This is a genomic window from Mycolicibacterium aurum (assembly GCF_900637195.1).
In the GTDB taxonomy this organism is placed as follows: domain Bacteria; phylum Actinomycetota; class Actinomycetes; order Mycobacteriales; family Mycobacteriaceae; genus Mycobacterium; species Mycobacterium aurum.
This window is the reverse complement of record NZ_LR134356.1, coordinates 3,611,611-4,534,356: the sequence shown is the minus strand read 5'-3', so window position 1 is coordinate 4,534,356 and position 922,746 is coordinate 3,611,611. Positions and strand designations below refer to the sequence as shown.

The window sequence follows — 922,746 nt, the reverse complement described above, 5'->3', positions numbered from 1 at the left end:
AGGGGATCCACCGATTCCGTGACCCGGCGCTGCGGGAGGATTTCTCGGCCGACGTGCGCGACATCGACGTCGAGCAGTCACTCACCTATGCCGTGCGCTGGCGTCCGGGCGCGGTCGAGTGGACGATCGACGGCGTCACGACGCGGACGGCGGACCAGGCACCCGACTATCCGATGATGGTGATTCTCGGGGTGTTCGACTTTCCCGACCGGCCGGGGCCCACCGATCACGTGCCGCACTTTCGCGTGAGCCGGGTCGCGTACCAGCCGCTGGGGTAGCGAGCGTGTCACAGGCGGGCGGCGAGTTCGGTGCCCTCGCGGATCGCTCGCTTGGCGTCGAGTTCCGTGGCCAGTGCTGCGCCGCCGATGACGTGGGGAGTCACCCCGCAGCGGCGCAGGCCGTCGTCGAGTTCGCGCACCGACTCCTGGCCCGCGCAGATCACCACGTTGTCCACCGCAAGCAGCCGCGGGTCGGCGCGCTTCGGCCCGAAACTGATGTGTAGACCACCGTCGTCGATGCGTTCGTAGTTCACCCCGGACAGCTGATGAACACCCTTGGCCCGCAACGACGCCCGGTGCACCCAACCCGTCGTCTTGCCGAGCTTGCGGCCCTGCGGCCCCTTGGTGCGCTGCAGCAGATACACCTCGCGTGCCGCAGGGGCGGGCAGCGCCGTGGTCAGCGCGCCGCGCGCCTCTTGCGGATCGACCACACCCCACTCCGCCTTCCACTCCTTGAGATTGAGTGTGGGGGAGTGCTCGGTGGTCAGGAACTCGCTGACGTCGAAGCCGATTCCGCCCGCGCCGATCACGGCAACGGTCTTGCCAACAGGCCTGCCAGTAATCGCTTCCGCGTACGACAGCACCATCGGGTGCTCGATCCCGGGAATGGCGGGCATGCGCGGTGCCACGCCGGTGGCGAGCACCACGTCGTCGAATCCGGTCAGCTGCTCGACGTCGGCGCGGGTACCCAGTCGCACGGTCACGCCATGCTTGTCGAGCATCCGGGTGAAGTAGCGGATCGTCTCGCCGAACTCCTCCTTGCCGGGAATCCTCCGCGCCAAATCGAATTGGCCGCCGATCGCGGACCGGGCCTCGAAAAGGGTGACGCTGTGCCCGCGCTGCGCGGCGGTGACGGCGGCGGCCAGGCCTGCGGGTCCGGCGCCGACGACGGCGACCCGCCTGGTGCGCCGCGTCGGCCCGAGGATCAACGTGGTCTCGTGACCGGCACGGGGATTGAGCAGGCACGACACCGTCTTGTGCACGAAAACGTGATCCAGGCACGCCTGGTTGCATGCGATGCACGTGTTGATGTCGTCAGCCGCGTCCGCGGCCGCCTTGCGTACCCAGTCCGGGTCGGCCAGCAGCGGGCGGGCCATCGACACGAGGCCGGCATTCGTCTCGGCGAGGATCTGCTCGGCGGCCTGCGGCATGTTGATCCGGTTCGACGCGATCACCGGGATACGGACGTGCCCGGCGACCGCGTGCGTGATGTCGACGAAGGCGCTGTTGGGTACCGACGTCACGATTGTGGGCACCCGCGCCTCGTGCCAGCCGATGCCGGTGTTGATCAGAGTCGCCCCTGCTGCCTCGACTTCGGTTGCCAGAGCCACGATCTCGTCCCAGCTCTGGCCGTCCTCGACGTAGTCGGCCATCGACAGCCGGTAACAGATGATGAACTCCGCGCCGACGGCCTCGCGGGTGCGGAGCACGATCTCCACGGGCAGCCGGCGTCGCTTCTCCGGAGTGCCGCCCCATGCGTCCGTGCGCTTGTTGGTCCGCGGTGCCAGGAACTGATTGAGCAGATAGCCTTCGCTGCCCATGATCTCGACCCCGTCGTATCCCGCCTCGCGGGCCAGCACGGCGCTACGGACGAAGTCGTCGATCGTCCCGTCGACGTCGCGGAGCGCACGAGGCCGAAAGGGGTTGGTGGGAGCCTTGATCGACGACGCGCTGACCGAGAGCGGATGGAACGCATAGCGCCCGGCGTGCAGGATCTGCAACAGGATCTTGCCGCCCGCGTGGTGCACACGTCCGGTGATGCGACGGTGCCGTCGCGCATCCGAGGGCGATGTCATCTGCGCCGCGAAGGGCAGCAGCCACCCGGTGCGATTGGGCGCATAGCCGCCGGTGATGATCAGGCCGACCCCGCCTCGGGCGCGCTCGGCGAAATACTCGGCCAGCCGGTCGGTGTCCTTGGCGCGGTCCTCCCGACCGGTGTGCATCGACCCCATCACGACGCGGTTGCGCAGTGTCGTGAAGCCGAGGTGCAACGGCGACAACAGGTGTGGAAAAGGCGAGTCGGCGTTCGTCATGTCGTCCCCAAAGCCGTCGCCACCTCGTCGAGCCAGCCGATGGCACTTTCTTCGGCCCAGATTCCGCTCCGCAGCACCAGGTACTGATGCAGGGCTGAGCCCGACAGCGCACCCGGATCGGGGAACTGGGACTTCTCGAAGCCGCGGTAGGCATCGAGCAGGTCGGCGCGTTCGGTGCGCAGCGCCACCACCTGAGCGTGCAACGCCTCGACGTCGCCGTAGGCGACGCCACGGACTTTGACCGCGAGGTCACGGGTCCGGTTGTCGGCCACCGACCCGCCGCGGCCTTCCAGGGGTGCGCCGATCCAGCGCGCCAGCTCGACACGGCCGGCGGCGGAGACCGTATAGACCTTCTTGTCGGGTCGGCCGTGCTGGGTCACGTGGGTGACACGCACCCATCCCTGGCCCTCCATGGTGCGCAGGGTGCGGTAGATCTGCTGGTGGGTGGCCGCCCAGAAGAAGCCGATCGAGCGGTCGAACCGGTGCGCGAGCTCGTATCCGGAACCCGACTGCTCGCAGAGCGACACCAGGATCGCGTGCGGAAGTGCCACGGCAGGAGCGTAAGACGTTGCCGTGACCCTATGCAACTAGTTGCACTGCACCGGAGTGCACAGCGGTGTGGCAACTAGGCGGAGGGTAAATGGGACGTTTAGTATCTGTAACCACGCGCAACCCCTAAACCGCGGTTGCGTCGAAGTTAGGGCACACTGAGACACGCGTCCAGCTAGCAGCAGGGATACTTGCTCAGACCGTTCGCGGTCGACAGTTGTGCCGGCCTAGACAGCAGCCCACTGGACAGGTAGTTCGAGAGGACTTGAGGAGACCTTCGTGACGTACACGATCGCCGAACCATGCGTCGACGTTAAGGACAAGGCGTGCATCGAAGAATGCCCTGTCGACTGCATCTACGAGGGTGCTCGCATGCTGTACATCCACCCGGATGAGTGCGTCGACTGCGGCGCCTGCGAGCCGGTCTGCCCCGTCGAGGCCATCTACTACGAAGACGACGTGCCGGACCAGTGGAGCGGTTACACGCAGCACAATGCGGACTTCTTTGCTGAGCTGGGATCGCCCGGCGGCGCATCGAAGGTTGGTCAGACCGACAACGACCCGCAGGCCATCAAGGATCTGCCCCCGCAGGGTGAGGACTGAGAGCCTGACTCAGTCGTCTGGGCGACCCAGCCGGCCGTCGAAGTCGGCGTCTCTGCCGGTGTTCCCCTGGGACACCCTCGCCGACGTGACCGCGGCGGCCCGGGCGCATCCCGACGGCATCGTCGACCTGTCGGTGGGAACTCCCGTCGACGCGGTGGCGCCGGTGATCCGCGACGCCCTCGCTGCGGCCGGGTCGGCGCCCGGCTACCCGACCACCCACGGCACCCCCGCGTTGCGGGACGCCGCCGTCGCCGCGCTGCAGCGCAGGTACGGCATCACCGGCCTCGCTCCGGAGGCGGTGCTGCCGGTGATCGGAACGAAGGAACTGATCGCGTGGCTGCCGACGCTGCTGGGCTTGCACGCAGCCGACGTCGTCGTGGTGCCCGAATTGGCATACCCCACCTACGAGGTCGGTGCCCTCTTGGCCGGAACCGCCGTGGTGCGCGCCGATTCGCTGACGCAGTTGGGCCCGTCGGTACCAGCGGTGGTGTACCTGAACTCGCCGAGTAATCCCACCGGCAAGGTGCTCGGCGTCGACCACCTGCGCAAGGTCGTCGAATGGGCCCGCGAACGAGGTGTCCTGGTCGCCTCCGACGAGTGCTACCTCGGGCTGGGCTGGGAGGGCGCTACGCCGGTCTCGGTGCTGCACCCGGACGTCTGCGGAGGCGACCACACCGGGCTGCTGGCCATCCATTCCCTGTCGAAGACGTCGTCGCTGGCCGGCTATCGGGCGGGTTTCGTCGCCGGTGATCCCGAGGTGGTGGCGGAGTTGCTCGCGGTGCGCAAGCACGCAGGCATGATGGTGCCCGGTCCCGTGCAGGCCGCGATGGTGGCCGCCCTCGGCGACGACGAGCACGAACGCGAGCAGCGCGCGCGCTATGCCCTTCGCCGCGACGCCCTGCTGCCCGCGATGCGTGCGGCAGGCTTCACCGTCGATCACTCCGAGGCGGGCCTGTACCTGTGGGCCACCCGCGACGAACCGTGCCGCGACACGGCGGCGTGGCTGGCCGAACGCGGGATCCTGGTCGCGCCGGGCGAGTTCTACGGTCCGCGGGGCGCCCGGCATGTCCGGGTGGCGCTGACGGCGACGGACGAGCGGATCGCCGCTGCGGTGCAGCGATTGGCCTCTTAGGGCTCGCGGCAGAGTCAGGGCACCGCAAGGTCTTTGGGTGCCACGGCGGCGAGCGCTTCACGGCATGCGCGGATCGCCGGCGTGTGGCGCAGCGCGGTCCGGGTCGCGGTGAAGACCGAGCGCCGTCGCGGGTCGACGTCGATGACGCGCAGGTCCGGGCGGCGTCGGACGCGCATCAGGTCCGGCAGGATCGCGACGGCGTTGCCACTCTCGATCAGCGCGATCTGCGCCTCCAGATCGTCCGTTTCGAACCGGACATCGGGTTCGAATCCGGCCCGCCGACATAGCTGTTCGGCCCAGTGGCGGGACGCTGTGCCGGCCGGCTCCATCGTCCAGGGCAGGTGTGCGGCATCGCTGACCGAGGTCACCTGATCCCAGGGCTCCCCGGCGGGCGGAACGGCCAGCCGAAGCAGATCCGAGGTCAGCGGCTCACGGTCCAGATCGGGATAGGTCCGCGCGGCGTGGTCCGGATACTCCTCGGCGATCACCAGGTCGAACTCGCGCATCCACGTCTCGTAGAGCGCCTGCTCCGGCTCCCGCTGCGACATCGTGACTCGCAGCCGCGGGTGCCGGACGGCCAACTCGGTGAGCATCTGTGGCATGAACGCCGAGGCCACCGACTGGAACACGGCCACCCGAACGGTGCCGGACGCCTCCTCTCGTTGCGCCGCGACCTCCGAGGCGGCCAGCTCGAGCCGCTTCAGGATGACGGCCGTGTGCTCGACCAGCACCTCGGCGGCCGGGGTGAGCCGTACCCGCCGGCCGGCCTTCTCCAGCAGCGCTACCCCCACCTCGTGTTCCAGCTGGCTCAACGCCTGTGACACCGAGGACGGGCTCTGGTGCAACGCCTCGGCGACCTCGGCCAGCGTTCCGCGCAGGCTCAGTTCGTGCAGCAGGCGCAGGCGCCGGGTGTCGAGCAGATCCGGCCGCTTATTCATCATCTCTGCTTATGCTTTATGGTCAGTATTCATCGCTTTATTCTAAGGTTCGTCGGGGCGGATCATGAGTAAATGACCCCTATGAGCACTGACGCAGGTGTGCTGGCGGACGTCGAGACGCTGGTTCGGCAGTGGCTCGACGACGCGGCCGGACAACCGGTCGCGCCCGCGGCACGCCGGCTCGCCGACCTGCTGAGAGATCCTGCGGGACTCGACTTCACCGTCGGATTCGTCGACCGGGTGATCCGTCCGGAGGACCACCGCATCGCGGCGGCCAACCTGCGGGATCTCGCCCGCACCGCGCCCGGCTTCCTGCCGTGGCACCTGCGTCTGATGATCCGGCTCGGCGCCGCGGTGTCGCTAGTTGCTCCGGGCCTCGTCATCCCGATCGCGCGCCGGGCGCTGCGCGAGATGGTCGGTCACCTTCTGGTGGACGCCACCGATGCTCGCCTGGGCCGCTCCATCGAGCGGATCCGCGGCCGCGGCGTCGGGCTCAACATCAATCTGCTGGGCGAAGCGGTGCTGGGCCGGCGTGAGGCGGCCCGCCGGCTCGACGGCACCGAGCGGCTGCTCGCGCGTCCAGATGTCGACTACGTCTCGATCAAGGTCTCGGCGACGGTGCCGCCGCACTCGCCATGGGCGTTCGACGACGCGGTCGACCACGTCGTGCACAGCCTGCTGCCGCTGTTCACCTTGGCGGCCAGCTCCCCGACGGCGAAGTTCATCAACCTGGACATGGAGGAGTACCGCGATCTGGAGATGACGATCGCGGTGTTCACGCAGCTGCTCGATCGCCCCGAACTTCTCGGACTCGACGCCGGAATCGTGCTGCAGGCCTACCTGCCGGACGCCCTGGGGGCGATGATCCGGCTGCAGGACTGGGCTCGCGCCCGCAGGGAACGCGGTGGCGCCGGCATCAAGGTCCGACTGGTCAAGGGTGCCAATCTGCCGATGGAGCACGTCGAGGCAGAGCTGCACAGCTGGCCGCCCGCGACGTGGTCGACCAAGCAGGACACCGACACCAACTACAAGCGGGTGCTGAACTACGCGCTGACACCCGAGCGCACCGAGAACGTGCGCATCGGCGTCGCCGGTCACAACCTGTTCGACATCGCCTACGCGTGGACGCTGGCGGGACGCCGCGGCGTGCGGGACCGAATCGACTTCGAGATGCTGCTGGGCATGGCCGAGGCGCAGGCCGAGGCCGTGCGCAGGACAGTGGGCGGACTGCTGCTCTATGTGCCCGTGGTGCACCCGAAGGACTTCGACGTCGCGATCGCCTACCTGGTGCGCAGGCTCGAGGAGGGGGCCAGCCAGGAGAACTTCATGTCCGCGGTGTTCGAACTACACAGCGACCACACGCTGTATCACCGGGAGAAGGAGCGGTTCGTCGCATCGCTGGCGGCCCTCGACACGACCTCTGACAACGCCGTCGTACCGGCGCCGAACCGCCACCAGGACCGGCGCACCGATGACCCGAAAGCCTCGATCAGACAGATCTTCTCGAATGTCGCCGACACCGACCCGTCATTGCCGGGCAACCGTGCGTGGGGGCGGGCGATCACCGACCGCATCCCGGGGTCGAGGGTCGGGCTGGATCTGGTGGACGAGCACACCGTGTCGAGCGCCGACGCGCTCGATTCCGCGATCGCCGAGGGGGTTTCGGCGGGTACGAACTGGTCGGCGCTGCCCGGTGCGGCCCGTGCCGCGATCCTGCGTCGAGCGGCGGGGACCCTGGAGGCCGCACGCCCGGCGTTGCTCGAGGTGATGGCCGCGGAGACCGGTAAGACCCTCGATCAGGGTGATCCCGAAGTCTCCGAGGCGATCGACTTCGCGAATTACTATGCGTCCCTGGCCGAGAAGCTCGACGACGTCGACGGTGCCACCGCGGTGGGGGTCGGGCTCACCGTCGTCACGCCACCGTGGAACTTCCCGGTGGCGATCCCCGCCGGCTCGACGCTGGCCGCACTGGCCGCGGGCAGCGCCGTCATCATCAAGCCCGCCACCCAGGCCCGGCGGTGCGGATCGGTGATGGTGCAGGCGCTGTGGGACGCCGGGGTGCCCCGCGAGGCGCTGCACCTGGTGCACGTCGACGAAAGTGATCTCGGCACACTGCTGGTCTCCGATCCGCGGGTCGGCCGCCTGATCCTCACCGGGGCGTTCGACACCGCCGCGTTGTTCCGCTCGTTCCGGACTGACCTTCCCCTGCTCGCCGAGACCAGCGGCAAGAACGCCATCCTGATCACGCCGCATGCGGACATCGATCTGGCCGTCAAAGACCTGGTGTATTCGGCGTTCGGGCACGCCGGGCAGAAATGCTCGGCGGCCTCGCTCGGCATTCTGGTGGGATCCGTGGCACGCTCGGCTCGGTTCCGGGACCAGCTCGTTGACGCGGTCAGCTCGCTGAAGGTCGGCTATCCGGCCGACCCGACCGTCCAGATGGGTCCGGTCATCGAGCCGGCCGAGGGAAAGCTGTTGCGCGCGTTGACGACACTGGCGACGGGGGAGCAGTGGCTCGTCGAGCCCCGGCGGCTCGACGACACCGGCCGGCTCTGGTCGCCCGGCGTGAAGACCGGTGTCCGACGCGGCTCGGAGTTCCACCTCACCGAATACTTCGGACCCGTCCTCGGCCTCATCGAAGCCGACGACCTGGACGCGGGAATCGCGATCCAGAACCAGGTCGACTACGGGCTCACGGCGGGACTGCACAGCCTCGACCGCGACGAGATCGAACGCTGGATCGACCAGGTCGAGGCCGGCAACGCCTACGTGAACCGATCGACCGTGGGGGCGGTCGTGCGGCGTCAGCCCTTCGGCGGCTGGAAGAAGTCCGCGGTCGGTGCCGGTACCAAGGCCGGAGGTCCCAACTACCTGATCGGACTCAGTGACTGGCGCACTGCACCCGCCGAACAGGGCGGTGCCCTCACCGCAGCATCCCGGAAACTGCTCGACGCTGCAGCATCTTTCGATGTCGCGTTGACCGAACGCGAATTTCTCACGCGGTCCTTCGCGTCCGACGCCCTGTGCTGGGAGCAGGAGTTCGGCGTCGCCCGCGACGTCACGGGTCTGGCGGCGGAAAAGAATGTGCTGCGCTACCGACCCGTCCCGGTGACGGTGCGCGCCGAGGATGGCCACACGGCATCGCTGTTGCGGGTGGTCGGTGCGGGCGTGCGGGCAGGCTCGCAGGTCACCGTCTCGACTCCGGGGCCGCTGGACACCCCAGTCGTCGACGCGCTGCGGGCGCACGGGATCACGTGCCGCGTCGAAGACTCGGACGCGTGGCGGAAAGTCTTGCGCGGCAACGCTCCTGCCCGAGTCCGGCTGCTCGGCGGGAGTCGCGAGGCATTCGCCGAGGCCAGCGACGGCAGAGCCGATATCGCGCTGTACGCACAGCCGGTCGTCGAGGCCGGCCGAGTCGAGCTGCTCACGTTCCTGCGGGAGCAGGCGATCTCGGTCACTGCCCACCGGTTCGGGTCTCCGACCGCGCTCGTCGAAGGATTGTTCGGCTGAGCGCTATTCCCGGCTGCGTCGGGAGAACCGGCCCTCGGTCACCTCGTCCCACTTCTGGTACACCTGGTCGACCTGCGGGTTGCCCTGCTCTTTGATCCATTCGCAGGTCGACACGTCCGTCGACGGGTTGGTGACGATGATCGTGTGCAGTTCCGGGCGTTTGTGCGCCAGGTCGTCCAGGTCCTCCGGCGGCGTCGACGGGTCCGCGGCGCGCAACGCGTCCAGCGGGTCGGGCAGTGCGCCGCGCGGCGCGTCGTGCGCGGCCAGGTCACCTTCGTCGGTGTCGCGAGATCCGGTGTTCAGCAACAGGTTCAGCACGATCGCGGCGATGGCGCCCGCCGAGATGCCGGAGTGGAAGATCGTCTGGAACCAGTCGGGGAACTGGTGGTACAGATCCAGCGACACGTTCACCGGCGAATCCGACAGGGACCGGTCGGTGTAGTACAGCTTGGCCTCGGTGAGCATCGCGACGCCCACCGAGAGGGCCACCACCAGGATGTTGGTGTTGGTGAACCGCACCTTCGCCAAGGTCCGCACACCACTGGCCGCGACCATGCCGAACAGCGCCACCCCGGCGCCGCCGAGCACGGCCAGCGGAATGCCTTCGACCACGGCGGCCATCTTGGGGAGCAGTCCGAGCAGCACCAGGATGATGCCCGCGACGGTCGCGACGTGCCGGGTGCGGACCCCGGTGATCGCGACGAGCCCCACGTTCTGGGCGAACGCCGTGTACGGGAAGGTGTTGAAGACGCCGCCGATGACAGTGCCGAGCCCGTCGGCGCGCAGCCCGTCGCCGAGGCGCTGCGGGGTGATCTTCTCGTCCACGATCTCGCCGACCGCCACGATGTCGCCCGTCGTCTCCGTCATGATCACGATCGCGACGATCAGCAGGGCGACGACGGAGCTGATCTCGAACGTCGGCAGACCGAACTGGAACGGCGTCACGAAGCCGACCCAGCCGTAGTCGCCCATGTGGTCCCAGTTCGTCATGCCGAACGGAACGGCCACGACGGTGCCGATCAGCAGGCCGAGCAGAATCGAGACCCGCCGCAGGCTCTCGGGGGCGAAACGTTCGATCGCGATGATGACACCGAGGGTGAAAAAGCCCATGCCGATCGCCGCGGGCGAGCCGAAGTCGGCGCCCTCGGCCGTCCCGCCGCCGAACCAGCCGGCGGCCACCCGCATCAGCGATACCCCGATGATGAGGATGATGGTGCCGGTCACCAGCGGTGGGAAGAAACGGATCAGTTTCCCGAACACGGGGGCGAGCAGCATCATGAACAGCCCGCATGCGATCACCGACCCGTAGATGGTGGTGATGCCGTGGTTGACGCCGATGGTGATCATCGGCCCGACCGCCGCGAACGTCACGCCCTGCATCAGCGGCAGCCGCACGCCGAACCGCCAGAACCCGACGGCCTGGATGATGGTGGCGATCCCCGCCACGAACAGGTCGGCCATGATCAGGTGCACGATGTCGGACTGCTGCAGCTGTCCTGCGCCCACCATGGCCCCGCCGACGATCAGCGGCACCGCGACCGCGCCGGCGTACATGGCGAGCACATGCTGAATCCCCAGCGGCAGCAGTCGTTTCAGTGGTGGCACCTCGTCGACCGGTCGTGTGCCGGATCGGCCCTGGGTCAGGAGTCGTGTGAGTGTGGCCATCGAGGTTCCCGCTCCCGCCTGTTGCGCCCGTGTCGAGGCGCGACGCGGGCGTGTGGACCCATCTTCGAAGCCGGCGGTTTCGGGGGCTTTCCGGCGTTGTGTCTGGGGCGTTACACGGGGTAGGCGGCGACGGGCATCACCACGGTGCCCTTGCAGATGCCCTCGAGGATCTCCGTGCGCCACGTCCCGTACATCGAGCCGTCCAGGGTGGGCGCGTAGAACACCAGCGACCGGGCCGAGGCGTACTCGCGGGGGACGTCGTCGCCCCGGAAGCACTCCCACTGCCAGTTGTAGTTGAAGATCCACTGTCTGCCGTCCCACGTGTAGCGAGTGGGCTGCGGAATGGTGGGGTTGCTCGGCGCCGGCCCGTCGGAAGCCGTGGCCACACACCGGCCGGCGCACGACGTGCTGAAGGTGTACTGGGCACTGAAGTCCGACTCCGGCTGCTGGGTGGCGATGCTGGTGCCGATCTTCTGCGACGCGAACGTCACCACGGTGTAGCGGCCGGTCCAGTCCGGCTGCGCCGCCGACGCGGTGGCTGCGCCGCCCACGCACGCGGTCGCGACAATGGTCGCGGCTGCTAGCGCGTGGCGCGCCCGTCGGGCAGACATGGTTCCTCGCAGAGTTGTCCAGTGTGGCAGTTGAAACGTAATTGCCCTACCCGTCAAGGTGCCTCATCGACACGGCGAGTTGGGGCACGGTTGCATCACGGCTTGGTATCGGCATCAACGCCGCGAGCCGCCGCGAATCGCCGCGAATGCCGTTCCGGCGGAACGGAGCTCGGGGCGGTCAGGAACGAGCCGTCAGAGTCCGGACAGGAGCAACAGGGTCCACGCCGCGATCGTCTGGGAATCGGTGATGACGCCGTCGCGCATCATCTGCTCGACCTCGGCGCGGGAGAACCATGCGCTGCGCATGTCCTGCTCCTCGTGTTCACGGTCGTGCGGGCCCTCGGTGATGCCGGTCGCGAGGAACACGCGGCCGCGCTGGCTGCTCATCCCGGGGGCGACGTCGAGCAGCCCGAGCTCGGTCATCGTGTCGGCACGCAGCCCCGTCTCCTCCCGCAGCTCGCGCGCCGCGAGCTCGGTGACGTCGAGTTCGACGCGGCCCGGCGCGGTGCCCTGGGGGAACTCCCAGCGTCGTAGGCCGAGGGGATAGCGGAACTGCTCGACGAAGTGGAAGCGCTCGCCGTCGCGGGCGATCACCAGCGCATACGTCGGCCTGTCGACGACACCGTAGATCCCGGTGCTGCCGTCCGGCCTGCGGATGTCGTCTTCGCGAACCGTCATCCAGTTGTTCCGGTACACCTCACGCGTCTGCACAGCCCGGATCGAATCCATCGCACCAGTATGGCCGGGCCAGGAGGGTAGCCTCACGTTCTGTGCTGCTGGCGTCGTTGAACCCCGCGGCCGTGGCGGCGGGGGCAGACCTCGGCGACGCGGTACGCATCGACGGGGTGTCCTTGAGTCGAAGTGATCTGGTCGGGGCCGCGACGTCGGTCGCCGAGCGGGTGGGCGGCGCGTCGCGCGTCGCCGTGCTGGCCCGGCCGACCGCGGCGACGGTGCTCGCCGTGGCGGGCTGCCTGATCGCCGGGGTGCCGTTCGTGCCGGTACCCGCCGACGTCGGTGCCGCCGAACGGCGGCACATCCTCACCGATTCCGGTGCGCAGGCCTGGCTGGGTGATCTGCCCGACGACGCCGACGGGCTGGCGCACATCCCGGTGCGGCTGCACGCGCGGTCGTGGCATCGCTATGCCGAGCCGTCGCCGAACGCCGCGGCGATGATCATCTACACCTCGGGAACGACGGGGCTGCCCAAGGGCGTGGTGGTCAGTCGCCGCGCGATCGCCGCCGACATCGACATGCTCGCGGACGCCTGGCAGTGGACACCGGACGACACCCTGGTGCACGGCCTGCCGATGTACCACGTGCACGGTCTGGTTCTCGGGCTGCTGGGGTCGCTGCGGATCGGAAACCGCTTCGTACACACCGGGAAACCCACGCCGGCGCTGTATGCGCAGGCGGTGAGCGAGTTCGGCGGTTCGTTGCTGTTCGCGGTGCCGACGGTGTGGTCGCGCATCGTCGCCGACGGAGACGCGGCGCGGGCGCTGGCGCCGGCGCGCCTGCTGGTGTCGGGCAGCGCGGGACTTCCCGTGCCGGTGTTCGACGGGCTCTCCGCGCTGAGCGGGCATCAGCCCGTCGAGCGGTACGGCAGCACCGAAACATTGATCACCCTGAGCACGCTGGCGTCGGGGGAGCGCAGGCCGGGCTGGGTGGGATTGCCGCTCAACGGTGTTCAGACGCGCCTGGTGGCCGAGGACGGTGCAGGCGCCGCTCACGACGGGGAGAGCATCGGGCAGTTGCACGTGCAGAGCCCGACACTGTTCGAGGGTTACCTCAACCGGGCCGACGCCACCGCCGAGGTGCTCGGCGACGACGGCTGGTACCGCACCGGCGACGTAGCGGTCATCGATCCCGCCGGCATGCACCGGATCGTCGGCCGCGAGTCCGTCGACCTCATCAAGAGCGGTGGATTCCGCATCGGCGCCGGTGAGATCGAGACCGTGCTGCTCGGCCACCCCGGTGTGCAGGAGGCCGCGGTGATCGGGGCGCCGGATGAGGATCTCGGGCAGCGCATCGTCGCGTTCGTGGTGGGCAGCGCCCAGCCTGACGAACTGATCGAGCACGTCGCACAGCAACTCTCGGTTCACAAGCGTCCTCGGGAAGTGCGCATCGTGGACAGCCTGCCCCGCAACGCGATGGGCAAGGTAATGAAGAAGGAACTGGCGCAATGGGTTTGAGATTCAGTGACATCTGCATCGATTCCGCCGACACGCACGCGCTGGCTGCGTGGTGGTCGCAGGTGCTGGGCTGGCACGCCGAGGACACCGAGGACGGTGACGTCGCGTTGCGGGCTCCCGGCGGCGTCGGTCCGGACTGGCTCTTTCTCGCGGTGCCCGAAGGCAAGGCGGCCAAGAACCGGATCCACTTCGACTTCACCCCCGACGATCAGGCAGCGGAGGTCGAGCGGGTGGTCGGTCTGGGGGCGCGCCGGGTCGACATCGGTCAGGGCGAGCAGAGTTGGGTGGTGCTCGCCGACCCCGAGGGCAACGAATTCTGCATCCTCTCGGGGCGGGATTAGTCCGGTGTCGCCCGCCCCGCGAGCGCGCGAGTCTGCACGCCGACACGCGGCAATTTCTGGTATTCCGCGCGCGCTCGCGGTGATCGGTGGCGCGCTTACTGTCACGCTGCTGTCGGCGTGCGGACATCCGCCCGACGTGATGCTCGTCCAGACCAGCATCACAGTCCCGCCCGCCCCCATCCCGCCGGCGCCTGCCGCCGACACTCTCAGCATCGGCTCGTCGGCCGTCGACACCACCGGCGGCTGGTTGCCCGACGGCACCATGCTGTCCCCGTTCGACACCGCCAATCCCATTCTCTCGCAGCTCGATCCGGCACTGCTGACTGCCGTGCAGAACGCGGCCCGCGCCGCCGAGGCCGACGGGGTGCAGATCATGGTGACCTCGGGCTGGCGGTCGAAGGGCTTTCAGCAGCGGCTGTTCGACGACGGCATACAGACCTATGGCAGCGTGGAGAAGGCTGCGGAGTTCGTCGCGACCCCCGAGGTGTCCAAGCACGTCATGGGCCAGGCGATCGACATCGGTCCGGTCGCGGCAGACCAGTGGTTGATCGCCAACGGCCGCCAGTTCGGGCTGTGTCAGATCTATGCGAACGAGATCTGGCATTTCGAGCTGGCGGTCGACGCGCAGGGCAACTGCCCGCCACTGAAACCCAACGCAGCGGGGTAGCGCTCGTCGGCGCTGAGAGCGCGGGAAATGCCGCGAAATGCGGCGTGTCGGCGTGCAGACACGCGCGCTCGCGGGGCGAGGGCTCCGCACGCTCGCGGGGCGAGGGCCGCGGCTAGTTCGCGTGCAGCGCCTCGTTGAGCGTGATGCCCGTCCCGTCGCGCTTGACCACCTCGACAGCTCCGGTCACCGAATTGCGGCGGAACAGAAGGTTGTTGGCGCCCGAAAGGTCGCGCGCCTTGACGGTCTCGCCGTCGGTGGTGCTCACCTTTGTCCCTGCGGTGACGTACAGCCCCGCCTCGATGACGCAGTCGTCGCCGAGTGAGATGCCCAGGCCGGCGTTGGCGCCGAGCAGGCAGCGCTTGCCCACCGAGATCACCTGCGTGCCACCGCCGGAGAGGGTTCCCATGATCGACGCGCCGCCGCCGATGTCCGAGCCGTCGTCGACGACGACACCCGCCGAGATGCGGCCCTCGACCATCGAACTGCCCAGCGTGCCCGCGTTGAAGTTGACGAAGCCTTCGTGCATGACCGTCGTGCCCGACGCCAGATGCGCACCGAGGCGCACCCGGTCGGCATCGGCGACGCGCACGCCGGATGGCACCACGTAGTCGACCATCCGCGGGAACTTGTCCACGCCGTAGACGGTCACCTGGCCGCGCCGACGCAGCCGGGCCCGCACCGTCTCGAAATCCTCGATCGCGCACGGTCCGTGGTTCGTCCACACGACGTTCGTCAGCAGTCCGAAGAATCCGTCGGCGTTGAGCCCGTGCGGCGCGACCAGACGGTGCGACAGCATATGCAGGCGCAGATACACGTCGAAGGCGTCAACGGCCTTGTCGGCCAGGTTCTCGATGACGGTCCGCACGACGACGACCTCGACGTCGCGATCCTCGTCACGGCCGGCAAGCGCGGCGAGCTCGGGGGCCACCTCGGCCACCGACAGGCGGACTGTCCCGGCGACGTCGTCGGACTGTGCCGTCAGTTCCGGCCCGGGAAACCAGGTGTCGAGTATCGATCCGTCTGCCGCGATCGTCGCCACACCGATGCCTGACGCTGCCAAAGTCGAAGTCACGGTGCTCCAGGCTACCGGTGCGCCTAGCATCGCCTGACGGGGTCCCGACCAGCGAGGAGGCGAGCCACGACTGTCGACGTGACCTTGCGCCAGCTGCGCTACTTCGCCGTTCTCGGCGAGGAACTCAATTACCGGCGTGCGGCGGAGAAACTGTTCATCACCCAGCCTGCGCTCTCGACGGCGATCAAGGCGCTCGAGCACCAGTTCGGTGTGGTGCTGTTTCACCGCAACACGCGTGTGGTGGCGTTGACCGACCTGGGGGCCGCCTGGCTGCCGCAGGTGCAGCAGGCGCTCGCCGGCGTGGACGCCGTCATCGACAACCTCGTCATGCTGTCGGGCACTCGGCGCGGCGTGCTGCGGGTCGGGTATCTCATCGGCACCGGGGCGGACCTGTTGTTCCGCCTGGTCCGGCACTTCGAGGCCGCCTACCCCGACGTCGTCGTTGAACCCATCGAATTCGACTTCGCCGACCCGACCGCCGGGCTGGCCGACGGCACCACCGAGGTTGCCATCATCCGGCCGCCCGTGGACCTGCCAGACCACCGGATGCTGATCCTGGATTCCGAGTCATGGGTCGCATGCCTGCCCCGGGACCACCGGCTGGCCCAGCGCGCCGAGGTCGCTATCGCCGAGCTGCTCGACGACCCGATCGTGTGCGCCCCGCTGACCGCGGGAACCTGGCGCGACTACTGGCTGGCGATGGACGTCCGGGGAAACCGGCCGCCGACGATAGCCGCGGTGGCAGCGACCTACGAGGCCGAGACCACAGCGATCGCCCGGGGGCTGGGCATCAGCTTCACGACGTCGTCGGTCGCTCGCTTCTACGATCGGCCGGGCATCGCGTACGTGCCGATCACCGACCGCCCGCCCAGTCAGACCGCGCTGGCGTGGCGCCCGTCCGACCTCACCCCGCAGGCCGACGCGCTGGTCCGCCTCGTCCAGGCGCAGTGGAGTTTCGGCGACCCGGACCTCCCGGACCACCACTGATAACCGGAGGTTATGAGTACATCAATACATCGAACTTCCGGTGTCCGGCCGATGACGGTTTTCTGTCACCAGTGTTCTTCCCACCGTCTTGACCTGGAGTGACCATGACAGACGCAGTAACCACCCCCACTCATTCGGAACGCAGAGTGCCGGGCCTCGGCGACGAGGATGCGAAGCTCGCCGAGTTGGGCTACACCCAGAAGCTCGACCGCTCGGTCGGCACGCTGGCCTCGTTCGCGATCGGGTTCGCCACCATCAGCGCCACCACGGCGGTCTTCACCGGCTTCGGTGCCGGCTACTTCACCGCAGGCGCCCCGTTCGTGTGGACTCTGCTGCTGGCCGGCGCGGTGTTCGCGCTGTGGACGTTCATCGCCGCCGACCTGACCGCCAAGCTGCCGCTCGCCGGCTACTCCTACCAGTGGATCAGCCGCATCAACGGCCCCAATCTCGCCTGGTTCACCGGCTTCATCGCCCTGATGGGCTGGGTGTGCGGGATGACCGGCGTCGGGTTCATCCTGTCCGGCTACCTCGGCGGGCTCCTCGGGTGGGGGCTGACGCAGACGACACAGATCCTGCTCGCCATCGCGGTGGTGTTCGTCTGTGTGCTCATCAACATCTACGGTGTCCGCTTCGCCACGATGGTCAACAACATCGGCGTCAGCCTGGAACTGGTGATCACCGTCGGGGCCACCGCGTTGATCGCGATCATCGCGTTCTCCTCGCCGGAAAACCACCAGCCGATCTCGACCTTGTTCACCGGCGGCGAGTCGGGAGACAAGGATTCCTACATGCTGGCCTGGCTGGCCGCCGCACTCGGACCGTTCTTCGGTCTCATCGGGGTGGAGTCCGGCGCCGACGTCGCCGAGGAAACCAAGAACGCCCGCCGAGTGGTTCCCAGGACGATGTTCTACGCGCTGATCACGTCGATCGTCATCGAGTTCCTGATGTACGTCGTCTACGTGCTGGCGATCAAGGATCCCGTTGCGGTGGAGGCCAATTCGGCCGCGCCGATCGAGGAGATCATCACCCAGCAGGCCGGCCCGGTGGTCACGAAAATCGTTGTGGCCATCGCCTTGACGAACATCCTGGCCTGCCTGCTCGCCAATATCCTGGTGGCCACCCGGTTGACCTACTCGATGGCACGCGACAACATGCTGCCGTTCTCGAACGTCTGGCGGCACGTCTCGGCGACCCGCAAGACGCCCACCTACTCCATCCTCGGACTGGGTGCCCTCTCCACGCTGCTGCTGCTCTCGGCTCTGGTCAACGAGAAGGCGTTCAACTTCATCATCGGGATCGCCTCGCTGCTGTTCTTCTTCGTCTACATCCTGCAGACCATCGGCCTGCTGGTGGGCTACCGCAGGGGCACCATCCCGGCGCCGGAGCCCGGCACCTTCGACCTCGGCAAGTTCCGCCTGCCCGTCTACGTCACCGCCCTGGTCGTCTTCCTCGGCGTCGCCGTCGCGCTGCTGTTCCTGCCGCAGTTCACCAGTAACAAGTGGGTCTTCCTCGGCGTCGTCGTGATTGCGGCGATCTGGTGGGCCACCGGACTGAAAGCCCGCCTGGCCCGAGGCGAAGCGGGCGTCGAATACGCCAAGAACCATCCCGTGTGATCCCGCTTCGCTCCTGCCCTCCGTGCCCCAGATCCCGGGTCGCTTCGCTCCTGCCCTCCGTGCCCCAGATCCCGGGTCGCTTCGCTCCTGCCCTCCGAAACGCCCAGAACCGAAAAGGATGAACTCTCATGACCTCCCTCAGTGACATCGGAACCTCCAACCTCGTCGCCGTCGAGCCCGGCGCCGCCATCCGCGAAGACACCCCGGCCGGCTCGGTGATCCAGTACAGCGACTACGAATTGGACACCTCCAGCCCGTTCGCCGGTGGTGTGGCCTGGATCGAGGGCGAGTACATGCCGGCCGAAGAGGCCAAGATCTCGATCTTCGACACCGGCTTCGGGCACTCCGATCTGACCTACACCGTCGCGCATGTGTGGCACGGCAACATCTTCCGGCTCGGTGACCACCTCGACCGGCTGCTCGACGGCTCGCGCAAGCTGCGCCTGGACGCCGGCATGAGCAAGGACGAACTTGCCGAGATCACCAAGAAGTGTGTGTCGCTGTCACAACTGCGCGAATCGTTCGTCAACCTGACGGTGACCCGGGGATACGGAAAACGCAAGGGCGAGAAGGACCTGACCAAGCTCACCCATCAGGTCTACATCTACGCCATCCCGTATCTGTGGGCATTCCCGCCCGCCGAGCAGATCTTCGGCACCACCGCGGTGGTGCCGCGCCACGTCCGGCGCGCCGGCCGCAACACCGTCGACCCGACCATCAAGAACTACCAGTGGGGCGACCTGACCGCGGCCAGCTTCGAGGCCAAGGACCGTGGCGCCCGCACCGCGATCCTGCTCGACTCCGACAACTGCGTCGCCGAGGGCCCGGGCTTCAACGTCTGCATCGTCAAGGACGGAAAGCTCGCATCGCCGTCGCGAAATGCGTTGCCGGGCATCACCCGCAAGACCGTCTTCGAGATCGCCGAGCAGATGGGCATCGACGCGACGCTGCGTGATGTCACCAGCCACGAACTCTACGAGGCCGACGAGCTGATGGCCGTCACCACCGCGGGTGGCGTCACCCCGATCAACTCCCTCGACGGCGAGGCGATCGGCAACGGCGAGCCCGGCCCCATGACCGTCGCCATCCGGGACCGCTTCTGGGCCTTGATGGACGAGCCGTCGCCGCTGATCGAGGCCATCCAGTACTGACACCGCACGCCGACGACCGGCTAACGTGGTCGTGTGCTGGACCTACACGGTGATCCGATCGCGCTGACCGCCGCGCTGGTGGACATCCCGAGTGAATCACGCCACGAGGCGCGGATCGCCGACGAGATCGAGACCGCGCTGCGCGAGCAGACCGTCGGCTTCGAGGTGATCCGCAGCGGCGACGCGGTGCTGGCCCGGACCAACCTCGGCAGGCCGTCCCGCGTGCTGCTGGCCGGGCACACCGACACGGTGCCCGCCGCCGACAATGTGCCCAGCCGGCTCGTCGACGGGGTGCTGCACGGGTGCGGCACCTCGGACATGAAATCGGGCGACGCGGTGTTCCTGCACCTGGCAGCCACCGTCGCCGAGCCGGCGCACGACATCACCCTCGTGATGTACGACTGCGAGGAGATCGAGGCCACCGCCAACGGGCTGGGCCGTATCGAGCGGGAGCTGCCCGAGTGGCTGAGCGCGGACGTCGCCATCCTGGGCGAACCCTCGGGCGGCTACATCGAGGCGGGCTGTCAGGGCACGCTGCGCGTGCTCGTCAGCGCGTCGGGAACGCGGGCGCACTCCGCGCGGTCGTGGCTGGGGGACAACGCCGTCCACAAGCTGGGTGACGTGCTGGCGCGGCTCACCGCCTATCAGGCGCGCAGCGTGGACATCGACGGCTGCGTCTATCGCGAGGGTCTGTCGGCGGTCCGCATCGACGGCGGCGTCGCGGGCAATGTCATCCCCGACGCCGCCACCGTCACGGTGAACTTCCGGTTCGCGCCCGACCGCAGCGTCGAGCAGGCCTACGCCCACGTCCGCGAGGTGTTCGACGGGCTCGACGTCGGCCTCAAGCTCGCCGACTCCGCAGCCGGTGCCCTGCCGGGCCTGACCCGGCCGGCGGCCGCGGCGCTCGTCGCCGCCGCGGGTGGGCAGGTCCGCGCCAAGTACGGCTGGACCGACGTGGCCCGGTTCGCGGCGCTGGGCATCCCCGCCGTCAACTACGGACCGGGCGATCCCAACCTGGCGCACCGCGTCGACGAACACGTCGACATCGAGCAGATCACCGTCGTCACCGAGATGCTGCGGCGCTATTTAACCGGTTGACGGCGTGGGTAACGTGGGGACCATGCTCTCGCACTGACGACTTCGCCGTCTCTTTTCGCCCGTCACCGAGAGCTCCTCCATGCCATCGATAACCTGCTCACACCTGTCCTTTTCGTGGCCCGACGACGCACCGTTGTTCACCGATCTGTCGTTCTCTGTCGGTAGCGGCCGTACCGGCCTGGTCGCGCCCAACGGCGCGGGCAAGAGCGCGCTGCTGCGCCTGGCCGCCGGCGAACTGACACCCACCTCCGGAACGGTCACGGTCGACGGGATCGTCGGCTACCTGCCACAGACACTGCCGCTGCTGGACGACCGCAGTGTCGCCGAAGTGCTGGGCGTCGCGCCCGTCATCGACGCGCTGAACGCCTTGGCTGCAGGGGATTCCAGCGAGCGGGTGTTCACCGCGATCGGCGACGACTGGGATGTCGAAGAGCGGACCCGCGCCCAGCTCGAGCGCCTCGGGCTGGGCCACATCGCCCTCGACCGGTCGCTGCGGTCGCTGTCCGGTGGCGAGGTGGTGACCCTCGGCCTGGCTCGCGAACTGTTGCGACGGCCCGACGTGCTGCTGCTCGACGAGCCCACCAACAACCTCGACGCCGACGCCAGACACCGCCTCTACGACGCCCTCGACGACTTCGGTGGCTGTCTTCTCCTGGTCAGCCATGACCGCCTTCTCCTCGACCGGATGGACCGCATCGCCGAGCTGCATTGCGGTGAGATCGCCTTCTATGGAGGCAATTTCAGTAACTATCGGACTGCTGTCGACCAGTCACAGCGTGCCGCCGAAGACGCCGTTCGCAGTGCGGAGCAACACCTCAGGCGAGAGAAGAGGCAACGCCAGCAGGCGCGCGAGCGGACCGATCGCAAAACCAGCACCGCCGCGCGGACCATCAAGGATGCGGGGTTGCCGAAGATCATCGCCGGGGCGATGAAGCGGCGGGCCCAGGAGACGGCGGGCCGCACCGACGACGTCCACGCCAAGCGGATGGATGAGGCCAGGGCGCGACTCGACGACGCCGAACGCGCCCTGCGTGACGACGACGCCCTGGTCCTCGAACTGCCGGAGACCACCGTGCCATCCGCGCGGATGGTGCTGGAGGTCACAGGGTTACAGGTCAGACGCGACGACCGCGTCGTACTCGACGGCGTCGACCTGGCGGTGCGCGGTCCGGAGCGCATCGCGCTGACGGGCCCGAACGGTGCGGGGAAGACCACGTTGCTGCGGGCGCTGCTCGGCGAGCTCGAACCCGATGCCGGCACCGTCGCAGTGGCCGACGGCCGGGTGGCCTATCTGTCCCAGCGGTTGGACGTGCTCGACCACCACCTGACCGTCGCCGAGAACCTGGCGGCGGCGGCCCCCAGCCTGTCGGTGACTCGGCAGCGGCACCTGTTGGCGCAGTTCCTGTTTCGCGGCGATGCTGTCGACATGCCGGTGCACACCCTGTCGGGAGGTGAGCGATTGCGTGCCACGCTGGCGTGCGTGTTGTTCGCCGAACCCGCGCCGCAGCTGCTGCTGCTCGACGAACCCACGAACAACCTCGACCTCGTCAGCGTCGAGCAGTTGGAGAATGCGCTGGCCGCCTATCAGGGCGCCTTCCTGGTTGTCAGCCACGACGCATCGTTCCTGGACGCAATCGGTGTGGATCGCGTGCTGCGTCTTGCCGACGGCAGGCTCGCGGAGATCTAGTCCACCGCCGGCCTGGTGGGGGCGGGCCGCTCCGGGGCCGGGGGCGGTAACGGCGCAGGTGTGTCGCCGCTCTGCGGACCCGGTGCCGCGCCGGTGGTGGAGTCCGCATCGGCCGAGGACTCTTCTTGAGCGGACTCGTCCTTCGGGTCGTCTTCGTCTTCGTCGTCGGTGGGGGAGTCGGGGCCGCCGGTCTCGGACGCATCCGGCACCGGAAGCTCCGGACCGTCCGATCCGGTTGCAGCCGAACCACTTTGGGACGCCTGCGCCAGTCCCTGCATGAGCTGCTGGGGAAGTTGCTGCAGCGGCTGTGCCAGCGCGGCCAGCGGCGCGGCGAACTGCTGGCCCAGCTGGCCGAGTTGCCCCAGCTGACCGACGGCCTGTCCCAGTGCGTCGGTTGCGCCACCTCCCGTCGCGGCACCGGCGGCGGTGTCCGACGGACCTCCGCCCTCGGCCATCGTGTCGGCGGCGGCCCGGATCGCGTCACCGCCCCGCTGATCACCCCGCTCGTAGGCCAGGGCCGCCTGGTGCAGCAACTCCGCGATGGTGTCGCCGGCCGACTGCGTGGCGGACATGGTGCCCGACCGGCTACCGAGGGCGCCGGCCAGCGCGGTGTCGACGGCGGATGCGATGGTGCCGTGCGATGCCGCGACGGCGGCTGCACCGGGAGCCGAGGCGTTCAGCGAACCGAGACCCGAAGCGACGTCAGCGTGGATTGCGCCGAGACCGCGGACGTCGCCGGGTTCCACCTGCAAGGGCTGGCTCATCACATGCCTCCAGATCTGTTCGGTCTGATTCTAGGGCTGCCCGAGAGGTGACCGAGACGGCAAAAGTCGCGCACCGGGGGATGCGTGGCAGCCGATATCGTCGAGTCGATGGACATCGCCAAGATCGCGCTGCTGGCCTTCCTTGCGGTCGCGCTGCTGACCCTGGTCGTCGTGTTCGTCCGCAACAGCTGGGCCAAGGGTTTCCCGGCCCGGCGGTCGTCGAGCCATTTCGACCAGATCTACTTCGGCGCCATGCCCCCGATGCCGAAGCCGGACCACGCCGACCAGCTCGACGAGCACCCGGACCGGTAGTTCAGGCCCCTGCCCGAGCATTCGCCAGGGCGGCCCGGCCGAACGCGCAGTCGAGTTCCCCGCACAACCGGGCCAATGTGTCCATCGCCCGCGGATCGCCGAGACGCACGCCGTCGACCGAGGCACGCAGTGCGACGGCCAGCTGACCACCGCGCTCGGCCGATTTGACCGCCTCCCGCGCGGCGGCGACGGCGGCGTGCGGGTCGTTGCGGGCCGCCATCGTCCATGCCCGGGCCAGCGCGAGCTCCGGGGCGAACAGCATCGACTTGAGGCCATGCCGGGATTCCGCACGCGCCAAAGCTTTTCCCGCCTCGACGGTCTGGCCGAGCCGGCCGAGCGCCTGTGCCAGCAGCATCGACGCGAGCGGCCCCCAGGAATAGCCTGTCGGTGCCAGCGTCGACGCCGCCCCGCGCAACAGCGACACCGCGCGCGGCAGATCACCGGCTGCGATCAGCGCGTCGGCGACCAGCACTTCGCCGATGGCGCGTCCGGGCTGACGGCGTTGCGCGAAATCGGCGAGCCGCTGGGCGGATTCGAGCGCCTTCTCCGGCTCGCCGGTCATCAGCAGCGCTGTGGTCTGGCCGAACCCGCTGGTGAACCGCAGCAGGCCCGGTTGGCCGGCGGCCAGCGCACGCTCCGCCAGGTCGTCGACGTCGGAAAACCGGCCCATGCGCGCGGCGCTGAGCGCCGCCGCCGACGCCGCCCAGCCGACCGCGGTATCGTCGGCGTCTGCGGAGCTCAGTACTTCGTCAGCGAGTTCGGTTGCGCGGGAGAGATTTCCGGCATTCATGGTGAACGTGGCCGACAGCGCGTCCAGCGTGATGCGCGCCGTGGGGGAGGACACCTTTCCCCGTATGGTTCGCAGGAACGCCGTCGCCCGCTCCGGCTCCGACAGCATCCAGAACTGGTTGGCCGCCGTGGGCAGCGCCCACGCCAACAGCTCGTCCTCGGCCAGCGCGCCCGGGTCGATCTCCGCGAGCACCGCATCGGCCTCTCGGCCCCGGCCCTGCCAGGCGAGCGCGTAACCGACGGTCAGTCGGGCGCTCAGGTTCGGCGCCAGGTCCAGGGCAGCCTGGCCCAGTCGTTCGCTCAGCTCCAGGTCGCCCAGCCGCAACGCGTCGCGCGCGGCCGCACAGGTGTCGTCGACCGACTGTGGACGATCGCTGCCGATCGCCAACGACGCCAGCCGCAGCCGCCCGACCACCCCGAGCTCTGTGCCCGCCGTCCGGTCGACCATCGCGGTGCGCAGCCGCCGCAGATCGGGCCCGCCGAGTGCGTCCCGGACCGCGTCGAGGAACAGCGGATGTGCCGGTCGCAATTCGCCGGACTCCGTGATGACCGCGCCGCCGCGCACAGCCTCCTCCACCGCGTCGGCGCCCGCCAGCACCTCCGCGTCGACCCGGGCCAACGGATCGGAGACCGACAGGAGTTCGAGCACCCGGTGCGCCGGGCCGGGCAGCGTCGCGACGAACTCGTCGACCTGGGCACGCAGTCTGCCGTCGTCATGCCCAGGCGGCTGCAGGTCGATCCGCGTGACCAGGTCGTCCTGCCACAGGGCGGCGATCTCGGCGGGCAGGGGAGCGTCGTCGACCGATGCGGTGACCAGGAGTCGCACGGCGCGCTCCACCGCGAGTTGGTACACGAGTGCGGCCGACAGCGGATCGAGCAGGTGCGCGTCGTCGACCACCAGAAGGCGGCCGTCGCCGATCGTCTGCCGTGCCGCGCGCAGCACCGTCGTGGTCGACCCCGTCTCGGGCACATCGAGCAGCCACTCGAACGCGGCGAACGGAACCGCCCGCCGCGACGTCGTCGCGCGCACCAGGTCGACCCGCGGAAACGAGCCGGCCATCCGCTCCGCGGCCAGCCCCGCCAGCGTCGTCTTGCCGACGCCCGCCGGACCGAGCATCACGGCACCCGCGCACGTGCGCACCCCGTGTTCGAGCAGGTCGAGCGTGGGATCGGGCGGCGCAGTCACCCATTCGAGAGACTGAGGCGAAGGCACACGCCGGAGTCTATGTGGCTAGGTTGTTGGTGTGTCCCGAGATCCAGATCGTGAGTGGGCAGTGTGCGTCTACTGTGCGTCCGGCCCGGTCCATCCCGAGCTGCTGGAGCTCGCGCGGGCCGTCGGCAAGGGTGTCGCCGACAGGGGCTGGTCGCTGGTGTCCGGCGGTGGCAACGTCTCTGCGATGGGCGCCGTCGCGGCCGCGGCGCGATCGCACGGCGGCTACACGGTCGGGGTCATACCCAAGGCTCTGGTGCACCGCGAAGTCGCTGACACCGAGGCCGACGAACTCGTCGTCACCGACACGATGCGGGAACGCAAGCAGGTGATGGAGGACCGCGCGGACGCGTTCATCGCGCTGCCCGGCGGCATCGGGACGCTCGAAGAATTCTTCGAAGCCTGGACAGCGGGCTATTTGGGTATGCACACCAAACCGATCGTGATGCTCGATCCCTTCGGACATTACGACGGTCTTCTGGCCTGGTTGCGCGGGCTGGTCGGAACCGGCTACGTCGCCGAGGACGCGTTGCTCAGGCTCACCGTCGTCGGCGACGTCGAAGCCGCTCTGGCTGCGTGCGCACCCCGGCTAGGGTGACCCACACATCGACATCGGAGGAAGAGCAGCGCACATGAGCAACAAGTCGGGGACTCGCGGAAGCGTCGGGCTGCTTGATATCGCGAGCCAGGTACCAGGTCTGCTCAGGGACACCCCGACGATCGTGCGCGGCGTGGTGACCGGGTTCGGCGCCCGGCCCACCGCCAAGACGTCGATCGGCAAGGTCTTCCAGGAGCGCGCCGCGCGGCACGCCGACAACGTGTTCATCAAGTTCGGCGACGAGTCGCTCACCTACCGCGAGGCCAACGAGACGGTCAACCGCTACGCGGCGGTGCTCGCCGCCAAGGGCGTCGGCCACGGCGACGTCGTCGGCATCATGTTGCGCAACTCGGTGGACCCGGTGCTGTTGATGCTCGCGGCGGTCAAGTGCGGCGCCATCTCAGGGATGCTCAACTACCACCAGCGGGACGAGGTCCTCAAGCACAGCCTGGGGCTGCTGTCCGCGTCGGTCGTCGTCGCGGCCACCGAGTTCGTCGAACCCATCACCGAGTCCGGCGCCGACACCGAGGGTTTGATGACCCTCGACGAACTCAAGCAGCTCGCGGAGACCGCTCCGACGACCAACCCGGCCACCACGTCGGCGGTGCTGGCCAAGGACAAGGCCTTCTACATCTTCACCTCGGGTACCACCGGCATGCCGAAGGCCAGTGTGATGACGCACTACCGCTGGCTGCGTGCGCTGGCCGGCTTCGGCGGCCTCGGGATGCGGTTGAACGCCCAGGACACCCTGTATTGCTGCCTGCCGCTGTACCACAACAACGCGTTGACGGTCGCGTTGTCGTCGGTGCTCAACTCGGGCGCGACGCTCGCGCTCGGCAAGTCGTTCTCGGCGTCGAAGTTCTGGGATGACGTCATCCACCACGACGCCACCGCTTTCGTCTACATCGGCGAAATCTGCACCTACCTGCTCAACCAGCCGGAAAAGCCCACCGACCGCAAGCACAAGGTGCGCGTCATCTGCGGCAACGGGCTGCGGCCGGCGATCTGGGACGAGTTCACCGAGCGCTTCGGCATCAAGCGGGTCTGCGAGTTCTACGCGGCCAGCGAGGGCAACACCGCCTTCGTCAACGTCCTCAACATCGACAAGACCACCGGCATCTGCCCCAGCCCGATCGTGTTCGTCGAGTACGACGAAGCCTCCGGCGATCCGGTGCGTGACGACGACGGTCGGGTGAAGAAGGTCAAGAACGGCGAGCCGGGGCTGCTGTTGTCCAAGGTCAGCAACTTCCAGCCGTTCGACGGCTACACCGACAAGAAGGAGTCGGAGAAGAAGCTGGTCCGTGACGCCTTCAAGGACGGCGACGTGTGGTTCAACACCGGTGACCTGATGCGCGCGCAGGGGTTCGGCCACGCCGCGTTCACCGACCGGCTCGGCGACACGTTCCGGTGGAAGGGCGAGAACGTCGCCACCACCGAGGTCGAGGCGGCTGTGTCCACCGACACGCAGGTCGAGGAGGCGACCGTGTTCGGCGTCGAGGTTCCCGACACCGGCGGCCGCGCGGGCATGGTGGCCATCCAGCTCAAGGACGGCAAGGAGTTCGACGGCAAGGCGCTGGCCAAGGCGGCCTTCGACAAGCTGCCGCCGTACGCGGTGCCCCTGTTCGTCCGGGTGGTCAAGGAGCTGGCGCACACCTCGACGTTCAAGAGTCAGAAGGGTGACCTGCGCAAAGAGGGCTATGGCGGTTCCAGCGGCGAGGGTGACGACGACGACGTCAAGGTCGAAGACCCGATCTACGTGCTGTCCGGCAAGAGCGAGGGCTATGTGCCGTTCTACGACGAGTACCTCGCCGAGGTGAAGGACGGCAAGAAGCCCAAGTAGCGGGGGGCGCGGCGGCGCTTGACGGCGCTGGGCGCCGCGCAACGCGCCGAATTCGCACACGAACGTAGCCTGGTGTCGTGCAGTCGACGTTCCTGGGACGACCCGTGGCGGGCGATCGCGCCCTGATCATGGCGATCGTCAACCGCACCCCGGACTCGTTCTACGACCGGGGCGCCACCTTCGGCGACGAGGCCGCCAAGGAGGCCGCGCACCGGGTGGTCGACGAGGGCGCCGACATCGTCGACGTCGGCGGCGTGAAAGCCGGGCCCGGCGTCAGCGTTGACGTGGACGAGGAGATCACCCGCGTCGTGCCGTTCATCGAATGGCTGCGCGCGACCTTCCCCGACCAACTGATCAGCGTCGACACCTGGCGCGCCGAGGTGGCCAAGCAGGCCTGTGCAGCGGGGGCGGACCTGATCAACGACACCTGGGGTGGCCACGATCAGGACCTCGCCGCGGTCGCCGCCGAGTTCGGGGCCGGGCTGGTGTGCTCACACACCGGCGGGGCGGTGCCCCGCACCCGTCCATTCCGGGTCAACTACGGGCTCTCCGAGCGCGGCGTGGTCGACGCCGTCATCGCCGAGACGACCGCCGCCGCCGACCGCGCGGTGGCGCTGGGTGTGCGGCGCGACGGCATCCTGATCGATCCGACCCACGATTTCGGCAAGAACACTTACCACGGTCTTAGTTTGTTGCGCCATGTAAAAGACCTTGTTAACACTGGATGGCCGGTCCTGATGGCGCTGAGTAACAAGGATTTTGTCGGGGAAACTCTGGGTGTGGACCTGACAGAACGCTTGGACGGCACCCTGGCTGCCACCGCTCTGGCGGCCGCCGACGGTGCCGCGATGTTCCGGGTGCACGAGGTCGGGCCCACACGACGCGTACTGGAGATGGTCGCGTCGATCCAGGGCGCGCGGCCGCCGACTCGCACGGTGAGGGGACTGGCATGACTGTGTTATCCGACCGAGTATCTGATCTGCTCGCCACGGAAGCTGTGGCCGAACACCGGTGGCTCACCGAACGCAGCTGGAGCAGGCCGGCGTGGACGATCGCCGAGCTCGAAGCCGCGAAGCAGGGCCGCACGGTGTCGGTGGTGCTGCCCGCGCTCAACGAGGAGGAGACCGTCGCCTCCGTCGTCGAGACCATCACCCCGCTGCTGGGCGGACTCGTCGACGAGCTGATCGTGCTCGACTCCGGCTCGACCGACGACACCGAGATCCGGGCGCTCGCCGCAGGAGCCCGCGTGATCAGCCGCGAGGCTGCGCTGCCCGAGGTCCCGCCGCAGCCCGGCAAGGGGGAGGTGTTGTGGCGCTCGCTGGCCGCCACCACCGGCGACCTCATCGCGTTCGTGGACTCCGATCTGCTCGACCCCGATCCGATGTTCGTGCCCAAGCTGCTCGGACCGCTGCTCACCGCCGACGGGGTGCACCTGGTCAAGGGTTTCTACCGGCGGCCGCTCAAGGTCAGCGGCAGCGAGGATGCCAGTGGCGGCGGCCGGGTCACCGAGTTGGTGGCGCGCCCGTTGCTGGCCGCGCTGCGACCCGAACTGACGTGCATCTATCAGCCGTTGGGCGGCGAGTACGCCGGTACCCGCGAGCTGCTGACCGCGGTCCCGTTCGCCCCGGGCTACGGCGTCGAGATCGGGCTGCTCGTCGACACCTACGACCGGCTGGGACTCGACGGTCTCGCCCAGGTCAACCTCGGCGTGCGGACCCACCGCAACCGGCCGCTGACCGAGCTAGCGTCGATGAGCAGGCAGGTCATCGCCACCCTGCTGTCGCGGTGCGGTGTCCCCGACTCCGGGGTCGGGCTGACGCAGTTCTTCGCCGACGGCGAGGACTACACGCCGCGCACCTCGTCGGTGTCGCTGGACGACCGTCCGGCGATGATCACGCTGCGCCCTCGCTGACGTTCTGTCGCACGCGTCGGGCACTATCGAGGGGTGACTCTGGTCCTTCTCTACCTCGTTGTGCTCGTGCTCGTCGGCATCGTGCTGTTCGCCGTCGGCAGCGTGCTCTTCGGCCGCGGTGAGGTCCTTCCACCGCTGCCGCAGGGGACGACGGCCACCGTGCTGCCCGCGTCGGGGGTCACCGGCGCCGACGTCGAGGCACTGAAGTTCGCGCAGACCCTGCGCGGCTACAAGACCAGCGAGGTCGACTGGGTGCTCGAGCGGTTGGGTCAGGAGATCGACGCGCTGCGCGGGGAACTCACCGCTGTGCGTGCCGCCTACGGGGTCGACCACGACGGTGCGCAGGACGGGTTCGACACCGGCGCACACGCGTCGTCGCCGGAAGCCGTGCGGGACGACGCATGACCACCTCCGTCGCCGACGCGCGGATCCGCTGCGGATGGATCGACCAATCCCGGTTGTCCGACGACGACTTCACCCTTTACCGCGATTACCACGACACCGAATGGGGCCGGCCTCTTCGAGATTCGGCGGCACTGTTCGAGCGCGTCAGCCTGGAGGCCTTCCAGAGCGGGCTGTCGTGGCTGATCATCCTGCGCAAGCGGGACAACTTTCGCGCGGCGTTCGCGGGGTTCGACGTCGAACGCATCGCGCGCTTCGGTGACCGCGACGTGGACCGGCTGATGGCCGACACCGGAATCGTGCGCAACCGCGCGAAGGTCGACGCCACGATCTCCAATGCGCGGGTCGTCGCCGACCTCGCAGACGCCGGCGTCGACCTGGGGGAGCTGCTGTGGTCGTTCGCGCCGCCGGACCGAGCGACGCGACCACGGCCCGCCACCCTCGCAGAGGTGGCGGCGGTGACACCGGAATCCACGGCGATGGCCAAGGATCTCAAGAAGCGCGGGTTCCGCTTCGTGGGGCCCACCACCGCCTACGCCTTGATGCAGGCCACCGGGATGGTCGACGACCACGTGGCGGCCTGCTGGGTGCCGCGGCTGCAGAGCTGAGGGGCCGGGGCCTTCGCGGGTCTGTGACGATCACCGGGGTGGCCGAATCAGGCCGGCGGCATGCCCTCGTACGGGTGTTGAACTCGTCGTCCGGGCCGCTATAGCCGGGTCTTCGCACACGAGTTGGCGTGCATAGGGAACAATGGAGGTCTGTAGCAGTTCAGAGCCGGGTGCTGTCAGTGCACGTCGAACGGTGCCCAGCTCCGGCTCACGGACAGACCAAGCCCTTAGGGGCACGCCCATGTGGAGGGAGCACTCGATGGCGGCGATGAAGCCCCGGACTGGAGACGGTCCACTGGAAGCAACCAAGGAGGGGCGAGGCATCGTTATGCGGGTTCCACTGGAAGGCGGTGGTCGACTCGTCGTCGAACTCACCCCGGACGAGGCGGCCGCTCTGGGCGACGAACTCAAAGGTGTGACGAGCTAGCGCCGTTGCGCTACGCCGAGATCTTGCGGTAGATCTCCAGCGTCTGCTCGGCGATCTGCGCCCACGAGAATTCTTCTATGCAGCGCTGCCGACCGGCAGCTCCGAACTGGTCTGCCTTGTCGGGCTGGGCGACAAGCGTATTGACCGCATAGGCGAGTTCTCGTTCGAACGACGCGGTGTCGTTGGCGTCGTAGTGAACCAGCAGCCCCGTCTCCTGGTCGGCGACCACCTCGGGAATTCCCCCGACATCGGAGGCCACCACCGCGGTGCCGCACGCCATCGCCTCAAGGTTCACGATGCCCAGGGGCTCGTAGACCGACGGGCACACGAAAGTCGTTGATGCCGAGAGAATTTCGTCGATCTTCGGCTGCGGCAACATTTCCCGCACCCAGAACACGCCTGAGCGAGACTCCGAGAGTTCCCGCACCGCGGACGCCACCTCTTCGCCGATCTCAGGGGTGTCGGGGGCGCCCGCGCACAGCACCAGTTGAACCTCGGGCGCGAAATGGTGAGCTGCGGCGACCAGGTGAGCGACGCCTTTCTGCCGGGTGATCCGGCCGACGAACGCGACGATGGGCCGGGACAGGTCGACCCCGAGTTCGGTGAGCACCGACCCCTCGCCACCGGCTTCGACCGGACGCCACTTCTCGGTGTCGATGCCGTTGAGCACGACGTGGACACGGTCGGGATCCAGCGCGGGGTAGGTGTCGAGCACGTCCCGCCGCATCCCCGAGCTGACGGCGATCACCGCATCGGCGGCCTCCACGGCCGTCTTCTCCACCCACGACGAGATTCGGTAACCGCCGCCGAGCTGCTCGGCCTTCCACGGCCGCATCGGTTCCAGGGAATGCGCGGTGAGAACGTGCGGAACTCCGTACAGCATCGCCGCCAGATGCCCGGCCATCCCGGCGTACCAGGTGTGCGAGTGCACGACGGTGGCCTCGGACGCGGCGTTGGCCATGGTGAGGTCGGCCGACAGCGTCGTCAGCGCCGCGTTGGCGCCCTTCAGTGCAGGGTCGGGCTGGGCGACCGTCGCACCGGGGCGCGGCGCTCCCATGCAGTGCACATCGACCTCGCAGAGGTGCCGCAACTGCGCTACCAGCTCGGTGACGTGAACACCAGCACCGCCGTACACCTCGGGTGGATACTCCCGAGTCATCATCGCCACCCGCATGATGTGACCGTATCCAACTTCGCGACGCGTTGCGCCGCATCACCAATTGTCTTGACGGACAGCCCGAGAACGCGCGATATGCGGCGCGTCTCGGACGGCGCGCGTCGTGGCAAAAGTGCGAATGGCTGGCCCCCGTCCCTACGTGCGGATAGGTTGGCACCATGAGGGAAGCGCCACATGTGTTGGGCATCGTCCTCGCAGGCGGAGAGGGCAAGCGGCTTTATCCGCTGACAGCCGACCGAGCCAAACCTGCCGTGCCGTTCGGGGGTGGCTACCGGCTCATCGATTTCGTGCTTTCGAATCTCGTCAACGCGCGTTACCTGCGGATCTGTGTGCTCACGCAATACAAGTCGCATTCGCTGGACCGTCACATCTCGCAGAACTGGCGGCTTTCCGGGCTTGCCGGCGAGTACATCACCCCGGTCCCGGCGCAGCAGCGGCTCGGTCCGCGCTGGTACACCGGGTCGGCGGACGCGATCTACCAGTCGATGAACCTGATCTACGACGAGGATCCCGACTACATCGTGATCTTCGGCGCGGACCACGTCTATCGGATGGATCCCGAGCAGATGGTCCAGCAGCACATCGAAAGCGGCGCCGGAGCCACGGTGGCTGGTATCCGGGTGCCGCGCGCCGAGGCCAGCGCGTTCGGGTGCATCGATGCCGACGACTCGGGCCGAATCCGCGGCTGGGTGGAGAAGCCGGTGGACCCCCCAGGCACCCCGGACGATCCGGAGATGACCTTCGCGTCGATGGGCAACTACATCTTCACGACGAAGGTGCTGATCGACGCCATCCGCGCCGATGCCGACGACGACGACTCCGACCATGACATGGGCGGTGACATCATCCCGCGGCTGGTGGCCGACGGTATGCCCTCGGTGTACGACTTCAACAACAACGAGGTGCCCGGCGCCACCGAACGCGACCACGGTTACTGGCGCGACGTCGGGACACTCGACGCCTTCTATGACGCGCACATGGATCTGGTTTCGGTGCATCCGGTCTTCAACCTCTACAACAAGCGCTGGCCGATCCGCGGCGGCGCGGAGAACCTCGCACCCGCCAAGTTCGTCAACGGCGGGTCCGCGCAGGAGTCGGTGGTCGGCGCGGGAAGCATCATTTCAGCCGCCTCGGTGCGGAATTCGGTGTTGTCGTCCAACGTCGCCATCGACGACGGCGCGATCGTCGAGGGCAGCGTGCTGCACCCCGGGGTGCGCATCGGGCGGGGCGCTGTGGTGCGCCACGCGATTCTGGACAAGAACGTGGTGGTCGGGCCGGGCGAGATGGTCGGCGTGGACCTGGACAAGGACCGTGAGCGGTTCACCGTCAGTGCCGGTGGCGTCGTCGCCGTCGGCAAGGGCGTCTGGATCTGACCCAGGTCCGTCCGCGGCATGGCTGTCGGTGGCCCCGAAGACGCAGCGTTCGACGACGTGCTGTGCCGCTCGGTGCAAGCCGCGCTGGATTGCGGGCGCGCGCTCGTCAGCCGTGACGGCACCGCGGTGGCACGACATCTGTGGCCGGGACCCGGTGCGGTCCTGATCATCGAGGACGCGCGCCGATCATCACATCCGGCACGGTCCGCCTTTCCCGGCGCGGGATTCGTCGGCGCCGTTGCGATCCACCGCGGACCGGACGACGTTGTCGGTGCGCTCTGGGCGACCGACCCGCAGCCCCGGCCGGCCACCCCTGATCTCCGCCGCCGGCTCGCTGATTTCGGCGAGCTCGCGTCCTTGCATGCGCAACGGGCGGCCGAGGCGACGCTCTACCGACTCGTGGCGGAGAACTCCGCGGACACCCTGATCCGGGGCAACCTCGACGGCGTCCGTCAGTACGTGTCACCGTCGATATCGGAACTGTTGGGCTTCGACGCCCACGAACTCGTCGGCAGCCGTGCCCGCGACATCACCCACCCGGACGACGTGGAGGCGTTCGGGCGGCAGATGCTCGCCATGCGGGACGGCCACATCGACAGCTTCATCACCGAACACCGGATGAGTCACAAAGACGGTTCCTGGGTGTGGCTAGAGGCGTTCGTCCGGGTGACGCACGACCCGGTCACCGGCGTCCGGGATGGGTACGTGGTCTCCGTGCGTGACACGTCCCGCCGCAAAGAGCTCGAAACGCGACTGGCACACAACGCCTCTCACGACACCTTGACCGGGCTGCCGAACCGGGCACTGCTCTACGAGCGACTCCAGGAGCAGATCGACCGGTGCGCACGGCACGACGGCGACTTCGCCGTGTTGTGTGTCGACCTGGACGGCTTCAAGAAGGTCAACGACGAACTGGGGCACAGCGTCGGCGACACCGTGTTGACCGCCGTGGGTGAGCGGCTGGTGTCCTGTGTGGCCGACACCGATACCGTCGCCCGCCGCGGCGGCGACGAGTTCGTCGTCGTCCACCAGAGCGGGGCGCCGCTGCTGGAGTCTGCCGTCGCGCTGGCCCAGCAGCTGATCGACACCGCCTCGGCGCCGCTGACGATCGGTGAGTGGACGGGATCGATCGGGCTGAGTATCGGCATTGTCACCGGCGGGTCGACGTCGAGCGGTGAAGAGCTGTTGCGGGCCGCCGACCGCGCGATGTACGAGGCAAAGGCGGCCGGGCGCAACGGTTACCGCATCGCGTAGTCGGTGAGCGGCGGGGCAGCGCCCTCCGGTCCTGTCGACGGTGTCGTCAACCCGCGTCCCGGCGGGTCGTTGGGGCGGCACGCTGATTCCTGCGCCGTCGTCGCAACAACCGGAATACTGCCCACGCCAGCGCGATCACCGCTACCAGAACCAGCACCGGCACCAGGATCGCCAGGAAGACCAGCAGCACGCTGACGATGTCCTCGACGGTGCTCAGCACCGGGGCGGCCACGCCGGCCGTGGCGACGTTGGCCGCCGGCCGCACGGTCGATTTCGTCAACGACACCACCAGGGCGATCGCGACGCCGACGGCCACCGGAACCCACTGACCCGATTGTGCGAACGCACCGGGATCGGACACCGCCGCCGTCTGCGCGGCCGTTCCCGATCCGAAGACGATGCCGCCCGCGGTCGGACGCACCACGGTCTGGACGACGTCGTTGACGCTGTCGAGCGCGGGCACCTTGTCGGCGACGATCTCGATGACCAGCAGGACCGCGACGATGGCCATCACCCAGCCGTTCTCCAGCCATGCCCAGCCCGCGGGGAGCGTCACCAGGTCGGTGAATCGCGCCAGCAGGCCGAGCGCCAGCAGCGGGATGTACGCGTTCAGACCCGCGGCCGTCGCCAGGCCGAAGCCGGTGAGCAGCTCCATGAACTCAGTATGCGGCGGGATCGTCGCCGTCGGGGGTCACCACACCCCGGGGATCAGCCGAAAGCGCACCCGCTGCGTGTAATCCGGGTAGCCGGCAAGCTCGTCGACGAGCATCCTCTCCTCGTCGACGATGCGCGCCGCCAGAACCGGGATCGCGGCCAGCACGCAGAGCAGTCCCCACAGCGAGTCCAGCGCCAGCGGAGTACCGATCATCATGATCACCGTGCCCATGTACATCGGGTGTCGCACCATCCCGTAGAGCCCTGTCGACACCAATGGTTGGTCGGCCTCGACGGTGATGCTCGCTCCGGCAAAGTTGTTCTGCACCACCACGAGCTGTGCGAGGCCCAGTCCGGTCGCCACGAGGACGTTCCCGACGACGATGAGCCACACCGGCACCGTCGACCAGCCGAACCGGTGATCGACGGCCGACAGCGCGAGCGTCGCGAAGACCAGCCCGATCGTGAGGGTGATGATGATCCGTTGGGCAGGGCGGCTTTCCGCTGCGGGCCCGGCCTTCATCCGACGGGCGAGCGCATCGGGATAACGCACCGCGAGTATCGCCGACGGCACCATCGTCGTGAGCGCGAACACCGCGATGAACACCCACGCCTGCCAGTAGTCGAACGTTCCCGCGGGTACGAACAGGGAGATGCCGAAGAAGGCGACACCGAACAGGGCCGAGGCCACGGTCTGCAGCGCCGTTTTCACGTCATGCCTCCTTACGCCGCGTCGCGGCGTCGGTAGATCGCGCCGGCCGTCAACGCCAAACCTGTTGCTGCCGCCGCCATCACGACCATCGCGACGACGGGTACGTCGACGGGTGCGGTGGTCCGTCCGACCGGCGACAGGTCGATCAGCCACCGGGGAAGCCGCAGCAGTGCGCCGAGGTAGAGCGCCATCACGACGAAAGTCACTGCCAGCCAGCCGATCCAGCTTTGACGCAGCGCGACGGCCAGAGCCGCGACCCCGGCCAGTACTGCGAGAGCGGGCACGAAGGCCAGGCCGGCCACCGTCAGCCTCAGCACTGTCGGCGGATCACCCACCGTGATGCCCGCACCGAGACCGTTGCCCAGTCCCGCGAAGAACATCAGTACCGCCCCGCCGAGTACGGCCGCCGCGACGGCGGTCAGCAGCCACCGCCAGCGAGACACGGCTCCGCCCAGCACCGCTTCCCCGAGGCCGGACTGCTCGTCGGCGTACACCCGCAGTACTGCCGACACGACGTACGCGATTGCCGCCGCGGCGAGGAACTGCGTCATCGTGGTGTACACACCGTCGGTGCCCTGCGTCGAGATGACGCGGGCGATCAACTCGTTGCCCTCGGCGGCGTCCAGCAGTGACTTCGTCATGGAACCGAATGCCAGGCCCGCCACGAACAGTCCGGCCGACCAGCCGATCGTCTGGCCGCGCTGCAGCGTGAGGTGCAGTCCGAGGACGCCACGAACCGGATGGGCGGCGGGGCGTTCGCCGGTCGCGGCGATGGTGCCGTCGTCGTACTGGCGGCGGACTTCCAGCGCTGCGGCCAGCGCGATGAGGCCAACGGTCAGCGCGACCAGGAGCGCGATCGGCCACCACCGCAAATCGACGAACGGGCGCATCTGCTGCGCCCACGCGATGGGGGAGAACCAGCTCAGCGCACTGCCCGAGTTGTCGATGACATCGCCGATGCCGCGGATCAAGGCGGCCAGAGCGAGTGTCGCCATCGCTGCTCCGGTGGCGCCGCGCGCAGCCCGCCACATCTGGGCGGTGACGGCGGCGACCGCGCCGAACACCGTTGCCACCGCCGTGACGCCGAGGCACATACCTGCGGAGTCGATGACACGGAAGCCGCTGGCGGCCATGGCCGCCGTCATCGTCACTGCCAGAACAGCGTTGACCCCGACGACGACCGTCAGCGCGGCAGCCGTACGGGCGTAGCGGCCGACGGGCGCTGCCAGAACGAGTTCCGCCGCTCCGCCCTCCTCCTCGGCGCGGGTATGTCGAATCACGGTGAGGATGGCCAAGATCGACGTCGCGATGATGAGGGTCAGCATCAGTTCGTTGGCCATCATCGCGCCGAGCTCGGTTTCGTTGCCGCCGAACATCGGACCGCCCAACATCATCCCGGCGGGGGTCTTGAGTAGATCGACCCGCGCCTGGCGCTGCGCCTCCTCGGGGTAGGCCAGCTTGATCGCATTGGGCGCGTAGACCATGGTCAACGCCAGCGCGCCGATCCAGATCGACAGGCGCACACGGTCTCGGCGCAGGGCCAGCCGGATCAGATGTCCGGTGCCCGTCCACGAGGACGCGGCCGGGGCGGCCGCATGCCGTCCCGCGGAAAACTGGGCGGTGCCGGTGCTCATGATCACCTCACCCCTTGGTATTCGCGCAGGAACATGTCCTCCAGCGACGCGGGCGTCACCGTCAGTTCGTCGAGTCCCAGCCCACTGAGGTCGGCCATCGCACGGTCAAGGTGGTCACGGTCCACCGAGAACCGCACTCGGTTGTCGTCGATGAGGAAGTCGTGAACGTAGGGGGCATGCTCCAGGTTGCGGCCGTCTCCGCGGGTCCGTGCCGTGACACTGGTGCGCATCAGGTGACGCATGTCCGCCAACGTGCCGGAACGCACGGTGCGACCCGCCCGGACGATCGTCACTGTGTCGCAGAGCTTCTCGACCTCGGCAAGGATGTGGCTGGACAGCAGCACCGCCGCACCCTCGTCGGCCACCTCGCGAACGCACTGCTGAAACGCCTGCTCCATCAACGGGTCGAGGCCCGACGTCGGTTCGTCGAGAACGAAGAGCTCGCTGCGGGTGCTGAACGCGGCGACGATCGCCACCTTCTGCCGATTGCCCTTCGAGTAGGTGCGGGCCTTTTTGTGCGGGTCCAGCTCGAAGCGCTCGATCAGCTGGTCGCGGCGGGTCTGGTCGACGGCGTCCGCACCGCGAAGCGCGGCCAGGAAGTCGATGGCCTGCATGCCGGTCAGATTGGGCCAGAGCGTGACATCGCCTGGCACGTAGGCGATCCTGCGGTGCAGGTGTACCGCGTCACGCCAGGGATCGCCACCGAGTAGCCGGACGGTGCCGCCGTCTGCGCGCAACAGCCCCAGCAACACCCGGATCGTGGTGGATTTACCCGCACCGTTGGGCCCGAGGAAACCGCTCACATCTCCGGGTGCGACGGTGAGGTCAAGGCCGTCGAGAGCCTTGGTGCGGCCGAACGACTTCTGCAGCTCTCTGATGTCGACTGCCGGTCCGTTGTCACTCACCGTGGGCTCCTTCTGTCGAGGTGAACGGAATGCCGTGTTCGCGTTGGGCGAGGAACGCGTCGTACATGGTGGAGTCCGCCATCAGCCCGTTGGTGTAGAGCTCGAGGGCAGGCAGCACCATCTCCTCGCTGTAGTCGCGGAGGACGGCGCGCAGATTCGTCGGGTCGTCGTGCATCTGGAGGTAGAGCAGGAACGCTCCGCCGCCGGTCATCGCGAGAAACCGGCCCCTGGCCCTCGGGTCAGCGCTCGGCTTTATCGTCCCGGCTCGCACACCTTCTTCGACGTACCGTTCGGTGTTGTCGATCATGGTGCGCCACAGCCTTTTCGCCAGCTCGCCACCCGATTGAAGGCTCCGCACGAGGTAGCCCATCATCGGGGCGTACTCCTCGATCTCTGCCAGCTGCGCGAACCAGGTTGCGGGATCGGATGTCTGGATCGACTCGGTCTTGGCGGCAAGGACGGTGTCGGCGATGTAGTCGTCGCACGCTGCGCGCAATCCGTCTTTGGAGCCGAAGTGATGGATCACCAGGCCGGGGCTGACCCCCGCGGCGGTGGCGATGGCGCGAAGTCCCACCGCGAACCCGGCCCGGCCGAATTGATCGATGGCGGCATCGCGGATGCGGGCCGCCGCGGTGAGATCCTCCGCTGAACGCATGTTCAGTACACTAAACATGCGTTCAGTGCGGGGGCAAGAGGGGATGGCGTCAAGAAATCGTCAAAATTCGGCGGGTCCGCCGACGGGCACCCGGATGTGACCCTCGGATGAGGGGGTGGGTCAGTCGCGGGCGGCGGCCAGCAGTCCGTCGCCCAATGGGATGAGCACCGGCGTCAGCCGTTCGTCCTCGGCGATCAACCGTGCCGCTTCCCGCACCGCGGCGACCTCGTTGTCCTTGGCGTTGGCGTCGCCGGCACGTCCGCCGAGGGCGGCGCGGTGCACGACGATCGCGCCTCCCGGGCGCAGCAGTCGCACGCCTTCGACCACGAACTGGGGCTGGTCTGCGGGGTCGGCGTCGATGAACACGAGGTCGTAGGAGTCGTCGGCCAGGCGGGTCAGCACTTCCTGGGCGCGGCCGCCGATCAACCGGGTCCGCCCGGGGCCCACCCCGGCCTCGGTGAACGCCTGCTTGGCGATGCGCTGGTGTTCCGGTTCGACGTCGATCGTCGTCAGGACCCCGTCCTCGCGCATACCGGACAGCAGCCACAGCCCGCTCACCCCGGCGCCGGTGCCCACCTCCACGACGGCGCGCGCATGGGTGAGCTTGGCCAGGACGCACAGCAGTGCGCCGACCGCGGGGGTCACCGCGCCGGCGCCGATGTCGACCGCCCGCTCCCGGGCGGCGGCGACGATGGCGTCCTCGGAGATCGAGTGTTCGGCGTGATGGACGATCGCTTCGGCCTGCCCGGTGCGGGTGGTGGAATCGCCGGAGCCTGCTCCTGGCTCGTCGGTGCTGGCCATGCCCGCAGCGTAGAGCCAGCCCGCCCGGCGGTGGTTGCGACACGCCCGGCCCCGGCAACGGTGATCACCGTCTCCCACGCATCGTTTCCGCTGGTGAAAAACGGGGTAGCAAGCTTTCTCAGGAAATGTTCAGTTTGCTCATATGCCTGACATACCAGCACAGGAGACGGTAGTCGCATGACAGAACGCGCTTCGGCCGCACGCACCGGTACCGCGCGCTCAGGGAACAACACCGCCTCACGTGGCGTTATGCTCTCCGACCACTTCGACCTGGAGGATCCGACGACCGCCAATTCCGGCCCCAATACCGTCTCTGGCGCTGCAACCGTGGCGTCACCTGTTTCGATGGCCCATCTGGAGCAGTTCACCGATGCCGAATGGGTGGAGCCCACCGACGAGCTGTCGGGCACCGCGGTGTTCGACGCCACCGGTGACAAGGCCGCGATGCCCAGTTGGGACGAGCTGGTTCGCCAGCACGCCGACCGGGTGTACCGCTTGGCCTATCGGCTGTCCGGCAATCAGCACGACGCGGAGGACCTGACCCAGGAGACGTTCATCCGCGTCTTCCGGTCGGTGCAGAACTACCAGCCCGGCACCTTCGAGGGTTGGTTGCACCGCATTACGACCAACCTGTTCCTCGACATGGTTCGGCGCCGTGGCCGCATCCGTATGGAGGCCCTGCCCGAGGACTACGACCGCGTGCCGGCCGACGAGCCGAACCCGGAGCAGATCTACCACGACTCACGGCTGGGCGCCGACCTGCAGGCCGCCCTGGACTCGCTGGCGCCGGAATTCCGCGCAGCCGTGGTGCTGTGTGACATCGAGGGCCTGTCCTACGAGGAGATCGGGGCGACGCTCGGCGTCAAACTCGGCACCGTGCGCAGCCGAATCCACCGTGGACGGCAGGCGCTGCGTGACTACCTGGCCCGCCATTCGGGTGCCTCCACCTTGGCCGACGCCAGGGACATGGCCGAGTCCGCCTGACGTTCTCGCGATGTCGCACACCAACCCGCGCTACATTCGAAGTACGTCTTCTGACATAGGGCTGGCGACACGACGTCGGGCGGAGAGGAGCTGGGTGGTGTTCGATCCCGGACATGCGTTCCGCCGAGCGTTCTCGTGGCTGCCGACGCAATTTGCCTCGCAGAGCGACGACCCGGTGGGGCCCCGCCAGTTCGGGTCCACCGAGCACCTGTCCATCGAGGCACTGGCGGCGTTCGTCGACGGCGAGCTGAGAATGACCGCACACCTGCGCGCCGCCCATCATCTGTCACTGTGCCCGGAGTGCGCCCTCGAGGTCGACGCTCAACGCCAGGCCCGGGAAGCGTTGCGGGACTGCCGCCCGGTGGCGATGCCAAGTTCTTTGCTGGGGTTGTTGTCCCAGATCCCGAACCACACTCCGGTGGAGGCTGACGAGCCGGCCGAAACGCCGCAGTTAGCTGACGGCACGCAGCGGCCTCGTCGCAAACGCCGGTAGGGTTGAGGCCGAGTCGACCACCTACGTGCGTCGACGATTGCTGGCACCGTGACAGCGGGTGGCAAGACGTGAAAGGGCGATGAACGGGTGAGCAATCTGGACGAGACCGGTCGGGAACGTCTTCAGCCGCGGCCGGTGTCACGTCCGCCTGTCGATCCGGCGGCTCAGCGGACGTTCGGACGGCCGTCGGGGGTCAACGGCTCCTTTCTGGGCGCCGACAAGCATCGCGATCAGGGCGAGTACGCCCCCAAGGATCAGGCGCCCGACCCCGTGCTGGCCGAGGCGTTCAGCCGGCCCTACCGCGGTGGCGAATCACTGCAGCGGCACCCCACCGATGCAGGTGCCCTCGATGCCGAACGTGACGGCGCCGGCGACGAGCCAGACGATCCGTGGCGCAATCCTGGGGCTGCCGCGGCGCTCGGCACGCCCGCGCTCACTCCTTCCGGACCCACCGTCGTCGCGGCGCCCACCGGCAAGCTCGGTGTCCGCGATGTGCTGTTCGGCGGCCGGGTGTCCTACGTCGCCCTCGCGGTACTCGGCATTGCGGCGCTGCTGATCGGCGTCGCTGGCGGCTGGGTGGGGCGTACCACCGCCGAGGTGGTCGAAGCGTTCACCACCTCCAAGGTCACGTTGGACACCAGCGGCAGCGCGGATGGCGAGCCGCAGGGCCAGCTCGCCAAAGTAGCTGCGGCAGTAGCTGATTCGGTGGTCACCATCGAGGCGACCAGTGAGACGGAGGGTTCTCAGGGCTCGGGTGTCGTCGTCGACGGCCGCGGCTACATCGTGACCAACAACCACGTCATCTCCGAAGCCGCCACGAATCCCAGCGAGTTCAAGATGTCGGTGGTGTTCAACGACGGCACCGAGGTGCCGGCCAACCTGGTCGGCCGTGACCCCAAGACCGACCTTGCCGTGCTCAAAGTCGACAACGTCGACAACCTGTCGGTGGCCCGGATGGGTGATTCCGAGAAGCTGCGCGTCGGTGAGGAAGTGATCGCCGCGGGAGCCCCGCTGGGCCTGCGCAGCACGGTCACCCACGGCATCATCAGTGCCCTGCACCGGCCGGTGCCGCTGTCGGGCGACGGTTCCGACACCGACACCGTGATCGACGGTGTGCAGACCGACGCGTCCATCAACCACGGCAACTCCGGTGGACCGCTGATCAACATGAACTCTGAGGTCATCGGCATCAACACGGCGGGCAAGTCGCTGTCGGACAGTGCCAGCGGCCTCGGCTTCGCGATCCCGGTCAACGAGGTCAAGCAGGTGGTCGAGACCCTGATCCAGAGCGGCAAGATCGCCCATCCCACACTGGGATTGACGGCCCGCTCGGTGAGCAACGACGTCTCCAAGGGCGCACAGGTGGCCGACGTGTCACCGGACAGCCCGGCCGAGCGTGCGGGCATCCTGGAGAACGACGTTGTCGTCAAGGTGGGGGACCGTGACGTTGCCGATGCCGACGAGTTCATCGTCGCGGTCCGCCAACTCGCCATCAACGAGCCGGCGCCCATCGAGGTCGTCCGCGACGGCCGCCGCGTGACGCTGACGGTGACTCCCAACGGCGACGACAGCACGTAGCCGTGTTCGCCAATGTCGGCTGGGGCGAGATGTTGGTCCTGGTGATCGCCGGTCTGGTGATCCTGGGACCGGAGCGGCTGCCCGGCGCAATCCGGTGGACCGCCGGTGCGGTGCGCCAGGCCCGCGACTACGTGACGGGTGCGACGAGCCAGCTACGCGAGGATCTCGGCCCGGAGTTCGACGACCTTCGTGAACCGCTGTCCGAGTTGCAGAAGCTGCGTGGCATGACCCCGCGTGCGGCCCTGACCAAGCACCTTCTCGACGGGGACGACTCGATCTTCACGGGCAAGACACCGCCCCAGGAGAAGCCGCAGTCCAGCGGTGGTCCTACACCGGTGCCCCAGGATCAGCAGACTCCCGCATCGGCGGCCACGCCGCCGGAGCCGAGCGCCTCGACGCCGTACGACACCGACGCGACCTGACGACGCTGGGGCGTCAGCGGCCCGCCGGGTCGAGCCCCAGCGACATACCCGCAAGGCCCCGCCTGCGGCTGGACAGTGCGTCGGCGATCTTGCGCAGTTCCTTGCCGGCCGGCGAGTCCGGTGCGCTGAGCACCAGCGGGGTGCCGGAGTCACCGGCGCTCACCAGGTCCGGGTCCAGCGGGACCTGCCCGAGCAGCGGCACCTCGGCGCCGACAGAGCGCGACAGGCTCTCGGCGACGTGGCGTCCGCCGCCTTCGCCGAACATCTTGAGCACAGGGCCGTCGACCATGTTCTCCACCACACCGGCGATGCGCTGACGGGTCTGCAGCGCGATCGCCCCGGCTCGCTCGGCGACCTCCGCAGCGGCCAGCTGCGGGGTGGTGACCACCAGGATCTCAGCGCCGGGAATCAGCTGCGCCACCGAGATCGCGATGTCGCCGGTGCCGGGTGGCAGATCCAGCAGCAGCACGTCCAGGTCGCCCCAGTACACGTCGGCGAGGAACTGCTGAAGCGCCCGGTGCAGCATCGGCCCGCGCCACACCACGGGTGTGTTGCCCTGGGTGAACATGGCGATCGAGATCACCCGGACCTCGTGCGCCACCGGCGGCAGGATCATCGATTCGACCTGGGTGGGACGATCCGTGGTGCCCATCATCCGGGGTACGGAGTGGCCGTAGATGTCGGCGTCAAGCAGTCCCACCGACAGACCACGCGCGGCCATCGCGGCCGCCAGGTTCACGGTGACGCTGGACTTGCCGACGCCGCCCTTGCCGGACGCGACGGCGTACACCTTGGTCAACGATCCCGGCTGCGCGAAGGGGATGACGGGCTCGCGGGAGTCGCCGCGCAGGAGCTTGCGCAATTCGGTGCGCTGCTCGTCGTTCATGACGTCGAGGGTCACCGTGACCGCGCCGGTGCCGGGGACATCCTGGACCGCGCGGGTCACCCTGTCGGTGATCTCGGTCTTCTTCGGGCATGCGGAGGTGGTCAGATACACCTCGACGTGCACCGATGCGTCGGCGTCCACGGTGACGTTCTTGACCATGCCGACTTCGGTGATCGGGCGCCGCAGTTCGGGGTCGATCACCTTGCCCAGCGCGGTACGTACCGCCGCTTCCAGGTCATTCGGGGTAGCAGACATCACCGTCGAGTCTAGGCGCCAGGGTGGCGCATCCCCGAATGCGGGCGGTCGCGACCGTCAGGCCACCGGGCCGGGCGCCGGGCCCGTCGCGGGTGCCGGCGGCGGCGGGACCGGCAGCAGAGGTCCCGGTGGTGGCGGCGGTCCGGCAGCAGGGAGCGGCGGCGCGGCCGGCGCAGGAGGCACTAGACCGAGCGGTCCGGCAGGAGCGGGCACAGGCGCCGGCGCGGCGGGCGCAACATCCTGGATGCAGAACACGGCGCAACGCGGCTGCTGCTGCGGCGGCGGCTGCATCCACGGCGGTACCCACGCCGGCGGCGGGGGCGCGGCCGGCTGGGGCGCCGGCTGAGCGGCGGGCATGGGCCCGGGCAGCGGCCCCAACGTCTGGCCGGGCACGAAACCGGGCAGGGCCGTGTTGATCTGGCTGGCCACGTCGGTGCGTTCCATCAGCGGGATGAGCGACAGCGGGTCGTTGGCGGGCAGGCCCGTCGCGTTCAGCGGCAGTCCGGGGCCGAGGCCTTCCCGGCGGTCGAGATGGCTGCTGACGGTGGCTTCCAGCTCAGGGACGGAGCCGGTGATCGGCGGCAGGTCGACAGGGACGACGCCGGTCGCGTACGCGGCCGCCCAGCTGAGCACGTTCTGGGCGTAGGCCATCGAGTTGTTGTAGCGCAGGATCGCGGCGACCACGTCGGACTGGTTACGCAGGTTCAGGTTGCCGCTGCACAGGTACCGGGCCGCCGCCAGCGAGGCGTCGAACACGTTCTGGACTTCGGCTTTGCCGTCGCCGTCCCCGTCGGAGGCGTAGCGCGACCAGGTGCCGGGCAGGAACTGCATCGGCCCCATGGCCCGCGCGTAGGTGACGCGGTCGGCCGTCCGACTCTGCACGATGACCTCGTTGCCCGGCAGTGTGCCGTCGAGGCTCGGTCCGTAGATCGGGCGCACCGCGGTGCCGCGGGCGTCGGTGGCGCCACCGTTGGCGTGCGCCGACTCGATCCGACCGATGCCGGCCAACAGGTTCCAGCTCAACCCGCATCCGGGGTAGGCGGACGCCATCATCGTCTCGGCGTTGCGGTACGCCGCCAACGCCATCGACGGAATGCGCAGTGTGCCCGGCGCACTCACCACGACCGGGGGTGGGGGCGCGGAGGAGGCGCTGGCGACGGTGCGCAACGGCGCAGGCGTCCTGGCGACCGCGACCACCGAGAGGCCGGACTTCTGGTTCGACGACGGGGCGACCGCGGCCAGCGGCATCACTGCGGGATCGCGGGTGGGCGTATGGGTCGTGGGAGCGGAGGCGCCGACAGCGCCGGCCAGAACCAGAGGGGTGAGGACGGCGGCGACTCCGATGGCCGGCGTGCGGACGAGTTGCCCTGCGCGACGGCGTGCGGCGTGTAGGGCCGGTCCTCCCCCTATGTGCACTCAACCGTCCTAGCTGTGAGATCGCCTGTGAACCAAGTCACCATACCCATAGCCACACGCCGGTGTGACGGCAATCGCCCAGCCGTCTCAACCTGATTTCTTGGCCTTCTTCTCACCTGCACGCTGTTTGCTCGGTTCGCCGCCGTCTGTTCGGGCGTCGCCGTGCAACTCCTCGATGAGGTGGCGAATCTCCTCCAGTTCGCGGCGCAGGTAGTCGCGGGTGGCTACCTCGCCCACGGCGAGCCGCAGCGCCGCGAGCTCGCGGGCCAGGAACTCGGTGTCGGCCTTGGTCTGTTCGGCGCGCCTGCGGTCCTCCTCCAGGGCCACACGGTCGCGGTTCTCCTGCCGATTCTGGGCCAGCAGGATCAGCGGCGCCGCATACGCGGCCTGGGTCGAGAACGCGAGGTTGAGCAGGATGAACGGGTACGGGTCCCACTGCCAGGCGAACGCGCCCACGTTGAGCAGGACCCAGATGATGACGAAGACGGTCTGGATCGCCAGGTAGCGGCCCGTCCCCAGGAATCGGGCGAACTGTTCGCTGACCCGGCCCACCGCCTCGATGTCCAGCCGGGGCGCGATGGACCGAGAGCTCTTGGGCGTGTCGAGGCGTTGGCGCGCTGAGGAGTCGCTCATGTCGTGCCCTCGGCGGCCACGATCACGGCTTCGGCTTCCCGTTCACGCCAGTCGTCCGGCAGCAGATGGTCCAGCACGTCGTCCACCGAGACCGCGCCGAGCAGGTGATTCTCCTCGTCGACCACCGGTCCGCACACCAGGTTGTACGCCGCGAAATAGCGCGTGAGCGCGCTGAGTGAGTCTTCGGGCCCGAGGCTGGGCAGATCTTTGTCGACCATCCCGCTGACCAGAGAGGCGGGCGGTTCGCGCAGCAGCCGCTGCAGATGTACGCAGCCCAGATAGTGGCCGGTCGGTGTGGCGGTCGGTGGGCGAACCACGAACACCAGGGACGCGACGGCGGGGGTGAGATCCGGATCCCGCACCCGGGCAAGGGCTTCCGCGACGGTGGTGTCAGGTGCCAGCACCACCGGCTCGGAGGTCATCAGGCCGCCCGCGGTGTTCGGGGAGTGGCTGAGCAACCGGCGCACGTCTTCGGAATCCTCGGGGTCCATGCGGCGCAGGAACTGTTCGGCGTCGGCCGGGGTCATCGTGCCGAGGAGGTCGGCGGCGTCGTCGGGATCCATCGCCTCCAGCACGTCGGCGGCACGGTCGGTCTTCAACTGGCGGAGCAGTTCCACCTGCTGGTCCTCGGGCAACTCCTGCAGCACGTCGGCCAGCCGCTCGTCGTCGAGTGCGTTGACCACCTCGTGGCGCCGTTTGTGGGGCAACTCGCGGATGGCGTCGGCCACCTCGACGGGCCGCTGGCCCTGGAACTGTTCGAGGAGCGAGGCGACGCCCTGGTCGGGCATCGCGAGGCCGGACGGGGTGAGGCCGTGCACGTGCTGCCAGTCGACGGTGTAGACGTTGCTGCGACGGCCGAGCCTGCGTTGCGGGCGCACCGCGACGCGGGTGACCGTCCAGTCGCGGGTGCGGGTCTGTTCGATGCCGAGGTCGACGACGACGACGTCGAGCCCCACGAGCTCGGGCAGATCCGGATCGTTGATGCGCACCCGGGTCTCGAGCACCTGTCCCAGCACGAGGACCTCGCCCGGTCGCTGGGAGAAGCGGCGCAGCGACACACTGCCGGTCGACAGGGTGACCGCCCCGGGCTCGATCGCCGTGACACGCAGAATGGGGACGAAAATTCTTCTCCGCGTGAGCAACTCGATGACCAGCCCGAGAACCCTCGGCTGCTGGCGGACGGCGCTGATACCGATGACCACATCGCGCACCCGTCCGATCGATTCGCCGTCGGGTCCGAGCACGACCATTCCCGCGAGCCGAGCCGCGTACACCCTGTTGACCGACGCCATAGATGTAGAGGGTAGAGAGTGTTCTTGTGGAGAACCGGTATCGGCCCCGCCGGACGTGCCTGTCCGTGCCGGGCAGCAGCGAGAAGATGATCCAGAAGGCGAAGACACTTCCGGCCGACGAGGTGTTCCTCGACCTTGAGGACGCCGTGGCGATCGAGGCGAAATCGCAAGCGCGGACCCGGGTTGCGGCGGCGCTGGCAGAACCCGGCTGGGCGGGCCAGCTGCGTGGCGTGCGTGTCAACGACTGGAGCACGCCGTGGACGCACACCGACGTCATCGAGGTGGTGGCGCGGGCGGGAGCCGTGCTGGATTTCGTGGTGCTGCCCAAGGTCACAGCAGCCGCGCACGTCCACGCGCTGGATCTGCTGCTCGGTCAACTGGAGGCCACCCACGGACTGCCGCTGGGACGCATCGGCATCGAGGCGCAGATCGAGGACGCTCGCGGGCTCACCGACATCGACGCGATCGCGGCCGCTCCACGCGTGCAGGCGCTGGTGCTCGGCCCAGCGGACCTGATGGCGAGCCTGAACATGCGCACGCTGGAGGTCGGCGAGCAGCCGCAGGGCTACGACGTCGGTGATGCGTATCACCATGTGCTGATGCGGATCCTGATCGCCGCGCGCGCCAACGGCATCGCCGCGATCGACGGCCCCTACCTGAAAGTCCGCGACGTCGACGCGTTCCGGCGGGTGGCCGGGCGGTCGGCCGCCCTCGGTTACGACGGCAAGTGGGTGCTGCATCCCGACCAGATCGAGGCGGGTAACGAGATCTTCAGCCCGCGGCAGGAGGCCTATGACCGCGCCGAGCTGATCCTTGAGGCCTACGAATGGCACACCTCCAGTGCCGGCGGGGCCAGGGGAGCGGTGATGCTCGGCGACGAGATGCTCGACGAGGCGAGCCGCAAGATGGCGCTCGTCATCGCCGGAAAAGGGCGCGCCGCGGGAATGCAGCGCACCGGAGAGCGCTTCGAACCACCCGCCTGACGTCGCGCGTCGCCTGCCGTCAGAACGTGGTGGTGCCGGATGCCCCGATCAACACGATGACCAGGAATGCGAGCACCAGGCCGGCTGCGCCGATCGCGATGCCCGCGATGGCCATTTCCTTGCCCTTCTCGCCGGTCTTCTTGACCTGGCTGAGGCCGATGCCGCCCAGGACGATGCCGAGGATCGACGGGAAGAACCCGATGAAGCACATCAGATAGGCGGGCAGCGCGACCAGCGACGACACCAGGGCTGCGACGGCCAGGGAGTTGGTCTGCGCCGGCGGACCCGGGTTTGCGCCGTACCCGTACCCATATCCGTAGCCGTAATCCGCGCCCGGGTACTGGCCCGCAGGCGGGTAGCCGCCGGGCGCCGTGCCGTACGGCCCGGGCGGCGGGTAGGCCGGCCCGCCGTATCCCGGCGCGGGGTACGGCGGTTGCTGGCCGGGATCGGGGTACGCGGGCGGATAGCCGGCCGGCGGAGGCGGATAGGGCGGCGTCGCGAAGTCACCCGACGGCGGATAGCCCGGTGCGGAGTAGCCGGAGGGCTGGTAGCCCGGCGTCGGCGGCGGATAAGCCGGTGGCGGGGTGTATGCGGGTGGCGGCGTGTAGTTCTGCGGTTGCGCCGGGGCTTCCGGCGAGAACACCTCGGTCGAATCGGCGGAGTGATCCTGCGGCTGCTCGATGGGCGGCGCCTCGTGGCCTGACGAGGACGGCTCGGACCCACCCGCGGTGGACTCGGTTGATTCGCTCCGGCCTGCGTCGTTGTCCGGACTTGTCATGGAGATCAACCTAGCCTAGGAGCAGGTAACCCGAGGTGAACGCGTTTGAGGGCACCATTGCGGGGCCTCGCGCGTTGATCTTGAGAACAGTGCCGGCAGACGGCAGAGCGACGGAGGGGAAGTGAGACGACGATGACCAGCCCGTTCCAGCCAGGACAGAATCCCGGTACGGCGGCCGCGAGCCCGACCGCGAGACGTGGTCGCCCGGTGGGCCTGCCGACGCCGCCCAAGGGGTGGCCGATCGGGGCGTACCCGACCTACGCCGAGGCGCAGCGCGCGGTGGACTATCTGTCCGATCAACAGTTTCCCGTCGAGCAGGTGACGATCGTCGGTGTCGACCTGATGCAGGTCGAACGGGTCACGGGTCGACTGACCTGGCCCAAGGTGCTCGGCGGAGGTGTGCTGACCGGCGCCTGGCTGGGCCTGTTCATCGGCTTGATCCTCGGCTTCTTCAGCCCCAACCCGTGGAGCGCGCTCATCACGGGCCTGATCGCGGGCGTGTTCTTCGGGCTGATCTCCTCCGCGGTGCCCTACGCGATGGCGCGCGGGACAAGAGATTTCAGTTCCACCATGCAGCTGGTGGCCGGCCGGTACGACGTGCTGTGCGATCCGCAGAGCGCCGAGAGGGGTCGGGACCTGCTGGCGCGCTTGACGATCTAGGCCCCGCGGGCGTCGACACTTTGCGTCTGCCCCACGTGTGGCCCTATTTTTGCGCAGGAACCCGAGCACGTGCGGTGAGAGGGAGCTCGATGGCTGAGATCGCAGTGGGCGTCGTGCCCGTGTCTTACTCCGACGGCACCGAGTCCGCGGTCGGCGCGAACCTGTGGACGGTCGACGCATGAGCGACGTTCTCGACCTGGTCGGCACTCACCTTCGCGATCACTTTGCGCGACAGGGCATCACGGCCGAACCGGCGTCGGCCAGTGTCACGTTCCTCGGTACTGACCGCATCGACGTGCTGCGGTTCGTGACGCCGGGGGATGCTGCAGCGCACTATGTTTCGTTGGGATGCTCGCGGCATCCGATGGGGGATCCCGCCGACATGCTCGCCGACCCGGTGCAGGGTCCCCGCGCCGAGGTGGTTGTCGCATTGCGCGGTACCGCGCCCAGCGGACTGTCACGTTCGGTGGCGGTGGTGGCCGCAGCGCCGGCTGTCGAAGGTCTGATCCTTGCGCCCGACGCACTGGTCGACCTGGAGACGCCGCTGTGGGAGGGGGCGCCGTTCACGGCATTCCTGTTGGGGCCCAGCGATATCGAGGATCTGGTTCTCCCGGAGCCGCTCTCGCCCGTCACGGTGCTCTCGGCGATTCCGATCACGGCGACGGAGGCGGCCTGGGTGCGGCTCAAAGGCGCCGGCGCGATGAGGGAGGCGTGGGTGCAGGACGGGGTCGACACGTCGGACCCACGGCGGCGAGCCGCCAGTCCGACCTGAGCGGCGAGCCGCCGGTCCGACCTGAGCCGGTCAGAGCCAGTTGTTGTGCCGGAACGTGCGGTGCAGAAGGATGCAGACGGTCGCCATCAGCAGCAGCACCGCCGGGTAGCCCCAGGTCCAGTGCAGCTCCGGCATGTTGTCGAAGTTCATCCCGTAGACACCGGCCAGCGCGGTCGGCACCGCCGCGATCGCCACCCACGCCGAGATCTTGCGCATATCGACGTTCTGTTGCATGGCGACCTTGCCGAGCGCGGCCTGTACCAGCGAGCTCAACAGCTCGTCGTAGCTGGCGATCCGATCGGCGGCCTTGATGGTGTGGTCCAGGACGTCGCGCATGTATCGGCGGATCTCGACGTTGATGAGGTCGTCGTGGTCGGTGCCGATGCGCTGCAGGTCGGTGGCCAGCGGGCTGATGGCCCGGCGCAGTTCGACGACTTCGCGCTTGAGCAGGTAGATGCACTCGATGTTCGTCTGCGCCAGCGGGGAGAAGATGTCCTCCTCCATGGCGTCGATGTCGGTTTCGATGAGGTCGGTGACGTCGAGATAGGTGTCCACGACGTGGTCGGCGATCGCGTGCATCACCGAGTAGGGCCCGAGCTTGAGGTTGGCGGGGGAGGCTTCGAGATGCTTGCGCACACCCGCGAGCCCGCCGTGCTCTCCGTGGCGCACCGTGACCACGTAGTCGGGGCCGACGAAGATCATGATCTCGCCGGTCTCGACGATCTCGCGGGCATTCGCCATCGATTCGTGCTCGACGTAGGTGACGGTCTTGAGGACGAGGAACAGCATCTTGTCGTAACGCTCGAGCTTGGGCCGCTGGTGGGCGTGCACCGCGTCTTCGACGGCGAGCTCGTGAAGGCAGAACACATCGGCGACGGCCTGCATCTGGTGCTCGTCGGGTTCGTGGAGGCCGATCCAGACGAAGGCGTTCCGGCCGTCCGCCTCGATCTCGCGCACCTTGTTCAGCGCCGCGGCATGGGTGTACTTCCCCGGCAGCCGGGTGCCGTCACAGTAGACGCCGCAATCGACCATCGCGCGTGCGACCGGGACGTGGATGCGACGCGCATTCTGGTCGCCGTCGACACGGTCGCGGGCGCCTTGACGCATCAGCGACGGTGGCAATGCGCGGAATGACGGCATATGCCACCTCCCAGATACACGGTGTGTGCGTCGTGTGCGTCGACCCTGCCCTGCGGGCACCCGGCAAAATCGTACGCGCACGACCGTGGGCGCTCTCCTCACGAACACCGAACCCATTCCTGTGAGTTCGGGGGAGGGGTTACCCTCAGCCCGTGGCTGAATTGGTGCGCACACCGCAGGTTGTCATTGAGGACAACGAGATCTTCGAAGCCCACGAGGGCGGCAAGCTCTCGGTGGAACTGAAATCACCACTGGACACGCAGCGAGCACTGTCGATCGCCTACACCCCCGGTGTGGCACAGGTCAGCCGGGCGATCGCGGCCGACGCCACGCTGGCCAAGCGATACACGTGGGCCAACCGCCTGGTCGCGGTGATCAGCGACGGCAGCGCCGTGCTCGGTCTCGGCGACATCGGTGCGGCAGCCTCGCTGCCGGTGATGGAGGGCAAGAGCGCCCTGTTCAAGACCTTCGGCGGGCTCGACTCGATCCCGATCGTGCTGGACACCAACGACCCCGACGAGATCGTCGAGACGATCGTCCGGCTGCGTCCGACGTTCGGTGCGGTCAACCTCGAGGACATCTCGGCACCGCGGTGCTTCGAGATCGAGCGTCGCGTCATCGAGGCGCTGGACTGCCCGGTGATGCACGACGATCAGCACGGCACGGCCATCGTCGTGCTCGCGGCGTTGATGGGTGCCACCAAGGTGCTCGACCGCGACATGCACACGCAGAAGGTGGTGATCTCCGGCGCAGGCGCTGCCGGGGTCGCGTGCGCGAACATCCTGCTGGCCAAGGGCATCAGCGACATCACCGTGCTCGACAGCAAGGGCATCGTCCACACGGACCGCCAGGACCTGAACCCGTTCAAGGCCGAGCTGGCCACCCGGAGCAATCCGCGCGCGCTCCGCGGGGGTATCGCCGAAGCCCTCGCCGGTGCCGACGTGTTCATGGGTGTGTCCGCGGGGCTGGTGCCCGAGGAGCTGATCGCGACCATGGCACCGGGCGGCATCGTGATGGCGATGTCGAACCCTGACCCCGAGATCCACCCCGACGTGGCGCGCAAGTACGCAGCCGTGGTGGCGACCGGGCGCAGCGATTTCCCGAACCAGATCAACAACGTGCTCGCGTTCCCCGGGGTGTTCCGCGGGGCGCTGGACGCGGGCGCCCGTCGCATCACCGAGAAGATGAAAGTGGCTGCCGCCGAAGCGATCTTCTCGGTCGTGGGTGACGATCTCGCGGTCGACCACATCGTGCCGAGTGCGCTGGACCCGCGGGTGGGCCCCGCCGTGGCTGCCGCGGTTGCCGCCGCGTCCAAGGACTGATCCGCCTGCGCCGCCTCGTCCTCCTGATTGTCGCGGCCATGGTCGCCGCGGGGTGCGGTGGTCAGGCTGCGCCGCCGTCGATCGCCGTGGGTGCGGCAGCCGACCCCGAGTCGCTGCTCGTCGCGCATCTGTACACAGCCGCGTTGCGGTTCTACGGCAATCAGGCGCATGTGGCGGCCACCGATGATCCGGTGGACGAGCTGGATTCCGGGGACGTCAGGGTCGTGCCGGGGCTGACCGGGCAGCTGCTGGAGAGGTTCGCACCCGACTCCGCCGCCCGCTCGGATGTGCAGGTCTATCGCACGTTGCTGTCGGTGCTCCCCGAGGGTGTCGCCGCGGGCGACTACACGACCTCGGCAGAGGACAAACCCGCGCTCGCGGTGACAGAGGCGACGGCAGACGAGTGGGGCGGCGACGTGTCCGCCGTGGCCCGCCGCTGCGAGGAGGTGTCGGTCGGCGCGGTGACGTCTGCGCCCCGCCCCTCGTCGCTCGGCACCTGCACACTCGCGGCGCCGCGCGAGTTTCCGGATGCCGAGACGATGTTCGCCGCACTGCGCGCAGGCCGGATCGACGCGGGGTGGACCAAGACCGCCGCACCCGATGTGCCGTCGGCGGTGGTGGTGCTGTCGGACCGGACGGCGATGATCCGCGCCGAGAACCTGGTGCCGCTGTATCGGCGGAACGAGCTCACCGAGTCACAGGTGCTCGCGCTCAACGAGATCGCCGGTGTGCTGGATACCGGGTCGCTGGCCGATATGCGCCGCAAGGTGGCCGAGGGTACCGATCCCGGCCTGGTGGCGGGGCAGTGGCTCGACGAGCATCCCCTCGGGGTCGGTAACTAGGGACCGTGCACCGCGGCTCGCCGCCCGCGACGGCGCTACTTCGACTTCGGCGTCAGGCGGGCGACGGCCTTGGGGAAGACGCTCTGGTAACTCGCGCCGAGGGCGCGGATGACGATCTCGAACATCTTGGCGTCGTTGCCGATCAGGATGCGCGCCTTGTTCTTGCGCACGCCGTCGAGGATGACCTGCGCGGCCTTCTCCGGCGTGGTGCTGGCGAGCTTCTTGTCGAATGTCTTCGCGAGTTCCTCGGCGTCGATTCCTTCGGCGGCCTCGGCGTTGCGTGCGATCGCGGTCTTGATTCCGCCGGGGTGCACGCAGCTGACCTTGACCGGGTGGCCGGCCAGCCCCATCTCCTGGCGCAGCGCCTCGGTGAACCCGCGCACCGCGAACTTCGCGGAGTTGTAGGCGGCCTGTCCGGGCACCGAGAACAGGCCGAACACGCTGGAGACGTTGACGACGTGCCCGTCGCCGGACGCGATCAGGTGCGGCAGAAATGCCTTGGTGCCGTTGACAACTCCCCAGAAGTCGACGTCCATCACCCGCTCGATGTCCTTGAACTGGGTGATCTCCACGTCACCGGTGAACGCGATGCCCGCGTTGTTGTAGATCTGGTTGACCTTGCCGAAGTGTTCGGCGACGTTGTCGGCGTAGAGCAGGAAGGCTTCCCGCTCGGTGACGTTGAGCCGGTCGGCCTTCACCTGGGCGCCGATCGCCTTGAGTCGCTCTTCGGTGACGGCGAGTCCTTCGGTGTCGACATCGCTGATCGCCACGTGAGCGCCCGAACGACCCAGCTCGATCGCCAGCGCCTGGCCGATGCCCGACCCGGCGCCGGTCACGACGGCGACTTTCCCGGCGAAGCCCTCCATGCCCACTCCCTCGTGTTGTACGCGTGTTGAGTGGTGTCAGCCTACCGGTACCCGCGGTCCCGTCTATGTGGAGGGCAGTCGCAGACGTGCACGCGGCGGGAAAGTAATGGCAGGACTGCGGCGAGCGACAATGAAGGCATGAAGTTGACGATCCCCGCCGTCGCGACGCTCGTCGCCTCCGCCGCTGTTGCCGCGACCCTGTCCGCGGCACCCGCCCAGGCTGACCCCACGACCGATGCGTTCCTGTCGACGCTGCAGCACTACCGCCTCGGCGACATCGACCCCGTGACCGCGATGCGGGTCGGTCAGGACGTCTGCCCGATGCTGTCCGAACCGGGGCAGAACCTGGCCAACGTCGCCGGAGACGTCGCCAACGATCTCGGCCGCCCGCTCGGGCCCGCCACGATGTTCACCGGTCTGGCTATCTCGATCTTCTGCCCGCGCGCGGTCGACGCGATGACCGACGGCGTCCCGTTCTCGTTCTTCCGCTGACAGGTCCCGCCCGACGCTCGCGGTGAAACCGGAGTGACGACCTAGCCGAAGGCCAGGTCGATGATCTCCTGCTGCTCGACGGCGTGCACCTTCGACGACCCCGACGACGGAGCCGACATCGCCCGGCGTGAGATCCGTTTGATGCCGACCAGCTTGTCGGGCATCACCTCGGGCAGCGTGAGACCCAGCGTCGGCCATGCTCCCTGGTTGGCCGGCTCCTCCTGCACCCAGAAGAACGTGTCGGCGTTCGGGTACTGGTCGAGCGTTTCGGCCAGCCGGCGCTTCGGCAGCGGAGCCAGCTGCTCCAGCCGGACGATCGCGACGTCTTCGCGCTTGTCCTTGTTCTTGCGGGCCGCCAGCTCGTAGTAGATCTTGCCGCTGGTGAGCAGCACCCGCTCGACCTTGCTGCGATCGCCGGTGCCGTCGGTGTAGGTGGGCTCCTCGAGCACCGAGCGGAACTTCTGCTCGGTGAAATCGCGGATATCGCTGACGGCGGCCTTGTTGCGCAGCATCGACTTCGGGGTGAACACGATCAGCGGGCGGTGGATCCCGTCGAGGCCATGACGGCGCAACAGGTGGAAATAGTTGGCCGGCGTCGACGGCACCGCGATCGTCATCGAGCCTTCGGCCCACAGCAACAGGAACCGCTCGATGCGGCCCGAGGTGTGGTCCGGGCCCTGGCCCTCGTGGCCGTGCGGCAGCAACAGCACCACGTCGGAGAGCTGGCCCCACTTGGCCTCGCCGGAGCTGATGAACTCGTCGATGATCGACTGCGCGCCGTTGACGAAGTCACCGAACTGCGCTTCCCACAACACCAACGCATCCGGGTTGCCCACCGAGTAGCCGTACTCGAAGCCCACGGCGGCGAACTCCGAGAGCGCGGAGTCGTAGATCATCAACTTGCCGCCGGTCGGGTTGCCGTCGGTGTCGACCGTCAGCAGGTCCAGCGGGGTGAACTCCTTGCCGGTCTTGCGGTCGATGATCACCGCGTGGCGCTGGGTGAACGTGCCGCGGCGGGTGTCCTGACCGGTGAACCGGATGGTCTTGCCCTCGGCCAGGAACGTGCCGAGGGCCAGCAGCTCGGCGAACGCCCAGTCGACCTTGCCCTCGTAGGCCATCTCCCGACGCTTCTCCAGCACGGGCTTGACGCGCGGGTGGACGCTGAACTCCTCGTCGAACGCCAGGTGTGCATCGCCGATGCGGGCCAGCAGTGACTTGTCCACCGCCGTACTCATGCCGGCAGGCACCATCTGGTCGGCTTCCACCGACTCGCTGGGGGCGATGGCGTGCTTCTCCAGCTCGCGCACCTCGTTGAACACCCGCTCGAGCTGTCCCTGGTAGTCGCGCAGGGCGTCCTCGGCTTCCTTCATCGAGATGTCGCCGCGGCCGATGAGGGACTCGGTGTAGGTCTTGCGGACGCCGCGCTTGGTGTCGATGACGTCGTACATGTCGGGCTGGGTCATCGACGGGTCGTCGCCCTCGTTGTGACCGCGGCGCCGGTAGCACAGCATGTCGATGACGACGTCTTTCTTGAACTTCTGCCGGAAGTCGACAGCCAGCTTGGCGACCCAGACCGCGGCCTCCGGATCGTCGCCGTTGACGTGGAAGATCGGCGCGCCGATCATCTTCGCGACGTCGGTGCAGTACTCCGAGGAGCGCGAGTCGATCGGCGAGGTGGTGAACCCGATCTGGTTGTTGACGATGATGTGGATGGTTCCGCCGGTGCGGTACCCGCGCAGCAGCGCCAGGTTCAGCGTCTCGGCGACCACACCCTGGCCGGCGAAGGCGGCGTCGCCGTGCAGCATCATCGGCACGACGGTGAAGCCATCAGGCCCGTTGCCCTTGTCGAGGATGTCCTGCTTGGCGCGCACCAGACCCTCGAGCACGGGGTCGACGGCTTCCAGGTGGCTGGGGTTGGCGACCAGGGACACGGAGATGTCGTTGTCGCCGAACATCTGGATGTAGGTGCCGTTGGCGCCCAGGTGGTACTTCACGTCGCCGGAACCATGCGCCTGCGACGGGTTGAGGTTGCCCTCGAACTCGGTGAAGATCTGCGAGTACGGCTTGCCGACGATGTTGGCCAGCACGTTGAGCCGCCCGCGGTGCGGCATGCCGATGACGACCTCGTCGAGACCGTGTTCGGCGCACTGGTCGATGCCGGCATCCATCATCGGGATCACGGTTTCGGCACCTTCAAGCGAGAAACGCTTCTGCCCAACGTATTTCGTCTGCAGGAAGGTCTCGAACGCCTCCGCGGCGTTGAGCTTGCTCAGAATGTACTTCTGCTCGGCGACCGTCGGCTTCTCGTGCTTGACCTCGATGCGCTCCTGCAGCCACTGCTGCTGCTCGGGCTCGAGGATGTGGGTGTACTCCACGCCCACATGCCGGCAGTACGCGTCGCGCAGCAGCCCCAGGATGTCCCGCAGCTTCTTGTGGCTCTGGCCGCCGAACCCGTTGACCTTGAACTCGCGATCCAGATCCCACAGCGTGAGCCCATGGGTGTTGACGTCGAGGTCCGGGTGGCTGCGGAAGCGGGTGTTGTCCAGCCGCAGCGGGTCGATGTCGGCCATCAGGTGACCGCGGTTGCGGTAGGCCGCGATCAGCTCGATGACGCGCGCGTTCTTGTCCTCGATCGAATCCGGGTTGTCGATGCGCCAGCGCACCGGCTCGTACGGGATCCCGAGTTCGCGGAAGATCTCGTCGTAGAACTCGTCGTCGAGAAGCAGCGTGTGGATCGTGCGCAGGAAGTCGCCCGACTCCGCTCCCTGGATGATGCGGTGGTCGTAGGTGGACGTCAGCGTGATCAGCTTGCCGACGCCGAGCTCGGAGATGCGCTCCTCGCTGGCGCCCTGGAATTCGGCGGGGTACTCCATGGCGCCTGCGCCGACGATCGCGCCCTGGCCCTGCATCAACCGCGGCACCGAGTGCACGGTCCCGATGGTGCCCGGGTTGGTCAGCGAAATCGTCACGCCCGCAAAGTCTTCGCCCGTCAGCTTGCCGTCGCGGGCCCGTCGCACGATGTCCTCGTAGGCCGCGATGAACTGACCGAAGCTCATCGTCTCGCAGTTCTTGATGGCAGCCACCACCAGCGAGCGTTTGCCGTCCTTGCCGGGCAGGTCGATGGCCAGACCGAGGTTGGTGTGCGCCGGTGTGACCGCGTTGGGCTTGCCGTCGACCTCGGCGAAGTGCCGGTTCATGTTCGGGAACTTCTTGACGGCCTGCACGATCGCGTAGCCCAGCAGGTGGGTGAACGAGATCTTGCCGCCGCGGGTGCGCTTGAGGTGATTGTTGATGACGATGCGGTTGTCGATCATCGCCTTGGCAGGGATGGCCCGCACGCTGGTGGCGGTCGGCACGTCCAGCGACGCCGACATGTTCTTCACGACGGCTGCCGCGGCGCCGCGCAGGATCTGAGACTCGTCGCCGTCGGCGGCCGGGGTCGCGGCCTTGCTCTTCGCGGGCGCCGGAGCCGACTTCGCTTCGGCCTTCTCGGACGCCTTCTCGGGGGCCTTCTCGGGCGACTTCGCCGGCGTCTTCTCGGGGGTCTTTGCCGACGTGCCGCTGGGCTTGTCGGACTTGGCCGGAGCGGCGGAACCGCCGTTGGTGTTCGCGGGCTTGGGGGCAGGCGCGGGTTCGGGGGGAGCGGTGGGCGTCTTCGCGGGCTTGCCGTTGCCGCTCGCGGCCGCGCGGTTGGCGCCACCGGACGGCGCGTCGTTCGTGGGTTCCGGGGAGTAGTCGACGAGGAACTCGTGCCAACTCGGGTCGACCGACGACGGGTCCTCGCGGAACTTGCGGTACATCTCTTCGACCAACCACTCGTTCTGACCGAATGGTGAAGGTGAGCTCACGGCTGCTATTCGCCTCAATTCTTCGCTTCGGGCCAGCACCCCGCGGCAGGGCCGGCCTCCCCTTTTCAACCCGGTGTGCGGTATGCCCGCATTTCCGCCGTATAAAGGCTAGCGCTTCCGTCGCTGGGCCGACCAGGCAACGTAGTTATGGTCATTGAGGTCACCCCGCGCGGGCCCCGACGGCCGAATCGCGCGGGCGGCACCGGCTCGGTACAGCTACGAGCGCGGCGAAGGCAACAGCTGCAGCGGAGAGGGCCAGCGGGCGGGCGGGGTGCCGAAGGCCTGGTGCGCGTTGGCGACGATCTTCTTGCCCATCATCCGGTTACCGACGCCGCCGACGACGGCTCCGACCCCGACGGGCAGCATCTTGCCGAACGCCAGGGCGCCGCGTTTGAGCGTGTAGCGCTTGACGAAATAGCGCAGCAGTCGGGAGTTCAGTTGCGACAGGGCAGGCAGCGGCAGCGTGGCCGCACCGTCGGACACCCAGGCTCCACTGGTGCGGCCCGGACCGATGAGATCTGCGACGGCGCGTTTGCTGTCCTCGCCGACGAGCACGGAAAGTACCAGGGCGCGACGCCGTTCGCGGTGCTCGGCCGGAATGCCGTGAACCTCCGCCACGGCGAGGACGTACAGGGCGGTGGCCTCCAGGAAGACAACGGTCTCGCCGGCGACGGCGGACATTGCGACCAGGGTGCCGATCCCGGGGAAGGCCGCGGCGGACCCGACGGCCGCACCGCTGGCCATGACGGCGGCCATGTACTGCTTGTCCAGCTTGCCGATGATCTCTGCCGGTGTGGCACCGGGGTTGTGCTCACGCAGCCGATCCACATAGGCCTTGACGGCGGGCGCCTGCACTCGTGCGCCGCGTTCGATGATCTGCGACAGCGCCTTCGCGGCGACGCCCGGATCCTCGTCGGGCACTGCGGGCAACTGACTCTTGGCTCGTGATCGGGCACTCATGGCGCCACCTCCGTTGTGTGAACCTGATCCAGGCTAACTGGTGTACAACGCGCGGCGGCAGCCGCTACGTGCCCCACTGTGATAGCGGTCACTGTTTGTTCACCGGGGAAGAAATTAATGGGAAGCGTCGCTAACCAATTGCATGGCAGTATCCCCTGACGTGAGGCAACCTGTGTCCGATTCGGCGGCTCTGCCCCCTGCGTCCGATTCGGCGGCTCCGCCCCCTGTGGCCGATTCGGCGGCTGCACCGCCGAGCCGCATCCGGATGATCTTCGTCCTCGGCCTCCTGGTGGCCCTCGGCCCGTTGACCATCGACATGTACCTACCGGCACTGCCCAAGATCGCCGAGGAACTGCACGTGTCCTCGTCCCTGGCTCAGCTGACGCTCACCGGCACGCTGGCGGGGCTGGCCATCGGGCAGCTGGTCATCGGGCCGCTGTCGGATTCACTGGGCCGCCGCAAGCCGCTGTTCGCCGGCATCGTGCTGCACATGCTGGCGTCACTGCTGTGCCTGTTCGCGCCGAACATCCTGGTGCTCGGCATCGCCCGGGGTCTGCAGGGCATGGGGGCCGCGGCGGGCATGGTCGTCGCGATCGCGGTCGTCGGTGATCTGTACAAGGACAACGCCGCGGCCACTGTCATGTCGCGGCTGATGCTGGTCCTCGGGGTGGCCCCGGTCCTGGCACCGTCGCTGGGCGCGGCGGTGCTGCTGCACGGCTCCTGGCACTGGGTGTTCGCCGCGCTCGTGGTTCTCGCGGGCGCGCTGTTGGTCATGGCCGTGTTCCTGCTGCCGGAAACGCTGCCTGTCGGCCACCGCCGCCCCCTCAAGGTCCGCGGGATCGCGGCGACCTACCTCGAACTCGTCCGCGACGTCCGGTTCGTCATCCTGGTGCTGATCGCCGCGCTCGGAATGTCGGGTCTGTTCGCCTACATCGCGGGCGCGTCCTTCGTCCTGCAGGGCCGCTTCGGCCTCGACCAGACCGCCTTTGCGCTGGTGTTCGGCGCGGGCGCCGTCGCATTGATCGGCACCACGCAGCTCAACGTTGTGCTGTTGAAGCGGTTCAGGCCGCAGCAGATCATGATGTGGGCGCTGGTCGCGGCGTCAGTGTTCGGCGCGGTCTTCATCGCGGTCGCGGCCGCACGCATCGGCGGGCTGTACGGCTTCGTTCTCCCCGTCTGGGCGATCCTCGCCGCGATGGGCCTCGTCATCCCGAATGCTCCGGCGGTTGCGCTGACCCGCCATCCGGATGCCGCGGGGACGGCGGCCGCGCTACTGGGCGCCGTGCAGTTCGGCGGCGGCGCCGCGATCGCCCCCGTGGTGGGCGTGCTGGGCAACGACGAACTCGCGATGGCGGTCGTGATGGCCGCCGGGGTGATGGTCGCGCTGGCGGCCCTGCTGGTCACCGGTGTCCATCGCAACCCCGCACCGGCCCCCGTCGCAGGTGAGGCGCTCGCGGAGCCCGCGTGACGGCGCGGGACCCCCGGCGCTGACTTGTCGGGATAACCGTCGGACCGTAGCGTCGGGCCGAACTGTTCGTCTCTCGATGGATATCTGACTGACTCCCACCATGTTCCAGACCGTGACGCCGCGTGCCCGGGGTGCGAACCCCTGGCACGCCCTATGGGCGCTGCTGATCGGGTTCTTCATGATCCTGGTCGACGTGACGATCGTCTCTGTCGCCAACCCGGCCATCATGGCGAGTCTGGGTGCCGACTACGACGCGGTGATCTGGGTGACGAGCGCCTACCTGCTGGCGTACGCGGTGCCGTTGCTGATCGCAGGCAGGCTGGGCGACCGGTACGGCCCGAAGAACCTGTACATACTCGGCCTGGCGGTCTTCACCGCGGCATCGCTGGGGTGCGGACTGTCCGACACCATCGGCATGCTGGTCGCCGCGCGGGTCGTGCAGGGCGTCGGCGCCGCGCTGCTGACCCCGCAGACCATGACCGTCATCACCAGGACGTTCCCGCCGCAGCGTCGCGGTGTCGCGATGAGCGTGTGGGGCGCGACCGCGGGCGTGGCCACCCTGGTCGGTCCGCTCGCCGGCGGACTGCTGGTGGACCATCTGGGCTGGCAGTGGATCTTCATCGTGAACGTGCCGATCGGTGTCGTCGGCATCGCGATGGCGATCTGGCTCGTCCCGTCGCTGCCCACGCAACAGAATCAGCGCCTCGACCTGCCGGGTGTCGTGCTGTCCGGCGTCGCGATGTTCCTGATCGTCTTCGGCCTCCAGGAGGGGCAATCGCACGACTGGGCCCTGTGGATCTGGGCCACGATCGTCGTCGGAGCAGCCGTCATGGGGGCGTTCCTGTACTGGCAGTCGGTCAACACGGGACAGTCGCTGATCCCGCTGATCATCTTCCGGGACCGCAACTTCTCGATGTCCAACCTGGGAATCGCGACCATGGGCTTCGTCGCGACAAGCATGATCCTGCCGCTGATGTTCTATGCCCAGTCGGTGTGCGGCCTCTCGCCGACGCAGGCCGCGCTGCTCACCGCGCCGATGGCGGTGGCCACGGGGGTTCTGGCACCGTTCGTCGGCAGACTCGTCGACCGGTCCCATCCGAGCGCCGTGGTCGGGTTCGGATTCTCGCTGATGGCGATCGGGCTGACGTGGCTGTCGATCGAGATGACGCCAGCGACGCCCATCTGGCGGCTGGTCCTGCCGCTGACGGCGATGGGTGTGGCGATGGCCTTCATCTGGTCGCCGCTGGCCGCCACCGCCACCCGGAATCTGCCCCCGCAGCTGGCCGGCGCCGGCTCAGGTGTCTACAACACCACCCGGCAGGTGGGCTCGGTGCTGGGCAGCGCGGGCATGGCGGCGCTGATGACGTCCCAGCTGTCGGCCAAGCTGCCCGGCACGGCGGATGCCACGCCGCAGGCCGAGGGGCAGGCCACCGAACTGCCGGCGTTTCTGCACGCCCCGTTCGCTTCGGCGATGTCGCAGGCGATGTTGCTGCCCGCCTTCGTCGCACTCTTCGGTGTGATCGCGGCGCTGTTCCTGCGCAGCTTCCTGGCCTCCCCGGCGGCGCAGGCCCCGCCGGGTCCGGCCACCGACGTCGTTGTCGACGACGACGACGACCTCTCGTGGGCCGACGGGGAGGACGAATACCTCGAGTACGAGGTGGCGTGGAACACCGCCGAGCCTGCCGCGCCACCACATCGGAGCGCGGACATGCCCACCGCCGCCGACGCATTCGCCGACACCGACGTGCTCGACCCCGTGACCGAGCCGCTGCGCGACGGCGACGACCCGGCTCAGCCCGAGCCCGAGCCCGCGCCGGAGCCGAGGTCCGAGTGGCGGAGCATCCTCGATCAGCTCTTGGATCAACCCGCGGCTCCAGCACCGCCGAATGGCCACGCGCACAACGGAATCGCCGTGCCATCCGAAGATGAGGATTCCGGCAGCCGCGGGCGGCATTCCCGCGACTAGCGCTGCGCCGCGTCCGCCATCAGCGCGGCCAGTTTCTCGTTCGTCGTGGTGAGCGCGACGGCGAGCGCCCCCATCGCCTTCTCGCGCACCCGCTCCTTGCCCGGCGGAAAGACCGGGAACAGATCACGTGCCACATTGAGCCGCGCGCTCTTGAGCCACTCCATCAGATCCTGATCCTGCAGCCAGCGCAGCGTGGCGACGTTGTCCTCCACGGTATGTCGCAGCCAGTCGATCGGCGCATCCGGATGCGTGATCGGACCGCACAGTTGGTTGCGGGTGGCGTCGTCGCCGTAGGCCGCCTCCGCGTGGGCGATGAACGCGGAGCTGAAGACCTGCTGACAGCTGCGCACACTCTGCAGTGTGATCCGGTCGCCATCGAATACCGGAACCGACGGTGGGCGGGGGAGGCCCTGGGTGGTGCAGTCGACATACAGAGACGCCCGCGCCGCGATCGTGCCGTCCCGCAACGTGATCCGATCGTGGTACACCTGCTCGAGGTGTCCAAGGCGCACCACGTCGGTGATCAGGCGCAGGTGCTCCAGCTCGCGCTGCGACACGATGGCGCAGTGATACATCGTCGGCCGGACCGCCGGGTCGAGGCGGAACAGTTGCTCGGCGGCTTCCAGCCTGTCGAAGAGGTCGTCGAGGGAGGTCGCCTCGGTGACTGCCTGCATGCGTGCCGCGATCGACCCGCGCAGCGTCGTGACGAACTCGGGTCCCGGCTGAATGTTGGCGCGGTTGAGCAGCCACGAATCGCGTGGCATGACCCACCGCACCCGATCGGCGGGAACGCCGTTGCGCAGCAGCCAGAGGCAGCAGTCCATCCCGGTCTTGCCGCCCCCGACGACGGTGAAGTGCTCGTGATCGGGCGCGCGTCGCGGCAGATCGTTCGGCGCCACCACGTCGACACCGTCGGCCACCGAGAACGGGGCGGACCGCATGGACTGCACCACCGTCAGCAGGTACGTGGCGTCGACGATCCTGCGCCGGACCGTCACGCTGTGCTCTTCGCCGTCGAGTGTGCGAAACCTGTTGTCGCCCAGATGCCGCGCCATCGGGAAGTACTGAAGACGTCCGGTCGGCAGCATGTGGTTGCGCATGACCTGGTCGTAGTAGGCGCAGACCTCGTGGCCGGTGGCGAGCTCGAAGAAGCCCTCGTTGAAGCCGCTGCGGTCGATCGAGTGCTCGTTACCCAGCGCCTGCGAGTTCACGCCGTAGTAGGCCGACGGCTGATGCAGCCGGACGAAGGGGTACACCGAGTTCCAGTGCCCGCCGGGTTGATGGTTCTCGTCGACGAGCACCACCGTGCTGTCGGTCTCGGTGAGCAGGGTGTCGACGAACGCCATCCCCATGGCGCCCGCTCCCACCACGAGGTAATCAGCTTCGATGCCGGTCATCCCGGGCCACGCTACCGCCCGTCAGCTGAACAGCACGGCGCGGTTCAGGTATCCCGTGGGATCGAACGCCGCCTTGAGCGCCCGCATCGCGGCGATGTCGGCGTCGGAGCGGGACATCGACACGTAGTCGCGTTTGCGTGTCCCCACGCCGTGCTCCGAACTGACGTTGCCGCCGTGGCGGGCGATCAGTTCCATCATCGCCGCATACAGCGCACGCTCGCGTTCGCCGGTGAGTGTGCAGCGCACGATGTTCAGGTGCAGATTGCCTTCTCCGATGTGGCCGAACAGCACGGGGATCGCATCGGCGTCGTGGCCGGCGATCAGTTCAGCCGATTCCTCGGAGAAGCCCTGGATTGCCGAAAGTGGCAGCGAGACATCGAATTTGAGCGGGGGTCCGTACACTCCGAGCACATCGGCGATCGCCTCGCGAACCTGCCACAGCCGCTGCTGGGCGCTCGCGTCCACGCCGACGGCCGGCTCGTCGGCCAGCTCCGCGTGCTCCAGCGCCGCGGCCAGTCGGTCGGTCAGATCGGTTTCCCCGGCCAACTCGATCAGCAGCTGCCAGGCGCCCTGGACCGGCGCGGGCACCCCGGCGTGTTCGGCGGTCAGCGCACTGGCCCGGGCGTCGATCAGCTCCAGGGCCGCGATGCCCTCCATGTCGCGGAACACCCGGCCCGTCGCGGTCAGCGCGGTCAGATCGTGGAATCCGCAGATCGCCGTGACCCGCTGCCGGGGCGCGGGGTGCAGGCGCAGGTCGAGCCCCGTGATCACCCCGAGCGTGCCCTCGGCGCCGACGAACAGCGAGGCCAGGTCGTAGCCGGTGTTGTCGCTGCGCACCTGGCTGTGGCGGTGCACCACGGTGCCGTCGGGCAACACCACGTCGAGCCCGATCACCTGCTCGCCCATGTTTCCGTAGCAGACCGTGCGCAGCCCGCCGGCGTTCGTGGACGCCATGCCTCCCACGGTCGCCGAGTCGCGGGCTGCGAGGTCGACACCGAACACCAGTCCCGCTGCAGCGGCCGCTCGCTGCACGTCGGCCAGCGTCGCCCCGGCACCCACCTGCACCCGGCGCTCCAGCACGTCCACCTCGCCGATGTCGCGCAGCCGCTCCGTCGAGAGCAGGACGTCGTCGTGTTCGGGCACGGTGCCTGCCACCAGCGACGTCCGCCCACCCTGCACCGTGACATCGGCTGCGGCGGCGCGGCACTCGCGCAGCACCGCGGCGACCTCGTCGGTGGAACCCGGCCGGACCAGCGCCGAGGCGTGACCGCGGTATCGCCCGGTGTAATCGGTGCTGCGGCCGTCGAGCACATCGGCGTCGGTGGTCACATAGGCCGCCCCGACGATTGCCGCGAGCCGCTCGATCAGCGCTTGGGTCACCCCGCCGGTGTATCACACGTGGGCAGGGACAGGAACGCGCCCAACTCCACCAGCCGGTCTGGAGTTGCGGGCAGATACTCGGTCAGCTGTTCGGACCTGACGATGACGGCCAGGTACTTCGCCCGGCTCACTGCGACGTTGAGGCGATTTCTGTTGAGCAGGAACGAGATCCCGCGCGGAACGTCGTCGATCGAGGATGCCGTCATCGAGACGAACACCACGGGTGCCTGCTGCCCCTGGAACTTGTCGACGGTGCCTGCACGCACGTCGGTCAGTCCGGCCGCATCCAGCCGGCGACGCACCTGCACCACCTGAGCGTTGTACGGCGTCACGATCAGAACGTCGTTCTGGGCCAGTGGCCGGGTGCCCTTCTCGTCCGTCCACGGCTTGGCCAGGAGTCGCTGGATCTCGGCGACGATGGCCTCGGCCTCCTCGGGGCTCTCGGTCGAGTTACCGAGGTGGTCGACGGCCAGCATCCGGACTCCCGGCGTGACGCCGTCGAGCCTGCGCGCGGTGGTGACGTCCTCTTCCGAGAGCAGTCGCCCGTCGTAGGACAACCGTGACACGGCGCGGCACACCTCGGGATGCATGCGGTAGGAGCGGTCCAGGAAATAGCCCCGTTCGGGCGGAAGCGTGTGGTGGCCGTCGACGAGCCAGCCGAGCGCCGAGCCGTCGACCGGTTCGGGATGGGTGCCCTGGCTGACCTGGGGCAGCTGTTGCGGATCGCCGAGTAGCAACAGATTTCGTGCCGCGCGGGCCACCGCGACGGTGTTCGCGAGGCTGAACTGGCCGGCCTCCTCGATGACGAGGAGGTCGAGGCTGTCGCGCCCGAACTTGTTGGCATTGGCGAAGTCCCATGCGGTGCCGCCGACCACGCAGCCGTCTTGGCAGAGGAACCCGGCGTAGTCGTCACGGTCCAGTTCCGTCCATCCGGCGCCGGCCGCGGTGTGCCGCTTCTTGCCGATGCGCGCGCCGTCGACCCCGGCTTCCAGAATGCCGGTGAACAGGTTCTCCACCACCGCGTGTGACTGCGCGACGACACCCACCGACCACGTGTGTTCGGTGACAAGGGTGGCGATCACCTGTGCCGAGGTGTAGGTCTTCCCGGTGCCCGGCGGCCCGTGCACGGCGAGGTAGGACGAGTCGAGATCCAGCAGGGCGGCCGTGATGTCGTCGACGACGGCACCGCTGCGCGGAAGGGGACCGCCGCTGCGGGTACGGGGCGCGCGCCGCAACAGGATGTCGGCGAGCCCGTCGGCGGGCAGGTTCGGCAACCCGGCAGCCACCAGTCCCGCGGTGTCGGCGATCGACTCGGCAAGCGTGGTGGTGGGGATCGGCCGTCCCGGGGTGAGAGCGAACGGAACTTGGTCGAAAACACTTTCGGCGGAGCTCTTCTCGACGATCAGCACCTGCGTCGGAACCTCCGGGTCGTCACACTCGAGCACCGTGACGTTGCCGAAGCCGCGGCGGTCCGGGTCGTCGGACATGCCGGCCGGTGACGGCGGGTCGTACAGCCCGTACATGTCCCCGGCCAGCTCGCCGGAGGCGATCTCTCCCGTCAGCAGCACACGGCGCTGCATCTTGCGGGCCTTGGGTGGCTTGTGCCAGTCGGCGACGATCTCATGGCGCTCGGCGACGAACACACTGCTGTCGTCGGCCCATTCGTCGACCGGGTTGTTGACGCGGTCGAAGTGACCCCACCAGAACGGCTTGTCCTCACGCTTGTGAAAACCCTTGGCGGCAGCCAGCATCGCCACTGCGGTCTGCTCGGCGGTGCGCGCCTCGATGCCGTCGCCTGCGAACTTCAGCAACTTCTTCTCCACGTCGTCGACAACGACGTCGCGGGTGTCCACGGGGCCCGAGGCCTTCACCGGTCCGCGCGGCGGAACCCCCGATTCGATCGCGCGAGCCATCAGCCAGTCCCGAAGCCGGCGCGTCGATCGGCAGTCGTAGCGGTTGTACTCCTCGATTTCCTTCAATACGGTCGCCGCCTCGTCCAGGCGGCCCTCGTCGCGCAACGCGCAGTAGCGGGCGTACTCGGTGATCGACGCGGTGGCGGTGGTGACCTCACCGTCGCGCAGCTCGTTGCCCATGTACAGCGGTTCGAGCGACTTGATGCTGTAGTTCTCGGTACCCACCCGAATGCTCTTGCGGACAAGGGGATACAGGTCTACCAGCACACCGTCGCGCAGCAGCTCGTCGATCTGTCGCTCACCCTCGCCGTACCGGCCCGCCAGCCGCAGCAGCGTGCTCTTCTCGTAGGCGGCGTAGTGGTAGATGTGCATGCCGGGGTGGCGGCGCCGCTGCTTGCGCACCATCGCGAGGAAGTCTTTGAGGGCCTGGCGTTCTTCGGCACGGTCGTGGGCCCAGTACGGGTGGAAATCGTCGGCCATCGTCAGGACGCCCCACAGGTACTCCAGCCCCCAGTCGTGGCCGTCGGTGGTCCACAGCGGATCGCCCTCGAAGTCGAAGAACAGGTCACCCTTGTCGGCGTCGGGCAGCACCATCAGTGGCTGCGGGTCGGCGAGCTCGTACGGCGGCTTGTGGTCCACCCGATCGGCGATCTGCAGTCGCGCCTGCGCGGACAGCGCAGAGACGGTCCGCTTCGACAGCTCCGGCACGGGGCCCTCATGCGCGGCGAGGTCGTGCACGGTGGTGATGCCGGCGTCGATCAGCCGCGCCCGCTGGCTGACCCGCATGCCGGCCACGAGCAGCAGGTCGTCGTGTGCGCGTACCTCCGGTTCGCATTCGGAGCACCGGAAGCAGGCGCGGACGTGCAGGTCCTCCCACGTCACCGGCCTGCCGCCGGCGAGGTGTCCGTCCAGCAGGTTCTGCAGCGCGTCGCGGCGGGGCCGGTACACCGGCAGAAGTTCGTCGACGGGATAACTGACCGCGGCGCCGTCACCGAGCACGAGGTCGACCTCGGGGGCCACCGGCACGCCTGCGTCGGTCAGTGTCTGGGCGTACGCCGCCAGCTGCAGCAGCGCTTCGACCTTGACCGAGCGGGCGAGCTTGGTATCGCGGAGCCGGTACCGCTGACCGTCCGGGGTGTCCTCGAGGACGAGGAAATCGGCGAACCCGACGAAGCGCCCGTCGAACATCGCCGCCTGGTAGATGATCGGGGCCCGTCGCTCGATCGCCTGCAGGGTCTGGCGGGCGGCCGCGGTCAGGCCCGGCACGCTGTATCTGGGCCGACCGATGACGGCGACGTCGGCGTCGAGCCGCAGGGTGTCGAGGTGGCGCTGCTCGTGTTGGTCGCCGAGGGAGGCTGTGCGGGCCAGCAGGTCGTCGTCGCCGGACACGTCGGGACCCCAGCCCAGCCTGGCGTCGAACGAGCGCAACAGCGCGTACTCACAGCGTGCCGCCGCGGCGAGGTCGGAGGCGCTGTAGATGACGCGGGCTTCGCCATCGTCTGAGGCGACGAACACGCAGCCACTGTAAGCGAATCCACCGACACCCCGACCGCGCCGAACTGGGATTCCCGGCTGCGATCTCAGGCCTGACGATGACCGGGAACCTCAGTTCGGCGAAGGCTCAGCCGGGCGTGTTGCCGATCAACTCCACGCCGCTGCCGTTCCAGCGGAACTTGACGACGCTGTCGAGGCCGGGGACGCCGCTGGAGTACTCCAGCGCCACGGTGTCGCCGGTGGTCTGGGTGGTGTCCAGTCCGTTGAAGCCGTAGGTGTCGGGCACCCCGGTCGGGATGAACTTGCCCTGGTGGAACAGCAGTGCCCGGGTGTTCGGATTCTCCGAGTTGGTGTTGGCCTTGATGATCACCGCGGACAGCTGCGCGCACTCGTTGTAATTCCCGGCCAGCGGCTCGGGGCTCCAGGCCTGGTTGCTGCGCGGGTCGCGGGGGAGTTCGGCGACCGCCCTGGCGATCTCCGGAGCCGCCAGATCGGTGGCGCAGGGGTCCTCGGCCGCCGTCGGTCCGGGTGCGGGGCCGGTCGGTGCCGGCGCGGAGCTCGCGGATGGTGCGGGCGGCGCGGCTGCGGTCGGAGACGGCGTTTTGGACACCGTCGAGTCGCCGGAGCTGCACGCCGTGGCGGCCAGTGCAGCCGCCGCCGCCACCGTGCCGACCGCCGACGCCCAATTCACAGTTGCGCACCGTACCGGGCACCGGGAGGGGCGTGGGGGAAGGCGCACCGCGGCGGACCGCGAATGCGGGCAGGCCAGACTGGACCGGTAGGCGGGACGACGGGCCGGTTGGCATTAGACTTCGACCACGATGACGTCCTCAAACGCGGAGCCAGACCCCGCCGACCTGAGCTTTGCTGACCTGCAGATTCACCCCGAGGTGCTGCGGGCCGTCGCCGACGTCGGCTACGAGACGCCCTCGCCGATCCAGGCCGCGACCATTCCGGCGATGCTCGCCGGATCCGACGTCGTCGGACTGGCCCAGACCGGAACCGGCAAGACGGCGGCGTTCGCCATCCCGATCCTGTCGAAGATCGACACCACCAGCCGCATCACCCAGGCGCTGGTCCTCGCGCCAACCCGCGAGCTCGCGCTGCAGGTCGCGGAGGCTTTCAGCCGCTACGGCGCGCACCTGGCGGTCAACGTGCTCCCGATCTACGGTGGCTCCCCGTACGGTCCGCAGATGGCCGGCCTACGGCGCGGCGCCCAGATCGTCGTCGGGACCCCGGGCCGGGTCATCGACCATCTGGACAAGGGCAGCCTCGACCTTTCGCACCTGGACTACCTGGTGCTCGACGAGGCCGACGAGATGCTGCAGATGGGTTTCGCCGAGGACGTGGAACGCATCCTCGAAGGCACTCCCGAGTACAAGCAGGTCGCGTTGTTCTCGGCCACCATGCCGCCGGCGATCCGCAAGATCACGTCGAAGTACCTGCACGACCCGGTGCAGGTGAAGGTCGAGTCGAAGACCGCGACCGCCGACAACATCATGCAGCGCTACATCCAGGTGTCGGGAAACCGCAAGATGGATGCGCTGACCCGGCTGCTCGAGGTCGAGCCGTTCGAGGCCATGATCGTGTTCGTCCGCACCAAGCAGGCCACCGAGGAGGTCGCCGAGAAGCTGCGCGCCCGCGGATTCTCCGCAGCGGCCATCAACGGAGACATCGCCCAGGCGGTGCGCGAGCGCACCATCTCCTCGCTCAAGGACGGCAAGCTCGACATCCTCGTCGCGACCGACGTGGCCGCGCGCGGACTCGACGTCGACCGCATCTCGCATGTGCTGAACTACGACATCCCGCACGACCCCGAGTCCTATGTGCACCGGATCGGGCGCACCGGCCGGGCCGGCCGCTCGGGCACGGCGCTGCTGTTCGTCTCGCCGCGCGAGCGCCATCTGCTCAACTCGATCGAGCGGGTCACCCGGCAGAAGCTGGTCGAGCGGCACCTGCCCACCGTCGACGACGTGAACGCCCAGCGCGTGGAGAAGTTCCGCGACTCGATCACCGAGGCGCTGGCCTCGCCGGGCATCGAGATGTTCCGCAAGCTGATCGAGGCCTACGAGCGCGACCACGATGTGCCGATGGCCGACATCGCCGCCGCGCTGGCACTGCAGAGCCGCGACGGCAGCGAGTTCCTGATGACGGAGCCGCCGCCGGAGAAGCGCAGGGAGAGGCCGGACCGTCCGGGCCGCGACGATGCGGGGCCGCGCAAGCGCCGCGAGGTCCGCAGCGACCTCGCCACCTACCGCATCGCGGTGGGTAAGCGGCACAAGGTCATGCCGGGCGCGATCGTCGGGGCCATCGCCAACGAGGGCGGGCTCAACCGCAGCGACTTCGGTCACATCTCGATCAAGGTCGACCACTCGTTCGTCGAGTTGCCCGCGAATCTGTCCAAGCAGACTCTGAAGGCATTGGAGAACACCAGGATTCAGGGGCAGTTGATCCAGCTCCAACCCGACAGCGGGCCCAAGCCGCCGCATCGGGGCAAGCCCAAGTCCAAGTGACGGTGTCGGACAGGACCGCCGTCAGCGGCGGACTGGAGTCGGTCACCACCGATCGCGTCGCGTCGCTGACCGGGATCCGTGCCGTCGCAGCCCTGTTGGTGGTGCTCACGCACGCCGCGTACACCACGGGCAAGTATCCGCAAGGCTATGTGGGCCTGGTGTATTCGCGGATGGAGATCGGTGTGCCGATCTTCTTCGTGCTGTCGGGGTTTCTGCTGTTTCTGCCCTGGGTGAAGGCCGCTCATGCCGGTGCGCCGCCGCCGTCGGTACGGCGCTACGCCTGGCACCGGGTTCGTCGCATCATGCCCGCGTACGCGGTCACCGTCGTCGCGGCCTATCTCGTTTACCACTTCCGTACGGCGGGACCCAACCCCGGACACACCTGGGAAGGCCTGTTCCGCAACCTCACGCTGACCCAGATCTACACCGACAACTACCTGTATTCGTTTCTGCACCAAGGCCTCACCCAGATGTGGAGCCTGGCCGTCGAGGTCGCGTTCTACGTCGCGCTCCCGGCGTTGGCGTATCTGTTGCTGGTGGTCCTGTGTCGGCGCCAGTGGCGGCCCTGGCGGTTGCTCGGCGGGCTTGCGGTCCTGGCGGCGGTGTCGCCGGCGTGGATGTGGCTGGTGCACGACACCCACTTCCTTCCCGACGGCGCCAAGCTGTGGCTGCCGGGGTATCTGGCGTGGTTCGTCGGCGGAATGGTGCTGGCGGCATTGCAGCCGTGGGGTTTTCGCGCCTACGCGATGGTGTGCGTGCCGCTGGCGACCGTCAGCTACTTCATCGTCTCGACGCCGATCGCCGGCGAACCCACCACATCGCCCGCCGAGCTGCGCGAGGCGTTGTTCAAGACCGCGTTCTATGCGGTGATCGCGACCTTGATCGTGGCGCCGCTGGCGCTGGGCGATGGCCGGGGGATGGACGGCAGGCCGCACGGTGTGTACGCGCGGGCGATGGCGAGCCGGCCGATGGTGTTCCTCGGCGAGATCTCCTACGAGATCTTCCTGATCCACCTTGTCGTGATGGAGTTGGTGATGGTCGAGATCCTGCGCTACCCGATCTACACGGGGTCGGTGTGGCTATTGTTCTTCGGCACGCTGGTGTTGACCATCCCGCTGTCCTGGCTCCTGCACCGGTTCACCCGCGTCCGCACCTGACCGAGGGAAGCGTCATCCTGCGATGAAGTTAGGTTAAGCTGACCTAACTAATTGCACGGAAGAGGTGATGAGTCCATGTCGGACACCAAGCGCTCGCGTGGCTTCGCCGGTGCGGTGCTCAAGCTGATGCGGGCGGGCGACTACGAACTCACCGTGACCGGACGCACCCAGGTCACCCCCCATTACCTGAGGTTGAGCTTCCAGGCGGACGAACTGCTTGCGGGCCGGACGCTGCACCCCACCATGTGGATCAGGATGTGGTTCACCGACGGCGAGAAGCTGCACCAGCGGGGATACACGCTGGTCGACCCCGATCCCGCCAACGGCACGGTCGACGTCGAGTTCGCCTTGCACGACGGCATCGCGTCGCGCTGGGCGCAGCTGGCCGAGCCCGGGGACACGATCGAGGCCACGGTGCTCGGCAGCAACTTCTCGCTGCCGGAGCCGGCGCCGGCCGGTTACGTGATCGTGGGTGACACGGCCTCGCTGCCGGCCATCAACTCGCTGCTCGACGCCATCGGTGATACGCCTGCGCAGATCTTCCTCGAAGCTGCGCACGACGACGACAGGCAGCTGCCGGTGCGCCGCAGTGCCGACGTGACGTGGGTGGAGCGTGAGGACGCCGGTGCCGCGCTGGTCGCGGCGGTCGGCTCGGCCGCCTTCGATGCGTCCGACCACTTCGGTTGGGTGGCGTGCGACAACCGCACCACACGCGAGGTCGCCAAGGTGTTGCGGGAGGACTTCAAGATTCCGCGAAAGTCGGTCAAGGCGCAGGCCTACTGGGTGGCGTAGCGGGACGGTGACGACGCGGTGACGTGTGATCGTCGACCGTGTCAATATCCGGCACTCGGTGAGTGCACGGCCTATTCTTGCCTCCGCAGAGCCCAAGAAGTGTGGCTCTCAGGTCGAGAGGACAGCCTTGTCTGAATCATCAGCTCAGGGTCCAACGTCAGCAGGTTCGAATGATGTCGCGCGCAACATTCTTCCGATTCCTGACCCGCAGCACGTCGGGTTGACCACCTACGACGCCAGAGATCCCGATACCACGTATCCGCCCATCACGATGCTGCGGCCGCCCGAAGGCGCTCCCAATATCCTGATCGTTCTCCTCGACGACGTGGGCTTCGGCGCCAGCTCGGCCTTCGGCGGTCCGTGCAATACGCCGACCGCGGAGCGGCTCGCGGCCAATGGTGTGAAGCTCAACAGGTTCCACACCACGGCCCTGTGCTCGCCCACCCGTCAGGCTCTGCTGACCGGGCGCAATCATCACTCGGTAGGGATGGGTGGGGTCACCGAGATCGCCACATCGGCGCCGGGCTACTCCAGCATCCGGCCGAAGGACAAAGCTCCCGTTGCCGAAACGCTGCGCCTGAACGGGTACTCGACCAGCCAGTTCGGCAAGTGCCACGAGGTGCCGGTGTGGGAGGTCTCACCGGTCGGGCCGTTCGGGCAGTGGCCCACGGGATCTGGCTTCGAGCACTTCTACGGATTCATCGGGGGAGAAGCCAACCAGTACTACCCGGGCCTGTACGAGGGCACCACACCTGTCGAACCGGAGAAGACGCCGGAGGAGGGCTACACGCTCACCGAGGATCTGGCCGATCGCGCGATCACCTGGGTACGCCAGCAGAAGGCATTGGCACCGGACAAGCCGTTCTTCATGTACTTCGCGCCGGGCGCCACGCACGCGCCCCACCATGTGCCCAAGGAGTGGTCGGACAAGTACCGCGGCAAGTTCGACGACGGGTGGGACGTCCTGCGGGAGACCATGCTGCCCAAGCAGAAAGCGCTGGGCGTCGTCCCCGAGAATGCGGAGTTGACCGCACGCCACGACGAGATCCCGGCGTGGGACGACATGCCCGCCGAACTGAAACCTGTGCTCGCCCGGCAGATGGAGATCTACGCCGGCTTCCTCGAGCAGACCGACTACGAGGTCGGCCGGGTGGTCGACGCGATCGACGATCTCGGGGTCCTCGACAACACGCTGATCTACTACATCATCGGCGACAACGGTGCGTCGGCCGAAGGCACGCCGAACGGCTGTTTCAACGAGATGTGCACACTGAACGGCCTGGCGGGCATCGAGACCACGGAGTTCCTGCTGTCGAAGATCGACGACTTCGGGACCCCCGCCGCGTACAACCACTACGCCGTCGGGTGGGCGCACGCGCTGTGCGGACCGTATCAGTGGACCAAGCAGGTCGCGTCCCACTGGGGTGGCACGCGTAACGGGACAATCGTCCACTGGCCGAAAGGGATTACGGCCAAAGGTGAGACACGCGATCAGTTCCACCACGTCATCGACGTGGTGCCGACGATCCTCGAGGCCGCGAACCTGCCTGCCCCCACGGTGGTGAACAGCATCCAGCAGGCCCCGCTCGAGGGGGTCAGCATGATGCCCACGTTGCGCAGCCGCGACGCGGAGGAAACGCACACCGTGCAGTACTTCGAGATGTTCGGCAACCGGGGCATCTACCACAAGGGCTGGACCGCGGTCACCAAGCATCGCACGCCGTGGCTCGTCCAGCATCCGACCCTCGAGGAGGACGTCTGGGAGCTCTACGCCCCCGACGACTGGACGCAGGCCCACGACCTCGCGGCCGAGCATCCCGAGAAGCTCGCTGACCTGCAACGACTTTGGCTGATCGAGGCGGTCAAGTACAACGTGGTGCCGATCGACGATCGCTCGTTCGAGCGTTTCGATTCCGGCATCGCCGGCAGGCCGCAGTTGATCAAGGGAACCACGCAGATGCTGTTCTCCGGCATGCGGCTGCTGGAGAACTGCGTGCTGAACATCAAGAACCGCTCGCATTCGGTGACGGCGATGATCTCGGTTCCGGATGACGGCGCCAAGGGTGTCATCGTCAGCCAGGGTGGCGGCGTGGGCGGCTGGTGCCTGTACACCCACGAGAACCGGCTGAAGTACTGCTACAACTTCTTCGGCATCGACTACTACTACGTCACGGCCGATCAACCGATTCCGCCGGGGCAGCATCACGTCGGCTTCGAATTCGCTTACGACGGCGGCGGTTTGGCCAAAGGTGGCACTGTCACGCTCTATTGCGACGGAAAGCCCGTCGGGACAGGGCGAGTCGAGCGGACCGAACCGATGGCGTTCTCCGCCGACGAGGCCTGCGACGTCGGGTCCGACACCGGCTCGCCGACCTCACCGGACTATGGCCCGCACGGCAATCGCTTCACGGGCACCATCGACTGGGTGAGGATCGACGTCGGTGACGACGCCCACGACCACCTCATCACGCCGCAGGACAAGATGACCATCTCGATGGCCCGGCAGTAGGGCGCAGACTCACTGCGCGCCGTGATCGGCCGAGCGCTTCGGTAGCACGATCGGGACGACGAACTCTTCGAGCATGCTGCGCTCGTCGGCTTCGTCGTGGCCGGGGAACAACATCAGCGAGGTCATGACGCGCACCAGCCAGCGCGCGCGATGGGCGACCAGGTCGGCGTCGTCAGGCCCGAGGGAGATGACGAACGCCTCCGTCAAGGCCTTGATTACCTCGGACTCCTCGGCCATCTCCGCGCCGATGGGCCGTTGGGCGGTGGCGAACCACGATGCCAGTGCCGGACTTTCACGCACGTTGCGCAGGGACGACACCATGCCTTCGATCAGCCGCTCTCGCGGATCGTCGAACGACATGATCTGCTCGGTCATCTCGCGGTAGAGCCGGTAGCTCTCCCGGTGCACGTACGCCGTGTACAGCGCTTCCCGGTTCTCGAAGTACCGGTACAGGGTTGCGCGGGAACAGCCTGCTGCCGCGGCGATCTCGTGCATGCCGACCGTGGCGGCGGGCTGGGCGGCGAACAGCTCACCCGCCGCGTCCAGAATGCGGTCGGCGGCCACCTCGGTGCGGCGTCCCGCCAGCCAGTCGCCCGCCATCAGTGCGTCACCCGGAACGGCACCGACACCGGCCGGCGCACGTAGCTGCCGCCGGCCCAGGTGATCCCGGATTCGTCGACCTCGAAATCCGGAATGCGGGAGAGTAATTCGGTCAGCGCGACCCGCGACTGCATTCGCGCCGCAGCCGCGCCGAGGCAGTGGTGTGCGCCGTGGCTGAAGGTCAGGATGTTCCGCGGCTTGCGGGTGATGTCGAGCTCGCCCGCGTCGTCGCCGTAGTGGCGCTCGTCCCGGTTGCCCGACCCGTACAGGAGCATCGCCCGGCGGCCCTCGGGAATCCGGGTGTCGCCGATCGTGACGTCCCGGGTCACCGTGCGCCCCAACATCTGTACCGGCGACGTCAATCGCAGGAGCTCGTCGACGGCGTCGCCGATCAGCCCGGGGTCGCGCACCAGCAATTGCCGTTGATCCGGCCGCTGGTGCAGTAGTTGGACGGCGCCGCCGAGCATGCCGGTGGTGGTGTCGTTGCCGCCGGTGACCATTGTGAACGTGAACGCCAGCACCGACAGCACCCCGGCGACATCGCCGTCGGCGCCGACACCTGCGGCCACCAGATGGGACACCGTGTCATCCTCGGGTTCGGCCCTGCGGAGTTCGATGAGCGCGGTGAAGTACGCCATCATCTCGCCCAGCGCATCGCCGACAGTCCCGAGCGCTCCACCGATTCCACCTTCGGCGGTGTTGGCGGCGACGATCGCGTCGGTCCAGCCGTCGAACTTGCCGCGGTCGGCCTCGGGTACGCCGAGGTAGTGCGCCACGACCATCGACGGCAGCGGCTTGAAGAGTTCGGCGACGATGTCGCCGCCACCGTTGGCCCGTAGCGCGTCGATCCGCTCGATCACGTACTCGCGGACCTTGGGCTCGACGGCCTCCACCTGCCGAGGGGTGAATCCGCGGGCCACCAGCTTGCGGAACTCGGTGTGCACGGGCGGATCCTGCATCACCATCGGCGGGTTGTCGGCGAGCCCGATGAGGTCCAGCTCGCCGTAGTTGACGGTCAGGCCCTGCGCCGACGAGAACGTCTGGTGGTCCCGCGCGGCGGCCCAGATATCGGCGTGCCGGGACAGCACGTAGTAGTCATGGTCGGGCTTGTCGGCCGGCACGACGTGGTGCACGGGGTCGTGATCGCGCAGCGACCGGTACATCGGCCACGGGTCGGCCCAGGTCGACGCGTCGGCCAGTTCGAACCGGGCGGGCAACTCCTGAGACAAAACTGCGATCATGTCTTATTCGTAGGACAACTGACGGAAGATGTCAATGATGTCGCGTGGTGACGCGATGGAGGGTGACCTCGCCGGAGATCGGCGTCAGATCGCCGCGCCGGGGTTGAGGATCCCGTCCGGGTCGAGCGCGGTCTTGATCCGCCGGTTCAGTTCCATCGCCTCCGGACCCAGCTGACCGGCCAGCCACGGGCGTTTGAGCCGCCCGACGCCGTGCTCGCCGGTGATCGTCCCGCCCAGCCCGACCGCGAGGTCCATGATCTCGCCGAAAGCCTGTTGGGCCCGCTGCTCCATGTCGGCGTCGGCGGGGTCGAACACGATCAGCGGGTGGGTGTTTCCGTCCCCGGCGTGGGCGATCACCGAGATCATCACGTCCCGGTTGGCCGCGATCTTGCCCACCCCTGCGACGAGTTCGGCCAGCGCGGGCAGGGGAACCCCGACGTCCTCGAGTAGGAGTGAGCCCTTGGCCTCCACCGCGGGGATCGCGAAGCGGCGGGCGGCGACAAACGCCTCACCTTCCTCGGGGTCGGACGTCGAAAAGACTTCCTTCGCAGCGTGTTCGGTGAACACCGCAGCCATGAACTCGGCATCCTGCGCGCCGGCCGGACCTCGATCGTCGGACGCGGCGACCATCATGGCGGCGGCGTGGCGGTCCAGCCCCATCTTCAACTTGTCCTCGACGGCGTTGATCGCCGCCGAGTCCATGAACTCCAGCATCGACGGCCGGATCTTGCCGGTGATCGCGACGACGGCGTTGGCGGCGTCCTCGACGGAGTCGAACGTCGCGACGACGGTGCACGCACCGGTCTGGGCGGGCAAGAGCTTCAGGGTGACCTCCGTGACCACGCCGAGGGTGCCCTCGCTGCCGACGAAGAGCTTGGTCAGCGACAGCCCGGCGACGTCTTTGAGCCGCGGGCCGCCGAGCCGCACCGCGGTGCCGTCAGCCAGCACCACCTGCAGCCCCAGCACGTAATCGGTGGTGACCCCGTACTTCACGCAGCACAGCCCGCCGGCATTGGTGGCGATGTTGCCGCCGATGCTGCAGATCTCATACGACGACGGGTCGGGCGGGTACCACAGGCCGTACTCGGCGACGGCCTTCTTCACCTCGGCGTTGAGCAGGCCGGGCTGGACGACGGCGGTGCGGGTGATCGGGTCCACCGAGATGTCGCGCATCTTCTCGGTGCTCAGCACGATGCCGCCATCGAGTGCTGTTGCGCCACCGGATAATCCGGTGCCCATGCCACGTGGCACCACGGCGATCCGGTGGGTGGTGGCCCACCGCAGTACCGCCTGGACCTCTTCGGTGCGGCGCGGCCGGACGACGGCGATCGGGGTGCCGGCACCCGGATCGGCCGCCCGGTCGAACCGGTAGGACTCCAGGATGTCCGGATCGGTGACGACGGTGCCGTCGGGCAATTCGGTGATCAGGCTCGCCAGCTGCTGCACAACGCCAGTGTAGGGCGGGCAAATTCATGTTACGGCCGTGTTACGGCTATTCTTCGTGGCATGCGGGACAGTGTGGTCTTCGCCCAGATGAAGACATTGCAGAACAGGGAGCGGTCGGCGCTGTTGTCGACCCTCGCGCTGGAGATCCATGTGCGCGCCGTCGCGGACCGGATCGGATCGACGTACCCGGCGTTCGTGCCGGATGATCGCCTCGACGCGATCGCACCCGGACGGGTGACGACGATGGCGGCCATCGAATTGTGTATGGCCGGTATGTGGTACCGGGCCGACGGCGGTTACGTCATCGCCGATCTCGATCTGGTCGAGGACATGTCGCAGACCGCCCGCCGCCGCTGGTTGCGCGCCGTCGGCCGGTTCCTCAAGGAATACCTGAGTCCGCTCTAGCCCCGTCGCCCGGCGGGCTGTCCAGGTCCCGTAGCGCAGGCATGAACACCGCCGCGACACCAAGGGCCAGCATCGGCAGCGACAGCGCCAGGAATGTGGCGTGCAACCCGCTGGCGTCGGCGAGCGGGCCGGCCAGGATCAGCCCGAGCGGGCCCGCGGCGTACGCCAGCGACCCCATCACCCCGACCACGCGTCCGCGCAGATGCTGCGGCGCGCGGGTCTGCATCACGTAGTTGTAGATCGGTGCGATCGGTCCGTAGACGAAGCCGACGACCACGCACAGCAGCAGGATGACGGGCAGCGGCGGTAGGAACGCGATCACCGTCATCGCCACCCCCAGGGTCAGCACGGCGGTCAGCATGACGGTGCGTCGCTTCATGTACTTCGACATCACGGCATACCCGAGCGCACCGACCAGGCCGCCGATACTCAGCGCCATCAACACCCAGCCGAGCTGCGCGGGCTCGTTGCGGTCGGTGAAGTACTTCGGGAACAGCACGCTTTCCATCGGCATGTACAGCCCGGTCGCCGCCAGATCCACGAACGCCAACGTCCGCAGCACCTTGGAGTTCCACACGAAGCGCAGACCTTCGACGATCCCCGCCCATACACCGGCGGACATCGCCGACGGGTCGGGCTTGCCCGCGCCCTCCAGTCGAAGCACGCCGATCGCGACGATCGACAGGACGAACGCACCGGCGGTCACCCACATGGTGTCGATGCCGCCGAGGGTCGCGATCAGCAGTCCGCCGATGCCGGGACCGACGATGTAGGCCAGGTTGAAGATGGCTTCGTAGACCGAGTTCGCGTGGTCGAGTGTCCAGCCGGCGCGCTGGGCGGCCTCCGGCAGCATCGTCTCCCGCGCTGTCATCCCCGCCGGATCGAAGAACGCGCCGAGCGCCGCCAGCCCGGCCAGTACCGCGACGTTGATCACGTGCGCCCCGAATATCAGCGCGAGCACCGGCACCGCGGCCACGGACAGGGCCGACAGCGTGTCGGAGATCATCGAGACCCGCCTGCGGCCCAGGAAATCCACGGCGGCCCCGGCGAGCACGGTCGCGGCCAGCAGGGGCAGCGTGCCCGCCATCGCGACGATCGAGGCATCGAGGGCTGAGCCGTTGCGCTGCAGCACCAGCCACGGGAACGCGACGATCGAGATGCCGTTGCCCGCACCGGCCATCAGCGCCGCGAACATGATCAGGAGCAGCGGGGTGCGTCTGCCCGCGGTCGCCGTCGGTTGCGTCATGGGATATCGCGGCGAATGTAGCAGCGCGGGCGGCGGCGGAACGACCTCTTTTCGTTTCCGGCTGTCCGGCCCTACCAGTGCGCGTCGACGTTGGCGGCAACCTGCTGGGCGATGGTCAACGCCGACCCGGCCGGGTTGGCGCTACACGTGTTGACGTCGACGATCACGTTGTTGCGCTGCACCAGCGCGCGCCCGCATCCCCAGCCCGGAGCCGCCGCATCCCGTTGGGTGGCGACGGTGCTCAGCGTGCGGTCCGCGGTGACGATCTCGCCGACCGACCACTGTGAACCGCTCTGCGTGTGGGAGTACTCATGGCACGAGGGCCACTGCTCGACGGAGGCGTCGAAGAACTCGGCGGCCTTCTCCAGATACGGAAACAGCACGACCGACTGCTTCACGTAGGTTTTCCAGCCTTCGCCGTCGTTGAGGCTCTGATCGCGTTCGGCCAGGTAGCCGCTGTTGGCGTAGACCTGCAGTTCGGCGGCGCCGTCGATCGCCAGGCATTCCGGCGGTGCCATGATCGCGCTGTTGTCCGACATCGAGGTCTGTGCCTCGATGGCCGTCATCGCCGGCACCCCCATCGCCGCAGCCACCTGTTCGGGGGCCACGAGCAATTCACCCAGCTCCCGTTCCACCAGCGGCCGCGGGATCAACGTGCGGCTCGGCGGCGGCGCCGTGTCCGCGCTACTGATGTTGCCGCACCCGGTGACCAGGATGCAGATGCCGAGAATTGCTGCTTTTGCTCGCCGCATGTGTGTCCCCAATCGAAAACCCTCCGCGCTCAATGGTGAGCCAGCGGCGTCGGTCTTCGACTGAGGGAAACGGCGTTTCGTGGTAACGATGAACCGTGCTTCTTGGTAACGAATGGTGAGTCGGTCCCGCCCTCAGCTGCCGCACCCACGCATCGGCGGTGCGTTCGACACCCCGGTGCGGCCGGGCAGCGGTTGGCCCGGTGATCCGGCGACGCGACGCACCGCGGTGGCGGCGACGCCCGCGGAGGTGACCGAGATGGCGGCATCGGCCAGAAGTCTCAAGCAGCTCGACGCCGAGGTGTCGGTGTGCCGTGCGTGCCCGCGGTTGGTGCAGTGGCGTGAGGAGGCTGCAGCGGTCAAGCGCAAGTCCTACGCCGACCAGCCTTACTGGGGCAGGCCGGCGCCCGGCTTCGGCTCGGAGCAGCCCCGGATTCTGGTCGTCGGGCTGGCACCCGCGGCACACGGCGCCAACCGCACCGGCAGGGTGTTCACCGGCGACCGCTCGGGTGATTTCCTGTTCGCCTCGCTGCACCGCAGCGGGCTGGCGAACCAGGCCACCTGCACCGACAGCGCAGACGGCTTGCAGCTCAACGACATTCGGGTGGCCGCCGCGGTGCGGTGCGCGCCGCCGGAGAATGCGCCGACGCCTGCGGAGCGGACGGCCTGTGCCCCGTGGCTGGACGCGGAGTGGCGGTTGACCGGCGCCGACGTGCGCGTCATCGTCGCGTTGGGAGGGTTCGCGTGGCAGGTGGCCCTGGCACTGGTCCGCAGGAACGGCGGGTCGGTGGGCACACCCGCGCCGAAATTCGGCCACGGTGCGACCGCCACGCTGACGACGCCGCGCGGTGACGTCGAATTGCTCGGCTGTTTCCACCCCAGCCAGCAGAACACCTTCACCGGCAGGCTCACCCCCGCGATGATGGACGACATCTTCGCGACCGCCCGCGCGATGTCGGCCTGACGGTTGCCCATGAGCGACGGCAACCACGCCGAAACCGGGAACGGATCGCGGCCCCGAGGCGTTGCACTGTCAATGCGTCTTTCTGTCCTCGATCTCGTCCCCGTGCGCTCCGACCAGAGCACCTCCGATGCGCTGGCCGCCACCACGTTGCTGGCGCAGGCCGCCGACCGGCTCGGATACACCCGGTACTGGATCGCCGAGCACCACAACATGCCCGCGGTCGCGGCCACCAGCCCGCCCGTGCTGATCGCTCACCTCGCCGCGCACACGTCGTCGCTGCGGCTGGGCTCCGGCGGCGTGATGCTGCCCAACCACGCACCTCTGGCCGTCGCCGAGCAGTTCGCACTTCTGGAGGCCGCGCACCCCGGGCGCATCGATCTGGGCATCGGACGGGCGCCTGGCTCGGATCCGGTCACGTCGATGGCGCTGCGCGGGCCTGCGGGACGCGACGACCGCGACATCGAGCAGTTCCCCGAGTACCTCGACGACGTCATGGCGCTGATGAGCAGCAAGGGCGTGCGGGTGCCGCTGCCCCGCGACCTGATGCGCGACAACTACATCCTCAAGGCCACGCCCGCCGCGGTCACCGAACCGAGGCTCTGGCTGCTGGGCTCGTCGATGTACTCGGCGCGCCTTGCTGCGGCCAAGGGGCTGCCCTACGTCTTCGCGCATCACTTCGCCGGGCAGGGCACCGAAGAGGCGCTGCAGTACTACCGCGACAACTTCGTGCCCAGTGAGCTGACACCCGAACCCGTGACGTTCCTGACCGTCAACGCGGTCGTCGCCGAAACCCACGACGAGGCAATGCGTCTGCTGCTGCCGAACCTGCAGATGATGGCGCGGTTGCGCACCGGGCAGCCGCTGGTGGCGCTCGACCTCGTCGAGGACGCCGAAGCGCTGGACCTCGGGCCGCGGGCCCAGGCCGTCATCGAGGCCGGTGTGCGTCAGGCCGTCGTCGGGTCGCCGGCGGAGGCCGCCGACCAGGTGCGTGACCTCGCAGAGCACTTCGGTGTCGACGAAGTGATGGTGCACCCGGTGGCCGCGGCCTACCGCGGAGTCGACCCGGCCACCTCGCCGGCCCGCGAAACCACGCTGGAGCTGTTGGCCAAGGAGCTGTTCTAGGCCTTCGGCGTCAGCCGCACCACCGGAATGGGCCGTGTGGTCCGCTTCTGGTAGCCCTCGTAGCGGTGCGAGTTGCCCTCGTTGACCAGCGTCCACAGCCGCGCATAGTCAGGGTCGCCAGGCAGCAAGGGCGTGGCTGTGACGGCCAGACGCTGTGGGCCGAGGTTGATTTCGACGTCAGGGTTGGCTTTGAGGTTGTGGTACCAGCCCGGCGCTTTAGGGTCCCCGCCCTTGGACGCGACGACGTAGTAGCTGCCGCCGTCGGGGAAGTACGACAGCGTGTTCGTCCGCTGCCGGCCGGTTTTGGCCCCCACGGTATGCAGCAGGAGGCTGGGGGCGACGCCGGGCAGGGGAATGCGGTGGCCGATGCGCCCGCCGGTGCTCTTGTACAGCTTGTCGTGGAGCATCAATATCCGGTAGCCGACATTCTGCTCAAGCCACAGTGCAACGCCCATGCGCTCAATCCTTCTCCGCGCTGTCCACATGCGCCAGTGCCTCGCGCAGCAGCCGTCCGGTTTCCTCGCGGTCGGAGTCCCGGCGCACCAGCATCCCCTTGGCGAACGACAGCTTGTCGCCGTCGCGGCGGGGGACCACATGCAGGTGGATGTGGAACACCGACTGGAACGCGGACTTGCCGTCGTTGATGGCGATGTTGTTGCCGTCGGCGTGCAGGCCCGACGCGCGTGCCGCCTTGGCGATGCGCTGGCCGATGACGGCCATCTGCGCCACGGTCTCTCCGGGCGTGTCGGTGAGGTCGACGGTGTGGACCTTGGGGATCACGAGGGTGTGGCCCCTGGTGAAGGGTCGGATGTCGAGGAGAGCGAGGAAGTCGTCGTCCTCGTAGATCCGGATGGCAGGGGCGTCACCGGCGACGATGGCGCAGAACACGCAGGACATGCCGCCACGCTAGTTCACGTTCTGCGCAGCCCATTCGCTCAGCCGCCGGTCCCGCTCCTCGGCGGTGACGTCCTCGACGCGCGTCATCACCGTCCACCGGATCCCGAACGGGTCGCGCAGGGACGCGAACCGGTCACCGGTCGGGAAATCCTGCGGCGCCTCCCGGACAGTCGCGCCGGCCTTCTCGGCCTTGGCCACGACGTCGTCGACGTCACCGCAGTACAGCGCGATCGAATGGGTGACGACGTCCGCGCCTGCGTCGGGCGCGGCGATCTTGTAGGCGTCGGCGGGGTCGCCGAGTTGCAGGCGGCCGGAGCCGAAATCCAGCTCGGCGTGGGCGACGGTGCCGTCGGGGCCGTCCATCTTCTCGACCACGGTGGCGCCGAACACCGTGGCGTAGAAGTCGACCGCCGCCGCTGCGCCGTCGACGCACAGGAACGGGGTCAGGCTGGTGTATCCGGCGGGGATGGGTGCATCAGTCATGCCCCCGAGTTTCGTAGCCTTGTCACGGTGGGCGCTTGGAAAAACGCGACAGGCGGCGAGCCGCTGCGCGGGGTGGTCGGGCGCCCGGCCAGCACGTCCGCCTTCGACCTGACACGCATGCCCGCCGTCGGGGACACCGCGCGGTACGTCGAGTACTTCTGGTCCGTCACCTGGGACCTGCGGGGGCAGGAGCCGTTCGACAGCGCCGTCATCACGTTCCCGGCGATGCATCTGACCCACGAGTGGGGCGATGACGGTGTCAGACACGGCTTTCCGCTGCCCTCCACGCTCGTGCACGGGGTCGTCGAGCGGGTGTTCCGGACCACGATCCGCGAGCGCGGGTGGGTGGTCGGGGCACGTTTTCTGCCCGGGGGCTACACCGCGAGGTTCGGCGGTGACGCGTCGGCGATGACCGGTCGCATCGTGCCGGTGGACGAGGGCCTTTTCGGGGTGCCCGTTCGTTTTCCCGACGACGTCGATGCCGCGGCCTCGCGGCTGGACCGCCTGATCGGGCAGGGCGGTCAACCCGACGGCAGCTATGTTGCACTGACGCGCCTGGTCGACCGGATCCGCGACGACGCCGGCGTCCATCGCGTCGATCAGGTGATGAGCCACTCGCCGTGGAGCGCGCGCACCACACAGCGGGTGTTCCGGCGTTACGTCGGGGTGCCCGTGAAGTGGGTGCTGTGCCGGTACCGGCTGCAGAACGCCGCGCTGGCGATCGAGACCGACCCGGGTGTCGACCACGCCGATCTCGCGATCCGGCTGGGGTGGTATGACCAGGCGCACTTCATCAACGACTTTCGCGCGATGCTCGGATGCACGCCGGGGGAGTATGCCGCTACGTACGGGCAGCGTCGGACGTGATCTGCCGCCACGCGGCCAGTTTGGCGTCGTACCGCGCGGTGTGCGCCGGACTGGTCGACGGCAGCCGGCGGTAGCATAGCGCGCCACCTGCGATGACCAGGCGACGGTAGTTCTTCTCCGCCGCGGCGCCGTTGAAGTAGACATGTGTGATTCCGGGATGGGCCGCGAAAAACGCGTCGAAGTCGTTGGGCACCATGCTGTCTGGTTCTACGGAGGCATCCAGGCTGCCGATCCGGCGGCAGTGCTTCAGTACATCCCACACCGCGACCCCCGCTGCCGTCAGCGCGGCGACGCGCGCGCTGTAGGGCGCGCCGGGATCGACGCCGAACAGTGCGCCGGTGATGGGCCAGAAGGCGTTGCGCGGGTGCGCGTAGTACTGCCGCGCCTCGAGTGATGCGACGCCGGGCATGTTGCCGAGGATGAGAATCCGCGCGCCTGCGGCGACGAGCGGCGGGAAGCTCTCCAGCGTTGCCGACGTCATCTGGCGACCGTATACGTTGGGCACGTGGCCGACGACGTCGATCTCGAAGCATCCGGGCTGCTGGACGGCCTTGACGGAGAAGCGCGCGCCGAGCGTGCCGAGCTGATCCGCTGGCTTCTGGCACGAGGCGTCGGCGTCGAGCAGATCCGCGGTACCCCGGCACCGATGCTGCTGGGGTCTCGACGCGTCATCGGTGACGACGGCATCTACGTGTCGGCCCGGCAGGCCGCGCGCAAGGCCGGCGTCGATCTCGAGTTGTTCGAGCGAATTCAGCGGGCGATGGGGTTGCCCAGGGTCGACGATCCGGACGCCGAGGTGTTTCTGCGCGCCGACGCCGAAGCGGCGAAGTTCACCCGCGAGATCCTGGCCGTCGGTATCGACGCCGACGAACTCGTCAAGATCGCCCGCCTGCTCGGCGAGGGGCTGGCCCGTGCCGCTGAGGCGATGCGCTACGCGGCGCTGGCCGCCGTAATGCAGCCTGGTGTCACGGAATTGGAGATCGCAAAGGCATCCGAGACGCTTGTCGGTAACGTCGCGCCGCTGCTGGGGCCGATGGTCGAAGAGGTGCTGCTGCTCCAGCTACGCCATGCGATCGAGACCGAGGCTGTGAACGCGATAGAGCGAGCGGAAGGCCACCATCTGCCCGGCGCGCGGCTGGTGACGATCGGGTTCGCCGATCTCGTCGGCTTCACCAGCCTGGGGGAGGCGCTACCGCCGGAGGATCTCGAACAGCTGTCGCAGCGGCTGGCCGATCTCACGCGCGAGGTCGCCACCGGGCCGGTGCGTTTCATCAAGACCATCGGCGACGAGGTGATGCTCGTCAGCTCCGAACCGGCGCCGCTGCTCGACGCAGTGCTGGACCTCATCGAGGCCACCGACAGTGACGACGGCTTTCCTCGGCTGCGCGCCGGACTCGCCACCGGCATGGCGGTGAGCCGCGAGGGTGACTGGTTCGGCAGCCCGGTGAACCTTGCGGCTCGGGTGACCAGTGCGGCACGTCCGGGATCCGTGCTGGTGGCCGAGGCCACCCATGAAGCGATCGGTGACGACGACCGGTTCACGTGGTCGTTCGCCGGCGCGAAACACCTGAAGGGGATCAAGCCGGATGTGAAGGCGTTCAGGGCGCGGCGAGCAGAGCCGCGAGAGGCGCCGCCCCGGTGATCTCGGACGGGAATCGTCGGCGTGCTCCCCGGTGGCGGTAGCCTCGCCAACCTCTGAATTTTCTTCTGTCACTTGAGTTTCTGTGGTCACATCTTCGGGCCGAGGTGTCGGTCGTTCGAACTAGTGTTCGATATGTGGATGTGGTGTCGGAGGCGGTGGCCGGGATGGGCGAGCACCTCGCCGTCCTGTCCAAGGCCTGCGACGAGGTGTCCCATCGCGAGCTGATCGGGCTGCTGGCCGGGCTGGCCACGGTGACGCGCTCGGTGCCCGCGGTGGAGCAGCGCGCGTTGGCGCGGTTGATCGCCGAAACCGAACCGGCCCGCCTGGGTGAGGCGAGCTGGAAGAAGGTGCTGACCACCGCGTTGCGGGTCAGTGGCGCCGACGCTGCGCAGCGGCTGAAGCGGGCGAAAACCCTGGGCCCACGCCGCGGATTGACCGGCCAACCGCTGGCACCCCTGTGGGAATCCACCGCGGCCGCGCAGGCTCGCGGCGTGCTGGATGCCGCCCATATTGCGGTGATCGCCAAGTTCCACAAGAAACTGCCCTCGTGGGTCGATGTCGGCACGCGTGCAGAAGCCGACGCCCAGTTGGCCGAGCTGGGATCGGGACTGAGCCCAGAGGAACTCCGAGCCTGCGCCGACCGTCTGCGGAGCATGATCGACCAGGACGGACCCGAGCCGTGCGAGCAGGGGCCGGCCCACAGGCGCGGCGTGCGGTTCGGGCCGCAACAACCCGATGGGTACAGCAGTTTCTCGGGGTGGGTGTCGGCCCGATGCCGAGCCGTGATGGAAGCCGTCTTCGCCAAGGAAGCCGCACCAGGACAGAACATCCCCGACGACACCTCCCGCCGGCGAGTGACGACACAGCGCCCGAGGGCGACGGCCCAACAGCGGACGACGGACAGGAGGGTGACGAGGAACCGTCACCGTCAGCCGAGGACCACGATCCGCTCCCGGATCCTTGCGGATCTGATCTCCGCACCCAAGCTCAGCGCCAGCACGACGCCCTGCTCGCGCTCGGGTGCCGGGCCCTGGAATCCGGGGAACTGGGCCGGCACAACGGGCTTCCGGTGACGGTGATCGTCTCGACCACGCTGCAGGAGTTGGAGAAGGGTGCCGGGGTCGCAGTCACCGGCGGTGGAAGCTTCATTCCGATCCCGGATCTCATCCGGATGGCAGCCCCGGCCCATCACTACCTCTACATCTATGACAAGCACACCGGCCAATCCCTGTATCTGGCCAGGACGAAGCGCCTCGCCAGCACCGCCCAGCGGATCGTGCTGCATGCGCGTGATCGCGGCTGCACACGGCCAGGGTGTACCGCACCCGGATACTGGTGCCAAGGTCACCATGCCGTCGATGACTGGAACGACGGCGGCCAGACCAACGTCGACGACATGAGCCTGGCGTGTCCCCAAGACCATCGGATGCTCGACAAGACCGAGTGGCGCACTCGAAGAAACAAGAGAAACCAGACCGAATGGCTACCACCACCGGATCTGGACACAGGCCGGCATCGGGTCAACGGTTACCACCACCCCGAGCGATACCTTCTGCCCGAAGACGACGAGGGTCCGTGATCAGCGCGAGGGCGTGAACCCGCGCAGGCGCAGGCTGTTGCTCACCACAAATATCGAGCTGAAAGCCATTGCGGCGCCGGCGATCATCGGGTTGAGCAGACCGGCCGCGGCCAATGGAAGGGCGGCGACGTTGTACGCGAACGCCCAGAACAGGTTGCTCTTGATGGTGCTCAACGTCTTGCGGGACAGTCGAATCGCGTCCGGCACCGCTCGCAGGTCATTGCTCACCAGCGTCAGATCGCTGGCCTCGATGGCCACATCGGTGCCGCTGCCCATAGCGAGCCCGAGGTCGGCCTGTGCCAGCGCCGCCGCATCGTTCACGCCGTCACCCACCATCGCCACAACCTTGCCCTGCTCCTGCAGGCGCGTGACGGCATCGACCTTGTCCTGCGGCAGCACCCCGGCGATCACCTCGTCGATACCCACCTGCGTCGCGACCGTCCGGGCCACCGCCTCGTTGTCGCCGGTCACCATGATCGGCGTCAATCCCAGCCGCTTGAGTAGCGAAACAGCCTCAGCAGAAGTCGGTTTCACCGCATCTGCCACCATCAGGACGCCGCGGGCCGTCCCGTCCCAACCGACCGCGACTGCAGTCCTGCCGTCGGCCTCGGCCTGCGCTGCAGCGTGCGCCAGTTCGTCGGGAACCTCGAGCGACCGCTCGCGCAGCAGCCGCATCCTTCCCAGTAGCACGTCACGCTCGTCGACACGGCCCTCGACGCCCAGCCCCCGCAGGTTGGTGAACGCAGCGACAGGCGGCAGCTCCCCGAGCTTGTCCCGTGCCCCGGCGGTGATCGCCCGGGCGATCGGATGCTCCGACGAACTCTCCAGCGCACCCGCCACTCGCAGGACCTCGTCGGGCTGTTCGCCCTCGACGGCGAACACGTCCAGCAGCGTCATGTTCCCGGTGGTCACGGTGCCGGTCTTGTCGACGATCACGGTGTCCACTCGGCGCGTGGACTCCAACATCTCGGGACCCTTGATCAGGATCCCCAGCTGCGCGCCCCGTCCGGTACCGACCATCAGCGCCATCGGTGTCGCCAGCCCCAGTGCGCACGGGCACGCGATGATGAGCACCGCCACCGCCGCGGTGAAGGCGGTAGCCACCGACGCGCCGCTGCCGATCCAGAATCCCAATGTGGCCACCGATAACGTGATCACGATCGGGACGAACACCGCCGAGATCCGGTCGGCAAGCCGCTGCGCCTGGGCTTTCCCGTTCTGCGCATCCTCGACCATGCGTGCCATCTGTGCCAGTTGCGTATCGCTGCCCACGCGTTCGGCGCGCACGACCAGCCGACCGTCGACGTTCACCGTGGCGCCCACCACCTGGTCGCCCTGCTGCACCTCCGCAGGCACCGACTCGCCGGTGAGCATCGAGGCGTCGACGGCCGACGCACCCTCGATGACCACGCCGTCGGCCGCGATCTTCTCGCCGGGCCGCACGATGAACTCGTCGCCGGTGGCCAGTTGGTCGATCGGGATGCGGTGCTCTGCACCGGCTCGGCGGACGGTCACCTCTTTGACACCGAGTTCCAGCAAGGCCCGCAGCGCGGCACCGGCCTGCCGCTTGGCCCGTGCTTCGAAGTATCGCCCGGCCAGGATGAACGTCGTCACCCCTGCCGCGGCTTCGAGGTAGATGTTGGCGCTGCCGTCGCTGCGTCCGATGGTCAGCTCGAACGGGTGCGTCATCCCCGGCACGCCCGCGGTGCCCCAGAACAACGCATAGATCGACCACCCGAATGCAGCCAGGGTGCCGACGGAGATCAGGGTGTCCATCGTGGCACTCGCATGCCGCAGGTTCGTCCACGCCGCCTGATGGAACGGCCATGCGCCCCAGACCACCACCGGCGCAGCCAGGGTCAACGACAGCCACTGCCAGTACGTGAACTGCAGTACCGGTGCCATCGCCATCGCGATGACGGGAACGGACAGGGCGATGCAGATCAGCAGGCGGCGGCGCAGCGCCGCTGTCGGATCCGGTGCGCCGTCGGCATCGTCGGCGTCGTGGCTCGAGAGGTCGGGCAGTGCCGCGTGGTAACCGGCCGACTCCACCGCCGTGACGAGCTGGTCGGGGGAGACGTTCTCGCCGAACTCGACGCGCGCCTTCTCGGTCGCGAAGTTGACGGTCGCAATGACGCCGTCGAGCTTGTTGAGCTTCTTCTCAACCCGCGCGGCGCACGAGGCGCATGTCATCCCGCCGATGGACAGCTCGAGAGTGTTCACGGATGCCCACCCGTGACCGGATGGGGAATCGCGATGTCGGGATTGGGTCCGAATGCGTTGCCCACCCACAGGGCGGCCGCGAACACCACGACCAGCATGGCGACGAATACGGCGATCTTCGCGGCGGCCGTCATGTCAGCCGGCCAATGTGTAGCCGGCCTCTTCGACGGCGGCCCGGATGGCGGCGCTGTCGACGGGGGCATCGCTGGCGATGGTCACCGTACCGTTGGAGACGTCCACGTCGACCTCGACGACGCCTGGGATGCCGGTGAGCTCGGCGCGCACGGAATTGGCGCATCCACCGCAGCTCATACCCTCGACGGTGATGGTGGTGGTGCTCATGGGGACTCCTCTCCGTGGTCGCGTGACCTACTAGGTACCATACCCCCCTAGGGTATTGATTTGGAAGGGAGCATGGAGTTGTTGTCGAAACGCAGTCTGCTGGCGGGGGCGGGCGCCGTGGGGGCCACCCTCGCGCTGGTGTTGTCCGGGTGCAGCGATGTGGGGACCGAGGCCGCAGAACACGACCACGGAACCCACGAGCACGAGCCGACCTCGCAGTCTGCCGACGGCGCGCAGTCTCACAACGGTGCCCATAACGAGGCCGATGCCACCTTCGCGCGCGACATGATCCCGCACCATGAACAGGCCATCGTGATGAGTGACATCGTGCTGGCCAAACAGGGCATCGACCCGCGGGTCACCGAGCTCGCCACCCAGATCAAGGCGGCGCAGGGCCCCGAGATTGCGACCATGAAGCAGTGGCTCACCCAGTGGGGCACCCCGGCCGCGTCCGGCCATGAGGGCCATGACATGGGCGGCGACCACGCCGCGATGGGGATGATGAGCGACGAGCAGCTCGGTCAGCTCCGGCAAGCCGAGGGTGTCGATGCAAGCAGGCAGTTCCTCACCGGAATGATCGCGCATCACGAAGGCGCGGTGACGATGGCGCAGACCGAGGTCGACCAGGGTCAGGCCGAGGACGCCGTGCACCTCGCCCACGAGATCATCGAGACCCAGCAGCGCGAGATCGACACGATGAAGGGGATCCTGGGGTCACTGTAGGTTCGCGACATGCGAATCCTGGTGCAGCGGGTCACGTCAGCGCGGGTGACGGTGGCGGGTGAGACCGTCGGCGAGATCAGCCCGCAGGGTCAGGGGCTGCTCGCGTTGGTCGGCGTGACGCACGACGACGATGCCGCCAAGGCGCAGCGACTGGCCGAAAAGCTCTGGCAGTTGCGGATTCTCGACGACGAGAAGTCGGCAAGTGACATCGGTGCGCCGATCCTGGTGGTCAGTCAGTTCACGCTGTACGGCAACACCACCAAGGGGAGACGGCCGACGTGGAACGCCGCCGCGCCTGGCGCTGTCGCCGAGCCGCTGGTGGACGCAGTTGCCGACGCGCTCACGGCACTGGGCGCCGAGGTGGCGACCGGTGCCTTCGGCGCCCACATGAAAGTCGAGCTGGTCAACGACGGGCCGGTGACCGTTCTTCTCGAGCTGTGACCTACTGCGCCGTCGCGACCTGGATGCCCTCCGAGGGCTGCACGATGACGAATCCGTTGCCGTAGAACGACACCTGCATCGCCTCACCGGAGCCGCGACCGATCAGCGCGCCGGCCTTGAAGCTGGTCTTCAGCTGCGTCTGCAGGTTGGCCGACCACGCCACGACTGCGTTGGTGTCCGCGAACGTCGGCGCCTCGGCCGCGTTGAGGACCACCGGCGGACCGTCGGTGGTCAGCGCCACCCATCCGCTGCCGCGCAGCGTGGTGTTGAACAGTCCGCCGGCGACCATGCTGCCGCCCTTGACCCGCTCGATGTTCCAGTCCAGGCTCGACGAGAACGCCAGCACGTTCTTGCCGCTGATCGACAACCCCGAGTTGTTCAGGTTCAGCAGGTGAACGTCGTAGGACCGCTCGGCGAGGAACACGTCGCCCTGTCCCTGGCATCGCATCAACGGCAAACCTTCGCCGGTGAGCGCTTTCTTGAGGAACTTCGACGCGCCGCCACCTTCGAACGCGAAGTCGACGTTGCCCTGGTAGGCGACCATCGATCCCTGCCGCGCCATGAACGGTTCGCCCAACCGCACGCGAAGAAGCTTCGAGTTCTGGTTCGCGATCGGCTTGGCTTCCTTCTCGCTGAACCGTCCGTCGACGAGGTCGCCGGTGATGCCGCTGAATCCGTCGGCCCCGCCGGGCACCGGCTGCGCCTGATGCTGCGCTTGTCCTTGTTCCGGCTGGTACTGAGCGGGCGACGCCTGCGCTTGCGGCCCGGGGCCGCCGCCGAGAGGTGAGCTGTGCACCTGACCGTGGTGGGACACCTGGTCGGTCCACTGCTGTCCGTCGTGCCATCGGTAGTCGAAGCGCCCCTCGGGGTCAGGGTGCCAATTTCCTTGTCCCGGTCCAGTCACCGCCGCCTCCTTTGCCGTCGTCGCAGTCGTCGGCTCCAAGCCTATGCGCCGTCGGCCGCGGGTCAGCTGGCATTCTGGAGACATGGCCAAGGAAATCGACCGTCAGCGTGCTCAGGGCGCCCTCGCGGTCATCAGGCAGCACCCTGGCATGGTGCTGTTCGCGCTGTCGCCCGCGGTGATCGGGCTCGCCCTGGTGTGGTGGCTGGCAGGCGCGGGGTGGGCCACGGTGCTGCTGATTGCTCTGGTGCTCGGTGGCGGCGCGGCCGTGTTGATGAAGCGCAACTAGGGGCGTCAGTACGGCTTGCGCCCCCACTGCGCACCTGCTGTTTCCGCTGACGGTGAACGGCACCCCGCGACCTCTGCAACGGTGTAATCATGTAATCATGAGACATCATCCCCACGGCCGCCGCTCCAGTCGCTCCGGCGGCTGGCAACAGGCCGACCAGCCCGATGCCGCCGACGCCCCCGACTGGTTCGGCGGACGCCTTCCTGACACTTGGTTCGCCGGTGACCCCGAGGTCATCGTCGACCGCGAAGAGATCACCGTCATCGGACGCCTCCCGGAACCCGAGAACCACGACGGTGCCGAAAGCGAAGCTCGCGCGTCCGGGCGGGCGGCCCGGTTCCGCGAGCAGACCCGCGGCGAACGCATGCAGATCGCCGACGAAGCCGAAGCCCGCTTCGGCCGCAAGGTGTCCTGGGGCGTGGAAATCCCTGCCGGATCAGCGGGGGACGGGGCCACCGAACGAATCCTGTTCACCCACTTGGCGGTACCGGTGATGACGCGCCTGCGGCAGCCTGAGCGTCAGGTTCTCGACACTCTCGTCGACGCGGGCGTGGCCCGGTCGCGGTCGGACGCGCTGGTCTGGTCGGTACGGCTGGTCGGCGAGCACGCCGACGAGTGGCTCGGCAAGCTGCGGGACGCCATGCGTGAGGTGGACGACCTGCGCACGGAGGGCCCGCAGATCTAGCCGGCGCGTTCGACGGCCACGTAGGCGGAGTTCAGCGCCGGGGTCTGCGACAGCGGGTCCACCGGGCCGGCATCGACCAGAAGGTTGCGGTTGACGCCGAACGACTCCGCCGGCTCGTGTCCTCGCGGATCGAAAACTCTTGAACCCCAACCGTGGTCGATGATGACCACCCCGGGCCTGGGTTGGTCGGACACCGCGGCGGTCAGCTCGACGGACCCGACGGGGGAGTGCACGCGCACACTGTCGCCGTCGTCGATTCCGAGGCGCGACGCGTCTTCGGGGTGGATGACCACCTCGCTGCCCTTGCCCGCCGGGTGCAGCCCTGGCAGCTCGTTCAACCAGGAGTTCATGGAGTGCCGGTGCCGGCGGTTGGCCAGCTGGAACGGGTAGTCGGCGGGTGCCGCCGGCGCAGGCTCCGCGAGCAGCTCGCGGGCGCGGGCGATGAACGCGGGCGGTGCCACGTGCACCCTCTTGTCCGGGGTGCGTAACGCTGACCGGAAGTGGCCGAACTCCCGTGGCCCCAGCACCCAACCGTGCGGATGCGCCATCACGTCGCGCCAGCGAATCCTGCGGCCGTCGACCTTGCGCCCCGTCGCGAGCACCAGGCGGTCGACCCAACGCGGGGTGAACGCGAGCCCGGGCCTGCGAGTCAGCCGGGCCGCCCGGCGCGTCGCCGTGATGAAGCTGTTGAACCCCGTGGCGCGGAACAGCGGCTTGCCCATCGCGATGGCCAGGTCGACGAAGATGCGCCACTCCTGCCGCGCGCCCGGCGGCGGCTCGACCGCCTTCGCGCCGTAGTGCAGATAGGGCTCATCGTGCATGTTGCTGGTGAAGGCCAACAGGTCGTCGCGCTCCAGCCAGTGCACGGCGGGCAGCAGCCAGTGCGCATGGCGGTGGCTCTCCCGCTGCACGAAATCGATGGCCACCAACAGATCCAGTTGCGCGAGCGCCCTGTCCAGTCTTGCCCCGTCGGGACCCGAGACCACCGGGTTGCCGCAGTTGATCACCATCGCCCGAATCTGGCCGATCCCCGGCGTGGTGATCTCGTCGGGCAGTTCGGACAGGGCATGGCCGCCCGCCACCATGGTGCGGCCCGACAGCCGATTGCGGTGCGCGCTCGTCCCGGCCATTCCGGACAACCGGATCGCATCCACGTAGCCCGGCTCGAACCGGCGGCCCCCGGGACGGTCCATCCGTCCCGTGATCACGTTCAGCACGTGCCCGAGCCACTCCGCGATGGTGCCCGTCAGGTGCATCGAGACCCCGGTGCGCGTCACGACCATCGCGCCTCGGGCCGCGGCGAAATCCCGTGCCACCTTTTCGATCTCAGCGCGGTCGACGTCGCAGCGCCGCGCCAGGTCGTCCAGGTCGGCATCCGCGACGAGAGCGCGGAGGTCCTCGACGCCGGTCGCCAGGTCGGTGCAGTCGGGCGCGTGCTCGCGCCCCTCGTCGAGGATCACCTTGACCATCGCGAGCAGCAGTGCCCAATCCTGCGCGGGCCGCACCGCCAGGTGGACGTCGGCCTTGTCGGCGGACTCGGTGCGCACCGGGTCGACGACGACGATGGTGGCGCCCTGTGCCTGCCGTGCCAGCGCCCGCCGCCATCCACCCGGCACCGTCTCCAACCAGTTCCAGGCGCTCACAGCCGGATTCGTGCCGACGAGCAGGAAGTAGTCGCAGTTGTCGATGTCGGACACCGGGGCCATCAGGATCGAGCCGTACATGGCGTCGGCAACCACGTGCATCGCGTTCTGGTCGATCGATCCGACGAAGTAGCGGCTGCGGGTGTCGACCGCGTCCAGCCAGCCATTCATGAAGATGATGTTCGACGACGAGAAGCCGGCCGGATTGCCGTAGTACACGCCGACGGCGTCGGGACAGTCGGCGTCGATCACGGCGTTCATCCGGGCTGCGATATCGGTGATCGCCTCATCCCAGGTGGCCTCCACATAGGAGTCGCCGACCCGACGCATCGGGGTCAGGATGCGCCGGGGGTGTTCGACCAGCCTGGCGGCGGTGCGGCCCTTGGCGCAGAAATCGTGCCAGCTGTGTGGGTTCTGTTTGTCGGCCGAGATCTTGACCGCCCGGTTGTCCTCGACCGTCACCTCGACCCCGCACGACGCCAGGCAGTACCGGCAGAAGGTGTGCACAGTCCGTGGCGCCGTGGTCATGTCGCCATCCTGCACGAAGCACAACGCTTAAACCGGCGATCGGAGTCACGCCTGTGTCATCGACCAGTACTCGCCCCGGCGCGCCAGCAGCTCGCTGTGGGTGCCGCGTTCGACGATCTTCCCGGACTCCATGACCAGGATGACGTCCGCATCCCGGATCGTCGAAAGCCGGTGCGCAATGATGAAACTCGTCCGACCGCGGCGCAGCTGCGCCATGGCGTGCTGGATCAGCACCTCGGTGCGGGTGTCCACCGAGCTGGTCGCCTCGTCGAGAATCAACAGCTGGGGGCGCGCCAGTACCGCGCGGGCGATCGTGATCAGCTGTTTCTCACCGGCGCTGATGTTCGTGCCGCCGTCGTTGATGCGGGTGTCGTATCCGTCGGGCAGCGTCTGCACGAACCTGTCCACGTACGCCGCCGTGGCTGCCTCGATCACCTCGTCGCGGTCGGCATCGGGGCGTCCGTAGGCGATGTTCTCGTAGATGGTGCCGGCGAACAGCCACGTGTCCTGCAGCACCATGCCGATCTGCGAGCGCAGCGAACTCCGGCTCACCGACGTGATGTCGACGCCGTCGATCAGGATCCGTCCCGAGTCGACCTCGTAGAAGCGCATCAGGAGGTTCACCAGGGTCGTCTTGCCCGCCCCGGTGGGCCCGACGATCGCAACGGTGGATCCGGGTTCGGCGATCAGGGAGAGCTCCTCGATCACCGGTGCGCCCGGCTGGTAGCTGAACCACACCCGGTCGAACTCCACCCGGCCCTCGCGCCCGTCCACACCCGTCGGCAGGGTGGCGGGCAGTTCGGTTTGTTCCTCCTCGGCGTCGAGCAGGTCGAATACCCGCTCGGCGCTGGCGATTCCGGACTGCATGGTGTTGTACATGCCCGCGATCTGGGTGAGCGGCTGATTGAACTGGCGGACGTACTGGATGAAGGCCTGGATGCCGCCGAGGGTGATCTGCCCGGTCGCGACCTGCAGGCCGCCCACCACCGCCACCGCCACGTAACTCAGGTTTCCGATGAAGATCGTTGCGGGCGACACCAGCCCGGACAGCAACTGGGCGCCGAAGCTGGCGCGGTAGACGTCGTCGTTGAGCTCGCGGAACTGGTCCTCGGCGTGGGCGCGGTGCCCGAACGTCTTGACCACGGTGAACCCGCTGTAGGTCTCTTCGATGTGGGCGTTGAGCCTGCCGGTGTTGGTCCACTGGGCGATGAACAGCGTGCGAGACCGCCTGGCGATCGAGCGGGTGACCCACAGCGACAGCGGCACCGTCACCACGGTGAGCAGGGTCAGCAGCGGCGAGATCGTCAGCATCATCACCAGTACCGCCACCACGGTCAGTACCGAGGTCAGCAACTGGGTGATCGACATCGTCAGCGACTGCTGCAGGTTGTCGACGTCGTTGGTGACCCTGCTGAGCACCTCGCCGCGCTGCCGGGAGTCGAAGTACCGCAGCGGAAGCCGGTGCACCTTGTCCTCGACGTCGGCGCGCAGCGAGACCATGGTGCGCTGCACGACGACGTTGAGCAGCCGGGCCTGTAGCCAGACCAGCAGCGCGGCAATCAGATACAGGCCCAGCGCCAGTGCCAGCGTGCGGCCGACGGCGCCGAAGTCCACGCCCTGTCCCGGCACCACGGTCATGCCCGACAGCAGGTCGGCGAAGGTGTCGTCGCCCCTGGCCCTGGCGGCCTCGACGGCCTGCTCCTTGGTCAGGCCGGCGGGCAGCTGACGGCCGATCACACCGCTGAACAACAGGTCGGTGGCGTGCCCGAGGATGCGCGGCCCCACCACGCCGATCGCGATGCCGCCGATACCGAGTGCCATCACCACGATCGTCAGACCGCGCTGGGGGATGAGGCGCCGCAGCAACCGCACCGCGGACGCGGTGAAATCGCGGGACCGAACCTGTGGGGGTTCGTTCCCCCGCATGGGGCCTCCCATCGGTCCGGTCATCGTTCTCCGGCCGACACCGACTGCGAATCCGCGAACTCGCGGTACGCCTGGCATGTCTGGAGCAGTTCGTCGTGGGTGCCCGACCCCACCACCCGGCCGTCGTCGACGACGACGATCAGCTCGGCGGTGGCCACGGTCGAGATCCGCTGGGACACAATCAGCACTGTGGATCCCGCGGACGCAGCCCGCACCCGCTCCCGTACGCGCGCGTCGGTGTGCACGTCCAGCGCGGAGAACGAGTCGTCGAACAGGTAGACCAGCGGCCGCCGGATCACGGCGCGCGCGATGGCCAGCCGCTGCCGCTGGCCACCGGAGAAGTTCATGCCGCCCTGGGCCACCCGCATCGACAGACCGTCGGGGTGAGCGCGGACGAAGTCGTCGGCGCACGCCACCCGCAGCGCCTCCCACATCTCGTCCTCGGTCGCGTCCGCCTTGCCGTAGTACAGGTTGTCGGCAATGGTGCCCGAGAACAGGTACCCGCGCTGGGGGACCAGCCCGATGAGGGCCCACAGCCGTTCGATGTCGAGGTCCCGCACGTCGACGCCGTCAACGCTCACCGATCCGCCGGTGACGTCGTAGAGCCGGCAGATCAGGGACACCAACGTGGACTTGCCCGATCCGGTGGACCCGACGACGGCCGTCGTCGTGCCCGGGCGTGCGACGAACGAGACGTCCTGCAGCACCGGCCGGTCCGCGCCGGCGTAGCTGAACGTCGCTGCGTCGAATCGGATTTCGCCGTTGACGGTCGACGGTGCGATGGCGTCGGGGGAGCTGGTGATCGCAGGTTCGGTGCCGAACACCTCCGTGATCCGTTCGGCGCAGACCGATGCGCGCGGGATGATGACGAGGATGAAGGTGGCCATCAGCACCGCGACGAGTATCTGCATGAAGTACGACAGGAATGCGATGAGCGAGCCGACCTGCATCTGACCGGAGTCGATACGCATCCCGCCGAACCAGATGAGCGCCACGCTGGAGATGTTGATCACCAGGGTCGTCACCGGAAGCATCAGCGCCTGCCAGCGGCCGGCCTCCAGCGCGCTGTCGGCGAGTGCGGTGTTGGCTTCGGCGAAACGCTTGCGCTCGAAGGGTTCCCGCGCGAACGCGCGCACCACCCGCAGGCCGGTCAGCTGCTCTCGCATCACGCGGTTGATCGAGTCGATCTGGCGTTGCACCCGGCGGAAGATCGGCAACAGATGCGACACGATCCAGTAGTTGGTCAGCGCCAGCACCGGCACACTCACCACAAGCAGCCAGGACAGGCCGGCGTCCTGATGGATCGCCATCAAGATGCCGCCGACGCACATGATGGGGGCGGTGACGAGCATCGTTGCGGTCAGCTGAACCAGCAGTTGGATCTGCTGGACGTCGTTGGTGGTCCGCGTCAGCAGCGACGGCGCGCCGAACCGTGCGGTCTCCTCCGCCGAAAAGCCGGTGACGTGGTGGAACATGTCCGAGCGCAGGTCTCGGCCGACACCCATGCTCGCCTTCGATCCGAAGTACACGGCGCCGACGGCGCACACCACCTGAACGGCGGTCACGGCCAGCATCACCGCCCCCAGCTCCATGATCCGGCGCAGGTCGCCCTGGGCGACACCGTCGTCGATGATGGCCGCGTTGACCGTCGGCAGATACAGCGTCGCCAGCGTGCTGACGACCTGAAGGGACGCCACGACCGCGAGCAGCGGCCGGTACGGGCGCGCGTACCGTCGGAGCAGCCCCCAGAGCATCCCGCTACTTTCGCACACCCGGCAGTCGGCGCGGCTGTTCGGCTGTCGCACCTGAGAATCCGATAAATGGGCTGGTCAATCGGCATGTCGGTGGTTGACGGTGTGGGCTGCCGCTACAGTGCATGGCGTGACCCCCAGCTTCCGCGGACGTCGTCGCCCGGCTAAGGCGCTGGCCGTTGCTGCTGCGGCCTTGCTTCCGGTGCTCGCAGCGTGCTCAGATTCCGACCCTCAGGGCCCCGTGGTGCCCACCACCGACGCCCCGGAGCAGAACATCTCGCACGGGCCGTTCTTCCCCGAGTGCGGCGGCGTCAGCGACGAGGAGATCGCCAACCAGACCCGGGTGCCCGGCCTGGTGAACACGGCCAAGACCTCGGTCGGGTGCCAGTGGCTGTCCGGCGGATCCATCCTGGGCCCGCACTTCTCGTTCTCCTGGTTCCGTGGCAGCCCCATCGGCCGCGAGCGCAAGACCATGGAGCTGTCGCGCACCAGCGTCGAAGACATCAACATCGAGGGTCACGACGGCTTCATCGGGATCAACGAGGACCCCGACCCGAAGATCGGGGTCAACCTCTGCGAAGTCGGCATCCAGTTCGGCGACGACTTCATCGAATGGTCCATCAGCTTCGCCCAGCCGCCGTACCCCGACGCGTGCGAAGTCGCCAAGGAACTCACCCGCCAGTCGATTGTGAACTCCAAATGACCCGCCGAGTGCTCAAAGGGGCCGTTGCCGCGCTGGCCGGCCTGGTCGTACTGACCGGATGCACGCAGACGGTCGAGGGCACCGCAGCCAGGTCCGGCTCCGGTGACGTGCCCCGCAACGACAACTCCGAACGCAAGTACCCGAACCTGCTCAAGGAGTGCGAGGTCCTCACCGAGGACATCCTCGCCGAGACCGTGGGCGCCGACCCGCTGGACATCCAGAGCACCTTCGTCGGCGCGATCTGCCGCTGGCAGGCCGCCAACCCGGCCGGGTTGGTCGACATCACCAGGTTCTGGTTCGAGACGGGCAGCCTCGACAATGAGCGCAGCGTCGCCGAGCAGCTGCAGTATCAGATCGAAGACCGCAATGTCGCCGGCATCCAGTCGATCGTCATGCGACCCAACGACCCCAACGGCGCCTGCGGCGTCGCCAGCGATGCCGCAGGCGTGGTCGGCTGGTGGGTCAACCCGCAGACGCCCGGCATGGACGCGTGCGGGATGGCGATCAAGCTCATGGAACTGACCCTGGCCACGCGCGCTTAGCGCGCCGTGTGGAAGTCGACCAGCTCGGCACCGCGCATCGCGACCTGATCCCACGGTGACGAGACGCGGAGCACCGCGATGGACGACGTCGGGAACTTCGCCGAAAGTTTCTGGGCGGCAGGGCCGCTGCTGGATTCCTCGTCCGCCAGGCTCATCGCGAGCATGGACATCACCGGCTCGTGCCCGACGACCAGCAGCGTGCTGACGTCGGCATCGAATCGGGACTGCACCGCGTTGATCTCCTCGATGACGATGCCGGGCGTCGCGTCGTAGATCCGGTCGACGTACTCGACGGGCGCGGTGATCCCGGTGCGTTCCAGCGTCTGTCGGGTGCGGGTCGCCGACGAACACAGCACCGCGTCCACGGTCCCGACGTTCGCGGCGATCCACTCGCCTGCCAACGCGCCTTCGCGGATGCCCCGCGGGGCCAGTGGCCGGTCGTGATCGGCCACTCCGTCCGGATAGTCCGACTTGGCGTGGCGGAGCAGCAGCAGCGTGCGGTATCGGTCGCTCATTCGATTAACCGTAGGGCATGCCGGTCCGCGTCCACGGACTTGTCGGCGGCTCGCCCTACAGTGGCTGTGCCCTGGAGGAAACGATGGGGACCTGGCAGACAACGAGGGGAAAGGACGGGCTGAGATGCGATTTCTGCACACTGCTGACTGGCAGCTCGGAATGACCCGTCACTATCTGAACGGAGATGCGCAGCCGCGGTATTCGGCGGCCCGGCGCGGCGCGGTCACCGCGCTCGGCCGGCTGGCCGTCGACGTCGGCGCAGAGTTCGTCGTCGTCTCCGGCGACGTGTTCGAACACAATCAACTCGCCCCGCGTGAGGTCAGCACCTCGCTGGAAGCGATGCGCGGCATCGGTGTCCCGGTGTACCTGTTGCCGGGCAATCACGATCCGCTGGACGCGTCGTCGGTGTACACCAGCGCGCTGTTCACCTCGGAGAAGCCCGAGAACGTGGTCGTGCTCGACCGTCCCGGAATCCATGAGGTGCGGCCGGGCCTGCAGTTGGTCGCCGCGCCGTGGTACTCCAAGGCGCCCACCACCGACCTCGTCTCGGACGTCCTCGAGGGGCTGCCGTCGGACGGTGTGACGCGCATCGTGGTGGGCCACGGAGCCGTCGACATCCTCGTCCCGGACAAGGACAGGCCGTCGCTGATCGGTCTCGCCGCGCTGGAGGCCGCCCTCGCCCGGGGCGCCGTGCACTATGTGGCGTTGGGGGACAAGCACTCCCGAATGAGTGTCGGCTCCACCGGGCGCATCTGGTACTCGGGATCGCCTGAGGTCACCAACTATGACGACATCGAACCCGAACCGGGGCAGGTGCTGGCCGTCGACATCGACGAGTCCGATGAGCACCGGCCGGTGCGGGTGGACGCGCACCGGGTCGGCGCCTGGCGGTTCATGTCGCTGCGCTACGCGGTGGACAACCGCCGCGACGTGGCCGACCTCGACATCAACCTCGACCAGATGCCCGACAAGGAGCGCACGGTGATCAGGCTCGGCCTCACCGGGTCGCTGACCGTCACCGACCGCGCCGCACTGGATGCCTGTCTGGACCGCTATGCCCGGTTGTTCGCGGCTCTCGTGCCGTGGGACAAGCAGACCGACATCGCGGTGATGCCCGCCGACGGTGAGTTCGACGACCTCGGCATCGGCGGCTTCGCCGCCGCCGCGGTCGACGAGCTGGTGGCCACGGCGCGGTCCATGGGCGACGATGCCGAGGACGCCCGCGCCGCTCTGGGGCTGTTGCTGCGGTTGGCCGAAGGGGGTGCGGCATGAAGTTGCATCGTCTGGTGCTGACCAATTACCGCGGAATCACCCACCGCGACATCGCATTTCCCGACCACGGCGTCGTCGTGGTCAGCGGAGCCAACGAGACGGGCAAGACCTCGATGCTCGAGGCGCTCGACCTGCTGCTGGAATCCAAGGACCGTTCCAGCAAGAAGGAAGTCAAGCAGGTCAAGCCCACCCACGCCGATGTCGGCGCCGAAGTGATCGCCGAAATCTCGGCGGGGCCCTACCGTTTCGTCTACCGCAAGAGGTTCCACAAGAAGCCTGAGACGGAGCTGACGGTGCTGATGCCCCGCCGCGAGCAGCTCACCGGCGACGAGGCGCACGAGCGCGTGCGTGCCATGCTCGCCGAGACCGTCGACCTCGATCTCTGGCAGGCGCAGCGGGTCCTGCAGTCGGCCCCGATGTCGGCCGCGGACCTGTCGGGGTGCAACGCGCTGTCCCGTGCGCTCGACGTGGTCGCCGGTGAGGTCGATGATGCGGCGCCTGCGGCAGAGTGTGCAGGCACCGTCGATGCGCTGCTGATCGACAGGGTCGAGCAGGAGTATCGGCGCTACTTCACGTCAACGGGGCGTCCCACCGGCGAGTGGGCCGCGGCGACGGCGCGGTTGCGCGCCGCCGACGACGACGTCGCCCGCCGGGCCGCCGCAGTCGCCGAGGTCGACGAGGCCGTGCGCAGGCACGCGGCGCTGTCCGGTGACCTGGCCCAACTCGCCAGGGAAAGTGCCACGGCCGCAGCACATCTGACCAGCATTCGCGCAGCCGCCCAGGCGGTGGCCACACTTCGGGCCGAGCGCGACCAGGCCGCTGCGCTCGCCGACGCTGCCAGGGCCACCCACGCTGCGTCACGCGCCGCGCTGACCGAGCGACGGCGTACCCGCGCCGAGATCGGCGAGCGCACCGCTGCGGTGGCACGCCTGCAGGCCGAAGCCGAGGTGGCCACCGACAATCACGACACCGCCGCCGAGATGCAGGTCGCCGCCGACGCGGCTGCCGTGGAGGCGCGAGCAGCGCTGGCGGCAGGCCAGGCTCGCCTCGACCGGGCGCGCAGCGCTGTGCAGCGTCTGGCAGACCGGGAGGAGGCCGACCGTCTCGCCGGCCGCCTGGCGACCATCGAGCGCCACGAGCGTCAACTCGCGACCCTGCAGCAGGACCTCGGGTCGATCGCACTGACGGACGCGCTGATGGCCGCCGCGGAATCGGCCGCCGCGGCCGTCGGTCGGGCCACCGCCGCCGTCGAGCAGACCTCGGCCCATATCGAGATGGTCGCCGCCGCCGATGTGGAGCTGACCGTCGACGGCGAAGCGGTGACGTTGCGCGCCGGTGACCGATGGTCGGCCGGTGTCACCGCGACCACCGGCGTCGACATCCCCGGTGTGCTGTCCGTGCGGGTGGTGCCGGCGGCGTCGGCCACCGCCACGCAGGCCTCGCTCGACGCGGCCGCCGCGACGCTGGCCGAAACCCTGCGGCAGATCGGAGCCGCCGACATCGAGGCGGCGCGGGCGCTGGATCAGCGCCGACACGAGCTGCAGGCCGGTCACCGGCAGGTTCGTGCGGTTCTGCAGGCACTCACCGCCGAGGACACCGCGGACGACCTGCGGGCCCGGCTGACCACGCTGCAGGAGAACATTCCTGCCGAGGACGGTCTTTTCGACGCCGCGACGGGCGGCGTGCTGGACCCCGCTGCCCAGCGACTGGAACTCATCGAGGCCACGGCGGTTCACCAGCAGGCCATGCGCGACTGCGAGACGCACCGGAAGGTCGCCGAAGAGGCAGGCAAGCTGCTCGCCCAGCGTGGGCTGCTCGCCGCCCGCCTCATGGAGAAGGTCCAGGCCGCCCAGACCGAGCTCGCCGCGGCAAGCCAGCGGCTGGCGGAGCAGCGGGCTGCCGCTCCCGACGATCAGCTGGCCGTCGCCGCCGAAGCCGATGCCGACACCGCGGCCCAGGCCGAGGCGCTGGTCACCCGGCTCAGCGAGGAATTGGCGGCGCAGCAACCCGAGTCGGTGGCCGCGGCGCTCGCCGAGGCCGAGCGGGCTGCCGACGCAGCGGCGGCACGGCACCAGGAGGCCGTCGAAGCACTCCGCGAAGTTGCCGCGCAGCTGAAGGTGTACGGCACCGAGGGACGCAAGGGCAGCCTGGATATGGCCGAAACCGAACGCGAGCGGGCCGAGGCCGAGTACCTGCGGGTGCGGCGCCGGGCCCGAGCGGCAGAGTTGCTCCGGTCGGTCATGGGCAGGCACCGCGACGCGATGCGGCAGCGCTACGTCGACCCGTTCCGCGGCGAGGTGGAACGCCTGGGCCGCATCGTGTTCGGCGACAGCTTCGAGGTCGATGTCGACAGTCAACTGTGCATCGGTGCGCGGACCCTGTCCGGGCGCACCGTCCCGTATGACTCGCTGTCGGGCGGCGCCAAGGAGCAGCTGGGCATCGTGGCGAGGCTGGCCGGTGCCGCGCTGGTGGCCAAGGAGGACAGCGTGCCGGTCGTCATCGACGATGCTCTCGGCTTCACCGATGCCGGTCGGCTGACCAAGATGGCCGAGGTGTTCGACGCCGTCGCCGGTCACGGTCAGGTGATCATCCTGACGTGCAGCCCGCAGCGCTATGCGGAGGTCAGCAGCGCCCAGCACATCGAGCTGGTCCCCAGCTAGCTGCAGCTGCAGCCCGCCCCGCACCTGCTGCCCCGTCTGCGCGAGCGTGCGTGTCTGCAGCGGACACGCCGTCAAAAACACCCATTGTGCGCACGATCGCGACCGCCGGGGTCCTGACAGTACGCAACGGCGCTGCCGCGCAAGGGGTTTTGGCTGATCGCCGTGGTCACACGCGCCACTCGGTCCCCTCGGCGCACTCGGCGTGCTCGCACCCGTGTCCCGGGGGCACAATGAGCGTGATGACGATGAATCCCAGACGTCGCCGGGCGCACGACAAGCTCGCCGCGCTGCCCGGTGTGCGCCCGGTTCGCCGGCCGGTCCGCCAGGACAGCGACGAGAACTTCGACGTCTTCTACGTGCGCACCGGCCGCAAATCGTCGAATCCGCTGGTCGTCATCCCCGGCGGGCCGGGAGCAGCCTCCATTGCGCTGTACCGGGCGTTCCGTCGGCGGGCGGCGGTCGCCGGTCTCGACGTCATCATGATCGAGCATCGCGGGGTCGGGCTCTCCCGTCACGACGACAACGGAGCCGATCTCCCGCCCGAGGCGCTGACGGTCGACGCCGCCGTCGACGACATCGACGCGGTGCTCGACGACGCCCACGTGGACAAGGCCATCATCTACGGCACCTCCTACGGTTCGTACCTGGCTGCCGGGATGGGTGTGCGTCACCCGCACCGGGTGCACGCGATGGTCCTGGATTCGCCGTTGCTGTCGGCCGACGACATCGACATCGTGCGGGCGCAGACACGGCGTGTCCTGTGGGACGGCCTCGCACCCGGCAGCGCCGACCTGGCCTCGCGGGTGCGGCACCTGGCCGCCGAGGGGGTGCTCACCTCCAAGGATGTCCAGCTGATCGGGGACATGTACGGCGCGGCAGGCCCCGACGTGCTGCGTCGTCAGCTGGACCTGCTGCTGGGCGGCCGGGAGCTGCTGTGGGCGGCGGTGGGTCTGGGCACGCGGAAGCTGCTCGAGCGCAAAACCCCCTACCATCACGAGCCCGACCTCGTGGAGCGCATCGCCTACCGCGAGCTGAACTACGGTGCCGTACCCGACGGCGGCCCGCTGGACCCAGCTGTCGCGTTTCGGGAAATGGCTTCGGGTGACGTTGAATTCGATGCCGAGCCCTACGACCTGCCGGGCGCCCTGCCTGGCTTCACCTGGCCGACCGCGGTGATCTCCGGTGGACGCGACCTGACGACGCCGCCGGAGGTGGCCCGCCGCGAGGCCGGGCTGATCCCGGATTCGGTGCTCGTCGAGCTCCCCACCGCCGGCCACAGCATCCTCGACACCCGTGAACGCGCCGCCCTGGAGATCTGCACCGCGGTCAACGCCGGCACGATGCACGAACTACCGGCCCGCTCGTCGGAACTCGATGCGCTGCCGGCCAACCTCACGGTGCGGTTGCTGGTGCGCGCCATCGGCGTCGCTGCCCGCGCGGAATCGGCGGTCCCCGGCGCGGTACCACGCGCGGTGCGCCAGGCGACTACTTCATGAACCCGATCGCCGAGTAGTTGATGTCGCCGATGCCGGCGGGGCCGTAGTTGGCCAGATTGCTGCGGACGGCGACGTTGCCGGGGGCCTGAAACAGCGGCAGGCTGTGCCCGATGTCCCACAGCATCACGTCGAGTTCGTTGGCAAGTTCCCGAGCTCTGGCCGGGTCCAGCTCCGACAGCGTCTCCTCGATCTTCGCGTCGATCTGCGGGCTGCCGATCCTGCCGTAGTTGCTCTCGCCCTGCGACGCGTACGTCTGCGTCAGGCTGCTCAATGGGAAAGCATCACCGCCCCAGGCGAACTGGGCGATATCGAAGTTACCCGGCGTGACGTAGTCGGAGAACAACGAGCCACCGGCCACGGGGACCAGCTCCAGGTTGACGCCGATCTGGGCGAGCTGGTTCTGCGCGACCTGGGCGATGGCCCGGGTGCTCGCGCCGTCGTAGAAGACGTCGCGGATCGTGAGCCGGCGGCCGTCCTTCTCGCGGAACTGGCCGTTGAGCGTCCACCCCTGCGCGTCCAGCTCCCGCTTGGCGGCCTCGGGATCGAACCCGATGCTGTTGTCCTGGTAGCCCTCCTGGCCGGCCAGGTAGATGTGATTGTTCAGCGCCTCCGGGTTGTCGGTGAGGCCGCGTTGGGACACCGCCGTGATGGCCTGGCGGTCGAGCCCCTTGGTGATCGCGGACCGCAGTGCCGGGTCTGACAGCAGAGCGCCGTCTGCGCCGTTGAGCGTGAGGTGGTACCAGTTCGGTGCCGGCGCGCGTCGGATGGTGACGCCGCTGGCGCGGCGGGCCCGTTCCAGATCGTCGAGCGTCGCAAGGCCTACCGAGTCCAGTGCGTTGTTCTCCAGCGCGGGCAACATCGCGGCGTCGTCGAGCACGGTGAAGCTCATCGTGTCCAGCAGCGGTGGCGTGCCCCACCATTTCGGGTTGCGGCCCAACGTGATCCGCTGGGCACCCCGGTCGATGTCGGTGACCATGAACGGCCCAGCCGACGGGCCGGGGCCGTTCAGGAAGCCCTTGTTGAACGCTTCGGGATCCTGTGTCATCTCCTTCGGGTAGAGCATGCCGTTGCCGGCGAACATCCCGCGCCAGTCGGCGTAGTGCTTGGCGAAGGTGACCACAGCCTGGCGGTCGTCGACACCTTTGGTGACCGACGCGACCCGCTCGCTGCCGTTGGGGGAGGCGAACAGGAAGCGCTTGTCCTTGCCGCTGGTGGCGTTGATCTGGGCGGCGATGTCCTCCCAGGTGACAGGTCTGTCGTTGGTCCACACCGCCTTCGGATTGATGGTGTAGGTCACGACCTGAGGGTCGGTGCTCGTCAATTCGACGCTGGTGAAATAGTCGCTGTTGACCGTCATCTCGCCGTCGGGCTTGATGACGAACGCGCGGGGCAGCGTCGGGCGGTACATGCGTCCGATCTCGCCGAGGTTGCCGTCGATGTGCAGGTTGTTGAAGTTCGAGGGAAAGCCGGTCAGCGCCAGGCGCAGGTTGCCGCCCTGCTGCAGCGTGGCGGGATCCTGCGGATTGATGTCGGCCGTGGCGCCCAATTCGGCGTTGCCACCGGCCGACGGCGCCGAGGTGTCACCGCTGGAGCACCCGGAAAGTATCAACGCCACCGCCGCCCCCACCGCGAGCAGACGCGACATCGCACGCGTACGGGAAGGAACATGCGAGTTTCCGTTCCCCCGCACGCGGGTGGTTCCGTCTGCTCGCGAGCTCACATACGTCATGCCGACCGACTCTAACTGTGATCGGCGTGCGGGCGAGGTACCGCGGCCAGCAGTCGCCGGGTGTACTCGTGCTGTGGGCTTCCGAACACCTGCTCGCTGTCGCCCTGCTCGACGATCTTCCCCTTGTGCATCACCGCGACCCGGTGGGCGAGGTGGCGCACCACCGACAGATCGTGCGACACGAACAGGTAGGCCAGCCCGAAACGGTCCTGCAGGTCCAGCAACAGATTGATGATGCCCGCCTGAATCGAGACGTCCAGTGCGGACACCGGTTCGTCGAGTGCCAGGATCTTCGGCTGCAGCGCCAGGGCCCGGGCGATGCCGATGCGCTGCTTCTGACCGCCCGAGAATTCGGCAGGGTATCGGCTGGCGTCCTCACGCCGCAGCCCCACCACCGTGAGCAGCTCGGCGATCCGGTCGCGGGCGTCGGCCTTGCTGGAACCGTTGGCCTGCAACGGTTCGGCCAACACGTCGAACACCGGGAGCCGCGGATCCAAGGATGCCACCGGGTCCTGGAACACCACCTGAAGGTCCCCGCGGAGGTTGCGCCGAGCCCGCCGGTCCAACGTCGCGACATCGTGTCCGAGCACTTCGATCGTGCCCGCCTCCGGTGCCGTCAGCTCCAGGATCTGGTGCAGCGTGGTCGACTTGCCCGACCCCGACTCGCCGACGATGCCCAGCGTCCTGCCCTGGTGTAGGTCGAAGCTGACGCCGTCGACGGCGCGTACCTCGCCGATCCGGCGCCGGAACACCACGCCCTTGGTCAGCGCGTAGGTCTTCGACAGGTCGGTGACACGCACAGCGACGGTCTCGTCAGCGGCGGCTGCCACGGGCGGCGCTGCCGTCGAGACGCCGTAGATCTCCGCCGCGGACCTGCCTTCGACCTTGTCGCTGCGGATACACGCGACGAGGTGCCCGGGTCCCACCGGCGCCAGTTCCGGTTCGGCGTCCCGGCAGTCGTCCACGGCCAGCGGGCAACGCGGGGCGAAGGGGCAGCCGGACGGGAGCGCGGCCACGGAGGGGGGCGCCCCCGGAATGGGCACGAGACGCGACCCCTGGACCGCGTCGAGCCGGGGCGCCGAGCCTAGAAGTCCGGCGGTGTAGGGCATTCGGCGGCTGCGGTACAGGTCGGCGACGGGTGCGGTCTCGACCGCCCTGCCCGCGTACATCACCAGCGCGCGGTCCGCGAACTCGGCGACCACCCCGAGGTCGTGGGTGATGATCAGCACGCCGGCCCCGGTGACGTCGCGGGCGGTGCGCAGCACGTCGAGGATCTGCGCCTGCACGGTCACATCGAGCGCGGTGGTCGGTTCGTCACAGATCAGCAGGTCCGGATCGTTGGCGATCGCGATCGCGATCACCACGCGTTGCCGTTCACCGCCGGACATCTCGTGCGGGAACGCCCGCGCGCGCTGCGCGGGTTGGGCGATGCCGACGAGCTCCAGGAGCTCGACGGCGCGGGTGCGGGCGGCCCGGGCATCCGTGTCGCGCTGATGAATCCGGAGGGCTTCGGCGATCTGGTCGCCGACGGTGTAGACCGGCGTCAGTGCCGACATCGGGTCCTGGAACACCGTCCCGATCTTCGCGCCGCGGATCCGCGACATCTGGTGGTCGGTCAACCCGAGAAGCTCATCGCCGTGCAACCGCACCGAACCCGACACCTCGGCGTAGTCGGGCAGCAGCCCGATGACGGCCATCGCGCCTGCGGACTTGCCCGCACCGGATTCGCCGACCAGCGCGACGACCTCGCCGGACTCGACGTGGTAGTCCAGACCTCGCACGGCGGGAACGCGTTCGGTGCCGGTGGGGGTGTCGACGGGAAAATCGACGTGCAACCCCTGCACCTCGAGGAGGCTCATCGGTGTTGTCTCCTCTTCGCGCGAGCGCTCATCGGGCCTGCCTCCTCTTCGCGCGAGCGCTCATGGGCCGCACACCCGGATCCAGTGCGTCCCGCAATCCATCACCGACGAGGTTGGCGCAGAACACGATCAGCACCAGCACCCCGGCGGGGAACAGGAACACCCACGAGAAGGTGGTCACCGAGCGGGTGCCGTCGGCGATCAGTGTTCCCAAGGACACGTCGGGTGGCTGCACGCCGAAACCCAGGAAACTGAGGCTGGTTTCGGCCAGGACGGCCAGGCCGACGTTCAGTGCGGTGTCGATGATCAGGATGGACGCCACGTTGGGCAGGATGTGGCGGACGATGATGCGTCGATTGCTGACGCCCATATACCTTGCGGCCGTCACGAATTCACGCTCTTTGAGGCTCATCGTCATCCCGCGCACGATGCGCGCGCTGATCATCCAGCTGAAGGCGGCCAGCAGCAGGATGAGCCACAGGATGGTGCCGGATTCCCGGGTTCTGGGGGTGACGATCGCGATCAGCAGGAAGCTGGGCACCACCAGGAGAAGGTCGACCACCCACATCAGGGCGGTGCTGCGCCAGGCGCCGAAGTATCCCGCGATCGCGCCGACGGTCGCGGCGATCAGCGTGGACAGGAACGCCACGCATACACCGATGAGCAGCGATTTCTGCATGCCCCTCAGGGTCTGCGCCAGGATGTCCTGACCCAGCGCGTTGGTACCGAACCAGTGCGTCGTCGTCGGCGGCTGCTGCAGGGCGTAATAGTCCAACTCCGTGTGGGAGAAGGGCAGCAGCGGCGGCAGCGCGTAGCAACTGATGAACAGGGCCGCCAGCACCACCAGCGAGATCACCGCAGGCCGGTTGCGCACGAATCGTCGCCACACCAGCGTGCGGCGGGACACGAACCGATGCTCGGTCGGCAATTCGGTGACAGGCTCGTCGGTCACGTCACCCGCACCCTCGGATCCAGCGTCGCATAGAGCACATCGGACAGCAGCCCGGCCAGCAGCACCGTCGCGCCGGTGAACACGGTGATCGCGACGATGATGTTGGTGTCCTGGGTGGTGATGCCCTGCACGAACCACTCGCCGATACCGTGCCACCCGAAGATCTTCTCGACGAACACCGCACCGGTGAACAGCCCGCCCACGCCGTAGGCGAACAGAGTGGCCATCGGGATCAGCGCGGTGCGCAGGCCGTGCTTGAACAGCGCCTGCCGCCGCGTCAGCCCCTTGGCGCGGGCGGTGCGGATGAAGTCCTGACCCAGCACATCGAGCATCGCGTTGCGCTGATAGCGGCTGAAGCCGGCGATCGCACCCAGCGCCAGGGTGAGGGTCGGCAGCACCAGGTGCTGCAGCCGGTCGATGAACTGACTCCACGCCCCGCCGACGGCGTCGGACGACGTCTCTCCGGTGTATTCGAACACCTGCATCCCCAGGATCGAGTTCCCGCGCAGCGCGGCGAGGATCAGCAGGTTGGCGATCACGAAGGTCGGTGTGCTCAGGATCAGCAGCGCCAGCGTCGTGATGACCCGGTCGGACATCCGGTATTGGCGGACCGCGCCCCACGCGCCGGCCACCACGCCGAGGAAGGTGCCGACGATCGATCCGATGATCACCAGCCGCAGGCTGACCCCGATGCGCCGCCACAGCTCATCGGTGACCGGCTGGCCGCCCACGGTGGTACCGAAGTCACCGCGAACCGCGCCCGCGACCCAGTCGCCGTAACGGACCGGGATCGGCTTGTCGAGGTTGAGCTCGGCGGCTTTGGCGTCGATGACGCTCTGCGCCGGGCGCGGATTGCGCTCCAACAGGCTGTCGAGGGGCTCGAACATCACCGAGGTCAGTGCGAATGTGAGAAAGGACGCCAGCCCGAGTAGGACCACATAGTTCAGCAGCCGACGCGCGAGGAACCGGGTCATCCGGTGCTTCCGCCGTGGGACTGCATGCGCTCAGGTTAGGAGATATGTGGTGGTACAGCCGACCGACAGGCCTGAACGGGGCCGGCCGATGGCCGACAGCCCGGTGCTCAGCGGGGTGTGACCAGCGGGTCGAGCACCTGGGTGACCTTGGGCAGGGGTTCCCCGGCCGTCTGTTCGCCCTGGATCATCACGCTGTCGTCGACGGCGGCTGCCGAGCCCTGGCCCTGCGCGAGTGCCCAGCTCTGCACGAATCCGTCGGGGCTGCGCACGGTGAGCGAATGCGGTGTGACGGCGGTGACGACACCCGTCTGGCTCAGCACCGTGACGAAGCCACCGGATCCGTCGTCGACGACGACCTGTCCGTGCACCGGCGGGCCGGCGTGACCCCGGGTGCCGAGACCGGTCCCCGCCGCTGACGCCGCGGGCGGCAGCCCGCCGCCTGGACCCGGCCCGTGTTGCCCGGGGGGTCCGATGAACTGCGGCGACGACTGGCCGGTCGCCGCGTAGATCACGGCGCCGCCCAGGACGGCGATGGCCGCCGCGATGCCCAGTGCCAGCAGGGTCGCCCGGGTGCCCCACGCACGTGGCTGCGCCGCGGGGCTGCCCCCTTCTGTGTCGTCACCTGTGCGGTGTTCGGTCGCCATGGGCCCACCTTGGCGCGTGTGTATGTGTGTCGGCTGTGGGTGCGCTCTGCGCCCGATGAGTCTGCGGTTCACAGCTCGCACATAGGGAAGTCATAGTCGGCGCCTAGTGCGCCGACGGATACTGGACGCATGGCCCACCCGCACAGCGCCCAGAGCTCCGTGGCGATTGCCGGTTCCGGCGCCTCCGGCGACGGTGATCCCGCCCGGGTCGTGATGCGCCGGGCCGACGGCGGCCCGATCCACGTGCTCGTCGTCGATGACGAGGCGGTGCTGGCCGAACTGGTGTCGATGGCGCTGCGCTACGAAGGCTGGGAGATCTCGACCGCCGGGGATGGCGCGACGGCCATCGCGCTGGCGAAGCAGACCCCGCCCGACGTGGTCGTGCTCGATGTGATGCTGCCGGATATGAGCGGGCTGGAGGTGCTGCGCAAGCTGCGCGAGCAGATCCCCGGGCTTCCGCTGCTGCTGCTCACCGCGAAAGACTCGGTGGAGGACCGTATCGCCGGTCTGACCGCGGGTGGCGACGACTACGTGACCAAGCCGTTCAGCATCGAGGAGGTGGTGCTGAGGTTGCGGGCGCTGCTGCGGCGCACAGGTGTCAGTACCGAGAGCGGCGGGGCCAAGATCGTCGTCGGCGACCTCGTCCTGGACGAAGACAGCCACGAGGTGACCCGCGCCGGTGAGCTGATCTCGCTGACAGCAACAGAATTCGAGCTGCTGCGGTTCATGATGCGCAATGCCAAGCGCGTGCTGAGCAAGGCGCAGATCCTCGACCGGGTGTGGAGTTACGACTTCGGTGGCCGATCGAACATCGTCGAGCTGTACGTGTCCTATCTGAGGAAGAAGATCGACAGCGGGCGGGAACCGATGATCCACACGCTGCGCGGCGCCGGGTATGTCCTCAAGCCCGCGCGCTGACCGCACCCGGCTTGCCGCTGTGCTGTCGCCGCGCGGGTGGTCGCTGCGCTCTCGGCTGATCGTCACCCAGGTGCTCCTGCTGGCCGCGGTGTGCGCGGGCATCGGTATCGCGACCGAGTTTGCGCTGCAACGCTTTCTGATACGCCAACTCGACGAGCAAGTGATCGAGGCCGGACGGCGGTCGTCGATGATCTTCGAGTTCGGGCCACCCCCGCCGCCGGGGATGCCGCCGCCTCCCGGGATGCCGCTCCCACCGGGGCTGCCGCCCCCGCCGGGATATGATCGCCGCGCCGACGACGGCCCGGGGCCGTCGTTCCTGAACGCGCCGGGCCAGGCCATCCACACCGTCGGCGCAGTGGTCGCCGACGGGCAGACGCAGGCGGCCGCGGTCATCAACGCCGACGGTTCCCGCACCGAAGTCTCCTCCGGGGCAGCGCAACAACTCGCCGCGGTGGCCGTCGGCGAGCGACCTGAAACGGTGGATCTCGACGGCCTGGGACGCTATCGCGTGGTTGCCTTCGCGGCCCACATTCCCGGTGAGGCGGTGGTTGCCGGCCTGCCGACCGCCGATGTCGACGACACGCTGGTGTGGGTGGCTGTGCTCTTCGCGGGGGTCGCGGCCGTCGCGCTGGTCGGTGCGGGCACGGCGGGTGTGATCATCGTCCGCCGTCAACTGGCCCCACTGGCAAGGGTTTCCGGGGCAGCCCAGCAGGTGGCGGACCTGGAACTGGATCGGGGAGAGGTACGACTGCCCACACCGATCGTCAAGGTCGACCCCGCGGCCGCGCACACCGAGGTCGGTCAGCTCGGTGGCGCGCTGAACCGGATGCTCGACCGCATCGCCGGGGCGCTGTCGGCGCGGCACGCCAGCGAAACCCGGGTGCGGCAGTTCGTCGCAGATGCCAGCCACGAGTTGCGCACCCCGTTGGCCGCCATCCGCGGCTATACCGAACTGGCGCAACGCAAAAGGTCACAGCTTCCCGACGACGTCGCACATGCGATGAATCGCGTCGAGTCGGAGACCGAGCGCATGACCCAGCTCGTCGAGGACATGCTGCTGCTCGCCCGCCTCGATACCGGCCGACCACTGCAACGCGACAGCGTCGACGTCACGCGGCTCATCGTCGACGCCGTCAGCGACGCGCACATCGCCGGACCCGACTACACGTGGGAACTCGACCTCCCTGACGAACCCGTCGCGGTCACCGGGGACGAGGCTCGGCTGCATCAGGTGCTGGCGAATCTGCTGGCCAACGCCCGCACGCACACTCCGCCCGGCACCGTCGTCACGACGTCACTGGCCGTCGGCGACACCGGCGACGTGGTGCTGACGGTTCTCGACGACGGTCCGGGAATCCCGTCCTGGCTGCAACCCGAGGTCTTCGAGCGGTTCGCCCGCGGCGACTCGTCGCGGGCCCGGCGCGGCGGCAGCAGCACCGGCCTCGGCCTGGCCATCGTCGCTGCCGTCGTCCGTGCGCACCACGGGACCATCGAGGTGCACAGCAGGCCCGGCAGGACCGAGTTCGTCGTCCGCCTACCCGGCGATTCACAGCGCAGCCACAGCTCGGACCAATCAGACGCCTAGCGGGGTCACCGAAGATCGTTAGGTGAGCTTGCTGATCTCGGACGAGCGGACCGCAGCGACGCCTGCCGCGGTGGTGCCACGCCCGGCGAGTCGGTGGTGGCACCGCGCCGCCCTGGTGGCGCTGCTCGTGGCGACCGGCGCGCTGTACCTGTGGAATCTCGGCGCGAGCGGGTGGGCCAACGCGTACTACTCCGCAGCCGTGCAGGCCGGCTCGCAGAACTGGACGGCGATGCTGTTCGGTTCCAGCGATGCCGCCAACGCGATCACGGTCGACAAGCCGCCCGCGGCGCTGTGGGTGATGGACATCTCGGCGCGGCTGTTCGGATTCAACCCGTGGAGCGTGCTCGTGCCTCAGGCGCTCATGGGGGTGGCCGCCGTCGGGGTGCTCTATGCCGCGGTGCGGCGGGTGTGCGGGCCCGGCGCCGGCCTCATCGCCGGAGCGGTACTCGCCGCGATGCCGGTGGCGGCGCTGATGTTCCGGTTCAACAACCCGGATGCGCTGCTGGTGCTGCTGCTCGTCGTCGCCGCCTACTGCACCCTGCGGGCGTGTGAAGAGAACGCCAGCCGGTGGTGGCTCGTCGCGGCGGGTGCCGCGGTCGGCCTCGGCTTCCTGGCCAAGATGCTGCAGGCGCTGCTGGTCCTGCCTGCGCTGGCAGCCACGTATCTCGTTGCGGGGCAACGGACGTTATCCCGTCGCGTCGTCGACAGCCTGGTCGCGGCCGGGACCGTCGTGGTGTCCGCAGGGTGGTACGTGCTGCTCGCCGAGCTGTGGCCGGAGAGCTCGCGGCCCTACATCGGCGGCTCGCAGCACAACAGCATCGTCGAGCTTACGTTGGGCTACAACGGTTTCGGCCGACTGACCGGTAACGAGCCGGGCGGTCTGGGCAACCTCAACCACGACGTGGGCTGGGGTCGCCTGTTCGCCCCGACTATGGGGTCCGATATCGCGTGGCTGCTGCCGGCCGCGGTCATCTGCATCGCGGGCGGGCTGGTCCTCACCCGGCGCAGGCCCCGCACCGATCCCGTTCGCGCTGCCCTGATTCTCTGGGGCGGCTGGCTCGTCGTCACCGCGGTGGTGTTCAGTTACATGAACGGCATCGTCCACCCGTACTACACGGTGGCCCTCGCGCCGGCCATCGCGGCCGGAATCGCCATCGGCGCAACGTTGTTGTGGCGGCAACGTCACGACCTTCGCGCCGCGACCTGTCTGGCCGGTGCGGTCCTCGTCACCGTGGTCCTGGCAGCGGTGCTGCTGTCGCGATACAGCGACTGGATGCCGTGGCTGCGGGCGGCGGTCGCCGTCGGGGGAGTGGGCGCCGCAGTCCTGCTGATCGTGGTGGGCCGGCTGAGTCGGGGTGCCACCCGCTTTGTCGCCGGTCTGGCCGTGGTGTCCTGTCTGGCCGCCCCGGTCGCGTTCTCGGTCGCCACGGCGGCGTCACCGCACACCGGCGCCCTTCCGTCGGTCGGGCCGTCTCGCGGAGGCCCAGGGGGCTTCGGCGGCGGAACCGGTGGCCGCTTCGACGGCGGCGGGTTGCTGAGCTCGCCCACCCCGCATCCCGATCTGATCCGGCTGCTGTCCACGAACGCTGACCAATTCACCTGGGCAGCAGCAGTTGTCGGCTCCAACAACGCGGCAGGCTACCAGCTCGCCACCGGGGCGCCGGTGATGGCCATCGGCGGGTTCAATGGCACCGACCCCGCGCCGACGCTCCCCGAGTTCATCGACATGGTTGACGCCGGACAGATCCACTACTTCATCCTCGGTCCCACGATGATGATGGGCCACCAGAACGGCAGCGGCGCCCAGGAGTCGGCTGCGATCCGGGAGTGGGTCGAGGCGCGGTACCCCGAGATCACCGTCGATGGCACAGCCGTCTACGACCTGACCCAGTCGCCCGTCATCTCACAGCAGGCGCATAGCTCGGCCCCACGATGAGCACACACGCCGACACCAGCATGGAAGGCATGACAGACATCGCTCTCGAGCCCGAGACCCCCAGCGCGGAACGCCGTTTCGGATCCCGGCCGCACGCTGCACTGACCGCGCGTGAATCAGGAACGCCGGTGCTCGACGTCGTCGTGCCCGTCTACAACGAGCAGGCTGCGCTCGCGGCGTCGATTCACCGGCTTCACCGCTATCTGCAGGTGGCGGTCCCGTTTCCGGCCCGGATCACCATCGCCGACAACGCCAGCATCGACGACACGCCGCGCATTGCGGCCGAGCTCGCCGCCGAACTGGACGATGTCAGGGTGGTCCGGCTCGAGGAGAAGGGGCGGGGACGTGCCCTGCACCGGGTGTGGTCGGAGTCCGACGCCGCGGTGCTGGTCTACATGGACGTCGACCTGTCGACCGATCTCGCCGCGATCGGCCCGCTGGTCGCGCCGCTGATCTCCGGCCATTCCGACCTCGCGATCGGCACCAGGCTGGCACGGGGCGCGCGTGTCACGCGTGGCCCCAAGCGGGAGATCATCTCGCGGTGCTACAACCTGATTCTCAAATCGACTCTGTCCGCTCATTTTTCCGACGCCCAGTGCGGATTCAAGGCGATCCGCGCCGACGTCGCGGCCCGCCTGCTGCCGCACGTCGAGGACACCGGATGGTTCTTCGACACCGAATTGCTCGTGCTCGCCGAGCGCAGCGGACTGCGCATCCACGAGGTCCCCGTGGACTGGGTGGACGATCCGGACAGCCGGGTCGACATCATCGCCACCGCGACCGCTGATCTGTTGGGCATCGGCCGGCTCATGCGTGGTCTCGCCACCGGAGCGATTCCGGTCAACACCATCGCCGCTCAGTTGGGCAATTCGCGGGAGGCGGCCGCACCCCGGTCGCTGCTGCGTCAGGTGGTCCGTTTCGGTGCCGTCGGGGTGACGTCGACCGTCGCCTACATCCTGCTGTTCATTCTTCTGCAGGGGTGGGCCGGCGCGCAGCTGGCCAACCTGATCGCGCTTCTGATCACCGCGATCGGCAACACCGCGGCAAACCGGCGATTCACGTTCGGTGTCGGCGGCCGCCCACAGCTGGCCCGGCACCACGTCGAGGGTCTGATCGTGTTCGGCGTCGCGCTGACCATCACCAGCGGCGCTCTCGGCATACTGCACGCCACCACCCAATCCCCGCATCACATGGTCGAACTCGCCGTTCTCGTCGCGGCCAACCTGCTCGCCACGGCAGTGCGATTCGTCCTGCTTCGCGGCTGGGTGTTCCATCCCCGTCGCACGACCACCAAAGGAAACCCACGATGACCACCGTCGTCGTCAACGCGGCCCACAACGCCGGCGCAGACTCCGAGCCCGTTCGGTCCGACCGCCCCCGCTGGGTGCTGCCCGCGCTGGTCGCGCTGCTGGCCGCGACCGCTGCGCTCTATCTGATCGGTCTGGGGTCCTCGGGTTGGGCCAACCAGTACTACGCCGCAGCCGCACAGGCCGGTACACAGGACTGGAAGGCGTGGCTGTTCGGATCGCTAGACGCGGGGAATGCGATCACCGTTGACAAACCCCCTGCGGCACTGTGGCTGATGGCGTTGTCGGGTCGGCTGTTCGGCTTCACCCCGTTCACGATGCTGCTACCCCAGGCGTTGATGGGGGTCGGTTCGGTGGCGGTGTTGTTTGCCGCGGTGCGCCGGATCAGTGGGCCGGCTGCCGGCCTCATCGCCGGCCTGGCGCTGGCTGTGACGCCGGTGGCCGCATCGATGTTCCGGTACAACAACCCCGATGCACTTCTGGTGCTGCTGCTCGTGGTGGCCGCGTACCTGATGGTGCGCGCCATCCAGACCGGTGGTACCCGATGGCTCGTCCTGGTGGGCGTGGTGCTCGGCTTCGCGTTCCTGACGAAGATGCTGCAAGCGTTTTTGGTGATGCCCGGGCTGGCGCTGGCCTTCCTGGTCGCCGCGCCGGTGGGCCTCTGGCAGCGGGTGGGCAAGCTGGTGATCGGCGCGGTCACGATGGTCGTGACGGCGGGCTCATTCCTGGCGATGGTCAGCCTGTGGCCCGCGGATTCCCGGCCCTACATCGGCGGCTCGACCGACAACAGCCTGCTGCAGCTTGCGTTGGGTTACAACGGACTACAACGGATGACCGGTGGCGGCGGCATGCCCGGCGGCGGATTCGGAGGCCCGGGCGGTCCGGACGGGCCGGGCGGGCCCGGCGGAGCCGCTGCCCCGGCGGGCGCGCACCTGTTCTTCGGTGGCGACCCGGGGATCACCCGGCTGTTCGGCGCGTCCATGGGTGCCGAGGCGTCGTGGCTGCTGCCTGCCGCGTTGATCGGGCTCGTCGCAGGCCTCTGGCTCACCCGGCGGACCGCGCGCACCGCGGGTGTGCGGGCCGGTCTGCTGCTGTGGGGCGGTTGGCTGCTGGTCACCGGCGCCGTCTTCAGCTTCATGGACGGCACCATCCATCCGTACTACACCGTGGCGCTGGCCCCCGCGATCGCGGCTCTGGTCGGCATCACCGTGGTCGAACTGTGGCGTGGCAGGCAGGTCTTCGCGTCGCGCGTCGTCCTTGCCCTCATGTCCGCGGCCACCGGTGTGTGGACATTCGTCCTGCTCGATCGCACCCCGGACTGGCAGCCGTGGCTGCGATGGGTGGTGCTGGTCGGCTCGATCGCGGTGGCGGCGATTATCGCGGTGGGTGTGCACCGCCTCGGGCGTCTCACCGCAGTGGTGGTGGCAGCCGGGATCCTGTTCGCCGGGGCGGGATCGGCCGCGTACGCGATCGAGACGGCGATGCACGCGGCCAGTGGGCCCGGGGCGATGTCGGGGCCGGTGTCACCCGGCGGGTCCGGCGGCCCAGGCGGTCCCGGCGGTCCCGGGGCGCCTGGCGGTCCCGGCGCATCGGTGTCGGACAATTCCGAACTCCAGGAGCTCGTCAAGGCTGCCGACAACCGTTGGGCGGCAGCCGGTATCGGTTCGATGACGACCGCCGACCTCGAGCTCCAGACGGGTGCCTCGGTGATGGCGATCGGCGGCTTCACGGGCGGCGACAACTCGCCCACGCTGGCGCAGTTCCAGGGCTACGTGGCCGACGGTCAGGTCAGGTACTTCATCGCCGGGGGCCACCGCGGTCCCGGCGGCGACACAGGCTCGGCCGCCGAGATCACCGCGTGGGTGGCGCACAACTTCACCGCGATGGATGTGGGCGGCACCACGGTCTACGACCTGCAGGCGTGATGCCGCGCGACGCGCAGTTCCGGTCTTCGATCTGGGTGATCCAGACTGGTGACTGGAGCCGTCCGGGCTGTTAGCTTCGCGCCCATGACGGTCACCGACGAGTACCTCAAGAACAACCAGGAATACGCCAAGACGTTTCAGGGGCCACTGCCGCTGCCGCCCAGCAAGCACGTGGCAGTGGTGGCATGCATGGACGCCCGACTCGACGTCTACCGGGTGCTCGGGTTGAAGGACGGGGAGGCGCACGTCATCCGCAACGCGGGCGGTGTCGTCACCGACGACGAGATCCGGTCGCTGGCGATCAGTCAGCGGTTGCTCGGCACCAGGGAGATCATCCTCATCCACCACACCGACTGCGGCATGCTCACCTTCACCGACGACGATTTCAAGCGGGCGATCCAGGACGAGACGGGCCTGAAGCCCGAATGGGCGGCCGAGGCCTTCCCGGATGTGGAGGAGGACGTGCGGCAGTCACTGCGCCGCATCGAGGCCAGCCCGTTCGTCACGAAGCACGAGTCGCTGCGGGGGTTCGTCTTCGACGTCGCGACCGGCGCGCTCGCCGAGGTCACGGTGTAGAACACCCCCCCCGACCTGCCGGCACGCGAAATGCGCAGACCGGCCTCTGCCCGTTGACAGCGCGGACGGTCCTGCGGCACAATTTCCGGTTATGCCCATAATTATGGTCAAACCTACCAACTTAGCGGGGAATCGATGACCGCGACCGAAGAGCTCACGCAGAACGCCGGGCGATACGAACTAAGTCACCTGCGCTCGCTGGAGGCCGAGGCGATCCACATCATCCGCGAGGTCGCCGCCGAGTTCGAGAAGCCGGTGCTGCTGTTCTCCGGCGGTAAGGACTCGATCGTGATGCTGCACCTGGCCATCAAGGCGTTCCGCCCCGGCCGGCTGCCGTTCCCGGTGATGCACGTCGACACCGGGCACAACTTCGACGAGGTACTGCAGGTCCGCGACGAGATGGTCGCCGAGCACGGCGTCCGTCTGGTGGTGGCCAAGGTTCAGGACGACATCGACGCGGGCCGGGTGGTCGAGACCATCCCGTCGCGAAATCCGATGCAGACGTTCACATTGTTGCGGGCGATCCGGGAGAACAAATTCGACGCCGCGTTCGGCGGGGCCCGGCGCGACGAGGAGAAGGCGCGCGCCAAGGAGCGGGTGTTCAGCTTCCGTGACGAGTTCGGTCAGTGGGATCCCAAGGCGCAGCGTCCCGAGCTGTGGAATCTGTACAACGGGCGGCACCACAAGGGCGAGCACATCCGCGCGTTCCCCATCTCCAACTGGACCGAGTTCGACATCTGGTCCTACATCGGCGCCGAGAAGATCGTGCTGCCGTCGATCTACTATGCGCACCAGCGCAAGGTGTTCGAGCGCGACGGGATGCTGCTCGCGGTGCACAAGTACCTGCAGCCCCGCAAGGACGAGCCGATCATCGAGAAGACCGTGCGGTTCCGCACCGTCGGCGACGTCACGTGCACCGGCTGCGTGGAATCCACTGCTGCAACGGTGTCGGAAGTGATCGCCGAGACGGCCATTTCACGGCTCACCGAGCGGGGAGCGACCCGTGCCGACGACCGAATCTCCGAAGCGGGGATGGAAGACCGCAAGCGCGAAGGATATTTCTGATGGCAACGTTGCTTCGCATCGCGACCGCGGGCTCGGTCGACGACGGCAAGTCCACCCTGATCGGGCGGCTGCTCTTTGACTCCAAGGCCGTCATGGAGGACCAGCTCGCCGCTGTCGAGCGGACCTCCAAGGAACGCGGACACGACTACACCGACCTGGCTCTGGTCACCGACGGCCTGCGGGCCGAGCGTGAGCAGGGCATCACGATCGACGTCGCCTACCGCTACTTCGCCACGGCCAAGCGGAAATTCATCATCGCCGACACGCCAGGGCACATCCAGTACACCCGCAATATGGTCACCGGCACCTCGACCGCGCAGTTGGCGATCGTGCTGGTCGACGCCCGCCACGGCCTGCTCGAGCAGTCCCGCAGGCACGCGTTCCTCGCCTCGCTGCTCGGCATTCAGCACATCGTCCTCGCGGTCAACAAGATGGACCTGATCGACTGGGACAGAGAACAGTTCGAGAAGATCCGTGACGACTTCCATGATTTCGCGGCCCGACTGGACGTCCACGACGTGACGACCATTCCGCTGTCGGCGCTCACAGGCGACAACGTCGTCACCAAATCCGACAAGACCCCGTGGTACGAAGGGCCGCCGCTGCTGGCGCACCTCGAAGAGGTCTACGTCGCGGGCGACCGCAACCTGACCGACGTGCGGTTCCCCGTTCAGTACGTGATCCGTCCGCAGAGCCTTGAGCATCACGACCACCGCAGCTATGCCGGTACGGTGGCCGGCGGCGTGATGAAGGTGGGCGACGACGTCGTCGTGCTGCCCAGCGGGCTGTCGTCGCGCGTCGCGGCGATCGAGGGCCCCAGCGGCCCGGTGCAGGAGGCCTTCCCGCCGATGGCGGTATCGGTCAGCCTGGCCGACGACATCGACATCTCCCGCGGCGACATGATCGCGCGTCCCAACAATCGGCCCAGGGTGGCACAGGAATTCGACGCCACCGTCTGCTGGATGGCCGACGGCGCATCGCTGGAGCCGGGCCGCGACTACCTGATCAAGCACACCACCCGCACGACGCGGGCGAAGGTGACGGGCCTGGATTACCGGCTCGACGTCAACACTCTGCACCGTGACAAGGAAGCGACGGCACTCAAACTCAATGAACTGGGCCGCATCTCGCTGCGCACCCAGGTGCCCCTGCTGCTCGATGAATACAGCCGCAACACGGCGACGGGATCGTTCATCCTGATCGACCCGAACACCAACGGCACGGTCGGCGCGGGCATGATCCTGCCGCAGGTCTCGACCCGCACCTCAAGCCCGAACACGGTGCGCCACGAGTCGCTGTGCACGGCCGACGACCGGCTGAGCACAGGTCGGATGATCTGGTTCACCGGTCTCTCCGGCTCGGGAAAGTCGTCGGTGGCGATGCTGGTCGAACAGAAGCTGCTCGAAAAGGGTGTTCCGGCTTACGTTCTCGACGGCGACAACCTGCGCCACGGCCTCAACGCCGACCTCGGCTTCTCGATGGCCGACCGGTCGGAGAACCTGCGCAGGCTCGCCCACGTGGCGTCGATCCTTGCCGACTCGGGTCAGGTGGTTCTGGTCCCAGCCATCAGCCCGCTGGCCGAGCACCGCGAGTTGGCGCGCAAGGTCGCCGCCGATGCCGGTGTCGAGTTCATGGAGGTGTTCTGTGACACCCCGCTGGAGGACTGTGAACGCCGGGACCCGAAGGGCCTGTACGCCAAGGCCAGGGCCGGGGAGATCACGCACTTCACCGGGATCGACAGCCCGTATCAGCGGCCCAAGAATCCGGATGTGCAGTTGACCCCGGACCGGACACCGGATGAGCACGCCGACGCCGTGATCGCCCTGTTGGAAAGCCGGGAGAAGTAGCCATGGGCGACCACGAGCTGGCGGCGCGGCTGGCCACCGAGGCGGGCGCGCTGCTGCTCGACGTCCGCGCCGAGCTGGCCGATGCCAGCGCCGAGGAGCGAAAAGCCGCGGGGGACAAACGCTCCCACGACTTTCTGCTGGCTGCGCTGACCGCCGAGCGGCCCGACGATGCCGTGCTGTCGGAGGAAGGTGTCGACGATCCGGTGCGGCTGTCCGCCGCGCGGGTGTGGATCGTCGACCCTCTCGACGGGACCCGCGAATTCTCCGAGCTGGGCCGGACGGACTGGGCCGTGCACGTCGCCCTCTGGGAATCCGGTGACCTGATCGCCGGCGCGGTTGCGCTCCCCGCGCAGGGCGTCACGCTGGCCACGCCGACCGTCATCGCGCCGCCGGCCGCGCCCGAGGCCCCCCGCATCGTCGTGTCCCGCACCCGGCCACCCGCCATCGCGCTGGCAGTCAAGGATGCACTGAACGGCACCCTCGTCGAGATGGGTTCGGCCGGCGCGAAGGTCGCGTCCGTCGTGCAGGGTCTGTCCGATGCCTACGTGCATGCGGGCGGACAGTACGAATGGGATTCCGCTGCTCCGGTGGCCGTGGCGCGGGCAGCCGGCCTGTTCACGTCGCGGATCGACGGGTCACCGCTGGTCTACAACCAGCGTGATTCCAAGCTGCCCGACCTGATCGTGTGCCGCCCTGAACTCGCCGACGCCGTGCTGGCGGTGACCGCGGGCTGACGGGCCGGCGCAGTAGGCTGCGACGATGTCTGATCCCAACACCCTGCGGGCGCTGTCCGGCCTCCCGCTCGCCCCGGTGAGTCTCGCGGACTCGGTGCTCGTCCTGATCGACTGCCAGAACACCTACACCCGCGGCGTGATGGAGCTCGAGAACGTGCAGGCCGCGCTGGAGGAAGCCGCTCTGCTGCTGGACCGTGCACGGACGGCCGGCATCCCGGTCATCCACATCCAGCACGACGGCGGCGCCGGTTCACCGTACGACCTCTCCGACGACATCGGGGCGATCGTCCCGCTCGTCGCCCCGCGGGACAGTGAACCGGTGGTGGTCAAGCAGTACCCGAACTCGTTCGTGCAGACCGACCTCGACGCTCAGCTCAAGGCCCTGGAAGCGACGAACCTCGTCCTGGCCGGGTTCATGACGCACATGTGCGTGAACTCGACGGCACGCGGCGCCTTCAACCTGGGGTATGCGCCGACGGTGGTCGCGTCGGCGACGGCGACGCGGGCGCTTCCTGGTCTCGGAAGTGAGCCAGTACCAGCGGCGTCGCTGCAAGCCGCTAGCCTCGCGGCCCTCTCAGACCTGTTTGCGGTCGTGGTACCGGACGGTGCATCGATACCCGATTAGGCCAGCTCACCCCGTCGTCACCCCGGCGTGTGAGCGATCCAATGTCAGGCGCGTTTGGAAGACTGCCATCGTGGATCGCAAGCAAGTGCCCGCTGACAATGTGTGGTTTTCGGGGCCGGTCGACATCGACACGGCCGTCGGTGCTGTGGCCGAGTACTTCGCCGAGCACGACCCGGACGGATACCCGCGCCGCGCGTTGATCGTTCACAACAAATCCGAGGTGTCCTACTACGGTGGCCCTGTGCTCGCTGACTACGCCTCGAACGGTAACATCGGCAGCACTCGCGGACGTGGGGGTGAACCGGGCGGGCCGGTGCTCGTGCTCGAAACCGATCTGAAGATGCTCGAACTTGGCATAAAGCTCGCAGACGGCAGGATCCTCGGAGTTACCGAGCACATCCCGGGGACTCTGGCGGGATGGGCTGCGGCGACGGGTGCACTTGATCTGATGACCGGCGAGCGGGACCGAGGCGTGCCCGGAGATCACCACGAAATCCTGATGGACCTCAAGCGCGAAGGGAACAACGGCTACCCCACGCTGAAGAAGAGCAGCGCATACGCGACGATGACCAAGGTCCACATCGGGAAGCTGAAGGAACGCGGTTACGACGCAGCATTCGTCGCGGGCTACCTTGTCGCGTCGGGCATCTTTGCGAGTTCTGCCGAAAACCTGAAGAAGATCTACGGCTAGGCCACACGGAGCGTCGACCCGGGGCAGGCGGACACCGCTGAGATAATTGGCGTCGTGGAACGGCGATACCAAGTATTCCTTAGCTCGACATACCGCGATCTCGAGAAAGAGCGCCAAGAGGTTATCCAGGCGTTGCTGGAGCTCGATTGCATTCCCGCAGGTATGGAGCTTTTTCCCGCAGTCAGCTATGACCAATGGACGCTCATTAAGGAAGTAATTGATCTCAGCGACTACTACGTGGTCGTGCTAGGCGGCAAGTACGGGTCGGTCACCGAAGAAGGTATTAGCTATACAGAGAAGGAATTCGACTATGCCGTTGCCCGCGACATGCAGATCCTCGGGTTCGTCCCCGACGATCCGAATAAGTTGACGAAGGACAAGATTGAACTTGATCCGGCCGTCCGCAAGAAGCTCGACGCCTTCCAACAGAAGGTCATGGCGCGGCCGATCAAGAAGTATCGAGGGCCGGACGACCTGGGGGCGGTGGTGTCTCGCGCCCTTAACACCGCAATCCGCAAACATCCGCAAGAGGGTTGGGTCCGCGCGCGGTTTGCCATGACCTCGGACGTAGAGAAAGAGATTGCAGAACTGCGAGAGCAATTAGCCGAAGCCGAGGTGGCCCGGCTGAAATCCGGTAAGACCACGGATGAAGACACTAGCGTCTTCAAACAAGGTGAGTCACCGCTGAAACTTGGGTTTCACGTCGTATCCAACAACTACGGCAATAAGACTGACATCAAGTTGGAGTCGTTGCTTACGTGGGACGAAGTGCTTCGTGAGATCGGTCCAAAAATGATCGACGAAGCGACCGAACAAGAGCTCCAGGAGCGGCTCGCACTGCACCTCTTATTTAGGGCTGACTGGGACGAGGCGTCAGAGCAGCATCGCGATGAAGTCAAAGTTATCCCAAACTCTAAACCGTTGATCTTCATCGATGAGTGGGAGCGGGTTATCGTTCAGTTGCGCGCAATCGGTCTGATTGATAAGGGCCAGAAGCGGAGGCAAGTGCGTGACTCCAATACCTACTTTCGGCTGACCGATAAAGGAGACCGACATCTAGTGCGTCTGTTGGCCGAGCGTAATGACCAGGAGACGCTTTTCAGCACCTAGCCTGGCATCTGAAACATCCTGACGACGTTGCTCTGTCGGGCTACCGGTTCGGGCAGGGCGTTCGCAGTGTCGTCATCCGGCATGTAGTCGGCGTACACAGTCATAGTGATCATGTAGTTGCTGTGTCCCAACCACTTTGAAACCTGCATGAAGTGCACACCGGCTGTCAGCTGTAAAACCGAAAAAGTGTGTCGGGTATCGTGCAGCCGGAATCCATTGCTAGCCGGTTTGATTGAGCCGTCCGCTTCAATCTTCCGCGCACGGGCTACGGGCAGCCCGACGGCGTCCTGCGCGTCACGCATCGTTCGGCGGGCGAAAGTGCTGAGCTCAACCGGCTCTGACCAGTCGAACACAACGCCCGCTCTCTGACCTTTGCGGCGGGCACCGCCTTGCAGGCGGTTCGGAAACAGCGGCGCGGTCGGCTCATCAACGCGCGGATGCTCCGCCAGGTAGTCGGATATGCGTGCCGCTAGCCACGATGGAAGAGGGACGCTGCGAACAGATTTCGTCGACTTCGGGGTGTCGACGCGCAACGCCCCTTTTCGGCGAGTCTTCGTGCGCTCGACGCGCACGGAGCCACGAACGCCCGTCGCGGTGTGGGTCAATCGCAGGTCTCGAATCTCTAACCCCTGCAGTTCGCCCCGACGCAAACCGGTGTAGCAGAGGAACAGGATCAGCAACCCGTAGTGCGGATGCGAGAACTGGCTGACCTTCTCCGCGAGTGCGGCGATCTGCGGTGCAGTGATCGGGTGAGGCTTGAACGTTCTTCTTGAGCCGGTGCCCCTCGCGCGATCTACGGCATCGGCGGGGCTTGCGGCGATCGCTCCTGCGCGGGCTGCGTAGTGAAATACGGCGGAGAACGGCCACCACACGTTACGCACGGAACCGGGCTTCATCCGTCCCGCTAGGTCTGCGCGGAACTCTTCGCAATCGACGAGTGTTATCGCACCGATCGCGCGATGTCCGAACTTGTCCAGGACGTAGCGACTAAGGATCTGTTCGTAGTTGTCGAGCGTCCCGATCTTGAGATTATCTTCGGCGTGACGAGTGCGTTGCGACGCCAGCCACCCGGCGGTGTACTCGGCATAGGTGCGGCTCGCCGCGCGCTTTGCGTCCGCCAGGGAGGAAGTGCCCCCGACGGTATGCTTCGCTGCATTGAGTTCGTCCGCGCGCGCTTCGGCGTCCTTGCGGGTTGTGTAGCTTTCCTGTCGGGTCCAGGTCTTGCCGGTGATCGGCAATCCGCTTTCGTCTCTCGCAGGCTCCCGCCAAACGACTTCGTAGCGTTTCACTGGCTTGCCATTGCGGCGCTGCTTCGTCTCGTGTGCTCGGATGTAAGCCATCGTCAGTTCCCCTCTTGCCGTGTCGATCTAGTGGACGTCGGCCCATGTCCTCCGTTGGACGATCGCGCTGATAGTCGGCCCCGAAACGCCGAAGCGCCGGGCAATGTCTTTCTGCGTCTCGCCGTTCGCGTGCCGTCGGCGGATCTCACGAACCTGTCGCTCGTCGAGTTTCGAACCTCGCTTCGGTGGATCGGCCGTTCGCTTCGGCTTCCGGTCGCAGATTCGGACATGTGCCTCGATCACCGCCGCGTCGAGATACAGACTCGGCATCGCACCCCCGAAGCCGCAACCGCATTCGTAGACGATGCCGCGACGAGCGTCGTAATCGATCGTGACGCTCATCGGCGCGCCTGTCGCAGTGGCACCGTGCGCGGTTCCGGGAGTCGTTGAGCGACGATCTCGGCGTTGCGCGGAAAGTCGATCGCTGCCCGCTCCGCCAGGGCGGTGTCTCTTCGATGCCGCAGATAAGCACCGTGGGCGACGACAGCTCCGGCGACGAGAGGCCAGCCAACGAGTGGATACACCGCGAGCACGGCGATGATGAATACCGCGAACGGCACGGCACCGAACACAATGACGAAGGCCGTCGGCCAGTTGATCCGGTTCATGCGCTGGCCTTTTCTGCTTTGTATCGTTTGAGGATTCGACCAACGGTTGCACCGCACCACTTGCCGCCGCGCTTCGTCAGGTGGCCCTGCTCTGTGAGCGCGTCAGCGATCGCGTGTGTCGAGTGGCCTTGCTCGGCGAGTGCCAGCATGGCCCGTAGCGCCTTCTGTTCGGCCGGTACGGGCACGAGCTTGCCGTTCTGCGAGCGGTAGCCGTACGGCAGTGCACCGTGCGCGTAGCCGCCGCGTGCAGCCTTGGCCTTACGCGCAGCCGAAAGGCGATCGGAAATCATTTCGCGGTCATACTCGGAAACTGCACCGAGGATCGTGCGAATGAGCTTGCGCGAAGGGTCTTTCGATTTACCGGTGAGTAGTTCATTCTCGCTGTCGCGTGCCGACAACACGACGCCGCCGAGCTCGGTGAGATTGCGCAAGAGAAGCTCTTGAATCATCACATCGCGGGCTAGCCGATCGATCCGGGCGACCACGATGGCTGTTGCGCGTTTAGTCTTCACGAGGGCTGCAGCTGCCCGCCAGCCGTCGCGGCTTGCGAGTTCCGAAGTTCCCGAAATCGTGTCCGCCTGCCACGACACGACGCGATGCCCACCAGTCTTGGCCCATTGCCGGATCGCGGCACGTTGAACGTCCGGTCCGAACGCTTCCTGTTGTCGCGAGGTACTGCACCTCACGTAGGCGACAACCTGCACGCTTTCCCCCTTCGAAACCCGCTGACCTGCAGCGGAGCTGTATCTAGGAATAAAGCTACTCCAAAGGTATGCCTTTGGAAACGGCGAATTCGCCTGCCAAACAACAAGTTCCAAAGCTTTCCTACCAGGTGTTATTTGGGGCACGGCCTACTCCCGACGTCGTCTGACCGTCCACACGCCTGCGGCTCGGTTCGCTCTTGCGGCTTCCTCGAGCGCAGCTTCGCCGGTAATCGACCCTGAGCGCTCGTATACCGGTTCGGGGCTCCCCGGTGGCCGCCACGAGCCTTCTGGTCCGCGAGCGTTGCGATCAGCTCGTGTCTCGGCGGTCTCTTCGTCGAACTCGACGTCCAGGATTTCGGGTGCGCTCGGTTCCGGGGCCGGTGTGACGGGTAGGCCGTTCGCCCGCTCGTAATCCGCCAGGCTGCCTGAAACGCTCGTGAAGCTGGCGAGGATCTGCTCGTAGGGCTTCAGGCTGTGTTCGACTTCGACGGCGGTCTTACCCGTGATCCCGATGCGGTCCAGCGCGTCACGGATGGCCGCGAGGCGGGTCGCCTCACTTTCGGCAGACGTCGCGAGAGCCAGCAGAGCGGCAGCGAGGCTGTCTGCGTGCTCGTCGAGTCGCTGCTTCGCCTTCCGCTTCGCCGCAGGTGCCCGGCCGCCGTGAGTTCCACACACGCGCTGAAAGGCCAGAGAGACTTTGTTGCAGCGATCGCCCGTCCGGCTGCTGTGTGCCGTGCACCGTCGCGCCTTCACGTTCGGCGTGCGAGTGGCCCACCACTGCTCACTGAGCCTCTTCATGTGTGTGGCTTTCGATGGGCGTTTAGCCCTCTGACCTGCGGAGTTGCTTGAAGTCGTGTCAATTGCTCTGCGGGACAACGTATCTCACCTTTCGTGGGTTTGAGTGTTCGGAAAACGTGCATCAACGAGACGGTGCGAAGGATCGGATGAGCGAGCGTCTGTAACCCCTATAGGGATAGGACGGTTTACAGACGCCCTTTTCGGCGTCGTCTGTAGGGCTCGTCTGCAACGCAAAAGACGTGCTCTACCTGCACGTTTTCGTCGGTAACAGGCACCGTTTGCAGACGCTTTACAGACGCTCGGGGTCGTCTGTAGGTTTACAGACGCCTCTGAGCTGTGTGTTTGTCGGGACGTCGTCTGTAAACGGTGCGTCATGTGAGCCACCACCGCGCCGGGATGGCACCGCCCCCGGAGCCTCCGCCTTTGCCTTTTTCGTAACGCAGCACGCCTTGCATCACGAGGGTCTTCAGGTGATGCCGTAGACGCCCGGACGCCGCGGGGAAGTTGTCCGTCTGCCCGTGCACCGCGAACACGGCGTCGCCGATCGTGAAACCGTCCTCGCCGCGATCGACCGCAAGATCGACGATGAGGTCTTTCGGATCGAAGGTCGCCGATACTCCGGTGCCGTGCTCGCGAGAAATGAACACCGGGCGCATCGGCTCGCGGATCGGCTTCAGTTGACTGACTTCAACGGTCTTCGCACCCGGCTCAGCCCACAGCAGAAGCACTGAACCATGCCCGGCGGTGATCCACGTGCTTCCGTAGACATCGGACAGGCGTGCGGGTTTCGCGTCGTCGCCTTTGCCGCCCTTGCGTGGGTGATGGTTCGACACGACTTCGGTTCCGCTGGCGATGATCCGTTGCACCGCGTCGTTGAAGCCCATGCCGTGTTCGTCGCTGAGTAGCCCGCTGCAGGCGTCTTTGACGGAGTCGATACACAGTATGCCGGGATCGCGGCCATGTAGCGCAACCCATTTCGCGAACGCATCGGGTGCCTGATCCATCTTGAAATGCAGGTGCCCTTTCCAGAATCGCAGTTTCCGTTTCAGCTTGCGGCGGTCCCGGGGACCTAGGTCGTCGACCATGCGTTGCATCGACGCCGCAATCTGCATCGGCCGGTCAAGGGCGAGGTAGAAGATTGGCCGGTCGTCGGGTTCGACGGGGTAGCCGTGCAGTTCCGGATCACGCAGTCCAGCGCGGGCGAGGATGAGTTGTTGTATGTCGGTGGTTTTGCCGACGCCCTGTGGACCGAAGAGCAATAGCGGTTGTTGTTCACCCCAGAGGATCTCGTCGCCCTTGCCCCACAATGCGCGGGCGTTGTCGGCTTCGTCGATGAAGGCGAGTCCGTCTTTGAGTTGTTCGTCGGCTCCGAGGTTGAGCAGCGATAGCGCGTTCTCTTCGTTGTAACGTCGCCACGCTTCAGCGTTGTTTGCGATATCGGCGATGCTCTTGGTGACGGTTCCTTCATCGAACTCCACGGGCACTCTTCACCGCTGTCGCGCGCGGACGCATCGGCTGCATCGGACGCAACGGCGCGGACACTCCGCGACGGGGACGACCGGCCGTGCAGGTGCATTCGGTCGAAATGAACTCAAGTCCGATGGCGGCATGCGTGTCGGCTTCGCCTTTGAGCTTGCGGAGCGCTTCGAGCTTGCTGCGGTGGATCTCTGCAATAGCGGTGCCACGTGCACGTTTTCGCCGTGCGAGAACCTCGGCAAGCCAACTATTTTCGACTTCATCGGTAGCAGCCGGCCATCCGGGGTGTCCCTCGGTGGCGTTGCTGAGCAAGCTCCAATGTGCACCTGTGATCTTGTCGTGGCTGCTCGGTTCGTCGGCAATGCGCTGCAACCACTCGTCAGCGTCGCGACGCATCCGAATGCACGGTTCCGCATCGTGACCTGGCAGGCGCTCGCGTGCCCATCGCATGATCGCGTTGTCGGTCGAGTCGACGTCGATCTCGACGCCCTCGTCGATCTGCCCGTCATTCGTGAGGAAGTCAATCCACCGCAACGGCAATTCTGGGAATGCTCGCGCGTCTGGAATTTCATGAACGGAATGCACGCCGTCGGGTCGCTGTCCCGGCGGGTACCAGCGATACCGCATACCGCGCGGGTGCACCGAGGGCCACACGACCGCGTAGCGATAGCCCGGGGAGATGACGTCGACGTCCGGAGCCGCCTTCCCCCGCCACAATAGCCCCGCAGGCGCACGAAAGAATCTGATACCGGAGCATCGGTCTGAGCGTGCCGAGCTCACCCATGTACGAGGCAGTCGGCCGTACTCGGCTTCCAGCGCCCGCAGCTGCGCGCCGCCCCGCTTGGAGTCATAGTGATCGCAGTCGACCCCGATCACGTCGTATGCGCCGACTGTCGGCATGCGGAGGGCGATGTTCCCCCGGCTGCGCGTCGCACGCCACTTCTCGATCTGCTGTGCGTCCGGGTACGGCTTGCCGCGTCCCGTGAAGCCCGTAGGAGGGTGCTCCTTCTTGCGTCTTGGTAGTGGCAGCGGACCAGTCCAACCGCGCCGGAGATAGGCGCTCGCGGCGCTATATGGCCGGTTCTCGTGCTGTTCAGTGGATACAATCATTTTCGGTCTCGCGTTTCTGTTCGCTGCGGATGTGCGGGCCTTCGGCGCGGCCGGACGGTGAACCCCTCGTTTCCGTCCGGCCGTCTCGCTTCACCCGTCAGCGACGTATCGCGCGTTGCGGTCACTCGATTCGGCCATTCGCGCTCGGTCGCGGTTGCGGCTCTCACTGAGAGCCTTGCAGTCGTCGCAGCATCGCCAGACGAAAATCAGCCGCTTACGGTCGATGTGAGCAAGCGCGAACCCGGTCGCGTCGAATCCACCTGCCTTGCGGCACCTATATGCGCGTGCATCAGTGGGCATCTCGCAGGGCAGCGGCGCACCGCGATGTCTGAGTCCGACACCGTCGAGAATCTGTCGAAGCGTGTAGCCGGGTGAGATCAGGTGAACCTCACCCGGCCACAATGCCAAGACCACACTGACGCTCACGGGCGACCAGGGGTCAAGAGGATCGGGTGCCGACTCCGGAGTTCCTCCGGTTGCAAGGTGAAGACTTCGCGGCGCGGTGACGACGTCGAGAGGCCCTCTGTCACTGGAGCTGTCGAGGTAGGCATCGTAATCGACGAGCGCGCGGCGAATGCTTGAGCCGAAGTACAGATCACCCATAAGCACAACAGATTCCGGCGAGTCGTGAATCCACTCCGCGAGTTGTCGAAGGGCTACGTTGCGGCCTTGCTGGTCCTGATCGACCAGCGCTTTCGCGCGGGTACGGTTGCCGGAGTCTTCATAGGTCAGATACCCCGCGTCGGTCATTGCACGGAGGGCGGCGTTTGGAGGTGTGAGTTCATCGCTCATGCCGAGACCGCTCTCTCTCCAGCGACTCTGCGATTCGATAAGAGCCAATTATCGACGTCCCGGGGTGAAAAACACCGCCTTCCAGAAATCAGGCTGTAGGGCAATTTGCCCGATTCGGCGGCTCGTTTCACGAGCTGCTTGGTGATTGTCACGTTGCGAACATCGGCCGCGTACGTCACGACGGCAGCGCCCATCACGAGCGACGGGTAGTAGCCCGGATCGTCGGGGTTGACCCCCGGTAGCTGCCAGGGCTCCATGTCTCGACTCATCTCAGATCCCTTTCCTGTTGTGCTGCAACCAGTCCGAACCGGTCCGGTCGCCCTAGAACGACGAAAGCGCCGGAAGCACCCGCACGAACATGCGGATAACTTCAGGCGCTCAAGGGCGTCGGGATCGGGTTTCCGATCCCGTTCGAAAGCTAGCACAGCGACCCGCAATGAGCCCGAGATATACCGGCACGAATTCTCTATGACCTGCCGCTGATCGCCCCGAGCGCATAAGCGGGGCCCTACAAGATATGTGGAGTAGCCTTTTCGGAACACCTCGCGATCTGCGAGATCCACTAAATAACAACCTGTTTGGAGTTCCTATGATGGAGACCACCACAACCCACTGGCTCGATCTGATCATCACGAACGGCATATCCGGGGCTGAGCAGCCCTACCTGGCGCCCGGCATACAAGACAGCTCGACCGTCGCGCGGATCTCGGAAACTGCGGACAACGTGAACCTTTCAATTCTTTGGGAAGAGTTTCGAGAGATTGCGCGCCTGTGGAACGAGCATCGGCTCGCACTGTCCGATCTTGTGTCGTTCAGAACTACATCCGTCGCTGACGCTGTCCCGCAACGTGTTACCTCTGATTCGTTCGAACCGGCGACCGAATTCGGCATCCCGAAGTCCATGTCACAAGACGGATTATTGCTTGTGGGATATGATTTCGACTTCCACGACCTCCGGAGCGCGTTCACCTGGCGCTTCCTGGCCGAGAGTTCCGCTGATCAAGTCCGGCAGTATTTCAACCGCGCGCTTGAGAGCGATGCAAAGCTGCAGAGCGGCCTGATCTTCGGCCGCCTTCTGGACCCCACCGAGGGCCTGAACAGTGAAGGCATCAAGACGTACGGCCTCTTCAATGGAACCGACAACATCACTCCACCCTCATACTTCGGAAAATCGTTTCCTTCCAACCATTCTCACTACCTTGTCTCGCAGGCGAATGTCATCGACAGTGCGGATCTCGAAGACTCCTACCGGTTGATCCGCGAGCACGGATACGGTGTACAGGCAGGAAGCCAGCTACTCGTCTTCGCGAACGTCGGGGAAAGTGAAGCAATCCAAACTTTCCGCGCGGGCGAGGAGTCCCGCGCCGGTGGCCCGAAGGCCCGCTGGTCCTACATCCCGAGTAGCAGCGCCCCGCCGAGGATTGAAATGGGAACGATTCTCGGGCAGGTCGCGCCGACGAACTTCGGCGGCCTAGAGGTTTCGGGGTCCTACGGACCGGGGTGGCTCGTCGAGTCGCCCTATGTACCGAGTGGTTACGTCATCACGGTGGCTAGCGGCGGAGCAGGCAGCTTGCTGAACCCTATCGGCATGCGGGAACACACAAAGGCTAGCCTGCAAGGCCTGCGTCCGATCGCCGGAAACTGGGCGTACCCGATAATCGATTCTTTCTGGACTCACGGAATCGGTTGTGGCACAAGGCATCGCGGCGCTGCAGTCGTCACGCAGGTCAAGGCTTCGGGCAGCTACGACATCCCGGTCGTACCACGATGAGAGAGGCGGAACGCGTCTTTTACCCGATGAGCGAGAATGTGCAGCCGCCGAAGACCTGCGATGCCGGAGAGTTCAGCGTCGGCGAAGGTATGGACTATCCGAGCGCACCGCTGAGCCCCGTTGCGAAAATGCTCCGAGGCGAGGCGGGCGAACGCGTCGGTTAGCGATCACGGCGACGACCGGCGCTGAAGCAACTCGACTACATCAGTCAGAAGATGAAAGGCGTTCAGCGTCGGGTATAGGACACGGGTCAAGTCGGATGTCAGCTTCACCTTAAGCACGCCCGGGTCAGCGGTCTCGTGCTGTTCTTGCTTCGAGACGCCGAGAATCGCCCACTGACGGCCGTGGGCAAATCCCGAGCACAGCTGCCAAGGGAGCAGGGGCTTGGATCGCGTTGGGTTCTGTTCGACGTACTTCACGGCAGTGCTACTCCGATACCCGGCGCGGACATTCGCGGTGGAGACATTCCGGGAGATCGCGACCGCATCCAGCTTGACCAAACGCTCTTCGCGTCCCGCTTCGTCCATCAGGCCGCGCGGTTCGCACGCGATGTACTGCTCTGCGACGTTGCGGGCGTGCCAGCGCAAGACGCGTTCAACTCGTTCGTCTCGCCTCGCTGGATGCAAAATCCAGTACGCAGCCGAGAGAGTTTCCAATGAGCCGCGTACGAGGCTGTAGACGGCCGAAGCGTGCACCATTTTCAAGTCGATAACGAGCGACTTCGCCGCGTGCAAGTGGTCGACTCCTGAGACGAGGCACTGTTGCACGGCGTGTGAAACGCCGTAGGGGCTACTCGCTTGATCGTCGTCGAAGAGCGATGAGCCGGGGTGCACCGGGAAGTCACTTGGATCGGCGATGCGTTCGGCCATTTTGTCGATTAGCGGTGCGATCTCCAGCCACTTCGCGGAGACCTGCTCATCGGTCAAACCAGGCACGTCGTCGTCGCTCACATCACACAGCGTGCAACACCGCCCGAAATCTAGCCGCAGAACACCCTTCTGCAGGACTCCTTGCGTCCGTCCGACTTGAGCTGCGGGCAAGCCCACACACACACAGCCCACCCCGGCGTAACCCCGGCAACCGAGGCGTAACTTGCACGCGCCGACGGTGAACCGATACGAACCAGCGGTGAACCACAATTTACTCTTGACCAGTCCAGATCAGCCCGGTCGTCGCGCAGCGCCGCAGGTCGTGAAACCCCAAAAAAGCCATGACGCACATGTGCGTGAACTCGACGGCACGCGGCGCCTTCAACCTGGGGTATGCGCCGACGGTGGTCGCGTCGGCGACGGCGACGCGGGCGCTGCCGGGACTGCCGGGGCAGGATCCGGTGCCTGCGCAGGCGCTGCAGGCCGCCAGCCTGGCCGCGGTCGCCGACCTGTTCGCCGTCGTGGTTTCCGGGGCGGGCGACATTCCCGACTAGATCCGACTGTCGGGCTCCTCAACGCGGCTCCTTCGTCGCCGCGTGATGGTCGCCCGACTAGGGTTGCCCCATGCGGATGTCGGCCAAGGCGGAATACGCCGTCCGGGCGATGGTCCAACTCGCCACGGTGGACGACGGCGTCGTCGTGAAGACCGACGACCTGGCCAAGGCCCAGGGCATCCCGGCGCAGTTCCTCGTCGACATCCTCTCTGACCTGCGCACCGACCGGCTGGTCCGCAGCCACCGCGGCCGCGACGGCGGCTACGAACTGGCCCGTCCCGCGGCCGAGATCAGCATCGCCGACGTGCTGCGCTGCATCGACGGCCCGCTGGCCAGCGTGCGCGACATCGGGCTGGGCGATCTGCCGTACTCCGGCCCGACGGCGGCGCTGACCGATGTCTGGCGCGCTCTGCGTGCGAGCATGCGCTCGGTCCTGGAGGGCACCAGCCTGGCTGATGTCGCGGCGGGCGACCTGCCCGATCACGTCCAGGTGATGGCCGACGACTACCGCGGCCAGGAAGAGGCGCGCGGACACTCGATCGGTTAGCGGCCCGATCCGTACGGACGGGTGAGGATCTCCAGATAGTGCCCGCCCGGGTCCTGGAAGTACACGCCACGGCCACCGTCGTTGTGGTTGATCTCGCCCGGGTGCGCACCGCGCGGATCGGCCCAGTGCTGGATGCCCCGCTCGCAGATGCGCCCGTAGATGGTGTCGAACTCGTCCTCGGAGACCAGGAACGCGTAGTGCTGGGGGTGGATCGGATCGTCGGGGCCGACCTCGGCGTAATCGAGGCTGACCGGGTTCTCTGAGCCCACTGCCACCACCAGGAAATGGCCGAACGGTCGCGGGGCGGGCAGGTCGAACAACTCGGTGAGGAACGTCGCCGACTCGGTCTTGTCCCGCGCGGCGACGATGGTGTGGTTGAGCGTGATGGCCATCGCTGTCGAGAATAGAACCGAATACCGTGCCGTTTCACCAAGACCAGCAACGTGATCATGCTACGAAAGGCACGTGATGTTCGACCTGCGCGAACTCAGAGCACCGGTGCTCGTCGCCCCGATGGCAGGCGGGCCGTCGTCACCCGAGCTCGCCGCGGCGGGCTCGAACGCGGGCGGGCTCGGCTTCGTGGCCGCCGGCTACCTGACCGCCGAGGCGTTCGCCGACAGGATCACTGCCACGATGCAGTCGACCAGCGCGCCCATCGGCGTCAATCTCTTTGTGCCGCAACCCAGCGCGGCAACACCGTCGGCGATCGAGGCCTACGCGAAAACCCTAGGGCGGGAGGGGCAGCGCTACGGCGTCGATCTCGGGGTGCCCCGGTTCGACGACGACCACTGGGACGCGAAACTTGAGGTGCTGCTCGACATCCGCCCCGCGGTGGCCTCGTTCACCTTCGGGCTCCCGACCGCCGAGGAACGCCGCCGTCTCACCGACGCGGGCATCACCACCGCCGGCACCGTCACCACCCTTGCCGAAGCACGTCTGGCCGCCGACACCGGAGTCGACGTCCTGGTCGCGCAAGGCCCGTCGGCGGGTGGACACCGCGGCACATTCGACCCGACCGCGCGCCCGTCGGAGCAGCCTCTCGATGAGCTGCTCGCTGCGATCACCGCGACCATCGACCTTCCCGTCGTCGCAGCAGGCGGTGTCATGACCGCCGCCGACGTCCGGCGGGTGCGGCAGGCCGGTGCTGTGGCAGCGCAATCGGGCACCGCATTTCTGCTCGCCGACGAGGCCGGCAGTAGCCCCGTGCACCGGGCTGCGCTGCAGGACCCCCAGTTCACCGAAACCGTGGTCACGCGCGCGTTTTCCGGTCGCTACGCGCGCGGTCTGCGCAACCGGTTCGTCAACGACCACGAGGCCGACGCGCCGTTCGGCTACCCCGAGGTGCACTACCTGACAAGTCCGGTGCGGGCAGCCTCGGTGCGCGCGGGTGATCCGCACGCGGTGAACGTGTGGGCGGGCACCGGGTTCCGGCAGGCCGAAACCGGTTCGGTGGCCGACATCATCGGCACGTTGACCAGCGGCGACTGATGTCCGCTCTGACTCGGCGGCAGTTCACGCTGGGTCTCGGCGCGCTGATGGCCGCACCGCTGGCGGTGGCCTGCGGCACCGGCGACACCCGCCCCGAACGCATCGTTGTGGTCGGCGCCGGGGTGGCCGGGCTGGCTGCGGCGCGGCGACTGGCCGATGCCGGCATGGCGGTGACGGTGGTGGAGGCCCGGCCCCGCATCGGTGGTCGCACGTGGACCGACACGTCGCTGGGTCTTCCGATCGATCTCGGCGCGGCGTGGATCCACGGCTCCGAGGGCAACCCGCTGACCGATCTCGCCGCGCAGGTCGGCGCGCGCACCGTGGAGACCGACTTCGAGGACGTCGTGGTCCTCGACGGCGGCTCCGTCGTCGACCCCGCAGCCGTCGATGCGGTCGGGCGGGAGTGGACGCGGATCATCGACGACGTCTACGCGGTGACCGATGACGCCGGCCCCGGCGTGTCGCTGGCGCAGGGGCTCGTCGACGCCGGCGCTGACCTGAACGACCCGCTCATCCAATGGTGTGTGGCGGGTGCCATCGGCTCCGAATATGCAGCCGACCCGGACGAGTTGTCGTTGCGCTGGTTCGGTCACGAGGACCAGTTCGACGGACCCGATCTGATCCTGCCCGGCGGTTACCGGCAGCTCGTCGACCATCTGGCACGCGATCTGACCATCAGGCTGGGGGCCGAGGTCACCCGGATCGACCACGGCGGCGCCGCGGTGACGGTCGAGACGACGCAGGGAGTGCTGGAGGCCGACCGGGTGATCGTCACCGTTCCGCTCGGGGTGCTCAAGTCCGGCACCATCGCGTTCGAACCGCCGCTTCCTGAGGCCAAGACGCAGGCGATCCGGCGGCTCGGGTTCGGGCTTCTCGACAAGGTGGTGCTGCGCTTCGACGAGCCGTTCTGGACCGAGCAGTTCGGCGTGCGGTCCGACATGATCGGTATCGCCGGCCAGAACCAGCCCGTCTCCGACCTGGTGAACAGTCTGCGGTTCACCGACGTCCCGGTGCTGATCGGACTCCGCGGCGGCACCAATGCCCGTGTCCGCGAGAAGGATTCCGATGAGCAGACGGTGGCTGCGCTCGTGCGGGCGCTGCGTGCCCCGCAGCCCTCGGGTGTACTCGTCACCCGGTGGGCGGCGGACCCGTACGCGCGCGGCTCGTACAGCTTCCTGGCCGTCGGCTCAGGGCCCGACGACCAGGAAGCGCTGGCCGCGCCGGTCGGGGACCGGCTGTCGTTCGCCGGTGAGGCGACCCACCAGGAGTTCTTCGCCACGGTGCACGGCGCCTACCTGAGCGGACTGCGCGAGGCGGACCGGATCCTCGGCTAGTTGTACTGACCACGGACGTTAGGTACGGCGTGGTGAGGTGACAAGGCGAAGACCTCCGAGTGAAGTGCGAGCTGTCTAGGAACGCACCAACCCACCTCGGAGGTCTTCGTGGTTCACCGTAATGCCCCTTTGTCCGAAACGGGTCGCTTGAGGCTGGCTCGGTGCATCGTCGATGATGGCTGGTCGCTACGCCGCGCGGCCGAACGATTCCAGGTATCGGTAGGCACCGCCGTCCGTTGGAGGGACCGCTACGTCGAGCTGGGCGAGGCCGGAATGGCCGACCGCAGCTCACGACCCCATCGCAGCCCCAACCGCACCCCGACACGGACCGAACGCCGCATCATCGGGGTGCGCGTCACCCGCCGTTGGGGACCGGCCCGAATCGCCTACCTGCTGCGACTGAACGTCTCCACGGTGCACAACGTGCTGCGCCGCTACCGGATCGCCCGACTGCGCTGGCTCGACCGCGCCACCGGCCGCGTCGTGCGCCGCATGGAATCTGCGGCGTGCGGTGATCTGGTGCACGTCGATGTCAAGAAGCTGGGAAAGATCCCCGCCGGCGGCGGCTGGAAGATGCTGGGTCGCTCCGCAGGTAAGCGCAACGCCCAAGCCGACAAGACCGGAGCCACCAATAAGTACCGACAGCCGTTGCGGGGCTATACACTTCCTACACACCGCGCTGGATGCGCACTCCCGTCTGGTCTTCTCCGAGATGCTGGCCGATGAACGCAAGGAGACCGCCTCCGAGTTCTGGGAACGCGCCAACGCCTGGTTCGTCGAACAGGGAATCATTGTTCGAAAGGTGTTGACTGATAACGGATCTTGCTACCGGTCGCATGTATTCCGCAAGGCGCTAGGCGATGACATCGAACATCGGCGCACTCGACCCTATCGGCCGCAGACCAACGGGAAGGTGGAGAGATTCCACCGGACCCTGGCCGATGAGTGGGCCTACGCCCGGCTGTACACCAGCGACCAACAACGCTGCCAGGAGTACCCGCGATGGCTGCACAACTACAATCACCACCGCGGCCACACAGCACTCGGCGGTCAACCACCAGCCAGCCGCGTACCTAACCTCTCAGGTCAGTACAGCTAGTCGAGGTCGTCGACGACCACGTCGCCGGTCTCGGCCCGGGCGGTGACCACCGCTGCCGCGTTGTCGCGATCGGTGGTCTGGGGCACCTGCACGACCGTCGAGCCGTGCGGCATCCCTGTCGTGGCGGTGACGAAATACGGCCCTGGTGGCGGCAACTCGATGACGACGTCGCCGTGCTGGGTTTCGGCGTCGACGGTCTTCGGCGTCTCGGCGAATCCGACGCTGATGTCGCCGGTGGTGGTGGAGGCCCGGAACGATTCGGACACCGCGATCGGGTCGCGCGTGGCGACGTCGCCGTGCTCGTTGGTGATGTCGACACGACGCGCCGAGCCGCTCAGGACGACCTCACCGTCGACGGTCCGTGCGATCAGCGAGTCGATGTCGGCCTGGGCGAACACCACGCCCATCTCCTGCTGCGTCGTGACCGACAACCGGCGGGCCAGTTCCGGCGGCAGGACCACGGTGATCTCGCCGGCCCGGCCCCACTGCAGCCAACCCGAGGGTTCGGCGTCGATGCTCACCCGCGCCGTCGCGCCGTCGGCGTCGACGGACAACGGCTCTGAACCGGCGCGCGTCGAGTTCACCATGCGCATGTCGACCCTCGGCTCACGGATCTCGCGGTCGGAGGTGATCCGCACGGCGATGGGCACCGAACCGGTGTCCACTGTCAGAGCGGTCAACGTGGTGGGCAGTGCCACCGAGTCTTTGACCACGCGGTAGTTGCTGATACCCCACGCCGCCGTGCTCACCGACACCACGGTCCCCACGAGCAGCGTCACGGCGGCGAGGATGAGCAGGACGCGAACGGCGGTACGGCCGCCCGGGGACAGCGGCGGGGGCGGCGACGCGGCAATCGACGGCGGGGGAGTTGCTTCTGTCAACGGTGTGGTCACGGGAGTCCTTTCGGCGCTTCAGGATTCGAGGTATCGCAACACTGCGAGGACGCGACGGTTCTCGCTGTCGTCGGGTGCGAGGTTCAACTTGGTGAAGATGGAGGCGATGTGCTTCTCGGCGGAGCCGACCGACATGTGCAGGCCGGCTGCGATGGCGGAGTTGGTCTTGCCCTCCGCCATGAGCTGCAGCACCTCGTTCTCACGTGGGGTCAGGTCGTCGAGCACATTGCGCCGGTGGGAGCGGATCAGAATCTGCGAGACCACCTCGGGGTCGAGCACCGTCCCGCCCGCGCCGACGACCTCGACGGCATCGAGGAACGCCGGGACGTCGGCCACCCGGTCTTTGAGCAGGTACCCGAAACCCCTGGTGTCCGAGGCGATCAGGTCGGCTGCGTAGCGCTCCTCCACGTAGTGCGACAGCACCAGCACCGGCGATTCCGGGTTCTGGCTGCGCAGCAGCGCCGCCGCCCGGATGCCCTCGTCGGTGAACGTCGGTGGCATCCGGACATCCAGGATCGCGAGGTCGGGGTGTTCGTCGTTGACCAGCCGGAGCAGGTTCGTGGCGTCCGGCACGCCGGCGACCACCTGGTGACCGGCGTCGGTGAGGATCCGCTCGATGCCGGCCCGCAGCAGGGCCGAATCTTCGGCGATAACTATCCGCATGGCAGCACCGCGGTGATGATGGTGGGGCCGGTGGCGGGACTGGACACGGTGAAGGTTCCCCGGGCGGCGCGCACGCGTTCTTCGAGGCCGCGCAGTCCGGTGGCGTTCTCGTCGTCGGTGATGAGCGCTCCACCGCGACCGTCGTCGAACACGGTGACGTGCAACTGCCTTGCGGCCTCGTCCAGACGTACGGTGACCGCCGCCTGGGCGGCACCGGCATGCCGGGTGACGTTCGTGAGCGCCTCGGCCACCACGAAGTAGGCACACGCCTCCACCTCGTCGGGCAGGCGGTAGGGCAGGTGCACGCTCAGCGTGGTCGGCACACCCGAGTTCGCCGCCCGCTGCACCACAGCCGACAGCGCCGCATCGAGGCCACGGTCGGACAGGATGGTCGGCGCGATGCCGCGCACCACATTGCGCAACTCCACCAGCGCGTTCTTCGCGTCATCGTGCGCCTCGGCGATGAGTGCCTTGGCGGCCGGCAGATCGGTGTCGAGTTTGGTCTGGGCCAGCCCGATCGTCATCGCCAGCGACACCAGTCGCGGCTGCACGCTGTCGTGCAGGTCGCGTTCGATGCGGTGCCGTTCGGTCTGGGCCGAGGTCACCGCACCTTCGCGGGCGTCGGACAGGGCGCTGACCTCGTACTGGAGTGCGGCGGTCGGAGAAGGAGGCAGCAGCCAGCGGTCGATCGTCGCGTCCAGGGTGGGTGCGAACACCACCAGCGCCACCGCCCCGGCCAGCGCCGCAACGGCCAGCACCCATGCCAGCGGTGTCGGGACGAACGACAATCCGGCGTCGGGGTCGCTGTTGCCGACGGCGATCGCGACCGCGGGCGCCAGGAACGCGAACGCCAGCAGCGCCAACGCCAGACCGGTCACCAGGGCGTCGTAGATCATGCGGAGATAGTGGTGGGCCGCGGCTTTCCAGAACCGCGCACTGCTGACGTCGAGCCACAACTGGTGGGCCCAGCGCTGGAAGCCCGAGTAGTGCGACAGCCGGCGCGGCGGCCGGGCGATACCCATCCCGAACACCGCCTCGCTACGTACCCGTTCGACGTAGTCGACGCCGCGCATCAGGTAGACGAACACGACGCCGGCCAGCAGGAAGCCGATGATGCTCGGAATCGACGTGATGCCGATCAGCAGGATTGCCAACGGAATCCAGAACCAGACCATGGCGAAGGCGCCGCCGGCGAGCAGTGAGGCGCTGGGGACGACGCCGATCGCCCGGATCCGTGGCGGCGGCGCGGCGTCGGCCGTTTCGGGCATGTCCACCGGAACGGTGACTTCGTCTATGTCGGTAACTGCGGGCATGACTCCAACCTATGGACCCGATGCCGGCGGCGACACAGCGTTTTCCCGAGATTCCCCCGGGGGATAACCACCCCCTCTGCGCCGCGAGCGCGCGGGTCTGTACGCCGACACGCCGCCAGCCGTGGCATTTCGCGCACACTCGCGGTGACCATACTGACCCCATGACCGCCGACACGGCCCGCGACAAGCCCACCATTCTCGGCTATCTCGGGCCGAACTGGTTCGCCTCGGTGATGGGCACGGGCATCGTCGCCACCGCCGGGGCGTCGTTGCCGGTGCACGTTCCCGGTCTGCGGGCGTTCGCGCTGGTGGTCTGGGTGCTCTCGGCGCTGTGGCTGGTGGTGCTGATCGTCGCGATGGTCGCCCATTGGCTGCGCAATCCGACGGTGGCCCGCAGCCATGCCCGCAATCCGCAGATGGCCCATTTCTACGGCGCGGCGCCGATGGCACTGCTGACCGTCGCGTCCGGATCGCTGCTGGTGGGTACGGATCTGATCGGCGCGCGGGTCGCCGTCGATCTGGCGTGGGTGCTGTGGACGGCCGGCACACTCGGCGGCTTGTTCACGGCGATGAGCATCCCGTACCTGATGTTCACCCAGCACCGGGTCGAGCCCGACGCCGCGTTCGGCGGGTGGTTGATGCCCGTCGTCCCGCCGATGGTCGCCGCCGCGACCGGCAGCCTGCTCATCCCGCACATGGCCGAGGGCCCGGGCCGCGCCACCATGCTCTACGGCTGTTACGCCATGTTCGGTCTGTCGCTGATCGCCTCGCTGATCATCATCACCATGGTGTGGAGCAGGCTGGCGCACTTTGGCACCTCGGGCACCGCGAGAGTGCCGACACTATGGATCGTCCTGGGTCCGTTGGGCCAATCCATCACCGTCGCAGGGCTTCTCGGCACCGACGCGGCGCTCGCTGTCGACCAGCGGCTCGCGGACGGAATGAGCGTGTTCGCGGTCCTGTACGGGGTCCCGGTGTGGGGCTTCGCCGTGCTGTGGATCTGCCTGGCCACCGCGCTGACCGTACGTACCCTGCGGCGGGGCATGCCCTTCGCGTTGACCTGGTGGAGCCTCACCTTCCCGGTGGGTACGTTCGTCACCGGCACCACGCAGCTGGCACTGCACACGGCACTGCCCGCCTTCCGGTATGCCGCCGCCGTCGCCTACGTCGGGCTGCTGTGTACCTGGCTGTTGGTGGCGGTCCGCACGGCGCGCGGCGGTCTGCGCGGTGGGTTGTTCGCGCCTCCGGCCGCGGGTCCCATCAGGGCGTACAAGGACGGCCCGGCGGCACCGGCGTCCTGACATCTGGCAGGCATGTCAGAATCGCGACGTGCACATAGGGATGACGATGCCGGTGATGGAGCCCGATCTCGACCGCGCCACGCTGAAGGCGTGGGCACAGCTGGTCGATGACGGCCCGTTCTCGTCGCTGTGCTGGGGCGAGCGGATCGCGTTCGACAACCCCGAGAGCCTGACGTTGCTCGGGGCGCTGGCCGCGTGGACGGACCGGGTGCGGTTGGTGACGACGGTGGTCATCCCGCAGTTGCACGATCCCGTGATGCTGGCGAAGCAGCTGGCCACCGGTGACCTGCTCTGCGACGGGCGGTTGACCGTCGGCATCGGAGTCGGCGGGCGCCACGAGGATTACCGTGCCGTGGGCGCCGACCCGGAGACTCAGACCATGCGCCAGATGGCCGACCGGGTGGCCGTCATGCAGCGGGTGTGGGCGGGCGAGAAGATCACCGATTCGACGCTTCCTGTGGGTCCGCCGCCCGTGCAGTCCGGCGGTCCCGAACTTCAGGTCGGAACCCTGGGGCCCAAGACAATTCGCAGCGCCGCAGCCTGGGCTTCCGGGGTCGCCGGGATGACGCTCGACCTGGACGTCGACAAGCAGAGCGAGCTGTTCGACGTCGCGCGGGACGCGTGGCGAGAGGCCGGCAAGGAGGCGCCGCACCTGGCGACGTCGTTCTGGTTCGCCATCGGCGAGGGAGACGGACCCCGCACCCAGATACACCGTCACCTGTTGCGGTACATGAATTGGATCCCGTCCGAGTTCGTCGACGCCATGGCGCCCACCGCCGGCTTCGCCGGCACCGCCGAGGACCTGCGCGCCGTGCTGAAGCGGTTCGCCGACATCGGGACCGACGAGGTTCACCTCATCCCGACGAGCTCGGACATCGACCAGGTGCGTCGGGTGGCCGAGATGGTTGCCGACCTGAGCTGACGACCGGCAAGCTCGGGGCATGGATGACGCCACTGCTCTGCCGCCGATCGTCCCGCGTGCCGACTGGGAGCGGGCGCGCGCCGATCTGCTCGTGCGGGAGAAGGAGCTGTTCCGCCTCAAGGATCAGGTGAGTGCCGCGCGGCGCCGACTGCCGATGGTGCGCATCGACGCGCCGTACCTGTTCGACACCGAGGCCGGTCCCGTGACCCTGCTCGACCTCTTCGACGGGCGACGTCAGCTCATCGTGCAGCACTTCATGTTCGGATCCGACTGGGACGAGGGATGTTCCGGCTGTGCGATGATGGCCGACCACATCGGTCCGCTGTCACACCTGCACGCCAAGGACACCTCGCTGGTACTGGTGTCCCGCGCGCCGGTGGGCAAGCTGGTGGCGTTCAAGGACCGGATGGAATGGGACCTGCCCTGGGTGTCGTCGGGCCGGTCGACGTTCAACGAGGACTTCCACACCACCGTGGACGGCGAGGAGCACCACGCGATCAGCGTGTTTCTGCGCGACGGCGACGAGGTGTTCCACACCTGGCAGACGTTCAACCGCGGCGAAGAGCCGTTCATGCTGGTCTTCGATCTGCTCGACCTCACGCCGTACGGGCGTCAGGAGAGCTGGGAGGACTCACCGCAGGGCTGGCCGCAGCAACCGCCGTACGAGTGGTTCCGCCTGCACGACGCCTACTGAGTCCGGTCGGGAGTTCGCCCCGGGCGCCTCCCTCAACTGCGCAGCGTGAATCCGGCGTCGAGCGGCCACGAGGTGCCGGTGATGAACGCCGCCGCATCGGACACCAGCCAGGCCACCGCGCCGGCGATGTCCGTCGGCTGCAGCAGCGCGATGGGAAGGGCGTTCTGTTGGCTGGCCAGCCACGCGTCGCCCGCCTCGGCCAGCCCGATGGTGGACTCGTTGATGATCATGTCGGTGGCAACACCACTGGGGTGGATGGCGTTGACCCGGATCGAGTGCGGCGCGAGTTGCAGCGCCCAACCCTGCATCAGCGCCACCAGTGCGCGTTTGGAGGCGCCGTAGGCCTGGATGCCCGGCCTTTCGCCCGCCGCCTTGATCCCCTGGGTGGAACTGACCAGCACGATCGAGCCACCGCGGCCCCCGGCGATCAGCGCCGGAATGGCGGCGTCGACGGTGTTCCACGCGCCGATCAGGTTGACCTCGACGACATCGCGGAAGGTCTGCCGCCGATCTTCGGTGTCGCTCACCCGGATGATGCCCGCGTTGGCGATCACGATGTCGAGGCGGCCGAACTCGCGCATGGCGTCGGCCACCACGTCGTCGAGCGCTTCCGGGTCACGCACGTCGGCCTGCCGGGCCAGGATCCGTCGGCCCTGCCGCTCAACAAGTCTCACCGTCTCGGCCAGGTCGTCCGGGGTCGACCCTGGGTAATCGGTCGAGTCGAACTCCGCGCAGATGTCGACGGCGATGATGTCGGCGCCCGCACCGGCCAGCGTGACGGCGTGCGCGCGCCCCATCCCGCGGGCGGCACCGGTGATGAAGGCGACGTGACCGTCCAGGTTGCCCATCGTCACGCCTTCGGGAAGTTCACGTTCTTGGTGACGGCTTCCCATTCATCGATCGACGCCGTCAGCTCGCTGATCTTGTCGCGCACCGCCTTCAGGACGTCGCGTCCGAGCAGCAGCCGCAGCGGGGGATTCTCCAGCGTCGTCAGCATCAACACCGCTTCCGCCACCTTGCGAGGGTCACCCGGCAGGTGGTTGGCAAACTCTTTGATCATCGTCTTGCGGCTGCCGACATTCTCGTCGTAATCCCCGATGGGCGTTGACGACTCCTGCATGGAGCGCGCTGCCCAATCGGTACGGAAGGCGCCGGGTTCGACCGCGCTCACCTTGATGCCGAGTGGGCCCACCTCCTTCGCCAGCGCCTCGGTCAGCGCCTCGAGCGCGAACTTCGTCGACGAGTAGTAGGCGTTCGGCGGGTTGGCGACCAGACCCGTCATCGACGAGATGTTGATGACGTGCCCGGATCTGCGGGAGCGCATGCCCGGCAACACCGCCTTGAGAGTGTCGACCACGCCGAAGTAGTTCGTGTCGAACAACTTCCGCACTTCGGCGTCATCGCCTTCCTCGACCGCCGACATGTATCCGTAGCCGGCGTTGTTCACCAACACGTCGATCCCGCCGAAGGTGCGCTCCGTAGTGGCGACGGCGGTGCGGATCTGGTCGCCGTCGGTGACGTCGAGCGGCAGTGCCAGTGCCCGGTCGCCGAACTCGTCGGCGAAGTCAGCAACGGTGTCCTGCCTGCGGGCCGTCGCGGCGACGTGATGGCCGGCTTCCAGTGCGGCGCGGGCGATCTCACGACCTATCCCGGTGGAGCATCCGGTGATCAGCCACGTCGTCATCAGTTCGTCCCCTCGGGTAGCCGCCGTAGATACGACGCTCGGCGGTCGGCGAGCTGGGTTGCCCGCTCCTGCGCGGATACCCGTGGCAGAGCCGGAACCTCGCGATCCAGGTCGTCGAGCGTGATCACCCGGCCGCGGGCGCCGAGGTCTTCGGTGGGTCCGTCCGGCCCGAACTCGGCCATCCGCAGGGTCAGGATCGCCTCGTGGAGCCCGTCGGAGTCGATCCAGTTCGCCACGCCGGGATCGGTGGGGGAGATGACGTAGGTGTAGGTGCCGTCGTCATTGGGCACCGACTGCGCCTTGTTCAGGCTGCCCGTTTTGTCGACGAGTTCCAAAGTGGTGCCCCAGATGTTGCTCAGTGGCACCGTGAAGTACTCGGCCCCTCCGTCGCTGACGTCGACGACGAAGGCCTCGCCGGGGTTCAGGTCGAAGCGGCCCATCACATACACCTGGTTGCGCATGGCACCGACCTTGTCCGCGGACCAGGCGAGGTTGAAGTTGTTGGGTGGCATCTTGTAGATGCCGTGGCTGAGCTTGCCGGTGAAGTTGGCGAAGTACGCCATCATGTCGGCGGTGGCGTCGGCCTGTTCATCCAGCGTTCTCGGGGGACTCGACGGCGGTGCACCGAGACGTTGTACCGTCAGGTGATTCGGGTCGTCGCGGTCCCAGTTCAGCAGCACATCGCGGATGTAGAACTCGTGCGCCGCCGAGGTGGTCTGCACGTGGTTGGGACGGCCGCCCGCCGGATCGGAATCGACGGTGATGGTGAACGATCCGTCCGGTTCGACCTCCATGGTGCGGCCGTTGAGCACGGCGACGGTGCCCATGTTCGCGTCCCACAGCGTGAAGTAGTTCTCGGTCATGCGGTGGGTGCCGACGCGTCCGTGGATCTCGTAGCGCTCGTCGCCGGAGATCGGGATCACCCGGTACACGCTGTCGGGATTGTCGATGCCCCAGCGGGATCCGGGAACGGCCCGGCCGTTCACGGGGTGGCCCAGCCGGGTGATGCAACTGACCTTGGGGCGCAACTTGTCCTGGTTGGACGACCAGACCGCGGCGGAGAACATGACCTCGGCGAACGCATCGTCGAACCGCGCGCGCATCGCGTCGGATGCTTTCGCCCGCCCCAGCCAGGTGTCGGCGACACTGCGGTACGCCGCCGTGACCGTCGGGTGGGCGATGAGGTCCAGCGCGGCAAGCTCCTGTTCGTGCTGCGACGCCGTCGCGAGCGGGTCGCCGTCGTGCTCGGCCATCTAGGTCCTCCTCGTGGGTTGGGGCGTGGAGCGAAAGCGTGCGTTGTAGGCGGCGAACCGTTCCTCGATCTCGGCGTCGCTCAGCCCGAAATCGCCTGCTGCATAGTGCGGCCGGGGAACTTCGCGGGGGCGGTCGGCGAGCCAGCGCCGCATCGCCGACTCCGCGGTACCGGTCATGTCGAGTCCGATCGCGTCGTAGACCCGGGACACCTGGCCGACCGGATCGGCGACCGCGTCGGCGAACTCGATGTCGGTGCACCGCGCCGACTCGTCGTCCCACGCCGCGCGGGTGTCCATCGCGCGGTCGTTGGTCCATCCCATCCGGCCCAGCCACTCGGTGCCGACACGTCGGCGATCCACGTGATCGGCGTGCATGGCGTGCAGGGTGGCGTTGAGGCTCGCTCCGGACGGGATGGTCTCGCGGGGGTCTCGATGCATATGGACGACGTGAAGGTCGGGAAACTGGCTGCGCAGCACGTCGAGATACCCGAGATGGGCGGGAGACTTGAGCACCCATCGCCGGGGATCGGGCTGCGCGGTCGGTCCACCGGCTTGCCGTTTCTGCCACTGCAGGAACTGCAGCATGCGATGCAGATACCGATACGCGGGGGTGAAGTCCTGGGTGTCGATCCAGGCCCGGTACGCGGGCACGTGCGCGCCGGACTCGGGCACGTGGGACAGGAAGGCGTCCGACAGGAAGACGATCTCCTCTTCGGGCTCGCGCGCGTACATCGGGTGAATGGCGAACAGTTCGGGAGCCAACTCGCGCGACATGGCCTCGCGCTTCTCGCTGACGGCGATGCGGGGGTCCTCCTCGGCGGTCCACCGGTAATCGAGCTTGGGCGCCACCTCGACGACCTCCCAGCCGTACGCGCAGTGGAAGCGCTCGTCGGCGGCGAGCAGCCGTTGCAGCAGCGTCGTTCCGCTGCGCATCATGCCGACCACCACGATGGGCGCGAGGATCGTCTCCTGCGCGATCTCGGGATAGCGCCGGAACCACTCCTGGGCGCGTAACCGCATCCGCAGGCTGTGCACCAGTCCCGACCGCAGGATGTGGACGCCGATGTCGTTCAGGTCAGCGCTTGAGTAGCTGTCGGTCAGCACCTCCAGCGGCACCTCGAACGGCAGTGGGCCCCAATCCTGCAGCCCCTCCTTCTCCTGCGCGGCGGCAGTGAGTCGGGTCGCGTCGAAAGGCGCGCTGGAGGACTCGGCCACAGGTCAGAACTTCAGATGGTGGCTGGTGTCCCCGACCTGGTCGACGAACATGATCCGGGTGTCGAACCACCACGTGCCGTCGATGCGGTGGAAGGTGTCGCGGTAGTGCCCCGTCACGATGATCTGCAGCGGCAGGTCGGGCGTCGCCTGGGTGACGCAGTAGTACGCGCCGCCGTGCGCGGTGCCTGCGGCCTCGTCCACGTAGATCCGGACGTTGCTCGTCAGATGTCTGGTCTTGGGCGTGCCGTCTTCGTACAGGCGGGTGGCCATCTCGTACATCCCCCGCACCCCGGACACCCCGGTGAACACCGTCTCGGGCGGTCCGTCCTCCATCCCGGCGATGCGCCCATGGGCGAACAGGGCGGCCACCCCGTCCAGATCGCCGGCGTCGAGACGCTCGGCGTAGGTGTAGATCAGGTTCTCGATCTCGCGGGCGCTGTCTGTCATACCGCCGACTGGCTCCTCGTCATACCGAAGTAGGTAGAACAGGCCTGAATTGTTGTCATTTCTCGGTAGACAACCAGCCGCAATCTGTCATGTCAACGATTGCCCGGCTAATCTCGCTCCGTGACTTCGGATTGGTCGCCGAGCCGACTCGGCAATCTCAGCGGCAAGCGCATCATCGTGACCGGTGCGACCAACGGCGTCGGGTTGGCGACCGCCCGCGCCCTCGCCGGCGCCGGCGCCCACGTGATCCTGGCGGTGCGCAACCTCGACCTGGGTGCGCAGCGCGCCGCCGAGATGGGCGGGGACACCGAGGTGGTGAAGCTGGACCTCGCCGACCAGGCTTCGGTGCGGGCGTTCCCCACCCTGTTCGAGGGCGACGTGGACATCCTGATCAACAACGCCGGCCTGGTCGCCCAGACCCGCAGCGACACCGTCGACGGTTTCGAGATCACGCTCGGCACCAATTTCCTGGGTCCGTTCGCCCTGACCAATCTGCTCTTCGACCGGGTGCGATCGCAGATCATCAACGTCGGTTCCGACGCCCACAAGCGGGCGACGTTCGCCTTCGACGACCCGCATCTGCGGTCGCGTACCTGGTCGTCGTTTCCGGCCTACGCCCGTTCGAAGCTGGCGGTCATGCTGTGGGGGCTGGAGCTCGATCGACGGCTGCGTACGGCGGGGTCACCCGTCGTGGCCCAGCTGACCCACCCCGGCTGGGTCGCATCGAATCTGACCAACGTGTCCGACACGCGCATGATGGCCGCGGTTCACACCGTTGCGCAGTCGTTGGCCAACAGGATCGGCAACGACATCGACGCCGGTGCGGCGCCGACGCTGTACTGCATCACCGAGCCGATTCCACCCGGCAGCTACGTCGGCATCGACGGCCGCTTCGGGTTCAAGGGCGGGCCGGCGCTGAGCGGACGCACCGCCAACGCCTGCGACTACGAGGCTGCCGCCCGGCTGTGGGAGATCGCCGAAAAAGAGACCGGCACAACGCTTTCCGTGTAGGGGCCACGTCCCGTTCGCATGGCTCAACCGAACAGCAGAGTTTCGGGCTGGGCCCGCTGTCCCTTGCCCAAGGTGTCCAGCAGCTCGTGGTAAGGCCCTACCAGGTATGCGGTATCGCCGGCCGACAGCCGCGAACCACGGCGTGGATGTAACTCCCACGAGCCGCTGGGGCCGGCAATGGCGATCACCCGGGTGTGGGTCGACAGGTCGGCCATGTGCATCCCATCCAGTTCGCTGTCCGGCTCGACGCGTACGCCGCCGACCATGAAGGATGCCTGCCCTACCGAGAACGTCCCGAAAACCGTGAGTCCGAGCGCGGCGCCGATGAACCACGGCGCCGCCAATTCGACTGTCGAGCGCACATTTTCGAAACCGAATCGATGGGAGACTGCCGATCCCAGGGAGCGGTCGAACACCCGAAGCACCACAGGGACACCGGTGCCGGGGTGCGATTTCATCCATCGCGGGCCCAGGCGCTCGCGCAGGACGATGCCCGTCTCGATGTTGACCATGTCATCGTGGGTCAGGACTGCCACGGCCGCCGCGTCGTCGATCCGGGCCGCCTCCAGCGTCGAGGGCAGGGTCGCGTCACCGAAGATCACCGGGACGTCCAACTCGGCTGCGGCAGAGAGATATCGATTGTCGTCGTTGCGTTCGATGACCGCGACGTCGTGGCCCGCGGCCTTGAGATCGGCGGCGACGCGGATTCCGAAAGAGCCGAGTCCGACGACGATGATGTGGTTCTGCAGTTCGCGCACTTTACGGCGGCCGGCGGACTGCGCGATGCGTCGGGACAGGAGCAGATCAGCGACGAACGCCATCAGGACCGCGGTGGAAGTGACCCCCGCGAACATCAGTACGACGCCGAACAGGCGTAGCCAGGTCGGTTGGTCGATGAAGCTGAAGTCTCCGTAGCCCACCGTCGCAATCGTCTCGGTGGAGAAGTAGAGAGCGTCGACAAAGCTCATTCCCGGCTTGTCGTAGGTGAACCAGAGCAGCATCGTCGACAGTGTCAGCAAGGCCAGCGATGCGGCGAGTGCGCGGTAGAAATTGGGATTGACGTCCTGCCGAAACGCGCGCACCGCGCCGAAGACCCGCGCACGGGGACTGTGTCGCGCACCGGCCTTAGCGCCGGTGCCGGCGATCTGATACCCGGGAAGTTCGTCGGCGGTCCCGATCATCGCGACCCAATCGCCTTCAGCGACGGTCAGATCTCGACCCGGACAGACGCTGAGCTCGCCAGGTCGAGGTGAGTTCTCCCCGCGCAGGACGGCAACCGGCGCCAGGTCGCCGTAGATCTCGCGGAGCGTGCCGGCCCGCGGGGCATCCGCACCGGAGACCACGAAGTTCACTCCGCCGGCGACGATGGTGTGCGTGGTGCGCGCCAGGCATGCCTCCACCACCGACGGTGCCGCAAGATCGGCGACGTCCAATACGGCGCCCGGACCGTTGCCGGCAGCCATGGCGTCACGAAGGACCCCGTTTGCCAACCGGGCGACCACCCGTACCGAGGCACTCATTTGCCGTGCCAGCAGCGCGATCTCAAGATTCTCGGCGTCATCGGGGCTCACGCACACCACGGCGGCGGCGGTCGACAGCCCGGCCGAGGCCAGCTGGTCCGCACGTTCGATGACGGTCACCGTTGCGCCCGCGCTACGGAGCTCCTCGACGATGCGCACCGCGAGCGCGTCGGCGCCGAGGACGATGGTGTGCCCAACCATGGCAGCAGGCTACGCAAGAATGCGCGCCTGAGCAGCGCGAACGTCCCCGGACTAGACGGTGACCACCTCGTAGTCGCCGAGCTGGCCGGCGAGCACGTGCAGCTGATCCCGGGTGGACCCGAGCGTGTGCTCGATCGCGGTGAGTCGCGCCGCGTAGTGCCCGACCGGGTATTCGGCCGTCACGCCGATGCCGCCGTGCAGCTGGATCGCTTCCTCACTGATGTGGCGCCCCGAGCGGCCGATCTGCAGCTTGGCCCGCGCCGCGATGGTCGGATCGAGATCGCCGTCAGCGACCGACATGGCGGCGTAGAAGGTCATGCTGCGGGCGAGCTCAAGGGAGACGTACATGTCGGCGGCGCGCTGGGTGAGCGTCTGGAACTTGCTCAGCGTCACGCCGAATTGCTTACGCTGGGTGAGGTATTCGCTTGTCAGCCGCAGAGCCTCTTCCATCGCGCCGAGCGCCTCGGCGCACAGGCCGGACGAGACTCGCACCAGGGCCCGCTCGATGGCCGTGGATGCGTCGCCGGCCTCTCCGAGCGGTTCGGCGGCCACCCCGTCGAAATCGATCTGCGCGCCCCGTTGACCGTCGAAGGTGCGGTACGGGTGCCGCTGCACCGTCGAGGCGTCGACGAGGAACAGTCCGGTGCCGCCGTCGGGCAGCGCCGCGCTGACAACCAGCGTGTCGGCGCAGTCGCCGGCCAGCACGGGGTTCTTGGTTCCGCTGATCACCCACGAGTCACCGTCACGCGTCGCGCTGGTGGTGACCGTCGCGGTCGGCCTGCCCATGCCGGGCTCCAGATGCGCGAGGGCCAGCAGGCGTTCCCCGGCCGCGACCTCGTCGAGCAGGGCCCGCTGCTGCTCGGTGCCCACCTCGGCGATCAGCGCGCCCGGGCCCAGGGCCGCATGAAGCACGGGCTCAGGCGCCAGCCGTCGCCCGATCTCGGTCAGCACCACCAGGATCTCGATCTGGCCGCCCGCGTCCTCCTCGAACCCGAGTCCGAGGACACCGACCTCGGCCAGCTGCGTCCACACTTCGCGGCTCCAGCCGAGATCACTGTCGATGGCCTTGAGCCGGCTTTCCGTGTCGTACTTGCGCGTCAACATCTCGCGGGTGGTGTCCCGTAGCAGGACCTGTTCTTCGCTCAGTTGGAAGTCCATGTGTTATCTCACAATCCGAGGATGGTCGAGGCGATGATGGTGCGCTGGACCTCGTTGCTGCCGCCGTAGATGGAGGTCTTGCGGTAGTTGAGGTAGCGCGGTGCGGTGTGTTGTGCCCACTCGGGGGAGGCGATGCCCTCAGCGCCGAACGGCAGCGCATCTGCGCCTGCGACCTCCACCAGTAGGTCGGTCGCGACCTGCTGCAGTTGGCTGCCGCGCAGTTTGAGCACCGATGAGGCGGGGTTGGGCTTGCCGCCCTTCGATCCGGAGGCCACCCGCATCTGCGTGAGTTCCAGTGCCAGCACGTCGTTCTCGGCCTCGGCCAGCCGGGCGGCGAACAGCGGGTCCTCGATCAGGCCGCTGGCCTGCGCGCGTTCCTTCACCTCGGCGAGCCGCAATTTGGTGCGGCCCACCTGCGCGATGCCGTTGCGTTCGTTGCCCAGCAGGAATTTGGCGTAGCCCCAGCCCTGGTTCTCCTCGCCGACGAGCTGGTCGGCCGGGACGCGGACATCTTCGAAGAAGACTTCGTTCACCTCGAAGCTGCCGTCGATCAGCTTGATGGGGCGCAGTGTGATGCCCGGGGTGTTCATGTCGATGAGCAGGAACGAGATGCCGGCCTGCTTCTTCGGGGCGTTCGGGTCGGTGCGCACCAGGCAGAAGATCCAGTCGGCGTACTGGCCCAGCGTCGTCCACGTCTTCTGACCGTTGACGACGTAGCTGTCACCGTCGCGCAGGGCGGTCGTGCGCAGCGACGCCAGATCGGAACCGGCCTCGGGCTCGGAGAAGCCCTGGCACCACCAGATGTCCAGCGCGGCGGTGGGCGGCAGGAACCGCTCCTTGACCTCCTGGGAGCCGAACTCGGCGATCACCGGGCCCACCATGTTGGCGTTGAACGTCAGCGGCTCGGGCACGCTGGCCAGCTGCATCTCGTCGAGCCAGATCTGCTGCTGCGTCGGCGTCCAGTCCTTGCCGCCCCACTCCACGGGCCAGTTGGGCACCGCGAGGCCGTGGTCGTTGAGGATCTTGTGCGTGGTGACGATGTCCTCGCGGTTGGCCTCGGTGGCCGCGCGGGTGCGTTCGCGGATCTCGGCGGGAATCTCGGTTCGGTAGAAAGTGCGAAGCTCGTCGCGGAACGCGGCTTCTTCGGGCGTGAGCGCCAGCTGCATGTGCGGACTCCTGGTTCATCGGCGTACCACGGCCAGACTAACCGTTTGGTTGGGAGTCGAATCCGGTGGGCGGCGGGGTTCAGCCGCTCGCGGGCCGACGCCTGCGAAAACCTCGCGGCGTCGCGCTGCGTTTTCTACACTCAGCGACAACGCACGGGGCATGACCAGCCGCGGGGAGGCACTGATGAAGCTCCTTCTGCCAGGCGTTTCGAGCGGCCTGGCTGTCGTGGGCCTTATCTTGGCCGCCCCCGCGAGCGCCGATCTGGCCCCGGGCTTCTACCAATACCGAAGTGTCGGTGCCACCGGTCTCACCGAGGACATCAGCATGCGGGTGGACAGTTGCGGACCGGGCTGCATCACGCTCTTCAACCTCGAGAACAACACAAATCAGGGCCAGGCGAGGATTCAGGGCACGCAATACGTCCTGGACCAATGGGTGCCGCGCGGCGCGTTCTGCCCCGATGGCCGGGCGGTCGACGTCGCCGCCCGGTACACGTTCGACCTCGACGGCACGAACGGCCTCTACACACTCAACGGACCGAATCCGTGCGGCAACTCAGGGCCGGCGGGGTCGACGACATTCACCCTGGTTCCCGCCTGAGCAGACAACCCGCGCAGCGCCCATGTCAGACGAGCGGGCGGAGCACCACGATTCCCGGGACCGTCTGCAGGTACGCGGACAGGGGCGAATCGACCACCCGGTGGTCTGCGCTGGACGACGAGGCGTGGCGGAAGACGGGCCCCTCCGGTGTGGCGACGTAGATGCCGACGTGGGTGACGTCGAGGCCGCCGTCTTCGGCGTAGGCACCGATGTAGTCACCGGTACGGAGCCCGCTGATGACGTCGTCGTCGACGAGTGCGCTGGGAACGTAGGTGACGGTGCGTGGCACCACCGGCAGCCCCGGCAGGTAGACCCCGCCGGCATCCTTGCTGTTGAGGTTCTTGGCCGCCTGGACCGCGTCGTCGCTGAGGGCGGCGGTGACGTCGGTGGCGACAGGGGGAGTGGTGGCGGACCAGTCGGTGAAGAAGTGCTTCCGGTTCGCGAAGGCCACGACGCCGTCCTTGTAGCGGACGTCGATCAGGCCTGCGAGGAAGTCGTCGCGGGTGCGGCCTCTTTTCAGCGCTTCGACGTAGTCGGCATAGGTGAAGCAATCCACCTTGTCGAGCTCGACGACGAGTTGTTCGGGCACGGTGGCCGACCCGACGAGAGTGTGGGCGCCGTAGGGCGTCCCGAGGAACTGCCGCGATATCAGGTCCGCGCGTGCCGAGCGGCCGGCTCCTGCGTCGTCGGCGGTCGTGGCCAGAAGCGACGTCAGCGTCTGTTCGCTCGCGGTGGAGATCTGCACGGCCGGCGATGCGGCGGCAGGCAGCGCGGTCGCGGCCCCGATGACGATGAGGAACAGCCCGGCGGCCGCGATCCGCAGCGCGACCACGAACTGTGCCAACATCAGGGCCACTGTACGGGGAACGCGCATGACAATCGGTCAGACTGGTGACATGACGCGGGCGCAGAGAGCACGGAGAAGGCATTGAGAGGCAAGCGTCTTGGCGGCGCGGCGCTGATCGCCCTCGCCCTCGTCGGCTGCTCGACACCGACCGCACCTCCCGCCGCGCAGAACACCCCGGTGACTGCCCCGCCCTCGCAGACCACGGGGCAGCCCTCCCGCGAACTCGTGACGGCACAGCCGCGGCTCGCCTCGGATCCCGCCCGGATTGCCGACGATCTGGTGGCCGACGAGCGAGCCCTGCGCGACCCGGCGTCATCGACTGATGTCCTGCTGACCGCCGCGCGCCGCCAGCAGAAGGCCTACCGCGTGCTCGCCCGGCACCCGGAATGGGATGCGATCGTCCGCCCCCGCATCCCGGGTCCGCTGCTCGACGCCTACGACCGCAACATCGATGCGCGCCGCCAGCTCGGCTCGATGAGCCCGGGGAAATCCACGCTGCCCGCATGGCGTATCCAGCCGCCGCTGCCGGCCGAGGAGCTGCTGGGCTACTACCGGAAGGCAGAAGCGGAATCCGGGGTGGCCTGGAATTATCTGGCAGCCATCAACTTCGTGGAGACCGCCTTCGGGCGCATCGCCGGCGTCAGCACCGCCGGGGCGCAGGGACCCATGCAATTCATGCCGTCGACGTTCGCGGCCTACGGTGCCGGCAGCGACATCACCTCGGCGCACGACAGCATCCTGGCGGCGGGCAGATTTCTCGCCGCACACGGCTTCGCCGGCGATCGTGACGCCGCGCTCTACCGCTACAACAACTCGGACCGGTACGTGCGGGCCATCAACCAGTACGCGGCGGTGATCGCCGCCCAGCCAAGGGATTTCGCCGGGTACTACCTGTGGGACGTGTACTACAAGTCGACAGCCGGGGACGTCGTCCTGCCCGTCGGTTACGTTGCCACCGCGCCGATTCCCGTCGAGGAGTATGTGACGGCGCACCCGCAGTAGCAGCCGATGTGGCGGCGCGGCGGTGGCGCCGGACTACGCTGAGGTTCATGGCCGAGTCGATGTCCGCGAAGCGGAACGCAAACGCTGTCGCGAATTTTGTTGCGGCTCAGCGATATACCCGCGATGAAGTGTTCGTCGACCCCGGCCCGGTGCCTGCCGAGGCGGGGGCCCACGGGTGGTGGTTCCGGGAGATTCCCGGCGCCATCGACGTCTCCGGTTGTGAACAGCGCGACGGTTGGACGCTGCTCTACGTCGGGATCAGCCCCGGCCCGCCGCGTGCCGACGGCAAGCCGCAGATCCCGCAGGATCTTCGCAAGCGCATCCGGTATCACTTCGGCGCCCGCAACGCCAGCGCCGACGGTTCCACGCTGCGCAAGTCCCTCGGCGTGCTGCTCGGCGATCAACTGGGTTTTGCCCTGCGCCGCATCGGTTCGGGCAAGCGGCAGACGTTCGCCGGCGGCGAGGCCGTCCTCACCGAGTGGATGGCCGAGAACGCGACGGTGTCCTGGGTGCTCCATCCGGAGCCGTGGTACCTGGAACCGAAACTGATCAACGCGCTGGACCTACCGCTGAACATTCAGAACAACGAGCGCAACGCCTTCGCGCCGGAGCTCAAGAAGCTGCGCAAAGACGCGGCGGTCAAGGCCGGCAAGATGCGTGTGCTCGCGGAGTGGTCGTAGGCCGGGAGGGGTGAGATGCGCGTCGTCGTCATCGGGGGTGGTCCCGCCGGCGTCTCGGCTGCACTGCACGCCGCGGGACTCGGCGCAGAAGTCACCCTGATCGAGCGGGGGCGGGTCGGCGGTACCGCCCTCAACCGGGGTCCGGCGCCGGTGCGCACGCTGGCGCGTGCGGCACGCCTGATGCGGGACTGGAGTTCATGGGAAACCTTCGGTCTGCGCGGGCCGCGGCCGGACATCGACGTGGCTGCGACGCTGGCGAATTCCCAGCGCGTCGCCGCCTACCTCTATGAACGTAAGCGCATTGCCGACCACATCCGGTCCGAGGGTGTCGAACTCGTCGAGGAGGCGGGCGATGCCCGATTCGTCGATGCCAACACGGTCACCACGGCCGACGGGCGCACGTGGACTGCGGACCGGATCATCATCGCCGCCGGCGGCAGACCTGGGCGGCTGCCGATCCCCGGGGCCGAATTCGGGCTCACCTACGAGGACCTGCGCAGCCTGACCTCGCTGCCCGAGAGGGTGTGCATCATCGGTGCGGCGGACACCGGGTGCCAGCTCGCGTCGATCCTGGCCGACTTCGGCTGCACGGTCACGCTGGTGGAGTACGCGCCACGAATAGTGACGCGATCCGACGTCGACGTCTCGATCGCGCTCGAACACGCGTTCCGGAATCGCGGCATCGACGTCGTCACCGGCGCCGCGGTTCACGAGCTCGTAGCGCTCGAACCGGGGGTCCGCGTGCTGTACCGAGTCGGCGACGAGGCCAGGACGCTCGACGTGGATGCGGCATTCTTCGCCGTCGGCTGGCCGGGGAACACCGACACCGTGGACGTCGCCGCCGCGGGCGTGGCCACCGAGCGCGGTTACGTCACCGTCGATGCGTACACGGCGACGAATGTCGCGCACATCTTCGCCGCCGGAGACGTCGACGGGAACAGCATGCTCGTGAGCAGCGCGACTCTCGAAGGCCGGGTGGCCGCCGAGAACGCGGTGCTGGGGCTGCGTCGCCGGGTTGTCCACGAGATCGTCCCCGCCGGCAGCTTCACCGATCCCGAATACGGCAGTGTCGGGCTCACCGAGGAGCAGGCCCGCGCCCGCTACGACTGCGTCGTCGCCGTGGCTCGCTACGAAGACATCCTGCGGCCCGTTGCGGACGGTCAGCCGGAAGGCTTCTGCAAGCTGATCGTCGAGACCATGCGACGACACATCGTCGGTGCCCACGTGCTCGGTGAATACTCAGCCGAGGTGATCCAGATGGTCGCAGCGTGCATGGCGGCGGGCATGCGTGTCGAGGACGTAGCCGAACTCCAGTTCGCCTTTCCGACATTCAGTGAGGGGGTCAGTCAGGCCGCGCAGATGATCGTCAATCAGCTCGGCGTGCGCCCGATGCCCCACCTGTGGAGCAGTTTGAACACCACGCCGTCCGTTCTGGAATGACGGGTATCGTTGGCGGGCAACGCTATTGACTCGACGTCAGTCATTGCGACGTTCGCGGCGCGGTGTACGCGCGTCCTGCGGGCCGATGCGGTCGTGCGGCGGCACGATTCGTACGTCACGCACCGTCTTTCCGTAACCGGCCACGGTGCTGAACGCTCGGTGACAACCGGGACAGATCGGCTTGCCGTCCTTGTTCACCGACCAGTTCTTCCCTGCACCTTTGCACGCCGCGTTCGCCTTCATGAGTGCATCATCCTCCGCCCCGGTCATGCGGTTCCAATCTGACGGCGGAGCCACGGCGCGGCCGCCACATCACAATATGCTTGCGGCGCATCACAAGTTGGTAATGGTCAGGCCGTCACAGCCGAATCCGATAGTAGGTTCCGTTCGTGAAGCTGAGGTGGCTCGGTGCACTCAGCGTCGTCTGGGTGTTGATGCCGGCGACCGCCGTTCCTGCGTCCGCCGACCCTGAACCCGTGGCGTCCGACGTCGCCCCTCCGCTCGACCCGGCGGTCACCGCCGCGGCACCCGTCGCCCACGCGGCAGGGGTCATCGCGCCGGGCGCGGACGCCCTCATCATTTCCGCTCCTCCGTCGACCACCACGGCGCCCAACGGTTGGACTTTGACCGTCGGGGCCAAGGATGAGGTGATCCGGAACGTCAACCCCCTGACCACCGCGGTGTCGTCGCGGGACTACGAGGTCAGCGGAGTGTTCAACGGCTCGCTGCGGGGACCTGAGGGCGAGCCGCCGCGTGGGGTGCTGGAGGTGGGCTACCAGATCGGGTGCGGCATCGACATGGGTGCGAACGGCGTCACCATCACAAGCTCGGCCGGAGTCACGCCATCCCTGGGCCTGCTGGGACTCGACGGCGAGGGCGAGTTCATCGACGGCCTCGCGCCGGTGCTGTCGACGCCGTTCGTCGGAGGCGTCGCGGTGGGCCTGAGACCCGGAATCATCAACACCGTCCCCGTGGGACGGAAGGAATTCACCGGTAGTGACCCGTGGGTCTCGATCAGCAGCTTCCATGTGAAGATCGATGGCTGCGTGGGGGAGTCGTTCATCAGGTCCTACGCCGTACTGACGCATGCGACGGACCAGTCCGATTCCATCCTGGGGTATTACGGAACGACGCGGAAGGTGTAGCTCCGCTGGTCAAAGGGTGCCCCCGGCAGGATTCGAACCTGCGGATGCGCTTCTAGCAAACACCCTGTCTGACCAGTAAACATGTTGCTAGACAACAGCTTACGTATCTCGGTGCTTCGCGCGCCTCGCGCAGTCTGCTCAGGTAGGATGGACCTGCATAGGTAATGGATGGGTAGACATCCGCAAACTACCTGTTCAGAGCCTCAGTCGGCAGGAAAAGGCGGTAGTGGGCGTGGCTGATTATTCGTTTGCTATTCATTCTGGGGTCTTTCGGTGACGCAGACAGATCGCCGGATTCCGTGGTCAGAAGCACTAGCAGGCCAGGATTTCGCAGAGGGTCTGAAAAATGCGATTGAACTGGGAAAATGGCCTGATCCTCGGTATCTGTTGAACGCTGACGCTACCGATGCGCTAGGAGCTGTAGCCGATTCTTTCCCCCAGATCGATCAAGCCCTAGTTGCAACCGCTGAGCGCGTGTTCGCGACCTATCTAGAGCGCCACGCGGCCATCTGCGGAGACAAGCAATGAGCGGTCAACCGTTGGCGCTGGATGACCTGGGCTACGAACTACGGCTCTTGCTTGGTGCGGACGAAATCGTCCAATTCATGGACGCTCAGGGCACCTTCGGCAATCTAGTCAACTACTTCAAAGATTCGGTCTATCTGCATGCACGCAACCTGCTGAACGCCCTGACTAACGGCTGTGCGACCGACATCGGCACGATTCCATCAGCGATCAGGTCTGAGCCATACGGCCGTCTCAAACGATCGCTAGAGGTCTATGTCATGCACATCAAAGAGACCCGTAATCAGCGCGGCGTGACGAACGTCCGGGGCGGAAAACACCTGAATGAGTACGTCCACGATCTGACGGCAGAAGTAAAGCGCTGTTGGAACGAATGGATCGCCGCGACGGGGGATCAGACGTTGGCGGAACTCTTGCAGGCTGCCGAGAAATCGGCGCAAGACGATCTCGCACAGCTGAAAGGGCACCTGAAGTGAGCGGAAAATCTGGACATCGGGCGTGGGGCCACATCAAAAAGCAGCGGACTAAGCAGGCTAGCTATCAGGCATCTTTTATCGGGCCGGACCAACGTCGGCACTACGCACCGCACACGTTCTCCGCTCGGATGAACGCAGAAGCGTGGTTAGTGCGGGAAAAGGATCTAGTCGAATCGGCCACCCGAACGGGGGAGCGCTGGAAACCGCCATCCGAGCGTGTCCAGGAGAAGAAAGCCGAAGTCCTGCTGTTCGGTACCTATGGCAAAAAGGTCATCGATCAGCGCAAGCTCAGCCCTAGAACGCGGATTGAATACGAGGCCAAATGGGCGCAGCTCATAGAACCGACGTTCGGCAAGGTCGCAGTAGCGGATATGACGCCTACAGCAGTTCGCGGTTGGTTCTCTGGCCTAGATGCGACCAAGGAACGGCGCAACAGCCACGCCTACGGGGTGCTGAACATGATCTGCAATACCGCAGTCAAGGACGGCCTGCTAGATCGCAACCCCTGCATGATCGTCGGCGCGATGAACACGAAGGCCAAAGAGAACGTCAAGATTCCGACGACGGCAGATCTGCATGCCATCGCCGACAAGCTGGGAGCTAGCGAGAACCTGGCACGGTTCAAAGCCCTTGTTTTGTTGGCCGCGTGGTGCGGTCTGCGCTATGGCGAGGTCTCCGAACTTCGGCGAAAAGACATCACGGCTGATTGCACGGTCGTTTCGATCACTCGCGCTGTAGGTCATCGGGGCGGTGAGTGCATTCTTGGGACGACGAAGACAGGGGAGCGGCGCAGCGTCACGATTCCGCCTCATATCCGTCAAGACGTCAAAGACCACCTGGCGCTGTACGTCGGGAAGGATTCTGATGCGCTGCTGTTCACTCCATCGCGTGGCGGATGCCATCTCAATGATCGTGTATTCAATAAGGACGTGTTTCAAAAGACCGCCAAGGCGGTTGGGCGTGAAGATCTGAGCGCTCATGATCTGCGACGGTTTGCAGGATCGAAAAATGCTCAGGTGGCCACGTTGACCGAGAACATGGCCCGACTTGGACATAAGACGGTCAAAGCGTCACTGCTGTATCAACACTCCCAATCAGGGCGCGATGCTGAAATCGCAGCGGATCTGTCGGCGCAGGCGCTAAAAGAGCTTGGTGTCTGACCGGGTCTGTAACATCGGCTCTGTGGCAGACGCTGACATTTTGAAGAACTTGCGGGATCAAGTTCTAGACGAGTCTGAACCGCTGGTGGGCTTGCTTCGCAAGTGCATTGCCCTTGGTGCGTTGACGGGATCAGAAGAGCTACGGGCGTGGGCAACTAGCGAGCTGAAGGGGTACGCAGACGATTCCCCGCTCCCAGAATATCGCTATTTGGATGCCCCGCTGTTTGTCAACCGGTCGGCAGGCCCGCTGCGAATGACAGGCGAGGCAATCAGCCCCTATCAGATTCCCTCGGATCTCCGACAGCATATTCCGGAGCACATCGGCTTCCGGCAACCAGTAGAAGAGCTTTCGCGGTTGGTATCTTCCGAAAAAGACTCGATCAAGATGAGTCGCGACGGATTTTCGATCATCTGCGCGGAGTGGACGAAAACGCTAGATATGTTCATGAGCGTTGATGCAATGTATTACAGCGTCTCGGGTTCCGCGATAGCAGGCATGATCGACATGATACGAACGACGTTGTTAGAGATCGTCATTGACATGACCAAGGATGATCCCCTAGATACCCTGCCCAGTAGAGCCAAAGTAGATTCGGTGGTCCAAGTGCACGTTAGTTCGGGCGACAAGTACGAAGTGAACGTTAGCGGGTCCAACGCAGGCAACATCGGACAAGGCTCGAACTTCTCGCAGATTCAAAACAGCTCTGTATCAAAGGAACTGGTTGATCTGGTCAGTGCGCTACGTGCCACTTTGACGCAGGTCGCCGACGAAGAGCAACGCGCGGACGCAGAGCAAGCGATAGCCGACTTTGAAGAGGCTGTGTCAGAAGAGAATCCGGAGCCAGGCAAGATCAAACGCCGCTGGGGATGGCTTGAGCGCATAGCGACTTCAGTTGGCAGTGCTGCCATAACTCAAGTAGTCAAGGACGGTACGCCGATAGTCATGGATCAGATTCAACTGATGATCTAGTGCTTGACGGCGTGTTCTCCCGTCATCCCCAGGCCTCGCTGAAAAGATGCGTGCATGACCGGTGATCCAATCTGGCTCAAGATCGCGTTGGGCATGGTTCCGGTGCTTGCTGCCATCGTGGCAGGGTTCTTCGCGCTCAGTAACACGCTGAATAAGCGGATCGAACGGTTGAAAAATCTGGTCGAGATTCAGAAAGCTCCGGACCTGATAGACCCCCTTAACACTGTCGCTAACCTGATTTATGCCGAACTTGGCAGACTCGAACGATTGACCAGCCCTGAAGGCAGGAAAACACAGAGAGGCATTCGGGCCTTCTACTGTCTAACTCCAGTGGTTTACGGCAGTTTGGTCCTGTCGGCGCTAGGGATCGGTGAACCCATCTCTACAACGGTTCTAGCAGTGTCAAGCCTCTTAGGCTGCGGCATATTTTGGATCACCACGCGTGCGTTTGAGCGCCGCCGCGAATACTTCAAGAAACGACTAGATAAACTAGACGCGGAGTATCAGCAGAAGCTGCTAGACAAGTGGCGATAAGAGCCCTGTGCTCGGGGTGGATGGGTAGGGGATAGGTACTAACCCGCTCAACCGTACTAAATTCCCAGTTCAGACCGCTTACCCCCGCAGGTTTGCCACCTGCCGACCTGTCATCTGTAGCCCGATTTCCCTGGTGGGAGGGCTCTACGCTCTCGATTAGGCATCGAGTAAAAATCCTGTCGATAGTTCTCTTCGTTGGCCGAGGCTATGGCCTCTTCTCCGGTGATCACACCCTGGTCATAGCGTGATGGCCTGGACCGCCTACGTTCGCGGCGCTGCGGGGCAGCCAGAGGGTCGCAATCGCTATCGCGGCAAGTCGACATGTACTCAGATTGACCTAGATCACCACTGGCCACCGGGGCGGGTTGAGTGTAGCCGCCAATCTCTGTAAATGATTGACCACCAACAGAATCCGGCTCTTCAATGCCGCGTGTTCTACGGCTCTCCGCTCTAGTGCCTGAGAAAATGTCGGTGAAGATCTCTTCGTGCGGTGCAGGGCCAACTTCGATCTGAGTAGGTTTAGTCAGGCCAGCGCGATTGAGTGAATCCTTGATCGCATCAAGTTGGACCGACGCAGGACGGGCGTCGTCGTAGGCGATCTCAATTAGCTTGCCCATCAATCGATCTGATGCCATCTCGACACGGATACGTGCGGCCTCTTTGACGTGCCGGGTTGCTCCACCGTGAAATTTGCAGACCCGACCACCCTTGATGGCGAAGTTACGGCACTGCTCACCTTGGGCATTTGTTCCGTTGCAACGTCTTTCAGGGCTACTGCTAAGGATCGAATCATACTGCGCCACTGTATCTTTGTTGGTGGAGTTGCCGAACTCATCGCGGCCTTCTTTAGGTGGAAATCGTTGTTCCCTACCTCGTTTGCTTCCCTGCCTAACCTTTACCACAGCCGGAAGGTTAGGCGTCTCAACGCTTTGCAACTTCTTCTCCGCGTTACGTAGTTTCCGTTTACGTGCCTGCACCGCAATCATTTCCCGCTGATAATCCTCCGTGCTGAGATCATCGCTGGCATAAAGATCCTTCAGTGCTTTAACCCTCTTTGCAATCAGACTACGTTGCCGCGCAATATCTTTAGCGTTCATTACCTCACCTCCAGTTCCAAGGTAGCCAATAAAGAGAGTGAAACTAATCTTTACTACACACCGTAATAGGTAGCTCTACTAACCGTAGGGCAACTACGGCAACTCCTACGGTTAACAGCCATATGCATATACTCCTAAGGGCTAACCGATGAAACTGCCCAACTTGCCCCCTTGCAGGTCAGGGCGATTTCCGACGGCAACTTAGGTCACCCTTGCCAATCGAATTCCGCGCCTTTTTCGTTCTCCGCCTTTAGTTTTCACATATCCAAGATGATCGAAGTAGGCATTGAATAGACGCACCGGCATTGGTTCTACCTGTTCTGAGTGGCACCACGATTCGTAGCTCCTTCGCAAGTCAGCATTGCTTTCCTTGAAATCCGGTGCCACGTCGCAGCATTCGCCGATGAATTGGCCGATCTCATCGTTGGATTGCCAATAATCGTCTGTCTGTTGCTGCACTGCTTTGGGTACATCAACCAAGCCCTGGTCTCGATACTTTGCCCACCCAGCAACAGCCCACGCCAAGATGGCGTCCGCTTCTAGATCGAGCTTTGACGCCAGGGCGGGGTCCATCTCGGATTCAGGAATCCGCACAGAAAATGGGATGACTTTGATACGTCGCCAACTTCCGGCATCATCACCGGAGATGCGCGGAAGATAGTTCGTGATCAACGAAAGTGTATGGGAGGGCTTGATTTCGATAAAATCCTTACGCATGCCACGCGCTGGGATCACGCTGTTTCCGGTGAGCATCTTCATTTTGGCTTCATCGATACGCGCGCTGCGGTTGGTCTCATCCACGCTCACCCAACGGGCACCGCGAAAAACCATGAACAGTGTGGGGTGAGCATTCGGTGCATTCATCAAAACGTTGCGGTCAGCTACAGCGGCATAGTTACCCAACGCATTTCGCACCGCGCCATCAAAGCGCGTCTTACCGTTCATGGCCGTGCCGTACAAGATGACGAACAGGTCTTCGCGAACCTCGCCGACAAGCGCACTGCCAACGATCCGCTGTAGATAGTCGCGCACAGCCGAATCCGGTTGGATTCGCGCCAGAAAGCTATCCCAGTGCTGCGAACGTGCCTGTGGATCATAGTTTCCTCTACAGATCTTTGTGATCCGATCGGCCGGTGTGTGCTTGTGTAGATCCATCGTTCGTAGATTCAGGGTGCCGTTGCTAAAATTCAGTAGATGCGGATCTGTGTCGAAATCAGCCATACTGCAACTAAATTCCGGCAAGCTGGCGCACAGACTGCGGATACCGGCAACACCTGCTGTGGACTGGCAGCGCCTGACGTCTTTTTCTAGCTCAGAGTCAGAAAACGAATCTTCCCAACACTTTTTGAGCATTTTGAGGATTGCCGACGTGACCCGCGTGTTGTTGACATCGGGTTGCCAGCGCCCAGCGCCGAAGTAGTACCACCCAAAATCCTCGACATGCAGAAGCCTACCTTCAGCGAAGTCAACGAACCGCCCACTCATCCTGATCTGTCCTGCTGAGTGAGCGTCAGAAATCAGGTTCTTGGTTGATGGCACTTTCTGCCCTGTCGGAATACTCGCGGCCTGACCGGCCTGCACATTGGGTGTGGTGGTACGGGTATCAGTGCCGTACCTTCGGCCCATGATCTCCCGCCGTTTCATGGGGTCGTCATCGTTGGCGGCAGCTACAGCGAACGGCAACATTCGGTCAATATCGGCTTCACTGTGGTTAGCGTCGCCCTCGACAGCCTTGCGCCATTCTTGACGCAGGACAGCCACCGCCTCGGCGGCGCTGTAAGCCTGCGTGTGGGCTTCTTTGAGGGTTAGACAGAGAACATCGGCCATCGCATCATGGCGGTTCTTCGACCGTTTGTTGCTGATACCGGTGTCCTCATAGTTTCTGACCAGATGATTGAACCGGCGGACTGCGAGCTTGAGGCAATAGGCCAGGTTATCTCCCTCATTGCCGGGATACGCAGCCAGAAATGCCCCTACGTCACTGTCACCGATCTTGGGTGCGAGTAGGAGCAGCTGCCTCGCCGGTGCTGTGAGGGTAGGAACTTCGCCAGGATGCTCACACCGATACAACCCACCGTTAGCGTGGTGAGTGGGCTCAACCACGATGATTGTGTTGCCTGATCGAACTTCGCCGGCCTTTGTACCGTCAGATAGCCGCAGAGCTCCCGCGGTGTAGATCTCAGCAGCGGCAAAAATGTAGTGCCCACGCTGAGAATCTGTGCCCGCCCGACTGCGGTGAATCAATCCCGCTTGTAGAGGTGCCAGATCACTGGGAAGCGTGTCTACGTCCACATCAAAGACAACGATGCCGGATCGTCCGGTGTGGATACCGATTCCTGCGTCTGGATGTTCGCGCCACCAGTCAGCGACGATCTTGAGATCACGTGACGATTTAGAGGGCCATCCGATTCCGAGCACGGAACCGGCATTTTTCGTTCCCGGTTTGATTGGCAATACGTAGAATCCCGCGCGAGCATAGGTCACCGCCGCCTTGGCGACTGTCAGCCCAGAAACATCAGGCCAAACAGGTTGCGAGACAACGTCACTAGTGGGTATCATCATCTTTGATCGAGCCGTTCTGAGGTTTTCACGCTGCCTCCCTTCATTGTTTCGGTCATCTTTTTCATCCCATTGCGTTCAAACCCCCTGAGAAATGAGCCGCTCTGGGGGTTTGTTCGTGCTTAAGGCCAGACTTCAACTACGCGTAGATCTGGCCTTCCCGGCGCCGGAATCAGTTCAGATAGTCGAGTTTCATTTGTCGGCTCAATCGAAAGATCGCCCAGAAGTTCGTCCTGATAGTGTTCGACCAACTCGGCATCGTTTGCGAAGAACCACCGTTGGCAGGCTTCGCAGATCTTGTGCACGGTGATGAACTCGCCGCCCTTTAGCGGCATAGTAGTAAATCCTACATCCGAACAGCGGGCGGAGATCTTTACATCACAACCGCGGTAGTTGGTGAACTTGGTTGGCAGCCAAAGATCCCATTCCTTATAGCTTTTGAGCGGATACGCCTTCTCGGGAAACTTGGCCACGATGCGCAGAAGTACCGTCAAAGACGTAGGATTGTTGAAGTTCATGCGTCGACCAGGCACCGGCCCAATCGGATTGAACTTGGACTCTTCGCGAAACCGTCGGTTGGCGTTCCACTTGTCCACAACTTCACGATTGAGCGCGCGGCCAACGGCACTGCTGTTGATCAGCCCAAAGGTTGGCTTACGAAACGATGCGTCACCAAGAACGTTGCCGTACTGTTTGATCCACTCCGATTCCTCGTCCGTGGGCACGAAGGGCTCGTAACCCAACTCGAGGGCCAACAACCTACGGTGCTCAGCCAGGTCATCCATCATCGTAAATTCCTCTCAGTTGATTTCACGGCAGTCACAACGCCGCGACGAACTTGTCGATCTGCTCAAGAGTCCAGTAGCGTTCGCGCTTAACCTTTTTCGCCGGCTTAGGCATTTTGCGCGTGCTGTACATGTGGTATTCGATTGTGTCCTCATCGATTTCGATGCCCATCGCAGCGATGCGGGACAGGACTTCATTCATTTTGAAGAATCGTTGAGGCGGCGTGATTTCCGCGAGATCTATTGACATAGACCCAAGTCCTTCCAATAGAGAAAGCCACGCAAAGGTGACCTTTGCGTGGTTGTGACTGGCTCATCGGCCTTTGACTGCGCCTGAGTGGCGACTAACTGATTCTACGCTTAAAGTGACTCTGCTGCAATAGGTCTCAGGTCGGCGCACCCGCAAGTCGACCCTTGACGGGCGAGCTGGCCTGCGCGACAATGGACGGCAGGAGTGAGCGTGGGACCAGGGTCCGTAATTTCCTCTCCGAGGCCTCAGGGCCGCCGGGTGCGTAGAGGAATCCCACGGGTTTGCCAGCCCTTCCTATTCCTCTACGCATTAACGGTTTCCATGAAACTTTGCGAGAGAGACGAAAATGACTGTTCTAGAACCTAAGTGGCCAACCCTGCCGTTTGGTGCAGAATATGGCATCCAGCTTGAATCCGATGCTCTGCCAAGAGTTACCCATACAGTCGATAATGTTGACCTGAACCGCATTTGGGATGAGGTTCAGGCTGTCGTCAAGAAATACAACGAGTTGCGCTCCGCCCTCTCAGGACTGCTCTCTTTTCGACACACGAACGCTGCCGACGCAATCCCACAGAGCAGTGCGTTGCACAAATTCGAGGCCGCCACAGAACTCGGTGTGCCAGAAGCGCTTCGGCCACCTAACACCTATTTGAAGCTCGGCTATACGTTTGAAGACTATGACGCCGCATCGCGCTGGAGTTGGAAAGCATTGCGGGACATGACTGCTGACCAGGTTCGAGCAACTTTGAACTACGCGCTGGAGTCGGACAATTACACCGTCAATACGACTATCCTGCAACGTCTTCTAGACCCTGAGCAGGGTGAGAACGAGAACCTGACTCCGGTTTACGGACTCTACAACGGTGCTGATGGAATCCCGCCGCCTTCGTACCTCGGAAAGACGTTCACTACCAACCACTCTCACTATATGATTTCCGGTTCGGCAGAAGTCGATTCGGCAGACCTCGAAGCTTTGATCCGAAATGTAGCCGAACATGGATTTGGATCTTCTAACGGGTCCCAGATCGTGGTTTTCGTCAATCCTGCTCAGCTGGACCGAATCGCAAGCTTCAGGGCGGGCGTTGAAAATTCGACAGGCGTGATCGCCAACCACGATTACATCCCCGGCCTTGGCGCTCCTGCGTTCTACACGCCTCACGAGATCGTCGGGCAACGTGCTGCGGCAGAGCTTGAGGGGCTGAAAGTTTCGGGATCGTATTCGGTGGCGTGGATTGTCGCTCTTGACGACGTGCCCCAGGACTACATGATTTGTGCTGCCACGTACGGAAACAACAGCCCTAACAACGCAATTGGGTTCAGGCAGCACGTCAACCCAACATACCAAGGTTTCCGCGTCATTCCTGGTCCGGTTCCGTCGTATCCGATTACCGAGTCTTTCTACACTAGAGCGTTTGGTGTTGGCACTCGACGCAGAGGTCAGGCAGCCGTGATGCAGATTAAGGCGTCTGGACCGTATGACACGCCTGATCTGTGGGACCGCTAATGAAGCAGAGCCGAAGTGGCAACCGGCCCGGTGGCGTCAGCTATGAACATCAACCGGGGCTAGATCCCTGGACACTGCGCAGCTTAGAAAACAACGATGCTTCTGAGCTGTCGTGGGGAGATGGGCTAGTGCCACCGGGATACGAAGACGCTGATCCTATCGACGGCGGCACGTACAAGGGCAAGACTCCCAGACAGCTAGAACGGGTCAACATCAGTCGCGGGCTGTAGATGATCGTCTCTACGGGGTAACCGAATCATCCTGACCGGCCTGCGGACCGGGCTACTTCGGCGGTGGTTTACGTGGTTGTCCAGCTACGTATATAAATGTTCCACCGTCTTTCGACGCCGCTGGTTCTACGCCGAAGCCCGAAAATTCAAATGTGATGCCATTATTGCTAGGCCAGCCACCGGGCGGCGCTACCGACGGCCCGAAGATCATCCCGGGCTCAAGAACATAGGGTGTCGCCACTGTTGGGATATGTTTAGCGCGTTCATCGTCTGGGCTAACTATGCTTGCTATTTCGGCTTGACGCCGCGGGTCAGATGCCCGAAAATACGTAGATATAGTGTTGCTTTTCTTATTAAGGATAACGCCCATTATGTCGGGGCCGATTGAGCTATCAACTTTACTCGACTCCGACACCGCATCCATTAGTATATTCCGAACTTCTTCGGGCGATCCCGCATCACTCAGAATACGTTGCTTTGCTCGATTAGTGATGTCTATGTTCCTGGTTCGACTACCAATTGCCTGAGTGAATACCTGATTCCAGCGAAGCTTACTTGGTGCGAGTTCTTGTGCTATCGAATTTTTGCCCTGAGTGACAATTTTGAACATGACACCATAAATGGAGTTGTCTTTACGCTGCACGCCAGCCGCCAAGACGCTGGTGGCGTAGTCTCTGGCGGTGCTTCTAGGGAGCCGCGAGTAAGCTTCAACGAGCTTGCGCTCTACACGATCGCGGATATCGCGATAATGAGGCTGGGGCGAAACAATCCATGGAATGAACGCAGCGCTCCCTGATAAATCGTCGTAACCTGAAATTGCTTCTGCAATCAACTGATCCGTGGGCTTGTCATCGAGATATGCTAGGCCCGAAAAGCCAAGAACTAACCAACAATCAGAGCCTATCGCGACCACTGTTTTATTGGCATGGATGTCCCAATCTGGGGTTGGATGCTTGCGCGTCGGCCGAACGCTGGTGTACCGGTCACTCGCATGAATAGCGTAGTGGCCCGTTACGGCAGCCAGTACCAGCGTCACACGTCCTAGTGTACTAGCGGTAAATCATTCTCGAGAGAACGATTTAGTCCGAGGTAGACACGCGATCTAGGTAAGCTTCAATCTCCGCAGCATCTACCTTGACTAGGCGTCCCACTTTGTAGCCCTTGAGCCTTCCGGCGCCAATGAAAGATCGAACGGTATTTGGGGAGACGTTAAGGAGCCCAGCCGCCTTGGTGGTCGAAATCAGTTGACGTTTAGGCATTGTCATCAAGCTCCGAGATCACTCGCACGACGAATGGCTCCGATGAGCGCTGGTTTGCGCATTTCCTGATAGTCGAGTACGCCAAGACCTTTGGCTCTTGCCCGCAGTTCAGGCAGTATTAATGCCTCTAAACCATCATTGTCTGTGGCTCGCTTTAGCTCGTCTTCGATGTCCTGGAGAAGCTTCAAGAGACGATCTCGCTTGCGATTGCATTTCGCGTGTGCCGTCAAGATCGCTAGCTCGTCGGGGCTATCGAAGATTGCGTGTCCTGACTGCCGAAGCAAGACGTACCGGACTGCGCGAATTATCTCCGGATCGACCACCTTGCTGGTTTCTTGTTTTATAACTTGTGCGTAGCGTTCGCAGATGACTCTTTGTCGGTCTGTGGGATTATCGCGCCAGGGGGTTTCGCCACGAAACATGAAATTCCTTTGGGTAGCACAATGGACATGTATTGACACAAGTCCTTTGTTCACCCGGCGCTACGGACGCACGCCCTGCACCGATTTGCTAAGTTAAAAATAGCCGGTGAAGCCATTTTCGGGCTAGCGGATGAAACACCGCATCGCGAAATCAAAGTGCACTGTCGACTTTACCGGATTGCGCGAAAATGCACCAGCTTCGCGAGACCGCCGAGGCGGGTGGGGTTGCGGTCTCAGCAAACGAATCCAGCACCGGCAAAGCTCACCGGGATAGGTAATGGATAGGTAGGCCGCTTGTTGCGGCCACTGTAGCAAACCTTGAAAGCACCTTCTAGCGGGTGTTTCACGTCCACTAGTTATGGTGCCCCCGGCAGGATTCGAACCTGCGGCCTTCTGCTCCGGAGGCAGACGCTCTATCCCCTGAGCTACGGGGGCGCGTGCTTGTCAGCTGCGCCGGTTGGGCCTGACCAGACTAACGCATCGAAAACGACATCGATGAGCCCCTCGTGTCGGCGATACCATCCCCACTGGAAACCCTGAGGCCCCGACCTCGACGGACCGCGGCTCCGGCCGCGCCCGCAGCACCCCGCGTGCCGGCGGCGAAAACGGATTCGGCCCTCAACAGCGCAGACCATAGGATGGACCCCCGTGACCCCCGCCGATCTGGCCGAGCTGCTCAAGAGCACCGCGGCCGCCGTGCTCGCTGAGCACGGCCTCGACGCTGCTGCGCTGCCCGACACCGTCACTGTCGAGCGTCCCCGCAACCCGGAGCACGGTGACTACGCCACCAACCTGGCGCTCCAGCTGGGCAAGAAGGTCGGCGCGAACCCGCGTGAGCTGGCCGGCTGGCTGGCCGCCGCGCTGGTCGCCAAGGACGGTATCGCCGCCGCCGACGTCGCAGGACCGGGCTTTGTCAACCTGCGCATCGAGGCGTCGGCGCAGAACACCATCATCGACAGCGTCCTTGCGGCGGGCGCGAGCTACGGCCACTCGAACGATCTGGACGGGCAGAAGGTCAACCTTGAGTTCGTCTCGGCCAACCCGACCGGCCCGATCCACATCGGCGGCACCAGGTGGGCCGCCGTCGGCGACGCGCTCGGCCGGGTGCTCAGCGCGCAGGGCGCCCACGTGGTGCGCGAGTACTACTTCAACGACCACGGCGCGCAGATCGACCGGTTCACCAACTCCCTGATCGCCGCCGCCAAGGGGGAGCCGACCCCCGAGGACGGCTACGCCGGCGACTACATCGGCGACATCGCGACACAGGTGCTCGCCAAGGAGCCCAACGCGCTCACGCTGCCGGATGCCGAGATGCGGGAGACGTTCCGCGCCATCGGCGTGAACCTGATGTTCGATCACATCAAGGAGTCGCTGCACGAATTCGGCACCGACTTCGACGTCTTCACCCACGAAGACTCGATGCACACGTCCGGGCGCGTCGAGCAGGCGATCACCAAGCTGCGCCAGACCGGCTTCGCCTACGAGAAGGACGGTGCGGTCTGGTTGCGCACCACCGACTTCGGCGACGACAAAGACCGCGTCGTCATCAAGAGCAACGGCCAGCCGGCCTACGTCGCAGGTGATCTGGCCTACTTCCTGGACAAGCGGCAGCGCGGATTCGACCTGTGCATCTACATGCTCGGCGCCGACCACCACGGCTACATCGCGCGGCTGAAGGCATCCGCCGCCGCGCTCGGCGACGACCCCGACACCGTCGAGGTGCTGATCGGTCAGATGGTCAACCTGGTCCGCGACGGTCAGCCGGTCCGGATGAGCAAGCGCGCCGGCACGGTCATCACGCTCGACGACCTCGTCGACGCCATCGGCGTGGACGCCGCCCGCTACGCGCTGATCCGCAGCTCGGTCGACACCCCGATCGACATCGACCTGGCGTTGTGGTCGTCGGCATCCAGTGAAAACCCGGTCTACTACGTGCAATACGCGCACGCGCGGCTGTCCGCGCTGGCCCGCAACGCCGCAGAACTCGGCATCACGCCCGACACCGCGCATCTCGATCTGCTGACCCATGACAAGGAAGGCACCCTGATCCGCAACATCGGGGAGTTCTCCCGGATCCTGGCCACCGCCGCGAGTCTGCGCGAACCGCACCGGGTGTCGCGCTACCTGGAGGATCTGGCCGGCGACTACCACCGGTTCTACGACTCGTGCCGCGTGCTGCCCCAAGGCGATGAGGAGCCCGGTGACCTGCACGCCGCGCGCCTGGCGCTGTGCGCGGCCACAAGGCAGGTGATCGCCAACGGGTTGGCGATTCTGGGCGTCAGCGCCCCGGAGCGGATGTGATCGCGCACCCGGCCGGCCCCCGGCACGCAGACGAGGGGCAGACGTCCGCGGTGGCCGAACGTCCCCGTGACAGTGCCGACGTCTTGGCGCTCGCACCGAATGTCTGGCCCCAGAACGCTGTTCGCGGCGACAACGGAGTCGTGTCGATCGCCGGCGTCTCGGTCGCCGACATCGCCGCCGAGTTCGGGACGCCGGTGTTCGTCATCGACGAGGCCGACTTCCGTGCGCGCTGCCGCGACATCTCGGCCGCCTTCGGCGGCGGCGACCATGTCCGCTACGCCGCCAAGGCGTTCCTGTGCACCGAGATAGCGCGCTGGATCGACGAAGAGGGCCTCGCGCTTGACGTCTGCAGTGGGGGAGAGCTGGCCGTCGCGTTGCACGCCGGCTTCCCTCCCGGCCGAATCGCGTTGCACGGCAACAACAAATCGATTGCCGAGTTGACCGCGGCGGTGAAGAACGGCGTCGGCCACGTCGTGGTCGATTCCATGACCGAGATCGAGCGTCTCGACCGGATCGCCGGCGAGAACGGGATCGTCCAGGACGTGCTCATCCGCGTCACCGTCGGCGTCGAAGCGCATACCCACGAGTTCATCTCCACCGCGCACGAGGACCAGAAGTTCGGGTTGTCGCTGGCCAGCGGGGCGGCGATGACGGCCGTGCGCCGGGTCTTCGAGACCGACCATCTGCGTCTGGTGGGTCTGCACAGCCACATCGGATCCCAGATCTTCGACGTCGCGGGCTTCGAGTTGGCCGCACACCGGGTGATCGGGCTGCTGCGCGACGTGGTCGCCGAATTCGGCGTCGACAAGACCTCCCAGATGGAGATCGTCGACCTCGGCGGCGGGCTCGGCATCTCCTACCTCGCCCATGAGAACCCGCCCCCGATGGACGAGCTCGCCGACAAGCTGCAGGCCATCGTCCGCAACGAGTCGGCAGCGGTCGGTCTGCCCGCCCCCAAGTTGGTGGTCGAACCCGGCCGCGCCATCGCAGGCCCGGGCACCATCACCCTCTACGAAGTCGGCACCGTCAAGGATGTGGCCATCAGCGCGGCCGCGCACCGCCGGTATGTCAGCGTCGACGGCGGCATGAGCGACAACATCAGGACGTCGCTCTACGGCGCCGAGTACGACGTCCGGCTGCTGTCGCGCGTCAGCGATGCCGCCCCGACGCTGGCGCGCGTGGTGGGCAAGCACTGCGAGAGCGGCGACATCGTGGTGCGCGACGCGTGGGTCTCCGACGACGTCACACCGGGGGACCTGCTCGGCGTCGCCGCCACCGGCGCATACTGCTATTCGATGTCGAGCCGCTACAACCTGATCGGCCGACCGGCCGTGGTGGCCGTGCGCGACGGGCGGGCCCGCCTGATCCTGCGCCGGGAGACGGTCGACGATCTCTTGAGTCTGGAAGTGAGGTGAAGCGGTGACCAACCCTGAAAACAGTGAAATCGGTGTAGCCGTTCTGGGGCTGGGCAATGTGGGCAGCCAGGTGGTGCGCATCATCGAGGAGAGTGCGCACGATCTGACCGCGCGTATCGGCGCCCCGCTCGTGGTGCGCGGCATCGGGGTGCGCCGGGTCGACGCCGACCGCGGAGTGCCCGCCGAGTTGCTCACCGACAACATCGAGGAGCTGGTCTCCCGCGAAGACGTCGACATCGTCATCGAGGTGATGGGCCCGGTCGAGCCCGCACGCAAGGCGATCCTGGCCGCGCTGGAGCAGGGCAAATCGGTCGTCACGGCGAACAAGGCACTCATGGCCGTCTCGGCCGGCGAGCTCGCCCAGGCTGCCGAGAGCGCCCATGTGGACCTGTATTTCGAGGCGGCGGTGGCCGGGGCCATCCCCGTCATCCGTCCGCTGACCCAGTCGCTGGCCGGTGACACCGTGCTGCGGGTGGCCGGAATCGTCAACGGCACCACCAACTACATCCTGTCCGAGATGGGCAGCACCGGTGCGGACTACACCAGCGCGCTGGCTGACGCGAGCGCGCTCGGGTACGCCGAGGCGGATCCGACGGCCGACGTCGAGGGTTACGACGCCGCCGCGAAGGCCGCGATCCTGGCCTCGATCGCCTTCCACACCCGCGTCACCGCCGACGACGTCTACCGCGAAGGCATGACCAAGGTGTCCGCAGCCGACTTCGCCTCGGCCCGCGCGCTCGGCTGCACGATCAAGCTGCTGGCGATCTGCGAGCGGCTCGTCGACGATCAAGGGCAGGAACGTGTTTCGGCCCGTGTCTACCCGGCGCTGGTGCCACTGGAGCATCCGCTGGCCTCGGTCAACGGCGCCTTCAATGCCGTCGTCGTCGAAGCGGAGGCGGCGGGAAGGCTGATGTTCTACGGACAGGGCGCCGGCGGTGCACCGACGGCCTCGGCGGTGCTCGGCGACCTCGTGATGGCCGCCCGGAATCGGGTGCAGGGTGGCCGCGGCCCCCGCGAGTCCAAGTACGCCAAGCTGCCCATCGCGTCGATCGGGCTGATCCCCACCCGCTACTACGTGAACATGAATGTCGCCGACCGGCCCGGGGTGCTCTCGGCGGTGGCGGCGGAGTTCTCCAAGCGTGAGGTCAGCATCGCCGAGGTACGGCAAGAGGGCATGGTCGACCAGGGCGGTCAGCGCTGTGGCGCCCGCATCGTCGTGGTCACCCACCAGGCGACCGACGCGGCCCTGTCGGAAACCGTTGCCGCGCTTGCCGACCTGGAAGTCGTCCAGAGCATCAACAGCGTCCTTCGGATGGAAGGAACCACAGCGTGAATGTCACCCGTGCCGTGCACCAACCCTGGCCCGGCCTGATCGAGGCGTATCGCGACCGGTTGCCGGTCGAGGACAGCTGGACCCCTATCACGTTGCGGGAGGGCGGAACCCCGCTGCTGCCGGCACCACGGCTGTCGGAATACACCGGCTGCACAGTGCACCTGAAGGTCGAGGGGCTCAACCCCACCGGGTCGTTCAAGGATCGCGGCATGACCATGGCCGTGACGGAGGCGGTGTCCCGCGGCCAGGAGGCAGTGCTCTGCGCATCCACGGGCAACACCTCGGCGTCGGCGGCTGCCTACGCGGCTCGGGCGGGCATCACCTGTGCGGTGCTGGTGCCGCAGGGCAAGATCGCGATGGGCAAGCTGGCGCAGGCCGTCATGCACGGCGCCAAGATCATCCAGATCGACGGCAACTTCGACGACTGCCTCGAGCTTGCGCGCAAGCTGACGTCTGATTTCCCGAGCGTGTCACTTGTCAACTCGGTCAACCCGTTCCGGATCGAAGGTCAGAAGACGGCCGCCTTCGAGATCGTCGACGCACTCGGTGATGCGCCCGACATTCATGCGTTGCCCGTCGGCAACGCAGGCAACATCACGGCCTACTGGAAGGGCTACACCGAGTACCACGCAGACGGCCTGACCACGCGGCTGCCGCGCATGCTCGGCACACAGGCCGCGGGTGCAGCGCCGCTGGTGCACGGGGAACCGGTCAGCGATCCCGAGACCATCGCCACCGCCATCCGGATCGGCTCACCCGCGTCCTGGAGTTCCGCGGTAGAGGCCCAGCAGCAGTCCGACGGCCGCTTCCTGGCTGCCACCGACGAGGAGATCCTGGCCGCTTACCATCTGGTCGCCCGCGCCGAAGGAGTCTTCGTCGAGCCGGCCTCGGCGGCGAGCATCGCCGGCCTGCTGAAGTCCATCGAAGATGGTTGGGTCGCCAAGGGTTCGACTGTCGTGTGCACCGTGACCGGCAACGGGCTCAAGGATCCCGACACCGCCCTCAAAGGCATGCCTGCGGTCATCGCCGTGCCGGTCGACCCGGTCGCCGTGGTCGCCAAGCTCGGCCTGGTCTAGCGCGGCAGCCGGTGACCCGCACACTCCCTCCCGGTCTGGCCGCCACGGCCGTGGTCGCGGCCTCGAGCGCCAATCTGGGCCCAGGCTTCGACTCCATGGGTCTGGCAGTCAGCATCTACGACGAGATCGCGCTTGAGACAACCGACTCCGGCCTTGTCATCGAGGTCGAGGGCGAAGGCGAAGGCCAGGTTCCGCTGGACGCTTCGCACCTGGTGGTCCGTGCCATCGAGCGTGGCCTGCGGGAGAACGGTCTGGCCGCGTCCGGGCTCATTGTGCGGTGCCGCAACAACATTCCGCATTCCCGAGGTCTCGGGTCTTCGGCTGCTGCAGTGGTTGGCGGTCTGGCTGCCGCCAACGGTCTTGCGGCGCAATACGATTGCACTCCGATGTCGACCGAGCGCTTGGTTCAGGTGTCCTCGGAGTTCGAAGGCCACCCGGACAACGCGGCGGCCGCGGTTCTCGGCGGTGCCGTGGTGTCCTGGACCGAACCCGGCGTCGATGCGCCGGGCTACGGCGCAGCGCCGATCCGGCTGCATCCCGACATCAATATCTTCACCGCGATTCCGCAGGTGCGGTCGTCGACCGCGGAGACCCGGGTCCTGTTGCCCGAGCAGGTCAGCCACACCGAAGCTCGTTTCAATGTCAGTCGCGCCGCGCTGCTGGTGGTCGCACTCACCGAGCGCCCGGATCTGTTGATGCTCGCAACCGAGGATGCGCTCCATCAGCCGCAGCGGGCCGCCGCGATGCCGGCGTCGGCGGAATACCTCGCGGTGCTGCGGCGTTGTGGAGTTGCGGCAGTGTTGTCAGGAGCCGGGCCCGCAGTGCTTGCACTGAGCACCGAGACTGATTTACCTGCCGAAGCCGTCGAATACGGCAGCCGCAGCGGGTTCACCGTCGGCAGGATGTCCGTCGGCGACGGCGTAACGTGGTCGTCAGGAGCATCTGTCCGCAGCCGGATGACGAGTGGGCAGCAGTAACACCTGCATCATGCGAATCATCGGGTTTCTTGCTTCCAACTCGGATGCGGGTTATTCTCGCTCTCGTCCAGCAATCGCAGCTTCTTTACCTGCGCCGACACTAGGACGACTCTTCTTTCAGGTGTTCAAATTTGTGGACTGACGGTTCGCCGTATCCCGGCGAGACCCGGCGATCATCGTTGCAGTGGCAATGGTGTGACCTCGGCGTTCAGCGGATTGGCTGAACGCACTGAACCCCCGCGTGACTCCGATCAGCGAGGGAAGAAAGGAAATCCGTGACTGATACGGACCTCATCACGGCTGATGGCAGCAACGAAAGCAGTGAGCTGCCGAAGTCCGTGACAAACGTCTCCACCTCCGCGGAAGCAGGTGCGCCCGTCTCGGCGCCCGCCGCGGATGATGCCCCGGCAGCGGCCGCCCCCGCTCGTCGTGGTGCTCTGACCGGCATGGTCCTGCCGGAGCTGCGCGCTCTGGCCAAGGAGATCGGTGTCGAAGGCGCTTCCGGCCTGCGCAAGGGCGAACTGATCGCGGCCATCCGGGAACGTCGCGGCGAATCCAACGGCACGTCCGCGCCCAAGGCCGCTTCGCCTGCCCCCGCAGAGGCCCCTGCCGAGTCCACGGACACGAGCGACAAGGGTGCGGCCGGCGGCGACGCAACCGCCCAGACCGCGGATGCGCAGCCTCCTCAGCGTCGCCGTGAGCGCCGGGGCGCCTCGCGTGAGCAGGGCGGCCCGACGAACGAGCCCGCCAAGAGCGAGGACAACGCCGACGCCACGCAAGCCGACGCCGGTGAGGCCGCGGACCGTGACAAGAAGTCGCAGCAGGATCCGGAGGCTGGTGGCCGCGACACCCGGCAGAACCGGGACAATCAGCGCAACCAGGACACCCGGAACCAGGACAACCGCAACCAGGACAACCGCAACCAGGACAACAAGGCCGACTCCGAGCAGGACAACCGGTCCGACGGCGGCGGCCAGAACCGTGGCGGTCGCGGCGGCGACAACAGTGCGCGCGACCGGGGCGACAACAACGCCCGCGACCGGGGCGGCGACAACAACCGTGACCGGGGCGGCGACAACAACCGCGACCGCGGCGGCGACAACAACCTCGACGACGACGGCGATGGCCGGCAAGGTCGTCGGGGCCGCCGGTTCCGCGACCGCAAGCGCCGCGACCGCGGTGAGGGCGGCGGCAACGCAGGCGGGGGTCAGGACCGCGACACCGAGCTGCGCGAGGACGATGTCGTGCAGCCCGTGGCCGGCATCCTCGACGTACTCGACAACTACGCGTTCGTGCGCACGTCGGGTTACCTCGCCGGTCCGAACGACGTGTACGTCTCGATGAACATGGTCCGCAAGAACGGTTTGCGGCGCGGCGACGCGGTCACCGGCGCGGTGCGCGTCCCCAAGGATGGCGGCGACAACACCAACCAGCGGCAGAAGTTCAACCCGCTCGTCCGGCTGGACAGCGTGAACGGCAAGCCGGTCGAGGAAGCCAAGAAGCGGCCCGAGTTCCAGAAACTCACACCGCTCTACCCGAACCAGCGGCTGCGTCTGGAGACGACTCCGGACAAGCTGACGACGCGCGTCATCGACCTGATCATGCCGATCGGCAAGGGGCAGCGCGCCCTGATCGTGTCTCCGCCCAAGGCCGGTAAGACCACGATCATGCAGGACATCGCCAACGCGATCACCCGCAACAATCCGGAATGCCACCTGATGGTGGTGCTCGTCGACGAGCGGCCGGAAGAGGTCACCGACATGCAGCGCTCGGTCAAGGGTGAGGTCATCGCCTCCACCTTCGACCGGCCGCCGTCCGACCACACCCAGGCCGCCGAGCTCGCCATCGAGCGGGCCAAGCGCCTGGTCGAGCAGGGCAAGGACGTTGTCGTGCTGCTGGACTCGATCACCCGGCTGGGCCGCGCCTACAACAACGCCTCGCCCGCCTCGGGCCGGATCCTGTCCGGTGGTGTCGATTCCACCGCTCTGTATCCGCCGAAGCGCTTCCTCGGCGCCGCGCGCAACATCGAAGAAGGCGGGTCGCTGACGATCATCGCCACCGCGATGGTCGAGACCGGCTCCACCGGTGACACGGTGATCTTCGAGGAGTTCAAGGGCACCGGTAACGCCGAGCTCAAGCTCGACCGCAAGATCTCCGAGCGGCGCGTCTTCCCCGCGGTCGACGTCAACCCGTCGGGCACCCGTAAGGACGAGCTGCTGCTGTCCGCCGACGAGTTCGCGGTGGTGCACAAGCTGCGCCGGGTGCTCTCGGGTCTGGACCCGCATCAGGCGATCGACCTGTTGATGAGCCAGCTGCGCAAGTCCAAGAACAACTACGAGTTCCTGGTCCAGGTGTCGAAGAACACCCCCGGCGGCAACGACCACGACTGAGCGATTTCGGTGTAGTTGGTCAACCTCAGCGCGACCAACTACACCGAGGTCACCTGTATGGGTCGGTGATGTCGCGCAGCGAGAGCAGCGCGGCCCGCATTGCGTCGAAACGCCTGTCGCCCAAGTGCTTTCGCCACTCCCGCTCAACCGCGGCCACCTCGCGGGCCGCACTCCGGCATACCTCGACGCCTTTGTCGCTCAGCGTCACCAGGCGAGCTCTGGCATCGGTCGGATCCATCCGGCGCGCCACGTATCCGGCGCGCTCGAGCTGATCGACAAGGGCGCCCGCCGTCTGTTTGGTCACCCCTGAGTGGTCGGCGAGATCCGTCAGCCGCATCCCGGCGGGATCGAGCCGCTGTAGCAGCCGCGACTGGGCGAGGGTCAGGTCGTCGGCGCCGGACCGCGCCAGCGCGGCCATCACCCGGCTCTCGGCCTCGCGGTGTGCGATGAACATGAGCACCGCGGTGCTCGGCTGTTCGTCCATGCGTTGACTTTAGTACGAGAGCCTGACTATATTCGTCAGTGTTCCTGACTAAAAGGGTGAGGCGTCAATGGATCGTGACACTGTGTGGAAGCACATCGACGAGCAGCGGCGGGGGATGGCCGACCTGATCGAGCAGATCGATGCCGACAATCCCGCGGCGTGGGACACGCCCTCGCTGTGCACGGGCTGGACCGTTCGTCACGTCGCAGCGCATCTGACGCATTCCACGATCAGTGCGCCTCGCATGCTGCTGGAGGCCGCGCGCAGCGGCTTCCGGTTCAACGCTGTGGTCAACCGGATGGCCGTCACCGACACCAGGCCGCCCGCGGAACTGGCCGCCGCCCTGCGCTCCGTCGTCGGGACCCGGCGACATCCCCCGGGAACCACCGAACTCGACCCGCTGACCGACGTCCTCGTGCACGCCCAGGACATCTGCGTACCCCTCGGGATCCACCGACCCATGCCCGTCGACGCGGCCGTCGCGGCGGCAGAGCGGGTGTGGGGCATGGGGTTTCCCTTCCGGGCGCGGAAACGCTTGGCCGGCACCAGGTTGGTGGCGACCGACGCGGACTTCTCCGCCGGCGAAGGGCGGGAGGTGGCGGCCCCTATCCGCGACCTGCTGATGCTGCTGACCGGACGGCCCGCGGCGGTCGCCGAGTCGCTGTAGGTCAGCCCGCCGGATCGCTGCGCAACGCGGCCACGATGTAGCGGCGCGCATGGTGCAGCACCGAATCGTGGTCGTCGACGTTGCACTGCTCACCCGGCACGGTGGCGAGGCTCATCATGATCCGCGCGATCCATTCGGCGGCTTCGGCGCGGTTGGTGTCCTGATGGATCTCACCCCGGTCGACGGCCGCCTGGACGTAGGGCTCCCAGAATGCGGCGATCTCCGGGATCAGGCTCCGCACGCCAAGGCCCACGCACGCCGTGAACGCCTCCGGTTCCTCCTGGCGAAGCTTGAGAACCAGCGCGCCCGGGGTCTCGGACTCTTTCCGCGCCAGCCCCACGCCCACCGCGATCTGCTGGTCCAGTCCGGTCACCGCGTCGAGGCGGGTGCGGGACTCGGTCCAGAACGCGTCGTTGAGCCGGACGATGGCGGCGCCGAGAAGCTCGGCTTTGTCGGGGAAGTGTCGGTAGAGCCAACCGCGGCTGACGCCGGCCACCTCGGCTACTTCGGACACGGTGGTGGCGCGGATGCCTTTCGCGGTCAGGCACTGTTCCGCTGCGTCGATCAGCCGGTCTTTGACGGACCGGGCCGGAGGCTTGGCCTCCGGGGTGGCCGGGGATTTGGCAGCAGTGCCGACGCTCATCGACATATCTTCGCAAATGAAAGCGGTGCAGGGGCTGAGGTACGCTTCGCGCGGCCGGTGCGGTAGACAACTATCGCAATCTGTTCACGAGTGCGAAGGACGGGCGGTTTTGGCCGAGACAGTTCAGCAGTTGCTGCGCGAACGAGCCGACAGCGACGGCATCGCGGTGAAGTTCGACGGCCATACGTGGACGTGGCGTGAGCACCTCGAATGCGCCGCGGTGCAGGCTGCTGCGCTGATCGGCCTCGCCGACCCCGCGCGCGCCATGCACGTCGGCGTTCTGCTCGGCAACACCCCCGACATGCTCACCGCGATGGCTGCCGCCGGCCTCGGCGGCTACGTTGTGTGCGGTATCAACAACACCCGTCGGGGCGCCGCACTTGCCCGGGACATCCAGCGTGCCGACTGCCAGCTGGTCATCACCGACGCCGCCCATCGGGAGCTGTTGGACGGCGTGGAGCTGCCGGGGGTTCGGCTTCTGGTGATCGATACCCCGGAGTGGGACGAGCTGATGGCGCAGGCCGGTGAGCTGACACCGCACCGTGAAGTCAGCGCCACCGATACCTACATGCTCATTTTCACCTCCGGTACCAGCGGCGACCCCAAGGCCGTCAAGATGATGCACGCGATGGTGCTGCTGGCGGGTGCGGCGCTGGCCGGCCGATACGAGCTCACCCCCGACGACGTCTGCTATCTGTCCATGCCGCTGTTCCACAGCAATGCGGTGCTGGCCGGGTGGTCCGTCGCACTGAATTCCGGCGCGGCGATGGCACCCGCTCACTTCACCGCGACGCGGTTCATCGACGACGTCCGCCGCTACGGCGCCACCTATATGAACTACGTGGGCAAGCCATTGGCCTACATCCTGGCCAGCACCGAACGGCCCGACGACATCGACAACCCGCTGCGCGTGGCGTTTGGCAATGAGGCCAGCGACCGCGACATCGCCGAGTTTTCCCGGCGCTTCGGCTGCGAAGTGTGGGACGGCTTCGGATCGACCGAGAACGCGGTGACGGTGACGCGGGAGGAGGGCTGCCCGCCCGGGTCGATCGGCAAAGGTTTTCCCGGCGTGGCGATCTACAACGCCGAGACGCTGACCGAATGTGACGTCGCGGCATTCGACGAGCACGGAGCGCTGGTCAACGGCGACACGGCGATCGGCGAGTTGGTCAACACGCAGGGGGCCGGCATGTTCGCCGGTTACTACAACGACGAGGGTGCCACCGGCGAGCGCATGCGGCACGGCATGTTCTGGTCCGGCGATCTGGCCTACCGCGACGCCGACGGCTGGATCTACCTGGCTGGCCGCACCGCCGACTGGATGCGGGTCGACGGCGAGAACATGACGGCGGCACCGATCGAGCGCATCTTGATCCGCTTGTCCGCGATCAGCCGGGTGGCGGTGTACCCCGTTCCCGACGAGTACGTCGGCGACCAGGTGATGGCCGCGATCGTGCTGCAGGACGACGCGAAGCTCACGCCCGAGGAGTTCGAGGCGTTCCTGACCGGGCAGCCCGACCTGTCGCCCAAAGCGTGGCCGCGCTACGTCTGGATCGCCGACGACCTGCCCAGCACCGCGACGAACAAGGTGCTCAAGCGCGAACTCGTCGCCATGGGCACCGATCTGGCCGGCCGGACGTTGTGGAAGCGCGACGGCACGGTCTACCGGACGGTGCCGGGACAGGAATAGTGCCCGCCGTGTGGGCGTTTAGGCTACTGGTGGTTGACCTGGCATAATGCATGTCAGTCTGCCGGCCTCGGCCGGGTGGACCGCCCAACACCTCGGTTCCGGTTCACGCCGTAACTCCCCGAGACGGGGAGGGCGACCCGGAGCCACGATCGAAGAGGACACCATGAAATCGGGTATTCACCCTGACTATGTCGAGACCACCGTGCTGTGTGGTTGCGGCGCAAGCTTCACCACCCGCAGCACCAAGAAGAGCGGAAACATCACTGTCGAGGTCTGCGCGCAGTGCCACCCGTTCTACACCGGCAAGCAGAAGATTCTCGACAGCGGCGGCCGCGTCGCCCGCTTCGAGAAGCGCTACGGCAAGCGCAAGGCTGCCGGCGAGACTGCCGACAAATAGCTTCTCCGTTCGGCGCCCGCTCTGCTCCTTCGTGTGCAGAGTTGGGCGCCGTTTCGTGATTAAGGGAACAGATCTGGAACACGGTTTGCCCGAGGAGGCGAGATGACCAAGGCCGCACCCGCGATCGAGGTGATTCTGGCCGAGCATGCCGAGTTGGAACAGCGTCTGTCCGAGCCCGAACTGCACGCTGACCCAGCCGCAGCGCGGAAGGCGGGCCGCCGCTTCGCGCAGCTGTCGCCCATCGTCGCGACGTACCGCAAGTTGGAGGAAGCCCGCGGTGACCTGGGCGCGGCCCGCGAACTGGCCGCCGACGACGACTCCTTCGCCGACGAGGTCGACGAGCTCGACGCCACCGTCGACAAGCTCGAGACGCAGCTGACCGACCTGCTCGCCCCGCGCGACCCGCACGACGCCGACGACGTCGTGATGGAGGTCAAGTCCGGTGAGGGCGGCGAGGAGTCGGCGCTGTTCGCCGCGGACCTGGCCCGGATGTACATCCGCTATGCCGAACGGCATGGCTGGACTGTCACGATGCTCGGCGAGACGACCTCCGATCTCGGTGGCTACAAGGACGCGACGCTGTCGATCAGCAGCAAGGGTGACTCCGCCGACGGTGTGTGGTCCCGGCTGAAGTTCGAAGGAGGCGTCCACCGCGTGCAGCGGGTGCCCGTCACCGAGTCGCAGGGCCGCGTGCACACCTCGGCGGCCGGCGTGCTCGTCTACCCCGAACCCGAAGAGGTGGAGCAGGTCCAGATCGACGAGTCAGATCTGCGCATCGACGTCTACCGGTCATCCGGCAAAGGCGGTCAGGGCGTCAACACCACCGACTCCGCCGTCCGCATCACCCACCTGCCCACCGGCATCGTCGTGACATGCCAGAACGAGCGCAGCCAGCTGCAGAACAAAGCCCGCGCCATGCTGGTGCTGGCGGCGCGCCTCCAGGCGCTCGCCGAGGAGCAGGCCAGTGCTGACGCATCGGCCGACCGCGCCAGCCAGATTCGCACCGTCGACCGCAGCGAACGGATTCGTACCTACAACTATCCGGAGAACCGGATCGCCGATCACCGGATCAACTACAAGTCGCACAACCTCGACCAGGTGCTCGACGGCGACATGGACGCGTTGCTCGACGCCCTCGCCGCCGCGGACAAGCAAGCCCGGTTGCAGAGCACGTGAACGTCGCCGATCGGGCTGCGACCATGCGACAGATGATCGACGACGCCACCGCCGCTCTCGCCGCGGCAGGGGTGGGATCGCCTCGGGTCGACGCGGAGTTCCTGGCGGCCCACGCGGCAGGGACCGAGCGCGGACGCGTCGCGTTCGTCGAGCCCGACGTCACGTTCGATGCGCGCCTGCGCGAGCTGATCGCCCAGCGCGCCGAGCGCGTCCCGTTGCAGCACCTGATCGGAACCGCGGCGTTCGGCCCGGTCACCGTCCACGTCGGCCCCGGCGTGTTCGTGCCGCGGCCGGAAACCGAATCCCTACTGGAATGGGCTGCAGCGCAGCAATTGTCGAGTGACCCATTGATCGTCGACCTGTGCACCGGGTCGGGTGCGCTGGCGGTGGCACTGGCGCGGAGCATTCCAGGCGCGCGGGTCATCGCCGTCGACGACTCCGACGAGGCGCTCGCCTATGCGCAGCGCAATGTCGCCGGCACCGCCGTGGAGCTGGTGCGTGCAGACGTCACCGAGCCCGGCCTGCTCGGTGCGCTCGACGGCGCCGTCGACCTGCTCGTCGCCAACCCGCCCTACATCCCCGACGGCACGCCTCTGGACCCTGAAGTGGCCCAGCACGACCCGGCGCACGCGCTGTTCGGCGGCGCGGACGGCATGGCGGTGATAGAGCCCATCGTCACCGCGGCGGCCCGGCTGCTTGTGCCCGGCGGCCGCTGCGCCGTCGAGCACGACGACACGACGACACGACAGACCGTCGACGCGTTCCTGCGGGTCGGCGGTTTCAGCGAGGTGACGGCCCGACACGACCTCGCAGGCCGGCCACGATTCGTGACCGCGGTGCGGACCGGGTGAGAGGCTGGCGAGTGTGACGGCAGCGAGAAGCGAAGGCGGATCGCGCATGACGCAGCGAGAAGCGAAGGCGGATCGCGCATGACGCAGCGAGAAGCGAAGGCGGATCGCGCATGACGCAGCGAGAAGCGAAGGCGGATCGCGCATGAGCGCAGAAATGTTCAACTGTGCCGATCCGGAACAGCGTGCGACCGGGATCGCCTCGGCGATCAGTGCCCTCAAGGGCGGCAGTCTGGTCGTCATGCCCACCGACACGGTCTACGGAATCGGCGCCGACGCCTTCGACAGCGAGGCAGTCGCCGCGCTGCTGGCGGCGAAAGGGCGAGGGCGGAACATGCCGGTGCCCGTGCTGGTCGGCTCGTGGCACACCATCCAGGGGCTGGTCTATTCGGTGCCCAACAGTGCCAAAGAACTGATCCGCGCGTTCTGGCCGGGTGCGTTGAGCCTGGTCGTCCGGCAGGCGCCGTCCCTGCAGTGGGACCTCGGCGACGCCAACGGCACGGTGATGCTGCGGATGCCGCTGCACCCCGTCGCGATCGAGTTGCTGCGCGAGGTCGGCCCGATGGCCGTATCCAGTGCCAACATCTCCGGTCGCCCCGCCGCGGTCACCGCCGGACAAGCCCGCGATCAGCTCGGCGACCTCGTCGAGGTGTACCTCGACGGCGGCCAGGCCGAGCAGCAGGCGGCATCGACGATCGTCGACCTCACCGGTGCACATCCCCGGGTGCTGCGGGAAGGCCCGGTCACCCTCGACGCGATCGCGGCCGTACTCGGTGTGGAAGCGCAGACCCTCACCGCCCCTCAGGCAGAGTGATCTGGACTTTCGTGCATCTGGGTCCAGCGACGATCACCGCCACACAGGCGGGGGAGAGCCTGATCGCGCTCTCCGACCGCGGCGCGGGTGTGCCGCTGCGGGAACTCGCGCTGGTCGGTCTGACCGCGGCGATCATCACCTACCTGGCCACCGGCTGGGTTCGGGTGCTGGCCACCCGTTGGGGCGCGGTGGCCTTCCCGCGCGAACGCGACGTCCACGTGCAGCCGACCCCGCGGATGGGTGGGCTGGCGATGTACCTCGGCGTGGTGGCGGCCGTCCTGCTGGCCTCGCAGCTGCCCGCGCTGACCCGGGGGTTCGTCTACTCGTCCGGCCTGCCCGCGGTGGTCGTCGCCGGTGGGCTGATCATGCTCGTCGGGTTGATCGACGATCGGTGGGGGCTGGACGCTCTGACCAAGTTCGCCGGTCAGATCACCGCCGCAAGCGTGCTCGTGACGATGGGCGTGGCCTGGAGCGTGCTGTACATCCCGATCGGCGGCGTCGGCACCATCGTGCTGGACCAGGTGGCCTCCATCATGCTGACCCTCGCGCTGACGGTGGCCATCGTCAACGCGATGAACTTCGTCGACGGCCTGGACGGGCTGGCGGCCGGCCTCGGCCTCATCACGGCGTCGGCCATCTGCATGTTCTCTGTCGGGTTGTTGCGCGACCACGGCGGCGACGTGCTGTTCTATCCGCCTGCCGTCATCTCGGTCGTGCTGGCGGGTGTATGCCTCGGATTTCTTCCGCACAACTTCCACAAGGCCCGGATCTTCATGGGCGATTCCGGGTCGATGCTGATCGGCCTGATGCTCGCCGCGGCGTCGACCACCGCCGCCGGGCCGATCTCGCAGACCGCGTACGGCGCCCGCGATGTGTTCGCGTTGCTGTCACCGTTCCTGCTCGTGGTCGCTGTCATGTTCGTCCCCGCCCTCGACATGCTGCTCGCGATCATCCGGCGCACCCGCAAAGGGCTGAGTCCGTTCAGCCCCGACAAGATGCATCTGCACCACCGACTGCTCGAGATCGGCCACTCGCACCGTCGGGTGGTGCTGCTCATCTACCTCTGGGTGGGCATCGCGGCGCTGGGGGCTGCGAGCACGATTTTCTTCGACCCGCGCCGCACCGCGGTGGTCATGGCGGGAGCCGTCCTGATCGCCGTCGTCGTCACCCTGATACCGCTGCTGAGGCGCCGAAATGGACCCGTGGCCGAGGTATACGACGAAAAGTAGTAGGCCCTCTTTTATGGCCCTCACCATGTGTTAGGGTTTTGTGAGAACCCGAAAAGACCTCGCGGGTTGCCGGCCCCCGGGCCGCTCGGTGCGTTCACTTCTCAGTACCGATCGGAACGGAATACCGACCGACATTTTGACCGAAACAGGGAGCTACCCCTTGGGTGATTCCAGCGTGCGCATCGCGCTCCGATACGCTACGGGCGCCACGCACAGGAACATCGAGGCGACCTCCTTGTGGCCTATCAGTTTCGACGACCGCGGGATAGAGGTGACGCAGTGACGACGCCAGCGCAAGACGCGCCGTTGGTGTTCCCATCCGTTGCATTCAGGCCGGTCCGCCTCCTCATCGTGTGCATTGCTCTGACCGGTGTCGCACTGCTGGCGTCCGGGTTCACGGGCAACATCTTCTTCGGCGCCTTCTTCGGGGTCGGCCTAGGCCTCGGCTTGATCAACGCTCTGCTGGTGCGCCGGGCGGTCGAGGCGATCACCGCCGAGGACCACCCGCTGAAGAAGAAGATGGCGGTGAACTCGGCGACCCGGCTGCTGGTCATCACCGCAGTCGCACTCACCATCGCCTTCGTCTTCCGTGAGCACGGCGGCATCGCGGTGCTCTTCGGTCTTGCGATCTTCCAGGCCCTGCTGGTGCTCAGCACGAGCCTGCCGGTGATGAAGAAGATCCGCAGCGAGGGCCTCAACGTGCTCGACACCGATTCGAAGAATTGATCTGACGCCATGAACGCGCTGGACCGACTGAACGGGAAATGACAGGGACGATGACCGAATCCATCCTCGCCGCTGAGGAAGGTGGCGCCGCCATCCACGTCGGACACCACACGCTGGTGTTCGAGATGTTCGGTATGACGTTCAACGGCGACACCATCCTCGCCACCGCGATCACCGCGGTGATCATCATCGGGCTGGCGTTCTTCCTGAAGTCCAAGGTCACCGCGACGGGCGTGCCCGGCGGTGTGCAGCTGTTCTGGGAGGCACTCACCATCCAGATGCGCCAGCAGATCGAGGGCTCCATCGGGATGAAGGTCGCACCGTTCGTGCTGCCGCTGGCCGTCGCACTGTTCGCCTTCATCCTGATCTCCAACTGGCTGGCCGTGTTTCCCTGGCAGTACGGCGGATCCGACGGCGCTGCCGCCGAGCTGTACAAGCCACCGGCCTCGGACATCAACTTCGTACTGGCGCTCGCGCTGTTCGTGTTCATCTGCTACCACGCCGCGGGCATCTGGCGTCGCGGCATCATCGGGCACCCGATCAAGGTCGTCAAGGGGCACGTCGCCTTCCTGGCGCCGATCAACATCGTCGAAGAGCTCGCCAAGCCGATCTCGCTGGCACTCCGACTTTTCGGCAACATCTTCGCCGGCGGCATCCTGGTGGCGCTCATCGCGATGTTCCCCTGGTACGTCCAGTGGGCGCCCAACGCGATCTGGAAGACGTTCGACCTGTTCGTCGGATTGATCCAGGCGTTCATCTTCGCTCTGCTGACGATCCTGTACTTCAGCCAGTCGATGGAACTGGACGAAGACCACCACTAGACCTGCACGACCCGTACGACCACGAAATCTGGCGGCACCGCCGCCAGTTATCAAGGAGGAATAAGGAATGGATCCACAGGCCCTCATCACGGCCGGCGCTCTGATCGGCGGCGGATTGATCATGGGTGGCGGCGCCATCGGTGCCGGCATCGGTGACGGTATTGCGGGTAACGCCCTGATCGCCGGCATCGCCCGGCAGCCCGAGGCTCAGGGTCGCCTGTTCACACCGTTCTTCATCACCGTCGGCCTGGTCGAGGCCGCGTACTTCATCAACCTGGCCTTCATGGCGCTGTTCGTCTTCGCCACGCCGGGCGCGTCGTAATCCATCGGCATGGGTGAAGTGACCGTATCCCTCCTCGCCGCGGAAGAAGGCGGGGGCCAGAGCAACTTCCTGGTCCCCAACGGCACCTTCTTCGTGGTACTGCTCATCTTCCTGATCACCCTTGGGGTGATCGCGAAATGGGTTGTGCCTCCCGTCAGCAAGGTTATTGCTGCACGTGAGGCGATGCTGGCCAAGACTGCCGCGGACAACCGCAAGTCGGCCGAGCAGGTCGCCGCCGCCCAGGCCGACTACGACGAGACCATGGCCGGTGCGCGCTCGCAGGCATCGTCCATTCGTGACGAAGCCCGGACAGCCGGCAGGCAGGTCGTCGACGAGAAGCGGGCCGAGGCCAGCGACGAGGTCGCCGAGACCGTGCGTCAAGCGGACGCCGAGCTGTCCGATCAGCGCGCATCGACGCAGACCCAACTGCAGGACTCGGTGGGCAACCTTTCCTCCACCTTGGCCAGCCGGATCCTCGGCGTTGATGTGAAATCAGGCGGGAGCCAGTAGATGTCGACATTCATCGGCCAGCTGATCGGGTTCGCGGTCATCGTCGCAATCCTCATGAAGTGGGTCGTTCCGCTGGTGAAGGGCCTGATGCAGAAGCAGCAGGAGGCCATCCGCGTCGCACTCGCCGAGAGCGCGGAAGCGGAGAGGAAGCTCGCCGATGCGGACGCGATGCACGCCAAGGCCGTCGAAGATGCCAAAGCGGCGGCGGCCAAGGTCACCGAAGAGGCCAAGCACGACTCCGAGCGCATCGAGGCCCAGCTGCAGGAGCAGGCGGGCCTGGAAGCCGAGCGAATCAAATCGCAAGGCGCGCAGCAGCTTCAGATGATGCGCCAGCAGGTGATCCGTCAGCTGCGGGCCGGTCTGGGTGAACAGTCCGTCCGCAAGGCCGACGAACTCGTCCGCGCCCACGTCGCCGACCCGGCGGCCCAGGCGGCGACCGTCGACCGGTTCCTGGACGAACTGGATCAGATGACGCCGTCAGAGGCGACCATCGAGACCGGCGCCACCGCCCGCCTGCGTGCGGCCAGCCGCGACTCGCTCGCCACACTCGTCAGCGAATTCGACACCGTCGCAGGCCGACTGCGTGAGCCCGGACTGACCACGCTGGCCGACGAGCTGGTCTCGGTCGCGCGTCTGCTGATCTCCCAGCCGGTGCTGGCCAGGCACCTCGCCAGGCCCACCGACGATCCGGCACCCAAGATCCGTCTCGCCGAGACCCTGTTGTCGGGCAAGGTCGACGACCACACCCTCGACCTCGTGCGGACCGCCGTGTCACAGCGCTGGTCCGAGGAATCCAATCTGGTCGACGCCATCGAGCACCTCGCGAGGCTCGCCCTGCTGAAGCGGGCCGAGGTCTCCGACGAGGTCGACGAGGTGGAGGAGCAGCTCTTCCGGTTCGGCCGCCTGCTCGACGACCAGCCCCGCCTGACTTCGCTGCTGAGCGACTACACAGCTCCTGCCGAGGGCCGGATCGGGCTGCTGGACAAGGTGATCGATTCTTCCGGCGCCAATGGCACCGCTGCCGAACTGTTGCGCCAAACCGTCGGGCTTCTGCGCGGGGAGCGCGCCGACGAGGCCGTTGTCGACCTCGCAGAGCTCGCAGTCGCGCGCCGGGGCGAGATCGTCGCCCACGTCACGGCCGCCGCGGAGCTGTCCGATGCGCAACGGACCCGGCTCACCGACGTGCTGACGCGCATCTACGGGCGTCCGGTGGGCGTCCAGCTGCACGTCGATCCGGAACTGCTCGGCGGGCTTTCGATCGCCGTCGGCGACGAGATCATCGACGGTTCCATCGCCTCGCGCCTGGCGGCCGCCCAGACGCAGCTTCCGGATTGATGAGCGCTCGCGCGAAGAAACGACAGCACTGATACAGACTCCGGAACTCCACAGACCACCCGATTAACTCCAGGCAGGAAGACGAAGAACCATGGCAGAGTTGACAATCTCCGCTTCTGACATCGAAAGCGCCGTCGAGGACTACGTATCTTCGTTCTCCGCCGACACCGAGCGCGAAGAGATCGGTACCGTCATCGACGCCGGCGACGGTATCGCGCACGTCGAGGGGCTTCCCTCGGTCATGACCCAGGAACTCCTCGAGTTCCCAGGCGGTGTGCTGGGTGTCGCGCTGAACCTCGACGAGCACAGCGTCGGCGTCGTGATCCTCGGCGACTTCGAGAAGATCGAAGAGGGCCAGCAGGTCAAGCGCACCGGTGAGGTCCTCTCGGTGCCGGTCGGCGACGCGTTCCTCGGCCGCGTCATCAACCCGCTCGGCCAGCCGATCGACGGCCAGGGCGACATCGAGTCGACCGAGCGCCGCGCGCTGGAGCTCCAGGCTCCGTCGGTGGTTCAGCGCCAGGGCGTGTCCGAGCCGCTGCAGACCGGTATCAAGGCCATCGACTCGCAGACCCCGATCGGCCGCGGTCAGCGCCAGCTGATCATCGGCGACCGCAAGACCGGCAAGACCGCGGTCTGCGTCGACACCATCCTCAACCAGCGTGAGGCGTGGGAGACCGGCGATCCCACGCAGCAGGTGCGCTGCGTGTACGTCGCGATCGGCCAGAAGGGCACCACGATCGCCAGCGTGAAGCGGGCGCTCGAAGACGGTGGCGCGATGGAGTACACCACCATCGTCGCCGCGCCCGCCTCCGACGCAGCCGGCTTCAAATGGCTTGCGCCCTACACCGGTTCTGCCATCGGGCAGCACTGGATGTACGACGGCAAGCACGTCCTGATCGTGTTCGACGACCTCTCGAAGCAGGCTGACGCCTACCGCGCCATCTCGCTGCTGCTGCGTCGCCCGCCGGGTCGCGAGGCATTCCCCGGCGATGTGTTCTACCTGCACTCGCGGCTGCTGGAGCGTTGCGCCAAGCTGTCCGACGAGCTCGGCGGTGGATCGATGACCGGGCTGCCGATCATCGAGACCAAGGCCAACGACATCTCGGCGTTCATCCCGACCAACGTCATCTCGATCACCGACGGCCAGTGCTTCCTGGAGTCCGACCTGTTCAACCAGGGCGTGCGACCGGCCATCAACGTCGGTGTCTCGGTGTCCCGCGTCGGTGGTGCCGCACAGATCAAGGCGATGAAGGAAGTGGCGGGAAGTCTCCGTCTGGAGCTGTCGCAGTATCGCGAGCTCGAGTCCTTCGCCGCGTTCGCCTCGGACCTGGATCCGGCGTCCAAGGCGCAGCTGGAGCGCGGCGCACGCCTGGTCGAGCTGCTCAAGCAACCGGCGTTCACGCCGTACCCGGTCGAGGATCAGGTCATCGCGATCTTCCTCGGCACCAAGGGACACCTGGACTCCGTTCCCGTCGAGGACGTCGCGCGTTTCGAGCGCGAGGTGCTGGAGCACGTCAAGGCGGCCCACGAGGACGTCCTGAAGGAGATCCGGGAGACCAAGAAGCTCCCCGAGGAGTCCCAGGATCGCCTGAACGACATCATCAACGAGTTCAAGAAGGGCTTCTCGGCCAGCGACGGTAGCTCCGTGGCGGTGAACGAGGCGGAGGCCGAAGCGATGGACGAAGAGGACGTCGAGAAGGAATCCGTCAAGGTCCGCAAGCCGGCGAAGAAGTAGTGACGCAGAAGGCACTGAAGGGTCTGGAGAGCTAGATGGCTGCAACACTGCGCGAGCTTCGTGGGCGCATCCGTTCCGCCGGGTCGATCAAGAAGATCACCAAGGCCCAGGAACTCATCGCGACGTCGCGAATCGCGAAGGCGCAGGCCCGAGTCGAGGCGGCTCGGCCCTATGCGCGCGAGATCACGAGCATGCTCACCGAGCTTGCCAGTGCCAGCGCACTGGACCACCCGCTGCTGGTGCAGCGCGAGAATCCGCGCCGCGCCGCGGTGCTGGTGGTGTCGTCGGACCGCGGCTTGTGCGGCGCGTACAACGCGAACGTGCTGCGCCAGACCGAAGAGCTCTTCTCGCTGCTGCGCGAGGAGGGCAAGGAGCCGGTGGTCTACGTCGTCGGTCGGAAGGCGTTGGGCTACTTCAACTTCCGCCAGCGCGACGTGGTGGAGTCGTGGACCGGCTTCTCCGAGCGCCCCACCTACGAGCAGGCCCGCGAGATCGCCGACACCCTGGTGACGGCATTCATGTCCGGCGCCGACGACGACGGTGACGACGCGGGCGACGACGGCATCCTCGGCGTCGACGAACTCCACATCGTCTTCACCGAGTTCAGGTCGATGCTGTCGCAGTCGGCGGCAGCGCGCCGGATCGCGCCGATGGTGGTCGAGTACGTCGAGGACGAGCCCGAAGACGACGGGCCGCGCACCCTCTTCTCGTTCGAGCCGGATGCGGAGAGTCTGTTCGACGCGCTGCTTCCGCGGTACGTCGCGACCCGCGTCTACGCCGCGCTGCTGGAGGCCGCGGCCTCGGAGTCGGCGTCGCGCCGACGCGCCATGAAGTCGGCCTCGGACAATGCCGACGACCTCATCAAGGACCTGACCCTGCAGGCCAACCGCGAACGCCAGGCTCAGATCACCCAGGAAATCAGCGAGATCGTCGGCGGGGCCAACGCGCTGGCCGACGCCCGCTAGCCCACAACGACACGACAAGCCACCGTAGGAAGCGAAGAGGAAATGACTGCTACCGCAGAAGAAACCAAGAGCGACAGCAAGAGCGGTTCGGCCGGTCGCGTCGTACGTATCACCGGGCCGGTCGTGGACGTGGAGTTCCCGCGGGGCTCGGTGCCGGAGCTGTTCAACGCTCTGAACGCCGAGATCACCTACGGTGACCTGGCCAAGACCCTGACCCTCGAGGTCGCGCAGCACCTGGGCGACAACCTGGTGCGCACCATTTCCATGCAGCCCACCGACGGTCTGGTGCGCGGCGTCGAGGTGACCGACTCGGGTCGGTCCATCTCGGTGCCCGTGGGCGACGGCGTCAAGGGCCACGTGTTCAACGCACTCGGCGCCTGCCTCGACGAGCCCGGCTACGGCGAGGACTTCGACCACTGGTCGATCCACCGCAAGCCACCGCCATTCGCCGAGCTCGAGCCCCGCACCGAGATGCTCGAAACCGGCCTCAAGGTCGTCGACCTCCTCACCCCGTACGTGCGTGGCGGCAAGATCGCCCTGTTCGGCGGCGCCGGCGTCGGCAAGACCGTTCTGATCCAGGAGATGATCAACCGCATCGCCCGCAACTTCGGTGGCACCTCGGTGTTCGCCGGCGTGGGGGAGCGCACCCGTGAGGGCAACGACCTCTGGGTGGAGCTCGCGGACGCCGACGTGCTCAAGGACACCGCGTTGGTGTTCGGCCAGATGGACGAGCCGCCCGGCACGCGTATGCGCGTCGCGCTGTCGGCCCTGACGATGGCCGAGTACTTCCGCGACGAGAAGCAGCAGGACGTGCTGCTGTTCATCGACAACATCTTCCGGTTCACCCAGGCCGGCTCCGAGGTCTCCACACTGCTCGGTCGTATGCCGTCCGCCGTGGGTTACCAGCCGACCCTGGCCGACGAGATGGGCGAGCTGCAGGAACGCATCACCTCGACCCGTGGTCGGTCCATCACGTCGATGCAGGCCGTGTACGTGCCCGCCGACGACTACACCGACCCGGCGCCGGCCACCACGTTCGCGCACCTGGACGCCACCACCGAGCTCAGCCGTAACGTGTTCTCCAAGGGCATCTTCCCGGCCGTGGATCCGCTGGCGTCGAGCTCGACCATCCTCGACCCCGGCGTCGTCGGTGACGAGCACTACCGCGTGGCCCAGGAAGTCATCCGGATCCTGCAGCGCTACAAGGATCTGCAGGACATCATCGCCATCCTCGGTGTCGACGAACTCGCCGAAGAGGACAAGCAGCTGGTGCAGCGCGCGCGGCGTATCGAGCGCTTCCTGAGTCAGAACATGATGGCCGCCGAGCAGTTCACCGGACAGCCGGGCTCGACGGTGCCGCTGAAGGAGACCATCGAGGCCTTCGACAAGCTCAGCAAGGGCGACTTCGACCACCTCCCCGAGCAGGCGTTCTTCCTGATCGGCGGCCTGGACGACCTGGCGAAGAAGGCCGAGAGCCTCGGCGCCAAGCTGTGATGAGCGCTTGCGCGAAGAACAGATGGGTGGTGTGACATGGCGGAACTGAACGTCGAGATCGTCGCCGTCGAGCGCGAGCTCTGGTCGGGTGAAGCCACTTTCGTGTTCACCCGCACCACCGCCGGTGAGATCGGCATCCTGCCGCGGCATATCCCGCTGGTGGCGCAGCTCGTCGACGACGCCATGGTGCGGGTCGAACGCGAGGGCGAGGACGATCTCCGGATCGCGATCGACGGGGGATTTCTCTCCGTGACCGAAGAGACAGTCCGAATTCTGGTGGAGAACGCCGAGTTCGAGTCGGAGATCGATGCGGACTCGGCCAAGCAGGACTCCGAGTCGGAGGACGAGCGCACCGCGGCATGGGGTCGGGCGCGCCTGCGCGCCCTCGGCCAACTGGACTGACCGCCGATGAGCGCGTCCATGCTGTTCATGGTCGCGCTGGTCGGCGTGCTACTGCTCGTCGTCGTCGCCCTGACCTACCGGCTGTGGAAGCTCAGGCAGGTCGGTGGCACGGCAGCAATCTTGCGGGACGTCCCCGCGGTCGGTGGTCACGGCTGGCGGCACGGGGTGATGCGGTACCGCGGCGGTGAAGCCGGTTTCTACCGGTTGTCGAGCCTGCGCTGGTGGCCGGACCGGACCCTGAGCAGGCGCGGCCTGGAGGTGGTGTCGCGGCGCCCACCCCGCGGCGACGAGTTCGACATCATGACCGACGAGATCGTCGTGCTCGAACTGCGGGACGCCGGGCCGGACCGGGGACGCGGATACGAGATCGCGCTGGACCGAGGCGCGCTGACCGCATTCACGTCCTGGCTGGAGTCGCGGCCCTCTCCGCGGACACGGCGCAGATCTTATTGAGTCCGTTATCCGCGGGGGCTATTGCCCCTGTGCTCCCGGCTTCCAGAGCACGTCCCCGTCCGGGTTCGCCACCCGGGACAGAATGAACAGCAGGTCAGACAACCTGTTCAGGTACTTCGCCGGCAGCACGCTGATGGAATCTCCGTGAGTGTCGACTGCTCTCCAGGCGGACCGTTCCGCGCGTCGGGCCACGGTGCGGGCCACATGAAGCAGCGCCGACAACGACGTACCGCCAGGCAGGATGAACGAGTTCAGTGCGGGCAGGGATTCGTTGAATTCATCGCACCACTTCTCCAGGCGGTCGATGTAGGTCTGCTGGATGCGCAGCGGGGCGTATTCGGGGTTCTCGACCACCGGAGTGGACAGGTCGGCACCGGCGTCGAACAGGTCGTTCTGAATCTGGCGTAGCACCCCCAGGATGCGCTCGTCGGGGGAGCCGAGTGCCACTGCGACGCCGATGGCGGCGTTGGTCTCGTCACAGTCGGCGTAGGCCGCCAGTCGTGCATCGTTCTTCGACACCCTGCTGAAGTCGCTGAGGCCGGTGGTGCCATCGTCGCCGGTCCGCGTATAAATCCTCGTCAGGTGCACTGCCATGGTGCAAACGGTACCGGGCACTGTGGGACCGCCTCGGCTCGGCAGCCTGACATGACCCACCGGGCTGTTTACACTGACCGGCGTGAGCGAGCGATTCGTGGTGACCGGTGGTAGCCGGTTATCGGGCGAAGTTGCCGTCGGGGGCGCCAAGAACAGTGTGCTGAAATTGATGGCCGCGGCCCTGCTCGCGGAGGGCACCAGCACCATCACCAACTGTCCGGACATTCTCGATGTGCCGCTGATGGCGGAGGTGCTGCGCGGGCTCGGTGCCACGGTCGAACTGGACGGCGACACTGTGCGGATCACTTCGCCGGACGAGCTGAAATACGACGCAGACTTCGCCGCGGTGCGGCAGTTCCGGGCGTCGGTATGCGTGCTCGGGCCGCTGGTGGGCCGGTGTAAGAAGGCCAAGGTCGCTCTCCCGGGCGGCGACGCCATCGGCTCCCGCCCGCTCGACATGCATCAGGCGGGTCTGCGGCAGCTGGGGGCCAGATGCAACATCGAGCACGGCTGTGTGGTGGCCGAGGCCGAACATCTGCACGGCGCGGAGATTCAGCTGGAGTTCCCGTCGGTCGGGGCGACGGAGAACATTCTCATGGCCGCGGTGCTGGCCGACGGCGTGACCACGATCCATAACGTCGCGCGGGAACCGGACGTCGTCGATCTCTGCACGATGCTCAACGAGATGGGCGCCCAGGTCGCCGGTGCGGGATCGTCGACGCTGACCATCACCGGCGTCGACCGCCTGTACCCCACGGAGCACCGGGTGATCGGGGACCGGATCGTCGCAGCGACGTGGGGGATCGCCGCGGCGATGACGCGCGGCGACATCTCGGTAGCCGGAGTGGACCCCGCGCACCTGCAATTGGTGCTTCACAAACTGCACGATGCCGGCGCGACCGTCACACAGACCGATGACGGGTTCCGGGTGGTGCAGTACGAGCGGCCGAAGGCGGTCAATGTCGCCACCCTGCCGTTCCCAGGATTTCCGACCGACCTGCAACCCATGGCCATCGGATTGGCGGCGATCGCCGATGGCACATCGATGATCACCGAGAACGTCTTCGAGGCGCGGTTCCGCTTCGTCGAGGAGATGATCCGGCTCGGCGCCGATGCCCGGACCGATGGACACCATGCGGTCGTGCGCGGGATTCCGCAGCTGTCGAGCGCACCGGTGTGGTCGTCGGACATCCGGGCCGGCGCGGGTCTGGTGTTGGCCGGGTTGGTCGCCGACGGTGACACCGAGGTGCACGACGTGTTTCACATCGACCGCGGCTATCCGAAGTTCGTGGAAAATCTCGTCGGATTGGGTGCGGAGATCGAGCGCGTGCAGTAGCTTCCAGGCCGCTATACCGCCCCTGTACTGGTCATTTGGGGCTTTGGCTGACAGCGCGTAGTATTTCCACAGAAGCAAGCGGCCCGATCCGGTCGGAGTTAGATCGGATCTAGAGGACGAGGCTTGACTACCCCGACCAGTTTATGTAAGCTGGCAGGGTTGCCTGAAAACCGGGTGTGTTGTTTGAGAACTCAATAGTGTGTTTGGTGGTTTTTGTTTGTTGTTTTTGTTCACCTCTTTTTCCCGTTTAGGGGTGGATGTTTTTTTGATGCCAGTTTTGGTGTCTTGTTTGATGATCGGATTTCTCTGATTGTGAATTCTGCCGGGTTTGTCCCGGGGTTTTTGTTTGGAGAGTTTGATTCTGGCTCAGGACGAACGCTGGCGGCGTGCTTAACACATGCAAGTCGAACGGAAAGGCCCTTCGGGGTACTCGAGTGGCGAACGGGTGAGTAACACGTGGGTGATCTGCCCTGCACTTTGGGATAAGCCTGGGAAACTGGGTCTAATACCGAATAGGACTACGCGATGCATGTCGTGTGGTGGAAAGCTTTTGCGGTGTGGGATGGGCCCGCGGCCTATCAGCTTGTTGGTGAGGTTACGGCTCACCAAGGCGACGACGGGTAGCCGGCCTGAGAGGGTGACCGGCCACACTGGGACTGAGATACGGCCCAGACTCCTACGGGAGGCAGCAGTGGGGAATATTGCACAATGGGCGCAAGCCTGATGCAGCGACGCCGCGTGAGGGATGACGGCCTTCGGGTTGTAAACCTCTTTCGCCAGGGACGAAGCGCAAGTGACGGTACCTGGAGAAGAAGGACCGGCCAACTACGTGCCAGCAGCCGCGGTAATACGTAGGGTCCGAGCGTTGTCCGGAATTACTGGGCGTAAAGAGCTCGTAGGTGGTTTGTCGCGTTGTTCGTGAAAACTCACAGCTCAACTGTGGGCGTGCGGGCGATACGGGCAGACTGGAGTACTGCAGGGGAGACTGGAATTCCTGGTGTAGCGGTGGAATGCGCAGATATCAGGAGGAACACCGGTGGCGAAGGCGGGTCTCTGGGCAGTAACTGACGCTGAGGAGCGAAAGCGTGGGGAGCGAACAGGATTAGATACCCTGGTAGTCCACGCCGTAAACGGTGGGTACTAGGTGTGGGTTTCCTTCCTTGGGATCCGTGCCGTAGCTAACGCATTAAGTACCCCGCCTGGGGAGTACGGCCGCAAGGCTAAAACTCAAAGAAATTGACGGGGGCCCGCACAAGCGGCGGAGCATGTGGATTAATTCGATGCAACGCGAAGAACCTTACCTGGGTTTGACATGCACAGGACGTGCCTAGAGATAGGTATTCCCTTGTGGCCTGTGTGCAGGTGGTGCATGGCTGTCGTCAGCTCGTGTCGTGAGATGTTGGGTTAAGTCCCGCAACGAGCGCAACCCTTATCTTATGTTGCCAGCGCGTAATGGCGGGGACTCGTGAGAGACTGCCGGGGTCAACTCGGAGGAAGGTGGGGATGACGTCAAGTCATCATGCCCCTTATGTCCAGGGCTTCACACATGCTACAATGGCCGGTACAAAGGGCTGCGATGCCGTGAGGTGGAGCGAATCCTTTCAAAGCCGGTCTCAGTTCGGATCGGGGTCTGCAACTCGACCCCGTGAAGTCGGAGTCGCTAGTAATCGCAGATCAGCAACGCTGCGGTGAATACGTTCCCGGGCCTTGTACACACCGCCCGTCACGTCATGAAAGTCGGTAACACCCGAAGCCGGTGGCCTAACCCCTTGTGGGAGGGAGCCGTCGAAGGTGGGATCGGCGATTGGGACGAAGTCGTAACAAGGTAGCCGTACCGGAAGGTGCGGCTGGATCACCTCCTTTCTAAGGAGCACCACGAGACCTGGTCCCGCCCACATCGTGTGGGGGTTCGGTGAATCAGGCGATTCGTTGGATGGCCCTGGCCTGTAGTGGGTTTCAGGGTCTGGTGCACACAACAGACTTAGCGAGCCGGTTGGGAAATGCCGGTGAGGATGACCATCAGACACACTATTGGGCTTTGAGACAACAAGCCCGCGGCCCGGTTCTCGTTGGAGGATCGTGTGCCGGCCTTTACCCCGGTTGGATTTCGGTTCGAGGGGGTGGGGGTCTTGTTGTTGCCCTGCTTTGGTGGTGGGGTGTGGTGTTTGATTTGTGGATAGTGGTTGCGAGCATCTAGACGCACAGTGCTTGTGGTGTTGTGTGTCTGGTTGTAATGCAAATTTTTCTGATACCCGCACAGGGTTCTGTCTCTTTCTTTTTGGAGGGGGCGGGGTTGTGTGTGGGTGATGACTCATTTTTTTGGTTTTGTGTTGTAAGTGTTTAAGGGCGCATGGTGGATGCCTTGGCACTGGGAGCCGATGAAGGACGTGGGAGGCTGCGATATGCCTCGGGGAGCTGTCAACCGAGCGTGGATCCGAGGATGTCCGAATGGGGAAACCCGGCACGAGTGATGTCGTGTCACCCGGCACTGAATACATAGGTGTCGGGGGGGAACGCGGGGAAGTGAAACATCTCAGTACCCGTAGGAAGAGAAAACAAAAGTGATTCCGTGAGTAGTGGCGAGCGAAAGCGGAGGATGGCTAAACCGTGTGCATGTGATACCCGGCGGGGGTTGTGTGTGCGGTGTTGTGGGGTTCGTCTTCTCTCATCCGCCGATGAGGGCAGGAGTAAGAAACTGTGGGGTTAGGTGAAGTGGCTTGGGATGGCCTGCCGTAGAGGGTGAGAGCCCCGTAACCGAAAACTCGATAGCTCCTGTGATGTGTCCCCGAGTAGCAGCGGGCCCGTGAAATCTGCTGTGAATCTGCCGGGACCACCCGGTAAGCCTGAATACTTCCCAGTGACCGATAGCGGATTAGTACCGTGAGGGAATGGTGAAAAGTACCCCGGGAGGGGAGTGAAATAGTACCTGAAACCGTGCGCTTACAATCCGTCAGAGCCCTCCTTCGTGGTGGGGTGATGGCGTGCCTTTTGAAGAATGAGCCTGCGAGTCAGGGACATGTCGCGAGGTTAACCCGTGTGGGGTAGCCGTAGCGAAAGCGAGTCTGAATAGGGCGTATCCAAGCAACAGTGCTTGGTGTAGTGGTGTGTTCTGGACCCGAAGCGGAGTGATCTACCCATGGCCAGGGTGAAGCGCGGGTAAGACCGCGTGGAGGCCCGAACCCACTTAGGTTGAAGACTGAGGGGATGAGTTGTGGGTAGGGGTGAAAGGCCAATCAAACTCCGTGATAGCTGGTTCTCCCCGAAATGCATTTAGGTGCAGCGTCGCAGTGTTCGTGTCGGAGGTAGAGCTACTGGATGGCCGATGGGCCTCACAAGGTTACTGACGTCAGCCAAACTCCGAATGCCGACACGGTTGAATGCGGCAGTGAGACGGCGGGGGATAAGCTCCGTGCGTCGAGAGGGAAACAGCCCAGATCGCCGGCTAAGGCCCCTAAGCGTGTGCTAAGTGGAAAAGGATGTGCAGTCGCGAAGACAACCAGGAGGTTGGCTTAGAAGCAGCCACCCTTGAAAGAGTGCGTAATAGCTCACTGGTCAAGTGATTGTGCGCCGATAATGTAGCGGGGCTCAAGCACACCGCCGAAGCCGCGGCAGCACACTTGTTGTGCTGGGTAGGGGAGCGTCCTGCATCCGGTGAAGCAGCAGAGTGATCTAGCTGTGGAGGGTGTGGGAGTGAGAATGCAGGCATGAGTAGCGATAAGGCAAGTGAGAACCTTGCCCGCCGAAAGACCAAGGGTTCCTGGGCCAGGCCAGTCCGCCCAGGGTGAGTCGGGACCTAAGGCGAGGCCGACAGGCGTAGTCGATGGACAACGGGTTGATATTCCCGTACCCGTGTGTGAGCGTCCCTGATGAATCCGTTCTGCTAACCGCCCAAATGGTGGTCCACCAATCCCTTCGGGGTGCGGGGTTCACCGGCTGCGCGGGACCCGGACGGGTAGTAGTCAAGCGATGGGGTGACACAGGAAGGTAGCCGTACCAGTCAGTGGTAATACTGGGGTAAACCTGTAGGACGAGTGATAGGCAAATCCGTCACTCATATGTCTGAGAGGTGATGCATAGCCGATTGAGGCGAATTCGGTGATCCTATGCTGTCGAGAAAAGCCTCTAGCGAGCGCACACACGGCCCGTACCCCAAACCAACACAGGTGGTCAGGTAGAGAATACCAAGGCGTACGAGTGAACTATGGTTAAGGAACTCGGCAAAATGCCCCCGTAACTTCGGGAGAAGGGGGACCCACATACCGTCATGGCACTTGCTGCCGGCAGCGGTCGTGGGTGGCACAAACCAGTGAGAAGCGACTGTTTACTAAAAACACAGGTCCGTGCGAAGTCGCAAGACGATGTATACGGACTGACGCCTGCCCGGTGCTGGAAGGTTAAGAGGACCCGTTAACCCTTCGGGGTGAAGCGGAGAATTTAAGCCCCAGTAAACGGCGGTGGTAACTATAACCATCCTAAGGTAGCGAAATTCCTTGTCGGGTAAGTTCCGACCTGCACGAATGGCGTAACGACTTCTCAACTGTCTCAACCATAGACTCGGCGAAATTGCATTACGAGTAAAGATGCTCGTTACGCGCGGCAGGACGAAAAGACCCCGGGACCTTCACTACAACTTGGTATTGGTGCTCGATACGGTTTGTGTAGGATAGGTGGGAGACTGTGAAACCAAGACGCCAGTTTTGGTGGAGTCATTGTTGAAATACCACTCTGATCGTATTGGGCCTCTAACCTCGAACCGTATATCCGGTTCAGGGACAGTGCCTGGCGGGTAGTTTAACTGGGGCGGTTGCCTCCTAAAAAGTAACGGAGGCGCCCAAAGGTTCCCTCAACCTGGACGGCAATCAGGTGTTGAGTGTAAGTGCACAAGGGAGCTTGACTGCGAGACGTACATGTCGAGCAGGGACGAAAGTCGGGACTAGTGATCCGGCACCTCTGAGTGGAAGGGGTGTCGCTCAACGGATAAAAGGTACCCCGGGGATAACAGGCTGATCTTCCCCAAGAGTCCATATCGACGGGATGGTTTGGCACCTCGATGTCGGCTCGTCGCATCCTGGGGCTGGAGCAGGTCCCAAGGGTTGGGCTGTTCGCCCATTAAAGCGGCACGCGAGCTGGGTTTAGAACGTCGTGAGACAGTTCGGTCTCTATCCGCCGCGCGCGTCAGAAGCTTGAGGAAACCTGTCCCTAGTACGAGAGGACCGGGACGGACGAACCTCTGGTACACCAGTTGTCCCACCAGGGGCACCGCTGGATAGCCACGTTCGGACAGGATAACCGCTGAAAGCATCTAAGCGGGAAACCCCCTCCAAGACCAGGCTTCTCACCCATTCAGTGGGATAAGGCCCCCCGCAGACCACGGGATCGATAGACCAGACCTAGAAGACTAGTAATAGTCGCAGGGAACTGGCACTAACCGGCCGAAAACTTACAACAACCAACAAAACCTCGCAACCACAACCACAAACCACACAACACACATAAAACCCCCGGGTAATATGTGTGAACCACACCCCACCACCAAATAACACAGGGGCCCACAAAGTTACACTCACAAACGAGTGAATAAAGTTACGGCGGTAATAGCGACAGGGAAACGCCCGGACCCATCCCGAACCCGGAAGCTAAGCCTGCCAGCGCCGATGATACTACCCCTCCGGGTGGAAAAGTAGGACACCGCCGAACACAATTTAAGTCCTGTGCCCCCCAATGCAAATTGGGGGGCACAGGCATTTCCAGAGATCAATGGAAATGGTCGAATAATGTCGGGACGGCCGTCGAAGAATTGGTTTTCTCCATTCCCAGCAGCATTCTTTTGCGTTCCAATCCGCCGCCATATCCGGTGAGGCCGCCATTCGCCCCGATAACCCGATGGCATGGCACGATGATTCCGATCGGGTTGTGTCCGTTCGCCAATCCGACGGCGCGACTCGCTCCGGGTGCGTCGATCTCACGGGCGATCTGGCCGTACGATCGCGTTTCTCCGTAGGGAATGGTGAGCAGCGCCCTCCACACCCGTCGTTGAAAGGCCGTGCCGACGAGGTCGAGATCGAGTTCGAATTCGCGCCGTAGTCCGCCGAAATACTCGTCCAGTTGTGCAACCACATCCGCAAAAGCGGAATCGTCCTGGCGCCAGTTTGTGCGATCGGGTTCGTAGGTCTGATCGACCATTCGCAGATGTTGCAGCCGTTCGCCCTCGCCGGCCAGCGTCAGGGGGCCCACCGGGCTGTCCATCGTTCGATATCGCACACCATTCATCGTTTCTCCCGGGGTGGCCAGTGGTTCACTGCATGGTCAAGCGCTGTCCAAAGGTGTTGCGTCGCATAGGAACGCCATGGCCGCCAGCTGCTGCTGCGCTCGGTGAGCAAGCGTGGTGCCGATGGCAGGCCCACTTGCTCGGCTGCGACGCGGACGCCGAGATCCGTGACGGGAAACGCGTCGGGATCACCCAGGCCCCGCATCGCGATCATCTCTGCGGTCCACGGACCGATGCCGGGCACGGCCAGAAGTTGCTCACGAGCGGTGTCCCAATCGCACCCGGGGTCGAGCCGCACTGTTCCGTCACCGAGCGCGGTGACCAGGGCGCCCAGCGAACGCTGACGCGCCTTGGGGAACGCAAGGTGGCGGGGGTCGATGTCGGCGATCTGCGCCATGGACGGGAAGACATGGGTGAGACCGCCTTCGGGGTCATCGATCCCATGCCCGTAGGCATGGACGATCCGAGCAGTGTGCGTGCGTGCTGCGGCCATCGAGACCTGTTGGCCCAGCACCACCCGGACTGCAAGCTCGTGCTCGTCGACGGTGCGGGGGATGCGCTGGCCCGGGGCTTTGGCGACCAACGGGGCGAGGCTCTCGTCGGTTCCGAGCGCGTCCACGATCGCCTCGGGATCGGCATCGAGGTCCAGCAGGCGTCGGCTCCTGGCTGTCGCCGTGGACAGGTCGCGGAAATCGTCGAGCACGAGGCGGCATCGCACATGATCGGGGTGAGGAGTCAGGCTCACGATCCCGCTGCCGTGTGGCAGACGCAATGTCCTGCGGTAGGCGCCGTCACGCACTTCTTCGACACCGGGAACGGCGCTGGCCGCCAGGTGTCCGAACAGCCCTTCGTACGCGAACGGCGCCCGCACCGGCAGGCGCAGCGACATCACACCGGTCCCGACAGCGTCGTCGCGGTCCAGTCGGGTGCGGGCGCGGGCGCGCAACATCGTCGGGGTGAGACCACATACCGTCCGTACGGTGTCGTTGAACTGGCGGATGCTGGAGAACCCCGCCGCGAATGCGACGTCGCTGAACGCCATCTCGGTGGTCTCGATGAGCACCCGTGCCATCTGGGCCCGCTGAGCGCGTGCCAGCGCCAACGGTGTTGCCCCCACTTCGGCCTGCATGAGTCTTTCCAACTGCCGGACGGTGTAGCCCACGCGGGAGGCGAGCCCGGTGACACCGTCTCTGTCGACCGCGCCGTCGGCGATGAGGCGCATGGTGCGGGCCACCACATCGCTGCGCACGTTCCATTCCGGCGAGCCGGGTGAGGCGTCGGGCCTGCACCGCTTGCATGCCCGGAAGCCGGCGCGTTGGGCAGCCGCCGCCGTGGGGTAGAACCTCATGTTCTCGGCGTACGGCGGACGGACCGGACAGCTCGGTCGGCAGTAGATCTTCGTGGTCAGCACGGCCGTGACGAACCACCCGTCGAAGCGGGCGTCCTTGGACTGCACCGCCCGATAACAGCGGTCGAAGTCAGCGTGCATGACATGACACTTACACGTGGCCACCGACAGGACTAGCGGAAAAGCGACATCGTCGTCGCCTGCCGGCCAGATCGCTGCGCCTACACTTCCGCCCATGGCCGAATTGGTGCAGCGTTACCTCGACCAGATCCGCGCCGAACACGCAGGCGTCACCGACGGTGCCCTGGCCGACTACATCCCGGAGTTGGCCGCCGTCGACCCGAACGGCTTCGGCCTCTCGCTCTCGTCGGCTGACGGATTCATCTACGAATCCGGCGATTCAGCAGTGGAATTCACGATCCAGTCCATTTCCAAGCCGTTGACCTACGCGCTCGCGCTCGACCAGATCGGTGCCGAGGCGGTCGACGCCAAGATCGGTGTCGAGCCCTCGGGCGAGGCCTTCAACGAGATCAGCGTCGACCACACCACGAAGATCCCCAAGAACCCGATGATCAACGCCGGGGCCATCGCGGCGGTCTCGCTGATTCCCGCGAGCTCGCCCGACGAACGGTTCGCGGTGATCCGCGAGTTCTACTCGGGGTTCGCGGGTCGCCAGCTGGAGCTCGACCACGACGTCTACACCTCGGAGAAGGCGACGGGGAGCCGCAACCGCGCGATCGGCTACATGCTGCAGAGTTTCGGGGTGCTCGACGGTGACCCCGATGAGGTCCTCGATGTGTACTACCGTCAGTGCTCACTCCGCGTCACGTCCACCGACCTCGCAAAGATGGGCGCGACGTTCGCGCGCGGCGGCGTCAACCCCCAGACCGGCCGCCGGGTAACCGGTGCGTCGGTGGTCAAGCGCGCCCTGTCGGTGATGGTCACCTGCGGCATGTACGACGCCGCCGGGGACTGGGTCAGCGCGGTGGGCCTGCCGGCGAAGAGCGGGGTCGGCGGCGGCATCGTCGCGGTGCTGCCCGGGCAGTTGGGCATCGGCACCTACTCGCCGCTTCTCGACGAGAAGGGCAACAGTGTGCGCGGAGTGCGATTGTGCCGCAGCCTTTCTGAACAACTCGGCCTGCACTTCCTCACGGTGTCACGTGATTCGCGGGCGACGCTGCGGGCCACGTACAAAGCCGGCGAGGGCATCCGGGTGTACGAGACGCACGGTGATCTGCTGTTCAGCGGTGCCGAGCAGGTGGTCCGGCGCGTCGACCGCGAGCGGAACGACTTCGACGTCGCGATCCTCGACGTCTCCGGCGTGGACGACATCGACGACGCCGCGCGGGCGCTGCTGTCGGGGATGAGTGCCGCGCTGCGCGCGGAAGGCAAGGAGGGCTACCTCGTCGACCCCGACGGGATCGTCATCCGGAACGAACCCGGGTTGGAGGCCGTCCGCTATCGAGCCGTCGACGACGCGGTCGCCGCAGCGACGACGTGGCGTGACAGCGGGCTGCGCAGCACCCACTGAGGTCAGGCGCCGCGATGCACGGGGCCCATCAGCGCGGCGATCTGCGCGACCGTCGACTCCACCTCCGAGAGCCGTGGCTGCACCCGCTCCGGCACCCATGCCAACGCGATTTCTGCAGGCGCCCAGGTGGACTCGTCCACCGGAATCAGCTTGAACTCCGGCGGCGAGAAGATCTTGCCGATGAAGGAGTCCGGTGCGTAGCTGACCACCGCGACGAGATGCCGATTGAACACCTGGGTTGCCATCTCGACCTCGCCGCCGCGCTGCTGGGTGGTCCGGACGATGCGGTGGATTCCCCGGCGGTTGAGCAGCCGCGTGAGTCCGGCGAGGACGACAGGGTTGGGCCGGGCGAAGTCGATCGCCACGTCCCGGTCGCGCAGTTCCTCGATGGACACCAGATCCTTGGCGGCCAGCGGATCGTCGAAACGCACCGCCACCCCGCCCTGGTAGCGGGCCACCACGTGGCAGCGCAGCCGCTTGTCCGACGCAGGCAGGTGGATCAGGCCGAGCTCGGCGTGGCCGGCGATGAGCTTGGCGGTGACTTCCGCGGCCGAACCGGGGACGCTGAACGCGGCCGGGACCGACAGACCCGACAGCACCGTCTCCAGCTGCGCGAGCAGGTCGGATGGGGCGTACGCGGTCGCGCTCACCCGTATCGGTGCCTGCCCCTGCACCGATTGCGCTGCCGCCGTCTTGAATTCCTCGACCTGGCGCAGGATCTCCCGCGCCGGGCCCACCAGCCGCTGGCCGAGGGGGCTCAACCGCACCTCGTGATAGCTGCGCTCGAACAGTGCGCCGCCCAGCTCCTTCTCCAGCAATTTGATCTGCTTGCTGAGCGGCGGCGGCGTGATCATCAGCTTGTCCGCGGCACGCTTGAAGTGCAGTTCGTCGGCAACTGCGACGAAGTACCTGAGCCTGGTGAGGTCGATGTCCATTCCTGCCGCAGTCGCACCGGTGAACCCCCTCGAATGCTACGAGACGGCCTGCGCTGGGTGATCAGGGTAGCGCCGCAGATTGCGCCTGCGGCGTCTCCAGCACCCCGCGCCGGTGCAGATCATCGATCTGGTCGGGGTCGAGGCCGAGCAGTTCGGTGGCGATCTCAGAGGTCTGTTCACCGAGCAGTGGCGCCTGACCCAGCGGCGGGTCGGCCACGTGGTCACAGTGGACCTGCACGTTCTCCAACATGAACGGTGCCGGCCCGTGCGGATGCAGCTCTTCCCGAAATGCGCGGCGCTGCTGGTAGTACCCCCACCCGGGAATGTCGTGGGCGTGCAGAACCGCGCCGGCAGGCACGCCGGCCGCCTGCAGCAGGTCCATCGCCTCTGTCCGGGAGCGCTGCGACGTCCAGGTCGCCAGCGCGTCGACGAGCGCCCGCCCGCCCTCGTCGGTGAAGCCGATGACGTCGGCCAGCGCGCGCCGGTCTGCGTCGTCGCGGACGGAGACGGTGACCCAGGTGTCGTCGCCGTCGGCCGGAAAGGAGCCCCACGGAAGGTCGGTGCGTGGCTCGTCGGTCCGGACGTGCCCGCCACGCTGCAGTGCGTCAGCGGCGATGTCTGCGGCGAGGTGGCTGAGCATGACCTCGGCCTGCGAGATGCTGGCCGCGCCGCCGCTGCCGGTGCGCTCGCGGCGCAGCAGCAGCGCCAGCGCGGTGAGCGTGCCGATCCGGGCGGCGACGTGGTCGGGGTAGACGGTGACGGTGTCGCAGAACGTCTCGGTGTCATCGGGATACACCCACAGGTTGGTGAAGCCCACGGCGGACCGCACCAGCGGGCCATACCCGAGCCGCTTGGCCCACGGACCTGTCGGCCCGAACGCCGAGCTGTCGACCACCACGATCTCGGGGTTGATCTGCCGAAGCGTCGCGTAGTCCATCCCCAGAGAATCGGCCACGCCCGGTTTGTAGTTGGTGAGCACCACGTCGGACTGGGCCACCAGGCGGTGAGCGAGGGCTCTGCCCTCGGGGGACCGCAGGTCGATGCCGATCGAGCGCTTGTTGCGGTGTCCGGCGGCGAACGGCTGCGTCATGACCGTCGGCTTGCCGATCCGCAGCCCGTCCGGGTGCGCCGAGTGTTCGATCTTGACGACGTCGGCCCCGAGATCGCCGAAAAGCCGTCCGGTGTCGGCGCCCACGACGATCACGCCGAGGTCCAGGACGCGGATGCCCTCCAGCGGACGCCCCTCGCCGCGGCGATCCCGGCCGGCCAGCAGCGGTGCGGCGTCCAGGCGGCGAATGGCAGGCGGTTCGCCTGCCGCCGCGAGGGCGCTGGCGCGGTGGCCGTCGATCTCGCTGACGCCCAACGGAACCGGGGCGACCACGCCGGGCGCGAGCTCCACGTCGCGGAAGAATCCGCGTGCGGTGAAGTGGTCGGCGTTGAGGGCTTCGGACAGGGTGAGAACCGCTGCGGCCGGTACACCGTGTGCCTGGCCCTGTGCCTCCAGTTCAGCGCGCGTCTTGTCGGCGCAGAAGCGCCCGATCGCGTCGAGAAGATGCGGGGACCTGAACCGCTTGCCGAGCTTGGCGTAGGAGGGGTCGGCGAACTCCTCGGGCCGGCCCATCCACTCGAACATTCCGTGCCATTGCCGTGTGGACAGCACACAGATGCGGACGTGACCGTCCTTGCAGGCGAAGATGGGGTAGCGCTGGCGCTCGGCGTTCCAGTCGCGCTGCTGCGCGCTGACCGCCACCCCGACCGACGCGCTGCCTGCCGTTCCGAACGGCGGGTCGAGTGTCTGCATCGCGCCGTCGAGAACGGAGAAGTCGATCATGTCGCCTTCGCCGGTCCGCAACCGGTCCAGGAAAAGGCTGAGTGTCATCACCGCGGCCTGCGCGGCCGCCACCTGGTAGGGCAACTCCGCCGGTGGCGTCAACGGCTCCCGGCCGGGAACGCCGGACCGGGACAGCTCACCGGCAAGCGCGTGCAGGACAGGGCCGGTCGCCTGCCAGGTGCGGTACTCGGTGTCACGTCCGAAATCGCTGATCGACAGGATCACCAGCTGCGGATGAGCGGCACGGACATCTCGCACCGACAGCGCCGATTCGGCCGGTGACCCCGGCTGGGTGTCCTCGATCAGGATGTCGGCGCCGGCGAGGAGACGGCTGAACTGCTCCTGTCCGACCGCCGTCCAGAGGTCGATCTCGACTGCCGGCATGCCGTGCCGGTCGATCGCGGTGGCGACCGGCACACCGTCGATGTGCGGGCCGACCGGCGGGTGGCCGGGGACGCCGGCCAGACGGAGCACCGTGACATGCGCGCCGAGGTCGGCGAACAAGCGGCCGACAGCCGTCATCGGACCGGAGGACATGTCCAGTATCCGGACCCCGGCGAGCGGCGGATCGTATGAGGCAGCGGACATTCCGGTCAGCTCCGCCGGGCCTGGCGGAACGGGATGTCGCGGTCGGCCTCGGGCTCCTTGGGCAACCCGAGTACGCGTTCGCCGATGATGTTGCGCTGAATCTGGTCGGTGCCTCCGCCGATCGACGTGAAGAACGCGTTCAGGGCGAGGAAGTTGACGTCGTCGGCCTCGGGATTGTCGGGGCCGGCGAGCAGCGCCGCCGCTCCGATGATCTGAGTCTTCATCGCCGCCTCGGTGTGCAGGATCTTCGACATGGCGAGCTTGCCCAGGGACATGATCGAGCTGGATGTGCCCTGGGTGGCAGCAGCTTTTGCGCGGGCGTTGTTGAGCTTGTTGAGCTCTCGCAGCGCCAGTACCGAGGCCAATGGTTGCCGCACCGCCGGATCGTCGAGGACTCCGTGTGCGCGGGCCAGTTCGATCAGGCTGTCGGCCTTGCGATTCCGCGAACCACGCCCGCTGTCGCCCATGATGGACCGTTCATAGGCCAGCGCGGTCTGCAGGGCCCGCCAACCGTTGCCCTCGCCGCCGAGCAGGTGGTCGTCGGACACCGTCGCGTCGGTGATGAACACCTCGTTGAAGTGCGACTCGCCGGTGATCTGCACCAGGGGTCGTACGTCGATGCCGTCCTGCTTCATCGGCAGGATGAACAGGCTGAGTCCCTTGTGTTTCGGCACGTCCCAGTCGGTGCGGGCCAGTAGCAGCGCATAGTCGGCGGTCTGCGCGCCCGAGGTCCATACCTTCTGCCCGGTCACCTCCCAGTGATCGCCGTGCCGTACGGCGGTGGTGCGCACGGCCGCCAGGTCGGAGCCCGCATCCGGCTCGCTGTACAGGAGGCAGGTGCGGGACCGCTCGACCAGAAAGTCGCGGAGCAGCTTCTGCTTGAGGGTCTCGGTACCGAGGGCAAGGACGGTGTTGGCCGGGATGTTGTACTTGTCCTGGCGCGACCCGGGGGCCTTGATCGCTGCGAACTCACCCGCGATGACGTTGGCCAGCCCGTTCGGGTATCCGCGGCCGAACCACTCGGCCGGATAGGTCGGCACGGCGTAGCCGGCGTCGAGCACCTTCTCCAGCCAGGCGATCCGCTCCGGCGACGATGCCCACGGATCAGTGTTCCCGGGCAGGGGAACCCAGTTGTCGCGCAACCACTCTCGGACCTCGGTGCGCAGCTCGTCGGCGCCGGGAAGTTCGGAGGCCATGTCAGGCACCTTTCGACACGAGGTAGCGCTCGCGATGGAGACGGGAGCTGCCGAAGAGGTGCATCCCGGTGCGCGCCCGGCGCACGAACAGATGGGCGGGGTGCTCCCACGTGAAGCCGATACCGCCGTGCAGCTGGATCGCCTGCATGGCGATGTTCTGGTAAGCCTCCGCGCAGACGAATCCGGCCAACGCGAGTGCCCCGTCTGCAGTTTCGCCACCTGACGCCTTCTGGTCCGCGGCGTGCTGTGCGGCCGATGTCGCGTTCTCCAGGTCCAGCAGCAGGTCGGCGGCCATGTGCTTGAGCGCTTGGAAGCTGCCGATCTGGCGGCCGAACTGGACGCGGGTCTTGAGGTAGTCGACGGTCATGTCGAAGACCCGGCGTGACCCGCCGACCTGCTCACCGGCCGAGGCGATCACCGCGTGGTCCAGCGCCTCCTTGACCGCGTCCCAGCCGACGGTACCGAAGCGGCGCGCGGGCGTCCCGGTGAAGGTGTACGTCGACAGGCGCACCGTGGGATCGAATACCGTTGCCGCGGAACGCTGAAACCCGTCCGCGTCGGCGGCGACCTCGAATACGCCGATGCCGTCGCCGGTGTGGGCGGCAACCAGCACGATGTCGGCGGCCTGCCCCCAGGTGACGTAGTGCGCCGTGCCGGTGAGCGCGCCGTCGGCGGCCGCTCGCACTGCCACGCCGTCGGGAGTCCACGAGCCGGACGCGCCGGTGAGTGCGACCGTCCCGATGGAGGTGCCCTCGACGAGCCCGGGTAGGAGTCGCTGCTTGTCGGCAGCGGAACCGGCGGCGTTGATCAAGGCGACGGTCAGCACCGCGCTGGAGATGAAGGGCGCCGGGAGCAGCGCCGCGCCGGTCTCCTCGGCGACGGCCTCGACCTCGCGGGCGCCGAAGCCGAGCCCGCCGTAGACGCCGTCAACGAGCATGCCGAGAACGCCCTGGTCAGCCAACCGGCGCCACAGGTCGTGATCGAAACCTGTCTCGGATGCCATGGCCCGCCGTACGTCGTCTTCGGCGCACCTGTCGGCCAACAGCCCGCCGACCGCGGCGCGCAGCTCTGCCCGCTCGGCCACACTGATCGTCACTACGGAACCGCCTCTCCTGGCTTGCGCCCACCATGGTCGGCGCCGCCGCCGCCGATGTACATCACGAATCACGACACAGGCGTGTTTCCCGATGGGACATATGTGTGCCGGCGCGTGCCCCGACCGCGACTGCGCAGCGGCTCAGTCGGCGCTGACCGGTACGGCCAGACGCGTCGGTTCCGAGTGTCCGCGCAGCGTCACCGTCTCGCCCAATGCCCAGTGCTTCCTTTCACTTTCGGTAGCACTGGAGACGGCGTCGGACGACGCGACGAGGTGTCCGTCGACCTTCTTCGCCAGCTCGCACAACCGCGCTGCCTCGTTGACGGGTTCGCCGATCACCGTGTACTCGAAGCGCTCCTTGGCGCCGACGTTTCCCGCGACCACCTGCCCGGCGGCGACGCCGATACCCGCCCGGCATTCGGGAACCTCGGTGTGCAGGCGCGCGGCCATCGCGCGCGCCGCTGCAAGCGCCTCTCCTTCGGCGTTCTCGAGTGAGACCGGCGCACCGAACACCGCAAGGACCGCGTCGCCCTCGAACTTGTTGACCAGGCCATGGTGCTTGTCGACCTCATCGACCACGACGTCGAAGAATCGGTTGAGCAGTTCGACCACCTCGACGGCAGGTCGGCTCGTGACAAGTTCCGTCGATCCGATGATGTCGACGAAGATGACGGCCGCGTGGCGTTCTTCGCCGCCCAGTTCGACCTGTTGCTGTTCGGCGGCCAGCGCGACTTCGCGCCCGACGTGGCGCCCGAACAGATCCCGCACCCGCTCGCGTTCGCGCAGCCCGTGCACCATCGAGTTGAACCCCCGCTGCAACTCGCCGAGTTCGGTGCCGTCGAACACCACCAGGTTGCAGTCCAGATCGCCGTCCTCGACCTGTTTGAGCGCGGACCGCACAATGCGCACCGGCGTCGCGATGAGCCACGCCAGCAGCCACATCAGGACCAGCCCGAAGATCAGCGCGACAAGGGCGATGATCATCACCGCGACCGCGAACTGGGTGGCGCTGAGATTCTGCAGCGACAGCGAGAAGACGGCCAGTAACAGAATTCCGAGCACAGGCACTCCGGAGCTGAGCAACCACACGGTCATGGTTCGTCCCATGACACCGTGCGCCAGCCGCCGTGGAGGCCGTCCCGCCTCCAGCGCCTGGGCCGCGATGGGGCGCAACGCGAACTCGGTGATCATGTAGCACGCCGTGGCGACCACGATGCCCGGGAAACCCACCGCGAAGAGGAAGCGCGGGATGAAGGCGGGATCCTGCAGCCCGTACAACAACGTCAGCAGGCCGGTGCCGAGGCCCCACAGCAGCAGCAGCTTCTGCGCCACCCTGGCCGGGGCGCGGAACACGTTGCGCTGATCTTCCCCCGTGGGGTGGCGTTCCTCGACTGCCCAGCGCAGCGAGGCGACCGTCCGCGAGGTGATCCACGCCGTGCCGAAGATCAATGCGACGAGCATGTAGGCCGGTGTGACGCCGAAGGTCAACCATGCCGGCGCATCGGAGAAGACGCTCGGCACCGGGATGGCGACCGTGTTGAGCAACAGCGACACCGCAATGCCGAGGATGTTCGTGAACAGAAGGAAGAACGTCAGGATGATCTGGATGCGGACGCGCCGGCGGGCTTGACTCTCTTCGGGCTTGCCCAGCAGCCACGAACCGTAGTCGGGTGTGTCCAGCCGTCCGCTCTGGCGCGTGACCTTCTCCAGCACCCGGCCCAACCGATACGGCACGCTCTTGGTCGCGTTCATCGTGGCGTCAGCCTAGTGACCCGGGGCATGCCATCTATGGTGGTTCGGTGCGCCTCGTCATCGCCCAGTGCACCGTCGACTACGTCGGCAGACTCACTGCCCATCTGCCCTCGGCCCGGCGTCTGCTGCTGTTCAAGGCCGACGGGTCGGTCAGCGTGCACGCCGATGACCGTGCCTACAAGCCACTGAACTGGATGAGCCCGCCGTGCTGGCTGGTCGAGGAGCCCGACGGGGACGCCCCGGTGTGGGTGGTGCAGAACAAGGCGGGGGAGCAGCTACGCATCACCGTGGAGGCGATCGAGCACGATTCCAGCCATGAACTGGGTGTCGATCCCGGTCTGGTCAAGGACGGCGTCGAGGCGCACCTGCAGGTGCTGCTGGCCGAGCACGTCGAACTGCTCGGTGCCGGATACACGTTGGTGCGGCGCGAGTACATGACCCCCATCGGCCCGGTGGACCTGCTGTGCCGCGATGAACAGGGCCGCTCGGTCGCGGTCGAGATCAAACGCCGGGGCGAGATCGACGGCGTCGAACAGCTGACCCGCTATCTGGAGTTGATGAATCGGGACTCGCTGCTGGCGCCGGTCGCCGGGGTGTTCGCCGCCCAGCAGATCAAGCCGCAGGCCCGCACGCTCGCAACGGACCGCGGAATTCGCTGCGTCACCCTGGATTACGACAAGATGCGGGGCATGGACAGCGACGAGTTCCGACTGTTCTGATGGCGAAGCGTCGTGCTGCGGGCAAGCGCCGGGTGGTGCGGGACCCGCTACCGGCGCCTCGACGTGTCGAGGTGGGTGCCGACGGCTACGACTACGAGGTGCGTCCGGTCGCCGCGTCGCGTGCGAACAAGATCTATCGGTGCCCCGGCTGCGATCACGAGATCAGGCCGGGCGTTGCGCACGTCGTGGTGTGGCCGGCCGACACCGTGGGAAGCGTGGATGATCGGCGCCACTGGCATACGGCCTGCTGGGCGAATCGCGCCACGCGCGGCCCCACCCGCCGGTGGTCGTGAAGGTAGGTCAGTGGGCAGCGTCTACCGCGGGCTCGACGAGCTCGATGAGCACGCCGCCGCCGTCTTTCGGGTGGATGAAGTTGATGCGCGAGTTCGCGGTGCCGCGGCGGGGCTCGTCGTAGATCAGACGAACGCCCTGATCGCGGAGACGGTCACTGAGCGTGTCCAGATCGCTCACCCGGTAGGCGAACTGCTGCAGACCCGGCCCGCGCTTGTCCAGGAACTTGGCGATCGTGGAGCTGTCGTCGATCGGGGCCATCAGCTGGATCTGGGTGCTTCCGACGGCGGCGCCGCGAACCGAGAGCATGGCCTCGCGGATGCCCTGCTCGTCGTTGACTTCTTCGTGCAGGACGATCATGCCCAGATGGTCGTGGTACCACTTGATCGCGGCGTCCAGATCAGGCACGGCGATGCCGACATGATCGATGGCGGTCACCAGCGCGGTGGCCAGTACCGGACGGGCGTCAGTCTGCTCGGCGGTCATAAAGAAAAAGTAACCTAACAGGATCGGTTTCGAATAGGTCGGTGCGCACGTATAGCCTCTCCTGGCCGCTTCAAAACCGCTCAACACCACCCTGGAGGGTCCTATGACGACGTCGGTGATTGTTGCTGGAGCCCGTACTCCGGTGGGCAAGTTGATGGGTTCGCTGAAGGATTTCTCGGGCAGCGACCTCGGCGGCGTGGCGATCGCCGGAGCGCTGGAGAAGGCCTTCCCGAACGTGGAGAATCCGGCTCGGTTCGTCGAGTACGTGATCATGGGCCAGGTGCTGACCGCCGGCGCCGGGCAGATGCCCGCCCGCCAGGCTGCGGTGGCCGCCGGCATCGGCTGGGATGTCGCATCGCTGACCATCAACAAGATGTGCCTGTCCGGCATCGACGCGATCGCGCTGGCTGATCAGCTGATCCGGGCCGGCGAGTTCGACGTCGTCGTCGCCGGTGGGCAGGAGTCGATGACCCAGGCCCCGCATCTGCTGCCCAAGAGCCGTGCGGGCTACAAGTACGGCGACGTCACCGTGCTCGATCACATGGCCTACGACGGCCTGCACGACGTGTTCACCGACCAGCCGATGGGTGCGCTCACCGAGCAGCGCAACGACGTCGACAAGTTCACCCGCGCCGAGCAGGACGAGTTCGCTGCGTCCTCGCATCAGAAGGCGGCCAGGGCCTGGAAGGACGGGGTGTTCGCCGACGAGGTCGTGCCGGTGAAGATTCCACAGCGCAAAGGCGACGCACTCGAGTTCACCGAGGACGAAGGCATCCGTGCCGACACCACCGCCGAGTCGCTCGGCGGCTTGCGGCCCGCGTTCCGCAAGGACGGCACCATCACCGCGGGGTCGGCGTCCCAGATCTCCGACGGCGCATGCGCTGTCGTCGTCATGAACAAGGCGAAGGCCGAGGAACTGGGGCTGACCTGGCTGTGCGAGATCGGAGCGCACGGTGTGGTCGCCGGGCCCGACTCGACGCTGCAGAGCCAGCCGGCGAACGCCATCAAGAAGGCCGTCGCCAAGGAGGGCATCTCCCTCGACCAGCTCGACGTGATCGAGATCAACGAGGCGTTCGCAGCGGTCGCCCTTGCTTCCACCAGGGAACTCGGGGTCGACCCCGACAGGGTCAACACCAATGGCGGAGCCATCGCCGTGGGTCATCCCATCGGCATGTCCGGCGCCCGCATCACGCTGCACGCCGCCTTGGAACTGGCCCGCAAGGGTTCGGGTTACGCCGTCGCCGCGCTCTGCGGAGCCGGCGGTCAGGGCGACGCGTTGATCCTGCGCCGGCCGTGACCGGACCCCTTTACAACGACGCTGTGTAGTAGCTGCGCGCCGATTCGGGCAGAATGGCGTCCATGACAAGCGCATACGACCTCCGCACCGCGGCGGGATGGTTCCGGTTGATCGCGTTCGCCGAGGCGCTCAGCTGGGCAGGCCTGCTGATCGGGATGTACTTCAAATACCTCGGCTCGCCGCAGACCGAGGTCGGCGTCAAGGTCTTCGGGCCGATCCACGGAGGCATCTTCATCGCGTTCCTGGTGGCTGCACTTCTGGTGGGCATCTCGGTCAAATGGGGAGTCGGAACATGGTTGCTGGCGTTGCTGGGCAGCATCGTGCCGCTGGGCAGTGTGATCTTCCTCATATGGGCTGATCGGACCGGTCGAATGGGGTCGCAGCCGGTCGCGGCGGGCTTGGGTCAACCGGGGGCTTCGGTACCGGAAACAACGTGACAGACTTGAGCTTGTGACGCGTCCAGGACCCCGTATCTCCCCCGCACTGGCGGGTGCCGTCGACCTGTCGGCACTCAAGCAGCGGCCGGCCGCCGACGGCGGTTCGGGCGGCAAGCCGGGCGGGGTCGAAGTCACCGAAGCCAACCTGGAAGCCGAGGTCCTGGTCCGCTCTACCGAACTGCCGGTGGTCGTGCTGCTGTGGTCGCCTCGCAGCGACGCGAGCACTCAACTCGGCGATGCGCTCACCGCGCTCGCCGCCGCCGATGGTGGCAAGTGGGTGTTCGCCACGGTGAACGTCGACACCACGCCGCGGGTGGCTCAGATGTTCGGCGTGCAGGCGGTGCCGACTGTGGTGGCTCTGGCTGCCGGACGGCCGCTCTCGAGCTTCGAGGGGATGCAGCCGCCCGAGCAACTCCGGCGCTGGATCGACTCCCTGATGAACGCCGTCGAGGGAAAGCTCGGCGGCGCGCCTGGTGAGGAGCCGGCCGACGAGGTCGACCCCGAGATCGAGCAGGCGCGGGCCTTCCTGGACGCCGGCGAATTCGACGCGGCGCGCCAGGCCTACCAGGCGATTCTGGACGCCAATCCCGGTCACCAGGAGGCCAAGGGCGCGGTGCGTCAGATCGGCTTCCTGCAGCGCGCCACGACCCATCCGCAGGATGCGGTGGCCACCGCCGACGCGTCACCGGGTGACGTCGAGGCCGCCTTCGCCGCCGCGGACGTCGAAATCATGCAGCAGGACATTCACGGCGCTTTCGCACGGTTGACCGATCTGGTCAGGCGAACCGCGGGAGACGAGCGCACCGCGGTGCGGACCCGGTTGATCGAACTGTTCGACCTGTTCGATCCAGCCGATCCCGAGGTGATCGCCGGACGGCGCAACCTCGCCAACGCCCTGTACTGACGCCCCCACCCGCCCGGCAGACACAAAATCGCGCGGATTCTTGTTGAATCCGCGCGATTTCGCATCTGCTCGCGTGAGTACTAGGGCTGCTCGGGTTCGAACCACAGCGCCGATAGCGGCGGCAGCACCATGACCGCCGACGCCGGCCGGCCGTGCCACGGCTCGTCGGTGGCCTCGACGGCGCCGTAATTGCCGATGCCCGAGCCGTGATAGTTGTCGGAATCGGTGTTGAGCACCTCGCGCCAGGTCCCGGCGTGCGGCAGGCCCAGCCGGTAGCGCGCGTGCTCGGATCCCGAGAAGTTGAACACGCACGCCATCATCGAGCCGTCGTCGCCGAACCGCAGGAAGCTCAGCACGTTGTTCGCCGAGTCGTTGGCGTCGATCCAGGAGTATCCCTCCGGATTGCTGTCGCGTGACCACAGCGCACGCGAACCGCGGTAGATGCCGTTGGCGTCGGTCAGCATCCGCAGGATCCCGTCCGAGAACCCCTGCTCGTCGAGCTGGAACCAGTCGACACCGCGTTCTTCGGACCACTCGGCACGCTGGCCGAACTCCTGGCCCATGAACAGCAGCTGCTTACCCGGATGTGCCCACTGATACGCCAGCAGGCTACGGATGCCGGCCGCCTTCATGTGGTCGCTGCCCGGCATCCGGCCCCACAGCGTGCCCTTGCCGTGGACGACCTCGTCGTGGCTGATGGGCAGCACGAAGTTCTCACTGAACGCGTACAGCAGCGAGAAGGTGAGCTCGTGGTGGTGGTAGCTGCGATGAATGGGGTCACGCTTGATGAACTCGAGCGTGTCGTTCATCCAGCCCATGTTCCACTTCATCGAAAAGCCAAGGCCGCCAAGGTTTGTCGGACGCGTGACACCGGGCCAGGACGTCGACTCCTCGGCGATGGTGACGATACCCGGGTTGGCCTTGTGGACGGTGGCGTTCATCTCCTGCAGGAACTGCACGGCCTCCAGGTTCTCGCGGCCGCCGTAGATGTTGGGTGACCAGCCGCCCTCGGGTCGCGAGTAGTCGAGGTAGAGCATCGACGCGACCGCGTCGACGCGCAACCCGTCGATGTGGTACTCCTGCAGCCAGTACAGCGCGTTGGCGACCAGGAAGTTGCGTACTTCGGGTCGGCCGAAGTCGAAAACGTATGTGCCCCAGTCTAATTGCTCACCGCGGCGTGGATCGCCGTGCTCGTAGAGGGCAGTTCCGTCGAATCGGCCGAGCGCCCACGCGTCCTTGGGGAAGTGGGCGGGCACCCAGTCCACCAGCACGCCGATCCCGGCGCGGTGCAGAGCATCGACGAGATAACGGAACTCGTCGGGGGAGCCGAACCGGGAGGACGGCGCATAGTAGGACGTCACCTGGTATCCCCAGGACCCGCCGAACGGGTGCTCGGCGACGGGCAGCATCTCGACGTGGGTGAACCCATGGTCGACAAGGTATTCGGTGAGCTGATCGGCCAGCTCGGTGTAGCTGAGCCCGGGACGCCAGGACCCCAGATGCACCTCGTAGGTGCTCATCGGCTCGAACACCGGGTTGCGCAGCGCCCGGCCGCTCATCCACTCCTCGTCACTCCATGTGTAGTCACTGGTGAACTCGCGGGAGGCGGTCTGCGGCGGCACTTCGGTGGCGAAGGCCATCGGGTCGGCACGGTCTACGACATTGTCGTCGGCGCCGTGCACGCGGAACTTGTACAGGCCCCCCTCAGGGAAATTCGGCCAGAACAGTTCCCAGACGCCCGTCGACCCCAGAACCCGCATCTGGGCTTCGTTGCCCCAGTGGTTGAAATCGCCGGTGACGCTGACGCCCTTGGCGTTGGGCGCCCACACCGCGAACGACACCCCGTCCACCACGCCGTCGGCGGTGGTGAAACTACGGCGGTGCGCGCCCAGGATCTCCCACAGTCGCTCGTGCCGGCCCTCTGCGAACAAGTGCAGGTCGATCTCGCCCAGCGTGGGAAGGAAGCGGTAGGCGTCGGCAACGGTATGTACGAAGGCCGCTTCGTCGTCGGAGTACCTGATCTCGAAGCGGTAGTCGATCAGGTTGGTGAAGGGCACCGCCACCGCGAAGAGCCCGCCTTCGATGTGTTGCAGCGGGTAGCGTGCGCCGCCGATCACCGCATTGACCTCGACGGCGTGCGGCCGGAAGGCGCGGATCACGGTGTGGTCGTCGTATTCGTGAGCGCCGAGAACCGCGTGCGGATCGTGGTGCTCGCCGGCCATCAGCCGGTTGAGGTCGGCCGTGTGCGGCCGCAGATGTGGGCTGTCGATCTGGTTCGTCACATTCGACGCGTTGGTCATATCGTCACTCCCTGCGCAGCAGTTTGGATCGTTGGTCGGCGGGGACCTGCGGCATGTTGAGCACATGCGCTACCGCTCGGGCGGGGTCCAGGCGCACGTAATTGCTTTGGCCCCACTGGTATTCCTCGCCGGTGATTTCATCGCGCACCCAAAAACGGTCTTGCGGGTCCATGCCGAGGGCGGCCATGTCCAGCCACAGCGTGCCGTCCTCGGCGCCGAACGGGTTGATGGTGACGACCACGAGCACCTGGTCGCCGGTGGCCGGGTCGAACTTGCTGTACGCCAGCAGTGCGTCGTTGTCGATGGTGTGGAACGTGATCGTGCGCAGCTGCTGGAGCGCCGGGTGTACGCGGCGGATCTCGTTGAGGCGCGTGATGAACGGTTCCAGCGACTCGCCGTCGGCGAGTGCGGCATCGAAGTCGCGCGGCCGCAGCTCGTACTTCTCCGAGTTCAGGTACTCCTCGCTGCCCTCGCGGACCGCACGATGCTCGAACAGCTCGAAACCGGAGTACACCCCCCACGTCGGGCTCATGGTCGACGCGAGCGCGGCACGGATGGCGAACATGCCCGGGCCGCCGTGCTGCAGGCTCTCGTGCAGGATGTCCGGCGTGTTGACCCACAGGCTCTGCCTGCTGTAGTCGGCATGCTCGGCGATCGACTGACCGAACTCGGTCAGCTCCCACTTGGCCGTACGCCACGTGAAGTAGGTGTAGGACTGCGTGTATCCGAGCTTGGCCAGACCGAACAGCCGCGCGGGCCGGGTGAACGCCTCGGCCAGGAACAGCACGTCGGGATCCTCGTTCTTGACCTCGCCGATCAGCCAGGCCCAGAAGTTCGGCGGCTTGGTGTGCGGATTGTCGACCCGGAACACCTTGACTCCGTGGGAAATCCAGAACCGCACGATGCGAAGCACTTCTTCGTACAGGCCCGCGGGGTCGTTGTCGAAGTTCAGCGGGTAGATGTCCTGGTACTTCTTCGGCGGGTTCTCCGCGTAAGCGATCGTGCCGTCGGGCAGGACGGTGAACCACTCGGGGTGCTCGCGCGCCCACGGGTGGTCCGGCGCGCACTGCAGGGCCAGGTCCAGCGCCACCTCAAGGCCTTCGTCCTTGGCGGCGGCCACGAAGTCGTCGAAGTCGTCGATGGTGCCGAGGTCCGGGTGCACTGCGTCGTGCCCGCCCTCGTCGCTCCCGATCGCCCACGGCGAGCCGACGTCGCCGGGCGCCGCGGTGACGCTGTTGTTGCGCCCCTTGCGGTGCACCTTGCCGATCGGATGGATCGGCGGCAGGTAGGCGATGTCGAAGTTCATCCTGGCGATGCGCGGCAGGGCCTTGGTAGCGGTGGCGAACGTTCCGTGCACCGGGTTGCCGGAGGGGTCCCACCCGCCGGTCGACCGTGGGAAGAACTCGTACCAGGAACTGAACCGCGCCAGCGGCCGATCCACCCAGATGCCGTGCTGCTGTCCCCGGGTGATCAGCTCGCGCAGCGGATACTTGTCGAGCAGCTCGGTGATCTCGGGTGCCAGCGCCGCGCCCGCCCGGTAGAAGGGGTCGCCCGGCTCACGCAGGCGCGCTGCGGCCTCCGCGAGCGGAAACCGATCCTGCCGGGCCACGCCGGTGGCGGCCCGGTCCAGCAGCTTCGCTCCGACCAGCAGATCGTTGTTCAGTTCGCCCTCGCCTTGGCCGGCGTCGAGCTTGGCGATCACGTTCTTGCGCCAGGTGGCGATCGGGTCACCCCAGCCGTCCACCCGGAACGTCCACAAACCCGCGGTGTCCGGGGTGAACGTGCCGTGGAAGACGTCCGGCGTGCGGCCTTCTGCCATCGGCAGTGCTGTCGGCCGAACCCGCGGCCCGGGGTTGACGATGTCCTGGATGGGCACCGCCTCCTGGGCGCGTACGCGTCCTGGCGGCTCGTCGGCGAGCGGGGGATAGGTGGTGCCGTGGTAGCGGACCACGAGCGTGGCCGACACCGCGTCGTGCCCTTCTCGCCACACCGTCGCCGACACCGGTACCACCTCACCGACGACGGCCTTGGCGGGAAAGCGCCCGTTGGACACCACGGGCTGGACGTCATCGATCTCGATCCGACCGGCGGTCACTCGCAACCACTCCTTTACCCGTGCGGCGCGTGCCGCACGTGTCGATGTCTGGACTTCTGCACAGTGGTTCTTGGTGGGTTCTTGCTCAAGTCAGTACCTAGACGCGCCTATACCCACCGTAGTGTCCGGCTCAACCCTTCGTCGCTCATCGGCAACCTGAAGGTGCGCTCCATCACGCCCCCAGAGGCCTGCGGTCGGCAGTAAGGTCAACCCGCGTGAAAGCACTCCGCCGGTTCACCGTCCGCGCTCACCTCCCCGTGCAGCTGGCCGCACTCGAGCGGCTCTCCGTCAATCTCCGCTGGTCCTGGGACAAACCGACGCAGGATCTGTTCGAGGCCGTGGACGGCGAGATGTGGGCGCAGGTCGGGGGAGATCCCGTCGCGCTGATGGGGCAGGTCGGTCCGGAGCGCCTGGAGGAGCTCGCTGCCGACGCGGCCTTCGTGCGGCGTCTGGACGCCGTGGCCGCAGACCTGGACAACTACCTGACCAGGCCGCTGTGGTACCAGCAGCTGGCTGCCGAGCACGCCGACGAGGGCGACGCCGCAGGGTTGCCCAGGGGCATCGCGTACTTCTCGATGGAGTTCGGCGTCGCCGAGGTGCTGCCCAACTACTCGGGCGGCCTCGGCATACTCGCCGGTGACCACCTCAAGTCGGCCTCCGACCTGGGACTGCCGTTGATCGCGGTGGGGCTGTACTACCGCTCCGGGTACTTCCGCCAGTCGCTGACCGCCGACGGCTGGCAGCACGAGAGCTATCCGGCGCTGGACCCCCAGGGCCTGCCGTTGCGCCTGCTCGCCGACGCCCAGGGTGCTCCTGTGCTGATCCAGCTGGCGCTGCCCGGAAGCCAGCAGCTGTACGCGCGGATCTGGATCGCGCAGGTTGGCCGAATCCCGTTGCTGCTGCTCGATTCTGACATTCCGGAGAACGACCACGAGCTGCGGTCGGTCACCGACCGGCTCTACGGCGGCGACCAGGAGCACCGGATCCGGCAGGAGATCCTGGCCGGCATCGGCGGGGTTCGGGCAATCCGGGCATACACCGAGGTGGAGGGTCTGCCCGCACCCGAGGTTTTTCACATGAACGAGGGACACGCCGGCTTCCTGGGCGCCGAGCGCATCCGGGAGCTCATCGAGGCGGGGCTCGATTTCGACACCGCACTGGCCGTCGTGCGTGCGTCGACGGTGTTCACCACCCATACGCCGGTGGCCGCCGGGATCGACCGGTTTCCCGTGGAGATGGTGGAACGGTACTTCGGTGGGGAACCCACGGGGCCGTCCGTCGGTGGTTCGCGGCTGCTGCCCGGTGTGCCACTGGAGCGCATCGTGGCCTTCGGCGCCGAGGACGATCCGACGAAATTCAACATGGCGCATATGGGGCTGCGGTTGGCCCAGCGGGCGAACGGGGTGTCGCTGCTGCACGGACGGGTCAGCCGCGAGATGTTCAACGAGCTGTGGCCGGGATTCGACCCGGCGGAGGTGCCCATCGGTTCGATCACCAACGGCGTGCATGCGCCGACCTGGGCGGCGCCGCAGTGGGTGCAGCTGGGGCGCGAGCTGATCGGCAGCACGGATCTGAGCTCGCTGAGTGAGCCCGAGACCTGGCAGCGGCTACAGGAGGTCGACCCGGGCCACCTCTGGTGGATCCGCTCGCAGCTGCGGGAGACTCTGATCGCCGACGTCCGCGCCCGGGTGCGCAGGTCATGGCTTGAGCGGGGCGCAGCCGACGCCGAATTGGGCTGGATCGCCACGGCTTTCGACCCGGGGGTGTTGACCATCGGGTTCGCCCGCAGGGTGCCCACATACAAGCGCCTGACGTTGATGCTGCGCGATCCCGAGCGGTTGCAGAAGCTGCTGCTCGACGACAAGCGACCCATCCAGCTGATCGTCGCGGGCAAGTCGCATCCCGCCGACGAAGGCGGCAAGGCGCTGATCCAGCAGATCGTCAAGTTCGCCGACCGGGAAGACGTGCGGCACCGCATTGCCTTTCTGCCCGACTACGACATGTCGATGGCGCGCACGCTGTATCACGGCTGCGACGTGTGGCTGAACAATCCGCTGCGACCGCTGGAAGCCTGCGGCACGTCGGGGATGAAGAGTGCGCTCAACGGCGGCCTCAATCTCTCGATCCGGGACGGCTGGTGGGACGAGTGGTACGACGGCGAGAACGGGTGGGAGATCCCGACCGCCGACGGGCTGGCTGACGAGAGTCGCCGCGACGACTTGGAGGCGGCCGCGCTGTACGACCTTCTGGAGCGTGCGGTCGTCCCGAAGTTCTACGACCGCGACGAACACGGTGTACCGACCCGGTGGGTCGAGATGGTGCGGCACACCCTTCAGGTTCTCGGCCCAAAGGTGTTGGCCTCGCGCATGGTTCGCGATTACACCGAGAAGTACTACCTGCCCGCTGCGCAGGCGTTGCGCCGGGTGATCGAACCGGGCCAACCGGGCGCTGGGGAAGGCTTGGCGGTGCCGTTCGGCGCCGCGCGCGAACTCGCGGAGTACCGCAGGCGGGTCGCGCAGGCCTGGCCGAAGATCACCATCGCCGACGTGGACGGTTACGGACTACCCGACACCCCGCTGTTGGGCGCCGAACTGACGCTGACCGCCCTGGTGGACCTGGCCGGTCTGCGCCCGGACGAGGTGATGGTGCAGGCGGTGCTCGGTCGTGTCGACGCCGGTGACGCACTGATCGATCCGCTCACGGTTCCGATGACCCACACCGGGACCGCCGAGAGCGGAAACCAGATCTTCACGGCCACGACCCCGCTACCGTTCGCCGGATCGGTGGGCTACACCGTCCGGGTGCTCCCGCACCACCGACTGTTGGCCGGAGACAACGAACTCGGGCTCGTCACGCTCGCGTGACCCGTCGTCGGACGGTCACGAGAAGCGTTTGAAGCAGCGCTCGGTGTCGCCGAGAACACCGACGCGGAACGCATCGATGCGGGAGAAGCCGGACGGCACCGAATCACCGTTGACGTCGCTGGCCACCAGCCCGTTGATGAGGATCCCGGACACCGCCTCGTCGATGTCACCCGCGGTCAGCGCGATGGTGTCGCCGTCGGGGGTCTCGATGTCCTTGGACAGCTTGCTCGTCGCGACACCGGTCAGGCATGCGGTACGCAGCGCGGCTTCGGCGTTGTCCAGCGCCACCCCGCCGTGTTCCTGCTGAATGGCCAGCATGTAGCGCGAGACCAGCACCGAGTAGGCCGTGTTGTCGCCGCTGGCCAGGCTGGCCGCGTCCTCAGAGTCGCCCGGGGTGCCCATCTCCTGCAGCGCGGGCAGGTCGACCACGATCGTGTTGGTGGCCGGGCAGAACGAGGCCGGCGGGCTGGGCCTGGCGTCGGCGCAGTTCTGCGCCTCCGCGGCGTCGAAACTCAGCGCCGGCGGGTTCGCGGGCTTGAACAGGATCTCCATCGCGTCGACGATCGAGCGTGCCGAATCCTCGGTGACCGGGAGTTCGCCGCTCTGGTCCTCCGGCAGCAGCACCGGCAGGTCGCCACGGCGCTGGCCGATCTCCTCGAGGTCGATGGCGGCGCACGCCGAAGGGCCGTCGGTGAACCCGAACTGGAACGCCGACAGGCGCTCGAAGGCGGAGCCGTGTTCGTTGTATCCGACATCGGGATCGCCCTCGTTGAGGACCGGGTCGCGGAACGAGATGACGCCGGCCAGCACACTGTTGAGCCCGTCGCTGGTGTTCAGGGTGAACCGCGTCGACGAGTCCTCGGCAACCCAGCGCATGTACGCACCGGAGAAACAGTCGGCCTGCTGTTCTGCGACCAGGGTGGGAGTGTCCTTGCCGGACAGCCCGGAAAGGCGCGCCACGGCGTGTCCGTACTCGTGGGACAGGACCATGACGACGCCGATGTCCCCGTACGCGCGCTGCAGACCGGGCAGCAGCTCGCCCCGGTCCCAACCGATGTTCCGGTCCGGGTAGCAGTAACCGGCATTGACCACGCCGTAGGTGTCCTCACCGCAGAACTCTCCGTCGAAACCGTTGGAATCCCACGAGATCAGCTCCGGCACCGGCCTGAACTTCTCGTCGAAGGTTTCCTCGTAGGCGACCGACCAGTAGTCCTCGATATCGGTGATCGCGCTGGCGGCCAGGTTGTCGATGTCGCCGCCGTCGGTCCCCTCGACGTCTCTGGCAGGTTCTTGCGCGTCGGGGCGCAACCCGGTGGGCCCGTCGGTCGCGGGCATCCCGGCGACACGGAACGGGTCGTCGAATACCGAGACGGCGTACCCCTGCAGGGTGGTCGAGCATGCGGTGCCGATCAGCACCGTGCACGCGGCCACCGTGGCGCCCAGTAGGTGTCGTCGACTCATGGACGCCCCTTTTCCTCAGCCCCGCACAGGCCGGCGGTCGCCGCGCGAAGTTTCCCCGTCAGAATAGTGACAAGGGCCCGCCGACCGCTTTCATTGCGCGAGTCTGATTCAGCCGGTCCCGCGCAGCCGCTGCAGCGCCGCGCGCACCGCGGCGCCGTCGGTGGTGGCCCAGAACGGTGGCAGCGAGGCGCGCAGGAACCCGCTGTACCGCGCCGTCGCCATCCGGGAATCGAGCACCACGACGACGCCGCGGTCGTCCACACGACGCAACAGTCGGCCGGCGCCCTGGGCCAGCAGGAGTGCGGCGTGGGTGGCCGCTACGGCCATGAAGCCGTTGCCGCCGCGCGCGGCCACCGCGCGTTGACGCGCTGTCAGCAGCGGATCGTCGGGCCGGGGGAACGGGATCCTGTCGATCAGCACCAGCGACAGCGAGGGTCCGGGGACGTCGACCCCCTGCCACAGCGACAACGTGCCGAACAGGGAGGTCTGCTCGTCGTCGGCGAACCTCTGCACCAGCGTCGAGGTGCTGTCGTCGCCCTGGCAGAGCACCGGCGTGTCCAGGCGGTCGCGCATGATCGCGGCGGTGGCTTTGGCCGCCCGCATCGACGAGAACAGCCCGAGGGTCCGGCCGTCGGCCGCCTCGATCAGCGAGGCGATCTCGTCGAGCTGCTCCGCCGAGCCGGTGCCGTCGCGTCCGGGAGGGGGCAGATGCGCAGCGACATAGAGGATTCCGGACTTGGCGTGGTCGAACGGCGAGCCCACATCGAGTCCGCGCCATCCGGGTTGGCCGTCGCTGCTGTCGTCCGTCTCGCTCTCTCGGCCTGCGGTGAGCCCCCACGCCGAGGCCATCGAGTCGAAGCTGCCGCCGATCGTCAGGGTTGCCGAGGTCAGCACCGTCGTCGACTGTCCGAACAGCCTGCTGCGCAACAGGCCTGCGACCGACAGGGGTGCGACGCGCAGTACGGCTCGCTTGCCCGCCCTGGTGTCGTCGATGTGATCGAGCCACACGACATCGGTGCGGTCACTGATGGCGGGCACGAACGAGTCCAGGATTCGGGAGGCGGTATCGGTGACGTCGGAGAGGGCGGTGGCGGCCTCGGCGCGCGCTGATGTCGTCTTCGGGTCGGTGCGGGCGGTGTCGACAGCGGTGCGCGCCGCCTGTGCGGCGTCGCGCAGCACGGTCAGGTAGCTCGCCGTTTCCTCGTCCAGTACGTCGATACGTCCGGGGTGGGCGTCGAAGATCGCCGAGGTGAACGTCGCGACCGCCGCTTCCAACCGTTGCGCGAGCTCCGCGGAGACGACGCGGGCGGCCCGGCGGTGCGCGATGCCCAGCGGGGTGGCCGACAGTTCGGCGGTCGCGACTCCGGTGACCCGGTCCACCAGCTCATGCGCTTCGTCGACGATCAGCATCTCGTGTTCGGGCAGGACGTTGGCGTCCCCGATCGCGTCGATCGCCAGCAGCGCATGGTTGGTGACGACGACATCGGCCAGTCCGGCGCGCTCGCGTGCCTTCTCGGAGAAGCAGTCGGTACCGAACGGGCAGCGGGACACTCCGATGCATTCGCGGGCCGACACGCTGACCTGTGCCCACGACCGGTCGGCGACGCCGGGCTTGACTTCGTCGCGGTCGCCGGTGGTGGTGGTGTCCGACCACTCGGTGAGCCGCTGGACGTCGCGGCCCAGCGCGCTTCTGGCCATGGGGGAGAACAGCTCCTCCTGCGGTATGTCGTCAGGTTCGCCGCTTGCGGAACCATTATGAATCTTGTTGAGACACAGGTAGTTTCCTCGGCCCTTCAGCAGCGCGAAGACCGGGCGGCGGGGCAGCGAGTCGGACAGCGAGTCGGCCAGCCGGGGAAGGTCACGGTCGACGAGTTGTCGCTGCAGTGCGATCGTCGCCGTCGACACCACGACGGGGCGATTGTCGGTGAGCGAATGCTGGATCGCGGGCACCAGGTAGGCGAGCGACTTGCCGGTGCCGGTCCCGGCCTGCACGGCCAGATGCTCGCCGCTGGAGAACGCATGCGCCACCGCCACGGCCATCTCGATCTGGCCGTCGCGGGTGGCGCCGCCAAGTCCTGCCACCGCAGCGGCCAGCAGATCGGTGACCTCCACGGGTGCTACCCGCGGCCGCGGGTGGGCGCGATCATGCGCGTCGGAACGGCCGGATCGCCCTTCGACAGGCTCAGCCCGTCCCACGGCAGGCTGAGCAGGCCGTCGCCGACCCGATCGCGCGCGGTGCCCAGACTCAGGTCGGCCACCGGTGCGCCGTTGCGCATCAGCGGGATCGTCAGCGGCCGCGCGACGAGGTCGGCCGGGGTGGGCGGCGGCTGTCCGCTCGGATGGACGACCTCCTCGACGATGGTGCCCGACGCCTTGGCCAGTCTGGTGCCCTGTTTACGGCCCCCGTGGGATTCCTTGTGGCTACTGCGCTTCTCGACCGGGATACCGTCGACCTCGACCAGTTTGTAGACCATGCCCGCCGTCGGGGCGCCTGATCCGGTGACCACCGAGGTCCCGACCCCGTAGCTGTCGACGGGTTCCGCGCGCAGCGCGGCGATGGCGAACTCGTCCAGGTCGCCGGACACCACGATGCGGGTGGCGGTGGCTCCCAGCCTGTCGAGCTGGTCGCGCACCTGGCGGGCCAGTACGCCCAGATCGCCGGAGTCGATGCGGACAGCGCCCAGGCGCGGTCCCGCGACCTCGACGGCGTTGGCGACGCCGGCGGCGATGTCGTAGGTGTCGACCAGCAGCGTGGTGTCCACCCCCAGCGCCTCGATCTGCGCGCTGAATGCCGCCTTTTCCCAGTCCGACGTCGACTCGCCGGCTTTGTCGGTGGTGTGCAGCAGCGTGAAGGCGTGTGCACTGGTGCCCAGCGCGGGTACGCCGTGACGGCGTTCGGCCTCCAGATTGGATGATCCGGCGAACCCGGCCAGGTAGGCGGCGCGGGCCGCCGCGACCGCGGCGTGTTCGTGGGTGCGACGCGATCCCATCTCGATGAGGGGCCGTCCCGCGGCGACGCTGACCATCCGGGCGGCGGCCGACGCGACCGCGGAGTCGTGATTGAAGATCGACAGCGCCAGCGTCTCAAGGATGACGCACTCGCCGAACGTTCCATGCACCGACAACACCGGGGAGCCGGGGAAGTACAGCTCGCCTTCGCCGTAGCCGTCCACATCGCCGCTGAACCGGTAGCCGGCCAGATAGTCGAGTGTGTCGGCGTCGAGGAAGTTCCCGAGGGAACGCAGTTCCGCAGCGTCGAATCTGAACGCCTGCAAGGCTTCCACCAACCGTGCGGTTCCCGCCGTGACGCCGTAGCGCCTGCCTTCGGGTAGCCGGCGCGCAAAGATCTCGAAGGTGGCGCGTCGGTGCGCGGTGCCGTCCCGCAACGCGGCGGCGAGCATCGTCATTTCGTACTTGTCGGTCAGCAGCGCCACCGACGGCGGGGTCGGCCGCGGCGATGCCTCCGGCGACGAGGGGGTCACCGGGTAACCGTATCGGTTCGAAGCATGGGTGCGGCCCCGGTATTCTGGCCCCATGGTGACGCCGGCGAAGGCCCGACCGGGAACTCGCGAAGATCGTGACGTTCGCGAAGACGCCTCCACCGAGACCCCCTGGGTGACCATCGTCTGGGACGATCCGGTGAATCTGATGACCTATGTGACCTATGTGCTGCAGAAGCTCTTCGGCTACAGCGAGCCGCACGCCACCAAACTGATGCTCCAGGTCCACAACGAGGGCAAGGCGGTCGTCTCCGCTGGCAGCCGCGAGTCGATGGAGGTCGACGTGTCCAAGCTCCACGCCGCCGGCTTGTGGGCGACGCTGCAGCAGGACCGCTGACGGCACTGTGCGTAAATGGAAGCGGGTCGAGACCCCCGGCGGCCCGCGATTTCGGTCGGCCCTGGCTGCACACGAAGCTGAACTGCTGAGCAGCCTCGTCACGTCGCTGCTGGGGATGCTCGACGACAGGGACTCCTCGGCGCCGACTGACGAGCTGGCCGAGATCACCGGCATACGTACGGGCAATTCCACTCCGCCGCAGGACGATACGATGAGGCGGCTGCTGCCGGACTTTTACCGGCCCGCCACCGATCACCCCGCCGGATCGGGCACCGCGGAGAGTCTCAACAGCGCGTTGCGCAGCCTGCACGAGCCCGCCATCCTCGACGCCAAACGTGAAGCGGCGCAATGCTTGCTGGATACCGTCCCCGCCGGCGGTGGCAAATTCGAGCTGTCCGAGGACGATGCCAACGCCTGGGCGTCGGCGGTCAACGACGTGCGGTTGGCGCTGGGCACCATGCTCGACATCGGCGCCGAAGGTCCTGACCGCCTTCCCGGCGACCATCCGATGGCCGGCCACCTCGACGTGTACCAGTGGCTGACGGTGTTGCAGGAGTACCTGGTGGTGTGCCTGATCGGCAAGCCGACGCGATGAGCAGAGGCCAGCGGTGAGCGGATCCATCACCGACGTCGGCGGTATCCGGGTCGGGCACCACCACAACCTCGACCGTGACGCCGAGCTGGGCTCCGGCTGGGCGACAGGCACCACCGTCGTGCTCACGCCGCCCGGCACCACGGGAGCGGTCGACGGCCGCGGCGGCGCCCCGGGCACGCGGGAAACCGATCTGCTGGAGCCGAGCAACTCGGTTCGTCACGTCGACGCCGTGATGCTCACCGGGGGTAGCGCGTACGGCCTGGCGGCCGCGGACGGCGTGATGACGTGGCTGGAGGAGCATGGCCGCGGAGTCGCGATGGACGGCGGCGTGGTCCCGATCGTTCCGTCCGCGGTGATCTTCGATCTTCCGGTCGGGGGCTGGAAATGCCGTCCGGACGCGGAATTCGGGTATCGCGCGGCTGCCGCCGCAGGCACCGAGGTCGGCATCGGAACCGTCGGCGCGGGCGTCGGCGCGCGCGCAGGCGTGTTCAAAGGGGGCGTCGGCACGGCCTCGGTCATGCTCGCCTCGGGTGTCACCGTCGGCGCGCTCGTCGTCGTCAACTCGGCGGGCGACGTCGTCGACCCCGGCACCGGCCTTCCGTGGCTGGCGTCGCACATCGAGCAGTTCGGGCTCGTCCCCCCGCCCGCCGACCAGTGCGCCGCCTATGCGGAACGCCACGGCGAGCTCAGTCCGCTCAACACCACGATCGCGGTGGTGGCCACCGATGCGGCGTTGAGCAAGGCAGGCTGCCGCCGGATGGCTGTGGCCGCCCAGGACGGGCTGGCCCGCACCATCAATCCATGTCACACCCCGCTGGACGGGGACACGGTGTTCGCGCTGGCCACAGGCGCGGTGGAGGTTGATCCCGATCCCACCACACCTGCCTCGATGTCGCCCGAACTGCCGCTGGTGGCCGCCGTGGGAGCGGCCGCGGCGGAGGCGTTGGCCGCGGCGGTACTCGTCGGAGTGCTGGCCGCCGAATCGGTCGCAGGAATACCGACATACCGTGGCCTGTTGCCGGGAGCGTTCAGGGTGGACGTTCGGGGCGCGACTTCATGAGAGGGACACTGTGCTGACAATTCGTGCCGACCTCGTCGATGCGATGGTCGGCCATGCCCGCACCGACCATCCCGACGAGGCCTGCGGCATCATCGCCGGGCCGGATGGTTCCGATCGTCCGGAACGGTTCATCCCCATGGCCAACGCCGAGCGGTCGCCGACGTTCTACCGCTTCGACTCCATGGAGCAGCTCAAGGTGTGGCGCAGTATGGAGGAGGCCGACGAGGTGCCGGTCGTCATCTACCACTCGCACACCGGCACCGAGGCCTATCCGAGCCGCACGGATGTGTCCATCGCCGGCGAACCCGACGCCCACTACGTGCTGATCTCCACCCGCGACCCCGACGACCACGAGCTGCGGAGCTATCGCATCCGCGACGGCGTGGTCACCGAAGAGCCCGTCACCATCGTCGAGCAGTACTGAGAAGATTCAAGGAGTTACCTCGCATGACCGTAACGGTGTCGATCCCGACCATCCTGCGCACCCACACCGGGGGAGAGAAGCGCGTCTCCGCCGCCGGCGACACGTTGCACGCCGTGATCGCCGATCTGGAGGCCAACTATTCCGGCATCTCCGAACGGCTGGTCGACCCCGCCAATCAAGGCAAGTTGCACCGCTTCGTCAACATCTACGTCAACGACGAGGATGTGCGGTTCTCCGGCGGGCTGGACACGGCGATCGCCGACGGCGACTCGGTGACCATCCTGCCCGCGGTCGCCGGAGGCTGAGACTCTTGGGAAACCGACAGATGACCCAGCCATGACGCGGTACGACTCGCTGCTGCAGGCGCTCGGCAACACGCCGCTGGTCGGACTTCCGCGGCTGTCGCCGGCGTGGGACCAGGATCCGCACGTCCGGTTGTGGGCCAAGCTCGAGGACCGCAACCCCACCGGCTCCATCAAGGACCGCCCCGCGCTGCGGATGATCGAGGACGCCGAACGCGAGGGACGGCTGCAGCGCGGAGCCACCATCCTGGAGCCGACGAGCGGCAACACCGGCATCTCGCTGGCGATGGCGGCGCTGCTCAAGGGCTATCAGATGATCTGCGTGATGCCGGAGAACACGTCGGTGGAGCGGCGCCAGATTCTGGAGCTCTACGGTGCGCGCATCATCTATTCACCCGCCGAGGGTGGCTCCAACACCGCGGTGGCCCACGCGAAAGAGCTTGCGGCGCAGAATCCTTCCTGGGTGATGCTGTACCAGTACGGCAACCCCTCGAACGCCGCGGCCCACTACGAGGGCACCGGGCCGGAGCTGCTCGCCGACCTGCCGGAGATCACCCACTTCGTCGCGGGACTGGGGACCACCGGAACGCTGATGGGAACGGGCCGCTTCCTGCGCGAACATGTGCCCGGGGTACAGATCGTGGCGGCCGAACCGCGCTACGGCGAAGGTGTGTACGCGCTGCGCAACATCGACGAGGGCTTCATCCCCGAGCTGTACGACCCCGAGGTGCTGACCACCCGCTTCGCCGTCGGCTCCTACGACGCCGTGCGGCGCACCCGCGAACTCATCCAGGTGGAGGGCATCTTCGCGGGCATCTCCACCGGCGCGATCCTGCACGCCGCGCTCGGCATGGCCGCCAAGGCCGTCAAGGCCGGTGAGCGCGCCGACATCGCCTTCACCGTCTGCGACGCCGGGTGGAAGTATCTGTCGACCGGCGCGTACGCCGGTAGCCTTGATGACGCGGAGGACGCGCTGGAAGGGCAACTTTGGGCATGACGGGTACAGGCGGATACTCCGCGCTCCCGGTGGAGCCGAAGAAACGGCCGGCGTGGGTGGTCGGCGCACTGACCATCCTGTCGTTCGTCGCCTTGCTCTATGTCATCGAGGCCTACGACTCGGTGACGGGACATCGCCTCGACAGCAACGGCATTCGACCGCTCGAGACCGACGGCTTGACCGGCGTCCTGTTCGCGCCGCTGCTGCACTCGAACTGGGAGCACCTGATCGCCAATACGGGTCCGGCGCTCGTCCTCGGATTCCTGATGACCCTCGCGGGCTTGTCGCGGTTCATCTTCGCCACCGCCATCATCTGGATTCTCGGTGGCCTCGGAACATGGCTCATCGGCAACCTGGGTGCCCCCACCTACAACGGGATGGTCGTCGAGACCAACCACATCGGTGCCTCCGGTCTGATCTTCGGGTGGCTGACCTTTCTGATCGTGTTCGGCTTCTTCACCCGAAAGATCTGGGAGATCGTCACCGGCGTGGTGGTGCTGTTCATCTACGGCAGCATCCTGCTCGGCGTTCTGCCGGGGACCTTCGGTGTCTCGTGGCAGGGGCATCTGTGCGGCGCGGTCGCCGGCGTGCTGGCCGCCTATCTGCTGTCCGGGCCCGAGCGCAAGACCAGGGCGTTGCGGCGTCCGGTCCGACCGCCGTCACTGAACACGTGAACGCACAGCAGCAGGCGCCCATCGGGATCTTCGACTCGGGGGTGGGCGGACTCACGGTTGCGCGGGCGATCATCGATCAGCTGCCCGACGAGGACATCATCTACGTCGGCGACACGGGCAACGGACCGTACGGGCCACTGGCCATACCCGAGATCCGGGCCCACGCGTTGGCGATCGGCGACGACCTCGCGGGCCGCGGTATCAAGGCCCTGGTGATCGCGTGCAACTCCGCGTCGTCGGCCTGCCTGCGCGATGCGCGGGAACGCTATGCCCCCATCCCGGTGGTCGAGGTGATCCTGCCTGCGGTCCGGCGCGCCGTCGCCACCACCCGCAATGGCCGGATCGGCGTCATCGGGACGGCGGCGACGATCGCCTCCGGCGCATACCAGGACGCGTTCACAGCAGCACGGGACATCGAGGTGTTCGGTGTCGCCTGCCCGCGTTTCGTCGATTTCGTCGAGCGCGGCGTGACGAGCGGGCGCCAGGTCCTGGGGCTGGCCGAGGGATACCTGGAGCCGCTGCAGCGGGCCGAGGTCGACACGCTGGTGCTGGGCTGCACGCACTATCCGATGCTCTCGGGTCTGATCCAGCTGGCCATGGGCGACCACGTGACGCTGGTGTCCAGCGCCGAGGAGACGGCAAAGGATCTACTCCGCGTGCTCTCCGAGCGTGAGTTGCTCAAACCCCACCCCGACGACGGGGTGCAGGTCCCGCGCCGAGTGTTCGAGGCAACAGGCGACCCTGAGGCTTTCACCGCACTTGCGGCGCGCTTCCTCGGGCCCACCCTCGGCGGTGTCCGGCCAGTTCAGCGTCACGCCGGCTTGCGAACATGACGTTCATCGCCGAAACCGGCGATGTTTTCGTCATGCAGATGGTGGGCATGGCAAGCTAGTGAGCGTGCGAATCACCGTACTCGGTTGCTCCGGCAGTGTGGTCGGTCCTGATTCGCCCGCGTCCGGATATCTCGTCAGTGCGCCCGACACCCCACCCCTGGTTCTCGACTTCGGTGGAGGTGTTCTCGGTGCTCTGCAACGGCACGCCGACCCCAATTCCGTGCACGTGTTGCTGTCGCATCTGCATGCCGACCACTGTCTGGATTTGCCGGGACTGTTCGTCTGGCGGCGCTACCATCCGACGCCCGCGCCGGAACGCGGCGTCGTCTACGGGCCCGCGAACACCTGGGCGCGGCTTGGTTCGGCGTCCTCGCCCGAGGGCGGGGAAATCGATGACTTCACCGACATCTTCGATGTCCGGCACTGGGTGGACAACCAGGAGGTGCAGATCGGTGCGCTGACGGTGTTACCCCGGATGGTGTGTCATCCCACCGAGTCCTACGGCATGCGGATCACCGATCCGTCCGGCGCCACCCTGGTTTACAGCGGCGACACCGGTTACTGCGATCAACTCATCGACTTGGCGCGCGACGCCGACGTGTTCCTGTGTGAGGCGTCGTGGACGCATTCCCCGTCGCGGCCGCCGCGGCTGCATCTGTCGGGCACCGAAGCCGGCCGGGCCGCGGCGCGTGCCGGCGTGGGCGAGTTGCTGCTCACCCACATTCCGCCGTGGACGTCGCGCGAGGATGTCATCAGCGAGGCGAAGGCCGAGTTCGACGGTCCGGTGCATGCCGTGGTGTGCAACGAGACGTTCGATATTTCACACCGCTGAACGCCACTGACCCCCACCCGGGTCACTCCGGCTACCGGCTAGTGTTGGCCCGTGTCCAGACGAGAAGACGGCCGGCTCGACGACGAATTGCGCCCGGTCACGATCACCCGCGGCTTCACCACCCATCCTGCGGGTTCGGTCCTGGTGGAGTTCGGTCAGACCCGGGTCATGTGCACGGCGAGCGTCACCGAGGGTGTGCCGCGCTGGCGCAAGGGTTCAGGGCAGGGATGGCTGACAGCCGAGTACGCGATGCTGCCCGCGGCCACCCACGACCGCTCCGACCGCGAATCGGTCAAGGGACGCGTCGGCGGACGCACCCAGGAGATCAGCCGCCTGGTCGGACGGTCGCTGCGCGCCTGCATCGACCTGGCAGCGCTGGGGGAGAACACCATTGCGATCGACTGCGACGTGCTCCAGGCCGACGGCGGCACCAGGACCGCGGCCATCACCGGCGCCTACGTCGCACTGTCGGATGCCGTCACCTATCTCGCCGCTGCAGGCAAGCTGTCTGATCCGCGTCCGCTGTCGTGCGCGATCGCCGCGGTCAGCGTCGGCGTCGTCGACGGCCGTATCCGGGTGGACCTGCCCTACACCGAGGACTCGCGCGCGGAGGTGGACATGAACGTCGTCGCCACCGACACCGGCACCCTCGTCGAGATCCAGGGCACCGGGGAGGGCGCGACATTCCCGCGGTCCACGCTGGACAAGATGCTCGATCTCGCCATGGCCTCATGCGACCAGTTGTTCGAAATTCAGCGCAGCGCACTGGATTTGCCTTATCCCGGGGTGCTGCCGGACTCCGGTGAACCCACGAAGAAGGCGTTCGGAAGCTGAGCCGGGGTGACTCGCTTACTGGTCGCCAGCCGTAATCGCAAGAAGCTGGCCGAACTGCGCCGCGTGCTCGACGGCGCAGGACTGTCCGGTCTGACACTGGTCGCGCTCGACGAGGTGCCTCCGTTCGACGAGGCGCCGGAGACCGGAGCGACGTTCGAGGAGAACGCGTTGGCCAAGGCGCGTGACGCGTTCGCCGCCACCGGCCTGCCCGCCGTGGCCGACGACTCCGGCCTCGAGGTCGACGCGCTCAACGGTATGCCGGGGGTGCTGAGCGCGAGGTGGTCCGGGCGCCACGGCGACGACGCCGCGAACACCGCCCTACTCCTCGGTCAGCTGGGCGACGTACCGGATGAGCGCCGCGGTGCCGCGTTCGTGTCGGCGTGCGCGCTGGTGTTCGGGCCTGCCGAGTCCGACCACGCGGTGGTCCGGGGGGAGTGGGCCGGCAGCATCGTGCGGGCGACGCGCGGCGAGGGCGGGTTCGGCTACGACCCGGTGTTTCTGCCCGCGGCTTCGGCAAGGACAGCCGCGGAGCTGACGCCGGCGGAGAAGGATGCGGCGTCGCACCGGGGTAAGGCACTCTCGGCGCTGCTGCCCGCACTGCGGTCGCTGGTCTGAGGCCTCGTCACCCGGTGTAGCAACCAGGCGACCGGCACGCTGAAGGCCAGCGTCGCCGCGATCAGCCCAGGTGTCGAACCGGTGAACAGCGGCCAATCCAGCACCACGTGCATCGTCAGCGCCATGACCACGACGTGGACCAGGAAGATCTCGTAGGAGATCTCGCCGAGCCACACCATCGGCCTGCTGGCCAGCACGCGGTGGTAGGAATCCCGGCTGCCCAGCGCTAGCGGTGCCACGACCAGCGTCGCGATCGCCGCGTACAGCATCGACTTCGCCACGGGCGTCCAGGCCGGGTCGGGACCGTCGAAGGTGCCACCCACCCACGTCGACACGATCAGGTAGAGCACCGCCGCCGTCGGGATCGCGACGATCGCGGAGCACCGGGCGGCGATGGTCTCCAGGACCGCGAGCGCCATCCCGCCGGCGAACCAGGCGAGGTGAGCGGGCAGCCACATCCCGGCGGAGTTCGGCAGCACGTCCGTGGCGGCGACGACGACGAGCCACCCGGGCGTCACCGCGGCCAGGAGTGCGATGCCGGTCAGCGCACGGCGGGGCTGCCACCGGTCGCGGCACAGCACGCGCAGCAACAGGAATGCGAAGGCGGGAAGTGCGAGGTAGAACGACACCTCGACGGCCAGGCTCCACATTTGGGAGAGGCCGGTGTGCAGCAGCGTCGCCGCGTAGTCGTCGGTGTAGATCTGCGTGAGGGTCAGATGACGGAGCAAGCCCTCCCACGTCTGCCCCGGATTGGGCCCGGGGGTGAAGACGGTGTAGACCTCAAAGGCCGCTACCACCGTGATCAGGTAGGCCGGGACGATGCGGCGCACCCGGTGCCGGCCGTAGCGGCGCACAGACGGTGCGGGCCGGTCCTCGGCGGCGGCACGCACCCACGGCCGGAACAGCAGAAATCCCGAGAGCACGAAGAAGATCGCCACACCGATCTCCAGACGGGCGGACACCGCACCGAGGTAGCCCTGTGACAGGTAGCCGGTCGCGAAGGCCGCGTGCGTGCTGACCACGAGAATGGCGGCGACAGCGCGCAGCCCGGTGAGGGCGGGTTCTCGGGGAGACGCGGCGCTCGGTCGGGCTGCCCCACCGGCGCTCCAGCGCGCGCCGGGGCGGCCTGACATCTGCCCGAGTGTAGCTAGGTGATGCCGAACTGGGCCTTGATGTTCTGCGTCTGGAAGTGCTCGACCACGATGCCGACCAGGGGGATGGTGCCTGCCAGCAGTACGCCGACGGTCTTGGCGATGGGCCACCGCACCTTGACGGCCAAGTTGGCGGTGAACAGCAGGTAGACGAAGTACACCCAGCCGTGCACGACCGCGATCCAGCCGAGTGAGTCGTCGTTGAAGCCGTACTTCAGCACCATCTCGTAGCAGAGGGCGATAAGCCACAGGCCGGTTGCCCACGCCAGGACGCGGTACCCGGTGAGTGCCTTGCGCACGGCCTCGACGGGGGTGATGGGTGGCGGGGATTCAGGTGCGGTCACGTACCGGTTCCTGTCTTCTTCTGGTCATCGGTGTCTGCTTTGGCCAGCTCGGCCAGGTAGGCGTTGTATTCACGCAGGGTCGGATCGGCGTCCTCGTCGGAATGGACGCCGGCGCGCGGGTCCGGCCGGGGTCGCTCGGGAAGCAACCCCGCCGGGATCTCGGTGACAGTGTGCTGCGAGCGGGGCTCGGGCGGAGCGTCTTCCAGGCGGACGAACTTGAAGTACGCGTACACGCAGAATCCTGCGAAGAGCGGCCACTGGAATGCGTACCCGAGGTTCTGGAAGTCGCCCGCGGTCGATTCGAAACGGGTCCATTGCCACCACGCCAAGGCGAGACAGCCGCTGGCGGCGGCGATCATCAACAGGATGAGCGCCGGCCTCCTACGCCGCGTAGTGGACACTGCTCAACGGTACCGCGACGACGTTCGGTCCGATGAATTCGTCCACGCGGGCGGTGTCTGGCGTGGGGTCGCGACACGCCGCGTTGGTACGATCACAGCCACTGCGGGCGTGGCGAAATGGCAGACGCGCGGGCTTTAGGTGCCCGTGTTCGGAAGAACGTGTGGGTTCGAGTCCCACCGCCCGCACTCGGCACTGTCATCTGAGCGTGCATGAAATGCCTTGCTGCGCAGGTGAACTGACTCTCATGCGAGGAAGGCTGAGCGGGGGAACGCGGTCATCGCGGTTGCCAGGAGGTAGCGGGCAGCGCTGGCGACGACCAACGGTTCGCCGGAGACCTGAGGATTGTTGGCGATGAAGTGGCGGATGTGAACGATGACATCTGCCACGAGCTGTCCTGCCGATGCGCTCACCGGTGAGGCGACGCGCTTTATCGCCGCCGGGCAGTCGACGTGCCTGGCCGCGACCGCGCCGTCGTCGAGCACGCTCGGGTCGAACGACACGATGTCGCACCGGGCATCCGCCAGCACGCCGGTCATGGTGACGCCGTCGCCGACGACTGCCATGACGTCGCCGCGCCCGTAGGAACCGACATGGTCGTCGGTGCGGAGATCGACGCGGCCGGCGCGCACCCGGCACAGGACAACGCCGTTCGGCGTATCCAGCTCGTAGCGGATCGAGGAGCTGATCTCGGCGTCATCAAGCGTGGCCGGGCCCACGCGGGTACGCCAGACGCGGATCCACGGTTCGGCTTCCGCCCCGTTCGGGGCAATGGTTACGCGACCGTACGCTTTGCCGAGGATGTCCTCGGCTTGGCCGAGATTGGAGGTGTTGACGAGGTAGTGGCCGGCGATGGACATGCCGTGTCAGCCCCCGCTCGGCGAGTGGCGGCTGGGCGTTTCGGCGCCTGACGCCGTCGCATCGGCCTCGGACCCGAAACCGATACGGCCGGGGGCTGCGACGTTCACTCGCACCGAATCCTCTCGACTGGACACTCGCGCCGCGCCTGGAATGGAACGCGATAAATTTGACGAGGACGTCATTTTAAGCACAGCTAACTATGGTAAGCAGGCCAAATCTCTTGTCGATAGTGAATGTTTACGTCGAGCAGGCCGAACTGTGCAACTGCTTAGCGTGTCTGGGCAAGCGCTTTCGCCGGTGACAACCACTGCGGATCAATGCCACAGCAATATCGGTTCCGATGCAACACGAAACAGCGTTGTGAGTGGCAATGTGAGCGAAATCGCCGTTCCGCGCACCCGGGGCGACCCGGGAAGCGGGATTAGGCAGATACCTCGATCGCCGCCGGGGCGGCGTCGATGGCCTGCGCCTTGAAGCAGAGGATGCTCGCCGCGAAGCTGACCACCGCGGCAGCCCCGGCGAATGCGGCGATCAGCGTCTCGTCCAGGCCCCAGCTCGCGAGTGCGAACGCCAGGGAGATGATGGCGGTGACGATGAGGAAGAGCCCAGTGGTCGCGACAGCCTCGTTGAACGGATCGTCGGCGTCGACGGTGGTGGGGACGGCCGGCTCGACCATGGGTGCTCCTTCGGGCGTGCGGTTGCTCCGACGTAAATACCCCGCGGTCCGGCGGTGAAACCTTTCATCACCCGGCGGTGGGTCGTGACTACGCTCACTGTCCGCCCACCCGGTTGCGCTGCCCACTGGTGTGGGTTAGAGCGGCAGTCTTCTGCGACGATGGCGAGTAATCCACACCAGACGGGGGACCCCAGTGGACATGAGCGATCTGAAGTTCGTACACCTGCACGGCGACAAAGTGGCATATCGGGACGAGGGCAGCGGTCCCGAGACCCTGCTCTTGCTCCACGGCATGGCGGGAAGTTCGCAGACCTGGCGTGCCGTCATGCCGCAGCTGTCGAAGCGTTATCGCGTCATCGCCCCGGATCTCCTCGGGCACGGCGAATCGGCCAAGCCCCGCAGTGACTACTCCCTCGGCGCGTTCGCGGTCTTCCTCCGCGATCTGCTGGACGAACTGGGCGTCTCGCGAGTCACGGTGGTCGGTCAATCGCTGGGTGGCGGCGTCGCGATGCAGTTCGTCTATCAACACCCCGACTACTGCCAGCGGTTGGTCCTGATCAGCAGCGGTGGTCTCGGACAAGACGTCGGTTGGACACTTCGCCTGCTGTCGGCGCCGGGCGCAGAGCTCATCATGCCTGTCATCGCACCTCCTCCGGTCATCACCATCGGCAACAAGCTGCGCTCCTGGTTGTCCGCCGCGAGTATCCAGTCGCCCCGCGGAGCCGAGATGTGGAGTGCCTACTCATCGTTGTCGGACCCGCAGACCCGCCAGGCCTTCCTCCGCACGCTCAGATCGGTGGTCGACTATCGAGGGCAGGCGGTCAGCGCCCTGAATAAGATGCACCTGACCACCGAATTGCCCCTGATGATCATCTGGGGCGATCAGGACCGGATCATTCCCGTCGAGCACGGTCATGCACTCGACGACCTTCGGCCGGGTTGCCGCCTCGAAGTGCTGCCGGGCGTCGGACACTTCCCGCACGTCGAGAAGCCGAACGATGTCGTAGATCTTCTCGACGACTTCATGGCGTCGACGTGCCAGCCGTCCTCCGACACGCCCGTTCGCAGCCCACTCGGCTGACGCCCTCATCTCCTCCTGACCGGGTGGCCGTTGCGCTCTGCCAGCGAGCGCAGTTGCTTGAGCGCAAACTGGCGGTTGCGCCCGCCCTCGGGCAGCACGATGCCTGCCCACAGCCCTACTGCGCCAGGCATCACGCAGGCCTCCCGCGCGCACTGCCAGCGACGCGGGCACGCGCGACACAGCGCTTTGGCGCCGTCGTCGGCCACTGTGGTCCAGCGGTCGGGATCGCGCGTACACGGCGCGGTCCACGCTTCCTCTTCGATCGTTATCGAACTCATCGAACTCATGGACACCTTCCCTTCCCCCTTCGGCAATACACTTGTATCGTAAAGGCGATACGGCTGTATTGTCGACTTCGGTTTGCTGGGGGCGTTGTTTACGGTGGTCGGTGTGGTTTCTGAACCGAGCCGGAGAAATGCCGTGGAGCCGCGGTTCATCGAGCGGATTCAGGCTGCGGCGCTGAAGAGTTTCGCCGCCCACGGCACGGGTGCCAGCACCATGCGGGGCGTGGCCGCTGCGGCGGGAGTATCGCTGGGGTCGGTGCAGCACCACTTTGCAACGAAGGCGGGCTTGATCGAGGCTGTCGACGAGTACGTCCTGCGGTTGCTCACCGCGACAATCGCCCAGCCTCTGTCGGATCCACCCACGGACTCCGTGGCCGAGATCGGCGCCAGGATAAACACGCTGTTCGTCGAACAGCCCGAGGTGGCGGCCTATCTGGGGCGGGCACTCGTCGACGGCAGTCCGGTGGGCGCCAAGATCTTCGACACGCTCATGACCACGGGGATCGCGCGATGGCAGGAACGCCATGACCGCGGGGAGTTACGCGACGACGTCGACCTTACGTGGGCGGCGATCAACAGTCTGGTTCTCGCTCTGGGTGCCGTCAGCCTTCGGCCTCACCTCGACCGGCACCTACCGGAACCTTTCATCACGCCCAATCAGCTCAACCGATGGCGGGACGCCACCGATGCGCTACTGCGGGAAGGGCTGTTCCGGCGTCCGGACTCCGAATAAGCGTCAGTCCGTCGCCGAGGCGACCCGTCGCCGGTACGCGGATGGCGTTTCGCCGCAGAATTGCGAGAACGCACGGGTGAAGGAGCTGACGCTGTCAAAACCCACCGCGGATGCGGTCTCCTGCACCGACTGCGTGGGGGCGGCGAGCAGCGCCATGGCGCGCAGCATGCGTGCGTGCAGAAGATAAGTCCGCCAAGACAATCCGAGCGTGTCCGCGAACAGTCTGCGCAGGGTGCGCTCCGAAACCGACACGGCTCGACTGACGTCTTCGGACGTCACCGTGCCCAGGTGCTGTTTGGTGTAGTCCATCGCCGCGGCGACGATCGGGTTGTCGGACGTCGGAAGGCTCAGTGGCGCTTCGTGATCGAGCGCTTCGGTGACCAGCGCCGCCAGGGTTCCGAAGAATCGGTCCGACGTCTCGTCGCCGCGAGCTCTCTCGATCGGCCAGCGCAGCGCGTAGATCATCATCTCTCGGATCAGCGGGGACACCGCGAGGATCCGGGCCCGATCGCCGCCGTCGGCGATCAGGCTGCGATCGAACATGACCGCGACCGTCTTGACGTCGGGGTTCATCACGGCCTGGTGTTCGAGCCCCGCCGGGATCCATGCGGCCTGCTGGGGCGGAAGCAGATAGTGCGCGGAGTCGGTCTCCACCTCGACCACACCGTGCAGGGCGTACTCGATCTGGTGTACCTCATGCGAATGCCAGCCGGTGATCAGAGCGTCGCCTTCGTACAGATAGCTGCCGCCCAGCGCCTGACCGCCGCGGCGCAACTCGATGACGCGGCGGCCACCCACTGGCTGAGCGGGCAACCTGGCCGCTCTGGACAAGACTCTGTCCGAAGACGCAGAGACGGTCACGCCTTCAGACGGTACTACTGAAAAGAGAACTGCGGACTCGAGGAGTGCTGTGCACAAAGACGACCTGATCCTGGTGAGTATCGACGACCACGTGGTGGAACCGCCCGACATGTTCCTCAACCACGTTCCGGCCAAGTACAAGGCGGAGGCGCCCATCGTCGTGACCGACGACAAAGGCGTCGACCAGTGGATGTACCAGGGCAGGCCGCAGGGCGTGAGCGGACTCAACGCCGTGGTGTCCTGGCCCCCCGAGGAGTGGGGCCGCGATCCCGCCGGCTTCGCCGAGATGCGCCCGGGCGTGTACGACGTCCACGAGCGCGTGCGCGACATGAACCGCAACGGCATCCTGGCGTCGATGTGCTTTCCGACGTTCACCGGGTTCTCGGCCCGGCATCTGAACATGCATCGCGAAGACGTCACCTTGGTGATGGTGTCGGCGTACAACGACTGGCACATCGACGAATGGGCGGGCTCGTATCCCGACCGCTTCATCCCGATCGCGGTGTTGCCCACGTGGAATCCCGAGGCGATGTGCGCCGAGATCCGCCGTGTCGCGGCCAAGGGCTGCCGTGCGGTCACGATGCCGGAACTGCCACATCTCGAAGGGCTGCCGAGCTACCACGACGACGAGTACTGGGGCCCGGTGTTCCGCACACTCTCCGAAGAGAACGTGGTCATGTGCCTGCACATCGGCACCGGTTTCGGAGCGATCAGCATGGCGCCCAATGCCCCGATCGACAACCTGATCATCCTTGCGACCCAGGTCTCGGCCATGTGTGCCCAGGATCTGCTGTGGGGCCCGGCGATGCGCAACTACCCGGACCTGAAATTCGCCTTCTCCGAGGGGGGCATCGGCTGGATCCCGTTCTATCTGGATCGCAGCGACCGCCACTACACCAACCAGAAGTGGCTGCGCCGCGACTTCGGCGACAAGATGCCCAGCGACGTATTCCGGGAACACTCACTCGCGTGCTATGTCACCGACAAGACGTCGCTGAAGCTGCGCCATGAGATCGGTATCGACATCATCGCGTGGGAGTGCGACTACCCGCACTCGGACTGTTTCTGGCCCGATGCGCCCGAGCAGGTGCTGGCCGAGCTCGACGCCGCAGGCGCGTCCGACTCCGACATCAACAAGATCACCTGGGAGAACTCCTGCCGGTTCTTCGGCTGGGACCCGTTCGCGCTGACGCCGCGGGAGCAAGCCACCGCAGGGGCCCTGCGCGCCAAGGCAACCGACGTCGACGTGTCGATCCGCCCGCGGGCGGAATGGGCGCGGCTCTACGACGAGAAGCAGTTCGCGAGGACCTGAGTCAAGGGCGTCCCAGCAGCCGCCGGACAGCTCGTCGCGCCGACCGTCGCGGCAGCTTCGAGGGTTGACGCCGGACGTACGGCCACGGCCTGTTGCGCTCGGGAACCGACTGCGCGCGTTGCTGTTTGAGCTGTGTGCGCAGATGCGCGCGCAGCTCGTGCAGATCCGGGTCGGACCACCGGTTGTGGATCTCTGTCGGATCCGCGGTGAGGTCGTAGAGCTCCCACTGGTCGTCGAGGGGATCGCGGCGGTAGGTCGGCCCGCCCATGCCGTCGGCGGCGAGGTGGCGTACGCCCGGCTCGGTCCACGTGGACGGGTCGTCGAACGAGCGGACCAGTTTCCACAGGTGCCCGGCCCCACCCGGCGCCGCCTGATCATCGACTCGGAGCACCAGGCCCTCGAAGTTGGCGGCGGTATGGGCGGGAATGCGAATACGCAGCGGCGCAGGGACATTCGATGTCAGCCGCAGCATACGGGCCAGTCCGGACGCGCCGGTGTCACCTTCGAGCACGTTGTCGCGCGTCATCAGGTACACCGCGCGGTCCCTGTCTGCCTGTGCGCCGTCGACGACGGGCATCAAGTTGCGACCGGGCAAAGGATGGATCTCCGAGAACGACGGCGCGAGTGTGGCCGCGACGGCCTCGATATCGACGCCCGCCGCTGACAGCAGCGTGGGGACGAGGTCGACGTGTGACGTCGGGGCGGACACCGTGCGCTGCCGCGTGGCGTCGCGGCCCACGCGGGCGATGACGAACGGCACCCGGGTGGCCTCGTCATAGAGGTTGAACCACTTCTGGTTCATGCCGCCGTGGGCGCCGAGGAGGTCGCCGTGGTCGGCTGTGCGGACCAGGACGGTGTCGTCCGGACCGTCGGCGGACCCTCCCTCGGTGACCGCCCGGCGGACTCTGTCGATCGGGCCATCCACCTCGGCATGTAACCGGTAGTACAGATCGCGGTACTGCTGGGCGTTGCGCCGATACGTCCGCTCGATGGCGCCGGCCGGACCGTAGCCGGAGTAATACGCCTCGCGGAACGCGATCTGGGCGGCCGGCTTAGAGGACAGATCCTCGTCCGCGGAGGGCGCGGCAGGCACCGCGGGCGGGTCGAGGGCAGAAGCGGACAACGGGCTGCGGCGAGCCCAGCCCGGAAACAGCACGATGTCATGGGGATTGACGAAGCTGGCGACCAGTAGAAACGGCCGCTGGGCGTCGGGGTCTCCTGCGCGCCTGCGGCGGTACCTGTCCTCGAGCCAGGCGACCACGCGATCGGCGATCAGCGGGTCGCGCCTGATGCCCGCATTGGACAGGGCGGCACCGTGGGGTTCCGGTCCGACCCAGCCGGAGAAGCCGTACGGGGCAAGCGGATCGGCGTCCAGATAGCGTTGGACGGCGTCGGCGTCCACGACGCCGTCGTTGTCGTTGGTGTCGAGCGACTCGCCGGTGGCCGGATCGGTGAGGTCGGCGTGGGAGATGTGCCACTTGCCATCGTAATGGGTGTCGTAACCGGCTGCCCGAAACCAATTGCCCAGGGTGGGAACCTCGCCTTGGCGCAGCCAACGCAGCCGGGAGTCGTTGTGCGCCTTGCCCAGTCCGTCGGTCTGTGTCACGCCGTGGAGGTCGGGGTACTGGCCGGTGAAGATGGTCGGGCGACTGGGCACGCACGCCAGGGATCCGGTGTAGTGCCGCGCGAAGCTGACCCCGTGCTCGTCGAACCACTTTCTGCCGCGGAGCGTGCGATCGCGCCAGGACAACACAGCGCTGGACTCGTACGGCGGAGTCGCACGTTCCTCGTCGGTCATGATGATGACGATGTCGGGGCGGTGCGGTGTCATGGTGTCCCTTCCAGTGCGCGGGCCAACGAGGTGAGCAACTCCTGCGAGCGCCGTGCCATCAACCGTGCGAAGAGCCGTTCGCCGATCGGGCGGAGCACCTGCGAGTGCATGCTGACAGTGCTGGTCAGGGTCACCGTAGTCGTGCCGGCGCCGGCGGTGCCCACATTCCATCGGTTCGACACCGAGAAGCCGCGGGGGACTCCGGAGATCTGATAGGCGAGCACCCGGCCCGGTTCGAACTCCACGATCGTCTCGACAAAGGTGTTGCGCCCGGTCTGGACGCGGCGGGTCAGGCCGATTGGTCGCGCGTGATCCGCGCTGTTGAGCACGCAGGAGTGATCGACGGAGTCAGCCCACGCGCTGAGCGACCCGAAGTCGGCGAGCATCTCCCAGACCGCCGCAGGCGACGCGGCGATCTCGCGGGAGCGCGTGATGTGCGTCATCGCCCCATCCAACTCGGTCGCGGCGGCGGCCGCCAGTTCACGTCGCGCAGATGCCGGCGACGACGGTGCGGGTGATCGACTCGGCGCGGCGCGGCGCGAAGGAGCGCCCCTCGCTGAGGATGGCGTAGACGATGCCGCCGACGATCGCGTCGGCGGCATCCTGGGCGGGCTCCTCGCCGAACCCGGCCGCGGTCAACCGGTTTCGCACACTGTCATGCAGCGGCATGCTGAAGCCGGAATGCAGCCTCGCCGCGGTGTCGGGGTGCTCCATGCCCGCAGTGGTGAGTATGCGCAGCATCGCGTTTCCGCGCGCTGTGGTCAGCGCCGTGGCGAGCGCGACCGCCCACGTGCAGATGTCCCCGGCCACGTCCTCGGTCGCGGTCACCGGTCGCAGGATCCGGTCGGCGTCTTCGAGGATGACATCGGCGACCAGCGCATGCCTGCTGGGCCACCAGCGGTAGATGGTCTGCTTGCCGACGCCGGCACTGGCGGCCACCGCCTCGATGGTCAGTCTGTCGAAGCCGCGCTCCAGCAGAAGGGTGCGTGTCGCGCCGACGATGGCCATGCGCGACTTCTCGCTGCGGCGCCGCGGCGCGGCGGTGTGGGTGGCCATGTCGTGTCCCCCCTCCGGCTTTACACGCTGGGGCATCGCCCGTAGTGTGCCACAAGACGAGACGTTGCGTCTCGTTAGGTGGCTGAACGGTGGATGAGGCGGTTGACTTCCTGATGGCGGGAACCAAGCTGGTGATAGGTGCCAGCGGCTTCCTCGGCTCCCACGTCACCAAGCTGCTCGTCGCCGACGGCGAGGGCGACGTGCGGGTGCTGATCCGCACCACGAGTTCCACCCGCGGAATCGACGGACTGCCGGTCGACGTCCGCTACGGCGACATCTTCGACACCGAGGCGCTGCGCAGCGCAATGGCCGGATGTGAGGTCGTCTACTACTGCGTCGTCGACGCTCGGCCGTGGCTGCGGGATCCGGCGCCGATGTGGCAGACCAACGTCGACGGGTTGCGCAACGTTCTGGATGTCGCGCTCGACGCCGACCTGAGACGGTTCGTGTTCACCAGCTCCATCGGCACCATCGGCCGTGCCGAAGGGGCGCTGGCCGACGAGGAGACCGCGCACAACTGGCTCGACGTGGGCGGCGCCTACATCCGGTCCCGGGTGGCTGCCGAAGATATGGTGCTGCGCTACTGCGCGGACAAAGGGTTCCCGGGAGTGGCGATGTGCGTCGCCAACACCTACGGTCCCGGCGACTTCCTGCCGACCCCGCACGGTGGGATGTTGGCGGCCGCGGTGCGCGGCAAGCTTCCGTTCTCCATCACAGGCTACGACGCCGAGGTCGTCGGTATCGAGGACGCCGCGCGCGCCATGATCCTCGCCGGTGAGCGTGGGGGCGTGGGGGAGCGCTACATCGTGTCGGAGCGGTTCATGAGCACCCGGGAGGTCCATGAAATCGGCTGCGCGGCAGTCGGGGTCACGCCCCCGAGGGTCGGGGTGCCGATCCAGGTGATGGCCGCGGCCGCCCACCTCGGCAGTGCGGTGGCCAGGATCCGCCGCGTCGACACCATGCTCACACCATTGAATGTCCGCCTGATGCACATCATGACGCCGCTGGATCATTCGAAGGCGGTGCGCGAGCTCGGCTGGCACCCACGACCCACGCCGGAGGCGATCGAGGCTGCCGCGCACTTTTTCAGCGACCAGCGTCGTCGCGTTGACACAGAGAGGGCGCGATGACGATCGGATTGATGCCTGAGCAACTCCAGCTGGCCGACGCCGTGGCGAAGTTCACGGCCAGGCACGCGCCGATCGACAAGACGCGCAGCGCGTTCGACGCGATCGCAGCGGGAGAGTTGCCTCAGTGGTGGGACGAGTTCGTCGCCAACGGTTTTCACGCGGTGCATCTGCCCGATGAGCTCGGCGGGCAGGGCGGCACGCTGACCGACACCGCCTGCGTGGTGGAGGCCGCCGCGCTCGCCCTGCTGCCCGGCCCCGTGCTTCCGACGGTGACGGCCAGCGCGGTCGCGCAGCTCGCCTCGGATGCACCGGCCGCGCGGACCGTGCTGGAGCGCCTCGCCGCAGGTGCGGCGGCAGCGGTGATCCTCGCAGGTGACAGTGACTTTAAGGCGTCGCCGGCAGCGGACGGCTGGACCGTCACCGGGACATCGTCGGCCACACTGGGGGCACGCTCGGCGCAGGTGATCGTCGCTGCCGCGCGCGCCGGCGAGGACACGGTGTGGTTCGCGATCGATACCGGCCACCACACAGTGGTTGTCGACGGGCGCAACGGAACCGACAAGACCGTCGACGTCGGCGTCGTGCGACTCGATGGCCATCACTGCCCGGCAGATTCGGTGCTGGCCGGTATCGACGACGATCGGGCACGGTGCGTGGCGCTCGCGCTGGCGGCCAGTGCCGCGTCCGGGACCATCCGCTGGTGCGTGCAGGCGGTCACCGACCACCTGCGCACGCGGGAGCAGTTCGGCAAGCCGATCGGCACCTTCCAGGCGCTTCAGCATCAGGCCGCGATGCTCCTGGTGAACAGTGAACTGGCGACCGCGGCGGCGTGGGACGCGGTCCGGTCGGCGTCCGAGGACGCGGCGCAGCACCAGATCGCGGCGTGGGGCGCAGCGTTGATGGCGATCGCACCCGCTCCCGATCTCGTCCTCGACACCCTCACCATGTTCGGAGCGATCGGCTATACGTGGGAGCACGATCTTCACCTGTACTGGCGCAAGGCCACCAGCCTGGCGGCGTCCATCGGACCGTCCGGACGGGTCGCCGAGTCGCTGGGCGGGCTCACCCGTACCGAGAGCCGGGATGTGTCGGTCAGACTCGGCGACCTCGATGCCGAGTTCCGGCGCCGTGTCGCGACAGTGCTCGACGAGGCGCGCACGCTGCGCAACGATCAGCCGGGGCGGCAGGGCGACTACGAGAATCTCGCCACCGGACCGCAGCGGACACTGATCGCCGACGCCGGTCTGATCGCGCCGCACTGGCCCCGCCCGTGGGGCGTGGAGGCCACGCAGCTGCAGCTGCTCATCATCGATGAGGAGTTCGCGAAGCGCCCTGATCTGGTCCGCCCGTCTCTCGGCATCTCCGAATGGATTCTGCCCACGTTGATCAGCTCGGCATCCGAGGATCTCCAGCAGCGCTTCATTCCGCCGACGCAGCGCGGCGAACTGGGATGGTGCCAACTGTTCAGCGAACCGGGTGCCGGTTCGGACCTGGCCGCACTGTCGACCCGGGCGACGAAGGTCGACGGCGGCTGGCGAATCAACGGACACAAGATCTGGACCTCGTCGGCGCACACCGCCGACTACGGAGCCCTGTTGGCGCGCACCGATCCGAATGCGGCCAAGCACCGCGGAATCGGTTACTTCATCGTCGATATGCGCTCTGAAGGCATTGAACTGCAACGTATCCGGCAGGCCACCGGCGAAGCGCACTTCAACGAGGTCTTCCTGTCCGACGTGTTCGTGCCCGACGAGCTGCTGCTCGGCGGGCCGACCGACGGGTGGAATCTCGCGATTGCCACGATGGCGCAGGAGCGCGTCGCGATCAGCGGTTACGTGAACTTCGACAGGGCGAGCATCCTGCGCGGCCTGGCCGGGGAGGACCGTCCGGACCGCAGCCGGGTACTGGCGGCGCTCGGTGAGGCGGACGCCTATGCCAACGCGATCAAAGTGCTTGCGGTACGGGAGGTCCTGCGCATTCTCGACGGACAGGCAGCAGGCCCGGCGTCGAGCATCGCCAAGGTCGCCATGAATGTGATGCTGCGCCGCACCTTCACGGCCACCCTCGAGTTGGCCGCTCCGTCGGCGGTGGTGGAGGACGCCGACCCGCCGATCATCGAGCCCTACTTCCACCTCCCCGCCGAGCTGATCGGTGGCGGTACCAAGGAGATTCAGCTCAACATCATCGCCCAGATGATTCTCGGGCTCCCCCGCAAGTAGAGCTGTGACGAAGGAGAGTGCGCATGGGTTTGCGTGGTGAGGCCGCGATCGTCGGCTACGTGGAGTTGCCACCGGAGCGGCTGAGCAAAGCGAGCCTGGCTCCGTTCACGCTCGAGCAATGGGCCGAGCTCGGTGGGGCGGCGCTGGCTGACGCGGGTCTGTCGGGCGAGCTGGTCGACGGCATCGTCACATCGCATCTGGCGGAGTCGGAGATCTTCGTCCCGTCGACGGTGACCGAATACCTCGGTGTGCGTGCGAACTTCGCCGAACTGGTCGACCTCGGGGGTGCCAGTGCGGTCGGCATGGTGTGGCGAGCCGCTGCCGCCATCGAGTTGGGCATCTGCGACGTGGTGCTCTGCGCCATCCCCGCCCGCTACCTGACGCCGACCTCAGAGAAGAAGCCGAAACCGCTGATCGACGCGGTGTTCTTCGGTGCGTCGAGCAATCAATATGGCTCGCCCCAAGCAGAATTCGAGATCCCCTACGGAAATCTCGGCCAGAACGGCCCGTACGGCCAGGTCGCCCAGCGCTACGCCTCGGTGTACGGCTATGACGAGCGGGCGATGGCCAAGATCGCGGTGGACCAGCGCGTCAACGCCAACCACACCGACGGTGCGATCTGGAAGGACAAGCCGTTGACGATCGACGACGTGCTGGCCAGTCCCGTGATCGCCGACCCGCTGCACATGCTGGAGATCGTGATGCCCTGCGTCGGCGGTGCCGCCGTCGTCGTCGCCAGCTCCGAGGTGGCCGCCCGAGCCAAGAACCGCCCGGTGTGGATCAAGGGTTTCGGTGAGCAGGTGCCCTACAAGACGCCGACCTACGCCGAGGACCTGCTGCAGACGCCGATCGCACATGCCGCCGACACCGCGTTCGGCATGTCGGGATTGACCCGCGCACAAATGGACATGGTGTCGATCTATGACTGCTACACGATCACCGTGTTGCTCAGCCTCGAGGACGCCGGCTTCTGCGAGAAGGGCAAGGGCATGGAGTTCGTGTCGGCACACGACCTGACCTTCCGCGGTGACTTCCCGCTCAACACCGCGGGCGGTCAGCTCGGCTTCGGTCAGGCGGGCAACGCGGGCGGCATGCATCACGTCTGCGACGCGACCCGCCAGATCATGGGACGCGCAGGCGCGGCGCAGGTCGCCGACTGTAACCGGGCGTTCGTGTCGGGCAACGGCGGCATCCTCTCGGAACAGACCACACTCGTGCTGGAAGGGGACTGACGGTGGACGCATCGACGTTCGAACGGCCCATGCCGGTCAAAACCCCTACCACGGCGCCGTTCTGGGATGCCCTTGCCGAGCACCGGGTGGTCATCCAGTACTCGCCGTCGATTCAGTCGTACGTGTTCTATCCGCGGGTGCGCGCACCGCGAACTCTTGCCGACGACCTGGAATGGCGCGAGATCTCGGGGATGGGCACGCTCTACTCGTTCACCGTCGCCCGGCGGCCCGTGGGCCCGCACTTCGTCGACGCCGTGCCGCAGCTGCTGGCGATCGTGGAATGGGACGAGGGTCCGCGGTTCTCCACCGAACTCGTCAACGTCGAGCCCGAGGATGTCGCGATCGGCATGCGTGTCAGCCCCGTATTCTGCGACTACCCGGAGCACGACGTGACGATGCTGCGGTACGAGCCCGCAGACCGCTGAACCCGGCGTGAGCCCCGCGCCGCGAACACGGCTCTGTGTTGCAACCACCAGGGGGAGCCCCGCATGAACGACCGAGAAGACCGGCAGGACATCGGCGACCTCCTGGTGCGCTACGCGACCGGTATCGACAGCCGCGACTGGTCGTTGTTCCGCAGCGTGTTCACCGACGACTGCGAGCTCGACTACGGCGAGATCGGCAGATGGAGTGGCGTGGACGCGGTCGTCGAGTTCATGGTGGCCGCCCACGACAAGGCCGGTCATACGCTGCACCGGATCACCAATCACACCGCAGCGATCGACGGTGACACCGCCACGGCGCGTGCCTATGTGGACGCGCTGATCATGTCGCAGGACAACACCTCCGGCGTCAGCGCCGCCGGTTTCTACGACGACGAGCTGGTTCGCACCGGCACCGGCTGGCGAATCAAGCGGCGACGGTTCACCACGGTGCTGGTCAGGATGGTGAGTGCGGGATGACGTTCGCCGACAGGTACGGGCCGTGGGCGCTGGTCGCGGGAGCGTCCGACGGTATCGGTGCCGCCTTCGCCGAGGAGCTGGCGCAGCGGGGGCTCAACGTCGTTCTCCTCGCGCGGCGCGAAGCCGTCCTGGCCCACCTCGCGTCGGGAATTCACGACCGCACCGGCGTCCAGACACGTGTGCTGGCGGTCGATCTCACCTCGGACACCGCCGCCGCGTCGGTGATCGATGCGACACGCGACCTCGACATCGGCACGCTGATCTACTGCGCGGGCGCAGACCCGGACTTCAGACCTTTTCTGGCGCAGCCTGTGACGAATGCGGAGGCGATGCTCCGCCGCAACTGCCTGGTCCCGATGCAGCTCAGTCATCACTTCGCGCAGGGCATGGTGTCCAACGGCCGCGGTGCGATCGTCATCCTCGGTTCGGGGGCAGGTTTCGCCGGGGGCCCCAACATGGTGGCCTACGGCGCGACAAAGGCTTTCGACATGGTGTTCGCGGAGGCAATGTGGACGGAGCTGCACGACAAGGGCATCGACGTGCTCGGACTGATCCTGGGCAAGACCGATACGCCGGCGCTCCGGCGTCTGGAACACGCCCGCGGTCACCTGGACAGCACCGACGACCGGCCGGCCGGCACGGCGTCGGTGGACGAGGTCATCGCCGAGGCGTTCGACAATCTGACCAACGGACCGACGTGGATCGTGGGGGAGGACATGCGGGGGGCCGCGCAGATGATGGGCTCGGTATCCCGCAACGACGCGGTTCGGTTCATCATGGCGGCCACCGCGGCCGCGATGGGGGAGGGTTGATCGTCGCGGACGCCGAACTAACGGCCGGGCGCGACCGGTACGTAGAGGGCGGTCGCGCCGCTTCGTCCGCGTAGCGTCGCCTCGCCGCACGCCGTCCAGTGCGTTTGTTCGTCTGTGCCTGCCTGCGCGTGCGCCACACCGGAGCACAGGGCCCGACCGTCGAACTCCTTGGCGTGGTCGGCAAGTCGGGCCGCTTCGTTCACAGCGTCACCGACCACCGTGTACTCGTACCGGTTCTCGGCACCGATGTTGCCGGCGAACACCGGTCCTGCGGACACCCCGATGCCGAAGTCGACCGGCAGTCTTCGCAGTTCCGTGGTGAGCGCGCGCGCCGTGGCCATCGCCGCCGATGCCGGGTCGGGAATCCGCAGGGGTGCCCCGAACACCGCGAGTGCGGCGTCGCCTTGGAACTTGTTGACGAGGCCGTGCCGTTCGTCGACCTGCGCGACGACGATCCGGAAGAAGTCGTTGAGGATGTCGGCCACCTCGTGAGGATCGCGGTCCGTCGCCAGTTGCGTCGATCCCACCAGGTCGATGAACAGGATCGCCACGTCGCGTTCGTCACCCGCGGATGAGCCGCTGTCCTGCATGCCCTGCTCGACGGCTCGGCGCGCGACTTCCTCTCCGACATGTCGGCCGAACAGATCCCGGAGCCGGTCGCGCTCCTGCAGACCGGCGACCATGCGGTTGAACCCGCTTTGCAGTCGCCCGATCTCGGACCATTCGTAGACGTCGATCGTGCGGTCGATCGTGCCCTTCTCGACGTCGGCCATCGCGTCGACCACCTCGTTGACCGGGTCGGCGATCGACATCGACACCAAGATCATCGCGCGCAGCCCGAGCACCACGGCCACCAGCGCCAGGATCAGCAACGCGAGCTCGATCGGAGCGGAGGTATCGAGCAGCCAGCCCCGCAGGCGTAGCACGAGCAACAGGGCGATCACCGTGCCGGGTAGTGCCGTGCAGACCAACCACATGATGAGCAGCCGCGCCCGCACCCCGGGGGCGCTCGGGCGTTCGGCGTCGGCGGGCACCGCAGCCAGCAGGGGCCGCAACGTACGCAGGGTGAACAGGAAGCCGGTGCACAGCGTGGCGATCGCGCCGAACAGCAGCGCGGTGGTCAGGACGACGAATTCCGTGTTGTCGGCGGGCAGATTGAGCGGGACAAGGACTGCGGCCATCAGGATCCACGGCGCGACGGTGATGCCGGCCTGACGACGCGTCGTCTTGGCCATCGTCGCGGTCTCGGCCGGCGTCGGGCGTCGTCCGGCATCGAGCCACCGCAGCGACGGCCTGATGATCAGCACGGCGCCGACGGACACCGTTGCGGTACTCAGCAGGGCGACGACCGCGAAGGCGACGACGTTGCCCGGGGTCACGACGCTGCGGCCGGAGAGGGCGACCACGATCGCGACCACTTCGGCGACCGTGAGCAGGTAGGCAAACGTGAGACCTGCTGCGTACCTGATGAGCAGGCGACCTGGCCTCACACGGGCGAACGTATCAGTCGGTCGTCCAGCGGGCCCTGTCGTGGGCCCGCCGTGTCGGGGTGCCTAGTCGCTGGCGGGTAGCGGTTTGGCTTCCTTGAGCGCCAACGGGGTGGTGCCGATGCTGATGGTGCCCTTTCCGGCCTTCGTGACGAGAACCTCGGCTCCGTTGTCGTCGACGTAGCGCTTGCCCATCAGATTGCCGGTCGCCAGCGAGTCGTCCAGGGTCGCCTCCGGATCCGCACCCGGGGCGTCGGCACCGACAGGGACCACAGGCGCCCCGCCGATGCGGAGGTCGTCGAGGCTGTCGGCGCTGCGGACCACGATCACCTGTGTGTCGCAGACCTGACTCTGCAGGCGGCTGCCGTTCTTGATCATGCAGGGGCTCCTTGCGTCGTGGCCGGCTCGGCCGGCGATTGATCCTGGTTCAGTTCACTGACGAGTTCACGGCGCAGTACCTTGCCGGTCGCGTTGGTGGGCAGCTCATCCCGGAACACCACGCGGTCCGGGGTGCGAGACCCACGCAGCTGGGATCGGACATGCGAGCGAAGATCCTCGACGTCGGGATCGGCGCCCGGGTGGGCCACCACGACCGCGACGATGATCTGGCCCCATTGCGGGTCGTCGGCTCCGACCACGGCGCAGTCACGAACATCGGGATGCTCGACGAGGACGTCCTCGATCTCAGCAGGGGCGATGTTCTCGCCTCCCCGGATGATGGTGTCGTCGGAGCGGCCCCCGATGAACAGATAGCCCGCCTCGTCGAGGTAGGCGACGTCCTTGGTGGGGAACCAACCTTCGGCGTCCAGCACCGATCCGATGTCGGTGTATCTGCCCGAGACCTGCTCGCCGCGGACGAACAACTCACCCGGCTCCCCGGGGCCGAGAACCGTGCCGTCGTCGGCGCGGATCTGGACCTCGATGCCGGGGACCGGCTGACCCACCGAGCCGAGCCGGCGCGTGGCGCCGTCATCGGACGCGGTGAGCGCAGCGCGGTGATCGTCCGGCGTGAGCACCGCGATGGTGGAACTGGTCTCCGTCAATCCGTAGGCGTTGACGAACCCGACGTCGGGAAGTAGTGACAGCGCCTTGCGGACCAGCGGCAGCGGTACCTTCGAACCGCCGTAGGCGAGCGTGCGCAGGGAGGGCAGCGCGATGCGCCCGGCCTCGAGGACCGTGACGATCCGGTCCAGCATGGTCGGCACCACGGTCGCCGATGTGACGCCCTCGTCGGCCACCAGCTGCACCCACTTCTCGGCGTCGAAGTGCGTCAGGTACACCATCTTCCGGCCCGCATACAGGTTGGACAGGGCCGCGCTGACACCGGCGATGTGATAGGGCGGCACGCAGATCAGTGCCGCATCATCTGTTGCGGCCGAGGCGAACTCGACGGTGCCGGTGATGTAGCTGGTCAGATTCGCATGCGTCAGCTCGACGGCCTTGGGTTTCGACGTCGTGCCGGAGGTGAACAGCACCACGCCGACCGCGTCCGGGTCGGCGAACTCGGCGGCCGGCTCGGCGGTGGCGGCCGAGGCGAGGAAGTCCGTCGAGGTCACCGTCCGGTACCCGGGGCCCACCGCGTCCCGGTACTCGTCGTCGACGACCACCAGCGGATCGGGAAGGCGGTCCAGCAACGCCCGCAGGCCCTCGCCGGACAATCGGTAGTTCAACGGCGTCACCGGCACCGCGGCCCGAGCCGACGAGAACAGCAGAAGGGGCAGCATCGCGCCGCCTGTGCCCACGTACGCGACGTGCTGGGCACCGGACGACGCGATGATCCCCGCCCCACCGTCGGCCAGGCTGCTCAGTTCGGCTGTGGTGAGCCGCAGTTCGTCGGACACGATCGCGGTGCGGTCATGGCCGCCCGGCCCCCCGGCTTCTTGAGCCATCTCCAGCAGCAGCGAGATGCTCATGCTTGCGGCTCGTCGACGAAGATGTCGAGGATCGGACGGTCGCCGCCCCCGTAGCGGGTCAGGTCGGTGACGCCCGCCTCGGTCAGGACCGCTGAGTCGATGAACGTCTTCCCGTTCACGGCGGCCGGCGGCTGCGACAGGATCGCCACGGCCGCGTCGCCCATGATCTCGGGGCTGCGCGACGCTTTCACGAGGTCTCCTCCGTCGGCGAGATTGGTCACCGCCGACGTGGCGATGTACGTCTCGGGCCACAGGCAGCTGAAGCCGATGTTGTCTTCTTCATACTCCGCGGCCCAGCCGAGCGACAGCAGTGTCATCCCGTATTTGGACACTGTGTAGGACGGGTGGGCGCCCAGCCATCGTGGACTCAGGTTCAGCGGCGGCGCGAGTGTCACCACGTGTGCGGCGGGAGACGTGCGCAGATGCGGGAGCGCGGCCCTGGTCAACAGGAACGTTCCGCGGACGTTGATGTCCATCATCAGATCGAACTTCTTGGCCGACAGCAGCTCGGTGGAGTCGGTGGCGATCGCACTGGCGTTGTTGATGACGACGTCGACGCCGCCGAAGTGCTCGACAGCGGTGCTCACCGCACGTGCCACATCCTCTTCCTTGCGGACGTCGCCGACCACGGCCACCCCCTTACCGCCGGCGGCCTCGACCTCGGCGACCGCGGTGTGCACGGTGCCGGGCAGTTTCGGGTGCGGCTCGGAGGTCTTGGCCAGGAGCACGACGTTGGCGCCGCGGCGGGCGGCGGCGAGCGCGATGGCCAAGCCGATGCCTCGGCTACCGCCGGACACCACCATGGTCCGGTCGCTGAAGACCGCCGCGCCGGTCTTGGTGGTCTCGCTGGCCTTCACAGACAAATGTCCGTCCTCCTCGTCGGCGCCAGATAGTGCCGTTCTCATTTTAGGCGAATCACATATCCGCTGTGTACCGGGTCTTCGCGACCGCCGGCGGGGCCTCCGCACATACTGCTGCGTGCAGCTTTGCCTCAGACGGTATTGGCATTCTCATTTTTTGCAAGTACGTTATCCACTGATGAGCGAGCGAGCCGCCCCTCGGGTAGAGACCCCGTCGGGCATCCCACTGGACCCCGTGTACGGACCCGGTGCGCGTGCGGCCGATCCGCCGCCGCCCGGGGAGTATCCGTTCACCCGCGGCAACTTCGCGTCCGGTTATCGCGGCAAGACCTGGACCTTTCGTCAGTACTCGGGATTCGGTACCGCGGAGGAGTCCAACCGCCGCTACCGGTACCTGCTGGATCAGGGTGGAACCGGCCTGTCCGTCGCCTTGGACCTGCCCACCCAGTGCGGCTACGACTCCGATGACGACGAGTACGGCGAGGAGGTCGGCCGGGTGGGTGTCGCCGTCGACACCCTCGCCGACGCGGAGATCCTGTTCGACGGGATCCCGCTCGACAAGATCAGCACGAGCTTCACGATCAACGGGACGGCCGCGATCTTGCTGGCGTTCTACGTGGCTGCCGCCGAGAAGAAGGGTGTGCCGCGGGAGAAGCTGACCGGCACGATCCAGAACGACATCCTCAAGGAGTACGCGTCGCGGGGGACGTGGATCTGGCCGCCGGAGCCGTCGCTGCGGCTGATCGCGGACACGATCGAGTTCTGCGCGGCCGAGGTACCGAGGTTCAACGCGATCTCGGTGGCCGGTGCGCATTTCCGCGACGCAGGCGCGAACGCAGTCCAGGAGATGGCGTTCACCCTCGCCGACGGTGTCACCTACTGCGACACCGTCATCGAGCGTGGGCGGATGAGCATCGACAAGTTCGCTCCGCAGGTGTCGTTCTTCTTCTATACGCACGGAGACTTCTTCGAAGAGATCGCGAAGTATCGCGCCGGTCGCAGGCGCTGGGCGACGATAGTGCGGGAGCGCTACGGTGCCGACAGTGACAAGGCGTCGATGTTCCGCTTCGGCTGCGTCGCCGGCGGTGCTTCGCTGTATGCCCCGCAGGCGCAGAACAACCTGGTGCGCGTCGCCTACGAGGCGATGGCCGCGGTGCTCGGTGGCGTGCAGTCGATGTTCACCGCCGCCTGGGATGAGCCGTTCGCGCTGCCCAGTGAGGAGTCGGCCACCTTGGCGCTGCGCACCCAGCAGATCCTGGCCTATGAGACCGGCGTGACCAAAGTGGCCGACCCGCTCGGAGGGTCGTACTTTGTCGAGGCGCTCACCGATGCCACCGAGGCGAAGATCATCGAGATCATGCACGACCTCGAAGCCCACGGCGGCATGGTGCAGTGCATCGAGGACGGCTACCTGCAGGGCCTCATCGCCGACGAGGCGTACAAGATCCACAAGGAGGTGGAATCGGGGGAGCGGCCGGTCGTCGGGGTGAACAAGTTCGTCGTCGACGAACCGGCGCCCGACCTCGCCACCTACGAACTCGATGCCGAGGGTCGCGACCTCCAGCTCAAGCGTCTGGCGAAGGTGAAGGCCGAGCGCGATCCCGTCGCTGTCAAGGAGGCGCTCGCCGCGTTGGCCCGCGCGGCGGACGGAGATGACAACCTCATGCACAAGCTGATCGACTGCGCGAACGCGTATTGCACGGTGGGAGAGATGGTGTCGACGCTGAAGACGGTGTGGGGCGAGTTCCAGCAACCGGTGGTGTTCTAGTGAGCGCTCGGGTACTCGTCGCCAAACCCGGTCTGGACGGCCACGACCGGGGAGCCAAGATCGTCGCGCGCACGCTGCGCGACGCCGGGTTCGAGGTGATCTACACCGGGATCCGCCAACGCATCGAGGACATCGTCTCGATTGCGCTCCAGGAAGATGTTGCGCTGGTGGGTCTTTCGATCCTGTCCGGCGCCCACATCGGGTTGACCACCAGGGTGGTGGACGCGTTGCGCGACGCCGACGCCGGTGATATCGCCGTCGTCGTGGGCGGCACCATCCCGCAGGGAGACGTCCAGAAGCTGCTCGACGCCGGTGCGGCTGCGGTGTTCCCGACCGGTACCTCGCTGGACGACCTGGTGCGGGATGTGCGGGCGCTGACGGAGAAGGCGGACGCCGAATGATCGCGATTTCACCGAGAGTGCGCGCAGAGCGACTTTTCGGCCGTTTCGGCGATCTGACCGCACTCTCGAAGGGGGCAGGCCTGTGAGACTCGGCGTGATGATCGGGGCCGAGCGCGGCGACATGGCGCGTAAGGTCACCAAGCTCGTCGCCGACATCGAGTGGGCCGAATCGGCAGGCCTGGACACCGCCTGGATGCCGCAGGTGCCCAACGACTTCGACTGCCTGACGATGGTGGCGCTGATGGCCGCCCACACGTCGCGGATCGAACTCGGCACGGCCGTCGTCCCGCTGCAGGCGCAGCATCCCATTGCCCTTGCCCGGCAGGCACTGTCGGTGCATGCCATGGCGGCAGGCCGATTGGCGCTGGGCGTCGGACCGTCCCATCACTGGATCGTGCGCGACATGCTGGGCATCCCGTACGAGAAGCCGGCGGCCTACACGCGCGACTACCTCGACGTGCTCAATGCCGCGCTGGCCGGACCGGGCGACGTCGACGTGGAGAACGACACGTTCACCGTGCACAATCCGACGGTCCTCGGTGCCGAGAAGCCCGTGCCCGTTCTCGTCGCCGCCCTCGGGCCGGTGATGCTGCAGATCGCCGGCGAGCGCGCCGACGGCACGGTGTTGTGGATGGCCGACGAGAAGGCGATCGGCGAGCACATCGCCCCCAAGATCACCAAGGCCGCCGCCGACGCGGGCCGCCCTGCGCCGCGCATCGTGGCGGGCATCCCGGTGTGCCTGTGCGCCAACTCCGAGATCGACGCGGCCAAGGAGCGCGCGAACCGGATCCTCGCCGAGGCGGAGACGTCCCCAAACTACCAGCGCTTACTGGACCGCGGCGATGCGCGCAACGTCGGTGACCTGTGTGCGGCCGGGGATGAGGACTCAATCCTGGCGCGTTTCAAGCAGTTCGCCGATGCCGGCGTCACCGACCTGTCGGTGCGGCTACTGCCCATCGGAGACACCCGCGATGAGCTCGTGGCGTCGAAGTACCGGACCCGCGAGGTGATAGCCGAGATCGCGAGGGCCCTCACGTGAGCGGCGGCCCGCTCGCGGGCGTCAGGGTCATCGAGGTCGGCGTCATGCTCGCCGGCCCCTACGCGACGATGATGCTGGCCGACCTCGGTGCCGAGGTCATCAAGATCGAGCCGCCCGGCGGCGAGATTTCCCGCCAGGTCAGCGACAGCTACTTCGCCAGCCTCAACCGCAACAAGCAGAGCATGGTCATCGACCTCAGGTCGGCGGAGGGTCGGCAGCGTCTCGGCGAGCTCGTTGCGACTTCGCATGCGCTGCTGGTCAACATGAAGCCGTCCGCGATCAAGCGGCTGGGCTTGACGTATGACTCGCTGAAGGAGTTCAACGAGGGCATCGTCTGTGTGGCGATGACCGGCTTCGGACTCGAGGGCGGCGACGATCCCGCGTTCGACTACGTGATCCAGGCGGCCACCGGTGTGGCCGCGATGACGGGCGATCCGCAGGGACCCCCGACGTTGCCGGGCTATTCGTCGGCCGACAACTCCACGGGTCTGACCGCGGCGCTCGGATTACTTGCCAAGATCGTGTCCGGGACCGGCGGCCAGGTCGACGTGTCGCTGCAGGACGTGATGCTCTCGCAGTTGAACTACCGCGCCGCGGCGTTCCTCAACGACGGCATCGAACCACAGCGACATCCGTACGGTGCGCATTCGTATTATGTTCCGGCGCAGCTGTTCTCGACAGCCGATGGTTTCCTGGCATTGTTCATCACCCATGACGCGTTCTGGGCGGCGTTCGCCTCCGAGGCGGGTATCGAGGGGTTCGCGACGATGGCGGAGCGCGCGGCACGCCGCGATGAGGTGCTGGCGCTGGTCAGCGCCGCGCTTGCCGGGGATACCGCGGTGAACTGGCAGCAGAGGTTGCGCCCCCTTGGCATTCCCGTCTCGGCCGTGCGCACACTGCCCGAGGCACTCGAGGCGTTACCCCAAACGCTGGTCACGGCAGGGGAGTTCCGGCTGGTCCGCAGCCCGATCCGGATCGGCGGCTACGAGCCGGAATACCGTGCCGCGCCGCAGCTCGACGAGCATGCGGACGCGCCGGCTCACTCGTCGTAGTTGACCGTGACATCCGCGGTATCGGGAACGGCCTGGCACGTGAGCACGTACCCGTCCTCCACCTCATCCTCGGTCAGCGCGTCGTTGACCCGCATCGTCGCCCTGCCCTCGGTCAGCAGTGCCATGCATGTGCCGCAGTTTCCGGCTTCGCAGGAGAACGGCGGCCCCATCCCCGCGCGGCGAGCGCTCTCCAGCAGCGTCTCGCCCGATCGCTGGGCCACCGACGCGGTGCTGCCGTCCAGCTGGATGGTGATGGTGCCCGTCGCGGCGTGCTCTGTCACTGCGGACCCCGATCCCGGTGTCTGCGGGTCGGTCATAGGACCCTCTCTCGACATTGTCATTCTGATAATAGGAGAATACTATTCTCCTCGACAAGCGGTAATCCTCTCATGTACATCATCCATGACTTCACCGAAGGGGCGCGCGCGACGTGAGTGAGCCGATGGCGCTCGCCTTCGAGGACCGGGAGTACAGCCTCGCCGACCTCGACGCACTCGCGTGTGGCATGGCGGCGGTGCTGCATCAGCGCGGTGTGCGACCGGGGGCCCGTGTCGCGGTGATGTCGTCCAACCGGCCAGAATTCGTCGTCGCGCTGCGTGCGATCTGGCGGCTGGGGGCTGCCGCGGTGATGTTGAGTCCGGCGTGGAAGCACGCCGAGGTCCGCCACGCGCTGTCACTCACCGAGCCCACGCACGCTGTCGGTGACCATCCCGTGCTCGCCGAGGCGATGCCGATGCTGTCCCTCGACGACGAGATCATCCCGAGGCCACACCTTGCGACGGCGGTCACCCCGGATTCCGACGCGGTACTCGTCTTCAGCTCCGGAACCACGGGAATGCCGAAGGCGGTCCGTCACACCCACGCCTCGCTGAATGTCGCGATACAGCATTGGCGCACTGCCCTCGGGCTCACGTCCGGGGACCGGCTGCAGATCATGACTCCGCCGTCGCACATCCTCGGCCTGCTCAACATCGTGACGGCGCTGGGCACCGGTGCATGGATCCGACTGCACCGCCGTTTCGACATCGACGCCATGCTGCGCCACATCGAGGCCGACCGCATCACGATCGAGATGGCGGTCGCGCCGATCGCGCTGGCGCTGTCTGCCCACCCGGGTCTGCGGGAGCACGACCTGTCATCGCTGCGATACATCATGTGGTGCGCCACGCCGGTGACTGCGACAGTGGCCGAGTCGGTTTCGGCGCGGACCGGCGTCGCGTGGGTAACCGCCTACGGCGCGAGCGAGCTGCCGGTGATCTCGTGCAACGATCTGCGGGGTGCACGCCTGGACACCGTCGGACGGGCGGTCGACGGCGTCGACCTGCGCATCGTGTCGCTGGAAACCGGAGAGCCGGTCGGGCCAGGGGAGGTCGGAGAGATCCAGGTGCGCTCCGACTCGGCGATGGCCGGCTACCTGCCGGATCTGTGGACCGCGGACGCCTTCTCCGACGGCTGGTACCGCACCGGCGACGTGGGCAGCGTCGACGCCGACGGGTGGCTGCGGATCACCGACCGCGCCAAGGAGATGATCAAGGTGCGTGGCTTCCAAGTCGCGCCCGCCGAGATCGAGGCGGTGCTGCACGGCCACCCCGATGTCGAGGACTGCGCGGTATTCGGCGTCCCTGCGCCCGATGGTGAGGCGATCGTCGCCGCGGTGACGGTGAGTCGTCCGGTGGACACCGACGCGCTCGCCTCGCTGGTCGCCGACTGGCTGGCGTCGTACAAACGACCGAGCCAGGTCGTGGTCGTCGACGAGATCCCGCGCCTGCCCTCGGGCAAGGTGCTCCGACGAGTCCTGAAGGAGCGGGCGATGAGCGCTTGCGCGAAGAGCAGAGGAATCTGATGGACGTCCGTCTGACCAGTGAACAGCGACAGCTGCGCGACGCGGCCGCGGAGGTGGCGGGCGACTTCGGACCGCGGTCGGTGGCCGATCTGGACGACCCTGCCCGTCTCGCAAGGCTGGAAAAAGCAGTAGACGCCACCGGCTTCCGGACCCTGCGTTCCGACGGCGCCTCGGCGGTCGAGGTCGCGATCGTGGCCGAAGAGTTCGGCCGGGGATTGGTGGACGTGCCGTATCTCGGCCCCGTGCTTGTCGACGACTTGCAACGCAGACTGGGTCGCGAGGTGGCCGAGGCCGGCGACGCGCCACCGTCGGTGGATCTCACGAGAAGCCTTGCGGGAGTTGTCGAGTCACCAGCGGGGCTGAGCGATCTGTCCGACGACGACTCGGGTCGCTGGTATGCGCTTGCGCTGGCCGCGACCGCGGCCGACATGGTCGGTGCCGCCCGCGGCACACACACGCTGGCATGCGAGTACGCCAAGGTTCGCGAACAGTACGGTGCCAAGATCGGGTCCTATCAGGCCGTCGCGCACCTACTCGCGGAAAGTCTTGCGCTGATCGAGGGTTCGATCAGCGTGGCGCGTCATGCAGCGTGGGCGGTCGACGAACTTCCGGTGCGCGAGGCGATCGAGGCCGCACGGATCGCGAAGATCTACAGCGCGCGCGCCGCGATGACCGTGTGTGAGACGTCGATCCAGGTGCACGGCGGCATCGGCAACACCTGGGAATGCCTGGCGCACATCTATCTTCGTCGCGTGCTGGCCGCCACCGAGACCTGGCCCGCCAAGTTGGAGGAGCTGACCGTTGGACTTTCGTGATTCGCCGGAGGAGGCCGCGTTCCGCGGGCGGCTGCGAGCGTGGCTGACCGAGCAGAAGGGCAGGTTCCCGACCTCGGGTGACGCGTACTGGGCCAAGGCGGGGGAGTGGCACCAGGCGCTCTTCGAGGCCGGGTTCTTCGGCACGTCGTGGCCGAAAGCGTACGGCGGCCAGGACCTGCCCCCGGTGTACGACGTCATCGTCGACGAGGAGATCGCCAAGGCCGGCGCACCGGCGCGGCCCAGCCTCGGGTACCTCGTCGTCGGTCTGAGTCACCATGGCAGCGAGGAACTTCGGCAGCGATTCCTGCCAGGCATGATCAACGGCACCGAGCGCTGGTGCCAGGGTTTCTCCGAGCCCGGCGCGGGTTCGGATCTGGCGTCGTTGACGACCACGGCCGTCCGCGACGGTGACGAATACGTCCTCAACGGATACAAGATCTGGACGAGCTACTCCGACGTCGCCGACTGGTGCCTGGTGTTGGCCCGCACCGACAAGGATGTGCCGAAACACAAGGGCATCTCGGCGTTCATCGTGAACATGCACCAGGCCGGTATCGAGCAGCGCCCGCTGAAGATGATCAGTGGCGTCACCAAGGAGTTCGGCCAGGTCGGTTTCGAGGGAGCCCGCGTGCCGGCCGAGAACATGGTGGGCGCACCCGGCGAGGGCTGGAAGCTGGCGATGACGGTTGTCGGTCACGAGCGGGAGCCGTCCACCCTCGGATTTTCGGCGCGCTATGGAAAAACAGTGCGCCAAATGGCCTCTGGTGTCGACGGTGCGCCTAATGAAGAGCTGCTGTGGGCGTGGGTGCAGACCGAGATGCTGCGCCTGCATGTGCGCAGGCGGTTGTCGGAGCAGCTCGACGGGCTCACGCACGGCCCGCAGGGTTCGCTCGACAAGCTGCTGATGACGTGGGTCGAGCAGTCGGTCGGACACGCGGCACTCAAGACCGTGGGTACCGGCGACGAGGAACTGTTCGGCGCCTACATGTACAGCCGCGCGCAGAGCGTGATGGGCGGTACGTCGCAGATCCAGAAGAACATCATCGCGCAGCGCATCTTGGGACTGGGAGTCTAAGAACATGTACGGAATGCCAGCGGAAATCAAGGTCGAGGCTGACGGCGGCCTGCGCATCATCACGCTCAACCGGCCTGACCATCTCAACGCGGTCAACGATGCGTTGCATGTCGGGCTGGCCAAGATCTGGGAGGAACTCAACGAGGACACCGGCGCGCGTGCGGCGGTGATCACCGGTGCGGGACGGGCGTTCTCGGCCGGCGGCGACTTCACCTACCTCGACGAGCTGCGAAACAACGAAGCGCTGCGGCAGAAGACCATCAAGCACGGCCGCGATCTGGTCATCGGCATGGTGCGGTGCCGGATCCCGGTGGTGGCAGCGGTCAACGGTCCGGCCGTCGGGCTGGGCTGCAGCCTCGCCGCGCTGTCGGACATCGTCTACATGGCGGAGACGGCCTTCTTCGCCGACCCGCACGTGTCGATCGGCCTGGTGGCGGCGGACGGCGGGCCGCTGGTCTGGCCCTCGCAGATCAGCCTGTTGCATGCCAAGGAATTCGCCTTCACCGGTGTGCGGATCAAGGCCCCGCGCGCGCTGGAGTTGGGGATGGTCAACCACGTGGTGGAAGACCCGCTGGCCGAGGCGATTACGTGTGCGACGAAGATCATGGAGCTTCCGCAGCAGGCACTGGAGGCCACCAAGCGCCTGATGAATCTTCAACTGGAGCAGTCGGTGATGGCATCGTTGGACTACGCCAACCTCTCGGAGTACGTGTCCTTCGGCACGGCGGACTTCAACACGATCGTCGACGGCCTGATCGCCAAGCAGAAGGCCTGACCCCCTGGTCCGCGAGCGCGCGTGTTTGTGCGGCGGCGCGCCGTCAAATCGCGGCATTCTGCGCGCGCTCACGGGAGTCGAATGCGCCCTCGTTGTATACAGATCGCGGCGTGTCGGTGTGCAAACCCGCGCGTTCGCGGTGCAGCGAGGGAGCGCTCCTCGCCGGTTCTCAGCGGCGTGTCGGCGTGCAAACCCGCGCGTTCGCGGTGCTTACCCAGTGAGGTCCTCGGAGCGCTGGATCGTCCCCGTGATACCCGAAGCGTCCTGCTGGGCAAGGAGAACCGCGGCGTTCGCCATGGCCTCTGGCGGTTCGACCATCTCGGGCGGGATCTGCATTCCTGTGCCACCGGCCTGCCAGCCTTCGGTCAGCACCACCCGCGACGGGCTGAGGCAGTTGACGGCGATGTTGTCCGGCGACAGGTCGGTGGCCAGCCCGAGGTAGAGCCGTTCTGCGGCGGCCTTGGACACCCAGTAGGCGTTGGCGCCGTGGTCGGTCATCGCGACGCCGGTGGTCGTGACGGCGATGAGCGAACCACCGCCGCGGGCGCGGACGTGCGGGATGACGGCCTTGGTGACGAGAAAGACGCCGGTGGTGTTGACGTCGAGGCAGAGCTTCCACCGCTTCAGCGGCGTGGTCTCGATCGGGCCCAGCCACAACACCCCGGCGTTGGCGACGAGGATGTCGATACCGCCGTACTCGGCGACGGTCGCCGCGACAGCGGATTCCACGGACGCCTCGTCGGTCACGTCACACGCCACCGGCAGGGCGCGCCCGCCGGCAGCGGTGATGCGTTGTGCCACAGAGCCGATGGTTCCGGGGAGCTTGCCCTGCTGCTCGGATCGGGCGGCGACGGCCACCGACGCACCCGCTTGCGCCAGTGCCACAGCGACGGTGGCGCCGATACCCCGACTGGCACCGGCGACGAAAGCGACCCTTCCTGCGAGCGGCAGCGTCACCTCGGGATCACCCGGCGATCACTTGGGCGGAAACCGCAACGCCCCGTCGAGGCGGATGATCTCGCCGTTGAGGTAGTCGTTCTCGATGATGCTCTGGGCCAGTTGCGCGTACTCCGTCGAGCGGCCCATGCGCTTGGGGAACGGCACCTGCGGGCCCCAGTACTGCTCGAGTTGATCGGCCGCCTTGCCGTAGGCCGGGGTGTTGATCGTTCCCGGAGCGATCGTCACGACGCGGATACCCAACGGCGACAGGTCCCGCGCGGCGACCAGCGTCATGCCGATCACCCCGCCTTTAGCCGCCGAATACGGCAGCTGGCCGATCTGTCCCTCGTATCCGGCGACCGACGCGGTGTTGACGATGACGCCCCTGCCGCCTTCGTCGAGCGGATCTGTCTTCGCGATCGCCGCGGCCGAAAGCCGCATGACGTTGAACACCGCGGTCAGATAGAACGTGATGGTGGTCTCGAAGGCATCCAATCCCAGGGGGCTGCCGTCCTTGCCGACCAGCCGCCCGCCGCCGGCGGGGCCTCCGTGCGTATCGACCGAGATACGCAGCGGGGCAAGCGATTGCGCTTCCTCGATCGCGGCGTTGACGGATTCCTCCGAGGTCGCATCGGTACGCACGTACCGCACCCCGAGCTCGGACTCCAGGTCCTTGCCTTTGTCGTCGGCGAGATCGGCGACCACCACTTTGGCGCCGGCACCGACGAGCCTTCGCACGGTGGCTTCTCCGAGCCCGCCCGCGCCTCCGACGACCAGAGCTGAGCTCCCGGCGATCTCCACGTGTGACCTCCTTGAAATGAAGACTCTCTGCAAGAGAGAATAGCATTCTCAGCACTGGAACGGTCGGCCGATGGGAAGGGAAATCACCTGCGTACTCTCTCTGGGGTGACCATCGACGAGCTCATCGCCGCTGCTCGGGGCGGTTCGCAGCGCGCCACGGGGCGGCTGCTGAGTTGCGTCGAGAGCCCACGCCGTGACGAGGTGCTCAGCGCCCTCGGTGAGGTCGTGCCGGCTCGCGTCGTCGGCGTCACGGGTCCGCCCGGTGCGGGAAAGTCGACGACGGTCGGAGCGCTGGTCACTGCGTACCGTGCCCGTGGCAATCGGGTCGCGGTATTGGCTGTCGACCCGTCGTCGCCCTACAGCGGGGGCGCCCTGCTGGGCGATCGCATCCGCATGGCCGCGCACCTGAACGATCCCGATGTGTTGATCCGTTCGGTGGCGACGCGCGGGCACCTCGGTGGCCTCGCGGCGGCCGTACCCGCGGCCATCAGGTTGCTTTCGGCGCTTTCCTACGATCTGGTGATCCTGGAGACGGTCGGCGTCGGTCAGTCGGAGATCGAGATCGCAGCGGTGGCCGACCCCACGATCGTCATCCTCAACCCCGGTGCGGGTGACGCCGTGCAGGCGGCGAAGGCGGGATTGCTCGAGGTCGCCGACATCGTCGCGGTGAACAAAGCCGATCGTGACGGCGCCGACCAGACGGTGCGGGATCTTCGTGGCGAGACCGACGCACCGATCCTGAAACTCGTTGCGGCTCAAGGTGAGGGAATTGCGGAATTGCTCGAGGTGATCGAGTCCCATCACCGCGCCGACAATTCGGCGCGCCGGGCGGCGCGGGCGCGGTCCCAGATCCTCTCGCTGGCACAGACGCTGCTGCGCACCCATCCCGAGCTGGACCTGCTCGCGACATCGGTGGCCGACGGGAGCGAGGACGTCTACAGCGCGGCCGAGCGATTGTTCGCCGTGGCGGCCGAGTCGCCGGACGGCAGGTCGAGCATTCGCCGCGACATCTGAATGAGCTGGCCGCGTAGCGTTTCGGCGTCCAGATCCGCGATGAGCGGATGCATGACGGCGACGCTGATGGCGCTCGAGAGCATCGCCGCGTGGAAGCGCGCCTGCACCCCGGCCTCCGTGCCGAGCAGCGCGGCATAGAGCCGTTCGATGAAGCGTTGGAACGGTTCGTGTTCGGCCTGAAGTCGGATGATCACGGGATCGAACTGCAATACGCTGACCATCCCGCGTCGCTCGATCGCCTGGTCGATCATCCGGTTCAGCAGAACCTCGCGCGCCCGCAGGCCATGCCCCGCGGCTTCAGCGTCCTCGAGCGCGTCTTCCAGCGTGCTCATCTCGCGCTCGGTGATCGCGACGACGATCTCTTCTTTCGTCTTGAACTGCCGGTAGACCGCGGCCTTGGTCACGCCCATCGCATCGGCGATCATCTGCAGCGAGGTTCCGCTGACCCCGTGTTCGGCGATGAGCCGAAGCGCCGCGTCCAGTACCCGGGTTTGTGCCGCCGTGCGGGTGATCGCACCGAACTTCTGCGCCGCGGCCGCCACGGTGTCGAGAATAGCGGACCCGTAGGTGGGTGATGGTGGATCGACCACCTGGTCAGAGGGTCAGGGCACCGACTTGCCGGTGGCGGCGGTGTACCCGGCGCGGTAACCGAACACCATGGCCGGACCGAGGGTGCCGCCCGCACCGCCGTAGGCCTTGCCGGTGGCACCGGCCATCGCGTTGCCCACCGCGAACAGTCCGGTGATGGCGGTGCCGCTGACATGCAGGACGCGGCCGTCGCGATCGGTACGGGGACCTCCCTTGGTGCCCATCGCGCCGACGGATACCGGGACCGCGAAGTACGGCGCGGTGTCGATCGGTCCCAAGGTCTGCGCCGCGGTCGTCGGTGCGGAGGGGTCACCCCAATAGCCGTCGTAAGCACTTGCGCCACGGCCGAAATCGGGATCGTGCTCCTCGGCGACGTTGCCGTTCCACGCGGCCAGCGTGGCAGCGAGGCCGCCGGGGTCGATGCCGGTCTTCTCGCCGAGTTCGTCGAGGTCGGCCGACTGGCAGAACCAGTCGGGGATGGGTCCGTCGGGATCGACCCCGAGGAAGCCATAGTGCTTGAGGTGCAGGGAGTCGAACACGATCCACGCCGGGTCGTTGGCGTAGCCGAGTTTGGGGTCGAGGAAGTGGAACGGGCCCGCCATCGAGTTGTACTCGCCCGCCTCGTTGAGGAACCGGTTGCCCGCCCTGTTGACGATGATGCTGCGCGGGCGGGTCCGCTCCAGCCGAACACTGCGACTGCGAGGCTGACCCCCGAACGTGTCGCCGGGGATCTGGACGATCGGCACCCACCAGGCTTCACCCATGTTGGCGAGGTCAGCGCCCTGTGCCATCGCCATCCGCAGGCCGTCTCCGGTGTTGGTCGGCGGCGAGACGGCACCGCGCATCGGGCCCCGCAGATAGGCGTCGACCAGGCGGCGGTCCCACTCGAAGCCACCGGTGCCCAGGATCACGGCCCGGCGGGCCCGTACCGCGAAGTCCTTCTCGCCCTCACCGATTCGGACACCGGTCACCCCGAGCGGATCAGCGACGAGCTCGGTGGCACGTGCCCCGGTGTGGGGCACCACTCCGAGGTCGAGCAACCCCCTGAGGAGTCCGGCGATCAGGGCGGTGCCTGCGACGCAGTAGTCGCCGGAGTCGCTGTCGACGGACGCGTGGATCCGCGCCCTGGTCTCGGCATCGATCCCGACATTGCTGAAGTCGGCCGGGAACGACGTGATCCTGTCGCGCCACTCCTGGAGACGGGACAGATCGAAAGGCTTGGCATTCAACGAGCGTCCGCCGCCGGGCTTGCCGCCGGGGAGTTCGGGCTTGTAGTCCGGGAAGCCCGTGGCGACCTCGAACACCAGCTCGCTGTGGTCCTCCACGAAGTCGAGCATGGCCGCGCCGGTCGACACGAACGTCTCCACCAGCTCGTCGTCCATGAACCCCAGCGACTGGGCGCGCAGGTAGGCCATCGCGTCCTCGGCGGTCAGCTCGCCGTCGGCGGACCGCGTGTGGGCGGGGATCCACACGATGCCGCCGGATACCGCGGTGGTCCCGCCCACCGTCGCGGCTTTCTCGTACACCTCGACCGTTGCGCCGTTGACCGCGGCGGTCAGTGCGGCGGTCAGCCCGGCGCCTCCGCTGCCGAGGACGACGACGTCGACCTCGTGGTCCCAGTCGGTCATTGCTGTCTCCTTTCGGTCCTCAGCTGAGGACAGCCGATAATTCGTTGGCCGCCTTCATGACTGAGTCGCGGCCGTCGATGACGACGTCCTCGCGGTGTGAGATCAGGTTGATGCAGGTCGGCGGTGACGGCGGCCGGCGGCGCACAGGAACGGCCAGTCCATAGGTGTTCGGTTCGATCTCGCCGTGCGTGATCGCCCAGCCCTGTTGGCGGGCCTGCTGCACGAGTTCGCGTTCGCCTGGTCGTGGCGGCATGCTGGCCAGTAGCGCGATCCCGGCGGCACCGCGATCGAGCGCGTACCGGCTGCCCTCGTGGAACGACAGCTGGTAATAGACGTTCGTCGGCGCCATGACTGCGATCGCCACCTGTTGGTCGCCCTCGGCGACCAACAGCGACACCGTGGCGCCGAGATCGTCGGCCAGGCTGCGCAACGTCGGTGAACACAGTTGGCGGACGTTGTTGTCGAACGACGCGCCGAGCAGGGCGAGCGCCGCCGCCGAGCGGTATCTTCCGTCTTCGCCCTTCGCCACGAACCGGTACTGGGACAGGGTGCTGAGAAGGCGATAGGCGATGGTGCGGTGGACGCCGATGTCCTCGGCGACCTGGGCGACGGTCAACCCGTTCGGCGAACTGGCAACCAGCTGAAGCGCGTTCAATCCACGCGCCAGGGTCTGGGACCCGGGGGCGCCCGTGGACGCATCGGGGCTTCCGGCGCCGCCCGCCGCTTGAGTCATTCGGACCTTCCTTGACAGACGCAGTCGCGAGAGTGATGCTCTGACTATAGTGCACATGGATGTGCGATAAATGAGCAAAGTGCTTACAAATAAAGAGAATACGATTCTCCCCATGACGGTTTGTGGCATCCGGGAAGGAGCGCGGTGACGGAGTTCGAGAGTGTCTGGAGCGACCTGCAGGGCGTTCCGTTCTCGCAGGGTTACCTCGATGCCGGTGGTGTTCGCACGCGCTACCTGCACGCCGGTGACCGCGACAAGCCGGCGCTGGTGTTTCTGCACGGCTCCGGCGGGCACGCCGAGGCATACGTGCGCAATCTCCAGGCGCACGCCGAACATTTCTCCACCTGGTCGATCGACATGCTGGGTCACGGCTATACCGACAAACCCGGCCATCCCCTCGAGATCGGCCACTACGTCGAGCATCTCGTGGCCTTTCTGGATGCGGTCGGCGCCCGGCAGGCCTGCATCAGCGGTGAATCGCTGGGAGGTTGGGTAGCCGCGCGCATCGCGGTGGACGAGCCCGGGCGCGTAGACCGCCTGGTCCTCAACACCGCCGGTGGTTCACAGGCCGATCCCGAGGTGATGAAGCGCATCGTGACACTGTCGATGGCGGCTGCGGAGGACCCGTCCTGGGACACCGTGCAGGCCCGCGTCAAGTGGCTGATGGCCGACAAATCCAAGGGCTACGACGACATTGTCGCCAGCAGGCAGCGTGTGTACCGGCAGCCCGGGTTCGCTGCGGCGATGCGCGACATCATGGCGCTGCAGGATCCGGTGATCCGGGCGCGAAACCTGCTCGGCCCGAATGAGTATGGCGCGATCACCGCACCCACCCTGGTGGTGTGGACGAGTGACGATCCTACGGCGGATGTGGAGGAAGGTCGACGCATCGCGTCGATGATTCCCGGAGCCCGCTTCGAGGTCATGCCCGGGTGCGGGCATTGGCCACAGTATGAGGACCCGAAGACCTTCGACCGCCTGCACCTGGACTTCCTGCTGGGGAAGCGATGACCGCTTACGACGTCGATGTCGTGATCGTCGGCGCCGGTCCGTCCGGTCTGACCCTGGCCAACATCCTTGGGCAGCACTCTGTTCGGACTCTGGTGGTCGACGAACGGGACACCCTGATTGACTACCCTCGCGGCGTCGGACTCGACGACGAGTCGCTGCGCACCTTCCAGTCCATCGGCCTGGTCGACCGCGTGCTGCCGCATACGGTGCCGAATCAGATTCTGCGCTTCTTCGACGCCAACCGAAACCTGCTGGTCGAGATGGCGCCACCCGACGCGCGATTCGGCTGGCCCAAACGCAATGGCTTTGTCCAGCCCATGGTGGACGCCGAACTGTTCGGCGGGCTGAACCGATTCGACAACGTCGAGGTCCGGTTCGGCCACCGGATGCGTGACTGCACCGAGAACCCCGACGGCGTCAGCGTCAGCTTCGACGGCGGCCTGCCGTCCGTACGCACTCGCTACGTCGTCGGTTGCGACGGCGGCCGCAGCGCCACCCGCCGCCTGATGGGGGTGTCGTTCGACGGGACGACGTCCTCGACACGGTGGCTGGTGGTCGACGTCGCCAACGATCCGCTGGGGCACCCGAACAGTGAGGTCGGGGCGGACCCGCGGCGTCCCTACGTGTCGATCTCCATCGCCCACGGCATCCGGCGTTTCGAGTTCCTGATCCATCCCGACGAGACCGACGAGCAGGCCGACGATCCGGCGTTCGTCAGACGCATGCTCGCCCAGCTGATCCCGTATCCCGAGCGGGTCGACATGATCAGGCACCGCGTGTACACCCACCATTCCCGCATCGCCGGGACCTTCCGCAGGGGTCGGCTCATGCTCGCCGGTGACGCCGCGCACCTGATGCCGGTGTGGCAGGGCCAGGGGTACAACAGCGGCATCCGAGACGCCGCCAACCTGGGATGGAAACTGGCAGCGGTGGTCACCGGCAAGGCCGGCGACGCGCTGCTGGACACCTACGACGTCGAGCGTCGCAAGCACGCGCGGGCGATGATCGACCTGTCCACGATGGTGGGCCGCGTCATCTCCCCGACGAACCGGCGGGTGGCGGCACTGCGGGACCGCGTCATCCACGCCGCGTCGGTGGTGCCGTCACTGAAGCGCTATGTGCTGGAGATGCGGTTCAAACCGATGCCGCGCTACCAGCAGGGTGCGGTCTGTCACGCCGACCGGCCGTCTCCGAGCTCGCCGACCGGCACCCTTTTCATCCAGCCGCGTGTCGACACCCGGGACCGTGAGAACGTCCTGCTCGACGATGTCCTCGGGTCCGGGTTCGCCGTGCTGTGCTGGAGCAACAACCTGCGGGCGGTGCTCGGTGATGCGGCGTTCACCCGGTGGAAGGCGTTGGGCGCCAACTTCGTCGAGACACGACCGATGACCCAACTGCACTGGTCGGGGCACGACGACCCCGACGTGGTGGTCGTCGGTGACCGCACCGGAGCGCTCAAGGCCTGGTTCGATGTCCACCCCGATTCGGTGCTGTTCCTGCGACCCGATCGCTGCATCGCCGCCGCGTGTATCGCGCAGCGCGCACCGGAGGTGTCCGAGGCCCTGTTCGCCAAGCTGCATCTGACTCAGGGAGGAGAGACCGATGGTGACAAGCCAGATCGCGCTGTGCTGCATGTCGCACAGCCCGCTGCTGAACCTTCCGGGTCCGCCACGAGAACTTCTTGACGACATCGCCGCAGCGATCGGAGCGGCCCGGGAGTTCGTCACCGACTTCGACCCCGAGTTGGTCGTCACGTTCTCTCCCGACCACTACAACGGCTTCTTCTACCGGGCGATGCCGCCGTTCTGCATCGGCACTGCCGCCGAGGGAGTCGGCGATTACGGCACGCACCAGGGTCCGCTCGATGTCCCCGCCGAGCTCGCAACCGACTGTGTGCGCGCCGTTCTCGATGCCGACGTGGATGTCGCGATCTCGGCGGCGATGGACGTCGACCATGGGACCGTGCAGCCGCTGCAGCTCCTGTTCGGCGACGCGACCGCCAAGCCGGTGATCCCGGTGTTCATCAACTCCGTCGCGACGCCCCTCGGTCCGATGCGTCGGGTGCGTGCGCTGGGCTCGGCGGTGGGAGCTCACCTGGCGACCCTCGGCAAGCGTGTGCTGATCGTCGGATCCGGCGGGTTGTCGCACGACCCGCCGGTGCCGACCCTGGCGACCGCGCCACCCGCGGCGCTGGACCGGATTGTGCGCGGCGCGCCGATGACCACCGAACAGCGCCAGGCGCGCCAAACGGCTGTCATCGAGGCGGCAAGGGAATTCGCGGCAGGGCAGGGCAGGTTGGCTCCGCTCAACCCCGACTGGGACCACGCGTTCCTGGACTTGCTCGACACCCACCGGCTGGCCGAAGTGGACGGGTGGGACAACGCCTGGATCGCCGAGCACGCCGGCAATTCGGCACACGAGGTCAGGACCTGGGTCGCCGCGTTCGCGGCACTCGCCGCCCAGGGCTCCTACGACACCGCGAACCGGTTCTACCGGGCCGCACCGGAACTGATCGCCGGGTTCGCCATCAGAACTGCGGTCCCGATCTCATGACCTCAGCCACGCAGCAACCCTTCGACCACGTCGTCGACGTGCTGGTCGTCGGTTCCGGTGGTGGCGGGATGGCCGCCGCGCTGGCCGCCGATGCGGAGGGTCTCGACACCCTGGTGGTGGAGAAGTCGCCCTGTTACGGCGGCTCTACCGCGCTGTCCGGAGGCGGCATCTGGGTGCCCGGTGCTCCGTCCCAACGCCGGGAAGGCCACGTACCCGACCCCGACCAGGTGTTCACCTATCTGAAGCAGATCACCGGCGGCCTGGTCAGCGATGCCCGGTTGAGGGCCTACGTCGACGCCGCACCGCAGATGATGGAGTTCCTCGAAAAGCGCAGCAGCTGGCTGGAATTCGTATGGAAGCCGGGATATGCCGACTACTACCCGGAGCTTCCCGGTGGCTCGGCGCTGGGCAGCACGATCAACGTGCCCGAGATCGATCTGCGGGTGCTCGGAGACGAGGAGCAGAACCTGCTCACGCCGGCGGCGATGGCTCCCAAAGGGATCTGGTTCGGGCCCAAGGACCTACGGCTGTTCTATCAGGTTCGGCAGTCGTGGCGCGGCAAGGCGGTGCTGCTGAAGCTGATCTGGCGGATGGTTCGCGCCCGGTTGTTCGGCGATCGCATGGCCGCCATCGGTCAGTCACTGTCCGCGCGACTGAGGCTGGCGATGAAGCAGCAGGACATTCCCCTGTGGCTGAGTTCCCCGATGACCGAGCTCGTCACCGACACCGATGGCCCAGACGGACGGGTGGTCGGTGCGGTGATCGAGAAGGACGGCCGCTCGCTGCGGATCCAGGCCCGGCGTGGCGTCGTGCTGGCCAGCGGTGGCTTCGACCACGACATGCAGTGGCGACTGCAGCACCTGCCCGAATTGAGCCGGGTGCGCGAGCTCGCCGGAGCGGACAAGGACTGGAGCTTCGGGAACCCGGCCGCGACCGGCGACGGTATCAGGGCGGGTGAGAAGGTCGGGGCGTCAACAGAGCTGCTCGACGAGGCCTGGTGGTTCCCAGCCATCTGCTGGCCGGACGGACGGCTGCAGTTCATGCTCAACGAACGGATGATGCCGTCGCAGTTCATCGTCAACGGAGACGGCAAACGCTTCATCAACGAGGCGGCGCCCTACATGGACTTCGCTCACGCGATGATCGACGGGCAGAGGTCGGGTGTCACCCACATCCCGTGCTGGCTGATCACCGACATCCGGTCCTTCCACCGCTACGTCGTCGCCGGGCACCTGCCCATCCCGAAGATCCCCTTCGCCCCGGTGCCGACCGGATGGAAAGTTCCCCCGGCGTGGCTGGAATCGGGTGTGGTCAAAACCGGTGACTCGTGGGAGGAACTGGCGCGCCAGATCAACGTGCCGGAGGGCCAGTTGCGCAGCACCGCAGAACGATTCAACGCACTTGCGCGCACCGGTCACGATGACGACTTCAACCGCGGGGACAGTGCCTACGACAACTACTACGGCGACCCGACGCTGCCCAATCCGAACCTGCACCCGCTCGGTAAGCCGCCGTACTACGCGTTCCAGATCATCCTCGGTGACCTCGGCACCTCGGGGGGTCTGCGCACCGACGAACACGCGAGGGTGCTGCGCGGCGACGACACCGTGATCGGTGGTCTGTACGCCGTCGGCAATGCCTCGGCCGCGGTGATGGGACGCAGCTATGCGGGCGCGGGCGCCACCATCGGACCCGCGATGACGTTCGGCTACATCGCCGCCCGCCATATCGCCGGTGCGATCTCCGGCGCGCCGGACCACACCCCGTCAGCCATCGACAGCCCCGAATCTCCAAGGAGGTAACAGCAGTGAAGATTTCCCTGTTCTACGAGTTCCCACTACCCCGGCCGTGGTCGGAGGACGACGAGCACCAACTGTTCCAGCATGGTCTGGACGAGGTCGAACTCGCCGATAAGGCCGGCTTCTCGACGGTGTGGCTGACCGAGCACCACTTCCTCGAGGAGTACTGCCACTCCACGGCGCCGGAGATGTTTCTCGCCGCAGCGAGCCAGCGCACCAAGGACATCCGGCTCGGGTTCGGCGTCATGCACCTGCCGCCGCCCATCAACCACCCGGCCCGCATCGCGGAGCGCGTTGCCACCCTCGACCATCTGTCCAACGGGAGGGTGGAGTTCGGCACCGGCGAGGGTTCGTCGGTCGCCGAGCTCGGCGGCTTCAACATCGATCCGGCCGACAAGCGTGCCCAGTGGGAGGAGGCCCTCGAGGTCTCGATCCGGTGCATGACCGAGGCGCCGTTCACCGGGTTCAAGGGTGAGCACGTCGAGATGCCCGCCCGCAATGTGATCCCGAAGCCGCTGCAGAGTCCGCACCCCCCGGTCTGGGTGGCGTGCACCCGTCCGTCCTCGGTACAGATGGCAGCCCAGAAGGCCATCGGTGCACTGAGTTTCGCCTACACCGGTCCGGAAGCCCTGAAGGATCGGGTGGACGGCTACTACGCGGAGCTCGAGGAGAACGGCGCCCCGGTCACCCCGGCGATCAACCCCAACCTGCTGGCCATCGGCGGTGACCTGTCGATGATGGTCGCCAAGTCCGACGACGAGGCGCGCAAACGGCTGGGTATCGGCGGTGGCTTCTTCTCGTTCGGGATCATGCATTACTACCTGACCGGTATGCACACACCGGGCCGGACCGGCGTGTGGGAACTGTACGAGAAGGCAGTCGAAGAAGACCCGACGCTGGCCTACGGTCCGGGTCGCGGTGCCATCGGCTCGCCCGACACCGTCCGCGAGTTTCTGCGCGGGTACGAGGCCAGCGGGGTCGACGAGATCATCCTGCTGCTCAATCCACGCAGTCACGAAGGCACCATGGAGTCCATCGAGATCATGGGCAGGGAGATCCTGCCCGAGTTCATCGAGCGGGACGCGAAAGCCGTCAAGGACAAGGCGAAACGTCTGGAACCGGTGATCGAGAAGGTGGAAGCACGCAGGCAGTCCTGGGACACGCCGCTGTTCGACGAGACCTACCAGTTCGGCGGGCTGCCCACCGGTCGCGGCGGCAAGTTCACTGCCGGAGAGATTCCCGAGGCGATGGCCGAGATCAACGAGGGCCGGGTGAAAGCCGCCCAGGCAGAGAAGGACGCCAAGGCGGCCGAGGAAGCCGCGCGCTGACAATGGTCGCACTCAGCGAGTTGGTGCGCTTCGACGGCAAGCACGCCGTCGTAACCGGGTGTGCGTCGGGTATCGGCGCCGAGGTGGTGCGGCAGCTCGGCACTCTGGGGGCGCGAGTCACCGGTCTGGACGTTCGGGCGCCGGACGATGCCGCGACCGTGGACGACTTCGTCGAAGTCGATCTCGCCGAACCTGATTCCGTGGACGCCGCAGCGGCCGCGGTCGGCGGGGCCGTCGACGCACTGTTCAACGTGGCAGGGGTCTCGTCGGGCATCGGAGACCCGCTGCTGGTGGTGCGGATCAACTTTCTCGGCACGCGTGCGCTCACCGAGGTGTTGATCCAGCAGATGCCAGCGGGCGCGGCGATCGTCAATGTCTCGTCACTGGCCGCCTCGGCATATCGCGACAACGCGCAGACGACAATGGGACTGGTCGCGACCGCGTCGTTCGCCGATGGACTCCGCTGGTGTGCCGAGCATCCGGATGCCCTCGTCGACGGGGGGTACCGGCTGTCCAAGGAGGCGATCGTGCTCTACGGCATGCGCCGGTCCGCCGCGCTGGGCGCCCGGGGCATCAGGATCAACTGCACCGCACCGGGAGTCACCGAGACGCCGATCCTCGATCAGCTGCGGTCGGCGTACGGGCAGCAGTACCTCGACTCGTTCACCGCGCCGCTGGGACGGGTGTCCAGCGTCGAGGAGCAGGCGGCGGCGCTGGTCTTTCTCGGCAGTCCTGCGGCCGGTTACATCACCGGGCAGGTGGTGTGGACCGACGGCGGCATCTCTGCCGACCGCTACGTCGCGCAGATCCACACCACCGACCAGACACAGGGGAGTCGACGATGACCGGCACCATGGGTGACTTCCGCAGGGCCGCCGACGAGGTTCGCAACTGGGGACGATGGGGAGACGACGACGAACTCGGCACCCTGAACTTCATCACCGCCGAGAAGGTCGCTGAGGCCGCGGGCCTGGTCAAGCAGGGCAAGGTCATCTCGATGGGCGGCGACTTCAGCTCCGGAGGACCGCAGGGCGCGTTCAAGTTCCGGCAGAACCCCGTGCACGTCATGACTGTCGACGGCGGAGACGCCTCCACACTGGTCCAGTACGGTCCGGAGTGGCTGCGCAACGCGGTCGCTTCCGATGTCAGCGCGTTCTTCGCCGACAACCCGTTCCGGTTCAACGACGACCTCATCGTGATGCCGCTTCAAGCCGCCACCCAGTGGGACGCGTTGTCGCACGTGTACTACGAGGACCAGCTCTACAACGGCTTTCCCGCCGGCTCGGTGACCAGCTTCGGCGCCTTCCACCTCGGCATCGAGAAAGTCGCCGACAAGGGCATCACCTCACGTGGGGTGTTGCTCGACGTGGTCGCTCACCGCGGGGCCGCGACGTTCTGCGAGCCCGGTAACCCCATCACCCCCGCCGAACTCGACGAGATCGCGGCCGCGCAGAATGTCGAGATCCGGTCCGGGGACGTCGTCGTCGTGCATACCGGATGGTGGACGCGGTTCCTGGAGACCGGCGACGGCGCCGAGGCGGGCTCGGGTCTGCACTGGACGTGTGCCTCCTGGCTTCATCAGCACGAAGTGGCAGCCGTCGCCGCCGACAACCTCATGGTCGAAGACCCCGACCCGGCCCAGGGGGTCGAGGGCACGTTCCTGCCGATGCACATGCTGTGCCTTCGGGACATGGGGCTGATGCTCGGCGAGTACTGGGACCTCGGGCCGCTGGCGGCCGACTGTGCCAGTGACCGTATCTACGAATTCCAGCTCGTCGCACCGCCGCTGAAGGTGGTCGGTGCGGTCGGGGCCCCTGTCAGTCCGATCGCGATCAAGTGAGTGGGAACGTGACGAGTACCAGCCAACCCTTCATCGTCGGCCTCGGCGGAACACTGCGGGCCAACTCGTCGACCGAGCGGGCGCTGCGCTTCTGTCTGAGGTCCGTGGAGGAGCAGGGCGGTCGGACCCGGCTGTTCAGCGCCGAGGACATCGACCTGCCGATGTACGCCCCGCACGAACTCGAGCGCACACCGCGCGCGCTGGACCTGGTCAAGTCGTTGCGGGACGCCGACGCGGTCGTGGTCGGTTCGCCCGGCTATCACGGTGCGGTGTCCGGACTGGTCAAGAATGCACTCGATTACATCGAGGACCTCCGCGAGGACCCTCGCGTGTACCTCGACAACACACCGTGGGGCTGCATCAGCTGCGCCTACGGATGGCAGGCGGCGGTCGGCACGCTGACCCAATTGCGCAGCATCGGGCATGCGTTGCGCGCGTGGCCGACCCCGCTGGGTGTGGCGATCAACTCCGCCGATCCCATCTGGGACCCGTCGGGCGAACTTGCCGACACCGATCAGGGCAAGGCGGTGGCGAATCAGCTCGAACTGCTCGCCACCCAGGTCCTGGCGTTCGCCCAGACGAACAGGGAGTGAGGGGGCTGGCAGCGTGCACCTCGATTCGAATTCCGTGTTGGTCGACGGCCTGCTCACCTGCTATCTCGAAGCGGGACAGGGTGATCCGGTGGTGCTCCTGCACGGCGGCGAGTTCGGAGCTGATGCCCGCATCGGCTGGGAGCGCACGATAGGCGCGCTGGCGCACCGCCACCGCGTGGTCGCCCCCGACATGCTGGGGTTCGGCGGTTCGGCCAAGGTCGTCGACTTCACCGACGGCCGCGGGATGCGCATCAGGCACGTCGCCCGCTTCTGCGAGGTGATGGGCATCGAGTCCGCGCACTTCGTGGGTAATTCGATGGGGGCCGTCAACCTGTTGGTCGACACCACCTCCGATGCGCCGGTGCTGCCGGTGCGGAGCCTGGTCGCGATCTGTGGCGGCGGTGAGATCCAACGCAACGAACACGTCACCGCGCTGTACGAGTACGACGCCACCGTCGACGGGATGCGCCGGATCGTCGCGGCTCTCTTCGCCGATCCGTCCTACCCTCACGATGAGCAGTACGTCCGGCGCCGTTACGAGTCCAGCATTGCCCCGGGCGCCTGGGAGTCTCTGGCGGCAGCCAGGTTTCGCCGCCCTGGGCTGGAGCCACCGGCCTCGCCGAGTAGCGCCAGAGCCTACGAGCGGATCGCGGTGCCGACACTGACCGTGGAGGGCGGAGCCGACAAGTTGCTACCGGCTGGGTGGGCCGCCTGCATCGCCGAACAGATTGAGGACGGGCGATCAGCAGTGATCCCCGATGCCGGACACTGCCCGCAGATCGAGCAACCGGATGTCGTCAACGAGCTACTGCTCGACTTCTTCGAAGGAGCATGAATGTCCGAACTCGCCGGCAAGGTCGCGATCGTCACCGGGGGCGCGTCGGGAATCGGCCGCGGCATCGCCACCCGGTTCGCCGCCGAGGGGGCTGACGTCGTGATCGCCGATGTGCGCGATGATCTTGGCGAAGCGCTTGCGGCCGAACTGAACTCGGCGGGATGGTCGACGGTGTACCACCGGACCGATGTCGCCGATCAGGCACAGGTCGCCGAACTCGTCACTGCCGCCGCGGCGACGTTCGGCGGGCTCGACATCATGGTCAACAACGCGGGCATCTCCAGCCCACTGAAGAAGGGCCTCTTCGACGAGGACCTCGACGAGTTCGACCGCGTCATGCGCGTCAATCTCCTCGGCGTGATGGCCGGGACGCGGGATGCCGGGCGGTACATGTCCGAGCACGGCGGGGGATCGATCATCAATCTCGGCTCGATCGGTGGCATTCAGGCCGGCGGGGGCGTGTCGAGTTACCGCGCGTCGAAGGCGGCCATCATCCACTTCACCAAGTGCGCGGCAATCGAGCTAGCGCACTACGAGGTCAGGGTGAACTGCCTTGCGCCGGGCAACATTCCCACCCCGATCCTTGCGTCGTCGGCCACCGACGAGGACCGCGAACGCCTGGAGCGGTTCGAGGCGAGGATTCGAGCGCAGATGCGAGACGACAGACCACTGAAACGGGAGGGAACCGCCGAGGACGTCGCCGAGGCCGCGCTGTATCTGGCCACCGACCGATCGCGATACGTGACGGGCACGGTGCTACCCGTCGACGGAGGCACGGTTGCGGGCAAGGTCATCGTGCGCAAGCCGGCCACGACCGACGGCACGGCACGGTGACCCTTTTAAATCAGTCGCTTGACTTAGAGACTGTGACGGGGTTCACTGGTGGAGTGACGACAGCCAGGACGGTTCGCGCCGATCGCGCCAGTACCACCCAGGAGTCCATTCTCAAGGCCGCTGAACGGCTCTATGCCGAACACGGGGTGTATGCGGTATCCAACCGGCAGGTGAGTGAGGCTGCGGGACAGGGCAACAACGCGGCCGTCGGCTACCACTTCGGTACCAAGACCGACCTGGTCCGCGCCATCGAGCAGAAGCACCGCGCATCGACCGAGCAGCTCCTGGAACGGATGGTCGCGTCCACGGGCGACTCCGCGGATCTGCGGGACTGGATCGCGTGTCTGGTCTGCTCCCTGACCGAGCACCTGGCTCAGCTCGGCAATCCCACCTGGTACGCGCGCTTCGCCGCCCAGGCGCTGGCTGATCCCGCGTATCAGCGCATTGTGGTGCGGGACGCGTTGGCCTCACCCTCGCTGGTCCGCGTGGTCGACGGGATCACCCGCTGCCTGCCCGATCTGCCGATGGCCGTGGTCGCCGAGCGCAACATCATGGCGCGCAATCTGCTGGTGCACACGTGCGCGGACTTCGAACGCGCTTTCGCAGACGGCGCCGATCTGCCCCGGACCAGTTGGAGCGCAGTCGGATCCGGCCTCATCGACGCCATCGTGGGACTGTGGCGGGCTCCGGTCACGGAGCTTGCCTGACATGTTCGTCAGCGTGGACCAGGACAAGTGCGTCTCCTCCGGCCAGTGCGTACTGAACGCCATGGAGGTGTTCGACCAGCGCGACGAGGACGGCGTGGTCGAACTCCTGAATCCGGAACCGGGCCCCGAATTGGCCCAAGTGACCCGAAACGCCGCGGCCGCCTGCCCAGCCCTGGCCATTCACATCGAGGGGTGAATATGACAGAGACTCTCAATCAGCACGCGGTGGCCGCGGCACCGGAGTATCCGATGGAGCGTTCGGCCGGTTGCCCGTTCGCACCGCCGCAGCAGATGCTCGACATGAACCAGGCCAGACCTCTCTCCCGGGTGCGGATCTGGAACGGCACCACGCCGTGGCTGGTCACCGGCCACGAGGTAGCCCGCACCCTGTTCGCCGACGCTCGGGTCAGTGTCGACGACCGGATCGAGGGCTTTCCGCACTGGAACGAGCACATGCTCTCGACGGTGAACAAGCGACCGCGGTCGGTCTTCACCTCCGACGCCGAGGAGCACACCCGGTTCCGGCGCATGCTGTCCAAGCCCTTCACCTTCCGCCGCGTCGAGGCCCTGCGCCCGGTGATCCAGGAGACCACCGACGGCTGCATCGACGAGATCCTGGCCGGCCCGCAGCCTGCCGACCTGGTGGCCAAATTGGCGTTGCCGGTACCCACCCGTGTGATCAGCGACATGCTCGGGGTTCCGTACGAAGATCACGAGTTCTTCCAGGAGCACGCCAACGCCGGTCTGGCCCGCTATGCCGCCGCGGACGCCATGCAGAAGGGCGCGATGAGCCTGCACCAATACCTGGTCAACCTCGTGGAGGAGAAGCAGGCCAACCCGTCCGAGGACGCAGTATCCGACCTGGCCGAGCGCGTGACCGCCGGTGAGATCAGTGTCAAAGAGGCCGCGCAGCTGGGTACCGGACTGCTGATTGCCGGGCACGAGACCACCGCGAACATGATCGGCATCGGCATCCTGGCGCTGCTGGAGAACCCCGAACAGGCTGCGCTGCTGCGGGATTCCGATGATCCCAAGTTCGTCGCCAATGCCGCCGAAGAGCTGATGCGCTATCTGTCGATCATCCAGAACGGTCAGCGCCGGGTGGCAACCGAGGATATCGAGATCGCCGGTGAGACGATCCGGGCGGGGGATGGCATCATCCTCGACCTGGCGCCCGCCAATTGGGACAGCGCCGCCTATCCCAACCCCGACAGACTCGACTTCACCCGCGACGCGGGCCAGCAGCTGGGCTTCGGCTACGGCAGGCACCAGTGCGTGGGCCAGCAGCTCGCCCGTGCCGAACTACAGATCGTCTTCCAGACGGTGTTGCGGCGCATTCCGACGATGCGCCTGGCCATCCCGTTCGACCAGGTGCCCTTCAAACACGACCGACTCGCCTACGGCGTCTACGAACTTCCGGTGACCTGGTAGTCAGGCCCGTCCCCAGCCGATTGGAGCACCACGATGTCTACTCCCACAGTGTCACCTACCCACGCCCTGTATCCGCCCGAAGGCTTCGGCGCGCCCAAGGACCGCCACGGTCATTCATCAAAGGACGGTGTGACCGGATTTCCCAAAGACACCGTGATCTTCTCCGCCGACAACCACATCTCGGTGGCCGACGACATCTTTTACGAGCGATTCCCCGAGGAACTCAAGGGGGCGGCGCCGCGCATCTGGTACGAAGACGGCGCCTACATGGTGGGGATGAAGGGAAAGGCCTGGACCGGTGGTGATTTCGGCCGGGTGCTGATGCAGTACGACGACCTCGCCGGCGCCGCCTCGAACAACATCGAGGCGCGTATCCGAGAGCTCAAAGAGGACGGCATCGACAAGGAGCTGGCATTTCCCAATGCTGTCCTGGCGCTGTTCCACTACCCGGACAAGAGCCTGCGCGAGCGGGTGTTCCGGATCTACAACGAGCACATCGCTGATCTACAGGAACGCTCCAACGGGCACTTCTACGGCGTCGGCCTGATCAACTGGTGGGATCCGAAAGGTACCCGCAGTACTCTGGAAGAGTTGAAATCGCTTGGGCTCAAAACGTTCCTGCTGCCGCTCAACCCGGGCAAGGACGACGGGGGCAACATCTACGACTACGGCAGCACCGAGATGGATGCGGTCTGGGACGAGATCGAGGCCGCCGGGATCCCCGTCAGCCATCACATCGGTGAGACGCCGCCGAAGACGCCGTGCCAGAACAACAGCGTCGTGGTCGGCATGATGGTCAACGTCGACTCCTTCCGCGAGCAGTTCGCCAAGTACGTGTTCTCCGGCATCCTGGACCGGCACCCGTCGCTGAAGATCGGTTGGTTCGAGGGCGGAATCGCCTGGGTGCCCACCGCTCTGCAGGACGCCGAGCACATGCTGGCCTCCTACCGGCACATGTTCAACCACCAGCTGGAGCACGACGTCCGCCACTACTGGACCAACCACATGAGCGCGTCGTTCATGGTGGATCCACTCGGTCTGCAGCTGATCGACCGCATCGGTGTCGACAATGTGATGTGGTCCTCGGACTACCCGCACAACGAGAGCACCTTCGGCTACTCGGAGAAATCGCTGGCGTCGGTCGTCGAAGCCGTCGGCGCGGACGCGGCACTCAAGATCGTGTCCACGAATGTGCAGAACTTCCTGGGGCTTTCGTGAGTGCAACGGCGACGACGTCCACTCACTCCGGGGTCACCCAGATCGCCCGGACCGGGTACACGTGGCTGGACATCCCTGCGGAGCCTGATTTCACCCGGATGCGCCGCGAGGTCGGCGCGCGTCTGCGCGCCGCGATGAGCGAACAGGGCGTCGATGCACTGGTTCTGCTGGGCAACAGCAACGTCATCTACGCCACCGGTATCAGCTGGCCGCTCGCCGACGCGGGCCTGTCACACGTCGAACGGCCGGTGGCGGTCGTGCTGGCCGATGACGAGCACCCGCATCTGTTCCTGCCGTTCCGTGAAGGCACAGTCATGGAGTCGGACCTGCCCGACGACCACCTGCACGGACCGGTCTACCTCGAATTCGACGAAGGGGTCGCCGAATTCGCCACAATCCTGGCGCGCCTCATCCCGGCAGGCGCGTCGCTGGCGACCGACGAACTGACCGGGGCGATGCGGCGGGCCGGCCGCGCGCTGTTCCCCGAAGCGCCGGTAGATGCCGCGCCGGTGGTGGGCGCGGCGAAGCTGGTCAAGACGATCGACCAGATCGCCTGCGTCCGGCGGGCCTGTCAGATCACCGAAGAGGCCGTCGCCGAGATCCAGAAGGCGCTCATCCCGGGCGCGCGGCAAATCGATCTGTCTGCCGAATTCGTACGCCGGACCTTCGAACTCGGCGCCACCACGAACATGTTCGACTCGATTTGGCAGGTCATGCCCGCGTCCAAGGCCGAGGGCACCTGGACAACCACCGGTGATCTCGCGCTGCCGCTGCTGACGACCGAGCGCGAGCTGTCCCAGGGTGACGTGCTGTGGACCGACGTGTCGATCGCCTACCACGGGTACTGCTCCGACCATGGCCGCACGTGGATCGTCGGCCAGGATCCGACGGCGACCCAGCAGAAGCAGTTCGACAGGTGGGCCCGGATCGTGGATGCGGTGCTGTCGGTCACCAAGGCAGGTGCCACCTGTGGCGACCTCGGACGCGCGGCCACCGCGGCCGCCGGCGGCGTGAAACCGTGGCTGCCGCATTTCTACCTGGGGCACGGCATCGGGACGAGCGCAGCCGAAATGCCCATGATCGGAACCGATCTCGGCCAGGATTGGGACGACAACTTCGTTTTTCCGCCAGGCATGCTGTTGGTGTTCGAGCCCGTGGTCTGGGAGGACGGTACCGGTGGCTACCGCGGCGAGGAGATCGTGGTCGTGACCGAGGGCGGTTGGATGCCGCTGACCGCATACCCGTACGACCCCTATGAGGTGTCCGATGGGGCTTGAGATCGAGGCCGACGGCCGGGAGCTGAGGTACAGCCGTCGGGAGCGAGCGCTGGCGCAGATGGAGATCCACGACCTCGACATACTGGTGTTGGGCCGGCAGGCCAACGTCCGCTACATCTCCGGGGCCCCGCAGCTGTGGGTGGTCGGCACCCGCCCGTTCGGGCCGATCTGCGAACTCGTGCGTGCCACCGGTGAGATCCACCTCAACAGCACCTGGGACGAGGGCATCCCCGAGGAGATCCCGCACGAGAACCTGTACGGGTTCGCGTGGAACCCGATGACACTGGTCGGCATACTGCGGAACATAGCGGGGGCCGATACCGCGCGCCGAGTCGGAACCGACGCGCTGACGCCGACATTCGCCAAACTCCTGCCGATGGCCTTCCCCAACGCCGAGCTGATCGATGCGGAGCAGGCCATGCAGGCGGCTCGCCGCATCAAGACGCCCGAGGAGGTGCAGGCGCTGCGCCGCGCACTGCTGGTCGCCGAGGAGGGCGTGGCCGAGGGTGTCGCCGCGCTCGGGCCGGGCACCACCGAGCAGGCCATCGCGGGTGCGGTGCTGCAGGCCGAGGCCGCCGGTGGCGTGAGCACCCCGGCCACCCAGGACGCCGCCTGGGTGACGTCGAAGGAGCACCCGTGGCGCCGCGCCGAAGGCGACGGACTGGTCCGCGAGGGAGATCTGGTGGCGGTCTCGGCCGGGGTACTGGCCGACGGATACGTCGCCGAAGTGGCCCGCACGCTCCACGTCGGTGATTCGACGGACGCGGTCCGCGCGCTGTACCGGCGCCGAGACGACCTGTGGGACACACTGCTTGCGGCGTGCCGAGCCGGTAGGCCGACGTGCGGGCTGCTCGACGCGTACCAGGAGTCCGGCGAGTCGCTGCCGGCGATGCCGGTGGCGCACGGACTCGGACTGGGTTTCGACCCGCCGGTGGTAGCGCCGACCCTGCGGGCCACCGCGGAATCCGACCATCTCGAGGAGGGCATGGTGCTTGCAGTCACCGCTTACGTGTGGGAACAGGGGGTCGGCGCGGTGTTCACCCGCGATGCAGTCCTGATCACCGCCGACGGTCCCGAAGTCCTCTCCGCCGCCCCGGCCTACCGCGAATCCGTTCATGGCTGACCGGCCCTCGCCCGAGGAGATCATCCTCTACGAGAAGGACCCCAGGACCAAGATCGCGACGATCACGTTCAACCGTCCCGAGTTCCTCAACGCGCCGACGTCGCTGGCCAGGCTCCGGTATGCCGACGTGCTGCGGGCGGCCAACGCCGACAACGACGTCAAGGTGGTGATCATCCGCGGGGTGGGGGACAACCTGGGAAGCGGTGCGGACCTGCCGGAGTTCATGGAGGGCAACGACAATCCAGCCGTGCGGCTGGCCGAACTACGGCTGGAGGATGACGGCGTCGGCGAGGTCACCTATCCGCCCAAGGGGACCTTCCGTAACGGCGCCACCATCAGCGCCTGGTACGCCAACTCGCAGGCGGGCAATCGCGCGCTGCAGGACTTCAAGAAGATCAGCATCGTCGAAGCCAAGGGGTACTGCTACGGCTGGCACTTCTACCAGTGTGCGGACGCGGATCTGGTGATCAGCTCTGACGATGCGCTGTTCGGGCACCCATCGTTCCGCTATCACGGCTGGGGCCCGCGAATGTGGACCTGGGTGCAGATGATGGGACTGCGCAAGTTCCAGGAGATGGTGTTCACCGGACGGCCGTTCACCGCGCCCGAGATGTATGACTGCAACTTCCTCAACAAGGTGGTGGCCCGCGATCAGCTGGAAGCCGAGGTGGACAAATACGCTCGGGCATGTGCGCGAAACCGGCCGGTGGACACCGTCTTCCAGCAGAAGATGTTCTTCGAGATCTTCAAACAGCAGCAGGGCGAATACATGGGCAGCCTACTCAGCGCATTCTTCGAGTCGATGGGCAACGGGGTGGCCAACGACGACACCGACGACATGGACATGATGGACGCGATCGACAGTGGTCTGTCGGCGGCTGTCAACGACAACGACAACAAGTTCCCGCCCGACTTCCGGCTGAGCAAACGTAACCGAGCCAAAGAGGACTAGAGCGGCGATGCCCGAGCTGTCCCGGCCGCCGGCGCCACCGGTCTCCGGCTACGCCGTCGTCGACCTGTCCAGCGGGATCGCCGGTGGGTACTGCACGAAGCTGATGGTCGACGGCGGTGCCGATGTCGTCAAAGTCGAATCGCCGCAGGGTGATCCGCTGCGCCGGTGGTCGGCCTCGGGTGCGGAGATCTCCGAGAGCGGCGACGGAGCCCTGTTCTCCTATCTGGCATGCTCGAAGCACTCCGTGGTGGCCGACCCGTCGCGGGACGCGAACGACGCCGCTTTTGTCGACAGGCTGCTGGCCGCCGCAGATGCGGTGGTGTGGTCGCGGGGTGAGGGCGTTGCCGGGCATCGCGACTTCACACCCACCGCGATCCGGGACCGCCACCCACACTTGACGGTAACCGCGATCACTCCGTTCGGACTCGATGGTCCGTGGTGTGACCTTCCCGCAACGGAATTCACCCTGCAGGCGTGGTCGGGCGGCATCGTCGGGCTCGGCCGCGGTGCACCCGAGCGGGCTCCGGTCCATGTCGGGGGGCAGGTCGGGGAGTACCTCGCGGGTGCGTATGCCAGCGCGGCCACGTTGGCGTCGCGCATGCGTGGGGGCAGCGAGTTGATCGACCTGTCGATGTTGGAATGCGCGATCCTCGGGCTCACCTACTATCCGGTGACCTACTTCGAGATGCTGGGCCGCCCGTGGCGCGATGCGCGGCGGCTGACCGTGCCCGGTATCGCGCGGGCCAGGAACGGCCTCGTCGACATCGGGTGCGGAACGGCCCAGCAGTGGTTCGACCTCTGCGCGATGACCGGTCACGTCGAGTGGATCGACGAAGAGTCGACGCTGACGATCACCCAGCAGGCCAACGAGCGGGCCGACGAGCTGTTCGCCTGGGTGGCCGATCAGACTGTCGACGAGATCCGGGAACTGGCAACGGCGTTCCGAATCCCCAACGCGCCGGTCGCCCACGGCGCCAACGTCGCACAGCTCGACCATCACGTGGCGCGGGGTTCGTTCATCGTCAACCCTCGCGACGGCTTCACCCAGCCCGGCCACCCGTACCGGATGGCCCCGGCGATGCTGCGTCCGCCTGCGCCTGCCCCGCAGCTCGGCGAACACACCGAGGATCATCGCGCGCGAACGTGCAGTCCCGGTGGCGCCGAGACCGGGGTCGCGACAGGGCAGGCACCGTCGCGCACAGAGGGCCTGCCGTTGGAGGGCGTGCGCGTCATCGACATGACGACCTTCTGGGCCGGACCCAGCTGCACCCACATGCTGGCGATGCTGGGCGCGGATGTCATCCATGTGGAGTCCACCCGGCACCCCGACGGAACCCGGCTCATCGCAGGCATTCCCGTGAGCGTCGACCGGTGGTGGGAGCGGTCGCCGATCTTCTCGGGCCTCAACACCAACAAGCGCGGAATCACGCTGAACCTGCAGAGCGACACCGGCCGTGACCTTCTCACGCGTCTGATCGCGACCGCCGACGTCGTCGTCGAGAACTTCACTCCCCGCGTCCTGGAGAGCATGGGCCTGACCTACGATGCGCTCGCAGCGATCCGGTCGGACATCGTGATGGTGCGGATGCCGGGCTTCGGACTCGACGGACCGTGGCGGGACAACCCGGCTTTCGCCTACGTCATCGAGGCCGCCGCCGGGATCAGCTGGCTCACCGGTTACCCGGACCGCAATCCGTACGAGCCCTACTCGGTGGGTGACCCCAATGCGGGTGTCCACGCGCTGAACGCGATCCTGCTGGCACTCGAACACCGCCGGCGCACCGGAAAAGGGCTGATGGTGGAGGCGGCAATGGTCGACGCGGCGCTGAACGTCGCTGCCGAACAGGTCATCGAGTACTCCGCGTACGGTGCGCTGCTGCAGCGCGACGGGAACCGCGGTCCCGCCGCAGCGCCGCAGAATTTGTATCTGAGCAACGAGATCGACGAGTTCGGCCGCGCCGACAGCTGGGTCGCCGTCGCCGTCGCCACGGACGAGCAGTGGGCGGGGCTCCGCGACGCGCTGGGCGGCCCAGCATGGGTGATGTCCGACGAGCTGGCCACCGCGCCGGGCCGGCGGGCCCATCACGACCTCATCGACCGGCATCTGGGCGAGTGGTGCGCCGTTCGCACCAGAGACGAGATCGTCGCGACACTGTGGAACAACGGTGTTCCGGTCGGCAAGGTGTTGCAACCGCACCGTCAGTCCGAGATCCCGCAGCTCGCGCACCGCGGCTTCTTCGAGTCGGTCGGCCATCCCGTCAACCCGCCCACCCCGCACAGCACTCTCCCGTTCCGCAGTTCTCGTGGGCCGGACCGCGTGCACACCTCCCCGGCACCGCTGCTCGGCCAACACAACCGGGAGGTGTTGCGCGAACTCGGGTTGACCGATGCGGATATCGTCGCGCTCGAGGCCGATGGTGTCATCGGCACGGCGCCGGCGCGCTAGCCTCACCGTCCATGGCCCTCGCCCCGTCCGACATCCTGCTCACCGGCCGCGTCGCCGTCGTCACCGGCGCCGGCTCGGGGATCGGCAGGGGGATTGCCACGGCACTGTCGGCGTTCGGCGCCTCCGTGGCGATCTGGGAACGCGACCCCGACACCTGCGCCGCCGCCGCGGCGGCCGTCGGTGGGCTCGGACTACCGACCGACGTGCGCGACTCCCAGGCCGTCGACGCTGCCCTCAAACACACCGAGAACGAACTCGGCACGGTGTCGATCCTGGTCAACAACGCAGGCGGCACGTTCAACTCCCCGCTGCTGGAAACCTCCGAGAACGGCTGGGATGCCCTGTATCGCAGCAACCTTCGTCATGTGCTGCTGTGCACGCAGCGCGTGGCACGACGGCTCGTCGACGCGAAACTGCCGGGCAGCGTCATCAACGTCACCTCGATCGAGGGCGTGCGGGCAGCGCCGGGGTACGCCGCGTACTCGGCTGCCAAGGCAGGCGTCATCAATTACACCAAGACCGCGTCCTTCGAACTGGCCCCCCACGGCATCCGGGTCAACGCGCTGGCGCCGGATCTGACCATGACCGAAGGGTTGCAGGAGCTCGCCGCAGGCGCGCTCGACCACCAGATCGGTTCCGGTATCCCGATGCGCCGTGCCGGCCACGTCGAGGAAATGGCGGGCGCTGCGGTGTTTCTCGCCTCGGACATGGCGAGTTACATCACGGGTCAGACCATCCACGTGGACGGGGGCACAGAGGCCGCGGGCGGCTGGTATTTCCATCCGCGTACCGGCGTGCCGACCCTGGGGCCGGGCCGGTCCTAGGAGTCCGGGGACGGGTCGCCGATCTTGCGCTTGATCGCGCCCCACGGGTCGGCGTACTGACCAGGCTGCTTCCAGTAGGCTCCGCGCCGCTTGAGGATCGCGCGCACGAGTGGAGCAGCCACCCGCAGCAGATATTTGGACGGTCCGGCGTTGCGGCCGGCCTCGTCGATCATGTCCTGCCACGAATAGTGCTGGAACGCCAGCGCTTCCTGCGCCCGTGAGGTGTCCATCCAGTCCGTCACGAACCAGGCGTCGTCATCGTTCGGATTGCCTTTGCGTCCGGGTGCCAGTCCGCCCCGGAGGCCGCGCGCACCGGCCAAGGCGGGGGTGATGTCGCCATACAGGAGCATGTGGGATGCATCGCCGGCAATCAGCAGGATCTCACCTACGACGTCGGCGGTGGTCGCCGCCGCGAACGCCCACGCGACATCGCGGACGTCGACGCTGTGCATGCGGCCGTCGGTGGGCAGCAGACTCTCGAAGTACAGCGCGTCGGCGTTGAAGGGAATGGCCTTGGGGTCGACGCTGAGCACCCCGCCCAGGCGCAGCACCACCCACTCCAGCGAGGAGGCCCGCACGATCGCCTCGGCCTCGGCTTTGTGCGCGCTGTACAGGTCGGAATGCTTCATCGGCATGTCCGCAGTGACCGGCCCGGTGGACTTGTACGGGTTGCGTGCGCCGAACACCGCATTGCTGGACGCTTGGACAAATCGCGGGGGATTGGCCTGCGCCTCGGCGATGCGGACGAGTGTGGCGGTGGCGTCGACGTTCACCCGCCTGGCCAGTTTGCGTGCCTTGTAGATCGTCGGCGGGATGATGGCCGCGAGATGGATGATCACCTCGGGTGCGACGTCGGCGACCAGACGGGCGGTCTGGTCCTCGTCGGTCAGATCGGCCCACCGGACGCTGGTGCCGCGCGGCAGTGCGGCCGCTGCCGCCTGATTGGCGGGGGTCTCCAGATCGGCGACGACGACGGTGCGTCCCAGTTCGGCCAGCCGTCGCACGGTGGCCGATCCGACGAGCCCGAAGCCGCCGGTGACGAGCACCGTTCCCGGCATTACACACTCCTAGCTGCGGATATGACATTCTCTTTAGCGGAGAGTAGCATATTCGCCACGATGCCCGACGACCGCCCCGAGATGGCCAGGTGGGACCCCGGATTCACCCGGCAGATCACGAATCTGGTGGGTCCGGTGATCAGACGATACTTCCGCGCCGAGGTGCGTGGAGTGTCTTCCATGCCCCCGGCCGGTGGCGCATTGGTGGTGTCCAATCACTCCGGGGGAATGATGACGCCTGACGTGCTGGTCTTCGCCCCCGAGTTCTACAAGCAGTTCGGCTTCGAACGTCCGCTGTACACCCTGGCGCATTACGGCGTGTTCGTCGGGCCGCTCGGCGATCTCCTCCGGCGCGCCGGCGTCATCGAGGCCAGCCGGAAGAACGCGGGTGACGCGCTGCGCGCCGGCGCGGTGGTCCTGGTCTTTCCCGGCGGGGACTACGACTCCTATCGGCCCACCAGAACCGCGAACGTCGTCGACTTCGGCGGCCGTACGGGCTACGTGCGCACGGCGATCGACGCCGGCGTGCCGATCGTGCCGATGGTGTCGATCGGTGCGCAGGAGACGCAGATCTTCCTTGCCCGTGGCGACTCGATCGCGCGGCGGCTCGGCCTCACGAAAGCGCGGATGGAGATCCTGCCCATCAGTGTGGGCTTCCCGTTCGGCCTGTCGGTCATCTTCCCGCCGAACCTGCCTCTGCCGTCCAAGATCGTCACGCGCGTTCTCGAACCCGTCGACATCACGGCCAAGTTCGGTGCGGACCCGGACATCGACGAGGTGGATCACCATGTCAGATCGGTGATGCAGGCCGCACTCGACGACCTGGCTCGCAGCCGCCGGTTCCCGATCATCGGTTGAGCGACGTGGCCGATCCGTTGGGACTGCTGTCGACCCTGTGGCGTGCGCGCTTGATCGCGCCGATGCGGCCCGACCGGTACCTACGCATGGGTGCGGCGATGCGGCGTGCCGGGGTGACCGCCACCGTCGGCTTCGCCGCAGCCGCGCAGCGTTGCCCCGACCGACCGGGCATCATCGACGAACTCGGAATCCTGACCTGGAGACAGCTCGACGACCGCTGCGACGCGCTCGGTGTGGCGCTGCAGGCGCGCGGCCCGAAAACCGTTGCGGTGATGTGCCGCAACCATCGGGGTTTCGTCGAGGCGCTGGTGGGCGCCAACCGCATCGGGGCCGACGTACTGCTGCTGAACACCTCGTTCGCCGGTCCCGCGATGGCCGAGGTCATCGAACGCGAGGGCGCCGATGTGGTGATCTACGACCAGGAATTCACCGTGATCGTCGATCGCGCGCTGCGTGATGCGCCGGACGCTGTCCGGATCCTGGGATGGACGGATTCCGATGACGCTACGCCCACACTGGAATCCCTCATCGACGCGCACCTGGGGCAGCGCCCGGAGGCAGCGACGCGCAAGAGTGACATCATCCTGCTCACCTCGGGCACCACCGGAAGCCCCAAGGGCGCCAGGCGTTCTGCGGGAAGCGGCGGCGCGGGTGATCTCAAGGCGGTCCTGGACCGAACGCCGTGGCGCGCGGAGGAACCCATCGTCGTCGTCGCGCCGATGTTTCACGCGTGGGGATTCTCCCAACTCCTCTTCGCCGCGTTGCTGGCCTGTCCCATCGTGACCAGACGCAAGTTCGATCCGGAGGCGACACTGGCCCTGATCGACCGGCACCGGGCCACCGGGCTCGCGGTTGTGCCGGTGATGTTCGACCGCATCATGGACCTGCCCGACCACGTGCGAAATCGATACAGCGGAAGGTCCCTTCGATTCGCGACGGCGTCCGGCTCGCGCATGCGGCCCGACGTCGTCACCGCGTTCATGGATCAGTTCGGTGATGTCATCTACAACAACTACAACGCCACCGAGGCGGGCATGATCGCCACCGCCACCCCTGCTGATCTGCGCGTCGCTCCCGACACCGCGGGCCGGCCCGCCGACGGGACCGAGCTGCGCATTCTCGACGCCGAACACCAGCAGGTGCCGACGGGCGAGGTCGGTCAGATATTCGTGCGCAGCTCGACGTTGTTCGACGGTTACACCTCGGGCGCCACCAAGGACTTCCACGAGGGGTTCATGGCGTCCGGCGACATGGGCTATGTCGACGACGCGGGCAGGCTGTTCGTGGTGGGACGTGACGACGAGATGATCGTCTCCGGTGGCGAGAACGTCTACCCCATCGAAGTGGAGAAGACGATCGTCGCCCACGCCGACGTGGCCGAAGCGACCGTGCTCGGGGTGGACGACGACCAGTACGGGCAACGGCTGGCCGCGTTCGTCGTGCTCGCCCCAGGGGCCACCACCACCGTCGACGACCTCAAAAGCCATGTGCGCGAGAGCCTGGCGAACTACAAGGTGCCTCGCGATATCACGATCCTGGACGAGCTTCCGCGTGGCAGCACCGGCAAGATTCTGCGCAACGAGCTTCGGGGCGACTGAGTTCAGCGGACCGCAGGCGCCGGCGCCATCGCCGTGCTGACCACACTCGATCTCCGGAGCCCGCACGCGCGCCGCAGTTCGTCGAATGCGTCGACCATCGCGTCGGTCGCCTCGTGCGGGTCGGTGAAGGTCAGATCGTCGGAGAGTACCGCGATGTCGACCTGGTCGGCGTAGCTCCACACCGTCATGTTGAACGCACTACCTGCCGAAAGAACACCGACAGAATAGATTTCGCTGACCGGCGCGCCGCCGATGTGTCCCCGCTGCCGCGGCCCCGGCACGTTGGAGATCGCGACGTTCATCAGCCGGTTGCGATCGGCATGGGTGGACTGCACGCGAAACAGCGAGGGTGCCAGCGGGGGCGGCAGGTACTCCAGCATCCGGCCCTGCAACGTCGGCCCCAACAGGTCGTTGTTCTCTTTGGCGCGCGTGGTGGACAACGAGGTCAGCTCGACTCGCTTCAGGGGGTCGTCGACATGGACCGGGAGCGACACCATGAGCCCGCCGATCTCATTGCCGGTGACCCGATCTGCGGACCTGTCGGTGCTGACCGGAACGGTGGCAAGGATGGGGACGTCGGCGTGCCCGTCGTAGCGCAGCAGTAGCTCCCGCAGTCCGCCGGCAGCGACGGCGAGCACGATGTCGTTGAACGTCACGCGCAGTGACTTCGTCGTCTCCTTGACTTCGGCCAGGGACAGCGTCGCGGTGGCAAAGGTGCGGACGGGGGAGACGACGTGGTTGAGGAACGTGGGTGGCGCGTTGAACGGTTTGGCGAGGTCGGGATGGTCACTCCGCTGCTTGGAGCGCCGCCGTAGCCGGGTCAGTCCACGTGCGGCGTCAGCCACCAGCCGCGGCATCTCGGCCATGTTCTGGAAGTGGTCCAGCTGAGCCTCCCACAACAAGTGCGCTGTCGTGGGTTGCTCGCACGTCGGCGGTGGCTCGTCTCGTTCATCCTGTTCGGAGCCGACCAGATCCATCAGGCGTGCAAGCAGATTCGCCGAGGCCACGCCGTCGGCGAGGGTGTGGTGCACCTTGCCGACGAGAGCGAAGTGGTCGTCGGCCATGCCCTCTGCGAAGTGGAACTCCCACAGTGGCCTGGTGCGGTCGAGTGCCGTACTGGCGATCTCGCCGATCACCTGATCGAGTTCACGCCGGCCGCCGGGGGCAGGGACGCGTACTCGCCGCAGATGGAAGTCGAGGTCGACAGGGCAGTCCTGCAACCACATCGGGTGGTGCAGCCGCCACGGGATGTCGATCAACCGGTAGCGCAGCGGCTCCAGCAGGTGCAGCCGCCGCTCAACTGTGCGGCGGAACGCGTCGAAGCCGTACCCGCCCTCGCAGCCCGACGCGTCGAGTACGGCCACCTTGAGCGTATGAGTGTGCAGATTGGGGGTCTCGCTGTACAACAACATGGCGTCCATGCCGTTGAGCCGCTTCATGGTGTCATGCAACCACCCGAACCCCATGATCACCGGTGTTTCACCGAATGGGTCAGTCGCAGATGGTGTTCAACGCTCCGGCGGTGTCGAGGTCGGTGAACGCTGCCGCGTATCGCTGGGCGAACGCCAGGCAGATGTCGGCGCGCTGCCAGGCGTCACCGCCGGACAGCGTCGCCATCCAGATCGCGAGACCGTGAGCTGCCGAGGCCCGATACCGCAACCAGACCTCCTCTTCGCTCGGTATCTCGTCGCCGGGCAGTCGCAGTGCGTGCCGGTACTCGGCAACGAGTTCGCGATCGGCAGCGCGACGGTCCTCGATGGTCAGCGCACCCTGGAGGAAGTAACCGAGGTCCAGCGAGAAGTTGCCCCGGCGCAGCATCTGCCAGTCGAGGAAGCCGACGTCACCGCCGGGCAGAACATAGGTGTTGCCGATGTGCGCGTCACCGTGTAGCAGCGTCGCGACCGATGTCGTGAGCGAGCCGATGTAGCGGGCCCAGATGTCGACGAAGAGCTCGGTCCCGCTCAAGGCGATGATCTCGGCGGGCACGGTGTCCCCGAGTCGTTCGTGGGCGATGTGCAGCGGTGCGTACTCCAGCCCGTCGAACGCGACGAACGGCTCCACCCACTCCAGGCCTGTGTGCCGGGTCAGCCGCACACCCCAGTACTCGCTGTGCAGCCTGGCCAGACCCCGCACCCCCGCCGCGACCTGGTCGACGGTCATCGGACGGGTGGAGTCCCGCGGGTCGGCCCCGCGGGCCACCACGTCTTCCATGACCATCAGGAAATCGCGTCTGCCCTCGTCGACGATCGCGATGTACACCGTCGGGTGGTCCAGTGGCAGTGGCACTTCCGAGGCGAACAGCCTCGGCTCGTGGTACAGCCCGCTGGTCAGCTCGACAAGGTCGGCATGGTCGGGGTCCACAGCTTTGGCGAACACCGTCGCCGGGCCTGAACCCGCCGAGTAGCCCAGCGCGAGGCGTGCCCGGCGATTGGTCCCGTCATCGCGTAGCGCAACCCGGACCTCGTCGACTTCGACGCCCGGAAAGTGTTGCGACAGAGCCGCCGTCATCCAGCCCGGGGTGATGTCGTCCCAGCCCTGCGGAATCGACAGGTGCGCCGCCGTCATCTACTTGAGGCAGCTGCCGCCGTCGACCGGCAGTGTGACGCCGGTGATGAAACGCGCCTCGTCGGAGGCGAGGAACAGCACCGCGTTGGCGATGTCCTCGGGCTCCACCCAGCCGATGGGCAGCGTGTGCATGAACTCGCCGACGACCTTCATGTCGTCGGGGCCCGGGTTCTCCAGATCGGGCCGGAACAGCTTCATGGTGCCCTCGTTCATGAACAGCGGCGTGTTCACGTTCGTCGGGTGCACCGAGTTGACCCGGATGTTCTTCGCGCCCAGCTCGACGGCAAACGTGCGCATCAGCCCCACCACACCGTGTTTGGCCGCGACGTAGTGACCGGTGTGCGGGTAGGCCTTGAGGCCGCCCACCGAGCTGGTCAGGATGATCGATCCGCCTCGCTCGCCGGCGAGGATGTGCGGCACACCGGCTTTGACGGTCTTCCACACCCCACCGAGGTTGACGTCGATCATGTCGGTCCAGTCGCCCTCGCTGGTCTTGTCCAGCGTCTGGCCACCGTTGCCGATCCCGGCATTGGCCACGATGATGTCGAGCCGGCCGAACTCTTCGACGCCGGCGTCGACGGCGGCCTTGAGCGCGTCGAAGTCGCGGGTGTCGACCTCGGCTGTGTAGACGCGCGCGCCGGCGTTCTTGACCAGATCCGCGGTTTCGGCCAGGTCCTCCGGCGTGGACAGCGGAATCTGCACGCTGTCGATCTGCTTACAGATGTCGACGGCGATGATGTCGGCGCCCTCTTGGGCCATGCGCACCGCGTGGGCGCGGCCCTGTCCGCGTGCCGCACCGGTGATGAAAGCGACCTTGCCTTCTACACGTCCTGCCATGTCTGTCAGTCCTCTGTCGTCGTGGTTGGGTGTTCGGGTTTGCGTGTCAGGAAACGAACGTCGGCATGGATTCCCAGCCGCGGACGGCGGTGGTCTGGGACGGGATCGCGTTGGGCCAGTCGACATCCCACGTCGGGAATCTCTTGAGAATCTCCTCGAGTGCGATCTTGCCCTCCATGCGCGCGAGTGCGTTACCCATGCAGAAGTGAGTTCCGGCCCCGAAGGTCATGTGCGAGCGCAGCTCACGGTGGATGTCGAAGACGTCGCCGTTGGGCGGGAAGCGCCGGTGGTCCCGGTTCGCGGACCCGACGAGCATGAGCATCGCCGATCCCGCCGGTACCGTCTGCCCGTAGTACTCCACGTCGCGGGTCACGTAGCGGGCGATCTGCAGCGCGGGCGGCTCCCAGCGCAGGATCTCCTCGATCGCCTGCGGTATCAAGCCGGGATCGGCGACGAGTTCCGCACGCTGATCCGGGTAATCGGCGAGAGTCTTTCCAGCCCAACCGATCAGTCGCGTCGTGGTTTCGCTGCCCGCTGTGGCGATCACCGTCAGATACATCAACAGCTCTTCGCGGCGGAGTTGTCGCCGGGTACCGGTCTCGTCCTCGAACTCGGCATTGAGCAGATCGGTCATGATGTCGTCTGATGGATGCTCGGTCCGGTAGTCGATGAACTCGGCGAACACCTCGCCGGTGGCCATCAGATCGACCGAGTCATTCTGCAGGGTGGCCTCACCGTGGTCGGTGACGCGTCGCTGATCTTCCTCGGGGATGCCCAGCAGCATGCCGATGACCCGCATCGGCATCTGTGCGCCGAGGTCGTGCACGAAATCGAACCGGTCGGTTCCGATCAGAGGATCCAGGCAGCGGGCGGTGAATTCGCGGATCCGCGGCTCGAGGGCCAGTACCTTGCGGGGGGTGAACACTCGCGACAACAGGTTGCGATGGATGTTGTGGATCGGCGGGTCTTCGAAGATCAACGTGCCGGGCGGAATCTCCATGCCGGACTTGATGATCTCGAGCAACGCCCCACGCCCGGAGATGAAGGTCTGGTGGTCGATGACGGCCTTGTTGACATCGTCGTAGCGGCTCAACGCATAGAAGTCGTGCTTGGCGTTGTAGTAGAGGGGTGCCTCTTCGCGGAGGCGGGCGAACACCGCGAACGGGTTCATGTTCAAGGCGACGCTCTGGGTGTCGTAGTACAACTCGTCGACTGCGGCTGCGTTCTGCACATCGGAGTTGTCGGCGCTGACCGTCACGGCGTCCCTCTCGCTGGATCAGTGATATGTAAGACAGTGCTTCGTAAGACAGCGGGCTGCATTTTGTCTCACAACTTTGGCATCGACGGCCCGCGAGTGTCAATCATCGACTCGCTTAGAGCGAGTAATGCTCTCTTCTGAGAAGAACTGTCCTCTCAAAAGGTGCTCAACGTCAAGGGTTGAGCATGACAAACCGCGCGCGAAGTGTCACGCGCGCGAATATTGTTCCTGGAAAAGAGAGGGTAGTTCTCCGAGTCAAACCGCGGCGATGCCGTGGGCGCAGAAGTCCCAGACCTCGTCGGCCGTGATCGGGTTCGGGACGCCGTCGCCGGCGTCTCCGCTGGACTGGGCCACGAACATGACGGTCTGCATCGTCATCGCCGCCATCCGCTTCGGATTGATGCCCGGCCGGAGCTGTCCGGCGGCGCTGGCCTCTTCCATCAACTCGGCCAGCAGGGCCAGCAAGGGAGCGTGCGCGACCTTGACCTCGGAGGGATGCGACACCAGAAGGCGCGGTGCGAAATCGGTGAACAGGGGCCGCTTGGCCGCCGGGTCGGGGCGCGACGATTCGAACAGCAGTTGAACGGCGACCTTGAGGCGCTCCAGCGGCTCTTCCTGCCCGGACGTGGCCGCGCGGATCTGCTCTGCCGAACGGCTCAGCGCGTCCTCGAACAGCGCCAGCAGCAGTTCGTGCTTGCCGTCAAACTGCAGGTAGAAGCTCCGCAGTGACTGGCGTGAACGGTCCACGACCTCTTGCACGGTGAAGTCGGTGCTGCCCTTTTCGATGATGATGGCTTGCGCGGCATCGAGGAAGCGCTGGACGCGCTGAGCGGCCCGGAGTTTGGCGGTCTTGATCGACCTCTCGACTGCGCGCTGCTTCCAGGCAGGTTCCTCGCTGGGGCTCGTCACCGGCGTCTCTACCGCCGCCCGATTGGGGAGAACATGAACTGACTGTACCGGAGAACGCCTTGGCATAGCGGCCCTCGACCCCCTCTCGGTGCACGTGTCAGAGATTGTAACTTCCTCATCACGAGAATAGTATTCTCATTCTGGTGATAACAGAAGGCCCAGATATTGCGTCGATCTGCTGTGGCCGACCCCGAGCCGTGAGGACATCGCTTTCGTGTACATCGACTATGACGTGACCGACAAGATCGCGACGATCACCCTCAACCGGCCCGAGGCGGCCAACGCCCAGAACCCGGAGCTGCTCGACGAACTCGACGCAGCGTGGACCAGGGCCGCCGAGGACGCCGACGTAGCGGTGATCGTGCTGCGAGCCAACGGAAAACACTTCTCGGCCGGTCACGATCTCAGAGGCGGCGGCCCGGTTCCGGACAAGATCACGCTCGAATTCATCATCCAGCACGAAGCCAAGCGCTATCTGGAATACACGCTGCGCTGGCGCAACATCCCGAAACCGTCCATCGCGGCGGTCCAGGGCCGATGCATCTCCGGAGGGTTGCTGCTGTGCTGGCCCTGTGACCTGATCATCGCCGCCGACGACGCGCAGTTCTCCGATCCCGTGGTGCTGATGGGCATCGGCGGCGTCGAATACCACGGCCACACCTGGGAAATGGGGCCGCGCAAGGCGAAAGAGATCCTGTTCACCGGTAGGGCGATGACGGCCGAGGAGGCCGCAGGCACCGGAATGGTGAACCGTGTGGTTCCCCGCGACCAACTCGACGCCGAGACCAGGGCGCTGGCCGAACACATCGCCACGATGCCGCCGTTCGCGCTGCGCCAGGCCAAGCGGGCGGTCAACCAGACGCTCGACGTGCAGGGCTTCTACGCCGCCATTCAGTCGGTCTTCGACGTGCACCAGACCGGCCACGGCAACGCGCTCAGCGTCGGTGGGTGGCCGGTGCTGGTGAACCTCGAACAGATGAAGGCCAACATCAAGTAGCTGGTCGCCTTGCCCCGCGAGCGCGCGTGTCTGTACCTCGACACGCCGAGCCGCCCTGGCAGTTTGCGTGCGCTCACCGTCGGCGACGTAGCGCATGTGCACGCGCTTCACCGGCATGTCGCCGGGCAGACACGCGCGCTCGCCGGGCTACGTGGACTTACAGGTGGGCGAGCCTCGGGGTCGAGCCGCGAGCTCGCAGACCTGCTCCGGCTCTGCGGGTGAGTTCCCTTGAGCTGCCGAGCAACCCGTCCAGTACGAGGACCCGCTTCACATGGTGCTGTAACTCGTGCTCGGCGGTGAAGCCGATTCCGCCGAGCACCTGCTGGCAGTGCTTGGCCGTCGTCAGTGCCGCCTTTCCTGCAGCTGCCTTGGCCAGCAGCGCTGTCAGATCTGGGTTGTCCTCGCCCGGCAACTCCAGGGTGGCCTCGGCGCCCTCGATGGCCACCAGTGCTTCGGCCAGCCGGTGCCGTACCGCCTGGAAGCCCGCGATGGGCCGACCGAACTGCACCCGGTCCAGCGCGTGCCGGCGGGCCAGCGCCAGCATTGCCCGCGATGCCCCGATCAGCCACCAGGCCACGGCGCGGCGGGCATCGACGAGCCGCACCGGATCGCCCTCGTCGACGCGGCGCAGCGGCAGCCCGCCGAGTGTCGAATTCTCGTCGTTCGAGTAATCCCACACCACCCAGCCGTTGCCGGCATAGGGCAGTTCTGGTATCTGCCCAAGCTCTCTGCCGACAGTCTGGATGACCACGATGTCATTGAGAATCGAGGCGTGCGAACCGGTTTCGCCCAAGAGTCGGAAAACCAGCGGTATCGACACCTCCGGAGCGTCGGACAGCATGTCAGCCCAGCCGAGTTCGGCCAGCGCCGCGTCCAGCTCCGCGCCGGATGTCGACAGCATGGTCTTGCGTAGCGAGGCTTCGAGCATCACGAGTGATTCGTCGTCCATGTGGGCGGCCACAGTCACTCCTTCCCGAGGTCCAGCAGACGGCGGGCGATGATGTTGCGCTGCACTTCGGCGGTTCCTCCGTAGATGGTGGCCGCGCGCGAATACAGATACTCGGTGCGCCATTCGGTGTCGTCGAGCTCGATGGCGCCCGGAAGCAGATCGCGCACGGCGTCGTACAGGCGTTGTTCCGCGCCGGCGAGCAGGACCTTGTCGATCGACGTGTCCGCGCCAAGTTTCTCGCCGTCGGCCAGCCGGTGCTGCGTGGCACGCGACCGGCAGCGCAACGTGTGCAGCGCCAGATAGACGTCACCGATGTCCGAATCGGCGGCCTGGCCGATGCTCTTGGCGTCCTTGACGAGCGTGTCCAGCCGCGAGTACAGGTACGCGATGCGCTGCCAGAAGCACGTGGAGCGCTCGTAGGGGAGTAGGTCCATCGCCAGGCGCCAGCCGTCGCCGGGCTTGCCGAGCATCCGGTCCCCGCCCACCTGGACGTCGTCGAAGTACACCTCGCAGAACTCGTCCACGCCGTGCATCGTGCGCAGCGGGCGCACCGTGACACCCGGGGTGTCGAGGTCGACGAAGAACGCGGTGATCGCCTCGTGATTGGGTGTGTCCGGACCGCCGGTACGGGTCAGCAGGATGCACCGGTGCGAGTACTGGGCGAAGCTGGTCCACACCTTCTGGCCGTTGATGACCCAGGTGTCACCCGTCTGTGTGGCGCGGGTGGTGATCGAGGCCAGGTCACTGCCCGACCCGGGCTCGGAAAACCCCTGGCACCACTGTTCTTCGCCGCTGAGCAGCTTCGGCACCATCTCGGCGGCCAGCTCGGCGGGCGCGTAGTCGATCATGGTGGGCGCCAGCACTTCGAGCATCGAGTACGGGCCGGGCTCGGCGAGCCGTCGGCCCACCACCTCCTCGCCGACGATCGCGCGTAGGATCGCCGGGCCGCCGAGGCCGCCGGCTTTCTCGGGCCAGCCGTAGCGGCTCCAGCCGGCGTCGTAGAGCGCGCGCTGCACGCGGGCGAACTGCTGCATGTGCCCCTGCAGAGAATGATCGTCCGGCGGGGTCAGGTCGTTGTCGTCGAGCCAGGTTGTGAGCGCAGCGCGGAATGCGGCGGGGTCGAAGAGGTCGGTCATCCTGCTTCGGGCCTGCCGATCGCGTGCGGGCGTCCGGAGTCATGGTCACCGTTGCGCCGGATGAAGGTCATCGCGCGGGTTTTCAGCCGCCAGCCGTCGTCGGTGCGCAGGTAAGTGTCCTTGTAGTACCCGATCCGCATGTCGTGCTGAGAGTGCTCGATGAAACACAGCGGCTGTGTGCCGGTTGCCGTATCGGCGCCGTCGACGAGATCGACCAGCGCGGTGCCGGTCATGAACAGACCCTTGGGTGCGGCATCGACGAGAACCGGGAAACGGTTCAACGTGTAGGTGTCGCCGAATGCGCTGTAGGTGCCGTCGGGGGTGAAGACCTCCACGAGCCCGTCGACGTCACCCTGGGTGATGGTCACGGCGTACTTGGCGAGCAGCTGCTGGATCTCGACCAGGTCGTCGGTCCTGGCCGAGGCCGAAGGCCGATCATCAGATGGTGTCATTCTTGAAGACCTTACCGTCTTTCATTACAAAGTTAACCTGCCGTGTAACGGTAATGTCGGCAAGTGGATCGCCGGGCACCGCGATGATGTCCGCCAGGTAGCCCTCGGCGATGCGGCCGAGGTCGGGCCACCTGATCAGCTCGGCAGCGACCACCGTCGCGGCGCGAAGTACTGCGGCAGGCGGCATGCCCCAGTCGACGAGGGTGACGAGTTCGTCGGCGTTCTTGCCATGCGGGATGGCGGGCGCGTCGGTGCCGACGGCGATCTTCACCCCGGCCTCATAGGCCGCCTTGATCGACGTCTTGGCCTTCGGGAACATCTCGGCCGCCTTGTCCTGCAGGACTTTCGGCGCCTTGGATACATCCATTGCCTCGGCCAGCCGGCGTGTGGTGACCAGGAAGCGGTCATGGCTGACCAGCATCTGGATGGCTTCGTCATCCATCAGGAAGCCGTGCTCGATGCAGTCGATCCCGCACGCGACGGCGTGCTTGACCGCCTCGGCGCCGTGGGTGTGCGCCGCCACCCGAAGCCCACGCCGATGCGCCTCGTCGACGATCGCCCGCAGTTCTTCGTCCGAATAGTGTTGCGCGCCAGCCTCTCCGGTGAGGGACATGACGCCACCCGATACGCAGACCTTGATCAGCTGGGCGCCGTGCTTGATCTGGTAGCGCACCGCCTTGCGGACCTCGTCGACGCCGTTGGCGATACCCTCCTCGACGGTGAGCTCGAGGGCTCCGGGCATGAACGCGGCGAACATCGTCGGGTCGAGGTGCCCGCCCGTCGGCGTGATCGCATGTCCGGCCGGGATCACCCTCGGACCGTCGACCCAGCCGGCGTCGATCGCCTTGCTCAGTGCGACATCCAGCAGGTAGCCGCCCGTCTTGACGAACAACCCGAGGTTGCGCACCGTGGTGAACCCGGCGCGCAACGTGCGGCGCGCGTTGCCCACCGACCGCAACACCCTGGTCGCCGGATCGTCCTGAACCTGTGACAGGCCCGGGTTCTCACCCCGCCCGCCCATCAGGAGGTTGACCTCCATGTCCATCAGTCCGGGCAGCAGGATCGAGTCGCCCAGATCGATGACCTCGGCGCCGTCAGGAATCTCGCCGCCGACGCTGACGATCCGGCCGTCCTCGACGATGACGATGCCCGGGCGGATGATCTCCCCGGCGTCGACGTCGACGTAACCCGCTGCTTTGAGGGCTGACAACACTCCTAGACCACCGGCTCCTTGATGAGTTGAATGTAGGCCGCGCCGCTGTCGAGCACCCGCGGTTGCTTCCACACCTCGATGGGGAAGCTGACCATGACGATCGACTGTCCCAGATGTACCAGAGCTTTGGCATCGTCGGGCATTCCCTTGAGAGGGAAGCGCGCGTCGACATAGACCATGATGTCTTCGAGTCGAGCCATGCCTGCGTCGTAGAGCGCCTGCATCTCGTCCATGGACGAGGCCAGGCGTTTGGCGTAGCGCTCCTCCTCGGTCGGCAGGCACCAGTCGGCGAACCGCTCCAGGTCGGCGAATTCCTCGGGGAGCTTAGACATTCACTGCATCCTTCTGCGTGTCGACGCCTGCGGCGTGCTTTCCGTTGGACGAGCCGTTGCTCATCTGTGCCTTGTACCGATCGACGTACTGATGGGCAGTCATGTGCAGATGGCGCAGCAGGATTTCCTGATCGCACAGCGGGAAGTCGGTGACGACCCGGGTGCCGATCTGCGTCTGGGTGGCCTCCAGGGTGTTCGCGTCCTGGAACGCGTACTCCTTGAACGTCACCGCGGCGAGTTCCTGGGAGAGCCGCTCGCGGAGGTTCTTCGGGGGAACGAAATAGAGGTCGGCCTCGAAGATGTGCTTGTCCACCGCGGTCGGCCAGTAGTTGTAGGTGAGGTACCAGCCCGGCGCCCAGAACAGCAGTGTGAAGTTGGGGAAGAACTCGAAGGAGTCTGTGCCCCAGGACTTATGGCGGCCCGGGTTGATGGCGGGTGGCAACTCCTCCGGAAGAATGCCCTTGATGTCAGGCCGGTCCCACGGTCCGAAGAGACCACTGTGCAGGATCCGCTCGATCGGCTTGACCATGTTGAGGTCCTTCGGCGGCGACATCCCGCCCCAGGACGACACCATCGAGTGGTCACCCTTGATGTCATAGGCCAGGGCCTCGAAGCCGAACTTGGCGAGCTTCTCGGCCTCCTCCTTCTCGGCCTGCTTCATGTGCAGGATCGGCGCGTGGTAGAACTCGGTGAACGCGTCGATGAACAGCTTCCAGTTCGCGTTGATCTCTGCGCGGTAGCTGTAGTGCTCGGTCATCTCGTGGAAGGGGTAGCCTTCCAGGCCTTTTGCGAAGTCGCCCAGGTACTCCCGCAGTGGCGCGGCCTCGTTGTCGAAGTTGATGAAGATGAAGCCTTCCCAGACCTCGCAGCGCACCGGAACCAGTCCGTACTGCGACTTTTCGAGGTCGAAGAATTCGCCTTCCTGCTGCACGAAGGTCAGGTCGCCCTTGAGGCTGTAGCGCCATGCGTGGTACTTGCACACGAACTGGCGGCAGCTGCCCGAGACCTCTTCGCCGGGGTAGTCGTTCCAGACCAGTTTGTTGCCGCGGTGCCGGCAGAGGTTGTAGAACGCCCTGACCTCGTTATCGGTGTCCTTGACGATGATCACCGACGTGCCCGGTCCTGCCGACGGCATTTCGCGGGTGAAGTAGCTGCCCTTCTTCGGCAGCTGCTCTACGCGGCCGACCTTGAGCCAGGTCTTGCGGAAGATCGCCTGCTGCTCAAGCTTGAAGTGCTCCGGGTCGATCGAGTCTTCGTAGTTGACCGGGGCGGTGCCGAGTTCTGGCCAGTTCTCGGTCCAGCTGCCGACCTCCGGCTTTGCGAAAAATGCCACGTGTCTACCTCTCTGGGTCCAGGTTGGAGTCGGGTTCTACGCCAAAGCTGTTGATGGCCATGGCCAATGCGCTGTAGCAGCCGATGGTGAAGATCAGGTCCATCAGCTGTTGCTCTTTGAGGTGGGCGGAGAGCGCCGTCCACGTCGCATCGGACACAACGTCATCGCGATGCAGCTCGTCGACGGCCGACAGGACGGCGCGGTCGAGTTCGTCCGTTGCCTCACCACGTTCGATGCCGCCGATGTCGTCGTCGGACAGCCCGGCGTCACGACCCATGCCGACGTGGTGCTCCCACTCGTATTCGCACTTGGCCAGCAGGGCGACGCGCAGCACGGCGAGCTCGCGGAGCCGGTCGGTCAGCGTCGAGCCGAAGAGGAGGTGGAAGTTGAAGCGCAGGAACGCGCGCGTGAGTTTCGGGTGCCGGACGAGCGTCGCCACCAGATTGCCTGCGGCTTGCGGGTTGCGACGCTCGGCCGGCATGAGCCCCGACAAGGCGTTGTCGACAGCGTCGTCCCACTGGTCTGCGGGCAGTGGCGCGACTCGCACTGTCCGGCTCCTCTCGCTCATGAGAATCAGGTTCTCATATTTGACCAATAGATTTCCACCTTTGCCCGCCGTCGTCAACGGAACAGGCTGGAACCGCTGGTCGGCAAGCTTGCCGATCGGACATCATCGCCGCTGCTGCCAGCCTTGATGTGTGTTGATGACGTTGATTCTCACAGACGGAGAAGCTAGTTTTCTTGGCAGGAGAACATCAGGCCGCACACCGCAGGTCCGCCGGATAGGGCGTGCGAACGAGAGGAAGTGGTCGTCATGGCCGCCGGAATGTCAAAAGACGACATGATTTTGATCAGCGTTGATGATCACATCGTGGAGCCGCCCGATATGTTCAAGAACCATCTGCCGAGGAAGTATCTGGATGAGGCGCCGCGGTTGGTGCATAACCCGGATGGGTCGGATACCTGGCAGTTCCGGGATGTGGTGATTCCGAATGTGGCGTTGAATGCGGTGGCGGGCCGGCCGAAGGAGGAGTACGGGCTGGAGCCGCAGGGGCTGGATGAGATCCGGCCTGGGTGTTGGAAGGTCGATGAGCGGGTCAAGGACATGAATGCCGGTGGCATTTTGGGCTCGATGTGTTTTCCGTCGTTTCCCGGTTTCGCGGGGCGGTTGTTCGCGACTGAGGATGCCGAGTTCTCGCTGGCGTTGGTGCAGGCCTACAACGACTGGCATGTCGAGCAGTGGTGTGGGGCGTATCCGGCGCGGTTCATTCCGATGACGTTGCCGGTGATCTGGGATCCCGTGGCGTGTGCGGCGGAGATCCGCCGTAACGCCGCCCGTGGGGTGCATTCGTTGACGTTTTCGGAGAATCCCTCGGCGATGGGTTATCCGAGTTTTCATGATTTCGAGTATTGGAAGCCGATGTGGGATGCGCTGGTGGACACCGACACCGTGCTCAATGTGCATATCGGGTCCTCGGGCCGGTTGGCGATCACCGCCCCGGATGCGCCGATGGATGTGATGATCACGTTGCAGCCGATGAACATCGTGCAGGCGGCGGCGGATCTGTTGTGGTCGCGGCCGATCAAGGAGTATCCCGGCCTCAAGATCGCGCTGTCTGAGGGCGGGACGGGCTGGATTCCGTATTTCCTGGAGCGGGTTGATCGCACCTATGAGATGCATTCGACGTGGACCGGGCAGGACTTCGGGGGCAAGCTGCCCTCGGAGTGTTTCGTGAGCACTTCCTGACCTGCTTCATCGCCGATCCGGTAGGGGTGGCCACGCGGCATCAGATCGGGGTGGACAACATCTGCTGGGAGGCTGACTATCCGCACAGTGATTCGATGTGGCCGGGTGCTCCCGAGCAGCTCGAGGAGGTCTTCACCAGCAACGCCGTTCCCGACGCCGAGATCAACAAGATGACGTTCGAGAACGCCATGCGCTGGTACAACTGGGACCCGTTCACCCACATCCCCAAAGAGCAGGCCACCGTCGGGGCGTTACGCAAAGCCGCCGAGGGACACGACGTCTCGATCCAGGCGCTGAGTAAGCACGAGCACGGTGGTGCCAACTTCGCCGATTTCGCGGCCAATGCGAAAGAACTGACCGGCAACAAGGACTGAACAACCACTATCGCCGGACGCGGGAGACAAGGAGTGACGGCTATGCCGGGCGGCATGAGTTTCGAACTGACCGAGGATCAGGAGCTGATCCGCAAGTCCGTGGCTGAGCTTGCACGCAGGTTCGACGACCAGTACTGGATGGAGAAGGATCTCGGGCACGAGTTCCCCACGGAGTTCTACGACGCCATCGCCACGGGCGGTTGGCTCGGTATGACCATTCCGGAGGAGTACGGCGGCCACGGTCTCGGCATCACCGAGGCGACCCTGCTGCTCGAGGAGATCTCGCGCTCCGGAGCCGCGATGAACGGGGCCAGTGCAATCCACCTCTCGATCTTCGGGATGCAGCCCGTGGTCAAGCACGGGTCCGACGAGCTCAAGGCCGCGACGTTGCCGCGGATCGTCGACGGTGACCTGCACGTCTGTTTCGGGGTCACCGAACCCGGTGCAGGACTGGATACCTCGCGCATCACCACCTTCGCCAAGCGCGAGGGTGACTCGTATCGGGTCAACGGCCGCAAGGTATGGATCTCGAAGGCGCTCGAATCCGAAAAGATCCTGCTGCTGACTCGAACCGAAACTCCGGAGGCCTTGGCACAGCGCGGCGCCAAGAAGACCGACGGTATGACGCTGTTTCTCACCGACCTCGACCGTGCCCACGTCGACATCCGCCCTATCAAGAAGATGGGCCGCAACGCGGTCAGCTCCAACGAGCTGTTCATCGACGATCTGATCGTGCCCATCGAGGATCGTGTCGGTGAGGAGGGGATGGGCTTCAAGTACATCCTCGACGGCTTGAACCCTGAACGGATGCTGATCGCCGCCGAGGCGCTCGGCATCGGCCGGGTTGCGCTGGAGAAAGCGGTCAAGTACGGCAACGAGCGGCGCGTCTTCGATCGGCCGATCGGTATGAACCAGGGTCTGCAGTTCCCACTCGCCGACTCGCTGGCCCGGCTCGACGCCGCCGAGTTGGTTCTGCGCAAAGCCACCTGGCTGTATGACAATGGCAAACCCTGTGGGCGCGAGGCCAATACAGCGAAGTACCTGTGTGCCGATGCCGGTTTCGGCGCCGCCGACCGGGCGCTGCAGTTGCACGGCGGCATGGGTTACTCCGAGGAGTACCACGTGTCGCGATACTTCCGGGAGTCGCGACTGATGAAGATCGCCCCGGTGAGTCAGGAGATGATCCTGAACTTCCTCGGCGAGCACGTGCTCGGGTTGCCGAGGAGCTACTAGGTGGGCACCGGCTCGCACATCACCGGTCAGGTACTACCGGTCGACGGCGGCATGGTTATCTGAACACGTGACACGACCAGACCCGAGCGCCGCGCCGCTGGCGGGCGTCACCGTCGTCGCGATGGAGCAGGCCGTCGCCGCTCCGATGTGTACCCGGATACTCGCCGATTTCGGCGCACGAATCATCAAGGTGGAGAACCCCGACGGAGGTGACTTCGCCCGTGCCTACGACGACGTCGTCAATGGCCCCGGCGGGCTCGCGGCGCATTTCGTGTGGTGCAACCGCGGCAAGGAATCGGTGACCCTGAACACCAAGTCGCCTGCCGGTATGGATCTGTTGCACCGGCTGCTCGACCGCGCCGAGGTGTTCGTCTCCAATCTCGCCCCCGGCGCGACGGCACGCCTGGGCGTCTCGGCCGCCGACCTGGTCGTGCGCCATCCCGACGTCATCCCCGTCGAGATCGACGGATACGGACCCGGCGGCCCGATTTCCCACAAACGCGCCTATGACCTTCTCGTGCAGGCGGAGTCGGGCTCGTGTGCGATCACCGGATATCCGGGTATGCCCGCCAAACCCGGACCTGCGATGGCGGACTTCTCCACCGGCCTGTACGCCGCGATCTCGATCCTCGCGCTGCTGTATGGCCGCACCCGGCAATCCGGGCACACCCCCGCACCGTCGGTGGAACTGAGCCTGTTCGACGTGATGACCGACGTCATGGGCTACGCGCTCACCTACACCCAGCATTCCGGAATCGACCAGGAGCCGCTCGGCGTGGGGTCGCCCGCCGTGGCGCCCTACGGCGCGTTCCCGACGCGCGACGGGCAGACCGTGGTCCTGGGCACCACCAACGACCGGGAGTGGCAGCGGGTCGCTCGCGACATCATCGACCGTCCCGATCTCGCCGAGGATGCCCGGTTCGCGACCAACCAGAGCCGCTGCGAACACCGCGAGATCCTCGAGGGCGCCATCGGAAGCTGGTGTGCCCGATACGACCTCGCCGACATCCAGACGAAGGCCGACGCCGCGGGGATCGGAAACTCGCGCTACAACCGGCCCAGCGAGGTCGTCGTCCATCCGCAGCTCACGGCCCGGGACCGGTGGCGAACCGTCGGCACCCCCAAGGGCGACATCCAGGCGCTGCGGCCACCACCGGTGATCAGCGATTTCGAGCAGCCGATGAATGCCGTCCCAGGTCTGGGGGAGCACACGGACGCGGTGCTCACCGAATTCGGCCTCACGGCAGAGGAATTGGCCTCACTGCGGGCCGAGGGTGCGATCGGACCGGCTTACCGTGCCTGAGGTGCTGCTGTCGGAGGACCGCGCCGGAGTGCGTACGTTGACCCTCAACCGTCCCGAGCGCCGCAACGCCCTGGACGCGCGGCTGTGGGTGGAACTCGCCGACGCGCTTCGCCTCGTCAAACGGGACCGCGGCGTGCGCGTGCTGGTCCTGACGGGCGCGGGCGGGGCGTTCTGCTCCGGCGCCGACATCGGCACCGGTGAACAGATCCATCCGCGCTACAAGCTGGACCGCCTCACCGACGTCGCGCTGGCGCTGCACGAACTGGCTGTGCCGACCATCGCCAAGGTCAGCGGCATCGCCGTGGGCGCGGGGTGGAACCTGGCGCTGGGTTGCGATCTCGTCGTCGCCACTCCGGAGTCGCGGTTCTGCCAGATCTTCTCCAAGCGGGGCTTGTCCGTCGATCTGGGGGGCTCGTGGTTGCTGCCCAAGATTGTCGGCCTGCAGCAGGCCAAACGCCTCGTGCTGCTGGCCGACATGGTCGGCGCGGACGAGGCGCACACGCTCGGCCTGGTCACGTGGGTGAAGGCGGCCGACGAGATCGACGCGTTCGTCGACGGTCTCGCCGACCGTCTGGCCGCGGGACCGCCGTTCGCGTTGGCGCAGAGCAAGGCGCTGCTCAACGACGGCGCCAATTCGACACTGCGCGAAGCGCTGGCCAACGAAGCCAGGGCGCAACCCGGCAACTTCGCGACGGCGGACTCCGGCGAGGCCTACGCCGCGTTCGCCGCGAAACGTGATCCGGAGTTCACCGGCGCGTGGACTCTGTACGAACGACCTGAGGAGTAGAGGTAATGCGGGAAACCGTCATCGTCGGCGCTGTGCGCACCCCCGTCGGCAAGCGCAACGGCGGCCTGTCCGAGCAGCACGCTGCCGATCTGTCGGCGGTCGTCCTCAACGAACTCGCCGAGCGCACCGGGGTGGATCCCGAGATCGTCGACGACGTCGTGTGGGGCTGCGTCTCCCAGGTGGGGGACCAGTCCAGCAACATCGGTCGCTACGCAGTGCTGGCCGCGGGCTGGCCCGAGCACATCCCCGGCACCACGGTGAACCGGGCCTGCGGATCGAGTCAGCAGGCGCTCGACTTCGCCGTGCAGGCGGTGATGTCCGGCCAGCAGGACGTGGTGGTGGCCGGGGGAGTGGAGGTGATGAGCCGGGTCCCGCTCGGGTCCGCCCGCTCCACAGGCATGCCGTACGGCCCGAAAGTCCTTGCCCGCTACGACGACTTCTCCTTCAACCAGGGGATCTCGGCGGAGATGATCGCGCAGCAGTGGGGCTTTTCCCGCACCCGGCTCGACGAGTATTCGGCGCAGTCGCACGAACGGGCCGCGGCCGCGCAGGATGCGGGGGCGTTCAAGGACCAGATCGTGCCGGTATTCACCGAGAGCGGCGTGGTCACCGATGACGAGGGCATCCGGCGCGGCAGCACCGTGGAGAAGCTGGCCGGGCTCAAGCCCGCGTTCACCGAGGACGGTGTCATCCACGCCGGGAACTCGTCGCAGATCTCCGACGGTGCCGCCGCCCTGCTCGTCACCACGATGGAGAACGCCGTGAACCTCGGCCTGACCCCGCTGGTGCGCTACCGCGCCGGGGCGGTCACCGGTGCAGATCCCAAACTCATGCTGACGGGCCCGATTCCGGCCACCGAGAAGGTGCTGCACAAAGCGGGAGTATCACTCGACGAGGTCGGCGTGTACGAGGTCAACGAAGCGTTCGCCCCCGTCCCGCTGGCGTGGCTGGCCGACACGGGCGCCGACGAGGCCAAGCTGAACCCCCTCGGCGGGGCCATCGCGCTCGGCCATCCACTCGGTGCCTCGGGCGCGGTACTGATGACAAGGATGATCAACCACATGCGCGACAACGGGATTCGCTATGGGCTGCAGACCATGTGTGAAGGTGGCGGCACCGCCAACGCGACCCTCGTCGAACTCGTGAAGTAGTCAGGAGACATACGTGCGCAGGGATCTGTTCACCGAAGACCATGAGGCGTTCCGGGAGCTCGCCCGCGACTTCGTCGACCAGGAAGTGGTGCCGCACTACCCGGAGTGGGAGAAGGGCGGCCGGATGCCGCGCGAGGTCTTCGAGCAGATGGGGGAGCTCGGGATCCTGGGTGTGGCGATCCCCGAAGAGTACGGTGGCGGCGGCCAGTCGGACTACCGCTTCAACGTGGTGCTGCAGGAAGAGGCGGCGCGTGCACTGGTCACGCTGTCGACCGTGCGCACTCAGCTCGAGGTGATCCTGCCGTACTTCCTGCACTATGCGAACGCCGAGCAGCGCAACCGCTGGTTCCCCGGGCTCGCTTCCGGAAAGCTCCTCACGGCGATCGCGATGACCGAGCCCGGCACCGGTTCGGATCTCGCGGGGATGCGCACCACAGCCGTCCGCGACGGGGATGACTACATCGTCAACGGCGCCAAGACCTTCATCACCGGCGGCATGCAGGCCGATCTCGTCATCGTCGTGGCCCGCACCTCCACCGACCCGGACAACCGGCGCAAGGGACTGACCCTGCTGGTGGTCGAGGACGGTATGGAGGGCTTCAGCCGCGGCCGCGAGCTGGAGAAGATGGGCTGCAAGGTCCAGGACACCGCCGAGCTGTCGTTCGTCGACGTCCGGGTACCCGCGGCCAACGTGCTCGGCGAGGTGGACGAGGCGTTCGGCTACCTCGGCCACAATCTCGCCCAGGAGCGGCTGACGGTTGCGGTGGGGTCGGTGGCCCAGGCGCGTTCGGCGATCCACGCGGCGATCGACTACACGTTGAGCCGCAAGGCATTCGGCGCGCCGGTCGCGTCGTTCCAGAACACCAAGTTCGAGCTCGCGGCCTGCTCGACCGAGGTCGAAGCCGCTCAGGCGATGCTCGACCGCGCCGTCTCGCTCCACGTCGAGGGTGAGCTCTCCGGCGCCGACGCGGCCAGGACCAAACTGTTCTGCACCGAGATGCAGCAGCGGGTGGTGGACCGCTGCCTGCAGTTGTTCGGCGGCTACGGCTACATGATGGAGTATCCGATCGCCCGGCTGTACACCGATGCCCGGGTGGCCCGCATCTACGCGGGTACCAGTGAGGTCATGAAGGTGATGATCGCCAAGTCGCTTGGCCTATAAGGGTTCTACTCGCTGTTGGCGAGCTGATCCTCGAACGCCGCGCCGGCATCGCCGGTGAGGCGGCTGCCGTCGAAGCCGTACGTCACGGCGTCGCCGCGGACGGCGCGCAGCGGATCCTCGAAATCGCGGAAGTAGCCCATCGCCCAGGCGCCCTCCTGGTAGCCGATCAACTTCAGCAGGTCGTCATCCAGCGTCTGTGCCACGTCCGGTGGGACGGAAAGGAACTGGTTCTCCTCCTGGCGGACCCAGCCCACGCAGTAGTTGACGTTGATGGCCCGTCGCACCTTGTCGGAGCGGTTCGCGGCGCCGCTGTGCACGATCTTGCCCGTGTAGATCAGCACCGAACCGCGGGTCATCTCCGCCTGCAGGCACTCGTCCTCGGCGTAATCGGTGGGCTTCTTGTCGCCGAACTGGCTGCCCGGGACCACGCGGGTGGCGCCCATCTCGGCGGTGTAGTCCGACAACGCCCACAGCGTGTTGCACTGCACGTGGTAGTCGTCGGGGAACGGATAGAAGTCGAAGGCGTTCTGGTCGCGGTGCAGCGATTGGGCCGATTCGCCGGGCTCGATCGAGATGACCTGGGTCAGCATCAGCTGGAACGCCGACGCGTGCCCGAGAAAGTCTCGGCAGACGCCCATCATGGTCGGGTTCTGGATCAGCGTCCGGCAGGCTGGGGAGCGGGCGACGAGTGCTCCGGTGCGGCGGGTCTTGGTGCCGATCATCGCGTTGTAGCCAAGGGGCGTCGCCGCGAAGTAGGGCGCGAGTTCGTCGTCGATGGTGTCCATCAGGGCGGTCGGAACGAGGTCGTCGACGATGACATAGCCGTCGCGACGGAGCAGATCGGCGATCTCTTCCGCGGGGGTGTCGGCGGGCACGTGGTTGAGCTCGGGCATGGCGTCTCTCTCGTTGGGGGCGAGCTCAAGTATTGCCAGGCATGTGTGTTGACCAGGTAAAACGGCGTAAGGCTGCGGTTACGCCGTGGGCGTGTGCGGACGGCGGGAAAATTGTTCACTGAGACCCTTGTCACAGCGGCAAAACCTACCTACTGTGTGTTCACTAGGTTGGTTCATAGCCCCGAGGAGTCGCGTGTCAGCCCCTGAATCCGCTGTGCCGGATCTGGAAATGCCCAGACGGCCGTACGCGGCGCTGTTCGCCAAAGGCGAGGACCGCCGGCAGCGGATTCTGGCCGTGGCCGAGCGGCTTCTGGCGCGCAACGGATGGCGCAACACCTCGCTGGCACAGATCGCCAAAGAAGCCGGCGTCACCCCCGCCGGCCTGCTGCACCACTTCGACTCCAAGGAACAACTCCTCAACGCCGTCCTCGACGCCCGCGATGCCGACGACGACGCGCACGCGGATCGCTCGGGTGATCTGGTCACCGAGCTCAGCCGGGTGCCTGAGCGCTTCCAGCGGTCACCGGAACTGGTCGGCACGTTCATGGTGCTGCTGGCGGAGAACATCGCCCCCGACGCTCCGCTGCACGACCGGCTGCACAAGCGTTATCGCGACGCCGTCGACATCATCACCGACATCATCGAGCGCGGTCAGCGCGACGGCGCGTATCGCACCGACTTCTCGGCGGCCAACAAGGCCACGGAGATTCTCGCCTTCATCAACGGAATGGAGACCCTATGGTTGCTCGATCCTTCAATCCCGCTGACCGAGGTGTTCCAGGAGTACGCAGCGTCGCTGGCACGGGACCTGGCCCCGGCCACCACGACATGAGGTATCGCCTCGATGTCGTCTCGCCCACCGTCCTCCACGCGGTGCGTCACGCCGGCGGATGGGTCTACGACCGGGTCATGGCGGGCTGGGATGTCACCGTCCTCGTCGGCAGCGACGAGGATGTACGCCCGCTCGAGATCCTGGGTGCTGAGGTCCTGAGCCTGGAAACGGTGCTGGAATCCTGGGAGCAGCGGCCACATCCGCAGACCGTCTGCGTGGCTGCCGACCTGTTCGACCGGGACGACCGGGTGCGCCGTGGTGTCCTGGGCGCCCTGGAGCAGGGTGCTACCGAGGTGGCGCTGTGGGGCGCACCGCTGCCCGCCGAACTGGACAGCAGCGTCGATTCGGTCGAGCACCGGCTCAGCGCTGCCGCACGTGCGTTCAAGGCGCAGGCACTCGCGGCTGTCGGCGCATCGGGCGAGTCGATCGGACTGAGCGAGACGTTCCGCTGCGGCATGATGCTCTCGGTCGCGGCCGACCTCGTTCCTGCCAGCTGACCGGCCGGTCGGGGTGCAGCCCGCCCTGACCTCAGGTCAGGTCGATCAGCACCTTGCCGATCGCGCGTCCCTCACCGACGTGGCGCAGTGCCGCAACGGTCTCGTCGAGCGAATACACCGCTCCCACGTGAGGTGTGACGCGACCCGACGCGTGCAGATCGCGCAGCTCCCGCTCGTTGCGGGTGAACTCGTCGACCGGCACATCCTGGAACTGGAACCCCAGCACGTGAATACCCTTGATCAGCACCAGGTTCAACGGGATGCGCGGGATGACGCCCGACGCGAAACCGACCGTGACATGTCGCCCACCTCTGTTCAGCGAGCGCAGAGCGGGCTCGCTGAGGTCGCCGCCGACAGGGTCGAGTACGGCGTCGGCTCCGTCGGGCAACAAGACGCGAAGCGCTTCGCGGAGTGCGCCGTCGCGGTGATTGACCGTTCGGTCGGCACCGTATATCCGGGCCACATCCAGCTTTTCGGCCGATGACGCGACCGCAGTGACGTGGGCGCCCATGGTGGCGGCCAGTTGGACCGCCGCCAACCCGACGCCGCCGCCGGCACCGAGCACGACGAGTTCGTCGCCCGCCGACAGCCGGGCCATCGACCGCAACGCGTGGTAAGCGGTGCGGTGCGCGACACCGAATGCGGCAGCCGAGAACGTATCGATGCCGGCGGGAATGGGTGCCAGGCCGGCAGCGTCCACGACCACACGTTCGGCGAAGGCGCCGAACACGGCCGTACCGGTGACGGCGTCGCCGACCGCGAAATCCGCGACCTGCGGCCCGATTTCATCGACCACCCCGGCGAACTCGCTGCCGGGCACGAACGGCGGCGGGACACTGACCTGATAGTTACCGGCCACCAGCAGGACATCGGGGAAGTTCACGGCCGCCGCGTCGACTCGCACGCCGACCTGGCCGGGGCCCGTGCGGGGCGCGGTGCGCTCTTCGATGCGCACGACATCGGGAGCCCCGTACTCGGGGCAGACCGCGGCCCGCATCCGCCTAGCCCCGATAGTCCGTGGACTCGGCGAGTTCGGCTGCCGAGTCCATCAGGCTTGTCACCACCGGCCCGAACGCCAGCAGCTTCTCGTCGGTTCCGGCCCGCTGGAAGCCCTGTTCCAGGACGATCGCCAGTTTCCACTTCGCCAGCACCAGGTAATAGTCCAGATCGTCGACCTGGCGGCCGGACACCTCGGCGTAATGAGCGACCACGGCGTCACGCGACGGCATGCCTCGCATGTCCACATAGCTCATCTCTGCGTCGTCGGGCTTCTCCATGTCCTCCGGCCACGACTGCACCATCCACCCCAGATCCAGCTTGGGGTCGCCAACGGTACCCATCTCCCAGTCGACGATGGCGGCCAACTGCGCCGGGGCGCCGTGCCGGTACATGACGTTGGCGAACTGATAGTCGCCGTGCATCAGGCCGGGGATGAAGTCCAGCGGCTTGTGCGACCGCAGCCATCCTGTGGCGACGTCCAGCCCCGGTAGCTCGCGCCCTTTGATGCGGTCGAGGAAGCCGGTCCACCGGTCGACCTGGCGTTCGTGGAAGCCCTCGGGCCTGCCCAGGTCCTGCAGTCCCTTGGCGCGCCAGTCCACCTTCGACAGCAGGGCAATGCCCTCGGCCAGTTGATAACTGAGCCCGGGCCGGGTGGTCGGGTCGGCATTGAAGGGCTCGGGCCACACGCCGTGGGTGTCCATCGGTGACCAGCCGTCGACAAAGCCCATCAGGTAGAACGGACGGCCGAGCACGGTGGCGTCGTCGCAGACGCCGACCGCCGCGGTGTGCGGGACGTCGGTGCCGTCGAGCGCCTCGACGATGCGCCATTCCCGCAGAATCCCTTTGTCGCGGTCAGGTGGTGCCCCCGGCGGAGGCATGCGCAGCACGCAGCGATGGTCGCCGCGCCGGATCTCGAAGATGACATTCTGGGTGCCGCCGGACAGGAAGTGGGCGGTCAGCGGTTCACCCTTGCCATCGAGTGCGGCGCCGTCCATCCAGTCGGCGAGGCGTGCGGTGTCGATCCCGCTCACTGGTTGCCCACCTCATGTTCGAGGAATTCAGCGTACTTCGCTTGCGCCGCCTGTCGTTTGGCGGGAATCCACTCGGTGGGCCAGGTGCCCTCGGCCGGTCGGTAGTCGCGAAGCACCTGCTTGGCGACAGTGGTCTTGTGCACCTCGGTGGGCCCGTCGGCGAGTCCCATGACCGCGGCGCCGGTCACCATGCCCAGGAAGGGCACCTCATTGGTGACACCCAGCGCGCCGTGGACCTGCATGGCTCGCCACGCGATGTCGTGAAGCACCGAGGGCATCACGACCTTGACCGCGGCGATGTCCTTACGGACCCTCTTGTAGTCGTTGTACTTGTCGATCTCCCATGCGGTGTAGAGCACCATCAGCCGGAATTGCAGCAGCTGGGCATAGGAGTCGGCGATGTAGCCCTGCACGAACTGCTTGTCCGAGAGCCTGCTGCCCTGAGTTTCTCGGCTCAAAGCCCGTTCGCACATCATGTCGAGTGCCTTGCGGGACAAACCGATTGTGCGCATCGCGTGGTGGATCCGTCCGCCGCCGAGACGGGTTTGCGCGATGACGAATGCCTGCCCCTCGCCGCCCAGCAGTGCTTCCGAGGGCACCCGCACGTTGTCGTAGTGGATCAACGCATGGGAGCCCTCGTCGGCGCGCTCGCCGTAGAGGCCGATATTCCGTTCGATCTTCACGCCGGGAGTGTCGGTGGGCACGAGGAACATGGACATGCCCTGGTAGGCGCTGACGTCGGGGTTGGTCACGACCATCACGATGAGGAACGATGACGTTGCCGCGTTGGAGGAGAAAAACTTCCAACCGTTGATGACCCAGTCGTCACCGTCGCGCACAGCGGTGGTCGTGAACATGGTCGGGTCGGCGCCGGCGTGCGGCTCGGTCATCGAGTAACAGGAGAACAGCTCACCGTTGAGCAGCGGGCGCAGGTACTTCTCCTTCTGCACGTCGGTACCGTAGTGGGCGATGATCTCGGCGTTGCCGGTGTCGGGTGCCTGGCAACCGAAGATGACCGGCGCCCACTGGGAACGACCGAGGATCTCGTTGAGCAGGGCGAGCTTGAGCTGTCCGTAGCCTTGACCGCCGAGGTCGGTGCCGAGGTGGGTGGCCCACAGTCCCCGCCTGCGGACCTCGTCTTTCAGCGGATCGATTGCCTTGCGGCGCATGCCGTCCAATGGCACGAACTGCTGGTGCGGAAATGCCAGATCCAGCGGCTCGACCTCCTCGCGGACGAACTCGTCGGCCCAGTCCAGCACCTTCTGGTACTCGGGGTCGGTTTCGAAATCCCACATGCGGCCTCCTTGCCGGTGATCAGGATCGGATGTATCCGTTGATGAGTGTGCCGATGTCGGCGGTGACGACCTCGGCGAACGAGCGCTTCCCGAAGGCGCCTGCCGCCCAGTGTCGGGCGCCCTCGCTGACCATCGTCTGGGCGAGGTAGGCCAGGTGCGCTGTGTCGATCCCGGCCGGGAGTTTGTCGTCGTCGGCGGCCCGCGCAAAGAGTTCGGTGAACATGTCGGCGTCCAGATCCGGGGGAGTGCCTTCGGCCAAGAGTCGGTGCTCGTGCCGGTAACCCTCGAGGATCGTCTCGACGATGAGCTCCCGGGGATTGCGCGCCATCGACTCTTCGAACGCAGTGAGCGCGGCGCGGATGACGGCATCGATGTCGTAGGGCTTGGTCAGCAATCGGTGGATTGCCCGCTGTGCCGATTGCGTCGACATCACCCCGACCTCGAAGAGCACGTCTTCTTTGCGCGGGAAGTAGAAGTAGAAGAGCGCTTTGGACACTCCTGCGGCAGTGCAGATCTCGGCGACGGTCGTGGTGGCGTAACCCTTCGTGCGCCACAACGCCATCGCCGCCTGAACGAGCATCCTCTTGGTCTCGTGCGATCTGGCTCGCTGGAAAGAAGCGCGACGCTGACCACGGTCAGCAGTCTGGTCCGCGACCATATCGGGCATGCCTCGGACGCTAACAGAGCAATTCGTCGTTGGGAATAGTTGACCGACGTCTAACTAACTTTTTCACGCATACCAACACCTATGGGCTGCGGGGTCGGTACTTTCGGGTGACAGTCAGCCTGAACCGGAGGTCGTCCGTGCCCAATCAGCTTCATCACGTCGTCATGCGCAGTCATTCGGCGGACGCGTTCATCGCGTTTCTCACCGACGTCGTCGGCATGACCGTGCAACACCAGATGCGGGTTCCTGGTCCGGTCCTGGAGACGACGCTGGGCTGGCCACCCTCGGACGGTGCCGACGTGACGATCCTCGGTAGTGGAGTCGCCGGGCTGATCGAGGTGCTCGACGTCCCGGAGCATCTGCGCGATGCAGCCCCGGAGGGATTGGCCGCGCTGTCGTTCCTGACCGACGACTTCGCAGGCAACCTCGACGCGGCGAAGGGCCACGCCAGCGATGTCACGGTGTTCGATGCGGGAGTCCCGGGGGTGGACCTGTTCTTCTGCACCGTCGGCGGGGTGCCGATGGAGTTCATGGGCAGCTACGCCGCCGGGTCCCCGGGCTGAGAGATGGGATGGCTTCGCCTGGGCGCGCTCGCGTTCGCATTGCTCGCGCTCGTCGCAGGCGGGTTGCAGATCGCCGCGTTCGTGTCGAATGGCTTTGTGCGACACGCGGTCGTCGGCGGTTTCGCGATTGCGGTGGGATGTTCGGTGCTCGGTGCAGTGGTCGCGTCCGTCCTACGCTCCCGGCGCTGACGCCTACAGGCTCGAGCCGAGCGACGCCAGGAACTCCTGCGTGTGTTGACGGGACGCACGACGCGCGGCGTCGTCGTCCCCGAGGGGGATCACTCGCGCTGCAAGGTCGGTGACGCCTGCGTCGCGGTAGCTGCGCAGGCGCGCCAGCACGGTGGACTCGTCGCCCGCCGCCATGGTGTCACCGACGTCCTCGGCGTCGCCGTGCTCGAGTAGGCGGACGTAGTTGGGGGAGAAGTGTGCGTGGCCCAGCACCTCGCTGGCATACTCGCGCGCCGTGTCCGTCTCGGCCGGTGAGCAGACGGCGACAGGCACGCCCGCCGCGACGCGGGGCGCCTTTCGCCCCGCGGCGTCCGCTGCGGCGCTGACGCGCGGCGCGACATAGTCACCGATCGCCCGCTCGTCGGCCATCCACAGAATGGTGCCGTCGGCCCGTTCTCCGGCGATGCGCAGCATGGCGGGCCCGAGCGCAGCGAGCAGAATCGGCGGGGAAGTGTCCGATACGTCGACCGGGCTGTGCACGCGGAAGCCGGTGTTCTCGATGTCGACCTGGCCGGGCCCGGCGAAGGCCGCGGTGAGCACGTCCAGATGGTCGCGTAACTCGTGCACCGGCCGCTCGTAGCCAATGCCCAGCTGTCCGTTGATGATCCAGTCATGCGAGACGCCAAGGCCGAGCGTGAAACGGCCACCGCATGCGGCATTCGTGGTCAACGCCTGCTGCGCCAGGATGAGCGGGTGCCTGGTCTGGACGGGAACCACCGCGGTACCGAGCTCGATGGACGAGGTGGATGCGCCGATGAGGGCGATCGCTGTCATTGCGTCCAGATATCCGGGCACCTGCGGGAACCAGAACGAGCTGAATCCGGCCGTCTCGGCAGCCATGCCATCGGCGATCAACCCTGCGAGCCTGTCCCGGCGTTCACGCTCCCTGTCGGAGCCGACCATCAGGCCGATGCGCACGTCACTCCTCGGTCACGGCACATAGCGGTCCCATTCATGCGGGACGACCGTGTGAAACGGTGCGGCGAAAAGCGGTTCGACGCCGTCGGTGTCCCAACGATCTTCGAGTGCAGGTCGCAGCCGCTCGGCGACCCGCACCGGGTCATCGTCCAGGAAGTAGTACGAGATCGTCTGCCCGGGCGCGGCACTGGCCAGGCTGGCGCCGACGGCCAGCGATGTCGCCGTCCAGACGCCGGCCACTCCCTCGACGTCGAGCAGACGCTGCGCCGACGCCGTCCCCTGCTCCAGCGTGAGGTAGACGCCGCCGACCGGCCACCAGGGCAGAACGTCGGCGCCGACTTTGACTCGCGGCGCCGCCACTCGCGCCTCGACACCGTAGACGCCGCGCTCCACCGGCGGAAGCAACGGGAGTTTGCGTCCTGCGTCGCCGAGGGCCGTGGACAGCGCCATGAACGGCTCCATCCCGCCGGGATCGCTGAAGAAGTACGTCATCACGTGGTCGACGGCGGAGAACCGATCGGCGCCGGCCAATCGAGCCTCTCGGCACGCAGGCGTCGACACCAGGCGCAGCGACGCGCGGACCGCGGACAGCCGGTGCTGCTCGGGTCGGTGATCGAGAGTGTGCCATCGCAGATATTCGGCATCGAGTCCCTCGGGATGGCGGGTGGCCATGGACACGAACAAGGTGGAGATGTCACCGCGACCCGCGGCGAGCACGTCGTCGACGTCGTCGGACGGGGTTCCTGGTAGCTCCACCGCCTCAGCCCGCCCGTTCGACAAGTGTGAGTTCGGGATGGCGGGCGGCAATCATGCGCCGAAACCCCTCGCGCCATGGAACTTTCGTCCTCCCGAGCACCTCGTGCATGTGCGTCACGTCGGGCCACAGCGGCATGTGCGCCTCTGCGGTGTACTCGAAGACGGGGTCCATTCCGACGAGCCCACCCATGTACGCGCAGTACTCCTCGACACTGACGGTTTCGCTGCCCGCCCAGTTCACCACCTGTGGCGGCGATGCCGCGACTTCCATCGCGCGGATGCCGAGCTCGACGTAGTCGTCCTCGTAGATGGGGTTGTAGTTGTTCGGTGCGTCGGGATGAAGCCGGATCGGCTCCCCGGCCAAGATCGCGTCGAGTCGGTCGGCGGGTGATCCGCCCTCCGGTCCGTAGGTGGAGCAGATTCTGATGATCGTCAGGGGAATTCCGTGCTGCCGGGCGATCCAGCTACAGACAGCCTCGGCCGCGATCTTGGAGAAGCTGTAGTTGGCGCGCAGCGGTACCCCGGGCGGGTCGTCCTCGGTGAGTGGACGCCGGCCCTGATACCCGTAGACGGACCCGGTCGAGCACAGCACGAAACCCTTGGCGGCCCGGCAGTGGTAGAGCAGGTCACCGGAGTTCTGCGCGTTCGTCTCGACGCATCTGCTCCAGGTGCCCTGGCCCGGGTCCACAGCTGCGTGGAAGACGTACGTGAAATCGTTTGGAAGAGAGGAGAAATCACCGACACTCAGGTCGAGGGGCAGCGGTGTGACGTCGACTTCTGCCAGTCTGTCCCGGTCCGCCGGGTCGCGCAGCCGCGCAGCTCCCCACACCTCGTTGCGGGCGGCCAGGGTGCGCGCGATCGGAAAGGCGATCTTGCCGGTGGCTCCGGTGATCAGAATCTTCTCGCCGTCCAACAATGCCGACCTCCCATCACTCCATCGGTCATGGCGCTCTCACACCGTGTTTCGCCGGCATGGTCGCGGGCGGAATCTCGGAGATCGAGCGTCACATCATCGTCCGGTGGATCCTCGGACCGCCCGCACGTTGACGCCGGCGTTCGCCGCGCCCGCCCGGCGGGTCAGATAGTCGATCTGCAGATGGATCGAGTACAGCACAAGCGGCGGTAGCACGATGAACGGGATGTTCTCGCCGATGAACTTGAACCCGAGCCCGAATGCGCCCTGCCCGATGTTGCTGAAGCCGGCGCCGACCTCGGCCAGGAAGTACACCGCGGTGCTGCTCATCAAGATGGCGCATCCGGCGAACGTGACCCACAGGCAGCGGATGCGCGATTCGATCGGAAGGTCCCTCTTGATCAGCCGAGTCCACATGACGAACACGGTGATGCCGGTGAGGACACCGACTATCTCCAGCGCGAAGATCCAGGGATTGCCGCTGACATAGCGGGTATCGGCCAGACCGTACTGCCACCACAGCCATTTCCACCCGGGGTCGGTCGTGGGCGCCCACAGGCCCAGCGGATGCCCGATCAGGAACATCAGCTCGTAGCCGATCTGGCTGCCCGCGGTGTAGGGCAGATAGAACAGGGTCAGCTCTGCCGCCTTGTCGAGACGGGTCCTGTTTTCTCCCGGGGCATTCCACAGGATGACGAACGGCAGCAGGATCACCGGGATGCCGAAGATCAGGTTCACGACGACGTCGGTGGTGAATGACGGGGCGATGAATCCGACGCTGACCCCGATGGTCACCAGCAGGAACATCGCGAACGTGAAGATGCCCGTCCAGGTGTAGATCTTGAGGCGATGAGGCGCCCAGGGCTGGGCGAAGTTCGGTTCGTGAACGTCGGGTGTCGTCAGGTCGTCGGGCACGGTGCCACCTCCTGGAGCGCTTCGACCGAGGCAATATCAACTACTTGTGAATCCTCGGGCAGCCTATACCCGGTTCTGCCGTGGAGCGGACAGTTCGCTGAGCGCGGCCAGAAACAGCACATCCATCCGCGGGCTCACCTCGGCCAGTGTCGCGCCGTGGGCGTGGCTGGCCGAGCCGAACACCCGCTCGAGGGACTCCGTGTCGGTGGCGGATCCCAACGACAGGCACAGGCATCCGACACCGTCGGCGCGCTGCTCTTCCAGCGCTTTCCTCGAATCGGCTTCGGCGTAACGGCCTTCATAGCCATCGTCGTAGGGATAACCGTCCGACAGCACGAGAAGCAGCCGGTTGGGCGTCCCCGCGTCACGCGCGAGGATCGCACCTGCGCCCCGGATGCCGGCGCCCAACCGGGTGTAGCCCGACGGCTGTATCCGGTTGAGGCGGGCGCGCGCGACTGCGCCGAACCGTTGTCCGAAGGTCTTGATCGCGGCCAGGTGAACGGAGCTTCGCCCCTGGGACGAGAACCCGTAGACCGCGACGCGGTCGCCGAGCTCTTCGAGTGTCGCCGCTAGGATGGCGGCCGCGCGGCGCTGATGGTCGTGCACGGCCAGTCCGTCCTGGTCGGCGTCGGTGGCGGACCCGGACACGTCGAGCAGGATGAGTACGGCGAGATTCCGGGCGAGTCTGCGGCGTTCCGTGTAGACGTGTTCGGGCGGTGAGTGACCCGAGCGCAGATCGACGAACAGATCGATGAGCGCCTCGGTGTCGAGGTCGTCGCCGTCGGCGCGGGCACGCAACGCTTTGGGGCCCAGCCCGACGCGGGCGAGCTTTTTGCGGAGTGTGCCGTCGCGGGGAACACCGGCGCCGGCAACGTCGGCAGCGGTCGTGACCGGGAAGTTGACGACCCTGCACCAGTCGGGTCGATAGCGGTCGTTGAACACGTCCCATTCCGGGTATAGGGCGCCACTCACACCGACTGCCGCACCCGGCGTGTCGGCACTTGTGAACCGGATCGGGGTCGGTACCGGCCGCGCACCTGTGCCGGCGCGCGAGGTCCGCTGTATCGAACCGGCCTCCAACTCGCCACCGGCGCCCTCGTTCCCCGAGGAGCGAGAGCTGCCGAACAGCGCGCGCAGGAATTTCGCGGGTGCCTGCGCGCCGACCGGCAGTTCGAACAGCTTCAGGATCCAGCTCTTCTGTGATGGGTCGGCATCGTCGTCGTCTTCGTCCATCTCAGACGTGTGCTCGACGTCCATTCTGGCGTAGGTGCCGGATGGCCGCGAAGCCGGTTCATCGCGACTGCGAACCAGCTTCGAGGGCTTGATGGTGCCGAACCAGTCCGGTGCGGCATCGAGTGTCGTTCTGCTCTCGGCGATCTCCAGCGAATCTCTGGAACTGGACGACCGCGGCGGGGGGTCAAGACTCATTGCTGCTGCCAGCGGGACCCGCCGACCGAGTTCGGTGAGTACGCGGTGCCCTTCGAGCCTCAGGTAGCGACGTGCGAGCAGGCTCCTTCCCCGCAGCCTCGTGACGTACGCGCGGTCAAGACTGCCGGCTCCGAGAAGGGCGCACTGGACCAGTACTTCGCGCCGCTGCATATCTGGATCCGCTCCCGCCGAGACGAAGACGACCTGCCCGTCGGTGTACGCGGCCTCCCCTGCGGGGGCCACGGCGACGTCGACGGACCGCCCCGCCAGGAATCCGGCCAGGAGCCGGAGACGCTGCGGGTCGGCGGGTTCGGCACTCACCGCCGAGGCAGAATCGCATCGGCGAGTTCACCGAGGCCGCGGATCACATCGAGGTCATCGGAGAGCACCTCGACGACGGCCGACTGCACGGCGTCACGCAGGCTGAGTCCTTCAGCGACGAGACCGCCCGCCAGAATCAGCATGCGGGTGGATGCCACCTCGGTCAGCGTCGAGCCGCCCAGGCTCCGAATGGCGTTGCCGAGGGCCACCAGCGACCCGGCGGTGGACCCATCGATCCCGGCCTCACGAGCCACGACCTCGGACTCGATGGCCGCAGTGGGAAAATCGAGGCTGATCGCGACGAAGCGCTGCCGCGTCGAGTCCTTGAGGCTCTTCAGGATGCTCTGATAGCCGGGGTTGTACGAGATCACGAGCTGAAAGCCCGGCGCCGCAGACAGAGTCGTCCCCAGCCGATCGATGGGCAGCGTGCGCCGGTGGTCGGCGAGCGGATGGATCACCACCGTGGTGTCCTGACGAGCCTCCACGATCTCGTCGAGATAGCAGATGGCGCCGCCCCGCACCGCTCTGGTCAAGGGACCGTCCACCCAGACGGTTTCACCGCCCTTGAGCAGGAAGCGGCCGACCAGATCGGCCGAGGTCATGTCCTCGTGCCCGGCGACGGTGATCAGCTCCCGGCCGAGTTCATGGGCCATCGCCTCGACGAAACGGGTCTTGCCGCAACCGGTGGGCCCCTTGAGCAATACCGGCGAACCGCGACGCGCCGCCGCCCGGAAGATTTCGGCTTCACTGCCGACTACACGGTAAAACGGGGCGGGCGAACCGCTTTCGGCCTGCGGCCGGAGGCTATTGACCGTCATCGCCACGTTGGATCGGCACTACGGGTGGCACTTCCACGCCATCGGGCAACACGAGTTCACCGTCATGGTTGATGTAGCCGGAGTGCTTGGTCGGCAGCGGTAGATCAGGATTCGGGCACGGTCGATCGGTCCCCTCGCCGCAGATGCCCGGGTTGAAGTACGAGCGCTTCTGCACATCCTCCGGCCACGGATCGCCGTGCATGCCGAGCCAGGTCGCCGGGACGTTGTAGAAGAGGAAGAAGCATGCGCTGACGCCACCGAAGATCGCCAGGAAGCGGATGAACTGTTGCTTGACCATTCCGCCACGGACGCGGTCGAGGCCGCGTTCGACAACGGTGCGTCCTCGGTCATCGGTGAAGAAGCGCAGGCAGCACAACGCCGCCTGGACCCCGCCCCACATGAAGCCCTCGTAGATCGGCCACTGGTAATACGTGCCTGCGTTGAACGACAAGGACTGGATGGCACCGGGGTAGGAGTAGAAGCCGATCGGCAGCAGGATCAAGGCCTCCATGATGAAGTCGAAGACGATCGCGATCGCGTATGTCGCCAAGATGAGTCGCAGGTTGCTGATCGCCGGCCAACGGTTCTTGATCCGGCGCATGATCCAGCACCCGACGATGGTCAGCAGCAGAACGCCATACATGTAGCCGGGGATGTTGGTCAGTATCGGTTCGGGCACCGTATGGCCCGGTTCCTCGTGAGCCACCCAGCCTGGAATGTGTGGCGCCCAGGAGCCCTGATTGAACAGCCACGCGTTGTAGGTGCACCAGGTGCTGTAGTAGTTCAACATCGGATCCTGGAACATCATCAGACCCATCGACACCAGCAGCATGCCGTCGAGCGTGATGCGCTTCTCGCGCACCCAGGGCCGGATGAGGAAGAACCACAGCGCGAAGGGAAGGCCGATCCAGAGCACGATGGCATTGGCCATCAGCGGGATCTGCATGTACATCGGCGGCTCGGTCGGCCCTCCGTCTACCGGCTCGAAGAACGGCCCGGACACCCAGCGGATGCACACGTAGAGGGTGTACGCCAGGAACACGGCGCCGACGCCCGCCCAGATCTTGTACGCCCCCGATGACGTCGGCCTCCGTTTGCCGAGGTCGGTTGTGGCGCCTACCGATTCGGTGACAGCGGACTTCTTGGACAGGTCACTCATGATCGGTTTCCCCTCGGCGATCGTGGAAGCAGTCAGCCGTCCCGCATGTGGCGGCGTCGGCGACCCAGCGGCCACAAATATACTCATGAGTATCTGAGAATCCAATAGGTATCCAAGAATCTGTGAAAGACTTTCGCCATGGTGGAGCGGTGGACCCGCGAGCGGCGGCTGGAGCACACCCGGGCGCTGCTGATCGACGCCGCCGAGGACGTCTTCGCCGAAAAGGGTTTCACCTCAGCCACACTCGACGACATAGCGCGCGCCGCCGGTTACACCAAGGGTGCGATCTACAAACACTTCACGACCAAAGAAGAGCTCTTCCTTGCGGTGAGCGACCGCTACTGGCGGCGCTACTTCGACAACTTCGCCGAGGTGATGTCCAGTGCGAGTCGCGTCGGAACACACGAACTCGACGAGATCGCGGAGCGCTGGCGGCAACTGAGCGTCGACCGAGGCGCTGAACACGCGGCACTCGGCCTGGAGTTCACGCTGTATCTGCTCCGCAATCCGGACGCGCGCGAACGTGTCGCGGCGAAGAGGGCCGAGGTGGTCGATCAGCTGGCCCAGTTCATCGTCGACGGCATGCAGCGGCTCGGGGCCACCCTGCTGATTCCGCCGATCACCTTCGCTCAGGCGCTGGTTGCCACCAGTGACTCGGTCGTGCTCGGAAGTCAGCTCGACGACGTGGATCTCTTTCGGCCCGTGGTCGAGATGTACACATCCGTCATCAAGCTTCCTGACTGACCGGACGCACCTAACGTGGGGCCACCGCAATGGATTTCGTGTCAGTGTAGCCGTCGATGCCCTCCCGTCCCAATTCGCGGCCGTACCCGCTGGCTTTCACTCCGCCGAACGGGGCGAAGGGGTCCATCGGATACCCCTGGTTCACGCCGAACGTTCCGGTGCGGACCGCTGCGGCCACCGCCAGTCCACGTTCGTCGTCACCGGTGAACACCGAACCTGCCAACCCGTAATCGGAGTCGTTGGCGATCCGGATCGCCTCGGCGGTGTCCGAATAGGGGATGACGGTCAGCACCGGACCGAAGATCTCCTCACGGGCGATGGTCATGGAGTTGTGGGCGCGGTCGAACAGCGTGGGTTTGACGTACCAGCCGCGATCGAGATCGTCCGGCATACCGGCTCCGCCGGTGACGACCCGCGCCCCGTCCCGCACGCCCTGTTGCAGATAACCGGTCACACGCTGCTGCTGTCGCTGTGCGACGAGCGGACCGACCTGGGTGGCACTCTCGGTCGGGTCTCCCACCACGAGGGCGCTCATCTCAGCGGCCAGCGCATCGGTGAACTCCGCTGCACGCGTGTGCGGGACCAGGATGCGCGTCAGCGCATTGCAGATCTGGCCGCTGTTGGACAGGCTCGCCGAGCGCACCCCCGAGGCGACTGCAGCCGGGTCGGCGTCCTCGAGAACGATCGCGGCCGACTTGCCGCCGAGCTCCAAGCTCACCCGTTTGAGACCCGCCGCAGCTGCGGCGGCGACAGCTCTGCCTGCGGCGGTGGATCCGGTGAACGACACCTTGTCGACACCGGGATGCCGCACCAACTGCTCCCCGACGCGGCCATCCCCGGGAAGCACGCTGACGACGCCGGGCGGAAACCCGGACTCGGCGATGATCTCGGCGAGCAGGATGGCGTCGAGCGGGGACTCGGCAGCAGGCTTGAGCACCACGGAACAGCCGGCCAACAACGCCGGAACGAGCTTCGTGACGATCAGGAACTGCGGCATGTTCCACGGCACGATCGCGGCGACGACACCGACGGGTTCGCGCAGTACCCGAATGTCGGAGCCGTAGCGTCCCGGCCTGTCCTCGCGCCACGGATAGGTCTCGGCCACGTCGCAGAACGCGCCGATCATCGACCAGGGAAGCGCGGCCTGTGCCCGCTGAGCAAAGCTGATCGGGGCGCCCAGCTCTGCGGTGATGAGATCGGCCATGTCCGAGCGTCGGTCTCCGTAGCGCTCGCCGAATCGGCGGAGGACGTCGACCCGCTCGCCGGCGTCGGTCCGGGGCCACGGCCCGAGGTCGAACGCCTCGCGGGCGGCGGCCACCGCGGCGTCGACATCGGCAGGCCCGGCCGCGGCCACGGAGGCGACCGTCGCCTCGGTGTGGGGGGACACGACCTCGATGCGCCGGTCTGTGCTCGGTGCACGCCAGGCTCCGCCGATGAACAGCTGGTCGTGACGCACGGTGACTCCTCCATGCCGGTGATCCACAGTGAATATCAACTACTTGCGATTGATCTGTGAAGCATATACCGTCGGCGGTACCGGCTTCCGCGACATGGCGAAAAGGCAGCTGTGCCTGGTTGTTTGCCTGCACACTCGGCTCGGCGCTGCGAGAGCGGGCGGTGCGGCAGTGACGGCAGGCAAGAGGAGCGCAGCCGAAGGAGATGACGATGCCCCGATTTCCCAAACCGCCAGAGGGCAGCTGGACTCAGCACTACCCGCAGTTGGGGACGGGCCCGGTGTCGTACGAGGACTCCGTCGACCCGGAGTTCTACGAGGTCGAGCGCAAAGCTGTGTTCAGACGCGCGTGGCTAAATGTGGGCCGCGTCGAACAGATTCCGCGCAAGGGCAGCTACTTCACCAAAGAGATGAAGGTCGCCAGCACGTCGATCATCGTCGTGAGGACCACTTCCGGAGAAGTGAAGGCCTACCACAACATCTGCCGCCACCGCGGCAACAAGCTGGTGTGGAACGACATGCCGCTGGAAGAAACCAGCGGGGTGTGTCGGCAGTTCACCTGCAAGTACCACGCCTGGCGCTACGACCTCGACGGCAACCTGACGTTCGTGCAGCAGGAGGGCGAGTTCTTCGATCTCGACAAGAGTCGCTACGGTCTGGTCCCGGTCCACTGCGAGGTGTGGGAAGGGTTCATCTTCGTCAACTTCGCGAAGGAAGAACCCGAGCAGTCGCTGCGCGATTTCCTCGGCCCGATGATCACTGATCTCGAGGGCTACCCGTTCGACCGCATGACCTCGCGGTTCCACTACCGGTCCGAGGTGAAGGCCAACTGGAAGCTCTACATGGATGCGTTCCAGGAGTTCTATCACGCACCTGTGCTGCATGCGAACCAGTCGCCGACCGCGTATTCGAAGGCAGCAGCCGAAGCGGGATTCGAGGCGCCGCATTACCGGATCGAAGGCCCGCATCGCCTTGTCAGCACCTCGGGGATCAAGGCCTGGGAGATGGCCGACGAGATGCGTAAACCGATCGAGGACATCTGCCAGAGTGGGCTTTTCGGACCGTGGGACAAACCCGATCTCGGCGAGATGCCTGCAGGCTTGAACCCGGCGAAATGTGAACCATGGGGCCTGGATTCGTTCCAGCTGTTCCCCAACTTCGTGATCTTGTTCTGGGGTCAGGGTTGGTACCTGACCTATCACTACTGGCCGACGTCGCACAACACCCACCTGTTCGAGGGGACCGTGTACTTCCCGCAGCCGCGGACGCCGCGCGAACGCATTGCGCAGGAGCTCGCCGCGGTGTCCTTCAAGGAGTACGGACTGCAGGACGCGAACACACTCGAGGCCACTCAGACGATGGTCGAATCGCGCGTGCTGGATGAGTTCGTGCTCTGCGACCAAGAGGTGCTGATCCGGCACCTGCACACCGAAACAGCCGCCTGGGTCGAGGATTACCGGCGCAAGACGGCGGGAGTGTGACGATGAGTGTGGATGTGAACCCGGAAACGAACACGGCCAAGTTGCCGCCGGAATTCGCCGATCTGGAGGAATTCTCCGACTGGTGCCTCGGTTCGGAGCCCGAGCGCTACGCGAAACGGCTCGGTAGTTCGATGCCGGAGATTCAGGCGTTCTACGACGCGATCACCGCGCGTGCCGAGGAGGCGATCGCCTACTGCGACAAGTTCTCCCTCGACGACTTGCCCGAGGACGTTCTGAACCTGATGCACATGCTGTACTCCATGATTCAGGCGTCGTTCCCGGTCGAGTGCTGGAAGCAGCCCAAGGTTCCCGACACCGGAGCCACGTCGCTGGACTGCGACGTCGAACCCGTCCCGTGACCGTCACGGTCCTGAAGGCCGCCCGGTGGGCGGACGTCGAGGCCGGTGTGGTCCGCACGCCCGCCGTCGTGGTGGTCCACGACAACCGCATCCAATCGATCAATCCGGCACAGGAGCCCGCGGACGCGGACACCGTCATCGACCTCGGTGATGTGACGTTGCTTCCCGGGCTGATGGACATGGAGCTCAACCTTCTGATCGGCGGTCCGGGTGGTCCGGAGGGGCTGCCCAGCCCGATGCACGGTGTCCAGGACGACCCTGCCTACCGCACGTTGCGCGGGGCCGTCAACGCCCGCACCACACTGGAGGCCGGCTTCACGACCGTGCGGAACCTCGGTCTGATGGTGAAGACGGGCGGCTACCTGCTCGACGTCGCATTGCAGCGCGCCATCGAGCAAGGGTGGCACGCCGGGCCCCGCATCTATCCGGCAGGCCATGCCGTCACCCCGTACGGAGGCCATCTCGATCCCACGGTCTTCCAGCGGCTGGCTCCCGGCATCATGCCGCTCTCGGTCGCCGAAGGTATCGCCAACGGAGTCGACGAGGTCCGGGCGTGCGTGCGCTACCAGATCCGACACGGCGCCAGGCTGATCAAGGTGTCCGCATCCGGCGGGGTCATGTCGCACAGCACCGCGCCGGGGGCTCAGCAGTATTCGGACGAGGAGTTCGCCGCCATCGCCGACGAGGCGCACCGCGCGGGCGTGCGGGTCGCAGCCCACGCGGTGGGGGACAGTGCGATTCGCGCCTGTATCCGGGCCGGTATCGACTGCATCGAACATGGCTTCCTGGCCACAGACGACACGATTCAGATGATGGTCGATCACGGCACCTTCCTGGTCTCGACGACGTACCTCACCGAGGCGATGGCGATCGACCGCATCGCGCCGGAACTACGGAAGAAGGCCGAGGTGGTGTTCCCGCAAGCTCAGGCCATGCTGCCGAAAGCCATCGCGGCCGGGGTGCGGATCGCCTGCGGCACAGACGCTCCGGCTGTTCCGCACGGACAGAACGCCAAGGAGTTGCGTGCGCTGGTCGCCCGGGGGATGTCCCCGATGCAGGCGTTGCGCGCCGCGACCATCACCAGCGCGGAGCTGATCGACGCCGACGATGAACTGGGACGGCTCGCTCCCGGCTATCTCGCCGACATCATCGCGGTCGGCGGTGATCCCGCCGAAGACATCGCCACGACATTCGATGTGCGCTTCGTGATGAAGGACGGCGCCGTGCACGTCAGCGGTCAGGATCCCGGCCGGGACGGCTAACGTCTAGGCATGGAGGCGCATGACGTGGCGGGTATCGAGCTCACCGACAACATTCTGTGGCTGCTCAAACAGGCCTTCTACTTCTCGCTCACCAGCGTGAACGAGGCGGTCAGCGACCACGGGGTGAGCACCGCGCAGATCGGCGTGTTGCGCCAGCTGTCGAACGAGCCGGGGCTGTCCGGCGCGGAACTGGCCCGGCGGCTGCTGATCAGTCCGCAAGGCGTGCAGCTGGCGCTGACCGCGCTGGAGAAGCGCGGGCTGGTGGAACGCAAGCGGGACCCGGCGCACGGCCGCATTCTGCAGGCATTTCTCACCGATCAGGGTCGCCGGGTCGCCGGCGCCGTCGTCAGCGACGCAATCGCCGCCCACGACAAGGTGTTCGGTGTGCTGTCGAAAGCCGAACAGAAGACGTTGCGTGAACTTCTCGGCCGGGTGGTCGAGCAGGGGACCGGACACGAGCTCTACGCCGACCACGTCGACTCCTGATCCGCCGGAATTGCATTCCAGCAGGGGTTTTCTCGCGCATGTGCTGTGGAATGCCATTCCGGCGGGGGGCAAGTACTTGAGATTAATGACAAGTACTTGATACTCTGAGCGGGATGGCCGAGGAACTCACAGTCGGAGATGTCGCAGGGTTCGCGCCGCTGCGCATCAAGCGGGTCGTGCGCGAGACCTCCGATGCCGTGTCGCTCGTGCTCGATGTGCCCGAGTACTGCTCACACCGATTTCGTTACAAGGCAGGCCAGTTCCTGACCGTGCAGGTCAGTGTCGACGGATGTGACCTGCGCCGCTGTTACTCCATGTCGTCGGCTCCGGTCGAAGACGAACTGCGGATCACGGTGAAGCGCGATCCCGGCGGCGTGGTCTCCAATTGGATCAACGACACGGCGGCGGCGGGTGGCGAACTTCAGGTAGCACCCCCTGAAGGGAAATTTGTTCTTGCAGAGGGGCTTTCCACGCCACGACCACTGTTTGCCTTTGCTGGCGGCAGTGGAATCACCCCGATCATGTCATTGGTCCGGACCGCGCTGACCAATTCTGGTCGGCCGGTCAGGCTGTTCTACGCCAATCGCGGTCGCGATTCGGTGATCTTCTCCGATCTGCTGGCGGAGCTGGCCGAGCAGCACGCCGAACGTCTGACCGTCGAGCACCACTACGACGAGGACCGCGGCGTGGTCACCGCTACCGTCGTCGGCTCTTTCGTCGTGCAGGCCGGCGACGCGGACTTCTACATCTGCGGGCCCGCGCCGTTCATGGACACCGTCGAAGCCGCGCTGCTGGGCAGCGGCGTACCGAGGCAGCGACTGCATCTCGAGCGCTTCTCCGTGGCCGACGTAGCGCCTGATGTCACCGGCGACGCCGACGAGACCTGCGAAGAGATCGTCATCGAGCTGGACCGCAAGAAGATCACCGCCACGTACCGGGAGGGCGACACTCTCCTGCAGACGGCCCGACAAAGGGGGTTGAGGGCGCCGTCCTCCTGCGAAACCGGTTCCTGCGGAACGTGTATGGCGCGCATCGTCGAGGGGAGCGCGCGGATGCGGATCAACGACGCGCTGGAAGAGGACGAGGTGGCCGACGGCTGGGTGCTGACCTGCCAGTCGCTGCCGACCAGCCGCAAGGTTCACATGATCTATGAGTAGCGACGCAGGAGGACCGAGCATATGACGCGGGTAGCAGTGGTGACCGGCGGGGCTTCCGGTATGGGCGAGGCGACCTGCCACGAGCTGGGCAGGCGTGGCCACGCGGTGGCCGTTCTGGATCTGGACGAGGTTGCGGCACAACGTGTCGTCGACTCGCTGCGCGCCGACGGGGTGAGCGCGCTGGCCGTCGGGGTGGACGTCAGTGACCACGCGGCCGTCGGTGAGGCCTTCGCCAAGGTCCGCACGGAACTGGGTCCCGTGCACATCCTCGTGACCAGCGCAGGCATGGTGGCTTTCGCACCTTCGATCGAGATCACCCCGGCGGACTGGAAACGCGTGATCGACGTGAACCTCACCGGGACGTTCTACTGTTGCCAAAGCGCCCTCCCGGACATGATCGAGGCGGGCTGGGGTCGCATCGTGATGATCTCGTCGTCAAGCGCTCAGCGGGGGTCGCCGGGCATGGCACATTACGCAGCATCCAAGGGCGCGTTGATCTCGCTGACGAAGTCGTTTGCGCGTGAATACGGTCCGACCGGCATCACGGTGAACAACATTCCGCCGTCGGGCATCGAGACACCGATGCAGCACCAGTCGCAGGCCGAGGGGCATCTGCCTCCCAACGAACAGATGGCGGCCAGTATCCCGATCGGACACCTCGGAACGGGCGACGACATCGCCGCCGCGGTCGGCTTCCTGTGCTCGGAGGAGGCCGGTTTCATCACCGGTCAGACGCTGGGTGTCAACGGAGGATCGGTGATGTGATGAAGCCCACGAAAAACGAACCGCGACAGGGGGTTTCCTATGGCCAAATGGCCCAAGCCTGCTGAAGGTAGCTGGACGGCGCACTACCCGGAACTCGGTACCGGGCCGGTGTCCTTCCGGGACTCGACCTCACCGGAATTCTATGAGCTCGAGCGGGAGGCGATCTTCAAGCGTGCCTGGCTCAACGTCGGTCGGGTCGAGGAGGTGCCCCGCGTCGGAAGTCATTTCACCAAGGAGATCGAGGTTGCGAAAACGGCTGTGATCGTCGTGAAGGGACGTGACGGACAGATCCGGGCCTTTTACAACATCTGCCGCCATCGCGGAAACAAACTGGTGTGGAACGACTTTCCGAATGAGGAGGTCAAGGGCACCTGCCGTCAGTTCACCTGCAAATACCACGGGTGGCGCTACGGTCTCGACGGCGAGCTGAAGTTCGTGCAGCAGCCCGGCGAGTTCTTCGGTCTCGACAATTCGCAGTACGGCCTCAAGCCGGTCCGGTGTGACGTCTGGAACGGTTTCATCTTCATCAATCTCGATCCCGAGCCGCGGCAGACCCTGCGGGAGTTCCTGGGGCCGATGATCACCGCCCTGGACGACTATCCATTCGAATTGATGACCGAGCGTTACGAATTCGTCGCCCACAACAACAGCAATTGGAAGATCTTCGCGGACGCATTCCAGGAGTACTACCACGTGCCGTCGTTGCACTCGCAGCAGGTGCCGACCGAGGTGCGTCAACCGAACCAGACCTTCGAATGCGGGCACTTCCAGATCGACGGGCCGCACCGCCTGGTGTCCACGGCAGGCACGCGGCGCTGGCTGCTCGCACCGGAGTTCATGTATCCGGTCGAGCGAGCCACCCGCAGTGGGCTTGTCGGGCCGTGGCGCACCCCGGAGACCCACCAGTCGCTCGGGCTGAACCCCGGCGGCATCGAACCGTGGGGCATCACGAACTTCCAGATATTCCCGAACCTGGAGATCCTGATCTACCACGGCTGGTACCTGCTGTACCGCTACTGGCCCACCTCGTACAACACGCACAAATTCGAGGCCTACAACGCGTTTCATCCGGCCCGCACCGTTCGCGAGCGCATCGAACACGAGGTGGCGTCGGTGGTCCTCAAGGAATTCGCGCTCCAGGACGCGGGCATGCTCGGCGGCACCCAGGCAGCGCTGGAATACGGCCTGGACGAGCCGATAGTCGACGACTACCCGCTCAACGACCAGGAGATCCTCGTCCGGCACCTGCACAAGGTGTCCGTCGACTGGGTGGAGCAGTACAAGTCCGAACGCCGCCCGGTGGGGGTGTGAACGTGGCACGACTACCCGGGGCGTTCGCCGAGTTCGAACCGTTCGCCGACAAGTGGTGCCTGGCAACCGAACCCGAGCGGTGGGAAGCCCGGCTGACCACTCCGATGCCGGACATCCACGCGTTCTACGAGGCGTTCTCGCCCCGGTTCGAGGAGGCCATCGATTACTGCAACAAATTCCCGATCGACGACGTGCCCGAGGATGTGCTGAACCTCCTGCACCTCGTCTATTCGATGATCATGGTGTCGATGGCCGTCGAGGTCTTCGGTACCCAGAAACCCGCCGACTCCGCCGACGCTGTGATCGACCGCGTCAGCGCGCCGGTGCCGTGACCAGAAGGGCATCAACCTCACCATGAGTCTGCTCACCATCAACAAACTGACCGAATCCGTCGGCGCGGAGGTCACCGGGGTCGACCCCGAGCGGTTGGCGACCGACGACCTGCTCGGGTCTGCCGTCCTCGACGCGCTCGAGGACAACGGCGTCCTGGTGTTCCCCCGGCTGGGACTCGATCCCGAGGCGCAGGTGGCGTTCTGTAGGCGCCTCGGCGAGATCGATCACTCGTCGGACGGGCACCACCCGGTGCCCGGCATCTATCCGGTCACCCTCGACACGAAGAAGAACGCGTCGGCGGCTTATCTGCGGGCGACGTTCGACTGGCATATCGACGGGTGCACACCGCTGCACGACGAATGCCCGCAGAAAGCCACCGTGTTGTCTGCCAAGCAGGTCGCCGACCGTGGGGGAGAGACAGAGTTCGCCAACTCCTACGCGGCCTTCGAAGCCTTCACCGAGGACGAGAAGCGGCGGTTCTTGACGCTGACGGTGGTGCACTCGCTGGAGGCGTCGCAGAGCCGCGTGAACCCCAACCCGTCCCCGGAGGAACTGAGGCGCTGGCGGTCCCGCCCGACTCACGAACATCCACTGGTGTGGACGCATCGGAGCGGACGGAAATCGCTGGTGCTGGGCGCCTCGGCGCACTACGTCGTCGGGATGGACCGCGATGAAGGGCAGGCGCTGCTGGCTGAGCTGCTCGAGCGCGCGACGCAACCCCATCTGGTGTACAGCCACCTCTGGTCGGTGGGTGACACGGTGATCTGGGACAACAACGGCGTCCTGCACCGCGCTGCGCCGTATGACCCCGACTCGCCGCGCGAGATGCTGCGCACTACGGTGCTCGGCGACGAGCCGATCCAGTAGCGATGAGCGGCAGACAGCGCCTGGAACCACTGGCTGCGGATGAGTGGGACGACGGCGTTCGTGACGCCTTGAGCCCGCTGCTGCCAGCTCAACGCGCGAATCCCGTCGACGCGGGAAACGTGCTCGGCACACTCGCACGGCACCCGGACCTTGCCCGCGCGTACCTGCAGTTCAATGCCCACCTCTTGCTCAAGTCGACGTTGTCGGCCCGGGTGCGCGAAGTGGTCGTGCTCCGCGCGGCGCTGTTGCGTGGCTCGGAGTACCTGTGGGAACACCACATCCCGCTTGCCGAACGCGCAGGTCTGACGGCGGCCGAGATCGAGGGGATCCGCGCGGCGGAGCCGAGCAGCGAACAGGACCGGCTGGTGGTGCGCGCCGTCGACGAACTCGAGCGGCACAGTACTCTCACCGATGCCACCTGGACCGCGCTGCGGGGACAGTTCGACGAGCGCCAGGTGCTGGATCTCATCTTCACGGCCGGCTGTTACGGGCTACTCGCCGTCGCGGTGAACACGCTGGGGATCGAAGCTGAAGAGCCGCGACAGGCCGCCGACACATGCCCTCGTTGACGGCACGCTGTGCGTGTGAAAACCTGATACGCAAAGATGAGAATCACGTTCTCGCGTGTCGGGATCGGTGAACGGAGCGCGCATGAGTGAAGACCTCACGACGGTCGACTTCTTCCGGGACAGTCGACTGACCGATGACCCCTATACCTTCTACGAGGCGCTGCGCAACAAATGCCCGGTCGCCAAGGAAGACCACTACGGCGTCACGATGGTCACGGGGTGGCAGGAAGCCGTCGATGTGTACAACGACGCCGACACGTTCTCGTCCTGCATCTCGGTCACGGGCCCGTTTCCTGGATTCCCGGTACCCCTGGAGGGTTTGGAAGACGGAGACGTCACCGATCTGATCGTCGCGCACCGCGACGAGATACCGTTCAGCGACCAGCTGCCTACGTTGGATCCGCCGACGCACACGAACCACCGCGCGTTGCTCATGCGACTGATCACGCCCAAGCGCCTCAAGGAGAACGAGGACGCGATGTGGCAGCTGGCCGACACCAACCTCGACCGCTTCCTGGCGCCGGGCGAAGGCGAGTTCATCAAGGGTTTCGCCGGTCCGTTCACGCTCGAGGTCATCGCCGATCTGCTCGGTGTGCCCCATGAGGATCGCGCCGACCTCCTTGAGCGGCTCGCGCGAGGCACGCACGGCAGTGCAGTGGGCAATGCCGAGAAGACGATGAACAAGACCCCGCTGGAGCATCTGTACGAGGTGTTCGCGACCTATGTCGAGGACCGTCGTGCCGAACCCCGCGACGACGTACTGACCGGGCTGGCAACCGCGACATTCCCGGACGGGACGATGCCCGAGGTCGCCGACGTCGTGCGAGTGGCCACCAACGTGTTCTCCGCTGGGCAGGAGACGACGGTGCGGCTGCTGTCCACGGCGCTCAAGGTGATCGGCGACAACCCCGACATCCAGGGCAGACTGCGTGAAAACCGGGACTTGCTCGGCAATTTCATCGAGGAGTGCCTGCGCATCGAAAGCCCCGTCAAGGGTGACTTCCGGCTGTCGAGAACACCGACGACCATCGGTGACCAACCGCTCGGGGCGGGTACGACGGTGATGGTGATCAACGGGGCAGCCAACCGCGATCCGCGCCGCTTCGAAGACCCCGACAGCTTCGACCCCGACCGCAAGAACGCGCGTCAGCATCTGGCGTTCGGTCGTGGCATCCACAGCTGTCCGGGCGCGCCGCTCGCGCGCGCCGAGACGCGGGTGGGGCTGGAGCGTCTGCTGGATCGCACCACAGACATCCGGATCTCCGAAAGCAAGCACGGGCCGGCGGGCGAGAGGCGCTACCAGTACATCCCCACCTACATTCTGCGCGGCCTCACCGAACTGCACCTGGAATTCGACGTCAAATGAAGGTCACGGTCGACGAGGATCGTTGCGCCGGCCACGGGATGTGCCTCACGTTGTGTCCCGAGGTGTTCGACATGACCGACGACGGCTGGGCGGTGGCTGCTCCGGGTGACGTCCCTGCCGAACTTGAGTTCGCGGCCAGGGAGGCGATCGAGAATTGTCCGGAGCGTGCGATCAGCGAAATCAATTGAGCTAAAGGGAGATACGTTGTGGCCAAAGGTTATGTGATCATCACCGAGGACATCAAAGACGCGGCAGGCATGGCCGAATACGGCAAGCTGGCCAGTCAGACCATGGCCAACGCGAAGGTGCTCGCGTTCAGCCCGGCGGTCGAATCGCTCGAGGGGCAGTGGCACGGCACCCAGACCGTGCTTCTGGAATTCGAATCGGTCGACGCGGCCAAGGAGTGGTACTACTCCGACGAATACCAGGCGGCCGCGAAACTGCGTCAAGCTGCGGCCGACTGCAACGGGGTCATCATCGCCGGCTTCTGAGCGGCGGCGCGAGCGTGCGTGAACTTCGTTAGTTTCCCGGCGTTTCGCCCGCAGACACGCACGCTCGCGGAAGTTTTAGTAGGGCGCTGTGCCCGGGGAGGTCTACCGCGACAGCGTCGTGGCCCAGCGACTGCAACTCTGCCACGGTGCGCTCCCAACTCCACGCGGCGTGAAAACCGCCGTGCACCAGAACAAATCGCATGAGGCTAGTCGACCACCGGTGTGCCGGGCCGGGCCGCGGAAGTCCTCATTCGTCCTTGAGGAAGATGGCCTGCCGGGGGCACTGCCGCACAGACTCTCTGACCTGTTGCTCGTTCTCCGGCGTCACCTCGTCCTGAAGTACGTGCAGGTAATCCTCGTCGTCCAGTTCGAAGACCTCGGGGATGATCCCCATGCACACTCCGTTGCTCTCACAGAGCCCAAAGTCGACCTCGATCTTCTGCGTCACCTCTCACCCCTTGTCACGCACATGCTCATCGGCTCAATACCTTGACAGGCACATGGTGAAACCCTGCGACATTCTGCATGTTCACGCGTTCGAGCCCATCGAAGTCGACCTCGAACCGCGGCATGAAATCCAGAAGATGGTCGAGAGCGATCACGCTCTCCATCCGGGCGAGCGCGGCGCCGAGGCAGCTGTGGATTCCGTAGCCGAGGCCGAGGTTCTGCGCTTGCGTCCGGTCGCGGGTGATGTCGAACGTCTCGGCATCATCGAACGCTCGCGGATCACGATTCGCCGCGGCGCCCATCAGGAACACCGGTTTGTGCGCCGGCACCGTACCGCTGGGCAACTCGACATCTTTGACGCTGTAGCGGACGTTGTATTGCACGGGCCCGACGAATCGGAGCAGCTCCTCCACCGCGGCCGGAAGCAGGCTGCGGTCCTCGAGCAGCATCTGCCACTGTTCCGGATACTGCGCGAAGACCACGACCGCGCTGCCCACCAGCTTGGTCACGGTCTCTGCGCCTGCTCCCCCCAGGAGAGTCGCAAACCCGGCGATCTCGATGTCGTCGAGCCGGCGCTTGTTCCCGTCGTCGTCGGGAATCTCAGCGGCGATGAGCCGGCTGATCATGTCGTCCTGTGGGTTCTTCCGGCGTTCGTCGACGAGGCCGAAGTAGTACATCCCCGAGTTGATGTTGGCCTGCTGATTTTCCTCGCTCCAGTCGATCTGCCCTGGCTCGCGGTGCAGGCTGGTGTCGATCCACAGCCGCACCTGCTGGCGGAACTCCTCGGGGACGCCGGCCATTCGCGTGATGACCTCGACCGGGAACGGGCCCGAGAAGTCCTGCACGACGTCGAAATTGTCGGGGTCGGCCTGCGCGAGGTAGTGCTGGACGAGTTCCACGACCGTGTCCCGCTGAGACTGGATCGCCCGCGGTGTGAAGGCTTTGTTCAGGAGGCTGCGCATGTGGCGATGGTCGGGGGGATCCATGAAGATGATCGACTTCTGCGGCACCTCTCCGGACCTCACCATGCCGAGATCGCAGCCCCTGGCGGACGAGAAGGCTTCGTGGTCCTTGAACGCTGCGGCGACGTCTTCGTGCCGGGTCAGCGCGTAGAAGTCCTCGTCCTCGTCGTAATAGATCGGCGCCTCGTCCCGCATCCTTCGATAGATCTCGTAGGGATTGTCGAAGTACTCCTGAGCAACCGGATTGAAAACCAATTTCGGCTTGGTCACTATGTCCTCCTCGGCGCCACAGTTCAGGCCGGAAACGTTACGGAAGGCTGTTTCAATGTAACGAATCCAGTATGCGACAGATAGTCTCGAAAGTCATCGGATTGGGTAACGGCGCGCGGGGTGTCAGTGCGTCACCGCCGTGATCAGTCGCTCGAGCTCACCGAGGTCGCCGTCCAGATCGGCGACGGTCGCGCGGACGACCGCAATATCCTTTGCGATGAACTCGCCAACCGCGGAGATGAACAGCTCGGCTGAGCCCGCCGCGGTGATCATGGACATCACCCGGCTTTGCGCGCTGCCGTGAGTGAGTGCGCTCAGCAGTGCATGCTCGTCGACGCCGAGACGCGAGCCGAGTCGCACGCCTTCGGCCACCAGCCCGATCTGCGCCGCGAACAAGGTGTTGTTGACGAGCTTGACCAGCTGGCCGGCGCCGGTCGGACCGGCATGCAGGATCGGCTCGCCGTAGGTTCCGATCGCCGGCCGGGCTCGTGCCACACCGGCGTCGGAACCGCCAACGAACAGAGTCACCGATCCGGCTGCGATGTCGTGCGGGCCGCCGCTGACCGGGGCGTCGACGACCTCGACGTGGTCGAACCGGGCCGCGATCGACTGCGCAGTCTTCGGGCTGCCCGTGGTGTGCAGGACCAGAGCGGCGCCCGGCTTCATGTGGACGACCAGCGCACTGTCGAGGCAGATCTCGCGGACCTGGTCGTCGGTGAAGACGCACACCACCACCACATCTGCGTCATCGGCGACGGCGGCGAGTTCGGTCACCGGGATCGCGCCGAGTTCGGCGATCTCTGCGCGTTTCTCGTCGGTTCTGCCGAGAACCCGCACCGTGTGGCCGGCCTCGGCGAGCCGACGCACCATGGGCGCACCCATGCGTCCGGCCCCGACGAAACCGACGCGCGTCATCGCTGCCTTCTGCTCTTCGCGCAAGCGCTCATCGCTGCAGTCTGCTCTTCGCGCAAGCGCTCATCGCTGCCTTCTGCTCTTCGCGCAAGCGCTCATCGCCTGTGCTCCATCGCTTCCAGCGCCGCATCCGCCGCCGCGAACACCGCCCCTTCCGGGGCGGATGCACCGGCAGCCAGGCTCGCCGCGTGCCGGACGTCCTTCTGCAACAGCGCCCCGGCGATCGGTGCCAGGCCATCGAGCGTGCCGCCGAACATCGAGATACTGCCGACCGCCTTGCTGGTCGCAGAACCGCGATTGAGCACCTCGACGAGCTTGGTGCGGGGGATGCCGAGGGACTCGCCCAGCTCGAGCGTGCTGACGGCACTCCCGAGGTTCGCACTGAACAGCAGATTGTTGAGGATCTTGGTGTTCTGTCCGCTGCCCAGCGGACCGAGATGCACGATCGGGTCCGCATAGGTGGCGAAAACCGGCCTGCAGCGCTCCAGGACGTCCTCGTCTCCGCCGACCATCACCAGCAGGGTGCCCTGCTCGACAGCCGGTCCGCCGCCGCTGACCGGTGCATCGATCACCGAAACGCCTTGCGCGGAAGCTCGTTCGGCGATCTCACTGCACGTGTCGGGATGCACGGTGCTGTGGATGGCGATGATCCCGCCGTCGGCCAGTCCGGCCAGGACGCCGCTGTCCCCGTACAGCACCTCGCGGACGTCGTCGTCGCCGACCACGCACAGGCACACCAGGTCGCTGGCGGCGCCCAGTTCGGCGGGTGTCGTGGCGGTCTTGGCGGGTGTGTCGGCGTAGGGCTCGAGGCTGGCCTGGCGTCGTGCCCACAGCGTGGTTTCGAAGCCGCCCTGAGCGATGCGGCGTGCCATGGGCCCGCCCTGGCTGCCCAACCCGATGAATCCGACCCGCATCAGCCTGCCTCCACGTGCTCTCGGTCGCGGCCGCGTGCGTCCGCGATGCATTCTTCGATGAACGACAACACCCGCTGGTGGTACCGTGCCGCGCTCAGGCCGACGCTGAGATTGTGTCCGCTGTCGGCCATCTCGTTGACCCGTAGCTGCGGCGAAGCAGTGAACAGCGCAGTGATCGCGGCGACGGACTCAGGGGAGGAGTCCCACACCTTCTCGTGCTCAGCGATGCTGAACTGCACCGGCACAGCAAGTTTGGTGGCGAGGGCGGGGAAGTCCCGGCGCGCCCAATTGGCGGTGACCTCACCCTCGTAGGCGACACCCGGCGCGGACAGCGCACCGGTGAGCACCTCCGGGGGATACAGGTCGGTAGGTTCCCATAACAGGTCCCGCAGCCCGGCCGGACGTGACGTGATCGTCGCCTCGCTGATGATGGCCTTGGCGGGCCCGCTGTAGCGCAGACCGGTGCCCGCGAGCTCGACGCCGACGACGTCGTCCCGTGCGGTGGCCAAGCGCAGGCCGAGTTCGCACCCGGCGGAGTGGCCCATGACGAAAAGGCCGGCACCGCAGTCGACGTCGCCCAGAATCTTGTCCACACCGGCCGACGTCGCGGCGACCCGGCGGGCCGGGTCGGCGAACTCCGCCGCATACACCGCGGAGGTGCCGTAACCCGGACGGTCCAGTGCGATCGTCGTGAATCCCTGTGCTGCTGCGGCGCGTAACAGCGAGAGCTCGGGACGGCCGGGGCAGTCGAAGTACGCCGACGACGTGGCGCCGCCGTGGATTGCGACGATCACCGCACGTGGCTTCGCGACCGCCGCGACCAGGCCGGACATCGGCACACCGTCGGCCAGGACGACGCGCGGGCGCGGGGCGGGAGAGTTCACGCGTCTGTCCGCAGAAGCATCACGCCGCTGGGGGTCAGTCCGCCACTGCTGGCCACCGCGACACGGGCATCGGCCACCTGACGGTCGCCGGCCTCACCACGCAGCTGCGTGACCGCCTCGTGGATCAGGCCCATACCGTGGGTGCGCCCGTGGGACAGCTGTCCACCATGGGTGTTCAGCGGAATGATGCCGTCGCGCGCGATCGCTGTACCGCCGTCGAGAAAGTCCTTGGCCTCCCCGATGCCGCAGAAGCCCAGGCCCTCCAGCCAGGACAGGCAATTGAATGTGAAGCCGTCATACAGTTCGGCCACATCGACGTCGTCGGGTCGCAACGATGTACGAGACCACAGGTGTGCCGACTGGCCGAGTACCTGCGGTTCGTGGGTGAGTGTCGTCTGATCCCAGTCGAGGCGTTCGATGATCTGCGTGCCGACGGCCTCGAACCGCACAGGTGTGTTGGGTAGGTCCTTCGCCGCGTCGATGGCGGACACCACGACTGCGACCGCGCCGTCACAGGGCACGTCGCAGTCGTAGAGACCGAACGGCGTGGTGATCATCCGCGCCGACAGGTAGTCGTCCATCGTCATCGGATCACGGTAGATCGCCGTGGGATTCAGCGCCGCGTTGGCGCGCTGGTTCAGGGCTATCCAGCCAAGGGTCTCGCGTGTGGTGCCGTACCGCTGGAAGTGTCGACTTGCGTTCTGAGCCAGCACATGTGCCGCCGAGATGGCGCCGAAGGGATGCTGCCAGCTGGAGGTGCGAGCACCCATGGGAGGGGACATCTTGCCCTCCTTCATCAGCTGCTGGAACGTCGCCTCCCAGAGCGTGCGGAAGCACAGCACGTGACGAGCCATCCCGGTGGCGACGGCCATCATCGCCGCGATGACGGACCCACCGGGGCCGAAGGTGTCCATGCCACCGTTGATCCACGTCGGGCGAAGTCCCAGTGCGCCCTCCAGCGCGCTCACCCCACCCTCGCCCATGCCCGCCATGTCGAGGCCGGGATAGGTGGACAGGCCGTCGATGTCGTCGTAGCTCAGGCCGGCATCGGCGACGGCCTGTTCGCACGCCGCGATCGTCAGCGACAACGGCGCCACCATCTGCCTGCGCCCGATCGTCGACATTCCGATGCCGGTGATCGCGGAGTGGTCCTCGAACTTGTGTGTGGTGAGCATCGGTCGCACATGCTCGGCGAACTGCCCGGGTGCGATCGCGTCGGTGGGCATGGCGGTGGGCGCGTCCGGATCGGCGGCCGGCCTGAACAGGGGCAGCCACACGTCGTCGACCTGCTCGAAGACCACCTCGACCGGCTGGCCGAGCACGAGCTCGTCGGCATCGGCGTCGATGATGTTGGTGGTCAGGCGAACTCGGGGATCCTCGATGAGGGCGACCTCGGCCACGACGTAGGGCGGCGGCAGGTCGGGGAAACCGAAGCGGTGGTTGACGGTCATGCCCGCCAACGTGGCCTTGCCGGAGACGTCGCGCACGCCCATCTTGGTCTCGCGGCAGTATCGGCACACCGGAGCGGGCGGGTGAACCAGTGACCGGCAGCTCAGGCATTCCTGGATGCGGAGCCGGCCGTCGGCCCCTGCGGTCCAGAAGAATTCGTTCTGGACAGTGAGCTGGGGCAGCGGTCGTGTCAACGGACGAACTCCGAGATCGCTTCGCTGTCGTCACTGGCCAGATGTGGCTCGGGGGCGTCCCCGGTACCGACGACGGGCTTGCGGCCGAGTGGACCGTGCTCGCCGAGCTCGATGATGGCGTGCACCGGACAGTCCAGCAGCGCCCGCATCACCGCGTCGCGATCGGACTCGGGCACGGTGCCGTCGCCGATCAGGGCGGCGTAGCCCCAGTCGTCGAGCGAGAAGTACCCGGGTGCATGCTTTGCGCAGATTCCGAAGCCGTCGCACAGCGTACGGTCCAGCTTGATCTTCATCGGGTCACTCACGAGACCGCCTCCACCTCATAGGGCCGCACCGCTGAGTAGGGGTGTGTTCCACAGACCTCGCACTCACCGGCCAGATGGCGGGCGACGTCGGTGGGGAAGGCCCGCAGCAGGCTCGCGGCGACATTGGTCGCGGCATCCAACGTCGCGCACGCGCCCCGGCCCCGCAACACCACCGACCACCGCTGCAGACGGGCGAGATCGTCGCCGGTCGCGACGCCGAGCCGCAGGGCATCGGTGACTGCGGACATCGCCGCTGTGCCGTTGAAGCACGAGCCACACTGGCCGGCGTTCTCGCGATCGAAGTACGCCATCACCGACGCGGCGACCGCGACCGGGCACTCGTCGGCGATCACCGCGACGGCGCCGCAGCCCAGCCCACTGTCGAGGCGGCGCATGGATTCGTGGTCGAGCGTGCTGTCGAGCACCTCGCGGTTCAGCAGCCCCGCAAAGTAACCGCCCATGAGCACACCCTTGAGTGTCTCGGTGGAAACCTGATGGTGGGCAAGGAGTTCGGCGATCGGTGTGCCGTACGGCAGTTCGTAAAGCCTGGGTGGTCGGCCGCCGCCGGTCACCGTGGCCAGGAACGTGCCGGGGGAGGCGGATGTTCCGTACGCCCGGAAGGCGTCGCTGCCGTGGCGCAGGATGAACGGCAGGTTGGCCAGCGTCTCGACATTGCTGACCAGCGTCGGCAGTCCGGCGACACCCTCGTGGAAGGGCCGCGGCGGCTTGTCCGTGGGCTTCGCGGGGCCACCGTTGACGGCGCGCACGGCCGCCGTCTCCTCGCCGGCGACGTACCCGGGTTCCACCATCACGACCTCGACCGCGACGTCCAGCGGCGGGGCAGCGTCCAGCGCCGCACCCAGAGCGCGGACGGCGTGCACGTCGGATACGTAGACGTAGGCCCTGGCGGCACCGACGATGCGCGCGGCGAGTCGAACGCCGTCGAGCACCAGATGGGGCCGGTGGCGCAGCAGCCACCGGTCCTTGATCGAGGCGGGTTCCCCCTCTTCGCCGTTGGCCAGCACCACGGTCCCCACACCGCGGCCGGCATCGCGCACGGTGCGCAGCTTCACCGCCAACGGGAAGGCTGCGCCGCCACGGCCCTGCAGACCGCTGCGGTCCACCTCCTCCAGTAGCGCGTCCGGATGGTCGAGGTACTGATAGCCGCCGGACTCCACATACGCCGCATGGTCCTCGGATTCGGTGCCCTCGGTGGTCCGTAGCAGCCGGGGGTCCGTGCCAGGCCACACGGTAACCGCCACACGGGTGGCCAACCCGTTGTCCGTCCGTGTCATCTCCGGCGCTCCCTGCCTGGGGATAGGGTGGCGGCCATGAGGACCGCGGTGGTGCGGGTCGATGTCGACCCGTCGGCGCAGTTGACGCCGGCACAGCTACGTGTGGGCATGGCAACTCTCTCCGAGTCGGTCAAGGGGCAGGCGGTGGACCTCGTCGACGCCGACCTGTCGGCGATGCCGCGCAACCGCAGACAGGTCGAGTTGCTCATCGCCGGTGACGATGCCGACGAGCTCCGGCGCGTCTCGGTCGAGTTGTGCACGAAGGCTTTCGGAGGCTTCGGTGTACAGCCCTGTGCCGGCGTCCTGACCTACGTGAGCCGCGGCACCGACGACGATGCGCACGGCGTGCTCGCGGGTCTCGGGCTGACCGGCGAGATCGAGCGCATTCCCACCGACGATGGATGGGACATCGTCAAGGTGACGGTGAGCAGGGACGACCTGCGCCGAATCCCGGAGAGCCGGGTGCACACCGCTCTGGAGGCCTCGCTCAACTGCGAGGTCCGGATCGTCGCGGTCGATTGACCGGGGTGAGCGTCGTCCCGTTGTCACGTCGACTTCTTCAGGAAGTCCAGGATCGCCGGGGCGGCCTGCACCCAGGTGTCGAACATGTTGAACCGCTTCACCTTTCCCGACGCTCGCGCTTCACCTGCGCGCTCCCAAGCGTCCTCCGGCCACGGCGGGTCGATGACCTTGGAGCCCCTGATGAGGCAACTGACCTCCAGTGAGGTGCGCTTCGGATGATCCAGATCGTTCTCGCCGCCGCGAATGATCAGCGTGGGCACCGTGATGTTGTCGAACATCTCGTCCTCGACGCCGGGGATCGTCTGGCCGGGCTTCGGCACGAAGGCGTTGAGCCACCGTAACATCAGCTTGAGGAACTCGGCAGGATCTTCAGCTGCGAATCGTGCTGCGTTGTCGCCGTTCTCGGCAATGCGTTCCTGCCATTCGGAGACCTGGGCCACCGCTTTCATGCCTGCGCCCCGCACCGCGAGAATGCTCGGCACAATGTAGTAGGACCCGAGTACGAACGAGCCGTAGACGCCGCCGACGATATTCCACACCACCAGCTTCGTGACCAACTCGGGGTAGAGCATGGTGGTCAGCATCGAATCCCGCGCCCCGCCGGATCCGCCGAGCAGGATGACCGGCCCGATGTCGAGCTTGGTGACCAGCTGCTGCAGGGTCTCCGCGCGCATGTGCGATTCACTCTGGCCGTAGAACTGGACGTCACTCTTGCCGCAGTTGGGCCGGTCCCACAACAGCACCCGATAGCCGCCCTCGACGAGCTTCTTCGCCAGCGGCTTCAGCCCGGGGATGTCCTTGCTGAACCGTCCGCCGGGCGTCAGGACGATGAAATCCCCCTCCTTGCCCAGGATTTCATAAACGACATTGCCGCCATTGATCTCGATCTTCTTGTTGGGCAACTCTGCTCCTGCTCCGGTGTGATCAGGCCTGAACGAGCACGTCGTTGCCGACGACCCGGACGGGGTAGGTGCGGATACTCCACTCAGGTTTGACCGCGGTGGTGCCCGTTGCCAGCTCGAACCCCCACTGGTGCCAGGGGCAGAAGATGTACTCCTTGTCGCGCACCATCACGGCGTCGCCGGGCACGGTGTCGTCGACGATGTTGAGCCCTCGGGCGCGTCCGGCGCACAGCGGTCCGCCTTCATGCGGACAGTAGTTGGCGATCGCGTAATACGTGCCGTTGACGTTGTAGACGCCGACGCCGTGACGCCCGATCGGCACCAATTTGTGTGATCCCGAGGGGATCTCGTCGACGGTGGCGACGACGTGCTCCCGCCCCTGCGCCAATCGGGGTGCCTTGTCTTCCGGCACAGCTTCCCGGGTCGCTTCGCTCCTGCCCTCCGGCACAGCTTCCCGGGTCGCTTCGCTCCTGCCCTCCGGCACAGCTTCCCGGGTCGCTTCGCTCCTGCCCTCCGGCACAGCTTCCCGGGTCGCTTCGCTCCTGCCCTCCGTCATAGCTTGCCGGGTCGCTTCGCTCCTGCCCTCTGTCATGGTTCAGAAGACCCGAACCTGACCCTCGAGCGCAGGCACGGTCTCCGGCACATTTCGGTAGGTGGCCTGCCCGTTGCGGAACATGATGGGTTCCCGGGCATGCTCGGGCAGGTGCTTGACCAGCCAACGGGGGTCGTCGAAGGTCCAATGCGGATAGTCGCTGCTGAACAGCAGGATCTTCTCGCACTCCATCCACTCGAACGCCCGCGTCAGCTCGGTCTTGTCCTCGGGGTAGTCCAGCGGCTGGGTGGTGAATTTGATGTGGTCCTTGACGTACTCGCTGGGCTTGCGCTTGATGTCGCACCACGACTTGCGGGCCTCGTACAGCGCGTCCATGCGCCACATCAGGGGCAGGATCCACGTGAAAGCGTGCTCCACGAACACGATCTTGAGTGTCGGATGCCGGTCGAACGTCCCGTCGAAAATCAGGCTCATGACCTGGTTCGCCGCGAGCAGCGAGTAGGTGACCATGAAATCGTGGTTGTAACTCGGCAGCCCGACCGGAGGCATGGGCAGCTCGTCATAGTGGCTGCGCGACAGGTGACAGCTCACGGGGATGTCGTGCTTGGTGGCAGCCGCCCAGATCGGGTCATACTTCGGATTGCCCCATGACGGGCGCGGCTCGGCCTTGATCAGGATCTGCGACATGAAGGGATGCCCGGCCCAGTTCTCGATCTCCTCGACGCTCTTGCCGGGCTCCTCGATGGCCAGACAGATCGAACCGCGCCAGCGTTCGTGCCAGTTGTTGTGACTGTCGAGCCAGTGATTGGCCTGCCAATGGTTCAGCGCGACCGCCATGGCGTGCTGCGCCTCGGGAATCCGCGCAGGGTACGCGGCGGGTTCCAGGATGCAGACGTCGGCGCCGGCCTCCATGATCAGCTGTTTGAACGCCAGATCGGGATCGCTGCAGGCGAATTCACCATCGGGCGGGAAAGTGTCCAGACGCATCGCATAAGAGTGCGCATAGTCGGGGGCGTCGTAGTAGATCTGGTCGCCCACCTTGTGGGTGCCGAAGTACTTACTGCGCCACGGCTCGGGGATGTACTGACCGAGATCGCCGGTGCGGGGCGCCGGGTGCACATCGGAGTCGACACACCGAACCGCGATGCGTTCGGCGGCGGGTACCCGTGGGTTGGCGGTAGTGGTCATGACGGCCTCCTGGTCCCTCTACTGTGCCGCAGCCGCGGATGCGACGGATGGAGTTGCTGCAACTTCGATGCCGTAGAGCTCTGCGGCGTTTCGCCAGCACAACTTGTCGCGTTGCTCGGCGCTGTAGGAACTCGGTACCGACAGCTCGTTGAGCTGCCAGTGGGGATAGCTGGATCCATACATCACCATGTCGTCCTTGCCGGTGAATCCGGCCCATTCCCCGGCGAAGTCGACATCACCGGGTCCATCCAGGCTGCCCTCGACGAAGAAGACGTGGCCGGGCAGATAGTCGCTGGGCATCTTCGGCGCCCAGGGTGTCTGTTCCAGATGCGGACGGCCGAAACAGTCCATCCGCCACATGAAGGGCGTCAGCAGGTCGGCGGCGCCGTCGGCCCAGACGAACTTCAGCGACGGCAGTCGCTCGAACACGCCCTCGGCGATCATGTTCATCAGGTGATAGAGGAAGTTCAATGCGGTGAAACCGACGAACTGCTCATAGGTGCGGGTCAAGCCGTTCGGCGTCGGCGGCAGCATGACACCCGATCCGACTTCGAAATGCACTGCGACAGGCAGGTTCGCATCGACCGCGGCCTCCCACAGTGGCCAGAACTGCGGCTTGCCGTAGAGCTCACGAGACTGCAGGGGCACGCCGAGTTGAACGACCCGTGGATGATCTTTGTACTTCGCGATCTGCCGCAGCGCGCCTGCGACATCGTCGGGGTTGACCCGGATGGTGCCGCGGAACCGTTCGCCGAACTCCTGGTGATCCAGCCATCGGGTCACCATCATCTCGTTGTGCGCCGCGGCGATTGCGGTGCCCAGGTGACGATCCGGCATGATCCCGCGCGTCATCGGGTGCAGGACCGCGATGTCGACGCCTCGATCGGCGAACAGGTGCTGGGCCACCAGCTCCGGATCGGATCCCGGGTACTGGCGGTCGGGCCCCTCGGTGCCCTTGGCGTACTCGCCGCCAGGGGCGCCGTACCAGTCCATCTCGTAGTCCGGAAAGCCGCGACTGCGGAACGGCTCCTGCATGAAGTTCTGGCGCAGGTCCTTGTTGGACTGGGTGAAGATGTGCACGCTGGTGTCGATGACCGGGACGGAATCCGCGCCGTCGACCCCACTGCTGAATTCCTTCACGCGACTCCGTCCTTCACATCCGCGCGGCCGAAAGCGCGACCGACGATGACCCCAGTGTAGATCGTTGTTCTTCTATAGCAAGAATTCTGTTCTCCAGCATCATGCTTAAAGTCAGCCCTGGTAGGAGCCCTCGCTGGGCGTGTACTCACCGTTGTTCACCTGAAAATGCATACCCACTCGGCGAGAACGATGACACCGTGAATGAGAATGCTATTCTCATTCGCACGGACGGCCACAGGAGGCATGCGGGTGTTACTCGAGTTCGACGCTGATCAGCGGCTATGGCAAGAGACTGTGCGTGACGCGGTGTCCAAGCAGTGTCCCGCGTCGCTGATCCGCGATATCGCCGAGAACGGCGTCGATCCCGCGCCTCTGTGGCAGAGCTATCTCGACGCGGGGTGGACGGAGCTGACCGAATCCGAAAACGCCGTCGAGCTTGCAATAGTGCTCGAAGAGCTCGGACGGGCCACCGACCCGACGCCGTTCCTGGCGACGCTGACGCAGTTCGCACCCCTGGTCGGGGATCGCTTCGAGCCCACCGGCGCCGGCGCCGCAGTGTATTCAGGGGTGTCCGCGATCCGCGACGCCGACGGCTGGGTGCTTTCCGGAACCGACCGCTTCGTCCTCGATGGCGACCGTGCGGAACGCCTCGCCGTCGTGACGCCGGCCGGAGTCTTCTGTGTCGATCTGCGCGCCGACCCCGGCACCGTCACCACCAGGCGCGTCGAGGTCTTCGACCCGGTGCTCCACGTGGCCGAGGTCTCGTTGACCGGCGTTCACGTCCTCGATTCCGACCGTGTGCCCGCCGACACCGAGCGCGCGCGCCACGTCGCGCTGATGGGCATGGCCATCACGATGGTCGGCGCGTGCCAACGCATTCTGGATCTCGTGCTGGAGCACGCGAAGAGCCGCCAGCAGTTCGGGGTGGCGATCGGCACCTTCCAGGCCGTCCAGCACAAGGCAACCGACATGTATGTCGCGATCGAGCGCGCACGGGCGCTCTCGTACTTCGCGGCGCTGACCATCGCCGCGGACGACCCGCGCCGCCGCCTGGCCGCGGCGATGGCGAAGGCTTCGGCAGGGGAGTGTCAGGCCCTGGTCTTCCGGCACGGGATCCAGCTCTTCGGTGCCATGGGATTCACCTGGGAGAACGACCTGCAGTTCGCGCTCAAGCGGGCCAAGGCAGGCGAATTCCTGCTCGGCGGTGCCCCTGAGCACCGGGCGTTGATCGCGGAGGAATACGGAAGGGATCTGTAATGCAGCTGGCTTTCGACTCCGACGTCGAGGAATTCCGAGCCGAGTTCTCCGCCTTCCTCGACGAGCACACCCCGTCACCGTCTCAGACTCTGGAGCGTCCGCGGTCGGTGTCGCACATGCCGCAATGGGCGCGCGACTGGCAGCGGCTGCTGTTCGACAACGGCTGGCTGCTTCCCGCGCAGCCACCTGAGTTCGGCGGCCGAAACGCCACTGTGCTGCAGACATTCGTGCACGCCGAGGAACTGTGCCGTCGACGGATCTACCACAGCTTCAACCCGCAGGGCGTCAACATCATCGCCGCCTCACTGCTGACCTTCGGATCCGAGGAACAGAAGCACACGTGGGCGGTGCCGGTGCTGCGGGGCGAGCGCACCGCCTCCCTCGGTATGAGCGAACCCAGCGCGGGATCCGATCTGGCGTCGCTGCGCACCAAAGCCGTTCGCTCGACGGATTCAGAAGGCGACCACTTCGTCGTCAACGGGCAGAAGGTGTGGACCTCCGGCGCCCACGACGCCGACTTCCTGCTCACGTTCGTGCGGACCGACCCGGACGCACCGAAACACAAGGGAATCAGCGTGCTGCTGATCCCCACCGACCTCGACGGCGTGGTATGCCGGCCGTTCGCCGACATGACCGGACTCGAGAATCTGGACTTCAACGAGGTGTTCTTCACCGATGTCCGAGTGCCCGTCGAGAACCTCGTCGGCCCGCTCAACGGAGGGTGGGGGGTCGCCAACGGCTCACTCGGACACGAACGCACGATGATGTGGCTGGGCTTCGCGGATCGGATCGCCAACACCATCGCGGACTTTCGACCCAAGGACGTCCTGGAGCGCGATGCGCTGGCCACTAGCATCATGGACTACGAGGCGCTGCGTCTGCTCGGATCGGTGGGCATCGCCAAGGCGGCACGCGGCGAAGTCGATGTGGCGTCGGTGTCCATCCCGAAACTGCTTGGCGCAGAGGCTGAGCAGCGGGTCGAGGGTCTTGCTTTGGAAGCCGCCGGCCCCGAAGGCCTCGTCCACCCCGCGACGTCGGGTCCCTACGCGCACATGAATCTCGACCACTACTTCGCCAGCTGGTTCGAGCGCTACTGCCGAAGTTTCGGCGGCACGATCGCGGGCGGTACCTCGGAGATCCAGCGCAACATCATTGCCCAGCAGGTGCTGGGTCTGCCGCGACGATAGCCGCGGACATGGTGGTTCAGCCCGCTGCGTTCCTGCGGACCACGCTGCCGCTGGACCTCGGGCAGCTGGACCGGCTCGACAGCGGGCGCTACCACTCCATCTGGTTACCCGACCACATGGTCAGCTTCTGGCCGGACTCGATCTGGACGCCGGAGTTCACCGACCTGGCCGTCGCGTCGCCGTCGCCCCATCGCCACCTCGACGGCATGGCGGTGGCGGCTGCGGCCGCGGTGCTGACCGAGAACGTGCCGCTGGTCACCAGCGTCGTCGACACCGTGCGCCGCCATCCGGCGTCTCTCGCGCAGAGCGCGCTGACCATCGACCATCTCTCCAAGGGCAGGTTCGTGCTCGGGCTCGGCAGCGGAGAGAGTGAGAACATCGTCCCCTACGGCTTCGACTTCAGCCGTCCCGTAGGTCGATTCGAAGAGGCGCTGCACGTGATCCGGTTGCTCTGGGACAGCGCCGGGCCCGTCGACTTCGACGGCCGATTCTTCCGGCTCCGCCACGCCCGGCTCGATACCGAACCCTACGAAGGACGCGTGCCGCCGATCTGGATCGGGGCCAGCGGACCGCGCTCGTTGGACATCGCCGGCCGCTACGCCGACGGATGGTGGCCCGCCGGCGCGTGGACACCGGACGATTACGCCGAAAAGCTCTCGCGGGTCAAGGCTTCCGCGGAGCGCGCGGACCGGGATCCCGACGGGATCACACCGTGCTTCATCCAGGTCTGCGTGATGGGGCGTGACGAAGCCGAACTCGCGGAGGTGCTGCAGGCGCCGTTGGTGAAGTCGTTCTTGCTCCAGGTGTCGGCGCAGGTGTTGGACGCGTTCGGCTTCGAACACCCGATGGGTGCGGACTGGGGCGGTTTCCACGACATCGATCCCGGTGCGCTGACCCGGGAGCGCCTCGTCGACTTTCTCGACCGCGTCGAGCCGGAGATGATCCTGGCGATGGTGCCCCACGGCACGCCCGCGCAGGTGGCCCGAGTGGTCAAGGACTACGTCGACGCGGGCCTGAGGGTACCGAAGATCCTGGACTACGGGGCGATGGCCGGGCTGAACTACGCTGCCGCGTCAGCCCGCAACGTTGCAGATGCAGAGGACGCGTTGTTGTCGTTGTGCGGGAGCGTCGAATGAGCGCACTGTTGGATGCCGGGGCCATGCTCGCCCGGGCAGAAACCGAGACTGGTCTGACCGACTACGGTGACCCCTCACTTGCCCGACGCTTCGGCGCGGCGGTCGACCTCCTCAACGATCTGGGCATGGATTCGCACGGGCGCCGCCGAGCCGCCGACGTGTGCCACTGGTTGCTCACCACCCGGCTGGAGTTCTTCGCCGACCGCGAGAGGTATCCCGTCGCGGACGAGATCATCGACAGTCCGATGTTCGTCACCGGTGAACCCCGTTCGGGCACAACGTTGATGCATGCGCTGATGTCGGTCGACCCGGACGCCCGCGCGCTGCGCTTCTGGGAGGTGATGTACCCATCGCCACCGCCCGGTGTCACCGGACCCGACGATGCCCGCCGGGCACGCGCCGACGCCGACTGGCGCGAGATCAATGCGAAGTTACCGAAATGGCTGCACAGTCATCCGTACAACGACATGCTCGGCGACGGGCTCCCCGAGGACGAGCGCACGTGGGCGTTCGACTTCCGGGTCATGACGCCGACGGCGTGGTGGCGGGTTCCGATGCAGACGGTGGTCGGCGGACTCCCGACGGATCCGCCGGCGCAGTACCGCATCCACCGGGCGATGCTGCAGCAGTTCCAGTACAACCGGCCGCGGAAGTACTGGGTTCTCAAGGGCTTCCACGGCTTCAGGCTTGCCGAGCTCTTCGCCACCTACCCTGACGCGCGGCTGCTGTGGTTGCACCGCGATCCGGTGCAGGTGGCGGCGTCGCGCACGATGATGATGGCCGACATCCTGGAAGGCATCGTCGGGCCGGTAGACCTGCATGCCGCGGCGAAAATGCACCTGGAGCTGACGCGCGCGAGCGTCGCGAACACGATGACGAACCCACTCGTGAGCGACCCGCGGATCAGGCATGTCCGGTACACGGACTTCGTCGCTGACCCGGTGGGGACGGTGCGTGGCTACTACGACTTCTGCGGCAGAATGTTGGTCGGCGCAGCGGAGACGCGGATGCGCGACTATCTGGCCGCCAACAAGGGCGATCGCCACGGCAAGTTCCGGTACTCGACGCGGCTGCTCACCGACATCGGGGAAGACCTTGACGCGCTGCACGAGGAGTTCCGGCCGTTCCGGGACCGTTTCGGTGTCGACGTCGAGAAGCGCGATTGAGATGCCCGAGCCCGACGAACGCCTGTCTGTCCACAGCGTGACGTTCTCCGGGTCGCGGACGGATGAGCTGTGTTCGCACTGGGAGTCCATCGGGTTACGCCGGCTCAGCCTCATCGACACGCAGCTGTCCGACCCCGCTGTGGTGAGAACGCTGTCGAGGCAGGGCGTTTCGGTGGAATCGGTGTTCCATCTGTTCGACACGGCCGACGGGCTGCGCCGGGTGATCGAGGCGGCCGCCGGGGTGGGCGCCCGAGTGGTGTACATGCTGACCGGCGGGCGGGAAGACCGCACATGGCAGGACGCCGCCGACAGGTTCTGCGAAGCGGTCCGGCCCTGTGTCGGCGATGCGCGGGAGGCGGGGGTGGCGCTGGCGATCGAGAACGCTTCGGGACTGTATGCCGACATCCACATCGCCCACTCGCTGAGGGACACGGTCGAGCTCGCCGAGCGGGCAGATCTCGGCGTCTGCATCGACGTGTTCCACTGCTGGACCGAGGCACACCTGCCCGCCCTCGTCGATCGAGCCCTGCCCCGCACCGAGCTGATCCAGCTCAGCGACTATGTGCTCGGTGACCGGGCGCTGCCCGCCCGTGCGGTCCCCGGCGACGGCTCGATCCCGATCGAACCTCTCGTGGCCCAGGTGCTCGCAGGTGGATATCCGCACGGTTTCGACCTCGAGCTGATCGGGCCGAGGATCGAGCGGGAGGGACGGCTGGAGGCAGCCACGCGCGCATGCTTGACGGTCTCGGCGATGCTTTCCCACATTGCGGAGGGTGGGTAGCCCGATGGCGTTCGGAGACGGACCCGACGACGAGGCACTCTATGGCGCGTGGAAGGTGTTCTGCGAGAAGCTCAGCGTCGCGGGCGCGCAGGTGTTCAAGGCCGACAACCCCGCGACGTCGACGCATCGCGTCGACGCCCTGCGATTCCTCACGCAGAACCTGGGCCAGGCGTTCGATCTGGCGCTGGAGACCAGGGACACCCGTTACCCGGCCCTGCACGCATTCTGCGGGCCCACCCGCAAACTGGGCGGTGACTGCGCCGATTTCACCTATCAGCAGGCGTGGATCGACGGCGAATCGACCTACCGGATCATCGGGGAGCGCGGGACGGCGCGGTTCATCAACATCACCGTCCAGGGCCCGCGACCCAGCGGGCCGGGGGTGCTGCACGAGCCCTTCGGTGATGTGCCCGAGGCGAACCTGCTCGGCGGAGCGCTCACGGTGGACCCCGACGGCATGGTCGAGGTGTATGTGGGTGGAGCGCAACGCGGTCCGAACTGGTTACCCACCACGGCAGGCTCGCGCAAGATCTTCATCCGGCAGGGCTTCGACTCCTGGGACGAGCAGCCCGCCCGGCTACGCATCGAGCGGGTGGACATGGCAGCACCCAAACCGCTGCCGACCTCCGACGAGATGCTTGATGCCATCGCGTGGGCCGGCGAGTTCGTCACTGCAGTGATGGATGACTGGCCCGAGTACCCGTTCACCTACGGGGGAGTCGACGCCGAACAGCCGAACACATTCCCGGCGGCCGCGACGGCGGGAGACGATGTGCTGCGTGGTCGTGCCGCGGCGAACATGCACTGGAAGCTGGCCGCCGACGAGGCCCTCGTCGTCGAGTTCGATGCCCACGAGGGGTTGTGGATGCTCACCAATATGGGCGTCTTCTTCAACAGCATGGATTTCCTGTACCGGCCGGTCAGCTACACGCCCAGCCGCACGAGCATCGACTCCGACGGCAAGGTCAGGGTGGTCCTCGCCCACACCGACCCGGGGGTGCAGAACTGGATGGACACCCAGGGCTTTCACCGCGGCAACCTCACCTACCGGCACATGCTCGAGGGCTCTCCCGCGGTATTGCGTGCCGAGGTGGTCAAGCACGACGACCTGACCGCTGTGCTTCCCGCAGACACCGCGACCGTCACTGCCGACGAGCGGACCGCCCAGATGTGGACACGATTCACCGCAGTCCGGCAGCGCTACTCCTTGCTCTGAACCGCGGGGGCGCGGCGAGCGTGCGTGAAATGCGGGATTGGCGCGGCGTGTCGCCTGCAGACACGCACGCTCGCGGAAGGTCAGAGGCGTTGGAGCTTGAACGTCCAGAACTGGCTTCCCGGCGGGCCGTTGGAACAACCGACGTCGAACTTCGAGTCGATGGTCCCGACCAGGGTGACGGCGTCCCACGAGTAGGTCTCCCGGGTCGGCATGTTGTACCCGAAGCACCGCAACCCGTCCGGCACGTCGACGGTGAACGTGTAGCGGCCGTCGACCAGCCAGGCTTTGCTCTCGTAGTACTCGTAGAACTTCAGCCGGGGGCGGGCGGCGACATTGATGCAGTCGGGGGACTTCTCAGGGATGCAGAGACTCACGAACCAGAACCATGAAGCCTGCGTATACCTGTTGGTCCACAGGTCGTAGTTCCCCAGCTGCATGCCGGCATTCGAAGGCGGCGCGAGGAGGGTCGCCGTCGCCATCAGGGCCGCTGACACCGCACCGATCTTGCTGAGCTTCATCGCTCGTCCTCCCAACTTCCGCCGCTACACATCGAACCACCTCCCCGCGAATCACGGGCGAGATCAGCGCCTAGTCGATGACGGCGGCGTCTTTGCGCTCGGTGATGGGCCGGGCCAGCTCCTGCTCGTCGCAGATCCGTTGCAGCTTGTCGAGTGTCTCGTCCAGTCCAGGTCCCTGCGGTGTGCCCGGGGTGAACGTGGCGGGCAGGTTTCGCATGCCCTGGATGACGCCGATGGTGTCGTAGTGCACGGTGCCCTCCGGGTCGCATACATAGTCGGGCATCCGGTCGAGCACCGCGGTGAGCATCGACTTGAACACGGTGCGCGCGACGTTGGAACCGACGCAGCGATGTACACCGATGCCGAAGCTGAAGTGCCGGTTACCTTTACGGTCCATCACGATCTCGTTGGGGTTCTCGAACACCGACGGGTCGCGGTTGGCCATCGCCCACGACAACCACAGCCGCTCGAACTGCTTGAACTGCTGGCCCGCGACCTCGACATCCTCGGCGAAGGTCCGTCCGTCGCCGGGGGCCGGTGTGAAGAAGCGGAGGAACTCCTCGGTGGCGGGGTGCAACAACTTGTCGCGTTCCCGACTGAGCCTGCCTCGCTCCTCGGGGTGCTCGCCGAGCCACTCCAGCGCGTGCGCGGTGAGTGCCGTCGTGGTGTCGAACCCTCCGCCGATGATCAACCCCAGGTTGCCCAGGATCTCCATGTCAGGAGCCGGCTCGCCGTCGATGCGCAACTGCAGCAACGCATTGACCAGCCCGGGCCGGGGGTTCTCGCGGATCTCCATCATGTTGGTGATCAGGTCGATGCCCATGTCCCGGTGCTGCTCGTTGATCTTCTCGCGTTCCGGGGCGTGTTCGGGGGTGTACACCGAGGCGTGAGTGGGCTCGCTGTAGACGTTCCACTTCTTGAGGTCGATGCCCATCATCGCCAGCGTGAACACCGCCGGTACGACGTTGGCGAGGTCTTCGACGAAATCGATGCGGCCCGATTCGATGTGTTCGTCGAGGGCGGCGCGGGTGATCTCGTCGACGAAGGGCTCCCAGCGCTTGATCGCCGCCGGCGAGAGATAGGGATTCAGTGCGCCGCGATAGGCGCTGTGCTCGGGCTCATCCATCTCGAGGATGCCGCCACGAACGACGGTGGCGCGACTGGCTTTCGGGATGGTGATGCCCTTGAACGGCGTCTCACCGCTGATGTCGTGGTGGTTGGACACCGCGGGGCAGCGGGCGAGCTCGAAGACGTGCTTGCTGTCCGCGGCAACCCAGTGCCCGTCGTAGGTGTCCGTCCACGCCAACGGACACTTGCGCTGCATCTCCTCGGTGATCTTCTCGAATTGCAGCCGGTACTCGGGCGTATGCCGGTCGAAGTGGTAGGTGCTGGTGCGGTGGCTGTCGTCGGCGGTGCCGTTCACGACGTCGTCGACACTCAAAGCGCTGTCTCCCTAACTAATCCGATTCCGGTGTCGTTGGTCGCGCTGGGAGCGACCAGCTACACCGAAACCACGAACTGTTGTCATTCCTCGATCGAGATGGCCTGCTCCGGGCAGGACTGCGCAGCCTCGCGAACCGCGTCCTGCTGAGCTGCCGGAACCACTTCGTCCACCGGGGAGGCGGTCCCGTCGATATCGCTGAGCTCGAAGGAATCCGGCGCGATCATCGCGCAGAGCGTGTGCCCCTGGCACCGCTGTGAGTCAACCCGAACCTTCACGGCGTTCCTCCCTAAGCGTGGTAGTCGTACCACTTCAGATAGCCACCCGCGTCCACCCGCAACTGCATTCCGGTGACGTAGCGGGCCTCGTCGGATACCAGCCACAGGATGGCGTTGCTGATGTCCTCCGGCTCGATGAAGTTGACCTTCATCGCCTGCTGCACACCGAAGACGGGTTCGGCGTCGGCCCGCGTCGGGTTCTCCAGATCCGGACGGAAGGACTTGTACATCGGCGGGCTCTGCAGCATGTCGGTATTGCAGTTCGTCGGATGCACGACGTTGGCCCGGATGCCGCGTACCGCCAGCTCGGTGGCCAGATCGTGGACGTATTGGGAGAGCAGCCGTTTGGACGTCATGTAGGCCATGCCGCCCGGATCGCCACCGGGGTTCGGCTTGTTGTGCGCGTCCATCAGCGCGGCGGTGGAGCCGGTGGCCACGATCGACGCGCCCTCCTTGAGGTGGGGCAGTGCAACCTGGATGGCGTTGATGGTGCCGATCAGATTGGTGTTGATCACGTCTGTCCACGCCTGCATCGGCGGGTTGCCCTTCATCCCCGCGATGCCGGCCTGCGCGACCACGATGTCCACGCCGCCGAACTGGGCGATGCCGTCTTCGAGGGCCTTCTTCAGCTGCGCGGCATCGCGGACGTCGGCCTTGGCCGTGACGATGCGCTGGCCGGTCTTCTCGACGAAAGCGGCTGTCTCGTCGAGGTCTTCGGGGGTGGCCATCGGATAGCCGATGGTGTCGACGTTCTCGCACAGATCCACTGCGATGATGTCGGCGCCCTCTTCGGCCAGGCGCACCGCGTGGCTGCGACCCTGTCCGCGTGCCGCCCCGGTGATGAAGGCGACCTTGCCTTGCACACGTCCCATGAATCGTCGTCCTTTCGGTGGATCTGCTGGCTCGCTAGGTGTTCCGGCCGCCGTTGACGCCCAGGATCTGCCCGGTGATGTAACTGGCTTCCTCGGAGATCAGGAAGGCGCATGCGGCGGCGATGTCTTCCGGACGGCCCATGCGGCGCACCGGTGTCTCGTTGATCTGCTTCTGAGTGTCGCCGAGGAAGCCCCGCTGCTCAGCCTTCCGCAGCATCGGGGTATCGATGAATCCGGGCGGGACGGCGTTGACGGTGATTCCGTCGGGGCCGTACTCCAGTGCCAGGGACTTGGTGAGGCCGTTGACCGCCGATTTGGCCGCGACGTAGGGCGACATGAACGGCTGGCCCGAGTGAGTGCTTGACGACGAGATGTTGACGATGCGTCCCCAGCCGGCCTCGATCATGTCGGGCAGCACGGCTTGAGTGCAGTGGAAGACGCCGTTGAGATTGACGTCGATGACCTTCTGCCATTCGTCGAAGCTCAGGTCGATGAACTTCTTGAAGCGATCCAGTCCGGCGGCGTTGACGAGCACCGTCACCGGACCGAGCTCGGTGTGGATCGCGTCCATTGCAGCATCGATCGCCGACCGGTCCGTGACGTCGACGGCGTAGGAGAACTTCTCGTCGCCGGGGTTGAGATCGAGTACCGCGACGCGAATGTCGTCCGCGCGCAGACGCTCCGCCACGGCGGCTCCGATACCCGACGCGCCACCAGTTACTACTGCGTTCTTCACGCGTCGGCTCCAGCCGTGTGCCCAGCCATCAAGAATCGTCCTTCCGATTATGAGAACCGTACTCTCGCATTATGCAGGATCGCAAGACATGAGTGCCGTGCCATTCGCACTGGTGAGACGTTTGACCGTGGATTGTCGCATCGTTTCCCGCAGGCAGCGGGCGTTCTTGGCATTCTCTTGAGTTCTCATCTCACGAATGTATGATTCGCCGGGGATGAGAATGCAGTTTCCATCACATAAGCCCAAATCAAGCCCACATCGAGCCGCCAGGACGCGGCCATCCGAGGAGGATGATGCAGGAAACAGCCACGATCTCGGGTGACCGCAGCGGCGTCGTGGGGGCCGACATCTCAGTGGGGGGCGTGAGCGGGCGTCTGCTGATCGGTGGGCGGCTGCTCGATGCTGAGCGGACGTTCCCGTCGCTCAATCCGGCGACCGGTGAGGTGATCGGGCACGCGCCGGATGCGACCGTCGCCGACGCCGAGGCGGCCGTGGCCGCGGCGCGACACGCATTCGACTCGGGGGAGTGGTCCACCGACGTCGAGCTGAGAGTCCGTTGCCTCGAACAGCTTCATCAGGTGTTGGTCGAGCACCGCGACGAGCTCGCGGCTCTGACGATCGCCGAGGTCGGCGCCACCCCGGCGCTGTGCCAGGGCGCGCAACTGGACCAGCCGATCGAGATCGTGCGGTACTACGCCGAGCTGGCGAAGACCTACCCGCTGACCGAGGATCTCGGCAACATCGAAAGCCGCGGAATGCAGCACCACCGCTGGGTGGAGAAAGAACCCGCAGGCGTGGTGGCAGCGATCATCGCCTACAACTATCCCAATCAGCTGGCGCTGGCCAAGCTGGCTCCGGCGCTGGCCGCCGGGTGCACCGTGGTGCTCAAGTCCGCACCGGACACCCCGCTGATCACGCTGGCGCTCGGCGAGCTGATCGCCAACCACACCGACATCCCGGCGGGGGTCGTCAACGTCCTCTCCGGTGCGGACCCGGCCGTCGGCGCCGCACTGACCACGAGTCCCGACGTCGACATGGTCACCTTCACCGGATCCACACCGACTGGCCGCGCGATCATGGCTGCCGCCAGCCAGACACTGAAGAAGGTGTTCCTCGAACTGGGTGGCAAGTCGGCCGCGATCGTCCTCGACGACGCCGACTTCGGCACCGCCGCACTGTTTTCGGCGTTCAGCATGGTCACCCACGCCGGTCAGGGTTGCGCACTGACGTCGCGGCTCCTCGTGCCCAAGAAGCACAAGGACGAGATCGTCGAGCTGGTCAAGACCAACTTCGGGTTGGTGAGGTACGGCGATCCGACCGCGCAGGGCACCTACATGGGGCCGTTGATCAGTGCCAGGCAGCGCGACAAGGTCGACGGCTTGGTCCAGCGTGCCGTCGAGGCGGGCGCCACCCTGGTGACGGGCGGCGAGAAGGTGGACCCGGGGTTCTTCTACACCCCGACCCTGTTGGCCGATGTCGATCCCGGCAGTGAGATCGCCCAGGAAGAGGTCTTCGGCCCCGTGTTGGTGGTGATCGCCTACGAGGATGACGACGACGCGGTCCGTATCGCGAACGACTCCATCTACGGGCTCTCGGGAGCGGTGTTCGGCAGCGAGGAGCGGGCGCTGTCCGTAGCCCGCCGGATCAGGACGGGCACGTTCTCGATCAACGGCGGCAACTACTTCAGCCCCGACAGCCCGTTCGGTGGTTTCAAGCAGTCGGGCATCGGCCGCGAGATGGGCCGGGCCGGGCTGGAGGAGTTCCTGGAGAGCAAGACGTTCGCTGTCGTCGTCCCGGAGACGACGGCCGGCGGATGAGCGCTCGCGCGAAGAGGAGACAGCAGCGATGAGCGCTCGCGCGAAGAGGAGAAAGCAGCGATGAGCAAGCCACTGGACGGAATCAAGATCCTCGAGGTCGCGATGTACGGCTTCGTCCCGTCGGCAGGCGCCGTCCTCGCGGAATGGGGTGCCGACGTGATCAAGGTGGAGCACGCCGTCACCGGTGATCCGCAACGCGGCCTCCGCCAGACCGGGCTGCTCCGCGTCGAAGGTGACCCCAACCCGAACATCGAGCACGCCAACCGACTCAAGCGAAGCATCGGGCTGGACATGTCCGTGCCGGAGGGGCGCGACATCCTGCTCGAGCTCGCCCGCCGGTCCGACGTTTTTCTCACCAGCTTCCTGCCCGGTCACCGGCAGAAGTTCGGCATCGATGTCGACGACATTCGCGCCGTCAATCCCGGGATCGTCTACGCGCGAGGCAGTGCACTGGGCCCGCGTGGCGCGGAGTCGGTCAAGGGCGGCTACGACATGACCGCGTTCTGGTGCCGTGCGGGCACCGCGGCGACGATCACCCCACCGGGCACGCCCGGCATGGTCGGTCCGCCCGGGCCGGCCTACGGCGACACCATCTCGGGTACGAACCTGGCGGGCGGCATCGCTGCCGCGCTGCTGAAGCGGGAGCGCACCGGCGAGCCGTCGGTGGTCGACGTCTCGCTGCTGGGCAGCGGACTGTGGTCGCTGGGGCACACGGTGGCCCTGACCACCCACCTCGGGCAGCGCATGGAAGCGTTCCCGCCCGGCGTGCACGGCTCACCGATCAACCCGCTCGTCGGGCTCTATGCCACCGCCGACGACCGCTACATCTCCTTCGTGATGATGCAGCCCACCAAGTTCTGGGCCGACGTGTGCGCGCACATGGATCTCGACGAGCTGGCCGACGACCCCCGGTTCGCGACCGCCGAGTCGATCGCCGAGAACACCGCGGTGGCCGCCGAGATCCTGGCCGACGCGATGGCCAAGCGTCCCCTCACGGAGTGGAGCGAACGCTTCGCAACCCTGGCCGGGCCGTGGGCGCCGGTGCAGGACACCCTGCAGGCGGCCGAGGACGCGCAGATCCGCGCCAACGAATACCTGGTTCAGGCAGGAGAATTGGAGTTGGTCGCCAACCCGGTGCAGTTCGACGTCGCCGCACCGGAATCGGGTCCCGCGCCCGGCTTCGCCGAGCAGACCGACGACATCCTGGCCGAACTCGGGCTGGATTGGGATCGGATCATCGAGCTCAAGACCGTCGGCGCCGTCACCTGATCCCGTCGTCCACATACCTGGAGATTTGTCTATGCCTTCCGTCGCGTCCGTCGGCACTTACCTGCCGTGTTGGGGTACGCCCCTGCACCGGGTCGCCGGCGACGACGAAGACGCCGTGACGATGGCCGTGGAGGCCGGCCGGGCTGCGTTAACTGCCGGTGGCGCGGTCGAGCGGGTGGTGCTCGTCAGCCGTGATCTGCCGCTGCTGGAAAGCAGCAACGCGGCGGTCCTGCTCGCCGGGCTCGGACTGGATCCCGAGCTGGAGGTCGACGAGCGCCTCGGCGGCGCACCCGCCACCATCGACGCCGTCAGCTCGGCACGTCCCCGCACCTTGATCATCGGGGCGGACCTGTCACCGGCGGGGGCCGCCGCGATCCTGACGGCCGAGCGCGGACTGCAGGTACGGACCGCCGCGCGGGTCGCTCGCAGTCTGCCGGTGCGCACCCGCAACGCCACCGGCGACGTGCACGACTACGGGGATCCCCGGTTGTTGCACGAGCGGGGCCTGGTCGCCTCGCTCGCCGCGGCATGGCTGGACACCCCGGTGGCCGTCGCGGGCGTCGATCACGCGCGGGCCACCGAACTGTGCACCGGAGAGCCGCCTGCGTTGCCGACCATGGGGGCCAGCGCAAGCCTGTTCGCCTTGGCGGGCCTGGCCGAGCGGGGCACCACGGGACCGCTGGTGGCGGTCGAGCAGGCCATCCTGTCGGGCATCAGTGTCAGCGGCGGCTCAGCGCCGACCTACCGCAGGGAGGCGCCGCCCCGCCCGATGCCCGACGGGGTCACCGGCTCCGACGCCGACATCCCGATCTCCCTGGCCGCTTACGAGCGCGCCTTCGAGGCGAAGGTCCGATGGGAGGCAGGGCAATTCGCCGACTCCGACGACCTGGACTTCCCGCCGCGGTACCGGGTCGGCGCCGATGGTGCGCTGGCCACCGATTACGAACTGGTTCCACTGCCGCGCACCGGCACGGTCTACACCGAGACCACGGTGCACATCCCGGTCCCCGGCCTGCGGACGCCGTACTCGCTGGTGATCGTCGAACTCGACGGAGTAGGTGTGCGCGCACTGGTCAAGGTGACCGGCGCGGCGCCGGGAACGGTCGACATCGGCCACCGCGGACGGTTGGCGCTCCGGCGGGTGGCCGTACGGTCGGGTGTACCGGACTACGGCTACGCGTTCGAGCCGGACGGGGCGGCAGCATGAGGACCCGGTCATGAGGAACGTCGCCATCGTCGGTGCCGGCATGACGGCGTTCGCCGAGCACTTCGCCCTCGGCATCAAAGACCTGCTGCCGATGGCGTTCTCGGAGTGCGCGGGCACCGTCGACAAAGGATTGGACAAGTCGGATCTGCAGGCCGCCTGGTTCGGCGCGATGGGCACCGCCGACGGCTTCCCGTCCGGGATCCTCGCCGACTCCCTCGGCCTGCCCGACCTTCCTGTCACCCGGGTCGAGAATTCCTGTGCGACCGGACATGACGCGATCCGCAATGCGCTCTTCGGCGTCGCGTCGGGGGCGATCGACGTGGCACTCGTGGTGGGCGCGGACAAGCTCCGCGACACCACATCTGCCGACATGCTCTGGGAATGGGAGGCCATGGCACGCGACATGGCCTGGGATTACCCGCTCGGCCTGGTGGCGCCCGCAGGATTTGCCTTACATGTTCGTCGATATCTCCACGAATCTCCGGCAACTGAAGAACACTTAGCCATGGTGGCCGTCAAGAACCACCGACATGGCGTCAACAACCCGAAGGCGCGGCTGCGCTTTGAGATCACGATGGAGCAGGCACTGAACGCACCAACGGTGGTGACCCCGTTCCGGCTATATGACTGCGCGCCGCAGAGTGACGGTGCCGCAGCGCTCGTGATCGCCGCGGAGGACGTGGTTGATCGGTTCACCGACCGGCCGGTTTGGATTCGCGGGGTGGGGCTGGGGCTCGATTCGGTGATGCATCAGCACAAGGCTGATCTGACCGCGTTCCCGGCCAGCACCAAGGCCGCCAAACAGGCTTTCGCAATGGCGGGATTGTCTCCCAGGGACGTCGACGTCGCCGAGGTGCACGACTTCCTCACCGGCATCGAGTTGATGAGCTATGAGGACCTAGGCTTCGCCGAGAGGATGGGCGGCTACAAGCTTCTTGAGGCAGACATGACCAGCGTCGGCGGCTCTCTCCCGGTCAATCCCAGCGGTGGGCTCAAGACCAAGGGCCACCCGCCCGGCGCCACCGGCGTCGCGCAGTGCGTCGAGCTGTTCGCACAACTCCGTGGCGAGGCGGTCAACCAGGTCGACGGCGCTCGAATCGCGCTGGCCCACAACATCGGCGGTCCGACCGCCGTGTCCGCTGTGACGATCTTGGAGGGCCCCAGTGGCAGCTAAGGGGCCGGAGCGGTGGTCGACGGGTATCGCGTTGCCCAACGGTTTCTCGGGTGCGATGGCGGCTGTCGGCGGCTTCTTCTCGATGGCGCTGGACGCGGTGCGGTTCGTGTTCGTGCGTCCGTTCCAGTGGCGAGAGTTCCTGGAGCAGTGCTGGTTCGTGGCGAGGGTGTCGATGGCGCCCACGCTGTTGGTGGCGATCCCGTTCACGGTGCTCGTGTCGTTCACACTGAACATCCTGCTGCGCGAGCTGGGAGCGGCGGATCTGTCCGGGGCCGGCGCGGCCTTCGGTGCGGTGACCCAGGTCGGGCCGCTGGTCACGGTGCTCATCGTGGCAGGCGCCGGCGCCACGGCCATGTGCGCCGACCTGGGGTCGCGCACCATCCGTGAAGAGATCGACGCGATGGAGGTGCTGGGCATCAATCCGGTGCAGCGCCTGGTGACACCGCGGATGCTGGCGGCGGGCCTGGTGGCGCTGCTGCTCAACAGCCTGGTGGTCATCATCGGGATCCTGGGCGGGTACTTCTTCTCGGTCTTCGTCCAGGACGTCAACCCCGGCGCGTTCGCCGCGGGCATCACGTTGTTGACCGGTGTGCCCGAGGTGATCATCTCGTGCGTGAAGGCGGCGCTGTTCGGGTTGATCGCCGGGTTGGTGGCCTGTTATCGCGGGCTGACGATCACCGGCGGTGGCGCCAAGGCGGTCGGTAACGCGGTCAACGAGACGGTGGTGTACGCGTTCATGGCGCTGTTCGTCATCAACGTGGTCGTCACGGCCATCGGTATCCGGATGACGACGGGCTAGGGGCGGGCATGGGTACCTCCACGGTGTTGCGGTCGCGGTTCCCGCGGCTGGTCGGCTATGCGGGCCGCCCGGTGGCGCTGCTGTCGCGCATCGGTGATCACACGTTGTTCTACGGCCGCGCGATCGCGGGTGTGCCGCACGCGGCGGTGCATTTCCGCAAGGAGATCATTCGTCTGATCGCCGAGATTTCCATGGGTGCAGGGACGTTGGCGATGATCGGCGGCACCGTCGTGATCGTCGGGTTCCTGACGCTGGCAGCCGGCGGCACCTTGGCGATTCAGGGGTACAGCTCGCTGGGCAACATCGGCATCGAGGCGCTGACCGGGTTCCTTGCCGCGTTCATCAACGTGCGCATCGCCGCACCGGTGGTCGCCGGTATCGGGTTGGCCGCGACGTTCGGTGCCGGCGTGACCGCGCAGCTGGGGGCGATGCGGATCAACGAGGAGATCGACGCGCTCGAATCGATGGGCATCCGACCGGTGGAGTACCTGGTGTCCACGCGCATCGTGGCGGGCATGGTCGCGATCACCCCGCTGTACTCGATCGCGGTGATCCTGTCGTTCGTGGCGTCGCAGTTCACCACCGTGGTGTTGTTCGGCCAGTCCGGCGGGCTCTACGACCACTACTTCGACACGTTCCTCAACCCGATCGACCTGCTGTGGTCGTTCCTGCAGGCAGTGTTGATGGCGATCGCGATCCTGTTGGTACACACCTATTTCGGTTACTTCGCCTCGGGCGGGCCCTCCGGTGTGGGCGCCGCGGTGGGCAACGCCGTGCGCACCTCACTGGTGGTGGTGGTCTCGGTGACGCTTCTGGTGTCGCTGTCGATCTACGGCTCCAACGGCAACTTCAACCTGTCGGGCTAGGGAGACGAGTTGAGTAAAAGCGGATTGGTCCGGCCACTGGCCGGCCTCGGCCTGGTCGCCGCGCTGCTGGTGATCTTCGCCGTCTCTGTCGGGCTCTTCGCGGGCACCTTCACCGAAACCGTTCCCGTCACCGTCATCTCCGAGCGGGCCGGGTTGGTGATGAACCCCGACGCCAAGGTGAAGATGCGCGGCGTCCAGGTCGGTACCGTCAAGTCCATCCAGTACCGGCCCGACGGCAAGGCCGAGCTGCAGTTGGACATGGACCCGTCGCAGCTGCACCTGATCCCCTCGAACGTCAACGTCGACATCGCCTCCTCGACGGTGTTCGGCGCCAAGTTCGTTCAACTCGAAGCGCCCCCGAATCCGTCCGGCGAGTTGCAGAAGGGACAGGTCCTGTCGGGCGAGCACATCACCGTCGAGATCAACACCGTCTTCCAGCAACTCGTCAACGTGCTCGATGCCGTCGACCCGACCAAGCTCAACGAAACCCTCGGCGCCATCTCCCAGGCGTTCAACGGCCGCGGTGAGAAGTTCGGCCAGACGCTGTCCGACTTCAACGCCCTGCTGGGCAAGCTGGAACCGAGCCTGCCGAACCTGGCGCACGATATCGAGGCCGCCGTACCGACGCTCAACGCCTACGCGGATGCCAGTCCCGATCTGATGGGGATCATCGGAAACACGACGACGCTGAGCAACTCCATCGTCGACGAGCAGGACAACCTCGACGAATTCCTGGTCAGCTCCATCGGTCTGGCAGACCTCGGCAACGAGGTCGTCGGTGGCAACCGCCAGGCCCTGACCTCCTCGCTGGACCTGCTCGTGCCCACCACCGATCTGCTCTACGCCTACCGCAAATCACTGTGGTGCGGCATCGGCGGGCTGGTCCCGTTCGCGAAGTCGCCGCCGCAGTTCTCCGGCATCTTCGTCTCGTCCGGTCTGACCTTGGGCGTGGAGCGCTACCGCTACCCGCGTGATCTGCCGAAGGTCGCAGCATCCAGCGGCGGCCGGGATTACTGCGCGGAGCTGGGTCTGCCGGAGATGCCCGCAGAGTTCGTCCCGCCGCTGATCGTCGGGGACGTCGGGGCCAACCCGGCACAGTACGGAAACTCCGGAATCCTGCTGAACTCCGAGGGATTGAAGAACTGGCTGTTCGGACCGTTGGACGGGCCGCCGCGCAACACCGCCCAGATCGGAATGCCCGGATGACCCGCTCAACCGCGACGCTGATCAAGTTCACCGCGTTCGGCCTCGTCATGGCAGTGCTGACCGCGTTCCTCTTCTTGGTCTTCAGCGACACCAGAACCGGTGCGGCTAACCAATATTCGGCCGTGTTCAAAGATGCTTCGCGGCTGAAGGCCGGCGACACCGTGCGCATCGCCGGCATCCGGGTCGGCAGCGTGCAGAACGTGGAACTGCAGGCCGACCGATCGGTTCTGGTCACGTTCGACGCCGACCGCAACACCGTGCTGACCACCGGGACGAATGCCGCGATCCGATATCTCAACCTCGTCGGGGATCGTTACCTCGAGCTCGTCGACACCCCGGACTCGACGCAGATCGTGCCCGCCGGCGGCCAGATTCCCGTGGATCGCACCGCTCCCGCACTCGACCTCGACGTCCTGCTCGGTGGCCTCAAACCCGTCATCCAGGGGTTGAATCCGGAGGATGTCAACGGCCTCACGTCCTCGCTCGTCCAGATCCTGCAGGGCCAGGGCGGAACCCTGGATTCCCTGTTCGCGAAGACGTCGTCGTTCAGCAACTCGCTGGCCGACAACAATCAGGTCATCGAAGAACTGATCACCGACCTGAGGACGGTGCTGGACACCCTCGCCGAGGACGGCGACGAATTCTCCGGGGCCATCGACAAACTCGAGCAACTGGTCAAAGGGCTGGCGGCCGACCGCGACCCCATCGGCACGGCCATCGAGTCACTGGACACCGGCACCGCCTCGATCGCCGATCTGCTCAGCCGTGGCCGGGCGCCGCTGGCCAACACGGTCGATGAGATGAATCGTCTTGCGCCGCTGGTCAACAACGATCTCGACCGCCTCGATGCGACGCTCCAACGTCTGCCCGAGATCTACCGAAAACTCGCCCGAGTCGGTTCGTACGGCGCCTGGTTCCCGTACTACATCTGCGGTATCAGCTTCCGCGCCAGTGACCTCGAAGGGCGCACTGTGGTCTTCCCCTGGATAAAACAAGAAGAGGGAAGGTGCGTGGACGAGTAGATGCTCAAGTATCGCGGATCTCAGCTCGTCAGGGCCGGCTTCATCGGCGTCGTCCTGATCATCCTGGTCATCGCCGTCGGGCTGCAGCCCGAACGCCTGTTGTCGTGGGCCACCGCCGTGCGCTACCAGGCCCTGTTCACCGAGGCCGGTGGCCTCACCGTGGGCAACGACGTCACCGTGTCCGGGATCAAAGTCGGTTCGGTGTCGTCGATCACGCTCGACAACGGCGACGCGCTCGTCGGCTTCACGATCGACGGCAAGTACGCGCTCGGCTCGGACACCACCGCGCATATCCGCACCGGAACGCTCCTCGGCGAACGGGTGCTCGCCCTCGACTCCGATGGCAGCGGGACGTTGGACCCCCAGCAGGTCATCCCCGCCACCCGCACGTCGTCGCCGTACTCGCTGACGGATGCGGTGAGTGAGTTGACGGCGAACACCAGGGACACCGACACCGCCTCGCTCAACCAGTCGTTGGACACCCTGTCTCAGACGCTCGATCAGATTGCGCCACAGCTGGGCCCGACGTTCGACGGGCTGTCCCGGCTGTCGCAGTCGCTCAACAGCCGCAACGAAAGCCTGGCCGAGCTCCTGCGGACCGCGGGCGACGTGACGGGTATCTTCTCCGAGCGCAGCAGGCAGGTCAACGCGTTGATCCTCAACTCGAACGACCTCCTCGCAGTGCTCAACGAGCGCAAGTACTCGATCACCAGCCTGCTCGCCAACATCTCGGCGGTCTCCAAGCAGCTGTCGGGGGTCGTCGCCGACAACGAGGCCGAACTCGCCCCGGCGCTGGAGCGGCTGAACAACGTCACGAGGATGTTGGAGAAGAACCGGGACAATCTCGCCAAGATGTTGCCCGGTGCGGCCAAGTACTACCTGACCCAGGGCGAGATCGTCTCCAACGGTGCGTATTACAACGCGCTGATCCCCAACATCCAACCGGCCCAGCTGCTGCAACCGTTCCTCGACTACGCGTTCGGATTCCGCAACGGCGTCGACATCGGCCAGCCGCCGGACAACGCAGGCCCGCGTGCGCAGCTCCCGTTCCCCGTCAACAGCCTTCCGCAGCCTGGAGATCTCCCCAATGATGGCAACCCGTAAACGGTTGGTGGCCGGGACGGCGATCCTGCTGGCCATCTTGCTGATCGCCGGCGCGGCCTTCCTCGTCCGGCAGGTGTTCTTCGGGCCCAAGACGATCACGGCCTACTTCCCGACGGCGACGGCCATCTATCCCGGCGACGAGGTCCGGGTGTCCGGGGTCAAGGTCGGCACGATCGACAAGATCGAGCCCGCAGGCACCCAGACTCGGATGACGCTCAAGGTCGACAGGGGAGTTCCCATTCCCCTCGACGCCAAGGCGGTGATCGTCGCGCAGAATCTCGTTGCGGCGCGCTACGTTCAGCTCACCCCGGCCTATCGCTCGGGTGGCGGGGCCACCATGGGCGACGGCGGCGTGATTCCGGAAGAGAACACCGCCGTGCCGGTCGAATGGGACGAAGTGAAGACCCAGCTGATGCGGCTGTCGGAGGAACTGGGTCCGCAGGCGGGCGTGTCGGGCACCTCGATCTCCCGGTTCGTCGACAGTGCGGCGAACGCGATGGAGGGCAACGGCGAGAAGCTGCGCGAAACTCTGCGCCAACTCTCCGGCGTGGCAAGGATTTTCGCCGAGGGCAGCGGCAACATCGTCGACATCATCAAGAACCTGCAGATTTTCGTCTCGGCGCTGCGCGACAGCAAGCAGCAGATCGTGCTGTTCCAGAACCGGCTGGCCAGCCTGACCAGCGTGGTAAATGACAGCAGGTCCGACCTCGATGCCGCCCTGACCGATCTGACCTTCGCCATCGGCGAGGTTCAGCGTTTCGTGGCGGGCAGCAGAGACCAGACCGCCGAACAGATCCGGAGCCTGGGTCAGGTCACCCAGGTCCTGGTCGACAATCGGCTTGCGCTGGAGAACGTTCTGCACATCACGCCGAACGCGATCGCCAACTTCGAGAACATCTACTACCCGAACGGCGGATCGGTCACCGGTGCGTTCTCGGTGTCGAACTTCTCGAATCCCGTCTGGTTCGTCTGCGGTCTCATCGGCGGCGTAGCGAACACCACCGCGCCCGAGACTGCCAAGCTCTGTGCCCAGTACCTCGGGCCCGCGCTGCGCTCGATCCCCATCCACAACCTTCCGTTCCCGGTCAACCCCTACCTGCGTCCGGCAGTCAGCCCGGACCGGATCATCTACACCGACCCGAAGCTGGCACCGGGCGGTGCGGGGCCGGGTGACCCGCCGGAGACCCCGCCGACAGTCTCGGCGTACGTCGGTTCGGGCGATGTCCCGCCGCCTCCGGGCTGGCAGGCACCGCCAGGACCGCCGGGGATCTATCAGCCGGACCCGGACGCGCCTGCCACGCCGTCGCCGGCGCTGTTCCCGGGTGCGCCGATCCCGGGACCGCCCAACATCTTGTCGAACATCCCGGCGCAACCGCAGCCGCAGTCTGTCGACGGACTGCTGTTGCCCCCTCAGGGTCCTGCTGGGCCGCCGACGGGGACTCCTGGCGGCCCGCCGCCGTCGGCGCCCAACGCGCCGCTGCTGCCCGCTGAAGGGATGCCGCCATCATGATCCGCGGAGTCAAGCAGTTGACCGTCGTCGGCTGCACTGTGGCGGTGTCGCTCAGCGGCTGCGCTTTCCAGGGGGTGAACTCCCTGCCACTGCCCGGTGCGGTGGGGCGCGGACCGGACGCTGTCAGCTATCACGTCCAGGTGCCGAATGTGGCCACCCTGGAATCGAACTCGCCGGTCATGATCGACGACGTCATCGTCGGCAGCGTCGGCAAGATGACGGTGCAGAACTGGCACGCCGACGTGGAGATCTCGGTCAAACCCGACGTGGTGGTTCCTGCGAACGCGGTGGCCACCGTCGGCCAGACCAGCTTGCTCGGATCGATGCACCTGGCCCTGGATCCTCCGCTCGGCGAATCCCCGCAGGGCCGGATGCAGCCGGGTGCCACGCTCCCGCTGAACTCGGCGTCGACCTATCCGACCACCGAACAAACCCTGTCGTCACTGTCCACGGTGGCCAACGGGGGAGGGCTCGGTCAGATCGGCGACATCATCCACAACATGAACACCGCGTTCTCCGGACGCGAGACCGAAGTTCGGGAACTCCTCACCAGACTCGACGACTTCGTCGGAGTCCTTGCGGAGCAACGGGAGAACATCATCGCGTCGATGGTGCAGCTGCGGCGGGTCGCCGGGACGTTCGCCGGTCAACGCGATGTGATCGACCGTGCCCTCAAAGAGATTCCGCCGGCGATCGACGTGTTGATCCAGGAACGGCCCCAGTTCACCACCGCGCTGGAAAAGCTCGGCCAGTTCAGCGACACCGCAACGGGTCTGGTGAACGATGCAGGCGACGATCTGGTCAAGAACCTGGAGAACCTGGGCCCGATCCTCGGGGCGCTCGCCGACGTCGGCCCGGACCTCAACCTGGCCCTGCTGTGGGCCAGCGCGTTCCCGTACGGTCCGACGTTCGCCGACCGCATCACCCGCGGCGACTACATCAATCTGTACGCGATCTTCGACCTCACCTATCCCCGGTTGAAGAAGACACTGCTGCTCGGTACACGGTGGGGTGACGAGAACGCCAAACTGATTCCTGCACCCGGGGATCCGTACTACCTGAACTACTCGTACAACCCGATGGCGATCGGTGTCGCCCCGCCTCCGGCCGAGGCCATCCCGGCTCCGCCGGAAGGTGCACCGCCACTTCCGGCGGCCCAGCCGCTGCTGCCCGTGGTGCCGCAACCGCCCGCGGCGCCGTGGCTGCCGCAGTCGCAGCCGATCACCGGTGACCAGATCTTCGCCGGTCCCTACGGCGCGCCGGCACCGGCGCCGGTACCCCCCGCTGCACCGGCCGCCGCGCCCGCCGTGCCGACACCTGGAGGAGGTGGCTGATGCTCACCCGCTTCGTCCGAAACCAGTTGATCATCTTCACGATCGCGTCGATCGTCGGTGTGGCGGTGATGCTCTTCGCCTACATGCAGGTGCCCACCCTGCTCGGTGTGGGCCGACTGGCCGTCACGCTGGAACTGCCGGAGTCCGGCGGGCTCTACCGGTTCAGCAACGTGACGTACCGCGGGGTCCAGGTCGGTAAAGTCACCAGTGTCGCGCTGACCGAGAACGGCGCGGAAGCGACCCTGTCGCTGGAGACCTCGCCGAAGATCCCCGCGGACCTGCGAGCTGAGGTGCTCAGCGTCTCAGCCGTCGGAGAGCAATACGTCGATCTGCGGCCCAACACCGACGACGGCCCCTACCTGGAGGACGGGGCGCGGATCCCGGTGGCCAACACCACCGTTCCTCAGCAGGTCGGGCCGATGCTGGATCAGATGAGTGCATTGGTGGGGAGCCTGCCCAAGGACAGGATTCCCGACCTCCTCGACGAGACGTTCACGGCGTTCAACGGAGCAGGTCCCGATTTCGGGTCGCTGCTCGACTCGGCGTCGACGATCACCAACGACGTCAACGGCGTATCCGACCAGATGCGGTCACTCATCGACGACAGCGGGCCGCTGTTGGACTCACAGGCCGAAACCACCGACGCGATCAAGACGTGGGCGCGCAGCCTCAACGGGGTCACGGCGCAGGTGGCGCAGAACGACCCGCAAGTCCGCGCACTCCTGGAACGCGGTCCCGGCTTCGCACAAGAGGTCAGCGGACTGCTGAACCAGCTCAAGCCCACACTGCCCATCCTGTTGGCGAATCTCACCACGGTGGGGCAGACGCTGCTCACCTACAACCCGGCCCTCGAGCAACTCCTCGTGCTGTTCCCCGGCATCATCGCCGCCCAGCAGTCCTTCGGCCTGCCACAGAACAGTCCGACCGGCCTGCCGATGGGCGACTTCGCGTTGACCATCAGCGATCCGAACCCGTGCACGGTCGGCTTCCTGCCGTCGACGCAGTGGCGCTCGCCCGAGGACGAGACGACGCTGGACACCCCGGACGGGCTGTACTGCAAACTGCCGCAGGATTCTCCGATGAACGTGCGGGGCGCCCGCAACTATCCCTGCATCGAGCACCCCGGTAAGCGGGCCCCGACCGTCGAACTCTGCAACGATCCACGGGGATTCGTCCCGACAGCGATGCGCAACCACATCACCGGTCCGTATCCGTTCGATCCGAACCTGGTGTCCCAGGGTGTGCCCATCGATGCGACCGTCGAAGGTCCGGACCGGATCTACCTGCCGCCTGAGGGGACGCCGTTGCCGCCGGGTGCGGTGCGGGCGGGCACACCGCCGGTGTCTGAGCCGGGTACGCCACCGTTCCCGGTGGGCGCACCGGCGCCGATGGTGCCCGGCGCGCCCGCGCCGGCCCAGCCACCGATCCTGCCGCCCGCGCCGCTGCCACCCGGCCAGGGCCCACTGATGCCGGGCCAGGCGGTGCCCGTCGCGCCAAGTGCATTCGACGGCAACGAATCTGGGGGACCGTCGGTCGCGACAGCTCAGTACGACCCACAGACAGGGCAGTACGTGGCGCCGGACGGTGCGCTGCACCAGGTCACCAACGTGGCGGCCGGCTCAGCTCCGACATCGTGGAAGGATCTGCTGCCGATGTGATCGGCCCGCGGATGCCGGTGCGGACTTAGGAGATCTTCTCCATCCGCACCGGGATCTCGATGACCGTCGAGAGGTTCTTGCCGCAGGCCCCACTGTCGCCCTTGGTGATGTTGCGTCCGGCGAACGTCGTGATGTTGCGGGTGACTCCCAGTTCGGTTTCCGGATTCACGCCCCAGAGCTGAAACTTCTGGTAGCCCGTGGCGAATGTGCCATTGGGACAGGGCATCCAGTTGGGCACCACATGTTCGACGTACCAGAATGCGTCGAGCCTGGCGGTGCCGGTCCACCCGCGGTCGCTGTGCACCTCGCCCGAACATTCGATCGGACTCACGCACGACACGTTGACATTCCAGGTCTCCAGCACCGATTGCTGCTTGATCTTCACCTGGTTGGTCCTGGCCCAGTCGCCGTCCGAGAACACCCGCCAGGTTCCGCTGATGTCGACGCCCCAATCCTCACCCTGAGCGGTGGGCGCGAGGCCTACACTGCCAAGTACGGCGACCGCCGTTGCGGCAAGGGCTTTCACCACACGTGTTGTGCGCATACGCCCAGCCTAACCGCGCCCAGAGTGCAGCTCTTTAAAAGCGAGAATTTCGTTCCGCCGCATGGGAAAATAGCCGAATGCGATCCTTCGTCTCGGTGCTCGCCGCCCTCGCGGCCCCGGCAGTACTGATGACCGCACCGTCGGCCGCGGCACAGCCGCCCCCGCCGCCCCCCGGCGGTGAGTGCAACTATCCGAACTGCACGCCCGGGATCCAGCCCAACGTGGTGTTGGGGTCCTACTGCGCCAACACCACGTATTACGCGTTCGGGGTGACCGATTGGGGCCGGCTGGTGTTCTGCGGGTCCCCGCGGCGCTATGAGCCGCGCTGGTTCCGGTCGCCGGAGATGCACGGAGTCAAGAACAGGGGCGACCTGTGCCCGGCGCTCGATGGACAGATGGCGCAGGCGCCGGACGGCCTCATCCTGACGTGCATCATGAAAGACAACCGCTCCTACTGGGAGCGCAGCGACATGTCCGTCGGCGGCGGAAACCCGCCGCCGCCATAGTCACGCAGCAGTCACCACGGACGCAGGGAGCAGAGCGCTCCCTTGGTTCCTGCGTCGGTCGCCACGACGACGTCATCGACGCGAAGTTCGCACACGAAGCCGGGATCGGCCAGTGGCGGCGTGGACTGCGCGGGCAGACCTACCACCACCATCGCCCACTGATCCGGGTCGGCCAGCCAGGTCTCGTGGACCCAGGCCTGATTCGGGCCGAGGTTGGCCTCGACGTTCGGGGTGAACTCGTACGGATTGTGGCTGTAGGCACCCCAGTCCGGCGGATCGATCTGGCGCCAGTAGATCTCGGCATTAGCGATGTCCTGGCTGGCGCCCACCGTGTACTGGATATGGCGCAGCGGTGGCTGCGCTGCCGCTGTGCCGCCCGCGATGACGGAGCCTGCCGTGCACAGGGCCGCGACGGAGACGGCGAGCACCGGAAGCGTTTTGTAGAACACCATTTTCGAATGTTAGAACGCAGATTCCCGTACCGTGCCGGATTCGCTCGCGCGCCTACCCAACGGGGGAGAACGTGATGTTGATGTCGGTCAGCCCCCGCAGGATGAACGTGGGTTCGTAGGTGTAACGACGCGCCCCGGGCGGCCCGTGCAGTTCCTCGTCGATCTGGATGTCGGCCATGCGGTCCAGGATTCGTTCGATCGACACCCGGCCCTCGACGCGCGCCAAGGGGCCGCCGGGGCAGGAGTGCACGCCACGACCGAACGCGATGTGCTCGCGGACGTTCTTGCGGTCGAGGTCGAACTCGTGGGGATGCTCGAAGCGGTTCGGGTCGCGGTTCACCGCGCCGGGGCACACCATCATCGTGGTGCCTGCAGGCACGTCCATGTCACCGACCTTGGTGTTCTTCTTCGCCAGCCGGAACTGGCTCTTGACCGGCGCATCCATCCGCAGCGCCTCCTCGACGAAGATCGGGATCCGGCTGCGGTCGCGGCGCAGACGGTCCTGGACCTCGGGGTGGTCGCCGAGTACCCGCATGGAGGCCGACAGCAGCTTGGTGGTGGTCTCCTGCCCGGCGGCGAAGAGGAACGTCGCGGAACGGACGACCTCGATCACGGGAGGTGTCGACCCGTCTGGGTACTTGGCGGTCGCCAACGCGGTGAGCACGTCGTTGCGCGGTTCGCGCCGACGGTCCTCGAGATATCCGATGAACTTCTCGTCGAGCCACTCCAGTGGATTTGTGCCGACGAGGTCACTGTGGTCGAGCGAGCCCACGTTGGCGCCGGGTCTCGGTGCGCCGAGGACGGCGCGGAACTCGTCGTGGTCTTCCTCCGGAACGCCCAGCATGTCGGCGATCACCAGCAACGAGAACGGCTTCGCGAAGGCGGTGAGGAATTCGCAGCGTCCGTCGGTGACGAAGTCGTCGAGCACCTCGTCGGCCAGGCGCCACATGAAGTCTTCGTTCTCCTTGAGCCGGCTCGGCGTCAGCAGCCGATTCAGGAGGGAACGCGCATTCGTGTGATCCGGCGGATCCATCGTGACCATGTGCTCGAACATCGGCATCTGGGGACGATGGGCGGTGATCTGGTCGGTGATGTCGTCGCCCTCGGGGGTGAACGGCAGTGGAGGGAACGGACCGGCCACCGCGATGCACGACGAGAACGTCTCGTTGTCTTTAAGCACGGTTGCGGCCTCGTCATAGCCGGTGACCGCCAGCACTCCGTAGTGGGGCTCCTTGACCACGGGGCATTGTGCGCGCAGGTGGTCGAAGTAGGGGTGCGGGTCGGGCACCAGAGCGGGATCGGTGAAGTAGTCGATCGTGTCGAAGTCGCTCATGTACGTATGCCTCCCGGGGCCGGCGGGCCAGATCGTCGAAATGCTGAGCACCTGCTTAGCATGGTGCGAGAGTTAGGGTCAAGGTCGACGCGACACGCAGCGACATCGGAGTCCATTTCTGCGAGTCGGCGGGCACCGGTGGTGTCACGCTGGAATTGGGTATCGGTGAAGAAGTGGGAGAGAGCATGGCATCGCCGCGACGGATCGGGGCACCGGACGCCAAGAACCGCGTCGTGCTGCTCGATGCAGCGGAACAGCTGCTCATCGAAGAGGGCTACGCCGCGGTGACGTCGCGCCGCGTGGCCGACCGGGCCGGGCTGAAGCCGCAACTGGTGCATTACTACTTCCGCACGATGGAGGACCTGTTCCTGGCTGTGTTCCATCGCAGGGCCGAGGAAGGTCTTGCGGTGCTGGCCACCGCGCTGCAGTCACCGCAGCCTCTGTGGGCTCTGTGGAGATTCAGCACGGCTCCCGAAGCCACCCGCCTGACAATGGAATTCATGGGGCTGGCGAACCATCGCAAGGCCCTGCGCGCGGAGATCGTCTACTACGCCGAGCGGTTCCGGCAGGAGCAGAACCGCGCGATCGCCGACGCGCTGCAGCGTTACGGCGTGGCCTCGGCCGACGTGCCCGCGGTGGTGTGGACGGTGTTCGCGACGAGCGTGTCGCAGGCCCTGGTGATGGAGCGTGCGCTCGGGATGAACACCGGGCACGCCGAGACCTTCGCGTTCTGCGAAGAGTGGATCCGGCGCCTGGAAGGCGACCCGCTGCCCGCCGTCGCGGACCAGGCCGAGTCATCGGCGCACGCTTAGTCACCAGAGGTAGATCACCAGGATTGCCGTCCACAGGACCAGCAGCCACGCGTCCGTGCTGCGGCCCAGCCACCTCGGTGCGGTCCGCACTTCCATGAAGTAGCGGATGATCATCCGGCACTTGACGAAGCCCAGCACGACCACGGCGACGGTGATCGGAATGCTCGGGACGGGGGGATCGCCGGAATGGCCCGGCGCCAGCCACCACGAGATCACTGTGATTGCCGAAAGTGCAAGCCACGCAACGGTGATGGTGCGCTTCCCGGTTCCGGTGGCGCTTGTGGCCGTGGCCGGTCTGCTCATGGTCACCTCATCACGTACAGCAGGCCGAAGATGACCACCCACAACAGGTCGACCATGTGCCAGTACACCGCTCCCGACTCGACCATCGACATGCGTCGCCGGTGCGGCCGTCGTAGCTCCCGCGCCACGAATCCCATCACCAACATCCCGAGTGCGACATGGAACAGATGCACTCCGGTGAGCATGTAGTAGAAGGTGAAGAACTCGCTCGCGCCGAGCGTGTGCCCCTGGGCGATCTTCGTCGCCCACTCGTAGCCCTTGAGTCCGATGAACAGGGCGCCGCAGGCACCGCCGAGGTAGGTCAGCCGAACCGCGGTCGCGAAGTCTCCGGTCCTGGCGGCGACCACACTGCGTGCGACGAACCATGAACTCGTCAGCAGGACAACGGTGTTCAAGACGCCGATGTTCAGGTTCAGATGCCGCTGGGCAGCCAGGAACTCCTGCGGCGCCATGCTGCGGTGCACCATGAAGATCAGGAAGTACGACCCGAAGATGATCAGGTCACCCAGGACCATGACCCACACGGCGCCGTCGCCGGGGAGGTGGGTGGACCGTCCCGTCCGCCCGGCCGGCCGGGCCTGCGTCGTCTCCGTCACGGCAGCGGTGCCTCGTCGGACGCCTGCTCCTCGTTGGCCTTCTTGAGGAAGACGATCACGCACGACAACCAGAAGCCGAAGATCACCGTGCCGGTCCAGAAAGACATCGAGCCGTTCCACGCGAACGGGCCCGCAGGTGCGATGAAGACGGGCACCGCGAGGATCTCCGTGACGATCTGCCAGACAGTCACGTAGGCAAGCCATTTCGGGAAGACGCCGTTTCGGTCGTACAGTATCGCGACGGCGAACCCGAAGTATGCGGCGGTGAAGCACCCGAGTGAACCGACGTAGGACAGGCACCCGAGGTCGTAGAGCAGCGCAAGGATCTCGGGATCGCGGCCCGGCCGGAAGGTCGCCGTCAGGAAGCAGAAGGCGACCAGCAGGCAGCCCGGCAGCGCTCCGACGGCCATGCCGCCCAGGTAGACGTAGGCCATCGCCGAGCCGGTCGACATGCGTTTCATGTGATACACGACGATGCCGTTGGCGACGCCGGCACCGCCGATGATGAGGATGAGGATGCCGAAACCGACCTGGATGGTGAGCTGGTGCGCGGCGAAGAATTCGACCTTCTGCTGGGTCGTCACATCGGGGCGCGGCGGCGGCATCGTCCTGGCAAGGGCGAAGAAGATGATGCCGAACGCCGTGTAGAACACGGGCACGATCGAGAAGACGATCCAGAGGTCGCGCTTGCCTGCGGCCGGTGTCAACTGCCGACCGGTGGTCTGCGCGCCGGATTGCGGTGCCGCGACAGGGCTCACCGCGCCACACCGTCCTGGACGGCCTGCCGGTGCAGTGCCGCGCGAAGGACGAAGAACATGACCACGATGAACGCCACGAACGCGCCGCCACGCAACCAGAACGAGATGGCGCCGTCCCATGCCAGCGGCCCGGTCCGGAACACCGCAGCGGCTGCGGCAGGGGCCATTGCGAGGCCGGTGAGTACCGCGAAATGTCCCACCCAGCGCGGAAACACGGGCGCAGAGGTGGCTCCGCGGCCGGTGTCGAAGTAGACCGCGAGCGCCAGCAGGAGGTTCTGTGCCACGAGCATGCCGACAGGCGCCACCAGCGTGATCCAGGCCAGATCGTTGAGCAGCAGCAGGAGTTCGGGGCTCCGCTCGGGCCGGAACGCGGCGACCAGGTAGAAGATGTCGGCCAACGCGAAGATCGTGGCCCCGCTCACGACCGCCGTCAGGTAGCAGTACGCCAACGCGTGGCTCTGCGACGTCATCCGCTTCATCTGGACCACGATCAGCGCGAAGAACGGCACCAGCATGATCGCGCAGAGGTTGAAGACGAGCATGCTGAAGCGGATCAGTGCCGTGTTGTCGGCGTAGAAGTCCGCCACCTGACCGGCCGTCAACTCTGCAGACATCGGCGGAAGGAACCCGGGAAAAGCAACGAATGCGATCAGCAGAACCGCACCGACCACCGGCGCCGTCCACAAACAGACCAATTGCGTCCTGATGTTCGCGGTGGCGGGGCGATCCTCGGCCTCGGCGAGAAACTGCATCGCACCCCTTTCGCCAGCCAAGTAGCCGATCGGCTACTTGGCACAGTAGCCGATCGGCTACTGAAGCTCCAGGGGTGAAAGTCGTTACAGGGACAGGATGGTCGCCGACGCCGTCCCCGGTGCGCCGTAGACCTGTGCCAGTCCGACCTTGGGCCGGCCGGGAACCTGACGGTCTCCCGCTTCGCCGCGGAGCTGCCGCACCAACTCGTGCACCTGCCGTAAACCGGACGCCCCGATGGGCTCGCCGTTGGCGATCAATCCGCCATCGGTGTTCACCGGGATCGAACCGTGGATCTCGGTCGCGCCGTCGGCGAGCAGCTTCTCCTGCTCGCCGTCGGCGCACAATCCCGTCTCGGCCATGTGGATCACTTCGGCGCCGGCGTCGGTGTCCTGCAGCTGGGCGATGTCGATGTCCTCAGGGCCGATACCTGCCGCCTCGTACGCGGCGCTGGCTGCGAACACCGTCGGCGACGGATCTTCGTCCAGGGGTGCGGACGTGGCGTGCACCTCGTAAGCGCCGAACGTGCGGGTGCGGATCTCCGAGGCCCTGACATAGACCGGCTTGTCGGTGAAACGGCGCGCGATGTCCGCGCGGCACATGATGACCGCCGCGGCGCCCTCATCGGGAGCGCAGAACATGAACTGGCGCAACGGGTAGTTCAGCACCGGGGACGCCATGATCTCGTCGACGGAGATCTCCTTGCGCCGGAACGCGTTCGGGTTGAGGACGCCGTTACGGAAGTTCTTGTTGGCCACTCGGGCCAGCGTCTCCTCCGAGATGCCGTGTTTGTGGATGTAGTGGTTGGCCTTCATTCCGAAGAACTTGGTCGTCACGAACTGACCGTTCTCGGCATACCACTGTGGGAGAGCGAGTTTGGCGGGATCGTCGGTGAATGCCCCGCGGGGGTGCTTGTCGAGCCCGATGGCGATCCCGATGTCGTATTTGCCCAACCGGATGGTGTCGGCGGTCTGCTGAATCGCTGATGCCGCGGTCGCGCAGGCGTTGAACACGTTGGTGAACGTGATCCCGGTGAGCCCGACGAGGCGGGTGACGGCGTCGGGGTTGGACACCTCGTAGCTGCCGCCGAAGCCGAACTGGATGTCCTTCCATTCGACGCCGGCGTCGTCGAGCGCGAACTGTATTGCCTCGGCGCCCATCTGCATCGCGGTCTTGTCGAACCGGCCGAACGGGTGCAGACCGACGCCGATGATGGCGACGTCATTCGCGGCGGCGGGGGAGGGCTTGGTCATCGTCAGATCCTCACTCGCCTACCGGCGCGAATGCGAAGGTGACGACCTCGGTGCCGTCGGCGTCGGTCGTGAACGGCAACATCGTGAGCTCGACCTCCTGGCCGAATTGCAGCTTCGCCGGGTCGTTTTCGGTGAGCCGACCCTCGACGCGGATGACGTCCTCGAGCTGGACGAGGCCGACGCCGAACGGTACGAAGTCCTTGCCCGTGGGTCCCTTGTACGGTGAGCCGGGCGGAAAGCCCTGCGTCGTCCAGGCGATCAGCGTGCCGCGCCGCGGCAGAAGCACGTCGGACATGTCGCCACCACTGCACTTCGGGCAACGCTGTTGCACCGGAAACGTGGTGGCTCGACAGGTACCGCAGGCGCTCCCGACAAGGTGCGGATCGTCATTCGGCCAGGTGGAGATCTCGGGCGCCAGCGCCCGCTGCGTGGTCGGCACGGATTGACCATAATCGGAAATGGCGTTCTCGTCTAGAGAGAACACGTCGCCTGAAGCCGGCCAACGGGGGGCGGACGCGGCCGGTGCGGAACGCCTACGGACTCTTCTTCAACACCCTGTCCGCCGCGGCCCAGTGTTCGTCGGATACCCACAGCCGGGCGAAGGCTGCGACGGCGTCGGTGGTGGGTACGCCGCGCATCACGCGCTTGACCTCACGGGCGGGCGCGGTGGCCAGCGACCGTGCGACGAGGCGCCACTGCTCGTCGAAGGAGGCGCGGGGAATCACCTGATCGATGAGTCCGATCCGCTCGGCATCTGGGGCGGTCAGAATCCGCCCGGTGCCGGCCAGCAGCAGCGCCCTGCTGTAGCCGACCAGGTCGACGAGCCGCTCGGCGCCGCCCCAGGCCGGCATGATCGCCAGCGCGACCTGGTTGAACCCGATCTTGATGTCATCGGCCGCCAGGCGGATATCCGCGGCGACGGCGAACTCGGCTCCGCCGCCGAGCGCGTGGCCGTTGAGCGCCGCCACGACCGGCGCGGGGAAGCCGGCGATGCGGTCGCAGATCGATCGCATGCGCAGCGCCATTCCCGCAGCCTGCTCCTCGGTACGCAGTGCGCTGAGTTCCTTCAGGTCGCCGCCGGAGACGAATGCCTTCTCGCCTGCGCCGGTGAGCGCAAGCGCCTGCGCCCCTTCGGCGCTGTCGAGGGCTGCGTCGAGCTGGTCCATGGTGTCCAGCGAGATCGCATTGCGCGCGTGCGGGCGGTCGATGGTGATGATCGCCAGACCATCGGCGATGTCGAGATCGACCATCGGGCATTCTCCCTCTACGGTATTGGCATTCTCGCTGGCGGAGAATAGCATCGCGTTCGCGTGTCCCGGCTGACGGAAGGTGGCCCACAGCCATGCGGCAGATTCCTGCTGAGCTGGTCAAGCGCTACGAGCAGGAAGGGTATTGGACCCGGGAAACCCTGGGTGAACTTCTCGCCCGCGGCCTCGCAGACCACGCCGATGCCGGCTTTCACGTGCACTCGGAGGTGCGTCCCTACTCGGGCACCTTCGGCGAGGTCGCGCGCGACGCGCGGCGCTTGGCGGCCGGCCTGCGCGCGCGGGGCGTGGGCTCCGGCGACGTCGTGGCGATGCAGCTGCCCAACTGGCGAGAAGCGGCCGTGACCTTCTGGGCCTCGGCGTTCCTGGGTGCGGTCACCGTTCCGATCGTCCACTTCTACGGCCGCAAAGAACTCGCGCACATCATCGCGACCGCCAAGCCGCGCGTGTTCGTGACGGCGCCGGAGTTCGGGCGGATGCGGTTTCAGCCGGATCTCTGTGCAGAGATCCCGATCGTCGCGCTGGTGGACAGCCCCTCGTTCGAGGACCTTCTCGCCGACGAGCCGCTGGACGGCACCGTGGCCGCAGATCCAGCGGGCCCCGCGCTGATCGCGTTCACCTCGGGAACCACGCGCGACCCCAAGGGTGTGGTCCACAGCCACCAGACCCTGTGCTGCGAAACCCGTCAGCTGCTGGAGAACTACCCGCCCGACCGGGGCCGTCAGCTGACGGCGACACCCGTCGGCCATTTCATCGGCATGCTCGGCGCGTTCCTGATCCCGGTTCTCGAAGGTGCGCCCATCGACCTGTGCGATGTGTGGGATCCCGGCCGGGTGTTGCAGCTGATCGAAAGCGATGGCCTGTCCATCGGCGGTGGTCCGCCGTATTTCGTGACCAGTCTGCTGGATCATCCCGACTGCAGGCCCGAGCACCTGCGCCACTTCACCACCGTCGGTCTCGGCGGTTCGACGGTCTCCGCCACCGTCACCCAGCGACTGACCGACCTGGGGATGTTCGTCTTCCGCTCGTACGGCAGCACCGAGCATCCGTCGATCACCGGCTCGCGGCCGTCCGCGCCGGCGGAGAAGCGACTGTTCACCGACGGCGACGCCCGGCCCGGTGTCGAGATCAGGTTCGGACCCGACGGCGAGATCTTCAGCCGGGGTCCCGACCTGTGTCTCGGCTACACCGACGACGAACTGACCTCACGCGCATTCGACGAGGACGGCTGGTATCACACCGGCGACATCGGGGTGCTCGACGAGGACGGCTACCTGACCATCACCGACCGCAAGGCCGACGTGATCATCAGGGGCGGGGAGAACATCAGCGCCTTGGAGGTCGAGGAGGTGCTGATGGGCATGTCGGAGGTGGCCGAAGCCGTGGTGGTGGCCGTGCCTGACCCCCGGCTGGGGGAGCGCGCCGCTGCCGTCCTGCGGATCCGTGAGGGGCGGCGGATGCCGAGCCTCGCCGACGTCCGGGTCCACTTCACGCAGAGCGGGGTGGCGAGACAGAAGTGGCCCGAGGAACTGCACCGGGTCCCCGAGGGGCAGGACTACCCCAGGACCGCCAGCGGCAAGGTCCAGAAATTCCTGGTCCGGCAGTCCGTGGCGAGCCGGTTCCGACCCGACGTCGCGACGGAGGTCCGATAGGCCGTTGCGGCCCACACAGAATGAGAATACGATTCTCCCGATAGGAAAAGGAGTCTTTCATGGGACAACTGTCGCACCGCGTCGACATACCGTTTCCGCTGTTCGATGCGGACAACCATCTGTACGAGCCGCCCGAGGCGATGACGAAGTATCTGCCCAAGGAGTACAAGGACGTCGTCCAGTACGTCGAGGTCAACGGGCGGACGAAGATCGCGCTCAAGGGCCAGATCAGCAACTACATCCCGAACCCGACGTTCTCCGTGGTCGCCAAGCCTGGCGCGTGGGAGGAGTATTTCAAGTTCGGCAACCCCGACGGCAAGAGCAAGCGTGAGCTGTTCGGCGAGCCGATGAAGGCCATCCCGGCGTTCTTCGAGCCTGCCCCGCGCATCGAGAAGATGAACGAGCTCGGGCTGGATCGATCGCTGATGTTCCCGACGTTGGCCAGCCTGATCGAGGAGCGCCTGTCCGATGACCCGGTCGCGATCCACGTCATCGTGCACGCGCTCAACGAATGGCTGCACGAGGTCTGGGGTTTCAACTACCAGAACCGGATCTTCACCACGCCGGTGATCACGCTTCCGATCGTCGAGAAGGCCATCGAGGAGCTGGAGTGGGCAGTCAAGCGCGGTGCGCGGGCCATCCTGATCCGGCCCGCACCGGTGCCCGGTTTCCGCGGCCCGCGGTCGTTCGCGCTGCCCGAGTTCGACCCGTTCTGGGAGCGGTGCGTCGAGTACGACATCTTCGTCGGAATGCACTCCAGCGACAGCGGCTACTCCCGGTACACCTCCGAGTGGGACGGCGCCCAGCAGGAGATGCTGCCGTTCCAGACGAACGCGATGTCGATTCTCAACGAGTGGCGGCCGATTCAGGACGCGGTGGCCTCATGGGTGATCCACGGGGCGCTGTTCCGTTTCCCCAAGCTCAAGGTCGGCATCGTCGAAGCCGGCTCGAAGTGGATGTTCCCGCTGCTGGACTCCATGGCCGAGGTCTACAAGAAGGCACCAGAAGCCTTCGCGGGCAACCCGATGGAAGAGATCAAGAACCGCATCTATGTCAGCCCGTTCTACGAGGAGGGCATCGACGACCTGATCAACCTGATCGGTGTCGACCAGGTTCTCTACGGTTCCGACTGGCCGCATCCGGAGGGGTTGGCCGAGCCGACCCACTACGTCACGGCGCTCGAGCACCTCTCGGTCGAGGACCAGGCCAAGATCATGGGTGGCAATCTGGGGCGCCTCGTCACGACGTGACGTACCGACGCCGTTGGGAGACCCTCCCGGAGTTGGTCGCCAGCGCGGCGGACCGGTTCGGCGATGCGGAAGCAGTCGTCGACGGTCCGCTGCGCTTGACCTTCGATCAGCTGGTCAATCGGATCAGTTGCGCAGCAGGGGCATTCGCTGACTTCGGGATCGCCAAGGGTGACCGGGCCGCTGTCTGGGCGCCCAACAGTGCCGAGTGGATCATCGCCGCGTTCGGGCTCATCACCGCCGGTGGAGTGCTCGTACCCGTCAACACCCGCTTCAAGGCCGAGGAGGCCGGTGACATCATCGCCCGGAGCGGCGCCAAGGCGGTACTGGTCGAGCAGGGTTTCCTGGGCGTCGAGTACGAGGCTCCGGGCGATGTGCCCGTCATCGACCTGAAGTCCGACTTCCTCTCCACGGGAAGGCCGTTCAGCCGTCCCGTCGAGGGTGGCGACATCTCCGACATCATCTTCACCTCGGGCACGACGGGACGCCCCAAAGGCGTGATGATGAACCATCGACAGAACCTGCGGTTGTACGAGGAATGGTGCGACCTCGCAGATCTGCGCGAGGGCGACCGTTACCTCATGGTCAACCCGTACTTCCACACGTTCGGCTACAAGGCCGGAATCATCGCGTCGTTCATCCGCGGGGCGACCATGGTGCCCGTGCCGGTGTTCGATGTGGACCGTGTCGTGGAACTCATTGCCCAAGAACGGATCACGATGCTGCCGGGGCCGCCGACCCTGTACCACTCGCTGCTGGCCGTGAAGGACAAGTCGAGGTTGTCCACGCTGCGCGCCGGTGTGACCGGGGCAGCGGACATCCCGGTCGAGCTGATCCGGCGGGTGCACGAAGAGCTGCCTTTCCGGACTCTGGCCACCGGCTACGGCCTCACCGAAGCGGGCACCGTGACGCTGTCCCGGCCCGGAGACACGTTCGAGGACATCGCGACCACAGCCGGTGTGGCCTGCGACGGCGTGGAGATGCGCATCGCCGACGACGGCGAGGTCCTGGTGCGGGGTTACACGGTGATGCAGGGCTATCTCGAAGACCCGGTGGCGACCGCGGAGGCGATCGACCCGCAGGGCTGGCTGCACACCGGTGACCTCGGCACCGTCGACGCCGCGGGCCGGCTCAGGATCGTCGGCCGAAAGAAGGACATGTTCATCGTCGGGGGATTCAACGCCTACCCGGCCGAGATCGAGGGCTTCCTGCTTGAGCACCCCGCCATCGCCCAGGCCGCGGTCATCGGCGTGCCCGACGAGCGCCTGGGACAGGTCGGCAAGGCGTTCGTCGTCGCGAAGGCGCCCGCAATCGATCCTGGTGAGCCGCTGAACGCCGACATCGTGATCGCCTGGTGTCGAAGCCGAATGGCCGGTTTCAAGGTGCCGCGGTATGTAGAGTTCCTCGACGAGTTGCCGTTGAACGCGACCGGCAAGGTGATGAAAGACCGACTGCAGGACGCCACGCGCTGAGCATTCGCACAGCGTGTACAGCATTTCCGCAGCCACGGCTTTCGTCGCCGACTCGGGACGCAGGGGTATCGTTAAGGCGATACGCGAAAAAGAAGAATGACGTTCTCATCCAACGATCGTGCGATGACGCAGAAGACAAGGAGGTCGGTGTGCCGTCTTTCCGGCGCCGCGACTCGGTGATCGACGCGGACCGCGTCGAGGAATCGACTCCGGAACCCGACCGACCCCCCGGCTCCGAACAGGCCCGCGCGCTTGTCGAGGAGGCCGAAGCCGAGGCTGCCGAGGCGGAGGCGTTGGCTGCTGCCGCCCGTGCGCGGGCGCGCGCGGCCCGGCTGCGTCGGGAGGCGCTCGCGCAGGACGAAGACAAGGACGAAGAAACAGGCGCAGACAAGGCGGAGTCGGCGACCGGAGGAACGGCAGAAGGCGCCGCCGCCGACATCGCTGACGCCACTGACCCTGGGGCCGAGACCACCGACGACGTGGTCGACATCGACGCAGACGACGACGTCGACCGTGAAGGTGAACCCGACCCCGCAACGAGTAAGCGGCGCCGCATTCCGCGACCCGGCTGGAAGGGACTGGCCGCTACCGTCGCGGTTCTGTGCACCGTGGCGCTGCTGGCCCTCAGCGGACTGATGCTCTGGAAGCATCAGGCTGCCGAGAAGCTCCGGCATCAGGAAGCGGAATATGCGGCGGCGGCCCGGCAGAGCGTGGTGACGCTGATGTCGCTGGACTTCAACAAGGCCGAAGAGGACGTGCAACGCATCATCGACAACTCGACCGGCCAGTTCAAGTCCGATTTCGAGTCGCAGGCAGCCGATTTCGTCAAGGTGGCCCAGGATTCGAAGGTCATCACCGAGGTCAGCGTCAACTCCACCGCCGTCGAATCGATGTCCGACGACAAGGCTGAGGTCCTGGTGGCGGCCTCCTCGCGCGTCACCAACACCGCAGGCGCTCAGCAGGAGCCGCGCACGTGGCGACTGGGCGTCAGCCTCGAGCGCGAGGGTGACCAGATCAAGATGGCGAAAGTCGAGTTCGTGCCGTGAGCGAGAAGGACAGCGGGAGGGACGGCGGGAAGGACGGCGTGCCGGACGTCGTCGCGTCAGACACCGACGTCGAGGCAGCCGAGGTTCACAGCGACCAGCCCGACGGCGATGACAAACCCGTCGCCGCGGACGACAGCGGCGACGCGGCCGATGTGAGCGCCAGGAAGGGCTCTCGGCGTTCGGTACGCGCTCTGGTCACCGCGGCGCTGCTCGCGGTGGCGCTACTCGGCTCGGGGGCGGTGGCCGGCTGGGTGTACGTCAACGATTACCGCCCCGATCAGGAGACCGACCCCGCGGCCGCACAGGTGGCGCTCGATGCGGCCAAGACCGGGACCATCGCCTTGCTGTCCTATTCTCCGGACTCGCTGGACCAGGACTTCGCCAACGCCAAGTCGAAGCTGACCGGCGACTTCCTGAACTACTACACCCAATTCACCGAGCAGATCGTCACGCCGGCGGCACGGGAGAAGTCCGTCAAGACCGCCGCGTCGGTGGTGCGCGCCGCCGTCTCGCAGATGGAGCCGGAGAACGCCGAGGTGCTCGTGTTCATCAACCAGACCACCACGAGCAAGGAGAACCCCGACGGGGCGTTCGCCGCCAGCAGCGTGAAGGTGGGGCTGACGAAGATCGACGGCAACTGGCTGATCGAGTCGTTCGATCCGGTGTAATCGGTATACCGTCTAGCGCCGTGACTGTGACGGCGATTCTGCCAGTTCCCGAGTCCTTCGCCCGACGTCGTGAGGCGGTGTTCGCGCCCGTGGCAGGGCAGTCGACGCTCGTGCGAATCGTCCGGACCCTGGCATCGGTCGGCGACGTCGTGGTCTGTACGGCCGGGTCTCTGGTCGATGAGGTCCGCAACGCCCTTGCGGCGCTGGAACTCTTGCCGGTGCGCGTGGTGGCTGCCGACGCGCCGGGGGAGCGTAAGCACTGCATCGACGCGGGATTACGCGCACTCGCCGACGGGCCCCGAGGGCACGTGCTGCTCCATGATCTCGCGTGGCCCCTCGTCGCCCCCGCGACCCTGGAGCGGGTGGCGGCGGAGCTGCGCGCAGGAGCCGTCGCCGTGTTGCCGATCTGCCCGGTCACCGACAGCATCAAGGCCGTCGACGCGCGGGGCGTGGTGACAGCGACGGTGGACCGTGCACAGTTGCGCACCGTGCAGTACCCGCGCGGCTTCGATGCTGCCCTACTGGCGCAGGTCATCTCGGGCACCGCCGCTGACGCCTGCGACGAAGTCGAAGCGGTGCTGTCCGGCGATGTGCCCGTCACTCTCGTCGAGGGCGACAACGACGCCATGAGCGTCGAGTTGCCGGCAGACGCGGGCTATCTGGCCGCGATCATCGCGGACCGGGGCGACCGGCCCGATCGCTGAGGAGCTGCTGGGCGACAGCGACATCCCGCGCATAGGTGACCTTGAAATTGCCCGTGCTGCCCGCGAATGCCCGCACCGCGACGTCGGTGTATCGCTCGATGCACGAGGACGTGTCGGTGCCTTCGAACCCGTCGCGTTCGGCGCAGCGGTAGGCGTGCAGCAGGTCACGGGCGCGGAACGCCTGCGGTGTCTGCACCCTGACCAGCGAGGCGTGGTGCCCGACAGCGGTGAGTCCCTCGGCGCCGACCGCGGCGAGGTCGCGGACGGCGAGTGCGGGGAGGGCGCCACCGTATTCACGGGCCAGCGCGATGGCCTCAGCGAACATGTCGGGCCCGGCCAGTGGACGGGCCGCGTCATGGATGGCAACCACATCCACGTCGCCCGCCTCGATGTCGGCGGCCAGATACCGGACCACATTGGTCTCCGACGCATGCCGGGTGTCCCCGCCCTCGATCAATTCCACTGCGGCGCCCCCGAGTTCGCGATCCACGGTGTCGCGGGCCAGAGCATATTCGCCCTGGCGGAACACCAGGATCGTCCGTGTCACGTCGGGGGAGCCGAGCAGTGTGTCGAGGGACCACGCCAGCATGCTGCGTCCGGCCAGCGGTAGGTAGGCCTTGTTGCCGTCGGCGCCCACCCTGGTGCCGAGGCCCGCGGCCAACACCACACCGACCGCGTTCATGTCCGCACCCTATCCCGGCGCTCGCGGGAGCTGCGACCATCCCGCGCGGCTACGCTCTGCCCGACGACGGAAAGGGTCTTCAGGTGAGTGAACTACCGCAGCGGCCGGCCGCTCACATGCATCGGATCCGGCAGATGGCCGGCCGGGACCCGCACGAACCGGGCCGGGCTGCCACGCCGCTGGAGTTGCTGTTCGATCTGACGTTCGTGGTCGCGTTCAGCGTCGCCGCGTCGGAGTTCGCGCATCTGCTCGCGGCCGGCCACGTGGCCGCCGGTTTGGCCGCCTTCTTCTTTGCGATGTTCGCGGTGTGCTGGGCCTGGATCAACTTCAGTTGGTTTGCGTCGGCCTATGACACCGACGACTGGGTCTACCGGCTGACCACCATGCTGCAGATGGTCGGCGTCCTGATTCTGGCGCTCGGGCTGCCGCAGATGTATGCCTCGATCGAGCACGGCGGGCATGTCGACAACACCGTGGTGGTGGCCGGGTACGTGGTGATGCGAATCGCGATGGTCACGCAGTGGCTGCGGGCCGCAGCCCAGGACCCACCTCGGCGCAAAGCGTGCCTGACATACGCCTTGTGGATCACGCTCGCCCAGATCGGCTGGATCGTGGCGATCTTCATCCACACCTCTGTGCCGGCCACGGCCGCGATCGTGGTGGGGCTCGTGCTCGTCGAGGTCGTGGGCCCTGTGATCGCGGAAAGAAAACTGGGCGGTACCCCATGGCATGCCCACCACATCGTGGAGCGGTACGGCCTGTTCACCATCATCGCGCTCGGCGAGGGGGTGGTCGGGACCGTCGCGTCGCTGACGGCGGTCGTGGGTCAGCAGGGTTGGTCGGTCGAGGCAGTGTTCGTCGCCGTCGCCGGCGCAGGTCTGACGTTCGGTATGTGGTGGACCTACTTCGCCCTACCCCAGGCCGACATCCTGCACGCTCGTCGTGAGCGGTCCTTCGGGTTCGGGTACCTGCACCTCGTGGTGTTCGCGTCGATCGTGGCGACCGGCGCTGGGCTGCACGTGGCGGCCTATTACATCGAGCACCATTCCGAGCTGTCGTCGGTGGCCACAGTGGCTACGGTGGTGATCCCGGTGGGCGTCTACATCCTGACGGTGCACGTCCTTTATTCACTGATGGCGCGAACGGTCGCGCGCCTGCATGTGCTGTTGCTGGTCCTCACCGCGGTACTTCTGGGCACCGCGCTGCTGCTGGCGGCCAACGGGCTGTCCATGGCGAACTGTCTGCTGGTGGTCACGTTGGCCCCTGTCGTATCCGTCGTCGGCCACGAACTGTTCGGGCATCGGCACGCGGCGGAGGTGATTGCCCGGTACAGTCGCTGAACCCGTCGGTCAGGTCTTGAATCCTTCCAGCAGGATCCTGTCGTCGCCCTCCCGCAGCAGCCTGCGCGCCTTGCTGCGCGTGATGAGGATGCCGACGACCGCGACGACCCACACGATGTACTGCAGCGCCCAGGCCACCCGGAACGACTCGAAAGAGATGCCGCCCGCGGCTTCCATAACCATTCCCATCGCCTGCATGAGCAGCAGTGACGCCAGGAAACCGCCCATGTTGACCATGCCCTGCGCCGTGCCGAGGGTGGCGCGGGGATTGAAAGTCCTGGCGAAGTCGAAACCGACCATCGACCCGGGGCCGCCGACCGAGATCACGATGATCAGCACGACCAGCAACCACAGCGGCGCCGGACCGCTCAGGGCCAGGACGACCGTCCAGACCAGGGCATTACTCGCGATGATCAGCAGGACCATCCGTGACCGGCGGTGCGGGTAGCGCCCGGTGACGAGTCCGATGAGGATGCCCGAGGCGATGGCGGTGGCGACCGACAGGGTCAGCAGGCCGCCGGCGATCCCGGGCGAGAGACCCTGAGCTTCCGTCAGGTACGGCAGTCCCCACATGAGCGCGAACACGGTGATCGAGAACTGAGTGCCCATGTGGGTGAAGAACCCCAATCGCGTGCCCGGACGCAACCACACCGTCTTGACGCTGTTCAGCGTCTCGCGGACCGTCATGGCCTGCGACGTGGCAGCCGTGCCGTCGGGAGTGTTCTTGACCAGGAGCAGGGACAGCACCATCGACAGCACTCCGAATGCCGCGGCAGAGGCATACGCGACCGACCAGCCCGACGCGGACAGCATGGCCAGGAACGGCAGCGCCGACAACACCTGGCCCAGCTGTCCGCAGATGCCGGTCAGCTGTGTCACCAGCGGAATGCGGCGCGGCGCGAACCAGTGGGGAACGAGACGCAGAACAGAGATGAAGGTGACGGCGTCGCCGAGGCCGACCACGGCGCGCGCCGCGATGGCTGTGGGCAGCGACTCGGTGAATGCCAATGCCAGCTGGCCCGACGCCATCAACCCGGCCCCGGCCACGATGAGCGCCCGGGACCCGTACCGGTCGAGCAATAGGCCGGCAGGTACCTGAGCGCCGGCGTACACGACTACCTGCAGAACGACGAACGTCGACAGCAGACTGGGGCCCGCGGCGAATCGATCGGCGGCGGCGAGGCCGGACACCCCGAGCGTGGTGCGATCGAGCACGGCGACGATGTAGGCGAGCAGCCCCGTCGCCCAGACGATCCAGGCACGCACGCGTGGACCCCTCACTTCACCGAGTTTGTCTTAATGTCCTGCTATCGAGAAGCAGTGCCACTCCATGGTCGCGCACCGAGGCTCGCCCACGCCAATCGACGTGAGGCGGGACACGCCGCAGGTGAACAGCGCAAGCAAGCGGAAGTTGGCTACAAATGCACGGGTGCGTCAGAAAAGCAGCGACGTGCTCATTATTTGCACTGGCAGAACCCTATTCCTACACCCATATTAGCTGTGAATTATGTAACGAAAAACTTCGCTCGAATTGCCCCGGATGCCGCTAGAGTGGACACATGTACCGCCCCGGCAACGGACCTGCCCGCTGCGCTGCGCGGGCGAAGCGGTGGTCGTGTGGCTGAGTATCGCCTGGAAGACCTCGCCCGGGCCTCTGGCATCAGCGCCCGCAACATCAGGGCCTACCGAGAGCGGGGGCTGCTGGACGCGCCCCGCCGGGTGGGCCGGACTGCGTTGTACGACGACTACCACCTGTCCCAGCTCAACACCATCAGTCAACTGCTGCGCAAGGGTTACAACTCGGCGCACATCGCGGAGTTCTTCGCGAGCATGCGCCAGGGCGCCGATCTGGCCGACATCCTCGGTTTGCAGAGGGCGGTGCTGGGCCCGGCGAAGGAGCCGCCGAACCACAGCACGGCCGTCGCGCTCGACCCGGATTGTGACGAGGTCCGCCAACTCGTCGAGTACGGAATGGCGGAGGTCGTGGGCGGCAGGGTGATGATGCTCGACAGTGCAGCCGCCGACATTCTCGACAGGTCGCCCGATCAGCTCTTGTACGTGCGTGCGCTGTTGCGGTTCGTCGAAGCAACCGAGAATTCGGTCGATGACCTCGCTCAGGCGTTCGTCGCCAGCCTCGTCGAGCTGTACCAGGCCCGCGTAGGGGCCGACTATCTGCCGAGGCCTGAGGAGATGGACGAGATCAAGCAGGTGGTGCAGGACTATCGCGCGCTGGGCGAGGCGGTCATCGCCGCCCGCTTCGACGAAGCGACTCGGCGCCACATGGTGGAGTCGGCGTCGGGCTACACCGCGGGCATCCTGCTCGGCGGCGAGTGGGAACCCAAACGCGGCGCGTGATCCAGCGCCGGCAGCCCCGGCAATTCTGGTACCGATGTGACCAGTGGCGTTGGCGTGATAACTGATGTTGTTGTCGTAGCCTGTGGCACGTGTCCCGCGCTCGTCAGACGTCGCGGCGATCCGTGCTCAAGTACGCCGCCGCCGCAACCCCTGCCGTCCTGGGATTGGGTGCTCTGTCCGCCGGTGTCGGACCAGCGGCGGTCACTGCGACGGCGTCCGCGGCTCCGCTCGGCATCCTGCTCGACTACGCCGCGGGCGTGCTCAGCGCCGCCGATCTGCGCGCCGCGGGCGCTCTCGGTGCCATCCGGTATGTGTCCGATCGGCGACCGGGCGGCGCCTGGATGCTCGGCAAGCCGATCGTGTTGGCCGAGGCGCGCGACCTCTATCAGGGCGGCATGAAGATCGTGTCCTGCTACCAGTTCGGCAAGGCCGACACCGCCGACTGGCTGGCGGGAGAGGCCGCCGGTATCCAGCATGCGCAGCGGGGCTGGCAGTTGCACATCGCTGCAGGCGGGCCGGTCGGCGCGCCGGTCTACGCGTCGATCGACGACGACCCCACTTTCGAGCAGTACACGCGGCAGGTGGCGCCGTACCTGCGTGGCTGGGAGCGGGTCCTCGGACATCAGCGTGTAGGGGTGTACGCGAACTCCAAGACGATCGAGTGGGCACTCCAGGACGGGCTCGGCTCCTATTTCTGGCAGCACAACTGGGGCTCGCCGGGGCGGGTGGCGCACCCCGCCGCCCACCTGCACCAGGTCGAGATCGACGCACGCACCGTGGCCGGTATCGGCGTCGACATCAACCACATTCTCAAGCCGGCGTTCGGGCAGTGGGACTGAGGGCCGGCCGGACTTACTGATCAGTAAGTTTCCCAGCAAACTCGTGTCCGGGAAGCGAACAGCTGACAAGACACATATTCCGATCTTGTCGCCTCTGCGGATTTCGGTGCGACGCGACTTGAGAACCAGATTTGTCAGATAACGATTGTGTAACAATACTGCTTTGAACTGCGCTTCTCATCTACTCGACCGTAACCACCCGCATGCAGGACGTTTGTCCCGGAAGGGTTAACGCGCCCGAGAACCGCACGTTATGCAGCGACGTGTTACCCGTGCGTAGAACTCGCCAGTAACCATTTGGGGCGGGAAACTTGTGCGGTCTCTTATGACACTCTTAGTACGGCTGGAGTGTCCGCCGCGGCTCTTCGCAGACGCCGAGTGCACGCGGGCGGACCAGCCGGATTCGACGCCGAATCGCATGGTCCCCGCAGGAGTGCAGGCCAGCACCCACGACAGCCCACGAAGAGCGATGACAGCGCGATGACAGCGCCACAGAAGAACTTGAGGAGAACACGCGACGTGACGATCAACGACCAGCACCGTGCGACCACCGGCTCCAACCGCCAGCAGGATCAGGATTTCGAACCCCTGACGGGAACGCACGCTCTCGTCGATCGTCTGCACGCCGGCGAGCCCTATGCGGTGGCCTTCGGCGGTCAGGGCGGCGCCTGGTTGGAGAACCTCGAGGAACTGGTGAACTCGGCCGGGATCGAGTCCGAGATCAGCCAGCTGGTCGCTGAGGCCGAACTGCTGCTCGAGCCGTTGGCACGCGAACTGGTCGTGGTGCGCCCGATCGGCTTCGAGCCGATGAAGTGGATCCGCGCACTCGCCGCCGACGAGCCGTTGCCTGCCGTCAAGGATCTCACCACCGCCGCCATCTCCGGCCCGGGCATCCTGTTGACCCAGATGGCCGCGCAGCGCGCCCTCAAGCGTCAGGGCCTCGATCTCGACGGCCATCCTCCCGTCGCCATCGCCGGTCATTCTCAGGGCGTCACCGCCGTGGAGTCGTTGAAGGCCCAGGGCACCAGGGACGTCGAACTGCTCGCCATCGGTCAGTTGATCGGGGCGGCCGGCTCGCTCGTCTCACGCCGCTGCGGCATGGTCGGCCGCGGCGACAAGGCGCCGATGGTGTCCGTCCTCAACGTCGATCCCGCCCGGATGGCAGAGCTGCTCGACGAGTTCGCCCAGGACGTGCGCACCGTGTTGCCGCCTGCGCTGTCGATCCGCAACGGTCGCCGCTCCGTGGTCATCACCGGCACCCCCGAGCAGCTGGCCCGCTTCGAGCTGTACTGCGAGAAGATCACCGAGAAGGAAGAGGCCGAGCGCAAGAACAAGACCCGCGGCGGCGCGATCTTCCGCCCGGTCTTCAACCAGCTCAACGTCGAGGTCGGGTTCCACACCCCCCGCCTGGCGGCGGGTGTGGACCTCGTGAACGAGTGGGCCGCCCGCACGGGCCTGGACCGTGACCTCACGCGCGAACTGGCCGAGACGATCTACGTCAAGCCGGTCGACTGGGTGGCCGAAGTCGAGGAACTGGCCGCCACCGGCGCCAAGTGGATCGTCGACCTCGGACCCAGTGACACCGTGACCCGGTTGACCGCGCCCGTGATCCGCGGCCTCGGCATCGGCATCGTGCCCGCCGCCACCCGCGCGGGCCAGCGCAGCCTGTTCACCGTCGGTGCCGCTCCCGCGGTGGCACCCGCCTGGTCCAGCTACGCGCCGCAGCCCATCTCGCTGCCCGACGGCTCGGTCAAGGCCTCCACGAAGTTCACCCGCCTCACCGGCCGCTCGCCGATCCTGCTCGCCGGCATGACGCCGACGACGGTGGACGCCAAGATCGTGGCTGCTGCGGCCAACGCCGGCCACTGGGCCGAGCTCGCCGGCGGCGGCCAGGTCACCGAGGAGATCTTCGACGGCCGCATACAAGAACTGGTCGAGCTCCTGGAGCCCGGCCGTGCAGTTCAGTTCAACTCGCTGTTTCTCGACCCCTACCTGTGGAAGCTGCAGGTCGGTGGCAAGCGCCTGGTGCAGAAGGCACGCCAGTCCGGCGCGCCGATCGACGGACTCGTCGTCACCGCGGGCATCCCCGATCTCGACGAGGCCGTGGACCTGATCGAGGAGCTGCACACCGTCGGCATCAGCCACGTCTGCTTCAAGCCCGGCACGATCGACCAGATCAAATCGGTCATCAAGATCGCCGCCGAGGTGCCCGACCGTGACGTCATCGTCCACATCGAGGGCGGCCGCGCAGGCGGACACCATTCGTGGGAGGACCTGGACGATCTGCTGCTGAGCACCTACGGCGAGCTGCGTAAGTACGCCAACGTCACCATCTGCGTCGGTGGCGGCATCGGTACTCCGGAGCGCGCCGCCGAGTACCTGTCCGGCGAGTGGGCCACGGCCTACGGGTTCCCCGAGATGCCGGTGGACGGCATCCTGGTGGGCACCGCGGCGATGGCCACGCTGGAGGCCACCACGTCACCGGCGGTCAAGCAGCTGCTGGTGGATACCACTGGCACCGACACCTGGGTCGGCGCGGGGAACGCCATCAACGGCATGGCGAGCGGCCGCAGCCAGCTGGGCGCCGACATCCACGAGATCGACAACGCCGCATCGCGGTGTGGCCGGCTGCTCGACGAGGTCGCCGGCGATGCCGACGCTGTTGCGGAGCGGCGCGCCGAGATCATCGCCGCGATGGCCGACACCGCCAAGCCGTACTTCGGCGACGTTGCCGACATGACCTACCTGCAGTGGCTGCAGCGCTACATCGAGCTCGCCATCGGCGATGGCGACAGCACCGCGGACACGGCCGCGCCGGGCAGCCCGTGGCTGGCCGACACCTGGCGTGAGCGCTTCGACGACATGCTCAGGCGCGCCGAGGCACGTCTGAACGAGCAGGACTTCGGGCCCATCGAATCCCTCTTCGCCGGCGCGGAGGGGCAGGCGCTGATGGAGCATCCGGACCAGGCCGTGGCCATGCTGGTGGCCCGCTACCCGGACGCCGAGACCGTGAAGCTGCATCCGGCCGACGTGCCGTTCTTCGTGACCCTGTGCAAGAAGCCGGGCAAGCCGGTGAACTTCGTCCCCGTCGTCGACAAGGACGTACGCCGCTGGTGGCGGAGTGACTCGCTGTGGCAGGCGCACGACGCCCGCTACACCGCCGATCAGGTGTGCATCATCCCCGGGACGCAGGCCGTCGCGGGTATCACCCGCGTCGACGAGCCGGTGGGTGAGCTGCTGGACCGCTTCGAGCAGGCGATCGTCGACCGCGTGCTCGCCTCCGGCGCCCAGCCGGCGTCGGTGGTGTCTCGCAGGCAGGCTCGCGCCGACGTCAGCGGCCCGCTGGCCGTCGTGCTCGATTCGCCCGACGTGCTGTGGGCCGGACGCACTGCCATCAACCCCGTGCATCGCATCGGCGAGCCCGGCGAGTGGCAGGTCAACGACGTCCCCGGCAAGCCCAGCGCGACGCATCCGAACACGGGCGCGCGCCTGGAGCTCGCCGCGGACAAGAGCGTGACGTTGAGCGTCCCGCTGTCCGACATCTGGATCGACATCCGCTTCACGCTGCCCTCGACCACCGTTGACGGCGGCATGCCGATCGTCACCGTCGAGGACGCCTCGAAGGCGATGCGGGCGGTACTCGCGATCGCCGCAGGAGTGGAAGGCCCGGAATCGCTTCCGACCGTTGACGGCAACGGTTCTGTCAGCGTCACCGTCGAATGGGATCCGGAGAAGGTCGCCGACCACACCGGGGTCACCGCGACGTTCGGCGCACCGCTGGCACCCGGTCTGACCCTGGTGCCCGACGCCCTGGTCGGCCTGTGCTGGCCCGCGGTGTTCTCGGCCATCGGTTCGGCGCTGACCGACGACGGCTTCCCCGTCATCGAAGGATTGCTGAGCCTGGTCCACCTCGACCACGCGGCGCACCTGCTGCAGTCGATGCCGGCGACCAAGTCCGATCTGACTGTTACCGCAACAGCTTTGGCCGCCGTCGACACCGAGGTGGGGCGCGTTGTCCCGGTCACCGTGACCATCACCGGGTCTGACGGTGCCGAGCTGGCGACGCTGGAGGAGCGCTTCGCGATCCGGGGTCGCACCGGCCCGGCCGAATTGGCCGATCCCGTGCGCGCCGGCGGAGCGATCACCGACAACGCCACCGACACGCCCCGGCGCAGGCGGCGCGACGTCGTCGTCACCGCACCCGTGGACATGAGCGCCTTCGCCGTGGTCTCGGGCGATCACAACCCGATCCACACCGATCGGGCGGCCGCGCTGCTTGCCGGCCTGAAAAAGCCCATCGTGCACGGCATGTGGCTCTCCGCCGCGGCCCAGCACGCCGTCACCGCGACGGACGGACGGGCCACCCCGCCGGCACGCCTGGTCGGCTGGACCTCCCGGTTCCTCGGGATGGTGCTGCCCGGCGACGAGATCGAGTTCCGTGTCGACCGCGTCGGAATCGACCGCGGCGCCGAGATCATAGAGGTGTCGGCGAAGGTCGGCGGCGAGCTCGTGATGGCCGCGACCGCCCAGCTGGCCGCCCCGAAGACCGTGTACGCATTCCCGGGCCAGGGCATCCAGTCCAAGGGCATGGGTATGGACGTGCGTGCCCGGTCGAAGGCCGCGCGCAAGGTGTGGGATTCGGCGGACAAGTTCACCCGCGAAACGCTGGGCTTCTCGGTGCTGCACGTCGTGCGCGACAACCCGACCAGCCTGATCGCCTCCGGCGTGCACTACCACCACCCCGAAGGCGTGCTGTACCTGACACAGTTCACCCAGGTCGCCATGGCGACCGTGGCCGCCGCCCAGGTCGCCGAGATGCGCGAGCAGGGTGCGTTCGTCGAGGGTGCCATCGCATGCGGCCACTCCGTCGGCGAGTACACCGCACTGGCGTGCGTCTCCGGCGTGTACCAGCTCGAGGCGCTGCTTGAGGTGGTCTTCCACCGCGGCTCGAAGATGCACGACATCGTGCCGCGTGACGCCCAGGGCCGGTCGAACTACCGGCTCGCCGCCATCCGCCCGTCGCAGATCGACCTCGACGACAACGACGTCACCGACTTCGTCGCCGAGATCGCCGAGCGCACAGGGGAATTCCTGCAGATCGTGAACTTCAACCTGCGCGGCTCGCAGTACGCGATCGCCGGCACGGTGCGCGGCCTCGAGGAATTGGAGGCCGAGGTCGAGCGGCGTCGCGAACTCAGCGGCGGCAAGCGCTCCTTCATCCTGGTGCCCGGCATCGACGTGCCGTTCCACTCGGAGGTGCTGCGGGTGGGTGTCGCCGACTTCCGCCGCTCGCTGGAGCGCGTCATGCCGACCGATGCCGATCCGGAGTTGTTGATCGGCAAGTACATCCCGAACCTGGTTCCGCGCCCGTTCACCCTCGACCGCGACTTCATCCAGGAGATCCGCGACCTGGTGCCTGCCGAGCCGCTGGACGAGATCCTCGCCGACTACGACACCTGGCGAAACGAGCGTCCGCGTGAGCTGATGCGCAAGGTCGTCATCGAGCTGCTGGCCTGGCAGTTCGCCAGCCCGGTGCGCTGGATCGAGACGCAGGACCTGCTGTTCATCGAGGAGGCCGCGGGTGGCCTCGGCATCGAGCGGTTCGTCGAGATCGGCGTGAAGTCGGCGCCGACCGTCGCGGGCCTGGCCACCAACACGCTCAAGCTGCCGGAGTACTCGCACAACACCACCGAGGTGCTCAACGCCGAGCGTGACGCCGCGGTGCTGTTCGCGACCGACACCGATCCCGAGCCCGAGGTCGATGAGGTCGTGGAGGATTCGGCGCCCGCCGCCGAAGCAGCACCGGCGGCCGCCGCGGCCCCCGCTGCTCCGGCCCCGGCTGCCGCACCCAGCGGCGGCCCTCGTCCGGACGACCTCACCTTCGACGCTGCTGATGCGACGACCGCGCTGATCGCGCTGTCGGCCAAGATCCGCATCGACCAGATCGAGGCGTTGGACTCCATCGAGTCGATCACCGATGGCGCCTCGTCGCGCCGCAACCAGATGTTGGTGGACCTCGGGTCCGAGCTGAACCTCGGTGCCATCGACGGTGCCGCCGAGGCGGATCTGGCCGGGCTGAAGGGGCAGGTCACCAAGCTGGCCCGCACCTATAAGCCGTTCGGTCCGGTGCTGTCCGACGCAATCAACGACCAGCTGCGCACGGTCTTCGGACCGTCAGGTAAGAGGCCGGCCTACATCGCCGAGCGGGTCAAGAAGACCTGGGAACTCGGCGACGGCTGGGTCAAGCACGCGACCGTCGAGGTGGCCCTGGGCACCCGTGAGGGAACCAGCGTCCGCGGCGGAGCGCTGGGTGGGCTGCACGACGGCGCCCTGGCCGACGCCGCCAGCGTCGACAAGGCGATCGACGCCGCGGTCGCCGCCGTCGGCGCGCGCCGTGGTGTGCCGGTCTCGATGCCGTCCGCCGCCGGTGGTGGTGGCGGTGTGGTGGACTCGGCCGCACTCGGTGAATTCGCCGAGAAGGTCACGGGCCCTGATGGTGTGCTCGCCAACGCCGCCCGCACGATCCTGGATCAGCTCGGCCTGAGCCGCCCCGTCACCACGCCGGAGCCGTCGGCGGACGCGGAGCTCATCGACCTGGTCACCGCCGAACTCGGGTCGGACTGGCCGCGTCTGGTGGCACCGTCCTTCGACGGGCGCAAGGCCGTGCTGTTCGACGACCGGTGGGCCAGTGCGCGTGAGGATCTGGTCAAGATCTGGCTGATGGACGAAGGCGACATCGAGGCCGACTGGCCGCGCCTGTCGGAGCGGTTCGAGGGAACCGGTCACGTCGTCGGTACGCAGGCGACCTACTGGCAGGGCAAGGCGCTGGCCGCTGGCCGCACCGTGCACGCCTCCCTCTACGCCCGCGCCGCAGCGGGTGCGGAGAACCCGGGCACGGGTCGCTACAGCGAGGAAGTCGCTGTGGTGACGGGCGCGTCGAAGGGCTCGATCGCCGCCTCGGTGGTGGCTCAGCTGCTCGACGGGGGCGCCACCGTAGTGGCGACCACCTCCAAGCTCGACGACAGCAGGCTCGGCTTCTATCGGCAGCTCTACCGCGACAACGCGCGCTTCGGTGCGCAGCTGTGGGTGCTGCCGGCGAACATGGCGTCCTACAACGACATCGACGCATTGGTCGAGTGGGTCGGCACGGAGCAGACCGAGAGCCTCGGGCCGAAGTCGATCCACCTCAAGGATGCGCTGACTCCTACGTTGCTGTTCCCGTTCGCCGCGCCACGGGTGGGCGGAGACCTGTCCGAGGCCGGATCCCGCTCCGAGATGGAGATGAAGGTTCTGCTGTGGGCCGTGCAGCGGCTCATCGGCGGGTTGTCGCACATCAGCGCCGACCGCGACATCGCGGCACGCCTGCACGTCGTGCTGCCCGGTTCACCGAACCGCGGCATGTTCGGTGGCGACGGCGCCTACGGCGAGTCGAAGGCCGCGCTGGACGCGGTGGTGTCCCGCTGGAAGGCGGAGACGTCGTGGGCGCAGCGCGTCAGCCTGGCGCATGCGCTGATCGGATGGACCCGCGGCACCGGCCTGATGGGCCACAACGACGTCATCGTCGATGCGGTCGAAGAAGCCGGGGTCACCACCTACTCCACCGAGCAGATGGCGGCCATGCTGCTGGATCTGTGCGACGTCGAGACCAAGGTGGCGGCGGCCCGCGAGCCCGTGCAGGCTGATCTGACCGGCGGTCTGGCGGAGGCCAATCTGGATCTGTCCGAGCTCGCCGCCAAGGCGCGTGAGAACGCGGCTGCACCGGTTGACGAGGTCGAGGACGAGGAGACCGCCGACCACACGATCGCCGCGCTGCCGTCCCCGCCGCGCCCGGCGACCCCGGCGCCTGCACCGGAGTGGGCCGACCTCGACGTCGACCCCGCCGATCTGGTCGTCATCGTCGGCGGTGCGGAACTGGGCCCCTACGGCTCGTCGCGCACCCGATTCGAGATGGAGGTCGACAATGAACTGTCGGCGGCCGGAGTGCTCGAGCTCGCCTGGACCACAGGTCTGATCAAGTGGGAAGACGACCCGCAACCGGGTTGGTACGACACCGAATCCGGTGACCTGGTCCAGGAGGCGGACTTGGTCGAGAAGTACCACGACGTGGTCGTCGAACGCGTGGGCATCCGCGAGTTCGTCGGCGACGCGGCCATCGATCCGGATCATTCGGCGCCGCTGCTGGTGTCGGTGTTCCTGGACAAGGACTTCTCCTTCGTGGTGTCGTCCGAGGCCGATGCGCGGGCGTTCGTCGAGTTCGATCCGGAGCACACGGTCATCAGCCCGGTGCCCGACAGCGCCGACTGGACCGTTACCCGCAAGGCCGGCACGGAGATTCGCGTGCCGCGCAAGTCCAAGCTGTCCCGCACGGTCGGAGCGCAGATCCCGACCGGATTCGATCCGCAGGTCTGGGGCATCACCCCGGACATGGCGAACTCGATCGACCGGGTGGCGCTGTGGAACCTCGTCGCCACCGTCGATGCATTCCTGTCCGCCGGGTTCTCGCCGACGGAGCTGATGCGGTGGGTGCACCCCAGCCTGGTCGCCAGCACGCAGGGCACCGGTATGGGCGGACTGACCTCGATGCAGACGATGTTCCACGGGAACCTGCTCGACAAGAACAAGCCGAACGACATCCTGCAGGAAACTCTGCCGAATGTTGTTGCCGCGCACGTGATTCAGAGCTACGTGGGCAGCTACGGATCGATGATCCACCCGGTCGGGGCGTGCGCGACAGCGGCGGTCTCGCTCGAGGAGGGCCTCGACAAGATCAGGCTGGGCAAGGCCGAGCTCGTCGTCACCGGTGGCTATGACGATCTGACGCTGGAAGCCGTCATCGGCTTCGGCGACATGTCCGCTACGGCCGACACCGAGGTGATGCGGGCGAAGGGCATTAGCGATGCCCGGTTCTCGCGCGCCAACGACCGGCGCAGGCTGGGCTTCGTCGAGGCGCAGGGCGGCGGCACGATCCTGCTGGCCCGCGGTGATCTGGCGCTCCGCATGGGCCTGCCTGTGCTGGCCGTGGTTGCCTACGCGCAGTCCTACGGCGACGGGGTGCACACCTCGATCCCCGCGCCCGGTCTCGGTGCCCTTGGTGCAGGCCGCGGGGGCCGGGAGTCGGTGTTGGCCAAGTCGCTGAACAAGCTGGGGGTCGGTGCCGACGACATCGCCGTGATCTCCAAGCACGACACGTCGACACTGGCCAACGATCCCAACGAGCAGGAGCTGCACGAGCGGCTGGCCGACTCGCTGGGCCGTTCCGACGGAGCGCCGCTGTTCATCGTCAGCCAGAAGAGCCTCACCGGGCATGCCAAGGGCGGTGCGGCGGTCTTCCAGACCATGGGTCTGTGCCAGATCCTGCGCGACGGCGTCATTCCGCCGAACCGCAGCCTGGACTGTGTCGACGAGGAACTGGCGACGTCGGCCCACTTCGTGTGGCCGCGGGAGACGCTGAGGATGGGTGACAAGTACCCGCTGAAGGCGGGTCTGGTCACCAGCCTGGGATTCGGCCACGTGTCGGGTCTGATCGCCCTGGTTCACCCGCAGGCGTTCATGGCGGCGCTGAGTCCCGAGCAGCGTGAGACCTACGCGGCTCAGGCCCAGGAGCGCAGCCTGGCCGGGCAGCGCAGGCTGGCGTCGGCGATCGCCGGCGGGCGGCCGATGTACGAGCGGCCCGACGGGCGTCGCTTCGACCAGGAGCACCCCGAGAAGGTGCAGGAGGCGGCCATGCTGCTCGATGCATCGTCGCGACTCGGCGAGGACGGCGCGTATCAGCGTTGAGCAGTGAGATAGCGTGCTGCCCGTGGGCATAGTCGGGATAGGCATCGACCTCGTATCCATTCCCGAATTCGCCGAACAGGTGGACCGGCCGGGCACGGTGTTCGCCGAGACTTTCACTCCCGGTGAGCGGCGCGACGCCGCCGACAAGAGTTCGTCGGCGGCGCGCCATCTCGCGGCCCGGTGGGCGGCCAAGGAAGCGGTGATCAAGGCCTGGTCCGGTTCGCGGTTCTCCAAGCGGCCGGTGCTGCCGGAGGCCATCCACCGGGACATCGAGGTCGTCACCGACATGTGGGGGCGGCCTCGGGTCCGGCTCTCCGGCGCGGTGGCCGAGCACCTCAAAGAGGTGACGATCCACCTCTCGCTCACGCATGAGGCCGACATCGCCGCGGCTGTGGCCGTGCTCGAAGAGCGCTGACCCGCCTGGTTGGTGGCCTGACGCCCCGGGTAACCCGGGCTGATGCCGGGGGCTGCACCAGGAGGACATGACCGTGCCGGAGACCAGCCAGCGCCAACTCGGCGACTCTGACAGTCCCATCGAGGACGCCCTTGAGCACGCTTTCACGAGGATGGTCGACGAAGGCAGTCAACGGCTTCACCGCAGCTGGCGCGAGGTGCTCGTCACCGGATTCTTCGGCGGCACCGACATTGCGGTGGGGGTGCTGGCCTACCTGGCGGTCCTGAACGCCACGGATCAGCCGCTGCTTGCGGTGTGGCGTTCTCGGTCGGATTTCTGGCCTTGCTCCTCGGGCGCAGTGAGCTGTTCACCGAGGGCTTCCTGGTGCCCGTCACCACAGTTGTGGCCAAGCGGGCCAGCGTTGCCCAGCTGCTGAAGCTGTGGAGCGGCACGCTGGTCGCCAACCTGGCCGGCGGCTGGGTGCTCATGTGGTTGATCATGACGGCGTTGCCGCGGCTGCACGAACAGACTGTGGAGTCGGCCATGCACTACGCGACCGCGCCTTTGTCGCTCGAGACCGTGGCCCTGTCGCTGCTCGGCGGGATGGTGATCACGCTGATGACGCGGATGCAGCACGGCACCGACTCGGTCCCCGGCAAGATCGCGGCCGCCATGGCGGGGGCATTGCTGCTGGCGGGTCTGCAATTGTTTGATTCGATATTGGACTCGCTGCTGATCTTCGGTGCCCTCATCACCGGCGACGCACCGTTCGGATATCTCGACTGGCTCAGCTGGTTCGGATACACCGCCGTCGGCAACGTCGTCGGCGGATTGCTTCTGGTGACGCTGCTGCGGCTGGTACGCAGCAAGGATCGGCTACAGGAAGAGCGCCGCGATGCCGAGTCCGCCTGAGATCGACGGCAACTAGCCTGTCTGCATGAGCGATCTCCTACAACGCGTCCGCGACGTCCTGCCCTCGGTGCGTGCCGACCTCGAGGACCTGGTGCGTATCGAGTCCGTCTGGGCGGACCCCGCCCGGCGACCCGAGGTGCAGCGTTCCGCTGAAGCGGTATCGAAGTTGTTGTCCGACGCGGGATTCGGGGACGTGCGAATCGTCGCTGAGGGCGGCGCGCCGGCTGTCATCGCGCATCACCCCGCGCCCGAGGGTGCGCCCACGGTGCTCCTGTACGCCCATCACGACGTGCAACCCGAGGGCGACCCGGAGCAGTGGGAGACTGCGCCCTTCGAACCCACCGAGCGTGACGGCCGCCTCTACGGCCGCGGCACCGCTGACGACAAGGCGGGGATTGCGACGCATCTGGCGGCGTTCCGCGCTCATGACGGCAACCCGCCGGTCGGAGTGACCGTGTTCGTCGAGGGGGAGGAGGAGTCCGGTTCGCCTTCGCTGTCGCGGCTGCTGGCCGCTCATCGCGACGCGCTGGCCGCCGACGTGATCGTCATCGCGGACTCCGACAACTGGAGCACGGACATTCCGTCGTTGACCGTGTCGTTGCGCGGCCTGGCGGACTGTGTGGTCGAGGTCGCCACGCTCGATCACGGCCTGCACTCCGGGATGTGGGGAGGCGTGGTGCCCGACGCGCTGACCGTGCTGGTGCGTCTGCTGGCCAGCCTCCACGACGACGAGGGCAACGTGGCGGTCGACGGTCTGCACGAGCCGGACGCTGCCGACCGCGAGTTCCCCGAGTACACCCCTGAACGGGTTCGCGCCGACACCGGCCTGCTCGACGGCGTGCGCGAGATCGGCTCGGGCTCAGTCGCACAACGGCTCTGGGCCAAGCCCGCGGTCACGGTCATCGGCATCGACACCACGCCCATCGTGCGCTCGTCCAACACTCTGATTCCGCGGGCGCGCGCCAAGATCAGCATGCGCGTGGCACCCGGTGGCGACGCGGCGACGCACCTGGCCGCGCTGACGAGGCACCTGCAGAGCCGCGCTCCGTGGGGTGCCGACGTGACGGTGAGCCCTGGCGACCTCGGGGAGCCCTACGCGATCGACGCGACGGGCCCGGTCTACGACGCGGCGAGGCAGGCCTTCCGCGAGGCGTGGGGCCACGATGCCGTGGATACCGGTGTGGGCGGATCGATTCCGTTCATCGCAGAGTTCGCCGCGGCGTTCCCCGATGCCAAGATTCTGGTGACCGGGGTCGAGGACCCGGACACTCAGGCGCACAGCATCAACGAAAGTCTGCACCTGGGTGTACTGGAACGCGCCGCGACGGCGGAGGCGTTACTGCTGGCCCGGCTGGGTTCGTCAGACGGACAGGTCGCGCCGTAGCTTGGCGACGTGTCCGGTGGCGCGAATGTTGTACTGCGCCAGGGCGATCTTGCCCTTTTCGTCGACGACGAAGGTCGACCGGATGACGCCGTTGACGGTTTTGCCGTACATGGTCTTCTCGCCGTAGGCGCCCCATGCTTCGAGGACCTTGCGGTCGGGATCGGACAGCAGCGGGAAGGTCAGGTGCTCGGCGTCGCGGAACTTCGCGAGCTTCTCCGGCTTGTCGGGGGAGATGCCGACGACGTCGAGGCCCGCATCGCCGAGCTCGGCGAGATTGTCCCGGAAGTCGCACGCTTCCTTGGTGCAGCCTGGAGTGGACGCGGCCGGGTAGAAGTACACGATGACCTTGCGGCCCTTGAAGTCGGCGAGCGTGACGGTGTTGCCGTCGGCGTCGGGAAGGCTGAACGCCGGCGCTGTATCGCCGACCTCGAGTCGGGGGGTTTGCGGCATGAGTTTGGTGTCCCTCCGGGCGGTCCCTGATGAGTGCGGTTCGTTCGGTCGACCGGGGCACTGCGGTCTGCTCCGGCTCAACTAGGGTAGATCGACAAGAACTGTTGATCGGGGCGCGGTCGGCGCGGAAGGCAATGGAGGCAGATGTGACGGACCGTGATCCCGACACCATCAAGAGCGAGATCGATCAGGCGCGCGAGCAGCTTGCCGTCACTGTCGATTCGCTTGCAGCCCGGGCGAACCCCCGTCGGGTCGCCGACGATCTCAAAGCAGGCGCCATTCGCTTCGTCACGAAGCCCCCGGTGGCCATCTCGCTGGCCGGTGTCGGCGTGCTCCTGGTGGTACTGACCGTGCGGCGTATCCGGCAGGCCTGAGGGCTCAGCTCGCGCGTTTGCGGGTGGAGCGGAACCACCCGGAGAGCGAGAAGCCGGGCGGGTTGGCCACCCGACCGATCCGGCTGCAGCTATGCACCGCCAACGGTCGTTGCGTAGCTACGTTCAGTGCTGAATCCTCGCCATCGGCACCGGTCGATGCCGAATCACCCGGGCTCAACATCAGCAAATTCCTCGATTCGTTCCATTCAGCCTCGCGCCGCGCGTTCGCGAGGTGCTCCAGCTAACTGCACCATAACATCGACGACGTTCTTTGCCCAGCACAACTGACGTTGACTTTGAGATCCAGCTTGTGTCCGTTACCGCCAGTCCGGGTGCACAACCACGTGCCGCGTTACGAACGTGTGACATCTAGCACATGCGATGCGCCAGGCAGGTCGCAACACGTCAATTATTTCCACTCCCGGAACGGGCCACATCGGCCGCCAACAGGCAAATGGCGCCGGCGGGTACGGAGGCAGGGGGCGCCGGTGGGGTGATCCGGCGTCCTTTACGCTGTCGCTGACCTCGACGAGCACTACGAAGGAGATGCGCCGATGGCGTGGTTTCTCGCCCTACAGGGCCCGGCGCAACCAAGCCATCAGGCGTCGGTCTATGAGCTGCAGGACACGACCGACGTGGACAACCTCGCCGCGGAACTGGCCAGTGCCGTGACGCTGGACCGGGTGGTGGCCATCCCGGCGATGCTGCCGCAGAACACCCGCAAGCGCCAGAAGGTGACGCTGTACGTCCGGCCTGCGGCGTGGGGTATGTGGACGTTCTACGAGCTCAGCGAGGACGACCGCCGCCAGCTGATGAAGGACAACCCACTGGTGCAGGCGATTCAGCAACATCAGCGCGAGCACACCGGTATGCCCGGACAAGCGAATCCGCTTCTGGGACAACCCGGCCCGGGTGGCCAGCGCCGCTGACCGACCGCCGGCGCGCAGTGCCGGCTAGCCCTGTGTGTCGCTGTTGAACAGGTACCAGAGGCCGTCGTCACCCGCACGGCAGATGAAGTACGGGTACTGGGCGTCCTCTTCCGGATTGGCCAACGCGATGTTCGGCCCATCCGCCTGGCACGCTTCCTGTGAGTCCCAGGACAACGGCACTCCGTTGGCGTCGACCACTCGGACTTCCTCGGCGTGAGCGACCCCGGCCGAGGCCATCACGGCCAGCGTGCAGGTTCCGGCGACGAGCAGTTGCTTCATCATGATGTTCCCCTGGGGGTGTGTAGGTCCGGCGTCCCCCGACGATGAACCCGCTGCTCACCGGCGCCGAGCAAAACTGTAAGCCGCGATCACGAGCAGTTGGGGGCTTTGAGCAAATATTGACGCCGACTTCAAACTGGGTCGACAGCTCAAGGTGAGGCCCGGCGGATCAGTCCCAGCGGTTCAGAAGAAGTCCGTTGACACCCGCAGCGGCGTGCAGCAAACACCCTGAAACGACAAAAACCCCGCCTGAGCAGGGTATTTGTGTGGTGCGCCGTCAGGGTTTCGAACCCCGGACCCGCTGATTAAGAGTCAGCTGCTCTACCAACTGAGCTAACGGCGCGCGTGTGAGACAATAACAGGCCCGCGGCGCAGGATGAAAATCGCTCGCGCGGATCCGGTGCTGACGTCGAGGTCGCGCCTCCATATCAAAACTGACCGTAGAATCGTCGTCGATGTCTGTGGGCGAAAGCCCTGTATGTGAGGTGGAGCGGAGTATGAGGCAGGTCAACACGGTGACCCGTGCGCGACGTAGACGATCCTGGGTGGTCGCCGCAGCGCTGGTTCCCGCGCTTGTACTGGGCCTGGCCGCCTGTGGCGGAAATTCCGAAACCACTCAGCAGCAGGTGATCACGGACAAGGGCACCCCATTCGGTGACCTTCTGGTGCCGAAGCTCACCGCCTCCGTCGAGGACGGCGCCGTCGGCGTCAGCGTCGAGTCCCCGGTGACCGTCAGCGCCGATTACGGCGTGCTCGGTTCGGTGACAATGGTCGACGAGAACGGTGAGCCGGTAGCGGGGCAGCTGTCAGAGGACGGGCTGACGTGGGAGACCGCCGAGCAGCTCGGCTACAACGAGCGGTACACGCTGACGGCGCAGTCGCTGGGTCTCGGCGGCGTCGCCAGCCGGCAGATGTCGTTCGAGACGCATTCGCCGGAGAACCTCACGATGCCGTACGTGATGCCCAACGACGGCGAGGTCGTCGGTGTCGGGCAGCCGGTGGCCATCCAGTTCGACGAGAACATCCCGAACCGGCTCGCCGCGCAGCGCGCCATCACCGTCAAGACCGAACCGCCCGTCGAGGGCGCCTTCTACTGGCTCAGTAACCGTGAAGTCCGTTGGCGCCCGGCTGAATACTGGAAGCCGGGTACCAAGGTCGAGGTTGCGGTCAACGCCTACGGCGTGGATCTCGGGGATGGTCTGTTCGGCCAGGACAACGTCGAGACCACGTTCACCATCGGCGACGAGGTGATTACGAGTGTCGACGACAGCACAAAGACGTTGACGGTGCGCCGCAACGGCGAGGTCGTCAAGACCATGCCGGTGTCGATGGGGAAGAACAGCACCCCCACCAACAACGGTGTGTACATCGTCGGTGACCGCCGGTCGCACATGGTGATGGACTCGTCGACGTATGGCGTACCGGTGAATTCGGCCAGCGGCTACCGCACCGAGGTGGACTGGGCCACCCAGATCTCCTACAGCGGCATCTACGTGCACGCCGCGCCGTGGTCGGTGGGCAGCCAGGGTGAGAGCAACGTCAGCCACGGGTGCATCAACGTGAGCACCAGCAACGGGCAGTGGTTCTACAACAACTCCAAGCGCGGCGACATCGTCGAGATCGTGAACACCGTCGGCTCGCCGCTGCCGGGTACCGACGGCCTCGGCGACTGGAACATCCCGTGGGAGCAGTGGAAGTCGGGCAACGCCAACGTCTGAGGGCTCTACCCCTTGTGATCAACGAGAAACGCCGCCTACCGGAGTAGGCGGCGTTTCCGCTATCGGGTGGCTGACGGGACTCGAACCCGCGACAGCCAGGATCACAACCTGGTGCTCTACCAACTGAACTACAGCCACCATTGCCGCTCGCGCGGCGTCGTCGATACTAGCCGCTCGGAGCCTCTCGAGCCGAATCGTCGCCCGAAGTCGGCCCCAGACCGGCCGCGACCGCGGCAATGTCGCTGGTCGACGGCCCTGGCGGGTCCACGAACGCCGTCTGCCGGTAGTAGCGGAGTTCGCGGATGGACTCGTGGATATCGGCCAGGGCGCGATGCGCCAGGCCCTTTTCCGGCTGCCCGAAGTAGATCCGCGGGTACCAGCGACGGCACAGCTCCTTGATCGAGCTGACGTCGATCATGCGGTAGTGCAGGTAGTCGTCCAGCTTGGGCATGTCGCGCGCGATGAAGCCCCGGTCGGTGGCGATGGAGTTGCCGGCCAGCGGCGCCGTCTTGGCCTGCTTGACGTGATCACGGATATACGTCAGCACCATGTCCTCGGCGGTGGCGAGGTCGACCGTCGAGGCGCGCACCTCGTCGATCAGACCGGATTTGGTGTGCATCTGCGTCACCACATCGACCATCGAGGTCAGCGCGTTCTCCTCGGCGTGGATGACGACGTCGAGGCCGTCACCCAGGATGTTCAGCTCGGAGTCGGTGACCAGGACCGCGATCTCGATGAGCCGATCATTCTTGAGATCCAGGCCTGTCATTTCGCAGTCGATCCACACCAGTTCGTCTCGCACAGCGCTCAACAGTAAGCCCCTGCGCCTCAGTCGGCTTCCCGCACCCGCCAATCACCGCCCTGGTTCAGTAGGGTGCAGCGCATGACCATGGAGTCATCGCAGACCCAGGCGTCGCAGATCGCCGCAGGTTATGCCGTCGAAGGCGACGCGCTGGAACTGGGCACCGTCATCGTCGGCGGCACGTGCGATCCCACTGCGCGGGTCCGTATCCCGCTGGCCACCCTGAACCGGCACGGCTTGGTGGCCGGGGCCACCGGGACCGGCAAGACGAAATCGCTGCAGGTCGTCGCCGAGCAGCTGTCCACCGCGGGCGTGCCGGTGGTGATGGCCGACGTCAAGGGTGACCTGTCCGGACTGTCGCGACCCGGCGAGGCCAACGACAAGGTGGCGCAGCGGGCCGCCGACACCGGCGACGACTGGGTGCCCACGGCGTACCCGGTGGAGTTCCTGTCGCTGGGGACGAAAGGCCTCGGGGTGCCGGTGCGCGCGACGATCACCAGCTTCGGGCCGATCCTGCTGTCGAAGGTGCTGGGGCTCAACCAGACTCAAGAGTCGACACTGGGACTGATCTTCCACTGGGCCGATCAGCAGGGCCTGCCGCTGCTGGATCTGAAGGACCTGCGCTCGGTCATCCAGTTCCTGACCAGCGACGAGGGCAAGCCGCAACTGAAGGCGCTGGGCGCCGTCTCCACGACGACGGCAGGGGTGATCCTGCGGGCGCTGGTCAACCTGGAGGCCGACGGTGGCGACACGTTCTTCGGTGAGCCCGAGCTCGAACCCGGTGACCTGTTACGCGTCGACGCCTCCGGCCGGGGCGTGATCACGCTCATGGAACTGGGCGACCAGGCGGCGCGCCCGGTGATGTTCTCCACCTTCCTCATGTGGATCCTCGCCGACCTGTTCACGACGCTGCCCGAGGTCGGCGACGTCGACAAACCCAAGCTGGTGTTCGTCTTCGACGAGGCACATCTGCTGTTCGCCGACGCCTCGAAGGCGTTCCTGGAGCAAGTGGCGCAGACGGTCAAGCTGATCCGCTCCAAGGGTGTGGGCGTGCTGTTCTGTACGCAGCTGCCCACCGATATCCCCAAAGACGTGCTCAGCCAGCTCGGTGCGCGCATTCAACACGCGCTCCGAGCCTTCACCCCCGACGACCAGAAGGCGCTGACGAAGACGGTGCGCACCTATCCCAAAACCCAGGTCTACGACCTGGAGTCGGCGTTGACGTCGCTGGGCACCGGGGAGGCGATCGTCACCGTGCTGTCGGAGCACGGGGCGCCGACGCCCGTCGCCTGGACCCGGATGCGCGCCCCGCGCTCTCTGATGGACACCATCGGCGGAGAGGCGATCGTCGCCGCGGCGAAGACCAGCCCGCTGCAGGCCGAGTACGGCCAGACCGTCGACCGCGAGTCGGCCTACGAACGGCTCGCGGCCAGAATGGCGCCACCGCCGCCGGTGGTGCCGGCTCCGGCGCCGCAGACCTTCCCGCCGTTCGACATCCCGCCGCCGTTCGACGTGCCGCCGATGCCCGCGCCGGTGGAGCACGTCGAACCGGGGCTTCTGGACAAGATGATGGACAACCCGGCCTTCAAGAGCGCGATGCGCTCGGCGGGCACCGTGATCGGCCGCGAGATCACCCGCAGCATTTTCGGCACCGGTCGCCGCAGGCGCAGGCGCTGACGCGAAACGCTAGTCGCCGCCGAGCTTCTTGTAGACCGCGCCGACGATCGGGCTGACGATCGCGCGCGGCGCGTAGCCACTGGCCGCCGACATCGCCTTGGACGTGACTCCGGGCACCACGCGCATCTTGTTGCGCTCCAAACCGTCCAGCGACACCTTGGCGGTGTACTCGGTGGAGATCCAGAGGAAGTCGGGGATCAGCCGCTCCACCAGAGACTGTTCGTGCGCGTCGGGCAGGGTTTCGCGGACGGGCCCGGGTGCCAGCACGGTGACGTGCACGCCGGCTGACTTCACCTCGCCGCGCAGGGATTCGCTGAACGTGTTGGCGAATGCCTTGGTGGCGGCGTACGTCGCGTTGTTGGGGATGGGGGAGTTACCTGCCGCGGAACCGGAGATCAGGATGCCGCCCGCCCGGCGTCGGACCATGCCGGGGAGCACGGCCAGTACGAGGTCGTGCACTCCGAGGACGTTGAGCTGCACCTGCTTCCGCTCCTCGGCGGGATCCAGTGCGGCCACCGGGCCGAACGTCGCGGTACCTGCGTTGGCGCACAGGATGGAGATGTCGCGGCCGGCCAGCTCATCGCAGAACGTCGCCCGCGCGGCGGGGTCGGCGAGGTCGACCGCGCGGACCTCTACCGTCACCCCGTACTGTTCGCGCAGCCGGTTGGCCAGTGCTTCGAGCACCTCCTCGCGGCGGGCGGTGATGATCAGATTGTGGCCGCGGCGGGCGAGCTCGATGGCCAGCGCCTCGCCGATGTTCTGTGAAGCGCCGGTGACGACCGCACGGCCGTCCGCACTGGGAGCGGGTACTGGCATGGGCCGGACTATATCGTGGGCGTCCATGAGTGATCGTGGGCGTCCATGAGCAAGGTGCCGTCCACGACGGGCCCGCCCGCCGACACGGTGGCCCGCTCGCGCGTGCTGGCCTGGGCGATGTGGGATTTCGGCGCGACAGCGATCAACGCGATCGTCGTCACCTTCGTGTTCTCGGTGTATCTGACCTCAACCGTGGGCGACGACCTGCCCGGGGACACCAGCCCGGCCAGCTGGTTGGGGCGGGCGCTGGCGGCCGCCGGGCTGGTGGTGGCGCTGCTGGCGCCGGTGACCGGAGTATGGGTCGACGCGCCCGTCCGCCGGCGCCGCGCCCTCACGGTGCTGACCGGGCTGGTCGTGCTGTTCACCGCGTCGCTGAGCCTCATCCGCGACGATCATCGCTACCTGTGGCCCGGCCTGATCCTGCTGGCATGCACCGCCGCCTGCAGCGAGCTTGCGACGGTCCCGTACAACGCGATGCTGCGGGAGCTGTCCACTCCGCAGACCTCCGGGCGGGTCTCCGGATTCGGTTTGGCGCTGGGCTATTTCGGCAGTGTCCTGGCGCTGCTGGTGGTGTATCTGGGCTTCATCTCCGGAGACGGCGACTCCCGCGGACTGCTCGGACTGCCTGCCGCCGACGGGCAGAACGTGCGGGCGTCGATGCTGCTCGTCGCGGCGTGGTTCGCCCTCTTCGCGCTGCCGCTGCTGATCTCGGTGCCCAAGGCGCTCGACCAGCAACCGCCACCGCGGGTGGGGTTCTTCGGTGCCTACCGCCGGCTGTGGGGAGAGGTGCGCGGCGAATGGCAGCGCGACCGTAATGTCGTGTACTACCTGGGCGCCAGCGCGATCTTCCGGGACGGCCTCACCGGGATCTTCACCTTCGGCGCAGTGCTGGGGGTGACTGTGTACGGGGTGTCCCAGGCGGATGTGCTGCTGTTCGGCGTCGCCGCCTGCGTGGTCGCCGCGGTCGGCTCGGTGGTGGGTGGCCGCGCCGACGACCGGGTCGGGTCGAAACGCGTGATCGTCGCATCTCTGGTGTCGATGATCGTGGTGGGCGTGGTGTTGATGACGCTGTCCGGTGCGACGGCCTTCTGGGTGTGCGGTCTTCTGCTGTGTCTGTTCATCGGCCCGACGCTGTCGTCGGCACGCACGCTGATGATGCGGATGACCGCGCACGGCAAAGAGGGCGTCACGTTCGGCCTATACACAACGGTCGGCCGGGCCGCGACGTTTCTGGCGCCGTGGCTGTTCTCGCTGTCGATCGACATCTTCGACAGCCAGCGCGCCGGAATGGGCGGGCTGGTGCTGGTTCTCGTGCTCGGGTTGGTCGCGTTCCTACCGGTCCGGGTAGGGCGCGCGCCGACGGTCTAGCGGGTGGGCGAGCAGATCGTCAGGCCCGAGCCGATCCGTTGGTCGACCTTGACACCGTTGATCGAGATCGAGCAGGAGACGTCGCGGCCGACGTTGATGATGCTGATGCTCGCCGATTCGTCACCGGGCTGCGGCAGCGACACTTCCTTGGTCCACGGCAGCGTCACGTTGAATTCGGTCTGCAGCAGACCGCCGGTGTCGACGTAGGTGATGTTGATGGCCCGCCCGGTCCCGCCCACGGCGTAGACGACGGTGTCGGTGGCGCCCGGCGTCGTCGGTGCGGTGGACGGACTGGTGGAGGGGGCGGTCGGCAGCGGTAGCACCGGCGTCGACGGCCGTGTTGTCGGCGGGCGTGACGTGGTGGTCGGCGCGGGTGTGGTCATCGACGGCTCAGGGAGCGCCGGAATGGGTGCGCGGACGGTCTGCTGCCTGGAGCTGTTGACGATCACCAGCGCGATGACCAGGCCGATGATGACGACCACCGAGACCCCGGCGACGACCCATAGCCAGCGCGGGGATTTGGGTTCCTCCGGTGGCGGCTCGGAGCCGTGGCCCGGCGGGTACTGGGGCGGATACTGGCCTGTCGCATACGGGTCGTAGCCGTACGGCGAATACGCCGGAAGTCGCTCGGTGGGACGGGGCGGCGGCGGTGGCTGGTAGGGCGACCCGTAGGGCGCCTGACTTGCGTATGCGGGGTCGGAATAGTGCCCGGGGTGCCCGCCGTCCCGACGCGCGTCGTCGCGGCTCCACTGCTCGTCGCGCCCGCCCCGGCCCCATGGCTCGTCGCGTCCGCGGTCGGGTGAATCCGTCATGCCCACCTCATGGCTGCAGGGTACCTGCGCGGCCGCTCAGCGCGCCTGGGCACCGGCCCACCCATCGTCGAGCACGCCGACCGTGCACAATCGGGAGCCGTGGCAGAACAGGTTCGCCGGATCTACGGCGCGTCGGTGTCTCCCGACGCCACCGCGTTCGCACACCTTGTCGACGACGGCGGGTATCCGCGGGCGGTCCAGCGGTTCCTGCGCGGATGGCGGGCCAGTTCGTCGCGCGACGTCGAGCTGCCCGTCGAGGGGCCGGTCACCCGTGTCATGCACTCGGCCGACGGATACTGGCTGGCCTGCCAGGTCGCCCCCGTCGGTGGTACACGCAGCCAGATCTGGGTTGTGACAACCGATCCCGACGACCGTGACGCGCGACGGATCGACCATTGGCCGTCCGGGGTGGAGGGCACGGCCGAATTGATCGGCTGGGACGGCACCCTGGTGGCTGCGATCATGACCGGTGAGGACGGGGTGGGCAGCTCGTGTCTGATCGACCCGTCGGGCGGCACGACCACGGTGGTGGATCGCCGCTCGGGCGGGCGGCTGGTCGACGCGTGGGCCGGCGCGTCGCTGGTCCGGGTCGGACCGCGCGGCTACCGCGACCTGATCATGTTGCGGGGATTGACCGAGACGGCCCTGTTGCCCTACGACCCGGGATCGACCACCGACACCGGCGTCATCCTGGACGACCACAGTCCGCGCCGCCTGCGGACCGGCCCGGAGGGCGAACTCACCGAGCTCTACCACCCGGCCAAGGAGTACGGCCTCAACAGCACCGAAGGATTCGTACGGGCGGTGATCCGCAGCGAGAACGGCGCCGAGTACGCCCGACTGCTGGAGGTGACGGTGACCGCCGACGGGGTGGCGTATCAGGTGCTGGCCGAACGGGAGGGCTGCGAACTCGACGAGTTCACCGTCAGCGACGACCTGTCGACGGTGGCGATCCTGTGGAACTTGCACGGTGCCAGCGAATTACAGATCCTCGAGTACGCCGACGGAACGCTCTACGATCCGATTCCCCTGCCGGGCATGGTCGCCAGCGAGCTGAGCATCAGCGCGGGCGGATCGATGCTCGCCCTGACGGTCGAAGGTCCTTCGAAGCCGCCGACGGTCGAACTCGTGGATCCCAGAACCCGGGAATGGCAACTCGTCGACCGGGAACCCAGCCTCGGCCCACTGTCGGCCGACCCCACGTTGGAGACGGTCACCGCCCGTGACGGCCTGACATTCACGGGATGGCTGTTCCAGCCGCCCGACGGAGTGCAGACGATCGGCGCGATGCTGTTCCTGCACGGAGGTCCCGAGGGCCAGGGCCGGCCCGGCTACAACGAATTCTTCCCCGCGCTGCTCGAAGTGGGCATCTGCGTGTTCCTGCCCAACGTCCGCGGGTCGGGCGGATTCGGTCGGTCGTTCATGCACGCCGACGACCGGGAGCGTCGGTTCGCCGCGATCGATGATGTCGCCGACGCCGTCCACTTTCTCGTCGACAACGGGCATGCGCCCGCCGGAAAGGTGGCCTGCTGCGGCTGGTCCTACGGCGGATATCTGACGCAGGCGGCGTTGGCGTTTCACCCTGACGAGTTCGCGGCGGGCATCAGCATCTGCGGCATGAGCGACCTCAACAGTTGGTATCGCAATACCGAGCAGTGGATCGCGGCGGCCGCGTACCCCAAGTACGGACATCCGGTCAGCGACCGGGACCTGCTCGAGCAGCTGTCCGCGCTCCCACGCGTCGATGCGGTGACGGCTCCGCTGCTTCTGGTCCATGGACTCAACGACACCAACGTTCCGCCCAGCGAATCGCAGCAGATGTGCGACGCGCTGACCGCGCTGGGCCGGCGGGTGCGCCTGTTGACATTCGAGGACGACGGCCACGAAATCGACAAGCGCGAGAACCGGTCCGTACTGCGAACGGCCATGACCGAGTGGCTCACCGAGGCCTTCGCCAGCTGACTCGCCGCCGCGGAGGTTTATCGAAATTTTCTGTGGGGTAAAAGTGAGCAGCACGCCGATTGCGGCGCGCAGATGGAGGAGGCGCAGTATGCGAGGGATTCTCGGCGTCATAGTGCTGGTGTGGTTGCTGATCGGTGTCTTTGCGGCCTACCAGCGCGATTACTTCACGGGCGGTGAAACCAATTGCGCCACAGCGGGAAGCATCGCGTTGACGGTGGTGGCCGGCCCGCTGAACTACGCGGGAGTCAATCCGAAGGTCACGGATTGCAACGTTCCCGAACCCAGCCAGTAACCCGCTGACTGGACCAGCTCGAAGAAGGAGTTGCCATGATCGCTCTCGGCGCGATCCTGCTCATTTTGGGCCTGATTTTCGGGATGTCCATCCTCACCTACATCGGCGTGGTGTTGCTGGTGATCGGTGCGGTGTTCTGGATCCTGGGATCGATCGGTCGCCCGGTGGCGGGCAGGAGAGCCTGGTACTAACGCGCACCGAGCCCGTGGTCGGCCGAGGTCAGCGCCGCCATCGTCATTGCTCTGAGGACGATGCGCGAGCTGGCCTCGGCCGCTCTCGTCAGACCAGGCTTCACACTGTGCGACGTCGAGTTCAGCAACCCGAACGTCGCGTGCGCCATAAGCCGTGCTGCGGCTTCGCCGATGTCGGGATCGCGACGGCGCAGCACGTCCACCCAGATCTCGACGTACTGCCGCTGTTTGCGGCGCACCTGCCGTTTGGCCGCCGGCGGTAGATTCCCGAGGTCGCGGTCCTGGATGCGGATCAGATCGGCCTCGGCGAAGGCGAAGTCGAGGTGAAAGTCGATCAGACCCTCCAACGCCGAGTCTGCATCTGCGGCGCGCCCCGCCACGTCTTCTGCACCTGCGAGCAGACGGGTGCTGACGCCCACCAACAGTTCCACCAGCAGCGCCTCCTTGTTGGGGAAGTGCCGGTAGATCGCTGGTCCGCTCACTCCCGCGGCGGCACCGATGTCTTCGAGCCGCACCGCGAGGTAGCCGTGCTCGGCAATCAGACGCTCGGCTGCGGCGGCCAGTTGACTGCGCCGATCGGATTTGGCCTTGCTGCGACGTGACACTGCCTCACCGGTCGTCACGGCACACCCCTCCTGGGAGTAGTGGACATCGACAGTTAATGGTGATTAACATACCACCCGGTTAGTCATCATTAACTAAAGGTGGTGCGGAGATGGCAGCGCGGGCATCTCATCGCGACGATCACGTCGCGCTGGTCGACCAGTTGCGGACCAAGCTGGCCGCTGCGGCGCTCGGCGGCTCAGACCGTGCCCGCGAGCGGCATGTGAGCAGGGGCAAGCTGCTGCCGCGCGACAGGGTGGACGGACTGCTCGACCCCGGCAGCCCGTTCCTGGAACTGGCCGCGCTGGCGGCCGACGGGATGTACGACGACGAGTGCCCCGGTGCGGGGATGATCGCCGGCATCGGACGGGTGTCGGGTCGCGAGTGCATGATCGTCGCCAACGACGCCACGGTGAAGGGCGGCACGTACTACCCGGTCACCGTGAAGAAGCATCTGCGTGCGCAGGAGATCGCGCTGCAGAACCGGCTGCCGTGCATCTACCTGGTGGACTCCGGAGGCGCATTCCTGCCGCGGCAGGACGAGGTGTTCCCTGACCGCGAGCATTTCGGACGGATCTTCTACAACCAGGCGACCATGAGCGCCAAGGGAATTGCACAGATCGCCGCCGTACTCGGTTCGTGCACCGCCGGTGGCGCCTACGTCCCGGCGATGAGCGACGAGGCCATCATCGTGCGTAACCAAGGCACCATCTTCCTGGGTGGTCCGCCGCTGGTGAAGGCCGCGACGGGCGAGGTCGTGACTGCCGAGGAACTCGGCGGCGGCGATCTGCACTCCAAGGTCTCTGGTGTCACCGATCACCTCGCGCACGACGACCGCGACGCGCTGCGCATCGTGCGCCGGATCGTGGCGACGCTGGCGCCGAAAGCGCCGTCGCCGTGGGAGGTATCGCCCCCGGTCGCGCCGGTCGCCGACCAGGCCGAGCTCTACGACGTTGTCCCGATCGATTCGCGCGTCCCCTACGACGTCCACGAGGTGATCACCCGCATCGTCGATGGCGGTGAGTTCGCCGAGTTCAAGGCCGAGTACGGCACCACCCTCGTAACAGGTTTCGCGCGCATCCACGGCCACCCGGTCGGCATCGTCGCCAACAACGGCGTGCTGTTCGGCGAATCGGCGGTCAAGGGTGCGCATTTCATCGAGCTCTGCGACAAACGTGCCACCCCGCTGCTCTTCCTGCAGAACATCTCCGGATTCATGGTCGGCCGCGACTACGAGGCGGGCGGCATCGCCAAGCACGGCGCCAAGATGGTCACCGCGGTGGCGTGCGCGCGGGTGCCGAAGCTTACCGTCGTGATCGGCGGCTCCTACGGCGCAGGCAACTACTCGATGTGCGGTCGTGCGTATTCGCCGCGCTTTCTGTGGATGTGGCCCAACGCCCGCATCTCGGTGATGGGCGGTGAGCAGGCCGCGTCGGTACTGGCCACCGTCCGCGGTGAGATGACGCCGGAGGAGGAAGAGGCGTTCAAGGCGCCGATCCGCGCCCAGTACGAAAGCCAGGGCAACCCCTACTACTCGACGGCCCGGCTCTGGGATGACGGTGTCATCGATCCGGCCGACACCAGAGACGTAGTCGGATTGGCACTTTCGGTGACGAGCCAGGCTCCGTTGGAGCCGGTGTCCTACGGCGTCTTCAGGATGTGACGGGATGACACACACTTTCGACTCGATACTTGTGGCCAACCGCGGAGAGATCGCGGTCCGGGTGATTCGTACGTTGCGGTCCATGGGGATCCGGTCGGTGGCGGTGTTCAGCGACGCCGATGCCGGTGCCCGCCACGTCGCCGAGGCCGACGTCGCCGTCCGTATCGGACCGGCACCTGCGCGGCAGAGCTACCTGTCCACGGAGGCCCTGCTCGACGCCGTCCGCCGCACCGGCGCTCAGGCCGTGCATCCGGGCTATGGGTTCCTCTCGGAGAACGCACACTTCGCCGAAGCGCTCAGTGCGGCCGGGGTGGTGTTCATCGGACCACCGGTGACCGCCATTCAGACGATGGGCGACAAGATCTCGGCGAAGGCCGCGGTGTCGGCGTTCGGCGTCCCTGTCGTTCCCGGCATCTCGCGTCCCGGACTGACCGATGACGACCTGATCGGCGGTGCCGCCGATGTCGGCTTTCCCGTTCTGGTCAAGCCGTCGGCGGGCGGGGGCGGCAAGGGTATGCGTGTCGTGCACGATGCGGCCGAGTTGCCTGCCGCGCTGGCCAGTGCGCGTCGGGAGGCGGCGTCGGCGTTCGGCGACGACACGCTGTTCCTCGAGCGGTTCGTGCTGAACCCGCGCCATATCGAGGTGCAGGTACTCGCCGACACCCACGGCGCCGTCGTCCATCTCGGTGAGCGCGAATGCAGCCTGCAGCGCCGTCACCAGAAGGTGATCGAGGAAGCCCCGTCCCCGCTGCTCGACCCGGAGACCCGGGCCCGCATCGGTGCCGCAGCCTGCGACACGGCGCGCAGTGTCGACTACACCGGAGCAGGCACCGTCGAATTCATCGTGTCCGCCGACCGGCCCGACGAGTTCTTCTTCATGGAGATGAACACCCGCCTGCAGGTGGAACATCCGGTCACCGAGATGGTCACCGGTCTGGATCTCGTCGAGCTGCAGGTCCGCATCGCGGCGGGGGAGGCGCTGCCGATCGCCCAGGACGACATTCGGCTGGACGGGCACGCCATCGAGGCCCGCGTCTACGCCGAGGATCCCGCCCGCGGTTTCCTGCCCACGGGCGGTGACGTCGTCGGCCTGCGAGACGCCGAAGGCCCTGGGGTGCGGGTTGATTCGGGTCTGACCCGCGGCACCGTGGTCGGAAGCGACTACGACCCGATGCTGGCCAAGGTCATTGCGCACGCCGCCGACCGGCCCGGTGCACTCCGCGCGCTCGATGCCGCGCTGGCTGACACCGCTGTTCTCGGGCTGACCACCAACATCGAGTTCCTGCGCTTCCTGCTGGCCGACCCCGACGTCGTCGCGGGGCGCCTTGATACCGGGCTGCTCGATCGACGGTTACCGGACTTCGCACCGGCTGAGCCATCGGACGACGAACTGATCGCCGCGGCCGCCTACCGGTGGCTGCGGTCGTGGCCGTCGGCGCCGGCCGGCCCATGGGAGGTGCCCTCGGGGTGGCGCATCGCCGGGCGCGCGCCGACATCGATGCGGCTGCGGGCAGGTGAGCGGATCGACCACGTGTGGCTGACCGGAACGCCGGCACAGGCCACCGCGACCGTCGAGGGCGGCGAAAACCGCACGCTGTCAGCATCGTTGATCGGTGACCAGCTGGCGGTCACCGTTGACGGACTGCGCGCCAGTTACCTGGTCGCCGAGACCGGCGGCACGGTGTGGCTGGCCTGCGACGGTCGGGTGGCCATGGTCGAGGAGGTACTGGAGGCCCCGGTCCGGCCCGACGACGAGCACAGCGGCGACGCGGAGTTGACCAGCCCGATGCCCGGCGCGGTTGTCGCGCTCGGGGTTGAGGACGGCGCGACGGTGACGGCAGGCACCGTGGTGGTCACCGTCGAGGCGATGAAGATGGAGCACGCGCTGTCCGCGCCGGTCGATGGCGTGGTGGAACTGCTGGTGGGCGCGGGCGAACAGGTGAAGGTGGGCCAGTTGTTGGCCCGGATAACGGCAACCGAGGAGCCACAGGCATGAGCGATTATCTTTCGACGGGGACCCTTCCCGAGGACTACGCGCAACTGGCCAAGACCGTGCGCGACTTCGCCCAGAGCGTGGTCGCCCCGGTCGCCGCCAAACACGACGAGGAGCATTCGTTCCCGTACCAGGTGGTCGCGGGGATGGCCGACATGGGCCTGTTCGGCCTGCCGTTCCCGGAAGAGTACGGCGGCATGGGCGGCGACTACTTCGCGTTGTGCCTGGCGCTGGAAGAACTCGGCAAGGTCGACCAGAGCGTGGCCATCACGCTGGAGGCCGGGGTGTCGCTGGGCGCCATGCCCGTGTACCGGTTCGGCACCGAGGAGCAGAAGCAGGAGTGGTTGCCGCTGTTGGCTTCTGGCAAGGCGCTCGGAGCCTTCGGTCTGACCGAAGCGGGTGGCGGCAGCGATGCCGGCGCCACCAAGACGACCGCGAAATCGGATGGGTCGAGCTGGATCATAAACGGTACCAAGCAGTTCATCACGAACTCGGGTACCGATATCACGAAGCTGGTGACCGTCACCGCCGTCACAGGTGAGCACAACGGCAAGAAAGAGATCTCGTCGATCCTCGTCCCCGTTCCGACCCCGGGCTTCACGGCGGAACCGGCCTACAACAAGGTCGGCTGGAATGCCTCCGACACCCACCCGCTGAGTTTCGACGATGTGCGGGTGCCCCAGGAGAATCTGCTGGGGGAGCAGGGTCGCGGCTACGCCAACTTCCTGCGGATCCTCGACGAGGGGCGTATCGCGATCGCGGCTCTCTCGGTGGGTGTGGCGCAGGGCTGCGTGGACGAGAGCGTCAGGTACTCGAAGGAACGTGAGGCGTTCGGACGCGCCATCGGCACCAACCAGGCGATCGCGTTCAAGATCGCCAGGATGGAGGCAAGGGCCCACGTCGCGCGGGCGGCCTACTACGACGCAGCGGCATTGATGTTGTCCGGCAAGCCGTTCAAGAAGCAGGCCGCGATCGCCAAGATGGTCGCCAGCGAGGCGGCGATGGACAATGCGCGCGACGCCACCCAGATCTTCGGCGGCTACGGATTCATGAACGAGTACCCGGTGGCCCGGCACTACCGCGACAGCAAGATCCTCGAAATCGGCGAGGGCACAACCGAAGTGCAGCTCATGCTGATCGCGCGGGAGCTCGGCCTGTAATGAGTGAGAAGAAGGTCATCACCCAGAGGGGCTTGTGGTTCGAGGAGTTCGAGACCGGTGTCCTCTATCAGCACCGGCCCGGTCGCACCATCACCGAGGCCGACAATGTGTTGTTCACGACGTTGACGATGAACACCCAGGCGCTGCACTTGGACGCGGCGTTCGCAGATGCGCTGCCGCCGTTCAATCAGCGGCTGGTCAACTCCATGTTCACGCTCTCGACACTCGTGGGTCTGTCGGTCGCCCAGCTGACGCAGGGCACGATCGTCGGCAACCTCGGGTTCGGCGAGGTCGCGTTTCCCAAGCCCCTGTTCCACGGTGACACGCTGTATGCCGAGACCGAGGTGACCGACAAGCGCGAATCGAAGAGCCGCCCCGGCGAGGGCATTGTCACGTTCAGTCATGTCGGGCGCAATCAGCACGGCGACGTCGTGGCTACCGCATCGCGGAAAACCATGGTGCGCAAGCGGCCCGAGGGCGAGGCGCAATGACGTTGGTTCCCGCCACCGCATGGTTGTTCTGCCCGGCCGACCGGCCGGAGAGGTACGGAAAGGCTGCCGCAGCCGCCGATGTGGTGATCCTCGACCTGGAAGACGGCGTCGCGGCGAAGGACCGGCCGGCCGCGCGCCGGGCGCTGCTCGACACGCCCCTGGATCCGGACCGCACCGTGGTGCGGATCAACCCCGCCGGCACCCCCGACCACGAACTCGACGTGGAGGCAGTGTCCGGCACGGCGTACACCACGGTGATGCTGGCCAAGACCGAGTCACCGGAGCAGGTGAGCGCGTTGGCGCCATGGCACGTCGTCGTGCTCATCGAGACGCCGCTGGGTGCGCTCAACGTGGTGGATTTGGCGCGTGCCGACAATGCGTATGCCCTGATGTGGGGTGCCGAGGATCTGTTCGCGGTGCTGGGCGGCACCGCGAACCGGTATCCGGACGGGTCTTACCGCGAGGTGGCCCGGCATGTCCGGTCGCAGACGCTGTTGGCGGCCAAGGCGTACGGACGGGTGGCGCTCGATTCGGTGTACCTCGACATCAAGAACCTCGACGGCCTGCGCAGCGAGGTCGACGACGCGGTGGCCGTCGGTTTCGACGGCAAGGTGGCGATCCACCCGACACAGGTCGCGGTGATTCGGCAGGGCTACACCCCGACCGAGGATCAGACCGAGTGGGCGCGACGCGTGCTGGAGGCGGCGCGTGGCGAGCGGGGTGTGTTCGCGTTCGAGGGGCAGATGGTCGACATGCCGGTACTGCGGCGCGCGCAGCGGATCGTCGCGCTGTCCTAGTTCATTTTCGCTTGGCTGCGGCCAAACGGGCGGCGAACTCGGGCGATTCGATCGATGCGGCCTGCGGTCCGATCTCGACGTCGACGGCGAGGCGGTGCTGATCCAGGTCCACGGTGCCCGGGTTGGCGGTGGCGCGCATCGATGCCTTGGTCGCCAGGACCACCTCACGCGGCGCGCCGGCCGGCCCGGCGGCCAGCGCAAGCGCTGCGGCCACCGGATCGTCGGCGACTTCGAGCGCAAGGCCGTGGCGTACCGCAGCTTCGGCGTCGAACCGCATCCCGAACAGAAGCGACGCGCGGGCCACCTGCGGGCCCACGAGCCGCTGGAGCATCCAGGTGGCCCCGCCCCCGGGGTGGATGCCCAGCTTCTGGAACCGCGGGTCGAATACCGCAGCGGGGCCGGCGATTCGGACGTCAGCGGCGAGGGCCAAGTTGAGGCCCGCGCCCACTGCCGCGCCGTTGACGGCCGCGATGGTGGGCAGTGTGCAGTCGGCGACAGCCAGGAAGCCGTCGTAGATCACCCGCAACCCGTCTTCGGCCGCTTCGCCGAGTGCGGTGAGGTCGGCTCCCGCGCAGAAGGCCTTTCCGGCGCCGGTGATGACCACAGCGTGCACATCGGCGTCGGCTTCGGCGGCGTCGACCGCCGCGCGCAACGCGGCTGAGATCTCCGCCGTCACAGCATTACGACGATCCGGATCGTTGACCGTGATGAGTGCGACATGGTCCTGGATCTGCGTCAGTACAAGATCGGGCACGAGCTCAGCGTAACGGCGGCGGCAGGCCGTCGAGCAGGCGAGCGGCCAGGCGGCTGCCGGCATCCACGTCCCGCCACCGCTGCGTCACCGGATTCGACGCGTCCAGGGCGTGCCGTCCGCCCTCGAGCAGATGGTCGGCGGCCGACCGCGCTCGGGCCACGGCCTGGCGGTAGACCCGCACCGTGGCCGCCAGGTCGCGTTCGTCCGGTGGTGGTGCAGTGACCTGCAGTGTCGCCGCGTCGAGGTCGGACGCCGCGCGAGCGACCTGGGCCGCTGCCGCATCGGTGATCTCGGCGCTGCGATACGAGGTCGCCAGCTGGACACGGAGTTGTTCGACGTGCCTGCGCCAGACGCCGACGGCGGACCCCACGACGGAGGCGGCCGCGCCGGCACCGGCGCGGGTCGCCGCGGTCGCGTGGTCCCCGGAGACGACGTGCAGGCGATCGGCGGTGAGGTGGGCAACGCTCACCCGCGACACGCCCGCTCCGCCGAGGCCGGCGTGATCGTCGACGGCGTCGACGTGGGCATCCTCGCGGGCCACCAGGACGCGACAGGACGCACCGTTGCGCGCGGGCAGCAGCAGCCAGTCGGCGCGCTGCGCTCCGACGACCGCCGGCCAGTGGCCGGTCAGGCTGCCGTCCGAGAGGTCGCCGTGGCCGTCGTAGCAGCAGGTGACCACCGGCGTCGCGGCGGATGCCCACGGCGCGTCCGGCATGCCGGCGACGTCGTGCGACGCTGCATCCGACATCGCGGTGAGCCACGCCTGCGCGCTGTCGGTCGCCGCGAGTTCGAGTACGTGCGAGACGAATTCGGCAAGTGGCATCCCGGGGCTGGGCATAGGTACCTTTCGCGGCGCCGGCAGATGGTAAGCATGATCGTGGCACAGAGAGGACGGCGATGAGAGCAGGTCTGTCACCGCAGATTGTCCTGCACTCGGTGCGGGCGCTGCTGCCCGCGATCTCGGCGTCCGCTGCAGATGTCGATCGTCGTGGCCACGTCGATCCGGATGTGGTCGAGCGGCTCCATGACGCCGGCTACTTCTCGCTGCTGAAGCCGCCGGCGTTCGGTGGACTCGACGCCGATCCCGACGTGTATCTGACGGCGACGCGCGAGCTGTCGTCGGCGTGCATGTCGACGGGCTGGCTGGCCGGGTGGCTCGGGGTCAACAACTGGGGTCTGTCGGTGCGCGACGATCGTGTGCTGCAGGAGATCTGGGGTTCTGAGCCACGCGCGCTGCTCTGTTCGTCGTACGCGCCGACGGGGCGTCTGCGCCGTGTCGAGGGCGGGTTCTGGCTGTCCGGCCGTTGGACCCGTTGCACGGGCGCCGATCACGCGTCGTGGCTCAGCGCCGCCGGGCTGCGGGTAGGGCCGGACGGGGCCGCCCAGGACTTCATGGCGGTACTGGTGCCCCGGTCCGACTTCGTTGTCGAATCGACGTGGAATGGGCTGGGCCTGAAAGGGATCGGCGCGCACGACGTGGTGGTCGCGGGGGCCTTCGTCCCGGAACATCGCGTGTTCAGCTGGCTGCATTTCGACCAGAGTGTCGCCGCGGCGCCGCTGGACATGCTGCCGCAGCCCACCGTGTTCACTCTGGCCGGGACCATGCCGCTGCTCGGCGCCGCCCAGCGGGCACTGCAGACGCAGCAGCCCGGAACGGCGCCGCCGCTGAGCCCGGTCGCGACGGCGCTCGGCGACATCGAGGTGTCACTGCTGCAGATCCGGCGCAACGTGGGTGAGCTCGTCGGTCGTATCCGCTCAGGTGAGACCCCTGACGCGGAGATGGTGCTGCGTGCGCGCCGCGATCAGGTGATGGCCTGCGAACGTGCGATGCGGGCGGTGCGCACCGTGGTCCACGACCCGGGCCGCACCGCGGACGACCCACTGCTGGAGCGGCTGTGGCGGGACGTGCAGACTGCCGCCCGGCACGTGTCCAGCAACGTGGAGCAGGTGCTGTCCGTTGCGGGACGTTTCGCGCTGGGCCTCGAGGTCGACGACCTCATCTGGTAACGCGTCACACCCAGTCGTCGGAGGACAGGGTCCGCAGCACACGGGACAGCATGTCGTCGGTGACCGCGGCGAGGTCGGCCTGATGTCCGGTGGCCGGAGTGGACGCGCCGATGCGTTCCGAGATGCCCCGCGCGGCGCGGGTGAGGAACGGCGCCATCCGTTTCAGTCGCTGCGCCGGCGCGGCACCGGTGAGGGAGAGGCCTGCGAGTCCACCGTCCGAGCTGCGGATGGGGGCCGCGATGCTCGCCAGCCCCACCGTCAGCTCCTGATCGTCGTAGGCCAGGCCGTGCCGAGACCGGATCCTGGCCAGCTCCTGATGCAGCGTGGGCAGGTCGGCGATCGTGGCCGGGGTGCTCTTGCGCAGCGGCGCGGAGTGCAGTGAATCGACATCCTCGGCGGCCAGCATGGCGAGCATGGCCTTGCCCAGTGCGCTCGCGTGCGCCGGGGTGCGGCCTCCGACACCGGCAGGGACGGTGACCCCGCTACTGCCAGAAACCTTGTCCAGGTAGACGACCTCGGCGCCCACGAGCACGCCGAGGTGGACGACCAGGCTGGTGTCGGAGTGCAACCGCTCCAGGACCGGCGACGCGACCCCTCGCAGTGCCGAATGATCGCCTGCCGCGGGCAACGACGAGGCGGCCAGGCAGTAGCCGTCCGGCCGGTGCAGGAGAAGACCTGCGTCATGCAACTGGGTGAGGATTCGGTGCACCGACGAGCGGGGGAGTCCGGCCCGCGTCGCCACCTGGTCGAGGCGCAGGACCTTGCCCGCCTGCTCGAACGCGCCGAGGATCAGCGCCACCCGGGCGACCATCGACGTCGGTGCGTCAGCGTGCACGGTCACACCGACACGGTAGGGCGGCAGGCCCGGGATGGCGGGAAATTACCGAGACACGTGGATCGGCCCCTCCGCCTGGTGGCGAAGGGGCCGATCGACAACGGCTCCGGCCGCTCGTGCCTGCTACCTATGCGGCCTCGCGGTTCGCGGCGCTGCCGGCGCTGTCACCGCTGCCGGAATCAGCGGACGAGTCCGCATCGGTCGTTGTCCGGTCGGCCGGGGTGTCGTCGTCGGCGGTGCCCTTCTCGGTGTCGTCGGCTTCAACCTCGGTGACGTCCTCGGTGACGTCCTCGGCGACGTCCACGGTGACGTCATCGGAGGCCTCCGCGGTGCCGTCCTCCGAGCCGGTGTCCTCGGTGTCCGCGACGTCATCGGTCGTCACGACCTCCTCGGCGACGGGTGCGTCGTCGCTGTCGGACCGCCCGGCCGGCGCGACTGAGCGAGACGCGGTCTCCGCCGGGCCGGCGCCGACCCCTGCGGTCGACACGGCGTCGACGGGCGCGGCGAGCGTAGCTGCCGTGGTCGGCTCCTCCTCGGCCGGACGCGCGAACACCTTGCTCAGATCGCTGATGACCTTCGCCTGGATCGCCTTGTGGTACTTCGAGATCGAGAAGACGTTGTCCGCGATGCTGCGGTTGAATGCCGTCGCGATCGTGGCGAAGTCGCGCGAGGCGAACGAGTCCAGGAAAACCCTGTTGTTGGCTGTGAGTTGGCGGTTCAGCGTTCGCCACTGTCGCCGAATCTCGGCGCTCAGGGTGGGTTCGGGGCTGAACAGCCTGCCGTTCCAGTTGACCAGCGTCCAGCCGTCTTCGTCGTTGCCGTCGATGACCACGTAGTTGGTGTTGCTCAATGGCGCGGTCCGCAACAGGTCGATCTTCTCCGCAGCCGTGAGGTTCTGCACGTTCATCATCGTCCAGAACATGATGGCGCCGCCGTGCGAGAAGATGACGGCGTTGCGGTCACCGTTGTCGTAGATCGTTTTCAGCGCACCATCGACGCGCGCGTCGAACTCATTGCCGTCGATCGATCCGGGGATCCGCAGGTCACGGTTGCCCTGGATCGCCCAGGCGAGCGGGAACAGGCCATACCCGGTGGACGCCTGGCTTTCGGGGGTTCCCTCGAAGACGCCGGCCTCGATCTCCTGCAGGCCCGCCAGCACCTGGATCGGCAGCCGCAGGTACTGCGACATCGGCGCCGCGGTGAGCTGGGTCCGCACCATCGTCGACGCGTAGATGGCGTCGTAGTTGTTGTCGCCGAGCAGTCCGGCCACCGCCTGGGACTGCACCTGGCCCGTCGATGTCAGGACCGGGCCCGGCGTCGACGTGTCGATCAGCCCGGACGCGTTGCCTGCTGACTGACCGTGGCGTACGAAGGTGACCCGCATCAGCTCGGCCGCCGACGCGGGCACCGCCGCACCGACCAGCAGTGCCAGTGCGGTCATCACGACGCCCAGAACGCGCCTCACTGCAGCGCCCCGGTACCGCGCACGCGCGGTCTTCGTCGCGTCCGATCCATCGTTCATGGACAATTCCTCCCACCGTTGGTTAAAGACAGCGCCCACGGTGAACGGCGGGTTAACGGCAGACAATGCGCGATCTCACTCACCGAGACTCGAGGTCGGGCACGTTCGGTGGGCGCGGTTACAGCGTGCGCAACAGCCCCGCGGCGCGGACATAATCACCGACGGTCAGCGCAAGGTGGACCTGCGGTGCGTCCGGCCCGCCCGTGCGGAACCACCGGATGGTCACGTCCTCGCCGTACTTGATGGGCCGGCGGTACTCGATCACGGCGCGGTACGGAGGCGTGCACACCTCGGGCACCAGCGCCGCGACTTCGTGCACCGCGTGCCAGTAGGCGGTGTTGGTGACGTGCTCGAAGAGGTCGATGTCGGTGCGCCGCAGGGCGAAGGGCATCGATTCGTCCGGGTCGGCGGGGTTGTCCAGCCACGGACGCCACTTCAGCCGATGCTCTGTCGTCGTCGAGGCGAACCGCTCGATCAGCGTGTCGGTGACCCGTTGAGGGGTGAGCGTTTTCGCGTTGATCGCGATCCAGAAGCCTTCGGTCTCGATGCGGCCGCCGTCGCTGCCGACGAGGTCCACGCGCATCGTGCACCAGCGCGACGACAGGGCTGAACACCACCGGCTGAACGAGATCTCGTTCGGGAACTCGATCGGTTCGATGACGTCGATCACCGTGCGCTGGACGAGCCAGTGCGGATGCTCCTCGGCTTCCCCGGCGTCGACGAGGTTCTCCGCGCCGACCTCCTGGATGTAGCGGGCGACGCTGTCGAGCCGCAGGTGCAGGTCACCGCCGATGTCGCCGGTGGCTGCGCGCCACGCGGTCCGGTACACGTAGCCGCTCTCGGGGAGCACGGCCAGACGCTGGTCGGCCGGGTTGTCCTGATGGGTGGTCATCGATCGGTCAGCCTACGGTCCGCTGCCACCGCAGCAGATAGCGGTAGTAGAGCGCACGCCGCACCTCGGCACCGGGGATCACGGTGTCGGCGACGGCGCGGATCTCGTCGAGGTTCTCCCGCGGGTCCGCCACGACCACCCCGACATCGCGGGTCTCGCGATGCACCGCGGAGGCGATCCGCACCGCGGGCAGGCACAACGCCGACCAGAGCCAGTCCCGCACGGTCTTGTTCGCACTGAGGCCGACGATCGCGATCTGCCCGGACGGCCGCAGCAGCGTGCGGGCCTTGAGCAGGGCCGAAGTCAGATCCATGTGGTGGATGGTCGCGACGAACGTGATCAGGTCGAAGCGGGCGTCACCGGGGTCGAAGTCGTCGAACGACGTGTGCCCCAGCCGGACACGGTCCAGTCCGGCAGTGCGGTCGTGCGTGCGTCCCAGCGCGGCGGGATCGGGATCGATGCCCATCACCGAACGCGACACCGGCGCCAGCCGCCCGGCCAGCAGTCCGTCGCCGCAGCCGACGTCGAGGACGTCACCGGGGTTCCTCGTGGCGAGCGAGATGACCCACGGGTGATAGGCGGTGTTGTGGTTCCAGTACTCGGCCATACCCCGAGTGTGCAGGGGGCGGGGGCTAGTCGATCTCGCGATCGAAGCATTCGGCGAGGAAGGTGGTGGCCGACGTCCATGCCCGGCGCGATGCGGATTCGCTGAAAAGCACTCCCCGCGCCGGGTCGTCGGCGAACGGTGCCATGAATGCGTGCAGGGTGTTTCCGTAGGCGTGCAGCTGCCAGTCGATGCCGCGCCCGGAGAATTCACGTCCCAGCGCGACCACATCCTCCGGTGGCGCGAAAGGGTCATCCCAACCGTGGAACACAATGACCTTGGCGGTCACCTGACGCTCGGTCAATCCCGTTGCGGGAGTGAGCAGTCCGTGGAAGCTGACGACACCGGCGAGCCGGTGGCCGGCGCGGGCCAGATCGAGCACGCACAGGCCGCCGAAGCAGAATCCGATGGCCGCGATGCGGTCGGCGTCCACCTGCGGCGCTGCGGTCAACGTCTCCAGCACTGTCGTGAGACGGCCTGCGAGGGCTGCCCGGTCTGCGACGAACCCGGCCATCGCGGCACCGGTGGCGTCCATGCCGCCCCGGCTGACCTTCTCGCCGAAGAGGTCCACCGCGATGGCCTGATAGCCCAGCTCGGCCAGACGCACCGCGAACTGCAGCTGGGCGTCGCTGCGGCCCTCCATTCCGTGGAACACGAGCACCGTGGGCGGGACGGGCGCGCCGATGGCGTCGTCGGCGCGGACCAGGACGCTGTCGAAGTGGTCGTCGTCGATCTCGTGCCTCAGCGAGGTGGTGTGCACAGTCACCCGGGCGACATTTCCACGACAACGGCCGTCGCGGAACAGCGTTCGCTGCTCGCGTAACCGGCGATACCTATCGCCGAAACTGAACGTGTGCGCGACTTTTGACCACGATCTCGCACACAAGTTCAGTTTCGGCGTGGCTCAGACGTCGCCCCAGCCGCCCTGCACCATCGTCTGGAACTTCCAGGCCCCGTCGGACTTGACCAGCAGATCGCCGTACCGGACCTGCTGGCTGACATCGCCCGCCGTGATGGTGGCGTCGGTGATCACGAACACCAGGTTCTCGTTGATGAAGTGAGGTGTACGCACCGAGTCCATCGTGATGTCCTCGGCGCCGCCGACGTGTTCCGCCATCTGCGTGATGAACCGTTGCCGGTCACACGATTCGGCGTGCCCGTCGGTCACCTCGTTGAGCGGGAACATCGCCTGATCGGCCATACCGTCGATGTCCTTGGCGACAGCCAGCGCGTCGTAGCGGGCGAACCACGCCAGCACGTCGTCCACGTCGGCGGGTGAGGGCGCGAACACAGCTTGCTGAGGCATCGGGTCTCCTTCGGTCAGTAACTCCGTACGATGTACATAGTACAGTGTACGGACAATGCCGCGGCGGCTACGATCAGCCCGTGGACAAGCCCGAGCGCACCAGTGCCGGCGACCCCGAGCGCACGCTGCGACTGCTGTGGCGCGCACAGGACGCCACGCGAGCGAGCCGCGGGCCGAAACAACGCACCACCGTCGACGCGGTCATCGCCGCGGCCCTCGACATCGCAGACGCCGACGGGCTCGGCGCACTCACCATCCGTGCCGTTGCCGCCAAACTGGGCATCGCACCCATGGCGACCTACACCTACGTCCCGGGCAAGACCGAGCTTCTCGACCTCATGCTCGACACCGTCTACGCGCAGATGCCGCGCACGGATGTGGACGGAAAGCCCTGGCGGGACAAGGTATCCGCGATCGCAGCGGAGAACCGCGCGATGCTCGACGCGCATCCGTGGGTGGTGCAGCTCGCGACCACCCGCCCGCCGCTGGGTCCGGGGATGATCGCGAAGTACGAACACGAGCTCCGTGCCTTCGACGGGCTCGGTCTCAGCGACCTCGACATGGACTCCGCGCTGACCTACGTGCTGGGCTTCGTGACGTCGGTCGCGCGCATCGGCGTCGATGCGCGCACCGCCCAGGCCGACAGCGGTATGAGTGACCACGCGTGGTGGGAGCGGGCGGAACCGCTGTTGGCCACGGTGTTCGACACCGAGCGGTATCCACTGGCCGCGCGTGTGGGCGCTGCGGCAGGCGAAGCGTATGACAGCGCGTACAGCGTCGAGCACGCCTACGAGTTCGGCCTGGCCAGGGTGCTCGACGGGCTGGCGACCGTGATCGAACGCACAGCGAGGTAGCCCGGTGCGGCGGCGTGGGTACAGGCTCAACAGCTGACGCCGACGAGAGGACACCTCGGGCATGACCGCGATCACCGCCTACCGCGGCCTACTTCGCACCACCAACCTGCACGTCGACGACACCGGTGGGGACGGCCGTCCCGTCGTGCTCATCCACGGGTGGCCCTTGAACGGTGACTCGTGGGCCGGCCAGGTCGACACGCTCCGCGACGCCGGCTACCGGGTGATCACCTACGACCGCCGCGGCTTCGGCCGCAGCGACAAGCCACTGATCGGCTACACCTACGAAAGTCTGTCCGACGACCTGTCCGCGGTACTGGAAGAACTCGACGTGCGCGACGGGACGCTGGTCGGGTATTCGATGGGCGGGGGAGAGGTGGCCAGTTACTGTGCGCGCAAGGGTGTGGCGCGTCTGCGCAGTGTGGTCTTCGCGGCGCCGGTGACGCCCTTCATGTCCCACCGCAAGGACAATCCGGACGGGCCGTTGGGCGCGAAGGACGCCGCGAAGATGGCAGCGTCACTGACCGCCAACCAGGATTCGTTCTACGACCACCTGATGACCGACGTGTTCTCGGTCGACGGCCGACTTCTCATCACCGAAGAGCAACGCCGGCAGGCACTGGGCATGTGCGCGGAAGCCAGCAAGCCGGCGTCGATCGCGTGTATGGCGGCGTTCGGCGGCACCGACTTTCGCGAGGACCTGCCGAAGGTCACCGTGCCGAGCCTTGTGATCCATGGCGACAGCGACGCGACCGTCCCGTTCGAGGGCTCGGGAAAGCGCACTCACGAGGCGCTTCCCGACAGCCGGTTGCACGTGATCTCCGGCGGGCCGCACGGCATACCCGTCACCCACGCCGACGAGTTCAACGCCGTGCTGCTCGCGTTCCTCGCCGAGGACTTCACGCCCTCTGGCTAACCCCCGACGGCGGGCGCCGGTGCGAGTTTCGGGAGCGGTCTCCACCCGATCGATGTCGTGAGCAGGCTTCTGCCGGCGGGAACCGCATGCCGGCGGGGTCAACACCACCATCTGGACGCCGCAGTCCCGTGAGCTGGTCCTGGCGGCCTGACGGCGACGAGCGATTGAGCGCCCCCGGCAGGGATCGAACCTGCGACCAACCGCTTAGAAGGCGGCTGCTCTATCCGCTGAGCTACGGGGGCCGGCGCGCGATCACCCTACCGAATCGCCGCAGTCCGTTGTCGGCGTCGACCCGTAATCTGCGCCCGATGGGAATTCACCATACGAAGGACAAGGGCGACCCCCGCGCCGCTGCATTCCGCACGCTGCCATCCGAGGTTCCAGGCTGAGCTTCAGAGCGTGGCTACTCGACGAGCTCCGTCGGCGGCCCCCGCCGCAACAGCCGTTAAAGCGACTCCGCCTCTCACGGCCGACGACTAGTTTGGTGCGCATGAGTAATGCGCCGGAACTGGATGCGGCCGGACTCCCGGAGGAACTCAGCCCGCTCGACCAGATCCTGCACCGCGGCGAAGCCAACCCGCGTACCCGTTCGGGCATCATGACCGTTGAGTTGCTCGACACCACCCCGGACTGGGACACCTTCCGCGCCCGTTTCGAGAACGCCTCCCGCAAGGTGCTGCGGCTGCGGCAGAAGGTCGTGACGCCGACGCTTCCCACCGCCGCTCCCCGCTGGGTGGTCGACCCCGATTTCAACCTCGATTTCCATCTGCGCCGGGTCCGCGTCCCGGAGCCGGGGACTTTCCGTCAGGTGATGGATCTCGCCGAGGTCGCCGCCCAGTCGCCGCTCGACATCTCCCGCCCGCTGTGGACCGCCACACTCATCGAAGGGGTCGAGAACGGGCAGGCCGCGCTGATGGTCCATCTCAGCCACGCGGTCACCGATGGCGTCGGCGGCGTCGAGATGTTCGCCAACCTCTACGACCTTGAGCGTGACCCGCCACCGCAGCCCATTGCGCCGCTGCCCATCCCGTCCGACCTCTCGCCGAATGACCTGATGCGTAGCGGCCTCAACCGTCTACCGGTCACCGTCGCCGGTGGAGTGCGCGATGCGCTCTTCGGCACCGCCCAGGCGATCGGCCATGTGGTGCGTGACCCGATCTCGCGGCTGGGCAGTGTGATCGACTACGCGATGTCGGGCGTGCGTGTGGTCGGCGCGGTCGCCGACCCGTCGCCGATTCTGCGCCGCCGCAGCCTGTCATCACGCAGCGAGGCCATCGACATCGTGTTCGGGGACCTACACCGCGCCGCCAAATCCGCGGGCGGCTCCATCAACGACGCGTATCTCGCCGGCCTGTGCGGTGCCCTGCGGCTCTACCACGAGGCCAAGGGCGTGCCGATCGACACGTTGCCGATGGCGGTACCGGTGAACCTTCGATCCGACGCGGATCCGGCGGGCGGCAACAGATTCGCCGGTGTGAATCTCGCCGCACCCATCGGCCGGACCGATCCTGCGGTCCGCATCAAGGACATCCGGTCACAGATGACCCGTAAGCGCGACGAGCGTGCGCTCGACATGGTCGGTGCGATCGCCCCGGTGGTCAGCCTGCTTCCCGACACGGTGCTGGAGACGATGGCAGGCTCCATCGTGAACTCCGACGTGCAAGCAAGCAATGTACCCGTCTACGCGGGAGACACCTTCATCGCCGGGGCGAAAGTGTTGCGCCAGTACGGCCTTGGGCCACTGCCCGGGGTCGCGATGATGGTGGTTCTGATATCCCGGTCGGGCTACTGCACCATCACCGCCCGCTACGATCGCGCCTCGATCACCGACCCTGACCTGTTCGCGCAATGTCTGCTGGCCGGCTTCAACGAAGTCCTGGCCCTCGGCGGCGACGCCACGGCGTCGCCCGCGACATCCACCGAAGACCCGGCACCCCTCGCACGCTCCGCCCAACTGAATGGAAGTGGCCAGCAATGACATCCGAGACATCGGCCCGCCAGCTCCGGCTCCCGGGTTCGGTCGCCGAGATCGCAGCAAGTCCCACCGGGCCCGGGGTGGGCGCGTTCTTCGACCTGGACGGGACGCTCGTCGCCGGGTTCACCGGCGTCGTCATGACGCAGGATCGGCTGCGCCGCAGGCAGATGTCGGTCGGCGAGTTCATCGGCATGGTCCAGGCGGGTCTCAACCATCAACTCGGTCGTTCCGAATTCGAGGACCTCATCGGCAAGGGCGCGCGCATGCTGCGCGGCAACTCGGTGGACGACATCGACGAGCTCGCCGAACGTCTTTTCGTCCAGAAGATCGTCAGCCGTATCTATCCCGAGATGCGCGAGATCGTGCGGGCGCACATGGCGCGCGGCCACACCGTCGTGCTCAGCTCCTCGGCACTGACCGTGCAGGTCGAGCCGGTCGCGCGGTTCCTCGGCATCAACAACGTGCTGAGCAACAAGTTCGAGACCGACGACGACGGGTTGATCACCGGCGAGGTGCAGCGGCCCATCATCTGGGGTCCGGGTAAGGCCAGGGCGGTGCAGGAGTTCGCGGCTGCCAACGACGTCGACCTGTCCCAGAGCTATTTTTACGCCGACGGTGACGAGGACGTCGCGCTGATGTACCTGGTCGGCAATCCTCGTCCCACCAACCCGGCAGGAAAGATGGCGGCCGTCGCTGCCAAACGGGGATGGCCGATCCTTCGCTTCAGCAGCCGCAGCGGTTCCAGTCCCACGTCGCAGCTGCGCACCGTCGCAGGTATCGCGTCCATGGTGCCCATCGCGGCCGGGGCGTTGGGCGTCGGCATCCTGACCCGCAACCGGCGTACCGGTGTCAACTTCTTCACGTCGATGTTCGGCCGCACGCTGCTCAACACCATCGGCATCAACCTGCAGGTGCTCGGCAAGGAGAACCTGACCGCGCAGCGCCCCGCGGTGTTCATCTTCAATCACCGCAATCAGGCCGACCCCTTGATCGCCGGCCGGCTGGTCAACGACAACTTCACCTCGGTGGGCAAGAAAGAGCTGGAGAACGACCCGATCGTCGGCACCATGGGCAAGATCATGGACGCCGCGTTCATCGACCGTGACGATCCACAGAAGGCCATCGAGGGTCTGCGGAAAGTGGAAGATCTTGCGCGCAAGGGGCTCTCGATCCTCATCGCCCCTGAGGGCACGCGCCTGGACACCACCGAGGTGGGAGAGTTCAAGAAGGGGCCGTTCCGCATCGCGATGTCGGCGGGTATCCCGATCGTGCCGATCGTCATTCGCAACGCGGAGGTGATCGCTGCACGCGACGCGAGCACGTTCAACCCCGGTACCGTCGATGTCGTTGTCTACCCGCCGATCCCGGTCGACGACTGGACGCACGACAACCTGCCGGAGCGCATCGAGGAGATCCGCCGGCTGTACCTGGACACCCTCACCGACTGGCCGCACGACGACCTCACGCTTCCCGAGCTGTACACGCGGGCGAGGCCCGCGAAGAAGGCGGCAGCCAAGAAAGCGGCCGTGAAGAAGGCGCCCGCGAAGACGGCGGCGAAGAAGGCGCCTGTGAAGAAAGCGGCGGCGAAGAAAACGCCGGCCCGCAAGAAGCCCGCCAAGGCCGTCCAGACGAAAGCGTCCAGCGAGGTGCCCGACAAGCGTCCCGACGAATCCGAGGGCCCCCGATGAAAATCCGCGCCGACGACATCGCGGCCTACACCGCCGTCGATGATGCCCTCGTCCTGGCCGCGGTCTCCTCGCCCGCCGAGCAGGCGCTCCTCAACGACTGGCTGCACAGTCAGCGCAGGGCGCATCCCGACTCGAAGATCGAAGTGCTCAAGCTGCCCGCCGACGACAACCCGGCGCCCGCGGCGCTCGCGCAGCTGGTCGAGTTGCTGGAGGCCGACGAGGACCGCTCTGTGGTACCGGTGCGGGTGTTCTGGGTCCCTGGCGGTCTTCCGACCCGGTCCAAAGTGGTGTCTCTGCTGTCGGGGCGCGATACCTACTGCCCGCCAAAAGCGTTGCAGCATCGCATCTTGAAGCGCGATCCGTCTCGTGCCAGGGTCGTCGCGGGCGAACCGGCCAAGGTGTCCGAGCTGCGCCAACGCTGGAGTGAGACCACCGTTGCCGAAAATCCCAGGGAATTCGCCCGGTTCGTGATCCGGCGGGCGATCCTGGCCATCGAGCGGGTGGAATTGCGGCTGCTGGGACCGGAATACAAGTCGCCACAGTTGATCAAGCCGGAGGTGCTGGCGTCGGCGCGCTTCCGGGAGGGGCTGGACAAGATACCCGGCGCCACCATCGAGCAGGCCGGGGAGATGCTCGACGAACTCGGTACCGGGTGGAGTCGCTTCTCGGTCGACCTGATCCCGTCGCTGGGGCGCGCGATCTTCAGCCGCGGGTTCGACCCCAACATCGACTACGACCGGGCCGAAGTCGAACGGATGCGCCAGTCTCTGGAGTCGCATCCGGCCGTGCTGCTGTTCTCCCACCGCTCCTACCTCGACGGCGCGATCGTGCCTGTTGCGATGCAGGAGAACCGGCTGCCGCCGGTGCACACGTTCGCCGGGATCAACCTGTCGTTCGGCTTCATGGGTCCGCTGATGCGCCGCTCCGGCGTCATCTTCCTGCGGCGCAAGCTCGACGATCCGCTGTACAAGTACGTGTTGCGCCAGTTCGTCGGCTATATCGTCGAGAAGCGGTTCAATCTGTCCTGGGCGATCGAGGGAACCCGGTCCCGCACCGGAAAGATGTTGCCGCCCAAACTCGGTCTGTTGGCCTACGTCGCCGACGCCTACCTGGACGGCCGCAGCGACGACATCCTGCTGCAGCCGGTGTCGATCAGCTTCGACCAGTTGCATGAAACCGCCGAGTACGCCGCCTACGCCCGGGGCGGGGAGAAGACGCCCGAAGGCGTGAGCTGGCTGTACAATTTCATCAAAGCGCAGGGCGAGCGCAACTACGGGAAGATCTACGTCCGCTTCCCCGACGCGGTGTCGATGCGCGAGTACCTCGGCGAACCGCACGGGCCGATGACCACCGACGAGGCCGCCAAGCGCCTGGCGATGCAGAAGATGGCCTTCGAGGTGGCCTGGCGGATTCTGCAGGTGACCCCGGTCAACGCCACCGCGCTGGTGTCGGCACTGTTGCTGAGCACCCGTGGCGTCGCGCTGACCCTGGATCAGCTACATCACACGCTGCAGGATTCGCTGGACTACCTGGAGCGTAAGCAGACACCGATGACCAACAGCGCGTTGCGGTTACGCACGCCCGAAGGTGTCCGGGTGGCAGTCGAGGCGCTGTCCAACGGCCATCCGGTGACCCGGGTGGACGGCGGCCGAGAGCCTGTCTGGTCGATCGAACCCAAGGACGAACTCGAGGCGTCGTTCTACCGGAACTCCCTCATCGACGCATTCCTAGAGACGTCGCTGGTCGAGCTTGCGCTTGCGCATGCGGCGCGTACGGAATCCGATCGCCTGCAAGCGTTTTGGACTCAGGTGATGCGTCTGCGCGACCTGTTGAAGTTCGAGTTCTATTTCGCCGACTCCGCCGCCTTCCGCGACCACGTCGCCGAAGAGATGTCCTGGCATGCCGATTGGGAGAACGACGTCGAGGCCGGCGGCGAGCAGATCGATGCTCTGCTGCGGGCGAAGCGGCCCGCGATCGCCGGGCCGCTGCTGCGCCCGTTCTTCGAGGCGTACCAAATCGTGGCCGACGTGCTGATCGACGCGCCGGCCGAGATCGCCGAGAAGGACCTGACGACCAAAGCGCTCGGGCTCGGTCGGCAGTACGTCGCCCAGGGCAGGGTGCAGAGCAACGAGTCGGTGTCGGCGCTGCTGTTCGCGACCGCGCGGCAGGTGGCCGCGGATCAGCATCTGCTCGAGCCTGCTGCCGACCTGGCCGACCGGCGCCGGGCGTTCCGCCACGAGCTGCGCGGAATCCTCACCGATATGGATGCCGTCGACGCGTACTCGCGCGAACAGTTCTTCGCCCGGGAACGCAACCGCAGGGAGCTGCGCAACGACCCTGTGTCGTAGATCGCTCGGCGCAAGGTCATACGCTGGGCGCATGACCTCAGCAGCTCCCGCGGCAGTGCCGGGGCTGCGCGGTGGTCGGGCGTGGTCGGTGCTCTACGGGGTGGCCGTCCTTGCCGGTGTCACCGCGGCGGCGCTGTCCGGCCTGTCGATCGCCGAGGCGTTGACCGCGACCGGACTGCCGGACCCGGGACCGGTGACCAACTACGGCCTGCCGTTCGTCAAGGCCGTCGGCGAGATCGCCGCGGTGACCGCGACCGGGGCCTTCATGTTCGCGGCGTTCCTGGTGCCGCCCCAGCAGAACCAGGTCCTCGACGTCTCGGGGTACCGCGCGCTGCGGATGGGGACGGCCGCATCGGGTGTGTGGGCGGTGTGCGCGGTGCTGATGGTGCCGCTGACGGTGTCCGATGTCAGCGGAAGACCCCTCGCGACGCGGCTGAGTCCCGCCGACATCTGGGCCGTCGCCGACCTGATCGAGATCGCCGGGGCATGGCGATGGACCGCCCTGCTCGCCGTCCTGGTCACCGTGGTGAGCATCCCGGTGCTGCGCTGGTCGTGGACGCCGGTGTTGTTCGGCGCCTCGCTGGTCACGCTGCTACCACTGGCCTTATCCGGGCATTCGTCGTCCGGCGGCGCCCACGACGTCGCGACCAACAGTTTGTTGATCCATCTGGTGGCCGGCGCCCTGTGGGCGGGTGGACTGCTGGCGCTGCTGGTACATGTGCTGCGCGGCGGCGACCACAGCGCCCTGGCGACCCGGCGCTTCTCGGCCGTCGCGCTCTGGTGTTTCGTGGCGATGGCCTTCAGCGGCGTGATCAACGCGCTGGTGCGGATGCGGCCTTCCGGCCTGTTCAGCACCAGCTACGGCGTGCTCGTGCTCGCCAAGGTCACGGCACTGGTGGCGCTGGGCGTGCTGGGCTGGCAGCAGCGCCGCAGGGGAGTGGCCGCTTTGAATCAGGACCCGACGGCCCGGGGTCCCCTCGTCCGCCTCGCGCTCGTGGAAGCGGTGATCTTCGGCCTCACGTTCGGCGTGGCGGTCGCGCTGGGGCGGACACCGCCGCCGCCTCCGGTCAACCCGAACCTGTCGATCCCTGCTGTCGAGATCGGCTATGACCTCGCCGGACCGCCGACCGTAGGACGACTCCTGTTCGACTGGCGATTCGACCTCGTGTTCGGTACCGCCGCCATCGTGTTCGCCGTCGTCTACCTGGCGGGCGTGCGCCGACTGCGCCGCCGCGGCGACGCCTGGCCGACGGGCCGCATTGTGGCGTGGCTGCTGGGATGCCTGATCCTGCTCGTGACGACGTCGTCGGGCATCGGCCGCTACATGCCTGCCATGTTCAGCATCCACATGATCGCCCACATGCTGTTGTCGATGCTCGTGCCGATCCTGCTGGTGCTCGGTGCGCCCGTCACGTTGGCGCTGCGGGCGCTGCCCGCCGCCGGTCGCACGGATCCGCCCGGTCCCCGGGAATGGCTGCTGGCGGCGTTGCACTCCCGGGTGTCGCAGGTGCTGACCAATCCGTTCGTCGCGACCGCGCTCTTCGTCGTCGGGTTCTACGGGCTGTATTTCGGCGGCATCTTCGACGCGGTGGCGGGCAGCCATGCGGCTCACCTCGCGATGAACGTGCACTTCCTGCTCAGCGGCTACCTGTTCTACTGGGTGGTGATCGGGGTGGATCCCACCCCGCGGCCGATACCGCCGCTGGCCAAGCTGGCGGTGGTGTTCGCCTCGCTGCCGCTGCACGCCTTCTTCGGCGTGGTGCTGATGGGCACCAAGGCGGTGATGGGGGAGAGTTTCTACCGCTCGTTGCAACTCAGCTGGCACACCGATCTGCTCGGCGACCAGCGGCTCGGTGGTGGAATCGCCTGGGCGGCGGGTGAAGTCCCGCTCGTCATCGTGCTGATCGCGTTGTTCGTGCAATGGCGCCGCAGCGACGACCGCACCGCCAAGCGGCTCGACCGGGCCGCCGACCGCGACGACGACGCCGACCTCGCCGCCTACAACAACATGCTGGCCGAGATGGCCCGCCGCGAACGTGAGCGCGGCTGACTCCCCGTCATATTTTCAGCTGTTCAGATATTCAGGAGTTGTGTTAGCGTCGAGGTGGTGCGGGCCGGCCGCGGCACCGATGCAGCACATCGACCTACTGGCCGGCCCGCACTGTGGGCCCGCTCCGTGTCCCGGTGCCGGTTATCCCCAATTCGTCATCCCTCCCCAGCTGTGGCGTCTGCGCCGCGTCAACGTCGTGCGGTGTCGGCCGCGACGGGCTCAATGGCGGTGTCAATCGACGGGCCAGGCGCGGTGCCTGACCCGCAGCTGAGAATCGGAGAGAGGCACGCCCATGTTCGAGACACCCATCACAGTCGTCGGCACCATCGTCACCAGCCCGGAGCGCAAGTGGGTCGGCGACCAGGAACTGTTCAAGTTCCGCGTGGCCAGCAACTCGCGGCGGCGGACCGCCGACGGCTCCTGGGAGCCGGGCAATTCTTTGTACGCGACGGTGAACTGCTGGGGACGGCTGATCACCGGCGTGGGCGCGGGGCTCGGGAAGGGTGACCCGGTCATCGTTGTTGGGAACGTGTACACCAGCGAATACGAAGACCGCGACGGCAACCGCCGGTCGTCCCTGGAGATCCGCGCCACCTCGGTGGGGCCGGATCTGGCCCGGTGCATCGTCCGCATCGAGAACCGCAGGCATCCCGAGCCCGTAGCTGAAACTGCAGCTCCTGGCGCCGGGAACGAGCCCGATGACACCGATGTGGCCGACGCGGTCACCGGCCGGGGCGACACCGAGCCCGACCCCGAGGCGCTGCCACTGAGTGCCTAGCGGCCAACGCCGCCGACACGGCCGCGCCTAGGATGGGGCCCGAGTATCGCGGAGGTCCCACGTGACCCCGTGGATCGAGCACGGGATCGAGAAAGGCAACATCAGAGGCTATGGCCGAATTCATCTACACGATGCGGAAGGTCCGCAAGGCGCACGGCGACAAGGTCATCCTTGACGACGTCACGCTGAACTTCCTTCCGGGCGCGAAGATCGGCGTCGTCGGACCCAACGGGGCCGGCAAGTCGAGCGTCTTGCGGATCATGGCCGGACTGGATCAGGCCAACAACGGCGACGCGTTCCTGCAGCCAGGCGCGAGCGTGGGCATCCTCATGCAGGAGCCCGAGCTCGACGAAACCAAGACGGTGCGCGAGAACGTCGAAGAGGGCGTGGCCATCAAGGCCAAGCTGAACCGGTACAACGAGGTCGCCGAGCTGATGGCGACCGACTACACCGATGAGCTCATGGACGAGATGGGCAAGCTCCAGGAGGAGCTCGACGCAGCCGACGCCTGGGATATCGACAGTCAGCTCGAGCAGGCGATGGATGCACTGCGCTGTCCGCCGCCCGACGAGCCGGTGACCCATCTGTCCGGTGGCGAGAAGCGCCGCGTGGCGCTGTGCAAGCTGCTGCTGTCCAAGCCCGACCTACTGCTGCTCGACGAGCCCACCAACCACCTCGACGCCGAGAGCGTGCTGTGGCTCGAGCAGCACCTCGCCGAGTACAAGGGCGCCATCCTGGCCGTCACCCACGACCGTTACTTCCTCGACAATGTCGCGGAATGGATTCTCGAACTCGACCGCGGCCGCGCGTACCCCTACGAGGGCAACTACTCCACGTACCTGGAGAAAAAGGCCGAGCGTGTCGCGATACAGGGCCGCAAGGACGCCAAGCTGCACAAGCGTCTGCAAGAGGAACTCGCCTGGGTCCGCTCGGGGGCCAAGGCTCGCCAGGCGAAGAACAAGGCGCGCCTCGGTCGCTACGAGGAGATGGCGGCCGAAGCGGAGAAGACCCGCAAGCTCGACTTCGAGGAGATCCAGATCCCGACCGGTCCCCGGCTGGGCAATGTGGTGGTCGAGGTCTCCCACCTCGACAAGGGCTTCGACGGCCGGTTGCTCATCAAAGACCTGTCGTTCACGCTGCCGCGCAACGGCATCGTCGGCGTCATCGGTCCCAACGGCGTCGGCAAGACCACGTTGTTCAAGACCATCGTCGGTCTCGAGCAGCCCGACAGCGGCACCGTGAAGGTCGGCGAGACGGTCAAGCTGAGCTACGTCGACCAGAACCGTGGCGGGATCGACCCGAAGAAGAACGTGTGGGAGGTCGTCTCCGACGGCCTCGACTACATCGAGGTCGGGCAGAACGAGGTGCCGTCGCGCGCCTACGTGTCGGCGTTCGGGTTCAAGGGCCCCGATCAGCAGAAGCCGGCAGGAGTGCTCTCCGGCGGTGAGCGAAACCGGTTGAACCTGGCGCTGACGCTCAAAGAGGGCGGCAACCTGATCCTGCTCGACGAGCCGACCAACGACCTCGACGTCGAGACCCTGAGTTCGCTGGAGAACGCGCTGGAGAACTTCCCCGGTTGCGCGGTGGTCATCAGCCACGATCGCTGGTTCCTCGACCGCACCTGCACGCACATCCTGGCGTGGGAGGGCGACGGCGAGAACGAAGCCAAATGGTTCTGGTTCGAGGGCAACTTCGGTGGCTACGAGGAGAACAAGATCGAGCGACTCGGCGCAGATGCAGCGCGTCCGCACAGGGTGACCCACCGGAAGCTGACTCGGGACTAGTCTCGTCGTGCGGACCAGGTAACCGGCTTCGGGCGCACGCAGTAGTCAACACAGCCAAGCGGCCGGTTGCAGCCAACGACGGCCGGTGCGCACGTGCGAATCAGGAGCGGGCGAATGTCGTTGAATCCCGGGGCCGTGAACAGCCCTTCGGTATCCGCTGAGACCATCGACAGGCTCGTACCCGCCTATCTGGCGACCTACCGGGGGCCGCACGGTGGTGCTCCCGGCACCGAGGCCGCCCTGACCGGCCCGCTGCGCAGACAGGGCGGCGACGCGCTCAACACCGCTGCGTTGATCGGTGCGCAGTTGCGCCTCGGTGGTCAGCGCTCGCCCGGCGCCACCCGCGTCGGCGTCTACGGCACCGACGATGCGGGCGGCTTCGGGCCGGCGCTGCAGATCGTCACCGACAACGCGTCGATGCTGATGGACTCGATCACCGTGCTGCTGCACCGGATCGGTGTGGCCTACAAGGCCATCATGAACCCGGTGTTCCGGGTCCGCCGCGGTGCGGGTGGCGAGTTGCTCGACATCGTTCCCGCCGCCGACGCCACGTTCTCCGACGGCGTCGTCGAGACCTGGGTGCATGTCCAGCTGTCCAGTTCAGTGGACCGGCGCGCGCTCACGGAGGCCGAGCGGCTTCTGCCCAGGGTGTTGGCCGACGCGCGGCAGGTGGCGCTGGATTCCACCGACATGGCTGCGGCGCTGCGGATCCTGGCCGCCGAACTCGAAGGCGACTCCGGCCGGCGCTTCCCCAGTCCCGATCGCAAAGATGTCGCCGCTCTGCTGCGCTGGCTCGCCGACGGACACTTCGTGCTGCTCGGCTACCAACGCTGCCCGGTGCGCGACGGCGAGGCCACGGTCGACACCTCCAGCCGCCTCGGCGTGCTGCGACTGCGCCAGGACGTCCTTCCGCAGCTGACGAACAAGGACGAACTGCTGGCGCTGGCGCAGGCCACGATCCCCAGCTTTCTGCGCTACGGGGCCTACCCGCAGATCATCGTCGTGCGGGAACAGACCGAGGACGCCGACGACTCGGCAGCCGTCGAGCACCGCTTCGTCGGCCTGTTCACCGTCGCGGCGATGAACGCCAACGTCCTGGAGATCCCGCTGGTGTCCCGCCGCGTCAACGACGCCCTGGCCATGGCACATCGCGACCCCAGCGATCCCGGGCAGTTGCTGCTCGACATCATCCAGACGATCCCGCGCTCGGAATTGTTCGCGCTCAGCGCCCGGGGTCTGCTCGACATGGCCAGGGCGGTGGTCGACCTCGGATCTCGGCGTCGCACGCTGCTGTTCATGCGCGCGGACCCACTGGCGCATTTCGTGTCGTGCCTGGTGTACCTGCCGCGCGACCGCTACACCACCGCGGTGCGCCTCGAGATGCAGGACATCCTGGTGCGTGAGCTCGGCGGCGTCAGCATCGACTACGCCGCACGGGTCAGTGAATCACCGTGGGCGCTGGTCCATTTCACGGTCCGTCTGCCCGAGGGGTCCCGGCAGCAGGACGTCGATGTCTCGGACGCCAACGAGTCGCGCATCCAGGATCTGCTCACCGAGGCCACCCGCACCTGGGCCGACCGGCTGTTCGGTGCCGTGCGGGCGGGCGGTCCGATCGACCAGACCACCGCCGAGCACTACGCGACCGCCTTCTCGGAGGTGTACAAGCAGGCGATCCCGCCGGAGCACGCGATCGATGACATCGCGATCATCGAACAGCTGCAGGACAACTCGGTCAAGCTGGTGCTCACCGACAGTGACGACGACGCTGATACGGGCGTGTCCCACCTCGTCTGGTATCTGGGCGGTCAGTCGGCGTCGCTGAGCCAACTGTTGCCGATGCTGCAATCGATGGGTGTCGTGGTGCTGGAGGAACGGCCGTTCACGGTCGCGCGTCCCGACGGCCTGCCGGTGTGGATCTACCAGTTCAAGGTCTCCCCGCACCGCGGTATCCCCGAGGCGCCGAAGGGGCCCGAACGTGAGGACACCGCACAGCGTTTCGCCGACACCGTCACCGCCATCTGGCACGGCAACGCCGAGATCGACCGGTTCAACGAGCTGGTGCTGCGCGCGGGGCTGACCTGGCAGCAGGTCGCGATTCTGCGTGCCTACGCGAAGTACCTCAAGCAAGCCGGCTTCTCCTACAGCCAGTCCCACATCGAGACGGTGCTCAACGACAACGCCGGGACCGCGCGCTCGCTCGTGGCCCTGTTCGAGGCCTTGTTCGTTCCGTCGGCCACCCCCGGCGAGGGGAACCCGGGCGGCGCGAACCTGGACGCGCAGGCGGCCGTCGCCGCCGTCGCCGCCGACATCGACGCGCTGGTCAGCCTCGATACCGACAGGGTGTTGCGCGCGTTCGCCTCGATGATCCAGGCGACGCTGCGCACCAACTGCTTCATCACCAGCCCCGACTCGGCCCGTGCCCGGAATGTGTTGTCGTTCAAGCTCAATCCCGAACTCATCGATGAGCTGCCGTTGCCCCGGCCGAAGTTCGAGATCTTCGTGTACTCACCCCGTGTCGAGGGTGTGCACCTGCGCTTCGGTTTCGTGGCTCGCGGTGGCCTGCGGTGGTCGGACCGGCGCGAGGACTTCCGCACCGAGATCCTGGGGCTCGTCAAAGCGCAGGCGGTCAAGAACGCGGTCATCGTGCCGGTGGGCGCCAAGGGCGGTTTCGTGGTGAAGAGGCCGCCGGCGCCGACGGGAGATGCGGCGCTGGACCGTGAGGCCGCGCGGGAAGAGGGCGTGGCCTGCTACCGGCTCTTCATCGCCGGTCTGCTCGACATCACCGACAACGTCGACAAGATCAGTGGTGACGTCGTCGCGCCCACCGAGGTGATCCGCCGCGACGGCGACGACGCCTACCTGGTGGTGGCGGCCGACAAGGGCACCGCCACCTTCTCCGACATCGCCAACGAAGTCGCGAAGTCCTACGGGTTCTGGCTGGGCGATGCGTTCGCCTCCGGCGGTTCGGTGGGCTACGACCACAAGGCGATGGGCATCACCGCCAAGGGCGCATGGGAGTCGGTCAAGCGCCACTTCCGCGAGATGGGCGTGGACACCCAGTCCGAGGACTTCACGGTGGTGGGTGTCGGTGACATGAGCGGTGACGTGTTCGGCAACGGCATGCTGTTGTCCAAGCACATCCGGCTGCTCGCGGCGTTCGACCATCGGCACATCTTCATCGACCCGTCGCCGGACGCGGCGTCGTCGTGGGAGGAGCGTCGCCGGCTATTCGACCTGCCCAGGTCCAGCTGGGAAGACTATGACAAGTCCCTGATCAGCCCGGGCGGCGGAGTGTTCAGTCGCGACCAGAAGTCCATCGCGATCAGCCCGGAGGCCCGCTCGGCACTGGGTCTCGACGAGACCGTGACGGAGCTGACGCCGCCCGCCCTGATGAAGGCGATCCTCAAGGCGCCCGCGGACCTGCTGTGGAACGGCGGCATCGGCACCTACGTCAAGGCTGAGACCGAAGCCGATGCCGACGTCGGTGACCGGGCCAACGACGCAGTCCGGGTCAACGGAAACCAGTTGCGCGCCAAGGTGATCGGTGAGGGCGGCAATCTCGGGGTGACGTCGCTCGGCAGGACTGAGTTCGACCTGTGCGGTGGCCGCGTGAACACCGATGCCATGGACAACTCCGCCGGGGTGGACTGCTCCGACCACGAGGTCAACATCAAGATCCTGATCGACTCGCTGGTCACCGCGGGCAAGATCAGTGTCGAGGAACGCACCGACGTGCTGCTGTCGATGACCGACGAGGTCGGCCGGCTCGTGTTGGCCGACAACGAGAGTCAGAACGATCTGATGGGAACCAGCCGGGCCAACGCCGCCAGCCTGCTCTCAGTGCACGCCCGAATGATCAAGGATTTCGTCGATCATCGCGGCCTCAACCGCGAACTGGAGGCGCTGCCGTCGGAGAAAGAGATCAAGCGCCGCGCCGACGCGGGGATGGGCCTGACGTCACCGGAACTGGCCACCCTGATGGCCCACGTCAAGTTGGCGCTGAAGGACGATCTGCTCGCCGGAGACCTGCCCGACCAGGAGGTGTTCGCGTCCCGGATCCCGTCGTATTTCCCGACGACGCTGCGCGACCAATTCACCCCCGAGATCCGGTCGCACCAGCTGCGCCGCGAGATCGTCACCACCATGCTGGTCAACGATGTCGTTGACGCCGCTGGCATTTCCTACGCCTACCGCGTCACCGAGGACGTCGGTGTCGCCCCCATCGATGCGGTGCGCAGCTTTGCCGCCGGCGACGCGATCTTCGGGTTCGGACGGGTGTGGCACCAGATACGCGCCGCAGGCGTCAACGGTGCATCGGTGGCGGTGACCGACCGGATGACCCTGGACCTGCGTCGGCTCATCGACCGTGCCGCGCGCTGGCTGCTCAACTACCGGCCGCAACCGCTGGCCGTGGGAGCCGAGATCAATCGCTTCGCCGACAAGGTGGCCGCCCTGACCCCGCTGATGCCGGAGTGGCTGCGTGGGGACGACAGGGCGATCGTCGCCAAGGAAGCGGGGGAGTTCAGCGCCCAGGGTGTACCCGACGATCTGGCGTACACGGTCGCGACGGGGCTCTACCAGTTCAGCCTGCTGGACGTGATCGACATCGCCGACATCATCGACCGGGACCCGGCCGAGGTCGCCGACGCCTACTTCGCGCTGATGGATCACCTGGGTACCGACGGACTGCTGACCGCGGTGTCCCGGCTGAGCCGGAACGACCGGTGGCATTCGTTGGCGCGGTTGGCCATTCGCGATGACATCTACGGGTCGCTGCGGGCGCTGTGCTTCGACGTGCTGGCGGTCGGAGAGCCTGACGAGAACGGGGTCGAGAAGATCGGCGAGTGGGAGATGACCAACAGTTCCCGGATCGGCCGGGCCCGCCGGACCCTGACGGAACTGTACGAAAGTGGTGAGCACGACCTCGCGACGCTGTCGGTGGCGGCTCGTCAGATCCGCAGCATGACGCGGACGAGTGGAACGGGAAGCTCTGGGTGACCGATCACCGCGGGTTCACGGCGCCGGTGCATGTGCGGTGGTCGGACATCGACATGTATCAGCACATCAATCACGCCACCATGGTCACGATCCTGGAAGAGGCCAGAATCCCGTTCCTGACCGAGCCGTTCGGCGACGAGATCACGACCATCGGGTTGTTGATCGCGGAGGTGAAGATCGCCTACAAGGCTCAACTCCGGCTGATCGATTCGCCGCTTCAGGTCACGATGTGGTCCAAGCGGGTGCGCGCGGTCGACTTCACCGTGGGCTACGAGGTGCGCTCGGTCGGCGCGCCGGCCGACTCGCGGCCCGCGGTCATCGCAGAGACCCAGCTGGCCGCGGTGCACATCGAAGAGCAACGGCTGCAGCGGCTTTCGGACGCCCAACGCGAATATCTGCACCGCTGGACACGATGACGGCCGGTGAGCGTGGCGTGTGGCTCGGTCCGCAGGACAGGGCCGCCCACCGGGAAGACCTCGCGACGTTCACCGAGCGCGCGCTGCGGTTGGACGAGGCCACCGTCATTCGGCTGCGGGAACGTTCGGGCGGTGTGATCGTCGCCTGGGCGGCCACCGGCTTCGACGTGCTCGCCAGCCGAGCCGTGGCCGGCCGGATCCGGCCCGCCGACCTGTGTGCGGGCGCAGACGCGCTGTTGCCGGGTCTGCGGGCGATGGCCGACGACGGGTACGTCGCCACTGGTTTCGGCATGGATTCGGCGTGGCGCGGTGTCCTGCCTCCGGAATCGGGATTCGTGCACCTCGACGATGTGCCCGCCCGGGCGGTGCTCGATCTGGCGCAGCAGGGGTTGAGTCTGGCGAAGGAGCATTCGAGTGCCCACGGTCCGCCGGCGTCGCTGCTGGACCAGGAGGTGGTGCGGGTGACGGCGGGGCAGGACAGCGTCGGCATCCCGATGCGGTGCGTGTTCGCGCTGACGGCGATGGGGTTCCTGCCGCAGTCGCCGTCGCAGGACCGCTTCGCGCCGGAGTCGGTGGGCGCCGACGAGGTGGTGCGGGTGCGGGCGACGCCGGCGTGGCTGCGTATCGATGCCCGGTTCGGGACGGTCTACCGACGGCGGGGCGACCCCGCGGTGGTGCTGCGCTGAACCGCGGTGCGCGGATCAGCGCAGCGGTTCAGAACGGCGAATTCACCATCGACTGGGCCGCCATCTCCAGATAGTTGAGCAGTTCCTGGCGATGCGGATCGTCCAGCGTCTGGGAGTCGATCTCGGCGACGGCGGTGTGCATGCAGCGCAGCCACGCGTCGCGCTCGAGGTAGCCCACGCGGAAGGGCGCGTGACGCATCCGCAACCGGGGGTGGCCACGCTGCTCGGAGTAGGTGCGCGGGCCGCCCCAGTACTGCTCGAGGAACATGCGCAGCCTCTCCTCGGCACCGTCGAGGTCGTCCTCGGGATAGAGCGGGCGAAGAATCTCGTCCTCCCGGACTAGCTCGTAGAACCGCGACACGATGGTGCGGAACGTTGCGTGTCCGCCCACCGCGTCATAGAACGACTGCTGCTTGCTCTGCGGGTCCATTGCCTCCATTGTGGGCCATCGCCCGTGCGGGCTCTGCGAGCGGACGGCGTGTGGGGCGCGGCCGACGACCGGTTACGCGATGTTCATCGGACTGACCAGCGAACACGTCGAGAATTGCCGTGCGATCTGTGCAGATCCATGGTGGACTGTCGTCGGAGGACGTATGGCGCAGCGCAAGAATGGACGCGGCCACCGGAATCACCGGGCCGCGGCGGGCTCATCCGGGTCGTCATCGACGACAGTGCCGTTCGCGCTGCACAGCGTGGCCCCCGCAGTCGATTCCCTCCCTGCCACCGTGCCGGAGCCGTCGATCTGGGGTCGGCGCCGGGTGCTTCTGCTGAATTCCACCTATGAGCCCCTGACCGCTCTCCCGATGCGCCGCGCGGTGGTCATGCTGATGTGCGGCAAGGCCGACGTCGTGCATGACGACCCGGTGGGGCCGGTCATCCATTCGGCGACGCGGTCGGTGGTCGTCCCCACGGTGATCCGGCTGCGGACGTACGTGCGGGTGCCGTACCGGGCGCGTGTCCCGATGACGAGGGCGGCGCTGATGCACCGCGACAGGTTCCGCTGCGCCTACTGCGGTGCCAAGGCCGACACCGTCGACCACGTCGTCCCGCGCAGCCGCGGCGGCGGTCACACGTGGGAGAACTGCGTGGCGGCGTGCTCGGCGTGCAACCACCGCAAAGCCGACCGGCTGCTCAGCGAGTTGGGTTGGTCGCTGCACACCACGCCGCTACCTCCGAAGGGCCAGCACTGGCGCCTGCTGTCCAGCGTCAAGGAGCTCGACCCGGCCTGGGTCAGATATCTGGGTGAGGGCGCGGCCTGACCAGGCGGTGCGATACGGTTTGCAGGTGAACTCAACAGCCCTTGTGCACGCGAGTTTCTTACTCGTACCGCTGGCGCTGGCCGGCTTCCTGTCGCTGTTCATCTTCACCAAGAAGGGGCCGCATCCGGCCACCTACGAGCTCTCGGAGAAGTGGACGCACGAGCCCATCCTGTGGGCGGCTGACGAACCGGCCGACCATGGTCACGGCGGCCATGGCTCGCATCTGACGATCGGGGGTGGCGCAAGTGGCAAGTGGTGAGCTGACGCGTACAGGCGGGCGTGACCTGGCCGAGCTGCCCTACGGCTCGGCGATCACCGCCAGCGGACGCATCTCCGGTGTCACCGAGCCCGGTGAGCTGTCGGTGCACTACCCGTTCCCGATCAAAGACCTGGTGATCCTGGACAACGCGCTGAAGTTCGGTTCCCGCGCGGCCAAGGCCCGCTTTGCGGTCTACATCGGCGACCTCGGCGCGGACTCCGCCGCCGCGGCGCGCGACATCCTGGCCCGGGTGGCCACGCCGGACAACGCCGTGTTGCTGGCCGTGTCGCCCAACCAGAAGCTCATCGAGGTCGTCTACGGCTCACAGGTCAAGGGCCGGGGCATCGAGGAGGCCGCGCCGCTCGGGGTGTCCGCAGCTGCCGCCTCCTTCAAGGAGGGCAACCTCATCGATGGTCTGATCAGCGGCATCCGGGTGCTCTCGGCGGGGGTCTCGCCCCGCTGATTCACCGTGCAGTCTGAGGGCCTTGCTCCGCAGTCGTGCGGAAAGAGCTGCGCCACACGGTTGTCGGCAGGCCCTACCCTTGACTGCATGGAGGGACGGTGACCGGTGTCTGCGCTCGAAGCTTTCATGGCGATCTGGTCCAGGGCGCGGGGGACGTTCGGTGACGGGGTGCCGCAGGACGGGTCGGCCTACGACGCGAGTTCTGCGCTGACCCGACTTCAGGGCGACGTGCGCGGTGCTGCTCCCGGCGCCGCGTGGGCCGGGGCCGCCGCCGACGCCTACGAGTCTGCCAACGAACGCCACGCGGTGGTATTGGGCGAGGCCGCCCGGCTGGACCAACGTCTGCGCGCCGAGATCGACCGATCGGCGGAGGTCGTGCAGTCGGGCCGACGCGATCTGGACTCGGTTCGCGAGCGGGTGCGCACCGCTGCCGCCGGGGTTCCGCCGACGCCGCTGGGTGAGAGCATGCTCTACCCGGTCATCAGCCAGGGCAGCGGTGAGCTCGCCGAGATAGTGGAGCGCTCCAATGCTGAATTGAACGTCATAGCCGGTCGCATCGGCACCATCTCCTCCGAGTATCAGGCCCTGGGCGCGGGCACGGTCCCCGAGAAGGGGCCCACGTCGGGGCAGGGTGCGGACGACGAGGACGGACCGTCCTTCGTGCAGGGTGAGGGCGACCAGGGGTGGCGCTACCCGTTTGATCCGCCACCACCGCCGGACTCCGCGCCCGGGGGTGGCCGGTGGGAGTACGGCCAGGCATACCCGCCCGGCCCGGGCGGAGGGCCGCCGGTCGGACCGTTCCCGCCGTCGAGGCCGTGGGAGAAGCCCGTTGTCCCGCCGGTGGTGGGGGGAACGACAGGGCTGCAGGACGTGGTGTCGCCGCCTCCGAATGGTTGGGGGGAGAAACCGCCGGTGGTGCTGCAGGAGGCGTACCGCATCCGGGTGGTCGGCGAGTCCTTCAGCAACGCCGAGGGTCACGTGCGATGGGTGCAGCAGGACGGCATGTGGCACCAGGCGCAGTGGGTTGACTATCAGTTCGAGGCCGAACACGTGCACCAGGCCACCGGCAAGATCTCGGTGCCGTGGGGATTCAACGACTGGAACCCGATCGACATCAAGGACATCTACCGCATCCAGGTGGAGAATCCGCGGCTGACGATGTATGTGCCCACGCCCGCGGGCGGCATCCTGGAACTGGATCCCATGCGCCCGGGCGCGTCGGTGCCGCGATGAGTGGGCAGCGCTCCCGGCGCCGGTGGCTGTGGGTGGCCGTGGCCGTGGTGGTCGTGGTGGTGGCCGGTGGGTTGGCGTGGTGGGTGACCGCTGGTCGTCGGTCGGTGTCGACTGCGGACTGCGCCGTCGTCGAGGATGTGGCGCGGCAGTGGAACGCCAACGCCGCGGCGGTGCGGGACACGCTGCTCAACGGTGGAGGACGACCCGAGGACTACCGGGCCGTCGCCGAGCGGCAGCAGCAGATGGCCGACCGCATGCGCGGCGCGGTCGACTCGGTCGACGCCGCCGACCTCAAGACCGACCTGCGTCGGTGGGCCGACGGCGCCGCGGAGTTGGCGGCGCTGCAAACCGCGGCGGCTGAGGAACCGGACGGGCAGGCCCGCCCCTCCGATACCGACTTCGAGCGGGTGGCGCGCTCGATGAACGACGCCGCGGAATCGCTCGGCGAGCAGTGCCCCGCCATGCCTTCGGCGACATAGCATTCCGGGCTGTGATTCAGCCTGATTCCACGACCGTGGCTTCACTCTCGCGTGTGACCGCGGCCATGAGTTCGGCACGGATCCGAACGTAGCGCTCCAGGAACAACCGCTCGTCGAGCCGCTTGCGCCGCAGCCAACCGGTCACCTCGTCGTTGCACTTGCTGGCGTTGCACGCCCCGCAGGCGGGAACGACATTGTCGACGGTGTAGCGGCCGCCGCGCGAAATCGCCATGACGCAGTCGCGCTGCATCGTCCCGGTGGTCTTGCCGCAGTACGCGCAGCCGTCCCACGCCGCCTTGATCGTCGCCCACTGCTGCTCGGTGAGGTCGTTGACGACGGCCGCGACCCGGCGCTTACGCCGCCGCGCGGCGCGGGCCCTGCGCGTGTTGTTGACCGCCACCGGGACAGCATGCAGCGCGAGTGTGCGTGAAATCGCCTTTGCGAGCGGCGTGTCGCCCGCAGACACGCACGCTCGCGGGGGACGGGGGTGGAACGGGTTAGACGTCGAACGCGCGGGCCCGCAGCGAGCGCTCGACCCCTGCGCGGCCCTCCAGCACCAGCCGGCGCAGCGCCGGCGGCACGTCGGGGTCGGCCAGGAACCGGTCCGCCGCGTCCAGCGCATCCTGGCTGATCTCCCACGACGGGTAGAGCCCGACGACGACGGTCTGTGCGACCTCGCTGGAGCGTCGTTCCCACACACCCGAGATGGCCTCGAAGTACCGGTCGCGGAACGGTGCGAGCACCTCGCCCTGGCCCGGCTGGGCGAACCCGCCGATGATCGCGCGCGCGGTGATGTTGGCGAGCGTGTCGTCCTCGACGACCTGCTGCCATGCCGCTTCCTTGACAGCGGCCTGCGGTCGGGCCGCGGCCGCGGCCGCCGCCTGCCTGCGCCCGGCCGCGGTGCGGTCGTTCGCGGCCTCGGCGTCGATGAAGGGTGTCGCGGTGCCGTCGGCGTCGAGCACCCCGGCGCGCGCCAGCGCGGTCACGATGCGCCACCGCAGGTCGGTGTCGATCACCAGGCCGCTGAGGTTCACCGCGGCGGGCTCGTTGTCGAGCAGCGTCGACAGAACGGCGACGTGGTTGGGGGACAGCACCGAGGTGCACAGCGCGTTGACGAACGCCAGCTGATGGTCCGAACCGGGATCCGATTCGCGGGCCAGGTCCAGCAGCGTGTCCCCGAAGGCCGGCCAGCCGTTCTCGGTCGCCCACGCGGGGTCGGCGTACGAGCTGAGCGTGGTCTGGGCTTGCAGCACCAGCCGTTGCGCGACACCGACTTCGGACTCGGCGTGCAGACCGCTCATCACCAGCGCCACGAAATCGCGGGCGCGCAGTTCGGCGTCGCGGGTCATCTCCCACGCCGCCGACCATGCCAGCGTGCGGGGCAGCGGTTCGGCGATGTCGGCGATGCGGCTCAGTACCGTCTGCAGGGAGTCGGGATCCAGCCGCAGCGAGCAGTAGGTCAGGTCGTCGTCGTTGACCAGAATCAACTTGCCGCGCGAAACACCGTGCAGCCCGGGCGCATCGGTGGAGGATCCTTCGACGTCGAGTTCTTCGCGGTGCACCCGGACCAACTTGCCGGAGGCGTCGTCGTCGTAGATGCCGACCGCGAGCCGGTGCACCCTGGTCTCACCCTCGCCGGGCTTGGCGCCGCCCTGGTCGATGGCGAACCGACTGAACGTGCCGTCGTCGGCGACGTCGAAATCCGGGCGCAGCGTGTTCAGGCCGGTGGTCTTGAGCCACTGCCTACCCCAGCCCGACAGGTCGCGACCCGAGGACTTCTCCAGCGCGCCAAGCAGATCCGAGAACGTGGCGTTGCCGAACGCGTGGTCGCGGAAGTAGTCGCGCAGGCCGGCGAGGAATGCCTCCAGGCCGACGTAGGCGACCAGTTGCTTGAGGACGCTGGCGCCCTTGGCGTAGGTGATGCCGTCGAAGTTGACCTCCACGGCATGCAGGTCGGGGATGTCGGCGGCCACCGGGTGGGTGGACGGCAGCTGATCCTGCCGGTAGGCCCACGACTTCTCCACGTTGGCGAACGTCGTCCAGGCCTGCGTGTACTCGGTGGCCTCGGCCTGGCACAGCACCGAGGCGAACGTCGCGAAGGATTCGTTGAGCCACAGGTCATCCCACCACTGCATGGTGACCAGGTCGCCGAACCACATGTGTGCCATCTCGTGCAGCACCGTCTCGGCGCGCCGCTCGTAGGAGGCGCGGGTCACCTTGGACCGGAAGACGTAGTCCTCCAGGAACGTCACCGCTCCCGCGTTCTCCATCGCGCCGGCGTTGAATTCCGGCACGAACAGCTGGTCGTACTTGCCGAACGCGTACGGGGTGCCGAAGTTGTTGTGGTAGAACGCGAATCCCTGCTTGGTCTCGGTGAACAGGCGCTCTTCGTCCATGTACTCGGCCAGCGATTTGCGGCAGAAGATGCCCAGGGGAATGTCGCTGTGGTCGTCGGAGTACTGGTCGTCCCAGCGGGCGTAGGGCCCGGCGATCAGTGCCACGAGGTAGGTACTCATCCGCGGTGTGGCCTTGAAGGTGTGCTTCTTGGCCGATCCGTCGCTGCCGTCGATGGGCTCCGCGCTGACGGTGGCGCCGTTGGAGATGACCTCCCAGTGCGCGGGTGCGATGACGGTGACGTCGAACGCGGCCTTGAGGTCGGGCTGATCGAAGCACGCGAACATGCGCTTGGCATCGGCGGTCTCGAACTGCGAGTAGAGGTACACCTCGTCGTCGACCGGGTCGACGAATCGGTGCAGTCCCTCGCCGGTGTTGGAGTAGCGGCAGTCCGCGTCGACCACCAGCGTGTTGTGTGCCGCGAGGCCACGAAGCGGGATACCGGTCGATTCGTCGTAGCCGGAGACGTCGATGTCGGCACCGTTGAGCGTCGCGCTGCGCACGGAGTCGGCGGCGAGGTCGACATAGGTGTCGGCGCCGGCCGTGGCGTCGAACTCGACGGTCGTCACCGACCGGAACGTCCGCTCGCCGGGCCTGCCGCCACCATCGGTGAGGTCGAGGGCGATGTGATAGCTGTCAACGGTCACCAGGGCGGCGCGTTCGGCGGCTTGGTCGCGGGTCAGGTTAGGAAGTGCCACGCTGGTCAACACTAGTCGCCGACGGGAACACAGGGCGGCGGTGCATGGTTGTGCCGAACGGAAGACTGCCCACATCGCGTTCGAGAGGATCTGTAGATGGCCGAGAAGGATGTCGCCGGTTTCTGGTTCGACCCGCTGTGCCCGTGGTGCTGGATCACCTCGCGCTGGATCCTCGAGGTGCAGAAGGTGCGCGACATCGAGGTCGATTTCCGCGTGATGAGCCTCGCCGTGCTCAATGAGGGCAGGGATCTGCCCGAGGAGTACGTCGAGATGATGAAGAAGGCGTGGGGTCCGGTGCGTGTCGCCATCGCCGCAGAGCAGCTGAAGGGACGCGAGGTGCTGGGCCCGCTGTACACCGCGATGGGCACCAGGATCCACAACCAGGGCTACCGGGAGACCGACCCCGACTTCACCCGGGTCATCGCCGAGTCGCTGGCGGAGGTGGGCCTGCCCGCCGAGCTGGCGGAGGCCGCGACCACCGACAAATACGACGACGCGTTGCGTAAGAGCCATCACGAGGGCATGGACGCCGTCGGCGACGACGTCGGGACGCCCACCATTCACGTCAACGGTGTCGCTTTCTTCGGCCCGGTGCTGTCGCGGATCCCGCGCGGGGAAGAGGCGGGCAAGCTGTGGGACGCCTCGGTGATCTTCGCGTCCTACCCCCACTTCTGGGAGCTCAAGCGGTCTCGCACCGAGGCGCCGGAGTTCGACTGACTCAGGTGGGTTCGCCCCACACCCGGGGGGAACGCACAGTGTCCAACCGGTAGTCGGTGACGCGGATGTCGAACAGTCGTGCGCCCAGATCACGGGCGCACGACACCGGGTCTGCCGGGTCGCGCGCGATCTCGCCGCGGCTGTTGCCATTGCCGACCACGACGCCGACGAGGTCCTGGCGCAGGTAGCGGGTCAGCTCCTGGAACTGCGCGGTCACGCCCTGGGTCGCGCCCACGTAGTTCTCCTCGCAGGAGATGAGCACCCCCACCTTCTTGTCCATGATTCCGCTGACCACCAGGTCCTGCTGGGGCGCACTGTTGGCGGTGTAGCAGAACAACCGGTCGAAGACGGTCTTGAGCCGGGCCGGCATGCCGTAGAAGTACAGCGGCATCGCGTAGACGATGGCGTCGGCCACCAGAATGTGGTCGAGCAGCAGGGTTTCGTATCGGTCGTCCAGGCTGCAGGCGCCGTCGGACTGCCGGCAGAGCCTGCAGTTGCCGAGCATTCGATCGACGTATTCGTCGAGGAACACGTGCTCGACATCGTGGCCGGCCGACCGGGCGCCCTCGCCCGCCGCGCGCGCCAAGGTGTGGGAGTTGCCGTCGGCGCGCGGGCTGGCGCTCAGGATCAGGACCTTCATCGTGGCGTGCAACCATCGCCGGGACGGGATTGTTTCCGGCGGGTTGACTCGGGTTGCGGCCCGCCGCGTCCCGGGTGACGGTATATCGGTGACCGTGGGACCGCATACTGGTGCTGTGTCGCTCGAAGATCACCGCAGAGAAGGTATGAACTCACCGCAGGCAATGCTCGATGTCGCTGTCGCCGAGGCCCGAAAAGGGCTGTCGGAGGGCGGTATCCCGATTGGTGCCGCCCTGTTCGGCGCCGACGGATCGCTGCTGGGCAGCGGGCACAATCGCCGGGTCCAGCTCGACGACCCGTCGATCCACGCCGAAACCGACGCCTTCCGGAATGCGGGCCGCCAGCGGGGCTATCGCTCGACCACCATGGTGACCACATTGTCGCCCTGCTGGTACTGCAGCGGCCTGGTGCGCCAGTTCAACATCGGCGCGGTGGTGATCGGGGAGAGTCAGACCTTCACCGGCGGCCACGACTGGCTCGCCGAGAACGGGGTGTCGGTCACGGTCCTCGACGACGAGCGGTGCGTGACGCTGATGCGCGAGTTCATCGCGGCCAATCCAGATTTGTGGGCGGAGGACATCGGGGAATGAGTGTCATTGCGACGGTGGATCTTTCGCGCTGGCGGGGCGGAGGCGTCGCCGCTGAGGAGGTGGCTGCCGAGGTCGACGCGGGTCTGCAGCGAGCCGGATTCATCCTGGTGCGCGGACATGGCGTGGATCCAGCACTCGCCCGCAGGGTGCGCGCGGCCGCCCGCGAGTTCTTCGCGCTGCCGGACGGGGTGAAGTCCCAATACTCGGTACCGGTCGGCGGACACGGCTGGATCGGTCCCGGAGCGGAGGCCAACGGCTATGCCGAGGGCACCGAGACCCCGCCGGATCTGAAGGAGAGTTTCAGTCTCGGCGCCGAGACGGCGACCGGGGACCCGGAGGTCGACGCGGTCTGGTTCGCGCCGAATGTCTGGCCGGGGGAGGTGCCGAGTCTTGCGGCGGTGGTCGCCGAGTACACCGCGCAGATGCGCCGTGTCGCAGACGATCTGCTGGCCCTGTTCGCGCACGCGCTGAGGCTGCCGGTGAATCCGTTCACCGAACTCGCCAGCACACCGACGTGGACGATGAACATCAACCATTACCCGCCGGTGAGCGTGGTGGGCGCGCCGGAGCCGGGCCAGTTCCGGATCGGGCCGCACACCGACTTCGGCACCGTGACGATCCTGGACCGCGAGCCCGGCGCCGGCGGCCTGCAGGTGTACTCGGAGGAGACGGGTTGGGAGGACGCCCCGTACGAGCCCGACGCGCTCACGGTCAACATCGGCGACCTGCTGGAGTACTGGAGCGGGCGCCGCTGGCCGTCGGGCCGGCATCGGGTGCTTCCGCCCCAGCCGCACGCACCCGAGGAAGACCTGGTCTCGCTGATCTACTTCTACGAGACCAACCACGACGCCCTCATCACGCCGCTGGCCCCGCCGGTCGGCAGGGTCTCGGGGCTGGCTCCGGTCACGGCGTCGGCCTTCATCAAGGAACGCCTGGACGCCATCACCGTCGGCTGAGTGCCCAGTAGGGTATGCGCCATGCGCGTTTACCTCGGCTCTGACCACGCCGGATACGAACTCAAGCAGGCTGTGATCGAGCACCTGACGGCGGCCGGGCACGAGCCCGTCGACTGCGGCGCGTTCACCTACGACGCCGAGGACGACTATCCGGCGTTCTGCATCGCCGCGGCGGAGAAGACGGTGGCGGATCCGGGAAGTCTCGGCATCGTCATCGGCGGCTCGGGCAATGGCGAGCAGATCGCGGCCAACAAGGTGCCGGGGGCACGGTGCGCGCTGGCGTGGAGCACCGAGACCGCGTCGCTGGCGCGTGAGCACAACAACGCTCAACTCGTCGGCATCGGCGGCCGCATGCACTCCACCGAAGAGGCGCTGGCCATCGTCGATGCATTCCTGGCGGCGACGTGGTCGGAGGCCCCGCGCCATCAACGTCGCATCGACATCCTCGCCGAGTTCGAGAAAACCCACGTGGCGCCGCCCGTTCCCGAAGCCTGACCAGGGATACCGGTCCGGGGTGGTGAGTTCTCCGCGATGACGGTGTGGATCACCCGGCGACCCGACGGCGAGGTGGCCGCGGAGCTGGCCGAAAGCCGCCGTGGCACAGGATCGTTGGCCGGTGTGCGACTCGCGGTAGCGGACAACGTCGACGTCGCCGACGCGGCCGTGGTTGCGGCACTGCGGAAGGCCGGCGCGGTGGTTGTAGGCAGGACGAACCGCGACCAGTTCGCCGTGGCCACGGGCGAAGCGGACATTGCGATTGCGACGGACACCGTGGGTTCGGGTCCGGTGCCCGAGGCACCTGAGGGCATCGCCGGCATCAGGCCCACCCTCGGCGTCATCGGCGCCGACGCCGGCGCTCCTGCGCGCGAATCCCCTGACTCCATCGTCCTTGTCGCGACGACGCTGAGCCTGGCCGACCGCGCCGTGGCGGTCGCCGCGGCAGGCGCCCCGTCCCGTCCCTGGCCGGCCGATGTCAGGCTGGCCGCGCCACCCAGACCCGTGGTCGGCGTGCCCCATCAGCTGCCGGAGCTGGACCCCCGGTGCCGCGCGGCGTTCGACGCCGCGGTCGACACGTTGGCGGCGGCCGGGTGCCAGATCGTCACCGTCGACATCGCGCCGTTCCTGGACGCTGCCACGCAGCTCGACAACGGGGCAGTGGTCGGCGAAAGATCGCCCGCGGCAGGCGAATTCTCGGTGCACCGGCTGGTCGCCGACCGCATCGAGGTGGCGCGCATGCGTGAGCGCGCACTGGCGGCACTGGTGGGTGCGGACGCTCTGCTGGTGCCGACCGCGCCCACACATCCGAGCAGCGCCGACGTCACCGCCGACCCGGCGGGTATCGACGCGCGGCCGGGCACGTACACGATCTTCTGCACCCTGTTCGACATGTGCGGTGTCGCCGTTCCGGTCGGCGCCGCGGGCGACACCCCGTTCGGGGTCACGGTGTTGGCCCGGGCCTTCGACGACGCCGTCGCTCTCGACATCGCCGCGCTGTTCGCCGACGGTCCGCACGAGACGGTGTGGCCGCTGGCCGTCGCCGAGCATATGGAGCTGGTGGTGTTCGGTGCGCACCTTCGCGGTGGCCCGCTGGCGCATCAGCTCACCGACCGCGGGGCCCGCTTCGCCGGCGAGATCACCACGGCCCCGCGTTACCGGATGACTGCGCTGCCCACCACACCGGCCAAGCCCGGTGTCACGCGTGTGCCCGACGGAGACCAAGGGTCCTCGCTCACAGGACATCGCTGGCTGGTCTCACCGGCGGCGCTCGGTCGGTTCCTGGCCGAGTTGCCCGCGCCGATGCAGCTGGGGAAGGTGGAATTCGCCGACGGCAGCTGGCGCACCGCCTTCGGATGCGACGGCTCGGCGCGCGGCGTCGACATCAGCAGCTACGGCAGCTGGCCCGCAGCGGTGGCCGCGGGGGCCGTGGCGAAGGCCTGAGAGACACTGGAACCATGCCCGAGGGTCACACCATTCATCGGCTGGCGCGCCGGCACCAGACGCTCTTCCGCCGCCAGCACGTCGCCGTGAGCAGCCCGCAAGGCCGGTTCATCGACGGAGCGGAAGCGGTGGACGGGCGCCTGTTCAGTCGCGCCAGCGCATGGGGGAAGCATCTGTTCCACCACTACGCGGGCGGGCACATCGTCCATGTGCACCTCGGGTTGTACGGCAAGTTCACCGACTTCATCGTCGACGCCGGCGTGCCCGAGCCGGTCGGACAGGTGCGCATGCGCATGGTCGGGACCGAGAAGGGAACCGACCTGCGGGGGCCGACCGCGTGCGAGGTCATCGGTGAGGCCGAGGTCTCGGAGATCCTGGCGCGCCTCGGCCCCGATCCGTTGCGCAAGGATGCCGACCCGTCGACAGCGTGGGCGCGAATCAGCAAGTCGCGCCGCGTGATCGGAGCCCTGCTCATGGACCAGAAGGTCATCGCGGGCATCGGGAACGTCTACCGCAGCGAGCTGCTGTACCGCCACCGCATCAACCCGCACCGGCCCGGAACCCGGATGGACGAGCACGAGTTCAGCGACGCCTGGACCGACTTGGTCGCCCTGATGAACGTCGGTGTGCGTCGCGGCAAGATCATCACGCTGCGCCCCGAAGACGACCACGGGATGCCGTCGTACGCGCCGCGCCGGCCACGCACATACGTCTACCGCCGGGCCGGCGACCCCTGCCGGGTGTGCGGGACCACCGTCCGGACCGAGGTGCTCGAAGGACGCAATCTGTTCTGGTGCCCGACCTGCCAGAGCTAGCGGGGGTGTGTTCGACGGGACATCCGCTGAGTTAGCCGGGAGAATTCGCGCGTGGAACTCATCCTGGTAGTCGTGGGCGCGATCGTCGTCACCGCGGTGGCGCACCGGCGCGGCCTCGAGCCCGCGCTGATCATCGTGGTCGTCGGTATCGCGGTGTCGTTCCTGCCGGGATTCGAGGCGCCCGAACTCGACTCGCACATCCTGCTGTCGGTGGTGTTGCCGCCGCTGCTGTATTCGGCGGCGCTGGACTTCTCGTTCCCGACGTTCCTGCGCAACATCAAACCGATCCTCGGCCTGGGCGTCGCGCTGGTCATCGTCACCGCGTTCACCGTCGCCGCCGTCTCGTCGTGGCTGGTCTTCGTGCCCCTGACGTTTGCGACCGCCCTGGTGCTCGGCGCGATCGTGGCTCCGCCCGACGCGGTCACCGCTGTCGCGGTCGGACGTAAGCTCGGACTGCCCAAGCGCGTGATGTCGATCCTGACCGGGGAGAGCCTGATCAACGACGCGGCCGCGCTGGCCCTGTTCTCCGTCGCGGTGGCGCAGGTGGCAGGCAGTCACACGTTCATCCAGAATCCGCTGCTGCTGTTCGGCTACAGCGCCGTGCTGGGGCCGCTGGTGGGTGCCGCACTGGGATACGTGACGCTGTGGATCCGCAGGCGGTTGGCCAACCCGGCGCTGGAGACGGTGCAGGGTCTGATGGTGCCCTTCGCGGCGTTCATCGTGGCCGAGGAGATGCACGCCTCCGGGGTGCTCGCGGTGGTGGTCGCCGGATTTGTGGTCGGCAGCGGAACGGTGGACGCCGGCTATCAGACCCGGCTGCAGGAACGCTACGTGTGGAACTCGGTGGACGTGCTCCTGGAGGCGTTCGTATTCGCCTATATCGGTCTGCACCTGCGGTTCGTGCTGGAGGATCTGCGCGAGGCGCACGAATCGCTGACGCAGGTGGCGGTCGCGTCGGGGGTGGTGCTGCTCATCGTGCTCGTGATCCGGCCCCTGTCGGTGTTCGCGATGTTCGGCAGGGGAGCGCTGTCCCGCCAGGTCGAGAGACGCTTGAGTGTGCCGATACCCGACGGCGGTGGTCGGGGAGCGCTGGGCACCAGGAAGAAGACGCGCACACCGCCCCGGTGGCGGTCCCGGATCGACAACCGTGCCCTGAGTTGGCAGGAGAACGTCGTCGTGTCCTGGACGGGGATGCGCGGCGTCGTCACCCTCGCCGCGGCCGCCGCGATTCCGGTGACTACCGCCGCGGGCGAGCCGTTTCCCGAGCGCGCGACCATCCAGGCGATCGCCTTCGTGGTGAGCGTCGGCACCCTGCTGTTGCAGGGGTGGACGCTGCCGCTGCTGATCCGTCGGCTCAAGCTGACTGCCGACGCCGATCACGCGTACACCGTGGCGGAGACGGAGAAAGCCGAGCGGGTGGTGCACGACGCCGCCGACGAGGTGCTCGCGGTGTTCCGGGCGAATCCTCCCGAAGGGCTTGATCCGCGGGTGCTGGCCGAGATCCGCGGCATCGTGGCCCGGCATTCGCAGGACGCCGACGAGATGCCTGACCCCGAGGCACACACGCTGCGCGCCGAGGTGTTCGCGCGGCTCTACCGCGACGTGCTCGCGGCCCAGCGCGCGGCGCTCATCGGGGAACGCGACTCCGGCCACATCGACGACGAAGCGGTGCGGGCGATGCTGGAACGACTGGATCTGCAGGAGGCCGGGGTGTCCGCCCGGTTGGAGAGCCGCTTCTAGCTGTCCTTGTCGCCGTCGGCGGGCACGCCCGAAGCTCTAGAAGCCGCCGAAGTCGCCGCCGCCGAAGTCGCCGCCACCCCAGTCGCCGCCTCCGGATTCCCAGCCGCCGCCGTCATAGCCGCCGGCGTCCCCGTTGCCGTCGAATCCGCTGGAGTCCAGCTGCCCCTGGTCCATTCCGTCCTGGAAGCCGTCGCCGTAGCCGCTCTCGAACGCCTGCGCGTCATAGCCGACCCCCGCCATACCGGAGAACATCGTGCTGAACAGCAGTGCCGAACCCAGCCCCCACGCGCCGGCCACCAGTGCGGGCTTCCACCACGGTTCGGAGTACCACCCCGCGGGCACCGGCCGTCCCGCTACGCGGCCGCCGGGGTAGTAGTTCGGGGTGCGCGCCGACGGTGACGGCGACGCTTCGATCTCGCGGCCCTCGAAGTTCACCCGACGGTCCTCGGTGACGGTGCCCGCCGACTGCTGACCCGACAGGGATTCCAGCTCAGGGCCCGGATCCATGCCCATGGCCGTGCGCGCGGCCCGCACGTAGTACAGCCCCTCCATCGCGCTCTCCTTGGCCAGTTCGGCCTGACGTGTGGTGGTGGCCTGGTCGATCTGCGAGGAGGCCGCGGTGTAGCGCTCGGAGGCGTCGGCCAGCGCCTGCTTGGCGGCGTCGTCGGTGCCGGTGAGACCGAACACCTGGCCGCCGAGCCGTTCGATGGTGCGGCGGGCGTCGGCCTTGGCGTCGGCGAGCGACGCGGCGGCGCGATTGCCGGAGGCCTTCGAGGAGGCGTACACCGCGACACCGATCGCCGCGACCACCAGGAGGATGAGGACGAGCAGAACGCCATTCATGGCTCACAGCGTACCGACAGAAAATGACCGTTCCCTGTGGTCGCGGGCCACCCCACGGTTGCGGTGACAAGAGAAGTGCACGCGGCGTAAATTCGACTGCGTTGGGGTCGGGGAACGTCCCACGAAAGGCCTGCAATGGTGGGCATCACGCGTCATGTGGCCATCGCCGCCACGATTCTGCTGCCGCTTGCATTCATGACGGTGACACCGTCCGGGGTGGCCGCTGCCGCCGAGTGCGGCGCCGGGACTGTCTACGACCCGCCGACCAACACCTGTGTGGTCGCACCCGCTCCGCCCCCGCCCCCGCCGCCACCGCCGCCGCCACCGCCGTGGAACGGCGATCCCACGCCCGGGTTCTCGATCGGCATCTGCGCGCCGATCCCGTTCGTGGCGTTGTGCACGGGGATCTGAGAAACGCAGGCGCCGACTCGTCGGGTGAAGGGGAAGGACAGAGCGCATGACCGTGATGCGGTTGACGGTGCCGGACACCGTCGAGCCCGGGAAGGTGGCCGACGAGGTCGTCGTCGCACTGGCCGACAGGCTCAGGGACGACCACGGGTACGAGTTGGACGACTCGGTCAGTCCCGTCCCTCCGACGTCGCGCCTCGTGTACGCGCTTCGTCCGCGCGGGAGCATCGTCGTCGATACCGACGGGGCACTGACGGTGTCGCTGCACCAGGTGGATGTCGACGTGCGTGACCTGTTCATCGCCGTGATCGGCCCGCTGGAACAGCGCTACGACGGCCTGTTCGCCGAGATCGACTGATCGGGGTCCACAGGTCTGTCGTGCCTTTGGTCCCCTGACGAAGGTCCGGTAGGCCCTGCCTGCACGCCCCGGGGCGGAGGGAGCATCGGGGGATGCCCGGCCCAGAGGCCGACCGGAGACAAGGACAGTCCGATGCTCGGAACACTCAATTCCGTTGAGATCGAACAACTTCTCGACAGTGAAGTCGTCGGGCGGATCGGTTGCACCAGTGTCGGCCGGCCGTATGTGGTGCCGGTCTGTTACGTCTACCGCGACGGCTGCGTCTACGGCCACACGATGGAGGGAATGAAGTGGCGGGCGATGCGGTCACACCCCGAGGTGTGCTTCGAGGTCGAGCACGTCGACGACCTGAGCACCTGGCGCAGTGTCATCGCGTGGGGTCGTTTCGAAGAATTGACCGGGGCAGAGGCTGAGCAGGGCATGCGCCTGCTGGTCGACCGCCTGATGCCGTTGCTTCGCCCCGACGGGGCAGGTGCCCCGCCCGACCATGCGGGCTCCGCGCACGCCACCGTCTACCGCATCCGACTCGAGGAGAAGACCGGCCGATTCGAAGCTCGCGAATGATCGGCGGGGGCCACCCCGCCGGCCACGTCCGGATAGGGCGTGTCACGAGGTAACCGCCCCGACAGGGGCGGTCTGTGTGGAGCGGGCGACGGGAATCGAACCCGCGTAGCTAGTTTGGAAGACTAGGGCTCTACCATTGAGCTACGCCCGCGTGCGCTGTCTGCAGGTGCTGACAGTACGGACAGACTGTACCGGCCACGCGCAACTCAAATCCAATTGAGGCTTTGGAACTGGCAGGCCGTAGTATCGCCGGTGGTCTGAACGCTGCGCGCGTATGCGCGAAGGCGACGACCGGGGTGTAGCGCAGCTTGGTAGCGCATCCGCTTTGGGAGCGGAAGGCCGCAGGTTCAAATCCTGTCACCCCGACCACTGGACCCGACCAGAGCGACACCCGCCCGACCTGCAATAGAGGAGTCAGAACGTGAAGAGCACCGTCGAGAAGTTGAGCCCGACCAGGGTTCGCATCAACGTGGAGGTGCCCTTCGCGGAGCTCGAGCCCGACATCGATAAGGCCTTCAAGGCCCTGGCGCAGCAGATCCGCTTGCCCGGCTTCCGCCCCGGCAAGGCTCCCCGCAAGCTGCTGGAGGCCCGCGTGGGCCGGGGCGCCGTGCTGGAGCAGGTTGTCAACGACGCATTGCCCACCCGGTACAGCGAGGCCATCGCCGCCGAGTCGCTGCAGCCCATCGGCCAGCCCGAGATCGAGGTCACCAAGCTCGAGGACAATGAAGAGCTGGTGTTCACCGCCGAGGTCGACATCCGCCCCGACATCGAGTTGCCCGACCTCGCCGCCCTCAAGATCGAGGTCGACCCGGTCAGCATCACCGACGAAGACGTCGACGCCGAGGTCGAGGCACTGCAGAAGCGCTTCGGCACCCTCACCGGTGTGGAGCGCGCCGCCGAGGACGGCGACTTCGTCTCCATCGACCTCTCGGCCACCGTCGACGGCAAGGACGTACCCGAGGCCAAGACCGAGGGCCTGTCCCACGAGATCGGGTCCGGTCAGCTGATCGAGGGCCTCGACGAGGCGATCATCGGACTCAAGGAAGAGGAGTCCAAGACCTTCACCACCACCCTGGTCGCCGGCGAGCACGCCGGCCAGGAGGCCGAGGTGACGGTCACCGTGAAGTCGGTCAAGGTGCGGGAGCTGCCCGAGCTCGACGACGACTTCGCCCAGCTGGCAAGCGAATTCGACACGATCGAGGAACTGCGCAGCGATCTGCGCGAGAAGATCAGCCGCGTCAAGACCGTCCAGCAGGCTGAGACGATCCGCGACAAGGCGATCGAGGTGCTGCTGGAGCAGACCGAGATCCCGCTGCCCGAGGCGGTCGTGCAGGCCCAGGTCGACGACACGCTGCACAACGCGATCCACGGTCTCGATCACGACGAGGACCGGTTCGCCGCGCAGCTGACCGAACAGGGCAGCAGCCGCGAGGAGTTCGACACCGACAACCGCGCGAACGCCGAGAAGGCCATCAAGACGCAGCTGCTGATGGACGCGATCGCCGACAAGCTGGACATCCAGGTCGGCCAGAACGATCTGTCGGAGCGCCTGGTCCTGATGTCTCGCCAGTACGGCCTGGAGCCCCAGCAGCTGCTGCAGATGCTGCAGCAGAACAACCAGCTGCCGGCGATGTTCGCCGACGTGCGTCGCGGTCTGACCGTGGCCGCGGTCGTGCACGGCGCCACCGTCACCGATACCGACGGCACCACGATCGACACCACCGAGTTCTTCGGACCGTCCGGTGGGCAGGCCGAGGTCGCCGATGACAGTGCCGACGAGGCCGCCGAGGCTGAAGACGCCGACGTTGTGGCCGAGGTGGCCGACGATTCCGACGCTGACACCGACGACACGAAGTGACGCTCTGAGCGAACGGGCACCGTCTGGGGACTCCCCGGCGGCGCGCGTTGGTTAGTGTCATTCGTAAGACCGGTCACCGCGTAGCAAGTACGTAAAGAAAGCAGGTATTCAGTCGTGACTGACATGCGTGGCGCCTCATCGGGCCTGAACCTTGTCGACTCGGTGTACGAGCGGTTGCTGTCCGAGCGCATCATCTTCCTCGGCTCGCAGGTGGACGACGACATCGCCAATCGGCTGTGCGCGCAGATCCTCCTGCTGTCAGCCGAGGATCCCACCAAGGACATCCACCTCTACATCAACTCGCCCGGCGGCTCCATCAGCGCGGGCATGGCGATCTACGACACGATGGTGCTCGCACCCTGTGACGTGGCGACGTACGCGATGGGCATGGCCGCCTCCATGGGCGAGTTCCTGCTGGCCGCCGGCACCAAGGGCAAGCGGTACGCCCTGCCGCACGCCCGCATCCTGATGCACCAGCCGCTGGGTGGTATCACCGGTGGCGCGGCCGACATCGCGATCCAGGCCGAGCAGTTCGCGCTGATCAAGAAGGAAATGTTCCGCCTCAACGCGGAGTTCACCGGGCAGACCATCGAGCGCATCGAGGCCGACTCGGATCGCGACCGCTGGTTCACTGCGTCGGAGGCTCTCGAGTACGGCTTCGTCGACCACATCATCACCCACGCCAATTTCAACGGGAGTGCCTCATGACCCAGCCCCACGGCGGTGCCGTGAATCAGCCCCAGGCGCGTTACATCCTTCCGTCGTTCATCGAGCACTCCAGCTTCGGCGTCAAGGAGTCCAACCCGTACAACAAGCTGTTCGAGGAGCGCATCATCTTCCTCGGCGTGCAGGTCGATGACGCATCGGCCAACGACATCATGGCCCAGCTGCTGGTCCTGGAGTCGCTGGATCCCGACCGCGACATCACCATGTACATCAATTCGCCCGGCGGCTCGTTCACGTCGCTGATGGCGATCTACGACACCATGCAGTACGTGCGTGCCGACATCCAGACCGTGTGCCTGGGCCAAGCCGCCTCGGCGGCGGCGGTGCTGCTGGCCGCCGGTACCCCCGGTAAGCGGCTGGCGTTGCCCAACGCCCGCATCCTGATCCACCAGCCGTCGCTCGGTGGCGTCATCCAGGGACAGTTCTCCGACCTGGAGATCCAGGCCGCCGAGATCGAGCGGATGCGCACGCTGATGGAAGAGACGCTCGCGCGTCACACCGGCAAGGACGCGGCGGTCATCCGCAAGGACACCGACCGCGACAAGATCCTGACGGCCGAGCAGGCCAAGGAGTACGGGATCATCGACACGGTGCTGGAATACCGCAAGCTGTCGGCCCAGAAGGCCTGAGCCGCAACGCCGGTCAGCCGTTGCTGTAGATCCGCGTCGGCGTCACCAGAACGGCGGTGCGGCGCTGCTCGCGCATCGTCGCGTCGTACTCGTCCCAGTCGTCGTGGGTACCTCCCGCGGCGGTGAAGATGTCGCGCAGCAGCCGGGCCAAGGTGCCGTCGGGCCCCAGCCACGGCTGGGGGTCGTCGGGACCGGCGAGTTCTGCGTGACCCTCGACGGTGGCCCACTGCCATCCCGTGCGGAACGTCACCGCGATCTGGGGGCGGGCTCGCAGATTGGCGAGTTTCACCCGGCCATAGGTGACGAACCCGAGCGTCGGTTCCCCGGTGGCCGGGTGCGGCAACGGTCCGGCGTTGATCAACGACGACTGGATGGTGTTGTCGGCGCGCAATGTCGACACCACCGCCAGCCCGTGGTCGTCGCGGGCCAACGCGAAGGCTTCCTCAAGTGTGGTCATGGTCGGAGGCTACGTCCGACCGTCTGTTGCGTGCGTCGCAGTGTGGGCCAAAGGGGGTCACGGTAACGGTTCCGCGTGCGACTCTGATTACTTACGTAGTCGTCAGGCATGGGCCGCGACGTGTCCGACCTGAGGGGAACGCGATGAAGGTAACCAGAAAGCACGCTGCGGCGATGCTCGTCTCGGCGGCAGCCGGGGTGTTGGTCCCATTGGCGCTGCCCGCCGTGGGTCAGGCCCAGGAGCCGGTGCCGGTGTGCCCCGTGGGGATGTACTGGAATGTCGAAGCGGCGGCATGCCTCTACGACGTCGACGTCTACGTGAATCCGCCGAACCCGATCGTCGGGCCGGTCGGCCCGGTCGGCGTCGGTGGCGTCGTAGGACCGGTGGGGGTAGGCCCGGTCGGACCCGGCCCGGTCGGACCCGGCCCGGTCGGTCCCGGTCCGGTCGGACCGCGGCGCTAGTCCCGGTCGTTTTCTCCGGGCATCCACGAGCGGACGGTCCAACCACGGATCGTCGGACAGATCATTTCTCCGTGCCTCCGTTCGGTGGCCCGGCAAATCACCGCTGACCAGCGCAGAGTCGCGGCGCCGGACGAAATCGGCGGCGTCGGCCCCAGCGCGGCGCGGCGGCCCTGTGCGGCCAGGGAACACTCGACGGCCACTTTGCGCGCAGACAGGTACTCTCGGTCGGGTAACAGCGGCGACACGCCAGAGACACGGTGGCGCGTTCCGTGGCCACCCGGGGTGGGTCAGGCGATATGTTGACGCGACGACACGTGAATACCACCGGCGCTATTCGGCTTTATCGGTCGCACGGCAACGGAGACTGCGGGTAGCGTCGGAGCTGCACCTTCTGGTTCCGGTGTAACCCACCGAATGATCGATATCGACGGCGACAGGAAGTAGGACCCCAGCACCATGGCACGCATTGGAGACGGCGGTGACCTGCTGAAGTGCTCGTTCTGCGGAAAGAGCCAAAAGCAGGTGAAGAAGCTCATTGCGGGACCGGGCGTCTACATCTGTGACGAGTGCATCGACCTGTGCAACGAGATCATCGAGGAGGAGCTCGCCGACGCTGACGACGTCAAGCTGGACGAGCTGCCCAAACCCGCCGAGATCCGGGAATTCCTCGAGGGCTATGTCATCGGTCAGGACACCGCCAAGCGCACCCTCGCTGTCGCGGTCTACAACCACTACAAGCGCATCCAGGCCGGCGAGAAGATGCGCGACTCGCGCTCCGAGCCCGTCGAGCTGTCGAAGTCGAACATCCTGATGTTGGGGCCCACCGGCTGCGGCAAGACCTACCTCGCGCAGACGCTGGCGAAGATGCTGAACGTACCGTTCGCCATCGCCGACGCCACCGCGCTCACCGAAGCCGGCTACGTCGGCGAAGACGTCGAGAACATTCTGCTCAAGCTGATCCAGGCGGCCGACTATGACGTCAAGCGCGCCGAGACCGGCATCATCTACATCGACGAGGTCGACAAGATCGCCCGCAAGAGCGAGAACCCGTCGATCACCCGCGACGTCTCCGGTGAAGGTGTGCAGCAGGCTCTGCTGAAGATCCTCGAAGGCACGCAGGCGTCGGTGCCCCCGCAGGGCGGGCGCAAACACCCGCACCAGGAATTCATCCAGATCGACACCACCAACGTGCTCTTCATCGTGGCCGGCGCATTCGCGGGCTTGGAGCGGATCGTGTCCGATCGCGTCGGCAAGCGCGGCCTGGGCTTCGGCGCCGAGGTGAAATCCAAGGCGGAGATCGACACTCAGGACCACTTCGCCGAGGTCATGCCCGAGGACCTCATCAAGTTCGGGCTCATCCCCGAGTTCATCGGTCGTCTGCCGGTCGTGGCATCGGTGACCAATCTGGACAAAGAGTCCCTCGTTCAGATCCTGTCGACGCCCAAGAACGCCCTGGTGAAGCAGTACACCCGGCTGTTCGAGATGGACGGCGTCGAGCTCGAGTTCAACGAGGACGCGCTGGAGGCCATCGCCGACCAGGCGATCCACCGCGGCACCGGCGCGCGCGGGCTGCGCGCGATCATGGAAGAAGTTCTGCTGCCGGTGATGTACGACATCCCCAGCCGCGACGACGTCGCCAAGGTTGTCGTGACCAAGGAGACCGTCGAGGACAACGTGCTTCCGACGATCGTGCCGCGCAAGCCCCCGCGCAGCGAACGGCGCGATAAGAGCGCTTAGTTCTTCACCGAGCGTCCACTGAGGGTCGTCGAGTCTTCGGACCGACGACCCTCAGTGCACTCTCGGTCTGTGCGGACTCCGTCGTGGGGGAGGAAGGCGTCGCAGAGCGCGCTGGCCAAACCCCACAGCAGGAAAGCTCCGACGGCGACGAACTGAAGTTCGGTGAACATGCTTCGATCTTTCTGCCGGTGCTGACGACGGATACGGGCAGTCGCGGGCCCGACGTGCGATACGGGTGAGGCGGTGGGACATACGGCTCCGTGCACGCATTCATGACCGCACCGGGAGGCGCTCATGGATGACCTCGTCGATCACCGCGGCGATCTCAGCGATGCTGTCCCGCGCCGCGTAGGCGCCCTGCAGGCGCCGGGCCGACCTTCGGTAGGTCGGCGTGTTCAGCACGTCTCGCACCGCGTCGCGCACCTGGGTGGGTGTCGGGGTGCCGGTGCGCAGGTTGAGTCCCACCCCGAAGTACTCGACGCGAGCGGCAACCTCGGGCTTGTCCTCGGTCTGCCCGGCTACCACCAACGGCACGCCGTCGGACAACGCGCGCTGCACGGCACCGTATCCGCCGTTGGTCACCATCACGTCCACCATCGGCAGCAACACGTCATGCGGCAGATACTCTGCGACAAACGTGTTGCTGGGCAATGGAATCCGAATCTGTGATACCGGCCTGCCACCGGTGCTGACCACTACTGTGACGTCCTCGCCGGCCAGTGCCTCGATGGTCGGTTCGATCAGCCTGGTCAGATCGGCATTGTCGACGGTGCCCTGCGTGACGTGCACGACGGGGCGGCCGCTGCTCAGTTCGTCCCACCACGGCGGGGCGATGAAATCGTCGCTCGGCAGCGGGTTCACCGCGCCGACGAAGCGGACGTGGGCCGGCAGATCGCCGCGTTGGTACTCGAATTCGGGGACCGTGGGGACGATCACCCGATCTGCCAGCACGCCACAGTCGAGGACGAAGACCGGCAACTTCGGCATGCCCATCACGTGGAGCATCCGATCCGCCGCCCGATGCGCCGGGCGCAACAGCACATTCTGGGTGACGAGTCTCAGCAGCCGGTTACGCAGGCGGCCTGCAACACCCGGCATCGGCAGGATTCCGGGGCCACCGGGGGCGGTGTCCTTGCTGCCGAGAAACAGGGGGGTGGTGGTGTAGGTCAGGATCGGTGGTCGTGGGACATCGCTGCGGAGCAGCAGGGGAAGTGTGCCGAGGAAGAACGCGTCGCTGATGACGGCGTCGTAGCGGCTCTCACCGAGCAGGTGCTGCAGTGCGCTGTACTGGTGGGGTAGCGGACGGACGAAGATGTGTTCGACGTCGAAGTTGATGCGCGGGATGCCCGACGTGCGAGCACGTCCCGGCAGATCGTCGTCGAGGGCGGAATCGTCGTAGTCCGCGCCGTGCGGCAGCGGGCGGGGCTCGGCGCCGACGGCTCGGATCTTGTCTGCGTGGCGGGCGCTGGTGAGGACCGTGACGCGGTCACCGCGTGCGACGAGTCCGCGCGTCACGTTCAGCAGTGGCGAAATGTGTCCGACGGGAGGGCAGGAGGCGATGAGAATGTGTGGCATGCCGTCGATGGTTGCCGCTCACCGGGTCTGAACGCTTGGAGGCTTTGTGGAGATCTCAGGGAGATCGCCGGAAGCGCCATTCTCAGCTCGTCACCCGGTCTGGGCGGGTGTAGACGTTCATCGAGTCGCCGCGCAGGAACGCGACCAGCGTGAGCCCGGACTGACTGGCGAGGTCGACTGCCAGTGACGACGGCGCCGACACCGCGGCGAGCACCGGGATACCGGCCATCACGGCTTTCTGGGTGAGCTCGAACGACGCCCGGCCGCTCACCAGAAGCACCGTGCCGCTCAAGGGAATCCGGCGCTGTTCCAAGGCCCACCCGACGACCTTGTCGACGGCGTTGTGCCTGCCGATGTCCTCGCGGACCACCAGAGCGGTGCCGTCGGTGGTGAAGAGCGCGGCCCCGTGCAGTCCGCCGGTCGCGGCGAACACCTTCTGTTCGTGGCGCAACTTTTCGGGCAACGCCGACAGCGTCTCGGCAGTGACCGTCGTGGGGTCGTCGCCGGGGCCGTGCTTGCTGATCAGCCGCACCGCGTCCAGGGAGGCCTTACCGCAGACCCCGCACGACGATGTGGTGTAGAAATTGCGGGTGGGGTCTACGTCGGGCGCGGGCACGTCGGGGGCGAGCGTGACGTCGAGAACGTTGTAGCTGTTCACTCCGTCTTCGTTGGCGCCGCGGCAGTAGCGAACCGACATGATGTCGTCGCGACGGCTGACGATGCCTTCGGTGAGCAGGAACCCTTGTGCCAGTTCGACGTCCGAGCCCGGGGTGCGCATCGTGACGGTGATCGGCGAGCCGTCGACCCGGATTTCCAGCGGCTCCTCGACCACCAGCGTCTCGGGCCGCGCCACCGCGTCGTCCGCGGTGACGTGGTGCACCCGCCGGCGGGCGGTTACTCGTCCCATGCCGCACCGCTCACCAGATCATCGGGCGCACTTGCTGGTTCGAGCCTGATCACGACGGCCTTCGAGACGGGGGTGTTCGACCTCGCGGCCACGTGGTCCAGTGCGACCAGCGAATTCGTCTCCGGATAGTAGGCCGCAGCATTGCCGACCGGCGTCGAGTACGGCACGACCCTGAAGTCCTTGGCGCGACGCTCCTCGGTCTCGCCGTCGGCGGTGAACTCCGACACCAGGTCCACCCGGTCACCCTCGGTGAGGCCGAACGACGCGATGTCGGCGGGATTGACGAACACCACTCGCCGGCCGCCCTCGACTCCGCGGTAGCGATCGCTGAGGCCGTAGATGGTGGTGTTGTACTGGTCGTGACTGCGTAGCGTCTGCAGGACCAGCCGCCCAGGGGGTACCGGGACCCATTCCAGCGGATTGACCGCGAAGTTCGCTTTCCCTGTGCTGGTGGGAAATTCGCGGGAGTCGCGGGGGCCGTGCGGCAGCTGAAATCCGTCGGCTGCCCGCACCTTGGTGTTGTAGTCGGCGCAGCCGGGCACCACGGCGGCGATCGCGTCGCGGATCGTGTCGTAGTCGCCGTTGAACCGCTCCCACGGCACCGGGTGCGCCGGCCCGAGAAGTTCGCGGGCGAGCTGACAGACGATGGCCACTTCGCTGCGCACCTGCTCGCCGGGTGGATGCAGGCTGCCCCGCGACAGGTGGACCATCGACATCGAATCCTCAACGGAAACCTGTTGTTTGACACCGTTCTGGACGTCGCGATCGGTGCGACCCAGGGAGGGCAGGATGAGTGCGGTACGGCCGTGCACGACGTGGCTGCGGTTCAGCTTTGTCGACACCTGCACGGTCAGCGCACACGCCCGTAACGCGGCCTCGGTGACCGCGGTGTCCGGCGTCGCGAGTGCGAAATTGCCGCCCATCCCCATGAACACCTTGGCGCGGCCGTCGCGCATGGCGCGGATGGCGTCGACGGTGTCCACGCCGTCCTGGCGCGGACTGGTGATACCGAAGTGGGCGTCCAACGCGGCGAGGAACTCCTCGGGCATCTTCTCCCAGATGCCCATGGTCCGGTCACCCTGGACGTTGGAATGGCCGCGCACCGGGCACAGGCCCGCGCCCGGTTTGCCGATCATCCCGCGCATCAGCAGAACGTTGCTGATTTCGGAGATCATTGCGACGGCGTGCCGGTGCTGGGTGAGGCCCATCGCCCAGCACGCCACCGTGCGCTCCGATTCGGCCACCATGGCAGCCACCCGCTCCAGCTGGGTGCGCGAAATGCCGGTGGCCTCCAGCACGGTGTCGAGGTCGACCGCGCGCGCCTGCGCTTCGTATTCGGCGAACCCGTGGCAGTAGGTGTCGATGAAGTCGCGGTCGATGACGCTGCCCGGGCGGCGATCGTCGGCCTCCAGCAGCAGGCGGGCCACCCCGGCGAACAACGCCATGTCGCCGCCGAGACGGATCTGGACGAACTCGTCGGCGACCGCGACGCCGTGACCGACGACCCCGTGCACCTTCTGCGGGTCCTTGAACCGGATGAGGCCGGCCTCGGGTAGCGGGTTGACGGCAATGATCTTCGCGCCGTTGGCCTTCGCCTTCTCCAGCACCGAGAGCATGCGCGGATGGTTGGTTCCGGGGTTCTGCCCGGCGATGACGATGAGGTCGGAGTTGGCCACGTCTTCGACTGTCACCGAACCCTTGCCGATGCCGATCGAGTCGACCAGCGAGGCGCCCGAGGACTCGTGGCACATGTTGGAGCAGTCGGGCAGATTGTTGGTGCCGAAGCTGCGCACCAGCAGTTGGTACAGGAAGGCGGCCTCGTTGCTGGTCCGCCCAGAGGTGTAGAACACTGCCTCGTTGGGGTCGTCCAGCGCGCGGAGCTCGCCGGCGATAAGCCGGAACGCTTCGGGCCAGCTGATCTCCCGGTAATGATCGTCGCCGGGCCGCAACACCACGGGGTGGGTGAGCCGGCCCTGCTGACTCAGCCAGTACTCCGGCCGGCCCTCGAGGTCGGATATCGAGTGCCGGGCGAAGAACTCGGGCGTCACCACCCGCTTGGTGGCCTCCTCGGCGACCGCCTTGGCGCCGTTCTCGCAGAACTCGGCGAATTTGCGGCCCCCGGGTTCCTCCGGCCACGCGCAGCCAGGGCAGTCGAACCCCTTGCGTTGATTCAGCCGGATCAACGACGCCGCGGTGCGCAGTGGGCCCATGGACTTCACGCCGCGCTGCAGCGACACGAGTACGGCCTTGACTCCCGCCGCTTCCTGCTCCCGCTCGGTGACCACTGCCGCGTGCTCGTCGTAATCGGCCTTGATGTCACGGGTGACGCCTCGCCCCCTGCGCAGTCGTAGTCCCATGAAGCCAGGGTAGGCGGCGGTGCAGCGCCGCTGCCGGGAGGCCTCAGCGATTATTTGCCGTCTGGGATCGACGGGCTGCCTGGTATTCGCCCAGGATGGCGGCGGCAAACCTGAATCCGGTGACCGTTGGTAACTAGCGCCTTCTGTCGTTGACGCCGGCGTAACAAGATCGGCATGCGGCGTTCCTACTGTGGGCCGGTCAATGTCCGCCGAGCGAATGCGGACACCTGATCTGCAAAGGAAGTCCATTGAGCGGAAATTCGGTGCGCCTGCAGGCCATCAACAACGTCGAGGGGCACGTGCCTCCCGCCATCTGCTTCGACCCGGCCGAGGCGCCCGGTGAGGTCTTCGGCTCCAACGTCTTCACCAAGGCCGAGATGCAACTGCGGCTGCCGAAGTCGGTGTACAAGTCCGTCGTCGCCACCATCGAGAAGGGCGCCAAGCTCGACCCGGCGGTCGCCGATGCGGTCGCGTCGGTGATGAAGGACTGGGCGCTGTCGAAGGGCGCGACGCACTACGCCCACGTCTTCTACCCGATGACCGGGCTGACCGCCGAGAAGCACGACAGCTTCCTCGAGCCTGTCGGCGACGGGCAGACTCTGGCCGAATTCGCCGGCAAGACCCTGATCCAGGGTGAGCCGGACGCGTCCAGCTTCCCCTCCGGTGGTCTGCGCAGCACTTTCGAAGCGCGCGGCTACACCGGCTGGGACGTCACCAGCCCCGCTTACATCCTGGAGAACCCGAACGGCAACACGCTGTGCATCCCGACGGTGTTCGTCTCGATGACCGGTGAAGCGCTGGACTACAAGACCCCGCTGCTGCGCAGCCAGCAGGCGATGGGCACCCAGGCCGAGCGCATACTGAAGCTGTTCGGCCACAAGGATTTCGACCACATCGTGTCCTTCTGCGGCCCCGAGCAGGAGTACTTCCTGGTCGACCGTCACTTCTTCCTTGCGCGTCCGGACCTGATCAACGCGGGCCGCACACTGTTCGGCGCCAAGCCGCCCAAGGGCCAGGAGTTCGACGACCACTACTTCGGCGCCATCCCGGACCGGGTGCTGGGCTTCATGATGGAGACCGAGCGAGAGCTGTTCAAGCTCGGCATCCCGGCCAAGACCCGACACAACGAGGTCGCGCCCGGGCAGTTCGAGATCGCCCCGATGTTCGAGCGGGCCAATATCGCCGCTGACCATCAGCAGCTGCTGATGACGACGTTCAAGACCATCGCCAAGAAGCACGGCATGGAGTGCCTGTTCCACGAGAAGCCGTTCGCCGGTGTCAACGGCTCGGGCAAGCACGTGAACTTCTCGCTGGGCAATTCGCAGTTCGGCAGCCTGCTGGTGCCCGGCGACACCCCGCACGAGAATGCGCAGTTCCTGGTGTTCTGCGCCGCGGTGATCCGCGCGGTGCACAAGTTCTCCGGCCTGCTGCGGGTGTCGGTGGCCTCGGCCACCAACGACCACCGGCTCGGTGCCAACGAAGCGCCGCCGGCGATCATCTCGATCTTCCTCGGTGACCAGCTAGCGGATGTCTTCGACCAGATCGCCAAGGGTGCGGCCACCTCGTCCAAGGGCAAGGGCACCATGATCATCGGCGTCGACACGCTGCCGATCCTGCCGACCGACCCGGGCGACCGTAACCGCACCAGCCCGTTCGCGTTCACCGGTAACCGCTTCGAGTTCCGCGCACCGGGTTCGGGGCAGACCATCAACGTGCCGATGATCATCCTGAACACGATCATGGCGGATTCTCTCGACTACATGGCGACCTGGCTGGAGAATGCCGTCGCCGACGGCGAGGACTTCGACATGGCTGTGCAGAAGTTGCTCACCGAGATCATCACCGAACACGGCGCGGTGGTGTTCAACGGCGACGGCTACTCGGAGAACTGGCAGATCGAGGCCGCCGAGCGCGGGCTGCCGAATCTCAAGACCACGCTCGACGCCATCCCTGAGTTGGGAAAGCCCGAGGCGATCGAGGTTTTCGAGAAGTACGGCGTGTTCAACGCCCGCGAGCTGCACAGCCGCGAAGAGGTCCGCTACGAGATGTACGCCCTGACAATCGCCGTGGAGGCCAAGCTCACGCTGGAACTGGGCTCGACGGTGATCCTGCCCGCGGCGGTCCGGTACCAGACCGAGTTGGCGTCCAACGTCGCCACACTCAAGGCTGCGGGTGTCGAACCGGATCTGACGCTGTTGCAGACGGTCTCCACGCCCATCTCGGAGCTGACCAGCGCACTGGCGGCGCTCAAGGCTGCGATGGCCGAGCACGGCGGTGACTCCGCCGCCGAGGAAGCCGCCCACGCCCAGAGCCTGCTGGCATTGATGGACGACGTGCGTGCCGCTGCGGACACGTTGGAAGGCGTTGTGGCCGACGATCTCTGGCCACTGCCGACCTACCAGGAGATGCTCTACATCCTCTGACGTGACACCGTGAGATCGGCGCCCCCGCGAACGGCGGGGGCGCCGATTTTCGTTGATGCACAGGACGATCGACGTCAGGCCAGTGCCAGGAACAGCTTCTCCAGCTCGGCTTCGGTCATCGGTTTCGCACTGCCGGCGCCGTCACCGGCGATGCAGTCCCGCAGGCCGGTGGCGACGATCTTGAAGCCGGCTCTGTCGAGCGCTCGTGACACCGCCGCCAGCTGGGTGACGATGTCCGCGCAATCGCGGCCCTGCTCGATCATCGAGATGACCCCGGCGAGTTGCCCTTGTGCGCGCCGCAACCGGTTGAGTACCGGTGCGATGCTGTCGTGGTCGCCAACCATCGGACTGTCCTTCTTCCCTGTGACGGGGATGCGCTACCGCACCCCGGTGGTATCTGACTGTGGGGGACCGGCCTCACGCCGCTGCCGCGCCCGCCCGGTGGGTGCCGACCAGGTGGCGGAGTGGACAGAACTGAATTCGACTGCAGGCCAGATACATCGCCAACGCGACCGCGGTCAGCGCCGCCGCCGTGATGCCGGCAGCGAGGTGGATCTCCTGGCCGAGGATGACCGAGGACATCCCGAGAACGAACCAGCCGAAAGCCTTGCGCAGCGCGTCCGGGTCCACCATCGCGGTCAGGCGTGCGCCGATCAACGCCCCCGCGACCGCCGCGGCGGTCACCGCCAGCGCCAGCGGCCAGTCGATCTGCACGCTGGAGAGGTAACCGGCCAGGCCGGCGAACGACTTCATGGCGATCACCACCAGCGAGGTGCCGACCGCGACGGGCATGGACAGCCCGCCCAGCAGAGCCAGAGCGGGCACCACCAGGAACCCGCCACCGGCGCCGACGAGCCCCGTGACCAACCCGACCACCAGGCCCTCCGCGATGATCTTCGGGATCGGCATCCGGTGGGTGCCGTCGGCGGCGTGGACATTCTTGCGTCCACGCAGCATTGCGACGGCGGTGGCGATCATCATGACCGCGAAGCCGATGAGCAGCACGGTGCCCGGGATGAACCGGGCCAGCAGGCCACCGCCGTAGGCGCCGGCCATGCCGGCTGCTCCGAAGATCAGGCCGGTGCGCCACTGCACCCGGCCGGCGCGGGCGTGGGAGACGGCGCCGACCGCGCTGGTCACGCCGACCACCAGCAGGGAGGTGGCGATGGCCTGCTTGGCGTCCATGCCGGCGACATACGCCAGCAGCGGGACGGTCAGGATCGAGCCGCCGCCGCCGAGCAGGCCCAGTGCGATGCCGACGAAGACGGCCAGGCCGACAGTCAACGCAATCATGACGGTTACCGGACCTTCGGGGCGGCGGGCGATCCGACGAGTTGGGCCACGACAGTCGCAGCGTCGCAGGTGGCTCCCCGGTTGTAGGGCAGCTTGGACAGCAGCATGCCCATCGCGCAGGTGTTCGACAGCGCGGCGAACGTGAGACCGCCACCGATCGCGCCGGCAACCCACTTGAGTTTGGGTGCGGCGATGCTGCCCAGGATGCTGGTCAGCACGACCGATCCGGCGACGAGGCGGACCTGCCGCTCGAGATCCCAGCGTTGGGTGCCGCGGTTGACCGCGAAACCGGCTGCCTCCCAGGCCACGATGCCGCCATCGAGGATGTGCACGTGGGCCAGGCCGGCATTGCGCAGAGATTCCTCGGCCTGCGCGGCGCGCTGCCCGGAGCGGCACACCAGCACCACCTCGTCGTCGAGGTGCGCGATGATCTCGTCTCGGTGCTCTCGCAACAGATCGAGGGGCACGTTGTAGGCGCCGGCGATGTGGGCGGTCTCGAATTCGCCCGGCGTCCGTACATCGAGGACCCGTGGCGGCGCGGCCGAACCCATGCGCTCGCTGAGGTTCTGCGAATCGATCGTGGCGGCGGATGTCATGGCGGTGGGGGTCCTTCCGGCTGGCCGGCGGTGACCAAAGCCTCTACGTCTTTGATACCGCCAGGGGTATGTTGATACCTGATGATAGATATACCCCCACCGGTATTGTCAAGGTGGGAATCAGATACCCCCCGGGGTAGTTGACATACCCATAGGGGTATATGTCAGGATGGCGTAGCCCACCCGAATGAGAGGACTGAGGACATGAAGTTCATCCAGTACTACCTGGACTGCCTGTCGCACGCGTCGTACCTGATTGCCGATGAAACCACCAGGCGTGCAGTAGTTGTCGACCCGCAACGTGACGTGTCCGAGTACCTGGCCGACGCCGAGGAGCTGGGCCTCACCATCGAGCTGGTGATCGAGACCCACTTTCACGCTGACTTCCTCTCCGGTCACCTGGAGCTGGCGAAGGCTACCGGCGCGAAGATCGTCTTCTCCTCCGTCGCCGAGACCGAGTTCGAGTCGATGGGCGTCGCCGACGGCGAACGCTATTCGCTGGGAGAGGTGACGCTGGAGTTCCGCCACACACCGGGGCACACGCCGGAGTCGCTGAGCATCGTGGTCTACGAACACGCCGACGACAAGGTTCCCTACGGCGTACTGACCGGGGATGCGCTGTTCATCGGCGACGTCGGCCGGCCCGACCTGTTGGCCTCGATCGGCTTCACCCGTGAAGAACTTGCCGACAAGCTCTACGACTCACTGCACAACAAGTTGATGACCCTGCCCGACGCCACCCGGGTGTATCCGGCACACGGCGCAGGTTCGGCCTGCGGGAAGAACCTCTCCACCGACCTCTGGTCGACCATGGGCGACCAGAAGGCCACCAATTACGCGCTGCGCGCCCCGGACAAGGCCACGTTCATGAATCTGGTCACCGAGGGCCAGCCACCGGCCCCGGGCTACTTCGTCTACGACGCGATCCTCAATCGCAAAGACCGCGAATTGCTCGATGAGACCAAAATGCCGACGGCGATGACGTACGAGCAGGTTCTCAGCGCGATCAGCGGGGGAGCGGTGCTGGTCGACGGCCGCAACCCCGAAGAGTTCGCACTCGGACACCTGCGCCATGCGATCAACATCGGCCTCGAAGGCCGCTACGCCGAGTTCGCCGGATCCGTACTGCCCTCCGCCGTCGACATCGTGCTCTTCACCGAGCCGGGCCAGGAATTGGAAGGCAAGAACCGCCTCGCCCGCATCGGCTTCGACCGGGTGATCGGCTACCTCGACAAACCGTTCGAGGTGATGTTCGAACACCGCGGCGACGTGCAGGTGGCGTCGCGACTGACAGCCAAGGCCTTCGACGAGCGCTCGGCGCAGATCGACGGGCTGCAGATCGTCGACGTCCGCAATCCGGGCGAGGTCGAGGCCGGTGCCATCCCGAACGCGATCCTGATCCCGGTGGGCCAATTGCCGGCTCGCCTGGGTGAACTGGATCCCACCGCGCCGACCGTCGTGTACTGCGCCGGTGGCTATCGGTCCTCGGTCGCAGCCAGCCTGCTGCGCAAACACGGCTTCACCGACGTCAGCGACATCCTGGGCGGCTACGGCGCCTGGGCCGACGCGATCCAGAACGCGTGACCGGCAGCAGGAGACAGATCAGATGACCATCAAGGCCAAACACCAGATCCTGATCGTCGGCGGTGGGACCGCCGGCATCACCGTCGCGGCTCGGCTGCTGCGCAAGGGCTATTCGGACGTCGCGGTGATCGAACCGTCCAGCGCGCATTACTACCAGCCGCTGTGGACGCTTGTCGGCGGTGGTCAGGCGAAGGCTTCGTCCACCGAGCGACCCGAGTCCTCGGTCATGCCCAAAGGTGCGACGTGGATCAAGAACCGCGCCAGCGCCGTTGAGCCCGCCGACAACACGGTCACGTGCGCCGACGGCACCACCTACGCCTATGACGTGCTGGTCGTGTGTCCCGGCATCCAGCTCGACTGGAAGAGCACCGAGGGGCTCGAGGATGCCCTGGGTCATGACGGGGTGTCGTCGAACTACCGGTTCGACCTCGCGCCACGCACCTGGGATTACATCCGCAGCCTGCGGTCCGGGACCGCGGTGTTCACCGTGCCCTCCGGTGCGATCAAGTGCGCCGGGGCTCCACAGAAGATCGCCTATCTGGCGTCCGACTACTGGAGAAGCCAAGGAGTACTGCAGGATATCGACGTCCACCTCGTCATGCCCGGCGCAAGGCCCTTCGGAATACCCGCCATCGCCGACAGCCTCGACACCGTCATCGCCGACTACGGCATCACACTGCACACCAACTCCGAGGTGACCATGGTGGACGCGGCGTCGCGCAAGGTGGGCATCACCAGCGTCGGGCCGGGCGGAACCGACACGATGTTGCCGTATGACGTGCTGCACGCCGTGCCACGTCAGTCGGCTCCGGACTGGATCAAATCGAGTCCGCTGTCCACCGGCGATGCGGCAGGTTACGTGGAGATCGACAAGCACACCATGCAGCATGTGCGCTACCCCAACGTATTCAGCCTCGGTGACGCCGGTTCGTCGCCGAACTCGAAGACCGGAGCGGCGATCCGCAAGCAGGCACCGGTGGTCGTCGACAACATCGACGCACTCGTGACCGGTCAACCGTTGCGCGCGTCCTACGACGGGTACTCGTCGTGCCCGATCGTGACGTCGTCGCACGCAATGCTGCTCGCCGAGTTCGACTATGACCTCAACCTCGAGCCCTCGTTCCCGATTCTCGACCCCACGACGCCGCACCGGGCGTACTGGTACCTCAAGAAATACGGGCTTCCGTTCATGTACTGGAACCTGATGCTGAAGGGCCTTGCGTAGACATTCGCCCAATTCACCACGAAAGGAAACCTCAATGGCAACAATCAATCTCACGACGTCCGACTTCGCATCCACCGTCGCGGACAATCCCGTCGTGCTGGTCGACTTCTGGGCATCCTGGTGCGGTCCGTGTCGCGCCTTCGCGCCGGTCTTCGACCGATCGGCGCAGTCGAATCCCGACGTCGTTCATGCCAAGGTCGACACCGAGGCGCAGCGGGACCTGGCGGCGGCGCTGCAGATCCAGGCCATCCCGACGATCATGGCGTTCCGTGACGGCGTGCTCGTCCACCGCCAACCGGGCGCGATGCCCGCGGCGGCCCTCGAGGACCTGATCACCAGAATCAAGGCGCTCGACATGGCCGACGTGCGCGCCAAGATCGCCGCCGGGCGCTGATCCTCAACCGCGAAGGACGGATCCCATGTGCTACCCCCAGAAGTGCCCGCGCTGTGGAAAGACCGGCTGGGCCGGTTGCGGAGAACACGCCGACGACGTGATGCGCTCGATACCTCCATCTCAACGATGTCTGTGTGAGCGGGTGCCGCCCGGCGACGCCGCACCTCGAAAGATGCCGAGGTTTACCCCGGATACCCCCACGGGTAATCTGTGGACGGGGTGAGCTTGGCGATCCGCTCGGCAGGACGCTTCCATTGCGAATTTGGGAAAGGAAGACCGACATGACACTCGCCATATCGACCAGCCTGCGCGCATCGTTCGACGACGCGGTGGAGATGACCCGAAAAGCACTATCTGAACAGGGATTTGGAGTTCTCACCGAGATCGACGTCAAGGCCACACTGAAGGCCAAGCTGGACGAGGACATGGAGGACTACCTGATCCTCGGCGCGTGCAATCCGGCGCTGGCGCACCGTGCAGTCGGCGTGGATCGCCAGATCGGTCTGCTGCTGCCGTGCAACGTCGTCGTGCGGGCAGACCCCGACCGCGACGGGATGGTGATCATCGACGCCATGGATCCTGAGCTGATGGTGCAGGTGGCCGACCAGCCGGGACTGCGGGCGGTCGCCGACGACGCCTCCGCCAAGCTGCACGCCGCCATCGACGAGCTATCCCGGACATCGTCGTCGGAGTGACCGACGCCCGCACGGCACGGGCGGGGAGCGCGCCATGATCCTCGGAATCGCCCTCGCGCTGGGGGCCGTGATCGGGGTGCTGCTGGGCCTGCTCGGCGGCGGCGGATCCATTCTCGCCGTCCCGGCGCTGGTCTATGTGCTCGGCCTCAACATCAGCCAGGCGATCCCGATGTCCCTCATCGTGATCGGCGTCGCGTCCGCAGTCGGCGCAGTGCCGAAAGTCCTTGCCCATCACGTGCAGTGGCGACTCGCCGGTATCTTCGCCGCGACCGGCATCCCGGCGACCTTTCTCGGCACCGCGATCGGCAGGCACCTGCCGCAGCCGGCACTGCTGATCGGCTTCGCACTCGTGATGGTGGTGGCCGGAGTGCGGATGCTGCAGGACAAGGGCGACACCGGCACGGCCTGCACCGTCGGGGACAGCGGCATCAACTGGCGCCGGTGTGCACCGCGATCTCTGCCGGCCGGGTTCATCGTCGGTCTGCTCACCGGCTTGTTCGGAGTCGGCGGCGGATTCCTGATCATCCCGGCGCTGGTCCTCATGCTCGGTGTGGAGATGCCGATCGCCATCGGCACCTCACTGCTCATCATCGTCGCCAACTCCGCCGCCGGCGTGGTCTCCCACCTGGGCGGGGCAGGCATCGACTGGCCGATCACCGCGGCGTTCGTGGGCACGGCCATCGTCGGTTCCCTGGTCGCGGGCCACTACGGCACCACACTCGACACCGGGCGGCTGCAGCGCTGGTTCGCCTACCTCGTCTTCGTCGTGGCGGCCTACGTCCTGGTCGACACGATCTTCCTGCACTGAACACACCTGGAAAGGGTCACGCATGCACGTATCGATCATCGAAACCTCCGGCCTCGGTGACCGCAGCTACCTGGTCGACCACGACGGTATCGCTGTGGTCGTCGACCCCCAGCGCGACATCGACCGGGTTCTGGCACTGGCCGAAGAACGCGGGGTGAGCATCACCCACGTGGTCGAGACACACATTCACAACGACTACGTCACGGGCGGTCTTGAGCTATCACAGACGGCGGGTGCGGAGTACGTGGTACCGGCAGGCGACGACGTCGCCTACGACCGGCGGCCGGCGCGCGATGGCGACATCGTCGATGCCGGATCAATTCGGTTGCGGGTCATCCACACTCCGGGCCACACCCACCACCACGTCAGCTATGCGCTGCAGGACGACGGGGGAACGGTCCACGGTGTGTTCACCGGAGGGTCGATGCTGCACGGCACCACCGGGCGCACCGATCTGCTGGGCGATGACCACACTGAGGAATTGACTCACGCCCAGTACCACTCGGTGCGGCGACTGGCCGACGTGCTGCCGTCCGGCACGGCGGTGTATCCGACCCACGGGTTCGGCAGCTTCTGCTCGGCCACGCCGGCCAGTGGCGACGCCTCCACCATCGCCGACGAATTGCGCACCAACCCGGCCCTGACCAGTGACGAGCAGGGCTACGTGGACCAACTGCTTGCGGGACTGTCCGACTATCCCGCCTACTACGCGCACATGGGTGTCATCAACGAGGCCGGACCCGCGCCGGTGGACCTGTCCCTACCGGAACCGGTCGACCCCGTCGAGCTGCGCCGCCGCCTCGACGCGGGAGAATGGGTCGTCGACCTGCGCAGCCGGACGGCTTTCGCCGCGGGTCACCTCGCCGGCAGCCGCGGATTCGAACTGTCCGAGTCCTTCGTCACCTACCTGGGCTGGTTGTACGAATGGGGCCAACCGCTGACCCTGATCGGCGAGAACACCGACCAGATCGCCGCGGCGAGAAGGGAGCTCGTCCGGATCGGCATCGACCGGCTCGCCGGTGCCGCCGTGGGTGACATCGACGACCTCCGCGCAGGCAGACCACTGCAGACCTACAGCGTCGCGTCGTTCACGCACCTCGCCGAGAAGCTGGGTTCCGGGGACGTCGAGGTGCTCGACGTCCGGCAAAGGCAGGAGTTCGACAGCGGGCACATCCCGGCGGCGCACAACATCCCGCTGCATGAGCTGCTGAACCGAATCGGTGAGGTGCCCGAGGGGGAAATCTGGGTGCACTGCGCATCGGGGTACCGGTCCTCCATCGCGGCTTCCCTGCTCGACCGAGCCGGCCGCACCGTCGTGCTGATCGACGACGACTACGAGGTGGCGGAGGAACTGGGCCTCCCTGGCTGACCGGGCAGGGTTGTCCGTCCCCGCCGCTCAACGACGCTCAACCAGGGTCGACGATCTGTACCACCCCAGCGGTGACGCCGGCGATGAACAGCCGGCCCGTCGTCGAGTCCACGCCCAGTGTGTAGGGGTTCTGGACCGTCGGCACCCGCTGCACTTCGCGCGGCATCGGCTCGGTCATGTCGTAACCCACCACCTCATTGGTGCCCGACGAGGCGACCCACAGCCTGTCGCGGGTGGGGTCGTAGGTGATGCCGTACGGCCCACCGGCCTGGGGGATCTCGGCGAGTTGACGCGGCTCGGTGTCGAACACGCGCACGGCGTCGCCACGGGTGTCGGTGGCGATCATCCGCCCGTGCCGGTCGGCGACCAGGTGCGTGGGACCCTCGCCTGCCGGTGTGGACCCGACGATGGTCAGCGACTCGCTGTCGTAGATCGTCAGATCGTTCTTGCGAACGTCGAGCAGGCCCATCGCGTTACCCACGGGTGCCAGCCCGGCAGGTTGCACGCTGTCGGTGAACACCTTGACGATCTGGTCACCGCGAACTGCGGCGACCGTGCCGCCCAGTTCGTTGGCGACGAAGACCGTACCGTTGGGGGCCTGCGAGGCGTCGTGCGGCACGGTGCCGGTGAGCACCTGTGACTCGGCGCGACCGCCCGGCAGGTCGACGCGGACCAGTGCGTTGGCGCTTTCCACCGGGACCAGAACCGGGCCGCCCGGCGCAGCGAGCTGAAGGTGCCTGACAAACCCGGGAAGTGGCGTGCGGCCGGTGATCTCGCCGGTGTCTGCGTTGAGCAGGACGAGCTCGTCGGGATCGCGCTTGGCGATGGCGACGGTGCGTGTGACCGGGTCGACGACCACACCCTCCGGCGCCGTCCCAACGGGAACGATGCGGCCCGGCGCCGGGCCACTCGGGGCCGGCGCCTGCTGCGGTTCCGCGGGCGGCGGCAGGTCGTCGGCCGGCGGACGGGTGCCCTCCGTCGGTACACCGGACGGCAGGATGCCGGTGGTCGTCGGTGTCGCGGCGGCCGTCGCCGAGGGTTCGGGGGGTGCCTGCGCGGCGTCCTGACTGCCGCAGCCCGCGAGGAGAAGCACCACGGCGAGCAGCAACCGGTAGGTCATGGACGAGTTCTACCCGGATCGGCGGCTGCGCACCGTGGCGGTCTGGTCTCGTAAGAAAGCCGACATCAGGTGCACCGCCGCCCGGTTTCGTCCTCCGCCAAATCGGGAAACTGCACCCGTGATTACTGACTGGATGTGGCTGCAATGGCCGGGCTGACGCTGTTGCTCGCGCTGGCGGCGGCCACCGTGCTCCTTGCGCCGCTGGCCGAGCGCATCAACCTTCCATATCCCGTCGTTCTGCTGATGTTCGGGTTGGCGGTCGCCTTCATTCCGGGGATGTCCGCACCTGCGGTGAACCCCGAGTTGATCCTGCCCCTCGTGCTGCCGCCGTTGCTGTTCGCCGCGGCCAGGCGGACGTCGTGGCGCCAATTCCTGGACAACCGTAGGGCGATCGGCGTGCTGGCGATCGCATTGGTCGCGGTGACGGCCTTCGCAGTGGGCGTCGTGCTGCATTCGATTGTGCCGGGCCTTCCGCTCATCGCCGCGATTGCCCTGGGGGCGGCGGTGGCGCCGCCCGATCCCGTCGCGGCCACCGCCGTCGCCCACAAGCTACGGCTTCCCCGCAGACTGCGGACGGTCCTCGAAGGCGAGGGGCTGTCCAACGACGCCACCTCGCTGGTGCTCTATGAGGTTGCGGTCGCCTCGACGGTGACGGGAGCGTTCGCGCCGTGGCATGCGGGGGCGACGCTGGCCGGTGCCGTCGTCATCGGCATCCTGGTGGGCCTCGCGATCGCGGTGGCGACGCGCTGGCTGCTCAAGAAGCTGCCCGCGCATCCCGCCGGCAGCGCGCTGATTCTGGTCATGCCGTTCGCGGCCTACGTGGCCGCCGACGCGGCACACGGCAGCGGGGTCCTCGCCGTCGTGACCATCGCGCTTGGGCTCAGTCGCTACTCCGACCACGAGTCCGCGCAGACGAGGCTGGTCACAGGCACCACGTGGGACATCGTCGAACTGCTGGTCACCGGCGCCGCGTTCGCGTTCGTCGGCCTCGAGCTGCGGGCCGTCGCCGACCAGGTGTCCGGCTCGGTCGGCGCGCTGATCGGCCAGGCCCTGCTGATCACCGCGATTGTCGTCGTGGTGCGATTCCTGTGGATTTTTCCGGTCGCCGCGCTCGACGAACGCATTCTGCGTCGTCGAAGCGACCGCGCCGAGCCTGTCGGCTGGCGGGAGATGACAGTGGCCTCCTGGGCGGGGATGCGCGGCGTGGTCACGCTGGCGGCGGTGCTGGCGCTGCCCCCGGACTTCCCCGAGCGCGAGCGCCTGATCTTCATCGCGTTCGTTGTCATCATCGCCACGATGCTGGCGCAGGGCCTCACACTGCCGCTTCTGGTCAAGCTCCTAGGCGTCACAGCCTCCAGTGAGGAACAGGACGCGCAAGAACAGGAACTGCTGCAGCGGGCGCGCGACGCGGGTGCGCGCCGTTTGCAGGAAGTGCGCGATCGCGGCGATGTCGAGCCGTCGGTGATCGACGAAGCACTCGAGAACGCCGACAGAATGTGGCATTCGATGGGCATCGCCGACGACGGTGCTGACCGTGAGTCGCTGCACGTTCGCGACGCCGGAACGGTGAACGCGTTGAAGGAGGAGCTGCTCGAAGCCGCCCGCGATGCAGTGGTCGGCGCCCGCGCCGAGTCAGGGGCAGACCCCACCGTCGTCGACCGGGTCCTGCGCCGCCTGGATGCCCGTGGCACGACCGCGGCTTGATCGCGGTCACGCGCGGACGTCGTCAGAGCACGGTCAGCGTTGATGCGGCCGCCCGCATGAGTGCTTCCCGGACCGGAAGGGCGCGGAACGACGTCGAGAGGATCTCTACCCCCCACGGCCCGTCGAAGCCGAGTTCACGCAGGACGGCGACGAGACCGGGGAGGTCGAACGTGCCCTCGCCGCACAGCAGCCGGTTGTCCACGGTGTCCTCGAACAGCGTGCCGGCCACGGTGTCTGCGGCATCGTCGAGTTCGACGCCGTAGACCATGCCGGGGTGCAGCACGGTCCGGAGCTCGTCGAGCGTCGTCCCCGCCCGAAACACGTGCCACGCGTCAACCAGCAGACCGATGGCGGAATGCCCTGTTGCGGAGATGATCTCGGCTCCCAGGGGCACCGTCGAGATGACCGAGAACGGCATGGTCTCGAGTGCGATCCGCGTGCCGTGCTCGACGGCCTGGTCGGCGAGGTCCCGCAGGGATGCAGTGAGCCTCTCGGGCTCCGGCGTCGGCGGTCCGTTCTCGGAGCCGATCTTGACGAAGGCGGGAGCCAGGACATCGGCGGCGTCGAACAGAAGATCGCGAACTGCATAGCTGTTGCCCGGCTCGTCCCTGGGCACCCACCAGCGTTCGATCAGCTCGATCTCGATGTGGGTCAACCCGTGATCGGCCAGCAGATCCCGCAGGCCCGCGAAACCGATGGTGTCACGGACTATTTCGAGGTCGGCGGCGATCAGCCCCATGCCGCAGAAGCCCGCGTCTGCCACGGCCGCAACGCGTTCGGCGATCGGCACCGGGCTGACCGACGGTGTGCGCGCAGGCGAGGTGTCACCCGCGCTCGTCCACGCCGTGGCCACGAGGGAATGCTCCGCCATGAGAGTTCCTTGTCAGGCGTTTTCGGGGAAGCCGAGGTTGATGCCGCCGTGGCTGGGGTCGAGCCAGCGTTGGGTGATGGCTTTTTGGCGGGTGAAGAAGTTGACGCCGTCCATGCCGTGGGCGTGGCTGTCGCCGAAGAGGGAGTTTTTCCAGCCGCCGAAGCTGTAGTAGGCCATGGGGACGGGGATGGGGACGTTGATGCCGACCATGCCGACCTGGACTTCGTTTTGGAAGCGGCGGGCGGCGCCGCCGTCGTTGGTGAAGATCGCGGTGCCGTTGCCGTAGGGGTTGGTGTTGATCAGCTCCAGGGCTTGGTCGTAGGTGTCGACGCGCACGACGGAGAGGACGGGGCCGAAGATTTCGTCGGTGTAGACGCTCATCTGTGGGGTGACGTTGTCGAGCAGGGTGGGGCCGAGCCAGAAGCCGTCTGCGGCGCCGTTGGCGGTGACGGTGCGGCCGTCGACGACGACTTTGGCGCCGTCGGCTTCGCCGGCGTCGATGTAGGAGGCGACTTTGTCGCGGTGGGCTTGGGTGACCAGGGGGCCCATGTCGGAGTCTCCTGCGCCGTCGCCGATTGTGAGGTCGGTGGTGCGTGCGGCGATTTTGGCGACCAGGTCGTCGGCGATCGGGCCGACCGCGACGGCGGCGCTGATGGCCATGCAGCGTTCTCCGGCGGAGCCGAAGCCGGCGTTGACCATGGCATCGGCGGCCAGGTCCAGGTCGGCGTCGGGCAGGATCACGGCGTGGTTTTTCGCCCCGCCCAGGGCTTGGACGCGTTTGCCGGCGGCGGTGCCGGTGGCGTAGACGTATTGGGCGATGGGGGTGGATCCGACGAAGGACACCGAGGCGATCTTGGGGTTGGTCAGCAGTTCGTCGACGGCGGTCTTGTCGCCGTGCAGGACGTTGAACACCCCGGCGGGGAGGCCGGCTTCGGCCCACAGCGCGGCGATCCACAGTGCGGCGGTGGGGTCTTTTTCTGAGGGTTTGAGTACGACGGTGTTGCCGCAGGCGATGGCGATGGGGAAGAACCACATCGGGACCATGGCGGGGAAGTTGAAGGGGGAGATGACTCCGACCACGCCCAGGGGTTGGCGGATGGAGTAGACGTCGACCTTGGTGGAGGCGTTTTCGGTGAATCCGCCTTTGAGGAGGTGGGGGATGCCGCAGGCGAACTCGACGACTTCCTGGCCGCGCGAGACTTCGCCGAGGGCATCGGAGACCACTTTGCCGTGCTCGCTGGTGATGATCTCGGCGAGTTCACCCTTGCGCTCGTTCAACAACTCGCGGAATTTGAACAGGATCTGAGTCCTCTTGGCCAGCGAGGTGTCACGCCACTGCGGGAACGCTGCAGCGGCGGCATCGATGACCACACGCGCGTCCTCCACCGACGCCAACGCCACCTGCCCAGTCGTCTCACCCGTAGCCGGATTCGTCACCGCAGCAGTCGCACTGCTCGCGCCAGCGAAGGCCTCGTTGTTCACCCAATGCGAAATCGTGGCGGTCATCGTCTTCTTTCTGCTGTCTCGGTTTCAGGGACGGTCCGCGAGCTGCACATCGACGGGCAGTCCGGTATCGAGTGATTCGACGCCGGCGGCGCACACGGCCGCAGCCGCATAGCCGTCCCACGCCGTCGGTCCATCCGTGTAGGTCCCCGTTGTGCCGCCGGTCCGCACGGCGTCGACCCAGCGCTGGATCTCGGTGTCGTAAGCGCGGCCGAAACGCTCACGGAAGCCAGGAGTGATCTGACCGCCCCAGGTTCCCGGTGCGGACTTGCGGATCAGCCCCATGTCCAATCCGATCATCGCGCTGCCCTTCTCGCCGACCACTTCGGTGCGCACTTCGTAGGCCACGCCGGTGGTGACGAACAGCTCCACGTCAACGTGCTTGCCCGACACGGTGCGCAGGATGGCGATCTGAGGATCGATGACGCCTTCGGGCGCACCAGGATTCGAGAATGGCTTGACGATCTGGACGCTGGCGATCTCCTCGTCGAACAGGAATCTCGTCACGTCCACCTCGTGCACGAGGGAGTCCTTGACGATCAGCGAGCTGTCGAAGTACGACGGGACGTCGGCATTGCGGTGCACGCAGTGCATGACCAGGGGTCGCCCCAGCTCACCGCCGTCCAGCAGCGCCTTCAGGCGCATGTACTCCTCGTCGAAGCGACGCATGAATCCGACCTGGATCAACGGGTGATCCAGCTGGGCCTCGCGCCTGACGATCTCCAGCGACGTGGAAACATCCGTGGTCAGGGGCTTTTCGCACATCACGGGCTTACCTTGCTCCAGGCAGGCCAGCAGTTGCTTCTCGTGCGTACTTCCCGGTGTGGCCAGCAGCACGGCGTCGACGCCTGGGTCGGCGATCGCGTCCAACGGGTCGGCGATCGCCCGGCAGCCGTCGATCTGCGACGCGATCTGCTCGGCCTTCTCGTGAACGTAGTCGTTGACCACAGACACCCGCGCTCCCGAGATCCGGGACGTAATCCGTGCGACGTGATCGGCGCCCATCACGCCCACACCGAGGACGGCGACGCGCAAGTCGGTCATGGTCGGAACCTCACGGAGGGGATGCCGCAGGACGCGAGGTAGTTGCGGGTGCGTTGGGCGATGGGCAGGGGTGCCTCGACGGCGCAGGGGTACATGTCCTGCTCGACGATCGCGAACACATCGATGCCGAGTCTCTCGATCTCGGCCAGCAGCGGTGGCATGTCAGGGATTCCCAGCGGCGGCTCGGTCATCGCCCCCAGCCGTACGGCCTCACCGAAGGGCAGGTCCTGGGCCTCTACTTTGGCCCGCACCTGCGGGTCGACCTGCTTGAGATGCAGATACCCGATTCGCTCGGGGGCCCGGCGGATGATCGCAATGTTGTCTCCACCGCAGTAGGAGATGTGCCCGGTATCCAGGCACAGGTTCACGAACCTGCTGTCGGTGCCGTCGAGGAAGCGGTAGACATTGTCTTCGGTGTCGACGTGGGAATCGGCGTGCGGATGGTATTGCGCCCGCACCCCGTAGGTCTCGAACATCGCCTTGCCGAGATCGTTCATGCCGCCGGTCTTCCTGGCCCACTGCTCGGGGCTCAAGTCGCGGTCTTCGAGTACCGCCCCGGTGGCGGCGTCGCGCCACATCTCCGGAATCACCACCACATGCTTGCCACCGACCGCAGCGGTCAGCCTCGCGACGTCCTGGATCTGCTTCCACACCGCATCCCATGACCCCTCTTGGTGCAGGTGTTCGAAGACAGTGCCGGCCGAGAGCTTGAGCCCCCGCGAGCCGAGCTCATCGAGCAACTGGGATGGGTCGGTCGGCAGATAGCCGTACGGCCCCAACTCGATCCACTCATACCCCGACTCGGCCACCTCGTCGAGGAACCGCGTGTACGGCGTCTGCTGCGGATCGTCGGGAAACCACACACCCCACGAATCGGGGGCCGAACCAACCAAGATCGAAGGCATTGCGCTTCCTCAGCGATCGGAGGGGTTGATCAGCGGCCGCTGGACTTTCTTCCAGTCGGCGTACCGCTGGTAGGCCTGCTGCGTCGACTCCAATGTCGAGACCTCGCTGACCGGGACGTCCCACCAGGAGTGGCTGTCTGGGGCGAAGATCATCGGATCGGTCTCGACGTGGATGACCGTTGTATGGTCGCTGGCCTTGGCGACCTTGACGGCGTCGGCGAACTCGGCGGCCGTCGTCACCCGGATGACATCGGCACCCAGGCTCGCCGCGTTGGCCGCCAGGTCCACCGGTAGCTTGTCACCGTCCAGACGGCCGTCTGCGCCTCGGTACCGGTAGGCGGTGCCGAATCGTTGGGAGCCAAGCGATTCCGACAGACCTCCGATGGATGCGAAGCCGTGGTTCTGCACCAGTACCGGGATGACCTTGACACCCTCCTGGACCGCGGTCACCAACTCGGTGGCCATCATCAGATACGAGCCGTCGCCGACCATGATGAACACGTCGCGATCGGGAGCGGCCATCCGCACCCCGATACCGCCGGCGATCTCGTAACCCATGCAGGAGAACCCGTACTCGACGTGATAGCCCTTGCGATCACGCATCCGCCACAACTTGTGCAGATCGCCGGGCATCGAACCGGCCGCGCACACCACGACATCGCGAGGGTCGGACAGCGTGTTGACCAACCCGATCACCTGGTTCTGGTTCAGCGCCGCGCCGTCTTCGGTGCGATAGGCCTCGGAGACGGTGTCGTTCCATTCGGTGACCAGATCGTTGATGCGGCTGGTGTATTCGTCGCTGACCGAATAGTCGCCGAGCAGAGCGGTGAGCGCTTCGAGCGCTTCGCGGGCGTCGGAGACGACGCTGATGCCGCCCTGCTTGACCGAGTCGAGCGAGGCCACGTTGATGTTGACGAACCGCACGTCCGGATTGTTGAACGCGGTGCGCGACGCCGAGGTGAAGTCGCTGTAGCGGGTGCCGATGCCGATGATGACGTCAGCGTCGCCGGCCAGCGCGTTGGCGGCGGTGGTGCCGGTGGATCCGACGGCACCGACCGATCGGGGATCGTCGTGCAGTAGTGAGCCTTTACCGGCCTGGCTCTCGCACACCGGAATACCGGTCGTGGCGGCGAACTGTGCCAGCGCATCGCTTGCCCCGGAGTAGATGACGCCGCCACCCGCCACGATCAGCGGCTTGCTCGCCGAGCGGATCACCTCCGCGGCCCGGGCGATCACCGAGCGCTCCGGCAGCGGCCTGCTGATGTGCCAGGTGCGCTCGGCGAACAGCGACACCGGCCAGTCGTGGGACTCGGCCTGGACGTCCTGGGGCAGGGCCACGGTCGCCGCTCCGGTCTCGGCGGGATCGGTCAGCACGCGCATCGCGCCCAGCAGCGCGGCAGGGAGTTGCTCCGGTCGCCACACCCGGTCGAAGTACCTCGACAGCGGCTTGAAGGCATCGTTGACGGTGACGTCGCCGCTGGACGGCAACTCCAGCTCCTGCAGCACTGGCGAACTCACCCGGGTCGCGAAAGTGTCGGCGGGCAACAGCAATACCGGCAGCCGGTTGATCGTCGCCAGGGCGGCGCCGGTGAGCATGTTGGTCGAACCGGGACCGACGCTGGCGGTCACCGCCCACGCCTGCCTGCGGTCCTGCTGCCGGGCGTACCCCACCGCGGTGTGCACCATGGCCTGCTCGTTGCGGCCCAGTACATACGGAAGGCCCGGTTCCGTGGACGCTTCTGCTGCGTCGATCTCGTCCTGCAGCAGTGCCTGACCGATCCCGGCCACATTGCCGTGGCCGAAGATGCCCAGGCAACCGGCGAAGAACTTGTGGCGCTCGCCGTCGTACTCGACGTACTGGTTGGCGAGAAAGCGCACGGTCGCCTGAGCGACGGTGAGGCGCACGGTCGGTTCCTGGTCGACGAGCTTGTCCGTCGACTTCGGCGCGGTGGACACCATATGGTCATTCTTCTTTCTGGGCCGAGGACAGCGACGAGGCGGTGAACGGAAGTCGCGGATCGATCTCCTGATGTTCCCAGCTGCCGCGCAGCCAGGTGTGAGACGGATCGTCGCAGATGAGCCAGGCCCGAGTGGGGCCGGAGCCTGCCATCACGTTGAGGTAGTACATGTGGTGGCCGGGAGCCGCGATGGAGGGACCGTGGTAGCCGTGCGGGACCAGCACGACATCGCCCGTGCGGACCTCTTCGAGCACCTCGATGGGACGCTCCGGGGTGCCGTACACCCGGTGGTACCCGAATCCCGGTGTGCCCGCTGGGCTGTCGTCCACCTCGAAGTAGTAGATCTCCTCGAGTTGGGTTTCCACCTCGGTGTTCTCGTCGTGTTTGTGCGCCGGATAGCTCGACCAGTTGCCGCCCGGCGTGATGACCTCGCACGCGATCAACGAGTCCGCCTCGAACGCCGTGGCGGTGCCGAAGTTGTGTACCTGCCGGCTGCAATTGCCCGCGCCGCGCAGCTCGACGGCCACATCGGCGGCCGCGACCCGGCGGTTGGGCAACGATGTCGCCGCGCGGGCGCCGCAGATCGCGATGCGCCCGTGGCCGGTGAGGGTGTAGGCCTGGTTGATCCCTAGGTACACCATGTCGGCAGGACCATCGAACACCGAAGCACGGGGCGACAATTCGAAGGTCTCGCCACTGCTCTCGACGGTTCCCCCGCCCGCGAGCGGCAGGATCATCACTTCGTTGTCGTCGGTGGTCAGCGACACCGACCCACGATCCCCGAGATCGACGACGTGCAGCGAAGACTCGGCCCAGCCGGCGTCCTCGGGGGTGATCGCGACCGTGAACGGTGCCGTAGCGCTGTTGGCGGGTACGTACAACGTCGAGTTCATCGGATCATCGCCACCGCGGTCGCGACGGCCGAGCTCACATCGTCGTCGGCCGGGTACAGCAGGGTGCGGCCGACGATCAGGCCGCGCACCGAGGGCAGCGCCAGCGCTTTCTCCCAGCTGGCGAACGCCTCGTCAGGATCGGCCGGATCACCGCCCAGCAGCAGCGTCGGCATGGTGGTGGACTCCATCACCCGGTCCATTTCTTCGACCACCGGCAGCTTCATCCACGTATAGGCCGAAGTGGCGCCGAGCCCCTGGCCGATGTGCACCGACTTGATGACGGCGTCGGGGGACAGGTCGTTGCGGACCTTGCCGTTCACCCGGGACGACATGAACGGTTCCAGCATCGCGATCAGACCGTGCGCGGCGAGCTCGTCGACGGCCTTGGCACACGCAGCCAGCGTGGCCACGGTACCTGGATCGTCGAGGTCGATGCGGCACAGCATCTTTCCGCCGTTCATGTTCGCTGCCGCGGTCGACGCCGCGGTGGCACCGGTCATGCGGTCGTCGAGCTCGAACGTCGATCCGGCGAGTCCGCCCCGGTTGAACGAGGAGAACACGACCTTGTCCTCCAACGCGCCCAGCAGCACCAGATCGTCGAGGATGTCCGAGGTGGCCAGGACGCCGTCGACGCCCGGGTCGGCCAGGGCGGCGCGCAGGCGGTCCAGGAGATCGGTGCGGCTGTTCATCGCTGTCGGCCGGGACCCGACGGAGAGGGCGCCGCGGGCGGGGTGGTCGGCGGCGACGATCATCAGCCTGCCGTTGCCGCGCACTGTCGGCCGGGCCGAGCGGTGGTCCCACGCGCGGGCTACCGCGGCGGGATCGGTGGCCCGAATCTCGGTGATCGCGGCGTAGTCGGTACACAGTGGTGTCTCAGACATTCACGGCCTCCACGGCGGTCTGCTCGGCGAGCTCGGCCACTTCAGCGGCGGTGGGCATGGCGGTCGAGCATTCGAGGCGGCCCGCGACGATGGCGCCGGCAGCGTTGGCGTACCGCAGGGTCTTCTCCAGCGACCATCCGTTGAGTAGTCCATGGCACAGGCTGCCGCCGAACGCATCGCCGGCTCCCAGGCCGTTGACCACGTCAACCTCATTGGGCGACACGGTGATCGCACTGTGACGCGTCTTGCCGAGAACACCGCGGGGGCCCTGCTTGACGATCGCGAGCTCGACACCCAGATCGAGCAACGCGTCCGCGGCCTTGTGGGGGTTGGATTCACCCACCGCGATCTCGCACTCCTCGCGGTTGCCCACGGCGACGGTGACGTGCGCCAGCGCTTTCTGCACCTGTTCGGTGGCAGCGGCGGGCGTGGCCCAGAACATCGGGCGGTAGTCCAGGTCGAGTACGGTCAGCGGTGCGCGCCCGCGGGCCGACCAGGCTGCGAAATGCGCGCTGCGGCTTGGCTCTTCGGACAGTCCGGTGACTGTCGACCAGTACAGCCGCGCCCCGCGCACCGCGTCGGCGTCGATCTCGTCGGCGGTGATCTGCAGGTCGGGGGCGCTGGGCTTGCGGTAGAAGTACAGCGGGAAGTCGTCGGGCGGGAAGATCTCGCAGAACGTCACCGGGGTGGGGAACTCGCCGTGCGTGCTGACAAAGCGGTTGTCGACATCGAGGCGGGCGAGTTCGTTGCGCACGTAGCGGCCGAAGGGGTCGTCGCCGACTCCGGAGATCAAGGCCGAGTGGTTGCCCAGGCGCGCCGCGGCGACCGCGACGTTGGCCGCGCTGCCGCCGAGGAACTTGCCGAATGTCTCGACGTCCTCGAGGCCGACTCCGACTTGAAGTGGGTACACGTCGACGCCGCTGCGCCCGATGGCGAGCACGTCGTATGGCTGGTTGGTCATCGCAAGTCACTCCGACGGAATAGGTGTGGGTGGCTGGGTAAGACTGTGCCCCGGGTCACGCCGCCATGTCAATAGTTTGTCCTGACATTCTGTCTTTTACCCATCCGATGTTAGTATTCAGCTACCTTGTGTGGACCAACTCGAGATCGGAGCCGCCGTGCCTCTGACAGTGGAGCTCGACAGGTCAAGCCCTGTTCCCCTCTACTATCAGCTCGCCCAGGCGATCGAGGCCGCCATCAGGGACGGCGAACTCAGCCCCGGTGACCGATTCGAGAATGAGCTTGCATTGGCCAAGCGGCTGACACTGTCACGCCCGACCACCCGCCGGGCCATCCAGGAGCTCGTCGACAAGGGCCTGCTGGTGCGCAAGCGGGGCGTCGGCACGCAGGTGGTGCAGAACCCCGTACATCGACGCGTCGAACTGACCAGCCTGTTCGACGATCTCGCACGCGCCGGCCAGGAGCCCACCACCCGGCTGCTCAAGTATCACGTCGGCCCGCCCGACGAAGAGGTTGCGCGGGAACTCAATCTCGCCGAGGGCCGCGAAGTGGCATCGATCCACCGGTTGCGCTGCGCCAACGGAGAACCGCTGGCGTTGATGATCAACCACCTGCCGGTCGAGATCGCCCCGGACGCCGACGAGTTGGAGAGCAACGGCCTCTACCAGTCGCTGCGCGCCCGCGGTGTCCACATCCGGCTGGCGCGTCAGCGCATCGGGGCGCGCAGCGCGACCCGTGCGGAGGCGCAACTGCTCGACGAGAAGCCCAATGCGCCTCTGCTCACCATGGCGCGCACCGCGTTCGACGATTCCGGTGCGGCGGTGGAGTTCGGTAATCACGGCTACCGGGCGTCGCGCTATTACTTCGACACCACGCTCGTCGACCGCTGACCGATCCCGCCGTGTCGGCCGACGTCAGGAGAAGGCGGCCCGGAACGCATCCAGTGCCGCATCGCTGCCCGCGACCCCTGGCCGCGATGCCCATGCCTCCATGCCGATCGTGCCCGTGTAGCCGATCCCTCGTAGCGCCTCGGCGATCGCCGGGTAGCTGATCTCGCCGGTGCCGGGCTCGCACCGGCCGGGCACGTCGGCCACCTGAATCTCGCCGATGGCTTCACCGCAGCGGCGCACCAGTTCGATCAGGTTCCCTTCGCCGATCTGCGCGTGATAGAGGTCCAGCATCATCTTGACGTTCGGGTGGCCCACGCCCTCGATGAGCGCCAGGGTGTCTTTCGCACGAGCCAGCGGGACGCCAGGATGGTCGACGATCGTGTTGAGGTTCTCCACGGTGAACGTGACGCCGGCGGCGGCACCCAGGTCGCCGAGCCGCTCCAGGGTGCGCGCAGCGGTCAGCCACATCTGACCGGTGGTGCGTCGACGCGGCCGGGCGGCCTGCCCGTCGACCAGTTCGGCAGTGTGCAGGTTGAGGCGGGTAACGCCCAGTGTCTCAGCGGCTTTGATGCTCAACTCGGCGGTTCGGAGCACCTCGTCACAGTTCTCGGGGTCGATCAGGTCGCCGTGCAGATAGCCGGTCATCGATGTGAACGTGGCGCCGGTCGCGGCCAGCGCTGCCAGGTCCTTGTCGTGCCAGCTCCAGATCTCCACCGCCAAGTTTCGCTCCTGGATCCTCCTGACCCGGTCGAGGATTGGGAGGTCGGTGAAGACCATCTCCGAACACACCGCCAGCTGGAAGCTCACGTCACCGCTCCTTCGAGCACCACCGGCGCCTGGTGTTCCACTGATTCTCGTGCAGCCAAGGCGATTTCGAGAGCAATTCGGGCATCGATCCCGTTCACCGATGGTTCGACACCCGCCTGGACGCTGTCGACGAAGTGGGCGAACTGCGCCACGTACGCGTCGTGGAAGAGCTCGACGTTGGCACCACCTGCCTGCTCGGGAGCGCGTCCGGCCTGCAGGATGCCGTCGGAACCGAACACCTCGCCGCGCACGTCGTAGCCGTAGACGGCCGAGAAGCTGGCTTCGGCGACGGCGAAAGCCCCGTTGTCGAACCGGATCTGCACCACCGAGGTGTCCAGGAAACCCTGCCCGGCGAACTGCGGGTGGATCAGCGCATCGGCCTGGGCGTACACCTCGGTCACGCGCGCCCCCGGGTTGAGCCAGCACAGCGTGTCGAAGTCGTGGATGAGCGTCTCGTTGAAGATGGTCCACGGCTTCACCCGGGCGGCGACCTCGACCGAGATGCCGGGATCGCGCGTGAGCGAGCGCAGCAGCTGCGGTGTGCCGATCGAGCCCTCGACAATGCGGGTGCGCATGTCGGCGAAGTCGGTGGCAAAGCGACGGTTGAACCCCACCTGCAGTGCCACGCCGGCGTCCCGTGCTGCAGCGATCGCGCGGTCGGCATCATCGAGCGTCAGGGCCATCGGCTTCTCGCAGAACACGTGCTTGCCGGCCCGTGCCGCGGCGACGACCAGATCGGCGTGGGTTGCGGCGGGGGAGCAGATCGCGACAGCCTCGACGGACGGATCGGCGATGAGCTCCATCGGATCCTGGTAACTGCGTAGTGCCGAAAGGCGTTCCGCTGCACCAGGTACCGGATCGGCGACAGCGACAAGGCGCGTGTTGGGTAGGCGGTGCGCCAACGTCTCGGCGTGGAATGTACCGATCCAGCCGGCGCCGATGAGGCCGAAGGACAGCGGGGTCGACATGGTGGTTTCTCCGAATCTGGTTACACCGACTAGAACGTTCTAGTACGTTAAGCGGCGCGACCCGAATCCGTCAACGCCGATGACTAAAACGTTCTAGGCTGATCCCCGTGCAACGCAGACCGACGCTCGCCGACGTGGCCGAACGGGCCGGCGTGTCCAGGGCGCTGGTCTCGATCGTGATGCGGGACGTTGCGGGGGCCAGCGACCAGACGCGGGAGCGGGTCCGGCGCGCGGCCGACGCGATCGGCTACCGCCCGGACCCCCGGGCCCGCAGGCTGCGCCAGCACCGGACCAGGCTGATCGGGCTCACGTTCGAGGCGGGCCAGGAGTTCCACGCCGACCTTGTCGACGGCGTCTATTTGGCAGCTGACACACAGGGGTACGACGTCGTCCTGAGCGCCGTCACCCCGCACCGCGACGAACCGCGGGCGCTGCGGACCCTGATCGACGACCGCTGCGAGGGACTGGTGGCGATCGGGTCCCGATTGCCGGCGCGTGAGCTCACCGAACTGGCGTCCCGGGTGCCGCTGGTGGTTCTGACACGACGTGTGCGTGGTGTGGACGCGGTGCGCAGCGATGACGTCGCCGGCGCGATGGCAGGGATGGAACACCTGGTGGGACTGGGACACCGCCGCATCGTGTACCTCGACGGGGGTCGGGCCCCGGGCGCGGCCGAGCGCCTGAGGGGGTACCGGAAAGCGGCCAAATCGGCGCAGCTGCCCGAGATGGTGTGCCCGGGCGGGCTCACCGAGCGCGAGGGAGCGGCGGCCGCGATGGCGATGCTGGAGTCCAGGCAATTGCCCGAGGCGGTGTTCGCGTTCAACGACCGGTGCGCGCTCGGCGTGCTCGACGTCTTCATCCGGTCGGGAGTTCCTGTCCCACAGCAGGTTTCGGTCATGGGATTCGACGACAGCCCGTTGGCGGGCCTCGCCCACATTCAATTGACGACAGTCCGCCAGGACAGCGCCGGGCTTGCCTCGGCGGCGGTGGAGCGGATGGTGGCCCGCATGGACGGGGTGGTCACCGGCGGGTCTGCGGTCGATATCGTACGTCGGCCGACACTCGTCGTGCGTGGGTCGACTGCGGCGTCAACGCGCTGATCTGCGCGGATGTACCGGACATATGACTTGCGGTCCTAATGTCAGGACAAAGTCTTGACTTTCCGGTGTGAGGCGTATTACATCACCTGTGAGGCGTGTCGCCCGGCACAGACCCGCACGCGGTCGACGAGGGCGTCGCGACAGTCTCGACGACAAGGAGAAGCAATGACGTTCAAGCGGCTCGCGGCGTTCGCCGGGGCGGGCGTTCTGGCGTTCGGAATCGTGTCGTGCTCGTCGACCGGGGGAGCGCCCGAGCAGTCCGGAGAAGGCGGCGGTGGCGGTGGCGTCGACACGCCCCGGATGACGATCGCCATGATCACGCACGAGGTGCCCGGGGACTCGTTCTGGGACCTCATCCGCAAGGGTGCCGAGACCGCGGCGAAGAAGGACAACATCGAGTTGCGCTACTCGAACGATCCCGAGGCACCCAACCAGGCGAATCTGGTGCAGAGCGCCGTCGACAGCGATGTGGACGGCATCGCCGTCACGCTGGCCAAGCCCGACGCGATGAAGGCGGCGATCGCAGCGGCCGAGGCCAAGGGCATCCCGGTGGTCGCGTTCAACGCGGGTATGGACGCGTGGGAGCCGATGGGGGTCAAGGAATACTTCGGACAGGACGGCCGCATCGCCGGTCAGGGTGTCGGCGACCGGTTGCGCACCGAAGGCGCGACCAAGTCGATCTGCATCATCCAAGAGCAGGGCCACGTCGACCTGGAGGCGCGCTGCGCCGGTGTCAAGGAGACCTTCCCCGCCACTGAGATCCTGAACGTCAACGGCAAGGACATGCCGTCGGTGGAGTCCACCATCACCGCCAAGCTGCAGCAGGATCCGAGCATCGACTACATCGTCGCGCTCGGTGCACCGTTCGCGCTGACGGCCGTGCAGTCGGCGAAGAATGCCGGCAGCACTGCCAAGATCGGCACGTTCGACACCAATGCCGCGCTGGTGGAGGCGATTCAAAACGGCGACGTCCAATGGGCCGTCGACCAGCAGCCCTATCTGCAGGGCTACCTGGCCGTCGACTCGCTGTGGCTCTACCTGACCAACGGCAACATCATCGGTGGCGGAGCGCCGACGCTGACGGGGCCCGCGTTCATCGACAAGTCGAACATCGATGCGGTGGCGGAGTACGCAAAGGGCGGGACCCGCTGATGAGCGCTCGCGCGAAGAACGGAGCGGAGAAGTGACCACCAAGGAGGCGCTCGACGTCGCCGACCACAAGGTCGTCCGGGACGAGCGCGTCAAGGAGCGGAACCGGCTGCAGCGCCTGCTGATTCGGCCCGAGATGGGCGCCGGCATCGGCGCGATCGGCATCTTCGTCTTCTTCCTGGTGGTCGCGCCGCCGTTCCGCGAGGCATCCTCGCTGGCGACCGTGCTGTACGCCAGCTCGACCATCGGGATCATGGCGTGCGGTGTCGCGGTTCTGATGATCGGCGGGGAATTCGACCTCTCCGCCGGTGTCGCCGTGACGTTCAGTTCGCTGGCGGCCTCGATGCTGGCCTACAACCTGCACCTCAACCTGTGGATGGGTGCGTTGCTGGCGCTGATCCTGGCGCTGGGAGTCGGCTTCCTCAACGGATTCCTGGTTATGAAGACGCGAATTCCCAGCTTCCTAATCACGCTGAGTTCGTTCTTCATGCTCGCGGGTATCAACCTCGCCGTCACGAAGCTGGTCGCCGGCCAGGTTGCCACGCAGAGCGTGAGCGATATGGCGGGTTGGGACTCCGCGCAGAAGGTGTTCGCATCGTCCTTCACCGTCGCCGGCGTGAGCGTGCGCATCACCGTGGTGTGGTGGCTGGTGTTCACCGCGGTCGCCACCTGGGTGCTGTTCAAGACCAAGATCGGCAACTGGATCTTCGCCGTCGGCGGCGACGCGGACAGTGCCCGCGCCGTGGGTGTTCCGGTCACCAAGGTCAAGATCGGCCTGTTCATGTTCGTCGGGTTCTGCGCCTGGTTCGTCGGCATGCACCTGCTGTTCGCCTTCAACACCGTGCAGTCCGGCCAGGGCATCGGCAACGAGTTCTTCTACATCATCGCCGCGGTCATCGGCGGATGTCTGTTGACGGGTGGCTACGGCACCGCGATCGGTGCGGCGATCGGCGCGTTCATCTTCGGCATGACCAACCAGGGCATCGTGTACGCGGGCTGGGACCCTGACTGGTTCAAGTTCTTCCTCGGCGCGATGCTGCTGTTCGCGGTGATCGCCAACAACGCCTTCCGCAACTACGCAGCGAAGAAGTGATTCGATGACCATCTCAGTCGAAAAGCCAAGCAACGACGCGCAAGCCGGGGGCAAGGTACCGCTGGTCGAGCTCAAGGACGTCGGCAAGTCGTACGGCAACATCACCGCGCTCAAAGGCATCAGCCTGCGGGTGCATGCGGGTGAGGTGACCGGGATCCTCGGCGACAACGGCGCGGGGAAGTCCACGCTGATCAAGATCATTGCCGGGCTGCACCAGCAGACCGAAGGTGATCTTCTGGTCGACGGCGAGCCCGTCAAATTCGGTTCACCGGCCGAGGCGCTCGGCAAGGGCATCGCCACGGTGTACCAGAACCTCGCGGTCGTTCCGTTGATGCCGGTGTGGCGCAACTTCTTTCTCGGGCAGGAGATCCGGAAGAAGTCGTTCCCGTTCTCGTTGGACGCCAACGCGATGCGCGCGACCACTCTCACCGAGTTGTCCAAGATGGGCATCGAACTCCCTGATGTCGATGCACCGATCGGCTCGCTCTCGGGCGGTCAGAAGCAGTGCGTCGCGATCGCCCGGGCGGTGTTCTTCGGGGCGAGGGTGTTGATCCTGGACGAGCCGACGGCAGCGCTGGGCGTCAAGCAGTCCGGGGTGGTGCTGAAGTACATCACCGCGGCCAAGGAGGCCGGGTTCGGCGTGGTGTTCATCACCCACAACCCGCACCACGCGCACCTTGTGGGTGACCACTTCGTCCTGTTGAACCGCGGCCGGCAGAAGCTGGACTGCGCCTACGACGACATCACCCTGGAGCACCTCACCCAGCAGATGGCAGGCGGCGACGAGCTTGAGGCTCTGTCGCACGAGCTGCGCGCCTCGAAGAACTGACGACGTCGACAAAAAAGACATCGACTCCGCGGACCCCGCCGGCCGATTGGTCGACGGGGTCTCCGGGTACGTGGGCCGTATGAGTATCTCCACCGTGAAGACAGAAGATGCCGGTCCGAAGACGGTCAGCCGCAGCGTGCAGGTCTCGGCGCCGATCGCCGACCTCTTCGACCTGATCGCCGACCCACACCGGCACCCTGAGATCGACGGGTCCGGCACCGTCCGCGACATCGATGTCAAAGGTCCGCACCGGCTGACCACCGGGGACAAGTTCACCGTCGGGTTGACCCAGTACGGACTGCCGTACAAGATCACCTCGAAGGCCACAGCGGTCGAAGAGAACCGGGTGGTCGAATGGGAGCACCCGCTCGGCCATCGCTGGCGCTGGGAACTCGCCGAGGTCGGTCCCGGCGCGACCAAGGTCACCGAGACGTTCGACTACTCGACGGCGAAGGTGCCGTTCGTCATCGAGCTCATCGGTTTCGACAAGAAGAACGCCGAGGGCATCGAGTCCACGCTGACGTCGCTGGCCGAACGCTACGACGTGCACTGACCGATATCTGGGCCGGCCCTGCCGGTCACGAAGGGTTCATGGTCTCGACATTGTGTCGGTGCCGCTGTCGGCGGGCCGGCATGCCGTATGCGCGGCACAATGGATTCATGGACAGTGATCGCGCACCTTCCGCGCATGCACCCGTCTGGCGTGACCCGCTGTCGGCGGGATGGCGTGCCCATCGCAACCTCCTGCTGCTCCGCCTGCGCTGGCACGAGCGGCGCACGACTGCCGGGCAGGCCGAGCACGCCTGACAGCAGCTAACGGGGCTGCATGCCCGCCGCGCGGTAGGCGTCGTCGATCAGCGCCATGTTGGCCACCGCGTCCGCGGTGTCCAGCGGTGCCGGCGTCCCGCGCAGCACAAGGTCGGCGAACGCCTCCAGCTGGTAGCTGTACGACGTGCGGGTGCCGTGATGCTCGACCGTGGTGCCGTCCTGGGTCTGCAGGGTCAGCCTGTCGTCCTCGTGCGGCTTGATGAAGTTGTGGACGAATGCCTCTCCGCGATCGCCGATCACCCGCAGCGTGAACGAGTGCTCCTGCTCCACCATCGAATTGGTGGACAGCCCGGTGAGGCCGGACGGGTAGACGACCTCCACGTCGAACGACTCGTCCACACCGGGGCTGCGTTGCACCGCGGTGCCCGCGACGACGGCCGGCTCGCCGAACTTGCGCAGGATGTGCAGGCCGTAGCAGCCCAGGTCCATCAGCGCGCCGCCGGCGAGATCCAGTGACCAGCGCGGATCGTCGGGCTGCGGCGCGGGCATGCCCATCCGGACCTCGACCCGGATCAGTTCACCCAGGGTCCCGTCACCGGCCAGGGACAGCGCCCGCTGTGTCGCCGGGTGGAACAGATAGTGAAAGCCCTCCATCACCGGCACGCCGGCGGCTTCGGCGGCGGCCGCGACGCGCGCGGCCTCGTCGCGGTTGCGGGCGAACGGCTTCTCCGTCAACACCGGTTTGCCGGCCTCGACGGCGGCCAGGTTCCACGGTGCGTGCAACGAGTTGGCGAGCGGGTTGTACACGACATCGACCTCTGGGTCGGTGACGACGTCCTGGTAGGTCGGCGCCACCCGCTCGACGCCATACTTGTCGGCGAAAGCCTGCGCCCGCAACGGATCACGCGCCGCAACCACGACCAGACGATGGCCCAGGTCCCGCGCCGGCCCGACGATCGCCGACTCGGCGATGCGCGAGGCGCCCAGGACTCCGATGCGCAGGGTCACGAGACCACGCTGGCGGCGCCCTGAAGGAACGCCACGCTGGCCAGCACGTCGGCCAGGGGTCCGTCACCCTGCGGTTCGGCCACCAGGATGTTGTCCTGCTCCATCACATACCAGCCGTCGAAACCGTTGTCCTCCAACGCCTTGATGATGCCCGCGATATCGACGTCACCCGCGCCGAGAGGGACGTACATCCCGGCCGCCACCGCCTGGGTGTAGGTCAACTCGCCGGACTGCACCTTGGCGGCCAGTGCCGCGTTGACGTCCTTGAGGTGGGCGTGCTTGATCCGCTCGGGCACCTCCCGCGCCAGCGCCAGCGGATCCGTGCCACCGATGAGCAGATGGCCGGTGTCCAGGCACAGTGGGATACGCGAGCCGGTCAGTACCCGGTCCACCTCGGGCCGGGTCTCCACCATGGTGCCGACGTGCGGGTGCAGCACGGCGGTCAGGCCGCGGGCGGCGATGATGTCGGCCAGCCGATCGAGGTTCGACAGCAGTGTGTGCCAGTGTGATTCGTCCAGGGCCGGACGTTCGTCGTAGCCGTCCTGACCGGTCGCCGCGGCCAGCACCACCACTCCTGCTCCGGCCGCGACCAATGACTCCAACGGTCCGGCGAGGTCGTCGGCCGGGTCGTGATCGGCCTTGTACAACACCACCGGGACGAATCCGCCGACACAGGCCAGTCCGTAACCGTCGAGCAGTTCCACCAGCTCGACGGTGTCGGTGGGGAGGAAGCCCTCCGGGCCCAGTTCGGTGGCGGTCAGGCCTGCCTCGCGCATCTCGGTCAGCACGCGATCGGAGCTGAGCTGGTAACCCCAGCCGGGAACCTCGCACACACCCCAGGAAATCGGTGCACCCGCGATCTTCACTGCTGCATCTCCTTCACCGACTCGATCGATACCGGCGCGCCGCGGCGCAGCGATTCGGTGGCTGCCTCGGCGATCCACGCGACCTCTACGGCGTCGGCGACGGTCGCGCCCTGGTTAGGTCCACCCTTGACGAGTTCGACGAACGCACCCAGCTCGGTCCGGAACGCCTCGGTGAACCGGTCCATGAAGAAGTGGTGCGGCGCGCCCGAGGGGAAATCCGTTGCCGGATCGGTATTGAGTACCGGTACTCCCTGATCCCATCCCGCGACGACGGTGTCCTCGAACCCGTGCACCTCCAGGCGGCAGTCGTAGCCGCGGCCGTTGTAGCGGGCCGCGGACACCAGCCCGAGAGCGCCTCCGTCGAAACGCACCACGATGGCCGCGGTGTCGACGTCGCCGTACTCGGTGAACAGCGGGTCGCCCTGGACGCTGCCGGTGGCGTACACGTCGACCACGTTCTGCCCGGTGACCCAGCGGATCGCGTCGAAATCGTGCACGGCGCAGTCGCGGAAGATCCCACCGGAGCCCTTGATGTAGTCCATCGGCGGGGGAGCGGGGTCCATCGTCGTGCTGCGGACGGTGTGCAGCGCGCCCAGCGACCCGCCGTCGACTGCCTGCTTGGCGGCGGCGAACGCGGCGTCGAAGCGACGCTGATAGCCCACCTGCACGGGAACCTCGGTGCGGGAGATGAGTTCGGCGAGACGCGCGCTCTCGACCGCCGTCGAGGCGATGGGCTTCTCGCAGAACGTCGGCAGGCCGCGCTCGACCGCTGCCAGTGTCAGCTCGGCGTGCGCCGGCGTCGCAGCCGCGACCACCACGCCGTCGATACCCGAGGACAGCAGCTTTTCTACCGAGTCCACCGGTGTCGCACCGTATTTCGTGGCAACCTGCGCGACGACGTCCGGACGTTCGTCGGTGATCACGAGGCCGGAGACCTGCGCGAGGTTGCTCAGCGTCTCGGCATGGAACGCGCCGATCCTGCCGAGGCCGATGAGGCCGAGGGTGGTCATGGGTTTCTCCGTTCGTTCTGCTCGCGAAGTGCGATGTCGAGTTCCTGCTCGGTGAGGTTCTTGTCCAGTGCGTCGAGCACCGTGTCGACCTGGCTGGGCGGCGCCAGGCTGCCGATCGGCTGATCGCTGTCGAGGTTGGTCGGAAACGCATAGCCCTCGGCGGTCGCGACGACGACATTGTCGAGGTCGCGGCGCGAACGACCCGCGGCCTGCATCGCCCGCAACGCCGGATAGACCGCGCGCACCATCGCGGTGCGGTCCATTGCCTCCATGGCCCGCCCGAACGGAGAGCTGATCTGCATCAGGTTCGCGATCCGCCGGACATCCTTCGAGAAGTTGGTTCCCGCTCCGTGATACAGCGCGGGGTTGAAGAACACCGCGTCCCCCTTGCGCAACGACAACTGCACGTGGTTGGCGGCGAAGTAGTCGATGAACTCGGGTCGGTTGAACGCGATGTATCCGCCCGCGAACCGCTGCGAATGGGGAAGCAGCATGGTGGGGCCACTCTCGACCGGCATGTCGCAGTGGGCGACGGCGCCCTGCAGGGTCAGCACCGCAGAGGTTCGGTGCAGGTGTGCCGGGTAGGCCGCGAGATGATCGTCGGGGACGAAGCCGAGGTGGTAGTCGCGATGCGGAACCTGAGCCTGCCCACCGGGATTGACGACGTTGACCTGCGAGGTGACCTGGTACCGCGGTCCCAGCCACGCCTGGCAGACCAGCGCGAGCGCGTCGCTGGCGTAGTACTCGGCGAACACCTCGGGGTCGTGCAGGGCCAGTTTCTGCGCGGCGTTCCAGATCCGGTCGTTGGCGCCGGGCTTGCCGAAGTGGTCGCCGGCCGCCTGGCCTGCCGCGCGCTGCGCCTCGATGATCGCGAAGAACGCCGCGCTGGCACGGTCGACGACGGCGGTGCCGAACGCCTGGGTGAACACGACGACGCCGGGGCCGTCGGCCAGCGCGCGGATCAGCTCCGCCTGCACTGCGCGCCGATCCTCGGCCTGCGTCACAGTGAGTGCGGAGTAGACGACGACGTTGCCGCGCACGTCGTCTGCATACGGGTAGTCGGCGAGTTCGGTTGTGCATTCGACCTCGGCGCGGAAGGCCTGCAGGTCGAAGTCGGACTCGTCGAGCCACTGCCCAGGCGAGGTGCGGCCCGCTGTCCGGTTTGGTGTTGCCATGGCCGCTAGTCTTGCTGTGATCGGCACCGCAATCAACGGCAGAAAACCATCAAAAACACCTCACGAGGAAGGCGCCCCGAGTGCCACACCGCTACAAGGTGCGCGAGATCGCGCAGCAGTCGGGGCTCAGCGAGGCGACGGTCGATCGCGTCCTGAACAACCGGCCCGGGGTGCGGGAAAACACCGTGGCCGAGGTCAATCAGGCGATCGCCGACCTGGACAAACAGCGGGCTCAACTACGTCTGAACGGGCGCCGCTATCTGATCGACGTCGTCATGCAGACCCCGACGCGTTTCTCGGATGCGTTCCGCGCCGCCGTCGAGGCCGAACTGCCGGCGTTCGCGCCGGCGATGGTGCGGGCCCGGTTCCATCTCTGGGAGTCGGGCTCGACGGCGCAGATGGTCGAGGCCCTCTCGCGTCTGCGCGGCAGTCACGGCGTGGTGCTCAAGGCCCAGGACGACCCGGTGGTCGCCGAGGCGATCGACCGTCTCGTCGACACCGGGGTCCCCGTGGTGACGTATGCGACGGACGTGCCGGCAAGTTCGCGGTGTGGCTATGTCGGCATCGACAACCACGGCGCCGGCGTGACGGCGGCCTACCTGGTGCAGCAATGGCTCGGCAGTTCCCCTTCCGGTGTGTTGATCACGCTGAGCCGCACCGTGTTTCGTGGCGAGGGGGAGCGCGAGGTCGGATTCCGTTCGGCGTTGCGCGCGTCGGGTCGATCCGTTGTCGAGGTCAGCGGCAGCGACGGCATCGACGCGACCAACGAGCGTCTGGTGCTGGAGGCGCTCGAAGCCAATCCCGGAGTCGAGGCGGTCTACTCGGTGGGCGGCGGCAACGTGGCAACCGTCGCCGCATTCGACAGGATCGGACGCGCCTGCAAGGTGTTCGTCGCCCACGATCTCGACGCCGACAACGTGCGGCTGCTGCGCGACGGCCGGATCTCGGCGGTACTGCACAACGATCTACGCGCCGACGCGCGCCTGGCGCTGCGGTTGATTCTGCAGGAGCGCGGGGCGTTGCCCGTCGAGCCGGTCAGACCGGTCCCAATTCAGGTGATCACGCCGTACAACGTCCCGATCTGACCGCGGAATCGTCGAATCACAGGAATCCTCGCTACCATTTGCCCCTCACGGTGTCGAGAACGCGCCGACCAATTCCAGGAGATCGATCGGTGTCGCGACAGCTTGTCAACGGGGTGACCGTCCTGGGCAACCTGGCGATCGACATCATCAACGGTGGGCCGAGGAGCCCGGGTGGGTGCGCCTCCTTCGCGGGTGTGGCGCTCGAAGCCTCAGGTGCCACGGGCCGCATCGTGGGCATGGGCGCCGAGCGCGACCACGTGCTGTTCGACGCGCTGCGCGAACGGTTCAACGGTCTGGTCGAGGTGCTCCCGTCGGATCGCACGAGTGCATTCCGGTTGGACTACGACGACGTCGACCACCGCCACATGGCGGTTGATGCGATCGGACCGGTCTGGGGCGCCGCCGAGGTGGAGGCCGCCGACCCCGACACCACGTGGGTGCATCTCGCCCCGCTGTTGCGCACGGACTTTCCGGCCGAGACGCTGGCGTTACTGTCCGCGCGCGGACATCGCGTCGCCTACGACGGGCAGGGCCTGGTGCGGGCCGATCGCCTGGGACCGCTGGTCGAAGACCGGCATTTCCCCCCCGATCTACTGCTGCACTTAGACGTCCTCAAGCTGGCGGAGGACGAGGCCGTCGTCGTGGCCGACGGTCCATTCGACGCTGCGGTCGCCGAGCGCCTCGGGGTCCCCGAGATCGTGGTGACCTACGGGTCGGAGGGCTGCGACATCTACACCGAAGGCACTGTCACCCGCGTACCCGCCGCGTGGCGCGTCCTGGACGTGCAGACCACCGGTGCCGGCGATATGTTCACCGCCTGCTACGTCGCCAATCGCGCGGCAGGCGCCGAACCGCGCCGGGCGGCCGAACAGGCGAGCAAGCTCGTCGCGGAGGAGCTGGAGAACCGGCGTCGGGTGGCGTCCGCCCAACTCGCCTGACGTCGCGGAGGGTGCCGGCCGGCGAACAACCCTGAGTCTTAGAGAATGACATTCTCCAGAAAGTGACCAAGACCACAATATCTTGCACTTGGGCGCGTCGCGGCGGTCTTGAGCTGTGGTTTCGCTCCAAGTTAACTTGCGGGTAACCAGTGCGCCCTTTTTCGTGCTGCCTAAGAGCAGTGCAATAATCGGTACTCCCAGTGACAGAAACATTTGGGTAGCCACTACGTGTCGGTGCGGCATGCTCGTCGCGGCATCACACGGCGACTCGTGGCGGCACAGCTTGACCGGACGTGAGAGGCAGGGTCGTGGGTTCTGACGGCAGTATCAATGGCGACGAAGCCGTGACGGATGCCGCGCCCCGGCAGAAGCTCGAGAAGGTCGTCATCCGGTTCGCCGGCGACTCCGGCGACGGCATGCAGCTCACCGGCGACCGTTTCACCACCGAAGCCGCGCTCTTCGGCAATGATCTTGCGACGCAACCGAATTACCCCGCCGAGATCCGCGCGCCACAGGGCACGCTGCCCGGTGTGTCGTCGTTCCAGATCCAGATCGCCGACTACGACATCTTGACCGCGGGAGACCGGCCCGACGTGCTCGTCGCCATGAACCCCGCCGCGCTGAAGGCCAACGTGTCGGATCTGCCCCGTGGCGGCCTGATCATCGCCAACTCTGACGAGTTCACCAAGCGCAACCTGGCCAAGGTCGGCTATGACGCCAATCCGCTGGAGAACGACGAGCTGTCCGACTATGTCGTGCAGCCGGTTGCGATGACGACGCTGACGTTGGGCGCGGTCGAGGCCATCGGCGCGACCAAGAAAGACGGCCAGCGCGCCAAGAACATGTTCGCCCTCGGCCTGCTGTCCTGGATGTACGGGCGCGAGCTCGAGCACAGCGAGTCGTTCATCCGTGAGAAGTTCGCCCGCAAGCCCGACGTCGCCGAAGCCAACGTGCTCGCGCTCAAGGCCGGCTGGAACTACGGCGAGACCACCGAGGCGTTCGCCACCACCTACGAGGTGGCTCCCGCGAAGCTCAAGACCGGCGAGTACCGGCAGATCTCCGGCAACACCGCCCTGTCCTACGGACTCGTGGCCGCGGGGCATCTCGGTGATGTCCAGATCGTGCTCGGTACTTACCCGATCACCCCGGCGTCCGACATCCTCCACGAGCTGTCCAAGTACAAGCACTTCAACGTGATGACCTTCCAGGCCGAAGACGAGATTGCGGGCATCGGCGCGGCGATCGGTGCGTCCTACGGTGGCTCGCTGGGGATCACCAGCACGTCGGGGCCCGGTATCTCGCTGAAGTCCGAGGCGATCGGACTGGCTGTGATGACCGAGCTACCGCTGATCGTCGTCGATGTGCAGCGCGGCGGGCCGTCAACCGGTCTGCCGACCAAGACCGAGCAGGCTGACCTGCTGCAGGTGTTGTTCGGCCGCAACGGCGAGTCTCCGGTTGCGGTGATCGCCCCGCGGTCGCCGTCGGACTGCTTCGACGTCGCCGTCGAGGCCGCGCGTATCGCGATCAAGTACCACACGCCGGTGGTCATCCTGTCCGACGGCGCCATCGCCAACGGTTCCGAACCCTGGCAGATCCCTGACGTCAGCACCTACCCACCGATCAAGCACACCTTCGCGAAGACCGGCGAGCCGTTCGCGCCGTACGCACGCGATCCGGAGACGCTGGCACGCCAGTTCGCGATCCCCGGCACGCCGGGGCTCGAGCACCGGATCGGTGGCCTCGAGTCCGCCAACGGTTCGGGCAACATCTCCTACGAGCCCAAGAATCACGACCTGATGGTTCGGCTGCGTCAGGAGAAGGTGTCCGGCATCAAGGTGCCCGACCTGGAGGTCGACGATCCCAGCGGCGAGGCCGAGCTACTGCTGCTGGGCTGGGGTAGCAGCTACGGCCCCATCGGCGAAGCCTGCCGGCGGGCACGTCACAAGGGCATCAACGTCGCCCACGCGCAACTGCGCAACCTCAACCCGTTACCGGCCAACCTCGGCGACGTACTGAACCGCTATCCCAACGTCGTCCTGCCGGAGATGAACCTCGGACAGCTTGCTCTGCTGCTGCGCGGGAAGTTCCTCGTCGACATCCAGTCGGTGACCAAGGTGGAAGGCATGGCCTTCCTCGCCGACGAGGTCGAGGGCATCATCGAATCCGCGCTCGACGGCACGCTCAGCGAGAAGGAACTCGAAAAAGCCAAGTTCGCCCGGCTGGCTGCGGCCACCATCGAGGCCCCGGCAAGCGATGAGACGGTGGGAGTGAACGCATGACGACCAAGCGAGTAGCGAAGGCGGATCGCCGCATGACGACCAAGCGAGTAGCGAAGGCGGATCGCGCATGACAGATGTGATCGGCAATGACCTGGGTCTGACGGCCGCGTCGACCAAGATGAGCCTGGTCCCGACGACCGACCAACCGCAGAAGGCGAAGGATTTCACCAGCGACCAAGAGGTCCGCTGGTGCCCCGGCTGCGGGGACTACGTCATCCTCAACACCATTCGCAACTTCCTGCCCGAGTTGGGGCTGCGCCGCGAGAACATCGCGTTCGTCAGCGGTATCGGCTGCTCCAGCCGTTTCCCGTACTACCTGGAGACCTACGGTTTCCATTCGATCCACGGCCGCGCACCGACCATCGCGACCGGTCTGGCGCTGGCCCGCGAGGACCTGTCGGTCTGGGTCGTCACCGGTGACGGGGACGCACTGTCGATCGGCGGCAACCACCTGATCCACGCGCTCCGACGCAACATCAACATCACGATCCTGCTGTTCAACAACAGGATCTACGGCCTGACCAAGGGGCAGTACTCGCCGACGTCGGAGACCGGCAAGGTCACCAAGTCCACCCCGATGGGGTCGTTGGACTACCCGTTCAACCCGGTCTCGCTGGCCCTGGGCGCCGAGGCGACGTTCGTGGGCCGCGCGCTGGACTCCGACCGCAAGGGCCTTTCCGAGGTGCTGCGCGGAGCCGCCCAGCACCGCGGCGCGGCGCTCGTCGAGATCATGCAGGACTGCCCGATCTTCAACGACGGATCGTTCGACGCCCTCCGCAAGGAGGGTGCCGAGGAGCGCTTGATCAACGTCCGCCACGGTGAGCCGATCACGTTCGGCGCCGACGGCGAATACTGCGTGGTCAAGTCCGGGTTCGGGCTCGAAGCCGCCAAGACCGCCGATGTGTCGGCCGACGAGATCGTGGTGCACGACGCCACGGTCGAGGACCCTGCCTACGCGTTCGCACTGTCCCGGCTGTCAGAGCAGAACCTGGACCACATGGTCATGGGCATCTTCCGTCAGGTCAGCAAGCCCACGTACGACGATGCCGCGCGTGCACAGATCACGGCGGCGCGCGAAGCGAAGGCCCACGACACCGCCGCGCTGCAGTCGCTGCTGCGCGGTAAGGACACCTGGAACGTCGCTGAATCGACTAGCTGACTGCCGATAGCTGCTGCGCTAACGTCACGGTGTGACGTCTTCGCTCCCGCTGGCCGCTGTCGTACTCGCAGGTGGCGCCTCCAGGCGCATGGGTAGGGACAAGGCCACCCTTCCGTACGACGGCGCTCCTGGATCTCCCACATTGGTCGAGCGGGTGGTGTCGGTGATCAGTGCCCGCTGCCAACCCGTCTTCGTGATCGCCGCACCCGGCCAGGCCCTTCCGGATCTCGACGCCGTGGTGCTTCGTGACGAGATCCGCGGGGTCGGGCCGCTGCTGGCCACCGGCAGAGGTCTGCGGGCCGCGGCAGAAGCGGGTCGCGAGTACGCCTTCGTCTGTGCGGTGGACATGCCTGCGCTCACCACCGAGGTGATCGACCTGCTTGCCGACCCGGCCCAACGGCTCAGCGCCGACGTGGTGCTGCCGTGGGACGGTCGCACCCATTATCTGGCCGGGATCTACCGCACCTCGCTGCACGGCGTCATCACCGAGCTGCTTCAGGCTGGCCACCGCAGCATGCGGGCGCTGGCCCAAGCCGTCGAAACCCAGCGCATCGTGCTTCCCGAGCAGCCCGCGCTTGCGAACGTCAACACCCCCACCGACCTCGAGGCAGTGCAGCCCCCGCGATTGGCATAGCAAATTCGTGTCGGATATCGATCTTTTCCCAGGGCGCTTATTGCCATCCGACGACTTGAATTCATGCCGTTGTGTGATTGTGATTAGCGGACGAGAACAAATTCTCAGCCCCCGACCTGCGCTCCGCGCTCCGATGCCAAGTCGCCTGTGCGGCAGCAGATCTGATGCCGCCCCCCGGAGATGGCACGATCTTCTCTCGGCGCGGATGACGATGCAGCGTCCGGCATTCGGCTGACAACTCCTCCGTTTCGGAGAACTCACGCAACGTTGGAGGCCGGACCGTCGAAGTTGCCTTAGGGTTCCGGCGCGGGAGGCGCTCGGGTGACTGACCATCGGCCGATGGTCCATCAAAAGCGTTGCAACAGATGGATTATTGAGAGTATGCGATGACCGTCGAGCTCTCCGCGACGTGATGTCGCGCCCACGATGACCGACAGGCGCGGCGAAAAGTGTTGCCCTAAAACTCTTTTGATGTGGCTGCCGCAGGCCGGCCGTAGCGAACCTGCCAGGTGTCGGATGTGCCCTTCCGACGGGGTTGTGGCGCTGCCGAGGCGATTTCGCGCTGCACCGCGACCTGTGGCGGCGTGCTGCGGGTGGTCCAGCTCACAAAATCGCCGTGATTTGACTCACTGCCGCAGTAAGGGGATGGTCCGTCGACTGCGCCGTCAAACTTTGCGGTGACCTGCTATAACGCCGCACTGAGCGACTTGTGATCATTCCGTGATCTGTGCGGCGCACCTGAGAATCCGATATGACTTTGTCCAAATCGGTTTGTACGGTCCCTAACAGCTTCTTACGGAGCAAATAACTCAACAATCACGAACCAGCGTGTGAGGTGGGGTTGGGGCGGCTATCGGCTGCCCGCGGCCGCCGGATCGATGGATCCGGCCAGGTTCTCAGCGACCTCCCCTGTCGTGCCCGACCGAGACGGCACGACCCGATGAATCCGCCTGAATTCAGGCTTTGAGCCCGTGGGACATCTCTGTGTCCATGCGGGTGTCAGTGGTGCGCGCTAGGCGAAAGGACTGAAGTTGAAGAACATCCGCACAACGTTTGGGCTGGCCACCATCGCCGGAGCGCTTGCAGTGGCTCCGATGGCTGCGATCACTGGACTGGCGGCCGGAACTGCGAATGCGGACAGCGTCAACTGGGATGCTGTGGCCGCCTGTGAGTCGGGCGGTAACTGGTCGATCAACACGGGCAATGGCTACTACGGCGGCCTGCAGTTCACGATGGGCACCTGGCAGTCCAACGGTGGCGCCGGATCGCCGCACGCGGCCAGCCGCGAGGAGCAGATCCGCGTGGCCGAGAACGTCCTGCAGTCGCAGGGTATCGGCGCGTGGCCGACCTGCGGTGGACGCGGCTGACGCACAGACATGGAAAAGGCGGTATCGGCTCAGCCGATACCGCCTTTTCGTTTTTCGGCACAGTGAACCCCATTTCTCTCAGAGGCCTCTTACGTCAGTTAAGTAACGACTAAAACTTTCGCCTCTTCGGTAACAGGTGATGCGCATCACCCGACAGTGCAGGTAGCCGCAGCGTGGAAACGCAACGCTTCACCTGCGGGCCTTTGAGTCATAACGGTCGGGGAAGGACCGCAGAGATGAACGTTCGCAAGATTGTCAGCAAGGGTTTGATGGCCGCCGCCATTTCCGGTGCTCTCGCCGTCGTGCCGATGGCGATGGACGGTACGTCCGCCACCGCACACGCCGATTCCGTCAACTGGGACGCCATCGCGCAGTGTGAATCGGGCGGCAACTGGTCGATCAACACGGGCAACGGTCACTACGGCGGCCTGCAGTTCAAGCCGGCGACCTGGGCCTCCAACGGCGGTGTCGGGAGCCCGGCGGCCGCGCCGCGGCACGAGCAGATCCGTGTGGCCGAGAACGTGCTGCGCACGCAGGGCCTCAAGGCGTGGCCGAAGTGCGGCGCCAAGGGCATGGCCGCCCAGGTGTGGGGCACTCAGGCTCCCGTGGCGCAGGCCCCCGTCTCGACCCCGGCCACCGCGACGGCCAGCGGCTGCGCGAACCTGCCCACCTCCGCGTTCGGCGGCTTCGTCGACCTGCGCAAGATGTGCACCGCATTCCTCACGCCGCGGTCCGCGCGCTGAGCTGACGCCGTCAGCCCGCGAGATCCTGCGCGGTGGGTAGAACGAAAGCCGAACGGGCTGCGATCGACGCCAGGTGCCAGGTCACCAGCGACTCGGGGATCAGTGCGGTCGAGCGACTGGCGAGGCCGCTGAGGAATGCCGGACGCAGGTTGACGACCCGTCCGATGGTCGCAGACTCTCGCACGAGCGGGCGGACCCGTCGTCTCCGGTACGCGCCGAACCGCTCGAATGCGGTCGGCAGATCCGGCGCCAGGTCGACGAACCGGGCGAGAATCGCGGCATCCTCCAGGCCCTGGCACCCGCCCTGCCCCAGATGGGGGCGCATCGGGTGCGCCGCGTCGCCGACGATGACCGCTCGCCCGTGCGACCAGTGCTTCGGCTGGGCTCGGTCGTAGAGGTCGTTGCGCAGCAGATCGGCTGGATCCGTCGCGGCCAACAGCTCGGGGATCGGGTCGGCCCAGTCGGCCAACCTGGTCGTGAGATACGCGTGCTCGCCCTGCGGCGACGCGGCCCCTTCCGGGGTGCGTTCGGTGGCGAACCAGTAGGTGTGGTCGGGACCGAGCGGCACGTGGCCCACCTCGGCGCCGGCGGCCATGGTCTCGCCGGCCAATTCGGGATCCAACGCACACGCCGCCACCCCTCTCCACGCGGTGTATCCGGCGTAGCGACTGCGCAGCGGCCCGTTGAGGGTGCGCGCCACCATCGAGTTGACCCCGTCCGCCCCGACGACGGCGTCCACTTCTGCCGTCCGCCCGTCGGACAGAGCCACCACGACGGAGGACTCGCCGACGGCGACGGACGTCGCGGCCACACCGGTCTGCAGCGTTTCCGGCGGCAGCGCTGCCCGCAGAATGTCGGTCAGCACCGACCGGCGCACCACGACCAGTGGTTCCCCGAGCGCGGCGACGATCCGCTGAGCGGAGGGGCGGCGCAGCCACGTACCGTCGCGCCAGCGGATCGCGCCGCCGGTCACCCGCCCGCCGGCCTGGCGGACGCTGTCACCCAGTCCGATCTCGTCGAGCGCCGCCAACGCGTTCGGCCAGATGCTGATTCCCGCGCCGGACGCGGGGGCGCTGCGCTGTTCGACCACGGACACGTCGTGCCCGCTGCGCCTCAGTGCCACAGCGGTCGCCAGTCCGGCGATGCCCGCGCCGATCACGGTGATGTGCGCTGACATGCAGCGACCCTATCGGTGAGGCCGTCAAGTGGACGAGACAGCCAAGTCACACGGACGAAACGCAGGACTGGTTTCCTGAAGGGCAACCGTGTCAACCGCTGGTGTACCCGGAAGGTGTCGATGAAACCTGCCCTCGAGCTGACAAGCGTGCCCGCCTGGGCCACCGCCCCGACCCGCCCGCCGGCCGATACGTCCGGCCGGTACTGGACCGTTGTCGCTTTCGGCGACGCCGGCGCCGAGGTCGCCCGGGCGTGGACCGCCGAGATCGCCGCCACCGGGCGCGAATCGGGCCTGCGGGTGCACGCCGTCGACGACGGCGGGGACGAGCAGGCGCGCGCCGCACTGCGAGCCGATCTCGCCGAAGCGCGGGTCGGGTGGCGGCTGATGATGGCAGGCCCGGCCAGTGCCTGCCTGCGACTGCGGGCCGACGCGGTGGACGCGGGCGTCGCCGACGACGAGATGACCGTCGCATCGACCGATGTGGGGCAGCGGGCCGTGCACTGCGCGCACTGCCGGGCCGTGACCAGCGGGGCGATCCAGCTCGAAGACGTGGTGCCGTGCGCCGGGTGCGGACGCAAACTCTTTGTCTACTACCACGTTTCGCGGCGGCAAGGCCTCCATCTCGGCTTCATGGTGGACGCTGAGGGGCAGGAGGCGTCGTGACCTCTCTCAAACTGACCGTCGCCGATATCGACGACACGGTCGAGGGCATCCGAACCTTGACGCTCACCCATGTCGATGACACACCACTGCCGTCCTTCACCCCCGGCAGCCATCTTGTGGTGGAGTGCGGCGGCACCGCCAATGCCTATTCGCTGACCGGGGACGCGATCGCCCCTGCCGCGTATGTCATCTCGGTGCTCCGTCGTACCGGCGACGCGGTGGGTGCGCCCAGTGGCTCCCGGTGGATCCACGACGAACTCGCGGTGGGAGACACCGTGGTCGCGCGGGCACCCCGCAGCGCGTTCGCACCGATCCTGCGCGCGCGCAGACACCTTCTGGTGGCTGCGGGTATCGGCATCACCCCGATGGTGTCGCATCTGCGCAGCGCCCGACTGTGGGGGCGAGACGCGCGGCTGCTCTACATCCACCGGCAGGGGCGCGACGCGTACGTCGACACCGTCCGCGGTCTCACCGACCACGCGTCCATCCACACCCGCCGAGCGGATTTCGCCAGTGAGTTGTCGTCCACCCTGGCCGATCAGCCGTTCGGCACCCACCTCTACATCTGTGGGCCCGAGGCCTTCATCGAGTTCGTCGCCGCCACGGCCACCGTGCTCGGCTGGCCCGGAAGTCGAATTCACGTCGAACACTTCGGATCCGACGCACTCGATCCCGGTGAGCCGTTCTCGGTGCAGGTCAGTTCAACCGGTGAATGCTTCACCGTCGACTCCGGGGTCTCGCTGCTGGAAGCCCTGGAGAGCCGTGGCGTCGCTGTTCCCAATCTGTGCCGGCGCGGCGTCTGCGGGGAATGTCGCATCCCGGTGTCGGCGGGAACGATCACTCACCGCGACCTGTACCTGTCCGACGATGAGAAAAGTGCCGGGGACGCGTTGATGGCGTGCGTATCCCGTGCGCACGGAGAGACCTTGGAGCTGGCCCTGTGATATCCGCGCCCGATCTGATCGAGACCTTTCCGTTCCCGTTCGTCGCGGACACCTACCGTTACAGCACCAACGTCGAGCCCGCCGGTTCGTCGGTGCACACCCCGGCGGGTCGGTGGGGGGAGCGTGTCGTCGACATCGACAGCGAGTACGAAACAGAACTCGCCGAACGTGCCGACATCCTGGCCGCCGACGCGACCCGCTACGCCGTGCTGCCGCACATGCGGCCGGCCTGCTGGGACGTGATGCTCACCCTGATGCGGGAGCTGGCATCGTCCTACCCCGACACCATGTCGCTCGAGCGGCACGGCAGCGGCTGGCGCTGGCGCAACGACCGGCTGGATATCACACAGGATTTCGTGATCGGTGACGAGTCGACGCTGCCTGCCGAACCCTTGGCCTACATCGCCGGACAGGTTCAGGAGGACATCGTGCTGCTCGACCAGCGCGACGGTGACCTGTTCGGCGATGCCGGTGTGGTGACGTTCGCCGCCGACTGGTCGTTCGGGTTCGACGTCGGCATGACGTTCCTGGAGATCCACGGTCCTGTCCCGAGGCTGCGGGAGACGGGTGTGATCACCCGGGCCCGCGAGTTCCTGATGCGTCTCCAACCGGGTGAGAGCTACCGGCGCACCAACTGGTCGATGACAGTCGGTCGCCGTCTTGATGTCTCGACCGAGCGGTACCACGAATGGGGTCCCGACCGGACGATGATCCAGACAGTGCCCGACGCGGAGTTCGGTCGCCTGGTGCATCTGCGGGTCGAGGTCCAGCATCTGATCCGGCTGCCCGAGTCAGGGGCGATCTGCTTTTTGATCCGGACCTACATGTTGCCGCTCGCCGACATTGCGACCTTCGGCCCATGGCGGGAGCGGGCCATCGAGGTGCTCACCGAACTGCCCGACGACATGGCCGACTACAAGGGCATCATCGCCTACCGCGACCGCGCGGTGGACTGGCTACGTAACGCCGGCTGATCCAGTCGCCGAATGCACGGTTTCTGACGGATCTAAACCGGCGGTCTCAAGCGGTGGTTGCAACAGTGGGTGGGTTGAACGGGTTGGACAGTAGTTCGTCGAGGGCTTCGGCGGGTGTTTTCCAGCCCAGCGTCTGGCGGGGCCGCCGGTTGAGTTTGGATGCCACGACGTCGAGATAGTCGGCCGGAAACACCGATAAGTCAGTGCCTTTGGCAAACCACTGACGCAATAGTCCATTGGTGTTCTCGTTGGTTCCGCGCTGCCAGGGCGAGTGCGGGTCGCAGAAGTAGATATCGAGCTCGGTCGCTGCGGCGATCTGGATGTGGTTAGACATCTCCTTGCCCTGGTCCCAAGTTAGCGTTTGACGCAAGATCTGCGGCAGCGTCGCCATTTTGGCCACGATCGCCTACTGGACCGCTTCAGCACCGTGGCCATGAGGCAGATGCAGCAGCATCGTGAAGCGTGTCGTGCGTTCCACCAGAGTGCCGATGGCAGATCCGGACTTGGTGCTGCCCATGATGAGATCGCCCTCCCAATGCCCAGGCACGGCACGATCGGCCACCTCGGGCGGGCGCTCGCTGATGTTGATCATGTTCGGGATACGACCGCGGCGCTCACCGCTGCGCCGACGCGGTGTGCGCAACGCCCGCCCGGTGCGCAGGCAGGTGTGCAACTCACGACGTAAACCGCCCCTGCCCTGCAGGTAAAGGGCCTTGTAGATGGTTTCGGCAGACACCCACATCTCCGGATCGTCGGGAAAATCGCGCCGCAGCCCGGCGGCGATCTGAGCGGGGCTGTGGAACTCTTCTAACCGAGTCTGTACCTCGGTGCGCAGTCGGTCGCTGCCGGCCAGCACACCCGTCTTGGGTCGACGCGCCCGGCGTTGGCTTTTCGACTGTGCCACCGTGGCCCGGTAGCGCGGCTTCCGTTCTGGTCCACCACGCCACGGGGCACCGAATCGATACTGCGGCCGGTAGTGATTGCGGCCGATCACGCTGTTGTTCTTGATCTCCCGCGAGATCGTCGACGGCGCTCGTCCCAGCCGCCGCGCGATGTCACGTACTGGATCCCCGGCGGCCACCCCTAACGCGATCTCTTCGCGTTCTTCAAAACTCAACCGCGGTCGCCGGCGCGGCCCTGGTCGCACCTGGTGTGGTTTCACGCCACCCACGGCAGCAAACCAACCGTGCCCAGCACTAGCAGACACGCCGACAGCCACACCGGCTTCCCGCGGCGACAAACCCTGACCTATCAGCCGCCAAAACTCATCAACAACAGACCTCACCGGAGACGGACGCATCACAGCCCCTAACTAGGAACTGTTGCAAACACCCCTAGAAGCCAAAACCCAGAATCCGTCAGAAACCGTACATTCGGCGCAATGCGAAAAATCGCCCGGATCCTTTCGGATCCGGGCGATTTCGCGTTCACGGGGATTGTCAGTATGCCGGTGGTTCGCCTTCGGCGGCCGGTCCCTTCTCAACGGGGGTGTGTTCGATGATCGCCTTGTAGGCGTGGTTCTCGTGCTGGATCATCCGGACGAAGAATCCCACGAAGAGCACGACTGCGAGGATGAAGAACAGCCAGGTGCCCAACGAGTTCCCGCCGAACGTGAAGACGACGCCAGGTACGTCGTAGCTGTCGATCGGGCTGAACATTTATTTCACCTCCTCACCGGCGACCAGGACTGCGGTGCCGCTGCTGGAGCGCATCGCGGTCACCGGAATACCCTCCGGGTACGGCGTGGCCGGCACCTCGGACAGATCCAGGCCCTGCTCCTCGACCTCCGGCGGGATTCGGAGCAGTCCGGCCTTCTTCAGCAACAGCGACAGCAGGTAGGTCGGGAAGAACCCCAGCGCGGCGAACACGACGGCGCCGACGAGCTGACCCCAGAACGAGATCGACGGGTTCCCATCGGTATTCGGGTATCCCGCGAGGAATACGCCGGCCATGATCACCGAGTACAAACCCATACCTGCGTGCACCGCGACCGCGCCCACCACGTCGTCGATCTTCATCTTGTCGAGCAGCTTGCCGATGAACGGCACCAGACCGCCGCCGACGAGTGCGATGACAAAGGTGAGTGCGGGGTGGTAGAGATCCATGCCTGCCGCGACGGCGATCACACCGGCCAGGCCGCCGGAGATGGTCCAGAACGGTTCACCGCGCGACATGACGTATGCGCCGATGATTCCGCCGACCATGCCCATCAGGGTGTTGAAGGCGAACGCGCTCAACGTCGTCGGGCTTCCGTAGATCGTCGCGTAGCCGGTGGGGCCGTAGATCACGCAGCCCATCAGGAAGCCGAAGAAGCCGGTGAAGATCAGGAACAGGCCGAGCATGGTCAGCGGAAGGTTGTGCGGCCGGATGGTCACGGCGGTGCCATCGGGCAGGAACCGGCCGATCCTCGGGCCGAGGTTGATCAGGATGCCCAGAGCGGCGAAACCGGCGATCATGTGCACGCACCCCGCCGCGCCCACGTCGTGGAAGCCGAGCTTGGTCAACATCCATCCGGCGCCGTGCCACCCCCACGCTGCCCCGATGATCCACACGACCGAACCGACGAAGACCGTCAGGATCAGGAAGCCGCTGGTCCGGATGCGTTCCAGCACAGCGCCCGACATGATCGAGCCGGTGGTGGCCGCGAACAGGGCGAAGGCGCCCCAGAAGATGCCGCTGGCGGGGTCGTCGGTGTTGGGCCCCATGTTGTCGCTCCACGGCAGCGCAGCTTTGGCCGCGTCGCTGAACTCGAGGAAGCCGCTGGGCATCGCGTTGTAGAGGAACCAGCCGACGAAGAAGAAGGACGCGACGATGGTGGCGAACGCCAGCAGGTTCTTCATCGCGGTCGCGAGCACGTTCTTCGACCGGGATGCGCCGATCTCGTAGGCGAGGAAGCCCGCGTGGATGAGCATCATCAGTGCGATGGACATCCAATAGAAGAACTCGTTGTTGACTGCGGCCATGGACGCAAGCGCGTCCTCGACTTCGGGTGTCAAGGGGACCTCCGCCGGTGGGGTTTCGGGTGGCTACACGAGAACACGGGGTTTATTCGTAGTGTTCTCGAGGTACTGATGGTGTACGAAGCTTGACGCTAACTGTGTGAATGTGTCCCACCTGTCAAGGCGCGTTAATTCCACGTGAAGTCGTCTCGGGCAGTGTGTTACGAAGTGCGCATGAGTGATCACGCCGCGACGTCGTCTCCGTTTCACGATCTCGACGACTTCATGTCGCTGCCCCGGGTGTCCGGACTCGCGGTGTCACCCGACGGTTCTCGCCTCGTCACCACGGTGTCATGCCTCGACGACAAGCACACCGCATTCGTCGGAGCGCTGTGGGAGCTGGACCCCGCGGGGCGACAGCCTGCCCGCCGACTTACCCACGGCGCCAAGGGGGAATCGTCCCCGGAGTTCACCGCCGACGGCGATCTGCTCTTCCTCGCGGTGCGGCCGACTCCCGACGACGACGCGCCGCCGCAGTCACTCTGGTGCCTGCCGGTATCAGGCGGGGAGGCGCACGTCGTCGCGGAGCTACCCGGCGGAGTCGACGGCGTGGTGTCGGCCGGTGCGACGACGGTGGCCGTCTCGTCACTGCTGCCCTCGGCCACCGGCGTCGAGCAGGACGGCCGGCTGCGGACGCTACGCAAGGACAACAAGGTCTCGGCGGTATTGCACGCCGGATACCCCGTGCGCCACTGGGATCACGACCTCGGCCCGGCGCAGGGACATCTGTTCAGCGTCGGCGACGCCGCACCGCATGACCTGACCCCGAGCCCCGGGGACGGACTGCGTGATGCACACGTCGATGTCAGCCGCGACGGGGCCTTCGTCGTCACCACCTGGCAGGTGCCGGCACCCGGCGCGAGCCGCCGCACCACGCTGGTGCGCATCGAGGTGGCGACCGGGCAGCGGTCCACGATCGTCGACGATCCGGCCGCCGATGTGGGCCATCCGGCGATAGCACCCGACGGGCGCTCAGTCGCATACACCCGTGAGACGATCTCCACCCCCCACGCTGCGCCGCGAATCACCCTGTGCGTGTTGCGGTTCGGGGAGGAGCCCGTGGAGTTGACCGGTGAGTGGGACCGGTGGCCGACGTCGGTGGCCTGGACGGCCGACGGTGCGTCGCTGATCGTGACCGCTGATGACCACGGTCGCGGTCCGATCTTCACGGTTGACCCAAGCTCCGGCGCGGTGCACCCGCTCGTCGCGGACGACTTCACCTACACCGACGTGCATTCGGCCCCGGATGGTGCGGTCTTCGCGTTGCGCAGCTCGTACGTCACACCCGCGCACCCGGTCCGCATCGACGCCGACGGATCGGTGCACGAACTGCCGTGCGTGCCTGCGCCCGCCATCCCCGGCACGCTGACCGAGGTGACCGCGGTAGCGGACGACGGACAGCAGATCCGGTCGTGGCTCGCCCTCCCACCCGGGTCGGAGCCTGCCCCGCTGTTGCTGTGGATCCACGGCGGTCCGCTGGCGAGCTGGAATGCCTGGCACTGGCGGTGGAATCCGTGGGTGATGGTCGCCAAGGGCTACGCGGTAATGCTGCCCGATCCGGCCCTGTCGACCGGGTACGGCCAGGACTTCATCCAACGAGGTTGGGGGTCTTGGGGATTCGCTCCCTACACCGACCTGATGGCGGCCGTCGACGCCGCCTGCGCCCATCCCCGGGTTGACGAGACGCGCACCGCGGCGATGGGAGGGTCGTTCGGCGGATACATGGCCAACTGGATCGCCGGACATACCGACCGCTTCGCCGCGATCGTCACCCACGCCAGCCTCTGGGCGCTCGACCAGTTCGGTGGGACCACCGACGGTGCGTACTGGTGGGCCAGGGAGATGACGCCGGAGATGTCGGCCGCGAACTCGCCGCACCTGTTCGTCTCCCAGATCTCCACGCCGATGCTGGTGATCCACGGAGACAAGGACTACCGCGTGCCGATCGGGGAGGGCCTGCGGCTCTGGTACGAGCTGCTGAGTCGCTCGGGTCTTCCCGCCGCCGAGGACGGAACCACCGAGCACCGCTTTCTCTACTTTCCGTCAGAGAATCACTGGGTGCTCAGTCCCTCGCACGCCAAGATCTGGTATCAGGTGGTGCTGGCTTTCCTGGCCGATCACGTGCTCGGCCAGGACGCCGAGCTGCCGGAGGCGCTCGGGTAGCGTCGGCGAACATGAGCGCAGATGTGGGAGCACACGACCGGGAGTACGACATCGTCCTCTACGGCGCCAGCGGGTTCGTCGGGAAACTGACCGCCCAGTACCTGGCCGTGGCGGGCTCCGGCGCGCGGATCGCGCTGGCCGGCCGCTCCACCGATCGGCTGTTGGCGGTGCGCGAGTCGTTGCCGGAGGCGGCACAGGACTGGCCATTGATCGTCGCCGACGCGTCGCAACCGTCGACCATCAACGCGCTGGCGGCGCGCACCCGCGTCGTCGTCACGACGGTCGGCCCGTACCTGCGCTACGGCCTCCCGCTGGTGGCTGCGTGTGCGGCGGCGGGTACCGACTACGCCGACCTGACCGGTGAGACGCTCTTCGTCCGCAAGGCCATCGACCTCTACCACAAGCAGGCCGTCGACACAGGCGCCCGCATCGTGCATGCCTGCGGATTCGACTCCATCCCTTCTGATCTCAGCGTCTTCGCCCTGTTCCGACAGGCCGAGCGGGACGGCGCCGGGCAGCTCGGCGACACCAACTTCGTGGTACGCACCTTCGCCGGAGGGGCGTCGGGCGGCACCATCGCGTCGATGGTGGAACTGGCACGGGAGGCCTCCACCGATCCCGAGGGCCGCCAGCTGATCAACGATCCGTACACGCTGAGCCCCGACCGCGTCGCCGAACCCGAACTCGGCGCCCAGCCCGACGCGCGGTGGCGGCGCGGCCGCGACATCGCCCCCGAACTGAACGGCTACTGGGTCGGCGCGTTTCCGATGGCCATCCCCAACACCCGCATCGTGAGGCGCACCAACGCACTGCTGGAATACGCCTACGGCAAGCGTTTCGAGTATGCAGAGCAGATGAGTCTCGGCCGTTCCGTCGGCGCACCCCTCATCGCGGCCATGGCGACGGTGGGCAACGTCGCGACGATGGAACTCGGCAGCCGCTACATCAACCGGGTGCCCCGCGCCGCACTGGAGCGGGTCCTGCCCAAGCCGGGCACCGGGCCCAGCGAGCAGTCCCGGGAACGCGGCCACTACACGGTAGAGACCTACACCAAGACGTCGGACGGCACCCGCTACCTGGCCAGGATGTCGCAGCAGGGCGACCCCGGCTACAAGGCGACCTCGGTCCTGCTCGGCGAGAGCGGCCTTGCACTCGCGCTGGACCGCGACAAGCTCTCTGACCTGCGCGGAATCCTGACGCCGGCCGCGGCGATGGGCGATGCGCTGCTGGCCCGTTTCCCCGCCGCCGGGGTTGCGCTGGATGTGTCACGGCTGAACTGACCGAACCGGGCCCGGGGTATGTCGCGCAGGCTTACTGTCGATTCATGGCTGACCTCGATGAACTCTTTCGCGAGATTCCCACCGGGCAGATCGCGACCAGGCTCGGCGTCGACGAGGGCGAGGTGAGCAGCGCCGTCAAAACGCTGCTGCCGGTGCTCGTCGGGGGCCTGCAACACAACGCACAGGACCCCGGTACGGCGTCGAACATCGCCTCCGCGGCCAACAACCACGCCGCCAGCGGGCTGCTCGACGGCGGTGTCAGCGTCGACCAGGTCGACGAGTCCGACGGGTCCAAGGCCGTCGCGAAGATCTTCGGCGGCAACGACACCGCTCAGGTGGCCTCCGCGCTGTCCAGCGGCGGTGCCGGCAACAGCGAGCTGATCAACAAGCTGTTGCCGATCCTGGCCCCGATCGTGCTCGCCTACATCGGCAGGAAACTCACCGGCGGCCAGGCGGCGCCCGGGCAGTCCGGGGGAGGTGGCCTCGGCGACATCCTCGGCGGCATGCTGGGCGGCGGCCGTGGTGGAAGTGCCGCGGACAACCCGCTCGGCAGCATCCTCGGCAGTGTGCTGGGCGGCGACAAGGCCGGCGGCCTCGGTGACATCCTGGGTGGGTTGCTGGGCGGACGGAAGTAGCGCGGGCCACCAGGCCGGACGCAGTAGTTCCCGGAGCCTTCCTAGAATGGCGCGGTGACCTCCCCGCCCCACGCCACCGGCGACGCCTCGAGCGTCCCTGAGCTCGATGCCCTCCCCAAGTCCTGGGATCCGGGCGCAGTAGAGAGCGACCTGTACGACGGCTGGGTCAAGGCCGGTTACTTCACCGCCGACCCCAGCAGCGACAAGCCGCCGTACTCGATCGTGCTGCCGCCCCCCAACGTCACCGGCAGCCTGCACATGGGCCACGCCCTCGACCACACGCTGATGGACGCGCTGACCAGGCGCAAGCGCATGCAGGGTTACGAGGTGCTGTGGTTGCCGGGGATGGATCACGCCGGCATCGCCACCCAGAGCGTGGTCGAGAAGCAACTCGCGGTCGACGGTAAGACCAAAGAGGACTTCGGCCGCGAGCTCTTCATCGACAAGGTCTGGGACTGGAAGCGCGAGTCCGGCGGCACCATCGGTGCGCAGATGCGCAGGATCGGCGACGGGGTGGACTGGAGCCGCGACCGGTTCACGATGGACGAGGGCCTGTCCCGTGCCGTGCGCACGATCTTCAAGAGGCTCTTCGACGCCGGGCTGATCTACCAGGCCGAGCGACTGGTCAACTGGTCGCCGGTCCTGGAGACCGCGATCTCCGACCTCGAGGTGAAATACGAAGACGTCGAGGGCGAGCTGGTGTCGTTCCGGTACGGCTCGATGAACGACGACGAACCGCACATCGTCGTGGCGACGACCCGGTTGGAGACGATGCTCGGCGACACCGCGATCGCGGTGCACCCCGACGACGACCGCTATCGCAACCTCGTCGGCAAGAGGCTGCCGCATCCGTTCCTGGACGGTGACATCATCATCGTGGCCGACGCGCACGTCGACCCCGAATTCGGAACGGGTGCAGTCAAAGTCACCCCGGCGCACGATCCGAACGACTTCGAGATCGGGCTACGCCATCAGCTGCCGATGCCGACGATGCTCGACACCAAAGGCCGGATCGCCGACACCGGAACGCAATTCGACGGCATGGACCGCTTCGAGGCGCGGGTCGCGGTGCGCGAGGCGCTGGCCGCGGAAGGCCGCATCGTCGCGGAGAAGCGCCCCTACCTGCACAGCGTGGGCCATTCCGAGCGCAGCGGCGAGCCCATCGAACCCCGACTCAGCCTGCAGTGGTGGGTCAAGGTGGAGTCGCTGGCCAAGGCATCCGGAGATGCAGTCCGCAACGGCGACACGGTGATTCATCCCGCCAGCCTGGAGCCGCGCTGGTTCGCCTGGGTCGACAACATGCACGACTGGTGCATCTCACGGCAGCTGTGGTGGGGACACCGCATCCCGATCTGGCACGGACCCGAGGGCCAGACGGTGTGCGTCGGCCCGGACGAGACGCCGCCGGACGGTTGGGAGCAGGACCCCGATGTGCTGGATACGTGGTTCAGCTCCGCGCTGTGGCCGTTCTCGACGATGGGATGGCCGGACCGCACGCCCGAGTTGGAGAAGTTCTACCCGACCACCGTGCTGGTGACCGGCTACGACATCCTGTTCTTCTGGGTGGCGCGGATGATGATGTTCGGCACGTTCATCGGCGACGACCCCGCCATCACAGGGGACGGTGCCCGGCCTCCGCAGGTTCCCTTCGAGAATGTGTTCCTGCACGGGCTGATTCGCGACGAATTCGGTCGCAAGATGAGCAAGTCGCGGGGCAATGGCATCGACCCGCTTGACTGGGTGGAGACGTTCGGTGCCGACGCGTTGCGGTTCACACTCGCGCGTGGCGCCAGTCCGGGCGGTGACCTCGCCATCGGCGAGGACCACGCCCGCGCCTCCCGGAACTTCGCCACGAAATTGTTCAACGCCACCAGGTTCGCGTTGCTCAACGGCGCCAGCCCCGCCCCGCTGCCCCCGGTCGACGCACTCACCGACGCCGACCGTTGGATCCTCGGTCGGCTCGAGGAGGTCCGCGCCGAGGTCGATGGCGCGTTCGACTCGTACGAGTTCAACCGGGCCTGCGAATCGCTGTACCACTTCGCATGGGACGAGTTCTGCGACTGGTACCTGGAGCTGGCCAAGGTGCAGCTGAGCCAGGAAGAGGCACACACCGCACGCACCACCGCGGTGCTGGCCTTCGTGCTCGACGTCCTGCTCAAGCTGCTGCACCCGGTGATGCCGTTCGTCACCGAGGTGCTGTGGAAGACGCTGACCGGGGGAGAGTCGCTCGTCGTCGCCGACTGGCCCGCACCCACCGGTTTCGCAGTGGATCACGCTGCGGCGCAACGGGTCTCCGACATGCAGAAGCTCATCACCGAGGTGCGGAGGTTCCGCAGCGATCAGGGTCTGGCCGATCGCCAGCGGGTTCCCGCCCGGCTGTCGCAGGTGTCCGCCGCCGGTCTGGACGACCACGTCGCCGCGGTGACGGCACTGGCCTGGCTGACGCCACCGGCCGACGAGTTCAGCCCGTCGGCATCGGTGGAAGTGCGTTTGACCACGGCAACGGTGCTGGTCGAGCTCGACACCTCGGGCACCGTCGACGTGGAAGCCGAGCGCCGCAGGCTGGAGAAGGACCTCGCCGCCGCGCAGAAGGAGCTGGCGGGCACGTCGGCGAAGCTCGGCAACGAGGCGTTCCTGGCCAAGGCGCCCGCCGCGGTCGTGGACAAGATCAAGGCACGCCAGCAGCTTGCCGGCGAGGAAGTGGAACGGATCACCGCCCGCATGGGCGCCCTCTCATGACCGAACCGACAATGCCGACGCCCGAGCCCACCCCCGACGAGGTCGCGGCACTCCTGCAGGTCGAGCACCTGCTGGACCAGCGCTGGCCCGAGACCAATATCGAGCCGAGCACCGCCCGGATCTCGGCACTTCTGGAGCTTCTCGGCTCGCCTCAGCTCGGCTACCCCTCGATTCACATCGGCGGGACCAACGGCAAGACCTCGGTGGCCAGGATGGTCGACTCATTGCTGACCGCGCTGCACCGGCGCACCGGCCGCACCACCAGCCCACACCTGCAGTCGGCGGTGGAGCGCATCGCCATCGACGGAAAGCCGGTCAGCCCAGCGACCTACGTGAACACCTACCGCGAGATCGAACCCTTCGTCGAGCTCGTCGACCAGCAATCAGAGGCTGCCGGCGGCCCGAAGATGAGCAAGTTCGAGGTCGTCACGGCAATGGCGTTCGCCGCGTTCGCCGACGCGCCGATCGACGTAGCGGTGGTCGAAGTCGGGCTGGGCGGCCGATGGGACGCCACCAACGTCGTCAACGCGCCGGTCGCGGTGATCACGCCGATCGGTATCGACCACGCCGACTACCTCGGTGACACGATCGCCGAGATCGCCGGCGAGAAGGCCGGGATCATCACCAGACAGGCCGACGATCTGGTCCCCACCGACACCGTCGCCGTGCTTGCCCGTCAGGTACCCGAGGCGATGGAAGTGCTACTCGCACAGGCGGTGCGCTCCGACGCCGCGGTCGCCCGGGAGGACTCGGAGTTCGCCGTCGTCGGCCGTCAGGTGGCAGTCGGCGGCCAGCTGCTGCAATTGCAGGGTCTCGGCGGGCTGTATCCGGAGATCTTCCTGCCGCTACACGGCGAACATCAGGCGCACAACGCGGTCGTGGCGCTGGCGGCCGTCGAGGCGTTCTTCGGTGCCGGCGCCCAGCGACAACTGGACATCGATGCCGTCCGCGCGGGCTTTGCCGAGGTGACGTCACCGGGCCGGCTGGAGCGATTGCGCAATGCGCCAACGGTGTTCATCGACGCGGCACACAACCCGGCAGGGGCCGCGGCATTGGCGGAGGCCCTGCGCGACGAGTTCGACTTCCGGTATCTCGTCGGCGTCGTGTCGGTGATGAGCGACAAGGACGTCGACGGCATCCTCGCGGCGCTCGACACCGTGCTGGATCAGATCGTGGTCACGCACAACGGGTCACCGCGGGCGCTCGAGGTGGAGGCGCTGGCCGTCAAGGCCGAAGAGATCTTCGGTCCGGAACGTGTCATCACCGCCGCCACCCTGGCCGATGCCATCGAGACCGCGACTGCGGTGGTCGAGGACTCCGGAAACGACGGCGACGCCGGGGGGCTGAGCGGAGCGGGCATCGTCATCACCGGTTCGGTGGTCACCGCGGGCGCCGCGCGGACGCTGTTCGGGAAGGACCCCGCGTGAGCGGGCCGTCGGATCCCGTACCCGGCGAGCCCGCTCCCGCGCCGCCGGATCCCTGGAAGAGTTTCCGGGGGGTGATGGCCGGCACCCTGATCCTGGAAGCCATCGTCGTGCTGCTCGCGCTTCCGGTGGTGGGCGCTGTCGGTCCCGGGCTGACGGCGGGGTCCATGGCCTACGTCATCGGCGTCGCGGTGATCCTGGTGCTGATGGCCGGCGTCCAGGGCAGGTCATGGGCGATCTGGGCCAACCTGGGCGTGCAGGTACTACTGGTCGGCGGCTGGTTCATCTATCCCGGCATCGGCTTCATCGGTCTGCTCTTCGTGGTGGTGTGGCTGCTCATCGCCTACCTGCGCGCCGAGGTGCTTCGTCGGCAGAAGCGAGGGCTCCTTCCGGGCCAGCAGCCCACGTCCGACTAGTCTGTGACCCGTGACTGAGCGAACTCTCGTCCTGATCAAGCCCGACGGTGTGCAGCGCCGACTCATCGGAGAGATCATCAGCCGAATCGAAGCCAAAGGTCTGACTGTCGCGGCCCTTGAGCTCAAGGACGTCAGCGACGAGCTGGCCCGGGCGCATTACGCCGAGCACGAGGGCAAGCCGTTCTTCCCGTCGCTGCTGGAATTCATCACCTCAGGTCCCGTTGTTGCGGCGATCCTGGAGGGGCCGCGGGCCGTCGCGGCGTTCCGGCAACTGGCCGGAGGCACCGATCCCGTGGAGAAGGCCACACCCGGCACCATCCGGGGTGACCTGGGGTTGGAGACCCAGTTCAACCTCGTGCACGGCTCCGATTCGCCGGACTCGGCCGTCCGCGAGATCGACCTCTGGTTCCCCGGCCGATAGAGGCCGCCTCGCCCGAGCTAACCCGGCCTTGGCGTTCCACCCCGGAACGTGTGGGATAATGGTCGAGGGTGACCCGCCTTACAACCCGGGTCGGTCACCCGAATGAAGACTTCGACATCGCGACCATCGCTACAGCGGTGCGGCGCAGACAGTCCAGCCATCATTCAGACCGGCACCGAGACCGTTCCTTCGGGATCACTCGGAGCAAGACCAAACAAGGTCCGGGAGTAGTCAGCCCGGACGAAGAATCGGAAGCCCTCGCGTGGCCGCGTCAGCAAATGACGCGCCCGGGGGCTTGAGGAGAGTTTGTGGCCGACAATGACAATTTTGAAGCGTCAACCCAGGACTTCACGGAGGAGCCACGGCTCGCCGCTGACTCCTCTGCTGAGGCCAAGGATGCGCCACCGCCCGAGAAGCTGAGGGTTCACTCGCTGGCCCGGGTGCTGGGCACCACCAGCAAGCGGATCATCGACGCCCTCCGGGAGGTGGACGGTCGCTCGCGCAGCGCGCACTCGACGGTGGGCCCTGACGAGGCCGACCGCGTGCGCCAGGCGCTCGCCGAGCCCGAGCCCGCCGCGGAGGCTGCTCAGCCCGACGATCCCCAGCCGGACGTAGCACCGGCCGCCGCACCCGAGCCGGTTGCCGAGGTTCCCGAGCCGGTCGCCGAGGTTCCCGAACCGGCCGCCGAGGTTCCCGAACCGGCCGCCGACGCGCCGGCCGAGGACGAGCCGGAGTCCCGGTTGATCCTGGAGACGCCGGCCTCGCGGCCGGCCGTCGAGCCCGCCGACTACCTGCCGCTTTTCGTCGCGCCGCAGCCCGTCCGGTTCGACGACGTCGCCCGGGACGCCGACGACAGCGACGATGACGATTCCGACGACGACGATGATTCGGATTCCGACTCCGATGACGACCAGTCGGGCCGTCCCACCGCGAAACGCCGCCGGCGGGGACGCCGGGGCCGTGGCCGCGGCCGCGGCGAACAGAACGGCGACGAGCCGGCCACCGACTCCGACGCCGACGAGTCCGACGGTGAGAAGTCCGACAGCGGCGACGAGTCCGATGACTCCGACGACGACAACGGCGATGACGACGGCTCGGGCGGCGACGCAGGCAGCCGCCGTCGGCGCCGTCGCCGTCGCCGCAAGTCCGGCTCGGGCGACGACTCCGACAACGGATCCACCCCGGACGATCCGCCCAACACCGTGGTCCACGAGCGGGAGCCCAGGAAGTCCGGCCGGGGCGACCGGTCCGACAAGTCCGACCGGGACGAGATCCAGGGCATCAGCGGTTCGACGCGACTGGAGGCCAAGCGGCAGCGGCGCCGGGACGGCCGCGACGCGGGCCGGCGCCGCCCACCCATCCTCAGCGAAGCCGAGTTCCTGGCCCGACGCGAGGCTGTCGAACGCGTCATGGTCGTCCGCGACAAGGTGCGCAGCGAGCCGCCGCACGAAGGCTCCCGATACACCCAGATCGCGGTCATGGAGGACGGCGTCGTCGTCGAACACTTCGTGACGTCGGCGGCTTCGGCGTCCCTGGTCGGCAACATCTACCTGGGCATCGTGCAGAACGTGCTGCCGTCGATGGAGGCGGCCTTCGTCGACATCGGCCGCGGTCGCAACGGCGTGCTGTACGCCGGCGAGGTCAACTGGGAGGCTGCGGGCCTCGGCGGCGCGCAGCGCAAGATCGAGCAGGCGCTCAAACCGGGCGACTACGTCGTCGTGCAGGTCAGCAAGGATCCGGTAGGACACAAGGGTGCACGGCTGACCACGCAGGTCTCGCTGGCGGGCCGTTACCTGGTGTACGTGCCGGGGGCATCCTCGACCGGCATCAGCCGCAAGCTGCCCGACACCGAGCGGCAGCGGCTCAAAGAGATTCTGCGTGAGGTGGTCCCCGCCGATGCGGGCGTGATCATCCGCACGGCGTCCGAGGGCGTCAAGGAAGACGACATCCGCACCGATGTCGAGCGGCTGCAGAAGCGCTGGACGGAGATCGAGGCCAAGGCCGCCGGGATCAGCGAGAAGAAGGCCGGCGCCGCGGTGGCGCTCTACGAAGAGCCCGACGTGCTGGTCAAGGTGATCCGCGACCTCTTCAACGAGGACTTCTCCGGCCTCATCGTGTCGGGCGACGACGCATGGCAGACCATCAACGACTACGTGACGTCCGTCGCGCCCGAGTTGCTTCCCCGGATGACGAAGTACGAGCCGGCCGGTTCGGAGGCGCCCGACGTCTTCGCCGTGCACCGGATCGACGAACAGCTCACCAAGGCGATGGATCGCAAGGTGTATCTGCCGTCCGGCGGCACGCTCGTGATCGACCGCACCGAGGCCATGACCGTCGTCGACGTCAACACTGGCAAGTTCACCGGTTCCGGCGGCAATCTCGAGCAGACGGTCACGCGCAACAACCTGGAGGCTGCCGAGGAGACGGTGCGCCAACTGCGGCTGCGCGACATCGGCGGCATCGTGGTCATCGACTTCATCGACATGGTGCTGGAATCCAACAGGGATCTGGTGCTGCGCCGGCTGACCGAAGCGCTGGGCCGGGACCGCACACGACACCAGGTGTCGGAGGTGACCTCGCTCGGGTTGGTCCAGCTGACTCGCAAGAAGCTGGGTACCGGCCTGATCGAGGCGTTCTCCACCACCTGCACGCACTGCCAGGGTCGCGGCATCATGCTCCACGGCGATCCCGTGGACACCGCGTCGGCCATGGCGAGCGCCGGCCGCAAGGCCGCAGAACCGGGCACCGGGCGACGCAGCAAGCGCGGCAAGCGTGGTGCCGCGAAAGCCGAGCCGGAAGTCCAGGTGGCCAAGGTCCCCGCGCACCTGCCGGGTGAGCATCCGATGTTCAAGGCGATGGCCGCGGCCAACGGCAAGCCCGAGGGCGACGAGGAATCCGACGACGACTTCGACGCGACGCAGGCGCCCGAAGAGGTCGGCGAGCTCGATACCGACGCCACACCCGCGGTGACCGGCGAACTCGACGACGAGTTCGGCGACGACGCCGACGAGGACGACGCCGACGACGCCGACGAGGACGACTCGGACGACGAGGACGAGGCAGGCGAGATCGATCTCGACGACGAGGACGACGACGACGAGGACGACGACATCGATGACCTCGACGATGAGGATGACGAGGACGACGACGAGGACGGCGATCTCGACGACGACGACGATGATGACGATGACGATGAGGATGACGAGGACGAGCCCGTCGCCGTCCCGGCAGGCCGTCAGCGGAGGCGCGCGGCAGCGCGGCCCGCTGGTCCGCCAAGTGGTGACTGAGCGGTTTGACCCTCTACCCGCTGGTCACGTACCCTTGACCAGTTGTCTCCAGGGGCCTGCCCACGCTGGCCGGAGACGGGACCAGATCCCGCACCAAGACCCGCACGCACACCCCGGTGATGCGCGCCCGCACGCGAAGTAGAGGAAGACCAACGATGGCAGCCGAAACAGCCACGTACGCGATCGTCAAGACCGGTGGCAAGCAGTACAAGGTCGCTGCCGGTGACATCGTCAAGGTGGAGAAGCTCGACGTCGAGCCCGGTGGCACCGTGTCGCTTCCCGTCGCCCTCGTGGTCGACGGCGCGAAGGTGACCACCGATGCGTCGGCGTTGGAGAAGGTCGCGGTCACCGGCGAGGTCCTTGAGCACACCAAGGGCCCGAAGATCCGCATCCACAAGTTCAAGAACAAGACCGGCTACCACAAGCGGCAGGGTCACCGTCAGCAGTTGACGGTGCTCAAAGTGACCGGCATCAAGTAACGACGGGAGCGGCAGAACATGGCACACAAAAAGGGCGCTTCCAGCTCACGCAACGGTCGTGACTCGAACGCGCAGCGACTCGGCGTCAAGCGCTTCGGCGGCCAGGTCGTCAAGGCCGGCGAGATCCTCGTCCGCCAGCGCGGCACGCACTTCCATCCCGGCGTCAACGTCGGCCGCGGTGGGGACGACACGCTGTTCGCCACGGCTCCCGGCGCTGTGGAGTTCGGCACCAAGCGCGGGCGTAAGTTCGTCAACATCGTCAAGGTCGCCCGCGTCGACGCCTGAGGTCGCCCTTAACGTCGAGATCGTCGTTGTGCGCGGCCGGCCGTAGCGTCGAAGCCCGCACAAAGTAGATCTCGTCATGGAAAGGACGTCCGATGCCCCGGTTCATCGATCGCGTTGTCATTCACGCGCGGGCCGGGAACGGCGGCAACGGCTGCGCGTCGGTACATCGCGAGAAGTTCAAACCACTCGGCGGCCCCGACGGGGGTAACGGCGGGCGTGGCGGCAGCATCGTCTTCGTCGTCGATCCCCAGGTGCACACCCTGCTGGACTTCCACTTCCATCCGCACGTGGTCGCACCGTCCGGCAAGGGCGGCGCCGGCAGCAACCGCGACGGTGCCGCAGGCGCCGATCTGGAGGTGCGGGTTCCCGACGGGACCGTTGTCCTCGACGAGCGTGGACAGATCCTGGCCGACCTGGTCGGTGCCGGAACACGATTCGAAGCCGCCGCGGGCGGTCGCGGGGGTCTCGGTAACGCCGCTCTCGCCTCGCGTGCGCGCAAGGCTCCCGGTTTCGCGCTGCTCGGTGAGCAGGGTGACATCCGGGACCTCACCCTGGAACTCAAGACGGTGGCCGATGTCGGCCTCGTCGGCTTTCCCTCGGCGGGTAAATCGTCGCTGGTGTCCACCATCTCGGCAGCCAAGCCCAAGATTGCCGACTATCCGTTCACCACGCTGGCACCCAACCTCGGCGTCGTCTCGGCGGGGGAGCACACGTTCACCGTCGCTGACGTTCCCGGGCTGATCCCGGGGGCCTCCGAAGGGCGTGGCCTCGGTCTGGACTTCTTGCGGCATATCGAACGCTGTGCGGTGCTGGTGCACGTCGTCGATTGCGCGACGATGGACCCCGGCCGTGATCCGATCTCGGACATCGAGGCGCTCGAGGCTGAGATCGCCGCCTACACACCGACGCTGCAGGGCGATTCGACGCTCGGCGATCTCGCTGAACGCCCACGCGCAGTGGTGCTCAACAAGATCGACGTCCCCGATGCCCGCGAGCTCGCCGACTTCGTCCGCGATGACATTGCGCAGAAGTTCGGCTGGCCGGTGTTCGAGATATCAACAGTCGCCCGAGAAGGACTGCGGCCGTTGATATTTGCGTTGTGGGAGATGGTGGAGTCGTATCGGGCCGCGCAACCCGAGGTGGTCCCGCGCCGTCCCGTGATCCGGCCGGTCGCCGTCGATGACACCGGATTCACCGTCAAGGCCGACGGCATGGGTGGATTCGTGGTCAACGGCACCCGCCCCAAGCGGTGGGTGGCCCAGACCAATTTCGACAATGACGAGGCCGTCGGCTACCTCGGCGACCGGTTGGCGCGCCTGGGCGTGGAGGACGCGCTGTTGAAGCTCGGCGCACGGCCGGGTTGCGCGGTGACGATCGGCGACATGACCTTCGACTGGGAGCCGCAGACACCCGCCGGCGTCGGCGTCGACGTGCCGCTGACCGGCCGCGGCACCGACGTGCGTCTGGAGCAGAGCGACCGGATCGCGGCCGACGAGCGCAAGGCGGCGAGGAAGGCCCGCCGGGAAAGCGGCGACGGTAGTGAGTAGCACGTGAATTCCGTTCACCGCGAGGTGATCCGTAGCGCGCGTTCTGTCGTCGTGAAGATCGGCACCACCGCACTGACCACACCCAGCGGCGTGTTCGACGCGTCCCGCCTGCAGTACCTCGCCGATGCCATCGAAGCGCGGATGACGGCCGGCTCCGATGTGGTGATCGTGTCCTCGGGGGCGATAGCAGCAGGCATCGAACCGCTCGGGCTGACGAAGCGGCCGACCGATCTGGCGACCAAACAGGCCGCCGCTAGCGTCGGTCAGGTGGCCCTGGTGAACGCGTGGAGCGCCGCGTTCGGGCGCTTCGACCGCACCGTGGGGCAGGTTCTTCTGACCGCCCACGACATCTCGATGCGAGTGCAGCACACCAACGCTCAGCGCACCCTGGACCGGCTACGCGCTTTGCATGCGGTGGCGATCGTCAACGAGAACGACACCGTGGCGACCAACGAGATCAGATTCGGTGACAACGACCGGCTCTCGGCCCTGGTCGCCCACCTGATCGGCGCGGATGCCCTGATCCTGCTGAGCGACATCGACGGCCTCTACGACGGTGATCCTCGCAAAGCGTCCCCGGACGATCCGGCGCGCTTCATCCCCGAGGTCACCGGTCCCGACGATCTGGAGGGCGTGACCGCCGGCCGTGGTAGTCATCTGGGCACCGGCGGAATGGTCTCGAAGCTGTCCTCGGCGCTGCTGGCGGCCGACGCCGGAGTGCCGGTACTGCTGGCTGCGGCCTCGGACGCGTCCGCCGCTCTGGCCGACGCGTCGGTGGGCACCGTCTTCGCGCCGCGCGCCGAGCGCATGTCGGCCCGGCGGTTCTGGGTGCGCTACGCCGCAGAGGCCTCCGGTGCGCTGACGTTGGATGATGGCGCGGTCAACGCCGTTGTGCGACAGCGTCGCTCGCTGCTGGCGGCCGGAATCACGGCCCTGTCCGGCCGGTTCTACGGCGGTGATGTCGTCGAGCTGCGCACCAAGGACGACACCATGGTGGCGCGCGGAGTGGTCGCTTACGACGCGGCTGAACTCGCGACCATGCTGGGCAGGTCCACCTCGGATCTGCCGGCGGAGATGCGCCGCCCCGCGGTGCACGCCGACGATCTCGTCGCCGTCTAGCCCGGGACCGGCTCGAGGTAGAGCGCGCCCCATACGATCTGGGTCAGCACGTCCGCAAGTTCGGCGTCGAACGACACCGGCTTGGCCGGCAGGTTCTGCTGGCATGTCCGCTCCACCATCAGCACCAGCGTGTGCGCGGTCGTCTGCGGCGGCAGCTGCGGCCGTATCGCCCCGGTGGTCTGGCCGTCGACGATGACGGCCCGGAACCCGTCGCTCACCTCGGCCAGCAGGTCACGATAGGTATCGCCGACCGCCGTGTCGTAGGGGGCCATCTCGTTGAGGGCCACCAGGACGGGTTGATGACGCCGGTATGCGGCGATGATCGCCGCCATCGCAGCGCGCACGTCGTCCGGGTCGCGGCGGTCCGCCACCGACCACCAGCGCTGCGCGGCTTCGGTGAGGTCGACGAAGACGTGTCTGGCCAGGCTGCGGAGCAGGTGGCCCTTGTCCTCGAAGTAAATGTAGAAGCTGGCCCGGGACATGCCGGCTTCAGTGGCCAGCCGGTCGACGCTGAGCTCGGTGATGCTCGCGCCGTCACCCATCAGCCGGTCGGTCGCGTCGAGCAGACGTCGCTCGATCTGCTCGCGCCGCTCCTGCCGAGTGGCCTGCGGCTTTCTGGTCACCGACGGCATCGCCCGAGCTTATCGGAGAGTTGCGCACGTTGACTAGACATGGTGTCTAGTCGTATTGTCGGCTCCATGACTGTGACGTCGAACACAACGACGCCGCGGGCCGCAGCCCGCGCCTACGACCCCATCGACCTGTCTTCGCGCGCCTTCTGGGCCACCACCGCCACTGAGCGGGAACGATCGTTCGCCGAGCTCCGCAGGGAACGTCCGGTGAGCTGGCACCCGCCGGTCGAAGACGCGCTGATGCCCGATCCGGACGACCCCGGCTACTGGGCGGTGACCCGGCACGCCGACATCGTCGAGGTCAGCCGAAACAGTGAGGTCTTCCTGTCCGGCAAGGGTGTGCTCTTCGAGAACGTCCCCGAAGAGTTGCTCGAGGCATCGCAGTCGTTCCTGGCCATGGACCCACCCCGTCATACGCTGCTGCGCAAAGTGGTTCACTCCGCGTTCACGCCCCGCCAGGTGCGGCGGATCGAGGATTCGATCAAGGCGAACGCGCGCGACATCGTGGCGGAACTGAAGGCGGCGGGCAGCGGTGTCGACTTTGTGAGCCACTGCGCCAAGGAACTACCGGTACGGACGCTGTCGGACATGGTCGGTATTCCCGCATCCGAGCGGCACGCCGTGGCCGATGCCGCGGACGCGATGGTGAGCTGGGGCGACCCCGAGTACCTGGACGGACGCAACCCGCTGGAAGTGCTGGTCACCAGCCAGATGTACCTACACCAGGTGGCGCTGACGCTGGCGGCCGAACGCCGCGCCACACCCGGTGACGACCTGTTCAGCTCGCTCGTCCACGCCGAGGTCGAAGGAGCGCGGCTGACCGACAACGAGATCGCCGCATTCTTCGTGTTGCTCGCGGTGGCGGGCAACGACACCACCCGCCAGACCACCAGCCACGCGATGAAGGCGCTCACCGATTTCCCTGACCAGAGGGCCTGGCTGCTGGCCGCATTCGATGACCGGATCGGCACGGCGGGCGAGGAGTTCATCCGGTGGGCGAGTCCGGTGATGACCTTCCGTCGCACGGCCGCAACGGATTACGAGCTCAACGGGCAGAAGATCTCGGCGGGGGAGAAGGTCGTGATGTTCTACTCGTCGGGCAACAGAGACACCAGCGTGTTCGACTGGCCCGACCGGTTGGATCTGGGCAGAGATCCCAATCCGCACCTCGGCTTCGGTGGCGGTGGCAGGCACTTCTGTCTCGGCGCCCATGTCGCACGTGCCCAGCTGCGCGCGATCATCGGCGAGCTGCTGTCCCAGATCCCCGAATTGGCGGCCGGCGATCCGTCCTATGTGGCAGGCAATTTCGTCCACGCCGTGCGCAGGATGCCTGTCACCTGGTGACGACGGATCCGAGCGTGGGTAGTTCCTCGGCGAGCAGTGTCAGCATCGGGGAGCAGCCGGTGTCGATCGTGACCGTCGCGAGGTCGTCGCCTCGGGTCCGCCCCCGGTTGATGATCGCTATCGGCATCCCCGCGGCGGCGGCGTGTCGGACAAAGCGGTATCCGGAGTAGACGGTCAGCGACGATCCGGCGACCAGCAGCGCATCGGCACCGTCGACGAGTGAATACGCCTGCTCGACACGCTCTTTGGGTACATTCTCGCCGAAGTAGACGATGTCGGGTTTGAGCATCCCGCCGCAGCTCGGGCAGTCGACGATCTGGAACGCAGTCGTATCGGCCACCATCGCGTCGGCATCGGGGGCGACCGCGATACCGCCCACCGCGGCCGCTCGCTCGGTGAAGCCCGGGTTGGCGTCCTCGAGAAGTTCGGCGAGGGTCGCGCGCGGCATCGTCGCGCCGCAGTCCAGGCAGATCACCTGCGCGTAGGTGCCGTGCAGGTCGATCACCACGTCGCTGCCCGCCTTTGAGTGCAGCAGGTCGACGTTCTGGGTGATGACGCCCGAGACCACGCCGGCACGTTCCAACGCAGCCAGCGCGCGGTGCCCGGCGTTGGGGCGCGTCCGGTCCATGTGCCGCCACCCCAGATGGTTGCGCGCCCAGTAGCGCTGACGGAACACCGCATCGGAGGTGAACTGGCGGATCGTCATCGGGTTGCTCGGCGGGGAATCGGGGCCCCGGTAATCGGGGATCCCGGAGTCGGTGGAGATGCCGGCGCCGGTCAACACCGCGACACGTCGGTCTCTCAGCAGAGAGACGAGCTCGGGTGCTTCCACCCTGTCAAATGTAGGTGATCAGCCCTGATGCACGGGTTCGTGCTGGTCAGCGTGCTCAGTGCTGGCATTGCTCGGGTGATGAACGTCGTCCTCGTCCTCGTCCTCGTGGTGCTCGATTGCGACGATCTCGATGACCTCGACATGCTTCTCGACCCGGTGCTCGTCGGACAGCGGCACCGACACGGTGAGGATGCCGCGGTCGTAGACGGCGTTGACATCGTCCTCGTCGGCACCGTCGGGCAGAGCAAGTGTCCGGGTGAAAGACCCGTAGCTGAACTCCGAGCGGCCGCTGCCCTCGTCTGGGCGCACCCGCTCGGCGGTGATCGTGACCCGGCCGTCGCGCACCGTGACCTCGATGTCCTCCTCGGGATCCACGCCGGGCAGCTCGGCCCGGATCTCGTAGACGTCGTCGTAGGTGTGGTCCTCGACGCGGATCGCGCGGCTGTCGAAGAGAGGGCGTAACGCTGCCATGCCAGGCAGGTTGTCGAACAGATCCACGAGATCGGACAGCAGCGGACGTGATTGGCCTTGGGTGGCAACCTTGTTCATACGTTTACCATGCGCGCACCAGGGAAATTGTTCGGATCGGGCGCGGTGCGGCTGGGCGAACGCAAAGCCAACACGGCACCCCGTGAGCGGTTTTCGATCGACGGCGGGCGACAATAGGGACGATGGACTTCTACTCGGCTTACCAGCAAGGATTCGTCCGCGTCGCTGCCTGCACCCAGCCGGTGGCCATCGGTGATCCGGCCGCCAACGCCGAATCGGTGTTGTCGGTGGCGCGCGACTGCGACGCCGACAGCGTGGCGGTCGCCGTCTTTCCCGAGCTCACCCTGTCGGGATATTCGATCGAGGACATCCTGCTGCAGGACGCCCTGCTGGAGGCCGTGCACGAGGCAGTTCTCGAGGTGGTCGCCGGATCCAGCGGCCTGATGCCGGTCCTGGTGGTCGGGGCGCCTCTGCGGTTCGGCCACCGGATCTACAACACCGCCGTGGTGATACACCGCGGCAGGGTGCTCGGTGTGGTGCCGAAGTCCTATCTGCCCACCTACCGCGAGTTCTACGAGCGGCGCCAGATGGCCGCGGGCGACGACGTCAAAGGTGTGGTGCGCATCGGTGACGAGGACGTCCCCTTCGGTCCGGACCTGTTGTTCGCCGCCTCCGATGTGCCCGGTCTCGTTCTGCACGTCGAGATCTGCGAGGACATGTTCGTGCCGATCCCACCGAGCGCCGAGGCGGCGCTGGCCGGGGCGACGGTGCTGGCGAATCTGTCGGGCAGCCCCATCACCATCGGCAGGGCCGACGACCGGGCGCTGCTCGCGCGGTCGGCCTCGGCGCGCTGTCTGGCTGCCTACGTCTATGCCGCCGCGGGCGAGGGCGAATCCACCACCGATCTGGCCTGGGACGGGCAGACGATGGTGTGGGAGAACGGGGTGCTCCTGGCCGAGTCGGAGCGTTTTCCGGAAGGCGTGCGTCGCTCCGTCGCCGACGTCGACCTGGAACTGCTGCGCTCGGAGCGGTTACGGATGGGTACCTTCGACGACAATCGGGTCCATCACGGCATCACCGCCGAGCGGTACCGGCGGGTGGAGTTCCTGCTCGACCCACCGCCCGGTGACATCGGATTGCGGCGCCGGATCGAGCGGTTTCCGTTCGTCCCGTCGGATGCCACACGGCTGCAGCAGGATTGCTACGAGGCCTACAACATCCAGGTGGCCGGGCTCGAGCAGCGTCTTCGGGCGATCGGCCCGTCGACCAAGGTCGTCATCGGCGTCTCCGGCGGACTGGATTCCACCCATGCGCTGATCGTCGCCGCCCGCGCGATGGACCGCCTCGGGCGCCCGCGCAGCGACATCCTCGCGTTCACGCTGCCCGGCTTCGCGACCGGCGACCGCACCAAGGGCAACGCCGTCCGGCTCGGTGAAACGCTCGGGGTGACGTTCTCCGAGATCGACATCCGGGAGACGGCGCAGCTGATGCTCAGCGAGATGGACCATCCGTTCGCGCGGGGCGAGAAGGTCTACGACATCACGTTCGAGAATGTGCAGGCCGGCCTGCGCACCGACTACCTGTTCCGCCTGGCGAACCAGCGCGGCGGGATCGTGTTGGGAACCGGCGACCTTTCCGAGCTCGCGCTGGGGTGGTCCACCTACGGTGTCGGTGACCAGATGTCGCACTACAACGTCAACTCCGGGGTCCCCAAAACCCTCATCCAGCACCTGATCCGCTGGGTCATCTCGGCGGGCGAGTTCGATGCGGCCGTCAACGACGTTCTCCAGTCGGTCCTCGACACCGAGATCACCCCCGAACTGGTGCCCACCGGCGAGGACGAAGAGATCCAGAGCAGCGAGGCCAAGGTGGGACCTTATGCGCTGCAGGACTTCTCGCTGTTCCAGGTGCTGCGGTTCGGATTCCGGCCGTCCAAGGTGGCATTTTTGGCCTGGCACGCCTGGAGTGACGCGGACCGCGGTGACTGGCCGCCAGGATTTCCGCCGGACAAACGGCCGGCCTACTCGCTCACGGAGATCCGGCACTGGCTGCAGGTGTTCGCGCAGCGCTTCTACTCGTTCTCCCAGTTCAAGCGGTCCGCGCTACCCAACGGCCCCAAGGTGTCCCACGGCGGATCGCTGTCGCCCCGCGGGGATTGGCGGGCACCGTCGGACATGTCCGCGCGCACGTGGCTGGATGAGATCGAGAGGGCGATCCCCACGGACTGAATCGTCGAGACTGCGCTGATGGCGCAGCCGCTCGGCGTGTCATCGCCCTCACTGCAGTGTCAACGACGGCGTACCCCTCAGCCGCAGCAGGGATCGCCGCGCCAGGCGTCGACCCCCTCGCGCGCCGCGAGTGCGGCGATGCCCAGCGCGGCAACGGGATCGGCCCACGTCCAGCCGAACAGAGCGTTGAGCACCAGGCCGCCGAGAAGTACCGCCGACAGGTAGGTGCACAGCAGCGTCTGTTTGGCGTCGGCGACCGCGGAGGCGGAACCCAGCTCGCGTCCGGTGCGCCGTTGGGCGAGCGACAAGACGGGCATGATCACCAGGCTTGCCACGGCGAGCGCGATGCCGACCGTCGACGGGCGGGGCTCGCGAAGGCCCGCCAGCGAGAGCGTGGCGTCGATGGCGACGTAGCCGGCCAGCACGAAGAATGAGCACGCGATGAACCTCAACGCGGTCTTCTCGCGCACCGCAGGGTCTTTGGCGGAGAACTGCCACGCGACCGCCGCGGCCGAGGACACCTCGACGAGGGAGTCGAGGCCGAACCCGATGAGGGCCGCAGATGAGGTCCGGGTGCCCTCGGTGAGAGCGATGATCGCCTCGACGATGTTGTAGGTGATCGTCGCGGCGACGAGCAGTCGGACGCGACGGGTGAGTACGGCACGTCGGTGAACGGTGTCCGTCATCAGCAGCAGCCCTGTTCGTTGCTGTCGGGACAGCACGCTGGGTCCACATCCAGGACCAGGTCCACGAGGTCGGTCAGCGCGTGGGCGATGCGACGGTCGGTCAGCTCATAGCGGCTGCGCCTGCCCTCGGGGCTGACGGTGACGAGTCCGCACCCGCGCAGGCAGGCAAGGTGATTGGACAGGATCTGGCGCGACACTCCGATGCGGTCGGCGAGCTCGGACGGATATCCCGGACCGTCCCGCAGGATCAGCAAGATCTTCGCGCGCGTCGGATCCGAGAGGGCATATCCGAAACGGGACAGCGCGTCGCTGGACAGGACCTGCATGTTCGCAGACAGTACAGCGACACTTGTATTCAGGCAACGCTGAACTATCTAGAGTCGGCCGTCGATCCGCAGATCGGGATGCACCCAGGACGGCGATCGGCGTTCCTTGAACGCCAGGAAGCCCTCGATCGATTCGGGAGCTCCCAGGCTGGCCTGCATACCTATCCGGTCGTAAAGCCCGATGTAGTTGTCGATGCTGGACTTGATCACCGTCCGGGCTGCCGGCGCCGTGCGGCAGCACTGGCCGAGCACCTCTCGGGCCGCGTCGGCGAGGTCGTCGTGTGCCACCACCCGGGCGATCAGCCCCCAGTCGTGAGCCTCGGCGGCGGTGAGCGTGCGGCCGGTGAACATCAGGTCGCGGGTGCGGACCGGGCCGATCAGCCGCGTCAGCATGTGGCTGTAGTACGTATCGGCGATTCCGCGGTAGAGCTCGGGCACGCGGAACGTGGCCCGGTCGCTGACCACAGCGATGTCGGCGCACAGCGCGATCTGCATGCCGCCGCCCTGACACAGGCCGTTGACCGCGGCAACCACCGGCTTCACCGACTGCCGCAGGGTGTCGAACGGCAGCGCGTCCATGCCCAACGCCGAGCCGAACGTCAACCAGTTGTCGGCCCCACCGCCACCCATGTCACCGCCAGGGGCGAAGACATCGCCGGTGCCCGTGATGAGCAGCCCGGCGAGGTCCGGGTCGGTGTCGACGTGCTTGACGGCGTACTTGATGCCGAAGTACATCGCCGGGGTCATCGCGTTGCGGGCCTCCGGCCGGTCGAGCCGGCACACCCCGAACGGGCCCTCGCGGGTGAAGTGGAGGAAGGGGGTGCCGAGCCAGTCACCTTCAGGGGGGCGGGCGGGAGATGTCCCAGGGGGGCGGGCGGGAGATGTCCCAGGGGGGCGGGGTCCGGTCGTCATGTGCGGTCCTCCGCTCGTCGGGTGTCAGGACGCGTCGATGACGTCCTCGATAGCCTCACTGTAAGGCGCACAGTCGCCCGCACCGGGAACCAGAGTGGCCAGCGCGCCCGCGGCACAGGCCCGCTGCAGTGCGCGGCGCAGCCCCTCGGGCCACGTCGCGGCCAGGACGCCGGCGAACACGTCGCCGGCGCCGGTGGTGTCCACCGGCTCCACGGCAGGGGCTGCGACGTCGAACCGTTCTGCGCCGATGTGTGTGGCACCTTGAGCGCCGCGCGTGATCACCAGGTGTGGCACCCGCACACCGTCGTCGTCGAGCCAGTCGTCGGCCTCGGTCTCGTTGACGACAATGACGTCGGCCGCCGCGGCGAGGTCGGCCCGCACGGCAGGATCCAGCAAGGCAGGGGAGGCGTTGACCACGACAGTCGCCCCGGCGGACTGTCCCACGCGAGCCGCGGCGACGGCGGTATCAGGCGGAATCTCCAGCGAGATCAGCACCACGTCGGAGTCGGCCACCACGGACTGGACGCCGTGTGCGCTCATGCTCAGGTGTGCGTTCGCGCCCGGCGCCACCACGATGCAGTTCTCGGCCGCGGAGTCGACGAGGATGGCGGCCGAGCCGCTGGGTCCCGGCACCGCGACCACACCGTCGAGGCTCACGCCGTTGGCGCTGAGGTGATCGCGCAATTGGTGGGAGGCACCGTCGGTGCCCAACGCCGCGACGAGCTGCACCGTGGCGCCGGCCCGCGCGGCTGCGACCGCCTGGTTGCCGCCCTTGCCGCCCGGGGCGGAGACCAGCGAACCGGCCAGAATCGTCTGTCCGGGCCGGGGCAGCGCGTCGACCGTGAACGTCAGGTCGGCGTTGACACTGCCCACCACGCAGAGCCGGGTCGCCATAACGGTCAACGCTAGTGGGTGCGCCGGTCGACACGTGTCGAATGCCGCGGACACGTTCGATACGCTGGCCTGATGAGTGTCCAGGCCCCCGCTGTCTCCGATGTGCGCCAGCAGGTGCACGACGCTGCCCGGCGAGCCCGCGCGGCGGCACGCGAACTGGCGACACTGCGCACGGACGCGAAGAACAGTGCACTGCGCACCGCCGCCGACCACGTCTTGATGAACACGCGCGCGATCCTGGAGGCCAACCAGGCCGATCTCGATGCTGCCCGCGCCGCAGGAACTGCCACCGCGATGCTGGACCGGCTCGCGCTGGATCCCGCCCGCGTCGAAGGGATCGCCGACGGTCTGCGGCAGGTCGCCGGTCTGCCGGACCCGATCGGTGAGGTGCTGCGCGGCCGCACGCTGCCCAACGGCCTTCAACTACGTCAGCAGCGGGTGCCCCTCGGCGTCATCGGCATCGTGTACGAGGGTCGTCCGAACGTCACCGTCGACGCCTTCGGGTTGACGCTGAAGTCCGGCAACGCCGTTCTGCTGCGCGGCAGTTCGTCGGCCGCCCGCTCCAACGCAGCGTTGGTGGACGCGCTGCGGGCCGCGCTGGCCACCGAAGGTCTCGACGTCGACGCCGTGCAGCTGCTGCCCAGCCAGGACCGCACCAGCGTCACGCATCTGATCCAGGCCCGCGGGCTCGTCGATGTCGTCATCCCGCGCGGCGGAGCCGGTCTGATCGACGCCGTCGTGCGTGATGCGCAGGTGCCCACCATCGAAACGGGTGTCGGCAACTGCCATGTCTACGTTCATGAATCGGCCGACCTCGACATGGCCGAGAGCATTCTTCTGAACGCCAAGACGCGGCGGCCGAGTGTCTGCAACGCCGCGGAGTCGCTGTTGATCGACTCCGCGATCGCCGGTGCCGCCGTGCCGAGGCTGACCGATGCACTGCAGGCGGCCGGCGTCACGGTGCACGTCGACCCGTCGGAGGACGAGCTGCGTGCCGAGTTCCTCTCCATGGACATCGCGCTTCTCGTTGTCGACGGCCTGGACTCGGCGATCGACCACATCAACGAGTACGGCACGGGCCACACCGAAGCCATCGTCACGACCGATCATGCTGCTGCGCAACGATTCACCGAGCGAGTGGACGCGGCGGCGGTGATGGTGAACGCGTCGACCGCGTTCACCGACGGGGAGCAGTTCGGCTTCGGTGCCGAGATCGGCATCTCCACCCAGAAGCTGCATGCCCGTGGACCGATGGGGCTTCCCGAATTGACGTCGACCAAATGGATCGTGTGGGGCGACGGCCACACCCGTCCGGCCTAAGTCAGGAGCACAGACAATCATGACTGTCCCCGCACGTACGGTGCCGCTGTTCGCCGACATCGACGATGTCGCGCGGCGGCTGGCCGAGACCGGCTATCTGCCCGACACCGCAACGGCCACCGCGGTGTTCCTCGCCGACCGGCTCGGTAAGCCGCTGCTGGTGGAGGGTCCCGCGGGCGTCGGCAAGACCGAGCTCGCCCGCGCGATCGCCCAGGCCACCGAGTCGGAACTGGTGCGTCTGCAGTGCTACGAGGGCGTCGACGAGGCGCGCGCGCTGTACGAGTGGAATCACGCCAAGCAGATCCTGCGCATCCAGACCGGAAGCCAAGGCGGTCACGGTGACTGGGACCAGACCAAGATGGACGTGTTCTCCGAGGAATTCCTGCTGACCCGTCCCTTGCTCACCGCGATCCGGCGCACGGAGCCCACGGTGCTGCTGATCGACGAGACCGACAAGGCCGACATCGAGATCGAGGGTCTGTTGCTGGAGGTGCTCAGCGATTTCGCGGTGACGGTGCCAGAGCTCGGCACCATCACCGCCGAGCGCAGACCGCTGGTGGTGTTGACGTCGAACGCGACGCGCGAGCTGTCGGAGGCGCTCAAGCGGCGGTGTCTGTTCCTGCACATCGATTTTCCCGATCCGGACCTGGAGCGCCGCATCCTGCTGTCGCGGGTCCCGGAGCTGCCCGAGCGCCTCGCCGAGGAGCTGGTGCGCATCGTGGGGGTGCTGCGAGGTATGCAGCTCAAGAAGCTGCCGTCGGTCGCAGAGACCATCGACTGGGGCCGCACCGTGCTGGCGCTGGGCATGGACACCATCGACGACGAGTTGATCGCCGCCACGCTGGGTGTCGTGCTCAAGCACCAGTCGGACCAGACCAAGGCGGCGGGGGAGCTGAGGCTCAACTAATGCCACCTCGCCGCACCCGCCCGCCCCAGCCGTTGGCACCACACGGGATCCCCGGCCATCTGGTCGAGTTCGTGGAAGCCTTGCGCGGCCAAGGGATTTCGGTGGGTCCATCGGAAACGGTGGATGCCGGGCAGGTGATGGCCACGCTCGGGTTGGCCGACCGCGCGGTACTGCGTGAAGGGCTCGCGTGCGCGGTGCTCCGACGATCGGATCACCGCGAGACCTACGACGCGCTGTTCGACCTGTACTTTCCGGCGGCCCTGGGCGCCAGGACCTTGGTGGCCGACGAGTCCGAGGACGGCGAGGGACTTCCGCCCGAGGACATCGAGGCGTTGCGCAGCGCGCTCGTCGACATGCTGACCGACAACGAAGACATGGCCAACATCGACGAGCGGCTGGCGGCGATGATCGCCCAGATCGTCGAAGCCTACGGCCGCTACAGCTCCAGCCGCGGACCGTCCTACTCGTCCTACCAGGCGCTCAAGGCGATGAGCCTCGATGACCTGGAAGGCCGGCTGCTGGCGGGCCTGTTGGCGCCCTATGGTGACGAGCCCACCCCCACACAGGAACAGATCGCCAAAGCGATTGCCGCGCAACGCATCGCTCAACTGCGCAAGATGGTCGAAGGGGAGACCAAGCGGCGTACCGCCGAGCAACTCGGCCGCGACCATGTGCAGATGTACGGCGTGCCCCAGCTCGCCGAGAACGTCGAGTTCCTGCGGGCATCGGGTGAACAGCTGCGCCAGATGCGGCGGGTGGTCGGCCCGCTGGCGCGCACGCTGGCCACGCGGTTGGCGGCGCGCAGGCGGCGCTCACGCGCGGGCGAGATCGATCTGCGCAAGACGCTGCGCAAATCGATGTCCACCGGTGGGGTGCCCATCGACGTGGTGCTCAAGAAGCCGCACCCGGCCCGACCCGAGCTGGTCGTGCTGTGCGACGTGTCGGGTTCGGTCGCGGGCTTCAGCCACTTCACGCTGCTGCTCGTGCACGCTCTGCGCCAACAGTTCTCGCGCGTACGGGTCTTCGCCTTCATCGACACCACGGACGAGGTGACCGAGCTCTTCGGCCCGGAATCCGACCTTGCCGTCGCCGTGCAGCGCATCACCCGCGAGGCCGCCGTCTACACCCGCGACGGGCATTCCGATTATGGCCACGCGTTCTCGTCGTTCCTGGACAAGTTTCCCAACGTGCTGTCACCGCGCAGTTCACTGCTGGTCCTCGGCGACGGCCGCAACAACTACCGCAATCCGGAGACGGATCTGCTGTCGCACATGGTCAATGCCAGCAGGCACGCCCACTGGCTCAACCCCGAGCCCAAGCATCTGTGGGGCAGCGGCGATTCGGCGGTCCCGCGCTACCAGGACGTCATCACGATGCATGAGTGCCGCTCGGCCAAGCAACTGGCCTCGGTGATCGACTCCCTGCTTCCCGTCTAGGTCTGTCGTCGGCGCGAGTGTGTCGTTTCATCCGCGACGCGCCGTCGGAGGCGGATTAGGCTGCACGCTCGCGGCGACGGGCTGTGGATAACTCGGCCCAGGGCGCCTCACCCGTCGGTCGGCGTCGGCACTGTCGCCCCCATGAAGCACATCGACTCGCCGTTTCGGGCATCCGAGCAGCTGGCGGCGGGCACTCTGATCTTCCGGGAGCTGCGCCGATTCCACGAAGCCGTCCATCCGGGCGTGTGGCATCCCCGCGGTGCCGAGCTGGACGCGGTGGGCAGAGCCCGCGCGGCGTGGCTGTGGTCCGGTCGGGAAGCGGTGGTGTCGGGGCTCTCGGCCGCGGCGCTGCTGGGTGCCAAGTGGATCGAGCCCGATGCGCCGGCTCAGTTGATACACGCCAATAGGCGGCCGCCGCAGGGCATCATCGTCAGCTCTGACAGCGTGGCCGACGGCGAGGTCGTCGTGATCGCCGGGATGCCCGTGACCACCCCTGCCCGCACCGCATTCGACCTGGGCCGTCGGCTGTCCGAGCGGGAGGGTGTGCAGAGGATCGACGCGCTCATGAACGCCACCGGCCTGACCTCGGACGACATCGAGAGCGTGATGCGGCAGCACCCGGGTGCCCGGGGGATGTGCCGCCTACGCCGAACCGCCAGTCTCGTCGACGGCGGCGCGGAGTCGCCCTACGAGTCGGCGACGCGGCTGGTGGTGGTCGGCGCCGGAATTCCGGCGCCGACCACCCAGATCGCGGTGCGCGACCGGTGGGGCCGCGTCTTTGCGCGCCTGGACATGGGATGGCCGCGGTGGAAGGTGGCCGTCGAATACGACGGTGCGCAGCACTGGACCGACGGACGGCAGCGGGCGTGGGACATCGAACGCGCGGTCCTTCTGGAGGCGGCGGGATGGGTGATCATCCGGGTGGGTGCCGACCTGCTCAGACGCCGCTCCGACATGATCGTCGACCGGGTCGATACCGCTGTGCGGGCCCGCGGTGGCTGGTGAGCGTGCCGATTCATCCGCGTGCCGCGGCGTGTTGCGGATGACATGGCACGATCGAGCGGCCTAAGCCAGCGACACCGTGACCGCGCCGCCCTTCGGGTCCGCGTCGGCGACCAGCGTCCACGGCGCGCGGTAGATCCGTCCCGGCGCCGCGGGCCACGGCGTGCGCTTGGTGGCCAGCACCCGGCCGTCCTGCACGGCGCGCAGTTTCGGCAAGCGGCGGTACTCGTCGGTCCACAGCAGGAGGTCCCCACGGGCGGGTATGCCCGCTCCGGCCGCGATCCGCTGCGGCGCCACCCACCGGAACGGCTTCTCGACGACGATCCGGGTCTCGGCAGCCGTTGCAGCGAGCTCGCCGCTGCGGCCCAGCCACGTCTGCACCGCTGTGGCGACGTGCCGCCCGTCGAGCGCGGCACCGTCGGCGGTGTCCACCGGGTGCAGAAGATTGCCCACCGCGAAGACCCCGGGGCGGCTGGTTCGTAGCGCGGTATCGACGACAGGGCCCCGGGTGGCGGCGTCCATCTGCAACCCGCCGGTACGCGCAAGCTCGTGATCGGGGATCCAGTCTCCGGTGAAAATGACCGTGTCACAGTCGATGTCGCGACGCTCACCGGTGGTCAGCGATTCCACGGTGACCGATCGCACCCGATGCTTGCCGTGGACGGCTACCAGCCGACAGCCGGTCAGTACCGGACCGTCCATCAGCACACGGCCGGCGGAGCGAAACGCCGCATAGGCCTCCGCGCGGCGGTAACCGCTGACCATTGCCACTGTGGCGCAACCGGCTTCACGCAGGGTCAGCACCGCTGACCAGCTGACCAGTTCTGCGCCGACGACCACCGCTTTCGTCCCGACCTTCGTGTGATGGACGTGCACCAGGTTCTGCAGCTGGCCGGTCGTGTACACGCCGTCGGGGCGGTCGCCCGGCACCATCCGCGCCGGGCGGGGTCTCTCGCGCGCTCCCGTCGCCAGGATCACCGCGTCGGCGCTGACCGTGCGGACGCCTCGGGGTGAGGTGACCTGCATCGTGCGTTCTCCGGCCCATCCGGTGACCATCGCCTCGGTCTCGAGCACCGCGCCGGCGTCGGCGGCCATCGTGGTGAGTCTGCGGGCATACGCCGGCCCGGAGACGAACCGGTGCAGATCGCGGATGCCGTAGCCCAGATGGTCGCTGTGGCGGGGGATCCCGCCGGTATGGGCTTCCCGTTCCAGGACGAGGACCTCGCCGTCGACGAGCGGCGCCAGCGTGGCGGCGGCGGTGAGTCCGGATGGGCCACCGCCGATCACGGCGACTGCGACATGGCTCATCGCGCGGCCCCGCTCTGCAGCAGCGTCTGCGTGTGCGCCCCGCAGTAGAACCCCTGGCAGCGGCCGTTCATCACCCGGGTCCGCCGGCGCAGCCCGTCCAGATCGGCCGGCGGAATGGGGGACTGGAACGCGTCGCGGATCTCGCCCGCGCTGACCCGTTCACAGAAGCACACGATGCGGCCGTACTCCGGGTCGGCCGCCACGCGTTCGGCGTCCTGGTAGGGGCGCAGGCCCGCCTCTCCGATGTTGGGCATCCGCGGCGGCGGAGGCAGATCGTCGCGTTCGGTGACATCCACGCCCGCGTCGGCGAGCAGGCCGGCGACATACTCCGCGATCGCCATCCCGGACGTGAGCCCGGTGGAGCGGATCCCGCCGACCAGCACGTATCTCTGCTCGGCATCGAGGTCGATGAGGTAGTCGTCATGATCGGTGGAGGCACGCAGGCCCGCGTAGCTCGCGGTGATCTCATCGTCGAACAGCGTGGGCATCAACGCGCGTCCCTTGGACACCAGGAACTCGAATCCCTGCTCGGAAGTTCCTGTCGCAGTGCGGTCTTGGAGGTTCTCCGACGTCGGGCCGACCATCACGTTGCCGTAGATCGTCGGGCTCACCAGCACGCCCTTGCCGCGCGAGGACGGTACCGCCAGCACGATCAGCGGCACCAACGGCCGGGTCAGCTTGTCGAACACCAGCAGCTCGCCCCGACGTGGGACCACGGTGAAGCGGTGATACCCGAATTCGGCGTCGAGCAGGTCGGCGCCCAGCCCGGCGGCGTTGATGATCCAGCGCCCACGCACATCGCCACCGGTGGTGCGCAACGTCGTGTACTCGGGGCCGGCCACCACCTCGGTCACCCGTGCGCCGCGCAGCAGCCGGGCTCCGCGCGCGACGGCGTCGGTGGCCAGTGCCAGGTTCGTGGTCCAGGTGCAGATGATCGACTCGCCCGGCACCGTCAGCCCGGCCAGAGCACCTGGTCCGAGGTCGGGGACCCGCCGGTACACCTCGTCGGACTGGACGATGCCGCAGTCGAGGTAGCCGTTGCCTTCAGCCTTGGCTACGAGCCGCGGTAGGACGTCGGATTCTTCCTCGGTCCACGCGACCAGCATCGCCCCGGTGCGTTCGACGGGGATGCCGGTCTGCTCCGCGTAGTCGCCCAGTAAGTGGTAGCCGCGAGCGACCAGCCGTGACTCCAGTGTTCCCGGTGTGGCGTCGAAGCCGGTGTGCAGCAACGCGGTATTGGCCTTGCTGGTGCCGTCGCCGACATCGCCACGGCCCTCGACGAGCGTGACCGACAGCCGGGTGGCGGCCAGCGCCCTCGCGATCGCGGAGCCGACGATGCCCGCACCGATCACGACGACATCGGAGATCATTGCGCAGCCTCCTGAGCGAGAGTGGCTTCGGCGGCACGGCGCCAGCGGTCCAGGTAGTCAGCGGCACGCTCGTCTGACCACCGGGGTTCGAAGGTGTGCTGCGGCGACCAGGTGCCCACCGCGTCCGCCACCGAGATGTCCGGTTCGACCGCGAGGTGCGCGCACGCGGCGGCGCCGAGCGCGGTCGCGTGCGGCGACGGATACACGTCGACGGGTATCCGCGCCAGATCGGCTTGCGCCTGCATCAGCACCGTCGAGCGCGTCAGCCCACCGTCCACGCGAAGCCGGGTCAACGGCCGCCCCAGGTCGTCGGCCACCAGGTCGATGAGCGCCGTCACCTGTGCGGCGATCCCCTCGATCAGGGCCCGCACCAAGTTGCCGCGATTACTCGACAACGTCATCCCGGCAAAGGACGCGGTGGCCGCAGCATCCCACCAGGGTGCGGCCAGACCCGCCAGTGCAGGGACGCACAGTACGCCGTCGCTGGAATCTGCTGCTGCAGAGTCGATCTGGTCGGCCGAGGGTACCAGTCCGAGGTCGACGGCCCATCGGATGGCCGATGCGGCCGTATACACCTGGCCGTCGATGCAGTAGGACGTCTCGTCGCGCAGCCGCCAGGCCACCGACGTGGTGAGCCCCGACGTCGAACGCACTGGCTCGGAACCGACTTGCGCCAGCAGAAACGCGCCGGTGCCGTACGTGCATTTCGCGGAGCCCGCGTCCAGGCAGCTTTCGGCGAGCAGGGCGGCCTGTTGGTCCACGATCAGCCCGGTCACCGGCAGCGTCGAGCCGAAGACGTCCGTGCTGCCCACGATCTGGTCGCTGCCGACGATCTCCGGCAGCGCCTCGCCCGCCAGACCGAACAGCGCGAGCAGGTCGTCGTCCCAGCGCACCTCGTCCAGTGCCATCAGCAGCGAGCGGCTCGCGGTCGATGCGTCGGTGACGAAAGCGCCGCACAGGCGGTGCACGAGCCAGGTATCGGTTGTGGTCACCACGCCGTCACGGGTCAGGTGGGCGCGGATCCACGCCATCTTCGGCGCCGAGAAGTACGGATCGAGCATCAGTCCGGTACGCCGCGCGATCTCGTCGGCTCGGTCAGACATTGCGGCACAGAGTGATTCGGCGCGGCGATCCTGCCAGACGATCGCCGGGGTGAGCGGCCTGCCGCTGTCGCGGTCCCACGCGAGCACCGTCTCGCCCTGGTTGGCCAGTGCCACCGCGACGACCGGTACACCGGCAAGCTCCAGCGCACGCCTGCCTGCGGTGACGACGGACTCGTAGAGCGCCTCGGCATCCTGTTCGACCCCGCCGCCGGGGAGGTACTCCGGACGCAGCGTCACTTCGGCGGTGGCGGCGACCCGCCCGGCGGCGCCGGCCCGGATGTCGACCACGACGGCCTTCGTCCCGGAGGTGCCCTGGTCGATGGCCAGGATGTGGTGCATGGCTTGTCCTGTCACTCCCTGAGCTCGGCGTCGATCGAGTGCATGTCCGGCATCGACAATGCCTGCTTGCCGCGCCGGATGAGGAGATACGCCAGATACGCCGCGCCGATCGCAACCATCACGAGGACGTACAGCCATGCCTCCTTGAAGGCGGCGTCGCGGAACAGCGCAAGCTCGAAGGCCAGCCATACGATCGCCACCACCAGGATCGGGATCTCCCACGCCCCCAGGTCGAATTTGCCGTTCGTCGGCAGGTCTCTGCGCTTGATCAGGTACAGCACCACAGTGGAGGCGTACATGACCGCGGGTAGCAGCGTCGCGGCACCGAAGAGCGTGAACAGGGCCGTCTCGGAGTGGGCGAAGATCGCCAGGATCAGCTGCGCGAGGCAGAAGTACACCGCGGTGGCCTTCATCGGGGTGCGGAAGCGGGGGGAGATCTGGCTCCACTGCTGCCAGCCGGGGAAGCGCTCGTCTCGCGACATCGCCCACGTCAATCGCACTCCGGTGATCATGATGACCAGGCCGCAGGCGAAGATCGCGAGCACCACCATGAGGAGCAGAAGGGTGGCGACGACGGAGCCGAGCGTCTTGTCGATGACGTCCGCGATCGGCGTCCCGGACTCGGCGAGGGCCACCGGGTCGCCGGCGGCGAGGGTAACGGCGATCAGGAAGACGAAACCCAGTACGCCGGAGGCCAGGACGGCCTGCCACATGGCGCGCGGTACCACTCGCTCCGGGTCGTGGGTCTCCTCGGCGAGGTTGGCGGCCGACTCGAAGCCCACGATGGTGAAGGCGCCCAGCAGGAAGCCCAACATCCACGGCCCTGCCGAGGTCCAGTCCCCGAAGCTCCAGAAGCCTTCGCTCGGAATCGCGCCCTTGCTGAAGAGATTGGAGAAGTCCATGTCGCCGCGGACGGCGGCGACGACCAGCAGCAGCGCGGTCAGCGCCACCATCCCGATCAGCTCGAGCGTCACCAGGCTGTTGTTGACCCGCTCGGCCCACGGCGTCGAGAAGGCCACGAGCAGCGCCTGGATGGCCAGAACTCCGGCCGTCATCATCCACGCGATCGTCGGGGTGCTCTCGTAGTTCAGCAGCACGGGAAGGATCGTCGAGGCGATGGTGTAGTCGACAGCGCACACCACGACGGCCAGGAATGTGAACGAGATCCAGCCGATGATCCAGCCCAGGATCGGGTTGGCCAGCCGAGACATCCACTGGTAGTGGTAGCCGGTCACGGGGATCCGCGAGGCCAGGGCGCCGAGCACGAACGCCACGGCCAGCTGCCCGACGACGGCGATCGGCCACGTCCAGATACCCACCGGGCCGGAGCTGTTCAAGACGGCGCCGTAGGTGGTGAAGATGCCGGTCGCGATGGACACGAACGCGAACGCCACCGCGAAGGACGCGAACTTGCCGGTGCGGCGTTCCAGGGACTGTGTGTAGCCGAACTGAGCAAGGTCGGCGGCATCACTGCGTGAAGGCACGTCGGACATTCGGATCTCCATCTCCGTGGTATAGACCATGTGGTTGAACCAAAGTATCGGATGGGCGTGCCGTTACGTCAACGAAGTCACGAAGTATTTACACGCCCCATGTCCGAACCGAAGTCGACTTACGCGACTACGCTGCACTGATGCCCTCCGGCACGCCGCTGTACATGACGATCGCCGCTGACGTCCGCGACCGGATCGACACCGAACAGCTGGGCCCTCACACCCTGTTGCCGTCCGAGCGCGAGCTCGCCGAAAGGCACGGCGTCAGCCGTATGACCGCGCGGCAGGCACTGTCCCTGCTCGAGAGTGAGGGCGTGGTCTACCGCAAACCGCCGCGCGGAACGTTCGTTGCCGAGCCCCGGGTCCGGTTCCACATCGGCAGCTTCTCCGAAGAGGTGGCCCGCATGGGACGCCGCCCTGCCGCGCAGCTGCTGTGGGCCGAGCATCGGCCCGCCACTCCGGCGGTGCGGCGCGCGCTCGGACTTGCCGACGGTGCCGGAGTGCACGTTTTCCACCGGCTGCGCAGCGTCGACGACGTGCCGTTCGCGCTGGAGACGACGTTTCTGCCCGCCGAGCTCACCCCCGGGATCCTGGACGAGCCCGATGACGGTTCGTTGTGGGCGGTGCTGCGGTCGCGGTACGGGATCGAGCTTGCCCGGACGACGGCAGTGCTGGAGTCCATCGTTCTCGACGACGCGACCAGCGTGCAGCTCGGGGTGCGGGCCGGATCGGCGGGGACTCTCCTGACGCGCAGCACCGTCGACAGCGCCGGACGGTGCGTGGAGTACGCGCGCGACATCTACCGCGCCGACCGAGCGGCGTTCGAGGTGTCCGAGGTTCTGCAGACTCACAATCTGTCTGCGGTCTGAGCGCGCCCCCGCACTCCCGTAAGCTCGCTATTCGTGCAACCAGGCGGCCGACGGCAGAGAAGGCTGGGCGTGATGGGCGGAACTTTCGACCCCATCCACAACGGGCACCTCGTCGCGGCCAGCGAGGTCGCCGATCTGTTCGACCTCGACGAAGTCGTGTTCGTGCCCACCGGTCAGCCATGGCAGAAGCGCAGCCGCGTCGTCACCTCCGCCGAGGACCGCTACCTGATGACGGTGATCGCCACCGCGGCCAACCCGCGGTTCTCGGTCAGCCGGGTCGACATCGACCGGGGCGGCGCGACCTACACCAAGGACACGCTGCGCGACCTGCACGACCAGAATCCCGACGCCGACCTCTACTTCATCACCGGCGCCGACGCGCTCGCGTCGATCCTGTCGTGGCAGAACTGGGAGCAGTTGTTCGCGATCGCGCGCTTCATCGGGGTCAGCAGGCCCGGTTACGAGCTCGACGCTCAGCACATTTCAGCCGCCATGTCGGAACTGCCCGCCGATGCGCTGCACCTCGTCGAGGTGCCTGCACTGGCCATCTCGTCCACCGACTGCCGGCTTCGCGCCGAAAAGTCCCGTCCCATCTGGTATCTGGTTCCCGACGGCGTCGTCCAGTACGTCGCCAAGCGCAATCTCTACAGCAACCAGAGCCTCGTAGGTGAAGGAGTCGACCCCTGACCGCCACAGCCGAAGCCATCGAGATGGCCACCATTGCCGCGCGTGCGGCCGCGGCCAAACTCGCCGAGGACATCGTCGTCATCGACGTGTCCGGTCAACTCGTCATCACCGACTGCTTCGTGATCGCCTCCGGCAACAACGACCGCCAGGTCAACGCCATCGTGGACGAGGTCGAGGAGAAGATGCGCCAGGCCGGATACAAGCCGGCCCGCAGGGAAGGCACCCGCGAGGGACGCTGGACCCTGCTGGACTATGTCGACATCGTGGTGCACATCCAGCATCAGGATGAACGCAATTTCTACGCGCTGGACCGACTGTGGCGTGACTGCCCGACAGTTCCGATCGAGCTCGACACCCCGGATGGCGATGCGGCCGGGGACAAGGACGAGGAATGACCATTCGCCGCCTGGTCATGCTGCGGCACGGGCAGACCGAGTACAACGCGGGTAGCCGGATGCAGGGCCAACTCGACACCGATCTCAGTGACCTCGGTCGTGAACAGGCCGCATCGGCCGCCGAGGTGCTCGCCAAACGCCAACCCCTGCTCATCATCTCGTCTGATCTGCGCCGCGCACTCGATACCGCCGTCGCACTCGGCGACCGCAGCGGCCAACCCGTGAGCATCGACACCCGGCTCCGCGAGACACATCTCGGGGACTGGCAGGGGATGACGCATCTGGAGGTCGACGCGGTGGCGCCCGGTGCCAGGCTGGCCTGGCGCGACGATGCGCGGTGGGCTCCACACGGCGGGGAGAGCCGGATCGACGTCGCCGACCGCAGTATTCCGCTGGTGCGGGAGCTGGTGCAGGCACGGGGCGACTGGGGAGTCGATGATCCCGATCGCCCGGTGGTGCTGGTGGCTCACGGTGGCCTGATCGCCGCGCTGACCGCGGCCCTGCTCGGCCTGCCTGTGGACACCTGGCCGGTGCTCGGCGGGATGGGCAACGCGAGCTGGGTGCAATTGGCGGGGCACACTCGCACCGACGGTGATCCGGCATCCTTCGATGACATCCGGTGGAGACTCGACGTGTGGAACGCCTCGGCGCAGGTCGCCAACGATGTCCTCTGAGTCCACCCACGGCGCCCGCACGTTGCTCGTCTTCTGCGATTCGCTGTCCTACTACGGACCGACCGGGGGCGTGCCGGCGGACGACCCGCGAATCTGGCCGAATATCGTTGCCGGACAGCTTGGTTGGGGTGTAGAGCTGATCGGGCGGATCGGCTGGACCAGCCGGGACGTGTGGTGGGCTGCGACGCAGGACCCGCGGTCGTGGGCTGCGCTACCCAAGGCCGGTGCGGTGATCTTCGCAACCTCGGGCATGGACTCGCTGCCGTCGCCGCTGCCCACCGCGCTGCGCGAACTGATCCGGTATGTGCGGCCTCCGCGGGTACGGCGGTGGGTGCGTGACGGGTACGGATGGGTGCAACCACGGTTCTCTCCGATCGCGCGAGCTGCTCTACCGCCGCACCTGACCGTCGAGTACCTCGAAATGACGAGGGCAGCAATCGACTTCAATCGTCCGGGGATCCCGGTGGTGGCCTCGCTACCGTCGGTTCACATCGCCCCCACCTACGGGATGGCTCACCACGGCAGGCAGGGCACGGTCGCGGCGATCACCCGCTGGGCGGCTGAACACGCGGTGCCGTTGGTCGATCTGAAGGCGGCGGTGGGGGAGGAAGTGATGAGCGGTCGGGGCAATCCCGACGGGATTCACTGGAACTTCGAAGCGCATCAGGCGGTTGCCGAGCTGATGATCAAAGGTCTGGCCGAGGCGGGCGTGCAGGTTCCCGCCTCGGGAGGTTAGCGGTCTGCCATGCCGGTCGTGGTGGTCAGCGACTCGTCGTCGCGCCTGCAGCCCGACGAACGCAAGCGCTGGGACGTTCGCGAGGTGCCCCTGCATGTCCTGATCGACGGCGTGGACCTGCGGGACGGCGTCGATGACGTCCCCTTCGACATCCACGACCGTCCCAAGGTGACGACCGCGGGTGCGACCCCCGCCGAACTGGTCGAGACCTACCGGCAGGCGCTTGTCGACAGCGGTGGTGACGGGGTTGTCGCAGTACACCTTTCGGCCGCCCTGTCGAGCACCTACAGCGCCGCGGTGACGGCGGCGCGTGAATTCGGGCCGTCGGTACGGGTGGTGAATTCGCGGTCGGCGGCGATGGGCGTCGGCTTCGTCGCCACGGCCGCGGCGCGCTGCGCGAGTGCCGGTGCGGACATCGACGCGGTCGAGGCGGCTGCGCGCTCAGCGGTGTCGCGAACCCACGTCTATCTCGTCGTGCACCGGTTGGAGAATCTGCGCCGAAGTGGCCGGATTCGCACGACGGCGTCCTGGCTGGGAACCGCACTGGCGTTGAAACCGCTGCTGTGTCTGGACGTCGACGGACGGCTGGTGCTCGATCAGCGGATCCGCACAGTCACCAAGGCGCATGCGGCGATGGTGGACCGTGTCGCGGAGGTGGTGGGGAACAACGCCGCCGACATCGTCGTGCACCACGTGGACAATCACGATGCCGCCGATGAACTCGGTGCCACACTCACGCAACGGCTTCCACAGATCTCGTCCCTCACGGTGGCGGACATGGGACCACTGTTGTCGGTGCACGTCGGCGGCGGAGCGGTAGGTGTGGCGGTACGCGTGGCCACGACATGACGAAGGGGCACCCCCACCACGGGGTGCCCCTCCTTGTTGGCCGATCAGCGGGCGTCACCCGCTGTGTCCGGTCAGCGGACGTCGACGTAGTAGACGTAGCCGGTGACGGTCTGCTGGTAGGTGCGGTCGTTGAAATCGTCCTGCACGGTGCCGCGGATCGGGCCGCCCTGCTTGACGCTGACGACGTCGGCCTCCGACAGCGAGGCGTCGGAGAGCTTGTTGACGATGACCCGGTTGCCCTGGGCTTCGAGCTGGCTGATGGTGGCCCGGGCGTCGCCGTTGCCGGTGGGGGCGGCCAGCGCGGGGGCGGCCAGGCCGAGGAATCCGGCGGTCAGGGCGGCGGCTGCGGTGGCGGTGATGGTGAGGTTCTTCATGGTTCTGCTCTTCCCTTGTGTGGGTCGGAGCCGTGGAGCGTGTCTCGCGGTTTCGACTTCTGGTGGTGATGGTGGTGGTGGTGGTTCTTGGTGTTCTGATGGTGTAAACCCGCAGCTCACGCGAATAATTCCGCTGGCAGGAATTGCACGGCCCCTGGCAGTACTACACCGGTGAGACTCGGAAGCAGGGCCCCTGCATCGAATGCACGTTCGAGTGAGGGGCCCTGCCGCCGGGCCGGGCCTCAGACTGATGACCGTCCGGTGATCGGGGGGAGATCGGCGAGCGTCACGATTCCCGGTGGCGCGGCTACGACCGCTGGCACCGCGTTGGTGACCGGCATCGCGGTGTAGATCATGCCCAGGCCCATGAAGCCCGGTTCGGTCCAGTCCCTGGGCGGCAGGCAGTGCACCACGGTCCGCATGTTGGGAACGCCGAAGACCTGGACGACGTGGCCGTGCTCGAGCGGCTTCGGCGGCGTGACGTGCTCGCCCATGATCCAGTTGAAGCCGACGCTGACGACGTTGTGGTCACCGACCCAGCCGCGGTGGTAACCGTGTACGCCGGCCACCGTTCCCTCGGGGATCTGCATGAAGCCCAGATCGCTGTCGCCGGTCGCGGCGGTGAACGTCACGTCGAAGGTGATCCGGTCCAGCGTGGCCCCGATCGCATCGGCCATCATCGCGGCGGATTCGGCGAACACCTCGCTCTCCCTGCGTACGTTCTCGGCCAGTCCCGGTGTGTCGGGGTCCTGGGAGAAGCCCATCGCCGTCTGGGTGCCCGCGGATTCGTAGGTGGAACAGTCCACCGACTCGGTGATGCGGATCTCGTCGACGCGCTCGCACGCGCCGGACAGGACCATGCCCACCAGATTGCTCATCCCGGGGTGGGCGCCACTGCCGAATATGGTGGAATTGCCTGTCGCGCAGGCTTTCCGGATGCGATCCAGATCCTCGGGGGTCTGCTTGCCCCCGGTGATCCACGCCGCGCTGGAACAGACGTTGATCCCTGATTCCAGCAGGCGTACCAGCTCGTCGATGCTCGGCCAGAGCGGGTTGTAGCAGCACGCATCGGGCCGCAGCGCCACCAGTTCGTCGATGTCGTTGGTGGCCGTGATTCCGGTGGGTTCCGGCCACCCCGCGAGCTCGGCCGCATCGACGCCCACCTTGTCGGCGCCGTGGGCGAAGACGCCGACCAGTTCCATGTCGTCGCGTCCGATGATCGCGTGCAGGGATCGTCGCCCGATGTTGCCGGTGGTCCACTGAATGACGCGCAGTGGCGCGCCGGTGGTCCTGGATTCGGTGGCCTTGGCAGTCATGGGTCTCCTCGTCGAGTGTCGTTCCAGAGAGCAAGCTACTGCCTCTAAGGTGGCGGCATGAGCGACATGGGTCCGGTTGCCGACCCGGTAGCCGTCGTGACGGGCGCCAGCCGCGGAGCCGGGCTCGGCATCGCCGCGGCTCTGGCCGGCAGGGGCTGGCGGGTGTACGGCACCGGACGGTCCATCCCCGAGACGCCGTCGTGGGGCATCGGGGTGCGGGTCGACCACCGCGACGACGACGCGGTGGGGTCGCTGTTCGAGCGGGTTCACGCCGAGTGCGGTCGGCTCGATCTGCTCGTCAACAACGCCGCGGTCATCTCCGACGAACTGGTCAGCCCGAAGCCGTTCTGGGAGAAGCCCCGCGATCTGGCCGACGTCCTGGACGTCGGGCTCCGTTCGTCCTATGTCGCCTCGTGGCACGCGGCCCCCCTGCTGGCCGCGCAGCGGCGCGGCCTGATCGTGTTCACCTCGTCGCCCGGCGCCGTCTGCTACATGCACGGGCCCGCCTACGGCGCGCAGAAGGCCGGAGTCGACAAGATGGCCGCCGACATGGCGGTCGACTTCGGTGGTACCGGTGTGGCATCGGTGTCGCTCTGGATGGGCATCCTGCTGACCGAGAAGTTGCGGTCTGCGTTCGACGGCAACCCGGACGCGCTCGACGCGTTCGCCGCGCAGGCCGAGACGCCGGAGTTCACCGGCCACGTCATCGACGCGCTGTTCCGGGACCCTGACCTGTCCGCGGTCAGCGGTCACACCCTGATCTCGGCCGAATTGGCGGCGCGCTATGGAATCACCGACGACGGGGGGCGTACACCACCGTCGCACCGGGAAATGCTGGGATCGCCAAGGGAACCGAGCTCTGTCGTCATCCGCTGACCCCTAGGGGCAGATCAGCCCCCACAGCTCGTTCGCGCCCGCAGCCGTCGCCATGTCGGTCAGCCGGGCGTCCCAGTAGCGCACCGACCCGTACTCCGAGCGCCACGCCAGTGCGGCACGGGTGAATTCGTGTAGCCGGTGCTCGCGGGTGGTCCCGATCGCCCCGTGTACCTGGTGCGCGTTGCGCACGACGACCGATGCGGCGTGCCCGGCACATGACCGCGCCACTGCGACAAGGAAGTCCAGCTGTGGGGCACGCCAGTCGCCGGCCACGGCGACCGACAGCGCGGACTCGGTGGCCGATCGCGCGAGGGCAGCCTCGGAGGCGATGTCGGCGATCTGGTGCTGTACCGCCTGAAACTTCGCCAGTGGCCGGCCGAATTGCTCCCGCGACCTAGCGTGCTCGATCGAGAGTTCCAGCGCCCTGTCCAACGCTGCGCAGATCTGGATGGACCGCACCATCGCTGATTTGAGCCGCAGCTGGTCGACCAGCTCCGAGGGGACGGCGACCCCCCGCAGTGATGCGGTGTCCACCGCGACGTGGTCTCGGGGTTCACCGATCATGTTGGATCCCGGCGTGATTCGCACTTCGTCGGCGGCCAGATCGGCCGCGACGTAGGCGTCGCCGTCCGCCCAGAGCGCGACGATTCGTTCGGCCTGTGAGGCCCACGGTACCGCGTCGGCGTGGCCGCGCCCGTCGAGCAGGCACACGGTGCGCGGCGCGCCGTCACAGAGGACGCCGACCGCGTCGAGGACAGGGCAGGCCAACAAATCGTGTTCGGCCAACGGAATCCGTACGGCGTGCCGCACAGCGGCGGACAACAGCTCGGCGGCTTCACGCCAGCTCGCACCGCTTCCGCCGGAGTCCTCGGATCCGGTGAGACGCACCAGGCCCAGCCCGTCCAGTCGCCCCCACAGGTCGGTGTCGCGGCCGTGCTCGGCGAACACCGCGTCCATCATGTCGGCCAGTGCCGCATCCACTCCCGGCGTCGTCACCGGATCCCCAGCCCGCGTGCGATGACCCCGCGCAATACCTCGTTCGTACCGCCGCGCAGCGTGAAGCCGGGTCGCTGGTCGACCGCGGCCGACGCCGCGGCGCAGAATTCCGGCCCGACAGCGCTGTCGGCGGCCAGATGCGCGAACTCGGCGATGTCGCCTTCGGCGGTGGTGCCCAGAACCTTCACGACCGCCGCAGCCACGTCGGCGGGTTCGTGGCGGTCCAACGCGCCTGCCACCGCCGACGACATGTGATGCAGCCCTGCGATCCGTGCCACCAGGCGGCCCAGGTCATCGTTTCGTGCGATGCGCTGTGCGGCCATGGTTTCCGCGCACAGGTCCAGTAGCACGAATGTGGACAGGAACCGCTCGGGTCCGCTGCGTTCGAAGGCCAGCTCCGAGGTGACCTGTTGCCAGCCCTCGCCGATCGTCCCGAACACCATGTCGTCGGGCACGAACGCTCCGTCGAGGATCACCTCGTTGAAATGGTGCGCACCGTTCATCGACACGATCGGCCGGATCTCGACACCGGGGCCGCGTAGATCGACGATGAACTGGCTCAAACCGGCATGCCGGTGCGCCGGATCCACCGCCTCGGTCCGGACGAGGGCGATGAACGCATGCGCAAGGTGAGCGCCCGACGTCCACACCTTGGTGCCGGTCAGCACCCACCCGCCGTCGACTCGTTCGGCTCGCGTGCGCACGCTGGCCAGGTCGGATCCCGAATCCGGTTCACTCATCCCGATCCCGAAGAAGCATTCACCGCGCGCGATCTTCGGGAGGAACTCTTCTTTCTGGAAGTCCGTGCCGTACTTGAGAAGCGACGGCACGATCTGCCTGTCGGCGATCCAGTGTGCCGCCACCGGCGCACCCGCAGCCAGGAGTTCCTCCGTGACGACGAATCGTTCCAGCGAGGACCGTCCGTGTCCGCCGTATTCGACGGGCACCGTCATGCCGAGCCAGCCGCGCTCGGCCAACGCGGCGGTGAAAGTCTCGTCCCACCGGGACAGCCATGCGTCCGCGGCGGGGGTGAACGCACCCGCGGCACGGTGCTCGGCCAGGAACCGGCGAACCTCGCCGCGCAACTCCGTGGCGGAGGCCGTGTCGACGGTGCTCGGGGGTATCAATCGGGCTGAGGTCATCAGTCTCCCTGCTGTCCCTTGGTGACCGAGGCCTCCTCGGCGGGTGGCTGCTCAGCTGTGTCCTGCTCGACGACGTCGGCCGCACGTTCTGTCTCGGGCAGCGTCAGCGCGAGGCCGAGCGCAGCGACGAACGCCGCCGTCAGTGTTCCGCCGAGGTAGTGGTTCATCGGACCGCCGGGGGAGATGAAGCTGCCCGCCGGGCCGATGATCGTGATGGTCTCGATCAGCTGCTCCACCGTGAACACCGCGGCCGTCGTGCCGAGCCACCGCGGCAGGCGACCCTCGTTGGCGCTCAACAGGATCGGGACTGCCACCAGGATGTGCGCAATCGTGGCGACGGGCAGCCACATCGCGCCGATGTCCTCGATGGCCAGGGCGGTGCCCACCGTCACCTGACCCGGGCGAAGTGCCGGGCCCGCGGTGAACCAGATCGCGGCGCACAGTTGGGCGACGGTCAGCGCCGAGCCGATCGTGAACAGGTATGCAGGCGGACCGGTCAGCCCATCGCGGGCGAACGCGAGGACGACCACGAGCGCCAGTGCGGCGAACGCCAGGAGCAGGCCCTGGACGCGGATGATTCCGGGATCGCTGCCGGGCAGGGCCGGCAGCACCAGGACGGCGGTCGCGTAGAGCACCGCGAACGCGATACCTGCGATCATCGGGGCTCGACGGTTCATATCAGAGAGCAATGGTAGTCACCTCTGTCCCCAACCCCTCGTCCATCCCCAGGAGGCGGGGATCGGCCATGATTCGGCGGGGAAGGGTCGGCGGTCGCGCCTACCGTCGCCGCATGTCCACCGAACTATCCGCCGAGCGGTTACGCCGGCGCCTCGGAGGTGACGGCGACGCCGATGCCGACGGCGAGGATCCGCCCGACACCACGCTGTCGAGGTGGCTGCCTGCCGCCACGTCGGGCGGTCCGGCCGGTTGGGTGTCGAAGATCCGTGCCGACCCGGGCCGTGCGGGCGTGGTGGCGCTCGGCGTCATCGGTGCCGTCGCCGTGCTGGTGACGGTGCTGACGTTGATCCGGGACAGCCCGCCGGCCGTGGTATCGGCCAAACTCCCGCCGGTGGAGATGGTGTCGTCGGCGGCTCCTACGGCCGGTTCGGTTCCGGCGGGGCCGGCCGATCCGGTGGTGGTCAGTGTGGTCGGACTGGTGCACACCCCGGGGTTGGTCACTCTGGTGTCGGGCGCCCGGGTCGCCGATGCGCTCGACGCCGCAGGGGGAGCTCTCGACGGGGCTGATGTGCTCGGCCTGAACATGGCGCGGCGGGTCGCCGATGGTGAACAGATCGTCGTGGGTATCGATGCCCCGCCGGGACAGCCCGCGGAAATGGGTAGCTCCATCGTGTCGGAAGCCGAACCGCGCAGCGCCGGCAACCCAACCGAGACTCCCACGGCTGCAACGGGTCTCATCGACCTTAATGCAGCGACTGTCGACCAGCTCGACACATTGCCCGGAATCGGACCCGTGACCGCGGCGGCGATCATCGCGTGGCGGGACGCCAACGGCCCGTTCCAGAGCGTGGACCAACTCGGGGATGTCGACGGCATCGGCCCGGCGCGGCTGGACAAACTGCGCGACCTCGTCCGGGTGTGAGGGTGTGGACCTGCGACTGGTCCCGGCGGCACTGACCTGTTGGGCGGTCACCGCGGCGGGGATCTTCTGGTCGGTGGGCGCGGCCATGGCGACGGTCGCTGTCGCGGTGGCCGCGACCGTCGCTGCGGCGTGGTGGGGGACACGCCAGGGCAGGACCGCACTCGACCGCAGGGCGCTCGCGGCAGCCGTGGCGGGGGTCGCACTCGTCGGCGGTTGCTTCGCCGCCGCCGTCGCCGTACGGGTCGACGCGGCCCGGCACCACCCGATCACCCGCCATTTCGGCACCGTTGCCGCGGTGACGGTGATCCCTGCGGAGACGCCTCGGGTTCTGGACGGGGCCCGGACGATGATCCGTGGCTCCCTGGTGGCGCTCGACGGTGCTGAATCGTCGGGCGACGTCGTCGTCTTCGCGTCAGGGGCCGGCTACACCAGGCTCACGGCCGGGCAGCCGGCGGCATTCCGTGCCCAGATCAGTCGTCCGACGCGGCGCGATCTGACGGTCGCTGTCCTCTCGGCCCGCGGCGAGCCCGTCAGCGGGGAGGCGGCCCCGATTCATCAGGCCGCCCACCGCCTGCGCGCGCGGTTCGCCGATGCCGCCCGGCTTGCGTTGCCCACGGACCAGGCTGCGATGCTGCCCGCCCTGGTCCTCGGCGACACGTCGGCGGTGCCCGCCCTGGTGACCGCACAGTTTCGCGAGTCCGGCCTGACTCATCTGACCGCGGTCTCGGGGGCGAACGTGACGATTGTGTGCGGCGCAGTGCTGTTGTCGGCGGTGCTGGTGGGACCACGGGCCGCCGTCGGGCTGGCGGCGGTGACGTTGATCGCGTTCGTCGTGGTGGTGCAGCCGTCACCCAGCGTTCTGCGGGCTGCGGTGATGGGGGCGATCACGCTGCTCGCCGTGCTGTCGCACCGTCGGCGGCAGGCGCTGCCCGCGTTGTCGGCGACGGTGATCGCACTGATGATCGGAGCGCCCGAGCTCGCCGTCGACGCCGGTTTCGCACTGTCGGTGTCGGCCACCGCAGCGTTGATCGTGGTGGCTCCGGTCTGGTCTCGGCGGCTCGCCGATCGGGGCTGGCCCCGTCCGCTCGCGGCCGCGGTGAGCGTGGCAGTGGCGGCGCAGTTGGTCACGGCACCGCTGGTGGCGGCCATCTCGGGATCGGTGAGCGTGGTGGCGGTCGTCGCCAATCTGGTCGTCGCGCCGGTGATCCCGCCGATCACGGTGATCGGAACCGCGGCGGCCGCGCTGTGCGCGCTCTGGCCGGCGGGTGCCCAGGTGCTGATCCGTTTCACCGGACCGGAGGTGTGGTGGCTGCTGACGGTGGCCCGCTGGGCCGCGCGGATGCCCGCAGCGTCTGTTGCCGTGCCGTCGGGTCCTGTCGGGGTGCTGACGGTAAGTGTCGGTGCGCTGGTCGTTGCGGCGGTGTGGCATTGGGCGGTGTCGTCGCGACGTGACACGATCGTGCGGTGAGTCAAGCGACGGGTCTGCACCTGATCCTGGGTGACGAGGAGCTACTGGTCGAGCGTGCCGTGGCCGACGTGCTGCGCACGGCACGCGCCTCGGCAGGCACCAGCGATGTGCCCGTGGACCGGCTCCGTGCCGGCGAGGTCAGTGTCAGCGAACTCGCCGAGCTGCTGAGCCCGTCGCTGTTCGCCGACGAGCGGGTGGTGGTCCTCGAATCGGCGGCCGACGCAGGTAAAGATGCGGTGGCGCTGATCCAGTCGGCGGCCGCCGATCTTCCCGACGGCACGCTGCTCGTAGTCATCCACTCCGGCGGCGGCCGCGCCAAGGCGCTGGCCGACCACCTCAAGAAGCTGGGTGCCGAGGTGCACCCGTGTGCGCGGATCGCCAAGGCAGCCGAGCGCGCCGATTTCGTCCGCAAGGAATTCCGGTCGTTGCGGGTGAAGGTCGACGAGGCGACGGTCACCGCGGTGCTCGACGCCGTGGGTTCCGACATCCGGGAGCTGGCGTCGGCGTGCTCGCAGCTGGTGGCCGACACCGGCGGCTCGGTGGACGCGGCGGCAGTCCGTCGCTATCACTCCGGCCGGGCCGAGGTGAAGGGCTTCGACATCGCCGACAAGGCGGTCACCGGCGACGTCGCGGGTGCGGCGGAGTCGTTGCGCTGGGCGATGATGGCAGGCGAACCGCTGGTGGTGCTTGCCGATGCGCTGGCGGAGGCGGTGCACACCATTGCGCGGGTGGCGCCGCTGTCCGGAGATCCGTACCGGTTGGCGGGCGAGCTGGGCATGCCGCCGTGGCGGGTGCAGAAGGCGCAGAAGCAGGCGCGGCGCTGGTCGCGGGATTCGGTGGCCGCTGCGCTGCAGCTGGTGGCGGCGCTCAACGCCGACGTCAAAGGAGCGGCGGCGGACCCGGACTACGCGGTGGAGAGAGCGGTCCGTCGGGTCGCGGAGCTGGCCAGCGACTGATGGTACGGAGCTGGCCACCGACTGATGGCACGGATCTGGCCGCCGACTAGCGCGGCGGCCAGGACAGACTCAGATCTTGTGCAGGGCCTTGGCCAGCGCCGACTTGCGGTTGGCGGCCTGGTTCTTGTGAATGACGCCCTTGCTGGCGGCTTTGTCCAGCTTGCGGCTGGTGGAGACCAGCAGCTCGCCCGCCTTGTCCTTGTCGCCGGCCTCGATGGCCTCCCGGAATCCGCGGACCGCCGTGTGCAGCGACGACTTCACCGACTTGTTGCGCACCCTGCGGCGCTCGTTGGTGAGGATCCGCTTCTGCTGCGACTTGATGTTGGCCACGCGTGTATTCCTTCTAAACGTCGACTGGAGTTACTTGAGTCTGTGGGCGCCGCGCACGGGCGGCAGCGACTGTTCAGGTTACCAGCGAGCGGGTAAATGTCCCAAAGTGAGACCTACCGGCCTGCCGAAATGGCCGGAATGCTGCAGCATGACATGCGTACGCCCGCGCAATGTGCGCCCGAGGAAGAGTAGGGGACATCTTGGCGACCGAATCCGTACGAACCGTACGTTCCTCCGCGAAGGCGGCAAAGAAGCACGACGGAATCTTCGGTGGTTACAACTCGCTAGGGTCCTACGCTCAGGCTTTCGACGAGATGTTCGACGCCCATGGCAATGTTCGCGGCCCCTACAAGGGCATCCACAAAGAGCTCGGCCCCTCCGATGTGTCGGAGCTGGAGGCGCGCTCCGATGCGCTCGGTCGCGCCTTCATCGATCAGGGCATCACCTTCTCGCTGTCGGGGCAGGAACGTCCGTTCCCCCTGGATCTGGTCCCCAGGGTCATCTCGGCCGCCGAGTGGACCCGGCTGGAGCGGGGCATCCGGCAGCGGGTGCAGGCGCTGGAGATGTACCTCGACGACATCTACGGCGAGCAGGAGATCCTGCGTGACGGTGTCATTCCCCGGCGACTGATCACCTCGTGCGAGCATTTCCACCGCGAGGCGGTCGGCATCGTGCCGCCCAACGGGGTGCGCATCCACGTCGCAGGCATCGACCTGGTGCGCGACGGGCAGGGCAACTTCCGAGTGCTCGAGGACAACCTTCGGTCCCCGTCGGGCGTCTCCTACGTGATGGAGAACCGGCGCACCATGGCCCGGGTGTTCCCGAACCTGTTCGCGACACACCGGGTGCGCGCGGTCGGTGACTACTCGTCGCATCTGTTGCGGGCGCTGCGCAACGCGGCGGCCAACAACGTCGCCGATCCGACGGTCGTGGTCTTGACCCCCGGTGTCTACAACTCCGCCTACTTCGAGCATTCGCTGCTGGCCCGCCAGATGGGCGTGGAGCTGGTCGAGGGCCGTGACCTGTTCTGCCGCGACAACACCGTCTACATGCGCACCACCGAGGGCGAGCGTCAGGTCGACGTCATCTACCGGCGCATCGACGACGATTTCCTCGATCCGATGCAGTTCAAGCCCGACTCGGTGCTCGGCGTGGCGGGAGTCCTCAACGCCGCGCGCGCCGGCAACGTCGTCATCTCCAGCGCCGTGGGCAACGGCGTCGGCGACGACAAGCTCGTCTACACCTATGTGCCGACCATCATCGAGTACTACCTCGGTGAGAAACCGCTGCTGGCCAACGTCGACACCTTCCGGTGCTGGCTCGACGAGGAGCGGGAAGAGGTCCTCGACCGCGTCGACGAGCTGGTCATCAAACCGGTCGAAGGCTCGGGCGGCTACGGCATCGTGTTCGGACCGGACGCCAACGAGAAGGAACTCGCGGCGATCACGAAGAAGATTCGCGCTGACCCGCGCGGCTGGATCGCGCAGCCGGTGGTGCAGTTGTCGACCGTGCCTACCCAGATCGGTGACGAACTGTCACCGCGCCATGTGGATCTGCGGCCGTTCGCGGTCAATGACGGCGATGATGTCTGGGTGCTGCCGGGCGGGCTGACGCGGGTGGCGCTGCCGGAAGGCTCGCTGGTGGTGAACTCCAGCCAGGGCGGCGGGTCGAAGGACACCTGGGTTCTCGCGTCGCGCACCTCGGTGGCCGATCGCGAGCTGGCCGCCGCCGAGGTGGTCCGTGCACTACCCCGGGCAGCTGCGAAGAATTCCAAGGTCGAGAAGAACGGCGACGGGTCCTCATCTCAGCAGCAACAGTCCCAGGCCAACCGTCAGGAAGAACAGCAACAGCAGCAACAAGCGGTGGACGACTGATGGCCCCTCGCGCGAAGAGGAGTAAATGATGTTGGCGCGCAACGCCGAATCGCTGTACTGGATCGGCCGCTATGTCGAACGGGCCGACGACACGGCCCGCATCCTCGACGTGACGGTGCACCAGCTGCTGGAGGATTCCAGCGTCGATCCCGACCACGCGTCGAGGACGCTGCTCAGGGTGCTGGGCATCGATGCGCCGGAGACGGCCCTGGACCTGTGGTCGCTGACGGACCTGGTGGCGTTCAGCCGGGACACCGACGGCGGGTGTTCCATCGTGGAGGCGATTTCCTCGGCCCGCGAAAATGCCCGCGGTGCACGCGAAGTCACGTCCACCGAGATCTGGGAGTGCCTCAACACCACCTACAACGCGCTGGCCGAGCGGGAACGTGCGGCACGACGCCTCGGTCCGCACGAGTTCCTGTCCTATGTGGAGGGCCGTGCCGCGATGTTCGCCGGGCTTGCCGACTCGACCCTGTCCCGGGATGACGGTTACCGGTTCATGGTGCTCGGCCGCGCCATCGAACGTGTCGACATGACGGTGCGGCTGCTGCTGTCGCGGGTCGGCGACAGTGGCTCGTCGCCGGCGTGGGTGACCGTGTTGCGGTCCGCGGGCGCGCATGACACCTATCTGCGCACTTACCGGGGCGTGCTCGATGCGGGCCGGGTTGTCGAGTTCATGTTGCTGGACAGGCTCTTTCCGCGTTCGGTGATGTACTCGCTGCGGCTGGCCGAGCACAGCCTCGATGAATTGCACAAGCGGAGGCTCAACCGTGTGGGTGCCACGGCCGAGGCGCAGCGTCTGCTCGGTCGTGCGCGCAGCGAGCTGGAATTCCTGCCTCAGGGCGTCCTACTGGAATCGCTGGAGGAACGTCTGGCCAACATTCAGTCGACGTGTGCGGAGGTGGGCGAGGCGTTGGCGGTGGAGTACTTCCATTCGGCACCGTGGGTGGCGTGGACGGATGCGGGCCGCAACGGTTCGCTGGTGATCGAGGAAGGCGAGGTCTGAGATATGTGGCGTATGCGTGTCATCCATGCCACGGGCTATGCCTACAAGTCCCCGGTGACGGCGTCATTCAACGAGGCACGGCTGACCCCCCGGTCAGACTCCAGGCAGAACGTCATCCTGAATCGGGTCGAGACCATCCCTGCCACAAGGTCATACCGCTACGTGGACTACTGGGGTACCGCGGTGACGGCGTTCGACCTGCACGCCCCGCACACCGAACTCGAGGTGACGGCCTCGTCGGTGGTGGAGACCGACAAGCCTGAAGCGCCGAAGATCACGGTGAGTTGGGAGGATCTCGCGAGCGAGGCGGTGATCGACAAGTACGACGAGATGCTGGCCCCGACGCACTATGTGCCTGCCAGCAAGCGGATCGAACGGGTGGGCCGACGCATCGCCAAGTACCACGAACCCGCTGAGGCGGTCATCGAGGCGGCGCGGTGGGTGCAGGCCGAGCTGCAGTACGTGCCGGGCACCACGGGCGTGCACACCTCGGGGGTCGACGCACTGCGCGAGGGCAAGGGCGTGTGCCAGGATTTTGCGCATCTGACGTTGATGTTGTTGCGGGGCATGGGGATTCCGTCACGGTATGTGTCGGGCTATTTGCACCCGAAGCGCAACGCCAAGCTGGGCGACACCGTCGACGGGCAGAGCCATGCGTGGATTCAGGCGTGGACGGGGGAGTGGTGGCACTACGACCCCACCAACGACAAAGAGATCAACGAGCAGTACATCAGCGTCGGCGTCGGCCGCGACTATTCGGACGTGACGCCGTTGAAGGGGATCTACTCGGGCGAAGGGTCGACCGACCTCGACGTGGTCGTGGAGATCACCCGGCTGGCTTAGCGCACACGCCGGGGTGCACTTCCACCCGGAGCAGGTCATCGCCGAGTTCGATCTGGCGGTCGAACCGCGACGCGGCCAGCGCTCGCCAGTCCTCCTCCTGCCCGGGCTGCATCGCCGGCACGTAGTGGGTGAGGATCAGGATGCCGACGCCGGCCCGTGTTGCGGTTTCGGCGGCCTGCTCGACTGAGGAGTGGTAGTCGCAGATGTCGCGGATCCGCTGCAACGGCAATGCGTCGATCAGATCCTTGCGAATCACCGTGTGCACCAATGCGCCTGCCCCCGAAGCCAACTCGTCAAGACTCTGGCACGGCACGGAATCCCCGGCCAGCACGACCGAGGCGCCGTTGTGTTCGATGCGGAACCCGATGGTGGGCGCCACGGGCCGGTGATCGGTCGGCCCGACGCGGATCTGGACCTCGTCGCGGCCCCACACCACCCCCTCGGTCACCTCTTCGACCTCGACCGGCGGGGGCGTCGTCAGGTCGGCGTGGTGCGCGATCCGATACCCGATGTCGAAGTTGAAGGCTTTGAGCGTGTTCTCGACGACTTCGGCGGTGCCGGGCGGCCCGATGATCGGCAACGGTGGCAGGTCGGGGGCGAAGTTCGACACCCACCGCGTAATGATCACGTCGCCCAGGTCGGCGATGTGGTCGCTGTGCAGATGGGTGAGCAGCAGCGCGCTGATGTTGTTGGCGCCGACGCCGATGGCCGCCGCGCGTTGCAGAACGCCTCGGCCGCAGTCCACCAGGAATGTCTGCCCGCCCGCTCGAACCAGGGTCGACGGGCCGGCTCGTCGGGCGTCGGGGATGGGGCTTCCGGTGCCGAGCAGCGTCACTTCGATCATGACGCACGAAGTTACTCTTGGTGTGAGCCCACCGACGACATATCCGGATGCCGGCTGCCCGTCACCGCATCGCCCGCCTGGCCGAGTGTGGCGACCTGTTCCGGCGTCAGCGTCACCGACAGTGACGCAAGGTTCTCGTCGATGCGCGCGGCGCGGCGGGTGCCCGGGATGGGCACCGACACGACGCCGAGATCGTCGGCGCGGTGACGCAGCCAGGCCAGGGCCACCTGCGCCGGCGTCGCTCCGATGTCGGCCGCCACCGCGACGACGGCATCGACCACACTCTGGTTCGCATCCAGCGCCGAGCCGGTGAAGCGGGGCAACGCGCGCCGGAAGTCGTTGTCGCCGATCTTGTCGGCGGAGCGGACGGTGCCAGTGAGGAATCCCTGCCCCAGGGGTGAGAACGGCACGATTCCGACGCCGAGTTCGGCGGCCACCGGAGCGATGACGGGTTCGATGTCGCGGGTCCAGATCGACCACTCGCTCTGCAGAGCCGCTACGGGATGCACCGCGTGGGCGGCGCGCAACTCGGCGGCCGAGACCTCGGACAGTCCGAGGTGCCGGACCTTGCCGGCGGCCACCAGTTCGGCCATCGCTCCGACCGTCTCCTCGATCGGCACGGCCGGGTCGCGCCGGTGCAGGTAGTAGAGGTCGACCACGTCGGTCTGCAGGCGTTGCAGGCTCTCGTCGATGCACTGCCGGACGTAGGCCGCGTCGCCGCGCGGCCCCACCGGCCCGCCTGCCTCGTCCGTGGGGTCGCCGTGAATACCGAATTTGGTGGCCAGGGTGACCTCGTCGCGGCGGTCGACCAGCAGGCGCGCGATGAGCCGCTCATTGTCGCCGCCCCCGTAGATGTTCGCCGTGTCGAGGAACGTGACGCCCACATCGACCGCGTGGTGCAGGGTGGCGAGGGACTGGTCATCGTCCGGCGCCCCGCCGTACACCGGCGTCAGGGCCATGCCCCCGAAACCCAGGACGCTGACGGTCAATTCGTCACCAAGCGTGGTCGTTTCGGGCATCACTCATCCTGTCGGGCGGGGGCGCGGGCTGGCGGGTGCAACAGGCGCCGCCGCGGATCTGTTCCGCTGGGAACCGGCTGGTAGTAGCCTGATGTGAGCTACCTCACCCAGGGGGATTCCGATGCGGATATCCGACGTGCTGCGTACGAAGGGCGCGACTGTCGCCACGATCACGCCGGAGACCTCGGTTGCCGGCTTGCTGACCGAGCTGTCGGTGCACAACATCGGCGCGATGGTGGTGGTGTCACCGGACGGGCTACTCGGCATCGTCTCCGAGCGTGATGTCGTGCGTGCGCTGCACGAGATGGGTGCCGACGTGATGCGCCGCCCGGTGTCCGAGATCATGACCACGATGGTGGCGACGTGCTCACCCGAAGATTCGGTCGACAGCCTCAGTGCGTTGATGACCACGAACCGTGTGCGTCACGTTCCCGTCGTCGTAAACGGTCGGCTCGCCGGCATCGTCAGCATCGGCGACGTCGTCAAGACCCGCATGGAGGAGCTTGAGCGTGAGCACGAGCACCTCCAGGCCTACATCTCCCAGGGCTGAGCGCCGATGGCCGATATCGACGTCCGCTTCGCGCAGAAGCCGGACGTGAAGGAGCTCGCGCGCGTCCTCGGGCGGGCATTCTTCGACGACCCGGTGATGATGTGGATGGTGCCTGACGACGCCAAGCGGGCCAAGGCATTGCCGCGGGTGTTCGACGCGATGACGCGGCACCACTTTCTCGCCGGCGACGCGGTGGAGGTTGCCGGCCGGTCCGGGCAGGTGGGAGCAGCGGCGCTGTGGGACCCGCCCGGGCGCTGGAAGCAGACCCAGCGTGAGGAGCTGCGCATGATGCCCGGCTTTCTACTGGCGATGGGGCGGCACGTCGGGCGCGGCATGGGCATCTCGGAGTTGATGAAGAAGCATCACCCGGAGGAGCCGCACTGGTATCTCGCCGTGATCGGTAGCGATCCCGACGTACGCGGCGGCGGGTTCGGCCGGGCGCTGATGCAATCGCGGTTGGACAGGTGCGACGCCGAGGGCGCGCCGGCCTACCTGGAGTCGTCCAAGGAGTCCAACGTGCCCTACTACCTGCGGTTCGGCTTCGAGGTGACCGGCGAGATCACCGTCGAAGACGGTGGCCCCACGCTGTGGCAGATGTGGCGCCGACCCGGGTGATCCCCGCGGATGTCAGGACCAGGAGTAATCGGCCCGCAGCCGGGCGGCGACGACGTCGAACACCGCGCGCTCCAGGATTGCGCCCTCGCGCCTGATGCCTTCCTCGGGCACGTCCAGCACCCGGTCCAGTCGAACCCAGCTGGACCTGCCCTCGTAGTCCCAGCTACCGCTGCCGATACCGACCCAGTTCGGGTCGCCGCGGTGGTGATCCTGGCTGGACAGCATCAGTCCGAGCAGCACGCTGCGGTCCCGACCGACGACGAGCACCGGCCGGTCCTTGCCCCGCGTCGGGTCGTCTTCGAAGACCACCCACGTCCAGACGATCTCGCCCGGGTCCGCCCTGCCGTCCAGGTCGGGCGAGTAGGCCACCTTCCGGGCCCGGTGTGCGGTCGGAACGAAGGTGCTGGAGATCGGCCGCCCTGCAGGCAGCGCTGGTACGTCCTGGGCGGGCGGACCGGCCAGGACATCCATGCCGATCCGGATCCCCTGCTGGATACCGCGCGCCACGGTGTCCGACTTCTGTAGTTGGCGGACGAGTTTCGGCGCCTCGTTGAACACGAGGTTCTCGGTGCTTCTTACGACGAAGCGCTGAAACGCCTTGAAAGGCGATGCCGATGAGGCCATACCCGCCAAGCATAGGCGCCCGTGCCGCTGCCCCGAATGCGGCTCGATTGTGTTACGGGGGTCTGCTCTCGATACTCTGGACAGGCCTGATCAGGCCGACAGAACCTCGCGCACCAGGAGAAACCCAATCAGCAACTTCGCCGACAAGACGTTCACTGCGCCGGCGCAGATTCGGAACTTCTGCATCATCGCCCACATCGACCACGGCAAGTCCACCCTGGCCGACCGGATGCTGGGCATCACCGGCGTTGTCGCCGACCGTGACATGCGCGCCCAGTACCTGGACCGGATGGACATCGAGCGCGAGCGCGGCATCACGATCAAGGCGCAGAACGTGCGGCTGCCCTGGCAGGTCGGTGATGACCAGTTCGTACTGCACCTGATCGACACCCCCGGCCACGTCGACTTCACCTACGAGGTGTCGCGCGCACTGGAGGCCTGCGAGGGCGCGGTGCTTCTGGTCGACGCCGCGCAGGGCATCGAGGCGCAGACGCTGGCCAACCTGTACCTGGCGCTGGACCGTGACCTGACGATCATCCCGGTGCTGAACAAGATCGATCTGCCCGCCGCCGACCCCGACCGCTACGCCGGCGAGATCGCCCACATCATCGGCTGCGAACCGTCGGACGTCCTGCGGGTGTCCGGCAAGACCGGCGAAGGTGTCACCGAACTGCTGGACGCGGTGGTGCGCCTGATCCCGCCGCCGGTCGGCGACGCCGACGCACCGGCGCGGGCGATGATCTTCGATTCGGTCTACGACATCTACCGCGGCGTCGTGACCTACGTCCGCGTCGTGGACGGCAAGCTCACCCCGCGCGAGAAGATCAAGATGATGTCCACCGGCACCACCCACGAGCTGCTCGAGGTGGGCATCGTCTCACCCGAGCCGAAGGCCACCGAGGGACTCGGTGTCGGCGAGGTGGGTTACCTGATCACCGGCGTCAAGGATGTTCGGCAATCAAAGGTCGGCGACACCGTGACCTCGGCGCGCAACGGTGCCACCGAGGCGCTCACCGGTTACCGCGAGCCCAAGCCGATGGTGTACTCCGGCCTGTATCCGGTCGACGGCTCCGACTACCCGAACCTGCGTGACGCGCTGGAGCGGTTGCAGCTCAACGACGCGGCACTGACGTGGGAACCGGAGACGTCGGTGGCGCTCGGGTTCGGCTTCCGCTGCGGGTTCCTCGGGCTGCTGCACATGGAGATCACCCGCGAACGGCTGGAGCGGGAGTTCGACCTCGACCTCATCTCCACCGCGCCCAACGTGGTGTACCGCGTGGTCAAGGACGACGGGACCGAGATCATCGTGACGAACCCGTCGGACTGGCAGGAGGGCAAGGTCCGGTCGGTCTTCGAGCCCATCGTCAAGACGACCGTCATCGCCCCGAGCGAGTTCATCGGCACCATCATGGAACTCTGTCAGTCCCGGCGCGGCGAGCTCGGCGGGATGGACTACTTGTCGCCCGAACGCGTCGAGCTGCGCTACACGATGCCGTTGGGCGAGATCATCTTCGACTTCTTCGACTCGCTGAAATCGCGCACCCGCGGCTACGCCAGCCTTGACTACGAAGAGGCGGGCGAGCAGGAGGCCGATCTGGTCAAGGTCGACATCCTGCTGCAGGGCGAAGCGGTCGACGCCTTCAGCGCGATCGTGCACAAGGACGGCGCCGCCGCCTACGGCAACAAGATGACGACCAAGCTCAAGGAACTCATCCCGCGCCAGCAGTTCGAGGTGCCCGTGCAGGCCGCCATCGGTGCCAGAATCATTGCCCGCGAGAATATTCGGGCCATCCGCAAGGACGTGCTGTCCAAGTGCTACGGCGGTGACATCACCCGTAAGCGCAAGCTGCTGGAGAAGCAGAAGGAGGGCAAGAAGCGGATGAAGACCATTGGGCGGGTCGAGGTTCCGCAGGAGGCCTTCGTGGCGGCGCTGTCGAGTGACGCGGCATCGGACAAGGCCGGCAAGAAATAGGCCCAGTGCGACCCCTCCGGGCGGCTACGTCAGTGCGCTGATCAGTTCGCCGACGGTGTGCGCGGATTCCAGCGGGTGGCGCAGGCGTCCGGACGGATTGACCGCGTAGCTGTTGCGCCGGCCGACCTTGGTCTTGTCCAGATAGCCGTCGGCGACCAGATCAGCCAGGATGGCCTGCACTGAGCGCTCGGTGATTCCGATCAGCAGGCTCAGTTCCCGTGCGGTCAGCGAGCCCCGCGCCAGGCACAGCAGAACGTGGGCGTGGTTGGTGAGGAACGTCCATCCACGCGGCTGGTCGCCGGGCTCGACGGAAGCGGTGGCGGCGGCCTTCGATTCCTTCCTCGGCCGCGTACGGTTGGCCGCCTTGGACGGGCGCGCCCGTGGGGGTGTCTTCGGCGTGCGTTTCGAGGCGACCATCGCCGATATGGTACTTCGCCATTCGCGTGATGGGTTTCAGTAATCCAGCGGGTCGCGTGTCGGTTTGCCGGTTCGGGTGGCGAGCAGGCTCCACACGATGGACACGGTGAGCGTGACGACGATGACACCAAGGGTGAGGGGAATCGGTAGTTTGCCGACCGGCGTCTCCGACAGGACGAGCTTGACGCCTGCGAAGGCCAGGAGCACCGCCAGCCCGTAGTGCAGATGGGTGAACCTGCGCAACAGTCCGGCCAGGCAGAAGTAGAGGCTGCGCAACCCCAGCACCGCAAAGGCGTTGGCGGTCCAGACGAGGAAGGTGCTGGTGGTGATCGCCAGCACCGCGGCCACCGAGTCGATCGCGAAGATCAGGTCGGTTGCCTCGACGGCGATCAGCACGACGAAGAGCAGTGTGGCCACCCGCTTGCCGTCGACCCGGGTGAACAGACGATCACCGTGGTAGCGGGGATCGGTCGGCACCACTCGTCGCACCAGTCGCACCACCAGGTTCTTCTCCGGTTCCAGTTCTTTGTCGTGCTGGAAGGCCATCTTGTAGGCGGTGTAGATCAGGAACGCCCCGAAGATGTAGGCGGTCCAGAAGAACGCCGCAAGTAGTTCTGCGCCGACGAAGATGAACACGAGCCGGAACAGCAGCGCCCCGACGACGCCCCAGAACAGGACCTTGTGCTGGTAGCGGTCCGGAACCGCGAAGTAGGTGAAGATCAGCGCAAAGACGAAGACGTTGTCGACCGACAGGGCCTTCTCGATGAGGTAGCCGGCGTAATAGGTTCCGGCGACCTCGGCGCCGTAAGCCCACCAGACGATCCCGCCGAAGCCCAGTCCCGCGGCGATCCAGATCGTCGACCACACCGCGGCTTCACGGAAGCCGATGACATGGTTGTCGCGATGCATGAACAGGTCGATCGCCAGCATGACCACGATGGCCGCGGTCAGCGCGGCCCATCCCCACAGCGGAACGACTATCGCGTCGGCCACCACATCTCCTCGAGTCCAGTCAAATGTCGAAAGTGATTCAGTCGATGCTGTGAACGCGGCCTCCGCCGTGAGACCGCAAGGAGTCCATCGCATTTCCCGCATGCATCAGCGTTGCTCATCCGACCGAATCTGGTAACGCGAATACTAACACACGAAATGTGCTTCGTAAGTATCCGACCGCCCGCACCGGACTGCCGACCGGAATCGGGGGTTGACACCCGCAATTAATTACACGTAATTTGCTTCGTATGTTGGTGTTGGACGAAGCCGCACTCACCGCAGTGCTCGCGGCGCCGCTGCTTGCCGCCGTGGCGGCGACCACGGTCGGCCGTCGGGTCCCGGTGCTTGCCACGCGGCTCGGCGCCCTGGCCGCAGGATCAGGATTCATCCTTGTCGCCGGGCTGGCCGTGAGCTCCGCGCGCGGCGAGCAAGCCGCCCTCGGAACGGGTGTGCTCGCATTTGCCGCCGATCGGCTGGCGGTGGCGGTGCTGCTGCTGATTTTCGGAGTGAGCACCGTGGCACAGGCGTTCGCGGTCCGGTACCTCGCCGGCGACCCGCGGGCCTGGTGGTTCACCGCCGGTGCCGGGCTCCTCACGGCAGCGTCCGCGGTGATGGCCACGGCCACCACGCTGATCGGCATCGCTGTAGGTTGGACCGCCGCAGGCGTCGCACTGTGCCTGCTCTTGGGTACTTACTGGCAACTGCCGAGCGCGCGGGACGGTGTCCGCCGTGCCGCGGTCGCGTTCCTGATCGGCGACGGCGCCCTGTGGGTGGCGGTGGGTCTGATCATCGTCCGTACGGAAAACGGTGACATGGCCGCCCTTTCGGCCACCCGCCCCGACGCCGCGATGGCGACGTTGGTGTCGGTACTGATCGTGGTCGCCGCGCTGTCGCGGTCCGCGCAAATCCCGTTCCACCGCTGGCTGCCGGCGACCCTGGCGGCACCCACCCCGGTGTCGGCATTGCTGCATGCCGGGGTGGTGAACGCCGGTGGGATTCTGTTGATCCGCTTGAGCCCGCTGCCCAGCCCCGCGTTGGCGGCAGGCCTACTCGTCATCGCCGGCACCACCACCATGGCCTACGGCGCCGCCATCATGCTCGTGAAGCCGGATATCAAAGGTGCGCTTGCACATTCGACCATGGCCCAGATGGGGTTCATGATCCTCACGTGTGGACTCGGCCTATGGGCCGCAACAGTCATCCACCTGGTGGCCCACGGCTTCTACAAAGCCACGTTGTTCCTGTCCTCCGGATCGGCGATCGCCCGGCACCGCCGGTTCGCTGCACTGCCCGCCGCCCCACGTCCGGCCGGGCGCCGGCGGCTGGTCAATCTCGTCACCGCCGCGGCGCTCCCTCTGGTCGCGTTGTCGGCCGCTGCTGAGCTCTTCTCGACCTGGACGCACACCCATGCCGCAGAGCAGGCCCTTCTGCTGTTCGCATGGGTGACGGGCGCGGCCGCCACCTGGGGCTGGCTCCAGCGCCGCCCCAACGTCGCGGGCGCAGTGAGTGCCGGAGCCGTCTTGCTTCTCGCCGCGGTGGGCTACGTCGCGCTGATCAGCACGGCTACCGAATTCCTCGCGCCGGCACTGCCTGACACCCCGGCTGCCCCGCCCGCCGTGTGGGCGACCGTCACTGCCGCGCTGATCCTGCTCGGCACGCTGGCGGGCCTGCGCGGGTCGCGCGTAGCCGATGCCCTGCGACGTGTCGTCTATACCCACGTGCTCAGCGCAGGAAGCGTCCACCCGGCCACGACAGGAGCACAACGATGACCGAGGCGACCTCAACCCGACCGGACTCGGCCCGGGCCCGGCTACGCAGTGACATCCGGCTTTCCGCGCGGGTGCTGCCCACGCATTATCCGCTGGACACCTTCATCGCGGTGAACCCTTTGGCCGGACTGCAGGCGATGCCATTCGAACAGGCCGTCCGGCGTGCGGGCGACCTCTACGGGACACCGGGCACCCTGCCCGAGGCCATGTTCCGCAGGCTGTACCACCAGGGGCGTATCACCGATGCCGACTTGGACCGAGCGCTCGCACGCCGCTATCCGAGACTCGCCGAGGAGCCGGGCCTGCAGCTGGAGAACCGGCGGGTGACAGCCACGGCTCTGCTGCGTGCCGACCTTCTGTACGGGGTTCCCGCCCCAGAACCACAGCGGCGGTATCGAACTCGCGCCGAAGAGTGGGCCACCGGCGACGCCGACATCGTCGATACGCAAGCCGCGAAGTGGATGGCGGCGTTCCTCGGCGAGGCGAGTTGGCCGATGCCCGGCCGCGAGCAGGGTTTCTACCCGGCGTGGCGCGCACTCGCGCCGACCGATCGCACCCTGACGCGCACCGTGCGGGCCAGGTTGCGCGGCGTCGCCGAACGGCCGGACGACGCTGTGCTGGTGGCGCTGGACGCTCTCGGCGTCGCCGACGGCGACCGGGTCACCTATTTGCAGGCCCACCTGACCCGGCTGCCGGGCTGGGCCGCGCACGTGAACTGGTGCGCCGACCGTGACGTCGGCGTCGACCTGCTGCAATACCTGGCAATGCGGCTGAGTTATGAAGCGGCGCTTCTGGACAACCGCCGTAGCCAGCCCACCGAGCCGGCTCTTCCGGCTCTGTGGACGGCCAAGGACCGCGCTGCGCACCTGCTCGAGGCGTGCGGGATCAGTGACGTCACCGAGTCCGATCTGGCGACGGCGGCGCGGATCCTGGCGGCGTTGCCGACACCGGCCCGCCAGATGATCTGGCAGAACGCATTCGAGGCTCACTATCAGGACCGGCTGCTCGCCGACCTGTCCTCGCGCCTACCGCGGAAGCACCCGCCCGCGCACACCCACCTGATCACGTGCATCGACACCCGATCGGAAGGGCTGCGCCGCCACCTCGAATCGTGCGGTGACTACCAGACCCTGGGATTCGCAGGTTTCTTTGCCGTCGCGATCCGATTCACCGACCTGCTGGGAGGCGCGCCAGCCGACCTGTGTCCAGTGCTGATCTCACCCAACCACGACATCGCGGAAGAGCCTGCGCCGCACGCTCGTCGCGCCGCCGAGCGCCGGGTGAGCGGCGCCACCAGCCTTAGCGGGGCCGAGACGGCATTCCATGTCGCCAAGGAGTCTGCGGCTGCACCTTTCGTTCTCGCCGAGGCCGCCGGCTGGATCGCAGCCCCCCTGTCAGCGGCCAAGACCCTGACCCCGTCGGCCGTCGCCGGGGTGCGGCGCAGGCTGCGCGACATGATCACCCCTGCGGCTCAGACGCTGCTGAACGTAGAGTCGATGCCGCTGCACGAGCGCGTGCTCTTCGCGCAGGTGACATTGAAAACCATCGGTCTGACAACGGGATTCGGACGCTTGGTGGTCCTGTGCGGGCACCACAGCGACACCGAGAACAACCCGTACCAAGCGTCACTGGACTGCGGTGCCTGCGGTGGGCAGGGCGGCGGGCCCAACGCCCGCGCGGCGGCACGGATCCTCAACCAGTCCGACGTCCGCGACGAGTTGCGCAGTGCGGGCATCGACATCCCGGATCACACACACGTCGTCGCGGCCCTGCATGACACCGCCACCGACCGGATCACCGTGCTCGACGCCCACCTGATCTCTCCTGACCACCGTCGCGACGTCGCCCGCCTCGAAGCCGATCTCGCGCGTGCCGGACGTGCGCTGGCAGCCGAGCGGTGCGCGGTGCTGCCGGGCGCCCGGCGGCGCTTCTCGGCCCGCGCCGCTGCCAGGCACGTCGGACGCAGATCGGTCGACTGGGCGCAGGTGTACCCGGAGTGGGGGCTGGCCGGCAATGCCGCATTCGTCATCGCTCCCCGCGACGTCACCCGCGGACTAGACCTACACCGGCGCACCTTCCTGCACTCCTACGACGCGGACACCGACGACGACGCCACGGCGTTGGAGACCATTCTGACCGCGCCACTGGTGGTGGCGCAGTGGATCAACTGCCAGTACTACTTCTCCGCTGTGGCCCCGGATGTCTTCGGGGCTGGGACCAAGACGGTCCACAACGTCGTCGGCAACGTCGGCGTGATCACCGGCCACGTCGGCGACCTCCGGCTGGGGCTGCCATGGCAGTCGGTCAGCTATCGGGACCGGTTGTTGCACGAGCCCCTTCGGCTCTTGGCGGTCGTCCAGGCGCCGCTGACACGCATCGACACCGTGGTCGGACGCAACCCGATCCTGCAACAGCTGTTCGGCAACGACTGGGTGACCGTCGCGGCCCGCGAACATCCCGCCCACCCATGGCAGCGCTGGACGCGGGCCGGCTGGCAGTTGTGGACCGAAACCCATTGCTCACAAGCGCTTCACGACGAGGAGATGATTCCATGACACCCGCCCTGGCCAAGATGACCAAAATCGAAGTCGTCGTCACCGGAAGCGACGCGCCGGCGGTCCGGGAGCTCATCGGAAGCGTCGGCGCCACCGGATACACCAGCCTGTCCGGGGTCTCCGGGCTCGGCCACCACGGCTACCACCAGGGCCGACTGTTGTTCAACCAGCAAGCCGCCCTCGAATTGATCATCACCGTGGTGCCCGACTCCAGGGTCGAGGCGTTGCTGGCGGGCCTGCGCCCCCTGCTGGACGCGTCCTCGGGCGTGATGTTCGTGACCGAGACCTACGTCAGCAGGCCTGAGTACTTCAGCTGAAACCACAACGAAAGGAACAGCCCATGAACCTCCCACGTGATACCTGGCAGCGGCTGCGCGCCGGCAACCGGCTGCGCTGCGAGCAGTCGGTGGACCGGCCGATCGCTGCCGTCTTCCGCTGTGCCGATGCCCGTCTCACCAATGAGACGGTCTTCGGCCAGGGCCCCGGCGCCCTGCTCGACATCAGTACATGGGGCCACACCGTGGACGCAGGCGTGCTCGGTAGCTTCGAGTACGCCGTCGAATGCCTGGAGGTGCCGCTCATCGTCGTGCTCGGACATGACGACTGCCCGGCCATGACCGCGGCACTGAAGGCGTGGGAACACACGGAACTGCCCGGCGGATCGATGCGCCGAGTGGTCGAACATGCTCTGCTGTCTGTGGTGCGGCGCGGGACGATCGCCGACTCGGTGCAGTCGGTCGCCGCTGCCCATGCTGTCGAGACCGGCCTCGCTCTCGCTCAACGCTCTCCGATTCTGTCCAGTCGGGTAGACAACGGCACATGCGGAATTGTCTGTGCCACCTATGTTTCCACCGATAGGGCGGTGCAGGTGCACGCCACCATCGGCGCTGTCGACGAGAGCGCGGTCGGGCTCGTCGAGGTCGTCTAGGCCCAAGCGCACGTGATGTCGCGCTGCTTGCCGCGTGAAATGCGCTTCGTTGATCTTGAGGTCCCGAGGAGAAGTTGATGACCAGTCCTCACCCTGATGCCGGCGCGAACTTCGGCGGCGCCAAATTCGCGGTCGTCACCGTGGTCATCCTCATGGCCGTGTTCAACCTGACCGCCGTATCCGCAGCACTGCACCCCGCGCTCGGGCTGATCACGATGCTGGTATCGCTGCTCGTCACCGTTGCGGTACTCGACCGATTGGGGCAGCAGTGGGCGCCGGCGGCGGTCCAGGCGTTCGACAGGTGGTGCCGCGCCTCCGTGCGGCACATCCGCAACGGGTGACGGTGCCGTCAGGTCCAGGCATGATCGCGCCACCGCCATGCGTTGTCGCGCAGGAACTCTCGCATGGTGCGAGGTGGCCGCCCCAGCAGCGTCGCGACGTCGTCGGTGATCGGTTGGTTCTGCCCCAGGCGGGTCAGGGTATAGATCGCGGACATGAACCCGATCGTGTCCCAACCCACTCCGCGCCGGCGCAGTCGAGCTGCGAACCGCGCGAGACTGGGACGGGTGTACGTGATCGGGTGATCCAATTGGTCGCTCATCGCTTTGGCGACCTCGTCCATGCTCATCGCGGCGGATCCGGTCAAACGGTGGACGCGGTCGCGATGCGAGGCGACGTCGGTCAGTGCCAGGGCAGCGACCTCTGCGGCGTCGCGGGCGTCGATGAATGTGGTCCGGCCGGACCCGGCCGGAATGAACAGTTCTCCGCGGTCGGCGATGTCGATGCCGTGAGTGGAGATCGCACGGTGCAGGTTCTGCATGAAGAAGCTGCACCGCAGGATGGTGGAGCTCATCGTGCTGGCCTGCAGGGCTGCCTCGACTTTGTGGTGAGGGATGAACGGGGCCCGGTCGGCGCCGAACACCGAGACGTACACGACGTGCCTGCACCCGGCGTCGTCAGCGGCGTGCACGAACGGGATGACCGCCTCGCGAGCTGCCTTGTTGCCCGGCAACGGGAACAGCAGGAACAGCGCCGTCACGTCGCGAAGCGCCGCAGGCCACGTCGTACGGTCGAAGAAGTCGAAGGCGCTGACCTGGGCGCCGTCACCGACACGGTCCCGCAACATCTCAGGATGGCGACTGGCTATCCGCCATGAGTGCGGGTCGGTCCTCACGCGGAGCAGTTCCACCAGCTCGTGACCGACGTTGCCGCTCGGTCCGGTGATGAGCAGCATCAGACGTGCCTACCACGGGTCGTCGCGGTCGTGCCGTGCATCGGTGAGGTCGTGCCGCCCGATCGACGAGTCGGAATGGATCGGTTTTGGGTGCGGGGTCTGGCCGAAGCGGTCGCGCGAAGGCACGAACCGTGTTGAAGTGTTATCCAAGTCGACGGTTCGGGGGCAGAGATGGCAGGTGCGCAGTCGGGGCGCCTCGCGGCGTCGATCGCCGCCGCGGGCCTGGTCCTTGCCGGCTGTGCGGGCGCGCCCGCCGACGAGCGGCCGGTGGTGCGCATCGTCGAGGCGGCCCAGCCGTCGCCGGCTGTCCCTCTCGGCCCGTTCCTGCCGACGGCCACTGAACTGTCGGCAGTGTTGGGCACCGGACCGAACAGCATGATGGGCCGACCGGTCGCCGGTGATGCGGGCGTGCTGCTGACCAGCGTGGCCGACGGCCAGGCGGCGCCCGCGGAGTGCGTCAGCGCCCCGTACCGCCTCCAGGAGATCGTCTACGACGCCAGCCCGGTGCAATCGGTGGCCAGCAACACCTGGGCCGGCGGCGGCTTCGACGGCCCGCCGGTGTCGGGGTTCTTCGGCGTCGTCCAGATGGCCAGCCCGGTGGCGGCACAGGAATTCTTCGCCTCGGTCACCGACCAGTGGCGACGCTGCAACGGACAGACCGTGACCCTGAACGCGCAGGCCAACGGCGCCGACGAGCTCAGCAGGGTCACCGACGTCACGTTCGGCGAGCACGTGATCGCGGCACATGTGCTGCACGCTTCGGGCGGCACCGGGTCGCCGACCGGCCTGCGCGCCGTCGGGCTCGCCGGTGACTGCATCGTCGAGGTCGAGCTCACCGATCCTCGCCCTGTCGGCAACGTCCAGGGCGCGGTCGCGGTGGTGGACGTGATCCGCGACAAGATCGCCGCCGTGCGCTGACGTCTACCCAAGCCGCGCGTGGTGTGGTCGGCGATGGCTGATAATGACTCGGTGAGAAACGACGCCGCGATCCGATGCGTGCGCGCTGCCGGGGCGCTGTTCGCGGCGTCTGCGCTGCTCTCGGGGTGTGTCAGCGAAGTCAAGGGGACGGCGGTGCGCAGCCATGGCATCGGTCCGGTCGACATCCCGCCGCTTGACGAAACCCGACTCGATGCGATCCTGCTGACCGTCGATGAACTCAACGAGATCGTCGGCTCGACGCGGCTGGAAGTGACCAGCGAGCTCGAGGAGATGACCGACCATTCTGCGGAGGTGTCAGATCCTGATTGCCTCGGTGCGGTGTACGGCGCCGAGGCGCCGGTGTATGCGGGCACCGGCTGGACGGCGATGCGGGACCAGCTGGCGCGCGAACCCGACGAGGACAACGACCACTGGGTCGAGCAGACCGCTGTGCTGTACCCGTCGTCCGGGAACGCCGAGAGATTCTTCGCCGACTCGTCGTCCACCTGGCAGGACTGCGCCACCTCTGCGATCGCGGTCGGGGAGGGCGACTATCTGTGGGAACTCGGCGAGGTCGGCGTCGGCGACACCCTGATCACCCAGAAGACCACCCAGGAGGGTGCCGACGGCTGGGCCTGCCAGCATGCGCTGTCCGTGGTGTCGAACCTCACGGTGGAAGCGTGGGCGTGCGGCTACAGCATCACCGACGAGGCCGCCGCGATCGCCGACGCGATGATCCAAAACGCGGCCGAGTAAGAGGCACGCCGACGCTGGTTGCGCTCGCGACAAGGTATCGGAATCGCATGCGCTGCAGCGGCATTGGCGCAAAACGCGCACGCCGGCTTTACGCAACCCGGGTCGATAGGGCCCGCACCCTCGGTGGCTGACCGGTCTGCGGGGGCGCAGAACACGTTCGGTCCAGTGGCGAGTTCACCGTCGGTCTCGCCGGCATAGAGCCGCCTCAGCCGGGTATCACCGACATGGTGAGCTCGGATTGCGTCGCGCACGTCCATCACGGTCATTGCGGGTGGACACCCCGCGGGCGCGTCCGGCTCATCACGACTGAAAGGATGAGATCTATGGCCGAGGACTTTGCGATCGCCGACGTTCCCTTCACCCACGATCCATGGGTGGCGGCGCGGGACCGATACGCTGCGATGCCCTATCGCCGGGTGGGCACATCAGGGCTTCTATTGCCGGCTATCTCTCTCGGGCTTTGGTACAACTTCGGCGACAACCGGCCTTTCGACGTCCAGCGACAGGTGTTGCGGCACGCGTTCGACCGGGGCATCACCCACTTCGACCTGGCCAACAATTACGGCCCACCGTACGGTTCGGCCGAGGAGAACTTCGGTCGGATGCTGCGTCGCGACTTCAAGCCGTACCGCAACGAGCTCATCATCTCCACCAAGGCGGGATGGGACATGTGGCCAGGACCCTATGGTCAGCTCGGCAGCCGCACGTATCTGCTTGCCAGCCTTGATGAGTCGCTCGCCCGCCTCGGCCTCGACTACGTCGACATCTTCTACTCGCATCGCATCGATCCGACGACCCCGCTCGAGGAGACCATCGGTGCCCTCGACGCCGCGGTCCGTGCAGGAAAGGCGCGCTACGTGGGTATCTCGTCGTACTCAGCTGCCAAGACCGCTGAATCGGCGGCCATCGCACGTCGGCTGGGTACCCCGCTGGTGATCCATCAGCCGTCGTACTCGCTTCTCAACCGCTGGATCGAAGGCGGCCTCAACACCGAACTCGCCAACGCCGGGATGGGTGCGATCGCGTTCACCGCGCTGGGACAAGGCCTTCTCACTGACCGATACCTTCAGCAGTCCGCGGCCGACGTCGATCGCGCCACGGCCCGTCCGACTTTCGACGACCAACTGGTGACCGACGATGTCCGCGCGAAACTCCAAGGACTCGCCGGGATCGCCGAGCGTCGGGGTCAGACCCTGGCGCAGCTGGCATTGGCTTGGGTGCTTCGCGACCCCACCGTGGCGTCCACGCTCATCGGCGCGTCGAGCGTGGCTCAACTCGAGGAAAACCTCGGTGCGCTGGACAACCTTGCCTTCACCCCGGAAGAACTCGACGAAATCGACGGGTACGCGTCCGAGTCCGGTATCGACCTGTGGCGCGAGAGCTCAGATCTCTAGCGGTGCGTCAGCTCGCGGTGGCCAACCGGCCGGTGCGGCGGGTTCTGATCAGCTCGCCCCATGCGGTGAAGGCCTCGGCATGATCGGCCGATGCCGACCCACTGGCGATCGCGACCAGGCCTGACGCGATCGCACCGAGCCCAAGACCGGTCTGATGCACCACCCGCACCAGCTCGTCGAAGGCTTCGCGGCGCGAGCATCCGCGGAGGCCGATCAGGATGCCGACAGCGATATCGATGACTTGACGCGACGTCTCGTCCGTCCCGGTCAGACTCATGACACTGATGATCCGCGCTCACCGCCGTCCGGGGGAGCTTTCTGCGCGGGCAGACGCAAAACCGCGACGATCCCGTTACACAGGTGCGTTGGCCGGCTGGAAACCGCCCGAGCTGTCGGCCTCCTCCTCGGCGCGGATCACGTGCACCACCGCGTTGATCAACGCCAGGTGGGTGAACGCCTGCGGGAAGTTGCCGAGGTGCCGGCCCGTGCGTGGCTCGATCTCCTCGGCGTAGAGGTGCAGCGGGCTGGCGAACGACAGCAGGCGCTCGCACAGGTGCCTGGCCCGGTGGATCTCGCCGATCTCGACCAGCGCCGACACCAGCCAGAACGAGCAGATGGTGAAGGTGCCCTCTTCGCCGGCCAGGCCGTCGTCGGTCTCCTCCACCCGGTAGCGCAGCACCAGACCTTCCTCGGTCAGTTCGTCGGCGATCGCCATCACCGTGGCACGGATCCGCGGGTCATTCGGTGGAAGGAAGCGGGTCAGCACAGCCAGCAGCAGGGAGGCATCCAGCGCAGGGTCGCCGTAGCGCTGGGTGAGTACGCCGCGTTCGTCGACGCCGTGTTCGAGGATGTCGGCCTTGATCTCCTCGGCAATCACGCGCCACTGCTGGGCGTAGGACTTCTCGCCTTCCAGCTCGGCGAGCTTCGCGCCGCGGTCCAGCGCCACCCAGCACATGATCTTGCTGGATGTGAAGTGCTGCGGTTCGCCGCGCACCTCCCAGATGCCGCGGTCGGGTTCACGCCAGTGCTTGATGGCCTCCTCGACCTGTTCCTTGAGCACCGGCCACAACGTCTCGGGGATCTGTTCGCGAGATTTGGTGTGCAAATACACCGAATCGAGCATCGTGCCCCAGATGTCGTGCTGCATCTGGTCGAACGCACCGTTGCCGATGCGCACCGGGCGGGCGTTGTCGTACCCGGACAGGTGGTTGAGCTCCTCTTCGACGAGTGTGCGTTCCCCGCCGACGCCGTACATCACCTGCAAGGGGTGGCGCTGGCCGTTGTTGGCACCCGAGACGTCGGCGATGAACGCGAAGAAGTCGTCGGCCTCGCGATCGAGTCCCAGCGTGTACAGCCCCCACAACGCGAACGTCGAGTCGCGCACCCAGGCGTACCGGTAATCCCAGTTGCGTTCGCCCTGAGGCGTTTCCGGCAACGAGGTGGTGGGGGCGGCCAGCAGTGCACCGGTCGGGGAGTAGGTCAACCCCTTCAGCGTCAGCGCGCTGCGCTGGAGGTAGGACCGCCACGGGTGGTCGGGGAAGTCGCCGACGTTGATCCACTGCCGCCAGCATTCGCTGGTCTTCCACATCTTGTCGGCGGCCTCTTCGAAGGTCTGGGGCGCGGGATGGCCGGACCAGCTGAGTGCGACGAATACGTTGTCGCCTTCGCTCAACCGGGTGCGGGCGCGCGCTTCGCGGCCCTCCAGACCGATCCGCAGGTTGGTGGTCAGGCGCAGCGTCGGATGGGAGTCGGGGTCCTTGGTGGCGCGTGCGATCGCCTCGCCATAGGCCTGCGCGGAGTACTCCCAGTGCGCGCTGGTCCGGTGGTAGTCGAACGACGGTTCGCAGCTCATGACCAGTTCGACCGTGCCGCTCACGCAACGCACCGTGCGCAGCAGGATGTGCTCGGCATCCCAGTCCATCGGGGTGCGGCGGTGGGTGCGTGAGCGGGTCTCCAGGTCGTGCCATGGCCCCATCACCAGCGCGTCGCGCACGATCACCCAGCCTGTGTGGGTCTGCCAGGTGGTCTCCAAGATCAGGCTGCCCGGCAGGTAACGCCGCGCCGCGGGCACGGAGACCCCGTACGGCCCGAGGCGGAAGTGGCCGGCGCCACGGTCCAGGATCGCGCCGAACACGCTGGGGGAGTCGGGCCGCGGAACGCACAGCCACTCCACTGAACCTGCCGACGACACCAGGCAGGTGTTCTCGCAGTCGGACAGAAACGCGTAGTCCGCGATAGGCGGGAACGGGTTCCGCAGCGGGCCGGGGCTGTAGTACGCCGTCGGCGCGGGCAAAGTCAACGCAGATGACTCGCCGTTGGGAAACGAAGCCTCGGAAGCCTCGGAGTGCTGCAGAACCATTTGCTCATCATCGACTGCCGGGCACCCTGGCGTCTACCGGAACACCCGGTGTTTCGCCCGGGCGCCGGGCGCATAGTCTGGCGTGATGGACGGCTTCCTCAACTGGTGGGACAGCGTGGAGCTGTGGTTGTCGGGGCTGTCGTTCGTGGCGCAGACCGTGGTGGTGATGCCCGTGGTGCTCGTTCTGGCATTCGTGACCGCGGTGGTGCTCGACGCCGCGCTGGGCAACGGCATCAGGGTTCTGCACCGCATCCGGCACACCGACGACGACAGCGGGGGAGGCGCCTGATGAGCAGCATGCCGCGCTCACGCGTGACGCTGGCCCTGGTTGCGCTGGTGGTGCTCGTCATCGTCATGTGGCTGCTCACCAGATGAGCTTCCCGGCCACTCTGTTATTCTTCGCGCCATGCATACGGCGTCCGGCAACAAGGGTGGTCACATCGTGGCCCTCATTGCCGTGGGTTTCGCTGCCGTTGCTGATGTCTGTTGTTGTCGCTGACACCCTGCCCGTTCGCGGCTCGGCGTCGGTGACGGCTGTGGCGTAGCTGCCACCAGGTGCGCACCTGCCTTTCCGGAACGGGACTCACGTCTGAAGTCCGAACACCTGGGAAAGGTCATCAATGCAGAAACACCTGAAATCCACCAAGAACTGGCGCACAGCGGCCGCGCTCGCGATATCGGCGACGGTGCTCGCGGCCTGCGGCGGCGGCGCCAGTGACGTGGCCGGTGGGGACGGCGGCAGCGGTAGCGCCGAGACCACGCTGACCCTGGTGGCCTTCGCGGTACCGGAACCGGGCTGGTCGAAGGCCGCACCCGCGTTCGCCGCCACCGAAGAGGGCAAGGGCGTCGAGGTCACCGGGTCCTACGGTGCCTCCGGTGACCAGTCCCGCAGCGTCGAGGCCGGTAAGCCCGCCGACGTGGTCAATTTTTCCGTCGAACCCGACATCACCCGTCTGGTCAAGGCGGGCAAGGTCGACGAGGACTGGAATGCCGGCCCCAACAAGGGCATCGCGTTCGGCTCGATCGTGACCTTCGCCGTCCGTCCCGGTAACCCGAAGAACATCCGCACCTGGGACGATCTGCTGCAGCCCGGTATCGAGGTCATCACGCCGAGCCCGCTGAGCTCCGGCGCCGCCAAGTGGAACCTGCTGGCGCCGTACGCCTATGCCAGCAACGGTGGCCAGAATCCGCAGGCCGGTATCGATTTCGTCAACAAGCTCGTCACCGAGCACGTGAAGCTGCGTCCCGGCTCGGGTCGCGAGGCGACCGACGTATTCCGGCAGGGCAGCGGTGACGTGCTGCTGGCCTACGAGAACGAGGCACTCAACTTCGATCTCGAGCACGTCAACCCGGCGCAGACCTTCAAGATCGAGAATCCGACCGCGGTGGTCAACACCAGCCAGCATGCGGACAAGGCCCAGGCCTTCGTCGACTTCCAGTTCACCCCGGAGGGCCAGAAGGTGTGGGCCGACGCCGGGTTCCGGCCGGTCGACCCCGCCGTGGCCGCCGAGTACGCCGACAAGTTCCCCGCTCCCGAGAAGTTGTGGACCATCGACGATCTGGGTGGGTGGAGCGCAGTCGACACCGAGTTGTTCGACAAGGACAACGGCACTATCACCAAGATCTACAAGCAGGCCACTGGATGACCTCTACTCTCGACCCGAATCCCGAAGCCTCCCGCCCGGAGCTGACCCCAGCGCCGGGCGGACGGGCGGGGCTGCGGAAACCCGGCGGCGCCAGTCTGCAGGTCGGTGTCGCGGTGGTGTGGCTGTCGATCATCGTCCTGCTGCCCCTGGCCGCCATCGTGTGGATCTCGGCCAAAGGCGGCTGGAACGCCTTCGTCTCGGCGGTCACGTCACCGTCGGCTATCGCGTCCTTCGAGGTCACGCTGACGATCTCGGTCATCGTCACGGTGGTCAACGGGGTGTTCGGATTGCTCATCGCCTGGGTTCTGGTACGTGACGAGTTCCCGGGAAAACGCGTCGTCGACGCGATCATCGACCTTCCGTTCGCATTGCCGACGATCGTGGCCAGCCTGGTGCTGCTGGCCCTCTACGGGCCGTCCAGCCCGGTCGGTATCCACATCCAGCACACTGCTTGGGGTGTCGGCGTCGCGTTGGCGTTCGTCACGCTGCCCTTCGTCGTCCGGGCGGTGCAGCCGGTGCTGCTGGAGCTGGACCGTGAGGTCGAGGAAGCGGCGGCTTCGCTGGGCGCCGGCAACATCACGATCTTCACCCGGGTGATCCTGCCCGCGCTGGCACCGTCTCTGCTGTCCGGTGCCGGCCTGGCGTTCTCCAGGGCCATCGGGGAATTCGGCTCGATCGTGCTGATCGGCGGCGCGATCCCCGGCGAGACCGAAGTGTCGTCGCAGTGGATCAGGACCCTGATCGAGAACGACGACCCCGCCGGGGCTGCCGCAATTTCGATTGTGCTGCTGGCTATCTCGTTCGTTGTACTGTTCGTCTTGCGATACTTCGGAGCCAGAGCGGCCAAGCGGGAGGCAGCGGCGCGATGAGTAGTGGGATGGCTGACATATGACCCTGGCGCTGCCCTCCCGCCTGATCCTGCGCTTCGTCGCGTTGTTCTACGTCATCGCGCTGCTCATCGTGCCGCTCGGATCGATCTTGTGGCGGACGTTCGCGCCCGGCCTCGGCGCGTTCTGGGCGTCCATCACGACCCCTGCCGCGCAGTCGGCGCTGTCGCTGTCGCTGCTCGTGGTCGCCATCGTGGTTCCGCTGAACGTGGTGTTCGGTGTCTCCACGGCATTGGTGTTGGCGCGCAGGAAATTCCGCGGTAAGAACGCACTGCAGGCGGCGATCGACCTGCCATTCGCGGTGTCGCCGGTGGTCGTCGGTGTGGCATTGATAGCGCTGTGGGGTACAGCCGGTCTGTTCGGTTTCGTCCAGAACGATCTCGGACTCACGATCATTTTCGGTTTCCCGGGCATCGTGCTGGCCAGCATCTTCGTCACGCTGCCGTTCGTCATCCGGGAAGTCGAGCCGGTTCTCCATGAACTCGGCACCGACCAGGAGGAGGCGTCCGCAACGTTGGGCGCCAATGCGTGGCAGACATTTTGGCGGATCACGTTGCCCTCCATCCGGTGGGGTCTGACCTATGGTGTCGTCCTGACTGTCGCCCGCACGCTGGGCGAGTTCGGCGCGGTGCTGGTGGTGTCGTCGAACTTGCCTGGGCAGTCGCAGACATTGACGCTGCTGGTGCACGACCGCTACACCCGCGGTGACGACTACGGCGCCTACACCGTGTCGACGGTGCTGATGGCCGTGGCCGTCACGGTGCTGATCGCGCAAATCGTGTTCGACGCCCAGCGCAAGCGCGCCCGGACAGAAGACTGACAAGAGATGAGAGACGTATGACAGACGCGATCGTCGTCCGTGGAGCGAACAAGCACTTCGGGGATTTCGCGGCGCTTGACGGCGTCGACTTCACGGTGCCCAAGGGCTCGCTGACCTCACTGCTGGGCCCCAGCGGTTCAGGCAAGTCGACGCTGCTCCGCGCGATCGCGGGCCTGGACAACCCCGATACCGGGACAGTGGTGATCAACGGGCGCGACGTCACCGGTGTGCCGCCGCAGCAGCGTGGCATCGGATTCGTGTTCCAGCATTACGCGGCCTTCAAGCATCTGACGGTGCGGGAGAACGTCGCGTTCGGCCTGCGGATCCGGAAGAAGCCCAAATCGGAGATCAAAGACAAGGTCGACAAACTGCTGGAAGTGGTCGGGCTGGCGGGCTTTCAGGGCCGCTATCCCAACCAGCTCTCCGGCGGGCAGCGCCAGCGGATGGCGCTCGCGCGCGCGCTGGCCGTCGACCCCGAGGTGCTGTTGCTCGACGAACCGTTCGGTGCGCTCGATGCCAAGGTGCGTGAGGATCTCCGCGCGTGGCTGCGCCGCCTGCACGAAGAGGTGCATGTCACGACGGTGCTCGTCACCCACGACCAGTCCGAGGCCCTCGACATCTCGGACCGGATCGCCGTCCTGAACAAGGGCCGCATCGAGCAAGTCGGCTCTCCCAGTGAGGTGTACGACTCGCCCGCCAACGCGTTCGTGATGTCCTTCCTCGGGGCGGTCGCCTCCCTCAACGGTGTCCTGGTGCGTCCACATGACATCCGGGTCGGTCGCAACCCTGATATGGCGATCGCCACCAGTGACGACACCATCCGGGCGACGGGCGTGACACGGGCGGTGATCGAACGCGTCGTCATGCTCGGGTTCGAGGTGCGGGTCGAGCTTCTCAACGCCGCGACCCAGACGCCGTTCACCGCTCAGATCACGCGCGGGGATGCCGAGGCGCTGGGCCTCAAGGAAGGTGACACGGTGTACGTGCGTGCCACTCGGGTCCCGTCGCTGCCCACGGACGCTGCCGGTGACTTCGCTTCCGGCAGCCGCACTTCCGCTGACGCCGAGGAGGCGCCGGCTCATTCGTGACCGGTGGCGCCGGCCCGAGTCAGGCTGCCGGCGCCGGAAGCAGCCGGTGCAGGAGATCGGTCAGGGTCAGCAAGCCGCGGCCTGCGGGGCCGTCGACCACGATCAGGTGATTGCGTGTCTCACGCATCAGCCGCAGCGCCTCGTACACCGGTGTGTCCTCGGGGAGGGTGAGCACCGGGCGCATCAGGTCACGCGCGGTTCCCGACGACGCCAGGCTGTCACGGACGTGCACGACGCCCACGTCGGCGGAGCCGTCGCGGACCAGCAGCCGTAGATGGCCGGTGGTGTCGGAGGTGGTCTGGATCTGCTCCGCGGTCGCATCGGCGGGCACGAAGCTGTATTCGGCGTCGCGCCGGGCCAGCTGCCCCACGGTGAGCGCCTCCAGTTCCAGGGCACTGGCCAGGTTGGCGTGATAGCGCTCGTCAAGAGTGCCGACGGTGGCTGAGTGCTCCACCAACTGACGCAAAGTATCGGGATCCTGGCTGTCGGCCAACTCGTCCACCGGGGTCACACCCACGCGGCGCAGGCACCAGTTGGCGGCCTGGTTCAGTGCGTGCAGCAGCGGCCGGGTGAGGAACATGAATCCGCGCATCGGTAGCGCCAGCATCGTCGCCGAGCGTTCCGGGTGCGCGATCGCCCACGACTTCGGAGCCATCTCTCCGATCACCAGGTGCAAGAAGGTGACGATGAACAGAGCGAGGACGAAGCCACCGACGTCGGCCAGCCAGGACGGCGCGCCCACCTGGCTCAGCCACGGTGTGATCGCATGGTGCACTGCCGGTTTGGTGATCGCGCCGAGCAGCAGTGTGCACGCGGTGATACCCAGTTGGGCGCCGGCGAGAAGCACCGAGAGCTCACTGGCGCTGCGCAAGGCAGCCCGGGCGGAGGCACTGGTGGCCGCGGCGTCTTCGAGCCGGCTGCGGCGTGCGGCGATCAACGCGAATTCGACGGCCACGAAGAACGCACTCGAGCCGATGAGCGCGGCGGTGATCGCCACGATGGTCCACGGGCTACCCATCGTCGTCCGGCTCCTCGATCTCGATGGTGACGAATACCGATGACGGGACGCGACGTTCGACGGCGCGCACCTGTGCGATCACGCGCCGCACGGGCGTCGGGCCGTCATCGACGAGATCCGCGACGTCCGAAGGGAGTTCGATCTCCACGGTGTCGCCCTCATCAGGCAACCCGGCCGCGTACGCGATGACCATGCCGGCGACCGTCTCGTAGTCACCGGGCGGCAGGGTCAGGTCGAGGGTGCGCTCGGCCTCGTCGAGAGGCAGATCACCGGAGAGCAGCCAGCCTTCGCCGTCGGCCACCACATCGGCACCGTGTTCGGCGTCGTGCTCGTCGTCGATCTCGCCGACGACCTCCTCGGCGAGATCCTCGATGGTGACGATTCCGGCGAAGCCGCCGTACTCGTCGATCACGATCGCCATCTCCTCGTCGGCATCGGCGAGGGTCTTCACCACGTTGGGCAGGGGCAGGGTTTCCGGCACGACCACTGCCGGCCGGCAGCGCATCGCGGCCGTGTCGGTGCCGGGCACCGAACCCAGCAGGTCGTGCAGATGGATGACACCGACGATGTCGTCGTGGTCCGGTCCGGTGACGGGGTAGCGGGTATGGCCGCTTGCCATCCGCTCCAACACCTCCGCCACGGTCGCGTCGGCGGCGAGGACATCGACCCGGGAACGCGGGATCATGGCGTGCTCGGCGTTGCTGGTGGGAAAGTCCAGGATCCGGTCGAGCAGCGCCGAGAGCTCACGCGGGATGTCGCCCGCGTCCCGGGAGGCGGCGACGATGTGCTCGAGGTCGCGCGGCGTTGCCGAGTGCTCGACATCGTGCACCGGTTCGATGCGCAGCGCACGCAGCAGCAGATTCGACGACTGGTCGAACAGCCAAATCAGCCAGCCGAACAGCTTGAGGTACAACGAGGTGGATATCGACAGCCAGCGCGCCACCGGTTCCGGGCGGGCGATCGCGAGGTTCTTGGGGAACAGCTCCCCGAACAGCATCTGCACGATCGTCGACACCGCGATGGCCGCGACACCGCCGATCGCGACCGCGATCGCGGTCGGGACTCCTGCGCCGCCGACCACCACTTCGAGGCCACGTCCGATCAGCGGCTCGGCGACGTAGCCGACCAGCAGTCCGGTGACCGTGATGCCGAGCTGAGCGCCGGAGAGCATGAACGACGTGCGCCGGGTGACGGCCAGGGCGCGCGCGGAGGCGCTGTCACCGGCTTCGGCGCGGGCTTTGAGTCGCGACCGGTCGACCGCCATGTAGGCGAACTCCTGGGCGACGAAGTAACCGGTCAGCGCGGTGATTGCGAGGACGACGAGAAAGCCGGCGATGATTCCGAGTACGGCGGTCAGCACGCGACCGCCCCGGGTCTATGAGATTCCACTGGGTCCTTGTTCGCGAGGGGGCTTTGCCAACACTGTACCGATGCGCGTCACGCGGCGGCGGTCAGCGCGAGTGCTGACTCGAAACGGTCCAGCACTGTCTCGGCCACCTGGCGATGGGCGCCCAGTGGCGACGACATCGGGATACCTTGTGCGCGAGCGAATGTCACCACGCGGTCGGTCAGCCGGCCATGGGCCAGAAACCATGGCGCGATGACGAGCCGGGTGGCACCGCGCCCGCGGAGTTCGTCGGCGGCCTCGGCCAAGGTGGGGTGCGGGCCCGTCGCGAACGCCGTCGTCGCGGTCCAGCGGGTGGTCAAGGTCAGTTCGTGTGCCACCGCCGCAGTGCGGGTGTTGGCATCGGGCTGGGACGAGCCGACCGCAGCGACCAGCACCCCGATCTCGGCGTCCAGCCGTGAGACCCCGGCGTGCTCGAGCCGCTGGCGCAGCACGTGGATCAGTCGGTCGTCTTCGCCGAGCACCTCGGCCTGGCGGACCTCGGCCCCGGACTCGGCGATCATCGCGGGGATGTCGACCCTGGCGTGATAGGCATCGGCCAACAGCAGCGGGACGACGACGGACACGCGGTCGTGCAGCGTCTCCAGCACGTCCCGCAGATTGGGGGAGTTCTGCTCGCAGAAGGCGACACGCGCATCCAGGCCGGGACGCAGCCGGCGCACGCACTCGGCGATGAGCCGCACCGTCGCGGCCGATCTCGGGTCGGCGCTGCCGTGGGCGGTGAGGATCAACGAGGGGTGGGCGGGGGTCCGCAGACTCACGAGGCGTGCAGCCCGCACTCTGTCTTCGACTGGCCTGCCCAGCGACCGCTGCGCGGATCGGCGCCCGCGATGGGCTTGTTGGTGCACGGGGCGCAGCCGATCGACGGGTAGCCCTCGTCGACAAGCGGATTCACCAGTACGCCGTTGGCGTCGATGTAGTCCTGCATCTGCTCGTCGCTCCACGCCGCCAGCGGGTTGATCTTCACCAGCCCGAAAGCCTTGTCCCAGCTGATCAACGGGGCGTTGGCACGGGTCGGGGCCTCGACGCGACGGATTCCGGTCACCCACGCCGAGTAGTTCTTCAGCGCCTTGCCGAGCGGTTCGACCTTGCGCATGCCGCAGCACGCTCCTGCGTCTCGGGCGAAGAGGTCCTTACCGTGCACCGCGTCCTGCTGGGTGACGCTGAGCTCGGGGCGCACGTTGACGACGTTGACGTCGTACACCGCCTCGACGGCGTCGCGGGTGCCGATGGTCTCCACGAAGTGGTAGCCGGTGTCGAGGAACAGCACGTCGACGCCGGGCCGCACTTTGGTCGCCAGGTCGACGAGCACCGCGTCCTGCATGTTCGACGCCACGATGTAGTTGCCGCCGAAGTTCTCGTCGGTCCAGCGCAGCAGGTCCTCGGCCGTTGCGTGCTCACCCAGTTCGGCGGCGCCGCGTTCGGCCAGCAGCTGCAGGTCGGTATCCGTGATCACATCCGTCACTTCACATCACCTCAAGTCCGCGTCGTCGGCTCGTAGAGCCCAAGTGGCAAAACGCTCGCCCTGCTCTCTTTGTTTCACGAAATTGCGAACAACACGCTCGATGTAGTCACCGAGCTCGGTGGCGAGCACCTTGTGCTGGCGCAGCTTGCGGCCGAAACCGCTGTCCAGTCCCAGGCTGCCGCCCAGATGGACCTGGAACCCTTCCTCGGGGCCGTTCCCGTCGTCGATCATCTGGCCCTTGAAGCCGATGTCGGCGATCTGGATGCGGGCGCACGAGTTCGGGCAGCCGTTGATGTTGATCGTGACGGGCACGTCGAGCTGGGCGTTGATGTCTTCCAGCCGCTTCTCCAGCTCGGGCACCAGGGTCTGTGAGCGGCTCCTGGTCTCGGCGAAGCTCAGCTTGCAGAATTCGATGCCCGTGCAGGCCATCAGGTTGCGCCGCCAGTGCGACGGTGCCGAGGGCAGACCCAGCGCGTCAAGCCCCGCGCGCAGCTCGTCGAGCTTCTCGTCGGGCACGTCGAGCACGATCAGCTTCTGGTACGGGGTGAAGCGGATCCGGTCGCTGCCCACGGACTCGGCCAGGTCGGCGACCTTGGTCAGGATCGTGCCCGATACGCGGCCCGCGATCGGGGCGACACCGACGGCGTTGAGGCCGTTCTTCAGTTTCTGGACGCCGACGTGGTCGATGGGCCTGGTCACCGGGTCCGGCGCCGGTCCGTCGATCAGCGGACGCTTCAGGTATTCCGTTTCGAGGACTTCCCTGAATTTCTCTACGCCCCAGTCTTTGATCAGGAACTTCAGCCGCGCCTTGGCCCGCAGTCTGCGGTAGCCGTAGTCGCGGAACACGCTGACCACGCCCTCCCACACGTCGGGCACCTCGTCGAGAGGGACCCACGCGCCGACCCGCTGTCCGAGCATGGGATTGGTGGACAGGCCGCCGCCCACCCAGAGGTCGAACCCGGGACCGTGCTCGGGATGCTCGACGCCGATGAAGGCGACGTCGTTGACCTCGTGCACCACGTCCTGCAGGCCCGAGATCGCGGTCTTGAACTTGCGCGGCAGGTTGGAGTACTCGGGCTTGCCGATGTAGCGCTTGACGATCTCCTCGACCGCGGGCGTTCCGTCGATCACCTCGTTGAGCGACTCACCCGCCAGCGGCGAACCCAGCACCACGCGCGGGCAGTCGCCGCACGCCTCGGTGGTCTGCAGTCCGACCTCGTCGAGCCGCCGCCAGATCTCCGGCATGTTCTTGACGTCGATCCAGTGGTACTGGATGTTCTGGCGATCGGAGATGTCGGCGGTGTCCCGGGCGAACTCGGTGGAGATGCCGCCGAGGGTGCGCAGCGCCGCGGCGGTCAGGGCGCCGCCGTCGCTGCGGACCCGCAGCATGAAGAACTCGTCTTCGAGCATGTCGGTGTTCTCGTCGCCCGTCCACGTGCCGTCGAACCCCGGCTTGCGCTGGGTGTAGAGCCCCCACCAGCGGAAACGGCCGCGCAGGTCGCCCTTGTCGATGCTCTCGAAGCCGTTCTTGGCGTAGGTTGCCTCGATGCGCGCTCGGACGTTGAGCGGGTTGTCGTCCTTCTTGGACTGTTCGTTGGGGTTGAGCGGCTCGCGGTAGCCGAGCGCCCATTGGCCCTCGCCGCGGGGACGCTTCGCAGGCTTGGCAGTGGTCATATGTCAGTGAGCTCCTGGTTGGAGCCGACGTTCGAATCGCGCTGTGACACCGGTGGCTGGCCGGCGGCGCAGATCCGGCGGCCAGCTGAAGTGCTTACGGGCTGGGTCCTACAAGATCCGGGTCAGGGCAGACAGCAACAGGTACAGACGCGCTTGAGATCGACATGCAGGCGCGACACCAGCGATACCCGGCGGGCGAAGCTGTGGGCTGCAGTCACGCCCTCGATTGTGCCACGGAAACCCACACCCGCCCTAACCGGGCGAGATTTGCGCTCAGGGTGAGCAAAACTACCTTCTGGAAGACTGGCTGCGTGACGATGCAGGCGGTCCCGGCGCAGCGACCTCAGCTGCCGGCGATGGCCGCCACTCCCGGCCACCCTTTCGGCATCTATATCCACGTGCCGTTCTGCGCCACGCGCTGCGGATACTGCGACTTCAACACCTATACCCCCGCCGAGCTGGGGGGAGCGAACCCGGACGGGTGGCTCGCGGCGCTGCGGATCGAGCTGCGGCTGGCCGCTGAGCACCTCGGCGCGACCCCGGCGGTGCAGACTGTGTTTGTCGGCGGTGGGACCCCGTCGCTGCTCGGTGTCGCCGGTCTCGGTGGGGTGCTCGACGCGATCCGCGACAATTTCACGCTGGCTCCCGGCGCCGAGGTCACCACCGAGTCCAACCCGGAGTCGACGTCGGCGTCGTTCTTCGCCGGGTTGCGCGCCGCCGGCTACACCAGGATCTCGCTGGGCATGCAGTCCACTGCGCCGCACGTGCTGGCGACGCTGGACCGCGTGCACTCGCCCGGACGCGCGCTCGATGCCGCCCGAGAGGCCCGGGCCGAAGGGTTCGACCACGTCAACCTCGACCTCATCTACGGCACGCCGGGGGAGACCGACGACGACCTCGTGAGGTCGGCGAGCTCGGCTGTGGACGCCGGCGTCGACCACGTGTCGGCCTACGCGTTGATCGTCGAGGACGGGACCGCGCTGGCCCGGCGGGTGCGTCGCGGTGAGCTCCCCGCACCCGACGACGACGTGCTCGCGCGTCGCTACGAACTGCTCGACCGCCGTCTCTCCGACGCCGGGTTCGGGTGGTACGAGGTGTCGAACTGGGCCCGGCCCGGCGGGGAGTGCCGACACAACATCGGCTACTGGAACGGCGGCGAATGGTGGGGCGCAGGTCCGGGAGCGCACGGCTACGTCGGCGCCACCCGGTGGTGGAATGTCAAGCACCCCAACGCCTATGCCGCAGCGCTCGGCGGCGGCGGGCTCCCCGTGGCCGACTTCGAGCAACTCGACGCCGCGACGGCGCACATCGAGGACGTGATGCTGCGGATGCGGCTGCGCACGGGGCTGCCGGTCGCGGCGCTGTCCGCCACCGAGCGTGAGCGGGCCCGTCGGGCCGTTGCCGACGGACTGCTCGTCGGCGACGGCGAGACGGTGGTGCTCACCGACCGCGGCCGGCTGCTCGCCGATGCGGTGGTGCGCGACGTTCTGAGCTGAGCTGTCAGCTCACAGCAGCGCAGCGGCAAGACGACGCCACTGCTCGCGCGGGAACTCCTGCGGATCGGCGGTGATGACCTGAACGCACACGTGATCGGCGCCTGCCGCGTGATGCTCGTCGACGCGACGCTTGATCGCGTCCTCGTCACCCCAGGCGATGATTGCGTCGAACAGCCGATCGCTGACCGAGCTGACGTCGTCTTCGGTGAAGCCCGACCGCAGCAGGTTGTTGGCGTAGTTGGGCAGCGCGAGATAGGAACGCAGCCAATCCTTTCCGATGGCGCTCGCCTCGTCCCGGCTGTCGGTCAGCACGACGGTCTGCTCGGGCAGCAGCAGCGGACCGTCGCCCAGAACCTCACGGGCGGTCTTGGTGTGGTCCGGGGTGACCAGGTAAGGATGCGCACCCGCGGCCCGCGTCGCCGACAGCTGCAGCATCTTCGGGCCGAGAGCGGCCAGCACCCGGTTGCTCGTGGGCACCGGCTGCGCCGCTGCGTCGAGCCCGTCCAGGAACGCCTTGGTGGCGGCCAGCGGCTTGCGGTAGCGGCCCGGCTCCGTCGAATCGATCAGCGGCGCGTGGCTGACGCCGATGCCGAGCAGGAATCGGTCTCCGTGGGCTTCGGTCAGCGCGGCATAGCGCGCCGCCACATCGGCGGGCTCGTGCATCCAGAGGTTCAGGATGCCGGTCGCGATCACGGTCTTCTCGGTGGCGGTCAGCAGGTTGTCGACGGAATCGAGCACCGGGCCACCGACGTCGGGAATCCACAGCGCCGAGTACCCCAGCCCGTCCAGCTCGGCGGCGGCCTCGGCCGCCTCGGCCGGATTGCCGTAACGCAATTGCGAACTCCACAAACCCACTCCGGATAGCTGCATGCCATCACTCATACCGTGTCGAGGGCCGGGGGCGCTACGGTCGCTGCATGGCATTCGACCCCGTCGCCGTCGGTCGCGCGTTCTCGGAGCATCGTTTCGACGAGGCGCTGAGTCATCTCGCGAAGGACGTGAAGTGGACCATCGTCGGGGGGATGATCCTCGAGGGCGCCGACGCAGTCCGGCGCACCTGCCGAGACACCCAGGAGAGTCTCGCCGGTGCAGAGGTGCAGTTCGACCGGTGCGTGACGGTCGGTGATCGAGACACCGTCGCCGTCGACACGGTGGTGCGTTACCTGCGGCCGGACGGCGTGACGGCGGTGGCCAGTTGTGCCATATACGAGTTCTCCGGCGACACGATTTCAGCGATCACCTCCTACGCGGTCGAGGTCGATCCCGAGGATGCGGGAGCGCAGCCACCGCCCCGGATGTGACCAACAACGCTCACAGCCAAGCCACAGCGGCTGCCAGGTAAGCCGCTGCGGGCACCTCCGTTGTGCCAGGATGCTCGCATGCGGAACCTCGGCTTAGGAAAGGCTATCCATATGCCTGTCTCGACGTGGGGCTGAACCGCACCCAGCCCGCCGCTCCGATCGCCATCATCGGGATCGGCTGCCGTCTCGCAGGCGACATCACCACCCCGGAGGACTTCTGGGCGTTCCTGCTCGCGCAGGCAAGCGCGGTCACCGAGGTCCCCCCGGAACGGTGGGAGCCCTACCTACACCGCGATCCGCGCAACGCCGCGGTGTTGCGCGAGACGACGCGGTGGGGCACGTTCCTCGACGACCTGCCGGGGTTCGACGCCGAATTCTTCGGGGTGTCCCCACGGGAAGCCGAGCTGATGGACCCGCAGCAGCGGATGGCGCTCGAAGTGTCCTGGGAGGCACTGGAACACGCGGGAATCCCGCCGCGATCGCTGGCCGGCAGCGACACCGCGGTGCTGATGGGGGTGAACTCCGACGACTACGGCAAGCTCCTCATGGAGGACCTCCCAGGCATCGAAGCCTGGACCGGGATCGGCACCTCGCTGTGCGGGGTGGCCAACCGGGTGTCGCATCTGCTCGACCTGCGCGGTCCCAGCGTCGCGCTCGATGCCGCGTGTGCGGCGTCGCTGGTCGCGGTGCATCAGGCGTGCCAGCTGCTGCGGGACGGCGAGACGTCGCTGGCCCTCGCGGGCGGGGTCAGTGCGCTGATCGGTCCCGGGCTGACGCGGGTGCTCGACGTCGCAGGCGCCACGGCGCCCGACGGTCGCTGCAAGACGTTCGACGACGCCGCCGACGGGTACGGGCGCGGCGAGGGCGCGGGTGTGGTGGTGCTCAAGCGGTTGGCCGACGCGCTGCGCGACGGAGACCGTGTGCTCGCGGTCATCCGCGGCGGGGCGGTCGCTCAGGATGGCCGCACGGTCGGCATCATGTCGCCCAACGGCGAGGCCCAGGAGGATCTGTTCCGGCTCGCCTGCCGCGCCGCCGACGTTGCGCCGGAGAGCGTCAGCTTCATCGAGGCACACGGAACCGGTACGCCCACAGGCGATCCGGTGGAGATCGCGGCACTCGCGGCCGTGTACGGCGCAGGCCGCACCGACACGCCGTGCGCGGTCGGATCGGTGAAACCGAACACCGGACACCTCGAGGGCGGAGCCGGGGTCGTCGGTCTCATCAAGGCGGCGCTGGCGCTGCACCACGAAGTGCTGCCTCCGACGGCGGGCGTGCGCGCGCTGACCACCGCTGTGGACTGGGACGACAGTGGGCTGTGGGTCCCCACCGAGGCGCAGCCGTGGCCGCGCAGCACTGACCCGCGGCGCGCGGCGGTGTGCAGCTACGGCTACGGCGGCACCCTCGCCCACGTCCTGCTCGAAGAGGCCCCCGCCGCCGCGGTCCTCGACACCGCCGCTGCGCCCGCCTCTTTCCTGCCGGTGTCGGCGCGCTCGGAGGCCCGGCTGGCTGCGCAGGCAGGCGCGCTGGCCCGCAGTCTGCGCGGGTCCGACTTCTCCGTCGACGACGTCGCGGCCACCCTGTGGGCCCGCCGCTCACACGAACCGGTCAGGGGTGCGGTCGTCACCGATGGCTCGGCCGACCCCGGGGTGGCGGTCGATGCGCTCGAATCGATGGCCGCCCAGATCCGCCATCCGCGGGTGGTGACGGGAACGGTCATCCCCGGCGCCGACAACGGTGCCGTGTGGGTGTTCTCCGGGCATGGCTCGCACTGGGCGGGGATGGGCCGTGAGCTGCTGGCGACCGAACCGGCCTTCGCGGCGACCATCGACGAGGTCGACGTCGTATTCGGCGCCGAGCTCGGATTCTCCGCACGGGAGGCCCTGACCGCTGAGCAGCTCGGCGGAACCGACGAGGTCCAGGTGCTGACCTTCGCGATGCAGGTCGGTCTCGCCGCGGTGCTCCGCGAACGCGGGGTGGCGCCCGCCGCGGTGATCGGCCATTCGGTCGGGGAGGTGGCGGCGTGCGTCGTCGCAGGCGTCTTCGACCTGGCGCACGGTGCATCGGTGGCGTGCTATCGGGCGCGCGGATTCCGTTCGGTCATGGGCCGCGGAGCCATGGCGCTGGTCCGCCTGCCCTTCGACGAGGCGAGCCGCCGCCTGGCCGGACGCGCCGACGTGGTCGCCGCCATCAGCGCCTCACCGGACTCGACGGTGGTGTCCGGAACTGTCGCCGGCGTCGACGAGGTGGTCGGGGCGTGGACCGCCGACGGCATGACCGTCCGCCGGGTCAACACCGACGTCGCCTTTCACAGCCCGGCGATGGACGCGCTCACCGGCGAACTCGCGCGCCTGGTCGGGTCCTTGCCGGAGCCGGGCCCTGCACGGGTACCGCTGTACACCACCGCGCTTCGAGACCCGCGCTCGCGGGCACGTCGGGGCCCGCGCTACTGGGCGTCCAACCTGCGCGACCGGGTGCGTTTCGCCGAGGCCGTCGCGGCGGCCGCGGAGGACGGTCACCGCCTGTTCCTCGAAGTGTCCGCGCACCCGGTGGTGTCCCACTCGATCGCCGAGACACTGCTGGCAGGTGGCGTGGGCGAGCACGCCGTCGTTCCGGTGCTGCGACGCGACCAACCGGAGCGGCGCGCGGTCGGGGCCGCGATCGCCGGCCTCTACTGCCACGGAGCGCCGGTCGACCACGCCTTCACCGCGATCACGCGGTGGGCCGCCGATCTGCCGGGAACGCAGTGGCAGCACCGCCGGTTCTGGCGTACCCCGACGCCGCCACCGGGTACCCGTGCGCTGCACGACCCCGCGTCGCACACCCTGCTCGGCGGAGCGGTGGATGTGACCGGGGCGGTGCCCAGCCGGGTGTGGCAGACGCGCCTCGACATGGACAACCGCCCGTACCCGGGTGACCACCCGGTGCAACAGACCGAGATCGTCCCTGCCGCAGTACTTCTCAACACTTTTCTGCGGGCGGCGGGCTCGGGCCTGGCCGAGGTGCGGTTGCGCACCCCGGTGCCGCCCGGCCGCGCACGCGACCTCCAGGTCGTGCTGCAGGATCGCTCGCTGCGCATCTCGACGCGACTCGCCGACGCCGAAAGCGTGAACGGGGAACGGGAACTCGCCGGTGACTGGCTGACGCACAGCAGCGCGGTCGTCGCGGTGGACCAAAATCTCGACGGGCGAGGCATCCAACTTCTGGGCGGGCGTGTGGACCCGGCGGCCTGGCTGCGCTGTGCCGAGCAGTTGCCTCCCAGCCACGTCGTCGACACTCTGGCAGGCGTCGGTGTCGCGGCGATGGGGTTCGGCTGGCGCGTGCTCGACATCCGCCGCGGGGAGGGGGAACTCCTGGTCCGGGTCTCCGCAGAGGCGGACGGATCGGAACCGCCCTCGTGGGCGGGACTGCTCGATGCGGCGACCTCGGCCGCCTCCACGATCTTCGACGGGCCACCGCGGCTGCGGATGCCGGCCCGGATCGACCGTGTCGATGTGTGCGGCGCGCCACCCGCGGTGGCGCTGCTGCATGTGCGCCGCCGGGAGGGGACGTCCACCGACGTGTCGATCGCCGACGAGTCCGGCGCGGTGCGCGCCGCACTCACGGCGATGACGTTCGAGGAGCTGGAGAATCCTGCGGGCACCGACACGTCGCGCCTGCTGCACCACGTGGCGTGGCACGCCACGCCGTTGCCGGAACGGGAGCGCCCCACCGACGTGGCGCTGGTCGGCGGTCGCGACGACGACATCGACTCGCTGACAACAGAACTGAGCGAAGCCGGGGTGTCATGTCGCGCGTATGCCGAGCCCGGGCTGCTGCCCGACACGGCCGGGTCGGGATCGGTGGTGTTGCTCGTACCGCGGCGTGACGACTCACCGGAGGCGACCGCAGAGCTGGTGCTGCACACCCTGAAACATCTGCATCACAGCGGATTTCCGGGACGGCTGTGGGTGCTGACGCGTCACGTGCACGAAGGAACCAACCTCGTCCACGCCCCGCTGTTCGGACTCTCCCGTGTCGCCGCTGCCGAGCATCCGCAGCTGTGGGGAGGCGTCCTCGATCTGGGCGACGACCCCGTGCCCGCCGCGGCACTGACCCTGCACGGGAACGGCGTCGTCGTGGTCCGTGACGGTAGGGCCACGACCGCACGTCTGGCGCACGCGCGGTCCGCGGGCGGTGCGCCGATGACCTGCACGCCGGCCGGCACCTACGTGATGACCGGTGGCACCGGTGCGCTCGGCCTCCGGATCGCGCAGCGCCTCGCCGACCTCGGTGCGCGCCGTCTGGTGCTGCTGTCCCGGTCCGGCCTGCCGCATCGCGAACAATGGAGCGCCGACACCGAGTGCGACGCGGTACGGGCGGTGGCCGCGCTGGAAGAGCGGGGCGTGTCCGTGCATGTCGCCGCCATCGACATCGGCGCCGATGACGCGGCGGACCGCCTGCGGGCGGTGCTTCGCGAGCTGCCGCCGGTCCGCGGTGTGGTGCATGCAGCAGGCGTGGAAGCCGGTGCGCTGCTGCTCAATACGTCGGACGCCGAGATCCGGAGCGCGATGCGCCCGAAGGTTGCGGGCACATACACGTTGCACGAGGTGTTTCCCCCCGGGCAGCTGGACTGGATGGTGCTGTTCTCGTCGTGCGGGTACCTCGCCGGGTTCCCCGGCCAGGGCGCCTACGCGTGTGCCAACGCCTTCCTGGACGCCACCGCGCGACATCGGCACAGCCTCGGCGACCGCACGGTCAGCGTCGCATGGACGGCGTGGCGGGGCCTGGGCATGGGATCGACGTCAGGATTCGTCGCCGCCCAGCTCGCGGCCCTCGGCATGGGCACAGTCGGTGCCGACGACGCGCTGCGCGCCCTGGACTCGGCTATGAGGGGCGACGAACCGAATATCGTTGTGCTGCCGGTACTTCCCGATGCTGCCGCGGTACCGATGTTGGCCGATGTGGCGCCGGCGGGGGAGCAGGACGACGGCGATGCCGCGATGGGACCGGGCGATGCCGACCTCGACGAGTGGTCCGCACAGCAGGTTTTGGCGGCGGTCGCGAATGAACTCGGGTTGCGCGAATCCGACATCGATCCGCGGGTCCCGCTGGTCGAGGCGGGGGTCGACTCGATCATGACCGTGGCGCTGCGGCGCGCCCTGGAGAAGCGGACCGGACTGGCGCTGCCGCCGACACTCCTGTGGGAACACCCCACGGCGGCCGCGCTGACCGACAGGATCGCCGAGGGATTTCGGTGTAGTTCGTCAACGCAGGCGTGACCGACTAGACCCGGATCACCGGGTGAGCTGCGCGACGAGCCGGTGCTTGTCGACCTTGCCCACCGCGGTGACCGGCAGCGACGGCACGGGGGCCAGCACGTCCGGCCGCGCGTGCCTGGACGCGCCCCGCGCATCGAGGAACGCGTTGAGCTCGGTCAACGTGAGGGGCTGTCCGCGGAAAACCACTGCGGCGCAGATCTGTTCGCCCAGGTACTGGTCCGGCAGCGCGACGGCGGCTGCCGCGGAGATTCCCGGGTGGGAATGCAGATGATCCTCCAGGTCGGTGGCCGACACCGTCTCACCCCCGCGGTGGATGACGTCCTTGATACGGCCGGTGACCTCGACGTAGCCGGCTCTCGGCCCGTCGGCGAAGATCCGCACCCTGTCCCCGGTGCGGTAGAAGCCGTCGGGGGAGAACGACCGCGCGTTCGCGTCGTCGGCCCGGTAGTACCCGTTGAGCGTGTAGGGACCGCGCACCAGTAGCTCGCCCTCCTGGCCCGGCGCCACATCGTGCCCGGTGTCGTCGACCACCCGCATCTCGTCGTGCGGCGACATCGGCCGTCCCTGCGTATGCACCACGACGTCCGCGGGATCGCCGGGACGGGTGAAGTTCAGCATGCCCTCGGCCATTCCGAAGATCTGCGACATCCCGGGCGTGAGCCGCTCCACGATGAACCGGGCGTCCTCGGGGCTCATCCGGGACCCGCCGACCTGCACGACACGCAGTGACGTCGGCAGCACGGGCTCCCACTCGCAGGCCTGTGCCCACACCTTCGCCAGGGCGTTCACCAGGCCGGTGACGGTGATCCGGTGGCGGTCGATAAGTGCGAACGCGTTCTCCGGACTGGGGTCGGTGGTGAACACCGTGGTGGCGCCCACGGTCATCGAGCCGATCAGGCCCGGGCATGCCAGGGGGAAGTTGTGTCCGGCGGGTAGCGCGACAAGGTAGGCGTCTTCGCCGGTCATCTCGCACGTGCGTGCGCACGCGGTCGCGTTGTAGACGTAGTCGTCATGGGTGCGGGCGATCAGCTTCGGCAACCCGGTGGTGCCGCCCGACACCAGCAGCAGCGCGGGATGGCCGGGGTCCACGGCCGGCCGGACGGCGGGCGGTCCGTCGAAGCCGGCGATCGAGGACCAGGCGACGAACGGCCCGCTGTCCCCGTCGACGATCACGTGCCGGAGGCCGGGATGCTGGGAGGTGAGGTGGGTGGCCATGTCGCGGTAGTCGAACCCGGCTGCGGTGTCGGGGATGATCAGCGCCACCGCATCGCTGACCTCGGCGAAGTGGCCCAGCTCGGCGCTCCGGTGGCCCGGGAGGCACATCACCGGCACCGCCCCCAGGCGCAACAGCCCGAACAGGGCGATGGCGAACCGGCACGAGTTCGGCAGCTGCAGCAGCACCCGGTCGCCGGCGGTGATGCCCAGCGCCGAGAGTCCGCCGGCGACCCGGTCGGCCAGCACGTCGAGTTCGGCGAATGTGTAGGTCTGCGTGGCGTCCACAACCGCCGGCTTCGTGGGCCACGTCGCTGCGGCGTCGGTGAGGACGGAGTCGAGGGGGCGACCTGTCCAGTAGCCCGCCCGCCGGTACAGGTCGGCACGCTCGGCCGGGAAGGGCACGAACCCGTCGGCGAGGTCGCAGCAGCCCGTTCCGTGGTTCGGGCGGGGCCGCTGGTCGTCGCGTGATTCAGGCAGGAATCCAGTGCTCATCAGTCACATCACCGCTCTGGGTAGGAGTTCTCGGTGACCCGAATATAGGGTAGCCTCCTCAAAGTTAGGGCAGCCTGCACTTAATTCTGAGTCGAGGAGGATTTGTGGGTTCGACGTCGACGACCGTGCAGTCCGTCCGAGACGAGGTTGCCGAGCTTCTCGGTGTCAGCGCGGCCGACGTCGATCCCGAGGCCGATCTGATCGCGGCAGGTCTCGACTCGATCCGGATGATGTCGTTGTCGGGACGCTGGCGCAGGCAGGGCATCGATGTGGGCTTTGCCGCGCTGGCCGCGAACCCGACCGTGGCCGCGTGGACCGCTCTGGTCACCGGCGGCACCGTAGCGGTGACCGACGCGCCCGCGCCGACCCCGCAGGCCGCCGCCGGCGGTGACACCTTTCCGCTCGCGGCGATCCAGCACGCGCTTTGGGTGGGTCGCAACGACGACCAGCAACTCGGTGGCGTCGCGGCCCACCTCTACATCGAACTCGACGGTGCCGGAGTGGATCCCGACCGCCTCCGCACCGCCGCGGCCAGGCTCGCGGCACGGCACCCGATGCTGCGCGTGGAAATTCTTCCGGACGGCACGCAACGGATCGGCGATCGCGGACTGCCGGTCACCGTCTATGACCTTCGTGACGGCGACCCGGGCGCTGCCGAGCAGCGGCTCGCCGACATCCGCGATGAGAAGTCGCACCAGATGTTGCACGGCGAGGTACTGGAGATCTCGCTGTCACTGCTGCCCGACGGCCGCACCCGTCTGCACGTCGACCTGGACATGCAGGCTGCCGATGCGGTGAGCTACCGCAACTTCATGGCCGATCTTGCGGTGTTCTACCGCGGCGGCACGCTTCCCGAGCTCGGGTACACCTACCGCGAATATCGCGAGGCGCTGACGGCGGAGCCGTCGAGGGTGACCGGAACCGACGAGGACCGACACTGGTGGGCCGAGCGGCTGCCCGATCTGCCGCAGGGGCCTGCACTTCCGCTGGTCCCGCTGTCGGAACAGGCGGACCCCCGCCGCGGCACTCGCCGATGGCACATCCTCGACGTCGCGACGCGCGATGCGCTGTTCGCCGCCGCGCACCGGCGCGGCGTCACCCCGGCGATGGCGGTGGCCGCGTCCTATGCCGGAACGCTCGCACGGTGGTCAGCGAACCGTCGATTTCTGTTGAACCTCCCCATGTTCGGACGCGAACAATTCCACCCCGACGTCGACAAGCTGGTCGGGGATTTCACCTCGTCCTTGATGCTCGACGTCGATCTCACCGGCGCCGACAGCCCGATCGCGCGAGCGCGCGTGCTCCAGGAGACACTGCACACCACGGCGTCGCACGCCAGCTATTCCGGTCTCTCGGTGCTGCGCGACCTCACCCGTCACCACGGCACCCCGGTCCTGGCGCCGATCGTGTACACCAGCGCCCTCGGTCTCGGTGACCTGTTCGCCGGCGAGGTCACCGAACAGTTCGGCACGCCGGTGTGGACTATCTCGCAGGGCCCGCAGGTCCTGCTCGACGCCCAGGCCACGCCCGTCGCCGACGGGCTGATGATCAACTGGGACACCCGCGAGGATGCCTTCCGGCCCGGTGTCGCCGACGCGATGTTCGCCCACCACATTGCCGAGCTCGAACGTCTCGCCGATGATGAAAAATCCTGGGAAGCTGGTGATCTCACGCCCGTTCCGGCCGGGCAGCAGGCGGCTCGCGACGCCGTGAACGACGTGGCAGGTGCGCCGAGCGGCGACGCGTTGCACGACGGGTTCTTCCGCCACGCGCAGGCATACCCGGATGCGCCCGCGGTCGTCGGCAGCGCGGGCACCCTCACCTACGGTCAGCTGCGCGATCGGGTGCTGACGGTCGCTGCCGCGCTCGACGTCGCCGGCGTCCGGCGGGCCGACGCCGTGGCGGTGCTGGGCCCCAAGAATGAGGAGCAGGTCATCGCACTGCTCGCGATCACGGCACTCGGCGCGGTGTACGTGCCCGTCGGCGTCGACCAGCCCGACGAGCGCGCCCGCCGAATACTGGCGAGCGGCAGCGTGCGCATGGCGCTGGTGTGCGGCGACGAGCCCCCGACCACGATGCCCGCGCTGACTGTCACCGAGGCGATCCGCGTCGGTCGGCGCGCCGTCGGATTCACCCGGCCCCCAGTCGATCCTGCCGAACTCGCCTACATCCTGTTCACCTCGGGCTCCACCGGGGAGCCCAAGGGCGTGGAGATGACGCACGACGCCGCCATGAACACGGTCGAGTTCATCAACGGGCACTTCGACATCGGGCCCGCCGATCGCTGTCTCGCATTGTCGACGCTGGAGTGCGACCTGTCCGTCCTTGACGTCTTCGGGATGCTGCGGGCGGGCGGCTCGCTCGTGGTCGTCGACGAAGAGAATCGCCGCGACCCGGACACGTGGGCGCGCCTCATCGAGCAGCACGGTGTCACGGTGCTGCACTTCATGCCCGGCTGGCTGGAGATGCTCGCCGAAGTCGACGGTGACCTGTCGTCGGTGCGGGTGGTACCCACCGGCGGTGACTGGGTGCGCCCCGAACTCGTCCGCACACTGCGCAAGCGCGCTCCACACATGCGGTTCGCAGGTCTCGGGGGTGCCACCGAGACGGCCACCCACAACACCATCTGCGAAGTGGGCGACATCCCGGCGGATTGGACGTCGGTGCCGCTCGGTGTCCCGCTGCCCAACAACGCGTGTCGGGTGGTCGCTGCGGACGGCCGGGACTGCCCGGACTGGGTGGCCGGCGAGCTGTGGGTCGGGGGTCGCGGGGTGGCGCGCGGATACTGCGCCAGACCCGACCTGAGCGCGCAACGATTTGTCGAACACGACGGCAGGATCTGGTACCGCACCGGCGATCTGGTTCGTTACCGACCCGGTGGCGTCCTGGAGTTCGTCGGGCGCGCCGATCACCGGGTCAAGGTCAGCGGCTACCGCGTCGAGCTCGGCGACGTGGAGTCCGCACTGCGCCGGTTACCCGGGGTCGATTCCGCGGTCGCGGCGATCGTACCGGCGGCCGGTGGCCCCGAGGTCCTCGCCGCCCTGGTGAGTGCCGAGGCGGGTGCTGCCGGGCTCACACCGCAGAAGCTGGCCGCGGCGATGGCCGAAATCGTGCCGCCCCACATGATTCCGCAGATCATCGCGACCGCCGACCAGGTGCCCTACACCGTCGGGGGCAAGCTCGACCGCGCCGAGGTGGCGCGGCGCCTTGCCGGGGCCGACGTCGTCGCCGGAATCGGGTACCGCCCACCGGCAACGCCGCTGGAATCGGCGCTGTGCTCGATCATCGGAACGGTGCTCGGCCGCACCGGGATCGGCGCCGACGACGACTTCTTCGCCATCGGAGGCGATTCCGTGCTGGCCACCCAGGTGGTCGCCCGGGTACGGACATGGCTGGACACGCCGACGGTGGCGGTTGCGGACATCTTCGCGACCCGAACGGTCGCTGCGCTGGCGGCTCGACTCGGCGCCGAGGGCGCCGACGGCGCCAGGCTGGCCGAGGTCGCCGAGCTGTACCTGGAGGTCGCGGGCATGGGCACCGCCGACGTGGCTGCGGCGCTCGAGTCAGGCCCGGCGACCGGGCGATGAGCGAAGATCAGAGCCGACCGCACCACAGACCATGGATCAAGAGGTTCCCGGGCGCCTCGCCTTCCCCGTCGCTTCACTCGCCCGAGCCGGGGACTCCGACCATCCTCTTCCCGCACGCGGGGGGCGCCGCCGCGGCGTATCGCAAGTTCGCCATGGCGCTCTCCTCCTGCGGCGTCGACACCTACATCGTGCAGTATCCCCGCCGCGGCGACCGGCTCGCTGACCCGGCGCCCGACAACCTCGCCGACCTGGCTGCCGAAATGCTAAATGCCGCCGACTGGTCCCGCCTCGGACCGGTGCGGCTGTTCGGTCACTGCATGGGCGCGCTCGTGGGCTTCGAGTTCGCCCGGCTGGCCGCGGACCGCGGTGTGGAGGTCGGGGAACTGTGGGCCTCGGCGAGCCAGGCGCCCTCGACGGTGGCGGGATCGCGACCGGCACCCACGACCGACGCGGAACTGATCGCCGACATCGTCGATCTCGGTGGTACCGACACACGCCTTCTCGACGACGACGACTTCCTCGAGCTGTTGCTCCCCGCGGTCCGTGCCGACTATCTGGCGTTCAACCGCTACACATGCGACCGCAACGTCCGGATCGGCGCCGAGATCCACGCCGTCGGTGGCCGCAGCGACCACCGGGTATCGGTGGACTCGTTGCGGCAGTGGGAGTTACACACCGAATCCGCGTTCACCTTCACGCTGTTCGACGGCGGCCATTTCTATGTCGATCAGCAGCTCGCCGATGTCGCCGGGCTGGTGAGCTGCACATGACCGACACAGAACGCCCCGTCGCTCCGCTGCGCTCCGCTCGCCCCGGCACAGAACGCCCCGTCGCTCCGACTCGCTCCGAGGATCCGATCGTCATCGTCGGTATGGCGGTCGAGGCACCGGGCGGCGTCGCAAGCCCCGACGACTACTGGACCCTGCTGTCCGAGGAACGGGAAGCGCTTGCCCCGTTCCCGGAGGACCGGGGGTGGTCACTGCGTGCCCTCTTCGAGGGTTCTCGGCGCGACGGCTTCAAGCAGATCCACAACCTGGGTGGATTCCTCTCCAGCGCAGGTGAATTCGATCCGGAGTTCTTCGGAGTCTCGCCGCGGGAGGCGACCGCCATGGACCCTCAGCAGCGCGTCGCCCTTCGGGTCGCCTGGCGCGCGCTGGAGGACGCCGTCATCAATCCCGATGAGCTGGCAGGACACGATGTCGGCGTCTACGTCGGTGCCGCGGACATGGGCTATGGGCCTGAGATGTCTGAATTCTCGCACCACAGCGGCCATCTCATCACCGGCTCCTCCATCGGGGTGATCTCCGGCCGCATCGCCTATCTGCTGGGGCTGACCGGTCCGGCAATGACCGTCGACACGTCCTGTTCGTCGGCACTGTCGGCATTCCACCTGGCCGTCGCGGCACTGCGGTCCGGGGACTGCGACCTGGCCCTGGCGGGCGGAGTCTGCGTTCTGGGCTCGCCGGGATACTTCGTGGAGTTCTCCAAGCAGCACGCGCTGTCCGACGACGGCCACTGCCGTGCCTACGGTGCCCATGCCAGCGGCACCGTATGGGCCGAGGGCGCAGGTATGTTCGTGCTGCAACGCAAGTCCGCGGCCCAGCGGGACCGGCGCCGCATCATCGCCGAGGTGCTCGCGAGCTGTGTCAACTCCGATGGACGCTCGGTCGGGCTGACCGCGCCCAGTCGCGAGGCCCAGATTCGGCTGTTCCGTCGGGCGATCGCCGAAGCCCGGGTCGACGTCGACACCGTCGGCATGGTGGAGGGCCACGGCACCGGGACCCGACTCGGCGATCGCACGGAGCTCACATCCCTGGCCGCCACCTACGGCAGCGGCACGCCCAAGCGGGGCCCGGTCCTCGGTTCGGTGAAGTCCAACGTCGGCCACGCGGCCGCGGCCGCTGGCGCATTGGGTCTGGTCAAGCTGCTGCTGGCCGCCGAGCACGCCACCGTCCCCGCGACATTGCACGTCGACGAGCCGAGCAACGAAATCGATTGGGAGAAAACCGGGTTGAGGTTGGCCACCAAGGCGACGCCGTTTCCCGCCGTGGACGGCATGCGTTTGGGGGCGGTCTCCGCATTCGGGATGAGCGGCACGAACACCCATGTCGTCGTCGCGGTGCCCGACGCGCAACCACGGGGCGGCCCCGGCGAGATGGACCGATGACGCCCGTCACGCTTCCCGACGGTCGCGCCGCGGTGATGTTGAGCAGTCACGACGAGGGCCTGATCGCGGCCGACGCGCGGGCGGTGCTGTCCTACGTGGAGCGCGAGCAGTGCGACGTCACGCACGTCGGCGCACACGTGGCGGCGACGCGGCGGGTGCGCCGTCACCGCGTGGCCGTCAGGGCCGCCGACCGGGATGAACTCGCCGCGGGTCTGCGGGCCGTGATCGACGGCACGGAGCACCCGCTGATCGCCGCGTCGGCGCGCCGCGCGGGGACGCGCACGGCATTCGTGTTCCCCGGCCAGGGCGGGCAATGGCCGTCCATGGGCGCCGAGGCCTACCGGCTACTTCCCGTCTACCGGGCCGAAGCCGACCGGCTCGACGCCGCGGTGCAGGCGGCGGGGCTGCCGTCGGGGTTGCCGTTCCTGACCGCCGGGGGCGATGCGCACGCCGCGTCCCAGCTCGAGCTGCAGGGCGCGCAGTTCATCCACGCGGTCGCCCTCGCGGCGGTGTGGCGTTCGTGCGGTGTGCTGCCGGACCTGACGATCGGGCACAGCCTCGGTGAGATCGCCGCCGCCTACGTGGCGGGCACCATCGGCGTCGGCGATGCGGTGGCCGTGCTCGCGGCCCGCGCCTACGCCGTCGACACCATCGCGGGTGGCTACCGCCTTGCGGTGCTGGGCCTCGATGCCGACAGCGCCGCCGACTTGATCGCCGCCACACCCGGCTGGCTGGAGCTCTCCGCGATCAACGCGTCGTCGTCGGTCGTGGTCGCGGGAGACACGGCGGCGATCACGGCGCTCGTCGCTGCCGTCGAACAGCGCGGGCAGTTCGTCCGCGAGCTGGCAGTGAATTTCCCGGCCCACACCAGCGCGCTGGAACCGCTGCGCGACGACATGCTCCACCGGCTGCCGCGGTCGGCGTTCGTCGACTCCGCGGTGCAGTTCTTCGGTTCCGCCACCGGAGGCGTGGTTCCGGTCGGCACCGACTTCGGCCGGTACTGGTATGCCAACCTGCGCAACACCATCCGGTTCGACCAGGCGGTGCGCAGTGCCCTCGCGGGCGGCGCCGAGACGTTTATCGAGATGTCTGCCCACCCCGCGTTGCTCTTCGCCGTCACCGACGGCGCCGACGAGGCAGCGCGGGACGGCCGGGATCCGGCCGTCATTGTCGGCTCGGGACGCCGCGACCTGCCTCTGACCGACTGCCTGTCCGCCAACATCGTCGCGGCCGCCGTCGCCGATCCCGGTTATCGGTGGGCTGACCTGGCGGCTCCCCGGACGCGAGCGCTGCGTGGATTCCCCAGCACGCCGATGCGTTCCACGCACCTGTGGGCAACCGCCGAACCACTGCCGCCCGTAGGCGGCCTCACGGTGGCCGCCGAGACGTGGCAGCGCGTGACGCCCCAGGACCACGGCAGCGGTGCGCGGCGCTCCGTCGCCGTGCTCGGTGTGGCGGCCGAGGCTGTGCGCGGCGCCATCGCATCACGCGACGACGTCCTGATCGGCGAGCCCGCGGACGCCGAGACCCTCGTCGTCGTCGCACCGTCGTTCCCGATCGGGGGCGCGGCGGCGGTCGCCGACCTGGCGCACCGAATCGATACCGGGCTCCTGAACTACGTCGACGCGATCGGACCTCGATGCCGAGACGTCTGGCTCGTCACATCCGGTGCCGAGCGCGTCCGGTCCGGCGAGGCTCCGGCTGACCCCGGGCAGGCGGGCCTGGCGGCGATGCACCGCTGCATCGCCTTCGAGCACCCCGACCAGCGTTTCCACCATCTGGATCTGCCGCCGACGTCACCGGCGGATGCCGGGCTCGCGCCGGCGATCGTGACCGCGATCCTGGGCGAGGCGGGAGAGATCGCGCTGCGCGACGGCGGCGCCGCGATGTACCGACGCGCGCTGACGGATGACACCTCCTCGGTTGCGGCGTGGCCGTTGGACGCCGGCCTGCTGGACAACGTGGTGATCACCGGCGGATCAGGCGCTGTGGGGGTGGCGTTCGCCCGGCAGCTGACGGTCCGGGGTGCCAAGCGCATCGTCCTGCTCAGCAGGCGCGGGCTGGAACCCTCGGTGCTCGAGGAGCTCCGAGCCGTCGGCACGGCGGAGATCACCGCACCGCGGTGCGACATCACCGATCGGAGCCAACTGTCGGCGGTCGCGGCGGAGCTGTCCGCCGGGGGCGCGACCCTGATCATCCACGCCGCCGGGTCCGCCGCGCTGGTCGACCGCTCGGGCACCCGTGGGTCCACGCTGCTCGACAATGCCACCGCCAAGATCGCCGGGCTCGAGCATCTCGTGCACGTCTGGCCGATCCGTGTCGAGGCGCGAATACTGTTGTGCTCCTCGGTGACCGGGGTCTGGGGCGGTAAGGAGGTGGCCGCCTACGCGGCGGCCAACCGGATGCTCGACGTGATGGCCGATCATCTGCGCTTCGTCGGACGGCGCTGCGTCGCCGTGCGCTTCGGCCTGTGGGAAGGTAGCCGCATCATCGACGCCGCCGAGATCGGCCGCGCCGAGCGCATGGGAATGCGGCAGATGAAACCCGAGCAGGCGGTCGAAGCCGGCATGCACGACCACGGCCATGACCCCGTGGTGCTCGCCGCCGACCCCGGGCGGCTGCGCGCGTTCTTCGACGCCGCGCAGAGCGCGCAGCCCGAGGCGCAGACCGCGGCGCCGGTCACTGCGGGTGCCGCCGACGCGGTGCGCAGCCAACTGGCCGTCGTGCTCGACGTCGATGCGGCGACGCTGGACCTGGACTCGTCGCTGTTCGACCTCGGCGTCGACTCCCTGCTCGCACTCGACTTGAGGAACCGGCTCACACGCCTCACCGGGCGGACGGTGGCGCTGGCCGCCCTGCTCGGCGGGATCACCGCAGCAGATCTGATCACCGAACTCGACACCCCGCACGTACCAGAGAAAGTGGACTCTTCGCGTGACTGACATCGATACCGGGGCTCAGCTCGACGAGCGGCGGCTGGAACTTCTGCGCCGCCGGCTGCACGAGCGCGGGCTGGCCGCCGGCGCCGGGGAACTCGCGACCGGTACCGACGCGCTCACCGAGGGTCAGCTGCGGATGTGGTTCGTGCACGCAGCGGATCCGAGCGGCGCCCTGCTCAACGTGTGTCTGTCCTACCGCATCACCGGAGACGTCGACGTCGCCCGGTTGCGCACGGCCGTCGACGCGGTGGCTGCACGCCACCGCGTGCTCCGCACCACCTACCGCGCCGACACCAGCGGCGAGCTCGGGCTTCCCGTGCCCACGGTGCACACCGCGCTGACGCCGGGCTGGGCCGAGCACGACCTGTCCGGGCTCTCCGCGCGTGCCCGCGATCTCCGGCTCCAGGTGATTGCCCAGCGGGAGTTCGACAAGCCGTTCGACCTGACTGCCGAGTCACCCCTGCGGATCACCGTGATTCGCACAGCCGCAACCGAGTTCGTCATGCTGCTGGTGGCGCACCACATTGCATGGGACGACGGCTCATGGCAGGTCTTCTTCAGCGACCTCACCACCGCCTACGCCGGGCAACCGCTGATGCCACCGCCGCGGGTGCCTGCCGCCCCGACCAACACCGATGACGACGACGTGGCGTACTGGCGAGCTGTGATGGCGAATCCGCCGGAACCGCTGGAGCTGCCGGGCCCATCGGGCTCAGCCGTCCCGACCAGCTGGCGCTCGCAGCGCACCACGCTCCGGCTCGATGCCGAGGTGGCCCGCCGTGTCACGGCGATGGCCGATGACTCGGGTTCGACGCCGTATGCGGTGCTGCTGGCCGTCTTCGGGGTGCTGGTGCACCGCTACAGCCATGCCGACGACTTCCTGGTGGCCACTCCGGTGCTCAATCGCATCGGCGGTACCGAAGACGCCATCGGCTACTTCGGCAACACCGTTGCCATGCGCCTGCGGCCGCGGCCCGGAACGTCGTTCCGCGACTTCGTGATCCAGACGCGCGACACCGCGATGGGTGCATTCGCCCACCAGCGGGTGGGCCTGGATCGGATGGTCAGGGAGCTCAACCCGGACCGCCGCCACGGCGCGGAACGGATGACCAGGGTCAGCTTCGGTTTCCGTGGACCCGACCGCTTCGGCTTCACCCCGCCCGGCATCACCTGTGAGCGGGCCGAGCTGCGGTCACACCAGACGCATCTGCCGCTGGGCGTCATGATCGAGTTCGATGCAGACGAGATCGTGGTCGAACTCGAATACCTGGTCGAGATCCTCGAACCCGGGCTGGCCCGGCAGCTCGTCGAGCACTACGCCGTCCTGCTCGACAGCGCGCTGAACCACCCCGACACCGCGCTGAGCGGGCTTGACCTGATGAGCGCCGAAGACACGGCCTGGTTGCGTGAGGTCTCCTCCGGTCTGGACTTCGACACTCCGCCCGCCACCATCACCGACCTCGTCGAGGCACAGGTCGACCGCACGCCCGCCGGCACCGCGGTGGTTTACGAGGGCCGTCACTTCAGTTACCGCGAGATCAACGAATCCGCCAACCGGGTGGCGCACTGGTTGATCGGGCAGGGGATCGGCGCCGAGGACCGGGTGGCCGTGCTGCTCGACAAGTCACCCGAGCTGGTCGTCATCGCGCTGGGTGTCCTCAAGGCGGGCGCGGTGTATGTGCCCGTCGACCCGACGTATCCGCAGGACCGCCTCGACTTCATCCTCGGCGACTGCGACGCGAAACTGATTGTGCAAGAGCCTGTCACAGCAATCGACGACTACCGATCGGACAACCCCACCGACGCGGACCGGGTCCGGCCGGTCCGGCCGGACAACACCGCCTACCTGATCTACACGTCCGGGTCCACCGGGCAGCCCAAGGGAGTGCCGGTGCCGCACCGGCCTGTCGCGGAATACTTCGTGTGGTTCAAGGGCGAGTACCGGGTCGAGGCGGACGACCGGCTGCTCCAGGTCGCCTCGCCCAGCTTCGACGTGTCTATCGCCGAGGTGTTCGGCACCCTCGCCTGTGGCGCCCGGTTGGTGATCCACCGCCCGGACGGCCTGCGCGACATCGGATATCTGACCGATCTGCTGCGCGACGAGGGCATCACGGCGATGCACTTCGTACCGTCGCTGCTCGGGTTGTTCCTCTCACTGCCCGGCGTCAACCAGTGGCGGACACTGCAACGCGTACCCATCGGCGGGGAAGCATTGCCCGGCGAGGTGGCCGACAAGTTCCATGCCACCTTCGACGCCCTACTGCACAATTTCTACGGCCCCACCGAGACGGTCATCAACGCGACCCGGTTCAAAGTGGAGGGCAGGCAGGGCACCCGGATCGTGCCCATCGGCAAGCCCAAGATCAACACCCAGATCCACATCCTCGACGATGCGCTGCAGCCTGTCCCGGTCGGCTCCATCGGCGAGATCTACATCGGCGGAACACATGTCGCCTACGGATACCACCGCAGGCCCGGCCTGACGGCAGAGCGGTTCGTCGCCGACCCGTTCACCCCGGGTGCCCGGATGTACCGCTCCGGCGACCTCGCGCGCCGCAACGCCGACGGCGACGTGGAGTTCGTCGGCCGCGCGGACGAGCAGGTCAAGATCCGCGGCTTCCGGATCGAGCTCGGCGACGTCGCCGCCGCCATCACCGTCGACCCCAGCGTCGGCCAGGCGGTGGTCGTCGTCAGCGATCTGCCCAACCTCGGCAGGAGCCTCGTCGGATATCTCACCCCGGCCGACGGCACGACGGTGGAGGTGGAGCGGATCCGGTCCCGGGTGGCGGCGGCTCTTCCCGAGTACATGACACCGGCGGCCTATGTGGTCGTCGAGGAGATCCCGATCACCGCGCACGGCAAGATCGACCGGGCAGCCCTGCCCGAGCCGGAGATCCTCGCCACCAACGAATTCCGCGAACCCGGCACCGACACCGAGCAGCGGCTGGCGGCGCTGTTCACCGACCTCCTCGGCCACCGGCAGGTGGGCGCCGACGATTCGTTCTTCGACCTCGGCGGCCATTCACTGCTGGCGACCAAGCTGGTCGCGGAACTGCGCTCACGCTTCGGCGTCGACATCGGGGTGCGCGACATCTTCGAGAACGACACGGTGGCCCGCCTGGCCGCGCACATCGACACGCTCGCGGCCGGTGGAGGCTCCTCGCGGCCACGGCTGGTCGCGACCACGCACGACGGCCCGGCCCCGCTGTCGTCATCGCAGCTGCGGTCGTGGTTCGGGTACCGCGTCGAAGGTCGCAGTCCGATCAACAACATCCCGTTCGCCGCGCGCCTGTCGGGCCCGTGCGACGTCGACGCCTTCGTCGTCGCCGTCCGCGACGTCGTCGAGCGGCACGCCGTCCTACGTACCACCTACCGGGAGATCGACGGCACGCCGTACCAGATCGTCCAGCCGCCCGCCGATGTCGCGGTACGCCGCGCACGCGGTGACGGCGAGGCCTGGCTGCAGGACGAGCTGGACCGCGAACGCAAGCACGCCTTCGACCTCGAAGAGGAGTGGCCGATCCGCGCGGCGGTCCTGAGCATCGGCACCGAGCATGTGCTCTCGGTGGTGATCCACCACATCGCCGGCGACCACTGGTCGGGCGCAGTGCTGTTCAGTGACCTGATGACGGCCTACCGCGCCAGGCGCGACGGGCAGCGCCCGGGGTGGGCACCGCTTCCGCTGCAGTACACCGACTTCGGCGCCTGGCAGTCGCAGTTGCTCAGCGACGACGCCGGAATCGCGGGACCCCAGCGGGACTACTGGACCCGTCAGCTGCAGGACCTGCCCGACGAAGCGGGGCTGCCCCTGGATTTCGCACGTCCCCGGCTGCCGAGCGGGCGCGGTGACGCCGTCGAGTTCAGCATCGCGGGCCCGACCCGAGCCAGGCTCGCGGTCCTGTGCCGCGAGCTCGGTATCACCGAGTTCATGCTGCTGCAGGCGGCGGTGGCGGTGGTGCTGAACAAGGCGGGCGGCGGCACCGACATACCCCTGGGCACGCCGGTGGCCGGGCGCAGCGAGGCGGAACTCGAACAGCTGGTGGGCTTCTTCGTCAACTTCGTGGTGCTGCGCAACGACCTGAGCGGCAATCCCACGCTGCGCGAGATCCTGGCCCGCACACGCGAAATGGCCCTGGAGGCGTACTCGAACTCCGAGATTCCGTTCGAGCAGGTCGTCGACGCGGTCAACCCGACCCGCACCCTGGCCCGAAATCCGCTGTTCCAGGTGGTCGTCCATGTCCGGGAACAGCTGCCGCAGCGACAGATGATCGACGCCGACACCGAGTTCACAGCCCTGGAACCGACGTTCGACATCGCGCAGGCCGACCTGTCGCTGAACTTCCTGGCCAGCGACGGCACCGACGAGGATGAGGCCGGCTACACCGGCTTCCTGATCTATCGGCCCGAGCTCTACGACCGCCGCACCATCGAGCGCCTCGCCGGCTGGCTGCACCGGGTGGTGGCGGCCTTCGCCGACACTCCCGACCGCCCGCTGCGCGACGTCGAGATCACCGAACCCGACCAGAGGCGCCGGGTTGTGGGGGAGTGGAGCCGTGGCGCCCAGGTGCACGTGCTCGACAGCGAGCTTGCGCCGGTCGCCGTCGGCGTCTTCGGCGATCTCTACCTCAGCGGGGGCCCGTTCCCCGGCGCGGAGTTCTACCGCACGGGTGACCGGGCCAGGTGGGACGACGACGGTCGGCTTCAGATCGTCGCGGGTGAACCGGTGATCGCCACGCCGCCGGCCGGCCCCGCGGTGAAATGGGAAGCGCCGCACACCGATACCGAGCACGCGCTGGCCGCTCTGCTGGCGGACCTGCTCCAGGCCGAGGACGTCGGGCGGCACGACGACTTCTTCGCGCTCGGAGGCGACAGCGTACTGGCGGTCCAGCTCGCGGCTCGGGCCCGTGACGCCGGCCTGGATCTCACCCCCCGTCTGGTCTTCGAACATCCCGAGGTCGCGGCACTCGCGCGTGCGCTGGAGGACGGTGGCGCGGCGACGGGCGGGCAGGCGGACACCCATCACGCGCCGATGTCGGCGTCGGGGCTGTCCGAGGACGAACTGGCGGCACTGACGGAGTCGTGGAGCACCCGGGGATGACGCAGACCCGACCGGGGGCAGGGCCCGGGTCCATCGAGGACGTGATGGCGCTGAGCCCGTTGCAGCAGGGGCTCTTCTCGATGGCGGCGCTGACCGCCGGCGACGACGGACGTGATGCTGCGGCCGACCCCTACGTCATCGCGATGGCGGTCGACGCCACCGGCACCCTCGACGTCGGACTGCTTCGGCACTGCGCCGAGCTGCTGCTGGTCCGCCACGCGAATCTGCGCGCCAGTTTCCTGCAGGCCAACCTCAGCCGCGCGGTGCAGGTCATCCCGAGCCACGTCGAGCTGCCCTGGCGCCACGTCCATGCCCACACCGACGACGAGGTCGAGGCGGCGGAAACCGCGGAACGGGTACGGCCGTTCGACCTCGGGCGCGGGCCCGTCATCCGGTTCCTTCTCATCGAGGCGCCGCACCGCTGGCGCTTCGTCGTCACCGCCCACCACATCGTGATCGACGGATGGTCGCTGCCCCTGTTCATGGGGGAACTCCTGGCGCTGTACCGGGGCGGCGGCGATACCGCGGCGCTGCCGGAGCCGCCCCGGCCCTACCGCGACTACATCGGCTGGCTCGCCGGGAGGGATCAGGACACCAGCCGTGCGCTATGGCGGGCCCACCTCGCCGGACTGGACGAACCCACCCTGCTCACCCCGGCGCTGACCTCGACGGCGCCCCTTCTGGGCCGGCCCCGGCTGACCGAGGTCACGCTCGACGCCGGCGCCACCGCGGCGCTCGCGGAGGCGGCGAGGACGCGGGGCGTCACGATGAACACTCTCGTGCAGATGGCCTGGGCCTCGGTACTTTCGGTGATCACCGACCGGACAGACGTGACGTTCGGGGTGACGGTGTCGGGGCGGCCCGGCGAACTGGCCGGGGTCGAGCGCATGGTCGGACTGTTCATCAACACGGTGCCGCTGCGAGTCAGACTCGATCCTGCCGTGCCGACGGGCACACAATGTCACGCGCTGCAACGGGAGTCCGCTGCGCTACGCGACCACGGCTATCTCAGCCACGCCGAGTTCCGCGTTCTCGGCGGCGTCGGGGAGTTGTTCGACACCCTGCTGGTATACGAGAACTTCCCACCGGGTGGCATCGTGGGCCGCACCGAATTCGCGGTTGACGGAGCAACGTTCGTCCCGTCGGCGCTGGAGAGCCTGTCCCATTTCCCGGTGACCATCGCCGCGCATCTGGCAGGCGCCGAACTGACCGTCCTGGTCGAGGTCATCGACGGCGCGCTCGGTCAGCTGCAGCCCGAGACGCTCGGCAGGCGGCTGCTGTACACCGCGCAGCGGCTCATCGACTGCTGGGACAGGCCGCTGCGCGAGGTCGGCATCCTGCTGCCCGCCGAACTGCCGTCACGTGTGGCGCCGGCCGCTGCGGGGGCCCCGTCGTCCCTCGGAATCCACGGCGCATTCACCGAGATCGCCGGCGGCAGGCTGGGATCGGTGGCACTGACCTGGAGCGCCGACGGCGAGCACGGCGCGATGACCTACCGCGAACTCGACGAGGCCGCCGACCGCGTGGCCGTCGCGCTGATCGCCGCGGGAGTCGGCCAGGAGACGCCGGCGGCGGTACTGCTCGCCCGCGGGCCCGCCTATGTCGTCGCGATGCTGGGCGTGCTCAAGGCGGGTGGGGTGATCGTGCCGCTCGATCCGTCGATGCCGACCGGCCGCGTCGCCGACATCATCGAGCAGGCGGGCCCGCGCGTCGTCATCGACGACGCGTTCCTCCGGTCCGCGACCGACGAACCGCCGGCAGGCTACCGGCCCGCGCACGTCGCCGACGGCCAGGCCGCCTACATCGTGTTCACCTCCGGCACGACGGGGCGGCCCAAGGGGGTCATCGGCACTCACGGCGCAGTTCTCGCCTACGCCAGGGACCACGCGGCGCACGTGCTGAGGCCGGCCGCCGCGCGGGTCGGCCGCCCGTTGCGTGTCGGCCACGCCTGGTCGTTCACGTTCGACGCCGCCTGGCAGCCGCTGGCCGCACTGCTCGACGGCCATTCCGTGCACGTGGTGGGCGACGAATCACAGCGCGACGCCGAGGCTTTGGTGCAGACGATCGGCCGGTTCGGCGTCGACATGCTCGACACGACGCCGTCGATGTTCGCTCAGCTGTATGACGTCGGACTGACGACCACGGTGCCGCTCGCGGTGCTCGCACTCGGCGGTGAGGCGGTCAGTGCGTCGACGTGGCGACTGATCGGTGACGAATGTGCCCGCACCGGCATGTCGGCGTTCAACTGCTACGGCCCGACCGAGACGACCGTGGAGGCCGTGGTCGCCGCGGTGGACGCGTATCAGCGGCCCTCGATCGGTGTCCCGACGCAGACCATGCGTGCGCACGTGCTCGATGCGTGGCTGCGTCCGGTGCCGGACGGGGTCGCGGGACAGTTGTACCTGTCGGGACGGCAGCTGACGCGGGGCTACCTGGGTCGAGCGGCCGAGACGGCGAGCCGGTTCGTGGCAGACCCGTTCACCGTCGGGGGGCGGATGTACCGCACCGGCGATGTGGTGCGGCGCGGCGCCGACGGCGGCCTGCAGTTTCTGGGCCGTGCCGACGATCAGGTCAAGATCCGGGGCTTCCGCGTCGAACCCGGCGAAATCGCGGCCGTCCTGTGCAGTCATCCGCACGTGGCCGACGCACACGTAGCTGTGGGCAGACACCGCCGCAGCGGGCGGCTCACCGCCTACGTCGCCACGGGTGCGCATACCCCTGCGGTCGCAGAGCTGCGTGAGCTGCTGGCGAAGCGGTTGCCGCGCTACATGATTCCGCACCGCATCGTGATCCTCGACGCGCTGCCGCTGACTCCGCACGGAAAAGTCGACGACACGGCACTCGCTGAGGTCGCCGGGCCCGAGGACGGTCCGGGCGTGCAACCGGAAACGCCGACCGAGGCCGTATTGGTGGAGCTGCTCACCGACGTGCTCGACGGCGACGAGATCGGTGTGACCACCGACTTCTCGGAGATGGGTTTGGACAGCATCGTCGCGTTGGCCCTGGTGCAGGCGGCGCGTCGGCGCGGTCTGGAGCTGCGGGCCCGCGTGATGGTCGACTGCAACAACATTCGTGAGGTGGCCGCCGCCGTCGACGCCGGGGAGGGCGTCCACCAGCCCGCAGCTGTGGACGAGGACCGCTACGGTGAGGTCGCACCTGCGCCCATCATGTCCTGGACGTTCGAGCACGGGAGCTTCCGCCGCTTCACCCAGAACGTCCTCGTCCGACTGCCGGACGGCATCACCGACGACCGGGTGGAACAGATCCTGCAGGCGCTGCTGGACCGCCACGACATGTTGCGCGCTGTGCTGGATCAGCGAGATGGCGGCCACCGCCTCACCACCCGCCCACCCGGGGCGGTGCGGGCGGGCGACGTCCTGGTCGTGGTCGACTCACCGGCACAGGATGCGCTGTCTACCGAAGTCGTTGCTGCGCTTGACCGTATCGACCCTCGTGCCGGTTCGATGGTGCAGGCCGTCGTCTTCGGAAGCGGGCAACGGGTGTTGATGCTGTGCGTGCACCACCTGGCCACCGATGTGGTGTCCTGGTACGTCATGATCGGTGGGCTGGCACAACTGGCCGCCGAGATCGAGGCCGGCGAAACCCCCGGTCCCGCCGCCGAATACACCACCTTCCGGGAGTGGACCCGCCTGCTGCACCAGCGCAGCCGGTCCGATGACGTCGCCGCGCAACGGGACTACTGGGTGCGCCGCCTCTGCGCGGCGGACCCGCTGTTGGGCAGCAGGCGCGTCGACCCGTCCCAGGACACCTGGGCGTCGCTGCGGGTTGCCGATGTCGTCACCGATACGACGACCACCGGCGCGATCCTGCGCCGTCTCGACGACGCGGGCATCGAGATGCGGAACTTCCTGCTCGCGGCGTTGACGCTGACTTTGGCGGCGTGGCGGTGCGAACGGCGGCAGCCGGCCCACCACGGCGCGCTGATCGCGCTGGAGGGGCACGGTCGCGAGGACACACTCATCGGCGGAGCCGACACGTCGGCAACCGTCGGATGGTTCACCTCGGTGTATCCGGTGCGCCTCGGAGCCGGCGAGGCCGCCCCCGATGTCGAGACGGTCCGAACGAATCCCGCAGCAGGCCGCACGCTACTGAGGGCAGTCTCCGAAGAGCTTGCGGGCGTTCCGAATCGGGGCCTCGACTATGGCCTGCTGCGGTACACCTGTGCCGACGACGAGCTCGCCGGCCTGCCCCACCCGCAGATCGAGTTCAACTACATCGGAAGACACGATCTCAGCGGCGACCGGGCCGCCGCCGACTGGTCGCTGATCACCGACGGCGCGCTCAACCAGCACATGCCCGCTGCGCCCGAGCCCGAGCTGCCGTTGCGGTACACGTTCGACGTCATCTCGGTCGTGGCCGGCGGCCCCGAGGGGCCGCATCTGCGCACCAGCTGGCGATGGAGTCCACTGGTGTCCAGCGTCGACGATGTCGACCGGCTCACCGACCTCTGGCAGCAGGCCGTCACCGTCCTCGGGGAGGCGCTGTGACACCGTCGCCGCGTCCCACGCTCGCCGTGATCGGCGCGGGTCCCAAGGCGATCGCGGTCGCCGCCAAGGCCGCCGAGCTGCACGACATGGGTGTCGCGGTGCCCGAGGTGGTGGCGATCGAGCGCAGTGTGGTGGGCGCCAACTGGCAGGCCGTGGGGGGCTGGACCGACGGTCAGCACCGGCTGGGCACCAGCCCCGAAAAGGACGTCGGCTTCCCCTACCGGTCCTCGCTGGTGCCGCGGCGCAACGCCGAGGTGGACGAACGGATGACGCGGCACAGCTGGCAGTCCTACCTGATCGCCAGTGCGCAGTTCGCCGAATGGATCGACCGCGGCCGGCCCGCACCCACCCACTGGGGCTGGAGTCGCTACCTGCGGTGGGTCTCGGACAACATCGGTATGGCCGTGATCAACGGTGAGGTGCAGCGTATCTCGGTCGTCGGTGACCGGTGGGCGCTGCTCACCCCGGAGCGCACCGTGCACGCCGACGGGGTGATGATCACCGGGCCGGGTCAGGCCCGGCGGTCGATCCTGCCGCACGATCCGCGGGTGTTGTCGATCGCCCAGTTCTGGGAGCGGGCGTCGCGTCACGACCTCATCGTCGCGGAGCGCGTTGCCGTCATCGGCGGCGGGGAGACCGCGGCGTCGATGCTCAACGAGCTTTTCCGGCATCGGGTTTCGACCATCACGGTGATCTCCCCTCAGGTCACGTTGTTCACGCGGGGCGAGAGCTTCTTCGAGAACACCCTGTTCTCCGATCCGACGGACTGGGCCGGCCTCACGATGGCCGAACGACAGGATGCGTTGGCACGCACCGACCGAGGGGTGTTCTCCGCCCGGGTGCAGGACGCTCTGCTCGCCGACGACCGGATCCGTCACCTTCGTGGCCGGGTCGCCCATGCCGTCGCCCGCGAGGAACGAATCCGGTTGACGTTGCAGACCCATCGGGGCGGTGAGAAGTCGGAGACGGTGCACGGATTCGACCTGGTGATAGACGGTTCGGGTGCCGACCCGATGTGGTTCGAGGCGCTGTTCAGCCAGGACGCCCGCGATCTGATCGAGCTGGGGGTGGGGGCGCCGCTGAGTGGTGCTGCCCTGCAGGAGTCGATCGGCCCTGATCTCGCCGTCACCGGCGTGGATCCCAAACTGTTCCTGCCCGGTCTGGCCGGCCTGACCCAGGGGCCCGGCTTTCCCAATCTCAGCTGCCTCGGGCTGCTGTCCGACCGGGTCCTCGGCGCCAGCTACCCGCAAGCGGTCGAGCACCATCGTTCGACGAGGAGATCCGATGAGCACGAACCCGTTCGATGACGAACACGGCACGTTCCACGTGCTGGCCAACGACGAAGAGCAGTACAGCCTGTGGCCGACGTTCGCCGAGGTACCGACCGGCTGGCGGGTGGTGTTCGGCGACGGCAGCCGCGCGGACTGCCTGGAGTACGTCGAGAAGACCTGGACGGATCTGCGACCGCGGAGCCTGCGGGACGCGATGTCCTGACCGTCAGGCCGGCAGTGGCGTATCCATGTCGAACACCCGCGCGTGTAGCACCGTGCGGTTGCGCAGCGCGGCGCGCACCGCTCGGTGCAGGCCGTCTTCGAGGTAGACGTTGCCGCGCCATCTGACCGCGTGCGGGAACAGGTCGCCGTAGAACGTCGAGTCCTCTGAGAGCAGGCGATCCAGCGCGAGCACGGTGGTCGTCATCACCAGCTCGTCGAGACGGATCTGCCGGGGCGGGATCTGGGCCCACTGCCGATGGGACAACCCGTGGTCAGGGTATGGCCTGCCGTCGCGAACCCCTTTGAAGATCATCGAAGCGCCTTCGCTGCCCGTTGCCACCGCACTGTTTTGCTTAGACTCGTTAGGTTAACCTGCCCGAGCCTGCTGCGCCGGATCGCTCGGTCGATGGGTTGGGTGGTGATCACCGTAAAATGAACGCCACGAGTATTCCTCTTCTTCAGGTGGGTGAACAATGAGCAGCGCCGACGACCGTCGATTCGAGGTTCTGCGCGCCATCGTTGCCGACTTCGTCGCGACCAAGGAGCCCATCGGTTCCAAGTCCCTCGTCGAGCGGCACAACCTCGGCGTGTCCAGCGCGACGGTGCGCAACGACATGGCCGTCCTGGAGGCCGAGGGCTATATCGCCCAGCCACATACCAGCTCAGGTCGGGTCCCCACCGAGAAGGGGTACCGCGAATTCGTCGATCGGCTCGACGACGTCAAGCCGATGTCCAGCGCCGAGCGACGCGCCATCCTGTCGTTCCTGGAGTCCGGGGTAGACCTCGACGACGTCCTGCGCCGCGCCGTTCGACTGCTGGCACAGCTCACGCGCCAGGTCGCGATCGTGCAGTACCCGACGCTGTCCGCCTCGTCGGTGCGACGGCTCGAGGTGGTGGCGCTGACCCCCGCCCGGCTGCTGTTGGTCGTCATCACCGACTCGGGTCGCGTCGATCAGCGCGTCGTCGAGCTGGGCGACGGCATCGACGAGGCCCAGCTGGGGCAACTGCGTGACCTGCTCGGGCAGGCGCTGGAAGGCAAACCGCTCACGGCCGCCTCGGTGGCGGTGTCGGATCTGGCCCAGCACCTCAACGGGCAGGGCGGCCTGGCCGACGCGGTCGGCCGGTCGGCCACCGTGCTGGTGGAGACGCTGGTCGAGCACACCGAGGAGCGGTTGCTGCTGGGTGGAACGGCTAACCTGACGCGTAATACCGCGGACTTCGGCGGCTCGTTGCGTTCGGTACTGGAGGCGCTGGAGGAGCAGGTCGTGGTGTTGCGGCTGCTGGCCAAACAGCAGGAGGCGGGCAAGGTGACCGTACGGATCGGTCACGAGACCGAGGCTGAACAGATGGCGGGTACGTCGGTGATCAGCACTGCTTACGGCAGCTCGGGCAAGGTATTCGGCGGCATGGGTGTGTTGGGTCCCACACGGATGGACTATCCGGGAACTATCACCAACGTCGCCGCGGTTGCTCTTTATATTGGCGAGGTTCTAGGTAACCGCTGACGCACCCACCCTCGAAGGGTTCGGGGCGGAGCGGCGGGCGGGAAAGGTTGAGCGTGGCACGCGACTATTACGGGCTGCTCGGAGTGAGCAAAGGCGCGAGTGATGCGGAGGTCAAGCGCGCCTACCGCAAGCTTGCCCGTGAGCTGCACCCCGACGTCAATCCCGACGAGGGCGCTCAGGCCCGCTTCCAGGAGATCAGCGTCGCCTACGAGGTGCTCAGCGATCCGGAGAAGCGCCGCATCGTCGATCTGGGCGGCGATCCGATGGAGTCCGCGGGCGCCGGTGGCGGCGGATTCTCCGGCTTCGGTGGGTTGGGCGACGTCTTCGAGGCCTTCTTCGGCGGCGGCACCGCCTCCCGCGGCCCGGTGGGGCGGGTCCGGCCCGGTTCCGACTCGCTGCTGCGGATGCGTCTCGACCTGACCGAGTGTGCGACGGGCGTGACCAAGCAGGTCACCGTCGACACCGCTGTGCTGTGCGACCTGTGCCACGGCAAGGGCACCCACGGCGATTCCGCCCCGGCGACGTGTGACACCTGCGGTGGCCGCGGCGAGATCCAGACGGTGCAGCGCTCACTGCTCGGCCAGGTCATGACCTCACGGCCGTGTCCGGTCTGCGGCGGGGTCGGCGAGGTCATCCCGAATCCGTGCAATCGGTGCTCCGGTGACGGCCGGGTGCGCGCTCGCCGCGAGATCAGCGTCAAGATCCCCGCCGGCGTCGGCGACGGGATGCGGGTGCGGCTCGCCGCACAGGGCGAGGTCGGGCCCGGCGGCGGGCCCGCAGGCGACCTCTACGTCGAGGTACACGAGAAGCCGCACCCGGTGTTCGTGCGCGACGGTGACGACCTGCACTGCACCATCTCGGTGCCGATGGTCGATGCCGCGCTCGGCACTTCCGTGTCGGTCGAGGGGATCATCGACGGCTCCGTCGACATCACGATCGGCGCGGGCACACAGCCCGGCTCGGTCACCACGCTGCGCGGCCACGGCATGCCCCACCTGCGCTCCGGTGTTCGTGGTGATCTGCACGCCCACATCGACGTCGTCGTACCGTCCCGACTCGACCACGAGGGCATCGAACTGTTGCGTTCGTTCAAGGGACGCACCAACGATGTCGCCGAGGTCCGTACCGCCCAGAGCGGTGCCGCGGGCCACGGCGGTGGTCTGTTCTCCCGGCTGCGCGAGACGTTCACCGGGCGTTAGCCCATGCGGAGCCTCTTCTACGTCGACGCGCTTCCCGACATCGGTGAACTGGCCGTCGTCGACGGCGATGAGGGTCACCACGCGGCCACGGTGTGCAGAACCCGTCTGGGGGAGCAGCTCGACCTGTCCGACGGCGCGGGCACCGTCGCGCGTTGCGTCGTCGAGGACGTCGCGAAAGGCCGCTTGGCGGCCCGCCTGCAGGACCGGAGAGTCGTCGAGTCACCCACCCCGACGGTCACCGTCGTCCAGGCGCTGCCGAAGTCCGACCGGAGCGAGCTCGCCATCGAGTTGGCCACCGAGGTCGGCGCCGACGGGTTCGTGGCCTGGCAGGCGTCACGGTGCGTGGCGCGCTGGGACGGTCCGGCCAAGGTGGACAAGGGGTTGCGCCGGTGGCGCGCCGTTGCGCGAGCCGCGGCGCGGCAGTCCCGACGGCCCTACATCCCTGCCGTCGACGGCGTGATCTCCACAAGCGGGCTGGTCGAGTCGACGCGGGCCGCGCCGGCGGGCAGCGTGCTGGTGCTCCACGAATCGGCGACGCAACCGCTGACCGGTGTGACCGTCGGGCAGGCGGGGGCATTGACGCTGGTGGTCGGTCCCGAAGGTGGCATCTCCGACGACGAGATCACCGCACTGACCGAGGCCGGTGCCGTCCCGGTGCGCCTCGGCCCGTCGGTGCTGCGCACGTCGACCGCCGCGGCGGTGGCGCTCGGCGCACTCGGCGTCCTGACGCCGCGCTGGAGCTGACGACACCCCCTGGGGGTAGCGCACCGGGGTCCCGCTAGATAGGTTAGCCTTCCCTCCAATGCCCGAGGCTGCGCCCATCCAGAAGGACTCCCGATTCTCACCCGTGTGACCCGCGCCTGGATACCGATCGTGTTGGTGATCGTGTTGGTCGTCGGAGGCTTTGCGGTATGGCGGATCCGCAACATCTTCGGCTCGCAGCAGCTGCCCACCTATGCGGGAAGCGTGTCCAGCGACGGAGACAGGTCCGACCCCAAGGTGGTCCGCTACGAGGTGTTCGGGCAGCCCGGTGCGTACGCCGACATCAACTACATCGACGCCGAGGGCGACCCGAACCAGATCGTCGGGGCGGCGCTGCCCTGGTCTGTCGAGGTCGAGACCACCTCCCCGGCGATGGTGGGAAACGTTGTGGCACAGGGCGACGGTGACTACCTCGGGTGCCGGATCACGGCCGACGGCACCGTCAAGGACGAGCGCACCGCCTCCGACGTGAGTGCCTACATCTACTGCTTCACGAAGTCGGCATGAGGCTGTCCCACCGCCCGGCGCAGACGCAGCTGCGCGAGCCAACGTTCCTCGCGCAGTGGATCCGCCACCTCGCGGCCCCGATCATCCTCGCCTGGGTACTCGTGGTGGTGGCGCTGAACGTGCTGGTGCCTCAGCTCGAGATCGTCGCCGCGCAGAACGCCGTGTCGATGAGCCCGAGCGATGCGCCGTCGATGCAGGCCATGGCCGACATGGGCCGGCTGTTCGGGGAGTCGGAATCCGATTCCATCGCGCTCATCGTGTTGGAGAGCGACCCAGACCATCCGGACGGCGACCAACCACTCGGAAACGAAGCCCACGCCTACTACGACCAGCTTCTGGACAAGCTCAGGGCCGAGCCGGACCACGTCCGCAACATCCAGGACACGTGGGGTGACCCGCTGACCCAGGCAGCCGCCGAGAGCTCCGACGGCAGAGCCGCCTACGTCACGCTCTACCTCGCCGGGAACATGGGCGAGACGGCCTCCAACGAGTCGGTGGAGGCCGTCCGGGAGGTCGTCGACACCTCACCGCCGCCGGCCGGGGTACGCGTGCATCTCACCGGGCCGGCGGCGCTGACCGCCGACGTGACCATCGCCGGCGAGAGCAGCATGGCGTTGATCCTGGCGGTGACGTTCGTCGTCATCATCGTGCTGCTGCTGTTCTTCTACCGCTCGGCCACGACGGTGATCCTGCTGCTGCTCATGGTGGGTGTCCAGATGCTGGTGGCCCGTCAGGTCGTCGCCGCGTTGGGCCACATGCAGCTCATCGGCCTGTCCACGTTCGCGGTGAACCTGCTGGTGTCGTTGGCCGTCGCCGCGGGCACCGACTACGCGATCTTCCTGGTGGGCCGTTACCAGGAGGCCCGCGCCTCCGGCGCTGACCACGAACAGGCCTACTACGAGATGTTCCACGGCACCGCGCACGTCGTGCTCGGCTCGGGCCTGACGATCGCCGGCGCCATGTACTGCCTGTCGTTCACCCGGATGCCCTACTTCCAGAGCATGGGTGTCCCGTGCGCGGTCGGCATCATCTCCGGTGTTGCGGTCGCACTCACGTTGGGTCCCGCGATCGTCACCATCGGAAGTCGCTTCGGTCTGCTGGAACCCAAGCGCGCCATGCGGATCCGCACGTGGCGGCGCGTCGGCGCGACGGTGGTGCGCTGGCCCGGCCCGATCCTAGTGGCGTCCCTGGCGCTGGCCCTGATCGGCCTTGCCGCGCTGCCGGGCTACCAGACCAGCTACGACGACACCCGTTACATCCCGGCGTCGATTCCGGCCAACGCGGGACTGCAGGCGGCGACCGAACACTTCTCGCTGTCGCGGATGAGCCCCGAGGTACTGCTCGTCGAGGCCGACCGCGATCTGCGCAATCCGTCGGACTTCCTGATCCTGGACCGCCTCGCCAAACGGGTCTTCGGCGTGGAGGGGGTGGCCCGCGTGCAGGCACCGAGCCGGCCGGACGGCGCACCGATCGCCCACACCTCGATTCCGTTCCTGATCAGCATGCAGGGCGTCGGGCAGCAGCAGAACATGAAGCTGATGAAGGACCGCATCGCGGACATGCGTACGCAGGCCGACGAGATCGGCACGACGATCGCGACGATGAAGCAGATGCAGAACCTGATGTCCCGGTTCAACAACGTCACCATCGCGATGATCGACGACATGCAGGACATGCGGGACACCGTCCACCAATTGCGGCGCACCGTAGCGGATTTCGACGATTTCTTCCGGCCGGTCCGCAACTACTTCTACTGGGAACCGAAGTGCTACAACATCCCGATCTGCTGGGCGTTCCGGCAGCTGTTCGACTCGATGGACGGCATCAGCACGATGACCGACACCTTCGACGTGGCGATCGGGAACATGGATCAGATGAAGGTCCTGATGCCGGAGATGCTCGCGACCTTCCCGCCGATGATCGCCACGATGGAGAACATGCAGCAGATGATGCTGACGACGTACTCCACGATGAACGGGTTCTACGGCCAGATGGACGAATTGACCCGCGACTCGACCGAACTGGGCAAGGCGTTCGACGAGTCCAGGAACGACGACTCGTTCTATCTGCCGCCGGAGGTGTTCGAGAACGAGGACTTCAAGCGGGCGATGGAGGCGTTCTTCTCGCCGGACGGCAAGACGGTCCGCATGCTCGTCGCCCACCGCGGCAACCCGACCACCGAAGAGGCGCTGCAACGGGTCGAGCCCATCAAGATCGCCGCGATCGAGGCGCTCAAGGGCACACCGCTGGAGAGCGCGACGATCCAGCTGGGCGGCACCGCGGCGACGTTCAAGGACATGTCCGACGGATCCCGGTACGACCTGCTGATCGCGGTGATCTCGGCGATGTGCCTGGTGCTGATGATCATGCTGGTGCTGACCCGCAGCCTGGTGGCCGCGCTGGTGATCGTCGGCACGGTCACGCTGTCGCTGGGGGCGTCGTTCGGCATCTCGATCTTGATCTGGCAGCACATCGTGGGCATCGAGCTGCACTGGATGGTCCTCGCGCTGTCGATCATCGCGCTGATCGCCGTCGGATCGGACTACAACCTGCTGCTGGTGTCGCGGTTCAAGGAGGAGATCCCGGCCGGTCTGAAAACCGGCATCATCCGTGCGATGGGCGGCACCGGAAGTGTCGTCACGGTCGCCGGGGTGGTGTTCGCGTTGACGATGGGGTCCATGGTGGTCAGCGACCTGCGCATCATGGCGCAGGTCGGAACGACGATCGGCCTGGGCCTGCTGTTCGACACGTTCATCGTGCGGGCGTTCATGATGCCCGCCATCGCGACGCTGCTGGGCCGCTGGTTCTGGTGGCCGCTCGTGGTGCGCACTCGACCGCCGCGTCCGCCTCGTCTGCAGCCGGTCCAGACGTCTCCGGCTGATCCGGGGGGATATCAGCTGTGACGTGACGGTGCGCCGGGCTAAACTGGGGTTTCACTCAGCATCATCAGGCGCTACCCAGAAAGCAGGCAGAAAACCACACGTGTCGCCCCGCGAGAACGCACGCTCGGACGCATCTGACGCCTCGGTCCGAAGCAGCAGCAGGATCGATGTGCCGCCCGCTCTGGTCATGGGCCTGTTGGGTTCCTCCGACGAGAATCTTCGCGCGCTTGAGTCGATGCTCGCCGCTGATATCCACGCCCGCGGCAATGCCGTCTCTCTGACGGGCGAACCCGCCGACGTCGCGCTCGCCGAGCGCGTCATCGCCGAGCTGGTCGAGGTGGTGGGCAGCGGCCAGCCGCTGACCCCGGACACGGTCCGGCGCAGCGTGGCGATGCTGGCGGGAAGTGTCGAGGAGTCGCCCGCCGAGGTGCTGACGCTGGACATCCTGTCGCGTCGCGGTAAGACGATCCGGCCCAAGACGCTGAACCAGAAGCGCTACGTCGACGCGATCGACAAGCACACCGTCGTGTTCGGTATCGGGCCGGCCGGCACCGGCAAGACCTACCTCGCGATGGCCAAGGCTGTCGCCGCGTTGCAGTCCAAGCAGGTCAGCCGCATCATCCTGACCCGCCCCGCGGTGGAGGCCGGTGAGTCGCTGGGCTTTCTGCCGGGCACGCTCTACGAGAAGATCGACCCGTACCTGCGCCCGCTGTACGACGCGCTGCACGACATGATGGACCCGGAGCTGATCCCCAAGCTGATGACTGCCGGCGTGATCGAGGTGGCGCCGCTGGCATTCATGCGAGGCAGGACGCTCAACGATGCGTTCATCATTCTCGACGAGGCGCAGAACACCACCGCCGAGCAGATGAAGATGTTCCTCACCCGCCTCGGTTTCAACTCGAAAATCGTTGTGACAGGCGATATCACGCAGGTTGACCTGCCCGGCAACGCCTCGTCGGGTCTTCGCGCCGCCATGCGCATCCTCGACGGTATCGACGACATCCACTTCGCCGAGCTCACCAGTGCCGACGTCGTCCGGCACCGCTTGGTGGCCGAAATCGTGGACGCCTACGCCAGGGCCGAGGAGCCGACTCTGATGAACCGGGCCGAGCGGCGCTCGCACAGCGCCGGACGCCCACGTAGGTAACGGACTGCCAACATGAACGCTGAGAAGCGATGAGCATCGAGGTGTCCAACGAATCGGGCATCGACGTTTCCGAAGAGGAATTGGTCAGCGTCGCCCGTTTTGTCATCCGCAAGATGGACGTGCATCCGGCCGCTGAACTGTCAATGGTGCTGCTGGACACCCCGGCGATGGCCGATCTGCACATGCGCTGGATGGATCTGCCCGGTCCGACCGACGTGATGAGCTTCCCGATGGACGAGCTCGAGCCCGGCGGGCGGCCGGACTCGCCCGAGCCGGGACCGTCGATGCTCGGTGACATCGTGCTGTGCCCCGAGTTCGCGGCCACGCAGGCCGCCGACGCGGGACACACCCTCGGCCAGGAGCTGGCGTTGCTCACGGTGCACGGCGTACTGCACCTGCTGGGTTACGACCACGCCGAACCCGATGAGGAAAAAGAGATGTTCGCCCTGCAGCGCGAACTGCTCGAAGAATGGGTCGCCGAACAGGTCGAGGCCTACCACCAGGACCGGCAGAATGACAAGGACCGCCGGCTGCTCGACAAATCCCGGTACTTCGATCGTCCACACCCCGGCGATCATCCACACCCCGGCGATGAAGTGAACTTCGGCGACGAATCGTGAACCCTGCCGGTCAACTCATCAGCGCGATCGTGCTGGTCTTGTTCGGCGGACTGTTCGCCGCCATGGATGCGGCGCTGAGCACGGTGTCGATGGCCCGCGTCGAGGAGCTGGTCCGCGACGAGCGGCCGGGGGCGGTGCGCCTTTCCCGGGTGATGCTCGAACGGCCCCGCTACATCAACCTCATCGTGCTGCTGCGCATCACCTGCGAGGTCAGCGCCACCGTGCTGCTGGCCGCATTCCTCGACGGCGGGCTCGGCGTCACATGGGGACTGGTCGCGGCGGCGGCGATCATGGCGGTCGTCAGTTTCGTCGCTGTCGGTGTTGGCCCGCGCACCCTGGGCAGGCAGAACGCCTACACCATCGCCCTCGTGACGGCGCTTCCGCTGCAAGCGATTTCAGTCCTGCTGCTGCCGGTGAGCCGGCTGCTCGTGTTGATCGGTAACGCGCTGACGCCCGGCCGTGGCTTCCGCAACGGCCCGTTCGCCTCCGAGATCGAGCTGCGTGAGGTCGTCGACCTGGCCCAGCAGCGCGGTGTCGTCGCCGACGACGAGCGCCGGATGATCCAGTCGGTGTTCGAGCTCGGAGACACCCCTGCCCGCGAGGTCATGGTCCCGCGCACCGAGATGGTGTGGATCGAGAGCGAGAAGACCGCCGGTCAGGCCACCTCGCTGGCGGTGCGCAGCGGGCACTCCCGCATCCCGGTGATCGGCGAGAACGTCGACGACGTCATCGGCGTTGTGTACCTCAAGGACCTCGTCCAGAAGACGTACTACTCGACCAACGGCGGCCGCGACACCCGGGTCACCGACGTGATGCGCAAGGCTGCGTTCGTCCCCGACTCCAAGCCGCTGGACGAGCTGCTGCGTGAGATGCAGCGCGACCGCGTTCACATGGTGCTGCTGGTCGACGAATACGGCGCGATCGCGGGACTGGTGACGATCGAGGACGTGCTCGAGGAGATCGTCGGCGAGATCGCCGACGAGTACGACACCGACGAGGTGGCGCCGGTCGAGGAGCTCGGTGACGGCCAGTACCGGGTGTCGGCCCGGCTCCCGATCGAAGACCTCGGCGAGCTCTACGACATCGAGTTCGGCGAGGACTTCGACGTCGACACCGTCGGCGGGCTGGTCGCCTTCGAGCTGGGCCGGGTACCACTGCCGGGTGCCGAGGTGACGTGGGACCGTCTGCGGCTGCGTGCCGAGGGCGGACCGGATCCGCGGGGCCGGGTCAGGATCGGCACCGTGCTGGTCAGCCCCGTCGAACCGCAGGACACCAACGGAGAAGGACACGAATGAGCGAGCAGGCGATCGACGGCGAGGACGCCAAGCTGGTGGTGCTGGCCCGTGGCGCGATGGGCCGGGCCGAGGCCGGCAGCGGCGCCGCCGTGCGTGATCTCGACGGCCGCACCTACGCCGGCGCACCTGTCGGCCTGAACGCGCTCACGCTGACTGCGCTGCAGGCCGCCGTGGCGGCCGCGGTGTCCAGCGGTGCGGCGGGGCTGGAAGCCGCCGTGCTGGTCGGAGGCACGCCGGACGACGCGGGGGTGGCGGCGGTACGGGAACTGTCCGGCGATGCCGTGCTCATCTTCACCGACAGGTCGGGCACCCCGCTGTGAGCTCGGCCGCCGAATTCCGTTCGGGCTTCGTCTGTTTCGTCGGTAGGCCGAACACGGGAAAGTCGACGCTGACCAACGCGCTGGTCGGGGAGAAGGTCGCGATCACGTCGAACCGGCCGCAGACCACCCGGCACACCATTCGCGGCATCGTCCATCGCGACGACTTTCAGATCGTCCTGGTCGACACGCCAGGCCTGCACCGGCCCCGCACGCTGCTCGGCGAGCGGCTCAACGAGCTGGTCAAGAACACCTACTCCGAGGTCGACGTCATCGGATTGTGCATCCCGGCCGACGAGAAAATCGGGCCGGGGGATCGCTGGATCTTCGAGCAGATCCGCGCCGTCGCACCGAGAACGACCCTGATCGCGATCGTCACCAAGATCGACAAGGTGTCCAAGGATCGGGTCGGCGAACAGCTGCTCGCCGTGAGCGAGTTGGTGGGACCCGAGACCGAGATCGTGCCGGTGTCGGCGACCTCAGGTATCCAGCTCGACGTGCTCACCAATGTGCTTGTCGCCCAACTGCCGCCGGGTCCCGCGTTCTATCCCGACGGCGAGCTCACCGACGAGCCCGAAGAAGTGCTGATGGCCGAGCTGATCCGCGAGGCGGCACTGGAAGGTGTGCGCGACGAACTCCCGCACTCGCTGGCAGTGGTGATCGACGAGGTGGAGCAGCGAGAAGGCCGCCCCGAGGACGATCCGCTGATCGACGTGCGCGCCATCCTCTATGTCGAGCGAGATTCGCAGAAGGGCATCGTGATCGGCAAGGGTGGCGCCCGCCTACGTGAGGTCGGTACCGCCGCCCGCACCCAGATCGAGACACTGCTGGGCACCAAGGTCTATCTCGACCTGCGCGTCAAGATCGCGAAGAATTGGCAGCGCGATCCCAAACAGCTTGGCCGGCTCGGCTTCTGAATCAGTCGCGTGGGCCTAGATTAGGTAGTCCCGCCGGAGGTCAATGAAACTGCAGTAGTGCCCTACTGAGATGCCCCGCGCCGCATGCGAGAAAGATTCGCCTCGCGGAACTCCAGATCAGACGCGGCAAGCCACCGTTCCGCCAGGACTGACGAAGAGGGCGGATCATGGGCAACACACATCACTTCGGTCGGGGCTGTGCGGCGGGCACACCCGGAATGCGACAGCGCTGTCGCAAAGCGACGCGCGCGACGGCGTCGCTCGGCGTTTCCCTGTTGGCCACGATGATCACTGTTGCACCGGTCGCGGTTTCACCGATCTCGCCGGCCGTGAGACTGTCTGCTGACTCCACCGCGCTGCTGGTGTGCGGTATCACCTGTCCGACCTGGGACGACGCCGGCGTTAAGGCGATCATGGACAGGTTCGTAACGCCGACTCATCCGGATCAGACCATCACGCCGGTCGCGGTGACGGCTCCAGGGGAGTCTTGGCCGCTCACCGGGGTGTTGCGGCTTCTCGGGTCTGTGTTCGGGGATCCCAGAATCTTTGGGCCCGGCGGTCCATCCTGGCCCGATGAGCCGTGGTGGAAGCTCTCTGGGTTGTTCGACCTCACCGCTGATCAATCGATCGAGGCGGGGGCCGCCAACCTGGAAGCTGCCTTAACCGAATATCCCTCCGACAGTGTCGTGATTTACGGCCTGTCACTGGGTGCGGGCGTTGCCAACGTCGTCAAGAAGAAGCTAGCTGAGCAATACCCGGAGGGCGAGGCGGCGCCCGATGTCGACTTCGTGCTGCAAGGTTCGGTCAATGTGCCCAACGGCGGCTTGTATGCCCGGTTCCCGGGCGTCTACATCCCGATTCTCGATTGGACGTTCAACGGGCCTGCGCCGACCGACACCGTCTTCGACTCGGTCGTGATTTCCACGCAGTACGACGGCTTCGCCGACTTTCCGTTGTATCCGATCAACCTCATCGCCGATCTGAACGCCGTCCTGGGCATCCTCTACCTACACACGCGTCCTTTCGACGTCAGCTTGCCGGCAGATCAGACGACTTCGCCGGCGTACCAAGGCACCCATGGTGACTCCACCTTCTACTTCTTCGAGACCCGGGATCTGCCGTTGTTTGCTCCGCTACGCATGCTCGGTGTGCCCGAGCCGCTGATCGATGTGGTCGAGCCGTTCTTCAGGGTGCTCGTCGAACTCGGTTATGACCGCAGCATCCCGCTGTGGGAGCCGACACCTGCGCGGTTGTTCCCGAAACTCGACGCGGCGACGGTGTTCGCCTCTCTCGGCGCCGCGATCGGTGAAGGCATCGACAACGCGTTGGCTCTGGTCGGCTTGCCGCCGATACCCGAAACCGCCGTCCCTGTTATCGATGCGGAACCACCTGCCGAAGTCGTTGAGACAGAGGTCGTTCAGACCTTGGTGACTACGACCGTCGCGCCCCACACCGAGCAGGCGATGCCGGCTGACGCCGCCGAGGAGGATTCGATGGAAGCCGCGGCTGAAGACGGACATGTATCTACGACCACCGATCTGCCAACTGGTGGCGGGTCGGAAGGCACTGAGGCGGTTGAAGACTCGATCGAAGTAGCGGACCAGGAGCCGACCGAAACTACGGCTGTCGGAACGGCGACGTCTGAGGGGTCGTCGTCCGCCTCGTCAATGCCGAAGGCTTCGGCGCCTGCTGAAGAAAGTTCCTCAGCAGGTGATTCGTCCGCAGACGTTGATGGAGGTGGCTCTCATTGAGCTAGCGGCGGCCGTCCGTCATCGCTCGGGCCCATGCCAGATGTCCTTCGAAGCCAAGCGATTCAGCGCATTGTCTGTAGCGACCCGCCAGGTCCAGGTAAGCGGTCTCGTCGCCGTAAGCGCGGGTCAACAGCGCACGCAGCCGCAGCAGCGTGATCTCGAACAGCACCGAATCGTTTTCTGCCGCCAGCGCCGCCAACCAGTTCACCGCCTCGTGGGCTTCGGCCAGGTCGCCCTGGGTGCCACGCGCCAGCAACGTCTCTACCAGAACGCCGGTAGCCCACACACAATAGAAGGGGTATCCGACGCCCAGTTCGTCGACGGCACGGCGCAGTGCCTTGATCGAGGCATCCCGATCGCCACGCCTGACCGATTCTTGGGCGGCCCAGACGTCGGTGACCGGGATGAGGAAGAGGATGCGCCTGCGCAGCCAGATTTCGCGGGTCATCAACATCAGGTCGAGCCCGCGTCGACGGTCGGCCGCGTCATCCTGGAGCAGCATGCCGACGGCAAGTGTGTACGCGGCCAATCCCATTGCGCGGTCATTGCTCGCGCACTGGGCCGTCTGCACCGCTTCCTCGGCGGCGCACAACAGGGAAGCATCAGCCCGGAGTGCGCCGTACTGCATCGCCATACCATAGGTCCACGCGATCGCGCCGGAGAGAGTCTCCGCATTGCTTTGTCGGGCCAGCGCGACGGCATCGTGCAGGTCACTTCGCCAGCCTGGGCCGCCCAGACACCACCGAGCGGTGCCCCGCCATGCCAAAGCGATCGCAAGGGGCGATCCGATGCCGTAGCCTGCGCCCTTGACGGGGTCACCAGCCGCAAGGTCGACTATCGTCTGCGCCCACTGCAAGACTTGGTTGAAGTCAAGCACACCGTGCCAGCAGCAGAAGGCGGTGGCCGCCAACGCCATGGCGGGGGTGGGATCGTCCATCGACTCGAGGAGCGCCCTTTGTTGGGACGAAAGTTTTGCCGCCTCACGAACACGCCCCGCGTACAAGAGTTCGGTGGCCGGCCCGCTCATGCCGATGGCCAGCGAGACCTCGTCGCCGGCTGTGCGGCATAATTCGCGCAGCTCCGCGAAGCGGCTCTGGCTCTCCTGCGCCTCACGGGCCTGTAAATCCGTGGCGCACAGCATGGTCCGGGGAGTTATTCGCATTGACAGGTGGTCGGGATCGTCGACAGGTATCAGATCGGCGATGCCGCTTGCTCTTCTCCAGCTGAGCCGGGCTGCGGTCAGATCACGGTTGGTGAGCCATGCGCCGGCGCGCATGTGCCAGGTGTACGCTGCTCGCAGTTCGCCTGCTGCTTCGAGGTGTTCGGCGATCAGCGCTGCGTTGTCCTCCACCGACTCCGGCGCGCGCTCTTCGATCACCGCCGCAAAGCGCCGGTGCCATTCGGCGCGGTCGGTCTTCAGCTGCGATTCGTAGACGACCGCCCGGATGAGCGGGTGTCGGAACGCGTACTCGGCAGACGGGGTGAACCGCACTTGATCAATCAGCTCGGCGTCGACGAGCGTATCGAACACCGGCTTCATGGCAAGGGCGGCAAGCAGTTCCGCCCCGAAGCGGGCTCCGATGATCGATGCGGCTTGAAGCGTGCGTTTGGCCAGTATGGGCTGACGGTCGACGCGTGCTCCGATGGCAGCCTGCACTGTGGCTGGGACGCTTACCTCGGCGACATCCGTGCGGCATATGTAACTTCCATGCTCACCGTCCAGAATGCCGCGCTGAATGAGCTCGCGCACCATCTCCTCGGCGAAGAACGGGTTGCCGGCCGCTCGCTCGGCGATGGTCAGTCCGAGCTCGCCAACCGAAGCATGTGATCCCAGTAGCTGCCCGATCAAGGCTGAGGTGTCCGAATCGCCCAGTGAATCAAGTGGCATGGTTTCGATGCCGACCAGCCGTGTGAGCGGCCCCTGGTACTCCGGGCGGTTGGTGATCAGCACCATCGACGATGTTCGCGGGATGACGGCGAGAAACTCGCCCAACAGCGACTCGCTGACCGCATCGATCCAGTGCACGTCTTCGATGACATACAGCACCGGTTTAGTGCGGACCAGCGATGCGGTGTTGATCAGCGTGGTCAGCCGGTGCCGACGAGTATCCGGGTCGATCTGTGGCACCGGCACGTCAGGGTCAGCGATGCCGAGAAGATCGTCGAGCAGAAGGAGATCCTGCGCGTCGGCCTCGGGCATCGTGGTCCGCAACCGCGCGCGCGCTTCTTCGCCGACGAGGTGTGTCAGACCCGTGGCCTCCCGGAGTAGCCGCGTCACCGCGTGGAACGGGACGTCGGTGGCGTGCGATTCGCAAAAGGCCCAGAACACGTCGACCCGACGATGCCGGGCGATTGCGGCAATTTCGCGTGCTACCCGGCTCTTGCCGATGCCGGGCGGTCCCGTCACATTCACCACGCCACCGTGTCGATTGATCGCGCGCTCCAACAATGCGTCGAGCGCAGCCATTTCTTGGCGTCGTCCGACAAGGTCCGCTTCGGTGCGGCCGACCGAGCATGCATGTGGGTCGATCGCGAGCAGCCGTCGCGCGGGAACGGGTTCGATGACGCCTTTGATGTGAACCCATTCCGGTTCAGCCAGCCGTACGGCCCGCTCGACGAGTAGGGCCGTGGACTCCGACAACATCACGCCACCCGGGGGAGCAACCGATTCCATCCGCTGCGCCAAACCGACCTGCTTGCCGGTGGCTCGATAGCCCAGGGACCCTGCACCGATCTCCCCAGCGATCACCTGGCCCGAATTCAGCCCCACCCGCACTTGCAGTGCCGCTTGGTCGCGACGCCGCACCACGGCGGCCAGCTGCTTGATATCGTCCTGGATGGCCAGGGCGGCGATACATGCCCGAAAAGCGTGATCCTCCAAGGCTGTTGGAGCACCGAATATTGCCATTACGCCGTCGCCGTGGTACTCCACGGTGCCGCCATAGCGCCGCAGCACAGCCGCTGACCGCTCTACGACTTCGGTCATGATTTCGCGCAGACGCTCCAGGTCCAGAGTGGCCGCGAGGTCCATCGATCGCACCACGTCGGCGAACAGCAGCGTCACTTGCTTGTATTCAGCCGGACTGCTCGTGTGGGTGAGTCGCGCCCCGCACTCGCTGCAGAATTTGCCCGTCGAACGCGTCTGAGCGCAACAGGAGCCGCAGATCAGCTCTGTTGCGCTCGGTGCTTCTTCGGCGTTCACGTCACTCCGCCGTCTTCGACGCGCTCATCCGGCGGCTCATTGGTGACTTCGGCTGTGGCCCGCGCGGGAGCAGCGCGGCGAGATCCTCGCGGCGAGTGGTCCCGGTCTTCGACATCGCCCGGTAGATATGGCTCTCGACTGTGCGCGAGGACAGCTTCAGGCGGTCGGCGACAGCACGATTGGATAGGCCCTCGCGGATCAGCATCACGATCTCGTGCTCGCGATTTGTGAGTGGCAGACGGCTACTGGCCTGGCAGAGCGCCGGTGTGCTGGCACCGCATTGGTCGGCCAGCGCATCAGCCCGCGACGCGCACGCCAGCGCCGAGCCGCGCTTGCCTTTGCGGCGATGGGCCAGCGAGGCGTGTGCTGCGGAGTCCATGGCAGCGACGAGATCGCCCATGTGCTCGAATTCCCCTGATACGTTTGCCAACTGAGCGGCATCGTCGTCCCGCAGTGCCGTGGCAAACCGTGACGCTACGCCAACGCGCGGACCTTCTACGATCGACTCGAGCTCGTGTAACCGGGGTGCGCTCGTGCGATCTCCCAACTGGGTGGCGCTCTGGCGACACAGCACTTCTGCGGCAAAACGTCCTCTACGGGAAGCTCTTTCGGCGGCTGACAACAGCATGGCAATAGCTTCGCTGACGGCACCCTGACCGGCGGCCACCCAAGCGTGCGCGATGCTGCGCTCTTCGTCGAGCGTCCGGAAGGGGCGTTGCACATCGTCGAGCGCGGCGAGGCCGGCGGCTGCCTCGGCGGTGCGGCCACGAATGGCCAGCGCCGTCACCCACGGGATCAGGTAGCGGAAGCCCCAGCCCAGAGAGTGGTTGACGCGCAACCCGGCCACCGGCTGCTCCAGCAGGTCGCATGCGGAACGTAGTTCGCTCGCACCGAGCGCAGCCCGCCCTGCCACTGCGGGGCCGAGTAACTGTGCTGCCCCGGGGAGAATTGCCGACTGTCGATGCACTCGCGCGGCGACGTCGGCGGCGTCAATGGTCTGGCCGGCCAGCACCAGGGCGCTGACATGGGAATCCGCGATGTTGAACCGCATGTGTGGCGCGTCGAATGATCGAGTGGCGGCGAGGTATCCCGTCTCTGCGTCGTCCACCGCGGCCGCGACACGTCCGGCGTCCCCGTCGATAGTGGTCAGCACCCAGGCAACCTCGGCGCCGACGACCGGGGGCAGTTCGTCCAGCGCAAGGTTCGCTGCCGTGGCCAGCGCTGTGGTGGGCTGGTCCATCGCGAACCAGTACACCGTCAGGAACGCGTCGATGTAGCTGCGATTCTGCGGTAGAACGGAGTGCGCCGCCTCGTCGATCAGCAGTTTCGCGCGTGCCGGGTCGCCCAACGCCCAAAGCATGTTGCTGGCGCGCAGGAACGTCGAGCGGGCGCGTTCCGCGTCGCTCAGGTGAACGAGGTCGATCCCGGCCAGCAGCGCCTCGGCCTCCAGGCCGCGCCCGAGCCACGAAAGTGCATGTGCACGAATGAAATCAGGTTCCGGGTGACCGCCCGCCCGGATCGCTGCTTCAGCGAGGCGGTCGGCAAGGCTGAGGTTCGCCAGCCACACCGCGCCATGGGCACCCCTGGTGAGCAGATCGGCGTCGGGCGCCAGATCGGAGTCGACGCTCAAACTGGCCCGACGTACCAGGACGTGAATCTCGTCCTTGCCGCGGGATGCAGCGAGCTCGTTGGCCACCAGCCCACGCAGTCGTCGCAGCTTGGTGGCCGGGGCTCGCCGCCGGCGCACCTCGGCGTAGATGGGGTGTGACAGCCGCACATCGATGCCCGCGGTGGTGGGCTGCAGGGCGATGAGCCCGTGATTTTCGGCCTCTTCGACGGCGCCGGGACGGGCGATGGTCCTGAGGACTTCCAGCTCGATGGGTTCTCCCACCGCGAGCGTGTCGACGACATCGCCGACCGCGGCGGGTGCTGCGCCGATGCGGGATTCGATCAGCTCTATCAGGCTGGAGGGCACGGTCGGATCACCCGCCCAGTGCCAGTAGCCGTCCACATTGCGCAGCCGCCCGTCGGCGATCTCCTGCTCAACGATGGTGCACAGATATAGGACATTGCCGAGGGTTAGCTTCCAGAGTCGTTCCGCCGCGGCCGGATCCACAGGGCCACCCAGTGTCTCGGCGAGCAGTCTGGTGGTTTCGGCGAGGGGTAGTGGCTGCAGATGTAGGCGGTCGAACTGTCCGACCTTCCAAATGTCCTGCACCCCGGGAGGAATCGGTTCTCCGTCCAGCACCGTGAGGATCACCTTCGCCGCGCGGCGCGCGACGATCTGATGGACCACGAAGGTTGAGAGATCGTCGAGCAGATGGACGTCATCGACACTGATCACCACCGGCTCACCTGGCGCTGCGGCGGTCAGTGACTCGATGACCCCACGCAGCAACTGAACGGGTTCGGTTCCACCGGAGGGCGCCCAGGCGGTGAAGGCTCCCAGCGGAATTGCGCGCGCCGAGGTGGTGCCGACTGCCGACCGGGCCGTCCATCCACGCGCCTCGGCCGCCGAGAGTGCCTCACGCACAATCCTGCTCTTGCCGAACCCCGCCGCGCCATGGACGACGATGCCGGAGACGCCCGGGGTCGAGAGCGCGGCCTCGACGGTCAGCAACTCCTCTATGCGGCCGGTAAGCGGCCACCACAATCGCACTCTATGAGCGTAAGAGGGGCGGCGATGCAGAATGCGGGGTTTGGTGGGGTCGGGTGCAGTTCCGCTAGCCGGGCTGGCCGTATACCGCGACCACCACGCTGCGGTCGAAGCTGTTCTCCGACCACACCCCGATCTGCGTGTTCGCGCAGTTGGACATGATCGCCATGTAGTCGGGCCGGTAGTACCACTGGTTCATGATCTCGATGCCGCTGATGGCCAGCGCCGGGTTGATCGCGACGGTCTCGGCAACGGTTCCGACGAACCCGGCGTTGTTCGCCCGCACCTGTGCCGTCGACCCGTCGGAGCCGATGTCGGCGTTGAGTGCCCGGTTACGCAGCACGTCGTTGGCATGCCACTGCGCGGCCAGCTGCAACTGCGGATTGATCTCGAGATCGGTCTGGCAGTCGTTGTGCTGCTGGATCGTGTAGACGTTGACGGCCACGCTCTCGTTGAGGCGTCGGTTGTCGGCGTGGGCGGTGGGCATGCCCGCCACCGCTGTGCCTGCCGCGGTGCCTACGAGCACCAGGGCAGCAAGCGCACGCTCCACCAAGCTGACGGTCACAGCGGGGAGATTACGCGACCTGACCGGTGACCGAGTCCGGAGCGGTCAGATTGGGGGTGAATCCGGGCCGCGGGTCCGTCCCTGTCGGCGGCGGGGACACCCACCAGGTGTCGGGCTGACGGGTCGCCCAGCCGTTGATCGCTTCCAGCGCAGCGGCCAGCGACACCAGCAGAGGTTCGCTGTTCGCGGGACCCATCAGCTGGACACCGATGGGCAGGCCGTCGGACGTGAAGCCGGCGGGCACGTTGATCGACGGCCAGCCGAGCAGGTTCCACGGCCATGTCACCGGGCAGGCCTGGATCATCATGCGGTCGGTGGCCATTCCGCCGAGTTCGTCGAACGCGTCCACCCTGGGAGGCGGCATCGCGGTGGTCGGGGCCAGGACGACGTCGGCCAGGTTGAAGATCCAGCCGATGCGCTGCTGCGTGGTCGCCTCGTGTGCGCGCGCCTTCCTCAGGGTGTTCTGGGACAGCAGCCACCCCATCCGGGCGTTGGCCTGCGTGCGCTTGTCCCACGTGACGCCGGGTCCGAGCCGGTCCATCCACTCCGGGATGCCGGAGGTCGAACGTGCCAGGAAATTCCACGACATGCGCAGGTTGTAGTCCGGATCGGCGTGGATGACCGAATGGCCCAGCTGGGAGAGCTGGTCGGCGACGCCCTCGAGGGCCGCGCGGATCTCGGGATGCAGGCGGGCCCGGAAACCGGTGAACGGGAACTTCGTCGACACCGCGACACGCAGCGGGCCGGGTGCCCGGGAGACGTAGTCCGACACCGTCACCGCCGGCGGGGTGTGCAGATCGCCGGGAGCGTTGCCCGACGCGGCGTCGAGGACCAGCGCCGCATCGGAGACCGTGCGTGCCAGCACACCGTTGACGGTGATGCCGTTGAACGCCTCGCGCAGCGGCGACGTCGAGATGCGGCCCCGTTGCGGCTTGATGCCCACCAGGTGCGTCCACGCCGCGGGGATGCGGACACTGCCCGCCCCGTCGGAGCCGATCGCGGCGGCCACCAGTCCTGCCGCAACGGCCGCCGCGCTGCCGCCGGACGATCCCCCGGGAGTGTGCTCCCGCGACCACGGATTGCGGGTGTGCCCGAACGCCGGGCCGCTGGTGAACGGCCACTGCCCGAGCTCACAGGTGTTGGTCTTGCCCACGATCACCGCGCCGGCAGCGCGCAGGCGGCGCACCACCTCCGAGTCGGCCTCGGCGACACGGACCTCGCCGTCCGCGCCGAAGCGGGTCGGCACGCCGGCGACGTCCACATCGTCTTTCACCGCGATCGGGATTCCGAGCAGCGGAAGTCGGGACACGTCGGTGCCGGCCGCCCGCGTGCGGTCGGCGGCGGCCGCGTCCGCGAGGGCCTGCTCGGCCAGCACCACCCGGAACGCGTTGAGGGTGGGCTGGCTGACCTCGATGGCCGCCAGCGAGCGGCGTACCAGGTCGACGGACGTGGCACTGCCGCTCGCGAGCTGGAACAACTGGTTGCCCACCGTGGGGAACCAGGATCGCGAGGCGCTACGGGAAGAAGAGGAGTCGACCATCACTTACGAGAGTATCGGCGCTGCGCGCCGGAAATCGTCCCCCGGCAGTGGGAGACTGGCCGGATGCGTCTGTACCGAGACCGAGCGGTGGTGCTGCGTCAGCACAAGCTCGGCGAAGCCGACCGGATCGTGAGTCTTCTCACTCGCGATCACGGGCTGGTGCGCGCGGTGGCCAAAGGGGTGCGGCGCACCCGCAGCAAGTTCGGTGCACGACTGGAACCGTTCGCGCACATCGATGTTCAGCTGCACCCTGGCCGCAATCTCGACATCGTCACCCAGGTGCAGGCCATCGACGCGTTCGCCTCCGACATCGTCAGCGACTACGGCCGTTACACCTGCGCGTGCGCCATGCTGGAGACCGCGGAGCGGATCGCCGGAGAAGAGGGTGCACCGGTGCCCGCGCTGCACAGGCTCACCGTGGCGGCCCTGCGCGCGGTGGCCGACGGCACCCGCCCCCGGGAGCTGGTGCTCGACGCCTACCTGCTGCGGGCGATGGGGGTAGGAGGATGGGCCCCGGCGCTCATCGAATGCGCCCGGTGCGCCGCGCCGGGACCGCACCGGGCCTTTCACGTCGGCGCGGGCGGAAGCGTGTGCGTGCACTGCAGGCCGTCGGGATCGGTGACCCCGCCACAGGGTGTGCTGGATCTGATGGCCGCACTGTATGACGGCGACTGGGAGCACGCGCAGCTCTCCACGTCGTCGCACCGCAGCCAGGCCAGCGGGTTGGTGGCCGCGCATCTGCAGTGGCACCTGGAGCGACAATTGCGGACATTGCCACTCGTCGAGCGGCCGGGTCGAGCCGAGGCTCCCAGGGACATCAGGCAGGATGTGGCGCATGCCTACCAAGCGGACGGGGAAGAGCCGCTACCCGCAGCTGCCCCCGGCGCCTGACGACTATCCGACGTTCCCGGACAAGTCGAACTGGCCCGTCGTCTTTCCGGAACTACCGCAGCGCACCAACGGCAAGTTCGCCCGGCCGCCGCAGCACACCTCGAAAGAGGCCGCGCCCCAGATCCCGGCCGACCAGGTGCCCAACCACGTCGCGGTGGTGATGGACGGCAACGGCCGGTGGGCCACCCAGCGCGGACTCGGGCGCACCGAGGGCCACAAGATGGGCGAGGCGGTGCTGATCGACATCACCTGCGGCGCCATCGAGATCGGCGTCAAACACCTGACGGTGTACGCGTTCTCGACCGAGAACTGGAAGCGCAGCACCGAGGAAGTCCGATTCCTGATGGGCTTCAACCGCGAGGTGGTGCGTCGCCGGCGGGAGAACCTCAACGACATGGGCGTGCGGATGCGCTGGGTCGGGTCGCGTCCGCGGATGTGGAGCAGCGTCATCAAGGAATTCGACATCGCCGAGCAGATGACCGTCGACAACGACGTGATCACGATCAATTACTGCGTCAATTACGGCGGCCGCACCGAGATCGTGGAGGCGGCGCGCGAACTGGCGCAGGAGGCGGTCGACGGAAAGATCAAACCCGGCCGCATCACCGAAGCGGCGTTCGCCAAGCACCTGCACCGCGCGGACATTCCCGATGTCGATCTGTTCATCCGCACGTCCGGGGAGCAGCGGGCGAGCAACTTCCTGCTGTGGCAGGCCGCCTACGCCGAATACGTGTTCCAGGACAAGCTGTGGCCGGACTACGACCGTCGCGACCTCTGGGCCGCGTGCGAGGAGTACGTCCACCGCAATCGTCGCTTCGGCAGGGCCTGAGGGGGACGGCGCGCCGATGAACCTCGCGGAGCGGCTCGCCCCCGTGCTGGAGGAAGTCCTCCCGGTCACGCACGAAGACGACGGCGCACTTACGGTGCAGCACGACGAGACATTCGCCTCGCTGCGGGTGGTCACCATCGCCGAGGACCTCGACCTGGTATCGCTGACGCAAGTGCTCGCCTGGGATCTGCCACTGGACAGCAAGATTCGTGCGAAGGTCGCCAAGCACGCGCATGACACGCTTCTCGGCACCGTGTCGCTGGTCGAGAAGATCGGTGCCGCCAAGGGAAATTCGAAGAAGACCGGCGATGTGCTGCTGCGCTACAACTTCCCGGCCGCCGGACTCACCGACGACGCGCTCCGCACGCTGGTGCTGATGGTGCTGGCCACCGGCGCCGATGTCCGCCGGGCGCTGGTCGGCTGAGGACTAGGGTCGCAGACATGCGCATAGCAGTGGTCGTCATCGGGATAGTGGTCGCGCTCTTCGGTGTGCTGTTCGCGCTGCAGGGGTTCGGTGCGGTGCAGGGGAGTCCGATGAGCAGCACCACCACGTGGTCGGTGTTGGGCCCGCTCATCGCTCTGGTCGGCATCGGCGTCGCCATCGCCGGGTGGCGAGGTTTCACCCGCCGCTAGTCCTCTGAGGTGCTGGCGACGCACTTGCTGCAGATGCCGAAGATCTCGATGGTGTGGCTCACGTCGGAGAAGCCGTGCTCTTTGGCGATCTCGGCGGCCCACGACTCGACGTGACCGCCCTGGATCTCGACGGTGGAACCGCAGGCCCGGCACACCAGGTGGTGATGGTGGTGCTCTGAGCACCGGCGGTACACCGATTCCCCGGTGTCTGTGCGCAACGTATCCACCATGCCGGCCGTGGCCATCTGCTGCAGCGTGCGGTACACCGTGGTCAGGCCGATGCCTTCGCCGCTACGGCGCAACTCGTCGTGCAATTCCTGCGCGGACCGGAAGTCCTCGATGTTCTCCAGCAGTGCCGAGATCGCGGCGCGCTGGCGCGTCGCGCGGATCACCCCGGTCACTGGCTGTCCTCGGCCGAATGCGTCACGGCAGCCACGACGATGTCGGACAGGTGGTGGTCGACCAAGCGGTACAGCACTTCTCGTCCCGAGCGTGCGCCCTCGACCACACCGGCGGCTTTGAGGATGCGCAGATGCTGGCTGACCAGCGGTTGCGGCACGTCCAGGGCGTCCACCAGTTCGTGCACGCAGCGTGCCTCTTCGCGCAGCTGCAGCACGATGGCGATACGTACCGGTGCGGCCAGCGCGCGCAGCAGATCTCCGGCGGTGTCGAGCAGGGCGCGGGACGGCATCTCCGCGGGCGGGGTGCCGAAGTGGTTGTGGACGTCCGACGAGTCAGCCGTACTGGAAACGGTTTTCATTAGATTCCACGATACATGCGTAATCCTGCATGTCAATGGGGATGTCACGCGTGAGGCGGCCGGGGCATCGCTACGCTGTGGAGCCGTGGCTCCGTCTTCCTCGATCATCGACACGGTTGCAAACCTGGCCAAGCGGCGTGGGCTGGTGTTCCAGTCCGGCGAGATCTATGGCGGTACCAAATCCGCCTGGGACTACGGGCCACTGGGCGTCGAGCTCAAGGAGAACATCAAGCGGCAGTGGTGGCGGTCCGTCGTCACGGGCCGTGACGATGTCGTCGGCCTGGACTCGGCGATCATCCTTCCCCGCGAGGTGTGGGTGGCTTCCGGACACGTCGCAGTGTTCAACGACCCGCTGGTGGAATGCCAGAACTGCCACAAGCGGCACCGGCAGGATCATCTGCAGGAGGCGTACGCACTGAAGAAGGCGCCCAAAGAGGACATTGCGCCCGATGACGTGCCGATGTCGGAGATCGTCTGCCCCGACTGCGGCACCAAGGGTCAGTGGACCGAGCCGCGCGACTTCAACATGATGCTCAAGACGTATCTCGGTCCCATCGAGACCGAGGAGGGCCTGCACTACCTGCGGCCCGAAACCGCGCAGGGCATCTTCGTCAACTTTGCCAATGTGGTCACCACTGCGCGCAAGAAGCCACCGTTCGGCATCGGCCAGATCGGCAAGAGCTTCCGCAACGAGATCACGCCGGGCAACTTCATCTTCCGGACGCGCGAGTTCGAGCAGATGGAGATGGAGTTCTTCGTCGAGCCGTCCACGGCACCCGAGTGGCACCAGTACTGGATCGACACCCGGCTGGCCTGGTACGTCGACCTCGGCATCAACCGCGACAACCTGCGCCTGTACGACCATCCGAAGGAGAAGCTGTCGCACTACAGCGACGGCACGGTCGACATCGAGTACAAGTTCGGCTTCTCCGGCAACCCCTGGGGCGAGCTCGAAGGCATCGCCAACCGGACGAACTTCGATTTGTCCACGCATTCCCAGCATTCCGGCGTCGACCTGTCGTTCTACGACCAGGCCAACGACACCCGTTACGTGCCCTACGTCATCGAGCCGGCAGCGGGCCTGACGCGGTCGCTGATGGCCTTCCTGGTCGACGCGTACCACGAGGACGAGGCGCCCAACGCCAAGGGCGGCGTCGACAAGCGCACGGTGCTCAAGCTGGATCCGCGGCTGGCCCCGGTCAAGGCCGCGGTGCTGCCGCTGTCCCGCCACGCCGACCTGTCACCGAAAGCCCGAGACCTGGCCGCCGAGCTGCGGCAGTCGTGGAACATCGAATTCGACGACGCGGGTGCCATCGGCAGGCGCTACCGCCGCCAGGACGAGATCGGCACACCGTTCTGCGTGACGCTGGACTTCGACTCGCTCGAGGACCATGCGGTCACCATCCGCGAGCGCGACGCCATGACCCAGGAGCGCGTGGCGATCTCTGAGGTGTCCAACTACCTCGCCGTGCGACTCAAGGGCTGCTAGCCCCACCCCGCGAGCGTGCGTGTCTGGGGTCGACACGCCGGCGATTTCCTGGACTTTGCGCACACTCACGCTGCGTGTCGCCGCGTCAACTCGCCCTCGATGCGACGGACGAGGTCCTGCGGGTACCTGCGTACGTCGTCTGACACGATCGACAACATTCGCCAGCCAATCTCGTTGAGCGCGGCGCGTTTCTGACGATCCTTGGCGAACTGCTGCTGATCGCTGTGCCAGTCGAACCCGTCGTACTCGACGGCGAGCTTGGCATCGAAAAGGGGCTAGAAGCGGCCGCCGCCACCGCTCATGCCGCCACCACCACCGCCGCCGAACCCGCCGCCGAAGCCGCCGCCGCCGAATCCACCGAAGCCGCCCCGCATCGCGCCGCCGAGGATGTTGCCGATGAGGATCCCGCCGATCACGGCACCCATCTGACCGCCGCCGCCTCCGCCGCCGCCGTACGGCCCGCCAAAGTGACGCTGGGCGGCGGTGACGTCCGAATTGGCCAGGGACTGGGCCTGCGCGGCCAGCATCGCGGCACCGTTCGCGTGGGCGGTGGCCTCGGCGAGGTTCGTGGAACGCTTGTCCTGTGCCGCCTGCAACTGCCGGACCGCCTCCGATAGCCGGGTTCGTGCTTCCGGCCCGATCACACCACGACGGGTGTCGATGTAATCCGACACCGCCCGCACGCGGGACTGCGCATTGAACAGGGCCTGGTCGAACGTGCGGCTGAGCCGCTCAAGGGTTTCGCGTTCCTGCGCGACGTCGGCGAGCAGCCGGTCCAGCTCGGCATCGGCCTGGGTCAACCGCGTGAAGGCGCCGAGGGGATCGGCGTTGCCCGCGCTTTGCGCGTGCGCCACCGCCTGCACGGCGTCGTCGCGGGCAGCGCTGAGCTGCGTCGCCACTGTCACCCCGCCCTGCGCCAACTGCGCGCCGGCCCGGTTGATCCCACTCTGGGTGTCGGCGATGACCGCGGGCAGGCCGGTCACCGCGCGGTTGATGTCGGTGGCTGCGCTGTCCACGGCGTCGAGCAGCGTGCGGGCCTGCCCCAGAGCGGCCTCGGCGTTGTGGATGGCGTCGACCAGCCCGCCCTGCCGGTCGGCCGGCCGCGACACCAGGTCACGCGCGGTGGTGATGCTCTGATCGGCGAACTCCAGCCGCTGCTTGGCTTCGTCGATGTTGTCGGACACCGAAACCAGTGCGCTCTCGGCGAATTGATCCTTCAGCCGTGTCAGCGTCTGTTCGGCGGGGGTGAGCCGCGCGGTGAGATCGACCAGCTGCTGGGTGAGGGCGTCGAGGCGGCTGGGGGCGTTGATCACCAGATCGCGCAGCCCGGCGAAGTTCTCCCGTTGGGCCTCGAGCTCCCTGTCGGCCTTCGCGGCGGCGACGATGACCCGGGTCAGCAGGTCGCGACGCTGCATCGGGGTTTCCGGCACGGCGTCGTCGAGGATGTGCCGGACGTTGAGCGCCTGGGCCAGGGTGCTTCTGGCGTTGGTCACCGCCTGGGTGAACGGCGCGGTGTCGCGTTCACCGAATTCCTCGACCGCCAATGCCAATTCGCTCTCACTGGTGCGCACCTCGTTGTCGACCTCGACGACGATGGTCTTGGACAGGTCATCGAGTGCGTCCAACGACACGGCGGCCAGCGCATTGGGGTCCGACGGATCCACCCTTTGTGCGGCCTCGAACTCGGCCTCGCGCCGCTTCCGTCGCCGGCGGCGCTGCCAGAGCACCAGTGCCGCCAACGCCAGCGCGATGAGCCCGAGCAGCAGCAGCACCGCGACCCAGCTCACCGAGCCGCCGCCGCTGGTGTCGGCCAGGCCCTCGGCCGCCGCCACCGCGGCACCGGCCCAGTCGCCGGTGCGCAGCAGCGGCTCGACCCGGTCACGCCGGACCTTGTCGATGTCGACACCGCCCAGCGCGTCGGTCGGGGCCAGCAGCGCGTAGGCGCGGTCGACGGTGGCGACGGCCAGGATCGCGTCCTGGCTGCCGAGATCGCTGCGCTGATAGGTGGATTGCGCCCACGTCTGGGCGGTCTGGCCGGAGAAGTTCTCGACGAACACCACCCACAGCCGGATGCGACGTTCGTCGTAGAGGCGGTCGACGGCCTCCTGCACCTGTGCCTGACCCGCGGCGTCCAGCGCACCTGCGTTGTCGGTGAGGTACGACGGCAACCGCAGCGGCGGGTCCGCGGACACGCCCGGCGCGCACAGAAATCCGACGGTCAGGACGGCGAGCAACATGCTGAGCAGGCGGGCGACGCGCATGTCCGCCAATCTAGTGCCGGACACCCTCATGGCTGCATTTACTTGGGTGTAGGGCCTGGCAGACTGTGCGGCGGTGTCCCCTGATCTCACGCAACGTGATCCCTACAGCGAGTTCGACCATGAGCGTCTGGTGGTCGAATCGCCGAAGGCTGCCGCGTTGCCGGGGACCGGAACCGAGCACCGCACCGATTTCGCCCGCGACCGCGCCCGGGTTCTGCATTCGGCGGCGCTGCGGCGCCTGGCCGACAAGACCCAGGTGGTGGGTCCGCGTCAGAGCGAGACGCCGCGCACCCGGCTGACCCACTCGCTGGAAGTGGCCCAGATCGGACGCGGAATGGCCGTCGGGCTGGGCGCCGATCCCGATCTGGTCGATCTGGCCGGTTTGGCACACGACATCGGCCATCCGCCCTACGGGCACAACGGGGAGCGCGCCCTCAACCAGCTCGCCGACGCGTGCGGCGGATTCGAGGGCAACGCGCAGAACTTCCGCATCCTGACCCGTCTGGAGCCGAAAGTCCTTGACAGCCAACATCGAAGCGCAGGACTCAACCTGACCCGGGCTGCGCTGGACGCGGTGACGAAATACCCGTGGTTCCGCCCGCAGGAGGGCGGCAAGTTCGGGTTCTACGCCGACGACGCCGAGGGCGCGGCGTGGATGCGCGGTGACGCGCCGGAGCGCAGACCGTGCCTGGAGGCGCAGATCATGGACTGGGCCGACGACGTCGCCTACTCCGTGCACGACGTCGAGGACGGCGTGATCTCCGGGCGCATCGATCTGCGGGTGCTGGCCGACGACGACGCGGTGAGTGCGTTGGGCCGGTTGGGGCAGTCGCACGGCATGGGCGGCGGTCTGGCGGCGGCCGACCTGGTCGAGGCGGCCGAACGGCTCTCGCAGCTGCCTGCAGTGGCCGCGGTCGGCAAGTACGACGGGACGCTGACGGCGTCGGTGGCGTTGAAGACGATGACCAGTGAACTGGTGGGTCGGTTCGCGTCGTCGGCCATCGCGGCCACGCGCAACCTGACCGGGCCCGGCCGGCTGGTGCGCTACCGCACCGACCTGGAGGTGCCGACCGTGGTGCGTGCCGAGGTGGCGGTCCTGAAGATCCTGGCGCTGCAGTTCATCATGTCCGATCCGGCGCATCTCGATCTGCAGGAACGGCAGCGTGCCAGCGTCGAGGCCGTGGTCGCGTTCGTCCTCGCCGGTGCGCCCGCCACACTGGACCCGCTGTTCGTTCCCGATTTCAACGCCGCGGCCGACGATGCCGCGCGTCTGCGGGTGGTGGTCGACCAGGTGGCATCGCTCACCGAAGGGCGGTTGGAGCGGCTCGAACCCGCGTAACCACCGCCTCCGCGGGCTCTAGACTGGCCGGGTGGCAGGCGACGTGACTCGGGGGCGGGGCCGTATCCCGGATCGCGACATCTCCGCCATCCGCGAACGCGTCAGCATCGAAGACGTCGTCGGGGACTACGTGCAGTTGCGCCGTGCGGGTGCGGATTCCCTCAAGGGTCTCTGTCCGTTCCACGACGAGAAGTCCCCGTCCTTCCACGTGCGGCCCAACCATGGCCACTTCCACTGCTTCGGCTGCGGGGAGGGCGGCGACGTCTACGCCTTCCTGCAGAAAATTGAGCACGTCAGCTTCGTGGAGGCGGTCGAACTGCTCGCCGACCGGGTCGGCTACACCGTCACCTACACCGGCGGGTCCACCACCAACGTCCAGCGCGACCGGGGCAGCCGCAGCAGGCTGCTGGCAGCCAACGCCGCCGCCCAGGAGTTCTACGCCGAGGCGTTGCAGAGCGCCGAGGCCGCTCCCGCCCGTCAGTACCTCATCGATCGCAACTTCGACGGCGAGGCCGCCGCGAGGTTCGGCTGCGGATTCGCCCCGTCGGGGTGGGACACCTTGACCAAACACCTGCTTCGCAAGGGGTTCGAGTTCAAGGAGCTGGAAGCCGCGGGGCTGTCCAGGGAGGGCCGCCGCGGCCCGATGGACCGGTTCCACCGGCGTCTGCTCTGGCCGATCCGGGCCGGCGGCGGCGAAGTCATCGGGTTCGGGGCGCGGCGGATCTTCGACGACGACCAGATGGAAGCCAAATACGTCAACACCCCCGAGACGGTGTTGTACAAGAAGTCGGCGGTGCTGTTCGGACTCGACCTGGCCAAGCGCGACATCGCCAAGGCGCACCGTGCCGTGGTTGTGGAGGGCTACACCGACGTGATGGCGATGCACCTGGCCGGTGAGACCACCGCGGTCGCGTCGTGCGGAACCGCGTTCGGCGACGGCCACCTGGCGCTGTTGCGCCGGCTGATGATGGACGACAACTGGTACCGCGGCGAGCTGATCTTCGTCTTCGACGGGGACGCGGCGGGGCAGGCGGCCGCACTGAAGGCCTTCGACGGCGACCAGCAGGTGGCGGGGAAATCGTTCGTCGCCGTGGCCGCCGACGGGATGGATCCGTGCGATCTGCGGCTGAGGTCCGGGGATGGTGCCCTGCGCGACCTCGTGGCGCGACGGATCCCGATGTTCGAATTCGCGGTCCGCAGTGTGATCCCCAGCGGCGACGTCCTCGACAACGACCCGCAGGCGCAGGTCGACGCGTTGCGTCAGTGTGTACCTCTGGTCGCGCGGATCCGGGATTACGCCCTGCGCGACGAATACGCACGTCGGCTCGCGGGCTGGACGGGCTGGAGTGACGAGGGCCAGGTGCTCAGCCGGGTCCGTGAAGAAGCCAACAAGCGGGGGATGCCCGACCGGACGCGTCGGCGAAGTGCCGCAGCCGAGCAGGCGCAGGCCCAAGCAGCAGCGCGCGGTGAGAACGCGCCCGCCCCGGCGGCGCTTCGCCCCGACCCCGCCGATCCCACGCTGTGGCCGCAGCGTGAGGCACTGAAATCGGCGCTGCAGTTCCCGGCGCTGGCCGGACCGGTCTTCGACTCGCTGGCGGCCGAGAGTTTCACCCATCCCGGCTACGCGGCGGTGCGGGCGGCGATCGAGGCCGCGGGCGGCACGTCGTCGGGGATGACCGGGGCGCAGTGGATCGAAGCCGTCCGCGACCAGGTGCCGACGCCATTGGCGGGTGGCCTGGTCAACGAGCTCAGCGCCGAGGCCATCAACGCTGAGGACGAGCGGCTTCCGCGCTACATCGGCGGTGTGCTGGCGCGTTTGCAGGAAGTCTGGATCGGCAGGCAGATCGCCGAGGTCAAATCGAAGCTGCAGCGGATGTCCCCGGTCGAGCAGGGTGACGAGTACCACGCCCTCTTCGGAGACCTGGTGGCCATGGAGGCCTACCGGCGCAGCCTGCTGGAACAGGCCAGTGGTAACGACCTGACTGCGTGAACGCGATAGGCGGGTTATGGTTGTGGCTGCAATCCGTCGGGGAGAAGGCGAGCTGTACATGCTGGTAAGCAAGATCCGGACCAATAAGTCTCGGGTGATCGCCGGGGCCATTGCGGCCGCTGCTGTCGCCGTTCCTCTCTACGCGGCGACGACCAGCGCGGATGTCGCTTCTCAGTCGACTGCTGCTCCCCGCTGCCTGGCCTGGTTCGGCAACGCGGAGGACGGCAACTGCCTGTCCTACTCGAACGGAAGCGGCGCCACCATCGGCACGCCTCAGGTCGGCTTCGGCGTCGGTAGTTACCCGGGATTCGGCTTCACGACGGGGCCGCTCATGCCGGGCACCACGATCAACCAGCCGATCGGCTAGGGCTCTCTTCGCATCCTCTGCTCCGGCTCCAGAATCTCGGTGCCGGAGTCGATGCTTGTCAATTTCACCATCGTCGGGTCGGGTGACACCCGCTCGGCGATTTTGCGGCGCCCGGCCTCGATCACCGATTTGGCTGCCGGACTGGCCGTGACCGCGCGATACGTCCCTGCGATCTGGTCGTAGCGCCGCCTGCCGGCCTTGGTTCCCAGCACGTAGCCGACGGCCGCAACGGCGACATACCCGATCACGGGGCTCCTCCCAGAGACTCTCGAATGGCGAACTGTTCATGTCCATCCTGCCTGATTTCCGGCTCCGGCGACCCACCAGGCAACGCATTGGCACGCGGAACCGCGCGTAGGTTAGAGTGCTCTCTGGCCCACGGCGAAATGGCCGCGGGAGCGCAATCCCCTGTAGCTCAATTGGCAGAGCTTCCGACTGTTAATCGGACGGTTCCTGGTTCGAGTCCAGGCGGGGGAGCTCATCGTCTGACGACAACGTCGCCAGGAGCATCCACACCACAGTCGTCAAGGCCATGAAGATGGCCTGAAGGCTGACGGTGAACGCCAAATACTCGTGCCACGGCTGCAGGACGTCATCGCACCCGGCCCCGTCCCAGGGCAAGGTAGACACCGCGAGCACCAGCGCGACGCACATCACCGTCACCGTCACCGCCATGACCGCGCGTTGCACCGGATCGCGCACCGCCTGGCGGAAGTAGTTGAACTCGACGCCCAGCGCGAGCAGAAGCACCGGGATCACTTCTGCGATGTGCTGGAAGTAGGTCGGGTTGACTCCGTCGTCACACAGCTGGGCCAGGGTCGTGCTCTGAGCGACGGGCGACATCTGCGCGATCTCCTCCTGGAGGCCTGCGCTGAGGTGGCGGACCGCCTCGGGGTTGAGTGAGTCGGTCCACAGCGTGGCACCGAAGTAGGCCGCAACGCTGCCGATGATCAGCGGGGCCGTGGCACCGACGCGTTGCCAGTCGAGCGGCATCGTCGCCCGCGCCGCGGTACTGAAAAGTGTTCTCGGGTGCGCGTTCAGCGAGGTCATCAACAAAAGTGCCATCGCGAGCAGGAACGTGCCTGAGCATGCCAGGTCGAGGGCCAAGGACGTATCCGCGCCTACCACGGCCCTCACGACGTCGACGACCACCACCGCCACAGCCGCAGCCGACCACCATCTCCACAGCCTCCCTGGTGTGCCATCGGCACGGCCGATGGCGCGTTTGAGCACGGCGGTCACACCCAGGATGGCGATGTCGGTGAGGATGACGGCCACGCGCGTGATGGAGGAGTTACCCAGGCCGATCACGCCGAGGAGCCCACCGACGACCTTGTCGCTGCTGGAATACGCGACCACGAGCAAGAACACGACGCCGAGCACGTCTCGGTACGCGGGTCGTCCCACAGCCCCACCCCCTGTCCAATACGCGAAAGGTACCGGAACGTCGGGGTTCTGCCGACGTAGATCGCCGAAATAGTCAAAGCTGTTATCGGACAACGACTATGGGGGCCGTACGTCACTTCGCGGCGGTGACGAGGCGTGTGATCGCTGTGGTGTTCGTAGGAACCCGCTGGCGAGCAGAGAGAAATCCACCGCACAGCTCATAGGCTTCGAGACAGCTCGGCAGCCGCAGAGCTGCAACGCTTTTCGTACATGTCCAAGCGAGGTGTGGGTAATGACGCTCAAATTGAGATTGCTCTGCGCCGTGTTGGGCGCCTCCGCGCTGTTCGGCGCGGTCGGAGTCGACGTCGCGCAGGCCGGGACGTACCCGAAGACGGGTTCGTTCCACGACGGCGGCGAGGGCGCCACCGTCGAACCCGCCCCGGATCCGACGACGCTGGCAACGATGTCGTTCAGCCCACCGGTCACGGCCCAGGCGCCCTGCGGTTCCGTCGCGTGGGGTGGCGGTTGCGGCTAGAGCGATCAACGGCCTCGGTGTCACCGCCGTAAGCTCGTCGTCATGCGTCGTCTCGCTGTGGTCATCTCGTCGGGGCTGTTCGTCGCTGTGGCCGCCGGCTGTGGCTGGAGCCCGCCGTCGCCCCCGCCGACCAGTACCGCCGCCCAATGCGGTCCCGCTCCCGCGGCAGAGACCGTCGAGTCCGAGCTGACGCTGCTACCCCCAGGACCGTGGCGCGAGACCGCGCGGGGGGCCGCTGCGGACTGCCGTCTGCAGTGGGTCGTCGTCACCGCGGGTGATCAGCCCGACAGCCCACAGCAGGCGCTGTTCTTCGACGGTGTCGAGCCGGTCGGGTCGCCGACGATGGAGCCGCGGCCGTACATCACCGTCACGCCACAGGGCGAACACAACGCGGTCGTGCAGTACCAGTGGCGCCAGGGTCAGGACGAGCCGTGCTGCCCCACGGGCATCGGCACAGCGCGGGTCACGCTGGAAGAAGGCAGGCTGACCGTGCTGGACCCGGTGCCGGGCGCCTGACCGCCGTCAGATGACGCCGGCGCTGGTGGCGTCCTTGCGCTGGTGTTCGTCGGCGTCGGGGATGTTCTCCGGGTGCAGCATCTCGGCGTAGCGCAGCTTCTCGGGGATGCCGAAGCCGTCGACGAGTGTTTCCGCATAGGGACGCAGCCGCTTGCAGCGGTCGTTGATGCCTCGCGTGACCGCTTTGGCGCGTTCGGTGGACAGGAAGCGGTGCTCGACGAACCAGGCCTTGTCCTCCTCGATCACCGACAGCGCGTACAGGTCGCAGACCATGCCGAGGATTTCCCGGGCGTCTTTCGTCTCGCAGGCGTCGATACCCGCGACGAACGCCTCCAGGACGATGCGGTCGATGTGTGCCTGCGCGACGTGCAGAACGTGGTCCTGCACGGAGTTGAACGCCTCGAACGCGCTCATCTCCTTGGACTTGCTCTGCAGGCGCCGCGCCACCGAGGCCAGCATGTACTCTTCGCGGTCGGAGAACATCTGGACCTGGGTTCCGCGGTTGAAGAGGCTGCCCTCTTCCTCGTTGTCCTCGCGGGTGTCCAGGATGGTCTGCATGATCGTTTGCGCCGCAGTGCGTTTCATCACACGTTCACCGGCGAAGTTCGCCGCGAACCGCACCCACTCGACCGGGCTCATGCCCTTGATGTCGTCGGCGTACGCGGTCAGCAGCTCCTTGGCTACCAGCTGGAACAGCACGTGGTTGTCACCTTCGAACGTGGTGAACACGTCGGTGTCGGCCTTTAGGGCGATCAACCGGTTCTCGGCGAGATACCCGGCGCCACCGCATGCCTCGCGTGCCTCCTGGATGGCGCGGGTGGCGTGCCAGGTGTTGGCAGCCTTAAGCCCGGCCGCGCGCGATTCCAGCTCGCGCTGCTCCTCGGGGTCCGGGTCGTCGGCGCTCTGCAGCTCGTGACACTTAGCGACGAGTTCGTTCTGCGCGAACTGCAGCGCGTAGGAGCGGGCGATCAATGGGAACAGCCGGCGCTGATGCACGAGGTAGTCCATCAGCAGTACTTCGCCGCCGTCGGGGTCGGAGAACTGCCTGCGCTCCAACGCATACCGGGTGGCAATGTCCAGGCCCACCCGCGCCGCGGCGCCCGCGCTGCCGCCGACGGTGACGCGGCCACGGATCAGAGTGCCCAGCATCGTGAAGAACCGCCGGTTGGCGTTCTCGATCGGCGAACTGTACGTACCGTCGGCCGCGACGTCGGCGTACTTGTTCAGCAGGTTCTCCCGGGGTACGCGGACGTTGTCGAACTGGATGCGCCCGTTGTCCACGCCCGGAAGGCCGCCCTTGTAGTGGCAGTCCGACGTCGTCACCCCGGGCAGGTCTTCGCCCTTGTCGTCGCGGATCGGCACCACGAAGCAGTGCACCCCGTGGCCTTCGCCCTGGGTGATCAGTTGCGCGAAAACCGCCGCCACCCTTGCTGTTTGCGCGGCGCCGCCGATGTAGTCCTTGCGTGACGTCCGGGTGGGGGAGTCGATGACGAACTCCTGGGTGTCCGGATCGTAGGTCGCGGTGGTCTCCAGCGACTGGACGTCGCTGCCGTGACCGGTCTCGGTCATCGCGAAACAGCCCAGCAGGTCCAGATCGATGAGGCGCTGGACGTAGGCCTGGTGGTGGCGCTCGGTGCCGAGGTTCTCGATGGCGCCACCGAACAGACCCCACTGCACGCCGGCCTTGACCATCAGCGACAGATCGCTCATGGCCAGCATCTCGATCTGGGTGACGGCGGCGCCGACGTCACCGTTGCCGCCGTGCTCCTTCTTGAAGCCGTCTTCTGCGGCGCCCCGTTCGGCCATGATCCGCATCTGCTCACCCACTTTGGTGCGGGCGATGACGGTGTTGGGCGTGTAGTGCGGCCGGAAGATGTCGTCACTGAGTTCCTGGCGCATCCGGTTCTTCACATCGCGGAAGCGGCCGTCCAACGAATTGCGCAGATGCTCGGCGGTGCTGGTCATATCTCGACGGTAGCCGCCGCGGCCGGGCTGCAAACTGTGATGTCACAAACCCAGGTGATCCTCAGTAACAGCCGCCCCGGGGGGAGGCGTTCAATCTTGTACATGACGGAGTCAGCAGGGGTATCGCCTACCGGGTTGCCTCACGTCGTCGACCACCGGCACGCGGACGTGACCGGCGGCTGGCTACGTGCGGCGACCTTCGGCGCGATGGACGGGTTGGTGAGCAACACCGCCCTGATAGCGGGTGTTGCGGCGAGTGCGAGCGCGCACACCGTGGTGATCAGCGGTGTCGCGGGGCTGCTGGCCGGCGCGTTCTCGATGGCGCTGGGGGAGTACACGTCGGTGACGACGGCCAACGAGCAGATCGACTCCGAGGTCAAGGTCGAACAGCGATCGTTCCGCAAGTACCCGCAGGCCGAGAAGGATGAGCTGGTGGCCATGCTCACCGAGATGGGGATGACGCCGGAGACCGCCAGCACGGCCTCCGACGAGATTCATCGCGACGAGCACAAGGCCATGAACTTCCACCTGATCCAGGAGCTGGGGGTCGATCCGCGGGAGAAGCCGTCTCCGTGGGTGGCGGCGATCTCGTCGTTTCTGATGTTCGCCATCGGGGCGGTGATCCCGCTGCTGCCGTATCTGCTCGGCTTCGAGTCGCTGTGGGCCGGATTGGCCTGCGGCGGGGTGGGCCTGCTGCTCGCCGGTTCTGCCGCGGCGCGGTTCACCAGACAACCCATTGTGTGGGCGGCGTTGCGGCAGTTGGCACTTGGCGCCGCGGCCGTGGGGGCCACCTACCTGGTCGGCCACCTCATCGGCGTCGCGGTCAGCTAGCGCCGGCCGAGGAAGCCGGTCAGCTGTCGCTGCCTATGGTGACCGCCGTCGCCTCGTCGGTGAGTTCGTCGAGTTCAGGTTCTGCGTCGTCGATGTGTGACAGGTGTGTCCGCGTCGCGACCAGCGCTGTGGCAGCCAGCAGCACGGCGGCCGCGCCGACCCAGAACGGCAGATGGACGCTGATCTGTTCGCCGAGCACACCCGCCAGCCAGGGCGCCACGGCGGCGCCGCTGAAGCGCATGAAGCTGTATGCCGCGGACGCCACGCCACGCTCGACGGGTGCTGCCTTCATCACGGTTTCGGTGATGAGGGTGTTGTTGACGCCGATCCACAGGCCGGCGACCACCACGCACGTCGCCAGCACGGCCTTGCTGTCGGTCCATACCGCCATCACCGCCAGCGTGACCGACATCAACAGCAGGTTGACCACGAGCGTGCGCACGGTACCGAACCGGTGCTGCAGTCGCGGCGCGACGAACACCGACGTGACCGCCAGTGCCACGCCCCAGCCGAAGAAGATGAAGCCGATCTGGTGGGCGCTCATGTCGAGCGGGAACGGGGTGAAGGCGAGCAGCGTGAAAAAGCCGAAGTTGTACAACAGCGCGGTCAGCCCGACGCCGAAGAGTCCGCGGTGGCGCAGCGCGCGGAAAGGGTCGGCCAGCGTGGTGGCGCGGCGTGCCTTCGGTGTGGCGGGCAACAGGAACGTGGTGACGATGAGGGCGACGGTCATCAGCGCCGAGACCCCGAAGAACGGGCCGCGCCAGGAGATCGAGCCGAGCACACCTCCGACGAGGGGGCCGACGGCGATGCCGAGGCCCAGCGCGGCTTCGTAGAGGATGATCGCCTGCGCCACCGAGCCTCGGGCCGAGTTGACGATGGTGGCCAGGGCGGTGGCGATGAACAGCGCGTTGCCCAGGCCCCACAGCGCGCGCCACCCGACGATCTCGCCGATGGTGTCGCTCATGCCGGCCAGTCCGGCGCCGGCGATGATGATGACCAGGCCGAGCAGCAGTGTGCGTTTGGGGCCGATCCGGCTGGAGACGACGCCGGTGATCAGCATCGCCACCCCCATGACCGCCATGTAGCTGGTGAACAGCAGTGACACCTGCGACGGCGAGGCGTTCAGGTTGTCGGCGATGGGCTTGAGAATCGGGTCCACCAGGCCGATGCCCATGAAGGCGACCACGGAGGCGAAGGCGACGGCCCAGACGGCTTTGGGTTGGGATCGAAGCATAGGGGGACTATATAGAGAACCTATGGGTTTGTTCAACTCGAGGCGACCTACCGCCGTGGCGTTGTCTAGCGCGCAGACGGGCTCGATGTGGTGGCATCCTCGACAAGCGCGCGCAGCACCACCACGGCCTCGGTGAGGGTCTTGCGATCGGCATCGGACAGCCGGTCCAGGTAGGGGTCGACGGCCGCGCCCCGGTCCAGCCGGGCCTGGCGCAGTGCGGCGACACCCTCGGGTGTGATGCGGATTCGCACGGCGCGGGCGTCACTGGGGTCGGCGGTGCGGGTCACCATCCCGGCGTCTTCGAGCCGGCGGACCTGGGTGGTCATGGTGGGCTGCGAGCAGTGGTCCAGCGCGGCGAGGTCGGAGATTCGCGCCTCACCCTTATCCTCGATGGTGGACAGCAGCCGCGCCTGCGCGAAGGGGACCGGCATGCGGACCCGTTGATTGGCCAGGCGGTTGAGCCGGGCCACCACGGCGAGCAGGTCCGCGCCAAGCGTCGACGACATGGCCGTCATGATTACATAGGTTTACTATATATTCAAGTTTTGCCACGTTGTGTTGCCGGTCACAAGGCTGCGCTGCGGTGTGCTGTGTGTCGACTGGCAGAATCGTGAGATGACCGCGGCCGGCCCGGAGAGCACTCCTCGACGGACGGGACCGTTGCAACCGGTGGAGCTTGCCCAGGCCGCCGTCATGGCGGCGTTGTGCGCCGCCATCGCCATCATCGCGGTCGTCGTCCCGTTCGCCGGGGGCCTCTCGCTGCTGGGAACGGTGCCGATGGGCCTGCTCGCGTATCGCTACCGGCTGCGGGTGCTGCTCGCCGCCCTGGTGGCCGGTGGGTTGGTGGCTTTCCTGATCGCCGGTATGGGCGGTTTCATGACGGTGCTGAACTGCGCGTACATCGGCGGCCTGACCGGCGTCGTCCGGCGGCGCGGCCGGGGCACGCCCACGGTGTTCGCGTGCGCGATCGTGGCGGGCGCCCTGTTCGGAGCGGCAACCGTCGCCGCACTGGCGATCCTGAGCCGGCTGCGGAATCTGATCTTCGACTCGGTGACCGCCAACATCACCGGCCTGGCGGCCGTCATCGAACGCGTGCCCGGAATGGAACCGATCGCCGAACGGATGACGCGCGATTTCGCGACGCTGCTGAGCTACTGGCCGGTCCTGTTCTTCGCCATGGGCATCGTCAGCATCACCTTCGTCACCCTCGTCGGATGGTGGGCGCTCTCCCGGGTGCTGGGCCGCCTGTCCGGGGTGTCCGACGTCCACAAACTGGAGGCGTCGGCCGACGACGGGGTGATCGCACCCGTGCCGCTGCACCTGACCGACATCCGGTTCCGCTATCCGAACGCCAAGCAGGACGCGCTCGGTCCCGTGTCGCTGGACGTGCAGCCGGGTGAACACGTGGCCGTGACCGGGGCCAACGGCTCCGGCAAGACCACTCTGATGCTGGTGCTGTCGGGTCGTGAGCCCAGCGCCGGAACAGTGGAACGTCCGGGGGCGGTGGGCCTGGGCAAGCTCGGCGGTACCGCCGTGGTGATGCAGCACCCCGAGAGTCAGGTCCTGGGCACGCGTGTCGCCGACGACGTCGTGTGGGGCCTGCCGCCCGGCACGTCGACCGACGTGGAGCAGCTGCTCGCCGAGGTCGGCCTGGAGGGACTCGCCGAACGCGACACCGGCGGACTGTCGGGCGGCGAACTGCAGCGTCTTGCCGTCGCGGGTGCACTGGCAAGGGAACCGTCGCTCCTGATCGCCGATGAGGTGACCAGCATGGTCGACCAGGAGGGCCGTGACGGGCTGATGGCGGTGTTGTCCGGGCTGACCTCGCGGCACAGCACCGCCCTGGTGCACATCACCCACTACAACGACGAGGCCGACGCCGCCGACCGCACCGTCACACTCGCCGGCAACGGAGCCAGCGCGGACAACGCCGAGATGGTGGAGACGGCGGAGGCGCCATCGGCCACCCACGACGAAACGCCCCGCGGTGCGCCCGTCCTCGAGCTGCGCGGCGTCGGGCACGAATACGGCAGCGGAACCCCATGGGCGAAGGCTGCATTGAGCGACATCGACTTCACCGTCCACGAGGGCGACGGCGTTCTGATCCACGGGCTCAACGGCTCCGGCAAGTCCACCCTGGCGTGGATCATGGCCGGCCTGACGGTGCCCACCACCGGCAGCTGCCTGCTCGACGGCAAACCCATGTCGGAACAGGTTGGCGCTGTGGCCATTTCATTTCAGGCCGCCCGATTGCAGCTGATGCGCAGCCACGTGGCGCTGGAGATCGCCTCGGCGGCCGGATTCTCCAAGTACGACCAGGCCCGAGTGACCCAGGCCCTGAACATGGTGGGCCTCGACCCGACCCTGGCCTCCCGGCGGATTGAGCAGCTCAGCGGTGGTCAGATGCGACGCGTGGTGCTGGCAGGGCTGCTCGCCCGCTCACCGCGTGTGCTCATCCTCGACGAGCCGCTGGCCGGGCTGGACGCCGCGTCCCAGCGCGGACTGCTGCGGCTGCTGCAGGACCTGCGCCGCCGCGAGTACCTGACCGTCATCGTGATCTCGCACGACTTCGCCGGTCTGGAGGAGCTGTGCCCGCGCACCCTTCACCTCGAGGGCGGCGTGCTCGCCACGGCCCCCACCGCGGCGGGAGGAATGGCATGACCGCCGCCGCATCGCCGCGCAAGCCCCGCAGGCAGGTGGTGCTGTTGCGCCCCGTGCCGGGACGCACTGTCATCCACGAACTCTGGGCCGGATCGAAACTTCTCATCGTCGCGGCGATCGGGGTGCTCCTGACGTTCTATCCGGGTTGGGTCCCGATCGGCGCGGTTGCGCTGCTGGTGGTCGCGGCGGCCTGGCTCGCCCATATTCCGCGTGGAGTGCTGCCGGGTGTCCCGGTGTGGTTATGGTTCCTTCTCTTCCTGGGCGGGCTCACCGCGGCCTTCGCCGGCGGTGATCCGGTCGTCGGCGTCGGCGCGCTCGACCTCGGTCTCGGCGGCCTGCTCAATTTCCTGCGCATCACCTCGCTGGCCATCGTGCTGCTCGGTCTGGGCGCGATGGTGTCGTGGACAACCAACGTCGCCGAGGTGGCTCCCGCGGTCGCCAAACTCGGACGCCCGTTGCGGGCGTTGCGCATACCGGTCGACGATTGGGCGGTCACGCTTGCGTTGGCGCTGAGGGCATTTCCGATGCTGTTCGACGAATTCGCCATCCTGTACGCGGCCAGGAGGTTGCGGCCCAGGGAGGTCTCCGACGAGCGCGGGCGGGCGCGGCTGCGCCAGTTGGCCGCCGAACTGGTGGACCTGCTGGCCGCCGCGATCACCGTCGCGCTGCGCCGCGCCGACGAGATGGGTGACGCCATCACCGCGCGCGGTGGCGCCGGCCAGATCTCGGCGGCCCCGTCGGGACCCAAACTTCGGGACTGGTTGGCGTTCGCCATCGTCACGGTGGTGTGCGGTGCAGCGCTGGCGCTGGAGCTCACGATTCTGGGTACCAGCGGTATCCGGCGCTGACCGGTCGCCGACTACGGTGTGAAGGCGTGACAGCCCGAACCGTCGACGCGGACTTCCTCGCGCTCCCTCGCCACGCGCTTGCCGATGCGGCGTTGACCGCGGCCACCCAGGCCGGCGCAAGCTACGCCGACTTCCGTATCCACGCCATCACCACCGAAACCGTGCAACTGCGCGACGGCGCGCTCGAAACCGCCGTCACCGATTACGAGATCGGGCTTGCGGTGCGGGTGATCGTCGACGGCACATGGGGGTTCGCCTCGCACGCCGAGCTCGACGCGGCCGCGGCGGCGGACACCGCGCGGCGCGCGGTGCGGGTGGCGACCACGCTGGCGCCGCTGAACGCCGAACGCATCGAGCTCGCCCCTGAACCCGTCTACCGGGACGCGTCGTGGGTGTCGGACTACCGCATCGACCCGTTCACCGTCGCGGCCGAAGACAAGGTGGCGGTGCTCGAGGACTACTCCGGCAGGTTGCTCGGCCGCCGCGACGGTGGCGTCGGCGTGGACCATGTGTCGGCGTGGCTGCACATGGCCAAGGAACAGACGTTCTACGCCGACACGTTCGGCTCGTCGATCACACAGCAGCGGGTGCGGGTGTTACCGAATCTGGAAGCGGTGACCGTCGACGCCGCCGCCGGGTCGTTCGAGACGATGCGCACCCTGGCGCCGCCGACGGCCCGAGGCTGGGAGGCCGTCGTCGGCGACGAGGTCTGGGACTGGGCCGGGGAGTTGGCCGAGCTGCCCTCGCTGCTGGCCGAGAAGGCCAAGGCGCCCAGCGTGGTCGCCGGCGCATGCGATCTGGTCATCGACCCGAGCAATCTGTGGCTGACCATCCACGAGTCGATCGGACACGCCACCGAATACGACCGCGCCATCGGCTACGAAGCCGCCTATGCGGGTACGTCGTTCGCGACGCCGGACAAGCTGGGCCGCATGCAGTACGGGTCGCCGGTGATGAATGTGACCGCCGACAGGACGGCCACCCACGGTCTGGCCACCGTCGGTTTCGACGACGAAGGCGTGCGCGCGCAGAGCTGGGACCTGGTGCGCGACGGACTGTTCGTCGGCTATCAACTCGACCGGGTGTTCGCGCCGCGACTCGGTGTCGGCCGCTCCAACGGCTGCTCCTACGCCGATTCCGCGCACCATGTGCCGATCCAGCGGATGGCCAACGTGTCCCTGCAACCGGGCCCCGACGACGTCAGCACCGCTGATCTGATCGCCCGGGTGTCCGACGGACTGTACGTGGTCGGGGACAAGAGCTGGTCGATCGACATGCAGCGCTACAACTTTCAGTTCACCGGGCAGCGCTTCTACCGGATCCGGGACGGCAGGTTGGACGGCCAGGTCCGCGACGTCGCCTATCAGGCGACCACCACGGACTTCTGGGGATCGATGGAAGCCGTTGGTGGGCAGTCGACCTGGCGGATGGGCGGTGCGTTCAACTGTGGGAAGGCGCAACCCGGACAGGTAGCCGCGGTCAGCCACGGCTGTCCGTCGGCGCTGTTCCGTGGTGTCAATGTGCTCAACACGCGCGAAGAGGGCGGGCGGTAGAGCGATGATCGGCGCACAGAAGGTCACCGAGATCGCGCTGGCCGAAGCACGTCGGTTGGGCCGCGCAGACGAGACCATCGTGGTGGTGACCGACCGGGTCGACGCGTCGCTGCGGTGGGCCAACAACACGATGACCACCAACGGTGAGTCGACGGGCCGCACCACGACCGTCATTTCGATTGTGCGACAGGGTGACGACGCCCACGTCGGATCGGTCCGGTCCAGCGCCGTGGACCCCGCCGCCATCACTGACCTGGTGGCGGCGTCCCAGCAGGCGGCGGCTGTCGCGCCGCCCGCGCGGGACAGCGCTCCGCCATTGCCCGGCGGGGACGCACCCGCCGACTGGGACCACCCCACGCCCCGCACGGGCGCCGAGGTGTTCGGCGAGGTGGCACAGGGGCTGACCCGCGGGTTTCGGGGCAGCGACACGCTGTTCGGGTATGCGCGGCACATCCTCGAGACCACGTTCGTCGCGACCTCCAACGGTCTGCGCCGCCGTTTCACCCAGCCCAACGGTTCGGTGGAGGTCAACGCCAAACGCGACGGAGCCAGCGCCTGGGTGGGCGTCGGGACACCCGACTTCACCGCCGTGCCAATCGATTCGATGCTCGACGATCTGGCGCTGAGGCTGTCGTGGGCGCAGCGCACCGTCGAGCTACCGGCGGGCCGGTACGAGACGATCATGCCGCCGTCGACTGTCGCGGACATGATGATCTACCTGTCGTGGACGATGGGCGGCCGAGGTGCCCAAGAGGGCCGCACCGCGCTGGCGGCGCCGGGCGGTGGCACCCGGGTGGGGGAGAGGCTGACGTCTCTGCCGTTGACGCTGTACTCCGACCCCGGTGCGCCCGGGCTGGAGTGCACCCCGTTCGTGACCGCGACCAGCTCGTCGGAGCGGTCGTCGGTGTTCGACAACGGACTGGCGATCGACCGGGTGGACTGGATCCGCGACGGTGTCATCAACGCGCTGGCCTACTCCAGAGCGGCGGCGGCGGAGTTCGATGCCCCGGTGGCGATGGGCGCGGACAACCTGCTGATGACCGGCGGAACGGCCAGCCTGCAGGACATGATCGCCGGCACCGAGCGCGGGCTGCTGCTGTCGACGATGTGGTACATCCGCGAGGTCGATCCGTCGGTACTGCTGCTGACCGGCCTGACGCGCGACGGGGTGTATCTGGTGGAAGACGGTCGGGTCACCGCCGCGGTGAACAACTTCCGGTTCAACGAGAGCCCGCTGGACCTGGTGCGGCGCGCCACCGAGGCCGGCGTCAGCGAGGTCACCTTGCCGCGCGAGTGGGGCGACTGGGCCACGCGGGCGCAGATGCCGTCGCTACGGATCCCCGACTTCTTCATGTCATCGGTCAGTCAGGCGCAATAATGCGGAAGTGACCTCTGTCGAGTTGCCGCAGCGACTGGCCCGTCTCGCCTCGTTGTCCTCGGGTGACGAGCGGGCCGACACCCTGATCCGGTTGACGTGTGGTCGGGCGTTGGCGCTGCCGCCGGTGCCCCCGCCCGCCGATGTGCCGGACGAGCGGACAGACAGGGAAGCGATCCTGGTGGCGTTTGCCGAGCAGTTCGCGGTGGACGTCACGGGTATCGGCGACAACCAGCGCGCCCGCTTCGTGGAAGCCTGGGGTGACGATGCGTTCCGCGTCGTTGTCGCCATCTTCCTCGCCGACTTCCTGCCACGGGTCTGGGCCGGGTGTGACGCGCTGGGGCTGGGCAGGCCCGGCTGGACGGCCGAGGTCGAGATCGACCGTGACGCCGATCCGGTCGCGAAGGTGCTCGGCGGATTCGTGCCCGCGGTGGCGCGACTGCACGAGCTCGATGCGGTGACCACGGAGGTGGTGCGGCTGCGCGGGGCGGAAGCGCACAACTGCCGGCTGTGTAAGTCGCTGCGTGAGGGGCATGCCCTCGACGCCGGTGGGTCCGAGGAGCTCTACGTCCAGATCGCCGAGTTCGAGTCGGCGCAGGGCTTGTCCGAGGCGCACAAGGCCGCGCTGCGCTACGTCGACGCGCTGATCTGGTCCCCGTCCAGCATCGATCAGGATGTCGTCGACGGTGTCCGCAGGCACTTCTCCGAGAAGCAGATGCTGGAGCTCACGCTGGACGTGATGCGCAACGCCGCCAACAAGATTGCGGTGGCGATGGCGGCCGACGCGCCGCGGGTGGCCGAGGGCACCGAACGGTACGAGGTCGACGAGCAGGGGCAGACGATATTCGCCTGACCGGCCGTATGCGACCATGGTGGCCGCGCACACGCGTCGGGGGCGGTAGCTCAGTCGGTTAGAGCCGTGGACTCATAATCCATTGGTCGCGGGTTCGAGCCCCGCCCGCCCCACGTCAGGACTGTATTAGGTCGGTTGATGGCTGACATTTCGTCTTCGGTTGATGGGCGACAGTGTTTCGGCTGATGCTTGACAGTTGCTTCGGCTGATCCTTGACACTCCCTGAATGAGGGAGTTGAGCGTGGCGGAGCAGCGGTATCAGGCTGTGTTGGCGGTGATCAGCGATGGTTTGTCGATTTCGCAGGTCGCGTCAAAGGTGGGGGTGTCGCGGCAGACGCTGCACGCCTGGTTGGCCCGGTATGAGGCCGAGGGCCTGGAGGGGTTGATCGATCGGTCGCATCGGCCGGCGTCATGTCCGCATCAGATGCCTGCGCAGGTGGAGGCGGCGTTGTTGGAGTTGCGGCGCTCGCGACCGTATTGGGGTCCGCGGCGTTTGGTGTTCGAACTGGGCAAGCGGGGTGTGACCCCGGTGCCCTCGGAATCGGCGGCCTATCGGGCGTTGGTGCGGGCACAGATGATTGATCCGCATCTGCGGGATCGACGCTCCCGCAAGTGGAAGCGGTGGGAACGCGGCGCGCCGATGGAGTTGTGGCAGATGGACGTCGTGGGCGGGGTGGCGTTGGCTGACGGGACCTCAGCGAAGGTGTTGACCGGCGTTGATGATCATTCCCGGATGTGCGTGTGTGCCACCGTGATGGCCCGGGAACGTACCAAGGCTGTGTGCGACGGGTTGCGGCATGCGCTGGCCACTTACGGGGCTCCGGCCCAGATTCTGACGGATAACGGCAAGGTGTTCACCGGTCGGTTCAACCATCCGCCGGTGGAGGTGCTCTTCGATGCGATCTGTCGTGAGCACGGGATCGATCACCTGCTGACCCAGCCGCGATCGCCCACCACCACCGGCAAGATCGAGCGGTTCCATCGCAGTGTGCGTATCGAGTTCCTCAGTGCCAATGGCGCTTTCAAGAATGCGAAGGTGGCGCAGCAGGCATTCGACGAGTGGGTGAGGTTCTATAACAGCGAGCGCCCGCATCAAGCGTTGCAGATGGCCACACCGGCATCGAAGTTCAGCGCCGGTATCGCAGCGCCGAGCGTGACGGTGTCGCTACCACCGCAGGAGGGGCTGGGCGCCGAACGAGCCGGTTCGGACTGGATCAGCCGCAAAGTGACCACCAACGGGGTGGTCTGCGTGTCCTGGCAACAGGTCAGCCTGGGTCGCCACTACGCGGGCTCACGCTGTGATGTCCACGTCGATGGTGAGCTACTGCGCTTCTACATCGGTGACGTTCTGGTCAAGACCGCTGCACGGAAAAGCACGGGAGAGGTAAGAAACAAACGGGCCCTACGCAGCCGCGTGGAGCCCTAGACACCAAACACCGAGTGTCAAGGATCAACCGAAGTAGATCCGTCAAGAATCAACCGAAGCTCAACAGCCCCACGTCAGGACAGCTAGTCGGTCTCGGAGCCGGACGCGGCTGTACCGCCGTCGCTGTCGGCGGGGGCGTCGCCACTGGCGGGTTCGACATGGTCCCCGTCCGCCGCGGCGTCCGCGCCGGTATCGGCGTCGGTCGTGACGTCGGCCTCGACCGCCTCCTCGACGACATCGGCATCGCCCTCATAGCCCTCATCGCCCTCGTCGACGACGGTCCCGTCGACGACATCGCCGGAGACGTCGTCCACCGGGTCCGGCGCGGTCTCGTCTGTCTCGTCGGCGTCGTCGGCGGACCCTGGTGATTCCTCGTGCGTGAGTCCGTCTGCCGGCGTGGCGGATCCGTCGTCAGATCGCACGTCGTCGGCGGGACTCGCCACGTCTGATTCGGCCGCGGACGCATCGCTGTCTACCGTCGCACGTTCCACCGCCGCCTCTGCAGCCTCTTCGCCGGCAAGCGATGTCGCCGGCAGCGGGAACGACGGAAGGGGCGGCAGCGGGAACGGGAACCAGCCGAAGTCCAGGATGTACTGGATCTCGGCGGTGATCCCGTTCCGAACACCGGTGACGGCGGTGTCGACGATGGTGCTGATTCCCTCGGCCCACACCGCGAGATTCAGTGGATCGTTGACCACAGGATCCAGGAAGTCGTAGACGAAACTGTCGACGACGGGCAGCACGAAATTCGGGTACCAGATCAGGATCTGGTCGGATATCAGATAGCCGAACGGGATCCAGTTGATCAACCACGGGCCCAGCTCCAGCGATACGTAGTTCGCCCAGTACCGCGTGAAGGCGTAGACGTCGTCGATGATGTCCGACGCCGTGTTCAGCACGGCCGGATCTTGCGCTGCCGCAGCGCTGATGCGCTCGTCGGGCGTGCGCTCGTCGGGTGTCCGCGCAACGGTGGCGGCCAGCGCCGTGTATGCGGTAGGCCCGAACGTCTCTGCGGGCGTGCCGGACTGGCGAACGATGGTCGGCAGCAGCAGCGGCTGCGGCCATGCCGCAGCCGCCTGACCGTCGGCGATCGGCAGTAGTCGGCCACTGCCCGCGGCGAACGCTACGGGAACTGTCATCGCTGCCGACGGGGGCGAAATCGGTTGTGGCGGAGGCGCGAATGCCAGCGCACTACCGGTCAGTGCCGTTGTTGCCGCGGCGAGTGCCGCGCGTGTGGACGCGTGCATACCGATCCCCATCCCGATGTCGACCCGCCCCGGCCCGACAGCTAATTTACGGGACGGTCACTTCGGCCGCGGCGATTCGCCGGAATTTCGGTCGCGGTGAAGATGAAGCGCGCCAGCGAGATCGCACCGGGCCTTCGTCACGTGTCCGTCGAGAGCACGTTGTCGACAAATCCGTGCACCTTGCGCCGCAGCTCGTGGATCTGTTGCTCGCGTATGCGGTGGAGGTCGGTGTCCTTGTGGAACGCGGGCGGCAGCCGCCGCACGTTGCGGGAGCAGCCGAAGTTCGCGCAGATCATGGTGCCGATCGTGTCTCCCTTACGGCCGGCGGCGCCGGCCCGGCGGACGGTGTACAGCACCGCCTCATCGGTGAGGTTCACGTCGTTGCACCACGTGCACATCGTTCGGCCCCGCGGCTTGACCGCTGCCCGGTTGAGCAGCAGCGCTGTCGGTCCTTGCGGCCGGTCGACCAGCAGGTAGGCCCGGCGCGGGATCTTGGGGTCGGTCCAGCCGTAGTACTCCAGCGTGCCGAACTCGACGGAGTCGAAGTCGGCGGCGAAGGTCACCCGCTTGACCTCGCTGCGGGTCGCGCCGCGGAAGGCGCCGAGAATCTGGTCACGGGTGAAGAAGTCCATTGGTGAAAACCATCCTGGAAAGGGCCACGCACGCGTGTGCGCGGCGGTGAGTGAGGGCATGACTGCGCCGCCGGCCCAAGGGTCGGCGACGGGGCGCGGTCATCTGATGTCGGCGCGAGCGCCGACGACCTCCTCGACTCGGATGTTCACCCCAGCGACGATACCGAGCGGCGTCGTCCTCGGCCACGCGATTTCGGGTTGAGGCCACGCTCGCGAACACGTGAAGGCGTGTCGCCGTCAACATCGGTGCACAGAACCCGAAATCCGTGTACAGATTCTTGAGGCATTGCTCTAGGCGACTGATGGCGCTGACGGCGATCACGACCTAGGAGCACCTGCTTGTGAAGATCACGTCCGCACTCGGCGCTGTGCTGGCCGCCACGCTCGTCCTGACCGGCTGCCAGGGCTCCGGCCAGGACTCGGAACAGGTATCTGCTGCCCCCAGCTACCCCTCGGGGCCGGTGACCATGACCGCGGGAGCCAACCCCGGAAGCGGCTTCGACATCACGATCCGCGCGGTCGTCGACGCCCTGCAGAAAGAGGGCATCGTCGAGGTTCCGCTGCCGGTGCAGAACCGCCCCGGCGAATCCGGAGCGACCTTTCTCGCCACCATGGTCGAGCAGTACCGAGGCGCCGACGACCAGATCTCCGTCACGTCGCTGTCGATGATGATGAACGAACTACGGGGCAAGTCCGAGTACGGCTACGCCGACGTCACGATGATCGCCGGGCTGATGACGGAGTACTTCGTCGTCGTCACCCGTCCCGACTCGCCGTTCAACAATCTGGCCGACCTGATGACGGCGATCAAAGCCGACCCCGCCGACGTGGACGTGGCCGCCGCCAACGACGATCAGGCGCCCTTCGACCTGCTGGTATCCGCGGCGGGCGGTGACCCGGCGGCCATCAGGTACATCCCCTTCGAAGGTGGTGGCGACCAGATCGCCGCGCTGCGCTCGGGCGACATCAGCGTGGCGATCGGCGGGGTCAGCGAGTTCATCGACCTGCTGACCGCGGGCGACTTGCAGGCTCTCGGTGTACTGGCCGAGGACAGGCTGCCCGGCCTGGACGTGCCCACCGCACGAGAGCAGGGGTTCGACGTCACTTTGTCGAACTGGCGTGGCCTCTACGGCCCGCCGGACATGCCGGACGTTGCCGTGTCGTACTGGCAGGACGCACTCGGGACCATGGTCGAATCCGCCACCTGGAAACAGATCGCCGAGCGCAACCAGTTCACCACCACCTACATGGTCGGTGACGAATTTCAGACGTTCCTGGCCGAGACACAGGCAGACGTCAAGACGGCCCTCGACGAGGCCCGCCGCTAGCGAGGCTCAGACGCGTGAGGTCAGGCCAGGGCCATGAACAACTTCTCCAGCTCAGCCTCGGTCATCGGCTGCTGGCCGTCGGCGGTTTCTCCGGTGAGGCATTCGCGCATCCCGGTCGCGACGATCTTGAAGCCGGCCCTGTCCAGGGCGCGCGACACCGCGGCCAACTGCGTCACTACGTCCTTGCAGTCGCGGCCCTGTTCGATCATGGAGATCACCCCGGTGAGCTGTCCCTGCGCCCGGCGTAACCGGTTGAGCACGGCCACAATTGCGTCCTCGTCACCCACCATGATGCGTTTTCCTCTCGACGTGCGGTAAAGCAATGGTACCCGCGGGGGTATTCCCGGAGGGGTGGCCGGCGTCGCCGACGATCATGGACCACCCTTCCAGTGCTCGATGCGGTGATGATCGGGTTCGAATCCGTGCTTCACGCCCCAGAGGACGGCCTGGGTGCGGCTGGCGACGCCGATCTTTCGGTAGATCGTGCGGATGTAGGACTTGATGGTGTTGGGGCTGAGGTAGGTCAACGTCGCGACTTCGGCGTTGCTCTTGCCCTGGGTGATCAGAGCCAAGATCTCCGACTCCCGGTCGCTCAGCCCTTCGCCGCGACCCGGCCAGTCGAGCCCGACGGCGCTGCGCGCCCGCGGCGGGACGTCGCTGACGACGGTCTCACCGGCATGCACCGACTCCAGGGCCGCCACCAGCTCGCGGGCGGGCAGCGTCTTGGACAGGTAACCGTGTGCCCCCTTCTGGCGGGCGCTCTCGATCAGGTCAGGGTGAAAGTTCCACGTGTACACGACAACTCGGCGGGCACGCGGATTCGCGACCAGGGCCGCGATCTCGTCGTGGTCGGCTTCCGGCTGAGCGAAGGAGTCGTAGAGCACGATGTCGACAGCGTCGTCGAGTGCCATGTTGGAGTCGATCTCGGCCACGACGACGCGGTCGCGGTATCGGTCGAACATGTTCGCCACGCCCATCAGGACGACGTCGTAGTCGTCGACGAGGGCAACCGTGATCGGACCGTTCGACGGCGATGTCATGGATGTCAGATTACCTACTTAGGGGTGTATCGACACCCCCCTTAGGGGTGTTGAACTGGCCTCAGTGTCGAGCAACCGCCCGACCGACCCGGTCCCAGCGCGCAGTCGGCGCTACCTCAGAAAGGCTCGCAGTCATGATCGGACTCATTCTCAGCATCATCGTCATCGGACTCATCGCAGGCGCTCTCGCCCGTCTGCTCGTTCCCGGCAAGCAGAACCTGTCGATCCCGATGACCATCGCTCTCGGCATCGTCGGCTCCTTCGTCGGCGGATTCCTCGGTTACCTGATCTTTCACAAAGACGCATCGCAGGGATTCCTCCAGCCCGCCGGGATCATCGGCTCGGTCATCGGTGCCGTCATCGTGCTGGTGATCTGGCTCCGTGTCGGCGGCCGCCGCTCGGTCAGCAACCGGTAAATCGTCTGGTACGCAGCGGAGATCGGCTCGAAGTCCCGGGTCGGTCTCCGCTGTGGACCGACATCGCACTCGCAACGGTTGTTCGTTCGTCGAGAGGGCAGCACCATGAATATCCACAAGCCCGGCAGTGCACCAGGAATCGGCTTCGGCACCGCCGAGAGCAGGGCCGGCCGCGTGGCCGTGGTGTCTGTCTGGGGAGACCTCGACGCGCTGACCGCACCTATGTTGGCCCGCGCGATCCGCTCCGCGGCGCAGCGCCAACCGGACGCTCTGATCGTCGACCTGTCCGCCGTGGGGTTCCTGGCGTCGGCAGGTATGAGCGTGCTCGTTGATGCGCACGAAGAACTCAGGCCGGCAGTGAGATTCAGGGTTGTGGCCGATGGCCCCTCGACCGGTCGCCCACTCGCACTGCTCGGGATCGACGCCCTGATCGCCGTGCATCGAACACTCGAGGCCGCGTTGGGCGGCGAGCTCTAGACGTTCTTCGAGGTGACCTGCTGCGGCGAGATCCTCAGGGCGACGCGGGGCTTGCGGCCCCGGGCGATCACCGCCTCGATGGTGGTGATGAGGACGAACTCGAAGCCGTACTTGCGTCGGATCAGCTGCTCGGCCCGCGACACGGCGTCGGGCGTGTCCTCGACGACCGCCGTGCCCAGCAACTCGGGCTCGACCGGGTCGACTTTCCCGGTACGGTTCGAACGCACCAGCACCACGCGGGGATCGTGCCGAACCCGCTTGACCTTCCAGGTGTCTGCAGGGGTCCAGACGACGAGATCTGGGCCGTCCTGGGCAATCCACATCGCCGACGCCACCGCACTGCCGTCGCGCCGGTACGTCACCAGAGACACGAATTTGGCGTCGCCCAGTTCGCGGGCCAGTTCCGTCGGAGTGGTCGATTCGTTGTGCACATGTCCACTATGCCCCGGCGCCGACCCGACGAATCGCTGCGTTGCTGATTGACCTGCGAGCGACTGGGCATACTGTCGAGCGATCGATGAACATCTGATCCCCACCAAGAAATCAGGTCTCACCCCATGGCGGACATCGTCGAACTCATCTATGCCGACCACGACTGGCTGCGCCGGATGTTCTTCCGGCTGGACGATGCGACCGACGCGGCGGATGTTGCAGCGATATGGGAGGTTCTCAGCACACGGCTGGACACCCATGCCGACGCTGAAGAGACGGTGTTCTATCCGGCGCTGCTCAAGCATGGCGGGAAGGACGATCCGGGAAATCCGGAAGGAGACCCCGTAGACGAGACCGAGGACGCCATCACCGATCACAACGCGATTCGCGACGCGGTCCGGCGGTCTCGCCAGCACACACCGGGCAGTGATGAGTGGTTCGACGCGGTGAACGCCGCGCGCAAGGAGAACGGCGAGCACCTCGACGAGGAGGAGCGGGAGGCGATGCCCGACTTCATCAAGAGTGCGTCTTTGGATCTTCGTCACAAGCTCGGGCTGCAGTGGCTGCGCTTCTACGCCGAGCATCAGGCGGGCAAAGGGATCAGCGGAGACGACGAGGACGCCGACGCCTACATCGAGCGCCACTCCTGAGCGCAGCGCGGCGGACCGCTAGATGGTTGCCGGCGACACCGCGCTGACCACGAATGTCGCCGCCTGCGCGGCGGTTCCGTTGTCCTTATAGGCAGAGTGTGCTGTCCGGTCGAGGCCGCCGGGGTAGCACACCGGGTCACCTGGGTTGCACAGTTGAAGCGTTTTCGCGACGTACTGGGGGCCGATCGCGATGGGCGGTGCGCTGTGGTCGACGAGCCCGAGGAACCACGGGTCAGGTGTGCCGAACAGCACGACGGCCGCGACGCTGGCGGCGTCCGCCTGCGGTAACGGCCCCGAGATCCCCGCGGGCAGCGTGTATCCGGCAGGCACGGCCGCCGCGGTGGTGTAGGCCGCGACCGCCGCGCCCTGCGAGTACCCGCCGAGCACGATCTTGGTGTCGGGGCAGCTGGCCACCGTCGATGAAATCTTGTCGCCGGCGTCGCCGACGCCCTGGGCCGCGGCCTGAAAGTCCAGCGACGCAGGGTAGTTCACGCCATAGGCATCGACAGTCTTTCCCGGCAGCTGCGCGGTGAGTGCGTCGACGAACGCCTGCCCGGTGGCCCCGACCCCGGGAGCCTCGAACGTCCCACGCGCGAACACGACCTCGACGTCCGGGCAGGACGAACCCGGTGCCGCGGCGGCGAGTCCGGCCGTCTGCGGAGCCATCAGCGCCGCCGCAGACACGGCGACGGCGGCCAGGGGGCGAAGCACCCAGGTACTGATGGGGGACTGAGAACCAGCGGTGCTCGTCATGGTCGTTCCTTCCGGAGGCAGGTTGATCGTGCTGATCAAGGGTCCCGTGGCCGGCACGGCAGCGCATCGACGCTGGCACCCCCGTCCGCCAAACGCCAACCACCAACTCCCATACCGGCTAGCAGGAACAGCGGTGGCGGGGCGGGGCTCTCGGGGAAGCCCGACAGTGAAGGTATTTCGGCCCTTCCTGCAGGTCCCGACAATGCCTAACGTCGCTGGGGTGGGGTAGATGGTCGCGGCGCGTGGCGACGAGGAGGGCGTATGCCAACGAGTGTGATGGTCGGATACGACGGATCACCGGCAGCCGCCGCGGCCATCACCGCCGCAGCGGCCCTGTTCCCGGACGCTCACGCCTGGGTGGCGCACATGTGGGCGCCGACCTCGGGTAGCCAGAGGTTGCGCCGCCGACTGCGCGCACGCGCACACAGCGCAGACGACCTGATCCGACTGCTCGAGCGCGAAGGCCAGCGGGAAGCCGACACGATCGCCGGGTCGGGGGTCGCCCTGGCGGCCGCCGCGGAGTGGGTCGCCGAGCCACTGGTCACGCGCGTCACCGAGTCGCCCGGTCTGCGGCTGGCTCAACTGGCCCAGAAGCTGGATACCGACGTGATCGTCATCGGCGACCGGGGGCTCGGCCACTCCAAGGCCGTCGTCGGCAGCGTCTCCGACATGGTGGTGCACTACGCGACGGTGCCGGTGCTGGTGGTGCCGAACCCGCTGCTGTCCGACGAATTCGCCGCGCTCACAAACGGTCCCGTGATCATCGGCTATGACGGTCGCGAGGGTGCCGAGACTGCCGTCGAGACGGCCAGACGGCTACTCCCGAATCGGCGAGTGCTGCTGGTCGTCGTGTCGGACGGCAACGACGACGTGTCGATCGGACCCGCCGCGACGGGGCTGGAGGTCCTGACCCTGCGCGAGTCCCATCGGTTCGGTACGCCGCGGGACCATGCCATCGCCGATGCACTCATCGCCTGCGCCGATGACCACGATGCCGCCGTCGTGGTCGTCGGTTCGCGCGGTCGGTCAGCTATGCGCGAGGTGCTGCTCGGCAGCGTCGCGATGGCTGCGGTGCAGCGGTCGCACCGTCCGGTACTCGTCGCACACCCCTGATCAGTTCAGCTGGGCTACCTTGCGGGCACGGTGGGACCGCAGGTTCGACGGATGCCGTCCCATCGCTGCGGCGATCTCCTGACGACGGGTCCGCACGGCCCGCCGGGCGATGCCGCGCATCATTTTCTGTTCCATCACGAAATGCGGGATGTCGAACCAGGCGTGACCGACAGGTCCTCCACTGCCGCGCACCAGCAGGCGGGTCCAACCACCCTCTCGGTGAAGTGTGAACGACCAGCAGCCGGAGGCCTTTTCGTGACGCCGCAATCGTTGGTAGTCGACCGGCGAGACCAGCACCAGATGTGACGGGGCCTCCACCGAGGCGACGACCTGCGGGCATCGGGACCGTATCGGCGGGCCAGCCACACCGTGTCCCCGACATGCAGGTGCTGCCACTCGGGGTGGACGAACTTCGCGTTGTGCATATCCGCGCCGACCGCACGCTCGAGGAGTGAATAGCTGTAGAACCCGGCGTGGTCCTCGCCGATCTGCGCCAGCCAGGGCCAGATATCGGGCCGCGGCGCATCGATGGTCACCGCCCTGGTGGTGCGCGGCACCCCGGACCCGACCAACTCGTCTCCGGGAAGGGGTGCGTCGATCTCATCTTGGCGCGCTCCCCAGTGATACATCCAGGGACGCACATGTGCTCGATAGAGTACGGCGATGCCGATCGCGGCCGTGACTGCCGCCAGTCTCGGATGCTGTTTACCCATGGCTGGATCGTAGGAAGCCGTCCGATGCTTCATTAGAGTCGAAGGTCATGTCAGCGGGCAATCCTGGCCGCGACGCCCGACCGAGGACTACCGGCCCTAGCGCGGCCGGGCAGGGCGCGACCACGCTGCAGGTATGGCGAACAAGGCGATGACACTTCTGGCGGCCACCGCACTGCTGTACGGGGCGCGAAGATATTTCGGCAACTGGGGGACCACCAAGGGCGAGTCCGAAGGGCCACTACCGGGGGATGGTCTGGTGCGTCAGCCGGTGTTGACGGCGACCGAAGCCGTGTGGATCGATTGTCCCGCCGAACAGGTGTGGCCGTGGCTGGTGCAGATGGGGCAGGACCGAGGCGGGCTGTACACCTTCGAAAAGCTGGAGAACCTGTTCGGGCTGGGCTATCACGATGCAGACCGCATCCATACGGAATGGCAGCAGCTGGCCGTCGGTGACCCCGTCAGACTCGTGCCGCGGGGCTGGTTCGGTATCGCCGACGGGATCGAACTGACGGTGGTCGACATCGATCCGACGCGGACGATCGTGTTGCGCGCCGAGGAGTCACAGCTGCCGTGGGACATCGTCTGGTCCTTCCACCTGTTCCCGCACGGAGACGACCGCTGCAGGCTGCTGGTGAGATCGCGATTGGCGCTACGCCACCCCGGTCAGGTGGCTTTCGCCGAATTCGCAGGCCCTGCAAGGGCTTTTGTCACCCGCGGCATGCTGACCGGTATCAAACGAAGGTCAGAACAGCGCCGGAGCGCCGGTGCGGTCACCGCGGATGTGCGTGTGGACGGCATCGCCCACGCCGCGGCTGCTCCTGGCGCCGGTGACCTTCGGCCCTAACCCATCCCAGCTGTCGCGGGTACCAACGGACTATGAACAACGCAGTGCACGCATCCGTCGTCAACGTCGACGTCACCACGCACGGAGAGTTTCCCGACGTCGTCGACTACGCACGCACCAAGATCGGCAGCCTCGGCCGGCTCACCAGTCGCCCCATCCTGCACGCGCACGTCCGATTGACGCGTCGAAAGAATCCAGCAGTCGAATTTCCCGTGGTGGCGCAGGCCAACCTCGACGTCCGTGGACACGTCGTGCGGGCCCAGGTCGAGGCCGCTACGGCGCACGAGGCAGTCGACCGGCTGGAGGCGCGGTTGCGGCGCCGACTCGAGCACCTGCGGGAACTGCGCGACGCGCCGAAAGGACCGGAGGCGGCGCCGCCCTGGCGCCACGGCGAGGTACGCGCTCACCGCCCACAATTCGTTCCCAGGGGAGCCGAGACGCGACGAGTCGTCCGGCGGAAGTCCTTCGCTATGGCGCCGTGCACGGTCGACGAGGCCGCCGCCGAGATGGAGATGCTGGACTACGACTTCCATCTGTTCACCGAAGTCGGTTCGGGCTGCGCGGGCGTCGTGTATCGAAGGGGATCGGAGGGATACCGGTTGGCGCTTGTGACCCCCACGCTCGCCGGTGACGTGGCGGCCTTCGGCGGGCCCGTCACCATCAGCCCGCATCCCGTACCGTGTCTGTCCGAGGACGCAGCGATGGAGCGACTGGCCCTGCTGGATCTGCCGTTCCTGTTTTTCATCGAAGCCGCCCAAGGCCGCGCCTGCGTGCTCTATCGCCGCTACGACGGCGATTTCGGGCTCATCACCCCTGCGGGATAGCCCCATGCGGACCCGGGTTGGTGAAAGGTCTTTCGGCGCGGTCGATGTGACCAACGCCCCGAGAACCCGGCCGCCTGACCGTCTTAGCGTTGACCGGAGGCTTCCTCACAGGCACCAACAACGGCAAGGAGCGCGAGATGACTCTTCCACCGGAATCGAGGCCGCACGGGATTGTGGTCGCCGTCGACGGATCACCCATGTCGCGGGAGGCGGCTGAGTGGGCGGCCAGGGAGGCTTCTCTGCGGCACGCAACGCTGACGATCGTCCACGCCGAGGCGGCCGAGGAGATGGCCTACTGGCTGGATGTGCCGATCACCGAAGAATACATGGCGGCCCGAGACCGCATGGCGGAGAAGGTGATCACCGACGCACTCGACGTCGTGAACGTCACGCTGACGGGAACCCGAGAGATCCCGGTCAGGACATCCATCCTGCGCGGGTCGAAGATGCCCGCCCTCATCGACATGTCCAAGGACGCGGACATGATGGTTGTCGGGTGCCGCGGCCTTCATGCGCTGCCGGGTCTGCTTCTGGGGTCCACGAGTTCCTCGCTGGTGCATCACGCGCACTGCCCGGTCGCGGTCATCCACGGCGATCACGGGTTGCCGTCCGATCGGCTCACGACGGCGCCGGTCGTCGTCGGCGTGGACGGATCCCCGGCGTCCGAGCTCGCTGTTGCGCTTGCCTTTGACGAAGCATCAAGGCGCGGAGTCGACTTGGTCGCTGTGCACACCTGGATGACCCTTGCGGATTTCGTCCTGCCGGTAACGGACGTGGAGATGGAGAACCAAGCCGACGAGGAGCTCGCCCAGCGGTTGGCAGGCAATTGCGAGCGGTATCCCGACGTCACGGTGCGGCGCGTCATCGGCCAGGACAATCCCATACACCGCCTGGTCGAGGAGTCACGCGAGGCGCAACTGCTGGTGGTCGGCAGTCACGGCCGCGGCGGATTCGCGGGTCTGCTGCTCGGATCTGTCAGCTGGGCGGTGGTGCAGGCGGCCCGTGTCCCGGTCATCGTGGCGCGTCAGTCCTGATCCGCGCTCAGCCGCGTGCGATGTGGCCCGCTGCGTCGAGATTGACCTCGATGCGCAGCAGCTCACCGTCACGGCGTTGGGTGGTCGGCCAGCCCGCGTCGCGCAACATGTCCCGAACCAGCTGGTTCTCCGCAAGTACGTCGGCGACAAAGTGGTTCACGCCAGACTCTTTGGCGATCTGGCCGAGGGCCATCAGCAGCGCGGTACCGACCCCGCGCTGATGCTGCCCGTGTGCCACCACGACCGCGACCTCTGCATATCCGGGTCGGGGAAGGCCGACGTAGTTGGCAACGCCGATCAGCTCACCGGATTCGAACGCCCCGATCGCGACGACGTGATCCGACGGCGCGGTCAGTGACAACGCCCACTCGCCGACGTACATCGGGTACGGCGTCAGGAAGCGCAGGTAGCGCTCTTCGGCATTCAAGTCGGCCACCAAACCGACGACCGCATCGTAGTCGCCGCTGTGGAGGCCGCGGATCGTCATGGGCGACGGGGTTCGATGGTCCATCCGGCCCGTCCCGCCCCCGTCAGATCCCCCGGTGGGTGTAGCGCCTGCCCTCATCGGCTGCCATCCTCCTGTCACTGACGAACCTAAGGTGAGGTCGCGCTCAGCGCAGCGAGGGCGTTCGGCTCCCGGCTCTCGGGACTTTCGGCTCTGCAGGGTGCCCGCCGGCGCACGCGATCATGTCTACAAGGGCACAGTCGGTTCCGATCACGATACGGAGTGCAACATGCAGACCTTCACTCTCGGCCTGGGCCGGTGGAGTCGCCTCTGGGCGGGCAACCCGCTGGTTCGGGTCAGCGACCGTATCGAGGCCGCCGCCACCGTGCTGGTCGTGTTCCTCGCGATCGTGGCGGTGCCTCTGGCCGCCGCGGCGGGCACCGCCGTACATGACGACCTGGCTCGCACCTTTGCCGCGGACAGGGCCACCCGGCACGAAGTCGACGCGGTAGCGGTGCAGGACAGCCGGGTGGTGGCCCAACCGTATGAGAGGCCCTATCTGACCGAAATTCGCTGGGACTTCTCCGGTAGCACACACCGTGAGGAAATCCGCACCGGCGAGATGAGGGCCGGTGACCACGTCACCGTTTGGGTCGATGATGCCGGTAATCGCACGCAGCGGGCGCTGTCGGACGAGGATGCCGCCGCGCAGGCGGTGATCGCCGCTCTTGCCCTGTGGGCCGCCGTCGCGGGCTCAGCGACCGCGGCGTGGGTGATTCTTCGGATGCGGCTGAACCACCTGCGTTTCCAGGCGTGGGACCGCGAGCTCGACGATCTGGCGGACAACGGCGGGCGAACCAACAACAACACACCGTGATACGGCTCAGCGCGAACTGACACCGAGGAGACGACCATGAAAGCTCCACCCATCAGCTCGACACCGCATAACGGGTTTTCGCTGATGCGGCGAACTCCGGTGCGCTGAAGGTGCTTCTCGCCATGGCGCCGTGATGACGCATCGGCATCCGCGGGTCGGGCCCGTCGTCGTCGGGGTCGACGGTTCCCATGCCGCCTTGAATGCCGTTCGGTGGGCGACCGCGGAGGCCGTTGCCCACGACCTTCCGCTGCGGCTCGTCCATGCGGTCAATGCTCCGGGTCCCACCGACTCGGATCTCGATGTCGTTCTGTCCCAGGCGGAGAACGCGTCGCGATCGGAGTCGAGGTCTGTACACGTGGACACGGTGCGGGTCGCCGGTGAGCCCGGCGCCATCCTGTTGGCCGAGTCCCACCGCGCGGCGATGGTCTGCGTCGGCTCCCGCGCGTCACAGTCCGGAGACCCTCCGGTGATCGGTCCGGTCGCGGAACTGCTGGCGAAGGAGGCAGCATGTCCCGTCGCGATCATCCGGACCCGGCTGGACGGCACCCCGCAGACCGATGGCGTGATATCGGTGGTCCTGTCAGACGAACCGGGCAACGACGACATGGTGCATGTCGCGATGCACGAAGGCCGGATCAGGCACGCAACCGTGCGGCTGATCGACCGCCGCGCCGACAGCTGGGTTCGTCGTTACCCGGACGTCCACGTGGAGACGGTCGCGGCGGGTACCGGCCACCAGTACTTCCGGCGTGACGCTGACGCCAGGGTGGGACTGGCCGTCGTCAGCCCGCATGACGGGCGCACTGTCGCCTCGTTCCCATCGCCGAATTGCCATCCCATCATCGGATTTCCCGAATGCTCGATGCTGATCGTCAGGTCATGACGATCAGCACCGATCACCAGGTGATGGCCTAGGCGCGGTCCCTCGCACGCCCTTCGGGTTCCGGACCCGTCCCGGCTTCGCAGAGCAAGAGGTCGAAACAGATGTCCCGAGACGCAGGAAAGTTTCCAGGGGCCAGCAGCTCCACGAGTTCGGGCGCCCGCTTGTGTGGCAACACCAGCAGCTGAATGCTCCGACGGTGCCGTGCCAGAAAGTTGAAGACGCTCCCGTGCGCGGCCGCGGCCTGCACGTCGAGTTCCGGATACCGCTGCCGCCACGGCCGCAGTCGTCGTTCCCAATGTGCCTTCACCGCGCGGTTTCCGTCTGAGGTGGCGTGAACATCGTGAATGTCGGTGTACCGCGCCTGCCACGTCGCGACGACGCGCAGTGTCGCACCGCGCAGAAGCGCCTCGTCGATCCCCAGTTGCAACGCACGCTCGCCCGACGGGGATTCATCGACCTCGGCAACCACCCAGCCGGGGCCGTCGGCCCGCGGCGGGTCTGAATGAATGACAGCCAGCGGGCATGCGAGCGACGCCGCCGCCACCGCTGTCACCGTCGAGCCGATCCGGCCGAGGCCGCCGTGGGTGACGCCACACGATCCCAGGCATACCACGGCGGCCGTGGGGGACTGCGCCTGTAGGACGAGACTCGGCCTGCCATAGACGATTTCGGATTCCATCTTCACAGACTTGCCGGTCGATTCGACCGCTGCGATCGCAGCGCGGACGGCGGTGTCGGCGGCGTCGTATGTTCCGGGGGCCAGATCCTTCTGTGGCCACACGGCGGACACCAGGTGCAAGGGGACGTCGCGGTGTGCTGCTTCATCGGCACCCCAAAGCGCAGCGGCGATCGCCGATCGAGATCCGTCGATACCGACGATCACGGCCTGCTCTGTGCGGTGCACGGGCTCAGTCCCTGATCTCGAGAACGTCCTCGACGGGCAGACGCGGTGTCGGCGGGCCGATATCGCCCTGGGAGGGCGCCGTGCCCACCCGAACGACAACCTGTGGGATCTTCGCGCCTCCGGTCAGCGCGGCGACGATATCCCGGCTCGCGGGTACCTCCGTGAGGTGAGACAGCGTGCATGTCGCGAACTCGGCCAGCGTCGCGTCGAGCAATACCGTGGAGAGCACCTCGCCGCACCGCAGGACGCTCCCGCGGGTTACGCCGTAGGTCGAAATCACAAGGACTTTGGCGTGATCCCTGGCGATCTCGCTACGACGCTCGGCGTGATCGACCGGGGGAAAATCGCGGCTGATGTCCACGCGGTCACTCTCTGCCGCGGATAGGAGGGCACCTGCCGGAATGCCCTCTGCAACGGCGACATCCCCTGTCCAACCGACCAGCTCGGCATGGTAGCGCGAATCATAGAGCCGCGAGGACTTGGCCAGTCGCGAGGCCTCGGCCAGCCGTGGTCGCGACTCATCGGCCACCACATCGACGGCGACGAAGCCGGAGTGCTCCGCGCGGCCGAGTTCGGTGACGAACATGTGCCATCCGCGCGGCTCCGCGAACGGCAGTCGGTCCGTGCGTCGCTGCAGGATGGCTTGTGCGCGCAGCCGATGCCCGTCGGCGACGAAGTCCATCGCGCTGAAGCCGACGGAGGCCAGATGATCGAGGTTGTTCGGATTGGGCAGTCTCTCGACGTAGGTCATCCATCCGCCCGCGGCCATGGCGACACGGAAGTGATCCAGGGCCGCACCGCAACTGATCACCAGCTCCCTGCCGCTGGTGTCGGTGTATTTGGGCGCCCGGCTCCTGTCCAGGAAGAGCTGGACCGAGTCCGTGGTGGCAACCCAGCGCCACGGTTGACTGTTGTGCAGTGACGGGGCGCGGCCTGCCAATGTGACGGCATCTTTGATGACATCGACGTCTACCGCCGCGTCGTTCATGTCGCACCTCCGGTACATGACATCACTTGTCGCACCTCAGCTGCGGATCACGGCAACCGGCGCCATCGCGGACTCCGCGACCGCGGTGCTGACCGACCCGAGCAACATCCCGGCGATCCCACCGCGCCCGCGGCTCCCGACCACCACGAGCTGCGCGTCCTTGGCTTCGTCGATCAACCAACGTGCGGGTCTGTCGCAGACGATGCGGCGACTCACATGCACGTCCGGGTACTTCTCCTGCCATCCGGCGAGACGCTCGGCAAGAATTTCGTGGCCTTCCTGTTCGTACTTGTGCCAGTCCATGCCGAGCAGCGGAAACACAGCGACATCGCTCCACGCGTGCAACGCGATGAGGTCCACGCCTCGGCGGGAGGCTTCGTCGAAGGCGAAAGCGATGGCGGCCTCCGATGCCGGGGACCCGTCGATGCCGAGCAGGACGGGACGGGAGCGGTCCGACTTTCTCACCACCCCCTCCTTTGCGACCACGACCGGGCATCTGGCGTGGTGCAGCAGGGTCCGGCTGACTGCGCCCAGTACCACCCCACCCACCGGACCCAGGCCCCGGCTGCCGATCACCATGATCCGTGCCGAGGCGGACGCCTCGGTCAACTCGGGGACGATGCCGTCGTGGCGGAGCCGGACATGCACCGGCGGCGCCGACGCGGCATCGACCGAGCCACGCACCGTTTCCCGGGCCTGCTCGATGACGTGTTTCGCGTTCTCTTCCTGCCATTCGGTGAAGCTCATGACGACCGACTCGATCGGCCAGGTGACCACGATGGGCGCCACGACGTGCATCAGCGTGATCGGGCACTGCCGCAAGACCGCCTCCTCGGTAGCCCACCGGAGCGCGGCGTGCGCCTCGGGGGAGCCGTCGATGCCCACGAGAATCCCGAGGTCGGTTGGGGACGTGGTCATGTGCGACTCCCTGTCTGTGCGAAATGGACCCGTGCCTGACCTCGACGCTATGGCCGAGGCCACCCCCGGCGGAGGGGCCTTTGGTCACCAAGAGGGTCGCCGTCGGTCCTCGCCGCGCCGGTCACGCGCATCGAGGTCGCACCACCAGGGCCGACGATGCACTGTGCGGGAAGAGGGCGTGCCCGTGACCCACGATGTCGGCGACCTCGCCGGCCTCGCTGCTACCGATCACCGCCAGAAGCACGTGCTCGTGATGCTTTTTGAGAAAATGGGTGACCTCGGCCCGGTTGGCGATCGGGTAGACGCGCACGTCCGGATAGCGGGACTTCCAGTCGCCGATCTCGCGCTCGAGCGCGGCGTGTGACTCCGGCCGTCCGTCGGTTCCGAGCAGCAGCACCGGCGCCTGACGAATGGTCGCCTCCCGCATCGCCTGCTCCACGACGGCGTGGTTGTCGGGCTTCTCGTTGTCCGCAACGATGATCCATCCGGAGTCGTGGTGGGTTCCCGCGTCGGAGTCCGGTCGGATCACCGCGACGGGGCACGCGGCCTTCTCGGCCAGCTCCGCAGCGACCGATCCCAGAATCGATCGGGCATAGCGTCCGATGCCGACAGATCCCACACAGACCATCTGCGCCTGCGACGACGCATCCACCAGGGCCGCCGCAGGAGGACCGTCCACGACGGCGGTCTCTATCGTGACGGGCGTTCCCATGGCCTCTATGGCGGTGCGGGCCTCGTGCAGACAGGCATGGCCCTTTCGGACGTCCTCGGCGTACTCGGCCGCACTGTGCGTCGTCTTGGTCACGTAGACCAGACGCAGCGGGGCGTCTCTGCCCGCCGCCTCCTGGACCGCCCAGTATGCGGCGGTCATCGCCGTCGTGGACCCGTCGATCCCCGCGATCACCGGCAGCGTCGCTGCATTCATGTTGTCCTCCTGTCACTTTCGCCCATGTGTCTGAGTGCGTCGCGCCTCGGCGGACCCACGGTCGGGCTCGGCGAGGGTGAAGTAGTTCTCCTCCTCCTGGAGGAAATGCAGCTGGACGACGGCGAAGAGCCCGTAGAGGCACGCGAGCAGGTCGTCGACCTGCTCCTGCTGGATTCCGCCGCCGGACGTCGCAAGGTCGACATGTGTTGCGATCCGGTCGGAAAGCCGCTGGATCTCGGCATGGGCCCGACTCATGGTGGCGGTCGTCTCACCACCGCCGAGGGGCCTGGCCAGGGCCGGATACAACTCGGATTCTTCGGCCGACTCGTGCGGCAGCAGCTGATCACGAAGAAAGGTGTGCGCCTTGGTGAGCACGGCGAGTGCGTGAGGATCTCCCGCGACCACGAGATCGGCCGCGTCGCGCAGCAGCAGGACCGCGTCGCGTAATTCGTCGTGTTCATCGGCGAATCGGCGCAACAGATCTCCGGTGTCTGCCAGCAGATCGACCTTCGTGGCGGGGTCACCGCGCAACGCGCGCAGGGCGTTGAGAATCACCGCCACGTCGATCACTTCCTGGACCAGGGCTCCCCACGCCGGCGCCAGCCACCCGGCGGCGGCGACCGCCATGGCCACGAGTGACAGCGCCATCCCCGCGACGGCGCTCTGCAGCGCGATCCGGCGGGACCACCGTGCGATGTCCATGGCGTCGGCAAGGCGGTCGAGGCGATTGGTGGTCAGGACGATATCGGCGGCTTCCGACGACGCGGTGGCACCGCGAGCGCCCATGGCCACACCCACGGTCGCGGTGGCCAGCGCGGGTGCGTCGTTGACCCCGTCGCCGACCATGACGGTCACTGCCGACGCGCGTTCTCGGGTTACCGCGGCAACTTTGTCGGCGGGGCTCTGCTGCGCGTACACCGCGTCGAGCCCGAGCACCGCGCCCACCTCACGGGCCGGATCGGGCCGGTCGCCGGTCAGCATGACCACTCTGCGGAGTCCGGCGTCGCGCAACCGCCTGATAGTCCTGGGAGCGTCGCGGCGCAGCGGGTCGCGCAGCAGGATCGCCCCGGCGACCTCGTCGTCGACCTCGACCCAGGCGATCGCGGCGGAGTCCAGCCGCGCTCGATTGACGGCCCCTCGCGTCCACGGTGCGGTGAGCGCCTCAGCAGGTAGCTTCCCCACGCGGACGCGGCGGCTCTCAACAGTGGCGCTCGCGCCCTGCCCGGGCTCTTCGACCACGTCGGCGGGCAGCGTCAGGACCAGATTCCGCGCGAGTGCTTCGGTGACGATCGCTTCTGCCAGCACGTGACCGGACATCTGATCCACCGACGCGGCAATCGTCAAGACCTCGGCGGCGTCACGGCCGGGAGCGCTGAGCACCGCGACGACGGTGGGGCGCCCCTCGGTGAGGGTTCCTGTCTTGTCGAGCACCAACGTCGTTGCGCGGCCCAGGTTTTCCAGCGCTCCGCCGCTGCGGATCACCACCCCACGGCGCGAAGCACGCGACAGACCGGAGACGATCGCCACCGGCGCGGCGAGCAGCAGAGGGCACGGGGTGGCGACCACGAGTACCGCGACCGCGCGGACAGCCGAGCCGCTGAGCGCCCACGCCGCACCTGCCGTGACCAGCGTCAAAGGCAGGAACCAGGCGGCCAACCGATCAGCGAGCCGAACGATGGGTGCGTTCTGCGCTCCGGCCTCCTCGGCGAGGCGCACGATGCCGGCGTAGGTGCTGTCGGCCGCGCCGGCCGCCGCACGCATCTCGAAATTGGAGCCCGCATTGACGGCGCCGCTTCGCACCGGTTCGCCGGGCGCGCGCTCCACGTTCAGCGCTTCACCCGTCAGTACCGATTCGTCGAGGACGGCCACCGACCCGAGGACCCGACCGTCGACGGGAACCACCTCACCGGTGCCCACCACGAGGATGTCGTCCACCGCAACCTCTTCCAGCGGAACGACATCGACCGCTGATCCGACCCGGCGGCGGGCGAACTTCGGCGCGTGCGCCAGAAGCGCCCGTAGGTCGTGAGTGGCCCGACGCTCTGCTGCGGCCTCGAGCGCGCGGCCGCCGGCGAGCATTACCGCGATCACCGCTCCCGCGAGATACTCGCCCACCAGCAGCGTCCCGACCAGTGACAGCACCGCGATCAGGTCGACACCCACCCGTCCCCGCCGCAGTGTCGCGATCACCCACCACACCGCAGGCAGCAGGGCGAGCACCGTTCCCGCGATCCACAACTCGTCGGCGAGCGCGCGATTGCCGGCGAGCCACGCGGCGGCTCCCGTACCGAGGGCGACGACGGTGACCGCGGCCAGAGCCGGCTCGGCATACCGCCGTGCGCGGTTGAGCAGCTCGCGCGGCGCCACGATGGCTTCCGGCTCACCGCGGGCGCTAGCGGGGACGGTTGTCATCGCGCAGCTTCGAGCAGAACCCGTCGCTCGGCAGCAGCGACGACGCGACGGGTGGCGTCCACGGCGTCGGGGTTCACCGACACCGACGTGATGCCCATCCGGACCAGGTATTCGGCGAATGCCGGGTTGGTCGACGGCGCCTGGCCGCACAGCGATGAGGTGATGTTGAACTTGTTGGCGGTCTGGATGATCCGGCGAATGGCGTGCAGGACCGCCGGATCCGATTCGTCGAACAGCTCCGCGCAGACGTCGGAGTCACGGTCGACGCCCAGGACGAGCTGGGTCAGGTCGTTGCTGCCGATGGACACGCCGTCGATGCCCATCCCGATGTATTCGGGCAGCCAGTGCACGACCGACGGCACTTCGGCCATCACCCAGCGATGGAGCCCCCGCTGCCGGCCCAGCGGGCTTGTGTCGACGAGCGACAGGCATTCCTCCAGTTCCCATTTGGTCCGTACGAAGGGGATCATGAGCGCGACATTCGGTGACTGCTCGCGGACGCGGGCCAGCGCTTCGAGCTCGAGCGCGAAGAGATCGGGCTCCTTGACGTAGCGGTAGCAGCCGCGGTAGCCGATCATCGGGTTGTGCTCTTCGGGTTCGAAGGCTTCTCCACCCTTGAGTCCACGGAACTCGTTGCTGCGGAAGTCGGTGGCCCGGTACACGACCGGACGCGGATTGAACGCGGCGGCGATCCGGCCGACCGACGACACCATCCTGTCCACCAGGACCCGCTGTTCACCGCGCGCGATGAGGTCGCGGGGGTGACGGCCATCCAGGGCCTCGGTGAGCATGAACTCGGCGCGCAGCAGCCCCACACCATCGGTGTGCTGTGCCGCAACGGATTCGGCGGAGTCTGCCATGGCGAGGTTGACGTACACCTTGGTGCCGGTGACCGGACTCTCTGCGGCGGTGGGTGCGGAAACGCGCGGAGACGTCTCGGTTGCGGACTCGGGCCGGATACGCCCCGCGATCACTTCACCACGGCCGCCGTCGACGGTGACCGTCGTGCCGTCGTGGAGGTCCCTGGTCGCGGTGCGGGCACCGACGATGCACGGGACGCCCAGCTCGCGAGCCACGATTGCGGCGTGACAGGTCATACCGCCGGTGTCGGTGACCAGTGCGGCAGCTCTGCGGATGGTGGGTAGCCAGTCGGGATTCGTCATCCGGGCCACCAGGATCTCGCCGTCGGTCAGACGCCCTCCCTCGTCCGGTGTGTTCAACACGCGTACCCGGCCCGACGCGGCGCCGGGGGCGGCTGCGAGCCCGCGTGCCAACACCACTCGCTTCTGCGCCGGCGCCGGCGCCGGCGTCACATGGCCCAGCGTGGTGATCGGCCGGGCCTGCACCAGGAATGCCTTGCCGCCGGCCAGGGCCCACTCGGTGTCCTGGGGACAGCCGTTGTGCCGCTCGATGGCGATCGCCAGTTCGGCGATCGATCGGAGTTCGTCGTCGGTCAGGACGCGGGAATCCGCCTGCGTGTCATCGAGGTCCACGGTGGTGTCATGCCCGTCCCCGCCGCGGACGATCTTGAACGACTTGTGGCCGATGCGGATGTCCAGCGGCGCGAGCGTCTCCTTCGACACGATGTAGGTGTCGGGCTCGACAGACCCGGACACGACAACCTCGCCGAGACCGAACGCCCCCTCGATGATCACCCGGTCCAGGGCGCCGGTGCTCGGGTCGGCGGTGAAAGCGACACCGGCCTTCTCGGAGTCCACCATCTGCTGGATGACGACGGCCATCGCAGGTTCGCCGGTGAACCCACGGCTGGAGCGGTAGGTGATCACCCGCGGGCTGAACAGTGACATCCAGCAGCGCACGACGGCGTCGATGAGCCCTTCGTCACCGCTGACGTTGGTGATCGTCGCGTTCATGCCGGCGAACGACGCGTCCGCGCCGTCTTCGCCGGTGGCCGACGAACGCACCGCGACGACCGCGCCCTGGCCGAGGACCCGGAAGGCGTCGAGGATCATGTGGCGGATTGCGTCGGTGACTCCCGCCTTGACCACCAGTGCCTGCATCCACTCGCTCAGCTCGGTGAGCCGGTCGTTGTCGGTGATCGCGTCGAGCGCCTCGCGGTGCAATGCGGCCAACTCCGACTGCACGCCTGCCGCTCGCATCGAGTCGCGGTAGCACGCCCGCAGGAGAACGAATCCCGGCGGCACGGGCAGACCCGCGGCGACGAGTTCGCCCATGTTCGCACCTTTGCCACCTGCTTCTTCGGCATCGGCGATCGTCAACGTCGAGATGTCGCGGATGTAGTCGTCCGGGCTTCCTGCGTCCATAACCACAGCCTTCGCCGACACGCAGAGTCCCGGATAGCGTCCGACGGTCGCTCATAGCCGACCGAAGGTCCCGACCTGGTGGGGCCGAAAGTCACTCGTTGTGCCGGTGAGGACTTCAGTCCCTAGCGGGCGTGTGCGTCCTGGGCTGACATCGGAGGACACACTGCAGTGAGGAGCGTGGGGATTGAGACTGCCCGTGTTCATCGACCCGCGTGATCACGACGCGCTGATCATCGAGCTGGGAAGCCTCCCCAGCGGCAGCGCCGAAGGTCGCGGCTACCACAGGGCGACCGCCTTCGTCCGCGAACTGCAGGCCGCCGGTCTGCGCACTGCGGTGTTCTGCGCGGGTTCCGCCTGCACCGTCTCGCTCGCCGCGGCAGGGCTTCAGGACGTATTCGAGGTCGAGGTCGACGGGTCGGCGGTCGATGCTGCTGTGCGACTCGACATCCCCGTGCAGCGCTGCGCCCTGATCGACCACACCACCGAGGGAATCCGCGCCGCCCGTGCGGGTGGCTTCGGTCTGATCCTCGGTGTCGCAGCCGATGGTGCCGCTGACGAGCTGCTGCAAGCCGGCGCGGATGCGGTGGTACCCGACGTCGTCGCGGTGAACGTCCGCGGTGGGTACCCGTCCGTCGCAACCCTGCCCGACGCACTTGCCTCCTATGACGAAGTCGCCTGCCTGGCGGCGACGCGGAAGCCGGTGGTCCTGCTGGACTTCGACGGCACGATCTCGACGATCGTCAACGACCCGGCGACGGCCGAACTGCTTCCCCAGGCGGCCGAGGTGATCACGGACCTGGCTGCACGGTGTCCGGTCGCCGTCCTTTCCGGACGCAGTCTCGACGACGTCCGGGCCCGCGTCGGTATCTCCGCGGTGTGGTACGGCGGTAACCACGGTGTCGAGCTGGCTTCTCCCGACGGTGCCGTACACCAGAACCCGCACGCGGTGGCCGCCAGCCAGGAGTTGCGGGCCGTGCTGCCGGAGCTCGAGTCCAGGCTCGCCACCGTGGCGGGAGTCTGCATCGAGGACAAGCACTTTGCGATCGCTGTGCACTATCGCAATGTCGCAGCCGATGATGTCGGCACCGTCGTCGCGGCGGTCCGTGCGATCGGCCACTCACGGCGACTGCGCGTCACCCAGGGTCGCATGGTCCTGGACCTGCGTTCCGAAATCGACTGGGACAAAGGTCGAGCGGTGAACTGGATTCTGAACCGCATCGACGGCAGCGACCTCATCCTGCCTATTTTCATCGGCGATGACAGCACCGACGAAGATGCCTTCGATGCGCTCAGGCACACGGGTATCGGCATCGCCGTTCGGCAGGGGGTCTCCGACAACCGGCGGTCGGCAGCTCGCTTCTCGCTTGCCGACCCGGAGGCGGTATGTGCCTTCCTCACGCGATTGACCGGCCAACTCCGCGAGCAGGGTGACGAGGAGGACGACCCGTGGACACTCGTGTTCGACGGATACGATCCGCACGCGGAGCGCCTTCGAGAGGCGTTGTGCACCAACGGTAACGGCTTCATGGCGATACGGGGCGCGGCGCCCGAGACCGCCGCGGGGGAGTTCCACTACCCGGGCCTCTACGTCGCGGGGGTGTACAACCGCCTCACGGACACGGTGGCGGGCACGCCGGTCGACAACGAGAGCCTGGTCAATCTGCCCAACTGGTTGCCTGCGACGTTCCGTATCGACGGCGGGTCGTGGTTCGACATCGACACCGCACACGTTTCGTCCTACCGACTGAGCCTCGACCTCCGCCGTGCCACGTGGATCCGGGATTTCGTGATTCGCGACGAACTCGGTCGATCCACCGCGGTCACCCAGCAACGCTTCGTGTCGATGCGGCATCCGCACATCGCCGCGATGACGATGACGGTGCGTGCGCTGGACTGGTCCGGACTGCTGGAGATGCGGTCCACCGTGGACGGGGGAGTCACCAACGCCGGCGTGGAGCGATATCGCGAATTGTCGTCTCATCACTTGCGTGTCAACCAGATGCGGGAAATCGACGACGACGCGGTGCTGTTGGCGGCGGAGACGACGCAGTCGCGAATCCGGATTGCGGTGGCCGTCAAGAACACGATGCGATGCGTCGGCCCCGTCGGCGACGAGCTGGAAGTCCGCCGCCGCCCCGATATCGGTGACTACCGCATCGGTCACGACTTCACCGTCGACATGACCGCGGGGCATTCCGCCGTGCTGGAAAAGGTGGCGTGCATCTACACCAGCCGGGACCACGCGGTGTCCGAGGCGGTGGATGCTGCCGTTGCGGAGTTGGCCCGTGTTCCTCGATTCGCGGAGCTTCAGCACGCCCACCAACTCTCCTGGGCGCATCTGTGGGAGCGCTTCACCATCGACGTCGGGCACGACGCCGGAACACTGCGCATCGCACGGCTGCACCAATTGCACCTACTGCAAACGCTGTCACCGCACACCGCCGACCTGGACGTCGGGGTCCCGGCCCGTGGCCTGCACGGCGAGGCGTACCGGGGTCATGTCTTCTGGGATGAGCTGTTCGTCTTTCCCGTCACCAACCTGCGGATGCCGGAGGTGACCCGAACGCTGCTGATGTACCGCTATCGACGGCTGGCCGAGGCACGCCGGGCCGCACAGGAACGGGGATACCGGGGAGCGATGTTCCCGTGGCAATCGGGCAGCAACGGCAGGGAGGAAAGCCAGCGCGTCCATCTGAACCCACGGTCGGGCCGATGGAACCCCGATGCCAGCGCGCGCGCCCACCACGTCGGGATCGCCGTCGCCTACAACACGTGGCAGTACTACCAGGTGACCGGCGACTCGGGATTCCTCATCGACTACGGCGCGGAGATGCTGGTCGACATCGCCCGATTCTGGGTCAGTCTCGCCCGCTTCGACGACTCTCGCAACAGATACGTGATCACCGGTGTCATCGGCCCGGACGAGTTCCACTCCGGTTACCCGGGAAGGGATTACGACGGTATCGACAACAACGCGTACACCAATGTGATGGCGGTGTGGGTGATCATGCGGGCCCTCGAAGCTCTGGAACGGATGCCGATGTCCTACCGGCTGGCATTGCTGGAAACCCTAGACATCGGCGACGACGAGCTGGTGCGATGGGAGGACGTGAGCAGGCGGATGTTCGTGCCGTTTCACGACGGCGTCATCAGTCAGTTCGAGGGTTACGAGCACCTCCGGGAGCTCGACTGGGACGGTTATCGAAGCCGGTACGACAATCTGCAGCGGCTCGACAGAATCCTGGAAGCCGAGCAGGACAGCGTGAACAACTACAAGGCCGCCAAGCAGGCCGACACGCTGATGCTCTTCTATCTTCTCTCGGCCGACGAACTGTACGAGCTCTTCGGCAGGCTCGGGTACTCGTTGACGCCCGATCAGATACCGGCCACCATCGACTACTACCGGTCGCGCACGTCCCACGGCTCGACACTGAGTTCCGTTGTCCACGCGTGGGTGACCGCGCGCGGCAATCGCACCGAAGCCATGCGCTACTTCACCCAGGCGTTGGCGTCCGACGTGGTGGACATTCAACGCGGCACCACCGCCGAGGGCATTCATCTGGCTGCGATGGCGGGCAGTACCGACCTGCTACAGCGGTGCTTCACCGGTCTGGAGATCCGGCGGGACCGGATCGTGGTAGGGCCTCTGTGGCCGGAATCGCTGGGAGAATTGGCGTTTCCGTTCCGTTACCGAGGCCATCGGCTGCAGCTACGCGTCATCGGGCGGAGCGCCACCCTCAGTGCCGAACCCAGCGACGCCCCACCGGTGACGGTGGAATGCCGCGGGCAATGTCGAACTCTCGTCGCCGGGGGCACCGTCGAGTTCACGCAGTGACAGTAGTGCCGCGTCGGCCCGCCACTATGTGGGCGATGTCGGACAGGGTGCCGATGGCCGCGTTGTTGCCGGTGGCGCGGACGAAGCGGCAGGCGGCTTCGACCTTCGGGCCCATGGAGCCTGCGGCGAAGTTCAGCGACTGCAGTTCGTCGGGTGTGGCTCGGGACAACAGCTGCCGCGCAGGGGTTTCCCACCCGGTGTAGACACCGTCGACATCGGTGGCGATGACCAGCATGTCGGCGTTCACCTGCTGGGCGAGCAATGCTGCTGCCAAGTCTTTGTCGATCACAGCTTCGACGCCGCGGAGCTTGCCGTCGTCGTCGTACATGGTCGGGATGCCCCCGCCGCCGGCGCAGATGACCATGGTGCCTGAGTCGATCAGGGTGCGGATCGGCCCGATCTCGAAGATGCGCCTCGGTTCCGGGCTGGCGACCACCCGTCGGAACGTCTCGCCGTCAGCCGCGAACGTCCAGTCGCTCGCGGCCTCCAGCCGCCGCGCAGTCTCCTCGTCGTAGACCGGGCCGATGGGTTTGGTCGGGTGGCTGAAGGCAGGGTCCTCGCGGTCGACCTCGATCATCGTGAGCACGGTGGCCAGTGCCTGATCGGCGGGTAGCACGTTGCCGAGCTCCTGCTCGATGACGTAGCCGATCATCGCATCGGTCTGGGCGCCAAGGACATCCAGCGGGTACGGCGCCACGTCGTGGTAGGCGGCGGCCTGCAGGGCCAGCAGACCGACCTGCGGGCCGTTGCCGTGTGCGATGACGAGCTGGTTGCCCGGGGCGACGGCGGCGATGGACTCGGCGGCGACCCTGATGTTGGTCCGCTGGTTGTCCGCGGTCATCGGCTCTCCGCGTCGCAGTATCGCGTTGCCCCCGAGTGCGATGACGATCCGCATGGTCAGGACAGCGCCGACACGAGGACTGCCTTGATGGTGTGCATCCTGTTCTCGGCCTGCTCGAAGGCGATGTTCGCGGGGCTTTCGAAGACCTCGTCGGTCACCTCGATGCCCCCGCTCAGGTTCGGGTACTGCGCGGCGACGGTCGCTCCGACCTTGGTCTCGCAGTTGTGAAATGCGGGCAGGCAGTGCATGAACTTCACGCGGGGATTGCCGGCGGCGGCCATCAGTGTCCCGTTGACCTGGTATGGCAGCAGTTGGTCGATGCGTTCACCCCAGGATTCGACAGGTTCGCCCATCGACACCCAGACGTCGGTGTAGATGAAGTCCACGTCGTGGACGGCCTTGATCGGATCGTCGGTGATGGTGACCCGCGCACCGGATGACGCGGCGAAGCCTTCGCACATGGTGACCAGGTCGTCGTTCGGCCACAGCGCCGATGGCGCGCCGATCCGCACGTCCATGCCCAGTTTCGCGCCGACGAGCAGCAACGAGTTGGCGACGTTGTTCCTGCCGTCTCCGACGAAGGCGAACGCGATGTCGGTCAGCGGTTTCGGGCAGTGTTCGCTCATCGTCAGCACGTCGGCGAGCATCTGCGTGGGGTGGAACTCATCGGTCAGCCCATTGAACACCGGCACCCCGGCGTACTCCGCGAGTTCCTCGACGGTCTTCTGGTCGGCGCCGCGGTACTCGATCGCGTCATACATCCGGCCCAGGACACGGGCGGTGTCCTTCATCGACTCCTTGTGGCCGATCTGCGACGACGCCGGGTCGATGTAGGTGACATGCGCTCCCTCGTCGTGGGCGGCCACCTCGAATGCGCATCGCGTCCGGGTGGACGTCTTCTCGAAGATCAGCGCGATGTTTTTTCCTGCCAGACTGTGCCGACCGAGGCCCGAGTATTTCGCTCTCTTCAGGTCGCGGGACAGGTCGAGGAGGTAGTGCAGGTCGCGGTCGGTGTGATGAACGAGGCTGAGCAGGCTGCGATTTCGGTTGTTGAATGCCACGATCGGTCTCCCGGGGTCAGGTGTAGAGCGGGTCGCGAAGGATGGGGCACGTCATGCAGCGTCCGCCGCCACGTCCGCGACCGAGCTCGCTGGCGGTGATGGTGACGACCTCGACACCTGCCTTGCGCAGTGCGGTGTTGGTGAGGATGTTGCGGTCGTAGCCGATGACCACGCCGGGCTCGAGGGCGACGACGTTGTTGCCGTCGTCCCACTGTTCCCGTTGGACGCCGTACACGTCGCCCGCGGTGGCGACGACGTGGAAGGCCACCCCGAGCGCGTCACCGATGGTGTCGACCAGCCCCTTCGGTTCGCGCCGGATGTCCAGCCCTGAGGGTGACCGGTCGTCGGGCCGGAGGCTGAACGGCACGATCCCGTCGACGACGGGGGCGTAGGCGGTCACGAGATCGTAGCCGCAGAAGGTGAATACGGTGTCCAGATGCATCGCTGACCGCGTCTTGGGCAGGCTGGCGACGATCACCCGTTCGGCGGCTCCCGCCGCGAAGAGATTTCTCGCCACCTGGGTGATGGCTTGATGAGACGACCGTTCGCCCATGCCGATCACGACGACGCCGCGGCCTATCGGCATCACGTCGCCGCCTTCGAGCGTCGCTGAACCATGTTCTCGCCCAACACTGTCGGCGTCGCCCAACCAGATGTCGAACTTCTCATCGGCAAATGCGGGATGGAACGTGTAGACGGCGGTCGTCAGCAGGGTTTCCTGCCTGCGTGCCGGCCAGAACATAGGATTCAGCGTGACGCCGTGGAAGATCCACGACGAGTTGTCCCGCATGAACTGTGTGTTGGGAAGGGGGCGCAGTACGAAGCCCGCGGGATCCAGCTCGCGGAAGGCAGCCAGGAAGCTGCCGCCGACTTCGGGGGGCACATCCTCGTATGCGACGCCGCCGATGAGGAACTCCGCCAACCGATCTGCGGGCAGGTCACCCAGCCACGACCGGATCTCGCGGTGCAGTCCCGGCCCGACGATGTCGTCGGTGACCTTGCGCTCCAGCAGCCACTTCCGGCCCTCGGGAATCGCGACGACGTCGGCCAGCAGGTCCTGCAGCTCCAAGACCTCGACATCGTGGTCCTCCATCTTCGCGACGAAGTCGAAGTGGTCGCGCCGGGCCTGCTGCAACCAGATGACGTCGTCGAAGAGCAGCTCGTCGCAGTTGTCCGGAGTGAGCCGCTGGTGGGCGAGCCCAGGTGCGCACACCATCACCCGGCGCAGCTTTCCCGCTTCCGACCAGACACCGAGACGGGATTCGCTTGTCACAGCACGACCAGATTGCCGGTGACCAACAGAGCGACCGCGGCCACCGATGTCGCGACGATGACCGCGAAGACCGCCAACTCTCTCCTGGAGAAGAGCGGCATGCGGCTCTCCCTGCGCGCCCAGACATAGAGCACGGTGCCGACCAGATAGAACACCGCCGCAATCAGCAGGTACTGCCAGCCGCCCGCGTACAGCAACCACACGGCGTACACGAGGGCGACAGCGCCGACGAGCATGTCGCGCGTTCGGCCGCGCCCCTCGCCATAGGTGTCACCACGCACGGCCAACAGCACCTGATAGGCCGCCGACCACAGGTAGGGCAGCAGTATCAGTGACGTGGCCAGGTAGATCAGGTTCGTGTAGGTGCTGTCGTTGGCCAGCGTCCAGAGCAACAGCGCCTGCACGCACAGGTTGGTCAGCCACAGTGCGGTCGCCGGGGCGCCGTGCGCGTTCTCCTTCGCCAGGACCTTCGGCATGACGTTCTCCGCCGCCGGGAGACGCAGGATCTCGACACACAGCAGAACCCAGGCGATCAGCGCTCCCAACAGAGAGACCACCAGACCGATGGAGATGAACGCCGCGCCCCAGGAGCCGACCTCGTTCTCCAGCACACCGGCCATCGACGGATCCGGGACACCGGCGAGCTCGGCCTGTGCCATCAAGCCGTACGACAGGAGGTTGACCAGCAGGAGCAGCGCCAGCACACCGACGAAACCGAGCACCGTGGCCCGTCCGACGTCACTGCGCTTCGCGGCGCGTTGGGAGTAGACCGCTGCACCCTCGATCCCGATGAACACCCACACCGTCACCAGCATCATGCTCTTGACCTGGGCCATGGTGTCGCCGAGTGGCGCGCCGTCGATCTGCGTTGTCGCACCCCAGAAGTCGGCCGTGAACAGTCCGGCCTTGAAGCCCACCGCAGCGATCGCGATGAAGACGACGATGGGCACCACCTTGGCGACGGTGACGATCACGTTGACCAGTGCCGCAGTGTGTACGCCGCGCAGGGTCATGGCATGCACGATCCACAGCACCACGGACGCACCGAGAATGGCCGGCACGGTGACGCCACCTTCGAAGACGGGAAAGAAGTACCCGAGCGTCGAGAACAGCAGCACGAGGTAGGCGACGTTGCCCACCCACGCCGACATCCAGTACCCGAATGCCGAGGTGAAGCCGATGTAGTTGCCGAAGCCCTCTCGGGCGTAACCGTATACGCCGCCGTCGACGCCGGGCTTGCGGGTCGCCAGGGTCTGGAATACGAACGCCAGCATCAACATGCCGATGCCGGTGATCACCCACCCCACGATCAGGGGGCCGGGCGCCGCGCTGCCCGCCATCTGGGACGGCAGCGCGAAGATCCCGCTTCCGATCATCGAGCCTACGACCAGCGCTGTGAGAGCGCCGAGGCCAAGGCCGGCGCTCGTGCCCGCAGGGCGAGCGTCGGCAGGCCTCGGCATGACTGATTGCGACACCGTTGTCTCCTCAGATCTGTGATCCACAGCGCGACCGCCACCCTGTGTGATCTGACCGTATGTTCCGGGCCCGCGCGGATGAGGAGTCTTTGGTCCCCATCAGCGGGCCGATGGTCCTTCGCTGACGCACTCCGCGGCGGCGGTGCCGTTGGTGTACCGAAGAAAGGACTTTGTGCCACAGACACATCCGGTCGGTGCTGCCTACAGTCCCCGCATGACCGAACACACGCCGCCGATGTCCGTGCTGTCAGAAACGGAATGCTGGCAGCACATGGCGAGTGCCTCACTCGGACGTCTGGTCACCAGTGTGGACGGCAATCCGGCGATCTTCCCGGTCAACTTCGCCGTGCAGAACAAGACCATCCTCTTCCGCACGGCAGAAGGCACCAAGCTCGTGGGCGCTGCGATCAACAACAACGTCCTCTTCGAGGTGGACGATCACAACGTCGCCGAAGGGTGGAGCGTCATCGTGGCCGGCTCCGCACGCTCGTTGCGCAGCGACGAGGAGATCGCCGAGGCCGAACGCGCTGAACTGCTCTCGTGGATCGACACGGAGAAGCCGCATTTCATCCGTATCCGGCCGCGCAGTGTCACCGGCAGGCGGTTCCAGTTCGGTACCGCGCCGGGGCGAGTACTGGCGGCAGAAGATCCCGTTCTGGGATGAACAGCCGATGAGGGAGTGAGCAATGACGACGGTGCGACGGTCCTCGACGGATCAGCCCAGGCGCGTCTTCCACGATCGCAGGGAGGCCGGTCGGGTACTGGCCGGGCTGCTGGGCGGATACCGTGGCAAGGAGAACGTCCAGGTGCTCGGTTTGGCACGCGGCGGCCTGCCGGTGGCGTGGGAAGTCGCTGCGGCACTGGGTGTTCCACTGGATGCGTTCATCGTGCGCAAACTCGGCGCGCCCGGGCACGACGAGTTCGCGATGGGGGCGCTGGCAAGTGGCGGACGCGTGGTCGTCAACGACGACGTCGTGCGCGCGTTGCGCATCTCACCGCAGCAGTTGCGCGATGTGGCAGAGCGCGAGGGCCGAGAGCTGATCCGGCGGGAGGCGGCCTACCGTGGCGGGCGTCCGCCGTTGTCTCTGGCGGGCAAGACCGTGATCCTCGTGGATGACGGCTTGGCCACCGGCGCCAGCATGATGGCTGCGGTACAGGCACTGCGGGAGATGGATCCCGCGGAGATCGTGATCGCGGTGCCTGCTGCGCCCGAATCCACCTACCGCGAGTTCGCCGGAATCGTCGATGACGTGGTGTGCGCTTCGATGCCCACCCCGTTCGTTGCCGTGGGCGAGTCCTTCTGGGATTTCCGTCAGGTCAGCGACGACGAAGTGCGCCAGATATTGGCGACGCCAACTGTCGGGATGGCCACCGCGCACATCCGGGTGGGCGAGACACCGGCTGACGTCATCACCCGGTGCGCGGTCGATGCGCCGTCGGGCGTGCCGCCCCGGGAGGCGCTCGAAGAGCTGATCGGCGATGCACGCATCGTGCTCATCGGCGAGGCATCCCACGGCACGCACGAGTTCTATCAGGCGCGCGCGGAGATCACGAAGTGGCTGATCGAAGACAAAGGGTTTCAGGGGGTGGCGGCGGAGGCCGACTGGCCGGACGCGTACCGGGTGAACCGCTACGTCCGCGGCGAAGGCGACGACGGCTCCGCGGATCAGGCGTTGAGCGGATTCGAGCGGTTCCCGGCGTGGATGTGGCGCAACAGTGTCGTCCGCGATTTCGTGGAATGGCTGCACGCCCACAACGCGCGCTGCCGCGACGAGGGCAGGATCGAGACCGGCTTCTATGGACTCGATCTCTACAGCCTGCACCGATCGATGCGGGAGGTCATCAGCTACCTCGAAAACGTCGATCCCGCCGCGGCGCAGCGCGCCCGGGCTCGCTATGCGTGCTTCGACCACACCTCGGCAGACGACGGGCAGGCGTACGGGTTCGCCGCGGCGTTCGGTGCCGGACTGTCCTGCGAACGGCAAGCCGTCGAACAATTGGTCGAGTTGCAGCGCAACGCATTGCAGTATGCGCGCCGCGATGGATTGCTGGCCGAGGACGAGCTGTTCTATGCGCAGCAGAATGCGCAGACCGTGCGCGATGCGGAGGTCTACTACCGCGCGATGTTCGGTGGCCGTGTGACCTCGTGGAACCTCAGAGATCAACATATGGCCCACACTCTGCAGGCGTTACTGACCCATCTGGGTGAGCGCACCGACGCGGAGCCGGCCCGGATTGTCGTGTGGGCACACAACTCTCATGTCGGTGACGCGAGGGCGACGGAGGTCGGCGCCGACGGTCAGCTGACCCTCGGGCAGCTGGTGCGCGAGAAGTTCGGCGAGCAGGCGCGCCTGATCGGTTTCACCACCAACGCCGGTACCGTCACAGCAGCCAGCGAATGGGGCGGAATCGCCGAGCGCAAGGTGGTCCGCCCGGCGCTCAAGGGCAGCGTCGAAGAGCTGTTCCACGAGGTCGGCAATGCGGAGTTCATGGTGTCGCCCATCATCAGCCGCGAGGCGGCCGAACCCCTGGACGTCGTCCGACTGGGACGTGCCATCGGTGTGATCTACCTGCCGGCCACCGAGAGGCAGAGCCACTACTACCACGTCCGGCCAGGCGAGCAGTTCGACGCCATCATCCACATCGACAGGACAACCGCGCTGACACCGCTGGAGATCTCCAGTGTCTGGAGCGCGGGCGAAACGCCTGAGACCTTTCCCACCGGTCTGTGAACCAACCCGCGATCGTCACGTTGACGATGAACCCTGCACTGGACGTCGCCGCGGATGCCGACGAGGTTCGGCCCACCGAGAAGATCCGTTGCCGGGCAGAGCGTTACGATCCCGGCGGCGGCGGTATCAACGTGGCCCGCTTCGCGCACGCACTGGGGGCGTCGGTCGCCGCCGTATTCACCGCGGGCGGACCGACCGGTGCCCGGGTGGTCGACCTCGTCGGCGCCGCGGGGGTACCCCACACCGCCGTTGCGATCACCGGCGCGACGCGAGAGAGCTTCACCGTCAACGAACGCGCCACCGGGCAGCACTACCGGTTCGTGCTTCCCGGTCCGACGCTGACCCGCGACGAACAGGATCGATGCCTGGACGCGCTCGAAGAACGGGCATCGTCGGCACGCTTCGTGGTGATGAGTGGCAGCCTGCCGCCCGGCGTTCAGCCCGATTTTCCCGCTGAGGTAGCCGCCCTGTGCGAGCGCACGGGCGCATCGTTGATTCTCGACACCTCCGGCAAGGGGCTGAGCAACTCCACGTCGAATGTCTTCCTCTGCAAACCGAGCCTGCGGGAGTTGAGCGAGTGCGTGGGTCGCGCCCTTGCGACGGAGGCAGACCAGCTGGCCGCGGCCAGGGAGCTGATCGACCGCGGGGTGGCGCGCGTCGTCGTCGTGTCACGCGGGGCGATGGGGGTTCTGTTGGCGACTGCGCGAGACAGCCGCAGCTTCTCCGCCGTCACGGTGCCCGTGGTCAGCGAGGTGGGCACCGGCGATGCGATGGTCGCCGGGATCGTCGTCGGGCTGAGTCGCGCGCTGAGCATCGAGGACTCGGTGCGCTACGGGATTGCCGCCGCCACCGCGAAGCTGTCAACCCCGGGCACAGCAGCGTTCGAGCGCGATGATGTCGAGTCGCTTTTCGGGACTTATAGCATATCCAGGCGATGATGTCGAGAAAACAGTGATGACGTTTCCCATCGGGGGGGGATCGGTGGCACGATGAGGGCGTGACCGACGAGCTCCGGTCGGACGTGGGCCGACCGGACGTGGAAACCAGTTCACGACCGTTGCGGGACACGTTGTCCCAGTTGCGGTTGCGGGAGCTGCTCACCGAGGTGCAGGACCGGGTCGAGCAGATCGTCGAGGGGCGTGACCGACTCGAAGGTCTCCTGGAGGCCATGCTCGTGGTGACCTCCGGGCTGGAACTCGACGACACCCTGCGCACGATCGTGCGCACTGCGATCGATCTGGTGGACGCCGGGTACGGAGCGCTGGGCGTCCGCGGTCACGAACATGAACTCATCGAGTTCATCTACCACGGCATCGATGAGCCGACGAGGGCGCAGATCGGCCACCTCCCGGAGGGGCGCGGCGTCCTGGGCGTCCTCATCGACGACCCGAAGCCCATTCGGCTCGACAACATCTCGCACCACCCGGACTCCGTCGGCTTTCCGGCCAATCATCCGCCGATGCGCACCTTCCTGGGCGTTCCGGTGCGCATCCGCGACGAGGTCTTCGGCAATCTGTACCTCACCGAAAAGGCGGGCGGGCAGCCGTTCAGCGATGACGACGAGGTACTGGTCCAGGCCCTGGCGGCGGCCGCAGGCATCGCCATCGAGAACGCCCGCCTCTACGAGCAGTCCAAGCTCCGGCAATCCTGGATCGAAGCCACCCGCGATATCGGCACGAAAATGCTGTCGGGGGCCGACCCGGCCACCGTCTTCCGGCTGATGGCCGACGAGTCGCGACACCTCAGTGGTGCCGAGACGATCCTCGTCGCCGTGCGCGAAGACCTCGACGAGGGGGACGGGCCGGTCGATGAACTTGATGTGGTCGCCACCGCCGGAGATGGCCCGGAGACGTCCATGACAGCCGTGTCGACCGCAGGAAGTGTTGTCGGCGACGTCTTCACCACGCAGACCGCTGTTCGCTGCACCGATCTGGAATTGAGCGAGGCGCATCGGGCCCTCGGTCCCGCGATGGTTCTCCCGATTCGCGGGACCGGCTCTGTCGCAGGCGTGTTGATCGCCGTGCGGCCGCACGGTGTGCCGCCCTTCAGCAGGGACGATCTCGCGATGATCTCCGCCTTCGTCGACCAGGCGGTACTGGCCTGGCAGCTGGCGAGGACGCAGCGCCAGCTGCGGGAACTCGACATCCTGACCGACCGTGACCGCATTGCCCGCGACCTCCACGATCATGTGATCCAGCGGTTGTTCGCTGTCGGGCTGTCGCTGCAGGGCACCATCCCGCGCGCACGCTCTGCCGAAGTTCAGCAGCGACTTTCGGACTGTGTGGATGACCTGCAGCAGGTGATTCAGGAGATCCGGACGGCGATCTTCGACCTGCACGGTCCCCGCGGCGGCAGCACCCGTCTGCGCCAGCGGCTCGACGAGGCCATCGACCAGTTCGCCAGTGCCGACATCCGGACCACGGTGCAGTTCACCGGGCCGCTGTCCATCATCGACGCCGTGCTGGCCGATCATGCCGAGGCGGTCATGCGTGAAGCCGTCAGCAACGCTGTCCGTCACGCTGAGGCGAATGCCCTGGATATTCGTGTCACAGTCGCCGACGAGCTGGTGATCGAGGTGGTGGACGACGGTCGCGGAATCCCCGAGGACGTCACCAGTAGCGGGTTGACGAATCTTCGTCAGCGCGCCGCCGACGTCGGCGGCACCTTCGCCGTGGGCCCGGGAGAGGCCGGTGGGACGCGGCTGCGGTGGCGTGCGCCGTTGCGTTGAGCCGTGCAGAAGTGGGCGTTCGCCCAGTCTCCTTCGCGGATCGCGCGGGCGAAGTCGTCAGCCAAAGAGCTTCGAACATCGGGGTGTGCAAGCCAGTTCGTCACTGCCGAGGTGATTCCGTCTGCGGACACCTGAACCGGGTGATGACGGTGTAGCCGATCCGTGAGCAGGTATGTCGCGCAGTCACGGTTCCGGTGCCGGCTCGTCCAGACCTTGGCATTCATCACCGCGCCTCCGCTCGTCCCTCCCGATCTGTGGTTTTCATCGCGCCATCCGGTGATGCGCGAGGGGATGCGGCTCAACCCGTTGCGACGTGCTGTCCGAGGGCAACCGGTTGTGGCCGTGCGCCGGTGGATGACAAGTGGCCGATGAACCAGTCTCGCGCCAGTTCCGCCAACTGATCCAGCGCGCCGGGCCTGTCGAATCGTTGCCCCGCCCTGGGCACCTCGGCGATCGTGCACTCGCACGAGATCGCAGCTCTGGCACGCTCGTTGAACTGCAGCGTCATCTCGTCCGGGCCTCCCGCGAGATCCGGCCGGCTGCCGCGCGATACAACGGATTGCACACTGGCTCGGGTACTGCCCGCTGCGGCAAGTGCGGCACCGGCTCCCGTGCCGGTGCCGAAGTATCCGACGGGTAGTCCGGCGACCTCGGGGTGGTCGCCGCGCCACACGGTGACGTCGACGAGTTGGTCAGCCAGCAGCCCGATGGCGAACATGTCGCTACGACCGGCAACGTCGACGGGAGTTGACAGGTCGAGCAGAACCGTGGCGAAACCCGCGTCGTTGAGGCTCTTGGCCATGTACTTGCTGTGCATGCTGTTACAGATGGCGCCGCTATGCGCGAAAAGAAGCAAGCCACACGCGTTTTCGGGCACGCTGAGAGTGCCTTCCAGCTTCGCTCCAGCTACGGTCAGTATGACCGGCGCCTCGGCGCTTCGCTTGCGTGCTCGATCGAGCAACGCGACCACGTCGGCGTCGGTGGTGCGCCGACGCCGACGATCGCCTTCTTGGGACGTGGCGTAGAAGTAGAACGGCGGTGTCTCCAGGCAGATGACCTCATCGGCTTCGGTGCGCAGTGCCTCAACCACGGGCGGCGACCCCTCCGGCGCGGCAAAGATCACCCGCGACGCGCCCCGGTCCCTCGCAGCCCGGCACGCCGCGGCAGCCTTTGCGCCGCTGGTCAAGTCACTGTCCACCACAACGGCCACCCGGCCCTTGAGATCGGCACGCACGTGGCCTGGGCGATACAGGCCGACCCGGCGGTTGAGCTCGGTGGTCGCAACGCTGATCACGTCCTCGATCTCGCCGGCGCTGGCCCCTGTCTGGTCGACGACCGTACGGTTGAGCACGCGAACACCGTCCTCGGCAACAGCGCCGAAGGCGACGCCGGGGTCGAACGGCAACGTCAGCGCGCACGCGGCCAGGACATCGAGCGGCGCGCCCAGAGATTCGGCAAGCGAAAACGCGATCGGTACACCGCTGCGCGGGATGCCGAGCACGACGACATCCTCGTTGCGGAGCGCTGCAAGCTTCGTGGCCAAGCGTCTAGCGTGGTTGTCCAACCAATGGTTATGCATGGCAACAACTCTCGCTAGTTGTCACCGAAGTCGGCCTCAATCCTGGACCACGCCGACGAGCCGATCGTCCAACCCTGCATCCTCCAGCCGGCGGCGGACGGCTCCCGACCGCGCGACCGCCTGCTGCTGAGCATCACCGGCCTCGTCGACGAGGCTGCGAAAGCGATCAGTTCCATGGGTGTCCTCACTGGCATCGGCTGATGAAGCGTCGAACTTGACGAAAGAATCGATTCCCCATGCCTGGAACATTCGGCGTCGACTGCTCGGCAATTGAGATGCGGCCGTCGCGGTATCGATGACGCGGGGGCGCGACAACTCGTAGGACCGGCCTGCGACGGTGAGGGTCGCGCTTCCTGCCGCCGTCGCGTTGCTCAGCCAGTCGACGTCGCTTCCGTACGGCAGGGGGGTGATGAATCCGTCGGTCACCCGGTCGGCGACCACGGGCGTCGCATATGACCGGCCGCTGGTGCGCCCGGTGTGGCGGATGACCGCGGCATACCAGTGTTTTCGCCCCGCCAACCGCAGCATCACGGGGTTCAGGACGTGCTTGTTGAAGCGGCGTCCAGGTTCCTGGCCACAGTGGTGGTTTCGGTGGGCATTCCCCGATGCTCACCTCGGCTCACCTCGGAGGGCAGGGCCGAGTGGACCTGCTTGCGAGGACTTAAGCCACGTCCTTGGCAAAGGTGACTTTCGTCTCTATCGCGTGAAGCTGGACACGAAAACGATGAAGGCGATTCGATCTTCACGAGGGAGTGGCGATGGCAACGACCGACAAGCTCGTCGTATCACCTGCAGAGCTCGACAGCGTCGCCTGGCAATTCCTGCGCTCCGACCTCACCGGTGAGACCTACGCTCAGTGGCCGATCGACCGTCGCCTGGATGCGTTTCTGCTGCACCACGGCTATCGGAAGCTGCATGACGACGGGTCTGCCTACAACGCACTCTTGGACCGCGTCATGGCCAACATTGGCACGGCCGTCCGCATCGGTGTGTTGTCGCCGCCGCGCCGTGACCACGTGTCATGAGTGTCGTCCACAAGACCTCCGAAGATTGGCGTGTCACACCGAATCTCGTTGACTATGAAACTACTGTCGCTGATTTCGACTGGTCGGTGGTACCGGATGTATGCCAAGGCATGGGACGCGGGCCGTGCAACATCGCCCACGCCGCCGTCGACCGGCACGCCCATGGCCCGACAGCGGCCCGCACTACGCTGCTGTTCGTCTCCACCGTTGAGGCCGATGGCGGCCCGGCGACGCACGTTGTGACCCTTGTTCATAACGTCCGCACGCCAGCGGGTCGAACGGCCGGGCACGCGCCGTGCCGATCCACGGTCGGCGTTGCGGCACTACGAGTTTCGGGACAGGGAACGTGGTCTCCCTGGATTGATGACTGCCGCGGTTGATGCCTGCCGGCACCCCGATACGGGACCAACGACCCTAATGGGCCTGTCGCAGTGGTCATACCGTTACAGACAACGGAGTGATCAGGTATGCCGCAGAGGAGAGTTGCCATGGACTGGCCGACAGCTGCCGTTCTCATCGCCGTCGTCATCGCACTGATGGCCGTGGCGAGCACGTATATCGCCGGCCGATACTCGAAGTGATCGGGCGCTGAGATGTCCGCGGAGTCAACTCGGTACGGAGTCCTGGTCGGCGTAGACGGCTCACAGGAATCCGCGACGGCCGCGCGATGGGCTGCGCGCGAAGCGCAACTGTTCGACGTGCCGATCACCCTGATGTATGTCGTTACGCCGGTCGGCGTCAGGTGGCCCACGGGCCCGCTGCAGGCCACCATCGCCGAGTTCGAACGTGAGAATGCCGAAGAGGCACTCAGTTACGTGCGTGCGGAGGCTGCCGCGGCAACCGCATCCGGCACCGCCCTCGACATTCGCAGCGAGGTTCAGCGCGCTCCGTCGCTGCCCGCGCTGATCGACGCGTCCAAGGAAGCGCGGATGGTGGTCGTCGGTAGCCGAGGGATGGGTACCGTGGGTCGGCTTCTGATGGGCTCGGTCAGCACCGGGCTCATACACCACGCGCATGGTCCTGTCACCGTCGTGCACAGTCGGGAGGGCAGGCTCCCCGACGTCACTGCCCCGATCGTCCTCGGTATCGATGGGTCGCCCGCGTCGGAGAGCGCCACCGCGCTCGCATTCGAGGAAGCCGCGGTGCGTCAGGTGGACCTGCTGGCCGCGCACGTGTTCAACGGCGGCAACGGGTTGCCGTTGCAGGGTCAGGAGTGGCGAGAACACAAGCAACGAGCGCAGGAGGTTCTCGCCGAGCGTCTCGCCGGGTGGCAGGAGCGATATCCCGACGTTCGCGTCCATCGCCACGTCGAGTTCGACGAGCCGGCCCGCTGGCTCGCCGAACGTTCGCGCACTGCGCAATTGGTGGTCCTGGGGAGCCACGGCCGGGGCGGCTTCTCCGGCATGTTGCTCGGATCCGTCAGCTCGGCGGTCGCGCAGTCGGTCGACATCCCGGTGACGGTGGTGCGGCCGAGGTGACCGTGCCGTCCACGCCCGCGAATGCGCCGCTGTGTCCCACTCCCCATGGTGCACCGAACGGCGGGTATATCTGTCCCACGTGCGGCGCTCCCGTCGGCGACCCGACGCCTGATCGCCGCGGCCGGGACCGGAGGTTTGCGGCAATCGCCGTGCTGTCGGTCGTGGGCGCGGTCGCCGCGGCCGCGGTGGTGATCGCCCTCGTGATGGCGCGCGGCGGGGTGCACACCGCCACCTCGGCGTCCGAGCATGCCGAGCTCACAGAATGGTGGTCGACCACCTACCCGCACGTGACGGAACTCCAGGAGGCGCTCGACGATTCGCGCAAAGCATTGGAGAGCCTCGACGGTCCGGCTCTCGCCTCGGCTTGCCAGCGGATGCACGACGCCGCCCGCGTCGACCTGGCGGCCCAGATGCCCTCTCCGGAAGCCGATCTGACGGCCGAGCTCGACGCCGCCGCAGACGACGCACACGAAGCCGCCCACATGTGTCTGTCGGTACTCGAGCATTCCCCCAACAACTACGACGCCGAGTTCACCTCGGATGTCGATCAATCGGAGCGTCACCTGGAAGCGGGCATCGCGATCGTCAACCGCAGTCTGACCCGAGAGCCGCGGAAGGCGGCGCGGCACTGACATCGGGGAAGCGCGGGCGAGCCTCTCATCCCCGCTGCGCCACGATGACCGGGATCTGGGCGGAATGCACTATCGCGTTGCTGACCGAGCCGCTGTGCACACCGGTCGCCGCGCCACGTCCGTGGCCGCCGACGACGATCAGCTGGGCCGAATCGGCCTGCTCCAGCAGCCGGTTGGTCGGTCGATCGCACACCACGATGGGTGTCACACGCACTTCGGGATAGCGTTCCTGCCATCCTGACAGGTGCCTTGAGAACTCGTTCTCCGTGTACTCCTTGACATTCCGCCAGTCGATGGGCGCCCAGTCGAAGTCTGGGAAGCCGAGTGGTCCCATATCGCTCCAGGCGTGCAGTGCGACGAGGTCGACACCGCGATATGACGCTTCACCGAAGGCGATCGCGGTCGCGAGTTCCGATGCCGAGGAACCGTCCATACCGACCAGCACCGGCGCCTCGGAGGACGGCAGATGCTCGCCGTGGATCACGGCCACCGGACAGTGGGCCCGGTGTACCAGTGATGAGCTCACCGAGCCCATCAGTGCGCGCGTCGCGGCAGTCTCGCCGATGCAGCCCACGACCACCATGTCGGCCGCCTTCGACAGGCCGAGCAGTGTCGGCACGATCGGACCGCCGATGATCTCGGTGGTGATCCGCGACGCGTACCCCGGAGAAGTGGCGGCGACCGCCAACGAGCAGGAGTGGTGGGTGATCTGGCGGGCAAGGTCGTCGGCGTAACGCGCATACGCCACTGGCAGTTCCGGCCACGGTGTCCGCGGCATGACGATCGGTGGCACCACATGGACCAGACGCAGGGGTCGACCCCGAAGCTCGGCATCACGTGCTGCCCACTCGACCGCCGCGGCCGACGTGGCCGACCCGTCGACACCCACCAGGATTTCGCCTTCAGTGCCGGGCCCGGTCACAGTGCTTTCCCCTCACTCATCGAATCAGGCTAGGCGGGCGGGGGGTCGAGATCCGGAGTCGTTCGTCCCCGGTGCGGGGGACTTTGGGCCCCGAGGTTCGGCTGTGCGACGGCGTGGTCAGGTGAGGGCCAACAGGAGGTCGCCGGAGAGATCTACGAGGAAGCCGACAAAAGACGTCGGGATGCACCTGCCGTCCGGTGGGAGCCGAATCCTTCCGAGTGCCTTCCTGATTCATGACCCGCGGGATGAACGTGGAGAGAGTTCTCCCGGCCGTACCGCAGCCCTACGTCAGCGCGGCCGGACGACGATGACAGGAACTCTGGCCGCCTGCGTCACTGCGCTGCTCACCGAACCAAGCAGTGTGCTCGCCACGCTTCCGTATCCGTGGCTGCCCACAATCAGCAACTGCGCCGAGCTCGCCTGCTCGACGAGTCGGCGCGCAGGCTGGTCACGCACCACGACCTGCTCGACCGCAACCTCGGGGTGGCGGCGCCGCCAGGCGACGAGCTGACGAGCGACCTCCTTCTCGACGGATGGTTTCATCTCATCCCAGTCGAAGCCCGGCATGTCGAAAGCGCCAGGAGACCACCATGCGTGCAGGGCAACGATCCCCACCCCGCGCCGCTCTGCCTCCTGAAAAGCCAGTTCGACAGCGGGTTCCGAGGCAGCCGACCCGTCCACTCCCACGACCACCTGTGCGTCTGTGGCCGGCGTCGGCCCGTCTTCGTGGATCACCGCCACCGGACAGTGCGAGCGGTGCACCAGACCCGTGCTGACGCTTCCGAGCACGGTGCGGGCCAACGCGCCCCGACCGCGAGATCCCACCACGACCAGCCCTGCTGATCTGGATGCCTCGACCAGTGCCGAGGTCGGCGTGGCCATGGTGATCTCGGTTGTCACCTCGACTGATCCATGGGTGCGCTCGACAACCATCCGGCTTGCGGCATCCAGGATGTCGCGGCCATTCTGCTGTTGCCAGTCGATGAACTCGGCCGGCACCGGGGCGATGGGCCATGCACCTATCGGAAGTGGAGCTGCGTACAGGATGTGCAGTGGCGCACCGTGAAGCAGGGCCTCATCGGCCGCCCATGCCAGGGCGTGCCGGGATGACGGCGAATCGTCCACTCCAGTCAGTACTTTCTCGTATGCGCGAGTGGACATATCGTGACCTTCCCCCTGCTGAGCTCTGTTCGGCGGTGAACGACACCTCGGTCTGAGGGTATGCGTGGGCCCGCGCCGAGCGGTAGAGGCCCTCGGCGGCTATTGCCAGTGGCTTTCGTTCGTCGTCGACGAGCATCGCAGCTGCGGCGCTGCCGAACTGTGTGGCGCGCGTGGCCGGCGAAGCCGGCGTCATTGCGCGTCCTCGACCGGCCGGACAAGAGCCAACGGCGTCTTGCGCGCAGACTTCGGCCGCCGGGCCGCTGCGTACAGGCAGGCCATCGCCTCCTGTATTCCGCCGGCCAGTTCGTCGACGTCGGGGAAGCTGTCGAAGTCGGCGGTGATCCCGAAGACGAGGTCATCGCCGTAGCTCAGGATCGCCACCCCTGCCCGCAGCCGCAGAGCGACAGGGGGAACGGGCAGCATTCGTACGACGTTGCGACCCATCACGTGGAGGTGCCGCCGCGGACCCGGGACATTGGTGGCCAGCGTGACAATTCCACGCTGAGGGAGCGACGTCAGGGCACGGATCGCTCGTGACGCGAGCGCGAAAGGCACCAGATCCACGACGGTCACGGCTGCGGTTCCCGCCTGGCGCTGGCCGCTGCCTTTGGCGCGGTTGAGACGCTCGTGCACCGCCCGCAATTGCTTGACGCGGTCAGGCTCGTCCACCGGAAGGTAGGGCAGCATCACCGACACCCTGTTGTCGACGTGGTCCATCGCGTCGGACGTGCGCACCGACACCGGAACCAGCGTGCGCAGCGAGTCGTGGCGGGGCGTCTCCCCGCGTCGCAGCAGTGCGGCCCGGAAGCTGTCCGTGATCGCTGACAGCGCCACATCGTTGAGCGTGACACCGAAGCCCTGGCTGACCGCGGTGACGGTGGCCAACGGGACCTGCACCGCGCTGTATCGGCGCATCGTCGTCACCGGTCCGTTCAGCGGGGACGGCCCGGATCGCACCAGGCTGTCCACGATCTCGACGAAGCCCTCGGCGACGACCACTGATGACGAGGCCACCGTCGCTGCTGTACCCCACGCACTCTTCAACCAGCGCAACGGATTCAGTGTGGGCGCGGGGGAAGAGGGGACCGGACCACTCGACGCGTGGCCGGCGCGGATGGCGTCGACGTAGGTGTCGTCCTGATCGCCGTCGCTGAGACCGACGAGCATGTGCATCGTCGCGATGCCGTCGGCGACGCAATGGTGCACCTTCATGACGATCGCCCACCGGCTGTCGGCAAGTCCCTCGACTATCCAGCACTGCCACAGCGGGCGCTCGCGATCGAGTCGCGTTTCCATCGCTTCCGCAGTAAACCGGAACAGCGCTTCGTCGTCGCCCGGTGCCGGTAGTGCCGCGCGGTGAATGTGGTGTGCAAGGTCGATATCTGCGTCGTCCTCCCAGACCGGCGCGGCGAGATCGAACGGTTGCCTGCGGACCACCTGGCGGAGTCGGGGAATGCCCATGATTCGTTCGCCGATGGACGCGACGATCTCGTCCTGATCCGGGACGGGGCCGTCCAGCACGGAGACAGCTCCGACGACCAGGCTGATGTGCCGGTCGGCGTCTTCTGCCTGAAGAAACCCCGCGTCGAGGGCGGACAAACGCTCCACGGCCCCAACTTTGACGCCCCGGGTACAGGGGCGGCAGAGGCAGAGGTCCCCTGCCGAAAAGGACCTGAGGCCCTAGCTGTCGCCCAGGGTATCGCCGACGATCGAGTCGATGATCCGCGCGACGTCGGCGAAAGGTGCTGTACGTGGTCAGTGTTTTCCTGGTCGATGACCACGAGGTGGTCAGGCGTGGACTCATTGACCTTCTCGGTTCGGACCCCGAGCTGGACGTCGTCGGGGAGGCGGGATCTGTCGCGGAGGCGCTCGCGCGGATACCGGCGATGCAACCCGACGTCGCGGTGCTCGACGTTCGGCTGCCGGACGGAAACGGCATCGAGCTGTGTCGGGAGCTGCTGTCCCGGTTGCAGAATCTGCGGTGCCTGATGCTGACCTCATTCACGTCGGACGAAGCGATGCTCGACGCGATCCTTGCCGGAGCCAGCGGGTTCGTCATCAAGGACATCAAGGGCATGGAGCTCGCGAAGGCCATCAAGGAGGTGGGGGCCGGACGGTCGCTCCTGGACAACCGGGCCGCGGCCGCCTTGATGTCGAAGTTGCGCAGCGCCGCCGAGCACGACGATCCTCTGACCGGGCTCAGCAATCAGGAGCGCGTGCTGCTGGATCTGCTTGGGGAGGGCTTGACCAACAAGCAGATCGCGGATCGGATGTTTCTCGCTGAGAAGACCGTCAAGAACTATGTGTCAAGGCTTCTGGCCAAGTTGGGCATGGAGCGTCGGACCCAGGCCGCAGCGTTCGTCTCGCGACTCGACCGACCTCGTCGGGCGACCGGCCAAGATCCCCGGAACCAGTAGGACACAAACATTCTCACAGGGGCTTCGCAGCCTGGCGGGCTCGTCTGGACGATATGTAGAGATCTCCTGGCAATGTGCTGTGACCTGGGAAAATGCGTCCGCTTGGGCGCGCATGCTCGGTCGGCGATTGTTAGTGTTCAGCACGCTTGAACAGGGAAGAACACGACAATCCGTCCGCCGATCAAAGGGGAATGCTGATGGCCAAGCACGCCAAAGCGTCCGCGCGTCATTCGAAGAAGCTCGGCGCCGTGGGTCTGGGCTCGTTCGCCGTGACGGTGGCATTCGCCGGACTGGGCAGTGGGACCGCACATGCGGACATCAACGAGGTCGGACCAGGGCCGACGGTCACCAGTCGCCAGGCTTCGCAGAACTCGGTCATTCGCATCAACGACTTCGGCCTCGCCCGCGGTATCTCCGAGGCCCGCGTCGCAGATGCCGGCGAAGTCAACGCGTTCGGCGAAGTCCGGGACACCACCAAGGCCGTAGTCGGGACCACCGCAGCACCGTTTGAGGGTTCCTACCCGGTCGGTCCGCCCATCGGCGACTTCTGAGCCGGTGCTCTCCTAGTTGTACTGACCACGGACGTTAAGTACGGCGTGGCGTGGTGACATGAAGAAGACCTCCGAGTGAAGTGCGAGCTGTCTAGGAACGCACCAACCACCTCGGAGGTCTTCGTGTCCCACCGTAATGCCCCGTTGTCAGAAACCGGTCGTCTGCGCCTGGCTCGTTGCGTGGTCGAGGATGGCTGGCCGTTGCGTCGAGCTGCTGAACGCTTTCAAGTCGCGGTGAGTACGGCTGCACGCTGGGCCGGCCGCTACCGCGAACTGGGTGAAGCCGGCATGGCCGATCGCAGCTCACGACCCCATCGCAGCCCCAACCGCACCCCGACACGGACCGAACGCCGCATCATCGGGGTGCGCGTCACCCGCCGTTGGGGACCGGCCCGAATCGCCTACCTGCTGCGACTGAACGTCTCCACGGTGCACAACGTGCTGCGCCGCTACCGGATCGCCCGACTGCGCTGGCTCGACCGCGCCACCGGCCGCGTCGTGCGCCGCATGGAATCTGCGGCGTGCGGTGATCTGGTGCACGTCGATGTCAAGAAGCTGGGAAAGATCCCCGCCGGCGGCGGCTGGAAGATGCTGGGTCGCTCCGCAGGTAAGCGCAACGCCCAAGCCGACAAGACCGGAGCCACCAATAAGTACCGACAGCCGTTGCGGGGCTATCACTTCCTACACACCGCGCTGGATGCGCACTCCCGTCTGGTCTTCTCCGAGATGCTGGCCGATGAACGCAAGGAGACCGCCTCCGAGTTCTGGGAACGCGCCAACGCCTGGTTCGTCGAACAGGGAATCATTGTTCGAAAGGTGTTGACTGATAACGGATCTTGCTACCGGTCGCATGTATTCCGCAAGGCGCTAGGCGATGACATCGAACATCGGCGCACTCGACCCTATCGGCCGCAGACCAACGGGAAGGTGGAGAGATTCCACCGGACCCTGGCCGATGAGTGGGCCTACGCCCGGCTGTACACCAGCGACGAACAACGCTGCCAGGAGTACCCGCGATGGCTGCACAACTACAATCACCACCGCGGCCACACAGCACTCGGCGGTCAAACCACCAGCCAGCCGCGTACCTAACCTCTCAGGTCAGTACACCTAGTCGAACAGCGCGTCGAGCACCTCGTGCTCGCGCTCGATCCACCGACTCACTTGCCGCCGAACGTCATTCACCTCGTCCTCGGACAGGTGGTCGGCTCCCTCCGGCCTGAGCCGGCAGATGTCCATCGGCCCGCCGACGCTGGATGACGACGCATCCAATGCGTCCAGGACACGCAGCGCCGTCAGCACCCCGTATTCGACGTCACGTTCGGACATCCGGAAGTGGGACAGCAACGCGTGGGCCTGCTGTGCCATCGCGGCGCCGCTACCCACGGCCTGAAACCCGGTTTCCTCGTGATGCCCGATGAGGCCGTTCGGGTCCACGTCGACGATGAACGGTTTGTCGCCGACATAGCCTGCGGTGAGGACGTAGGTGGCCGGCGTGCCGCCGGTCTCCTGTCCGGGGACGTCGGAGATGAAGTTCTCGTAGTGATGCTTGAGTATCGGCAGGATTCGGGCCTGCAGCGCATGGCCGAGGTTCTTGGCCTCGAGGATGGAATCCGGTTCGTCGGTGAAGACCTGCTCGATGTCGTACAGCACGGCCCGGGAACCGCTGCCGCCCCACGCCGCGCGCGGCCCGAGGGTGTGGAGCTTCTGTGCGGGATAGGTTAGGCCCCGGCCGGGATCGGTGATCTGCGAATCTGACGCCAGGACCAGCCCATTGGCGCATCGCAGCGCGAGAACGACAGTCACCGGACGATCGTCTCACGACGGCAGGCGCGGACCGGCGCGGCGCGACCCGGGCCCGCGGCCGTATGGTGGGAACACATGGATGTCTCTCTTTTGGCTTTCGAATGGACGGACACCAGCAGGCACTGGCTCATCGAGGTCCCCATCAGGATCGTCGCCTATCTCGTCGTCGCCCTGATCATCCGGTTCCTCGTGCACCGCATGATCGACCGCGCCACCGCGGCGAAGTCCGGCAACGAGGCCGACGGGGCAGAGCGCAGCAAGACCCCTCCGCTGGTCCGCTATCTCCGTGATCGGGTTCCGTCCTCGGCCACCACTGCACAGGTCGTGGCGCGGCGCCAGCAGCGCGCGCAGACCATCGGTTCGGTCCTGAAGTCCACGACGTCGATCGTCCTGCTGGTGTGGCTCATCCTGGCGCTGCTCAACGTGCTCGGCGTGAACATCGCGCCGTTCATCGCCTCCGCAGGGGTGGTCGGCCTCGCCATCGGTTTCGGCGCCCAGAATTTGGTGCGCGACTTCGTCACCGGGGTGTTCATGTTGCTGGAGGACCAGTACGGCGTCGGCGACACCGTCGACCTCGGCGAAGCGGTGGGCGAAGTCGAGAGCGTCGGCTTACGCATCACCACCGTCCGCGACATCGACGGCACCCTGTGGTACGTCCGCAACGGCGAGATCGCCCGTGTGGGCAACATGAGCCAGGAATACGCCATCGCCCGGATCGAGGTCCCGGTCGCGCTGACCGCCGACCTAGACCGCGCCGAGCGGGTTGCTCTGGAGGCGGCTGAGGACGCCGTCGCGGACGAATCGCTGTCGGCCCGGGTGATCGGTGAGCCGAAGATGCTCGGCGTCCAGGAGATGGCTCCGGACCTGGTCACACTGCGGATGACGGTCAAGGTACGCCCGAACGCCCAGTGGGCGGTGCAGCGGAAGCTGCGGCGCGCCATCCTGCGCGCGTACGACGAAAACGGGATCGACCTGCCGTATCCCACCGGCCGTCCGCTGGCAGCAGGTGAATAGCGGGTCTACCAGCCCATCGAGCCGGGCACCCCTTTGAACGGGCCGGCCAGCCAGCTGTTGATCCATCCGCCGTAAAAACCGCCGGGCTGTGGCACGACCTCTTCGCCGTTGACGGTGCAGCGGTCGACCTGGCTGGCCATGATGGCCACGGCACCCGTGATCGCGGTGAAACCGCGCGTCGGCTGCAGATACGTCCACGCTGCGTGTGGCGCAACGGCCGCCGGCGTCACCAGGTCGAAGTAGCTCGCCTGGCCCTTCCATTCACACCATGACGAACCGGCCGCCGGAGACAGGACGCCGTCGGTGAAACACTCCCGGGGCAGGTAGTACGTGGGTGGGTGGCTGGTCTCAAGGACCCGCCAGGCCCGCTCCGTCCTGGCGATCGTCTGGCCTCCGAGCTCGACGGTGATCGATCCGGTGAACTCCTCGAGCCGTGGTGGCCTGGGGTAATCCCATACCGACTCCTGGCCGGGACGTGGCTTGTCGGGGCGAGGCATGACGCCGAGTGTAGGCCGCGTACAGACATGCCCGGGGGAGCCGTTTGCCGCGCCGGAAACGACGAAGGGTGCAGGGTAGATCCATGACTATCCGAGAGCGCGAATCGCGCACCCTGTTCGGTCATCCGATCGGATTGACCAACCTGTTCGGCGTGGAACTCTGGGAACGATTCTCGTTCTACGGAATGCTGACGATCCTCGGCTACTACCTGTATTACTCGGCGACCGATGGCGGTGTAGGCCTGCCGCAGAGCACGGCCACCGGCATCGTCGGCGCGTACGGCGGACTGGTGTACCTGTCGACGGTGCTGGGCGGATGGATCGCCGATCGCCTGCTCGGTATGGAACGCACCGTGTTCTACGGCGGCGTCGTGGTCATGCTGGGCCATATCGCGCTGGCCGTTCTGCCGGGACTGGCCGGTGTCGGCGCCGGGTTGGTGCTCGTCGCGCTGGGCTCGGGAGCGCTGAAGGCCAACGCGTCCTCGCTGCTCGGCACCCTGTACGCCAAGGGCGATCCCCGCGCCGACGGCGGCTTCACGCTGTTCTACCTCGGCATCAACCTTGGCGCGTTCGTCGGCCCGCTGATCACCGGGTTGCTGCAGACCCGCGTCGGGTTCCACTACGGGTTCGGCGCTGCCGCGATCGGCATGGCGCTCGGCCTGATCCAGTATGTGGTGTTCCGCCGCAACCTCGGCGAGCATGGCCGAGACATTCCGAACCCGTTGCCGCGCAGCGCTATCGGTAAGACCGTCGGTGTGTTCGCGGTCGTGATCGTCGTCGTCGCGGCGGCCATCGCGCTGAAGGTGGTCACGCTGGCCAACCTGTCGCAGGTCACCACCGGCGTCATCATCGTCGCGTCGATCGCGTACTTCGTCATCATGCTGCGCAGCCCCAAGGTCGACGGGACCGAGAAGGTGCGGGTGCGGGCGTTCATCCCACTGTTCGTCGCCAACGCGGTCTTCTGGTCACTGTTCCAGCAGATCTTCACCGTGCTCGCGGTCTACTCCGACGAGCGCATGAACTGGTCGATCTTCGGATGGATCGCCCCGTCGAGCTGGATCGGGTCCATCGAACCGATCTGGATCATCGCGCTTTCACCCCTGTTCGCGGTCCTGTGGACGCGGTTGGGCAACCGCGCACCGACCACGCCCCGCAAGTTCGCCTACGGCGTCATCGGCATGGGGCTGGCGTTCCTGTGCTTCGTGCCGCTGGCCAACGTCAGTTCCGTACCTGCGCTGGTGGTGATGGCGATCCTGGCTGCCTTCGCCGTCTCGGAGCTGCTCTTGTCGCCGATCGGGCTGTCAGTGACCACCAAGTTGGCGCCGGAGGCCTTCCGGGCCCAGATGATGGCGCTGTACTTCTTCTCGGTGGGCCTCGGCACGTCCATGTCGGGTGTGCTCGCCGGTTACTACGACGCGTCCCGCGAGGTGGCGTACTTCGGCATCCTCGGCGCGGTGGCCGTGGTGGTCGGTGTCGGCGTGTTCGCGATCGCGCCGTGGATCAGCCGCCAGATGGAAGGTGTCCACTGACGACGTTCGCCTACGTCAGGGCGACCGTCGTCACCGACGTCAAGTCGCCGTTGTCGAGCGGCTGCTCGAAGATCACCTCGGCGGTGCGGCCGTCGGCCTCCAGGCTGGCGATGGTGTTGCCGAACAGCGGCCCGCTGAGGTTGCGCCAGGTCATCGGCAGGTCAGGAGAGCCGTTACGGCGGGCCCACCGTCGGCTCACCCGGGCCAGTCGCGGCGACCAGGACAGCTTCAGCGCCGGTTTGAGGGGGCCCGGAACATAGTTGTGCACCGGCGAGCACACGAGCTGATGGATCCGGGTGGTCGACGATCCGCCGAAGTCGGCGCGTGCGGCATAGCTGTGGTGGACGTCGCCGGACAGCACCGAGATGGTCGCCGGCCCTCGTGAGGATCGGGTGGCCGCCGAGTTGATCAGCTCGCTCAGCCGGAGGAACGAATTCAGGAACGCCGGCCAGTGCTCGAGATCTGCCGTCTGGCGGATCTTCTCGCCGAGCTTTCCGCGTAGGCCGTCGCGGTTGGCGGCGATCTCGTTGATGGTCTGCAGGTCACCGAGGACCGGGGGGAGCAGCCACGGCAGCGACGACCCGATGAGCAGGTGGTCCACCGTCTCCAGTTCGTCGTTGACTTGCTCTTCCAGCCACTGGAACTCGCGGTCGCCCAACATCTTCCGGTCACCGCTGTCGAGGATGCGGGCGTTGCGGGAATCGACCATGATCAGCCGGCTGCGCCCCAGGTCCCACCGGAAGCTGAATCGCAGTCCCTTGTCACCGTCCACTTCGCTGTCGGCACGGTCGGCCAACTCGGCCAGCAGGGGCCAGCAATCGCCGTCGGTGGCCAGCACCTTCTGGTAGTCCTCGTCGGCGGCGAGCTCCGTCGGGCTGAGATTTCCCAGATGCTGGTACACCCAGTAGGACGCGAGGCCGGCACGGATACGGTCGCGCCACCAGGGCATCGCGTTGACCTCGGCGCGCCAAGCTGCCGACGTGTTCCAGTCGTCACGGATGTCGTGATCGTCGAAGATCATCGCGGTCGGAAGTGTCGACAGGATCCACCGGATCTCGGGATCACCCCAGGTGTGGCGGTAGAGCCGCTCGTACTCGGTGAAACTCACGACCTCGTCCGGTGGACGGGTGCCCGCGGACCTACGCCCCGAGCGGCCTCCCGCAAGATGCTCCCGGGCCTCCGGGGTGAGCTCGTCGGCGTACACCTGATCGCCGAGCAGAAGTAGCGCATCGGGCCATTCCTGCGTCGGCATCGCCGTCAACCGGGTGGCGTAGCAGTCCAACGCGTCGAGGCCGAGTTTGTCGTCGAGCTTGGCGACGCCGGTCTTCGGGTAGCGACACGAACCGAAGATCACCCGCAGCCGGTCGGCGGTCGCCGGGCCCCGGGTCTTGATCACGCTGGGCGGGAAATCCGACTCCGGCTCGGGCCAGGCCGTCACACCGTCGATCTGCACCGTGTACTCGGTCACCGAGTCTGCGGCCAGACCCTGGACCGGCACCAGCGCGTAGTGACAGTCCTCGACCTCGAACGTTCGTGCGGAGCAGCCGAGTACCGTCACTTCGGCGGGTGCATCGGTCTGCACCCACACCGTGGCGGTCGTCTCGCCGACGTGTCTGAGGACGGGGCCGAGAAGAAGGGTCACCGGCACAGCCTAGGCGGGCCGGCTGAGTACAGCCCGGCTGGTTCACCACGCCACCGGGCATCCGATGATTTCGGCGCGGCTGCCGTGTCCATACGTCGAGTTGTGCACACACACATCAGAAGAGGAGGCTGCTCGTGGTGATCGTCGCGGGTCATATCGTCGTCGCCCCCGACGTGCGGGACGGCTATCTGGCTGACTGCCGGGGTGTGGTCGAACAGGCGCGTCGCACGCCGGGATGTCTGGATTTCGCCATCACCGCCGATCTGTTGGAATCCGATCGCATCAACATCTTCGAGCGCTGGGAGTCCCAGGCCGACGTCGATGCCTTCCGCGGCAGCGGACCTGACGGCGGCCAATCGGCCGCGATTCAGTCCGCGTCGGTTGCGGAGTACGACGTCGCCGAGGTGCGTTTCCTGACCGGCGACCCGCAATGATGCGGAATTCGGTACATCAAAACTGACGCCTGCGTAATATTTCGCGGTGGAGGTGCACATGATGCAGCCCAGCGGGGAAACCGGAAAGCGTGGAGCCGCCACCGTCGTCGTCGTGATTCTCGGCGTGGCACTCCTGTACGCGGGGTCGCTGTTCGCCTACTGGTTCTTCTCCGGGTCTGCCCGCGAGCTGGACAGCCCGGATTTCGGCGACGGCTCGGAGACCGTCGTTCTGGTCACCGTCACCGGCATCAAGACCGTGGACAACCGACTTGAGGCCAAAGTCCTGGTCATTCCCGACGACGCATTGACAGATCCACGCCTGGACGTGCTCACCGAGGACCTGTCCGTCCGGCTCTACCCGTGGAACACGCTGGGCGACATGAAGTTTCCCGCCGGGGCAGCTCCGGCCGAGGTGGCCACCACCATCGACGTCGGCGGCGACCCGACGACGTGGCCGTTCGACACCTACACCACGGACGCGATCAGCGCCGACGTGCTCGTCGGTGAGGGCGACGAACGGGAATTCAGGCCGGCCCGCGTCGAAATCGAGGCGGCCATCCAGGGCTGGGACATCTCCAGCGCCGCCGCGCCACCGTCACCACAGTCCTATTCCGAGGCGGGCGACGAGGCGGTGACGCTCACGCTCAGGCGGGCGCTCGGTCCGCTCGCGTTCGACATCGGCATCTGCCTGGTGCTCGTCATGCTCCCCGCGCTCGCGCTGTACACATCGTTGAAGGTGTACCGCGGGCGCAAGGAGTTTCAGATGCCGTTCCTGACCTGGTATGCGGCGATGTTGTTCGCGATCGTGCCGCTACGGAACATCCTGCCGGGGGCGCCACCGCCCGGCGCGTGGATCGACGTCGGCCTCGTCATGTGGGTGATCCTCGGGCTGGTCGTGTCGATGCTGATCTACGTTGTCGCATGGAACAGGCGTATCGACTAGCGGCCACCCGTCGAATCGCGGATCTGTCGCTACCCTGAGCGGATGGCCGAAGCCACGGTTCGCCGGCGGGGCCCCCGCGGCGATGTGGACATCCGGGGACTGATACTCGACACCGCCGAGCGGATGTTCGGTGAGTCCTCGATCGGCGCCGTCTCCCTGCGATCCGTGGCCCGTGCCGCCGGCGTCGCCAATCGCTCTGTCATGTACCACTTTCCGACCAAGAGAGGTCTGATCGCCGCGGTCGCGCACCGCCGGTCGAGCGACATCACACCGGCCATCGCCGGTCATCTGAGCGCACTCGTCTCGGCGCCCGGCGACATCGGAGTTCGCGACGTCGTCGAGTCCTTGTTGAGACCGCATGTGGCGCTGCTCGAGCACGACCCGGTGCACGGCTTGTCCTGGCTGAAGGTGATGACCCAACTCGCCCTCGTCGACGACCCGATCTGGCGCGAGTCGCTCGACGGCGATCCCGGGCTGCCCGAACTGTTCGTGGCGGCGGCGGGGCGGGCCATCCCGGGGCTGGACACCGTGGCGGTCCAGCAGCGCGCCGCGCTGGCGATGTACTCGATGATCGCCGCGCTGGCCGGCGCCGATCTGGCGGCCTACCGCCGACCGCTGGGTCCGGGCGGACTCGACCCCGAATGGCTTGAGCAGCTCATCGAGTTCACCTGCGGCGGGCTACGGGGCAGTGGAGATTCCTGACGTTCCTTGACCATTATTTATCCGGCTGCATAATCTAGGTCGATGGCGGTCGAGCAACGCGTCACGTATTGCCGGATCTGTGAAGCCCTCTGCGGCCTCATCGCGACGGTCGACGACGGCAGGCTGCAGTCCCTGCGCCCAGACCCCGACAATCCCCTGTCCCGCGGGCGGGCGTGCCCGAAGGGGATCGCCTTCAGCGACGTGCAAAACGACGCCGACCGGGTCCTGTCGCCGTTGCGCCGACGCGCGGACGGCGGCTTCGAGGAGGTCAGCTGGGACGTCGCACTGGACGACATCGCCGCGCGCCTCACCGGCATCGTGGCCGAGCACGGCGGTGGCGCCGTCGGGCAGTATTTCGGCAATCCGGTCGCCTTCGGTTACGCCAGCGGCATCTGGTCCGGCCTGTTCCTGAGCCGCCTCGGCGGTCACCACCAGTACTCGTCCGGCTCCCAAGACATCAACTCGCGCTTCGTTGCGAGCAAGTTGCTCTACGGCGCGGCCACCCAGATTCCGTTCCCGGATCTGCCCCGCACCGACTTCCTGTTCATGCTCGGGGCCAATCCTCTTGTGTCCCATGGCAGTGCGGTTCGCACACCACGGGTCAAGGATGATCTGGCAGGAATCGTCCGCCGCGGCGGCCGTGTCGTGGTGGTCGACCCTCGGCGCACCGAGACAGCCCGCGCCTACGAACATCTCCCGGTGCGTCCCGATTCCGACGCCTGGCTGCTCCTGTCGATGCTGCACGTCATCTTCGGTGAGAACCTGGCCGACGCCACAGCATTGGCCGAACAGACAGTCGGCTGGAAGCAGCTGCGCGAAATCGTCGAAGCCTTTCCGCCGGAGGACACCGCGGCCCGCACCGGGGTGGCTCCCGATGTACTGCGCACGCTCGCCCGGGACTTCGCCGCCGCGCCCAGTGCCGTCGCCTACGGTCGCACCGGCGCATGCCTGGGCCGACACGGCACCCTGGTGTGCCATCTACTCGACGCGCTGAGCATTGTCACCGGCAACCTGGACCGCGCCGGCGGAATGCTGTTCTCCCAGGCGGTGATTCCCCTGGAAGACATGGGGGAGAGGTCCGGCAGGATGACGTACAACTCGGCGAGGTCGCGCATCGGTGACCTGCCGGAGGTCATGAGCACGTACCCGGCCGCTCTGCTCGCCGAGGAGATCATCACCCCCGGCGACGGACAGCTGCGGGCACTGTTCGTCACCGCAGGCAATCCCGTGCTGAGTGTGCCGAATGGGCCGATGCTGGAGAAGGCGCTCGGCGAACTCGATCTGCTGGTGTCACTGGATCTGTACGTCAACGAGACCAACCGGCACGCCGACTACGTGCTTCCGTCCACCACTTTCCTCGAGCGCTACGACGTTCCCTACAGCTTCGCGAACTGTTCCCCGACGGTGTTCATCCAGGCCGCCGAACCTGTGCTTGAGCCGTACGGTCAGGCGCGCAGCGAGTGGGAGGTGTTCGACGAGCTGGCCCACCGCATGGGGCTTTCACTGTTCGCCACCGGCCCGCTGCTACGGCTCAACGGTGTGTTGAGCTGGCTCGACCGGCGAGGTATCGGGCGCCTCACCCCGCGCCGGTTGATGGAGATACTGATGCGGGTCGGCCCGTACGGCGACAGATTCGGACTTCGCCGCAAGGGCATCAACCCGCGGCGGTTGCGCGCCAATCCGCACGGCATCGTGCTCGCCGAACACGCAAGGACCGGCATCCGCGCCGACACGGTCCGCCAGCCCGGCGCAAAGGTCGTCCTGGCGCCGGCGGAGATCGTCGCGGAACTGCGACGGCTCGGCGAACGTCACCCTGATGACCCGGACTTCCCACTGATGGCGATCGGCCTGCGTGAGATGCGTTCCCAGAACTCCTGGATGCACAACAGCCCGACGCTGATGAAGGGCGACCGGCGCCATCGCGCCAGGGTTCACCCCGCCGACGCCGCCGCGGCCGGACTGACCGACAAGCATCTGGTGCGCATCACGTCGCCGTACGGCGCGATCGAGACCGAAGTCCTCATCACCGACGAGGTCGCCCACGGCACCGTGGCGATCCCACATGGGTGGGGTCATCGCGGCGGATGGCAGCTGGCCAACCGCTCCGGCGGAGCCAACGTCAACGAGCTGACATCCAACGATGCCGCCGACCTGGAACGCCTGGCCGGCATGTCGGTACTCAACGGTGTCGCGGTACGGCTCGAGCCGGTGGGCGACACCGTCAGCACTGCCGGCTGAGTCGAATCGCCAATACCGTCAGAACCTCGGTGAGTTTGCTGGCGGGTGGTACGGTCTGCCCAACGGTCAACGGCTGGGGGGTCGACATGGACTGGTGCTCTACACCTCGCACACCGAACTTGCCCTGGCGCGGCGTCTACTCCGGCGTCGTGCTCGCCGGGATAGGGATGGGCCTGGTGGTCGGCCAGGGTGTTGCCGCCGCAAGTCCATCCGAATCTGCGGGCGCCACCCAGTCCGGCGAGACGTCCGACGCCGGTCCGTCGGCGTCGGCCCCGTCCGCTGCGACCGACGCCGACGCCTCGACGGGCGACAGTTCGCCAGATTCCGCCGACGACGACGAGACCGACGCCGACCTGACCGCTGAGGCACGCGAGGCCGAAGAGGCCGCTGAGGCCGAAGAGGCGGACGAGGCGGCAGACCGCGACGTCGCCGACGAGACATCTGATGCCAGGGCCGACGACCGGGGCGTCAGCTCGCGGCAGCGTTCAACCGTCACCGCTGACAGCACGGACGTCGACAGCGAGGCCGGTGAGGACTCGATCGGCGACTCGGCCGCGGCGCCCCGGGATGACTCGCCCGCAGATACGGCCTCAGTCACTGACGCGGTCAGTACCGCAGCGGCGACAAAGCCCCTATCGGCAACCGTCACAGTCCCGACGACGTCGGCCGGAACGGTGCGCACCCTGGTGAGTGCGCGACCTGTCACCGTCGAGACCATCTTCTCCGATCTGCTGACGTGGGTGGGGGTGCGGCCGCTGGCCGGCAACGGACCCGCCCCCGCGACACCGGTCTCGGCGCTGGTCCAATCCCTCTGGCTCGCGGTCCGCCAGACCCAGTACACCTGGAACAATCAACGCCCGACCGCCGACGTGACGATCTCGGGCCCCGGCCCCGGCGGCACCGTGACCGGCAGCCTCAACGCCGTCGACTACGACGACGTCGCCCTCACCTACACCCTCGCCGCGGGGCCCGCCTACGGCCGGGTCAGCATCGACGCACAGGGCCACTTCAGCTACGTCCCCGGTGCTTCCGCTGCGGGCCGTGCCGACCAGTTCACCGTCCGGATCGACGACACCTCCGGCAACCCGTTCCACGTACACGGCCTGCTCGGTCTGCTCGGGCTCAGCAAGCCGACCGAGGTGACGGTCGTCGTGGCCTCGGGAAGCCCAGTGAGGCAGGGCGTTTCGCCGACGTATGACATCGGCGAGCTGGCGTCGCGCGACGGCGTCGGGATCGTGACCGACCGCAGGGGCGCCGTCAGCGTCATCGAGGGCCGATTCACCGATGAGGTGGTGGTCAACGCCGCCGATGCAGCTGCTGTACTCAACGCGCTGGCACCCGTATTCGGCGCCGTCGCCGGGTTCGCCGATCCGGCCGCCGTCACCACCTCGAGCGCCGGCATGGGCGACACCGCCGAGCACTTCTATCGCTTTGCCGAGAACTACCGCGGCATACCCGTCCTCGGGAGCGAAGTGATTCTCGTGACCGATGCCGAGGGTCACGTCACCAGCGTGTTCAACTACTACCGCGGCATCGGCGAGGGGTTCGACGTGACCCCCGACGCTTCGGTCGACGAGGCCGCCGAAGTGCATCTGATCGCGGGGACGGCGTTCCTCGGAACCGGCGCCCGGCCCGGTGACCTCGACAAGCTGCTGTCGCTGAGCACATTCACCTCGGAGCTGGTCGTCCAGGCGCTCGACGACGAGATTGCGCCCAGCCTGGCCTGGCGGGCGGTTGTCCGGCTGCCGGACACGGGCGACATGTCCTCGCCCGGCGCGACCTATCTGATCCAGGCCGACGGAGCCACAGCGGGCGAGGTCATCGTGACGTTCTCGGCTGTACAGCCCGTCGCCTCGGTCACCACGGCCAACGACTGGCTCGGAGACTCCCGCGCCATCACGGTCGATACCAGGACCGTGCTGTGGTTCCGCACTACCGAAATGGTCGACGGCGGCCGCGGCATCACGACCTACAAGACTTCCTACAGCATGTGGGGACTGGGCGGCCCGACCCTGCCGGGCAAGGTGGTCAAGCGCAGCTGGCTCGGCTGGGACAAGGCGGCGGTGTCCGCGCACGCCAACACCGCGGTGGTCTACGACTTCTTCGCCGACGTGCTGGGCCGCACGTCGTATGACAATGCGGGCGCGCCGATCATCGTCAGCATCAAGTACAACCCGAAAACGGGCACGGGGTACGCAAACGCCTTCTGGGACCCCACCATCAAGCAATTCGCCTTCGGCGACAAGGGTTACCTGCAGGCGGCGCTCGACATCGTCGCCCATGAATACACCCACGCGGTGGTCACCAGCGTCGTCGGCAACGGCGCGCCGGTGCTGGACTACGGCGAGTCCGGAGCGCTCAACGAGGCATACGCCGACATCCTGGGCCTGTTGATCGAGGGCAAGACCGACGCCGGTCGCTGGCTGATCGGAGAGGACTCCGACCTCGGCGCCATCCGAAACCTGGCCAATCCCAGTGCGATCACGACGTCCTACGGGCCGTACCGAACCAGATACAGCAGCCGCTACACCGGATCGGGCGACGACGGCGGCGAGCACGTCAACAGCACCATCTTCGGCCACGCTGCGTACCTGATGATGACCGACGTCGCAACCAGCGGCGTCTCGGCGCAGACGTGGGCCACGGTGTTCTACCACTCGCTGGGGCGGCTGAACTCCACCGCCACGTTCGTCGACGGCCGGGCTGCGGTGCTCAGCGCCGCTCAGGCGCAGGGCCTCACCTCGGCGCAACGCAGCGCCATCGCCGCCGCCTTCGATGCAGTCGAAATCTACGGTGCGGCAGCATCATCGGCCGTCGCTGTCTGATCCACCAGCACGGCACCGTCGGGTCGATCACCGAGGGTCTGAAGGGCGACAGCGGTGCCCTGCGCGGTCAGCCGGATGATCTCAGCCAGCTCCCCGGGTGCGTCGCACTGCAGGTAGTGGTCGGCACCGGGCACCACCCAGTAGCGGTTCCGGCCCGGCTTGGTCTTGAGGTAGGACTGCCACACGTGGTTGGCCACGCGCAGGGGCGCAACGCTGTCGTGCAGTCCCCAGACCAGCGTGGTGTCGACGTCGATGGTCGACAAGCGTTGCAGCCAGCCGGTTTCGTCGGCGGCGCGCTCGTGCAGGTACCTGACTGTGTCAGGCAGCACCCGGATTCCGTCGTTGTACGCGAAACATTGCGCCAACGCTGCGATCTCGGGGTCGTCCAGCGATCGTCGAGGCATGAACGTGGTCGCGCCCAGCCCAGTGGCCAGCATCTCAGCGGTGACGGCGGCCGCGGTCGCCCTGCCGGTGTTGTCGTCGAGGAGTGCCACCTGGAATGCGGTCAGGTTCGCCAGCGGCAGAAAGATGTTCGCATTCGTCATGAAGACGTCGGCGGGAAGCCGGCCGGCGTCGTCCAGCATCCCGAGCGCGATCATGCCGATGCTGCTGCCGCGGTCGTGGGTGACCATCCGGTACTCGTTCAGCTGCCACACGTCGGTGATCGCATGCACGAGGAGCCGGGCGTCGTCGTAGAGCGAATAGACATACGGTTCCTGCGGCTTACCCGACAACCCGTAGCCGGGGAAGTCCAGTACGTAGATATCGAACTCGGATGCCAGTTCGCGGCTCAGTCCGTAGTAGTCGATGCCGGAGGTCGGGAAGCCGTGCACGCAGACGAGTGCGGGAGCGTCCGGGGTCCCACAGCGGCGGCTGAACACTTCGACCTCGGTTCCGTCGTTGGCCGCCGTGGTGGATCTCCACGGCAACACCGTGCCGTCGTGCCGCCACTCGTCGAAGATCTTCACTCGTGAAAAGCTAGCTGGCGATACCACGTTCAGGAGGTGTTTTGCTTGTCGCACAGTCCGGAGCCCGACCACTCGCTGCGTACCGTCCTGGCCTTGTCGGCGCCGATCGGGCTCGCGTTCATCCCGCTCGGTACTGCGTTGGGACTGCTGGTGGTGCACGCCGGGCTGGCGTGGTGGTGGGCACCGGTGTTCGCCGCGGTCATCTACGCCGGGTCGCTGGAATTCCTCATGGTGCACCTCGCTGCGACGGCCGCGCCTCTGGCGACGGTGGCGCTGACCACGTTCGTGGTGAACTCACGGCACGTGTTCTACGCGCTGTCGTTCCCCCTGCACCGGGTCCACGGTGTGGCGGCCAAGGTCTACAGCACCTACACGCTGTCTGACGAGGCCTACGCAGTCGGCGTCAGCCCGGAGGCTCGGACGTGGACCACCCGGCCGATCCTGCTGATGCAGCTGTGCTTTCATCTGCTGTGGGTTGCCGGTGCGACCCTCGGCGGTCTGGTCGGCGAGGCGTTGCCCATCGATCGGCTGGTGGGGCTCGACTTCGCGTTGACCGCACTGTTCATCGTGCTCGGCATCGACGCGTATCGGCAGCGGCCGGACCGGCTCACGGCGGTGTGCGCGGCGGCATGTGCGGTCATTGCGTGGCTGGTGGTTCCCGGTCAGATGTTGGTGTGCGCCTTCGCGGCGTTCACAGGTGTGTTACTGGTACGGATGATGGTGCAGCGCAGGGCCGACCGTGCCTGACAACGGTTACATCGCACTGCTGGTCCTGGTCAGCTCCGCGATCACCTGGGCGCTACGCGCGCTGCCGTTCGCCGCGCTGGCTCCGCTGCGGGAGAGCCGGGTGGTCACCTACCTCAGCGTGCACATGCCGGTCGGCGTCATGGTGATCCTGGCGATCTACACGCTGCAGACGGTGGTCGGCGACACCGGAACGCAGGTCCTCTGGCTCGCGATCGCCGTGGCGGTGACAGCAGGACTGCATCTGTGGCGGGGTCAGGCACTGCTCAGCATCCTCGTCGGCACGACGTGTTACGTGACACTGATGTCGTTGTGGGCGTGAGTCATTCCGAGGACTGCAGATAGGCGACCAGTGCGTTGGTCAGTCCGCGGCGCGCCACGTCCAGGTCGGCGTAGGAGCCGAGCTGGCGCTCCGAGACCAGACCCCGCATTGCTCCGGGGATCAAGGTGGCGACCTCGCGGAGCCGCTCGGGGTCGATGCCGAGTCCGGCGAACGCGCTGCGGCAGGTTTCCAGCCACGACTGTCCCCACGAGTACAGTTCGGCGGCGGTCTGCGGATACTGGCGTTCCAGTTCGGCGTGGTCGCGGGGGAGTGCGGCCCGAAGATTCTCGATCGCTCTCGAATCCGGCTCTGCCAGACCGTCATACAGCGTGTCGATGATGGCGGCGACGCGGTCACGCAACGAGGCCCCGGCGTCCACGGAACCGAACACGTCGGCGCGACGCTCGGCGGTGCGGTGCAGCACAGCGGCCCAGAAGCCGTCGGCGTCGCCGAACTGGTATTGCACTGCGCCCCAGGTGGCGCCGATGTCCTTGGCGATCCGGTTGGCCGATACCGAACCGGGCTCACCCGATGCCAGCGAGCGCAGCGCCGCCTCCAACATGTTCTCGCGGGTGGCCTGGCCGCGCCGATTTGTGCGGCGCACAGGCGCCGCAGCACCGATCCCCGCCGACTCGGCCGCCTCGGTCATGCGGAGAGACTAGCATTTCGTAGAACCCACTATGCTTCTTTCATTGAGTGTTCTATCATTCACGGATGGCTAAGCCGCCCTTGTCGATGAAGCCGACCGGCTGGTTTCAGGTCGCCTGGGCCGACGAGATCGGCATCGGTGACATCCACACCATGAAGTACTTCGACCAGGAGATGGTCGCGTGGCGCGCCGAGTCCGGCCAGATCACGGTGATGAATGCCTACTGCGAACACCTGGGCGCACATCTTGGCTACGGCGGCACGGTCCACGGCGAGGTTCTGCAGTGCCCGTTCCACGGCTGGCAGTGGAATCAGCAGGGGCGCAACGTGTGTATCCCCTACGAGGACCGTCCCAACCGGGGCCGCCGGATCAAGACCTATCCGGTGGTGGAGCGCAACGAGTCGGTGTACATCTGGCACGACATCGAGAACCGCGAGCCGTTCTTCGAAGCGCCGGACATCTTCGCCGACTTCGGCGACACGCGCGGTGCCGGGGACTACTACCCGCAGCAGCGGTTGTTCCAGCAGGGCCTGGAGATGCATCCGCAGTACGTGTTGGAGAACGGGGTGGATTTTGCGCATTTCAAGTACGTGCACCAGACCCCGATCGTGCCGGTGTTCACGCGTCACGACTTCGACGATCCGGTGTCCTATGTCGACTTCACCATCACTTTCGAAGGTGATGACGGACAGAAGATCGAGGACATCAACAGTGGCGTTGAAGCCATCAACGGTGGACTCGGCATCGCGGTGACGAAGAGTTGGGGGATGATCGACAACCGCACCATCTCGGCGATCACTCCGGTCGACGAGTCCACCTCCGACGTGCGGTTCATGGTCTACATCGGGCGTCCGCCGGCGGGCTCGGCCAAAGACCCGGCACGCGCAGAGGCGAAGGCGCGCGACTTCGGCGCCGAGGTGATCCGGCAGTTCAGCCAGGACATCCACATCTGGGCGCATCAGCGCTACTCCGACCCCCCTGCGCTTGCGAGTTCGGAGCTCGAGGGTTTCACCGCAATCCGCAAGTGGGCGCTCAAGTTCTATCCCGACGGTAAGGGCGGCAGCGCCGCCGAGCTGGCCGCGCGTTCCGCGCACTGACCACAGCGTTCTCAGAAAGGCTTCGCATGGCGATCAAGGTTTTCCAGGTGGCGACCGGCAACGTCGGTTCCGAGATGATCAAGAGGATGGCCGACCAGCCGGATCTCGAACTCGTTGGTGTGCACTGCTATTCGCCGGACAAGATCGGCAGGGACGCGGGTGAACTCGCCGGGCTGGCGCCCAATGGGGTGACCGCCACCGGCACGATCGAGGAGATCATCGCCGCCCGTCCCGACGTACTCACGTTTCATGGCGTGTTCCCCGACGAGGACCTCTATGTCAAGGTGCTCGAAGCCGGGATCAACATCGTCACCACCGCCGACTGGATCACCGGCTGGCACCGCGACCGCAACCACCCGCATCACTCGGGAAAGCCGGTCACCCAGCTGCTCCAAGAAGCCTGTGAGAAGGGCGGTTCCACGTTCTACGGCACCGGGATGAATCCCGGCGTCAACCAGATCCTGGGCGTGGTGTGCTCAGCGGACGTCGCCGAGATCGAGAACGTCACCACGATCGAATCCGTCGACGTCTCCTGCCATCACTCCAAGGACACCTGGATCGAGGTCGGTTACGGCCAGCCCGTCGACGACCCTGAAATCCCAGGCAAGCTGGAGAAATACACGCGGGTGTTCGCTGACAGCGTCTACATGATGGCCGACTGCTTCGATCTGACGCTTGACGAGGTGAAGTTCAGCTATGAGCTCGGAGCCTGTACCAAGGACGTCGACCTGGGGTGGTACCAGCTACCGAAGGGCTCGTTGGGCGGCAACTACATCAAGTACCAGGGCATGGTCGACGGCGTTCCGCGCGTCGAGACGCATCTGGAGTGGCAGATGACCCCGCACACCGATCCGAGCTGGGATATCAAGGGCTGCTACATCACCCAGATCAAGGGTGACCCGAACATCTACAACAAACACATGATCTTCCCGAAGCCAGGCGTGGATCTCTCCGATCCCAGCAGCTTCGCGTCCATCGGGATGACGGTGACCGGCATGCCGGCACTCGCCTCCATCAAATCGGTCGTTGCAGCGCGCCCCGGCATCATCACGAGCGCCGATCTCCCGCTACGTGGATTCGCGGGACGGTTCAAGCTGTAGGCCGCGCTCGCCGAGTGAGACGGCTCGGACCGCCTCAATGTGTCGTACCCCGGTTGTCTTGAGTCAAGTTTTTGGCAGGCTCTGGGCGTCGAGGTAGGCCTGTTTGGGGGTGCGGTCGGCCAGTGCTTGGTGGGGTCGGATGGTGTTGTAGATGATGCGGAAGCGGTGGGCTTCCATGTCGAGTGCGTCGCCGTCGCCGATGTAGCCGCGGAACAGGTGCTCGTATTTCAGGGTTCCGAAGAAGCGCTCGATGACGCCGTTGGTTTGTGGAGACTTGATCCGGGTGCGGATGTGGCGCAGGACAGGGTCGTGGCCGGTGAACAGTGTTTGGAAGTCTTTTCCGCGGTAGCAGGGTCCGTTGTCGGAGACCAGCGCGATGGGAGCGGGTGCGCGTCCGATGATGGTGTCTTCGGCGTCAAGGACGTCCATTTCGCCGCGATCAAGTCGCAGGTCGGCGAGGTTGAGCACACGGGTGGCTTCTTCGACCGCGAGGCGCACGCAGTGCACGGCGTCGCGACCGCGGCCGGTAGGGGTGTCGGTGATGGACAGGCAGTATTTGGTGACGTAGTCGATGACCGCGCTGATGCGCCAGATGCCGCCGTGGGCGGTTTCGAATTCAGAGAAGTCGGTCTGCCAGACACGGTTGCGTTCGGTTGGGGGGTCGTGAAAGACGCGCCGGCGCAGCACTGCCCACGATTTGCGGTCGGCCCGGAAGCCCTGAGGCAAGAGCAGACCGCGTCGGCGCAACGCTCGTTGCACCGAGGAGTTAGTGACCTCATAACCGTCGGCGCGCATGAGTGCGGCGATCTTGCGGTAGCCCCAGGCCGGCCAAGCTTCGGCGTACTTGGCCGCGATCGCTTCGATGCGATCGACCACCGGCGCCGGCCAGGGCCCCTTGACCGGATCACCGGCACGCAGACGTGCCAGCCGGCGTCGGTAGGTCCGCTCCGGGATGCCGGCTAGCGATGCGAACCTCGAAACCGGCAGACCGGCTGCCTCTCTTAGGGTTTCGAGGTCCGCGAAGGGACTTGGTCTGCCCAGGCTGCTCCGCGCTGCCAGATCCGGAGCTGCACCGTGGCCTCAGCCAACGCCAGCTTGAGTTCCTCGTTCTCCTGACGCAGCCGACGTTGCTCAGGGGTGCCGGCACGCCCGGCCGGGCCGCTGGGCACTTCTTCCATGCGCTGGGCACCGGCTTCGAGGAACTGGTGCTTCCACTTGGTGACCTGGGTTGGGGCCACTCCACACCGTCGAGCTGCTTCGGCACCGGTCATTTCTCCGGCCAGCACCGCCAGTACCAGCCGCGTCTTCTCCTCAGCCGGGATCTTCGTTCGTCGTGATCGGACCATGACCCACTCAACCTCCTCCGCGGCCCGCTGTGAATAGCGCGGCCATGACAGAAAGTTTGAGTCAGTGGACCACCATATAATCGAACGCATGTTCGACTCTGCTACGCCGAGGGAACTCGTCGATGCGATGGGTGTGGCGGCGCGGGCGGAGTCGGCGGCGATCGCGCAGCGGTTGGCGGCGGTGGCGGCGCTGTTCCAGCAGCGGAAGCGCTCCTATGTCGAGGCAGGCATGGTGCGCACTGATGTGCATGTGGCGGTCGCTGCTGAGGTGTCGGCGGCGCAGAACATCAGCCGATCGCGCGCGAGAAGCCAAGTGGATTGGGCGGTGTCGTTGCATACCCGGTTGCCCAGGGTTGCTGATGCGTTCGCCCGGGGCGACATCGATTACCGCATGGTGGCGATGGTTCTGATGCGCACGGAGAACGTCGAGGATGAGGTGATCGGTGCTCTTGATGAGGCGTTGGCGCCGAAGTTGAGCCGCTGGATGCGGTTGTCGAAGAACAAGCTGCGTGATCGCGTCGACCTGTGGGTGGCTGATTTCGATCCGGCTGGGGTGCGGGTGCCGCCGATCGCGAAAGACAACCGGTACTTCGATGTTGCCCCGGATGTGCCGGGGATGGCCTACGCCGGGGGTGTGCTCAACTCCGAGGACGCTGCGGCGTTGGATCAGCGCCTGGACGCGGTGGCGGCCACGGTGTGCCCCAACGATCCACGCAGCCGCAACCAGCGGCGCGCCGACTCCGCGGGTGCACTGGGTCGGGGGGAGTCGAGTCTGGCCTGCCAGTGCGGATCGAGGGACTGCACAGCGGCTGGGGTCGGGGAATCGGCTGCGCAGGTGGTGATTCATATCCTGGCCGAGCAGGCCACGGTGGAGGGCACCGGCGACAAGGCGGGTTATCTGTCCGGATTCGGGGTGCTTCTGGCCGAGCAGGTGCGCGCCGCAGCCAAGACGGCGAAGCTCGTGCCGGTGCGGCTGCCCGGTCCCGGGCCGGAGAACGGCTACCGTCCGTCGGCGGGGTTGAAAGACTTTCTGCGGTGGCGGGATCTGACGTGCCGGTTCCCGGGGTGTGATGATCCGGTGCAGCGCTGCGATGTGGACCATACGACGCCGTGGCCGTTCGGGGTCACTCATGCCTCCGGGCTCAAGCATTACTGCCGGACCCATCACATCGTGAAGACGTTCCTGACCGGGGTCAACGGGTGGACGGATGAGCAGCGTTGTGACGGCACGATCGTGGTGACCTCACCGACGGGGCACGTCTATGAAACCGAGCCCCTCGGGGGCCTGTTGTTCCCGTCCTTGCGGGTGCCTACCGCCCCGGTGCCCGAGGTCGCGGTGCCCCAGGCAGAAGGGTCCAGCAAGACAGCGATGATGCCGCGGCGCAGCAGAACCCACGAACAGGACCGCAAGGCCCGCATCGCCCGCGAGCGGCGACAACGCATCCAGATCAACGCCGAACGTGAACGCCAACACCGCGCCTGGCTCGCCGAAACCTACCAACCACCACCCTTCTGATTCCACGCAGGGCGGCAGTCTGTCATCCCGACGTCGACCGGGCCGCGGTGAGAAGGTCCTCGACCGCAACGAATTTCACTCTCGGCCGGGACGTCGCCGTACCACGTTCACGTTCGGCGGAATCGATCGCCCGCCAGCCGCTCCACGTCACCGGGGCAATGCCGCGTTGATCCATCAACGCCCGCAGCGCTTCTCGGTCCGCGACGGTCCGCGTGAGCGCACCGTCGTCGAAGTCGGCGAGGAGGGCGGCCACCGTCTCTTCGGCGCAGGAGCGGTTCGTGCCGATCACCCCCTGCGGTCCGCGCTTGATCCAGCCGGTCACGTAGACGCCGGGCATCGGGTGTCCCGACTCATCGGTCACCCGGCCTCGGTCGTGGGGGACGGTGCCGCTGGACTGATCGAACGGCAGACCGGGCAGGGGCACTCCCCGATAACCGATGGACCGCAACACCAACGACGTCTCGATGAGCTCGTCGTCGTTACTGCCGTCGTCGGTGCGCGTGACCCGCACGCCCGTCACCGCCGCCGTGCCTTCGAATGACGTTGGGGTGCAGTGGAATCGGAACACAATGCGCTTGTTCCCCGGCGTCGACGCGCGCTGCGCGTAGTCGCGGGCTATCTCCAGCTTGGTCGCCGTCTCGACGTCGTCTTCGGGGTCGGCCGCCAGCTCCGATGCTTCGACGCCGTCGATCACCACGTCGACGCCGGGGACGTGGCCCAGCGCCAGGAACTCGCCGACCGAGAATGCGGCCGACCGAGGTCCGCGCCGACCCAGGACGATCACCTCCTCGATCGAACTGCCGGACAACGCATCCAGCGCATGGGTGGCGATGTCGGTACTCGTCAGCTCGTCGTGGGACATCAGCAGCACCCTGGCGACATCGAGGGCCACGTTGCCGTTGCCCACGATCACTGCGCGCCGGCCCGACAGGTCGAACTCATGCTCGGCGTGGTCGGGATGGCCGTTGTACCAACCGACCATCTCAGACGCCGGATAGCTGCCTGGCAGCTGTTCCCCGACGATTCCGAGATTGCGACTCGACGACGACCCGACGGCGTAGATCACCGCGTGGTGATGATCGAGGAGCTCCTCGTGACTGAGGTGCGTGCCGACCTCGACGTTGAGGTGACATCCGAAACGCTTGTTGGCGAAGGCGGATGCGAAAAGGTCCACGACCGACTTCGTGCTCTGATGGTCCGGCGCAACGCCCGCCCTGATCAGGCCGAACGGAGTGGGGAGCCGCTCGAACAGGTCGACCTCCACACCGTCTACGGCGATCAGCGCGTCCGCGGCGTAGCAGGCCGCGGGCCCCGAACCGACCACGGCGACGCGCAGCGATCCGGCTGCGACAGGGGAGTGCTGTTTGGGCGCCGACGCCGAATCGGGAGTCAGCGGGTGGCGTTCAAAGTACGCCGCGTTGAGGTCGCGGAATCGCAGCAGGTTCTCGGGCAGGTCTTCGTCGTAGTGGATCGCGTCGACCGGGCACTCGTCCATGCAGGCACCGCAATCGATGCAGGATTCCGGGTCGATGTAGAGCATCTCGGTGCCGGTGAACTCGCCGATACCGCCGGCCGGTCGGATGCAGTCCACCGGGCAGACCGGTACGCAACTGGCGTCCTTGCAGCAGTTCTGTGTGATCACATAGGCCATCGAATGACCCCGCGGACTGATCGGCACCGATCTGTACTGGACACTTGTCCAGTTTAGGTTGGAGGCGCGCTGAAGCGCAATTCATGGACGAGAAGTGTTCTGGCCAGCCATATCGGTCACCCGCCTGGCGGCCGGCCGAGCTCGTTGCTACGCCACCGCGGAGACGATGAGCAGCGTCAGAAGGCGTAATAGTGGACAGATGTCCATCAGGGCGTGGGTCAGCCGGCGCCCTTGCCGTTGTCGACCCGGTAGACCGCTCCGTGGATCGCCGCGGCATCATCGCTCGCCAGGAACGCGATCGTCTTGGCGACGTCCTCGGTCTCCATGAAGCCGCGCGGGGAAGCGATGCGCATGATCAGGTCCCAGTCGGCATTCTCCGGCGCCTCGAACTCGGTGCTCTGCGCGGTCGGCATTCCGCCGGGACAGATTGCGTTGACTCGAACCTTCTCCTTGGTGAACTCGATGGCCAGCGCCCGGGTCAGCCCGATCAGTCCGTGCTTGGCGGCACAGTAGCCGGCCGAGTAGACCTCCCCTTCGACCCCGGCGATCGATGCGACGTTGACAATGTTGCCGCCCGTCTCCAGCAAGTGGGGCAATGCGGCGCGGCAGAGGTAGAACGGACCGTTCAGGTTCACCGACAGATCCATCGCCCAGTCGTCGTCGGTCATCGTGACCGTGTGCCGCATCTTGTGGAATCCGGCGATGTTGGCCAGGACGTCGAGCCTGCCGAACGTGGCGACGCAATCGCTGACCGCCTGTGCACACGCGGCGGGTGAGGTGACATCTACCGATGAGTAACTCCCGCCGGGGATGTCGGCGAACACCTCGGCCATGCGCTCTGCGTCCCGTGCGATGCCGAACACGGTGGCACCCCGTTCGGCGAACAGTCTGGCCGTAGCCGCTCCCAGACCTGCCGACGCCCCCGTGACCAATGCGACCTTGCCGCTCAGCTGATTCATGCCCACGACTTTCTCACGGGCCTGACGCCGGTCAGACGGCGGTGGGCGGTCCTGTGGCGGCTCGCGGGCGCACAGGCGGGACTGCGGCGAGCAGCGCGCGCGTGTACTCCTGCTGAGGTGCGGCGAAAAGCTCGTCGGACGAGCGATTTTCGACGACGACACCGTCGCGCATCACGAGGACCTCATGGCTGAGCTGGCGGATGACGGCCAGATCGTGACCGATCAGCAGATACGTCAGGCCCAGCTCGGCCTGCAGCCGTGACAGCAGATCGAGCACCCGAGCCTGCACCGACACGTCCAACGACGCCGTCGCCTCGTCCAGGATCAACAGATCCGGTTCTGCGGCCAGGGCGCGGGCAATGCTGATGCGCTGCCGCTGCCCGCCGGAGAGCTCATGCGGGTAGCGCTGCGCGAACTCGGCCGGAAGTCCCACGAGGTCGATCAGCTCTTCGACGCGGCGTCCGTGGGCCTCTTTGCCGTCCACCAATTTGTGCACCAGCAGTGGTTCCGCGATCGAACTGTCCACCCGGGCACGCGGATTCAACGATGCGAACGGATCCTGGAACACCATGCCGATTCGCCGGCGAATGCCCTTGGCGGCGGCGCCTTTGACATGCAGGACATCTGCACCGGCCAGTGTCGCCGTACCGGAGTCGGGCTTCACCAGCCCCGTCAGCGCCGCCGCGACCGTCGACTTTCCCGATCCGGATTCGCCGACGAGGCCCAGGGTTGTGCCGCGCCGGATCTGGAAGCTCACATCCTTCACCGCATGCACCGTCGAACGGCCCACGGGAGTCGAGACCGCGAACCGGACGTCGAGCCCGTCGACCTGGAGCAGCGTCTCGGCATCCTCGACGGAGGGCGGACCCGTCCGGTCGAGCACCGGGCGGGCGGCCAGCAGGTCGCGCGTGTACTCCTCGCGTGGTCGGTCGAAGACGTCCATGATCGGGGCCTGTTCCACCACCGCGCCGTTGCGCAGCACCGTCACGTCGTCGGCGACCTGACCGACCACCCCGAGGTCGTGGCTGATCCACACGACGGCCGTACCGAAATCGCGCTGCAGCGCCCGCACCAGGTCGATGATCTGTGCCTGTGTCGTCACGTCCAGCGCGGTGGTGGGTTCGTCGGCGATCAACAGCTCCGGGTCACATGCCAGAGCGATCGCAATCATCACACGCTGACGCTGCCCGCCGGAGAGCTGGTGCGGGTAAGCATGCAGGCGCATCTGTGGGTCGGGCAGGCCGACCGCCTCGAGCAGTTCGAGCGCACGACTGTTGGCGGTGCGCCGCGTCATACGACGATGTGTCTCAAGCGATTCGGTGATCTGGCGTTCCAGCGTCAACAGCGGGTTCAACGAGGTGCCGGGGTCCTGGAAGACGAACCCGATGCGCGCCCCGTGAACGCTGCGCAACACACGCGCAGTGGCGCCGACTAAGTGGACCGGGTCGCCGTCGGGTCCGCCGGTGAGCGTGCTCGTGCCGCTGACGCGCGCTCCCGGCGCGTCGAGCAGACCGGTGGCAGCCAGCACGGTCATGGTCTTGCCCGACCCCGACTCGCCGACAATGCCGACCGTCTTCTCCCTCTCGACGTCGAACGACACGTTGTCGACGATGCTGCGTGCACCGATACGCACGCTCAGGTCCCTGACGTCGAGAACGGTCACCGGTCGCGCCTCCTGGCTTCGATGGCGGTGCGGTGCTTGGGATCGAGGACGTCGCGCAGGCCGTCGCCGAACAGGTTGAACGCCAGCACGATGACGAAGATCGCGGCGCCGGGGAACACGGCCATCCACCAGGCCATCGTGACAAAGCCTTGCGAATCGAAGATCATCCGCCCCAGCGAGGGTTCGGGAGGTTGAATTCCCAAGCCCAGGAACGACAGTGCCGCCTCGGAGAGGATGGCGAACGCCAACGACAGCGAGGTCTGCACGATGAGTGGCCCGGCGATGTTCGGCAGGATGTGCCGGCGCAGGATGTACACGTCTCCGGTGCCCATCGCGCGGGACGCCGATACGTACGGTTCGGTGCGCACGCCCAGCGTGCTCGCGCGGGACACCCGCGCGAAGATCGGTGTGTACACGATGCCGATCGCCAGCATGGTCGTCGTCACCCCCGGCCCGAGGATGGCGACCACCGCGAGCGCGAGCAGCAGCACCGGGAACGCGAACATCACGTCGACCACCCGCATCAGCGCGGTGTCCAGCCAGCCACCGCGATACCCGGCGACGACGCCGACGGCCACCCCCACGACCACGGCGAACGTCACGCTCACCACCGCGATCCGCATGGACGCCTGGATGGCGACAAGCACGCGCGACAGCACGTCACGGCCCAGCTCGTCAGTGCCGAACCAGTGAGCGCCGCCCGGCGGCTGCAACGCGTTGGGCACATCGACATCGTTGATGCCGTACGGGGCGATCCACGTCGCCGAGACCGCAACGACAGCGACGAGGATCAGCACGAGCGTGCTCAGCAGAGTCACCGGGTTGCGCGCCAGCAGCCGCCATGACGACAGCCGCCCGGACTCTTCGGTGTTCACGGTCGTCATCCCAGCCGGATCCTCGGGTCTGCGACGGCGTAGAGCACATCGACGAGCAGGTTGATCGCCAGGAACAGGGCTGCGATGAGTAGCACGGCGCCCTGGATGAGGGGGTAGTCGCGAGCGGCGACGGCATTGAAGACCAAGCGGCCCAGGCCGGGCCAGGCGAAGACCACCTCGACGACGATCACTCCGCCGAGCAGGGTGGCGAGCTGGATGCCGGTGATCGTCAGGATCGGCACCAATGCATTGCGGACGGTGTGCCGGAAGGTCACCACGCGCGGGGACAGGCCTTTCGACCGGGCGGTGCGCACGTACCCCATGGCGGCGACGTCGAGCACCGCGGACCGGACGTAGCGGGTCATGATCGCCGCGGCGACGACGCCGACGGTGAGGCCGGGCAGGATGATGTGCCGCAGCCATCCGGCCGGATCCTCGAACAGGGGTCGGTAGCCCGAGGTGGGAAGCCAGCCGAGCACCGTCGAGAACAGCGCGATCAGCAGGATCCCCAGCCAGAAGTCCGGTATCGAGACCCCGAACTGACTGGTGACCCGCACGAGCGCGTCGCTGACCCGGCCTTCGCGCAGCGCCGAGTAGATGCCGGCAGGCAGGGCGATCACCAGGGCGATGACAATGCCGGCGAAGCCCAGCGACAACGTGGCGGGCAGTCGCTCCAGCAGTGTCAGCGTGACCGGGTCACCGTTGCGGAAGCTGACACCGAGATCGCCGGTGAGTGCCGAGCCGATATAGCCGAAGAACTGTGACACCAGGGGACGGTCGAGACCGCTTGCCGTGCGCAGTGCTTCATAGGCTTCGGGGGTATACCGGGTGCCCAGGGCGATCCTCACCGGGTCGCCGGGCACCAGGTGCACCAGAGCGAACACGACGATCAGGACCCCGAACAGCACGACCGCGGAATACAGCAGCCGGCGCAGGACGAATCGGAGGATCGGATTGGTCACCTACGCACCGCCGTCCGCGTTCAACGTCGCGTCGCGGAATCGGACCGCGCCATCGCGTCGAGCGTCATAGCCGGACAACGCCGGATTCCACGCCTGGATCACCGACGGGTTGTACAGGTAGACGTAGCTGACCTCGTCGGCGATCAACGTCGCCGCCTTGGCGTAGACGTCCTTGCGGGCGTTCTCGTCGGTCTCGACGCGTCCCGCGTCGAGCAGCCGGTCGACCTCGGGGTCGGAGAACTTCTGGGCGTTGCTCGTCCCGTCGGTGTGGTGCTGCGCATAGTAGAAGTCATCGGGATCGATGTTGCCCAGCCACCCCATCATCAGCATGTCGAAGTTGCCGGAGTTCTGTTCGTCGAGCCAGGTGGCGAAGTCGACAGTCCGGATGTTGACCGAAATGCCCAGCGGCGCAAGATTGTCGGCGATGATCTGCGCCGCGGTGACGGTCTCGGGATATTCCGTGGTGACCAGCATGTCGAGGTTGCGCGGCTCGGCACCGGCCTCCCGCAGCAGGTTTCGCGCTGTCTCCAGGCCCGCTTCGCCGTCTTCGCGGTACCTGTCGTAGCGCGTGAACCACGGATTGCCCTCCGGTATCGCAAGCTGGTTCGCCGCCGCGGTGCCGTAGCTGGTCGCCTGCACGATCGCCTCGCGGTCGACGGCGTAGGCGATCGCCTGCCGCACCCGCACGTCGTTCCACGGTTCCCGCGCCTCGTTCAGCGCGAGGTACCAGTAGTCGTTGCTGGGGGTGACCGCCAGGTGCAGCGAGTCGTCACTGCCGAGTTGTGCGACGCGTTGCGGAGGGACGGAGTCGGTCCAGTCGACCTCGCCGGCCTGCAACGCCGACAGCGCCGTGGACGGTTCCGAGATGAAACGGAAGGTCACCCCCGAGATGTCGGGTTCGCCACCCCAGTAGTTCGGGTTGGCGCCCAAGGAGATCGAGTCGCCGCTCTTCTGGCCGATGAATTCGAACGGTCCGGTCCCGACGGGATGCGTGGCTATCTGACCGATCTCCACATTCGCGCGTGACACGATGGCCATGCCTTTGAAACCGCCGATGTTGGTCAACATGTTCGGGGTGGGCCGGTCCACCCGGATCACCACAGTGGCCGGGTCGGTGGCCTCGACCGACTGCACGGAACTGAATTTGTCGGAGTTCGCCAGCTGCTCGTCGATGATGCGGCGGTAGGAGTAGACGACGTCGTCGGCGGTGAGCCGGGTGCCGTCGTGGAACGTGACGCCGGGCCGCAGGTGGAAAGTCCAGGTCAGCTCGTCCGCGCTGGTCTCCCACGACTCGGCCAGCGCGGGTTGCATCTGCAGGTTCTCGTCTGGTTCGACCAGTGTGTCGAATACGTTCTCCAGCACCTCGAACGAGAAGTAGGCCGTGGTCTTGTGCGGGTCGAGCTGATCGGGTTCACCCGCGATGGCCGCCACCAGCGAACCGGACGCTCCGTCGCCCAGATCGACGCGCTGCCCGGTGGAGCATCCTGCGGCAACTACTGCGCAGATGGCGAGGACAGCGGTGTACACCGCCGCCGTCCTCGTCATGTGCAACCACCCCGGAGCTCGAGTCTGCTCCCGGTCCTCTACCCGGATGCGCCGCGCGACTAAACCCGTCGGCACGCGGCAGACGACAAACCCGTGACTTTGTCCACCTCCGGCTGAAATACTGCGGGGCATGAGCATGCTGCGCGGTCTGGCCGCGGTCGCCGTCCTCGTCGGTGGGTCCGTGGCCACGGCTGTCCCGGCCCAAGCTGACACCCCGGTGATGGAAGGCGTCTACAACTACGTGTCCGAGGGCCAGTCGGGGACCTGGACCTTCTACCCGTCATGCGTGCCCGTGGTCGGCGATCTCCGTGAGCCGCTGTACCTGCCCGTCGGGTGTCAGCTCCACGTGGCACCGTCGGCGGGGTTGACCGGCGGCGACGCCCGTCTGGTCGGCGGGTTGTGGAGCTTCACGACGCCGAAGAAGGAGGGCATGCAGTGCCCGGACGGCAGCTGGGAGCCGACGGTCGAGGTGGTCAAGTTCAACGAGACCTCAGGGACTCGCAGCATCACCCACACCGGTAACTGCGGCATGCCGCCGGGAATCATCGACATTCCGTTCACCCTGTCGTTCAAGCAGCCCGGGCCGATCCCGATCGATCAGTACCCGCTGATCTGCGAGCCCGGTGGCCTTCGACGCTGCTTCTGACGCCGCATCCCGACCCGACCCGACGAGACGATAGGTGGCATGCGCATGATCGGAATCGAACCGAAGCGTGTGGTGATCTGGGGGACCGGTTTCGTCGGCAAGATGGTGATCGCCGAGGTGGTCAAGCACCCCAGGTTCGAGTTGGTGGGCGTCGGAGTCAGCAACCCCGACAAGGCCGGCCGCGACGTCGGTGAGATCTGCGGGCTCGGTCACAGCCTCGGACTGATCGCCACCGACGACGTCGATGCGCTGATCGACCTCAAGCCCGACGCGCTGGTGCACTACGGGCCCACCGCGGCACACGCCGACGCCAACATCGAGCTGATCACCCGGTTCCTTCGCGCGGGCATCGACGTGTGCTCCACCGCGATGACGCCGTGGATCTGGCCCACCATGCACCTCAACCCGCCCAACTGGATCGAACCCATCACGGTGGCCTGCGAACTGGGGGAGTCGTCGTGCTTCACCACCGGCATCGACCCCGGCTTCGCGAACGACCTGTTCCCGATGACGTTGATGGGGCTGTGCTCTGAGGTCCGCAAGGTGCGCGCGTCGGAACTGCTCGACTACACCAACTACGAGGGCGACTACGACAGAGAGATGGGCATCGGCAAGCCGCCTGAGTACCGTCCGATGCTGGAGAACTCCGATATCCTGGTATTTGCCTGGGGCGCAACGGTTCCGATGATCGCGCACGCTGCGGGCATCATGCTCGACGAGATCACCACCACGTGGGAGAAGTGGGTGACCCCGGACGAGCGCAAGACCGCCAAGGGCGTCATCGCGCCTGGCAATGTCGCTGCCGTCCGGTTCACCATCAACGGGTTGTATCAGGGCGAGAACCGCATCCAGCTCGAGCACGTCAACCGCATCGGCAACGATGCCGCGCCGGACTGGCCCTCGGGCAACGAGAACGACGTATACCGCGTCGACATCGAAGGCACCCCGAGCATCTTCCAGGAGACGGCCTTCCGATTCACCGACGGTTCGGGCCGCGACGCGGCGGCGGCCGGATGCCTGGCCACCGGCCTGCGCGCACTCAACGCGGTGCCGGCCGTCAACGACCTCTCACCCGGCTGGGTCACCGCCCTGGACCTACCGCTGATTCCCGGGGCCGGCACCATCCGTTAGCGCGGTGGGTGGCGGTCGACAACCTCGTCGAGTCTGCGCTGCAGGTGACGCCGGGTCTGCGTGTGTCCGAGGGCCACGCGCTGCCCGCCGTGTGGGCCGACCTGCTGCGCCGGCTGGGCCGCAACGCCGAGGCTGCCGCCCGGTACCGGCTGGCGATCGCCCGCGTGCAGAACACGCAGACCCTACCTCTTCGGGCGTTTGTGCAGAACCACGTGCGCGAGCGGGATCTGCATCTTCTCCGGCGCGGCGGCAAGACGCGTCGCGACACCGGCTTCGAGGCGATCGAAGAACTCCGGCGCGCGCGGATCCATGGCCCCGTTGTCCAGCGCCATCAACAGCGCCGGGAAGACTGAGGCGCGGGCGAATTCGGCCCACCGCTGCCCGAAAGCCCTTGCATCCTTGTCGATCTGATATCGGTTCCAGAAACGGTCGTCGGCGTCGAACACGTCCAGGTGCTCGATGTCGAGTCCCTCGAACCGGCCGGAGGGGGCGAAGGGAGCCGCGAAGTCACCGACGCGCCGCCCGACCGTCGGGATACACATTCGGGACATCTCGTCATCGGTCAGCAATCCGGCGGCGGCCACCTCGTCGAGTGCGTCGACGAGCGCGGACAGCAGTGGGCGGTAGCCGAACTCGCCGTCTTCGCCGATCGCCATGGTCATCACGACCAGCCGGCCACCGGGACACAGCTCGCGACCGCGGAAGGCGACGAACTCGTGCCAGTCGTGCGCGGCCTGCTTGGCATACGCCGCGCGAACGCTGTCGTCGGTGCAGTAGTCGACCTGGATGTGGCCGTCGATGCTGCACGGGACCCGGCTCAACCAGTGGATGGCCCAGGAACTCCAGCCGAGGTTAACGCTGTTCGACGGCAGGATCTGGGAGTAGAACGAGCGACCCACCGCCGAGGCGAACGTGGCCCGATCTTTGTCCAGGTATGTGTCGGGATCGCTTTCCAGCGTGCGGAACAGCTCGGTGAAATCGTTGTCCGGCCGGTCGGTGTGAGCCACCAGAACCGAATGCTCGGGACGGGTTCGCGTGCGCAGTACTGCGATTGCGGCACCGATCGGCAGCAGTGAGTTCAGGCCGTTGGCCGCGCCGTAGTCGGCGATGACGATAGGTTGCGGTGCAGCCGGGAGCGGTACCGCGGCGGCCGCCCGCTCGAAGACGGCGATCGCGGCAGCCAGGCCTGCGGCCTGCAGTCGCGAAGCGGCGCTGTAGGAACCGCTGTCCCTCGGCTCCGGCCGCACGACGATGCTCGATTCAGCCATCATCAGTGGAACGGTAGTCCTCGGTTGATGAACACGCCGCCAAACGTCCCGTGTCACACTCAGCGGGTGAAGGCACGGGTGGGACCGCGGGCCGCTCTCATCAGCGCGATCCTGGCGCTGGTGGTCGGAGGCGGCGGCCTGGTGGCATCGCTTGTGCTCAGCGCGTTCGTGTTCGACGACTACGACGCGTACGGCGAGGTGCCGATACCGGGATCGAGCCGCCTTCATCTCCCCGCCGGTGAGGTGACGATCAGCTTCCACACGCTGGTGACCGGGGGGCCCAATGGCAGCTTCCCGATACCTCCGCTACAGGTCGGCATCACTCCGCCCGAGGGTGTCGCCGACCCGGTGCTCACCGAGAGCATGGGTACGACGACCTCGGTGAACAGCGATGTCCGCGTGCGAGTATGGGTCGCTCAGGTTGCCGAAGAAGGCGTCTACGACGTCGAGGCCGGTGGCAACGTCAACGGCTACATCAACCCGCAGCTGGCGTTCGGGAAGGACAGCTCGCCGGGCGGGCTGCTGTGGGGGTTCGGCGCGGTGCTCGCCGTGGGAGTCGTCGCACTGTTCGCCGCGATCGGCTGGCGAACGCGTTCGGCGCGGCGGCCGCAGGTGCCCCCGGCGCCGGTGAGCCTCGACGAGCTGAGCTGGCCCGGCCCGGTGCCGCCGCCGTTGTCCAGCTACGAGCCCACCGACCAGGGTGTGCGACTGGAGCAGCTCAAGACGCTCGCGGCGCTGCGTGCTTCAGGAGCACTGACGGAGGCGGAGTTCGAAGCCGAGAAGCGGCGCGTTCTGGGTGGCTAGTTCCGAAGCGGCGCCGACGGGGTACCTGCCAAGCATGTCGACGCCATCGGATGAAGCAGATGTCACCCGCCGATTGACCGAGGACGCGCCCGAGGCCGCACGGCAACGTCCGCCGGCCGCCGAGGCGGCGGACAAGCACATCACCGACGACGGAGACGGCGGCTACACGCCGAGCACCCCGCCGGGCGGCTGAGCACTCAGCTGCCTTTGGCCACCCATTCGTCGTAGTGCACGATCTCGTCGCCGACCGTGGTCGTGTCGCCGTGACCGGTGTAGACCACGGTCTCGCCGGGCAACGTGCCGAGGCGGCCGGAGATCGACTCCAGGATGGTGGGGAAGTCGGAGAACGAGCGCCCGGTCGCGCCCGGTCCACCCTGGAACAGCGTGTCACCGCTGAACACCGCGTTCAGCTCCGGCGCATGCCAGCACACCGAACCGGGGGAGTGCCCAGGTGTGTGCAGCGCGCGCAGCTCGGTCCCGGCGACCCGCAACGTGTCACCGTCGGCGATCGAACGAAAATCGCTGTCTGGGTGCGTCATCCGCCACAGGACATCGTCGGCGGGGTGCAACAGCACCGGCGCGTCGAGTGCCTTGCCGAGCGCGGGGGCGACAGTGACGTGGTCGTTGTGCCCGTGGGTGCAGACCACCGCCAGCACATGCCTGCCTGCAACTGCCTCGATGATCGGGTCCGCGGTGTGGGCGGCGTCGAACACCACCACCTCTTTGTCGTCGCCGACGAGCCAGATGTTGTTGTCGACGTCCCAGCTTCCGCCGTCGAGTTCGAAGGTGCCGCTGGTGACCAGTCGCTGGATCGGACCGGCGGATCCGCCCGTGCTCACAGGACCACGACCGAACGCAGGACCTCACCGGCATGCATCTTGTGGAACGCGTCCTCGATCTGGTCGAGCCCGATGCGCTCCGAGACGAACTTGTCCAGAGGGAAGCGGCCCTGCAGGTACAGGCTGATCAGCGTGGGGAAGTCGCGCTCGGGCAGGCAGTCGCCGTACCACGACGACTTCAAAGATCCACCGCGGGAGAAGAAGTCGATGAGCGGCATCTCCAATGTCATGTCCGGGGTCGGCACCCCGACCAGAACCACGGTGCCCGCCAGATCCCGTGCGTAGAACGCCTGCTTCCAGGTCTCCGGCCGGCCGACCGCATCGATCACGACGTCGGCGCCGTTGCCGTCGGTGAGATCGTGAATGGTCTCCACCGGGTCGAGCTCCTTGGCGTTGATCGTGTGGGTCGCCCCGAACTCGCGGGCCCAGTCCAGCTTCCGGTTGTCGGTGTCGACGGCGATGATCCGCTTGGCGCCGACCAGCCGGGCGCCCGCGATGGCTGCATCACCCACGCCGCCGCAGCCGATGACTGCGACGGTGTCGTCGCGGTTGATCGCCCCGGTGTTGATCGCGGCACCCAGACCCGCCATCACGCCACAGCCGAGCAGCCCCGCGGCGGCCGGATCGGCGGCGGGATCGACCTTGGTGCACTGCCCTTCGTGGACGAGCGTCTTGTCGGCGAACGCGCCGATGCCCAGCGCGGGCGTCAGCTCGGTGCCGTCGGTGAGGGTCATCTTCTGTTCGGCGTTGAAGGTGTCGAAGCACAGGTGTGGGCGGCCGCGCTTGCAGGCGCGGCATCGTCCGCACACCGCACGCCAGTTCAGCACCACGAAGTCACCCGGTTCGACATTCGTCACCCCGGCGCCGACCGTCTCGACGACGCCGGCAGCCTCGTGACCGAGCAGGAACGGGAACTCGTCGTTGATGCCGCCCTCGCGGTACGTCAGGTCCGTATGGCAGACGCCGCACGCTTGGATGTCGACAACCACCTCGCCCGGTCCGGGGTCGGGGATGACGATGTCCACCACCTCGACCGGTTGGCCTTTCGTCCGTGAGATCACACCGCGCACCGTCTGGGTCATGCCTAAACCCTAATATGTCGCCCCGCCGCACCGGTGCCTGGCCAAAAGGTTCATCGGGCTGACCTGAGCAGGCTGTTCGGCGATAATCGGGGTTGATGTCGACCGAGGCCCAGTCCGATCTGCTGTCCGCAGCGCGCGCCGCCCACCAGCGGCGAGACTGGTCGGTGAGCTACCAGACCTTCGAACTCGCGGGCCGGTACGCGCCGCTGCCCACCGATGACCTGGAGTCGTTCGCGTTGGCGGCATGGCGGCTGGGCCACATCAAAGAGTCCAGCCGCGCCGCGGAGCGGGTGTTCACCGAGTTGACCCGCAGGGATCCCGCAGCCGCCGCGATGAAAGCCAACGAGCTGGCACTGGCCTGGTTGATCCGCGGCGACGTCAACATCGGGCAGGGGTGGATGAACCGGGCCCGCCGCCTGCTCGCAGGCGCCGACGAGAGCCCGGCCCACGGCTATCTGGCCTATCTCGACGCGGTGGTGGCCGCGATGCTCCAGCACCTCGACGCCCTCGCCATCCATGTACAGGACCTGCGCGCAATCGCGGCGCGACTCGAGGCGCCCGCGGTGAGTGCGCTCGCGCTGATCGCCGCGGGGCTCGAGGCGATCCTGCACGCACGCACCGCCGATGGGTACGCGCTGATCGACGAGGCGATCCTGCCTCTGGTGGCCGACCAGGTCCCCATCGAATGGGCCGGCGACATCTATTGCGTCGTGCTTCATCACTGCCACAAGCTGGCCGACCTACCGAGAATGCGGGCGTGGACCCAGTCGATGGAACAGTGGTGCGGTCTGTCCGGATCCGTGCCCTACGGCGGTGTGTGCGACGTGCACCGGCTGCAGATCCAGGTGGCCACCGACGACTACCGCGTCCTCGAAGCCCGGCTGGAGCTGGCCAGCCGCGCTCTGACCGAGGTCAACTCCTGGGCGGCTGCCGAAGGCTACTACCAACTCGGTGAGGTCCGCCGATTGATGGGGGACTTCGACGGCGCGGCAACGGCTTTCGACCAGGCGCGGGCATTCGGGATGGATCCTCAACCCGGCGAGGCGCTGCTGGCGTGCCGACGCGGTGACGCCAACGCGGCATGGACGGCCATTCGGCTCGCTCTCGCCGGCGGCGACCGTTTGGTGCGGGTGCGACTGTTGCGTGCCGCCGTCGAGATCGCCCTCGGTCGCGACGCCCTTGACGAGGCCGAAACCTGTTGCCGCGAGCTGGAAGCCGACGCGGAGGCGTTCGCCACACCGGGGTTCCTGGCGTGGGCCGCGCATGCGCGGGGCGCCGTCGCCGTGCGCAGAGGCGACCACGAAACGGCGCTGGCATCGCTGCAGATCGCGTTGCGCGAGTATCGGACCCAGCAGTCCCGCTATGAGACGGCCGAGGTCTACGAGTGGATGGCGTTGGCGCGGCAAGGACTCGGCGACGACGAAGCCGCTGCTGCCGATGCCGCGACCGCCGACGCGATCTACGCCCAGCTGGGTGCTGAGCCGGCCGGGATCTGTGGGGCTCCGTCACCGGGTGGCCTGACGCGGCGAGAGCAGCAGGTGCTGGCCCACATCGCACGGGGTGCCACCAACCGTCAGGTGGCCCAGCAGTTGCACGTGTCCGACAAGACCGTCGGCAGACACCTGGCCAACATCTACGCCAAGCTCGGGGTGTCCACCCGCACCGCGGCGGCCAGTTGGGCGTTCCAGCACGGGGTGCTCACCGAGAGCAACTGATCTGCATCATGTGCACCACGCGGTGAACTGGCCGGACACATCAATTGCCCGATGACGGGGCGGCGCCGGAGACCTAGCGTTGCGGACATGACAACACAGATTGAAAGTCCGGACACCACCGAGGAGTTCGCCGAGCGAATCGTCGGAGCCATCGACGCCGCCAGCACGGCGATCCTGCTGTCCATCGGGCACCAGACCAAGCTGTTCGATGTTCTCGCCACCCTGCCGCCGGCGACCAGCACCCAGATCGCCGACGCCGCCGGGCTCAACGAACGCTACGTGCGGGAGTGGCTCGGTGGCATGGTCGCCGCTCGGATCGTGGATCTCGACGCGGCGGGTCAGACGTTCTCGCTGCCGCAGCATCGTGCCGCCGTGCTGACTCGGCGCGCAGGACCGGACAACCTGGCCAGGGTCGCGCAGTTCATCCCACTGCTCAGTGAGGTGGAGCAGAAGGTGATCCGCTGCTTCCACGACGGAGGCGGTCTGTCGTACGCCGAGTACCCCCGCTTCCACACCCTGATGGCCGAACAGAGCGGTGAGGTCTTCGACGCCGCACTGATCGACGCGATTCTCCCGATGGCCGAGGGTCTGCCGGAGCGCCTTCGGCGCGGCGCCGACGTGGCCGACTTCGGGTGCGGCAGCGGTCACGCCATCAACTTGATGGCCGCGGGGTTCCCCGACAGTCGATTCGTCGGCATCGATTTCTCCGATGAGGGACTGGCGGCGGGCAGGCAAGAAGCGCGAGAGCGCGGACTGACCAATGCGACCTTCCAGGCCTCCGATGTGGCCGACTACGACGCGGCCGAGGCGTTCGACGTCATCACCGCATTCGACGCCATCCACGACCAGGCGCATCCGGCGCGGGTTCTGCAGAACATCTATCGGGCGCTACGCCCTGGCGGCACGTTCCTGATGGTGGACATCAAGTCGTCCAGCCGAGTGGAGAACAACGTCGGCGTCCCGTTCGCGACCTACCTCTACACGGTGTCGACGATGCACTGCATGAGCGTGTCGCTGGGTCTCGACGGGGATGGACTGGGCACCTGTTGGGGCCGTGAGCTCGCCACCTCGATGCTGGCCGACGCGGGATTCGTCGACGTCCAGGTTCACCAGATCGACACCGACCCGATCAACTTCTACTACGTCGCCGGAAAATGAGGTCTGGCTAGGCTCGTGTCCCATGGGAGCCCTCGATGTCCTGGACGAATGGCCGGTCCCCACTGTCGCCGCCGCGGTGGTGGGGCCGTCCGGCGTGCGGGCCCGGCACGGCGATACCGCGCGTCGGTTCCCGCTGGCCTCGGTGACCAAGCCGCTGGTCGCGCGCGCCGCTCAGGTGGCCGTCGAGGAGGGCGCGGTGGAGTTGGACACCGACGCCGGACCGCCGGGGGCGACCGTGCGGCACCTGCTGGCGCACGCAGCCGGCTACGAGATGACCTCGTCCAAGGTGATCGCGCCACCGGGCACCCGACGGATCTACTCGAACTACGGCTTCACCGCCCTGGCCGAGGTGATCGAGCGGGAGTCGTCGATTCCGTTCGCCACCTACCTGGCCGAGTCTGTCCTCGAGCCGCTCGCGATGTCCGACTCCGTCCTGGAGGGCGGCGCCGAGGCTGCCGGGTACGGCATGGCCTCGACGGTCGACGACCTGGTGGCCTTCGCAGGCGATCTGCTGGCACCGGTGACGGTGTCGGAGCAGCTGCACGCGGAGGCCACGAGCGTGCAATTCCCGGGCCTCGACGGTGTGTTGCCTGGGTTCGGAGTGCAGCGGCCCAACGACTGGGGTCTGGGCTTCGAGATCCGGGGCGGCAAATCCCCGCATTGGACCGGCGCTGAGAACTCGCCCCGCACCTACGGGCATTTCGGCCAGTCCGGGACGTTTTTATGGGTCGATCCCGAGGCGGCGTTGGCGCTCATCGTGCTGACCGACCGCAACTTCGGCGAGTGGGCGCACTCGGTGATGCCGGCGCTGTCTGATGAAGTCCTAAGAGAGTACGGGGCGGACTAGCGCAACATGCGCCTCACGAGGCACAATAGGCTCGATAGTCACGCAAACCGACAACTTCATCAACAGGATCCGCACCACATCGCTGAACTTTGCTTCGTTTCACCAGGTCGTTGGGGAAGACGTCCCTCGTGGAACCGAAGGAGCAGCAGATGCGTGCAGCGAACCAATTCGCCGACGCGACGACGGGCGTGGTGTACATCCACGCGTCGCCCGCGGCGGTATGCCCGCATGTCGAGTGGGCGTTGTCGTCGACCCTCAATGCGAGGGCGAATCTGAAGTGGACGCCACAACCGGCCATGCCGGGTCAACTGCGCGCCGTCACCAACTGGGTCGGCCCGGTGGGCACCGGCGGACAGCTGGCCAACGCGCTGCGCTCCTGGTCCGTCCTGCGCTTCGAGGTGACCGAGGACCCCAGCAGTGGTGTCGACGGTCACCGCTGGTGCCACACCCCCCAGCTCGGGCTGTGGAGCGGCGCGATGAGCGCCAACGGCGACGTGATGGTCGGCGAGATGCGGCTGCGCACGCTGATGGCCGCGGGCGCGGACACCTTGGCGTCAGAGCTCGACTCGGTGCTCGGCACCGCGTGGGACGAGGCCCTCGAGGCCTACCGTGACGGCGGCGCCGGTGCCGAGGTCAGCTGGCTGAGCAGGGGAGTCGGCTAGGCCTTCCGCAGGATCTTCAACGCCTTGGGGACCGCCGACACCTCGACGGGCAGCGGGCACACGAACTCGCCGTCGGCATATGCGTTGATGCCGGGTGAATCCACGGAGATCGTGCGCGCGCGCCGCGTACTCACTTCGTCGAGGTCGACGTGCGTGCCCTTGAACACCGTGGGGAACAGCCGGATCAGCCGGGTTCGGGACGCCGACGCCACCATCGTCGCATCGAGCAACCCGTCGCGCGGATCCGCGTCCGGGCAGATCTTCATCCCACCGCCGTAGCTCTTGGTGTTCCCGAAGGCGGCCAGCGTCAGCGGTGTCTCGATGTCCGGGCCGCCGTCGAAGGACAGCCGGAACGGCAGCAGTCGCAGCTTCGAGATCTCGGCCACCATCGCGAGGTTGTAGCGCATCCGGCCGTGGGGCCAGGTCATCCGATTGGTTCTGTCGGTCACCAGCGAGTCGAAGCCCGCGGCCATCACGGTGCCGAACCACCTGACGGTCCCGTCGGCTCCGGAGATGCGCCCGAGGTCCACGTCATCGACAACGCCGTCGACGATGACGTCGGCGGCAGCTTCGGGGTTCTTGGTCGGGATCCCGAACTCGCGGGCGTGATCGTTGCCGGTGCCTGCCGGGATCAGGCCGAGGGGAATGTCGGTCTGCGCGAGCACCTGGAGTGCCAGCGAGATGATGCCGTCACCGCCGACGACGACGAGCGCGTCCATGCCCCGCTCAAGAGCGCCCTCCACGAGCTGTCGCGCGTGCGCGGAGTCGCGGCCCGCGATGGCGACGACGTCGACGCCCCGGCGGTTCAACTGGGTGATCGCCCGCTCGGCGGCATGCGGTGCGCTGCCGTGTCCCGATGCGGGGTTGGTCAACACCGTGACACGTGCAGTGGTCACGGGATCAGCTTGCCGGGGTTCAGAATTCCCGCCGGATCGAGTGCGGCCTTGACCGCGCGCAGCACGGTCACGCCGAGGTCGCCGACCTCCTCCCGCATCCAGGGCCGGTGGTCGGCCCCGACGGCGTGATGGTGCGTGATGGTGCCCCCGGTGCGCATCATCGCCTCCGACGCTGCGGCTTTGGCCGCTCGCCACTGCTCGATCGGGTTGCCGCGCTGGGCGGCGACGACAGTGAAGTACAGCGATGCGCCGGTCGGGTACACGTGCGAAATGTGGCACAGCACCAGCGCCGGTGTCCCAGAATCGGCCAGGGTGGTCGTCAGCGCCTCGGTGACCGCCGTCTTGAGCGTCTGCAGGTTGGACCAGTTGGTCGCGGTTTCGAGGGTCTCGCACAGTGCGCCCGCAGACAGCAGGGCATCGCGAAGGTACGGCGCATTGAAGCGGCCGTGTTCCCACGCCTGTGCCGGGCCCTCGCCCAGCGAGGTTCCGCCCTTGGCGATCAACAGCTCTCGCGTCTCGGCATGCCTGCTCGCGACGTGTGCTTCGGTGCCTTCGAATGCCGTGATGGCCAGGCACCCGCCGGTGATCTGCTGTTCGCCGATCCTGTCCGAGGTGGCGAGGTTGACGCCGGTCTCGGCTTCGTCGGACAGCCGGATCACGGTCGGGCCGGTGCCGGTCTGTACCACCGCGCGCAGCGCGTCGGCGCCGGTGGCGAAGTCCGGGAACGACCACGCCTCGTGGCGGGTGGCTTCCGGGACGGGATGGACGCGGACACGCACCCGCGTGATGATCCCGAACGTGCCCTCCGAGCCGATGAGGAGCTGGCGCAGGTCGGGTCCCGCGGCGGACTCCGGCGCGCGGCCCAGATCCAGCACGCCCACGGGCGTCACGGCGCGCAGGCCGCGGACCATGTCGTTGAACCTGCCGTAGCCCGCCGAGTCCTGACCCGACGACCGCGTCGCCGCGAAACCGCCGATGGTGGCGAACAGGAAGCTCTGCGGAAAGTGGCCCAGCGCGAAGCCGCGCGCGCCGAGCAGCCGCTCGGCCTCGGGGCCGGTGAGCCCGGCGCCCAGCTCGGCCTCCCAGGACACCTCGTCGAGGGAGTGCAGTTCATCGAGCCGTCGCAGGTCCAGGGACACCACGGCTTTGAAGTCGCCGCGCATCGGGTCCAGCCCGCCCACCACGCTGGTACCGCCGCCGAACGGCACCACGGCGATGCTGCGGTCGGCGCAGAAACGCAGGATCTCGGACACCTCGGTCTCGGTACCGGGGACCAGCACTGCGTCCGGCGCGTCCTGTATGCCGAAGTCCCTGCGCCGCAACAGGTCCAGTGTGGACTTGCCGCCGGCGCGTAACAGCCGAGCCCGGTCGTCCACGCTCACATGGGCTTCTCCGACGATCGCGCTGAGACCGTCCCGGTCGGCGGGTGACAGGGCGGACGGTCGAAGCCGAACCTGCTCGAGGGACGGTTCGTCGATGCCGCCGGCGTCGATGCCGAGTGCCTGATCGAGCAGTGAGCGGATACCCGGGGAGAGCGGTGTTGCGGCGTCGGGGTCGCCCCAGCCGTTCCACAGCATCGGTGGGTCGCTGGGGTGGGCATCGGCGAGAGTCATGCGTTACAGTATTACAGATGGTGTCAATCCGTAAATCAGATGCGAGCGTCGATCAGCGAATCCTCGACGCCGCGGCGGCCTGCATCCTGGCTTACGGGGTCGAGCGAACCACCATGACGGAGATCGCACGCAGGGCCAGGGTCAGCAGGCCGACCATCTACCGCCGCTGGCCCGACATCCGCTGGGTGATCGCCGAGTTGTTGACGATCCGGATCGCCGGCGTGCTGCAGGCGATACCCCACAGCGGCGACGGCCGCGAGGATCTGGTCCGCCGCGTCGTGGCGATCGCCGAACACCTGCGCGGCGACGAGATCGTCATGTCGGTGATCTTCAACGCTCCGACGCTGGCGATGGTCTACATCACCAACCGGCTGGGCACCAGCCAGCAGATGCTCGTCGACGCCCTGGCCGAGGCGATCAAGACCGGCCAGGAGGAGGGCAGCGTCCGTGAGGGCGACCCGCTCGAGATGGCCACGATGTGCCTGCTCATCACCCAATCGACGATCCAGTCCGTCCAGATGGTGGAAAAGATCCTCGACAGCCAGGCGCTCAGCCGAGAACTGGCCATCTCTCTGAACGGATATCTGAAATCATGACAGGCTCAACAGCATTGAATGCCTCGCGACGGGCAGCGGACCTCGCCGAGATTGCCGACGGCGCCATGGTCGACATGGTCGTGATCGGCGGCGGGATCACCGGTACCGGCATCGCTCTCGATGCCGTGACCCGCGGTCTGTCGGTCGTCCTGGTCGAGAAGCATGACCTGGCATTCGGCACCAGCCGGTGGAGCTCGAAACTCGTGCACGGCGGTCTGCGCTATCTCGCGACCGGCAATGTCGGCATCGCGCGCCGCAGCGCGGTGGAGCGCGGAATCCTGATGACCCGCAACGCACCTCACCTCGTGCACGCCATGCCCCAGCTCGTGCCGCTGCTGCCCGAGATGTCCAAGGCGTCGCGGGCACTGGTGAGATTCGGCTTCGCGGCAGGCGACGGCCTGCGCAAGCTGGCGGGCACGCCGGCGTCCGCGCTGCCCAGGTCTCGGCGGATCGACGCGCAGCGAGCCATCGCGCTCGGCCCCACCGTGCGTCGCGGTGGCCTGGATGGCGCCCTACTGGCCTACGACGGGCAGTTGATCGACGACGCACGGCTCGTCACGGCCGTTGCGCGCACCGCCGCTCAACACGGGGCCAGGATCCTGACCCGTGTCGCGGCCTCCGATGCGTCACGGAACTCGGTGACGTTGACCGACACGCTCACCGGTGAGGCGATGCAGGTGTCGGCCCGCGCTGTCGTCAACGCCTCCGGTGTATGGGCCGGCGAGGTCGACGACTCGATTCGGCTGCGGCCCAGCCGGGGAACTCACCTGGTGTTCGACGCCAAGGCATTCGGCAATCCCACGGCGGCCTTGACGGTGCCGATTCCGGGGGAGATCAACCGGTTCGTCTTCGCGATGCCCGAACAACTGGGGCGGGTGTATCTCGGTCTGACCGACGAGGACGCTCCCGGTCCGATTCCCGATGTGCCGGAACCGACTCCGGCCGAGATCACGTTCCTGCTCGATACCGTCAACACCGCGTTGGACTCGCCGCTGCGCGAGGAGGACGTGATCGGTTCCTACGCCGGGCTGCGACCGCTGATCGACACCGGCGCAGGCAGGACCGCCGATGTGTCCCGCGAACACGCCGTCACCGATTCACCGTCCGGCGTCATCAGCGTGATCGGCGGCAAGCTCACCGAGTACCGGTACATGGCCGAGGATGTGGTGGACCAGGCCGTCGCCCGCCGTGGTCTGACCGCGGGGGTCTGCCGGACCCGCAATCTGCCGCTGGTCGGGGCGCCGGCCAATCCCGTTGCGACACTGCGGTCCTCACCGGTAGAGCTGCCGGGATCGTTGGTGGCCCGCTACGGCGCGGAGGCGCCGAACGTCATCGCACGCGCCTCGTGTGCGCGGCCGACCGAGCCGGTGGCCGAGGGCATTGACGTCACACGGGCGGAATTCGAGTACGCAGTGACCCACGAGGGGGCGCTCACGGTCGACGACATCCTGGACCGGCGCACCCGCATCGGGCTGGTCGCCGAGGACCGGTCCAAGGCGGAGCCGGCAGCGGCGGAACTGCTGGCCGCGACGAACTGAGGTTCCCGGCTGTGATCCGCGTTGGAATCACGACCAGGAACCTCAGTTCGGCGCAGAAGGCTGCGCGGTTACAGCGGGATGTTCTTGTGGCGACCGCGCCGCGCGGGTGCCTCGGCCAGCGCCTGGGTCAGCACGCTGCGGGTGTGCGCGGGATCGATCTTCGCGTCCACCACCCCGATCTCGATGGCCGAGTCGACGCCGCCGGCGATCCTCTCGTGCTCGATGGCCAGCTCTTCGTGCAGGGCCTCACGGTCTTCCGGCGCAGCGGCGGCCAGCTTCTTCTTGTGCAGGATGCCGACCGCGGCCTTGGCGCCCATCACGGCGACCTCGGCATCGGGCCACGCGAACACCTTGGTGGCGTTCAGCGACCGCGAGTTCATCGCGATGTAGGCGCCGCCGTAGATCTTGCGGGTGACCAGCGTGACGCGGGGTACCGACGATTCACCGAAGGCGTGCAGCAGCTTCGCGCCGCGGCGCACCACGCCGCCCCACTCCTGGTCGACACCGGGAAGGTAGCCGGGTACGTCGACGATGACCACCAGCGGGATGCCGAAGGCGTCGCACAGCCGCACGAATCGCGCTGACTTCTCCGCACTTTCGGAGTTCAGGCAGCCGCCGAGGCGCAGCGGGTTGTTGGCGATGACGCCGACGGTGCGACCGGCGAGCCGGCCGAGACCGACCACGATCGACGGTGCCCAGCGCGACTGGAACTCTTCGAACGGCACACCGTCGTCCAGCAGCGCCTCGACCAGCGGGTGCACGTCGTAGGCGCGGCGAGCGGACTCGGGCAGCAGCGCCTTGAGGTCGGTGTCGCCGGCCTCGGCCTTGGTGCGGTCGAAATGACCCTGCTGGCAGAACAATCCGACCAGGCGGCGGCCGCGTTCGTAGGCGTCGAGCTCGTCGTCGGCGACGATGTGGCAGACGCCGGACTTCTTGTGGTGCGCCTCGGGGCCGCCGAGGGACACCATGTCGACGTCCTCACCGGTGACGCTGCGGACGACGTCGGGGCCGGTGACGAAGACCTTGCTGTCGGGCGCCATCACGATGACGTCGGTGAGGGCGGGGCCGTACGCGGCGCCGCCGGCCGCGAAGCCTACGACGACCGAGATCTGCGGGATGTAGCCCGACGCCCGGATCATCGCCTCGAAGACCAGGCCGACGGCGTGCAGCGCCTTGACTCCTTCGGCCAGCCGCGCGCCGCCCGAGTGCCAGATGCCGACGATCGGGCTCTGGTCCTCGATCGCGACGTCGTAGGCGTTGACGATGTGCTTGCAGCCGTCGACGCCCATGGCGCCGCCCATAACGGTGCCGTCGGTGCAGAAGGCGACGGTGCGCACTCCATTGACGGTGCCGGTGGCGGCCAGCACACCGGACTTGTCGCGTTCGTGCAGCAGCTCGACGCTGCCGTCATCGAAGAACGTGGAGAGCCGCAACAGCGGATCGCGCGGATCAAGGGACTCGTTGGCCGAGTCGGGCGCCCGCCGATTCTCGATTGTCGTCATGTGTTCTCCTGCTTCTCAGTGCTTGCCGAAGGCGAGTGCGACATTGTGCCCGCCGAATCCGAATGAATTGTTGATCGCGTACCGGAAGTCACCGGTGCGCGGTTCGCCCGCCACGACGTCGAGGTCGATCTCTGGATCCAGGTTCCTCAAGTTCAGTGTGGCCGGAACGATGCCGTCCCGCAGCGCCTGGACTGTGAGAATGGACTCCACGGCGCCCACCGCGCCGACGGAATGGCCCAGCGCCGACTTCGGCGCGTAGACCGCGGGCCGGTGACCGGCCATCGCCCTGTTGATCGCCTTGCCCTCGGCGACGTCGCCGACGCTGGTGCCGGTCGCATGCGCGTTGACATGGTCGATATCGCCGGGCTGCAGACCTGCGAGCTGGATGGCGCGCGTCATCGCATAGCCGGCACGTTCGCCGTCCGGGTCGGGGGCCACCATGTGGAAGCCGTCGGAGGTGATGCTCGCGCCCATCAGCCGGGCCAGGATCGTGGCGCCCCGGGCCTTGGCATGTTCTTCGGTCTCGATGACCATCAGCGCGCCGGCCTCGCCGAAGACGAACCCGTCCCGGTCCTTGTCGAAGGGTCGGCACGCGCCCGCGGGGTCGTCGTTGTTGGTCGACATCACGATGCGCATCTGGGCGAACGCGGCGATCGGCACCGCCTCGATGCGCTGCTCGACACCTCCGCAGATGGCGATGTCGGCCTCGCCGAGCACAATGTTGCGCCAGGCCTGGGCAATACCTTCCGAACCCGATGCACATGCCGAAACCGGAGTCACCACACCTGCTTTGGCGTGGCGCTCCAGTCCGACGACCGCGGAAGGTCCATTGGGCATGTACATCTGCACCGACAGAGGTGACACCGAACGCAGGCCGCGTTCCCGCAGGCCGTCGTAGGCGAACACCAGCGCCTCGGCGCCGCCCAACCCGGTCCCGATCGACACCAGGAGCCGTTCGGTGTCGACTTCGGGGGAGCCGGCGTTCTCCCAGACCCGTCGGCCGAGAACCGTCGCCATCTTCTGGACGTAGGACATCCGGCGTTTCTCGACCTTGGTGAGCTCGCCGTCGAAATCCTCGTGCAGGTGCCCACCGATCTTCACCGGAAGCTTGAACTGCTCGACGAATTCATCGCCAAGGAGGCGGATGCCGCTTTGTCCGTCGAGCAGCGACTTCCAGGTAGTTTCCGCGTCGGTAGCCAGACTCGTGGTCATTGCGATACCGGTGACCACGACGTCCGGCAGTCCACTACCTGTTGTCGGCGAAGCCATAAGTGAGCTGCGCGTCCTTTCTCCGGTCCGAGGTCGGCCTCCGGCCTCCGCGGTTTCTAGCGACGTTCGTTCGATCTAGTAGCGACCGAACGCCAATGCCACATTGTGGCCACCAAAACCGAACGAATTGTTGATGGCGTACTGGTAGTCGCCATATCGAGGCTCACCTGCGACGACATCGAGATCGATTTCCGGATCCGGCGTCTCGTAGTTGAGCGTCGGCGGGATGACGCCGTCACGCAGCGTCAGCACCGTCAGGATCGACTCCAGCGCCCCGACCGCGCCGATGGAGTGGCCCAGCGCCGACTTCGGTGCGTACACCGCAGCGTGCTCCACACCCGCGACCCGGATCGCGTTGGCCTCGGCGACGTCACCGATGGACGTCGATGTGGCGTGCGCGTTGACGTGGCTGATGTCCTTGGGGGACAGGCCTGCCGTTTCCATGGCCCGCTTCATCGCGAACCCGGCGCGTGCGCCGTCGGCTGCCGGCGCCACCATGTGGAAGGCGTCCGACGAGATGCCCGCTCCGAGCAGTCTGGCCAGCGGCTTGGCGCCCCGGGCCAGTGCGTGCTCTTCGGTCTCGATGACCATCAGCGCACCCGCTTCACCGAAGACGAAGCCGTCACGGTTCTTGTCGAACGGCCGCGACGCGCCTTCCGGATCGTCGTTGCGAGTGGACATCGCGCGCATCATCGAGAACGCCGCGATGGGCAGTGCCTCGATGCCGCCTTCGACGCCGCCGCAGACGGCGATGTCGGCGTCACCCATGACGATCTGGCGCCAGGCGTGGGCGATGCCCTCGGACCCGGAGGAGCACGCCGACACCGGGGTGATGACCCCGGCGCGGGCGCCCAGCTCCAGGCCGACGACGGCAGCCGCACCGTTGGGCATGATCATCTGAACGGCCAGCGGGGACACCTTGCGGGGCCCGCCCTCGTTCATCGCGTCGTAGGTCTCGACGATCTTCTCGCCGCCACCGAGGCCGGTGCCGATCACGACCGAGAACCGGTCGGGATCGACCTCCGGACGCCCGATGCTGTCCCACAGCTGGTTACCCAGGTACTTCGACATCCGCTGGACGTACGACATGCGTCGCAGTTCGAGCCGGCTCATGAGGGGATCGAGGGGCTCCTTGAGGTGCCCACCGATCTTGACCGCAAGATCCCACTTGGTGACGAAGTCGTCTTCGAGAACGCGGATGCCGCTCTCTCCTGCAAGCAGACCCTTCCACGTGCTCTCGATATCCGGTGCAATCGAGGTGGTCGCCGTGACGGCGGTCACGACGACGTTGGGGAAACCGCCGTTAGCAGTGGAAGGTTTGGTCACTTGTCGCCCGTAATCTGTGCCCGGATGGCCGCAGCGGCTTCGGGGTTCTCTTCTTCGAGCTTCTGGATGTAGGCGACGACGTCACCGACGGTGCGCAGGCCGGCGAGGTCCTCGTCCGGGATCTTCACGCCGTACTTGTCCTCGGTCTGCACCGCGATCTCGACCATCGACAGCGAGTCGATGTCCAGGTCGTCGACGAAGGACTTCTCGGGGGTGACCTCAGAGGGCTCGATACCCGTGACCTCTTCGATGATCTCCGCGAGACCCGAGATGATTTCTTCCTGGCTGGCGCCCACAATGGCTCCTTCTATATGTGTTGTTACTGAATTGATGAAACGTACGAGTCGAGCTGGTATTTCTCAGCTGGCCGAAGCGCGGAGGTACTCCGCGAGCCCGTCCAGGTCAGCGGGGGACTTGATGGGATGCGTCGGCGTTCCCTTCAACTCCCGTTTGGCGATGCCCGTCAACGTTCCCGCGGGCGGGAACTCGACAACGGCGGTGACGCCGAGTTCTTTCATCGAGGCGGTGCACAGATCCCAGCGCACCGGCCTGGTCATCTGGGCGACCAGTTTCGCCATGGCATCGGCGGCCGAGGACACCGGCCTGCCGTCGGAGTTGGACAGCAGGGTCACGGCGGGTTCCGCGGGGTCGATGCGGTCGGCCACCGTGGCGTAGCCCGGCAGGGCCGACGCCATGTACTGGGTGTGGAAGGCGCCTGCGGTGGCCAACGGACGGATGCGGGCGCGGGCCGGCGGATCCTCGGCGAGCTTCTCCAGCGCCGACACCGCGCCGGCGGCGACGATCTGCCCGGCGGCGTTGCGGTTTGCGGCGACCAGGTCCAGCGCTTCCAGGCGGGCCAGCACTTCGGTCTCGTCGCCGCCCAGCAGCGCCGACATGCCGGTGGGCTCGAGCGCGCAAGCCTTGGCCATCTCCTTGCCCCGGGTGGCTGCCAGCGAGACGGCTTCGTCGGCGGAGATCACGCCGGCGATGGCGTAGGCGGCGATTTCGCCGACCGAGTGTCCGGCCACGATTGTGGTGTCGATGTCGAGGCCGTCGAGGACGCCGCGCGTCGTGAGTTCCTCGTAGGCGAGCAGCGTGGCTGCCACGACGAGAGGCTGGGTCACCGCGGTATCGGTGATCTCTTCGGCCGTGGCCGTGGTGCCGAGCCGGCCCAGATCCAGTCCGCTGATCTCCGACCACGCCGCGATGCGCTGGGCAGCACCGGGCAGCTCGAGCCAGTCGGCGAGCATGCCGGGAGTCTGCGAGCCCTGTCCGGGCGCCAGGAATGCGAGCACAGTGGTCTGAGGCACGTCTCTAAGGAAACATTGAGAACGGCGTTTTGCGCGGTGTAAGAGATTATGAACCTTGTCTTATGTTTTTGTAGGTAGTCCACAAAACCGCATGTGATGGGACCCCGTCGAGACCTGGCCGCAATCTGTTACGTCGTGGACTTGTCCGCAATTGTGATCGATGCAACATCGATGACCTGCCGGGATCCCGCGCTCTGAGCAGGGAGCTGATGGGCCTGCCGGGACAGGCGGCCCAGCGACGAGGCGATGCGCAACACATAGGCGTCGCGCGGAACCGTGGGATCACGGCCGGTGAAGTCCGCGATTCGTTTCAGCCGGTAGCGGACGGTATTTGGATGAACGAACAATTGACGCGCGCATGCCTCAATTGCTCCGCCGGAATCCAGATAGGCATCCAACGTCTCGGTGAGCGCCGGTCCGGCGTCGGCCAGGGGCCGCATCACGTCCGCTTCCAGGGCTGCGGCGGCGCTGGTATCACCGAGCAGAGCTCGCTCGGGCAGCAGTTCGCGTGCCGACACCGGGCGCGGGGCACCGGCCCAGCCGGCGACTGCGTTCATCCCCGCAATAGCCTCCGTGGCGCTGCGGTGCGACACCCCAAGCGCCGGCGCGGTGGGCCCGATCACGACCGGGGCGTCGGCGAATGCTCGCATCAGATCCGACAGGAATCGATCGGTCAGGGTAAGCGTGCCCGAGACGATCGCGACCAGCCACGTGCCGTGCACGTCGGACAGTGCGCTGCGTCCGTGGCGTTTCGCCACCTCGTGCACGTCCTCGGCGGCGAATTCTGTCCGGTCCGGCCGCGGCATGCCGACGATCACCGTCGCAGGTGCGGTGGCGTCCCAGTTCAGTGCGGCGGCCTGGGACTGCAGCTCCGGCCCGCTGTCGCCCCGGACCACCGCGTCCACCAGGTTGGCCTCCATCCTGGTGTCCCATGCACCACGGATCTCGGCCTGGTCGGCGTAGGCGCTGGCCGCCGCGAACGCCAGATCGCGGCTGTAGCGCAGGATTCCCGCGGTCAGCGCCGTCAGCTGCTGCTCGGAGCGGGCCAGCAGCGGCACGACTTCTTCGAAGAACTCCATCGTGACGCGCACCATCTCGACGGACTGGCGCAACGCGATCCGCCGGCGCAGATCCTGCGGAACCACTTCGAAGGCCTGTGCGGTGTAGCTGACATTGCTCTGCGGGTCGCGCATCCATTCGACGAAGTTGACGACGGCAGCCTGCACCACGAGCTGCACGCTGGCCCGCTGGGAGGCCTCCATGTCAGCGAAGAACGGCAGCCGTTCTTCCATGGCGTGGACCGCCTCGGTGGCGAGCCGGCCCGAATACTGCTTGAGCCGGCGCAGCGCCGATTCGGGGACGTTCTCCAGCACCTCGACGGTCGACTTCGGCGGGATGAACCGATTGTTGTCGGTCATCCCTAAAAGCTACGCCTGTTTTTGGCGAGACCCCACAAGCGTCACCAGCGTCAAGCCACTGACCGGCCCAATGTCGTCGCCTACGCGACTCCGGGATCCGACGTCTGCTCCGGCGCAGCCATGACGTCATCGATCTCGTACTTGCGGGCGGCTTCGACCGCCACCGACATGTCGATGTTGCCGTCCCGCGCCAGTCCTTCGAGCACGGCGACGGCGACAGATTCGCCATCGGTGTTGTAGTAGCGCCGTGCGGCGGGCCGGGTGTCGGAGAAGCCGAAGCCGTCGGTGCCGAGCGTGATGTAGGTCCCCGGCACCCAGGGCCGGATCTGCTCGGGCACGGCACGCATCCAATCCGAGACCGCCACCACCGGTCCGGTGGCGTCGGCGAGCACCTTGGTGATGTAGGGGGTTGCTGCCGGCTTGTCCGGGTGGCGCAACCGTTCCTTCTCGACCGCCACGCCGTCGCGGTTGAGCTCACCCCAGCTCGTCACCGACCACACGTCCGCGGCGACGTCCCAGTCGTCGGCCAGCAGTTCGGCGGCCTTGAGCGCCGACGGCATACCGACACCGGAGGTCAGGATCTGCGCGGTGTGCTTCTTCTTCTCGGGCGCTTGCTGATAGCGGTAGATGCCGCGCAGCAACCCGTCGACGTCGATGCCCTCGGGCTCGGCGGGCTGGACGTAGGGCTCGTTGTAGATCGTCATGTAGAAGTAGACGTTCTCGGGGTTCTCGCCGAACATCCGCTGCAGACCGCTTTCGATGATGTAGGCGATCTCGAAGGCGAACGCAGGGTCGTAGGCCACCACGGCAGGGTTGGTGGCGGCCAGCAGCAGCGAGTGCCCGTCGGCATGCTGCAGCCCTTCACCGACCAGCGTGGTGCGCCCGGCGGTAGCACCCAGGACGAACCCGCGCGCCATCTGGTCGGCTGCGGCCCACAGCCCGTCGCCGGTGCGCTGGAACCCGAACATCGAATAGAAGATGTAGATCGGGATCATCGGCTCGTTGTGGGTGGCGTACGAGGTGCCGACCGCGGTGAACGACGCCGTCGAACCGGCCTCGTTGATGCCCTCGTGCAGGATCTGGCCGATCTCGCTCTCCTTGTAGGCGAGCATCAACTCGGCGTCCACCGCGGTGTACAGCTGGCCGTTGCGGTTGTAGATCTTCAGGCTCGGGAACCACGAATCCATGCCGAACGTGCGGGCCTCGTCCGGGATGATGGGAACGATGCGCTTGCCGATTTCTTTGTCGCGCAGCAGTTCCTTGAACGTCCGCACGGTGGCCATGGTGGTGGCCACCTCCTGCTTGCCAGACCCCTTCTTCAACGCCTTATAGGCGTCGCGTCCCGGTAGCGGCAGAACCTTGGTCTTGGTCCGGCGCTCGGGCAGGAACCCGCCCAGGGAGCGGCGCCGGTCGAGCATGTAGCGGATCTCCGGAGCTTCCGGTCCCGGGTGGTAGTACGGCGGCAGATAGGGGTTGTCCTCGAGCTGCTCGTCGGACAACGGAATGCGCTGGCTGTCGCGGAAGTCCTTGAGGTCTTGCAACGCAAGCTTTTTCATCTGGTGCGTGGCGTTACGGCCCTCGAAGTGCTTGCCCAGGGTGTAGCCCTTGATGGTCTTGGCCAGGATCACCGTGGGCTGGCCCTTGTGCTCCATCGCCGCGTGGTAGGCCGCGTAGACCTTGCGGTAGTCGTGCCCACCGCGCTTGAGGTTCCAGATCTCGCGATCGGTCATCGGCTCGACCAGAGCCTTGGTGCGCGGGTCGCGGCCGAAGAAGTGGTCGCGGACGTAGCTGCCGTCGTTGGCCTTATAGGTCTGGTAATCACCATCAGGGGTGGTGTTCATCAAGTTGACCAGGGCGCCGTCGCGGTCGGCGTGCAGCAGGGCGTCCCACTCGCGGCCCCAGACCACCTTGATCACGTTCCAGCCGGCGCCGCGGAAGAACGATTCCAGCTCCTGGATGATCTTGCCGTTGCCGCGGACGGGTCCGTCGAGGCGCTGCAGGTTGCAGTTGACGACGAAGGTCAGGTTGTCCAGACCCTCGTTGGCGGCGACCTGGATGAGGCCGCGGCTCTCCGGCTCGTCCATTTCGCCGTCGCCAAGGAACGCCCACACATGCTGGGCGGAGGTGTCCTTGATGCCGCGGTCGTGCAGGTAGTGGTTGAACCTGGCCTGGTAGATGGCGTTCATCGGGCCCAGGCCCATGGAGACCGTCGGGAACTCCCAGAAATCGGGCATCAGGCGGGGGTGCGGGTAGGACGGCAGCCCGCCGCCGGGGTGGCTGTGTTCCTGACGGAACCCGTCGAGTTGATCCGAGGTCAGCCGGCCCTCCAGGAACGCGCGGGCGTAGATGCCGGGGGAGGCGTGCCCCTGGATGAAGATCTGGTCGCCCCCACTGGGGTGCGACTTGCCCCTGAAGAAGTGGTTGAAGCCGACCTCGTACAGCGCGGCCGACGAGGCATAGGTCGAAATATGGCCACCCACACCGACTCCCGGACGCTGTGCCCGGTGCACCATGATCGCGGCGTTCCAGCGGATCCACGCGCGGTAGCGCCGCTCGACGTCCTCGTCGCCGGGGAACCAGGGCTCCAGTTCGGTCGGGATCGTGTTCACGTAGTCGGTCGAGGTCAGTGCGGGGATCGCCACCCGCTGCTCACCGGCGCGTTCCAGAAGGCGCAACATCAGATAGCGCGCACGCGCCGGGCCGGACCGTTCTACCAGTTGGTCGAACGACTCCAGCCATTCGGCGGTCTCGTCGGAATCGATGTCCGGCAGGTACGACGCGACGCCTTCCCGAATCACCCGCACGCGGTCGGGTTCACTTGTGCTGCTGGAGTTTTGGGCCAGGTCCTGGCGCACGAACTCGGTGGTCAACTTCCGCTCCTTGTTAGGCGGTAAAAGTACGCGCACACATCGGCTCAGCGGGTTACTTCGCGTTCCGCGCGCGCGGGTCCATCCTTGTCTAATCCTGCCCCATCCGCACTAGCGGGTGTGGGCGGTCTCGGCGAACCGGTGAACGGCCGTCAGAACCTGTGGTCAAACCGGTAACGTCTGCAGACTGTGCTGATCGGACGGCTGAGCGCCCGCGGGGTGCGGCTGGCCGCTTGCGTAGCCGGCACATTCGCGGCGCTGGTGATGGTGGTCGTGGGATGCACGAGCGTCACCGACGGAGACGCCACGGTGGCCGAGGGTGAAGCCCCGGTGTATCGAGCGTCGGTGACGGCCTCGGTGGAGGAATCCGCCGCCAGCTCCAGCGCCCGTGAATCCGAACGCCAGGCATCCATGACCGTCGAAGCCGTACGCACCTCGTGCGAGGCGATGAGCTCGAGCAGCGCGGAGGCGATCGGGGCCGTCAACACCTACGTGGACTCGATCAACAGCAATCCCGCCGACATCAGCCGGACCACCGGCCCGGCGATCGACGCGCTGAACCACAGCGCGGACCTGGTGGCCGGAAGCATTTCCGATCCGTTGCCGCCGGAGCTGCGCGACGCGCTGAACAGCTGGGTGGATGCCGCGCGCGGGGTTGCGACGGCCATCGCCGGCAACTATTCGGTCGACGAATTCAACGCCGCGATCGACCTGCTCAACGACTCCAAAGTGACCGCTTTGGACCGGTGCGACGCGGCATACCGATGAACCTGCCGCTAGATGGCTTGCTGTCTGGCTGCGGCGTGCGACGATAGGGGCTCGCACGTGACTGAGCGCAAGGTGCGCCAAGTCGGCTGAAGGAGGACTGACCGTGGTGTCGGCGGGTGACCCCCCGAACTACGCCCGCTTACTGGGCATCCAAAAAGATCAGGTTGTGCAGGAACTGGGCTGGGACCAGGACAGCGACGACGACATACGATTCAACATCGAGGACGTGAGCGGCGGCGAGCTGCTCGACGAAGACGCCGATGAGGTGGTCGACGTCGTGCTGCTGTGGTGGCGCGATGGCGACGGCGACCTCGTGGACACGCTGATGGACGCCATCACCCCGCTGGCGGACGACGGCGTGATCTGGGTGGTGACTCCCAAGACCGGCAAGCCTGGGCACGTACAGCCCGCGGAAATCGCGGAGTCTGCACCGACGGCGGGGCTGATGCAGACGTCGTCGGCCAATCTCGGTGACTGGATCGCCAGCCGTCTGGTGCAGCCGAAGGCGAATGCCATCACCAAGCAGCGATGAGCGCTTGCGCGAAGAGCAGACGGCAGCGGTAGTGATGCCTGCTGTCGGCGAGCCGGCGCCGGACTTCACGCTCAAGGATCAGAACAACCAACCGGTGTCCCTGGCGAGCTTCCGCGGCGCCAAGGACGTGGTCCTGGTCTTCTTCCCGTTGGCGTTCACCGGGATCTGTGAGCGCGAGCTCGACGAGATCAGGGACCACGTCGACGACTACGTCAACGACGAGACGGCGACGCTGACCATCTCGGTGGGGCCGTCGCCGACCCACAAGATGTGGGCCACGCAGCGCGGCTTCACGTTCCCTGTGCTGTCGGATTTCTGGCCGCACGGCGCGGTCAGCCAGGCCTACGGGGTGTTCAACGACGTCTCCGGGTTCTCCAACCGCGGCACGTTCGTGGTGGATCGCTCCGGGGTGATCCGGTTCGCCGAGTGCAAGGAGCCGGGGGAGGCGCGGGATCAGGGTGTCTGGGCGCAGGCGCTGGCCGCGGTCCGGACCGGTTAGTGGAATTTCCGGTAGTACCTCCCGGGCGTGTAGCCTGCCCGGGATCGGGCGCGTAGCTCAGGGGTAGAGCTCTGGTTTTACACACCAGCGGTCGGCGGTTCGAAACCGTCCGCGCCCACCAGTCCGGTACGGCTAGTTGCCGTATGGTTCATTGACGTCGAGCACAGCTACGACACGCTCGTCGCCATCCCGCACTTCGGCGTCCGGTTCTTCGCGAAACATATTCACGTGCAATGCTTCTCGGCGATCCGATGGTGAGCATGCCGACACCTCGACGTTCAGTGCGCTGTCCACCTGGCTGAGGTAGTCACGCTGTCGTGCCAGATCACCGAGCAGCCGGCCTGACACCGCTTATGCTCGCTGCGGGGGAGAACAGGACGGACAGTGGCGAGCAGCAGGATCCTGCATCCGGACATGGAGGACACCGGGTCCGGGTTGGACTACGGGACAAGGCCCGAGACGCTCCTCGGTGACATCACCCCGAATCATCGGTTCTTCATTCGTAGTCACGCACCCACGCCCGAGATCGATCCGGGGACGTGGGAATTGCGCGTCGAGGGTGACGGTGTCCGACGCGCGACGAGCTATTCGTACACCGATATCCGCGGCGCCTTCCCGGTGGTCTCGGTGACCCGCACGATCGAATGCGCGGGAAACCGCAGGGTTCTCTTCGGCAAGGAGGTCGGGCAGGACTTCGAGGGCACTCAGTGGGGTCGCGGCGCCATCAGCACCGCGGAATGGACCGGTGTGCGGTTGCGCGACCTGCTCGAACCGGCCGGATTGACGGACGCCGCTGTCGAGGTGATGCCGGAGGCGCTCGATGCCATTCGAGCGCGCAGACCGCTACCGCTGGCCAAGGCGCTCGCCGACGACACCATCGTGGCCTTCGCGATGAACGGCGAAGAACTGCCTCCCGACCACGGGTTCCCGGCCAGGTTGGTGGTGACGGGCTGGCTGGGTGCGGCGAGCATCAAATGGTTGGGTCGCATCGAGGTTTCCGAACACGCCCTCCACGTGCCGTGGAACACCGAAGACTACGTGCTGATCACCGAGAACCGCGACGGCGCTGCCGCGAGCACTTCCGTGATCACCGAGCCGGCCCTGTCCACTCTCGTCGAGCTGGCGTGGCCGGCGCACCTGCAACCGGGACCGCACGTGATCCGGGGACGGGCGTTTGCGGGAGAGGCCCGAATCACCATGGTCGAGACCCGAATCGACGACGGGCCGTGGGTCGCGGCCGACATCACCTCGCCGGGGGCGCCCGGCGTGTGGGCGCGGTGGCAGATCCGCTGGAACGCCGATCCCGGAGACCATGTGCTGCGGGTTCGTGCGACCGACGACCGCGGGCGCCGACAACCGGAGTCAACGCCGCCCAACGTGCTGGGCTACATGCACGAGTCCGTGCTCGCCCATCCCATCACCGTCGACGACGGGAGTTAAGCACCGTCCGTGGTCACCACCACGGCGACCTCGTTGCGCCGGCGGGCCGGAAGTGTCCACGGCGGGTCGTAGAACCAGGCGACCGGATCTCCGATCGGCTGAAAAGCGCTGGACCGCAGCGCGTGGAGCAGTTCGCCGGACTTCGCTGCGACGGCCGCGGCGCTGCGGTCACCGCTGAAGCGGAGCACCGCGTAGGTCTCGCCCGGCACTTCCACCAGCTCGACGCGCTCGTCGTCCGGCGCGGGCAACAGGTCCATCGACCACTTCGACGGCATGAAGAACTGGATCACCGAGCCGCCGTCGGCGTCGCGGGACTGGGCGACCGGGGCCGTCATGGCGATCTTCTCGCTCTGCTGCGCCACCGGCGCTGTCATCGCGATCGTGGTCTTGCGGTGATTGCCGCCGAAGATGTATCCGGCGATGCGCCGGAAACCGGCGTTGCGCGCCTCGATCTCGTCCCCGGCGACCACGGTTTGCGCTGCGATGCGCGGACCGTAGCGGCGGATCTCGACGGCGCCGACAGACGCTTCCCGGACGTACATCGGCTCCTCGGTGCCTGCGCGGATACCGACGAGGGCGCCGACGCCCTCGACGACCTGAGTTGCGGTGTCGATGATCTTGGTGAACACGCCTCCAGGTATACCCCTGCCCCGGGCGCGGTGTATCGGACAAAATTGTGACGCTTGCTAGGTTGAGGCGATGACCGAGACCCGGACCGTCATCGAGTACGTGCTCGACCGTCTCCATGACATCGGGGTGACCGACATTTTCGGCGTGCCTGGCGATTTCGCCTTCCCGATTAACGACGCGATCGTCGCCCATCCGAAGATCAACTGGATCGGCTGTTGCAACGAACTCAATGCCGCGTATGCCGCCGACGGATATGCGCGCGTTCGGGGCGTGGGTGCGGTGAACACCACCTACGGCGTGGGGGAGTTGAGCGCCATCAGCGCGATCGCCGGGTCGTATGCGGAGAACGTGCCCGTCGTCCATCTCACCGGCATGCCGAACCGCGCCACCCAGGACGGGCGCGCGATCGTGCACCACACGCTCGGCAATGGCGAGTTCGAGCTGTTCCGCACGATGGCCGACACCGTCGTGGCCGCCAGCGCCATCCTCACCCCGTCCAACGCCGTCTCCGAGACAGAGCGGTTGATCGGTGCGGCGCTCTACCACCGGCGACCCGTCTACCTCGCGATACCTGCCGACGTCGTCGACCAGCCCGTCCTGGCCACGGGACAGCCGGTGACGTTGCCGGTCAGCAACCCGGCTTCGCTGTCGGCGGCCGCCGACGCGATCGTCGCCGCGCTGGAGGGTGCCTCCTCCGGGGTGGTGCTACCCGGCCTGGTGGTCGACCGGCTGGGACTGCGCGACGCCGCCCGCGGCTTCATCGAGGCGGCGAATCTGCCGTTCGCGACGATGTTCGCCGACAAGTCCGTGCTCGACGAGTCCCATCCGAACTTCATCGGGATGTACGACGGCAGGCTGATGGACGAGGCGGCCCGTGAGTACGTGGAGGGATCCGACGTCGTCATTTCGCTGGGCACCCTGCCGAGCGACTTCAACACCGGCGCGTTCACCGCGAAACTGGATCCGGCCCGCACCATCGACATCGAGATCCACCGCACCACGATCGGTGCGACCGTGTACCCGGATGTCGAAATGGGGGATCTGTTAAGCGAACTCGCCGGCCGCGTTTACCGGACACGGGCACTGCCGCAGGTCCCGCTTCCGGCCCTGGGCCCCGTGACCGGCGCCGGCCCCGATCCGATCACGGCGGACACCCTGTACCCGCGCTGGGCCGGGTTCCTGCGCGAGGACGATCTCCTCGTCGTGGACACCGGGACCAGCTCCATGGGGCTGGCGTTCGCCACGCTGCCCCGCGGCGCGCGGTTCCACAACCAGACGCTGTGGGGTGCCATCGGTTGGGCCACCCCGGCAGCCCTGGGGGCTGCCGTCGCCGCCAGGAAGCGTCGGCTGGTGCTCGTCACCGGTGAGGGATCGCACCAGCTGACCGCGCAGGAGATCGGCCAGTTCGCCCGGCAGGGCCTCGCGCCCGTCATCTTCGTGCTGAACAACAACGGCTACCTGATCGAACGGCTGCTCTGCAAGGACCCCGATATCGCGTACAACGACGTCGCGCAGTGGAACTACTCGGAACTGCCGCACGCCCTGGGCTGCCAGGACTGGTACACCCCGCGGGTGAGCACCCTCGCCGAACTCGACGAGGCGCTCGAGGTGGCGGGTGCCGGCGATCGGGCGTGCTACATCGAGGTGGTGACCGGAACCTACGAATCCCCGCCGCTGCCGAAGCTGCTCCACGACAGCGTCAAGACGCTGTACCGCAGCTGATCAGCAGCACCCCGGAGCCGGGCGATCGGCCAGGTGCGCGTGGTCGGTGTTGTCGGCGCCGCCGATAGCGCCGACGAACTCATCGAGGTCGACGCGCCGCCCGCCCAACCACGTGCCCGCCACCGTCACGGTGTCGATCAACGCGCCCGGGTCGACAGTCCAGGGGTCGGCGGTGAGCTCCACGAAGTCGGCGAGCTTGCCCACCTCGATGGACCCGACGAGGTGGTCGCGGCGCAGTGTCCGGGCCGCATCGATGGTCTGCGCCCGCCAGGCCTGATCCAGTGAGATGGCTTGATCGGGCCGGTGCACGCCGCCGTCACGGGTGCGCCTGTTGACCGCGGTGGCGATGTTGATCACCGGTGTCGGGGGCGACACCGAGCCGTCGTTATGAAGGGACACGCACGCGCCCGACGCGACGGCATCGTGGAATGCCGCCCAGCGGGCGCCGTGCTCGGAGTCGAAAATCGCGCCGTCGAGAAGATCCCCCCAGTAGTAGTACTGGAACGGCGACATCGACACATGCACCCCGAGGCGGGCGGCCCGGTCGAAATGCTCGCGGGTGCCCGCTCCGCAGTGCTCAAGGCGCCAGCGGTGATCGGTGCCGAGCAGGCCGTGCCGGGTCAGTCCGTCCTCGTAACAGTCCAGCGCGAGGTCGAGTGCGAGATCGCCGTTGGCGTGGAACGCCATCTGCCACCCCTTGGGTGCGGCGTGGTCGAGGATCGCGTCGAGCTGTTCGCGGGTGTAGTTCATCGACTGGACACCGCCCGCGGTGGCCGGGTCGATTCCTGCGGTGCGGTTGGTTTCGGAGTCCAGGTAGGGGAAGGAGATCGCGATGTTGCCCACCCACGGCGACCCGTCGGTCCACAGCTTGACGCCCGCCTTGGTGAGCCAGTCCTCACCGGCGGTGAAAGTGGTTGCTTCGGTGTAGGTGTCGCTGGTCGACACCTCCCACATGCTGATCCGCAGCGGGCACGACGGCGCCGCGGCGAGTGCCTCGTAACCGGCGCGGTAGTTCGGGTCATAGGTCATGTCCGAAGTCGACGTGTAACCGCCGCGCGACATCTCGGCGAAGTAGAGCGCGGCGGCCAGCAGGGGGTTGCCGAGCTTGGCCATGATCGGCCCGGTCACGGCGGTGAGGACGGGGAGTTCGAAGCCCTGCCCGTTGAGCGACCCGTCGGCGTTGCGACCGTAGTGCGAGGCGACGGGGTCAGCCGGTGGATCGGCATCCCAGCCGTAGCTGCGGATGAGCGCCGAGTTGAAGTACACGCCATGTCCCGAATTGTCGGCGACCACCGCGACGCGGTCGCCGAAGATCTCGTCCAGTTCCGCCGCATCGGGTTTCGGGTGGCGGTGCAGCAGCGCGTCGAAACCGGCGAAGAGCAGCGGTTCGCCGGCATCGGTGGTCGCGATCGCGTCGGCGAACTCCTTTTGCACGTCGTCCCAGGTGGGGCAGTCCCACGGTGCGATGGACCGCGCCGGTGCCTGCGTCGCGATGCCACTGATCAGCGGATGACTGTGCGGCTCAACGAAACCAGGGGCGAGCACGGCGACGCCGGTCTCGATGACCTCGGCGTCGGGCAGCACCGCACGGCAGTCCTCGATACTCCCCACCCCGACGATCCGGTCTCCGGAAACCGCAACGGCCTGCGCACGGGGTGCGTCGACGTTCATGGTGATGATGGTGTCTGCGGTCAAGATCAGGTCGCCCATGCGCACAGTCTGGCACTGGAACCTCGCGCCATCGGGCAAAACGGTCTGTGAGACGCTGCCGGGGTGTTCGCGCGTGGGATAGGCATTGCCGCAGGGGTCGTGGCCGACTCGGTGTTCGGCGACCCCCGGCGTGGCCACCCGGTGGCGCTGTTCGGCAGTGGCGCCGCAGCTTTCGAGCGGCGCACCTACTCCGACGACGTACGGGCCGGCCTGGTGCATTCAGCCGCGCTGCTCACGTCGCTGGGTGTGGTGACGGCCCTGCTGGAGCGGGTGGGACGCCGCCGCGGCGCGGCGTCGGAGGCGGCGTTGGTGGCCGGGGCGATGTTCATCGCGGCGGGCGGTACGACGCTGTGCCGCACCGGGGAGCAGATGGTGCGCCTGCTGCAGGAGGGGGACGTCGACGGCGCCCGCCGACTGCTGCCGTCGCTGTGCGGCCGGGATCCGTCGGTGCTCGACGCTCCCGGTCTGACCCGGGCAGCGCTGGAATCGATCGCCGAGAACACCTCTGATGCCCAGATCGGTCCGCTGGTGTGGGCCGCGGTCGGCGGAGCCCCCGGCGCGCTGGTGTACCGGGCGGCGAACACTCTCGACTCCATGATCGGAAACAGGTCGCCTCGTTACGTCCGGTTCGGTTGGGCGGCGGCGCGTTTCGATGACCTGGTGAACCTGGCGCCGGCACGCCTGACCGGTATGGCGGTCGTGGTGTGCGCCCCGCTGGTGGGCGGGTCACCGCGGCAGGCGTGGCAGGCCTGGCGGCGGGACGCCGACAAGCACCCCAGCCCGAACGCCGGGGTCGCCGAGGCGTCGTTCGCCGGCGCGCTGGGAGTCCGCCTGGGCGGACCCACGCAGTACGCCCACGAGCTGGAGATCCGCCCGACCCTCGGGAACGGCCGGGATCCCGAGGTCGATGATCTTGCGCGTGCGGTCCGGCTGTCGCGTGCGGTGCAGATTCTGGCCGCGGCGGTGGCCGTCAGCGTCGCTTGCCGTACCGGTCGGCGAGCTTCTGTTCTGTGGTGACGGGCGCGGCAGGTTCGTCGACCGGGTGGTCGGCGGCGGCCGCGTCGGCGGCGGCTTTCTCCTGGCGGCGGACCCGGATCTCGGAGAGCACGAAGTACCCGACGCCGATGGGCGCGATGATGCCGAATGCGATCCACTGGATGCCGTAGGAGAGGAACGGCCCGGAGTCGAGATGGGGAAGCGGTATCGGGGTGAGCCCGCCGGGCTGATCGGGGACCAGCTGCAGGTACGAGCCGGCGAGCGGGATGCCGGTGAGCGCGGAGATCTGGTCGATGTTGATCGAGTAGACCTGTCGTCCGCCGTCGGCTTCGAACGGGTCCTTGCCCCGGGCGACGCCTTCCGTGTCGCGCAACCGCGCGGTGATGGTGACGGTGCCGGTGGGTGGTGCGTCGATGGAAGGCACCTGGGAGCCGGCGACGGGACGGACGTAGCCGCGGTCGACGAGCACCGTCGGGCCACCGTCCACGGCGAACGGCACCAGCACCTCGAACGCGGGGTCGCCGTCGATGAGCCGTAACCGCGCCAGCACCTGGCCCTCGGGCAGGTAGCGGCCGGTGGCCGTCACCTGCTGCCACTGCTCATCGGGGGCGGCGGAATCCTGCTGGGGGAGAACGGTTGTCAACGGCACCGGGGCGGCGTCGAGCGACCGGGAAATCTGGTCGTTCTGCCGCGTGGTGCTGGTGTTCTTGCCCAGCTGCCAGGGTGCCAGGACGGTGAAGCACAGGTAGGCGAACGCGATCACCACGACGTAGAGCGCCAGCCACTGGGGCCGCAGCAGGAAGGCCCAGCGTCGCATGGTCAGCTCACCTGTTCTCTGGCGGTCAGTCGCTCGTCGACCCATCCGTGCAGGCCGGGAAGTGCTGCGTCGATGACAGCGAACACATCCTCGAAATCGTCCTGCGTCCCGTAGTAGGGGTCCTCGACATCGTCGGCGTGCGCCCCGGATCGGGGATCGAAGGACCGAAGCAGCCGCAGGCGCTCGGCCGGCACTCCCTCGTGGGCAAGCATGCGCAGGTGGTTGCGGCCCAGCGCCACGACGAGGTCGGCCCCCAGGTGGTCGCCCGTCATCTGCGCGGCCCGGTGCGCCGACGGGTAACCGTGTTCGCGCAGCACATGCCCCGCGCGGCGGTCTGCCGGTTCGCCCTCGTGCCAGTGCCCGGTGCCCGCGCTGGTCACCCGGACCACACCCGCCAGTCCGCGTTCGCTGATCTGGTGGGCGAACATCTTCTCCGCCATCGGGCTGCGGCAGATGTTGCCGGAGCAGATGAAGGTGACGTGCAGCTGCTCAGACACCCAGCACCTCGCGTAGATGGTCGACGTCGGCGACGTGGGCGAGCGCGCCACTGTCCCCGTCTGTGAAGTCCAGGCGCCCGTAACCCCAGCCGACGACGATGGTGCCGATTCCGTGTGCGGCGGCCCCTTCGACGTCGTGAAACCGGTCGCCGACCATCACCACCCGGTCGGGTAGCGGGGCCAACTGGTGCAGCGCGTGGGCGACGACGTCGGACTTGGCCGAGCGGGCGCCGTCGGTACTGGCACCGGCGATGACCTCGAAGACCGAGTCGAGCCCGAAGTGCGCCAAGATCCGCTGCGCGGTGGGCTCGGCCTTGGATGTGGCGACGGCAAGGCGGACTCCGGCCGCCCTCAGATCCGCCAGCAGCTCCGGGATGCCGACGAACGGCCGGTTCATCGACCACCCGCGGGTGGTGTAGTCGGCGCGGTAGGCCGCGATCGCGGCGTCCGCGCAGTCGCCGAGACCCATCTCCCGCAGTGTGATGTGCATGGGCGGCCCGACGATGCGGCCGGCCAGGTCACCGTCCGGGACGCTGGCGCCGACGGCCTCCAGCGCATGCCGGAAGCTGGCGACGATTCCCTCGGCGGAATCGGTGAGTGTGCCGTCGAGATCGAAGATCACCAGATCGCCGCGGTCCACCGGGACGACGTCGCGGGTGCTGTCCAAGATGTCGGTCACAACGCCATTGTTCCGCAGACGCGTCCGACGGTGCCGCTCGGTTCAGGGTCCTCGCCCAACCTGCCGGTTTACGCGCACTACTGTCGTGCTGTGTCACGTATCCGGCTTGCCGACATCATCGATGTGCTTGAGGCCGCGTACCCGCCGCGCCTGGCGCAGAGCTGGGACTCGGTCGGCCTGGTCTGCGGCGACCCGGCGGAGCCGGTGGACTCCGTGACGGTGGCCGTCGACGCCACCGCAGATGTTGTCGCGCAGGTGCCCGAGCAGGGGCTGCTGCTGGCACACCATCCTCTGCTGCTGCGCGGGGTGGACACCGTCTCCGCTGACACCGCCAAGGGTGCCCTGATCCACTCCCTGATCCGCACCGGCCGCGCGCTCTACACCGCGCACACCAACGCCGACAGCGCGTCGCCGGGCGTGTCGGATGCCCTCGCCGAGGCGCTGGGGCTCGACGTGACCGACGTGCTCTCACCCGTCCCGTGGGGCCCGGCGCTGGACAAGTGGGTGGTGTTCGTTCCCGCAGAGAACTCCGAGGCTGTGAGGTCGGCGATGTTCGCGGCGGGCGGGGGCCGGCTCGGCGACTACTCGCAGTGCAGTTGGACCGTCGCCGGTGACGGACAGTTCCTGCCCGGGGAGGGTGCGGTACCTGCGATCGGTGTGGTCGGCACCGTGGAACACGTCGCCGAGGATCGGGTGGAGATGGTGGCCCCCGCGGCGCGGCGTGCCGCGGTGCTCGCCGGCTTGCGTGCCGCCCATCCCTACGAGGAACCGGCCTTCGACATTTTCGAGTCGCAGACCCCGCCCGGTGACGTCGGCCTCGGCCGCATCGCGACGTTGCCCCGCCCGGAGCCGCTGTCGGAGTTCGTGTCCCGCGTTCGGCGCGGCCTGCCCCAGACGTCGTGGGGAGTTCGCGCCTCCGGCGACCCGGCCGCGATGGTCTCCCGAGTCGCAGTCTGCGGAGGAGCCGGCGATTCGCTGCTCGCCGAGGTGGCCGCGGCCGGCGTGCACGCCTACGTCACCGCTGATCTACGTCACCACCCCGCCGACGAACACCGCCGCACCTCGGACGTCGCGCTGGTCGACGTCGCCCACTGGGCCAGCGAGTTTCCGTGGTGCCGTCAAGTCGCAGCGTTGTTGCGCAACCACTTCGGTGCATCGCTACCGGTCGAGGTGTCCGATGTGCGTACCGATCCATGGAATGTCGAGGGATTCACCCATGAAAGCTGATGTGTTCCAACAAGGTCTGCTGCTGCAGCTTGCGGAGCTGGATGCCGAGGTCAGCCGGGCCGAGCATCGGACCAAGAACCTTCCCGAGCAGAAGGCCGTCGAGGAGGTCCAGGCCGTCCACCGTGCGGCCGGCGACAGGCTGGCCGCGCTGCGGCTGGCACTGGCCGACATCGACGCTCAGGTGGCCAAGTTCGAGACCGAGATCGACGGGGTGCGTCAACGGGAGGATCGCGACCGCGCATTGCTGGCGGGTGGCACCGTGGACCCCAAGCAGCTCAACGACCTGCAGCATGAACTCGACACCCTGCAGCGGCGGCAGGCGAGCTTGGAGGACTCACAGTTGGAGGTCATGGAACGCCGGGAGGAGCTGACGGCCGACCAGGAGCGCGAACTGGCAGGACTCGAAGAACTGGAGAGCACGCTGGCCGAGGCGCAACGGGCGTGCGACGACGCGCGCGGTGAGCTGGATCGGCTCAAGCAGGAAGCCGTGGCCCGGCGTGCTGAGCTGGTCGCCGGCATCGACGAGGGGCTCGTGACGCTCTACGAACGCCAGCGGTCTCGCACCGGCGTCGGGGCCGGGCAGTTGCAGGGGCGTCGGTGCGGAGCCTGCCGAATTGAGATCGACAAGGGTGAACTGGCTCGGATCGCAGCCGCACCCGACGACGACGTGCTGCGCTGCCCGGAATGCGCGGCGATCCTGTTGCGTGTCTCGGGTTTGCGCGCGTGAGAGTGCGAGTCGAGGTCGACGGCGGGTCCCGCGGCAACCCGGGACCGGCGGGCTACGGCGCGGTGGTGTGGTCGTCCGACCGCAGCACCGTGCTGGCCGAGTCCCATTCGTCGATCGGCCGGGCCACCAACAACGTCGCCGAGTACCGAGGGCTGATCGCAGGACTGCAGGCGGCGATCGGCGTCGGCGCCACCGACGTCGACGTCTTCATGGACTCCCAACTCGTGGTGGAGCAGATGTCGGGTCGCTGGCGGGTCAAGCACCCCGATCTGGCGCCGCTGCATCAGCAGGCGCATGACCTCGCACGCGCCTTTCAGCGCGTCACCTACGGGTGGATTCCCCGCGCGGAGAACAGCTACGCCGACCGGCTCGCGAATGAAGCCATGGACGCTGCCTCCGAGACTGTCGACGAGTCCCTCACAACCGAAGTCGTCACCAATCCGGCCGGCTGGACCGGCGCCACGGGCGCGCCGACCCGGCTGCTCCTGCTGCGGCACGGGCAGACGGAACTTTCGGTGCAGCGCCGCTATTCGGGCCGCGGTAATCCCGAGCTGACCGAGCTCGGCACGAGACAGGCGGCCGCGGCCGCGGCCTACCTCGGACAACGGGGCGGCGTCGACGCCGTCATCTCGTCTCCGCTGCAACGGGCCCATGCCACGGCTACCGCGGCGGCCGCAGCGCTGGATCTGGAGGTGACGGTCGACGACGACGTGATCGAAACCGACTTCGGCGGCTGGGAAGGACTGACGTTCGGGGAAGCCTCCGAACGCGATCCCGAACTGCACCGGCGCTGGCTCCGCGACACGTCGGTGCCGCCGCCGGGCGGGGAGAGTTTCGACGCCGTCGCGGCGCGCGTGAGCCGGGCGCAGCAGCGGATCCTCGCCGATCATGCGGGCCAGACGGTGCTGCTGGTCTCACACGTGACTCCGATCAAGACGCTGCTGCGCATCGCGCTCGATGCCGGGCCGGCGATCCTGTATCGGCTGCACCTCGATCTGGCCTCGCTGTCGATCGCGGAGTTCTACCCGGACGGGGCAGCATCGGTGCGACTGGTCAACCAGACCTCCTACCTCTGATCGGTGTGCAGGTGCACGCGTTCGCCGTGCAGCCCGAGCAACGCCAGCGCCTCCACCGGGCCGTCCACCACGCCGAACCAGTGTGGCGTCCACGTCGAGAACTCCACTGCCTCACCGGGTTTGATGGTGAAGTCGCGGTCGCCGAGTAGCAGCCGAAGCTGGCCTGACAGCACGTACATCCAGTCGTGGCCTTCGTGGACGGGGAGCTCGACCGGCGGCGTCTTCCTCCTGGCGCTGATGCGGATCTTGTAGGCGTGCAGCCCCCCGGCGGGGCCCTGGCCGGTCAGCGGCCAGAACGTGATCATGTTGTGGGTGTGGGAGTTTCCCCGCACGCGTGGGTCCTCGATCTCGGGTGCGCGAAGCAACTCGTCGGTGCTCACCGACAACGCGCCCGCCAGCCGGGGCAGATGGTCCAGCGCCAACCGGCGCTTGCCGGACTCCAGCCGGCTGAGTGTGGAGATGTCGATGCTGGATCGGCTCGCGACGTCCTCGAGTGTCATGCCGCGCTGCAGACGCAGGTCCCGGAGTCGGCGTCGTACGCGGGCGTCGACGCCCTCATCGTCCTCGTTTGCCTTCATGGCAAATGAGCTTGGCATCTTCGACGACCCGGGGCAAGGTGGTGTCATGGAGAAGATCTGGGATTGCGTGATCGTCGGCGGCGGGGCTGCCGGGTTGAGCGCCGCACTCGTTCTGGGGCGGGCGCGCCGGCATGTGCTGATGGTGGACGCGGGCGCGCAGAGCAACTTGGCCGCGCATGGCATCGGTGGCCTGCTGGGGTTCGACGGTGTGCCGCCCGCGCAGCTGTACGCGCAGGGGCGTTCCGAGCTGGGCGCCTATCCGAGCGTCGCCGTGCGGGACGGCGAGGTGATCGCGGGAGCGGTGGCCGAGGGCGGCTTCGCGTTGGAGTTGGCGGACGGCGATGTGGTCCGGGCGCGCCGGGTACTGCTGGCGATGGGCATGCGGTACGAGTCGCCTGCGGTGCCGGGGCTGGCTGAACTGTGGGGGACCTCGGTCTTCCACTGTCCGTTCTGCCACGGCTGGGAGGTGCGCGACCAGCCGCTGGCGGTGTTGGCGAACGGTGAACGCGCGGTGCACATGGCGACGATGCTGCGCGGTTGGAGCGACGACGTCGTGCTGATGACCGACGGTCCTGCCGAACTCGGCGGCGATCACCGTGCCCGCCTGGCCGAGGCCGGGGTGCGGGTCGAGGAGCGAGCGGTGGCCGAGTTGGTCTCGGCGGACGGGGAGTTGACGGCCGTGAGGTTCGCCGACGGCGAGAGCCTTGCACGCCGCGGGCTGCTGGTGGCCAGCACATTGCGCCAACGTTCCGTGCTGGCGTCCAAGCTGGGCGTCGGTTTCGCAGCGGCAGGGCCGGTTTCGGCGGAGCCGATCGAGATCGACGCCATGTACCGAACATCGGTACCGGGAGTACTCGCGGCAGGTGACGTGTGTGCACAGATGCCGCAGGTGGCCGCCGCGATTGCGGCCGGTTCGGCGGCGGCGGCCTCGGTGGTAGCGAGCTTTATGGAGGAGAAATGACAACACCTGAGGTCAAGAAACACTGGGAAGACCGGTACGCCGAGCGGGACCGGATCTGGAGCGGACGGGTCAACCCGTGGCTCGCCGCGGTGGCCGAGCCGTTGCCGCCGGGTCGGGCGCTGGACCTCGGCTGCGGTGAGGGGGGCGACACGATATGGCTGGCCGAGCACGGCTGGCAGGTTGTCGGCGTCGACATCTCCGAGACCGCGTTGGGGCGGGCCGCAGACGAGGCTGCCGTGCGCGGGCTGTCCGACCGCGTCGATCTGCGCCAGATGAACCTGTCGGAGTCGTTGCCGGAAGGCACATTCGACCTCATCTCGGCGCAGTTCCTGCAGTCGATGGTGCACCTGGACCGGGAGCGGATCTTCGCGGCCGCGGCGCGGGCGGTCGCGCCGGGAGGGTTGCTTATGGTCGTGGATCACGGCGCCGCGCCGCCCTGGGCCAAGCACGTCCACGACCACGTGTTTCCGACGGTGGACGAGGTACTCGGCACGATTGATCTCGGCCCGGGGTGCTGGGAGCACCTGCGCGTCGAGACGGTGGAACGCGACGCCGTGGGACCCGACGGGCAGGCCGGTGTACTGATCGACAACCTGATCGTGCTCAAGCGGTTGTCCTGATCGGATCTGTCGGACCGGCGGGGTAGCGTCGGTGTCGTGTTCGAAAGTATGTTCGATATCGACAGGGATGCGTCGCAGGCGGAGTTGCGGGCCCTGGTCGAGCGCTGCGAACGACTGAAATCGGCCGCAGCCGCGGCGCAGGCCCGGGCCACCGCACTGTGGGCGGCCAAACGCCGCGACGCCGAGCAGGCGGCGGGAGTGTCCGCCCGCCGCCGCGGGAAAGGGCTCGCCTCGGAGATCGCGCTGGCCCGCCGCGACGCCCCGGTGAAAGGCAATCAGCACCTGGGGTTCGCGCAGGCGTTGGTCCAGGAGATGCCCCACACCCTGGCCGCCTTGGAGTGCGGGGCGCTCTCAGAATGGCGGGCCACCCTCATCGTGCGGGAATCGGCCTGCCTCACTGTGGAGCATCGCCGGCAGCTCGACGCCGAACTATGCGCCGACACCGCGAAATTCGACCACTGGGGCAACAACCGCGTCGAAGCCGAAGCCAAGAAGATCGCCGCCCGCCTCGACGTCGCCGCGGTGGTGGAACACAACACCAAAGCCGAACAGGACCGCTGCGTCACCATCCGACCCGCCCCCAACACGATGGCCTACGTATCGCTGCTGCTGCCGGTGGCCCAGGCCGTGAGCATCTACGCCGCACTCACCCGCCACGCCGACACCATCGGTGACGGCCGCTCGCGTCACCAGATCATGGCCGACACCGCCTGCGAACGGATCACCGGACGCGCGGTCACCGCACCGGTATCGGTGGCCCTGAACCTGGTCATGGCCGACACCACACTCGCCGGTGATGACACCGAGCCGGCCTGGCTCGACGGATACGGCCCGGTCCCGGCCGGGTTCGCCTGCAAGCTCACCGGCGACGCGGTCGCCGATGCCCAGGCCAAAGCGACGTTGCGCCGCCTCTACCGCCACCCCAGAAGCGGGCAGCTAGTCGCGATGGAATCCCGGGCCCGGATCTTCCCCAAAGGCCTTGCAAGGTTCATCGGGCTGCGCGACCAAACCTGCCGCACCCCGTTCTGCAACGCCCCCATCCGCCACCACGACCACGCCACCCCCGACCGCCACGGCGGACCCACCACCGCCCTCAACGGACTCGGCATGTGCCAAGCCTGCAACTACACCAAAGAAGCCCCCGACTGGACCGTCACCACCACCGACCACGACGGCGACCACACCGCCGAATTTCGAACCCCCACCCACGCGGTGTACCACTCCATCGCCCCACCACTGCCCGGAACACGCATCCGCCGACAACTCAGCCTCGTCGAAGGCCAACTCGGCATCGACATCATCACCTTCGAACCACGCACCGCCGCCTGACGAGAGGTGGACGACGTTGCGGCGAATTGCTAGGCGCCCGTGGGGATTTCCGCAAGCTGGGTGAGGCGGACGCTGTTGCCGGAGGGATCCCGGAATCCACAGTCGATGCCGTAGGGCATCTCGTGGGGTTCCTCGGTGAATTCCACGCCGCGCGCCGAGAGCTCGTCAAAGCTGGCGCGGCAATCCTGCGTGGTCAGGAATATGGTGCCCGCAAAACCCTTCGCGGTCAGATCGAGCACCTGCTTCCGTGTGGATTCGTCCATGACGGGCTCGCCGGGCACTGCCATCAGCACGATGGAGACGTCGTCCTGTCCGGGCGGCCCGACCGTCAGCCAGCGGAAGATGCCGTCGACGTCGGGCAGTGAAACATCTTGGCGCACTTCCATTCCGACCTTGTCGGTCCAGAACTTCAGCGCGACTTCCTGGTCGTGTACCCACAGGTGGGCCGAGGCGATCTTGATCATGGCCCGACGTTACGACGCGGGGGATCGGCCCGTCTTCTCCCCGTGTGCTGTCTTGGCCGCCGCGGTGACGCGACTGTCCGCCTTGGGGCGGGTGTCGCGGCTCAGAATGCAGCTCGGAATCCGCGCATGGACGGCGGCAGGCGGCATGGACGCGCGGTACGCCGCAGGGGGCAATCCGTAGGTGCGGGCAAAGCTGGTGGTGAACGAGCCCACGCTCTGCAGACCGACCATCACGCAGATGTCGGCCACCGACCTGTCGGTGTGACGCAACAGCGACGCCGCTCGCTCCAGCCGGCGCGTCTGCAGGTATGCGTGCGGCGATTCGCCGAAGCACCTGGCGAACATCCGACTGAAGTGGGCCCGCGACAGCCCGGCCGCCGCCGCCAGGTCGTCGACCGTGATCGGCTCCGAATACCGGGCGTCGACAAGATCCTTGGCCCGCATCAGATGGCGGGCAGGGGGAGCTTGCGCCATGGACCAAGTATGAGCCGTCGGCCCGGACGGACATTCATTACCGGAAACTCGCACCGAAGCATTACCGTGGTGGAGCGGATGAGCTGGCTGGGCGGCCGCGGCATCGAAAGTGTCGAGGAAAGTCCGGACTTCGCAGAGCAGGGTGATTGCTAACCGCAATCCGAGGCGACTCGCGGGAAAGTGCCACAGAAAACAGACCGCCGCCATAGTGCTTTCGGGTGCTGTGGCGGTAAGGGTGAAAAGGTGCGGTAAGAGCGCACCAGCACTCCGGGTGACCGGAGTGGCTAGGCAAACCCCACCCGAAGCAAGGCCAAGAAGGCCGCAACCTGGTTGCGGCCGCGCAGGCGTTCGAGGGCTGCTCGCCCGAGCCTGCGGGTAGGCCGCTTGAGGCACCCGGCAACGGTGTGTCCAGATGGATGGTCGCCGCTTCGCCGCCAGTCATGGCGGCGAGGAACAGAATCCGGCTTACAGGCCAGCTCATCCGCCCCCGACGACCGTCAGGACTTGACGGACTTGTCGAGCTTCTTCAGCGCGTCCTCGATCTGCTCCTCGCAGCGCTGAGCCAGGTCGGCTTCCTGCTGATACAGGATTCCGTAGGTGAAGGTGTCCTCGCCGGCGGTGTGGGCGACTTCGGCCTGCCGGCTCAGATGGGTGCGACTGACCACGCTGTCTTGATGGTCGCCCAGAAGTGACTGAATGGCCTTCGCGCGGTCAGCCACCTTGGTCTCGCCGGTCGCCGCAGCGGTGTATCGAAGCTGCTTGGCGCGCTTACGAATCCGGTGAAGCGCCTCGTCGGCGTCGACATCGGCATCTGCCGCGGCGCGGGCAGCCTTGGCGGCCTTGCGGACCCTCTTGTACGCGGAATCGATGGACAGCTCCTCGGGCGCCTCACCCGAGGCGCTCTGCGGCGGCCCGGTGGCGACCAGCGCCTCGAGCGCGTCGAGCAGCCGGAAGTACCGCTGCGACCGCATCGCCGTCAGCGACCGCTTCCAGCCCGTCTCGTACCGCTTCTTGGCGCCGTCGACCAGTCGTTCCCGCACCGGTCCCCGCACACTCGTGTCAGGCAGCTTGTCCAGCGCAGCTTCGTATCGCTCGGCCAAAACCTCCGCGTCCCGTGCGATGCCGAGGACACCCGCGAGCTCGCGCAGCTCGTCGAGAATCCACTCATGGTCGGCGAGGTCGAACGATCCCTCCGACGACTGCAGCAGGCTGCGGATCTTGCGGGTCGTCACCCGCATCTGGTGCACGGAATCCCAGGCGTCGGACCGGACCGCACGATCCCACTCCACCAGCTCGGCGATGTGCTGGGACACCGCGCGCCGCACCGCGTCCGTCGGCGCAGCGGTGGCGTCGTCGGCGGGCGCCACGTCGGCGCCGCTCGTCGCCAGCACCCGAGCGAGCTTCGACCCCCGCGCCGCCGGCGCGGCGCCGGCGTCCAGCAGCCGGTTGGTCAACCGGTCGAACACGTCCGTTCCGGTCCCCGGAGCCAACTCGAGCTCCCATTCGCGCCACGCCTGCTCGTCGCCGCCCACCGCGCTTGCGGTCACGTGGTCGTCGCAGAACTCGGCCACTGCAGAACCGTCCGGCCCGTACAGCCTCTCGACGACCCGCAGGGTGTCGATGCGCGCCACCGGCGTCAGAGGGCGATCACGCACGATGGCCAGCACCACGTCGCGCAAACTGTCCGGCACGGCCGGCTGGTCGGGCGACTCGTCATCGGAGAGAGGGGCGTGCACCTCGGTACGGGTATCGGTGCCGGCCGGCAACTTCAGATGCCATCCCTCATCGGTTCCGCCCGTGCGGCGGCGCAGCGTGATGCGGTGCCGGGCCAGGTCGTGGTCCGGAGTGTCGAAGTACACAGCCGCGAGGGACTGTGACGGTGCCCGCTCGACCCGCCCGACAGCGGCCAGGCCCTCAAATGAGGGCGACACCGTCGCCTCGACCACCTCGAACTTGCGCTCGGTCTCGGTGTATCTGGAGGTTGCAGGCGGTTTGGCGGCCATTGTCACCTTTGTCTCGGGCGTCGTTTCGGGGACCAAGCCTGCCACATCGAGATGAACCCGAATCGGCGCCGTCGCATCGGTTCAGCAGGAAAAACCGCCGCGCCCGCGAGTCGATACCCACTTTTGGGAGATCTACTCTTACAATTCTCTTATGAGTCGAGAGCTACGGCTCGAGGACTATCTCGATGCTGACGGCAATATCGTGATCCCGGCTGGGGTCACGCTGACCTCGTTCCTGGACGGGAACGTGGCCAGGCTTGGTGAATCGCCAGCATATCGATACCTCGACTTCGACCGCGACCGCACAGTCGAGCTGTCCTGGCGACAGCTCGGCGACCGGCTGCGCGCCGTCGGTGCCCGCGTCCAGCAGATCACCTCGCCGGGCGACCGGGTCGCGATCCTCGCCCCGCAGGGCGTCGAGTACGTCGTCGGCTTCTTCGCCGCAATCCACGCAGGCGCCATCGCCGTCCCGCTGTTCGCACCCGAGCTGCCCGGCCATTCCGAGCGCCTCGATGCCGTGTTCTCCGACGCTCAGCCGTCGGTCATCCTGACAACCACGGACGCCGCGGCGTCCGTCCGCGATTTCCTGCGCACCTTGCCCCGTGACCGGCGTCCACGCGTGATCGCGGTGGACGCGGTGCCTGACTCCGTCGGCAAGGAGTTCGTGCCCGCAGCACTGGACACCGACGGCATCGCCTATCTGCAGTACACCTCGGGATCCACCCGGGTCCCGGCGGGAGTGCAGATCACGCACCGTTCCGCCTGCACCAACGTCGTCCAGATGATCCTGTCCGTCGGCCTGGACTGGAACATCCGCAGCGTCAGCTGGCTTCCGCTGTTCCACGACATGGGCCTGCTGATGATCATGTTCCCGGCCCTGGTCGGCGCGGAGATCACGCTGATGTCGCCGCTGGCGTTCGTGCGTCGCCCCTACCGCTGGATCCGGGAGCTCGGCGCGTCCGACGCCCCCACTTTCGCCGCGGCCCCGAACTTCGCCTTCGAGCTGGCCGCTCAGCGCGGCCTCCCGCCGAACGGCGAGGAGCTCGACCTCAGCAACGTCGCAGGGCTGATCAACGGTTCGGAGCCGGTGAGCATCGCCTCGATCGACGCCTTCCACGCCGCATTCGCGCGGTACGGACTGGCGCCCACGGTGATCAAACCGTCCTACGGCATGGCGGAGGCCACCCTGTTCGTCTCCACCACCGCCGCGGAGTCCCGGCCGACCGCGATTCATCTGGACCGGCAGCAGCTCACCGCCGGCCGTGCCGTGCGCGTCGAGGCCGATCACCCGGATGCGGTGGCGCAGGTGTCCTGCGGCGCGGTGGCGCGCAGCCAGTGGGCGGTGATCGTCGATCCGGGCACCGACGCCGAGCTGCCCGACGGCCGGGTAGGGGAGATCTGGCTGCATGGCGACAACATCGGCCAGGGTTACTGGGGTCGCCGCGAGGAGACCGAGCTGACCTTCCAGAACAAGCTGCAATCCCGGCTGCTGCACGGCAGCCACGCCCAAGGCTCCAGCGACTCCGCGCTGTGGCTGCGCACCGGAGACCTCGGCGTGTTCATCGACGGCGAGCTCTACATCACCGGCAGGATCAAAGACCTCGTCATCGTCGACGGACGCAACCACTATCCGCAGGACATCGAGGCGACCGTCGCCGAAGCCTCCCCCGCGGTGCGTGCGGGATTCGTCGCCGCGTTCTCGGTGCCGGGAGACGGTCGTGAAGAGGTCGTCGTCGTCGCCGAGCGGGCGCCGGGGTGGGGTAAGGCCGATGCCGCTCCCATCGCGGAAGCGATCCGCGCGGCGGTGTCGCGCCGACACGCGCTTCCCATCAAGGAGATCAAACTTGTTGCTGCGGGCGTGATTCCGCGCACCACCAGCGGCAAACTGGCACGCCGGGCGTGCCGTGCGAACTATCTGGACGGAACTCTCTGACCCGTGGCGGTGGCGCCCTGCGCCGGCCGCGACGTTACAGTCCGGAGTGTGACTGACTTCCAGACCATCACCCTCGATCAGTCGGGTCCCATCGCCCGACTCACGTTGAACCGGCCCGAGGCCGCAAACGGCATGAACGACACCATGACTCGGGAACTGGCTGTCGCAGCGGCCCGCTGCGACACCCCGGCGACCAAAGTGGTGGTCATCACCGGGGCGGGGCGGTTCTTCTGTGCCGGCGGTGACCTCAAAGACTTTGCATCGGCGCCCAGCCGGGGTCGTCACCTCAAGGGGGTCGCCGACGACCTGCATCGCGCGATCTCGACATTCGCCCGGATGGACGCCGTGGTGATCACCGCCGTGAACGGCGTCGCCGCCGGCGCAGGCTTCTCGCTGGCCGTGTCCGGTGATCTGATTCTGGCGGCGGAGTCGGCGTCGTTCACCATGGCCTACACCCGCGTGGGTCTGAGCCCCGACGGCAGCGCGTCGTACTACCTGCCGCGGCTCATCGGCATCGCCAAGACCAAGGAGCTGATGCTCACCAACCGCACCCTGTCGTCGGACGATGCCGCGCAATGGGGTCTGGTCACCGAGGTGGTCGCCGACGACCAGCTGGCAGCGCGCGCGGATGCACTCGCCGACCAGATGAGCACGACCTCGGCCGGCTCCAACGGCGGGGTCAAGGCGCTGTTGCTGGACACCTTCTCCAACGGCCTGGAACAGCAGATGGAGCTGGAGGGTCGTCTGATCGCCCAGCGCGCGGAGACTGCCGACGGGCGAGAGGGTGTCGACGCGTTCCTGGCCAAACGCAAGCCGGTGTTCGGAACCTAGCGAGCCCTAGTACGAGTGCTCTTCGGCAGGAAAGGTGCTGCCGGCCACCTCGCGGGCGTAATCGGTGGCCGCGCGGCGCAACTCGTCGCCGACGGCACCGAAACGCTTGACGAACTTGGCGGTCTTGCCGTTGGTCATACCGGCCATGTCCTGCCAGACCAGCACCTGCGCGTCGCAGTTGGGTCCGGCGCCGATACCGACCGTGGGAATCGTCAACTTGCCGGTGATCTGGGTGGCCAGTTCGGCGGGCACCATCTCCATGACGACGGCGAAGGCCCCGGCCTCCTGGACGGCAATGGCGTCGTGGACCGTCTGCTCGGCGGCGTCTCCACGGCCCTGAACACGGAATCCGCCGAGGCCGTTGACGCTCTGCGGGGTGAAACCGATGTGGGCCATCACCGGGATGCCCGCGGCGGTCACGGTGGCGATCTGGTCGGCGACCCGCTCGCCGCCTTCGAGCTTCACCGCGTGCGCGCCGGTCTCCTTGAGCATGCGCGTCGCGGTCGCGAGCGCCTGCGCCGGACCTGCCTCGTAACTGCCGAACGGCAGGTCGGCCACGACGAGAGCGTGGGGCGCACCCCGAACGACGCCGCGGACCAGCGGGATCAGCTCGTCGAGGGTCACCGGCACCGTGGTGTCATAGCCGTAGACGACGTTGGCGGCCGAATCGCCGACCAGCAGAACCGGAATCTCGGCCGAGTCGAACACCGCCGCGGTGGAGTAGTCGTAGGCCGTCAGCATGGCCCACTTGTGACCCTCGGCCTTCCATTTGTGCAAATGGTGGGTGCGTACTTTGACACGTGGCCTGGGTGAATCAGTGGTTTCCGCGACAGCACCATAGACAGACTGCTCAGACATCGTTGTCGTCCCCTCAGAGGGTGGGTCGTTTCGAAGTCCTCGAGGCCGTAAAAGGTCCCCGGGTTTTCGCTGACACGCCAAGTGTGCCACTGCGTCACCAGAAGTTGAACAGCACGTTAAGTGGATTTGCTCACACCCGCAGCGGGCGGGCATACGATCTGCCACATGCAACGGCTCAGCGGACTCGACGCCAGCTTTCTGTACCTGGAGACCGCGTCCCAGCCGCTGCACGTCTGCTCGATCCTGGAGCTCGACACCTCCACCGTGCCGGGTGGGTACACCTTCGATCATCTGCGTGACGGACTGGAACTCCGGATCAAGGCGATGCCGGAATTCCGGGAACGGATCGCCGACAACCGGTTCAATCTGGATCATCCGGTGTGGTTGGAAGACAACGACTTCGACGTCGACCGTCATCTGCACCGGATCGGTCTGCCGTCTCCGGGCGGGCGCAACGAACTCGCCGAGATCTGCGGCCACATCGCGTCGTTACCGTTGGACCGCAGCAGGCCGCTGTGGGAGATGTGGGTCATCGAGAACGTGTGCGGAACCAGCGACGAGACAGCCAGGGCCGGGGGACGCATCGCGGTTCTGACCAAGGTGCATCACGCCGCCGTGGACGGCGTCACGGGTGCCAACCTGATGTCCAAACTCTGCACGACGGAGGCCGAGGCGCCTGCGCCCGATCCTGTCGACGGGCCGGGAGGCGGGAGCGACCTGGAGATCGCCGTCAGCGGCGCCGTCCGGTTCGCGACCCGGCCGCTGAACCTGGTCAACGTGGTACCCAACACCCTCTCGACCGTCATCGACACGGTCAAGCGCGCGCGAACCGGACAGGCCATGGCTCCGCCGTTCACCGCGCCCAAGACGGTGTTCAACGCCAACGTGACCGGCCGCCGCAACATCGCCTTCGCCCAACTCGACCTCGACGACGTCAAGACCGTGAAGAACCACTTCGGCGTCAAGGTCAACGACGTGGTGATGGCCCTTGTCTCGGGGGTGCTGCGCACGTTTCTGGCCGAGCGCGGCCAGCTGCCGGACAACTCGCTGGTGGCGATGGTGCCGGTCTCGGTGCACGAGAGATCCGATCGCCCCGGCCGGAACCAGGTCTCGGGGATGTTCGCCAAACTGGAGACCAGCATCGAGGATCCGGTGGAACGTCTCAAAGCCATTGCGTCCGCGAATTCAGTTGCCAAGCAACATAGTTCGGCGATCCCGGCGACACTGCTACAGGACTGGACGCAGTTCGCCGCGCCCGCGGTGTTTGGTGCGGCGATGCGGGTGTATGCGAGCAGCAGGCTCAGCGGCGCCCGGCCCGTGCACAACCTCGTGGTCTCGAACGTCCCCGGCCCGCAGGGGCCGCTGTACATGCTGGGGTGTGAGGTCAAGGCGATGTACCCGCTCGGACCGATCTTCCACGGGTCGGGTCTGAACGTGACCGTGATGTCGCTGTCGGGCAATCTCGACATCGGAATCGTGTCGTGTCCCGAGCTGGTGCCGGACCTCTGGGACCTGGCCGACGCCTTCGACCTGGCGATGAAGGAACTCCTCGCCGCGGCGAAAGAGTGACATCCCGGACATAGTGGCATCGCGCCGACGCGCCGTACCTGCGGCGATGACCGGTCATGGCAGCATGTGGTGCCATGACCTCCACGACCGGGTTCGCGCGTCCCGGCCTCCTCCTCGCCACGTCGGTATTGCTGCTTGCCGGCTGCAGCCAGGTCGTGGAGGGCAACGCCCTGATCTCGGTGCCCCGGCCCGGCTCGCCCATCAACTGGGGGCCATGCGAGACGGGGCCGTCCGACCAGGTGCGCATCCCGCAGGGAGCCGAGTGCGGCATGCTCTCGGTGCCCGTGGACTGGGACAACGTCGACGACCCCGACGGTGACGTCGCCCAGCTCGGCCTGCTCCGCATCAAGGCCACCGGAGAGAAGATCGGGTCGTTGATCATCAACCCCGGCGGGCCGGGGAAGTCCGGCAAGGAGTCGGCTGCGTCGATGGTCTCGGCGCTGCCGGAGGAGTTGCGGGAGCGATTCGATCTGGTCGGCTTCGACCCGCGCGGCGTCGCGAGCTCCACGCCCACGGTGTGGTGCAACAGCGACGCCGAGAACGACCGGCTGCGCGCCGACAACGTCGTCGAGTACACCCCGGAAGGGGTGGCGCACCTGGAGAAGCTCACCAAGGAGTTCGTCCAGCGGTGCGTCGACAAGATGGGCACCGACTACCTCGCCAACATCGGAACTGCCAGCGTCGTCAAAGATCTTGACGCACTTCGTCAGGCGCTCGGCGACGAGAAGCTGACCTTCCTCGGCTACTCCTACGGCACCCGGATCGGCGCCAGCTATGCCGAGGAGTTTCCGCAGAACGTGCGCGCGATGGTGCTCGACGGCGCGATCGATCCCAACGCCGATCCGGTGGAAGCCGACGTCCGCCAGGCCGCGGCGTTCCAGCAGGCGTTCGACGACTACGCCACCGACTGTGCGATCGACCCGGACTGCCCGTTGGGGACCGACCCCGCCAAGGCCGTGGACGTGTACCACTCGCTGGTGTGGCCGCTGGTCGACGAGCCCGCCGCCACCGCCGACCCGCGCAACCTGAGCTACAACGATGCCGTCGTCGGCACGATCCTGCCGCTCTACTCGCCCGGATTGTGGCGCCACCTGACCGCCGGCCTCACGGAGATCAAGCAGGGCAGAGGCGACACGATGCTGGCGCTGGCCGACCTCTACATGGGCCGCGACGCGCAGGGGCACTACAACAACGGCACCGACGTACGCATCGCGGTCAACTGTGTGGACAAGCCGGCCATCACCGACCGGGCGACTCTGGTCGAGCAGGACCGCCGGGTCAGGGAAGCGGCCCCGTTCATGGCCTACGGCGAATTCACCGGGCTGGCACCGATGTCCACGTGTGGGATGTGGCCGGTGCCACCGACGACCACACCGCACGAGATCAACGTCAACGGGCTGCCCCCGATCCTCGTCATCTCCACCACCAACGACCCCGCCACGCCCTACCAGGCAGGGGTCGACCTGGCCCGGCAACTCGGCGGCACGCTGGTGACTTTCGAAGGCACCCAGCACACCGTTGCGCTCCAGGGTGATTCCTGCGTCGACGACATAGTCACGCGCTACCTTGTCGACGTGACGGTTCCGTCCGCGGACACGCGATGCTGACCATCTCGGTGGTCGGGGAGTCCGATCTGCCGGAGCTGGCGCCGATGCTGCGCGGCTACTGCGACTTCTACCGCGTCGACCCGCCCGACGAAAAGCTGGCCGCGCTGTCACGGGCGTTGATCGCCGACCCGGACCAGGGGTTGCAGTTGATCGCACGCACGTCCGATGGTGCGCCGCTCGGCTTCGCGACTATCTACTGGACGTGGCAGACCTTGTACGCCGCGCGGGTCGGCGTGCTCAACGATCTCTACGTCACGCCGGAGGCCAGGGGCACCGGCACCGGACGGGCGCTGATCGCGCGCTGCCTCCAGCTGTGCCACGAACGCGGAGCCGAGAAACTCGTCTGGGAGACCGCCCCGGACAACGCGACGGCGCAACGTCTTTACGACGGGATCGGCGCCGAGAAGTCGACCTGGCTGACCTACGAGCTCGACGCCTGATAACGGCCCGGTCACCTTTGCGTCCCAGGCGCGCCGGGTACCGGGGTCCCGTGCAACGATGACTGCCATGTTGCGCGCCGGACGGCTGATCGCGGCGCTGGTCCTCACCATGGCCGCGCTGAGTCCTTCTGCCTGGGCGGCCCCGGTTGCGGTAGATGAGCCGTACTCCGTTGCGGCCGTGTGGAGTTCGTGCTCACAGTTCTTCTCCGGCGACTCGCCGATCCCGACTGCGCAGTGCGGGACCGTCGCCGTGCCCGTCGACTACGCGAAACCCGAAGGCGCCCAGGCCCAGTTGGCGGTCATCAAGGTGCCCGCCTCGGGATCGAAGATCGGAATGCTCGTCGTCAACCCCGGAGGACCCGGTGCCTCCGCTGTCGACACGGTGGCCTCGATGGGCGCCGCGCTGGCCGACACCGACATCCTCCGGCACTTCGACCTGGTCGGCATCGACCCGCGCGGCGTCGGGCATTCGACGCCCTCGCTGCGGTGCCGCACCGACGCGGAGTTCGACGCCTACCGGGCCGAGCCGATGGTCGACTACAGCCCCGCCGGGGTGGCCCACATCGAGGGGGTGCTGCGCCAGTTCGCGCAACAGTGCCTCGACCGGATGGGGGCGGAGTTCCTGGCAGGAGTCGGCACGGCGACGGCCGCGCGGGACATGGACGTCGTGCGCGCCGCACTCGGTGAGGAGCGCATCAACTATCTCGGCTTCTCCTACGGCACCCAACTGGGCGCCGTCTACGCGGCGCGCTACCCCGACCGCATCCGCGCGATGGTCCTCGACGGTGCCGTCGACCCCAGCCTCGACCCGATCACCGAGAGCCTCAACCAGATGGCGGGCTTCCAGCGCGCGTTCGACAACTACGCGGACTCCTGCGCCGAGCAGGCCGGCTGCCCCCTGGGTGCGGACCCGGCCCGGTTCAACGACCGCTTCCGCCAACTCGTCAATCCGCTGGCCGTCCGTCCGGCGGCCACGTCGGACCCGCGCGGCCTGGGCTACCAGGACGCGATCACCGGCACCGTCAGCAGTCTCTACTCACCGCGCTACTGGACCTACCTCACCAGTGGCCTCCTCGGGCTGGAGCGTGGTACCGATCCCGGCGACCTGCTCAAGCTCGCCGACGACTATCAGCAACGCGACGTCCTCGGTCACTACAAGAACCGCCAGGACGCGTTCACGGCGATCCGGTGCGTCGACTCCATCTACCCGACCGACCCCGCGGTGTGGGCCGACGCCGACCGGCGCGCCAGGCAGGTGGCCCCATTCGTGTCCTACGGCGAGTTCACGGGGTACGCCCCGCGCGACGTGTGTGCGCTGTGGCCCGTCCCGCCGACGCCCGTGATCGGCGCCGCCACCTCCCCGGGGCCGGGCAAGGTGGTCGTGGTGTCGACCACCGGAGACCCCGCCACGCCCTACGAGGCCGGGGTCAACCTGGCGCGGCAGATGGGTGCCAGTTTGATCAGCTTCACCGGCGCGCAGCACACTGTGGTCTTCAACGGCGACGCCTGCGTCGACACGGCCGTGGTCGACTTCCTGGTCGAGTCGACGCCACCACCCGTCGATTTACGGTGCTAGCAGCGCTGTAACACAGATTTAACAGGCGGAACCTACGCTTCGGGGCATGGATCGGCAGAAGGAATTCGTGCTGCGCACGCTGGAGGAGCGCGATATCCGCTTCGTCCGGCTGTGGTTCACCGACGTGCTCGGATACCTCAAATCGGTCGCGATTGCCCCTGCCGAATTGGAAGGTGCCTTCGAAGAAGGCATCGGCTTCGACGGCTCGTCGATCGAGGGCTTCGCGAGGGTTTCGGAAGCCGACATGGTGGCCCGTCCCGATCCGTCGACGTTCCAGGTGCTGCCGTGGTCCGACAGCTCCGGCAAGCACCATTCGGCCCGAATGTTCTGCGACATCACGATGCCCGACGGCTCCCCGTCGTGGGCGGACTCCCGGCACGTGCTGCGCCGGCAGCTGTCCAAGGCCAGCGATCTGGGCTTCTCCTGCTACGTGCACCCCGAGATCGAGTTCTTCCTGCTCAAGCCCGGACCCGACGACGGCACCCCGCCGATCCCGGCGGACAACGGCGGCTACTTCGACCAGGCCGTGCACGATTCGGCGCCGAACTTCCGCCGTCACGCCATCGACGCGCTCGAGCAGATGGGGATTTCGGTCGAGTTCAGCCACCACGAAGGTGCGCCCGGCCAGCAGGAGATCGACCTGCGGTACGCCGACGCGCTGTCGATGGCCGACAACGTGATGACGTTCCGCTACCTCGTCAAAGAGGTGGCACTCGGCGACGGGGTGCGCGCGTCGTTCATGCCCAAGCCGTTCGCCGAGCATCCCGGTTCGGCCATGCACACCCATATGAGCCTGTTCGAGGGCGACACCAACGCCTTCCACAGCCCCGATGACCCGCTGCAGCTCTCCGACGTCGGAAAGTCGTTCATCGCAGGCATTCTCGAGCACGCCACCGAGATCAGCGCTGTCACCAATCAGTGGGTGAACTCCTACAAGCGACTGGTACACGGCGGGGAAGCTCCGACGGCGGCGTCGTGGGGCGCGGCCAACCGGTCGGCACTGGTGCGCGTCCCCATGTACACGCCGCACAAGGTGTCCTCGCGCCGCGTGGAGGTGCGCAGCCCCGACTCGGCCTGCAATCCGTACCTGACATTCGCAGTGCTGCTCGCGGCAGGCCTGCGCGGCATCGAGAAGAACTACGTCCTGGGCCCGCAGGCCGAAGACAACGTCTGGAGCCTGACGCCCGAGGAACGCCGCGCCATGGGCTACAAGGAACTGCCCGGCAGCCTCGGCCACGCGCTCACCGACATGGAGAACTCCGAACTGGTCGCGGAAGCGCTCGGCGAGCACGTGTTCGACTTCTTCCTGCGCAACAAGCGCCGGGAATGGGAGAACTACCGCAGCCACGTCACGCCGTTCGAGCTGAAGAACTACCTGTCGCTCTAAGCCGGGTTCCGTCGCGCTACCTTGTTGGCGTGGCCAAACCCGTGACGCAGCGTCCCAAGCTGCCCGGCGTCGGTCGACTCGGACTCGTCGAACCGACGGCGCAGACCGACCTGGAGAGTCTCGGGTGGACCACCGACGGTCACGTCGAGCTGCTGTGGTCGCTGTCCCGCGCGCCGGACGCCGACACCGCGCTCAAGGCGGTGGTTCGCCTGTCGGAAGCACTCGGACCGGGGTGGGCCGAACTCAATGGGGCGTTGCTCAAGGACCGCGGGCTGCGCGGACGGCTGTTTGCGGTGCTCGGCTCGTCGCTCGCACTCGGCGACCACCTGATCGCCAACCCCGACTCGTGGCATCTGCTGGCGGGCACCGTCACGTTGCCGACCCCGCCGGAGTTGCGGGACATGTTCACCGAACGAGCCGACGCGGCCACCGATCCCGTCGCGGCCGTACCGCCCCTGCGCACCCTCTACCGGGATCGGCTGCTGGTACTCGCCGCGCTCGACCTCGCCTCGACGGTGGAGAACGAACCCGTGCTGCCGTTCACCGTGGTCGGTGAACACCTGTCCGACCTCGCCGACGCGGCGCTGGGCGCGGCGCTTCGAGTGGTGACGACGTCGGTGTCCGGGGACAAGCCGGCCCCGGCGCTCACCGTCATCGCGATGGGCAAGTGCGGTGCGCGCGAACTGAATTACGTCAGCGACGTCGACGTCATCTTCGTCACCGACGACGGCTCGCACAGCAGCCTGGCGGTGGCCACCCGCATCGCAGGCGAGATGATGCGGCTGGCCTCCGATGCATTCTTCGAAGTGGACGCCGCACTGCGGCCGGAGGGCAAGCAAGGGCAGTTGGTGCGGACACTGGATTCGCACATCGCCTACTACGAGCGCTGGGCCAAGACGTGGGAGTTCCAGGCGCTGCTGAAGGTGCGGCCTGCTGCTGGTGACATGGCGCTGGGGACGCGCTACGTCGAGGCACTGATGCCGATGGTGTGGACAGCGTCCGACCGCGAGGACTTCGTCCCCGAGGTGCAGGCCATGCGCAGGCGCGTCGAGGAACTGGTTCCCGCCGGTGTGCGAACCCGCGAGATCAAGCTCGGCACAGGCGGTCTGCGCGACGTCGAGTTCGCGGTGCAGCTGCTGCAGTTGGTGCACGGCCGCAACGACGAGTCGCTGCACGTGGCCTCGACCGTGAACGCGTTGGCTGCCCTCGGCGACGGCGGCTACATCGGCCGCGACGACGCCGCCAACATGACGGCGTCCTACGAGTTCCTCAGACTGCTCGAACATCGCCTCCAACTGCAGCGCCTCAAGCGCACCCACATGCTGCCCGAGGCCGACGACGAGGAGGCCATGCGATGGCTGGCGCGCGCGGCCCACATGCGGCCCGACGGCAGGCACGACGCGCTCGGTGTGTTGCGGGAAGAGCTGAAGCGCCAGAGCCACCGGGTGTCGCGGCTGCACGCCAAGCTGTTCTACCAGCCGCTGCTGGAGTCGGTCGGTCAAGACTCCCTCGGGCTTTCCGACGGGATGAAGGCCGACGCCGCTGCCCGTCAGCTCGCCGCGCTGGGATACGAAGGGCCGCAGAGCGCGTTGACGCATCTGGCCGCCCTGACCGGCGGCACCGGTCGGCGTGGGCGGGTGCAGCAGGTATTGCTGCCCACCCTGCTGGACTGGCTGTCGGACACCCCAGATCCCGACGCCGGGCTGCTGGCCTACCGCAGGATCAGTGACGAACTCGCCGATGCGCGGTGGTACCTGGCGACGCTTCGCGACGAGGGGGCGGTGGCCAAGCGGCTGATGCACGTGCTCGGCACCTCGGCGTACGTGCCGGAGCTGTTGATGCGCGCACCGGAGGTGATCCAGCTCTACGCCGACGGCCCCAACGGCCCGAAACTGTGCGACGTCGACGCAGAAAGTGCCGCACAGTCTTTGGTGGCGTCGGCGGCCCGCCACGCCGACCCGATGCGGGCGATCGCGGCGGCACGGTCGTTGCGGCGCCGGGAACTGGCCAGGATCGCCTCGGCGGACCTGCTCGGCATGCTCGACGTCACGGGGGTGTGTAAGCAGCTGACCTACGTCTGGGTCGCCGTGCTGCAGGCCGCGCTGGAGGCGATCATCCGTGCGAACTCGCCCGAGGGCGGCGCCCCGGCACGTATCGCGGTGATCGGGATGGGGCGGCTGGGCGGCGGCGAACTCGGGTACGGCTCGGACGCCGACGTGATGTTCGTCTGCGAACCCGTTGCAGGCGTTGAGGAGTCGGCCGCGGTGAAATGGGCGACGACGGTCGCCGAGCAGGTGCGCGCCCGGCTGGGCACACCGAGCGCCGACCCGCCTCTGGAGGTGGACGCCAACCTGCGGCCCGAGGGGCGGCAGGGCCCGCTGGTGCGAACGCTGGCCTCCTATGAGGCGTACTACACGCAGTGGGCGCAGCCATGGGAGGTCCAGGCGCTGCTGCGGGCCCATCGGGTGGCGGGCGACCTCGAGCTGGGCGAGCGGTTCCTGCTGATGGTCGACAAGACGCGGTACCCCGCAGGCGGCGCGTCGATGGAGACGGTGCAGGAGATCCGGCGCATCAAGGCCCGGGTGGACGCCGAGCGGCTGCCGCGCGGCGCGGACCCGAATACCCACACCAAGTTGGGTCGCGGCGGGCTCGCCGACATCGAATGGACAGTTCAGCTGCTGCAACTGCGCTTCGCGCACAAGATCCCGGCGCTGCACACCACGTCGACCCTGGACACGCTCAATGCGATCGGGGCGGCTGAACTGATCGCCGAGGGCGACCTGGAGTTGCTGCGCGAAGCGTGGCTGACCGCGACCCGGGCGCGTAACGCGCTGGTGCTGGTGCGCGGCAAGCCCACCGATCAGCTGCCCGGGCCGGGGAAGATGCTCAACGCTGTCGCGGTCGCCGCGGGCTGGCCCAACGGCGATGGCGGCGAGTTCCTGGACAACTATCTGCGGGTGACGCGCCGGGCAAAAGTTGTGGTGCTACGGGTTTTCGGAGGCTGAGCCGACTAATGGACTGGAGTGGCTGAGTGGAGTTCGCGTTCGATGTGATCAGTGCCGAGGACTACGCGCGCGAACGCGCGAGTTACGAACCGCTGACCGATGCACTGCGCACGCTGATCGACGTCGGTATCCACACCGCGGTCGACGACGCCACGGTGCAGGAGGCCCTCGGGCACCTTGAGGCGGCCACGCGACTGCTGCAACAGCAGGAGCGGGTGTCGACCTCGACGCTGCGGCACGCGGACACGGGACGGCCACTGGCGTGGGCCAATCCTGCTGTCGGACTGCGCAATGCGATCGCTCCGCCGATGATCATCGAGCACGAACCCGACGGGAGCTGCTGGAGCGAGTTCACGCTGGGACCCGCCTACGAGGGGCCGCCGGGATGGGTGCACGGCGGAATCTGCGCGTTGCTGCTCGACCACATCCTGGGGGAGGTGGCCAGCGAAGGCCTTAGCTTGCCGAAGTTCACCGGAACGATCAGCGTGAAGTACCTGCGGGGTACGCATCTGGGGCAGGTGCGCGCGGAGGCATTCGTCGAACGGTCCGAGGGGTTCAAGACGTTCGCGAAGGGATACCTGCGCGACAGTGAGGGCGTGACCGTGGAGGCCGAGGGCGTGTTCATCATGCCCGCGTGGGCGCGTGATGCCGGATGAAGTTCTACGTCTCGACGGCATTCCTCGACACTCGCGAGGCAGTGGAGATCGCCAAGGCGGCAGACGATCTCGGCTACCACGGGATGGCCATCCCGGATCACGTGATCAACCTGGAGACACTGCAGACGCCGTATCCGTACACCAAGGACGGCAAGCGGCGCTGGGAGGCGTTCACCGACTGGCCGGACCCGTGGGTGATGATCGGCGCGGTGGCGCTGGTGACTTCGCGACTGCGTTTCGTGACGACGGTGTACCTGCCGGGGATGCGGGATCCGTATTCGGCGGCGAAATCGATCGGTACCGCGGCAGTCCTGGCCGAGGGCCGGCTTGAGCTGGGCATCGGGGTGGGGTGGTGCCGCGAGGAGTTCGAGCTACTGGGTCAGCAGTTCGAGCGCCGGGGCAAGCGCACCGACGAGATGCTGGAGTTGATGAAGGCGCTGTGGTCGCCGGGCTGGACCGAGTTCTCCGGCGAGTTCTACACCGCGCCCCGCATGGAGATGGAGCCCACGCCGCCACCGATCCCCGTTTATGTCGGCGGCCTGTCCGACATCGCACTGAAGCGGGCGGCACGTCACGACGGCTGGATCGGGGATCTGATCAACACCGACCAGGCCTTGGAGCGGGTGGCCAAGGTGCGTGAGCTTCGTGCCGAAAAAGGCTTGGGCATGGATGATTTCGAGGTCATCACACCTCTGACCGACGCCTTCCTCCCGGAGCATTTCGCCCGCGCCGAGGCCGGTGGGATCACCGGCATCATCACGATGCCGTGGATGTTCTACAGCGGGCCCGACGCATCCCTGGACCAGAAGATCGACGGGATGCGCCGGTTCCGCAAGGACCTCAGCCTCGACGGCTGAAGCGGTCACGCAGGCCGGCGATTCCGCGGCGGCGCGGCACGGCTGCGGTGGTGCTGCCTCGCGTGTAGCCGGCGCGCTGTCCGGCGTACCCGGCACCGACGCGACGGCGGCCATCGACCGACAGGGTCCCGGCTCCGGTGGTGGCCAGCAGGAGGAACGCGAAGCAGAACAGGATCGCCAGTTCGCCGCCGTTGCCGCCCATCTGTGCGTCGAACGGCCAGAAGCTCGCCGGTGTCCCGCCGATGATGCCCCAGTGCTGCCAGAAGTAGGCCACGGCCATCTCGCCGGACGCGATGAAGGCCGCGATCCGGGTGAAGAAGCCGACGGTGATGAGGATGCCGAGCACGAATTCGATGACGCCGGCGAACCAGTACGGCCACGTGCCCACCGGAACCGCCTCGCCCAGCGGCCGACCGAACAGCTTCATCGTTCCGTGCAACGTGAACACCAGGCCGAACACGATGCGGAAAATGCTCAGCACGGGAGAGGAGTAGCTGGCCAGTCGTGCGTCCAGGTTTGCAGTCATGCCGTGAGCGTACATTAGCGGACCGCAGTCCGTTTCGAGTCTCACGGTATCGGAATCAAAACGAAAGCCGGGTGACACCCGTTGGTGTCACCCGGCCTTTGTAGAGCTCTACGACTTACACGTCGTAGTACAGCGCGAACTCGTAGGGATGCGGACGGATCTGGATCGGCATGATCTCGTTCTCCCGCTTGTAGGAGATCCAGGTCTCGATCAGGTCCGTGGTGAACACTCCGCCCTCGGTGAGGTATTCGTGATCCTCTTCGAGCTTGTCGATCACCGCCGCCAGTGACGTCGGCGCCTGCGGGATGTTCGCCGCCTCCTCGGGCGGCAGCTCGTAGAGATCCTTGTCGACCGGAGCCAGCGGCTCGATCTTCTTCTTGATCCCGTCGATGCCTGCCATCAGCATGGCCGCGAACGCCAGGTACGGGTTGCCCGAGCTGTCGGGGCAACGGAACTCGAGGCGCTTGGCCTTCGGGTTGTTGCCCGTGATCGGGATACGCACGCACGCCGAGCGGTTGCGCTGGCTGTAGACCAGGTTGATCGGGGCCTCGTAGCCCGGCACCAGACGCTTGTAGGAGTTCACCGTCGGGTTGGTGAACGCCAGCAGCGACGGAGCGTGGTGCAGGATGCCGCCGATGTAGTGCCTCGCCATGTCCGACAGCCCGGCGTAGCCCGACTCGTCGTGGAAGAGCGGCTTGCCGTCCTTCCACAGCGACTGGTGAGCGTGCATGCCGGATCCGTTGTCACCGAACAGCGGCTTGGGCATGAACGTCACGGTCTTGCCGTTCGCCCACGCCGTGTTCTTGATGATGTACTTGAACAACAGCACGTCATCGGCCGCGTGCAGCAGCGTGTTGAACTTGTAGTTGATCTCGGCCTGACCGGCGGTGCCCACCTCGTGGTGTCCGCGCTCCAGGACGAAGCCCGCGTTCTGCAGGTTCGTCGCCATCTCGTCGCGCAGGTCGACGTAGTGGTCGTACGGCGCGACGGGGAAGTAGCCGCCCTTGGGGCGCACCTTGTAGCCGCGGTTCGCGCTGCCGTCGGCCTCGAACGGCTCGCCCGAATTCCACCAACCCGACTCGGAGTCGACCTCGTAGAACGTGCCGTTCATCTTCGAATCGAAGGCCACCGAGTCGAAGATGTAGAACTCTGCCTCGGCGCCGAAGAAGCAGGTGTCGGCGATGCCGGTGCTGGCCAGATAGTTCTCCGCCTTACGCGCCACGTTGCGGGGGTCGCGCGAGTAGGCCTCGCGCGTGAACGGGTCGTGGACGAAGAAATTCAGGTTCAGCGTCTTGGCGGCCCGGAACGGATCGATCTGCGCCGTCTCGGGATCGGGCAGCAGCATCATGTCGGATTCATGGATCGACTGGAAGCCGCGCACCGAAGAACCGTCGAAGGCGAGGCCGTCCTCGAACACGCTCTCGTCGAACGCCGAAGCCGGGATCGAGAAGTGCTGCACGACACCCGGCAGATCACAGAAACGGATGTCGACGTACTCGACTTTCTCGTCCTTGATCAGCTTGAAGATGTCGTCTGAGGTCGTTTCTGCCACTGCTTGCTCTCCTTAACTTGGTAACCCGCTGGTGACGCTATGGACGCGATGTTGCGCTGCAGTCAACCGCGTGTTGCGTGGACGTTACGCATGCCTTATTCCGCGGCCACACCGATGCACACCTCGCCGACACCTATCCTTACAGCATGGCGCGCACCATAGGGTCCTGGCTGTCGGGACCGACGCAACCCAACGGCGCCGACGACCGATCCGCGTATCCCGGTGAACGGCTCGGGCTCCCCGAGTCCGGCCCCGGCTCGATCGCCCGATTCGGGCGTCGTATCGCCGCGCTGTGCGTCGATTGGCTGGTGTGTTACGGCCTGGCTGCCCTGGCGATGACCGTCGGCTGGGTGAGCATGGCGAACCTGTCGACCGCGGTGCTCGTGGTCTGGCTGGTGCTCGGCGTGGTGTCGGTGCGGCTGTTCGGCTTCACCCCGGGGCAGCTCGTTCTCGGCCTCAAGGTGGTGGCTGTCGACAATCGCGACCATGTGGGACTCGGCCGCGCGGTCGCGCGCGGCCTGCTGATCACCCTCGTGATCCCGGCGCTGTTCACCGACTCCGATCTGCGGGGCCTGCACGACCTCGCCACCAAGACCGCCGTCGTCAAGCGCTAGCCCTCTCAGGCCTGGTGGACGACCCTGCCGTTCATCATCGTCATCGCGACGTTGGCCGTGTGGATGTCGTGCGGGTCGACCTCGAGGATGTTCTTGTCGAGCACGATGAGATCGGCCAGCTTGCCCGTCTCGATGGAGCCGACCACGGCATCCAGCCGGATCTGGTAGGCCGCGCCCATCGTGTTGGCGTGGATGGCCTCAGCGACCGGCAGGCGCTGATCCGCGGGCGCCAACACCTCGGCGTCGGGCTCGCCGATCAGCTGGCGGGTGACACCGATCTGGATGGAGTCGAGTGGCTTGTAGGTGGAGAAGTACCCCGCCGCAGGCCAGTCGGTGCCCAGCGAGATACGTCCACCGGACTTCAGTACGTCCTGCGGGCGGTACAGCAGATCCTTGCGCGGAGCTCCGTAGCGGGCGCCCATGTTCGTGATCGTGTCGGGGTCGGCGGAGAGCCAGTTCGCGGAGAACTGCGCGACGACGCCGAGCTCGCCGAAACGCCGGCTGTCAGGATCCTCCACGTAGACCAGATGCGCGACGGTGTGGCGACGGTCCCGTGGCGGATTGGCGGCGATCGCGTCCTCGATGGCATCGAGGGCCACCCGGGCCGTGCGGTCACCGCAGGCGTGCACGTGCACGTCGAAACCAGCCGCGTCGGCAGCCCGGATCAGCTGCTGCCACTGGTCGACGGTGAACGGTGAACTGCCGATCGAGTCCGGTTTGTCGGCGTACGGCTCCAGCAGCCAAGCGGTGTACCCGCCCTGGGTCCCGTCTCCGACGATCTTGAGAACCGAAGCCTGTACCAGCTCAGAGGACACCCGCTCGTGAGTCTCGGTCAACTGTGCCACCGCGTCGTCGACAGGCGGGCCCTTCACGCTGTATGCGGCGACAACCCGGAACGGCAGCTGGCCCTGCTTCTCGGCGGCGGTGTACAGGCCCAGGATCGCGGCTTGGTCGTCACCGATCGGCGGAACCCCGGCGTCGAAGACCGACGTGATGCCGGCCTGCGAGGCCTTCGGCGTCCACGATGCCAGCAGCGCCGCCATACTTTCGGCCGAGATCGGTTCGATCGCGTTGACGACGTTGAGCTCGGCGACGACTTCCAGCACGTAGCCGGTCGGGTTGCCGTCGGCGTCGCGCGCGTAGTAGCTGAACCCGGGAATCGGGTCGGGGGTGTCGCGGTCGATTCCGGCCATCTGCAGGGCTTTGGTGTTGACCCAGAGGCTGTGGCCGTCGATCGCGAAGAAGAAACCCGGACGGTCGGGCAGCACCTGATCCAAGTCGGCCGCCGTGGGGCCGTCGGGCCCGAACATGTCCACGCGCCAACCGAATCCGCGGACAACGCCGTCCGGGTTCTCTTGGGCGTACTTCGCGATAGCGGCCAGCGCATCCGCGCGAGTGGGCACCTGCAGGTCCACCCCCGAGGTCAGGAACGCGCCCATGAACGGGTGGATGTGCGCCTCGACGAATCCCGGCATCAACAGCCGGCCGTTCAGGTCGACGACCTGCGTACCGCTGCCCGCCAGTGCCATCGCACCGGCCTCGTCTCCGACGTAGGTGATCGTGTTACCGGTGACCGCGACGGCGTCGGCCCACGGTGCGGACTCCGTCACCGTGTACACGCGGCCATTGCGGAACACGTAATCCGCGTCGGGGGAGTCCGCGGGTGTGACCTCGCCACCCGCGTCCGGGCCCACGGAGCAGGCGGCCGCCGTCACGGCGAGAGTGGTCACGGCGGCGGCCCGCAGCGCGCTCCGGCGTGTCAGTGCCGCACGGCGTCCGAACGCGGCGAAATGAGGGGCCCATTCGCACGCGATGCACATGCGCCGGTCAACGCCTCCGCACAGTGCGTTGCACACCACGCATCTTGGCCTGTGCCGGGAGCGGGCCCTTGGGCATCGCGGCCGGACCCACCTTGGTGCCGAGCGCCACCAGCCGAGACTCCAGCGAGTCCATCTGCTTGACGGTGATGTTGGCGGGCAGCTTGTTCAGGTGACGCTCCAGCTTGGACAGCGGAACCTCGCCCTCGCCGTTGCCGATGACGACGTCATAGATCGGGGTGTCGCCGATGAGCCGCGCGGTGCGCTTCTTCTCTTGCGCCAGAAGCGGCTTCACCCGCGACGCGGAGCCTTCGCCGACGAAGATGACCCCGGGACGGCCGATCACGCGATGCACCGCGTCGAAGTGCCCCGTCGCGGCCACACCGGGGGTCACCCGCCACTTGCCGCGCAGGTTGTCCAGCGCCCACGCGGCCGCGCCCGTCTGACCTTCGGCCTTGCGGTACACCGATTTCTGCGCGCGACGACCGAAGATGATGAACGCCACCAGCGCGCCCAGCACAACGCCCAACGGGATCAACATGTACGTCGTGAAGCCGCCCGCGAAGATCCCTCCGACCACCGAAATGGCCACGATCAGCACGAACGCGCCGATCATGTACGGAAGAAGGCGCTTGTCCTCTTTCCGCTGGATCTGGAACGCCTGCCACAGCTGACTACGCCGCTGCTTGGATGCCGCCTTGCGGGTCGCCTTCGCCTCGGCCTTGGCGGCCTTGGTCTCCGCAGCATTACGCTTCGCCATTGGATCAGGATACTTGCGCCGATGTCGCCGCCGGAGCGGCTCCGGCATCGACTCCCGTCGCCGCTGCGGCCTGCCGGGCCGCGACCGTCTGCGCGTACAACTTGCCGGCCCGGTAGGAGGACCTGACCAGCGGTCCGGCCAGGACGCCGGCGAAGCCGATCTCGGTGGCGTAGCGCTCGTGGTCGACGAACTCGTCGGGGTGCACCCACCGCTCGACGGGATGATGGCGTGCCGAGGGGCGCAGGTACTGGGTGATGGTGACGATGTCGCAACCGGCGTCGTGCAGGTCCTGCAGCGCGGTGCGGACCTCCTCGGGTGTCTCGCCCATCCCGAGGATCAGGTTGCTCTTGGTCACCAACCCGTACTCGCGCGCGCTCGTGATCACCGACAGGCTGCGCTCGTAGCGGAACGCCGGCCGGATCCGCTTGAAGATGCGGGGCACCGTTTCGACATTGTGCGCCAACACTTCCGGGCGCGAGGCGAACACCTCGTCGAGCTGTTCGGGGACGGCGTTGAAGTCGGGGATCAGAAGTTCGACACCGGTGCTGGGGTTGAGTGCCTTGATCTGGCGGACCGTCTCCGCGTACAGCCACGCCCCGCCGTCCGGCAAGTCGTCGCGGGCCACGCCGGTCACAGTGGAGTAGCGCAACCCCATCGCCTGCACGCTCTCGGCGACGCGGCGCGGCTCGTCACGGTCGAGTTCGGCCGGCTTGCCGGTGTCGATCTGACAGAAGTCGCAGCGGCGGGTGCACTGCTCGCCACCGATCAGGAACGTGGCTTCGCGGTCTTCCCAGCACTCGAAGATGTTGGGACACCCGGCCTCTTCGCAGACGGTGTGCAGACCCTCGCGCTTGACCAGGTTCTTGAGCTCTTTGTACTCCGGGCCCATCTTGGCCCTGGTCTTGATCCACGGCGGCTTGCGCTCGATCGGCGTCTCGGCGTTGCGTACTTCGAGACGCAGCAGCTTACGGCCGTCAGGAGCGATAGTCACTGTGCCGATTCTACGCGCGTGCCCGGAGCGGCACCGATCGCGATGCGGCCGTCGAGCGCGTCCAGCACCGCATCGGACACCCGGTCGATGACGTCCACGACGCCGACCGGGTGGCCGAGTTCGGCGGTCAGCGAGGTGACGCCCGCGTCGGCGATGCCGCACGGCACGATCGCGCCGAACGCGCCGAGGTCGCAGTCGCAGTTCAGCGCGAAGCCGTGCAACGTTGTCGACCGCGCCACGCGGATGCCGATGGCTCCGATCTTGCGTGCCGGACGCACGCCGTCGCCTTCCACCCACACCCCGGACCTACCCTCGACGCGGGTCGTCGGCAGCCCCAGATCCGCACACACGGTGATCAACGACTCTTCAAGTCGTCGAACGAAATTCACGACATCAAGCGGCTCGGCCAGCCCGATGATGGGATAGCCGACCAACTGGCCGGGCCCGTGCCAGGTGATCTTGCCGCCGCGGTCGGTGTCGATCACGGGCGTTCCGTCGATGGGGCGCTCTTCGGGCAGGGTGCGCCGCCCCGCCGTGTACACCGGCGGATGCTGCAGAAGCACGAGCGTGTCCGGCCCACCTGCGACGCGCTCGTCGGCCAGCCGCCGCTGCAGATCCCAAGCGGCTCCGTAATCCACGGTGCCCAGCCGCTGCACCTGCACCGGGGCAGTGCTCGACCGGATAGAAGACGCCACGAGAGTCAACGCTACTCACCGCGGCGCGCGGTGGCGAACGCCAACGCCTCACCGATGGTGTTGTGGTGGAACTCGAATCCGGCCCCCTCCAACGCGGCGGGAATGGCCCGCTGACCACCGAGCACACCTTCGTCGGCGAACTCGCCGAGCGCCGCCCGAAGGGCGAAGCCCGGCACCATCAAAGCGGTGGGCCGATTCACCGACCGGCCCAGTGCGGTGGTGAACTCCGCGTTCGTGACCGGCGCCGGTCCGGTCACATTGACCGGACCGGAGAGGTCGTCGCGGGACACGGCGAACAGCAGCGCGCGTACCTGGTCCTCGAGGCTGATCCACGACAGGTACTGCCGACCGTTGCCCAGCCTCGCACCCAGCCCCAGCGAGAAGAACGGCTTGATCCGACCGAGCATGCCACCCGACGGCGCCATCACCAGACCGGTGCGGGCCAGCACCACCCGGACACCGGACTGCGCCGCCACCGTGGTCGCGGCCTCCCAGTCGACGGCGAGCCGGGCCAGGAAATTGGTGCCGGGACCGGCGCTCTCGTCGACCGGGGTGCTCCCCGTGTCGCCGTAGTAGCCGACCCCGCTGGCGTTGACGAGCGTAGGTACCCCGGCGTCGATGACAGCGTTCGACAGCACCTCCGTGGGGCTGATCCTGCTGTCGCGCAGGCTCTGCTTGAACGCTCCCGACCACCGCTTGAGGCCGATGTTGACACCGCACAGGTTGACGACGGCGTCCACCCCGCGCAGTGCATTCGCATCGAACTGGCCGGTGTCGGGATTCCAGAACACCTCGCCGGCGTTCGACGGAGCCCGGCGCACGATGCGCAGGACCCGGCGATCGGTGGCGCGCAGCGCATTCACCAGCGCCGTACCGATCAAACCGGATGATCCCGCTATCGCGACGACCGAGTCCGAACGCATCGACACTGCTGTCTACAACCCCAGATCTGCCTCGAACGCGCCCTCTTCCAGGCGACGCTTGATGGTCGTGACGAACCGGCCCGCGTCAGCGCCGTCGATGAGGCGGTGATCGTAGGTCAGCGGCAGGTACGACACCGACCGCACACCGATCGACTCGTTGCCGAAGTCGTCGACGATCACCCGCGGGCGCTTCACGATGGCCCCGGTACCCAGCATCGCCGCCTGCGGCGGCACCAGGATGGGGGTGTCGAACAACGCGCCCTGGCTGCCGATGTTGGTGATCGTGAAGGTGCCCCCGGACAGCTCGTCGGGCTTGAGGTCGCCCGACCGCGCGCGGGCCGCGATGTCGGCGATGGCCCGTGCCAGGCCGCCCAGCGACAGGTCGCCGGCGTTCTTGATGACCGGGGACAGCAGACCCTGCTCGGTGTCGACGGCGAACCCGAGATGCTCGGCGTCGTAGTAGGTGATCTCCTTGGATTCCTCGTTGTAGCTCGCGTTGACGTTCGGGTGCAGCTTCAGCGCGTCGATGACGGCCTTGGCGATGAACGGCAGGTAGGTCAGGTTGACGCCTTCGCGCTCGGCGAAACCGGCCTTCGCCTTGGCGCGCAGGGCCACGATCTTGGTCATGTCGACTTCGTGGACCTGGGTCAGCTGCGCCGTGGTCTGCAGCGATTCACGGGTCTTCTTCGCCGTGATCTGACGGATCCGGTTGGCCTTCTGCTTGGTTCCGCGCAGATGGGCCAGAGCACCTTCGGGTGCCGGTGCCGCCGCCGTCTTGGCGGGCGCCTCGGGGGCCGGTGCGTCCTTCGGCGCGTCCTTGGCCGATTCCTTCTCGCTGGCCGCGGCGAGCACGTCCTGCTTGCGGATGCGGCCACCCACACCGGTGCCCTTGACCGTCGAGAGGTCGACGCCGTTCTCGCTGGCCAGCTTGCGCACCAACGGCGTCACGTACGGGCTGGAGTCGCCCGAGGAGTCCTCGGCCGGCTTCGGTTCGGTCTTGGGCTTGGGCTCCGACTTCGGCTCGGACTTGGGTTCCGGCTTGGGTTCCGGCTTGGATTCCTCCGCCGGCTTGGTCTCGGGCTTGCTCTGTTTCGGCTCGGGCTCCGGCTCGGGTTCGGGCTCCGGCTCCGGCTCGGGTTCCGGCTCCGGTTCCGGCTCGTCGGCGCTCTCGGCGCCGGCGTCACCGATCTTGGCAAGTTCGCCACCGACCTCGACGGTGTCGTCCTCTTCGGCGGTGATCGATACCAAGGTGCCGGCGACGGGCGAAGGAATCTCGGTGTCGACCTTGTCGGTGGACACCTCGACGAGCGGCTCGTCGACCTCGACGCTGTCGCCGACCTCTTTGAGCCAGCGGGTGACGGTTCCCTCGGTGACGGACTCGCCCAGCTCGGGCATGAGTACCGGCGTCGACGATCCCGACCCACCGGACTTCTTCGCGGCGGGCTTGGACTCCGGCTCCGGCTCAGCTTCCGGCTCGGGCTCTTCCTCTGCCTCAGGTTCGGCCTCGGCCTCGGGCTCGGCCTCGGGCTCGTCCTCGGACTCCTCGGCGGCAGGTGCGGCGTCCTCGCCGTCGCCGTCACTGTCGTCGGCGTCGCCGATCACTGCCAGCTCGCCGCCCACCTCGACGGTGTCGTCCTCCTGGGCCACGATCTTCTTCAGCACGCCCGCTGCCGGTGACGGGATCTCGGTGTCGACCTTGTCGGTCGACACCTCAAGCAGTGGCTCGTCCTCCTCGACCGTGTCTCCCTCTTGCTTCAGCCAGCGGGTGACTGTTCCCTCGGTAACGCTCTCACCGAGTGCGGGCATCTGGACGGAGATGGCCATGTTTCGTGGCTCCCTTGCACGGTCTATCGCAGTGGCTGAAGTGACGTAACCCATCCTGTCACGTCTGTCGGGACGTTTCGCCGCGGACGGGCCGACTGATTGCTCTGGCACTATCGAATTGACAGATGGCGAGGGGATGGCCGAAAGGAGCAACCCCAGGTGGGACTGTTGGACAAGCTGCGCGGCGGGCGACGCAAGGGTGGTGCAACCGCCAACGACCCCGCGGCGGACTTGCGTTATCTGCACCAGTGGGTCGCCGAGCACGAAGGCGTCGAGGCGTTCATCGAACCCAAGACCACGGTCACCGAACTCACCGTGGTGCTCGTGGCCGCCGACGGTGAATGGACCCGGCGCAGGACCGGCGGGGACGCCGGCGCCCGGCGGCTCTCCGACCGACTGAAGATCCCGGTCTACGACGTCCAGAAAGTGGGCTATCCGCAACGCATGCGCGACTACGACGCGCGCCGGCGCGTCGAACGCAAGCGTGCAGCGCGCAGAGAACTCGACCGCTAGCTGCTGTCCGGGCCGGCCCGCGCGCAGCGGACCTCTGGCGTTCGGTGACTGTTCATCCTGACGTGGCCGGGCGGCGACTCGCCCTTGTCAGGGTGTGCGTTCGTGCCCACACTCCATAACGCAGCCGTCAAATTCGCCGCCGCGGTGGCAGGTTCGGCTCTCGTTCTCGCCGGATGCAGTGCTGCCGACGACAGCGACGTCCCGAAGCACCCCAGCGTCATCATCCTCAGCGGCGACGGGATGGGTCCCCAGCAGCGCACCGCGATCCAGTACTACCTGTACGGACTCGACGAGCGTCAGCCGATGGACGCGCTGCCGTACTCCGGCTACCTGGACACGATCCCGGGAGATCCGGAGTACGCGGTCACGGACTCCGCGGCCGGAGCCACCGCGTGGGCGATCGGCCAGAAGGTGCCCAACGGTACGACCGGCCTCGGCCCCGACAGCGAATCGGTGCCCACACTGCTGGACATCGCGAGGGGCCGCGGGATGGCGACCGGTCTGGTCAACGATCACGATGTCACCAACGCGACACTGGCAGCGTTCGGTTCGCCCGTGCCCGACCGGGACCTCAAGGTCGACATCGCCGAGGGCTACCTGGACCGGGGAGTCGACGTGCTCTTCGGCGGCGGAGAGAAGTACTGGTACCCCGAGGGCAACCCAGGAAAGATCCCCGATGTCGGTGAGGACGACGCCAGCGAAGGTGACGCAGACCTGGTCGCCCGCGCCGAGAGCGACGGCTATCAGTACGCCTACGACCAGTCCACCTTCGATGCCCTCACCGGGCCCAAAGCCCTTGCGCTGGTCCAGGACAGCGCCAAGCGGCGGTCGACGGAGATCGAGGGCTACGACTACGGCACCGATCCGAACTATGTGGCTCCGGAGAAACTGGTGGCCAAGGCGCTCGACATCCTCGGCGCCAACGAGAACGGGTTCTTCCTCGTCATCGAGAGTGACGACCTGGACTCCGACGGCCACGAGCACGATGCACAGAACATGATGCTCGCCGGCGAGTCGATCAACGAGATGGTCAAGGTGATCACCGAGTACCAGAAAGACCATCCCGAGGTGCTGCTGATCGTCACTGCCGACCACGAGACCGGCGGCATGACCATCGAGAACGTGCTCGACGACGGCGAACCCGAGCCCAACAGCGACCAGGTTGCCGACGATCCCGTGCCGTACTGGTCCGACACTCCGGAGAACATGCCTCTTCCGGGTGGCGGCGTTCCCCAGCGCAGCGGCCCCTTCACGATCAAGGGCACCGACCGCCGGTTCAAGGTCGACTGGACCACCCCTGAGCACACCGGCACGATGGTGCCTGTCACCGCTGCGGGCCCGATGGCCGAACGCTTCACCGGCGTCCATCCCAATACCTACGTCTACGACGTCGTCACCGAGTTGTGGGGCGCGAATTAGCGCTCCGGTAGTGTCCGCTCGTGAGCAAGCAGCGGTTCGTCCAGACCAGTGACGGCACCCGGATCGCCGTCTACGACGAGGGCAATGCGAGCGGACCCACCCTCGTGCTGGTGCACGGACATCCCGGTACGCACGCCGTCTGGGACCCGGTGGTGGCGCTGCTGGCCGACCGCTTCAGGGTGGTGCGCTACGACACCAGAGGAGCGGGCGAATCCTCTGTGCCCAAACCTGTTTCGGCCTACAGCATGGAACGCTACGCCGACGACTTCGCGGCCGTGCTCGACGCCGAAGGCCCCGTGCACGTACTCGCCCACGGCTGGGGCTCGGCCGGGGTGTGGCAATTCCTGTCGCGTCCCGGGGCAGCCGAACGCGTCGCGTCGTTCACGTCGGTGTCGGGACCGAGCCCCGAACAGGTCGCGACATTTGTCCGGGGCTCCCTGACCCGGCCCCAGAGTCCGCGGCGTTTTGTGCAGGGGCTCGGCCAAGTCGCCCGGCTGGCGCGCGCCGCGCCGCGATCCTCGGCGGTCAAGACCTATCGCGCGAACCTCACGCGGCCCGCACGGTCCGTCGGCCCGGTCGAGGTCCCCGTGCAGGTGATCGTCACGACCCGGGACCCCCACGTGGGTCCGCACGTCTACGACGACATGACGGCGTGGGCGACGCGGCTGTGGCGCCGTGACATCAAAGCCGGACACGACGCACCCACCTCGCATCCGCAGGTACTCGCGCAGGCGGTGACCCAGCTCGTCGAGCATCTCGACGGGGCGCCTGCTGCCCGGGAACTGCTGCGTGCCGAGGTCGGCCGGGCCCGAAAAGCGTTCGGCGACACCCTGGTCGCGATCACCGGCGCCGCCAGCGGCATCGGCCGCGAGACCGCGCTGGCCTTCGCCCGCGACGGAGCCGACGTGGTCATCAGCGACCTCAACGCCGACGGGCTCGCCGAGACCGCCCGCCTCGTCGCCGCCGAAGGAGCCGAGGCGCACACCTACACCGTCGACGTCGCCGACCCCGCCGCCGTGGAAGCGTTCGCCGAGCAGGTGTGCGCACAGCACGGGGTCCCCGATGTCGTGGTCAACAACGCCGGCGTCGGCCACGCAGGCTTCTTCCTGGACACCCCGGCCGAGGAATTCGACCGCGTCCTCGACATCAACTTCGGCGGCGTCGTCAACGGCTGCCGGTCGTTCGGTAAACGCCTCGCCGACCGCGGCACCGGCGGGTACATCGTCAACGTCGCGTCGATGGCCTCCTATTCACCGCTGAGCGTGATGAACGCCTACTGCACGTCCAAAGCCGCCGTCTTCATGTTCTCCGACTGCCTGCGCGCGGAACTGGACGCGGCAGGCATCGGGGTGACGACCATCTGCCCCGGCGTCATCGGCACGAATATCGTTGACACCACCCGCTTCTCGTTGCCGGAGGGGCGTGACCAGGACGTCGATGCGCTGCGGGGGCGGGCGAAGAAGGGTTTCGCGGTGCGCCGCTACGGACCCGAGAAGGTCGCCAAAGCCATCATCGACGCCGTGCAGACGAAGAAGGCGATCCGGCCCGTCGCCCCGGAGGCGCACTTCCTCTACGGCGTGGCCCACGTCCTGCCGCAGGCCATGCGCAGTGGCGCCCGCGGCGGCAACATCATTTAGATCAGCGAGAGCTAGCCGTTGGCGGCGATGTCTTCGAGCACCGCGAACATCGTGCGCGTCGGCACCCCGGTGCCGCCCTTGGGCGTGTAGCCCCACGGCCCACCCGAGTTGTAGGCGGGCGCCGCGACGTCGATGTGTGCCCACTCGACCCCGTCGGCGACGAACTCGCGCAGATACGTGCCCGCCACCAACATGCCCGCATATCGCGAGCCGCTGACGTTGGCCAGGTCGGCCACCGTGGACTTGAGGTCGTCCTTGAGTTCTTCCGGCAGCGGCATGGCCCACGCGTTCTCGCCGATGGCCTGCGAGATCTCGGCCACCCGGTCGCGGAACTCCTCGCTGCCCATCACACCCGGCGTGCGGGCGCCGAGCGCGACGGTCTGCGCACCGGTCAGTGTCGACGTCTCGATGAGGTAATCGGGATCGTCCTCGCAGGCGCGCGCGATGGCGTCGGCAAGGATCAGCCGACCCTCGGCGTCGGTGTTGAGCACCTCCACGGTGATGCCGCCGTACTGCGTCAGCACGTCGCCGGGCCGCTGCGCAGTCGACGACGGCATGTTCTCGGCCATCGGCACATAGGCGGTGACGTCGATCGGCAACTGCTGACGTGCGGCCAGCACCACGGTCGCGATGACCGCCGCGGCGCCACCCATGTCGGAGGTCATGTGATGCATGTTCGCGGCCGGCTTGATCGAGATGCCACCGGTGTCGAAGGTGATGCCCTTGCCGACCAGGGCCACGGTCTTCGATTTCCTCTTGCCGCCCTTGTGGGCGAGCCGCACCAGACGGGGCGGCCGGGACGACCCCTGACCGACCCCGATGATCCCGCCGTAACCGTCCTTGGCCAGCGCCTTCTCGTCGAGGACCTCGACGTCGAGTCCCACGGCATCACCCAAAGCCTTTGCCCGCTTGGCGAATTCGGCGGGAAACAGGTGGCTGGGCGGGGTGTTGATGAAGTCGCGGGCGGTCGCCACGGCGGACGCGATCGCCTCTGCTCGCGCAGCGGCCTCCTTGGTCGCTGCCTTCGTGTCGGGCGTCAGCGCGGTGATCTTGCTCAGCCCCGCCTCTTTGGGTGCGGTCTTGTCACTGCGGAATTCGGAGAACCGGTAGGAGCCCAGGATCAGGCCCTCGATCGCGGCTTCCAGGTCGAGATCCGACAACGTCGTGATGACGTGCTCGACACCGGACAGCGACCGTGCCGCCACCCCAGCCGCTCGGCGGATCGTCTCGGCGGACCACTCGTCGCGACTCTTGCCCAGCCCCACCGCGAGCACGCTGGTGACGGGCAGCGACGGCGCGAGCACTCGCGTCACCTGCTCGGGGCCACCCTTGGCGCCCAGCGCCTCGAGCGCGACCTCGATCTCCCCGACCGCCTCGGCATCGAGATAGGAGTTGGCCACCACGCGCGCCTTCTGCGACTTCGCGTCGTCTTCGGAACCGCTCACCACGGCCACGATCAGTACGGACGAGTCGACCTTGCGCTTGGGCAGCGCGCTCGCGACGGCGACGGCGGGGGACTGGTAACCGGCTGAGGTGCTCACGGAGAATCACCCTAGCCATGCTCGTCAAAAGCGGCGCGCCACTAGGGTGGTTGGTCGTGAGTGAGAACCTGTTGGCAGGCCCCCTGGAGAACCGGCACCGTGAGCTCGGCGCGAGCTTCGCCGAGTTCGGCGGATGGCTGATGCCGGTGTCGTACGCGGGCACCGTCGCCGAGCACACCGCCACCCGCACGACAGTCGGCCTGTTCGACGTGAGCCACCTCGGCAAGGCGCTGGTAAAAGGCCCGGGGGCGGCGGAATACGTCAACTCCGCCTTCACCAACGACCTCCGGCGGATCGGCCCCGGAAAGGCGCAGTACACGCTCTGCTGCACCGACTCCGGAGGGGTGATCGACGACCTGATCGCCTACTACGTCTCCGATGACGAGATCTTCCTGGTGCCCAACGCCGCGAACACCGCCGCGGTGGTCGCCGCGCTGCAGGAACGGGCGCCCGACGGGCTGACCGTGACCGACGAGCACCGCTCCCGCGCCGTGCTGGCCGTGCAGGGCCCCAAGTCGGCCGAGGTGCTGGACGGGCTGGGACTGCCGACCGACATGGATTACATGGGTTACGCCGACGCCGAGTTCGGCGGCGTCGAGGTCCGGGTGTGTCGCACCGGCTACACCGGTGAGCACGGCTACGAGCTGCTGCCGCTGTGGGACAAGGCCGCGGTCGTGTTCGACGCGCTGGTCGATGGGGTGAAGGCCGCCGGCGGCGAACTGGCTGGACTCGGGGCCCGCGACACCTTACGCACCGAGATGGGCTATCCGCTGCACGGCCACGAGCTGTCATTGGACATCTCGCCGCTGCAGGCGCGGACCGGCTGGGCCGTCGGCTGGAAGAAGGACGCGTTCTGGGGACGCGACGCGCTGCTGGCGGAAAAGGAAGCCGGCCCCCGCCGGACACTGCGTGGGTTGAAGGCGATCGGGCGCGGTGTGCTGCGCCCAGACCTGACCGTGCTCGACGGGGACACCCCGGTCGGGGTCACCACGTCGGGAACCTTCTCTCCGACTTTGAAAGTGGGGATCGCGCTGGCGCTGCTCGACACCGCGGCCGACATCGCCGACGGGGCGCGCGTCGCGGTCGACGTCCGTGGACGTCAGGTCGAGTGCGTGGTGACCAAGCCGCCGTTCGTCGACACCCGCACGCGCTAAAAACCGTTGGCCACCCGGTTATACAATCGCCTGCATGACCGAAAGCCTCGAGTTCACCGTCGATCGCAACGCGAATCCGGCGGCTGACGAGGTACGCGCCGGGATTCTCGCCAACCCCGGTTTCGGCAAGTTCCACACCGACCACATGGTGTCGATCGACTACAACGTCGATAAAGGCTGGCACGACGCCCGGGTGCTTCCCTACGGTCCTATCGAGTTGGACCCGTCGGCGATCGTCCTGCACTACGCGCAGGAGATCTTCGAGGGACTCAAGGCCTACCGCTGGGCCGACGGCTCCATCGTGTCGTTCCGGCCCGAGGCCAACGCTGCCCGGCTGCAGACCTCGGCGCGGCGCCTGGCCATCCCGGAGTTGCCGGAGTCGCTGTTCATCGAATCGCTGCGGCAGTTGATCGCCGTCGACGAGCAGTGGGTGCCACCGGCAGGCGGCGAGGAGTCGCTGTACCTGCGGCCCTTCGTCATCGCCACCGAGCCCGGACTCGGTGTCCGTCCCTCCGACGAGTACCGCTACCTGGTGATCGGTTCTCCGGCGGGCGCCTACTTCCCGCGCGGCATCAAGCCGGTCAGCGTGTGGCTGTCGCACGAGTACGTGCGGGCCTCACCGGGTGGGACGGGCGCCGCGAAGTTCGGCGGCAACTACGCAGCGTCGCTGCTGGCCCAGGCCGAGGCGGCCTCGCACGGCTGCGATCAGGTGGTCTGGCTGGACGCGATCGAACGCCGCTACGTCGAGGAGATGGGCGGCATGAACCTGTTCTTCGTGTTCGGCAGCGGCGGCACCGCACGCCTGGTCACACCGGAGCTGTCCGGCTCGTTGCTGCCCGGTATCACGCGGAATTCGTTGCTGCAGCTGGCAACTGACGCAGGATTTGCGGTCGAGGAGCGCAAGATCGACGTCGACGAATGGCAGAAGAAGGCCGCGGCGGGGGAGATCACCGAGGTGTTCGCGTGTGGCACCGCCGCCGTGATCACCCCGGTGTCGCACGTCAAGCACGGTGACGGCGAGTTCACCATCGCCGACGGCGAACCCGGCGAGATCACGATGGCGCTGCGCGACACGTTGACCGGGATCCAGCGCGGCACCTTCGCCGACACCCACGGCTGGATGGCCCGGCTGTCCTAACGGATCGCCATCCCGAGCACTGCGACTGCCGTCGTCACCTCGACGGCGGCGCCCAGCACGTCGCCGGTGATCCCGCCGAACCTGCGCACGCAGTGCGAGACCAGCACGACGCTGCACCCCAGCGCGACCACCACCGCCAGCGGGCCCTGCCACGGGCGGTCGGTGGCCAACGTCGCAAGACCGGCGACCGCGACCACCCACGCAGCCACGACCCACCGCGGCTGGGTACCTGCCACCAATGAGCCCAACGTGCTGCCTGCCGCTGCGGGAACACCGCGCCGACAGGCAGCCACCACGGCCACGCGGCCTGCCAGGACGGCGACGAACACCGCCTGCCAGCCGGCCTGGCCGAATGCCAGCGACTGCACCAGCACGGCCACGGCGACGGCGGCGACCCCGAACGGGCCTGCCCTGCCGTCGCGCATCACGGCCAAGGCCCGCTCGGGCGGTCCGTAGCAGCCCAGCGCGTCGGTGGTGTCGGCCAGGCCGTCGATGTGCAGCCCGCGGGTGGCCAGCAGCAGCACGGCGACGGTCAACGCGCCGGCGAGTGCACTACCGTCGCCGAAGGCCCACGAACCTGCCCACAGCATGACCGCGCCCAGCGCGCCCAGCGCGACCCCCGCCACCGGCAGCGCCGTCAGCACTCCCCGGCCGACGTTCGCGGTGAGTCGCGACGGCACGGGCAGCACCGTCGCGAACGCGAAAGCGCCTGCCACCGAGCGAATCACGGCGCGATCACCGTCTAGTCTTCGATCCCGGCTTCGGCGAAGGTGGCCATCGACGCCAGCGTGGCCACCGCGGCGCGCAGGACGGGAAGTGCCACGAGCGCACCGGACCCCTCGCCGAGGCGCATGTCGAGTTCGACGATGGGGTCGAGCTCGAGGTGGCGTAGCGCCAGTGTGTGCGCGGGCTCGGTGGACCGGTGGCCGGCTCGCCACCAGAGTTTCGCGCCGGGCGCCAGCGTCTCGGCGGCCAGCGCCGCCGCCGTCACCACGACGCCGTCGAGCAGCACCGGGGTGCGGCGGACCGCCGCCTGCGCCAGGAAGCCCGTCATCGCGGCGAGGTCGGCGCCGCCGCAGATCCGCAGCAGTGCAACAGGATCGGCCGACAGCCTGCGTGTCCGATACAGCGCGTCGCGGATCGCGGCGGTCTTACGCGCCCAGCCGGCATCGTCGATCCCGGTACCGCGGCCGACCACCGCGACCGGCTCGGAATCGGTGAGAGCGGCGATCAGCGTGGTTGCCGGAGTGGTGTTGCCGATGCCCATGTCGCCGGCGATCAGCAGGTCGGCGCCCGAGTCGACCTCGTCGTCGGCGATGGCGCGTCCCGCATCGATGGCCGCCACCACCTCCTCGGGAGAGAGGGCGTCCTCGACTCCGATGTTGCCGCTGGAGCGGCGGATCTTGTGGGCGCCGATCGCGGCGGACTCGGGCTCCTCGGTGTCGACGGCGATGTCCACGACGCGCACGCCGGCACCGGCGATCTCCGCGAGCACGTTGACCGCGGCGCCGCCCGCCGCGATGTTGGTCACCATCGCGGCGGTCACCTCACGGGGGTAGGCAGACACCCCGGCGGCGGCCACACCGTGGTCGCCGGCGAACACGACCACCCGGGCCCGGGTGAACTGCTGTGGGGGACAGGCGCTCTGGCACGCCGCGACCCAGACCGAGAGATCCTCGAGCCGGCCGAGGGCGCCTGCGGGCTTGGTGAGCTGTCCCTGCCGCTGCCGAGCCGCCTCGGCGACGTCGGCATCAGGGGCGGGGATGTCGGGAAAGTAGGCCACCTGCGGCGTCACGCCACCGGGGTGCCGCGCTCAACCTGAGGTTTGGGGGCGCGCATCCGGCGGAGCTGCGACGCCCGGCTGGCGGCGTAGAAGCCGAGCTTCCAGCCGGTTTCGGTGTTGTCCGGAAACTTCTGATCGGCCAGCTTGTTCACCTTGCGGCCCAGGAAGATGCCGTCGATGACCATGATCACCACCAGCACCAGCATGGCCGGTGACAGGAACGCCTGGACCTGCACCGACGGCACGGCGAGCATGACGAAGATCAGGCCGAGCGCCGACGGCATGAACAGACCGAGCAGATTGCGCCGCGAATCCACCACGTCGCGGACGTAGCGACGAACGGGACCCTTGTCGCGCGGCAGCAGGTACGCATCCTCGCCCGCCATCATCTTCTCGCGGCGGATCGACATCTCGGACCGGCGCTCCGCCCGCTCGGCCTTGCGTTCCTCCCGGGACAGCTTGGGACCGCGAAGTTCCTTGCGGCGCTTCCTGGCCTCGGCGGTGGTCATCGGCGCGGGGGCGACGGGGCCGCGCCGCCGGCTCGCCTCACTGCGCTTGGGGGTCGGCTTGCCCTTGGGCGCTGTGCGGACCCGTTCGGTGGCTGCGGCCGCTGAAGCCGCGGCGGCGGCGTCGTCGGCGGGAACGGGGTCCCGGGGATCCCCAGCGTCATCGTTCTTGCGGCCAAGCAGCTTCACGCCTGCCAGGTTACTTCGCCGTGCGCGGCCCACCCAATCCGCGCCGGTGGTGCGCCACGTCACCGGAAGTCATAGTCTGCCGTGGTGACAGGCACCGAACCCGCCCGCACCGTGCTGATCGCGCCCGACTGTTTCGGTGACAGCTTGACCGCGGTCCAGGCCGCTCAATCCATCGCGCAGGGATGGCGCACGTCCCGTCCCGGGGACGCGCTGGTGCTGGCGCCGCAGTCCGACGGTGGCCCGGGCTTCGTCGAGGTGCTGGCCAGCCGGTTGGGCGAGATCCGGACGTCGACGGTCAGCGGACCGCTGGACGTCGACGTCGAGGCGCACTGGGTGCTCGACACCGACCCGCCGGTCACCGCCTACATCGAATGCGCACAGGCGTGCGGGCTGGCGTTGCTCGGCGGTCCGCCGACGGTACGCACCGCGCTGGATGCGCACAGCAGGGGTGTCGGCCAGCTGATCGCGGCGGCGCGGGCCGCAGGCGCGGACCGCATCGTGGTCGGGCTCGGCGGCAGCGGCTGCACCGACGGCGGGCGGGGCATGGTCGAGGCGTTGGGCGGCCTGGCGGCCGCCCGCGAGCTTCTCGACGGGGTGGAACTCATCGCCGCCAGCGACGTCGAACATCCGCTGCTCGGCCCGATGGGCGCCGCCGCCGTGTTCGGGCCCCAGAAGGGCGCCGACCCGGAGACCGTGGCTGTTCTCGAGCAGCGGCTCACGGAGTGGGCCGAGCAGCTCAACACTGCCGCCGGCCGGACGATCAGCGACGACCCCGGCGCCGGCGCGGCAGGCGGTATCGGCGCGGCACTCCTTGCGCTCGGCGGACGCCGGGAGTCGGGCGCGTCGATCATCGCCGAACACACCGGTCTCGGCGCCGACGTGGCTGCGGCCGACCTGGTCATCACCGGGGAAGGCCGCTTCGACGACCAGTCCCTGCACGGCAAGGTGGTCAGCGCGCTGGCCGCAGGGGCGCAGTCTCACCAGATCCCGGTGCTGGTGCTCGCCGGCCAGGTCACGCTGGCACCGCCCGCGCTGACGGCAGCAGGCATCGCGGCGGCCCATTCCATCAGCGACCATGCCGGATCAGTGCAGCTGGCCATCGACGACGCGGCCAACCAGTTGACGGGACTGGCCACCGAGGTCGCGGCGACGTGGGGATAGCGACCGGCGGGACTGGCGGAGACAGCGGCAGGGATAGATGAGGAATATCGCCGGAACCAGGTACCGTTGAGGTTGTGGGGCCTACAGCTTCGTGGCCACCGAGGGGTTCCACCCACGTACATCCATTACGGGAGATTCCATGACTGTTCAGGACGAGTCGGCTGTGCAGGCTGGCCAGACCATCGATGCCCAGCACGGCGCCACCCTGACGGATGCCGCGGCCGCCAAGGCGAAGGCCCTGCTCGACCAGGAGGGTCGCGACGACCTTGCGCTGCGGATCGCCGTCCAGCCCGGTGGTTGCGCCGGCCTGCGTTACAACCTCTTCTTCGACGACCGCACCCTCGACGGCGACCTCACCGTGGACTTCAACGGCGTCGGCCTGACGGTCGACCGGATGAGCGCCCCCTACATTCAGGGCGCCACCATCGATTTCGTCGACACGATCGAGAAGCAGGGTTTCACCATCGACAACCCGAACGCCACCGGCTCCTGCGCCTGCGGCGACTCTTTCAACTGATCTAGTACTGGCCGGCCGTGCGCGGCAGGTAGGAACACACCAGGATCTCGTCATCGATCGAGAGCACCTGCGCCACTGCCTGCTCGTCGGCCTCGCCGGGCTGATTTCGTGACTGATTTCGCGACGACCCACTGGCCGGCACCACCCGCATCGTGAACAGCACCTGGGCCTGTGTCGGCGACGACAGCACCATCTTGTCGATCGACGTCACCTCGGCGCTGTCGTACTGCTTGCGGAAGGCGTCGCTCGACAGTCCGGCGAGCGCCATGTCGGAGCGGCGCTCCTTGACGGCGTCGAACAGTCCGCAGAGCGTGTGGCGGGCCACCGTCTCGGCGTCGCCGTTGGTCAGCGCATCGAGATAGTCCTGGATCGCGGCCTGCGCAGATGCCTCCGTGAGCCCGCCCGTCGCGGTCTGCTGTTCGCGTCCGCCGCTGAGTGCCACCGCCGTGATGACCCCGACGACCGCGATGACGGCCAGCACGGCGACGACGGCGATGATCCACGGACGGCGCTTGCGGGTCGGGTACTGCACCGGCGGGGGCAACGTCCCCGGGTAGGCCGCGTCGATGCCGGGGCTGGGGTAGGGGTAGGACTGCGTGGGGTACGGCTCGGGGTACATCTGCGGGCCGCCTGGTCCAGTGCCGTACGAAGGAGGGTACGGACCGGTCATAGAGTTGCTCCCGGGGAAGTCGATCGGATCCTGCGGCATCTACAGTGGCCGGGCAGGCACTTGTAGGCAGATTAGCGCAACGCGCGGTGCCGCCCCTGTCGACGGCCACGGCCTACGAGGACGTGACGGGGCCCGACATGAGGTTGCCGATGTGGTCGACACTAGGCTGAAGTGCTGAAACCAGGAAGGGTGGGACTGCGTGACCATTGCGGTGACCGGATCGATTGCTACCGATCATTTGATGCGCTTTCCGGGAAAGTTCTCGGAGCAGCTGCTGGCCGACCATCTGCAGAAGGTGTCGCTGAGCTTCCTCGTCGACGACCTCGTGATGCACCGCGGCGGAGTCGCGGGGAACATGGCGTTCGCGATGGGCGTACTGGGCGGCAACCCCACACTCGTCGGGGCGGTCGGCGCTGATTTCGACGACTACCGCAACTGGCTCACCTCGCACGGGGTGAACTGCGACAGCGTGCTGGTCTCCGAGACCGCCTACACCGCTCGCTTCGTGTGCACGACGGACGAGGACATGGCCCAGATCGCGTCCTTCTACCCGGGGGCGATGTCGGAGGCCAGCAGCATCAAGCTGGCCGACATCGTCGGCGCCACGGGCGCACCGGATCTGGTCATCATCGGGGCCAACGACCCCGAGGCGATGTTCCTCTACACCGAGGAGTGCCGCACGCTCGGGCTTGCGTTCGCCGCAGATCCCAGCCAGCAGCTGGCCAGGCTGTCGGGCGAGGAGATCCGCAGGCTGATCGACGGTGCGATGTACCTGTTCACCAACGACTACGAGTGGGATCTGCTGCTGCAGAAGTCGGGCTGGTCGGAGGCCGAGGTGATGAGCCAGATCCAGCTGCGCGTCACCACGCTCGGTGAGAAGGGCGTCGACCTCGTCGGCCGTGACGGCACGTTCATCCACGTCGACGTCGTCCCCGAAACCCACAAGGCCGACCCGACGGGCATCGGTGACGCGTTCCGTGCCGGCTTCCTGACCGGGCGTGACGCCGGCCTGACGCTGGAGCGTTCGGCTCAGCTGGCGTCGCTGGTGGCGACACTGGTGCTCGAGGCGCCCGGGCCGCAGGAGTGGTCGTGGGACAAGGACTCCGCCGTGCAGCGCCTGTCCGACGCCTATGGCGCAGAGGCAGCCCGCGAGATCGCGTCGGCGCTGGTCTAAAGCTGGACCGGGTAGGTCGGTTCGCTGATCTGCGGCACGACGCTCTCCTCGACGAAGATCGAGTACCACAGCATGAAGATCAGCACCGTCCACAGTCGACGGCTGTGATCGATTGCGCCGCCGCGGTGCTCGTCGAGCATCGACCGCACCGCGGCTAGGTCGACCAGGTCGCCCGCCCCGGAGGTGCGCACCGTCTGGTACGCCCAGTCGAGTAGTTCGCCTGAGCGCAGCCAGTGCCGGATCGGCACCGGAAACCCGAGCTTGGGCCGGTTGAGCACGTGCGCGGGCACGATCGGCTCCAGCGCGCGCCGCAGCGCGTACTTGGTGGTGGACCGGGTGATCTTCTGGTCATAGGGCAGCCGTGACGCGACCGCGAACACCTCGGGGTCCAGGAACGGGACCCGCAGCTCCAGCGAGTTGGCCATGGTCATCTTGTCGGCCTTGACCAGGATGTCGCCCCGCAGCCACGTGAAGAGATCGATGTGCTGCATGCGCGCCACCGGGTCCCAGCCCTGTGACTGCGCGTAGATCGCGGCGGTGACGTCGGTGTGCACCCAGTCCTGGCGGAATCGCGGCAGCGCGGCTCGCAGTTGCGCGTCCGAGAAGCTGCGCGCGTTGCCGTAATAGCGCTCTTCGAGGGTCAGCGAACCGCGGTGCAGCAGGCTCTTGCCCCGCATGCCCTCGGGAAGCGGGCCCGCCATCTTGCCCACCGATCTGCGCACCCCGCGCGGCAGATAGTCGAACGGTTTCAGCGACAACGGCTCTCGATAGATGGTGTAGCCACCGAACAGTTCGTCGGCGCCTTCACCGGAGAGCACCACCTTGACGTGCTTGCGTGCCTCCTTGGCGATGAAGAACAGCGGCACGAGGGCGGGGTCGGCGACGGGTTCATCCAGATACCAGACGATCTCGGGCAACGCGGCGACGAACTCCTGCTGGCTGACCACCTTGGTCACATGCCGGGCACCGATGGCCTCTGCCGAGGCGGCCGCCACGTCGACCTCCGAGAATCCTTCGCGCTCGAACCCGGTGGTGAAGGTGATGAGGCGCGGGTTGTGGCGCATCGCCAACGCCGCGATGGCGGTCGAGTCGATACCGCCGGACAGGAACGCGCCCACCGTGACGTCGGCACGCATGTGCTTGGCCACGGAATCCTCGAGCACAGCCGTGATCTCGTCGTAGCGAGCCTGGTCCTGGCCAGGAGCCGAACGGGCGGCAAAAGGCACTGCGGCGAAGCGTGGTGTGAAGTAGCGCGTCACCTCCGGCCGGCCCCCGGGGCGGACCCGCGCGTAGCTGCCCGATTCGAGTCTGCGGATGCCGCGGTGCAGCGTCTCCGGCTCGGGCACGTACTGCAGGACGGTGTAGTGCTGGACTGCCCGCTCATCGATATCGAGGTCGATGCTCAACTCGTCGGCCAGGGCGAGCAGGCACTTCTTCTCGCTGCCCACCGCGGTGCCACCCGGCCCGCTGGCCAGGTACAGCGGCTTGATGCCGAACGGATCCCGCGCGCAGAACAGTTCCTGCGTGACCGTGTCCCACAGCGCGAACGCGAACATGCCCCGTAGCCGGCCCAGCGCATCGGTGCCCCAGTGGTGGTAGGCGGCCAGAATCGCCTCGCCGTCACCGTCGGTGTGGAAGACGGCGCCGAATTCGGCGCGCAGGGCCTCGCGCAGCTCGACGTAGTTGTAGATCTCACCGTTGAAGACCAACACGTAGCGGTCGGGTGTCTCGGGCGGTCCCCACCGCAGAGGCTGGTGGCTGTGGGCGATGTCGATGATCGACAGCCGGTTGAAACCGAGCACCACCTGCGCCGCACCGGCGGCGTCGTGCCAGGTCCCCGGCTCGTCAGGCCCGCGATGACGCATCAGATGGGTCGCGCCCGACACCGCGTCGACGATGATGGGGGAGACCTCACGGGAGGGGTCGGTGACCAGCGCCAGCAGTCCGCACACCGCGCCAGTATGCCTAATCGTCGACAGGCGTCCCGACCGGCACGCGAACACATTCCCCGGTCGCTTCGCTCCTGCCCGCCGGTGTGGTCTACGCTGCGTAGTATTCAGTGCAGCCGTCTGACCGGTACCGGTCAATCGACTTTGTAGGAGGCGCCAACGTGTCCGCTCGCGGTCCTAAGTTGGTGGCATTGTCCCTGCTCCTGGGCGGGATGGCGGTGCTACTCAGCGGGTGCAGTTGGTCAGAGGTGCTCGGCCTCGGATGGCCGACGGGCATCACCCCCGAAGCCCATCTCAACCGCGAGCTGTGGATCGGCTCGGTGATCGCCGCGCTCGTCGTCGGCGCCATCGTCTACGTCCTGCTCTTCTGGACCATGGCCTTCCACCGCAAGAAGAAGACCGACACCGACCTACCGCGCCAGTTCGGCTACAACATGCCACTGGAACTGACGCTGACGGTCATCCCGTTCATCATCATCTCGGTGCTGTTCTACTTCACCGTCGTGGTGCAGGAGCGGATGCTGCACAAGGAAGACAACCCCGAGGTCGTCATCGACGTCACCGCCTTCCAGTGGAACTGGAAGTTCGGGTACCAGAAGGTCGACTTCGCCGACGGCACGTTGACCTACGACGGCGTCGACAACGAGCGTAAAGAAGCCATGACCTCGCGTCCCGAGGGCGGCGACGGCCACGGCGGCGAGAAGGTCGGCGCGATCGCGGGCAAGAATCCCGAGGACCGGACGTACCTGAACTTCGACAAGATCGAGACCCTCGGATCGTCGTCGGAGATCCCGGTGCTCGTCGTGCCGTCGGGCAAGCGGATCGAGTTCCAGATCGCCTCGGCCGACGTGATCCACGGATTCTGGGTGCCCGAGTTCCTGTTCAAGCGGGACGTGCTGCCCAACCCGAAAGAGAACAACTCGGACAACATCTTCCAGATCAGCGAGATCTTCCAGACCGGCGCGTTCGTCGGCCGCTGCACGGAGATGTGCGGCACGTACCACTCGATGATGAACTTCGAGCTGCGTGTCGTGGAGCCCAACGACTTCAAGGCCTACCTCGACCAGCGCAGCGCCGGTAAGACCAACGCCGAAGCTCTGCAGGCGATCAACCAGCCGCCGCTGGCCACCACGACCAAGCCGTTCGACACCCGTCGCGGAGAACTGGCACCCATGGTCCCCGAGGCGAACAGGTAAGGACAGCAGCAGATGCATATCGAAGCCAGGTTGTTCGAGTTCCTGACCGCTTTCTTTGCCCTGTGCACCGTGGTGTACATCGTCTTGACCGCGATGTTCGCCACCGGTGGTGTCGAGTGGGCGGGCGCCACGGCTCTCGCGCTGACGACCGGTCTGACATTGATCACCGGAACGTTCTTCCGCTTCGTCGCCCGACGGCTGGACACCCGGCCTGAGGACTACGAAGACGCTGAGATCGCCGACGGTGCGGGGGAGCTCGGCTTCTACAGCCCCCACAGCTGGTGGCCGGTGTTCATCGCGCTGTCGGCGTCCATCACCGCGGTGGGCATGGCGATGTGGCTGCCCTGGCTGATCGTCGGAGGCGTCTGCTTCGTCCTGGCGACTGTGAGCGGTCTCGTCTTCGAGTACCACACGGGTCCTGAAAAGCACTGATCCGCAGGGGCCAGGTTCAAGGTCACAATCACGCATGACTTCGCGTGCAACCCGCGTTGGGCCGTCGGTTCGGGTGCTGCCGTTGGGTAGTGTTGCCGAGGCGCCATGAGTCGCCACGGCAACCACCGGCGCCGGAGAAGCAGCCGAGAAGGACAGACGTAGATGAGCGGGCCGAACCCTCCCGGGCGGGACTCCGGTCTCCCAGGAGAAGAGCCGGACGGCACCCCTGACGCCCCAATCCCCAGCGCTCCCGATCCCGGACGCAAAGAGGGCGGCGACAACCCCGACACCGGCCAGACCGATTTCTATTCGCGCGCATATTCTGCGCCGGAGTCCGAACAATTCGTCAGCAGCCCGTACGTGCCGTCGGACGTCGCGCTCTACGACTACGACAGCTATGACGCCGGCGGCGACAGCGCTGATCTCGCGCCTCCGCCGCGGTGGCCGTGGGTGGTCGGCGTCGTCGCCATCGTGGCTGCCATCGCGCTGGTCGTCTCTGTGTCGGTGCTGGTGACCCGCACCGACACCGACAGCCTTGCGACTCCCGAGACGACGACCCGCCCGGCTCCGCCCGTGCAGGACGAGATCATCACCACCACGCCACCGCCGCCGCCTCCGCCACCGCCCACCACTGAGCCGCCGCCCCCACCACCGCCGCCGGAAACCATCACGGTGACCGAGCCGCCGCCCCCGCCGCCGCCGGAGGCTGAGGCGCCCCCGCCCCCGCCGGCAACCACTGAACCGCCGCCGCCACCGCCTACCACCACCACGCCGGCCGGACCGCGCCAGGTGACGTACTCGGTCACCGGGACGAAGGCGCCTGGCGACATCATCACGGTGACCTACATCGACGCGTCGGGGCGCAGCCGCACCCAGCGCAATGTCTACATTCCGTGGTCGCTGACGGTCACCCCGATCTCGCAGTCCGAAGTCGGCTCCGTGCAGGCGTCGAGCCTGTTCCTGGTGAGTCGGCTGAACTGCTCGATCACCACGAGTGACGGAACAGTATTGTCCGCCAACACCAGTAACGCTGCACAGACCAGCTGCTAAGGGCCAACTCCACGCCGATGACACAATTCAGCGACACCGCCAACCGGCCGAATACCGGCTTCGACGGCTCCGCGCTCGACCGCGTGGACCGCATCCTGCTCGGCGCGTGCGCCGTCGTGTGGCTGGCCGCACTGGGAGCCGGCGTCGCCGCCACGGTGGCGCTGGTCGATCTCACCCGCGGACGCGAAGGCGCCCCCTCGGAGTCTGGCACGCCGTGGGTCCTCTACACCGTGATCGGTGTGTCCGCCGCGGTGATCGTGGCTGCCGTGCCGCTGCTCCTGCGCGCTCGCCGCGCCGGCGCCGGCGACGCGGCCGCGGCGCCTCAGCGTCCGGCCGCGCAGGTGGCGGACTCGCCGTCGACGCCCACCCGAAACGTCGACGCACCGACCGAGAAGATCCGGCTGGCACAGGCCACCCCCGAGGGCAGCGGCCCGCTGCCGCGCGTGCTGCGGTCACCCGCACCTGTTTCAGCGGCGTCCTCTGCCGTCGACCGGCTCTGGCTGCGCAGTGCTGCGTCCATCACCTGCGCGATGGGGGCGGCCACCCTGCTGATCGCGGTGGCGACTTATCTGATGGCGGTCGACAGCGACACCGCCTCCTGGGCGCTCTACGGCGTCGCTGGTGTCGTGACCGTCGGAATGATCGCCATCCCGTGGTACTTCCTGCGCGAAATGCGCGCTGACATCGATCGCTGATCAGCGGGAAATCCAGACCGGTAAACAACTGATCCGCCCCAGCCTGGCGGCTGAGGCGGATCAGACTGCGTGGAAACTGTGCCGGTCAGTGATGCCCGTTGGATGAGCCGTTCGAACCATTGGAGCCGTTCGAACCGTTGGAGGCGCTGGTGCGCTCCTGGTGCTCACGCAGAGCCGTCAACGCGCGGTGCTCCGCCGCGTGTGCGGCCGCGGTGATGGCCTCGTGCTCGGACAACGGATCGCCCCGCAGGAAGCTGCCGGTGCCCGGAGAGCCGCTGGACCCCAGCTTGTTCATCCGCTTGGGTAGCGCCGCGCCCTGGTACTCCAGCGGAATCGCGTGACCGTGCTCGTCGACGGGGCCGAGCGGCTGGTGCAGCTCGACGTACGCCCCGTGGGGGAGACGCTTGATGATGCCCGTCTCGATGCCGTGCTCCAGCACCGCGCGGTCGCTGCGCTGCAGGCTGACCGCCCACCGGTAGGCGACGAAGTAGACGATGGCGGGCAGCACGACCATGCCGATCCGGCCGATCCACGTCGTCGCGTTCAGCGAGATGTGGAACTTCAGCGCGATGATGTCGTTCATGCACGCGAACGTCAGCAGGATGTAGAACGAGATCGCCGCCGCACCCACCGCGGTACGTGTCGGAGCGTCACGGGGACGCTGCAGCAGGTTGTGGTGCGCATCGTCGCCGGAGAGCTTCTTCTCGATGAACGGGTACGCCATCAGCAACGTGAACACCAGGCCCATGCCGAGGGCAACCCACACGCCCTGCGGGATGGTGTGCCCGAACGGATAGAACTCCCACGCCGGCCACAACCGGATCAGACCGTCGGTCCACATCATGTAGAAGTCGGGCTGGCTACCGGCTGACACCTGGGACGGCTTGTACGGCCCGAGGACCCAGACCGGGTTGATCTGCAGCAGACCGCCCATGAGGCCCAGGATGCCGACCGTCACCGCGAAGAACGCGCCGGACTTCACCGCGAACACCGGCATGACGCGCACGCCGACGACATTCGTCTCGGTGCGGCCGGGGCCGGGGAACTGCGTGTGCTTCTGGAACCACACCAGCGCGAGGTGAACGCCGATGAGCGCCAAGATGATTCCCGGAATCAGCAGGATGTGCAGCGCGTACAGCCGCGGGATCAGGATGTCGCCGGGGAAGTCCCCGCCGAACAGCGCCCAGTGCATCCACGTTCCGACCACCGGGATGCCCATCGTGATTCCGGAGAGTGCGGCGCGGATACCGGTGCCGGACAGCAGATCGTCGGGCAGCGAGTAACCGAAGAAGCCCTCGAACATCGCCAGGATCAGCAGCAGCGAGCCGATCACCCAGTTGGCCTCACGCGGTCGCCGGAAGGCGCCCGTGAAGAAGATGCGAGCCAGGTGGACCATGATCGACGCCGCGAACAGCAGAGCCGCCCAGTGGTGGACCTGCCGGACGAACAGCCCGCCGCGGATCTCGAAGCTGATGTCGAGCGTGGTCTCGTACGCCCGCGACATCTGCACACCACGCAGCGGCTGATACACACCGTCGTAGGTGACGTGCGCCATCGACGGATCGAAGAACAGGGTCAGCCAGACACCGGTGAGCAGCAGGACGAGGAAGCTGTACATCGCGATCTCGCCCAGCAGGAACGACCAGTGCGTCGGGAAGACCTTGTTCAGCTGTCGGCGGACCGCCGCGGAGGGGTGGTATCGCGAGTCGATCGCTTCACCCTGTTTGGCTGCGATCTGGCCTGCGTCTAGACGTGGGCTCATGACTTCCGCTCCCAGAATGCCGGTCCGACGGGTTCGATGAAGTCGCCGTTGGCGACGAGGTAGCCGTCCTGATCAATCGTGATCGGCAGCTGCGCGAGAGCGCGGGCGGCCGGGCCGAAGATCGGTTTGGCGAAGTGCAACGCGTCGAACTGCGACTGGTGGCACGGGCACAGAATGCGATAGGTCTGCTGCTCGTACAGCGAGGACGGGCAGCCCAGGTGCGAGCAGACCTTGGTGTAGGCGAACAGCTCGCCGAAGTTGAAGCTCTCCTGGCCGCGGCGCTTGACCACACGGTTCATGTCGATCGGCTTGATGCGGATGAGCATGACCGGGTTACGGACACCCATCGAGATCTCGGTCAGATGGTGCTCGGACTCGACCGTGGTGCCGTCACCGTCGGATTCGCGCCACGGATACACGGTCTCCATGCCGCCGGCGTCGAGGTCCTCGGGACGCATCTTGACGAATGGTGACTCGCCGGCCCTGCCGGTGGCGCGGGCCAGGAAGATGGTCTCGCCCTCGAAACGTGGCGTCCATCCGGAGGTCCACAGCACCGCCTTCATGCCCTCGGCGGTGGGAACGACCGGCTTCCACGGGTTCTTGATGAGCCCGCCGATGAAGGCGACCAGCGTGCCGACGCCGAACGCGCCGAAGCCGATGCCCAGCGAGAGGCCGATCATCTTGCGCCGCTTGAGGGTCGAGCCCTCGAGCGCGTCGCCGAGATTGGCGGCGACGGTCCTGCGGTGCAGCTCGGGGGACTTGCCGTCGTGGCGTTCCTGGATCGAGATCTCTTCGGGGATGAACTTCTTCTGGAACAGCACCGCGCCGACGCCGATCGCCAGGACGGACAACCCGAACGTCAGACCGTAGAGGGGAGTCGTCAGCGAGTACAGGAACTCGCCGTCCGAGCCGAACGGCTTGTACTCCCAGGGCCAGAACAAGAAGATCAGCAGGAGCGCGAGACCCGAAAAGCCGGCCAGCAGAAACCAGTACGCGACCGAGCGTTCGGCACGCTTCTCGGCCTTCGTCCCGGGAACCGGCCAGCGCGGCTCCTTGTAGACGATCTCGACGCCGTCGAGCTTGCCGCCGAGTTCGAGAAGTTCCTCCTGCGACATCTTCATCAGCTCGGCGTCGGTGGGCTGTCCCGGCACCCCGGTCTGTCCCGGTGTGTCGGTTCCCTTCACGTCATCAGGCCTGTCGCTCATGCCCGTGCTCCGATCCAGAGTGCGGCGGCGATGATCGCCACCATTCCGACGATCCACGCCACCATGCCCTCGGAGGTCGGACCGAAGCCGCCCAGTCCGAGACCGCCGGGAGTGGGGGTCTCCGCCGACTCGCGCACGTAGGCGACGATGTCGCGCTTCTCTTCCGGCGACAGCTGGCGGTCGGAGAACTTCGGCATGTTCTGCGGACCGGTCGACATCGCGGTGTAGATCTGTGCCGGGTTGGCCTCGCCCAGGTCGGGGGCGTACTTACCTGAGGACAGTGCACCGCCCTTGCCGGTGAAGTTGTGGCAGGACGCGCAGTTGAGGCGGAACAGGTCGCCGCCGCGGGCGACGTCGTTGCCGATCAGGGACTGCTCGGCGATCGCTCCGTTGTCGTCGCGCGGAACGACGGGACCGCCACCGTTGGCCTGGACGTAGGCGCCCAGTGCGTCGATCTGCGACTCGTCGAACGCGGGTTCCTTGCGCTGTGCCTGGGCCTCGCCGCGCATGGCGGGCATGCGGCCGGTGGACACCTGGAAGTACACCGCCGCTTCGCCGACGCCGATGAGGCTCGGGCCACGGTCGGCGACGCCCTGAAGGTTCACGCCGTGGCAGGACACGCAGGACGTGTCGTAGAGCTGCTGACCGGTGCGCAGCATGGCCGACGCCGATTCATCGGCGACGGCGACCTGCGGTGACGGCGTCAGTGTGGCCGCCAGACCACCGGCGACGACCAAACCGGTCAGCAGCAGCAGTGCAGCCGACAGGCGTCGACGCAGCCGACGCCGGCGAACTGTCGCCGGCTTACCGGCTCCGGGCGCCTTCCTCGTCATCGAACCCCTTCTCATCCGCTTGTTTCCCGTGGCTCCCATGCCATTCCGTACCGATCGAGTCATCGCACGAAATAGATGACGGCGAACAGGGCGATCCACACGATGTCGACGAAGTGCCAGTAGTACGACACGACGATGGCTGCGGTGGCCTGAGCTGGTGTGAACTTACTCATCCGGGTGCGGATCAACAGCAGAATGAAGGCGATCAGCCCGCCGATGACGTGCAGTCCGTGGAACCCGGTGGCCAGGTAGAAGACGGTGCCGTAGGCGCTGCCGGGAATCGTGGTGCCGGTGTGCACCAGGTGGTAGTACTCGTAGGCCTGGCCGAGGACGAAGAACGTTCCCATGGCGAGGGTGATGGCGTACCAGCGGCGCAGCCCGAAGACGTCGCCGCGCTCGGCCGCGAACACCCCCATCTGGCACGTGAACGACGATGCGATCAGCACCAGCGTCACCGGTACGGCCAGTGCCAGGTTCAACTCGGTCGGTTCGGGTGGCCAATCGCCCTGGGCTTGCGCGCGCGCGGTGAAATACATCGCAAACAGTCCAGCAAAGAACATCAATTCACTGGAAAGCCAGACGATGGTGCCGACACTGACCATGTTCGGTCGGTTCAGCGAATGTACACGCGACGTGATGGCGGTTCCCGAGGTCCCTACAGCGCTCGTCACAGGAGCAAGTATGACGCTTTGTAGTTGTTGAACTCCACCCGGGTGGAGCAATTCGTCATAATCGCGTTCGTGACTAACCCTGCGCCCACGCCCGCTTCGCCTCCGCACGACTCCGGGAACAGCCCCACCTGGGCGATGATTCTGGGCCGTCTGACCGTCGGGCAGAGTCTTCTGCCAGGTCAGACGGCATGGGCGATGGATCAGATCATGACGGGCACCGCCACCCCGGCGCAGATCGCGGCGTTCGGCGTGTCGATGAAGATGAAGCGGCCGACATCGGCTGAAGTCACCGAACTCTCCGACATCATGCTCAAGCACGCGCGCCGGGTGCCCACGGACGTCATCGGCACCGCCACCGTGGACATCGTCGGCACCGGCGGAGACGGCGCCAACACGGTGAACCTCTCCACGATGGCCGCGATCGTGGTGGCCGCTGCCGGCGTGCCCGTGGTCAAGCACGGCAACCGTGCGGCGTCCTCGCTGTCGGGCGGCGCCGACACCCTGGAAGCGCTGGGCGTGCGGATCGATCTGGGCCCCGAACAGGTGGCTCGCTGTGTGGCCGAGGTCGGTATCGGCTTCGCCTTCGCCCCGCAGTTTCATCCCTCGTACCGGCACGCGGGGGTGGTGCGGCGCGAGATCGGGGTGCCGACGGTGTTCAACCTGCTCGGCCCGTTGACCAATCCGGCCACGCCGCGGGCCGGACTGATCGGGTGCGCGTGGGGCGATCTCGCCGAGGTGATGGCCGGCGTGTTCGCCACGCGGGGCTCCAGCGTTCTGGTGGTCCACGGTGACGACGGGCTCGACGAGCTGACGACCACGACCACGAGCACGATCTGGCGGGTGCAGGCGGGCACCGTGGAGCGGCTGACCTTCGATCCCGCGGCGTTCGGGTTCCCGAGGGCCGACATCGCGGAGTTGGTCGGGGGCGACGCCGAGTCGAACGCGGCGTCGGCCAGGGCGGTGCTGGGCGGGGCCACGGGTCCGGTCCGGGATGCGGTGGTGCTCAACGCCGCCGGTGCGCTGGTGTCGCATGCAGGGCTATCCAGCGACGCCCAGTGGGTCCCGGCCTGGGAGTCCGGGCTCGCGCGGGCGAAGGAGGCGATCGACTCCGGGGCGGCCGAAAAGCTCCTCGCGCGTTGGGCGGGGTTCACCCAGGATCTCTGAACGGCGAAGTTCTGAGCCGAACTGTTCGGTGAGCTGCTCGGCGGCCACTCGCGCGGAGCGGGCTTGCCCGGCCCATTCCGCCAAGCGCCCGGCGGCGCCGACGGGCGAGCAGTACCCGCTGCCCGTGCGCACGATCCGCACGCCCGGCTGCGCCAGCCAGCGGGCGATCAGCGCCGTCTCCTCCACCAGCGCGCCACCCAGTGGACCCGGTTCGGGAAGGACCGCCTGTGCCGCCGCGGTCAGCGCGTCCACCACGGGCATCGGCGGCACCCCGCGGGGCGCGCAACCCCCGGCCGCGAGCTGGCCGTGACGGATCACCGCGAGGTGCCAGCCACGGTGCCCGTCGGGCTTTGCCGCCACCAACTCGTCGATCTCTGCCAACGCGCGGAGTCGCTGACCGCGCCACAACACCTCGATCGAGGCGGCGGTGTGGTCGCGCAGCCGCGCGGCCGTCTCGTAGCGGTGACGCTCGGCCAGGTCGGCGATGTCGGTCAGCGCGGCGTCGAGAGGGCGGCTACACCGGCCGTCGATGAGCGCGAGCGCGCGTGCGGCCGTGGCGGCGTACTCGGCGGCGTCCGCGCCGCGCCGGGCGGGGCACGGCGACACCTCCCGCTCCGGGCAGGCCGGACCGTGCACCGCCGAGCGGCCCAGCCGGGAGGTGCAGGTGCGCACTCCGGTGAACCGCGCCATCAGCGCGGCAGCGTCGAACGCGTCGGCCCGCGCACGGAACGGCCCGACGGCGCTTCCCGTCCGAGGAGTACGCACCGTGGAGAACCGCGGAAAGGCTTCGTCGGTCAGGGTGACCCACCACCAGCGGTGCGGGAATTTGGACCGGCGGTTGTACGGCGGCGCATGGGCGGCCAGCAGTCGGAGCTCCCGCACGCCCGCCTCCAGATCGTGGGCGCACTCGACATGGTCCACGGCGGTGGCCAGCGCCACCATTTCCTTCATCCGGGTGCGGGGGTCGGCGCCGTTGAAGTACTGCGAGACCCGGCGCCGCAGATCGACAGCGGTGCCCACGTACAGCACCTCCGCGGACGGCCCACGGAACAGATACACGCCGGGACTGCGGGGCACCGTGCGTGCGAGGTGGCGCTTGCTGCGTTGCGCCGGTGTCACATCCGGGAGGTAGGAACGCAGCTCGGCGTAGGTGTGCACGCCCTGGTTCCCGACGCGCTCGATCAGCCCGTGCAGCACATCGACGGTGGCCCTGGCGTCGTCGAGGGCCCGGTGCGTCGGGGTGGTGGAGGCTGTGAACAGCTGAGCCAGCGCGGACAACTTGACGCTGGGGGCTTCGTCACGGGTGAGTACCCGACGCGCGAGCGTGACGGTGCACAGCACGGGCGGCTTCGGCCAGGGCAGCTGGTGGCGCTCGGCGGCGGCCCGGAGGAATCCGATGTCGAAGCCGGCGTTGTGGGCGACGAGCACGGCGCCGCGGCAGAACTCGAGGAACGACGGCAGGACGCTGTCGATCTTCGGCGCGTCGTAGACCATGGCCGACGTGATGCCGGTCAGCGCCACGATCTGTGGCGGGATCGCACGTCCCGGATCCACCAAGGTGGCGAACTCGCCGAGCACCTCACCGCCGCGCACCTTGACCGCGCCGATCTCGGTGATCTCATCGTGCTTGTCGCCGCTGGCCCGGCCGCCGGTGGTCTCCAGATCCACGACGACGAACGTGGTTTCGCGCAATGTCGGGTCCGCCTCCGGGTCGACGTCGGCGAAGCTCAGCTGAGCCATGCGCTGACGGTAAGCGCCCGGGCTGACATCTCCGGGGAAGCAGCGCCGGGAGTTCGGTGACGCGGCCGGGACTTGTCGGTATGCGCCGATACGGTGCGGACGACTGCGATCGAGAGGACAGGTGCGATGCCACTGAATCAGAGGCCGGATCAGGGGCCGCCGGGCGAGGCGCCCGATGTCGGGTCCGTGAAGATCGACTGCGACGACTGCGCGGTGCGCGGGCCGGGGTGTCAGGACTGCGTTGTCAGCGTGCTGCTCGGTATCCCGGAGACATTGCATGTCGACGAGCGCCGCGCGCTGGAGGTGCTGGCCGATGTGGGTCTCGCACCGAGGTTGCGCCTCGTACCGATCCACCGGCAGAGTGATACCGGAGTCGCCTGACGACACGCAGCCCGCCGTCGAAGGGCGATCCTGCGGGTCGGCTGTTAAATTTGCGTCTTCTGTTGGACAAGGCCGATGCCGTTTCGTAACCTATCTGAGACCTAAGAGAGTTCGAAGCGGCTTGTTACGGCAGTTGAAGGACGCATAAATCTTGAGGCTCGACCGCGCGCACAGGACCACACGCCGTACTCGGCAACCCCTGATCATTTTGATGGCCGGTCTGGCTGTCCTCGGCGCGATGCTGACCGGACAGGCGTACGCGGACCCGGCCCAGGATGCGCTGGCGAAGTTGAACGACCTGTCTCGACAGGCCGAGCAGACCACTGAGGCCATGCACTCGGCGCAGCTGGACCTGGACAACAAGCTGGCGATTCAGACGGCCGCCGAGACCAAGCACACCAGCGATGTGGCCGCCATGGAGTCGGCGAAGGCCCAGCTTTCCGCGTTCCAGGGCAACGTCGACAAACTGGCCGCAGCGCAGTACATGGGTGGCCGCACGTCCGGCTTCGACGCGATCCTGACCGCTTCCTCGCCGCAGGGACTGATCGACCAGCTATCGGTGCAGCGGGTGATGGCCAGCGAGATGCAGGCGCAGATGGCGAGTTTCCGCGAGGCCGGTGCGCGGGCACAGGCCGCCGAACAGGCGTCGGCTGCGTCCGCTGTGGAAGCCAAGACCGCCGCTGAACAGGCCGCCGCGGTGCGTGCCGAACTGCAGTCGAAGCAGAGTCAGCTGCAGGTGCAGATCGCGATCGTCAAGGCTCAGTACGAAGCGCTGACCCCGGTTCAGCGGGAGGCGCTCGCCGCCGCACCGCCACCGCCGCCCGCGGCCGCACCCCTTGCGCCGCCTCCAGGCCAGGACCCGGCCATCCTCGCTGCGCCGCCGGCGCCGCTCCTTCCGGAGGCGCCGCCTGCACCCGGCCTGCCCGGGCTGCCCGGTGCGATCCCCCCGGGCGACATCGCCCCGCCTGGTTCTCCTGCGTCCACCACGGTCATCCAGGCTGCGCTGAGCCGGATCGGCTCGCCCTACTCGTGGGGCGGGTCGGGTCCCAGCGCCTTCGACTGCTCCGGCCTGGTGATGTGGTCGTTCCAGCAGGCCGGTATCTCGCTTCCGCACTCCAGCCAGGCGCTGGCGCAGGGGGGACAGCCGGTGTCGACGGACCAGATGCAACCCGGTGATCTGGTGACCTACTACTCCGACGCCTCCCACGTCGGCATCTACATCGGCGACGGAATGATGGTGCACGCCTCCACCTACGGCACGCCGGTGCGCGTCGCCCCGGTGAACAATGCGCCGATCCACAACGTCCGTCGTTACTGAGGCGCCCGTCGCCAGCGAGGCGTCCGACGCCACCGCGCGCTCACGCGCCGCCGATCGGCGCCGCCTCGGCGCCGTTCTGGGCGCCGAACTGATCTGCGCCATCTTTGTGCTGGGCGGGCCGCTGGCGGCCCCGTCCGGTCCCGCGATCGCCGCGCCGGTGACCGTGACCCAACCCGAGGCGCCTGCGCGAACCGTGGCCCTTGCCGACGGTCGGACGGCGCAGATGGTCGATCTGAGCGCGGGCGCCGGCAGCGCGCTGCTCGACCGCGTCGCCGCCGAACTGCCCGGCGCCGTTGACGCGGTGACCGACTTCTGGGGACCCCGATGGCGACCCGACATCTCGATCGTCGCCGCCGGCTCGCCGGAGCAGTTCGCGACGCTGGCCGGTGGGGGACCCGACGTCGCGGCGACGACCACCGCCGAGCGCATCATGTTCTCCCCGCGTGCGGGCGAGATGAATGACGCCGATCTGCGAACAGTGTTGCGCCATGAGCTGTTTCACTACGCAGCCAGGGCGGATACCGCCGCCGATGCGCCGGTGTGGCTCACCGAGGGGGTCGCCGACTTCGTCGGCAGGCCGGCCGACGGAACCGTTCCCCCGTCGCCGACGTCGCTGCCGACCGACGCCGAGCTGGCCACCCCGGGCCCCGATCGCTCCGCCGCCTACGACCGGGCTTGGGAGTTCGCCTCCCACATCGCAGGCACCTACGGTGCCGATTCGTTGCGCGCGCTGTACCTCGCCGCGTGCGGGCATGGCCACACCGATGTCGCCACCGCGATCCGCACCGTGCTGGGCACCGAGCCGGCCGAGGTCCTGGCCGGGTACCGGTGAAGCGGGTTCTGCTCGTCACCAACGACTTTCCACCGCGACGCGGTGGCATCCAGTCCTATCTGGAGGCGCTCGTCGGTCAGCTGGTCCCCGTCGACGACTACGCGTTCACCGTGTACGCACCCACGTGGAAGGGCGCCGAGGACTACGACAACGTGGCGGCCGCCGGCGGATACGACGTGGTCCGGCACCCGGGGACCCTCATGGTTCCCGAGCCGACGGTGGCGTTGCGGATGCGACGGCTGATCGGGGAGCGGGACATCGACACCGTGTGGTTCGGCGCCGCCGCCCCGCTGGCGTTGCTGGCGCCCCTGGCGCGTACCGCGGGCGCCCAGCGCGTGATCGCCAGCACGCACGGCCATGAGGTGGGCTGGTCGATGCTGCCGCTGGCACGTACCGCCCTGCGCCGCATCGGCAATGACACCGACGTCGTCACCTACATCAGCGCCTACACCCGCCGCCGGTTCGCGTCGGCATTCGGCCCCGGCGCGGCGCTGGAGCACGTGCCCCCGGGCGTGGACACCGACCGTTTCGTGCCCGACGAGGTCGCCCGCGCGGAGCTGCGTGCCCGCTACCGGCTGGGGAGTCGGCCGGTCGTGGTGTGTGTGTCGCGCCTGGTACCGCGCAAGGGGCAGGACATGCTGATCCGGGCGCTGCCCGCGATCCGGCAACGGGTGCCGGGTGCCGCGCTGGTCATCGTCGGCGGGGGACCGTACCTGACGTCGCTGCGCCGTCTTGCACACGAGTTCGGGGTCGCCGAGCACGTGGTGTTCACCGAGGGCGTCCCCGGTGACGAGTTACCCGCCCACCACGCGATGGCCGACGTGTTCGCGATGCCATGTCGCACCCGAGGGTCCGGGCTCGACGTCGAGGGGTTGGGCATCGTCTATCTGGAAGCGTCCTCGACCGGCGTGCCCGTCGTGGCGGGCCGGTCCGGAGGAGCGCCGGAGACCGTCGTCGACGGTGAGACCGGGCTGGTTGTCGACGGGTCCGACGTCGCCGCGATCGCCACCTCCGTGGGCGAACTGTTGGCCGACCCGTCGCGCGCGGCGGCGATGGGCGCGGCGGGACGGCGCTGGGTCGTGGACAACTGGCGCTGGAGCCTGCAGGCCGAGCGCCTGCGCCGGCTGTTGTAGCTAGTTCGCCGTCTTGCTGTACAGCGCGTCGATGTCCGCGGCGAACTTCTCCGCGACGACCTTGCGCTTGACCTTCAGCGTCGGGGTCAGTTCACCGGTGGCCTCGGTGAAATCGACCGGAAGAATCCGGAACTTACGAATCTGCTCGGCCTTCGACACCGCCTGGTTGGCCTCTTTGACCGCCAGTTCCACCTCGGCCTGCAGGTCGGGGTCATCGATCAGGTCCGCGACCGACGCGCCCGCATCCTTGCCGTGACGTTCCTTCCAGCCGGGGAACGCCTCGGGGTCGATGGTGATCAGCGACGCGATGAAGGGTTGCTGATCACCCACCGCCATCGCCTGGCTGATCAACGGATGAGCCCGCAGACGGTCCTCGAGCAGCGCGGGGGCGACGTTCTTGCCGCCCGCGGTCACGATGATCTCCTTCTTGCGGCCGATGATCGTCAGGAATCCGTCGCTGTCGATGGCACCCAGATCGCCGGTGTGGAACCACTCGCCGCTGAACACCGCGTCGGTCTCGGACTGGTTGCCCCAGTAGCCGTTGAACACCACGCCGCCCTTGACCAGCAGCTCGCCGTCGTCACCGAGCCGCATGCTGTTGCCGGGCAGCAGTTTGCCGACCGAGCCGACGCGAAGGTCGCCCACCCGGTTCACGGTGATGGCCGCGCTGGTCTCGGTGAGGCCGTAACCCTCGTAGATCGACAGCCCGACACCGCGGTAGAAGTGGCCCAGCCGCGCGCCCAGTGGCGCGCCGCCGGAGATGGCGGCGCGGCATCGACCGCCGAGCGCCGCGCGAAGCTTGCCGTAGACGAGCCGGTCGAACAGGGCGTGCTTGAGCGTGAGCAGTAATCCGGGTCCGCCGGTGTCCTGGGCCTTGCTCCATTCGATCGCGGTTTCCGCGGCGGCGGCGAAGATCTTGCCCTTGCCGCCGCTCTCGGCGTTCAGCTCGGCGGTGTTGTAGACCTTCTCGAACACCCGGGGGACCGACACCACCAGGGTCGGCCGGAACACCGCCAGCATGGGCACCAGGTTCTTGATGTCGCTGGTGAAGCCCAGCGTCACCCCGTTGGTGAACGCGCTGATGGTCAGTGCGCGGGCCAGCACGTGCGCCAGCGGCAGGAACACCAGCAGCTTCTCGCCCTTGGCCAGATGGTCGGGGAAGCACGACTTGGCGCCGCGGATCTCGTAGAGCAGGTTGGAGTGCGTCAGCTGGCACCCCTTCGGCCGCCCGGTGGTACCCGAGGTATAGATCAACGTCGCAGCATCGGAGGACTTGATGCCGGCCACCCGGGCGTCCACCGCGGCGGCCTCGACGTCGCGGCCGGCGGCGGCCAGCTCGTCGAGGGCGGGGGTGCCGGAGCCGTCGATGCGGTACACCTTGCGCAGCTGGGGAAGTGTGTCCCGGAGCGCCTCGATGTGTCCGGCGTGCGCGTCGGTCTCGGCGATCGCCACCACCGCGCCGGAGTCGTTCAGCACGAACTGCACCTGCTCGGCCGCGCTGGTCTCGTAGATGGGAACCGTCACCGCGCCTACCGACAGGATCGCGAAGTCCAGGATCGGCCATTCGTAGCGCGTCGCCGACAGCAGCGCCACGCGATCGCCGGGCTGCACCCCTTCGGCGATCAAACCCTTTGCCGCCGAACGGATCTGCTCGGCGACCTGTCGGCTGGTGACGTCCACCCAGCTGCCGTCGATGAGCCGCTGCATGATCACGTGATCGGGATCGTCACGCTCGTGGGAGTAGACGGCGGCGACGACGTTGTCGTGCTCGTCGACGGTGAACGGTGCCGGAACGCTGAATTCACGCGCAGTCATCGCAGTATGAAGCCCTCTCAACTTCAAGGTGCTCGACAAATGGACGAGCCATGTACAGCGTAGTCGTCCGGGTGGGACCGACGGTTCGGTGTGTGTGAAGCTTGTCGGTCATGTACAGCATCCAGATCGCCGACGAGACCTTCGTCGCCGCGGATCCGGTCGACGTCGGCCGGGCCGTGGCCGACCCTGCGAGCTGGTCACGATGGTGGCCCGACCTGCGACTCAAGGTCGTCGAGGACCGCGGCGAGGCAGGTCAGCGGTGGACCGTCACCGGGGCATTGACCGGGACCATGGAGGTCTGGCTGGAGAAGGTGGGCAACGGTCCGGAGGGAGTGATCCTGCACTACTTCCTGCACGCCGAGCCGGCCGGTGCGGCGGCGCACCAACTGGCCAAGATGAACCTCCCGAGCATGAACCATCGGCGCCGGGTCGCGGGCAAGGAGATGGCGTTCGAGGTCAAGCGCACCCTGGAAGCCGGCCGCCCGGTCGGGGTGTCACGGCTGGCCTGAAGTATTGCGGCCATACCTGGGTGGGAAGAGTAGATTTCTGGCAGCGATCAGACCATAGCCGGATCAGCGGGGAAGGCCGGGAGAAGTTCCAGTGGCAGACAAGACGGCACAGACCATTTACATCGACGCCGATCCTTCGACGGTGATGGACGTCATCGCCGATATCGGCTCCTACCCCGACTGGGTCGCCGAGTACAAGGAGACCGAGGTTCTCGAAGCGGACGACGACGGCTACCCGAAGGTGGCGCGACTGCTTCTGGACGCGGCGGTGCTCAAGGACCACATGGTGCTCGCCTACGAGTGGCCTGCGGACCGGAACTCGGTGACGTGGTCGCTGGTCTCGAGCAACCTGCTGAAGTCTCTCGACGGCGCATATCGACTGGCGCCGAAGGGATCTGGCACCGATGTCACCTACGAGCTGTCCGTCGACCTGGTCATCCCGATGATCGGTCTGCTCAAGCGCAAGGCCGAGCGCAGGTTGACCGACACCGCCTTGAAGGACCTGAAGAAACGAGTCGAGGCTGATTGAGGGCATGAGCGACGCCGGCGCGGCGCACGCCACCGGCCACGCCCGGATCGGCCTGTTCGTCGGCAAGGGCGGCGTGGGGAAGTCGACGCTGGCTACCGCCACTGCGGTGCGGGCGGCGCAGTCCGGCATGCGGGTACTGCTGGTGTCCACCGACCAGGCGCATTCCATCGGTGATGTGCTGGGCGTGGGCCTGACCCCGACGGGTCGTCGCGACCCCACCCGTGTGCTCGCCGACCTCGACACCGCCGGGATCGGCGGCGGAACCCTCGATGCGCTCGCGCTCGACACCCTGGCCCTGCTGGCGCAACGGTGGCGCGAGACCGCCGGTCCCCTGGCCGGGCGGTTTCCCGACTCGGACATCGGAGATATTGCGCCGGAAGAGCTTTCGGCGCTCCCCGGCGTGCAGGAGGTATTGGGCCTGCACGAGGTCGGTGAACTCGCCGACAGCGGCCGGTGGGACCTGGTGATCGTCGACTGCGCGTCCACCGCCGACGCGATGCGGATGCTCACGCTGCCGGCGACGTTTGCCCTTTACCTGGAACGCGCATGGCCGCGGCACCGCAGGTTGTCCAGCGCCGACGACCCCCGGACGGCGGTGCTCGTCGACCTCTTCGAACGGATCGGCGCAGGCACCGATCAGCTGGGCACCCTGCTCACCGACGGTGCGCGAGTCGCCGCGCACCTGGTCATGACGGCCGAGCGGGTGGTCGCCGCCGAGGCTGTCCGCACGCTGGGGTCGTTGTCCCTGATGGGAGTGCAGGTCGCCGAACTCATCGTGAACCAGATTCTGGTGCAAGATGATTCGTTCGAGTATCGCAACCTGCCCGCTCACCCCGCGTTCGACTGGTATTCGGAACGGATCTCCGAGCAGCAGACGGTCCTCGCCGACCTGGACCGGGTCATCGGAGACGTCCAACTGGTCCTGGTACCGCACCTGGCCGGCGAACCGATCGGACCCAAGGCCCTGGGCGAACTGCTGGAGAGTGCGCGCCGACGAGACGGGGAAGCGCCGCCCGGACCACTGCGGCCGATCGTGGACCGGGAGTCCGGTAGCGGACTGGACGCGGTGTACCGACTGCGGTTGGAGCTCCCGCAGGTCGACTCGTCGGCGCTGTCGTTGGGTAGGGTCGGTGACGACTTGATCGTCGGCGTCGGCGGAATGCGGCGCCGGGTTCGCCTCGCGTCGGTGTTGCGCCGGTGCATCGTCATCGGTGCACATTTGCGCGGCAGCGAGCTGACGGTGCGATTTCGACCGAATCCGGAGGTGTGGCCGGCGTGAGTGAGTTCCACTCCGAGTCCGGAGCCGCGGGTCGGCGACATTCCGACATAGGACCCGAACTGAAGCAGTTGGCCCAGGCGATTCTGGACCGCCTCGACCCTGCGGTGCGGATGGCTGCTGCGCGCGCGCAGGCGGGCAGCAACAACCCGGGCCGGTGTCAGCAGGTGTGGTGTCCCGTATGCGCGCTGGCTGCGCTGATCTCCGGGGAGCAGCACCCGCTGCTCGACGTGCTGGCCGAGCACAGCGTCGCACTGCTCACCCTGGTCAAGGCGATGGTCGACAACATCGACGACGTCGATATCAGCCCGGCCGCCGGCTCCTCGACCGCCTCCGGCGAACCTCCGCCGGACGATCCGGCGCCTCCTGAGCCCGACGGACCGCCTCCGCCGGGGCGTTATCAACACATCCCGGTGAGCGTCGAGGGAACAGACGAGTAGAAGTACCTGGGCGCAGGTGTGGTCGCGCGCACAGGCCGTGGGTAAAGTTGTCGCAGAGCCTGTTGACCGCGCCGCGGTCGGGCGATCCGGAGGTTCCATGTGGTACTGGCTGTTCAAGTTCGTGTTCATGGGACCATTGCTGACCCTGCTGGGGCGCCCGAAAGTCGAAGGGCTGGAGCATGTTCCGCAGTCCGGCGCGGTGATCCTGGCCAGTAACCACCTCGCGGTGGCCGACAGCTTCTACAAGTGCCTGGTGGTCAACCGTCGAATCACCTACCTGGCCAAGGCCGAGTACTTCACCGGCACCGGCATCAAGGGCTGGTTCACCCGCTGGTTCTACACCGCCGCCGGCCAGGTGCCCATCGACCGCACCGACGCCGATGCCGCCCAGGATGCCCTGATCACCGCGGAGCGCATCCTCGGCCAGGGCAAGGTTCTGGGGATGTACCCCGAGGGCACTCGCTCTCCCGACGGACGGCTCTACAAGGGCAAGACCGGACTCGCGCGCCTTGCCCTGGAGTCGCAGGTACCGGTGATACCGGTCGCGATGATCGGCACCGACGTCGTGAACCCGCCCGGCAGCAAGATGTGGAAGTTCGGCCGCGTCCAGGTCAAGTTCGGCAAGCCGATGGACTTCAGCCGTTTCGAGGGCCTCGCCGGCAACCGGTTCATCGAGCGCGCAGTGATCGACGAGGTCATGTACGAGCTGATGCGCATGTCGGGTCAGGAGTACGTGGACCTCTACGCGGCCGACGTCAAAGTGGGAAAAGATGACGCGGCCGTGAAGCCGCCCACCCGACTCCCCGACTCCGCGGCCGGTTGAATCAGGCCTTGAGCGCGTTCGCGGCGGGCACCGCGGGATCGGTGTCCGCGGCGCCCTGAGTACGTCTGCCCGCGGTGACCGTGCCGGCGACGACGATCGTCGCAAGGGCCCACCACATGTAGGACCCACCGGCGAGCTGGCGCCACAGCGGCGCCGTGGTCTCGCGGTGTTCGGGCATCAAGGTGATGGGTGTCCACACCATCAGCGCCAGCCCGACCGTCGCGACCACGCCGAGAGCGACGTGCCGCAGACGCACGGCCAGCACGGCTGTGACGAGGACGGTGGGAAGCGCCCACACCCAGTGATGCGACCACGACACCGGTGAGACCACCAGACCGAACATCGCGACGCTGATCAGGGCCAGCACGGGCTGCCCGGCCCGCAGCGCCCGCCGCGCGGCCCATACCGCGACACCCAGCACCGCGAAGCACAGCGCCGTCCACAGCGCGAAGCGCTCGCCTTCGGCCATGCCCAGTCGGGCCAGCACACCGGCGATGTTCTGGTTGGTGTTCAGCGTTGCCGAGCCGATGCGATCGGTGTTGCGCACCGTCTCCGTCCAGTACTCCCAGGAATCCCGCCAGGCGAACGCGAAGCCGACCAACGTGGCGACGGCCACCGAGGCCGCGGTCACCAGCAGCGCGCGCGTGTCGCGGCGCAGCAGGAAGTACAGCAGGAACACCGCCGGCGTCAGCTTCAGCGCGATCGCGACACCCAGCAGCACGCCGCGAGGCCAGGGAGTGCGGCGCGGGACGCAGTCGGCGATCACCAGCGTCATCAGCACCACGTTGATCTGACCGAAGTCGAAATTCGAGCGCAACGGTTCCAGGTAGATCACGGCCGGGGCCACGATCGCCGCCGCCAGCCAGGAACGCCGAACCCACGCCGGTTCCCCGGTCACGCTCGCGGTGGACCACACGTCGAGGCGAGTCAGCACGATCACCGTGGACACCACGAGCAGGATCAGCGTGGTCACCGTGATGGCGACACTGGCCGCTTCGAGGGACAGCAGCGCGAACGGCGCGAATGCCACGGCTGCCAGGGGTGGATAGGTGAAGGGCAGCTCCAGCCCGCCCCGGGTCTGGAACATCACGCCGTCGGCGTAGAGCGACTGATTGTCCAGCCAGGCCCGCCCGCCCATCCGGTAGACGTCGATGTCGATGCGGTACGGGACGTGCCCGAGCAGTCGCCACCCCGCCGTGACGAGCGCCGCGAGCGTGGCCACCTGGAACAGCCGCCACGCCAGCGTCGGGCCCCAACCAGCCCCGTCGGGCGACCGCCAGATCCTCATGTCGGGGAACAGACTATCGGTGCCGATCGGCGCGTCGACGGGTATCCCGGGCTCGACACACGCAGGTCGGCGTAAGTTTTCTGCGTGCCCCCGGACCTCGACCTGCACTGGGACCTCTCGCTGCACGTCCCGCCAAGCCGGCAACCGCTGATGTGGTGTCTGATCGCGTTCATCCTGACGTTCTTCGTGACCCGCACAATCGTGCGGTACATCCGCAGCCACGCAGACAGCGACGCGCCGCGCAAGTGGTGGCAGCCGCGCAACATCTCGGGCGGCAGCGGGCTGCACATCCACCACGTGGTGATCGGCGTGGTCCTGGTCATGGTCTCCGGGGTGTCGATGGTGACGCTGGCTGTCGACGGCGGTGTACCCGAGTTCACCGCCGCATCAATCCTTTTCGGGATCGGCGCGGCGCTGGTGCTCGACGAGTTCGCACTAATCCTGCATCTGGAGGACGTGTACTGGGCCGAGGACGGCCGCACATCGGTGGACGCGGTGTTCGTCGCGGTGGCGGTTGCGGGCCTGCTCATCATGGGTTTCAATCCGCTGTCCTTCTTCGACGTCGGGACCTGGGAGAGTGATCCGTCCGTGACGATGCGCGCCGTCGTCGTCGTCGCAGCGCTGCTGAACCTGGCGTTGGCGGTGGTCGTGCTGCTCAAAGGCAAGGTGTGGACCGGGCTGGTCGGCATGTTCATCACACCGCTGCTGGTCGTGGGGGCAATCCGGCTGTCGCGACCGCACGCGCCGTGGGCGCGCTGGCGCTACACCAAGCGCCCCCGCAAGATGCATCGGGCCCTGGAGCGGGAGCGTTGGCTGCGCCGTCCGGTGGTTCAGGCCAAGCTGTGGCTGCAGGATGCCATTTCGGGAATGCCGAAGTTCCCCGACGACGCCGAGGTCGACCAACAGCTCGATCGCGAGATCCACGCCGCCCCCGCGCCGGGTTCCACCGCGCCCGCCCAGCAGAAAGTCTCATGACGTGCGGTACTTCTATGACACGGAGTTCATCGACAACGGCCGCACCATCGAGCTGATCTCCATCGGCGTCGCAGCGGAAGACGGCCGTGAGTACTACGCCATATCAACCGAATTCGATCCCGAGCGGGCCGGCCAGTGGGTGCGCAAACACGTGCTGCCGAAGTTGCCGTCACCGGCGTCACCGTTGTGGCGCTCGCGGCGGCAGATCCGCACCGAGCTGGAGGATTTCTTCGGTATCGACGGCGACGAGGAGATCGAGTTGTGGGCGTGGGTCGGCGCCTACGACCACGTGGTGCTGTGCCAGCTCTGGGGGCCCATGACGGACCTGCCGCCCGCGATCCCGCGCTTCACCCGCGAGTTGCGCCAGTTCTGGGAGGAACGTGGCAGCCCTCGTATGCCACCCCGGCCCCGCGACGCGCACGACGCGCTGGTCGACGCGAAGCACAACCTGCACCGATTTCGGCTGATGACCACCGGGGAAATGCCCGCACGCTGGTAAAACCACATTCGCCCGCCCGTTACCATGGACGGGTGAATTGGACCGTCGACGTACCCATCGACCAGCTGCCGGACCTGCCGCCGCTGCCCGAGGACCTGCGGCAACGGCTCGACGCGGCGCTGGCCAAGCCGGCCGTTCAGCAGCCCAGCTGGCCCGCCGATCAGGCCAAGGCGATGCGGACGGTTCTGGAGAGCGTCCCGCCGGTGACCGTGCCGTCCGAGATCGAGCGGCTCAAGTCCCATCTCGCCGACGTCGCGCGCGGTGAGGCGTTCCTGCTGCAGGGCGGGGACTGCGCCGAGACATTCGTCGACAACACCGAACCTCACATCCGCGCGAACATCCGCACGCTGCTGCAGATGGCGGTCGTGCTCACCTATGGGGCGAGCATGCCGGTGGTCAAGGTGGCCCGCATCGCCGGGCAGTACGCGAAACCGCGGTCGTCCGACATCGACGCGCTGGGGCTGCGGTCCTACCGCGGCGACATGATCAACGGCTTCGCCCCCGACGCCGCCGTGCGCGAGCACGACGCGTCGCGCCTGGTTCGGGCCTACGCCAACGCCAGCGCCGCGATGAACCTGGTACGTGCGCTGACATCGTCAGGGATGGCGTCGCTGCAGAAGGTGCACGACTGGAATCGGGAGTTCGTGCGCACCTCGCCTGCGGGGGCCAGGTATGAGGCACTGGCCGGTGAGATCGACCGTGGGCTGCGCTTCATGAGTGCCTGCGGCGTCGACGACCGCAACCTGCAGACCGCCGAGATCTACGCCAGCCATGAGGCTTTGGTGCTGGACTACGAGCGGGCCATGCTGCGCATGGATTACGACGGGGCCGACATCGAGGGCTCCAGCCCGAAACTGTATGACCTCTCGGCACATTACGTCTGGATCGGGGAGCGGACCCGTCAACTCGACGGTGCGCACGTCGCGTTCGCCGAGGTGATCGCCAACCCGATCGGAGTGAAGATCGGGCCGACGACCTCGCCCGAGTTGGCGGTCGAGTACGTCGAGCGGCTCGATCCGCGCAACGAGGCGGGCCGTCTGACGCTGGTCAGCCGGATGGGCAATCACAAGGTGCGCGACGTGCTGCCGCCCATCATCGAGAAGGTTCAGGCTTCGGGACATCAGGTCATCTGGCAGTGCGACCCGATGCACGGCAATACCCATGAGTCGTCGACCGGCTACAAGACACGGCATTTCGATCGCATCGTCGACGAGGTGCAGGGGTTCTTCGAGGTGCACCATGCACTGGGCACCCATCCCGGCGGCATTCACGTCGAGATCACGGGCGAGAATGTCACCGAATGCCTCGGTGGCGCGCAAGACATTTCGGACACCGACCTGGCCGGCCGCTACGAGACCGCCTGCGACCCGCGACTGAACACGCAGCAGTCGCTCGAGCTGGCGTTCCTGGTTGCCGAGATGCTGCGCGACTAGATCAGGTTGGGGAGGTTGGTGCCCAGGGTCCAGGCCCCGGCGGCAGCCAGTCCTGCCACGGTGATCACCGCGACCACCCAGAAGAACAACACCCGGCGGGCACGCTGGCGCGCCAAGTAGAACTCGGTCAGCTCGATTCCGGCGAAAAGACCGGTGCCCGAATGATGGTCGTCCTCGTCGAAGTCGTCGCTGTCGTCGTCGGTGACGCTGGGCAGCTCGTCGCGAGCGAATGCCTTGGTGTGCGGGCTCACCGGTGCGGCCGACGCGTCCCTGCCGAGGTGGGCGGTGGTGTCGTGGCTGTTGTGCGCCGCTGTCGACGCGGCCACCGAGTTGTGGAGTGCCGAGTTGCGAGGAGCGGGCACCCGGAAGTGTGGAAGATCGAGTTCCCGCACAACGGTGACCAGCTGGTCGGCCATCTCGGCGGCGTCGGCGAACCGCTGTTGGGGATCACGTGCGGTGGCGCACAGCACGAACTCGTCGAATTGCCTTGGTACGCCCTCGATCACAGTGCTGGGCGGCGCGACGTCGCGGTCCATCCGCTGGTAGGCGACCGCCAGCGCGGTGTCGCCGACGAACGGCGTTCGGCCGGTGAGCAGTTCGTACACCAGGATCCCGACGGAGTAGACATCGCCGCGCGAGTCGGTCTCGCCGGTGGCGACCTGTTCGGGGGACAGGTATGCGGCGGTTCCGAGGATGACGCTCGTCGAGGTGACCTTGGCCTCGGCGACGGCACGGACCAGTCCGAAGTCGGCGATCTTGACCTCGCCGTCGTCGCTGATCAGGATGTTCTCGGGCTTGATGTCTCGGTGGACCAGGCCGGCCCGGTGCGCGGCAGCCAACCCGCCGAGCACCGGTTCCAGGACTGCCGCCACCGCATGTGGAGGCATCGGACCACGTTCGCGGAGCAGTTCTCGCAGCGTCCCGCCCTCGACGAGCTCCATCACGAGAAAGGGAGGTTGCCCGCCCGGGGTTCCTGCACCCTGGTCGTACACGGCGACCAGTCCGGGATCCTTCAGCCGCGCCACGGCGCGGGCCTCCCGCTGGAACCGCATCATGAAGTGCTCGTCACCGGCGTATCGGGAGTCCATCACCTTCAATGCCACCGGCCGGTCGAGCCGCAGATCGAGACCTCGGTACACCGCGGACATGCCGCCTGTCGCGATCAGCGTGTCCACCCGGTAGCGCCCATCCAGCACGGCCCCGGTGAGCGGGCTGGACTGCTGGTAGGTCTCCATCGGATTCATGGTACGAGCCGAGCCGCCGCCTGCCGTCCCGCAACCCGCACGCCGCCGTCGCGGGCGTGGCCACTGGTCCTAGACTCTGTGCGATGAGCAGCATCCCGTCTGCCGACGATGTTCTGGATCCCGGCGAAGCCGTGCTCGACCTACCCGCCGTTGCGGAGCTGATGGGCATACCTGTGACGAAGGTCCATCAGCAGCTGCGCGAACGCCGTCTGATCGCGGTGCGGCGGGGCGGCTCGGTGGTGGTGCCGCAGGTGTTTTTCGACGACACCGGGCATGTGGCCAAGGCTCTGCCCGGCTTGCTGGTCGTGATGCACGACGGGGGATACACCGACACCGAGATCGTGGGGTGGCTCTTCACGCCCGATCCGTCGCTGACGATCCGTCGCGACGGATCGACCGACGAGAAACCTAACGCCCGCCCGGTTGACGCGCTGCACTCTCATCAGGCTCGTGAGGTGGTTCGTCGCGCTCAGGCGATGGGTTACTGACGGACAGCCAGTACCAGGCGCCGGCTGCGCAGGCGAGCGACAGCAGGACGTGGGCCCATGAGTACATGCCGTGCGCGCCGTCGGGCCGCCAGATCACGGTGATCCACGTCGAGAAGCCGGCGATCAGCGCGATCGCCTGCCGTGACTGCGCGAGTGCTGCCATCACCGCCAGTGGCCAGGTGTAGTACCAGGGCAGGGCAGCGGGGACGAACAGCACCACGACAACCATCACGAGGGCGATGCCCATCAGCGCGTCCCGGTCGGTGCGGCGATAACGCCACCACAGCACCACCGACGAGACGGCGATGATCGCGATCCCGATGATCCGGGTGATCTCCAGGACCGCGTAGAAGTTCACCGGGACCACCAGGCCCACAAGCACATTGGTCAGGTTCGCCACCGCGGTCGGTACGGTGAGCCAGTTGATGATCTTCACCGACCCCGCCAGCGCGGTCAGCCAGCCCAACCCCACTCCTGCCGCCAGTGACAAGACGGCGAAGACCGCCACGAAGACGAGTACCGACGCGGCGGCGGCCGCGGCGAAGGCCTTCACCGGGGGATAGTCGTGGCGGTCGCGCATGCGGCGTGCCCACACCCACACCATGAACGGCAACGCCAGCCCTCCGGTGGCTTTCACCGCGGTGGCCACCGCGATCAGCGCGACGCCGGAGACGTTGCGTCCGCCGAAGCACAACGCGATGCCTGCCATCATCAGGCCGACCATCAGCATCTCGTTGTGCACGCCACCCATCAGGTGAATGATCACCAGAGGGTTCAGCACACAGATCCACAGTGCGGCCGCGCCGTTGGCCCCGACGTGGCGGGCCACCCGCGGCGCGGCCCAGATCAGCAGCGCCAGGCCAGGAAGCATGCAGAGCCGAAGCAGCATCGTTCCCGCGACGACGTCCTCGCCCACGAGCATCGTGACGAACCTCGCCACCAGGATGAAAGCCGGACCGTAGGGGGCGGTGGTGGTGGTCCAGATGGGGCTGACGTCGTCCAACAGGGGGTTCGGGTTGTCGACGGGGCCGACGACGTACGGGTCGAAGCCGTCGCGCAACAGTGCGCCCTGCGCGAGATAGGAATAGGTGTCGCGGCTGAACACCGGAACGCTGAGCAACAGCGGAGTCAGCCAGAACCCGGTGGTGGCGACCATCATGTATTGGGTGGCGGTGCCCTCGATCACCCTGCGCCCCAGCCACAACCAGGCCAGCAGCATCAGCACCACGCCGCCCCAGAGCAGCAGCGACGACACCACCAACCCGTGGCCGAATCTCAACCAGGACAGATGCATCGACTCCAGCACCGGGTCGTGCAAGCGGGTGCTGCCCGCGCCCAGCCCGCCCGCGGTGATCAGCAGCGCTCCGAGCGCACCGACGAGCGCGGGACGCGCCTGCGGGGACGTCGTGAAATCCTTCAGGCGCTGAAGATGGCCTTGCGGTGCGACGGGCTCGATCATGCTCGGGGACATGCGTGTCAGGCGGACCGGTTCGCGGCCAATCTGGCGAGCTCGGCCAGCCCGGCCTTGGCCTGGGTGTCGATCGGCGCGGCGCCGAGGATCTCCAGGGCCTGCCGGGTGAGGATGCCGATCCGTTCCTCGACCGCGGCCAGCGCGCCGACCGACTCGATCACCAGGCAGACCTCTTTGACCTGGATGTCCGTCAGATCGGAGCCGATGGAGCTGCGCAGCAGTTTCGCGCCGGCCGGGTCGTGCTTCTCGGCCAGCTGGATGGCCTCGGCAAGCAGTACCGTGCGCTTGCCCGAGCGAAGGTCGTCGCCGGAGGGCTTGCCGGTGACCGCCGGGTCGCCGAACACCCCGAGCACGTCGTCGCGAAGCTGGAACGCCACACCGAGGCTGGTCCCCACCTCGTGGAACGCCGACAGGATCTCCGGGCAGTCGGCGGCGGCCGCGGCGCCGAGCTGTAGCGGACGCGAAATGGTGTACGACGCGGTCTTGTAGATGTTCACCGTCATCGCCGACGACACGGTCTCCGCGCCGCTGGCTTCGGCGAAGATGTCCAGATACTGCCCGCCGAGAACTTCCGTGCGGATCGCCGACCACACCCGTTGCACGCGCCGGTGCGCGTCGACCCCGATGTCCGCGGTCGCGACGATGTCGTCGGCCCAGACCAGCGACAGGTCGCCGAGCAGGATCGCCGCGGACAGCCCGAATTGCTCGGCCGAGCCGCTCCACGCGTTGTCGCGGTGCCGCTCGGCGAAGATGCGGTGCACGGTGGGCAGTCCGCGCCGGGTGGCGGAGGCATCAATGACATCGTCGTGGACGAGTGCGCAGGCGTGCAGGAGTTCGAGGGCCGCGAACAACCGCAACACCTCGGGTTGGGGCTCGGTGCCCGCGACGGCGCGCCAGCCCCAGTAGGCGAACGCGGGGCGCAGGCGCTTGCCGCCGCGCAGCACGAACTCTTCGAGGGCTTCGGTCAACACGGCGTAGTCGGCACCGATGTAGGCGGCATCCCGACGGCGCTCGCGCAGATAGTCGCGTAGCTCTTCGGTGACGGCCGCAGCCAGCTCAACTGCTGACGGTGCCGCTGAATCTACGTTCAGCGGACGCCCCTTTCTTCTCGTCGCGTTCGTCCCCGAGTGCACAGAGTAGAGCCTGCGGCCCCGTGGGGAGCAAGTAAGTGCTACCGGGCCTGGTCCTGTGGCTCGCCCGGACGAGGTGATCGATCGCGGCTGGTGTACGCCAGCCAGCCGACGATGCCCGCGACCACCATCGAGGCCACGCCGAGCCAGATCGCTGCGCCGGTGAACGACCGCGCGCTGGGGTCGGTGTAGCGGGCTTGGGCGTTCATGGTGCTGACCACGCCGGGGCGGACCTTCCATTCGACCACCGTGGACGAAATCTGGTCGCCGTTGGTCGAGGTCACCTCACCGGGGAAGGCGACGGAGAGCGAGACGTCGGCTTCGGAGTCGCTGAGTGAGGTGAGGTCGGCCCGACCCTCCAGGATCACCAGGTCACCGGCGCGCCGTAGCGAGATGTCCACGCCTGCCGCGTCCCGGTTCATGCTCGCCAGCTGAGGCAGTTCGGCGAAAGTGAGGTCGGAGAACACCGCCTGCGATCCCACATAGTCGTCGCGGCTGTACTCGGACACCGCGACCTTCTGCGCGAACGGGAGGTTGTTGAGTAGCTGGGGGCCTTTGTCGCTGTCGTCGCGCGGGATGGCCGCCGCAACGATCTGGCCGGACACCCGGTCGTCGGGGGACACCGTGATCGAGGCCCTGATGCGGACGCAGCCGATCAGCGAAGGAGCCACGACCAACAGCAACAGCACTGATGCCAGGAGACGCTTGCGCATGCGGCGACGGGTCTGCACCTGGTCATCGTGCCAGATCACAACGGCAATGAGCGCCCGAGGATGGCAAACGCGCGGGGGTCTCCCGCAAAGTGGTAGCCGCGGATCACGTCGGTGAATCCGAGCCGGCGGTAGAGCCGCCACGCCCGGTTCGCCTCGCCGTTGATCTCCGGGGTGGACAGCAGGACCTGCTGCTCGGAACGGTCGTCGAGCAGCCGCCGGATCAGGGCCTCGCCGAGTCCGCGACCCTGCGCCCGCGGGTGGATGTGCAGCTCGGTGAGCTCGAAATAGCTGCTCATGAGGTCGGAGATGCGCGCTCCGTCGGCTCCGCTGCGCCGCAAACCCGCTACCACCTGCTGCTGCCACCACTGGTCGGGGGCGCCGCAGTAGCCGTAAGCGATGCCGAGCATCGGCGCGTCGGCCTGCGGCGTTGCCGGGTCGGTCACCTCGATTGCGGCGACGGCCTTCCAGCCGCGCCTGCGGATGTGTTCGAGCCACATCGACGCGCGCTGCTCCTCGGTTCCTCGCGGGTAGTGCATGGCGTCGACGTACACCGCGAGCGCATCACGGAGACGTTGCTGCATATCGCTGGGCGACAGATCGATCAGACGCGTCGCCAAGTGTCTGCCCCTCCCGAAATGTGGATCACGCGGTCGACACCATTATCCGGCCGGTCTCTGCATTGGCGAGGTGCCGGCTGCCGTTAGCGGCCCACGTCATAGAATCGTGCGACGAACAAGGTGGTACGGCTCAGATTCAGCTCGTATCATTACTGTTAAGTGCCCGTACACGCGGGCACACCTGATTTTGAACGACTGCGACGCCCCCACGGCAAGAGGGAGGGACGAATGCCACTCTCCGATCATGAGCAGCGCATGCTCGACCAGATCGAGAGCGCGCTCTATGCCGAGGACCCCAAGTTCGCGTCAAGCGTCCGTGGTGGAACCTTGCGCGCACCCTCGACGCGGCGTCGCCTGCAGGGCGTGGCGCTCTTCGTCCTCGGGCTGGCGATGCTGGTGTCCGGTGTCGCCTTCAAGGCGACCATGATCGGAAGCTTCCCGATCCTGTCGGTGATCGGCTTCATCGTGATGTTCGGCGGCGTCGTCTTCGCGATCACGGGCCCGCGCGTGGCCAAAGGTGAGCGTGCGCAGAACGACATCGCAGCTCAGCGGCAGAAGAAGGCCAAGGGGTCCGGTGGCTCTTTCACCAGCCGGATGGAGGATCGCTTCCGCCGTCGCTTCGACGAGTAGCGGACACCCGCGACACCAAGGGGCAGCCCATCGGGCTGCCCCTCTTTTTTTTGCCCCACCACGCCCCACCTCGCCCCCGAAGGGCATCGGCGTGCCGTGAGCTGGCCTTTTCGATGCCGCCACGCCCTTGCGCCTACCAGGAACGCGCCCGGTCAGTGCCACGGTGCCTGCAGAGTGGGGGACCCGGGGAAACGCGGGCAGGTATTTGGAGCAAAGTGGGGGATTGTGGGGTAAAGTGGCGGACAACGGAGCGACCGGGGTTCCGTAGCAAGGCTTGAGCGAGGTTTGCGAGGTGGCGAGATGTTCTTCGGCACCTACACGCCACGTCTCGACGACAAAGGGCGACTGACGTTGCCCGCCAAGTTCCGCGACGCGCTGGCAGGAGGGTTGATGGTCACCAAAAGCCAAGATCACAGCCTTGCTGTCCATCCGAGGGCCGAGTTCGAGGAGATGATCGCCGAGATCTCCGCCAAGGCCAAGCGGGGCAATCCGCAGGCCCGCGCCTACCTGCGCAACCTGGCCGCCAGTACCGACGAGCAGTACCCCGACGCACAAGGCCGCATCACGCTCTCCATGGAGCACCGCCGCTACGCGAACCTGACCAAGGACTGCGTGGTGACGGGGTCGATCGGGTTCCTGGAAATCTGGGATGCCCAGGCGTGGCAGGACTACCAGGAGCTTCACGAAGAGAACTTCTCCGCGGCCAGCGATGAAGCACTCGGCGACATTCTTTGATCTGGCCACCGGCCCGCAGGCCCGTGCAGTGCGGCCTCTGCCCGAACCGGCCCTGACGTACTTCCCCGACGTCAGGTCCGCGTACTCGGGCAGGGACCTCACTGCAGGGGCCGCCCCAATCTTTCAGGGTGCAGCAGCGATGGTGGATGACGAACCCCATATCCCAGTCCTTCTGGATCGGTGTGTCGCACTGCTGGCACCCGCACTCACGCGCGGCGGCGACGACGGCGCCGGCGCGACACTCGTCGACGCCACGCTGGGCGCCGGTGGGCACTCCGAGCGGTTCCTGACCCAGTTCCCCGGTCTGCGCCTGATCGGTCTGGACCGCGATCCCGATGCGCTACAGCTCGCGGGTCAGCGCCTGGCGCCCTTCGGCGACCGGGTCACGTTGGTCCGGACCCGCTACGACGGTATCGCCGACGCGGTGGCGCGAATCAGCCCGATGGGAGTGGACGGGATCCTCTTCGATCTCGGGGTGTCCTCGATGCAACTCGATCGGGTGGAGCGCGGTTTCTCGTATGCGACGGACGCGCCGCTGGACATGCGGATGGACTCCGGATCCAGTTTGACGGCGGCGCAGGTGCTCAACACCTACGACGAGAGGGCCCTGGCCCGTGTGTTGCGCGAGTTCGGTGAGGAGAAATTCGCCGCCCGCATCGCGTCGTTCGTGGCGCGCCGGCGCGCGGAGACCCCGTTCACGACCACCGGCGAGCTGGTGGAGCTGCTCTACCAGGCGATCCCGGCGGCCACACGCCGCACCGGCGGCCATCCCGCCAAGCGCACCTTCCAGGCGTTGCGCATCGAGGTCAACGCCGAGCTGGAGTCGCTGCGCATCGCGATTCCCGCCGCGCTGCGGGCACTGCGGCCGAGAGGGCGAATCGTGGTGATGGCGTATCAGTCGCTGGAGGACCGGATTGTGAAGTCCGACTTCGCCGCCGCGACAGCATCGCGCACGCCGCCCGGCCTTCCCGTCGAATTGCCCGGACACGGACCGGAGTTCGTCGCGCTGACGCGAGGCGCCGAACGGGCCGATTCAGACGAGGTCGCACGCAATCCGAGAAGCGCACCGGTTCGGCTGCGCGCATTGGAGAAAGTTGGGGGAGAGCAGCGATGAAGGCAAAGAGGCCAACACGCAACAGTGCGGCCGCGTCTGCCGGCACGCGGAAGGCGACCAAGAAGTCGCAGACCGCGGGTAAGCGCCGGCCGGTGCGTGAGCCCAAGCGGGTGCCCGCCGACGCACAGCCGCGGGGCCGCAAGTCCGCGCGGGACGCGCGGCCACAACGCTCGGCGCCCCGCACGACGCCGACCGCCCGTCCCGTCGACACACCCGCGCGCCCGAAGAGCGCAAGTCAGGCCAAGGCGCGAGCCAAGGCGCGGAAGGCCAAGGCCCCCAAGGTTATCCGGCCTCCCCTTCGCGAGCGGATCCTGGTCAGGATCGCCTCGATCGACCTCAATCCGCGGCGGCTCGTCGCCCGGGTGCCCTTCGTCGTCCTGGTCATCGGCGCCCTGGGTGTCGGTCTCGGAGTCACGCTGTGGCTGTCCACCGACGCCGCAGAGCGTTCCTACCAGCTCGGTGCCGCCCGGGAGGTCAATCAGGCGCTGATGCAGCAGAAGGAAGGACTCGAGCGCGACGTGCTCGAAGCTCAGGCGGCCCCTGCGCTCGCCGAGGCCGCGCGCGAGCTGGGGATGATCCCGTCCAGGGATACCGCGCATCTGGTACAGGACGCCACTGGTAACTGGGTCGTCGTCGGCACGCCCAAGCCGGCCGAGGGTCTCCCGCCGCCACCGCTGAATGCGCCGCTGCCCGAGCCGGCACGCCCCGCACCGCCTGCGCCGCGGGTTGTGGAACCGCTTGAGGTTCCGGTCCGGATCCCCTCGGCGCCTGCGCCGCCCCTCATTCCGGGTGCGGGTCCGGCTCTGCCGCTCGGAGTTCCCGGTCTCGTGCCCGGCGCAGCTCCGGGTGTGATCCCCGGCGCAGCTGCGGGTGTCGTTCCCGGCGCGGAAGTTCCGCACGCAACCTCGGGCCAGCTGCCGGCGCCCGGTCCGGCTCCGGAGGTGCCGGCAACGGCCACAGTGCCTGCAGCACCGGCGATTCCGGGCCCACCGCCCGCTGCGCCGCTGGTTGCCGACCAGTTCGCACCCGTGCCGCCTGCGCCCGGGGCTCCCGCATGAGAGGTGAGGACGACCGCAGTTCCCGCGGGACGAAACGGACAACGGCGGCCAAGTCCGCCAAGGGTGCCAAGAGCGCGAAGGGCGCCAAGGGCGGCAAGACCGGCGCAACCGTGGCCACGGTCCCGAACCAGGAACGGTCCGCCCGGTCACGCCGCACCCGCAAAGCCGCCCCCCAGAACGGCTTGCGCAGCGCATCATTCGTTTTTCGGCACCGGTCCGGCAACGCGGTGATCTTTCTTCTCCTCGTGGTTGCTGCGGCGCAGCTGTTCACGCTGCAGGTGCCACGCGCCGAGGGGCTGCGCGCCGAGGCGGCGGGTCAGCTCAAGGTCACCGACATCGAGCCGGCACTTCGCGGTTCGATCGTCGACCGCAACGGTGACAAGCTGGCCTTCACCATCGAGGCGCGGGCGCTGACGTTCCAGCCGGTCAAGGTACGCAAGCAGCTCGAAGAAGCCTTCCAGGCCAACAGTGCCGAAACCTCCACCGAGGCACCAGATCCCGACGCTCGATTGCGGGAGATCGCCGCCGAGGTCTCCTCGCGACTCGGCAACAAGCCCGACACGGCCACCGTCCTGAAGAAGCTGCGCAGCAACGAGACGTTCGTCTATCTCGCGCGCGCCGTCGACCCGGCCATCTCCGACGCGATCACGACGAAGTTCCCCGAGGTGGGATCCGAGCGTCAGGATCTGCGCCAGTACCCGGGCGGCGTCCTGGCCGCGAACATCGTCGGCGGCATCGACTGGGACGGGCACGGATTGCTGGGGCTCGAGGATTCGATGGACTCGGTGCTCGCGGGCACCGACGGTTCGGTGACCTACGACCGCGGCTCCGACGGCGTGGTGATTCCCGGCAGCTACCGCAACCGCCACAGCGCGGTCAACGGATCGACCGTGGTACTGACCCTCGACGACGACATCCAGTTCTATGTGCAGCAGCAGGTGCAGATGGCCAAGGACGCCTCCGGGGCAAAGAATGCCTCGGCGGTGGTGCTCGATGCCAAAACCGGCGAGGTGCTGGCAATGTCGAACGACAACACGTTCAACCCGGCCCAGGACATCAGCCGCCAGGACAGCAGGCAGCTGGGTAACCTCCCGGTGTCCTCCCCGTTCGAGCCGGGCTCGGTGAACAAGATGATCACCGCCGCGGCGGTCATCGAGAACAGACTCACCACGCCCCACGAGGTGCTGCAGGTACCCGGTTCGATCAACATGGGTGGAGTCACTGTCGGCGATGCCTGGGAGCACGGCGTCATGCCGTACACCACCACCGGAGTGTTCGGGAAGTCGTCCAACGTCGGCACGCTGATGCTCGCCCAGCGGTTGGGACCCGAGAAGTACGCCAAGATGCTGCAGATGTTCGGCCTGGGTCAGCGCACCGGTGTCGGCCTGCCGGGTGAGAGCTCAGGCCTGGTCCCGCCCATCGACCAGTGGTCGGGCAGCACGTTCTCCAACCTGCCGATCGGCCAGGGTCTTTCGATGACCCTGCTGCAGATGACCGGCATCTACCAGACCATTGCCAACGACGGTGTGCGGGTGCCGCCGAGGATCATCAAGGAGACCGTCGCCCCGGACGGCAGCCGCAACGAAGAGCCCAGGCCCGACGGTATCCGGGTGGTGTCCGCCGAGACGGCGCGCACCGTGCGCGACATGTTCCGCTCGGTGGTGCAGCGCGACCCGCGCGGCATTCAGCAGGGCACCGGACCGCAGGCCGCCGTCGAGGGTTACCAGATCGCGGGCAAGACGGGCACCGCCCAGCAGATCAACCCGGCGTGCGGGTGCTACTACAGCGACGTCTACTGGATCACCTTCGCCGGCATGGCGCCCGCGGACGACCCGCGCTACGTCATCGGTGTGATGCTCGACGCACCGCACCGGGCCGCCGACGGTTCCCCGGGCTCCTCGGCCGCGCCGCTGTTCCACAACATCGCCGCCTGGCTGCTGCAGCGGGAGAACGTGCCGCTGTCGCCCCCCGGCGCAGAGCTGACCCTGCAGGCGGACTGACATCCCGCGTCACCCGCCGTCGAATGCGGATGTCGCTCACGGGGATCGGTACTGTGTCATGGCCATGAATTTGCGCCCCAGTCAACCCGTCGGTCTGCGCCTCGGCGCGCTCGCCGACCTGGTCTCCGCAGCACCGACGTCGGCGGGCGCGGTGCCGGACGTCCAGGTCACCGGCGTGACGTTGCGCGGTCAGGACGCCCAGGCCGGTGACCTGTTCGCTGCGCTTCCCGGCCAGAGAGCGCACGGCGCCCGCTACGCCGCCGACGCCGTCTCCCGTGGTGCGGTCGCGGTGCTGACCGACCAGGACGGTGTCGCGGAGCTCGCCGCACACGGCGGGCTGGACGTGCCGACCCTGGTGCATCCCGAACCCCGGGCGGCGCTCGGCGAGGTCGCGGCCGCCGTGTACGGCAGGCCCTCGGACCACCTGCGCGTCATCGGTGTCACCGGGACCTCCGGCAAGACCACCACCACCTACCTGGTGGAGGCGGGTCTGCGCGCGGCGGGCCGGGTCGCGGGGTTGATCGGCACAGTCGGTGTCCGGATCGACGGCCGTCAGCAGCCGGGCGGGTTGACCACGCCCGAAGCCCCCGAACTGCAGGCGCTGCTGGCCGCGATGCTCGAGCACGGTGTCGACACGGTGGTGATGGAGGTGTCCAGCCACGCCCTCACGCTCGGTCGGGTAGACGGGGTGTCCTTCGCGGTCGGCGGGTTCACCAACCTGTCGCGCGACCACCTGGACTTTCATCCGACCATGGCCGACTACTTCGAGGCCAAGGCGCGGCTGTTCGACCCCGAGTCGCCGATCCACGCCGCGCAGTCGGTGATCTGCGTCGACGACGAGTGGGGTCGGGCGATGGCGGCGCGGGCTCGCCGGCCGGTGACCGTGAGCACGACAGGTGCAGCGGACTGGAGCGTCGAACGCGTGCTCTCTGCCGAAGGCGGGGTGCAGGACTTCGTCGCCGTCGATCCGGCCGGGGGTCGGCATGATCTGACGATCGGGCTGCCCGGTGGATACAACGTCGCGAACTGCCTGCTCGCCGTCGCCCTGCTGGACGCGGTAGGGGTCTCTCCCGAGCAGTCCGCGCCGGGTCTGCGGGGTGCGACGGTGCCCGGCCGTCTGGAGACGGTGGACCGGGGTCAGCCGTTCCTGGCACTCGTCGACTACGCACACAAACCAGGCGCGTTGCAGGCGGTGCTGCAGACCTTGCGGGAGCAGTGCTCGGGGCGGCTCGCCGTCGTCTTCGGCGCCGGGGGCAACCGTGACCAGGGCAAGCGTGAGCCGATGGGCCGGGTCGCGGCCGAACTGGCCGATCTGGTGGTGGTCACCGACGACAATCCCCGCGACGAGGACCCCGCCGGCATCCGCGCGGCGATCCTGGCGGGGGCGGCGGACAGCGATGCGGAGGTCGTCGAGATCGGGGACCGGCGGGCGGCCATCGGGCACGCTGTGGCGTGGGCCAGGCCCGAAGACATCGTGCTGGTCGCGGGGAAGGGCCACGAGGCCGGCCAGACGAGCCAGGGCCGGACCCGGCCGTTCGACGACCGCGACGAGTTGGCCGCCGCGCTCGACATGCTCGGCGCACGGAGGTCGCGGCTGTGATCGAGCTGTCGCTGGCCGAGGTCGCCGATATCGTGGGCGGCCGCCTCTGTGATGTCTCCGTCGAGGACGCGGCGCGGATCCGGGTCACAGGCACCGTCGAGTTCGACTCGCGGGCCGTGACGCCGGGTGGTCTGTTCCTGGCGCTGCCCGGGGCGCGCTCGGACGGGCACACCTTCGCGGCCACCGCGATCGCGGCAGGCGCCGTGGCGGTGCTGGCGGCCCGTCCGGTGGGCGTGCCGGCGATCGTCGTCGATCCGGTGGCGCCCGAACCCGGCTCCGGGGGAACGGCCGGCGTCCTGGAACACGACGTGGACGGATCCGGTTCGGCAGTGCTCGCGGCACTGGCACGGCTGGCGGCCGCGGTGGCCGCCCGGCTCGTCGCGGGCGGGCTGACGATCATCGGCATCACCGGGTCGTCGGGCAAGACGTCCACCAAGGACCTCATCGCGGCGGTGCTGGCTCCCCTGGGTGAGGTGGTCGCACCGCCGGGGTCGTTCAACAATGAGCTGGGCCACCCGTGGACGGTGCTGCGGGCGGCAGAGTCCACCGACTTCCTCGTGCTGGAGATGTCGGCCCGGCATCCGGGCAACATCGCCGCGCTGGCCCGCATCGCGCCACCGTCGGTTGCGGCCGTGCTCAACGTCGGCACCGCGCACCTCGGCGAGTTCGGCTCCCGAGAAGCCATCGCAGCCACGAAATCTGAACTGCCACAAGCAGTCCCACCATCGGGCGTAGTGATACTGAACGCCGATGATCCAGTCGTGTCGGCTATGGCCGACGTCACGGCCGCACGAGTGGTGCGGGTGGGCCGGGGACCCGAGGCCGACATCCGGGCCGACAATGTGGCCCTGGACCCGCTGGCCAGGGCCAGCTTCACCCTGCATGCCGGCGGCGCCGCGGTCCCGGTGTCGCTCGCGGTCCACGGCGACCACCAGGTCTCCAACGCGCTCACCGCGGCGGCCATCGCGCTGGAATGTGGCGCGACGCTGGAGCAGGTCGCCGCCGCGCTCGGGTCGGCAGGCCCGATGTCGCGACACCGGATGCAGGTCAGTACCCGCAGCGACGGTGTGACGATCATCAACGACGCCTACAACGCCAACCCGGATTCGATGAGTGCGGGGCTCAAGGCGCTGGCGTGGATGAGCCGGGGTGGCGCTCCCGAGAGCCGAAGCTGGGCCGTGCTGGGCGAGATGGCGGAGCTCGGTGACGACTCGATTACCGAGCATGACCGCATCGGCAGATTGGCGGTGCGCTTAGATGTCTCTCGACTCGTCGTCGTCGGATCCGGGAGGCCTATGAGCGCGATGCTGCACGGGGCCGTCATGGAAGGGTCCTGGGGATCTGAGGCCATCCCGGTCGCCGACGCCGACGCTGCCCTGGCGCTGTTGCGCGCTGAGCTGCGGCCCGGTGACGTCGTGCTGGTGAAGGCGTCGAACTCGGCGGGCCTCGGTGCGCTGGCGGATGCGCTCGCCGACGACACGGGCGGGCAGGATCCGCGATGAGACAGATCCTCATCGCCGTCGCGATCGCGCTGACCACCTCGATTCTGCTGACCCCCGTGCTGATCCGGCTCTTCACCCGCCAGGGTTTCGGCCACGAGATCCGCGCCGACGGACCGCCCAGCCACCACAAGAAGCGCGGCACCCCGTCGATGGGGGGCGTCGCGATCCTCGCCGGCATGTGGGCAAGCTATTTCGGCACCCATCTAGTCGGTGTGCTGATGGACGGCAAGGGTCCGTCGGCGTCGGGGCTACTGGTGCTCGGACTGGCCACCGCGCTGGGCGTCGTCGGGTTCCTCGACGATCTGATCAAGCTCCGTCGCGCCCGCAACCTCGGGCTCAACAAGACGGCCAAGACGGTCGGCATCCTGGTCGCCGCCGTGCTCTTCGGCGTGCTGGCCCTGCAATTCCGCAACGCCGACGGCCTGACCCCGGGCAGCCCCGAACTGTCCTACGTCCGCGAGATCGCCACGGTCACGCTGGCGCCCGCGGTGTTCGTGCTGTTCTGTGTGGTGATCGTCAGCGCCTGGTCGAACGCGGTGAACTTCACCGACGGGCTCGACGGGCTTGCTGCCGGCGCAATGGCGATGGTGTGCGCGGCCTACGTGCTCATCACGTTCTGGCAGTTCCGTAACGCCTGCGCCACCAGTCCCGGCGTCGGCTGCTACAACGTCCGCGACCCACTGGATCTCGCGATCATCGCCGCGGCGACCGCGGGCGCCTGTATCGGCTTCCTGTGGTGGAATGCCGCTCCGGCGAAGATCTTCATGGGCGACACCGGGTCGCTGGCACTGGGCGGCATCATCGCCGGCCTCTCGGTGACCAGCCGCACCGAGATGCTGGCCGTGGTGCTGGGCGCGCTGTTCGTCGCCGAGGTCACCTCGGTGGTCGTGCAGATCATGGCATTCCGCACCACGGGCCGCCGGGTGTTCCGGATGGCGCCGTTCCACCACCACTTCGAGCTGGTGGGGTGGGCGGAGACGACGGTGATCATCCGGTTCTGGCTGCTGACGGCGATCGCATGTGGTCTCGGTGTCGCGCTCTTCTACAGCGAGTGGCTGACCACCGTCGGTGCGTGACGTGAACGAGCTCGCGGACTTGACGGGCGCGTCGGTGTTGGTGACGGGTGCGCGTGTCACCGGCCAGGCGATCCTCGCCGCGCTGGCGCCGCTCGGGGTCCGCGCGACGCTGACCGACGACAGCCCCGCGGCGCTGGCGACCTTCGCCGGGCAGGGGACCGGGGTGATCGACCCGGGCGCCGCCGTCGAGCAGATCGCCGACTTCGACCTCGTCGTCACCAGCCCCGGCTTCCCGCCCACGGCGCCCGTGCTGGCCGCGGCCGCCGCCGCGGGCATCCCGATCTGGGGTGACGTCGAGTTGGCCTGGCGTCTCGATCAGTCCGGCCGGTACGGCGCGCCCCGGAAATGGCTGGTCGTGACGGGCACGAACGGCAAGACGACGACGACGTCGATGCTGCACGCGATGCTGGAGGCGGCAGGCCGCCGAGCGGTGCTGTGCGGCAACATCGGAGACCCGGTGCTCGCCGTCCTGGACCACCCGTGCGAACTGCTGGCCGTTGAATTGTCGAGCTTCCAGCTGCACTGGGCGCCGTCGCTGCGCCCAGAGGCCGGGGTGGTGCTCAACGTCGCCGAGGACCATCTGGACTGGCACGGGTCGATGGCGGCCTACGCGCAGGACAAGGCACGGGCGCTGGCCGGCCGGGTGGCCGTCGGCGGTCTCGACGATGCCGTGGCCGCCGGGCTGCTGGCCACCGCACCCGCCCGGGTGAAGGTGGGCTTCCGGCTGGGCGAGCCGGCAGCGGGTGAGGTCGGCGTCCGCGACGGCATGCTCGTCGACAATGCGTTCGCCGATGGACTGGCGCTCGTCGCCGCCGACACCATCCCGGTGGCGGGGCCGGTCGGCGTGCTCAATGCGCTCGCGGCGGCCGCGCTTGCGCGCGCAGTCGACGTGCCGGCCGGGTCGATCGCCGAGGCCCTGGCGACCTTCCGGGTGGGCCGGCACCGGGCCGAGGTCGTCGCGGTGGCCGACGGCATCACCTACGTGGACGACAGCAAGGCCACCAACCCGCACGCCGCCCTGGCTTCCGTCACCGCTTACCCGCGGGTGGTCTGGGTGGCGGGCGGCCTCCTCAAGGGCGCCTCGATCGACGAGATGGTTGCCGCCGCGACGAATCGGCTGGTCGGCGCCGTGTTGATCGGACAGGACCGCGACGTCATCGGTGAGGCGTTATCGCGACACGCACCGGATGTCCCCGTCGTCGAGCTTGTGACGGGGGAGGATTCTGAGGTGCCTGAGAAAGATGAGTCAGCTGTTACTCGTGTGACTCGAGTGATTCCGGTGGAGGCGCAGCCCGTCGCCGAGGCGGTGATGGCGGCGGTCGTGGAGACCGCGCGCGGCCTCGCAAGACCCGGCGACACGGTGCTGCTCGCACCGGCAGGTGCGTCGTTCGACCAGTTCACGAGCTACGGCCACCGCGGCGACACGTTCGCCGCGGCCGTGCGCGCCGCCATCGGGTGACGGCGTAGACACATGAGCAACATCCTCAGCCGACTGCGGAACCGGCGCGCCAATCCGGCCGCCGACCAGCCAGGCACCGCCGGGCAGTCAGGTCCGGTGCCGTTGCACATCCCGCGCACCCGGGTGGGCGCCTGGCTCGGACGGCCGATGACGTCGTTCCACCTCATCGTCGCCGTCACCGCCCTGCTGATCACCATGGGCCTGACCATGGTGCTGTCGGCCTCCGGCGTGTACTCCTACGATTTCGAGGGCTCGCCCTGGACGGTGTTCGGCAAACAGTTGCTGTGGACGGCGATCGGGTTGCTCGCGTTCTACGTGGCGCTGCGCATGCCGGTCGCGGTGATGCGACGGTTCGCATTCGCCGGCTTCGCGTTCTCCGTGGTCCTGCTGATCCTGGTGCTGATCCCCGGAATCGGTAAGGTGGCCAACGGTTCTCGAGGCTGGTTCGTCATCGCCGGGTTCTCCATGCAGCCCTCGGAGCTGGCCAAGATCGCGCTGGCCATCTGGGGTGCCCACCTGCTGGCCGCCCGGCGCATGGAACATGCGTCGCTGCGCGAGATGCTTGTGCCGCTGGTGCCCGCGGCCGTGATCGCGCTCGGCCTGATCGTCTCCCAGCCCGACCTCGGTCAGACGCTGTCGATGGGCGTGATCCTGCTGGGTCTGCTCTGGTACGCCGGGTTGCCACTGCGGGTGTTTCTGAGCTCGCTGGGCGCGGTGCTGATCTCCGGCGCAGTGCTCGCGATGTCGGCGGGCTATCGCTCTGCGCGCGTGCAGTCGTGGCTGGATCCCGCCTCCGACGCCCAGGGCGCGGGCTATCAGGCCCGGCAGGCCCGCTTCGCGCTGGCCAACGGCGGCGTCTTCGGAGACGGCCTCGGACAGGGCACCGCCAAGTGGAACTACCTGCCCAACGCGCACAACGACTTCATCTTCGCGATCATCGGCGAGGAGCTCGGGTTCGTCGGCGCGGTCGGCCTGCTGCTGCTGTTCGGCTTGTTCGCCTACACCGGCATGCGGATCGCCCGCAGGTCCGCCGACCCGTTTCTGCGTCTGCTGACCGCCACCGCCACGCTGTGGATCCTGTCGCAGGTGTTCATCAACGTCGGCTACGTCGTCGGCCTGCTCCCGGTCACCGGCCTGCAGCTACCGCTGATCTCGGCCGGCGGCACCTCGACGGCCACCACGCTGTTGATGGTCGGCATCATGGCCAACGCCGCGCGCCACGAACCGGAGGCGGTGGCCGCGCTGCGGGCCGGCCGCGACGACCGGGTGAATCGTCTGCTGCGCCTCCCGCTGCCCGCTCCCTATGTGCCCACCCGCACCGAGGCGCTGCGGGACAGGCTGCGCAAGAGCCCCACCCGCGCCAAGAAAGCTCCCGACAAGAAGCCGCCCCGCGCACCCCGCGCCAAGGCCGGGCACCCGGTGCGGTCGGCACGGTCCTCCAGCGGTTACGGTGATGGCCAGCGGAAACAGGGCCGACGGGCCCGCGCACTGGAAGGTCAGCGCTACGGGTGACGGGGAATTCGGTGTCGGCAGAAAACGACCGTGCGATATCTGTCGTTCTTGCCGGCGGTGGCACGGCGGGCCACGTCGAACCCGCGATGGCGGTTGCCGACGCGTTGACCGCACTCGACCCGAACGTGCGGATCACCGCCCTGGGCACCGCGCGCGGTCTGGAAACCCGCCTCGTACCGCAGCGTGGATACCGGCTTGAGCTGATCACCCCGGTGCCGCTGCCGCGCAAGCCGTCCGCCGATCTCGTCCGCCTGCCGTTGCGGGTGCGGCGCGCCGTCCGGCAGACGAGGGCGGTGCTCGACGGTGTGTCCGCCGATGTCGTCATCGGGTTCGGCGGTTACGTCGCACTGCCGGCCTACCTCGCCGCCCGCAGCGCCCGGCCCAGCCGGCGGGTCCCGGTGGTCGTGCACGAAGCCAACGCCAGCGCCGGGTGGGCCAACAAGGTCGGGGCCCGGCTGGCCCAACGGGTGCTCTCCGCCGTACCGGATCCCGGTCTGGGTCCCGTCGAGATGGTGGGAATGCCTGTGCGGGAGGCGATCACATCGCTGGACCGGAAGGCGCTGCGGGCCGAGGCGCGCGCGCATTTCGGATTCGCCCACGATGCCAGGGTGCTGCTGGTGTTCGGCGGGTCCCAGGGCGCCCAGTCGCTCAACCGCGCGGTGGCGGGAGCCGCCGAAGGCCTTGCTGCCGAGGGCATTTCCGTACTGCACGCCCACGGTCCGAAGAACGTCCTCGACCTGCCGGCGCCGCGGCCGGGAGATCCTCCCTATGTCGCCGTGCCGTACCTGGATCGGATGGATCTGGCGTATGCCGCGGCTGATCTCGCGGTGTGCCGCTCGGGAGCGATGACCGTTGCCGAGGTCAGCGCGGTCGGGCTGCCCGCGGTGTATGTGCCGCTGCCCATCGGCAACGGTGAGCAACGCCTCAACGCGCTTCCGGTGGTGCAGGCCGGTGGCGGGATCATCGTCGACGATCGTTCTCTCACACCGGAATTCGTGGCAGGCACGGTGCCGGGCATGCTGAACGACCAGGCCACGCTGACGTCGATGACCACCGCGGCCGCGATGGCCGGACACCCCGACGCGGCCAAGAGGGTCGCGGAGGTGGCCCTTGAGGTCGCGCGGAGCAACCGCGACAGGCGGGCACCGCGGTGAGCACCGACACCCCTGCCGCCAACCTGCCGCCGGAGCTGGAACGAGTCCACATGGTGGGCATCGGCGGTGCCGGCATGTCCGGCATCGCGCGCATCCTGCTCGACCGTGGCGGCCAGGTGTCGGGGTCCGACGCCAAGGATTCACGCGGCGTGGTCGCGCTGCGCGCACGCGGCGCCGACATCCGGATCGGGCACGACCCGTCGGCTCTGGACATGCTGCCCGGGGGGCCCACCGCGGTGGTCACCACCTACGCCGCGATCCCGAAGACCAACCCCGAACTGGTCGAGGCCCGCACCCGCGGCATCCCGGTCATCCTGCGCCCCGCCGTGCTGGCCAAGTTGATGACGGGCTACACCACGCTGATGGTGACCGGCACCCACGGCAAGACGACCACCACCTCGATGCTCGTTGTGGCGTTGCAGCACAGTGGTTTCGACCCGTCGTTCGCCATCGGCGGAGACCTGGCCGCGGCGGGCACCAACGCCCACCACGGCAGCGGCTCGGCCTTCGTCGCCGAGGCCGACGAGAGTGATGGGTCGCTGCTGGAATACAGCCCCGACGTCGTCGTGGTCACCAACATCGAGGCCGACCATCTGGACTTCTTCGGCACCGTCGAGGCCTACACGGCGGTGTTCGACCAGTTCGTCGAGCGCATCAGACCCGCAGGCGCACTGGTGGTCTGCGACGACGATCCGGGCGCGCGGGCACTGGGGGACCGCAGCGCCGAGCTGGGTGTGCGCGTGCTGCGCTACGGAAGCAGCGGCGAGCTGGACGCCCGGCTCGACGCGTGGACACAGCAGGGCACCGGCGCGACCGCCGAGATCACCCTGCGCGGCGAGGTGACTCCAAGGACGATGCGGTTGGCGGTCCCGGGCAGGCACATGGCGCTCAACGCGCTGGGCGCGCTGCTGGCCGCGCGTGAAGCCGGCGCCGATCTCGACACGGTGCTCGACGGATTGGCTGGTTTCGAAGGTGCACGGCGCCGCTTCGAACTGGTGGGGACAGCGCGCGGCGTCCGCGTCTTCGACGACTACGCGCACCACCCGACCGAGGTCCGCGTCAATCTCGCCGCGCTGCGTGCTGTCACCGACCAGGCGGGGACGGGCCGCGTGATCGTCGTGTTCCAGCCCCACTTGTATTCGCGCACCGAGACTTTCGCCGTCGAGTTCGGCGAGGCGCTCAGTGCGGCCGACGAGGTCTTCGTCCTCGACGTCTTCGCCGCGCGTGAGCAGCCCATCGCCGGTGTCAGCGGGGCCACCGTCGCCGACGCGGTGTCGGTACCGGTGACCTACGTTCCCGATTTCTCCGCGGTCGCCGCGTTGGTGGCCGCGACGGTCGCCTCGGGCGACGTCGTGGTCACGATGGGTGCCGGTGATGTCACGCTTCTGGGCAACGAGATTCTGACCGCGGTGCAGGCTGCTGCAGGCGGACCGACGGTGTGATGGCCGAGCCGACCGACGACACCACCGCGGGCCAGGCGCCCGACGATCCGGCAGAGCCGCCCCCAGAGCCGGCCCCGGCCGACACAGAAGCTGCGGAGCCGGCCGCCGAACCCGCGGAGAAGCCCGCAGGCGCACCCGCCGACGAGGACCTCGAAGGGCCGCGCAGGCGCGCCCGCCGCGAACGCGAGGAGCGCCGCGCCGCGCAGGCCAGGGCGACGGCCATCGAGGACGCCCGCCGAGAGGCCAAACGCAAGGTGCTCGGGACGCCCCCGCCGCAGACCAAGACCCTCGGCCGCGGCACGGTGCGCGGTCTGAAGGTCCTGATGTGGACGGCCGTGCTGTCGGTGATCGTCGTCGGGCTCGGTCTGCTGCTGTACTTCACGCCGATCATGTCGGCGCGCAGCGTCGTGGTGACCGGGGTGGGGGCGGTGACCCAGGAAGAGGTCGTCGGTGCCGCCGGGGTGGCGCCAGGAACGCCGCTGCTGCAGGTGAACACCGACGCGGTCGCCGAACGGGTCGCCGGAATCCGGCGCATCGCGTCGGTCCGGGTGCAGCGGCAGTACCCGTCGACACTGCGCATCACCGTGATCGAGCGGGTGCCCGTGGTGGTCAGGGACTATCCCGACGGTGTGCACCTGTTCGACCGCGATGGGGTCGACTTCGCCACCGGGCCGCCACCGCCCGGCATCCCGTACCTGGACACGGAGAACCCCGGACCTGACGACCCGGCCACCAAGGCGGCGCTGCAGGTCATGACGTCGCTACGGCCCGAGGTGGCCAGCCAGGTCGGCCGGGTCTCGGCGCCGTCGGTCGCCGCGATCACCCTCACGCTGGTCGACGGTCGCACCGTGGTGTGGGGCACGACCGACCGCACGGAGGAGAAGGCGCTCAAACTGGCCGCGCTTCTGACTCAGCCCGGCCAGATCTACGACGTCTCCAGTCCGGACCTGCCGACGGTGAAGTGATCGCCCGACGGTGCGTGATGGTCGCCACGAAATTTGTCGTGTCGTATCGGCGCGCCTGACCAGTAAGCGTGTGACCCGGCCCTACCGTTCTGTTTGCGCGGAACAACCTGACATAACTCTAAGCCTCTCGTTGAGGTTGAGGGTTTGCCATAGGGGGAATTCCGCTCCAGACAAGCAACCAGGCAGGAAGGGCGGCCGATGACCCCCCCGCATAACTACCTCGCAGTGATCAAGGTGGTCGGCATTGGCGGCGGCGGCGTCAACGCCGTCAACCGGATGATCGAACAGGGTCTCAAGGGCGTCGAGTTCATCGCGATCAACACCGACGCGCAGGCGCTGTTGATGAGCGATGCCGACGTCAAGCTCGACGTCGGACGCGATTCGACGCGCGGCCTCGGCGCCGGCGCCGACCCGGAGGTGGGCCGCAAGGCCGCCGAAGACGCCAAGGACGACATCGAGGAGCTGCTCCGCGGCGCCGACATGGTGTTCGTCACCGCGGGTGAGGGCGGTGGCACCGGTACCGGTGGCGCCCCCGTGGTCGCGTCGATCGCACGCAAGCTCGGCGCGTTGACTGTCGGTGTCGTGACCCGGCCCTTCTCGTTCGAGGGCAAGCGGCGCAGCAATCAGGCGGCCGAGGGCATCGCGTCGCTGCGCGAGAGCTGCGACACGCTGATCGTCATCCCGAACGACCGGCTGCTGCAGATGGGCGACGCCGCGGTATCGCTGATGGACGCGTTCCGCAGCGCCGACGAGGTGCTGCTCAACGGTGTCCAGGGCATCACCGATTTGATCACCACGCCCGGCCTGATCAACGTCGACTTCGCCGACGTGAAGGGTGTCATGAGCTCCGCGGGTACGGCGCTCATGGGCATCGGCTCGGCGCGGGGTGACGGGCGGGCGCTCAAGGCTGCCGAGATCGCGATCAACTCCCCGCTGCTGGAAGCGTCCATGGAGGGCGCATTGGGCGTGCTGCTGTCGGTTGCCGGCGGCAGCGATCTGGGTCTGTTCGAGATCAACGAGGCCGCGTCGCTGGTCCAGGAGGCGGCACATCCCGAGGCGAACATCATCTTCGGCACCGTCATCGACGACTCGCTGGGCGATGAGGTGCGCGTCACCGTGATCGCGGCGGGCTTCGACGCGGCCGGGCCGGGACGCAAGCCCGTGACAGGCGAGGCGACCGCAGCCGCGGCGTCGGCTGCACAGCCGGTCGCACCGGGGCGGGCCGGCCGGGTGAACTCCTCGATCTTCGAGCCTGCGGACCCGGCGAGCGTGCCCGCCGGCCACACCAACGGCGCGACCGTGCGCATCGGCGGCGGCGACGACGGAGGCATCTCCGACGACGACGTCGACGTGCCGCCGTTCATGCGCCACTAGCCGCTGTATGGCCGCACCGTGACATTTCGGGTCAGGCGCGTGACCACGACACGCACCGGCGGGGTCTCCGAACCGCCGTTCGCGACGTTCAACCTCGGCGATCACGTCGGCGACGATCCTGCCGACGTGGCAGCCAATCGGGCGCGGCTGGCGTCGGCCGTCGGGTTGGGTGAGCACATCGTCTGGATGAACCAGGTGCACGGCACCAACATCGTCGTCGTCGATCACGCAGGCGACACCGTCGCCGACACCGACGGTCTGGTGACCACCACGCCCCGGTTGGGGTTGGCGGTGGTGACCGCCGACTGCGTGCCGGTACTGATGGGTGACGCGCGGGCCGGGGTGGTTGCCGCAGTGCATGCGGGCCGGGTGGGCGCCGCGAACGGGATCGTGCCGAAGGCGCTGGCCGCCATGACCGAGGCGGGCGCCGATGTCGCCGACGTCTCGGTACTGCTGGGACCCGCGGTGAGCGGACCCAACTACGAGGTGCCCGAGGAGATGGCCGCCGAGGTCGAGCGGGCGCTGCCGGGCAGCCGGACGACCACCCATCGGGGCACGCCGGGTCTGGATCTGCGCGCCGGAATCGCCAGACAACTACGTTCCCTCGGCGTCCGGTCCATCGACATCGATCGGCGCTGCACCGTCGAGGACCCGACGCTGTTCAGTCATCGCCGCGACGCGCCGACCGGCCGGCTGGCCTCGCTCATCTGGTTGGAGCCCGGGTCGTGACGGCCGCGCGGGATGCGCAACTGCGCGACGCCCTCGACTCGGTGCGTGCCCGACTGGCCAGGGCGGCCGACGCCGCCGGGCGCGATGTCGACGACATCGAACTGCTCCCGGTCACCAAGTTCTTTCCCGCCGACGACGTGGCGGCGCTGCATCGGCTCGGATGCACTGCCTTCGCCGAGTCCCGGGACCAGGAGGCCGCGGCGAAGGTCGAGGACGTCAGCAGGCTCATCGGGGGAGCGCCGGTGCGCTGGCACATGGTCGGGCGCATCCAGCGGAACAAGGCGCGCTCGGTGGCGGGGTGGGCGTACGCGGCGCACTCTGTCGACAGCGCGAAAGTCGTTGCCGCACTGGACCGGGCGGCCGCCGAGGCGCTGGAGGACGGGCGGCGCACGGAGCCGCTGCGGGTGTATCTGCAGCTCAGCCTCGACGGCGACGAGCAGCGGGGAGGAGTCGACGTCGACGCCGCCGACCGCATCGATCAGTTGTGCGCAGCCGTGGATGCAGCGCCGGGCCTGGCGTTCGTCGGCCTGATGGCGATTCCACCGCTGGGCGCCGATCCTGGCGAATCGTTCGCACGGCTGCAACGCGAGCGTGACCGAGTGCAGCAGGACTTTCAGCAACGCCTCGGCTTGTCCGCCGGCATGTCCGGCGACCTCGAAGCAGCGGTCGAACACGGATCTACTTGTGTGCGTGTCGGTACCGCGCTAATGGGATCGCGACCGCTAACGTCACCGGAAGTAGTCACACCAGTCACACCTTCATCACAAGCACCGCCAGAGGGGTCCTCACAATGAGCACACTGCACAAGGTCAAGGCCTACTTCGGTATGGCGCCGATGGATGATTACGAAGACGACTACTACGAGGACGACGACCGCGCCCCGGTGCGCGGCTACCGCCGTCCCCGTGAGGACCGGTTCGAGGACGAGGGCCTGCCGCGCGGCTATGACGACCGCGCCCGTGAATACGACGAGCCCGCCGGCTACCGCGGTGGTCTGGCCGGCGGCTACGACGATGCCCGCTTCGAGGGCCGGCTCCGTACCCCACGCGAATTCGATCGCACGCCACCGCGATTCGGCGCCATGCGGGGCTCCACCCGCGGCGCGCTGGCGATGGACCCGCGCGGTATGGCCGAGCTGTTCGAGGCCGGTAGCCCGATGGCCAAGATCACCACGCTGCGGCCGAAGGATTACAGCGAGGCGCGCACCATCGGTGAGCGGTTCCGCGACGGCACCCCGGTGATCATGGACCTGGTATCCATGGACAACGCCGACGCCAAGCGACTCGTGGACTTCGCGGCCGGCCTGGCCTTCGCGCTCCGTGGCTCGTTCGACAAGGTCGCGACGAAGGTGTTCCTGCTGTCGCCCGCGGATGTCGACGTCACCGCCGAGCAGCGGCGCCGCATCGCCGAAGCCGGCTTCTACGCCTACCAGTAGCCCCACGTCTCACCACGGGTAGGCTTGCGACGTCGCACGGGAACGTAGCTCGAAGCGACCGTTCGCGTGTATCGAATGTCACACATCTGCCTGAGTGAGGTCGGCTAGTTGGCGCTCTTCTTCGAGATCCTGGGTTTCGCGCTGTTCGTTTTCTGGCTGCTTCTGATTGCCCGGGTCGTGGTCGAGTTCATCCGGTCGTTCAGCCGTGACTGGCATCCTCGCGGTGTCACCGTGGTCTTCCTGGAGATCATCATGACGCTGACCGACCCGCCCGTGAAGCTGCTGCGTCGGATCATTCCGCAGCTCACGATCGGTGCAATCCGGTTCGACCTGTCGATCATGGTGCTACTTCTGGTGGCGTTCATCGGCATGCAGCTGGCCTTCGGCGCCGCGGTCTAGCACCACCGGGGACACCGGGCCGATCGGGCCGGACAAATGCGCGGCGTGGTTAACCGATTCGGCGTTTCCGATATTGTGCCTGCCACCTGGAATGTTGAGTTTCGGTATTAATTATCGGCCTCTCCTGCAACCGCCGGGTCTGGTGTGACAGGATGGACGCCAGTTACATTCCAGCAAGGCTTTACACTTCGAGATCAGTTGACGGTCCAGACTTCAAGGGGGCAGACAATGCCGCTCACTCCTGCCGACGTGCACAACGTCGCGTTCAGCAAGCCGCCAATTGGCAAGCGCGGCTACAACGAGGACGAGGTCGACGCGTTCCTCGACCTCGTCGAGAACGAGCTGTCTCGCCTCATCGAGGAGAACAGCGACCTGCGCCAGCGGGTCGCCGAGCTGGATCAAGAGCTCGGTTCGGCCCGGGCCGGTGGGGGTGCGGCCCAGCCGACTCAGACCCTCCCAGTCTACGAGCCGGAGCCCGAACCTGCACCGGCTCCGACGCCGCAGCCCGTCTTCGAGGCACCCCAGGCGCAGCAGCCTGCCGCTCCGCAGACCGAGGACCAGCACCTGCGGGCCGCGAAGATCCTCAGCCTGGCGCAGGACACCGCCGACCGTCTGACGGGCAGCGCCAAGTCCGAGTCCGAGAAGATGCTCGCCGACGCCCGTGCCCAGGCCGACCAGCTGGTCACCGAGGCGCGCCAGACCGCCGAGACCACCGTCACGGAGGCGCGTCAGCGCGCCGACGCGATGCTCGCCGACGCGCAGAGCCGTTCCGAGACTCAGCTGCGGCAGGCGCAGGAGAAGGCCGACGCCCTCCAGGCCGACGCCGAGCGCAAGCACTCCGAGATCATGGGCACCATCAACCAGCAGCGCACGGTGCTCGAAGGCCGGCTCGAGCAGCTGCGCACCTTCGAGCGCGAGTACCGCACCCGTCTGAAGACCTACCTGGAGTCTCAGCTGGAGGAGTTGGGCCAGCGCGGCTCGGCGGCACCGGTCGATTCCGGAGCCAACAACGACGGCGGCTTCAACCAGTTCAACCGGGGCAACAACTGAGTCACGTGTCGGTCCTGCCTAGGATCGGCTCATGCTGATCGTCGCGCTCGTCCTCGCCCTCATCGGTCTCGGGGCGTTGGTGCTCGCCGTCGTCACCAGCAATGAGCTCATCGCCTGGGTCTGCATCGCCGCGAGTGTCATCGGCGTCGTGCTTCTGATCGTCGATGCCGTGCGCGACCGTTCCAAGGGCGATGCTGATGAATCCGCCGCGGAGGCAGACGATTCCGAGGAGCTGGGGTCGGAATACGTCGAGGATTATCCCGACGAGGCACCCATCGCCGAGCAATACGATGAGCCCCCGGCGGATGACACCGTCGACGTCGACGTCGACTCGCGGTACGAGCCGACGCCCGGCGAGCGGGTCGGCGACGAAGAGTCTCCGAAGCCCTAGCGCGGTGCGGCGAGCAGCGCGCGCACTTCGTCGTCGCTGACCTGATGGAAATCCTCGAACGCCTGTCCCACCGCGCGGAAGTTCGTCGGAGTCCGCGAGCACACCAGCGCGTCACTCTCGTCTCGCAACTCCCGGCACACTGACCCAGGCCCCACAGGGACGCCGACGATCACGTGTTCTGCGCCCATCTGCCGGACGGAGCGGACCGCGGCAACCATGCTGGCCCCCGTGGCGATGCCGTCATCCACCAGCACCACCGTGCGACCGGCGAGCTCCAGCGGTCCTCGTCCACTTCGGTAGGCATGTTCACGACGCCGTAGCTCTGCGGTCTCCCGGGCGACGGCCTCGTCCACCGCATCCCTGCCGATCCCGAGGCTGCGTACCAGGTCCGTGTTCAGCACCACGCCTCCGCCCATGGCCACTGCGCCCATGGCGAGCTCCGGTGATTGGGGCACGCCGAGCTTGCGCACGAGGCAGACGTCCAGCGGGACGTGCAGGGCACGCGCGATCTCCCAGCCGACCGGAACACCGCCGCGGGCCAGACCGAGCACCGTCACGTGGTCCGATCCGCAGAATGGGGCGAGATCCCGCGCGAGCACCTGACCAGCCTCGCGGCGGTCCCGAAAATACTGCTTCGTGACGGTCATGGCACAGTCCCCGGTGGGGAATACCCCTGAGGAGTACGGGGCAATCCACGCAGCGATCCGCGACGAATAGCTCGGGACAGCCGAACAGGTCGGAGGACCATGGGAATCGAGTACGACAGTGTCGTCGACCATCCGCGCGACGAGGTGTGGACCTGGTTCACCCGTCCGGGAGCCATGCCGCGGCTGGTGCCGCCGTGGCAGCCGATGACGGTGATTGCCGAGGCGGACTCGCTGGCCGACGGTGTCGCCGTCCTGGGCCTGCCGGGCGGACTGCGCTGGGTGGCGCGTCACGACCCCACGGTCTATGTGGAAGGAAGCCGGTTCGCCGACGAACTGTCGTCCCGGGGACCGGCCTCATGGCCGCCCCGGGTGGTCGGCGGCTGGCGACACACGCACACCTTCAGCGACGCCGATCACGGGACGCGCGTGCACGATCTGGTGGACACCGTGGTGCCCGCGGCAGGGCTGCGGTCGACCTTCGTCTACCGCCACCGCCAACTCGCCGACGACCTGGCCGCGCACCGCAGAGCCACCGACGCGGGGATGAAGCCCCAGGTCATTGCACTCACCGGCGCATCAGGGCTGGTCGGATCCGCGCTGAGCGCCTTCCTGACCACGGGCGGACACCGTGTGATCAAGCTGGTGCGCAACGCTGCCGGCGCTGACGACGAGCGGCAGTGGGATCCGATGGCTCCGGCGCCCGACCTGCTCGAGGGGGTCGACGCGGTTGTCCACCTGGCTGGTGCGTCTATCGCCGGGCGCTTCACAGCGGAGCACCGCGCCGCCATCCGCGACAGCAGAATCGAGCCGACCCGCCGTCTCGCGGCTGTCGCAGCGGCGACGGAGAACGGGCCGCGTACATTCGTCAGCGCGTCAGCCGTCGGCTTCTACGGCTTCGACCGTGGCGATACCCAGCTGACCGAGGACAGCACGCGCGGTGACGGGTTCCTCGCCGACGTCGTCATGGACTGGGAAGCTGCGACCGCCCCGGCCGACGATGCGGGTCTGCGTGTGGTCAAGGTGCGGACCGGCATCGTGCAGGCAGCCGCGGGCGGCACACTGAAGTTGATGCGACCGCTGTTCGCGGCGGGCCTGGGTGGTCGTCTGGGTAGCGGCAGACAGTGGCTCGCCTGGATCGGTCTGGACGATCTCATCGACGTGTACCACCGCGCGCTCTACGACGAGCGGCTGACCGGACCGGTCAATGCCGTCGGACCCGATCCGGTTCGCAACTCGGAGTACACCCGCGAGCTGGCCCGGGTGGTGCATCGCCCGACGCTGCTACCCGTGCCGTCGTTCGGCCCGCGGCTGCTGCTGGGGGAGCAGGGTGCCCGCGAGCTGGCCGAGGCGAGCCAGCGCGCCGTGCCCTCGAAGCTGCTGTCGCTGGGTCACGTGTTCCGTCATCCCGATGTCGCCGACGCGCTGGCGCATCAGCTGGGACGCGACTAGCGGGCCACGTGCGTCAGGAAACCGTGCACCAGCCTTCTGATCCGTGACGCGGTGTGATCGCTGAGTTCTGTTGTGCGGGTAAGAAGTTCATCATGGGTCAGGCCGGCGTTGCCCACGTCGTCGGTCCGGTCGGCCGCCAGCCAGACCTTGAGCAGGTCGGCGTCGACCTCGGGGTGGAACTGCAGGGCCAGGGTGCGGCCCAGCACGAACGCCTGAGACGAATTCGGAGTTCTGGCGATCTCGGTGGCCCCGGGAGGTAGCGTCCAGCGGTCGAAATGCCACTGGAACCACGGACCGTGGGGTATCACGTCAGGGCGGTCGGAGCTCACCTCGCACCAGCCGATCTCGGGGCGCGGCGCCCGCGCGACCGTGCCCCCGAACGCCTGAGCGAGGAGTTGTCCGCCGAAACACACGCCCAGCAAGGCGATTCCGGCGTCAGCGGCGTCTCGCATCATCTGCATCTCGGTCGTGACCCAGGTGTCCAGCAGTGCCTGGTCGTACACCGGCCAGCTGGCCCCGAGCGGGACGATGACGTCGTAGCCTGCGGGGTCGGGAAAGCTGACCTCGCCCGCCGGATCGCCGGAGCGCTCGGCGGGGACGACCTCGAAGGTGTCGACGTCGAATTCGTGTTCGGCGAAGGCCTCCCCGAGGAGCGCTTCGGTCGCCAGGTGCTCGTTGAGCAGGAACAGAACCTTGGATGCCACGTCCCCCATTATCGCGGTGGCGGCGTGGGTGGCGCATCGTCGGGGGCCAACTCGGCACCCAGCCTGCGGAACAGCGTTTCGGCGGCGTTGTCGTACTCGCCCGCGGAGTCGAACGCCTCAGGAGCGAAAGTGGTGGCCACCGCGATCGCGATCTTGTGTGACGGCAGATAGGCGGCGACGGCCGCGGTCCCGGAGAACATCGGGTTCTGCAAGAGCCAGTGGCCCGAGATGACGATACCGAGCCCATAGGTGTACCCCTCGGTCATCGGCATACAGGTGGCGCACCCGGGTTGGGTGTGCGAGGTGCCCCGCAACTCGGTGGACACCATCTGTCGATAGGAGTCGGGGGTGAGCAGCCTGCCGCTGCCGATGCCCACCGCGGTCGCCTCCAGATCGCCGATCGTGGTGGTTTGTACGGCGCCGTGGGTGATGGTCCACGACGGATTCCAGTACGTCGATTCTTCGTAGAACGCAGTCCCCGCAGGAATTCCGAGGACGGCGCGGCGTTCTGAGGTGAACGCGTGCAAAGCTGGCGAGGGGATTTCGGGGGTCAGTGACGCGACAGTATTTGTCAGACCCAGCGGCCCAAGGACCTTGTCCGACAACAAGTCCGCCATCGTCTCGCCGGTGGCCTTCTCCAGTGCCAGCCCCAGCAACACATAGTTGGTGTGCGAATAGTTCCAGTTGGTGCCTGGTTCATAGAGAAGGGGTTCGGCGGTGGCGAAGGCGAGCAGTTCCTCCGTGGTCCAGGCGCGGAACGGGTCGGCGTAGCTGGCGTCGTTCATCTCGGTGTTTCCGATGACGTAGTCCACGTAGCCCGACGTCATCTGCGCGAGTTGTCTCAGTGTCACGCGGTCGGCGTGCGCGATGTCCGGTAACCAGGTCGATAGCCTGTCGTCGAGGCTCACTGTGCCCTCTTCTGCCAGCTTCAGCAGCAGCGTCGCGACGTACGAGATCGCGACCGCGCCGTTGCGAAAATGCATGGCAGTGTTCGCCTGAACGCCGGTCATGGAGTCACCGACTGCTGCGGTGACCACATCGCGGCCATCGACGGTCACCCGCACGATCACTGCCTTGAGGTGTGCCTCGGCCATCGTGTCGCGCACGATGCGCATCACGGCGTCCGCGCTGACCGAGTCGCCCTCGACGACGGGCGCGTCGGACGTCGTGGTGGGTGGTGCACATGCGGTCAGCATCAACAACGTGCCGACCGTCGCGCCGAGACGACGCGCCATAGGTTTCGCCAGGCCTTCTCGCATGCCCACAGCATGACCCGCTGGGGTGCCGCGTGTTCGCGATCGTCACACACCTGAGAATCACGAAGCGGGTTGGTGACGGTGGGTTGGATGGGGTCGCCGCCACGATCTGGTCCCTGGGATTCCAGTAGCGCGGCCCGGTTGGGTGTTTGCTCTCGGCGTTGGCAACGAGTCGTGATGGACTCATATGGTTTGCCCATCGCCACTCATGCTGGCCTGATCGCGAAATCGCGGCGTATTTCTCTATCTTTTTCCGCAGAATTTGTCGTCGCGCTAACCCGCACAGCGCGGAGCGTGACCGCTTCCCGGGGTATTGGCATGGGGTGCCGTATCGCTGGTACGGACCTTGACACGGTGTAGTTCGCTGAGATGTAACAGGGCGCCGTGTAAAGCATATTTACAGAGGTAAATCGACTAACAAACCTTTTGAGTCACGTTTGCTTGCGCACACCGGTAATCCAGGGACGGGCATCGCCATCGCACCTGCCGTGGTTTCTTGACGATCCGCTTCGACTCGTGTTTTATTCATTTCGTAGTCGTCAATATCACGGCGATGATTCCGGACGACGAAAGCCACAGCCCAGATGTCGGGCAGCAAGAATTAGATGAGAGGACGTTGCTGATGGGCTACGGACGATTTGTTGGTCGTGTCGGTGCGTTAGCTGTGGCGCTGGGGATCGGGCTCGCTGCTCCGGCCATCGCGGCCGCCGATCCCACCGACGACAACACCACCGGCGAATCCAGCGCGGACGCCGCCGCCGAGAGCGGCGCCGCCGGCGCCGGCAGCACGGGTGGGCCAGGTTCACCGTCATCTCCTGCCGAGGATGCCTCCGGCGACACGGACGATGACCTCACCGACTCCGTCGACGAGGCCGAGGAAGTCGTCGACACCGACACCGACGAGTCCGGCACCGACGAATCCGCCACCGAGGAGTCCGGCACAGGGGAGTCCGCCACCGAGGAGTCCGGCACCGACGTCGGCGTGCCGGTCGGCGGCGAAGAGCCACAGAGCGTCGACGATGACCCGGCCCAGCAGGACACCATCGCAGACAACGACCACGACCGGACGATCTCCCGACCCGACGACGAAGCGCCTCCGGGCACGGCAACGCCCGACACCGCCGCCGCGGACGTCGACGCGGACACTGCGGCCGGCCCCGTGGACGACCACCCCACAACCGGCGCGAGCGTCAGCGCGGACGAATCCACCGACGGCGCCGCCACGATGTCGCTGCGCTCCACCGCCGTCGACGCGCCGGGAAGTCAGGCCGCCGATATCGCCGTCGCGTCCTCGGGGCTGGCAGAGATAGTGTCGAAGTTCCTGGGACTGTTGGGTATCGGCCCGTCAGCCGACAACGGCAATGCTCCGCTGCCTGCCTTCGAGTTCGTCACCGCTGTCTTCGGCGCGATCCGTCGCGAGATGGAGCGGATCTTCGCCAACAACGGTCCGACCGCTGCGCTGACCTCGACCAGCCAGCCGCTCAACGGTGTCATCACCGGATCCATCACCGCCTCCGACCCCGAGGGGGACAGGCTCGTCTACTCAGTGGTCCAGGCCCCGACCCGGGGAACGGTGACGGTCGACGATTCCGGCGTGTTCACCTACACCGTCAACCCGGCGCTGGCGGCGGTGACCGGCAGCGACTCCTTCGTGATCCAGGTGCGTGACGCAGGCTTCCACCTGATCTCGGTGACCCCGACCAGATCGCAGGTTCCCGTGACCGTCACCGTCGGCGCCAACGGCGTTGTCGCGGAGGCGACGTCGCAGAAGAGCGCCAAAGTCAGCAACGCGCTGGCTGTCACGGCCGCAACCGGGACCATCTATCAGGTCACCACGTCCGGACCTGACATCGTCGGCTTCAACCCTGCCAAGGACAAGCTCGACCTCGGCGACGTCTCGGTGCACAACTTCATCGTCGTCGACACGGCGGAGGGCGTCGGCTTCCGCAATCCCTGGTCCGGCGAGACGGCGATCATCACGGGCGTTTCCTTGAGCCAGCTCACGATCGACAGCTTCACCCCGGTCATCAACGACCATCTACGCCAGGACCTGTCGGGCGCGCTGGCCTGGGAGCAGGGTGTCACCGCCAAGCCGAACACCGTCTATGCGCGTTCCCACGAAGTGGGCCAGATCGACCGCGTGGCGTTCAACGCCGCCACCGATGTCGTCGACTTCCGCTACTTCGGCACCCGCGAGCAGCTGTACATGGCCGACACTCCCGAGGGCGTGGTCATCTCGAATTCGGGTACCGGTCAGGCGCTGATCCTGCAGGGTGTCACCAAGACTCAGCTCACGGCGCGCAATTTCGTCTTCCACAGCGCCCAGGTGCGGGAAGACCGGCTGCACCTGCAGCTTGGCATCGGCACGGTGCCCGACTCTCAGGTGCTGCCCCAGGGGGTTCCGATCGCAGGCACCAACACCTGGCCCACCAAGGCCGGCAACGGCCAACCGCCCACCGGGCAGACAGGCACCACGACCACGATCGCGTGGAACTACGGTGCTCACACAACGCTCGCGTTCGACCCCGGCAAGGACAAGCTGGACTTCGGCTGGTTCAAGGCCCACGAGTTCGACGTCACCGAGGTCAACGGGTCCACCCGCATCGCGATCGTCGGCAACAACCAGTCCTACACGCTGACCGGTGTGGCGATCGGCGAGCTGCAGACCAGCAACATCGTCGCGCTTGACGACGGATCAGTCACGAAGTGGCGTACCCTCATTTACAATGCACCACAACCGGTTTCGCAGCCGACGCTGTCTGTCACCGACGCCGGTGTGGCCGAAGGCAACGCCGGCACCGCCCTGATGAGCTTCATCGTCTTCTTGTCCAAGGCATCGACCGAATCGGTGACCGTCAGCTACAGCACCAGCAATGGCACCGCCACCGCTGCAGGCGGCGACTATGCCCCCGTCGTCGGGACGTTGACCTTCACGCCCGGGCAGACATCCAAGACCGTCACCGTCTCGGTGAACGGCGACACCCTCGTCGAACTCGACGAGCAGTTCACGCTCACGCTCTCGTCACCCGTCAACGCCACCATCGCCGACGGCTCCGGCGTGGGCACCATCCGCAACGACGACATCGATCAGACGCCGAGCACCCCTCCTGCCGTGTCCATTTCCGATCTCTCGGTCAACGAAGGCAACGGCGAGCACAGCCACTTCATGTTCACCGCGACGCTGAGCAAGGCGTCGACGCAGACCGTCACGGTGAACTACGCGACGTCGAACGGCACCGCCATCGCAGGCGTCGACTACACCGCGACGACGGGCACCATCACCTTCGCCCCCGGCGTCACCTCGCAGCTGGTGCACGTGGACGTCATCGGCGACAGCGTCGTCGAGCAGAACGAGACGTTCTTCGTGACCCTGTCGAGCCCCGCGGGCGTCACCATCGGCGACGGCTCCGCCACCGGAACCATCACCGACGACGACACGGTGGTCGTGCCCGGCATCGGTGGGCTCAACTCCGGCAATCCCGGCGACGCCCTCTGGGGCGAGGCTTACTTCGCTCCGTATGTCGACATGGGCCTCTGGCCGGTACCCGACCTGTTGACCTTCGCGCAGCAGCGCGGGACCTCCCTGTTGACGCTGGGCTTCCTTCAGGCGACGCCCGAAGGAAAGCTGGCGTGGGCCGGCCTGTCCGTGCTGGCCCCGGATTCCGCCCACGAACAAGCCAAGGCGATCAACCAGTCCATCGCGGCATTCCAGGCGGCGGGCGGCGACGTGATGATCTCGCTCGGCGGCGCGGCGGGCACCAGCCTCGCGCAGTACTATGCTGCCCGCGGGCTCAGCGCGCAGGCACTGGCGGACGCGTACGCCGGCGTCGTCAACACGTACAAGCTCAACCGCATCGACTTCGACATCGAGGGCGCCGCGGCGGCCGAACCAGCATCCATCGCACTGAACGCTCAGGCGCTGAAGCTGCTCCAGCAGCAGAAACCCGACCTGGAGATCTGGTACACGCTGCCGGTGCTGCCCACCGGATTGACGGCCGACGGCATCAACGTGGTCCGCTCGGCGCTCACCGCGGGCGTCAAGCTCGACGGTATCAACGTGATGGCCATGGACTACGGCGAATCAGCGGCGCCCACCAGCGGCCCGAACGCCAAAACCATGGGCGCGTACGCAATTGCGGCCGCTGAGTCCACCTACGCCCAGATGACCACGCTGTTCAGCCAGTTCGGCCAGACCTTCAGCTGGGGTCAGGTCGGCGTCACCCCCATGATCGGTGTCAACGACGTCCTCACCGAGGTCTTCACCGTCGCAGACGCGCAGGCGCTGGAGAATTTCGCTCGCGCAAAGGGACTGGGCATGCTGTCGATGTGGTCCCTCACCCGCGACAACCCGGGGACCATAGGCCAGGCCACCAACTACGCGTCCGGCACCAATGCGGCTGCGGGCAGCTTCAGCGCCACCTGGAACGACTATGGCACCGTGAACCCGATTGCCGGACTGCCGCCGTCGATCTCGATCGCCGACCTGGCGGTTGCCGAAGGCAACGGGGATCACGCGCATTTCATGTTCGTGGTCACGCTGAGCAAGCCGTCGACGCAGCCAGTGACGGTGCGCTACACCACCTCCAACGGCACGGCGATCGCGGGTACCGACTACACCGCCTCCAGCGGTGTCATCGAATTCGCGGCGGGGGTGACGTCGCGGACGGTACACGTCGACATCATCGGCGACACCCTCGCTGAGTCGAACGAGACCTTCACCGTGACGCTGTCCAGCCCGACAGGCGCCACGATCGCTGACGGCAGCGCCATCGGCACCATCACCAACGACGACGGCGTCGCGCCGGTGTTGCCGAAGGTGTCGGTGGCGGATGCGACGGTGGCTGAGGGTAACAGTGGGACGAAGAACATCGTGTTCACGGTGACGTTGGACAAGGCGGCGTCGGCGCCGGTGAGTGTGGCGTATACGACGGCGGGCGGGACGGCTACTGCCGGTAGTGATTTCACGGCGAAGTCGGGTGTGGTGACGTTCGCGGCCGGGGTGACGTCTCAGCAGATCAGTATTGCTGTGCTCGGTGATACTGCGGTGGAGACCAATGAGACCTTTACGGTGACGTTGTCGAACCCAACGGGTGTGACGATCGCCGACGGTTCGGCGGTCGGCACGATCACCAACGACGACGTCGTGACACCGACGCCCGGGAATTCGTCGGCTGCGTTCGTCGTCAGTGACAACTGGGGCTCGGGATTCACCGGGGCGGTGACCGTGACGGCCGGTTCGTCGGGGTTGGCGGGCTGGACGGTGGAGTTCGATACGCCGGCACAGATCAGCAACATCTGGAACGCCGAGATCGTCAGCCGGGTGGGCACCCGCTATGTGGTCCGCAACGTGTCGTACAACGCCAACGTCGCCGCCGGCCAAACCGTCAGCTTCGGCTTCCAGGCCACCCCGGGTGGCGGCTCCGCAACCGCCACCAACTTCTCGGTCAACGGCGTCCAGAACCCGACGCCGGTGTTGCCGAAGGTGACGGTGGCGGATGCGACGGTGGCTGAGGGTAACAGTGGGACGAAGAACATTGTGTTCACGGTGACGTTGGATAAGGCGGCGTCGGCGCCGGTGAGTGTGGCGTATACGACGGCGGGCGGGACGGCTACTGCGGGTAGTGATTTCACGGCGAAGTCGGGTGTGGTGACGTTCGCGGCGGGTGTGCTCAGTCAGCAGATCAGTATTGCTGTCGCCGGTGATTCTGTGGTGGAGGCCAATGAGACGTTCACGGTGACGTTGTCGAATCCGACGGGTGTGACGATCGCTGACGGCTCGGCGGTCGGGACCATCACCAACGACGATGTGGCGCCGGTGTTGCCGAAGGTGACGGTGGCGGATGCGACGGTGGCTGAGGGTAACAGTGGGACGAAGAACATTGTGTTCACGGTGACGTTGGACAAGGCGGCGACGGCGCCGGTGAGTGTGGCGTATACGACGGCCAACGGGACTGCGGCCAGTGGCAGTGATTTCACGGCGAAGTCGGGTGTGGTGACGTTCGCGGCGGGTGTGCTCAGTCAGCAGATCAGTATTGCTGTCGCCGGTGATACTGCTGTGGAGACCAATGAGACCTTTACGGTGACGCTGTCGAACCCCACGGGTGTGACGATCGCCGACGGTTCGGCGGTCGGCACGATCACCAACGACGATGTCGTGACGCCCACGCCCGGGAATTCGTCGGCTGCTTTTGTGGTCAGTGACAACTGGGGCTCGGGATTCACCGGGGCGGTGACCGTGACGGCCGGTTCGTCGGGGTTGAACGGCTGGACGGTGGAGTTCGATACGCCGGCACAGATCAGCAACATCTGGAACGCCGAGATCGTCAGCCGGGTGGGTACCCGCTATGTGGTGCGCAACGTGTCGTACAACGCCAACGTCGCTGCCGGCCAAACCGTCAGCTTCGGCTTCCAGGCCACCCCGGGTGGCGGCTCCGCAACGGCCACCAACTTCTCCGTCAACGGCCAGTCGAGCCCGGTGCAAGCGCCGAGCATCACCGTCGCCGACGCGGCATTGAATGAATCCAACAGCGGCGCAACGCAGATGACATTCGTCGTGACGTTGTCGAAGTCGTCGACGAGTCCGGTCACAGTCGCGTATGCCACGTCGAACGGCACCGCTGCGGCGGGCGTCGACTACACCGCCAAGACGGGCACGGTGACCTTCGCGCCCGGAGTGCTGTCCCAGCAGATCCAGGTCTCCGTCACCGGCGACACCACGGTCGAACAGAACGAGACCTTCACGCTGACGCTGTCGAATGCCAACGGAGCGAGCATCGCCGACGGTGTCGCGCTGGGCACCATCACCAACGACGACATCGGCATCCCGCCCAACGTGTCGCTGAGCATCTCCGACGCGTCGGTGACCGAGGGCGCACCCGGCACCGGCGTCGCGCCCGGCTGGTTCACGACCGCGGGCAACCAGATCGTCGACTCGGCAGGCAACCCGGTGCAGATCGCCGGCGTCAACTGGTTCGGCATGGAAAGTGACATCTTCACGCCGCACGGTCTGTGGACGCGCAATTACAAAGACATGATGAACCAGATGGCCGCGCTGGACTTCAACACCATCCGGCTGGCCTACTCCAGCGAGAGCCTGCACACCACCAAGGCGCCGACCGGCATCGACTTCACCAAGAATCCCGACCTGGTCGGGCTGAGCTCACTGCAGATCATGGACAAGATCGTCGCGTACGCCGGCGAGATCGGCATGCGGGTCATCCTGGACCACCATCGCAGCAGCGCAGGCGCCGGGCCCAACGGGAACGGGCTCTGGTACGAGGGCACCTACACGGAGGCGGCGTGGATCGCCGACTGGAAGATGCTGGCGCAGCGGTACGGAAACGACCCGACGGTCATCGGTGCCGACCTGCACAACGAACCGCACAACGGAACATGGGGCGGTGGGGGAGCCACCGACTGGGCCGCGGCTGCCGAGCGAGCAGGCAACGCCGTGCTGTCGGTCAACTCGAAATGGCTGATCTTCGTGGAGGGCGTAGAGACCTACCAGGGCAACAATTACTGGTGGGGCGGCAATCTGATGGGTGTCAAGGACCGTCCGATCGTGCTGAACGTGCCCAATCGGGTTGTCTACTCACCGCATGACTACCCGAACTCGGTCTACAACCAGCCGTGGTTCCAGACCGCGAACTTCGGGGCGGCACTGCCGGACAAGTTCGAGCAGATGTGGGGTTACATCTACGAGCAGAACATCGCCCCGATCTACCTGGGCGAGTTCGGGTCCAAGCTCACCGACCCGAAGGACGTCATCTGGTACGAGGCGATCACGTCCTACCTGTCGGGGGACTTCGACAACAACGGCACCATCGACATCCCGGCCGGGACCCAGGACATGTCGTGGACATTCTGGTCGTGGAACCCGAACTCCACCGACACCGGCGGCATCCTCGCCAACGACTGGAACACGGTGAACACCGACAAGATGGCCTACTTGGAAGCCATCCAGTTCGACTTCGACGAAGGCAGCCCGGGCGTCCTTGCACAGTTCGTAGTCGCCCTCGCGGCGCCGTCGACCCAGACGGTGACGGTGCAGTACGCGACGTCCAACGGCACGGCCACAGGCGGTAGCGACTACGCCGCCACCAACGGCACGCTGACGTTCGCACCGGGAGAGACCAGGAAGTCGATCACTGTGGTGGTGTTCGGCGACACCGTCATGGAAGGCAATGAGAGTTTCGTCGTCACGTTGTCCAGCCCGAGCGGGGCGACGATCGCCGACGGGAGTGGCGCCGGGACGATCGTGGACCGCCGTGTCGTCTAGCCCGCCGACATCCGGTACCGGCGTTCCGGGCGGCCCACACCGTATTGCAGGCGTAGCTCGAGAGCGCCGGTGCTGAGATAGTGCTCGAGGTAGCGCCGGGCACTGACCCGTGAAATCCCCACGAGATCAGCACATTCGGCGGCCGACACCTCACCGGCGTCACGCACCGCGGTGAGCACCAGCTCGCCTGTCTCCGCGCCGAGACCCTTCGGCAGCACCTTGGCCGTGGAGACGGACGGGCCGCCGAACAGCGCGTCGATCAACGACTGGTCCACCCCGCCGGCCGACTGCAGTG

Annotated in this window: 840 protein-coding genes, 10 tRNA genes, 3 rRNA genes, 1 other RNA gene and 13 pseudogenes (2 of these 867 cut by a window edge); 508 read left to right on the top strand and 359 right to left on the bottom strand. The window is 67.2% G+C overall.

Annotation, left to right across the window (positions count from 1 at the left end; translation table 11 throughout):
• On the top strand, positions 1–278 hold the end of the coding sequence (locus EL337_RS21200; protein ID WP_048633456.1) for a glycoside hydrolase family 16 protein. The gene continues 475 nt to the left of window position 1, outside the view; 278 of the gene's 753 nt are visible here — the last part of the coding sequence; its start codon lies beyond the left edge, outside the window; it ends in the stop codon at positions 276–278.
• An 8-nt stretch (positions 279–286) separates the two neighbouring features.
• On the opposite strand, the gene EL337_RS21195 is transcribed toward EL337_RS21200, so the two are convergent.
• Positions 287–2,311: an NADPH-dependent 2,4-dienoyl-CoA reductase gene (locus tag EL337_RS21195; protein ID WP_048633455.1), complete on the bottom strand. Its 2,025-nt coding sequence runs from the start codon at positions 2,309–2,311 to the stop codon at positions 287–289.
• Positions 2,308–2,862, bottom strand: a complete 555-nt coding sequence (locus EL337_RS21190) for a PadR family transcriptional regulator (protein WP_048633454.1) — start codon at positions 2,860–2,862, stop codon at positions 2,308–2,310. The genes EL337_RS21195 and EL337_RS21190 overlap by 4 nt, the downstream gene beginning before the upstream one ends.
• A gap of 277 nt (positions 2,863–3,139) precedes the next feature.
• Here EL337_RS21190 and fdxA point away from each other — a divergent pair, with 277 nt between their 5' ends.
• On the top strand, positions 3,140–3,463 hold the full coding sequence (gene fdxA / locus EL337_RS21185; RefSeq protein WP_048633453.1) for a ferredoxin: 324 nt from the start codon (positions 3,140–3,142) through the stop codon (positions 3,461–3,463).
• Between the two features lie 4 nt (positions 3,464–3,467).
• Positions 3,468–4,595, top strand: coding sequence for a succinyldiaminopimelate transaminase (gene dapC, locus EL337_RS21180; RefSeq protein WP_048633502.1), 1,128 nt, complete (start codon positions 3,468–3,470; stop codon positions 4,593–4,595).
• Positions 4,596–4,609: 14 nt separating this feature from the next.
• Here dapC and EL337_RS21175 read toward each other — a convergent pair whose 3' ends face one another.
• Positions 4,610–5,533, bottom strand: coding sequence for a LysR family transcriptional regulator (locus tag EL337_RS21175; protein WP_232786836.1), 924 nt, complete (start codon positions 5,531–5,533; stop codon positions 4,610–4,612).
• Positions 5,534–5,614: 81 nt separating this feature from the next.
• On the opposite strand from EL337_RS21175, the gene EL337_RS21170 reads away from it, so the two are divergent.
• Positions 5,615–9,043 (top strand): proline dehydrogenase family protein, encoded by a 3,429-nt coding sequence (locus tag EL337_RS21170; RefSeq protein WP_370737178.1) that lies wholly within the window; start codon positions 5,615–5,617, stop codon positions 9,041–9,043.
• Between the two features lie 3 nt (positions 9,044–9,046).
• Here EL337_RS21170 and EL337_RS21165 read toward each other — a convergent pair whose 3' ends face one another.
• The 3 genes from EL337_RS21165 to EL337_RS21155 form a co-directional block, all read right to left on the bottom strand.
• On the bottom strand, positions 9,047–10,708 hold the full coding sequence (locus EL337_RS21165; protein ID WP_048633451.1) for a nucleobase:cation symporter-2 family protein: 1,662 nt from the start codon (positions 10,706–10,708) through the stop codon (positions 9,047–9,049).
• A 110-nt stretch (positions 10,709–10,818) separates the two neighbouring features.
• Complete coding sequence (locus EL337_RS21160; RefSeq protein WP_048633450.1) at positions 10,819–11,319, bottom strand: Rv2253 family sensor-like surface protein; 501 nt, start codon at positions 11,317–11,319, stop codon at positions 10,819–10,821.
• Between the two features lie 192 nt (positions 11,320–11,511).
• On the bottom strand, positions 11,512–12,048 hold the full coding sequence (locus EL337_RS21155) for an NUDIX domain-containing protein (protein ID WP_048633449.1): 537 nt from the start codon (positions 12,046–12,048) through the stop codon (positions 11,512–11,514).
• A 41-nt stretch (positions 12,049–12,089) separates the two neighbouring features.
• Between EL337_RS21155 and EL337_RS21150 the strand changes: the two genes are divergently transcribed.
• The 3 genes from EL337_RS21150 to EL337_RS21140 all read left to right on the top strand — a co-directional run bounded on the left by EL337_RS21150 (position 12,090) and on the right by EL337_RS21140 (position 14,516).
• On the top strand, positions 12,090–13,508 hold the full coding sequence (locus EL337_RS21150; RefSeq protein WP_048633448.1) for an acyl-CoA synthetase: 1,419 nt from the start codon (positions 12,090–12,092) through the stop codon (positions 13,506–13,508).
• Positions 13,499–13,849 (top strand): VOC family protein, encoded by a 351-nt coding sequence (locus tag EL337_RS21145; protein WP_048633447.1) that lies wholly within the window; start codon positions 13,499–13,501, stop codon positions 13,847–13,849. Before EL337_RS21150 ends, EL337_RS21145 begins: the two co-directional genes overlap by 10 nt.
• A 61-nt stretch (positions 13,850–13,910) precedes the next feature.
• Complete coding sequence (locus EL337_RS21140) at positions 13,911–14,516, top strand: M15 family metallopeptidase (RefSeq protein ID WP_370737180.1); 606 nt, start codon at positions 13,911–13,913, stop codon at positions 14,514–14,516.
• Positions 14,517–14,628: 112 nt separating this feature from the next.
• Here EL337_RS21140 and dapD read toward each other — a convergent pair whose 3' ends face one another.
• Complete coding sequence (gene dapD / locus EL337_RS21135; RefSeq protein WP_048633446.1) at positions 14,629–15,618, bottom strand: 2,3,4,5-tetrahydropyridine-2,6-dicarboxylate N-succinyltransferase; 990 nt, start codon at positions 15,616–15,618, stop codon at positions 14,629–14,631.
• A gap of 48 nt (positions 15,619–15,666) precedes the next feature.
• Here dapD and EL337_RS21130 point away from each other — a divergent pair, with 48 nt between their 5' ends.
• From EL337_RS21130 to EL337_RS21110, 5 genes are all read left to right on the top strand, one after another.
• The gene (locus EL337_RS21130) at positions 15,667–16,575 is read left to right on the top strand and encodes a LysR family transcriptional regulator (RefSeq protein ID WP_048633445.1); all 909 of its coding nucleotides are present in this window, start codon (positions 15,667–15,669) and stop codon (positions 16,573–16,575) included.
• A 104-nt stretch (positions 16,576–16,679) separates the two neighbouring features.
• Positions 16,680–18,188 (top strand): APC family permease, encoded by a 1,509-nt coding sequence (locus EL337_RS21125; RefSeq protein ID WP_048633444.1) that lies wholly within the window; start codon positions 16,680–16,682, stop codon positions 18,186–18,188.
• A gap of 128 nt (positions 18,189–18,316) precedes the next feature.
• Complete coding sequence (locus EL337_RS21120) at positions 18,317–19,339, top strand: aminotransferase class IV (RefSeq protein WP_048633443.1); 1,023 nt, start codon at positions 18,317–18,319, stop codon at positions 19,337–19,339.
• A gap of 33 nt (positions 19,340–19,372) precedes the next feature.
• Positions 19,373–20,437: a succinyl-diaminopimelate desuccinylase gene (dapE, locus tag EL337_RS21115; protein ID WP_048633442.1), complete on the top strand. Its 1,065-nt coding sequence runs from the start codon at positions 19,373–19,375 to the stop codon at positions 20,435–20,437.
• A gap of 79 nt (positions 20,438–20,516) precedes the next feature.
• On the top strand, positions 20,517–22,124 hold the full coding sequence (locus EL337_RS21110; RefSeq protein WP_048633441.1) for an ABC-F family ATP-binding cassette domain-containing protein: 1,608 nt from the start codon (positions 20,517–20,519) through the stop codon (positions 22,122–22,124).
• On the opposite strand, the gene EL337_RS21105 is transcribed toward EL337_RS21110, so the two are convergent.
• Complete coding sequence (locus tag EL337_RS21105) at positions 22,121–22,888, bottom strand: type VII secretion target (RefSeq protein ID WP_048633440.1); 768 nt, start codon at positions 22,886–22,888, stop codon at positions 22,121–22,123. The genes EL337_RS21110 and EL337_RS21105 overlap by 4 nt on opposite strands.
• Positions 22,889–22,972: 84 nt before the next feature.
• Here EL337_RS21105 and EL337_RS21100 point away from each other — a divergent pair, with 84 nt between their 5' ends.
• On the top strand, positions 22,973–23,200 hold the full coding sequence (locus tag EL337_RS21100; RefSeq protein ID WP_048633439.1) for a hypothetical protein: 228 nt from the start codon (positions 22,973–22,975) through the stop codon (positions 23,198–23,200).
• Position 23,201: 1 nt separating this feature from the next.
• Here the strand turns inward: EL337_RS21100 and EL337_RS21095 are convergent, their stop codons facing one another.
• Entirely contained in the window at positions 23,202–25,202 is a 2,001-nt protein-coding gene (locus EL337_RS21095; protein WP_048633438.1) for an ATPase AAA, read from the bottom strand.
• A gap of 31 nt (positions 25,203–25,233) precedes the next feature.
• On the opposite strand from EL337_RS21095, the gene EL337_RS21090 reads away from it, so the two are divergent.
• The 7 genes from EL337_RS21090 (at position 25,234) to EL337_RS21060 (ending at position 30,986) form a co-directional block, all read left to right on the top strand.
• Positions 25,234–25,797, top strand: a complete 564-nt coding sequence (locus tag EL337_RS21090; RefSeq protein WP_048633437.1) for a cytokinin riboside 5'-monophosphate phosphoribohydrolase — start codon at positions 25,234–25,236, stop codon at positions 25,795–25,797.
• Between the two features lie 34 nt (positions 25,798–25,831).
• Positions 25,832–27,637 (top strand): long-chain-acyl-CoA synthetase FadD6, encoded by a 1,806-nt coding sequence (gene fadD6, locus EL337_RS21085; protein ID WP_048633436.1) that lies wholly within the window; start codon positions 25,832–25,834, stop codon positions 27,635–27,637.
• A gap of 128 nt (positions 27,638–27,765) precedes the next feature.
• On the top strand, positions 27,766–28,590 hold the full coding sequence (gene folP / locus EL337_RS21080) for a dihydropteroate synthase (RefSeq protein WP_232786840.1): 825 nt from the start codon (positions 27,766–27,768) through the stop codon (positions 28,588–28,590).
• Positions 28,587–29,549, top strand: a complete 963-nt coding sequence (locus EL337_RS21075) for a glucosyl-3-phosphoglycerate synthase (RefSeq protein ID WP_048633434.1) — start codon at positions 28,587–28,589, stop codon at positions 29,547–29,549. The genes folP and EL337_RS21075 overlap by 4 nt, the downstream gene beginning before the upstream one ends.
• 33 nt (positions 29,550–29,582) lie before the next feature.
• Positions 29,583–29,954 (top strand): DivIVA domain-containing protein, encoded by a 372-nt coding sequence (locus EL337_RS21070; protein ID WP_048633433.1) that lies wholly within the window; start codon positions 29,583–29,585, stop codon positions 29,952–29,954.
• On the top strand, positions 29,951–30,559 hold the full coding sequence (locus tag EL337_RS21065; protein WP_048633432.1) for a DNA-3-methyladenine glycosylase I: 609 nt from the start codon (positions 29,951–29,953) through the stop codon (positions 30,557–30,559). The genes EL337_RS21070 and EL337_RS21065 overlap by 4 nt, the downstream gene beginning before the upstream one ends.
• Before the next feature lie 259 nt (positions 30,560–30,818).
• Entirely contained in the window at positions 30,819–30,986 is a 168-nt protein-coding gene (locus tag EL337_RS21060; RefSeq protein ID WP_003406247.1) for a DUF3117 domain-containing protein, read from the top strand.
• Positions 30,987–30,996: 10 nt separating this feature from the next.
• Here the strand turns inward: EL337_RS21060 and glgA are convergent, their stop codons facing one another.
• A complete protein-coding gene (gene glgA / locus EL337_RS21055) occupies positions 30,997–32,160 on the bottom strand; it encodes a glycogen synthase (protein ID WP_109860151.1) in 1,164 nt (387 codons plus the stop codon).
• 161 nt (positions 32,161–32,321) lie between these two features.
• On the opposite strand from glgA, the gene glgC reads away from it, so the two are divergent.
• Complete coding sequence (gene glgC / locus EL337_RS21050) at positions 32,322–33,536, top strand: glucose-1-phosphate adenylyltransferase (RefSeq protein WP_126316638.1); 1,215 nt, start codon at positions 32,322–32,324, stop codon at positions 33,534–33,536.
• 18 nt (positions 33,537–33,554) lie between these two features.
• Complete coding sequence (locus tag EL337_RS21045) at positions 33,555–34,790, top strand: sensor domain-containing diguanylate cyclase (protein ID WP_048633430.1); 1,236 nt, start codon at positions 33,555–33,557, stop codon at positions 34,788–34,790.
• 46 nt (positions 34,791–34,836) lie between these two features.
• Here the strand turns inward: EL337_RS21045 and EL337_RS21040 are convergent, their stop codons facing one another.
• The 6 genes from EL337_RS21040 to EL337_RS21015 all read right to left on the bottom strand — a co-directional run bounded on the left by EL337_RS21040 (position 34,837) and on the right by EL337_RS21015 (position 40,151).
• Positions 34,837–35,445, bottom strand: a complete 609-nt coding sequence (locus tag EL337_RS21040) for a DUF4126 domain-containing protein (protein ID WP_048633429.1) — start codon at positions 35,443–35,445, stop codon at positions 34,837–34,839.
• A 36-nt stretch (positions 35,446–35,481) separates the two neighbouring features.
• Positions 35,482–36,156 carry a methyltransferase family protein gene (locus EL337_RS21035; protein ID WP_048633428.1) on the bottom strand — a complete coding sequence of 225 codons (675 nt, stop codon included), beginning with the start codon at positions 36,154–36,156 and terminating at the stop codon, positions 35,482–35,484.
• Positions 36,157–36,167: 11 nt separating this feature from the next.
• Positions 36,168–37,790 carry an ABC transporter permease gene (locus EL337_RS21030; RefSeq protein WP_048633427.1) on the bottom strand — a complete coding sequence of 541 codons (1,623 nt, stop codon included), beginning with the start codon at positions 37,788–37,790 and terminating at the stop codon, positions 36,168–36,170.
• A 2-nt stretch (positions 37,791–37,792) separates the two neighbouring features.
• A complete protein-coding gene (locus EL337_RS21025) occupies positions 37,793–38,695 on the bottom strand; it encodes an ABC transporter ATP-binding protein (RefSeq protein WP_048633426.1) in 903 nt (300 codons plus the stop codon).
• Positions 38,688–39,350 carry a TetR/AcrR family transcriptional regulator gene (locus EL337_RS21020; protein ID WP_048633425.1) on the bottom strand — a complete coding sequence of 221 codons (663 nt, stop codon included), beginning with the start codon at positions 39,348–39,350 and terminating at the stop codon, positions 38,688–38,690. The genes EL337_RS21025 and EL337_RS21020 overlap by 8 nt, the downstream gene beginning before the upstream one ends.
• A 120-nt stretch (positions 39,351–39,470) precedes the next feature.
• Positions 39,471–40,151 carry an O-methyltransferase gene (locus tag EL337_RS21015; RefSeq protein ID WP_048633424.1) on the bottom strand — a complete coding sequence of 227 codons (681 nt, stop codon included), beginning with the start codon at positions 40,149–40,151 and terminating at the stop codon, positions 39,471–39,473.
• 177 nt (positions 40,152–40,328) lie between these two features.
• Between EL337_RS21015 and sigE the strand changes: the two genes are divergently transcribed.
• The 4 genes from sigE to tatB all read left to right on the top strand — a co-directional run bounded on the left by sigE (position 40,329) and on the right by tatB (position 43,628).
• On the top strand, positions 40,329–41,135 hold the full coding sequence (gene sigE, locus EL337_RS21010) for an RNA polymerase sigma factor SigE (protein WP_048633423.1): 807 nt from the start codon (positions 40,329–40,331) through the stop codon (positions 41,133–41,135).
• 97 nt (positions 41,136–41,232) lie between these two features.
• A complete protein-coding gene (gene rseA / locus EL337_RS21005; RefSeq protein ID WP_048633498.1) occupies positions 41,233–41,628 on the top strand; it encodes an anti-sigma E factor RseA in 396 nt (131 codons plus the stop codon).
• Positions 41,629–41,715: 87 nt separating this feature from the next.
• On the top strand, positions 41,716–43,206 hold the full coding sequence (htrA, locus tag EL337_RS21000; protein ID WP_048633422.1) for a serine protease HtrA: 1,491 nt from the start codon (positions 41,716–41,718) through the stop codon (positions 43,204–43,206).
• Between the two features lie 2 nt (positions 43,207–43,208).
• Positions 43,209–43,628, top strand: a complete 420-nt coding sequence (tatB, locus tag EL337_RS20995; RefSeq protein ID WP_048633421.1) for a Sec-independent protein translocase protein TatB — start codon at positions 43,209–43,211, stop codon at positions 43,626–43,628.
• 13 nt (positions 43,629–43,641) lie between these two features.
• Here tatB and EL337_RS20990 read toward each other — a convergent pair whose 3' ends face one another.
• The 4 genes from EL337_RS20990 to EL337_RS20975 all read right to left on the bottom strand — a co-directional run bounded on the left by EL337_RS20990 (position 43,642) and on the right by EL337_RS20975 (position 48,110).
• On the bottom strand, positions 43,642–44,769 hold the full coding sequence (locus EL337_RS20990) for an Mrp/NBP35 family ATP-binding protein (RefSeq protein WP_048633420.1): 1,128 nt from the start codon (positions 44,767–44,769) through the stop codon (positions 43,642–43,644).
• A gap of 57 nt (positions 44,770–44,826) precedes the next feature.
• On the bottom strand, positions 44,827–46,185 hold the full coding sequence (locus EL337_RS20985; RefSeq protein ID WP_048633419.1) for a lytic transglycosylase domain-containing protein: 1,359 nt from the start codon (positions 46,183–46,185) through the stop codon (positions 44,827–44,829).
• A gap of 87 nt (positions 46,186–46,272) precedes the next feature.
• Positions 46,273–46,818: a DUF1003 domain-containing protein gene (locus EL337_RS20980; RefSeq protein WP_048633418.1), complete on the bottom strand. Its 546-nt coding sequence runs from the start codon at positions 46,816–46,818 to the stop codon at positions 46,273–46,275.
• Positions 46,815–48,110: a magnesium transporter MgtE N-terminal domain-containing protein gene (locus tag EL337_RS20975; protein ID WP_048633417.1), complete on the bottom strand. Its 1,296-nt coding sequence runs from the start codon at positions 48,108–48,110 to the stop codon at positions 46,815–46,817. Before EL337_RS20975 ends, EL337_RS20980 begins: the two co-directional genes overlap by 4 nt.
• A 26-nt stretch (positions 48,111–48,136) precedes the next feature.
• Between EL337_RS20975 and EL337_RS20970 the strand changes: the two genes are divergently transcribed.
• Positions 48,137–49,093 carry an HpcH/HpaI aldolase/citrate lyase family protein gene (locus tag EL337_RS20970; protein ID WP_048633416.1) on the top strand — a complete coding sequence of 319 codons (957 nt, stop codon included), beginning with the start codon at positions 48,137–48,139 and terminating at the stop codon, positions 49,091–49,093.
• A 19-nt stretch (positions 49,094–49,112) separates the two neighbouring features.
• Here the strand turns inward: EL337_RS20970 and EL337_RS20965 are convergent, their stop codons facing one another.
• Positions 49,113–49,871, bottom strand: coding sequence for a DUF4190 domain-containing protein (locus EL337_RS20965; RefSeq protein WP_048633415.1), 759 nt, complete (start codon positions 49,869–49,871; stop codon positions 49,113–49,115).
• A gap of 132 nt (positions 49,872–50,003) precedes the next feature.
• Between EL337_RS20965 and EL337_RS20960 the strand changes: the two genes are divergently transcribed.
• On the top strand, positions 50,004–50,531 hold the full coding sequence (locus EL337_RS20960; protein WP_048633414.1) for a general stress protein: 528 nt from the start codon (positions 50,004–50,006) through the stop codon (positions 50,529–50,531).
• Between the two features lie 178 nt (positions 50,532–50,709).
• Positions 50,710–51,303, top strand: coding sequence for a suppressor of fused domain protein (locus EL337_RS20955; RefSeq protein ID WP_048633413.1), 594 nt, complete (start codon positions 50,710–50,712; stop codon positions 51,301–51,303).
• A gap of 30 nt (positions 51,304–51,333) precedes the next feature.
• On the opposite strand, the gene corA is transcribed toward EL337_RS20955, so the two are convergent.
• The gene (corA, locus tag EL337_RS20950; protein WP_048633412.1) at positions 51,334–52,443 is read right to left on the bottom strand and encodes a magnesium/cobalt transporter CorA; all 1,110 of its coding nucleotides are present in this window, start codon (positions 52,441–52,443) and stop codon (positions 51,334–51,336) included.
• A gap of 152 nt (positions 52,444–52,595) precedes the next feature.
• Here corA and EL337_RS20945 point away from each other — a divergent pair, with 152 nt between their 5' ends.
• Together EL337_RS20945 and EL337_RS20940 are read left to right on the top strand one after the other, a co-directional pair.
• Positions 52,596–53,765 carry an NAD(P)-dependent malic enzyme gene (locus EL337_RS20945; protein ID WP_048633411.1) on the top strand — a complete coding sequence of 390 codons (1,170 nt, stop codon included), beginning with the start codon at positions 52,596–52,598 and terminating at the stop codon, positions 53,763–53,765.
• Between the two features lie 38 nt (positions 53,766–53,803).
• Positions 53,804–54,607, top strand: coding sequence for a glycine betaine ABC transporter substrate-binding protein (locus EL337_RS20940; protein ID WP_109860150.1), 804 nt, complete (start codon positions 53,804–53,806; stop codon positions 54,605–54,607).
• Between the two features lie 35 nt (positions 54,608–54,642).
• Here the strand turns inward: EL337_RS20940 and EL337_RS20935 are convergent, their stop codons facing one another.
• Positions 54,643–55,473 (bottom strand): SDR family NAD(P)-dependent oxidoreductase, encoded by an 831-nt coding sequence (locus EL337_RS20935; protein ID WP_048633497.1) that lies wholly within the window; start codon positions 55,471–55,473, stop codon positions 54,643–54,645.
• 138 nt (positions 55,474–55,611) lie between these two features.
• On the opposite strand from EL337_RS20935, the gene EL337_RS20930 reads away from it, so the two are divergent.
• Positions 55,612–55,965, top strand: coding sequence for a DUF732 domain-containing protein (locus EL337_RS20930; RefSeq protein ID WP_048633409.1), 354 nt, complete (start codon positions 55,612–55,614; stop codon positions 55,963–55,965).
• Positions 55,966–56,006: 41 nt separating this feature from the next.
• On the opposite strand, the gene EL337_RS20925 is transcribed toward EL337_RS20930, so the two are convergent.
• Entirely contained in the window at positions 56,007–59,765 is a 3,759-nt protein-coding gene (locus tag EL337_RS20925; protein ID WP_232786839.1) for a multifunctional oxoglutarate decarboxylase/oxoglutarate dehydrogenase thiamine pyrophosphate-binding subunit/dihydrolipoyllysine-residue succinyltransferase subunit, read from the bottom strand.
• A 264-nt stretch (positions 59,766–60,029) separates the two neighbouring features.
• Positions 60,030–60,773 (bottom strand): hypothetical protein, encoded by a 744-nt coding sequence (locus tag EL337_RS20920; RefSeq protein ID WP_048633407.1) that lies wholly within the window; start codon positions 60,771–60,773, stop codon positions 60,030–60,032.
• A 142-nt stretch (positions 60,774–60,915) separates the two neighbouring features.
• On the opposite strand from EL337_RS20920, the gene EL337_RS20915 reads away from it, so the two are divergent.
• Positions 60,916–62,241, top strand: coding sequence for a multidrug effflux MFS transporter (locus EL337_RS20915; RefSeq protein WP_048633406.1), 1,326 nt, complete (start codon positions 60,916–60,918; stop codon positions 62,239–62,241).
• Positions 62,242–62,341: 100 nt separating this feature from the next.
• Entirely contained in the window at positions 62,342–64,207 is a 1,866-nt protein-coding gene (locus EL337_RS20910) for an MFS transporter (RefSeq protein WP_048633405.1), read from the top strand.
• On the opposite strand, the gene EL337_RS20905 is transcribed toward EL337_RS20910, so the two are convergent.
• The 4 genes from EL337_RS20905 to EL337_RS20890 all read right to left on the bottom strand — a co-directional run bounded on the left by EL337_RS20905 (position 64,204) and on the right by EL337_RS20890 (position 71,082).
• Positions 64,204–65,604, bottom strand: a complete 1,401-nt coding sequence (locus EL337_RS20905) for an NAD(P)-binding protein (protein ID WP_048633404.1) — start codon at positions 65,602–65,604, stop codon at positions 64,204–64,206. The two genes, EL337_RS20910 and EL337_RS20905, sit on opposite strands and share 4 nt — an antisense overlap.
• 21 nt (positions 65,605–65,625) lie before the next feature.
• The gene (locus EL337_RS20900; RefSeq protein WP_048633403.1) at positions 65,626–66,984 is read right to left on the bottom strand and encodes an FAD-binding oxidoreductase; all 1,359 of its coding nucleotides are present in this window, start codon (positions 66,982–66,984) and stop codon (positions 65,626–65,628) included.
• Positions 66,981–70,412, bottom strand: a complete 3,432-nt coding sequence (locus EL337_RS20895) for a TM0106 family RecB-like putative nuclease (RefSeq protein ID WP_048633402.1) — start codon at positions 70,410–70,412, stop codon at positions 66,981–66,983. Before EL337_RS20895 ends, EL337_RS20900 begins: the two co-directional genes overlap by 4 nt.
• 106 nt (positions 70,413–70,518) lie before the next feature.
• Positions 70,519–71,082, bottom strand: a complete 564-nt coding sequence (locus EL337_RS20890) for an LppP/LprE family lipoprotein (protein WP_048633401.1) — start codon at positions 71,080–71,082, stop codon at positions 70,519–70,521.
• Between the two features lie 130 nt (positions 71,083–71,212).
• Here EL337_RS20890 and EL337_RS20885 point away from each other — a divergent pair, with 130 nt between their 5' ends.
• The 4 genes from EL337_RS20885 to EL337_RS20870 all read left to right on the top strand — a co-directional run bounded on the left by EL337_RS20885 (position 71,213) and on the right by EL337_RS20870 (position 77,362).
• Positions 71,213–72,904, top strand: a complete 1,692-nt coding sequence (locus tag EL337_RS20885; RefSeq protein WP_048633400.1) for a DEAD/DEAH box helicase — start codon at positions 71,213–71,215, stop codon at positions 72,902–72,904.
• Complete coding sequence (locus EL337_RS20880; RefSeq protein WP_048633399.1) at positions 72,901–74,061, top strand: acyltransferase family protein; 1,161 nt, start codon at positions 72,901–72,903, stop codon at positions 74,059–74,061. The genes EL337_RS20885 and EL337_RS20880 overlap by 4 nt, the downstream gene beginning before the upstream one ends.
• Positions 74,062–74,136: 75 nt before the next feature.
• Positions 74,137–74,853 carry a siderophore-interacting protein gene (locus EL337_RS20875; RefSeq protein WP_048633398.1) on the top strand — a complete coding sequence of 239 codons (717 nt, stop codon included), beginning with the start codon at positions 74,137–74,139 and terminating at the stop codon, positions 74,851–74,853.
• Between the two features lie 127 nt (positions 74,854–74,980).
• Complete coding sequence (locus EL337_RS20870; RefSeq protein ID WP_048633397.1) at positions 74,981–77,362, top strand: arylsulfatase; 2,382 nt, start codon at positions 74,981–74,983, stop codon at positions 77,360–77,362.
• A gap of 9 nt (positions 77,363–77,371) precedes the next feature.
• On the opposite strand, the gene EL337_RS20865 is transcribed toward EL337_RS20870, so the two are convergent.
• The 3 genes from EL337_RS20865 to EL337_RS20855 all read right to left on the bottom strand — a co-directional run bounded on the left by EL337_RS20865 (position 77,372) and on the right by EL337_RS20855 (position 80,649).
• The gene (locus EL337_RS20865; RefSeq protein WP_048633396.1) at positions 77,372–77,962 is read right to left on the bottom strand and encodes a TetR/AcrR family transcriptional regulator; all 591 of its coding nucleotides are present in this window, start codon (positions 77,960–77,962) and stop codon (positions 77,372–77,374) included.
• The gene (locus tag EL337_RS20860; protein ID WP_048633395.1) at positions 77,962–79,203 is read right to left on the bottom strand and encodes a cytochrome P450; all 1,242 of its coding nucleotides are present in this window, start codon (positions 79,201–79,203) and stop codon (positions 77,962–77,964) included. The genes EL337_RS20865 and EL337_RS20860 overlap by 1 nt, the downstream gene beginning before the upstream one ends.
• Before the next feature lie 84 nt (positions 79,204–79,287).
• Entirely contained in the window at positions 79,288–80,649 is a 1,362-nt protein-coding gene (locus tag EL337_RS20855) for an FAD-binding oxidoreductase (RefSeq protein WP_048633394.1), read from the bottom strand.
• A 60-nt stretch (positions 80,650–80,709) separates the two neighbouring features.
• Here EL337_RS20855 and EL337_RS20850 point away from each other — a divergent pair, with 60 nt between their 5' ends.
• Positions 80,710–81,054, top strand: a complete 345-nt coding sequence (locus EL337_RS20850; protein ID WP_048633393.1) for a hypothetical protein — start codon at positions 80,710–80,712, stop codon at positions 81,052–81,054.
• Here EL337_RS20850 and EL337_RS20845 read toward each other — a convergent pair.
• The gene (locus tag EL337_RS20845) at positions 81,029–82,300 is read right to left on the bottom strand and encodes a multidrug efflux MFS transporter Tap (RefSeq protein WP_048633392.1); all 1,272 of its coding nucleotides are present in this window, start codon (positions 82,298–82,300) and stop codon (positions 81,029–81,031) included. The two genes, EL337_RS20850 and EL337_RS20845, sit on opposite strands and share 26 nt — an antisense overlap.
• A gap of 71 nt (positions 82,301–82,371) precedes the next feature.
• Entirely contained in the window at positions 82,372–83,052 is a 681-nt protein-coding gene (locus EL337_RS20840) for a sensor domain-containing protein (protein WP_048633391.1), read from the bottom strand.
• Between the two features lie 112 nt (positions 83,053–83,164).
• Here EL337_RS20840 and EL337_RS20835 point away from each other — a divergent pair, with 112 nt between their 5' ends.
• Together EL337_RS20835 and EL337_RS20830 are read left to right on the top strand one after the other, a co-directional pair.
• Positions 83,165–84,013: a uracil-DNA glycosylase gene (locus tag EL337_RS20835; RefSeq protein ID WP_048633390.1), complete on the top strand. Its 849-nt coding sequence runs from the start codon at positions 83,165–83,167 to the stop codon at positions 84,011–84,013.
• A 72-nt stretch (positions 84,014–84,085) separates the two neighbouring features.
• Positions 84,086–85,135 carry an LLM class flavin-dependent oxidoreductase gene (locus tag EL337_RS20830; RefSeq protein ID WP_048633389.1) on the top strand — a complete coding sequence of 350 codons (1,050 nt, stop codon included), beginning with the start codon at positions 84,086–84,088 and terminating at the stop codon, positions 85,133–85,135.
• On the opposite strand, the gene EL337_RS20825 is transcribed toward EL337_RS20830, so the two are convergent.
• From EL337_RS20825 to EL337_RS20815, 3 genes are read right to left on the bottom strand one after another with little or no spacing between them, the layout of a single operon-like run.
• Positions 85,132–85,590, bottom strand: a complete 459-nt coding sequence (locus tag EL337_RS20825; protein ID WP_048633388.1) for a nitroreductase family deazaflavin-dependent oxidoreductase — start codon at positions 85,588–85,590, stop codon at positions 85,132–85,134. The genes EL337_RS20830 and EL337_RS20825 overlap by 4 nt on opposite strands.
• 4 nt (positions 85,591–85,594) lie before the next feature.
• Positions 85,595–86,032: an HIT family protein gene (locus tag EL337_RS20820; protein WP_048633387.1), complete on the bottom strand. Its 438-nt coding sequence runs from the start codon at positions 86,030–86,032 to the stop codon at positions 85,595–85,597.
• Positions 86,033–86,041: 9 nt separating this feature from the next.
• Entirely contained in the window at positions 86,042–86,515 is a 474-nt protein-coding gene (locus EL337_RS20815) for a VOC family protein (RefSeq protein WP_048633386.1), read from the bottom strand.
• A 27-nt stretch (positions 86,516–86,542) separates the two neighbouring features.
• Between EL337_RS20815 and EL337_RS20810 the strand changes: the two genes are divergently transcribed.
• A complete protein-coding gene (locus EL337_RS20810) occupies positions 86,543–87,382 on the top strand; it encodes an AraC family transcriptional regulator (RefSeq protein WP_048633385.1) in 840 nt (279 codons plus the stop codon).
• Here EL337_RS20810 and EL337_RS20805 read toward each other — a convergent pair.
• A complete protein-coding gene (locus EL337_RS20805; RefSeq protein WP_048633496.1) occupies positions 87,357–87,863 on the bottom strand; it encodes a DNA-deoxyinosine glycosylase in 507 nt (168 codons plus the stop codon). The genes EL337_RS20810 and EL337_RS20805 overlap by 26 nt on opposite strands.
• A 24-nt stretch (positions 87,864–87,887) precedes the next feature.
• Here EL337_RS20805 and EL337_RS20800 point away from each other — a divergent pair, with 24 nt between their 5' ends.
• From EL337_RS20800 to EL337_RS29305, 3 genes are all read left to right on the top strand, one after another.
• Positions 87,888–89,024, top strand: a complete 1,137-nt coding sequence (locus EL337_RS20800) for an adenylate/guanylate cyclase domain-containing protein (protein WP_048633384.1) — start codon at positions 87,888–87,890, stop codon at positions 89,022–89,024.
• Positions 89,025–89,158: 134 nt separating this feature from the next.
• Entirely contained in the window at positions 89,159–90,097 is a 939-nt protein-coding gene (locus tag EL337_RS29310; protein ID WP_083443138.1) for a DUF222 domain-containing protein, read from the top strand.
• Positions 90,031–90,603 carry an HNH endonuclease signature motif containing protein gene (locus EL337_RS29305; RefSeq protein WP_370737179.1) on the top strand — a complete coding sequence of 191 codons (573 nt, stop codon included), beginning with the start codon at positions 90,031–90,033 and terminating at the stop codon, positions 90,601–90,603. The genes EL337_RS29310 and EL337_RS29305 overlap by 67 nt, the downstream gene beginning before the upstream one ends.
• Here EL337_RS29305 and EL337_RS20785 read toward each other — a convergent pair whose 3' ends face one another.
• Genes EL337_RS20785 through EL337_RS20780 form a run of 3 tightly spaced genes read right to left on the bottom strand, consistent with a single transcriptional unit; the run spans position 90,604 to position 93,168 of the window.
• Positions 90,604–92,826: a heavy metal translocating P-type ATPase gene (locus EL337_RS20785; RefSeq protein WP_048633383.1), complete on the bottom strand. Its 2,223-nt coding sequence runs from the start codon at positions 92,824–92,826 to the stop codon at positions 90,604–90,606.
• Complete coding sequence (locus EL337_RS28775) at positions 92,823–92,960, bottom strand: hypothetical protein (RefSeq protein ID WP_170216927.1); 138 nt, start codon at positions 92,958–92,960, stop codon at positions 92,823–92,825. The genes EL337_RS20785 and EL337_RS28775 overlap by 4 nt, the downstream gene beginning before the upstream one ends.
• Before the next feature lies 1 nt (position 92,961).
• The gene (locus EL337_RS20780; RefSeq protein WP_048633382.1) at positions 92,962–93,168 is read right to left on the bottom strand and encodes a heavy-metal-associated domain-containing protein; all 207 of its coding nucleotides are present in this window, start codon (positions 93,166–93,168) and stop codon (positions 92,962–92,964) included.
• A gap of 78 nt (positions 93,169–93,246) precedes the next feature.
• Here EL337_RS20780 and EL337_RS20775 point away from each other — a divergent pair, with 78 nt between their 5' ends.
• Together EL337_RS20775 and dtd are read left to right on the top strand one after the other, a co-directional pair.
• A complete protein-coding gene (locus tag EL337_RS20775) occupies positions 93,247–93,891 on the top strand; it encodes a DUF305 domain-containing protein (protein WP_048633495.1) in 645 nt (214 codons plus the stop codon).
• A gap of 9 nt (positions 93,892–93,900) precedes the next feature.
• Complete coding sequence (dtd, locus tag EL337_RS20770) at positions 93,901–94,332, top strand: D-aminoacyl-tRNA deacylase (RefSeq protein WP_048633381.1); 432 nt, start codon at positions 93,901–93,903, stop codon at positions 94,330–94,332.
• Between the two features lies 1 nt (position 94,333).
• On the opposite strand, the gene EL337_RS20765 is transcribed toward dtd, so the two are convergent.
• A complete protein-coding gene (locus EL337_RS20765; RefSeq protein ID WP_048633380.1) occupies positions 94,334–95,236 on the bottom strand; it encodes an AIM24 family protein in 903 nt (300 codons plus the stop codon).
• An 82-nt stretch (positions 95,237–95,318) separates the two neighbouring features.
• Here EL337_RS20765 and EL337_RS20760 point away from each other — a divergent pair, with 82 nt between their 5' ends.
• A complete protein-coding gene (locus tag EL337_RS20760) occupies positions 95,319–95,522 on the top strand; it encodes a hypothetical protein (RefSeq protein ID WP_048633379.1) in 204 nt (67 codons plus the stop codon).
• 97 nt (positions 95,523–95,619) lie between these two features.
• The gene (locus tag EL337_RS20755; RefSeq protein ID WP_048633378.1) at positions 95,620–96,207 is read left to right on the top strand and encodes an ATP-binding transcription factor AbmR; all 588 of its coding nucleotides are present in this window, start codon (positions 95,620–95,622) and stop codon (positions 96,205–96,207) included.
• Here EL337_RS20755 and EL337_RS20750 read toward each other — a convergent pair.
• Genes EL337_RS20750 through EL337_RS20740 form a run of 3 tightly spaced genes read right to left on the bottom strand, consistent with a single transcriptional unit; the run spans position 96,204 to position 102,058 of the window.
• Entirely contained in the window at positions 96,204–98,378 is a 2,175-nt protein-coding gene (locus EL337_RS20750) for a molybdopterin-containing oxidoreductase family protein (RefSeq protein WP_048633494.1), read from the bottom strand. The two genes, EL337_RS20755 and EL337_RS20750, sit on opposite strands and share 4 nt — an antisense overlap.
• 45 nt (positions 98,379–98,423) lie before the next feature.
• On the bottom strand, positions 98,424–100,316 hold the full coding sequence (locus tag EL337_RS20745) for an ABC transporter ATP-binding protein (RefSeq protein ID WP_048633493.1): 1,893 nt from the start codon (positions 100,314–100,316) through the stop codon (positions 98,424–98,426).
• An 8-nt stretch (positions 100,317–100,324) separates the two neighbouring features.
• A complete protein-coding gene (locus tag EL337_RS20740; RefSeq protein WP_048633377.1) occupies positions 100,325–102,058 on the bottom strand; it encodes an ABC transporter ATP-binding protein in 1,734 nt (577 codons plus the stop codon).
• A 118-nt stretch (positions 102,059–102,176) separates the two neighbouring features.
• Here EL337_RS20740 and EL337_RS20735 point away from each other — a divergent pair, with 118 nt between their 5' ends.
• A complete protein-coding gene (locus EL337_RS20735; RefSeq protein ID WP_048633376.1) occupies positions 102,177–102,758 on the top strand; it encodes a DUF3558 domain-containing protein in 582 nt (193 codons plus the stop codon).
• On the top strand, positions 102,755–103,300 hold the full coding sequence (locus tag EL337_RS20730) for a DUF3558 domain-containing protein (protein WP_048633375.1): 546 nt from the start codon (positions 102,755–102,757) through the stop codon (positions 103,298–103,300). Before EL337_RS20735 ends, EL337_RS20730 begins: the two co-directional genes overlap by 4 nt.
• Here EL337_RS20730 and EL337_RS20725 read toward each other — a convergent pair.
• Positions 103,297–103,815 carry a SixA phosphatase family protein gene (locus EL337_RS20725; RefSeq protein ID WP_048633374.1) on the bottom strand — a complete coding sequence of 173 codons (519 nt, stop codon included), beginning with the start codon at positions 103,813–103,815 and terminating at the stop codon, positions 103,297–103,299. The genes EL337_RS20730 and EL337_RS20725 overlap by 4 nt on opposite strands.
• Positions 103,816–103,939: 124 nt before the next feature.
• On the opposite strand from EL337_RS20725, the gene EL337_RS20720 reads away from it, so the two are divergent.
• From EL337_RS20720 to EL337_RS20710, 3 genes are all read left to right on the top strand, one after another.
• Entirely contained in the window at positions 103,940–105,088 is a 1,149-nt protein-coding gene (locus EL337_RS20720; protein WP_048633373.1) for a metallophosphoesterase family protein, read from the top strand.
• Positions 105,085–107,748, top strand: a complete 2,664-nt coding sequence (locus EL337_RS20715; RefSeq protein ID WP_048633372.1) for an AAA family ATPase — start codon at positions 105,085–105,087, stop codon at positions 107,746–107,748. Before EL337_RS20720 ends, EL337_RS20715 begins: the two co-directional genes overlap by 4 nt.
• Positions 107,749–107,987: 239 nt before the next feature.
• Positions 107,988–109,244 carry an alpha/beta fold hydrolase gene (locus EL337_RS20710; RefSeq protein ID WP_048633492.1) on the top strand — a complete coding sequence of 419 codons (1,257 nt, stop codon included), beginning with the start codon at positions 107,988–107,990 and terminating at the stop codon, positions 109,242–109,244.
• On the opposite strand, the gene EL337_RS20705 is transcribed toward EL337_RS20710, so the two are convergent.
• From EL337_RS20705 to EL337_RS20685, 5 genes are all read right to left on the bottom strand, one after another.
• The gene (locus EL337_RS20705) at positions 109,234–110,889 is read right to left on the bottom strand and encodes an oligopeptide ABC transporter substrate-binding protein OppA (RefSeq protein WP_048633371.1); all 1,656 of its coding nucleotides are present in this window, start codon (positions 110,887–110,889) and stop codon (positions 109,234–109,236) included. The two genes, EL337_RS20710 and EL337_RS20705, sit on opposite strands and share 11 nt — an antisense overlap.
• 95 nt (positions 110,890–110,984) lie before the next feature.
• The gene (locus tag EL337_RS20700; protein ID WP_048633370.1) at positions 110,985–112,832 is read right to left on the bottom strand and encodes an oligopeptide ABC transporter ATP-binding protein OppD; all 1,848 of its coding nucleotides are present in this window, start codon (positions 112,830–112,832) and stop codon (positions 110,985–110,987) included.
• 28 nt (positions 112,833–112,860) lie between these two features.
• Entirely contained in the window at positions 112,861–113,784 is a 924-nt protein-coding gene (locus EL337_RS20695; protein ID WP_197724136.1) for an oligopeptide ABC transporter permease OppC, read from the bottom strand.
• Positions 113,781–114,758: an oligopeptide ABC transporter permease OppB gene (locus tag EL337_RS20690; RefSeq protein ID WP_048633369.1), complete on the bottom strand. Its 978-nt coding sequence runs from the start codon at positions 114,756–114,758 to the stop codon at positions 113,781–113,783. Before EL337_RS20690 ends, EL337_RS20695 begins: the two co-directional genes overlap by 4 nt.
• Positions 114,759–114,865: 107 nt before the next feature.
• Positions 114,866–115,402, bottom strand: coding sequence for a hypothetical protein (locus tag EL337_RS20685; RefSeq protein WP_048633368.1), 537 nt, complete (start codon positions 115,400–115,402; stop codon positions 114,866–114,868).
• A 213-nt stretch (positions 115,403–115,615) separates the two neighbouring features.
• Here EL337_RS20685 and EL337_RS20680 point away from each other — a divergent pair, with 213 nt between their 5' ends.
• The 12 genes from EL337_RS20680 to EL337_RS20625 all read left to right on the top strand — a co-directional run bounded on the left by EL337_RS20680 (position 115,616) and on the right by EL337_RS20625 (position 129,721).
• Positions 115,616–116,320 carry a response regulator transcription factor gene (locus EL337_RS20680; protein WP_048633490.1) on the top strand — a complete coding sequence of 235 codons (705 nt, stop codon included), beginning with the start codon at positions 115,616–115,618 and terminating at the stop codon, positions 116,318–116,320.
• On the top strand, positions 116,298–117,905 hold the full coding sequence (locus tag EL337_RS20675) for a sensor histidine kinase (protein WP_048633367.1): 1,608 nt from the start codon (positions 116,298–116,300) through the stop codon (positions 117,903–117,905). Before EL337_RS20680 ends, EL337_RS20675 begins: the two co-directional genes overlap by 23 nt.
• Positions 117,906–117,927: 22 nt before the next feature.
• Positions 117,928–119,841 carry an ArnT family glycosyltransferase gene (locus tag EL337_RS20670; protein ID WP_053086843.1) on the top strand — a complete coding sequence of 638 codons (1,914 nt, stop codon included), beginning with the start codon at positions 117,928–117,930 and terminating at the stop codon, positions 119,839–119,841.
• Positions 119,842–119,870: 29 nt separating this feature from the next.
• On the top strand, positions 119,871–121,151 hold the full coding sequence (locus tag EL337_RS20665) for a bifunctional glycosyltransferase family 2/GtrA family protein (RefSeq protein WP_109860154.1): 1,281 nt from the start codon (positions 119,871–119,873) through the stop codon (positions 121,149–121,151).
• A complete protein-coding gene (locus EL337_RS20660; protein WP_048633366.1) occupies positions 121,148–123,073 on the top strand; it encodes a glycosyltransferase family 39 protein in 1,926 nt (641 codons plus the stop codon). Before EL337_RS20665 ends, EL337_RS20660 begins: the two co-directional genes overlap by 4 nt.
• An 84-nt stretch (positions 123,074–123,157) precedes the next feature.
• Complete coding sequence (locus EL337_RS20655; protein ID WP_048633365.1) at positions 123,158–123,649, top strand: beta-class carbonic anhydrase; 492 nt, start codon at positions 123,158–123,160, stop codon at positions 123,647–123,649.
• Positions 123,650–123,784: 135 nt separating this feature from the next.
• On the top strand, positions 123,785–124,714 hold the full coding sequence (gene cysD / locus EL337_RS20650) for a sulfate adenylyltransferase subunit CysD (protein ID WP_048633364.1): 930 nt from the start codon (positions 123,785–123,787) through the stop codon (positions 124,712–124,714).
• Positions 124,714–126,561 carry a sulfate adenylyltransferase subunit CysN gene (cysN, locus tag EL337_RS20645; RefSeq protein ID WP_048633363.1) on the top strand — a complete coding sequence of 616 codons (1,848 nt, stop codon included), beginning with the start codon at positions 124,714–124,716 and terminating at the stop codon, positions 126,559–126,561. Before cysD ends, cysN begins: the two co-directional genes overlap by 1 nt.
• A gap of 2 nt (positions 126,562–126,563) precedes the next feature.
• The gene (locus tag EL337_RS20640) at positions 126,564–127,295 is read left to right on the top strand and encodes a 3'(2'),5'-bisphosphate nucleotidase CysQ (RefSeq protein ID WP_048633362.1); all 732 of its coding nucleotides are present in this window, start codon (positions 126,564–126,566) and stop codon (positions 127,293–127,295) included.
• 25 nt (positions 127,296–127,320) lie between these two features.
• Positions 127,321–127,920 carry a cysteine hydrolase family protein gene (locus tag EL337_RS20635; protein WP_048633361.1) on the top strand — a complete coding sequence of 200 codons (600 nt, stop codon included), beginning with the start codon at positions 127,321–127,323 and terminating at the stop codon, positions 127,918–127,920.
• 70 nt (positions 127,921–127,990) lie between these two features.
• Positions 127,991–128,611: a hypothetical protein gene (locus EL337_RS20630; protein WP_048633360.1), complete on the top strand. Its 621-nt coding sequence runs from the start codon at positions 127,991–127,993 to the stop codon at positions 128,609–128,611.
• A gap of 54 nt (positions 128,612–128,665) precedes the next feature.
• Positions 128,666–129,721, top strand: coding sequence for a DUF4062 domain-containing protein (locus EL337_RS20625; protein WP_053086842.1), 1,056 nt, complete (start codon positions 128,666–128,668; stop codon positions 129,719–129,721).
• On the opposite strand, the gene EL337_RS20620 is transcribed toward EL337_RS20625, so the two are convergent.
• The 9 genes and pseudogenes from EL337_RS20620 to EL337_RS20585 form a co-directional block, all read right to left on the bottom strand.
• Positions 129,718–131,061: a tyrosine-type recombinase/integrase gene (locus EL337_RS20620; protein WP_048633359.1), complete on the bottom strand. Its 1,344-nt coding sequence runs from the start codon at positions 131,059–131,061 to the stop codon at positions 129,718–129,720. The two genes, EL337_RS20625 and EL337_RS20620, sit on opposite strands and share 4 nt — an antisense overlap.
• A gap of 27 nt (positions 131,062–131,088) precedes the next feature.
• Positions 131,089–131,403 (bottom strand): helix-turn-helix domain-containing protein, encoded by a 315-nt coding sequence (locus tag EL337_RS20615; protein ID WP_048633358.1) that lies wholly within the window; start codon positions 131,401–131,403, stop codon positions 131,089–131,091.
• Positions 131,400–131,669, bottom strand: a complete 270-nt coding sequence (locus EL337_RS20610; protein WP_048633357.1) for a hypothetical protein — start codon at positions 131,667–131,669, stop codon at positions 131,400–131,402. The genes EL337_RS20615 and EL337_RS20610 overlap by 4 nt, the downstream gene beginning before the upstream one ends.
• Entirely contained in the window at positions 131,666–132,373 is a 708-nt protein-coding gene (locus EL337_RS20605) for a recombinase family protein (RefSeq protein WP_170216925.1), read from the bottom strand. The genes EL337_RS20610 and EL337_RS20605 overlap by 4 nt, the downstream gene beginning before the upstream one ends.
• Positions 132,374–132,520: 147 nt before the next feature.
• A complete protein-coding gene (locus tag EL337_RS20600; RefSeq protein WP_126316636.1) occupies positions 132,521–133,048 on the bottom strand; it encodes a hypothetical protein in 528 nt (175 codons plus the stop codon).
• Between the two features lie 494 nt (positions 133,049–133,542).
• Positions 133,543–134,649, bottom strand: coding sequence for an AAA family ATPase (locus EL337_RS20595; protein ID WP_048633354.1), 1,107 nt, complete (start codon positions 134,647–134,649; stop codon positions 133,543–133,545).
• Positions 134,636–135,274, bottom strand: coding sequence for a hypothetical protein (locus EL337_RS29085; RefSeq protein WP_232786835.1), 639 nt, complete (start codon positions 135,272–135,274; stop codon positions 134,636–134,638). Before EL337_RS29085 ends, EL337_RS20595 begins: the two co-directional genes overlap by 14 nt.
• A 12-nt stretch (positions 135,275–135,286) precedes the next feature.
• Positions 135,287–135,757, bottom strand: a pseudogene (locus tag EL337_RS29300) (bifunctional DNA primase/polymerase); the annotation flags it as partial.
• Between the two features lie 90 nt (positions 135,758–135,847).
• The gene (locus EL337_RS20585; RefSeq protein ID WP_126316634.1) at positions 135,848–136,549 is read right to left on the bottom strand and encodes a hypothetical protein; all 702 of its coding nucleotides are present in this window, start codon (positions 136,547–136,549) and stop codon (positions 135,848–135,850) included.
• A gap of 589 nt (positions 136,550–137,138) precedes the next feature.
• Here EL337_RS20585 and EL337_RS20580 point away from each other — a divergent pair.
• A complete protein-coding gene (locus EL337_RS20580; RefSeq protein ID WP_053086841.1) occupies positions 137,139–138,320 on the top strand; it encodes a hypothetical protein in 1,182 nt (393 codons plus the stop codon).
• 26 nt (positions 138,321–138,346) lie between these two features.
• On the top strand, positions 138,347–138,484 hold the full coding sequence (locus EL337_RS28770) for a hypothetical protein (RefSeq protein ID WP_157866326.1): 138 nt from the start codon (positions 138,347–138,349) through the stop codon (positions 138,482–138,484).
• Positions 138,485–138,487: 3 nt separating this feature from the next.
• On the opposite strand, the gene EL337_RS20575 is transcribed toward EL337_RS28770, so the two are convergent.
• Entirely contained in the window at positions 138,488–139,270 is a 783-nt protein-coding gene (locus tag EL337_RS20575) for a hypothetical protein (RefSeq protein ID WP_048633351.1), read from the bottom strand.
• A gap of 260 nt (positions 139,271–139,530) precedes the next feature.
• Here EL337_RS20575 and EL337_RS20570 point away from each other — a divergent pair.
• Positions 139,531–139,743: pseudogene (locus EL337_RS20570) on the top strand (isochorismatase family protein); the annotation flags it as partial.
• Between the two features lie 70 nt (positions 139,744–139,813).
• A complete protein-coding gene (locus EL337_RS20565) occupies positions 139,814–140,290 on the top strand; it encodes an Rrf2 family transcriptional regulator (protein WP_048633349.1) in 477 nt (158 codons plus the stop codon).
• Here EL337_RS20565 and EL337_RS20560 read toward each other — a convergent pair.
• A complete protein-coding gene (locus EL337_RS20560) occupies positions 140,287–140,682 on the bottom strand; it encodes a VOC family protein (protein WP_048633348.1) in 396 nt (131 codons plus the stop codon). The two genes, EL337_RS20565 and EL337_RS20560, sit on opposite strands and share 4 nt — an antisense overlap.
• A gap of 73 nt (positions 140,683–140,755) precedes the next feature.
• Between EL337_RS20560 and EL337_RS20555 the strand changes: the two genes are divergently transcribed.
• From EL337_RS20555 to EL337_RS20545, 3 genes and pseudogenes are all read left to right on the top strand, one after another.
• Positions 140,756–141,778, top strand: a complete 1,023-nt coding sequence (locus tag EL337_RS20555) for a nitronate monooxygenase (RefSeq protein ID WP_083443132.1) — start codon at positions 140,756–140,758, stop codon at positions 141,776–141,778.
• Entirely contained in the window at positions 141,778–143,112 is a 1,335-nt protein-coding gene (locus EL337_RS20550) for a flavin monoamine oxidase family protein (protein ID WP_048633347.1), read from the top strand. The genes EL337_RS20555 and EL337_RS20550 overlap by 1 nt, the downstream gene beginning before the upstream one ends.
• 108 nt (positions 143,113–143,220) lie before the next feature.
• Positions 143,221–144,211 (top strand): annotated as a pseudogene (locus tag EL337_RS20545) (IS481 family transposase).
• Here EL337_RS20545 and EL337_RS20540 read toward each other — a convergent pair.
• Genes EL337_RS20540 through EL337_RS20530 form a run of 3 tightly spaced genes read right to left on the bottom strand, consistent with a single transcriptional unit; the run spans position 144,208 to position 147,080 of the window.
• The gene (locus tag EL337_RS20540) at positions 144,208–145,104 is read right to left on the bottom strand and encodes a DUF4097 family beta strand repeat-containing protein (RefSeq protein WP_048635260.1); all 897 of its coding nucleotides are present in this window, start codon (positions 145,102–145,104) and stop codon (positions 144,208–144,210) included. The pseudogene EL337_RS20545 and the gene EL337_RS20540 sit on opposite strands and share 4 nt — an antisense overlap.
• A gap of 18 nt (positions 145,105–145,122) precedes the next feature.
• Entirely contained in the window at positions 145,123–145,767 is a 645-nt protein-coding gene (locus EL337_RS20535; protein ID WP_048635261.1) for a response regulator transcription factor, read from the bottom strand.
• Complete coding sequence (locus EL337_RS20530) at positions 145,758–147,080, bottom strand: sensor histidine kinase (RefSeq protein ID WP_048635262.1); 1,323 nt, start codon at positions 147,078–147,080, stop codon at positions 145,758–145,760. The genes EL337_RS20535 and EL337_RS20530 overlap by 10 nt, the downstream gene beginning before the upstream one ends.
• Positions 147,081–147,241: 161 nt before the next feature.
• On the opposite strand from EL337_RS20530, the gene EL337_RS20525 reads away from it, so the two are divergent.
• The 3 genes from EL337_RS20525 to EL337_RS20515 are packed head-to-tail and all read left to right on the top strand — an operon-like array spanning position 147,242 to position 149,997.
• On the top strand, positions 147,242–148,381 hold the full coding sequence (locus EL337_RS20525; RefSeq protein ID WP_048635263.1) for a TDT family transporter: 1,140 nt from the start codon (positions 147,242–147,244) through the stop codon (positions 148,379–148,381).
• A gap of 46 nt (positions 148,382–148,427) precedes the next feature.
• Complete coding sequence (locus tag EL337_RS20520) at positions 148,428–149,303, top strand: LLM class flavin-dependent oxidoreductase (RefSeq protein WP_083443291.1); 876 nt, start codon at positions 148,428–148,430, stop codon at positions 149,301–149,303.
• Positions 149,304–149,322: 19 nt separating this feature from the next.
• Positions 149,323–149,997, top strand: coding sequence for a DUF899 domain-containing protein (locus EL337_RS20515; RefSeq protein ID WP_048635265.1), 675 nt, complete (start codon positions 149,323–149,325; stop codon positions 149,995–149,997).
• A gap of 32 nt (positions 149,998–150,029) precedes the next feature.
• Here EL337_RS20515 and EL337_RS20510 read toward each other — a convergent pair whose 3' ends face one another.
• Genes EL337_RS20510 through EL337_RS20490 form a run of 5 tightly spaced genes read right to left on the bottom strand, consistent with a single transcriptional unit; the run spans position 150,030 to position 154,596 of the window.
• Positions 150,030–150,845 (bottom strand): mycofactocin-coupled SDR family oxidoreductase, encoded by an 816-nt coding sequence (locus EL337_RS20510; protein WP_048635266.1) that lies wholly within the window; start codon positions 150,843–150,845, stop codon positions 150,030–150,032.
• Between the two features lie 2 nt (positions 150,846–150,847).
• On the bottom strand, positions 150,848–151,681 hold the full coding sequence (locus EL337_RS20505) for an oxidoreductase (protein WP_048635267.1): 834 nt from the start codon (positions 151,679–151,681) through the stop codon (positions 150,848–150,850).
• The gene (locus EL337_RS20500) at positions 151,681–152,934 is read right to left on the bottom strand and encodes a hypothetical protein (protein ID WP_048635268.1); all 1,254 of its coding nucleotides are present in this window, start codon (positions 152,932–152,934) and stop codon (positions 151,681–151,683) included. The genes EL337_RS20505 and EL337_RS20500 overlap by 1 nt, the downstream gene beginning before the upstream one ends.
• Positions 152,935–154,149: a sulfotransferase family protein gene (locus EL337_RS20495; RefSeq protein ID WP_048635269.1), complete on the bottom strand. Its 1,215-nt coding sequence runs from the start codon at positions 154,147–154,149 to the stop codon at positions 152,935–152,937.
• A 3-nt stretch (positions 154,150–154,152) separates the two neighbouring features.
• On the bottom strand, positions 154,153–154,596 hold the full coding sequence (locus EL337_RS20490) for a nuclear transport factor 2 family protein (protein WP_048635270.1): 444 nt from the start codon (positions 154,594–154,596) through the stop codon (positions 154,153–154,155).
• Between the two features lie 120 nt (positions 154,597–154,716).
• Here EL337_RS20490 and EL337_RS20485 point away from each other — a divergent pair, with 120 nt between their 5' ends.
• A complete protein-coding gene (locus EL337_RS20485) occupies positions 154,717–155,607 on the top strand; it encodes an SDR family NAD(P)-dependent oxidoreductase (RefSeq protein ID WP_048635271.1) in 891 nt (296 codons plus the stop codon).
• Positions 155,608–155,630: 23 nt separating this feature from the next.
• Here EL337_RS20485 and EL337_RS20480 read toward each other — a convergent pair whose 3' ends face one another.
• The 3 genes from EL337_RS20480 to EL337_RS20470 are packed head-to-tail and all read right to left on the bottom strand — an operon-like array spanning position 155,631 to position 159,652.
• Positions 155,631–157,328 (bottom strand): NAD-binding protein, encoded by a 1,698-nt coding sequence (locus tag EL337_RS20480; protein WP_048635272.1) that lies wholly within the window; start codon positions 157,326–157,328, stop codon positions 155,631–155,633.
• A 51-nt stretch (positions 157,329–157,379) separates the two neighbouring features.
• Positions 157,380–158,486, bottom strand: a complete 1,107-nt coding sequence (locus EL337_RS20475) for an acyl-CoA dehydrogenase family protein (protein ID WP_048635273.1) — start codon at positions 158,484–158,486, stop codon at positions 157,380–157,382.
• An 8-nt stretch (positions 158,487–158,494) separates the two neighbouring features.
• Positions 158,495–159,652, bottom strand: coding sequence for an acyl-CoA dehydrogenase family protein (locus tag EL337_RS20470; protein WP_048635274.1), 1,158 nt, complete (start codon positions 159,650–159,652; stop codon positions 158,495–158,497).
• 184 nt (positions 159,653–159,836) lie between these two features.
• Between EL337_RS20470 and EL337_RS20465 the strand changes: the two genes are divergently transcribed.
• Entirely contained in the window at positions 159,837–160,253 is a 417-nt protein-coding gene (locus EL337_RS20465; RefSeq protein ID WP_145988168.1) for a hypothetical protein, read from the top strand.
• A gap of 25 nt (positions 160,254–160,278) precedes the next feature.
• On the opposite strand, the gene EL337_RS20460 is transcribed toward EL337_RS20465, so the two are convergent.
• Positions 160,279–161,100, bottom strand: coding sequence for a DUF1460 domain-containing protein (locus tag EL337_RS20460; RefSeq protein ID WP_048635310.1), 822 nt, complete (start codon positions 161,098–161,100; stop codon positions 160,279–160,281).
• 81 nt (positions 161,101–161,181) lie between these two features.
• Between EL337_RS20460 and EL337_RS20455 the strand changes: the two genes are divergently transcribed.
• The 3 genes from EL337_RS20455 (at position 161,182) to EL337_RS20445 (ending at position 164,222) form a co-directional block, all read left to right on the top strand.
• The gene (locus tag EL337_RS20455) at positions 161,182–162,102 is read left to right on the top strand and encodes a transglycosylase SLT domain-containing protein (RefSeq protein ID WP_048635276.1); all 921 of its coding nucleotides are present in this window, start codon (positions 161,182–161,184) and stop codon (positions 162,100–162,102) included.
• A gap of 128 nt (positions 162,103–162,230) precedes the next feature.
• On the top strand, positions 162,231–162,782 hold the full coding sequence (locus tag EL337_RS20450) for a GIY-YIG nuclease family protein (RefSeq protein ID WP_370737226.1): 552 nt from the start codon (positions 162,231–162,233) through the stop codon (positions 162,780–162,782).
• 15 nt (positions 162,783–162,797) lie between these two features.
• The gene (locus tag EL337_RS20445; protein ID WP_048635278.1) at positions 162,798–164,222 is read left to right on the top strand and encodes a dihydrolipoyl dehydrogenase family protein; all 1,425 of its coding nucleotides are present in this window, start codon (positions 162,798–162,800) and stop codon (positions 164,220–164,222) included.
• A 36-nt stretch (positions 164,223–164,258) separates the two neighbouring features.
• Here the strand turns inward: EL337_RS20445 and EL337_RS20440 are convergent, their stop codons facing one another.
• A complete protein-coding gene (locus EL337_RS20440) occupies positions 164,259–164,492 on the bottom strand; it encodes a hypothetical protein (protein WP_048635279.1) in 234 nt (77 codons plus the stop codon).
• A 119-nt stretch (positions 164,493–164,611) separates the two neighbouring features.
• Between EL337_RS20440 and EL337_RS20435 the strand changes: the two genes are divergently transcribed.
• From EL337_RS20435 to EL337_RS20410, 6 genes are all read left to right on the top strand, one after another.
• Entirely contained in the window at positions 164,612–165,367 is a 756-nt protein-coding gene (locus EL337_RS20435; RefSeq protein WP_048635280.1) for an MspA family porin, read from the top strand.
• 273 nt (positions 165,368–165,640) lie between these two features.
• Positions 165,641–165,895: a hypothetical protein gene (locus tag EL337_RS20430; protein WP_126316631.1), complete on the top strand. Its 255-nt coding sequence runs from the start codon at positions 165,641–165,643 to the stop codon at positions 165,893–165,895.
• Entirely contained in the window at positions 165,892–166,368 is a 477-nt protein-coding gene (locus EL337_RS20425) for a hypothetical protein (RefSeq protein ID WP_048635281.1), read from the top strand. Before EL337_RS20430 ends, EL337_RS20425 begins: the two co-directional genes overlap by 4 nt.
• Positions 166,369–166,496: 128 nt before the next feature.
• A complete protein-coding gene (locus EL337_RS20420; protein WP_232786921.1) occupies positions 166,497–167,528 on the top strand; it encodes a tyrosine-type recombinase/integrase in 1,032 nt (343 codons plus the stop codon).
• Between the two features lie 22 nt (positions 167,529–167,550).
• On the top strand, positions 167,551–168,498 hold the full coding sequence (locus EL337_RS20415) for an AbiTii domain-containing protein (RefSeq protein ID WP_126316629.1): 948 nt from the start codon (positions 167,551–167,553) through the stop codon (positions 168,496–168,498).
• A 54-nt stretch (positions 168,499–168,552) separates the two neighbouring features.
• Complete coding sequence (locus EL337_RS20410; protein WP_048635283.1) at positions 168,553–169,032, top strand: hypothetical protein; 480 nt, start codon at positions 168,553–168,555, stop codon at positions 169,030–169,032.
• Between the two features lie 110 nt (positions 169,033–169,142).
• On the opposite strand, the gene EL337_RS20405 is transcribed toward EL337_RS20410, so the two are convergent.
• The 4 genes from EL337_RS20405 to EL337_RS20390 form a co-directional block, all read right to left on the bottom strand.
• Positions 169,143–170,129: a hypothetical protein gene (locus EL337_RS20405; RefSeq protein ID WP_126316627.1), complete on the bottom strand. Its 987-nt coding sequence runs from the start codon at positions 170,127–170,129 to the stop codon at positions 169,143–169,145.
• A 201-nt stretch (positions 170,130–170,330) separates the two neighbouring features.
• Entirely contained in the window at positions 170,331–172,613 is a 2,283-nt protein-coding gene (locus EL337_RS20400; RefSeq protein WP_170216924.1) for a phage/plasmid primase, P4 family, read from the bottom strand.
• A gap of 197 nt (positions 172,614–172,810) precedes the next feature.
• On the bottom strand, positions 172,811–173,476 hold the full coding sequence (locus EL337_RS20395) for a hypothetical protein (RefSeq protein ID WP_048635284.1): 666 nt from the start codon (positions 173,474–173,476) through the stop codon (positions 172,811–172,813).
• Between the two features lie 31 nt (positions 173,477–173,507).
• Positions 173,508–173,723 carry a hypothetical protein gene (locus EL337_RS20390; protein ID WP_126316625.1) on the bottom strand — a complete coding sequence of 72 codons (216 nt, stop codon included), beginning with the start codon at positions 173,721–173,723 and terminating at the stop codon, positions 173,508–173,510.
• Between the two features lie 346 nt (positions 173,724–174,069).
• Here EL337_RS20390 and EL337_RS20385 point away from each other — a divergent pair, with 346 nt between their 5' ends.
• Positions 174,070–175,227: a hypothetical protein gene (locus EL337_RS20385; RefSeq protein WP_083443289.1), complete on the top strand. Its 1,158-nt coding sequence runs from the start codon at positions 174,070–174,072 to the stop codon at positions 175,225–175,227.
• A gap of 282 nt (positions 175,228–175,509) precedes the next feature.
• Here EL337_RS20385 and EL337_RS20380 read toward each other — a convergent pair whose 3' ends face one another.
• The 4 genes from EL337_RS20380 to EL337_RS20365 form a co-directional block, all read right to left on the bottom strand.
• The gene (locus EL337_RS20380) at positions 175,510–176,493 is read right to left on the bottom strand and encodes a hypothetical protein (protein WP_126316623.1); all 984 of its coding nucleotides are present in this window, start codon (positions 176,491–176,493) and stop codon (positions 175,510–175,512) included.
• A 43-nt stretch (positions 176,494–176,536) separates the two neighbouring features.
• The gene (locus EL337_RS29295) at positions 176,537–176,716 is read right to left on the bottom strand and encodes a helix-turn-helix domain-containing protein (protein ID WP_157866358.1); all 180 of its coding nucleotides are present in this window, start codon (positions 176,714–176,716) and stop codon (positions 176,537–176,539) included.
• A gap of 5 nt (positions 176,717–176,721) precedes the next feature.
• Positions 176,722–177,138, bottom strand: coding sequence for a hypothetical protein (locus EL337_RS20370; RefSeq protein ID WP_126316621.1), 417 nt, complete (start codon positions 177,136–177,138; stop codon positions 176,722–176,724).
• 359 nt (positions 177,139–177,497) lie between these two features.
• Positions 177,498–177,573 (bottom strand) — tRNA-Arg (locus EL337_RS20365).
• Positions 177,574–177,786: 213 nt separating this feature from the next.
• Here EL337_RS20365 and argS point away from each other — a divergent pair.
• The 6 genes from argS to rho all read left to right on the top strand — a co-directional run bounded on the left by argS (position 177,787) and on the right by rho (position 186,630).
• Positions 177,787–179,439: an arginine--tRNA ligase gene (argS, locus tag EL337_RS20360; protein WP_048635285.1), complete on the top strand. Its 1,653-nt coding sequence runs from the start codon at positions 177,787–177,789 to the stop codon at positions 179,437–179,439.
• Positions 179,436–180,854, top strand: coding sequence for a diaminopimelate decarboxylase (gene lysA / locus EL337_RS20355; RefSeq protein ID WP_048635286.1), 1,419 nt, complete (start codon positions 179,436–179,438; stop codon positions 180,852–180,854). The genes argS and lysA overlap by 4 nt, the downstream gene beginning before the upstream one ends.
• A gap of 4 nt (positions 180,855–180,858) precedes the next feature.
• The gene (locus tag EL337_RS20350; RefSeq protein WP_048635287.1) at positions 180,859–182,187 is read left to right on the top strand and encodes a homoserine dehydrogenase; all 1,329 of its coding nucleotides are present in this window, start codon (positions 180,859–180,861) and stop codon (positions 182,185–182,187) included.
• A complete protein-coding gene (thrC, locus tag EL337_RS20345) occupies positions 182,184–183,263 on the top strand; it encodes a threonine synthase (protein ID WP_048635288.1) in 1,080 nt (359 codons plus the stop codon). The genes EL337_RS20350 and thrC overlap by 4 nt, the downstream gene beginning before the upstream one ends.
• A gap of 11 nt (positions 183,264–183,274) precedes the next feature.
• Positions 183,275–184,240 (top strand): homoserine kinase, encoded by a 966-nt coding sequence (gene thrB / locus EL337_RS20340; RefSeq protein WP_048635289.1) that lies wholly within the window; start codon positions 183,275–183,277, stop codon positions 184,238–184,240.
• A 275-nt stretch (positions 184,241–184,515) separates the two neighbouring features.
• Positions 184,516–186,630 (top strand): transcription termination factor Rho, encoded by a 2,115-nt coding sequence (rho, locus tag EL337_RS20335; RefSeq protein WP_048635290.1) that lies wholly within the window; start codon positions 184,516–184,518, stop codon positions 186,628–186,630.
• A gap of 49 nt (positions 186,631–186,679) precedes the next feature.
• On the opposite strand, the gene EL337_RS20330 is transcribed toward rho, so the two are convergent.
• Positions 186,680–187,114 (bottom strand): MarR family winged helix-turn-helix transcriptional regulator, encoded by a 435-nt coding sequence (locus EL337_RS20330; RefSeq protein ID WP_048635291.1) that lies wholly within the window; start codon positions 187,112–187,114, stop codon positions 186,680–186,682.
• 67 nt (positions 187,115–187,181) lie between these two features.
• Between EL337_RS20330 and EL337_RS20325 the strand changes: the two genes are divergently transcribed.
• Positions 187,182–187,781, top strand: coding sequence for a maleylpyruvate isomerase family mycothiol-dependent enzyme (locus tag EL337_RS20325; protein ID WP_048635292.1), 600 nt, complete (start codon positions 187,182–187,184; stop codon positions 187,779–187,781).
• Position 187,782: 1 nt separating this feature from the next.
• Here the strand turns inward: EL337_RS20325 and EL337_RS20320 are convergent, their stop codons facing one another.
• Positions 187,783–188,430, bottom strand: a complete 648-nt coding sequence (locus EL337_RS20320; RefSeq protein ID WP_048635293.1) for a TetR/AcrR family transcriptional regulator — start codon at positions 188,428–188,430, stop codon at positions 187,783–187,785.
• 103 nt (positions 188,431–188,533) lie between these two features.
• Here EL337_RS20320 and fadD1 point away from each other — a divergent pair, with 103 nt between their 5' ends.
• The 16 genes from fadD1 to EL337_RS20240 all read left to right on the top strand — a co-directional run bounded on the left by fadD1 (position 188,534) and on the right by EL337_RS20240 (position 203,341).
• Positions 188,534–190,114 (top strand): fatty-acid--CoA ligase FadD1, encoded by a 1,581-nt coding sequence (gene fadD1, locus EL337_RS20315; RefSeq protein WP_048635294.1) that lies wholly within the window; start codon positions 188,534–188,536, stop codon positions 190,112–190,114.
• A gap of 163 nt (positions 190,115–190,277) precedes the next feature.
• Positions 190,278–190,511, top strand: a complete 234-nt coding sequence (gene rpmE / locus EL337_RS20310) for a 50S ribosomal protein L31 (protein ID WP_048635295.1) — start codon at positions 190,278–190,280, stop codon at positions 190,509–190,511.
• 102 nt (positions 190,512–190,613) lie between these two features.
• Positions 190,614–191,687, top strand: a complete 1,074-nt coding sequence (gene prfA, locus EL337_RS20305; protein WP_048635296.1) for a peptide chain release factor 1 — start codon at positions 190,614–190,616, stop codon at positions 191,685–191,687.
• Between the two features lie 23 nt (positions 191,688–191,710).
• Entirely contained in the window at positions 191,711–192,538 is an 828-nt protein-coding gene (gene prmC / locus EL337_RS20300; RefSeq protein ID WP_048635311.1) for a peptide chain release factor N(5)-glutamine methyltransferase, read from the top strand.
• Between the two features lie 142 nt (positions 192,539–192,680).
• The gene (locus EL337_RS20295) at positions 192,681–193,349 is read left to right on the top strand and encodes an L-threonylcarbamoyladenylate synthase (RefSeq protein ID WP_048635297.1); all 669 of its coding nucleotides are present in this window, start codon (positions 192,681–192,683) and stop codon (positions 193,347–193,349) included.
• Between the two features lie 11 nt (positions 193,350–193,360).
• Positions 193,361–194,578 carry a glycosyltransferase family 4 protein gene (locus EL337_RS20290; protein WP_048635312.1) on the top strand — a complete coding sequence of 406 codons (1,218 nt, stop codon included), beginning with the start codon at positions 193,361–193,363 and terminating at the stop codon, positions 194,576–194,578.
• A 279-nt stretch (positions 194,579–194,857) separates the two neighbouring features.
• On the top strand, positions 194,858–195,304 hold the full coding sequence (locus tag EL337_RS20285) for an ATP synthase subunit I (protein WP_048635298.1): 447 nt from the start codon (positions 194,858–194,860) through the stop codon (positions 195,302–195,304).
• Positions 195,305–195,354: 50 nt separating this feature from the next.
• A complete protein-coding gene (gene atpB / locus EL337_RS20280) occupies positions 195,355–196,125 on the top strand; it encodes a F0F1 ATP synthase subunit A (RefSeq protein ID WP_197724135.1) in 771 nt (256 codons plus the stop codon).
• A gap of 67 nt (positions 196,126–196,192) precedes the next feature.
• Complete coding sequence (locus tag EL337_RS20275) at positions 196,193–196,447, top strand: F0F1 ATP synthase subunit C (protein WP_048635300.1); 255 nt, start codon at positions 196,193–196,195, stop codon at positions 196,445–196,447.
• 9 nt (positions 196,448–196,456) lie between these two features.
• Positions 196,457–196,957: a F0F1 ATP synthase subunit B gene (locus EL337_RS20270; RefSeq protein ID WP_048635301.1), complete on the top strand. Its 501-nt coding sequence runs from the start codon at positions 196,457–196,459 to the stop codon at positions 196,955–196,957.
• Entirely contained in the window at positions 196,958–198,292 is a 1,335-nt protein-coding gene (locus EL337_RS20265) for a F0F1 ATP synthase subunit B/delta (protein WP_048635302.1), read from the top strand.
• Positions 198,293–198,383: 91 nt separating this feature from the next.
• Positions 198,384–200,027 carry a F0F1 ATP synthase subunit alpha gene (atpA, locus tag EL337_RS20260; RefSeq protein ID WP_048635303.1) on the top strand — a complete coding sequence of 548 codons (1,644 nt, stop codon included), beginning with the start codon at positions 198,384–198,386 and terminating at the stop codon, positions 200,025–200,027.
• A gap of 35 nt (positions 200,028–200,062) precedes the next feature.
• Entirely contained in the window at positions 200,063–200,992 is a 930-nt protein-coding gene (locus tag EL337_RS20255) for a F0F1 ATP synthase subunit gamma (RefSeq protein WP_048635304.1), read from the top strand.
• A 42-nt stretch (positions 200,993–201,034) separates the two neighbouring features.
• Positions 201,035–202,486, top strand: a complete 1,452-nt coding sequence (gene atpD / locus EL337_RS20250; RefSeq protein ID WP_048635305.1) for a F0F1 ATP synthase subunit beta — start codon at positions 201,035–201,037, stop codon at positions 202,484–202,486.
• A 36-nt stretch (positions 202,487–202,522) separates the two neighbouring features.
• Complete coding sequence (locus EL337_RS20245; protein WP_048635306.1) at positions 202,523–202,888, top strand: F0F1 ATP synthase subunit epsilon; 366 nt, start codon at positions 202,523–202,525, stop codon at positions 202,886–202,888.
• A 6-nt stretch (positions 202,889–202,894) separates the two neighbouring features.
• A complete protein-coding gene (locus EL337_RS20240) occupies positions 202,895–203,341 on the top strand; it encodes a DUF2550 domain-containing protein (protein ID WP_048635307.1) in 447 nt (148 codons plus the stop codon).
• An 18-nt stretch (positions 203,342–203,359) separates the two neighbouring features.
• Here EL337_RS20240 and EL337_RS20235 read toward each other — a convergent pair whose 3' ends face one another.
• Positions 203,360–203,935, bottom strand: a complete 576-nt coding sequence (locus tag EL337_RS20235) for a cob(I)yrinic acid a,c-diamide adenosyltransferase (protein ID WP_048635308.1) — start codon at positions 203,933–203,935, stop codon at positions 203,360–203,362.
• Between the two features lie 82 nt (positions 203,936–204,017).
• Here EL337_RS20235 and murA point away from each other — a divergent pair, with 82 nt between their 5' ends.
• From murA to rrf, 4 genes are all read left to right on the top strand, one after another.
• Positions 204,018–205,271 carry a UDP-N-acetylglucosamine 1-carboxyvinyltransferase gene (gene murA / locus EL337_RS20230; protein WP_048635309.1) on the top strand — a complete coding sequence of 418 codons (1,254 nt, stop codon included), beginning with the start codon at positions 204,018–204,020 and terminating at the stop codon, positions 205,269–205,271.
• A gap of 343 nt (positions 205,272–205,614) precedes the next feature.
• Positions 205,615–207,134: ribosomal RNA gene (locus tag EL337_RS20225) — 16S ribosomal RNA — on the top strand.
• Positions 207,135–207,601: 467 nt separating this feature from the next.
• Positions 207,602–210,719 (top strand): 23S ribosomal RNA (locus EL337_RS20220).
• A gap of 136 nt (positions 210,720–210,855) precedes the next feature.
• Positions 210,856–210,968: ribosomal RNA gene (gene rrf / locus EL337_RS20215) — 5S ribosomal RNA — on the top strand.
• The 16S, 23S and 5S rRNA genes sit together here, the layout of an rRNA operon.
• A 57-nt stretch (positions 210,969–211,025) precedes the next feature.
• Here the strand turns inward: rrf and EL337_RS20210 are convergent.
• Together EL337_RS20210 and EL337_RS20205 are read right to left on the bottom strand one after the other, a co-directional pair.
• Positions 211,026–211,541 carry a methylated-DNA--[protein]-cysteine S-methyltransferase gene (locus EL337_RS20210; RefSeq protein ID WP_048634350.1) on the bottom strand — a complete coding sequence of 172 codons (516 nt, stop codon included), beginning with the start codon at positions 211,539–211,541 and terminating at the stop codon, positions 211,026–211,028.
• Positions 211,538–213,028 (bottom strand): DNA-3-methyladenine glycosylase 2 family protein, encoded by a 1,491-nt coding sequence (locus EL337_RS20205; RefSeq protein ID WP_048634351.1) that lies wholly within the window; start codon positions 213,026–213,028, stop codon positions 211,538–211,540. Before EL337_RS20205 ends, EL337_RS20210 begins: the two co-directional genes overlap by 4 nt.
• Positions 213,029–213,122: 94 nt before the next feature.
• Between EL337_RS20205 and glsA the strand changes: the two genes are divergently transcribed.
• The gene (gene glsA / locus EL337_RS20200; protein ID WP_048634352.1) at positions 213,123–214,418 is read left to right on the top strand and encodes a glutaminase A; all 1,296 of its coding nucleotides are present in this window, start codon (positions 213,123–213,125) and stop codon (positions 214,416–214,418) included.
• Positions 214,419–214,420: 2 nt separating this feature from the next.
• On the opposite strand, the gene EL337_RS20195 is transcribed toward glsA, so the two are convergent.
• From EL337_RS20195 to EL337_RS20175, 5 genes are all read right to left on the bottom strand, one after another.
• Entirely contained in the window at positions 214,421–215,353 is a 933-nt protein-coding gene (locus EL337_RS20195; RefSeq protein WP_048634353.1) for a LysR family transcriptional regulator, read from the bottom strand.
• Positions 215,354–215,414: 61 nt separating this feature from the next.
• Entirely contained in the window at positions 215,415–217,772 is a 2,358-nt protein-coding gene (locus EL337_RS20190; RefSeq protein WP_048634354.1) for a CaiB/BaiF CoA-transferase family protein, read from the bottom strand.
• Between the two features lie 5 nt (positions 217,773–217,777).
• Entirely contained in the window at positions 217,778–218,968 is a 1,191-nt protein-coding gene (locus tag EL337_RS20185) for an acyl-CoA dehydrogenase family protein (RefSeq protein WP_048634355.1), read from the bottom strand.
• Position 218,969: 1 nt separating this feature from the next.
• A complete protein-coding gene (locus EL337_RS20180; RefSeq protein ID WP_048634356.1) occupies positions 218,970–220,064 on the bottom strand; it encodes an acyl-CoA dehydrogenase family protein in 1,095 nt (364 codons plus the stop codon).
• A 141-nt stretch (positions 220,065–220,205) separates the two neighbouring features.
• Positions 220,206–221,816 (bottom strand): adenylate/guanylate cyclase domain-containing protein, encoded by a 1,611-nt coding sequence (locus EL337_RS20175; RefSeq protein ID WP_048634357.1) that lies wholly within the window; start codon positions 221,814–221,816, stop codon positions 220,206–220,208.
• Positions 221,817–221,863: 47 nt separating this feature from the next.
• Between EL337_RS20175 and nucS the strand changes: the two genes are divergently transcribed.
• Positions 221,864–222,535 carry an endonuclease NucS gene (gene nucS, locus EL337_RS20170; RefSeq protein ID WP_048634358.1) on the top strand — a complete coding sequence of 224 codons (672 nt, stop codon included), beginning with the start codon at positions 221,864–221,866 and terminating at the stop codon, positions 222,533–222,535.
• Entirely contained in the window at positions 222,535–222,828 is a 294-nt protein-coding gene (locus tag EL337_RS20165) for an Rv1322 family protein (protein WP_048634359.1), read from the top strand. The genes nucS and EL337_RS20165 overlap by 1 nt, the downstream gene beginning before the upstream one ends.
• A gap of 7 nt (positions 222,829–222,835) precedes the next feature.
• Here the strand turns inward: EL337_RS20165 and mce are convergent, their stop codons facing one another.
• On the bottom strand, positions 222,836–223,312 hold the full coding sequence (gene mce / locus EL337_RS20160; RefSeq protein ID WP_048634360.1) for a methylmalonyl-CoA epimerase: 477 nt from the start codon (positions 223,310–223,312) through the stop codon (positions 222,836–222,838).
• Positions 223,313–223,415: 103 nt separating this feature from the next.
• On the opposite strand from mce, the gene EL337_RS20155 reads away from it, so the two are divergent.
• The 3 genes from EL337_RS20155 to EL337_RS20145 are packed head-to-tail and all read left to right on the top strand — an operon-like array spanning position 223,416 to position 225,950.
• Positions 223,416–224,609 (top strand): acetyl-CoA C-acetyltransferase, encoded by a 1,194-nt coding sequence (locus EL337_RS20155; RefSeq protein ID WP_048634361.1) that lies wholly within the window; start codon positions 223,416–223,418, stop codon positions 224,607–224,609.
• 53 nt (positions 224,610–224,662) lie between these two features.
• Positions 224,663–225,046, top strand: coding sequence for a DUF3817 domain-containing protein (locus EL337_RS20150; protein WP_197724134.1), 384 nt, complete (start codon positions 224,663–224,665; stop codon positions 225,044–225,046).
• A gap of 13 nt (positions 225,047–225,059) precedes the next feature.
• Positions 225,060–225,950 (top strand): tetratricopeptide repeat protein, encoded by an 891-nt coding sequence (locus EL337_RS20145; protein WP_048634362.1) that lies wholly within the window; start codon positions 225,060–225,062, stop codon positions 225,948–225,950.
• Positions 225,951–226,030: 80 nt separating this feature from the next.
• Here EL337_RS20145 and glgB read toward each other — a convergent pair whose 3' ends face one another.
• Both glgB and EL337_RS20135 read right to left on the bottom strand, forming a co-directional pair.
• The gene (gene glgB / locus EL337_RS20140) at positions 226,031–228,250 is read right to left on the bottom strand and encodes a 1,4-alpha-glucan branching protein GlgB (RefSeq protein ID WP_048634363.1); all 2,220 of its coding nucleotides are present in this window, start codon (positions 228,248–228,250) and stop codon (positions 226,031–226,033) included.
• Between the two features lie 4 nt (positions 228,251–228,254).
• A complete protein-coding gene (locus EL337_RS20135) occupies positions 228,255–230,345 on the bottom strand; it encodes an alpha-1,4-glucan--maltose-1-phosphate maltosyltransferase (RefSeq protein WP_048634364.1) in 2,091 nt (696 codons plus the stop codon).
• 215 nt (positions 230,346–230,560) lie between these two features.
• Between EL337_RS20135 and glgP the strand changes: the two genes are divergently transcribed.
• Positions 230,561–233,209, top strand: coding sequence for an alpha-glucan family phosphorylase (gene glgP / locus EL337_RS20130; protein WP_048634365.1), 2,649 nt, complete (start codon positions 230,561–230,563; stop codon positions 233,207–233,209).
• A 15-nt stretch (positions 233,210–233,224) separates the two neighbouring features.
• On the opposite strand, the gene EL337_RS20125 is transcribed toward glgP, so the two are convergent.
• From EL337_RS20125 to EL337_RS20115, 3 genes are all read right to left on the bottom strand, one after another.
• On the bottom strand, positions 233,225–234,670 hold the full coding sequence (locus tag EL337_RS20125) for a neutral zinc metallopeptidase (protein WP_048634366.1): 1,446 nt from the start codon (positions 234,668–234,670) through the stop codon (positions 233,225–233,227).
• A gap of 108 nt (positions 234,671–234,778) precedes the next feature.
• A complete protein-coding gene (locus EL337_RS20120) occupies positions 234,779–236,782 on the bottom strand; it encodes an ATP-dependent DNA helicase (RefSeq protein ID WP_048634367.1) in 2,004 nt (667 codons plus the stop codon).
• A 5-nt stretch (positions 236,783–236,787) separates the two neighbouring features.
• Positions 236,788–238,152, bottom strand: a complete 1,365-nt coding sequence (locus tag EL337_RS20115; RefSeq protein ID WP_048634368.1) for a nicotinate phosphoribosyltransferase — start codon at positions 238,150–238,152, stop codon at positions 236,788–236,790.
• Between the two features lie 52 nt (positions 238,153–238,204).
• Between EL337_RS20115 and clpS the strand changes: the two genes are divergently transcribed.
• The 11 genes from clpS to rdgB are packed head-to-tail and all read left to right on the top strand — an operon-like array spanning position 238,205 to position 245,673.
• Positions 238,205–238,507, top strand: coding sequence for an ATP-dependent Clp protease adapter ClpS (gene clpS / locus EL337_RS20110; protein ID WP_048634369.1), 303 nt, complete (start codon positions 238,205–238,207; stop codon positions 238,505–238,507).
• 7 nt (positions 238,508–238,514) lie between these two features.
• Positions 238,515–239,102 carry an oxidative stress transcriptional regulator AosR gene (gene aosR / locus EL337_RS20105; RefSeq protein WP_048634370.1) on the top strand — a complete coding sequence of 196 codons (588 nt, stop codon included), beginning with the start codon at positions 238,515–238,517 and terminating at the stop codon, positions 239,100–239,102.
• Between the two features lie 13 nt (positions 239,103–239,115).
• On the top strand, positions 239,116–240,162 hold the full coding sequence (locus EL337_RS20100) for a P1 family peptidase (RefSeq protein ID WP_048634371.1): 1,047 nt from the start codon (positions 239,116–239,118) through the stop codon (positions 240,160–240,162).
• 10 nt (positions 240,163–240,172) lie between these two features.
• Positions 240,173–240,586 carry a M67 family metallopeptidase gene (locus EL337_RS20095; protein WP_048634372.1) on the top strand — a complete coding sequence of 138 codons (414 nt, stop codon included), beginning with the start codon at positions 240,173–240,175 and terminating at the stop codon, positions 240,584–240,586.
• Between the two features lie 23 nt (positions 240,587–240,609).
• On the top strand, positions 240,610–240,891 hold the full coding sequence (locus EL337_RS20090; RefSeq protein WP_048634373.1) for a MoaD/ThiS family protein: 282 nt from the start codon (positions 240,610–240,612) through the stop codon (positions 240,889–240,891).
• Positions 240,892–240,922: 31 nt separating this feature from the next.
• Entirely contained in the window at positions 240,923–241,885 is a 963-nt protein-coding gene (locus EL337_RS20085) for a PLP-dependent cysteine synthase family protein (protein WP_126316619.1), read from the top strand.
• Positions 241,882–242,559 (top strand): rhomboid family protein, encoded by a 678-nt coding sequence (locus tag EL337_RS20080; RefSeq protein WP_048634374.1) that lies wholly within the window; start codon positions 241,882–241,884, stop codon positions 242,557–242,559. Before EL337_RS20085 ends, EL337_RS20080 begins: the two co-directional genes overlap by 4 nt.
• Positions 242,556–243,392 carry a glutamate racemase gene (gene murI, locus EL337_RS20075; RefSeq protein WP_048634375.1) on the top strand — a complete coding sequence of 279 codons (837 nt, stop codon included), beginning with the start codon at positions 242,556–242,558 and terminating at the stop codon, positions 243,390–243,392. The genes EL337_RS20080 and murI overlap by 4 nt, the downstream gene beginning before the upstream one ends.
• A gap of 58 nt (positions 243,393–243,450) precedes the next feature.
• Positions 243,451–244,224, top strand: a complete 774-nt coding sequence (locus EL337_RS20070; RefSeq protein WP_048634376.1) for a cyclic nucleotide-degrading phosphodiesterase — start codon at positions 243,451–243,453, stop codon at positions 244,222–244,224.
• A gap of 51 nt (positions 244,225–244,275) precedes the next feature.
• Positions 244,276–245,058 (top strand): ribonuclease PH, encoded by a 783-nt coding sequence (gene rph, locus EL337_RS20065; protein ID WP_048634377.1) that lies wholly within the window; start codon positions 244,276–244,278, stop codon positions 245,056–245,058.
• A 6-nt stretch (positions 245,059–245,064) separates the two neighbouring features.
• Complete coding sequence (rdgB, locus tag EL337_RS20060) at positions 245,065–245,673, top strand: RdgB/HAM1 family non-canonical purine NTP pyrophosphatase (protein ID WP_197724133.1); 609 nt, start codon at positions 245,065–245,067, stop codon at positions 245,671–245,673.
• A gap of 74 nt (positions 245,674–245,747) precedes the next feature.
• On the opposite strand, the pseudogene EL337_RS20055 reads toward rdgB, so the two are convergent.
• The 3 genes and pseudogenes from EL337_RS20055 to EL337_RS20045 all read right to left on the bottom strand — a co-directional run.
• Positions 245,748–246,806, bottom strand: a pseudogene (locus EL337_RS20055) (acyltransferase family protein); the annotation flags it as partial.
• Between the two features lie 14 nt (positions 246,807–246,820).
• Positions 246,821–247,168, bottom strand: a complete 348-nt coding sequence (locus EL337_RS20050) for a DUF3817 domain-containing protein (RefSeq protein WP_048634379.1) — start codon at positions 247,166–247,168, stop codon at positions 246,821–246,823.
• The gene (locus tag EL337_RS20045) at positions 247,165–247,569 is read right to left on the bottom strand and encodes a lipoprotein LprD (RefSeq protein ID WP_048634380.1); all 405 of its coding nucleotides are present in this window, start codon (positions 247,567–247,569) and stop codon (positions 247,165–247,167) included. Before EL337_RS20045 ends, EL337_RS20050 begins: the two co-directional genes overlap by 4 nt.
• A 103-nt stretch (positions 247,570–247,672) precedes the next feature.
• Here EL337_RS20045 and EL337_RS20040 point away from each other — a divergent pair.
• A tRNA-Leu gene (locus EL337_RS20040) sits at positions 247,673–247,755 on the top strand.
• Between the two features lie 57 nt (positions 247,756–247,812).
• Here EL337_RS20040 and EL337_RS20035 read toward each other — a convergent pair.
• Positions 247,813–248,427, bottom strand: a complete 615-nt coding sequence (locus EL337_RS20035) for a hypothetical protein (RefSeq protein WP_048634381.1) — start codon at positions 248,425–248,427, stop codon at positions 247,813–247,815.
• A gap of 422 nt (positions 248,428–248,849) precedes the next feature.
• Positions 248,850–249,104 carry a hypothetical protein gene (locus tag EL337_RS20030; RefSeq protein WP_048634382.1) on the bottom strand — a complete coding sequence of 85 codons (255 nt, stop codon included), beginning with the start codon at positions 249,102–249,104 and terminating at the stop codon, positions 248,850–248,852.
• A 199-nt stretch (positions 249,105–249,303) separates the two neighbouring features.
• On the opposite strand from EL337_RS20030, the gene EL337_RS20025 reads away from it, so the two are divergent.
• Positions 249,304–250,185: an alpha/beta fold hydrolase gene (locus tag EL337_RS20025; protein WP_048634439.1), complete on the top strand. Its 882-nt coding sequence runs from the start codon at positions 249,304–249,306 to the stop codon at positions 250,183–250,185.
• A gap of 5 nt (positions 250,186–250,190) precedes the next feature.
• Here the strand turns inward: EL337_RS20025 and EL337_RS20020 are convergent, their stop codons facing one another.
• Positions 250,191–250,463, bottom strand: a complete 273-nt coding sequence (locus tag EL337_RS20020) for a WhiB family transcriptional regulator (protein WP_083443223.1) — start codon at positions 250,461–250,463, stop codon at positions 250,191–250,193.
• Positions 250,464–250,575: 112 nt separating this feature from the next.
• Here EL337_RS20020 and EL337_RS20015 point away from each other — a divergent pair, with 112 nt between their 5' ends.
• Positions 250,576–251,202 (top strand): TetR/AcrR family transcriptional regulator, encoded by a 627-nt coding sequence (locus tag EL337_RS20015; protein ID WP_370737202.1) that lies wholly within the window; start codon positions 250,576–250,578, stop codon positions 251,200–251,202.
• 3 nt (positions 251,203–251,205) lie between these two features.
• Here the strand turns inward: EL337_RS20015 and EL337_RS20010 are convergent, their stop codons facing one another.
• Positions 251,206–252,063 (bottom strand): AraC family transcriptional regulator, encoded by an 858-nt coding sequence (locus tag EL337_RS20010; protein ID WP_083443216.1) that lies wholly within the window; start codon positions 252,061–252,063, stop codon positions 251,206–251,208.
• A gap of 49 nt (positions 252,064–252,112) precedes the next feature.
• On the opposite strand from EL337_RS20010, the gene EL337_RS20005 reads away from it, so the two are divergent.
• On the top strand, positions 252,113–253,375 hold the full coding sequence (locus EL337_RS20005) for an amidohydrolase family protein (RefSeq protein ID WP_109860194.1): 1,263 nt from the start codon (positions 252,113–252,115) through the stop codon (positions 253,373–253,375).
• Position 253,376: 1 nt separating this feature from the next.
• Here EL337_RS20005 and EL337_RS20000 read toward each other — a convergent pair whose 3' ends face one another.
• The 3 genes from EL337_RS20000 to EL337_RS19990 are packed head-to-tail and all read right to left on the bottom strand — an operon-like array spanning position 253,377 to position 256,262.
• On the bottom strand, positions 253,377–255,206 hold the full coding sequence (locus EL337_RS20000; RefSeq protein WP_048634385.1) for a sulfatase-like hydrolase/transferase: 1,830 nt from the start codon (positions 255,204–255,206) through the stop codon (positions 253,377–253,379).
• Entirely contained in the window at positions 255,203–255,649 is a 447-nt protein-coding gene (locus EL337_RS19995) for an SRPBCC family protein (RefSeq protein ID WP_048634386.1), read from the bottom strand. The genes EL337_RS20000 and EL337_RS19995 overlap by 4 nt, the downstream gene beginning before the upstream one ends.
• Positions 255,650–255,686: 37 nt before the next feature.
• Positions 255,687–256,262 (bottom strand): TetR/AcrR family transcriptional regulator, encoded by a 576-nt coding sequence (locus EL337_RS19990; protein WP_048634387.1) that lies wholly within the window; start codon positions 256,260–256,262, stop codon positions 255,687–255,689.
• Between the two features lie 113 nt (positions 256,263–256,375).
• On the opposite strand from EL337_RS19990, the gene EL337_RS19985 reads away from it, so the two are divergent.
• From EL337_RS19985 to EL337_RS19960, 6 genes are all read left to right on the top strand, one after another.
• Complete coding sequence (locus EL337_RS19985) at positions 256,376–257,392, top strand: NAD-dependent epimerase/dehydratase family protein (RefSeq protein ID WP_048634441.1); 1,017 nt, start codon at positions 256,376–256,378, stop codon at positions 257,390–257,392.
• Positions 257,389–259,611 (top strand): acyl-CoA dehydrogenase family protein, encoded by a 2,223-nt coding sequence (locus EL337_RS19980; RefSeq protein ID WP_048634388.1) that lies wholly within the window; start codon positions 257,389–257,391, stop codon positions 259,609–259,611. The genes EL337_RS19985 and EL337_RS19980 overlap by 4 nt, the downstream gene beginning before the upstream one ends.
• A gap of 23 nt (positions 259,612–259,634) precedes the next feature.
• On the top strand, positions 259,635–260,843 hold the full coding sequence (locus EL337_RS19975; RefSeq protein ID WP_048634389.1) for a thiolase family protein: 1,209 nt from the start codon (positions 259,635–259,637) through the stop codon (positions 260,841–260,843).
• A gap of 29 nt (positions 260,844–260,872) precedes the next feature.
• Entirely contained in the window at positions 260,873–261,268 is a 396-nt protein-coding gene (locus tag EL337_RS19970) for a Zn-ribbon domain-containing OB-fold protein (protein WP_048634442.1), read from the top strand.
• A gap of 63 nt (positions 261,269–261,331) precedes the next feature.
• Complete coding sequence (locus EL337_RS19965; RefSeq protein WP_048634390.1) at positions 261,332–261,745, top strand: nuclear transport factor 2 family protein; 414 nt, start codon at positions 261,332–261,334, stop codon at positions 261,743–261,745.
• The gene (locus EL337_RS19960) at positions 261,742–262,557 is read left to right on the top strand and encodes an SDR family NAD(P)-dependent oxidoreductase (protein ID WP_048634391.1); all 816 of its coding nucleotides are present in this window, start codon (positions 261,742–261,744) and stop codon (positions 262,555–262,557) included. The genes EL337_RS19965 and EL337_RS19960 overlap by 4 nt, the downstream gene beginning before the upstream one ends.
• A 17-nt stretch (positions 262,558–262,574) precedes the next feature.
• On the opposite strand, the gene EL337_RS19955 is transcribed toward EL337_RS19960, so the two are convergent.
• The 4 genes from EL337_RS19955 to EL337_RS19940 form a co-directional block, all read right to left on the bottom strand.
• Positions 262,575–264,047, bottom strand: a complete 1,473-nt coding sequence (locus EL337_RS19955) for an adenylate/guanylate cyclase domain-containing protein (RefSeq protein WP_048634392.1) — start codon at positions 264,045–264,047, stop codon at positions 262,575–262,577.
• 63 nt (positions 264,048–264,110) lie between these two features.
• Positions 264,111–264,422, bottom strand: coding sequence for a hypothetical protein (locus tag EL337_RS19950; RefSeq protein ID WP_048634393.1), 312 nt, complete (start codon positions 264,420–264,422; stop codon positions 264,111–264,113).
• Complete coding sequence (locus tag EL337_RS19945; protein WP_048634394.1) at positions 264,419–265,957, bottom strand: class I adenylate-forming enzyme family protein; 1,539 nt, start codon at positions 265,955–265,957, stop codon at positions 264,419–264,421. The genes EL337_RS19950 and EL337_RS19945 overlap by 4 nt, the downstream gene beginning before the upstream one ends.
• Positions 265,954–266,760, bottom strand: coding sequence for an SDR family oxidoreductase (locus EL337_RS19940; protein WP_048634443.1), 807 nt, complete (start codon positions 266,758–266,760; stop codon positions 265,954–265,956). Before EL337_RS19940 ends, EL337_RS19945 begins: the two co-directional genes overlap by 4 nt.
• A 235-nt stretch (positions 266,761–266,995) precedes the next feature.
• Between EL337_RS19940 and EL337_RS19935 the strand changes: the two genes are divergently transcribed.
• The 4 genes from EL337_RS19935 (at position 266,996) to EL337_RS19920 (ending at position 271,077) form a co-directional block, all read left to right on the top strand.
• The gene (locus EL337_RS19935; protein WP_048634395.1) at positions 266,996–268,585 is read left to right on the top strand and encodes a methylmalonyl-CoA mutase family protein; all 1,590 of its coding nucleotides are present in this window, start codon (positions 266,996–266,998) and stop codon (positions 268,583–268,585) included.
• Positions 268,585–268,986: a cobalamin B12-binding domain-containing protein gene (locus EL337_RS19930; RefSeq protein WP_048634396.1), complete on the top strand. Its 402-nt coding sequence runs from the start codon at positions 268,585–268,587 to the stop codon at positions 268,984–268,986. Before EL337_RS19935 ends, EL337_RS19930 begins: the two co-directional genes overlap by 1 nt.
• 82 nt (positions 268,987–269,068) lie before the next feature.
• Complete coding sequence (locus EL337_RS19925) at positions 269,069–270,025, top strand: LLM class F420-dependent oxidoreductase (protein WP_048634397.1); 957 nt, start codon at positions 269,069–269,071, stop codon at positions 270,023–270,025.
• Between the two features lie 44 nt (positions 270,026–270,069).
• Positions 270,070–271,077 carry a CaiB/BaiF CoA transferase family protein gene (locus tag EL337_RS19920; RefSeq protein ID WP_048634444.1) on the top strand — a complete coding sequence of 336 codons (1,008 nt, stop codon included), beginning with the start codon at positions 270,070–270,072 and terminating at the stop codon, positions 271,075–271,077.
• Here the strand turns inward: EL337_RS19920 and EL337_RS19915 are convergent.
• Positions 271,065–271,418, bottom strand: coding sequence for a 2Fe-2S iron-sulfur cluster-binding protein (locus tag EL337_RS19915; protein ID WP_197724132.1), 354 nt, complete (start codon positions 271,416–271,418; stop codon positions 271,065–271,067). The genes EL337_RS19920 and EL337_RS19915 overlap by 13 nt on opposite strands.
• 89 nt (positions 271,419–271,507) lie before the next feature.
• Between EL337_RS19915 and EL337_RS19910 the strand changes: the two genes are divergently transcribed.
• From EL337_RS19910 to EL337_RS19895, 4 genes are read left to right on the top strand one after another with little or no spacing between them, the layout of a single operon-like run.
• On the top strand, positions 271,508–272,920 hold the full coding sequence (locus EL337_RS19910; RefSeq protein ID WP_048634399.1) for a class I adenylate-forming enzyme family protein: 1,413 nt from the start codon (positions 271,508–271,510) through the stop codon (positions 272,918–272,920).
• The gene (locus EL337_RS19905; protein WP_048634400.1) at positions 272,920–273,735 is read left to right on the top strand and encodes an acyl-CoA dehydrogenase family protein; all 816 of its coding nucleotides are present in this window, start codon (positions 272,920–272,922) and stop codon (positions 273,733–273,735) included. The genes EL337_RS19910 and EL337_RS19905 overlap by 1 nt, the downstream gene beginning before the upstream one ends.
• Positions 273,722–274,810, top strand: a complete 1,089-nt coding sequence (locus tag EL337_RS19900; RefSeq protein ID WP_048634401.1) for an acyl-CoA dehydrogenase family protein — start codon at positions 273,722–273,724, stop codon at positions 274,808–274,810. Before EL337_RS19905 ends, EL337_RS19900 begins: the two co-directional genes overlap by 14 nt.
• Before the next feature lie 4 nt (positions 274,811–274,814).
• Entirely contained in the window at positions 274,815–275,585 is a 771-nt protein-coding gene (locus EL337_RS19895; RefSeq protein WP_048634402.1) for an enoyl-CoA hydratase/isomerase family protein, read from the top strand.
• 210 nt (positions 275,586–275,795) lie between these two features.
• On the opposite strand, the gene EL337_RS19890 is transcribed toward EL337_RS19895, so the two are convergent.
• Together EL337_RS19890 and EL337_RS19885 are read right to left on the bottom strand one after the other, a co-directional pair.
• On the bottom strand, positions 275,796–276,536 hold the full coding sequence (locus tag EL337_RS19890; protein WP_048634445.1) for an SDR family NAD(P)-dependent oxidoreductase: 741 nt from the start codon (positions 276,534–276,536) through the stop codon (positions 275,796–275,798).
• A 24-nt stretch (positions 276,537–276,560) separates the two neighbouring features.
• Entirely contained in the window at positions 276,561–277,325 is a 765-nt protein-coding gene (locus tag EL337_RS19885; RefSeq protein WP_048634403.1) for an SDR family NAD(P)-dependent oxidoreductase, read from the bottom strand.
• Positions 277,326–277,430: 105 nt separating this feature from the next.
• On the opposite strand from EL337_RS19885, the gene meaB reads away from it, so the two are divergent.
• Complete coding sequence (gene meaB, locus EL337_RS19880; protein ID WP_048634404.1) at positions 277,431–278,339, top strand: methylmalonyl Co-A mutase-associated GTPase MeaB; 909 nt, start codon at positions 277,431–277,433, stop codon at positions 278,337–278,339.
• Here the strand turns inward: meaB and EL337_RS19875 are convergent.
• From EL337_RS19875 to EL337_RS19865, 3 genes are read right to left on the bottom strand one after another with little or no spacing between them, the layout of a single operon-like run.
• Positions 278,261–278,881 (bottom strand): TetR/AcrR family transcriptional regulator, encoded by a 621-nt coding sequence (locus EL337_RS19875; RefSeq protein ID WP_048634446.1) that lies wholly within the window; start codon positions 278,879–278,881, stop codon positions 278,261–278,263. The genes meaB and EL337_RS19875 overlap by 79 nt on opposite strands.
• Positions 278,882–278,941: 60 nt before the next feature.
• Complete coding sequence (locus EL337_RS19870; RefSeq protein WP_048634405.1) at positions 278,942–280,555, bottom strand: FAD-dependent oxidoreductase; 1,614 nt, start codon at positions 280,553–280,555, stop codon at positions 278,942–278,944.
• 19 nt (positions 280,556–280,574) lie between these two features.
• The gene (locus EL337_RS19865; protein ID WP_048634406.1) at positions 280,575–281,288 is read right to left on the bottom strand and encodes an IclR family transcriptional regulator; all 714 of its coding nucleotides are present in this window, start codon (positions 281,286–281,288) and stop codon (positions 280,575–280,577) included.
• 144 nt (positions 281,289–281,432) lie between these two features.
• Between EL337_RS19865 and EL337_RS19860 the strand changes: the two genes are divergently transcribed.
• From EL337_RS19860 to EL337_RS19770, 19 genes are all read left to right on the top strand, one after another.
• On the top strand, positions 281,433–282,299 hold the full coding sequence (locus tag EL337_RS19860; protein ID WP_048634407.1) for an alpha/beta fold hydrolase: 867 nt from the start codon (positions 281,433–281,435) through the stop codon (positions 282,297–282,299).
• Positions 282,296–283,984 carry a bifunctional 3-(3-hydroxy-phenyl)propionate/3-hydroxycinnamic acid hydroxylase gene (locus EL337_RS19855; protein ID WP_048634408.1) on the top strand — a complete coding sequence of 563 codons (1,689 nt, stop codon included), beginning with the start codon at positions 282,296–282,298 and terminating at the stop codon, positions 283,982–283,984. The genes EL337_RS19860 and EL337_RS19855 overlap by 4 nt, the downstream gene beginning before the upstream one ends.
• Positions 283,902–284,852, top strand: a complete 951-nt coding sequence (locus EL337_RS19850) for a 3-carboxyethylcatechol 2,3-dioxygenase (RefSeq protein WP_083443224.1) — start codon at positions 283,902–283,904, stop codon at positions 284,850–284,852. Before EL337_RS19855 ends, EL337_RS19850 begins: the two co-directional genes overlap by 83 nt.
• Positions 284,849–286,654, top strand: coding sequence for an FAD-binding protein (locus EL337_RS19845; RefSeq protein ID WP_048634410.1), 1,806 nt, complete (start codon positions 284,849–284,851; stop codon positions 286,652–286,654). Before EL337_RS19850 ends, EL337_RS19845 begins: the two co-directional genes overlap by 4 nt.
• Positions 286,655–286,659: 5 nt before the next feature.
• On the top strand, positions 286,660–287,979 hold the full coding sequence (locus tag EL337_RS19840) for an LLM class flavin-dependent oxidoreductase (RefSeq protein ID WP_048634411.1): 1,320 nt from the start codon (positions 286,660–286,662) through the stop codon (positions 287,977–287,979).
• Positions 287,980–287,981: 2 nt separating this feature from the next.
• Positions 287,982–288,824 carry a coniferyl-alcohol dehydrogenase gene (locus EL337_RS19835; protein WP_048634412.1) on the top strand — a complete coding sequence of 281 codons (843 nt, stop codon included), beginning with the start codon at positions 287,982–287,984 and terminating at the stop codon, positions 288,822–288,824.
• Positions 288,821–289,819 carry a cyclase family protein gene (locus EL337_RS19830; protein WP_048634413.1) on the top strand — a complete coding sequence of 333 codons (999 nt, stop codon included), beginning with the start codon at positions 288,821–288,823 and terminating at the stop codon, positions 289,817–289,819. The genes EL337_RS19835 and EL337_RS19830 overlap by 4 nt, the downstream gene beginning before the upstream one ends.
• Before the next feature lie 8 nt (positions 289,820–289,827).
• Positions 289,828–290,412, top strand: coding sequence for an NADPH-dependent FMN reductase (locus EL337_RS19825; RefSeq protein ID WP_048634414.1), 585 nt, complete (start codon positions 289,828–289,830; stop codon positions 290,410–290,412).
• Between the two features lie 13 nt (positions 290,413–290,425).
• On the top strand, positions 290,426–291,247 hold the full coding sequence (locus EL337_RS19820; protein WP_048634415.1) for an alpha/beta fold hydrolase: 822 nt from the start codon (positions 290,426–290,428) through the stop codon (positions 291,245–291,247).
• Positions 291,248–292,081, top strand: a complete 834-nt coding sequence (locus EL337_RS19815; protein WP_048634416.1) for an SDR family NAD(P)-dependent oxidoreductase — start codon at positions 291,248–291,250, stop codon at positions 292,079–292,081. It begins immediately after the preceding gene.
• A 32-nt stretch (positions 292,082–292,113) separates the two neighbouring features.
• The gene (locus EL337_RS19810; RefSeq protein ID WP_048634417.1) at positions 292,114–292,788 is read left to right on the top strand and encodes a TetR/AcrR family transcriptional regulator; all 675 of its coding nucleotides are present in this window, start codon (positions 292,114–292,116) and stop codon (positions 292,786–292,788) included.
• Between the two features lies 1 nt (position 292,789).
• Positions 292,790–292,984 (top strand): ferredoxin, encoded by a 195-nt coding sequence (locus tag EL337_RS19805; protein ID WP_048634418.1) that lies wholly within the window; start codon positions 292,790–292,792, stop codon positions 292,982–292,984.
• A 2-nt stretch (positions 292,985–292,986) separates the two neighbouring features.
• On the top strand, positions 292,987–294,219 hold the full coding sequence (locus EL337_RS19800; protein WP_048634419.1) for a cytochrome P450: 1,233 nt from the start codon (positions 292,987–292,989) through the stop codon (positions 294,217–294,219).
• 33 nt (positions 294,220–294,252) lie between these two features.
• Positions 294,253–295,437 carry an amidohydrolase family protein gene (locus EL337_RS19795; RefSeq protein ID WP_048634420.1) on the top strand — a complete coding sequence of 395 codons (1,185 nt, stop codon included), beginning with the start codon at positions 294,253–294,255 and terminating at the stop codon, positions 295,435–295,437.
• 98 nt (positions 295,438–295,535) lie between these two features.
• The gene (locus EL337_RS19790; RefSeq protein WP_232786884.1) at positions 295,536–296,714 is read left to right on the top strand and encodes a M24 family metallopeptidase; all 1,179 of its coding nucleotides are present in this window, start codon (positions 295,536–295,538) and stop codon (positions 296,712–296,714) included.
• Complete coding sequence (locus tag EL337_RS19785; RefSeq protein ID WP_048634421.1) at positions 296,704–297,837, top strand: M24 family metallopeptidase; 1,134 nt, start codon at positions 296,704–296,706, stop codon at positions 297,835–297,837. Before EL337_RS19790 ends, EL337_RS19785 begins: the two co-directional genes overlap by 11 nt.
• Positions 297,830–298,789, top strand: coding sequence for an enoyl-CoA hydratase/isomerase family protein (locus EL337_RS19780; RefSeq protein ID WP_048634422.1), 960 nt, complete (start codon positions 297,830–297,832; stop codon positions 298,787–298,789). Before EL337_RS19785 ends, EL337_RS19780 begins: the two co-directional genes overlap by 8 nt.
• 7 nt (positions 298,790–298,796) lie before the next feature.
• On the top strand, positions 298,797–301,235 hold the full coding sequence (locus EL337_RS19775; protein ID WP_048634423.1) for a CaiB/BaiF CoA-transferase family protein: 2,439 nt from the start codon (positions 298,797–298,799) through the stop codon (positions 301,233–301,235).
• Between the two features lie 11 nt (positions 301,236–301,246).
• Positions 301,247–302,059, top strand: coding sequence for an SDR family NAD(P)-dependent oxidoreductase (locus tag EL337_RS19770; protein WP_048634424.1), 813 nt, complete (start codon positions 301,247–301,249; stop codon positions 302,057–302,059).
• Here the strand turns inward: EL337_RS19770 and EL337_RS19765 are convergent.
• Positions 302,056–303,117 (bottom strand): NAD-dependent epimerase/dehydratase family protein, encoded by a 1,062-nt coding sequence (locus tag EL337_RS19765; RefSeq protein WP_048634425.1) that lies wholly within the window; start codon positions 303,115–303,117, stop codon positions 302,056–302,058. The genes EL337_RS19770 and EL337_RS19765 overlap by 4 nt on opposite strands.
• 21 nt (positions 303,118–303,138) lie before the next feature.
• Between EL337_RS19765 and EL337_RS19760 the strand changes: the two genes are divergently transcribed.
• Together EL337_RS19760 and fadD12 are read left to right on the top strand one after the other, a co-directional pair.
• Positions 303,139–303,975 (top strand): lysophospholipid acyltransferase family protein, encoded by an 837-nt coding sequence (locus EL337_RS19760; RefSeq protein WP_048634426.1) that lies wholly within the window; start codon positions 303,139–303,141, stop codon positions 303,973–303,975.
• Between the two features lie 62 nt (positions 303,976–304,037).
• A complete protein-coding gene (fadD12, locus tag EL337_RS19755; RefSeq protein ID WP_370737206.1) occupies positions 304,038–305,573 on the top strand; it encodes an acyl-CoA ligase FadD12 in 1,536 nt (511 codons plus the stop codon).
• Between the two features lie 2 nt (positions 305,574–305,575).
• Here the strand turns inward: fadD12 and EL337_RS19750 are convergent, their stop codons facing one another.
• From EL337_RS19750 to EL337_RS19730, 5 genes are all read right to left on the bottom strand, one after another.
• Positions 305,576–307,012 carry a WS/DGAT/MGAT family O-acyltransferase gene (locus EL337_RS19750; protein WP_048634449.1) on the bottom strand — a complete coding sequence of 479 codons (1,437 nt, stop codon included), beginning with the start codon at positions 307,010–307,012 and terminating at the stop codon, positions 305,576–305,578.
• Between the two features lie 52 nt (positions 307,013–307,064).
• Positions 307,065–308,138, bottom strand: a complete 1,074-nt coding sequence (locus EL337_RS19745) for a phosphotransferase (RefSeq protein ID WP_048634427.1) — start codon at positions 308,136–308,138, stop codon at positions 307,065–307,067.
• Entirely contained in the window at positions 308,139–308,975 is an 837-nt protein-coding gene (locus tag EL337_RS19740; RefSeq protein WP_048634428.1) for a mycofactocin-coupled SDR family oxidoreductase, read from the bottom strand.
• Positions 308,976–309,021: 46 nt separating this feature from the next.
• The gene (locus EL337_RS19735) at positions 309,022–310,233 is read right to left on the bottom strand and encodes a cytochrome P450 (protein WP_048634429.1); all 1,212 of its coding nucleotides are present in this window, start codon (positions 310,231–310,233) and stop codon (positions 309,022–309,024) included.
• A 255-nt stretch (positions 310,234–310,488) separates the two neighbouring features.
• Positions 310,489–311,208 carry a TetR/AcrR family transcriptional regulator gene (locus tag EL337_RS19730; RefSeq protein ID WP_083443221.1) on the bottom strand — a complete coding sequence of 240 codons (720 nt, stop codon included), beginning with the start codon at positions 311,206–311,208 and terminating at the stop codon, positions 310,489–310,491.
• 148 nt (positions 311,209–311,356) lie between these two features.
• Here EL337_RS19730 and EL337_RS19725 point away from each other — a divergent pair, with 148 nt between their 5' ends.
• Positions 311,357–312,139: an enoyl-CoA hydratase gene (locus EL337_RS19725; RefSeq protein WP_048634431.1), complete on the top strand. Its 783-nt coding sequence runs from the start codon at positions 311,357–311,359 to the stop codon at positions 312,137–312,139.
• Positions 312,140–312,296: 157 nt separating this feature from the next.
• Here EL337_RS19725 and EL337_RS19720 read toward each other — a convergent pair whose 3' ends face one another.
• From EL337_RS19720 to EL337_RS19690, 7 genes are read right to left on the bottom strand one after another with little or no spacing between them, the layout of a single operon-like run.
• Positions 312,297–313,088, bottom strand: a complete 792-nt coding sequence (locus tag EL337_RS19720) for an acyl-CoA dehydrogenase family protein (RefSeq protein ID WP_048634450.1) — start codon at positions 313,086–313,088, stop codon at positions 312,297–312,299.
• Between the two features lie 14 nt (positions 313,089–313,102).
• Positions 313,103–314,224: an acyl-CoA dehydrogenase family protein gene (locus EL337_RS19715; RefSeq protein WP_048634432.1), complete on the bottom strand. Its 1,122-nt coding sequence runs from the start codon at positions 314,222–314,224 to the stop codon at positions 313,103–313,105.
• Complete coding sequence (locus tag EL337_RS19710) at positions 314,221–314,676, bottom strand: nuclear transport factor 2 family protein (protein WP_048634433.1); 456 nt, start codon at positions 314,674–314,676, stop codon at positions 314,221–314,223. Before EL337_RS19710 ends, EL337_RS19715 begins: the two co-directional genes overlap by 4 nt.
• The gene (locus tag EL337_RS19705) at positions 314,663–315,886 is read right to left on the bottom strand and encodes a metal-dependent hydrolase family protein (protein ID WP_048634451.1); all 1,224 of its coding nucleotides are present in this window, start codon (positions 315,884–315,886) and stop codon (positions 314,663–314,665) included. The genes EL337_RS19710 and EL337_RS19705 overlap by 14 nt, the downstream gene beginning before the upstream one ends.
• A 5-nt stretch (positions 315,887–315,891) precedes the next feature.
• Positions 315,892–316,221, bottom strand: coding sequence for a hypothetical protein (locus EL337_RS19700; protein WP_048634434.1), 330 nt, complete (start codon positions 316,219–316,221; stop codon positions 315,892–315,894).
• Positions 316,214–317,554, bottom strand: coding sequence for an aromatic ring-hydroxylating oxygenase subunit alpha (locus EL337_RS19695; RefSeq protein WP_048634435.1), 1,341 nt, complete (start codon positions 317,552–317,554; stop codon positions 316,214–316,216). The genes EL337_RS19700 and EL337_RS19695 overlap by 8 nt, the downstream gene beginning before the upstream one ends.
• A gap of 4 nt (positions 317,555–317,558) precedes the next feature.
• Positions 317,559–318,101, bottom strand: a complete 543-nt coding sequence (locus EL337_RS19690) for a carboxymuconolactone decarboxylase family protein (RefSeq protein WP_048634436.1) — start codon at positions 318,099–318,101, stop codon at positions 317,559–317,561.
• A 279-nt stretch (positions 318,102–318,380) separates the two neighbouring features.
• On the opposite strand from EL337_RS19690, the pseudogene EL337_RS19685 reads away from it, so the two are divergent.
• From EL337_RS19685 to EL337_RS19660, 6 genes and pseudogenes are all read left to right on the top strand, one after another.
• Positions 318,381–319,675, top strand: a pseudogene (locus EL337_RS19685) (amidohydrolase family protein).
• 54 nt (positions 319,676–319,729) lie between these two features.
• Positions 319,730–320,908, top strand: coding sequence for an acyl-CoA dehydrogenase family protein (locus EL337_RS19680; protein ID WP_048632135.1), 1,179 nt, complete (start codon positions 319,730–319,732; stop codon positions 320,906–320,908).
• 121 nt (positions 320,909–321,029) lie between these two features.
• A complete protein-coding gene (locus EL337_RS19675; protein ID WP_048632136.1) occupies positions 321,030–322,211 on the top strand; it encodes a CaiB/BaiF CoA transferase family protein in 1,182 nt (393 codons plus the stop codon).
• Position 322,212: 1 nt separating this feature from the next.
• A complete protein-coding gene (locus tag EL337_RS19670) occupies positions 322,213–322,998 on the top strand; it encodes an enoyl-CoA hydratase/isomerase family protein (RefSeq protein ID WP_197724129.1) in 786 nt (261 codons plus the stop codon).
• A gap of 5 nt (positions 322,999–323,003) precedes the next feature.
• The gene (locus tag EL337_RS19665; RefSeq protein WP_048631940.1) at positions 323,004–324,149 is read left to right on the top strand and encodes a thiolase family protein; all 1,146 of its coding nucleotides are present in this window, start codon (positions 323,004–323,006) and stop codon (positions 324,147–324,149) included.
• A 13-nt stretch (positions 324,150–324,162) separates the two neighbouring features.
• Positions 324,163–325,311, top strand: coding sequence for an acyl-CoA dehydrogenase family protein (locus tag EL337_RS19660; RefSeq protein WP_048631941.1), 1,149 nt, complete (start codon positions 324,163–324,165; stop codon positions 325,309–325,311).
• A 5-nt stretch (positions 325,312–325,316) separates the two neighbouring features.
• Here EL337_RS19660 and EL337_RS19655 read toward each other — a convergent pair whose 3' ends face one another.
• Positions 325,317–326,204, bottom strand: a complete 888-nt coding sequence (locus EL337_RS19655; protein ID WP_048631942.1) for a phytanoyl-CoA dioxygenase family protein — start codon at positions 326,202–326,204, stop codon at positions 325,317–325,319.
• A 193-nt stretch (positions 326,205–326,397) separates the two neighbouring features.
• Here EL337_RS19655 and EL337_RS19650 point away from each other — a divergent pair, with 193 nt between their 5' ends.
• Positions 326,398–327,036: a TetR/AcrR family transcriptional regulator gene (locus EL337_RS19650; protein WP_048631943.1), complete on the top strand. Its 639-nt coding sequence runs from the start codon at positions 326,398–326,400 to the stop codon at positions 327,034–327,036.
• A complete protein-coding gene (locus EL337_RS19645) occupies positions 327,033–327,533 on the top strand; it encodes a hypothetical protein (protein ID WP_048631944.1) in 501 nt (166 codons plus the stop codon). Before EL337_RS19650 ends, EL337_RS19645 begins: the two co-directional genes overlap by 4 nt.
• A 31-nt stretch (positions 327,534–327,564) precedes the next feature.
• Here EL337_RS19645 and EL337_RS19640 read toward each other — a convergent pair whose 3' ends face one another.
• Genes EL337_RS19640 through EL337_RS19625 form a run of 4 tightly spaced genes read right to left on the bottom strand, consistent with a single transcriptional unit; the run spans position 327,565 to position 331,525 of the window.
• Complete coding sequence (locus tag EL337_RS19640; protein ID WP_048631945.1) at positions 327,565–328,530, bottom strand: NADPH:quinone oxidoreductase family protein; 966 nt, start codon at positions 328,528–328,530, stop codon at positions 327,565–327,567.
• 4 nt (positions 328,531–328,534) lie between these two features.
• Positions 328,535–329,527 (bottom strand): phosphotransferase family protein, encoded by a 993-nt coding sequence (locus tag EL337_RS19635; protein ID WP_048632137.1) that lies wholly within the window; start codon positions 329,525–329,527, stop codon positions 328,535–328,537.
• Positions 329,528–329,559: 32 nt separating this feature from the next.
• Entirely contained in the window at positions 329,560–330,858 is a 1,299-nt protein-coding gene (locus EL337_RS19630; protein WP_048631946.1) for an acyl-CoA dehydrogenase family protein, read from the bottom strand.
• A 19-nt stretch (positions 330,859–330,877) separates the two neighbouring features.
• The gene (locus EL337_RS19625) at positions 330,878–331,525 is read right to left on the bottom strand and encodes a TetR/AcrR family transcriptional regulator (protein WP_370737143.1); all 648 of its coding nucleotides are present in this window, start codon (positions 331,523–331,525) and stop codon (positions 330,878–330,880) included.
• 137 nt (positions 331,526–331,662) lie between these two features.
• Here EL337_RS19625 and EL337_RS19620 point away from each other — a divergent pair, with 137 nt between their 5' ends.
• Positions 331,663–332,088: a VOC family protein gene (locus tag EL337_RS19620; protein WP_048631948.1), complete on the top strand. Its 426-nt coding sequence runs from the start codon at positions 331,663–331,665 to the stop codon at positions 332,086–332,088.
• Positions 332,089–332,091: 3 nt separating this feature from the next.
• Positions 332,092–332,277 (top strand): hypothetical protein, encoded by a 186-nt coding sequence (locus tag EL337_RS19615; protein WP_048631949.1) that lies wholly within the window; start codon positions 332,092–332,094, stop codon positions 332,275–332,277.
• A gap of 3 nt (positions 332,278–332,280) precedes the next feature.
• Here the strand turns inward: EL337_RS19615 and EL337_RS19610 are convergent, their stop codons facing one another.
• From EL337_RS19610 to EL337_RS19580, 7 genes are all read right to left on the bottom strand, one after another.
• On the bottom strand, positions 332,281–333,234 hold the full coding sequence (locus EL337_RS19610) for a TIGR03564 family F420-dependent LLM class oxidoreductase (protein WP_048631950.1): 954 nt from the start codon (positions 333,232–333,234) through the stop codon (positions 332,281–332,283).
• Positions 333,235–333,246: 12 nt separating this feature from the next.
• A complete protein-coding gene (locus tag EL337_RS19605; protein ID WP_048631951.1) occupies positions 333,247–333,990 on the bottom strand; it encodes a hypothetical protein in 744 nt (247 codons plus the stop codon).
• 4 nt (positions 333,991–333,994) lie between these two features.
• On the bottom strand, positions 333,995–334,906 hold the full coding sequence (locus tag EL337_RS19600; RefSeq protein ID WP_048631952.1) for an NAD-dependent epimerase/dehydratase family protein: 912 nt from the start codon (positions 334,904–334,906) through the stop codon (positions 333,995–333,997).
• A 93-nt stretch (positions 334,907–334,999) separates the two neighbouring features.
• Positions 335,000–335,818, bottom strand: coding sequence for an Emopamil binding protein (locus EL337_RS19595; protein WP_048631953.1), 819 nt, complete (start codon positions 335,816–335,818; stop codon positions 335,000–335,002).
• A 63-nt stretch (positions 335,819–335,881) separates the two neighbouring features.
• Positions 335,882–337,567: a nitric oxide reductase activation protein NorD gene (locus EL337_RS19590; RefSeq protein ID WP_048631954.1), complete on the bottom strand. Its 1,686-nt coding sequence runs from the start codon at positions 337,565–337,567 to the stop codon at positions 335,882–335,884.
• Positions 337,564–338,385, bottom strand: coding sequence for a CbbQ/NirQ/NorQ/GpvN family protein (locus EL337_RS19585; RefSeq protein ID WP_048632138.1), 822 nt, complete (start codon positions 338,383–338,385; stop codon positions 337,564–337,566). Before EL337_RS19585 ends, EL337_RS19590 begins: the two co-directional genes overlap by 4 nt.
• Positions 338,372–339,544 (bottom strand): spirocyclase AveC family protein, encoded by a 1,173-nt coding sequence (locus EL337_RS19580; RefSeq protein ID WP_048631955.1) that lies wholly within the window; start codon positions 339,542–339,544, stop codon positions 338,372–338,374. The genes EL337_RS19585 and EL337_RS19580 overlap by 14 nt, the downstream gene beginning before the upstream one ends.
• 138 nt (positions 339,545–339,682) lie before the next feature.
• On the opposite strand from EL337_RS19580, the gene EL337_RS19575 reads away from it, so the two are divergent.
• The gene (locus EL337_RS19575) at positions 339,683–340,288 is read left to right on the top strand and encodes a TetR/AcrR family transcriptional regulator (RefSeq protein WP_048631956.1); all 606 of its coding nucleotides are present in this window, start codon (positions 339,683–339,685) and stop codon (positions 340,286–340,288) included.
• A gap of 10 nt (positions 340,289–340,298) precedes the next feature.
• On the opposite strand, the gene EL337_RS19570 is transcribed toward EL337_RS19575, so the two are convergent.
• On the bottom strand, positions 340,299–341,744 hold the full coding sequence (locus EL337_RS19570; RefSeq protein WP_048631957.1) for an aldehyde dehydrogenase: 1,446 nt from the start codon (positions 341,742–341,744) through the stop codon (positions 340,299–340,301).
• Between the two features lie 209 nt (positions 341,745–341,953).
• Here EL337_RS19570 and EL337_RS19565 point away from each other — a divergent pair, with 209 nt between their 5' ends.
• The 13 genes from EL337_RS19565 to EL337_RS19505 all read left to right on the top strand — a co-directional run bounded on the left by EL337_RS19565 (position 341,954) and on the right by EL337_RS19505 (position 352,188).
• Positions 341,954–343,222, top strand: a complete 1,269-nt coding sequence (locus EL337_RS19565; RefSeq protein ID WP_048632139.1) for an aromatic ring-hydroxylating oxygenase subunit alpha — start codon at positions 341,954–341,956, stop codon at positions 343,220–343,222.
• A 2-nt stretch (positions 343,223–343,224) separates the two neighbouring features.
• On the top strand, positions 343,225–343,581 hold the full coding sequence (locus tag EL337_RS19560; RefSeq protein ID WP_048631958.1) for a hypothetical protein: 357 nt from the start codon (positions 343,225–343,227) through the stop codon (positions 343,579–343,581).
• Complete coding sequence (locus EL337_RS19555; protein ID WP_048631959.1) at positions 343,578–344,843, top strand: metal-dependent hydrolase family protein; 1,266 nt, start codon at positions 343,578–343,580, stop codon at positions 344,841–344,843. Before EL337_RS19560 ends, EL337_RS19555 begins: the two co-directional genes overlap by 4 nt.
• A gap of 33 nt (positions 344,844–344,876) precedes the next feature.
• Positions 344,877–345,329 carry a MarR family winged helix-turn-helix transcriptional regulator gene (locus EL337_RS19550; protein ID WP_048632140.1) on the top strand — a complete coding sequence of 151 codons (453 nt, stop codon included), beginning with the start codon at positions 344,877–344,879 and terminating at the stop codon, positions 345,327–345,329.
• A gap of 113 nt (positions 345,330–345,442) precedes the next feature.
• The gene (locus tag EL337_RS19545) at positions 345,443–346,486 is read left to right on the top strand and encodes a ferredoxin--NADP reductase (protein ID WP_048631960.1); all 1,044 of its coding nucleotides are present in this window, start codon (positions 345,443–345,445) and stop codon (positions 346,484–346,486) included.
• 21 nt (positions 346,487–346,507) lie between these two features.
• Positions 346,508–347,251 carry an SDR family NAD(P)-dependent oxidoreductase gene (locus tag EL337_RS19540; RefSeq protein ID WP_048631961.1) on the top strand — a complete coding sequence of 248 codons (744 nt, stop codon included), beginning with the start codon at positions 346,508–346,510 and terminating at the stop codon, positions 347,249–347,251.
• 39 nt (positions 347,252–347,290) lie between these two features.
• Positions 347,291–348,562, top strand: a complete 1,272-nt coding sequence (locus tag EL337_RS19535) for an aromatic ring-hydroxylating oxygenase subunit alpha (RefSeq protein WP_048631962.1) — start codon at positions 347,291–347,293, stop codon at positions 348,560–348,562.
• A gap of 2 nt (positions 348,563–348,564) precedes the next feature.
• Positions 348,565–348,894 (top strand): hypothetical protein, encoded by a 330-nt coding sequence (locus EL337_RS19530; protein WP_048632141.1) that lies wholly within the window; start codon positions 348,565–348,567, stop codon positions 348,892–348,894.
• Between the two features lie 22 nt (positions 348,895–348,916).
• Positions 348,917–349,762: a TauD/TfdA dioxygenase family protein gene (locus EL337_RS19525; RefSeq protein WP_048631963.1), complete on the top strand. Its 846-nt coding sequence runs from the start codon at positions 348,917–348,919 to the stop codon at positions 349,760–349,762.
• Positions 349,763–349,764: 2 nt separating this feature from the next.
• Positions 349,765–350,331 (top strand): carboxymuconolactone decarboxylase family protein, encoded by a 567-nt coding sequence (locus EL337_RS19520; protein ID WP_048631964.1) that lies wholly within the window; start codon positions 349,765–349,767, stop codon positions 350,329–350,331.
• An 82-nt stretch (positions 350,332–350,413) separates the two neighbouring features.
• Positions 350,414–351,697 carry a cytochrome P450 gene (locus EL337_RS19515; RefSeq protein ID WP_048632142.1) on the top strand — a complete coding sequence of 428 codons (1,284 nt, stop codon included), beginning with the start codon at positions 350,414–350,416 and terminating at the stop codon, positions 351,695–351,697.
• Entirely contained in the window at positions 351,694–351,885 is a 192-nt protein-coding gene (locus tag EL337_RS19510; protein WP_048631965.1) for a ferredoxin, read from the top strand. Before EL337_RS19515 ends, EL337_RS19510 begins: the two co-directional genes overlap by 4 nt.
• A gap of 18 nt (positions 351,886–351,903) precedes the next feature.
• Positions 351,904–352,188 carry a DUF1330 domain-containing protein gene (locus tag EL337_RS19505; protein WP_048631966.1) on the top strand — a complete coding sequence of 95 codons (285 nt, stop codon included), beginning with the start codon at positions 351,904–351,906 and terminating at the stop codon, positions 352,186–352,188.
• 82 nt (positions 352,189–352,270) lie between these two features.
• On the opposite strand, the pseudogene EL337_RS19500 reads toward EL337_RS19505, so the two are convergent.
• The 9 genes and pseudogenes from EL337_RS19500 to EL337_RS19460 all read right to left on the bottom strand — a co-directional run.
• Positions 352,271–352,390, bottom strand: a pseudogene (locus tag EL337_RS19500) (alpha/beta fold hydrolase); the annotation flags it as partial.
• Positions 352,391–352,435: 45 nt separating this feature from the next.
• Entirely contained in the window at positions 352,436–352,636 is a 201-nt protein-coding gene (locus tag EL337_RS19495; protein WP_048631967.1) for a ferredoxin, read from the bottom strand.
• Between the two features lie 25 nt (positions 352,637–352,661).
• Positions 352,662–353,867: a cytochrome P450 gene (locus EL337_RS19490; RefSeq protein WP_048631968.1), complete on the bottom strand. Its 1,206-nt coding sequence runs from the start codon at positions 353,865–353,867 to the stop codon at positions 352,662–352,664.
• A 123-nt stretch (positions 353,868–353,990) separates the two neighbouring features.
• The gene (locus EL337_RS19485; protein ID WP_048631969.1) at positions 353,991–354,782 is read right to left on the bottom strand and encodes an NAD(P)-dependent oxidoreductase; all 792 of its coding nucleotides are present in this window, start codon (positions 354,780–354,782) and stop codon (positions 353,991–353,993) included.
• A 92-nt stretch (positions 354,783–354,874) separates the two neighbouring features.
• Positions 354,875–355,693, bottom strand: coding sequence for an NAD(P)-dependent oxidoreductase (locus EL337_RS19480; protein ID WP_048631970.1), 819 nt, complete (start codon positions 355,691–355,693; stop codon positions 354,875–354,877).
• Positions 355,693–356,577, bottom strand: coding sequence for an alpha/beta hydrolase (locus EL337_RS19475; protein ID WP_048631971.1), 885 nt, complete (start codon positions 356,575–356,577; stop codon positions 355,693–355,695). Before EL337_RS19475 ends, EL337_RS19480 begins: the two co-directional genes overlap by 1 nt.
• Complete coding sequence (locus EL337_RS19470) at positions 356,574–358,220, bottom strand: thiolase C-terminal domain-containing protein (protein ID WP_048631972.1); 1,647 nt, start codon at positions 358,218–358,220, stop codon at positions 356,574–356,576. Before EL337_RS19470 ends, EL337_RS19475 begins: the two co-directional genes overlap by 4 nt.
• Positions 358,217–358,513: a ferredoxin gene (locus EL337_RS19465; protein ID WP_048631973.1), complete on the bottom strand. Its 297-nt coding sequence runs from the start codon at positions 358,511–358,513 to the stop codon at positions 358,217–358,219. The genes EL337_RS19470 and EL337_RS19465 overlap by 4 nt, the downstream gene beginning before the upstream one ends.
• 8 nt (positions 358,514–358,521) lie before the next feature.
• Positions 358,522–359,820, bottom strand: a complete 1,299-nt coding sequence (locus EL337_RS19460; RefSeq protein WP_048631974.1) for an NADH-ubiquinone oxidoreductase-F iron-sulfur binding region domain-containing protein — start codon at positions 359,818–359,820, stop codon at positions 358,522–358,524.
• A gap of 36 nt (positions 359,821–359,856) precedes the next feature.
• Between EL337_RS19460 and EL337_RS19455 the strand changes: the two genes are divergently transcribed.
• On the top strand, positions 359,857–360,342 hold the full coding sequence (locus tag EL337_RS19455; protein WP_048631975.1) for a hypothetical protein: 486 nt from the start codon (positions 359,857–359,859) through the stop codon (positions 360,340–360,342).
• Positions 360,343–360,365: 23 nt separating this feature from the next.
• On the opposite strand, the gene EL337_RS19450 is transcribed toward EL337_RS19455, so the two are convergent.
• The 4 genes from EL337_RS19450 to EL337_RS19430 form a co-directional block, all read right to left on the bottom strand.
• Entirely contained in the window at positions 360,366–361,244 is an 879-nt protein-coding gene (locus EL337_RS19450) for an alpha/beta fold hydrolase (protein ID WP_048631976.1), read from the bottom strand.
• A gap of 22 nt (positions 361,245–361,266) precedes the next feature.
• Positions 361,267–361,656, bottom strand: coding sequence for a Rieske (2Fe-2S) protein (locus tag EL337_RS19445; protein ID WP_048631977.1), 390 nt, complete (start codon positions 361,654–361,656; stop codon positions 361,267–361,269).
• 183 nt (positions 361,657–361,839) lie between these two features.
• On the bottom strand, positions 361,840–362,985 hold the full coding sequence (locus EL337_RS19435; RefSeq protein WP_048631978.1) for an amidohydrolase family protein: 1,146 nt from the start codon (positions 362,983–362,985) through the stop codon (positions 361,840–361,842).
• Positions 362,986–363,003: 18 nt separating this feature from the next.
• Positions 363,004–364,125, bottom strand: a complete 1,122-nt coding sequence (locus EL337_RS19430; protein ID WP_048631979.1) for an amidohydrolase family protein — start codon at positions 364,123–364,125, stop codon at positions 363,004–363,006.
• 249 nt (positions 364,126–364,374) lie between these two features.
• Between EL337_RS19430 and EL337_RS19425 the strand changes: the two genes are divergently transcribed.
• The 6 genes from EL337_RS19425 to EL337_RS19400 are packed head-to-tail and all read left to right on the top strand — an operon-like array spanning position 364,375 to position 370,868.
• Positions 364,375–365,382, top strand: coding sequence for an acyl-CoA dehydrogenase family protein (locus EL337_RS19425; protein WP_048632143.1), 1,008 nt, complete (start codon positions 364,375–364,377; stop codon positions 365,380–365,382).
• The gene (locus EL337_RS19420; protein ID WP_048631980.1) at positions 365,382–366,569 is read left to right on the top strand and encodes an acyl-CoA dehydrogenase family protein; all 1,188 of its coding nucleotides are present in this window, start codon (positions 365,382–365,384) and stop codon (positions 366,567–366,569) included. Before EL337_RS19425 ends, EL337_RS19420 begins: the two co-directional genes overlap by 1 nt.
• Before the next feature lie 8 nt (positions 366,570–366,577).
• Positions 366,578–367,705: an LLM class flavin-dependent oxidoreductase gene (locus tag EL337_RS19415; RefSeq protein ID WP_048631981.1), complete on the top strand. Its 1,128-nt coding sequence runs from the start codon at positions 366,578–366,580 to the stop codon at positions 367,703–367,705.
• Entirely contained in the window at positions 367,702–368,871 is a 1,170-nt protein-coding gene (locus EL337_RS19410) for a sulfotransferase family protein (protein ID WP_048631982.1), read from the top strand. The genes EL337_RS19415 and EL337_RS19410 overlap by 4 nt, the downstream gene beginning before the upstream one ends.
• A 1-nt stretch (position 368,872) precedes the next feature.
• Complete coding sequence (locus EL337_RS19405) at positions 368,873–369,652, top strand: sugar phosphate isomerase/epimerase family protein (protein WP_048631983.1); 780 nt, start codon at positions 368,873–368,875, stop codon at positions 369,650–369,652.
• 4 nt (positions 369,653–369,656) lie between these two features.
• Positions 369,657–370,868, top strand: a complete 1,212-nt coding sequence (locus tag EL337_RS19400) for a DUF1214 domain-containing protein (protein WP_048631984.1) — start codon at positions 369,657–369,659, stop codon at positions 370,866–370,868.
• A gap of 80 nt (positions 370,869–370,948) precedes the next feature.
• Here EL337_RS19400 and EL337_RS19395 read toward each other — a convergent pair whose 3' ends face one another.
• From EL337_RS19395 to EL337_RS19375, 5 genes are all read right to left on the bottom strand, one after another.
• Positions 370,949–371,386 carry a hypothetical protein gene (locus EL337_RS19395; protein WP_048631985.1) on the bottom strand — a complete coding sequence of 146 codons (438 nt, stop codon included), beginning with the start codon at positions 371,384–371,386 and terminating at the stop codon, positions 370,949–370,951.
• Between the two features lie 70 nt (positions 371,387–371,456).
• Positions 371,457–372,827, bottom strand: coding sequence for a cytochrome P450 (locus EL337_RS19390; protein ID WP_048631986.1), 1,371 nt, complete (start codon positions 372,825–372,827; stop codon positions 371,457–371,459).
• A gap of 83 nt (positions 372,828–372,910) precedes the next feature.
• Positions 372,911–373,105: a ferredoxin gene (locus tag EL337_RS19385; RefSeq protein ID WP_048631987.1), complete on the bottom strand. Its 195-nt coding sequence runs from the start codon at positions 373,103–373,105 to the stop codon at positions 372,911–372,913.
• 11 nt (positions 373,106–373,116) lie between these two features.
• Entirely contained in the window at positions 373,117–373,977 is an 861-nt protein-coding gene (locus EL337_RS19380) for a mycofactocin-coupled SDR family oxidoreductase (protein ID WP_048631988.1), read from the bottom strand.
• 34 nt (positions 373,978–374,011) lie between these two features.
• A complete protein-coding gene (locus EL337_RS19375; protein ID WP_048631989.1) occupies positions 374,012–374,713 on the bottom strand; it encodes an SDR family NAD(P)-dependent oxidoreductase in 702 nt (233 codons plus the stop codon).
• 293 nt (positions 374,714–375,006) lie between these two features.
• Between EL337_RS19375 and EL337_RS19370 the strand changes: the two genes are divergently transcribed.
• The 12 genes from EL337_RS19370 to EL337_RS19315 are packed head-to-tail and all read left to right on the top strand — an operon-like array spanning position 375,007 to position 389,679.
• Positions 375,007–376,530 carry an aldehyde dehydrogenase family protein gene (locus tag EL337_RS19370; protein WP_048632144.1) on the top strand — a complete coding sequence of 508 codons (1,524 nt, stop codon included), beginning with the start codon at positions 375,007–375,009 and terminating at the stop codon, positions 376,528–376,530.
• A gap of 60 nt (positions 376,531–376,590) precedes the next feature.
• The gene (locus EL337_RS19365) at positions 376,591–377,799 is read left to right on the top strand and encodes a CaiB/BaiF CoA transferase family protein (RefSeq protein WP_048631990.1); all 1,209 of its coding nucleotides are present in this window, start codon (positions 376,591–376,593) and stop codon (positions 377,797–377,799) included.
• A gap of 31 nt (positions 377,800–377,830) precedes the next feature.
• The gene (locus tag EL337_RS19360; RefSeq protein ID WP_048631991.1) at positions 377,831–379,006 is read left to right on the top strand and encodes an OB-fold domain-containing protein; all 1,176 of its coding nucleotides are present in this window, start codon (positions 377,831–377,833) and stop codon (positions 379,004–379,006) included.
• A 10-nt stretch (positions 379,007–379,016) separates the two neighbouring features.
• The gene (locus EL337_RS19355) at positions 379,017–380,180 is read left to right on the top strand and encodes a thiolase C-terminal domain-containing protein (RefSeq protein WP_048631992.1); all 1,164 of its coding nucleotides are present in this window, start codon (positions 379,017–379,019) and stop codon (positions 380,178–380,180) included.
• On the top strand, positions 380,170–380,979 hold the full coding sequence (locus tag EL337_RS19350; protein ID WP_048631993.1) for an MlaE family ABC transporter permease: 810 nt from the start codon (positions 380,170–380,172) through the stop codon (positions 380,977–380,979). The genes EL337_RS19355 and EL337_RS19350 overlap by 11 nt, the downstream gene beginning before the upstream one ends.
• An 8-nt stretch (positions 380,980–380,987) precedes the next feature.
• A complete protein-coding gene (locus EL337_RS19345; RefSeq protein ID WP_048631994.1) occupies positions 380,988–381,845 on the top strand; it encodes an MlaE family ABC transporter permease in 858 nt (285 codons plus the stop codon).
• 9 nt (positions 381,846–381,854) lie between these two features.
• Positions 381,855–383,051: an MCE family protein gene (locus EL337_RS19340; protein ID WP_109860082.1), complete on the top strand. Its 1,197-nt coding sequence runs from the start codon at positions 381,855–381,857 to the stop codon at positions 383,049–383,051.
• Complete coding sequence (locus tag EL337_RS19335) at positions 383,048–384,073, top strand: MCE family protein (RefSeq protein ID WP_048631996.1); 1,026 nt, start codon at positions 383,048–383,050, stop codon at positions 384,071–384,073. The genes EL337_RS19340 and EL337_RS19335 overlap by 4 nt, the downstream gene beginning before the upstream one ends.
• Positions 384,074–385,177, top strand: a complete 1,104-nt coding sequence (locus EL337_RS19330; RefSeq protein WP_048631997.1) for an MCE family protein — start codon at positions 384,074–384,076, stop codon at positions 385,175–385,177. It begins immediately after the preceding gene.
• Entirely contained in the window at positions 385,161–386,687 is a 1,527-nt protein-coding gene (locus EL337_RS19325) for an MCE family protein (RefSeq protein ID WP_048631998.1), read from the top strand. The genes EL337_RS19330 and EL337_RS19325 overlap by 17 nt, the downstream gene beginning before the upstream one ends.
• Positions 386,684–388,021 carry an MCE family protein gene (locus tag EL337_RS19320; RefSeq protein WP_048631999.1) on the top strand — a complete coding sequence of 446 codons (1,338 nt, stop codon included), beginning with the start codon at positions 386,684–386,686 and terminating at the stop codon, positions 388,019–388,021. Before EL337_RS19325 ends, EL337_RS19320 begins: the two co-directional genes overlap by 4 nt.
• A complete protein-coding gene (locus tag EL337_RS19315) occupies positions 388,021–389,679 on the top strand; it encodes an MCE family protein (RefSeq protein ID WP_048632000.1) in 1,659 nt (552 codons plus the stop codon). The genes EL337_RS19320 and EL337_RS19315 overlap by 1 nt, the downstream gene beginning before the upstream one ends.
• 25 nt (positions 389,680–389,704) lie before the next feature.
• Here EL337_RS19315 and EL337_RS19310 read toward each other — a convergent pair whose 3' ends face one another.
• Positions 389,705–390,223 carry an Rv2253/PknI dimerization domain-containing protein gene (locus tag EL337_RS19310; protein ID WP_048632001.1) on the bottom strand — a complete coding sequence of 173 codons (519 nt, stop codon included), beginning with the start codon at positions 390,221–390,223 and terminating at the stop codon, positions 389,705–389,707.
• A gap of 77 nt (positions 390,224–390,300) precedes the next feature.
• Here EL337_RS19310 and EL337_RS19305 point away from each other — a divergent pair, with 77 nt between their 5' ends.
• Positions 390,301–390,729, top strand: coding sequence for a hypothetical protein (locus EL337_RS19305; RefSeq protein ID WP_048632002.1), 429 nt, complete (start codon positions 390,301–390,303; stop codon positions 390,727–390,729).
• A gap of 11 nt (positions 390,730–390,740) precedes the next feature.
• Here the strand turns inward: EL337_RS19305 and EL337_RS19300 are convergent, their stop codons facing one another.
• On the bottom strand, positions 390,741–391,181 hold the full coding sequence (locus EL337_RS19300; protein WP_048632003.1) for an Rv2576c family protein: 441 nt from the start codon (positions 391,179–391,181) through the stop codon (positions 390,741–390,743).
• A gap of 52 nt (positions 391,182–391,233) precedes the next feature.
• On the bottom strand, positions 391,234–392,514 hold the full coding sequence (locus EL337_RS19295) for a cytochrome P450 (RefSeq protein ID WP_048632004.1): 1,281 nt from the start codon (positions 392,512–392,514) through the stop codon (positions 391,234–391,236).
• Between the two features lie 185 nt (positions 392,515–392,699).
• Here EL337_RS19295 and EL337_RS19290 point away from each other — a divergent pair, with 185 nt between their 5' ends.
• Positions 392,700–393,326: a TetR/AcrR family transcriptional regulator gene (locus EL337_RS19290; RefSeq protein WP_048632005.1), complete on the top strand. Its 627-nt coding sequence runs from the start codon at positions 392,700–392,702 to the stop codon at positions 393,324–393,326.
• On the opposite strand, the gene EL337_RS19285 is transcribed toward EL337_RS19290, so the two are convergent.
• The 7 genes from EL337_RS19285 to EL337_RS19255 form a co-directional block, all read right to left on the bottom strand.
• Positions 393,327–393,629, bottom strand: a complete 303-nt coding sequence (locus tag EL337_RS19285) for a cytochrome C oxidase subunit IV family protein (RefSeq protein WP_048632006.1) — start codon at positions 393,627–393,629, stop codon at positions 393,327–393,329.
• A gap of 2 nt (positions 393,630–393,631) precedes the next feature.
• Positions 393,632–394,225: a cytochrome c oxidase subunit 3 gene (locus EL337_RS19280; RefSeq protein ID WP_048632007.1), complete on the bottom strand. Its 594-nt coding sequence runs from the start codon at positions 394,223–394,225 to the stop codon at positions 393,632–393,634.
• The gene (locus EL337_RS19275; RefSeq protein ID WP_232786775.1) at positions 394,222–394,983 is read right to left on the bottom strand and encodes a hypothetical protein; all 762 of its coding nucleotides are present in this window, start codon (positions 394,981–394,983) and stop codon (positions 394,222–394,224) included. Before EL337_RS19275 ends, EL337_RS19280 begins: the two co-directional genes overlap by 4 nt.
• A complete protein-coding gene (locus EL337_RS19270; protein ID WP_048632008.1) occupies positions 394,980–395,735 on the bottom strand; it encodes a hypothetical protein in 756 nt (251 codons plus the stop codon). Before EL337_RS19270 ends, EL337_RS19275 begins: the two co-directional genes overlap by 4 nt.
• 84 nt (positions 395,736–395,819) lie before the next feature.
• On the bottom strand, positions 395,820–396,986 hold the full coding sequence (locus EL337_RS19265; RefSeq protein WP_048632009.1) for a thiolase family protein: 1,167 nt from the start codon (positions 396,984–396,986) through the stop codon (positions 395,820–395,822).
• A gap of 10 nt (positions 396,987–396,996) precedes the next feature.
• Positions 396,997–397,425, bottom strand: coding sequence for a Zn-ribbon domain-containing OB-fold protein (locus EL337_RS19260; protein WP_048632010.1), 429 nt, complete (start codon positions 397,423–397,425; stop codon positions 396,997–396,999).
• Positions 397,426–397,519: 94 nt separating this feature from the next.
• On the bottom strand, positions 397,520–398,236 hold the full coding sequence (locus EL337_RS19255) for an enoyl-CoA hydratase/isomerase family protein (protein WP_048632011.1): 717 nt from the start codon (positions 398,234–398,236) through the stop codon (positions 397,520–397,522).
• 92 nt (positions 398,237–398,328) lie between these two features.
• Here EL337_RS19255 and EL337_RS19250 point away from each other — a divergent pair, with 92 nt between their 5' ends.
• From EL337_RS19250 to EL337_RS19225, 6 genes are all read left to right on the top strand, one after another.
• Complete coding sequence (locus EL337_RS19250; RefSeq protein ID WP_048632012.1) at positions 398,329–399,903, top strand: AMP-binding protein; 1,575 nt, start codon at positions 398,329–398,331, stop codon at positions 399,901–399,903.
• Between the two features lie 59 nt (positions 399,904–399,962).
• The gene (locus EL337_RS19245) at positions 399,963–401,153 is read left to right on the top strand and encodes an amidohydrolase family protein (RefSeq protein ID WP_048632013.1); all 1,191 of its coding nucleotides are present in this window, start codon (positions 399,963–399,965) and stop codon (positions 401,151–401,153) included.
• Positions 401,150–402,622 (top strand): FadD3 family acyl-CoA ligase, encoded by a 1,473-nt coding sequence (locus tag EL337_RS19240; protein ID WP_048632014.1) that lies wholly within the window; start codon positions 401,150–401,152, stop codon positions 402,620–402,622. The genes EL337_RS19245 and EL337_RS19240 overlap by 4 nt, the downstream gene beginning before the upstream one ends.
• Before the next feature lie 149 nt (positions 402,623–402,771).
• The gene (locus tag EL337_RS19235) at positions 402,772–403,668 is read left to right on the top strand and encodes an Rv1363c family protein (RefSeq protein ID WP_048632015.1); all 897 of its coding nucleotides are present in this window, start codon (positions 402,772–402,774) and stop codon (positions 403,666–403,668) included.
• The gene (locus EL337_RS19230; protein WP_232786776.1) at positions 403,665–404,336 is read left to right on the top strand and encodes an Rv1363c family protein; all 672 of its coding nucleotides are present in this window, start codon (positions 403,665–403,667) and stop codon (positions 404,334–404,336) included. Before EL337_RS19235 ends, EL337_RS19230 begins: the two co-directional genes overlap by 4 nt.
• Before the next feature lie 20 nt (positions 404,337–404,356).
• Entirely contained in the window at positions 404,357–405,040 is a 684-nt protein-coding gene (locus tag EL337_RS19225; RefSeq protein ID WP_048632016.1) for an IspD/TarI family cytidylyltransferase, read from the top strand.
• On the opposite strand, the gene EL337_RS19220 is transcribed toward EL337_RS19225, so the two are convergent.
• Entirely contained in the window at positions 405,006–405,722 is a 717-nt protein-coding gene (locus tag EL337_RS19220) for an IspD/TarI family cytidylyltransferase (RefSeq protein WP_048632017.1), read from the bottom strand. The genes EL337_RS19225 and EL337_RS19220 overlap by 35 nt on opposite strands.
• 116 nt (positions 405,723–405,838) lie before the next feature.
• Between EL337_RS19220 and EL337_RS19215 the strand changes: the two genes are divergently transcribed.
• A complete protein-coding gene (locus EL337_RS19215; RefSeq protein WP_048632018.1) occupies positions 405,839–407,062 on the top strand; it encodes a low temperature requirement protein A in 1,224 nt (407 codons plus the stop codon).
• 9 nt (positions 407,063–407,071) lie between these two features.
• On the opposite strand, the gene EL337_RS19210 is transcribed toward EL337_RS19215, so the two are convergent.
• A complete protein-coding gene (locus EL337_RS19210) occupies positions 407,072–408,328 on the bottom strand; it encodes an MFS transporter (RefSeq protein WP_048632019.1) in 1,257 nt (418 codons plus the stop codon).
• A gap of 351 nt (positions 408,329–408,679) precedes the next feature.
• Between EL337_RS19210 and EL337_RS19205 the strand changes: the two genes are divergently transcribed.
• From EL337_RS19205 to EL337_RS19180, 6 genes and pseudogenes are all read left to right on the top strand, one after another.
• Entirely contained in the window at positions 408,680–409,417 is a 738-nt protein-coding gene (locus EL337_RS19205; RefSeq protein WP_048632020.1) for a MerR family transcriptional regulator, read from the top strand.
• An 89-nt stretch (positions 409,418–409,506) separates the two neighbouring features.
• On the top strand, positions 409,507–410,256 hold the full coding sequence (locus EL337_RS19200) for a DUF1906 domain-containing protein (RefSeq protein WP_197724127.1): 750 nt from the start codon (positions 409,507–409,509) through the stop codon (positions 410,254–410,256).
• 519 nt (positions 410,257–410,775) lie between these two features.
• Positions 410,776–420,033 carry a type I polyketide synthase gene (locus EL337_RS19195; protein WP_048632021.1) on the top strand — a complete coding sequence of 3,086 codons (9,258 nt, stop codon included), beginning with the start codon at positions 410,776–410,778 and terminating at the stop codon, positions 420,031–420,033.
• Positions 420,034–420,055: 22 nt separating this feature from the next.
• Entirely contained in the window at positions 420,056–420,448 is a 393-nt protein-coding gene (acpS, locus tag EL337_RS19190) for a holo-ACP synthase AcpS (RefSeq protein WP_197724126.1), read from the top strand.
• A gap of 73 nt (positions 420,449–420,521) precedes the next feature.
• Positions 420,522–421,339, top strand: a pseudogene (locus EL337_RS19185) (formate/nitrite transporter family protein).
• A 25-nt stretch (positions 421,340–421,364) separates the two neighbouring features.
• Positions 421,365–422,723 (top strand): dipeptidase, encoded by a 1,359-nt coding sequence (locus EL337_RS19180; protein ID WP_048632023.1) that lies wholly within the window; start codon positions 421,365–421,367, stop codon positions 422,721–422,723.
• On the opposite strand, the gene bcp is transcribed toward EL337_RS19180, so the two are convergent.
• Positions 422,700–423,173, bottom strand: a complete 474-nt coding sequence (gene bcp / locus EL337_RS19175; protein WP_048632024.1) for a thioredoxin-dependent thiol peroxidase — start codon at positions 423,171–423,173, stop codon at positions 422,700–422,702. The genes EL337_RS19180 and bcp overlap by 24 nt on opposite strands.
• A gap of 146 nt (positions 423,174–423,319) precedes the next feature.
• On the opposite strand from bcp, the gene EL337_RS19170 reads away from it, so the two are divergent.
• Entirely contained in the window at positions 423,320–423,547 is a 228-nt protein-coding gene (locus tag EL337_RS19170) for a DUF3618 domain-containing protein (protein WP_048632148.1), read from the top strand.
• Between the two features lie 554 nt (positions 423,548–424,101).
• On the top strand, positions 424,102–424,476 hold the full coding sequence (locus EL337_RS19165; RefSeq protein WP_048632025.1) for a hypothetical protein: 375 nt from the start codon (positions 424,102–424,104) through the stop codon (positions 424,474–424,476).
• Positions 424,477–424,500: 24 nt separating this feature from the next.
• On the opposite strand, the gene EL337_RS19160 is transcribed toward EL337_RS19165, so the two are convergent.
• Together EL337_RS19160 and EL337_RS19155 are read right to left on the bottom strand one after the other, a co-directional pair.
• A complete protein-coding gene (locus EL337_RS19160; protein WP_048632026.1) occupies positions 424,501–424,758 on the bottom strand; it encodes a hypothetical protein in 258 nt (85 codons plus the stop codon).
• 264 nt (positions 424,759–425,022) lie between these two features.
• Positions 425,023–425,098: transfer RNA gene (locus tag EL337_RS19155), tRNA-Lys, on the bottom strand.
• A gap of 154 nt (positions 425,099–425,252) precedes the next feature.
• On the opposite strand from EL337_RS19155, the gene EL337_RS19150 reads away from it, so the two are divergent.
• Positions 425,253–426,473 carry a L,D-transpeptidase gene (locus EL337_RS19150; protein ID WP_048632149.1) on the top strand — a complete coding sequence of 407 codons (1,221 nt, stop codon included), beginning with the start codon at positions 425,253–425,255 and terminating at the stop codon, positions 426,471–426,473.
• Between the two features lie 65 nt (positions 426,474–426,538).
• Here EL337_RS19150 and EL337_RS19145 read toward each other — a convergent pair.
• Together EL337_RS19145 and orn are read right to left on the bottom strand one after the other, a co-directional pair.
• Positions 426,539–426,611, bottom strand: a tRNA-His gene (locus EL337_RS19145).
• A 28-nt stretch (positions 426,612–426,639) separates the two neighbouring features.
• Positions 426,640–427,275 carry an oligoribonuclease gene (orn, locus tag EL337_RS19140; protein WP_048632027.1) on the bottom strand — a complete coding sequence of 212 codons (636 nt, stop codon included), beginning with the start codon at positions 427,273–427,275 and terminating at the stop codon, positions 426,640–426,642.
• An 81-nt stretch (positions 427,276–427,356) separates the two neighbouring features.
• Here orn and EL337_RS19135 point away from each other — a divergent pair, with 81 nt between their 5' ends.
• Positions 427,357–428,952 (top strand): helicase HerA-like domain-containing protein, encoded by a 1,596-nt coding sequence (locus EL337_RS19135; RefSeq protein ID WP_048632028.1) that lies wholly within the window; start codon positions 427,357–427,359, stop codon positions 428,950–428,952.
• Positions 428,953–428,961: 9 nt separating this feature from the next.
• On the opposite strand, the gene cmrA is transcribed toward EL337_RS19135, so the two are convergent.
• Complete coding sequence (cmrA, locus tag EL337_RS19130) at positions 428,962–429,768, bottom strand: mycolate reductase (RefSeq protein ID WP_048632029.1); 807 nt, start codon at positions 429,766–429,768, stop codon at positions 428,962–428,964.
• Positions 429,769–429,813: 45 nt separating this feature from the next.
• Between cmrA and EL337_RS19125 the strand changes: the two genes are divergently transcribed.
• Entirely contained in the window at positions 429,814–431,136 is a 1,323-nt protein-coding gene (locus EL337_RS19125) for an MFS transporter (protein ID WP_048632030.1), read from the top strand.
• On the opposite strand, the gene EL337_RS19120 is transcribed toward EL337_RS19125, so the two are convergent.
• Positions 431,133–431,948, bottom strand: a complete 816-nt coding sequence (locus EL337_RS19120; protein ID WP_048632031.1) for an MmpS family transport accessory protein — start codon at positions 431,946–431,948, stop codon at positions 431,133–431,135. The genes EL337_RS19125 and EL337_RS19120 overlap by 4 nt on opposite strands.
• A 9-nt stretch (positions 431,949–431,957) precedes the next feature.
• Here EL337_RS19120 and EL337_RS19115 point away from each other — a divergent pair, with 9 nt between their 5' ends.
• The 3 genes from EL337_RS19115 (at position 431,958) to EL337_RS19105 (ending at position 434,393) form a co-directional block, all read left to right on the top strand.
• Positions 431,958–433,910: an alpha/beta hydrolase family protein gene (locus EL337_RS19115; protein WP_232786777.1), complete on the top strand. Its 1,953-nt coding sequence runs from the start codon at positions 431,958–431,960 to the stop codon at positions 433,908–433,910.
• Positions 433,911–433,998: 88 nt separating this feature from the next.
• Positions 433,999–434,202 carry a hypothetical protein gene (locus EL337_RS19110; protein WP_048632032.1) on the top strand — a complete coding sequence of 68 codons (204 nt, stop codon included), beginning with the start codon at positions 433,999–434,001 and terminating at the stop codon, positions 434,200–434,202.
• A gap of 35 nt (positions 434,203–434,237) precedes the next feature.
• The gene (locus EL337_RS19105; protein ID WP_109860083.1) at positions 434,238–434,393 is read left to right on the top strand and encodes a hypothetical protein; all 156 of its coding nucleotides are present in this window, start codon (positions 434,238–434,240) and stop codon (positions 434,391–434,393) included.
• Here the strand turns inward: EL337_RS19105 and EL337_RS19100 are convergent.
• The gene (locus EL337_RS19100) at positions 434,390–435,016 is read right to left on the bottom strand and encodes an SACE_7040 family transcriptional regulator (RefSeq protein WP_048632033.1); all 627 of its coding nucleotides are present in this window, start codon (positions 435,014–435,016) and stop codon (positions 434,390–434,392) included. The two genes, EL337_RS19105 and EL337_RS19100, sit on opposite strands and share 4 nt — an antisense overlap.
• A gap of 92 nt (positions 435,017–435,108) precedes the next feature.
• Here EL337_RS19100 and EL337_RS19095 point away from each other — a divergent pair, with 92 nt between their 5' ends.
• From EL337_RS19095 to EL337_RS19075, 5 genes are read left to right on the top strand one after another with little or no spacing between them, the layout of a single operon-like run.
• Entirely contained in the window at positions 435,109–436,659 is a 1,551-nt protein-coding gene (locus EL337_RS19095) for a carboxyl transferase domain-containing protein (RefSeq protein ID WP_048632034.1), read from the top strand.
• Positions 436,660–436,663: 4 nt separating this feature from the next.
• Positions 436,664–438,655, top strand: a complete 1,992-nt coding sequence (locus EL337_RS19090; protein WP_048632035.1) for an acetyl/propionyl/methylcrotonyl-CoA carboxylase subunit alpha — start codon at positions 436,664–436,666, stop codon at positions 438,653–438,655.
• Positions 438,652–439,812, top strand: coding sequence for an acyl-CoA dehydrogenase family protein (locus tag EL337_RS19085; protein ID WP_048632036.1), 1,161 nt, complete (start codon positions 438,652–438,654; stop codon positions 439,810–439,812). The genes EL337_RS19090 and EL337_RS19085 overlap by 4 nt, the downstream gene beginning before the upstream one ends.
• Positions 439,812–440,303: a MaoC family dehydratase gene (locus EL337_RS19080; RefSeq protein WP_048632037.1), complete on the top strand. Its 492-nt coding sequence runs from the start codon at positions 439,812–439,814 to the stop codon at positions 440,301–440,303. The genes EL337_RS19085 and EL337_RS19080 overlap by 1 nt, the downstream gene beginning before the upstream one ends.
• A complete protein-coding gene (locus tag EL337_RS19075; protein ID WP_048632038.1) occupies positions 440,300–441,100 on the top strand; it encodes an HpcH/HpaI aldolase/citrate lyase family protein in 801 nt (266 codons plus the stop codon). Before EL337_RS19080 ends, EL337_RS19075 begins: the two co-directional genes overlap by 4 nt.
• Before the next feature lies 1 nt (position 441,101).
• Here EL337_RS19075 and EL337_RS19070 read toward each other — a convergent pair whose 3' ends face one another.
• Both EL337_RS19070 and EL337_RS19065 read right to left on the bottom strand, forming a co-directional pair.
• A complete protein-coding gene (locus EL337_RS19070) occupies positions 441,102–441,854 on the bottom strand; it encodes an enoyl-CoA hydratase (protein WP_048632151.1) in 753 nt (250 codons plus the stop codon).
• 4 nt (positions 441,855–441,858) lie between these two features.
• Positions 441,859–442,692, bottom strand: a complete 834-nt coding sequence (locus EL337_RS19065; protein ID WP_126316617.1) for an acyl-CoA dehydrogenase family protein — start codon at positions 442,690–442,692, stop codon at positions 441,859–441,861.
• A 59-nt stretch (positions 442,693–442,751) separates the two neighbouring features.
• Between EL337_RS19065 and EL337_RS19060 the strand changes: the two genes are divergently transcribed.
• The gene (locus EL337_RS19060; protein WP_048632040.1) at positions 442,752–443,861 is read left to right on the top strand and encodes an acyl-CoA dehydrogenase family protein; all 1,110 of its coding nucleotides are present in this window, start codon (positions 442,752–442,754) and stop codon (positions 443,859–443,861) included.
• Positions 443,862–443,865: 4 nt separating this feature from the next.
• Here the strand turns inward: EL337_RS19060 and EL337_RS19055 are convergent, their stop codons facing one another.
• The 6 genes from EL337_RS19055 to EL337_RS19030 form a co-directional block, all read right to left on the bottom strand.
• Positions 443,866–444,702, bottom strand: a complete 837-nt coding sequence (locus EL337_RS19055; RefSeq protein WP_232786778.1) for an IclR family transcriptional regulator — start codon at positions 444,700–444,702, stop codon at positions 443,866–443,868.
• 121 nt (positions 444,703–444,823) lie between these two features.
• Positions 444,824–446,218, bottom strand: coding sequence for a histidine phosphatase family protein (locus tag EL337_RS19050; protein ID WP_048632041.1), 1,395 nt, complete (start codon positions 446,216–446,218; stop codon positions 444,824–444,826).
• A gap of 118 nt (positions 446,219–446,336) precedes the next feature.
• Positions 446,337–447,110 carry an acyl-[acyl-carrier-protein] thioesterase gene (locus tag EL337_RS19045; protein ID WP_048632042.1) on the bottom strand — a complete coding sequence of 258 codons (774 nt, stop codon included), beginning with the start codon at positions 447,108–447,110 and terminating at the stop codon, positions 446,337–446,339.
• A gap of 7 nt (positions 447,111–447,117) precedes the next feature.
• A complete protein-coding gene (locus tag EL337_RS19040) occupies positions 447,118–447,717 on the bottom strand; it encodes a class I SAM-dependent methyltransferase (protein ID WP_048632043.1) in 600 nt (199 codons plus the stop codon).
• 25 nt (positions 447,718–447,742) lie between these two features.
• Entirely contained in the window at positions 447,743–448,480 is a 738-nt protein-coding gene (locus EL337_RS19035) for a dienelactone hydrolase family protein (RefSeq protein ID WP_048632044.1), read from the bottom strand.
• Positions 448,481–448,618: 138 nt separating this feature from the next.
• Positions 448,619–449,020, bottom strand: a complete 402-nt coding sequence (locus tag EL337_RS19030; protein ID WP_048632045.1) for a hypothetical protein — start codon at positions 449,018–449,020, stop codon at positions 448,619–448,621.
• Positions 449,021–449,100: 80 nt separating this feature from the next.
• On the opposite strand from EL337_RS19030, the gene EL337_RS19025 reads away from it, so the two are divergent.
• Together EL337_RS19025 and EL337_RS19020 are read left to right on the top strand one after the other, a co-directional pair.
• Positions 449,101–449,874 (top strand): TetR/AcrR family transcriptional regulator C-terminal domain-containing protein, encoded by a 774-nt coding sequence (locus EL337_RS19025; protein WP_048632153.1) that lies wholly within the window; start codon positions 449,101–449,103, stop codon positions 449,872–449,874.
• A 61-nt stretch (positions 449,875–449,935) separates the two neighbouring features.
• A complete protein-coding gene (locus tag EL337_RS19020; RefSeq protein ID WP_048632046.1) occupies positions 449,936–450,790 on the top strand; it encodes an alpha/beta fold hydrolase in 855 nt (284 codons plus the stop codon).
• A gap of 169 nt (positions 450,791–450,959) precedes the next feature.
• On the opposite strand, the gene EL337_RS19015 is transcribed toward EL337_RS19020, so the two are convergent.
• Positions 450,960–451,032: transfer RNA gene (locus EL337_RS19015), tRNA-Arg, on the bottom strand.
• Positions 451,033–451,280: 248 nt separating this feature from the next.
• On the opposite strand from EL337_RS19015, the gene EL337_RS19010 reads away from it, so the two are divergent.
• The 9 genes from EL337_RS19010 (at position 451,281) to EL337_RS18970 (ending at position 467,513) form a co-directional block, all read left to right on the top strand.
• Entirely contained in the window at positions 451,281–452,768 is a 1,488-nt protein-coding gene (locus EL337_RS19010; RefSeq protein WP_048632047.1) for a wax ester/triacylglycerol synthase family O-acyltransferase, read from the top strand.
• Complete coding sequence (locus tag EL337_RS19005; RefSeq protein ID WP_048632048.1) at positions 452,765–454,453, top strand: HAD-IB family hydrolase/lysophospholipid acyltransferase family protein; 1,689 nt, start codon at positions 452,765–452,767, stop codon at positions 454,451–454,453. Before EL337_RS19010 ends, EL337_RS19005 begins: the two co-directional genes overlap by 4 nt.
• Entirely contained in the window at positions 454,450–456,801 is a 2,352-nt protein-coding gene (locus EL337_RS19000; RefSeq protein ID WP_048632049.1) for a glycerol-3-phosphate 1-O-acyltransferase, read from the top strand. The genes EL337_RS19005 and EL337_RS19000 overlap by 4 nt, the downstream gene beginning before the upstream one ends.
• Positions 456,802–456,832: 31 nt before the next feature.
• Entirely contained in the window at positions 456,833–458,851 is a 2,019-nt protein-coding gene (locus EL337_RS18995; protein ID WP_048632050.1) for a bifunctional copper resistance protein CopD/cytochrome c oxidase assembly protein, read from the top strand.
• Positions 458,852–459,143: 292 nt separating this feature from the next.
• The gene (locus tag EL337_RS18990) at positions 459,144–459,629 is read left to right on the top strand and encodes a single-stranded DNA-binding protein (protein WP_048632051.1); all 486 of its coding nucleotides are present in this window, start codon (positions 459,144–459,146) and stop codon (positions 459,627–459,629) included.
• Between the two features lie 110 nt (positions 459,630–459,739).
• The gene (gene ettA, locus EL337_RS18985) at positions 459,740–461,413 is read left to right on the top strand and encodes an energy-dependent translational throttle protein EttA (RefSeq protein ID WP_048632052.1); all 1,674 of its coding nucleotides are present in this window, start codon (positions 459,740–459,742) and stop codon (positions 461,411–461,413) included.
• A 114-nt stretch (positions 461,414–461,527) separates the two neighbouring features.
• Positions 461,528–466,411 (top strand): NAD-glutamate dehydrogenase, encoded by a 4,884-nt coding sequence (locus tag EL337_RS18980; protein ID WP_048632053.1) that lies wholly within the window; start codon positions 461,528–461,530, stop codon positions 466,409–466,411.
• Complete coding sequence (locus tag EL337_RS18975) at positions 466,408–466,827, top strand: acyl-CoA thioesterase (protein ID WP_083443049.1); 420 nt, start codon at positions 466,408–466,410, stop codon at positions 466,825–466,827. Before EL337_RS18980 ends, EL337_RS18975 begins: the two co-directional genes overlap by 4 nt.
• A complete protein-coding gene (locus tag EL337_RS18970; protein WP_083443050.1) occupies positions 466,824–467,513 on the top strand; it encodes a DUF8185 domain-containing protein in 690 nt (229 codons plus the stop codon). Before EL337_RS18975 ends, EL337_RS18970 begins: the two co-directional genes overlap by 4 nt.
• Before the next feature lie 28 nt (positions 467,514–467,541).
• On the opposite strand, the gene EL337_RS18965 is transcribed toward EL337_RS18970, so the two are convergent.
• Positions 467,542–467,952, bottom strand: coding sequence for a globin (locus EL337_RS18965; protein ID WP_048632054.1), 411 nt, complete (start codon positions 467,950–467,952; stop codon positions 467,542–467,544).
• A 154-nt stretch (positions 467,953–468,106) separates the two neighbouring features.
• Here EL337_RS18965 and EL337_RS18960 point away from each other — a divergent pair, with 154 nt between their 5' ends.
• From EL337_RS18960 to EL337_RS18940, 5 genes are all read left to right on the top strand, one after another.
• A complete protein-coding gene (locus EL337_RS18960; RefSeq protein WP_048632156.1) occupies positions 468,107–468,772 on the top strand; it encodes an HNH endonuclease in 666 nt (221 codons plus the stop codon).
• Positions 468,773–468,797: 25 nt separating this feature from the next.
• Positions 468,798–469,031 carry an aa3-type cytochrome oxidase subunit CtaJ gene (gene ctaJ / locus EL337_RS18955; RefSeq protein WP_370737144.1) on the top strand — a complete coding sequence of 78 codons (234 nt, stop codon included), beginning with the start codon at positions 468,798–468,800 and terminating at the stop codon, positions 469,029–469,031.
• Positions 469,018–469,494 carry a DUF5130 domain-containing protein gene (locus EL337_RS18950; RefSeq protein ID WP_048632056.1) on the top strand — a complete coding sequence of 159 codons (477 nt, stop codon included), beginning with the start codon at positions 469,018–469,020 and terminating at the stop codon, positions 469,492–469,494. Before ctaJ ends, EL337_RS18950 begins: the two co-directional genes overlap by 14 nt.
• A gap of 126 nt (positions 469,495–469,620) precedes the next feature.
• On the top strand, positions 469,621–470,727 hold the full coding sequence (locus EL337_RS18945) for an EspA/EspE family type VII secretion system effector (RefSeq protein ID WP_232786779.1): 1,107 nt from the start codon (positions 469,621–469,623) through the stop codon (positions 470,725–470,727).
• Positions 470,724–471,206, top strand: coding sequence for a hypothetical protein (locus EL337_RS18940; RefSeq protein ID WP_126316615.1), 483 nt, complete (start codon positions 470,724–470,726; stop codon positions 471,204–471,206). Before EL337_RS18945 ends, EL337_RS18940 begins: the two co-directional genes overlap by 4 nt.
• 16 nt (positions 471,207–471,222) lie before the next feature.
• Here EL337_RS18940 and EL337_RS18935 read toward each other — a convergent pair whose 3' ends face one another.
• Positions 471,223–471,606 carry an HNH endonuclease gene (locus EL337_RS18935; protein ID WP_109860084.1) on the bottom strand — a complete coding sequence of 128 codons (384 nt, stop codon included), beginning with the start codon at positions 471,604–471,606 and terminating at the stop codon, positions 471,223–471,225.
• A 97-nt stretch (positions 471,607–471,703) separates the two neighbouring features.
• Positions 471,704–474,298 carry an aminopeptidase N gene (gene pepN, locus EL337_RS18930; protein WP_048632059.1) on the bottom strand — a complete coding sequence of 865 codons (2,595 nt, stop codon included), beginning with the start codon at positions 474,296–474,298 and terminating at the stop codon, positions 471,704–471,706.
• A 96-nt stretch (positions 474,299–474,394) separates the two neighbouring features.
• Here pepN and EL337_RS18925 point away from each other — a divergent pair, with 96 nt between their 5' ends.
• Positions 474,395–475,015: a mycothiol-dependent nitroreductase Rv2466c family protein gene (locus EL337_RS18925; protein WP_048632060.1), complete on the top strand. Its 621-nt coding sequence runs from the start codon at positions 474,395–474,397 to the stop codon at positions 475,013–475,015.
• A gap of 1 nt (position 475,016) precedes the next feature.
• On the opposite strand, the gene EL337_RS18920 is transcribed toward EL337_RS18925, so the two are convergent.
• Positions 475,017–475,655 (bottom strand): flavodoxin family protein, encoded by a 639-nt coding sequence (locus tag EL337_RS18920; RefSeq protein ID WP_048632061.1) that lies wholly within the window; start codon positions 475,653–475,655, stop codon positions 475,017–475,019.
• Positions 475,656–475,800: 145 nt separating this feature from the next.
• Between EL337_RS18920 and EL337_RS18915 the strand changes: the two genes are divergently transcribed.
• The 6 genes from EL337_RS18915 to EL337_RS18890 are packed head-to-tail and all read left to right on the top strand — an operon-like array spanning position 475,801 to position 481,693.
• The gene (locus EL337_RS18915) at positions 475,801–476,244 is read left to right on the top strand and encodes a nucleoside deaminase (protein WP_048632062.1); all 444 of its coding nucleotides are present in this window, start codon (positions 475,801–475,803) and stop codon (positions 476,242–476,244) included.
• Positions 476,241–477,200, top strand: coding sequence for an isopenicillin N synthase family dioxygenase (locus EL337_RS18910; protein ID WP_048632063.1), 960 nt, complete (start codon positions 476,241–476,243; stop codon positions 477,198–477,200). Before EL337_RS18915 ends, EL337_RS18910 begins: the two co-directional genes overlap by 4 nt.
• A 21-nt stretch (positions 477,201–477,221) precedes the next feature.
• Complete coding sequence (locus tag EL337_RS18905; protein WP_048632064.1) at positions 477,222–477,695, top strand: ribose-5-phosphate isomerase; 474 nt, start codon at positions 477,222–477,224, stop codon at positions 477,693–477,695.
• Positions 477,696–477,731: 36 nt separating this feature from the next.
• Entirely contained in the window at positions 477,732–479,138 is a 1,407-nt protein-coding gene (locus EL337_RS18900) for an allophanate hydrolase-related protein (RefSeq protein WP_048632065.1), read from the top strand.
• Positions 479,139–479,152: 14 nt separating this feature from the next.
• Positions 479,153–479,953 (top strand): Fpg/Nei family DNA glycosylase, encoded by an 801-nt coding sequence (locus EL337_RS18895; protein ID WP_048632066.1) that lies wholly within the window; start codon positions 479,153–479,155, stop codon positions 479,951–479,953.
• Between the two features lie 51 nt (positions 479,954–480,004).
• A complete protein-coding gene (locus tag EL337_RS18890) occupies positions 480,005–481,693 on the top strand; it encodes a cation:proton antiporter (protein ID WP_048632067.1) in 1,689 nt (562 codons plus the stop codon).
• A 36-nt stretch (positions 481,694–481,729) separates the two neighbouring features.
• Here the strand turns inward: EL337_RS18890 and EL337_RS29080 are convergent, their stop codons facing one another.
• Positions 481,730–482,536, bottom strand: coding sequence for a hypothetical protein (locus EL337_RS29080; protein ID WP_048632068.1), 807 nt, complete (start codon positions 482,534–482,536; stop codon positions 481,730–481,732).
• A 135-nt stretch (positions 482,537–482,671) separates the two neighbouring features.
• On the opposite strand from EL337_RS29080, the gene EL337_RS18880 reads away from it, so the two are divergent.
• From EL337_RS18880 to EL337_RS18870, 3 genes are all read left to right on the top strand, one after another.
• Positions 482,672–482,947 (top strand): hypothetical protein, encoded by a 276-nt coding sequence (locus tag EL337_RS18880; protein ID WP_048632069.1) that lies wholly within the window; start codon positions 482,672–482,674, stop codon positions 482,945–482,947.
• A 46-nt stretch (positions 482,948–482,993) separates the two neighbouring features.
• Positions 482,994–483,302 carry a hypothetical protein gene (locus tag EL337_RS18875; protein WP_048632070.1) on the top strand — a complete coding sequence of 103 codons (309 nt, stop codon included), beginning with the start codon at positions 482,994–482,996 and terminating at the stop codon, positions 483,300–483,302.
• 132 nt (positions 483,303–483,434) lie between these two features.
• Positions 483,435–483,866 (top strand): pyridoxamine 5'-phosphate oxidase family protein, encoded by a 432-nt coding sequence (locus tag EL337_RS18870; protein ID WP_048632071.1) that lies wholly within the window; start codon positions 483,435–483,437, stop codon positions 483,864–483,866.
• Positions 483,867–483,943: 77 nt separating this feature from the next.
• Here EL337_RS18870 and EL337_RS18865 read toward each other — a convergent pair.
• A tRNA-Gly gene (locus tag EL337_RS18865) sits at positions 483,944–484,017 on the bottom strand.
• A gap of 141 nt (positions 484,018–484,158) precedes the next feature.
• On the opposite strand from EL337_RS18865, the gene EL337_RS18860 reads away from it, so the two are divergent.
• From EL337_RS18860 to clpP2, 4 genes are all read left to right on the top strand, one after another.
• Positions 484,159–484,235: transfer RNA gene (locus EL337_RS18860), tRNA-Pro, on the top strand.
• Positions 484,236–484,287: 52 nt separating this feature from the next.
• Positions 484,288–485,724 (top strand): trigger factor, encoded by a 1,437-nt coding sequence (tig, locus tag EL337_RS18855; protein WP_048632072.1) that lies wholly within the window; start codon positions 484,288–484,290, stop codon positions 485,722–485,724.
• 123 nt (positions 485,725–485,847) lie between these two features.
• On the top strand, positions 485,848–486,432 hold the full coding sequence (locus EL337_RS18850; RefSeq protein WP_197724288.1) for an ATP-dependent Clp protease proteolytic subunit: 585 nt from the start codon (positions 485,848–485,850) through the stop codon (positions 486,430–486,432).
• Complete coding sequence (clpP2, locus tag EL337_RS18845) at positions 486,429–487,079, top strand: ATP-dependent CLP protease proteolytic subunit ClpP2 (RefSeq protein WP_048632074.1); 651 nt, start codon at positions 486,429–486,431, stop codon at positions 487,077–487,079. The genes EL337_RS18850 and clpP2 overlap by 4 nt, the downstream gene beginning before the upstream one ends.
• A gap of 13 nt (positions 487,080–487,092) precedes the next feature.
• Here clpP2 and EL337_RS18840 read toward each other — a convergent pair whose 3' ends face one another.
• Positions 487,093–487,536, bottom strand: coding sequence for a TIGR03618 family F420-dependent PPOX class oxidoreductase (locus EL337_RS18840; RefSeq protein ID WP_048632075.1), 444 nt, complete (start codon positions 487,534–487,536; stop codon positions 487,093–487,095).
• Positions 487,537–487,679: 143 nt separating this feature from the next.
• Here EL337_RS18840 and EL337_RS28905 point away from each other — a divergent pair, with 143 nt between their 5' ends.
• Together EL337_RS28905 and clpX are read left to right on the top strand one after the other, a co-directional pair.
• Positions 487,680–487,997, top strand: a complete 318-nt coding sequence (locus tag EL337_RS28905) for a hypothetical protein (RefSeq protein ID WP_048632076.1) — start codon at positions 487,680–487,682, stop codon at positions 487,995–487,997.
• Positions 487,998–488,453: 456 nt separating this feature from the next.
• Positions 488,454–489,734, top strand: a complete 1,281-nt coding sequence (gene clpX, locus EL337_RS18830) for an ATP-dependent Clp protease ATP-binding subunit ClpX (RefSeq protein WP_048632077.1) — start codon at positions 488,454–488,456, stop codon at positions 489,732–489,734.
• Between the two features lie 270 nt (positions 489,735–490,004).
• Here clpX and EL337_RS18825 read toward each other — a convergent pair whose 3' ends face one another.
• The 3 genes from EL337_RS18825 to EL337_RS18815 all read right to left on the bottom strand — a co-directional run bounded on the left by EL337_RS18825 (position 490,005) and on the right by EL337_RS18815 (position 494,573).
• Entirely contained in the window at positions 490,005–491,309 is a 1,305-nt protein-coding gene (locus EL337_RS18825) for a glycosyltransferase (RefSeq protein ID WP_048632078.1), read from the bottom strand.
• 82 nt (positions 491,310–491,391) lie between these two features.
• Complete coding sequence (fdhD, locus tag EL337_RS18820; protein WP_048632079.1) at positions 491,392–492,216, bottom strand: formate dehydrogenase accessory sulfurtransferase FdhD; 825 nt, start codon at positions 492,214–492,216, stop codon at positions 491,392–491,394.
• Positions 492,204–494,573, bottom strand: a complete 2,370-nt coding sequence (locus EL337_RS18815) for an FdhF/YdeP family oxidoreductase (RefSeq protein WP_048632080.1) — start codon at positions 494,571–494,573, stop codon at positions 492,204–492,206. Before EL337_RS18815 ends, fdhD begins: the two co-directional genes overlap by 13 nt.
• 248 nt (positions 494,574–494,821) lie before the next feature.
• Here EL337_RS18815 and EL337_RS18810 point away from each other — a divergent pair, with 248 nt between their 5' ends.
• Positions 494,822–496,996, top strand: a complete 2,175-nt coding sequence (locus tag EL337_RS18810; RefSeq protein ID WP_048632081.1) for a glutamine synthetase III family protein — start codon at positions 494,822–494,824, stop codon at positions 496,994–496,996.
• Positions 496,997–497,070: 74 nt separating this feature from the next.
• Here EL337_RS18810 and EL337_RS18805 read toward each other — a convergent pair whose 3' ends face one another.
• The 3 genes from EL337_RS18805 to EL337_RS18795 all read right to left on the bottom strand — a co-directional run bounded on the left by EL337_RS18805 (position 497,071) and on the right by EL337_RS18795 (position 498,885).
• Entirely contained in the window at positions 497,071–497,340 is a 270-nt protein-coding gene (locus tag EL337_RS18805) for a metal-sensitive transcriptional regulator (protein ID WP_048632082.1), read from the bottom strand.
• 73 nt (positions 497,341–497,413) lie between these two features.
• On the bottom strand, positions 497,414–498,289 hold the full coding sequence (locus tag EL337_RS18800; RefSeq protein ID WP_048632083.1) for a sulfite exporter TauE/SafE family protein: 876 nt from the start codon (positions 498,287–498,289) through the stop codon (positions 497,414–497,416).
• 5 nt (positions 498,290–498,294) lie between these two features.
• Entirely contained in the window at positions 498,295–498,885 is a 591-nt protein-coding gene (locus tag EL337_RS18795) for a rhodanese-like domain-containing protein (RefSeq protein ID WP_048632084.1), read from the bottom strand.
• A 204-nt stretch (positions 498,886–499,089) separates the two neighbouring features.
• On the opposite strand from EL337_RS18795, the gene EL337_RS18790 reads away from it, so the two are divergent.
• The 6 genes from EL337_RS18790 (at position 499,090) to EL337_RS18760 (ending at position 504,960) form a co-directional block, all read left to right on the top strand.
• Positions 499,090–500,469: an MBL fold metallo-hydrolase gene (locus EL337_RS18790; protein WP_048632085.1), complete on the top strand. Its 1,380-nt coding sequence runs from the start codon at positions 499,090–499,092 to the stop codon at positions 500,467–500,469.
• 22 nt (positions 500,470–500,491) lie between these two features.
• The gene (locus EL337_RS18785; RefSeq protein ID WP_048632086.1) at positions 500,492–501,694 is read left to right on the top strand and encodes an NAD(P)/FAD-dependent oxidoreductase; all 1,203 of its coding nucleotides are present in this window, start codon (positions 500,492–500,494) and stop codon (positions 501,692–501,694) included.
• A gap of 34 nt (positions 501,695–501,728) precedes the next feature.
• Positions 501,729–502,088, top strand: coding sequence for a thioredoxin (trxA, locus tag EL337_RS18780; protein ID WP_048632087.1), 360 nt, complete (start codon positions 501,729–501,731; stop codon positions 502,086–502,088).
• Positions 502,089–502,369: 281 nt separating this feature from the next.
• Positions 502,370–502,783 carry a DUF302 domain-containing protein gene (locus tag EL337_RS18770; RefSeq protein WP_048632088.1) on the top strand — a complete coding sequence of 138 codons (414 nt, stop codon included), beginning with the start codon at positions 502,370–502,372 and terminating at the stop codon, positions 502,781–502,783.
• A 34-nt stretch (positions 502,784–502,817) separates the two neighbouring features.
• Positions 502,818–503,591, top strand: a complete 774-nt coding sequence (locus EL337_RS18765) for a sulfite exporter TauE/SafE family protein (RefSeq protein ID WP_048632089.1) — start codon at positions 502,818–502,820, stop codon at positions 503,589–503,591.
• A gap of 22 nt (positions 503,592–503,613) precedes the next feature.
• Positions 503,614–504,960, top strand: a complete 1,347-nt coding sequence (locus EL337_RS18760) for an MBL fold metallo-hydrolase (protein ID WP_048632090.1) — start codon at positions 503,614–503,616, stop codon at positions 504,958–504,960.
• 37 nt (positions 504,961–504,997) lie between these two features.
• Here the strand turns inward: EL337_RS18760 and EL337_RS18755 are convergent, their stop codons facing one another.
• A complete protein-coding gene (locus EL337_RS18755; protein ID WP_048632091.1) occupies positions 504,998–506,080 on the bottom strand; it encodes an NHL repeat-containing protein in 1,083 nt (360 codons plus the stop codon).
• Between the two features lie 144 nt (positions 506,081–506,224).
• Between EL337_RS18755 and EL337_RS18750 the strand changes: the two genes are divergently transcribed.
• The gene (locus EL337_RS18750; RefSeq protein ID WP_048632092.1) at positions 506,225–507,784 is read left to right on the top strand and encodes a Na+/H+ antiporter; all 1,560 of its coding nucleotides are present in this window, start codon (positions 506,225–506,227) and stop codon (positions 507,782–507,784) included.
• 22 nt (positions 507,785–507,806) lie between these two features.
• Here EL337_RS18750 and EL337_RS18745 read toward each other — a convergent pair whose 3' ends face one another.
• Genes EL337_RS18745 through iolC form a run of 8 tightly spaced genes read right to left on the bottom strand, consistent with a single transcriptional unit; the run spans position 507,807 to position 516,800 of the window.
• Positions 507,807–508,655 carry a sugar phosphate isomerase/epimerase family protein gene (locus EL337_RS18745; RefSeq protein ID WP_048632093.1) on the bottom strand — a complete coding sequence of 283 codons (849 nt, stop codon included), beginning with the start codon at positions 508,653–508,655 and terminating at the stop codon, positions 507,807–507,809.
• A gap of 12 nt (positions 508,656–508,667) precedes the next feature.
• Complete coding sequence (locus tag EL337_RS18740) at positions 508,668–510,161, bottom strand: CoA-acylating methylmalonate-semialdehyde dehydrogenase (protein WP_048632094.1); 1,494 nt, start codon at positions 510,159–510,161, stop codon at positions 508,668–508,670.
• 24 nt (positions 510,162–510,185) lie between these two features.
• A complete protein-coding gene (locus EL337_RS18735) occupies positions 510,186–511,202 on the bottom strand; it encodes a Gfo/Idh/MocA family protein (RefSeq protein ID WP_048632095.1) in 1,017 nt (338 codons plus the stop codon).
• Complete coding sequence (locus EL337_RS18730; protein WP_048632096.1) at positions 511,199–512,107, bottom strand: sugar phosphate isomerase/epimerase family protein; 909 nt, start codon at positions 512,105–512,107, stop codon at positions 511,199–511,201. Before EL337_RS18730 ends, EL337_RS18735 begins: the two co-directional genes overlap by 4 nt.
• 9 nt (positions 512,108–512,116) lie before the next feature.
• Positions 512,117–514,066 carry a 3D-(3,5/4)-trihydroxycyclohexane-1,2-dione acylhydrolase (decyclizing) gene (iolD, locus tag EL337_RS18725; RefSeq protein ID WP_048632097.1) on the bottom strand — a complete coding sequence of 650 codons (1,950 nt, stop codon included), beginning with the start codon at positions 514,064–514,066 and terminating at the stop codon, positions 512,117–512,119.
• 4 nt (positions 514,067–514,070) lie between these two features.
• Positions 514,071–514,958 carry a 5-deoxy-glucuronate isomerase gene (gene iolB / locus EL337_RS18720; RefSeq protein ID WP_048632098.1) on the bottom strand — a complete coding sequence of 296 codons (888 nt, stop codon included), beginning with the start codon at positions 514,956–514,958 and terminating at the stop codon, positions 514,071–514,073.
• A complete protein-coding gene (locus EL337_RS18715) occupies positions 514,955–515,839 on the bottom strand; it encodes a Cgl0159 family (beta/alpha)8-fold protein (protein WP_048632099.1) in 885 nt (294 codons plus the stop codon). Before EL337_RS18715 ends, iolB begins: the two co-directional genes overlap by 4 nt.
• On the bottom strand, positions 515,832–516,800 hold the full coding sequence (iolC, locus tag EL337_RS18710; RefSeq protein ID WP_048632100.1) for a 5-dehydro-2-deoxygluconokinase: 969 nt from the start codon (positions 516,798–516,800) through the stop codon (positions 515,832–515,834). The genes EL337_RS18715 and iolC overlap by 8 nt, the downstream gene beginning before the upstream one ends.
• 157 nt (positions 516,801–516,957) lie before the next feature.
• On the opposite strand from iolC, the gene EL337_RS18705 reads away from it, so the two are divergent.
• A complete protein-coding gene (locus tag EL337_RS18705; protein ID WP_048632158.1) occupies positions 516,958–517,689 on the top strand; it encodes a GntR family transcriptional regulator in 732 nt (243 codons plus the stop codon).
• 24 nt (positions 517,690–517,713) lie between these two features.
• On the opposite strand, the gene EL337_RS18700 is transcribed toward EL337_RS18705, so the two are convergent.
• Positions 517,714–518,496, bottom strand: coding sequence for a TIM barrel protein (locus tag EL337_RS18700; protein ID WP_048632101.1), 783 nt, complete (start codon positions 518,494–518,496; stop codon positions 517,714–517,716).
• Entirely contained in the window at positions 518,493–519,464 is a 972-nt protein-coding gene (locus tag EL337_RS18695) for a Gfo/Idh/MocA family oxidoreductase (RefSeq protein ID WP_048632102.1), read from the bottom strand. Before EL337_RS18695 ends, EL337_RS18700 begins: the two co-directional genes overlap by 4 nt.
• Before the next feature lie 107 nt (positions 519,465–519,571).
• Between EL337_RS18695 and EL337_RS18690 the strand changes: the two genes are divergently transcribed.
• The 6 genes from EL337_RS18690 to EL337_RS28765 all read left to right on the top strand — a co-directional run bounded on the left by EL337_RS18690 (position 519,572) and on the right by EL337_RS28765 (position 524,442).
• A complete protein-coding gene (locus EL337_RS18690) occupies positions 519,572–520,564 on the top strand; it encodes a LacI family DNA-binding transcriptional regulator (RefSeq protein WP_048632103.1) in 993 nt (330 codons plus the stop codon).
• Between the two features lie 165 nt (positions 520,565–520,729).
• Positions 520,730–521,716: a substrate-binding domain-containing protein gene (locus EL337_RS18685; protein WP_048632104.1), complete on the top strand. Its 987-nt coding sequence runs from the start codon at positions 520,730–520,732 to the stop codon at positions 521,714–521,716.
• Between the two features lie 31 nt (positions 521,717–521,747).
• Positions 521,748–522,806 carry an ABC transporter permease gene (locus EL337_RS18680; RefSeq protein ID WP_048632105.1) on the top strand — a complete coding sequence of 353 codons (1,059 nt, stop codon included), beginning with the start codon at positions 521,748–521,750 and terminating at the stop codon, positions 522,804–522,806.
• A 4-nt stretch (positions 522,807–522,810) separates the two neighbouring features.
• Entirely contained in the window at positions 522,811–523,635 is an 825-nt protein-coding gene (locus EL337_RS18675) for an ATP-binding cassette domain-containing protein (protein ID WP_048632106.1), read from the top strand.
• 79 nt (positions 523,636–523,714) lie between these two features.
• On the top strand, positions 523,715–524,188 hold the full coding sequence (locus tag EL337_RS18670; protein WP_048632107.1) for an SRPBCC family protein: 474 nt from the start codon (positions 523,715–523,717) through the stop codon (positions 524,186–524,188).
• A gap of 107 nt (positions 524,189–524,295) precedes the next feature.
• The gene (locus EL337_RS28765; protein ID WP_157866314.1) at positions 524,296–524,442 is read left to right on the top strand and encodes a hypothetical protein; all 147 of its coding nucleotides are present in this window, start codon (positions 524,296–524,298) and stop codon (positions 524,440–524,442) included.
• Positions 524,443–524,448: 6 nt separating this feature from the next.
• Here the strand turns inward: EL337_RS28765 and EL337_RS18665 are convergent, their stop codons facing one another.
• Genes EL337_RS18665 through EL337_RS18650 form a run of 4 tightly spaced genes read right to left on the bottom strand, consistent with a single transcriptional unit; the run spans position 524,449 to position 528,462 of the window.
• Positions 524,449–525,411 (bottom strand): Gfo/Idh/MocA family protein, encoded by a 963-nt coding sequence (locus tag EL337_RS18665; RefSeq protein ID WP_048632108.1) that lies wholly within the window; start codon positions 525,409–525,411, stop codon positions 524,449–524,451.
• A complete protein-coding gene (locus tag EL337_RS18660; protein WP_048632109.1) occupies positions 525,408–526,277 on the bottom strand; it encodes a sugar phosphate isomerase/epimerase family protein in 870 nt (289 codons plus the stop codon). Before EL337_RS18660 ends, EL337_RS18665 begins: the two co-directional genes overlap by 4 nt.
• Positions 526,274–527,287, bottom strand: a complete 1,014-nt coding sequence (locus tag EL337_RS18655; RefSeq protein WP_048632110.1) for a Gfo/Idh/MocA family protein — start codon at positions 527,285–527,287, stop codon at positions 526,274–526,276. Before EL337_RS18655 ends, EL337_RS18660 begins: the two co-directional genes overlap by 4 nt.
• Complete coding sequence (locus tag EL337_RS18650; protein ID WP_048632111.1) at positions 527,284–528,462, bottom strand: phytanoyl-CoA dioxygenase family protein; 1,179 nt, start codon at positions 528,460–528,462, stop codon at positions 527,284–527,286. The genes EL337_RS18655 and EL337_RS18650 overlap by 4 nt, the downstream gene beginning before the upstream one ends.
• Positions 528,463–528,542: 80 nt before the next feature.
• Here EL337_RS18650 and EL337_RS18645 point away from each other — a divergent pair, with 80 nt between their 5' ends.
• From EL337_RS18645 to EL337_RS18615, 7 genes are all read left to right on the top strand, one after another.
• Complete coding sequence (locus EL337_RS18645; RefSeq protein WP_048632112.1) at positions 528,543–529,547, top strand: LacI family DNA-binding transcriptional regulator; 1,005 nt, start codon at positions 528,543–528,545, stop codon at positions 529,545–529,547.
• Between the two features lie 113 nt (positions 529,548–529,660).
• Positions 529,661–530,485, top strand: a complete 825-nt coding sequence (locus tag EL337_RS18640; protein WP_048632113.1) for a PfkB family carbohydrate kinase — start codon at positions 529,661–529,663, stop codon at positions 530,483–530,485.
• Between the two features lie 293 nt (positions 530,486–530,778).
• The gene (locus tag EL337_RS18635) at positions 530,779–532,764 is read left to right on the top strand and encodes a 2-oxoacid:acceptor oxidoreductase subunit alpha (protein WP_370737145.1); all 1,986 of its coding nucleotides are present in this window, start codon (positions 530,779–530,781) and stop codon (positions 532,762–532,764) included.
• 67 nt (positions 532,765–532,831) lie between these two features.
• Positions 532,832–533,923, top strand: a complete 1,092-nt coding sequence (locus EL337_RS18630) for a 2-oxoacid:ferredoxin oxidoreductase subunit beta (protein WP_048632115.1) — start codon at positions 532,832–532,834, stop codon at positions 533,921–533,923.
• A gap of 31 nt (positions 533,924–533,954) precedes the next feature.
• A complete protein-coding gene (gene mobA / locus EL337_RS18625) occupies positions 533,955–534,557 on the top strand; it encodes a molybdenum cofactor guanylyltransferase (protein ID WP_083443052.1) in 603 nt (200 codons plus the stop codon).
• A gap of 1,031 nt (positions 534,558–535,588) precedes the next feature.
• On the top strand, positions 535,589–535,924 hold the full coding sequence (locus EL337_RS18620) for a transglycosylase family protein (protein ID WP_048632117.1): 336 nt from the start codon (positions 535,589–535,591) through the stop codon (positions 535,922–535,924).
• Between the two features lie 236 nt (positions 535,925–536,160).
• Entirely contained in the window at positions 536,161–536,667 is a 507-nt protein-coding gene (locus EL337_RS18615) for a transglycosylase family protein (RefSeq protein WP_048632118.1), read from the top strand.
• A 10-nt stretch (positions 536,668–536,677) separates the two neighbouring features.
• Here the strand turns inward: EL337_RS18615 and EL337_RS18610 are convergent, their stop codons facing one another.
• Positions 536,678–537,844 (bottom strand): FAD-dependent oxidoreductase, encoded by a 1,167-nt coding sequence (locus tag EL337_RS18610; protein ID WP_048632119.1) that lies wholly within the window; start codon positions 537,842–537,844, stop codon positions 536,678–536,680.
• A 120-nt stretch (positions 537,845–537,964) separates the two neighbouring features.
• Between EL337_RS18610 and EL337_RS18605 the strand changes: the two genes are divergently transcribed.
• The 3 genes from EL337_RS18605 to EL337_RS18595 are packed head-to-tail and all read left to right on the top strand — an operon-like array spanning position 537,965 to position 540,425.
• Complete coding sequence (locus EL337_RS18605) at positions 537,965–538,507, top strand: dimethylamine monooxygenase subunit DmmA family protein (protein WP_048632159.1); 543 nt, start codon at positions 537,965–537,967, stop codon at positions 538,505–538,507.
• Positions 538,504–539,451, top strand: a complete 948-nt coding sequence (locus tag EL337_RS18600; RefSeq protein ID WP_048632120.1) for a PDR/VanB family oxidoreductase — start codon at positions 538,504–538,506, stop codon at positions 539,449–539,451. The genes EL337_RS18605 and EL337_RS18600 overlap by 4 nt, the downstream gene beginning before the upstream one ends.
• Complete coding sequence (locus EL337_RS18595; RefSeq protein WP_048632121.1) at positions 539,448–540,425, top strand: heme-dependent oxidative N-demethylase family protein; 978 nt, start codon at positions 539,448–539,450, stop codon at positions 540,423–540,425. The genes EL337_RS18600 and EL337_RS18595 overlap by 4 nt, the downstream gene beginning before the upstream one ends.
• Positions 540,426–540,471: 46 nt before the next feature.
• Here EL337_RS18595 and EL337_RS18590 read toward each other — a convergent pair.
• From EL337_RS18590 to EL337_RS18580, 3 genes and pseudogenes are all read right to left on the bottom strand, one after another.
• A pseudogene (locus tag EL337_RS18590) lies at positions 540,472–541,725 on the bottom strand (IS30 family transposase).
• Positions 541,726–541,864: 139 nt separating this feature from the next.
• Positions 541,865–542,083, bottom strand: a complete 219-nt coding sequence (locus tag EL337_RS18585; RefSeq protein WP_048633178.1) for a hypothetical protein — start codon at positions 542,081–542,083, stop codon at positions 541,865–541,867.
• The gene (locus EL337_RS18580) at positions 542,084–543,421 is read right to left on the bottom strand and encodes an ammonium transporter (protein ID WP_048633179.1); all 1,338 of its coding nucleotides are present in this window, start codon (positions 543,419–543,421) and stop codon (positions 542,084–542,086) included. It lies immediately after the preceding gene.
• 177 nt (positions 543,422–543,598) lie between these two features.
• On the opposite strand from EL337_RS18580, the gene EL337_RS18575 reads away from it, so the two are divergent.
• The 12 genes from EL337_RS18575 (at position 543,599) to proB (ending at position 559,219) form a co-directional block, all read left to right on the top strand.
• Complete coding sequence (locus EL337_RS18575; protein ID WP_048633180.1) at positions 543,599–545,587, top strand: S9 family peptidase; 1,989 nt, start codon at positions 543,599–543,601, stop codon at positions 545,585–545,587.
• Positions 545,588–545,598: 11 nt separating this feature from the next.
• Positions 545,599–546,867: a saccharopine dehydrogenase family protein gene (locus tag EL337_RS18570; RefSeq protein ID WP_048633181.1), complete on the top strand. Its 1,269-nt coding sequence runs from the start codon at positions 545,599–545,601 to the stop codon at positions 546,865–546,867.
• 44 nt (positions 546,868–546,911) lie between these two features.
• Entirely contained in the window at positions 546,912–547,502 is a 591-nt protein-coding gene (locus tag EL337_RS18565; protein ID WP_048633182.1) for a DUF937 domain-containing protein, read from the top strand.
• 54 nt (positions 547,503–547,556) lie between these two features.
• Complete coding sequence (locus EL337_RS18560) at positions 547,557–550,241, top strand: valine--tRNA ligase (protein ID WP_048633183.1); 2,685 nt, start codon at positions 547,557–547,559, stop codon at positions 550,239–550,241.
• Positions 550,242–550,252: 11 nt separating this feature from the next.
• Positions 550,253–551,668 carry a bifunctional tetrahydrofolate synthase/dihydrofolate synthase gene (gene folC, locus EL337_RS18555; RefSeq protein ID WP_048633184.1) on the top strand — a complete coding sequence of 472 codons (1,416 nt, stop codon included), beginning with the start codon at positions 550,253–550,255 and terminating at the stop codon, positions 551,666–551,668.
• A gap of 74 nt (positions 551,669–551,742) precedes the next feature.
• Positions 551,743–552,081 (top strand): DUF4233 domain-containing protein, encoded by a 339-nt coding sequence (locus tag EL337_RS18550; protein WP_048633331.1) that lies wholly within the window; start codon positions 551,743–551,745, stop codon positions 552,079–552,081.
• Between the two features lie 10 nt (positions 552,082–552,091).
• Complete coding sequence (ndk, locus tag EL337_RS18545) at positions 552,092–552,502, top strand: nucleoside-diphosphate kinase (protein WP_048633185.1); 411 nt, start codon at positions 552,092–552,094, stop codon at positions 552,500–552,502.
• A gap of 308 nt (positions 552,503–552,810) precedes the next feature.
• Positions 552,811–555,789, top strand: a complete 2,979-nt coding sequence (locus EL337_RS18540; protein WP_048633186.1) for a ribonuclease E — start codon at positions 552,811–552,813, stop codon at positions 555,787–555,789.
• A 155-nt stretch (positions 555,790–555,944) separates the two neighbouring features.
• Positions 555,945–556,268 (top strand): 50S ribosomal protein L21, encoded by a 324-nt coding sequence (gene rplU, locus EL337_RS18535; RefSeq protein WP_048633187.1) that lies wholly within the window; start codon positions 555,945–555,947, stop codon positions 556,266–556,268.
• An 18-nt stretch (positions 556,269–556,286) separates the two neighbouring features.
• On the top strand, positions 556,287–556,553 hold the full coding sequence (gene rpmA / locus EL337_RS18530) for a 50S ribosomal protein L27 (protein ID WP_048633188.1): 267 nt from the start codon (positions 556,287–556,289) through the stop codon (positions 556,551–556,553).
• Between the two features lie 92 nt (positions 556,554–556,645).
• On the top strand, positions 556,646–558,100 hold the full coding sequence (obgE, locus tag EL337_RS18525) for a GTPase ObgE (protein WP_048633189.1): 1,455 nt from the start codon (positions 556,646–556,648) through the stop codon (positions 558,098–558,100).
• A 3-nt stretch (positions 558,101–558,103) separates the two neighbouring features.
• Positions 558,104–559,219, top strand: coding sequence for a glutamate 5-kinase (gene proB / locus EL337_RS18520; protein ID WP_048633190.1), 1,116 nt, complete (start codon positions 558,104–558,106; stop codon positions 559,217–559,219).
• Here proB and EL337_RS18515 read toward each other — a convergent pair.
• Positions 559,216–559,851, bottom strand: coding sequence for a TetR/AcrR family transcriptional regulator (locus EL337_RS18515; protein ID WP_048633191.1), 636 nt, complete (start codon positions 559,849–559,851; stop codon positions 559,216–559,218). The genes proB and EL337_RS18515 overlap by 4 nt on opposite strands.
• 66 nt (positions 559,852–559,917) lie before the next feature.
• On the opposite strand from EL337_RS18515, the gene EL337_RS18510 reads away from it, so the two are divergent.
• A complete protein-coding gene (locus tag EL337_RS18510) occupies positions 559,918–561,195 on the top strand; it encodes a cytochrome P450 (protein WP_048633192.1) in 1,278 nt (425 codons plus the stop codon).
• Here EL337_RS18510 and EL337_RS18505 read toward each other — a convergent pair.
• Both EL337_RS18505 and EL337_RS18500 read right to left on the bottom strand, forming a co-directional pair.
• The gene (locus EL337_RS18505; RefSeq protein ID WP_048633193.1) at positions 561,185–562,027 is read right to left on the bottom strand and encodes an NAD-dependent protein deacetylase; all 843 of its coding nucleotides are present in this window, start codon (positions 562,025–562,027) and stop codon (positions 561,185–561,187) included. The two genes, EL337_RS18510 and EL337_RS18505, sit on opposite strands and share 11 nt — an antisense overlap.
• A 132-nt stretch (positions 562,028–562,159) precedes the next feature.
• Positions 562,160–562,576 (bottom strand): annotated as a pseudogene (locus tag EL337_RS18500) (Hsp20/alpha crystallin family protein); the annotation flags it as partial.
• A gap of 122 nt (positions 562,577–562,698) precedes the next feature.
• Here EL337_RS18500 and EL337_RS18495 point away from each other — a divergent pair.
• Positions 562,699–564,744 carry an NAD(+) synthase gene (locus EL337_RS18495; protein ID WP_048633195.1) on the top strand — a complete coding sequence of 682 codons (2,046 nt, stop codon included), beginning with the start codon at positions 562,699–562,701 and terminating at the stop codon, positions 564,742–564,744.
• A gap of 77 nt (positions 564,745–564,821) precedes the next feature.
• On the opposite strand, the gene EL337_RS18490 is transcribed toward EL337_RS18495, so the two are convergent.
• The 4 genes from EL337_RS18490 to EL337_RS18475 are packed head-to-tail and all read right to left on the bottom strand — an operon-like array spanning position 564,822 to position 567,562.
• The gene (locus EL337_RS18490) at positions 564,822–565,430 is read right to left on the bottom strand and encodes a cation efflux transmembrane domain-containing protein (RefSeq protein ID WP_048633196.1); all 609 of its coding nucleotides are present in this window, start codon (positions 565,428–565,430) and stop codon (positions 564,822–564,824) included.
• Positions 565,430–565,756 carry an ArsR/SmtB family transcription factor gene (locus tag EL337_RS18485; protein WP_048633197.1) on the bottom strand — a complete coding sequence of 109 codons (327 nt, stop codon included), beginning with the start codon at positions 565,754–565,756 and terminating at the stop codon, positions 565,430–565,432. Before EL337_RS18485 ends, EL337_RS18490 begins: the two co-directional genes overlap by 1 nt.
• Positions 565,757–565,804: 48 nt before the next feature.
• Complete coding sequence (locus EL337_RS18480; protein WP_048633198.1) at positions 565,805–566,668, bottom strand: enoyl-CoA hydratase/isomerase family protein; 864 nt, start codon at positions 566,666–566,668, stop codon at positions 565,805–565,807.
• Between the two features lie 24 nt (positions 566,669–566,692).
• Positions 566,693–567,562: a ribokinase gene (locus tag EL337_RS18475; protein ID WP_048633199.1), complete on the bottom strand. Its 870-nt coding sequence runs from the start codon at positions 567,560–567,562 to the stop codon at positions 566,693–566,695.
• Positions 567,563–567,634: 72 nt separating this feature from the next.
• Here EL337_RS18475 and EL337_RS18470 point away from each other — a divergent pair, with 72 nt between their 5' ends.
• From EL337_RS18470 to EL337_RS18455, 4 genes are all read left to right on the top strand, one after another.
• Positions 567,635–568,882 (top strand): glutamate-5-semialdehyde dehydrogenase, encoded by a 1,248-nt coding sequence (locus EL337_RS18470; protein ID WP_048633200.1) that lies wholly within the window; start codon positions 567,635–567,637, stop codon positions 568,880–568,882.
• A 19-nt stretch (positions 568,883–568,901) separates the two neighbouring features.
• Positions 568,902–569,789 carry an AAA family ATPase gene (locus tag EL337_RS18465; RefSeq protein ID WP_048633201.1) on the top strand — a complete coding sequence of 296 codons (888 nt, stop codon included), beginning with the start codon at positions 568,902–568,904 and terminating at the stop codon, positions 569,787–569,789.
• A complete protein-coding gene (locus tag EL337_RS18460) occupies positions 569,789–571,225 on the top strand; it encodes a vWA domain-containing protein (protein ID WP_048633202.1) in 1,437 nt (478 codons plus the stop codon). Before EL337_RS18465 ends, EL337_RS18460 begins: the two co-directional genes overlap by 1 nt.
• Positions 571,226–571,366: 141 nt before the next feature.
• Positions 571,367–572,230 carry an endonuclease domain-containing protein gene (locus EL337_RS18455; protein ID WP_048633203.1) on the top strand — a complete coding sequence of 288 codons (864 nt, stop codon included), beginning with the start codon at positions 571,367–571,369 and terminating at the stop codon, positions 572,228–572,230.
• Between the two features lie 60 nt (positions 572,231–572,290).
• Here the strand turns inward: EL337_RS18455 and EL337_RS18450 are convergent, their stop codons facing one another.
• The 4 genes from EL337_RS18450 to EL337_RS18435 are packed head-to-tail and all read right to left on the bottom strand — an operon-like array spanning position 572,291 to position 577,840.
• A complete protein-coding gene (locus tag EL337_RS18450) occupies positions 572,291–573,535 on the bottom strand; it encodes an NAD(P)/FAD-dependent oxidoreductase (protein WP_048633204.1) in 1,245 nt (414 codons plus the stop codon).
• Complete coding sequence (locus tag EL337_RS18445; RefSeq protein ID WP_048633205.1) at positions 573,532–574,905, bottom strand: NAD(P)/FAD-dependent oxidoreductase; 1,374 nt, start codon at positions 574,903–574,905, stop codon at positions 573,532–573,534. The genes EL337_RS18450 and EL337_RS18445 overlap by 4 nt, the downstream gene beginning before the upstream one ends.
• On the bottom strand, positions 574,902–576,347 hold the full coding sequence (locus EL337_RS18440; protein WP_048633206.1) for an FGGY family carbohydrate kinase: 1,446 nt from the start codon (positions 576,345–576,347) through the stop codon (positions 574,902–574,904). Before EL337_RS18440 ends, EL337_RS18445 begins: the two co-directional genes overlap by 4 nt.
• Before the next feature lie 11 nt (positions 576,348–576,358).
• A complete protein-coding gene (locus tag EL337_RS18435; protein WP_048633332.1) occupies positions 576,359–577,840 on the bottom strand; it encodes an amino acid permease in 1,482 nt (493 codons plus the stop codon).
• Between the two features lie 140 nt (positions 577,841–577,980).
• Here EL337_RS18435 and EL337_RS18430 point away from each other — a divergent pair, with 140 nt between their 5' ends.
• The 6 genes from EL337_RS18430 (at position 577,981) to EL337_RS18405 (ending at position 582,050) form a co-directional block, all read left to right on the top strand.
• Positions 577,981–578,709 (top strand): GntR family transcriptional regulator, encoded by a 729-nt coding sequence (locus EL337_RS18430; RefSeq protein WP_048633207.1) that lies wholly within the window; start codon positions 577,981–577,983, stop codon positions 578,707–578,709.
• Between the two features lie 72 nt (positions 578,710–578,781).
• The gene (gene nadD / locus EL337_RS18425; protein ID WP_048633208.1) at positions 578,782–579,396 is read left to right on the top strand and encodes a nicotinate-nucleotide adenylyltransferase; all 615 of its coding nucleotides are present in this window, start codon (positions 578,782–578,784) and stop codon (positions 579,394–579,396) included.
• The gene (gene rsfS / locus EL337_RS18420; protein ID WP_048633209.1) at positions 579,393–579,791 is read left to right on the top strand and encodes a ribosome silencing factor; all 399 of its coding nucleotides are present in this window, start codon (positions 579,393–579,395) and stop codon (positions 579,789–579,791) included. The genes nadD and rsfS overlap by 4 nt, the downstream gene beginning before the upstream one ends.
• A complete protein-coding gene (gene gpgP, locus EL337_RS18415) occupies positions 579,788–580,465 on the top strand; it encodes a glucosyl-3-phosphoglycerate phosphatase (protein ID WP_048633210.1) in 678 nt (225 codons plus the stop codon). Before rsfS ends, gpgP begins: the two co-directional genes overlap by 4 nt.
• Positions 580,455–581,201, top strand: a complete 747-nt coding sequence (gene octT / locus EL337_RS18410; protein WP_048633211.1) for a diglucosylglycerate octanoyltransferase — start codon at positions 580,455–580,457, stop codon at positions 581,199–581,201. The genes gpgP and octT overlap by 11 nt, the downstream gene beginning before the upstream one ends.
• Before the next feature lie 9 nt (positions 581,202–581,210).
• Entirely contained in the window at positions 581,211–582,050 is an 840-nt protein-coding gene (locus EL337_RS18405; protein WP_048633212.1) for a DegV family protein, read from the top strand.
• A 71-nt stretch (positions 582,051–582,121) separates the two neighbouring features.
• Here the strand turns inward: EL337_RS18405 and EL337_RS18400 are convergent, their stop codons facing one another.
• Together EL337_RS18400 and EL337_RS18395 are read right to left on the bottom strand one after the other, a co-directional pair.
• The gene (locus EL337_RS18400) at positions 582,122–582,424 is read right to left on the bottom strand and encodes a hypothetical protein (protein WP_048633213.1); all 303 of its coding nucleotides are present in this window, start codon (positions 582,422–582,424) and stop codon (positions 582,122–582,124) included.
• 242 nt (positions 582,425–582,666) lie between these two features.
• Positions 582,667–583,740, bottom strand: coding sequence for an NAD(P)H-dependent amine dehydrogenase family protein (locus EL337_RS18395; protein WP_048633112.1), 1,074 nt, complete (start codon positions 583,738–583,740; stop codon positions 582,667–582,669).
• A 66-nt stretch (positions 583,741–583,806) separates the two neighbouring features.
• Between EL337_RS18395 and EL337_RS18390 the strand changes: the two genes are divergently transcribed.
• Entirely contained in the window at positions 583,807–584,616 is an 810-nt protein-coding gene (locus tag EL337_RS18390) for an SDR family NAD(P)-dependent oxidoreductase (RefSeq protein WP_370737169.1), read from the top strand.
• A gap of 3 nt (positions 584,617–584,619) precedes the next feature.
• Here the strand turns inward: EL337_RS18390 and EL337_RS18385 are convergent, their stop codons facing one another.
• The 3 genes from EL337_RS18385 to EL337_RS18375 are packed head-to-tail and all read right to left on the bottom strand — an operon-like array spanning position 584,620 to position 587,413.
• Positions 584,620–585,576 (bottom strand): acyl-CoA dehydrogenase family protein, encoded by a 957-nt coding sequence (locus tag EL337_RS18385; protein ID WP_048633171.1) that lies wholly within the window; start codon positions 585,574–585,576, stop codon positions 584,620–584,622.
• 32 nt (positions 585,577–585,608) lie between these two features.
• Positions 585,609–586,754 carry an acyl-CoA dehydrogenase family protein gene (locus EL337_RS18380; RefSeq protein WP_048633110.1) on the bottom strand — a complete coding sequence of 382 codons (1,146 nt, stop codon included), beginning with the start codon at positions 586,752–586,754 and terminating at the stop codon, positions 585,609–585,611.
• A complete protein-coding gene (locus EL337_RS18375) occupies positions 586,754–587,413 on the bottom strand; it encodes a hypothetical protein (protein WP_048633109.1) in 660 nt (219 codons plus the stop codon). The genes EL337_RS18380 and EL337_RS18375 overlap by 1 nt, the downstream gene beginning before the upstream one ends.
• Before the next feature lie 131 nt (positions 587,414–587,544).
• On the opposite strand from EL337_RS18375, the gene EL337_RS18370 reads away from it, so the two are divergent.
• From EL337_RS18370 to holA, 3 genes are read left to right on the top strand one after another with little or no spacing between them, the layout of a single operon-like run.
• Positions 587,545–588,354, top strand: a complete 810-nt coding sequence (locus EL337_RS18370; RefSeq protein WP_048633108.1) for a ComEA family DNA-binding protein — start codon at positions 587,545–587,547, stop codon at positions 588,352–588,354.
• Positions 588,355–588,358: 4 nt separating this feature from the next.
• Positions 588,359–589,822 (top strand): ComEC/Rec2 family competence protein, encoded by a 1,464-nt coding sequence (locus tag EL337_RS18365; RefSeq protein ID WP_048633107.1) that lies wholly within the window; start codon positions 588,359–588,361, stop codon positions 589,820–589,822.
• A complete protein-coding gene (gene holA / locus EL337_RS18360) occupies positions 589,819–590,778 on the top strand; it encodes a DNA polymerase III subunit delta (protein ID WP_048633106.1) in 960 nt (319 codons plus the stop codon). Before EL337_RS18365 ends, holA begins: the two co-directional genes overlap by 4 nt.
• A 69-nt stretch (positions 590,779–590,847) precedes the next feature.
• Here holA and rpsT read toward each other — a convergent pair whose 3' ends face one another.
• Positions 590,848–591,108 (bottom strand): 30S ribosomal protein S20, encoded by a 261-nt coding sequence (rpsT, locus tag EL337_RS18355; protein ID WP_048633105.1) that lies wholly within the window; start codon positions 591,106–591,108, stop codon positions 590,848–590,850.
• Between the two features lie 170 nt (positions 591,109–591,278).
• On the opposite strand from rpsT, the gene EL337_RS18350 reads away from it, so the two are divergent.
• The 3 genes from EL337_RS18350 to EL337_RS18340 are packed head-to-tail and all read left to right on the top strand — an operon-like array spanning position 591,279 to position 594,831.
• Positions 591,279–592,982 (top strand): circularly permuted type 2 ATP-grasp protein, encoded by a 1,704-nt coding sequence (locus EL337_RS18350; protein WP_083443115.1) that lies wholly within the window; start codon positions 591,279–591,281, stop codon positions 592,980–592,982.
• A 28-nt stretch (positions 592,983–593,010) separates the two neighbouring features.
• Positions 593,011–593,988, top strand: coding sequence for an alpha-E domain-containing protein (locus EL337_RS18345; RefSeq protein ID WP_048633169.1), 978 nt, complete (start codon positions 593,011–593,013; stop codon positions 593,986–593,988).
• 3 nt (positions 593,989–593,991) lie between these two features.
• Positions 593,992–594,831: a transglutaminase family protein gene (locus EL337_RS18340; RefSeq protein WP_048633104.1), complete on the top strand. Its 840-nt coding sequence runs from the start codon at positions 593,992–593,994 to the stop codon at positions 594,829–594,831.
• Here EL337_RS18340 and EL337_RS18335 read toward each other — a convergent pair.
• Positions 594,815–595,675 carry a ribonuclease Z gene (locus EL337_RS18335; protein WP_048633103.1) on the bottom strand — a complete coding sequence of 287 codons (861 nt, stop codon included), beginning with the start codon at positions 595,673–595,675 and terminating at the stop codon, positions 594,815–594,817. The genes EL337_RS18340 and EL337_RS18335 overlap by 17 nt on opposite strands.
• 11 nt (positions 595,676–595,686) lie before the next feature.
• Positions 595,687–596,694 (bottom strand): aldo/keto reductase, encoded by a 1,008-nt coding sequence (locus tag EL337_RS18330; protein WP_048633102.1) that lies wholly within the window; start codon positions 596,692–596,694, stop codon positions 595,687–595,689.
• 121 nt (positions 596,695–596,815) lie between these two features.
• On the opposite strand from EL337_RS18330, the gene EL337_RS18325 reads away from it, so the two are divergent.
• Together EL337_RS18325 and EL337_RS18320 are read left to right on the top strand one after the other, a co-directional pair.
• Positions 596,816–597,244 (top strand): CBS domain-containing protein, encoded by a 429-nt coding sequence (locus tag EL337_RS18325; protein WP_048633101.1) that lies wholly within the window; start codon positions 596,816–596,818, stop codon positions 597,242–597,244.
• A 6-nt stretch (positions 597,245–597,250) separates the two neighbouring features.
• Positions 597,251–597,859 (top strand): GNAT family N-acetyltransferase, encoded by a 609-nt coding sequence (locus EL337_RS18320; RefSeq protein WP_048633100.1) that lies wholly within the window; start codon positions 597,251–597,253, stop codon positions 597,857–597,859.
• A 12-nt stretch (positions 597,860–597,871) separates the two neighbouring features.
• Here EL337_RS18320 and EL337_RS18315 read toward each other — a convergent pair whose 3' ends face one another.
• Positions 597,872–598,483: a type II toxin-antitoxin system PemK/MazF family toxin gene (locus tag EL337_RS18315; RefSeq protein WP_048633099.1), complete on the bottom strand. Its 612-nt coding sequence runs from the start codon at positions 598,481–598,483 to the stop codon at positions 597,872–597,874.
• Between EL337_RS18315 and lepA the strand changes: the two genes are divergently transcribed.
• Positions 598,482–600,455 (top strand): translation elongation factor 4, encoded by a 1,974-nt coding sequence (gene lepA / locus EL337_RS18310; protein WP_370737168.1) that lies wholly within the window; start codon positions 598,482–598,484, stop codon positions 600,453–600,455. The genes EL337_RS18315 and lepA overlap by 2 nt on opposite strands.
• 24 nt (positions 600,456–600,479) lie before the next feature.
• Here lepA and EL337_RS18305 read toward each other — a convergent pair whose 3' ends face one another.
• Complete coding sequence (locus EL337_RS18305) at positions 600,480–600,872, bottom strand: helix-turn-helix transcriptional regulator (protein ID WP_048633098.1); 393 nt, start codon at positions 600,870–600,872, stop codon at positions 600,480–600,482.
• A gap of 36 nt (positions 600,873–600,908) precedes the next feature.
• Entirely contained in the window at positions 600,909–601,865 is a 957-nt protein-coding gene (locus EL337_RS18300) for a TerC family protein (protein ID WP_197724125.1), read from the bottom strand.
• A gap of 248 nt (positions 601,866–602,113) precedes the next feature.
• On the opposite strand from EL337_RS18300, the gene EL337_RS18295 reads away from it, so the two are divergent.
• The 5 genes from EL337_RS18295 to EL337_RS18275 all read left to right on the top strand — a co-directional run bounded on the left by EL337_RS18295 (position 602,114) and on the right by EL337_RS18275 (position 607,458).
• Positions 602,114–603,634, top strand: a complete 1,521-nt coding sequence (locus tag EL337_RS18295) for a proton-conducting transporter transmembrane domain-containing protein (RefSeq protein ID WP_048633097.1) — start codon at positions 602,114–602,116, stop codon at positions 603,632–603,634.
• Entirely contained in the window at positions 603,631–606,189 is a 2,559-nt protein-coding gene (locus EL337_RS18290) for a DUF2309 domain-containing protein (protein ID WP_048633096.1), read from the top strand. The genes EL337_RS18295 and EL337_RS18290 overlap by 4 nt, the downstream gene beginning before the upstream one ends.
• A complete protein-coding gene (locus EL337_RS18285) occupies positions 606,186–606,506 on the top strand; it encodes a P-II family nitrogen regulator (protein WP_048633095.1) in 321 nt (106 codons plus the stop codon). The genes EL337_RS18290 and EL337_RS18285 overlap by 4 nt, the downstream gene beginning before the upstream one ends.
• Before the next feature lie 23 nt (positions 606,507–606,529).
• Positions 606,530–607,117, top strand: coding sequence for a carbonic anhydrase (locus EL337_RS18280; protein ID WP_048633094.1), 588 nt, complete (start codon positions 606,530–606,532; stop codon positions 607,115–607,117).
• A gap of 77 nt (positions 607,118–607,194) precedes the next feature.
• Positions 607,195–607,458, top strand: a complete 264-nt coding sequence (locus tag EL337_RS18275) for a hypothetical protein (protein WP_048633093.1) — start codon at positions 607,195–607,197, stop codon at positions 607,456–607,458.
• Positions 607,459–607,466: 8 nt separating this feature from the next.
• Here EL337_RS18275 and EL337_RS18270 read toward each other — a convergent pair whose 3' ends face one another.
• Complete coding sequence (locus EL337_RS18270) at positions 607,467–608,351, bottom strand: NmrA family NAD(P)-binding protein (protein WP_048633092.1); 885 nt, start codon at positions 608,349–608,351, stop codon at positions 607,467–607,469.
• 171 nt (positions 608,352–608,522) lie between these two features.
• Between EL337_RS18270 and EL337_RS18265 the strand changes: the two genes are divergently transcribed.
• The 3 genes from EL337_RS18265 (at position 608,523) to EL337_RS18255 (ending at position 611,419) form a co-directional block, all read left to right on the top strand.
• Positions 608,523–609,269 (top strand): sensor domain-containing protein, encoded by a 747-nt coding sequence (locus tag EL337_RS18265; protein WP_048633091.1) that lies wholly within the window; start codon positions 608,523–608,525, stop codon positions 609,267–609,269.
• Positions 609,270–609,302: 33 nt separating this feature from the next.
• Complete coding sequence (locus EL337_RS18260; RefSeq protein ID WP_048633166.1) at positions 609,303–610,025, top strand: sensor domain-containing protein; 723 nt, start codon at positions 609,303–609,305, stop codon at positions 610,023–610,025.
• A 323-nt stretch (positions 610,026–610,348) separates the two neighbouring features.
• Positions 610,349–611,419: an aldo/keto reductase gene (locus tag EL337_RS18255; RefSeq protein WP_048633090.1), complete on the top strand. Its 1,071-nt coding sequence runs from the start codon at positions 610,349–610,351 to the stop codon at positions 611,417–611,419.
• 7 nt (positions 611,420–611,426) lie between these two features.
• On the opposite strand, the gene EL337_RS18250 is transcribed toward EL337_RS18255, so the two are convergent.
• Positions 611,427–611,696, bottom strand: a complete 270-nt coding sequence (locus EL337_RS18250; protein WP_048633089.1) for an ANTAR domain-containing protein — start codon at positions 611,694–611,696, stop codon at positions 611,427–611,429.
• 75 nt (positions 611,697–611,771) lie between these two features.
• A complete protein-coding gene (locus EL337_RS18245) occupies positions 611,772–613,778 on the bottom strand; it encodes a glycoside hydrolase family 15 protein (protein ID WP_048633088.1) in 2,007 nt (668 codons plus the stop codon).
• Positions 613,779–613,863: 85 nt separating this feature from the next.
• Between EL337_RS18245 and EL337_RS18240 the strand changes: the two genes are divergently transcribed.
• The 6 genes from EL337_RS18240 to EL337_RS18220 all read left to right on the top strand — a co-directional run bounded on the left by EL337_RS18240 (position 613,864) and on the right by EL337_RS18220 (position 618,219).
• On the top strand, positions 613,864–614,067 hold the full coding sequence (locus tag EL337_RS18240; protein ID WP_048633087.1) for a hypothetical protein: 204 nt from the start codon (positions 613,864–613,866) through the stop codon (positions 614,065–614,067).
• 117 nt (positions 614,068–614,184) lie between these two features.
• Positions 614,185–614,277: an Ms4533A family Cys-rich leader peptide gene (locus EL337_RS29290; protein ID WP_370737163.1), complete on the top strand. Its 93-nt coding sequence runs from the start codon at positions 614,185–614,187 to the stop codon at positions 614,275–614,277.
• 121 nt (positions 614,278–614,398) lie between these two features.
• Entirely contained in the window at positions 614,399–615,424 is a 1,026-nt protein-coding gene (locus EL337_RS18235; RefSeq protein ID WP_048633086.1) for a sulfate ABC transporter substrate-binding protein, read from the top strand.
• Positions 615,421–616,293: a sulfate ABC transporter permease subunit CysT gene (cysT, locus tag EL337_RS18230; protein ID WP_048633085.1), complete on the top strand. Its 873-nt coding sequence runs from the start codon at positions 615,421–615,423 to the stop codon at positions 616,291–616,293. Before EL337_RS18235 ends, cysT begins: the two co-directional genes overlap by 4 nt.
• A gap of 19 nt (positions 616,294–616,312) precedes the next feature.
• Positions 616,313–617,131, top strand: a complete 819-nt coding sequence (gene cysW, locus EL337_RS18225; protein WP_048633084.1) for a sulfate ABC transporter permease subunit CysW — start codon at positions 616,313–616,315, stop codon at positions 617,129–617,131.
• A 17-nt stretch (positions 617,132–617,148) separates the two neighbouring features.
• Positions 617,149–618,219: a sulfate/molybdate ABC transporter ATP-binding protein gene (locus EL337_RS18220; RefSeq protein WP_048633083.1), complete on the top strand. Its 1,071-nt coding sequence runs from the start codon at positions 617,149–617,151 to the stop codon at positions 618,217–618,219.
• A 19-nt stretch (positions 618,220–618,238) separates the two neighbouring features.
• Here the strand turns inward: EL337_RS18220 and EL337_RS18215 are convergent, their stop codons facing one another.
• The 5 genes from EL337_RS18215 to EL337_RS18195 all read right to left on the bottom strand — a co-directional run bounded on the left by EL337_RS18215 (position 618,239) and on the right by EL337_RS18195 (position 623,781).
• Positions 618,239–619,237 (bottom strand): hemolysin family protein, encoded by a 999-nt coding sequence (locus EL337_RS18215; RefSeq protein ID WP_048633082.1) that lies wholly within the window; start codon positions 619,235–619,237, stop codon positions 618,239–618,241.
• On the bottom strand, positions 619,230–620,597 hold the full coding sequence (locus tag EL337_RS18210) for a hemolysin family protein (protein WP_048633081.1): 1,368 nt from the start codon (positions 620,595–620,597) through the stop codon (positions 619,230–619,232). The genes EL337_RS18215 and EL337_RS18210 overlap by 8 nt, the downstream gene beginning before the upstream one ends.
• A 77-nt stretch (positions 620,598–620,674) precedes the next feature.
• The gene (locus tag EL337_RS18205; protein ID WP_048633080.1) at positions 620,675–621,421 is read right to left on the bottom strand and encodes a sirohydrochlorin chelatase; all 747 of its coding nucleotides are present in this window, start codon (positions 621,419–621,421) and stop codon (positions 620,675–620,677) included.
• Entirely contained in the window at positions 621,400–622,095 is a 696-nt protein-coding gene (locus EL337_RS18200; RefSeq protein WP_370737167.1) for a phosphoadenylyl-sulfate reductase, read from the bottom strand. The genes EL337_RS18205 and EL337_RS18200 overlap by 22 nt, the downstream gene beginning before the upstream one ends.
• Before the next feature lie 18 nt (positions 622,096–622,113).
• On the bottom strand, positions 622,114–623,781 hold the full coding sequence (locus EL337_RS18195) for a nitrite/sulfite reductase (protein ID WP_048633078.1): 1,668 nt from the start codon (positions 623,779–623,781) through the stop codon (positions 622,114–622,116).
• 317 nt (positions 623,782–624,098) lie between these two features.
• On the opposite strand from EL337_RS18195, the gene hemW reads away from it, so the two are divergent.
• Complete coding sequence (gene hemW / locus EL337_RS18185) at positions 624,099–625,277, top strand: radical SAM family heme chaperone HemW (protein WP_048633165.1); 1,179 nt, start codon at positions 624,099–624,101, stop codon at positions 625,275–625,277.
• A 9-nt stretch (positions 625,278–625,286) separates the two neighbouring features.
• Here the strand turns inward: hemW and EL337_RS18180 are convergent, their stop codons facing one another.
• Positions 625,287–626,147, bottom strand: coding sequence for an LLM class F420-dependent oxidoreductase (locus EL337_RS18180; protein ID WP_048633077.1), 861 nt, complete (start codon positions 626,145–626,147; stop codon positions 625,287–625,289).
• Positions 626,148–626,194: 47 nt separating this feature from the next.
• On the opposite strand from EL337_RS18180, the gene EL337_RS18175 reads away from it, so the two are divergent.
• Positions 626,195–626,578 carry a nuclear transport factor 2 family protein gene (locus tag EL337_RS18175; RefSeq protein ID WP_048633076.1) on the top strand — a complete coding sequence of 128 codons (384 nt, stop codon included), beginning with the start codon at positions 626,195–626,197 and terminating at the stop codon, positions 626,576–626,578.
• A 125-nt stretch (positions 626,579–626,703) separates the two neighbouring features.
• Positions 626,704–631,836: a type I polyketide synthase gene (locus EL337_RS18170; protein WP_048633075.1), complete on the top strand. Its 5,133-nt coding sequence runs from the start codon at positions 626,704–626,706 to the stop codon at positions 631,834–631,836.
• A 15-nt stretch (positions 631,837–631,851) separates the two neighbouring features.
• On the opposite strand, the gene EL337_RS18165 is transcribed toward EL337_RS18170, so the two are convergent.
• Positions 631,852–633,543 carry a (2,3-dihydroxybenzoyl)adenylate synthase gene (locus EL337_RS18165; RefSeq protein WP_048633074.1) on the bottom strand — a complete coding sequence of 564 codons (1,692 nt, stop codon included), beginning with the start codon at positions 633,541–633,543 and terminating at the stop codon, positions 631,852–631,854.
• Between the two features lie 104 nt (positions 633,544–633,647).
• Between EL337_RS18165 and EL337_RS18160 the strand changes: the two genes are divergently transcribed.
• The 8 genes from EL337_RS18160 to EL337_RS18125 all read left to right on the top strand — a co-directional run bounded on the left by EL337_RS18160 (position 633,648) and on the right by EL337_RS18125 (position 653,336).
• Entirely contained in the window at positions 633,648–637,130 is a 3,483-nt protein-coding gene (locus EL337_RS18160; RefSeq protein WP_048633073.1) for a non-ribosomal peptide synthetase, read from the top strand.
• Positions 637,127–637,900, top strand: a complete 774-nt coding sequence (locus EL337_RS18155; RefSeq protein ID WP_048633072.1) for a thioesterase II family protein — start codon at positions 637,127–637,129, stop codon at positions 637,898–637,900. The genes EL337_RS18160 and EL337_RS18155 overlap by 4 nt, the downstream gene beginning before the upstream one ends.
• A gap of 101 nt (positions 637,901–638,001) precedes the next feature.
• Positions 638,002–639,297, top strand: coding sequence for a beta-ketoacyl [acyl carrier protein] synthase domain-containing protein (locus EL337_RS18150; protein ID WP_048633164.1), 1,296 nt, complete (start codon positions 638,002–638,004; stop codon positions 639,295–639,297).
• The gene (gene mbtD, locus EL337_RS18145; protein ID WP_048633071.1) at positions 639,294–642,239 is read left to right on the top strand and encodes a mycobactin polyketide synthase MbtD; all 2,946 of its coding nucleotides are present in this window, start codon (positions 639,294–639,296) and stop codon (positions 642,237–642,239) included. Before EL337_RS18150 ends, mbtD begins: the two co-directional genes overlap by 4 nt.
• A complete protein-coding gene (locus EL337_RS18140; RefSeq protein ID WP_048633070.1) occupies positions 642,232–647,334 on the top strand; it encodes a non-ribosomal peptide synthetase in 5,103 nt (1,700 codons plus the stop codon). The genes mbtD and EL337_RS18140 overlap by 8 nt, the downstream gene beginning before the upstream one ends.
• Complete coding sequence (locus EL337_RS18135) at positions 647,331–651,842, top strand: non-ribosomal peptide synthetase (protein ID WP_048633163.1); 4,512 nt, start codon at positions 647,331–647,333, stop codon at positions 651,840–651,842. The genes EL337_RS18140 and EL337_RS18135 overlap by 4 nt, the downstream gene beginning before the upstream one ends.
• On the top strand, positions 651,839–653,149 hold the full coding sequence (gene mbtG / locus EL337_RS18130; protein WP_048633069.1) for an NADPH-dependent L-lysine N(6)-monooxygenase MbtG: 1,311 nt from the start codon (positions 651,839–651,841) through the stop codon (positions 653,147–653,149). Before EL337_RS18135 ends, mbtG begins: the two co-directional genes overlap by 4 nt.
• A complete protein-coding gene (locus EL337_RS18125) occupies positions 653,127–653,336 on the top strand; it encodes an MbtH family protein (protein ID WP_048633068.1) in 210 nt (69 codons plus the stop codon). The genes mbtG and EL337_RS18125 overlap by 23 nt, the downstream gene beginning before the upstream one ends.
• Positions 653,337–653,339: 3 nt before the next feature.
• On the opposite strand, the gene EL337_RS18120 is transcribed toward EL337_RS18125, so the two are convergent.
• Positions 653,340–653,648, bottom strand: a complete 309-nt coding sequence (locus tag EL337_RS18120) for a type II toxin-antitoxin system VapB family antitoxin (RefSeq protein WP_048633067.1) — start codon at positions 653,646–653,648, stop codon at positions 653,340–653,342.
• 160 nt (positions 653,649–653,808) lie between these two features.
• Between EL337_RS18120 and hrcA the strand changes: the two genes are divergently transcribed.
• From hrcA to EL337_RS18065, 11 genes are all read left to right on the top strand, one after another.
• Complete coding sequence (hrcA, locus tag EL337_RS18115; RefSeq protein WP_048633066.1) at positions 653,809–654,840, top strand: heat-inducible transcriptional repressor HrcA; 1,032 nt, start codon at positions 653,809–653,811, stop codon at positions 654,838–654,840.
• A 53-nt stretch (positions 654,841–654,893) separates the two neighbouring features.
• A complete protein-coding gene (dnaJ, locus tag EL337_RS18110; protein ID WP_048633065.1) occupies positions 654,894–656,039 on the top strand; it encodes a molecular chaperone DnaJ in 1,146 nt (381 codons plus the stop codon).
• Positions 656,040–656,042: 3 nt separating this feature from the next.
• Complete coding sequence (locus EL337_RS18105; protein ID WP_048633064.1) at positions 656,043–656,783, top strand: 16S rRNA (uracil(1498)-N(3))-methyltransferase; 741 nt, start codon at positions 656,043–656,045, stop codon at positions 656,781–656,783.
• Between the two features lie 105 nt (positions 656,784–656,888).
• Positions 656,889–657,308: an MmpS family transport accessory protein gene (locus EL337_RS18100; protein WP_109860137.1), complete on the top strand. Its 420-nt coding sequence runs from the start codon at positions 656,889–656,891 to the stop codon at positions 657,306–657,308.
• Positions 657,305–660,211 (top strand): MMPL/RND family transporter, encoded by a 2,907-nt coding sequence (locus EL337_RS18095; RefSeq protein WP_048633063.1) that lies wholly within the window; start codon positions 657,305–657,307, stop codon positions 660,209–660,211. Before EL337_RS18100 ends, EL337_RS18095 begins: the two co-directional genes overlap by 4 nt.
• Positions 660,212–660,290: 79 nt before the next feature.
• On the top strand, positions 660,291–661,340 hold the full coding sequence (locus EL337_RS18090) for a PhoH family protein (protein WP_048633062.1): 1,050 nt from the start codon (positions 660,291–660,293) through the stop codon (positions 661,338–661,340).
• Between the two features lie 29 nt (positions 661,341–661,369).
• A complete protein-coding gene (gene ybeY, locus EL337_RS18085; protein WP_048633061.1) occupies positions 661,370–661,960 on the top strand; it encodes an rRNA maturation RNase YbeY in 591 nt (196 codons plus the stop codon).
• Positions 661,957–663,255, top strand: coding sequence for a hemolysin family protein (locus EL337_RS18080; RefSeq protein WP_048633060.1), 1,299 nt, complete (start codon positions 661,957–661,959; stop codon positions 663,253–663,255). The genes ybeY and EL337_RS18080 overlap by 4 nt, the downstream gene beginning before the upstream one ends.
• The gene (locus EL337_RS18075) at positions 663,252–663,575 is read left to right on the top strand and encodes a cytidine deaminase-like protein (protein ID WP_048633059.1); all 324 of its coding nucleotides are present in this window, start codon (positions 663,252–663,254) and stop codon (positions 663,573–663,575) included. The genes EL337_RS18080 and EL337_RS18075 overlap by 4 nt, the downstream gene beginning before the upstream one ends.
• On the top strand, positions 663,572–664,489 hold the full coding sequence (gene era, locus EL337_RS18070) for a GTPase Era (protein ID WP_048633058.1): 918 nt from the start codon (positions 663,572–663,574) through the stop codon (positions 664,487–664,489). Before EL337_RS18075 ends, era begins: the two co-directional genes overlap by 4 nt.
• 284 nt (positions 664,490–664,773) lie before the next feature.
• On the top strand, positions 664,774–666,240 hold the full coding sequence (locus EL337_RS18065; protein ID WP_232786827.1) for a PE-PPE domain-containing protein: 1,467 nt from the start codon (positions 664,774–664,776) through the stop codon (positions 666,238–666,240).
• 1 nt (position 666,241) lies between these two features.
• Here the strand turns inward: EL337_RS18065 and EL337_RS18060 are convergent, their stop codons facing one another.
• From EL337_RS18060 to EL337_RS18045, 4 genes are all read right to left on the bottom strand, one after another.
• Positions 666,242–669,304, bottom strand: coding sequence for an ATP-binding protein (locus EL337_RS18060; RefSeq protein ID WP_232786824.1), 3,063 nt, complete (start codon positions 669,302–669,304; stop codon positions 666,242–666,244).
• A 139-nt stretch (positions 669,305–669,443) separates the two neighbouring features.
• Positions 669,444–672,101, bottom strand: a complete 2,658-nt coding sequence (locus EL337_RS18055) for a LuxR C-terminal-related transcriptional regulator (protein ID WP_048633056.1) — start codon at positions 672,099–672,101, stop codon at positions 669,444–669,446.
• A gap of 64 nt (positions 672,102–672,165) precedes the next feature.
• Positions 672,166–672,663, bottom strand: coding sequence for a CAP domain-containing protein (locus tag EL337_RS18050; protein WP_048633055.1), 498 nt, complete (start codon positions 672,661–672,663; stop codon positions 672,166–672,168).
• A gap of 10 nt (positions 672,664–672,673) precedes the next feature.
• On the bottom strand, positions 672,674–674,203 hold the full coding sequence (locus EL337_RS18045) for an amidase (protein WP_048633054.1): 1,530 nt from the start codon (positions 674,201–674,203) through the stop codon (positions 672,674–672,676).
• 63 nt (positions 674,204–674,266) lie between these two features.
• On the opposite strand from EL337_RS18045, the gene recO reads away from it, so the two are divergent.
• Genes recO through EL337_RS18025 form a run of 4 tightly spaced genes read left to right on the top strand, consistent with a single transcriptional unit; the run spans position 674,267 to position 676,556 of the window.
• Positions 674,267–675,094, top strand: a complete 828-nt coding sequence (gene recO, locus EL337_RS18040; RefSeq protein ID WP_048633053.1) for a DNA repair protein RecO — start codon at positions 674,267–674,269, stop codon at positions 675,092–675,094.
• Positions 675,039–675,923, top strand: a complete 885-nt coding sequence (locus tag EL337_RS18035) for a decaprenyl diphosphate synthase (protein ID WP_048633052.1) — start codon at positions 675,039–675,041, stop codon at positions 675,921–675,923. Before recO ends, EL337_RS18035 begins: the two co-directional genes overlap by 56 nt.
• A gap of 16 nt (positions 675,924–675,939) precedes the next feature.
• Positions 675,940–676,347, top strand: coding sequence for a hypothetical protein (locus tag EL337_RS18030; RefSeq protein ID WP_048633051.1), 408 nt, complete (start codon positions 675,940–675,942; stop codon positions 676,345–676,347).
• Between the two features lie 17 nt (positions 676,348–676,364).
• Positions 676,365–676,556, top strand: coding sequence for a hypothetical protein (locus tag EL337_RS18025; protein ID WP_048633050.1), 192 nt, complete (start codon positions 676,365–676,367; stop codon positions 676,554–676,556).
• On the opposite strand, the gene EL337_RS18020 is transcribed toward EL337_RS18025, so the two are convergent.
• Together EL337_RS18020 and EL337_RS18015 are read right to left on the bottom strand one after the other, a co-directional pair.
• On the bottom strand, positions 676,553–676,957 hold the full coding sequence (locus EL337_RS18020; RefSeq protein WP_048633049.1) for a Fur family transcriptional regulator: 405 nt from the start codon (positions 676,955–676,957) through the stop codon (positions 676,553–676,555). The genes EL337_RS18025 and EL337_RS18020 overlap by 4 nt on opposite strands.
• Positions 676,954–677,316 (bottom strand): ArsR/SmtB family transcription factor, encoded by a 363-nt coding sequence (locus tag EL337_RS18015; RefSeq protein WP_048633048.1) that lies wholly within the window; start codon positions 677,314–677,316, stop codon positions 676,954–676,956. Before EL337_RS18015 ends, EL337_RS18020 begins: the two co-directional genes overlap by 4 nt.
• Before the next feature lie 85 nt (positions 677,317–677,401).
• Between EL337_RS18015 and EL337_RS18010 the strand changes: the two genes are divergently transcribed.
• Positions 677,402–678,805: a glycine--tRNA ligase gene (locus tag EL337_RS18010; protein WP_048633047.1), complete on the top strand. Its 1,404-nt coding sequence runs from the start codon at positions 677,402–677,404 to the stop codon at positions 678,803–678,805.
• 65 nt (positions 678,806–678,870) lie between these two features.
• Here EL337_RS18010 and EL337_RS18005 read toward each other — a convergent pair.
• Both EL337_RS18005 and EL337_RS18000 read right to left on the bottom strand, forming a co-directional pair.
• A pseudogene (locus EL337_RS18005) lies at positions 678,871–679,011 on the bottom strand (hypothetical protein); the annotation flags it as partial.
• 69 nt (positions 679,012–679,080) lie between these two features.
• Complete coding sequence (locus EL337_RS18000) at positions 679,081–681,066, bottom strand: TPM domain-containing protein (RefSeq protein WP_048633046.1); 1,986 nt, start codon at positions 681,064–681,066, stop codon at positions 679,081–679,083.
• Between the two features lie 73 nt (positions 681,067–681,139).
• Here EL337_RS18000 and EL337_RS17995 point away from each other — a divergent pair, with 73 nt between their 5' ends.
• Genes EL337_RS17995 through EL337_RS17985 form a run of 3 tightly spaced genes read left to right on the top strand, consistent with a single transcriptional unit; the run spans position 681,140 to position 684,762 of the window.
• A complete protein-coding gene (locus EL337_RS17995; RefSeq protein WP_048633045.1) occupies positions 681,140–682,405 on the top strand; it encodes a deoxyguanosinetriphosphate triphosphohydrolase in 1,266 nt (421 codons plus the stop codon).
• Positions 682,406–682,436: 31 nt separating this feature from the next.
• Complete coding sequence (dnaG, locus tag EL337_RS17990; protein ID WP_048633044.1) at positions 682,437–684,395, top strand: DNA primase; 1,959 nt, start codon at positions 682,437–682,439, stop codon at positions 684,393–684,395.
• Positions 684,396–684,453: 58 nt separating this feature from the next.
• A complete protein-coding gene (locus EL337_RS17985; protein ID WP_048633160.1) occupies positions 684,454–684,762 on the top strand; it encodes a DUF7155 family protein in 309 nt (102 codons plus the stop codon).
• On the opposite strand, the gene EL337_RS17980 is transcribed toward EL337_RS17985, so the two are convergent.
• On the bottom strand, positions 684,759–685,010 hold the full coding sequence (locus EL337_RS17980; RefSeq protein ID WP_048633043.1) for a hypothetical protein: 252 nt from the start codon (positions 685,008–685,010) through the stop codon (positions 684,759–684,761). The two genes, EL337_RS17985 and EL337_RS17980, sit on opposite strands and share 4 nt — an antisense overlap.
• Positions 685,011–685,166: 156 nt before the next feature.
• Between EL337_RS17980 and EL337_RS17975 the strand changes: the two genes are divergently transcribed.
• The 3 genes from EL337_RS17975 (at position 685,167) to EL337_RS17965 (ending at position 687,199) form a co-directional block, all read left to right on the top strand.
• Positions 685,167–685,239 (top strand) — tRNA-Asn (locus EL337_RS17975).
• A gap of 1,201 nt (positions 685,240–686,440) precedes the next feature.
• On the top strand, positions 686,441–686,683 hold the full coding sequence (locus tag EL337_RS17970; RefSeq protein ID WP_048633041.1) for a hypothetical protein: 243 nt from the start codon (positions 686,441–686,443) through the stop codon (positions 686,681–686,683).
• 42 nt (positions 686,684–686,725) lie between these two features.
• Entirely contained in the window at positions 686,726–687,199 is a 474-nt protein-coding gene (locus EL337_RS17965) for an LppP/LprE family lipoprotein (RefSeq protein ID WP_048633040.1), read from the top strand.
• A 6-nt stretch (positions 687,200–687,205) separates the two neighbouring features.
• Here EL337_RS17965 and EL337_RS17960 read toward each other — a convergent pair whose 3' ends face one another.
• Complete coding sequence (locus tag EL337_RS17960; protein ID WP_048633039.1) at positions 687,206–689,164, bottom strand: acyl-CoA dehydrogenase family protein; 1,959 nt, start codon at positions 689,162–689,164, stop codon at positions 687,206–687,208.
• Positions 689,165–689,266: 102 nt separating this feature from the next.
• Here EL337_RS17960 and EL337_RS17955 point away from each other — a divergent pair, with 102 nt between their 5' ends.
• The gene (locus tag EL337_RS17955; RefSeq protein ID WP_048633038.1) at positions 689,267–689,995 is read left to right on the top strand and encodes a VIT1/CCC1 transporter family protein; all 729 of its coding nucleotides are present in this window, start codon (positions 689,267–689,269) and stop codon (positions 689,993–689,995) included.
• A gap of 19 nt (positions 689,996–690,014) precedes the next feature.
• Here the strand turns inward: EL337_RS17955 and EL337_RS17950 are convergent, their stop codons facing one another.
• Complete coding sequence (locus tag EL337_RS17950; RefSeq protein WP_048633037.1) at positions 690,015–691,229, bottom strand: MFS transporter; 1,215 nt, start codon at positions 691,227–691,229, stop codon at positions 690,015–690,017.
• 65 nt (positions 691,230–691,294) lie between these two features.
• Complete coding sequence (locus EL337_RS17945) at positions 691,295–691,735, bottom strand: MarR family winged helix-turn-helix transcriptional regulator (RefSeq protein WP_048633158.1); 441 nt, start codon at positions 691,733–691,735, stop codon at positions 691,295–691,297.
• 109 nt (positions 691,736–691,844) lie between these two features.
• Here EL337_RS17945 and EL337_RS17940 point away from each other — a divergent pair, with 109 nt between their 5' ends.
• The 7 genes from EL337_RS17940 to EL337_RS17910 all read left to right on the top strand — a co-directional run bounded on the left by EL337_RS17940 (position 691,845) and on the right by EL337_RS17910 (position 699,945).
• Entirely contained in the window at positions 691,845–693,890 is a 2,046-nt protein-coding gene (locus EL337_RS17940) for an ABC transporter ATP-binding protein (protein WP_048633157.1), read from the top strand.
• Positions 693,887–694,738, top strand: a complete 852-nt coding sequence (locus EL337_RS17935; RefSeq protein ID WP_048633036.1) for a CbiQ family ECF transporter T component — start codon at positions 693,887–693,889, stop codon at positions 694,736–694,738. Before EL337_RS17940 ends, EL337_RS17935 begins: the two co-directional genes overlap by 4 nt.
• Before the next feature lie 26 nt (positions 694,739–694,764).
• Positions 694,765–696,291 carry a TldD/PmbA family protein gene (locus EL337_RS17930; RefSeq protein WP_048633035.1) on the top strand — a complete coding sequence of 509 codons (1,527 nt, stop codon included), beginning with the start codon at positions 694,765–694,767 and terminating at the stop codon, positions 696,289–696,291.
• 4 nt (positions 696,292–696,295) lie between these two features.
• On the top strand, positions 696,296–697,669 hold the full coding sequence (locus EL337_RS17925; protein WP_048633034.1) for a metallopeptidase TldD-related protein: 1,374 nt from the start codon (positions 696,296–696,298) through the stop codon (positions 697,667–697,669).
• 7 nt (positions 697,670–697,676) lie between these two features.
• Positions 697,677–698,519: a carboxymuconolactone decarboxylase family protein gene (locus tag EL337_RS17920; RefSeq protein ID WP_197724124.1), complete on the top strand. Its 843-nt coding sequence runs from the start codon at positions 697,677–697,679 to the stop codon at positions 698,517–698,519.
• A gap of 39 nt (positions 698,520–698,558) precedes the next feature.
• Positions 698,559–698,632, top strand: a tRNA-Ile gene (locus tag EL337_RS17915).
• A 113-nt stretch (positions 698,633–698,745) separates the two neighbouring features.
• Entirely contained in the window at positions 698,746–699,945 is a 1,200-nt protein-coding gene (locus EL337_RS17910) for an IS481 family transposase (protein WP_048633033.1), read from the top strand.
• Between the two features lie 83 nt (positions 699,946–700,028).
• On the opposite strand, the gene EL337_RS17905 is transcribed toward EL337_RS17910, so the two are convergent.
• Together EL337_RS17905 and EL337_RS17900 are read right to left on the bottom strand one after the other, a co-directional pair.
• On the bottom strand, positions 700,029–701,192 hold the full coding sequence (locus tag EL337_RS17905) for a hypothetical protein (RefSeq protein WP_157866322.1): 1,164 nt from the start codon (positions 701,190–701,192) through the stop codon (positions 700,029–700,031).
• 137 nt (positions 701,193–701,329) lie between these two features.
• Complete coding sequence (locus tag EL337_RS17900) at positions 701,330–701,824, bottom strand: FBP domain-containing protein (protein ID WP_048633031.1); 495 nt, start codon at positions 701,822–701,824, stop codon at positions 701,330–701,332.
• Positions 701,825–702,165: 341 nt separating this feature from the next.
• Here EL337_RS17900 and EL337_RS17895 point away from each other — a divergent pair, with 341 nt between their 5' ends.
• Positions 702,166–703,152, top strand: coding sequence for a tripartite tricarboxylate transporter substrate binding protein (locus EL337_RS17895; RefSeq protein ID WP_083443111.1), 987 nt, complete (start codon positions 702,166–702,168; stop codon positions 703,150–703,152).
• Between the two features lie 20 nt (positions 703,153–703,172).
• On the opposite strand, the gene EL337_RS17890 is transcribed toward EL337_RS17895, so the two are convergent.
• Positions 703,173–703,442 (bottom strand): metal-sensitive transcriptional regulator, encoded by a 270-nt coding sequence (locus tag EL337_RS17890; RefSeq protein WP_048633030.1) that lies wholly within the window; start codon positions 703,440–703,442, stop codon positions 703,173–703,175.
• An 81-nt stretch (positions 703,443–703,523) separates the two neighbouring features.
• Positions 703,524–704,192, bottom strand: coding sequence for a response regulator transcription factor (locus EL337_RS17885; protein ID WP_048633029.1), 669 nt, complete (start codon positions 704,190–704,192; stop codon positions 703,524–703,526).
• A gap of 134 nt (positions 704,193–704,326) precedes the next feature.
• Here EL337_RS17885 and EL337_RS17880 point away from each other — a divergent pair, with 134 nt between their 5' ends.
• Positions 704,327–704,608, top strand: a complete 282-nt coding sequence (locus EL337_RS17880) for a GlsB/YeaQ/YmgE family stress response membrane protein (RefSeq protein WP_048633028.1) — start codon at positions 704,327–704,329, stop codon at positions 704,606–704,608.
• 105 nt (positions 704,609–704,713) lie between these two features.
• A complete protein-coding gene (locus tag EL337_RS17875) occupies positions 704,714–705,085 on the top strand; it encodes an STAS domain-containing protein (protein ID WP_048633027.1) in 372 nt (123 codons plus the stop codon).
• On the opposite strand, the gene EL337_RS17870 is transcribed toward EL337_RS17875, so the two are convergent.
• A complete protein-coding gene (locus EL337_RS17870; RefSeq protein WP_048633026.1) occupies positions 705,082–705,516 on the bottom strand; it encodes a PPOX class F420-dependent oxidoreductase in 435 nt (144 codons plus the stop codon). The genes EL337_RS17875 and EL337_RS17870 overlap by 4 nt on opposite strands.
• 126 nt (positions 705,517–705,642) lie before the next feature.
• On the opposite strand from EL337_RS17870, the gene EL337_RS17865 reads away from it, so the two are divergent.
• On the top strand, positions 705,643–706,167 hold the full coding sequence (locus EL337_RS17865) for a hemerythrin domain-containing protein (RefSeq protein WP_048633025.1): 525 nt from the start codon (positions 705,643–705,645) through the stop codon (positions 706,165–706,167).
• An 18-nt stretch (positions 706,168–706,185) separates the two neighbouring features.
• Here the strand turns inward: EL337_RS17865 and EL337_RS17860 are convergent, their stop codons facing one another.
• Positions 706,186–706,920, bottom strand: coding sequence for a cutinase family protein (locus EL337_RS17860; RefSeq protein ID WP_048633154.1), 735 nt, complete (start codon positions 706,918–706,920; stop codon positions 706,186–706,188).
• Between the two features lie 261 nt (positions 706,921–707,181).
• Between EL337_RS17860 and EL337_RS17855 the strand changes: the two genes are divergently transcribed.
• A complete protein-coding gene (locus tag EL337_RS17855) occupies positions 707,182–708,033 on the top strand; it encodes a universal stress protein (protein ID WP_048633024.1) in 852 nt (283 codons plus the stop codon).
• Here the strand turns inward: EL337_RS17855 and EL337_RS17850 are convergent.
• Positions 708,034–708,746: pseudogene (locus tag EL337_RS17850) on the bottom strand (hypothetical protein). It abuts the gene before it with no gap.
• Positions 708,747–708,879: 133 nt separating this feature from the next.
• On the opposite strand from EL337_RS17850, the gene EL337_RS17845 reads away from it, so the two are divergent.
• The 3 genes from EL337_RS17845 to EL337_RS17835 all read left to right on the top strand — a co-directional run bounded on the left by EL337_RS17845 (position 708,880) and on the right by EL337_RS17835 (position 711,448).
• Positions 708,880–709,590 carry an SRPBCC family protein gene (locus tag EL337_RS17845; RefSeq protein ID WP_048633023.1) on the top strand — a complete coding sequence of 237 codons (711 nt, stop codon included), beginning with the start codon at positions 708,880–708,882 and terminating at the stop codon, positions 709,588–709,590.
• Positions 709,591–709,622: 32 nt separating this feature from the next.
• Positions 709,623–710,414 carry a ribosome hibernation promotion factor gene (locus tag EL337_RS17840; RefSeq protein ID WP_048633022.1) on the top strand — a complete coding sequence of 264 codons (792 nt, stop codon included), beginning with the start codon at positions 709,623–709,625 and terminating at the stop codon, positions 710,412–710,414.
• Positions 710,415–710,551: 137 nt separating this feature from the next.
• Positions 710,552–711,448, top strand: a complete 897-nt coding sequence (locus EL337_RS17835; protein WP_048633153.1) for a universal stress protein — start codon at positions 710,552–710,554, stop codon at positions 711,446–711,448.
• A gap of 7 nt (positions 711,449–711,455) precedes the next feature.
• Here the strand turns inward: EL337_RS17835 and EL337_RS17830 are convergent, their stop codons facing one another.
• Positions 711,456–711,935 carry a GNAT family N-acetyltransferase gene (locus EL337_RS17830; RefSeq protein WP_048633021.1) on the bottom strand — a complete coding sequence of 160 codons (480 nt, stop codon included), beginning with the start codon at positions 711,933–711,935 and terminating at the stop codon, positions 711,456–711,458.
• Positions 711,936–712,182: 247 nt separating this feature from the next.
• On the opposite strand from EL337_RS17830, the gene EL337_RS17825 reads away from it, so the two are divergent.
• Positions 712,183–712,770 carry an Rv1733c family protein gene (locus EL337_RS17825; RefSeq protein ID WP_048633152.1) on the top strand — a complete coding sequence of 196 codons (588 nt, stop codon included), beginning with the start codon at positions 712,183–712,185 and terminating at the stop codon, positions 712,768–712,770.
• A 52-nt stretch (positions 712,771–712,822) separates the two neighbouring features.
• Here EL337_RS17825 and EL337_RS29070 read toward each other — a convergent pair whose 3' ends face one another.
• Positions 712,823–713,032, bottom strand: coding sequence for a hypothetical protein (locus tag EL337_RS29070; RefSeq protein ID WP_232786828.1), 210 nt, complete (start codon positions 713,030–713,032; stop codon positions 712,823–712,825).
• Here EL337_RS29070 and EL337_RS17820 point away from each other — a divergent pair.
• The gene (locus EL337_RS17820) at positions 712,967–713,653 is read left to right on the top strand and encodes a universal stress protein (RefSeq protein WP_232786822.1); all 687 of its coding nucleotides are present in this window, start codon (positions 712,967–712,969) and stop codon (positions 713,651–713,653) included. The two genes, EL337_RS29070 and EL337_RS17820, sit on opposite strands and share 66 nt — an antisense overlap.
• A 28-nt stretch (positions 713,654–713,681) precedes the next feature.
• Here the strand turns inward: EL337_RS17820 and EL337_RS17815 are convergent, their stop codons facing one another.
• From EL337_RS17815 to ppsA, 6 genes are all read right to left on the bottom strand, one after another.
• Complete coding sequence (locus EL337_RS17815) at positions 713,682–714,557, bottom strand: universal stress protein (RefSeq protein ID WP_048633019.1); 876 nt, start codon at positions 714,555–714,557, stop codon at positions 713,682–713,684.
• A 4-nt stretch (positions 714,558–714,561) separates the two neighbouring features.
• Positions 714,562–715,545 carry an Acg family FMN-binding oxidoreductase gene (locus EL337_RS17810; RefSeq protein ID WP_048633018.1) on the bottom strand — a complete coding sequence of 328 codons (984 nt, stop codon included), beginning with the start codon at positions 715,543–715,545 and terminating at the stop codon, positions 714,562–714,564.
• A 36-nt stretch (positions 715,546–715,581) separates the two neighbouring features.
• Positions 715,582–716,463 carry a universal stress protein gene (locus tag EL337_RS17805; protein ID WP_048633017.1) on the bottom strand — a complete coding sequence of 294 codons (882 nt, stop codon included), beginning with the start codon at positions 716,461–716,463 and terminating at the stop codon, positions 715,582–715,584.
• A gap of 121 nt (positions 716,464–716,584) precedes the next feature.
• Positions 716,585–717,388 carry a universal stress protein gene (locus EL337_RS17800; RefSeq protein WP_048633016.1) on the bottom strand — a complete coding sequence of 268 codons (804 nt, stop codon included), beginning with the start codon at positions 717,386–717,388 and terminating at the stop codon, positions 716,585–716,587.
• 12 nt (positions 717,389–717,400) lie between these two features.
• Positions 717,401–719,800 (bottom strand): heavy metal translocating P-type ATPase, encoded by a 2,400-nt coding sequence (locus EL337_RS17795; protein WP_083443109.1) that lies wholly within the window; start codon positions 719,798–719,800, stop codon positions 717,401–717,403.
• Positions 719,797–722,085: a phosphoenolpyruvate synthase gene (gene ppsA, locus EL337_RS17790; RefSeq protein ID WP_048633015.1), complete on the bottom strand. Its 2,289-nt coding sequence runs from the start codon at positions 722,083–722,085 to the stop codon at positions 719,797–719,799. Before ppsA ends, EL337_RS17795 begins: the two co-directional genes overlap by 4 nt.
• A 184-nt stretch (positions 722,086–722,269) precedes the next feature.
• Between ppsA and otsB the strand changes: the two genes are divergently transcribed.
• Complete coding sequence (otsB, locus tag EL337_RS17785) at positions 722,270–725,920, top strand: trehalose-phosphatase (protein ID WP_048633014.1); 3,651 nt, start codon at positions 722,270–722,272, stop codon at positions 725,918–725,920.
• Here otsB and arcC read toward each other — a convergent pair.
• Genes arcC through arcD form a run of 4 tightly spaced genes read right to left on the bottom strand, consistent with a single transcriptional unit; the run spans position 725,910 to position 730,570 of the window.
• The gene (gene arcC, locus EL337_RS17780) at positions 725,910–726,815 is read right to left on the bottom strand and encodes a carbamate kinase (protein ID WP_048633013.1); all 906 of its coding nucleotides are present in this window, start codon (positions 726,813–726,815) and stop codon (positions 725,910–725,912) included. The genes otsB and arcC overlap by 11 nt on opposite strands.
• Positions 726,816–726,817: 2 nt before the next feature.
• A complete protein-coding gene (locus EL337_RS17775) occupies positions 726,818–727,822 on the bottom strand; it encodes an ornithine carbamoyltransferase (RefSeq protein WP_048633012.1) in 1,005 nt (334 codons plus the stop codon).
• Between the two features lie 16 nt (positions 727,823–727,838).
• Positions 727,839–729,095 (bottom strand): arginine deiminase, encoded by a 1,257-nt coding sequence (locus EL337_RS17770; RefSeq protein WP_083443108.1) that lies wholly within the window; start codon positions 729,093–729,095, stop codon positions 727,839–727,841.
• Positions 729,092–730,570 carry an arginine-ornithine antiporter gene (gene arcD, locus EL337_RS17765; RefSeq protein ID WP_197724123.1) on the bottom strand — a complete coding sequence of 493 codons (1,479 nt, stop codon included), beginning with the start codon at positions 730,568–730,570 and terminating at the stop codon, positions 729,092–729,094. Before arcD ends, EL337_RS17770 begins: the two co-directional genes overlap by 4 nt.
• Before the next feature lie 214 nt (positions 730,571–730,784).
• Here arcD and EL337_RS17760 point away from each other — a divergent pair, with 214 nt between their 5' ends.
• Genes EL337_RS17760 through EL337_RS17745 form a run of 4 tightly spaced genes read left to right on the top strand, consistent with a single transcriptional unit; the run spans position 730,785 to position 736,030 of the window.
• Positions 730,785–731,234, top strand: coding sequence for a pyridoxamine 5'-phosphate oxidase family protein (locus tag EL337_RS17760; protein WP_048633010.1), 450 nt, complete (start codon positions 730,785–730,787; stop codon positions 731,232–731,234).
• Positions 731,235–731,256: 22 nt separating this feature from the next.
• Positions 731,257–733,302 carry an erythromycin esterase family protein gene (locus EL337_RS17755; RefSeq protein WP_048633009.1) on the top strand — a complete coding sequence of 682 codons (2,046 nt, stop codon included), beginning with the start codon at positions 731,257–731,259 and terminating at the stop codon, positions 733,300–733,302.
• 26 nt (positions 733,303–733,328) lie between these two features.
• On the top strand, positions 733,329–734,240 hold the full coding sequence (locus tag EL337_RS17750; protein WP_048633149.1) for a 1-phosphofructokinase family hexose kinase: 912 nt from the start codon (positions 733,329–733,331) through the stop codon (positions 734,238–734,240).
• Positions 734,241–734,299: 59 nt separating this feature from the next.
• Positions 734,300–736,030 carry a sensor histidine kinase gene (locus tag EL337_RS17745; protein WP_306316166.1) on the top strand — a complete coding sequence of 577 codons (1,731 nt, stop codon included), beginning with the start codon at positions 734,300–734,302 and terminating at the stop codon, positions 736,028–736,030.
• Between the two features lie 298 nt (positions 736,031–736,328).
• Here the strand turns inward: EL337_RS17745 and EL337_RS17735 are convergent, their stop codons facing one another.
• Positions 736,329–737,573, bottom strand: coding sequence for a phosphoribosyltransferase (locus EL337_RS17735; RefSeq protein ID WP_048633008.1), 1,245 nt, complete (start codon positions 737,571–737,573; stop codon positions 736,329–736,331).
• 72 nt (positions 737,574–737,645) lie between these two features.
• Positions 737,646–738,140, bottom strand: coding sequence for a PNPOx family protein (locus tag EL337_RS29235; protein ID WP_306316165.1), 495 nt, complete (start codon positions 738,138–738,140; stop codon positions 737,646–737,648).
• A 227-nt stretch (positions 738,141–738,367) separates the two neighbouring features.
• Here EL337_RS29235 and EL337_RS17725 point away from each other — a divergent pair, with 227 nt between their 5' ends.
• The 3 genes from EL337_RS17725 to EL337_RS17710 all read left to right on the top strand — a co-directional run bounded on the left by EL337_RS17725 (position 738,368) and on the right by EL337_RS17710 (position 740,744).
• A complete protein-coding gene (locus EL337_RS17725) occupies positions 738,368–738,634 on the top strand; it encodes a hypothetical protein (protein ID WP_048633146.1) in 267 nt (88 codons plus the stop codon).
• A 593-nt stretch (positions 738,635–739,227) separates the two neighbouring features.
• On the top strand, positions 739,228–740,112 hold the full coding sequence (locus EL337_RS17715; protein WP_048633007.1) for a universal stress protein: 885 nt from the start codon (positions 739,228–739,230) through the stop codon (positions 740,110–740,112).
• Positions 740,113–740,261: 149 nt separating this feature from the next.
• On the top strand, positions 740,262–740,744 hold the full coding sequence (locus EL337_RS17710) for a hypothetical protein (protein ID WP_232786821.1): 483 nt from the start codon (positions 740,262–740,264) through the stop codon (positions 740,742–740,744).
• Between the two features lie 25 nt (positions 740,745–740,769).
• Here the strand turns inward: EL337_RS17710 and EL337_RS17705 are convergent, their stop codons facing one another.
• From EL337_RS17705 to EL337_RS17695, 3 genes are all read right to left on the bottom strand, one after another.
• Positions 740,770–741,666 (bottom strand): universal stress protein, encoded by an 897-nt coding sequence (locus EL337_RS17705; protein ID WP_048633006.1) that lies wholly within the window; start codon positions 741,664–741,666, stop codon positions 740,770–740,772.
• 288 nt (positions 741,667–741,954) lie between these two features.
• Entirely contained in the window at positions 741,955–742,827 is an 873-nt protein-coding gene (locus EL337_RS17700; protein WP_048633005.1) for a universal stress protein, read from the bottom strand.
• Between the two features lie 189 nt (positions 742,828–743,016).
• Positions 743,017–744,435, bottom strand: coding sequence for a WS/DGAT/MGAT family O-acyltransferase (locus EL337_RS17695; RefSeq protein ID WP_048633004.1), 1,419 nt, complete (start codon positions 744,433–744,435; stop codon positions 743,017–743,019).
• A 143-nt stretch (positions 744,436–744,578) separates the two neighbouring features.
• On the opposite strand from EL337_RS17695, the gene dosR reads away from it, so the two are divergent.
• The 3 genes and pseudogenes from dosR to EL337_RS17680 all read left to right on the top strand — a co-directional run bounded on the left by dosR (position 744,579) and on the right by EL337_RS17680 (position 746,909).
• Positions 744,579–745,244, top strand: coding sequence for a hypoxia response regulator transcription factor DosR/DevR (dosR, locus tag EL337_RS17690; protein WP_048633144.1), 666 nt, complete (start codon positions 744,579–744,581; stop codon positions 745,242–745,244).
• 197 nt (positions 745,245–745,441) lie between these two features.
• A complete protein-coding gene (locus tag EL337_RS17685) occupies positions 745,442–745,795 on the top strand; it encodes a hypothetical protein (RefSeq protein WP_048633143.1) in 354 nt (117 codons plus the stop codon).
• 123 nt (positions 745,796–745,918) lie between these two features.
• Positions 745,919–746,909: pseudogene (locus EL337_RS17680) on the top strand (IS481 family transposase).
• On the opposite strand, the gene EL337_RS17675 reads toward EL337_RS17680, so the two are convergent.
• Positions 746,906–747,601: an Ntn hydrolase family protein gene (locus EL337_RS17675; protein WP_048631850.1), complete on the bottom strand. Its 696-nt coding sequence runs from the start codon at positions 747,599–747,601 to the stop codon at positions 746,906–746,908. The pseudogene EL337_RS17680 and the gene EL337_RS17675 sit on opposite strands and share 4 nt — an antisense overlap.
• 75 nt (positions 747,602–747,676) lie before the next feature.
• Between EL337_RS17675 and EL337_RS17670 the strand changes: the two genes are divergently transcribed.
• Positions 747,677–748,615, top strand: a complete 939-nt coding sequence (locus EL337_RS17670) for a mechanosensitive ion channel family protein (RefSeq protein ID WP_048631849.1) — start codon at positions 747,677–747,679, stop codon at positions 748,613–748,615.
• A gap of 5 nt (positions 748,616–748,620) precedes the next feature.
• On the opposite strand, the gene EL337_RS17665 is transcribed toward EL337_RS17670, so the two are convergent.
• Positions 748,621–749,112: a DUF427 domain-containing protein gene (locus EL337_RS17665; RefSeq protein ID WP_048631848.1), complete on the bottom strand. Its 492-nt coding sequence runs from the start codon at positions 749,110–749,112 to the stop codon at positions 748,621–748,623.
• Between the two features lie 83 nt (positions 749,113–749,195).
• Here EL337_RS17665 and EL337_RS17660 point away from each other — a divergent pair, with 83 nt between their 5' ends.
• Positions 749,196–750,641: a peptide MFS transporter gene (locus EL337_RS17660; protein WP_048631847.1), complete on the top strand. Its 1,446-nt coding sequence runs from the start codon at positions 749,196–749,198 to the stop codon at positions 750,639–750,641.
• A gap of 10 nt (positions 750,642–750,651) precedes the next feature.
• Here the strand turns inward: EL337_RS17660 and EL337_RS17655 are convergent, their stop codons facing one another.
• The gene (locus tag EL337_RS17655; protein WP_197724122.1) at positions 750,652–752,283 is read right to left on the bottom strand and encodes an alkaline phosphatase D family protein; all 1,632 of its coding nucleotides are present in this window, start codon (positions 752,281–752,283) and stop codon (positions 750,652–750,654) included.
• Between the two features lie 134 nt (positions 752,284–752,417).
• Here EL337_RS17655 and EL337_RS17650 point away from each other — a divergent pair, with 134 nt between their 5' ends.
• The 5 genes from EL337_RS17650 to EL337_RS17630 are packed head-to-tail and all read left to right on the top strand — an operon-like array spanning position 752,418 to position 759,425.
• Complete coding sequence (locus EL337_RS17650) at positions 752,418–752,717, top strand: putative quinol monooxygenase (protein WP_048631845.1); 300 nt, start codon at positions 752,418–752,420, stop codon at positions 752,715–752,717.
• Positions 752,718–752,763: 46 nt separating this feature from the next.
• On the top strand, positions 752,764–753,660 hold the full coding sequence (locus tag EL337_RS17645; protein ID WP_232786765.1) for a DUF4436 domain-containing protein: 897 nt from the start codon (positions 752,764–752,766) through the stop codon (positions 753,658–753,660).
• Positions 753,661–753,702: 42 nt separating this feature from the next.
• The gene (locus tag EL337_RS17640) at positions 753,703–754,362 is read left to right on the top strand and encodes a TetR/AcrR family transcriptional regulator (protein ID WP_048631844.1); all 660 of its coding nucleotides are present in this window, start codon (positions 753,703–753,705) and stop codon (positions 754,360–754,362) included.
• Positions 754,363–754,404: 42 nt separating this feature from the next.
• Positions 754,405–756,600, top strand: a complete 2,196-nt coding sequence (locus EL337_RS17635; RefSeq protein WP_048631843.1) for a molybdopterin-dependent oxidoreductase — start codon at positions 754,405–754,407, stop codon at positions 756,598–756,600.
• 29 nt (positions 756,601–756,629) lie between these two features.
• Entirely contained in the window at positions 756,630–759,425 is a 2,796-nt protein-coding gene (locus tag EL337_RS17630) for a M4 family metallopeptidase (RefSeq protein ID WP_232786764.1), read from the top strand.
• Here EL337_RS17630 and EL337_RS17625 read toward each other — a convergent pair.
• The gene (locus EL337_RS17625; protein WP_048631841.1) at positions 759,389–760,393 is read right to left on the bottom strand and encodes an alpha/beta fold hydrolase; all 1,005 of its coding nucleotides are present in this window, start codon (positions 760,391–760,393) and stop codon (positions 759,389–759,391) included. The two genes, EL337_RS17630 and EL337_RS17625, sit on opposite strands and share 37 nt — an antisense overlap.
• Before the next feature lie 45 nt (positions 760,394–760,438).
• Between EL337_RS17625 and EL337_RS17620 the strand changes: the two genes are divergently transcribed.
• Both EL337_RS17620 and EL337_RS17615 read left to right on the top strand, forming a co-directional pair.
• Positions 760,439–761,140 carry an AzlC family ABC transporter permease gene (locus EL337_RS17620; protein ID WP_109860073.1) on the top strand — a complete coding sequence of 234 codons (702 nt, stop codon included), beginning with the start codon at positions 760,439–760,441 and terminating at the stop codon, positions 761,138–761,140.
• Entirely contained in the window at positions 761,133–761,459 is a 327-nt protein-coding gene (locus EL337_RS17615; protein ID WP_048631840.1) for a branched-chain amino acid transport AzlD family protein, read from the top strand. The genes EL337_RS17620 and EL337_RS17615 overlap by 8 nt, the downstream gene beginning before the upstream one ends.
• A 1-nt stretch (position 761,460) precedes the next feature.
• Here EL337_RS17615 and EL337_RS17610 read toward each other — a convergent pair whose 3' ends face one another.
• Positions 761,461–762,108 carry a TetR/AcrR family transcriptional regulator gene (locus tag EL337_RS17610; protein WP_048631839.1) on the bottom strand — a complete coding sequence of 216 codons (648 nt, stop codon included), beginning with the start codon at positions 762,106–762,108 and terminating at the stop codon, positions 761,461–761,463.
• Positions 762,109–762,173: 65 nt separating this feature from the next.
• Here EL337_RS17610 and EL337_RS17605 point away from each other — a divergent pair, with 65 nt between their 5' ends.
• Together EL337_RS17605 and EL337_RS17600 are read left to right on the top strand one after the other, a co-directional pair.
• On the top strand, positions 762,174–763,205 hold the full coding sequence (locus EL337_RS17605; protein ID WP_048631838.1) for an aromatic ring-hydroxylating dioxygenase subunit alpha: 1,032 nt from the start codon (positions 762,174–762,176) through the stop codon (positions 763,203–763,205).
• Between the two features lie 26 nt (positions 763,206–763,231).
• On the top strand, positions 763,232–764,305 hold the full coding sequence (locus EL337_RS17600; protein WP_048631837.1) for an NAD(P)H-dependent amine dehydrogenase family protein: 1,074 nt from the start codon (positions 763,232–763,234) through the stop codon (positions 764,303–764,305).
• 63 nt (positions 764,306–764,368) lie between these two features.
• Here EL337_RS17600 and EL337_RS17595 read toward each other — a convergent pair whose 3' ends face one another.
• Both EL337_RS17595 and EL337_RS17590 read right to left on the bottom strand, forming a co-directional pair.
• Positions 764,369–765,100, bottom strand: a complete 732-nt coding sequence (locus EL337_RS17595) for an integrase core domain-containing protein (RefSeq protein WP_197724121.1) — start codon at positions 765,098–765,100, stop codon at positions 764,369–764,371.
• A 206-nt stretch (positions 765,101–765,306) separates the two neighbouring features.
• The gene (locus EL337_RS17590; protein ID WP_083443034.1) at positions 765,307–765,651 is read right to left on the bottom strand and encodes a transposase; all 345 of its coding nucleotides are present in this window, start codon (positions 765,649–765,651) and stop codon (positions 765,307–765,309) included.
• Positions 765,652–765,739: 88 nt separating this feature from the next.
• Between EL337_RS17590 and EL337_RS17585 the strand changes: the two genes are divergently transcribed.
• On the top strand, positions 765,740–767,167 hold the full coding sequence (locus EL337_RS17585) for an HNH endonuclease signature motif containing protein (protein ID WP_048631834.1): 1,428 nt from the start codon (positions 765,740–765,742) through the stop codon (positions 767,165–767,167).
• A gap of 22 nt (positions 767,168–767,189) precedes the next feature.
• Here the strand turns inward: EL337_RS17585 and EL337_RS17580 are convergent, their stop codons facing one another.
• The 6 genes from EL337_RS17580 to EL337_RS17555 form a co-directional block, all read right to left on the bottom strand.
• Entirely contained in the window at positions 767,190–768,818 is a 1,629-nt protein-coding gene (locus EL337_RS17580) for an FAD-dependent oxidoreductase (protein ID WP_048631833.1), read from the bottom strand.
• Positions 768,819–769,036: 218 nt separating this feature from the next.
• Positions 769,037–769,777: an SDR family NAD(P)-dependent oxidoreductase gene (locus EL337_RS17575; RefSeq protein WP_048631832.1), complete on the bottom strand. Its 741-nt coding sequence runs from the start codon at positions 769,775–769,777 to the stop codon at positions 769,037–769,039.
• Positions 769,778–769,808: 31 nt separating this feature from the next.
• Entirely contained in the window at positions 769,809–771,440 is a 1,632-nt protein-coding gene (locus EL337_RS17570) for a dipeptide ABC transporter ATP-binding protein (RefSeq protein WP_048631831.1), read from the bottom strand.
• A complete protein-coding gene (locus EL337_RS17565) occupies positions 771,437–772,324 on the bottom strand; it encodes an ABC transporter permease (protein WP_048631830.1) in 888 nt (295 codons plus the stop codon). Before EL337_RS17565 ends, EL337_RS17570 begins: the two co-directional genes overlap by 4 nt.
• Entirely contained in the window at positions 772,321–773,277 is a 957-nt protein-coding gene (locus EL337_RS17560; protein ID WP_048631829.1) for an ABC transporter permease, read from the bottom strand. Before EL337_RS17560 ends, EL337_RS17565 begins: the two co-directional genes overlap by 4 nt.
• Complete coding sequence (locus tag EL337_RS17555; protein ID WP_048631828.1) at positions 773,278–774,822, bottom strand: ABC transporter substrate-binding protein; 1,545 nt, start codon at positions 774,820–774,822, stop codon at positions 773,278–773,280.
• Between the two features lie 130 nt (positions 774,823–774,952).
• On the opposite strand from EL337_RS17555, the gene EL337_RS17550 reads away from it, so the two are divergent.
• The gene (locus EL337_RS17550; RefSeq protein ID WP_048631827.1) at positions 774,953–775,468 is read left to right on the top strand and encodes a hypothetical protein; all 516 of its coding nucleotides are present in this window, start codon (positions 774,953–774,955) and stop codon (positions 775,466–775,468) included.
• Positions 775,469–775,513: 45 nt separating this feature from the next.
• Positions 775,514–776,599, top strand: coding sequence for an NAD(P)H-dependent amine dehydrogenase family protein (locus EL337_RS17545; RefSeq protein WP_048631887.1), 1,086 nt, complete (start codon positions 775,514–775,516; stop codon positions 776,597–776,599).
• A 182-nt stretch (positions 776,600–776,781) separates the two neighbouring features.
• Here EL337_RS17545 and EL337_RS17540 read toward each other — a convergent pair whose 3' ends face one another.
• Positions 776,782–777,867 carry a class I SAM-dependent methyltransferase gene (locus EL337_RS17540; RefSeq protein WP_048631886.1) on the bottom strand — a complete coding sequence of 362 codons (1,086 nt, stop codon included), beginning with the start codon at positions 777,865–777,867 and terminating at the stop codon, positions 776,782–776,784.
• Between the two features lie 66 nt (positions 777,868–777,933).
• Here EL337_RS17540 and EL337_RS17535 point away from each other — a divergent pair, with 66 nt between their 5' ends.
• Together EL337_RS17535 and EL337_RS28760 are read left to right on the top strand one after the other, a co-directional pair.
• Complete coding sequence (locus EL337_RS17535; RefSeq protein WP_048631826.1) at positions 777,934–778,671, top strand: SHOCT domain-containing protein; 738 nt, start codon at positions 777,934–777,936, stop codon at positions 778,669–778,671.
• Positions 778,672–778,705: 34 nt separating this feature from the next.
• Positions 778,706–778,864, top strand: coding sequence for a hypothetical protein (locus EL337_RS28760; RefSeq protein ID WP_157866307.1), 159 nt, complete (start codon positions 778,706–778,708; stop codon positions 778,862–778,864).
• 4 nt (positions 778,865–778,868) lie between these two features.
• Here EL337_RS28760 and EL337_RS17530 read toward each other — a convergent pair whose 3' ends face one another.
• Both EL337_RS17530 and EL337_RS17525 read right to left on the bottom strand, forming a co-directional pair.
• Positions 778,869–779,510 carry an MBL fold metallo-hydrolase gene (locus tag EL337_RS17530; protein WP_048631825.1) on the bottom strand — a complete coding sequence of 214 codons (642 nt, stop codon included), beginning with the start codon at positions 779,508–779,510 and terminating at the stop codon, positions 778,869–778,871.
• Positions 779,507–780,592 (bottom strand): S-(hydroxymethyl)mycothiol dehydrogenase, encoded by a 1,086-nt coding sequence (locus EL337_RS17525; protein ID WP_048631824.1) that lies wholly within the window; start codon positions 780,590–780,592, stop codon positions 779,507–779,509. The genes EL337_RS17530 and EL337_RS17525 overlap by 4 nt, the downstream gene beginning before the upstream one ends.
• Before the next feature lie 95 nt (positions 780,593–780,687).
• On the opposite strand from EL337_RS17525, the gene EL337_RS17520 reads away from it, so the two are divergent.
• The 4 genes from EL337_RS17520 to EL337_RS17505 all read left to right on the top strand — a co-directional run bounded on the left by EL337_RS17520 (position 780,688) and on the right by EL337_RS17505 (position 784,974).
• A complete protein-coding gene (locus EL337_RS17520) occupies positions 780,688–782,307 on the top strand; it encodes a LuxR C-terminal-related transcriptional regulator (protein WP_048631823.1) in 1,620 nt (539 codons plus the stop codon).
• An 87-nt stretch (positions 782,308–782,394) separates the two neighbouring features.
• On the top strand, positions 782,395–783,465 hold the full coding sequence (locus EL337_RS17515) for a class I SAM-dependent methyltransferase (protein WP_048631822.1): 1,071 nt from the start codon (positions 782,395–782,397) through the stop codon (positions 783,463–783,465).
• 22 nt (positions 783,466–783,487) lie between these two features.
• Positions 783,488–784,312, top strand: a complete 825-nt coding sequence (locus EL337_RS17510; protein WP_048631821.1) for a serine hydrolase domain-containing protein — start codon at positions 783,488–783,490, stop codon at positions 784,310–784,312.
• A gap of 149 nt (positions 784,313–784,461) precedes the next feature.
• Positions 784,462–784,974 (top strand): DUF3145 domain-containing protein, encoded by a 513-nt coding sequence (locus tag EL337_RS17505; protein WP_048631885.1) that lies wholly within the window; start codon positions 784,462–784,464, stop codon positions 784,972–784,974.
• On the opposite strand, the gene EL337_RS17500 is transcribed toward EL337_RS17505, so the two are convergent.
• Together EL337_RS17500 and EL337_RS17495 are read right to left on the bottom strand one after the other, a co-directional pair.
• On the bottom strand, positions 784,971–785,870 hold the full coding sequence (locus EL337_RS17500) for a diacylglycerol kinase (protein WP_048631820.1): 900 nt from the start codon (positions 785,868–785,870) through the stop codon (positions 784,971–784,973). The two genes, EL337_RS17505 and EL337_RS17500, sit on opposite strands and share 4 nt — an antisense overlap.
• On the bottom strand, positions 785,867–787,447 hold the full coding sequence (locus EL337_RS17495; RefSeq protein ID WP_048631884.1) for an FAD-binding oxidoreductase: 1,581 nt from the start codon (positions 787,445–787,447) through the stop codon (positions 785,867–785,869). Before EL337_RS17495 ends, EL337_RS17500 begins: the two co-directional genes overlap by 4 nt.
• A gap of 53 nt (positions 787,448–787,500) precedes the next feature.
• On the opposite strand from EL337_RS17495, the gene EL337_RS17490 reads away from it, so the two are divergent.
• Both EL337_RS17490 and EL337_RS17485 read left to right on the top strand, forming a co-directional pair.
• Positions 787,501–788,079, top strand: a complete 579-nt coding sequence (locus EL337_RS17490) for a TetR/AcrR family transcriptional regulator (RefSeq protein WP_048631819.1) — start codon at positions 787,501–787,503, stop codon at positions 788,077–788,079.
• The gene (locus EL337_RS17485; RefSeq protein ID WP_048631818.1) at positions 788,076–789,617 is read left to right on the top strand and encodes a glycerol-3-phosphate dehydrogenase/oxidase; all 1,542 of its coding nucleotides are present in this window, start codon (positions 788,076–788,078) and stop codon (positions 789,615–789,617) included. Before EL337_RS17490 ends, EL337_RS17485 begins: the two co-directional genes overlap by 4 nt.
• 68 nt (positions 789,618–789,685) lie before the next feature.
• Here EL337_RS17485 and EL337_RS17480 read toward each other — a convergent pair whose 3' ends face one another.
• From EL337_RS17480 to aceE, 7 genes are all read right to left on the bottom strand, one after another.
• Complete coding sequence (locus EL337_RS17480; RefSeq protein ID WP_048631817.1) at positions 789,686–791,119, bottom strand: acyl-CoA carboxylase subunit beta; 1,434 nt, start codon at positions 791,117–791,119, stop codon at positions 789,686–789,688.
• Between the two features lie 15 nt (positions 791,120–791,134).
• Complete coding sequence (kasB, locus tag EL337_RS17475) at positions 791,135–792,388, bottom strand: 3-oxoacyl-ACP synthase KasB (RefSeq protein ID WP_048631816.1); 1,254 nt, start codon at positions 792,386–792,388, stop codon at positions 791,135–791,137.
• Between the two features lie 75 nt (positions 792,389–792,463).
• Positions 792,464–793,714: a 3-oxoacyl-ACP synthase KasA gene (gene kasA, locus EL337_RS17470; protein WP_048631815.1), complete on the bottom strand. Its 1,251-nt coding sequence runs from the start codon at positions 793,712–793,714 to the stop codon at positions 792,464–792,466.
• Entirely contained in the window at positions 793,711–794,010 is a 300-nt protein-coding gene (gene acpM, locus EL337_RS17465; protein WP_003933335.1) for a meromycolate extension acyl carrier protein AcpM, read from the bottom strand. The genes kasA and acpM overlap by 4 nt, the downstream gene beginning before the upstream one ends.
• Before the next feature lie 63 nt (positions 794,011–794,073).
• The gene (locus EL337_RS17460; RefSeq protein WP_048631883.1) at positions 794,074–795,009 is read right to left on the bottom strand and encodes an ACP S-malonyltransferase; all 936 of its coding nucleotides are present in this window, start codon (positions 795,007–795,009) and stop codon (positions 794,074–794,076) included.
• A gap of 143 nt (positions 795,010–795,152) precedes the next feature.
• Positions 795,153–796,442: a PucR family transcriptional regulator gene (locus EL337_RS17455; protein ID WP_048631814.1), complete on the bottom strand. Its 1,290-nt coding sequence runs from the start codon at positions 796,440–796,442 to the stop codon at positions 795,153–795,155.
• Positions 796,443–796,522: 80 nt separating this feature from the next.
• Complete coding sequence (gene aceE / locus EL337_RS17450; RefSeq protein ID WP_048631813.1) at positions 796,523–799,312, bottom strand: pyruvate dehydrogenase (acetyl-transferring), homodimeric type; 2,790 nt, start codon at positions 799,310–799,312, stop codon at positions 796,523–796,525.
• Positions 799,313–799,498: 186 nt separating this feature from the next.
• Here aceE and EL337_RS17445 point away from each other — a divergent pair, with 186 nt between their 5' ends.
• From EL337_RS17445 to EL337_RS17430, 4 genes are all read left to right on the top strand, one after another.
• On the top strand, positions 799,499–800,077 hold the full coding sequence (locus EL337_RS17445; RefSeq protein ID WP_083443033.1) for an Rv2240c family protein: 579 nt from the start codon (positions 799,499–799,501) through the stop codon (positions 800,075–800,077).
• A 103-nt stretch (positions 800,078–800,180) separates the two neighbouring features.
• Positions 800,181–800,609 (top strand): DUF3052 domain-containing protein, encoded by a 429-nt coding sequence (locus EL337_RS17440; RefSeq protein WP_048631812.1) that lies wholly within the window; start codon positions 800,181–800,183, stop codon positions 800,607–800,609.
• Between the two features lie 34 nt (positions 800,610–800,643).
• Positions 800,644–801,108 carry a peroxiredoxin gene (locus EL337_RS17435; protein WP_048631881.1) on the top strand — a complete coding sequence of 155 codons (465 nt, stop codon included), beginning with the start codon at positions 800,644–800,646 and terminating at the stop codon, positions 801,106–801,108.
• 46 nt (positions 801,109–801,154) lie between these two features.
• Positions 801,155–801,229 (top strand) — tRNA-Val (locus tag EL337_RS17430).
• An 11-nt stretch (positions 801,230–801,240) separates the two neighbouring features.
• Here the strand turns inward: EL337_RS17430 and EL337_RS17425 are convergent.
• A complete protein-coding gene (locus tag EL337_RS17425) occupies positions 801,241–801,456 on the bottom strand; it encodes a hypothetical protein (RefSeq protein WP_048631811.1) in 216 nt (71 codons plus the stop codon).
• Between the two features lie 36 nt (positions 801,457–801,492).
• Between EL337_RS17425 and EL337_RS17420 the strand changes: the two genes are divergently transcribed.
• Positions 801,493–802,548: a sulfite oxidase gene (locus EL337_RS17420; protein WP_048631810.1), complete on the top strand. Its 1,056-nt coding sequence runs from the start codon at positions 801,493–801,495 to the stop codon at positions 802,546–802,548.
• On the opposite strand, the gene EL337_RS17415 is transcribed toward EL337_RS17420, so the two are convergent.
• On the bottom strand, positions 802,545–803,177 hold the full coding sequence (locus EL337_RS17415) for an SOUL family heme-binding protein (RefSeq protein ID WP_048631809.1): 633 nt from the start codon (positions 803,175–803,177) through the stop codon (positions 802,545–802,547). The genes EL337_RS17420 and EL337_RS17415 overlap by 4 nt on opposite strands.
• 70 nt (positions 803,178–803,247) lie before the next feature.
• Between EL337_RS17415 and EL337_RS17410 the strand changes: the two genes are divergently transcribed.
• Positions 803,248–804,900, top strand: coding sequence for an alpha-keto acid decarboxylase family protein (locus EL337_RS17410; RefSeq protein ID WP_048631808.1), 1,653 nt, complete (start codon positions 803,248–803,250; stop codon positions 804,898–804,900).
• On the opposite strand, the gene EL337_RS17405 is transcribed toward EL337_RS17410, so the two are convergent.
• A complete protein-coding gene (locus EL337_RS17405) occupies positions 804,901–806,610 on the bottom strand; it encodes an amidohydrolase (protein WP_048631807.1) in 1,710 nt (569 codons plus the stop codon).
• A 99-nt stretch (positions 806,611–806,709) separates the two neighbouring features.
• Between EL337_RS17405 and EL337_RS17400 the strand changes: the two genes are divergently transcribed.
• Complete coding sequence (locus EL337_RS17400) at positions 806,710–807,627, top strand: cobalamin biosynthesis protein (protein ID WP_370737140.1); 918 nt, start codon at positions 806,710–806,712, stop codon at positions 807,625–807,627.
• On the opposite strand, the gene EL337_RS17395 is transcribed toward EL337_RS17400, so the two are convergent.
• The 3 genes from EL337_RS17395 to EL337_RS17385 are packed head-to-tail and all read right to left on the bottom strand — an operon-like array spanning position 807,581 to position 809,599.
• Complete coding sequence (locus tag EL337_RS17395; protein WP_048631805.1) at positions 807,581–808,423, bottom strand: SURF1 family cytochrome oxidase biogenesis protein; 843 nt, start codon at positions 808,421–808,423, stop codon at positions 807,581–807,583. The two genes, EL337_RS17400 and EL337_RS17395, sit on opposite strands and share 47 nt — an antisense overlap.
• Before the next feature lie 2 nt (positions 808,424–808,425).
• On the bottom strand, positions 808,426–808,920 hold the full coding sequence (locus EL337_RS17390; RefSeq protein WP_048631804.1) for a low molecular weight protein-tyrosine-phosphatase: 495 nt from the start codon (positions 808,918–808,920) through the stop codon (positions 808,426–808,428).
• Positions 808,913–809,599, bottom strand: coding sequence for an HAD-IA family hydrolase (locus tag EL337_RS17385; protein ID WP_048631803.1), 687 nt, complete (start codon positions 809,597–809,599; stop codon positions 808,913–808,915). Before EL337_RS17385 ends, EL337_RS17390 begins: the two co-directional genes overlap by 8 nt.
• A gap of 99 nt (positions 809,600–809,698) precedes the next feature.
• On the opposite strand from EL337_RS17385, the gene EL337_RS17380 reads away from it, so the two are divergent.
• Genes EL337_RS17380 through EL337_RS17370 form a run of 3 tightly spaced genes read left to right on the top strand, consistent with a single transcriptional unit; the run spans position 809,699 to position 812,629 of the window.
• A complete protein-coding gene (locus EL337_RS17380) occupies positions 809,699–810,826 on the top strand; it encodes a Nif3-like dinuclear metal center hexameric protein (protein WP_170216962.1) in 1,128 nt (375 codons plus the stop codon).
• Positions 810,816–811,553 (top strand): zinc ribbon domain-containing protein, encoded by a 738-nt coding sequence (locus tag EL337_RS17375; RefSeq protein WP_048631801.1) that lies wholly within the window; start codon positions 810,816–810,818, stop codon positions 811,551–811,553. Before EL337_RS17380 ends, EL337_RS17375 begins: the two co-directional genes overlap by 11 nt.
• Entirely contained in the window at positions 811,550–812,629 is a 1,080-nt protein-coding gene (locus EL337_RS17370) for a bifunctional RNase H/acid phosphatase (protein ID WP_048631800.1), read from the top strand. The genes EL337_RS17375 and EL337_RS17370 overlap by 4 nt, the downstream gene beginning before the upstream one ends.
• Here EL337_RS17370 and EL337_RS17365 read toward each other — a convergent pair.
• Positions 812,620–813,207, bottom strand: a complete 588-nt coding sequence (locus EL337_RS17365; RefSeq protein ID WP_048631799.1) for a helix-turn-helix domain-containing protein — start codon at positions 813,205–813,207, stop codon at positions 812,620–812,622. The genes EL337_RS17370 and EL337_RS17365 overlap by 10 nt on opposite strands.
• Before the next feature lie 46 nt (positions 813,208–813,253).
• On the opposite strand from EL337_RS17365, the gene EL337_RS17360 reads away from it, so the two are divergent.
• The 3 genes from EL337_RS17360 to EL337_RS17350 are packed head-to-tail and all read left to right on the top strand — an operon-like array spanning position 813,254 to position 816,117.
• Positions 813,254–814,168: an NAD(P)/FAD-dependent oxidoreductase gene (locus EL337_RS17360; RefSeq protein WP_048631880.1), complete on the top strand. Its 915-nt coding sequence runs from the start codon at positions 813,254–813,256 to the stop codon at positions 814,166–814,168.
• On the top strand, positions 814,165–814,788 hold the full coding sequence (locus EL337_RS17355) for a class I SAM-dependent methyltransferase (protein ID WP_048631798.1): 624 nt from the start codon (positions 814,165–814,167) through the stop codon (positions 814,786–814,788). The genes EL337_RS17360 and EL337_RS17355 overlap by 4 nt, the downstream gene beginning before the upstream one ends.
• Before the next feature lie 36 nt (positions 814,789–814,824).
• The gene (locus EL337_RS17350; RefSeq protein WP_126316611.1) at positions 814,825–816,117 is read left to right on the top strand and encodes a 13E12 repeat family protein; all 1,293 of its coding nucleotides are present in this window, start codon (positions 814,825–814,827) and stop codon (positions 816,115–816,117) included.
• A 29-nt stretch (positions 816,118–816,146) separates the two neighbouring features.
• Here EL337_RS17350 and EL337_RS17345 read toward each other — a convergent pair whose 3' ends face one another.
• Positions 816,147–816,581, bottom strand: coding sequence for a VOC family protein (locus EL337_RS17345; RefSeq protein ID WP_048631796.1), 435 nt, complete (start codon positions 816,579–816,581; stop codon positions 816,147–816,149).
• Positions 816,582–816,590: 9 nt separating this feature from the next.
• Positions 816,591–817,055 (bottom strand): helix-turn-helix transcriptional regulator, encoded by a 465-nt coding sequence (locus tag EL337_RS17340; RefSeq protein WP_048631795.1) that lies wholly within the window; start codon positions 817,053–817,055, stop codon positions 816,591–816,593.
• Between the two features lie 79 nt (positions 817,056–817,134).
• Between EL337_RS17340 and rnpB the strand changes: the two genes are divergently transcribed.
• Positions 817,135–817,539, top strand: an RNA gene (rnpB, locus tag EL337_RS17335) — RNase P RNA component class A.
• A gap of 13 nt (positions 817,540–817,552) precedes the next feature.
• On the opposite strand, the gene EL337_RS17330 is transcribed toward rnpB, so the two are convergent.
• Positions 817,553–819,058 carry a CYTH and CHAD domain-containing protein gene (locus tag EL337_RS17330; RefSeq protein WP_048631794.1) on the bottom strand — a complete coding sequence of 502 codons (1,506 nt, stop codon included), beginning with the start codon at positions 819,056–819,058 and terminating at the stop codon, positions 817,553–817,555.
• Between the two features lie 151 nt (positions 819,059–819,209).
• On the opposite strand from EL337_RS17330, the gene EL337_RS17325 reads away from it, so the two are divergent.
• Positions 819,210–820,991 (top strand): fatty acyl-AMP ligase, encoded by a 1,782-nt coding sequence (locus EL337_RS17325; RefSeq protein ID WP_048631793.1) that lies wholly within the window; start codon positions 819,210–819,212, stop codon positions 820,989–820,991.
• A 48-nt stretch (positions 820,992–821,039) separates the two neighbouring features.
• Positions 821,040–821,822: an enoyl-CoA hydratase/isomerase family protein gene (locus EL337_RS17320; protein WP_048631792.1), complete on the top strand. Its 783-nt coding sequence runs from the start codon at positions 821,040–821,042 to the stop codon at positions 821,820–821,822.
• Between the two features lie 6 nt (positions 821,823–821,828).
• Here EL337_RS17320 and panB read toward each other — a convergent pair whose 3' ends face one another.
• Positions 821,829–822,680 (bottom strand): 3-methyl-2-oxobutanoate hydroxymethyltransferase, encoded by an 852-nt coding sequence (gene panB, locus EL337_RS17315; protein ID WP_048631791.1) that lies wholly within the window; start codon positions 822,678–822,680, stop codon positions 821,829–821,831.
• Positions 822,681–822,845: 165 nt separating this feature from the next.
• Here panB and EL337_RS17310 point away from each other — a divergent pair, with 165 nt between their 5' ends.
• The 8 genes from EL337_RS17310 to EL337_RS17275 all read left to right on the top strand — a co-directional run bounded on the left by EL337_RS17310 (position 822,846) and on the right by EL337_RS17275 (position 833,777).
• On the top strand, positions 822,846–824,249 hold the full coding sequence (locus EL337_RS17310) for a WS/DGAT/MGAT family O-acyltransferase (protein WP_048631790.1): 1,404 nt from the start codon (positions 822,846–822,848) through the stop codon (positions 824,247–824,249).
• 74 nt (positions 824,250–824,323) lie between these two features.
• Complete coding sequence (locus tag EL337_RS17305; RefSeq protein ID WP_197724120.1) at positions 824,324–825,856, top strand: alpha/beta hydrolase; 1,533 nt, start codon at positions 824,324–824,326, stop codon at positions 825,854–825,856.
• Positions 825,850–826,296: a GNAT family N-acetyltransferase gene (locus tag EL337_RS17300; RefSeq protein ID WP_048631788.1), complete on the top strand. Its 447-nt coding sequence runs from the start codon at positions 825,850–825,852 to the stop codon at positions 826,294–826,296. Before EL337_RS17305 ends, EL337_RS17300 begins: the two co-directional genes overlap by 7 nt.
• Positions 826,297–826,354: 58 nt before the next feature.
• On the top strand, positions 826,355–827,872 hold the full coding sequence (locus EL337_RS17295; protein WP_048631787.1) for an alpha/beta hydrolase: 1,518 nt from the start codon (positions 826,355–826,357) through the stop codon (positions 827,870–827,872).
• A 46-nt stretch (positions 827,873–827,918) separates the two neighbouring features.
• Positions 827,919–829,259 (top strand): type I glutamate--ammonia ligase, encoded by a 1,341-nt coding sequence (gene glnA / locus EL337_RS17290; protein WP_048631786.1) that lies wholly within the window; start codon positions 827,919–827,921, stop codon positions 829,257–829,259.
• A gap of 29 nt (positions 829,260–829,288) precedes the next feature.
• Positions 829,289–832,264, top strand: coding sequence for a bifunctional [glutamine synthetase] adenylyltransferase/[glutamine synthetase]-adenylyl-L-tyrosine phosphorylase (locus EL337_RS17285; protein ID WP_048631785.1), 2,976 nt, complete (start codon positions 829,289–829,291; stop codon positions 832,262–832,264).
• A gap of 26 nt (positions 832,265–832,290) precedes the next feature.
• Entirely contained in the window at positions 832,291–832,920 is a 630-nt protein-coding gene (locus EL337_RS17280) for a PaaI family thioesterase (RefSeq protein ID WP_048631784.1), read from the top strand.
• Positions 832,917–833,777, top strand: coding sequence for a TIGR03619 family F420-dependent LLM class oxidoreductase (locus tag EL337_RS17275; protein ID WP_048631783.1), 861 nt, complete (start codon positions 832,917–832,919; stop codon positions 833,775–833,777). The genes EL337_RS17280 and EL337_RS17275 overlap by 4 nt, the downstream gene beginning before the upstream one ends.
• Here EL337_RS17275 and EL337_RS17270 read toward each other — a convergent pair.
• A complete protein-coding gene (locus EL337_RS17270; protein ID WP_048631879.1) occupies positions 833,761–834,303 on the bottom strand; it encodes a DoxX family protein in 543 nt (180 codons plus the stop codon). The two genes, EL337_RS17275 and EL337_RS17270, sit on opposite strands and share 17 nt — an antisense overlap.
• Before the next feature lie 115 nt (positions 834,304–834,418).
• Positions 834,419–835,855, bottom strand: a complete 1,437-nt coding sequence (gene glnA / locus EL337_RS17265; RefSeq protein WP_048631782.1) for a type I glutamate--ammonia ligase — start codon at positions 835,853–835,855, stop codon at positions 834,419–834,421.
• A 146-nt stretch (positions 835,856–836,001) separates the two neighbouring features.
• Here glnA (EL337_RS17265) and EL337_RS17260 point away from each other — a divergent pair, with 146 nt between their 5' ends.
• Entirely contained in the window at positions 836,002–836,469 is a 468-nt protein-coding gene (locus tag EL337_RS17260) for an RDD family protein (RefSeq protein WP_048631781.1), read from the top strand.
• Positions 836,470–836,474: 5 nt separating this feature from the next.
• On the opposite strand, the gene EL337_RS17255 is transcribed toward EL337_RS17260, so the two are convergent.
• Genes EL337_RS17255 through sucB form a run of 6 tightly spaced genes read right to left on the bottom strand, consistent with a single transcriptional unit; the run spans position 836,475 to position 843,479 of the window.
• Complete coding sequence (locus tag EL337_RS17255) at positions 836,475–838,289, bottom strand: amidohydrolase (RefSeq protein WP_048631780.1); 1,815 nt, start codon at positions 838,287–838,289, stop codon at positions 836,475–836,477.
• Positions 838,290–838,296: 7 nt separating this feature from the next.
• Entirely contained in the window at positions 838,297–839,046 is a 750-nt protein-coding gene (locus tag EL337_RS17250) for a DUF4191 domain-containing protein (protein ID WP_048631779.1), read from the bottom strand.
• A 4-nt stretch (positions 839,047–839,050) separates the two neighbouring features.
• Complete coding sequence (gene lipA, locus EL337_RS17245) at positions 839,051–840,037, bottom strand: lipoyl synthase (protein ID WP_048631778.1); 987 nt, start codon at positions 840,035–840,037, stop codon at positions 839,051–839,053.
• Positions 840,034–840,732: a lipoyl(octanoyl) transferase LipB gene (gene lipB, locus EL337_RS17240; protein WP_048631777.1), complete on the bottom strand. Its 699-nt coding sequence runs from the start codon at positions 840,730–840,732 to the stop codon at positions 840,034–840,036. Before lipB ends, lipA begins: the two co-directional genes overlap by 4 nt.
• A gap of 11 nt (positions 840,733–840,743) precedes the next feature.
• A complete protein-coding gene (locus EL337_RS17235; protein ID WP_048631878.1) occupies positions 840,744–841,655 on the bottom strand; it encodes a TIGR01777 family oxidoreductase in 912 nt (303 codons plus the stop codon).
• A 12-nt stretch (positions 841,656–841,667) separates the two neighbouring features.
• Positions 841,668–843,479 (bottom strand): 2-oxoglutarate dehydrogenase, E2 component, dihydrolipoamide succinyltransferase, encoded by a 1,812-nt coding sequence (sucB, locus tag EL337_RS17230; protein WP_048631776.1) that lies wholly within the window; start codon positions 843,477–843,479, stop codon positions 841,668–841,670.
• Between the two features lie 159 nt (positions 843,480–843,638).
• Here sucB and EL337_RS17225 point away from each other — a divergent pair, with 159 nt between their 5' ends.
• The 3 genes from EL337_RS17225 (at position 843,639) to EL337_RS17215 (ending at position 847,048) form a co-directional block, all read left to right on the top strand.
• A complete protein-coding gene (locus tag EL337_RS17225) occupies positions 843,639–843,992 on the top strand; it encodes a hypothetical protein (RefSeq protein ID WP_048631775.1) in 354 nt (117 codons plus the stop codon).
• Positions 843,993–844,094: 102 nt separating this feature from the next.
• A complete protein-coding gene (locus EL337_RS17220) occupies positions 844,095–845,411 on the top strand; it encodes an alkaline phosphatase (protein WP_048631774.1) in 1,317 nt (438 codons plus the stop codon).
• 20 nt (positions 845,412–845,431) lie between these two features.
• On the top strand, positions 845,432–847,048 hold the full coding sequence (locus EL337_RS17215) for an SDR family oxidoreductase (protein WP_048631773.1): 1,617 nt from the start codon (positions 845,432–845,434) through the stop codon (positions 847,046–847,048).
• Between the two features lie 11 nt (positions 847,049–847,059).
• Here the strand turns inward: EL337_RS17215 and EL337_RS17210 are convergent, their stop codons facing one another.
• A complete protein-coding gene (locus EL337_RS17210) occupies positions 847,060–848,589 on the bottom strand; it encodes a leucyl aminopeptidase (protein ID WP_048631772.1) in 1,530 nt (509 codons plus the stop codon).
• A gap of 17 nt (positions 848,590–848,606) precedes the next feature.
• Here EL337_RS17210 and gcvT point away from each other — a divergent pair, with 17 nt between their 5' ends.
• Both gcvT and EL337_RS17200 read left to right on the top strand, forming a co-directional pair.
• Positions 848,607–849,743: a glycine cleavage system aminomethyltransferase GcvT gene (gcvT, locus tag EL337_RS17205; protein WP_048631771.1), complete on the top strand. Its 1,137-nt coding sequence runs from the start codon at positions 848,607–848,609 to the stop codon at positions 849,741–849,743.
• Between the two features lie 34 nt (positions 849,744–849,777).
• Positions 849,778–850,881 (top strand): branched-chain amino acid aminotransferase, encoded by a 1,104-nt coding sequence (locus EL337_RS17200; RefSeq protein WP_048631770.1) that lies wholly within the window; start codon positions 849,778–849,780, stop codon positions 850,879–850,881.
• On the opposite strand, the gene EL337_RS17195 is transcribed toward EL337_RS17200, so the two are convergent.
• From EL337_RS17195 to EL337_RS17185, 3 genes are read right to left on the bottom strand one after another with little or no spacing between them, the layout of a single operon-like run.
• Positions 850,878–851,609 carry an adenosylcobinamide-GDP ribazoletransferase gene (locus tag EL337_RS17195; protein ID WP_048631769.1) on the bottom strand — a complete coding sequence of 244 codons (732 nt, stop codon included), beginning with the start codon at positions 851,607–851,609 and terminating at the stop codon, positions 850,878–850,880. The genes EL337_RS17200 and EL337_RS17195 overlap by 4 nt on opposite strands.
• A 14-nt stretch (positions 851,610–851,623) precedes the next feature.
• Positions 851,624–852,676, bottom strand: coding sequence for a nicotinate-nucleotide--dimethylbenzimidazole phosphoribosyltransferase (cobT, locus tag EL337_RS17190; protein WP_048631768.1), 1,053 nt, complete (start codon positions 852,674–852,676; stop codon positions 851,624–851,626).
• The gene (locus EL337_RS17185; RefSeq protein WP_048631877.1) at positions 852,673–853,359 is read right to left on the bottom strand and encodes a DUF3043 domain-containing protein; all 687 of its coding nucleotides are present in this window, start codon (positions 853,357–853,359) and stop codon (positions 852,673–852,675) included. The genes cobT and EL337_RS17185 overlap by 4 nt, the downstream gene beginning before the upstream one ends.
• A gap of 84 nt (positions 853,360–853,443) precedes the next feature.
• Here EL337_RS17185 and EL337_RS17180 point away from each other — a divergent pair, with 84 nt between their 5' ends.
• Positions 853,444–854,520: a glycerate kinase family protein gene (locus tag EL337_RS17180; RefSeq protein ID WP_048631876.1), complete on the top strand. Its 1,077-nt coding sequence runs from the start codon at positions 853,444–853,446 to the stop codon at positions 854,518–854,520.
• A 139-nt stretch (positions 854,521–854,659) separates the two neighbouring features.
• A complete protein-coding gene (locus EL337_RS17175) occupies positions 854,660–855,037 on the top strand; it encodes a HesB/IscA family protein (protein ID WP_048631767.1) in 378 nt (125 codons plus the stop codon).
• Position 855,038: 1 nt separating this feature from the next.
• Here EL337_RS17175 and EL337_RS17170 read toward each other — a convergent pair whose 3' ends face one another.
• Complete coding sequence (locus tag EL337_RS17170) at positions 855,039–855,707, bottom strand: Rv0361 family membrane protein (protein ID WP_048631766.1); 669 nt, start codon at positions 855,705–855,707, stop codon at positions 855,039–855,041.
• Positions 855,708–855,906: 199 nt separating this feature from the next.
• On the opposite strand from EL337_RS17170, the gene EL337_RS17165 reads away from it, so the two are divergent.
• Positions 855,907–856,881 carry a carbohydrate kinase family protein gene (locus EL337_RS17165; protein WP_048631765.1) on the top strand — a complete coding sequence of 325 codons (975 nt, stop codon included), beginning with the start codon at positions 855,907–855,909 and terminating at the stop codon, positions 856,879–856,881.
• Here EL337_RS17165 and asnB read toward each other — a convergent pair.
• Positions 856,878–858,833 carry an asparagine synthase (glutamine-hydrolyzing) gene (asnB, locus tag EL337_RS17160; protein ID WP_048631764.1) on the bottom strand — a complete coding sequence of 652 codons (1,956 nt, stop codon included), beginning with the start codon at positions 858,831–858,833 and terminating at the stop codon, positions 856,878–856,880. The two genes, EL337_RS17165 and asnB, sit on opposite strands and share 4 nt — an antisense overlap.
• A 209-nt stretch (positions 858,834–859,042) precedes the next feature.
• Between asnB and ctaC the strand changes: the two genes are divergently transcribed.
• The 4 genes from ctaC (at position 859,043) to EL337_RS17140 (ending at position 862,203) form a co-directional block, all read left to right on the top strand.
• Positions 859,043–860,026 carry an aa3-type cytochrome oxidase subunit II gene (gene ctaC, locus EL337_RS17155; protein ID WP_232786769.1) on the top strand — a complete coding sequence of 328 codons (984 nt, stop codon included), beginning with the start codon at positions 859,043–859,045 and terminating at the stop codon, positions 860,024–860,026.
• A gap of 12 nt (positions 860,027–860,038) precedes the next feature.
• The gene (locus EL337_RS17150; RefSeq protein ID WP_048631762.1) at positions 860,039–860,458 is read left to right on the top strand and encodes a cytochrome c oxidase subunit 4; all 420 of its coding nucleotides are present in this window, start codon (positions 860,039–860,041) and stop codon (positions 860,456–860,458) included.
• 162 nt (positions 860,459–860,620) lie between these two features.
• Entirely contained in the window at positions 860,621–861,508 is an 888-nt protein-coding gene (locus EL337_RS17145; RefSeq protein ID WP_048631761.1) for an MmpS family transport accessory protein, read from the top strand.
• A gap of 17 nt (positions 861,509–861,525) precedes the next feature.
• Positions 861,526–862,203, top strand: a complete 678-nt coding sequence (locus tag EL337_RS17140) for a DUF2561 family protein (RefSeq protein ID WP_048631760.1) — start codon at positions 861,526–861,528, stop codon at positions 862,201–862,203.
• Positions 862,204–862,288: 85 nt separating this feature from the next.
• On the opposite strand, the gene qcrB is transcribed toward EL337_RS17140, so the two are convergent.
• From qcrB to ctaE, 4 genes are read right to left on the bottom strand one after another with little or no spacing between them, the layout of a single operon-like run.
• Positions 862,289–863,965: a cytochrome bc1 complex cytochrome b subunit gene (gene qcrB / locus EL337_RS17135; RefSeq protein WP_048631759.1), complete on the bottom strand. Its 1,677-nt coding sequence runs from the start codon at positions 863,963–863,965 to the stop codon at positions 862,289–862,291.
• Positions 863,962–865,170, bottom strand: a complete 1,209-nt coding sequence (qcrA, locus tag EL337_RS17130) for a cytochrome bc1 complex Rieske iron-sulfur subunit (protein ID WP_048631758.1) — start codon at positions 865,168–865,170, stop codon at positions 863,962–863,964. Before qcrA ends, qcrB begins: the two co-directional genes overlap by 4 nt.
• Positions 865,167–866,003, bottom strand: a complete 837-nt coding sequence (qcrC, locus tag EL337_RS17125) for a cytochrome bc1 complex diheme cytochrome c subunit (protein WP_048631875.1) — start codon at positions 866,001–866,003, stop codon at positions 865,167–865,169. The genes qcrA and qcrC overlap by 4 nt, the downstream gene beginning before the upstream one ends.
• A gap of 59 nt (positions 866,004–866,062) precedes the next feature.
• The gene (gene ctaE, locus EL337_RS17120) at positions 866,063–866,674 is read right to left on the bottom strand and encodes an aa3-type cytochrome oxidase subunit III (protein ID WP_048631757.1); all 612 of its coding nucleotides are present in this window, start codon (positions 866,672–866,674) and stop codon (positions 866,063–866,065) included.
• Positions 866,675–866,743: 69 nt separating this feature from the next.
• Here ctaE and trpD point away from each other — a divergent pair, with 69 nt between their 5' ends.
• Positions 866,744–867,838, top strand: coding sequence for an anthranilate phosphoribosyltransferase (gene trpD / locus EL337_RS17115; RefSeq protein WP_232786763.1), 1,095 nt, complete (start codon positions 866,744–866,746; stop codon positions 867,836–867,838).
• On the opposite strand, the pseudogene EL337_RS17110 reads toward trpD, so the two are convergent.
• Positions 867,776–869,578, bottom strand: a pseudogene (locus tag EL337_RS17110) (DEDD exonuclease domain-containing protein); the annotation flags it as partial. The gene trpD and the pseudogene EL337_RS17110 overlap by 63 nt on opposite strands.
• A gap of 126 nt (positions 869,579–869,704) precedes the next feature.
• Between EL337_RS17110 and EL337_RS17105 the strand changes: the two are divergent.
• The 4 genes from EL337_RS17105 to EL337_RS17090 all read left to right on the top strand — a co-directional run bounded on the left by EL337_RS17105 (position 869,705) and on the right by EL337_RS17090 (position 873,242).
• On the top strand, positions 869,705–869,959 hold the full coding sequence (locus EL337_RS17105; protein ID WP_048631755.1) for a hypothetical protein: 255 nt from the start codon (positions 869,705–869,707) through the stop codon (positions 869,957–869,959).
• Between the two features lie 151 nt (positions 869,960–870,110).
• Positions 870,111–871,277, top strand: a complete 1,167-nt coding sequence (ripC, locus tag EL337_RS17100) for a peptidoglycan hydrolase RipC (protein ID WP_048631754.1) — start codon at positions 870,111–870,113, stop codon at positions 871,275–871,277.
• Positions 871,246–872,109, top strand: coding sequence for a peptidase (locus tag EL337_RS17095; RefSeq protein ID WP_048631753.1), 864 nt, complete (start codon positions 871,246–871,248; stop codon positions 872,107–872,109). Before ripC ends, EL337_RS17095 begins: the two co-directional genes overlap by 32 nt.
• Positions 872,106–873,242, top strand: coding sequence for a glycosyltransferase family 4 protein (locus tag EL337_RS17090; RefSeq protein WP_048631752.1), 1,137 nt, complete (start codon positions 872,106–872,108; stop codon positions 873,240–873,242). The genes EL337_RS17095 and EL337_RS17090 overlap by 4 nt, the downstream gene beginning before the upstream one ends.
• Here the strand turns inward: EL337_RS17090 and EL337_RS17085 are convergent, their stop codons facing one another.
• Positions 873,243–875,057, bottom strand: a complete 1,815-nt coding sequence (locus EL337_RS17085; RefSeq protein ID WP_048631751.1) for an AMP-dependent synthetase/ligase — start codon at positions 875,055–875,057, stop codon at positions 873,243–873,245.
• A gap of 110 nt (positions 875,058–875,167) precedes the next feature.
• Here EL337_RS17085 and EL337_RS17080 point away from each other — a divergent pair, with 110 nt between their 5' ends.
• The 5 genes from EL337_RS17080 (at position 875,168) to EL337_RS17060 (ending at position 878,634) form a co-directional block, all read left to right on the top strand.
• On the top strand, positions 875,168–875,566 hold the full coding sequence (locus EL337_RS17080) for an SRPBCC family protein (RefSeq protein ID WP_048631750.1): 399 nt from the start codon (positions 875,168–875,170) through the stop codon (positions 875,564–875,566).
• A gap of 91 nt (positions 875,567–875,657) precedes the next feature.
• Positions 875,658–876,095, top strand: coding sequence for an SRPBCC family protein (locus EL337_RS17075; protein WP_048631749.1), 438 nt, complete (start codon positions 875,658–875,660; stop codon positions 876,093–876,095).
• 4 nt (positions 876,096–876,099) lie between these two features.
• Positions 876,100–877,374: an ArsA family ATPase gene (locus EL337_RS17070; protein ID WP_048631748.1), complete on the top strand. Its 1,275-nt coding sequence runs from the start codon at positions 876,100–876,102 to the stop codon at positions 877,372–877,374.
• The gene (locus EL337_RS17065) at positions 877,371–877,811 is read left to right on the top strand and encodes a hypothetical protein (protein WP_048631874.1); all 441 of its coding nucleotides are present in this window, start codon (positions 877,371–877,373) and stop codon (positions 877,809–877,811) included. The genes EL337_RS17070 and EL337_RS17065 overlap by 4 nt, the downstream gene beginning before the upstream one ends.
• Before the next feature lie 97 nt (positions 877,812–877,908).
• Positions 877,909–878,634, top strand: coding sequence for a lysophospholipid acyltransferase family protein (locus EL337_RS17060; protein WP_048631747.1), 726 nt, complete (start codon positions 877,909–877,911; stop codon positions 878,632–878,634).
• 1 nt (position 878,635) lies between these two features.
• Here EL337_RS17060 and EL337_RS17055 read toward each other — a convergent pair whose 3' ends face one another.
• Positions 878,636–879,922, bottom strand: a complete 1,287-nt coding sequence (locus EL337_RS17055; protein WP_048631746.1) for a glycosyltransferase family 87 protein — start codon at positions 879,920–879,922, stop codon at positions 878,636–878,638.
• Positions 879,923–880,006: 84 nt separating this feature from the next.
• Here EL337_RS17055 and EL337_RS17050 point away from each other — a divergent pair, with 84 nt between their 5' ends.
• From EL337_RS17050 to EL337_RS17040, 3 genes are read left to right on the top strand one after another with little or no spacing between them, the layout of a single operon-like run.
• Positions 880,007–880,897: a hypothetical protein gene (locus tag EL337_RS17050; RefSeq protein ID WP_048631745.1), complete on the top strand. Its 891-nt coding sequence runs from the start codon at positions 880,007–880,009 to the stop codon at positions 880,895–880,897.
• A gap of 1 nt (position 880,898) precedes the next feature.
• Positions 880,899–881,396, top strand: a complete 498-nt coding sequence (locus EL337_RS17045) for a polyadenylate-specific 3'-exoribonuclease AS (RefSeq protein ID WP_048631744.1) — start codon at positions 880,899–880,901, stop codon at positions 881,394–881,396.
• Between the two features lie 32 nt (positions 881,397–881,428).
• Positions 881,429–882,829: a class II 3-deoxy-7-phosphoheptulonate synthase gene (locus EL337_RS17040; protein ID WP_048631743.1), complete on the top strand. Its 1,401-nt coding sequence runs from the start codon at positions 881,429–881,431 to the stop codon at positions 882,827–882,829.
• Here EL337_RS17040 and EL337_RS17035 read toward each other — a convergent pair.
• Positions 882,826–884,073, bottom strand: coding sequence for a protein kinase domain-containing protein (locus EL337_RS17035; protein WP_048631742.1), 1,248 nt, complete (start codon positions 884,071–884,073; stop codon positions 882,826–882,828). The two genes, EL337_RS17040 and EL337_RS17035, sit on opposite strands and share 4 nt — an antisense overlap.
• 83 nt (positions 884,074–884,156) lie before the next feature.
• Here EL337_RS17035 and EL337_RS17030 point away from each other — a divergent pair, with 83 nt between their 5' ends.
• Complete coding sequence (locus tag EL337_RS17030) at positions 884,157–884,561, top strand: Rv2175c family DNA-binding protein (RefSeq protein WP_048631741.1); 405 nt, start codon at positions 884,157–884,159, stop codon at positions 884,559–884,561.
• Here the strand turns inward: EL337_RS17030 and EL337_RS17025 are convergent.
• From EL337_RS17025 to EL337_RS17010, 4 genes are all read right to left on the bottom strand, one after another.
• Positions 884,482–886,032, bottom strand: a complete 1,551-nt coding sequence (locus tag EL337_RS17025) for an alpha-(1->6)-mannopyranosyltransferase A (RefSeq protein WP_048631740.1) — start codon at positions 886,030–886,032, stop codon at positions 884,482–884,484. The genes EL337_RS17030 and EL337_RS17025 overlap by 80 nt on opposite strands.
• A 5-nt stretch (positions 886,033–886,037) precedes the next feature.
• A complete protein-coding gene (gene idsA2 / locus EL337_RS17020) occupies positions 886,038–887,123 on the bottom strand; it encodes a bifunctional (2E,6E)-farnesyl/geranyl diphosphate synthase (RefSeq protein WP_048631873.1) in 1,086 nt (361 codons plus the stop codon).
• An 80-nt stretch (positions 887,124–887,203) separates the two neighbouring features.
• Positions 887,204–887,875 carry an LppM family (lipo)protein gene (locus EL337_RS17015; RefSeq protein WP_048631872.1) on the bottom strand — a complete coding sequence of 224 codons (672 nt, stop codon included), beginning with the start codon at positions 887,873–887,875 and terminating at the stop codon, positions 887,204–887,206.
• Positions 887,876–887,910: 35 nt separating this feature from the next.
• Complete coding sequence (locus tag EL337_RS17010) at positions 887,911–888,492, bottom strand: GNAT family N-acetyltransferase (RefSeq protein WP_048631739.1); 582 nt, start codon at positions 888,490–888,492, stop codon at positions 887,911–887,913.
• Between the two features lie 228 nt (positions 888,493–888,720).
• On the opposite strand from EL337_RS17010, the gene EL337_RS17005 reads away from it, so the two are divergent.
• From EL337_RS17005 to EL337_RS16910, 20 genes are all read left to right on the top strand, one after another.
• On the top strand, positions 888,721–889,122 hold the full coding sequence (locus EL337_RS17005) for an SCO2097 family morphological protein (protein WP_048631738.1): 402 nt from the start codon (positions 888,721–888,723) through the stop codon (positions 889,120–889,122).
• A 300-nt stretch (positions 889,123–889,422) separates the two neighbouring features.
• On the top strand, positions 889,423–889,857 hold the full coding sequence (locus tag EL337_RS17000; protein WP_048631737.1) for a division/cell wall cluster transcriptional repressor MraZ: 435 nt from the start codon (positions 889,423–889,425) through the stop codon (positions 889,855–889,857).
• Positions 889,832–890,971 (top strand): 16S rRNA (cytosine(1402)-N(4))-methyltransferase RsmH, encoded by a 1,140-nt coding sequence (gene rsmH, locus EL337_RS16995; RefSeq protein WP_197724119.1) that lies wholly within the window; start codon positions 889,832–889,834, stop codon positions 890,969–890,971. Before EL337_RS17000 ends, rsmH begins: the two co-directional genes overlap by 26 nt.
• Positions 890,968–892,029: a cell division protein FtsL gene (locus tag EL337_RS16990; RefSeq protein ID WP_048631736.1), complete on the top strand. Its 1,062-nt coding sequence runs from the start codon at positions 890,968–890,970 to the stop codon at positions 892,027–892,029. Before rsmH ends, EL337_RS16990 begins: the two co-directional genes overlap by 4 nt.
• The gene (locus EL337_RS16985; RefSeq protein WP_109519827.1) at positions 892,026–894,029 is read left to right on the top strand and encodes a peptidoglycan D,D-transpeptidase FtsI family protein; all 2,004 of its coding nucleotides are present in this window, start codon (positions 892,026–892,028) and stop codon (positions 894,027–894,029) included. Before EL337_RS16990 ends, EL337_RS16985 begins: the two co-directional genes overlap by 4 nt.
• 64 nt (positions 894,030–894,093) lie before the next feature.
• Positions 894,094–895,629: a UDP-N-acetylmuramoyl-L-alanyl-D-glutamate--2,6-diaminopimelate ligase gene (locus tag EL337_RS16980; protein WP_083443038.1), complete on the top strand. Its 1,536-nt coding sequence runs from the start codon at positions 894,094–894,096 to the stop codon at positions 895,627–895,629.
• The gene (locus tag EL337_RS16975) at positions 895,626–897,131 is read left to right on the top strand and encodes a UDP-N-acetylmuramoyl-tripeptide--D-alanyl-D-alanine ligase (protein WP_048631734.1); all 1,506 of its coding nucleotides are present in this window, start codon (positions 895,626–895,628) and stop codon (positions 897,129–897,131) included. The genes EL337_RS16980 and EL337_RS16975 overlap by 4 nt, the downstream gene beginning before the upstream one ends.
• On the top strand, positions 897,128–898,207 hold the full coding sequence (gene mraY / locus EL337_RS16970; RefSeq protein WP_048631733.1) for a phospho-N-acetylmuramoyl-pentapeptide-transferase: 1,080 nt from the start codon (positions 897,128–897,130) through the stop codon (positions 898,205–898,207). The genes EL337_RS16975 and mraY overlap by 4 nt, the downstream gene beginning before the upstream one ends.
• A 1-nt stretch (position 898,208) precedes the next feature.
• The gene (murD, locus tag EL337_RS16965; RefSeq protein ID WP_370737136.1) at positions 898,209–899,666 is read left to right on the top strand and encodes a UDP-N-acetylmuramoyl-L-alanine--D-glutamate ligase; all 1,458 of its coding nucleotides are present in this window, start codon (positions 898,209–898,211) and stop codon (positions 899,664–899,666) included.
• 12 nt (positions 899,667–899,678) lie between these two features.
• Positions 899,679–901,178 carry a putative lipid II flippase FtsW gene (ftsW, locus tag EL337_RS16960; RefSeq protein WP_048631731.1) on the top strand — a complete coding sequence of 500 codons (1,500 nt, stop codon included), beginning with the start codon at positions 899,679–899,681 and terminating at the stop codon, positions 901,176–901,178.
• A gap of 86 nt (positions 901,179–901,264) precedes the next feature.
• Complete coding sequence (gene murG, locus EL337_RS16955; protein WP_232786766.1) at positions 901,265–902,332, top strand: undecaprenyldiphospho-muramoylpentapeptide beta-N-acetylglucosaminyltransferase; 1,068 nt, start codon at positions 901,265–901,267, stop codon at positions 902,330–902,332.
• Between the two features lie 50 nt (positions 902,333–902,382).
• Positions 902,383–903,774: a UDP-N-acetylmuramate--L-alanine ligase gene (gene murC, locus EL337_RS16950; protein ID WP_048631869.1), complete on the top strand. Its 1,392-nt coding sequence runs from the start codon at positions 902,383–902,385 to the stop codon at positions 903,772–903,774.
• A complete protein-coding gene (locus EL337_RS16945) occupies positions 903,774–904,739 on the top strand; it encodes a cell division protein FtsQ/DivIB (RefSeq protein WP_048631729.1) in 966 nt (321 codons plus the stop codon). Before murC ends, EL337_RS16945 begins: the two co-directional genes overlap by 1 nt.
• Before the next feature lie 198 nt (positions 904,740–904,937).
• Entirely contained in the window at positions 904,938–906,113 is a 1,176-nt protein-coding gene (gene ftsZ, locus EL337_RS16940; protein ID WP_048631728.1) for a cell division protein FtsZ, read from the top strand.
• An 18-nt stretch (positions 906,114–906,131) separates the two neighbouring features.
• The gene (gene pgeF, locus EL337_RS16935; protein ID WP_048631727.1) at positions 906,132–906,842 is read left to right on the top strand and encodes a peptidoglycan editing factor PgeF; all 711 of its coding nucleotides are present in this window, start codon (positions 906,132–906,134) and stop codon (positions 906,840–906,842) included.
• Positions 906,839–907,636: a YggS family pyridoxal phosphate-dependent enzyme gene (locus EL337_RS16930; protein WP_048631726.1), complete on the top strand. Its 798-nt coding sequence runs from the start codon at positions 906,839–906,841 to the stop codon at positions 907,634–907,636. The genes pgeF and EL337_RS16930 overlap by 4 nt, the downstream gene beginning before the upstream one ends.
• The gene (locus EL337_RS16925) at positions 907,633–908,277 is read left to right on the top strand and encodes a cell division protein SepF (protein WP_048631725.1); all 645 of its coding nucleotides are present in this window, start codon (positions 907,633–907,635) and stop codon (positions 908,275–908,277) included. The genes EL337_RS16930 and EL337_RS16925 overlap by 4 nt, the downstream gene beginning before the upstream one ends.
• Before the next feature lie 108 nt (positions 908,278–908,385).
• Positions 908,386–908,676 carry a YggT family protein gene (locus EL337_RS16920; protein WP_048631724.1) on the top strand — a complete coding sequence of 97 codons (291 nt, stop codon included), beginning with the start codon at positions 908,386–908,388 and terminating at the stop codon, positions 908,674–908,676.
• Between the two features lie 228 nt (positions 908,677–908,904).
• Positions 908,905–909,726, top strand: a complete 822-nt coding sequence (gene wag31 / locus EL337_RS16915; RefSeq protein WP_048631723.1) for a DivIVA-like cell division protein Wag31 — start codon at positions 908,905–908,907, stop codon at positions 909,724–909,726.
• 31 nt (positions 909,727–909,757) lie between these two features.
• On the top strand, positions 909,758–910,117 hold the full coding sequence (locus EL337_RS16910) for a phage holin family protein (RefSeq protein WP_048631722.1): 360 nt from the start codon (positions 909,758–909,760) through the stop codon (positions 910,115–910,117).
• On the opposite strand, the gene EL337_RS16905 is transcribed toward EL337_RS16910, so the two are convergent.
• On the bottom strand, positions 910,114–910,764 hold the full coding sequence (locus tag EL337_RS16905; protein WP_048631721.1) for a phosphoribosyltransferase: 651 nt from the start codon (positions 910,762–910,764) through the stop codon (positions 910,114–910,116). The genes EL337_RS16910 and EL337_RS16905 overlap by 4 nt on opposite strands.
• A gap of 99 nt (positions 910,765–910,863) precedes the next feature.
• On the opposite strand from EL337_RS16905, the gene EL337_RS16900 reads away from it, so the two are divergent.
• The gene (locus tag EL337_RS16900) at positions 910,864–912,213 is read left to right on the top strand and encodes a TIGR01777 family oxidoreductase (protein WP_048631720.1); all 1,350 of its coding nucleotides are present in this window, start codon (positions 910,864–910,866) and stop codon (positions 912,211–912,213) included.
• Here EL337_RS16900 and EL337_RS16895 read toward each other — a convergent pair.
• Positions 912,210–912,926, bottom strand: coding sequence for a type 1 glutamine amidotransferase (locus EL337_RS16895; protein WP_048631719.1), 717 nt, complete (start codon positions 912,924–912,926; stop codon positions 912,210–912,212). The genes EL337_RS16900 and EL337_RS16895 overlap by 4 nt on opposite strands.
• Entirely contained in the window at positions 912,926–914,176 is a 1,251-nt protein-coding gene (locus EL337_RS16890) for a serine hydrolase domain-containing protein (protein WP_048631868.1), read from the bottom strand. The genes EL337_RS16895 and EL337_RS16890 overlap by 1 nt, the downstream gene beginning before the upstream one ends.
• A gap of 619 nt (positions 914,177–914,795) precedes the next feature.
• On the opposite strand from EL337_RS16890, the gene EL337_RS16885 reads away from it, so the two are divergent.
• Complete coding sequence (locus EL337_RS16885; RefSeq protein ID WP_048631718.1) at positions 914,796–922,451, top strand: Calx-beta domain-containing protein; 7,656 nt, start codon at positions 914,796–914,798, stop codon at positions 922,449–922,451.
• Here the strand turns inward: EL337_RS16885 and EL337_RS16880 are convergent.
• On the bottom strand, positions 922,448–922,746 hold the final stretch of the coding sequence (locus EL337_RS16880) for a response regulator (RefSeq protein ID WP_048631717.1). The gene runs 370 nt beyond the window's last position; 299 of the gene's 669 nt are visible here — the last part of the coding sequence; the start codon falls outside the window, past its right edge; it ends in the stop codon at positions 922,448–922,450. The two genes, EL337_RS16885 and EL337_RS16880, sit on opposite strands and share 4 nt — an antisense overlap.

What these genes read in the sequence shown, in the direction of transcription:
- EL337_RS19770 (WP_048634424.1), top strand. Translation starts at nt 301,247, where the DNA reads ATGGCCCTCGCCCCGTCCGACATCCTGCTCACCGGCCGCGTCGCCGTC.
- EL337_RS21110 (WP_048633441.1), top strand. Translation starts at nt 20,517, where the DNA reads ATGCCATCGATAACCTGCTCACACCTGTCCTTTTCGTGGCCCGACGAC.
- EL337_RS20760 (WP_048633379.1), top strand. Translation starts at nt 95,319, where the DNA reads ATGGCCAAGGAAATCGACCGTCAGCGTGCTCAGGGCGCCCTCGCGGTC.
- EL337_RS17865 (WP_048633025.1), top strand. Translation starts at nt 705,643, where the DNA reads ATGGCGGACATCGTCGAACTCATCTATGCCGACCACGACTGGCTGCGC.
- EL337_RS17760 (WP_048633010.1), top strand. Translation starts at nt 730,785, where the DNA reads ATGACCGAACACACGCCGCCGATGTCCGTGCTGTCAGAAACGGAATGC.
- EL337_RS28905 (WP_048632076.1), top strand. Translation starts at nt 487,680, where the DNA reads ATGAAGGTAACCAGAAAGCACGCTGCGGCGATGCTCGTCTCGGCGGCA.
- EL337_RS18675 (WP_048632106.1), top strand. Translation starts at nt 522,811, where the DNA reads ATGACCATCTCAGTCGAAAAGCCAAGCAACGACGCGCAAGCCGGGGGC.
- rpmE (WP_048635295.1), top strand. Translation starts at nt 190,278, where the DNA reads ATGAAATCGGGTATTCACCCTGACTATGTCGAGACCACCGTGCTGTGT.
- EL337_RS20255 (WP_048635304.1), top strand. Translation starts at nt 200,063, where the DNA reads ATGGCTGCAACACTGCGCGAGCTTCGTGGGCGCATCCGTTCCGCCGGG.
- EL337_RS17795 (WP_083443109.1), bottom strand. Translation starts at nt 719,800, where the DNA reads ATGACAACCGTCCCCGCTAGCGCCCGCGGTGAGCCGGAAGCCATCGTG.
- gcvT (WP_048631771.1), top strand. Translation starts at nt 848,607, where the DNA reads ATGCTCGTCAAAAGCGGCGCGCCACTAGGGTGGTTGGTCGTGAGTGAG.
- EL337_RS19870 (WP_048634405.1), bottom strand. Translation starts at nt 280,555, where the DNA reads ATGACCGACTGGGACCACGAGGTCGACGTCGTCGTCCTCGGCAGCGGA.
- EL337_RS17030 (WP_048631741.1), top strand. Translation starts at nt 884,157, where the DNA reads ATGAGCAGCATCCCGTCTGCCGACGATGTTCTGGATCCCGGCGAAGCC.
- EL337_RS20965 (WP_048633415.1), bottom strand. Translation starts at nt 49,871, where the DNA reads ATGACAAGTCCGGACAACGACGCAGGCCGGAGCGAATCAACCGAGTCC.
- EL337_RS18035 (WP_048633052.1), top strand. Translation starts at nt 675,039, where the DNA reads ATGCCTACCAAGCGGACGGGGAAGAGCCGCTACCCGCAGCTGCCCCCG.
- EL337_RS19845 (WP_048634410.1), top strand. Translation starts at nt 284,849, where the DNA reads ATGACCTCAGCCACGCAGCAACCCTTCGACCACGTCGTCGACGTGCTG.
- EL337_RS17305 (WP_197724120.1), top strand. Translation starts at nt 824,324, where the DNA reads ATGACCTCCACGACCGGGTTCGCGCGTCCCGGCCTCCTCCTCGCCACG.
- EL337_RS17505 (WP_048631885.1), top strand. Translation starts at nt 784,462, where the DNA reads ATGCGTGCAGCGAACCAATTCGCCGACGCGACGACGGGCGTGGTGTAC.
- EL337_RS18945 (WP_232786779.1), top strand. Translation starts at nt 469,621, where the DNA reads ATGGCGATCTGGTCCAGGGCGCGGGGGACGTTCGGTGACGGGGTGCCG.
- EL337_RS20175 (WP_048634357.1), bottom strand. Translation starts at nt 221,816, where the DNA reads ATGAACGCGACCAAGAGCGTGCCGTATCGGTTGGGCCGGGTGCTGGAG.
- EL337_RS20750 (WP_048633494.1), bottom strand. Translation starts at nt 98,378, where the DNA reads ATGACCACGGCGCCACGGACTGTGCACACCTTCTGCCGGTACTGCCTG.
- EL337_RS17495 (WP_048631884.1), bottom strand. Translation starts at nt 787,447, where the DNA reads ATGCTGTGGAACGGCTGGGGCGACCCCGACGCCGCAACACCGCTCTCC.
- EL337_RS20030 (WP_048634382.1), bottom strand. Translation starts at nt 249,104, where the DNA reads ATGGTCGAGCCGGCCGTCCCCACCACCGTCGACGCCGACGATCCGTTC.
- EL337_RS18375 (WP_048633109.1), bottom strand. Translation starts at nt 587,413, where the DNA reads ATGATCGCAGGTATCGCGTTCGCGGTGCTCTACGCGACCGCCGTCCTG.
- EL337_RS19625 (WP_370737143.1), bottom strand. Translation starts at nt 331,525, where the DNA reads ATGCCCGATATGGTCGCGGACCAGACTGCTGACCGTGGTCAGCGTCGC.
- EL337_RS18730 (WP_048632096.1), bottom strand. Translation starts at nt 512,107, where the DNA reads ATGCCTTCGATCTTGGTTGGTTCGGCCCCCGATTCGTGGGGTGTGTGG.
- EL337_RS17325 (WP_048631793.1), top strand. Translation starts at nt 819,210, where the DNA reads ATGAGTCGAGAGCTACGGCTCGAGGACTATCTCGATGCTGACGGCAAT.
- EL337_RS18270 (WP_048633092.1), bottom strand. Translation starts at nt 608,351, where the DNA reads ATGCTGCTCATCACCGGACCGAGCGGCAACGTCGGTCACGAGCTGGTG.
- EL337_RS19335 (WP_048631996.1), top strand. Translation starts at nt 383,048, where the DNA reads ATGACCCGCTCAACCGCGACGCTGATCAAGTTCACCGCGTTCGGCCTC.
- EL337_RS19320 (WP_048631999.1), top strand. Translation starts at nt 386,684, where the DNA reads ATGATCCGCGGAGTCAAGCAGTTGACCGTCGTCGGCTGCACTGTGGCG.
- EL337_RS20025 (WP_048634439.1), top strand. Translation starts at nt 249,304, where the DNA reads ATGAGCGATCTGAAGTTCGTACACCTGCACGGCGACAAAGTGGCATAT.
- EL337_RS19040 (WP_048632043.1), bottom strand. Translation starts at nt 447,717, where the DNA reads ATGGCCGAGTACTGGAACCACAACACCGCCTATCACCCGTGGGTCATC.
- glgC (WP_126316638.1), top strand. Translation starts at nt 32,322, where the DNA reads ATGAGGGAAGCGCCACATGTGTTGGGCATCGTCCTCGCAGGCGGAGAG.
- EL337_RS19855 (WP_048634408.1), top strand. Translation starts at nt 282,296, where the DNA reads ATGACCGCTTACGACGTCGATGTCGTGATCGTCGGCGCCGGTCCGTCC.
- EL337_RS21060 (WP_003406247.1), top strand. Translation starts at nt 30,819, where the DNA reads ATGGCGGCGATGAAGCCCCGGACTGGAGACGGTCCACTGGAAGCAACC.
- EL337_RS21195 (WP_048633455.1), bottom strand. Translation starts at nt 2,311, where the DNA reads ATGACGAACGCCGACTCGCCTTTTCCACACCTGTTGTCGCCGTTGCAC.
- EL337_RS20710 (WP_048633492.1), top strand. Translation starts at nt 107,988, where the DNA reads ATGACGATGAATCCCAGACGTCGCCGGGCGCACGACAAGCTCGCCGCG.
- EL337_RS20585 (WP_126316634.1), bottom strand. Translation starts at nt 136,549, where the DNA reads ATGAGCGATGAACTCACACCTCCAAACGCCGCCCTCCGTGCAATGACC.
- EL337_RS19395 (WP_048631985.1), bottom strand. Translation starts at nt 371,386, where the DNA reads ATGAAGCTCAGCAAGATCGGTGCGGTGTCAGCGGCCCTGATGGCGACG.
- qcrC (WP_048631875.1), bottom strand. Translation starts at nt 866,003, where the DNA reads ATGACGAGGAAGGCGCCCGGAGCCGGTAAGCCGGCGACAGTTCGCCGG.
- EL337_RS19630 (WP_048631946.1), bottom strand. Translation starts at nt 330,858, where the DNA reads ATGTGGGATTTCGAAACCGACCCCGAGTACCAGAAGGTGCTGGACTGG.
- EL337_RS17405 (WP_048631807.1), bottom strand. Translation starts at nt 806,610, where the DNA reads ATGGGCGACCTGATCTTGACCGCAGACACCATCATCACCATGAACGTC.
- EL337_RS17070 (WP_048631748.1), top strand. Translation starts at nt 876,100, where the DNA reads ATGAGCGACGCCGGCGCGGCGCACGCCACCGGCCACGCCCGGATCGGC.
- EL337_RS17800 (WP_048633016.1), bottom strand. Translation starts at nt 717,388, where the DNA reads ATGAATGCAGCGACGCTGCCGGTGATCGCGGGGATCGACGGGTCCACG.
- EL337_RS19455 (WP_048631975.1), top strand. Translation starts at nt 359,857, where the DNA reads ATGAGGACCGCGGTGGTGCGGGTCGATGTCGACCCGTCGGCGCAGTTG.
- arcC (WP_048633013.1), bottom strand. Translation starts at nt 726,815, where the DNA reads ATGCGGATCGTCATCGCACTCGGGGGCAACGCGATACTGCGACGCGGA.
- EL337_RS20975 (WP_048633417.1), bottom strand. Translation starts at nt 48,110, where the DNA reads ATGGCGTCGGTCAACAGGGTGTACGCGGCTCGGCTCGCGGGAATGGTC.
- EL337_RS17545 (WP_048631887.1), top strand. Translation starts at nt 775,514, where the DNA reads ATGATCGGAATCGAACCGAAGCGTGTGGTGATCTGGGGGACCGGTTTC.
- EL337_RS17845 (WP_048633023.1), top strand. Translation starts at nt 708,880, where the DNA reads ATGGCGAACAAGGCGATGACACTTCTGGCGGCCACCGCACTGCTGTAC.
- iolD (WP_048632097.1), bottom strand. Translation starts at nt 514,066, where the DNA reads ATGGTGTCCACCGCGCCGAAGTCGACGGACAAGCTCGTCGACCAGGAA.
- EL337_RS16910 (WP_048631722.1), top strand. Translation starts at nt 909,758, where the DNA reads ATGCTGATCGTCGCGCTCGTCCTCGCCCTCATCGGTCTCGGGGCGTTG.
- clpP2 (WP_048632074.1), top strand. Translation starts at nt 486,429, where the DNA reads ATGACCCAGCCCCACGGCGGTGCCGTGAATCAGCCCCAGGCGCGTTAC.
- EL337_RS17250 (WP_048631779.1), bottom strand. Translation starts at nt 839,046, where the DNA reads ATGGCGAAGCGTAATGCTGCGGAGACCAAGGCCGCCAAGGCCGAGGCG.
- EL337_RS19745 (WP_048634427.1), bottom strand. Translation starts at nt 308,138, where the DNA reads ATGACGGCGGCGCACCTGTCGATTCCGCAGGGCTGGGACGACATCACC.
- EL337_RS20565 (WP_048633349.1), top strand. Translation starts at nt 139,814, where the DNA reads ATGCGGATGTCGGCCAAGGCGGAATACGCCGTCCGGGCGATGGTCCAA.
- EL337_RS19180 (WP_048632023.1), top strand. Translation starts at nt 421,365, where the DNA reads ATGAGCGATCTCCTACAACGCGTCCGCGACGTCCTGCCCTCGGTGCGT.
- prfA (WP_048635296.1), top strand. Translation starts at nt 190,614, where the DNA reads ATGACCAAGGCCGCACCCGCGATCGAGGTGATTCTGGCCGAGCATGCC.
- EL337_RS18280 (WP_048633094.1), top strand. Translation starts at nt 606,530, where the DNA reads ATGAACCTCCCACGTGATACCTGGCAGCGGCTGCGCGCCGGCAACCGG.
- EL337_RS20185 (WP_048634355.1), bottom strand. Translation starts at nt 218,968, where the DNA reads ATGGCCTCCGAACTTCCCGGCGCCGACGAGCTGCGCACCGAGGTCCGA.
- EL337_RS29085 (WP_232786835.1), bottom strand. Translation starts at nt 135,274, where the DNA reads ATGCGGTATCGCTGGTACCCGCCGGGACAGCGACCCGACGGCGTGCAT.
- EL337_RS20980 (WP_048633418.1), bottom strand. Translation starts at nt 46,818, where the DNA reads ATGAGCGACTCCTCAGCGCGCCAACGCCTCGACACGCCCAAGAGCTCT.
- EL337_RS18995 (WP_048632050.1), top strand. Translation starts at nt 456,833, where the DNA reads ATGACCTCAGCAGCTCCCGCGGCAGTGCCGGGGCTGCGCGGTGGTCGG.
- EL337_RS19305 (WP_048632002.1), top strand. Translation starts at nt 390,301, where the DNA reads ATGCGATCCTTCGTCTCGGTGCTCGCCGCCCTCGCGGCCCCGGCAGTA.
- EL337_RS19250 (WP_048632012.1), top strand. Translation starts at nt 398,329, where the DNA reads ATGCGGCAGATTCCTGCTGAGCTGGTCAAGCGCTACGAGCAGGAAGGG.
- EL337_RS17000 (WP_048631737.1), top strand. Translation starts at nt 889,423, where the DNA reads ATGTTCTTCGGCACCTACACGCCACGTCTCGACGACAAAGGGCGACTG.
- EL337_RS19800 (WP_048634419.1), top strand. Translation starts at nt 292,987, where the DNA reads ATGACAGAGACTCTCAATCAGCACGCGGTGGCCGCGGCACCGGAGTAT.
- EL337_RS19420 (WP_048631980.1), top strand. Translation starts at nt 365,382, where the DNA reads ATGCAGCTGGCTTTCGACTCCGACGTCGAGGAATTCCGAGCCGAGTTC.
- EL337_RS19920 (WP_048634444.1), top strand. Translation starts at nt 270,070, where the DNA reads ATGCTCGCCGGCCCCTACGCGACGATGATGCTGGCCGACCTCGGTGCC.
- EL337_RS17860 (WP_048633154.1), bottom strand. Translation starts at nt 706,920, where the DNA reads ATGACGAGCACCGCTGGTTCTCAGTCCCCCATCAGTACCTGGGTGCTT.
- EL337_RS20035 (WP_048634381.1), bottom strand. Translation starts at nt 248,427, where the DNA reads ATGTCCATCGCCGGCCACTACCTCGTCAACACCTCCAATCTCGGCCAA.
- EL337_RS19525 (WP_048631963.1), top strand. Translation starts at nt 348,917, where the DNA reads ATGAGTCTGCTCACCATCAACAAACTGACCGAATCCGTCGGCGCGGAG.
- EL337_RS20660 (WP_048633366.1), top strand. Translation starts at nt 121,148, where the DNA reads ATGACCACCGTCGTCGTCAACGCGGCCCACAACGCCGGCGCAGACTCC.
- EL337_RS18255 (WP_048633090.1), top strand. Translation starts at nt 610,349, where the DNA reads ATGGCCGAGGACTTTGCGATCGCCGACGTTCCCTTCACCCACGATCCA.
- EL337_RS19720 (WP_048634450.1), bottom strand. Translation starts at nt 313,088, where the DNA reads ATGGACGACGAATCACTCGTGATGCTCGAAGCCTCGCTACGCAAGACC.
- EL337_RS18260 (WP_048633166.1), top strand. Translation starts at nt 609,303, where the DNA reads ATGGCTGATAATGACTCGGTGAGAAACGACGCCGCGATCCGATGCGTG.
- EL337_RS17830 (WP_048633021.1), bottom strand. Translation starts at nt 711,935, where the DNA reads ATGACGATCCGCGGCCTCCACAGCGGCGACTACGATGCGGTCGTCGGT.
- EL337_RS20875 (WP_048633398.1), top strand. Translation starts at nt 74,137, where the DNA reads ATGTCGGACACCAAGCGCTCGCGTGGCTTCGCCGGTGCGGTGCTCAAG.
- EL337_RS18565 (WP_048633182.1), top strand. Translation starts at nt 546,912, where the DNA reads ATGGCTGACCTCGATGAACTCTTTCGCGAGATTCCCACCGGGCAGATC.
- EL337_RS19665 (WP_048631940.1), top strand. Translation starts at nt 323,004, where the DNA reads ATGCGGGAAACCGTCATCGTCGGCGCTGTGCGCACCCCCGTCGGCAAG.
- EL337_RS20740 (WP_048633377.1), bottom strand. Translation starts at nt 102,058, where the DNA reads ATGCTCTGGGGGCTGCTCCGACGGTACGCGCGCCCGTACCGGCCGCTG.
- EL337_RS20150 (WP_197724134.1), top strand. Translation starts at nt 224,663, where the DNA reads ATGGCGTCCATGACAAGCGCATACGACCTCCGCACCGCGGCGGGATGG.
- EL337_RS18740 (WP_048632094.1), bottom strand. Translation starts at nt 510,161, where the DNA reads ATGACCGCCACGATTTCGCATTGGGTGAACAACGAGGCCTTCGCTGGC.
- EL337_RS18430 (WP_048633207.1), top strand. Translation starts at nt 577,981, where the DNA reads ATGCCCTCCGGCACGCCGCTGTACATGACGATCGCCGCTGACGTCCGC.
- EL337_RS20195 (WP_048634353.1), bottom strand. Translation starts at nt 215,353, where the DNA reads ATGGACATCGACCTCACCAGGCTCAGGTACTTCGTCGCAGTTGCCGAC.
- EL337_RS18630 (WP_048632115.1), top strand. Translation starts at nt 532,832, where the DNA reads ATGACAGATGTGATCGGCAATGACCTGGGTCTGACGGCCGCGTCGACC.
- EL337_RS20925 (WP_232786839.1), bottom strand. Translation starts at nt 59,765, where the DNA reads ATGTACCGCAAGTTCCGCGAGGACCCGTCGTCGGTCGACCCGAGTTGG.
- EL337_RS19085 (WP_048632036.1), top strand. Translation starts at nt 438,652, where the DNA reads ATGAGCGATTATCTTTCGACGGGGACCCTTCCCGAGGACTACGCGCAA.
- EL337_RS18960 (WP_048632156.1), top strand. Translation starts at nt 468,107, where the DNA reads ATGGCGCAGCGCAAGAATGGACGCGGCCACCGGAATCACCGGGCCGCG.
- EL337_RS18220 (WP_048633083.1), top strand. Translation starts at nt 617,149, where the DNA reads ATGACAGACGCGATCGTCGTCCGTGGAGCGAACAAGCACTTCGGGGAT.
- EL337_RS17950 (WP_048633037.1), bottom strand. Translation starts at nt 691,229, where the DNA reads ATGCTTCGATCCCAACCCAAAGCCGTCTGGGCCGTCGCCTTCGCCTCC.
- EL337_RS21125 (WP_048633444.1), top strand. Translation starts at nt 16,680, where the DNA reads ATGACAGACGCAGTAACCACCCCCACTCATTCGGAACGCAGAGTGCCG.
- EL337_RS19160 (WP_048632026.1), bottom strand. Translation starts at nt 424,758, where the DNA reads ATGATGAAGCAACTGCTCGTCGCCGGAACCTGCACGCTGGCCGTGATG.
- EL337_RS19110 (WP_048632032.1), top strand. Translation starts at nt 433,999, where the DNA reads ATGCGAGGGATTCTCGGCGTCATAGTGCTGGTGTGGTTGCTGATCGGT.
- EL337_RS18485 (WP_048633197.1), bottom strand. Translation starts at nt 565,756, where the DNA reads ATGCAGGTCCTGTCCAGCGACGCGCTGTCCCGTTTCGGATATGCCCTC.
- EL337_RS20745 (WP_048633493.1), bottom strand. Translation starts at nt 100,316, where the DNA reads ATGGGAGGCCCCATGCGGGGGAACGAACCCCCACAGGTTCGGTCCCGC.
- EL337_RS19830 (WP_048634413.1), top strand. Translation starts at nt 288,821, where the DNA reads ATGACCGGCACCATGGGTGACTTCCGCAGGGCCGCCGACGAGGTTCGC.
- EL337_RS19220 (WP_048632017.1), bottom strand. Translation starts at nt 405,722, where the DNA reads ATGAACGCGGTCGGTGTGGTGTTGGCCGCGGGCCTCGGCACCAGGGTG.
- EL337_RS19030 (WP_048632045.1), bottom strand. Translation starts at nt 449,020, where the DNA reads ATGCCTCAGCAAGCTGTGTTCGCGCCCTCACCCGCCGACGTGGACGAC.
- EL337_RS19560 (WP_048631958.1), top strand. Translation starts at nt 343,225, where the DNA reads ATGAGTGTGGATGTGAACCCGGAAACGAACACGGCCAAGTTGCCGCCG.
- EL337_RS21170 (WP_370737178.1), top strand. Translation starts at nt 5,615, where the DNA reads ATGAGCACTGACGCAGGTGTGCTGGCGGACGTCGAGACGCTGGTTCGG.
- panB (WP_048631791.1), bottom strand. Translation starts at nt 822,680, where the DNA reads ATGTCTGAGCAGTCTGTCTATGGTGCTGTCGCGGAAACCACTGATTCA.
- EL337_RS19000 (WP_048632049.1), top strand. Translation starts at nt 454,450, where the DNA reads ATGAAAATCCGCGCCGACGACATCGCGGCCTACACCGCCGTCGATGAT.
- EL337_RS19355 (WP_048631992.1), top strand. Translation starts at nt 379,017, where the DNA reads ATGAGGAACGTCGCCATCGTCGGTGCCGGCATGACGGCGTTCGCCGAG.
- prmC (WP_048635311.1), top strand. Translation starts at nt 191,711, where the DNA reads ATGCGACAGATGATCGACGACGCCACCGCCGCTCTCGCCGCGGCAGGG.
- fadD12 (WP_370737206.1), top strand. Translation starts at nt 304,038, where the DNA reads ATGCGGCCCGACCGGTACCTACGCATGGGTGCGGCGATGCGGCGTGCC.
- EL337_RS18790 (WP_048632085.1), top strand. Translation starts at nt 499,090, where the DNA reads ATGAAGTTCATCCAGTACTACCTGGACTGCCTGTCGCACGCGTCGTAC.
- EL337_RS20270 (WP_048635301.1), top strand. Translation starts at nt 196,457, where the DNA reads ATGGGTGAAGTGACCGTATCCCTCCTCGCCGCGGAAGAAGGCGGGGGC.
- EL337_RS21105 (WP_048633440.1), bottom strand. Translation starts at nt 22,888, where the DNA reads ATGAGCCAGCCCTTGCAGGTGGAACCCGGCGACGTCCGCGGTCTCGGC.
- EL337_RS17300 (WP_048631788.1), top strand. Translation starts at nt 825,850, where the DNA reads ATGCTGACCATCTCGGTGGTCGGGGAGTCCGATCTGCCGGAGCTGGCG.
- EL337_RS18045 (WP_048633054.1), bottom strand. Translation starts at nt 674,203, where the DNA reads ATGGTCGACTCCTCTTCTTCCCGTAGCGCCTCGCGATCCTGGTTCCCC.
- EL337_RS17275 (WP_048631783.1), top strand. Translation starts at nt 832,917, where the DNA reads ATGAAGTTCTACGTCTCGACGGCATTCCTCGACACTCGCGAGGCAGTG.
- EL337_RS20530 (WP_048635262.1), bottom strand. Translation starts at nt 147,080, where the DNA reads ATGCCCGCAGTTACCGACATAGACGAAGTCACCGTTCCGGTGGACATG.
- EL337_RS19065 (WP_126316617.1), bottom strand. Translation starts at nt 442,692, where the DNA reads ATGCCCAGCCCCGGGATGCCACTTGCCGAATTCGTCTCGCACGTACTC.
- EL337_RS20425 (WP_048635281.1), top strand. Translation starts at nt 165,892, where the DNA reads ATGAGCGGTCAACCGTTGGCGCTGGATGACCTGGGCTACGAACTACGG.
- EL337_RS17520 (WP_048631823.1), top strand. Translation starts at nt 780,688, where the DNA reads ATGTCGACCGAGGCCCAGTCCGATCTGCTGTCCGCAGCGCGCGCCGCC.
- EL337_RS20930 (WP_048633409.1), top strand. Translation starts at nt 55,612, where the DNA reads ATGAAGTTGACGATCCCCGCCGTCGCGACGCTCGTCGCCTCCGCCGCT.
- EL337_RS20780 (WP_048633382.1), bottom strand. Translation starts at nt 93,168, where the DNA reads ATGAGCACCACCACCATCACCGTCGAGGGTATGAGCTGCGGTGGATGC.
- EL337_RS19485 (WP_048631969.1), bottom strand. Translation starts at nt 354,782, where the DNA reads ATGACGCGCGTCGGTTTCGTCGGGGCCGGACGCATGGGTGCGCCCATG.
- EL337_RS29295 (WP_157866358.1), bottom strand. Translation starts at nt 176,716, where the DNA reads ATGCCTAAACGTCAACTGATTTCGACCACCAAGGCGGCTGGGCTCCTT.
- EL337_RS17515 (WP_048631822.1), top strand. Translation starts at nt 782,395, where the DNA reads ATGACAACACAGATTGAAAGTCCGGACACCACCGAGGAGTTCGCCGAG.
- EL337_RS17590 (WP_083443034.1), bottom strand. Translation starts at nt 765,651, where the DNA reads ATGGTCCGATCACGACGAACGAAGATCCCGGCTGAGGAGAAGACGCGG.
- EL337_RS20370 (WP_126316621.1), bottom strand. Translation starts at nt 177,138, where the DNA reads ATGTTTCGTGGCGAAACCCCCTGGCGCGATAATCCCACAGACCGACAA.
- EL337_RS16895 (WP_048631719.1), bottom strand. Translation starts at nt 912,926, where the DNA reads ATGGGGGACGTGGCATCCAAGGTTCTGTTCCTGCTCAACGAGCACCTG.
- ettA (WP_048632052.1), top strand. Translation starts at nt 459,740, where the DNA reads ATGGCCGAATTCATCTACACGATGCGGAAGGTCCGCAAGGCGCACGGC.
- EL337_RS19710 (WP_048634433.1), bottom strand. Translation starts at nt 314,676, where the DNA reads ATGACACCATCTGATGATCGGCCTTCGGCCTCGGCCAGGACCGACGAC.
- EL337_RS19765 (WP_048634425.1), bottom strand. Translation starts at nt 303,117, where the DNA reads ATGCCGGGAACGGTGCTCGTCACCGGCGGCTTCGGGCTCGTCGGATCG.
- mraY (WP_048631733.1), top strand. Translation starts at nt 897,128, where the DNA reads ATGAGACAGATCCTCATCGCCGTCGCGATCGCGCTGACCACCTCGATT.
- EL337_RS21120 (WP_048633443.1), top strand. Translation starts at nt 18,317, where the DNA reads ATGACCTCCCTCAGTGACATCGGAACCTCCAACCTCGTCGCCGTCGAG.
- EL337_RS20730 (WP_048633375.1), top strand. Translation starts at nt 102,755, where the DNA reads ATGACCCGCCGAGTGCTCAAAGGGGCCGTTGCCGCGCTGGCCGGCCTG.
- EL337_RS17375 (WP_048631801.1), top strand. Translation starts at nt 810,816, where the DNA reads ATGAAAGCTGATGTGTTCCAACAAGGTCTGCTGCTGCAGCTTGCGGAG.
- EL337_RS19270 (WP_048632008.1), bottom strand. Translation starts at nt 395,735, where the DNA reads ATGCAGTTTCTCGCCGAGGCCGAGGATCGCCCCGCCACCGCGAACATC.
- EL337_RS18895 (WP_048632066.1), top strand. Translation starts at nt 479,153, where the DNA reads ATGCCCGAGGGTCACACCATTCATCGGCTGGCGCGCCGGCACCAGACG.
- glnA (WP_048631786.1), top strand. Translation starts at nt 827,919, where the DNA reads ATGGATCGGCAGAAGGAATTCGTGCTGCGCACGCTGGAGGAGCGCGAT.
- EL337_RS19635 (WP_048632137.1), bottom strand. Translation starts at nt 329,527, where the DNA reads ATGGACGGCGCCGCACTCGATGGCAAGGGTGAACCGCTGACCGCCCAC.
- EL337_RS19680 (WP_048632135.1), top strand. Translation starts at nt 319,730, where the DNA reads ATGAGTTTCGAACTGACCGAGGATCAGGAGCTGATCCGCAAGTCCGTG.
- EL337_RS17355 (WP_048631798.1), top strand. Translation starts at nt 814,165, where the DNA reads ATGACAACACCTGAGGTCAAGAAACACTGGGAAGACCGGTACGCCGAG.
- EL337_RS17605 (WP_048631838.1), top strand. Translation starts at nt 762,174, where the DNA reads ATGGCTAAGCCGCCCTTGTCGATGAAGCCGACCGGCTGGTTTCAGGTC.
- EL337_RS18800 (WP_048632083.1), bottom strand. Translation starts at nt 498,289, where the DNA reads ATGATTGCGTTGACTGTCGGCCTGGCCGTCTTCGTCGGCATCGCACTG.
- ctaC (WP_232786769.1), top strand. Translation starts at nt 859,043, where the DNA reads ATGGCGGTGCTACTCAGCGGGTGCAGTTGGTCAGAGGTGCTCGGCCTC.
- EL337_RS17910 (WP_048633033.1), top strand. Translation starts at nt 698,746, where the DNA reads ATGAGGGAGTTGAGCGTGGCGGAGCAGCGGTATCAGGCTGTGTTGGCG.
- EL337_RS20755 (WP_048633378.1), top strand. Translation starts at nt 95,620, where the DNA reads ATGAGACATCATCCCCACGGCCGCCGCTCCAGTCGCTCCGGCGGCTGG.
- EL337_RS18295 (WP_048633097.1), top strand. Translation starts at nt 602,114, where the DNA reads ATGTTGGTGTTGGACGAAGCCGCACTCACCGCAGTGCTCGCGGCGCCG.
- EL337_RS28775 (WP_170216927.1), bottom strand. Translation starts at nt 92,960, where the DNA reads ATGACGGCCGCCGCGAAGATCGCCGTATTCGTCGCCATGCTGGTCGTG.
- EL337_RS18345 (WP_048633169.1), top strand. Translation starts at nt 593,011, where the DNA reads ATGTTGGCGCGCAACGCCGAATCGCTGTACTGGATCGGCCGCTATGTC.
- EL337_RS17435 (WP_048631881.1), top strand. Translation starts at nt 800,644, where the DNA reads ATGCCTGCTGTCGGCGAGCCGGCGCCGGACTTCACGCTCAAGGATCAG.
- EL337_RS18850 (WP_197724288.1), top strand. Translation starts at nt 485,848, where the DNA reads ATGCGTGGCGCCTCATCGGGCCTGAACCTTGTCGACTCGGTGTACGAG.
- EL337_RS18325 (WP_048633101.1), top strand. Translation starts at nt 596,816, where the DNA reads ATGCGGATATCCGACGTGCTGCGTACGAAGGGCGCGACTGTCGCCACG.
- EL337_RS20620 (WP_048633359.1), bottom strand. Translation starts at nt 131,061, where the DNA reads ATGGCTTACATCCGAGCACACGAGACGAAGCAGCGCCGCAATGGCAAG.
- EL337_RS18585 (WP_048633178.1), bottom strand. Translation starts at nt 542,083, where the DNA reads ATGTTCAGCCCGATCGACAGCTACGACGTACCTGGCGTCGTCTTCACG.
- EL337_RS20490 (WP_048635270.1), bottom strand. Translation starts at nt 154,596, where the DNA reads ATGACAGACAGCGCCCGCGAGATCGAGAACCTGATCTACACCTACGCC.
- EL337_RS20210 (WP_048634350.1), bottom strand. Translation starts at nt 211,541, where the DNA reads ATGAATGGTGTGCGATATCGAACGATGGACAGCCCGGTGGGCCCCCTG.
- EL337_RS17035 (WP_048631742.1), bottom strand. Translation starts at nt 884,073, where the DNA reads ATGAATCCGATGGAGACCTACCAGCAGTCCAGCCCGCTCACCGGGGCC.
- EL337_RS19345 (WP_048631994.1), top strand. Translation starts at nt 380,988, where the DNA reads ATGGGTACCTCCACGGTGTTGCGGTCGCGGTTCCCGCGGCTGGTCGGC.
- EL337_RS19510 (WP_048631965.1), top strand. Translation starts at nt 351,694, where the DNA reads ATGAAGGTCACGGTCGACGAGGATCGTTGCGCCGGCCACGGGATGTGC.
- EL337_RS18335 (WP_048633103.1), bottom strand. Translation starts at nt 595,675, where the DNA reads ATGATCGAAGTGACGCTGCTCGGCACCGGAAGCCCCATCCCCGACGCC.
- octT (WP_048633211.1), top strand. Translation starts at nt 580,455, where the DNA reads ATGTCCTCTGAGTCCACCCACGGCGCCCGCACGTTGCTCGTCTTCTGC.
- EL337_RS17640 (WP_048631844.1), top strand. Translation starts at nt 753,703, where the DNA reads ATGGCCGAAGCCACGGTTCGCCGGCGGGGCCCCCGCGGCGATGTGGAC.
- EL337_RS21175 (WP_232786836.1), bottom strand. Translation starts at nt 5,533, where the DNA reads ATGAATAAGCGGCCGGATCTGCTCGACACCCGGCGCCTGCGCCTGCTG.
- EL337_RS17015 (WP_048631872.1), bottom strand. Translation starts at nt 887,875, where the DNA reads ATGCGCAAGCGTCTCCTGGCATCAGTGCTGTTGCTGTTGGTCGTGGCT.
- EL337_RS18395 (WP_048633112.1), bottom strand. Translation starts at nt 583,740, where the DNA reads ATGACTGCCAAGGCCACCGAATCCAGGACCACCGGCGCGCCACTGCGC.
- EL337_RS18475 (WP_048633199.1), bottom strand. Translation starts at nt 567,562, where the DNA reads ATGGCGACCCGGCTCTGCGTGGTGGGCAGTGTCAACGCCGACCTGACG.
- EL337_RS18915 (WP_048632062.1), top strand. Translation starts at nt 475,801, where the DNA reads ATGAACTCACCGCAGGCAATGCTCGATGTCGCTGTCGCCGAGGCCCGA.
- EL337_RS19535 (WP_048631962.1), top strand. Translation starts at nt 347,291, where the DNA reads ATGGCCAAATGGCCCAAGCCTGCTGAAGGTAGCTGGACGGCGCACTAC.
- EL337_RS18670 (WP_048632107.1), top strand. Translation starts at nt 523,715, where the DNA reads ATGAGTATCTCCACCGTGAAGACAGAAGATGCCGGTCCGAAGACGGTC.
- EL337_RS17835 (WP_048633153.1), top strand. Translation starts at nt 710,552, where the DNA reads ATGACTCTTCCACCGGAATCGAGGCCGCACGGGATTGTGGTCGCCGTC.
- EL337_RS17955 (WP_048633038.1), top strand. Translation starts at nt 689,267, where the DNA reads ATGACGGAGTCAGCAGGGGTATCGCCTACCGGGTTGCCTCACGTCGTC.
- EL337_RS17200 (WP_048631770.1), top strand. Translation starts at nt 849,778, where the DNA reads ATGACCGAAAGCCTCGAGTTCACCGTCGATCGCAACGCGAATCCGGCG.
- fdhD (WP_048632079.1), bottom strand. Translation starts at nt 492,216, where the DNA reads ATGGGACGAGTAACCGCCCGCCGGCGGGTGCACCACGTCACCGCGGAC.
- EL337_RS17595 (WP_197724121.1), bottom strand. Translation starts at nt 765,100, where the DNA reads ATGCGCGCCGACGGTTATGAGGTCACTAACTCCTCGGTGCAACGAGCG.
- EL337_RS18165 (WP_048633074.1), bottom strand. Translation starts at nt 633,543, where the DNA reads ATGAGCACTGGATTCCTGCCTGAATCACGCGACGACCAGCGGCCCCGC.
- EL337_RS17360 (WP_048631880.1), top strand. Translation starts at nt 813,254, where the DNA reads ATGGAGAAGATCTGGGATTGCGTGATCGTCGGCGGCGGGGCTGCCGGG.
- EL337_RS19415 (WP_048631981.1), top strand. Translation starts at nt 366,578, where the DNA reads ATGGTGGTTCAGCCCGCTGCGTTCCTGCGGACCACGCTGCCGCTGGAC.
- EL337_RS17525 (WP_048631824.1), bottom strand. Translation starts at nt 780,592, where the DNA reads ATGACCCAGACGGTGCGCGGTGTGATCTCACGGACGAAAGGCCAACCG.
- EL337_RS17310 (WP_048631790.1), top strand. Translation starts at nt 822,846, where the DNA reads ATGCAACGGCTCAGCGGACTCGACGCCAGCTTTCTGTACCTGGAGACC.
- clpS (WP_048634369.1), top strand. Translation starts at nt 238,205, where the DNA reads ATGGTGACGCCGGCGAAGGCCCGACCGGGAACTCGCGAAGATCGTGAC.
- EL337_RS19850 (WP_083443224.1), top strand. Translation starts at nt 283,902, where the DNA reads ATGGTGACAAGCCAGATCGCGCTGTGCTGCATGTCGCACAGCCCGCTG.
- EL337_RS19480 (WP_048631970.1), bottom strand. Translation starts at nt 355,693, where the DNA reads ATGCGGGTCGGATTCATCGGGTTGGGCAGCCAGGGCGGGCCCATGGCA.
- EL337_RS18250 (WP_048633089.1), bottom strand. Translation starts at nt 611,696, where the DNA reads ATGAGTCTGACCGGGACGGACGAGACGTCGCGTCAAGTCATCGATATC.
- EL337_RS18195 (WP_048633078.1), bottom strand. Translation starts at nt 623,781, where the DNA reads ATGACCACTGCCAAGCCTGCGAAGCGTCCCCGCGGCGAGGGCCAATGG.
- EL337_RS16980 (WP_083443038.1), top strand. Translation starts at nt 894,094, where the DNA reads ATGAATTTGCGCCCCAGTCAACCCGTCGGTCTGCGCCTCGGCGCGCTC.
- EL337_RS20245 (WP_048635306.1), top strand. Translation starts at nt 202,523, where the DNA reads ATGGCGGAACTGAACGTCGAGATCGTCGCCGTCGAGCGCGAGCTCTGG.
- EL337_RS20090 (WP_048634373.1), top strand. Translation starts at nt 240,610, where the DNA reads ATGACCGTAACGGTGTCGATCCCGACCATCCTGCGCACCCACACCGGG.
- EL337_RS20505 (WP_048635267.1), bottom strand. Translation starts at nt 151,681, where the DNA reads ATGACGACGTGGCTGATCACCGGATGCTCCACCGGGATAGGTCGTGAG.
- ppsA (WP_048633015.1), bottom strand. Translation starts at nt 722,085, where the DNA reads ATGGACGCAGGAAGCCCGGACGACTACATCCGCGACATCTCGACGTTG.
- EL337_RS17670 (WP_048631849.1), top strand. Translation starts at nt 747,677, where the DNA reads ATGGATGTCTCTCTTTTGGCTTTCGAATGGACGGACACCAGCAGGCAC.
- EL337_RS20835 (WP_048633390.1), top strand. Translation starts at nt 83,165, where the DNA reads ATGGTGAGTCGGTCCCGCCCTCAGCTGCCGCACCCACGCATCGGCGGT.
- rsmH (WP_197724119.1), top strand. Translation starts at nt 889,832, where the DNA reads ATGAAGCACTCGGCGACATTCTTTGATCTGGCCACCGGCCCGCAGGCC.
- EL337_RS20845 (WP_048633392.1), bottom strand. Translation starts at nt 82,300, where the DNA reads ATGACGCAACCGACGGCGACCGCGGGCAGACGCACCCCGCTGCTCCTG.
- EL337_RS19005 (WP_048632048.1), top strand. Translation starts at nt 452,765, where the DNA reads ATGACATCCGAGACATCGGCCCGCCAGCTCCGGCTCCCGGGTTCGGTC.
- EL337_RS19515 (WP_048632142.1), top strand. Translation starts at nt 350,414, where the DNA reads ATGAGTGAAGACCTCACGACGGTCGACTTCTTCCGGGACAGTCGACTG.
- EL337_RS18970 (WP_083443050.1), top strand. Translation starts at nt 466,824, where the DNA reads ATGACGGCCGGTGAGCGTGGCGTGTGGCTCGGTCCGCAGGACAGGGCC.
- EL337_RS17485 (WP_048631818.1), top strand. Translation starts at nt 788,076, where the DNA reads ATGACAGGCTCAACAGCATTGAATGCCTCGCGACGGGCAGCGGACCTC.
- EL337_RS28770 (WP_157866326.1), top strand. Translation starts at nt 138,347, where the DNA reads ATGAGCGAGAATGTGCAGCCGCCGAAGACCTGCGATGCCGGAGAGTTC.
- EL337_RS18715 (WP_048632099.1), bottom strand. Translation starts at nt 515,839, where the DNA reads ATGTCTGAGACACCACTGTGTACCGACTACGCCGCGATCACCGAGATT.
- EL337_RS17550 (WP_048631827.1), top strand. Translation starts at nt 774,953, where the DNA reads ATGAGCATGCTGCGCGGTCTGGCCGCGGTCGCCGTCCTCGTCGGTGGG.
- EL337_RS17890 (WP_048633030.1), bottom strand. Translation starts at nt 703,442, where the DNA reads ATGGTGGGTGACGAGGACGCAATTGTGGCCGTGCTCAACCGGTTACGC.
- EL337_RS19640 (WP_048631945.1), bottom strand. Translation starts at nt 328,530, where the DNA reads ATGCGGGCCGCGGTCTGCCCCGAGTACGGGGCTCCCGATGTCGTGCGC.
- EL337_RS16990 (WP_048631736.1), top strand. Translation starts at nt 890,968, where the DNA reads ATGAAGGCAAAGAGGCCAACACGCAACAGTGCGGCCGCGTCTGCCGGC.
- EL337_RS20865 (WP_048633396.1), bottom strand. Translation starts at nt 77,962, where the DNA reads ATGGCGGGCGACTGGCTGGCGGGACGCCGCACCGAGGTGGCCGCCGAC.
- EL337_RS17925 (WP_048633034.1), top strand. Translation starts at nt 696,296, where the DNA reads ATGATCGGCGCACAGAAGGTCACCGAGATCGCGCTGGCCGAAGCACGT.
- EL337_RS20330 (WP_048635291.1), bottom strand. Translation starts at nt 187,114, where the DNA reads ATGGACGAACAGCCGAGCACCGCGGTGCTCATGTTCATCGCACACCGC.
- EL337_RS21045 (WP_048633430.1), top strand. Translation starts at nt 33,555, where the DNA reads ATGGCTGTCGGTGGCCCCGAAGACGCAGCGTTCGACGACGTGCTGTGC.
- EL337_RS17025 (WP_048631740.1), bottom strand. Translation starts at nt 886,032, where the DNA reads ATGTCCCCGAGCATGATCGAGCCCGTCGCACCGCAAGGCCATCTTCAG.
- EL337_RS17295 (WP_048631787.1), top strand. Translation starts at nt 826,355, where the DNA reads ATGACTGCCATGTTGCGCGCCGGACGGCTGATCGCGGCGCTGGTCCTC.
- EL337_RS17585 (WP_048631834.1), top strand. Translation starts at nt 765,740, where the DNA reads ATGTTCGACTCTGCTACGCCGAGGGAACTCGTCGATGCGATGGGTGTG.
- dapD (WP_048633446.1), bottom strand. Translation starts at nt 15,618, where the DNA reads ATGCTAGGCGCACCGGTAGCCTGGAGCACCGTGACTTCGACTTTGGCA.
- EL337_RS20675 (WP_048633367.1), top strand. Translation starts at nt 116,298, where the DNA reads ATGTCCTCAAGCCCGCGCGCTGACCGCACCCGGCTTGCCGCTGTGCTG.
- EL337_RS19905 (WP_048634400.1), top strand. Translation starts at nt 272,920, where the DNA reads ATGGACGTCCGTCTGACCAGTGAACAGCGACAGCTGCGCGACGCGGCC.
- EL337_RS20610 (WP_048633357.1), bottom strand. Translation starts at nt 131,669, where the DNA reads ATGAACCGGATCAACTGGCCGACGGCCTTCGTCATTGTGTTCGGTGCC.
- cysW (WP_048633084.1), top strand. Translation starts at nt 616,313, where the DNA reads ATGACCCTGGCGCTGCCCTCCCGCCTGATCCTGCGCTTCGTCGCGTTG.
- mbtD (WP_048633071.1), top strand. Translation starts at nt 639,294, where the DNA reads ATGACGCCCGTCACGCTTCCCGACGGTCGCGCCGCGGTGATGTTGAGC.
- EL337_RS19960 (WP_048634391.1), top strand. Translation starts at nt 261,742, where the DNA reads ATGACGTTCGCCGACAGGTACGGGCCGTGGGCGCTGGTCGCGGGAGCG.
- wag31 (WP_048631723.1), top strand. Translation starts at nt 908,905, where the DNA reads ATGCCGCTCACTCCTGCCGACGTGCACAACGTCGCGTTCAGCAAGCCG.
- EL337_RS20700 (WP_048633370.1), bottom strand. Translation starts at nt 112,832, where the DNA reads ATGAGCCTCCTCGAGGTGCAGGGGTTGCACGTCGATTTTCCCGTCGAC.
- EL337_RS20960 (WP_048633414.1), top strand. Translation starts at nt 50,004, where the DNA reads ATGACCAGCCCGTTCCAGCCAGGACAGAATCCCGGTACGGCGGCCGCG.
- EL337_RS19095 (WP_048632034.1), top strand. Translation starts at nt 435,109, where the DNA reads ATGGCAGCGCGGGCATCTCATCGCGACGATCACGTCGCGCTGGTCGAC.
- EL337_RS20885 (WP_048633400.1), top strand. Translation starts at nt 71,213, where the DNA reads ATGACGTCCTCAAACGCGGAGCCAGACCCCGCCGACCTGAGCTTTGCT.
- EL337_RS21145 (WP_048633447.1), top strand. Translation starts at nt 13,499, where the DNA reads ATGGGTTTGAGATTCAGTGACATCTGCATCGATTCCGCCGACACGCAC.
- EL337_RS18490 (WP_048633196.1), bottom strand. Translation starts at nt 565,430, where the DNA reads ATGACGGACACCGTTCACCGACGTGCCGTACTCACCCGTCGCGTCCGA.
- EL337_RS21075 (WP_048633434.1), top strand. Translation starts at nt 28,587, where the DNA reads ATGACTGTGTTATCCGACCGAGTATCTGATCTGCTCGCCACGGAAGCT.
- EL337_RS17985 (WP_048633160.1), top strand. Translation starts at nt 684,454, where the DNA reads ATGCTGGTAAGCAAGATCCGGACCAATAAGTCTCGGGTGATCGCCGGG.
- EL337_RS18265 (WP_048633091.1), top strand. Translation starts at nt 608,523, where the DNA reads ATGGCAGGTGCGCAGTCGGGGCGCCTCGCGGCGTCGATCGCCGCCGCG.
- EL337_RS17080 (WP_048631750.1), top strand. Translation starts at nt 875,168, where the DNA reads ATGTACAGCATCCAGATCGCCGACGAGACCTTCGTCGCCGCGGATCCG.
- EL337_RS18030 (WP_048633051.1), top strand. Translation starts at nt 675,940, where the DNA reads ATGAACCTCGCGGAGCGGCTCGCCCCCGTGCTGGAGGAAGTCCTCCCG.
- EL337_RS17565 (WP_048631830.1), bottom strand. Translation starts at nt 772,324, where the DNA reads ATGACGACCGTGAACACCGAAGAGTCCGGGCGGCTGTCGTCATGGCGG.
- EL337_RS19115 (WP_232786777.1), top strand. Translation starts at nt 431,958, where the DNA reads ATGGCTGCAGGGTACCTGCGCGGCCGCTCAGCGCGCCTGGGCACCGGC.
- EL337_RS18480 (WP_048633198.1), bottom strand. Translation starts at nt 566,668, where the DNA reads ATGACGACCGGACCCCGCCCCCCTGGGACATCTCCCGCCCGCCCCCCT.
- EL337_RS20500 (WP_048635268.1), bottom strand. Translation starts at nt 152,934, where the DNA reads ATGGCCGAGCACGACGGCGACCCGCTCGCGACGGCGTCGCAGCACGAA.
- EL337_RS19410 (WP_048631982.1), top strand. Translation starts at nt 367,702, where the DNA reads ATGAGCGCACTGTTGGATGCCGGGGCCATGCTCGCCCGGGCAGAAACC.
- EL337_RS20560 (WP_048633348.1), bottom strand. Translation starts at nt 140,682, where the DNA reads ATGGCCATCACGCTCAACCACACCATCGTCGCCGCGCGGGACAAGACC.
- EL337_RS18510 (WP_048633192.1), top strand. Translation starts at nt 559,918, where the DNA reads ATGACTGTGACGTCGAACACAACGACGCCGCGGGCCGCAGCCCGCGCC.
- EL337_RS18095 (WP_048633063.1), top strand. Translation starts at nt 657,305, where the DNA reads ATGAGGCTGTCCCACCGCCCGGCGCAGACGCAGCTGCGCGAGCCAACG.
- EL337_RS19780 (WP_048634422.1), top strand. Translation starts at nt 297,830, where the DNA reads ATGGCTGACCGGCCCTCGCCCGAGGAGATCATCCTCTACGAGAAGGAC.
- EL337_RS19760 (WP_048634426.1), top strand. Translation starts at nt 303,139, where the DNA reads ATGACATTCTCTTTAGCGGAGAGTAGCATATTCGCCACGATGCCCGAC.
- EL337_RS20840 (WP_048633391.1), bottom strand. Translation starts at nt 83,052, where the DNA reads ATGCGGCGAGCAAAAGCAGCAATTCTCGGCATCTGCATCCTGGTCACC.
- EL337_RS20935 (WP_048633497.1), bottom strand. Translation starts at nt 55,473, where the DNA reads ATGGAGGGCTTCGCCGGGAAAGTCGCCGTCGTGACCGGCGCCGGGTCG.
- EL337_RS19785 (WP_048634421.1), top strand. Translation starts at nt 296,704, where the DNA reads ATGGGGCTTGAGATCGAGGCCGACGGCCGGGAGCTGAGGTACAGCCGT.
- EL337_RS20320 (WP_048635293.1), bottom strand. Translation starts at nt 188,430, where the DNA reads ATGTCGATGAGCGTCGGCACTGCTGCCAAATCCCCGGCCACCCCGGAG.
- EL337_RS18615 (WP_048632118.1), top strand. Translation starts at nt 536,161, where the DNA reads ATGAACGTTCGCAAGATTGTCAGCAAGGGTTTGATGGCCGCCGCCATT.
- EL337_RS18435 (WP_048633332.1), bottom strand. Translation starts at nt 577,840, where the DNA reads ATGTCCGACGTGCCTTCACGCAGTGATGCCGCCGACCTTGCTCAGTTC.
- EL337_RS17255 (WP_048631780.1), bottom strand. Translation starts at nt 838,289, where the DNA reads ATGTGCATCGCGTGCGAATGGGCCCCTCATTTCGCCGCGTTCGGACGC.
- EL337_RS21165 (WP_048633451.1), bottom strand. Translation starts at nt 10,708, where the DNA reads ATGGCCACACTCACACGACTCCTGACCCAGGGCCGATCCGGCACACGA.
- EL337_RS19255 (WP_048632011.1), bottom strand. Translation starts at nt 398,236, where the DNA reads ATGGTCGATCTCGACATCGCCGATGGTCTGGCGATCATCACCATCGAC.
- EL337_RS20690 (WP_048633369.1), bottom strand. Translation starts at nt 114,758, where the DNA reads ATGACCCGGTTCCTCGCGCGTCGGCTGCTGAACTATGTGGTCCTACTC.
- EL337_RS20510 (WP_048635266.1), bottom strand. Translation starts at nt 150,845, where the DNA reads ATGGGCAACCTGGACGGTCACGTCGCCTTCATCACCGGTGCCGCCCGC.
- EL337_RS20940 (WP_109860150.1), top strand. Translation starts at nt 53,804, where the DNA reads ATGGTCGCCGCGGGGTGCGGTGGTCAGGCTGCGCCGCCGTCGATCGCC.
- EL337_RS18015 (WP_048633048.1), bottom strand. Translation starts at nt 677,316, where the DNA reads ATGAAAACCGTTTCCAGTACGGCTGACTCGTCGGACGTCCACAACCAC.
- EL337_RS19805 (WP_048634418.1), top strand. Translation starts at nt 292,790, where the DNA reads ATGTTCGTCAGCGTGGACCAGGACAAGTGCGTCTCCTCCGGCCAGTGC.
- EL337_RS19750 (WP_048634449.1), bottom strand. Translation starts at nt 307,012, where the DNA reads ATGAAGCGGCTCAACGGCATGGACGCCATGTTGTTGTACAGCGAGACC.
- murG (WP_232786766.1), top strand. Translation starts at nt 901,265, where the DNA reads ATGGCGGTTGCCGACGCGTTGACCGCACTCGACCCGAACGTGCGGATC.
- hrcA (WP_048633066.1), top strand. Translation starts at nt 653,809, where the DNA reads ATGAGCAGCGCCGACGACCGTCGATTCGAGGTTCTGCGCGCCATCGTT.
- EL337_RS17635 (WP_048631843.1), top strand. Translation starts at nt 754,405, where the DNA reads ATGGCGGTCGAGCAACGCGTCACGTATTGCCGGATCTGTGAAGCCCTC.
- EL337_RS19080 (WP_048632037.1), top strand. Translation starts at nt 439,812, where the DNA reads ATGAGTGAGAAGAAGGTCATCACCCAGAGGGGCTTGTGGTTCGAGGAG.
- hemW (WP_048633165.1), top strand. Translation starts at nt 624,099, where the DNA reads ATGCAGGCGGTCCCGGCGCAGCGACCTCAGCTGCCGGCGATGGCCGCC.
- folC (WP_048633184.1), top strand. Translation starts at nt 550,253, where the DNA reads ATGCCGACGCCCGAGCCCACCCCCGACGAGGTCGCGGCACTCCTGCAG.
- EL337_RS18685 (WP_048632104.1), top strand. Translation starts at nt 520,730, where the DNA reads ATGACGTTCAAGCGGCTCGCGGCGTTCGCCGGGGCGGGCGTTCTGGCG.
- EL337_RS18805 (WP_048632082.1), bottom strand. Translation starts at nt 497,340, where the DNA reads ATGGTTGGCGACCACGACAGCATCGCACCGGTACTCAACCGGTTGCGG.
- EL337_RS20665 (WP_109860154.1), top strand. Translation starts at nt 119,871, where the DNA reads ATGACAGACATCGCTCTCGAGCCCGAGACCCCCAGCGCGGAACGCCGT.
- EL337_RS19380 (WP_048631988.1), bottom strand. Translation starts at nt 373,977, where the DNA reads ATGGGACGTGTGCAAGGCAAGGTCGCCTTCATCACCGGGGCGGCACGC.
- EL337_RS20535 (WP_048635261.1), bottom strand. Translation starts at nt 145,767, where the DNA reads ATGCGGATAGTTATCGCCGAAGATTCGGCCCTGCTGCGGGCCGGCATC.
- EL337_RS17970 (WP_048633041.1), top strand. Translation starts at nt 686,441, where the DNA reads ATGACGCTCAAATTGAGATTGCTCTGCGCCGTGTTGGGCGCCTCCGCG.
- EL337_RS20655 (WP_048633365.1), top strand. Translation starts at nt 123,158, where the DNA reads ATGACGGTCACCGACGAGTACCTCAAGAACAACCAGGAATACGCCAAG.
- EL337_RS19050 (WP_048632041.1), bottom strand. Translation starts at nt 446,218, where the DNA reads ATGAACGATGGATCGGACGCGACGAAGACCGCGCGTGCGCGGTACCGG.
- EL337_RS17660 (WP_048631847.1), top strand. Translation starts at nt 749,196, where the DNA reads ATGACTATCCGAGAGCGCGAATCGCGCACCCTGTTCGGTCATCCGATC.
- EL337_RS18290 (WP_048633096.1), top strand. Translation starts at nt 603,631, where the DNA reads ATGACCGAGGCGACCTCAACCCGACCGGACTCGGCCCGGGCCCGGCTA.
- EL337_RS19985 (WP_048634441.1), top strand. Translation starts at nt 256,376, where the DNA reads ATGGCGGGAACCAAGCTGGTGATAGGTGCCAGCGGCTTCCTCGGCTCC.
- EL337_RS18965 (WP_048632054.1), bottom strand. Translation starts at nt 467,952, where the DNA reads ATGGAGGCAATGGACCCGCAGAGCAAGCAGCAGTCGTTCTATGACGCG.
- EL337_RS17880 (WP_048633028.1), top strand. Translation starts at nt 704,327, where the DNA reads ATGATCGGACTCATTCTCAGCATCATCGTCATCGGACTCATCGCAGGC.
- EL337_RS20815 (WP_048633386.1), bottom strand. Translation starts at nt 86,515, where the DNA reads ATGACTGATGCACCCATCCCCGCCGGATACACCAGCCTGACCCCGTTC.
- EL337_RS19565 (WP_048632139.1), top strand. Translation starts at nt 341,954, where the DNA reads ATGCCCCGATTTCCCAAACCGCCAGAGGGCAGCTGGACTCAGCACTAC.
- EL337_RS19795 (WP_048634420.1), top strand. Translation starts at nt 294,253, where the DNA reads ATGTCTACTCCCACAGTGTCACCTACCCACGCCCTGTATCCGCCCGAA.
- EL337_RS17755 (WP_048633009.1), top strand. Translation starts at nt 731,257, where the DNA reads ATGACGACGGTGCGACGGTCCTCGACGGATCAGCCCAGGCGCGTCTTC.
- EL337_RS19075 (WP_048632038.1), top strand. Translation starts at nt 440,300, where the DNA reads ATGACGTTGGTTCCCGCCACCGCATGGTTGTTCTGCCCGGCCGACCGG.
- EL337_RS19915 (WP_197724132.1), bottom strand. Translation starts at nt 271,418, where the DNA reads ATGACAATGTCGAGAGAGGGTCCTATGACCGACCCGCAGACACCGGGA.
- EL337_RS18235 (WP_048633086.1), top strand. Translation starts at nt 614,399, where the DNA reads ATGCAGAAACACCTGAAATCCACCAAGAACTGGCGCACAGCGGCCGCG.
- EL337_RS18750 (WP_048632092.1), top strand. Translation starts at nt 506,225, where the DNA reads ATGGCCGGGCTGACGCTGTTGCTCGCGCTGGCGGCGGCCACCGTGCTC.
- EL337_RS17685 (WP_048633143.1), top strand. Translation starts at nt 745,442, where the DNA reads ATGGCCAAGCACGCCAAAGCGTCCGCGCGTCATTCGAAGAAGCTCGGC.
- EL337_RS17900 (WP_048633031.1), bottom strand. Translation starts at nt 701,824, where the DNA reads ATGGACTTCTTCACCCGTGACCAGATTCTCGGCGCCTTCCGCGGCGCG.
- EL337_RS19980 (WP_048634388.1), top strand. Translation starts at nt 257,389, where the DNA reads ATGACGATCGGATTGATGCCTGAGCAACTCCAGCTGGCCGACGCCGTG.
- EL337_RS19245 (WP_048632013.1), top strand. Translation starts at nt 399,963, where the DNA reads ATGGGACAACTGTCGCACCGCGTCGACATACCGTTTCCGCTGTTCGAT.
- EL337_RS19295 (WP_048632004.1), bottom strand. Translation starts at nt 392,514, where the DNA reads ATGAGCGACTTCGACACGATCGACTACTTCACCGATCCCGCTCTGGTG.
- EL337_RS16925 (WP_048631725.1), top strand. Translation starts at nt 907,633, where the DNA reads ATGAGCACACTGCACAAGGTCAAGGCCTACTTCGGTATGGCGCCGATG.
- EL337_RS19010 (WP_048632047.1), top strand. Translation starts at nt 451,281, where the DNA reads ATGAGTAATGCGCCGGAACTGGATGCGGCCGGACTCCCGGAGGAACTC.
- EL337_RS17235 (WP_048631878.1), bottom strand. Translation starts at nt 841,655, where the DNA reads ATGCGTTCGGACTCGGTCGTCGCGATAGCGGGATCATCCGGTTTGATC.
- EL337_RS18815 (WP_048632080.1), bottom strand. Translation starts at nt 494,573, where the DNA reads ATGGGACTACGACTGCGCAGGGGGCGAGGCGTCACCCGTGACATCAAG.
- EL337_RS18125 (WP_048633068.1), top strand. Translation starts at nt 653,127, where the DNA reads ATGAGCACGAACCCGTTCGATGACGAACACGGCACGTTCCACGTGCTG.
- EL337_RS20080 (WP_048634374.1), top strand. Translation starts at nt 241,882, where the DNA reads ATGACGGGTACAGGCGGATACTCCGCGCTCCCGGTGGAGCCGAAGAAA.
- EL337_RS19400 (WP_048631984.1), top strand. Translation starts at nt 369,657, where the DNA reads ATGGCGTTCGGAGACGGACCCGACGACGAGGCACTCTATGGCGCGTGG.
- EL337_RS20420 (WP_232786921.1), top strand. Translation starts at nt 166,497, where the DNA reads ATGAACGCAGAAGCGTGGTTAGTGCGGGAAAAGGATCTAGTCGAATCG.
- EL337_RS17105 (WP_048631755.1), top strand. Translation starts at nt 869,705, where the DNA reads ATGCCACTGAATCAGAGGCCGGATCAGGGGCCGCCGGGCGAGGCGCCC.
- EL337_RS17805 (WP_048633017.1), bottom strand. Translation starts at nt 716,463, where the DNA reads ATGACCACGTCCCCAACCGACCTCGGGATTCTCGTGGGCATCGACGGC.
- EL337_RS17270 (WP_048631879.1), bottom strand. Translation starts at nt 834,303, where the DNA reads ATGACTGCAAACCTGGACGCACGACTGGCCAGCTACTCCTCTCCCGTG.
- EL337_RS19330 (WP_048631997.1), top strand. Translation starts at nt 384,074, where the DNA reads ATGCTCAAGTATCGCGGATCTCAGCTCGTCAGGGCCGGCTTCATCGGC.
- EL337_RS19965 (WP_048634390.1), top strand. Translation starts at nt 261,332, where the DNA reads ATGAACGACCGAGAAGACCGGCAGGACATCGGCGACCTCCTGGTGCGC.
- EL337_RS18610 (WP_048632119.1), bottom strand. Translation starts at nt 537,844, where the DNA reads ATGTCAGCGCACATCACCGTGATCGGCGCGGGCATCGCCGGACTGGCG.
- EL337_RS20525 (WP_048635263.1), top strand. Translation starts at nt 147,242, where the DNA reads ATGACCGCCGACACGGCCCGCGACAAGCCCACCATTCTCGGCTATCTC.
- EL337_RS19120 (WP_048632031.1), bottom strand. Translation starts at nt 431,948, where the DNA reads ATGACGGATTCACCCGACCGCGGACGCGACGAGCCATGGGGCCGGGGC.
- EL337_RS18000 (WP_048633046.1), bottom strand. Translation starts at nt 681,066, where the DNA reads ATGCGCGTCGCCCGCCTGCTCAGCATGTTGCTCGCCGTCCTGACCGTC.
- rpmA (WP_048633188.1), top strand. Translation starts at nt 556,287, where the DNA reads ATGGCACACAAAAAGGGCGCTTCCAGCTCACGCAACGGTCGTGACTCG.
- EL337_RS19835 (WP_048634412.1), top strand. Translation starts at nt 287,982, where the DNA reads ATGGTCGCACTCAGCGAGTTGGTGCGCTTCGACGGCAAGCACGCCGTC.
- qcrB (WP_048631759.1), bottom strand. Translation starts at nt 863,965, where the DNA reads ATGAGCCCACGTCTAGACGCAGGCCAGATCGCAGCCAAACAGGGTGAA.
- EL337_RS19165 (WP_048632025.1), top strand. Translation starts at nt 424,102, where the DNA reads ATGGCGTGGTTTCTCGCCCTACAGGGCCCGGCGCAACCAAGCCATCAG.
- EL337_RS20715 (WP_048633372.1), top strand. Translation starts at nt 105,085, where the DNA reads ATGAAGTTGCATCGTCTGGTGCTGACCAATTACCGCGGAATCACCCAC.
- EL337_RS16900 (WP_048631720.1), top strand. Translation starts at nt 910,864, where the DNA reads ATGGGAATCGAGTACGACAGTGTCGTCGACCATCCGCGCGACGAGGTG.
- atpA (WP_048635303.1), top strand. Translation starts at nt 198,384, where the DNA reads ATGGCAGAGTTGACAATCTCCGCTTCTGACATCGAAAGCGCCGTCGAG.
- EL337_RS20410 (WP_048635283.1), top strand. Translation starts at nt 168,553, where the DNA reads ATGACCGGTGATCCAATCTGGCTCAAGATCGCGTTGGGCATGGTTCCG.
- EL337_RS16890 (WP_048631868.1), bottom strand. Translation starts at nt 914,176, where the DNA reads ATGCGAGAAGGCCTGGCGAAACCTATGGCGCGTCGTCTCGGCGCGACG.
- EL337_RS18870 (WP_048632071.1), top strand. Translation starts at nt 483,435, where the DNA reads ATGCTCGGAACACTCAATTCCGTTGAGATCGAACAACTTCTCGACAGT.
- EL337_RS20825 (WP_048633388.1), bottom strand. Translation starts at nt 85,590, where the DNA reads ATGGGCGTTGCACTGTGGCTTGAGCAGAATGTCGGCTACCGGATATTG.
- EL337_RS18155 (WP_048633072.1), top strand. Translation starts at nt 637,127, where the DNA reads ATGAGCGAAGATCAGAGCCGACCGCACCACAGACCATGGATCAAGAGG.
- fadD6 (WP_048633436.1), top strand. Translation starts at nt 25,832, where the DNA reads ATGAGCAACAAGTCGGGGACTCGCGGAAGCGTCGGGCTGCTTGATATC.
- EL337_RS20475 (WP_048635273.1), bottom strand. Translation starts at nt 158,486, where the DNA reads ATGGACTTCCAACTGAGCGAAGAACAGGTCCTGCTACGGGACACCACC.
- EL337_RS18570 (WP_048633181.1), top strand. Translation starts at nt 545,599, where the DNA reads ATGAGCGCAGATGTGGGAGCACACGACCGGGAGTACGACATCGTCCTC.
- EL337_RS18285 (WP_048633095.1), top strand. Translation starts at nt 606,186, where the DNA reads ATGACACCCGCCCTGGCCAAGATGACCAAAATCGAAGTCGTCGTCACC.
- EL337_RS20275 (WP_048635300.1), top strand. Translation starts at nt 196,193, where the DNA reads ATGGATCCACAGGCCCTCATCACGGCCGGCGCTCTGATCGGCGGCGGA.
- EL337_RS19655 (WP_048631942.1), bottom strand. Translation starts at nt 326,204, where the DNA reads ATGCCCGAGCTCAACCACGTGCCCGCCGACACCCCCGCGGAAGAGATC.
- EL337_RS20235 (WP_048635308.1), bottom strand. Translation starts at nt 203,935, where the DNA reads ATGGCAGTGCACCTGACGAGGATTTATACGCGGACCGGCGACGATGGC.
- EL337_RS19520 (WP_048631964.1), top strand. Translation starts at nt 349,765, where the DNA reads ATGAGCGGCAGACAGCGCCTGGAACCACTGGCTGCGGATGAGTGGGAC.
- EL337_RS18745 (WP_048632093.1), bottom strand. Translation starts at nt 508,655, where the DNA reads ATGGCGGAGCATTCCCTCGTGGCCACGGCGTGGACGAGCGCGGGTGAC.
- atpD (WP_048635305.1), top strand. Translation starts at nt 201,035, where the DNA reads ATGACTGCTACCGCAGAAGAAACCAAGAGCGACAGCAAGAGCGGTTCG.
- EL337_RS19975 (WP_048634389.1), top strand. Translation starts at nt 259,635, where the DNA reads ATGGGTTTGCGTGGTGAGGCCGCGATCGTCGGCTACGTGGAGTTGCCA.
- EL337_RS18445 (WP_048633205.1), bottom strand. Translation starts at nt 574,905, where the DNA reads ATGATCTCCGATGTCGTCGTGATCGGTGCGGGCATCGTCGGCTCCGCG.
- EL337_RS18760 (WP_048632090.1), top strand. Translation starts at nt 503,614, where the DNA reads ATGCACGTATCGATCATCGAAACCTCCGGCCTCGGTGACCGCAGCTAC.
- EL337_RS19970 (WP_048634442.1), top strand. Translation starts at nt 260,873, where the DNA reads ATGCCGGTCAAAACCCCTACCACGGCGCCGTTCTGGGATGCCCTTGCC.
- EL337_RS20850 (WP_048633393.1), top strand. Translation starts at nt 80,710, where the DNA reads ATGCGGGACAGTGTGGTCTTCGCCCAGATGAAGACATTGCAGAACAGG.
- EL337_RS17480 (WP_048631817.1), bottom strand. Translation starts at nt 791,119, where the DNA reads ATGACGACAATCGAGAATCGGCGGGCGCCCGACTCGGCCAACGAGTCC.
- EL337_RS19125 (WP_048632030.1), top strand. Translation starts at nt 429,814, where the DNA reads ATGAGCAAGGTGCCGTCCACGACGGGCCCGCCCGCCGACACGGTGGCC.
- EL337_RS19950 (WP_048634393.1), bottom strand. Translation starts at nt 264,422, where the DNA reads ATGATCAAGAACGGCAGCCGCCTGCAGAGTCAGGTCTGCGACACACAG.
- clpX (WP_048632077.1), top strand. Translation starts at nt 488,454, where the DNA reads ATGGCACGCATTGGAGACGGCGGTGACCTGCTGAAGTGCTCGTTCTGC.
- EL337_RS18105 (WP_048633064.1), top strand. Translation starts at nt 656,043, where the DNA reads ATGCGGAGCCTCTTCTACGTCGACGCGCTTCCCGACATCGGTGAACTG.
- EL337_RS19405 (WP_048631983.1), top strand. Translation starts at nt 368,873, where the DNA reads ATGCCCGAGCCCGACGAACGCCTGTCTGTCCACAGCGTGACGTTCTCC.
- EL337_RS17540 (WP_048631886.1), bottom strand. Translation starts at nt 777,867, where the DNA reads ATGGCTGAATCGAGCATCGTCGTGCGGCCGGAGCCGAGGGACAGCGGT.
- EL337_RS19815 (WP_048634416.1), top strand. Translation starts at nt 291,248, where the DNA reads ATGTCCGAACTCGCCGGCAAGGTCGCGATCGTCACCGGGGGCGCGTCG.
- EL337_RS20515 (WP_048635265.1), top strand. Translation starts at nt 149,323, where the DNA reads ATGGATGACGCCACTGCTCTGCCGCCGATCGTCCCGCGTGCCGACTGG.
- EL337_RS19310 (WP_048632001.1), bottom strand. Translation starts at nt 390,223, where the DNA reads ATGCGCACAACACGTGTGGTGAAAGCCCTTGCCGCAACGGCGGTCGCC.
- EL337_RS20190 (WP_048634354.1), bottom strand. Translation starts at nt 217,772, where the DNA reads ATGTCCGCTGCCTCATACGATCCGCCGCTCGCCGGGGTCCGGATACTG.
- EL337_RS20720 (WP_048633373.1), top strand. Translation starts at nt 103,940, where the DNA reads ATGCGATTTCTGCACACTGCTGACTGGCAGCTCGGAATGACCCGTCAC.
- EL337_RS20805 (WP_048633496.1), bottom strand. Translation starts at nt 87,863, where the DNA reads ATGACGTCGGCAACGCTGGAGAGCTTCCCGCCGCTCGTCGCCGCAGGC.
- EL337_RS19740 (WP_048634428.1), bottom strand. Translation starts at nt 308,975, where the DNA reads ATGGCAGGACGTGTAGAAGGCAAGGTCGCTTTCATCACCGGTGCGGCA.
- EL337_RS18795 (WP_048632084.1), bottom strand. Translation starts at nt 498,885, where the DNA reads ATGACATCCGCCGCCACGATCGATTCGCAGAACCTCAGCGAGCGCATG.
- EL337_RS20000 (WP_048634385.1), bottom strand. Translation starts at nt 255,206, where the DNA reads ATGACACCGCACCGCCCCGACATCGTCATCATCATGACCGACGAGGAA.
- EL337_RS21155 (WP_048633449.1), bottom strand. Translation starts at nt 12,048, where the DNA reads ATGGATTCGATCCGGGCTGTGCAGACGCGTGAGGTGTACCGGAACAAC.
- EL337_RS28760 (WP_157866307.1), top strand. Translation starts at nt 778,706, where the DNA reads ATGTCGACGCCATCGGATGAAGCAGATGTCACCCGCCGATTGACCGAG.
- EL337_RS19045 (WP_048632042.1), bottom strand. Translation starts at nt 447,110, where the DNA reads ATGACCACCCATCAGGACAACCCGGCCGACCAGCGTCTGGCCGTGCTC.
- EL337_RS21160 (WP_048633450.1), bottom strand. Translation starts at nt 11,319, where the DNA reads ATGTCTGCCCGACGGGCGCGCCACGCGCTAGCAGCCGCGACCATTGTC.
- EL337_RS20395 (WP_048635284.1), bottom strand. Translation starts at nt 173,476, where the DNA reads ATGATGGATGACCTGGCTGAGCACCGTAGGTTGTTGGCCCTCGAGTTG.
- EL337_RS21020 (WP_048633425.1), bottom strand. Translation starts at nt 39,350, where the DNA reads ATGCGTTCAGCGGAGGATCTCACCGCGGCGGCCCGCATCCGCGATGCC.
- EL337_RS19990 (WP_048634387.1), bottom strand. Translation starts at nt 256,262, where the DNA reads ATGGCCACCCACACCGCCGCGCCGCGGCGCCGCAGCGAGAAGTCGCGC.
- EL337_RS17610 (WP_048631839.1), bottom strand. Translation starts at nt 762,108, where the DNA reads ATGACCGAGGCGGCCGAGTCGGCGGGGATCGGTGCTGCGGCGCCTGTG.
- EL337_RS20390 (WP_126316625.1), bottom strand. Translation starts at nt 173,723, where the DNA reads ATGTCAATAGATCTCGCGGAAATCACGCCGCCTCAACGATTCTTCAAA.
- EL337_RS17940 (WP_048633157.1), top strand. Translation starts at nt 691,845, where the DNA reads ATGACCGCGGCCGGCCCGGAGAGCACTCCTCGACGGACGGGACCGTTG.
- EL337_RS17580 (WP_048631833.1), bottom strand. Translation starts at nt 768,818, where the DNA reads ATGGCCTATGTGATCACACAGAACTGCTGCAAGGACGCCAGTTGCGTA.
- EL337_RS20580 (WP_053086841.1), top strand. Translation starts at nt 137,139, where the DNA reads ATGATGGAGACCACCACAACCCACTGGCTCGATCTGATCATCACGAAC.
- EL337_RS18380 (WP_048633110.1), bottom strand. Translation starts at nt 586,754, where the DNA reads ATGACCTCAGCCCGATTGATACCCCCGAGCACCGTCGACACGGCCTCC.
- EL337_RS18650 (WP_048632111.1), bottom strand. Translation starts at nt 528,462, where the DNA reads ATGGCAACACCAAACCGGACAGCGGGCCGCACCTCGCCTGGGCAGTGG.
- EL337_RS20085 (WP_126316619.1), top strand. Translation starts at nt 240,923, where the DNA reads ATGACGCGGTACGACTCGCTGCTGCAGGCGCTCGGCAACACGCCGCTG.
- EL337_RS20440 (WP_048635279.1), bottom strand. Translation starts at nt 164,492, where the DNA reads ATGACCGGGGCGGAGGATGATGCACTCATGAAGGCGAACGCGGCGTGC.
- EL337_RS17095 (WP_048631753.1), top strand. Translation starts at nt 871,246, where the DNA reads ATGCGCCGATCCACAACGTCCGTCGTTACTGAGGCGCCCGTCGCCAGC.
- EL337_RS19325 (WP_048631998.1), top strand. Translation starts at nt 385,161, where the DNA reads ATGATGGCAACCCGTAAACGGTTGGTGGCCGGGACGGCGATCCTGCTG.
- EL337_RS16985 (WP_109519827.1), top strand. Translation starts at nt 892,026, where the DNA reads ATGAGAGGTGAGGACGACCGCAGTTCCCGCGGGACGAAACGGACAACG.
- EL337_RS20520 (WP_083443291.1), top strand. Translation starts at nt 148,428, where the DNA reads ATGCCGGTGATGGAGCCCGATCTCGACCGCGCCACGCTGAAGGCGTGG.
- rplU (WP_048633187.1), top strand. Translation starts at nt 555,945, where the DNA reads ATGGCAGCCGAAACAGCCACGTACGCGATCGTCAAGACCGGTGGCAAG.
- EL337_RS19370 (WP_048632144.1), top strand. Translation starts at nt 375,007, where the DNA reads ATGCAGGAAACAGCCACGATCTCGGGTGACCGCAGCGGCGTCGTGGGG.
- EL337_RS17140 (WP_048631760.1), top strand. Translation starts at nt 861,526, where the DNA reads ATGACACAATTCAGCGACACCGCCAACCGGCCGAATACCGGCTTCGAC.
- EL337_RS17825 (WP_048633152.1), top strand. Translation starts at nt 712,183, where the DNA reads ATGCAGACCTTCACTCTCGGCCTGGGCCGGTGGAGTCGCCTCTGGGCG.
- EL337_RS19265 (WP_048632009.1), bottom strand. Translation starts at nt 396,986, where the DNA reads ATGACCAAGCCCTCCCCCGCCGCCGCGAATGACGTCGCCATCATCGGC.
- EL337_RS17340 (WP_048631795.1), bottom strand. Translation starts at nt 817,055, where the DNA reads ATGGCGCAAGCTCCCCCTGCCCGCCATCTGATGCGGGCCAAGGATCTT.
- EL337_RS18840 (WP_048632075.1), bottom strand. Translation starts at nt 487,536, where the DNA reads ATGACCACACTTGAGGAAGCCTTCGCGTTGGCCCGCGACGACCACGGG.
- EL337_RS21030 (WP_048633427.1), bottom strand. Translation starts at nt 37,790, where the DNA reads ATGAGCACCGGCACCGCCCAGTTTTCCGCGGGACGGCATGCGGCCGCC.
- EL337_RS21015 (WP_048633424.1), bottom strand. Translation starts at nt 40,151, where the DNA reads ATGGCCAGCACCGACGAGCCAGGAGCAGGCTCCGGCGATTCCACCACC.
- EL337_RS19865 (WP_048634406.1), bottom strand. Translation starts at nt 281,288, where the DNA reads ATGACTCAAGCGGCGGGCGGCGCCGGAAGCCCCGATGCGTCCACGGGC.
- EL337_RS18025 (WP_048633050.1), top strand. Translation starts at nt 676,365, where the DNA reads ATGCGCATAGCAGTGGTCGTCATCGGGATAGTGGTCGCGCTCTTCGGT.
- EL337_RS16945 (WP_048631729.1), top strand. Translation starts at nt 903,774, where the DNA reads ATGGCCGAGCCGACCGACGACACCACCGCGGGCCAGGCGCCCGACGAT.
- EL337_RS18440 (WP_048633206.1), bottom strand. Translation starts at nt 576,347, where the DNA reads ATGCACCACATCCTGGCCATCGACCAGGGCACCTCCGGGACGAAGGCC.
- mce (WP_048634360.1), bottom strand. Translation starts at nt 223,312, where the DNA reads ATGACCGCCGAGCAGACTGACGCCCGTCCGGTACTGGCCACCGCGCTG.
- EL337_RS18940 (WP_126316615.1), top strand. Translation starts at nt 470,724, where the DNA reads ATGAGTGGGCAGCGCTCCCGGCGCCGGTGGCTGTGGGTGGCCGTGGCC.
- EL337_RS20465 (WP_145988168.1), top strand. Translation starts at nt 159,837, where the DNA reads ATGAAGCTCCTTCTGCCAGGCGTTTCGAGCGGCCTGGCTGTCGTGGGC.
- iolB (WP_048632098.1), bottom strand. Translation starts at nt 514,958, where the DNA reads ATGAACTCGACGTTGTACGTACCCGCCAACAGCGCTACGGCACCGTTC.
- nadD (WP_048633208.1), top strand. Translation starts at nt 578,782, where the DNA reads ATGGGCGGAACTTTCGACCCCATCCACAACGGGCACCTCGTCGCGGCC.
- EL337_RS29070 (WP_232786828.1), bottom strand. Translation starts at nt 713,032, where the DNA reads ATGGACGAGCCGCAGCGGAAGGTCGTGGGCAACGGCCTCCGCGGTCGC.
- iolC (WP_048632100.1), bottom strand. Translation starts at nt 516,800, where the DNA reads ATGACCAACCAGCCATACGACGTGCTCGCCATCGGGCGCAGCGGCGTC.
- sucB (WP_048631776.1), bottom strand. Translation starts at nt 843,479, where the DNA reads ATGGCCATCTCCGTCCAGATGCCCGCACTCGGTGAGAGCGTTACCGAG.
- EL337_RS17150 (WP_048631762.1), top strand. Translation starts at nt 860,039, where the DNA reads ATGCATATCGAAGCCAGGTTGTTCGAGTTCCTGACCGCTTTCTTTGCC.
- EL337_RS18920 (WP_048632061.1), bottom strand. Translation starts at nt 475,655, where the DNA reads ATGAAGGTCCTGATCCTGAGCGCCAGCCCGCGCGCCGACGGCAACTCC.
- EL337_RS19645 (WP_048631944.1), top strand. Translation starts at nt 327,033, where the DNA reads ATGAGGTATCGCCTCGATGTCGTCTCGCCCACCGTCCTCCACGCGGTG.
- EL337_RS20325 (WP_048635292.1), top strand. Translation starts at nt 187,182, where the DNA reads ATGGATCGTGACACTGTGTGGAAGCACATCGACGAGCAGCGGCGGGGG.
- EL337_RS18655 (WP_048632110.1), bottom strand. Translation starts at nt 527,287, where the DNA reads ATGACCACCCTCGGCCTCATCGGCCTCGGCAGGATCGGCGCGTTCCAT.
- EL337_RS17395 (WP_048631805.1), bottom strand. Translation starts at nt 808,423, where the DNA reads ATGCGACGCTGGGCCTTCCTGCTGCGGCCCCAGTGGCTGGCGCTCTAC.
- EL337_RS19020 (WP_048632046.1), top strand. Translation starts at nt 449,936, where the DNA reads ATGACCGCGATCACCGCCTACCGCGGCCTACTTCGCACCACCAACCTG.
- qcrA (WP_048631758.1), bottom strand. Translation starts at nt 865,170, where the DNA reads ATGAGCGACAGGCCTGATGACGTGAAGGGAACCGACACACCGGGACAG.
- EL337_RS17490 (WP_048631819.1), top strand. Translation starts at nt 787,501, where the DNA reads ATGGTGTCAATCCGTAAATCAGATGCGAGCGTCGATCAGCGAATCCTC.
- EL337_RS19575 (WP_048631956.1), top strand. Translation starts at nt 339,683, where the DNA reads ATGGTGGAGCGGTGGACCCGCGAGCGGCGGCTGGAGCACACCCGGGCG.
- EL337_RS18765 (WP_048632089.1), top strand. Translation starts at nt 502,818, where the DNA reads ATGATCCTCGGAATCGCCCTCGCGCTGGGGGCCGTGATCGGGGTGCTG.
- EL337_RS18180 (WP_048633077.1), bottom strand. Translation starts at nt 626,147, where the DNA reads ATGCAGCTATCCGGAGTGGGTTTGTGGAGTTCGCAATTGCGTTACGGC.
- cmrA (WP_048632029.1), bottom strand. Translation starts at nt 429,768, where the DNA reads ATGCCAGTACCCGCTCCCAGTGCGGACGGCCGTGCGGTCGTCACCGGC.
- EL337_RS19700 (WP_048634434.1), bottom strand. Translation starts at nt 316,221, where the DNA reads ATGTCTAAGCTCCCCGAGGAATTCGCCGACCTGGAGCGGTTCGCCGAC.
- EL337_RS17935 (WP_048633036.1), top strand. Translation starts at nt 693,887, where the DNA reads ATGACCGCCGCCGCATCGCCGCGCAAGCCCCGCAGGCAGGTGGTGCTG.
- EL337_RS20020 (WP_083443223.1), bottom strand. Translation starts at nt 250,463, where the DNA reads ATGAGTTCGATAACGATCGAAGAGGAAGCGTGGACCGCGCCGTGTACG.
- EL337_RS19995 (WP_048634386.1), bottom strand. Translation starts at nt 255,649, where the DNA reads ATGACGCACATCACGCGCTCCCGCGAGATCGCCGCGTCGCCTGCGGCG.
- EL337_RS18455 (WP_048633203.1), top strand. Translation starts at nt 571,367, where the DNA reads ATGAAGCACATCGACTCGCCGTTTCGGGCATCCGAGCAGCTGGCGGCG.
- EL337_RS20550 (WP_048633347.1), top strand. Translation starts at nt 141,778, where the DNA reads ATGTCCGCTCTGACTCGGCGGCAGTTCACGCTGGGTCTCGGCGCGCTG.
- EL337_RS17175 (WP_048631767.1), top strand. Translation starts at nt 854,660, where the DNA reads ATGACTGTTCAGGACGAGTCGGCTGTGCAGGCTGGCCAGACCATCGAT.
- EL337_RS18460 (WP_048633202.1), top strand. Translation starts at nt 569,789, where the DNA reads ATGCCACCTCGCCGCACCCGCCCGCCCCAGCCGTTGGCACCACACGGG.
- EL337_RS19465 (WP_048631973.1), bottom strand. Translation starts at nt 358,513, where the DNA reads ATGAAGATCAAGCTGGACCGTACGCTGTGCGACGGCTTCGGAATCTGC.
- EL337_RS19945 (WP_048634394.1), bottom strand. Translation starts at nt 265,957, where the DNA reads ATGAGCATCTCGCTGCTGCTGGAGATGGCTCAAGAAGCCGGGGGGCCG.
- ftsW (WP_048631731.1), top strand. Translation starts at nt 899,679, where the DNA reads ATGAGCAACATCCTCAGCCGACTGCGGAACCGGCGCGCCAATCCGGCC.
- EL337_RS20460 (WP_048635310.1), bottom strand. Translation starts at nt 161,100, where the DNA reads ATGTTGGCACAGTTCGTGGTCGCGCTGCGGATCGCGGCCGCCGGGCTG.
- EL337_RS18450 (WP_048633204.1), bottom strand. Translation starts at nt 573,535, where the DNA reads ATGAGCCATGTCGCAGTCGCCGTGATCGGCGGTGGCCCATCCGGACTC.
- EL337_RS19360 (WP_048631991.1), top strand. Translation starts at nt 377,831, where the DNA reads ATGCCTTCCGTCGCGTCCGTCGGCACTTACCTGCCGTGTTGGGGTACG.
- EL337_RS19940 (WP_048634443.1), bottom strand. Translation starts at nt 266,760, where the DNA reads ATGGTGGTGTCCGGCGGTAGCCGAGGCATCGGCTTGGCCATCGCGCTC.
- EL337_RS18900 (WP_048632065.1), top strand. Translation starts at nt 477,732, where the DNA reads ATGACGGTGTGGATCACCCGGCGACCCGACGGCGAGGTGGCCGCGGAG.
- EL337_RS18315 (WP_048633099.1), bottom strand. Translation starts at nt 598,483, where the DNA reads ATGGCCTCATCGGCATCGCCTTTCAAGGCGTTTCAGCGCTTCGTCGTA.
- EL337_RS17555 (WP_048631828.1), bottom strand. Translation starts at nt 774,822, where the DNA reads ATGACGAGGACGGCGGCGGTGTACACCGCTGTCCTCGCCATCTGCGCA.
- EL337_RS17810 (WP_048633018.1), bottom strand. Translation starts at nt 715,545, where the DNA reads ATGAACGACGCGGCGGTAGACGTCGATGTCATCAAAGATGCCGTCACA.
- EL337_RS18330 (WP_048633102.1), bottom strand. Translation starts at nt 596,694, where the DNA reads ATGCCCGAAACGACCACGCTTGGTGACGAATTGACCGTCAGCGTCCTG.
- EL337_RS20990 (WP_048633420.1), bottom strand. Translation starts at nt 44,769, where the DNA reads ATGTCTGCTACCCCGAATGACCTGGAAGCGGCGGTACGTACCGCGCTG.
- EL337_RS20820 (WP_048633387.1), bottom strand. Translation starts at nt 86,032, where the DNA reads ATGTCCTGCGTGTTCTGCGCCATCGTCGCCGGTGACGCCCCTGCCATC.
- EL337_RS21065 (WP_048633432.1), top strand. Translation starts at nt 29,951, where the DNA reads ATGACCACCTCCGTCGCCGACGCGCGGATCCGCTGCGGATGGATCGAC.
- glgA (WP_109860151.1), bottom strand. Translation starts at nt 32,160, where the DNA reads ATGCGGGTGGCGATGATGACTCGGGAGTATCCACCCGAGGTGTACGGC.
- dtd (WP_048633381.1), top strand. Translation starts at nt 93,901, where the DNA reads ATGCGAATCCTGGTGCAGCGGGTCACGTCAGCGCGGGTGACGGTGGCG.
- EL337_RS17260 (WP_048631781.1), top strand. Translation starts at nt 836,002, where the DNA reads ATGGCGCGCACCATAGGGTCCTGGCTGTCGGGACCGACGCAACCCAAC.
- ftsZ (WP_048631728.1), top strand. Translation starts at nt 904,938, where the DNA reads ATGACCCCCCCGCATAACTACCTCGCAGTGATCAAGGTGGTCGGCATT.
- corA (WP_048633412.1), bottom strand. Translation starts at nt 52,443, where the DNA reads ATGCCGTCATTCCGCGCATTGCCACCGTCGCTGATGCGTCAAGGCGCC.
- EL337_RS18605 (WP_048632159.1), top strand. Translation starts at nt 537,965, where the DNA reads ATGAAACCTGCCCTCGAGCTGACAAGCGTGCCCGCCTGGGCCACCGCC.
- EL337_RS17410 (WP_048631808.1), top strand. Translation starts at nt 803,248, where the DNA reads ATGACCGAGACCCGGACCGTCATCGAGTACGTGCTCGACCGTCTCCAT.
- EL337_RS18905 (WP_048632064.1), top strand. Translation starts at nt 477,222, where the DNA reads ATGCGCGTTTACCTCGGCTCTGACCACGCCGGATACGAACTCAAGCAG.
- EL337_RS18575 (WP_048633180.1), top strand. Translation starts at nt 543,599, where the DNA reads ATGAGTGATCACGCCGCGACGTCGTCTCCGTTTCACGATCTCGACGAC.
- EL337_RS19545 (WP_048631960.1), top strand. Translation starts at nt 345,443, where the DNA reads ATGGCCGAGGAACTCACAGTCGGAGATGTCGCAGGGTTCGCGCCGCTG.
- EL337_RS19895 (WP_048634402.1), top strand. Translation starts at nt 274,815, where the DNA reads ATGTACGGAATGCCAGCGGAAATCAAGGTCGAGGCTGACGGCGGCCTG.
- EL337_RS17700 (WP_048633005.1), bottom strand. Translation starts at nt 742,827, where the DNA reads ATGTCCACTCGCGCATACGAGAAAGTACTGACTGGAGTGGACGATTCG.
- EL337_RS19150 (WP_048632149.1), top strand. Translation starts at nt 425,253, where the DNA reads ATGAGGCAGGTCAACACGGTGACCCGTGCGCGACGTAGACGATCCTGG.
- EL337_RS20205 (WP_048634351.1), bottom strand. Translation starts at nt 213,028, where the DNA reads ATGCACGCTGACTTCGACCGCTGTTATCGGGCGGTGCAGTCCAAGGAC.
- EL337_RS20920 (WP_048633407.1), bottom strand. Translation starts at nt 60,773, where the DNA reads ATGAGTGCCCGATCACGAGCCAAGAGTCAGTTGCCCGCAGTGCCCGAC.
- EL337_RS18215 (WP_048633082.1), bottom strand. Translation starts at nt 619,237, where the DNA reads ATGGGTAGCCCGTGGACCATCGTGGCGATCACCGCCGCGCTCATCGGC.
- EL337_RS17330 (WP_048631794.1), bottom strand. Translation starts at nt 819,058, where the DNA reads ATGGCCGCCAAACCGCCTGCAACCTCCAGATACACCGAGACCGAGCGC.
- EL337_RS19105 (WP_109860083.1), top strand. Translation starts at nt 434,238, where the DNA reads ATGATCGCTCTCGGCGCGATCCTGCTCATTTTGGGCCTGATTTTCGGG.
- EL337_RS16905 (WP_048631721.1), bottom strand. Translation starts at nt 910,764, where the DNA reads ATGACCGTCACGAAGCAGTATTTTCGGGACCGCCGCGAGGCTGGTCAG.
- EL337_RS19540 (WP_048631961.1), top strand. Translation starts at nt 346,508, where the DNA reads ATGACGCGGGTAGCAGTGGTGACCGGCGGGGCTTCCGGTATGGGCGAG.
- EL337_RS19300 (WP_048632003.1), bottom strand. Translation starts at nt 391,181, where the DNA reads ATGGTGTTCTACAAAACGCTTCCGGTGCTCGCCGTCTCCGTCGCGGCC.
- EL337_RS18400 (WP_048633213.1), bottom strand. Translation starts at nt 582,424, where the DNA reads ATGAAGAACCTCACCATCACCGCCACCGCAGCCGCCGCCCTGACCGCC.
- EL337_RS20385 (WP_083443289.1), top strand. Translation starts at nt 174,070, where the DNA reads ATGACTGTTCTAGAACCTAAGTGGCCAACCCTGCCGTTTGGTGCAGAA.
- EL337_RS17855 (WP_048633024.1), top strand. Translation starts at nt 707,182, where the DNA reads ATGCCAACGAGTGTGATGGTCGGATACGACGGATCACCGGCAGCCGCC.
- EL337_RS17575 (WP_048631832.1), bottom strand. Translation starts at nt 769,777, where the DNA reads ATGAATCAGCTGAGCGGCAAGGTCGCATTGGTCACGGGGGCGTCGGCA.
- EL337_RS17055 (WP_048631746.1), bottom strand. Translation starts at nt 879,922, where the DNA reads ATGAGGATCTGGCGGTCGCCCGACGGGGCTGGTTGGGGCCCGACGCTG.
- EL337_RS20915 (WP_048633406.1), top strand. Translation starts at nt 60,916, where the DNA reads ATGGCAGTATCCCCTGACGTGAGGCAACCTGTGTCCGATTCGGCGGCT.
- EL337_RS18320 (WP_048633100.1), top strand. Translation starts at nt 597,251, where the DNA reads ATGGCCGATATCGACGTCCGCTTCGCGCAGAAGCCGGACGTGAAGGAG.
- EL337_RS18390 (WP_370737169.1), top strand. Translation starts at nt 583,807, where the DNA reads ATGGGTCCGGTTGCCGACCCGGTAGCCGTCGTGACGGGCGCCAGCCGC.
- EL337_RS18465 (WP_048633201.1), top strand. Translation starts at nt 568,902, where the DNA reads ATGACTGTCCCCGCACGTACGGTGCCGCTGTTCGCCGACATCGACGAT.
- EL337_RS17945 (WP_048633158.1), bottom strand. Translation starts at nt 691,735, where the DNA reads ATGTCGTCGACGCTTGGCGCGGACCTGCTCGCCGTGGTGGCCCGGCTC.
- EL337_RS18880 (WP_048632069.1), top strand. Translation starts at nt 482,672, where the DNA reads ATGGTGGGCATCACGCGTCATGTGGCCATCGCCGCCACGATTCTGCTG.
- EL337_RS18120 (WP_048633067.1), bottom strand. Translation starts at nt 653,648, where the DNA reads ATGATCTTCAAAGGGGTTCGCGACGGCAGGCCATACCCTGACCACGGG.
- EL337_RS18910 (WP_048632063.1), top strand. Translation starts at nt 476,241, where the DNA reads ATGAGTGTCATTGCGACGGTGGATCTTTCGCGCTGGCGGGGCGGAGGC.
- EL337_RS19580 (WP_048631955.1), bottom strand. Translation starts at nt 339,544, where the DNA reads ATGAGTGACCTGTCCAAGAAGTCCGCTGTCACCGAATCGGTAGGCGCC.
- EL337_RS20405 (WP_126316627.1), bottom strand. Translation starts at nt 170,129, where the DNA reads ATGAACGCTAAAGATATTGCGCGGCAACGTAGTCTGATTGCAAAGAGG.
- EL337_RS18175 (WP_048633076.1), top strand. Translation starts at nt 626,195, where the DNA reads ATGGCATTCGACCCCGTCGCCGTCGGTCGCGCGTTCTCGGAGCATCGT.
- EL337_RS20680 (WP_048633490.1), top strand. Translation starts at nt 115,616, where the DNA reads ATGCGCCGGGCCGACGGCGGCCCGATCCACGTGCTCGTCGTCGATGAC.
- EL337_RS19715 (WP_048634432.1), bottom strand. Translation starts at nt 314,224, where the DNA reads ATGACCGACCTCTTCGACCCCGCCGCATTCCGCGCTGCGCTCACAACC.
- EL337_RS29080 (WP_048632068.1), bottom strand. Translation starts at nt 482,536, where the DNA reads ATGAATGGCGTTCTGCTCGTCCTCATCCTCCTGGTGGTCGCGGCGATC.
- EL337_RS20725 (WP_048633374.1), bottom strand. Translation starts at nt 103,815, where the DNA reads ATGAGCGACCGATACCGCACGCTGCTGCTGCTCCGCCACGCCAAGTCG.
- EL337_RS17750 (WP_048633149.1), top strand. Translation starts at nt 733,329, where the DNA reads ATGAACCCTGCACTGGACGTCGCCGCGGATGCCGACGAGGTTCGGCCC.
- EL337_RS18515 (WP_048633191.1), bottom strand. Translation starts at nt 559,851, where the DNA reads ATGCCGTCGGTGACCAGAAAGCCGCAGGCCACTCGGCAGGAGCGGCGC.
- EL337_RS20635 (WP_048633361.1), top strand. Translation starts at nt 127,321, where the DNA reads ATGTCTGATCCCAACACCCTGCGGGCGCTGTCCGGCCTCCCGCTCGCC.
- EL337_RS17665 (WP_048631848.1), bottom strand. Translation starts at nt 749,112, where the DNA reads ATGCCTCGCCCCGACAAGCCACGTCCCGGCCAGGAGTCGGTATGGGAT.
- EL337_RS18305 (WP_048633098.1), bottom strand. Translation starts at nt 600,872, where the DNA reads ATGGTCGCCTCGAAACGCACGCCGAAGACACCCCCACGGGCGCGCCCG.
- EL337_RS17885 (WP_048633029.1), bottom strand. Translation starts at nt 704,192, where the DNA reads ATGACATCGCCGTCGAACGGTCCGATCACGGTTGCCCTCGTCGACGAC.
- EL337_RS18735 (WP_048632095.1), bottom strand. Translation starts at nt 511,202, where the DNA reads ATGACCGACTTGCGCGTCGCCGTCCTCGGTGTGGGCGTGATGGGCGCC.
- EL337_RS17715 (WP_048633007.1), top strand. Translation starts at nt 739,228, where the DNA reads ATGTCCGCGGAGTCAACTCGGTACGGAGTCCTGGTCGGCGTAGACGGC.
- gpgP (WP_048633210.1), top strand. Translation starts at nt 579,788, where the DNA reads ATGACCATTCGCCGCCTGGTCATGCTGCGGCACGGGCAGACCGAGTAC.
- EL337_RS18785 (WP_048632086.1), top strand. Translation starts at nt 500,492, where the DNA reads ATGACCATCAAGGCCAAACACCAGATCCTGATCGTCGGCGGTGGGACC.
- EL337_RS20910 (WP_048633405.1), top strand. Translation starts at nt 62,342, where the DNA reads ATGTTCCAGACCGTGACGCCGCGTGCCCGGGGTGCGAACCCCTGGCAC.
- EL337_RS17905 (WP_157866322.1), bottom strand. Translation starts at nt 701,192, where the DNA reads ATGCACGCGTCCACACGCGCGGCACTCGCCGCGGCAACAACGGCACTG.
- EL337_RS17965 (WP_048633040.1), top strand. Translation starts at nt 686,726, where the DNA reads ATGCGTCGTCTCGCTGTGGTCATCTCGTCGGGGCTGTTCGTCGCTGTG.
- EL337_RS18275 (WP_048633093.1), top strand. Translation starts at nt 607,195, where the DNA reads ATGACCAGTCCTCACCCTGATGCCGGCGCGAACTTCGGCGGCGCCAAA.
- recO (WP_048633053.1), top strand. Translation starts at nt 674,267, where the DNA reads ATGCGTCTGTACCGAGACCGAGCGGTGGTGCTGCGTCAGCACAAGCTC.
- EL337_RS18245 (WP_048633088.1), bottom strand. Translation starts at nt 613,778, where the DNA reads ATGGTTCTGCAGCACTCCGAGGCTTCCGAGGCTTCGTTTCCCAACGGC.
- EL337_RS19090 (WP_048632035.1), top strand. Translation starts at nt 436,664, where the DNA reads ATGACACACACTTTCGACTCGATACTTGTGGCCAACCGCGGAGAGATC.
- EL337_RS19315 (WP_048632000.1), top strand. Translation starts at nt 388,021, where the DNA reads ATGCTCACCCGCTTCGTCCGAAACCAGTTGATCATCTTCACGATCGCG.
- EL337_RS19435 (WP_048631978.1), bottom strand. Translation starts at nt 362,985, where the DNA reads ATGACCACTACCGCCAACCCACGGGTACCCGCCGCCGAACGCATCGCG.
- EL337_RS17510 (WP_048631821.1), top strand. Translation starts at nt 783,488, where the DNA reads ATGGGAGCCCTCGATGTCCTGGACGAATGGCCGGTCCCCACTGTCGCC.
- cysN (WP_048633363.1), top strand. Translation starts at nt 124,714, where the DNA reads ATGGCAACGTTGCTTCGCATCGCGACCGCGGGCTCGGTCGACGACGGC.
- EL337_RS20470 (WP_048635274.1), bottom strand. Translation starts at nt 159,652, where the DNA reads ATGCAGCTGGCGCTCACGCCCGAAGAAGCCGCGTTCCGCGACGAGCTT.
- EL337_RS18075 (WP_048633059.1), top strand. Translation starts at nt 663,252, where the DNA reads ATGAGCGAGCAGGCGATCGACGGCGAGGACGCCAAGCTGGTGGTGCTG.
- EL337_RS17060 (WP_048631747.1), top strand. Translation starts at nt 877,909, where the DNA reads ATGTGGTACTGGCTGTTCAAGTTCGTGTTCATGGGACCATTGCTGACC.
- EL337_RS17005 (WP_048631738.1), top strand. Translation starts at nt 888,721, where the DNA reads ATGCCACTCTCCGATCATGAGCAGCGCATGCTCGACCAGATCGAGAGC.
- EL337_RS18770 (WP_048632088.1), top strand. Translation starts at nt 502,370, where the DNA reads ATGACACTCGCCATATCGACCAGCCTGCGCGCATCGTTCGACGACGCG.
- EL337_RS17840 (WP_048633022.1), top strand. Translation starts at nt 709,623, where the DNA reads ATGAACAACGCAGTGCACGCATCCGTCGTCAACGTCGACGTCACCACG.
- EL337_RS20240 (WP_048635307.1), top strand. Translation starts at nt 202,895, where the DNA reads ATGAGCGCGTCCATGCTGTTCATGGTCGCGCTGGTCGGCGTGCTACTG.
- murC (WP_048631869.1), top strand. Translation starts at nt 902,383, where the DNA reads ATGGTGGGCATCGGCGGTGCCGGCATGTCCGGCATCGCGCGCATCCTG.
- EL337_RS18405 (WP_048633212.1), top strand. Translation starts at nt 581,211, where the DNA reads ATGCCGGTCGTGGTGGTCAGCGACTCGTCGTCGCGCCTGCAGCCCGAC.
- EL337_RS19790 (WP_232786884.1), top strand. Translation starts at nt 295,536, where the DNA reads ATGCGCCGCGAGGTCGGCGCGCGTCTGCGCGCCGCGATGAGCGAACAG.
- EL337_RS18340 (WP_048633104.1), top strand. Translation starts at nt 593,992, where the DNA reads ATGTGGCGTATGCGTGTCATCCATGCCACGGGCTATGCCTACAAGTCC.
- EL337_RS19585 (WP_048632138.1), bottom strand. Translation starts at nt 338,385, where the DNA reads ATGACGGTCAATAGCCTCCGGCCGCAGGCCGAAAGCGGTTCGCCCGCC.
- EL337_RS20445 (WP_048635278.1), top strand. Translation starts at nt 162,798, where the DNA reads ATGCGCGTCGTCGTCATCGGGGGTGGTCCCGCCGGCGTCTCGGCTGCA.
- EL337_RS20165 (WP_048634359.1), top strand. Translation starts at nt 222,535, where the DNA reads ATGGCGAAGCGTCGTGCTGCGGGCAAGCGCCGGGTGGTGCGGGACCCG.
- EL337_RS28765 (WP_157866314.1), top strand. Translation starts at nt 524,296, where the DNA reads ATGGACAGTGATCGCGCACCTTCCGCGCATGCACCCGTCTGGCGTGAC.
- EL337_RS20955 (WP_048633413.1), top strand. Translation starts at nt 50,710, where the DNA reads ATGAGCGACGTTCTCGACCTGGTCGGCACTCACCTTCGCGATCACTTT.
- EL337_RS18925 (WP_048632060.1), top strand. Translation starts at nt 474,395, where the DNA reads ATGGCCGAGAAGGATGTCGCCGGTTTCTGGTTCGACCCGCTGTGCCCG.
- EL337_RS18825 (WP_048632078.1), bottom strand. Translation starts at nt 491,309, where the DNA reads ATGCCACACATTCTCATCGCCTCCTGCCCTCCCGTCGGACACATTTCG.
- EL337_RS19460 (WP_048631974.1), bottom strand. Translation starts at nt 359,820, where the DNA reads ATGACACGGACGGACAACGGGTTGGCCACCCGTGTGGCGGTTACCGTG.
- EL337_RS20860 (WP_048633395.1), bottom strand. Translation starts at nt 79,203, where the DNA reads ATGATCGCAGTTTTGTCTCAGGAGTTGCCCGCCCGGTTCGAACTGGCC.
- kasB (WP_048631816.1), bottom strand. Translation starts at nt 792,388, where the DNA reads ATGGCTTCGCCGACAACAGGTAGTGGACTGCCGGACGTCGTGGTCACC.
- EL337_RS19060 (WP_048632040.1), top strand. Translation starts at nt 442,752, where the DNA reads ATGAGAGCAGGTCTGTCACCGCAGATTGTCCTGCACTCGGTGCGGGCG.
- EL337_RS18980 (WP_048632053.1), top strand. Translation starts at nt 461,528, where the DNA reads ATGTCGTTGAATCCCGGGGCCGTGAACAGCCCTTCGGTATCCGCTGAG.
- EL337_RS20480 (WP_048635272.1), bottom strand. Translation starts at nt 157,328, where the DNA reads ATGGTTGGGCACACCATCGTCCTCGGCGCCGACGCGCTCGCGGTGCGC.
- EL337_RS19135 (WP_048632028.1), top strand. Translation starts at nt 427,357, where the DNA reads ATGACCATGGAGTCATCGCAGACCCAGGCGTCGCAGATCGCCGCAGGT.
- EL337_RS17455 (WP_048631814.1), bottom strand. Translation starts at nt 796,442, where the DNA reads ATGACCGACAACAATCGGTTCATCCCGCCGAAGTCGACCGTCGAGGTG.
- EL337_RS17365 (WP_048631799.1), bottom strand. Translation starts at nt 813,207, where the DNA reads ATGAAGGCAAACGAGGACGATGAGGGCGTCGACGCCCGCGTACGACGC.
- EL337_RS19615 (WP_048631949.1), top strand. Translation starts at nt 332,092, where the DNA reads ATGGGATGGCTTCGCCTGGGCGCGCTCGCGTTCGCATTGCTCGCGCTC.
- EL337_RS17960 (WP_048633039.1), bottom strand. Translation starts at nt 689,164, where the DNA reads ATGACCAGCACCGCCGAGCATCTGCGCAATTCGTTGGACGGCCGCTTC.
- EL337_RS20295 (WP_048635297.1), top strand. Translation starts at nt 192,681, where the DNA reads ATGAGCGCAGAAATGTTCAACTGTGCCGATCCGGAACAGCGTGCGACC.
- EL337_RS18065 (WP_232786827.1), top strand. Translation starts at nt 664,774, where the DNA reads ATGATCACTGTTGCACCGGTCGCGGTTTCACCGATCTCGCCGGCCGTG.
- obgE (WP_048633189.1), top strand. Translation starts at nt 556,646, where the DNA reads ATGCCCCGGTTCATCGATCGCGTTGTCATTCACGCGCGGGCCGGGAAC.
- EL337_RS18470 (WP_048633200.1), top strand. Translation starts at nt 567,635, where the DNA reads ATGAGTGTCCAGGCCCCCGCTGTCTCCGATGTGCGCCAGCAGGTGCAC.
- EL337_RS20640 (WP_048633362.1), top strand. Translation starts at nt 126,564, where the DNA reads ATGGGCGACCACGAGCTGGCGGCGCGGCTGGCCACCGAGGCGGGCGCG.
- EL337_RS20125 (WP_048634366.1), bottom strand. Translation starts at nt 234,670, where the DNA reads ATGAGTCGACGACACCTACTGGGCGCCACGGTGGCCGCGTGCACGGTG.
- glgB (WP_048634363.1), bottom strand. Translation starts at nt 228,250, where the DNA reads ATGACCAACGCGTCGAATGTGACGAACCAGATCGACAGCCCACATCTG.
- atpB (WP_197724135.1), top strand. Translation starts at nt 195,355, where the DNA reads ATGACCGAATCCATCCTCGCCGCTGAGGAAGGTGGCGCCGCCATCCAC.
- EL337_RS19675 (WP_048632136.1), top strand. Translation starts at nt 321,030, where the DNA reads ATGGAGCAGGCCGTCGCCGCTCCGATGTGTACCCGGATACTCGCCGAT.
- EL337_RS18550 (WP_048633331.1), top strand. Translation starts at nt 551,743, where the DNA reads ATGGCCGGCACCCTGATCCTGGAAGCCATCGTCGTGCTGCTCGCGCTT.
- cysT (WP_048633085.1), top strand. Translation starts at nt 615,421, where the DNA reads ATGACCTCTACTCTCGACCCGAATCCCGAAGCCTCCCGCCCGGAGCTG.
- folP (WP_232786840.1), top strand. Translation starts at nt 27,766, where the DNA reads ATGGCGATCGTCAACCGCACCCCGGACTCGTTCTACGACCGGGGCGCC.
- EL337_RS18695 (WP_048632102.1), bottom strand. Translation starts at nt 519,464, where the DNA reads ATGTCGACCCCGCTGTCCTTCGGCCTCATCGGCGCCGGCTGGATCGGT.
- EL337_RS17170 (WP_048631766.1), bottom strand. Translation starts at nt 855,707, where the DNA reads ATGACCGGTCCGTACCCTCCTTCGTACGGCACTGGACCAGGCGGCCCG.
- EL337_RS18495 (WP_048633195.1), top strand. Translation starts at nt 562,699, where the DNA reads ATGGACTTCTACTCGGCTTACCAGCAAGGATTCGTCCGCGTCGCTGCC.
- EL337_RS17725 (WP_048633146.1), top strand. Translation starts at nt 738,368, where the DNA reads ATGGCAACGACCGACAAGCTCGTCGTATCACCTGCAGAGCTCGACAGC.
- EL337_RS18135 (WP_048633163.1), top strand. Translation starts at nt 647,331, where the DNA reads ATGACGCAGACCCGACCGGGGGCAGGGCCCGGGTCCATCGAGGACGTG.
- EL337_RS20155 (WP_048634361.1), top strand. Translation starts at nt 223,416, where the DNA reads ATGACGACGTCGGTGATTGTTGCTGGAGCCCGTACTCCGGTGGGCAAG.
- EL337_RS20685 (WP_048633368.1), bottom strand. Translation starts at nt 115,402, where the DNA reads ATGGCGACCGAACACCGCACAGGTGACGACACAGAAGGGGGCAGCCCC.
- EL337_RS18350 (WP_083443115.1), top strand. Translation starts at nt 591,279, where the DNA reads ATGTGCGCCCGAGGAAGAGTAGGGGACATCTTGGCGACCGAATCCGTA.
- EL337_RS17085 (WP_048631751.1), bottom strand. Translation starts at nt 875,057, where the DNA reads ATGACTGCGCGTGAATTCAGCGTTCCGGCACCGTTCACCGTCGACGAG.
- EL337_RS18240 (WP_048633087.1), top strand. Translation starts at nt 613,864, where the DNA reads ATGGACGGCTTCCTCAACTGGTGGGACAGCGTGGAGCTGTGGTTGTCG.
- EL337_RS21040 (WP_048633429.1), bottom strand. Translation starts at nt 35,445, where the DNA reads ATGGAGCTGCTCACCGGCTTCGGCCTGGCGACGGCCGCGGGTCTGAAC.
- EL337_RS17600 (WP_048631837.1), top strand. Translation starts at nt 763,232, where the DNA reads ATGGCGATCAAGGTTTTCCAGGTGGCGACCGGCAACGTCGGTTCCGAG.
- EL337_RS29290 (WP_370737163.1), top strand. Translation starts at nt 614,185, where the DNA reads ATGCATACGGCGTCCGGCAACAAGGGTGGTCACATCGTGGCCCTCATT.
- EL337_RS18990 (WP_048632051.1), top strand. Translation starts at nt 459,144, where the DNA reads ATGTTCGAGACACCCATCACAGTCGTCGGCACCATCGTCACCAGCCCG.
- EL337_RS18385 (WP_048633171.1), bottom strand. Translation starts at nt 585,576, where the DNA reads ATGATGGACGCGGTGTTCGCCGAGCACGGCCGCGACACCGACCTGTGG.
- EL337_RS20615 (WP_048633358.1), bottom strand. Translation starts at nt 131,403, where the DNA reads ATGAGCGTCACGATCGATTACGACGCTCGTCGCGGCATCGTCTACGAA.
- EL337_RS19730 (WP_083443221.1), bottom strand. Translation starts at nt 311,208, where the DNA reads ATGCCAAGGCGTTCTCCGGTACAGTCAGTTCATGTTCTCCCCAATCGG.
- EL337_RS20905 (WP_048633404.1), bottom strand. Translation starts at nt 65,604, where the DNA reads ATGACCGGCATCGAAGCTGATTACCTCGTGGTGGGAGCGGGCGCCATG.
- EL337_RS20265 (WP_048635302.1), top strand. Translation starts at nt 196,958, where the DNA reads ATGTCGACATTCATCGGCCAGCTGATCGGGTTCGCGGTCATCGTCGCA.
- EL337_RS19285 (WP_048632006.1), bottom strand. Translation starts at nt 393,629, where the DNA reads ATGAGCAGACCGGCCACGGCCACAAGCGCCACCGGAACCGGGAAGCGC.
- EL337_RS19215 (WP_048632018.1), top strand. Translation starts at nt 405,839, where the DNA reads ATGCATCGGATCCGGCAGATGGCCGGCCGGGACCCGCACGAACCGGGC.
- EL337_RS18875 (WP_048632070.1), top strand. Translation starts at nt 482,994, where the DNA reads ATGACCGTGATGCGGTTGACGGTGCCGGACACCGTCGAGCCCGGGAAG.
- ybeY (WP_048633061.1), top strand. Translation starts at nt 661,370, where the DNA reads ATGAGCATCGAGGTGTCCAACGAATCGGGCATCGACGTTTCCGAAGAG.
- EL337_RS16885 (WP_048631718.1), top strand. Translation starts at nt 914,796, where the DNA reads ATGGGCTACGGACGATTTGTTGGTCGTGTCGGTGCGTTAGCTGTGGCG.
- EL337_RS18755 (WP_048632091.1), bottom strand. Translation starts at nt 506,080, where the DNA reads ATGACCTACCGGTTGCTGCTCGCCGTGGTGCTTCTCCTCGCGGGCTGC.
- EL337_RS19775 (WP_048634423.1), top strand. Translation starts at nt 298,797, where the DNA reads ATGCCCGAGCTGTCCCGGCCGCCGGCGCCACCGGTCTCCGGCTACGCC.
- EL337_RS18370 (WP_048633108.1), top strand. Translation starts at nt 587,545, where the DNA reads ATGTCCACCGAACTATCCGCCGAGCGGTTACGCCGGCGCCTCGGAGGT.
- EL337_RS20705 (WP_048633371.1), bottom strand. Translation starts at nt 110,889, where the DNA reads ATGTCGCGTCTGCTCGCGGTGGGGGCGGCGGTGGCGTTGATACTTTCC.
- EL337_RS19935 (WP_048634395.1), top strand. Translation starts at nt 266,996, where the DNA reads ATGAGCGAGCGAGCCGCCCCTCGGGTAGAGACCCCGTCGGGCATCCCA.
- EL337_RS19290 (WP_048632005.1), top strand. Translation starts at nt 392,700, where the DNA reads ATGGCATCGCCGCGACGGATCGGGGCACCGGACGCCAAGAACCGCGTC.
- glsA (WP_048634352.1), top strand. Translation starts at nt 213,123, where the DNA reads ATGGCCGAATTGGTGCAGCGTTACCTCGACCAGATCCGCGCCGAACAC.
- EL337_RS19365 (WP_048631990.1), top strand. Translation starts at nt 376,591, where the DNA reads ATGAGCAAGCCACTGGACGGAATCAAGATCCTCGAGGTCGCGATGTAC.
- bcp (WP_048632024.1), bottom strand. Translation starts at nt 423,173, where the DNA reads ATGCCGCAAACCCCCCGACTCGAGGTCGGCGATACAGCGCCGGCGTTC.
- EL337_RS18150 (WP_048633164.1), top strand. Translation starts at nt 638,002, where the DNA reads ATGGCGGTCGAGGCACCGGGCGGCGTCGCAAGCCCCGACGACTACTGG.
- cysD (WP_048633364.1), top strand. Translation starts at nt 123,785, where the DNA reads ATGACCGCGACCGAAGAGCTCACGCAGAACGCCGGGCGATACGAACTA.
- EL337_RS17345 (WP_048631796.1), bottom strand. Translation starts at nt 816,581, where the DNA reads ATGATCAAGATCGCCTCGGCCCACCTGTGGGTACACGACCAGGAAGTC.
- EL337_RS17145 (WP_048631761.1), top strand. Translation starts at nt 860,621, where the DNA reads ATGAGCGGGCCGAACCCTCCCGGGCGGGACTCCGGTCTCCCAGGAGAA.
- EL337_RS20830 (WP_048633389.1), top strand. Translation starts at nt 84,086, where the DNA reads ATGCGTCTTTCTGTCCTCGATCTCGTCCCCGTGCGCTCCGACCAGAGC.
- EL337_RS17875 (WP_048633027.1), top strand. Translation starts at nt 704,714, where the DNA reads ATGAATATCCACAAGCCCGGCAGTGCACCAGGAATCGGCTTCGGCACC.
- sigE (WP_048633423.1), top strand. Translation starts at nt 40,329, where the DNA reads ATGACAGAACGCGCTTCGGCCGCACGCACCGGTACCGCGCGCTCAGGG.
- trxA (WP_048632087.1), top strand. Translation starts at nt 501,729, where the DNA reads ATGGCAACAATCAATCTCACGACGTCCGACTTCGCATCCACCGTCGCG.